Genomic DNA, 649,608 nt, shown 5'->3' on the forward strand with positions numbered 1-649,608 from the left:
TGGCCCGGGCGCTGTTGCTCAATCCACCGATCCTGCTGATGGACGAGCCGACCAGTGCGATGGACAACACCGGTGAAGAACGCCTCAAGCAACGCCTCGCCGCCGTGATTGAAAACAAGACCGTGGTGCTGGTCACGCACCGGGCTTCACTGTTGTCGCTGGTCGATCGTCTGCTGGTGATCGATCGTGGACAAATTCTCGCCGATGGCCCGAAAGCCGCCGTGATGGAAGCGTTGAAGAAGGGGCAGATCAGTGTTGCTTAAGTCGGGTTTCAAGGATTCGATCCGTCGCTACTTCAAAGGCTCGGCATCGTTGCAGGGCCAGCCGCTGCCGGAGGTCAACAAAGCGCTGATCGAAGACGCCCCGCGCGTCGTGCGCCTGACCATCTGGGCGATCATCGGCTTCTTTATCTTTCTGCTGCTGTGGGCCAACTTCGCCGTGATCGACGAAGTGACCAAGGGCGACGGCAAAGCGATTCCGTCGTCGAAGATCCAGAAAATCCAGAACCTTGAGGGCGGGATCATCTCTGAACTGTTCGTCAAGGAAGGCCAGATCGTCGAAGCCGGCGCACCGTTGATTCGTCTCGACGACACGCGATTCGCCTCCAACGTCGGCGAAACCGAGGCCGATCGTCTGTCGATGCTGCTGCGCGTTGAGCGTCTCAGCGCAGAGGTCGACGACCGTCCGCTGAATTTCCCCGAGGACGTGCTCAAGGCTGTTCCGGGTCAGGCGAAAAGCGAAGAGTCGCTGTACATCAGCCGCCGTCAGCAGTTGCACGACGAGATCGGTGGTTTGCAGGAGCAGTTGATTCAGCGTCAGCAAGAGCTGCGCGAATTCGCCTCCAAGCAAGCGCAGTATCGTCAGCAGCTCGGCTTGCAGCGTCAGGAAATCAACATGTCCGAGCCGCTGGTGGCGCAGGGCGCGGTGTCCCCGGTGGAGGTCTTGCGTCTGAAGCGTGCCGAGGTGGAAACCCGTGGTCAGCTCGATGCCACGACGCTGGCCATTCCGCGCGCTGAATCGGCGATTAAGGAAGTGCAGCGCAAAATTGATGAAACCCGTGGCAAATTCCGCAGCGAAGCGCTGACCCAACTCAACGAAGCACGCACCGACCTGAACAAGGCCAGCGCCACCGGCAAAGCGCTGGAAGACCGCGTCAGCCGCACGCTGGTGACATCGCCGGTGCGCGGCATCGTCAACAAGCTGCTGGTCAACACCATCGGCGGCGTGATCCAGCCGGGCAGCGACATGGTCGAAATCGTACCGCTGGACGACACCTTGCTCGTCGAAGCGAAGATCCGTCCGCAGGACATCGCCTTCCTGCACCCGGGGCAGGAAGCGATCGTGAAATTCACTGCCTACGACTACACCATCTACGGCGGGCTCAAAGCCAAGCTTGAGCAGATCGGTGCCGACACCATCACCGACGAAGACAAGAAAACCACGTACTACATCATCAAGGTGCGCACTGAGCGTAGCCACTTGGGTACCGATGAAAAGCCGTTGCTGATCATCCCGGGGATGGTTGCGTCGGTGGATATCATTACCGGCAAGAAGTCGGTGTTGAGTTATTTGCTCAAGCCGATCATCCGCGCGCGAGCCGAGGCGTTGCACGAGCGCTAGATCTTCGTCGCTGCTGACGGCCTCTTCGCGAGCAGGCTCGCTCCCACATTTGGATTTCTTTTGAACACAGAAGTTGTGTCCACTGAAAATCGACTGTGGGAGCGAGCCTGCTCGCGAAGGCGTCAGCAAAATCACCACCTTACTGTCAGTAAGTGACAAAAACCGTCACTCACCACTCAGTCCATTCCTCACCAATCGCCATATCGTTATTCAATAAAGGTATTTAATCTCCAGTTCTTATAGCTATAAAGTCATCCCCCTGCGTACCTGCCGACCAATCGGCGCGCCGCACGACCTGAACCAACACGCAATCCAGCGTGAGTGTCTGATCGACGAGCGCGCCCGTGAGCGCGCCGTGCGTGGGAGATGGAAAGATGTCCGCAGCTACTGCTTCCCCAAGCGCCGCGACCGCCGCGCCGCAATCCTTTGAAATCCGCCCGTTCAGCGGTGCCGTCGGCGCCGAAATCATCGGCCTCGACCTCACCCGGCCGATCAATGATCAGGACTTCGCGCGCATTCACTGCGCGCACCTGGATCACCACGTCGTGGTGTTCCGCGACCAGCAAATCACCCCGCAGCAACAGATCGACTTCAGCCGCCGCTTCGGCGTGTTGCAGATCCATGTGCTCAAGCAATTCCTGTTGGCCAACCACCCGGAAATCCTCATCGTTTCCAACATCGTCGAAAACGGCCAGAACATCGGCCTCGGCGATGCCGGCAAGTTCTGGCACTCCGACCTCTCCTATAAAGAGCTGCCAAGCCTTGGCTCGATGCTTCACGCGCAAGAACTGCCGTCCGAGGGCGGCGACACGCTGTTCGCCGATATGCACAAAGCCTGGGACAACTTGCCCGAAGCGTTGCGCAAAGCGGTCGAAGGCCGCAGTGCCGCGCACTCCTACACGGCGCGTTACAGCGAAACCAAATTCGAAGGCAACTGGCGCCCGACCTTGACCCCGGAGCAACTGGCTCAGGTCGCCGAAGTGGTGCATCCGGTGGTGCGTACGCACCCGGAGAACGGACGCAAGGCGCTGTTCGTCAGCGAAGGTTTCACCACGCGCATCGTCGGCCTGCCGGAAGACGAGAGCCAGCAACTGCTGAGCGAGCTCTATGCCCACAGCGTGCTGCCGCAAAACATCTACCGCCATCAGTGGCAGCCCCACGACCTGGTGTTCTGGGACAACCGCTCGCTGATCCATCTCGCCGCCGGTTGCCCTGCGCACCTGCGCCGCAAGCTGTATCGCACGACCATTCAGGGCGACGCGCCTTTCTGATTCGCCGGAGATTGATCAAAAAATGAACGCTCCCTTGCCAGGCCACGCGGCCAGCAACCCGATCGCCCGCAGCGACGCGTTGCTGGCGGTCGATCATGTCAGCCTCGAATACCGCACGCCGCAACGCGTGGTGCGTGCCACCCACCAAGTCAGTTTTGAAATTGATCCGGCCGATCGCTACGTGCTGCTCGGCCCGTCCGGTTGCGGTAAATCCACCTTGCTCAAAGCGGTCGCCGGGTTCATTCAGCCGTGCGAAGGTGAAATCCGCCTGCAAGGCCAGCGCGTCGACGCGCCGGGGCCGGACCGGATTGTGGTGTTTCAGGAATTCGACCAACTGCCACCGTGGAAAACCGTCAAACAGAACGTGATGTTTCCGCTGCTCGCTTCGCGAACGCTGAAGAAAAAAGCAGCTGAAGAGCGCGCGCTGCACTATCTGGAAAAGGTTGGGCTGGCGGCGTTTGCCGATGCCTACCCGCATACCTTGTCCGGCGGCATGAAGGCGCGCGTGGCGATTGCCCGGGCGTTGGCGATGCAGCCGAAAATCCTCTTGATGGACGAACCGTTCGCCGCGCTCGATGCACTGACCCGACGCAAGATGCAGGAAGAGTTGCTGCTGCTCTGGGAAGAAGTGCGTTTCACCCTGTTGTTCGTCACCCACTCGATTGAAGAGGCGTTGGTGGTCGGCAATCGCATCCTGCTGTTGTCGCCGCATCCCGGCCGAGTGCGCGCCGAAGTGCACAGCCATCAATACGACTTGCACAGCTTGGGTGGCGTGGCGTTTCAGGAGTCGGCGCGGCGCATTCATCGTCTGCTGTTCGACGAAGGCCAGTCGCCGGAAACCGAGCGTGACCACGACTTCAACGACATTCGCATCGCCTATTGAGCGGCCAGGAGGATTACCCGATGAGCCATTCATCATCTGTGCGTGAAGAATTCGAAGTTGTGCTGGAGCCGTTGACCGAAGTGCCGGTCGAGCGTGAACTGTCGCTCGGCACGCGGCTGTGGCAACAGGGCTGGCTGCGTAAAGGCCTGATCCTTATTGTGCTGGCGGTGCTGTGGGAAGTGGTCGCGCGGATTCAGAACAATGATTTGATGCTGCCGAGTTTCCTGCAGACCAGCCACGCGCTGTTCGAGGGTCTGCTCAGTGGTGAGTTGTTGGCCAAGGTGTGGATATCGCTGGTGGTGCTGATCAAGGGCTACCTGATCGGCATCGTTCTGGCGTTTGCCCTGACCACGCTGGCGGTGTCGACGCAATTGGGTCGCGATCTGCTGAGTACGATGACCTCGATGTTCAACCCGCTGCCGGCGATTGCTCTGTTGCCGCTGGCGTTGCTGTGGTTTGGCCTGGGGCAGAACAGCCTGATTTTCGTGCTGGTGCATTCGGTGTTGTGGGCGTTGGCGCTGAACACCTATGCCGGGTTTCTCGGGGTTTCGGACACCCTGCGCATGGCTGGGCGCAATTATGGTCTGAAGGGTTTGCGACTGGTGCTGTTCATCCTGATTCCGGCGGCGCTGCCGTCGATTCTCGCCGGGTTGAAGATCGGTTGGGCGTTTGCCTGGCGCACGTTAATCGCCGCTGAGCTGGTGTTTGGCGCGACCAGTGGCAAGGGTGGGCTGGGTTGGTACATCTTTCAGAATCGCAATGAGCTGTACACCGACAAGGTGTTTGCCGGGTTGGCGGTGGTGATTCTGATTGGCTTGCTGGTGGAGAATCTGGTGTTCGATACGCTGGAGCGGGTGACCGTCAAGCGTTGGGGGATGCAGCGGTAATTTTTGGCGTGACGGCTGGCTCCTTCGCGAGCAGGCTCGCTCCCACATTTGATCTCCTGTGGGCACAGGTTTTATGAACGACTGAAGTCCATTGTGGGAGCGAGCCTGCTCGCGAAGGCGTCTTTGAAGGCGCCGCCAAAGCTGAAGGATGTTTGCTAGCATTGCGCCCAGATCAATCCTGATCAGCCAAGAGTGCTCAGTATGCAACTCCCGGACATGAACCTTCTGGTCGCCCTCGACGCCTTGCTCGACGAGGGCAGTGTGGTCGGCGCCGCACGGCGGATGAACCTCAGCCCGGCGGCGATGAGCCGTACCCTGACGCGAATCCGCGAAGCTATCGGCGATCCGATTCTGGTGCGAGCCGGTCGGGGTCTGGTGCCAACGCCCAAAGCCCTGGAATTACGCGAGCAGGTGCGCGATGTGGTCGAGCAGGCCGCGCTGTTGTTCCGCTCCGCCGACACCGTGGAGCTGGGCACGCTGCGTCGGCGCTTCAGCATCCGCGCCAATGATTTTTTCATTGGCGTTTACGGCGGCAAGCTGTTCGACACCCTCGATCAACTGGCGCCGCACTGCGAGTTGCGCTTTGTCCCGGAAGGCGATGGCGATGATGAAGCCCTGCGAGAAGGGCGCATCGATCTGAGCGTCAGCAATACCCGGCCCGTCACCCCTGAAGTCAAAGTGCAGAACCTGTTTTCTACGCACTTTGTGGGCTTGGTACGCGAAGACCATCCCTTGCTCGACGGCGAAATCACTGCCGAGCGCTATGCCGGGTTTTCCCACATCAGCATGTCGCGCCGCGGCATCGCTCGCGGCCCGATTGATACCGCGCTGAATGCGCTGGGTCTGGAGCGGCGCGTCGCGGTGATCGCGCCGAGTTTCCATGCGGCGATGTTTGCGTTGCCTGATTCCGACCTGATCCTGCCGGTGCCCAAGGAAGCGCTGCTGAGTGTGCGCCGGCTGGGTTTGAAACTGCGTTCGTTCGACCTGCCAATCCCTTTGCCGACGCTGATGCTGACTCAAGCCTGGCATCCCCGATTCGACAAGGATCCCGCGCACCGCTGGCTGCGCGAAACCCTCAAGGCCTGTTGCGACGAAACCTGGCTGGCGGCCCAGCCTTAATCCCCGAGAAAACACAAAACCCTGTGGGAGCGAGCCTGCTCGCGAAAGCGCTGGATCAGTCACCAATGATATTGACTGACCCGACGCCTTCGCGAGCAGGCTCGCTCCCACAAGGGATGTTCATTGTTGTGTCTGGCGCACTTATAACCTGCCAATAAGTCAATTTTCGTCATTGCCAAGCCCGACTAAGATGCTCCGGTATTTTTCCCTCCGGAGTGTGAATTCATGACATCCCTGACGGCAGCAGCGCCCATCGCTGCGGCCAGCCCGGCGAAGGCGGCCACGCCACCGGTGTTCGGGGCGCGGATCATCATTGGCCTGGTCGGCGTGCTGCTGGCGGTGCTGGTGTCGGGCCTCAACGAGATGGTCACCAAAGTGGCCCTGGCCGACATCCGTGGCGCGCTGAGCATCGGTTACGACGAAGGCACCTGGCTGGTTGCCGGTTACACCGCCACCTCGGTCGCGGCCATGGCCTTCGCGCCTTGGTGTTCGGTGACCTTCTCGCTGCGCCGCTTCACCCTCTGCGCGATCGGTCTGTTCACGTTGCTCGGCGTGCTGTGTCCATTCGCGCCGAACTACGAAAGTCTGCTGCTGATGCGCATCCTGCAAGGCCTCGCCGGCGGTGCGTTGCCGCCGATGTTGATGACCGTGGCCCTGCGGTTTCTGCCCGCCAACATCAAGCTTTATGGTCTGGCTGGTTATGCGCTAACGGCGACATTCGGCCCGGGTCTGGGCACGCCGCTGGCCGGTTTATGGACCGAATACGTCGGTTGGCAATGGACGTTCTGGCAGATCATCGTGCCGTGCCTGATCGCCATGGCGATGGTCGCGTGGGGTATTCCGCAGGACCCGCTGCGCCTGGAACGCCTCAAGTCGTTCAACTGGAAAGGCCTGCTGCTGGGCTTTCCAGCGATCTGCATGTTGGTGATCGGTTTGCTGCAAGGCAATCGACTGGACTGGTTCGAGTCGAGCCTGATCTGTGGATTGCTCGGCGCCGGCTCGTTGCTGCTGGTGGCGTTTTTGATCAACGAGTGGTCGCAGCCGATTCCGTTTTTCAAATTGCAAATGCTCGGTATCCGTAACCTGTCGTTCGCGCTGATGACCCTGGCCGGTGTGCTGATAGTTCTGCAGGCGGTGGTGTTGATTCCGTCGAGTTATCTGGCGCAGGTGCAGGGTTATCGCCCGGCGCAGACCGCACCGATCATGCTGATCGCCGCATTGCCGCAACTGATTGCGCTGCCGTTGGTGGCAGCGTTGTGCAACCTGCGCTGGGTCGATTGCCGCTGGGTGCTTGGCATGGGTTTGAGCATGTTGACGCTGTCCTGCCTGGGCGGATCGCTGCTGACTTCAGAATGGATTCGCGACAATTTCTACGTCCTGCAATGGCTGCAGATCTTCGGTCAGCCGATGTCGGTGTTGCCGCTGTTGATGTTGTCCACCGGCAGTATCCAGCCGCAGGACGGGCCGTTCGCCTCCGCGTGGTTCAACACGGTGAAAGGCTTGGCGGCCGTGGTCGCTACCGGGGTGATCGAAGCGCTGACCACCGCGCGTCTGCATTTCCATTCGACCATGTTGGTCGACAGCCTCGGCAATTCACCGCTGGCCGATCGCAGCGATCCGGGCCTCGCCCATCGCCTGCACGAACAGGCCGTGGTGCTGACTTCTTCCGATCTCTACGTGTGCATGGCTGGCGTCGCAGTGGCGTTGATCCTGCTGATTTTCTGGCTGCCGAGGCGGATTTATCCGCCGCGCGCACCGACCTGATTGCTGCACTGAACAATGAAGGTTTTTATGACGACTCAAGCAAAGCAAAAACTTGCGGTAGCCGTGGCGGCCGCGCTGGCCGTAGGCGTACTGGTGTATCTGGCGCTGCCCGGTGTGTTTGGCAAACGTACCCAGCAAAATACCAACGACGCGTTTGTGTCCGCTGATTACACCCTGGTGGTGCCGCGTGTGGCCGGCTTCATCAAGGAAGTGCTGGTGGAAGACAACCAGCAGGTCAAAGCCGGGCAGTTGCTGGCGCTGATCGATGATCGCGATTTGCGTGCGTCGGCTGAAGCGGCGGATGCGCAAACTCTGGTGGCGCGGGCGCAGTTGCAGAACGCCAAGGCGACGCTGGAGCGCCAGACTTCGGTGATCGCTCAGGCGCAAGCCTCGGTAGTCTCGGCCAAGGCGGAAATGGCGTTCGCCCAGCAGGAATTGAATCGCTATAACCACTTGGCGGGCGTTGGCGCCGGCACCGTGCAAAACGCGCAACAGGCGCGCACGCGCATCGATCAGGCCACGGCTCATCTCGACACCGCCACGGCGAAACTGGCGGCGGAGCGCAAGCAGGTCGACATTCTTACCGCTCAGCGTGACGCGGCTGAAGGCAGTCTGAAGCATGCGCAGGCGGCGCTGGAAATCGCCAGTTTCGAACTGTCTTACACACGCATCACCGCGCCGCAGGACGGCATGATCGGCGAGCGTGCGGTGCGCGTCGGCGCCTATGTGACGCCGGGCAGCAAGCTGCTGGCCGTTGTGCCGCTGAAACAGGCTTACGTGGTGGCCAATTTTCAGGAAACACAACTGACTGACGTGCAGCCGGGGCAAGAGGTGCAAGTACGCGTCGACAGCCTAGGTGGTGAAGCGCTGACCGGTCGCGTCGAGAGTATCGCCCCGGCGACTGGCGTGACCTTTGCGGCGGTGAAACCGGATAACGCCACGGGTAATTTCACCAAGGTGGTGCAGCGGATTCCGGTGAAGATCATGCTCGAACCGGGTCAGCCGTTGGCCGAGCGCTTGCGCGTGGGGATGTCGGTGGAAGCGAGTATTGATACCACCAGTTCGGCGATGTCGGTGCGTGAGGTGACTCAGCGATGAGCATTATTGACCGAACCGACGCCTTCGCGAGCAGGCTCGCTCCCACAGGGAAAACGCAATCCAAAATGTGGGAGCGAGCCTGCTCGCGAAGAGGTCAGTGGCAGCAAATCAGTTTGAGTGCCTTGCTAACAGTAAGCCTCACCGCCTGCACCGTAGGACCAGACTTCCAGAAGCCCGAAGCCCCACAAATCGCCGACTGGGCCAAACCCGCCAAGTCCGCCCCCAGTCAAGCCGTCAGCGAACCCCTCAACGAACGCTGGTGGGAAGTCTTCCACGACCCGCAACTCTCCGCGCTCACCCAACGTGCGGTGCAGAGCAACCTCGACCTGCAACTGGCCAGCAGCCGTCTGCAACAAAGCCGCGCCGCGCGCCAGGTGATCACCGCTGACCGTTATCCGAGCACCGCCGCCGCGGGCAGTTACGCGCGCAAACGCAACAGTGGCGAGGGTCTGAACGATCCGTCCGGACACAACGGCGATTCAGCTTTCAATCTGTGGGACGCCGGCTTCTCCGCCTCATGGGAACTGGATTTCTGGGGCCGCGTGCGCCGCGAAACCGAAGCCGCCGACGCCAACCTCGAAGTCGCCGAAAACGACCGCCGTGGCGTGTTGCTTACTGTGCTTGCTGATACCGCACAAAACTACATTCAGTTGCGCGGCGTGCAGAACACTCGCGCGGTCACCGAGCAGAACCTCGATGTCGCCCGGCACAGCCTCAAGCTCTCGCAATTGCGTCTGGCCGACGGCGTGGCGACGGACCTCGACGTCGCCGAAGCCGCCGCACAAGTCGCAGCTATCGAGTCGCGGCTGCCCGCGCTGGAACAGCGTCAATCGCAGTTGATCAACGCCATCAGCCTGCTGATGGGCGAACCGCCACAGGCCCTCGCAAAAGAGTTATCCACCGACGCCGCCGTGCCGCAGTCGCCGCTGCAAGTCGCCATCGGCCTGCCGTCGCAACTGGCCGAACGCCGCCCGGACATCCGCCAGGCCGAAGCGCGACTGCACGCGGCCACCGCCAACATCGGCGTGGCCAAGGGCGATTTTTATCCACGCATCACCCTGTCCGGCAACCTCGGCTCGCAAGCCATGCAACTCAGCGATTTCGGCTCCTGGGGTTCGCGTGCCTTTGGCATCGGCCCGCAATTCAGCCTGCCGCTGTTCGACGGCGGACGCCTGCGCGGCGTGCTGCAATTGCGTGAAGCGCAGCAGCAGGAAGCGGCCATCGCCTACCAGCAGACCGTGTTGCGCGCCTGGCATGAAATCGACGATCAGTTGACCGCTTACAACGCCAGCCAGCGCCGCCGCGACAGCCTTGCAGAAGCCGTACGTCAGAACCAGATCGCCTTGCGCACCGCGCAACAGCAATACGTCGAAGGCGTGGTCGATTTCGTCAACGTTCTCACCGTGCAAGGCGCACTGCTGGCAACGCAGGAGCAATGGGTGGAGAGCTCCACCGGCGTGTCGCTGGCCATGGTCGGGCTGTACAAGGCCTTGGGCGGCGGTTGGCAATCGGTGTATCCAGAGGCGAAAATCGCCGCCGGGTTGCCGGGTGTCGTGAAAGCGCCAACCGGCATCGACGGTTCCGCCGTGGCTGACCTAAAGTGATGGGCAGGTTGGCGCGTCATACTCTCGTGGCGCTGCGGCGCGGCAAGAGGAAGCGATGGCGGTCAACAGAGTCACGCCAATGGGCGACACGCAAGATCCGTTTGCCGCGCCCGGTTCCTGGTTCGGCAGCCTGCGTTGGGTGCGCTGGGTAAAAAATCACTGGCTGTGGCCAATTCTGGCGCTGGCCGCGTTCGTGCGTTTTTATGACCTGACGGCGGCGGCGATCTGGGGCGATGAAGGCTCCAGCCTGCTGCTGGCGCGCTACTCGCTGAGTGAAATCTGGCAACACGCTGCATTCGATGTGCATCCGCCGCTGTACTTCATGCTCTTGCATGGCTGGATCGGGTTGTTCGGGGACGGCATCTTTGCGCTCCGCTGTCTCAGTGCGCTGGCCGGCATTACGGCGGTCGGACTGGGCATTTGGCTGGTGGACCGTCTGGCCACTCGACGCGCCGCGTTTATCGCCGGATTGTTGCTCGCACTGCTACCGACCGCGGTGCGTTACAGCCAGGAAGTGCGCATGTACGCGCTGCTCGGTGCGCTGCTGCTCGCCGCGAGCCTGGCGCTGGTCTACTGGATCCGGCGCCCGCAACGCCGTGACTATCTCGTGGTTTACGTGGTGTTGATGAGTGCGGCGTTCTACACCCATTATTTCGCCGTGATGGCCGCACTGTGTCACTGGGTTTATCTGCTCGGCATTCGCGTGCAGCGCGGTTATCGCTTCCGGCATATCCAGCGCGCGGACTGGTGGTTGGCGAATCTGGCAATCGGCGTGCTGTATCTGCCCTGGTTGCCAAAACTGCTCGACTTGATGCAGCACATGCAACAACTCGAAGTCGGCGGCGATGTCGGTTGGGAGCCAGCGGTGACGCTGGGTTCGCTGCCGTCGATGATCTGGTCATGGCTGATTCAGGACGATGGCGAGAGTCTGCCGCTGCTGGTCTTTGGCGCGCTGCCGTTGGCACTGCTGGTGCTGGCAGTTGTCGCCGTCATGCGCGATCGCAGTGTGTCGCGCGGCAGCATTCTGCTGGCGCTGTACACCGGTCTGCCGCTGTTGCTGGTGTATCTGGTTTCGTTCATTACGCCAGTGTTCATCGAGCGTTATCTGACGGCGTACGCCCTCGGCCTGCCGATGCTGACGGCGTTGGCGATCGACCGTTTGTACAACCGCGTGCGGATGTTGGCATTGGCGGTGCTGCTGTCGTTGATCGCTGTGGAACTGGTCGGCGTGAACAACAACGCCACGGTCGACAGTCATGATCAGCTCGACACGGTAGTGACGTACGTCAATCAGCATTTCCTGCCCGGTGACCGCATCGTCACCAGCGACATGCTCTGGTATCTGAGCTACGTCTACTACGATCGCACCGGGGCGCAGGTGCGCCTCTTCACGCCACCGAAAGCCGATGGCCAATCGACGCGGCCAAATGAGTACGGGTTCGGCACGCTGGTGACGAGTGATGTCTATTTGAACAGCCTGACGGAGCTGCCAGCCGGAGGCCGGGTCTGGCTGGTCGGAACCGTCGACGAGCCACAAGAGTTCTCACCGCTACCCGCAACCTGGCAGCCCAGCGCTGAAGTCCATGCGGGCGGGATGCAAGCACGCTTGTTCGTGCCCAAACCTGCGGGTGAATAGGCGGGTCAGGATTTCCCCGACAAATCCGCCATGCCCTTGAGCAATTCAATCGGCAACGGAAAGACAATCGTCGAACTCTTGTCACCGGCAATCGAACTCAAGGTCTGCATATAGCGCAACTGCATCGCCCCGGGCTGGCGACCGAGCATTTCTGCTGCTTGCATGAGTTTTTCCGAAGCCTGCAATTCGCCTTCGGCGTGGATCACCTTGGCCCGCCGCTCGCGCTCGGCTTCAGCCTGTTTGGCAATCGCCCGCACCATCGATTCGTTGAGGTCGACATGCTTGATTTCGACGTTGGCGACCTTGATGCCCCAGGCATCGGTCTGCGCATCGAGCACTTGCTGGATATCGATGTTCAACTGCTCGCGTTCGGCCAGCAGTTCATCCAGTTCATGCTTGCCGAGCACCGCACGCAGGGTGGTCTGGGCTAACTGGCTGGTAGCGGAAAGATAGTCCTCGACCTGAATAATCGCCTTTTGCGGGTCGAGTACGCGGAAATACAGCACGGCATTGACCTTGACCGACACGTTGTCGCGGGTGATCACATCTTGCGGCGGCACATCGAGAACCACCGTGCGCAGGTCGACCCGAACCATTTGCTGGACCACCGGAATCAGCAGGATCAGCCCCGGGCCTTTGACTTGCCAGAAGCGGCCGAGCTGGAACACCACGCCGCGCTCGTATTCACGCAGGATGCGGAACGTCGAGCCGGCGAGAACAATCACCAACAGCAGCAGCGCAACAAAACCGATTTGCAGACCCATGATCACTCTCCGAGCGGTGCCGCGTCAGTCGCGGCCACTTGCAGCAACAATCCCTTGCGACCCACCACGCGCACCGATTGCCCGGTGTGCAGCGGAGTGGCGCTGAGCACTTGCCAGCGCTCACCTTGCAGTTGCACCCAGCCATTACGGGCATCGCCCGGTTGCACCGTGGTGATCGCGGTGACACTGCCGAGCAGGCCGGCATCGCCACTGACCGCGTGGCGGGGGCGGGTTTTCAGGGCGCGAATCAGCAGCGCAATCAACAACAGAGCGCTGATCAGGCCAAGGCCGATCATCATCGGCACCGGCAACTCGGCGTTGCTCAGAATCAGCGCGCCGATGACGAACATGATGATCCCGCCCAAGCCAATGACGCCGTAATTGGGCAGTGCAGCTTCAGCGATCAGAAATACGATACCCAAGGTGATCAGCCACAAACCGACCGGACTCATCGGCGGCAATGAAGTGTCGGCAGCGAGGGTTGAACCGCTGATCAGCAGGAGCAAGGCAAGCGCACAACATCGGCTGTTCACGTGACCCTCCGTGAGCGTCATGTCTGTAATTACAGTCTAGTTGAGGGTTGCGCTGGCTGAGTTTTGATCAATGAGCGGATGTGTCCAGTGGGCGGAATTCTCTGCACCAACCCCTCGCCGAACTAGACTCAAAGACACGGCAACCACCGTTCAGCGCGACACCGAGGTGCATCATGCGCATGGCAAGAAAAGTACAGAGCAGCCTGAACCGGGCGCACTGCGAATACGACGTCGTCGCTCATCGGCATTCATCGAGCAGCCTGGAAACCGCACGGGTCGCCGGGGTGCCTGCCGAGCGGGTGGCCAAATCGATCATCCTCGACGACCACCATGGGCATTACCTGATGGCCGTGCTCCCGGCCAGCCGTCACCTGGACCTGAGCAAAGTGCGCACCAGCGGCGAATGGCAACTGACCCGCGAAAGCAATCTGGCGCACATTTTCGATGATTGCGAACGCGGCGCGGTGCCGCCGCTGGGTGGCTCTTATGGCCTGGACATGGTCATCGACCCGTTGCTGACGCGGCAGAAGGATATTTATCTGGAGGCGGGCAACCACAACTATCTGCTACACATGAGCATGCCGGAGTTTCTGAAAATGGTGCCGCATGCCGAGGTGCGGGAGTTGAGTGATTAGGTTTCGTGGCGCCGGCACTGACGCCTTCGCGAGCAGGCTCGCTCCCACAGGTTGATCGCATTCCCCTGTGGGAGCGAGCCTGCTCGCGAATAATCTTCCAAACACCCCATTCATCAAGGAATTGCTCAATGGAAAGCCCAACGCACAGCTTGCCATCCCTGTTCAAACAACTCGGCCTTCCCGACGATCCGGTCAACATCGACAAATTCATCGCCACCCATTCCCCGCTCAAACCCAAACTGCATTTGGCTGATGCGTTTTTCTGGACGAAGAGCCAAGCGGATTTTTTGCGTGACGAGATTTTGGATGACGCCGATTGGGCGGAGGTGGTGGATCAGTTGGATGTGTTGTTGCGTAAGGGCAGAAGTGTGTAAAAAAAATTGTAGGAAAAGGCTGTAATGTAAAAAAAACATGCGCGATGTAAAAAAAACTGGGCTTTAATCGTCGCAGTGAATTTTTTATGTGGACGATGACGATGCCAACTGTTGGATATGCCCACCTGCGTGATGCGCTGAAGCTTAATGCATTTGCCCCCAAGCGCATTGCGATGATCAAACCGGTTACCCGGATTACCTTGATCGGTGAGTGTCTAGCGGTTCCAAACGGCGTCGCGCCGGCACAGGGTTCGACACTTGAGCACATCTTGTTTGCTCTGAAGCATGAGGGAATAAACCTGTGCATTCTTGCTCAGGCGCTTGAAACCGTTGAAGCGGACGAGTTGCTAGGTGAGTTGAGCCGATCACCTAACGGGGTATTTATCCGCAAAGCCTGTTTTCTTTGGGAAAGTTTCACGGGCAAACAGCTGGAATATTCCGTACCGGTTCGGGGCAACGTTGTCGCTTTGTTTGATCCCAAGCGTTATGTCACCGGGCCTGCAATTCGAAATAGTCGTTGGCGGGTAGATTTTAACGGGTTGGGGTCAATGCGTTACTGCGCCACAGTCGAGCGTACGACGGAGCTGCAGGCGCTGCTTGATCTGGACATCCTTGGTCGAGCCCAGGCTTTTATGGCTACGTTGCCGCCGGAAATGATGGATCGGGCAATCAATTGGGCCTATCTGCATGAGACCCGCGATTCTTTTGCTATTGAGAAAGAAGAGCCCAACGAAGAAAAGTCGCGTCGTTTTGTTCGGCTTCTCCGCCAAGCCCATGAGCGAACAGAGTTGAGCGAAGACTATTTGGTCGAGTTGCAGAACAGTACGGTTTCCAATCCTTTCGATAAAGCTGTGCTTTTCCGTCATGAACAGAACCATTTACACAACGGCTTGAGAGGCGCAGCTGGCGTCAGCTATGTCCCGCCTCCACCGCAATTGTGCAGGGAGTTGATGGACGAGTTGATGAGTTTTGCCAATCACTCAGCCAAGCAGGTTGAACCGTTGATAGCTGCAGCGGTTGTGGCTTTCGGGTTTGTCTTTCTTCACCCGTTCATGGATGGCAATGGTCGACTTTCACGTTTCCTGATTCACCAGACGCTTTGCCACTCTGGCGCTCTAAAAAATGGTTTGTTGTTACCGGTTTCCGTAGCGATGAAACACGAAGAGTCTGGCTATCTCGAAGCGTTAAAGGAGTTCTCGAAACCAGCAAGAGAGTTCTGGAATGTCACTTGGCTGGACGCTGATCAGATGGCTTTCGATTTTATTGGGCACGACTCGATCTATCGATTCTGGGACGGGACTCAATGTGCAGAATTTACCTTGCAGATGGCCTTGCGAGCATTGGAAGTGGAGCTGCGCGAGGAGACCGAGTTTCTTGAAAAATACGACTACGTCATCAAAGAGGTGAATGGGCGTTTTGACGTACGGGGGAGCGACCTCTCGAAATTGGTAATGATGTGTCTGGACAACGGTGACAAAGTTTCAAAGCATCGACGTAAGCAGTTCCAGTTCAGCGTGCCGGAGGAGGTTTTCGATTTCATTGAGCAGATTGCGGGTGATTTCGATTCGGTAGGCTAACCCTGAACAGGCAATTTGTTTCAAAACTTGACTGAAATTCCCCTCCAATGCGATATTGATAGTTAGCAAACTAACAGTGTGCATTTCCCCGTGCCGAACGATCTCGACGCTCTCCAGATGAACATCAGCAGTGCCATGGTGGTGGCCGCCAGGCATTGGCGGAAGATCTGCCAGACCACGCTGGTCAACTATGGAATCTCCGAAGCCTGCGCCGTCCCGCTGCTAATGATCGGGCGTCTGGGCGAGGGCGTGCGCCAGGTGCAAGTGGCGCAGGCGGCCGGGATGGAGAGTCCGTCGCTGGTGCGTCTGCTCGATCAGCTCTGCCATTCCGGCTACGTCTGCCGCACCGAAGATGCCCAGGATCGCCGCGCCAAATGCCTGAGCCTGACCGACACCGGGCGTGAACTGGTGCAAGCGGTCGAGATCGAACTGGTGCGCTTGCGTCACGAGGTGCTCGAAGGCATCGAGCAAAGCGATCTGGAAGCTACGCTTCGGGTACTCAGAGCTTTTGAGGCGGCCAACCCGCCATGGGTGGTTAATTCTTGAACGGTTTTTTCTCCGGCATTCCGCCAGCCCGCGACTGGTTCTACGGGGTGCGGACTTTTGCAGCGTCGATGATTGCGCTGTACATCGCCTTGCTCATGCAAATGCCGCGTCCGTATTGGGCGATGGCCACGGTGTATATCGTCTCCAGTCCGTTTCTCGGGCCGACCAGTTCCAAGGCGCTGTACCGTGCCATCGGTACTTTTCTCGGTGCGGCAGCGGCGGTTTTTTTCGTGCCGATGTTCGTCCAGAGCCCGTATGTGCTGGTGGTGGTCATTGCGCTGTGGACGGGGATTTTGTTGTTCCTGTCCCTGCAACTGCGCACGGCCAACAACTATGCATTGATGCTCGCCGGTTACACCCTGCCGCTGATTGCCTTGCCGGTGGTGGATAACCCGCTGGCGGTGTGGGACGTGGCGGAAGCGCGGACCGAAGAGATTTTCCTCGGCATCGCCGTTGCCGCCGTGGTCGGTGCGATGTTCTGGCCGCGTCGCTTGGCGCCAGTGTTCAACGACGCTGTGAGCAAGTGGTTCGCCGACGCGACGACCTACAGCCTGAAATTCCTCAGCCGCGACGTGCAGCCCGAGGAAGTCACCGCGCTGCGCATGGCCATGGTCGCCAACTTCAACAGCCTTGAATTGATGATCGGCCAGTTGCCCCACGAAGGCGCGCGACCGCAAACCGTGCGCAACACCAAGGAATTGCGCGGGCGCATGATTCATCTGTTGCCGGTGATCGATGCGCTGGAAGATTCGCTCTACGCCCTCGAACGGCGCACGCCGGAACTGGTGGAAAAATTCGCACCGCTGCTGGCCGCGACCCGCGAATGGCTTGCTCATCAGGACGCCGATCTCGACCGCTGGCAAGCCCTGAAAGGTCAGCTCGAAGCCCAGCAGCCGAGCATCGAGGCACTTGAGGATCGCAGGCAGTTGCTGTTCTCAAATTCGATTTATCGCCTCGGCGAATTCATCGATCTGTGGCAAGACTGTCGCAGTCTGCAGGACGCGATTCTTTGCGAACGCCAGGACAGCTGGCGCGCGGTGTATCGCCACTGGCGCCTGGGTCGGCTCACCCCGTTTATCGATCGTGGGCTGATGCTCTACTCGGCGGCCTCGACCGTTCTGGCGATCATCACTGCCTCGGTGCTGTGGATTCTGCTCGGCTGGCCGGACGGCGGTAGCGCAGTGATTCTCGCCGCGGTGGCCTGTAGCTTTTTCGCCTCGATGGACGACCCGGCACCGCAGATTTACCGGTTCTTTTTCTGGACCGGCATGTCGGTGTTGTTCGCCAGCCTTTATCTGTTTCTGATACTGCCCAACCTGCATGATTTCCCGATGCTGGTGCTGGCGTTTTCCATCCCGTTCATCTGCGTCGGCACGCTGACGGTGCAGCCGCGGTTCTTCCTCGGCATGCTGCTGACGCTGGTCAACACCTCCTCATTCATCAGTATTCAGGGGGCTTACGACGCGGACTTTTTTGCCTTCGTGAACTCCAACCTCGCGGGTCCGTTAGGGCTGTTGTTCGCGTTTATCTGGACGCTGGTCGCACGCCCGTTCGGTGCCGAACTGGCGGCGAAACGCCTGACCCGCTTCAGCTGGAAAGACATCGTCCACATGACCGAGCCGGCCAACCTTGCCGAACACCGCAAATTGGGCGTGCAGTTGCTCGATCGACTGATGCAGCACCTGCCGCGTCTGGCCCTGACCGGCCAGGACACCGGCATTGCCATGCGCGAAGTGCGTGTGGGCCTGAACCTGCTCGATTTGCTCGCCTACACCCCACGGGTGACCGGCGCGCCGAACGCGCTGTTGCAGCAAGTGGTCAGTGAAGTCGGCGAGTATTTCCGCGCCTGCCTCAAGGCTGGCGAACGCTTGCCGGCGCCAGCGCCGTTATTGATGACCCTCGATCGCACTCGCCGCGCACTCAATGGCCACGGCGACGATGAAACCCGTCTGAACCTGTTGCATGCCTTGAGCGGTTTGCGTCTGGCGTTGTTGCCCGGCGTCGAATTCGTCTCCAGTGCCGACTCCGAAGAACCGCTGCCCGATGGAGCGCCCCTATGATCGGTGATCTGGACATCAGCGGCATTTTCCTGCCGACCCTGCTGGTGTTGATGGGCATCACTTATGTGCTGTTTTTACTGGTGCATGCCGTGCTTACGCGCGTGCACTTTTACCGTCTGGTCTGGCACCGGGCATTGTTCAACGTGGCCCTCTACGCGGTACTGCTGTACGGCGTGGACTCACTCAGTCGATACCTGATGACATGAAAAAACCGTTTTTGACCATCGGTCGCGTGGTACTGACCCTGCTGATCGTGACTTTTGCCGTTGTTCTCGTCTGGCGTATGGTGATGTATTACATGTTTGCGCCGTGGACCCGTGACGGCCACATTCGCGCCGACATCATCCAGATCGCTCCGGACGTTTCCGGGTTGATCCAACAGGTTGAAGTGAAAGACAACCAGTTGATCAAGCGTGGCCAGGTGCTGTTCAGCATCGACCAGGATCGCTTCAAACTGGCCCTGCGTCAGGCCAAAGCGGCTGTCGCCGATCGCGAAGAAACCCTCGCCCAGGCCCAGCGCGAAGCCAAACGTAACCGTGGCCTCGGCAACCTGGTGCCGGCCGAACAGCTGGAAGAAAGCCAATCGAAGGTTGCCCGCGCGCAATCGGCACTGGCCGAAGCCATGGTCACCGTGGACAGTGCTCAGCTCAACCTCGACCGCTCAGTGATTCGCAGCCCGGTGGACGGTTACGTCAACGACCGCGCGCCGCGTCCACAGGAATTCGTTACCGCCGGGCGTCCGGTGCTGTCGGTGGTCGACAGTAATTCGTTTCACATCGACGGCTATTTCGAAGAGACCAAACTCGACGGCATTCATGTTGGCCAGTCGGTGGATATCCGCGTGATCGGCGACCGCGCCAAACTGCGTGGGCATGTCGAAAGCATCGTCGCCGGCATCGAAGACCGCGACCGCAGCAGCGGCAGCAACCTCTTGCCGAACGTTAACCCGGCGTTCAGCTGGGTGCGGCTGGCGCAGCGGATTCCGGTGCGGATTGCTTTTGACGATGTGCCGGAAGACTTCCGCATGATCGCCGGGCGCACTGCCACGGTATCCATTATCGATGACGCAAAAATCGACGATAAAAAGCAGGAGCCCGCGCAATGAGCAGGGCGCTGATGATCGCCGGGTTGGGCGTGATGCTCTCGGCCTGTCAGATGGTCGGGCCGGACTATCACGTGCCTGAGGATGCGGCGGTGCAGCGCAAGGATTTTCAGGGTGAACTGGCCGTGGCCGGCAAACCTGTAGTTTCGGCGCCGGTGCCGGCGGACTGGTGGCGGCTGTATAAAGATGCGCGGCTGGATCAACTGGTGCAGCAGGCCATGGCCTCCAACACCGATTTGCGCGTCGCGGCGGCGAACCTGCAACGGGCTCGCGCTCAGGTCGATGAGGCCGAAGCCGCGGGCGGCTGGAGCGCAGGTGTGAAGATGGGCGCGCAGCGTTTGCAAGAGTCTGGTCAGGCATTCTTGCTGCCGGAAAAAGTCCCGGTCGATAACGTCGGCGACATCGGCATCAGCGCTTCTTATCAGTTCGATCTGTGGGGCACCTTGCAGCGTGGCATCGAAGGCGCAAAGGCCAATGCCGACGCGACCCAGGCCGCGGCAGACACGGCGCGGATCACCTTGGTGGCGGACGTGGTTCGCGCTTACACCCAAGTCTGCGCGGCCAACGAAGAACGGGAGATCGCCCAGCACTCTCTCGACCTGCAATCGCAAAGCACCACGCTGATCCAGCGACTGCGCGACGCCGGTCGTGGTGACGAAACCCAGGTCACCCGTTCGCAAACCCAGTTCAAATCCCTGCGCGCCGACTTGCCGCGTTATGAGGCCGCGCGTCAGGCCGGGCTGTTCCGTTTGTCGATGTTGCTGGCGAAACCGGTTGATCAGTTGCCCGCCGGCACCGCGACCTGCGCCGAGTTGCCGAAAATCGCCCAACTGGTGCCGGTCGGCGATGGCGCTGCGCTGCTCAAACGTCGCCCGGACATTCGCCAGGCCGAACGTCGTCTGGCCGCTTCGACCGCCGGGATCGGCGTCGCCACGGGCGAGTTGTATCCGGACATCAGTATCGGCGCGACCATCGGCACTGTTGGTCTCATCGATGACTTGGGTGATCCGTCGACCAACCGCTGGGGCTTTGGCCCGTCGCTGAGCTGGAAGGTACCGACCAACGGCGCCCGCGCGCGAATCCGCGAGGCAGAAGCGGCGACCCAAGGCGCCTTGGCGCACTTCGACGGCGTGGTGCTCAACGCCATTCGCGAAACCCAGACCGGCCTCGCTCAGTACACCGCACTACTTCAGCGGCGCGACGCACTGGCCGATGCCGAGCAATCGGCGAAACTGGCCGCAGACCAGACCCACCGCTTCTTCCAGGCCGGCCGCGAGTCGTTCCTGGCTGACCTGCAAGCAACCCGCACCTACACCGATGTGACCGCGCAATTGGCCGCCGCCAACACCCAGGTTGCGATGAGCCAGATCGATTTGTTCCTCGCTTTGGGCGGCGGCTGGGAAAGCGGACGAACGCACGCGACAAGCGCCAGCAAACCCTGAGGCCGTTGCTATGCTTTGAAGTGTTGAAGGGGCGCCCCGTGCACAGCGCCCCTTCAGCGCACATTGCTAGCGCTGGTCTAGGGGAAACCAATAATGAAAAACCCTTACGCTCTCGGCTTCTGGTGCGCCTTGGTAGCGTTGGTGCTGCTCTCGGCCACTTATTTCTACGGCATCATGCTGGCTCATCAGATCGACAAGGCCATGGTCTTCCTCGACAGCGCCGTCGCGCTGATCGCGGTCATGGCAATCGTCGTCGTGGCCTGGGCGTCGCTCCAGGTGCAACGGGTCAAGAAGCGACAACTCGAACAAGGCAAGACTCTGGTGCTGATCTGGGACACCAAAGTCGCCCTGCGTCGGGTCGAAACCGTGTTCGACCGGTATTTCTGGGGCAGTTACTGGCAACCGGGGCGCACCTTCGCTGAAGTCATGGGCGAACTCACCGGCACGCCGCTGGAAAAAAGTCTCGAAGCGTTGAAAAAGCAGTGTCTGGAACTCGACAAGCAGATTGATGGCGAGGGCTGGCACTGGCTCAACAATGCCCGGGAATTGTCCGATGTCGCCACGGCTATGGCCCGTGAACGCTATCAACTGGATTTCTGCGATCCGCGCGCCGACGGGCCGGGCGGGGCGGTGATTGATCGGGACTTTGAAGTGCTGGTGTACACCTGGACCGCGCGGCTGAAAAGCTTTGATCATCAGCTCGATGAGATCGAGGTTCAGTATTCCTGATCTCTGCTGAATCATCTGGCCCCTTCGCGAGCAGGCTCGCTCCCACAGGTACAGTGTTGTCCTTGTGGGAGCGAGCCTGCTCGCGAAGGCGGACTGAAAAACACCGAAACTCTTCCCGCCTGTCGACTGTCCACAATTCCTATAGACACTCTTTAACCTTTAAACATTGGGCCAGCTCACGCGCCCGGTGCTAATCTCCACCGCTGAATTCAGCGCAGTCGAGCCGCGACCCGGTCACGGGTTCAGGGAAGACGACGACACTCACAGCCACGGAAATCGATCAGGTCATTCATGAATAAATCAGCAGGCGTGCTCCTCGGAATTGTTGTTGCCATCGGCGCGATCAGCGCAGGCGGGGCCTGGTACACCGGGACCAAGATCGAAGGCGTGCTGAACAACGCCGTCACCAACGCCAACCAAGAGCTGCAAACCGCGATGGCCGGCTCCAACGGCACCGCATCGCTGGAGCTGGTGTCGCTGGAACGCCACACCTTCACCAGCACCGCGCACTACCGCCTCAAAGGTGAAGGCGAGATGTTCGGTGATGCGCCGGTCGAACTGCTGTTCGTTGACCACATCGAGCACGGACCGCTGCCGTTCTCGCGTCTGGTTTCGCTGAAATGGCTGCCAGTCATGGCTACCAGCAACTACGAGCTGGAAAAGAACCCGGCCACCGAGAAGTGGTTCGCCGCCACCAAGGGCGCCGCGCCGCTCAAAGGCGTGACCAGCATCGGCTACGACGAATCCACCACCAGCACCCTCGACCTGCTGCCGTTCGAAACTGCGCTGGATGAGCAGTCGAGCCTGAAGTTCTCCGGCCTGACCATGAATATCTCTGCTAATGCCAAAGCGCAGAAGGTCAAGGCGGACGGCTACATGGACAACCTGAAACTGGTCACCGTTGCTGAAGATCAGGCGCCGGTGCAGGTCGAACTCAACGGTCTGACCCTGGCCAGCAACCTCGCCAAGAGCAGCTACGGCTACTACACCGGGGAAAACACCCTGGTGCTGACCAACAGCAAAACCACCTTCGGCACCAAGCAGTCGGTGCTCGGTGTGAAGAACTTCGAAATGAAGAACCTCACCGAAGAAAACGGCAGCAATGCCTCGGGTCGTGCGGACTACAAGATTGGCGAAGTCAGCCTCAATGACAAGAAAGTCGGCTCGGCGAACATGGCCATGAGCCTGAAAAACCTCGACATCCCGTCGACGATGTCACTGATGCAGATCTACCAGACCAAACTGCAGCCTTATGAAAAAGCTGCCGCCGAGGCTGCAGCCCAGGGCTTGCCAGCGCCAGAGCTGAACCTGACCGAAGCGGAAAATGCGCAGGTCAAAGCCGATCTGCAAAAACTGCTGGCCGCCGGCCCACAGTTTGCGCTGGAAAATCTCTCGTTCAACACCGCCAATGGCGAGAGCAAGGCCAATCTGGTGATCGACCTGACCAAACCGCAATCGATGGATCTGCCGCCGGATCAGTTGGGCAAACAACTGATCGCGTTGCTGGATCTGAATATTCAGGTATCGAAGCCGATGCTGGTCGATCTGCTCAGCGTGCAGGCGCAGCTGGACGGTCAGACCGATGCCAAAGCCATCGTCGATCAATCCAAGGAAGCGGCCGATATGTTCGCGGGCATGGCGGTTGGTTCGCAGTTGGCCGTCGTCGACGGTACCAACGTGGTGACCAAGCTGCATTACGCCGCCAATCAGGTCGAATTCAACGGCCAGAAGATGACCGTCGAGCAGTTCGTCGGCTTCCTGATGAGCAAGTTCGCCGGCGTCACGCAAGTGCAGTAATCCTGCGTTCTTGATAGCAACGCCCGGCCTCTGTATCGCACAGACGCCGGGCGTTTTGCTGTCTGGCGTTCGGGTTTTCGGCTGAACCGCCAGCACGATTCTGAACAATTATTGTGTTCTGGATATTGCTCTGCGCTTGCGTGCAAAACTGCCTGACTAAGCTTGGCCGTTGCATGTGCATTGGCGGCCACCGTTACGAAAGGGCAAGGAGGGCATTGCGACCCGGCTGGCCATGTAAGGATGCTGACGAATGCCGCGGATTGATGTTCCCGTATTACATCGTGGTTTACGCCCTTTGTTTCGAGTCGCGCTGTGCAGCCAGTTGCTCTGGCCGGCGCTCGCGTTTGCCGACACACCCTATGATCAGATGGTGCGCGACGCCCGTGCCGGGCAAACCACGCCGGCGCTAACGGTTTTGCGTCAGGTGCCGCCCGGCCAGTCGACCACCGGGCAGATCAGCGATCACCTGCAGATCGCCAGTTGGGCCGGACTCGACGCCGAAGTGGTGCAGGTCTATGAAACCCAGGGCCGCGACCGCGTCCTGCCGGTTCAGGCGCTGACCGCCACTGCGCGCGCCTACCGCAACCTCAAACGCTGGGATCAGGCGACTCAGGTCTACAACAAGGCTTTGGCGTTGGAGCCGGATAACGCCGACCTGCAACTGGGCCTGGCCCTTACTCACGCGGATGCTGGCAAACCCGACGAAGCGGTGAGCCGCGCCAAAGCACTGGTGGCGGCCAAACCTGATGATCCTTCCCGTCGTCTGGCGCTGGGCTACGCGTTGACCCGCGCCGGCAAACAGTACGACGCCCTGTTCGAATACGATCAGGCCTTCAAGCGTGCCGGCAGCAAACCGGAAGTCGCCCGCGAATATGTGGTCGCCCTGCAGAAGGCGCGTCTGCCGGAACCGGCGTTGCGTCTGGCCAATCAGCGTCCGGGCCTGATCGATCCGGTGACCCTGCGTCGCCTCGAAGGCGATCTGGCCGCCGAGCGCGTGCGCCTCGCCGAACTCGCCACCCGCAGTGAAAAAGAACGCTACGTCATCGCCGATCGCGCGCTGGCCGACTACGACAAACTGCTCGCCACCTGGACAACGGACGCCACGGCTCACGACGACGTGATTCGCTGGCGCATCGATCGCATGGGCGCGCTCAAGGCCCGGGCGCGCACCGCCGACGTCATCACTGAATACCAGAAGCTGCAAGCCGAGGGCGTGAGGATTCCGACCTATGCCCTGCGCTGGGTGGCCGCGTCTTATCTGGATCAGCGTGAGCCGGAAATCGCCACCGACCTGTATCGCCAAGTGCTGGCGGCGCCGGACGCCGATGTCGGCGACCGACTCGTAGACACCACAGCGCTGTACTACTCGCTGCTGGAAAGCGACCGCGCTGATGAGGCGCGCAAAGTCGCCGAAGACGCCGCCAAATCCCAGCGCCCGCGTGTCGAACTCAAGGGCTTGCCGATCGGCAACCCCAATGATGAATGGATGGACGCCCAGCAACTGGCCGCGCAGGCCGGCACTTACAGCGCTGACTTGCCCCATGGCGAGGAGCGCTTGCAGACGCTGGTCGATCAGGCGCCGGGTAACGTCGGTTTGCGTCTGGCTCAGGCCGATTTATACCTGGCCCGTAACTGGCCGCGCCGCGCAGAAATGCAGCTCAAGGAAACCGAGAGCATGGTGCCACGCGCCATGGGCCTGGAAATTGGCCAGGCCCACACCGCGATGGAATTACAGGAATGGCGGCAAATGGATGCGCTGACCGACGACGTCGTCGCACGTTATCCGGATAACCGCCAGGTACAGCGTCTGGCCCGCGAGCGCGAAGTGCATGACATGTCCGAGCTGCGCGTCGAAGCCTACGGCGGCAAGGCCAACGGTGGCGGCAGCGGCGATGCTGGCGCCGTCAGCGGCAGCCGCGATTTCGGCATCCAGACCACCCTGTACAGCCCGCCGATCGATGAAGACTGGCGCGTGTTCGCCGGGGCCGGGTATGCCACCGGCGACTTCGCCGAAGGCACCGGGCACCACCGCTTTCAGCGAGTCGGCCTGGAACGCCGCACTCGTGACATGACCCTTGAAGCCGAAGTGTCCAATCACGATTACGGTTTCGGCGACAAACAGGGTGCGCGGCTGGCGATCGCCCGTGACATCAACGATCACTGGCAGTACGGCGGCAGCCTTGAATACCTCTCGGCAGAGACGCCGCTGCGCGCGCTCAACAGTGACATCAAGGCCAACGGCGGCAGCGGTTTCATTCGCTGGCGCGCCAATGAAAGTCGCGAGTGGCGCCTGTCGGTGAGCCCGTCGCACTTCAGTGACGGCAACAACCGCGTCGAAGCCTTGCTCACCGGGCGCGAGGGCGTCTACAGCGCGCCGAACGTGCAGGTTGATGCGGGACTGGAAGTCGGCACCAGCCACAACTCCAAGTCCGATGACGTGCCGTACTTCAACCCAAAATCCGACTTCAGCGTGATGCCGCTGGTCAACGTCAATCACGTGCTCTACCACCGCTACGAAACGGCCTGGAGCCAACAATTTCAGGCCGGTGCGGGCACGTACAGCCAGCGTGAGCACGGCACCGGCGGCATGGCTTTGCTCGGTTACGGCCAGCGCTATGCCTGGAACGACGTGTTCGAGGTGGGCGGTTTGCTCAGTGTGATCAACCGGCCCTACGACGGGGATCGGGAGACCGATCTGCGTCTGCTCGTCGACCTCACTTTCCGCTTCTAGAAGAGTTTGAAGATGCCTTTGATTTCGCGTTTCATCCTTCTGCTGGGAGCGCTGCTGGTCAGCGCCTGCGCCCAGCAAGCTCCGGCCTTCGCGCCGCCGTCCGAGCGTCCGCTGGCGGCCAGCGAAAAACCGTGGCCGAAAAACCACGTGCTCGGTATTGCCTATCACGACGTTGAAGACCGCGATCCTGATCAGGCCGTAGTTGCGGTGCGCACCGAGCGCCTGATCGAGCAACTCGCGTGGCTGCGCGAGAACGGCTACAAACCGGTCACCGTCGACCAGATCATGGCTGCGCGCAAGGGCGGCCCGGAGCTGCCGGCGAAAGCGATTCTGCTCAGTTTCGACGACGGTTATTCGAGCTTCTATACCCGCGTACTGCCGGTGCTGCGTGCCTATAACTGGCACGCGCTGCTGGCGCCGGTCGGCAGCTGGATCGACACGCCGCTCAATCAGCCAGTGGATTTCGCCGGTGCCCCGCGCGCACGTTCCGACTTCCTGACCTGGGATCAGATTCGCGAAATCTCGAAATCCGGTCTGGTCGAAATCGCCGCGCACACCGACGCCAATCACAAAGGTATTTTGGCCAACCCGCAGGGCAACTTGCAGCCTGCCGCCGCGACACGGCGCTACGATCCGCTGACCAAGCGCTATGAATCCGAGGTCGATTTTCAGGCGCGGATCCGCACTGACGTGAACAACATCTCGGAAAAAATCCGCAAGGTCACCGGCAAGAAACCACGCGTCTGGGTCTGGCCGTATGGCGCGGCGGACGGCACATCGCTGACGGTGGTCGGCGAGGAGGGCTACGAAATGGCCCTGACCCTCGAAGACGGTCTCGACGCCCTCGACAACCTGATGAGCAGCCCGCGCTTTCTTGTCGCTTCGGATCCTGACGGCGAGCGTTTCGCCAACAGTATCGTCGACGTGCAGTCGGATTTCGTCATGCGCGTTGTGCATGTTGATCTGGACAACGTTTACGACCCGGATCCGGCGCAGCAGGACATCAACCTCGGAAAACTGGTGCAGCGCATCGCTGACTTGGGCGCCAACACGGTGTTCCTGCAAGCCTTCGCCGATCCCAAGGGCGATGGCCTGGTGCATTCGCTGTACTTCCCCAACCGTCACTTGCCGGTGCGTGCGGATATTTTTAACCGCGTCGCCTGGCAACTACGTACCCGCGCTAACGTGAAGGTCTTCGCGTGGATGCCGGTGCTGAGTTTTGGTCTCGACTCGAAACTGCCGCGCGTGACCCGTTGGGACCCGAAAACCGGCATCACCTCGGTGGATCCGGATCAGTACCAACGCTTGTCGCCGTTCGATCCTGAAGTGCGACGGATCATCGGTGAAATCTACGAAGACGTGGCGCGCCTGACCTCGGTCAACGGCATTCTTTACCACGATGACGCGGTACTGTCGGATTTCGAAGATGCCGGCCCTGAAGCCTTGAAAGCCTACGCTGCCCACGGTTTGCCGGGTTCGATTGCCGCATTGCGCGACGATCCGGCAGCGATGCAGCGCTGGACGCGCTTCAAGAGCCAATACCTCATCGACTTCACCAACGAGCTGACCGCCAAAGTCCGTGCGATTCGCGGCCCGCAGGTGCTGACCGCACGCAACATCTTCGCCGAACCGATGCTCAACCCCGAGAGCGAAGCCTGGTACGCACAGAACCTCGATGACTTCCTCGTGACCTACGACTGGACGGCGCCGATGGCCATGCCGCTGATGGAAAAGCAGACCCAGGCAGAGTCCGGCCCGTGGCTGGAAGCGCTGGTGGCCACGGTCAAAAAGCGCCCCGGCGCGCTGGATCGCACGGTGTTCGAATTGCAGGCGCGGGACTGGACGAAAAAGGATCAGGCTGACATCGATGGTGCCCTTCTGGCGGACTGGATGGGTCGCCTCAAACGTCAGGGCGCGACCAGTTTCGGTTACTACCCGGACAACTTCCTCGACAACCTGCCGGACCTGAAAACCGTAAGGCCTGCGCTCTCCAACAAATGGAATCCATAACATGCTGGATAGACTGTTAGCCCTGCTTGTTCTGGCGCTCGTCCTCGGCGTGCCGCTGGGCCTGATCTTCCTTGTCACCGGGCAGTTCCTGATGGACTTCGTGTTCTTCTACCCACTGTTCATGTCCGGGTTGTGGATTTCCGGTGGCCTGTATTTCTGGCTGCACTGGGAGCGTCACTGGCCGTGGCAGGACGACACCCTGCCGCCACCACTGGAAGGCGAGCCGCTGATCTCGATCCTGATCCCTTGCTACAACGAAGGCGACAACGCCGCCGACACCATCCACGCGGCGCTGGCCCAGCATTACCCGAACATCGAAGTCATCGCGATCAACGACGGCTCCAAGGACAACACTGCCGAAGTGCTCGACGCGCTGGCCAAGGAAGATCCACGTCTGCGCGTGCTGCATCTGGCGGAAAACCAGGGCAAGGCTGTCGCGCTGCGCATGGGCGCGATTGCCGCGCGCAGCGAATATCTGGTGTGCATCGATGGTGACGCGCTGCTGGCGCCGAACACGGCAGCCTATCTGGTCGCGCCGATGCTGGATAACGCACGCCTTGGCGCGGTGACCGGCAACCCACGGATTCGTACGCGCTCGACGCTGGTCGGGCGGGTTCAGGTGGGCGAGTTCTCGTCGATTATCGGTCTGATCAAACGAACGCAACGGGTGTTCGGGCGGATCTTCACGGTCTCTGGGGTGATCGTCGCGTTTCGCCGCACGGCGTTAAACCGGGTTGGCTACTGGAGCCCGGACATGATCACCGAAGACATCGACATCAGTTGGAAGCTGCAACTCGATCACTGGAGCATCTTCTACGAGCCGCGTGCGTTGTGCTGGATTCTGATGCCGGAAACCCTCGGCGGTTTGTGGAAGCAGCGTTTGCGCTGGGCTCAGGGCGGAGCCGAAGTGCTGTTCAAGAACATTCGCGGCATCTGGCAGTACCGTCATCGTTACCTGTGGCCGCTGCTGTTTGAATACTGCCTGTCGACCGGTTGGGCGTTTACTTTCCTGTTGTCGGTGATCTTCTGGGGCGTGGGCAAGTTTGTGGTCATGCCGGAGGCGATCGCGGTGGATCACCTGATGCCACCAGCGTTTACCGGGTTGCTGCTGGCGTTTGTCTGCCTGGTGCAGTTCGCCGTCAGCATCATCATCGACCGCCGCTACGAGCCCGGGTTGGGCAAGACCATGTTCTGGGTGGTGTGGTACCCGATCGCGTTCTGGTTTGTCAGTCTGCTGACCACGCTGGTCAGCTTCCCGAAAGTGCTGTTCGGCCAACATCAGAAACGTGCGCGTTGGGTCAGTCCCGACCGGGGTATCAAGCCGATTGGTGACGACGAAGAGGAGGTCATCAAATGAAAATCATCCGGACTCGCCAGCGGCCTTTTCTGGTCGTGGTCGATGTGGTGCTTACCGTGGTGGCGTGGGTGGGGCTGCTGTTTCTGCTGATCCGTGGCTTGTGGCCGCTGGTCGAAACTCACGCGGGCGGCCCGCTGATCGATAAATCTGCGTTCGACGCGCTGGGCACCCTGCAGATTTATCTTTGGATTGCCTTGGTCAACGCGGTGATTCTGATTTCCTGGGCGCGTTATCAACAGCGCAAGAGTCGCAGTTTCGCGCAACGCCGGTTGCCTTCGCCGGTGATCGACGATGAAGGGTTGAGCAAGAGTTTCAAACTCTGCGATGACCGCTTTCAGAAACTGCGCACGCCCGGGGTGATGACCATTCACAACGATCAGGAAGGCGATATCAGTCACGTGGTGACGCATTTCTGGCCGGTGAAACAGGAGGAATTGCCACCGCCGCTGGCACCGCTGGAGCATCCGCGAGTGATCTTTCTGCATGCCGAAGATGACGATAATCGCGAACCCCTTACCCGGCTTTGATCGTTCCCACGCTCTGCGTGGGAATGCCTCTTGGGACGCTCCGCGTCCAGTGACGTGCATTCCCACGCAGGCGCGTGGGAACGATCAATCGGCCGCTAATCGCGGATCAGTTCCCAAGCCTCTTCCATCGGCAGCGGTTGCTTCATGCGCTCGGTGAGTAACGCCATCGCTCTTTCTTTCTCGCAAGCCACGGCGGCAACTACCATACCGTTTCTACCGAACAGACCAATAAATGGCGGATGTTCAGGCTCGCCGAGAAACTCCACCTCATCCCAGTGCTCAGCGTGGCCGAGGTAGTCGTAGTTCTTGCCGAAATGCCAAGTCCAGAAGAACGGCACGTCGAGGTAACGTTCGTCGCCACCGAGCATGTTGGCGGCAGCAATTCGCGCATGTTGTTGAGCCAGGCGCCAGTGCTCGATGCGTTGTAACTGGCCGTTCAACGGGAACGTGGCGATGTCGCCGATGGCCCACAGATTTTCGCTCACACGCAGGCCATCATCGACGCGCAATGACTGATCTTTTTCCCTCGGCAATGACGCGAAAGCTTCGGTGGCCGGGTGCACACCGATCCCCGCCAGAACCAGATCCGCAGAAAGCCGCAGGCCATTGTCCAGCAGCACGGCCTCTACCTTGTCGTCGCCGATGATCTCGGTGGCTTCGTGTTCGGTGATGAATTTCACCCCGTTCTGTTCGTGCAGCGCGCGGATCGCCTTGCCCACGGCTTCACCGAATTGCGCAGCGAAGGGAGTCGCGTGGCGAGCCAGCACTGTTACGTCGAGGCCATACTGGCGCAGGGCCGAGGCGCATTCGAGAGCGATGAAACTGTCGCCGATGATCACCGCGCGTTGCTCGGGTTTGGCGGCATTCATTATTTGCTCTGCCTGGGCTTTTGAGCGCAGGACGAAGACCTGTGGCAGGTCGGCGCCTGGCAATTCCAATGGATTGGGTTCACCGCCGGTGGCGAGCACGGCCGCGTCATAACGCAGGGACTGACCGTCGTTCAGATGCAACGTCTGGTTTGCAGCATCCAGCGAGGTGATTTGTTTTTCCAGTCGCTCGATGCGCTGCTCTTTATAGAAAGTTTCATCTCGCAGCGGCGGCGCTTCCTCGGGTGGCATGTCCCCGGCGAGGACAAATTTGCTCAGCACCGTGCGGTCGTAACCGGCATCGGTCTCGCGGTCGATCATGACGATGCGGCCACCGAAACCCTTTTCCCGCAGCGCCGCTGCACATGCCGTACCAGCGGCGCCCGCGCCGACAATCACGAACGTACGCGAATCATCCGCCGGAGGAGTATGCGCATCGGGCAACGGTTGTTCATCGACCCAAACGTCATCGCCGCGCAGCTCCAGTGGATACCGCTTGAGGCTGTCGAGCGCTGGCGGCTCACATAGTGCGCCGTCTTCTGCGCGAAACGCCGCCTTGTGCCACGGGCAGATCAGCCGTCCGTGACACAACGCGCCGTCAGCCAGCGGCGCCCCGGCATGTGGGCATTCGCCCTGAAAGGCGCGTAGCTGCTCACCGACGCGCAACAGCACAATCTTGCACTCGCCGATTTCAACTTGCAGGCCACGGTCTTCAGGGACATCGGCTATACGGGCGACACGGTGCAGGGACATGATCGGCTTCCTCGCGGGCATTTCTCTTGTGAGTTTGCGCCGCAGGGCGAGGTTCAGCCATTTGCCACTGCCACGGCACGAACGGTACAGCTATAGTTTGCAGGCCGACGACGGCCCAACTGCACAAGGTGCTCCCGGAATGACCCGATTGACCTCTCTCAACCCCTGGCTGGCGGCCATTGCCGTCACCCTTTGCGTGCAGTTTCCAGCGCAGGCCCAGGAGCGTTTCACCCTGAGCATTCCGGGTGTTTCCGATAACCGCCTGTTTACCTCGGCAGCGGCCAGCGATGCCGCCGGTTGTGGCGGCAAGAACCAGTCGCCAGCGCTGAGCTGGAACGCAGGTCCTGCCGGCACCCAGAGTTACGCGATCGTCATGCACGACCCGGACGGCCAGAAAGGCCTGGGCGTCGATCACTGGATTCATTACGGCATCAAATCCACCACGCGGCAGATCGCAGCGGGCGTCGGCGCCAAATCCGCATTCGAAGGTGTCGGCGGCACCAACAGCAAGGGCAACACGCATTACATGGGGCCGTGTCCGCCAGTGGGCGACAGTGCGCACCACTACATCATCCAGATTTACGCACTGGATCTGGCCCCGGATGCCTTGCCGGCCGGTCTGACCCGTGCCGAGCTGATGGAAAAAATCAAAGGCCATGTGCTGCGTAACAGCAGTGCGGTGCGGCGTTATCACCGCTGAAATTTTTTTAGCGGCGTTTAACCCGAACTGAAAGGGCTGCCCGTCTCAGTGGATGAATGATCAATTTCATCCCGAGGTCAGCCCCCATGTCTCATCCTCTCTTGCGTCCTGTTGCGGTTGCTGTGCTGCTGGCGCTCGCCGGTTGCGGTGCTTCGTCCACACCCGATTCCGCTGCTGTGCCAGCGCCGGCGCAGCCTGAGGTGCTGGTTCAGCATGAAGCGGTCATGGCTGACACCTCAATGGCCAAGCGCGCGCTGTACAAGATGCCCAATGCGGGCAGCGCGCCGATGCCGTTGAGTGAAAGCTATCCACAGGGCTATCGCGACGAGCAGCGCGAGCAGTATCAGACGTTGGCCGATAACCCGATACACAGCGTCGCCGAGACACCGGTTTCTACTTTCAGTGCCGACGTCGACACGGGCGCTTATGCCAACGTCCGCCGCTTGCTCAATCAAGGTCGACTGCCGCCAGAAGGCGCGGTGCGGCTGGAGGAAATGGTCAATTACTTCCCCTATGACTACGCGCTGCCCAGCGACGGCTCGCCGTTTGGCGTGACCACTGAACTGGCGGCCTCACCGTGGAACCCGCACACCCGCTTGCTGCGTATCGGCATCAAGGCATCCGACCGCGCTGTGGCGGAACTGGCCCCGGCCAATCTGGTGTTTCTGGTCGATGTCTCCGGCTCGATGGATCGTCGCGAAGGCCTGCCAATGGTGAAAAGTACGCTGAAATTGCTGGTTGATCAGTTGCGCGATCAGGATCGCGTTTCGTTGGTGGTGTATGCCGGTGAATCGAGAGTGGTACTGGAGCCTACTTCCGGACGGGAGAACGCGAAAATTCGTACAGCCATTGAGCAATTGACTGCGGGCGGTTCGACCGCCGGCGCTTCAGGTATTGAACTGGCTTACCAAATGGCGCAGCAGGCCTTCATTCCCAAAGGCATCAACCGCATCCTCCTGGCTACCGATGGTGACTTCAATGTCGGCGTCAGCGACTTCGACAGCCTCAAACAGATGGCTGTGGATAAACGCAAAAGCGGGATTTCGCTGACGACGCTGGGTTTTGGTGTAGATAACTACAATGAACACTTGATGGAACAACTGGCCGATGCCGGCGACGGTAACTACGCCTACATCGACAACCTGCGCGAGGCGCGCAAAGTGTTAGTGGATCAGTTGAGTTCGACCCTCGCCGTGGTGGCGAAAAACGTCAAACTGCAGGTGGAGTTCAACCCGGCGCAGGTCAGCGAATATCGCCTGCTCGGCTACGAGAACCGTGCGTTGAAACGTGAGGATTTCGGCAATGACAAAGTCGATGCCGGCGAAATCGGCGCAGGACACACGGTGACCGCGCTGTACGAAATTGTTCCTGCGGGTGAGAAGGGCTGGTTGGAGCCACTGCGTTACGGTAAATCGGAGCCGGTTGTTTCCGGGAAGAACGGAGAATTGGCTATGCTGCGTGTGCGTTATCAACAGCCTGAAGGTGGGGAAAGTCTGCTGATCGAGCGGCCGATTGCCAACCAGGTCGCAACCGCCAGCGAAGATCTGCGTTTTGCCGCCGCCGTGGCCGCGTTCTCCCAGCAACTCAAGGACGGTCGTTACACCGGCGATTTCAGTCTGAAAGATACGGAAACACTGGCCCGTGGCGCGCGCGGCGATGACCGCTTTGGCCTGCGCAACGAGTTCGTGCAACTGGTCGAATTGGCGCAAAGTCTGCGCACTTCGAGCGCTTCGAGCGCTTCGAGCGCTTCGAACGCGCTGGCCACTGAACGACGGATTGAATAAGTGAGTCGTCTGAAAGGCTTCATCAGTCAGCTGTTTGCCTCGGCAGACAGTTCAACCGCCAGCAGCGATGAGTCGCTGCTGGCGCGTTATCGCGAGGGCGACGGCGCGGCGTTCGAGATCTTATACGCGCGGCATCGTCAGGGTTTGTATCGTTTTCTGCTTGGATTAAGCGGCAAACCGGAATTGGCCGACGAGGTGTTTCAGGAGACCTGGCTGAGCCTGATCCGTAGCGCCAGTCAGCCACAAGGCCGGGCGACTTTTCGCACATGGCTGTTCCAGATCGCGCGCAATCGCCTGATCGATCACTGGCGTAAACACGGCGCCCGACAACCGCTGCACGACAGCTACGACGAGCAGGCACATGCCGTCAGCGATGAAGCGAATGATCCTGAACAACTGCTCAGCCTCAGCCGTGACAGCCAGCGCCTGGAAAACGCCCTGCAAAGCTTGCCCGTCGACCAGCGCGAAGTGTTCCTGCTGCGGGCCCACGGCGACCTCGATCTGGCGCAAATCGCCAGCCTCACCGAAGCACCGCTGGAAACCGTCAAAAGCCGCTTGCGCTACGCCCAGCAAAAACTGCGTCGGCTGCTGGCCGAGGAGGTACTGACATGACTGACGCCCGCCAGACACCCGAAGATCCGCTGATCAAGCATGTGCGTGAACAGCACAATGCCGAACCGCCAGCGCATCTCGATGCGTTCATCCTCAACGCTGCGCAGCGTCAAACCCCTGCGCCGAAACCAAGCCTGTGGCAACGCTGGCTGGGTATATGCCGCAAACCACGCTGGCAAGTCGCGTTCGCCAGCCTCGTTGGCGTGGCATTGATGTTGTCACTGGTACAGCGCGCTCCTGAGCCGCTGCGCCAGTACGACTACGCCCCAGCCCCGAAGCTTGCTGTACCCATGACCGAAACGGACTCAGCGCAACTGCACCGATTGTCTGCCCCGGCCGGCGCCATGCCGGCACCCGTGCCGATGATGGAAATGGCCGCACCGATGCAAGATCAAGCCAGCAGCGAAGATGAGGCCAAATTCAGCAAGCGCGCTGCCGCCCCGGCCAATGGCCTCGACGCACAACTGCGCGAAGTCCTGCGCCTGCGCGAATCAGGCCAATCGCAAGCCGCCGACAGCCTGTTCAACAACCTGCACAAACGCTACCCGAACGCCGATCTCGACGCCCGACTGGAACAGTTGCAGAAAAAATGACCGCCTGATCCCTCAGCCATTTGGCATTGCCCCGCAAAAACGCGCACTATCGGGGCATTGCCAATACGCTGGAGGACAACGTGGCAGCAAAAATTGACCGCATCGCCCAACTCCTCAACTGCCCGGAGAAGGGCGAGGAGATGAGGCGAGCGATTACCGAGACGCGTAAGGAGTTTCTGCTGAATCAGCCGGAAGAAGATGTCGTCGATGAAGACGAGGTTTTCGAAGAGGAGGTTGAGGAGGAAGAGGACGACGATGATTACGACGAGTTTGACTGGACGACGGAGTGACGTCGCATCAGTCCCTTTGCACCGCCCACAAAAAAGCCCCGGACCATCACAGTCCGGGGCTTTCTCGTTTAAATCAATGGTGCACCAGGCGGGATTCGAACCCACGACCCCTGCCTTCGGAGGGCAGTACTCTATCCAGCTGAGCTACTGGTGCAGCGGGCGACATCATACCTAGGTCGGCTCGGGGCGTCCATGCTGGGTTTGAGCAGGTATTGTCAGTGCGCGTGTCGGCTGAAAGCGCTGCATTCCATAAAGCTGTAACGTCCTGCAAAACCCTCGCTTGGCGCTTTCTCGGGACTGTTCTATGGTTTTGTTGCGGCTGAGGCTTTTGGCTCGTTGATCTGAAAAATTCCACAAACACGGCGTTTTTGTTCTTTTTTTCGAACGACCTATTGTCCTTTAACCCCTTTGATCCTACGATCCGTTTGAGATTTCAAACGCTCGTTGACCGGGCGTTGAAGCGCCGGTGTTTCGAATCGTGCACTGTCGATGCGCCACACCCGGTCACTGATTTCCCTGACGGCAGCCTTGCGAGGCGCCTTTCTACAATCATAATTTGCTCCGCGCAGGCCGCGGTGCTGTTAAGGAAAGCCGACATGCAGCTTAAAGACACCCTGTTGTTCCGCCAGCAAGCCTTCATTGATGGCGCTTGGGTCGATGCGGACAACGGTCAGACGATCAAGGTCAACAACCCGGCCACCGGCGAAATCCTCGGTACTGTGCCAAAAATGGGCGCCGCCGAAACCCGCCGTGCCATTGAAGCCGCTGACAAAGCGCTGCCGGCCTGGCGTGCACTGACCGCCAAAGAACGTGCTGGCAAGCTGCGTCGCTGGTTCGAACTGATGATCGAGAACCAGGACGACCTCGCGCGCCTGATGACCCTCGAGCAGGGCAAGCCGCTGGCCGAAGCCAAGGGCGAAATCGTTTACGCCGCTTCGTTTATCGAGTGGTTCGCCGAAGAAGCCAAGCGCATCTACGGTGACGTGATTCCGGGTCACCAGCCAGACAAGCGCCTGATCGTGATCAAGCAGCCAATCGGTGTGACTGCTGCGATCACCCCGTGGAACTTCCCGGCGGCGATGATCACCCGTAAAGCCGGCCCGGCACTGGCCGCCGGTTGCACCATGGTGCTCAAGCCTGCTTCGCAAACTCCATTCTCTGCATTCGCACTGGCCGAACTGGCTCAGCGCGCGGGCATTCCTGCGGGCGTGTTCAGTGTCGTTTCCGGCAGCGCCGGCGACATCGGCAGCGAGCTGACCAGCAACCCGATCGTGCGCAAACTGTCCTTCACCGGTTCGACCGAAATCGGCCGTCAACTGATGTCGGAATGTGCCAAGGACATCAAGAAAGTCTCGCTGGAACTGGGCGGCAACGCGCCGTTCATCGTGTTCGACGACGCGGATCTGGATAAGGCCGTCGAAGGCGCGATCATTTCCAAGTACCGCAACAACGGCCAGACCTGCGTCTGCGCCAACCGTCTGTACATTCAGGATTCGGTCTACGACGCGTTCGCCGAGAAGCTGAAAGTGGCCGTGGCCAAACTGAAGATCGGCAACGGTCTGGAAGACGGCACCACCACTGGCCCGCTGATCGACGAAAAAGCCGTGGCCAAGGTGCAGGAGCACATCGCTGACGCCGTAGCCAAAGGCGCCACCGTGCTGGCTGGCGGCAAGGCGATGGAAGGCAACTTCTTCGAGCCGACCATCCTCACCAACGTGCCGAAAAATGCCGCCGTGGCCAAGGAAGAAACCTTCGGTCCACTGGCGCCGCTGTTCCGCTTCAAAGACGAGGCCGAAGTGATCGCGATGTCCAACGACACCGAGTTCGGTCTGGCTTCGTACTTCTACGCTCGTGACCTCGGTCGTGTGTTCCGTGTCGCTGAAGCGCTGGAATACGGCATGGTCGGCGTCAACACCGGGCTGATCTCCAACGAAGTCGCGCCATTCGGCGGCATCAAGGCTTCGGGCCTGGGCCGTGAAGGCTCCAAGTACGGCATCGAAGATTACCTGGAAATCAAATACCTCTGCCTGGGCATCTAAGCTCGGACAAGGATCGCTGCAAACGCAAAGGGCACGAGAGCGCTGTCCCTTTGCGTGGTTTCAAACCGGAATTTTCTCTGCGGCCGGGAACGCCGTGGCAGTCGATCATCGCATGCTGCCACCGTCGCTTCCTCCCGCTTAATCCTTGAACCACGCCGCCCGATGAGCGGCGAATGAGGACTGTAATGAGCAAGACTAACGCTGAACTGATGGCCCGTCGTACCGCAGCTGTTCCACGTGGTGTTGGCCAGATTCACCCGATCTTCGCTGAATCGGCCAAGAACGCTACCGTGACTGACGTTGAAGGTCGTGAGTTCATCGACTTCGCTGGCGGCATCGCTGTACTGAACACCGGCCACGTGCACCCGAAAATCATCGCCGCCGTGACCGAACAGCTGAACAAGCTGACCCACACTTGCTTCCAGGTGCTGGCTTACGAGCCTTACGTTGAGCTGTGCGAAAAAATCAACGCCAAGGTGCCAGGTGATTTCGCCAAGAAAACCCTGCTGGTCACCACCGGTTCCGAAGCCGTGGAAAACGCCGTGAAAATCGCCCGTGCCGCCACTGGCCGCGCTGGCGTGATCGCCTTCACCGGCGCTTACCACGGTCGCACCATGATGACCCTGGGCCTGACCGGTAAAGTCGTGCCGTACTCGGCCGGCATGGGCCTGATGCCAGGCGGCATCTTCCGCGCGCTGTACCCGAACGAACTGCACGGCGTGAGCATCGACGATTCGATCGCTTCCATCGAGCGCATCTTCAAGAACGACGCCGAGCCGAAAGACATCGCCGCGATCATCATTGAGCCGGTTCAGGGTGAAGGTGGTTTCTACGTTGCGCCGAAAGAATTCATGAAGCGTCTGCGCGCGCTGTGCGACCAGCACGGCATCCTGCTGATCGCTGACGAAGTACAAACCGGTGCTGGCCGTACCGGTACGTTCTTCGCCATGGAACAGATGGGCGTTGCTGCCGACCTGACCACTTTCGCCAAATCCATCGCTGGCGGCTTCCCGCTGGCCGGCGTGTGCGGCAAGGCCGAATACATGGACGCCATCGCGCCAGGCGGTCTGGGCGGTACCTATGCTGGTAGCCCGATCGCTTGCGCCGCTGCACTGGCAGTGATGGAAGTGTTCGAAGAAGAGCAACTGCTGGATCGCTGCAAGGCTGTCGGCGAGCGTCTGGTCACTGGCCTGAAAGCTATCCAGGCCAAGTACCCGGTGATCGGCGAAGTCCGTGCCCTGGGCGCGATGATCGCGGTCGAGCTGTTCGAAAACGGCGATAGCCACAAGCCGAACGCTGCTGCTGTAGCGTCCGTTGTGGCCAAGGCGCGCGACAAGGGTCTGATCCTGCTGTCCTGCGGCACTTACGGCAACGTTCTGCGCGTCCTGGTACCGCTGACCTCGCCGGACGAGCAACTGGACAAAGGTCTGGCGATCATCGAAGAGTGCTTCTCCGAGCTCTGATCTGCCTGTGATCTGATCGACAAAAAACCCGCTTCGGCGGGTTTTTTTACGCCCTTTGAAACACATCGAGCGCTTTAGCGCTGTATCGAATGGCCAGCATTGGCTAAGGTTCAGGCATTGCAAGGGAGAGCGCGCATGACTGCCGTTGATTTACCTGCCGTACCGCGAGTACTGATTGCTGAGGCCGATCCGTGGTCTCGCGACCTGCTCAAACAAGTGCTGCTGAACGTGCGTTGCGATGCGCGGCTGGACCTGTGTGCCGATGGCCAGCAAGCCATGTCGATGCTCAGCGAAATTCCTTATGACCTGGCCATCGTCGATTGGGAGCTACCCGGCGTCGATGGCTTGAGCGTGTTGCGCAGCGTGCGGCAGCGCAAACGCAATCCGCTGCTGCCGTTTATTCTGATGAGCAGCCGCAATGACAGTGCCAGCGTGCGCGAAGCGATTCCGTTGGCGCCGACGGCGTATCTGACCAAACCGTTGAACATGGAAAGCCTGACCGAACGATTGCAGGGCTTGCTGCTCAATGCCGGTGAGGAAGTGTTCTGTGAGGTGCCTGCGCTGGCGCCGGGCATGACCCTGTCGGTTTTCCTTGAGCGCCGCCGAGAACAGGCTGACGGCGCGCCGCTGATGACCGATGTGCAGGTGGCGGTCAAACGCAGTCTCAATCCCAACGGGCTGGATCTGAAGCTGCTGGAAGAAGAGATTCGCACCGATCCACAGATCACAGCAGTGCTGATCGCAGCCGCCAACAGCGCGGCGCAGCACCACGGCGCACCGGTGCAAACCTTGGCGCAGGCACTGCACCGGTTAGGCACCGGGCAGAGCATGAACCTGATTCTGGGGTTGGCACTCAAGCGCAGTGCGAAACTCAGTGATCCCTGTCTGGCCGATTACGCTGAGCGTTACTGGGGGCTGTCGCTGCACACCGCTGAATACGCGCGCACCCTGGCGCGCCTGCTCGATCTCGATCAGGAGCGCTGTTACTGCGCTGGCATGCTGCATCGCTTGGGTGATCTGGCGTTGCTGCGTTGTCTGCAGGAATGGCAGCAGGCGGGCGGTGAGCTGGATGAACTGGAGGAAGTCGGCGAGGCACTGGCCGAGTTCGGTGCCGCTTATGGTTCGGCCCTGCGCACCCGCTGGCGTTTGCCGCTGGAATTGCGTGAGCTGATTGCGTCGGTCTACCAACTCGGCGGAGGGGTGTATTCCCGCGAGGCGCTGGTCATGAACATGGCGGCGCAGATGGCGCATCTGACCGAGCATGAGGGCGTTGAGGAACTGGCGAAGAGCCGCACGGCGCGATTGCTCAAGATCGGCTTGCCGGAATTGATGCGGATGCGTAAATAATCCGACTTACGCAAACCCCTGTAGGAGTGAGCCTGCTCGCGATAGCGGAGTGTCAGACAACTACGGTTCGTTTGACACTCCGCTATCGCGAGCAGGCTCACTCCTACAATGGATCACTGTGTAGCTGAGATACGGTTCAGGCAGAGATAATCCGGTTCTTGCCCTGTCGCTTGGCCTCATACATGGCCGCATCCGCACGGGCGAACAGGCTGTCGAGGCTTTCGTCTTCCCCGGTAAGGCTGGTCAGCCCCTGGCTCACGGTGATGCCGAACGTCTGGCCGTCATGGCTGAAACTCAAACGCTGAATCTCCTGCTGCAACCGCTCAGCCACTTGCATGGCCATGTCCGGTGCGCACCCTGGAAACACCGCCGCAAATTCTTCCCCGCCAATTCGTCCGAACAGATCACCGCGACGTAACGAACCGCGCCCGCACTCGGCAATCCGCTGCAACACGTTGTCACCCTCCGGGTGGCCGTAGCTGTCGTTGATCATTTTGAAGTCATCGATATCCAGCAGCAAAAACGCCAGTGGTGAACCTTGCTGCCGCGCCTCTTCGAACTCGCGGTTGGCGCATTCGAAAAAATGCCGGCGGTTGCTGCTTTGCGTCAGCACGTCGGTGGTCGCCAAGCGATGCAGCTCGGTTTCCATCTGCTTCTTGTCAGTGATGTCCTCGGCGATGCCGACGATGATCACCGGTTGCCCCGGCTCGTCCTGACGGTTGATGAAGCACTTATCGCTGAGCCAGCGCACCTGACCGTCGGCGGCGATGATCCGGTATTCGCGATCCTCCACCGCACCTTTGTGCAGGACTTCGGCGAGGCTGCGTTCGGCGTAGTCGAGGTCATCGGGGTAGATGCTGTCGCGCCACTGGTTGTAGTCGGCGAGCAGGAGGCCGGCGGAGCGGCCGAAAATCCGTTCATAGGCGGGGCTGACATACAGCACCTGCCGGGTTTCCCAGTTGAAAGCCCAGAGCACGGCGTTGACGCTGACCAGCAGCGAGCTGAACAGCTGCTCGCGTTCGCTCAGGCGGGCGACCTCGCCTTGGGCGTGCATCAACGCCATCAGGGTTTGCGCGGCCTCGGGCCACTGCGGGAAGGATGAGTCTTTTTGGTTGTTATTGACCATCGGCACAGATCTCAAAGGACGTGCCGCAATTCGACAACGGCCACAGTACAGCCCGCCGGGATGGCGAAGTGTCTTTGAGATAGGCGATTTTTAGCGAAGTTCCGAAGGGTGCACCCGGGAGCCGGGTGCACCGATCAACGGTCTCAGACCGCCGCAGGACGCAGCGAGTAGGTTTTCAACTGGTCAGCGAATTCACGCAGGGACTGGATACCACTGGCTTCTGCCTCGTGAATCCACTCTTTGATGGCGGCGAGCATGTCGTGGCCATTTGCGCTGGTCTTGACCCAGATCTGCTGCAGGGCCAGGCGTTTTTCGTAAATTACCTTCAACGCTTGGCTGTGCTCGAGCATGGTCTGGATGCGCACGTGGTGACGATCTTCCAGCAGGCTGGTTTCCCGCGACAGCAGACGCTTGGCGCGGTGGAACTGGTGGCGCACCGAATGATCGACCTTGGCCAGCTCTTGCTTGACCAGCGGGCCGATCACCAGTTTGCGGTACTGGGCCATGATCTGGAAGCGGTTGTTGAGAATGGCCATGGCGGTGTCCATGTCCAGATTGCCCTTGCCTTCGACCCGGTGGGCGATCGGCGCGACACGCTGGACCTTGGCCAGACGCAGGAAGCAGAAGACTTTGATCCACGCCCAACCGAGGTCGAACTCCCACTTCTTCACCGACAGCTTGGCCGAGTTAGGGTAGGTGTGATGGTTGTTGTGCAGTTCTTCGCCGCCGATCAGGATGCCCCACGGCACCAGATTGGTCGCCGCGTCGCGGCATTCGAAGTTGCGGTAGCCGACGGCATGGCCGAGACCGTTGATTACGCCGGCAGCCCACACCGGGATCCACATCATCTGGATCGCCCAGATGGTGATGCCGATGGTGCCGAACAGCAGCAGGTCGATAACGCCCATGATCGCCACGCCCAGCAGCGGGTAGCGGCTGTAGACGTTGCGCTCGATCCAGTCTTCGGGGCAGTGCTTGCCGTAGATGCGCAGGGTTTCCGGGTTCTGCGCTTCGGCGCGATACAGCTCGGCGCCGGTACGCAGCACGGTGGAAAGGCCTTTGATGACCGGGCTGTGCGGGTCATCTTCGGTTTCGCATTTGGCGTGGTGTTTACGGTGGATGGCGGTCCACTCGCGGGTGTTCTGCGCCGTGGTCAGCCACAGCCAGAAACGGAAAAAGTGCTTCAGGCCGGCATTCAGCTCCAGCGAGCGATGGGCTGAGTAGCGGTGCAGATAGACCGTGACGCCGACAATCGTCACGTGGGTCATCAGCAGGGTGACTGCGACCAGAGACCAGGCCGACAAGCCAAGAAAACCTTCGTACCACATAGGCTATAGGGCCCTCGATAAAGATAAAAACAGCCGTTGCATTATCACCAAGCACACAGATAAAACCAGTCGCCCTTTCAGATAAGAGTCGCTGAATGTTTCTTGACCTATAATTCCAACCTTTTTGTAGGGACATGGACAGCCGAATGCCTGCCACTTACCGCGATGCTTTGCGTGCAGCGCTGCTTTATCTCGTGCTTGCCGCTGCCTGGCTGCAGGGCACTGATCATTTATTAAACAATTTCTTCGATGACTCCGTCGATCTTGCCCGATGGCAACTGATCAACGGTTACCTGTTTGCGGCAGTCAGCGCCGGACTGATTTTCCTGGCGCGAGCGCGTTTGTGGGAGTTCCTCGGGATTGGCGCGCGTTTGCGTGAGCGCCACGCTGATCGCGAACGCTTACGCCAAGCGGCGGCAGTGTTCGATTGCACCCGTGAAGGCGTATTGGTCACCAACCGTGATGGATTGATCGTGCACGTCAACCGCGCGTTCATCGAGATCACCGGCTACCAGCGCGAAGAAGTGCTCGGTCAGCAGCCGAGCCTGTTCAAGTCCGGCCACCATCCGCCGGGTTTTTATCAGGCAATGTTTGCCACCCTGGAATCTCAGGGCGAATGGAGCGGCGAGATCTGGAATCGGCGCAAAAGCGGCGAGATTTATCCACAGTGGCAAACCATTCGGGTCCTTCACGATGATCAGGGCCGGATCAGCCATTACGTTGCGGTGTTTTCCGACATCAGCGCGATCAAGGATTCGGAGCATGAACTCAAGCACCTCGCGCACCACGATCCGCTGACTGATCTGCCCAATCGTTTGCTGTTCAGCGACCGCGCCGAGCAGGCGCTGGCCTCGGCGCAAAACCACAAGCGCGGCTGCGCATTGCTGATGCTGGATCTCGACCATTTCAAAATGATCAACGACAGCCTCGGCCATAACATCGGCGATCGCTTGCTCAAGGCAGTAGCGGCGCGCCTGCAAGAACTGTTTGGTCCCGGCATTACTCTGGCGCGCCTGGGCGGCGACGAGTTCGCGGTGTTGGCAGAGAGTTGTCCACAGCCGGTGCAGGCAGCAGCGCTGGCGCAACGGATTCTCGATGCACTGAAGGAGCCGTTCAGCATTGATGGCAATCAGTTGTTCATCAACGCCAGCCTCGGCATCAGCCTGTTCCCCAGCGATGCGCTAAGCGCCGAGCAACTGTTGCGCAATGCCGACGCGGCGCTGTTCAAGGCCAAGAGCAGTGGGCGCAACGGGTATGCCTTGTACACCGAAGAACTCACCGCCCACGCCCAGCAACGGGTGGAAATCGCCTTTGAGCTACGCCGGGCGCTGGAGCAGCAGGAGCTTCGGGTTTACTACCAACCGGTGCATGACTTGAAAACCAGTCGCCTGATCGGCGTTGAAGCACTGGTGCGCTGGCAGCATCCGCAGCGCGGTCTGGTCTCGCCGGCGGAGTTCATCCCGATAGCCGAGCGCACCGGTCTGATTGCCGAAATCGATGCCTTGGTGATGCGGCAGGCATGTCGGCAGATGTGTGAGTGGCAGCAGGCCGGGGTCGTGCTGTCGTTTGTCGCGGTGAATGTTTCGTCACGATTGTTCGCCCGGCGTGAGTTGTATCAACAAGTCGCGCAGGTGCTGCATGACACCGGTCTGGATCCGGCGTATCTGGAACTGGAGGTGACGGAAAGCGCGGTGATGGATGATCCGGAGGTGGCGCTGGAGCAGATGCATCGTTTGCGTGAATTGGGCATTCGTCTGGCGATTGATGATTTCGGTACCGGTTATTCGTCCCTGTTGCGGCTCAAGCGCTTGCCGGTGCAGAAGCTGAAGATCGATCAGGGTTTTGTCGCAGGGTTGCCGTGGGATGAGGATGATGCGGCGATTGTCCGGGTGATTATCGCGCTGGCCCGGAGTATGGGCATGCAGGTGCATGCCGAGGGCATCGAGCAGGTTGAGCAGGCGGCGTTTTTGCTGGAGCAGGAATGTGATCTGGGGCAGGGGTATTGGTTTGGGCGGCCGGTTCCGGCACAGGAGATTGACTGGGCGAGAATTCCGGTGATTGGTTTAAAGATCAAATGATCGCAGCCTGCGGCAGCTCCTACACCGATCCCTGTAGGAGCTGCCGAAGGCTGCGATCTTTTGCTTCAACAGGCTGCAAACCCTTGCCCCGCCACATAATGTTTTTCAGTTATATAAACATTCTTAAATAGTCTTTTTAAGAATATCCGCGCCTCTCTTATATTGCTCCTACGCCGAACGCAGTGCCGCCCACTGCCAGGCAAATCCCATTCAAAGGAGCAGCACCATGAGCGCATCCCTTCGCAGCGTTGACGGTCAGGACGAAAGCACCATCTTGCGTGAAATCCAGAGCGCCCTGCGCGATCTGCGTTTTGGCGCGGTGGAAATCACTGTGCACAACGCGCAGGTCGTACAGATCGAACGCAAAGAGAAATTCCGTTTGCAGCAACCCGGTAAACAACCGGGCTAAAAGATCGCAGCCTGCGGCAGCTCCTACAGGGGGCTGTGCGTAGGAGCTGTCGAAGGCTGCGATCTTTGAACCGGCAACCCGATTTCCGAAATACATAAGAAAAAGCCACCACCAAGAATTTCAGGAGCTTTCACCATGTCGTCGATTCGCCGTTACGCTTTGGCCGCGCTGGCCAGTGCTGTGTTTGCCGGTTCCGCGGTTGCCAAGGATTACGAACTGCTCAATGTGTCGTATGACCCGACGCGCGAGCTGTATCAGGACTACAACGCTGAATTCATCAAGTTCTGGCAGAAAGATCACGCCGGCGACACCGTGAAAATCCAGCAATCCCATGGCGGTTCGGGCAAGCAGGGCCGTGCGGTGATCGACGGTCTGCGCGCTGACGTCGTGACGCTGGCCCTGGCCGGTGACATCGACGAAATCGCCAAACTCGGCAAGACCCTGCCCGCCGACTGGCAGAAGCGTCTGCCAGAAGCGAGCACGCCGTACACCTCGACCATCGTCTTCCTGGTGCGCAAGGGCAACCCGAAAGGCATCAAGGACTGGGGCGATCTGGTCAAGAACGACGTCTCGGTGATCACGCCGAACCCGAAAACCTCCGGCGGCGCACGCTGGAACTTCCTCGCCGCATGGGCCTACGGCCTGAAAGCCAACGGCGGTGACGAAGCCAAAGCCAAAGAATACGTACAGACCCTGTTCAAGCACGTGCCGATCCTCGACACCGGTGCACGCGGTTCGACCATTACCTTCGTCAACAACGGTCAGGGTGACGTGTTGCTGGCCTGGGAAAACGAAGCGTTCCTGGCGCTGAAAGAAGATGGCGGCGCTGACAAGTTCGACATCGTCGTGCCTTCGCTGTCGATCCTCGCCGAGCCGCCAGTAGCCGTGGTCGACAAGAACGCCGAGAAGAAGGGTAACGAGCAGATCGCCGAAGCCTACCTGAAGCACCTGTACAGCCCGGCCGGTCAGGAAATCGCCGCGAAGAACTTCTACCGTCCGCGTGACAAGGACGTGGCCGCGAAGTACGCCCAGCAGTTCCCGAAACTGGACCTGGTGACCATCGACAAGGACTTCGGCGGCTGGAAAACCGCGCAGCCGAAATTCTTCAATGACGGTGGTGTGTTCGACCAGATTTATCAGGCGCAGTAATCTGACTTCAGCCACACATCAAGCCTGAAGCCAGGCGCGGAAAATGTGGGAGCGAGCTTGCTCGCGAAAGCGGAGTGTCAGACGACGTAGAGTTGGCTGATACTCCCTCTTCGCGAGCAAGCTCGCTCCCACATTGGTGCGTTCAGCGGAATGCTTTTTAACCAAGGACTTTTATGTCGCGTCGTACCTCCCCCGTCATACCCGGCTTCGGGCTGACGCTGGGTTACACCTTGGTGTACCTCAGCCTGATTGTGCTTATCCCGCTGGCGGCGATGTTCGTCCACGCTGCGCAACTCACCTGGGATCAGTTCTGGACGATCATTTCCGCACCACGGGTGCTGGCCGCGTTGAAGCTGAGCTTCGGCACCGCGCTGTGTGCCGCGATCATCAACGGCATCATCGGCACGTTGCTGGCCTGGGTGCTGGTGCGCTACACGTTCCCGGGGCGCAAGGTGATCGACGCGATGATCGATCTGCCGTTCGCCCTGCCGACAGCGGTGGCCGGTATCGCGCTGACCGCGCTGTATGCGCCGGCCGGTCTGGTCGGGCAATTCGCCGCTGACCTCGGTTTCAAGATTGCCTATACCCCGCTGGGTATCACCCTCGCGTTGACCTTCGTCACCCTGCCGTTCGTGGTGCGCACGGTGCAACCGGTGTTGGCCGACATTCCCCGTGAAGTCGAAGAAGCCGCCGCGTGCCTCGGTGCGAAACCCTTGCAGGTGTTCCGCCACATCCTCGTCCCCGCGCTGCTGCCCGCTTGGCTCACCGGTTTTGCCCTGGCCTTTGCCCGTGGTGTCGGCGAGTACGGTTCGGTGATTTTCATCGCCGGCAACATGCCGATGAAAACCGAAATCCTGCCGCTGCTGATCATGGTCAAACTCGACCAATACGATTACACCGGCGCTACCGCCATCGGCGTGCTGATGCTGGTGGTTTCCTTCGTCCTGTTGCTGCTGATCAACTTGCTGCAGCGGCGCATCGAAACCCCATAAGGAGGCGCGAACCATGTCCCAATCGTCTATTGCGGCCGCCTCTTCGGCCAACGCCGCGCGCCGTGGCAGTGCCACTTCGCGCAGAGTGCTTATCGGCCTTGGCTGGCTGGTCTTTTTCCTGTTTCTGCTGCTGCCGTTGTTCATCGTCGTATCGCAGGGTTTGAAGAATGGCCTCGGTGCATTCTTCACCGCGATCTTTGAACCGGACGCACTGTCGGCACTGAAACTCACCGTGTTTGCCGTGCTGATTTCGGTGCCGCTGAACCTGGTGTTCGGCGTCAGCGCTGCCTGGTGCGTGAGCAAGTATTCGTTCCGCGGCAAGAGCATGCTGGTGACGCTGATCGACTTGCCGTTCTCGGTGTCGCCGGTGATCGCCGGTCTGGTCTACGTGCTGATGTTTGGCGCGCAAGGCCTGTTCGGGCCGTGGCTGCAGGATCACGACATCCAGATCGTCTTCGCCCTGCCGGGCATCGTGCTGGCGACGATCTTCGTCACCGTGCCGTTCGTGGCCCGTGAGCTGATCCCGTTGATGCAAGAACAAGGCACGCAGGAAGAAGAAGCCGCGCGACTGCTCGGCGCCAACGGCTGGCAGATGTTCTGGCACGTCACCGTGCCGAACATCAAGTGGGGTCTGATCTATGGCGTGGTGCTGTGTACCGCGCGGGCCATGGGTGAGTTCGGTGCGGTGTCGGTGGTTTCCGGGCACATTCGCGGGGTGACCAACACCTTGCCGCTGCACGTCGAGATCCTCTACAACGAATACAACCACGTGGCCGCGTTCGCCGTGGCGAGCCTGTTGCTGATCCTGGCGCTCTTCATCCTGCTGCTCAAGCAGTGGAGCGAAAACCGTATCAACCGCCTGCGCGCCAGCGCCGCGGAGGAATAATTCATGTCGATCGAAGTGCGTAACGTCAGCAAGAATTTCAATGCCTTCAAGGCGCTGGACAACATCAGCCTGGACATCCACAGCGGTGAGCTGGTCGCGCTGCTCGGCCCGTCGGGCTGCGGCAAAACCACGCTGCTGCGGATTATCGCCGGCCTGGAAACCCCGGATAACGGCAATATCGTCTTCCACGGTGAAGACGTCTCCGGCCACGATGTGCGTGATCGCAACGTCGGTTTCGTGTTTCAGCACTACGCGTTGTTCCGCCACATGACCGTATTCGACAACGTCGCGTTCGGCCTGCGCATGAAACCGAAAAACCAGCGCCCGAGTGAAAGCCAGATCGCGACCAAGGTGCATGAACTGCTGAACATGGTGCAGCTGGACTGGCTGTCGGATCGTTATCCGGAGCAGTTGTCCGGTGGTCAGCGTCAGCGTATCGCTTTGGCTCGTGCCTTGGCGGTGGAGCCGAAAGTGTTGCTGCTGGATGAGCCGTTCGGCGCCCTCGATGCCAAGGTGCGTAAGGAGCTGCGTCGCTGGCTCGCCCGCCTGCACGAAGATATCAACCTGACCTCGGTGTTCGTGACCCACGACCAGGAAGAGGCGATGGAGGTCGCTGACCGTATCGTGGTGATGAACAAGGGTGTGATCGAGCAGATCGGCTCACCGGGCGACGTCTACGAAAACCCGGCCAGCGATTTCGTTTATCACTTCCTCGGCGATTCGAACCGCTTGCTGTTGAGCGACGACAACCACGTGCTGTTCCGCCCGCACGAAGTGTCGTTGTCCAGGCATGAGCTGGAGGATCACCACGCCGCTGAGGTGCGTGATATTCGGCCACTGGGCGCGACCACGCGGGTGACGTTGAAGGTGGAAGGGCAGACGGATCTGATTGAGGCTGAAGTGGTGAAAGATCACGACAGCCTGATCGGCTTGGCCAAGGGTGAAACCCTGTTCTTCAAACCCAAGGTCTGGCAGAAAGTCGCCAGCCTTTAACTGATCGTTCCCACGCTCTGCGTGGGAATGCATCCCGTGACGCTCCGCGTCACAGTGGACGCGGAGCGTCCATGGCGGCGTTCCCACGCAGAGCGTGGGAACGAGCAGGGTTGAAGTCTAGATAGCCGCACGATTCGGATTGACCCGCACCACCCCCGCCCGCGCCTCGATCTGCTCTTTCAATTCATGCCGCATCCCGAGCATGAATGCCAACTCGGCCACGACAAACAACGGCCCGACAATCAGCCCCGACACGTCATCGACAAACGCCGGTTTGCGCCCTTCATAGTGATGCCCGACAAACTGGATCACCCAGCCAACGACAAACATCGCCAGCCCGCTGCTCAACCAGACCATGGTGCTCTGCTGCGCCAATACATGCCCGGCCCAGACTGACAGGCCCATCAGCACCGTCATCAACACCCCGAGCTTCACTTCCAGGCGCAAGTAAAACCACGCCGAAGCCAGCGCCACGATAACGGCCGGAGATATCCACAACCCGCCCAGCGACCATTCCGGGCGTGACAACAACACCGCCACGGCCACCACGATCAGCGGAATGCCGATAAAGTGGCTGGCGATGTTGCGCGGATCGCGGTGGTAGGCGGCGTATTGACTGAGATGGTCGACGAGGCTTTTCATTGTTGTTCCTCCGGTAGGGTTGATCGCATCATCCCTCGGGATCGGGGTTCGCTCTGTCAGGCAGGCGACAATCCAGGAGTGTTTATGCAAATTCGTTCGCGATTGATGACCGGCCAGTGGTTCAGTCATCTACCGGTGTCCTTTCAGGATAGTCTGCTCGCGGCGGCCCGGGAGCGGCGGCTGACGGCAGGGCAGCGCTTGTTTCAGCGTGGTGATGCGCCGTGCGGCTTGTACGCAGTACTCGACGGCGCGGTGCGCATCGGTGCGGTGAGTGAGCAGGGCAAAGAGGCGTTGTTGAGTCTGGTCGAGGCGCCGCACTGGTTCGGCGAAATCTGCCTGTTCGATGGCCAGCCGCGAACCCATGACGCTTATGCGGTCGGGCCGTGCACGCTGCTCAATATCCCGCAGGCACCGTTACTGAAGCTGCTTGATGAAAATCCAGTGTACTGGCGACATCTGGCGCTGCTGATGAGCCACAAACTACGCCTGACCTTCATCAACCTCGAACAACTGAGCCTGCTGCCAGCGCCGGCGCGTCTGGCTCATCGCTTGCTGATGATCGCCGAAGGCTACGGCGAACTCGACTCGCCGCGTCGTGTACTGCAACTGCCGCAGGAGCAGTTGGCGTCGATGCTGTCGCTGTCGCGGCAGACCACCAACCAGATCCTCAAGGATTTCCAGGGACAGGGGATTATCGGGCTTGGGTACGGCGAGATCGAAATCCTTGATGCCGCGCGATTGCGTGCCCTGGCCACGATCTGACAATGCACCCCGGCCCCTGTGGGAGCTGGCTTGCCAGCGATAGCGGTGCATCAGCCGAAATCGATGTTTGCTGCACGGACGCCATCGCTGGCAAGCCAGGCTCCCACAGGTTTTTTTGGTGTTCGTGATATCTGGAGCAAAGCACAGACCTGTAGGAGTGAGCCTGCTCGCGATAGCCATCTATCAGTTAGCCAATGGGTGACTGACATACCGCTATCGCGAGCAGGCTCACTCCTACAGGGGTTTTGCGTGGGATTCAGGAACCGCGATAGGTCGAGAAGCCGTACGGGCTGAGCAGCAGCGGGATGTGGTAATGCTGATCGGTCTGCTTCACTTCAAAAATCACCGGAATCTCCGGGAAGAACGTGTCGTGCTTGATCTTCTTGTAGTACTCGCCGGTCTTGAACACCACCCGATATTCACCCGCTTCAAAAGGCTGTTTGGCCGGGAACAGTTCGGCAATCCGCCCTTGTTCATTGGTCGTGCCCTGCGCCAACGGCTGCCAGTTCTGGCCAACGTGTTTTTCCAGGGTCGCGTCGATGCCCGGCGACGGCAGGCCATTTTCCAGATTGAGCACGTGCACGCTCAACGGATTACCGGCGGCGAGTGCAAGGCTTGAAAACGCGCTCAGGCCGAGCGCGGCGAGGGTCATGCGCATAGTCGTCATGGATGAGTCTCCTTATTGGGAACGGGTAGTGGCCAGACCGGTTTTTCCGGCAGCCTTGATCGCACAGTTTTCGTCTTGCTCACCGCCACCGGAACCGGCCACGCCCATGGCGCCCACCAGTTCAGAACCGAGGAACAGCGGAATACCGCCGCCAAGCAGCAGCAATTCATCGAGGGTGTTGAGATTGGCGGTTTCCGGGTTGCTGCGAGCGCGTTCGGCGAACAGCCGGGTGGCGGTTTTGGTCGACAGTGCGGTGTAGGCTTTGCGCTGGCTGGCAGCAGTGTTGTGCGGACCGACACCGTCGCCTCGCAGGGTCACCAACAGATTGCCGCCCCGATCGAGCACCGACACCGTGCCGGTGCAGTTGGCCATTGCCGTGTCGGCGAGAAGGCGTGCAGTTTTCAGGTCGAGGTCGGCGTGACGCGGCAGCTCAGGGCTGGCGACAGCGGCGCCACTGAGGCCGATCATCAGGCTTGTAACGAGGAATTTAACGGTCATGGACAGCCTCCAAAAGCGAAGGTCGCCACCTTAATCGCCGGTCTTCGTCAGAACCTCGTCAGTCTGATTACAAGTTTGTAATGGGCAACGCCGCCGAAGGCGCCTAGCCTGTGTGCCTGATCAATCGAGGTGTGCCATGCGTTTGCTGGTCGTAGAAGATGAAGCCAAAACCGCGAATTTCCTCGCCAAAGGCCTGGGCGAGTCCGGTTTTGCCGTGGACGTGGCGCTCAATGGCCTCGATGGGCGCTACTATATCGAGCAGCAGGCATACGACCTGATCATCCTCGACGTGATGCTCCCAGGCCTCAACGGTTGGCAATTGTTGCAACTGATCCGTCAGCGCGGCGCCACGCCGGTATTGTTCCTGACCGCCAAGGACGCCATCGAAGACCGCGTGCGCGGGCTCGAACTGGGCGCCGACGATTACTTGCTGAAACCCTTCGCCTTCGCCGAACTGCTCGCGCGGGTACGCACGTTGCTGCGGCGCGGGCCAATGCGCGAAGCGGAGTCGTACACCATTGCCGATCTGGAAATCGATGTGCTGCGCCGCCGCGTCAGTCGCGGTGGCCAGCGCATTGCCCTGACCAACAAGGAGTTCGCCCTGCTGCAACTGCTCGCCAGTCGCCAGGGCGAAGTGCTGTCGCGCACACTGATCGCCTCGCAGGTGTGGAACCTGAATTTCGACAGCGACACCAACATGGTCGAGGTTGCAGTGCGTCGTTTGCGCTCCAAAGTCGATGATCCCTACATGCCGAAACTGATCCACACCGTGCGCGGTGTCGGTTATCAACTGGAAGCCCCTGACGATGCGCTCTAGGTCGATCGCCTGGCGCCTGGCGCTGGCGTTCGCATTGGTCTGCGCCTTGGTGTTGAGTGCTATCGGCGTATTTCTCTACCGCTCGCTGGCCTCGGAAATCGCCTACCGCGACGACCTCGCATTGCTTGGACGACTGGAGCAAGTGCGCGCCTTGCTCGCCGACAGCGACAGCCTCGATGCCTTGCAGGCACGGCCGCGGCTGTATCAGAACATGCTCGGCAATCTCGACAGCCTGCTATTGGTGCGCCGCGCCGATGGCTCCAGTGTGATCGCCATCAACCCGCGTCAGCGCGATCTGCCAACCCTCAACGCGATCCCCCGCGAGCAAACGCCGCAGCGCCGCGACGTGCTGACGTGGCAAGCGTCGGACGGTGCTGCGCTAGCGCTGTTGTCCGGCGAAGCGCAAGGTCCGAACGGTGAGCCGCTGACCGTCATCGCCGGCAAGGTACTGAGTGAACGCGAACAGATGCTCGCCAGTTACCGGTTACGCCTTTATCTGGCAGTTGGCCTCGGTGCATTGCTCGCCTTTGCCTTGGGCTTGCTATTGCTGCGCCGAGGCCTGCAACCGTTGCGTCAGTTGAGCGAAGCGGTGCGCGGCATCGATCTGCGCAGCCTCGATCAACGGTTGCCCGCCCATGGCACGCCCGCTGAACTGCTTGAACCGGTACAGGCGCTCAACGGCATGCTCGCGCGGCTCGACGACAGCGTGCAGCGTCTCTCGCAGTTTTCCGCTGACCTCGCCCACGAGATCCGTACGCCGCTGCACACCTTGTTGGCAAGCAACGGGCAGGCACTGAATCATCCGCGCAGCACCGAGGAGTATCAGGAAGTGCTGGCCTCGAACATGGAAGAGTTCGAACGGCTCAAGCGCATGGCGGAGAACTTGATGTTTCTTGCCCGCGCGGAGCAGGCCGAGAGGGCGCTTAATCTGCAAACGCTGGATTTGCACAGCATTGGCGGTGAACTGTGTGATTACTTTGAAGCCTTGGCCGATGACCGCGAGTTGCGTCTGGACAATCGACTGCATGGCGAACTGCTTGCCGATCAGCAACTGTTGCAACGTGCGCTGGGCAACTTGCTGGCGAATGCCGTGCGCCACGCTGACTCCGGAACCGTGATCAGCCTGCGTCGCCGCGATGAGGCGGGTTGGTGCTGGTTGCAGGTGCACAACCTCGGGCCGACAATTGCGTCGGAGCATCTGGGCAAGCTGTTCGACCGGTTCTACCGCGTTGATCCTTCGCGCGCGGAGCCGGGGGATTCGGGTGGGTTGGGATTGGCGATCGTGCAATCGATCATGCTGTTGCATGGAGGGCAGGTGTGGGTGAACAGTGATGCGGCGGGTACGGTTTTTGAGCTGGGTTTTGTGGTGAATTGAAGGACGTCTTCGCGAGCAGGCTCGCTCCCACATTTGGAATGCGTTTCACATGTGGGAGCGAGCCTGCTCGCGAAGGCGTGGGAGCTGACGACCCAACCCTGGAATCAGTCAGCGCAACCCATCGCGAAACTGCCCCGGCGTCAGCCCCGTCCAGCGCTTGAACGCGCGGCTGAAGCTGCTGGTGTCGGCAAACCCGAGCAAATAACTCACTTCACTCAACGAGCACTGCGGATCGCGCAGGTGCAGCAACGCCAGATTCTCCCGGCTCTCGTTAAGCAACGTATCAAAGCGACAACCCTCATCCGCCAGATGCCTTTGCAGGCTGCGCAAACTCAGGTGCAACGCCTGGGCTATCCGCTCTGCGCTTGGCTCGCCTTCCGGCAATTGTTCTTCAATGGCATCGCGCACCTTGCGCTCCCAGGTCAGCGGTTTGAGCTGGGCCATGGTGCGTTTGAGCACGGCTTCATTGTGTTCAGCGAGTTCCGGGTTGGCGTCGTCGAGGTGGCTGTCGAAGTCGGCGAGGGCGAACTCCAGGCGATCCTCGGCACAGCCGAAATGCACTGGGGCGCGGAAGACCTTGTGCCATTGGTGCGCATCGCTCGGTTCCGGGCGGCGTAGATAAACCGCCAGCGGCGCGTAATCGCGACCAAGACGATTGCGGCAGGTGCGCACGTAGATCGCGGTAAACGCATCGATGGCTTCGAAGGCCGGCGCCGGATTGCCTGACGGAATTTTCAGACGGAATTGATAGCGGTCGTCGCTGCGGCTCAGCTCCAGTTCCAGCGCGTCGCTGACCACCGGGTGATAGCGCACGATGCGCTCGAACACCTCGCGCAAACTGCCGCTGGCGACCAGCGCATAACCGAGGGCATGGAACGTGGTCGGGCTGACAAAACGTGACACACGCAAGCCAATCGCCGGATCGCCGCTTACCTGCACGGCAATTTCCCACAGGCGCGTGGTGCCGGACAGCGCATAACGCGCGTTGGGGTCGTCCATCAAATTCGGGTCGAGCCCGGCCTGCTGGCACAGGGCAATGCTGTCCAGCCCCAGCGCATCGAGTTGCTTGCGCAAGGCACGGGTCCAGCTGGCGAGGGAGGTCGGTTCCTTCATGCTGATTGGCGCTTCCGGTCAACAGGTTGGCGTTCTCGGCTACCGCAATTGAAGCCTTGGCGAGGCACGATGCGAACATCATAAACCCGAGGATGGAAGCATGGACGGTACTTCTGCAAGTCCCCAGCGACACAATGCGGCCCAGCGATCAGCGCATATTCGCCAAGTGGTGCTGGCCAAAGGCGTCGAATTGCGCGAGCGCTACCCGATTCTCAAGCATCAGGATGCGCTGGGTGCGGGGATTCTGGCCTTTGCCCTGATCGGGATGATTGGTTCGGCGGCGCTGTACATCAGCGGCCACATGGCGTGGTGGGCGTGCCTGTTGCTCAATGCGTTTTTCGCGTCGCTGACCCATGAGCTTGAGCATGACCTGATCCACAGCATGTATTTCCGCAAGCAGCGTGTGCCGCACAACCTGATGATGGGCCTGGTCTGGCTGGCGCGGCCGAGCACGATCAACCCGTGGATTCGTCGGCATCTGCACCTCAATCATCACAAGGTTTCTGGCACAGAAACCGACATGGAAGAACGTGCGATCACCAACGGCGAGCCGTGGGGCTTCGCGCGCTTGCTGATGGTTGGCGACAACGTCATGTCAGCTTTCATCCGCATGCTGCGGGCCAAGACCTGGGCGCACAAGTTCAGCATCATCAAGCGCACGTTGAAGGTGTATGCGCCGCTGGCGCTGGTGCATTGGGGCGCGTGGTATGTGTTTCTCGGTTTTCACGCGGCCAATGGCATCGCCTATCTGCTGGGCTCGCCGATCGAATGGTCAGCGACGACGTTGTCGGTGATGCAGGTGATCGATATCGCCGCCGTGGTGATCATCGGCCCGAACGTGTTGCGCACCTTTTGCCTGCACTTCATCAGCTCGAACATGCATTACTACGGCGATGTCGAGCCGGGCAATGTGTTGCAGCAGTGTCAGGTGCTCAACCCTTGGTGGCTGTGGCCGTTGCAGGCGTTCTGCTTCAATTTTGGCAGCAGTCACGGGATCCATCATTTTGTCGTGAAGGAGCCGTTTTACATTCGCCAGATGACCGTGCCGGTGGCGCATAAGGTGATGCGTGAGATGGGGGTTCGGTTTAATGATTTTGGGACGTTCGGGCGGGCGAACCGGTTTGTTCGTCGGGATGAAGTTGCGGTGTCTGGGGAGGCGGTGGAGGCCTGACAGAAGGCGCCCTCACCCTAGCCCTCTCCCGGAGGGAGAGGGGAACGATTGGGGGATATTGGGGAAGTACGCCGACCTGAATGTTCCTCAGTGAATCCATAATCGACCCGATTTTTCAGGTCGATGTATAGCGAAAGACACCTCGGTCGGCCCCCTCTCCCTCTGGGAGAGGGATGGGCGGGCGGCGTTCCGATGAGGGGCTTTTGATCTTCGCCTCAATCCGGCTGAAACGGCGACTCACTGAGAATAACCCCGGTTTCCTCGACATACTGCTGCCAATGCCCAATCAACGCGCTGAGCTTCTCCGGCTGACTAACCGCCAGATCATGAATCTCTCCCGGATCGCTGGCCAAATCATAAAGCTGCCAAGTCGCCGGCCCGACCGGTCCCGGGATCCACACCGCTTTCCAAGACCCCTGCCGAATCGCCCGGCGCCCGAACAATTCCCAACCCGTCACCGTGTGCTCGTCATGCACCTGCGCAGTCTCACCCGACAAGAATCCCAACCAGGATTTGCCACGCAACGGCGCCACCGGTTTGCCGTGCCAGAGCTTGCCTGGATGGCGCACGCCGGCCAGATCGAGAATGGTCGGCGTGATGTCCATCACCGTGCCGAAGCCATGGCTGATCTGCCCTTTGATCGCCAATTGCGGATAGTGCAACAGCGCCGGCACGCGAATCCCGCCTTCAGTGGTAAATGCCTTGAACAACCGTGACGGCGCGGTCGCTACTTGTGCCCAGTTCGGCCCGTACCAGACATAGGAATTAGCCCGACCAATGTTGTCGAGGCTGTTGTCGTAATGCTGGCTGAGATACGTCACCAGTTCCGGTCCGAACTTGGGGAACGCTTCCAGCAGCGCACCTTCGGCACCGTTGTCGGACATGAACAGGATGAACGTGTTGTCGAGCTGCCCCTGCTGGCGCAGATAATCGACAACCCGGCCAATGTTCCAGTCCATGCGCTCGACCATCGCCGCGTAGACCTCCATGGCCCGAGCGGAAATCTGTTTTTGTTCCTCGCTCAACGCATCCCACTGCTGGGTCAACTGAATTAGCGGATGCGGCTCGACGTCCGGTTCGATCAGGCCGAGGGCTTTGAGTTTTTCCAGACGCTCCAGGCGCAGTACTTCGGGGCCGGCGTCATAGCGGCCACGGTATCTCTCGACGATCTCGGCCGGTGCCTGCAACGGCCAGTGCGGCGCGGAGAACGGCAAATAGGCGAAGAACGGCCGGGTCTGGTCACGTTCCTTGAGGTACTGCAGCAACTTGTCGCCGAAGGCATCGGAGGAATAAAAGTCCTTCGGTAATTCATGCAGGAAAGTATCGTCCTCAATGTACAGCGCCGGAGTGGATTTCAGCAGACCGGGCGTTTGCTCATCGTAGGTCGGCTCGAAACCGTAGTGGTTGGCCGCGCCCGGCAGCAGCGAAAACGAACGTTCGAAACCCCGCGCATGGGGCGCCAGTTCAGCCTTCAAACCGAGGTGCCATTTGCCGCTCATCAATGTTTGATAACCGGCGTCGCGCAGCAACTCCGGCAGCGCCACCACGCGATCGTTGAGATAGCCCTCATAACCCGGTTTGCCGATCAGTTCCGGGGTCAGCGTCTCGGCCATGGTGCCGATGCCGGCGATGTGGTGGTCGGTGCCGGTCAGCAGCATCGAGCGGGTCGGCGAGCAGGTCGGTGCGGTATGAAAATCGGTGAGGCGCAGGCCATTGTTGGCCAGGGCATCAAGGTGCGGCGTGGCGATTTCGCCGCCGAACGCGCCGATATCGGAGAAGCCTAAATCGTCGGCCAGAATCACCAGAAAATTGGGACGTTGCGGCATCGCAAAACTCCTGTTCAGCAGGCAATGAACGTCAGCGGCAGATCGCGGATCTGCACCGGCACGCTCGGTTGGTAATGGTCGTCACTGGTCAGCTCGTGCAGCAGCTCTTCACGCAGCTGATGGAAGTCGAAACTGCTGCGCTGGCGCGGGTGCGGCAGGGCGATGTCGACCACGTGCTTGATCCGCCCCGGACGCGGCTCCATCACCACCACGCGGTCGGCGAGGAAGATCGCTTCTTCGACGTCATGGGTGACGAGGATCGTGGTGATTTTCGCGCGATCACGGATCGCCAACAGCTCGTCCTGCATCTGCTGGCGAGTCAGCGCATCGAGCGCGCCGAAGGGCTCGTCGAGCAGCAGAATGCGCGGGCTGGCGACGAGGCCGCGAGCAATCGCCACGCGCTGGGCCATGCCGCCGGATAGTTGATGCGGATAGGCGCGAGTGAAGTCGCGCAGGCCGACCAGCTCGATGAAGTCGTTGATCCGTTGTTGCTTCTGCGCAGCGCTCAGCGGCTCGTTGACCAGACCCAGGCCGATGTTGTCCGCGACGGTCAGCCACGGAAACAAACGGTGCTCCTGAAAGACGATGCCGCGCTCGCCGCCGATGCCGCTGACGGCTTTGCCGTCGACTGTGATCTGCCCGCGAAACTGCGTATCAAGACCCACCAGTAAACGCAGCAAGGTAGATTTGCCGCAGCCGCTGGAACCGACAATGGCGACGAATTCGCCTTCGGCAATGTCCAGGTTGAATTCGCGAATCGCCTCCAGTTCGAAACCGTCGACGTCGAAGGATTTGCCTACGTGTTTAAAGCTGACAATCGGTGCGTTCATGCGTGTCTCCAGCGGGTCGCGCGAATTTCCAGGCGTTGGCCAATGAGGTTGAGCAGGGCGCCGGTGAGACCGACGAAAAGCATGCCGGCCATGATCAGATCCATGCGCAACAACTGTTGTGCGCCGATCATCTGGCTGCCGATGCCGCCATTGGACGGCATGAAATATTCCGCACCGATGGTGCCGAGCCAGGCGTAGATCAGGCTCAATCTGAGGCCTGCGAAAATCCCCGGCGCAGCGCCCGGCAACACCAGTCGACGCAGGCGTTGGCCGAGGCTCAGGCGCAACACTTGGGCGGCTTCGCTGAGTTGTGGCGACAGGTTGGCGACGCTGCGTTGCGTGGCGATAAACAGCGGAAAGAACGCGGCGAGGGCGACGAACACCCACTTCGCCAGTTCGCCCAGCCCGAACCACGCGGTGAGCAGCGGCACCCAGGCGAAAATGGCGATCTGGCGGAGGGCGGCGAGGGTTGGACCGAGCAGTCGTTCGCTGGTGCGCGACAAGCCCAGCAGCAAACCGAGGGCGAAACCGAGTCCGCCGCCCAACAGCAAACCGCCGAGGGTGCGACCGAGGCTGAGGGCCATACCGCTGATCAACGTGCCATCAAGCAGGCCGTCCCATGCCGTGCTCAAAACGGCCAGCGGGCTGACCAGAATGTTGGCATCGACCCACTGCAGTTCATTCGCCAATTGCCACAGCGCCAACAAGCCCAGCGGCAGCAGCCACGGCTGCAGACGCTGCCAGCCGTCATAACGCGGGCCGCGACGAATTTCGGCGGTGGCCGGATGCGGCCAGTGCACCAGTTTTTTGTCCAGCAGACCGATGCCGCGATCCATTGCCACGCCAATCAACCCGATCACCACGATGCAGACGAAAACGATATCGAGCATGAACAGCTGTCGCGCCCAGACCATCAGGTAACCAATGCCTTCACTGGAGGCCAGCAGTTCGACCGCCAGTAATGAGGTCCACCCGGCGGCCAGTGCCAGACGCACGCCAGCCATAAACGCGGGAAGAGCAGCGGGCAACACCAGGCGGCGCACCAGCAAGTGCGGCGGCAGACGCAGAACCGCGGCGGCTTCACGCAATTTCGGTTGGGCGTCACGCACGCCGACCAGCGTATGCAGGGTCACCGGCACCACAACCGCTTTGATCAGCACCACCAGTTTCAGCACCTCGCCGATACCGAAAAACACCATGAACAGTGGAATCCACGCCAGCGTCGGTATTTGCGAAAGCCCGGCGAAGGTCGGGAAGATCAAGCGTTCAAGACGACGACTGAATCCCAGCGCTGCACCGAGCAATGCCCCCGCAGAAACCCCCGCGAGCAGGCCCCAGAACAAACGTTGCAGACTGATCCACAAATGGCTCCACAGCTCGCCCTGCGACAACTCGACAGCACTGTTCCACACCAGTGAGGGCGCGGGCAGGATCTGTTCGCTCATCCACTCATTGCGCGCGGCCAGCCACCACAGCGCGAACAGACTCAGCGGCAACAGCCACGGCAACAGGCGTTGGTTCAGGCTGGGCCAGGTACGGCGGCTTTTCAGCGGCGGCGCGGGGAGTGGGAGACTGAGCAAGGATTGGCGGGCCATGGGTGACCTCCGTTGTCGGGTTGGCTCAAGATCTTTAGCGGAATTAGCTAAAAACAAAAAGTTATAACAATATCGATATGGATTCTTTTAAGAGATAAGCGAGGCCATTTAAGGCTTCCAGCCCACACGCATCCAATGCATTCGAAGAATATTTTCGATGCTGTTAATGCATACGCCGCTGCAAGCCCCGTTGTTGCTTGCTTAGCGTTAAAAGCTATAAAAATGTGCATTTATAGTATTTAAGCGAAGGTATTCATTCGGCCTACTTTCGGCTCCTCAACGCCTGTCGTGATCAAGGAGCTGCACCCATGAACCTCCCCTTCAAACGTGTTTTCAGTCTGTTTGCCGTTCCTGCTCTGGCGGGCCTGCTGGCGTTCACCGCCCACGCTGACGAACTCAAGGAAATCAGAATCGCCGTGCCCGACCTGAGTGCCGGCACCCAGCACAGCGGCGGCGGGGTGGTTGACGTATTGCGTGATCAGCAGATCCTCGAAAAAGCCTTTGCCGATCAGGGCATCAAGATTCAGTGGAGTTTCTTCAAAGGTGCGGGGCCGGTGATCAACGAGGCATTTGCCAATGGCCAGGTTGATCTGGCGTATCTGGGCGATCTGGCGGCAATCATCGGCAAGTCCAATGGCCTCGACACCCGCTTGCTCAGTGCCACGGCGCGTGGGGTGAAGCAGTATCTGGGCGTGGTGCCGGGCTCCGGAATCAAGACCCTGCAGGATTTGAAAGGCAAGCGCGTGGCGATCTTTCGGGGCACCGCAACGCAGTTGTCGTTTGATGCGGCACTGGCCAGCCAGGGCTTGAGCGAGAAGGATCTGAAAGTCATCAACCTCGACTTCACTGGCGCGACCGCTGCGTTGGCAGCGAAGCAGATCGATGCATCGTGGGGCAGTTCCGGGTTGGCAGCATTGCAGATCAAGGGTTTGGCCGAGTTGCCGCTCAACACCAAAGATCTCGGCGGTGCTGGCAGCGTCCAATCGGTTCTGGTCGGCACCGGCAAGTTTGTCGATGCACATCCGGAGGCGGTGGCTAAATTGCTCAAGGCGCAGCAGCAGGCAGTGGAGTGGCTGACCCAGGACAGCAACAAGGCTGCCTATGTGCAGTTGGTTTCGGGGCTGGCGAGTTATCCGCCGGTAATCCTCACCGAAGATCTGAAGGATCAGAAATTGAGCGAAGTGTTCCCGTCGACGCTGGATCCGGTGTTCCTTGGCAGCTTGCAGGACAAAGTCGATCTGGCGGCGCAGCAGAAGCTGATTCGCAAGCCGTTCAAGGTGAATGATTGGGTGGCGCCTGAGTTGGCGGCGGCCAAGCTCTAACGTACACCGATCGTTCCCACGCTCTGCGTGGGAACGCATCAATGGACGCTCTGCGTCCACTTTGGGACGCGGAGCGTCCCGGGCTGCATTCCCACGCAGAGCGTGGGAACGATCCCCTTAAACGGCGACGCTGACCTCCTGCCGATCCACCGCGACCAACGTCTCGATCATCGCCCGCGCCGCCGGCGACAGCCGAAATCCGGTGCGACTGACAATCCCGCACCGCGCATTCATGCTCTCCAGGTTCTGCGGCAAATTTCGCCAGTGCAGCAACACCAGCGAACCCTTGGCAATGTCCTCGACAAACGCCTCTTCCGTACCGACGCCAATCGCATTCGATTGCAGCACCACTTTTACCAGCGCCGGAAAATGCTCGGTCTCGATGGTCGGGGAAAAATCGATGCGGCCACTGAGGTTCGCCAGCAATTTTCGAATGCCCGGTGGGATCAGCGTCGTCGCCAACGGGTAGTCGAACATGTCGTTGGTCGACAGGCTTTCCTTGGCCAATAGCGGATGCCCCGGCCGGCAGAAAAACACGCCGCGTTTGGGCGTCAGTGCCTGGGTCTGGAAGTTGGGATCGGACTCGAAATGGCGGATGTCGGCGATGAAGAATTCGATCTCTTCACGGCTCAGTGCGCGGCTGAGTTTTTCCCAGTTATCCACCTGAAAACAGGTGCGCACTTTCGGGTGCGCATTGATGAATTGCGCCACGGCGTCCGGTACCAGTTTCACCGCCGGCGCCGGGCCGCAACCGAAGTGCACTTCACCGGCATCGAGCTTGGTCATCTGCGTCACTTCAGCACTGAGCAAGGCTGCGCCCTGCACCAGGCTCAGGGCGTGTTGCAGCACCACCTGGCCTTCGGGCGTGGGGCGCAGATCCTTGTTGCCGCGATCTACCAACACGCAGCCGAACTCCTGCTCGAGCCCCTGAATACTGCGGCTGAACGCTGGTTGAGTGATGCCCATCGCGTCCGCCGCACGGACAAAACTGCGGTGTTCGTTGAGGGCGATGAAGTACCGCAACTGGCGAAGATCCATATGCTTTTCCGGCATCCTAAAAATAGCTCGAAGGCATTTGCGACGAGGGTTGCTAGAGGTTTTAAATGCAAGTTCTTATTCCGTCAACGAAGCATGTGAATATCTATTAGATGTAAATGGAATATAGATAGAGCGTTGTTTCGCTGCCGTCCAAACCGTAAGCAGTCGATGAGGGTCTACCCATGAGCAATGCCGCACTCGCAGTTAAACCCGCTGTCCACGCGCTGGAAATCCATCCGGTGGCCGGTCGTATCGGCGCCGAGATCCGTGGCGTGCATTTGTCCGGTGAGCTGGACGCCGCCACCGTCGAAGCGATTCAGCAGGCGTTGGTTGAGTACAAAGTCGTGTTCTTCCGTGAGCAGACCCAGCTTGATGATCAGCGCCAGGAAGCCTTCGCCCATTTGCTCGGCGAACCCGTGGCGCACCCGACCGTGCCGTCTCGCGAAGGCACGCGTTATCTACTGGAGCTGGACGGTGCCGAGGGCCAGCGCGCCAACTCTTGGCACACCGACGTGACCTTCGTTGACGCCTACCCGAAGGCCTCGATCCTGCGCTCGGTGGTGGCCCCGGCATTCGGCGGCGACACCCTGTGGGCCAACACCGCGACGGCGTACAACGGCTTGCCAACCGAGCTGCGTGAGCTGGCCGACAAACTGGTCGCCGTGCACAGCAACGAATACGACTACGCCAGCGCCAAGCCGGACGTCTCGGCGGAGAAGCTGGAGCGCTATCGCAAGGTCTTCACCTCCACCGTCTACGAGACCGAGCACCCGGTGGTCCGCGTGCATCCGATCAGTGGCGAAAAGAGCTTGTTGTTGGGGCATTTCGTCAAACGCATCAAGGGTTATTCGCAGGCGGATTCGGCGCACTTGTTCGGCTTGCTGCAGAGCCATGTCATCCGCCAGGAAAACACCGTGCGCTGGCGCTGGAAGGCCGGTGATGTGGCGATCTGGGATAACCGCTCGACGCAGCATTATGCGATTGATGATTACGGTACGCAGGATCGGGTGGTGCGTCGGGTGACGCTCAAGGGTGAAGTCCCGGTGGGCGCGAATGGGCAGCGCAGTCAAACCATCAAAGGTCGTGACTGAAGATCAACAGCCCCTCACCCCAGCCCTCTCCCAGAGGGAGAGGGAGCCGATTGGGGGCTTTTCGAGCCTGAGTTCAACCTTGATATTTCAGGTCGGCGTATAGCTAAAAAACAACTCGGTCAGTCCCCTCTCCCTCTGGGAGAGGGTTAGGGTGAGGGGCTCTTAAAGCTACCAAACCCCAATCTGAACAACCTTCTCGGCTTCCGGCTCACCATAACGAAACCGCTGCCCGCGCCAATCGATCTCCTGATGACTGATCGTGGTGCGCCGCTTCAACCCCCGCACCCACTCAAACAAATACCCCGCATGCTCTTCGCGCACCGCCGTATACGCCGGGTCATCCCCCAGATCACGCAGCTCCTGCGGATCATTCAACAGATCAAACAACTGCGGTCGAAAACCGTCGTAAGCCAGGTATTTCCAGCGCTCGCTGCGCACCATGGTCATCCGGCAACGGTCGATCGGCTGACCCAGACGCTCCCGCGCCGGCGCTTGAAAGGCATAGTCGTATTCGCTGATTGCATAGCGGCGCCAGTCCGGATTTTCACCGTGTAGAAGCGGGATCAAGGAACGCCCTTCAAGCCGATGCTCTGCCCCCGGCAATCCCAGTGCCTGAAGAAACGTCGGCAACGCATCAATGGTTTCCGCCAGCCGATCATCCACCGTTCCGCGCGTGACATCTGCCGCCACCCGAGGGTCGCGCACGATCAACGGCACCCCCACCGCCTGCTCCAGCAAAAACTCCTTCTCGCCTAACCAGTGATCGCCGAGGAAGTCGCCGTGATCGCTGGTAAACACGATCAGCGTGTCATCCCAGCGTCCGTTGCTTTGCAGAAAATCGAACAGCCGTCCGAGTTGATCATCCACCTGCTTGATCAGGCCCATGTACGTAGGGATTACAGTCAATCGTACTGAATCGCGGGAAAAGTTGAGGCTTTCCTCATGCTGGCGAAAAGCAGTGTATACGGGGTGTTTGCTGGCTTCGGAGGGCGTCGCGCGGACCGCTTCGAGAATCGATTTCGTACTGTACAAGGCGTGGTACGGCGCTGGTACGATGTAGGGCCAGTGCGGTTTGATATAGGAGAGATGTAAACACCACGATTTCTCGCCTTGCTCGGTGATGAAGTCGATGGCTCGATTTGTAGTGTAGACAGTCTCTGAGTGTTGCTCGGGAATTCGTGCTGGCAAATTCGCATGACGCATTTGCCAGCCGCTGAGGATTTCACCGTTTTCGCCTTCGGCGGCGTTGGCCCAGTCGTGCCAGGGGTTTTTGCCGTCGAAACCGTGTTCGCGCAGGTAATGGGTGTAGGGTGCGGATTCACGTTTGTCGTCGAACAGCGGGTCGTCGGGGTAGATGCCGTCGTGGCGCATGTAGGGTTCGAAGCCGACTTCGTTGAGGATTTCGGCTTGTTCGCTATCGGGATTGATCGCCAGACGTTGCAAGGCATCGACATTCGCCGTCGCGTGGGTCTTGCCGACTAGTGCAGTACGAATGCCGTGCGGGCGCAGATAGTCGCCGATGGTCAGTTCTTCCAGCGGCAACGGCACGGCGTTCCACGCGACTTGATGGCTGCTCACATAGCGCCCGGTATAAGCCGACATCCGCGACGGGCCGCAGATCGTGCCTTGTGTGTAGGCGCGGCTGAAACGTACGCCGGCAGCAGCGAGTCGATCGATGTTTGGGGTGTGCAAATGCGGATGGCCGTAGCAGGACAGGTAATCGCGGCGCAGTTGGTCGCACATGATGTACAGCACGTTGCGCACGGGGTTTGGCGGGGTGGGCATGGGGTTCACCGGTCTATGGGACAGGCGAGGTATTTCGCTAGGCGTGAGGGTGTTCGGCAAGTGCATTTGGAGAATGGGTTTTATGCAGGAAATGCATCGGTGCCTGCACTGACGCCATCGCGAGCAGGCTCACTCCTACAGGTGAGCGCATTTCAAATGTAGGAGTGAGCCTGCTCGCGATAGCGGTAGATCAGACAGCGAGTCCGTCCAGTGAACAGACCTCCTCATCCACCGCATCAATCGTCTTGATCTGCTCAATCATCGCCTCGGCCAACGGCGACAACCGATACCCCGCGCGGCTGACAATCCCATAGCGGGTGTACAACTCCTCAAGATCATCGGCCAATCCTTCAATGCGCAAACACACCAACTCTCCCTTGGCTTGATGCAGCGCATCGGAATACGCCCCGACAATCCCGATTGCATCCGAGCGCAGCACCACGCTGAGCAGGCTGGAGCTGTTTTCACACTCGACATTCGGGGTGAAATCCGGCCGTCCACTGAGATCGACAATGACTTTTCGCAAGTTCGGCGGACGAATGCTCACCGCCAGTGGATAGCTCATCAACTGCTCGGCGCTGACCTTATCGAAAGCCGCCAGCGGATGCCCCGCACGGCAACAGAAATGCCATTTACGCGGCCGCAACCGGTGCGTCAGATAATCCGGATCCGCCTCGAAGTAGCGTGTGTCCGCGACAAAGAACTCGAATTCCTCGCTCATCAGTCGCTTGCTCAGACTCTGCCAATCATCCACCTGAAACTGCACCCGCGCTTTCGGATAGCGCCCGATGAAGCTGCCAATCGCCCGAGGGATCAAACCCGCTGCCGGCGCCGGCCCACAACCGAAGCGCAATTCCCCCGCCTCCAGGCCATTGAACTGGCTGATCTCGTTGGCCATCTGCTGCGCGCCGCTGACCAGTCGCCGCGCGTGTTCGAGCAGCACCTGGCCCTGTTTGGTCGGCGGTAATTCCTTGCGCCCGCGATCAACCAACTGACAGCCGACACTGTGTTCCAGCGCCTGAATGCTGCGGCTGAACGCTGACTGCGACAGATTCACCGCCTGCGCGCCGGCGACGAAGCTGCGTTGTTCAGCCAGGGCGATGAAGTGACGAAGTTGGCGCAAGTCGATATGCATTTTTCACATAAAAAATATCCGGGAAATGCATTGGATATGCATTAGGTCGACTCCTTATAAAGGCAATCTCTTATGCAGTAAATATCTGTAAATACATAAATAAATAACTTAAAAGAATATGCAGCGCTGAAGATGTCTGTGTGTTTTTTGACCAGGAGCCGCGCCATGAGTCCGTTGAACCTTGCGTCACCCTTAACGCCACGACGGCTCAAACGCCTGCCTCTGGCCCTGTTGCTGGCAGGGAGCGCGAGCTGGACTCACGGCTACGCCGCCGATTCTGAAACCCCGGCGCCAGTGCCGGCCGGCAAGCCTGCCGCCAACAGTTCGCAACTCGAAACCGTGACCGTCACCACCCGCCGCCGCGAAGAAAGTTCGCAGGACGTACCGACGCCAATGAGCGTGGTCAGCGGGCAGAATCTGGAGACGCAACGGGTCTACCGGATTCAGGATTTGCAGCAATTAGTGCCCAGCGTCAACGTCGCCTACATGCACGCACGCCAATCCAGCGTGTCGATCCGAGGCCTTGGCAACAACCCTGCGAGCGATGGTCTTGAAGGCAGCGTTGGTCTGTACATCGACAACGTCTATCTGGGCCGTCCGGGGATGGCGGTGTTTGACTTGATGGACATCGAACAGCTCGAAGTCTTGCGTGGTCCACAGGGCACGCTGTTCGGCAAAAACACCACCGCCGGGGTGATCAACATCAGCACGCGCGCGCCAACCTTCACCCCTGAGCGCAGCATCGAAACCTCGGTGGGCGAGGACGGTTATTTCCAGACCAAGGGCACCATTTCCGGCCCGCTCAACGATCAACTGGCCGGGCGTTTTTCGGCGTACCGCACGCGCAGTGACGGCGACATCAAAAACGAATACGACGGCCATGATTTGAATGGCGGCTCGCGCGAGGGCTTCCGCGCGCAACTGCTGTTCAAGCCCAATGAAGATTTCAACCTGCGCTGGATCGGCGACTACAACGAAGAGGATTCCAGCGCCGGCACCCGTGTGCTCTACAACACCGGGCCGACCATCAACGGCGTCAACCTGTACCAGTCGCGCGCCAACGCGGCCGGGGCAACATTGGTCAACGGCTCGCACCGCAAGGTTAATCTGGACAACGACCAGCATGTCACCGTGCATCAGGGTGGCACCTCGGTGGAGGCCAACTGGACGCTGCCGAGCGACTTCACGCTGACCTCAATCAGCTCCTATCGCTTCTGGAATTTCACCCCGCGTAACGACGATGGTCTCAACGTGCCGGCGAGCTACAACGCCGGGGTGTCAGTGGAGGACAAACAGTATTCGCAGGAATTTCGCCTGGCCTCGCCCAAGGGCGAGTTCTTCGATTACGTCGTCGGCGCCTACTACTTCGGCTCGGATCTGGACAATAAATCCTTTGCCTATTACGGCCCGCAAGCCGATATCTGGAATGGCACGCCGGCCGGTGCGCTGGCCAACGTCACCAGTGTTGGCAACGGTCATATCAAGACCGACAGCTTTGCGCTGTTCGCCCAGGGCACATGGCACCTCACCGAGCGGCTGGATTTCACCGCCGGGGTGCGTGGCACTTATGAAGAAAAATCCGCTTGGGTCACGCGCGATGCCCCGGTCGGCGGCGCGACGGTCACGGGGGCGGCGGCCACGGCGCGACGCGGGCGTGCCGGCGCTTACGATTCCGGCGACTTGAATCAGTACAGCTCCAGTCCTTCCGGGTTGCTCAACCTCAGCTATCGCATCACCGATGATGTGCTCGGTTACGCCACGCTGTCCCACGGCGAGAAATCCGGCGGGGTCAACCTCGCCGTCGGTTCCGCACCGGTGGCCGGCGCCGATTCGTTGCTGATCGGCACCGAACGTGCGAACAACGCCGAACTGGGTTTCAAAAGCACGCTGTGGGATCACCGTCTGCAACTCAACGCCAACGTGTTCTGGACGCAGGTCAACGCTTACCAGACCAACGCCTACGATGCGGAAAATCGCGTGCAGTACCTGACCAACGCCGGTTCCGTGCGTTCGCGCGGGGTCGAGTTCGAAAGCACGGTGATTCCGCTGCGCGGCCTGACCCTGAACATCAACGGCTCCTACAACGACGTCAGCTATCTCTCGTACAAAGATGCCCCGTGCCCGCCGGAAGTCAGCCAGGCGCCGGGGGCTCCAGCGTCTTGCGACCTTAGCGGCCATCAAGTGGTCGGCGCCTCGAAATGGATCGGCAACGCCAACGGCGAATACAAATGGAATCTGGACAACGGCTTCGAACCTTACGTCACCGCCAGCTACGCATTCCGCTCCAAAGCCGTCGGTACGGTCGAGGATTCCGACTACGGGCAGATCCCGAGTTACGCCGTGGTCAACTTCTCCACCGGCCTGCGCGGTGACTTCAACCAGGGCCAGTGGGACGTGTCGCTGTGGCTGAAAAACGCCTTCGACAAAACCTATTACACAACCCTGTGGACGGGCGGCAACGGCGGCTATGAAGGCTTGCTCGGCACGCCGCGCACGTTGGGCGTCACCGGTCGCTACGACTTCTGATTCGTCACTCAAGGAGCTGCATCATGTTGCGTATCAAAACCGCTTTGCCGGTGTTGCTGTCCGGCGCAGTGCTCAGTGCCGGCGCCTTCGCCGCACCGAGTGTTTACCCGACGGGCGTCACTCGTTACGACCCGAACAAGGCGTTCAACCAGTACGTGATTTTCAGCGGCGCCGACAAACAGACACACCTGATCGACATGAACGGTAACGAGGTGAAAACCTGGCCGCAGGCAGGTTTCCCGTCAGCGATCATCGATCCAAAACTGGTCGGCGGCGAGCGCGGTCACGTGCTGCTGCAACTGAGTGAAAAGGATCCCGGCAAACTCGGTTCGGCCGGCAATGGTCTGGGCAATCAGAGCGTCGGCGAGCTGGACTGGAATGGCAAAGTCGTCTGGCAGTGGGGCGACAAGGCGCCCGGTGGAGCGGCGCAACAGCACCATGATCAGCGCCGTTTGAGCAACGGCAACACCGTGGTGCTGGCGAACAAGGTGCACAAGGTCAAAGGCTTCAAAGTCCCTGAGGTGATCGACGATGCAATCTATGAAGTCAGTCCCGACGGCGCGGTGAAATGGCAGTGGCTGGCCTCCGAACATCTCAATGAATTCGGCTTCACCGCCGAGCAGTTGAAACTGGTGCGTGCCAGTGAAAATCCGGATTACCTGCACATCAACAACCTCAGTCTGGTCGGGCCGAACAAATGGTTCGATGCCGGTGACAAGCGCTTCAATCCGGACAACCTGCTGATTGATTCACGCAACGCCAACTTCATCGCGATCATCGATAAGAGCAGCGGCAAAGTGGTCTGGCGTCTCGGACCGAATTTGCCGCTGATCAACCCGAAGACTGCACAGAAACTACCGCGTCCGGTGGATCAGTTTGTCGGCCAGCATGATGCGCACATCATTCCGGCCGGATTGCCCGGTGCCGGTAACGTGCTGGTGTTCGATAACCAGGGTTCGGCGGGTTATCCGAACGTCACCCTCGGGCTGATTTCCGGTTCGCGGGTATTGGAAATCGACCCGGTGAAAAACGAAATCGTCTGGCAGTACAGCGCGGCGAATTCGAAGCAGCCGGGTTGGGCGTTCTACAGTTCGTTTATCAGCAGTGCGCGGCGCTTGCCCAACGGCAACACGCTGATCGACGAAGGCATGAACGGGCGGTTTTTTCAGGTGACGAGCAGCGGTGAAAACGTCTGGGAATACGTCAGCCCCTATCTCGGCAAAGCGCCGGGCAGCGACGCGATCAGCAACTGGGTGTATCGGGCGCTGCCTGTGAGTTATAACTGGGTGCCAACGGGCACGCCACGCTCCGAGACGGCGGTTAATGCCCCGATTGTCGGTGTGCAGCAAACCAATGCCAGTCGTTAGCTGAATTGGAATTAGTGCTCGAACGAACGGCGATAAGTTATGACCGGGTTGAACAGTGCATATTGCAATTTAGTTAGTTGCCTGCGTGGACAATAATTGAATGTCCAACCATCCTGACTGTCGTGAGTTTCCAGGAGGAAACTTGCTCTCATCGGAAGACACTTATCCCAACGATAAAGGAAATCGAATCATGTCGAGCATTAATGGCACTTATGTCAATTCCAACTCTGGCGCCAAGCTGGTGATTACCGATGGTAATGATTCCAACGGCTCGTTCAGCGGAACGTTGAGTCAGGGTGGCGTGAATTACGACATCCGTTATGGAAACTACCATTTCCAGAACAGTACCGGTAACCCAACCACCATTGCAGTACTTGCTCAGAATGGTAATAGCGGTTATCAGACATGGGCACTGTTTTCGCCGGATCATAACTACGCAAAATTGCGCGCTGCCGGCTCCCGTACAAACTTCGATGGTGATGTGGTGACCCTGGGCGGGGAATTCGTTAAACAGTAGTCTTGTTTAAAAATTTAAAAGGCCGGTGCACGAAAGTGCTCCGGCCTTTTTTGTTATTCAGGAAAAATTATCATCAGTTATCTACTTGGTATTAGTCGTCCTGCAAAACCGTGTCAGTCGTATTTGATGCGTTGCATGAATACTTTTAATGCCTGAAAAGCATGCACTTTTTCACCTGTCGCTGCAGCCCGCGTGGCGCGTGGCTTTGGCGGAATTGATCAATTCGCATATTCCATAATGACCTATGCATAACGTTAAAGATTACTTTCGGAGATAAGCGCCAAGCCCAATGATTCACCCGTCGATCCGCCGTTGGGGGATTCAACAAAACGGTTGATCGGCAGTTTTTGTAGAGAACGCAAAAAGACCGCAGGGAGTGAATCAATGGGCAATGTCCAGACCGCCGCCAGCGCAGAGGAATTGCTGTGGCGTCAGACGCCGGGTGGCGAGTTGGTCGATCTCGGCCGGCCGCATCGTGTGCCGTTGGGGCAGTTGCGTTTGCAGCGTGCGCCCAAGGGCATTCTGAGTCGGCGCGAAACAATTCTGCTCGGCGTGCTCGCGCTGGTGGTGCATGGCGCGGTGATCTATTGGATCAGCCAGAAGCCGACGCCGGTGCTGCCGATCGTGCCGCCGGAAATTCCGCCGATGACTATCGAGTTCTCGCGCCCGGCACCGCCAGCGCCACCGTTTGTCGAGCCGCCGCCACCTGCGCCAGTGGTTGAACCACCACCGCCAGTGGAAGACGAACTGGCGGTAAAACCGCCGCCGCCCAAACCCGTTCCGAAACCCAAACCGGTGGTTAAACAGGCACCCAAACCAGCCCCGAAAGCGGTCGAGCAACCACCGGCACCGCCACAACCGGCCGCTCCGGTTGCAGCGCCAGCGCCACCTGCGCCTCCCGCGCCGGCACCGGTAACCCCGGCATCAGCGAATGCCGCGTACCTGAAAAACCCGGCGCCGGAATACCCGTCGCTGGCCCAGCGTCGCGGTTGGGAGGGCACGGTGTTGCTGCGCGTACATGTGCTTGCCAGCGGTAAACCGGGCGAGATCCAGATAGCCAAAAGCAGTGGCCGGCAACAGCTCGACGACGCGGCGCTGAATGCCGTGAAACGTTGGAGTTTTGTCCCGGCCAAGCAGGGTGATGTCGCCCAGGACGGCTGGGTCAGCGTGCCCATCGATTTCAAGATTCATTAAACCGAAACCAAATTCGCGCGAAACGTTTACACGAGGGAATACATCATGACGTTACTGGCATCTCCACTGGAATCCATCGAAAGCGCGGTGATCTGGCTGCTGGTGGTTTTTTCCGTCGCCACTTGGGGGCTGGCATTGCTCAAGGCTTGGCAGTTCGGGCGTCTGAAGGCGCAGGACCGGCGTTTTCATAAACGTTTCTGGGCGGCGTCGAGTCTGGATTCCGCCGCTGAATTGAGCGAGACCCAACCCGGCGCAGCCGCGCGGGTGGCACAGGCCGGTTACGCGGCGATTCAGGTGGGCGAGGCGCCGCAGGCCAATGATTTGAGCCAGGCGATCAACCATCAGGATCGACTGGAGCGCGCCTTGCGTCAGCAGATCGTTCGCGAACGGCGTTCGCTGGAAACCGGTCTGGCGGTCGTCGCAAGTATTGGCAGTACGTCGCCGTTCATTGGTTTGTTCGGCACGGTGTGGGGAATCATGGAAGCGTTGAAGGGAATCAGCGCGGCCGGTTCGGCGAGCCTGGAAACGGTGGCCGGCCCGATCGGTGCGGCACTGGTCGCAACGGGCGTGGGTATCGCCGTCGCGGTGCCGGCGGTGCTGGTTTACAACTACTTTTTGCGTCGGTTGAAACTGACGGCGGCGGATCTGGACGACTTCGCCCACGACTTCTACAGCCTGGCGCAGAAGAGTGCGTTCCGTGTGCTGATTCATCCGACCGCGCACAAGGTTGCAGCAACCGGCAATTCGGCAAAAGTGAAGGAGGCGTCCTGATATGGCCTTCTCCACGCAAGACAGTGACGAGGTGCTCAGCGAGATCAACGTGACCCCGCTGGTGGATGTGATGCTGGTGCTGCTGGTGGTGTTTATCGTCACCGCGCCGCTGCTGACCAATGCGATCCCGATCAACCTGCCGAAGACCGAAGCGGTGGCGCCGGTCGAGCAGAAGGATCCGCTGGTGGTGAGCATTGATGGTGCCGGCAAACTGTTTATCAACAAGGATGAGATTCAACCGGACTTGCTGGAATTCAACCTCAAGTCGGCCAAGGCCAAGGACCCGGAAGTGCGCGTGCAATTGCAGGCCGATGACGGGGTGAATTACGGCGAAGTGGCGCGAGCGATGGCTTCGATTGAGCGGGCGGGGATTACCAAGTTGTCGGTGATTACTGCGCGGTAACAGGATTTACGTTTTTCCGGGGCCGTCTCCTTGGCAGGGTGCGGCCCTTTTTTTATTTCTGGCGGGGGAGAAAAGCCCCTCACCCTAACCCTCTCCCAGAGGGAGAGGGGACCGACCGTGGTGATTTTTCAAGGTACGCCGACCTGAAATATCCAGTCGAACTCCGGATTGGAAAGGCTAGTTGATCGGCTCCCTTTCCCCCTCGCCCCCTTGGGGGAGAGGGCTGGGGTGAGGGGGAAAAAGATTTCAAGCCATGCATAAATCTCATATTCAATTCAGATCTTAATAAATAGCTTCTTATTCCTTAACGAATATAAATCCCCTCCCTATACTCGTTCAGGAACAGACACGACGCAGGAGAGCTCCCCATGCGCAACGAATCAATCCGCTACCTGATTGTGCCGGGCTGGCAAGGATCGCCAGAAGATCATTGGCAAAGCCACTGGCAGAACAGCCTGCCGAATAGCGCGCGGGTCGAGCAGGCCGATTGGCTGACGCCGCGTCGTGAAGACTGGGTCGCGGCACTGGCCGAGGCGATTGCCGCCGACAGCACGCCGGTGATCCTTATCGCCCACAGCCTGGGCTGCGTCACGGTTGCCCATTGGGCAGCCACTGCGCCGCTGCAATACCTGCGTCAGGTGCGCGGCGCCTTGCTGGTCGCACCGGCCGATGTCGAGCGCCCGGCCTGCGCGCCGGCGCTGCGTAACTTCGCACCGATTCCGACTGATCTGCTGCCGTTCCCAAGCCAGGTCGTCAGCTCCGACAACGACGCCGCCGTCAGCGCACCGCGCGCTCTGGAACTGGCGCGCAACTGGGGTGCCGAGGCGGGGATTCTCGCCGGGGCCGGACACATCAACGTCAAGTCCGGGCATCAGCGTTGGGAGCAGGGTTTTGCCTATCTCTATCGCCTGCAAAACCGCATGGAACACCACGCCCGTCGGCGCGCCTGATTTCTTTTTTCTTTGAACGCCCCCGTCTCCCGGCGGTTTTGGGCGGGAGTCTGCCATGAGTTTCGAAACCTTCGGTCAGCCGTTGCTGACCTTTCCCGATGCTGAAAAAAGCCCCCTGAGCATTCGCGCCAAGGCGCTGGTTTTTGTCGACCCGCGCTCGCGTCAGTTGCGCGAAGAACTGGAGCAGTTGGCGCCGCGTTCGACCTCGGTACTGATCCGTGGCGAGACCGGCACCGGTAAAGAATTGCTTGCCCGGCATATCCATCGCGCCAGCGACCGCAGCGGGCTGTTCGTTTCGGTCAATTGCGGTGCGATCAGCCCGACCTACGCTGATGCCGAACTGTTCGGCTATGCCGCCGGCAGTTACAGCGGCTCGGCCAGCAGCCGTGCAGGCTGGTTCGGTTCGGCCAACGGCGGCACGCTGTACCTCGATGAAATCGGCGATTTGCCGCTGCCGATCCAGATCAAATTGCTCGCCGCCCTGGAGAACCACGAAGTCACCCGTGTCGGTGCACATCAACCGAGTCCGGTGGATGTGCGCCTGGTCGCGGCGACCAGCATCGATCTGGCGCAAGCAGTGGACGCTGGCAAATTTCATGAGCGGCTCTATCACTACTTGAGCGAAGGGCAACTGGCACTGCCCGCCTTGCGCGCGCGTATTGGCGACATTCTTTCGTTGGCCGAGTATTTCCTCGGCATTTATAGCCAGCGTCTGGATCTACCGGTGCCGCTGATCAGCGAAGCAGCGCAACACGTGCTCGAACAACACAGCTGGCCGGGCAACACCCGCGAGCTGGAAAACGTCATTCACTTCGCCTTGTTGGTGAGTACCGGTGACGAGATTCTGCCGGAGCACCTGAATCTGCCCGAGGTGTCTGGGCCGCAGCTTCAGATCGAGCGACTGGTTGCACAAATCAACATCGGCGGCAGCGTCGATGAACGTAAGGCATTGAAAGATTTGCTGATTCGTCTGAGTGCGGCGTTGTAATCGTTTCGTTCAACATGAACAAAATGGAATATGAAGCTGAATAAACGTTATTGTCCGGGAATAAAAAATCCCGGTATTGTCCGACCCACGCCAGCGATATCACTTCACTGGCACACGTATTAATGCCGTCGTCGATGACGACCGTGATTTTCGATAAGGACACTGCATGAAAAAGGTTCTGTTGTTTACCGCATTGGCGGCTGCTCTGACTGCTTCCCTGGCCAATGCCGGTGAGAAACTGGTGGTTGCCGCGACCCCGGTGCCGCACGCTGAAATCCTCGAGCTGATCAAGCCGACCCTGGCCAAAGAAGGCGTGGATCTGGAAATCAAAGTCTTCACCGACTACATTCAACCGAACGTACAGGTTGGCGAGAAGCGTCTGGACGCCAACTACTTCCAGACCCTGCCGTACCTGAACAGCTTCAACCTGGGCAAATACAAGGACGACAAGTCCAAGTACCTGGTGACCGTGCAGGGCGTGCACGTTGAACCGTTCGGCGGCTACTCGAGCAAATACAAGACCCTGGCTGAACTGCCGGACGGCGCCACTATCGCCATCCCGAACGAAGGCAGCAACAGCGGCCGCGCTCTGATCCTGCTGCAGAAGGCTGGCCTGATCGAGCTGAAAGATCCGAAAAACGCCCTGGCAACGCCGAAAGACATCGCCAAGAACCCGCACAACTTCAAGTTCAAGGAACTGGAATCGGCCCTGCTGCCACGCGTTCTGAAGGAAGTTGATCTGGACATGATCAACACCAACTACGCGCTGGAAGCCAAGTTGAACCCGCAGAAAGATGCGCTGGTGATTGAAGGCGCTGACTCGCCGTACGTAAACTTCCTGGTGGCCCGTGAGGACAACAAGAACAGCGACGCGATCCAGAAACTGGCCAAAGCCCTGACCAGCCCGGAAGTCAAAGCGTTCATCGAGAAGAAGTACAACGGCGCGGTACTGCCGGCGTTCTGATCTGACGCTTGAGTGAACCCCTTCAAGGTGTGAAAACGCCGATGGCCAGTGATGGGCATCGGCGTTTTTGTGTGTGCGTTGGAAAAGCCCCTCACCCTGACCCTCCCGAAACGTCGGACCGCCCAGAGGGAGAGGGGACTGATCGGGGGATGCTGTAGAAGTACGCCGACGTGAAAGATTTCTGCTGAATCCATAATCGACTCGATCTTTCAGGTCGATGTTTGACGTAAGACACCTCGGTAGGCTCCCTCTCCCAGAGGGAGAGGGGACTGATCGGGGGATGCTGTAGAGGTACGCCGACGTGAAAGATCTCTGCTGAATCCATAATCGACTCGATCTTTCAGGTCGATGTTTGACGTAAGACACCTCGGTAGGCTCCCTCTCCTGGAGGGAGAGGGGACTGATCGGGGGGATGTCGTAGAGGTACGCCGATGTGAAAGATCTCTGCCGAATCCATAATCGACTCGGTCTTTCAGGTCGATGTATGACGCAAGACACCTCGGTCGGCTCCCTCTCCCTCCGGGAGAGGGCTGGGGTGAGGGGCTTTTGATTTACGCTGTGGCTTTCAGCGCCCGCCTCAACGCCACCAACAATTTCACAATTTCCTGCGGATCCAGTCGCTGCGGCACTTTTACGTCCATGTTTTCTTCCTTGTTATGGGTTTGGCCGGGGGAGTCTGGCCAAAAGCTGTTCATCCTTGGAGGGCTTTCGTGAAAAAAAGATCCGTCCTACAGCGCAAAGGAAAATAGCCTTCTTATTCCTTCCCGGCAAACCCACAAGATAGTTTTTTGGGTGATATCAATATGCTTTAACGGTATTTAAATTCTTGTTTTTATACCTATAAAGTCGATGTCTGCCGGACAGCCATCCGCTGCCCATGGACTGCATCACCGTCGCTTACCGAGCGGCGTCCAGGACGCTTCATGACCTTTGATTACGCTTTTATCCTCAGCACCCTGCCGGCATTTCTCAAAGCCGTGGGCGTGACGCTGCAGGTCGGTTTTATCGCCATTGGCACCTCGTTGTTGGTGGCACTGCTCAACGCGACGATTCTGGTGTTCCGCACGCCTTACCTGCAAAAACTCGTGGGCCTGTACGTGGAGCTTGCGCGCAACACGCCGCTGCTGATCCAGTTATTTTTCGTCTACTTCGCTTTGCCGGCAGTAGGGATTCAGGTGTCCGGTTTCACCGCCGCGATCATCACCATGACTTTCCTCGGCGGCGCCTATCTGACTGAAGTGCTGCGCGCCGGCGTCGACGCGGTGCCGCAGGCGCAACTGGAATCGGGGCGTTCCATCGGCCTGTCCCACGGCCAGTTGCTGCGCTACGTGATCCTGCCGCAAGCGGGGATCCTCAGCCTGCCGTCGCTGTTCGCCAATTTCATTTTCCTGCTCAAGGAAACCACCGTGGTTTCGGCGGTGGCGGTGCCGGAAATTCTCTACACCACCAAGAGCTACATCGCGCTTTATTACAAAACCTACGAAATGCTCGCCGTGCTGACACTGATCTGCGTGCTGTTGTTCTTGCCGCTGTCGCTGTTGCTCAGCCGTCTGGAAAGGAGGCTCCAGCATGGCCAGTTCGGGTCTTGAACTGCTCTGGGTGTCGTTGCCGCAACTGGCCAAAGGCGCCGGGCAAACCCTGTCGATCTCGTTTCTGAGCATCGCCATCAGCACCGTTGGCGGCGTGCTCTACGGTGTGCTGCGAACGCTCAACGTGACGTGGCTGAACGCGATCCTGCGGGTGTATCTGGAGCTGTTCCGGGCGATCCCGGTGCTGGTCTGGCTGTATTTGTTGTTCTTCGGTCTGCCGATTTTCTTTGGTCTGAGCATTCCGAGTTTCTGGTGCGCGGTGCTGGTGCTGTCGTTGTGGGGCGCCAGCGAGGTCGGCGAAGTGGCGCGCGGTGCGCTGCATTCGTTACCGCGCGGGCAGCGTGAAGCGGGGCTGTCGATCGGTCTGAACGCCGCGCAACTCTACGGCTACGTGCTGCTGCCACAAGCGCTGAAGCGCATGACGCCACCGACCATCAACGTCTACACGCGAATCATCAAAACCAGTTCGCTGGCGGTGCTGATCGGAGTGGTCGATGTGATCAAGGTCGGCCAGCAGATTATCGAGCGCACCTACGAATCGGTGCTGATCTACGGCGCGTTGTTCCTGTTTTTCTTTTTCATCTGCTACCCGCTCTCGGCCGCCTCGCGCGTGCTGGAGCGGCGCTGGACGCAAGCATGAGCGCATTGATCGAGTTTCACGGTTTCAACAAATTCTATGGCGAGCAGCAAGTGCTCAACGGCATCGACCTGCAAGTGCAGAGCGGCGAAGTGATCGTTATCCTCGGCCCCAGCGGCTGCGGCAAAAGCACCTTGCTGCGTTGCCTCAATGGTCTGGAAGAAGCCCACAGCGGCAGCCTGAAATTTCTCGGCCGTGAGCTGCTGGACAAGGCCACTGACTGGCGCGAGATCCGTCAGCAGATCGGTATGGTGTTCCAGAGTTATCACCTGTTTCCGCACATGAGCGTGCTCGACAACCTGCTGCTCGGCCCGCTCAAAGTGCAGAAGCGTCAGCGCCGCGAAGCGCAACAACAAGCCGAAGCTTTGCTCGAACGCGTGGGTCTGGCCGACAAGCGCGACGCCTTCCCGCGTCAGCTGTCCGGCGGTCAGCAGCAACGCATCGCCATCGTCCGTTCGCTGTGCATGAACCCACGGGTGATGCTCTTCGACGAAGTCACCGCCGCCCTCGACCCGGAGATGGTCAAGGAAGTTTTGCAGGTCATTCAGGGCCTGGCCCGCGAAGGCATGACCCTGTTGATCGTTACTCATGAAATGGCCTTCGCCCGCGCGGTGGCCGATCGCATCGTGTTCATGGATGCCGGGCGCATCCTTGAACAGACCCCGCCCGAGATTTTCTTTATGAACCCGCAAACCGCACGCGCGCAGCAGTTTCTGGAGAAGTTCTCCTTCGTTGCAACACTGCCAGAAACGAATCCGACAAAGGAACTGGAACTGTTATGAAAACTGCCGCTTTTTTACTGCCCTTGCTGAGCCTCGCGTTGCTTGCCGGTTGCAGCAAAACCGAAGAACCGCCGAAGCCAAAAGTCGCCAGCGAGAGTGCCGCGCCGGCCGGTTACCTGGACAAGATCAAGGCTCGCGACAAACTGATCGTTGGTGTTTTTACCGATAAACCGCCATTCGGTTTTGTCGATGAGGCCGGGCGCTACGTCGGCTTCGATACCGACATCGGTCGGCGTTTCGCCAAGGATCTGCTCGGCGATGAAAACAAGGTCGAGTTCGTTGCCGTTGAACCCGCGAGCCGCATTCCATTTCTGCAAAGCGACAAGGTCGACCTGATCCTCGCCAACATGACCGTCACGCCTGAGCGCAAGGAAGCGGTGGAGTTCACCAACCCAAACCTCAAGGTCGCGGTGCAGGCGTTGGTGCCGCAAAGCAGCTCGGTGAAAAAACTCGATGATCTGGCAACCCGCACCACCATCGTCACCACTGGCACCACCGCTGATATCTGGCTGACCAAGAATCATCCGGACTGGAAACTGCTGAAATTCGAGAAAAACTCCGAATCGCTGCAAGCTTTGGCCAACGGTCGTGGCGATGCTTATGCACAGGACAACCTGGTGTTGTTCAGCTGGGCCAAGCAGAACCCGGGCTATCGCGTGCTCGATGAAAAGCTCGGTGCCGAAGCGCCGATTGCGCCGGCGGTGAAGAAGGGCAATATCGAGCTGCGCGACTGGGTGAATACTGAGCTGGCCAAACTGGGTGAGGAGAAATATCTGCTCAAGCTGTACGACCAATATGTGCGTAAAGAGCTGAGTGATGACACCAAGCCTGAGAGCGTGATTGTCGAGGGTGGCAAGTGGCAGGGGTGATTGCCTGTTGAATCGGTGGTGAGGCCTGCCCCTCACCCCAGCCCTCTCCCGAAGGAGAGGGAGCCGACCGAGGTGTCCTGCGTCATACATCGACCTGAAAAACCGAGTCGATTATGGATTCACAACAGCATTTTCAGGTCGGCGTAATTCCCGAACATCTGCGGTCAGGCCCCTCTCCCCGTAGAGAGGGAACCGATCTCTGGGCTTTTCAAAACCTGAGTTCAACTCGAGACTTTCATGTCGGCGTAGTTCGAAAGAACAACTCGGTCAGTCCCCTCTCCCTCTGGGAGAGGGCTAGGGTGAGGGGCTTTTGGCTTGAACGCTCAATCCGGCCAGTTCCACGCCGGCTCATCCAGCACCCGCTGCCCGACAATCCCGGTCTGCCCCAGTGTCTTCTCCAGCACAATGCAGTTGCACTCCGGATCTTCCTGCAACGCCGAAATCAACCGCCGCGCATGCGACACCACCCACACCTGACACTGCTCCGAGGCACGGATAATCAACCGCGCCAACGCTGGCAACAGATCCGGGTGCAAACTGGTTTCCGGTTCGTTCAGTACCATCAATGACGGTGGCCGTGGCGTCAGTAATGCCGCGACGAGCAGCAGATAGCGCAACGTCCCGTCCGACAGCTCCGCCGCCGATAACGGCCGCAACAAACCTTCCTGATAAAACTCGACTGCAAACCTGCCACCGGCCTGTGCTTCGATATGCACCCGAGCGCCAGGAAACGCATCAGTAATCGCCGCACGCATGGCGTCGCCGTCACCAATCTCGATGATGGTCTGCAAAGCTGCCGCCAAATCCCGCCCATCGTGATGCAGCACTGGCGTGCGCGTGCCCAATTGCGGTTGGCGTACGGGCGCATCGGCATCGCTACGAAAGTGATCGTAAAAGCGCCAGCGGCGAATGAACTCGCGCATCTGAAACACTTCCGGCGAGCTGCGCAGGCTACCGACCTGATCAAACAAACTGTCGAAATTCGGCGTGTGTTGCGCCAGCACGTCCCATTGGCGCTCGTTGCGTGCGCGGATCATCGGGCCGTCGCGATCCACCAGCAGGCTGGCGGGACGGTAAAGCGCGCCGGCCCAGATGCATTCGCGCTTGATCTGCGGGTCGAGGCTGAACCGCGAGGGGATCGGCCGTGAATGTTCGGGCAACATGAAGTGCCCGTTGGAATCGGGCAGGCCGAGGCTGATCGAATAACTGAAATCCTCCCCGGCAAATCCCAGACGCAGGCGCTTCACACCTTGGCGCACCGTCGACTGGATCGGCACCTCGCCGTTACGCATGCGCCGGCTGATGGTTTCCGGCCCGGCCCAGAAGGTCGACTCCAGCCCACCCTCACGGGCCAGCGCATTGACTACGCCGCCCTGAGCGGTTTCCGCCAGCAGGCGCAAGGCCCGGTAGAGGTTGGACTTGCCGCTGCCGTTGGGGCCGGTGATCAGGTTCAGCCGGCCGAGCGGGATCACCAGTTTGTTGATCGAACGGTAATTGGCCACTGCCAGAGTGTTAAGCATGGAATTCCTTCTCTTGAGACGCCTATTGTAGGAGCTGCCGCAGGCTGCGATCTTTTGATGTTGTTTTTAAAAGATCAAAAGATCGCAGCCTGCGGCAGCTCCTACAGGAAAACATGGGGGACGAACGGGCGAACGTTGAACCCTGTTCTAAGCTCACAGTCGTATCGTCACTTGCACGTTCGTACACAGGAAGGAGTCTGCATGGCGAGTCCCGGTTTGAAAACAGCGGTCATGCTGAGTCTGTTCACTTTGGTGACCGCATGCGGCGAGAAAAAAGCTCCTGAGGAATACCTGCCCAGGGTCTTCGTACAGGAAGTGAAACCCACGGATTACGCGGTTTCGGTGACATTGACCGGTGACGTGCAGGCGCGCGTGCAGACCGAATTGTCGTTCCGCGTCGGCGGCAAGATCATCCAGCGTATGGTCGACGTCGGTGACAGGGTCACGGCCAAACAGGTGCTGGCCAAGCTCGACCCCAAGGATTTGCAGACTAACGTGGATTCGGCTCAAGCCCAGGTCGTCGCTGAACAAGCCCGTGTGAAACAAAGTGCGGCCGCCTTCGTGCGCCAGCAAAAACTCCTGCCCAAGGGCTACACCAGCCAGAGCGAATACGATTCCGCCCAAGCCGCGTTGCGCAGCAGCCAGAGCGCCTTGAGCGCGGCGCAGGCGCAATTGGCTAATGCGAAGGACCAGTTGAGCTACACCGCACTGATCGCTGATGCCCCGGGGGTGATCACCGAGCGCCAAGCCGAAGTCGGCCAGGTCGTGCAGGCCACGGCGCCGATTTTTTCGTTGGCCCGCGACGGCGACCGTGACGCGGTGTTCAACGTCTACGAATCGCTGCTGGCCGAGCGTCCTGCGGATCCCTCGATCGTCGTCAGCCTGCTCGATAACCCTGCCATCAAAACCACCGGCACGGTGCGTGAAATCACCCCGGCGGTGTCGGCGCAGTCCGGCACGGTGCAAGTCAAAGTCAGCCTCGACAGCCTGCCACAAGGGATGCAGCTGGGCTCGGTGGTCAGCGCCACGGCCAAGGGCAGCGGCAAGTCGGCAGTCGAATTGCCATGGTCGGCGCTGACCAAAAACATCAGTGATCCGGCGGTGTGGATGGTCGACGATAAAGGTGAAGCGCAGTTGCACAACGTGACCGTCGGCCGCTACCTGATCGGCAAGGTCATCATCAGCGAAGGCCTCAAGGGCGGTGAGAAAGTCATTGTGGCCGGTGGGCAGTTGTTGCATCCCGGCATGAAAGTCGAAATCGCTGAAAACACCTACAAGGATCTGCAGCCGGGAGCGCAGCCATGAAGCGTCTGGGACTGTTATCCGTGGGTGTGTTGCTGGCGGCGTGCTCGAAAAGCGAGCCACCTCCGGAGCCGGTACGTCCGGTGTTATCGGTCAAGGTTCAGGCGTTGAGCGAGGAAAGCCTCGGGCGGTTCGCCGGCAGCATCCAGGCGCGTTATGAAAGCAACACCGGTTTCCGCGTCGGTGGCCGCATCGCCAGCCGCAACGTCGATGTCGGAACCGAAGTGCAAAAGGGCACGCTGCTCGCCACCCTCGATCCATCTGATCAGCAAAACCAATTGCGTTCGGCCCAGGGCGACCTGGCCAAGGTTCAGGCGCAACTGATCAATGCTCAGGCCAATGCCCGCCGTCAGCAGGCACTGTTCGATCGTGGCGTAGGGGCGCAGGCACAACTGGACATCGCCACCACGGACTTGAAAACCACCCAGGCCTCGCTGGACCAGGCTCGGGCGGCGGTCAATCAAAGCAAGGACCAGCTCGGCTACACCGAACTGCGTTCCGACCATAAAGCCGTGGTCACCGCGTGGAACGCCGAAGCCGGGCAAGTGGTGACGGCGGGCCAGCAGGTCGTGACTCTGGCGCAACCGGACATCAAGGAAGCGGTGATCGATCTGCCCGACACCCTGGTCGATCAGATTCCCTCCGACGTGGTGTTTCTGGTGGCCGGGCAACTCGACCCGAGCATCAACACCACGGCAACCCTTCGCGAGATCGAGCCGCAGGCGCAAAGCGCCACGCGTACTCGTCGCGCACGCCTGACGCTGGCCGAGACACCGGACGGTTTCCGCCTCGGCACGGCGATCAGCGTAACCCTCAGTTCAGCGATCAAACCGCGCATCGAATTGCCGGCTACCGCTGTGCAGGAGGTCGACGGCAAACCACGGATCTGGGTCATCGACACCCAGAGCAAAACCGTCAGCCCTCGCGACGTCAGCGTGATCAGCCGCACCGACAGCAGCGTGGTGCTCGCGGGCGGCGTGAAGAACGGCGAGCGCGTGGTCAGCGCCGGCGTCAACAGCCTCAAACCCGGACAATCGGTAAAACTTGACGAGGACAGTCAATGAAAGGCTCTTTCAACCTCTCCGAATGGGCCCTCAAGCATCAGTCATTCGTCTGGTACCTGATGTTCGTCGCGTTGCTGATGGGCGTGTTTTCGTACTTCAATCTGGGCCGCGAAGAAGACCCGTCGTTCACCATCAAAACCATGGTGATCCAGACCAAATGGCCGGGCGCGACCCAGGAAGAAACCCTCGCGCAGGTCACCGACCGCATCGAGAAAAAACTCGAAGAACTCGACTCCCTCGACTACGTGAAAAGTTACACGCGCCCCGGTGAATCGACGGTGTACGTGTACCTGCGCGACACCACCAGCGCCAAGGACATCCCGGAAATCTGGTACCAGGTGCGCAAGAAGATCGACGACATTCGCGGGCAGTTCCCCCAAGGTATTCAAGGGCCCGGGTTCAACGACGAGTTCGGTGATGTGTTCGGCTCGGTCTACGCCTTCACCGCCGACGGCCTGACCATGCGCCAGTTGCGCGATTACGTGGAACAGGCGCGGGCCGAGATCCGCAATGTACCGGGGCTGGGCAAGATCGAAATGATCGGCCAGCAGGACGAAGTGATTTATCTGAACTTCTCTACCCGCAAACTGGCGGCGTTGGGTATCGATCAGCGTCAGGTAGTGCAGAGCCTGCAATCGCAGAACGCCGTGACCCCGGCCGGTGTGATCGAGGCGGGCCCTGAGCGGATTTCCGTGCGCACTTCGGGGCAGTTCGCCTCGGAAAAAGACCTGGCCGAGGTCAATCTCAAGCTCAACGACCGTTTCTATCGTCTGGCTGACATCGCCGACATCACTCGCGGTTACACCGATCCGGCTACCCCGGAATTCCGCTTCGACGGCAAACCGGCCATCGGTCTGGCGATTGCCATGCAGAAGGGCGGCAACGTTCAGGCGTTCGGCAAGGCGTTGCACCAGCGCATCGATGAACTGACCGCAGACTTGCCCGTTGGCGTGGGTGTACACACCGTGTCCGATCAGGCGGTGGTGGTGGAGGAGGCCGTTGGCGGCTTTACCAGCGCGCTTTTCGAAGCCGTGATCATCGTGCTGGTGGTGAGTTTTATCAGCCTCGGCGTGCGCGCCGGCCTGGTGGTGGCGTGCTCGATTCCGCTGGTGCTGGCGATGGTGTTTGTGTTCATGGAATACAGTGGCATCACCATGCAGCGGATTTCTCTCGGTGCCTTGATCATCGCCCTCGGCCTGTTGGTGGACGACGCGATGATCACCGTGGAGATGATGGTCACGCGCCTGGAAATGGGCGAGAGCAAGGAGGAGGCCGCGACGTACGCGTACACCTCAACGGCGTTCCCGATGCTAACGGGGACGCTGGTGACGGTCGCCGGTTTCGTGCCCATCGGCCTCAACGCCAGTTCCGCCGGTGAGTACACCTACACGCTGTTTGCGGTGATTGCCGTGGCCATGATTGTGTCGTGGATTGTCGCGGTGTTCTTCGCTCCGGTGATCGGCGTGCACATTCTCAGCGCCAACGTGAAACCCCATGACGCCGAGCCGGGCCGCGTCGGGCGTGCGTTCAATGGCGGTCTGTTGTGGGCGATGCGCAATCGCTGGTGGGCGATCGGTATCACCGTGCTGCTGTTTGCCCTGTCGATTTTTTGCATGCGCTTTGTGCAGAACCAGTTCTTCCCGGCATCGGACCGTCCGGAAATTCTCGTCGACCTGAACCTGCCACAGAACGCCTCCATCGACGAAACACGCAAGGCCGTCGACAAGCTGGAAGAAACCCTCAAAGGCGACCCGGACATTGTGCGCTGGAGCACCTACATCGGTCAGGGCGCGATCCGTTTCTATCTGCCGCTCGACCAGCAATTGCAAAACCCGTACTACGCACAACTGGTGATCGTCAGCAAAGACTTCGAGGCCCGTGAGGCACTGAGTCAGCGTCTGCGCGAGCGCTTGCACAAGGACTTCGTCGGCATCGGCAGTTACGTCCAGGCGCTGGAAATGGGCCCGCCGGTGGGGCGGCCGATCCAGTACCGGGTCAGTGGCAAGGACATCGATCAAGTGCGCAAGCACGCCATCGATCTGGCCACCGAACTGGACAAGAATTCGCACATCGGCGAGATCATTTACGACTGGAACGAGCCGGGCAAAGTCCTGCGCATCGACATCGCCCAGGACAAGGCACGGCAGCTCGGGCTGTCCTCCGAAGACGTGGCGAACCTGATGAACAGTATTGTCAGTGGCGCGCCTCTGACCCAGGTCAACGACGACATCTACCTGATCAATGTGGTCGGCCGGGCGGTGAATTCGGAGCGCGGTACGCCGGAAACGCTGCAGAATCTGCAGATCGTTACGCCCAACGGCACATCGATTCCGTTACTGGCATTCGCCACTGTGCGCTATGAGCTGGAACAGCCGCTGGTGTGGCGTCGCGATCGCTTGCCGACCATCACCATCAAGGCTTCGGTGCGCGACGAGATCCAGCCGACCGATCTGGTGAAACTGCTCAAGCCGTCGATTGATGCCTTCGCTGACAAACTGCCAGTGGGCTACAAAGTCGCCACCGGCGGTACGGTCGAGGAAAGCGGCAAGGCGCAGGGGCCGATCGCCAAGGTCTTGCCGTTGATGCTGTTTTTGATGGCGACGTTCCTGATGATCCAGTTGCACAGCGTGCAGAAGATGTTCCTGGTGGCGAGTGTCGCTCCGCTGGGGCTGATCGGCGTGGTGTTGGCGCTGGTGCCGACCGGCACGCCGATGGGTTTCGTGGCGATTCTGGGGATTTTGGCGCTGATCGGCATCATCATCCGCAACTCGGTGATTCTGGTGACGCAGGTCGATGAGTTCGAGAAGAAGGGCTATGCGCCGTGGGATGCAGTGGTCGAGGCGACCGAGCATCGACGCCGGCCGATCCTGCTGACCGCAGCGGCGGCGAGCATGGGCATGATCCCCATCGCCCGCGAAGTGTTCTGGGGGCCGATGGCCTACGCGATGATTGGCGGGATCGTGGTGGCGACGTTGCTGACGTTGTTGTTCCTGCCGGCGCTGTATGTGGCCTGGTACAAGATTCGCGAGCCGCAAAAGGATGCCGCTTAAAAGCGAGTGCTGCGCACTCTATTCGCGAGCAGGCTCGCTCCCACAGTTGACCGAGTTGTCCAGGCGGACGCGGTCAACATGTGGGAGCGAGCCTGCTCGCGAAGGCGTCAGAACTGGCTATGCAGATTTACGCCAGACACTCGCCAACCAGGGCTGCTGCTCACGCGGCAGGCCCGCCGGGCGGTAGTAATGCTCAAGTTCGACAAACCCCGCGTCCGTCAGCAACCCTTGCCACGCCGCCAGATCGTGATACGAGCCATAACGCGGCCCGTTCCAGCCCTCACGATTATCCCCACGTGGATTGGAGCTGAACAACACGCCACCCGGTTTCAACGCGCCGTGCAATTGCTTCAATACCCGTGGCAATTCCTGCAACGGCACATGAAAAAGCACCGCATTGGCGAAGATCCCGTCGAAACGTTCGGCCGGCAGATCCAGCCTCAGAAAGTCCTGCTGCAACACTTCACAGCCACTGTCTTCGCGGGCCATTCGCGCAAACTCTTGCGAACCATCCAGCCCGACGGCGATGTGACCCATGCGGGTAAACGTCTGCAAATCCCGTCCCGGCCCGCAGCCGAAATCCAGAATCGTCAACGGCGCTGAACCCTGAATATGCCGCAGCAGCGCATCGATGTTCTGGCTGACATCGTGGTCGCGGGTGCCTTCACGGAAGTCTTCAGCCACCGAGTTGTAGTGGCCGAGGGTGGTCGCGGTGATCTGTTCGAGATCGGTGGGGGTCTGCTTCATGGTCGAGATACGCAGGCAGTTGGGATTCGCCGAATATACGCCATCGAGTTCGGGGCTGCTGCGCAGCCATTCGCGAGCAGGCTCGCTCCCACAGGGGAACACATTCCAAATGTGGGAGCGAGCCTGCTCGCGAAAGCGGTTTCAAGGGCGTGGCATGAATCCGGATGAGCTCAGCGCTTGTTCAACCCCCGCGCCAACCGATCCCCACCCAACTGAATCACCGCCACCAACGCCACCAGCAACACAATCACCGTCAACATGATCTGGCTGTCAAAGCGCTGATAGCCGTAGCGATAAGCGATATCCCCCAACCCACCGGCCCCAATCGCCCCGGCCATCGCCGAAGAGTTGATCATCGTCACCAGCGTAATCGTGAAACCGCCGACAATCCCCGGCAGCGCCTCCGGCAACAACACATGCCAGACAATGTGCCAACGCCGACAACCCATCGCCTGCGCCGCCTCGATCAAGCCATGATCCACCTCGCGCAGACTCACTTCGGCAATCCGCGCAAAGAACGGCGTCGCCGCAATCGTCAGCGGCACGACGGCAGCCCAGACACCGTAGGTGGTGCCTACAATTAACCGGGTAAACGGAATCAGCGCGACCATCAGAATCAGGAACGGGATCGAGCGGAACAGGTTCACGAATGCGCCCAAGGCGCGGTTGAGTATCGGCGCTTCATAGATCCCGCCCTTGTCGCTGGTGACCAGAATCACTGCCATGGGAATCCCCACCAGCAAGGCGATCAGCGACGACACGCCAACCATCAGAAACGTGTCGATAAAACCCTGCAGCAAGCGATCAAACCACATAACCCACCACCTCCACTCGTTGCGCCCATGGTGCGGCGCGTTCGCGCAATTGCTCGGCTCCGAACGCTGAACCACTGACGGCCAGCAACAATTGCCCCAACGCATGCCCCTGAATCCGCTCCACACCACCCTGCAGTAGCTTCACCCGCCCACCCAGTGCGGCGAACAGTGCGGCCAGATCCGGCTCATCACTGGCGCTGCCGGTGAACTGCAAGCGCAGCACCACAGCGGCGTCGGAGGAGGGCGGCTGCTTCTGCAAACGGCTTTGCAACTCCTCCGGCAGCGCGTGTTGCAGAGGCGCGAGCAAGGTCTGGCTGACCTCGTGCTGCGGATTGCCGAACACTTCCCACACCGGGCCTTGTTCGACAACCCGGCCGTGTTCAAGCACGACAACGCGGTCGCAGATTTCGCGGATTACGGCCATCTCATGAGTAATCAGAACGATGGTCAGACCCAAGCGTTTATTGATCTCGCGCAGCAGGCCGAGGATCGACTGGGTGGTCTCTGGATCGAGCGCCGAAGTGGCTTCGTCACAGAGCAAAATATCCGGGTCATGTACCAGCGCGCGGGCGATGCCGACGCGCTGTTTCTGCCCACCGGAAAGCTGCGCCGGATAAGCCTTGTGCTTCTCTTGCAGGCCGACCAGTTCGAGCAGTTCGCGAACCTTTTTTTCGCGTTGTTCCTTCGGTACTCCAGCCACTTTCAGCGGCAGTTCAACGTTCTGCCAAACGGTCTTGGCCGACATCAGATTGAAATGCTGAAAGATCATGCCGATACGCCGGCGCAAAGCAACAAGACGGTCTTCATCGAACTCGCCAATGTCGATCTGATCGATCAGCACCCGCCCCGAGGTTGGTTGTTCCAGACGATTGATCGTACGGATCAGCGATGACTTGCCAGCGCCGCTGCGGCCGATGATGCCGAACACTTCGCCGCGCTGAATGGCCAGATCGATGCCCTGCAACGCGGCGACCGGGCCTTGACGGCCGTTGTAGGTTTTACCCAAGCCGATGAAACGTACGTGGGCGCGATTCAACTCGGGGTGCAGTTCGGGTTTTTCAGCATTGTGTGGCTCTGGAATTTCCAGTCGCCGTTGGATCGCGGCCGTCATGCTCAGCTTTCCCAACCGGCTTGATACAGCTTGCCGTGAGCCTTATCCAGTGCCGCGCGAACGACCGGCGAATGCTGGTAGATGTCGACGAATTTGATCAGGCGCGGGTCGGTTTTGCTCTTCGGCTGGATGACGAACTGGATCACGTATTCCTTGTGGTCGAGACCGTCGAACAGCAGCGCCGAACCGGCATCGAAGGTCTTCGCCAGACGAATGTAGGCCGGGTAGCCCTGGACCAGATCGGCGTCGTCGTAAGCGCGCACCAATTGCACGGCTTCGACCTGGAGGATTTTGATTTTCTTCGGGTTGGCAACGATGTCGTCTTCGGTAGCCTTGTAGCCGACGCCCGGTTTCAGCGTGATCAAACCAGCCTTGGCCAGCAGCTGCAAACCACGGCCACTGTTGATCGGGTCGTTGGCGATGGCGACGCTGGCGCCTTCTGGCAGCTCATCGAAGCTTTTGTATTTTTTCGAGTAGAGGCCGACGTTGTTGATGATCCCCGGGGCGAATGGCACCAGATCAAAACCCGACGCGGCTTTGGCGTTTTCGAGGAACGGAATGTGCTGGAAGTAGTTCACGTCGATGTCGCCGGCGGCGAGGCTGACGTTAGGCGCGATCCAGTCGGTGAACTCCACCAGCTCGACTTTCAGGCCTTGTTTGGACGCTTCTTCGACGGCGGCTTCCAGCGGGATGGCGAAGGCGGCGGTGGTGCCGATTTTCAGTGGGGCGTCGGCGGCGAAGATGGCCGAGCTGAACAGGCCGAGGGCCAGGGCCAGTGCTTTGACTGGGTGGGACAGGCGTTTTTTGGTCATGATGGTTTTTCCAGTCAGTGCATAAATTTGTGGTGTATCGGATGGCCTCTTCGCGAGCAGGCTCGCTCCCACAGGGGAAATGCATTCCAAATGTGGGAGCGAGCCTGCTCGCGAAGCTTTTAATGCCGGTACGACGATCCGGTGTGTTGCTCGGGCAATTGCGCCGCACCGTGAAACAGCTTCTCGCGCAAGCTGCCGCTGTCATATGCGGTCTTGTACGACCCGCGCCGCTGCAACTCGGGAATCACCAGCTCAATGAAGTCGACGTAACTTTCCGGCGTAACAATCCGGGTCAGATTGAAACCGTCGAGGCCGGTCTCGGCGATCCACGATTCCAGCTCATCCGCGACGTGCTGAGGCGAGCCGACCACGGTGATGTAGCGACCACCGAGGGCGTGCTGGTCGAGCAATTTGCGTCGGGTCCAGTCGTTGTTCTGCAGGTTCTTGGTAGCCGACTGGATCGCATTGCTCTTCACGTACTGGATCGGTTCGTCGATTTCGTACTGGGAAAAGTCGATGCCGGTCGACGCGGAAAAATGCGCTACGCCGGCCTCGGCGCTGGCGTAGCTCAGATACTCAGCGTGCTTGGCCCACGCGGCTTCTTCCGTCGCGCCGACGATGACGTTGAGGCCCATGAACACCTTGATGTCCTCAGGGTTGCGCCCCGCTTCAACCGCGCTGGCGCGGACCTTGTCGACTTGAACTTTGGTCGACGGCTTGTTCTGGCCGCTGATGAACACGCATTCGGCATGACGACCGGCGAAGAGCAATCCGCGATCGGAACTGCCGGCCTGAAACAGCACCGGCGTCCGCTGTGGCGAAGGCTCGCAGAGGTGATAACCCTCGACCTGATAGAACTCGCCCTTGTGCTCGACCTTGTGCACTTTCTGCGGCTGCGCATAGATGCGCTGTTCGCGATCATTGAGCACCGCGCCGTTTTCCCAACTGCCTTCCCAGAGCTTGTAGAGCACTTCCAGGTACTCGTCGGCCTGATCGTAGCGACGGTCGTGTTCGACTTGTTCGCTGAGGCCCATGGCTTTGGCAGCGCTGTCGAGGTAGCCGGTGACGATGTTCCAGCCCACGCGACCACGGCTCAGATGATCGAGCGTGGACATGCGTCGGGCGAACAGATAGGGCGGCTCGTAGGTGAGATTGGCAGTCAGGCCGAAACCAAGGTTTTTGGTCACGGCGGCCATGGCTGAAACCAGCAGCAATGGATCGTTGACCGGCAACTGGATCGACTCTTTCAGCGGGACATCGACCGAGTTCTGATAGACGTCGTACACACCAACGATGTCGGCGATGAACAAGCCGTCGAACAGTCCGCGCTCCAGCAACTGCGCCAGTTCCGTCCAGTATTCGAGGGTGTTGTAGCGCGTCGAGGTGTCGCGCGGATGCGTCCACAGACCATGGTTGATGTGGCCGATGCAGTTCATGTTGAACGCGTTGAGCAGGATCTTCTTTTTCGCGGCGCTCATCAGATCGTCCCTCGCAACGGAGGGTTTTCATCGTTGAGGTAATAGTTGCCCACCGCGTGATATTTCCAGCGCACCGGGTCGTGCAAGGTGTGCACGCGGGCGTTGCGCCAGTGGCGGTCGAGGCCGTGTTCGATCAGGGTCGCCTGGCTGCCGGCCAGTTCGAACAGCGTGCTGCCGGCGGCCAAAGAGATTTCAGTGCTGATCGCCCGTGCTTCGGCAACGGCAATCGACGCGGCGGCAACGGTATCGGCGTTGGTCTCGGCTTGTGCGGCATCGAGGAACTCACCGGCACGCTCAAGCAGGGCTTCGGTAGCGTGCAGGCGAATGCTCAAGTGACCAAAGCTCTTCAACGTCAGCGGATCTTCGGTAGCTTTGTCGTTACCGGAATCGATCCACGGGCGCGTCTTGCTGCGCACAAAATGCAGCGCATCCTCGTAAGCAGCCCGGGCGATGCCGGTGTCGATGGCGGCGTGAAGGATCTGCGCCAGCGGGCCAACGGTAGTCGGACGCTCAAATGCGCTCTGGAAGGGCAGCACGTCTTCAGCCGAGACGAATACGTCTTCGAACACAACCGAGCCGCTGCCGGTGGTGCGTTGGCCGAAGCCGCTCCAGTCGTCGATCACCGTCAGGCCTTTGCTGTCACGCGGGACGAAGGCAAGTTGCTGCACACCGTTTTCATCAACCACGGAAGTCGGAATGCGCTGGGCGTAAATCGCCCCGGTCGAGTAAAACTTGCGACCATTGATGCGATAGCCGTCACCGTCGCGCTTAAGGCTGGTGACGCGGTCGTGAGCCGTTTTGGTGCCCAGTTCTGCCAGGGCATTACCGAAGCGTTGGCCGGCGAGAACCTCGGCGTACAGCCGTTGTTTTTGCGCGTGGCTGCCGTTTACGCGCAGCACTTCCAATGCATAAAAATGATTTTGCGGAATCTGTCCGAGCGAGCCGTCGGCCTGGGCGATCAAGGCGATGACTTTGGCCAACGTCACATTGGACACGCCAGCGCCGCCGTACTCCTTCGGTACGTTGATGGCCCACAAACCGGAGCGGGAAAATACATCGAGTTCCGCCAGCGGCAAGCGACGTTCACGGTCGCGCAGGGCGCTGTCGCGTTTGAAATCTTCGGCCAGGTCGCTGGCGACGATCAGGGCTTGCTCATCGCTGGTGATGACCGCGACGTGATGGGAAAAAGTCATAGGTTTCTCCAGATGTCTGGTCGTCAGATCCAGGAATGGCGAGCCGGCAGAGTGCCGTTGAGGCGATAGGCGCCGACCGCGTGATATTTCCAGCGCACCGGGTCGTGCAACGTATGCACGCGGGCATTACGCCAATGGCGGTCGAGATTGAATTCGGCGAGGGTCGCGCGGCTGCCGGCCAGTTCGAAAAGCTTCTCGCTGGCGAGCAAGGAAATCTCGGTGGTGAGCACTTTCGCTTCAGCCACAGCAATCGAGGCGCGGGCGGCGGATTCGGCAGTGAGCGGTGCGGCGTGTACTTGATCCAGGACTTTGCCAGCCTTGCGCAACAGCGCTTCAGCGGCGTGCAGTTCGATTTTCAGTTTGCCAATGTCGGCGATCACGTAAAGGTCATCGCTGGCGCGCTCAACCTTGGCGTCGATCCACGGCCGTGCGCGGGTTTTGACAAACTCAATGGCGTCGTCGATGGCGCCACGGGCGATGCCGGCGTCTATCGCGGCTTGAATCAGCTGCGACACCGCACCTTGGGTATTCGGGACTTCGTTGATCTTCCAGTTGTCGACCACCAGGTTCGACTCGACATGCACGTTGTTCAGCAGAATCGTGCCGCTGGCGGTGGTGCGCTGACCGAAGCCCGACCAGTCATCAACGATGCGCAAACCCGGTGTGCCACGACGGACGAAAGCCAATACTTGCTTGCCGTCATCGTTGAGCGCTTTCACCGCAACCCAATGCGCAAACAGCGCGCCAGTGGAGTAGAACTTCTGGCCGTTGATCACGTAATCATCGCCATCGGCGGTGATTCGCGCTTTCAGTTCCAGGGTGTTTTTGGTGCCGCGTTCCGGGCCGGCATTGCCGATGCGCCAGCCTTCCAGAACGCTCTGGAGCAGCTGTTTTTTCTGTGCTTCGGTGGCGCTGCCGAGCACCAGATTGATGATGCCGAACTGGTTCTGCGGAATTTGTCCCAGTGCCGGATCGGCTGCAGAAATAATCGCAAAAACCTCGGCCAGTGTGACGAACGAAACTTGTGGCCCACCGTATTCGCGCGGGATGGCGATGCTGCCTAATCCGCTGCGGGTGAACTGTTCGATTTCCGACCACGGCAGCTTGCGCTGACGGTCGCGTTTGGCTGCCTGCACGCGGGCGACTTGCGCCAGCTCATGGGCGGCCTTGATGGCTTGGGCGTCGTTGCGCAAGACCTGCGCGGGCAACAACAACGGGGCGATGTCCAGATCCGACTGGACGTTTGCGTCTGCCAGACTGGACATCAGTGCCGCTCCTTGGCTGCACGCAATGCCCTGGCGATCTGCACTGGGGTGATTGTGTTCCGGACCATACTGCCTACCTCACATCTCATGAAAAACGCCGCAAAAGTGCGGCGAACGAATGAATGTCCGGTGGTCCGGTTCATATACCCTAAGCGTGTATAAATATTAAATAAACTAACTTTTAGGAATATGCATAGAAGGGGTGATGGTCGGATTGGTTAAGCGTTTTCAGGTGAGGGGGCTGAACCCCCATCACCGGCAAAGCACATCAGTCCTTGCGCGATTCGGCTGCCTTGAGTTCCTGCCTCAAAGGGACTGTCAGATAAGGATTTACGCAGCCGATCTTCAAGGTGCGTGGCGGCGCCCAGCGTGAGTTGTTGCCGACCCGATCGAGAATGCAATACGTCACGTCCAGGCGCAGATCCTCGCCGGCTTCGACAATCACCGACGGCGGTACCCAGACCTGAATCGGCAACCCGACATCCGCAGCTGTGATCGGCGCCAGATCCATGCGTACATCGCCCCAGCGCAAGGTGATGGCGTCGTCCTCGGCCATGTTCAGGTATGGCTCGATGGTCAGCGGCACGCCGCGTTTGATCTGATTCGGGTTCACGCCCTGGCGGCGAATCGCGTCGGGGATTGTCACGGGAGCCAGTTGCTGGTTTTCATCCGCGCTCAGCGCTGAAGGCTGCCCACCGGGGCAGTCCAGTTTGACTTGCACTCGCGTCGCCGCCGAAAACGCCGGACCCTGACCGACCTGCATCACCCGGTAGTGAATGCGCGCGGTACCGTTGGCGATGAAACTCTCCGGAACCCGCAGGCTGACTGCCGTGCCGACGTCATCGGTCGTCAGCACTCTGGAAGCGACATAGCATTTATTCCAGAACAGCTCGATGAGGTCGCCGCTATCCATTTCGGGATAGGGCGACACCTCGATCTGCAGATGGGCGGCGGCGGCCAGATTGATGCCGGTTTTTTGCGCTGGCGCGAGAATCGGCGCTGCCAGCTCGGGGGTGTGCGAAGTACGGGTCATCGATTTCTCTCCTTGAAGCCTTGCAGCGAAGTCCGTTTCTGAAAGAACAAAAGGCGTGAATAAACTGGCAATAAAACTTTAACTTTTATTCAAGTTGAATACGGGGTTGTTGAACTAAGTGGTGCCGGTCGTCGACTAGATAAGAGTGTGTTGGAGGGGGTGTCAATAGACGATATTAGTTAATCGTTGAATTACGAATTAATCAGAAGTTTCCTACGCTGCTGTGGCTGTATGCCTAGGAGCTAGCGCGAAAAAGACCACGGAACGTGCGGCTTTTTGGGGGATTTTGCGCTGATTTATTCGAATGCTGTTATGTCGGGTGATGCGGGGGTCAGGCAGGTATTATCTGTTGCAGAACATATATAGGTAGCGCAGGGAATAAGTTTTTCTGAAGGGGGGCATGTGTGGAAGAGTTTTATAAAAGGTGACTTCCATCCTTGGAAGTTACCCATAACGCAATAAAGTTCTCAGGCGTGATTGAGGAACTTGCTGAGAAACTGTTGAGTGCGTTCTTCTTTCGGGCTGGCAAACAACGCTTTCGCTTCGCCTTGCTCGACGATCACGCCTTTGTCGAAAAACACCACACGGTTGGCCACGTCGCGAGCAAAGCCCATTTCGTGAGTAACGATGACCATGGTGCGTTTTTCTTCGGCGAGACCGCGAATGGTCGCCAGTACTTCGCCAACCAGTTCCGGGTCGAGGGCCGAAGTCGGTTCGTCGAACAGAATCACTTCCGGCTCCATCGCCAGCGCCCGGGCAATCGCCACGCGCTGTTGCTGACCACCAGAGAGACGACGCGGATAAGCGTCTTCCTTACCGGCGAGTCCGACCTTGGCCATCAGCTTTTTGCCCAACGCAATTGCCTCGTCGCGCGGCATCTTCTTGACCACGATCGGGCCTTCGATGACGTTTTCCAGTGCGGTGCGATGCGGGAACAGGTTGAAGTTCTGAAACACGAAGCCAACGTGCTGGCGCAGGTTGCGCACCAGACTCTGCTGCTGGTTCAGCGGGCGGCTGGTATCGATTTCGATATCGCCGACCTTGATCCGGCCGCTGGTGGGTTGTTCAAGGAAATTCAGGCAGCGCAGGAACGTCGTTTTCCCCGAGCCGCTGGGGCCGATGATCGCGACGACTTCGCCTTCCTTGACCTCCAGGTCGATGCCGTCAAGCACGACCTGACCCTTGAATTGCTTGGTCAGTTTTTCCACGACAATCATCTTCAGGACTCCTGGTCGTGCCGATTGACCCGCTCTTCCAGCTTGTTCTGGAAGTGCGAGAGCACCGTGGCCAGAATCCAGTAGATCAGCGCGGCGGCAAGATACATGGTGAAGACTTCGAAAGTCCGGGCGGTAATCAACTGCGCTTGACGGAACAGCTCCGGCACTTGAATGGTGGCGGCCAGCGCCGTGTCCTTGACCAGCGAGATGAAGCTGTTGCCCAGCGGCGGCAACGCCGTGCGCATCGCTTGCGGCAGGATGGCCCGGCGCAAGGTTTGCGCGCGGGTCATGCCGATGCTCGCAGCCGCTTCCCACTGACCACGTTCGATCGAACCGATCGCGGCGCGGAGGATTTCACAGGCGTAGGCGGCCATGTTCAGCGAGAAGCCGATCAGCGCCGCTGGCAGCGGATCCAGTTCGATCCCCAGTTGCGGGAAGCCGTAATAGATCACGAACAGTTGCACCAGCAACGGCGTCCCGCGAAAGAACGACACGTAGACGCGCGCCAGCCAGCTCACCGATTTGAAGCGCGACAAGCGCATCAGCGCCAGGCCAAAGCCGAGCAGCAAGCCGAAGAACATCCCGCCGAGGCTGAGGACTACCGTGTAGTACGCGCCCTTGAGCAGAAAGGGTGCGGAGTCCAGCAACAGCGCCGATGTCTCGGCGATTTGCTGGCTCAACTGCGGGAAGTGCGCTTCGAATTGAAATCCAACTTCCATTATTTAGTGACGTCTGCGTTGAAGTACTTCTCGGACAGCTTCTTCAAAGTGCCGTCTGCACGCAGTTCGTCGATGGCCTTGTTCACGGCAGCCAGCAGTTCCGGCTCACCTTTACGCAGGGCAACACCGGCTTCCTGACGCGAGAAAGCTTCGCCGGCGGCCACGGTTTTCGGGGCTTTCTTGGCGTATTCCAGTGCAGCCAGACGGTCGATCAGGATGGCGTCAGTACGGCCGTTGTTCAGGTCAGCGAACTTGGTCGGATCATCGTCATAAGTACGGACGTCAGCGCCCGGCACGTTGGCGCGAACCCATTGTTCGTAGTTGGTGCCCAGGCCGACACCGACTTTCTTGCCGGACAGGTCAGCGGCGGTCTTGATGTTCAGTGCGGACTCTTTGCTCTTCAGCACCAGCGCCTGAATACCGGAAACGGTGTACGGCTCGGAGAAGTCATACTTCTTTTTGCGCTCGTCGGAGATGGTCACCTGGTTGACCACGACGTCCAGACGCTTGGATTCCAGCGCGGCGAGGATGCCATCCCATTTGGTCGGCTGGATCTTCGCTTTGACGCCAAGTTTTTGCGCCAGTGCTTCGGAGAGCTCGACCTCGAAACCCGACAGCTTGCCGTCGGCATCGACGAAGCTGAACGGTGGGTAAGTGCCTTCCAGGCCGACGTTGATAACGCCTTTGTCCTTGATCTGTTGCAGCTGTTCACCGGCCACTGCCTGGCCGATCAGACCGGCGCTCAGCGCCAGGCCCAGCGAACCCACCAGCAGATTGCGACGTAGTGCGGAAAAATTCATGACGAGCCCCTGTGTTTTCTTATGGAAGACGCCTAAGGAAAGTTGGCGAATTTATGATTTCGACGACAGCGCTATCCTGCCTTAAAGCAGCTTATGCGTCTCTCGCGAAATTCGCCTGCGGCGAGACTATAAGATGTCTTCGTTAGACTTGAAAATACTTAATAATTGAAATGTTATTCTTTATTGGAATATTAGCTCGTTCCCACGCTCTGCGTGGGAATGCCTCTAGGGACGTTCCGCGTTCCAGCTCTCGAAGGGACGCAGAGCGTCCCGGGCTGCATTCCCACGCAGAGCGTGGGAACGATCTCGCTACAGGAAATCCTTGTAGGCAAATAGCGCCGGCGCGCCGCCGGTGTGCAGGAAGATGATCGGGCCTTCATTGAAGCGCTGACGGCCGATACCATCGAGTAACCCAGCCATGGCCTTGCCGGTGTACACCGGATCGAGCAACACCGCTTCCTGGCTCGCCAGCAACTTCACCGCCGCCAACGTCCCGGCATTCGGCTCGCCATAACGCGGGCCGAAATATTCATCCCACAACTCGACCTTGAAACTGGCCGGCAGCTCGACGCCGAGCAGATCCGCCGTGCGTTCCGCCAGGCCCTGAACCTTCGGCCGCTGATTTTCTTCACTGCGCGAAACCGTCACGCCAATCACCGGCAATTGCGGCAGCACTTCAGCCAGGGCCAAGGCCAGACCACTGTGAGTTCCGGCGCTGCCGGAGGCTAGAACCACTGCGGCGAAATCCAGACCGGTGTCCTTGATCTGCTCAGCCAGTTCCAGGCCGGCGCGCACGTAGCCCAGCGCACCGAGCGCATTCGAACCACCGATCGGCACGAGATACGGTTTCTTGCCATTGCTGCGCAAACGCACGGCGAGGGCAGCGAGTTGTTCGTCGGCGTTGTCGAGGTTGTCGACCAGTTCCACCTTGGTGTCGAACAGATCCAGCAACAGGCGATTGCCGTTGCCGATGTAATTGCTGTCCTCGGTGCCCAACGGATTTTCCAGCAGCGCCACGCAGCCGAGGCCGAGTTTGGCGGCCAGTGCGGCGGTCTGGCGAACGTGGTTCGACTGCAGCGCACCGGCGGTGATCAGCGTGTCGGCGCCTTGCGCCAAGGCGTCGGCGGCGAGGTATTCGAGTTTGCGCAATTTGTTGCCGCCCATGGCCAGCGGCGTCAGGTCATCGCGCTTGATGTACACCTCGCGGCCGAGCCAGGTGGACAGCCGTTCGAGTTTTTCCAGCGGCGTCGGGTGGTTGAGCAGGTCGAGGCGGGCAAAGCGGTCCAGCTGTTGTTTAATCATGGGTCCGTACTGGCGGAGGAAGATGAAAGGACTATAGGCACGCGCTTTTGCAGGGGCAACCGCCAATCGCTTATAGCCAAATCGACTGAGCCCAGCACTATCGGTTCTTAATTCGCCTTCGCGAGCATGCCGTAAAGTAGGCGCCGTTAACGCGGCCAGACAGTCCGGCCGCCCGTGAGGAGTCTTTACCGTGAGCGAGCGTTCCAGCCATTGGCAATTGCAGACCATCGTCAGTCAACTGCGCAGCGCGCGGGATCAGTGGCGGGCACAGAACGGCCGGGCGTCCGGCGAGCAGGGTGGTCGCGAGCTACCGTCGCGGGCGGCGATGGCGGAGATTCTCGAAGCACTGTGTGGGGCGTTGTTCCCGATGCGTCTCGGCCCGGTGGATCTGCGTGAAGAGAGTGAGGATTTTTACGTCGGCCACACTCTGGATGTGGCGCTGAATGCGTTATTGGCGCAGACCCGTCTGGAACTGCGTTACGTCGCCCGCCACAGCGCGCAGGCCGACACCGAAGTCGAGGCTCGTGCCATCCAGATCGTGCAGGACTTCGCCTTGGCCTTGCCGGGCTTGCGCACACTGCTCGACACCGATGTACTGGCGGCCTATCACGGTGACCCGGCGGCGCGCAGTGTCGATGAAGTGCTGCTCTGCTATCCGGGGATTCTCGCGGTGATTCACCATCGTCTGGCGCATCATTTGTATCGCGCGGGTTTGCCGCTGCTGGCGCGGATCAGTGCGGAGATCGCCCATTCGGCGACTGGTATCGATATCCATCCGGGGGCGCAGATCGGCCGTAGCTTCTTCATCGATCACGGTACGGGTGTGGTGATCGGCGAGACGGCGATCATTGGTGAGCGCGTGCGGATTTATCAGGCGGTGACCTTGGGCGCCAAGCGTTTCCCGGCAGATGAAGACGGCCAGTTGCAGAAGGGCCATCCGCGTCATCCGATCGTTGAGGACGATGTGGTGATTTATGCCGGGGCGACGATTCTCGGGCGGATCACCATTGGCAAGGGTTCGACCATTGGCGGCAATGTGTGGCTGACGCGCAGTGTGCCGGCGGGGTGCAATTTGACTCAGGCGAATTTGCAGCATGATGACGGGACGCAGAAGTAGGGCTTTAACGGCTTACCCTCACCCCAGCTCTCTCCCCGAGGGAGAGGGGGCCGACCGAAGTGTCTTGCGTCATACATCGACCTGAAATACCGAGTCGATTATGGATTCGGTACAGCAGGATCACGTCGGCGTATCTCCCCAATATCCCCCAATCAGTCCCCTCTCCCTTTGGGAGAGGGCTATTGAACGAATACCCTCAAACCCACGTCATACCCATCCTTGAGCTAGCGTAGGAAAACTACCATCTAGCCGTGCGATTAGTCCTTACCACCCCATCCATGTTTAACTTGAACGTTCATTCAAGTTAAACCGGTGGTTCGCTGCCCGCTCACAACAGGAGGCTTGCCTTTGCTGAGTCCGATCATTTCAGCCACGTTTCAACCCCTCGAGGTGCACGTTTCATGAGTGCATCGTCAACTCCCGCCAGCGGTCTGGTACGCATGAATCCGCCGGTGTTCTACTTCGCCGCGACGGTCATTCTGCTGTTTGGTCTCGTTGTTATCGCCATGCCTGAGCAAGCCGGCGCCTGGCTGCTGGAAGCGCAAAACTGGGCGGCCAATACGGTCGGCTGGTATTACATGCTCGCGATGACCCTGTATCTGGTCTTCGTGGTGGTCACCGCCTTATCCGGCTACGGCAAGATAAAACTCGGTGCCGACCACGACGAGCCCGAATTCAGTTACCTGTCCTGGGCCGGCATGCTGTTCGCCGCCGGGATCAGCATCACGCTGTTTTTCTTCTGCGTCTCTGAGCCGCTGACCCACATGCTCCAACCGCCGCAAGGCGAGGCGGGCACGGCGGACGCGGCGCGCCAGGCCATGCAGATTCTGTTTCTGCACTGGGGCCTGCATGGCTGGGGCGTGTTTGCCTTCGTCGGCATGGCGCTGGCGTATTTCGCCTACCGCCACAATCTGCCACTGGCCTTGCGCTCGGCGCTGTACCCGCTGATTGGCAAACGCATCAACGGCCCCATCGGTTACGCGGTGGATGGCTTCGGCATCATCGCCACGGTGTTCGGTCTCGGTGCCGATATGGGCTTCGGGGTGCTGCACCTCAACTCCGGTCTCGACTACCTGTTCGGCATCGCGCACACCCAGTGGATTCAGGTCGGCCTGATCACGCTGATGATGGGCGCGGCGATCATCGTGGCCGTCTCTGGCGTCGATAAAGGCGTGCGGGTGATGTCCGACATCAACATGCTGCTGGCTTGTGCGCTGCTGCTGTTCGTGTTGTTCGCCGGGCCTACCCAGCACCTGCTCAACACCTTGATCCAGAACCTTGGCGACTACCTTGGCGCCTTGCCGATGAAGAGTTTTGATCTCTACGCCTACGACAAACCGAGCGACTGGCTCGGTGGCTGGACAGTGTTCTACTGGGCCTGGTGGATTGCATGGTCGCCATTTGTGGGCCTGTTCATCGCACGGATTTCCCGTGGCCGCACCATCCGCGAATTCGTTTTCGGCGTGTTGTTGATTCCGCTCGGTTTCACCCTCGCGTGGATGTCGATTTTCGGCAACAGCGCGCTCGATCAAGTGCTCAATCACGGCATGAGCGCGCTGGGCATGTCGGCCATCGAGAATCCGTCGATGAGCATTTACCTGCTGCTGGAAACTTATCCGTGGAGCAAAACCGTCATCGCTGTGACGGTGTTTATCAGCTTCGTGTTCTTCGTCACGTCTGCCGACTCCGGCACCGTGGTGCTCTCGACGTTGTCGGCCAAGGGTGGCAACCCGGACGAAGACGGGCCGAAATGGCTGCGGGTGTTCTGGGGCGCGATGACCGCGCTGATCACCAGCGCGCTGTTGTTCTCCGGCAGCATCGATGCGCTGAAATCGGCGGTGGTGCTGACTTCGTTGCCGTTCTCGCTGATCTTGCTGCTGATGATGTGGGGCCTGCACAAGGCGTTCTATCTGGAGTCGCAGAAGCAGATCGCGCAGTTGCATTCGCTGGCGCCGGTCTCCGGTTCGCGGCGCGGCACCGGTGGCTGGCGTCAGCGTCTGAGCCAGGCTGTGCACTTCCCGTCGCGTGACGAGGTGTACCGCTTCATGGACACCACGGTGCGCCCGGCGATTGAAGAAGTGACGGCGGTGTTCGTCGAGAAAGGCCTCAACGTGGTCACCCAGCCGGATCCGGCGAATGACAGCGTCAGCCTCGAAATCGGCCATGGTGATGCGCATCCGTTCATCTATCAGGTGCAGATGCGCGGCTACTTCACGCCATCGTTCGCGCGCGGCGGCATGGGTTCCAAGCAGCTCAACAATCGTCGCTACTACCGCGCCGAAGTGCATTTGAGCGAGGGCAGTCAGGACTACGATCTGGTCGGTTACACCAAAGAGCAGATCATCAACGACATCCTCGACCAGTACGAACGCCACATGCAGTTCCTGCATCTGGTGCGTTGATCGGCGGCTGGGCGCCGGGACGTTTACGACTCGGCGCTCAGCACCATGAACAACACCATCGCCGCCACCGGCGCGCCGAATACCGCACTGCCAATGGCTATTTCCGATCCCACGGACTGGCCGGCATGCACCACCCCCACCGCACCATTGATCACCGTCAACGCCAACCACAGCGCGGCGAAGCCGTAGGCCATGGTCTGGCGGCTGAAGCCGATGCGCTCGCCGATGTAGAGCATCAGGGCGAGCAGGATCAGGCCGAAGAAAATGATGATGGCGGTGTGCATGGCGGGTTCTCCCTGGTGGATGGGTATCGCCTGAAAGACCGCTATCGCGAGCAGGCTCACTCCTACAGTGGATCCCGGCTGGACATAAATTTCATGTACACAGGAAATCCCTGTGGGAGCGAGCCTGCTCGCGAAGGGGCCACCTCGGTGTTCTTTAGAGCATAGCCAATCCAGCCCACTGCTCTTTTATCTGACCATTGATAGTTTGTGGCTAGTGCGCGATGTCGATTCGCAGAACAGAGTTAGCTCTCAGATAACGATCAATTTCAGGATGTGTCGTTTGAATTACTCCCCGAGAGTTACGCCTATAGTTGCCGACATTAAATGGCTTGAAGAATGGGTTTCCTATGAAATTCCCGGTCGTTCTGCACAAGGATGCCGACTCAGACTACGGAGTGATCATCCCGGATGTCCCGGGTTGTTTCTCCGCAGGCACTACGGTCGCTGAGGCGTTTGAAAATACTCAGGAGGCATTGGCGCTTCACTATGAGGGGTTGGTCGCCGACAGCGCGCCGTTACCGCAAGTGCGGGACATTGATGCTCATCTCGATAACCCGGATTACGCGGGAGGGATCTGGGGCGTGGTCGATTTTGATATCACCCCGTATTTCGGCAAGTCAGTGCGTTTTAACGCCACGCTGCCGGAGCAGTTGCTTGAGCGTATTGACCAGACAGTCCGCCGTGACCAGCGCTATCGATCCCGTTCCGGATTTCTCGCGGCGGCCGCCTTGCGCGAACTGTCGGTATAGCGAAGTCAGGTGCTTTCCCGTTCGATCACTTGGCACTGCAGCAGGTTCAGCCGCTGCACCTCGTCGCTCGGCAACACGCCAAGGCTTTCCAGCACGCGTGTTGCGGCGAGTACACCGATCTCCAGCGCCGGTGGTTTGATCGTGCTGAGGCTCGGCAAAAGCATCTCGGCGAACGGGTAGTCGCCAAAGCCAAGAACGGCGCAGTCTTCGGGGATTTTCAAACCCGCGCGTTGCCCGGCAAGCAGGCCGCCGGCGGCGAGGTTGTCGTTGGCGAAGATGATCGCGTCGGGGCGCGGTGAGGCGTTCATCAGGGGGTCCATCGCCTGTTTGCCGGCCTCGAATGGTGCGCGATCAGCGTCAGGGGCGTAGACCCAAGGTTCCAGGCCGGATTCGCGCAAGGTCGCCGCGTAACCATCGCGGCGTTCCAATGCGCTGAAGTCGCCCGCAGCGCTGTTCTGCACGAAGGCGATACGTTGGTAGCCTTTTTCCAGCAGATATCTGGCGGCTGTCACGCCCACCTCGAAATGCGAAAAGCCAATCTGCATCGGCTCGCGATCCGGCTGGTAATCCCACGTCTCGATCACCGGCACATCGGCCTCGGCGATCATCTTTTCCGTGCCCGTACTGTGAAAGTGACTGGTCAGCACCAGCGCCGCCGGCGACCAGCCAAGAAACGCGCGCACCGCATTTTCTTCCTGCTCGGTGCTGAAGTAACTCGACGCCAGCAACAGTTGATAACCGTGACGGCTGAGCGTGTCGCTGAAGCCTTGAATGGTATTGGCGAAGATCGGCCCGGAGATGTTCGGGATGACCATACCAACGATTTTGCCCCGCGCCGAGGCCAGCCCGCCGGCCACCAGATTCGGTACATAGCCCAACTCGGCTACTACCGCTGCAATCCGCTCGCGACGCTCGGGCGAAACCTGCTCCGGCTGGTTGAAGTAGCGCGACACGGTGATCGCTGAAACTCCGGCCTCGCGCGCGACGGCATTCAGGGTCACGCGTCCGGCGCCACGGCGTTTGCGGGGTTTTTCTTCGCTCAAGGCTCGATCCTTATTAAAAACCAAATCGCATATAAAAGTAATTTTTCAGTATTGGACGCTCTATGTGTGGCTTGCCAATACTGTCGATGGTAGCGCTAACAAAGCGCGCTGTCTGCTACTCGCTCGAGCGAATGCCCAAGACACCGATTCAGGCGCTGTCGTCGCAGAACGGCAGCGGTTAAGGGCCAATTTCGAGCAGGCAACCATGCACAACATTCCTGGGGCGACACACACACTGGCGCAGTCGATTCGCGCCGCTGGCTGGTTATTCACAGGGTTGGCGGCGCTGCCGTTGCCCAACGCATTCGCTGCCGAGAGCAGTGATCAAGAGCCGACTCTCAAATCGGTGACCGTCACTGCCACGCGCCGCGAAGAGTCGCTGCAAAAAGTGCCGGTGGCGGTCTCGGTGATCGACGGGGAACAGCTTGAGCGCGACAACCGCAACGGCGTGGCCAGTATCGTGCAGCAAGTGCCGTCGCTGAACTTTCGCACTGGCGCTTCGAATAAGGACACCTCGTTGTTCGTGCGCGGCGTCGGTACGATTTCCACCTCTCCCGGCGTCGAACCGACCGTGGCGACGGTGATCGATGGCGTGGTGTATGCGCGTCCGGGTCAGTCCACGCTCGATCTGCTGGATCTGGAACGCGTCGAAGTCTTGCGCGGCCCACAAGGCACGCTGTTCGGCAAGAACGCTTCGGCCGGTGTACTCAACATCACCAGCAAGGCACCCACCGCCGAGACCCACGGTTACATCGATCAGTCGTATTACAGCGGCAACGAAAGCCGCACCCGATTCGGCATCGGCGGCAGCCTGATTCCGGACACGTTGAAAGGCTCGATCAGCACACTGTTCGGCACCTACGACGGCAACGTCGACAACAAACACAACGGTCAGGAGGTCAACGGCTACAACCATCGCGGCGTGCGCGGCAAACTCGAATTCACGCCCAACGACGATGTCACCTTCACCCTGATCGCCGATTACATGCAGTCTCATGACGATGGCCCCAACGGCGTGGTCAGCAAGTCGCTGACGCCGGCTTTCGCCAATGCGCTGAGCCCGGTCAATGCGACTAGCCACAATCGCGATATCAACACCGACACCCGCAGCCATGTCGAGGACATCAACAAAGGCCTGTCCGGCCAGCTCGATTGGCAACTGGGCGATTACACCCTGACCTCGATCACTGCATGGCGCGGTTGGGACAACACCCAGTATCAGGACGGCGACCGGCTCGGTACGGTGACCGCAGCGTTCCCCGGCACTGCGGACAAGGGCGATCTGGCCTTCGATCAATACTCGCAAGAGCTGCGTCTGGCCTCGCCGAAGGGCGAATTTCTCGAATACGTCGGTGGCTTGTTCTACATGCACGGCAAGGACGACGAGACCTATCAGCGCACGCTGACCACCACCACGCGCACCGATCGCGGCGTCGCTGATTACAGCACCACCAGCGACAGTTACGCCGTGTTTGGCGAGAGCACGCTGAACTTCACGTCCGACTTTCGCGGCATCGTCGGCCTGCGCTACACCCACGATGATCTCGAATACGATCACCGCCGCGTCTCGACCTCGGCGACCACCGTCAGTGGCATTCAACCGGCGACCAGCAGTTCCGGTTCAGTGGACGAAGACGGCTGGTCCGGTCGCCTCGGTGTGCAGTACGACCTGAGCGATACGGTCACTACTTACCTGACCTACTCGCGTGGCTACAAAGGCCCGGCCTATAACGTGTTCTTCAACATGCAGCCGCGCGATACCGAAGCGCTGAAACCGGAAACCTCCAACACCTGGGAGGCGGGGATCAAAGCGACGAGCTGGAACAATCGCCTGACCACCAACCTCGCGGTGTTCCACAGCGAGTACGACAACTATCAGGCGAACTTCTTCGACACCGTCGCCGGCCAGGTTGTGACTCGTTTGATCAACGCCGGCAGCGTCAGCACCGAAGGCGTCGAACTCGACTACGCCTTGCAGGCCACCCAGCAATTGAAACTGTCCGGCGCACTCGCCTACACCCGCGCCCGCATCGACGAGTTCGCCTGCCCGGCGGGCGCGGCGGCGTCGTGCAACGTCAACGGCAAACCGCTGCCGTTCAGTCCGGACTGGAAAAGCTACGTGCGCGCCGACTACACCATCCCGCTGGATAACGGTCTGGATATCGAACTTGGCACCGATTACAGCTGGCAGAGCGAAGTGCAGTACGACATCAGCCAGAACGCCGACACCAAGCAGGGCGCCTACGGTCTGTGGAACGCCAGTGTTGCGCTGGCCGATTACAGCAATGGCTGGCGCGTCGCGCTGCTGGGCAAGAACCTCACCGACAAGTCTTACTCGCCATTGCTCGCCAGCGGTGGCAATTACATTTATCGCGCCGTGCCACGGGATGACGAGCGCTACTTCGGCGTGCAACTGCGCAAGGATTTCTGACGATGAGCAGACAGTTGAAACTCGGTGCATTCCTCATGGCCACCGGGCACCACGTGGCGGCTTGGCGTCATCCTGATGTGCCGGCGAATGCGGGTCTGGATTTCGCCCATTACAAGCGGCTGGCGCAGATCGCCGAGGCGGCGAAATTCGATGCCTTGTTTGTCGCCGACAGCGTCGCCGCGCCGACCCAGGACATCGCCAGTCGCATGGCACGCTCCGATCACTTCGAACCGCTGACGTTGCTCTCGGCCCTGAGTGCGGTGACCGAGCACATCGGCCTGATCGCCACGGCGACCACCAGTTACAACGAGCCGTACCACGTGGCGCGCAAATTCGCTTCGCTCGATCACCTCTCGGGTGGGCGCGCGGGATGGAATCTGGTGACCTCGGACAACGCCGCTGAGGCGCTGAATTTCGGGCGAGACGAACACATCGGTCACGCCGAACGCTACAGCCGCGCTCGGGAATTTCATCAGGTGGTCACCGGGCTTTGGGACAGTTGGGAGGACGATGCGTTTGCGCGCGACAAGGCCAGTGGGGCGTATTACGACCCTGCGAAACTGCACGTGCTGGATCACGTCGGTGAACACTTTCGGGTAAAAGGCCCGCTGAACGTCGCGCGCTCGCCGCAGGGGCAACCGGTAATTGTCCAGGCCGGCTCTTCGGAAACCGGGCGCGAATTGGCGGCGCAGACGGCTGAAGTAGTGTTCACCGCGCAGACTTCGTTGGCCGGTGCTCAGGGGTTCTACGCCGACCTCAAAGGACGTTTGCCCAAGTACGGGCGCAGTGCCGATTCGCTGAAAATCATGCCCGGGGTTTTTGTCGTGGTCGGCCGCACCGAAGCCGAGGCGCAGGAAAAATTTGAAACGTTTCAGCAATTAGTCGAACCCGAGGTTGGCGTCGCCTTGCTTGGGCGTATGCTGGGCAACTTCGATTTGTCGAAGTACCCGCTGCACGGGCCGTTACCCGAGTTACCGCTGACGGAAAGCGGTCAGCAGAGCCGGCAGAAACTGCTGACTGAATTGGCGGGTCGGGAAAACCTGAGCCTTGCGCAATTGGGTCGCAAGATCGCGGGTGGACGCGGGCATTACAGCCTGGTCGGTACACCGGAGCAGATCGCTGATCGCTTGCAGGAGTGGTTCGAACAGGGCGCGGCGGACGGCTTCAACGTGCTGGTGCCGCACTTGCCGGGCGGGCTCGAAGACTTCGCCAATGGCGTGGTCCCGGAACTGCAACGGCGTGGGTTGTTCAGAACTGAGTATGAAGGTCGGACGTTGCGCGAGAACCTTGGTCTCGGCCGACCCGCCAATCGATTTGTGTAACACCCAATCGCTAGCAGGCTAGCTCCCACAGGGGACTGCATTCCAATGTGGGAGCTAGCCTGCTAGCGATGAAGTCGACACCCATTTCAAGACAGACAAGAGAGGATTCGATGACTTACACCGCTGCCGAAAACCGCTACGACTCCATCCCTTACCGCCGCGTCGGGCGCAGCGGTCTGGTGCTGCCGGCGCTGTCGCTGGGCCTGTGGCACAACTTCGGTGACAGCACGCCGATCGACACCCAGCGCGCCTTACTGCGCACCGCGTTCGATCTGGGCATCAACCACTTCGACCTGGCCAACAACTACGGCCCGCCGTACGGCAGCGCCGAGACCAATTTCGGCCGTCTGCTGCGCGAAGACTTCAAGCAGTACCGCGATGAACTGATCATCTCCAGCAAGGCCGGTTGGGACATGTGGCCCGGCCCTTACGGTCAGGGCGGTGGCTCGCGCAAATACGTGTTGGCCAGCCTCGACCAGAGCCTGCAACGCCTGGGGCTCGACTATGTGGATATCTTCTATTCGCACCGCTTCGACCCGGACACCCCGCTGGAAGAAACCGCCAGCGCCCTCGCCACTGCCGTGCAACAGGGCAAGGCGTTGTACATCGGTATCTCGTCGTACTCCGGGGTGAAAACCCGTGAGATGGCGGCGCTGTTGCAAGAGTGGAAAGTGCCGCTGCTGATTCACCAACCGGCGTACAACCTGCTCAATCGCTGGGTGGAAAAAGATCTGCTTGATACCACCGATGAACTCGGCACCGGGGTGATTGCGTTCACCCCGCTGGCGCAAGGTCTGCTCACCGACAAATACCTCAACGGCGTACCGGCGGATGCGCGGGTCAATCGTCCGGGCGGTGGTTCGCTGCAGGCTTCGCATTTGTCCGAGGCCAACATTGCTCATGTGCGGGCGTTGAATGAGATTGCCAAGCGTCGCGGTCAGAGCCTGGCGCAACTGGCGCTGGCGTGGACGCTGCGCGATCCTCGGGTGACTTCTGCGCTGATTGGTGCGAGTCGGCCGGAGCAGATCATCGAGAACGTTGGGGCGTTGAAGAATCTGAGTTTCAGTGCTGAAGAGCTGGCGGAGATTGACCGGTTTGCCCAGGAGGGCGGGATCAATCTTTGGGAGAGGCCTTCGACGGCGGAGTGATGAAGATTGGGTTGGGTCAGCAAGATCCAACCCCCTCACCCCAGCCCTCTCCCCCAGGGGGGCGAGGGGGAAAGGGAGCAGATCTTCATGCTTTTCAAAACTTGAATTCAACCCGACATTTCAGGTCGATGTAGCTCGTACAAACACCTCGGTCAGTCCCCTCTCCCTCGGGGCGGTCCGACGTTTCGGGAGGGTTAGGGTGAGGGGCTTTTGGCTTTAAAACGTCTCAACGAAAAAACGGCACATCCCCCAATACCGTCGCTCGCTGCATCACCCGCCGCGCCGGCCGGTAGTCATCCACCGCGTAATGCTGCGTCACGCGGTTATCCCAGAACGCAATATCGTCCTGCTGCCAGCGCCAGCGAATGGTGAATTCCGGCCGCGTCGCGTGGGCGAACAGAAACTTCAGAATCGCCTCGCTCTCGGTTTCCGACAGCTCATTGATCTTCGACGTGAAGCCTTCATTGACGAACAACGAACGCCGCCCGCTGACCGGATGCGTACGGATCACCGGGTGCGACAGCGGTGGATTCTTGCGCCGTGCCTCTTCCCACTGCGCCAACGCTTCAGGCGTATTGCCATAGCGCTCCAGTGGAAACGAGCGAGTGAAATCGTGGGTCGCGGTCAGCCCTTCGAGCAAGGCTTTCATTGACGCCGACAGCGCTTCGTACGCAGCAATCCCGCTGGCCCACAGCGTGTCGCCACCGAACTCCGGCAGCAACTTGGCGCTGAGCACCGCGCCCATCGCCGGCGTCGGCAGGAAGGTCACGTCGGTGTGCCAGATCGCGTTGTCACGCACGTCGGTGACGGCGGTATCGAGGATCAGCACTTCCGGTTGCTCTGGTACGTTCGGGTAGATCGGGTGGATATGCAGGTCACCGAAATACGCAGCGAAGCGCGCCTGTTGTGGCGGCTCGATTGGCTGGTTGCGGAAGAACAACACCTGATATTTGAGCAGCGCCTGCTCGATGGCGTCGCGGTGTTCCAGGCTCAGCGGCTGGCTGATGTCGACGCCGCTGATCTGTGCGCCGAGGGCTGAGCTTAATGGGGTGATGTTGAGGCTGCTCATGGTCTTTCTCTTCGAATTCGGGGTGTCATGCTTTTGTGGGAGCGAGCCTGCTCGCGAATGCGGAGTGTCAGGCTAAAGTGCAGTGACTGACCCGACGCTTTCGCGAGCAGGCTCGCTCCCACAAGGGAAGTTTCACAAGGCGATTTAGTGGGCCTGGCCGTGCCACGGCACCAGTTTGCGCTGCAGGGCGCGCAGGCCCATTTCCATGGCGAAGGCGATCAGGGCGATGACCAGAATCCCCAGCACCACCACGTCGGTGACGAGGAACTGCGCGGCCGACTGCACCATGAAGCCCAAGCCACTGGTGGCGGCGATCAATTCTGCCGCGACCAATGTCGACCAACCCACCCCCAGACCAATGCGCACGCCCGTCAAAATGTCCGGCAACGCGCTCGGCAAAATCACATGACGAATCAGTTGCACTCGAGTCGCGCCCAACGACTGCGCCGCGCGCAATTTCGCTGGATCAACCGTGCGCACGCCGGTAGCAGTAGCGATGGCAATCGGCGCAAAAATCGCCAGATAAATCAGCAGCACTTTTGACAACTCGCCGATGCCGCACCAGATCACGATCAGCGGCAAATAGGCCAGCGGTGGGATAGGGCGGTAGAACTCGATCAGCGGGTCGAGCACGCCACGGGCAATGCGGTTGGCGCCGATAGCGATGCCCACCGGCACAGCGGTCAGAATCGCAAAACCCAGACCCAGACCGATACGGCTCAGGCTCGCGCCAAGGTGCTGCCACAACGTCGAATCCATGTAACCGGTAGTCGCCAGCAACCAGCCCTTTTGCAGCACGGCGGACGGTGGCGGCAGGAACAGCGGCTCGATCAATCCAGTGGCGGTCACCGCCCACCAGATCGCCAACAAGGCAAGCAGCGTCAGCAGGCTGATCCAGCGCGTGCTAAGGCTGCGGCGTACGGGAATCGCCACCGATGGGGTCGCGGTTTTTACCGCAGCCGAGGAAACGTCGTAACTGCTCATGCGCGCTCCTGCCGTTGCCCGGCGCTGCGTTGCGAGAACACTTTGCTCAGTACGTGTTCGCGGGTTTCGATAAAACGCGGATCGGATTTGATCGCACGGGCGGACTCGCCAGCGGCGTAACGCTGACCGAAATCCAGATGCAGGCGCTCAACGATCTGTCCCGGATTCGGCGCGAGCAGAATCAGGTCAGTGGCGAGGAACACCGCTTCTTCAATGTCATGGGTAATCAGGAAAACCGGCTTGGCCGTGCGCTGCCAGACTTGCAGCAACAGCTCTTGCATCTGCTCGCGGGTGAACGCGTCGAGGGCGCCGAAGGGTTCGTCCATCAGCAATACGCGCGGGTCAGCGGCGAGGGCGCGGGCGAGGCCGACGCGTTGTTTCTGACCACCGGACAGTTGCCAGATACGGCGGCTTTCGAAACCGCAAAGATCAACCAGCGCGAGCATTTCACGGGCGATCTGTTCGCGCTTGTCCCTGGCGACACCGGCCAGTTCCAGACCGAATGCGACGTTGGCCAACACATCCTGCCAGGGCAACAATGCGTCGTCCTGGAACACCACGCCACGTTCGGCGCTCGGGCCTTTGACCGGCACGCCGTCGAGGGTGATGCGCCCGGCGCTCGGTTCGACGAAACCGGCAATCAGGTTCAATAGCGAAGTCTTGCCACTGCCGGACGGGCCGAGGGCGACCAGCAATTGCTGAGGCCCCAGGGTCAGAGAAATATCCGCCAGCACCGGCTCGGGGCTGCCCGGGTACTGTGCGCTGATGCGCTCCAGCTGTAGCAAGGCCATCGCAGTTAACTCCCGATCAGTTGGTGATGTATTTGGCGCTGACGTACGGCGCGTAGTCCGGCAGAACGGCTTCAACCTTGCCTTGCTCCTTGAGGAACGCGGCGGTGTCGGTGATGGCTTTGGTGGTCGGCGCGCCGAGGGTGATCACCTGATCAGCCGCCAGCGGGTAAACGTTGCCTTGCAGCAGCAATGGGATGTCGCTGGCCTTGGCGCCGGAGAGTTTCACCAGCTTGTCGACGTTGGACTGATCGGCGAGCCAGGCTTTCGGGTCTTTGCGGTAATCGGCGTAGGCGTCGAGGGTGACCTTGGCGAACGCGGTGACGATTTCCGGGTGCTTCTCGGCGAAGTCCTTGCGCACGATCCACGCGTCGAAAGTCGGCGCGCCGAACTTGGCCAGCTCGCCGGAAGTGATCAGCACTTTGCCGTTTTCCTTGGCCACGCCCAGCGCCGGATCCCACACGTAAGTGGCGTCGATGTCACCGCGTTTCCATGCGGCAATGATCGCTGGTGGGGCGAGGTTGAGCACGGTGACTTTCGAAGGGTCGATGTTCCAGTGCTTCAGTGCAGCGAGCAGGCTGTAGTGACCGGTCGATACGAACGGCACGGCGATTTTCTTGCCGATGAGATCCTGTGGAGTCTTGATGCCGGAGCCGTCACGGGCGACCAGTGCCTCGGCGGCGCCGATCTGGGTGGCGATGAGGAAGGTTTCGACCGGGACTTTGCGGGTGATCGCAGCGGTCAGCGGGCTCGAACCGAGGTAGCCGATCTGCACGTCACCGGAGGCGATGGCGGCAATGATGTCGGCGCCGTTGTCGAACTTGCGCCAGGCGATATCGGCTTTGGTGGCTTTTTCGTAAGCGCCGTCAGCCTGGGCGACTTTCGCCGGGTCAACAGTGGTTTGGTAGGCGACGGTGAGGTCGGCGGCCTGAGCCAGAAAACTCGCGGCAGCCAAAGAGGCTACGGCGAGCAGGCGAAGCGGGAAATTCAGTTTCATTGAACAGCTCCATATCAGGCGACCGAGCGTCGGCGTGAAAGGAGACTAAATGATCTAAGAATCGGTAAATAAATAACTTTTTCGAATGAGCTTATGAGCGGAAAAATCTAAGAGCGGGGGAGTTTGTGGGCGTTTCGGATTTATTCGTTCGACGTTAGATCTTTGCCCCCTCACCCCAGCCCTCTCCCCCAGGGGGGCGAGGGGGAAAGGGAGCCGATCTCTGTGCTTTTCAAGGCCTGAGCTCGGCTCGGTATTTCACGTCAGCGTACTTCGCACCAACAACCCGGTCAGTCCCCTCTCCCCCAGGGGGGGCGAGGGGAAAGGGAGCCGATCTCTGTGCTTTTCGAGCCTGAGTTCGACTCGGTATTTCAGGTCGGCGTAACTTTCATGAGCACCTAAATCAGTCCCCTCTCCCTCCGGGAGAGGGCTAGGGTGAGGGGCTCTTCAGTTGCTGATCGCAAGAATACTCGCCTGATACGACCCGACAAACACATCGAAATCCCCAACCTCGTTCTGCTCCAGCTCAGCTTGCGCGGCCACAGAAGTACGTGCCAACTCCTCAAACTTCGCCTGTTCATCCACCGCCAAAGGCTCGCTGCGGAAAAACTCGGCATGCGCCTGGCTCTGACGCAGGGAGAACTGCGCAAAGCTTTCCTTGTGCTCAGCCATCGCCGCCAGGACCTGCGCAGAAGGCGTCAGAGACGGATCGCTGACCTTGGCCAGTTGCGCATCCAACGCCTTGCTGTGCGCATCGCCGCCATGGCTCTGATCCAGCAGCGCCGCCAGCGGGGCAATTTGTTCCAGCAGTTCGGCCGCCCAGGTCTTCATCTCCACCGACTCACCGTCACGCTGCAATTGCAGGCCCGGACGGCGACCTTCTTTCACGACGCTGAGGAAGTTCGATGTGGCATTGCCGCAAGAGGTATTGGTCAGCAACGGACTATCGTTGAGCGCGCAATACAGCAGGAACGCGTCGAGGAAGCGCGACTCGGTCAGGTCGATGCCCATCGGCAGGAACGGGTTGATGTCCAGGCAACGCACTTCAACGTACTGAATGCCACGCGCCACCAGCGCCTGAATCGGCCGTTCGCCGGTATAGGTCACGCGTTTCGGGCGGATGTTGGAGTAGTACTCGTTTTCGATCTGCAGGATGTTGGTGTTGAGCTGCACCCACTCACCATCCTTGTGCGTGCCGACTTCAACGTACGGCGCGTACGGCGTGGCCACGGCTTTGCGCAGGCTGTCGGTGTAACTCGCCAGATCGTTGTAGCACGGCGTCAGGCCGGCCTGAGCGTTGCTCTGGTAACCGAGGTCGCTCATGCGCAGGCTGGTGGCGTATGGCAGATACAAGGTGTCCGGGTCGAGCTGTTCCAACTGATGCGAACGACCCCGCAGGAAACCGGCATCCAGCGCTGGCGAAGCACCGAACAGGTACATCAGCAGCCAGCTGTAGCGACGGAAGTTGCGGATCAGCGCGATGTAGGAAAACGACTGAAAATCGCGATCAGTGCCGACAAACCCTTCGGTTTCGCGCAGCAGCGGCCAGAGCTTTTCCGGCAGGGAGAAGTTGTAGTGAATCCCGGCAATGCACTGCATGGTCTTGCCGTAGCGCAGGGCCAGGCCCTTGCGATAAACGTACTTGAGCTGACCGATATTGGAGGTGCCGTAATAGGCGATCGGGATGTCTTCCTCGGCCGGCAACGGGCACGGCATCGATGGACTCCACAGGTACTCGTTGCCGAGCTTGCTGTAGGCAAAGCGGTGAATCTTGTCCAGGCTCGCCAGCGTATCAGCCGGGTCGGGCAGGGCGGGCGTGATGAATTCCAGCAGCGACTCGGAGTAGTCGGTGGTGATCTGTTCGTTGGTCAGCGCGGAACCCAAGGCTTCGGGGTGCGGCGTTTGCGCCAGGCGACCTTCGCTGGTCACGCGCAGGCATTCACGTTCGATACCGTGCAGGCACTGCTCGAGCAGAGAGAGGTTAGCGCGCTCGCCGAGCAGAGCCAGGCGGCGGTTGAGAAGTTCGCTCAATTTGGATTCCTTCACGCGTCAGTCGCCCCAATATGGGGGTGGGCAGGACGGTCTACAAGGGTGAAGTTGAAACTGGCGTTTTCGCCTGGTTTTGTAGCGGCAGGCCATTTGCCGGTCAGTCAGGAACTGCACAATCCCTGTGGGAGCGAGCCTGCTCGCGAAGGTGGTGTGTCAGCCAACATCTGCATTGCTGATACACCACCTTCGCGAGCAGGCTCGCTCCCACAGGATTCGTTGCGCCGAAATTAACTCAAATTGATGGCGTCTAGCTACAGGACAGCGAACGTGCCTTGTGCTTTTGCGACCAGTTTGTCGCCCTGCATCACGTCGGCTTCGACCACCAGCGTGCGCCGGCCCGGGTGGATAACCCGCGCCGTGCACATCACCTCGCCATCGGAAACGGCGCGGATATAGTTGATCTTGCACTCGATGGTCGCGCTCTGCTGATCGAAGCCGTGGGTGCTGGAACAGGCCAGCCCCATGGCGATGTCGACCAGACTGAACAGCGCGCCACCGTGCAATTTGCCGCCGCGATTGCGCAGTTCCGGTTCCAGCACCAGGGCGACTTGCGCCACCCCGGTTTCCAGGCTGTGCAGGCGGCAGCCCAACAGCTTGAAAAACGCGCTCTCGACGAGCCCGGCTGGAATTTCCATCAGCGTTTCTTCAATTGCTTGGCGTTGGCGAACAGCGAAGCCATCGCGTTGTTCGCCGGCGCGGCGGTCGCGGTTTCCTTGCGCGGCGCGTTGTTCGAAGGCTGGCGCTGAGCCGAGCCCGGACGCGAGCCACGGGCACCGTCGATTTTCTCGCCCGGAGTGTCACCCATGCGCATCGACAGGCCGACGCGTTTGCGCGGGATGTCGACTTCCATGACCTTCACTTTCACCACGTCGCCGGCCTTCACCGCTTCGCGCGGATCCTTGATGAACTTCTCCGACAGCGCCGAGATGTGCACCAGACCGTCCTGATGCACGCCGATATCGACGAATGCGCCGAACGCGGTCACGTTGGTCACCACGCCTTCGAGGATCATCCCCAGTTGCAGATCCTTGAGGTCTTCGACGCCTTCCTGGAACTCGGCGGTCTTGAACTCAGGGCGCGGGTCGCGGCCCGGTTTTTCCAGTTCCTGGATGATGTCGGTCACGGTCGGCAGGCCGAAGGTTTCGTCGGTGAATTTCTTCGGATCCAGACGCTTGAGGAAACTGGCGTCGCCGATCAGCGAACGGATATCACGGTCGGTTTCAGCGGCAATGCGCTGCACCAGCGGATAGGCTTCCGGGTGAACCGCCGACGAATCCAGCGGGTTGTCGCCGTTCATCACGCGCAAGAAGCCGGCAGCCTGTTCGAAGGTTTTTTCGCCCAGACGCGCGACTTTCTTCAGCGCTGCACGGGTTTTGAACGCGCCGTGCTCGTCGCGGTGCGCGACGATGTTTTGCGCCAGCGTTGCGTTGAGGCCGGAGATCCGCGCCAGCAGGGCCACGGAGGCAGTGTTCACGTCGACGCCGACGGCGTTCACGCAGTCCTCGACCACGGCATCCAGACCACGCGCCAGTTTCAGCTGCGAGACGTCGTGCTGGTACTGGCCGACACCGATGGATTTCGGATCGATTTTCACCAACTCGGCCAGCGGATCCTGCAGACGACGGGCGATGGACACCGCGCCACGGATCGACACGTCGAGATCCGGGAATTCCTTGGCCGCCAGTTCCGACGCCGAATACACCGATGCGCCGGCCTCTGACACCATGACCTTGGTCATCTTCATCGCTGGATATTTCTTGATCAGCTCGATCGCCAGTTTGTCGGTTTCGCGGCTGGCGGTGCCGTTGCCGATGGCGATCAGGTCAACCGAGTGCTTGGCGCACAGGGCGGCCAGAATGGCGATGGTCTGATCCCACTTGTTGTGCGGCACGTGCGGGTAAACCGTGGCGTGATCAAGCAGTTTGCCGGTCGAGTCGACCACGGCAACCTTGCAGCCGGTACGCAGGCCCGGGTCGAGGCCCAACGTTGCGCGCGGGCCTGCCGGCGCGGCCAGCAGCAAGTCGTGCAGGTTGTGCGCGAACACGTTGATCGCCTCGGTTTCGGCGCCGTCACGCAGCTCGCCGAGCAGGTCGGTTTCCAGGTGCGTGTAGAGCTTGACCTTCCACGTCCAGCGCACCACTTCGCCGAGCCATTTGTCGGCGGGGCGGTTCTGGTTCTGGATGTTGAATTGCTGACCGATCATGCCTTCGCATGGGTGCATGGTGCCCGGCAGCTCGTCGCCGACTTTCAGCGCGGAGCTGAGGATGCCTTCGTTGCGGCCACGGAAAATCGCCAGTGCGCGGTGCGACGGCATGCTTTTCAGCGGTTCGTCGTGTTCGAAGTAATCGCGGAACTTGGCGCCTTCCTCTTCCTTGCCAGCGATGACGCGGGCACTGAGGATGGCTTCCTGTTTCAGGTAATTACGCAGTTTTTCCAGCAGGCTGGCGTCTTCGGCGAAGCGCTCCATGAGGATGTACTTGGCGCCTTCCAGCGCGGCTTTCACATCGGCCACGCCTTTTTCGGCATCGACGAAGCGCGCGGCTTCGGTTTCCGGGGCCAGATTCGGGTCGTTGAACAGGCCATCCGCGAGGTCGCCGAGGCCGGCTTCCAGGGCAATCTGGCCCTTGGTGCGGCGCTTCTGCTTGTACGGCAGGTACAAGTCTTCGAGGCGGGTCTTGGTGTCGGCGAGTTTGATGTCGCGCTCGAGGGCAGGGGTGAGTTTGCCTTGCTCTTCGATGCTGGCGAGGATGCTGATGCGCCGTTCGTCGAGTTCTCGCAGGTAGCGCAGACGTTCTTCCAGATGACGCAACTGGGTGTCATCAAGGCTGCCGGTGACTTCTTTCCGGTAACGGGCGATGAAGGGAACGGTAGAGCCTTCATCGAGTAGCGCGACGGCCGCTTCGACCTGTTGTGGGCGTACACCGAGTTCCTCGGCAATGCGGCTGTTGATGCTGTCCATAAAACCACCTGACATATTGTGAAAGCAGGCTCTCAGGCGCGCAAATAAAGGCCCGGAGTCTGGTTGAGCGGCTAGAAAATTGCCGCTGCCTGGGTCAAAAGGCAGCCCATTGACCCGTGAAATCGAACAATTACTGCGCGCGACAGGAAAAAAGCCTGCCACCTGCGGTAACGATTCAGACGTTGCCTGGCACAAAACGCCGCGCATTATAACCAGCGTTCTGTCATTCGGGGGCGTTGCAGTCTGTAGGCATAAACCCCGGTTTTCTGGCAGTGAAGGAAAAATCTGCTAACAATGCACACGGTGCGTATAACGGCAGCTACGCCATAATGCGCGCCGAGCTAAAAGGAGCATCCAATGAGCAGCACTGCACAAACTGCTGAAGGCGAAAAAATTCTCATCGTTGACGACGATCCGGGCCTTAGCAGCCTGCTGGAACGTTTTTTCGTCAGCAAGGGCTACCGCGCCCGTACCGTACCGAACACCGAACAGATGGATCGTCTGCTGTCGCGTGAAGTTTTCAATCTGGTCGTCCTCGACCTGATGCTGCCCGGCGAAGACGGTCTGACCGCTTGCCGCCGCTTGCGTGGCGCGAACAATCAGATCCCGATCATCATGCTTACGGCCAAAGGCGACGAGCTGAGCCGCATCAAGGGCCTGGAACTGGGCGCCGACGACTATCTGGCCAAGCCGTTCAACCCGGACGAGCTGATGGCCCGGGTCAAAGCCGTCCTGCGTCGTCAGGCTGCACCTGTACCAGGCGCACCGGGCAGCGAAGACGAAAACGTCACCTTTGGTGATTACGTGTTGTCGCTGGCGACCCGCGAACTGAAACGCGGCGACGAAGTGCACATGCTCACCACCGGTGAGTTTGCGGTACTCAAGGCCCTGGTGATGAACGCGCGTCAGCCGCTGACCCGCGACAAACTGATGAACCTTGCCCGTGGCCGCGAGTGGGATGCCCTCGAGCGTTCCATCGACGTGCAGATTTCCCGTCTGCGCCGCATGATCGAGCCGGATCCATCGAAGCCGCGCTACATCCAGACCGTCTGGGGCGTGGGCTATGTGTTTGTACCCGATGGTGCCGCCACCAAGTGATCGGTGATTTGTAGGAGCGGGTCTGCAGGTTTGGTCGAACGGCCAGCCCGCAGACTCGCAATCCGCAATATGCGAGCATTGCTCGCTCCTGCAAGTGTGTAGCGGTTATAGATGAAAACCCCCGTCTGGTTCCCCCAAAGCTTTTTCTCCCGCACCCTCTGGCTGGTGCTTATCGTCGTGCTGTTTTCCAAGGCACTGACCCTGGTTTATCTGTTGATGAACGAGGATGTGCTGGTCGATCGTCAGTACAGCCACGGCGTCGCCCTGACGCTGCGTGCCTATTGGGCCGCCGATGAAGAAAACCGCGCGAAGATTGCTGATGCCGCGACCCTGATCCGGGTGGTCGGCGCCGGTGTGCCGGAAGGCGAGCAGCACTGGCCGTACAGCGAAATCTACCAGCGACAGATGCAGGCGGAGCTGGGCGCTGACACCGAAGTGCGTTTGCGCATGCACTCGCCGCCGGCGTTGTGGGTCCGCGCGCCGAGCCTCGGTGATGGCTGGCTGAAGGTGCCGCTGTACCCGCACCCGTTGCGCGGTCAGAAAATCTGGAACGTGCTTGGCTGGTTCCTTGCGATTGGTTTGTTGTCGACGGCGTCGGCGTGGATTTTCGTCAGTCAGCTCAATCAACCCTTGAAGCGTCTGGTGTATGCCGCCCGGCAACTGGGTCAGGGCCGCAGCGTGCGGCTGCCGATCAGCGACACACCGAGCGAAATGACCGAGGTGTATCGCGCTTTCAATCAGATGGCCGAAGACGTCGAGCAGGCCGGCCGCGAGCGCGAGTTGATGCTGGCCGGCGTGTCCCACGACCTGCGCACACCGTTGACGCGGCTGCGGCTGTCGCTGGAATTGATGGGCGATCGCAACGACCTGACTGACGACATGGTCCGCGACATCGAAGACATGGACGCGATTCTCGACCAGTTCCTCGCGTTCATCCGCGACGGTCGTGACGAGTCGGTGGAAGAAGTGGATCTGACTGATTTGGTGCGCGAGGTCGCGGCGCCATACAACCAGAATGAAGAGAAGGTGCGTTTGCGTCTTGAGCCGATTCAGCCGTTTCCGCTGCGGCGGGTATCGATGAAGCGCTTGCTGAACAACCTGATCGGCAACGCCTTGAACCATGCCGGCGGTCACGTTGAAGTCGCAGCTTATGTGTCGGGTGACGTCAGTGCGCCGTATGTGGTGCTAAGCGTGATGGACCGAGGGGCGGGGATCGATCCTTCGGAGCTGGAGGCGATCTTCAATCCGTTTACCCGTGGCGATCGTGCGCGGGGCGGGAAGGGTACTGGCTTGGGTTTGGCGATCGTGAAGCGGATTGCTTCGATGCATGGCGGCAATGTTGAATTGCGCAATCGGTCCGGTGGAGGACTGGAGGCGCGGGTGAGGTTGCCGTTGGGATTGATGTTGCCGCGAGACGCGGTGTAATCCCCAGCAACCCCTCACCCCAACCCTCTCCCAGAGGAAGAGGGAGCTGACCGAGGTGTCTGGGGTCATACGTCGACCTGAAAGACTGGGGCGATTGTGGATTCGGCACAGCAGGATCAGGTCGGCGTATCTCTTCTGCATCCCCCAATCAGTCCCCTCTCCCTATGGGAGAGGGTTAGGGTGAGGGGCTTTTGCTCTTGGCTCTAGCCCTTGCCTTTGGTCCGGGTCATATTCGGCCCGCCATTCTTCTCAAGATGCTCAATGATGATCCCCGCCACATTCTTCCCCGTGGTGGTCTCGATCCCTTCCAGTCCCGGCGACGAATTCACTTCCATCACCAGCGGCCCATGATTGGAGCGCAAAATATCCACACCAGCCACCGCCAGGCCCATGACCTTGGCCGCGCGCAACGCCGTCATGCGTTCCTCCGGGGTGATCTTGATCAGGCTGGCGCTGCCGCCGCGATGCAGGTTGGAGCGGAACTCACCCGGTTTTGCCTGACGCTTCATTGCCGCGATGACTTTGTCACCGACCACGAAACAACGAATATCCGCGCCGCCCGCTTCCTTGATGTATTCCTGAACCATGATGTTCTGCTTCAGACCCATGAAGGCCTCGATCACCGACTCTGCCGCCGTAGCGGTTTCGCACAACACCACACCGATGCCTTGGGTGCCTTCCAGCACTTTGATCACCAGCGGCGCGCCGTTGACCATGTCGATCAGGTCAGGAATGTCATCCGGTGAGTGAGCAAACCCGGTTACCGGCAAACCGATGCCACGACGCGACAGCAATTGCAGCGAACGCAACTTGTCCCGCGAACGGGCGATGGCCACCGACTCGTTGAGCGGGAACACCCCCATCATTTCGAACTGGCGCAACACCGCGCAACCATAAAACGTCACCGACGCACCGATACGCGGAATCACCGCATCGAAGCCCTCCAGCGGTTTGCCGCGATAGTGGATCTGCGGCTTGTGACTGGCGATGTTCATGTAGGCGCGCAAGGTGTCGATCACTACCATTTCATGCCCGCGCTCGGTTCCGGCTTCGACCAGACGGCGGGTGGAATACAGACGCGGATTCCGCGACAGCACAGCGATCTTCATGCAACACCTGTGGAGGAGGTAGATACCGGGAACACCGGCTTGTCTTGTACATATTTAATGCCCGGATTGACCACCAACTGGCCATCGATCAGGGCTTTGGATCCGAGCAACAGGCGATAGCGCATCGACTTGCGGCAGGCGAGGGTGAACTCGACCGGCCACACTCGATCACCCAAGGCCAGAGTAGTGCTGATCACGTAGCGCACCTGCGCATGGCCGTTGGAGCTTTTGATGGTCTTGCGCGTCACCAGTGGTGCTTCGCACCGGCGGTGACGCAACTGCACCACCGTGCCCAGGTGCGCGGTGAAGCGCACCCACTTCTCGCCGTCGCGTTCGAACGGCTCGATGTCGGTAGCATGCAGGCTGGAGGTGCTGGCACCGGTGTCGATCTTCGCCCGCAGGCCCGCGACCCCCAAATCCGGGAGCGCCACCCACTCGCGCAGACCGACAACGGTCAAATGGTCAAATGTCTTCAATAGAAAAAACCAACGATTAACGCGTAAAGGCCTCAGGTGAAACCTGAGCCAACGCTTTGAATGCAGGTTTGGCGAACCAGTAGCCCTGCATCAGAAATATTCCACAGTCCGCCAGGAAATCCCGTTCACCGACGCTCTCAATGCCTTCGGCAATGACTGTAACGTCCAACTCCGCACAGATTGTGACAATCCCCCGGACGATCGCCTGACGAACACGGTCTTGATCGACATCGCGGATCAGCGCCATGTCGAGTTTGATCAGGTCCGGTTGGAAATCAGCCAGCAGATTGAGCCCCGAATAACCGGCACCGAAATCATCGATGGCGGTCTTGAAGCCGAATTCGCGGTATTCACGCAGAATATTGGTCAAATGGCGATAGTTATCTACGTGCTCGCTTTCCAGGGTTTCGAAAATCAGCCGGTCGATAGGAAAACGGTGTTTTTTTGCTGCCTCGAGCGTACTGCGAATGCACAGCTCTGGACGATAGACCGCGTTGGGCATGAAGTTGATCGACAAGTGTGTCTGCATATTTAGATTGGCCGCGCCTTCGATGGCGCGGGTCCGGCAGAGCTGGTCGAAACGGTAGCGGTTGTCTTCTGTAACCTGATCCAACACCGTGAAGGCACCTTCACCGGCCACACCTCGAACCAGCGCTTCGTGGGCAAAAACCGACTGGTCGCGCAGATCGACGATGGGTTGGTAGGCGAAAGAAAAGTCGAAGCCCAGCGGCTCGCTTTGCTGGCAGCCCTGGCAACCGGCCTTGGGCGAGATTAATGAAGACGGAAATTTAGTCACTCGATCACTCCATGCCGATGCACCGGCCAAGATCACAGTCTATCTGGAGGGCCGAGTTCTTGCGCCCGACAGAAACGGTAGTACAGTTCCGACTACTGGCTGAACGAGGAATTCAAATGGCACAAAAAAGCGAAGTGGACGACAAGGTCCGTCTCGACAAGTGGCTGTGGGCCGCGCGTTTTTACAAAACCCGGGCGCTGGCCAAAGCCGCCATTGAAAGTGGCAAGGTGCATTGTCGCGGCGAACGCTGCAAGCCTGGCAAAGAGCCACGGATTGGCGATGAGTTCGAGATTCGTACCGGGTTTGAAGTGCGCACGGTGAAGGTCGAGGCGTTGTCGATTGTGCGGCGCGGCGCACCGGAGGCGCAGACGTTGTACGCGGAGACCGAGGCGAGTATTGCCAAACGTGAAGCGGCTGCGGCAATGCGCAAGGCGGGCGCGCTGGGCGTTACCACGGATGGCAAACCGAGCAAAAAACAGCGACGGGATTTGTTCAAGTTTCGAGGCGGCAGTAACGACGAATAATCGCGTTGTTGGTGCTGGCCTCTTCGCGAGCAAGCTCGCTCCCACAGGAGATTGCATTCCAATGTGGGAGCGAGCCTGCTCGCGAATCGAGGGCACAGCCCTCGCCGAAGACAGCTCGGTATCAGGCGCTACGCACCACACTCATCCGCGCAACCAGCGGCAGCTTGCCTAGCAACGCAAACATTGGCGCCGTCACCTTCAGCCAGAAGTTCGAGGCGTGATACGCAAACGGCGTGTAGTAACCCCAGCCCAATGCCCACACCGCCAGCAACACGCCACCGATGTAATCGTCCTGACCCCAATGCGCACCGGCCACCAGGCGCGGCAGCATGAACAGCAGCGCCAGGCCCCAGATCGTCACAAACTGGCCGACGGTGCGACTGAACACGCCCATGAACAACGCCCAGATCAGCAATACTGAAGCGTGGTCGCCAGGGAAACTCTGGCCCGAGCGATCCTTCAGCTCCCAGGTTTTTTCCAGGTGCGGGAAGTAATCGCTGATATGCACCGCGCCTTCCAGCACCATCGACGGGCTACTGTGTTGCCAGTCCATATGGTCGGCGAACTTGGAAAACAGCGCGCGGATCACCACCATCAACAGCAGGATCGAGAAAAAACCGAAAAACGCGCGACGCACGTCAATGGCCTTGAACACCCAGTCGCCCTTGATCAGCAGCGTCAACAGAATCAGGCCGACGACGATGTCGAACGGGCGCAGACTTGCAATTGCCCAGATGTGGAGCCATATCGGGTTGCTGGCCAGCGGTGCATTGAGCGAGCGGAACAGCCACTCGTCGAAAATCACACACAGCGAGTTGCCCGTAGGCCATAACCAGAAAGCCAGTAGCGCCAACGGCACTACGTTACACAGAACCAGCCGGCCGAGGTTCCACCTAGATTGGAACAAACCCGGATTGTTCATAAAATGCCTCCCATGGCAGAGCAGTCGGCACCAAAAAGAGTGCCAAGAAGCGCAAATTTTCACGTCTTGTAACCATTTTGTCACCACATTCAGATACCCAAAATTATGACCGACCTAGCGGATACCGATTTCACCCAACGTTTCATCTTCGATGACAGCGATACACGCGGCGAACTGGTTGCGCTTGAGCGCAGCTACGCCGAAGTCCTTGCCAAGCACCCGTACCCGGAGCCGGTCGCGCAACTGCTCGGCGAATTGATGGCGGCCGCCTCGTTGCTGGTGGGCACCCTGAAGTTCGATGGTTTGCTGATTCTGCAGGCACGTTCCGAAGGGCCGATCCCGCTGCTGATGATCGAATGCTCCAGCGAGCGCGAGATCCGAGGCCTGGCGCGTTACAACGCCGAGCAGATCGCGCCGGATGCGACCCTTGCCGATCTGATGCCGGGCGGTGACCTGACCCTGACCGTCGACCCGACTGTCGGCCAGCGCTACCAGGGCATCGTCGATCTCGACGGCGAAACCCTGTCGGAATGCTTCACCAACTATTTCGTCATGTCGCAACAGGTTGGCACGCGTTTCAAATTGTTCGCCGACGGCCGTCGCGCCCGTGGAATGCTCTTGCAGCAACTACCGGCCGACCGTCTGAAAGACGAAGAAGAGCGCGCTGACAGCTGGCAGCACATCACTGCGCTGGCCAGCACCCTGACCGCCGATGAACTGTTGAGCCTGGACAACGAAACCGTGCTGCACCGCCTCTACCATGAAGAGCAGGTGCGCCTGTTCGATGTGCAGAACCTGCGTTTCCGTTGCACTTGCTCACGCGAGCGTTCGGGCAACGCGCTGGTCAGTCTGGGTCTGGAGGATGCGCAGGCACTGGTGGCCGAACAAGGTGGCAAAGTCGAGATCGATTGCCAGTTCTGCAACGAGCGTTATGAGTTCGACGCCGCCGATATTGCTCAATTGTTCGCTGGTGCAGGCGTCGACACGCCGTCAGATACCCGGCACTAAAACGGTTCAGCGCAGGTAAATTCACTGCGTAACGACGGAATTTCGCCGTTACGACGGGAGGACCCTACTCTTTTTGGGCTTTTCTGGCATAATCCGGCCCACTTTTTTCGCGGTAGTAGTGCACGACTTTCTACTACAAAACGTTTGGAGCACACTCGGCCACTGGCCGACGGGGAACCTCATGACGCAAGCCAATAACGCCGTGTACACCGATCTGAGTGTTGATGATCTGGTAAAAGAAGCCCTGAACCGCGGTGAGGGCGAGCTTGCCGATACCGGCGCTCTGGTTGTTCGCACTGGTCACCGCACCGGTCGTTCGCCTGTTGACCGTTTCATCGTTGAAGAGCCTTCCACCCAGGCCGCTATCGCCTGGGGCCCGATCAACCGCAAGTTCCCGGCCGACAAGTTCGACGCGCTGTGGGCTCGCGTAGAAGCATTCAACAACGCGCAAGAGCACTTTGTGTCCCACGTGCATGTAGGCGCGGCGGAAGATCACTACCTGGCCGTGAAAATGACCACCCAGACTGCCTGGCAGAACCTGTTCGGTCGTTGCCTGTTCATCAACCCGGCCCAGTACAACCCGGCCGGTCGTGAAGAGTGGCAAGTGCTCAACGTGGCCAACTTCGAGTGCGTGCCTGAGCGTGACGGCACCAACTCCGACGGTTGCGTGATCCTTAACTTCGCACAGAAAAAAGTGCTGATCGCTGGCATGCGTTACGCCGGTGAGATGAAGAAAGCCATGTTCTCCGTGCAGAACTTCCTGCTGCCGGCCGCTGACGTGCTGCCAATGCACTGCGCTGCCAACATCGGCGAAGAAGGCGACGTGACCCTGTTCTTCGGTCTGTCGGGCACCGGTAAAACCACTCTGTCGGCCGACGAAAGCCGTTACCTGATCGGTGACGACGAACACGGCTGGGGCGAAGGCGTGGTGTTCAACATCGAAGGCGGTTGCTATGCCAAGTGCATCGACCTCTCCGAGAAGAACGAGCCGGTTATCTGGAAAGCCATCAAGCACGGCGCCGTGCTGGAAAACGTCGTCATCGACGACGCCAAGCACGCCGACTACGCCGATGTCAGCCTGACCCAGAACAGCCGCGCCGCGTACCCGCTGGAGCACGTTGCCAAGCGTTCCGAGCACAACCTCGGTGGCGAGCCAAACGCGGTGATCTTCCTGACCTGCGACCTGACCGGCGTACTGCCGCCAGTGTCGATCCTCAACGAAGAACAAGCGGCCTACCACTTCCTGTCCGGCTACACCGCTTTGGTGGGCTCGACTGAAATGGGTTCCGGCAGCGGCATCAAGTCGACCTTCTCCACCTGCTTCGGCGCACCGTTCTTCCCGCGCCCGGCTGGCGAATACGCCGAGCTGCTGATCAAGCGCATCCGCGGCTTCGGCTCCAAGGTCTACCTGGTCAACACCGGTTGGACCGGCGGCGGCTACGGCGTCGGCAAACGCTTCAACATCCCGACCACCCGCGCGGTGATCGCAGCGATCCAGAGCGGCGCGCTGATCGGTGCAGCCACCGAACACCTCGACACCATCAACCTCGACGTGCCACTGGCCGTACCGGGCGTTGAAACCAACCTGCTCAACCCGCGCAACACTTGGGCTGACAAGGCTGCGTACGACGAGGCTGCGAAAGCACTGGCCGGTCTGTTCATCGAGAACTTCAAGAAGTTCGAAGTGAGCGACGCGATCAAGGCTGCAGGGCCGAAATTGTAAGATCTGTCGTCAATGAAGAAGCCGCCCTTTGGGGCGGCTTTTTTATAGGTTGCAATAAAGCTTGAACTTTGTGTTGTTTGATGTGCAGATACTTGCTAGGTGCGATAGGAGTACATGCGCTTTATTGTTTGCTAGCTTTAGGAGTTTTGATTTCGAAATTCCAGGTTGGACTATCCAGCATTCATTTTGAACTTCAACATTATTGAGGGCTGTTGTGATTTTTTCAATGAGACTCTCTTTTGTTGAACAAGACTTATCTAAATAAATCGCATTGGCAAAAAGTCGTTCCGATCTAACGCTGTGTGAACTCGGGAATAAGTACTTGATGTTTTTTATAAGTTGTGCTGAAACGACTTGCAGGTCGTCTATTCTCAAGCCTGGACTTTGAGAGGTTGTAAATTTTTCATGAATTAAAATGATCTTATCATCGTAAATGACTAAGTGGTCAGAAATTTCATTTGCTCCGCCATCTTTAATAATTGCGATTATGTTTTCAGTTAGTGCAAGGTTTAGTAAGAATTCTTCGGTTTTGTCTGCGATGGAAATGTGCCCGGGAATACTCGAAGCGGAATCTTCTTTTCTAAGGTCGACATTTGTCCAGCTTATATCTGTATGCACATCTTTATTAAATGGCGTGCTTAAGCGATTATCTTTCCAGAATGAGTTTTCTCTGAAAGCTAGCCTTTCCTCAAAGATAATCGTGAAAGTATCCTCTTTTTTCAAAAACTCGATAAGATCAATTCGGCGACGTTTGCTTAACTCGCTGCCATCTTCTGCCACGATGATTGAAGCTTTTTCGCCTGCTCTAGTGTAACTGAACGTAATTGCGTCGTTCGTAATGCTGGTTATATCTATAGAAATACTATTTATCCCGTCTCCAATGGTAAATCGGGTGTTTGATAATATGCTGCAGTACCAATCAGTTATTTTTACCTTGTTAATTTCTAGTATGACTACGCCCTTGTTTGGGATTACATAATCTAAATAAAAGCTGAGAATTTTTAATTTGTTTGGTGATTTTACGGAGGTCGGGCGGACTAATGTATTTATAAAATCGCCATTATTTACTGATGTCAGTGCAGCTTCTATGTTTTTACATCTTTCTGAAAAGTCGTTAAATCCCTCTGTCCATCCCCCCCAAAATTTTCGTCTTTTGGATGAACAGCCAAATGCTTGCTTGTTACCCGCTGCGTCAATTTGTGCGCCTAAGCAATAACTAAAACTATATCCGGAGTCAAAAGATGGGGTTAGTGATAGTCTTGGGTCTTTTCCTGAATATGACTTGGCCTCTGCGGCTGTACCCCCTGCGCCAAAAGTATTGTTAATTCCTAGCATTTTTATACTAAGATCGATTTCAGCAAGAGCGCTATAAATTTTTTTGATATCTAATTTGTCTTGATCCCAGTCTTCATAGATTATCGTCTTTACGATGTCTTCGAGCTTTCGATTGCTTGAGTGAACATATACATGTGTTTGGGAGTCGTCGATAAGTATGATCGCATTTTCTATGTTCTCTAAAAGCGAGGTCTTAGCGGTTGAGATTGATGTGGTAGTTTCGAGCCAAGATGGGAATTCTCGAAATCTAACTCGTATAGCAAGGACTTTTTTTGTGCTGCTTAACCAGTCAATCTCAGCGCTTTTTTTCTTACTGTTTAATTCTGATATTTTTTTGAATATATCAGTTCGCAATTTTTTTCGTGTGTATTTGTCTTTCCTGAACACTAATACTTGAAAGAAGGGCTCAAGATCATTTAGGGATAGATTCGGTCTAGGTTTTCCTTTTGACATGTCTAATCCTTGTCTTTGCTTCTCGAAGCGGTCGCCTTGTCTGAAATTTTACATCAGTAAAATTTCAGACAAGCATCCTAAAGATAAAGATTAGTCTCTCGTGATTGCTTTTCGCCACTAACTCTGAAAAATAAAAATTATTTCAATGCCTCCTTTGCTCAATTGGGCCTTCCGGAGTGTTGGAAACATCTTTTTTTACAGTGACTTAGTGATTTTGGCTAACCAAAGGGACCCTGAAAGCCCGTTCTATATATTCCTGTTCGCGTCTTGAAATACCTATAGCTTCTGCCAGCAAAGGCCATTCACGGACGGCTGTTTGGAAGCGCTCGATTATCTCCTCCGCTTCACCCCGACTGACTCGGAAATACTCCGCCACTTCCCTCGCTAGCTCCAAATCCAAGGCGTTGTCAGAATCCGTGATGTTCAGCTTCAACCCATCCGCATGCGCCACCGGATTCATGTCGTAGGCTGCCGACAATCGCCATCCCCGACCAGGATCGAGAACAAACCCATGATTGCGTAGGTGGTCGTCGGTGTTGGAGACCAGGATGTTGAAGACAATTCGCGACCAAAGCTCACGAAGGTCGGTGTTGGGTTCCGAGCCGTGTTCCATGATTACTTCCGCCAATTCCAGATAGCTGGCGCCGGTTGATGCGTCGTCGCCGTCGACGCGGTTGGTCATGGTCATGGCTGATGCGAAGTGATGTCGGCCGCCGCGCGCGGTTCGGTCGAAACGCTTCACCAGGAAGCAGTGGTGATCGCTTGCGTAGCGTCGGGCCATGCCGGTCGCAACACGCAGACCACAGTTGACCGCCAAAGCGTTTACTACAAATTCCCAACCACCAACATCGTAGTCATCCCTAGTACTTGGGAATTTGGCGATCCACAGTTGGCCGAACTCGTCGACGACGCTGGCTTTCGGTCTGGCGCCGCCCAGCGAGCCGCCAGGTGCGATGAGCATTCTTAGCCATTCGCGGCCCTCGGTGGCTGTGTTGTCCCTATCGTTTTCCAGGGCGAGACTTGCCTGCTCTAACGCGCGTAGCTCGACAAAGGGTGGGGCGGCAACGCCGTCGCGGTCGTCGAGGAAGTTGCCTTCGTCATTGAGTTTGTAGCGAAGGGCGCCCACACGGAACAGGTCGTGGACGCCAAGCAGGTAATCGGATTCAAACAACTTGCTGTTGCTGGGGAGCAAGCCGTCGCGAATGTCCCTTTCCAATCGGCGTTTCATCAGCAGCTGGCCCCAACGATCGGGGCTTGAGTCTGCAAAGACGCCAAAGCGGCTCTGATGTTCGCCGGGGAATTGGCGGCCTTCGAAGGGGCCGATGCGCGGGTCTAGAGTTATGGAACTCAACTCGGGATCGGCCAACGCCTTAGGGTCGTACTCAAATTCGAACACGTTGGTGTTGCGTGTTTTCCTTGCGTGTAGAAATCCGAGGCGTCTGGCGCCTTTCAAGGATTCCCAGTCTGCATAAACAGCAATCAGTGTCATTCTTCACCTGTCGGGGGGCCGGCCTTTTTCTTCTTGTTCAAAAGGCTGGAGAGTGAGTGTGTGTTGAATGGGAAGTCAGCCGGAATTTTCGTGGTAGTGGCGGCATCGATAACGTTTGAAGTTCCGGCGTGTTCAGATGCGCCCTTTTTTGCCGCACTGACTGCTCGTACTCTCTGGGGCTTTTTCGCTGCGGATCGTGTTGCAGGCATTAACTGCGCATCCTGCAATTGGCGACCCATTTCATCTGCTGCAGCCAGTTTGTTCAGATCCTTTTCCAGCCCCAGCACTTGCATGACCGACAGGTAGGCCCCGATGGTTACGCCTGATCCACCTGACTCCAGATGGCGCAAGGTTGTTAGCGACATGCCAGATCGTTCAGCGACTTGCTTGGCCGTCAATTTTCGGCGCAGGCGAGCCAGCTTCAGGCGTTCACCAAAGTCGACCAGAAGTCGAGCAGTGGAGGGCAAAAGCGGCGCTGTTTTCTTGGCCATGTGGCAGTATTCCTTCATTTTTAAACCTTAACTGCCAGAATAATAGCACTTAAGCTGAAGGACGCTGTTTGCCGCAAGATCCCTGAAAAAACGAAGTTAAGTGGCATTATTCCATCTGTTTTTGGTTCTTATAGCTAGAATACTGCCACTTAAACGTTAGCGCTTCCTCTAGTCAGCCGGTTTTTGCCGGTACTTTTCGACAACCTCCATGCGTGAGGAAAGTGGCTTTTCAGCATCGGCAGGGGTGGTTTCAAAACCTTCAATGCGTAGGCTGGCCAAATAGTTTGATCGGCGAACCTTGTCGTAATGGGCCTGCTTTTGCTGAAACGTCAAAACGCTCGTATCAGCATTCGAGTCTGAATCGCGATGCTTTTTGCGTAAGATCTCCTCCATTTCGATAACGCTTTCCATCAGCTCATCAAAGAATTTGCTCATGGTTGCTCCCATGTTTGATTACCGTTTTTTTGATCGCTCTCACAGAGTGCATAAGAACGATACGATCACTCGATTTCAGGCTGGAGCCTTCCAGTTGAGCATCTGCTGCTGTGCGACTTGCAGCAGGTCACAGCCATCCTGCGTCAGCAGATAGAGGGCGTGGGTGATGTGGGGGATGTCTTCGACGTCGGCTTGTTTGAAGTTGAGGCAGTAGAGGGTGCGTAGCAGGTCGCTTGAAGCGCGCAGGCGCTGGACGGCGCATTCGAGGATGTCTTGTGGATTGGCCATTGTGTCGATGATCAGGGGCTTGGTGTCGGTGAGGTTGGATTCGAGGGCGCGGTAGCGATCGGTGGTGAATTGATTCCAAGTTGTCATTTTTTAATCCTCAATTGCTTCGAAAGAAGCCACCGCATCGTGACCAAGCGACAGGAGGCGACTGTGTTCGGGTTGGTCAACCGGTGAGGATCGCGCACATACCCGGCACACCCGAAGGTGTCCCAAACACAGTCACCATAAACCGCAGGCAAGTGAGTGCCGGCAGCATACAGCGCGTGCGTATACACGATCCAATCGGGTGACCAAGCCCGAGCCGCTGATTTGGCAGCGACAGCCACGACTATAGATTTGACTTACCAAGCCGCGATAGGCGGCAAGGGAGTCTGGGTTTGTAGGAATGGGACGAATACCAGATAGGCCATTGCTGTAGGTTTTTTCGTCCGTTCACGCGCCCACGGCCTTCAGCCAATAACCCGATACGCCGCCACATCCAGCACACTCGTCGTCAGCCCCGTCGCAGGCGCGTAGATCGTGCCTTTCACCGCCGAGAACGGCACGCCTTTGCTGCCCAGAGACACGTAGCGTTCGCCTTTATCCAGTTCGGTGAAGTAGGTGTAGGAGATGTTGTGCATCCGTTTGTACCGGGCTTCATCGCGGACGATGCCGTTGGTGAGGTTTTGCAGGTCGGTCTGGGTCAGGTTGAGGGTTTTGTTCAGTTGTACGCCCCAGCGCTTGAGGCACGTTTCGGCGTAGTGACGGACCACGCGGCCAGGTTCCACCAGGGTTTTCAGGTCGCTTGCGCTGGCAGGCACGCCACCGTCAGCTGTGGCGTTGCCCGCCATGGTCGCGTGGCGGCCGGCCATGGGGTAGACGCTGGTTTTGGTGCCGGTGGCTGTCTGCGGGATCACGCAACTGAAACCCTTGGAGCGTTCATCGCGGGCATAGAAAGCGACATATTCTTTGACGTTGGCGCCGAGTTTTACCCGGTTTTCCTGGAAGTTTCCGATACCCGGAACAGGGTCCAATGCAAAGATGTTCACCGGAATGTTTTTAAGTTGGCTGTCCTTTAACATCGCATTGGCCAGCATGTGGCAACTTATGCCGCCTCGGCTCCAACCCACCAGATTGACGCGGGTGGGAATAATGCCATCTTTGCGGAACGTTCTGATGATCCCTTCCTGTAACTTCTGTTGAGTAATGCTGCGGTCGCCGTAGTTGTACTTTCGCCACATCCACGAGCCTTCGACTTTGACATCGTCAATAGGAATGCCGGCGGCTTTGAGGCGGTTGTATTCGGCCTCGGTCAGTTGCTGGCGCTGCCAGTCACATTTGCCCTTGATGACGTTGAGGGCGTGCTGAACGTTTTCCTCCCAGCCTTTGCCGAACAGTGTGCCGGTAAGGCCGTACTCCTTGGTTTTGGTAAACAGGTCATCGGCCTGCAGGTTGCCGCTGCCGGGCCCGTCAACGACGATCCATTCGGCGAACTCGCGGCCGGTATGGTTGGAAGCCAGTGTGGAAACCAGTTCGCCGTCCCAGAAGTTTTCATGGTTAGTGTCAAACTTGTTGGAACCGGTGCCGCAAAAAAATATGGTTAAAACTGTCATGGTGTTGCTCTCGTTTAGTTGTAAGAGCGAACAAGTTAGTGTCAGTCGCATGTATAAATAAAGCGTGGTGGTGTTTCCGCATTTGTAATGTGGTTTAGTTGTATGTTGTTTGCGGTGGTTTTTGTTTGGCAACTTCAAGTAAGTCGCAGCCATCCTGTACCAGCAGATAAAGTGCATTGACGATGTTGGGAATATCTTTCACGTCAGCCTGTTTGAAACATAAGCAGTAGAGTGTTTCCAGCAAATCACCGGCCGCGCGCAGGCGCTGATCGGCGGCATTGATCAGGTCAGTCTGGCTGGAGTGGCTGTCGATAAGCAGCACCGGGTTTTCGCTGTAGCAAGTCTTGAGTGGGCGATAGCGGTTGATCATGGTGAGGCGTGTCCTGTTCGAAGGCGCTGGGGCGGGCCGGCAGAGTGTTTGCAGCCGCGCCGGCCACTATAGAAGGGCGTTTCTCTGTGGGACAAGACAGCCGCAATGGACAGTATTCGTAGGGGTTTTTCCGTGTTTTGAGGAAATGCCCTACGTGTTTTCGCAGCTTTTTCAGGCCAAAACCCTTAGGCGTAATAATTCCTACTTGTTTGTCAGGCGATTCGCGCTAAAGCGCTGTATCGTGCGCGCCAGAATCTGTAGGGCGTTTCCAAACGTCTGACACGCGCTTAAAGGGAATTAGGTATGCACTGGCTACGAATGGCCGCGATTTTATTGCTCGGGCTGAGCACCTGTCGTTTAACGATGGCCTCTGACGTTGGCAATGCATGGGTGCTGGATCGTCTCGATCGCACTGATTGGCCGGAAGCACTCATCAGCCAGGCGAGCATGGACACGGCGTCGCGCGGTGAAGTGTTGATGTTCGCCAAAGCGCTGTTGGCCAGCGAAGCACTGGATGAGGAAGGGCTTGAGCAGCGACTCGGTGTGCCGCACGTGCAACTGAAGTCCATTCGCCATGTGCGCGATGGGCTCTGGGAGGGGCTGCTGAGCACCTATCGCAATGCCAGTCAGAACTGTGATGAGCAACCGTTCTGCCCGCGTGTGCGCAGCGTCGCTGATCTGCGTCAGTTGGCGGCAGCGTTCACTGGCGACATCAGCCCGGCCCATGCGCTGTGGGCCAGCAAAAGCCAGGACGTGCATGAGCAGATGCTGAACGAGCAGTTGCGGGTGGCGGTTTTGCGTCCCTGAACTTCAGGATTTTGCGTTGTTCTGACCGGCCTCTTCGCGAGCAGGCTCGCTCCCACAGGGACCGTGGTGTTCAAGTAATCGCTGTATCATTCCGAATCGATTTGGCCCCGACCTTTTCTCGACTCGCTGCGATCGCCCGCTAGGCTGTTGGCATGGCAGCAGTCAATGGAGTGACAGCGAATGCACAACACCCTGGAACAGGTTTTTGGTTTTCAACAGTTTCGACCCGGTCAAGAAACCGCGATCAGCGCGGTACTGGCCGGGCGTTCGGCGGCGGCGATTTTTCCCACCGGTTCCGGCAAGTCGATTTGTTATCAATTGCCGGCGCTGATGCTGCCGCACCTGACGCTGGTAGTCTCGCCGTTGCTGGCGCTGATGCAGGATCAGTTGGCCTTCTTGCAGCGACACGGTATCTCGGCAGGTAGCATCGACTCGGCGCAGAGCCGCGATGACGCCAATGACGTGATGGCCCGCGCCCGTTCGGGTGAGTTGAAGATTCTGATGATCTCGGTTGAGCGTTTGAAGAACGAGCGCTTCCGCAACTTTTTGCAGCAGGTGCCGATCTCGCTGCTGGTGGTGGACGAGGCGCATTGCATCTCGGAATGGGGCCACAATTTCCGCCCCGATTACCTCAAGCTGCCGGACTATCAGCGCCAGTTCAACATCCCGCAGACCTTGCTGCTGACGGCCACGGCAACGCCGAAAGTCATCGCCGACATGCAGGCCAAATTCGCTATCGCCGCTGATGATGTGGTGACCACCGGCTTCTACCGGCCCAATCTCAATCTGCTGGTGGAACCGGTGCGTGGTCAGGACAAGCGTCGGCGTCTGGTGGAGTGGATGAGCGAGCGTGCGGGGCAGCCGAGTATCGTTTACGTGACCTTGCAGAAAACCGCCGAGCACATCGCCGAACACCTTGAGCGCAACGGCATTCAGGCTGAGGCGTATCACGCTGGCTTAGCCCATGACAAACGCGAAGCGATCCAGAAACGTTTCATGGCCGGGCAGTCCAATTGCATCGTCGCGACCATCGCTTTCGGCATGGGCATAGACAAGAGTGACATCCGCAATGTGGTGCACTTCGACCTGCCCAAATCCATCGAGAACTACAGTCAGGAAATCGGCCGCGCCGGGCGTGACGGGCAGTCGTCGGACTGTCTGGTTCTGGCCAATCGCGACAGCCTCAATGTGCTGGAAAACTTCGTCTACGGTGATACGCCGGAGCGCGATGGCATTCGCTATGTACTCGATGAACTGAAGGCCTCGGCGCCGGAAGGGCAGTGGGAGTTTCTGCTCGGGCCATTGGCGGATCAGAGCAATATTCGCTCACTGCCGCTGAAAACATTGCTGGTGCAACTGGAGCTGCGCGGTTTGATCGCGCCGCGCTATGCCTACTACGCCGAATACCGTTTCAAATACCTGTTGGAACCCGAAGCGCTGCTTGAGCGTTTCGACGGTGAGCGCAGGGATTTCGTTGCAGCGATCATTCAGACCTCGGCGCGCGCGCGCACTTGGGCCACGGTGAATTTCGAGGCGATGTACTCGCAGTATTCCGCCGAGCGCAATCGAGTGGTGAAGGCGCTCGATTACTTTCAGGAAAAGGGCTGGGTCGAGCTGGAAAGCAAGCAGATGACCGAGGTCTACAGTCTGCTGCAAAGCGACTTTGACAGCGATGCCCTGAGCGTCGAGCTGCATGAATATTTCACCCGGCATGAGCAGGCGGAAGTGGCGCGCATCCACACGATGCTTGAAGTGTTCGCCACCGAACGCTGCCTGGGGTATCGCCTGGCGGAGTATTTCGGTGATCACAATGCACCTCAGCAGTGTGGGCATTGTTCGGTGTGTCATGGCCAGGTGGCGCGATTGCCGGCGCCGCCGGAGTTGCCAGCGCTTGTGGATAAAAATTTTGCGGCGTTGTGTGGTGACTTTATCCACAGGCATGAGCAGCACACTGGGGTGATTCCGACGGCGGAGCGGCTGACGCGGTTTCTGTGCGGGATCAGCGTGCCGTTGTTCACCAAGCTCAAGGCGCGGGCGATTCCCGGGTTTGCCGCATTGGAAGAGTATCCCTATGCCGAAGTCCGGAACTGGGCTGACGATCATTTGCTCGGTTGAACATAAATCCTGTGGGAGTCAGGGCGCCTGTATCCATCCGCTGAATGTCGATCATCACGGTAATAAACTTCAAAAACCGTCGTTGGCTGACTATCGTGAGACCAGTCTTTGGATCGCCAACAAGAGAACAACATGAGCCAGACATCCTTCAATATTCAGCAGGCCGCCGTGATCGGTGCGGGGACCATGGGCCGTGGCATTGTCATGTGCCTGGCCAATGCCGGTGTGAGCGTGCAGTGGGTGGATAACAATCCACAGATGCTTGAGCAGGCGCTCGCCACCGTGGCCGAGACTTATGCACACAACGTGCGCCAGGGCCGGATTGATCAGGCCGAGGCGGATGCACGTATCGCGCGGGTCTGTGCGGCGGCGGATTACGCGGCGATTCGCAATGTCGATCTGGTGATCGAGGCGGTGTACGAAAATCTTGAGCTGAAGCAGAAGATCTTTCGTGAACTCGATGGCTTGCTCAAGCCCGAGGCGCTGTTGGCGAGTAATACCTCGGCGCTGGATATCGATGCGATTGCCGCGGCGACCCGGCGCCCGGAGCAAGTGCTGGGCCTGCATTTCTTCAGCCCGGCGCACATCATGAAACTGCTGGAGATCGTGCGCGGCGCGCAGACTTCACCATCAGCGCTGGACGCCGCACTGGCGCTGGGCCAACGCATGGGCAAGGTCAGCGTGGTGTCGGGCAATTGCCACGGGTTTATCGGCAATCGGATGTTGCATCCGTATGTGCTGGAGGCGCGCAAGATGTTGCTTGAAGGCGCTTATCCACAGCAGGTCGACGCGGCGCTGCAAGGTTTTGGTTTTGCCATGGGGCCGTTTCGCATGTACGACGTGGTCGGCATCGATCTGGAGTGGCGTGCACGCGAGCTGGCCGGCAAGGGCCAGGATGCGCCGGAGGTTCAGGTGGATAACCGCTTGTGCGAGATGGGCCGGTTTGGCCAGAAGTCCGGCAATGGCTATTACCATTACGAGCCGGGCAGTCGACAGGCGGAACACGATCCTGAGGTCGATGCGCTGGTGTTGCAGGTCAGCGAAGGGTTGGGTTTCCAGCGCCGTGAGATCGGTCCAGAGGAGATTCTGGAGCGTTGCCTGCTGGCATTGGTCAACGAGGGTGCGAAGATTTTGCAGGAGGGCATTGCCGAGTCGGCACACGACATCGATCTGGTGTATCTGAACGGCTACGGCTTCCCGGCGGACAAGGGCGGGCCGATGGCGTGGGCGGATCAGCAAGGGCTGGCGGACATTCATAAGCGTTTGCTGGCGCTGGAGACGCGCCAGGGCGATCAGTGGAAACCGGCGCGGTTGATTGGAGAGTTGGCGGCGCAGGGTAAGGGGTTTGCAGATCGTTAAGTTTGGCGGCGGTGCTGACGCCTTCGCGAGCAGGCTCGCTCCCACAGGAGAGCGCATTTCAAATGTGGGAGCGAGCCTGCTCGCGAAGGGTGCGGCGCGATTTTGAATTAGACTCGCCCATTAACTTCAGGGATTGTTGAGCAATGTCCAACCCGATGCCACAACGCGCCGACTACCCGCACTTCCAGCCCATCACCACGCGCTGGCACGACAACGACGCCTACGGTCACGTCAACAACGTCACCTACTACAGCTTCTTCGACACGGCGGTGAACACTTACCTGATTCAGGTCGGTGGTCTGGATATCCATGACGGTGAGGTGGTGGGGTTTGTGGTCAGTTCGGCGTGTGATTACTTCGCTTCGATCGCCTTTCCGGATCTGATCGAGATTGGTCTGCGGGTCGGCAAGCTGGGCAACAGTTCGGTGCAATACGAATTGGCGGTGTTCAAGGTCGGTGAAAGCGAGGCGTGTGCGGCCGGGCGCTTCGTGCATGTATTCGTCGATCGGGCGAGCAATCAGCCAGTGCCGATTCCTGCCGAACTGCGGCAGGCACTGGAATACCTGGTGGTGTAAACGGCAAAAAAAATCGCAGCCCTTGGGCTGCGATTTTGCTTTACCGGCCAGCGAGGTGTTTGAGGCCTCAGTCGCGATGGTACTTGTGATGTTTGCGGTGGCCGTAAGCGTGGCCGCGGCCTGGATGACGGTCGCGGTAATAACCACGGTCACGGTCACGACCGCGATCGTAATGACGATCATCGTCATCGCTTTTGTTACCCATGTAGTTACCCAGCGCGCCACCGGCGCCGCCACCTGCTGCGGAGCCGATCAGGCTGCCGGTGGTGCCGCCCATGCTGCGGCCAACCACGTTACCGCCGGCCGCGCCCAGCGCACCACCGATGGCGGCTTCGCCACGGCTGCGCTTGTCGGCGCCGACCGCACTACCACCCGCGCCGCCCAGGGCTGCGCCGATGGTGGAACCTGTATTGCCGCCTAAGGACTGACCGACGACCGAGCCAAGAACCCCGCCCAATGCGCCGCCCACACCTGCTTCGGTGGTGCCGCCTGCGGAAGCAAAACCACTGACCAGGCCAAGGGACAACAAGAGAATCGAGGAGAACTTCATAGATGAGCCTCAAAGGGATGACGGCGCCGATCCTGAGGCTCTGAACTGGGCGTGACAATCGAAATCCGACGAATAACACGACTTGTATACAATTTTGCAAGTTGCTGTTTTTTCACCGGAACTTAACCGGTTTTCGCCGGTCTTTAGCTACTTCGGACAGGCCGTTTTTGTGAAAAAGCGGCCTTTTTTGTGGGCGGTTGAAAAGTGCTAGCCGGAAGAAGTGTATTGAATGTCCCACCGCCTTCGCGAGCAAGCTCGCTCCCACATTTGAACTGCATTCCAATGTGGGAGCGAGCTTGCTCGCGAATAGGCCGGTACTGACACCGCTTTAAGCGGATTTGGCCATGATCAACCCAGTCTCACTCGCCGCTTCCAGCCGAATCGCAATGAACTTCGACGTTGGCGTATGGCTGCCATCCCCAGTGCTCTCCAGCGGCACCAACGGATTCACTTCCGGGTAATAAGCCGCCGCTTGGCCCGCTGGAATATCAAACGCCAGCAAGGTGAAGCCCTTCACCCGACGCTCACGACCATCGTCCCATATCGAAACAATGTCAGCCTTTTGTCCCGGCCGGAAGCCCAGACGAATGATGTCGGCCTCATTGGCAAACAGCACATCACGCTGGCCTTTCACCCCGCGATAACGGTCGTCGAGGCCATAAATCGTCGTGTTGTACTGATCGTGAGAGCGCATCGATTGCAGGATCAGATCCGGCAATTGTCCGGTCGCGCGGGTGCGTTCGTGCACCAGATCCTTGGGCAGCATGTTCGCGCGGAAATTGGCCCGGCCCGACGGCGTGTTCCACTTGCGTGCGCCGGCGCTGTTGCCGAGGTAGAACCCGCCCGGGTTCTTGATCTTCTCGTTGAATTCTTTGAAGTTGGGAATGGTGTCGGCGATCAGTTCGCGGATGCGCCCGTAGTCGGCCACCAACCAGTTCCAGTCCACCGGTTTACTGCCCAGTGTGGCGGCAGCGATGCCGGCAATGATCGACGGTTCGGAGCGCATCTGGTTCGACAGCGGCTGCAACTGACCGTTGGAGGCGTGAACCATGCTGAACGAGTCTTCCACGGTGACCGCTTGCGGGCCTTCGGTCTGAATGTCGATGTCGGTCCGCCCGAGGCACGGCAGGATCAGCGCGTCTTTACCGTGCGCCAGGTGGCTGCGGTTGAGCTTGGTGCTGATCTGCACGGTGAGGTCGCAATTGCTCAGGGCTTCGAACGTGCGCGGGCTGTCCGGCGTGGCTTGGGCGAAGTTGCCGCCCAGACCGATAAAGACTTTGGCGCGTCCCTCGGCCATCGCATGGATCGCCTCGACCACGTTATGGCCATTATGACGCGGCACTTTGAACTGGAAGCGTCGTTCCAGCGAATCAAGGAACGCCACCGGCGGACGCTCGTTGATGCCCATCGTGCGGTCGCCCTGCACGTTACTGTGGCCGCGCACCGGGCACAGACCAGCACCGGGTTTACCGATGTTGCCGCGCAGCAGCATCAGGTTGGCGATTTCCTGGATGGTCGGCACCGAATGGCGATGCTGGGTGATGCCCATCGCCCAGCACATGATCACGTTCTTGCCTTTGGCGTACATGCGCGCGGCTTGTTCGATCTCGACCAGGGTCAGGCCGGATTGCTCGACGATCTGTTCCCACGGCGTGTCATCGACCACGCCGAGATACTCCAGCACGTTAGCGCTGTGGGCATTGAGGAAGTCATGATCGAACACAGCAGGTTCGCCAGCCTTCTGCGCATCGCGCTCCCATTGCAGAAGGAACTTGGCCATGCCGCGCAGCAGCGCCATGTCGCCACCGAGGGCCGGACGGAAATACGCGGTGTTGGTCGGTTTGTCGCCGTTGGTGAGCATTTCGATCGGGTGTTGCGGGTGCTGGAAACGTTCCAGGCCGCGCTCTTTCAACGGGTTGATGCACACCACTTGTGCGCCGCGCTTCACCGCTTCACGCAGCGGTTCGAGCATGCGTGGGTGGTTGGTCCCGGGGTTCTGGCCCCAGACGAAAATAGCGTCGGCGTGTTCGAAATCGTCAAAGGTCACGGTGCCTTTGCCGACACCGACACTTTGCGCCAACGCCACACCGCTGGCCTCGTGGCACATGTTCGAGCAGTCAGGGAAGTTGTTGGTGCCGTAGGCGCGCACGAACAGCTGATACAGATACGCCGCCTCGTTGCTGGCGCGACCCGAGGTGTAGAACTCGGCCAGATCCGGGCTCGGCAGACTTTGCAGGTGCTTGGCGATCAGGGTGTAGGCGTCGTCCCAACTGATCGGCTTGTAGCGATCGGTTTCGGCGTCGTAAACCATCGGCTCGGTCAGGCGACCCTGATACTCGAGCCAGTAGTCGCTCTGCTCCAGCAGCGAAGTGACGCTGTGTTTCGAAAAACTTGGCGTCGACACGGCGCTTGGTGGCTTCCCAGTTCACCGCTTTGGCGCCGTTCTCGCAGAACTTGACCATGCCGCTTTCCGGCGAATCGCCCCAGGCGCAACCGGGGCAGTCGAAACCGCCGTTCTGGTTGGTCTTGAGCATCATGCGCAGGTTTTTCAGGGCGTTGTCGCTGGTCAACCAGGCTTGGGCCACACTGATCAGGGCACCCCAGCCGCCGGCGGCACCTTTGTAAGGCTTGTAGCGCGGAACAGGTTTCTGGTCGGCTTGATGATGTTGGCTCACGCTTGATTCTCCATCGCGGGGCTATACACCCGCGGCGCACTTTTCTGCGGCAGGTGGATGAGATTGAGGTTGTGTCGACGGGCCCATTGCACGGCAAGGCCTGTGGGTGCGGACAGGCTGACCAGGGTCTGGATGCCGGCACGCAGGACTTTCTGGATCAATTCGAGACTGCAACGACTGGTGACAATCGCCAGGCCGCCTTCTGTGGATATCTTCTGGCGGATCAGCCCACCGATCAGTTTGTCCAGGGCGTTGTGCCGGCCGATGTCTTCGCGACCGAGCAGCAATTCGCCGCTGCCATTCATGAACACCGCCGCGTGCACCGCGCCGCAGTGCTGGCCGAGCGGCTGAAAAGCACCGATGCGCTGACGCAGACCGTCGAGCCATTCGATCGGTGGCAGCGGCGCGCCGGGCAGTACTTTCAAATCGGGCAATGCCTGCTCCACCGCTTCAACCCCGCACAATCCGCAACCGCTGGTGCCCGCCATTTGCCGGCGCTGTTGCTTGAGATTCCAGAACGCACGGTTGGCGATGGTCACTTGCGCGTATTGCGCAGATCCGGCCCCTGTCAGTTGCAGGTCATAGATGTCGGTGGCGTCTTCGATGATGCCGCTGCCGAGGCTGAAGCCGACGATGAAGTCTTCCAGGTCGGTCGGCGTCACCAGCATCACTGCCTGACTGATGCCGTTGTAGGCGATCGCCAACGCGACTTCCTCGGCCAGCGCAGTGCTGGTCGATTCCTCGCGGGGCAAATCGCTGTAACTGTACGTCTGGCTGGCGGCGGGCGCGGGCGTTTCGATTGCTGGCGCCGCGCAGGCTGGGCGCTTGGCGTTCATGGCATCACCGACGGTTTGATCAACGTTAAGACTAGGCGCGGCAACTTGTCGCGTCTAATCGCTACTGTCGATCTATCGATAGATGCCGTCGATCAAGCGTCGCCTGGCGATTGCTGATACAGCGCGAAACAGGCCTCGGCCAGCGCCGAGCGCGGGGCGCCGCGGCGCATGATCAGGCCCAGCGGGGCGAGGGTTTGCGCGTCTTCGATGGGTTGCAGGCGCAGGTGGTCGGTGAGTTTTTCCAGACCGCCGTCGAGCGGCATGATCGCGCAGCAAAAGCCGCCGTGTACTGCTTGTAACAATTGATGCACGGCGTCGGTTTGCAGCAACGGTTGCGGGGTCAGGCCACGGCTGTGGAAGTTGTGGTCGATGGACTGGCGAAAGTGCATGCCGCTGGTGAGCATGCCCAGCGGCAGTTCGATCAGCGATTCCCAGCTCAAGGGGGCGTCGCCAAAGGTGAAAGAGCGTTGGTCGTAGAGCAGGCCCATGCGCGTTTCGCTAAAGGCCAGGGACTCGAAGCGTTCGTTGTCCAGACGATCGAGATAGGACACGCCGAGGTCGATGCGGTTGTTCGCCAGGTGTTCGAGGATCTGTTCAGAACTCAGCGCCGACATTTCGAAACGCAGGTTCGGGTGTGCGGCATGCAGGCGTTGCATCAACGGCAACGGATCGAAACTCGACAGCGGCACCACGCCCAGTCGCAGCGTACCGATGAGGTTGCCGCGACACGCCGCCGCTTCCGCGTGCAAACCGTCATAAGCCGCCATCACCGAGCGCGCCCACGCCAGCACCCGCTCGCCCGGCGCGGTGAAGCCTTCGAAACGCTGGCCACGGTTGACCAGCGGCAGGTCGAGCTCTTCTTCGAGGCTGCGCAGGCGCATCGACAGGGTGGGTTGGGTGATGTGGCACCGCGCGGCGGCCTGGCCGAAGTGGCGGGTTTCGTCGAGGGCGATGAGGAATTTCAGCTGCTTGATGTCCATCTTCGCTCCGGGCGCTGGCAGGGGTGGGCGATTCTACCGCTTGCGCGGTGGCAGGGTCATTGGTCGGCTTGGAACCGGGTTTGTCTGCGGTGGTCTAGGCTTGGACGACTGACCCTTTATTCCATGGAGAGAACCACGATGAGTCTTTTAAGTTTTGTAAAAGAAGCCGGTGAAAAGCTGCTCGATCTGCTGACCCCGGGTAACGCCAATGCCAGTGAGCAGTTGAAGGAACACATCAGCAAGGTCGGCCTGGGCAATCCGAATGTGCAGGCAACGGTGGACGGCGACAAAGTGACCGTTACCGGTGAAGTCGCGAGTCAGGAAGAGAAAGAAAAGATTTTGCTGGCGGTGGGCAATATTGTCGGGGTTGGCAGCGTGGATGATCAGATCACCGTGACCGGTCCGGTGGTGGCTGCAGCAAAATTTGTCGTGGTGAAAAAAGGCGACACCCTCAGCGCGATTTCCCTCGCTGTGTATGGCAACGCCAACCAGTACAACAAGATCTTCGAGGCCAACAAGCCGCTGCTGTCGCATCCGGACAAGATCTATCCGGGGCAGACGCTGCGTATTCCTGAGTAACACGTCGTAACGCCACTAGAAGCAGGCTCGCTCCCACATTGGATCGCATTCCAAATGTGGGAGCGAGCCTGCTCGCGAATGGGCCAACTCGGTATCAAAGCCCTGCAATCAAACTGCGGTAATCCTCAACCGCCGCAAACTCAGCCGTGTCCTTCGGCCCCTTGCGGCTGTCCGGCTCTTTCACCGCCAGCAAATGTGCCACGCCAAAATCCCGCGCACTGCGCAGAATCGGCAAGGTATCGTCGATGAACAGACTGCGCGCCGGATCAAAGCCGATGTCCGCCTGCAAGGCATCCCAAAACTGCGGGTTTTCCTTGGGATAACCATAATCGTGGGAGCTGATCAGCCGTTCGAAATACGGCGCTAGCTCAATCCGCTCAAGCTTCAGCGACAGTGAGTCGCGGTGCGCGTTGGTGATCATGATCACCCGTTTGCCGGCGCGTTTGATCGCCGCCAGAAAGGTATCGGCATCCGGTCGCAAGGCAATCAGATGCGCAGTTTCCAGCTTCAATTCCCGCACCGACAACTTCAGCTCGGCACTCCAGAAATCCAGGCAATACCACTGCAACTGACCGGCATGGCGTTCGAACAGCGGCTGCAATTCCATCTCGGCCATGGCCCGGCTGACCCCGTGCAGTTCGGCGTAGCGCTGGGGCAGGTGTTCCAGCCAGAAGTGATTGTCGAAGTGCAGATCCAGCAGCGTGCCGTCCATGTCGAGCAGAACGGTATCGATGTCGGACCACGGTAATGAAGGCATGGCAACGTCTCGAGCGGTAGAAAGATATCCGACATAAACAATCGGGAAAGCCGCGTTATAGTAGCGCGTTCACGCCAAGGAGCTTTGCATGCGCCAGAAACCCACCGTACTTGCCCGCGAGATCGTCGCCACCAGTCGCCTGTTTTGCGTTGAAGAACTCAAACTGCGTTTTTCCAACGGCGTGGAACGCACGTATGAGCGTCTGGTCGGCAAAGGTGCGGGTTACGGCGCGGTCATGATTGTGGCGATGCTGGATGCCGAGCACGCGGTGTTGGTCGAAGAGTATTGTGGCGGCACCGACGAATACGAATTGTCCTTGCCCAAAGGTCTGATCGAACCGGGCGAGGATGTGTTGGCCGCAGCCGAGCGTGAGCTCAAGGAAGAGGCCGGTTTTGGCGCGCGGCAACTGGAACATCTGACCGAGCTGTCACTGTCGCCCGGTTACATGAGCCAGAAGATTCAGGTGGTCCTGGCGACTGATTTGTACGAGGAACGTCTCGAAGGCGACGAGCCTGAGCCGATGCGTGTCGACAAAGTGAACCTGCGCGAACTGTCGTCGCTGGCGCTCAATCCTCAGTTTTCCGAAGGCCGTGCATTGGCTGCACTGTATCTGACCCGCGATCTGCTGACCGAGCGCGGGTTCTTTCCAGCATGAGTGAGATATCGATGACGTTTCCCCACCCGTTGATGGCGCCGGTCGTTGAGCTGGCATTGCAGGCCGGCGAGGCGATTTTGCCATTCTGGCGCGCCGGCGTTGTAGTCACGGCCAAGTCCGATGACTCGCCCGTGACGGCGGCGGATCTGGCCGCGCACCACCTGATCCTCGCCGGGCTGACGGCGCTGGATCCGAGCATTCCGGTGTTGTCGGAAGAAGACGCCAACATCCCCCAGAGCGTGCGCGCTGGCTGGCAGCGTTGGTGGTTGGTGGATCCGCTGGATGGCACCAAGGAGTTCATCAGCGGCAGCGAAGAGTTCACCGTCAACATCGCGCTGATCGAAAATGGTCGGGTGGTGTTTGGCGTGGTGTCGATGCCGACCAACGGTCGTTTCTACGTCGGCGGCGCCGGGCTTGGGGCGTGGCGTTGCGACAAGGGCGGTACGCCGGTTGCGATTCAGGTGCGTGATGTGCCGGGGCCGGGAGAGGCGTTTACCGTGGTAGCCAGTCGTCGCCATTCGAGTCCCGAGCAGGAGCGCTTGCTGGCGGGGTTGAGTGCGAGCCTGGGTGAGTTGCAATTGGCGAACATTGGCAGCTCGCTGAAATTTTGTCTGCTGGCTGAGGGCACGGCGGATTGCTATCCGCGCCTGGCGCCGACCTCGCAGTGGGACACGGCGGCGGCGCAGGGTGTGCTCGAAGGGGCTGGCGGTGAAGTGCTGGATCTGCGCGGGGAAGCGTTCTGCTATCCGGCGCGGGAATCGCTGTTGAACGAGTTCTTTTTGGCGCTGCCGGCGAAGGCGGCGTGGCGGGAAAGGTTGTTGGCGTTGGCCCGGGGTTAAGTGGGCTGATCGGCAATCGCCCTCACCCCAGCCCTCTCCCCCAGGAGAGGGGGCCGACCGAGTTGTCTTGCATCACACATCGACCTGAAAGATTGGGTCGATTATGGATTCAGTGAAGCGCCTTCAGGTCGATGTACCTCTGAAGCATCCCCCAATCAGTCCCCTCTCCCTCTGGGAGAGGGCTAGGGTTAGGGGCTTTTGATCTTCAGCGGTGCAAAACGTACTGGCCGGTAAACCTCACGGCATCCTCATCGCTACCCGCATTGACGATCCGCGTATCGAGCGTCAACCGCGCCCGCCCATAACGCTGATACATCGCCAGAAACCTCTTCCACGCCTTCGCGTCAGGCGCCGGGCAAATCGCCGTGGCATCTCCGGTGACCGGAAGCGGATAACTGATCTGCCCTTCCTGAATCACAATGTGCCCGTCGGTGATTCCTTCCTCTTTCAGACGCAAATGCAACCAGCCCCAACCGGCCAGCACCGCGCCGCAGTAAAGACTGCCGCCGAACATGGTGCTTTTGTGATTGACGTTCGGATCGAGTGGCAGGTGCAGACTCAACTGCTGCTCATGCCAGTCGAGCACCTTCAGCCCCATGTCCCGTGTCAGCGGGATGTCGTGATGCAGGACCGACTCCAGATAGCGAGTGTCTGTGCTCATTCGTTCTCGTCCCCATGGCTGCTGTCGCCAAAGTTGAGGCCATGCTTGCGCAACTTGTCATGCAGGGTCTTGCGCGGAATGCCCAAGGCTTCGGCGAGGCTGCGTACGGAACTGTGAGCGCGTGCCAGTTCGGCAGCGATCAGTGATTTTTCGAAGTTTTCCACTTGCTCGCTGAGACCTCCGTTGATGACTTCGACCGTGGTGCTGCCACCGCTTTCGGCGCCAGCGTTATCCAGCGCCAGTTCCAGGCCGAGGGCGAAACGTTCGGCGGCATTCTGCAGTTCGCGCACGTTGCCCGGCCAGGTGTGACGCAGCAGCAAGGCGCGTTGTGCTGGTTGCAGCTCGTGGGGCGGCAGGCCGTGGCGGGCGCTGGCTTCATCGGCGTAATGCTGGAACAGCACCAATGCATCTTCGCCACGTTCGCGCAGCGGCGGAATGCGCAATGGCGCGACGTTGAGGCGGTAGTACAAGTCGGCGCGGAAGCGCCCCTGATCAGCGGCCTGACGCAGGTCTTCCTTGGTTGCGGCGATGACGCGGATGTCCAGCGGGATCAGTTGATTGCCGCCAAGACGTTCGACCACGCGCTCCTGCAACATGCGCAGCAACTTCACCTGCACGTCCATGCTCATGCTTTCGATTTCATCGAGAAACAGCGTGCCGCCATTGGCGAATTCGAACTTGCCGATCCGGCGCTTCTGCGCGCCGGTAAACGCGCCGGGTTCGTGGCCGAACAGTTCGCTTTCCACCACCGACTCGGCCAGTGCGCCGGCGTTGATCGCCACGAACGGGCCGTTACGGCGGCTGGATAAATCGTGCAGTGCGCGGGCGACCACTTCTTTGCCGGCGCCGGTTTCGCCGAGGATCAGCACATCAGCCTTGGTCGCGGCCAGCGCGCCGATCTGCTCACGCAGACGCAGCATCGGCGTTGAGTGGCCGACCAGCCGCGCACTCAATTCATTGCGGTCGCTGAGGGCCAGACGCAGGCTGCGGTTGTCCAGCACCAGTCGGCGCAGGGCCAGCGCGCGACGCACACTGTCGAGCAGCGCGTCGCTGGCGAAGGGTTTTTCGAGAAAGTCATAAGCGCCAGCGCGCATGGCCTGCACTGCCAGCGGTACGTCGCCGTGGCCGGTGATCAGCAGCACGGGCAGCTCGGGGTCTTGCGCGTGCAATTCGCTGAGCAATTCCAGGCCATCCATGCCCGGCATGCGAATGTCGCTGACCACCACGCCCGGCCAGTCACGCTCAAGCTGTGCGGCCAGACCCTTGGCTTCGGACAGCGGCAGAATTTTCAGGCCGGCCAGATCCAGGGTCTGACCGAGGGCCTGACGCAGGTGCGGATCGTCGTCGATCAACACCACCTGAATGCGATTGTCGATGGTCATGCACTTCGATCCTCGGACGGTTGCAGGCTGACCCCGGGCGCACCGGCGCGCAGCCGCAGGGTAATCAAGGCGCCGCCTTGCTTGTGGTTGGCGAACGACAGTTCTCCTCCGAAGGCGCGCATCAGCGTTTCGCAAATGGCCAGCCCCAGGCCAAGGCCCTGCGTACGAGTCTTGGTGGTGTAGAAGGGCTCGCTGGCGCGGCCGAGGGCTTCCATGCAAAACCCCGGGCCGTTGTCGCGAATGTACAGATTGACGCCCTCGGCGGTGGATTCGGCACTCAGCCACAGTTTGCGTGGCGGGCCTTTCTCGGTGAGGGCGTCGAGGGCGTTGGCAAGCAGATTGCCGAGCACCTGGCGCAGACGCGTTTCCCCGGCCTCGACCCACAGGGTGGCGGCGGGCAGGTCGCGGATCAGCTCGACTTCCATGCTCCGGCGCCGTTTTGCGAGCAAGGCCAGCGCATCGTCGAGCGCCGGTTGCAGGGCAACGCTTTCTGGCGCGTGGCGATCACGGCGGGCAAAGGCGCGCAGGTGGGCGATGATCGAGGCCATGCGTCCGGTCAGTTCGCTGATCAGTTTGAGGTTGCCGCGCGCATCGTCGGTGCGCTGATGATCGAGCAGCACTTCGGCGTTTTCCGCGTAGCTGCGGATCGCTGCCAGCGGCTGATTGAGTTCGTGGCTGATGCTCGCTGACATGGTCCCCAGCGCCGACAGCTTGCCGGCCTGGACCAGATCATCTTGGGCGCGCACCAGTTCTTGCTGGGCTTGCTCACGCTCCAGAACTTCTTCCTTCAAACGCCGGTTGAGGCCTTCGAGGTCGCTGGTGCGTTCCGCCACGCGACCTTCCAGTTCACGGCGTGCCTTGGCCTCGAACGCTATACGTTCCAGATAATGGCGGCGGCGCTGCATCATCAGGCCGAGCAGTAACATCACCACCAACAGCGTGGCGCCGCCGATGGCGACCACGGTGCGCACCGGGCGGTCGATCAGCGTGCGCGGGGCGAGAATGCTCACGCTCCAGCCGGTTTCGGCGATGTCGTGGGTCTGGATCAACCACGCAGTCGGGCTAAGATTCAGCGGCCGCGGCTCGCGAGTCGGGTAAGGCTGGATAGCGGTGATCGCTGAACGCTCACTGTCGCTCAAATCACGGGTCGAGCGAAAGCGCCATTCCGGGCGCGAGGTGAGGATGACCACGCCGTTGTGGTCGGTGACCAGCAGTTGTTCCGGAGTTTTGCCCCACAGGCTTTCGGTGTGGTCGAGGTCGACCTTGATCACCAGCACGCCGATGATTTTTTCGCCGTTGCGCACGGCGGCGGCGAAGAAATAACCACGCTTGGCCGACGTCGTGCCGAGGCCGAAGAAGCGTCCTAGGCGTCCGGCCATGGCTTCGCTGAAATACGGCCGGAACGAGAAATTGCGGCCGACGAAGCTGTCGTGTTTGTCCCAGTTCGACGCCGCCAGTGTCTGGCCGCTGGTGTCCATCAGGTACATGACTTCGGCGCCAGTCTGCGCGGCAATGTTCTTCAGCAGGCGATTGGCATTGCCTTGGGTGACGCCGTCGTCAGGCGCACCGAGTACCGAGCGCAGCGCCGGCAGGTCGCCGAGGATTTGCGGCAACACTTCATAGCGGTGCAGGGTGCCCAGCAGGTTGGCGACGTACAGGTCGAGGGTCTGGCGGTTCTGCCCGGCCAATTCGCTGCGGTAATAGCGTTCGGCGAGATGTTCCAGCGGCCACAACAGCGGCGCCAGACACAGGGCCAGCAGGGCAAGACTGCGCCAGCGAGGTCTGGGGGGAAGGGTTGGTTTCATAAGCCGGATGCGCCTGAGGTGACAGGCGCATTATGCCCGGCCTCAGGCGAAGACGTCAGCGTCCTTGAGCAGCGCTGCGGCTTGGTCCTTGGCGGACAGCTTCGGCGCTTCGTCCAGCTGCCAGTCGATACCCAGAGCCGGGTCATCCCAGCGAATGCTGCGCTCGGACGATGGGTCGTAGTAGTTGGTGGTCTTGTAGAGGAATTCGGCGAACTCGCTCAGCACCACAAAACCATGGGCGAAACCTTCCGGCACCCACAGTTGACGATGGTTTTCAGCCGACAGACGCACCGCCACCGATTTGCCGAAGTGCGGCGAACTGCGGCGGATGTCCACGGCGACATCCAGTACTTCACCAACGGTCACGCGGACCAGTTTGCCCTGGGTGTTTTGCAGTTGGTAATGCAGGCCACGCAACACGCCTTTTTGCGAGCGCGAGTGGTTGTCCTGCACGAATTGCGTGTCCAGACCGGTGGCGTCCTGGAACGACTTGGCATTGAAGCTCTCGTAGAAAAAACCGCGCTCGTCACCAAACACCTTCGGTTCGATGATCAGGACACCGGGCAGGTCGGTGGTGATTACATTCATGAGGATTTCCATAGGCAGGTGTGAATGGCCGACATTCTTGCGCAAAGTGTCGGAGGGTGCGAGTGCTGCAAGACAAATAGCCCGTATACCTTTGCGCGGTTGGGGGTTGCGGATCCCGTCCAGCAATGGCGATATAGGCGCCTAATAACATTTCAGGGGTCGTTTCATGCCGCTCGCCACGTTGATTCATCGCGCCAGTTTGCCCAGCCCGCAGGTGTCTGCCGAGCAGGCCCGGCAATGGCTGGCGGAACACTACGGACTCAGCGGCACTTTGCAGGCCCTTGGCAGTCAGCAGGATCTGAATTTTCGCGTCGACAGTCCACGCGGGCGGTTCGTGCTGAAAATCTGCCGTGGCGATTACGCCTTGGTGGAGCTGCAAGCCCAGCATGCGGGCCTCAAGTATCTGGCCGAGCACGCGGTGGTGACGGTGCCGCGGGTGATTGCGGCCAATAATAGCGAGGATCTGCTGTCGCTGGAGGTTGGGGGCGAAGCCGTTCATGTGCGGCTGCTGGATTACATCGAGGGGCAGCCGCTCACGCATCTCGATCACTTGGGTCGTGATGTGGTGGCGGGTTTTGGCCGGCTCTGCGGTGAGATGGATCTGGCGCTGGCTGGGTTCGACCATCCGGGCCTTGAGCGCACGTTGCAGTGGGATGCCCGCCACGCCAGTGCACTGATCAGCCATCTGCTGCCGGTGATCAAGGATGAGCAACAACGGACATTGATCGCCGATGCCGCCGAACAGGCCGAGCGCCGTTTGCAGCCGTTGCGGGGCAAGCTGCCGGTGCAGGCGATCCATATGGACATCACCGATGACAACGCCGTTTGGGCGCGCGATGCCCAGCGTCACTGGCAGTTGCAGGGTGTGATCGACTTTGGCGATCTGGTGCGCACCTGGCGTATCACCGATCTGTCGGTGACCTGTGCGGCGTTGCTGCATCACGCCGCTGGCGATCCGTTTGTCATCCTGCCGGCGGTGCAGGCCTACCACGCGGTCAATCCGCTGCAGCATGAGGAGCTGCAAGCGCTGTGGCCATTGATCGTCGCGCGCGCAGCGGTGCTGGTGCTCAGTGGCGAGCAACAGGTCAGCATCGACCCGGCGAATACTTACAGCCGCGACAACCTCAGCCATGAGTGGGAAATCTTCAGGGTGGCGATATCGGTGCCACAGGCGCTGATGGAAGCGGCGATCCTCACTGCCGTCGGTCACGCATTGCCGGCGATCGACAGCGAAGGGTTTGCGCCCTTGCTGCCCGGTCTGGTCGGCCGCGAGTTTGCGCTGATCGATCTCGGTGTCCTGAGTCCGCACTTCGAGGCCGGCAACTGGGAGCAGGAGGGTATCGATCAGCACCTGTTGAACGAAGCGGCGGCGGCCCATGGTTTGGCGGCGAGCCGTTATGGTCAGTACCGTTTGTCGCGCACTCGTCCCGACAGTGCCGTTGAACCGGATACCTTCCCGCTGCACGTGGAATTGCGCGTGCCCGATGGCACCACCGTGGAGGCGCCGTTCGCTGGCGTCGTGCATCAGGCCGCAGACGGTGTGCTGCAACTCGATGGCCCGCAACTCAGTGTTCGTCTGTGGGGCGTGACACCTTCGCTGCACAGCGGCGCGGCGCTGGTCAAAGGGCAAGTACTGGGCGCGGTCAACGGCCCGCTGCGGGTGCAGTTGTGCCGAGGCGCGCAGCTCAATGCGCCGTTGTTTTGCACACCGACGCATGCTCCGGCGTGGCAGGCGCTGTGCCCATCGCCCGCTGCGTTGTTGGGGCTTGCCTGTGATGCCGAGCCGGAGCTGGACGCGAAAACCCTGCTCGAACGCCGCGATGCCAGTTTCGCCCGCACGCAAAAACACTATTACATCGACCCGCCGCGTATCGAACGCGGCTGGCGCAATCATCTGATCGACATGCAGGGCCGCTCCTATCTGGACATGCTCAACAACGTTGCGGTGCTCGGTCACGGTCACCCGCGCATGGCAGCGGTCGCGGCTCGTCAGTGGTCGTTGCTCAACACCAACTCGCGCTTCAATTATGCGGCGGTCGCCGAATTCTCCGAGCGCTTGCTGAAACTGGCACCGGAAGGCATGGATCGAGTGTTTCTGGTCAACAGCGGTAGCGAGGCCAATGACCTGGCGATTCGTCTGGCGTGGGCCTACAGCGGCGGGCGCGACATGCTCAGCGTACTCGAGGCGTATCACGGCTGGACGGTCGGCGCTGATGCGGTTTCGACCTCGATAGCCGACAACCCGCGAGCCCTGGAAAGTCGCCCGGACTGGGTGCATCCCGTGACGGCGCCAAACACCTATCGCGGTGAGTTCCGTGGCCTCGATTCGGCGCCAGAGTATGTGCGCAGCGTTGAGCGTCATTTGGAAAAGCTTGCCGAGCAGAAGCGCCAATTGGCCGGATTCATCTGCGAACCGGTTTATGGCAATGCTGGCGGTATTTCGCTGCCGCCGGGATATTTGAAACAGGTGTACGCGCTGGTCCGTGCGCAGGGCGGTGTGTGCATCGCCGACGAAGTGCAGGTCGGTTACGGGCGCATGGGCCACTTCTTCTGGGGGTTTGAAGAGCAGGGCGTGGTGCCGGACATCATCTGCATGGCCAAGGGTATGGGCAATGGTCAACCGCTGGGCGCGGTCATCACTCGCCGGGAAATTGCCGAAGCGCTGGAGGCTGAGGGTTACTTCTTCTCGTCAGCGGGTGGCAGCCCGGTCAGTTGCCAGATCGGCATGGCGGTGCTCGATGTCATGGAAGAAGAAAAACTCTGGGAGAACGCGCAAGTGGTCGGTGGCCACTTCAAGGTGCGGCTCGAAGCGTTGATCGATAAACATCCGCTGGTGGGGGCGGTGCACGGTTCCGGGTTCTATCTGGGGCTGGAGCTGATCCGCAATCGCGAGACGCTGGAGCCGGCGAGCGAGGAAACCGCGTTGCTGTGCGATCGCCTGCGCGAGTTGGGGATTTTCATGCAGCCGACCGGTGATGATCTGAACATTCTCAAGATCAAGCCACCGATGGTGACGTCGCGTCAGAGTGTGGATTTCTTTGTCGATATGCTCGACCGAGTCCTCACCGAGGGCCTGTAAGCCCTCACGCTGACCTCCTGTGGGAGCGAGCCTGCTCGCGAAAGCGGTTTCTCATTCAACAACTGTGTTGATTGATCAATCGCCTTCGCGAGCAGGCTCGCTCCCACACTTGTTTTTCGCTTTCTAATTCGATTTGTATCGGCTTTTATTGAATTTATTTAGACGAAAGGCATTTAACAAGCTTCTAAAGCCGATATTTATCGGTTATAAAGTCGCCATTGCTCCGGCATGGCGATCTCATGTCCGGTGCGCGCGTTTTTCTTTTCGGTCGAATTGTCGGCCGTCGAAGCACCTGCCCGGAGATGATTCATGAGCCGTATCGTTACCGTCGCCGCCACTCAGATGGCCTGTTCGTGGGATCTGCAAGCCAACCTCGAAATCGCTGAAAGGCTGGTGCGTGAAGCCGCCGCCAAAGGCGCGCAGATCATCCTGATTCAGGAGCTGTTCGAGGCGCCGTATTTCTGCCAGAAGCCGAACCCGGACTACCTGCAACTGGCGACGACGGTGGAAGACAACGTTGCGATCAAGCACTTCCAGAAAGTCGCCAAAGAGCTGCAAGTGGTGCTGCCGATCAGCTTCTATGAACTGGCCGGCCGCGCGCGTTTCAACAGCATCGCGATCATCGACGCCGACGGCAGCAATCTCGGGATTTATCGTAAAAGTCACATCCCGGACGGCCCGGGCTACCACGAGAAGTATTACTTCAACCCGGGCGACACCGGTTTCAAAGTGTGGAATACGCGTTACGCGAAAATCGGCGTGGGCATCTGCTGGGATCAGTGGTTCCCGGAAGCCGCGCGCAGCATGGCGTTGCAAGGGGCGGAAATCCTCTTCTATCCAACGGCAATTGGCAGCGAGCCGCACGACAAGACCATCTCGTCGCGCGATCACTGGCAGCGTGTGCAGCAGGGCCATGCCGGCGCCAACCTGATGCCGCTGATTGCCAGCAACCGCATCGGCAACGAAGAACAGGACGGCTACGACATCACGTTCTATGGCTCTTCGTTCATCGCCAACCAGTTTGGCGAAAAAGTGCAGGAGCTGAATAAAACCGAAGAAGGTATTCTTGTGCACACTTTCAACCTCGACGAGCTCGAACATATTCGCAGCGCGTGGGGTTCATTCCGTGACCGCCGTCCGAACCTGTACGGTGCGTTGAAAACCCTCGACGGTTCCCTGGAGTCCTGATCCCGATGACCACCTTGAAAAGTACCCCGCGCGCCGACGGCTTTCACATGCCGGCCGAGTGGGCGCCGCAGACGCAGACCTGGATGATCTGGCCCGAGCGCCCGGACAACTGGCGTCTGGGCGGCAAACCGGCGCAAGCCGCACACGCTGCGGTGGCCAAAGCCATCGCGCGTTTTGAACCGGTAACCGTGGCCGTGTCCGCTGGCCAATACGAAAACGCCCGCGCGCGTCTCGACGTGCCGAATATCCGCGTGGTCGAGATGTCCAGCGATGACGCCTGGGTACGCGACAGCGGCCCGACCTTCGTCATCAACAACAGCGGCGAAGTGCGCGGTGTGAACTGGGACTTCAACGCCTGGGGCGGTTTCGACGGCGGTCTGTACTCGCCATGGAACCGTGATTCGCAGGTTGGCGGCAAGATCCTCGAGATCGAGCGCAGCCCGCGTTATCGCACTGAAGGTTTCGTGCTTGAAGGCGGCTCGATTCACGTCGACGGCGAAGGCACGCTGATCACCACCGAAGAATGCCTGCTCAACCGCAATCGCAACCCGCATCTGGGTCGCGAAGAGATTGAAGCGGTGCTCAGCGCCAATCTGACTGTGGATAAAATCATCTGGCTGCCGGACGGTTTGTTCAACGACGAAACCGACGGCCATGTGGATAACTTCTGCTGCTACGTGCGTCCGGGCGAAGTATTGCTGGCGTGGACTGATGATCCGCAGGACCCGAACTACCCGCGCTGCCAGGCGGCAATGAAAGTCCTGCAAAGCAGCACTGATGCCAAGGGTCGCCCGTTCACGGTGCACAAAATGCCGATTCCGGGGCCGCTGTACGCGACCGAAGAAGAGTGCGCCGGCGTCGATCCGGTGGATGGTACACAGGAGCGTAATCCTTCCGTACGCCTGGCCGGTTCTTACGTGAACTTCCTGATCGTCAACGGCGGCATCATCGCGCCGAGCTTCGACGATCCGATGGACGCCCCGGCAAAAGAGATTCTGCAGAAGCTGTTCCCTCAGCACGAAGTGGTGATGGTGCCGGGCCGTGAACTGTTACTGGGTGGCGGCAATATTCACTGCCTTACCCAACAGCAACCCGCGCCGCACAAAGAGTGAGTTGAGTTGTAACAGCTTGAGTTGATTAACAAATCAGCCGGGCAGTGATTAGCTCGCTATGCATCAACTGAGGCCCGCAGCCCGACAGGACTGCGGGCTTCTTTGTATCCGCTTGTCGACAAATGAGAAACCTTGGCATAGGTCTTGTATCCGACAAAGGGCACTAGGGAGGGGGAAGAACTTCAACAGTTCTGTCATAAACCTTGGATAACGTAGCCGCTCACGAACGGGGAGAGAGCGCTGAAATGAACGCCGAAGTGAACGTAGTCAGCGAGCGGACGTTGCATCCCATGGCCGTTAACGGCGAATCGCTCCAGATTGTCGCGCACTGGTTGAAGTCCAATGGAACGCGTCAGATCAGGCAACCTGATCCGCGCCGGATGATGATTGAGCGTTACCCCGCTGGCCTGTTCAGCGAGGCCGAACTGGATGCGTTGTGGGCTGTGATGGAGGGATAAGAAGAACAACAGGGATTGGTCAAAGCGCTGCCGGGATGGCGGCGCTTTTTTATGCACGATTATTTTGTACGCACCCACTCAATGTGGGAGCGAGCCTGCTCGCGAATGCGGTGGATCAGTTAACAACGATGTCGACTGACCCGACGCTTTCGCGAGCAGGCTCGCTCCCACAGGGATGTGTGTGAAATCAGAAACTGTAGGTGCCGGTCATCACGACGCTGCGCGGTGCGCCCGGTTGGATTTGATACTGGCTGGTCGCCGATGCGTAGTAATCACGATCGGTGATGTTGTTCAGCGCCGCGCGCAAATCCCAATCCTTGAAGCGGTAACCGAGCAGCGCATCCCAGCGGCCATAACCCGGCAACACGGTGGTGTTGGCGTTATCGGCATAGCGTTGGCCAACCAGGGTCAGACCGGTTTCGCCATACCAGCCCATCTCCGGTTTCCAGGTCAGGAACAGGCTGCCGTTGCGTTTGGCGACGTTATTGATGCGTTTGCCTTCCAGGCCGTTGTTGTCCTTCTCGATCTTCGCGTCCTGCATGCCGACGCCACCGCGCATGTACCAGTTGCCGACAATGTTGCCAGTGGCCGTCAACTCGATCCCGCGCGAGCGCTGCAGACCGGACATCACGGTCAAGGTCGGGTCGTTTGGATCGGTGGTGCGGCGGTTGTAGAGTTCCAGGTCATAGATCGCCAGCGTGGTACTCAAGCGATCGTCGAACCAGTCGCTCTTCACGCCGATTTCTTTCTGCTTGGTCAGCTCGGGGCTGAGATCGTTGGTGTTGCCGGCCGCACCCGGGGTGATGCCGATCAAGCCACCGCCGACTGGCGAAAACGTCTTCGACCACGAAGCGTAGAACGAATGGTTCTGCAACGGCGTCCAGACCAGCCCGACGCGCGGGCTGGTGCTGTGGCTGTCGCGGTCTTCCGAGATGTTGCGCAGCTTGTTGGTCGACTCGATATCGAAGGTGTCGTAGCGTAAACCGGCGAGCAGTTGCCATTGGTCGTTCAGGCGCAGTTGGTCCTGGACGTACACCGCGCGACTTTCGACTTCAGTGTGGCTGCTGCTGGAGACCTGCATGCTGCCGGTGTGGCGCAGATCGCGATTCGGGCTGTAGAGGTCGAGCGACGGCACGGGCTGCGCGCCCGGGGTTCTGCCAGTGGCGGCGTTGTACAACTTTGGATCGCGGCGCTGGCTGCCGATCTCGATGCCGGTGAGCAGACGATGTTCCAGGCCGAAGGTATCGAATCCGCCTTCCAGTTCAACGTTGTTGTAGACGTTGCGGGTGGTCAGATCCTGCTGCCAGTGTTGACGCGTGACCTTGTTGGTCGCCGGGGTGTAACCGGTGAGGTAGGTGTTGTCGAAATCGCTGTCGAGATTGAACACGCCGAGGGTCTGGCGCAGTTGCCAGTTGTCGTTGATTTCGTAAGTGAGTTTCGAGCGCAGCGATTGCGACTTGTCATCGATGAAGTCGTGATCGTTGCCATAGGTCGTGTCGCTCCCGACATCCGCCGGGCGTCCGTTGACGCCGGGGATGCCACGATCCGGGGTGCGGTTGTAGCGGCTGTATTCGTACTGCACCAGCCAGTTCAGGTCCGGCGTCAGTTGCCAGCTCATCGACGGCGCGAACAGTTGGCGGTTGCCACTGACGCCGTCGCGGAAGCTGTTTTCATCCATGTTGCCCATGTTCAGGCGCAGGCTGATGTTTTCGCTCGGATCAGTGCTGAGGTCGGCGTAAAGGCTGCGCAAATCTTCGCTGCCAGCCTGGGCCTCGATGGTCGAGCGACGGCCGAATTCCGGCATCTTGCTCACGCGGTTGACGATCCCGCCCTGACTGCCACGGCCGTACAGCACGGCGGCCGGGCCTTTGAGCACTTCGACGCGTTCGATGTTGTGCAGGTCGCGCTTGTATTGGCTGTCGTCGCGGATGCCGTCCAGATAGAAATCGTTGCTGGCATCAAAGCCGCGAATACGCAGGCTGTCGAAGCGGGTGTCGGCGCTGCTGCTGACGTTGGGCATGCCGCTCAAGGCGTCGGCGATGTCATTGGTGCCGTAGTTGGCGACGTTCGAAGTCTTGATCGAATCGATCGCCTGCGGCACATAGCGCACGGGCGTCGAGGTGCGGGTCGCGGTGCTGCTGAGCTTTACCCGCGGGTCATCGGCTTGCGCTTCGGCGCTGATCGCGGTGGCGGGTAACTCGGTCGCCGAATAGGCAAAACCACTGGACAGAAAAGCAGAAAGCCCAAGGGTGACGGGCGTAAGACGGAACGGGGCAGGCATTGAAAAGCGCATCCGAGAGGGTGGAGGAATTCGATCGCGCGAATGGTAATGCTTTGCATTTACTTCCGTTAATTATTCCTTATAAGTTCCCTGGTCTGATTGTTTCAATTTGTGTCCAGTTCGACACAATCTGACCGACCAGACAATTCGACCGATTCGCGAAACAGACTGAAAGCCATTCCGGCGTTTTTCTGCACGGGTGCGAGGACTAATCTGCCGCCATCGATTTTCCTGACTTGCTGCCGGAGCTTTCCCATGATTCTTCATTACATCTACGACCCGTTGTGTGGCTGGTGTTATGGCGCCAAGCCGCTGGTTGAAGCCGCGCAACAGGTGCTGCCGGTGATTGTCCATGCTGGAGGCATGATGAGTGGCGCCAACCGCCAGCCGGTTTCCTCGCAACTGCGCGATTACGTCTTGCCCCACGACCGACGCATTGCCGAATACACCGGCCAGCCTTTTGGCGAGGCGTATTTCGACGGTTTACTGCGCGATCACTCAGCGGTGTTCGATTCGACGCCACCGATTGCGGCGGTCATGGCGGCCGAAGCCATCGACCGAGGCGGTCTGCGCATGTTGGGGCGCTTGCAGACCGCGCACTATGTGGAAGGGCGACGCATTGCTGATTCAGCCGTGCTGTTGGAATTGGCGATGCAGATTGGCTATGCGCAGGAAGATTTCCACATTGCGTTTGAGTCCGTTGATAGCGAGGGGCATATAAAAGCCAGTCGCCAGTTTTTGGCTCAATTGAGCGGCCAGGGTTTTCCAACGATTGCTCTGGAGCAGAAAGGCACAATCCAATTGGTCGACATCAGTCCCTGGCTGGGCAAGCCGCAGGCATTTGCCGATTGGTTGAAACAGGCAATCGTCCTCGATGAGCCAGGCGAAGTCTCTGCACTGTGTGCGATCGATGGGTGTGCGTGACGCACCGGATTCACTGGCTGTGTGCATTTCCCAGCAAGGAGTCAGCGCAAAATTTACGTTTCTTAGACGATTTTTACCTATTTAAAGACGATTCTTGAAATTGACACATTGTTCAGGGCGCGGCTACGATTCGGCCCAACGCCTGTGGCCAACCGCCATGACTCAAAATAAGGAGCAGGCCCGCCATCACGTTCTCGTGGGCGGGCCTTTTTGTTTCGGGGTGAATAAAAGAGTGCAAAAGCGCCGTTTCCGCCGTTCGACACAGCGCGTTTCAACCCGTAATAAGGAAAACAAAATGTTGAACAAGCGAATCAGTCTGATCGCACTGGGGATGTTGAGCGCCACTCAGGCCATGGCTAACGACCAGGCCGAGTCCAAGGGTTTTGTTGAAGACAGCAGCCTCAAAGTGCTGCTGCGCAATGCTTACATCAATCGTGATTACAAAGATGGTCGTCCGGACAAAGCCGAGTGGGGCCAAGCGGCCATCGGTACGTTCTCGTCCGGTTTCACCCAAGGCACCGTGGGTGTCGGTGTTGACGCTTTCGGTCTGTACGCACTGCGTCTGGACGGTGGTGAAGGTCGCACCGGCGCGCAAGGTATCGACTTTTTCAAGCAAGCTGATCATGCGCCTGGCGGCAGTGATAAAGCGGCCAATGACCTGTCCAAGGGCGGTGCAGCCGTCAAATTCCGTATTTCCAATACGGTGCTGACCTACGGCGACCAAATGCCGGCCTTGCCGGTACTCAGCTACGACAACTCGCGTCTGTTGCCGGAAAGCTACACCGGTACGTTGATCACTTCCAAAGAGATCAAAGGCCTGGAGCTGAACGCCGGTCGTTTCACCGCTGAATCGCGCAAGAGCGCTGAAGGCCGTGACAGCGGTGGTCTGAAGTCGATCAACGTATTGGGCGGTAGCTACCAGTTCACCGAGAACTTCAAAGGCGCGTTGTACGCTTCCGACGTCGAAGACGTATTGAAGAAACAATACGTTAATGCCAACTACGTGCTGCCGTTCAACAAGGATCAGTCGCTGACCCTGGACTTCAACGGCTACCGCACCAAGCTGGATAGCTCGTACGTTCGCGAAAACACCGTTCCGGGCGAAAGCATCGTGACCGGTCGCGACAACAAGATCTGGAGCCTGGCTGCAACGTTCGCCACTGGCCCGCACTCGTTCACCGTGGCGCACCAACGCTCCACCGGCGACAGCAACCTGGGCTACGCCTACGGCGGCTACCAGAAAGAACAGGGTCGTGTCGGCGACGGCGGCAACACGATTTACCTGGCCAACTCCTACTGGTCCGACTTCAACGCTGAAGACGAACGTAGCTGGCAATTGGGCTACGGCCTCGATTTCGGCGCATTCGGCGTCCCGGGCCTGAGCTACAACTTTGCCTACGTGCGTGGCGACAACATCACCACGTCTACCAGCGAAGGCGGCACCGAGCGGGAAATCTTCAACCAGTTCAAGTACGTCGTGCAAAGCGGCCCGGCCAAAGACCTGAGCGTGAAGTTGCGCAGCTCGATCCTGCGCGTGTCGCAGAAATCCAGCGAGTACAACGTCAGCGGCAACGAGCTGCGTGTGTTCGTGGATTACCCGATCAATATCTTCTGATGCCTGATCAAGTGTAAGAAACATGAGAAAAACCCCGACTGGTTCGGGGTTTTTTTTCGACGGTTTTTCGATGAAAACCGGAAAAAAACCGTGTTTTTGTCATGTAAAAGTTGTTTTCAGGTGACTGCAAACGCCGTTTCAAACAGGGCTTTAAATGCCTGAAATTCTTTCTCATGGACGCAAATTCTCCACCTAATAGATTAGGCCGCTCAACGCAGCGGAGAATTTGGTAATGATCGTTTTGAACAGAGAAGTGGGCGAATCGCTACGGCGCGACAAATATGTCAACGTCCAGGGTGGTGACTTCAATCTCTACGGTCATTTTGCCGACTTCGTCAGACTGACCAAAAGTTGGGAAAACATGGAGCCTGACAGCTACTACGGTCAGGCCGAAGCCGGCATGCGTTACCGTCGTTACAGCGACTTTGAGTACAACCCCAAGACGCGCGAGTTGAAGCAGCTCGAGCATCGCGCCTACGTGCAGTCGAAAGAGAACAACGCCTATGTCGGCGGCCTGGTGCGGCACTTCCAGGATTTCTCCGATGAAGTGATTACTTCGCCGGTGATGCGCAGCCTGATCGACACCGATTTTGAAGTGTACAAAAGCGTACTGCCGGAAGAGCTGCACGATGAAATCTGGCAGTGCCAGATCCACCAGATCCGCATCGAGATCAAACCCGGCAAACAACTGGAAATCACCCCTGAAGGCATTCACTGCGACGGCTATCCATTCAGTGGTGTGCACTTCTGGGGCCGCAGCAATGTCGAGGGCGCGGAAAGTCGTCTGTACGACATCCACGAGCATCAACTGGCGTCGACCACCTACCAGGAAATTCTCGACACCACTTACTTCCTTGACCGCGATATGCGCCACTACGTGACACCAGCGCGCAACAATCACACCCATGCCATGGCGTATCGGCAGATTCTGGCGATTTCCTTCTCGCGGCCCGGGACCGCTTTCGACATTGTTCGCTAATCAGATCACCCCAATCGACGGCGTCGAGTGCTCGACGCCGGTGGTGCTGCGACGCGCCACGGCCAAGGATGCGCAGCGCATGGAGCGCTTCTTCCGCCAGTTCGACGAAGTGTCCTTCTGCGAATGGCAGGACGCCAAGTGCCTGCGCGGCGTGCTGATCCAGAAAACCACCACGTCCTATCTTGCCTTCGACGTCGCTGGCGAAATCGTCGGCGCGGTGCTCGGTGGCATGCTCGGCAGTCGCGGCACCATCAACCACCTGGCCGTCAGCCCGCGCTATCGCAGCCAAGGCGTCGGTCAACGACTGGTTGAAGCGGCGTCGTCGGACATGAAACGCGTCGGTGTGTTACGGATGTTTCTGTTCGTCGACGATGCTAACCTCGCGGGCAAGCGTTTTTGGACTGCCCAGGGTTTTTGCGAGCCCCATGGCGAACGGACATTTGAGAGGGATCTATGAATGAAACGTCCGGCAGTGCGCCGTTGATGGTCAACCATCATCCGTCGCGCACGTTTGCCGAAGCCAGCCCGGTGGTCGCCGGTTATTTCACGGTGTCATTCGTGTTCGGGTTGATGGCCGTCAACGCCGGGTTGCCGATGTGGCTGCCAGTGGCGATGTGTTTGTTCGTATATGCCGGCGCTTCGCAATTCGCCGCGCTGGCGCTGATCTCCAGCGGCGCCTCGCTGACGACTATCGTACTGACCACTTTCCTGATCAACGCGCGGCACATGTTGATGTCGGTTTACATGGCCAAGGCTCTGCGCGCACTCGGCTTGAGCCGCATGGAGCGCTGGGCTTACGCCGGTGGCCTGACGGACGAATCCTTCGCGTTCCATAGCGTCAAACTCGGCACTGGCGCACCGGTCAACGTGCGTTATCTGATCGGCTTCAACTTGTTCTGCCACACCTCGTGGGTGCTTGGCGGTTTGCTCGGCGCGGTCTGTGCGCAGTACGCGGCGCACCTGATCAAGTATCAGCTCGACTACGCCCTGACGGCGATGATGCTCTACGTGCTGGTGTCGCTGTGCAACACCCGCAACAAACTCATCGCCGCTGCGGCCGCTGTGCTGTGCATGGGCGCGTTGAGTCTGGTCGGCAGCTCGCCGTTCAATGTGTTTATCGCCACGTTTGTGGGCTGCGGAGTGGGTGTATGCCTGACCAAACGTTCCTGATTCTGGTGGTCGCGCTGATGATGGCCGTGACCTTCCTGCCACGCGCCCTGCCACTGCAAGTCAATACCGAGCACTGGCCGCCGTTCGTTGCGCGCGCGCTGGAATACCTGCCGGTGGCGATCGTCGCTGCGATCAGCCTGACTCCCTTGTTGATCAAGGATCAGCACATACAGCTCGATCGCCCGGAATTCTATGCCGCAATTCCGACGTTGTTATGTGCGTATTTCAGCAAAAACCTCTTTCTCAGTGTGGCGGTTGGGACGGCTGCGTACATTGCGCTCGGCTCGTTCATGTAGCGGCAGATCGACGACGTCGCTCAGCGCCTGGCTCGACAACTCCGGATTGTTCACCGCCAGGCGAACTTCGAGGAAATCCTCGAACCCGGGGAAAATCGTCAGACCGTTCTTCTGCGCGGCCTCACGGGAGACCATGCCGACCGCGTCCATCTGCGTGATCAGCGACAGCGTCAACGTTTCACTGCACGAATAGACCATGCGCTGGCCGTTCTCGTGATTGCCCAGCCCGGCGTCGAGAAAACGCAGAAAGCTGTGGGAATACGGACAATCTTCCGCAGGACGTACCTGAAACTTGTTGCCCAGCAAGGTCAGTGGATCATTCTCCTGACCGCAATGCGCGCCGACCACCTGCACCTGCACATCGGGCAAGACAATGCTCGGCAAACCCGGCCGCTGCGGGCCGATCAGCACCGCGAGGTCAAAGTCTTCGTTCTTCAGCTTGCTGAGGTTTTCCATCGACTCGGCGTAGCTGAATTCCATCTGATAATCGGGAAACACCTCGATCAGGCGTCCGATCATTCGCCGGTTGAAGTCCGGCGACAGGGTGTTGTTCAACGCAACCTTCAACGTGCGCTGGCCCGGCACTTTCAATGCCTCGACTTTCTCTTCCATCTGTCGCGTGGCAATCAGCACTTTGTCCATATACGGCGTCAGCTCAGTGCCTTGCGGCGTCAGCGTCAGCCCTTTGTTGGAACGTCGAAACAAGCGGAAACCGAACTGCTCTTCGACCTTGTTCAACTGCGCGGCCAACGCCTGCACAGTCAGGCACGAATGCTCGGCTGCGGCCGACAGCGAGCCGGTCTGCACGATGCGCATGAGGTTGCGTAAGGTTCTGCTATCCATGGGTAATGCCCTCTGAAGTGGGCTGGGTATTGTTGTTTACGAGACTGCCGGTCAGGCGCCATATGCTGGCTATATTCCTGTACCTGAGCATAGTTGTCGCGGGTTTAGTAGCGAATCGATGTCCCCGCCGATGGCTGGAGGCTGACACAGGATCGGGGTTTTTGGTGACGTGGGGGTGATGGGGGTCAAAAAAAGTGCGTGGTTTTGGTGCGTGGGGACGATTTTTCACGGGGAAATGGCTGACAACGTTAGTGGTTTTGGCCTGCGAAATACGTGGATGCGTCCTAGGCGAACTTGCGACCGAGCTGATAGCGGCGACTCGTCAAAGCAGATGAAGTAGCAGTGGGGAGGCATCAAGCCTATGTGGCTGCGGATCTGAATGAGGTGAGCGAATTGAGTACATCACAAGAAGCGGTTGATCTGGACTGACCAAGTGGCACCCGGCAGCACCAGGTTATTGAGATTCGAGAACGGCCTTCCGTTGCACGAATCCCTACGGATAAGACAGCTCAAGCGATGTTGGAAGCACTGAATATTCTGCAGCGGTTTGAGTCGGTCGACGGAATGCTCAAATAATTGAGGCAATAAAAAACCGACATCGCTGTCGGTCTTTTTTTACTCCCCAAATAGGGAAAGAGGTCTCACCCGGACACTGATCCTCAGGTCATCAGTGGGGTTCCTAACGCCGACTATCGCCACCTGATGGCAGTCGGTTTCGCGCTCTTGGGCCGATTCTCGGCATCGCGAGTAAAGCTGTCAATCTGGGTTTGGGTCATTGTCTCTACGCTTGCGAATCAGATTTATAAATTGGTTCATATCTGTACTAGTATGAAAGCAAATCAAATCAGGAGAGGCGCAATGACTACCTCATCCCCAGCCCTCATCCCACGTGAACAACTTGACGCCCCCGAAGCCGGCCGCGTCGCGCTGAAGTTCTTCTTCAACCTCATGGAGCGCTGGGGCTGCAGCGCCGAGCAGCAACGCACACTACTCGGCGGCGTCGGCAACACCACTTTCTACAAATACAAACACCTGCCGAACATACGTCTGCCCAATGACACGCTTGAGCGCATCTCTTACCTGATGGGTATTCACAAGGCGCTGAGTATCATCTTCAGCAACAGTCGCGACCGCGCCTACACGTGGGTCAGCAGCCCGAACACGGCGGCGCCGTTCAATGGGCAAACGGCGCTGGATTACATGCTGGCTGGGCGCGTGATCGATATCGCCGACGTTCGCCGCTACCTCGACGGGGTGCGCGGTTGAAAGTGCCTGATTTGGTGGATGTGCAATGGCCGCGAGCCTACCGGATCGTCAACAGCAGCTTCCCGCCGATTGCGCTGTTCGAAGATGTGCTCGATCCCGAAGACCTGGAAGTTGCCTACACGCTGGAAGCGCTGACCAATGATCGCCTGATCGAACAGGCCGGGGTTCTCGCCCGTGTGAGAACCGAAGACCGACTCTCCGGCCCCGGCTCGACTCCGGTGATGGCTGCGTTTACCCACATCGGCAAACGCAGTCGTTTCTGCGATGGCACCTTCGGCGTTTACTATGCTGCGAGCAGCCAAGCCGCGGCCATCTCCGAAACCTGTTATCACCAGGAACGATTTCTTGCGGCGACTCAGGAAGCGGATCTTGAGTTGACCATGCGGACTTACGTTAATCGGGTGGTTAAACCCTTACACGACATTCGTCACGATCACCCCGAGCTGCACAATCCGGATCCGGAGGCTTATGGGCCGTCTCAGCTATTCGCCCGTCAACTGCGCGAAACCGAGTCGTGGGGACTGCTCTACAACAGCGTTCGCCTACAGGGCCATGAATGTGTCGCCGCGTTTCGACCTCCAGCGGTATCGATTCCGAAGCAGGGCAAGCATTTGCGGTATGTGTGGAGTGCGAGTCAGCAGAAGATTTCGTTTGTGCTTGAGATCAGTCAGGTCTGAAACGCAAAAGCCCTCGCATCGGCGAGGGCCTGACACCGGCGTTCACATCAACGGCTTGTCCGGCGGCGGATCCATCACTTTCACGACATCATCGATCAGCGCTTTGCTCAATTCCTGCAAATACTGCGAGGCATAAGCGTGAAGATCAGGATCGCGCGAGACTGAAGTGTCCGCAGTGAGTAGTCGAGAGATGTGAAGCAAGTGTGAGGCGTGGGAAAGGGCGGCGATTACCGGCACACCACGATTGGTGCGAAACATTGCTTGATTGGAGTGGAAGGAAAAGTGGGTGAGGCCGAGGGTTTTCAGATCTTGAGAGTTGGTCATTTCGCTTCACCTGCCGTTGAGATAAGCGGGCGTGAAGTGATCGGTGTTGCTGACGGGCGGATTACGGATGGATCAATGGCTTTCATTTTTGAACTCCCTGTATCAAATGAGAGCTGCCATTTCGTTCTCAGGCGAAAGGGTGGCAGCTATGCGCAGGCTGAGAAACCGGAGATACAGGAACCCGGCAGACCCGAAGGTCTCCCACGCACAGCCGCGATTGCACGTGAATGCGGACACTAAAACAGCGTCGGCAATCGTGGTTTGGGGCGCTGGTGCGCCTGCATCTTACGCGGGTTCTCAGGCCCGGTCGCTGAATTGGCAGCGACGGGTTTGACGTTAGCTTGGGGAGTGTCAGGCGTGCAATCGTGGCCAGTAGTGGCTCTGCTTGGCTTCTCGTTACAGCAGATTTCTCAGGATTTCGCGCCATGCGTTTTTGTCGATCACGACTTATCCTTAGCCTTTCTTAAACAACAGAACGAGGAGATCAGCGTTGGTCGATGAACTGCAGGAATTCCAGCAGGACTTACTGGAGTCTGTACGTCAGATGAAGGCCGGTGAGGCCGCGCGCGTAACGCAGATGCTGCTCTCTGCGGCGGAGGAACAAAGCGTCGAGGCATCAAGCACTCTTGGATTGGGAAACCGGGTTGCCATTGTCTCCGCCGGTTCAGTGCGCTGAGAACGCCGCTCATGCAATTCCACTTTTTATGGGCGCGCCCTAATTATTGCCATTTCATAGTTTGGCATAAACGCGGAAATTTGAGCGTTTTGCGCAAAAGCCGTGCTTTGTGGGAGAAGGGCGTCTGGCGATTAAATCGACTTGTGTGGAGGAGAGGCACTATTTCTACTGAAGTTGAAACGCTGCAAAAAATGTAAACCATCCAGAAACAACAAAGCCCCTGCATTTCTGCAGGGGCTTTGTTTTGTATGGTGCCGGCACCAGGAATCGAACCCGGGACCTACTGATTACAAGTCAGTTGCTCTACCATCTGAGCTATACCGGCGTTGTGGGCGACGATTATAGCGATTGGGTGGTTTCTGTAAACCCCTGAATTCAGACTATTTTTGCGGGAGGTCGGATCATGCCCTGCGCAGCACGTTGTGCAGTTTCTGCAGAGCACGCCAGGCGCGATTGTTCTGCATGGCGTGGAGTTGCGCTTCGGCGCGTTCAGCGCGTTGTGTGGCGGCGCTGATTTGGGCCAGGGCGTCGGCTTCGCTGGGGCTGACGGGGTGGGCGAAAGGGTGCCCCAGGCACAGTTGGAAGTTGTCGAGCTGGCAGGGCGGCATGTCGAAGGCCGGTTTGAGGTTCAGGTGTTCGTCGGCGAGAAAATAGCTATTGAGGCCGTCGAAGCAGACGTTCTGGTAGCCGGCGTCGGTGACCAGGTGTTCCCAGGTGTGGTCACGTTCGAACGGGGTTTCGATAAGGATAAGCCACGGGCGGAAGCGACTGAAGTCCATGCCGCGCAGCACGGTTTCTTCGTGGCCTTCGACGTCTATTTTGAGGAAATGGATGGGGCGGTCGGCGGCGTGTTCTTCGCAGATCGAGGTCAACGTGCGGGCCTTTACGGTCAGGCTCTGCACCTCCAGGCCACGCTCCTTGCGCTCTTGAGCGATCACCGGGTCGGCGGTGGACAGGCCGGTACCGGGAATGCCGTAGAAGGTGATTTCCCCGGGCGCATCGCTGGCGATGCATTGCAGAATGGTATCGCGTGGGCGTTGCTGGACCAGGGCGTCGTGGAAGCTTTGCATCGGCTCGATGTTGATGCCGCTCCAGCCACGATCATAAAAGGCCTTCGTCACTGAATCATGGATTGGATCGTTGGCGCCGACGTCGATGTAGAAGCCGTTTTCAAAGAATTTGAGTGCGCGCCACAGGCGGATATCTTCGAAATTCTGTGCATATGAAATGAACGTCACGGTCGCTCCCTGTCAGTGGTTTGTTCTTATTGGTTGCAGTGCTGCCTGCCCGGTGTGAGCTTGTATAGCAAGGGCGGAGGGTGGGCGCAATTTACTCCTGAAACAGTCCGTCATTCGGCGGTTATGTCATTTCGATCTGAAGCTTATGCACAACGGGAAGCTGCATCGGGGCGCCTGCGGGGGATTTTGTGGACGCGTTCTCGTTTTGTTCGCAAATCCCTGTTTTACAGGTTTTTTATTTATATGAACAAAAAATGACCAGCGCTGTTAATGGCTCGTAACAGGCGTGGATATTGGATCCATGATAAATCCATCAACAGAGTTATCCACAGGTTGGAGCGTCTAAGCGCGTTCGGCCAATAGCAGCAAATTACGGGGTGTGAGTGAGGCTGCGCAAAAAGTGCCGAGACGTACAGCGTAGCCTTGTTCTTCCAGAAAAACGGCTCGGTCCAGATTCAGCCAAAGCTCCAGTGGCCGTCGGAACAATCCTCGGAGCAACTCCAGGTTGCGAACTTCGGCCAACCGCTGCCAACCGGCCGCTTCCAATGCTGACCAATCTGGCGAGCCGATTGTGGATAACTCTTTGAGCGCGGCCAGATCGCGACAGTAATCGGCGAACGGTTTATCCAGCCAGGCACTGGGCAGAGATGGCGTCGGTAGGTATTCGTCGACGCCGCGCACTTGGCGTTGCAGCAGATCGAATGCCAAACGACGGGCCATCGAGGTGTCACGCTGGCGTCGGACTCGTGCACCGGCGGTGACGGTTTCGCTCATCGGCAGCGCCAGATCCTCCAACGAGAGTTGTAGGAGCGATCGCGATCCGGCGCGGGACAATGCCTGATATTCGCTGCGTTCGATGCGGTTGTAGCAGCAGGGTGCGATCGCCATTTGCTGGCAACCGGCAGCGCTGGCCAGTTGCATCAGACGTACATGCAAATCGCCGCAGGCGTGGAGAGCGACGGGCGTGTGAGTTGAGCTCAATACGGCAGAGGCATCAGTCGCCAGTACGTCTTGCTCCACATGCAAAGCGTGCAAGTGATGACGCTGACTTAACGCCTGACCGCTGGCGACCAATAAAGGATTGTATTCAACGCAAGTCAGTTGCTGCCCCGCGCCCAACAAGCGTCGCCCCAAATGCCCCTTGCCCGAACACCAGTCCAGCCAATGCGTCGGCTGCGAGGCGAAAGACAAACGACTGGCAAACGCCTCGATCTGCTGCCACTTGCGTCCCGGTACATCGACATTCAATCGATGGCCGGCGGCTTCCAGCGCGTGGCCCGGCAACTCACCCACCGCGCTCAACTCAGCCGACAACGCCGCCAATGAGGCGAACGGCTCCGGCGCATCAGCAAGATCAGCAGGTTGGTTGTGAGCGTTTTCTGCGTCTTCCAGCGACCGTCCGCGTAGCCACAAGGCCAGCTCCGGGTAGGACGCTTCCCAGGCAAGCGAAAGATGAGTGAACGGTCGAGGTTTCCACAGCGCTTGATGGGCTGTGAGAAAATCATCCAGCGCCGTGAAACGGGCGAGTAAGTCCTCGCCCGTCAGCACGTGGGAAATGTCAGCGCCCTTGGCAGGCATCGACGCGCAGCCAGCGCTCCAGCAGCTTGAAGCCGCGTACGAGAACGTAAGCCATCAGCAGATAGAACACGCCAGCAGCGAAGAAGATCTCTACCGGCAGATAGGTGCGGGCGATGATTGTGCGTGCCATGCCGGTCAGCTCCAGCAAAGTCACGGTGCTGGCCAGCGCACTGGCCTTGAGCATCAGGATCACTTCGTTGCTGTAGGCCGGCAGGCCGATGCGCGCGGCACGCGGGAGGATGATGTAGAACATCGCTTTGGGCTTGGACATGCCCAAAGCCCGCGCCGCTTCGATTTCGCCGGGTGGAATCGCCTGAATCGCCCCGCGCAAGATCTCGGCGATGTACGCCGCCGTGTGCAGGGTCATGGTCACGGTCGCACACCAGAACGGATCGCGCAGGTACGGCCACAAGGCGCTTTCGCGCACCGCATCGAACTGCGCCAGGCCGTAATAAACCAGGAACAGCTGAACCAGCAACGGCGTGCCACGGAAAAAGAAGATGTAAGCGTAAGGCAGCGATCGCACGTACCACAGCTTCGAAGAGCGGGCGATGCCCAGCGGAATCGCCAGCAGCAGGCCGGCAATCACGGCGATGGCCACCAGTTCCAGGGTCAGGGTCGCGCCCTGCGCCAGTTTCGGCAGCCACTTGATGATGACGTCCCAGTTCATTAAGCGCTCCTCGCAAAGCCGCGAGCGGCGCGTTTTTCCAGGAAGTGCATGCCGGTCATGGCCAGCACGGTCAGGCCCAGGTACATGATCGCGGCGACCATGTAGAAGGTGAACGGTTGTTTCGACACGGTCACGCCGATTTGCGCGTGACGCATAATTTCTTCCAGGCCGATCACCGAGACCAGTGCGGTGTCTTTCATCAGGATCATGAACAGATTGCCCAGGCCGGGCAGGGCGATGCGCCACATCTGCGGCATGATCAGCCGGGTGAAGATCCGCCATTTCGATAGACCCAGGGCCTGGCCGGCCTCACGGTGGCCTTTGGGAATGGCGAGGATCGCACCACGGAACACTTCCGTGGCGTAGGCACCGAAGCACAGTCCGAGTGCGATCACACCGGCGGCGAAGGCGTTGAGTTGCAGGTCGGGGTTGCCGAAGAACTCACCGAGGGCGCGCATCAGGTTGACCGTACCGAAGTAGATCAACAGCACCCAGAGCAATTCCGGGACGCCACGCACCAGGGTCGAATAAGTGCCGCCAAGCCATTGCAGTGGCTTGTACGGGGAAGTCTTGGCCAAGGCGCCGAGCAGCCCGAGCACCAGTCCCAGGCACAGGGCGGTGAGAGCCAGTTGGACGGTCATCAGCGCGCCGGCAGCGAGGGCCGGGCCGAATCCGTAGAGGTCGATAATCATGGGTTTCTGTTCAAATTGCGGCAGGCAAAGTCGGGAGATGGCGCCGTTGCATCACGGCGCCAGTCCCACAGGTCAGGATCAGTAGATGCTGAACGGGAAGTACTTGTCGTTGATCTTCTTGTAGGTACCGTCGGCGACGATTTCCTTCAGGGCGGCGTTCAGCTTCTCACGCAGTGGGTCACCTTTACGCACAGCGATGCCGATCTTGTCGCTTTCTACGACTGGGTCGCCTTTGAACTCGTAGTTCTTGCCGGCGTCGCTTTTCAGCCAGTCATAGTTGGCGTACTTGTCGGCGAGGATCGCGTCGACGCGACCGGAGGTCAGGTCGAGGTAGGCGTTTTCCTGGGTGTCGTAGAGGCTGACCTTGATGTCATCCGCGTAGGTGTCTTCCAGCCAGGTACCGGCCAGGGTCGCACGCTGGGTACCGATGGTCTTGCCTTTCAGCGAGTCCTTGTCGGTTTTGAAGTCGACGTTTTTTGGCGCGATGAACTGCAGCTTGTTCGAGTAGTACGGTTCGGTGAAGTCCACCGCGCCTTTGCGCTCGTCGGTGATCGACAGCGAGGAGATCAGGAAGTCGAACTTCTTCGCGTTCAGGGCCGGGATGATGCCGTCCCAGTCGGAAGTGACCACGGTGCACTCGACTTTCATCTTCGCGCATAGAGCGTCGCCGATGTCTTTGTCGAAGCCGACCACGTTGCCGCTGGCATCTTTATTGTTGAACGGCGGATAGGCCGCTTCAATGCCCATCTTCAGGGTTTCAGCCATGGCACCGGCGCTGAACGCGAGGGTGACGGCGGCGGCCAGGAAGACCTTCTTGAAATTCTGCATGCATGTTGCTCCGTTAGCGGTTGCTGGACATGAATTGTTTGCAGCGCGCCGAAAGCGGGTTTTCGAACACCTGCTGAGGCGATCCTTGCTCTTCTATAAGGCCTTGGTGAAGGAACACCACTTCGCTGGAAACCTGACGGGCAAAGCCCATTTCGTGGGTCACGAGCAGCATGGTGCGGCCTTCTTCGGCCAGTGCGCGGATGACACTAAGTACTTCCTGAACCATTTCCGGGTCAAGCGCCGAGGTGGGCTCGTCGAACAGGATAACCTTCGGTTGCATCGCCAGCGTGCGGGCGATTGCTGCGCGCTGTTGCTGGCCGCCGGATAGTTGCGCCGGGTAGGCGTGGCGCTTGTCGGCGATGCCGACCTTGGCCAGCAGCGCTTCAGCGACTTCGATCGCTTCGGCTTTGCTCTGGCCGAGCACGCGGCGCGGTGCCTCGATGATGTTGTCGAGGATGCTCATGTGCGGCCACAGATTAAAGTTTTGAAACACAAAACCAATCTCGGAGCGCAGGCGGTTGATCTGTTTGCCATCAGCGGCAACCAGTTCGCCATTCTTGGCGGCCTTGAGCTTGAGTTCTTCACCGGCCACCAGAATCTGGCCCTGGTGCGGGTTTTCCAACAGGTTGATGCAACGCAGGAACGTGGACTTGCCGGAACCGGAGGAACCGAGGATCGAGATCACATCGCCGTCGCGGGCGGTCAGCGAGATGCCTTTGAGCACCTCCAGCTGTCCGTAGCGTTTGTGCAAGTTGCGGATTTCAAGCGCGGGCGTGGCCTCAGCCATGTGCGTTCCTCATATATGTTGCGCTCCTGCTGTTGGATGGCCTTCCTGGCGAGGCGGCCAAGCTAGCATAGCGTTTCAATGGCAGCCAACAGCGCTACGAGCGGTTAACGGGTGGCATGTGGCAGGTTGTCGCATCGGCACAGCAGACTGTCGCCCCATCAACAACCGAACGGGTGTTTGATCGTGCAAACCCGTGGGTGTCGCGTAAAAAAAGGCGCGATGTTGCCAGCTTTGGCGGGGTGTTGGAAGCGCTATCCGGCCGAACGTTCCGGATTCGCCCTTTTATTGTGCATCCCACACTTTTTCAGTGTGTTTCTGGTGCGCGAATTCGTCTTGAAAGTGAGTCGCAGGGTAACGCTCTGGCGAATAGCCATTAATCTCAAGGACTTGCGATGACCATCCGGTCGCGCGCAAAGCCGCGAGCCAAAAGACTTTGAAACATTTTGGCGCATTTATTGCGTGCAGAATCCGGAACGCCCTGTTGGTTTCTTTTTACGAGAAAGAACACACCAGGCAGGACGGACTGAATCGCATTCCTTGCAAAGGTAGTTTCGATGAGCAGTACCCCAAGCTCCAATGGCCTCGAACAGGGGCTCAAACCGCGTCATGTGACCATGTTGTCGATCGCCGGTGTCATCGGCGCCGGTCTGTTCGTTGGCTCCGGCCACGCCATCGCTGCCGCCGGCCCTGCCGTGCTGCTGGCTTACGCCGCCGCTGGTACCTTGGTGGTGTTGGTGATGCGCATGCTCGGCGAAATGGCCGTTGCCTCGCCGGACACGGGCTCCTTCTCGACGTACGCCGACCGTGCCATTGGGCACTGGGCGGGTTTCACCATCGGCTGGTTGTACTGGTGGTTCTGGGTGTTGGTGATTCCGCTGGAAGCCAACGCCGCTGCGACCATCCTGCACGCATGGTTCCCTGACGTCGGCATCTGGGCGTTCGCGCTGGTCATCACCATGCTCCTGACCATCACCAACCTGTTCAGCGTGAAGAATTACGGCGAGTTCGAATTCTGGTTCGCGCTGATCAAAGTGCTGGCGATCATCGGCTTCATCATCCTCGGTCTGGCGGCGATCTTTGGCTTTCTGCCGAACAGCCAGGTCAGCGGCGTTTCGCACCTGTTCGACAGCGGCGGCTTCCTGCCAAACGGTATGGGCGCGGTGCTGGGTGCAATCCTGACCACCATGTTCTCCTTCATGGGTACCGAAATCGTGACCATCGCGGCCGCGGAATCGAAGAACCCGGGCAAGCAGATCTCCAAGGCCACCAACTCGGTGATCTGGCGGATTGGCTTGTTCTATCTCGTGTCGATCTTCATCGTTGTCGCCCTGGTGCCGTGGAACGATCCTACGCTGGCCAACCTCGGTTCCTACCAGACCGTGCTTGAGCGCATGGGCATCCCGAACGCAAAAATGATCGTCGACATCGTGGTGCTGGTCGCCGTGACCAGTTGCCTGAACTCGGCGCTGTACACCTCGTCGCGCATGCTCTTCTCCCTCGGCAAGCGTGGCGATGCCCCGGCCATGGCGACGCGGGTGAACAAAAGCGGTACGCCTTACTGGGCGGTGATGCTGTCCACCGGCGCAGCGTTCCTGTGCACCTTCGCCAACTACGTGGCCCCGGCGGCGGTGTTCGAATTCCTGCTGGCCAGCTCCGGTGCAATCGCTCTGTTGGTGTATCTGGTGATCGCATTCTCGCAGCTGCGCATGCGTAAACAGCGTATGGCGCGCGGCGAGAAAATCGTCTTCAGCATGTGGCTGTTTCCGGGCCTGACCTACGCGGTGATCATCTTCATCGTCGCGGCTCTGACCATCATGCTGTTCCAGGAAGCGCATCGCGTAGAGATTCTCGCGACTGGCCTGCTGAGCCTGTTGGTGGTGGCAGCCGGTCTGCTGGTGGCACGCCGTCGCAAGCTGGAAAAACGTGGTGCGGTGGTGTTGAACTGATCCGTAACACGTAATGCAAAACGGCCGCTGTCAGTGATGACGAGCGGCCGTTTTTGTTTGTGAGCGTGGTTTATTCGCTCTTGTCTTCCTGCGCTTCCACCGACTTGCCATAAGCATCCAGCGCAACCCCGAAATCGGTGATGAACTGCGGTTCGCTCAGCCAAGCCTGGGCCTCTTCGATCGTTGCGCCTTCAGCCCACATGCGGTAGTCGATCAGCATGTCGGCGGCCAGGTGGGTGGCGGCCATGCCTTCGTTGTCGGCGTTTTCCATGTCCAGCAGCTCTGGATGGTCAACGATGACGAACGCCAGTTCGCGCAGCAGGGTCAGCAGCATTTCGTTGCGGCTGACGGCTTCGGCGTCGCGCATTTTGCTGAACATCGCCAGGACGTATTCCGGCACCGGCTCAGCGAGGTGGTCGAGGTCTTCGTCCTGCTCCAGCGGCTTGCGGCCGACCATACGGATTTGCTTGGCTTTGGCCTTGGCGCGTTTGGCGCGTTTCTGTTGCTTGTTCAGGGATGCCATGGGAACTCAGTTCTTCTGTTGGGTTTGTGCGGCGATCGCGTCGGACGCCGCTACATAGTCGACCTGGAAGGCCGGGGATTCGATCCACGCCAGCGCGCCGGCTTCGTCGGTTTCCTGCGACCACTGGCGATACTCGATCAGTGCGGCGAGGATGAAATCCATCGCGCCTTCTTCGCCTTCCTGCTCATAGACCAGTTCCAGCAGCGGGTCTTCGAGAAAGGCGGTGCACAGCGCTTGCTGGCTGATCTTCTCGGCGTCGATCATTTTCTTGAACAGCTCGGTCAGGTCTACCGATTCGAAATCAATGCGGTCGTCGTTCGGGTCCAGCTCGACCGGCGCCTCGGCGCGCTTGGTGCGGTTCTGCTTGGCCTTGGCTTTGGCCCGGGTGGCGCGTTTTTGCTGCTTGTTGGCGGAGGCCATGATGTGTTCCGTCGTGCGTTGAGAGGGGCTCAGCTGCGCGGGACTTGCCGCCCGGGTGTGTCGGGGGCCAGTGCACCGGTTTGCAGCCAGGTCAGAGCGATGGGCCATAGTGTGGCTTGGTATGCGCTGCGAAAAAAGGCGAAATGTCCGACTTGTTGTTCGCCGATGTCCTGCGGCTCGATACGCAGGTGGGTTTTTGCCGCGTTGTCGAAGTAACCGAGCAGGCGTTCGATGGCTGGAATCGTGCCGTAGGGATCGTCGCTGATACTGATCGCCAGAGTCTGTGCGCGGACATTGGCGAAGGGCAGGGCGCCGGTCTTTTTCATCAGCGCGCGACCACTGGGGCGCCGTTCGTAACGCGCGGCAGACGTGCTCCAGTCGCGCACAACGCCGGTCGGCGTATCTTCCAGCCAGCCGAGTCGCTTGCCGGGGAAGAAGCCGCAGAACAGCGTCAGCAACGGCATCACCACATGCCATTTGCCGAACATGCGCCAGCGATGTTCCGGCGCGTAGTCGCGCCAGTAGGCGAACTGCGCGCCGACGGTGACCAGCCGTCGGATAACCTGCCCGGACTCGCCCAGACCTGCCGCGCAACCGCCGAAGCTGTGGCCGATCACATCAATCGGCTGACCGGGAAACTCCCGTTGCGCGCGTTTGAGCATCGCTTCGAAATCGAGTTCGCCCCAGTCCGTCCATGAAGCGTTCAAGCCTTTGATCGAGGCGTGTCGCGATTCGCCAATGCCACGGTAGTCGTAGGTCATTACGTCGAAGCCGTTGGCGAACAGATAAGCCGCGAAACGCGAGTAGTGGCGACATCGCACGGATGTGGCGGCATTAATGATCACCACCGGGCGCTGAGGATCGGGTGCTGAGTGGCGCCAAGTAAAACCGCCAAGCTCATACCCGTCGGCGGCAGCATCCTTGAAGGACTCACCTTGAGCTGCAGTCAAAGTCGGCGACTTTGACTGCACATCCGGCATTACTGGCGTGTCCTCACAACTCATGACTTTGTACCTGGGCGGGTAAGTTGCCAACAATAGTCTGCGCGTCGCCCGGCAACAATCGGCAGGTTTTATTCAGTGGATTGACTGAGCAGGCGTTCCTCGATCAAGGCCTGTTCGCGATTGAGTTCTGCACGCAGTTCCTCTTCACTCGGCAGTATCGTTTTGTAACTGCTGGCGAACAGTTGCTCATTGCCCTTAAGCATTGAGTAGCGCGCCACCGAGTCGTTGCTCTCGGCAGACAGAATAATCCCGACTGTCGGCTTGTCGCCCTCGCTGCGCATGAGCTCGTCGTACATGCGCACATACATGTCCATCTGCCCGACATCACGGGCGCTGAGCTTGCCGCGTTTGAGATCAATGATTACAAAGCATTTGAGCAGGTAGTTGTAGAACACCAGATCGATGTACAGATCGACGCCGTCGGTACTGATGCGTTGCTGGCGGGCGACGAAGGAAAAGCCTTTACCCAGCTCAAGCAGAAAGCCCTGCAGATGGTCGATGAGGGCTTGTTCGAGACCGCTTTCCCTGACCTTGCCTGCTGAGGGTAGACCGAGAAATTCGAGCATGACGGGGTCGCGAATGAACTCGCGTGGGTTGCATTTCAGCGCTTCGATGTTGGTGGTGGCTTCTTCGATCACATCGGCTTTGTCGCGACTCATGAGAAGCCGCTCGTAGTAGAGCGTGAGGATCTGGCGGTCGAGGGCGCGGCTCGACCAGTTCAGGTTGGCGCATTCGTCCATGTACCAGTGGCGGGCTTTTTCATTGGTCACACCCAAAAGCCGACGATAGTGGGTCCAACTCAATTCGGAACGCACTGCGTTCCAAATTGGAAACAACTGATAAAAGCTGCGCATGTATCGCAGATTACGATCGTCAAATCCTTTACCAAACTGCGCCGTCAGATTCTTCGCCAACAACGCTAGTAACTGTTTTCCATACCCCGCACGCTGGGCTCCCTCTTGTTCAAATTCGACAATATGCCTGCCGATCTGCCAGCAGGTCTGCACTTGAATCGTATCCACCGCACGCAGCACTTTTTGCCGCGCCTGGCGAATCAGTTCGCCCAACTCCCCCAGCAATGAATCGATTTTCGGGTCTTGCGTATCAGCAGGTTTTAGCGGGCTCATTGGCTCTTCCACATCGTTGGAAACAGGCGTCAAAGCATGCCAAGAGTCGCTGCGTGGGTATGTCGGGCGAGCCGGTGAAGTCGGAAGGAAGAGGGGATTGGTATTGCAGGACGTTGCCGGTGAAAGAGGCGTCAGACAGAAAGGGTCTGTAGTCCTTTTCGTACATGCTCGTGAGTCGTGGTGATTGCAAAGCCTAGGCGCGGGTACAATCCCGCGCCTCATCTTTTGTGACGTAGGGAAGTGCTGGTTTGAAAGGGATTTTGCGTGTTGTTGGTGTTGCAGGCCTCATGTTGCAGTTGGCCGGCTGCGGAACGTTTATCGGGCGTTTGAATGACGGTTTGTCCGATGCTCAGTATTACCGAGGCGTTGATGGCAACCTTCATCTACTGGGTGTGCGTGGCGGCGGCAGCGATGGCATGCCGGCGGCGATCGTCTGTTACATGATGATTGTCTGTCCGGTCATCACCGTCGTATCCCTGCCAGTGGATGCCGCGCTGGATACGGTTCTGCTGCCGATCGATTACATCAATACGCTTTAGGTTTTCTTTGCGCGGCGTTTGCTTTTCGGCGTGTGCACGGGCTCTTGAACCTTGCGATAGATCCACACGCCGAACACACCCACCGCCAGCAGAAACACTGTGCCAACGCTCTGCCAGACAAACTCGAACCAGAACAGCCGCGGTTGCAGGGCCAGGGTGTAAGTGCTGCGCGGGCCGCGATTATTGGTGGTGATAGAGCCGGTGATCCAGCTGTCGACCAGCATCCAGATCGACAACCCGATGGCTAAAGTGATCAGTAGAGCAACGAGAACAGTCAGCCAGTAAGTCACCCGACTTGGGCGATAGGGTGGCGGATGGGGCAAGGGGATGCGCGTTTTCCTTTGGTTCATGACGCTTGTGACCTGTTTCCGGGATTGATGAACCGCGCTATCTCGCTTGCCAACTCCACTGCGCGCGGCGGGTTTTCCCTGAGCCACGTTGATACCGCGTGGTCGCAGCCTGGCAGGACGATTTTTCTCAACTGATGAGGTGCCAGGCTCTTTTCAATGGCCTCGATGACTTCGTACGGAATCGCGCTGTTGATCGCGCGAGCGCCCATTTGCTGCATCCCGGCAGACGTACCAGCGATCCCGCCAAAAGTGGTTGCCTGAAGGCCATCGTATTCGCCGATCACCAGCAAGACTTCCCCGTCGAACGTGCGCAGGAACTCCAGCGATGGCGAGTCGAGAAAACCATAAGGCACGGAAAGGGCGCTTTTGAAGGCTGGTCCAAACGGTTGCTGCCAAGCCGCCTCCGCGTACAGGGCGGGACAGAACAGCACGATGCGTCTGACTGAAGCGCGATTCGCTTGCGCTACCTTGAGCGCCAGTGCGCCCCCCAGACTGTGACCGATCACTGTGCTGAGTTCGGCGCCAAGATGATCGGCAAACTGCAAAGCCTCCTGAAGGTTCTGCGCCAGTGAAGTGTCTTCAAGGGCAACATCGGCGCTGGGGCCGTGGCCGGAAAGATTGAAGCTCAGGCTGGCAATTCCCTGCGCCTGCAAGGGATACAGAATGGCGTTGAGTCGCGAATAGTCAGAGCGAGCGCCGTGAATGGCCAGCACTTTCGGCGTTGACGCTTCTGCGGCGGAACCGGCCAATACGCGACCTTCCAGTTGGTAGCCGGCGAAGGTGTGCGCAAAGAAAAACTCAGGGCCGGTTGGCGCCTCGTCGAACTGCAACCGAGAGCGAAGTCGCGACGCGCCGGTCAGCGCCAACCGATTGATCACAAGGCAGCCAGAGTGTGCAGGACTGCAACACGCAATGGATTGGTCTCCACGCTCAGCAGCTTGATCGCCAGGGCGCAGCAGACCACGATCAACATGGGTTTGATCAAGCGTGGGCCGACGCGGACAGCGGCTCTGGCACCCAGTTGTGCACCGAGGAAAGCTGCCAGAGCCATCGCAATCGCAATCGGCCAGATGATCACGCCTTTGGTGATGAAGACTGACAGCGAGCCCAGGTTGCACGACGCGTTGGCCAGTTTGGTGAAACTCATGGCCCGCATCATGCCAAGCCCGCAGAGCAGCACGAAACCGACGATAAAGAACGAGCCTACGCCCGGGCCGAAGATACCGTCGTAGAAGCCCAGGATCGGCGCCACGGTGAACGAGAACAGCAGAATGCCGATTCGCTTGCGTCGATCCTCATTGGCCAGTTTCGGCGAGAGCGCAAAGTAGATCGCCACCAGAATAAGCATGACGGGCACGCACACTTCCAGATAGCGCTTATCAATCGAACTGACCAACAGCGCCCCGCTGGCGCCACCCAGGAATGCGCAGATAACCAGGAAGCGTCCTTCGCGCCATTCAATCATTCCCTTGCGAGCGAAAGTGACAGTGGCCGAGATAGTGGCCGAAGCAGCCTGGAACTTGTTTGTGGCTATCGCACTGATCGGGTCGACACCGGCCAGAAACAGGGCAGGCAAAGTAATCAAGCCGCCACCCCCGGCAATCGCATCAAAAAAACCGGCGCAAAATGCCACAAGCGCCAACATGCCAATTACATCCCAAGCCATTACGTTTTCCCTTTTATAGTTATTGGCCAGTCATCCACATGACTGGCCATTCAACAGCCTTGCCGTGCGGTGAATATCAGCCCTGTATCAGCAGCGGATCGTCTGAAATGACAATCGGAGACGAGAACTTCGACAGGCCGAAGATGCGCACCAGCACACGTCGGTTGTCTTTGATGACATCGCGACAATGCAGCGCCCGGACGTTATTGATCACCATGGCCGACTCTTGCGTCAGTGTGTATTGAACCGGTGTTGCTTTACCCACGCTTTGGCAAAGTGCGGAATAAGCCTCTTTTACAAAATCCGAGGCGTTGTCGTTGACCGAAAAACGGTACGAGTTGAATCGCGCGGCGAATCCGACGTTGTCATCGAACTCCAGAATCGAAACATTGCGGCCATCCTCGCCCTTGCCGTTGACGAAAGAATCACTCCGTGTGAACTGGAAGCTGCCCGTTGTGAGTGCGAGGCATCCGGTGACGCCGATTTCATCCAGCAAGGGTGGCAATGGAATCACCGAGGTGGGCTCCAGGCTTGGATTCCATAGCGCCGACAGTATCAACGACGAGGGCGAGGGCGAATGCCCGTCCTGCGCGTTCACAGCACACCAGTACGGCGCTTCGGTGTGGGGGCCGAGGGCGAGACCGGAATGGGAGCTCAGCTCTTTGATTTCCGGTTCGTCATTGATTTTGGTCAGTCCGCCGCCCTTGAAGTTAGCGACGATTCGGACCAGTTTGCCTTCGTTGTCCATGTCGTAGGCAAAGGAGCTGTTATCCACCAGTTTCAACAGAATCTGATTGCGTGCCGCCAGACAAAGTACGTCGTAACGATTTTCCAGAGCGGCCAGCTCGGGCAGTTCATCCGGAGGGCTGGTGTCAGTGAATTTTTCCATGCCCTCAAAAATCAGCAGGGAAACGAGGCCGTCGGAGTACGCGCCAAGCAGTTCACACTGATCCTTGGAAAACGAAAACTTCAGCTCGGTCGCTGCCAGCGAGGCCTTGGACTTGGCGCCTGCGGCTTGTGGTCCGCCCATGGCTGCCAACGCTTCAGAGAAGGTGTGCAGCAGTTTTGCTTGTTGCTTATCAAAACTGAAAGTTCTGACTTCCTGTTCAACTAAAGACTCAACGGTTTTATTAGTGTGTTGTAGGACTTCGGTCATTGTTTACATCCCTGTCGTATCCGCTCCCCTTATATTTTTTGTGGGAGCTGTTGGCTGTTTCGATGCTGCAATGCGTGCCGAGCGCACGCAATGATGCGGGCGTGGGCGAGTTGATACAGGTTTGGTTTTTTCAGGAGGGCACAGGGCGCTGTGACGCGACAGTTCAAACAAATGCTGAATGCCTGGTCAGTGTTTGCTGTCGCTTGCCTGACAGCTGAAACAACAGCAGATGACCTGCGCTGAGGTCTTGTCCTCCATGACAACTTTTTGATGGGTGTTAGTTCTGCGAGCGTTCCTGCTCGCAGACGCAACTGTCCGGGTGCCTGCAACAACCTCGGTAGATTCCCGATGCTGGAGGGCGCGGAGTGCGTTAATTGGGTGATGCGTTAAATGCTGATCGTCAGGGCTGAAGTGCCCGGCGATTATTCCGGGCAGTCAACAATGACCTGCCGGAAAAGCTGACGGAGCCTAACATCAAAATAATGGCCAGCAAAAGCACTGCAAGAGGGGGTGAGGGACGGCTTATCAAATCGCAGGCATAAAAAAACCCTGAATCTTGCGATTCAGGGTTTTCGGTATTTGGTGCCCAGAGACGGAATCGAACCGCCGACACGGGGATTTTCAATCCCCTGCTCTACCGACTGAGCTATCTGGGCAACGGGGCGCATTAAAAGGGTTTTTCGGATTTACGTCAACGACTTTTTTAAAATTTCTTAAATTAATTCCGTCGCTTACGATCCGACCCCCGATTTTGCAGGTTTTACTCTGCAGGCGGAACGTAGCCTTCGGCCTTGGCGTATTCCTCGCCGGAGAAGTACTTGTCCATTTCGCCCTGAAGATATTTGCGGTCTTCGGCGTTCATCATGTTCAGACGCTTTTCGTTGATCAGCAGGGTCTGGTGTTTCTGCCAGTCAGCCCAGGCCTTGGCCGAGACGTGGTCAAAAATGTCCTGACCTTTGGCGCCCGGGAAAGGGGCGCGTTCCAGCGCGGGCAGTTCTTCTTTGTACTTGCGGCACATTACGGTGCGGGTCATGGCGACACTCCTGCATTCAAGACGGCGGCCGCGCGTTCGAGCAAGGTTTTGACCGGGGCGGCGAGGCCCAGGCGCGGCGGGGTGGCGAGGTTATACCAGAGCCAGTCGGCCTCGGCCACGTGATGGGCGGCCTCCTGCACCTGAACCAGCCAGGGTTCGATGGACAACTGGAAATGGCTGAAGGTGTGGACAAGGCTCGGCAGCGCCTGCTGCTCGCCCATGGTCAGCGAGTGCTGAGCGGCGAGATGTTGCAGGTCGTCGAGGTCATCGAGTTCCGGCAGGCTCCACAGACCGCCCCACAAACCCGTCGAAGGGCGGCGGTAAAGCAGAATCGCGCCGTCGCCGTTGGCGAGCATCGGCATCAGCGTGCGCTTCTGCGGGATCGTTTTGCGCGGCTTGGGGATCGGGTAGCGGGTTTCGAGGCCGAGCATGTGCGCCTCGCAACCCCGTTCCAACGGACACAGCAGACAACTCGGCTTGCTGCGCGTGCAGAGCGTGGCGCCGAGATCCATCATCGCCTGTGTGTAGGCGTTGACCCGATCGTGCGGCGTAAAGCGCTCAGCGTTGGCCCAGAGCTGTTTGGCGACCTTCGGCTCGCCGGGGTAGCCCTCTTGCGCGGTAAAGCGTGCCAGCACGCGCTTGACGTTGCCGTCGAGGATCGGCGCACGCAGGCCCATGCTGATGCTCGCGATGGCGCCAGCGGTGGACAGGCCAATGCCCGGCAGATCGGTGAGCTTTTCAACGTCACGCGGAAACTCGCCGCCGTACTGGCTGACGACGATTTTTGCGGTCTTCTGCAGATTGCGCGCACGGGTGTAGTAACCCAGCCCCGTCCACAGGTGCAGCACTTCGTCTTCCGGCGCTTCGGCCAGTGCTTCTACCGTTGGCAGCGCGGCCATGAAACGGTCGAAATAGTTGAGCACGGTGCTGACCTGGGTTTGCTGCAACATGATCTCCGACACCCACACCCGATACGGGTTGATGTCCTGCTGCCAAGGCAGATCGTGGCGGCCGTGGCGGTCGAACCAATCCAGCACCGCCGTGGAAAATTGCTCCGCTCTCATCGCTTGAACAGCCCCTTCAATGCGTTTTTCAGTTCCGGGCTGACCTTGTCACCGAGTTTCTCGTCGATCTTCTCACTGAGCTTGTCGCCGGCCAGTTTGGTCGCGACCTGACCGAGGCGATCGTTGTCGACGCGGCAGGCTTTGGCGCCCAATTCGAGCGGGCCACGGCAGCGCAGCGGCCATTCGACTCCGACGAATTTTTCGCCGACCTGACACGCCGGATCCGGCATGGCGCTGGTGTCGCCTTCGACGATGATGCCGACGCGGTAATCCATGCCGAGCACACGCAGGTCGATGTCGCCGTCACCGTTGACGGTCATGCCGGGGATGCGCACTTTCAGATCCGGGTTGCTGGCGACGCCGTTGCGGAAGGTCAGGTTGCCCTTGAGTTCCTGGAACGGTGTGTCCTTGCCGCGTGGCTCGCCGCTGAGGGTTTTGCGATTGAGCGTGGCGATGCCTTTGCACAGTTGCTGTTCAAGGTTGGCGTTGAGCAGCACGCCGTTGTTGATCACGAAACTGGCGTTGCCGTTGAGGGTGTCAATCAGCGCCTGCTGGCTGTTGCCGCTGCCGGTCACGTTGCTGGTCAGGGTCACCAGACCTTTGACCGGCGGATTCTTGCCTTGGCTTTCGAGAATTTTTTCAACAGGCACGCGGTTGAGTCTGGTCTGCAAATTCAGCACGGGTGCGTTCGGACGCACATCGAGGGTGCCGTTGGCTGCAAAACCACCGTTGTACAACTCGCCGCTCAGGTTGGTCAGGGTCAGCAAGCCGCCCTGGCCGGTAGCCTTGAGCGCTGCGTTCTGGATCGGCAGTTTGTCGAGGGTCAACTGGCCGAAGGTCAGGTCGGCGTCCACGTCGAGTTTGGCCAGGCGTTCAACCGGCAACAGGCGCTCGGTGCTCCAGGCGGTTTTGCTTGGTTTGTCCGGCAGAGGCGTGGAGCCCGCGCCGGCCATGGCATCGGCTTCAGTGCTGGCAACTTCGGCCTGACGCACCTGCGTGGCGCTATTGGCCTGCGCCGATTTTGGCGGCAGGTAACGGTCAGCGTTGAACGTGTCAGCCTTGAGGATCGCGCGCAGTGACTGCTTGGCGAAGTCTTCGACGGCGATGCGACCGCTGAAGCTGCTGTCGTCGAGTTTCAGGTTGATGTTGTCGAGTGCGATGCTGGTCGGCGTGGCGGCCACACGGCTGACCAGTTCGACCTTGCTCAGACTGCCTTCGGCCATGGCCGGGAGTTTCTGACCGATGCTGTCGACAAATTTCGCTAGGTCGAACTGGGCGATGGAGATGCCGCCGGTAATCTGCGGCGTCTTGTCGAGGTCGTTGACTTTCAGTTCGCCCAAGGCACGCAATTGGTTGGCAGAGATCTTGATACCAGTCCATTCGGCGACGTTCGCCGCTTTATCCAGTAATAACTGCCCCTGGGCGGCAAAGGTCATGGTCTTGCCTTGTAGCGGGTCGCCAGCCAGTTCGCCGGACAGCTTCAGGTCTTCCAGCTTGTAGCGTTGCAGGGCGCGTTCAATGCGCAGTTCGCCGGTGAGCTCGGTACGCACGCGCAGCACGGGTTGATTGGTGCCGAGGAATGCGGTGGCTTTTACCGGGATATTGGTCGAATCGTGTACCGGGCCGGTGCTCAACTGGATGCTTTCGGCGCTGAACTGCTTGCCGGTCTTCTCGTCGTTGTACTCAACGCGGGCGTTGTTGACAGTCAGGCTGTCGATATCGAGGCGGATCGGCTGCGGTGGTTTTTCCACCGCAACAGGAGCTTCGCTGGCCGGTTGGCCAGCCGTAGCGGCTGGCGGCGTTGCACCCGCCGGGGCAGGCACCTTGCCGATGTCTTCCCAGTTGCCATGGCCGTCCTTGTCGCGATTGAGGCGCAGGTTCAGACCTTCGACGCGCACGTCGCTCATTTGCACTTCACGGCGCAGCAGCGGTAGCACGCGCACGGACAGGCCGAGCATCTGCAAGTCGGCGAACGGTTCGGCAGGTTTGATCAGGGTGGCGACGCTGGCCTCGTGCAATTCCAGGCCAAGCCATGGGAACAGGCTCCAGCCGATATCGCCATTGAGCGTCAGCTCGATGTGGGCCTTGTCGCGGGCAATCTGGCGAATCTCGTCTTTGTAGTCGTTGGGATCGAAGAGGTGGGTCAGGGCAAAACCTGCCGCCACAATGATCAGCAACAACCCGAGAAGTACCAGACCCAGGATTTTGCCGAACGCTTTCATGGGCGAGTCCTTGTAATTAGTCGAATTCGTAATTTAGCCGGGGAGTATAGCGCTGCAACCGCCCGGTTCGCTGTGACGTCATGTTGCCAGGACCTCCAGCGGCACCTGCAACCTGGCGGCGAGTGCCTGAGCTTCAAAATGCCCTTCAGGCGCCAGCAGACGCAGTTCGGCCCCCGCTTGCGACGCCATTTTCTGCGCTTGGTTCACCAGCCGTTCGGCTACCCCACGGCGACGGGTAACTTTTCGTACGCATAAATGGGACAAGTACCAAACGTTGTGGTGCCTTTGCAGAAGCGCTGCGCCAAGCAGGCGATCATTGAAGCGTCCGGCAATCAGAGTCCCGTCCGCGAGGGCGCTTTCAATCAGTTCAGCCTCCCCGGAAAACGGCGCAAACAGCCATTCTGGCGCATCGCGATAGATCTTCTGCAAATCCTGCTGATCCTGATAACTGGCGTCTTTCACGGCTTCAACAACGATCGGCATGGCGTTTTCCTGAGTGGTACGAGAACAGATGACATAAAAAAGGTGATATCAGTTTGGTTTTTCTGTCACGTGCAAATGGTAACCTTCGCCCGTTCGTCCGTCCTTCTGCGACTTAACGTCGCGCCTTCAAGGAGCTTCACCCAAAAAAACGGTCATGCCTGCGTGCATAAAGGCCGGGGGTGAACAGTGGCTGGCGAACCATACTAATAATTGGGGGATACACAATGAGCACGAGCATCACGGCGGACGGCCTCAGAGCCGACCAGCCCGCGTTCCTGTCCAAGGAACGCATCATCGCCAAGCCCGGTTTCAACCGTTGGCTAGTCCCACCGGCCGCTCTGGCCATCCACCTGTGCATCGGCATGGCCTACGGCTTCTCGGTGTTCTGGTTGCCGCTGTCCAAGGCGCTGGGCGTTACCGCTCCGGTGGCTTGTGCACCGGACATGAGCTTCATCGCACAAGTGTTCTCGTCGCAATGCGACTGGCCGATCTCGATGCTCGGCTGGATCTACACGCTGTTCTTCATCTTCCTCGGCTGCTCGGCAGCGATCTGGGGTGGCTGGCTGGAACACGCCGGGCCACGCAAGGCTGGCGTGGTATCGGCACTGTGCTGGTGTGGCGGTCTGCTGATCTCGGCGCTGGGTATTTATACCCATCAGATCTGGCTGATGTGGATCGGCTCCGGCGTGATCGGCGGTATCGGTCTGGGTCTGGGCTATATCTCGCCAGTATCGACCCTGATCAAGTGGTTCCCGGACAAGCGCGGCATGGCCACCGGCATGGCAATCATGGGCTTCGGTGGTGGCGCGATGGTCGGTGCACCGCTGGCAACCGCGCTGATGAGCCACTTCGGTTCGGCTGAAGGCGTTGGCGTCTGGCAGAGCTTCGTGGCCATGGCCGCGATCTACTTTGTGTTCATGATCGGTGGCGCACTGTCGTACCGCGTGCCACCAACCGGCTGGAAACCGGAAGGCTGGACCGCTCCGGCGAAAAAGGCTTCCAACTCGATGATCACTCATCGCCATGTGCACGTGAATGTGGCGTGGAAAACCCCGCAATTCCGTCTGGTCTGGCTGGTGCTGTGCCTGAACGTTTCTGCTGGTATCGGCATTCTCGGCATGGCTTCGCCACTGCTGCAGGAAGTGTTCGGTGGCAAGTTGTTGGGTGTTGACGTGCCATTCGGTCAGCTCGACGCCGGGCAACTGGCTTCGATCGCCGCGATCGCTGCCGGTTTCACTGGTCTGCTGAGTCTGTTCAACATCGGTGGTCGCTTCTTCTGGGCCTCGTTCTCGGACTACCTGGGCCGCAAAAACACCTATTTCGTGTTCTTCGCCCTGGGTTTTGCCCTGTACGCGCTGATTCCGAACATGGGTCACCTGGGCAACGTTGCGCTGTTCGTGGCGGCGTTCTGCATCATTCTGTCGATGTACGGCGGTGGTTTTGCCACTGTGCCGGCGTATCTGGCCGACCTGTTCGGTACTCAGATGGTCGGTGCAATCCACGGTCGTCTGCTGACGGCGTGGGCGGCGGCTGGCGTGCTCGGTCCCGTGCTGGTGAACTACCTGCGTGAATATCAGCTGAGCATCGGCGTTGAACGCGCTGCCGCTTACGACATCACCTTGTACATCCTCGCCGGCCTGCTGGTGTTGGGCTTCCTGTGCAACCTGATGGTGCGTCCGGTGGCCGACAAGTACTTCATGACTGACGCTGAGCTGGCTGCCGAACAGGCGCTGGGCCACGACAAGGGTGCTGACGCCAGCACCGTTCTGGAGTGGAAAGCGGCGCCGGGCAGCAAGCCGCTGGCAATCGCTGCCTGGCTGGCTGTAGGTATTCCGTTGGCGTGGGGTGTGTGGGTGACCCTGCAGAAGACGGCGGTACTGTTTCACTAAGGTGTTAGCTGAATAAACACCGAACCTGTGGGAGCGAGCCTGCTCGCGAAGACGGAATATCAGTCAACTTAATTGTTGGCTGACCCACCGCATTCGCGAGCAGGCTCGCTCCCACATTTGTTTTTGCGCTGCCTGTAATGGCTTGTATGGACATGTCTACCCGCGACAGCCGGGGGTTCTATCCGTCAGCCATCTCACCTCTCGTGTTTCTGTTTCGGCCCCGCGTGCCTATAATGGCTGCCTTTTTCGCCCAATGATTTTGCGGAGCTGGTGATGGCCGAACGTAAGGCGTCTGTCGAGCGCGACACTCTGGAAACCCAGATCAAAGCCTCGATCAACCTTGATGGCACCGGAAAGGCCCGATTCGATATCGGTGTTCCTTTTCTTGAGCACATGCTGGATCAGATCGCCCGTCACGGGTTGATCGACCTGGATATCGAATGCAAGGGCGATCTGCATATCGACGACCACCATACGGTGGAAGACGTCGGTATCACCCTTGGCCAGGCATTTGCCAAAGCCATTGGCGATAAAAAAGGCATCCGTCGCTACGGTCATGCCTACGTGCCGCTCGATGAAGCGCTGTCGCGCGTCGTCATCGACTTCTCCGGTCGTCCAGGCCTGCAGATGCACGTGCCGTACACCCGCGCTACCGTGGGCGGCTTCGACGTTGACCTGTTCCAGGAATTCTTCCAGGGCTTCGTCAACCACGCGCTGGTCAGCCTGCACATCGACAACCTGCGTGGCACCAACACCCACCACCAGATCGAAACCGTGTTCAAGGCTTTCGGCCGCGCGCTGCGCATGGCCGTCGAGCTGGATGAGCGCATGGCCGGGCAAATGCCATCGACCAAAGGCGTTCTGTAATGCAGACGGTTGCAGTTATCGATTACGGCATGGGTAACCTGCACTCGGTGGCCAAGGCCCTCGAGCACGTCGGCGCCGGCAAGGTGCTGATCACCAGCGATGCTGCGGTGATTCGCGAAGCTGACCGCGTGGTGTTCCCCGGTGTTGGCGCGATTCGCGATTGCATGGCGGAGATCCGTCGCCTCGGCTTCGATTCGCTGGTGCGTGAAGTCAGTCAGGATCGTCCGTTCCTCGGTATCTGTGTCGGCATGCAAGCGTTGCTCGACACCAGCGAAGAGAACGACGGCGTCGACTGCATCGGCCTGTTCCCGGGCGCGGTGAAGTTCTTCGGCAAAGACCTGCATGAAGACGGCGAACACCTGAAAGTCCCGCACATGGGCTGGAACGAGGTGAAGCAGAAGGTCAGCCACCCGCTGTGGCATGACATTCCGGACATGGCGCGTTTTTACTTCGTGCACAGCTACTACATCGCTGCCGCCAATGCGCGGCAAGTGGTTGGCGGCGGTCACTACGGCGTCGATTTCGCTGCAGCGCTGGCCGACGGCTCGCGTTTCGCCGTGCAGTTCCACCCGGAGAAGAGCCATACCCATGGCCTGCAATTGCTGCAGAACTTCGCCGCGTGGGACGGTCGCTGGTAAATGGCTGCCAAGAAGTCCAGACCGCCGATCCTGACCCTCACTCCCGAACAGGAGAACGAGGCCAATCGCAAGATCCAACGGTTCATGGAAGACCGTTTCGAACTCGACCTGGGTTCGTTCGAAGCGGCGGAAATTCTTGAACTGTTTACCCGCGAAATTGCTCCGCACTATTACAACAGGGCGATTTTCGATGTGCAGACCCACCTCAAAGAGCGGTTTGAAAGCATCGAAAGCGACCTGTGGGCGCTCGAAAAAAACTGATTTCCGAGCCAAGCTGAACATTCAAATTTGAAGGTTTGCCAGATGCTGATTATTCCCGCTATCGATCTTAAAGACGGTGCCTGCGTACGTCTGCGCCAGGGCCGCATGGAAGATTCCACAGTGTTCTCCGATGACCCGGTGAGCATGGCTGCCAAGTGGGTGGAGGGCGGTTGCCGCCGTCTGCATCTGGTCGATCTGAACGGTGCGTTCGAAGGCCAGCCAGTCAACGGCGAAGTCGTCACCGCAATCGCCAAGCGCTACCCGACATTGCCGATCCAGATCGGTGGCGGCATCCGTTCGCTGGAAACCATCGAACACTACGTCAAGGCTGGCGTCAGCTACGTGATCATCGGCACCAAAGCCGTTAAAGATCCGGCGTTCGTCGCTGAAGCGTGCCGCGCGTTCCCGGGCAAGATCATCGTCGGTCTGGATGCCAAAGACGGTTTTGTCGCCACCGATGGCTGGGCTGAAATCAGCACCGTGCAGGTCATCGATCTGGCCAAGCAGTTTGAAGCCGACGGCGTGTCCTCGATCGTTTATACCGACATCGCCAAAGACGGCATGATGCAGGGCTGCAACGTACCGTTCACCGCTGCGCTGGCCGCCGCCACCAAGATTCCGGTGATCGCGTCCGGCGGTATCCACAATCTGGGTGACATCAAGTCGCTGCTCGACGCCAAGGCGCCAGGCATCATCGGCGCCATCACTGGCCGGGCGATTTACGAAGGCACCCTCGACGTCGCCGAAGCGCAAGCTTTCTGCGATTCGTACCAAGGCTGAGGACTGACCATGGCGCTGGCCAAACGCATCATCCCTTGCCTGGACGTGGACAACGGCCGGGTCGTCAAAGGTGTGAAGTTCGAAAACATCCGCGACGCCGGTGACCCGGTGGAAATCGCTCGTCGCTACGACGAGCAGGGTGCCGACGAGATTACCTTTCTCGACATCACCGCCAGCGTCGATGGCCGTGACACCACGCTGCACACCGTCGAGCGCATGGCCAGTCAGGTGTTCATCCCGCTGACCGTCGGCGGTGGCGTGCGTACCGTGCAGGACATTCGCAATCTGCTGAATGCCGGCGCGGACAAGGTGTCGATCAACACTGCGGCCGTGTTCAACCCGGAATTCGTTGGCGAAGCAGCGCAGCATTTTGGCTCGCAATGCATCGTCGTCGCCATCGACGCGAAGAAGGTTTCTGGCCCGGGTGAAACCCCGCGCTGGGAAATCTTCACCCACGGCGGGCGCAAGCCAACCGGCCTCGACGCGGTCGAGTGGGCGAAGAAAATGGAAGGCCTCGGTGCCGGTGAAATCCTGCTGACCAGCATGGATCAGGACGGCATGAAAAACGGTTTCGACCTCGGCGTGACTCGCGCAATCAGTGATGCGCTGGGCATTCCGGTGATCGCGTCCGGTGGTGTCGGCAACCTGCAGCATCTGGCCGATGGCATTCTCGAGGGCCATGCCAGTGCGGTGCTGGCGGCGAGTATTTTCCACTTCGGCGAATACACCGTGCAGGAAGCCAAGGCCTATATGGCGCATCGCGGGATCGTGATGCGTTAGATGGTCGTCGGTGCTGTGGCGGACTTCGCGTCGAGCGAGACCCGCCACATGATTCATTCTGCTATCCGGGATTGCGTAGGGTGCAGGTGATCAGTCCGAACCTCTGAAACACTCAGGTTTCGATCCATCGTGTAACTGCATAGCGTCAATGGCAGCGCCTGAACGGGGGTGTAAAACCCGTCGTCGACTTTGCTGTAGTGCTCAGGATTGATCTCGGAGCAATTGGTTTCTTCTGCCGGGCCCGTGTAGATCTGGGTCCAGAGATTGCGATCTGCCTCTTCACGGTACTTTATAAAAAGATAATTTCCGTCTGGCTCAATGGTGAGCGTCGGCGCGGGTAGTTGCATCGGAACGGGCGTTACGACTCTTGCTGCGAGGATTTGGGCGTTTCCAAGCAGTCGGCTATCGGCTTGTTGATCGATTGAGTTCACGCCAATCAAGCATAAATAATGCAGTCCGGCTTCTCGGCCAATCTCTGATTGCACTTTTGCGCTGGTTGTACTGATTCGGTCGCTGTAGTTGTCAGGTGAATAACAAGCCTGTGCATCACGAACAGTCTTGAAGCGATAGAACTCGGTACTCATGGAAAAATTGATATCCCACTTGGGTGTTGGTTGGCTGGTGCTGGTGGGCGCTTTGTGCAGTCCGATATCTGTAATTGCTCTTGAGTTTGATCTGAGCTGAAAGTTTGAGTTTGGAGTGAGTGCGCAGTTTTCTGTGTCGAGACGGAATGTTCCATTGGCGAAACAACCAGTCAGATAGTCGACAGGAAAACTTTGGCTCGCCTGATGCGGCAATAGAGATGGTGTCTTTTTATCGCCACACAGACCATGCCAGAAACACAAGTCATCCGAAGGAATACCGTAAGTAGTGCCGGATAATATGCCGGTCACTTGTCCCGTTTCAGCATCGATCACCGGGGCGCCCGATGAGCCAGGCTCAATTCCTTTGCAGTTCTGCTTTTGGTAGTCGGTGTGAATGTTCAAATACTTGATCAGGGTGGTGTGGGTCGGCTCTTGTGTGCAGGTCGAAAGCCTTAGGCCGGCTGCATTGGCGGGCGCGCTTACCAGGTTCACCTGACTGACGTTGCGGGGCGCTGCCGCCGCGAGCTTGAGTGGGGTTATTCCGTCTTTCAGCAGGCTGTCCAGTGAGGTGCCTAACTGCAATATTGCGATATCCGTACTGGCGAAACTGGCCCAGTTGACCTTGTCGATGTCATAACGCTTGGCGCCTGCGAGCGTGTCATGGAAAAAATTGAACTGCATCTGACCTTGATAAGCAATGTCAGCAATTGTGCCGACTCTGATGGAAGTGCAGTGCGCATTGGTCATTACGTAAGCAGGCCCGTTTGCTTCTTTACCTGTTCCGCGAGTATCGAGCAGGAATGCGCTGCAATAAGGCCTATCGTCTTTGAAAATCTTGCCAACACCGTTCCAGTGATTGAAGTCGCCACCCGCGTTACTTAGCAGAATTGCTTCCGGCGCTTCGGCTGTAGTGCCTGCGCAGGAGATTAAGGGAAGTGCCAGTGCTATTGTTGAGCACGCAAAAAATATTCGGACTTTATTAGTCATGATCAATCCTTGACCGTATTTCAGGAATTAATGGAGCAGCTGTGTTTCGCAGGTGAGTTTAATTCGTTGTGCTGTTCGGTATGTGCTGGCTAATGTGACTTGTTGTGAGTGCTGTTATCTGCAAGTTAAAAGTGTGAGGTCGGTGAATGCCGCAGGCATCTCTGATACGGCTGAAAACTGTTCTTTCGCATGCTCTTTTTTTGATTCTTCAGCACGTGCTGGTGCTTTTTAATCGGGTCAGGATGGAAAACCATACAGGCCAGTGGACAGCATGGCGCACCCAAGGCACTCTTGGGCACGCCATGGATTTCGGTAGCCCGACATGATCAAACGCCTGCTTCTTGTTCTCGCCAGCACATCAATGTTGCTCATCAACACTGTCCGCGCCGAAAACAGTCCCGACACCGATCTGGTGCTCCTCACCGAAAACTTCCCGCCCTACAACATGGCGAAAGATGGCAAGAACTTCGCCAAAGGCGAAAACATCAACGGCATCGCCGCCGACATCGTCCGCGAGATGTTCAAGCGTGCTGGTATCACCTACAGCCTGACGTTGCGTTTCCCATGGGAGCGCGTCTACAAACTCGCTCTGGAAAATCCTGGGTACGGCGCCTTCGTGATGGCGCGCCTGCCGGATCGCGAAAAACTCTTCAAATGGGTCGGCCCGATCGGTCCGGACGACTGGATCATGCTGGCCAAGGCTGACAGCAAGATCACCCTCGAAACCCTCAATGACGCGCGCAAGTACAAAGTTGGCGCCTACAAGGGCGATGCAATTGCCGAGACATTGGCCAAACAAGGCCTGAAGCCGATCGTGGTGCTGCGTGATCAGGACAACGCGAAGAAACTGGTCAATGGCCAGATCGACCTGTGGGCCACCGGTGATCCTGCCGGACGCTATCTGGCACGGCAGGACGGTGTCACCGGCCTCAAAACGGTGTTGCGCTTCAACAGCGCGGAACTGTATCTGGCGCTGAACAAGGACGTCTCCGACGACGTCGTTGCGAGGCTTCAGGCCGCGCTGGATCAGCTACGCAAAGAAGGCGTGGTGGACGAGATCATGGGGCGCTATCTGTAGCGCTCACGACGTCCTGCTCAGTCGATGCAGGGGTGGGTGTTTGCTCCATTTCGGCAATATCTACGGGCGTTTCTGTTGCGACCGGCTGCGTGGCAGGGACAATGTTTTCGGGTACCTCGGATGTGTATTGGCTGATGTGCAGGCTGCTGCCGGCGGTATAGCTGAAAAGGTTTGCCACGGCTGTGCCGTCGGCACGCAGCAGTCCGTAGTCGCTTTGAATCAGATAGGCCGCCACTGACTTTCCGCCGTCGACCACCGCGACGACTTCAATGGCCGCCGTGTTGAGCCATTCGTTCGAGTGCATTTCGCATTGTGTGAACTCATGCCCCAGCCTTGCCGAAAACAGGAAAGGAGTGCGCACATTGGTTTGCCATTGGGCTCCAAACTCGACTGAAGTGCTGTTGGTAAATGCGCGCAGGCCGTCGGTCCGCTGCTCGCGGTACGCCGTCCAGCGAAATGTCTGGCTGGTGCTTTCGCTGTTGTGAGCATGACCGACAAGCACGTATTTATCGGTGCGCTGCAGTGTATAGAACGGCGACGTGTGCAGTTGCTCAAGGGGGGCCAGCAGCGGGTCCTTCACCGTGAACCACGGTAGGCTGGCCATGAAGGTAGGTTGTTGCGGCAGGTCCAGTGCAGTCGGTGTTATCCCGCAAAGCAAAGGTGCCACAGGCCGTGGATTGATGATGAGCGGAATCTGCAGACGCAGCGAGTGGACCCGAAGATCCGCCGGTTTCGAATAACCATTGAATCCCACGAAAGTGCCGGGAGCCAGGTAGATCTCACCGGATGCTGCTGCTGGTGGCAGCGCGCCCCAGGCGCTGATGCTTTGTCGTGCGCCGCTGCCCTTGTCGTTCCACAGTGGGTCGCTGGTGCTCGAGGCAATCACCAGATCGGCGCGAACACAGCGAATCGAATTGAGCGAGGGTTTTTCGTGACCGTTGGAGCATACCGATCCCAGTGCCACGTACCCTGCGGGCGGAATCGGGCGCCAGACAGCGCCGTCCTTTTTCGATCCCGAACCGGAATCCCGCCAGATCAACTCAAAATCATCGGGGCTGCGCAAGGCTTTACCTTTGCCAGCGTCGACACTGGGCGTCGGCGATTCGCACACCACGGCCACCACTTTGTTGCCATTGATGTTGCCCAGACCTGGCGCAACCACGTCGCCCAGCGGGAAGTAACCGGGAAGCAAATCGGGGGCGGGAGTGGGGCGCCAGAACGCAGCAGGCTTGGCTCGCGAACCATCGGTATCCCACATGCGCAGAAATTCGCTCGTGAAATTGATCAGCAGGTTGTCGAGCCTGATCGGTTCCATTTGCCTGGCAGGCAATGGAGTAGTGTCAGTTGTGGTCATAGTCATTCCTGATAGTAAAAAACGACTCGGGGTGAGTCGCGACCTGTTGCAGGTCTTACTATCCGGAAAGGGCGAGGGTTTCTTGCGGTAACTATGTATGAGTCAATGTGACCGGGTATTACCGATAGATGCCGTCTTTACCATGCCCGAGCATGGCGCGATTGCTGCGCAGGCTGATCATCTGTCTGATATCGATCCACTCGATTCCCTGAGCTTTCAGCTTCGGCAGTTCGCGCTCCAGCACTGCCAATGTCTGTGGATACGGGTGCCCGATCATCACCGCCGAACCCTGTTTGTGCGCCAGGTTGATCGCCGTCTGCAACTGTGCGGAGATCGCTGCTTCAGTGCGTTCGTCATCCAGAAACACATCCCGCGACACACTCGCCAGATCGATCTTCTGCGCCTGCTGCGCGGCGACAGTCTGTGCGCTGGTGCGGCTGTCGACGAAGAACTTGTGCCGGCGCTGCAATTCGCCCATCAACCACGCCATCGCCACGGGTTGCGCGGTCATGCGGCTGCCCATGTGGTTATTGATGCCAGCGGTGTAGGGGACCATTTTGAACGCCGCGTTAAGGCGTTTTTCCAGCTCTTCGATCGGCAGTTCCGGATGCCAGGCATAAGGCCCGGTGGCGGGGTCCATCGGCATGTGCAGGATGACGATCTTGCCGGCGCGATGGGCTTCGCGGGCAAATTCAGTGGCGTGCGGGGTATCAGGCATGATCGCCGTGGTCACCGGGCCGGGCAGGGCCAGCACGCGGCGATCCCGGGGCAGGTTCTGCCCCAGGTCGTCGATGATCAGTGTCAGGTAGGCTTTGTGTGGTTTGGTGCTGGCGGGCTCTGCATGAACAGCACCCGCCAGACAGCACAACAGAACGAAGACGAAACGCAAAGACATCCTCAACGGCCGGACGTGATGCTCAGCCCTTTGAGCAGGCTCAAGGCCTGGGCCAATTGGTAATCGTCATCCTGCGGCATGGCCTTGGCCTTGCTGCCAGACCCGGTCGGTTTGTCCGCGCCGCCGTTGCCGTTGCCCAAGTGACCTTGCAGGTCGGCTTCCTTGAAGTATTCGCCATCGGCCTCGCTGGTGATCTTGGCCTTGCGTACTTCGATGTCCGGGACAATGCCCTGAGCCTGGATCGAGCGGCCATTCGGCGTGAAGTACAACGCGGTGGTGATCTTCAGTGCGCGGTCGTTGTTCAGCGGCAGCACGGTTTGCACCGAGCCTTTGCCGAAACTGGTAGTGCCCATGACTACCGCACGTTTCTGATCCTGCAGGGCACCGGCGACGATTTCCGAGGCCGAGGCGCTGCCACCGTTGATCAGCACCACCATCGGCACCGCTTCGCTTTCGTCTTTGCCGGTGGCCGAGAAGCGCAGTTCGGAGTTGGCGATCCGGCCTTTGGTGTAGACGATCAGGCCTTTGGTGATGAAGTGGTCGACCACCTCCACCGCTGCCTGCAACACGCCGCCCGGGTTGTTGCGCAGGTCGAGGATGATGCCGTTGAGTTTCTTGCCGTTGTCCTTGCGCATCTTCGCCAGGGCCTTGGAGACCTCATCGCCGGTCTTGACCTGGAACTGGGTGATGCGGATGTAGCCGTAGCCCGATTCAAGCAGCTGTGCCTTGACGCTCTTCACCTGAATCACCGCGCGTGCCAGCGTCACGTCGAACGGCGTGCCGCCATCGCGTACCAGCGTCAGGGTGATTTTCTGACCGATCTTGCCGCGCATCTTGTCGACAGCTTCGGTCATGGTCTGGCCGCGCGTCGGCTGGCCGTTGATCTTGACGATGAAGTCGCCGGCCTGGATACCGGCCTTCGACGCCGGGGTGTCGTCGATTGGTGAAACGACTTTGATGAAACCGTCTTCGGCGCCGACTTCGATGCCCAGGCCGCCGAACTCACCGCTGGTGCTTTCCTGCAGCTCGGTGAAATCTTCAGGGCCCAGGTAGGCCGAGTGCGGGTCAAGGTTGCTGAGCATGCCTTTGATCGCGTTTTCCAGCAGGGTCTTGTCGTCCACCGGCTCGACGTAAGCGGCTTTGATCCGGTCCATGACCTCGGCAAAGGTGCGCAACTCTTCCAGCGGCAGCGGTGCCTTGGAGGTTGCGGCTGTGCCTGCCGGAGCGACGGCCGGGGCCGGTTGCGCGGCGAACGCCAGAGGCGCGCCGATCACCAGAGCGATCGTCAGGGCCAGCGAGGTAAGGCGGGACAAATGCAGCATGTCGAACGAACTCCTTAATTAGGCGGTGCGCTTATCCTTGCGCACGACACCATTGCGCCGGATCACTCGGGTGACCCTGCTGACGAATTGCGAAATACAGCGCTGATGTGTCCTGGCCGCCACTGTTTCCGACAGTGGAGATGGACTCACCGGCTTTAACCACATCACCGGCCGACTTGAGCAGCGTCTGGTTGTGACCGTAAAGACTCAGAAAACCGTTGCCGTGGTCGAGGATCACCAGCAGCCCGGCGCCGCGAAGCCAATCGGCGAACACTACGCGCCCCCCGTGTACGGCATGCACCTGGCTGCCGGCAGAGGCGCTGATCATCACGCCGTCCCACTTGGTGCGGGCGTCGTCGCCACGGCTTTCGCCGAAGCGTGCCAATAGTCGACCATCAACCGGCCACGGAAGTTTTCCCCGGGTTGCAGCAAAAGGGCCACCGAAGGTCTCGCCGCTGCTGGACACCAGCGCGCCGGGAGTAGATTTGACTGGTTTCCGTGGGGCGTCGCTGTTTTCAGCCTGCGCCTCACGCAAGCGCTTTTTTTCCGCTTCCTGCTGGGCGATCAGCGCTTTCTGCCGCGCTTCTTCTGCCTCACGGGCCTGGCGGGCCAGGGTTTCTTCAATGGTTTTAAGGACTTTAGACAGGTCTGCCTGATCCTGCTCGCGGGCGGCGAGTTTCTGATCGCGGGCTTTCACGTCATCGTTGAGCTTGGCGAGGACTTGCTGGCGTTCCTTGCGAACATTTTCCAGTTCGTCGCGCTGGGTGTCGAGGCTGCTTTTCTGCACCAGCAATTGTGCTTGCTGGGCGGCAATGTCTTTTTCGACATTGGCCAGCTGGCGCAGGGTTTCGTTGAAGTTCTTCAACTGCTCCAGGCGGGCCTGGCTCAGGTAATCGTAATAGGTGAGGGTGCGGGCGAATTTCTCGGGATTCTGCTGGTTGAGCAGCAGCTTGAGGTATTCCTGCCGGCCGTTCTGATAGGCCGCACGGGCTTGAATGGCGATCAGTCGCTGCTGTTCAGTGCGCGCGCTCTGGAGTTTTTTTTTCTCTGCATCGAGTCGCTGTAGCTCGGATTCGCTTTTCTGCAGTTCTTTCTGCAGCGCGTCGACCTGCTTCTGCAGCTTGCCCAGCTCGGTTTCAGTGCCCTTGAGTTCTTTCTGTACGCCGGATTTTTCTTCCTGGACTTTGCTCAGCAGCTTTTTCAGCTCGGCAATGTCCTGACGCGTGGCGTCCAACTGCTGTTGGGTTTGCGCGCGCTCGTCAGCGAAGGCCGGTTGGAGCAGGCAGGTCAGAGCGAGGGCGATCAGGACGCGGAGCATAGAGGCGGGCGGCACCAGGGTAATGGACGGCCTAGTATGCCCGCCCGAGGCTGCAAAAAAAACGCCCAATTGGGGCTGTGTGATAACTGGCCTGAAAAACACCACAAACCAATGTAGGAGTGAGCCTGCTCGCGATGGCGTACTTACATTCAACAGAGTAGTCGACTGTCAGATGGCTATCGCGAGCAGGCTCACTCCTACAGGGTTTTGCGGTGTTTTCTGGACCGGGTCAGACCAGAATCGAGGTGCCGGTCATTTCCGCCGGTTTTTCCAGACCCAGCAGTTTCAGCATGGTCGGCGCCACGTCCGCCAGCACGCCGCCTTCACGGACTTTCAGGTCACGCTTGCCGACATAAATGAACGGCACCGGCTCGGTGGTGTGCGCGGTGTGCGCCTGGCCGGTAGATTCATCGGCCATCTGCTCGACGTTGCCGTGGTCTGCGGTGATCAGCGCTTCGCCACCGACTTTTTCCAGGGCGTCGACAATGCGACCGACGCAGGTGTCGAGGCATTCAACAGCCTTCACTGCCGCGTCGAACACGCCGCTGTGGCCAACCATGTCGCCGTTGGCGTAGTTGACCACGATCACGTCGTAACGCTGGTTTTCGATGGCGTCGACGATGCGGTCGGTCACCTCAGGTGCGCTCATTTCCGGCTGCAAGTCGTAAGTAGCGACTTTCGGCGACGGGATCAGGATGCGCTCTTCACCCGGGAACGGTTCTTCACGACCGCCGGAGAAGAAGAAGGTCACGTGCGCGTATTTCTCGGTTTCTGCGATGCGCAGCTGGGTTTTGCCGTTTTTCGCCAGATAGTCGCCCAGCACGTTTTCCAGGCTGCCCGGGGCGAATGCCGACGGTGCCGGAATGCTTGCCGCGTATTGGGTCAGCATGACAAAACCGGCCAGTTTCGGCTGGCGTGCGCGTTCGAAATCCTTGAAGTCGTCTTCGACGAACACGCGAGTCAGCTCGCGGGCACGGTCGGCGCGGAAGTTCATGAACACCACGGCGTCGCCGTCTTCAACCTTCACCGGTTCGCCGATGGACGTGGCTTTGACGAATTCGTCGCTCTCGCCGCGCGCATAAGCGGCCTCGAGACCTTCCTGCGCAGTGGCCGCGTTGAACTCGCTGTTGCCGTCGACGATCAGGTTGTACGCCTGAGCGACACGATCCCAACGGTTATCACGGTCCATGGCGAAGTAGCGACCAATAATGCTGGCGATGCGGCCCTTGCCGAGTGCCTGGAAGGTCGCATCGAGCAGTTCGATCGACGAGGCGGCGCTTTTCGGCGGTGTGTCGCGGCCATCGAGGAAGGCGTGCAGGTAGATTTTTTCGGCGCCGCGCTTGAAGGCCAGTTCGGCCATGGCGATCAGGTGATCCTGGTGGCTGTGCACGCCGCCATCGGAGAGCAGACCCATGAAATGCACGGCCTTGCCGGCGGCCACGGCTTTATCCACCGCGGCGCAGATGGTCGGGTTTTCGAAGAATTCGCCGTCGCGGATCGACTTGGTCACGCGCGTGAAGTCCTGATACACCACGCGGCCGGCGCCGAGGTTCATGTGGCCGACTTCAGAGTTGCCCATCTGGCCGTCCGGCAGTCCGACGTCCATGCCGCTGCCCGAGATCAAGCCATTCGGCACGCTGGCCCAGAGGCGATCGAGAACAGGCTTCTTCGCCGCGAAAACGGCGTTGGATTCGGGGCTGTCGCTGTGACCGAAGCCGTCGAGAATCATCAGGACCAAAGGTTTAGGCGTAGTCGTCATGGAATCCACTCGTGGCTAATAAAGAAGAGGGCGATGGAAAAGGGAGTTGGAGTTTAAAGCTAAGTTCCGACCGCGTCACCGCCGGACGGGGTTTGGCCGACCATAGTGGCTGTGTATACTGGCCGACATTTTAACGCCCTGGAACCTCCTTCGATGGTTGCTCACCTGATTGAATTTGCCACTAACCACTACATTCTTGTCGGTATCTTCGTCGTACTGCTGGCTCTGCTGCTGGCGCACACGATGCAGGGCGGCGGTAAAAGCCTGAGCACCGGCGAGCTGACAGCACTGGTCAACAAAGATGCAGGCGTGGTGGTGGACATCCGTCCGGCCAAGGATTTCGCTGCCGGCCACATCGTTGGCGCGGTGAACATTCCCCAGGACAAACTGGCTGCGCGCGTTGCCGAGCTGGAAAAGCACAAGGCCAAGACCATCATTCTGGTCGACGCCCTGGGCCAGACCGCCGGCACCCACGCCCGCGAACTGATGAAATCCGGCTTCACCGCCGCCAAGCTGTCCGGCGGGATTTCCAGCTGGAAAGGCGACAACCTGCCGCTGGTGAAGTGATATGAGCGAAGTCATCGTCTACTCCAGCGATTACTGCCCTTATTGCTCGCGAGCCAAGTACCTGCTCGAGAACAAAGGCGTGGCCTTCAAAGAGATCAAGGTCGATGGCAAGCCGCAGGTGCGCGCCGAAATGACCCAGAAAGCCGGACGCACGTCCGTGCCGCAGATCTGGATCGGCAGCCAGCACATCGGCGGTTGTGATGATTTGTATGCCCTGGAGCGCGCCGGCAAGCTCGACGCGCTGCTCAAGGCCTGAACGGCTGCACCCACGTACAGCACTCCCTAAAAGACCCAAGATCGATAAGGATCTGAGATGACTGACCAACAGAACACTGCAGCCAGCGAAGAAGAAACCGCACCGCAATTCTCCTTGCAGCGCATCTACGTACGCGACCTGTCCTTTGAAGCCCCGAAAAGCCCGGCGATCTTCCGCCAGCAGTGGGATCCGGCTGTCGCGCTGGATCTGAACACTCGTCAGAAAGCGCTGGAAGGCGATTTCTACGAAGTTGTGCTGACCCTGTCGGTTACCGTGAAAAACGGTGAAGAAGTGGCCTTCATTGCTGAAGTGCAACAGGCCGGTATCTTCCTGATCAAGAACCTGGACGCGGCTTCGATGAGCCACACCCTGGGTGCGTTCTGCCCGAACATTCTGTTCCCGTACGCGCGCGAAACCCTGGACAGCCTGGTGACCCGTGGTTCGTTCCCGGCCCTGATGCTGGCCCCGGTGAACTTCGACGCCCTGTACGCGCAAGAGCTGCAGCGCATGCAGGAAAGCGGCGAGACGCCAACCGTTCAATAAGACGGTTCAGCAACACCCCATGTGGGAGCGAGCCTGCTCGCGATAGCGGTCTGTCAGACACATCAAAGTTGACTGACACTCCGTAATCGCGAGCAGGCTCGCTCCCACATTTGTTTTGCGGTGTTACTTGAAGTCGTTCTGGCGCCAGGCTTCGTACACAGCGACCGCCACGGTGTTGGACAGGTTCAGGCTGCGGCAGCCTTCGCGCATCGGCAGGCGCAGGCGCTGTTCCAGCGGCAGCGCGTCGAGCACTTCCGGCGGCAGGCCACGGCTTTCCGGGCCAAACAAAAACGCATCACCCGGGACGAACGCGGCATCATGAAACGGCCGCGAGCCTTTGGTGGTGAACGCGAACAGCCGTGGATTGCCCAGGCTCTCCAGGCAACTGGCCAGATCCGCATGACGTTGCAGCGTGGCATATTCGTGGTAGTCGAGACCGGCACGGCGCAAGCGCTTGTCGTCCATCTCGAAGCCCAACGGTTCGATCAAATGCAGGTGGCAGCCGCTGTTGGCGCACAGCCTGATAACGTTGCCGGTATTCGGCGGAATTTCTGGTTGAAAAAGGATGACGTGAAACATGCACGGCTCCGAAGGTAAAGATGAGCGGCATTCTACGCCGCCTGTGGACAACCGTTCGAAACTATTCCCGCGGGTGATCGGTTCGCTGGCGATTGTCGGCGTGATGATCGGCTTGATGATCGGTCGCCTGACCACGCCGGACCCAAGCGTGCTGCAGCAAGTTGAAGTGCGCGATGGCGGCCTGGTGGTGTGGTTCAACAACGAGCCGAAGCTGCACGGCGAAATCATCGATGGCACCGTGGCGCTGCTGTTTCAGGCCGAAGGCCCGGCGCAGAACGGCCAGTTCAAACTCAGTGGCAAGGACGTGAACTGGCGCACGCGCAAGAGTGACGGCGGCTTGCTGTTGACGGTGCTGGCGGCGCGGCCGCTGCTGGGCGAGTGGGTCGGCAGCGAAGTCGATGATCGCTGGCGCCTGGAAGTCCGCTTGCAAGAACGCTAGCAGCGTCATTTTTTACAGATGTTCGCTCCGACGCTCTTGGGTGTCGTTTCCCACTGAGACTGTCTACTTTTCCGATCTCCATTCAACACCAGCGCACGCTATCGTTCGCACTTTCAAACGGCAGGATGCCGACCCCCTTCGTCTCTTGCCTGGATGCCAGGGACGTCTTTTCAAGGATGAAAATATGCCATTAAAACCACCTCGCGGTGGCAGCACTCGCGTGGATACGGATGTTCACACGCAGCCGAATCGAAGTGCGGACAAGGATTTTTCACAGGCTCACACGCTCGGCCGCGATGGCACGACCCCTTGGGCTCGCGTCGATGATCCGAAGCTGCGGAACAGCTCACCTGGCGATGATGCCGGCCGCGATACCAGCATGCCGGTGCCGATGGTCGAGATTCGTCCGGCGCCGCTCCCTGCTGAAACCCCTCCGGTCATGTACAAGTCGCTGGAGAATTACGGGATAAAGTCAGTGGCCGTGCTGCCGGACGCCGACAGCGACGGCTTCAGGGTGTACAAAAATCGCCAGTATGTGAATGTGCCTGACGGCGGCATCGTGTTGGTCGGGGTAGACCCGGACACGGGATTTCATCGCGCTCGACTGGCAAGCGAGTTACTGCCGTCCGGGCCATTGCTGTTGCGTGACATCGAGAGCGGCATCTGGCATCCGCACAACGACTTTAACGCACACACCACTCCTCTGGCCGACGCAAGCTTGCAGGTCTTTCGTACCGGGCTTGATCTGCACGGCGTAGCCCCCGGCAGCGACGGCCTGATACATCACGATGGCAAACTCTACGTAGCCATCGACGAACAGGTGTATCAGGTGATGCAGGATCTTGATGCATCCCGTCCCGAATACAGGGTGTGGCGTCTGGTCAATCCCAAGGATCCTGTTGCCACGGACAGCGCCAATATTTACCGCGCCAGTCGCAGCGGTGAAACCCGAGCCATCGTTCGAAACGAGCAGGGTATTTGGGTATCCATCCTCACTGGATTGAGGGGAGGCATGCAACGCAATGACCCCGCCCCCGCCAACCCGCTCAACTTTCATCGACCCTGGCTCGACAGCCCCGGCCCCTCGGCAATCCTGCCACCGGCGGTTGCAACCACGCGGGCACAGGTCAAACGCTACTTTGCCGATGCAACCGATCAACATGCCGATGACTTCATTGCGCGTTTCGGTGAATCGACGGCGGCAGAGGTGGAGCTCAAGCGAATGCAGCTCGAGTTCCCGCTATTGGACCGTGAGATAACTGCGTGGGAGAGTGCTTATAAGGGTAACGACAGCGCCGAGCGCACTCGACGACTGGATATCGGTGCTCGCATGCGTCGGCTGTATAAATGGCAGGGGGAAGCTTCGGAAAAGGTCTACCGAGACGGACGGCTGGTCGGTTTCAGGCTGGATTTGCACTTGGGGCACCGCGGAAACCTGACGCTTCCCGTTTTCGTCACGCGACTCGGCTCTGTGGTTGCTCTTCGGCTAGAGGGGACCACATCGAACAACCTGGGAAATCTGTTTTCGAGGTTTTCGCACATTGAAACCCTCGAAGTACACGGACTCAGCGGTAAGAACAATGGGCTGCTTGCCGAGATCAACGTACTCGCAGCATTGCGAGTTCTGGAAATACGCGAAACCTCCCTCTGGCTGCCGTCGATCAGTCAGCAACATTTCACCGGTTTGAGCCGTTTGCAGGAATTGAGCCTTTCCAATTGCAGTATCTGGCCCAGGCTCTCAGTGATGGGGATGAACGAGTTGCGGGTACTGCGCCTGCGCTCCTGTGATCTGGAACTTTTTCCCTCCGGACTGACCTTCTTGCCCGTCGCGTCGCGTTTACGGGTGCTGGATCTGTATCACAATCCGAAGTTGCGGGATGCACCCAACGTCACCTTGATGTCCGAATTGCACGAATTGAATTTGTCGCATACCAGTATAAGTCAGCCGCCCGTCGGGCTTGGTCTTCCCAACGGTCCGACGCGGCTTGAGGTACTGAACCTGTCGCACAACCCGCTTGTCGTGGCGCCGACGCTCAGAGGAATGCCCGCATTGGTGGAGGTGGATCTCAGCCGGACGTTCATCCAGCATTTCCCGGAAGGCGTCACCTTCGAGGTGCCGAAAACACGGCTGGATCTTTCCTTGACCTCGATCCTGTCGATCCCCGAGACCGTTGAACTGAGGACGGGGATTGAGCTGGATGGCGCGCGGATATCCGACCCGACCTCCCTGCGACGACTGATTGCTGCGCGTCGACAGACAGACCGCGATGTTTGGCTTGATAGAGGACATCCAGGTGTGGGGATCAATCACTGGTTGCACAATGTTCCTGCGGCGCAACACTTTACAAAAATTGCCCTGTGGAACTCACTTGCCGATCAAGAGAATTCGACAATGATGAGACGCTTCGCTGAGCTGGTGCGCACACCGGAGTTTGTGGTCGAACGTCCGCTTTTACAGCGTCGCGTCTGGTCGTTTCTCGCGCATTTCAAAAAGACCAGTCTCGGCGAGCAGGAAGTTTTGCGGGACATGGCGGTCACCGAGCCCAGCCCAGGAAAGATGCTGGACAGGCTGGAAGAGGAAATAAAGAAGTTTGACCCGACGTGGCAGCATCAGCCGCTCCATCAGTTGCCAAAACACCCAAAACTTGGATGACGCTGAAGTGACGGCCTGTATGAAAGCGGCAATCCGAGAACTGCGTTTATGCGGGAGCTCGACAGAACGCTTGAACGGGATCAGCGGTCAGCAGTTTTGAAAAGAAGCTGGCCAGGACCACTAACCGGCAGGATGCCGAAACCATCGTCCCTTGCGTGAATGCCAAGGGCGAGTTCTTCAAGGATGAAAAACATGCCAGTAAAACCACCTCGCAGTGGCAGTACCCACGTGAATGTTCCCGGTAGCCCGAGCCGCCCCGGTGATGTGGATACTTCGCTCCCCGATCCATCGATCCGCAGAAGCGTCGACTCAGGTCTTGCGCTCGATGACCTGCAGCTGCGAACCGGGCCATCCCGCGATACACACGCTGATGTCGTCCGCCCGGAGCCGGCCGTGCTGGTTCAAATGACTGCCGTTGACCTCCCATATCCGGTAGCCGCGCCGCTACTGGAGAATTACTTGATCGGCGCCGGGATAACGCTTCCAGATGCCGACAGCCGTGGCCTCAGGGCGTTTAACAAGCGTTATTACGTCGATCTGTCAGAGGGCGGCACTGTTCTGGTCGCAATGGATCCGGTCGATGCAACGTATCGAGCACGGTTGCCCAATGAGCGGCATCCTTCCGGCCCCGAGTTGGTGCGCGACATTGACAGCGGTTTCTGGCATCCACGCGAGGGCGTTGACTTGACCCTTCGAGCGCAGGTGAAAAAAAACCTTCCGGAACTGTCCGATCGACAAGCGGATGACGTTGTATCCCGGTTTGGTGACAAGGAGACGTTAGAGACTGAACTCAAACGCATTCAACTGGGTTTGCCGCAGTTGGAGCGTGAGCTCAGCACCTGGACGAATGCCCTCAAGGACTCTCCCGGCGCCGATTACGCGAGTCGACTGTCACTGAGTGCCAAGCTGATTCAACTGTACAAGTGGCAAGGCAGCAAGCTCGACCCTTGGGGGCGAATCTATCGCGGCGGGCGAATGGCGGGTTTCAGGATGGATATCGATCTAAGCGAATGGCCGATGCAAAGGGCCCCACTTTTTTCTACACCCATCAATTCCGTTGTTTCTCTTACTCTGAGAGGTTCTTCGTCACAAACACCGCAGGATTTCTTCGCCGGTTTTCCCAGCCTTGAAACACTGAGGACGTCAGGCCAAATGATGTATGGACTGCCCGACGGAGTCGGACGGCTCACGGAGTTGCGCGTGGCGGACTTGAGTAACCCTCTGCTCCACCTTTCGCGAGCCGATATTGAACAATTGAAACAGCTGTCACGTTTGCGCGAGCTGAACCTGGAAGGCCATCCCCTCGGGCATGGTTTTTCGATACGCGATATGACTGAGTTGCGGGTGTTGAAACTGGGTAATACCAGTCTTGTCGGCTTGCCTGCCGGACTGAACGAGTTGGCCGGATGGTCGCGGTTACAGGTATTGGATCTTCAACGAAATCCTTTTTTAGGGCGGGCGCCTGACGTTACCGGGATGTCCGAGCTGCGGGTATTGAATCTGACGCAGACCGGTATCAGCCAGCTTCCTGGCGGGCTGGGCACCGGGAATGGCCCCAAAGGCTTGGAAATATTGAAACTCGGCGAAAATTCGCTGTTTGATGCGCCTTCGCTCGAAGGAATGAGCAAGTTGCGGGAACTTGATCTTTCCAGCACGGAAATCGACAAGTTTCCCGACGGCATCACGTCTGAAATTCCCGTGACAGTATTGAATCTCGCGAACAATCGAATCAGATCGATTCCCGAATCAGTGGAGCTTAGAGCAGGCTTCAACTTGACCGGAAATCCTATTACAGACCCCGCGTCCCTGCGGCGATTGATATTTGCGCGTCGACAAACGGGCACCGATATCTGGTTGGGAGTAGAGAGCGTTGATACGTCGGCGGATCTCTGGCTACGACATGTGCCACACGCGCAAGCTCCAGAGAAACTGGCGCTTTGGGACAGGTTGAACAGCTTTTCTGAAAGCAGTTTGTTCTCGCGGATTCGAAATCTGAGCCGTACGCCTGAATTCTTCGTAGAACGTCAGCTATTAGAGCGCCGGGTCTGGGCGTTTCTCGAAAGTTTCGAAAAGGCAGGCGCTGTTGAACGGTCTCGCCTGAGGGACGTAGCCAGGAAGGAAACGAGTCCAGGAAAGATGCTGGAAAGGCTGGAGGAGGAAATAAAGGCACTTGATCCCGGGCGACAGAATCAGCCCTTGCATCATCTACCCAAGCGTCCGAGGCTCGACTGACCCCGGGACTGCGGTGTAAAAGCGGGAATCCCTGACCTGCCTGTATCAGGGTTCCCAAAACGGGCGGACTTCGCTATGCGCGTCGGTCCGGTGTAAAGAGGGAACCCCCGGCCTGCCTGTACCAAGGATCCCAAAAGGGTGGGCGCATCGCGTTGCGGTGTGTGCCCGGTGTAAAGAGGGGAATCCCCGGCCTGCCTGTACCAAGGTCCCCGAAACGGGTGGTGAATCGAATCACCTGTGAGAGGTATTGCAGGGGGCGTGCCAGGTTTTAAAATGTTGAAACAAAAAAGCTGATCAGAAACGCGAAAGCCCCGGAATTCGGGGCTTTCGTGTTTTTGAATAAAGGGTTCTTCAGTGTTTTCAGGAGTGGTTGTGGCGATACGGCTGTGCGCGATCACGGGTCATTGTGCATTGATGCGGTGCACGGTGGCCCCTCACCCTGACCCTCTTCCAGAGGGAGAGGGGACTGACCGGGTCGCCCGGTCAAATTACGTCGACCTGAGATACCGAGCCGAACTCAGGCCTTGAAACCACCCGAGATCGGCTCCCTTTCCCCTCTCCCCCTTGGAGGCGGTCCGACGTTTCGGGAGGGCTGGAGTGAGGGGGATCGATCCTGAGTACACGACAATCCTTAAGCGTTAACCCTCATCTCCCTCATCATCATCCCCACCATCAACCTTCATACCCAATTCCTTGATCTTGCGCGTCAGGGTATTGCGCCCCCAACCCAGCAACACCGCGGCATCACGCCGACGTCCGGCGGTATGCTTCAACGCCGTCTCGATCATGATCCGCTCAAACGCCGGCACCGCACTGTCGAGCAGGCTCGACTGACCGCGCGCCAATGCCTGATCCGCCCACTGACGTAGCGCCTGTTCCCAGTTGGTTACTGGTGCGGAGTCCTGTGGCAGGCTCAACAGTTCCGGCGGCAAGTCGCTGATATGTACCTCGCGCCCGGACGCCATCACGGTGATCCAGCGGCACGTATTCTCCAGTTGACGCACGTTGCCCGGCCACGGCAGATTTTTCAGGTATTCCTCGGTTTCGCTTTTCAGCAGTTTCGGCTCGACCGCCAGTTCCTGCGCGGCGCGGCTAAGGAAGTGCTTGGCCAGGGTCGGAATGTCTTCGCGACGATCCGACAGGCGCGGGATGTGGATGCGGATCACGTTGAGGCGGTGGAACAAGTCCTCACGGAATTTGCCGGCGTGCACCAGGGTTTCCAGATTCTGGTGCGTCGCCGCAATGATGCGCACGTCGACCTTGACCGGTACATGGCCGCCAACACGATAGAACTCGCCGTCGGCCAATACGCGCAACAGTCGAGTCTGTGTGTCAGCCGGCATGTCGCCGATTTCATCGAGGAACAATGTGCCGCCATCAGCCTGTTCAAAACGGCCGCGACGCAGGTTCGCCGCGCCGGTGAACGCGCCTTTCTCATGGCCGAACAGCTCGGATTCCATCAGATCCTTGGGGATCGCCGCCATGTTCAGTGCAATGAACGGCGAGGCCGCGCGTGGGCTGTGGCGGTGCAGGGCGTGGGCGACCAGTTCTTTACCGGTGCCGGATTCACCGTTGATCAGCACGGTGATGTTGGAGTGGCTCAAGCGCCCGATGGCGCGAAATACTTCCTGCATCGCCGGCGCTTCGCCGATGATTTCCGGGGTGCGGGTCAACGCCGGCACGACTTCCAGGCCTTGCTGTTCTTGGGCGTGCTGATTGGCACGCTTGACCAGCGACACCGCCTCATCGACGTCGAACGGCTTCGGCAGGTACTCGAACGCGCCGCCCTGATAGGAGGCGACAGCGCTGTCCAGATCGGAATGAGCGGTCATGATGATGACCGGCAACCTTGGGTGTTGCTCGCGGATTCGCGCCAACAGATCCAGACCACTGGCACCCGGCATGCGAATGTCGGAAATGATCACGTCAGGCTGCTGACGGGCCAGACGACTCATCACACCGTCGGCACTGTCGAAGCTCTGGGTGGTCATGCCTTCCTGCTGCAAGGCCTTTTCCAGAACCCAACGGATAGAACGGTCGTCATCGACGATCCATACGGTTTCACTACGGCTCATGTCGATGTGGCTCCTTGTTCCAGTGGCAGAAAGATCGAGAAGGTGGTGTGGCCTGGGTGGCTGTCACACTCGATCAGGCCCTGGTGCTGGCTGATGATGTTCTGGGTAATGGCCAGACCGAGCCCGGTACCGTCCGGGCGTCCGCTGACCATGGGAAAGAAAATGGTTTCCTGAAGTTCCGCCGGGATCCCGGGGCCGTTGTCGATGATCTCGATCTTGGTCACCAGGCGATGGCGGATGTGGCCGATGGTGAACTGGCGCATGGCGCGGGTGCGCAGGCTGATGCGGCCCAGACGCAGCTCGTTCTGGCTGCTGATCGCCTGCATCGCGTTGCGCACGATGTTCAACACCGCCTGAATCATTTGCTCGCGGTCGATCAATACGTCGGGAATGCTTGGGTCGTAATCGCGCACCAAGGTGATGCAGCCCTGACTTTCCGCTTCGACCAGTTGGCAGACGCGCTCGAGCACTTCGTGGACGTTGCACATCGCCAGCGACGGCAGCTTGTTCGAGCCGAGCATGCGGTCGACCAGATTGCGCAGGCGGTCGGCTTCTTCAATGATCACGTTGGTGTAATCGCGCAGGCTGTCTTCCGGCAGCTCGCGGGCCAGCAATTGTGCTGCGCCGCGGATGCCGCCGAGCGGATTCTTGATCTCGTGGGCGAGACCGCGCACCAGCATCTTGCTGGTTTCCTGTTTGGACAGCTGTGCCTCTTCCTTGGTGATCCGCAGCAAGCGGTCACGCGGATGGACTTCCAGCAGAAGCATGGTCGCGCCATTGCTGAGGATTGGCGTCACCGCGTAATCCACGGTCAAGGTCTGGCCGGTGAGGGCAGTGAGCATCGCTTCGCGTTTAGTGAACGGATGCGCCTGTTCCACCGCCTGGCGCAGGGAATTGAGCGCCTCGGTGGATTCAGTGAACAGCTCGCTGATGAATTGCCCATGGCTGCGCTGCCCGCTGATGGCGAGCAGCATCTCCGCCGCCGGGTTCATGTACTCGAGGCGCAATTCGGCGTCGAGCAGGATCGTGGCGGTGGTCAGGTTGTCGAGCAGCAAACGGTGGATTGCGTCGCTAATGGTCATCGGAGCCTCTTTTGGGGGCGGAGCGTGCGCAACAAGCAAGCGTCGGTGAACGGAAAATGCAAAAACCAAACCAAGGCTCTGAAAAGAAGCGTCAAACGCCTGAAACAGGCGTTTGACGCTCGTTTGAGTGGCAGGGTGCCAGCTCGAACGGGAAGTTTCGAACCAAAATGGGTTGGATTGTGGGTACGGTGCAATCTATTGCACCAATATAGTGCGCAAAGCTGAACGGCGTTAGAAGAAACGCAGGAAGGGGTTTTTCGGCTCAGGCGGTTTGTCTTTCAGTGGGCATTCCGGGCGCACGCCGTAGTCTTCGGCGACGCAGGGTTTGATCTGGCGTTTTTGCGCGAGAGAAATGCGCTGCATGAGGAAAGGCTGGTTGGCGGTGCGTTCGACCGTTCGCCCCTGTGCATCGAGGATTTCCACTGAAAGGTTATGGCTGCCACGATCAATGTTGTTCAGCGGGAACACCGGACTCAGACCTGGTTCGCCGGTGGCCTGTCCATCCAGCAACAGCCGGTAGCGATGGCCTTTTTGCAGGCCCGGCTCGCTGGTGACGCTGACGATGATTTCGCCGGCACTGCTGCGAATCGTGGCATCGGGCTCGGGCACCAGAATGCGCAGCATGTCGTAGTGGAAGGGCGGCTGTTCCGGGGATTTTTTCGCCGTGGAAATCGGCGCAGCGGCGCTGGGATTGGCCGACATGCGATTGCTGGTCGCGATGGGCACCCGTTTGGCGTTGCCGCGGGGCTGGTCGGTGTAGACACGATTGCCCTGAGCATCGGTATAGGTGAAGACCTCTGCTGAGGCCAGCAGCGTCATCAGCGCCAACACGACGAACAAACATGCGCGGATCATGGCTTGTGCACCCGCTGCACGCTGAGAGGTACTGGTGGGCTCTGCTGGATGATCGTCTGTCCGTCGATCACCTGCACCGCGAGGCGATGTTCGCCGCGATCGACGTTCACCAGTTGCAGGATCGGCACGTTGCTCGGCTGACCGTAAGGCTCATCGTCCAATACCAGCCTCAACTGATGCGGCGGCTGTAGGCGCGGCTTGATCAGCACTTGGACGGTGAACGTGCCGTTATTGGCGCGCACGGCCTCTTCGGTGGGCAGGCCTGCGAGTTCAAGAATGTCGTAGGCGTTGCGCACAGGTTCACGGTTGTCGGTTTCGGGCGCGGGTGATGCGCCGGGTGCCTGCGGCTCGACACGATTGAGCGGCGGCAACTCCACGGGCTGCGCCTGCACACCGTCCGGCGAGTGATCGCTATACACCGTGTTGCCGTTGGCGTCGGTGTACTTGTAGATCTGCGCAGTGGCGGGCAGGGCGATCAGCAGCAGAATGTAGAAAAAGGTGCGACCCATGAAATCGACCGGGATTGAAAGCGATGGGGTGCAGCATAGGACAGACGCGGCGGTTGGCCCAAGCCTGCACACATCACGAGATCATTCAGACACCAAAAATCCCCTGTAGGAGTGAGCCTGCTCGCGATGGCGTCGTGTCAGTCAGCATTACCTCCAATGATCCACCGCTATCGCGAGCAGGTTCGCTCCCACAGGGATCGGTGTGATGCCATAAATCGCGGGCAATAAAAAAGGCCTCCCGAAGGAGGCCTCTTTCACTCACGCCACGTAACGCGGCGCTACCGGATCAGCAGCTGTAGTACAGCTCATATTCCAGTGGGTGTACGAAGGTGCGAACCTTGATTTCTTCTTCCGATTTCAGCGCGATGTAAGCGTCGATGAAGTCGTCGGAGAACACGCCGCCCTTGGTCAGGAACGCGCGGCCTTTGTCCAGCTCTTCCAGGGCTTCTTTCAGGCTGCCGCAAACTTGCGGGATCTCTTTCGCCTCTTCAGGCGGCAGGTCGTACAGGTTTTTGTCAGCCGCGTCGCCTGGGTGGATCTTGTTCTGGATACCGTCCAGACCGGCCATCAGCAGTGCTGCGAAGGCCAGGTACGGGTTGGCAGCCGGATCCGGGAAGCGGGCTTCGATACGGCGGGCTTTCGGGCTCGACACGTAAGGAATACGGATCGAAGCGGAACGGTTGCGAGCCGAGTAGGCCAGCATCACTGGAGCTTCGAAGCCTGGTACCAGACGCTTGTAGGAGTTGGTCGCCGGGTTGGTGAAGCCGTTCAGGGCCTTACCGTGCTTGATGATGCCGCCGATGAAGTACAGAGCGGTATCGGACAGGCCGGCATAGCCTTCACCTGCGAAGGTGTTCTTGCCGTCTTTCCAGATCGACATGTGTACGTGCATGCCCGAACCGTTGTCGCCGTACAGTGGCTTCGGCATGAAGGTCGCGGTGCGGCCGTAAGCGTCAGCAACGTTGTGCACAACGTACTTCAGGGTTTGGGTTTCGTCGGCTTTCTTCACCAGGGTGTTGAACTTGACGCCGATTTCGTTCTGACCGGCAGTCGCCACTTCGTGGTGGTGAACTTCGACGGTCAGGCCCATTTCTTCCAGTGCGTTGCACATGGAGGTACGGATTTCGTGGTCGTGGTCGAACGGTGGCACCGGGAAGTAGCCGCCTTTGACGCCTGGACGGTGACCCTTGTTGCCGCCTTCGATGTCCTGGTCGGACATCCACGAACCTTGCTCGGAGTAGATCTTGAACATCGAGCCGGAGATGTCCGACTTGAATTTCACCGAGTCAAAGATGAAGAATTCTGGCTCTGGACCGGCGAACACGGTGTCACCGATACCGGTGGCTTTCAGGTGTTCTTCAGCACGCTTGGCGATCGCACGTGGGTCGCGGTCGTAGCCTTGCATGCTCGAAGGTTCGATGATGTCGCACACCAGGATCAGGGTGGCGTCTTCGGTGAACGGGTCGAGAACGGCAGTTTCGTCAACCGGCATCAGGATCATGTCGGAGGCTTCGATGCCTTTCCAGCCAGCGATGGAGGAACCGTCGAACATCTTGCCGACTTCGAAGAAGTCTTCATCCAGCGCATCGCGAGCCGGCATGGTCACGTGGTGCTGAGTGCCTTTGGTGTCCGTGAAGCGCAGATCAATCCACTTGACGTCATGATCTTTGATGAGTTGAACCGTCTTCGACATATGTCCTCCGGGTGGCTTCGGGCTTGGTAGTGGATGCCCTTGAATTTGGGTGATGCCGGCGCGAATACTCTGCCAAGGCAACCTGCCTCACAAGGGAGCAAATTGCATGCCAGTGCCCCAGCATGGGTTTTTTGCCCCAGATTCACGCTTATTAAGGTGCAAAGCGCCTGAATGCGGAAAATCTCGCCCTTTAATGTAGCGTCGTAAAACGAAAATGACCTGTTTTGGTGCGTGCAAAACCTTCTGCACATTAACTGGTTAAACCTTGAGCAATTTCCGCTATAATCCGCGCCCCCCTTTTTCGGCTGGCCGTTCGCGCGCTGTTTTCATGAAACTAATCGTAAAAGTCTTCCCCGAGATCACCATCAAAAGCCGACCTGTCCGGACGAAGTTCATCCGCCAGCTGGCCAAGAACATCCGCACCGTGCTCCGCGACCTGGACCCGGCCGTGGTGGTGAACGGTGTGTGGGACAATCTCGAGCTGGAAACCCGCGTTACCGACCCCAAAGCCTTGAAAGAGATGGGTGAGCGCCTGACCTGCATGCCGGGCATCGCGCACTTCCTGCAGATCGACGAGTACCCGCTGGGCGACTTCGACGACATCACCGAGAAGTGCAAACAGCACTACGGCGATGCACTGGCCGGGAAGATTTTCTCGGTGCGCTGCAAGCGTGCCGGCAAGCACACCTTCAGCTCGATGGACGTCGAAAAATACGTCGGCAGCAAGCTGCGCCGTGAGTGCGGTGCCGCCGGTATCGACCTGAAAGCGCCGGAAATCGAAGTCCGTATCGAAGTTCGCGACAAACGGTTGTTCGTCATTCACAGCCAGCACAACGGCATCGGCGGCTACCCGCTCGGCGCCCTGGAGCAGACGCTGGTATTGATGTCCGGCGGCTTTGACTCGACGGTTGCGGCCTACCAGATCATTCGTCGCGGCCTGATGACGCACTTCTGCTTCTTCAATCTGGGCGGTCGTGCCCATGAATTGGGCGTGATGGAAGTCGCGCATTTCATCTGGAAGAAGTACGGCAGCTCGCAACGCGTGCTATTTGTCAGTGTTCCGTTCGAAGAAGTGTTGGGCGAAATTCTCGGCAAAGTCGATAACAGTCATATGGGCGTCGTATTGAAGCGTATGATGTTGCGCGCGGCCTCCAACATCGCCGACCGTCTGCACATCGAAGCGCTGGTCACCGGTGAGGCGATCTCCCAGGTGTCGAGCCAGACGCTGCCGAACCTGTCGGTGATCGACTGCGTGACCGACAAACTGGTCCTGCGTCCGCTGATCGTGGCGCACAAGCAGGACATCATCGACACGGCCAACGAGATCGGCACCGCCGATTTCGCCCGGCACATGCCGGAATACTGCGGCGTTATTTCGGTCAATCCGAAGACCGCCGCCAAACGCGGTCGCGTTGAGCACGAAGAGAAAGAATTCGACATGGCGGTCCTCGAGCGTGCGCTCGAAAACGCCAAACTGGTGCCGATCGATCGGGTGATCGACGAATTGGGCCAGGACGTACAGATTGAAGAAGTCAGCGAAGCACTGGCCGGCCAGATCGTGATCGACATCCGTCACCCGGATGCCGCCGAGGATGAGCCGCTGGAACTCGCTGGCGTAGAAGTACAGACGATGCCGTTCTACGCAGTGAACGCTCGTTTCAAGGAGCTGGATCCGACTCGCCAGTACCTGCTGTATTGCGACAAAGGCGTGATGAGTCGCCTGCATGCTCACCATTTGCTCAGTGAGGGGCATGCCAATGTGCGCGTTTATCGACCGAGCTAAGTGCCCGGGGCTGTTTGCCTGTGGCCTGCGTCACCGGCCCCCCGACACCGCCGTCAAGCTGTAACGGCCATGCCGGACACTACTGCTAATCGCTGCCAAGACTTGTCAGCAAACCGAATCCTCTGATCGAGATACACAAGTGATCGAAAATCTACGCAACATCGCCATCATTGCCCACGTTGACCATGGTAAAACCACCCTGGTAGACAAACTCCTGCGTCAATCCGGCACTCTGGAGCGCAACGAGCTCAACGACGAGCGCGTGATGGACTCCAACGACCAGGAAAAAGAGCGCGGTATTACCATTCTGGCGAAAAACACCGCCATCAACTGGAACGGCTACCACATCAACATCGTGGACACCCCGGGCCACGCCGACTTCGGCGGCGAAGTTGAACGCGTAATGTCGATGGTCGACTCCGTTCTGCTGCTGGTTGACGCTCAAGACGGCCCTATGCCGCAAACCCGTTTCGTGACCAAGAAGGCTTTCGAAGCCGGCCTGCGTCCGATCGTGGTAATCAACAAGGTTGACCGGCCAGGCGCGCGTCCGGACTGGGTTCTGGACCAGATCTTCGACCTGTTCGACAACCTCGGTGCTACCGAAGAACAACTGGACTTCCAGGTTGTTTACGCCTCGGCCCTGAACGGCATTGCCGGTCTGGATCACACCGCCATGGCTGAAGACATGACCCCGCTGTACCAAGCGGTAGTCGACCACGTTCCGCCTCCGGCTGTTGACCGTGATGGCGCGTTCCAGATGCAGATCTCCGCTCTGGACTACAACAGCTTCCTGGGTGTTATCGGCGTTGGCCGTATCGCTCGTGGCCGCGTCAAGCCGAACACCCCGGTTGTGGCGATCGGTGCCGACGGCAAGCGCCGTAACGGCCGTATCCTGAAACTGATGGGTCACCACGGTCTGCACCGCATCGACGTTGAAGAAGCTGCAGCAGGCGATATCGTTTGCATCAGCGGTATGGACTCGCTGTTCATCTCCGACACCCTGTGCCACCCGGACACTGTCGAGGCGATGAAGCCTCTGACCGTTGACGAGCCAACCGTTTCGATGACCTTCCAGGTAAACGACTCGCCATTCTGCGGTAAAGAAGGCAAGTTCGTGACGTCCCGTAACATCAAGGACCGTCTGGACAAAGAGCTGCTGTACAACGTTGCACTGCGCGTTGAAGAAGGCGACACCGCTGACAAGTTCAAGGTTTCCGGCCGTGGTGAGCTGCACCTCTCGGTATTGATCGAAACCATGCGTCGCGAAGGCTTCGAGCTGGCCCTGGGCCGTCCTGAAGTAATCATTCGTGAAGTGAACGGCGTTAAACAAGAACCGTTCGAAAACGTCACCATCGACATCCCTGAAGAAGCTCAGGGCAAGGTCATGGAAGAGATGGGTCTGCGTAAGGGCGACCTGAGCAACATGGTGCCGGATGGCAAAGGCCGTGTTCGTCTGGAATACAACATCCCTGCTCGCGGTCTGATCGGTTTCCGTAACCAGTTCCTGACCCTGACCAACGGTGCTGGCATCCTGACCTCGATCTTCGATCGCTACGACACCGTCAAGTCGGGCCACATGTCCGGCCGTCAGAACGGCGTTCTGGTTTCGGTTGAAACCGGCAAGGCACTGACCTACTCGCTGGAAACCCTGCAGGCTCGTGGCAAGCTGTTCGTAGAACACGGCCAGGAGATCTACAACGGTCAAATCGTTGGTCAGAACAGCCGCGACAACGACCTGGGTGTAAACCCGACCAAAGGCAAGAAGCTCGACAACATGCGTGCTTCGGGTAAAGACGAAACCATCGCTCTGGTTCCACCTGTTCGCTTCACCCTGGAACAGGCTCTGGAATACATCCAGGAAGACGAGCTGTGCGAAGTTACTCCTAAGTCCATCCGTCTTCGCAAGAAGATCCTGGACGAAAGCGAGCGTACCCGCGCTGCCAAGAAAGCCAAGGCGTAACTTAGCCCGAGCTTGAAAAAACGCCCCCGGTCGCGAGACCGGGGGCGTTTTTGTTTGTCTGGGGGAAAGCAGGTTGGGTCTTGAAGATCAAGAGCCCCTCACCCTAGCCCTCTCCCGGAGGGAGAGGGGACTGATTGGGGGATGTTTTAGAAATGCGTCGACCTGGTGGGGCTGTACCGAATCTATAATCGACTGGATTTTTCAGGTCGGTGTCAGGCGCAAGACACCTCGGTCGGCTTCCTCTCCCTCCGGGAGAGGGCTGGGCGGGCGGCGTTCCGATGAGGGTAAGCGTTTAAAACTTCTCGATCGCGCGGAAATTCTGCTCGCGCACGACTTCCTTCGGCTTGTACGCGCAATACCCCGGCCGCGGCCCGATCTTCGGGTGATTGCGGCAAGTGTCCGGGCGCTTGTCATAAATGGTGCACAGGCGGCTCTTACGATCCAGGTAGTAGCAATCGTTGTTGCTCATGCGCTGCAGGGTGAAGATGCCGGACTTCTGATTGAAACGTTCAACCAGGCCTTCCTTTTGCAGACGCTTGGCGATGTTCTTTGGCGGGTCACCCAGTTCGAACTCGTCGACCACACCGATGCGCACCAGATCCTTGATCTTTACCTCAACCGGCAGCGTGCAGCAGCTGGATATGCAGGAACCGCACATCGGGGCTGAGTATTTCGCCCACGTATCGAGACGATCGATCTCGGCGGCGGCAATCAGGTTGGGCTTCATCATCGGGAGTTACCAGGTGTGTATGCATCAGGGCGCGCGATCATACCGGGACTGGTGGATTTTTGAACAACCTTTCGCCAGATTTTTTCTGCGTGCAGGCACATTGCCGGACAATTCGGCACGGCCCCTGCATTCATTAGCTCACTCGCCAAGGTAATGCCGGGCTATCTCACAGTCTCGGGAAAAACTGCCGAACCAGAGCCGCTACCGTCGGTCAGACCGTCTAGGCTCAGACAATTCCCCGCTCGCTCGAGGTCCTATCGATGACTCAAGAACCACTAGTTCGCGAAGCAGAGGTGGCCGCATTTCGCGACGCCGTCCTGACCAAACTCACCTACGCCGTGGGCAAAGACCCCGATCACGCCTTCGACCATGACTGGTTCGAAGCCATTGCGTTGGCGGCGCGTGATCACATGGTCGAACACTGGATGGACCACACCCGGCAGATCTACCGCAAAGGTCAGAAACGGGTGTATTACCTCTCGCTGGAATTTCTTATCGGCCGTTTGCTCTACGACAGCCTGAGCAATCTTGGCCTGCTCGATGTGGCCCGCGAAGCGCTGACTGAACTCGGTGTTGATCTGGAGCGCATCCGTCTGCTGGAGCCCGATGCGGCGCTCGGCAACGGCGGCCTCGGTCGTCTGGCCGCATGCTTCATGGAAAGCATGTCGACTCTCGGCATCGCCGGTCACGGTTACGGCATTCGTTACGAACACGGCTTGTTCCGTCAGGCCATCGTTGACGGCTGGCAGCAGGAGCAGACCGAGCACTGGCTGGATTTCGGTAACCCGTGGGAGTTCGAGCGGCCGGAAGTGGTTTACACCATCGGCTTCGGTGGCAGCGTTGAAACCGTGACCGATGTCTCTGGTAAATCCAAGCAAGTCTGGTCGCCAGCAGAAACCGTTCGCGCCATTGCTTACGACACGCCGGTAGTCGGCTGGCGCGGGGCGAGCGTTAACACTTTGCGCCTGTGGCGTGCCCGCGCCATGGAAGATTTGCACCTGGAACGCTTCAACGCCGGTGACCACTTGGGCGCCGTTGCCGAAGTAGCCCGTGCCGAAAGCATCTCCCGCGTGCTTTACCCGGCGGACAGCACCGAAGCAGGGCAAGAGCTGCGCCTGCGCCAGGAATATTTCTTTGTCGCTGCGTCGCTGCAAGATCTGCTGCGTCGTCACCGCAATATGCACACCTCGGTGTTGACCTTGGGCGATCACGCGGCGATCCAGCTCAACGACACCCACCCCTCGATTGCCGTAGCCGAACTGATGCGCCAACTGGTCGACGTCTACGATGTAGCCTGGGATGCGGCGTGGCAAGTCACCGTCGACACGCTGTCGTACACCAACCACACGCTGCTGCCGGAAGCGCTGGAAACCTGGCCGGTGGGCCTGATGGAACGCATGCTGCCGCGGCACATGCAGATCATTTACCTGATCAACGCCCAGCACATCGACTCGCTGCGCGCCAAAGGCATTCATGATTTTGACGTGCTGCGTGCGGTGTCGCTGATCGAAGAGGACAACGGTCGCCGGGTGCGCATGGGCAACCTCGCTTTCCTCGGTTCGCACAGCGTCAATGGCGTGTCCGGATTGCACACGCAATTGATGCGCAAAACCGTGTTCGCCGAACTGCACAAGCTGTATCCGGAGCGGATCAACAACAAAACCAACGGCATTACCTTCCGCCGCTGGTTGTATCAGGCCAACTCTGAACTGACTTCGATGCTGGTCGACGCGCTCGGCCCGGATCTACTGGATAACCCCGAAGAGCGTCTGCTCGATCTCGAGCCGTTTGCCGAAAAAACTGCGTTCCGTAAAGCTTTTGCCGAACAACGGCTGCACAGCAAAAAAGCGCTGGCCTATCTGATTCACGAACGGCTGGGCATCGCGGTCAATCCGGCGGCGATGTTCGATGTGCAAGTCAAGCGGATCCACGAATACAAACGCCAGTTGCTCAACCTGATGCACACCGTGGCGTTGTATCAGGCGATTCGCGCCGAGCCGGAAGTCGACTGGGTGCCACGGGTGAAAATCTTCGCCGGTAAAGCCGCAGCGAGTTATCACCAGGCCAAACTGATCATCAAGCTGACCAACGATATCGCTCGAGTGGTGAACAACGATCCGACCGTGCGCGGCTTGCTGAAAGTGGTGTTCCTGCCCAACTACAACGTCAGCCTTGCAGAGAGCATCATTCCGGCGGCGGACTTGTCCGAGCAGATCTCCACTGCCGGCTTCGAAGCGTCGGGCACCAGTAACATGAAGTTCGGTCTCAATGGTGCACTGACCATCGGCACGCTGGACGGCGCCAACGTGGAAATGTGCGAGCGCATCGGTGCCGAGCACATGTTCATTTTCGGCCTCAGCGCGCAGCAGGTTGAAGCGCGTAAACAGAACCACGAGTTCAGCGCGTTGCCGGACATCGCCGCCTCCCATCGTCTGAACGATGTGCTGCAGGCGATCCGCAGCGGGGTGTTCTCGCCGGACGACACGTCGCGTTACACCGGGCTGATCGATTCGCTGGTGGATTACGACCGCTTTCTGGTCTGCGCCGACTTCGACTCGTATTGGGAAGCGCAGAAGCGGGTCGAAGCGCATTGGCACGACTCCAACAACTGGTGGCGTTCGGCGGTGCTCAACACGGCGCGGATGGGCTGGTTCTCCTCGGACCGGACGATTCGCGAGTACGCCACGGATATCTGGAAAGCGCTGGAGTAGTTTTTCGCGACAATTGTGTGCAAGGCCCAACGTTTGTTGGGCCGGATCGATATACTGAGCGCCGGTTACCGGCAGCGCCAGTCACCACCAATCCAATGTGGGAGCGAGCCTGCTCGCGAAGCGGTTGTCATGTTAAACAGAAATGTTGGCTGACAAACCGCTTTCGCGAGCAGGCTCGCTCCCACAGGGTTTGTGCCTAGACTGAAGCAATCGCCGGACTCGCCCCGTCTTGGGGCTGCTTAGGGATATCGACCATGCAATGGATGTTCATGTTGATCGGGCTGGCGCTCGGCTGGCTGCTCGACGAGTCGTTCAGTGATGCGCTATTAGGCGCGTTGCTCGGACTGGCTATCGGGCAGACGATCCGCATCGCGCGGCTTGGCTCGCTGGCGGCGGAGCAACAGCAGCAACTTGAGCAGGCGAAGGTCGCTTTGCAAGGCGTCGAGCAACGTCTGTTTTTGCTCGAAGGCGCGCCCCTTCATGCCGCGCCGCCACCGACTTCGGCGCCGGCCGCCGAACCTGTCGTCGAACCCCTCAAAGCAGTCGAAGAAGCCCCGGTCCCCGAACTGGTCTGGGAACTGCCGCCCGAACTCGAACCGATTTCCGCCGTCGCCAGTGAAACCAGTCAACCGCTGCCCGCTGATGTGTGGCGCCTCGACGCCGTCACGCCCGAACCGCAAACACCTGCCGAACCCCGTGGGCCGAACCTTATCGAGCGTGGCATCAGCGCCGCGCGCAATTGGTTGTTCGGCGGCAACACCGTGCTGCGCGTCGGCGTGGTGTTGCTGTTCTTCGGTCTGGCATTCCTGCTGCGCTACGCCACCGAAGGCATGGTTGTGCCGATCGAGGTACGTTACGCCGGTGTCGCGGCAGCCGCGTTGGGCCTGCTGGCGCTAGGCTGGTGGCTGCGGCGGCGCAACAGCAGTTACGCCTTGATGCTGCAAGGCACCGGGATTGCGGTGCTGTACCTGACGGTGTTCGCGGCGATGCGTCTGCATCCGTTGCTCGATCAGTCCGCAGCGCTGGGATTGTTGGTCGCGGTGACGGTATTTTCGGCGATTCTGGCGATCACCCAAGACTCGCTGGCGTTGGCTGCCGTCGCCGCATTGGGTGGATTCGCCGCACCGATCCTGACCTCGACCGGCGCCGGCAACCACGTCGCACTGTTCAGTTATTTCGCTTTGCTCAATGCCGGCATTCTCGCTATCGCCTGGTTCAAGGCCTGGCGCTTGCTCAACCTGATCGGCTTTGTCGGCACCTTCGGTATCGGCTTCGCCTGGGGCCTGCGTTCGTATGCGCCGGAGCTGTTGTGGAGCACCGAGCCGTTCCTGATTCTGTTCTTCCTGATGTACCTCGCTATCGGCCTGTTGTTTGCCCGGCGCAAATTGCTCGATATGTCTGACGCGCCGGCAGACAGCGACCGTGATGCCTTGCTGCACTGGTCGGCCCGCAAGGGCGATTATGTCGACGGGACGATGCTGTTCGGTCCGCCAATCATTGGTTTCGGTTTGCAGTTTGCGCTGGTGCAGCATCTGGAGTTTGCCGCGGCGTTCAGTGCGCTGGCGTTGGGCATGATCTACATGGTGCTGGCCAAGGTATTGATGGGCGGTCGTGCGGTGCTGCTGGGTGAAACCTGTCTGGCGCTCGGGGTGATTTTTGCCAGTCTGGCGATCCCGCTGGGGCTGGATGCGCGCTGGACCTCGGCGGCATGGGCGGTGGAAGGCGCGGGGATTTTCTGGCTCGGTCTGCGTCAGCATCGACCGTTCGCCCGGGCCTTTGCCTTGCTACTGCAACTGGGTTCCGCGTTAGCCTTCCTCAGTCAGTTGCGGGTTGGCGAAAGCAGTTTGCTCGACGGTGCTCCGCTGGGCGCGTTGATGCTGGGCTTCGCGTTGCTGTTCAGTTTCTACCAATTGCGCAAGGCTTCGCCGCAACAGGCCTCGCCCTGGGAGCGTCAAGGCTTGCCGGTGCTGGCGTGTCTGGGCCTGACCTTCCTTTATCTGCTGGCGCCGCTGTTCTTCTTCGTTCAGGCCACGGCGATCAGTTGGGCACTGGCCGGGTTGGTGACGTTGTTTGTCGGCCTGCGAATTCAGTCGCGCACGTTCCTGTTCACCGCGTTTGCCGTGCAGTTACTCGGTGGCGCACTGTTCTTGTTGCGCCTGCAAGGCGCGGGCGAAGACTCGGCGGCGGTGTTCAGCGCCGGTTGGAGTGGCTTGCTCAGCGCTTCGCTGATCGGTCTGGCGTTGATTGCCGGCATGCTGTTGGCGGCTCGCGATGAAATGGTGCGCGGCGACGTGCGTCTGCTGCGCGGTCTGTCGGTGGTGTTGTTGGCCGGTCTGGTGCTGATCAATCTCGCGGTGTTGTTTGTCCTGCCGTGGCAGACCGCGAGCGCGGTGTGGGCGGCCAGTGGCCTGCTGATCATCTGGCTGAGTCTGTACCTCAAGCAGCGTGTGAGTTTTGTTTTTGGTCTGCTATTGCAGGTGATTGGCGGCGCGGCGTTCTTGCTGGCCGGTCCGGAACTGCTCGGGCCGCTGTCCAGCGAAGGGCTGAAGCCTTTGGCCCATGGCGGATTCTGGACGCCGCTGGTGCTGGGGCTGGCGGCAATGATCGGTGCGTGGCGCCTGCAACTGGGCAATCACGCCTCGGCATTCGATGCGTTGAGTTTGCAGCGCTTGTCCGAAGTATTGCTGGTGTGGGGCGCGGGTTGGTGGGCGTTGGCGTGGGTCAGCGAGGTACTGCGTTTTGCTGCGCCGAATCTGCAAGGCACGTTGCTGCTCTTGGTTGCAGCCGTAAGCGTGGGGTTGTGGACTGTGTTGTCGCTACGTTTGAAATGGCCGGCGCTGGGCTTGCTCTGCACCTTGCTGATTCCGGCGGCGGCTCTTGTGCTGTTCGGCGCGTGGCATTCGCGTTATCACCCGGCAGCTGACTTCGGCTGGCTGGCATGGGCGGCGATATTCGCCGTGCATTTCTTCAGCTTGCGACGCTTGGCGCCGATGCTGCCGGCGCGCGCTTTGAGCACGGCACATGTGCTCGGCTGCTGGCTGCTGATCGGCGTGCTGGCGCTGGAATTTCGCTACGGCCTGCTGCTGTTGTCCGAGCAATACAACGCCTGGCGTTGGCTGGGTTGGGCGATTCTGCCAAGCGTTTACCTGCTGCTGGCAGCAGCACCGCGCAACTGGCCGTGGCCGGTCGCAGCGTTTGCCCGCGAGTACTGCTTGTATGCGGCTGTGCCGCTGGCGGTATTGATGCTGGCGTGGTTCTGGCTGGCCAATGGCGTCAGCGATGGTAATGCCGAGCCACTTCCTTACGTGCCGCTGCTCAATCCATTAGAGCTGGGTTTGTTGTTCGCCTTGTTCGGCGTCTATGTCTGGTCGCGCAGTGCGATTTCGCAGTTGTCGATTCGACAGGACTACGCCGATAACGCCACGCAATTGATTGCCGGGATTTCGCTGTTCGCCTTCTGCACCGCGCTGGTCACCCGCGCCGCGCACCATTGGGCCGGGATCCCGTTCGAGCTGGATACGCTGCTCGCCTCAATGCTGGTGCAGGCTGGCTTGTCGATCGTCTGGACGCTGATGGCGCTCGGGCTGATGATCGGCGGCCATCTGCGTCATCGCCGCGAAGTGTGGCTGATCGGCGCAGCATTGATTGCGCTGGTCGTGGCCAAACTGATTTTTGTCGAACTGAGCAACCGTGGCGGTCTCGCCCGGATCGTCTCGTTTATCGGCGTCGGAGTGTTGTTGCTGGTGGTCGGTTATTTCGCGCCGCTGCCGCCCAAGCGCGTCGATGCTGACCCGGCGGCGGACAAACCGGTCCCGGACACCGAAGGAGTTTCATCTTGAGTCGCATGCTGAATCTGGGTTGGTTGGCGTTGGGCGTGGTGATGGCGGCCGGCGCCCAGGAAAAACCGGCGGACTTCGCCACGCAGGTGCCGTTGTCGGTCAGTGGCAACGGCCCGTGGTACCGCCTCGAATTGCCGTTGAGCGTGCAATTGCAGGCACGCCAGACCGATCTCAGTGATCTGCGTGTGTTCAATGCCGCCGGCGAACCGCAGGCTTACGCCTTGGCGCGCGAGTCGGCGCAGACCCGCGACGACGGTCAGTTACATGAGGTGAAATGGTTCCCGCTGTACAACGCCGCTGACGCCAGTGAACGCGCGCCGAATGTGCGTGTGCAAGCGACCACCAACGGCACATTGGTCGAGGTGCAGCCGTCCAGTCAGTTGGAGGCGGGAGAAGAGATTCTGCGCGGCTGGCTGTTGGATGCGAGTGCGATCAAGGCGCCGTTGCAGCAGTTGATCCTCGACTGGACCAGCGAGCGCGACGGTTTTCAGCGCTTCAGCATTGAGGCCAGTGACGACCTGCAACATTGGCAGCCATGGGGCGAAGGGCAGGTGGCACGGCTGACCTTTTCCGATGAGCGCATCGAGCAGCATGAAGTGACATTGCCGGGGCAATCGGCGCGTTATGTGCGGCTGTTGTGGGAGTCGCCGAATTCGGCGCCGATCCTGACGGCGGCACAACTGAAAAGCAGTGATCCGCGCAATGTGCCGCTGCCGTTGGTCTGGTCGCAGGCAGTGGCCGGCAGCAGCACCAAGGCCGGGGAATACACCTGGCAGTTGCCGATGGGGCTGAATGTCGAGCGGGTGCAGGTCGAAATCAAACAACCGAACAGTCTGGCGCCGGTGACATTGTCGGGCCGACGTGAAAGCAGCTTGCCGTGGCAGGAACTGAGCAGCGGTCTGCTCTATCGCCTGACCCAGAATGGTCAGGACGTGGTGCAGAACGAATTGCAGCTCTACGGGCAGACCGTACAACAGTTGAAGCTGACGGTAGATGAGCGTGGCGGTGGTCTGGGCGAGCAGGCGCCAAGCGTGAAGTACGCGGTGCGAGCCACGCAGGTGATTTTCCTTGCACGGGGGGAGGGGCCGTACAGTTTGGCGTTGGGTAATCCGACGGTGAAAACGGCGAACTTGCCATTGGCGACGCTTATTCCCGATTTCAAACCGGAGAAGCTGGCTACGTTGGGTAAGGCGTCGGTGCAGGGTGCCGTGGTGGCTACGCAGACTTCGACGGCGACCACAGCGGCGGTGGCGGAGACCAACTGGAAGAAGATCGGCTTGTGGGCGGTGTTGTTGCTCAGCGTGGTTTTTCTCGGGGCGATGGCATTTAGCTTGTTGCGCAAGCCTCCCGCTAAATCTTGAAAGGGCGGGTGCTGCGCACCCGATCGCGAGCAGGCTCACTCCTACAGGGGATCGCATTTCTTCAGTTGGAATACTGTTAACTGTAGGAGTGAGCCTGCTCGCGATAGCGTTTTCCCAAACGACAAAAATCCAAAAACTGTCTCGATCACCTGCACCACCCGTCCCGAACCGGTCTACGCTAAACCCGCTACCTGAACTCTCCCCCGACAATCACGTCTCATACAGGCAAATACACCCCAACGCACGTTACCGGGCGTCTTCGCTCGCTACGGTTTCAGACTCCCTGTAAACTGCGCGGGTTTTTAGCCCCCCATTCCACCGGAGCCGTCCATGTCCCGCGTTACCCTGAGTCGCTATTTGATTGAGCAGACCCGCAGCAATAACACTCCTGCCGATCTGCGTTTCCTGATCGAAGTGGTGGCGCGTGCTTGCAAAGAAATCAGCCACGCCGTGTCCAAAGGCGCCCTGGGTGGTGTTCTGGGCAGCATGGGCACTGAAAACGTCCAAGGCGAAGTGCAGAAGAAGCTCGACGTGATCTCCAACGAAATCCTGCTCGAAGCCAACGAATGGGGCGGTCACCTGGCCGGCATGGCGTCCGAAGAAATGGACAATGCCTACCAGATCCCGGGCAAATACCCGAAAGGCGCGTACCTGCTGGTATTCGACCCACTGGACGGCTCGTCGAACATCGACATCAACGCCCCGGTCGGCACTATCTTCTCGGTACTGCGTTGCCCGAACGAATACCTGAGCCAGAACGAGCCGCTGAACGAAAAAGCGTTCCTGCAGCCAGGCACTCAGCAGGTTGCCGCCGGTTACGCGATCTACGGCCCGCAGACCATGCTGGTACTGACCTTGGGCGACGGCGTGAAAGGTTTCACCCTCGACCGCGAAATGGGCAGCTTCGTGCTGACTCACGAAGACATCACCATTCCTGAATCGACCCAGGAATTCGCCATCAACATGTCCAACCAGCGTCACTGGGAAGCCCCGGTACAACGCTACGTGGGCGAGCTGCTGGCCGGTGAAGAAGGTCCGCTGAAAAAGAATTACAACATGCGTTGGGTCGCGGCGATGGTTGCCGACGTACACCGCATCCTGACCCGTGGCGGTCTGTTCATGTACCCGCGCGACAGCCGTGAGCCATCCAAGCCAGGCAAACTGCGTCTGATGTACGAAGCCAACCCGATGTCGTTCCTGGTGGAACAAGCAGGCGGCGCGTCCACCGACGGTCATCAGCGTATTCTCGACATCCAGCCTGAAGGCCTGCACCAGCGCGTAGCAGTGTTCCTCGGCTCGAAAGAAGAAGTCGCACGCGCTACGGCCTACCACAAGGAATAAACCATGACCGCGCCCTGGCAGCCGTTGCTCGATTGGTGGTTCGGACACGCCGAATCCCCCGACGAGATATCGGCTGACAAGGGCAAGTTGTGGTTTGGCAAGCGAGACAGCCAAGACCTCGAAGCGCGTGAGCGTTTCGGGGTCTTTGTCGATCAGGCCATCGCTGGTGAATTGACCGAGTGGACGCAACGTCCCGAAGGTTGGCTGGCGGTGGTGCTACTGCTCGATCAACTGCCGCGAATGATCTTTCGTGATACTCCCAAAGCGTTCTCCGGTGATCTGCGCGCGCAGAAACTCGTCGCGCAAGGTATTGCCGCGGATTTCGATCGGCAGTTGAAGCCGATTCAGCGTGTATTCATTTATCTGGTGTTCGAACACTGCGAAAACCTCGCGGTGCAGAATGAGGCAGTTTCCCGGTTTATCGAACTGGTGGCTGAACAGCCGGAAGCGGAGCGCGCGGTGTTTGCCGACAATCTGGATTATGCCGAGCGGCATCAAAAGGTGATTGCGCGGTTTGGCCGGTTTCCGCATCGCAATGCGGTGTTGGGGCGGGAGTCTACGGCTGAGGAGTTGGTGTTTCTTTCTGAGCCGGGGTCGCGGTTTTAAGGGCTTGCCCTCACCCTAACCCTCTCCCGGGGGGAGAGGGGACTGACCGAGGTGGATGTTGTAGGTACATCGACTTGAGAGACCTGAGTCGAACTCAGGTTTTGAAAGGCCTGAAGATCTGCTCCCTTTCCCCCTCGCCCCCCTGGGGGCGGTCCGACGTTTCGGGAGGGCTGGGGTGAGGGGGTAAAGCCCTTGATCTTAAATGCGGAAACTACCCACCAATTGCTTCAACCGCGCCGCCTGCTGCTCCAGATCCGAGCACGCGCGCAACGTCGCCTGCAAGTTCTCCACACCTTCCTGATTCAGCGTGTTGATCTCGTTGATATCGACATTGATCGACTCGACCACTGCCGTCTGCTCTTCAGTCGCGGTGGCCACCGACTGGTTCATCCCGTCGATCTCGCCAATACGCTGAGTCACGCTGCCCAATCGCTCACCGGCCTGGTTGGCGATGCCGACGCTGCTTTCGCTCTCGCGCTGGCTCTCGGTCATGATGCTGACCGCCTGGCGCGCGCCGACTTGCAGCTCTTCGATCATCTTCTGCACTTGCTGCGCCGAATCCTGAGTGCGGTGCGCCAAGTTGCGCACTTCATCGGCGACCACGGCGAAACCACGACCGGCTTCACCGGCTCGTGCCGCTTCGATCGCAGCGTTGAGCGCGAGCAGGTTGGTCTGCTGGGAAATGCTGGTGATCACTTCGAGAATCTGGCCGATGTTCACCGTGTTGCTGTTCAGGGTTTCGATGTTGCCGCAGGAGTCGCTGATCTTCGCCGACAGCTGCTGCATGGCCTGGATGGTTTTATCCACAACCTGCTGACCGTCGACCGCAAGGCTGCGCGCGTCGCTGGAATGCTGCGAGGCGAGGGCGGCGTTCTGGGCGATTTCCTGGGCGGCGGCACCGAGCTGGTTGATCGCGGCAGCGACGCTGTTGGTGCGCGAGGCCTGCTGGTCGGAGTTGTACATCGACGAGTTCGACGCTGCGACGACACGCAGGGCGACTTCGTTGACCTGGCCGGTGGCCGACGATACTTCGCGAATCGAGGTGTGGATACGTTCGACGAAGCGGTTGAACGAGGTACCCAGCGCGCCGAATTCGTCGTTGCCGTGGATGACCAGACGCTTGGTCAAGTCGCCTTCACCTTCGGCGATGTCGTGCATCGCGCGGCCCATGGTCAGCAGTGGCTGCATCAGCACGCGGATCAGCATGCCGAGCAGGGCGATGATGATCACCACGGCAATGATCATGGCGATCAGCGCCGAGGTGCGGAATTCGCTGAGCATCGAGAACGCGGTGTCTTTATCGAGCACCAGCGCCACGTACCAATCGGCCGACGGCACGCCGTTGACGCGGGTGAAGGAGATCAGTTGGGTCTTGCCATCGAACTCGACTTCTTTCAGGCCCGGGCTGACTTTTGGCGCGCCATTCGGGTAGGCCTCGGCGAGGGTCTTGAGCACCAGTTTGCTGTCCGGGTGGATCAGGATCTTGCCGTCGGCACTGACGATGAATGCATGGCCGTGGCCACCGAAGTTCAGCGAGTTGATGATTGCGCTGACGCTGGTCAGATCGATGTCGGCACCGGCGACGCCGAGCATCTGGCCCTGGCGCTGCACCGGGGTGGCAACGGTGATCACCAGTTTGCCCGAGGACGCGGCGATGTACGGTTCGGTGACGATGGTCTGCTGCGCGCTGTTCGCTGCTTTGTACCAGCCGCGTGCACGTGGATCGTAGTCCGGCGCGCGGTTGCCGGCCGGTACCGAGAACATCACGCCGTCGGCTCCGCCGAAATAGCTGAGCTGGAAATTGCCGGTGTAGGCGGGCAGGTCGATGATGCGTTTCAGGCTGGCCGGGGCGTTGCCGTCGACGGCCACTTGCTGCGACAGCGATTGCAGCAACTGAATGCGACTTTCCAGCCAGGTCTGGATATTGCTGGTGGTCAGGCTGCCCAGCTCCTGCATCGACGCTTCGGTGCTCGTGCTCAAGGCTTCGCGCTGTCGATAGTCGTTGAAGAAAATGAAACAGGCGAACGCAACGGCCACCACGAGGGCGGCAGCCAACAAGATCTTGTGGCTGAATTTCATGTTTCTGGTCATCGAATGAGCTACCGCGAAGGGGCTGGTCAAGAAAGGGCGGCAATTTGCCACACTCGGGGGCTTTGCGCTGCTCTTATTTCGACCGCGGCGCGCCAAAGATTAGGCGTCTTTGGCGAAAGGCGACGAAATGCTCAATAGCCCTACAAAGTGTCTGATTTACCGGCAAATGCCAGACGGGCGGGCTAATAAATAGCCATTCCCCCACGGAACCAGATGAGGGTTTTCTCTTCTAAGCTTCTGGTTGGCACCATGCCATCCCCCCCTCGTTCCAGGAGTTACACCATGTCGCTGCGATCTATCGCCCTTCTGACGTTTTGCGTGCTGTTGGCCGCATGCAGCAAGGTCAATCAGGAAAACTACTCGAAGCTCTCGGCCGGCATGGCCAAGGCCGAAGTCGAGACCCTGCTCGGCAAGCCCACCGATTGCTCGGGCGCGCTCGGCATGTCCAGTTGCACCTGGGGCGACAAAAACAGCTTTATCAGCGTGCAGTACGCCGGTGACAAAGTGCTGATGTTTTCCGGCCAAGGCCTGAAGTAAACCGGGGCTTCGCGCCCACGGAGAAAAAAAATGAAGCGGTTATTGCTGATCCTTTTTGCCGGCCTGGTACTGGCCGGCTGCGCCAGTTCCGGCGTCGACCCGTTGGCGCCGAAAACCGTCAACAGCGTCAATCTCAAGCGTTATCAGGGCACCTGGTATGAACTGGCGCGCTTGCCGATGTACTTCCAGCGCAATTGCGCGCAATCCGAAGCCCATTACACCCTCAAGCCTGACGGTAATGTCGCGGTGCTCAATCGCTGCCTGACCCCGGACTGGCAATGGGAAGAAGCCAAGGGCACGGCTTATCCACAGGTGCCGGGCAAGACCGACAAGCTCTGGGTCGAATTCGATACCTGGTTCTCGCGTCTGATTCCGGGTGTGGCGAAAGGTGAATACTGGGTGTTGTACGTCAGCGATGACTACAAGACCGCCATCGTCGGCGACCCGAGTCGCAAGTACATGTGGTTGCTGTCGCGCACGCCGACCGTCAACGGTGTGGTGCGTGAAGAGCTGCTGAGCAAGGCGCGTCAGCAGGGCTATGACACCACGCGCTTGATCTGGCGCGCGTCGGATCGGCAGATGGCCAAGACCTCGAATTAATCACCCATCCTGATCGCTCCCACGCTCCGCGTGGGAGTGTCTCAATGGACGCTCTGCGTCCGCTTGTGGGACGCAGAGCGTCCCGGGCTGCATTCCCACGCAGAGCGTGGGAACGATCAGCTGTCAGCCGAGGAGGTCGCGCAGAACCTGGGTGAAGGCACGAGCACTGTCCTCTTCCCCTGCATGCCGGCCATCGCGCACTACCCACTGGCCATTGACCAACACATCGCGGACCTGCCGATCCCCTCCGGCAAACAACCAGCGATTCAAAATCCCGTCACCCGTAGCCGTCGCCAGATACGGATCGCTGCCATCGAGCACAATCCAGTCCGCCCGCTTGCCAACTTCCAGCGCACCAACCGGCTGACCCATCGCCTGCGCACCACCGTCCAGCGCCGCGTCATACAGCGTGCGCCCAACCATCGGCTGATCCGCGCCATACAAACGATTACGGCGCTGATCACGCAGACGCTGGCCGTATTCCAGCCAACGCAATTCCTCCACCACGCTCAGCGACACATGGCTGTCGGAACCGATGCCCATGCGCCCGCCCTGAGCGAGGAAATCTACTGCCGGGAAAATCCCGTCACCCAGGTTCGCTTCGGTGGTCAGGCACAGGCCGGCAATGGCGCGACTCTTGGCCATCAGCGTGACTTCTTCCGGATTGGCGTGGGTCGCGTGCACCAGGCACCAGCGCTGATCGACTTCGGTATTTTCGTACAGCCATTGCAGCGGACGCCGACCGCTCCAGCTCAGGCAGTCGTCGACTTCTTTCTGTTGTTCGGCGATGTGGATGTGAATCGGGCATTGCTTGTCGCTGGCCGCCAAGACTTCGCTGATCTGCTGCGGCGTGACCGCGCGCAACGAGTGGAAGCAAAGGCCCAGCGACTGCGCCTTTTGCTGCGCCAGTAACGGCTGCAAACGCGATTGCAGATTCAGGTAATTTTCGGTGCTGTTGATGAAGCGGCGCTGGCCGTCACTCGGCGTCTGGCCGCCAAAACCGGAGTGGCTGTAGAGCACCGGCAACAGGGTCAGACCGATGCCGCTTTCACTCGCCGCCTGACTGATGCGCAACGCCAGCTCAGCCGGATCGGCATACGGCTGACCATTGCTGTCGTGATGCACGTAATGAAATTCGGCCACCGATGTGTAACCGGCCTTGAGCATTTCGATGTACAGCTGACGGGCAATGACGCCGAGCTGATCCGGGCTGATTTTTCCGACGAGCCGATACATCAGATCGCGCCACGTCCAGAAACTGTCGTTCGGGTTGCCGGCCACTTCGGCCAGACCCGCCATCGCTCGCTGGAAGGCGTGGGAGTGCAAATTAGGCATGCCCGGCAACAGCGGGCCGCTCAGCCGTTCGGCGTCATCTGCGGTGGAATCGGCCTGAATTTTAGTCAGCAGGCCATCGGCGCTGACCTCAAGACGTACATTGTTGGCCCATCCGTTAGGCAGCAGTGCGCGTTCGGCAAAGAAGGCGGACATGGTTCAGCACCCCATCGTGTGTTATTTGTATATACATATACAGACGTTTGCCTGCCCGGTAAACTCCGGCAAGCTAGCAACCTTCATCCAATGAACAGGGATCAACCGTGCCGACTCCGCCTCCAGTCTCCCCGTTGGCCGCGAACATGGGCGACAGTCCGGCGCCCTTGTACGCCCGCGTCAAACAGATGATCACCCAGCAGATCGACAGCGGAAACTGGCCGCCGCACTACCGCGTGCCGTCCGAGAGCGAGCTGGTCAATCAACTCGGTTTCAGCCGCATGACCATCAACCGCGCGCTGCGCGAGATGACCGCTGATGGTCTGTTGGTGCGCATGCAAGGCGTCGGCACTTTCGTCGCCGAACCGAAGAGTCAGTCCGCGTTGTTCGAAGTGCACAACATCGCCGACGAGATCGCCTCCCGTGGCCATCGCCACACCTGCCAGGTCATCACCCTCGAAGAGGAGGCCGCCGGTTCCGAGCGCGCACTGGCGCTGGATATGCGCGAAGGGCAGAAGGTCTTTCATTCGTTGATCGTGCATTACGAAAACGATATTCCGGTGCAAATCGAAGACCGCTTCGTCAACGCGCTGGTCGCCCCGGAATACCTCAAGCAGGATTTCACCCTGCAAACGCCTTACGCCTATCTCAATCAGGTCGCGCCGCTGACCGAAGGCGAGCACGTGGTTGAAGCGATCCTCGCTGAGCCGTCCGAATGCAAGTTGCTGCAGATTGAAAAGGGCGAGCCGTGCCTGCTGATTCGTCGCCGCACGTGGTCGGGGCGTCAGCCGGTGACCGCAGCACGATTGATTCACCCGGGTTCCCGTCACCGTCTGGAAGGACGGTTTCATAAATAGAGAGCATAAATGAATGGTTTGAAGGTTTTACGCGCCGAGGGCTACCCGCGCATGCCGTGGAAAAACGGCGGCGGCAGCACTGAAGAAATCACCCGTGATGCCGGTGCCGGGCTGGACGGTTTTGGCTGGCGCCTATCGATTGCCGACATCGCCGAATCCGGTGGTTTCTCGACATTCGCTGGCTATCAGCGAGTGATTACGGTGTTGCAGGGTGATTGCATGACCCTGTGCGTCGACGGTGACGATACGCGACCATTGTTACCGCTCGACCCGTTCGCCTTCAGTGGCGAGAGCCAGGTGTCGTGCACGCTGCTTGGCGGCGCAATTCGCGACTTCAATCTGATTTACGCCCCGCAGCGTTACAGCGCGCGGTTGCAGTGGCTGGACGGTGAGCAGCGGCTCTTCAGTTCGGCCGGTACGGTGTTGGTGTTCAGTGTCAGTGAGCTGTTGGACGTTCAGGTCGGTGACACTGCATCGCAACTCGGTCGCCATGATTGCCTGCAATTGGACGGTAACGCCGGGTTGGTCGAAGTCTCCGTCAATGCGGGTTGCTGTGTCATTGAACTGACTGCACGCTGATTCCGAAATCTTAAAAGATCGCAGCCTTCGGCAGCTCCTACAGGGTGTACATCAAACCCAATGTAGGAGCTGCCGAAGGCTGCGATCTTTTGCTTTTGGGGTGTTCCCAACCCACGCACCAACTTGTTACCGAACGCCCCAGCGTGGCGCAAAACCACGCTCACGTAACAAAGTCCCTTCGGCATAAATCATCCCCACGAAAAATTTCATCGACGCCCGAACCCTTGATTCAGGTGCCCTCCAGCCCTGCGCGTAATTTTTCTTGAATACCCCTCCAACAAGTTGGCCGCTTGATTGCATATGCTTGTATGTACAAGTAAAGACGTATGCGTATGAGTCGCTCGAGACTCTCCGCAGCGTCCACTGATTCGCTTGTCGCGCATCGAAGCGCACAGGCTGCTTGCCCACTGCCAGGGTTGGTTTGAATTGATCGCTGAGGAGTCTTTTTCGTGACTGACAATAAGCCTACAAAGTTTCGCAACGTTGAGATCCGCGCTGCCCGCGGCAACAAGCTGACCGCCAAGAGCTGGCTGACCGAAGCACCGCTGCGCATGCTGATGAACAACCTCGACCCGGAAGTCGCCGAGAACCCGAAAGAGCTGGTGGTTTACGGTGGTATCGGTCGCGCCGCGCGTAACTGGGAGTGCTACGACAAGATCGTCGAAAGCCTGACCAACCTGAATGACGACGAGACCCTGCTGGTGCAATCCGGCAAGCCGGTCGGCGTGTTCAAGACGCACAGCAATGCCCCGCGTGTACTGATCGCCAACTCCAACCTCGTCCCACACTGGGCGAGCTGGGAGCACTTCAACGAACTCGACGCCAAAGGCCTGGCCATGTACGGCCAGATGACTGCCGGCAGCTGGATCTACATTGGCAGCCAGGGCATCGTCCAAGGTACTTACGAAACTTTCGTCGAGGCCGGTCGCCAGCACTACAACGACAACCTCACCGGCAAGTGGGTGTTGACCGCTGGCCTCGGTGGCATGGGCGGCGCACAACCTCTGGCGGCAACCCTGGCCGGCGCTTGCTCGCTGAACATCGAATGCCAACAAGTGAGCATCGATTTCCGTCTGAAAAGCCGTTACGTCGACGAGCAAGCCAAAGACCTCGACGACGCGCTGGCGCGCATCGACAAATACACCAAGGAAGGCAAGGCGATCTCCATCGCCCTGCTGGGTAACGCCGCAGAAATTCTGCCGGAACTGGTCAAGCGTGGCGTGCGCCCGGACATGGTCACCGACCAGACCAGCGCCCATGACCCGCTCAACGGTTACCTGCCGGCCGGCTGGACCTGGGACGAATACCGCGCTCGCGCCAAGACCGAACCGGCCGCTGTGATCAAAGCCGCCAAGCAGTCGATGGCCGTGCACGTCAAAGCCATGCTGGAATTCCAGAAGCAAGGCATTCCGACCTTCGACTACGGCAACAACATCCGTCAGATGGCGCAGGAAGAAGGCGTCGAAAACGCCTTCGACTTCCCGGGTTTCGTACCGGCTTACATCCGTCCGCTGTTCTGCCGTGGCATCGGCCCGTTCCGTTGGGCGGCGCTGTCCGGCGATCCGCAAGACATCTACAAAACCGACGCCAAGGTCAAAGAGCTGATCCCCGACGACGCGCACCTGCACAACTGGCTGGACATGGCCCGCGAGCGCATCAGCTTCCAGGGTCTGCCGGCACGTATCTGCTGGGTCGGCCTGGGCCTGCGCGCCAAGCTCGGCCTGGCCTTCAACGAAATGGTCCGCAGCGGTGAGCTGTCGGCGCCGATCGTGATCGGTCGCGACCACCTCGACTCCGGCTCGGTCGCCAGTCCGAACCGTGAAACCGAATCGATGCAGGACGGTTCTGACGCCGTGTCCGACTGGCCATTGCTCAACGCACTGCTCAACACCGCGAGCGGCGCGACCTGGGTTTCCCTGCACCACGGCGGCGGCGTCGGCATGGGCTTCTCGCAGCACTCGGGCATGGTGATTGTCTGCGACGGTACTGACGAAGCGGCCGAGCGTATTGCGCGCGTGCTGCACAACGACCCGGCTACTGGCGTTATGCGTCACGCCGATGCCGGTTACCAGATCGCCATCGACTGCGCCAAGGAACAGGGCCTGAACCTGCCGATGATTACCGGAAAGTAATGCTTTCCCCTGTAGGAGTGAGCCTGCTCGCGATAAGGCCGGCACATTCAGCAAATGTGCTGACTGACCCACCGCAATCGCGAGCAGGCTCACTCCTACAAAAGCCAAAAAGAACAAAACCCGGAACAATCCACAGAGGTTGAATCATGGCTGTCAACACCGATCGTGCAAGCAACAAACCGTTGATCGAAAGGCGTTCGATCGACTACATCCCGGAAGCGGAAAGACACGGTCGTCTGTTTAGCCAGTTCACCCTGTGGATGGGGGCAAATCTGCAAATCACCGCGATTGTCACCGGGGCCTTGGCCGTGGTGCTGGGCGGTGATGTGTTCTGGTCGTTGATCGGTCTGTTGATCGGCCAATTGCTCGGCGGCGGAGTGATGGCGTTGCATGCTGCGCAAGGGCCGAAACTGGGCCTGCCGCAGATGATCTCCAGTCGCGTGCAGTTTGGCGTTTATGGTGCGGCGATCCCGATTGTGCTGGTGTGCCTGATGTACCTGGGTTTCACCGCAACGGGGACGGTGCTTTCCGGTCAGGCGCTGGGTCAGTTGTTTAACGTCAGTGACAGCGTCGGCATCCTGATTTTTGCCAGCGTCATCGTGCTGGTCACAGTGCTCGGTTATCGGGTGATCCACTGGATCGGCCGTGTCGCCAGCGTGATTGGCGTGATCGCTTTCGTGTTCCTGTTCTGGCGGCTGATGAGCCAGACCGACGTCGGCGCACTTCTGCAAATCCGTCATTTCAGTTGGAGCAGCTTCCTCCTCGCGGTGTCGCTTGCGGCGTCCTGGCAGATCGCTTTCGGCCCCTACGTGGCTGACTATTCCCGTTACCTGCCGAGCAATACTTCGGCGGTAAAAACCTTCTTCGCCGCCGGTGCCGGTTCGGTGGTCGGCGCGCAAGTGGCGATGATCCTCGGTGTGTTCGCCGCAGCTTCAGCCAACGGCCAGTTCGCCGGTCACGAAGTTGCCTACATCGTCGGCCTGGGCGGCACCGGTGCCACCGCCGCGCTGCTGTACTTCAGCATCGCGTTCGGCAAGGTGACCATCTCGACGCTGAACTCCTACGGCAGCTTCATGTGCATCGCGACCATCATCAGTGGTTTCAAGGGGCACCTGACCGTTACGCGCATGCAGCGTCTGGTATTCGTGCTGGTGATTGTCGGCGCAGCGACCCTGATCGCGTTGCTCGGTCAGCACTCGTTCCTCGGTGCGTTTAAGTCTTTCATCCTCTTCCTGCTCGCCTTCTTCACCCCGTGGAGCGCGATCAACCTGGTGGATTACTACTGCATCACCCGTGAGCGTTACGACGTGCCGGCGCTGGCCGATCCGAACGGCCGCTACGGTCGCTGGAACCTGCTCGGTATCAGCGTCTATGTGTTCGGCGTGCTGGTGCAGCTGCCGTTCATCTCCACCAAGTTCTATACCGGCCCGCTGGTGTCCGCCCTCGGTGATGTGGACATTTCCTGGATCATCGGCCTGGTGCTGCCGGCCGTCGTCTACTACCTGTGCGCAAAAAAATGGCACAGCGCGGTACCCGATCAACTGATTCTGCCGGTCGAGCAGAACAGCGTTGTACAACCTAAAACAAGCGGGGCCGGTCGCGCTGCGGCGCAGGCCTGATTTGGACGTGGACAGGGCTGGATGCCTCTTGACTGCCGTAAGCCAATTCATGATTAGGAGCGTCACAACAATGAAATCGAACAAGACCCTGCTGACCACATTGCTGTCCATGGGCCTGTTGGCCAGTGCCGGTGCGACGCAAGCCGCCGGCTGGTGCGAATCGGGCAAACCGGTGAAGTTCGCCGGTCTGAACTGGGAAAGCGGCATGCTGCTGACCGATGTCCTGCAAGTGGTGCTGGAGAAAGGTTACGACTGCAAGACCGACAGCCTGCCGGGTAACTCCATCACCATGGAAAACGCCCTGAGCAGCAACGATATTCAAGTGTTCGCCGAAGAGTGGGTCGGCCGCAGCGAGGTCTGGAACAAGGCCGAGAAGGCCGGCAAGGTCGTCGGTGTCGGCGCTCCGGTAGTGGGCGCGGTGGAAGGCTGGTACGTGCCGCGCTATGTGATCGAAGGCGACGCCAAGCGCAAGCTTGAGCCGAAAGCCCCGGACCTGAAAAACATCGCTGACCTGGGCAAATACGCCGCCGTGTTCAAGGACGCTGAAGAGCCGTCCAAGGGCCGTTTCTACAACTGCCCGGCCGGCTGGACCTGCGAACTCGATAACAGCGAAATGCTGAAAAGCTACGGTCTGGAAAACAGCTACACCAACTTCCGTCCGGGCACCGGCCCAGCGCTGGATGCGGCGGTGCTGTCGAGCTACAAGCGTGGCGAGCCGATCCTGTTCTACTACTGGTCGCCAACCCCGCTGATGGGCCAGGTGGATCTGGTCAAACTCGAAGAGAAACCGGGCGTCGACAAGACCGTGAGCATCAAGGTCGGCCTGTCGAAAACCTTCCACGACGAAGCCCCGGAACTAGTCGCCGTGCTGGAAAAGGTCAACCTGCCAATCGACCTGCTGAACCAGAACCTGGGCCGCATGGCCAAGGAACGTATCGAGTCGCCAAAACTGGCGAAAATCTTCCTCAAGGAACATCCTGAAGTCTGGCATGCGTGGGTCAGTGCAGACGCAGCCAAGAAAATCGACGCGGCGCTGTAGGTCGATACCTCCCGGTCAACCGTGAGGCTGGCCGGGAGATATGCCGTAAACGCTTGATTGAGATTTCTGATTGAGAGCCGCTTATGTTTCCCGAAAGCTTTACCTTTTCCATCGCCGACTGGGTCAACGGTTGGGTCGATTCGCTGGTCACCAACTACGGTGATGTGTTCCGCCACATCTCTGACACGCTGCTGTGGGCCATCGTCAACCTCGAAGGCCTGCTGCGTGCGGCGCCGTGGTGGTTGATGCTGGCGATCGTCGGTGTGGTTGCCTGGCACGCCACGCGCAAAGTCGTGACCACGGCGGTCATCGTCGGTCTGCTGTTTCTCGTCGGTGCTGTCGGCCTGTGGGACAAGCTCATGCAGACGCTGGCGCTGATGATGGTCGCGACGATCATTTCGGTGCTGATCGGCATCCCGCTGGGGATTCTCTCGGCGCGCAGCAACCGCCTGCGTTCGGTGCTGATGCCGCTGCTCGACATCATGCAAACCATGCCGAGTTTCGTGTACCTGATCCCGGTGCTGATGCTGTTCGGTCTGGGCAAGGTGCCGGCGATTTTCGCTACCGTTATCTATGCTGCGCCACCGCTGATTCGCCTGACTGATCTGGGCATCCGCCAGGTCGACGGCGAAGTGATGGAAGCGATCAACGCCTTCGGTGCCAACCGCTGGCAGCAACTGTTCGGCGTGCAACTGCCGCTGGCCCTGCCGAGCATCATGGCCGGGATCAACCAGACCACCATGATGGCTCTGTCGATGGTGGTGATCGCCTCGATGATCGGCGCCCGGGGGCTTGGTGAAGATGTGCTGGTGGGGATTCAGACCCTCAACGTCGGACGGGGCCTCGAGGCCGGTCTGGCGATCGTGATTCTCGCAGTGGTCATCGACCGCATTACTCAGGCGTACGGTCGGCCACGGCATGAGGTGAGCAAATGAGCAACGCAACCGTGAGCAAGATCGAAGTCAAAAACGTCTTCAAGATTTTCGGCAACCGCGCCAAGGATGCGCTGGCCATGGTTGGTCAGGGCAAGACCAAGGATCAGGTGCTGAGCGAGACCGGTTGTGTGGTCGGCGTTAATGACCTGTCGCTGAGCATCGGCACTGGTGAGATCTTCGTGATCATGGGTCTGTCCGGCTCGGGAAAATCGACCTTGGTGCGCCACTTCAATCGGCTGATCGATCCCACCAGCGGGGCGATCCTCGTCGATGGCGTCGACATCCTGCAATACGACATGGACGCCCTGCGCGAATTTCGCCGACACAAGATCAGCATGGTGTTCCAGAGCTTCGGCCTGCTGCCGCACAAGAGCGTGCTCGACAACGTCGCCTACGGCCTGAAAGTGCGTGGCGAGAGCAAGCAAATGTGCGCGGAACGCGCGCTGCACTGGATCAACACCGTCGGCCTCAAAGGCTACGAAAACAAATACCCGCACCAGCTCTCTGGCGGCATGCGTCAGCGTGTCGGTTTGGCCCGCGCTTTGGCGGCGGACACCGACATCATCCTCATGGATGAGGCGTTCAGTGCCCTGGATCCGCTGATCCGCGCGGAGATGCAGGACCAGTTGCTGGAGCTGCAAAAGACGTTGCACAAGACCATTGTCTTCATCACCCATGACCTCGACGAAGCGGTGCGTATTGGTAATCGCATCGCGATTCTCAAGGATGGCCGGCTGATTCAGGTCGGCACGCCACGCGAGATTCTGCATTCACCGGCGGACGAGTACGTTGACCGGTTCGTGCAGCGGCGGGCGGCGGTGGTCTGACGCTCGTTCCCACGCTCTGCGTGGGAATGCATCCCGTGACGCTCCGCGTCACCCTGCACAGAGCAGAAGTCGGGACGCGGAGCGTCCCAGGCGGCATTCCCACGCAGAGCGTGGGAACGATCTTGTTCAAGAGGTTTTTTAGATGTCCCAGGCTGAAAAAATCATTATCACCGGTGCCCCTCTGCGCTGGCAGGACGTGGTCGCTGTCGCCCGTCACGGCGCTCAACTCGAGCTGTCCAGCGACACCTGGGCGCGCATCGAAAACGCCCAAGGCATCGTCCAGCGCATCGTCGAAAGCGGCGAGCGTGCCTATGGCGTCAACACCGGCTTGGGCGGTTTGTCCAACGTTTCCCTGAAAGACGAACAACTCAGCCAGCTCTCGCGCAACACCTTGCTCAGCCATGCCTGCGGCGTTGGCCCGGTACTCGCCGACGAGCAGACCCGCGCGATCATCTGCGCAGCGATTCACAACTACAGCCACGGCAAATCCGGCATCCACCGCCGGGTCGTCGAAGCGCTGCTGGCGCTGCTCAATCGCGGCATTACCCCGCAAGTGCCGTCGCAAGGTTCGGTGGGTTACCTGACGCACATGGCACATATCGGCATCGCGCTGCTCGGCGTCGGCAATGTCAGCTATCGCGGGCAGATCACTTCGGCGCAACAGGCATTGGCCGAAGAAGGCTTGAAGCCGGTGCTACTGGGTGCGAAGGACGGTTTGTGCCTGGTCAACGGCACGCCGTGCATGACCGGCCTCAGCTGTCTGGCGATTGCCGATGCGACACGATTGGTGCAATGGGCCGATGTGATCGGCGCAATGAGTTTCGAAGCCCAGCGCGGCCAGATCGATGCGTTCGACGCTGAGATCATCGCGCTGAAACCGCACCCGGGCATGCAGCAGGTCGGCATCAATCTACGCGCCTTGCTCGATGGCAGTGAAGTGATTGCGTCGAGCAAAGGCATTCGCACTCAGGATGCGCTGAGTATTCGCTCGATCCCGCAGGTGCACGGCGCTGCACGCGATCAACTGGAACATGCGATCAAACAGGTCGAAGCCGAACTTAACGGCTGCACCGACAACCCGCTGTTGCTCGGCACACCGGACAATTTCCGGGTGATGTCGCAAGCCAACCCGCACGGCCAATCGGTGGCGATGGCGGCGGATTTGCTGGCGATTGCCATGGCCGAAATCGGCTCGATCGCCGAGCGTCGTCTTGATCGTCTGGTCAATCCACACGTCAGCGGTCTGCCGGCGTTTCTGGTGGCCAATCCCGGGGTGAACTCGGGGATGATGATCGTCCAATACGTCGCTGCGTCGCTGTGTGCGGAGAACCGCCAATTGGCGCAACCGGCGGTGCTCGACAACTACATCACCTCGGGCCTGCAGGAAGATCACTTGAGCATGGGCACCAACGCCGCGCTGAAGCTGCATCGTGCGCTGGAAAACTGCACGCAGATTCTCGCCATCGAATATCTGCTGGCGGCGCAGGCGTTTGAATTCCTCAAGGAACAGCACTTTGGTGCGGGCACTGACCGCGCGTGGCGACTGCTGCGCGAAACGGTTCCTGCCTACGACCAGGATCGCTGGCTGGCGCCGGATATCGCCGCCGCCGCGAACGTTTTGAAAAACCCGAATTCGCTGCACAACGTATTACCGAATCTGCACTGACAATACCCACGCCAGCGTGCCAAGGCGCGACTCCCCAAAAGGCGAGACGCGACGGACAACGGACATCTCCGGAGCGTCTGGCGAGTTAATAACAAACTCTCAAAAGGAGCACAAAATGACTGCGCTGAACCTGATTCCCGGCCAACTGAGCCTGGCCCAACTGCGTGACGTCTACCAGAACCCGGTCAAGCTGACGCTCGACAACAGCGCCTCGGCGCAGATCGAAGCCAGCGTCGCCTGCGTCGAGCAGATCCTCGCCGAGAATCGCACCGCTTACGGCATCAACACCGGTTTCGGCCTGCTGGCCTCGACCCGCATCGCCAGCGAAGACCTGGAAAACCTGCAGCGCTCGCTGGTGCTGTCCCACGCTGCCGGTGTTGGCCAGCCGATCAGCGATGACTTGGTGCGACTGATCATGGTGCTCAAGGTCAACAGCCTCAGCCGTGGTTTCTCCGGCATTCGCCGCGTGGTGATCGATGCGCTGATCGCGCTGATCAATGCCGAGGTCTATCCGCATATTCCGCTGAAAGGTTCGGTGGGTGCTTCGGGCGATCTGGCACCGTTGGCGCACATGTCGCTGGTGCTGCTGGGCGAAGGCAAGGCGCGTTACAAGGGTGAGTGGATGGAAGCCGTTGAAGCGCTGAAAGTTGCTGGCCTGACGCCGCTGACTTTAGCGGCTAAAGAAGGTCTGGCGCTGCTCAACGGTACTCAGGTTTCCACGGCGTTCGCCCTGCGTGGTTTGTTTGAGGGTGAAGATTTGTTCGCGGGCGCACTGGCGCTGGGTGGTCTGACCGTTGAAGCGGTATTGGGCTCGCGCTCGCCGTTCGATGCACGCATTCACGCGGCGCGTGGCCAGAAAGGGCAGATCGATGCGGCTGCTGCTTATCGTGATCTGCTCGGTGAGCGCAGCGAAGTCTCTGACTCGCACCAGAACTGCGAGAAGGTGCAGGATCCGTATTCGCTGCGCTGCCAGCCACAAGTCATGGGCGCCTGCCTGACGCAGTTCCGTCAGGCCGCTGAAGTACTGGCGGTCGAAGCCAACGCTGTATCGGATAACCCGCTGGTCTTCGCCGCTGAAGGCGACGTGATTTCCGGCGGTAACTTCCACGCCGAACCGGTGGCCATGGCCGCTGACAACATGGCCCTGGCTATCGCCGAAATCGGCTCGCTGAGCGAGCGCCGCATCTCGCTGATGATGGACAAGCACATGTCCCAGCTGCCGCCGTTCCTCGTCGCCAATGGCGGCGTGAACTCCGGTTTCATGATTGCTCAAGTAACTGCGGCGGCACTGGCCAGCGAAAACAAGGCGTTGTCGCATCCGCATTCGGTGGACAGTCTGCCGACCTCGGCTAACCAGGAAGACCATGTATCGATGGCCCCGGCGGCCGGCAAACGCCTGTGGGAAATGGCCGAAAACACTCGCGGCATTCTCGCGGTGGAATGGCTGGCGGCGGTGCAGGGGCTGGATCTGCGCAACGGTCTGAAGACCTCGGCGAAGCTGGAACAGGCGCGGGCGATTTTGCGTAAGGAAGTGCCGTTTTATGAGAAGGACCGGTTTTTTGCTCCGGACATCAATGCGGCGACTGAACTGTTGGCTTCGCGGTGTTTGACCGAGCTGGTTTCGGCAGAGCTTTTGCCTAGTTTGTAAGTGGACTGTCAGGGGGATTTTTGTTGTTCGAGACATCGATCCCCCTCACCCCAGCCCTCTCCCCCAGGGGGGAGAGGGGGAAGGGAGCCGATCTTCGTGGTTTTCAGAGCCTGAGTTCGGCTCAAAAATTTCAGGTCGATGTACCTCGACAGAACAACACGGTCAGTCCCCTCTCCCACCGGGAGAGGGCTAGGGTGAGGGGCTTTCAAGACCACCCACCAAACCAACCCCAACGGAGGCCAACAGTGAAAACCCTCTGGCAACACTGCCACGTCGCAACCATGGCGCAAGGCGTCTACTCGATCATCGAGGATGCGGCCATCGTGACGTCCGGTGCGCTCATCGAGTGGATCGGCCCGCGCAATCAATTGCCCTCCGGTGAATACCCGGCGGTCAACGACCTGCAAGGCGCGTGGGTCACCCCCGGCCTGATCGACTGCCACACCCACACCGTGTTCGGCGGCAATCGCAGCGGCGAATTCGAAAAACGTCTGCAAGGCGTCAGCTACGCCGAGATCGCAGCCTCCGGCGGTGGCATCGCCAGCACCGTGCGCGCGACGCGCGAAGCGACTGAAGACGAGCTGTTCGCCAGCGCCGCCAAGCGTCTGAAAAGCCTGATGCGCGATGGCGTGACCACAGTCGAGATGAAATCCGGCTACGGCCTCGATCTGGCCAATGAACGCAAGATCCTCCGGGTCATCCGTCGCCTGTCCAAAGAGTTGCCGATCAGCGTGCGCAGCACTTGTCTGGCTGCCCACGCGTTGCCACCGGAGTACAAGGATCGCGCCGACGATTACATCGATCTGATTTGCTCCGAGATGCTCCCGGCCCTAGCGGCTGAAGGTCTGGTCGACGCCGTGGATGCCTTCTGCGAATACCTGGCGTTCTCGCCAGAGCAAGTCGAGCGCGTGTTCATCGCCGCGCAAAAACTTGGTCTGCCGGTGAAGCTGCACGCCGAGCAATTGTCGTCGCTGCACGGCTCCAGTCTTGCTGCTCGATACAAGGCGTTGTCCGCCGATCATCTGGAGTTCATGGACGAGGCCGACGCCATCGCCATGGCTGAGTCCGACACCGTCGCCGTGCTGCTGCCAGGCGCGTTCTACTTCCTGCGTGAGACCCAGTTGCCGCCAATGGACGCCTTGCGCAAGCATCGCGTGAAAATCGCCATTGCCAGCGACCTCAACCCCGGCACCTCGCCGGCGCTGTCATTGCGGCTGATGCTGAACATGGCCTGCACCTGCTTCCGCATGACTCCGGAAGAAGCCCTGGCCGGCGCGACGATTCATGCTGCGCAAGCGCTGGGCATGGCGGCTAGCCACGGTTCGCTGGAAGTCGGCAAGGTCGCGGATTTCGTTGCCTGGCACATCGATCGTCCGGCGGACCTGGCCTATTGGCTCGGTGGTGATCTGGACAAACGCGTCGTGCGTCACGGCGTCGAATCAAGTCTGTAGGAGAGCGGTTGTGGATAAGGTTCTGAACTTCAAACAAGGTCGCGTGCCGTTGCTGATCAGCATGCCGCATGCCGGGGTGCGGTTAACGTCTGCGGTGGAAGCCGGGTTGATCCCGGACGCGAAAAGCCTGCCGGACACCGACTGGCACATTCCGCAGTTGTACGACTTCGCCGAAGAACTGGGCGCGAGCACGTTGGCGGCTGAATACTCTCGGTTCGTCATCGATCTGAATCGCCCCTCCGACGACAAACCGCTGTACGCCGGCGCCACCACCGGACTGTACCCGGCGACGCTGTTCGATGGCATTCCGTTGTTCCGCGAAGGGCACGAGCCGTCGAAACAAGAGCGCGCAACTTACCTTGAGCAAATCTGGACACCGTATCACCGCACGCTTCAGGAAGAGCTGGCGCGGTTGAAAGCCGAATTCGGTTACGCGCTATTGTTCGATGCGCACTCGATCCGTTCGATCATCCCGCACCTGTTCGACGGCAAACTGCCGGACTTCAATCTCGGCACTTTCAATGGCGCCAGTTGTGATCCGCAACTGGCCAGTCAGCTCGAAGCAATCTGCGCCGGCCACAGCAACTACAGCCACGTGCTCAACGGCCGCTTCAAGGGCGGCCACATCACCCGCCATTACGGCAACCCGGCCGAGAACATCCACGCGGTGCAGCTGGAGTTGTGCCAGAGCACCTACATGGAAGAGTTCGAACCGTTCCGCTATCGCGCCGATCTGGCCGAACCGACGCAAGTAGTGCTCAAGCAACTGCTGCAAGGCTATCTGGCGTGGGCAAAGTCTCACTACGCCGCGTAACCCCTGTGGGAGCGAGCCTGCTCGCGAAGGCGTCCATTCAGCCAACATCTACGTTGAATGACACACCGCATTCGCGAGCAGGCTCGCTCCCACAGGATGGTGTCCAGCCTGCGAAGTTTACGGCTGACAAACGGTGACTGCTCTGGAGCATGCTCATTGACGTAAATCGGGTTTATGATGCCCAACGGCAGAATAATAGAAGTCCCCCCAGGGATGACCTCGACCCCTTACGGAGCGCGCAATGCAGACTTTGTTTCCGCAGATCAAACCTCACGCCCGGCACGATCTGGCTGTCGATGACACCCATACGCTGTACGTCGACGAAAGCGGCTCACCGGAGGGTTTGCCGGTTGTGTTCATTCATGGCGGCCCCGGCGCTGGTTGCGACGCGCAGAGCCGTCGCTATTTCGATCCGAACCTCTATCGCATTGTCACTTTCGACCAGCGCGGCTGTGGTCGCTCCACCCCGCATGCGAGCCTGGAAAACAACACCACCTGGGATCTGGTCGCTGACCTTGAGCGCATCCGCAAACACTTGGGCATCGATAAATGGGTGCTGTTTGGCGGCTCGTGGGGTTCGACCCTGGCGCTGGCTTATGCGCAGACACACCCTGAGCGTGTACACGGGCTGATCCTGCGTGGGATCTTTCTCTGCCGCCCGCAGGAAATCGAGTGGTTCTATCAGGCCGGTGCCAGCCGACTGTTCCCCGATTACTGGCAGGACTACATCGCGCCGATTCCGCTGGACGAGCGCGACGATCTGCTCAGCGCCTTCCACAAGCGCCTGACCGGCAACGACCAGATCGCCCAGATGCACGCCGCCAAAGCCTGGTCGACCTGGGAAGGGCGCACCGCGACCCTGCGGCCGAACCCGCTGGTGGTCGATCGTTTCTCCGAGCCGCAGCGCGCGCTGTCGATCGCGCGGATCGAATGCCACTACTTCACCAACAACGCCTTCCTTGAGCCGAACCAGCTGATTCGCGACATGGGCAAGATCGCTCATCTGCCGGGCGTGATCATTCACGGTCGTTACGACGTGATTTGCCCGCTCGACAATGCCTGGGAATTGCACCAGGCCTGGCCGAACAGCGAACTGCAGGTGATCCGCGACGCCGGTCACGCGGCCTCTGAACCGGGCATCACCGATGCACTGGTGCGCGCGGCGGGCAACATGGCCCGGCGCCTGCTCGACCTGCCGCCCGAAGAAGCATGAAGGGGCTTTTACAGCGCGTTCGCGGTGCGCGGGTCGAAGTCGCGGGTGAGGTGGTAGGCGCGGTAGATCACGGTTTGCTGGTGCTGGTGGCGGTCGAACCCGACGACACGCGTACCAGCGCCGACAAACTTCTGCATAAACTGCTTAACTATCGGGTATTCAGTGATGCGGAGGGCAAGATGAACTTGTCCCTCGCCGATGTCGGTGGCGGGTTGCTGCTGGTCTCGCAGTTCACCCTCGCGGCCGACACCAAAAGCGGGTTGCGCCCGAGCTTTTCGACGGCTGCGCCACCCGCGTTGGGCGAGGAATTGTTCGACTATCTATTAAGCAGTGCGAAACAGGTGCATGGCACTGTGGCATCAGGTAGATTCGGCGCCGATATGCAGGTGCATTTGGTCAACGATGGCCCGGTTACCTTTTTGTTACAGACCTGAAAGCGCTTGAAACACCTTTTTAGGAAATTTCGACTGTTTTTAAGGTGTTTTCGCGATAAATACTTTGTTACCCCTGATGCGTTGTCATGCGGGCTACTAGATAATCGCGCGCACTGGGATCAGCGTTCGCTGATTCATTTTTGACTTAGGTAGAGACTTGTCTGGATCCGATTGGGGAATCATTTTGCCCCAGCGGAGTCGGAACAATGCTCGCCAACCTGGCATATAGATAGCTGGCCGTTGGTTTTTTGATCTGTTTTCGGCGAGGGTTGCTCGTGATTGTTAGTCCCTGTAATGCAGCAAAAATGTCTGCCAAACGCATGCGAAGTGCCCTGGTAGCGGGTTCGGCGCTCCTGTGCCTGCTCAGCGCCGGCCAGCTTTGGGCGTTCAATCTTGACGATGTATCGGCGAAGGCTAAAGAACTGGCCGGGCAGAAGTTCGAAGCCCCGCGCAGCAACCTGCCGAACGAATTCCGCGACATGAAGTTCGCGGATTATCAGAAAATCCGCTTCCTCACCGAAAAGGCTGAGTGGGCTGATCAGAAGACCCCGTTCAAACTGTCCTTCTATCACCAGGGTATGCACTTCGATACACCGGTGAAAATCAACGAAATCACGGCGAACACCGTCGAAGAGATCAAATACGATCCGACGCGCTTCGATTTCGGCGACCTGAAATTCGATCCGAAAGCCACCGAACAACTGGGTTATGCCGGTTTCCGTGTGCTGTACCCGATCAACAAGGCCGACAAGCAAGACGAAATCATGACCATGCTCGGCGCGAGTTACTTCCGCGTTGTCGGCAAGGGCCACACCTACGGCCTCTCGGCCCGTGGTCTGGCGATTGATACCGCACTGCCGTCGGGCGAAGAATTCCCGCGTTTCCGCGAGTTCTGGATTCAACAGCCGAAGCCGGGCGACAAGCACCTGGTGATTTTCGCCCTGCTGGATTCGCCGCGCGCCACCGGTGCCTACCGTCTGATCCTGCGTCCGGGCAGCGACACCATTGTCGACGTCAAAGCGCAGATGTTCCTGCGTGACAAGGTTGGCAAACTGGGCATCGCGCCGCTGACCAGCATGTTCCTGTTCGGCGCCAACCAGCCGTCGAAAGTCCTCAACTACCGTCGCGAACTGCATGACTCCAGCGGTCTGTCGATTCATGCCGGCAACGGCGAGTGGATCTGGCGTCCCCTGAACAACCCGAAACACCTGGCCGTGAGCAACTTCAGCGTCGAGAACCCGCGTGGTTTCGGTCTGCTGCAACGTGGCCGCGACTTCAGCCACTACGAAGACCTCGACGACCGCTACGACAAGCGCCCAAGCGCCTGGATCGAGCCGAAGGGCGAGTGGGGCAAAGGCACCGTTGATCTGGTAGAGATTCCAACTGCCGATGAAACCAACGACAACATCGTTGCGTTCTGGAGCCCGGAAAAAATGCCGGAGCCGGGTCAGCCGCTGGACTTCGCTTACCGCATGCACTGGACCATGGACGAAGCGGCGATTCATGCGCCGGACAGCGCCTGGGTATCGCAGACCCTGCGTTCGACCGGTGACGTCAAGCAATCGAACCTGATCCGTCAGCCGGATGGCAGCGTTGCTTACCTGGTCGACTTCGAAGGTCCATCGCTGGCTGCTCTGGCACCGGATGCCGACGTGCGCAGTCAGGTCAGTGTCGGCGATAACGCCGAGCTGGTTGAGAACAGCGTGCGCTACAACCCGGAAACCAAGGGCTGGCGCTTGACCCTGCGCATGAAGATCAAGGACGCGAGCAAGTCGACCGAGATGCGTGCCGCGCTGGTGCAGCCAATCGTCACGGCTGATCTGGCCAAGTCTTCGGTGCCGGCGTCCAACTCGTCCGTTGCCAAGGCCGACAAGGTTGCCGCCAAGCAACAAGAGAAAATCGACAAGGAAGCCAAAGCCGCCGAGGCCAAACAGGCCGACGCCAAGCCAGCTGCAGATGCCAAGGACAAGGCCAACAAAGACGCCAAGCAGCCAGTTGCTGCCGACGCGGCCCCAGCCACACCGGAATCGGCGCCGACTGAAGAAGTCCTGACCGAGACCTGGAGCTATCAGTTGCCTGCCGATGAGTAACTCTCAAGTACAGCCAGAGACTCTGTCCGAGTATCTGGCGCATCTGCCGATGACCGACGAGCAGCGCGCGGAACTCGCGGGTTGCCAGTCGTTCAGCGAGCTGCATGAACGCCTGTCGTCCTCGACGTTCGACGCCCCTGCCGAGGCCGCCCAGGCTTCGGTCGGCAAGCGCCTGACCCTGAGCACCGCCGAAGAACTTGAAGACGCGGAGATGCTGGTGCTCGACGCCAGTGGTCGCGTCAGCATGAAGGCGACGCCGCCGATCCGTCGGACCAAGGTCGTGCCGGAGCCGTGGCGCACCAATATTCTGGTGCGTGGCTGGCGCCGTATGACCGGCCGCACCAACCCGCCACAACCGCCGAAAGACGAAAACGTCCTGCCGGCCGCGCGCTGGCGCACCGTCGGTTCGATCCGCCGCTACATTCTGTTGCTGCTGATGCTCGGCCAGACCATCGTTGCCGGCTGGTACATGAAAGGCATCATGCCGTACCAGGGCTGGTCGTTCGTCGATCTCGAAGAAGTCCTGCACCAGCCGCTGCTGCAAACCGCCACGCAAGTGCTGCCGTATGCGCTGCAAACCAGCATCCTGATTCTGTTTGGGATTCTGTTCTGCTGGGTCTCGGCCGGTTTCTGGACCGCGTTGATGGGCTTCCTCGAGTTGCTCACCGGTCACGATAAATACCGTATCTCCGGCAAAAGCGCCGGCAACGAGCCGATTGCCAAAGACGCGCGCACCGCGTTGGTCATGCCGATCTGCAACGAAGACGTACCGCGCGTGTTCGCCGGTCTGCGCGCAACGTTCGAGTCGGTGGCTGCTACTGGTGATCTGGATCGCTTCGACTTTTTCGTCCTCAGCGACAGTAACGACACCGACATCTGCGTCGCCGAGCAACAAGCCTGGCTGGATGTCTGCCGCGAAGCCAAGGGCTTCGGCAAGATCTTCTACCGTCGCCGTCGCCGTCGTGTGAAACGCAAGAGCGGCAACCTCGATGACTTCTGCCGTCGCTGGGGCGGTGACTACAAGTACATGGTCGTCCTCGACGCCGACTCGGTGATGAGCGGCGAGTGCCTGACCAGTCTGGTGCGCTTGATGGAAGCCACGCCGGACGCCGGGATCATCCAGACCGCGCCGCGTGCGTCGGGCATGGACACCCTGTATGCGCGCATGCAGCAGTTTGCGACCCGCGTTTATGGCCCGCTGTTTACCGCCGGTCTGCACTTCTGGCAGTTGGGTGAATCCCACTACTGGGGTCACAACGCGATCATCCGCATGAAGCCGTTTATCGACCACTGCGCCTTGGCGCCGTTGCCGGGCAAGGGCGCGTTCTCCGGTGCGATTCTGTCTCACGACTTCGTTGAAGCCGCGCTGATGCGCCGTGCCGGTTGGGGCGTGTGGATTGCCTACGACCTGCCGGGCAGCTACGAAGAACTGCCGCCGAACCTGCTCGACGAACTCAAGCGTGACCGTCGCTGGTGCCACGGCAACCTGATGAACTTCCGTCTGTTCCTGGTCAAAGGCATGCACCCGGTGCACCGTGCGGTGTTCCTGACGGGCGTGATGTCGTACCTGTCGGCGCCGTTGTGGTTCTTCTTCCTGGTGTTGTCGACCGCGCTGCTGGCGGTGAACACGCTGATGGAGCCGCAGTACTTCCTCGAACCGCGTCAGCTCTATCCGCTGTGGCCACAATGGCACCCGGACAAGGCGATCGCGCTGTTCTCGACGACCATCGTGCTGCTGTTCCTGCCGAAACTGTTGAGCATCATCCTGATCTGGGCCAAGGGCGCGAAAGAGTTCGGCGGCAAGTTCAAGGTGACCCTGTCGATGCTGCTGGAGATGCTGTTCTCCATGCTGCTGGCGCCGGTGCGGATGATTTTCCACACCCGTTTCGTTCTGGCCGCGTTCCTCGGCTGGGCCGCGACCTGGAATTCCCCGCAGCGTGACGACGACTCGACGCCATGGAGCGAAGCGGTCAAGCGCCACGGCCCGCAGACCCTGCTGGGCTTCTGCTGGGCGCTGCTGGTGATCTGGCTGAACCCGAGCTTCCTCTGGTGGCTGGTGCCGATCGTCGGTTCGCTGATGCTGTCGATCCCGGTATCGGTGATCTCCAGCCGTGTCGGGCTGGGTCTGAAGTCCCGTGACGAGAGCCTGTTCCTCATCCCTGAGGAATACAATCCGCCACAGGCGCTGCTGGCGACCGATCAGTACACCCACGAAAATCGTTACCACGCCCTCAACGACGGCTTTGTCCGCGCAGTGGTCGATCCACAGCAGAACGCTTTGGCGTGCTCGCTGGCGACCTCCCGTCACGGTCAGGCCGAGCCGATCGAGTGGCTGCGTCAGGAACGTGTGCGTCACGCGATCAAGGTTGGCCCGGCCGGGCTGAACAACCATGATCGTCTGCAACTGCTGAGCGACCCTGTGGCACTGGCGCGTTTGCACGAGCAGGTCTGGGCGGAAGGTCACACTGAGTGGCTGGATGCGTGGCGGGCTTCGGTGAAAGCTGATCCGCATGCGCCGCTGCTGCCGTTGCGACCGGTGAGCCTGCAGGCTCAGCCGGCCTGATAAAGAAACCCCGCGATAATGCGGGGTTTTTTTATGGCGCTGAAAAGCCCCTCACCCTAGCCCTCTCCCCGAGGGAGAGGGGACCGATTGGGGGATGCTGCAGAGCTACGCCGACCTGATCTTGCTGTGCTGAATCCATAATCGACTCGATCTTTCAGGTCGGCGTATAGCTTGAGACACCTCGGTCGGCCCCCTCTCCCTAGGGGAGAGGGCTGGGGTGAGGGTCAGCTCTTGATTGTTAAACAAATCGTCCATTAAACCTTGTGCAAAAAAACGAGTGCGTTAGCATCCGTCCCCGAATTGGCGCACCCGGGCTTTTTTGCCTGTCTCTGTTGGTTTTCGCGCCGCACACGCAATGGTTTTGGGGACTTGAAGATGAAGAAGTATCTGTCGATGCTGCTGGTCGGCGTCACGGCACTGGTTGCAGTCAATGCGGCGCAGGCCGGCGCAATCGATGACGCGGTCAAGCGCGGCACGTTGAAAGTCGGTATGGATCCGACCTACATGCCGTTCGAAATGACCAACAAGCGCGGCGAAATCATCGGTTTTGAAGTCGACATCCTCAAAGCCATGTCCAAGGCTATGGGCGTCAAACTGGAACTGGTTTCGACCGGGTACGACGGCATCATCCCGGCGCTGATGACCGACAAGTTCGACATGATCGGCAGCGGCATGACCCTGACTCAGGAACGCAATCTGCGCCTGAACTTCAGCGAACCGTTCATCGTGGTCGGCCAGACCCTGCTGATCCGCAAGGAGCTGGAAGGCACCATCAAGTCGTACAAAGACCTGAACACCGCCGACTACCGCATCACCTCCAAGCTCGGCACCACCGGTGAGATGGTCGCCAAGAAGCTGATCTCCAAAGCCAAGTACCACGGCTACGACAACGAGCAGGAAGCCGTGCTCGACGTGGTCAACGGCAAAGCGGATGCCTTCATCTACGATGCGCCGTACAACGTGGTTGCGGTGACCAAGGTCGGTGCCGGCAAACTGGTGTTCCTCGATAAACCGTTCACCTACGAGCCTTTGGCGTTTGGTCTGAAGAAGGGTGACTACGACAGCCTCAACTTCATCAACAACTTCCTGCACCAGATCCACGAAGACGGCACCTACGATCGCATCCATGACAAGTGGTTCAAGAGCACCGAGTGGCTCAAGGACATGGAATAACGCCGGTCTGCCAGACCGCGTCGCCCCTTTCGCGAGCAGGCTCGCTCCCACATTGGAATGCATCCCTCTGTGGGAGCGAGCTTGCTCGCGAAGAGGCCCTCCAGAGCAACACAAAATCCGGAACCTGCAATGAAACAGAAAAAAGCCCAATGGCCCTGGCACGTCCTCACCGTGCTGGTGCTGGTCGGCCTCGCGGGCGCGTTGTATTACGCGACGTCGCTGATGTCCTACGAATGGCGCTGGAACCGCGTGCCGCAGTACTTCGCCTATCAGGCTGAAGAAACCCAGCGTGCCACTGACATTTCCACCGTCACCGAACTGGTGCGCAAGGGCAGCAGCGCTGTCGTCACTCTGCGCAACGACGCCGGTGACGAGCAGCACCTGACCGTCGACGAGAACAGCCTGCAATTCGCTCAGGGCGACGATGTGGCTGAAGGCGACGTCGTGGGCGTGACCCGCCATTGGGCGGCAGGACCGCTGCTGTGGGGGCTGTGGACGACACTTTGGCTGTCGGTGGTGTCCGGGATTCTCGGCTTGCTGATCGGTCTGGTCACCGGCCTCTGCCGTCTGTCGAACAACCCGACCCTGCGCGACCTCTCGACGATCTACGTCGAACTGGTGCGCGGCACGCCGCTGCTGGTGCAGATTTTCATTTTCTATTTTTTCATCGGCACGGTGATGAATCTGTCCCGCGAATTCGCCGGGATCGCCGCGCTGTCGCTGTTCACTGGCGCCTACGTGGCCGAGATCATCCGTTCCGGCGTGCAGTCGATCGCCCGTGGCCAGAACGAAGCGGCGCGCTCGCTCGGTCTGAGTGCCGGTCAATCGATGCGCCACGTGGTGCTGCCGCAAGCGTTCAAACGCGTGCTGCCGCCGCTGGCCGGGCAGTTCATCAGTCTGGTCAAGGACACCTCGCTGGTGTCGGTGATCGCCATCACCGAGCTGCTGAAAAGCGGCCGTGAAGTCATCACCACCTCGTTTTCGCCGTTCGAAATCCTGTTCTGCGTCGCCGGTCTGTACCTGTTGATCAACCTGCCGCTGTCGAAAATCGCCAGCCGGCTTGAGCGGAGGCTCGCGCAAAGTGATTGAAGTCCGCGATCTGGTAAAAGTCTTCGACACCCGTGGGCAAGTGGTGCGCGCGGTGGATAACGTCAGTACCACGGTGGCCAAGGGCGAAGTGCTGGTGGTCATCGGCCCGTCCGGTTCCGGCAAATCGACCTTCCTGCGCTGCCTCAATGGCCTGGAAGAATTCGATTCCGGCTCGGTGAGCATCGACGGCCTGCAACTGGCCGACCCGAAAACCGACGTCAACGCCTACCGTCGCGAAGTCGGCATGGTCTTTCAGCATTTCAACCTGTTCCCGCACATGACCGTGCTGGAAAACCTCTGTCTGGCGCAGAAAGTCGTGCGCAAGCGCGGCAAGAAAGAGCGCGAAGCCAAGGCGATGGAGTTGCTGCAAAAGGTCGGGATTGCGCAGAAGGCCAACGAGTTTCCGTCACGCCTGTCCGGCGGTCAGCAACAGCGCGTGGCGATTGCCCGGGCGCTGGCGATGGAGCCGAAGGTCATGCTGTTCGATGAGCCGACCTCGGCGCTCGACCCGGAAATGGTCGGCGAGGTGCTGGACGTGATGAAGAACCTGGCCGTGGAAGGCATGACCATGGTCTGCGTGACCCACGAGATGGGCTTTGCCCGGGAAGTGGCGGATCGGGTGTTGTTCTTCGATCACGGTAAATTGCTTGAAGATGCTGCACCGGCAGAGTTCTTTGATGCGCCGAAGGATCCGCGCGCTCAGGCCTTCTTGCGTCAGGTCTTGTAGTACCAGATCGTTCCCACGCTCCGCGTGGGAATGCCGCCCGGGACGCTCCGCGTCCCTTTGTATGCGCGACGCGGAGCGTCGCAGGATGCATTCCCACGCAGAGCGTGGGAACGATCATTGGGCTAGACCTTGAATCGACCGACCAGCATCTGCAGATGGGTCCCCAGACGTGCCAGCTCAACGCTGGACGCCGCAGTTTCTTCACTCGCTGCCGACGTCTGATCCGAGACATCCCGCACATTCAGCACGCTACGGTTGATCTCTTCCGCCACTGCACTCTGCTGCTCGGCCGCTGCCGCAATCTGCTGGTTCATCGCTTGAATCGCCGACACGGTGCGGGTGATGCTTTCCAGCGAACCGCCCGCGCGACGGGTCAACTCAACACTGCTGTCGGTCAGGGTGCGGCTGTTGTCCATGATCGTCGCCACTTGCTGGGTGCCGTTTTGCAGGCCGACGATCAGCTCCTCGATCTCTTCGGTGGACTTTTGCGTACGTTGCGCGAGGCTGCGCACTTCATCGGCAACCACGGCAAACCCACGCCCGGCTTCACCGGCACGCGCAGCCTCGATGGCGGCGTTGAGGGCCAGCAGGTTGGTTTGCTGAGCGACCGACTTGATCACGTCGAGGACGCTGCCGATCTTGTCGCTTTCGCGCTTCAGTTCGCCCATGGCCTCGGTCGAGTGACCGACTTCAACGGCCAGACGCTCGATCTGTGCGATCGCTTCGCCCACCACTTTGTCGCCTTCGCGAGCCTGTTGGTCAGCGGCAACGGCGGCTTCGGAAGCTTCTTCGGCGTTACGCGCGACTTCCTGCACAGTGGCGGCCATTTCGTTCATGGCGGTGGCGACCTGATCGGTCTCGATCTTCTGATTGTTGACCCCGGCGCTGGTCTGCTCGGTCACCGCCGACAGTTCTTCGGCAGCACTGGCGATCTGGGTGACGCCATCGCTGATGCCGCCCACCAGTTCACGCAGGCCTTGGGTCATGCTCTGCATCGAGCGTTGCAGTTGGCCCAATTCGTCACGACGCAGGGACACCAGATTGTGGGTCAGGTCACCGGCAGCGACGCGCTCGGCAACTTTCAAGGTCTGGTTCAGCGGGATGATGATCTGGCGAGTGATCGCCCAAGCGGCCAGCAGACCGAACGCCACGGCCAGCGCGGTGGCGATCAGCAGCAGGTTCTTGGCGCGTGCGGCGTCAGTGTCGCGAACCACGGTCTGCGATTCGGTCAGTTTCTTGCTGACGGCGATCAAAATGTCGCCCTGAGCAGACATGTTGGCCAGTGCTGCAGCGTTTTTTACTTGAGAATCACGGAATTGCGCCACGGCTGCACGGTAAGCCTTAAGCGAGTCGGTGGCTTGCTGCAGGTTGGCGATATGCTGATCTGGGACGCGGGACGGCAGGCTTTCGAGGTTTTTCAGGGCATTGTCGATCGCGGTCAGGGCTGGTTGCTCGGCATCGGCCTTGCCGCTGTAGGTGTAACCGCGCACCTGATAGCGCGCTTGCTGCAGCAGTTTGCTCAGTTCGATCACCGCGTTGTATTGCGCGACGCTGTCGCCTTGCAGTAGTGCGCTCTCGACCTCGCCGACCTTGGACACGGCATTGTCGGCATTGGCGCCTAGTTTGCTGCGTGCGTCTTCACGTTGCACGGTGGCCTGTGTCATTTCGCCGAAGGCACGCTTGTATTCGGCCACGGCAGCCAATTGTTGATCGACCATCGCCACATCGGACGGCTGCTCGATCATGCCGCGCGCCGATTGCAGGCCGCTTTCGAGTTTGCTCAGGAATTCGTTGACCGTGCCCGGTCCCTGCTCGCCTCGACGCATGTCGTAGTCCATGCGCGCGAGGCGCAGGTCCTTGGTCAGCTCATTGAGGCTTGAGATAAAACCGAGCTTGTCACCACGGCTGATAATGCCGCTCATGCCGGTCCAGCCGGTGAAGGTGATCAACAGTGTCAGCAACAGCACCAGGCCGAAACCGATTCCCAGCTTGCGTTTGACGCTGACGTTTCCAAGACTCTCGGCTAACCAACGGTACATGCGACGACTCCCCGACCACTAATTGGACTTATGGAGAGGGTATCGGCCGAGTGATGGCAATCTGTAACACCATTTATCCGCCGGCCCTGCACGGTATCAATGTAGGAGCTGCCGAAGGCTGCGATCTTTTGATCTTGCTTCTAAAAACAACATCAAAAGATCGCAGCCTGCGGCAGCTCCTACAGGGGAGCGGTGTTTGGTTAGAAGAGGCGGGCGAGCAGGGCGGTGACGGCGGTTTCGACGCGCAGGATACGTTCGCCGAGTTGCACTGGTTGCAGGCCGGACTTGGCCAGCAGATCGATTTCGTAAGGAATCCAGCCGCCTTCGGGGCCGATGGCCAACGTCACTGGTTCGCTCAAGGCGCGCGGGCACGGCGGATAGTTACCCGGATGGCCGACCAAACCGAGGGTGCCGTCGGTAATCGCCGGCAACCGATCTTCAACGAAAGGCTTGAAGCGCTTCTCGATGATGATCTCCGGCAGCACGGTGTCGCGCGCCTGTTCGAGGCCGAGGATCAAATTTTCGCGAATCGCCTCAGGCTCAAGAAACGGCGTCTGCCAGAAACTCTTCTCGACCCGATAGCTGTTGACCAGAATTACCTTCGACACGCCCATGGTCGCCACGGTTTGAAACACCCGGCGGAGCATTTTCGGACGCGGCAGCGCCAGCACGAGAGTCAACGGCAGTTTGGCCGGTGGCGGCTGATCGAGAGTGACGCGCAGCTCGGCTTCACCCGCTTCCAGTCGCAGCAGCTCAGCCGAACCCATCAGCCCGTTGATCCGGCCAACACGCAGGCTGTCACCGACTTCCGAACGGTGAACTTCCTGCATATGGGTCAGGCGTCGATCACGCAGCACTACGCGGTCGGCCGCAATGAAATCGGCCTCTTCGAGCAACAGCAGGTTCATGCCTGGGTCGCTGGCGGCTGGTCGTTGTGGTCGTCGGCCGGGTTCTCGTCCGGACGTTCGCGCTTGCTGATCAAGCCACCGAACAGAATGCCGATTTCAAACAGCATCCACATCGGCACGGCCAGCAGGGTCTGCGAGAAGATGTCCGGCGGCGTCAGGATCATGCCGACCACGAAGCAGCCGATGATCACGTACGGGCGGATTTTCTTCAGGTAGGCGACGTCGACCACGCCGATCCACACGAGCAGCACCACGGCTACCGGGATTTCGAACGCCACGCCGAAGGCGAAGAACAGCGTCATGACGAAATCGAGGTAACTGGCGATGTCGGTCATCATTTCCACGCCGGCCGGGGTGGCTGCAGCGAAGAATTTGAAGATCAGCGGGAACACGAAGTAATAGGCGAACGCCATGCCGGTATAGAACAGCAGAATGCTCGACACCAGCAGCGGCACTGCAATGCGTTTCTCATGCTTGTACAGGCCCGGCGCGATAAAACCCCAGATCTGATGCAGGATCACCGGGATCGCGAGGAACAGCGAAACCATCATCGTCAGCTTCAGTGGCGTCAGGAACGGCGACGACACGTCAGTGGCGATCATCGTCGCGCCGACTGGCAGGTACTGGCGCAGCGGCGTCGAGACGAAGGTGTAGATCTGCTGGGTGAACGCAAACAGCCCGGCAAAGATGATGAAGATCGCCGCCACACAACGCAGCAGGCGGGTGCGCAACTCGGTGAGGTGCGAAACCAGCGGCATGTGCTGGTCGTTTTCGGGGAGATCGCTCATGGGGCTCGCGGCGGCAAAGTGGTGTCGTGTGGCGCTGGTGTGATCGGCGCGGCGTTTGGCGCAACGTGTTCAACAGATTGTTCCACAGCGGCTGGCGCCGGCTCTGTCGGTGTTACAACGGCAGCGGGTGCCGGTGCTGGCGTAACAGGCGCGGTCGGCGCATGAATCGTCTGCTGACCCACATGCTCAACCGGCGTCGGTTCCTGTTGAACCGGACTGAAAATCTTCCGCGCCTCCTGCTCCAGCGACAGAATGTGCTCGTTGTGCAGTTGCCGACGGATCTCGTCGGCACCGATTTCACGTTCAACTTCCTGTTTGATCGCGTTGAAGCTGCGCTTCAGCCGACCGACCCACAGGCCGGCGGTGCGCGCAGCGCCCGGCAGACGCTCGGGGCCCAGCACCAGCAGGGCGACGAGGCCGACGAGCAGCAGTTCAGAGAAGCTGATACCAAACATTAGTCAGTGCTCACACGTCTTTGCGGATCGGCTCTTCGACTTTCTGCGCCTGCACGTCGATGGTGTGCGGCGGGTTGGCCTGAGCGGTGGCTTGCGGCTGCACCGGTGGCACTGGCTGTGCAGGCGTCACGGTAGGATCAGCGGCCGGTTTTTCGTCGTCGTTCATGGCTTTGCGAAAGCCCTTGATCGACTCGCCAACGTCGGTGCCGAGGTTTTTCAGTTTCTTGGTGCCGAACACCAGCACCACGACAACCAGAATGACGATCCAGTGTTTCCAGTCAAAAATGCCCATGTTGCTGTTCCTCTCTAAAAATTGTTCAGGCGGACGGACGCGAGGCTTTCTCGACGTGTCCGGACAGGCCGAAGCGACGGTCCAGTTCATCCAGTACGGCCTGCGGATGCTGCCCCAGTTGGGCGAGCATGACCATGCTGTGGAACCACAGGTCGGCGGTCTCGTAGATCACGTCGCTGCAGTCGCCGCTGATGGCGGCGTCCTTGGCGGCAATAATGGTTTCGACCGACTCTTCGCCGACTTTCTCCAGAATCTTGTTCAAACCCTTGTGATACAGACTAGCCACATAGGAGCTGTCGGCGGCTGCGCCTTTGCGCTCTTCAAGTACCTGAGCGAGGCGGGTCAGGGTGTCACTCATGTTTGTGTCCTGCGGAATAGATTGCGTGCGGATCTTTGAGGACCGGGTCGACTGTCTTCCAGTCGCCGTTTTCGAAGACACGATAAAAGCAGCTTTGACGGCCGGTATGGCAAGCGATGTCGCCGATCTGTTCAACCATCAGGATGATCACATCGGCGTCACAGTCCAGACGCATCTCATGCAGCGTCTGCACATGGCCGGACTCTTCGCCCTTGCGCCACAGCTTGCCACGGGAACGTGACCAGTAGATTGCACGGTTTTCCGCAGCGGTCAGTTCGAGCGCCTCGCGGTTCATCCAGGCCATCATCAGCACGCGTCCGGTCTTGTGATCCTGGGCAATCGCCGGCACCAGGCCATCAGCGTCCCACTTGATCTCGTCCAGCCAGTTTTTCATCTTCAATTCCCGAAACGCAGCTACAAGCTTTGAGCTTCAAGCTGCAAGTAAAAGCAGATTGCGGTGTTCCAGTATCGTCAGGCTTGCAGCTCGCAGCTTATAACTTGCAGCTGATTCGTGCTATCGGCGAACGACCAGATACAAGCCGACTGCCACCATGATTCCCGCAGGCCAATGCCCCAATTCGTGCAGCGGGCCACCGATGGCGAGGATTACCCCGCCGGCCAGATGCGCGCAACCGAGCAGGCGCAGGAACCAGTCGTCCTTGCGTTTATGCCATGGCGGCGGTGGGTCGTAGGCGTGCGGCTGGGACATGCGTTCGAGCAGATCGCGAGCCATGTTGGCCAAATGCGGCAGCTGTTCGAACTGGCTCTGCACGTTGCCGAGCAAGGCTTTCGGGCTGACGCGCTCGCGCATCCAGCGCTCCAGAAACGGCTGCGCGGTGTTCCACAGATCCAGATCCGGATACAACTGGCGGCCGAGGCCTTCGATGTTCAGCAAGGTCTTTTGCAACAGAACGAGTTGCGGCTGCACTTCCATGTTGAAGCGTCGTGCGGTCTGGAACAGACGCATCAGCACCTGGCCAAATGAAATATCTTTTAACGGTTTTTCGAAGATCGGTTCGCACACCGTACGGATCGCCGCTTCGAATTCGTTGAGTTTGGTTTCCGCCGGCACCCAGCCCGAGTCGATGTGCAGTTGCGCCACACGACGGTAGTCACGCTTGAAGAACGCGAACAGATTGCGCGCCAGATAATCCTGATCTTCCGGGGTCAGGCTGCCGACGATGCCGCAGTCGATCGCAATGTATTGCGGGCTCCACGGATTGACGGTGCTGACAAAAATGTTGCCCGGGTGCATGTCGGCGTGGAAGAAACTGTCGCGGAACACTTGAGTGAAGAAAATCTCCACACCGCGTTCGGCAAGCATTTTCATGTCGGTGCGCTGGTCGGCGAGGGTCGCTAGATCCGTCACCTGAATGCCGTAGATGCGTTCCATCACCAGCACTTTCGGCCGGCACCAGTCCCAGTAGACCTGCGGCACGTAGAGCAGCGGCGAACCTTCGAAGTTGCGCTTCAACTGGCTGGCGTTGGCCGCTTCGCGCAGCAGATCCAATTCGTCGTAGATGGTTTTTTCGTAGTCCTGGACCACGTCGACCGGGTGCAGCAAACGCGCGTCGGCCGAGAGTTTTTCAGCGGCGCGGGCGAGGATGAACAGCCACGCCAGATCCTGCGCGATGATCGGCTTCAGACCCGGACGGATCACTTTGACCACGACTTCTTCGCCGGTTTTCAGCTGCGCGGCATGTACCTGCGCCACCGAAGCTGAGGCCAGCGGTTCGACGTCGAAACGGCTGAACACGTCGCTGATTTTCTTGCCCAGCTGTTCTTCGATCAGCTTGATCGACAGCTGCGAATCGAACGGCGGCACGCGGTCCTGCAGCAGCATCAGTTCATCGGCGATGTCTTCCGGCAGCAGGTCACGGCGGGTCGAGAGAATCTGTCCGAATTTGATGAAAATCGGCCCGAGATCCTGCAGCGCCAGGCGCAGACGCGCCCCCCGGCTAAGGTCCAGCGGCTTGCGCGGGAACCAGCGCCACGGCAGCACATAGCGCAGCGCCAGGAGAAACCAGGGCAGCGGCAGATCGAACAGCAGGTCATCTAGGCGGTAGCGGATCACGACAGACTGGATGCGCAGCAGACGGCGGACGGCGAGCAGCTTCATGCGTTATCGCTTGGGTCGAGGGATCGGGAAAGGCGCTCGAAACGCGCCTCGAGACGTTCCAGATCAAGTTTGATCCGGTCCAGTTCGCTGAACCGCGCTTCGGCTTCGCGCTGCCCGACAAGGGTGCGCGATTCTTCGGCGAGGTATTCGGCGAGGTTCTGGTTGAGGCTGGCAAATCCTTGTTGATACCAGCGTGCGCGGCTACGCAGGTGGCCACCGACCAGTTGCGTGGCGACCGGGCCGAGCCAGCGCGAGAGTTCGTACTCCCAGTCCAGCTCAAGGTCTTGCAGCACACCGGCCAGCTCCAGCAGCACGCCGCTGTCGCCATCGAGCTCGACTTCCGGGGCGTGCAGCACCGCGGTCTTGTCTTTGCTCACGGCCAGTTTGATCAGGCTCGAGGCCGGCGCACGCAGGGTGCAGTCGACAGCGGTTTCCCAGTGCGAGGCCAGCATCAAACCTTCGTCGCTCGGCAAGATGAACAGTTGCAGCGCCGGGCTGCGGCAGTCGACGGCAATCACCTTGCCGGTCAAATGCGCCAGCCGCGGCAACGCCGTGCTGTCGAGACGCAGCACCCGGTTGAGGCCGAGTTCAACGCTGGCGAGCAGCCCGGTGAGCAACATCAGGGCTTGATGCCGCGGTGCAGGGCGACGATGCCTGCGGTCATGTTGTGATAGGTCACGCGGTCGAAACCGGCGTCGACCATCATCGACTTCAGGGTTTCCTGATTCGGGTGCATGCGGATCGATTCGGCCAGATAGCGATAGCTTTCCGAGTCGTTGGTGATCAGCTTGCCCATCAGCGGCATGAAGGCGAACGAGTAAGCGTCGTAGGCCTTCGACATCAGCGCGTTGGTTGGCTTGGAGAATTCCAGCACCAACAGACGACCGCCGGGCTTGAGCACGCGCAGCATCGAACGCAGGGCGTCTTCTTTGTGCGTCACGTTGCGCAGGCCGAAAGCGATGGTCACGCAGTCGAAGTGGTTGTCCGGGAACGGCAGTTTTTCCGCGTCCGCCTGAACAAACTCTACGTTGCCGGCGACACCCAGATCGAGCAGACGATCACGGCCGACCTTGAGCATCGATTCGTTGATGTCGGCCAGCACCACCTGACCGGTCGGGCCGACCAGGTGCGAGAATTTTTTGGTCAGGTCACCGGTACCGCCGGCGATGTCGAGCACGCGGTTACCGCTGCGCACACCCGAGAGTTCGATCGCGAAACGCTTCCACAGACGGTGCATGCCGCCCGACAGAAGGTCATTCATCAGGTCGTACTTGGCGGCTACCGAGTGGAAAACCTCAGCGACTTTTTCCGCTTTCTGGCTTTCCGGAACGTTTTTGAAGCCGAAGTGAGTGGTGGGTTCGGCATCGCTGCCTTTGCGCTGATCAGTCATATCGCTGTCACCAAAAGAGAATGCGCGACATTCTAATCCCCAAGCCATGCTTTGTCTTGGAATGGCTAAAGGTAAGATGGGCAACCTTCGGGACGATTTGCCGCAGCGGCGGTCAAGATTTACCGACACATCTTTTTCGCCCCATTCAAAAAGCAGGAGTCAATCAATGGCCAAAATCACTGTTGAGCGTGCCCACAATCTGGGCAAGGAAGCCGCCCGCGAGAAGGCCGACAAGCTGGCGCAGAAACTCTCCGAGCAATATGGCCTGGAGCCGCAATGGTCGGGTGACACCTTGAACCTCAAGCGCTCGGGCGTGAAAGGCGCGGTGCATGTGGCGGACGATTCGATCAAGGTCGACGTGGAACTGGGCATCATGATGTCGGCCATGAGCGGCATGATCAAAGCCGAGATCGAGAAGGCCCTCGATAAAGCGTTGGTCTGATTCCCGCTTGAAACGCGATCCCCTGTAGGAGCGAGCCTGCTCGCGATAGCGGTCTGTCAGTCGACATCATTTTTGACTGATACACCGCTATCGCGAGCAGGCTCGCTCCTACATTTGTTTTGTGGTGCTCCTGCTGTTTATGTCAGTTGTTAGGGTGCCGTTTCTAATTTTTCTGCCTACTTTGTGCCTGAGCCCGACACTTTCGCGGGCAGTTCCTCAAACCTTCTGCGCGTGAGGTGCACCATGGCCAAAGTAATTTTGAAGAAAAAAATCGACGCTTCGACTTCTGCTCTGAGCGACGTCAAATCCTATGCCCGCAAGATCTGGCTGGCAGGCCTGGGTGCCTACGCCAAGGTCGGCCAAGAGGGTAGCGAGTACTTTCAAGAGTTGATCAAGGCTGGTCAAACTGTTGAAAAGAAAGGCAAAAAAGCCGTCACCGAAAAACTCGAAGCGGCCAACGCCGAGATCGATGAAGCCAAGAGCGAAGTGAGTTCTTTCAAAGGTCGTGTCGAAGTTCAACTCGACAAGGTCGAGAAGGCGTTCGACTCCCGCGTAGCAAGCGCCTTGAATCGTATCGGCATTCCGTCTAAACATGACGTTGAGACACTCTCTGCTAAGCTCGATGAGCTGACGGCATTGCTCGAACGCGTCGCGCGTAAATCTTAAGGAGAACGGGATGGCTGGTAAAAAGAACACCGATAAAGAAGGCAGCTCGTGGATCGGGAAAGTCGAAGACTACTCCCGCAAGATCTGGCTGGCTGGTTTAGGCGTGTACTCGAAGATCGATACTGACGGCAGCAAGCTCTTCGATACATTGGTCAAAGACGGCGAGAAAGCCGAGAAGCTCACCAAGTCCGCAGTCGGCAAAAAAGTCGATGCCGCCAAGGACTCCGCTTCTTCGGCCAAGTCGCGCATCAGCGGCGTGAAAGATCGCGCACTGGGCAAGTGGGACGAGCTGGAAGGGGCTTTCGACAAGCGCCTGAACAGCGCGATTTCGCGCCTGGGTGTACCGAGCCGCAATGAGGTCAAGGCACTTAACAGCAAGGTCGACACACTGACCAAACAGATCGAAAAACTCACCGGTCTGAAGGCTCAACCTGTGGCGGCGAAAACCGCTGCGGCAAAACCGGCGGCGAAAACCGCAGCGGCCAAACCAGCGGCAAAATCCGCTGCCAAGCCATTGGCTAAAGCTGCCGCTAAACCCGCAGCAAAAGCAGCGGCCAAGCCTGCAGCGAAAACCGCTGCCGCCAAGCCAGCAGCCAAAGCAGCCGCCAAACCGGTTGCCGCCAAAGCCGCAGCCAAACCGGCAGCAAAACCTGCGGCCAAAACTGCAGCGAAACCAGCCGCGAAAACCGCTGCCGCCAAACCGGCTGCCAAGCCAGCAGCCAAACCGGCTGCGGCGAAAAAACCGGCAGTGAAAAAACCGGCCGCGTCGAAAGCCGCAGCGCCGAAGCCAGCAGCACCTGCTGCAGCCAAGCCGGCCACCCCGGCAGCTCCGGTGAGCGCGTCGAACTCCGCCGCGGCACCGACTCCGGTGGCTACCCCGACTGCTGCATCGACCCCGTCGACGCCAACCAGTCAGTCCTGATTCTTCAGGGCAAAACAAAACGCCCGGCCTGTGAAGGTCGGGCGTTTTTGTATCTGAATTCCAACAGCCCCTCACCCTAGCCCTCTCCCAGAGGGAGAGGGGACCGACCGAGGTGTCTCACGCTATACGCCGACCTGAAAGACCTTATCGATTATGGATTCGGTAACGCACTGTCAGGTCGGCGTACTTCTACAGCATCCCCCAATCAGTCCCCTCTCCCTCCGGGAGAGGGCTAGGGTGAGGGGCTTTTGATTCAGTCATGGTCTTCAAGATACTGAAGAGCCATCCGCTCCGTGGCGACCTTAACCGGCGGCAACAAATGCGGCGCCACCAGCATCATGATCTGATAAACCACCAGCCTCACTTCCCCCTCACGATCCAGAATCCGCTGATAATCCAGCGAAAACAGCAACGTCATGGTGATCTGCTCCACCAACTGCCCCAACGCCTGCGTATCACTGACCAACTGCCCCGCAGCCTTCAACCGCGCCAACAACGACGCCAGCGTGCGCTTCAGCGCATTGAGCAGATGTCGAATCCCCTTGGCCAGCTTCGGCAAGCGCCCGGCGAGGTTCGACAGGTCCTGAAACAGAAAGCGGTACTGCGCCAGCCGCTCGACGATCAAATGCAGAAACAGCCAGTAATCTTCCGGCGCCAACTCCACATCCGATGGTGGATCAAGCAGCGGCGCCAGTTCATTCTGGAAGCGGTCGAACAACCCGAGAATCAGCGGTTCCTTGCCGTGAAAGTGGTAGTAGAGGTTGCCCGGGCTGATCCCCATTTCGTTGGCCACCTCCATGGTGGAGACGTTCGGCTCGCCCTTTTCGTTGAACAATTGCAGAGCACATTCGAGAATCCGGTCGCGGGTTTTCATCCAGTCTTCTTAGAAAAGTTCGGTTAAGCGTCAGCGCACACGCACGTAAGTACCGGGCGCGGCCTCCATCGGTGGATAGTTCGGATTGCCGAGGGTGAACGAGGTTTCGTGCTGGGCGCCGGAGCGTTGCTGAATCCACTCCAGCCACTGCGGCCACCAACTGCCATCGACGTGCTTGCCGTCGTAATACCAGGCGCGCGGGTCGCTGCTCATCTTGCCGTTTTCGACGTATGCGGCTTTCGGGTTGCTCGGCGGGTTGAGAATGCTCTGCACGTGGCCGCTGTTGGACAGCACGAAACGCCGGTCACCGCCAAGCAGCAGGGTCGAGCGATACACCGCATCCCACGGCGTGATGTGGTCGTTCATACCGGCGACACTGAAGCTGTCGACGGTGACTTTTTGCAGGTCGATCGGCGTGCCGCACACTTCCAGTCCACCCGGATGGGTCAGTGGGTTGTGCTTGAAGAAGTCCAGCAGGTCACCATGAAACGCTGCGGGCAGACGCGTGTTGTCGTTGTTCCAGTAGAGAATGTCGAAGGCCGGCGGTTCTTTGCCCAACAGGTAGTTGTTGACGAAGTAGCTCCAGATCAAATCGTTGGGGCGCATCCAGGCGAAGATCCTGGCCATGTCGCGACCGTCGAGCACGCCTTTCTGATAGGAACGGCGCTTGGCGGCTTCAAGGGTCTGTTCATCGGCGAATAGCGTGGCCGGGGTTTCGATCTGGCTGTCGAGCAGGCTCACCAGATAGGTCGCGCTGGAGACGCGGCGCAGTTGCCGTTTGGCCTGCAAATGGCCTTGCAGGGCGGCAATGGTCAGGCCGCCGGCGCAGGCGCCCATCAGGTTGACCTCGCGGGCGCCGGTGATCGCCCGGCAGATGTTCATCGCTTCTTCCACCGCTTCGACGTAGGTCGACAGGCCCCATTCGCGATGGCGTACATCCGGGTTGCGCCAACTGATCATGAAGGTCTGCAGACCGTTTTTCAGCGCGTACTGGACGAAACTGTTGTGCGGGCTCAGGTCGAAAATGTAGTACTTGTTGATTTGCGGCGGCACCACCAGCAGCGGCTTGGCGTACTGCTTTTCGCTCATCGGTCGGTACTGGATCAGCTCAAGCAGATCGTTGCGGAACACCACCGAACCGGTGGTGGTGGCGACGGTCTTGCCGACCTCGAAAGCCTGTTTGGTTACCTGACGTGGCAGGCCGTCGTTGTGCAGCAAATCATCGAACAAATGGCTGAGGCCGCGCACCAGACTGTGCCCACCGGAGTTGAACAGCTCCTTGACCGCCAGCGGGTTGAGCAGGGTGTTGGACGGCGCCACGGCGTCGTTGAGCAGGGTGAAGGCGAAGTGCGCGCGGGCGCGATCGTCATCGCTCATGCTGCTTTCGTCGATCCAGCTTTTGACCTGCTTCTGCCAGGCCAGATAAGCCTGCAGGCTGCGCCGGTAAAACGGGTTCAGGCTCCACGCCGGATCAGCGAAACGGCTGTCGTTCGGATTGGTCGGGTGCAGGGTTTCGCCGAGCAGCACGCGGCCCAATTGACCGCCGAGTTTCAACGCGTGCTTCGCACTGTGAATCGGATTGCGCAGGCCATGGGCGGCGATGCTGCGCAAGGTCGAGATCAGGTCCCGGCCACGCAGACCGGTGATCGCACTTTGTGCGTTGATGAACACGGCGGGGCTGGGCACTACGCCCGTCGCTGGTTTGTCGCGCATGACTCAACACTCCTTCGTCTTCAGGTCAAAAACAAACTCACCGAACCAGAACACCATAGACGCTGTTGCGGGTTGCTGCCTGCGCGGCGTCCTGCCGCGCACTCTTTCTTAAAGCACTGCATAAAGCCTGCCGACGAAGTTAACCGCCGAGCGGTGTCGGATGCGGGTGCATTACTGCACGCTGACGTTCCTCCTGGAGAAACTTCATGATGATCGGCGCCACCGCTTCGGCGCGGGTAATCAGGAACAGATGACCGTCGTCGATGATGTGCAGTTGGGCGTTGGGAATGCGCCAGGCGAGCATGCGCATGTTGATCAGCGGGATCAGCGGATCGTCATCGCCGGCCAGCACCAGCGTCGGCTGATGGATCTTGTGCAGCCAATGAATACTCGTCCAGCCAAGGCCAGCGAAAAGTTGCCAGTAATAGCCCAGCTTGCCCGCCGAACGGACTTTAGCCGCGTGGCTGGCGGCCAGGGTCGGATCGCGGCGGAACGAGCCGCCGTAGATCAGCGGGGCGATGCGGATCACGTGGGAAGGCTGAATGTAGCGCCGCGGACTGGCCATCATCCACAGCACTTTCGGTTTGCCCGGCACCATCACGGCACCGGCCGCGGTCGCCGCCAGCACCAGTTTCTTGCAGCGCTCGGGGTAGTCGTAGGCGAACTGCTGCGCGAGTGCGCCACCCCACGACACGCCGATGACGTTGACCTGGCCGTAGTCGAGGTAATCGAGCATCCGTGACGTCAGCTTGGCCAGCCCGGGAAAGCGATACGGACGGTTCGGCGTCGAGGAACCGCCGACACCGGGCACGTCGAAGGCGATCACTTCCAGATCCGGGTCCAGCGCCGCGACAAACGGAAACACCAGCTCCAGGTTGGCGCCGATGCCATTGAAAATCAGCAAGGGCGTCAAGTGAGGCTTGCCGGGGCGTACCGCCGTGCGGAGGGTCTGGCCATCCAGATCGACGGTACGGAATATGAACGGTTGCGGCATGCTTCAGGCCCTGTGGATTTCAAGTACACCCCGCCCCCTGTGGGAGCGAGCCTGCTCGCGAAGGCGTCGTGTCAGCCAACATCGATGTTGATTGAATGAGCGCTTTCGCGAGCAGGCTCGCTCCCACAATGACAAGGTGGGTGTCAGTTACCGCTCATGTACATAAGTGCCCGGCGAGGCTTCACCCGCCGGATACGCCTTGTTGCCCAGTTTCACCGGGGCCTTTTTCAGGTTGCCCGAGCGCTCGGCCTGCCACGTCTGCCAGTACAGCCACCAGGAGTCGGTGTGCTTGGTCGAGTTCTCTTGCCATTCATCGGCATTGGCAGCCACTTCTTCGCTGGTCATGTAACGCGATTTCGGGTTGCCCGGCGGGTTCAGAATGCTCTGGATATGCCCGCTGCTCGACAACACGAATTCCACCTTGCCACCGAACAACTGCGCCGACTTGTAGCAGGACTTCCACGGGGTGATGTGGTCATTGGTGCCGGCCAGCGAGAAGATGTCGGCCGTGACCTGCTTGAGGTCGATCGGCGTGCCGCACACTTCCAGTGCATTCGGGCGGATCAGTGGGTTGTTTTTGAACATCTCGATCAGGTCGCCGTGGAACGCGGCGGGCAACCGGGTGGTGTCGTTGTTCCAGAACAGGATGTCGAACACCGGAGGCTCGTTGCCGAGCAGGTAGTTGTTGACCCAGTAGTTCCAGATCAGGTCGTTCGGGCGCATCCAGGCGAAGACCTTGGCCATGTCTTTGCCTTCGAGCACGCCGGCCTGATACGAATGGCGCTTGGCGGTCTCCAGGGTCTGCTCGTCGACGAACAGGGCGACGTCGCTGTCCAGGGTGGTGTCGAGCACGCTGACCAGCAGCGTGAGGGCGTTGACCTTCTTCTCGCCGATCGCCGCGTAGTGGCCGAGCAGGGCGGTGCAGGTGATGCCGCCGGAGCAGGCGCCGAGCATGTTCACGTCTTTGCTGCCGGTGATCGCGGTGACCACGTCGACGGCTTCTTTCAGCGCATCGATATAGGTCGACAGGCCCCATTCGCGCTGGGCCTTGGTCGGGTTGCGCCAGCTGACGATGAACGTCTGCACGTTATTGCGCAGGCAGAAGCGCGCCAGACTCTTGTCCGGGCTCAAATCGAATACGTAGAACTTGTTGATCTGCGGCGGCACCACCAGCAATGGACGCTCGTGGACTTGCTCGGTGATCGGCTTGTACTGGATCAGCTCCAGCACGTCGTTGCGAAACACCACCGCGCCTTCGGTGACACCGAGGCTCTTGCCGACCTCGAACGCGCCCATGTTGACCTGGCTCGGCATGCCGCCGTTGTGTACCAGATCCTTGGCCAGATGCGAGAGGCCATCGAGCAGGCTTTTGCCGCCGGTTTCGAAAAAGCGTTTTACCGCGGCCGGGTTGGCAGCAGTGTTGGTCGGGGCCATGGCTTCGGTCATCAGGTTGATGACGAAGTGGCCGCGCGCGATGTCCTTGGGTGACAGGCTGCTGTCGTCGATCCAGGCGTGGAGTTCCTTGCGCCACGCCAGATAAGTTTGCAGATAACGTTTGTAGAGCGGGTTCTGGCTCCACGCAGGATCAGCGAAGCGACGGTCATCGCCAGCCGGTTGCAGTTCGGATTTGCCGAACAACACGTTCTTCAGTTCGAGGCCGAAATGGGTGACGTGTTTGACGCTATGGATCGGTTGTTTAATGGCCTGTTTCAGCACCATACGAGCAGAGGCCAGCAGATCCTTTCCGCGTAGCCCAACGACGGGATTAAGCCCCAGGGTGTTTTCCGAGGCTTGGTACTTCAGGTCATCGTTATTCTTGTTACTCATCTACGACGCTCCATTGTCCTGAGACGAGTACCCGGTTTTCTGCTGTGCAGTTCCACAGCCAATGCCAGGTACTACTGCTCGGGTGACCGTTAATTCTGCATAGCTGCTTTACAGTCGTAGAGCACTGCAGGGAACTTGCCAGCTCCATTGGTTACCCGAGTTTAATTTTTTTCGCAAGCGGGCCGATCCTCGGCCACACAGCAGAGCATTCAAACAGATGAATTTAGAAAATGCCCTCTAATGAGCGCAAGGCACGGGCTAGAGCATCAGCTTGACGACTGACTCGTTCGGATCGCGGGTCTTGCCCGCCGCTTTGAGCTCGGCCAGATAATCGGCCCAGAGTGCGTCATGACGTCGCCCCAACTCGTAGAGATAATCCCAGGTGAACAAGCCGCTGTCGTGACCGTCGTCGAAGGTCAGTTTCAGTGCGTAGTGACCGGCCGGTTCCAGCTTGCTCAGACCGACGTTGAGCTTGCCGAATTGCAGGATCGGTTTGCCGTGGCCCTGGACCTCGGCGGAGGGGGAGTGCACGCGCAGGTATTCGGCGGGCAGGGTGTATTCCTCGCCGGACGCGTAGGTGAGCGTCAGGGTTTTCGAGGCTTTGTGCAGTTTGATGTCGGTGGGGATCATGAGCAGGTATCCGTCTGGTGCGGAACCTTGTGGGAGCGAGCCTGCTCGCGAAAGCGGTGGTTCAGTCAACACAAGGGTTGAATGTACTGCCGTCTTCGCGAGCGGGCTCGCTCCCACAGTTCCATTACATCTGTAAGAGTGGCTTACAGGATATAACGTGACAGGTCTTCGTTCTGCGCCAATTCGCCGAGGTGGCTGTTGACGTATTCGGCGTCGATCAGAATCGGCTTCTCATCGTGCGTGCTGGCCAGATCGCCTGCGCTGAACGACACCTCTTCCAGCAGACGCTCAAGCAGCGTGTGCAGACGACGGGCACCGATGTTCTCGGTCTTCTCGTTGACCTGCCAGGCGATCTCCGCCAGACGCTTGATGCCTTCGGGCTGGAACTGGATGTTCAGGCCTTCGGTCTTCAGCAACGCGCAATATTGCTCGGTGAGCGAGGCGTGCGGTTCGCTGAGGATGCGTTCGAAGTCTCCCGGGCTCAGCGCCTTGAGTTCGACGCGGATCGGCAGACGGCCTTGCAGCTCAGGCACCAGATCGCTCGGCTTGCTCAAGTGGAAAGCACCAGAGGCGATGAACAGGATGTGGTCAGTCTTGACCATGCCCAGTTTGGTGTTGACGGTGCAGCCTTCGATCAGCGGCAGCAGGTCGCGCTGTACGCCTTCACGGGAGACATCGGCGCCGCCGACGTTGCCACGCTTGGCGACTTTGTCGATCTCGTCGATGAACACGATACCGTGCTGCTCAACCGCTTCCAGCGCTTTCGCCTTCAGCTCTTCTTCATTGACCAGACGCCCGGCTTCTTCGTCGCGCACCAGCTTCAGCGCTTCTTTGACCTTGAGCTTGCGGGCTTTCTTTTTTCCCTTGCCCATGTTGGCAAACAGCGACTGCAGCTGGTTGGTCATCTCTTCCATGCCGGGCGGCGTGGCGATTTCGATGCCGGCGACTTCGGCGACTTCGATTTCGATTTCCTTGTCGTCCAGCTGACCTTCGCGCAGGCGCTTGCGGAACAGCTGGCGAGTGTTGGAATCGCTGCTTGGCGCTTCTTCATTGCTGAAGCCCATGCGGGCCGGCGGCAGCAGTGCGTCGAGGATACGATCCTCGGCGGCGTCTTCGGCGCGATGGCGCACGCGGGTCATTTCCTGCTCGCGAAGCATCTTGATCGCGGCGTCGGCCAGATCACGGATGATCGATTCGACGTCACGGCCAACGTAGCCGACTTCGGTGAACTTGGTCGCTTCGACTTTGATGAACGGCGCGTTGGCCAGTTTCGCCAGACGACGGGCGATTTCGGTTTTACCGACACCGGTCGGGCCGATCATCAGGATGTTCTTCGGGGTCACTTCAACGCGCAGCTCTTCAGGCAGCTGCATGCGGCGCCAGCGGTTGCGCAGGGCAATCGCGACGGCGCGCTTGGCATCGTCCTGGCCGATGATGTGGCGGTTGAGTTCGTGGACGATTTCGCGGGGAGTCATGGACATAGTAATTGACGGTCCTCAAGCAGAAACAAGCCGTGGCACAAGGCCGCGTCAGGCTTATTCAGCGAGATCCTGCTCCTCAATGGTCTGAGTGTGGTTGGTGAATACACAGATGTCGCCGGCGATGCCGAGGGCGGTTTCGACGATTTCGCGGGCCGACAGGTCGGTCTTTTTCAGCAGGGCGCTGGCCGCGGCTTGCGCATAGCCGCCGCCGGAACCCATGGCGATCAGGCCATCTTCAGGTTCGACCACGTCACCGTTGCCGGTGATGATCAGCGAAGCGTCTTTGTTGGCGACCGCGAGCATGGCTTCGAGGCGGCTCAGGGAGCGGTCGGTGCGCCATTCTTTGGCGAGTTCGACAGCGGCGCGCACCAGGTGGCCCTGATGTTTTTCAAGCTGGCCTTCGAAACGTTCGAAGAGGGTAAAGGCGTCAGCGGTGGCACCGGCAAAACCGGCGATGACCTGGCCGTGGTACAGGCGACGGACTTTTTTCGCGTTGCCTTTCATCACGGTATTGCCGAGAGAAACCTGGCCGTCGCCGCCCATGACGACTTTGCCGTGACGGCGGACTGAAACGATGGTGGTCAAGGGAAGAGTCTCCACACAGCGGGGCGAAAGTGCCTTATGCCCATTCATATGGGGGTGCTGGAGAGGATTTCAACCGTAGCACAGGAGATGGGACGAGCGGTGTCTTGTATTTTGATCGTTCCCACGCTCTGCGTGGGAATGCAGCCCGGGACGCTCCGCGTCCCTTCACTGCTGGGACGCAGAGCGTCCCTTGAGGCGTTCCCACGCAGAGCGTGGGAACGATCGGCCGAGCGTCAGCGGCTCTGGCGTTGTTGTAACAACAGGTTGCTGAAGCCGGCGCCGGCCAGTTGTTTCTGTGCGGTGGTCAGCTGTTCACGGTTGCTGAACGGGCCGACCAATACGCGGTACCAGGTTTCATCCTTCACTGTGCCGGATTCAACCGCTACCGCCTGACCGAGCAGAATGATCTGCGCGCGGACCTTGTCGGCATCGGTTTCCTTGCGGAACGAACCCGCCTGCAAGAAGAACTTGGTGACCGGCGCCGCCTTGCTCACCGGTGGCGCTGGCGGTGGGGTAATCCCGGCCAGTGCTGCCTGCGCGCGCGCCGTGTCGATCTTCGCCGCTTCCGCCGGGGTCACCGGCGTGGTCGGGATGGCCGGCACTTGTGGCGTCGGCAAAGTCTTCTCCGGCACGGCGTCCGGCGGCACGATCACTTCCGATTCCGGCAGCAAGGTGTAGAAGTCGTACTTCGGCTTCACCGGTTGCGTCGGGCTCGGCGGGGTCTTGTTGGCCTCGGCGATCTTCGACGCTTTCTGCTGTTGTGCCTGTTCGACCTTCTCGCGCTTGACCGTATCGCTGCCCTTGCCCGGCTCGAGCTTCATCAGAAATACGATGAACGCGCCGACCGTGAGGCCGATGGCCATCCACAGCCAGCCCGGAATCGGTTGCTTCGCAGGAGCTTGGTAACGGCTGGCGCCACGCTTGGGTGCAGGTTTTTTCTTGGCGGCCAACTTACATACGCTCCAGAGTTTCCAGACCCAACAGCTCCAGGCCTTGCTTGAGGGTGCGACCGGTCAGCGCGGCCAGGCGCAGACGGCTCTGCATCTGGGCCGGGGTTTCGGCAGCGAGGATCGGGCAGTTCTCGTAGAAGCTGGAGAACAGACCGGCAACGTCGTACAGGTAGGTGCAGAGAATGTGCGGCGTGCCTTTGTCGGACACGTTGTTCAGCACTTCGCCGAACTGCGCCAGTTTCGCCGCCAGCTCTAGTTCGTGTTCCGCCTCGAGCACGATTTGGCCATCGACTTCGCTGAAGTCCTTGCCCAATTTGCGGAACACACCGGCCACACGGGTGTAGGCGAATAGCAGGTACGGCGCGCTGTTGCCTTCGAAATTCAGCATCAGGTCGAAGTTGAAGCTGTAGTCGCTGGTGCGGTGCTTCGACAGGTCGGCGTACTTCACCGCGCCGATGCCGACGACTTTGGCGATGTTGCGCAGCTCGTCTTCGGCCAGCTCCGGGTTTTTCTCTTTCACCAGGCTGTAGGCGCGTTCCTGCGCTTCGGTCAGCAGGTCGATCAGCTTCACGGTGCCGCCGTCACGGGTCTTGAACGGACGGCCATCGGCGCCGTTCATGGTGCCGAAGCCCATGTGTTCCATCTCCATCGGATGGGTGACGAAACCGGCCTTGCGCGCCACGGCGAACACTTGCTGGAAGTGCAGAGCCTGACGCTGATCGACAAAGTACAACGCGCGATCGGCTTTCAGCTTGCCGCTGCGGTAGCGCACGGCGGCCAGGTCGGTGGTGGCGTACAGGTAACCGCCGTCAGCCTTGACGATGATCACCGGCAGCGGGTCGCCGTCGGCGTTCTTGAACTCGTCGAGGAACACGCACTGCGCGCCGTTGCTTTCGACCAGCATGCCGGCAGCTTTCAGATCGTTGACCACGTTGATCAGGTCGTCGTTGTAGGCGCTTTCGCCCATCACGTCGGCCATGGTCAGTTTGACGTTGAGCAGTTCGTAGATCTTCTGGCAGTGCGACAGCGAGATGTCCTTGAACTTGGTCCACAGCGCCAGGCACTCGGCATCGCCCGCCTGCAGCTTGACCACCAGACCACGGGCGCGGTCAGCAAACTCTGCGGATTCGTCGAAGCGCTGCTTGGCGGCGCGGTAGAAGTTTTCCAGGTCGGACAGCTCGTCGCTGGTGATCGGGTTTTCCTGCAGGTACGCCATCAGCATGCCGAACTGGGTGCCCCAGTCGCCAACATGGTTCTGACGGATCACTTCGTCGCCGAGGAATTCCAGTACGCGGGCCACGCCGTCGCCAATGATGGTCGAGCGCAAGTGGCCAACGTGCATCTCTTTGGCCAGGTTCGGCGCCGACAGGTCGACCACGGTGCGCTGCGCCGGGCCAGCCTTGCGTACGCCGACGTGGGCATCAGCCAAGGCAGCGTCGAGACGCGAGGCCAGCGCCTGGGTGTTCTGGAAGAAGTTGATGAAGCCTGGGCCAGCGATTTCGGCCTTGGTGACGTTTTCGTCAGCCGGCAGTGCGGCGATGATTTTTTCCGCCAGATCGCGCGGTTTCATGCCCGCAGGCTTGGCCAGCATCATCGCGATGTTGCTGGCGAAGTCGCCGTGGGTCTTGTCGCGGGCGTTCTCCACCTGAATCGCCGGCGTCAGGCCTTCAGGCAACACACCTTCGTTGACGAGTTGGGTGAGGGCTTGTTGGATCAGCTGGCGAATGGTGTCTTTCATGGTCTTCTCTTTCGACCGCAAGCGCGGCGGGCGCATCGATGCGCGGGTGGAAAAACTGGGCATTATCCGTTGCGAAGACGGGCTTGCCAACCTTAGCAGGCAGCTTATGGATATGTGGTGACATTCAGATCAAAAGATCGCAGCCTTCGGCAGCTCCTACACGGGGATACGCATTTTCCTGTAGTAGCTGCCGAAGGCTGCGATCTTTTGATCTTCAATACAAATCGACGGGATCGACATCCAGCGACCAGCGCACCGCCCGCCCGCTCGGCATCTGCTCCAGCACCAGCAACCAGCTCGCCAGTAACCGGTGCAACGGTGCCCGCGCCGTTGCCTGCAACAAAAGTTGCGCGCGATAGCGTCCGGCGCGGCGTTCCATAGGTGCCGGCACTGGCCCGAGCAGTTCAATCCCGCTCAGATTCTGTTCTGCCAACAAGCGCTCGGCCTCGCTGCACGCCTCATCGAGAAAGCCTTCCGCCTGTCCCGGCTTGTGCGCTTCGGCACGCAACAACGCCAGGTGCGCAAACGGCGGTAACCCGGCAGCCCGGCGCTCGCTCAAGGCCTGCTCGGCAAAGGCGAAATAACCCTGCTCGGTGAGTTGCACCAATAAAGGATGGTCGGCGAGGTGCGTCTGAATGATCACCTTGCCCGGCTCTTCTGCTCGCCCGGCACGCCCGGCCACCTGCACGATCAACTGCGCCATGCGCTCGCTGGCGCGGAAGTCACCGGAGAACAAACCGCCGTCAGCATCGAGGATCGACACCAGGGTCACCCGTGGAAAGTGATGCCCCTTGGCCAACATCTGCGTGCCGACCAGAATGCACGGCTGACCTTTCTGAATTGTCGCGAACAACTGATTCATCGCGTCTTTGCGTGACGTGCTGTCGCGGTCGACCCGTAGCACCGGGTAATCGGGGAACAGAATCGCCAGTCGCTCTTCGGCGCGTTCGGTGCCCGCGCCCACGGGGCGCAAATCAACCTTGTTGCACTTCGGACACTGGCGCGGTGTGCGCTCGACGTAGCCACAGTGATGGCAACGCAGTTCGCCGTAGCGCTGGTGCACAGTCATCCGCGCATCGCAGCGCGAACACTCGGACATCCAGCCGCAGTCGTGGCAGAGCAACGTCGGTGCGAAACCGCGACGGTTGAGGAACACCAGCACCTGTTGGCCATTGGCGAGGGTCTGGCCGATGGCTTGTTGCATCGGCCCGGAAATACCGCTGTCCAGTGGACGGCTTTTTACGTCCAGACGCAGGAAACGTGGTTGCTTGGCACCGCCGGCACGCTCATTCAGGCGTAGGAGGCCATAACGACCGGTGTAGGCGTTGTGCAGGCTTTCCAGCGATGGCGTCGCGGAGCCCAGCACAATCGGGATGTTTTCCTGCCGTGCACGCACCAGTGCCAGATCGCGGGCGTGGTAGCGCAAACCTTCCTGCTGTTTATAAGAGCCGTCGTGCTCTTCATCGATGATGATCAGTCCGGGGTTTTTCATCGGCGTGAACAGCGCCGAGCGGGTACCGATAATGATGTCGGCCTCGCCATCGCGCGCTGCGAGCCAGGCATCGAGGCGCTCGCGGTCATTGACCGCCGAGTGCAGCAGGGCGATGCGCGCATTGAAACGCTGCTCGAAGCGCGCCAGGGTCTGCGGGCCGAGGTTGATCTCCGGGATCAGTACCAAGGCCTGCTTGCCGGCTTCGAGGGTTTCACGGATCAGTTGCAAATAGACTTCGGTCTTGCCGCTGCCGGTGACGCCGGCCAGCAGGAACGCGTGATAGCTGTCGAAACCGGCGCGGATCGCCTCGTATGCGGCGCGCTGTTCGGTGTTGAGCGGTAATTCCGGTTGCGCCAGCCAGTGCTCATGGCGCGCGCCGGGTGCGTGGCGGCGGATTTCCACTTGCACCAGACCTTTGGCCAGCAGTAGATCGAGACTGTCTTTGCTCAACATCAGTTTGCTCAGCAGCTGATGGGCGACGCCGTGCGGGTGCTGGGCCAGCGTCGCGAGTGCTTCGCGCTGGCGCGGTGCGCGGGCAATGCGCGGGTCATCAAGGCTGGCGCCGGGGACGGCTGACCAGAAGCGCTCTTGCCGAGCCTCGGCCAGTTCGCCCTGGCGCAACAGCACCGGCAACGCCCAGCTCAAGGTGTCGCCGAGGCTGTGCTGATAATACTGCGACGTCCACAGGCACAGCTTGAACAGCGCCGGTGGCAGCGGCGGCGTGGTATCGAGCAGGGCCAGCGCCGGTTTGAGTTTCTCCACCGGCACTTCGCTGGTGTCCGTGACCTCGACCAGAATGCCAATCATCTCGCGCCGGCCGAACGGCACCCGCAGGCGCATGCCCGGCTGCAATTGCTCGCGCAGCACACCGGCCGGCGCCCGATAGTCGAACAGGCGGCGCAAGGGTGAAGGCAAGGCGAGGCGCAGAATGGCGTCGGGCACGCGGGGGGATCTCTATCAACAGGCGGGAGGGCTAGGCACATAACCTTGTAGGAGTGAGCCTGCTCGCGATAGCGGTCTGTCATTCAACATTTATGTCGTCTGAAATACCGCTATCGCGAGCAGGCTCACTCCTACAAGGGAATCGCGTATTGGGCCGGGAGCCTAGCAGACGGTCGGTCTCGGTGACAGCTTGCGTGTTTGAAAAGGTCTGGTAGAATCCGCGGCCTAATTACGTGCGGTATTCAACAATAGTGTTGGGTGGCGGCACGCTAGCTGAGGAAGACACCATGAAAGCTGATATTCACCCGAATTACCCAGTCATCGCTGTTACCTGCAGCTGTGGCAACAAGTTCGAAACTCGTTCGACTTTCGGCAAAGCTCTGCCAATCGACGTTTGCAACGAATGCCACCCGTTCTACACCGGTAAGCAGAAGACTCTGGACACTGGCGGCCGCGTTCAGCGCTTCGCAGACCGTTTCGGTGCTTTCGGCAAGAAACCTGCTGCTGCAGAGTAAGGTTGAAGAGCCCGGTGGGCTTTTCCTCGTTGCTGAAAAAGGCGTCCCTCGCGGGCGCCTTTTTTGTGTCTGCGATTTGGCTATCCGGCGCGCAGGCCTTCTGCCCGGCGCCTGCGGGACTGGCCAGCGTCACGGTGCAGCGCGTGGTCGATGGCGACACGCTGCGCTTGAGCGACGGTCGCAGCGTACGCATGATCGGCCTCAACACGCCTGAGCTGGGCAAGCAGGGCCGTGGCGATGAACCCTTCGCCGTGGCGGCGCGAAAACGCCTGCAAGCGCTGATCGATGCCAGCGGCGGACGTGTCGGTTTGCGCCCCGGCAAGCAAGCCAAAGACCATTACGGGCGTACGCTCGCGCATATTTACAGCGCCAGCGGCGCCAATCTCGAAGCACAAATGCTCGCCGATGGCCTCGGTTTCCAGGTCGCGGTGGCGCCGAATGTCGATCTTGTTGTCTGTCAGCAAGCCGCCGAACGCAGCGCGCGAAACACCGGGCTGGGCCTTTGGCGGCAGTCGCCTGTACTGAAAGCGGAGCAGATCCAGCGCTCGGGTTTCGCCGTGATCAGTGGGCGTGTGAGCAAGGTTCAGCGCAATCGCGGCGGAATCTGGATCGAGTTGCAGGATGCGCTTGTATTGCGCGTTGCACCCAATCTGGTCGGACAATTCGACAATGCCCGTTTGCAGGCGCTGAAAGGCAAGCAGATCGAGGCTCGCGGCTGGATCGTTGATCGTTCCCGGCGCGGTGGATTGCAATCCGGTCAGTCGCGCTGGCTACTTCCGTTGACGGATCCTGCGATGTTGCAAACGCCGCGCTGAAGAAAAATTGTAGACATTTTTTCTGTCGATTGTGAACAGTCCAGCCCTTGTGCGCCGTGGCTCTTGGCCCAAAGTCGTAGGGCAGGGCGCTTGACAGGGGTGACCGCTCAGTCTTGTGGGGACTTTGCGAGGCGCGTATCCTCGCTGACCAGTCTGTCCAACAGTAAAAAGCGGAATGCCAAAATGTCTGATCTGAAAACTGCCGCTCTCGAATATCATGCCAATCCTCGTCCAGGGAAGCTAAGTGTCGAGCTCACCAAGGCCACTGCTACCGCTCGCGACTTGTCGCTGGCCTACAGCCCCGGCGTAGCTGAACCAGTGCGTGAGATCGCTCGCGATCCTGAACTGGCCTACAAATACACCGGCAAGGGCAACCTGGTTGCAGTCATTTCCGATGGCACCGCGATTCTCGGTCTGGGCAACCTCGGCCCATTGGCCTCCAAGCCAGTGATGGAAGGTAAAGGCGTACTGTTCAAGCGCTTCGCCGGCATCGACGTTTTCGACATCGAAGTCGACTCCGAAAGCCCGCAAGCCTTCATCGACACGGTAAAACGCATCTCCATCACCTTCGGTGGTATCAACCTGGAAGACATCAAGGCGCCAGAGTGCTTTGAGATCGAACGTGCTCTGATCGAGCAGTGCGACATTCCGGTATTCCACGATGACCAGCACGGCACCGCGATCGTGACCGCTGCGGGCATGATCAACGCCCTCGAAATCGCTGGCAAAACCCTGCCAGAAGCGAAAATCGTCTGCCTGGGCGCCGGCGCTGCTGCCATCTCCTGCATGAAATTGCTGGTGAGCATGGGCGCACGCATCGAAAACATCTTCATGGTTGACCGTACCGGCGTGATCCACTCCGGCCGTGACGACCTGAACCAGTACAAAGCAGTATTCGCTCACGCAACCGACAAGCGCAGCCTGGCTGACGCACTGGCAGGCGCTGACGTGTTCGTGGGTCTGTCCGGCCCGAACCTGCTGAGCGCTGAAGGCCTGCTGTCGATGGCGGCCAACCCGATCGTGTTCGCCTGCTCGAACCCGGACCCGGAAATCTCCCCGGAACTGGCGCACGCCACCCGTAGCGACGTGATCATGGCCACCGGCCGTTCGGACTACCCGAACCAGGTCAACAACGTACTGGGCTTCCCGTTCATCTTCCGTGGTGCCCTGGACGTTCGCGCCAAGCGCATCAACGAAGAAATGAAAGTGGCTGCGGCCAACGCCCTGCGTGAACTGGCCAAGCTGCCGGTTCCTCAGGACGTGTGCGATGCCTACGGTGGCGCGCCGCTGGAATTCGGTCGTGAGTACATTATTCCGAAGCCAATGGACAAACGCCTGATCACCCTGATCTCCGACGCTGTGGCCAAAGCCGCAATCGAGACCGGTGTGGCGACCCTGCCGTATCCGAAGAACTACCCGCTGAAAAGCGTGGATGACGTGTTCAACGGCTAAGTCGTTGTAGCGCTTCAACCAAAAGCCCCGGCTCGTGAGAGTCGGGGCTTTTTATTGCCCGAAGATCAAGAGCCCCCTCACCCTAACCCTCTCCCTGAGGGAGAGGGGACTGACCGTGGAAGATTCGCGAGATACACCGACCTGAAAGTGCATTAGCGCCTATGGATTCAACACAGCACGTTCAGGTCGGCATCACTCACCAGCATCCCCCAATCAGTCCCCTCTCCCTCCGGGAGAGGGCTAGGGTGAGGGGGCTCTTGATCCTCAGGCAATAAAAAGCCCCGCACTTCAACCGAAGGCGGGGCTTTTCAATACCGCTGGATCAGAACAAATCGATCGGCGCCTGCTCATCCGCCGGCAGCGGGCTGCCCGGCGCAGTGCCGTTGCCCAGTTCATTCACCGACGGTGGTGTGTCTTCAGATTTGAACAGTTCGAAGTACGCGCCCGGTGTGCTTGGTGTCGCCGCACGACCACTGACCGGATCCACGCGCAGGCTCAGCAAACCTTCCGGCTCAGGCTGAACATGCGGCGGCTTGTCCTTCAGCGCGGCCGACATGTAGTTCATCCAGATCGGCAGCGCCACGGTGCCACCGAACTCGCGACGACCGAGACTCTCCGGCTGGTCGAAGCCGGTCCACACCGTGGTCACGTAATCGGCGTTGTAACCGGAGAACCACGCGTCTTTCGATTCGTTGGTGGTACCGGTTTTACCGGCGATATCGCTGCGGCCCATGGCCAGCGCACGGCGACCAGTGCCGAGCTTGATCACGTCCTGCAACATGCTGTTGAGGATGTACGTGGTGCGACCATCGACAATTCGCTCAGCCACTGCCGGCGTTTGTGGCACGGCTGCGTTGCCCGGCGCTTCACCCGGAACCGGCGCGGCATTGACCGTGAACGATTGAGTCTCCGGCGCTGCAATGCCGTCCGTCGCCGAACCACCCTGAGGCACGGTCGGCGGGTTGGCGACGAACAGCGTGTCGCCGTTGCGGCTTTCGATCTTGTCGATGATGTACGGGGTGATCTTGTAGCCGCCGTTGGCGAACGTGCTCCAACCGGTGGCGATCTCCATCGGCGTCAGCGTTGCGGTGCCCAGCGCCAGCGACAGGTTCGGCGGCAGATCCTGCTTGTTGAAGCCGAAACGGGTGATGTAGTCGATGGTCTTGCCCACGCCCATCGCTTGCAGCAAGCGGATCGATACAAGGTTACGCGACTTGTACAGCGCCTCACGCAGGCGAATCGGGCCGAGGAAGGTGTTGGTATCGTTTTTCGGACGCCAGACCTTGTCCAGGTACTCGTCGACGAACACGATCGGCGCGTCATTGACCAAGGTGGCGGCGGTATAACCACTGTCCAGCGCAGCGCTGTAGACGAACGGCTTGAAGCTCGAGCCCGGTTGACGCTTGGCCTGCATCGCGCGGTTGTAGTTGCTCTGTTCGAAGGCGAAACCGCCAACCAGCGAGCGAATCGCCCCGTTCTGCGGATCCAGCGAAACCAGCGCACCTTGTGCCTGCGGGATCTGGCTGAACTTCAACGAATTGTCTTTCTGACGCTGCACGCGAACCAGATCGCCGACCTGCGCCACATCCGACGGCTGACGCGGGTTGGCGCCCATGCTGTTGGTGTTGAGGAACGGCCGCGCCCATTTCATGGTGTCCCAGGCAACGTGTTCCTCGCCAGTGCGGGTCAGCACTTGCAGGCCGTTCTTGTCGACCTGGGTAACGATGGCTGGCTCCAGGCTGCTGATCGTGCGCTGTTTGGTCAGTTCGCTGGCCCAGGCCTCGCGGGTTTTGCCCGGCAGGCGCGACTCGGGGCCACGGTAGCCGTGACGCTGGTCGTAGGTCATCAGGCCTTCGTGCAGCGCGGTGTTGGCCATTTCCTGCAGGTTGCTCGGCACCGTGGTGGTGACGCGGAAACCTTCCGTGTAGGCATCGCTGCCATAGCGGCCGACCATTTCGGCGCGGGCCATCTCGGCGATGTACGGTGCATTCACTTCCGGGGTCGGCACGTGATAGCTGGCGTTCAGCGGCTCGTTGATCGCGGCGGTGTAGTCCGCTTCGGTGATCTTGCCGAGCTTGTACATGCGCCCGAGGATCCAGTCGCGACGCTCTTTGCTGCGCGCCGGGTTGGCCAGCGGGTTGAAGCGCGACGGCGCTTTCGGCAGGCCGGCGATCATCGCCATCTGCGCCAGGCTGACATCGCGGATCGACTTGCCGTAATACACCTGCGCCGCTGCTTCGATGCCGTAGGCGCGGTTGCCCAGATAGATCTTGTTCACGTACAGCTCAAGGATTTCGTCCTTGGTCAGCTGCCGCTCGATCTGCAGGGCCAGAAGAATTTCGGTGGTTTTGCGCGAGAAGCTGCGTTCGCTGGTCAGGAAGAAGTTCTTCGCCACCTGCATGGTGATGGTGCTGCCGCCGGACTGAATGTGTCCGCTTTTGACCAATTGGGTCGCGGCGCGCATCAGGCTGCTCGGATCGACGCCGTAGTGGTTGGCGAAATTGTCGTCTTCAGCACTTAGTAACGCATTAATGAAATTGGGTGGAATGTCGGCGAAACGGATCGGAGTCCGGCGCATTTCGCCAAATTCTGCGATCAACTTGTTGTCGCTGGAGTAAACCCGCAATGGAATCTGCAACTGAATGCTTCGCAGAGCCTCCACAGACGGCAAACCCGGACTAAGGTAAAGAAACGCGCCGCTGAGACCTAAAAGCAGTCCGCAGAAAACGGCGACGATGGACCAACCGAAAAATTTCAGCAGACGAATCAAGGCGTTTGGACATCCAGGGCAAAGAATGAATTTGGCGACGGGGTTCCGGCTACACACAGAACAGCCCGCGCTTGCAGTAAAAAGCGGAAAAAAACGCTGGGCATTATAAGCACTTTTCTGCTGGGGGCGTCATTTGCGCTTCTGTCAAGACGGGGTGAAGGAACGCAATGCGTATTACAGAGTCCGTAACTCACGGAAAGTCATAGGGAATTGGTAGTGCTGGGACTCTTCAATAAAAAGGCCAATACGTTACTGGGGATCGACATCAGTTCCACGTCAGTGAAGCTGCTGGAACTGAGCCGTCAGGGTGATCGCTACCGGGTCGAGGCGTACGCGGTCGAGCCATTGCCGGCAAACGCCGTGGTCGAGAAAAACATCGCCGAACTCGAAGGCGTTGGCCAGGCCCTGAGCCGGGTGCTGGTCAAGGCGCGCACCGGGCTCAAGGGCGTGGCAGTCGCAGTGGCCGGTTCGGCGGTGATTACCAAAATCATCGAAATGGACGCCGGGCTGTCCGATGACGAACTGGAAAACCAGCTCAAGATCGAGGCCGACCAATACATTCCCTATCCATTGGACGAAGTTGCCATCGATTTCGAAGTCCAGGGCGTTTCGCCGCGCAACCCTGAACGGGTCAACGTGCTGCTGGCTGCCTGTCGCAAGGAAAACGTCGAAGTCCGTGAAGCGGCGCTGGCACTCGCCGGGCTGACTGCGCGGGTCGTCGATGTCGAAGCCTATGCGCTGGAACGCTCTTTCGGGCTGCTCGCCACGCAACTGGCGGCCACGCAAGAGCGGCTCACTGTCGCCGTCGTCGATATCGGCGCGACCATGACCACCCTCAGCGTTCTGCACAACGGCAAGATCATCTACACCCGCGAGCAATTGTTCGGCGGGCGGCAACTGACCGAAGAAATCCAGCGCCGTTATGGCCTGACCATCGAGCAGGCGGGGCTGGCGAAAAAGCAGGGCGGTCTGCCCGATGATTACATCAGCGAGGTCTTGCAGCCGTTTCGTGAAGCGCTGGTACAGCAAGTGTCGCGCTCGTTGCAGTTCTTCTTCGCCTCCGGGCAATACAACGCGGTCGACCACATTCTGCTGGCCGGCGGTACGGCCTCAGTGCCGGGGCTGGACCGGCTGATCGAGCAGCGCCTGAAGACGCCGACGCAAGTGGCCAATCCGTTTTCCAATATGGCCTTGAGCAGCAAGGTCAATGCCGGAGCGCTGGCCAGCGACGCGCCGGCCCTGATGATCGCCTGCGGGCTCGCGCTCAGGAGTTTCGACTGATGGCGCGGATCAACCTCCTGCCCTGGCGTGAAGAGCGCCGCGAAGAACGGCGCAGACGCTTCCTGCTGGCCTTGATCGGTGTCGTCGTCGGCTCGGTCGGTGCGGTGTTGATTGCCGATCAGGTCATCAGCACCGCCATTGCACGACAAGTGGCGCGCAATGATTACATCGGCAAGCAGATTGCCGTGGTCGACGAACGGATCAAACAGATCAGCGATCTCAAGGCGCGTCGCCAGCAACTGGTCGAACGCATGCGCATCATCCAGGATCTGCAAGGCAACCGGCAGATCAGCGGACGAATCTTCGATCAATTGGCACGCACGCTGCCTGACGGGGTGTATTTCACCGATGTGAAGATGGCCGGCAAAACCCTGTCGATCAGTGGCGCCGCAGAGTCCAACAACCGCGTCTCGGATCTGATGCGCAATCTGGAGGCGTCGGACTGGTTTGATGCGCCAAGTCTCAACGAAGTCAAGGCGACGACCGCCGGCCAAGTGGACCAGACCAACACGTTTGAACTGACCGTACGGCAGACCCAGCCGCAAGCTGTGGAGGACGACCAATGAAACCGTCCGAATGGCTTGAAAGTTTGCGCGACATCGATTTCAACGATCTCGACACCAGCAACATCGGTTCCTGGCCGGCGGCGGTGAAATTTATCGCCGGAGCGCTGTTGATGGTGCTGGTGTTGGCGCTTGGCTATAACTTTTTCATCAGTGACATGGAAAATCAGCTCGACCTCAAACGTGAAGAAGAGATCACCCTCAAAGAACAGTTCGCAAGCAAGGCGCGTCTGTCAGCCAATCTCGAGCTGTACACCCAGCAAATGAAAGAAATGGAAAATACGTTCGGTGTGCTACTGCGGCAGTTGCCCAGTGACACTGAAGTGCCAGGCTTGCTGGAAGACATCACCCGTACCGGTCTGGGCAGCGGCCTGGAGTTCGAAGAAATCAAACTGCTGCCGGAAGTTACTCAGCAGTTCTATATCGAACTACCGATTCAGATCACCGTTACCGGCGCCTATCACGATCTCGCCACCTTCGTCAGTGGCGTGGCCGGGCTACCGCGCATCGTCACCCTGCATGATTTCGAACTCGCTCCGGCCAATAAAGACGGCGGGCCGAAGCTGCGCATGAGCATCCTTGCCAAGACCTACCGGTACAACGACAAGGGGCTGCAGAAATGAGCCCGGTTCGTTGCATCGCGTTGGCGATGACGCTGCTCGCGTTGAACGGTTGTGGTGGCAGTGATGACTTCAGCGATCTCGACGCTTACATGAACGAAGTGCGCCTGCGCCCGGCGGGCAGGATTGAACCAACCCCGACATTCCGGTCTTACCCCACATTCACTTACAGCGCGGCCAACCTGCGCAGTCCGTTCTCGCGCCAGGTGCGCGTTGATCTGGCCGGACAGAAACATGGCTCGCGCAACGTCAAACCCGACCCCAACCGGGTCAAGCAATACCTCGAAGGTTTCAATATCGAGCAGTTCGAGATGGTCGGCACGATCTCCAATGTTTCCGGCTCCTTCGCGCTGTTGCGCGGGGCGGGCGGGGTGCATCGGCTGAAAGTCGGCGATTACCTGGGGCGCAATGACGGTCGCATCGTCGCCATCAGCGCCACCCAGGTCGATGTCGTCGAAATCGTCCCCGACGGCGAAGGCGCCTGGCTGGAGCGTCCGCGCACCATTCCTTTGAAAGAGCACTCATAGTGGAAGTCGAACAATGAACAGGATTTTCTCCACCCTCGGTTTTTCGCTATGGATAGCGCTGATGTCGCCGATGGTACTCGCGGCCAATCTGAAGACGCTGGATGTGGCGGCGTTGCCGGGTGATCGCGTCGAGCTGAAGCTGTCGTTCGACGGCCCACCGCCACAGCCCAAGGGCTACACCACCGAATCACCGGCACGCATCGCCCTCGATTTGCCCGGTGTCGCCAGTCAATTGGCCAGCAAGAACCTTGATCTGGGCAGCGGCAATGCACGCACCGCTACGGTGGTCGAGGCCAAGGATCGCACGCGGCTGATCGTCAGTCTCACGCAACTGGCGCCTTACACCACGCGGGTCGCGGGCAACAATCTGTTCGTGGTGGTTGGGCAGGGCGCGCCGGCGGCAGCGCCACGATCTGCTGTCGTTGCGCCACGCCCTGCGGCTGCAGCGCCGGCCAAGGCAGTTGTGCCGAAAAGCCGGGCTATTCGCGGCGTAGATTTCCAGCGGGGTACGGCAGGTGAAGGCAACGTGGTCATTGACCTCTCCGACCCGACCATCGCTCCGGATATCCAGGAGCATGACGGCAAGATCATCCTCAGCTTTTCCCGCACACAACTCCCGGAAAAGCTGCGGGTACGCCTCGACGTCAAGGATTTCGCCACCCCGGTGCAGTTCGTCAATGCCGGAGTGACCGCTGATCGCACGGTTATTACGGTTGAACCCAGTGGTACTTACGAGTATTCGACTTTCCAGACCGACAACAAACTGACCGTCAGCATCCGCCCGATGACCGTCGATGATCTGCAAAAGCGTAACGCCGATCGTCAGGCTTACGTCGGCGAAAAGCTCTCGCTGAATTTCCAGGACATCGATGTGCGTTCAGTGCTGCAACTGATCGCCGATTTCACCAACCTCAACCTTGTCGCCAGCGACACGGTGCAGGGTGGCATCACCTTGCGCCTGCAGAACGTGCCGTGGGATCAGGCGCTGGATCTGGTGCTGAAAACCAAGGGGCTGGATAAACGCAAGATCGGCAATGTGCTGCTGGTTGCCCCGGCCGATGAAATCGCTGCCCGCGAACGTCAGGAACTGGAGTCGCAGAAACAGATCGCCGAACTGGCACCGCTGCGTCGCGAACTGTTGCAAGTGAACTACGCGAAAGCAGCGGACATCGCCAAGCTGTTCCAGTCGGTGACCAGTGCCGAGGCTAAAATCGACGAGCGCGGTTCGATTACTGTCGATGAGCGGACCAACAACATCATTGCCTATCAGACTCAGGATCGTCTCGACGAACTGCGGCGGATCGTGGCACAGCTGGATATACCGGTACGTCAGGTGATGATCGAGGCGCGGATCGTCGAGGCTAACGTCGATTACGACAAAAGCCTGGGCGTGCGCTGGGGCGGTTCGATCCAGAACAAGGGCAACTGGAACGCCTCCGGGGTCAACGGATCGTCGACCACCATTGGTACTCCCGGCAGCACCAGTACCAACTCGCCGTTCGTCGACATGGGCACCGTCAACAATACTTCAGGAATCGGCATCGCTTTCATCACCGACAACGTCTTGCTCGATCTTGAACTGACGGCCATGGAGAAAACCGGCAACGGCGAAATCGTCTCGCAGCCGAAAGTGGTCACCTCCGACAAGGAGACCGCGAAAATCCTCAAAGGCACCGAGATTCCGTATCAGGAAGCCAGCTCCAGTGGCGCCACGTCGGTGTCGTTCAAGGAGGCCTCGCTGTCGCTGGAAGTCACGCCGCAGATCACCCCCGACAATCGCATCATCATGGAGGTCAAGGTCACCAAGGACGAACCGGATTACCTGAACAAAGTGCAGGATGTACCGCCAATCAAGAAAAACGAGGTCAACGCCAAGGTGCTGGTCAACGACGGCGAAACCATCGTGATTGGGGGCGTTTTCTCAAATACTCAAAGCAAGGTCGTAGATAAGGTGCCATTTCTTGGCGATGTGCCGTATCTTGGCCGCCTTTTCCGGCGTGATGTGGTTTCGGAGAAAAAATCCGAGCTGCTGGTATTTCTCACACCACGTATCATGAATAACCAGGCGATTGCTGTGAGTCGTTGATTCTGTGCGAAATTTGATTCTTGTAGGACCGATGGGCGCTGGCAAAAGCACCATCGGCCGGTTGCTGGCCAAAGAGCTGCGCCTGCCGTTCAAAGATTCCGACAAGGAAATTGAACTGCGCACGGGCGCCAATATCCCGTGGATCTTCGACAAGGAAGGCGAGCCCGGCTTTCGTGACCGTGAGCAGGCGATGATTGCCGAGCTGTGCGCGTTCGACGGCGTGGTGTTGGCGACCGGCGGTGGCGCCGTCATGCGCGATGCCAATCGCAAGGCGCTGTATGAGGGCGGGCGAGTGGTGTATCTGCACGCCTCCGTTGAACAGCAGGTCGGCCGCACGTCGCGCGACCGCAATCGGCCGTTGCTGCGCACCGCCAATCCGGAGAAAACCCTGCGCGACCTGCTGGCGATTCGTGATCCGCTCTATCGGGAAATCGCCGATCTGGTGGTGGAAACCGACGAACGGCCGCCACGCATGGTCGTGCTCGATATTCTCGATCGTCTGGCGCAGCTGCCTCCCCGTTAAAGCATCGCTCGAAATGCGCTATCCTCGGCGTCCTGTCACAGCCCGCCGAGGTTGTGGCGGATGGCGGGCGAGCGGCGTCATACCCGCTATAGGCCGCAGATAACCAATAATTCAGGGCAGGACGCCTGCTTCCATCTTCACTGTGGGGACACATGCAGACACTCAAGGTCGATCTAGGCGAGCGCAGCTACCCGATTCATATTGGCGAAGGTTTGTTGGATCAGCCCGAGTTGCTGGCTCCGCACATCCATGGGCGGCAGGTGGCAATCATCTCCAACGAGACCGTTGCGCCGCTCTATCTCGAACGTCTGACCCGCAGTCTGGCGCAGTTCTCAGTAATCTCCGTGGTGTTGCCGGACGGTGAAGCCTTCAAGAACTGGGAAACCCTGCAACTGATCTTCGACGGTCTGCTGACCGCCCGTCATGACCGCCGCACCACCGTGATCGCCCTCGGCGGCGGTGTGATCGGCGACATGGCCGGTTTCGCCGCTGCCTGCTACCAGCGTGGCGTTGACTTCATCCAGATCCCCACAACATTGCTGTCCCAGGTCGATTCGTCGGTGGGCGGCAAGACCGGCATCAACCATCCGTTGGGCAAGAACATGGTCGGCGCGTTCTATCAGCCGAACGTCGTGCTGATCGATACCGCGTCCCTGAAAACCCTGCCAGAACGCGAGTTGTCCGCCGGTCTGGCCGAGGTCATCAAGTACGGTCTGATCTGCGACGAACCGTTCCTGACCTGGCTCGAAGACAACGTCGATGCCCTGCGTGCGCTGGATCAGAAAGCCCTGACTTATGCCATCGAGCGCTCCTGCGCAGCCAAGGCTGCGGTGGTCGGCGCCGATGAGAAGGAAACCGGCGTACGCGCCACGCTCAACCTCGGCCACACCTTCGGCCACGCCATCGAGACCCACATGGGCTATGGTGTCTGGTTGCACGGGGAGGCGGTCGCCGCTGGCACGGTGATGGCGCTGGACATGTCCGCACGCCTGGGCTGGATCAGTGACGCGGAGCGTGATCGCGGCATTCGGCTGTTCCAGCGTGCCGGTCTGCCGGTGGTGCCGCCGACTGAAATGGCCGAGGCCGATTTTCTTCAACACATGGCAATCGACAAAAAAGTGATCGACGGTCGTCTGCGCCTGGTGCTGCTGCGCCGGATGGGCGAAGCGGTAGTGACCGACGATTATCCGAAAGAGGTTCTACAGGCCACGCTGGGAGCGGATTACCGCGCCCTGGCTCAGCTTAAAGGTTAATAAGATTCCGATGACTAGTTTGCATGCCGACGAGGCGTTCCTCGGCCATTTCCAGTTAAGTCACGACCCGTTCGCGCCACGCGTACCGGGCTTCAAGTTCTTCCCGGCCCAGCGCAAACCGGTGCTGGGTCAATTGCATCATCTGGCGCGTTACAGCCAGTTGCTGCTGGTGGTCACTGGCCCGCAAGGCAGCGGCAAGACGCTGCTGCGTCAGGCGCTGGTCGCCAGCACCAACAAGCAGTCGGTACAGAGCGTGGTGGTTTCCGCCCGTGGCGCCGGCGATGCTGCTGGCGTGCTACGCCAGGTGGCGCAGGCACTGAACGTCGCTCAGGCCGAAGTTGGCGCGATTCTGGATCAGGTGGTGCAACTCGCACTGACCGGTCAGGAAGTCTATCTGCTGGTGGACGACGCCGAGCAGCTCGATGAATCCGCCCTCGAAGCGCTGATGGCGTTGGGTGCCGGCGCACCGGAAGGTCGCCCGCACGTGTTCCTGTTCGGTGAGTCGTCGCTGATCGCGCAGCTTGAGGCTTTGCACCTTGAGGAAGAGCGCTTCCACGTCATCGAATTGCAGCCGTACACCGAAGAAGAGACCCGCGAATATCTCGACCAGCGGCTTGAAGGCGCAGGCCGGGGTGTCGAACTTTTCACCGCAGATCAGATCTCTGATATTCACGAAAGCGCCGAGGGTTGGCCGGGCAATATCAACCAGGTCGCTCGCGATGCTCTGATCGAAGTCATGATTGCCAGCCGCTCTGCGGTCAAGCGTCCAAGTATGGGGTTCAACATGCCGAAGAAACACGTATTGGCGATTTCCGCCGTCGTTGTGGTCGCGGTCGCTGCCGCCTGGCTGATGCCGGGTCGCAACAAGGCGCCGACTACCGGTGCACCGGCCAATGAACAGGCACAGTTGCCGTTGGGCCAGGGCGCAGCCAATGGCGGCGCACCGAACGTCGAGTTCGCTGGTAATACACAGCCGATGCCGTTGCCGCTGGTCGGCAACTCGCAACCGGTGATGCGCGGTCCGTTGGCCGAAGCGGCCGGTGGCATTACCGAAGGCGACGATGGCGTGCCGCTGGAAGGTTCCAGCGATACCCCGCCGACCGTTACTACTTCCGCACCGCCTGCGGGCGTTCCGGCCGGCCCTGCGCCGACACCGGTTCCGTTGCCTGCCGCCAAGCCGGCGCCGACGCAAGTCGCCACCGCCAAGCCTGCTCCGGCAGCGCCTGCAGCGAAACCGGCTCCGGCACCGGCCAAGCCAGTCGCTGCAGCCAAACCGGCCGAGAAGCCGGTGACCGTCGCCAAAGCCGCCGGTGGCAGTTGGTATGCCGGTCAGCCGACCGGCAACTACGTGGTGCAGATCCTTGGCACCAGTTCGGAATCCGCAGCGCAAAACTTCGTCAAAGAGCAGGGCGGCGAGTACCGTTATTTCAAGAAAGTCCTCAACGGCAAGCCTCTCTACGTGATCACCTACGGCAACTTCGCCAATCGTGATGCGGCCGTTTCTGCCATCAAGGCCTTGCCAGCGAAGGTTCAGGCTGGTAAACCTTGGCCTCGCACTGTCGCCAGCGTCCAACAGGAACTGGCAACAACTCGCTGAAGATTCGGCGGCCTTACCCAGGCCGCCTCTCCAAGCACCTCAAAATTTCTACGAGTGCGCGCTTCCTTCCAGGTCGCGTGCCTTGTGGTGTCTGCGTCACAGTAGTCTTTGAGTCGTTGCGGTCAAAATTAAAAAAGTTTTGACTAGCACAGCAGATCGCTTTAAACCTTTCACAAATGCGACATGAATTTGCGACATTTCGTCGTCAAATTTGTGAGCCTCTGTGTCGCTGTGTACAATGACCACCCTTTTGCCCCTGCTAAGCTGGCGTACGTTCGGCGCGGGATGCAAGTGGTTGAATTGAAAAGAAATTTGCCTCGAAAAGAGGCAGCCTGGTGAGAAAGTGTCTATGAAAGCAGGTCTGTACCAACCAGATGAATTCAAGGATAACTGCGGTTTCGGCCTGATAGCCCATATGCAGGGCGAGCCCAGTCATACCCTTTTGCAAACGGCCATTGAGGCCCTGACCTGCATGACCCACCGCGGTGGGATTAATGCCGACGGCAAGACCGGTGACGGTTGCGGTCTGCTGATTCAGAAGCCTGACGCGTTCCTGCGAGCCATTGCCCAGGAAACCTTCAGCGTCGAATTGCCCAAGCAATATGCGGTGGGCATGGTTTTCTTCAACCAGGATCCGGTCAAGGCCGAAGCCGCTCGCGAGAACATGAACCGCGAGATCCTCGCTGAAGGCCTGCAACTGATCGGCTGGCGCAAAGTGCCAATCGACACCAGCGTCCTCGGCCGCCTGGCCCTTGAGCGCCTGCCACAGATCGAACAGGTGTACATTGGCGGTGAAGGCCTGAGCGATCAGGATATGGCTGTGAAGCTGTTCAGTGCACGTCGTCGTTCGTCGGTGGCCAACGCCGTCGACTCCGACCACTACATCTGCAGCTTTTCGCACAAGACCATCATCTATAAAGGCCTGATGATGCCGGCCGACCTGGCCGCGTTTTATCCAGACCTGAGCGACGAGCGCCTGCAAACCGCGATCTGCGTGTTCCACCAGCGCTTTTCCACCAACACCCTGCCGAAATGGCCGCTGGCGCAGCCGTTCCGCTTCCTCGCCCACAACGGCGAGATCAACACCATCACCGGTAACCGTAACTGGGCGCAGGCCCGTCGGACCAAGTTCAGCAATGATCTGATGGATCTGGAAGAACTCGGCCCGCTGGTCAACCGTGTCGGTTCCGACTCCTCGAGCATGGACAACATGCTCGAGCTGATGGTCACCGGTGGCATCGACCTGTTCCGTGGCGTGCGGATGATCATTCCGCCGGCGTGGCAGAACGTCGAAACCATGGACCCGGATCTGCGTGCGTTCTACGAGTACAACTCGATGCACATGGAGCCGTGGGACGGCCCGGCTGGTGTTGTGATGACCGACGGTCGTTACGCGGTGTGCCTGCTCGACCGTAACGGTCTGCGCCCGGCGCGTTGGGTCACCACCACCAACGGTTTCATCACCCTCGCGTCGGAAATCGGCGTGTGGGATTACAAGCCTGAAGACGTGATTGCCAAGGGCCGTGTCGGCCCTGGCCAGATCTTCGCGGTGGACACCGAAACCGGGCAGATCCTCGACACCGATGCGATCGACAACCGTCTGAAGTCCCGTCATCCGTACAAGCAATGGCTGCGCAAGAATGCCCTGCGCATTCAGGCGACCATGGAAGACAACGACCACGGTTCGGCGTTCTACGACGTCGATCAGCTCAAGCAATACATGAAGATGTATCAGGTCACGTTCGAAGAACGCGATCAGGTCCTGCGTCCGCTCGGCGAGCAAGGCTACGAAGCCGTTGGCTCGATGGGTGACGACACGCCGATGGCCGTGCTGTCGCAGCGCGTGCGCACGCCGTACGACTATTTCCGTCAGCAGTTCGCGCAGGTCACCAACCCGCCGATCGACCCGCTGCGTGAAGCCATCGTGATGTCGCTGGAAATCTGCCTCGGTGCCGAGCGCAACATTTTCCAGGAGTCGCCGGAACACGCTTCGCGCGTGATCCTCAGCTCGCCGGTCATTTCCCCGGCCAAGTGGCGCTCGCTGATGAACCTCGACCGCCCGGGTTTCGAGCGGCAGATCATCGATCTCAACTACGACGAAAGCGTCGGCCTCGAAGCGGCCATCCGCAACGTTGCCGATCAGGCTGAAGAAGCCGTGCGCGCCGGTCGTACCCAGATCGTCCTGAGCGATCGTCATATCGCTCCGGGCAAGCTGCCGATCCACGCCTCACTGGCGACCGGTGCCGTGCACCACCGTCTGACCGAAAAAGGCCTGCGCTGCGATTCCAACATCCTTGTTGAAACCGCAACCGCCCGTGACCCGCATCACTTTGCGGTGCTGATCGGTTTCGGCGCCTCGGCGGTCTATCCGTTCCTGGCCTACGAAGTGCTGGGCGACCTGATCCGCACCGGTGAAGTGCTGGGCGACCTCTACGAGGTGTTCAAGAACTACCGCAAAGGCATCACCAAAGGTCTGCTGAAAATTCTGTCGAAGATGGGCATTTCGACCATCGCTTCGTACCGTGGTGCGCAGCTGTTCGAGGCCATCGGCCTGTCCGAAGAAGTCTGCGACCTGAGCTTCCGTGGCGTGCCGAGCCGCATCAAGGGTGCGCGTTTCGTCGACATCGAAGCCGAGCAGAAAGCACTCGCCACTGAAGCCTGGAGTCCGCGCAAGCCGATCCAGCAGGGCGGTTTGCTGAAGTTCGTCCACGGTGGCGAATATCACGCCTACAACCCGGACGTGGTCAACACCCTGCAAGCCGCTGTGCAGCAGGGCGACTACGCCAAGTTCAAGGAATACACCTCGCTGGTGGACAACCGTCCGGTGTCGATGATCCGCGACCTGTTCAAGGTCAAGACCCTCGACACGCCGCTGGACATCAGTGAAATCGAACCGCTGGAATCGGTGCTCAAACGCTTCGACTCCGCCGGTATCTCGCTGGGCGCACTGTCGCCGGAAGCTCACGAAGCCCTGGCCGAAGCCATGAACCGCCTCGGTGCGCGTTCGAACTCCGGCGAAGGTGGTGAAGACCCGGCGCGTTACGGCACCATCAAGAGTTCGAAAATCAAGCAGGTTGCCACTGGCCGTTTCGGTGTAACCCCGGAATACCTGGTCAATGCCGAAGTGCTGCAGATCAAGGTCGCGCAGGGCGCCAAGCCGGGCGAGGGCGGGCAACTGCCGGGCGGTAAAGTGAACGGTTTGATCGCCAAGCTGCGTTATGCAGTGCCGGGCGTGACCCTGATCTCGCCGCCGCCGCACCACGACATCTATTCGATCGAAGACTTGTCGCAGCTGATTTTCGACCTCAAGCAGGTCAACCCGAAGGCACTGGTTTCGGTCAAATTGGTAGCTGAAGCGGGCGTCGGCACCATCGCCGCCGGTGTGGCCAAGGCCTATGCGGACTTGATCACCATCTCCGGCTACGACGGTGGCACCGGTGCTTCGCCGCTGACCTCGATCAAATACGCGGGCGCACCGTGGGAACTCGGCCTCGCCGAAACCCACCAGACCCTGCGCGGCAACGACCTGCGCGGCAAAGTCCGGGTGCAGACCGACGGCGGCCTGAAAACCGGCCTCGACGTGATCAAGGCAGCCATTCTCGGCGCCGAAAGCTTCGGCTTCGGCACCGCGCCAATGATCGCGCTGGGCTGCAAATACCTGCGTATCTGCCACTTGAACAACTGCGCCACTGGCGTTGCGACTCAGAACGAGAAGCTGCGCAAGGATCACTACATCGGTACCGTCGACATGGTGGTGAACTTCTTCACCTACGTCGCCGAAGAAACCCGTGAGTGGCTGGCCAAGCTGGGCGTACGCTCCCTCGAAGAGCTGATCGGTCGTACCGATCTGCTGGAAATCCTCGAGGGCCAGACCGCCAAGCAAAACCATCTGGACCTGACGCCGCTGTTGGGCAGCGATCACATCCCGGCGGACAAGCCACAGTTCTGCGGTGTTGAGCGCAACCCGCCGTTCGACCAAGGCCTGCTGGCCGAGAAAATGGTCGAGATGGCGTCGTCGGCGATCAACGACATGAGTGGCGCCGAGTTCGACTTGGACATCTGCAACTGCGACCGTTCGATCGGCGCGCGGATCTCCGGCGAAATCGCCCGCAAGCACGGCAACCAAGGGATGGCGAAAGCGCCGATCACCTTCCGCTTCAAAGGCACTGCCGGGCAGAGCTTCGGCGTGTGGAACGCCGGCGGTCTGAACATGTACCTGGAAGGCGATGCCAACGACTACGTCGGCAAAGGCATGACCGGTGGCAAGCTGACCATCGTGCCGCCGAAGGGCAGCGTTTACAAAACTCAGGAAAGCGCCATCATCGGCAACACCTGCCTGTATGGCGCAACTGGCGGCAAGCTGTTCGCCGCTGGCACCGCAGGCGAGCGTTTCGCCGTGCGTAACTCCGGTGCCCACACGGTTGTGGAAGGCACTGGCGATCACTGCTGTGAGTACATGACCGGTGGTTTTGTCTGCGTTCTGGGCAAGACCGGTTACAACTTCGGCTCTGGCATGACCGGTGGTTTCGCCTACGTGCTCGATCAGGACAACACCTTCGTTGACCGGGTCAACCACGAACTGGTGGAAATCCAGCGGATCAGCGGCGAGGCGATGGAAGCCTATCGCAGCCACCTGCAAAACGTGCTGAACGAGTACGTCGCGGAAACCGACAGCGAGTGGGGTCGTGAACTCGCCGAAAACCTCGATGACTACCTGCGCCGTTTCTGGCTGGTCAAGCCTAAGGCTGCCAACCTGAAATCGTTGCTTTCCAGCACTCGTGCCAACCCGCAGTGATATGCGCCTGAAGAGTTTGATGAGGTTTTAACAATGGCTGAACGTCTGAATAACGACTTCCAGTTCATCGATGTCGGGCGCAAAGATCCGAAGAAGAAACTGTTGCGTCAACGCAAGAAAGAGTTCGTCGAAATCTACGAACCGTTCAAACCCCAGCAGTCGGCCGACCAGGCCCACCGCTGCCTGGGTTGCGGCAACCCGTATTGCGAATGGAAGTGCCCGGTGCACAACTTCATTCCCAACTGGCTCAAATTGGTGGCCGAAGGCAACATCCTTCAGGCCGCCGAGCTGTCGCACCAGACCAACACCCTGCCGGAAGTCTGCGGCCGGGTCTGTCCGCAGGATCGTCTGTGCGAGGGTGCCTGCACCCTTAACGACGGTTTCGGCGCGGTGACCATCGGTTCGGTCGAGAAGTACATCACCGACACCGCGTTCGCCATGGGCTGGCGCCCGGACATGTCCAAGGTCAAACCGACCGGCAAACGTGTCGCGATCATCGGCGCGGGCCCGGCGGGTCTGGGTTGTGCCGACGTGCTGGTACGCGGCGGCGTGACCCCGGTGGTGTTCGACAAGAACCCGGAAATCGGTGGCTTGCTGACCTTCGGCATCCCCGAGTTCAAGCTGGAAAAGACCGTGCTGAGCAATCGTCGCGAAGTCTTCACCGGCATGGGCATCGAGTTCCGTCTGAATACCGAAGTCGGCAAAGACGTGACCATGGAACAACTGCTCGCCGAATACGATGCAGTGTTCATGGGCATGGGCACCTACACCTACATGAAGGGCGGTTTTGCCGGTGAGGATCTGCCGGGCGTCTATGACGCACTGGATTTCCTGATCGCCAACGTCAACCGCAACCTGGGCTTTGAAAAGTCGCCGGAAGACTTCGTCGACATGAAAGGCAAGAAGGTTGTGGTACTCGGCGGCGGCGACACGGCGATGGACTGCAACCGCACGTCGATCCGTCAGGGCGCCAAGTCGGTGACCTGCGCGTATCGTCGTGACGAAGCGAACATGCCCGGCTCGCGTAAAGAGGTGAAGAACGCCAAGGAAGAAGGCGTGAAGTTCCTCTACAACCGCCAGCCGATCGCTATCGTCGGTGAGGACAAGGTTGAAGGCGTGAAAGTGGTCGAGACCCGTCTCGGCGAACCGGACGCCCGTGGCCGTCGCAGCCCTGAGCCGATCCCGGGCTCCGAAGAGATCATCCCGGCCGACGCCGTGGTCATCGCCTTCGGCTTCCGCCCGAGCCCGGCGCCGTGGTTCGAACAGTTCGAGATCCAGACCGACAGCCAGGGCCGCGTCGTTGCGCCTGAGCAAGGTCAGTACAAGCATCAGACCAGCAACCCGAAAATCTTTGCCGGTGGTGACATGGTGCGCGGTTCCGACCTGGTGGTGACGGCCATCTTCGAAGGCCGCAATGCCGCCGAAGGGATCCTCGATTACCTGGGCGTCTGATTACATTTCAAGCTGAAATGCGATCAAAAATGTGGGAGCGAGCCTGCTCGCGAAAGCGGTCTGTCAGCCAACTTAAATGTTGGATGTGCCGACCTCTTCGCGAGCAGGCTCGCTCCCACAGTTGTTTCTCGGTGTTGCTGATAGCGCATTCCAACGCAATAAATTGACCCGATAGACAAAAGGCTGACCTGCATCCGTGCCTTTTGCGTCGCGCTCTGAGAAAATGCCCGCACTTTTTTTCCGGATGCCGACATGACTGCCCTGAAGAACGACCGTTTCCTCCGCGCCCTGCTCAAGCAACCCGTTGACGTCACCCCGGTGTGGATGATGCGTCAGGCCGGTCGCTACCTGCCGGAATACCGCGCCAGCCGCGCCCAGGCCGGTGATTTCATGAGCCTGTGCATGAATCCGGAATTCGCCTGCGAAGTCACGATGCAACCGCTCGACCGCTATCCACAACTGGACGCGGCGATCCTGTTTTCCGACATCCTCACCATCCCCGATGCCATGGGCCAAGGCCTGTACTTCGAGACCGGTGAAGGTCCGCGCTTCAAGAAAGTCGTCAGCACCCTGGCCGATATCGAAGCGTTGCCGATCCCGGATCCACACAAAGACCTCGGCTACGTCATGGACGCGGTCAGCACCATCCGTCGCGAGCTGAACGGTCGTGTGCCGTTGATCGGCTTCTCCGGCAGCCCGTGGACCCTGGCGACCTACATGGTCGAAGGCGGCTCATCCAAAGACTTCCGCAAGACCAAAGCGATGCTCTACGACAACCCGCAGGCCATGCACCTGCTGCTGGATAAACTGGCGCAGTCGGTGACCTCGTACCTCAACGGTCAGATCATGGCCGGCGCGCAAGCGGTGCAGATCTTCGACACCTGGGGTGGCAATCTGTCGGCGGCGGCGTACCAGGAGTTTTCGCTGGCCTACATGAAGAAAATCGTCAGCGGCCTGATCCGCGAGCACGACGGGCGCAAAGTGCCGGTGATCCTCTTCACCAAAAACGGCGGCCTGTGGCTGGAAAGCATCGCCGAGGCTGGCGCCGACGCATTGGGCCTGGACTGGACCTGCGACATCGGCAACGCCCGCGCCCGCGTTGGCGACAAGGTTGCGCTGCAAGGCAACATGGACCCGACCGTGCTCTACGCCAAACCGGAAGCGATCCGCACTGAAGTCGGGCGCATTCTGGCCAGCTACGGCAAGGGCAGTGGTCACGTGTTCAACCTCGGCCATGGCATCACGCCAGAGGTTGATCCGGAGCACGCCGGTGCGTTCTTGCGCGCGGTGCATGAGCTGTCGGCGCAGTATCACGAGTGATCGCCACACCATAAAAAACGCCCGGCTAAATGCCGGGCGTTTTTATTTGCACGACTCAATGTCGGCCGCGGACCAATTGTAGGAGTGAGCCTGCTCGCGATAGCGGTGAGTCAGTCGCTGAATGTACTGGCTGACACTCCGCTATCGCGAGCAGGCTCACTCCTACATGGGTTACGCGTCAGGCTTTGACACCGCTGAGAGGCGGCAACTTCGCCAGCTTCAACGCCACCAGCAGCGCGATCAGCAACAGCGCGCCAATAAACAAGCCGATGCCATTCCACCCGCCAAGATGCCAGAACACCCCGCCCGCCGTGCCGGCAATGCTCGACCCGGCGTAATAACTGAACAGGTACAACGACGACGCCTGACCCTTGGCCTTGGTCGCGCGACGGCCGATCCAGCTACTCGCCACTGAGTGCGCGCCAAAGAAGCCAAAGGTGAAAATCAACATGCCGACAATCACCAGTAACAGCGGCGTAAACATCGTCAACGCAAGGCCGGCAAACATCAGCGCAATGGTCGCCCACAGCACTTTGCGTCGCCCCAGTTTGTCCGCCAGCGAACCGATCTTCGCCGAGCTGTAAATCCCCGACAGATACACCACCGACAGCAAACCGACGAACACCTGATCAAGGTTGTACGGCGCAGCCAGCAAGCGATAACCGATGTAGTTGAACAGTGTGACGAACGCGCCCATCAACACGAACGCTTCAAGAAACAGCAACGGCAGACCGGCATCGCGAAAGTGCATGGTGAAGCCGTCGAGGAGGCTGCGCGGGTGCAGCGAGCGTGAACGGAAGTTGCGCGACTCCGGAAGAATCTTCCAGAACACCGCGGCGGCGATCATCGCCAGACCGCCAATCACCAGCATCGCCGTGTGCCAACTGACGAAGTCGATCAGCACGCCGGTGATCAAGCGCCCGCTCATTCCGCCAATCGCGTTGCCACCGATGTACAAACCCATCGCCAGACCAATGTGTTGAGGGTGAATTTCTTCGCTCAGATAGGTCATTGCCACCGCTGCCAGCCCACTCAATGACAGCCCGATCAGCGCGCGCATGATCAGCACGCCTTCCCAGCTCGGCATCATTGCGCTGGCCATGGTGCACAGTGCTGCCGCGAACAGCGCGGTCACCATCACCGGTTTGCGTCCGACCCGATCGGAAATCGGCCCGGTGATCAGCAGCCCGATGGCGAGCATGCCGGTCGCCACCGAGAGGATCAGGCTGCTCTGCGCCGCATTGATCCCGTACTCGTGGGACAGCAGCGGCATCATCGGCTGTACGCAATACAACAGGGCAAACGTCGCGAAGCCGCCGCTGAACAGCGCTAGCACCGTGCGCATGAACATCGGCGTGCCTTTTTCAATGTAGATCTCTTGCAGCTCGGCGACGACATCGTCCGCCGCAGCAGGCGGGACTTCATGGGCTAGGGGCGCGACAGCAGTTTTCACTTCAGACCTCGGAGGGCACGGCCAGGCAGGCAATGAAAAAATCATATAGCTGGCTAATGTTTCTATCCAATATATTGTTCGACCTGTTTGATAGCTTTAACGACTTAATGGGGTTTCCATGGAATTGCGTCATCTGCGCTACTTCATCGCCGTCGCCGAAGAATTGCACTTTGGCCGCGCGGCACAGGTGCTGGGCATCTCGCAGCCACCGCTGAGCCAGCAGATTCAGGCGCTGGAGCAAGAGGTTGGCGCGCGGTTGTTCGAGCGCACCAATCGTCGTGTTGAGCTGAGTGAGGCCGGGCGGTTGTTTCTCGAGGAGGCGCGGCTGGTGTTGGCGCAGGTTGATAAAGCGGCAGACGTCGCCCGACGTGCGCAGCTCGGTGAATTGGGCGAGTTGAAGATAGGCTTCACCTCTTCGGCGCCGTTCAACTCGACGATTCCGCAGGCGATCTTTGCCTTTCGTCAGCGTTTTCCGGCGGTGCACCTCAACCTTCGCGAGATGAGTAGCACGCAAGTCGCCGAGGGCCTGGTGGATGAGTCGATCGAGGTTGGCATCATGCGCCCGCTGGGTTTGCCCGATTCGCTGAGTGTGGTGGAGTTGATGCGTGAGCCGCTGGTCGCCGTGCTCGGTTCCAAGCATCCATTGGCGCAGGGCAGTGAAGAAGGGCTGTTCCTCTCGGCGCTGGCGCTGGAGCCGTTCGTGTTCTTTCCGCGCAGCTACGGCAGCGGGCTGTATGCGCAATTGCTGAGCCTGGCGCGCGATGCCGGGTTCAGCCCGCACTTCGCCCAAGAGGCGGGAGAGGCGATGACCATCATTGGTCTGGTCGCAGCGGGGCTTGGAGTTTCGGTACTGCCGGCGTCTTATCAGCGGATGCGCATCGACGGCGTGGTCTACCGGCCGTTGCTTGATCCGGAAGCGGTGTCGGCGGTGTGGCTGGTGCAGCGCAAGGATCAGAAATCGCCGATGGCCAAGGCGTTTGTCGACCTGCTCACGCGCAAGGTTGAACCTTCAAAGGCGTGATTGCTGCGCAATCAAATCGCGAGCAGGCTCGCTCCCACAGGGGAACGCATTCCAAGGTGGGAGCGAGCCTGCTCGCGAAGGCGTCGGCCCAAACATCACCGATTTCAGGGCAACCGCACCAAATCCCCCCTCAACGCCACCCGCGTGACAAAAATCCCCGCCCGGCACTCGTACGTATTCAAATCCTTGCGCACATTCTGGTCGTAATAGCTGACGATATTGACCACCGCATTCGCCCCGACCCGCTTGGCATCGGCCTGCAACTTGATCAGATTCGACTGCAACACCCACTCGCAGGAGTTGTGGTCACTCTTGTTGAAGCCGTTGGTCTTCAAATCACTGACCACCCCTCGGCGCAGCAACTGCTGCGTGCCCTGCGGCCCATTACCGAGCAGATAGAACTTCACACTGCCATCCAGCCGCCCGGCGCGAAGCGCATCCGACAGCACGGTTTCGAAAGGCATGTACATGAGGTTGGTAGCGTGGCTGGCGCTGGGCAGTAGCGCGAAAAGTGCGACGGCGATCAGGGCTTTCACTTGCATGGTCATCTCCTTGACGGTGAAAGAGAACCGCGAGTGCAGGGCTGATGGGCTCGCCGTTCCACCAGCCGCGGTGCGACGGCCTGTCCGGACGAGTGTAGAGCGGAAATGAGCAGGGCGCCGAATGGTGCCCTTGTGGCGAGAAAATTTATCCTCGCGTTATCGCGGATTTAAGGTGATTGCGATCTGGACTACGCAAGGTCAGTGCATTCCCTACGAAAACTTCAGAAGTGAGTGCCTTGTATGAATAACCTAAGGACGCTAATTTTCTTAACGCCAGAAAACATCAAGAAAAAACATGATCGAAAAATTTACGAAATGGGACTCTATCGATTATTTGAAAACTGATGAGGACTTGGTGACCTATCTTGAGGTTTGCCTGGATGAGGCAGGGGAAGATCTTCGGTTCATCGCCAAAGTGCACGGGACGCTTGCCCGTGCCCGCCTCAGGATGTTGGGCGACGCCCCAAAATGCTCCCGCAAGGGGCTTGTGAGACTCTGAGGATCCTGGGTGACCAGCCATCGCAGAGCCAGACAGGTAATCGGCGATGACAAGCCAACCTGTTTGTGAAAGGGCGCCGAATGGCGCCCTTTGTCGTTTCTACAATCCCATCAATCCACGTGCGCCAGATCCCCGCGCAGCGCCACGCTCGACACCACGAGCCCGGCACGGCACTGGAATTTTTCGGTGTCTTTGTACAGGTCACGCTGGTCGACGCTGGCGATGTTGATCACCGCGTTGGCGTCGGCTTTCTTCGCGGCGTTCTGCAAGGTGGCCAAGGCCGATTGCAGCGCCCAGAAGCAGGCGTCTTCGTCGGACTTGTTCGAGCCGTTGGTTTTACGGCTGCTGCTCACGGTGTCGAGTTTGCGCACCTGTTTTGGCAGCGTTTCGCCGGCCAGGTAGAACTTCACGCTGCCGTCGAGCAGGCCGGCGTCGGTGGCGCGTTTGACGCCTTCACGGAAGCTCAGGTAAGTCGGCTCGTCGGCACCCTGTTTGATGATGCCGAGGTTGTTGACGGCTTCGATGTCCGGGTTGATCGACAGCTCTTTGAGCACGTTGTCGCGCAGGCGATTGACCCAGCGGTTGTAGTTGCCGTGGATCTTGCCGTCCTTGGCGTCGAGGCCGTAGCTGCTGCGGTAGTCGATTTCGAACGAGGTCGGGGTGAACGGAATATCAACTTCGGCGTGATGGCGACCGCGTACGGTGATCGCCGCTTTGATCATGCCCGGACGTACCGATTGCACGACCCACTGGCGATCATTCAGCGCAGTGACGATGGCGCGGCTCATCTGTTGCTGGGTGAAGCCGAGGTTGGGCGAGAACTCTTCCTTGGCGTTGTAAACCGGTTTGCTGGTGCAACCGCCGAGCACAAAAGCCAGTGCCAACAGAGCGGCGATGCGGTGAAACTGAGTCATTCCCTTCACTCCAAAGGTGTTGCGGTCAGTGCCAGCGGCGGAAAATCAACGAGGTGTTGACGCCACCAAAAGCGAAATTGTTGTTCATCACGTAGTCGTGATGCATCTGGCGGAATTCGCCGCGCAGGTAATCGAGTTTGCCGCAGTGCGGATCGACCTCGTCGAGGTTGAACGTGTGCACATACAGGTCGCGGTTCATCATCTCGATGCTGAACCACGACTCCAGCGCGCCGCAGGCGCCAAGGGTGTGGCCGAGGAAACTCTTCTGCGAGCTGATCGGCATGCGTTCGCCAAACAAACTGCTGGTCGCCAGTGTTTCGGCAATGTCGCCCTGTTCTGTAGCGGTGCCGTGGCCATTTACATAACCGATGGCCTCCGGCGTCAGGCCGGCGTCTTCCAGCGCCAGTTCCATGGCACGGCGCATGGTCACTTGTTCCGGGCGTGTGGTGTGCTGGCCGTCGGCGTTGCTGCCGAAACCGACGATCTCGGCGTGGATGTGCGCACCGCGCGCCAGAGCATGTTCCAGCTCTTCAAGGACCAGCATGCCGCCGCCTTCACCGATCACCAGGCCATCGCGGCCCTTGTCATACGGGCGTGGACTGGTCTGTGGCGCCTCGTTTTTCAGGCTGGTGGCGTAGAGCGCGTCGAAGACCATGGCTTCGGTCGGGCACAACTCTTCGGCGCCGCCGGCGAGCATCAAGGGCAGGCGGCCGAACTTGATCGCCTCGTAGGCGTAACCGATGCCCTGGCTGCCGCTGGTGCAGGCGCTGGACGTCGGGATCAAACGACCGGTCAGGCCAAAGAAGATGCTGATGTTGGCGGCGGTGGTGTGCGGCATCATCCGCACGTAGGAGTTGGCGTTGAGGCCTTCGGCGACCGAGTTGAGCAGCATATTGCCGAACGCTTTGATCTCGTCGGTGCTGCCAGTGGACGAGCCGCACGCGACGCCCATGCGCCCGTCCTTGATCGATTCGTCACCGAGCAAACCGGCGTCAGCCAGGGCGTTTTCTGCCGCACGAACCGCCAGCCGCGACACCCGGCCCATACTGCGCAGCTGTTTGCGCGTCCAGTGGGCGGGTACTTCGAAGTCATCGATCGGCCCGGCCAGGCGCGTGTTGAGTTCGCTGAAACGATCCCACTCGTCCATCCGGCGAATGCCGCTGCGATTGGCCGCGAAGTTGCCAGCGATGGTCTCCCAGTCGCTGCCCAGCGAGGTGATGCCGGCCATGCCGGTGACGACGACGCGCTTCATCAGCACAAGCCTCCGTTGACCGCCAGCACCTGGCGGGTGATGTACGAGGCTTCCGCCGACATCAGGAAATTCACCGCACTGGCGACCTCTTCCGGGGTGCCCATGCGTTGCGCGGGGATCATTTTCATCAATTCTTCCACCGGCACGTTTTCGTCGAGCATCGCGGTGTCGATCAGGCCCGGCGCGACGCAGTTAACCGTGATTTTGCGCTTGCCCAGCTCGATCGCCAACGCCTTTGCCGCACCGATCACCCCGGCCTTGGAGGCGCTGTAGTTGACCTGTCCACGGTTGCCGATCAGCCCCGACACCGAGGTGATGCAGACAATGCGACCAGCAGCACGGCGGCGGATCATCGGCATCATCACCGGGTGCAGCACGTTGTAGAAACCGTCGAGGTTGGTGCGCAACACCACGTCCCAATCGTCGTCACTCAGCGCCGGAAACGCACCGTCGCGGGTCAGGCCGGCATTCAACACAACACCGTAATAGGCACCGTGGCTTTCGACGTCGGCTTCCAGGATGGTTTTGCAGGTTTCGCGATCGGCAACGTCGAATTGCAGGATGCGCGCCTTGCGCCCCAAGGCTTCGATTTCCGCCTGAACGCCTTGCGCCTCAGTCACGCCGCTGCGGCAATGCAAGACGATATCGTGCCCGGCCTGCGCCAGACGCAAGGCAATGGCGCGGCCGATGCCACGGCTGGAGCCGGTGACCAGTACGGATTCAGTCATCGTTCGACTCCTGTGTCTGTTGCAGATATTGGGATGGCTGGGGTGGGCGGAACACGTTCAGCCGCGCGCTGGCATGGATGCCGGCGCCGTGGATATGACATTCGAATACGCCCATGCCGTTGTCGTCTTCCAGCGAGCGCAGACCATGAATGGTCAGATCGCTACCGGCGGGAAACGCTTCGACGTTGCATTCGAACTTGCGCGTGCCGAGCAGGAACCCCAGCTCCACCGGATTGCCTTTGAGTCGCGCGTGGCAACCGGCAAACGCGGCGACGCTCTGTGCCATCAGTTCGACGCCGACCCATGCCGGCAGGCTGCCGTCGGGCAGGCTGAACAAGCCTTCGGGCTTGACCGTGAGGCGGGTGAAAATCTGCTCCTCGTCAAAGCTGAGGATGCTGTCGATCAGAATCATGTCGCCGGCATGGGGCAGCAGTTCGGCGAGCGGCCAATCAGTCATGGGGCATCTCCGATAATCAGGCTGACATTGTTGCCGCCGAAGGCAAACGAGTTGCTCATCAGGTAGCGGGGTGCAATGGACGTCAGGCGCTCGCTCGCGGTCACCCACTTCAGCGGCGGCAGCGCGGGATCGGCCTGACCGTCCCAGACGTGTGGCGGCAAGGCGTGGTCGGGATTGTCGACGCTCAGGCTCAACCAGCAAAACGCTGCTTCCAGTGCGCCGGCTGCGCCGAGGGTGTGGCCGGTCAGCGGTTTGGTCGACGAGCACGCGACGCCTTCCGGAAACAGCGCGGCCACCGCTAGGCTTTCCATGGCGTCGTTGTGCTGGGTGGCGGTGCCGTGCAGGTTCAGGTAGTTGATCTGCGTTGCTTGCAGATGCGCGCGGTTCAAGGCTTTCTGCATGGCTTGCAGCGCGCCGCGCCCGGTCGGCTCAGGGGCGGAGATATGATGGGCGTCGGAACTGGCACCGGCGCCGAGCAGGGCAATGGCCGGGCCTTCGCCTTGCTGTTTGCTCATTACGAACAGCACCGCCGCTTCGCCGATGTTGATACCGCTGCGGTTGGCCGAGAACGGATTGCAGCGTTCGTCGGACATTGCTTCCAGTGACGAGAAACCGTTGAGGGTCAGTTTGCACAGGCTGTCGACGCCACCGCACAGCACCGCGTCGCACAGGCCCAGATCGAGCAAGCGCTGGGCGCTCATCAGCGCCCGGGCGCTGGAGGTGCACGCCGTGGAGATCACATACGCCGGGCCGCTCAGTTGCAGCCAGTCGGCGAGGAAATTCGCTGGCGCGCCGAGTTCCTGCTGACGGTAATCGTACTCCGCCGGAAACTGTTGCTCGCGGATGTAATGCGCCAGACCACGGCTGGCCTCGTCGATGCCCGAGGTGCTGGTGCCAAGCACCACGCCGATGCGCTCGCGGCCATAGGTCTGGATCGCTTGATCGATGTCATCGCGAATCTGCTGTGCCGCTTCCAGCAACAGCTGATTATTGCGGCTACGCTGATCGGCGAGTTCTGCCGGGATCGGCGCCAGTTTGCCTTGCACGGCAGCGACGGGTAACACACGTTCGGGCACCCAGCCGGACTCATGGCGCATGCCCGAGCAGTCGCCAGCGAACAAATTGTGCGCCACTTGTTGTTTGTCGCGACCCAGCGAACAGATCACGCCGAGGGCATTCAGATAGGCGGTCATGGCGTCGGTTCACCCAGCGGTGCAACCCGATAGTGCGGGCCTTGGGGCAGGTTCAATTGAAAGCTCAACGGTTGTGAATAGTGAATATCCCAGCGCGCAGGCAGGGAGCGTTGCCCGGCCTGTACCTGCGCAGTGGGGTAATTGCGCAGTAGTTCACCGGACGGGGTCAGGGCGAACAACAGCGCGGCGAACAATTCCCGCGCTTCCGGATTCGGTGGCAGCAGCCCATCGGCTTGCCAGTGCCCGTCGATCAATTGCTGACGCGCCTGAGGGATGCCCAGCGGATCCATCATCGACCAGCGGATGCCGGGACCTTCGCGCTGGATCACCAACAGCCAGTCCTGGCGTTGTTCGGCTTGCTGGCGTTCGATGTGCAGTTGCAGCGGCAGGGGCAGCGTCGGGTTGCCCGCTGGCAGCGGCGCCTGGCTGGCGCAGGCACTCAACAGAAGAATCACGCCGACCACGAAAAGTCGCCACACCGCGGACACTGTAGGAGTGAGCCTGCTCGCGATAGCGGTCGGACATTCAAAATACAGGTTGGCTGACCCACCGCTATCGCGAGCAGGCTCACTCCTACAAGGATTTGTGTACATCAGGAAACCTCTGCCAGAGGCTTGCGCGCAACGACATTCACCAACGTCTCTTCGCGCTGCCCGAACGGCTTTGGCTTGCGCAACCCGAACCGCTCCAGCAAGCCAAAATCCTTCGACCGGCTCCACCACAGATACGGGTAGGAAACATTGCGTTCGCCAAACTCGAAACCCTGCCCGCGAATCATCTGCAGATACTGCGCCGCACTCTTCTGCACTTGCATCGGATGGCGGAACAGCCAGCGAATCACCCACGTATCAATGTATGCCTCGGTGGACTCGGCGAACAGCAGATAGCCGCCCGGTTTCAGCACCCGATAAAACTCGGCCAGGGACTTTTCCTGCTCGACCAGATGATGAAAGGTCTGGTGGCAGAACAGCAGGTCAACGCTGGCGTCCGCTACATTGAGCGTCGCGCAATCGCTGCCGATCAGTTCCACGTCCAGATCCAGGCGCGTCGCTTCTGCGCCGCTCAATTCAAGGCTGTGCGGATCAGCATCAACGCCGATCAAACGCTGGGGCGCGAAGGTCTGGCGCAGATGACCGAACGACTTACCTTGCCCGCAACCGGCGTCCAGCAACACCGGATGTTCCGGCGGCACTTCACTGAACAAGCCGCGCAAATCATTGATCGCCACGCGCAACACATGGTGCTGCCAGGTGTGACTGCGCAGGAACCAGAAACCGAAGCGGGTTTCCTCGACGTAGCTGTCGCTCAGGTAATTCATGTGGCGTCCTTTGCACAGAGTTCGGAAATCATCTTCAAGCGGCGACGCGCTTCGCTGACGAACGGATTGCGCTCATCCCAGGCGTAACCGGCGAGGATCGAGCAGATCATCCGACGGATTTCCGCCTGACTGTCTTCATAAAAAATCACGTCTTGAAAAGTGCCGGCGTACCAGCCCTCGACGTAGCAGCGGAAGGTGTCAACGCCGCGCTTGAGCGGCTCGGCGAACTCGCTTTGCCAGTCAACCGTTTCGCCCTGCAACTGACGGTGCAGAACGGCAGCGGCCATGCTCGCCGAGCGCATGGCGATGGTCACGCCGGAGGAGAACACCGGGTCGAGAAATTCCGCCGCGTTGCCGAGCAGCGCGAAACCCGGACCGTGCAGGGTTTTCACATTGGCCGCGTAGCCGCCGAGGGTGCGCGCCGGGGTGTCCCACACGGCATTGTTCAGCACGCCGGCAAGGCTCGGCGTTTCGGCGATGAAACCGCGCAGGCAGGCATCCAGATCGCTGTCGCGACCCTTGAAATGTTCCTCGGCCGCGACCACACCCACCGAGCAGCGTCCGTTGCTGAACGGGATCGTCCAGAACCAGATATCGCGATGCTCAGGATGGGTGGTGACGAGGATCTTTTCGCGGTCGAAGGCCGGGTTGTCGATGTGATCTTCGACGTGGGTGAACACCGCCTGACGCACCGGGAAATTCGACGGTGCTTCGAGGTCCAGCAGTCGCGATAACACGCGACCGTAGCCGCTGGCATCGAGGACGAAATCCGCTTCGACGCGATACTCGCTGCCGTCCTCGCGGCGCACGTCGAGCAACGGTTTTGTCCGGTCGAAATCGACGCTGACGATGGCATCGCCGTAGCGGATTTCCGCGCCTTGCAACGCCGCTTGATCGGCCAGCAGTTTGTCGAAGTCGGCGCGTTGCACCTGGAACGTGGTCGGTTTGCCGCCGGTAAAAGTCTCAGCGAAGTCGAAGGCGCTGTAACGCTCGCCCCAGGCGAATGCGGCGCCGGTCTTGCGCTGGAAACCGGCGGCGTTGACGGCGTCGAGCATGCCGGCCTCTTCGACGAAATCCAGGCAATGGCTGAGCAGGCTTTCACCGATGGAAAAGCGTGGGAAGTGCTGGCGCTCGAGCACCAGCACATCGTGGCCCTTGCGCTTGAGCAGCGCGGCGGCGATGGCGCCGGACGGGCCGGCGCCGATGATCACGACCTGACGGGATTCCATTTCAACGATTGGCACGTGAACTCCGGGGCAAAGGATGTTGCAGATTCAATGGTGCGCGATGCAGACCGATCAGGGCCGGTAGCAGCGTCGCGATCAGGCCCATCAGCATCAGCGCGAAGTACAGCGCCGGGGTGATGAGTTGTTGTTGCAAGAGCAGATTGAGAAAGACGATTTCGCTGAGGCCACGAATGTTCAGCAGCACGCTTTCACGCCAACGGCTGGCGCCTTCGAACGAAGCACCGGCCCAGCCGAGACCGAGCCAGTTGCCGAGCAGTTTACTGGCAATCGGCAACAGCAGCAGCGCCGCCCATTGCACCGCGCCGAGGCTGGCGAGGGCGCTGTGCACGTCGATCTGCACAACGCCGAAGGTGAGGATCAGCGGAATCGCCAGCCACGTTTGCAAGCGGCTCATCCAACGCGCCGGCAACGGTAGCACCAGTGGCACTTTCAATGCGGCCATACACAGCAGATAACCGATGCCGAAGATCAACGCGTTGAGTTTGTAATGCTCGGCCATCACCAAAAGCGCAAAGAACCCGAGGCTGTAGGTCAGCGGTCGACGCACACGCAACAGATTCAATAGCAACGGCACACAGGCGAGACCCAGCGGCAGCAGCAGACTGCTCAGATGCAGACTGCCCTGGGCGAGGCCGAATAGCGTCCAGCAGGTCAGATCAATGAGGATCGCGGTCTGCACCAGGCGGCGCGTGGCGGCGGGCGGGTAATCGATGTGGCGCAGATACAGGTAGAGCACCGGGATCGCAGTAATCGCGAACACCAGGCCGATGGCCAGCGAGTTGAGCCACGGTTGCGCCGGCAGTAGCCAATAAGCCGCGGCAAGACCACAGGCGAACGGCACGGCGAAACTGGGCACGGCGATTTTCACACTCTGCCGATCCAGTTTCAGATCGATCACATCGCTGAGGATATGCCCGAGCAGCAGGGCGAAACTCAGGCTGTAGAGGTTTTTCAGCCAGTCTGGTGCGATCAGTTCTGCGCCGCTGAGCTGCCAGCCTGGCTCGATCCAGAAGTACATCAGCAGCGGCAAGCCGAAGCTCGCCAGCAGTAACTGGCTGACAATCGGAATCAGACCGAAGTGGCGTCCGACGCGGGTGGCCACGGCAAACAACGCCAGCGCCATGAGCCAGAAGGCGACGACCATCATGCTGCCGGCTCCGCGACTGTCGCGGTGTGTTCGTGGCGTCCGGCCCACGGTGCGAGCATGAAGCTGAACGCCAGACCGAGGCTCACCGACAGGCCGAAATTGCTCACCGCCGGTGTGCTGGACACCGCCAGCAAACCAAACGACAGCCACGTCGTCACAGCCGCCAGCAAGGTGCCGAGCAGGCTCACCGCCGCGCCGCCGACTTGTTCACGCATGAGAATCGCGTAATCAACGCTGATTGCCGTGACCAGCAGCAGGCCGAACAGGCTGAACAGCGTCAGTGGCTGACCGAGCCAGCCCAGACTGGCGAGGCTACACAGCGCGGCGAGCAACGGCAGGGCGACAATGCGCAGCGCACCGCCGAGACCGAACGGCAGCATCAGCACCAGCACGATCAATGCGCAGGAAGCGAGTTTCAGTTCGGCAGCGCTGATCTGCGTCGCGGCGAAAACCTCGTTCAATTCACCGAGACGATCGACCAGCATCACCCCTGGCAAATCCAGCGCCTGCACCCGCAGCAGCGCCGGGTTGTTCAGACCTTGCAGACTGGTCATTGCCGCTACGCCGTCTTCGGTCGGGCCGAGCCAGAGTGTGCGATATGGCTCGCCGAGCGGGCCGGCCAATGCCGCGTCGATGTCTTCGGCGGGCACGGTCTGCAACTGTTGCAGTTCGCTTTGCAGCGCGGCGAGCGGTACGCCGAGGTCAAGCAGTGGCTGCCAGTATTGCGGCAGTTTGTTCAGCGCCTCGCGCACTTGCTCTTGCTGATTCGGCGGGCTGACCAGTTGATCGAGGGCCAGATAGCCTTGCAGTTTGTCGAGGTTGACCAGTTGCTCCAGACGCTCGCTCAGCGCGGCCTGACGCTCGAGCAATTGCTGCTGATTGTCGGCGCGCACGAGGAAAAACTGGCTGGTCGGCTGATAGCCGGTGATGCGCGCGATGGCCTGCGCTTCGTCGGTCAGATGTTGTGGTGCGCCGACCCATTGGCGGATGTCATTCTTGCTTTGCAGCTGCACCAGACCGCCCACACAGAAGGCGATCAGCAGCGCCAGCAACACCGGCGTGCGTACGCGTTCGAGGAGTTTTTCGCGCAGCGCGATCATGCGCTCGGCCAGGTGCAGAGGCCATTGCGCGGGGCGCAGTTCGACATTTTTCAGCAACGCCGGCAACAGGCACACCGCCGACAGATAGGCGCCGAGCAATCCAGCGGCGGAGAAAACGGCGATTTGCGTCAGCGCCGGGAACGGCGTCCAGGCCAGCGCCAGATAGCCGATGGCGCTGGTGATCAGGCTCAGGGTCAGTCCGGAAAGCGTTAAACGCAACGCCGGCCAGCTGCGCCACGGCGTCAGGCTCCAGCTCTTCGACAGATAATGCAGCGGATAATCCACGGCCACGCCGATCAGGCTGGAGCCGAGCACCAGCGTCATCACATGCATGTGGCCGAACAGCGCCACACACGCCACCGCACCGAACAACATGCCGACCAGCACCGGCACGAACGCCAGCAACACCCGCCAGCGGCGAAACGCGAGCAACAGCAGCAACAGAATGCCGACAGTGGCCCCGCCGCCGACCCAGGTCATTTCACGAGTCGCTTGCTGCTGACCGTTGGCCGCGTAAAGCAAGCCGCTGGCGGCGAGCAGTTGCACGTCGGATTTCGCGGCTTGATCACGGCTGTGTTGCAGCAGTGCCGCGACTTGCAGCGGCAAGTTCATGTCGAAGGCGTTGCCGGTGGTGCGCGCGCGCAGCAGCACCCAGCTCTTGCCGTCGGCATCGGCAATCAGCGCGCCGCTGCCGATGTCCAGTTGCACCGAACCGTGCTGCGGCTGGCTGTTCTGGATGCGCCCGGTCAGGCCGAGCCAGTCGTCCTGGCTCGGCACCAGAGTGAAACCGTTGAACGGGTCGAACAACGCCTGCACGCGCTGTTGAATGAACACGTCGGGGTGTTCGATCAGCAGTTGTCGATCGTCTGCCGAGAGCATCGCCAGCCGCCCTTGCAGCAGTTGCGTGCGCAGCGCTGGCAGATCTGCCTGCAGGTTCCATTGCACTTTTTCGAACAGACCACTGGCCTGCCATTGCTCGCCCAGCGTCTGCGCCATGGCCACCGCTTGCTGGCGATCGGCGTGGCCGACCAGCACCAGCATCTCGCGGTTGAGCGGTTCCTGCATGCGCTGCTCGGCGCGCTGTTCAAGAGCGTCCGGGTGAGTGCCGGGCACCAGTTCCATCAGGTTCGCCGACAGCGGCGCACCGTCGCGCCATTGCCAACCGGCCAGCGCGACGACCGCCAGCAGCAGGATCAGAAACAGCCAGGGCAGCCTGCGTTCACTCGGCAAAGTCATGTTGCTCCGCGTCACTCAACGGTTGACTGGCGTTGCTGTTCTGCATGCGCAGCACGGTGCTGTCGCCCTGGGTTTCCAGCAATTCGATGGTCTGCACCAGCGCGCCGCCGTCGATATTGATTTGATTGAACACTTGCTTGAGCAGCAGCGAGCGCGGGGTCAGGGTGAGTTTCCACTGTTGTGCATCGCCACTCAGCGCCAGTTCGAAATCCCGTTGTAGGCCACTGCTGTCGCCTTGCAGCACGGCGAGGAACAAACGGTTTTGCTCGGCGCCGGCGCTCTTGTTCGGCAGCAGTTGCCAGCCGTTGTCGTCACGACGGGCGATGCCTTTGGCGTTGATGCGGTAATCCTGTTGCAGCGGTGTTTTCAGCAACCAGAGCAGGCCGTGGTTTTTGGCGAGGACGAAACTGCCTTTGCTGATCAGCGGCTGCGGCAGGGCGCGCAGGTGTTTTTCCTGGATGAACTGGCCGTGGATCACGTCCGGTTTCGCCAGTTGTGCGCTGAGTTGTTGCAGGTCGAAGGCGTTGGCCAGCGCTGACAGCGTCAGCAGCGCCAATACGCTCAGGCTTTTAACCAAAACATTCATCGCAGCATCCTTTCTACGGCATCGGTGAAGACCTTCGGCGAAGCCAGCTGCATCTCGCGACTGCTCACGTCGACGGCGACCTGCACCGAGCTGGCGCGGGTCAGGCGCTCGCCGCTGTGCAGGTCGGTGATCAGGTAATTGATCTTCAGCCGGTTTTCCCATTCGACCAGACTGGCGCGCACGTTCAGGCGCTGACCAAACACCGCGCCACGCACGTAGCGCAGTTGCAGGTCGATGATCGGCCAGGCGAAGCCGGACTCGGCCATCTGCGTGTAGTTGTGGCCGATCATGTCCAGCAGCGCACAACGGGCGACTTCGAGGTATTTGACGTAATGGCCGTGCCAGACGACGTGCATGGTGTCGATGTCGAAGAACGGCACGAGGATTTCGGTGTCGGCGTGAAGCACTCCGGCGCTACGCATGCAGCCTCCAGTGTTGCGCGGCGATGCGTTGCAGGCACAGGCGCAATTCGCCTTCTAAGGCGCGGTCTTCGATCACCGGCGGGAAGTCTTTGGCGAGTTCTTCGTGCATCGCCGCCAGCGACGGCGGCAGCGCTCGGGCGTCTTCGGCCTGGGCGCGCAGCCACACGCCTTGGTTGGCGGCGAGCAGGGTGGCGGCGGCGACCTGTTCGGTCAGCTCCAGCACACGGATCGCATCGCGGGCGGCGATGGTGCCCATGCTCACTTTGTCCTGGTTGTGGCACTCGGTGGAGCGCGAGAACACGCTGGCCGGCATGGTGTTTTTCAGCGCTTCGGCGGTCCAGGCGCTGGTGCCGATCTGCACGGCTTTGAAGCCATGGTTGATCATTGCGCGATCCGCCGGAGCACCGGACAGGTTGCTCGGCAGGCCGTGGTTGTAACGCTCGTCGACCAGCAGCGCGAGCTGGCGGTCCAACAGGTCGGCGACGTTGGCCACGAGGTTTTTCAGGCTGTCCATGGCGAACGCGATGTGGCCGCCGTAGAAGTGCCCGCCGTGCAAAACGCGCTCGGCTTCGGCGTCGATGATCGGGTTGTCGTTGGCGCTGTTCAGTTCGGTCTCGATGAACGAACGCAGCCAGTTCAGGCTGTCGGCCAGTACACCGAGTACGTGCGGGGCGCAACGCAGCGAATAGCGATCCTGCAGGCGATGCAGCGGTGCTGTCGGCGCGTCGATCGCCAGATCCTTGCGCAGCCACGCGGCGACCTGCATTTGCCCAGGATGCGGTTTGGCGGCGAACAGGCGCTCGTCGAAGTGCTCCGGATTGCCTTGCAGCGCGACCACATTGAGCGCGGTGATGCGCGTGGCCAGTTGCAGCAGATAGTCGGCGCGGGCGAAAGCGAGGCAGGCGAGGCCGGTCATCACCGCGGTACCGTTCATCAGCGCCAGCGCTTCTTTCGGGCGCAACACCAGCGGCGTCCAGCCGAGTTCGCGATGCACATCGGCCGCCTGACGGCGCTCGCCACGGAACATCACTTCACGTTCGCCGGACAAGGTCGCGGCGACGTACGACAGCGGCGTCAGATCGCCGCTGGCACCGACCGAGCCTTCTTCGGGAATCAGCGGCAGGATGTCGTATTCGAGAAACGCGTGCAGGCGCTCCAGCAATTCCACGCGTACTCCGGAAACGCCGTGGCACAACGACTGCAAACGTGCCGCGAGCACCGCGCGAGTGGCTTGCGCATCAAGCAGTTTGCCCAACCCGCAACCGTGGAAGGTGTAGAGGTGACGCGGCAACGCTTCGACGTGATGCAGCGGCACCGCGACCACGCAGGAGTCGCCGTAACCGGTGGTGACGCCGTAGATCACGCCTTCCTTGTCCAGCAGCGAATCAAGGAACCGCGCGCCCTTGGCGATGCGCTCGCGATAGTCGGCGTCGCTCTGCAACTGCACGGGCGCCTGACGGTTGGCCAGGGCCAGCACGTCTTCGATGCGCAATGGGCGTTCGCCGAAGGTTACCGGCTCATGGGTTGGCGTCGTCATCGGTCTTCCAGAAAGGGTAAAAGTTGAACCATTGTTGCGGCGCTTCGAGGCAATAGTGACTCAGGCGCTGCGCATAGCGGGTGGCCCACTGATGAATGACCTGCTCGCGCTCGCTGCGCTTCCACACCACGGCGTCGGCGAAGGGCTCGAGGGTCAGGCGATAGTGACCGTCCGGTTGCTTGAGGCACATCAGCAGGTTGACCGGGCATTTCAGCAGACCGGCGAGCAGCCACGGGCCTTGCGGGAATGGCGCCGGGTGGCCGAGGAAGTCCACGGTCACACTGCGCCCGCCGTGCAGCGGCACGCGGTCGCCAGCAATCGCCAGCCACTCGCCGCGCTCCAGGCGTTCGTGCAGTTGCAGCATGATCACCGGGTCGAGTTCGCTGACCTGAATCAGACGCAGATTGGTCGCTCCGGCTTCACCGAGCAGGCGATTGAATTGCTCGGCATGCTTGGTGTGCACCAGCACGTTCATGGTGACCTTTTCGCCGATCTCCGCCAGTGCGCGACAGACTTCGAGATTGCCCAGGTGCGCGCCGACCAGCAGTTGCCCGCGACGGCCGCGCAACTGGTTGCGCAGCAGCGCCGGGTCGATGATTTCGATTTGTTCGATACGCAGTTTGCCGTTCCACACGTCAAGCTTGTCGAGCATCGAATCGGCGAAGGCCATGAACTGGCCGAACACCCGCCAATGCGTCGGGCGCAAATCGGCGCGCTGACTCCAGTCGGCCAGGCGCTGCTGGTATTGCCAGGCACTGCGCCGTGCGGTGCGGCCGAACAGGAAAAAGTACAGAACGATGCCGTACAGCAATGGACTGAGCAGGCGTCGGCCCAAAACCTTGGCGGCGAACGCGGTGAATTTCATCAGCAGGAAACTGCCGCGCTCTTCACGGTCAGCCCAGTGCTTCTTGTCGGTCTCGCCGGTCATGCGCGCCACCGTCGCCAGAGGATCAGCGGAAAGCGCAGCAACATGCCAAGAAACAGCCGCGTATGCATGCTGGAAATCAGCGCGTTGTCGTGGAACAAGCGGAAGTGCGACACACCGTCCAGCGGGTAATGCACGCTGGTTTGCAGCCAGCGCATCGGCTGATTGCGCCACGACAGGCGCACGAGAATGTCCGAGTCGAAATCCATGCGTTTGCCGACTTTCGCCGAGTCGATCACCGCCAGCGTCGGGGCCAGTGGATAGACGCGAAACCCGCACATCGAATCGCGGATCTGCAGCGACAGCGTGTTGATCCAGACCATCACGTGGGTCAGGTAGCGGGCGTACAAACGGCCTTTCGGCACGCTCTCGTCGAACAGCGGATAACCGCAGATCATCGCCTCGGGATGGGCGCGCGATTCATCGACGAAACGGGCGACGTCTTGTAAGTCGTGCTGGCCGTCGGCGTCGACCTGCAATGCGTGGGTGAAGCCCAGCAGCGCGGCCTCGCGCAAGCCCGTCATCACCGCGCCGCCCTTGCCTTGATTGGCGGTGAGGCGTACCAAATGCACATTGTCGCGCTCGGCCAGAGCGTCGAGGACCCTGGCGCAAGATGGCGTGCTGGCATCGTCCACCAGAATGCACGGCAGGCCTTGCGCGAGCAGGGCGTCGACCACCGTGGTGATCGCGGTTTCGTGGTTATAAACCGGGATCACGGCGCAAGGGTTATGCATACCGACGATCCCTGTAGGAGTGAGCCTGCTCGCGATTGAGTGCGCAGCACTCACCAAGGTCAATCATGATCAACACCCAAAAGAATCCGCCCACTGGAGCAGGTCGCCGTGTCATTGCGATAGGCAAAATACAACTTGCGCCGCTCCGGGTCGAAACGCAGGTGCAACTGGATTTCATCACCGGGCCGAACCAGCTGCTGGAACTTCAGCACTTCCATCCCGGCAAACGTGCCGGTCAGATTCAGCAACTGCCGCCCAAGGTTCAGCGCCCATTCCACCTGCACCACACCGGGCAATACGGGTGCTTTGGGAAAGTGACCACTGAAATAAGCCAGATCCGGCGGCACGCTCAGTTGCAGACTCCATTCACCCTCGGTCTCGAGCTGCGACAGCACTTGCGGCGCTTTCGCTCGCGGGGCAATCAGCAAGGCTTCGACATCGGCCTGCGGCAGCTTGCCCTGGCTGTTCAACGGCAATTGCCGCACCAGCCGCCAGCGCCGGGGCAGCGCCAGCGCTTCACAGTGCTGGCGCAAATGCTGGCGCAGGGTTTCGGTCAGACTGCGGCGACCATGTTCACGCAAGGCAAACAGACCTGACTCGCTGAGCACCAGCAGAGCGCCGAGAGAGGCGCGATTTTCCTGGACCACGCCCAAGCGCGCTTCAGCGACCCAAGCGTGGGCGACCAAGGCTTGTTCGAGCATGGGCAGCGAGATGCGTTTTTCTTCGAGTTTGACGATCCGGTCCAGCCGTCCGAGCAGTTCGAAGCGGCCATCGGCAGCGATACGCGCGGCATCAGCGGTGTGCTCGATGTGCCCGGCAGGCAGGTAAGGAGAGGCGATCAGCAGGGCGCCTTCGCTGTCCTGGCTCAATTCAACACCGGCAAACGGTTGCCACAGTTGTTCGCCCTGACGCCAGGCAATGCCACCGGTTTCCGAGCTGCCGAGGATTTCCGTCGGCCATTGCTGCAAGCGTTGCTGCAGGCTCTGCGCGGCTTCAAGCGGCAACGCGCCACCGGAGGAAAACACCCGACGCACGGCGCTCAGGGCTGGCCAGTCGAGGTTGTCGCCCATGCGCTTGAGCAGCGCCGGGCTGGCGACCCAGGCAAAGGCCTGATGTTCTCGGCTGGCACGCTGCAAGTCCTCGGGAAACGCCAGTTGCTTGCGCACGAACGGGCGCCCGGCGCACAGCGGCCACAGCACGCGAAAGAGCAAACCGTAGATATGCTGGGTGGCGACGCTGCCGATGATGCAGGCCTCGCCGAGGTCCGCGCCCCACAACTGCTCCAGCGCTTCGACTTCGTTGGCCAGTTGGCGCAGGGTCTTGTCGATGCGCTTGGGTTCGCCGCTGGAACCGGACGTGCACAGGCTCAGACGGCACTGGTCGAGGTCCAGTTCGGCGCCGGGCAGCGGTGGCTGCTGAAAGTCGTTCAGTTGCGCGTCATCGGCTTGATCCGTCAGCCACAGATCGACTTCAGCGGACCAGCGCTGGCGGGTTTGTGGCTGCAGATCCGCAGGCAGCAGAACGCTGACGCCAGCGCGCCATGCGCCCAGCAAGGCGATGGCCAGTTCGGCGGCATCTTCCAGATGCACAGCCAGGCGCTTCACGCCTTGCGCTTGCAGACCGGCGGCAACGCTCAATGCCTGTTCGCAGAGTTGCGCGTGATCGAGTGCCGGTGCGTGGCTGATTGCCCGTGCCGGCCCAGCCTTGAGCAACAGCTGCTCAAGTTTTATCCAGTTCATGTACGGCCTCTTACCCGTTGTCGTATCAGCCATTCAATGGCAAACATCAGGCCGATCAATCCATAGGAGATCAGGCCGGTGTACAACATCCACCAATTCAGCGGCGCCCACAGGGTCAGGAGGGCGGCGCACAAACCGTTGCAGAAGAAAAACACGCTCCAGGCCACCGTGACCTTGCGCGTATAGCGGATCGCGATGTCCGGTAGTTCTGGCTCGCGCAAGCGCGCCAGGCGCTCGACCATCGGCGGACCGTATTTCAGGCTCAGGCTGAACAGCACCAGCATGAAGCCGCTGATCAGCACCGGATACCAGCGCAGCAACAGCGGACTGTCGAACAGTGCGAGCAACAGGCAAAAGGTGATCGCCACACAGGCCATCCACAGACTGCCGGGCTTGCGTTCGCCAGTCAGTGCCCGCGCCAGCCACAAGCTGCCGAGCAACAGGCCGAACTGCCACGGGGCAAAGTGCTCCATGCCGAAATACACCGCAAAGGGGTACAGCAGACCGGCCAGCAGCAGGCCGAGGCCGATCAGTCGGCTCATGCGGCCGGTTGAACCAGACGGTAGACCGCCTCGACCACGTCGCCAACGGTGCGCACCGACTTGAATTCTTCAGCGGCGATTTTCTTGCCGGTCTGGCGCTTGATGTGATCGATCAGATCGACCGCATCGATGCTGTCGATTTCCAGATCCTGATACAGGTTGGAGTCCAGGCTCACACGGGCCGGATCCAGTTCGAACAGCTCGACCAAGGCATCGCGCAGGGTGTTGAAAATGTCGTCACGAGTTTGCATGGTCCGGTCTCAAGCTGCCTGTTTTGCCGTGACGAAAGCCGCAAGGCTGGCCACGTTGGTGAAATGGTTGCGGGTGTCTTTGGCGTCGGCGTCGATTTTGATGCCGTACTTTTTCTGGATCGCCAGACCCAGTTCCAGCGCGTCGACGGAATCCAGGCCGAGGCCTTCGCCGAACAGGGTCTGCTCGTCGCCGATGTCGTCGGCGCAGATGTCTTCGAGGCCGAGGGCGTCGATGATCAGCAGTTTGATGTCACGCACCAGGCTAGGGGTGTTCAGATCGCTCATCTTCGGCGAGCTCCTTAATAAAGTAGGTGTGCAAATAATCGTTGAGCTTGCGCGAGGCTTGCGGGGCTGGCCCCTGCGCGGCAAAGGTCTGTGGGTCTATATCGGCCCCGACGCGAAAACTGAAGTGCACGCGGCGACTGGGGATCCGATACCAGGGTTCGGCTTTGGTCAGCGTGGTCGGGCTGACCTTGATGATGACCGGCGTGAGGATTTTCGCACCGCGCAGGGCTATCGCTGCGGCACCCCGATGAAAGGCCGGCGCCTGCCCTGGCTGAGTGCGGGTGCCTTCGGGAAAAATGATCAGGGTCTGGCCGTTTTGCAGGGACTCGGCAGCGGCATCAAGCATGTCCATGCTGCCGTCATTGCTGATGTATTCGGTGCTGCGTAATGGCCCGCGGGTGAAGGGGTTTTCCCACAGGGTTTTCTTCACCACGCAATTGGCCTGCCGCACCAGGCCGATGAGGAACACAACGTCGATCAGCGACGGGTGGTTGGCGATGATCATTTGTCCGGGGCGACCGAGACGTTCGGCGCCCTGAATGTCATAGGTCAGTACGCCGGTGCGGGCCATGAACCGCACGAAAAACCAGAACAGGCGGCTGACGGTCTGTCGCGCACGCCGGCGGTGCGTAACGGCATCACCAGGCAGGCAGGCCAGCAGCGGAAACACCAGCACGCGCAGGCACAGTCCGCCAAGCCCGAACAGGGCGAAGCTTGCGGCGGTGGCCAGCAGGCGCCAGTAATAGGCATCGCGGTTTTTTTCGGTCACGGGTTGCGTTGCCAGGTCCATACACGATTTTTCCAGGCATGTTGGCAATGGGGTTGCTGGCCGAGCAAGGTTCGCAGCAGATTCAGCGCGTGAGGCCAGTGCGCTTTTGACCGTGTTTCTGTGGTGCTGTTCAGGGTCAGCCGCCAGTCGGTACCGGGGGTCAGCAAAAGACCGACTGCGTAGGGAAACGGCACATCGTCGATCCACGCTGAATACGCTTCGGGCGGTTGTTCTTCGGTAATGATCAGCAGCACCGCCGGTGCGCCTTCATCGAGCAGTGCCGCGGCTTCGAGCATGCCGTGTTCGAGACCGTCGCCGGCAGCGGCGAGGGCAGTCATTTCGCTGGTCTCGCCGCGCATGATCGACCACAGGCCGATGATCGCGTTGTGCACCGAGAGGCTGAACTGGGTCGGCGACAACGGCTGCTCGTTCGCCAGATCGCTGAGAATCTCGTAAGTACGTGGGGTTTCGCCGTGTCGCGAGACAAACACCAACGGCAGATTGTCCCGTCCGTCGGCCAGGGGCCAGCCCACGCTGAACGCCATGCGCGCCAGTCGACTGAGGCGGCGGCGCTGCATGGCCGGCAAAAACGACACATCGGGCGCGGCATCACTGCTCTGAAGCACGACCGGTTGTCGGCTCCAGGCCTGCCAGGCGTCCACGCTGTCGAGGCCAGGGGCCCACGCGCGCCATTGGGCGATGTTGAAGTTGATCACGGACATTCATCCCGCCCCTGCGGGCTTTCGTTGACGCGTTTAGTGGCCAAAGCCGCAGCAGACTTGACGTGGCGCTTGGCGCCGGGTGGCGCGCATTATCCCGGTGCGACGAGTGTGTAGCAAATGCTGGTTACATTTTGTGCAATGAAATGTACCGAGTGGTTCGCAAGAAAACTGTCATTTGGCCATTATCCAGATCGCCAGCGGCTTGTCTGTCGGGTTTCTCGCCGATCAGTGGTGGTTATCGCACTGTCTGTCCGCAGATATTTGCACCTGACTCTGTAGTCCATGTCCATGAAGGTAGCGAAGCGAGCGCGCGCGCATCTACACTCGGTCATTCTTTGATACACGGAGGTTTTGTCATGCGGCGCGTGGTGTTCAATCAGAAAGGTGGCGTAGGCAAATCCAGTATTGCCTGCAATCTGGCGGCGGTCAGTGCCAGCGAGGGTTATCGCACACTGTTGGTGGACCTCGATGCCCAGGCCAACTCCACTCAGTATCTGACCGGGCTCACCGGCAACGACATCCCGATGGGAATTGCCGACTTCTTCAAGCAGACGCTGTCCTCGGGGCCGTTCTCGAAGAAGAATCAGGCCGATATCTACGAAACCCCGTTCGACAACCTGCACATCATCACCGCGACCGCCGAGCTGGCCGACTTGCAGCCCAAGCTCGAGGCCAAGCACAAGATCAACAAGCTGCGTAAGTTGCTCGATGAGCTGTCCGAGGATTACGACCGGATTTACCTCGACACGCCGCCAGCGTTGAATTTCTATGCGGTATCGGCGCTGATTGCCGCTGATCGTGTGCTGATTCCTTTTGATTGCGACAGCTTTTCCCGTCAGGCCCTGTACGGCCTGATTGCGGAAATCGAAGAGCTGAAGGACGACCATAACGAAGGTCTGGAAGTCGAAGGCATCGTGGTCAATCAGTTTCAGGCCCGGGCGAGCCTGCCGCAGCAGATCCTTGACGAGTTGATTGCCGAAGGTTTGCCGGTATTGCCGGTGTACCTGACCAGTTCGGTGCGCATGCGCGAATCGCACCAGGCCAGCATGCCGCTGATCCACCTCGACCCGCGACACAAGCTGACCCAGCAGTTCGTCGAACTGCACAATCTGCTCGAGGATCACTGATCTCCCGGATTGCACCCAACCTACCTGTGGGAGCGAGCCTGCTCGCGAAGAGGGCAGTACATTCAACATCTGTGTTGACTGACCGGACGCCTTCGCGAGCAGGCTCGCTCCCACAATTGGATTTGTGTGGTGTCAGATACCCTGGCTACGCAGCCACGCCATCAATTGCGGCAGCGGAAACGCACCACTCTGCCGTGCCACTTCCCGGCCGTTCTTGAACAGAATCAAACTCGGAATCGAGCGAATCCCCAACTGCGCCGACAACTGCTGATTCGCTTCGCTATCAAGCTTGGCCAAGCGACACTTGCCCGCGAGTTGCGCCGCCGCCTGCTCGAACACCGGCGCAAACGACTTGCACGGCCCGCACCACTCCGCCCAGACATCCACCAGCAACGGCAGATCACCCTTGATCTGACTGGCGTAATCGCCTTGCTTGAGTTCGAACGGATTGCTCAGCAACACGGCGGATTTGCAGCGTCCGCACTTGGGCTGGTCCGCAAGGCGCTCGGCGGGGATGCGGTTGAGGCCGTTGCAGGAGGGGCAGGGGATGAGGAGTGGGTCAGTCATATTCGGCTCGTTGGCGTTCAGCGTTTCGTACGACTTATCTGGAGCCGTAAGAACTGTTTATCAAGATGAGGCGCTGGCACTCAGGAAGAACAACTGATCTCCAAATGCTTGCCCCACTCCGGTGGCCGCTCGGCATAAGCCTCCATTCCCGCCTGCTCTTCAAACGGTTTGCTCAGCACCGCGTGCAGCCGGCGTACTTCTGAGTAATCCCCTTGCTCAGCCGCGTCGATGGCTTTTTGCGCCAGGTAATTGCGCAGGATGTACAGCGGATTGACCGCGTGCATGCGGGTGCGGCGCTTTACCTGATCGGCGTCGCCATCGCGGGCAACCCGGGCGACGTAGCGTTCGCCCCAGGCATCAAAGCCCTTGATGTCGACGAAATCGTCGCGCAAACGGGCGACGGCCTGTTCGGCTGATTCTTCACCGAGTCGGCGGAAGAACAGCGTGTAATCGACGCCGCTGTTCTGCATCAGTTGCAACAGGTCTTCCAGCAGCTTCTGGTCATCGTCCTCGGCCGTGGTGAAGCCGAAGCGGCGGCGCATCAGGTCGAGGTAGTGCGCCTGAAACAGCGGCAGGTACAAGCCGAGGGTTTCGCGCAGGGCTTCGACGCTGATGAACGGCGTCAACGCCTGAGCCAGTGCACTGAGGTTCCACTGGCCGACCGGCACCTGATTGCTGAACGAGTAACGCCCCTGATCATCCGAATGGTTGCAGATGAAGTTCGCGTCGAAGTCATCGAGGAAGGCGAACGGGCCGAAGTCGAAGGTGATGCCGAGGATCGACATGTTGTCGGTGTTCATTACGCCGTGGCAGAAACCGTAGGCCTGCCATTTGGCAATCAGTTCGGCGTTGCGCTCGACGATCTCGCGGAACATCGCCAGATACGGTTCCGGTTGCTCCAGGCACTCAGGGAAATGCATCGCCAGCACGTGCTCGCCGAGTTGCTTCTGCTGTTCTGGACGCTTGGTGTAGTAAAAATATTCGAAGTGGCCAAAGCGGATGTGGCTCGGCGCCAGACGCAGCACCATCGCCGCGCGTTCCTGCTTTTCGCGCCAGACCGGGGTGTCGGAACCGATCACGCACGCCGCGCGCGACGAGGGGATGTTCAGCGCGTATAGCGCCTCGGAAGCAAGGAACTCGCGGATCGACGAACGCAACACCGCACGACCATCACCCATGCGCGAAAACGGCGTTTGCCCGGCACCCTTGAGGTGCAAGTCCCAGTGCTCGCCGGCCGCGTTGTACACCTCACCCAGCAGCAGGCCGCGACCATCGCCCAGTTGCGGCGTGTAGCCGCCGAACTGATGCCCGGAATAGACCATCGCCCGCGGTTCGGCATCGGCCCACAGCTTGTGGCCGCCGAACAGTTCGGCGAATTCCTGGGTTTCAGCGGTCGCCGGGTCGAGATCGAGCAAGGCCAGGGCCGCCGGGCTGGCGACGACCAGACGCGGATTGTCGATCGGCTCGGGCAGCACGTGAGCAGAGAACGCATCGCCCAGGCGGGCGAAGCGATTATCGAAGGTCAGTTCGTCGAGGGCTTTCAAGGGCCGGCTCCAGCAGAATGTCCGAGCATTCTGCTGGGATTAGACCGGTTAGTCGAGTTTGGCCGGCGGCGGCTCTTGCAGCGGTTTCTGATCGTCGGCGATCGGCACGATGGTTTTGGTTTCCGGCTCGATCGGCACCATCTTGTATTCCTGACCGTGAAGGTTCTTCAGGTAGACCTCCATCTGGCGGAACGAGATGTTGATGTGCTGCTTCTTGAACTCGCGGTTGATGAAGCGGTTGACCTCATCGAGCACCGGGTTGCGGTCGCCGAGGTCGCGCACGTGCATGCGCAACTCGTGGTCGAGGGTGCTTTCGCCGAAGTTGAGGAAGTACACGTGCGGCTCGGGTTCCTTGAGCACGCGCGGGTTCTCGCGGGCAGCCTTGAGCAGCAGTTCCTTGACCAGATCCAGATCGGAGCCGTAATCGACGCCGAGTTTCAGCGTGACGCGGGTGATGGTGTCGGTCAGCGACCAGTTGATCAGTTGCCCGGTGATGAACGTCTTGTTCGGGACAATGATGTCCTTGCGGTCGAAGTCGGTGATGGTCGTGGCGCGGATGCGGATCTTGCTCACCGTGCCCGACAGGTTGCCGATGGTGATGGTGTCACCGATCCGTACCGGGCGTTCGAAGAGGATCATGATGCCGGAGATGAAGTTGGCGAAGATCTCCTGCATGCCGAAACCGAGGCCGACCGACAGCGCCGCCACCAGCCATTGCAACTTGTCCCAACTCACGCCGAGGGTCGACAGGGTCGAGACGAAGCCGACGCCAGCGATCACGTACGACAACAACGTGGTGGTCGCGTAGGCACTGCCCTGAGCCAGATTGAGCTTGGACAGCACAAACACTTCGAGCAAGCCGGGCAAGTTGCGCGCGAGGGCAAAGGTGATGCCGATGATGATCAGCGCGCCGAGCATGTCGCCGATGCTGATCGGCACCATGCTCATGTTGGCGCCGGTGCCGCTGGTGTATTCGTAGAGGGTGATGTTGTCGAGGTACGAGAACACCGAAATCAGGTCCGACCAGACCCAGTACAGCGCCGCGATGAAGCCGCCGAGCAGGGCCAGGCGGATCAGGCGCAGGGACTGTTCATTGACCTTTTCGATGTCCAGCGTCGGCTCTTCGATCACCGCTTCGCCATCGCCGGCTTCTTTCGCTGCCTGACGTTTGGCCAAGGCACGCTGATAGGCCAGACGCCGTGCGGCAACGCTCAGACCACGGACGAACGTGGCTTCGATCACCAGCCAGAACATCAGCAGGTACAGGGTGTTGATCAGTCGGTCGCTGAGTTTCAGCGCGGTGTAGTAGTAGCCGAAGCACACCGCCACGAACAACGCGATCGGCAGCAGGGTGAACATCACGCCGACGGCTTTGCGGAACAGCGAAGTGTTCTCGTGGGCCGGGCTGCTGATCAGCAAACGGCTGAGCAGCCATGCCATCAGGGCGTAGCAGGTCAACACCACCGGCATGCCGAGCACATCATCGGCCAGGGCCGCCGGTTGCAATTCGGCGACGGCAACAATGGTCACCAGCGCCATGACCACCAGACCCAGTCGACGAATCCAGCCTTGCAGGAATTCGACCTGAGGCTTTTCCCATCGGAAGTGCAATTCCGCTACGCCCCCCGGCGCGAGAATCCGGTAAGCGGTGTAGAACACCAGCCACGCCTGACCCATTTGCAGCAAAGCCGCGCCCATGTTGGCGTTCTGCCCGCGAGCGTCAATCTGCAACGCCAGACCACACAAGGCCAAGCCCAACGCGACCGGCATCGCCAACAGAATATTGATCAGGATCGCCTGCGGCGTGTGCCACTGGCTGTCACGTTTGAAGTGACCGATGTCCTGGTGAACCTTGTTCAGCCGCGCGTACAGATTCTTGCGCCGCCACAGCAGTGCACCGATCAGCAGCGCCAGCGGCAGGAACAGCAACGGACGCTGGGTCAGGCCGTCGGTCAGTTCGCTCAGACTCGAGGCCCACGGCAGGGTGTCGACCTGGCGTTTCAGGCGCTCCGGCACCGCGCGCATCCATTCCAGATCCAGCGGCTTGTTGCTTGGAATCCAGAACATCTGCTCATCGAGCGTCGCACGCAGCCCCTGCGCGGTGCTCAGCAGTTGTTTCTGATTGAGTTGCAGGGTGATCGACTCGTTGAGCATGGCGCTCAGTTCGCGATTCAGTCGCTCTAGGAGGTCGGCGCGGGTGTTGGCCAGATCCAGCAGGTTTTTGCGCAATTGCGGGGTGACCTGCTCCGGCGGCTGCGTGGATAGCAGGTTGTCGACATAGGCGGCCGGATTGCTCAGTTGCTCACGCTGCTGGCTGACGTCGAATTGCCACAAGCGAATGTCGGCGATCTGATCGGCCAGGTCGCGGTCGACCTTGAGCCGCGGCAGGGCTTGTTTCTGTTTATAGAGAATCTTCGACAGCAGCAGGCTGCCCTTGAGCACGCTGATCTGCTCGTCCAGCGCTGAATCGCTTTGGGTCAGGCTGTCGAGTTGCTGTTTGGTCTGCAGGTTCTGCTGGGTGACTTCGTTGAGGCGGTCAGTGCTTTTCAGCAGGTAGTCGGAGAGCTTGAGGTTGGCCGTGCTTTCGATGGCCAGCAGACTGCTGCTACCGGCCTTCTGCGCTTCGATCGACTGCTGGGTAACGGTTTCCTGCGACTGCGCCAGACGCTTCTGGTTGATCAGGGTTTGCAGTTCCTGAATCTCGCGGTCGAGGCGATCGGACTTCTCCGAGAGCAAGTCATGCTGGGCATTGCCCAAGTCTTGCAATTGGCTGTTGCCGGCCAGCTCCTGACGGCGCAACGGGATCAGCGCATTCAGCGCCGCCAATTCGGCGTTCAACTGATCGCGCTGCTCGGCGGTGACGGTTTTGCCCGCGTCCTTGCCGGACTTGAGGGTGTTGTTGATCTGCTGGATGCGCGTCTGGCTGGCGGAAATCTCTGCCTGAGCACGTTCGGGGCGAGTCTGCGCGGTGATGATCAGACTGTTGGCTTCGGCCAGCGCTTTTTGCAGATCACTTTGCTGGGTCGAGCGATCGGTGAGGATCTGCTCCAGCTGTTGGATCGACTCTTTGGGAAAACGCTGTGCCACCGGCACCACGGCCGTAGCCTTGAGGCGCGTCAGTTCGCGGGTGCTTTCAATGGTCTGCTTGGGCGCGGTCGCCAATTGCTGCTTGAGATCGATCAGCTTTTGCTCGTAATCACGCTGATTGTTCAGCTGATTGAGCGTGTTCTGCAGGACGGTCTGCAGGGTCTTCTTATCGGCATCCGGCAGTTTGCTGTCGGCGAGCTTGTCGAGGCTGGCCTGCACGGCGTCGCTGGACGGTGGTTCGGCGGCATATAGCGGGCCGACAGTAAGACTCAGGCCCAGCAGGGCCGCGGCGAAAAAGGAGCGCAGGGTAGGCATAGAGACCGGTCAAGCAAGTGAGAGTGGACGCAGTTTAGAGGAAGAGCCCGGGGCCCGGGCGACTTCCTTCGGGGAATCTGACGCCCACTTTGCCGATCTTGTTCCCGTCCATGACCGCAACCGTCCAGTGGGTGTTGTTCCACTCCACCTGGTCACCGACGATGGGCGCACCGCCGACTTTCTGAGCAATGAAGGCGCCCAGGGTCATGTCCGGATCAATACCGTCGGCGGGTAGGCCATAGAGCGCTGCAACCGCTTTAAGCTGGGCGTCTCCTTCAAGCACGAAATCACCGAAGAAGCGCAGATCGAGGCCGCGTTGCGGTGCCTGGCTGAACAGTTTTCCGAGGGCGCCGAGGTTGTGTTCATGGCCGATAACGCACAGCAAATCATCGACTTCCAGCACCGTACTACCCGACGGATGGAGCAGTTGCTGGCCACGAAACAGTGCCGCGATACGTGTGCCTTCGGGCATTTTCAGTTCACGCAGGGGCGAACCGATGCACCACTTCTCCGCGCCGAGCTTGTAAACGAACAGCTCCCACTCGCTGGTGACGTGGACTTCCAGTGCCGCCCGGGAAATCGGCGCGGGCTCTGGCGGCACCGTTACTTTCAGCAGTTTGGCGACCCACGGCAGGCTCGTGCCCTGCACCAGCAGCGACACCAGCACGATAAAGAACGCGAGGTTGAAGTACAGCTGCGCATTCGGCAGCCCGGCCATCAGCGGGAACACCGCAAGAATGATCGGTACCGCACCGCGCAGGCCAACCCAGGAAATAAAAGCTTTTTCGCGCCCGTGGAACGCCTTGAACGGCAGCAGGCCGACCATCACCGACAGTGGCCGCGCGAACAGAATCATCCACAGCGCCAGACCGAGAGCGGGCAGGGCGATTGGTAGCAAATCATGCGGCGTGACCAGCAATCCCAGCACGAGGAACATGCCGATCTGCGCCAGCCACGCCATGCCGTCGAGCATGTGCAGAATGCCGTGACGGCTGCGTACCGGACGGTTGCCGATGACCAGCCCGCACAGATAAACGGCGAGGAAGCCGCTGCCATGCAGGGCGTTGGTCAGGGCGAATACCACCAGACCGCCGGCAATCACCAGAATCGGATACAGGCCGGCCGCCAGATTGATCCGGTTGACCAGTTGCAACATCAGCCAGCCGCCGCCGAGACCGATCACGCCGCCGATGCCGAACTCGCGGATCAGGTGGGTCAGGAGACTCCAGTGCAGGCCGGTCTGGCCGCTGGCGAGCATGTCGATCAGGGTCACGGTGAGAAACACCGCCATCGGGTCGTTGCTGCCGGATTCGATTTCCAGGCTGGCGGTGACCCGTTCGTTCAGGCCTTTGCCGCCGAGCAGCGAGAACACCGCCGCGGCGTCGGTCGAGCCAACGATGGCACCGATCAACAAGCCTTGAATCAGATTGAGGTCGAACAGCCAGGCGGCGGCCATGCCGGTCAGCCCGGTGGTGATCAACACCCCGACCGTGGCCAACGATAGCGCTGGCCATAGCGCCACGCGGAAACTGGATACCCGTGTGCGCAAGCCACCGTCGAGGAGAATCACTGCGAGTGCGAGGTTGCCGACCAGATAGGCCGTCGGGTAGTTATCGAAAATAATGCCGCCGCCATCGACCCCGGCGGCCATGCCGACAGCGAGGATGATGACCAGAATCGGGATGCCGAGACGGGAAGAAAGAGAACTGACGAGAATGCTTGCGCCTACCAGCAACGCGCCGATCAAGAACAGGCTGTTGATGGTCGTCGCATTCAAAGGCAGTACTCCAGAAGCGTAAAGACGGGCACAAACTGACCATGCAGTCTGCGTGCCAGCGATTCTAACCTGTTGAAATGTGATGCTGTCAAAAAGCTTTTTCAGCGGAGCATCAGGTTTTGTGTTCGGCGGGCGATTGCTGCCCTCACCCTAACCCTCTCCCGGGGTGAGAGGGAACTGATCGAGGTGTTTGTGCAAGGTACATCGACCTGAAAAGCCTGAGTCGAACTCAGGTTTTGAAAAACACGAAGATCTGCTCCCTTCCCCCTCGCCCCCTTGGGGGAGAGGGTTGGGGTGAGGGGGTAGCCTTTGATCTTAGAGGCTGAACCGTCCAACCATGTTGTTCAGGTCCAGCGCCAGACGCGACAGCTCATTGCTCGCCGCACTGGTCTGATTCGCGCCAGTCGCCGATTGCACCGACAGATCACGGATGTTCACCAGATTGCGATCCACTTCCCGCGCCACCTGCGCCTGTTCTTCGGCGGCGCTGGCGATCACCAGGTTGCGCTCGTTGATCTCGACGATGGCGGTGTTGATGGTGTCCAGCGACATACCCGCACCACGGGCGATGTTCAGGGTCGACTCGGCACGTTCGGTGCTGTTGCGCATCGAATCCACGGCGTGTTCGGTACCGCTCTGAATGCTGCCGATCATCCGCTCGATTTCGCTGGTCGACTGCTGCGTGCGGTGCGCCAGTGCTCGTACTTCATCCGCCACCACAGCAAAACCACGACCGGCTTCACCGGCCCGCGCCGCTTCAATCGCTGCGTTCAGTGCCAGCAGGTTGGTCTGATCGGCCAGACCACGAATCACATCCAGCACTTTGCCGATGTCGCGGGATTCATTGGCCAGATCGCCGATCAGGCTGGCGGTGCTCTGTACATCGGCGCTCATGCGTTCGATGGCGCTGACGGTTTCCTGGACCAGATCACGACCGTCGCCGGCCGAGGTGGTGGCGTTTTTCGACGCTTCCGAAGTGCTCACCGCGTTGCGTGCGACCTCTTCCACAGCACTGGTCATCTCGTTGACTGCCGTGGCCGCCTGTTCGATTTCGTTGTTCTGCTGAGTCAGGCCGCGCGCGCTTTCGTCGGTGACGCTGTTCAGCTCTTCCGCTGCCGAAGCCAACTGTGTGGCCGAGCCGGAAATGCGCTGCAGGGTGTCACGCAGCTTCGATTGCATCTTCGCCATGGCTGCGAGCAGGCGACCGGCCTCGTCTTCACCGTCAACGTGGATCGGCTGGGTCAGATTGCCTTCGGCGATGGTTTCCGCAGCGTCCAGTGCTTTGGAAATGGGCTTGGTGATGCTCACGGTCAGCAGCCAGGCGAACAGCAGGGTCAAGCCGCTGGCGATCACCAGCAAGGTGACCACCAGATCGAACGACATCGAATACTGATCTTTGGCGCCTTGATCGGTGTCGGCGATTTGCTGGGTGTTTATCTCCAGCAAGCGCGCGAGGGCGGTGTTTACCGCTTCAGAGTTGTTCAGCAGATCGCTGTTGAGCATTTGCCGCAACTCGTCGACCTGATTGTTGCGCGACAGGGTTTTCATGCGTTCTTCGAGCTGACGGTACTGCGCCAGCAGTTGCACGTACTGATCGTACGCCGTACGTTCGTCTGGGCTGGAAATCAGGGGCTCATAGGCACGCTGCGCCTCGGTGATCTGGCGGTTACGCATATCGAACAACTCGATGGTTTTTTGCTGCACATCGGGTTCGCGGTTGATCAGCAACCGGTACGACAGCACCCGCAGGCGCAGGGTCAGTTGGGTGAACTCGTCGAGGGCCTTGATGGAAGGCACACTGGCCGTGGCGATATCTTCGCCTGCTGCGCGGATTTTACTCATCTGATTAAGCGCAAACACGCCGAGAATCAGCATCAGGCCGCCGATCAGGGCGAAACCGGTAAACGCCCGTGGGGCGATATTCATATTGCGGAGGGACATGGGCGGATACCAAGAGAGGGCCGCTTCCATGCGGGCTGAGACTGCTGTATGGATGACTTATCGGTCATACGACTAAAGTCTTGAGGCACTGTGCGTATTTGTCGCAGAAGGGCTTGGGCGACGAAGTGCAGGAACCAGATCGGCAGATCACAGTCTTTAAAACTCGCAGGAACGGTCCGCCACCAGGAAAATCAAGGCCTTGCGCCGGTTTAACCCTGGCATCCGTGGTGACTTTTCTTTATCGTACGCGCCCTTTGAAAAACGCTTGGAAGATCAAAATGTTGGAAGCATCCCTCAGCCAATTGGAACAGCTCGTCAGCGACCTGGTGCAACAGAACCAGACCCTCGCGCAAACCAACCAGACCCTGTCCACGGAACTGGCCCAGGCCAAGGATGAAAACGAAAGCCTGCAACTGAACCTGATGGAACAGGAAGAAAAGCACGGCGCCACCGCCGCCCGCATTCAAGCACTGGTTGATCGCGTCAACGCAGGTCCGGTCAGCGCATGAACCACCACACAGCAGGGGTAAAAGTCGTCTCCATTCTCGGGGAGGACTATTCGATCAAGGCACCGGCCGGGGAAGAACAGACCCTGCTGGACGCAGCCCTGATGCTCAAGGCAGCGCTGGATGACACCAAGCGCAAATACCCGACATTGATCGGTGACCGCTTGCTGGTTCTGGCGGCGATGAATCTGTGCTCGCAGCAGATTGAAATGAAGAAGCAGCACCAGGAAGAACTCGACCGTTACCAAGAGCAAGTCAGCGCCACGGTCGACACCATCGCCAAGACCATCAATCAGGGCTGATCGGGTTGCGCACAACCAAAGAATAGATTGTCGATCGGGTTGTATACAATCGGCACGGCTGTTGCATTGTTTCGGCCACTTATTCTTTGGGGGTGCTCCATGCAGTTGTGGCGACGCAGTATTCAATGGCAGCTGATTCTCAGCATGGGCACCGCCCTGCTGGTCAGCATCCTGATCGTGGTTGGCATTTATACCCTGGTGGTCAACCGCCTCGCCCAGAGCTATCTGGTCGAACAAGCCCTGCCGTCGAGCATCGAAGCGACACGCAACGATATCGAACGGATCCTCGTGCAACCGCTGACAGCGGCCAAAGATATCGCCAGTAATACGATGGTCCGCGACTGGCTCGCCTCGGGCGAAGACAGCAGCAAAACGGCTGGCTTCGCGCAGTATCTGGAAGGCATCCGCGCCGAACATAAAGCCTTCACCGCTTTGATAATCGGCACCGAATCCAATCATTACATCACCGAAAAAGGCCTGGACCGCACCCTCAGTCGCACCAAACCGGCCGACGCGTGGTTCTATTCCTTCCTCGACAGCAATCAGCCGCGCACTCTGAATATCGACAATGACGGGGCGACCGGAGAACTGGCGCTGTTCATCGATCTGAAGGTCGAGCAGGCCGGCAAAGTGGTCGGTGTGGCCGGGCTCGGACTGAGCATGAAAGAGCTGTCGGAACTGATTCACAACTTCAGCTTTGGTGAGCGTGGCAAGGTCTATCTCGTGCGTTCCGACGGTTTGATTCAAGTGCACCCGGAGGCGCAGTTCAGCGGTAAACGCACCTTGAGCGAGCAGATTGGCGCCAATGCGGCGCAGTCCGTCATGGGCCAGAAAACGGCGATCAGCAGCAGCTTCCAGAGGGATGGCGAAGACTTCCTCGCCTTCAGCCTGCCATTGCGCGATTTGGGCTGGACTCTGGTGGCCGAAGTGCCGCAGTCGCAGATCTACGCCGAAGCCCGTAAAGCGATGTGGATGAGCGGCGGCATTGGTCTGGCCGTGGCACTGGTGTGCCTCGCGTTGGTGGTGTGGCTGGCGCAAGGTCTGGTGCGGCCGATTCGCCAGGTAACAGCTGCGTTGGTAGCAATCGGTAGCGGTGGGGGAGATTTGACCCACCGGTTAGATTCCAGTCGCGCCGATGAGTTGGGCGACCTCGCGCGCGGCTTCAATCGTTTCCTCGACAGCCAGCGCGGGATGATCGCTGAAGTGCTGACCACCAGCGAGCGTCTGCGTACGGCTGTGGGGCAAGTGGCGAAAGTGGTGGAAAACACTGCCGAGCGTTCCGGCCGTCAGCAGGAAATGACCGACATGGTTGCCACCGCCGTTCACGAAATGGGCCTGACCGTGCAGGAAATTGCGCAGAACGCCGGCAACGCGGCACTGGCCTCGCAAACCGCGCGGGATGAAGCGATGCAGGCGCGGGAAGTGGTTGGCGGTTCGATCAAGCATATTGAAAGCATGTCGGATGAGATTGGCGTAGCGGCGGGCGCGGTCGGCGAGCTGGCGCATCAAGTGGCGTCGATTGATTCGGTGCTGGCGGTGATTCGCGGGGTGTCCGAGCAGACCAACCTGTTGGCGCTCAATGCCGCCATCGAAGCAGCTCGAGCCGGGGATATGGGGCGCGGCTTTGCGGTTGTTGCTGATGAAGTGCGCACCTTGGCGCGACGCACTCAAGCGTCTACTGACGAGATTCAACAGATGATCGGCAGCCTCAAACAAGGGGCGGAAAACGCCGTGTCGTCTATGCGCACCGGTCAAGCCGCAACCGGCACCGGGGTTGAGTCGAGCCAGCGCACCGGGGCATCACTGACGGCGATTACCGGGCAGGTAGAGCGCATCAGTGACATGAACCATCAGGTGGCGACGGCGACGGAAGAGCAGTCGGCGGTGACGGAAGAGATCAACCGTAATGTGCAGGGGATTTCCGATCTGGCGCGGGCGACGGCGGGGGAGGTTAGGGCGTGTCGTGAGGATTGTCAGATGTTGCAGAGGCTGGCGGATGATCTGGCGCGGCAGATGGGTGGGTTCAAGTTGACTTGAGTGTTGAGCCAGAAAAGCCCCTCACCCTAGCCCTCCCGAAACGTCGGACCGCTCGTAGGGAGAGGGGACTGACCTTGGGATGCTTGAGTAATACGCCGACCTGGGAGTGCAGTACCGAATCCATAATCGACGCGGTTTTTCCGGTCGATGTATAGCGTCAGACACCTCGGTCGGCCCCCTCTCCCTCGGGGAGAGGGCTGGGGTGAGGGTCGGCTTTCAGAACCAGGCATCCTGCATCGCCAGGCACGTATCGTCCCGCGCCTCCAGCAACGCCAGTTCATGGTGGCACCCCGGCACTTCCCACGTCAGGAAATACCGCGCCGCCTGCAGCTTGCCCTTATAGAAGTCAGCATCCACCAAATTGCCCTTGGCCAACCCTTCCTCGGCACGAATCGCCTGCTCCAGCCAGCGCCAGCCAATCACCGTGTGTCCGAACACTTTCAGGTACAACGCCGAGTTCGCCAGGCTGCTGTTGATCTTGCCCTGTGCCAGATCGGTCAACAAACCGATGGTCACCGTTTGCAGACGTGCCACCAGTTTCTCTAAAGGCTCACGCAATGCGGTCAGTGATTCATACGCCGTCGCGCGTTCAGCGGTGTTGGCGATCAGACGAATCAGTTGCTTGAGCCCCGCGCCACCGTTCTGCGCCAGTTTGCGCCCGAGCAAGTCCAGCGACTGAATGCCATGGGTGCCTTCATGAATCGGGTTCAAGCGGTTATCGCGGTAGTACTGTTCAACCGGGTATTCGCGGGTGTAGCCGTGACCGCCAAGAATCTGGATCGCCAGTTCGTTGGCCTTGAGGCAGAACTCCGATGGCCAGGATTTGACGATCGGGGTCAGCAAATCCAATAGCTCATGCGCCTGTTTGCGCTCGGCTTCGGACTCAAGCGTGGTGGTGTCATCGAACAACCGCGCGGCATACAAGCCAAGGTCAAACGCCCCTTCAACATAGGATTTCTGCGTCAGCAGCATGCGTCGTACATCCGCGTGCTGAATGATCGCCACTGGCGCCGTGGTTGGATCCTTGCTGTCCGGCACCCGCCCTTGTGGACGCTCGCGAGCATACTCCAGCGAATACAGATAACCGGCATAACCGAGCATCACTGCACCCATGCCAACGCCGATCCGCGCTTCGTTCATCATCTGGAACATGTAGCTCAAACCGCGATGCGGCTCGCCCACCAGATAGCCGACGCACTCACCGTTATCGCCGAAGTTCAGCGCTGTGGAGGTGGTACCGCGCCAGCCCATCTTGTGGAACAGCCCGGCCAGCAGCACGTCATTGCGCTGGCCGAGGCTGCCGTCATCGTTGACCAGAAACTTTGGCACGATAAACAGCGAGATACCTTTAACGCCCGCAGGCGCGTCCGGCAGTTTGGCCAGGACCATGTGCACGATGTTTTCCGAGAGCGGGTGATCGCCGCCGGAAATGAAAATCTTGTTGCCCTTCAGGCGATAAGTGCCGTCGGACACCGGCTCGGCGCGCGTACGAATATCCGACAGTGACGAACCGGCGTGCGGCTCGGTCAGGGCCATGGTGCCGAAGAAGCGCCCGTCGATCATGGGCTGCAGGAAGCGCTGTTTTTGCTCGTCGGTGCCGAAGCTCTCGATCAGGTTCGCCGCGCCCATGGTCAGGAACGGGTAGGACGTCGAAGCGGCGTTGGCTGACTGGAAATGTGCGAAACAGGCTTGCGACAGCAGTGTAGGAAGTTGCATGCCGCCGGCGTCGAAACTTCTCGCGGCGTTGAGAAAACCGGCCTCGAGGAAGGCATCCACCGCCGGTTTCACTTCCGGAATCAGAATCGCCTTGCCGTCTTCATAGCGCGGTTCGTTCTCGTCGCCCTTGCGGTTGTGCGGTGCAAAGTACTTCTCGGCGATGTTGCGCGCGGTGCCGATGGCGGCGTCGAAGGTCTCGCGGTTGTGCTCGGCAAAGCGCTCACGCCGGGTCAGGCCCTCGGCATCGAGGACTTCATACAGCTCGAAAGCCAGATTGCGGGAACTGAGCAGCGTCTCGGACATGGCGGCCTACCTGAAATTGGGGTTGGGCCGAGTCTAAGGCGGGGGAATAGAGGCTGGATAGGATGATTGATGAGAGTGATGCAGAGGTGAGGGCGACACTAATCAAATGTAGGAGTGAGCCTGCTCGCGATAGCGGTCTGTCAGACACATTTATTCTAACTGACAGACCGCTATCGCGAGCAGGCTCACTCCTACAGGGGTTTACATTCCAGGCGACCATTGCGGTCGCCTGGATTTACAGCGGTTTAGCCGATTGTCATCAAGCTGGCATTACCACCCGCCGCCGCAGTGTTAACGCTCAACGCCCGCTCAATCACCAGACGCTCCAGTGCAATATTGGTCTCGCCCTGGGACAAGCCCTGAACCCCAACAATCGCGCCGGCACGCTTGGCAATCTGCTGGCAGACGCCGCGCAACTGGTCGGAATGGCCGTGATGCAGAACCGCATCGAATACCACCTCATCCTTGTTCCAGTCAGCAACCAGCTTGATCCGCGCCTGAATGTCCTTCGGCAGGCGTGCGAACAGTGCCTTGCTGATGTCGGATTCCGGCCATACCGCCGAACCGCCCACGGCCAATACCGCAGCCAGTTGCGTCAGCAGATCACCTTCAACCTCGGCCAGGCACAGCACGTGCTCGCGCGGCAGGATCGCGTAGCTGTTTTTCTCGCCGGTCGGGCCCGCCAGCGTACGGGTAATGCCGCTCTGCGATTGCGCAGCGTACTGCACGCACAGAGTGCTCAGGTCGGCGTACTTGTTGCTTTCAGCCCAGGCTTTCAGCGCGTTCAACGGTTTGCTCATGGCATCGCGCAGGCGAACGTCCGGGGCGACAACAGCATCACCGCGAGCGAAGGATTGTTCGATGGCGTCGGTAGGACGCGTCGACAGCAAGCGGTACAGGTACAGCGGGCCACCGGCTTTCGGGCCAGTACCCGACAGGCCTTCGCCACCGAATGGCTGCACGCCGACCACGGCACCGACGATGTTGCGGTTAACGTAGACGTTACCGGCGTTGACGTTGTCGATCACCTTGGCGATGGTCTCGTCGATCCGGGTGTGCACGCCCAGCGTCAGGCCGTAGCCGGAAGCGTTGATCTGGCCGATCAGTTGATCGATCTCTTTGCGCTTGTAGCGCACCACGTGCAGCACCGGACCGAAGATCTCGCGTTGCAGTTCGTCAAAGCTTTCCAGTTCGATCAGGGTCGGCATGACGAAGGTGCCGCGTTTGACTTCTTCAGTGTCGGCAATCGCCACTTGGTACACGTTGCGACCTTTGTCGCGCATGCCCTGGATGTGCTTGTCGATGCCAGCCTTGGCTTCGGCGTCGATCACCGGGCCGATGTCCACGGACAGGCGCTCAGGGTTGCCGAGACGGCTTTCAGCCATGGCACCTTTGAGCATTTCGATGACGCGATCGGCGGAATCTTCCTGCAGGCACAGTACGCGCAGCGCCGAGCAACGCTGACCAGCGCTGTCGAAGGCCGAGGAAACGACGTCGATCACCACTTGCTCGGTCAGAGCCGACGAATCGACGATCATCGCGTTTTGGCCACCGGTTTCGGCGATCAGCGGAATCGGACGGCCCTGGTTGTCGAGACGGCCGGCGATGTTGCGTTGCAGCAGACGCGCGACCTCAGTGGAACCGGTGAACATCACGCCCTTGACGCGCTCGTCACCCACCAGACCGGCACCAACGGTTTCACCGCGACCCGGCAGCAATTGCAGCACGCCTTCCGGAATCCCGGCTTCGAGCATCAAGCGCACGGCCTGAGCGGCAACCAGCGGAGTCTGCTCGGCCGGTTTGGCCAGTACCGGGTTACCGGCAGCCAATGCAGCAGCCACTTGGCCGCTGAAGATTGCCAGCGGGAAGTTCCACGGGCTGATGCATACGACTGGGCCCAATGGGCGGTGGGCGTCGTTGCTGAAATCGTTGCGAGCCTGCACTGCGTAATAACGCAGGAAGTCGACGGCTTCGCGGACTTCGGCGATGGCGTTGGCGTAGGTCTTGCCGGCTTCACGAGCGAGCAGGCCCATCAGCGGCTGGATCTCGCCTTCCATCAAGTCAGCGGCACGTTCCAGAATCGCTGCACGTTCGGCGGGCGGGGTGGCCTGCCAGATCGGCGCAGCGTTCAGCGCGCATTGAATGGCGTTGTCGACATCTTCGACGGTAGCTTCTTGAACATGACCGACCACATCACGGTGATCTGCGGGGTTCAGCACTGGTGCAGGGGTTTCAGTGCTGGAAGCGCAACCGAGCATCGGCGCTGCTTTCCAGTCGGTGTGGGCAGTGGCGAGCAAAGCGCAGGACAGCGAAGCCAGGCGATGTTCGTTGGCCATGTCGATGCCGCTGGAGTTGGCGCGTTCGGCACCGTACAGATCACGCGGCAGCGGGATGCGCGGGTGCGGCAGGCCGAATCCACCTTCCACGGTCGCCATCTGCTCGATCTGCGCCACCGGATCGGCTACCAGCTCCTGAATCGAGATCGACTGGTCGGCGATGCGGTTGACGAACGAAGTGTTCGCGCCGTTTTCCAGCAAGCGACGTACGAGGTACGCCAGCAGCGTCTCGTGGGTACCGACCGGCGCGTACACGCGGCACGGACGGTTCAGCTTGCCTTCGGAAACTTTGCCTACAACCTGCTCGTAGAGCGGTTCGCCCATGCCGTGCAGACACTGGAATTCGTACTGGCCCGGGTAATAGTTCTGACCGGCAATGTGGTAAATCGCCGACAGGGTGTGGGCGTTGTGCGTGGCGAACTGCGGATAGATGACTTCCGGCACCGACAGCAGTTTGCGTGCGCAAGCGATGTAGGAAACGTCGGTGTACACCTTGCGGGTATAGACCGGATAGCCTTCCAGGCCTTCGACCTGGGCGCGCTTGATTTCGCTGTCCCAGTAGGCGCCTTTCACCAGACGGATCATCAGGCGATGACGGCTGCGGCGAGCCAGATCGATCACGTAGTCGATCACGTACGGGCAACGCTTCTGGTAAGCCTGGATGACGAAACCGATGCCGTTCCAGCCGGTCAGCTGCGGCTCGAAGCACAGGCGCTCAAGCAGATCCAGTGACAGTTCGAGACGGTCGGCTTCTTCGGCGTCGATGTTCAGACCGATGTCGTATTGCTTGGCCAGCAGGGTCAGCGACAGCAGGCGCGGGTACAGCTCGTCCATCACACGCTCGTACTGCGCACGGCTGTAACGCGGGTGCAGTGCCGACAACTTGATGGAAATGCCCGGGCCTTCATAAATCCCACGGCCGTGGGACGCTTTGCCGATCGAGTGAATGGCTTGTTCGTACGACGCCAGGTACTTCTGCGCATCGTGTTCGGTCAGTGCCGCTTCACCGAGCATGTCGTAGGAATAACGGAAGCCCTTGGCTTCGAACTTGCTCGCGTTGGCCAAGGCTTCGGCGATGGTTTCGCCGGTGACGAACTGTTCGCCCATCAGGCGCATGGCCATGTCGACGCCCTTGCGGATCATCGGCTCGCCGCTCTTGCCGATGATGCGGCTCAGCGAAGAGGTCAGGCCAGCTTCGTTGTGCGTCGAGACCAGTTTGCCGGTCAGCAGCAGCCCCCAAGTGGCCGCGTTGACGAACAGCGAAGGGCTGTTGCCCAAGTGCGGATGCCAGTTGCCAGTGCTGATCTTGTCGCGGATCAGTGCATCGCGAGTGCCTTTGTCCGGGATGCGCAGCAGCGCTTCGGCGAGGCACATCAGCGCCACGCCTTCCTGGGACGACAGGGAAAATTCCTGCAGCAGACCTTGAACAATGCCTGCACGACCGCCGGCACTTTTCTGGTTACGCAGTTTTTCCGCAATGGAGGCGGCGAGTTTGTTGGTGGCTTCAGCCATGGCGACCGGCAGGCGCGCCTGCTCGATCAGCATCGGTACCACTTCCGGCTCAGGGCGACGGTAAGCGGCGGTGATCGAAGCGCGCAGTACGGACTGCGGCAGGATGCTTTCAGCAAATTCGAGGAAGCATTGGTGGGCGTGATCGGTGTGGACTTCGCCCGCCTCATCGGCGTCCTTGGCGGTCAGACCATTCAGCTCGGTCAGGGTTGCACCACCCTCGAGTTTTTCCAGGTAATTGAAAATTGCCTGCTTGATCAGCCAGTGCGGTGTGCGATCAATCGAGGTCGCGGCCGCCTTCAGGCGCTCGCGGGTCGGGTCATCGAGTTTGACCCCAAGGGTGGTGGTAGCCATATTTTTATCCTCATGGTTGCCACAGTTGCGTGGCATCAGCTGGCGGCAAGATTAGCCGTGCGCCGAAAGAGGTGCAACCGGGTGCAACCCTTTTTTTGTCGGAAAAATAAACGCTTCGTCAGGAATTATTTTCTGGTACGAAAGTGCGGCACTTGCTTGGTGCTTTTGCTTCTAGCAATGCGCTTTGACTGCGCTAAAAGGGAGCAAAAACCGCTTGTTTCTCGATATATCCGACTAGGTGCAACTAATTCTCGCGAAACTGGTTGCACCTTTTTTAGTTTGTTGCATAGCATTCGCGCCCTAGGTGCAACCGGGATAACCCGGTGCATCGGCTGGTGGCTTTCCTGGGGAAACATCAGTCCTAAATGCGCGGGATCGCGAATCGTCTGCCAAACGTCATCGTTTGCGCGCTGTTCATCACCGCTGCTACATAAAAACAAAGCCAGGGCGTAACTTAATGAGCGTAAGCAATCCAACACTGATCACGTTCGTGATCTACATCGCAGCAATGGTGCTGATCGGCTTCATGGCCTATCGCTCCACCAATAACCTTTCCGACTATATTCTCGGTGGTCGCAGCCTCGGCAGCGTCGTCACCGCGCTGTCTGCCGGTGCTTCCGACATGAGCGGCTGGTTGTTGATGGGCCTGCCGGGCGCCATCTACATGTCCGGTCTGTCCGAAAGCTGGATCGCCATCGGCCTGATCGTCGGTGCCTACCTGAACTGGCTGTTCGTTGCCGGCCGTCTGCGTGTGCAGACCGAACACAACGGCGACGCCCTGACCCTGCCGGACTACTTCTCCAGCCGTTTCGAAGACAAAAGCGGCCTGCTGCGCATCATTTCGGCGATCGTGATCCTGGTGTTCTTCACCATTTACTGTGCCTCCGGCATCGTGGCTGGCGCCCGTCTGTTTGAAAGCACCTTCGGCATGTCTTACGAGACAGCGTTGTGGGCCGGTGCTGCGGCGACGATTGCCTACACCTTCGTTGGCGGTTTCCTCGCGGTGAGCTGGACTGACACCGTACAAGCCACGCTGATGATTTTCGCGCTGATCCTTACGCCGATCATCGTCCTGCTGGCCACTGGCGGCGTCGACACCACGTTCCTGGCCATCGAAGCCAATGATCCAAGCAACTTCGACATGCTCAAAGGCACGACCTTCATCGGCATCATCTCGCTGATGGGTTGGGGTCTCGGCTACTTCGGTCAGCCGCACATCCTCGCGCGTTTCATGGCGGCGGATTCGGTGAAGTCGATTGCCAACGCCCGTCGCATCTCCATGACCTGGATGATCCTGTGCCTGGGCGGCACCGTGGCCGTGGGTTTCTTCGGTATTGCTTACTTCTCGGCACACCCGGAAGTTGCCGGCCCAGTCACCGAGAACCATGAACGTGTGTTCATCGAACTGGCCAAGATCCTCTTCAATCCATGGATTGCCGGTGTGCTGCTGTCGGCGATTCTCGCCGCTGTAATGAGCACCCTGAGCTGCCAGTTGCTGGTGTGCTCCAGCGCCCTGACCGAAGACTTCTACAAAACCTTCCTGCGTAAATCCGCCTCCCAGGTTGAACTGGTCTGGGTCGGCCGCGCCATGGTGCTGTTGGTTGCGCTGATCGCGATCGCGATGGCAGCCAACCCGGAAAACCGCGTACTGGGTCTGGTGTCCTACGCCTGGGCCGGTTTCGGTGCTGCGTTCGGTCCGGTTGTACTGATCTCGGTGATCTGGAAAGGCATGACTCGCGACGGCGCACTGGCCGGTATCCTGGTCGGCGCGATCACCGTGGTGGTCTGGAAGCATTTCGAACTGCTGGGTCTGTACGAAATCATTCCGGGCTTCATCTTCGCCAGCCTGGCCATCTTCATCGTCAGCAAGATGGGCGAGCCGACCAAAGGCATGGTGCAGCGCTTCGAAGCGGCGGAAAAAGATTTCCACCTGAACAAGTAATTGTTCTGAGCTGAAGCTCACCTGAAAACGGCCCGTTTCCTACAGGAGGCGGGCCGTTTTTTTGTGCCTGCGATTTCTCTGATTCACCGTGCTCCCCTGTAGGAGTGAGCCTGCTCGCGATAGTGGTGTGTCAGTCGACATCAATGCTGAATGTCAGACCGCTATCGCGAGCAGGCTCACTCCTACAGGGGGGCGGTGGTGGTTTTGGAGGATTTGTCTGTAGTTGAAGGCGCCGCTTTTTGCAGGGGTTTTCGTCAAACAAAGTAGGGCAAATCTGATTTTTCCGTCACCCACTCATCACCCCTTGCCCCTCATGCAGAATCGCCCGCCCTTCATTTTGCAGAGAGACATCGGATGTTCGCGCCTGCCAATCAACCGCGTTTCACGTTGACCCTCGAAGGCGCCCAGCATGACCTCAAGGTCCTTGAGTTCACGGGCAAGGAAGCCATCAGCCAACCGTTCCGCTTCGAGCTGGAACTGGTCAGCGAGCGGCCGGATCTGGACCTTGAAAGCCTGCTGCACTGTCAGGCGTTTCTGCGCCTGGATGCGCAGGGTTCCGGTATCCATGGTCAGATTTATCAGGTCGGGCAGGGCGATTCCGGGAAACGTCTGACGCGCTATCATGTCAGTCTCGTTCCGCGTCTGACGTACCTCGGGCAGCGGATCAATCAGCGGATCTTCCAGCATCTGACGGTTCCGCAGATTGTCGCGCAAGTCCTCAAGGATCATTCGATCTTGCGTGATGCCTTCGAATTTCGCCTCGGCAGCGAATACCCGGTGCGCGAGTATTGCGTGCAATACGCCGAGAGTGATCTGGCCTTCATTCAGCGGTTGTGTGCAGAGGTCGGCATTCACTACCACTTCCAGCACAGTCCCGAAGGCCATCTATTGGTGTTCGGCGACGACCAGACGGTGTTTCCACGTCTGGCTGAGTCGACGCTATATCTGCCGGGCAGCGGCATGGCGGGCGGAGCGCGGGCGATTCAGCGTTTCAACGTGCGGGTGGAAACCCGCACCAGCGTGGTGACCCGGCGCGATTACAATTTCATCAAGCCGCGACTGCAGTTGGAAAGTCGTGTCGACGCTGAGCAGCGCCCGGTGCTGGAGGACTATCACTTCCCTGGCCAATTCAACGATCGCGAAACCGGCAAGCATCTCGCCCAGCGGGCACTTGAGCGACATGTCGCCGACTACCGTCAGGCCGAAGGCATCAGCGACGAATCCGCATTGGTTTGCGGACATTTCCTGCAACTGACTGAGCATCCGCGCCATGACTGGAATGACCTGTGGCTGCTGACTGCCGTCGAACACCATGGCCGCCAGCCGCAAGTGCTGGAGGAATCGGTGACCAGCGATGGGGAAGGTTTCCAGGGTTACCGTAATACCTTTCTCGCCACGCCGTGGGACGTGTTCTTTCGCCCGTCGCTGGGGACGGAAAAGCCACGGATGCCCGGTTACCAACCGGCTGTTGTGACCGGGCCGAAAGACACTGAAATCCACTGCGACGAGTACGGCCGGGTCAAGGTGCAGCTCGCATGGGATCGCGACGGAGAATTGAACGAGCATTCGAGTTGCTGGCTGCGCGTTGCCACTAATTGGGCCCACGACCGTTACGGCAGCGTTCTGATTCCGCGAGTCGGCATGGAAGTGCTGGTCGGCTTCATCGATGCCGACGCTGACAAACCCTTGGTCGTGGGCTGCCTGCCCAACGCCGCGACACCGATCCCGCTGGATCTGCCAGCGGACAAGACCCGCAGCATTTTCCGCACTCAGAGCAGCCCCGGCGGTGGCGGCTACAACGAACTGCGCATCGAGGATCGCAAAGGCTCCGAGGAAATCTACCTGCGCGCCCAGCGCAACTGGACGCAGCATGTGTTGAATGATCAACAGGTGCAGGTCGACAACCAGCGCAGCATCGTCGTCACCGGCACCGCCCGCCATGAGTTAAAGGCTGATGAGCAGCGCATCACCCACGGACAGCGGCAGACCGAAGTGAAGCAGGACGACCATCTGAGCGTGATCGGCGACCGGCATATTCGCGTGAGCAATCAGGCGATCAGCGCCAGTGGGCAATTCCACGTCAGCGCCGGTCAGCAAGTGGTCATTGATGGCGGGGCGAGTGCGACGATTCAGGCCGGTGGGCAGTGGATCAACATCGGTCCGGGTGGGATTTTCAGCAGCGTGCCGATTGTTGTAGGTGGTGCGCCGATGGCAGCGATGAGTGCCGCGCCGGTTGTACCTGGATTGCCGGAAAAACTCGCCGCCGCGCCGGCTGCCATGCTCACCGCCGCACAAATCATGAGCCTCAAGGGTGATGCGCCATTCTGCGAAGAGTGCGAGCGTTGCAAGGACGGTCTCTGTGCAGCCTGATTTTCTTTTGCCTGCCGAATGGTTGGCGCGGGAACCGTTGAGTGCATCCGAGCAATTGTTCGTGGTGTTCAGCAATGCCAGCGAGGCGAAGCCGCTTGAGGCCTGGCCAGAAATGGCGAGTCCGATCTGGGCCGAGACGATCTATGCCGAGTGGGATGCGGTGATGCCTTACGTGGGAATTGTCGCCGCTGACAGTGAGTTTCTGCATTGGGTCGCCACCACCGAGTCGCAGGATTGGGGGTGGCTGGCGGTTTCTTCGGCGAGTCTGGAAGAGGTGGTGGCGCACTTTCGCAGTCTCACCCAAGTGCTGATGCCGGGCGGCAAAACGGTGTTTTTCCGTTTCTGGGACGGGCGCTTTCTGTTGCCGATTCTTCAGGCCGATAAGGTGGATGCGGCACAACTGTTTCCGCTGATCGGGCGTTGTTTGATCAATGGTCAGGCGCTGGGAATTGGCGGCAGGGCGCAGGTGTCGGGGCGGGCATTTCCGTGGTGGCAGGTGCCGGCTTCGGTGCTGGCGCAGCAGGGCAATGACGTTCGAACGGCCAATGCGTTGCAGTGGTTGAGCGAGGAACATCCGACACTTTTCGAAGCCTTTTCAGAGGCAGTTTTGCGTTGCAAGGTGAGGCGGTTTTTTCATGTTTCAATGTCGGAAGAATCGTCGAGATCGGCGTTGCTGGCGTTTTTGCTGGCAGAGTCAGAGTGAGTTTTCGGGGCGAAGGTCTCGGACGATTCCTTCAAGTTGCGGCGGTTTTCATGAACGGGTGGGCGGTGGGTTGCAGGGATAGTCTTTTCGTTGTCACTGCGAGAGTGGTGGCAGGGTGAAAGATCTTTTGACTTTGATGGGTGGAATGTACGCATCCTGAGTGTTGATAAAACTGTTGAACGCCTCGGAGTTGTAGACCTTCAGGCAGCCAAAAAACACGACTTTTTCATTCGAGTATTTGCTGTTTGAAGGTGTCTGCTCGTAAGCCGTCAATACGTAGTTTCTGGTTTCTTTATAGGGGTCGTGCAGCACTTGCAGTGTGTCTTCATTTTGCAGGATGGAATGCATGCCTGTGCCCATGAACGAATAGGCATTGGCGGACAGTGCAATGTCTTTTTTAAGCGCGGAGTGTTCGTTGAATGACGCCAGAATGCAGTGGCTCAGGCCATGGTTTTTGAGTGTCTGGCGTGCCTGTTCAATGTGGGTTTCGTCGGCAAGGGCGAGGTATGGGCTAAGCAGGCTGAATAAGCAGATGATCAGATATCGCATGAGCTTTTGACTTCCTGTCGTTCATGGTTAGCCAGTTTAACGCCATAAAAGCAAAGCCCCTCACCCTAGCCCTCTCCCAGAGGGAGAGGGGACTGACCGAGTTGTCTGGGGGATGTACGCCGACTTGCGACTTCAGTGGTGAACTTCGCTTGGCCAAGCCTTGATATAAGTTTTCTTCAGGGGGGCTGACCGAGTTGTCTGGGTGATGTACGCCGACCCCGCGCTGATCTTCGCTTGGCCAAGCCTGAGATCACGCCGATTATTCAGGTCGATGTATCTCGCAAGATCACCACCGTCAGTCCCCTCTCCCTCCGGGAGAGGGTTAGGGTGAGGGCAGGCTTTTGTCCGCTCGGCTGCGAACCCCTGACTTGCCGCGCGGTAAAAGGTAAACTTTGCGCCCTTCGCAGGAGCAGCCATGAATTATCGTCACGCCTTCCATGCCGGCAATCACGCCGATGTGTTCAAACACCTGACCTTGACCCGCCTCATCGCCCTGATGTCGCGCAAGGAGCAGCCGTTTGCCTATCTCGACACACACGCCGGCATCGGTCTGTATGACTTGCAGGGTGATCAGGCCAACCGTACCGGTGAGTACCTGGAAGGTATCGCGCGCTTGTGGGATCAGCCGGATCTGCCGGCGCTGACCGCCGACTACATGAAGGTGCTGCACGAGATGAACCCGGATGGCCAGTTGCGCTATTACCCGGGGTCGCCGGAGCTGGCGCGGCGTCTGACGCGGCCGCAGGATCGGGTGATGCTCAACGAGAAGCACCCGGAAGACGGCGTACTGCTCAAGGACAACATGGCCGGTGATCGTCGGGTCAAGGTTCATCTGGGCGAGGGTTGGCACGTCGCACGGGCGATGTTGCCGGTGCAGGAGAAGCGTGCGGTGATGTTGATTGATCCGCCGTTCGAGCAACTCGACGAGATGCAGCGTTGCGCGGCGTCGTTGAAAGAGGCGATTGGCCGCATGCGTCAAACCGTGGCGGCGATCTGGTATCCGGTGAAGGACCAGCGTGCGTTGCGTCGCTTCTATCAGGATCTGGCCGGTACCGGTGCGCCGAAGTTGCTGCGCGTGGAACTGCTGGTGCACCCGCTGGATACGCCGAATAGCCTGAACGGCTCGGGCATGGCGATTGCCAATCCGCCGTGGGGGCTGGAAGATGAATTGCGTGAGCTGCTGCCGTGGTTGTCGAAGAAGCTTGGGCAGACCCAGGGCGGGTGGCAGATGGATTGGTTGATTGCCGAGAGCTGATCACTGACTGATCGTTCCCACGCTCCGCGTGGGGACGCAGCCCGGGACGCTCCGCGTCCCAACAGCGGACGCAGAGCGTCCATTGAGGCATTCCCACGCAGAGCGTGGGAACGATCCGTCGACGGGGTCAGTTACCCGCCAGGCTCGGTGGCATGCACACGCCGGTGCCGCCAATCCCGCAGTAACCCTCAGGATTCTTCGCCAGATACTGCTGGTGATACGTCTCGGCGAAGTACACGGTCGGAGCCTGTTCGATCTCGGTGCTGATTTCACCCAGACCTGCTTTCGACAGCTCAGCCTGGTAGGTCGCTTTGCTTTTCAGCGCCGCATCCAGATGCTCAGGCGAGGTCGCGTAGATCACCGAGCGGTACTGCGTGCCGATGTCATTGCCCTGACGCATGCCCTGCGTCGGGTTGTGCAGTTCCCAGAACATTGCCAGCAGCTCTTCGTAGCTGACTTTATCCTTGTCATACACCACCAGCACCACTTCCGCGTGGCCGGTCAGGCCCGAGCAGACTTCTTCGTAAGTCGGGTTCGGCGTGAAACCGCCGGCATAACCGACGACCGTGCTGACCACGCCTTCGCGCTGCCAGAAGCGGCGCTCGGCGCCCCAGAAGCAGCCCAGACCGAAAATCGCAAAGTCGACGTCCTGGAAAAACGGGCCAAGCAGTGGGGTTTCTTCGAAGACGAAGTGCTTTTCAGGCAGGGTCATCGCGGTTTCGCGGCCGGGCAAAGCTTGTTCTTTAGTCGGGAGCACGTTTTTGTTCACCAGAATTTCCGAGCGCAGAACCATGATCGTTCCTCTCAGTCAGGTTGGATGTAAAAAGTCAGACCGCCAGTGTGCCCAATGATGCCCGACTTCGCACTATCCAAATGTGGGAGCGAGCCTGCTCGCGAAAGCGGTATGTCAGGCAATGTTGATGTCGACTGACTCTCCGTCTTCGCGAGCAGGCTCGCTCCCACAGGGGGAGTGTCTTCTAGAGGAACAGCTTGTGGTGATCAGAGGCAGAGCGGGCCGCGCGGGTAGCGTTTGAGGGCCTGGATCAGTTCGCCACCGGGGATCGGCCGGTCGAACAGGTAACCCTGGCCAACATCGCAACGGTGCCGACGCAGGAACGCCAGTTGTTCGGCAGTCTCGATGCCTTCCGCCACGACCTTGAGTTTCAGGTTGTGCGCCATGGCGATCACTGCTGAGGTGATTTCCATGTCGTCCTGATTGTCGGGGATTTCGTGGATGAAGCTGCGATCGATCTTGATGATGTCGATCGGGAATTTCTTCAGATAGCTCAGCGACGAGTAACCGGTGCCGAAGTCGTCCATGGCCAGCGTCAGCCCGAGGCGCTTGAGCTGGTCGAGCTGCAAGTGCGTGTCTTCGGTGGCTTCCAGCAGCAGGCCTTCGGTCAGCTCCAGTTCAAGCAGATTGGCGGGCAGCGCTTCTTCCTTGAGAATGTTGGCGATGGAGGCGACCAGATCCGGGTCGGAGAACTGTTTCGGCGACAGGTTGATCGCCACCTGCAGATTGCCCATCCCAGCAGCGGTCAGCGCTTTGCTCATGCGGCAGGCCTGACGGGCGATCCACTTGCCGATCGGAATAATCAGGCCGGTTTCTTCGGCGACGCTGATGAACTGGTCCGGGCGGATCATGCCGCGTTCCGGGTGATTCCAGCGCAACAGTGCTTCCATGCCCAGCAGACGCCCGCTGCGCAGGCACAGCTTGGGCTGATAGAACACGTCCAGCTCGTTCTGCGTCAGAGCACGGCGCAGGTTGTTCTCAACGAACAGTTTGTAACTGGCCTCGGCATTCAACGCTTCGGTGAAGACTTGCACCTGATGTTTGCCGTTGGCCTTGGCCTTGTGCAGCGCCAGACCGGCGTTACGCATCAGGGTTTGCGGGTCGCGACCGTGCAGCGGCGCGCAGGCCAGGCCGACCGAACCGGTAACGCTGATCAACTGGTTGTCGACGAACATCGGTTTATCCAGCGTCGCCAGCAATTGGTTGGCGATCTGCTGGCCGGTCGCCAGATCGGTATCGTCGAGCAGCACCGCAAACTCGTTACTGGCGAAGCGCGCGAGGCTGCCGCTCGGGCTCAGACTATTGCGCAGACGCCGGGCCAGACTGATCAGCAGCTTGTCGCCGGTCTGGTGACCGAGGCTGTCGTTGATCCGTTTGAAGTTGTCGATGTCCACCAACAACAGGCTGATCGGGGTATCGCTATCGCGGGCGAAGCGTTCGTCCAGATTGCGGATAAACGCCGGGCGATTGCCGAGGTTGGTCAGGTTGTCGGTGTAGGCCAGACGCTCGATGCGCTGCTGCGCCAGTTTGGTCTGGGTGATGTCTTCGTAGATGCCGATGTAGTGGGTCAGTTCACGTTTGTCGCCGTAGACCTTGGAGATCGACAACTGGCCCCAGTACGGTTCGAGGTTCTTGCGGCGGCTCTTGAATTCGCCCTGCCAACTGTTGCTCTTGGCCAGCGCCGAGGGCGCGTCGAACAACAATTCACTGAGGTTTTCCAGCGCCGGCAGCTCGGACAGGCGCTGGCCGTGGACTTCCTCGGTGGTGTACTGGGTGATCGCGGTAAAACTTGGATTGACGTACTCGACCACGCCGTCGCAATTGACCAGCAAAAACGCGTTGGCGCTTTGCTCGACCGCACGCTGGAACAGGTGCAGGGCGCTGGTGGCGGTGCGGCGGTTGTGGTTGTTGATGACTTGCGCGAACTGGTCGGCCAGTTCCCCGGCAAAGGCGATTTCGTCGGACTGCCAGGCGCGGGTGACGCCGGTCTGCTCCAGACACAGTACGCCGACGACCTGGCCGTCGACGCGGATGCTGGCGTCGAGCATCGCGTTGACGTCGCGCGGGCGCAGGGCCTCGGCCATCTCACGGGTACGCGGGTCACGCATTGCATTGTGCGCGTCGATGGCGCGGCTGCCGTGCAGGGCGTCCATGTAGTCGGGAAAGCCGCTGATGTCGATCACGTCCGGGAGAATGTACTCCTGGGTCGCGCGGTGATACGCGGAGATCGGCACCAGATGCTGGCCTTCAAGGTTCCACAGGCTGGCGCAGTCGATCTCATAGATATCGCAGGCGCAGCGGGTGATCAGTTCGGCGGCTTCTTGCAGCGAGTTGTGCGTGCTGTAGCGCTGGCGCGCGAGCAGCAGAATCAGGTCCTGCTGGGCGCGTACGCGCTCCAGGTGCTGCAGTTGTTCCTGCTGGGCGCGCTGGTTGAGTTCCAGGGCGATCTGCAGGCGGGAGTTCTGGGTTTCGAGGTCAACGGAGGGCAGTGGCGGCGCTTCGTCGAAGACGTGATCGACCGCCAGCAGATAGCCGCGCAGCAGATGACGGTTGTGTTGTTTGTAGGCTTCGCCCAGTTCCAGAATGTTCAGCGCACCAGCTGCCGTGTGCAGGGTGTAACGCACCAGATAATGCGGGCTGGCGGTCAGCTGTTGCTGGATCGTGTCGTGCAGTTGATAACGCGCTTCGGGTTCCATCAGGCTGGCGTAGGGGGAGCCGACCAGCGCGCAAAGCTCGACAGCCGGCTGACCGAACTGGCGTTCACAGTTGGGATCGAGAAACAGCATGGCCCAACTGGCTTCATTCAAGCGCTCGAAACGCAGCATGCCGAGCCGCGAGGGCACAGGCAACTGCGTCACTACCTCGGCCGCCATACGGCTGGCGGCATCGGGTTGGCTCTTCATGAAGGGAACTCGCTTGGAAATATGCTGAACGCGCCGGGCTCGCGCCCTCTTTACTGTTGCCTGCGGCAAGGTTGCATCATTGCGGCACCGACTGACAAGAGAGATGAAGGCCAAGTGCTATAAGAATATGTCGGCTGCACTGAACATTTCTCCAGCGTGCGCTGAAAAGTAATCCAGTTGAATTGAAAGAACGCCGTTCCAGAGCGGTTCGTGCCCCGCAACGGCGTCCTTTGACTGGAAACTCAGCGCAGAGGAATGCTGATCGATTGCATGCGTTTGCCATCGCGGTCGTGGTAATTGACCTGAATCTGCCCGGCCTCGACCACCATGTGGGCGAAATTGTCTTCACTGACCACCGTGCTGGTCAGCTCATGCCGGTAATCGCCCGCCGCCGTGCGCACCAGCGGCTGATCCAGAATGAACGTGGACGCCTTGGCGTAAGGCAGCAGTTTGCTGTTGCACAGCGGCGAGGAGACCACGGTGTGGACTTCGAAGTCCGGGTCTGCGCTGTGGGTCAAGCGAGCGGTCAGCGAGCCATGTACGTCTCCGGAGATGAACACGACATTCTTGATGCGTCGGGTGCGGATGGTCTCCAGCAGGCGCAGGCGCTGCTCGGGAAAGGCTTTCCAGGCGTCATCGCCGTGGAGCTTGCGGTCCGGATAGAACATCACGCTGGTGACCACGAACTTGACCCGCGCGGTGCTGTTGCTCAGCCATTTGAGCAGGGCCTGTTCCTGTGCCTCGTCGAGGATGCGTCGATCATCGGCTGACAAGTTGCGGCGGGTACGACTGTCAGTCACAAACCATTCGATATCGCCGTCGCTGAATTGATACCAGTAATGCTCAAGTGTCGAGTGATCTACTTCACCGTTAGTTGTCAGCGGATGTGCCGGACTATGACTGGCCTGATACAGATCATAAGCGGCCATGGCGTTACGGTATAAGTCGTCGTCGGATGTGCTGGCATTGGCGGGCCAGTTATCTTCGATTTCGTGATCGTCGAGAATCATGTAAGTCGAAGTGCCCGACATCAAACGTTGAATATTCGGTTGGGAAAACGCGGCGCGGTACTTGCTGAGGATATCTTTGTATTCGCGATCGGGTGCGAGCAGATTCAAATCGTCGACGTAGATTTGGTCGCCGGTCATCATTACTGCGCTGATCGGCGGTTGTATGCCTTCGATCACCTGATTGATGGACGCGAAGATCCGGTCGCCCAGTTGTGGCAGGGAAGCGATGCCGGCGGTCATGCGCAGATAGCGGCAGGAGCCGACGATATAGGCTCTGGGCTGCCGGGCTTTGCTGGAACGAGTGCGCAGGCGATAAATCTCGCGCGGCCATTGCAGCGGCAGTTCGGCGACGCTGTCCGGGGTATGCACGGGACTCATCGGACTGAACCAGCCGGCCTGATATTCATACTCGGTGTCGCTGCTCAAGTTATTGATTGCGAACACATGCGACATATCACGCCACTCGCTCAGGCGCGCAAAGTTACCTTTTGACCACGGTTGTGCACCGACGGCGCGATAACGTACACCGGCAAATACCAAAGCATTGTTCTGCCGGTCGCCACGCATGAATATGCGTGCGTGATTAGTTGTAATGTGGCCGATAATCGGGCCGATAGTTGGTTTTAACATGTCGAATCCATTCGAATGAATTTTAATAAATATGTAAGTTTGCAAGTGTTGCTTAGTTGAATTGGTTGCGCCTAGGTTAGTTGCGTATTGAATGAAAAAGATCGGGGCCAAGTCGACCAGGGCTGTGGCCGAAATCAGCGCAGCTTGTGGGAAAAAGACGAGAAAGGATTTTCTTCAGGCAAAAAAAAGCCCCGCCAAACTGACGGGGTTGAGGTACGAGCGTGTGGCGCTCGAAAGGGTGCAGCAATCGGCCCTCCGTCGCCGGAGGGCCGATCGAGTTACAGCAGGATCGTGCGAATGTCCGCCAGCAGGCTGCCCAGACGCTGGGTGAAGCGTGCGGCAGCGGCGCCGTTGATCACACGGTGATCGTAGGACAGCGACAGCGGCAGCATCAGTTTCGGCTGGAAGGCTTTGCCGTCCCAGACTGGCTGGATGGTTGCCTTGGAAACACCGAGGATCGCCACTTCCGGCGCGTTGACGATCGGCGTAAAGCCGGTGCCGCCAATGTGGCCGAGGCTGGAAATGGTGAAGCAGGCGCCTTGCATGTCGTCAGCGGTGAGCTTCTTGTCGCGGGCTTTGGCGGCCAGCGCAGCGGCTTCGGCTGCCAGTTGCAGCAGGCTCTTCTGGTCGACGTTCTTGATGACCGGTACCAGCAGGCCATCCGGGGTATCGACGGCGAAGCCGATGTTCACGTATTTCTTGCGGATGATCGCTTTGCCGCTTGGCGCCAGCGAACTGTTGAAGTCCGGCAGCTCCTTGAGCATGTGCGCGCACGACTTGAGCAGCAGCGGCAGGATGGTCAGCTTGACGCCGGCCTTCTCTGCAACGGCTTTCTGCGCCACGCGGAACGCTTCCAGCTCGGTGATATCAGCCGAATCGAACTGAGTCACGTGCGGGATGTTCAGCCAGCTGCGGTGCAGGCTCGACGCGCCGATCTGCATCAGGCGAGTCATCGGCACTTCTTCGATTTCGCCGAAACGGCTGAAATCGACGACCGGAATCGGCGGGATGCCCGCGCCACCGGTTGCGCCAGCAGCAGCGGCCGGTGCTTCCTTGGCCTTCTGCATCATCGCTTTGACGTAAACCTGCACGTCTTCTTTCAAGATACGACCGTGCGGGCCGCTGGCACCGACAGCGTTCAGCTCGACGCCGAACTCGCGGGCCAGTTGACGCACGGCTGGGCCGGCGTGAACTTTCGCGCCCGGCTTGGCCGGTGCGGCGGCTGGAGCGGCGGCAGGTGCAGGTGCTGCGGCAGCCGGAGCTGCAGCGGCAGGAGCACTTGGTGCAGCAGCGGTAGCTGGCGCCGGGGCAGCAGCAGGAGCCGCGCCTTTGACTTTCAGCTTCAGAATCAGGTCGCCGGTACCGACTTCGTCATCCAGCTTGATGGAAACGCTTTCCACCACGCCAGCGGCAGGCGATGGAATTTCCATGCTCGCCTTGTCGGATTCCAAGGTGATCAGCGATTGATCAGCTTCGACGGTGTCGCCAGCCTTGACCAACACTTCGATGATCTTGGCTTTGCCAGCCGAACCGATGTCCGGAACGTGGATGTCCTGAACACTGTCAGCAACCGGTGCTGCTGGCGCGGCTGCCGGAGCAGGCGCGGCGGCAGCGGCCGGTGCAGCAGCCTGAGCCGGAGCGGCCGCAGCAGGGGCCGCAGCACCCGCCACTTCGAGGTCCAGAATCAGGTCGCCAGTGCCGACTTCGTCGTTGAGCTTGACGCTGATGGCCTTGACCACGCCAGCGGCAGGCGACGGGATTTCCATGCTCGCCTTGTCGGATTCCAGAGTGATCAACGATTGATCAGCTTCGACGGTGTCGCCGACCTTGACCTGAATCTCGATGATCTGCGCCTTGCCCGACGAGCCGATGTCCGGCACGTGCACTTGCTGAACCGAAGCGGCAGCAGGGGCAGCCGCTGGCGCGGCAGCTGCAGGAGCGGCAGCCGGTTTGGCTTCAGCTTTTGCAGCCGGCGCAGCAGCCGGAGCAGGGGCCGCTTCAGCGGCGCCCTCGACTTCCAGCTCAAGCAGTTCGTCGCCTTCTTTGAGACGGTCGCCCAGCTTCACTTTCAGGCTTTTGATGACGCCGGCTTTCGGGGCCGGCACTTCCATGCTGGCCTTGTCCGATTCCAGGGTCAGGATGCTCTGGTCGGCTTCGATACGGTCGCCGACCTTCACAAACAGTTCAATTACTTCACCTTCACCGCTGCCGATGTCAGGTACGCGAATGAGTTCGCTCACAAAATGTCTCCTCAGCAGTCCAGTGGGTTGCGTTTTTCCGGGTCGATGCCGAACTTGACGATGGCCTCAGCCACCACCTTAGGTTCGATATCACCACGGTCAGCCAATGCTTCCAGGGCTGCCAACACCACGAAATGACGGTCGACTTCGAAGAAATGACGCAGTTTCTTGCGGCTGTCGCTGCGGCCGAAACCGTCGGTGCCCAGGACTTTGAATTCCTTGGACGGTACCCACTGACGGATCTGCTCGGCGAACAGTTTCATGTAGTCGGTAGAGGCGATGACCGGACCTTTACGGCCGTTCAGGCACTCTTCGACGTAGCTCAGCTTAGGCTTCTGGCCAGGCTTCAGACGGTTGCTGCGCTCGACAGCGAGGCCGTCGCGACGCAGTTCGTTGAAGCTGGTAACGCTCCACACGTCAGCGCCAACGTTGAACTCTTCACGCAGAATCTTCGCCGCTTCACGGACTTCACGCAGGATGGTGCCGGAGCCCATCAGCTGTACGTGGTGCGCCGCATCGCGGGTGTCTTCTTCGAGCAGGTACATGCCTTTCTTGATGCCTTCTTCGGCACCGGCCGGCATGGCTGGCTGCTGGTACGACTCGTTCATCACGGTGATGTAGTAGAAGATGTCCTGTTGCTCTTCGGTCATCTTCTTCATGCCGTCCTGAATGATCACCGCCAGCTCGTAGCCGTAGGTCGGATCGTAGGTGCGGCAGTTCGGGATGGTCGCGGCCAGCAGGTGGCTGTGACCGTCTTCGTGTTGCAGACCTTCACCGTTCAGGGTGGTACGGCCGGCGGTGCCGCCGATCAGGAAGCCACGGGTACGGCTGTCGCCAGCGGCCCAGGCCAGGTCGCCAATACGCTGGAAGCCGAACATCGAGTAGAAGATGTAGAACGGCAGCATCGGCTGGTTGTGGCTGGAGTACGAAGTACCGGCAGCGATGAACGAGCTCATGGCGCCTGCTTCGTTGATGCCTTCTTCAAGGATCTGACCTTTCTGGTCTTCCTTGTAGAACATCACCTGGTCTTTATCGACTGGCTCGTAGAGCTGGCCGACGGACGAGTAGATGCCCAGCTGACGGAACATGCCTTCCATACCGAAGGTACGGGCTTCGTCCGGGATGATCGGAACGATGCGCGGGCCGATTTCCTTGTCCTTGACCAGTTGCGCGAGGATCCGCACGAAGGCCATGGTGGTGGAAATTTCACGGTCGCCGGAGCCGTCAAGGATGGCCTTGAGGGTGTCCAGGTCCGGAGTCGGCACGCTGAAGCTTTGTGCGCGGCGCTGAGGTACGAAACCGCCCAGTGCAGTGCGACGCTCGCTGAGGTAGCGGGCTTCGGCGCTGTTTGGCTCTGGCTTGAAGAACGGCAGGTTCTCCAGCTCTTCGTCCTTGACCGGGATGTCGAAACGATCGCGGAACAACTTCAGGCTGTCGACGTCGACTTTCTTGGTGTTGTGCGCAGTGTTTTTCGCTTCGCCGGCACCGGTGCCATAACCCTTGATGGTCTTGGCGAGGATGACGGTTGGTTGTTCTTTGTGGTTGACCGCTTCGTGGTACGCCGCGTAGACCTTGTACGGGTCGTGGCCGCCACGGTTGAGTTTCCAGATCTCGTCGTCGGACAGATCAGCAACCATCGCCTTGAGTTCTGGCGTGTTGAAAAAGTGTTCACGGACGAACGCGCCGTCTTTGGCTTTGTAGTTCTGGTACTCGCCGTCGATGACTTCGTCCATGCGACGTTGCAGGATGCCGTCGACGTCTTTGGCCAGCAGTGGGTCCCAGAAACGGCCCCAGATGACTTTGGTCACGTTCCACTGAGCACCGCGGAACACGCCTTCGAGTTCCTGGATGATCTTGCCGTTGCCGCGAACCGGGCCGTCGAGGCGCTGCAGGTTGCAGTTGATGACGAAGATCAGGTTGTCCAGCTTCTCGCGGCCGGCCAGGGAGATCGCACCCAGGGATTCCGGCTCGTCGCACTCGCCGTCGCCCAGGAAGCACCAGACTTTCTGTTTGCCCGGCTGGATGAAGCCGCGGTGTTCCAGGTACTTCATGAAGCGTGCCTGGTAGATCGCTTGAATCGGACCCAGACCCATCGATACGGTCGGGAACTGCCAGAAGTCAGGCATCAGCCAGGGGTGAGGGTAGGACGACAGGCCCTGACCGTCGACTTCCTGGCGGAAGTTGTTCATCTGGTCTTCAGTGATGCGGCCTTCCATGAATGCGCGGGCGTAAACGCCTGGCGAGGTGTGGCCCTGGAAGTAGATCAGGTCGCCGCCGTGTTCGTCGGTCGGGGCCTGGAAGAAGTAGTTGAAGCCGATGTCATACAGGGTCGCACTGGAAGCGAAGCTGGAGATGTGACCACCCAGGTCAGAATCTTTCAGGTTCGTACGCATTACCATGGCCATCGCGTTCCAGCGTACCAGCGAGCGAATGCGGCGTTCCATGAACAGGTCGCCAGGCATGCGTGCTTCGTGGGTTACCGGGATGGTGTTGCGGTAAGGCGTGGTGATGGCGTAAGGGAGCTGCGAGCCGCTGCGGGTCGCGAGTTCGCCCATACGGGTCATCAGATAGTGAGCACGGTCTTCGCCTTCTTTGTCGAGAACCGATTCCAGGGCGTCCAGCCATTCCTGGGTTTCGACGGGATCGAGGTCTTGCATGGCTTGCTCCAGGGCGGAAAGGCTTCCAGAATCGGTTGCCTGAGTTTGCGACTGGCCTTGTGGGCAGACGATTTAAAATTCTTGGATTGCCGATAGGTTGTTCCGGCGGCGTGTAGTTTTACTACAAATCTTCCGGCATTTCAGCCTTTCGAATGTATAGACGAGTAGTAAAACTACAGAAGAATGGCTTGTGGCCTCCGGCTGCGTTGTGAGAATAATCGTTAAGGTTGGTCTTTTGCCATCCGAAAAAGGTGAAACTTTGATGTTCGCTGCCAATGAGAAAGAAATTTCAGCTATTTCTAACTTTTGTTCGACAGTCCTCCGGGTAGCGGGTTTTCACCAATCACTACAAGCGGCCATTTACACGCCGATCAAGGATAGACCATGACCCTGCCCGTGCTTGCCGAACTGCCCGCCATTCTCCTGCCGTTGGTCACTCGATCCGAGCAGTCGTTCCGTACGGCCGTCGCCGCGCTGGAAGACGATCATGGCTTTGTGAACTGGACGCCAGAGCGCTGGGCGCAGTTCGCCCGCGTCACCGCCGCCAGCGAATTTGTTATTGAACAGAGCGTTCGTGACCCTTTGATGTTGTTGTCGCTGGTGCAGTCCGGCGAACTCGACCGGGCCTTTGCGCCGGGTGAATTGTGTGCGCAGATTGCCGCCGCGGTGAATGCTGCGCAGAGTGAAGATGAACTCGGCCGCGCCCTGCGCCGCCAGCGCGCTCGCCATCAAGTGCGGATCATCTGGCGTGACCTCACCCGTCAGGCCGATCTGGTGCAGACCTGCCGCGATCTCTCGGACATGGCCGACGCCACCATCGATCAAGCCTATCAATGGTTGTACAGCCGTCATTGCGAACAGTTCGGCACGCCGACCGGCCGCCGCAGCGGTGAGCCGCAGCAAATGGTCATCCTCGGCATGGGCAAGCTCGGCGCGGTCGAGTTGAACCTGTCTTCGGATATCGATCTGATCTTCGCCTACCCCGAGGGCGGCGAAACGGTGGGCGTGAAACGCTCGCTAGATAATCAGGAGTTTTTCATTCGCCTCGGCCAGCGCCTGATCAAGGCGCTGGACCCGATGACCGTTGACGGTTTCGTCTTCCGGGTCGACATGCGCCTGCGCCCGTACGGCTCGTCCGGCGCGCTGGTGCTGAGCTTCAATGCGCTGGAGCAGTATTACCAGGATCAGGGCCGCGACTGGGAACGCTACGCGATGATCAAGGCGCGGGTGGTGGCCGGCGATCAGGTGGCGGGCGCGCAGTTGCTCGACATGCTGCGGCCGTTCGTTTATCGGCGTTATCTGGACTTCTCGGCAATCGAAGCGCTGCGCACCATGAAGCAGCTGATCCAGCAGGAAGTGCGGCGCAAGGGCATGGCTGACAACATCAAACTTGGCTCGGGTGGCATCCGCGAGGTCGAGTTCATTGCTCAGGCCTTTCAACTGATCCACGGCGGTCGCGACTTGAGTTTGCAACAGCGTCCTCTATTAAAGGTGCTGAGCACGCTGGAGGGGCAAGGCTATCTGCCGCCGGCAGTGATCAGCGAGTTGCGCGAGGGCTACGAATTTCTCCGTTACACCGAGCACGCCATTCAGGCGATCGCCGACCGCCAAACGCAGATGCTGCCGGATGGCGCGCAGGATCAGGCGCGCATTGCCTTCATGCTCGGCTTCGCCGATTGGGATGCTTTCCACGAAAACCTGATGTTCTGGCGCGGTCGTGTCGCTTGGCACTTCGCTCAGGTGATCGCCGATCCCGATGACGATGAAGGCGCCGAAAGCGAAGTGGTGGTCGGCGGTGAATGGCTGCCGCTGTGGGAAGAGGCGCAGGACGAAGAAGCGGCCTGCCGTCAGTTGGAAGAGGGCGGTTTTGCTGACGCGAGCAAAGCCCTGAAAGCGTTGGCCGGATTGCGCAGCAGCCCGCAGTTGCGCGCGATGCAGCGGTTGGGGCGTGAGCGTCTCGATGCCTTTATTCCGCGTTTGCTCGCGCAGGCAGTGGAACACGCCAACCCGGATCTGGTGCTTGAGCGGGTGTTGCCGCTGGTGGAGGCGGTTGCCCGGCGTTCGGCTTATCTGGTGTTGCTGACGGAAAACCCCAGTGCCTTGCGCCGCTTGCTGACGCTGTGCGCAGCGAGCCCGTGGATTGCCGAACAGATCACGCGCTTCCCGCTGCTGCTCGACGAATTGCTTAACGAAGGTCGCCTGTTCAAGCCGCCCTTGGCCCCAGAGTTGGCTGCCGAGTTGCGCGAGCGCCTGACGCGGATTCCCGAAGACGACCTCGAACAACAAATGGAAGCCCTGCGTCATTTCAAACTGGCGCACCGCTTGCGCGTCGCCGCCTCGGAAATTGCCGGCAGCCTGCCGCTGATGAAAGTCAGCGATTACCTGACCTGGCTGGCCGAGGCGATTCTCGAGCAAGTGCTGGCCCTGGCCTGGCGCCAGACCGTGGCCAAGTACGGCACGCCGCTGCGCACCGACGGCACCTTGTGCGATCCCGGTTTCATCATTGTCGGTTATGGCAAAGTCGGCGGTCTGGAACTGGGGCATGGTTCGGATCTGGATCTGGTGTTCATTCACGACGGCGATCCGCAGGCGGAAACCGATGGGCCGAAGTCGATCGATGGCGCGCAGTTCTTTACGCGGCTGGGGCAGCGAATCATTCACCTGCTGACGGCGCAGACCAACTCCGGTCAGCTCTATGAAGTGGACATGCGTCTGCGCCCATCCGGTGCTTCCGGGCTGTTGGTGAGTTCCCTCGGCGCGTTTGCCCGCTATCAGGAAAATGAAGCCTGGACGTGGGAACATCAGGCCTTGGTGCGTGCGCGAGTGCTGGTCGGCAGTCAGGATGTCGGCCAGGCGTTCGAGAAAGTTCGCGCCCAAGTGCTGGGCAAGGCGCGCGATCTGGCCACGCTGCAACAGGAAGTCAGCGAGATGCGCGCGAAGATGCGCGATAACCTTGGCACCAAGAGCACCGCAGCCGGTACGGCAGCAAATGCCTTCGACGCCACGGCGCCGTTCGACCTCAAGCAGGACGCCGGTGGTATCGTCGATATTGAATTTATGGTGCAATACGCGGCTCTGGCGTGGTCGCAAAGCCACCCGCCATTGCTGCGCTGGACCGATAACATCCGCATTCTGGAAGAGCTGGAACACGAAGGGCTGATGCCTGCCGAAGATGCCAGCCTGTTGCGCGAGGCCTATAAAGCCTACCGCTCCGCCGCCCACCGGCAGGCCTTGCAGAAGGACGCCGGGGTAATTGCGGGAGACCAGTTTGCCGACGAACGTCGGCAGGTTTTGCGGATATGGAAAGAGATGGGGCTAAGCTGAAACAAGCCAATGAAGGCAATGAGACTCAAGAGGTGGGAGCGACCCTGCTCGCGAAAGCGGTAGGTCGGCCAGCATGGATGTTGAATGTGCTGGCCCCTTCGCGAGCAGGCTCGCTCCCACAGTGATCTGCGGTGAGTCGCAGATGTGTGAATAGATGCAAAACCATGTAGGAGCGAGCCTGCTCGCGATAGCGGAGTAACAGTCGACAGAAATGTTGAAGGTAATGACCCATCGCAAGCCGCCGGTGTTCCCACAGTGATTATCGAGGCGGGGAGGCGTAAATGCCTCCCCGGTTCGTTTATGGAAACCACATGAATATTCTGATCGTTGGGCCCAGTTGGGTCGGTGACATGGTGATGGCGCAGACACTGTTTCAGAGTCTCAAGCAGCGCCACCCGCAATGCGAAATCGACGTGCTGGCCCCCGAGTGGAGCCGGCCGATCCTTGAACGCATGCCTGAAGTGCGCAAGGCCTTGAGCTTCCCGCTCGGCCACGGCGCGCTGGAATTGGCGACGCGTCGGCGCATCGGTAAGTCCCTGCGCGGCCAGTACGATCAAGCGATCCTGCTGCCCAACTCGCTGAAGTCGGCGCTGGTGTCGTTTTTCGCCGGCATCCCGAAACGCACCGGCTGGCGCGGTGAGTTTCGCTACGGCCTGCTCAACGACGTGCGCACCCTCGACAAAGAACGTTATCCGCTGATGATCGAGCGTTTCATGGCGTTGGCCTTTGAAGCGAACGCCGAGCTGCCGAAACCGTATCCACGTCCGAGCCTGCAAATCGACCCGGTGACCCGCGAAGCCGCGCTGGCCAAATTTGGTCTGACCCTCGATCGTCCGGTGTTGGCCCTGTGCCCCGGCGCCGAGTTCGGCGAGTCCAAGCGCTGGCCGTCCGAGCACTACGCCAAAGTCGCCGAAGCGCGCATTCGCGAAGGCTGGCAGGTGTGGTTGTTCGGCTCGAAAAACGATCACGCGGTGGGCGAAGACATTCGCGCCCGGTTGATACCGGGCCTGCGTGAAGAATCGGTCAACCTCAGCGGCGGCACCTCGCTGGCCGAGGCCATCGACCTGATGTCCTGTGCTGACTCGGTGGTGTCCAACGACTCCGGCCTGATGCACGTTGCCGCCGCGCTGAACCGCCCATTGGTGGCGGTCTACGGCTCGACGTCGCCGGGCTTCACCCCGCCGTTGGCCGAACACGTCGAAGTCGTCCGGCTGGGCCTCGATTGCAGCCCTTGCTTCGACCGTACCTGCCGCTTCGGCCATTACAACTGCCTGCGCCAGCTGATGCCGGACGCGGTCAACGATGCCTTGCAGAAGTTGCAGGGCTCTGTGGTCGAGGTTCAATAAGTTGCGGGTACTGTTGATCAAGACGTCATCGCTGGGCGACGTGATTCATGCGTTACCGGCGCTGACCGACGCCGCCCGGGCCATTCCCGGGATCAAATTCGACTGGGTCGTGGAAGAAGGCTTCGCCGAGATTCCGACCTGGCACCCGGCCGTTGGCAAGGTGATCCCGGTGGCGATCCGCCGCTGGCGCAAAAACATCTGGAAAACCATCACCAGTGGCGAATGGAAACGCTTCAAGCAAAGCGTGCGTGCCAACAAATACGATTTGGTCATCGACGCTCAAGGCCTGCTGAAAAGTGCCTGGCTGACCCGTTACGTCAAAGCCCCGGTGGCGGGTCTCGACAAAGGTTCGGCCCGCGAGCCGATGGCTTCGCGTTTTTACGATCGCAAATTGGCCGTGGCCCGTGGTCAGCACGCCGTCGAGCGGGTGCGGCAGTTGTTCGCCATCGCCCTCGGTTACGACTTGCCCAAAGGTCTGGGCGATTACGGCCTCAACGTTGAACGTCTGGTCGAATTGCCGCGCAAAAACGCCTTTGTGGTGTTCCTGCATGGCACCACGTGGGACACCAAGCACTGGCCGGAAGCCTACTGGCGTGAACTGACCGAACGCGTCGGTTACCTCGGCGTCGGCGTCAAACTGCCGTGGGGCAACCCGCAGGAAAAGGCTCGCGCCGAGCGGATTGCCGCAGGCTTCAAACACGCCGAAGTGCTGCCAAAACTCAATCTGGCCGGCGTGGGCAAAGTCCTCGCCGGCGCGCAAGCGTGCGTAGCGGTGGATACCGGTCTCGGCCATTTGGCCGCAGCACTCGACGTGCCGACCATCTCGCTGTTCGGCCCGACCAATCCGGGCCTGACCGGCGCTTACGGCAAATTGCAGATTCACCTGGCCAGCGATTTCCCGTGCGCGCCGTGCCTGCAAAAGAAATGTACCTATCAACCGACCGCGCAGGATGCCCGTCAGTTTGACCTGAAGCGTGAACAGCCGCTGTGCTTCACGCGTCTGAACCCCGAGCGTGTCGCCAGCCGACTGAGCACGTTGTTAATGGCTGAGGAGCTGCGCTGATGCAATTGGCATTCGTCCTGTACAAATATTTCCCGTTCGGTGGCTTGCAGCGCGACTTCATGCGCATCGCCCTCGAATGCCAGAAGCGTGGTCATCAGATTCGCGTCTACACACTGATCTGGGAAGGCGACGTGCCGCCCGGTTTCGAGGTGCTGGTGGCGCCGGTCAAGGCGTTCTTCAACCATCGTCGCAATGAAAAACTCAGCGCATGGATGGAAGCGGATCTGGCCAAGCGCCCGGTCGATCGCCTGATCGGTTTCAACAAGATGCCGGGGCTGGACGTCTACTACGCCGCCGACGGCTGCTTTGAAGACAAGGCGCAGAACCTGCGCAACTCGCTGTACCGCCGCTGGGGCCGTTATCGTCACTTCGCCGAGTACGAGCGCGCGGTGTTCGCCAAAGACGCGAAGACTGAAGTGCTGATGATTTCCGAAGTGCAGCAACCGTTGTTCATCAAGCATTACGACACGCCGATCGAACGCTTTCACCTGCTGCCACCGGGCATCGCTCAGGATCGCCGCCGTCCGGCAGATGCCGACGAAATCCGCGCCGGTTTCCGTGCGGAATTCAATCTGAAGGATGACGAACTGCTGCTGGTGCAGATCGGTTCCGGCTTCAAGACCAAAGGCGTTGATCGCAGCCTGAAAGCGCTGGCCGCATTGCCCGCTGAACTGAGAAAGCGTACGCGGCTGTTTGTAATCGGCCAGGATGACCCCAAATTGTTCCAGATGCAGAGTGCGACTTTAGGTCTGGGCGACAACGTGACGTTCCTCAAGGGCCGCAGCGATATTCCGCGTTTCCTGCTCGGTGCCGACCTGTTGATTCACCCGGCGTACAACGAAAACACCGGTACCGTGTTGCTTGAAGCGCTGGTCGCCGGTTTGCCGGTGCTGGTCAGCGCGGTCTGCGGTTACGCCCATTACATCGCCGAGGCCGATGCCGGGCGAGTGCTGGACGAGCCGTTCGATCAGGCGCAACTGACGCAATACCTGACTGACATGTTGAAAGATGACGCTGCACGGGCGGCCTGGAGCCGCAATGGTCTGGCTTTTGCCGAGACGGCCGACCTCTACAGCATGCCGCAGCACGCGGCCGATGTGATTCTGGCGGAGCACGCTTAATGAAGTTGATGCTGGCTGAACCGTTCAAAAGCCTTTGGGCCGGACGCGACCCGTTCGCCGAAGTCGAAGGCTTGCAGGGCGAGGTATACCGCGAGCTGGAAGCGCGTCGGACACTGCGTACGGAAGTCGATGGCAACGGATTTTTCGTCAAGATCCACCGCGGCATCGGCTGGGGCGAAATCTTCAAAAACCTGCTGACCGCCAAGCTGCCGGTACTCGGCGCAGGCCAGGAGTGGAAAGCCATCCAGCGTCTGCAGGAAGTCGGCGTGCCGACCATGACTGCCGTCGCGTACGGCGAGAAGGGCAGCAACCCGGCGGATCAGCACTCGTTCATCGTCACTGAAGAACTGGCGCCGACTATCAGCCTGGAAGACTTCAGCATCGACTGGGTCAAGCAGCCGCCCGAGCCAAAACTCAAGCGCGCTCTGATCGCCGAAGTCGCGCGCATGACCGGCATGATGCACCGCGCCGGCGTTAACCATCGCGACTGCTACATCTGCCACTTCCTGCTGCACACCGATAAACCGGTGACACCGGAAGATTTCAAGCTCTCGGTGATCGACCTGCACCGCGCCCAGACCCGCGCAAAAATCACGCAGCGCTGGCGCAACAAGGATCTGGCGGCGCTGTACTTTTCCGCGCTGGACATCGGCCTGACCCGCCGCGACAAGCTGCGCTTCCTCAAAGGCTATTTCCAGCAACCGCTGCGCCAGATTCTGGCTGAAGAAGCGCCGCTGCTGAACTGGCTGGAAGGCAAAGCCAACAAGCTCTATGAGCGTAAGCAGCGTTACGGGGATGCGCTCTGATGGCGGGTTGGACTCTCGAGCCGCAATACAGCGAACTCGCCGAAGACTTTGGCAGCCTCGAAGCTGTATTCGCATTGCAAGGCGAACGCCTGACCCGCGACCCGCTGTCAGAAGTGATTCGCGTGCAGCGCAATGGCGTCAACTATTACGTCAAACGCTATGTCGGCGCCGGTAAAGGCCTGCGCCGTTACCTCGGCAAGCCGCGGGTGAAGATGGAATGGCAGAATCTCAAGCGCTTCGCCAAGTGGGGCATTCCCACCGCTGAAGTGGTGGCCTGGGGCCTGGAGCGTCGAGGTGCGGCGTATGATCGTGGCGCGATGATCACCCGCGAACTGCCGCACACCGAAGACCTCTCGGCGCTCGCCGAGCGCAAGGATCCGAAGCTCAAGGATCGCGCCTGGGTCGACGCTGTCAGTCGGCAACTGGCCGGTTATACCCGGACGATGCATGATCACCGATTTACCCATAACGATCTGAAATGGCGCAACCTGTTGATCGATGACCAGGCGCGGATATTTCTGATCGATTGCCCCAACGGCGAGTTCTGGCGTGGCTTCTGGCTCAAGTATCGGATCACCAAGGATCTGGCCTGTCTCGATAAACTCGCCAAATACCACCTGTCCAATACCCAACGCCTGCGCTTCTATAAGCAATACCGCCAGTGCGATCGGCTTGATAGCGCCGACAAGAAACGGATTCGGCACGTGGTGAGATTTTTCGAGGGACGCGAATGACTGATTTTCTCGCCGCTGAAGACCGCGCATTGCTTGAGCGCCATGGCCTCGGCACTTTCGACGCATTGTGGGCCAAGCAGCTTGAGGCTGTGGACGAGCCCAATACCGCCCGTGGCGGCTGGAGCAGCGTCTTCCGCCTGGACCTGGAAGGGCAGGGTTATTACCTCAAGCGCCAGAGCAATTACCTGACGCGCACCTTGCACGCGCCTTTCGGTGAACCGAGTTTTGCCCGCGAGTTTCGCAACATCAGCCGCTATCGCAAGCTCGGTATCCCGGCGCTGCAAGCGGCGTTCTTCGGTGAACGCAAAGTCGACGGCGAAGTCCGCGCGATCCTGCTGACCCGCGCGCTCGATGGCTGGAGCGATCTGGAATCGCTGTTGCAGTGTTGGGTGCAGCTCAGTGCTGCACAGCATTCAGCCATCCTCAAGGCTTGTGGCTTGCTGGCTCGGCATCTGCACGGTGTGCGTCAGGTACACGGCTGTTTCTACCCCAAGCATATTTTTCTGCGGGCCAGCGGTGACGGGTATCAGGCGCAATTGATCGACCTGGAAAAAACCCGTCCTTTATTGTTCGGCATGCGTGACCGGATCAAGGATCTGGAGCCGCTGCAACGCCGCGCGCCGGAATGGAACGAGGCGCAACTGCGTGAATTGCTGGCAGCTTATCTCGATCAGCCCACCGATAGCTCGCTGCTCGACAGCTGGCTGGCCCGGCTGACCGCGCGCCGCAGTCACAAGGAGACGCGCTGATGCAATTGTCCGAGCTGGCCGGTGTCGGGCGAACCCCGCAACTGCCACTGACTGTGACCCTGGCCGATGCTGCCGGCAGTGCGGATCTGCAATTGCTCAGTCTGCTGCGAGTGCTGCCGGGGCAGCGTTACGTCGGTGCCGGTGTCTGGCGCGGTCGTCCGGTGTTGGCCAAATTGCTGGTTGGCGGCAAGGCGGCGCGGCATTTTCAGCGTGAGCTGGAAGGCGTGCGCTTGCTGGCCGCACAAGGCCTGACGACACCGCTGTTATTGGCCGATGGTTTGAAGAATGGCGAAGGTGGCTGGCTGCTGTTCGATTTCCTTGAGGGTGCCGAAAGCCTTGGTGATGCCTGGGCGAAAGTCGAGTCGCTGCCGGTACTGGCCGACGAGCAATCGGCGGTGTTGGCCGAGGCGCTGGGCGCCATTGCCCGGTTGCACGGCAAGGGGCTTTGGCAGGAAGACCTGCATCTGGACAATCTGCTGCGTCACGGCGGCCAGTTGTACTTGATTGATGGTGCCGGTATTTGTGCCGAGACCGCCGGCCAGCCGCTGTCGCGACAGAAAGTCCTGGAAAACCTCGGGGTATTTTTCGCCCAGTTGCCCAAAGCGCTGGAGCCATTTACCGAAGAGCTTTTGGTGTATTACCTGTTGAGCAACAGTGAGCACGCGTTGCCGCTGGAAGCCTTGCAGAAGCAGATCGACAAGGTGCGCCGCTGGCGTTTGAAAGACTTTCTGATCAAGGTCGGTCGCGAGTGCACGCTGTTCAGTGTGCAGCGTGGAGCGTTCGGACTGCGCGCAATTCGTCGCGAAGAAGAACCGGCCATGCTGCCGGTGCTTGCGCAGGCCGATGCGTTGCTCGATCAGGGGCATCTGTACAAGACCGGTGGCGCGGCGAGCGTTGGCAAGGTTCAGGCCGGTGCGCGTACGCTGGTGATCAAGCGCTACAACATCAAGGGCTTTGCGCATTGGCTCAAGCGTTTCTGGCGGCCGAGTCGGGCCTGGCATTCGTGGCGCGAAGGCAATCGCCTGGCGTTTCTCGGTATCGCCACACCGAAACCGCTGGCGGTGCTGGAGAAGCGCTTTTTCTGGCTGCGCAGTCGGGCGTATCTGGTGACCGAGTACCTCCCCGGGCCGGACATCATCGAGCGTTTTGCGCCGTACGTTGAAAATGGTGACGCACCAGAAGTGGAGTTGCAGGCGCTGGACCGACTGTTCGCGCGCTTGATTGACGAGCGCATCAGCCATGGCGACTTCAAGGGCCACAACCTGTTCTGGCAGCAGGATCGCTGGGCGCTGATCGATCTGGATTCGATGTGCCAGCATGGGACTGTGGGCAGTTTTGCCCCGGCCTATGCCCGTGACCGTGCGCGATTCATGCGTAACTGGCCGGAAAGCAGCGCGCTGTATCAGGTTATTGATCAGCGTCTGCCGAAAGACATTTCCAGCGCGGCCTGAATCAAACGCCGGAGGACAAGATTTAACGACTTGTCCTACGGCTTCTACAGAAACCATGAACTGTGCCCTGCACAGCGCCGATGCTAATTTGCCCGACGACCTTGGAGGGCAAATCTTGACCATCAAACAGGCTGTAACGCTGGGTGTTTTTTCATGGCTTTTAGCCGGTTGCGGCAGCGTCCTGAGCGTACTGCAGGACGATGCCGACGTCGCCCGTGACCTGCGCAAACAAAAAACCTACTGCCAATCCATTCCGCGTATTTACAGCGGTCTGGCCTTCGATTTCTGCGTGTTGAACGCGCCTCCCGATCCGAGTGGGGTTCTTTTGCCATTCGTGCTGCTGGATCTGCCACTGTCCGGTGTATTCGATACGGTAGCGCTGCCCTATACGGTTTATCGTCAGGTCACTGACGGCAATCTTGGTATTTACTGGCGCAAGGGTGGTTATTGAGTGCGGATAATGCATGGAAAGCCGGTCACGCAGGCTGTCCATGCAGGGCTATTCAGCGAATGTCAAAAAAGGAAATTCCGGTGCTCCACAGAAGTCGCGAGTCGATCTCGGTGCCCAATTGAATCCAACACTGGAATTCTCCCTTGAAGCCTTTGAAGGGGCTGTAGGCTTGAGCCGGGAGGGAATACATGAACGCTTCTTCAGGTCGGTTGGCCTGAAGCTCGACGGACTGATCGAACACCTTTTCGTTTCCAGCGTAGACACGCCATTGAAGCAGGAGCGTGTTGTATGGACGCAAGTGTTCGATGACCGGAATGGTAATGAGGCGTCCCTGAGGGTGGGTGCCGGCATCGATGCCACCATCCACCAGACCCTCAATGATTGCAGGCTGATAGTTCAGTTCACGTGTGACGTCTGTCAGCAGGGCAGGAGAGTTTTCGATCACTCCATTGGGTAGTTTGATTTCAGCGGTGACGTTCACGGACTTGCCGCTGAACGGCTCCAGTTGTTCGAGTGAGAGTCTGATGAACTCAACATTTCCGGCTACTGAAACATCGAAGGGGCCGAATGATGCTTTTGCGAGATCATCAGTACTGACCCAGTGAAGGGTAATGCGTGCGCCGATATCAGATTTTCGTGTACTGACAGCCATCATTACTGGCAGGGTTTTGATGATCTCCATTGGCAAAACTGCACCCCATTTTTCCGTTTCTCTGAGGACCACAAATTCGCCTGAAATAAATGCCAGGAAGCCTAATGCAGGTTTTTCCCGTTGTTCACGCGTGGCGCTTTTATCAAATTGGGGGGAGCTCAGCTTGCTCGAAAAGCCGACGTCCTTATTGCTGTAAATGAGAGTGTCCATGCATTGCTCCTTGTTCTCGGTTGCCCGGTATTTCCGGGTACAGGGAGTAAGCCGCGCAGGTTCAATTTGCGTAACTGTCAAAGTTGACAGGTTTTTAGTTTTTTTTGTTCTAATCAAGACCGCTTTGATGCTCACTGGATCCTTTTTGAACAAACGGAAATCGAGCCGCAACTTCATGGTGACTTTCTTTTTCAGAGGTTCCACCTCTGCGCAGTGGGCGCATTGGATTGCTGGCATCAGGTTAGCGATTGCGAATCCCAAACCCGGCGGGATTAACGCTATAATCCCGCCCTTTAGCTGTCACTCGCCCTGTGCGAGGGCACATCAATATTCAAGGCGCATCGCGCCTGCACGCAGACTAAAGAGGCTAGACCCCTGTGGCATTGACGATTCTTGGCCTGTCCGGCGCCCTTAGCCATGACCCTTCAGCAGCCTTGTACATCGACGGCAAGCTGGTGGCGGCGGCTGAAGAAGAGCGTTTCGTACGTGATAAGCATGCAAAGAACCGCATGCCCTACGAATCGGCGAAGTTCTGTCTTGAACAGGCCGGCATCAAGCCGTCCGATGTTGACGTGGTTGCGATTCCATTTGCCCCGATCAGCCTGTTCGGCAAGGCGCGCTGGCACTACGCCAAGCGTTACTGGTACGCGCCGGATCGTGCCCTCGATGCGATCCTGATGGGCAACCGTCGCTACAAGCGCTATCGCAACAAGATCGTCTGGTGCCTTGAGCAACTGGGTTTCGATCCGAAAAAAATCAAGATCGAGCCGGTCGAACACCATTTGGCTCACGCCTCCAGCGCTTACCATTGCTCCGGTTTCAAAGAAAAAACCGCGATTCTCGGTATCGACGGCAAAGGTGAGTACGCCACGACCTTTTTCGGCTACGGCGAAAACGGCAAGATCCACAAGATCAAGGAATTCTTCGATCCTGACTCTCTCGGCGGCCTGTATGGCGCGATCACCGAGTTCCTCGGTTTCGAGATGCTCGACGGTGAGTTCAAGGTCATGGGCATGGCGCCGTACGGCGATGCCAGCAAATACGATTTCTCACGTCTGGCCTCGTTCGAGAACGGCGAGCTGGTGATCAACACCGACTACGCCAACGTCATCGGCCTGCGTCGCTACAAAGAGAAGGGCAAAGGCTTCTACTTCTCGCCAAAGCTGATCGAATGGCTGGGTCCGAAGCGCGAAGGTGACATCGCTGACGAACCGTACATTCACTACGCCGCGAGCATGCAAGCGCTGTTCGAGAAACTGGCGTTGCAGATGATCGACCACTACCTGGGCGACGTACTCAAGGAAACCGGCAAGCTGGCTTTCGCCGGTGGCTGTGCATTGAACGTCAAGCTGAACCAGAAAATCATTGCCCGCGACGACATCACGGAGCTGTTCGTGCAACCGGCGTCCGGCGATGCCGGCACTGCGGTTGGCGCTGCTGCCTATGTGTCTCACGCTCGTGGCGTACCCGTCGAGAAGATGGAACACGTCTACCTCGGCCCGTCGTACAGCAACGAAGACGTCATCGCCGCCTGCGCCCGTCACGAGAGCAAGCCGACCTGGCGCAAGCTCGACAACATGCCTGAGCAGATCGCCAAAATCATGGTCGACGGCAACCCGGTTGCCTGGTTCCAGGGGCGCATGGAATTCGGTCCGCGTGCATTGGGTGGTCGTTCGATCATCGGTTGCCCGAGCGTGGCCGGTGTGGCTGACCGGATCAACCACCAGATCAAGTTCCGTGAGCGCTGGAGGCCTTTCTGCCCGTCGATGCTCGACACCGTTGCGCCACAGATGATCAAGATCGATCACCCGGCGCCGTTCATGACCTTCACGTTCGAAGTGGCAGAAGAGTGGAAGACCCGCGTGCCGGAAGTCGTCCACGAAGATGGCACCTCTCGCGCTCAGGTGCTCAAGCGTGAATACAACCCGCGCTACTACGACATGATGAAGGCGCTGGAAAACCTGACCGGTAACGGCGTATCGCTGAACACCTCGCTCAACCGTCGTGGCGAACCGATGATCTGCTCGCCGACCGACGCACTGAACATGTTTTTCGGTTCTGACCTGGAATACCTGATCATGGAAGATATTCTGGTCGTAAAAGAGGGTGTGAAAGGATACGAACTTGACTGAAACACTGATCAGCGTCGTCATTCCTGTTTACAACTATGCGCGAACCCTGCCACGTGCAGTGGAGTCGGTGTTGGCGCAGCTGGATGAGACGACGGCGGATCTGCTGGTCATCGACGATGGGTCGACGGACGATACGCCTGAGGTGGTGGAAAAGCTCCTGCTCAAGCATGGCGGGCGTTTTCGTGCGCTGCGCAAAAGCAATGGCGGCTTGTCGTCGGTGCGCAATCGTGGGCTTGAGGAGACGACCGGGCGGTATCTGGTATTCCTCGACTCCGATGACGAAATGGCTCCCGGCGCACTGGCTGCGCTTTCTCAGCACATTGCCAGTCATCCGCACAGCCTGATGGTGATCGGTGCGCACTGGTCGGTGTTCGCTGACGGACGACGCAGCCTGCAGGCGGCCAAGCCGTTGCCTGTGACACCGCGGCAGCGCTTGCAGGGCTACCTGTTGAGCAAGACTGTGTCGATTTCAAACGGCGCCTGCGCGATGCATCGCGATGTTTTTGTTTTGGGTAACTACCCGGAACATTTGCGCAACGTCGAGGATTTGCCAGTGTTTGCCCAAGTGCTGGCGCGCTATCCCTGCACCGTTCTGGACAAGCCTTTGGCGCTGATCTACAAGCATGCCGACAGCATGCGCCATGACTTGCGCCAAAGCCTTGCCGCCGGTACGGAGCAGGTGGTCAGCGAAGTCTTTTCCAGTCGACGAATGCCCGAGGAAATGAGTGATTTGCGCCAGGCATTTCTGGCGCAGCGCTGTTTGTCGTTGTTTCGTGACTGTTATTCCCATGGCGAGTACAAGCTGGCCAAGTCATTCTATTTTCAGGCCTTGCGCGCAGACTGGCGGACGTTTTCGCGTTGGTCATACACGCGCAAGGCGTTGCGGTTGCTGTTTCGGTAAGCGGGTCGCGCTGATGTGTGCGTACCTTGTAACGAGTGTCGATGAGGTGGCTGGGTGAAAGGTACGGGCGGCAAGGTAGGGGCTCAAGTCTCCAGAATCATCGACGAATACCCGGTTTGGCTGGCGTTTTTGGGCAGTGCACTGTTATCGCTGATTGCGGTTCTGGGCACTGCGACGGTGGGGCGTGATGCCGCGCTGTACATTGATATTGCGCAACAGGTCACCGAGCACGGGCCAGATGTGGCCTGGGCAACTTTCGACTGGCCGTGGTTTTCCTTTCTGCTGGCCGGTACGCACGCCGTCCTCCATCTGCCGCTGGAGCTGAGTGCCTACCTTTGGTGCGCGCTCTTTTTCGCCGGCACCAGCGCGCTGATGGTGGATTGCGTTCGTCAGCGGTCTGCACATCTCGCCGGTTGGGCCTGCCTCGTGGTACTGGCCATGCCTGCGGTGAATGCCTTTCGCAATGACATCATTCGCGAATGCGGTTTCTGGTTCTTCTGCACACTGACGCTCTGGCTTGCGCTGCGCTGGCAAGCGCGTGGCGGCTGGCTGCGGGCGGCATTGATTCATTTGGCGATCGTTGCGGCAGCCTTGTTCCGGTTGGAAGCCTTGCTGCTGGTGCCGGCGTTGGCGCTGTGGCAGTTGCCCAACCTGTGGTCGTCGACCCGACGGATGCAGTTCGCTCAGTTTTCGCTGCTACCGGTTCTGGGGCTGCTGGCCGTTTCGGTGTCGGGTGTGCTCATGTCGGCGCGCGTGATGCTGTATCTGGACATGATTGCGCCGCACAGTGTGTTTGCCGCCTTCCAGATGCTGAGCGATCAGTTCGCCAACTCGCTCATCAACAAGTATTCCCAGGATGAAGCCGGCCGGATCATTTTCTTCGGCATTCTGGCGACCATGACCATCAGTTTCGTGAAATTGATGGGGCCTTTCGCGGTGCCCTTCCTTCTGCGGCGCAACTGGGGAGTTCTCGGTACTTACTGGCGTGATTATCGTCCTTTTGCCTGGGCGGCCGTGTTGTATCTGGTGGTGCTGGTGCTGTTTTTCATCAAGCAACAGTTCATGAACACGCGTTATCTGAGCTTTCTGAATCTGTTGTTTGTGCCTGTGCTGGCCATGGGGCTGGCCGCGTTTGTTCGCGAGTTCCCGCGTTGGGGCAAATGGCTGGTGGTCCTCGGGTTGCTGGTGATGCTGTCCAACGTCATTTCCACCGGCGCCGGTAAAACGCACTACGTGGAGGCCGGTCGCTGGTTGTCTGCTCATGTCGAGCCGGGTGCGAAGACGTATTTCGAGGATGGGCGGATCAGCTATTACGCCGGACGCGGTTACGTGTTGCCGGTACTGACTGCGGATGAGGCGATGTCGGCAGCGCATGCTGGCGACTATCAGTATTTCCTCATTGAAGCCAAAGGTGACGAGCCGTGGCTGAGCGAATGGCTGGTGGCGCACAAGCTGCGCATCATCGAGCATTTCGCCAATCGCAAAGGTGCCACCGTGGTGGTCATCGGCCGCTGAGATTCAACCGAGCAGCGGACGCAGGCGCGAGATCAGCGGCGCTTGTCGGTTGCTCGGCAGCGCCTGCCGATAACCTTCGATAAACGTGTCGCCGGTGTCCTGGCCCAGCAGCCATTGGCGGTCTTCCTTGTAGCGCAGCAAGTGCGCGAAGTTGCGCAGGCGTTTGCTATCGCTGAGTGCGCGTCGCTGGCAGCGCAGGTCGGCGATATCGATCAGGCCCAAATGGTTGTCCGGCGTCAGCACCACGTTGCCGAAGTGCAGCGATCGAAAGTACACGCCTTTTTCGTGCAGAAGGGCGAAGTACCCGCCCAGCTGGAATCGCAATGAGTCAGCCTCATCGTCAGTGCCTTGTAACTGACGCACTGTATTGCCTTCCAGCGGGCTGTAATACACGCAGTCACGTTCAATGCTCGGGATGCGATAGACCGCGATGACTTTCGGGCAGAGGATGCCGCGTTGTTCGAGGGCGCGGGTGTTGTCGGCAAAGCGTTGTGCATAGGGGTAGAACAGCGCCGAACTGAGCAGCCGCTTGCGGCGGAACAGCTTGAGCATGCGTCCATCGGCCAATCTGAGCACTTTGTCGCCGGAACCGTCGGCCTCCAGTACGTGTGCACCTTTGCGCAGTGCCTCGTAAGTGCTGTGATCAATCGATTGCATATCGGGCTCCCCATCATTAGCCGGGTATCTTAACCGACTTGGCCGAAGGCTGGCTTGAAGTCATGTTTATCGGGGCAAAAACGCGTGTGATATCATCGGCGCCTCACTGAATTGCGCGGATCACCATGAGCAGTCCTGAACCGAAAGCCCAGTCCACGCTGGCGATCTATTTCCGCCTTTTGGCTTACGTGCGGCCTTATGCCGGCCTTTTCCTTCTCAGCATCGTCGGGTTTCTGATCTTCGCATCGACTCAACCGATGCTCGCTTACATCCTCAAGTACTTTGTCGACGGTCTGGCCAATCCTGAAGCCAGTCTGTTCCCGGGCAATCCTTATCTGGGCAAGCTGCAGTTGCTCGAAACCGTGCCACTGATGATCGTTTTCATTGCACTGTGGCAGGGTGTGGGTTCGTATCTGGGCAACTTCTTCCTGGCGCGGGTTTCGCTGGGGCTGGTGCATGACCTGCGGGTGGTGCTGTTCAACAAATTGCTCGAGTTGCCCAATCGCTTCTTCGACAAGAACAATTCCGGCCACCTGATTTCCCGGATCACTTTCAACGTGACCATGGTCACCGGCGCGGCAACGGATGCCATCAAAGTCGTCATCCGTGAAGGCATGACCGTGATTTTCCTGTTCTGCACGCTGTTGTGGATGAACTGGAAGCTCACCCTGGTGATGGTCGCGATCCTGCCGTTGATCGGCTTGATGGTGAACAGCACCAGCAAGAAATTTCGCAAGCAGAGCAAGAAGATCCAGGTCTCGATGGGCAACGTCACGCACGTCGCGTCCGAGACCATTCATGGCTACCGGGTTGTGCGCAGCTTCGGCGGCGAGCAGTACGAAAAGGATCGCTTTCGCGATGCCAGTCAGAGCAACACCGACAAGCAGTTGACGATGACCAAGACCGGCGCGGTTTACACGCCGATGCTGCAACTGGTGACGTACAGCGCCATGGCCGTGGTCATGTTCCTCGTGCTGTACCTTCGCGGCGATGCTTCGCCGGGCGATCTGGTGGCCTACATCACCATGGCTGGCCTGCTGCCCAAGCCGATCCGTCAATTGTCGGAAGTCAGTTCGACGATTCAGAAAGGCGTGGCCGGTGCCGAAAGCATTTTCGAGCAACTGGACGAGCCGGCGGAAGTGGATCAGGGCACGGTCGAGCAGGATCGTCTCGAAGGCCGTCTGGAAGTGCGTAACCTCAGCTTCCACTATCCCGACACCGACAAAGCGGTACTCAACGACATCAGCTTCGTCGTCGAACCGGGGCAGATGGTCGCTCTGGTGGGGCGCTCGGGCAGTGGCAAGTCGACCCTCGCCAGCCTGATTCCACGCTTTTATCAACATGATCATGCGCAGGGCCAGATCCTGCTTGATGGCGTGCAGGTGCAGGATTTCACCCTGCGCAGCCTGCGTCGGCAGATAGCTCTGGTGACCCAGCAGGTCACGCTGTTCAACGATACGGTGACCAACAACATCGCTTACGGCGATCTGGCCGGCGCACCGTTCGATGAGGTCAAGCGCGCGGCCACCGAAGCCTATGCCGATGAGTTCATCATCAAGATGCCGCAGGGTTACGAAACCATGGTCGGCGAAAACGGCGTACTGCTGTCCGGCGGCCAGCGTCAACGCATCGCCATTGCCCGGGCCCTGCTCAAGGATGCGCCGCTGCTGATTCTCGACGAAGCCACCTCCGCGCTCGATACCGAGTCGGAGCGGCACATTCAGGCTGCGCTGGATCATGTGGTGCAGAACCGCACGACACTGGTGATCGCTCACCGTTTGAGCACCATTGAAAAAGCCGACCTGATTCTGGTCATGGACGAGGGCCGCATCGTTGAGCGTGGCTCTCACACGCAATTGCTCGAGCAAAACGGCTATTACGCGCGTCTGCATGCCAAAGAGTTCGAAGAGGGTGACGAGCCACAACCGGCACACGTGACCAACGTATGCTGACGATGTTTCGCAGCTTTCGCGAGCGTGGCTGGAGCGAAATTGACCGTGACAGCTACACCCGGGCCTGGCAGCGTTTCGGCGGCAGTTTTGCCACGCATCCGGAAGTCGTCGAGCGCTTGTCGACATTCCTGGGCATCGAGTTGCGCTACCTGGGCTGGGTGATTGGCGGTGAAGTGCTTGCCGCCGTTCCCTGCTGGGGGCGGCATGTCGCCTTGTCCAAGGAAGTGCTCAAGCGCGAGGGCAAGCGCGGTTTGCTCGATATGGGCAATGCGGAAATCATTCTGCCGATCGCGCCAGATGTCATCGTGCCGGTGCGCCAGCGCATGGCGTATGTGTCTCAGCTCAATGCCGAGCAGATCAGCACGTTGAAGCTGCAGCCTGAGGGTTTGGCGCTGGCGCGGTTGCCGGAAGAGTATTCGAAGAAATTCCGCTACAACCAGCGTCGCGAGCAGCGCCTGCTGGAAGAAGCGGGCGGATCGCTGGTGCCGATGTCCGATTTTACGCCGCAGGAACAAGCCGCTGCTTACGCTGATCTGTTTCAGCGTCGCTGGGGCTTCGAGGTGCCGGGCAAGGCCGGGCTGGTTGAGGTTTTTACCTTGCTGCGTGAATTCATGACCGGTTCGGTGGCAATGCTCGATTCGGCGCCAGTGGCCATTCAGGTGCTGTATCGCGTCGAAGCCCCGCAATGGGTTTCGCTCGAATACATCAACGGTGGCGTCGACCCGCAGAGCCGCGAGTTCAGTCCTGGCAGTGTGCTGAGTTTCGTCAACACCCAAGAGGCCTGGGCGCACGCGCAGGCGCTGGGCAAACCTCTGCGCTATTCATTCGGTCGTGCCGACCGTGAGTACAAGGATCGCTGGTGCCACACGGTGCCGGTCTACAAGGTCTGAATCCATGAGCGCTCGCAAGCAACAGCTTCTCAAGGCCCATCGACGCAACAAACGTCTGTTCCTGATTGCCTTTATGGTGGCGCTGTTGTTGATCGGCTTCCTGATCGCCTGGTGGCTGGTGCCGGTATTGCTGGTGCTGGCCTGGGTCGCTCACGAGGCCTGGTTTGCCGATCATCTGTTTTACCGGCCTTCTGACGACTATCAGTACAACTTCCCGGCGCAAACCGCGCGGCAGGTCGTGAGTCTTGAGGGCGGCGTTTTGCGCCTGAGCGAGCTGCTGGCGCAGGGCGAGACGTTGGTACTCGAACTTGAAGTGAAATCCACTTGGCTGGGGCGCTGGTTCGACCCCCATGTTGAAGTAGGCGATGATCGCCAGGACTTCGAGCGCGGGGTCAATGGCCGGCGTTTCCTCAATTTGTCTGGTCAGGCCGATGCGCTGGCGCAAGGCGTTCTGGCACTGCGTGGTCAATATTGCGTGCCCGCCCCGGCGGGCGTGTTGTGGGTCATGGCCAATCCTGACTACAGCCGCCAGCGGGTGATGGTCATCGCTCCCCATGCCGACGATGCCGAACTCGCTGCATTCGGCCTTTACAGTCGATCTGAAGACGTCAGTATCGTCACCCTGACCCAGGGTGAGATCGAGGCCGAAGACTTTCAGCGTCTGGGCCTTGATCAAGCCGCAGCCGCGCGATTGAAGGGCCGTTTGCGCAGTTGGGACAGTCTGGTGATCCCGTTGTGGGGCGGCGTGCCTGCCGATCGCTGCGTGCAATTGGGTTATTACTGCCTGCAACTGCCTTCGATGGCCGAAGAACCTTCCCAGGTGTTCGGCTCCCGTGAGTCGCAGGAAAACGACGTGCGCAGTGTGCGCCGGCACAATCCGTTGACCCTGCCCGCCGACATCGATGGGCAGCCGACCTGGCAAAATCTGCTGGGCGATCTGAAGGCCCTGCTTGAGCACTATCGTCCGGAAGTGGTGGTGACGCCCCATCCTGAGCTCGATCCTCACAGCGATCACGTAGCCTCGACCCAGGCGTTGCTTGAGGCTATCGCGCTGAGTAGCTGGAAACCGACAACCCTGCTGATGTACGCCAATCACCTGCACGACAACGATCGCTGGCCGATGGGCCCTGCCGGTGCCGGTATCGCGCTGCCGCCTGCTATCGAGCCATTGCCGACCGACCGGTTGTGGAGCCCGCTGTTGTCGGCAGACGTGCAACTGGACAAAGCCATGGCCCTGGCGATGGAGCACGATCTGCAGGGCGAGCAAGTGTTCAAACGGCAATTACGCCGCTGGATCCAGCAAGGCCTGGCGGGTCGTCGCTGGCCTGCAACAGGCAGTAACGAGTTTTTCCGCAAAGCGGTCCGGCGTCATGAATTGTTCTGGGTACGCGACCTTTCAGATTGAGGCGGACGGCGCTTTACCCTGTGTTAATATCGCGCCCCTGTTCATTTTGTATGTGGGTTGCTCCATGAAGTTGTCCATGCCGCGTTTCGATCAAGCCCCGGTCTTGGTAGTCGGCGATGTCATGCTCGACCGTTACTGGCATGGCGGAACCTCACGGATTTCCCCTGAGGCGCCGGTGCCGGTCGTTAAGGTCGAGCAGATCGAAGATCGTCCGGGCGGTGCCGCGAACGTTGCCTTGAACATTGCCGCGCTGGGTGCGCCGGCGTCGCTGGTCGGTGTGACCGGCGATGACGAAGCCGCCGACAGCCTGAGCAACAGTCTCAAAGGCGCGGGCGTACGTGCCCTGTTCCAGCGCATTGCGCACCAGCCAACCATCGTCAAGTTGCGGGTCATGAGCCGACACCAGCAATTGCTGCGGATCGACTTCGAAGAACCGTTCGCCACCGACGCTCTGGCCCTCGGCTCGCAGGTCGACGACCTGCTCGAAGGCATCAAGGTGCTGGTGCTCTCCGACTACGGCAAAGGAGCCCTGAAAAACCATCAGGCGCTGATCCAGGCTGCACGCGCGAAGAATATTCCGGTGCTGGCCGACCCGAAGGGCAAGGATTTCTCGATCTATCGCGGCGCCAGCCTGATCACCCCCAACCTCAGCGAATTCGAAGCCATCGTCGGCGGTTGCGTCGATGAGCATGAGCTGGTGAGCAAGGGCGCTGCGTTGATGCACGACCTTGAACTCGGTGCGCTGCTGGTAACACGTGGCGAGCACGGCATGACCCTGCTGCGTCCGGACCAGCCGGCACTGCATTTGCCGGCCCGTGCCCGCGAAGTGTTCGACGTCACCGGTGCCGGTGACACGGTGATTTCTACCCTGGCCGCAGCGATTGCCGCCGGTGAAGACCTGCCTCATGCCGTTGCCCTGGCCAACCTGGCCGCAGGCATCGTGGTTGGCAAACTCGGTACAGCCGCCATCAGTGCCCCGGAACTGCGTCGTGCGATCCAGCGCGAAGAAGGTTCCGAGCGTGGTGTTCTGGGTCTGGAGCAATTGTTGCTCGCCGTGGCCGATGCCCGCGCGCACAACGAGAAGATTGTCTTCACCAACGGCTGCTTCGACATCCTGCACGCCGGGCATGTGACCTATCTGGAGCAGGCGCGGGCACAGGGCGATCGTCTGATTGTCGCGGTCAACGATGATGCATCGGTCAGCCGCCTCAAAGGCCCGGGCCGACCGATCAATAGTGTTGACCGGCGCATGGCCGTTCTCGCCGGACTCGGTGCTGTGGACTGGGTGATCAGCTTCCCTGAGGGCACCCCGGAAAACCTGCTGCGCGAGGTCAAGCCGGACGTGCTGGTCAAGGGTGGCGATTACGGCATCGATCAGGTGGTCGGCGCAGATATCGTCACGGCTTATGGCGGCACCGTGAAGGTCTTGGGACTTGTCGAAAACAGCTCGACAACTGCGATTGTCGAAAAAATTCGCAGTCGTTGACCAGATGAATTTTTACCGTTGTGTACTGCGTGTGAACGGATTTTGCCTTGGGGATTTTGCCGTTTCCATTGATTTGGGCAGCTTTGAATCCGATGCGCTTGCCTGCCTACGTCGCGTGGTCAATTAAACTATGAAAGTCATGCTCCTGGTGATGGACGAGCAGCGGGTCATTCTCGACCGGCTCTACGACATCGTGCAGCAGAACTGTGATGAATGTTTCATCTATCGTTTGAGCAAACAGCAGCAGTTGAATCTGGGGTCGTTTCTCGCCTCGGTCGATTACCAGACCTTCGATCGCGTGGTGATTTTCTCCCGGGTCAAGCGTCTCGCCACGCAACTGCAAGTGCTCAAATGTATACCGGGGCTGGTCTTTCTCGAGCACGACGCGTACCAGAACTACATGCCGGCGAGTAAGTACCGTGGCGTGTATTCACGGCTCTATCGTCGTCTGCCAAGTTGTCGGGCGCTGGTGTCCGGTGCTGTTGTCGCTCGCAAGATGCTGGCGGAAGGTATCGACACGGTGTTCGTCTCCAAGGGTTATGACGAACAGATGCTGCACAACACTGGCGTTGATCGGGACATTCCCGTCGGCTTTCTTGGCAGCCTGAAAAGCACCGAGTATGCCGAGCGCAAAGCCATGCTCGAATCGCTCTCGCAGCGCACCGGGATGCTGGTGACCCGCACCAAGTCGGGCGCGGAATATCTGCAGACGCTCAATCGCATCAGGATTTTCGTCAGCGCCGACATCGGCATGAACGAGTTCATGATCAAGAACTATGAAGCCATGGCCTGCGGCTGTGTGCTGCTGGCCTGGAGTCAGGGCGAAGAAGACCGCTTGCTCGGCTTTGAAGACATGCACAACACCGTGTTCTATCGCAGCGAAGAAGAGGCGGTGGAAAAGATCAAGCTGCTGCAAAGCGATCCGGAACTGGCAGAGCGCATTGCCCGCAACGGCCAGGAGTTCGCGCAAAGCCGCTATTCCTTTGCCCGTGTCGGTCAGGCACTGGCCACGGAAATCCAGCGTGAGATGCGCCCATGGCAGCCGCCCTCGGCGTTCACGCGATTCTGGGTGAAGTTGCGTTACGGGATGAAGGTGCCGGTCTGAATGAAGGACGAACACATGGCGCTGGATGCGCTGCCCGGTGGTGATCAGTCCGTACTGGGTGCTTTACCCACAGAGCTTCTCGACTGTCTGAGCCGTGCGCCTCGGGTCGTGCTGATTGCCAACAACCCGGCCATCACGGCGGCGGACTTTCAGGCGTTGAACATTGGCGTCGATGACGTCGTTGTCAGCTTCAATACCTGTATCAAAGCGGCGCTGCTCAACGAGCACAGCGTCAATGTTTTCGTGCATGGCTACAACGCGCCGGATGCATACTTTTTTGGTCTGCCTTACGCGCCGCCGGTACAGCGAATGTTCGAGCAGGCGAGTGAACGCTGTTTCAGCATGCTGGTGGGCTGCGCCGCACCCATGTGTCCTTTGCCACGTGTGGCCATGTACTGGGATCGCATTCCATTGCCGCCGCTGTGGAACTACCCGGTCGACCGGCCGGGCGGCAAGCGTTATGTCGGGCCGTCCACCGGTTTCAACACGCTGGTGTTGTTCGACTGGTTGCGCGGCCATGCCGGTTATACCTATCAGCTCATGACCCTGGGGTTTTCCAACGAAGCAGGAAAACTGTGGGGTGGCCATGCCTGGGATTACGAACGCGACTGGCTGCAAAAATCGGACATCATCGTCATACCGCTGCAACCCCGACGCTGGTGGCAAAAGCTGTTTCGGCAAAAGTAAGCGACAGCGTATTACCGGTTGCCAACAGGCGCGAACTACTTTCAAAAGGTGCTGTTGAGTGTTGAAAATTGCCGTGGCTTTTTTCGGAATCCCGAGAAACTCGCAAATCTGTTTCCCTTCCATCGAGCAGAACGTGCTGGCGCAGTTGCCTGCGGGCAGCGATGTAAAGTGCTTCTACCATCTGTACAAGATCGATGAGGTGCAGAACACGCGATCCGGCGAGCAAGGCGAATTGAAGGTGGACAACTACGAGCCGTTCGAATCGATGAGCGGCAGGCTCACCTCGACCGAGGGCGTGCTGGAGCGCTGGGATTTCGAACAGGTCAAAGCACAGGGCGATACCTGGGCCGATGACTTTGCGTCACTGCGCAATCTGATTTTTCAGCTCAACTCATTGCACACCGTGACCAACATGATCGAGCCGTTCAATCCGGATTTCGTCGTGTTCGTGCGCCCGGACAATTTCTTTCACACGGCATTGCCTGGCTATGTCTTCGCTCACCCCGAGGCTCGCAAGCACAATGCTTATATTCCGGACTGGCAGTGGTGGGGCGGGTTGAACGACCGCTTTGCGGTGTGCGGGCGCGATACGTATGTCGCGTACGGCAAGCGGATCGAGCGTATCTTCGAATTCTGCAAGGCGACAGGCCGAAAGCTGCATTCCGAGCGCTTGCTCAAATATGCCCTGCAACAGGTGGACGCCAAAGTCTGCACGCTGCCGACCCAAGCGTCTCGGGTACGTATTACCGGTGCATTCGCCGAAGAATCGTTCTCGCCCAAACGCGGCATGGGCAAGCGCGAAAATCGCTACTTCCATTTATTTGCCGCGTTGCGTACGTGGTGGGATCGCCGCCGCTAAACCGCTATTTAGCGGTTTTTTTGCCCAGCCCGACTAATCGCAGCGCCTTGATACTCAACTGCTTGAGCCCCTGACGTGGGGCTTTCGCCGGTTGCAGACCCTGCTGCACCAACCAGTCCTTCCAGCGAATCCGCTCCTCGCGCACGACCCAGCCGGTTTGTGTGGCAAAGCTCTCGGCCAGATAAAGACCACGGGTACTGGCAGGAACGAGTTTGTCGCGCTTGAGGGTGTACAACTCGGCCAGTGGCGCGCCGTCCTTGAGTGGCATCAAGTACAGATCGGGGCGCTTGCGGTCGAGTCGGGCAACCAGTTGATCACCTTCAAGGCGCTCATCGACATGGAACAGGCTCAGGGATTTGGCTTCCTTGGGCACATCCAGGCGCAAATCGTAGATCAATTGCAGTGACGCGGTCGGCAGGTGCACATAGGCCCGTGGCCGCTCCAGCAATTGCAGGTTGGCGCAGCGTATTGGCCGTGCCGAGCCGGACAACGGGGTCAGGCGAAACGGCAGGGCCTCGCGATAATGCAATGCGGCCGAATAGGGCGCAGGCAGCCAGGTGTCGTTGAAGCGTCCGCCGAGCCAGCCTTCCGGGGTTTCCAGCAAGCACTCTTCGGCAATTTCCTGAATCGCCGTGTGCAGCGGAATATTCAGTTCGTGGGCCGGCACGTAACCGGAAATCAACTTCAGGACGACGTCACCGCGATCCTGCCGGCGCTGGCGCACCAGCACCCAATAATCGCGATTCTGCCAATGCAGGGTCAGGCGCACTGAAACGCCGAGGTTGGCCAGTTCCAGCGAGAAGCGCTCGGTGTCGGCCACGCTCACCGGTTTGCGCCGCTGCAAGGTTTGCGCGAAGTTCAGCGGCATGCCGACGCTTTGGTAGGTCAGGCCTTCCGGGGTAGCTTCGACGAACAGCGGCAGGGTCTTGAAGTTGCTCGGGTTCTTTCTGATGAGCGTGCGCGGCATATCGGCTCCTGCTTAAGGCCGCGAGGCGGCGTCAGTGACCACGCAGGACCTGGGCAACGGTCGCAACGTTGTGGGCGAGGTGCAGCGGGTTGATCGTGCCGACAATAGCACTGGCTACGCCAGGCTGGGCGAACAGCAATTCGAAGCTGGCGCGTACCGGATCCACGCCCGGACTCAGACACACGTGACCGCTGGCCAAGGCTTTTTTCACCAGAATGGCTTTGCCGTGGGCAGCAGCATAGTCAATGACAGCCTTCTCGTTTTGTTCGTTCAGATTGTAGGTGACCATTGCGCAGTCGCCTTGCTCCAGAGCTTTCAAACCACCTTCGACGGTTTTGCCGGAGAAGCCGAAGCCGCGAATCTTGCCTTCGGCCTTGAGCGCCGCGAGTGTCGCATAAACCTCTTCGTGCTCGAGAATGGCCATGTCGTTGCCATCGGAGTGCACCAGCACCAGGTCGATAAAATCGGTTTCAAGACGTTGCAGGCTGCGTTCCACCGACATCCGCGTGTGCGCTGCGCTGAAGTCGTGATGCGAGAGGCCTTCTGCAAACTCTTCGCCGACTTTGCTGACGATCACCCAGTCTTGACGCTGACCCCGTAGCAGCGGGCCAAGGCGTTCTTCGCTGCGGCCATAGGCCGGCGCGGTGTCGATGAGGTTGATGCCCAGATCGCGTGCCTGTCGCAGCAGCATCCGCGCTTCATCGTCGCCGGGAATCTGGAAACCGTTGGGATATTTCACCCCTTGGTCGCGGCCAAGTTTGACCGTACCCAGGCCCAGTGGCGAAACCGTCAGGCCGGTGCTGCCCAGTGGGCGATGAAGGTCGTGCAGGGTGGCGATAGTCATGGCAGCAATTGCTCCCAGGCGGGAACGCCCATCGGTGGTTTTGGCAGCGCCGGCAAGGGCTCGGCGGCTTGTGGCTGGACGCCGTCGCGTTGCAGGGAGGCGATGACCCGGTCTGCGAAGTCCGGCGCCAGCGCCAGTTTGGTTGGCCAGCCGACCAGCAAGCGGCCCTGTTCGGCGAGAAATGCGTTGTCCGGGCGGCTCAGCCCGGTTTGCAGCGGCTCGGCACGATCAACGCGCAGGGTTGCCCATTGCGTGGTGCTGAGGTCGATCCACGGCAATAACTGGGCGATTTCCTTTTGTGCGGTGGCGATCTGCTCGGCCGGCTCGCGGTGCACGCCTTCGCTTTCGGCGATGTCACCGCCCATGTACCAGACCCACTGGCCGTCAGCAGCCGGGTGGGTGGTCACGGTGATGCGCGGTTTGGTGCCGCCACCGAGGCAGTGGGCGTACAGCGGTTTGAGGCCCGGGCCTTTGGCGATGATCATGTGCAGCGGCCGGCGCTGCATGGCCGGTTGGCTCAAACCGAGGTCTTCGAGCAGTTGGGCAGTACCGGCGCCGGCGCTGAGGACGATGCGCTGAGCGCGAATCTCGCGGCCGTCGACCTTCAAGCCGACCAGCACACCCGCTTCCAGCAGCGGCTCGATGGTCTGCCCGGCGAGCAAGCCATCACCGGCCAGATCGGCCAGACGCTGCACCAGGCTCGGGACATCAACGACGAGTTCGGCGAGGCGGTAGACCTTGCCCTTGAAGCGTTTGTCTTGCAGGGCCGGCGGCAGCTGCGCGCCCTTGACCTGATCAACGCGACCACGCACGGCCTTACTGGCGAAGAAACTGGTGAGGTTGCCGGCGAGGGTGCCCGGCGACCACAGGTAATGGGCTTCGGACAGCAGGCGCACGCCGGACAGATCCAGCTCGCCATTGCCGGCCAGCGCTTCACGCCAGCGGCGCGGCATGTCGGCGATGGCTTCCGAGGCGCCGGTCAGTGCACCGTGCAGCGCGTACTTGGCGCCGCCGTGGATGATGCCCTGGGACTTCACAGTCTGCCCGCCGCCGAGGCTGGCGCTTTCCACCAACACGGTCGAAAAACCCTGACGACGCAGGCGCGCATTCAGCCAGAGGCCGGCGACACCAGCGCCGACAATCAGAACGTCGGTGGAAATAACGGATGGCATGCAGCGACCTCAGTGTTCAAGACGAGGGCGCAGTATACAGACTCGGGAAAGCGCGGGATTTGTCGATGATCAACAGGCCGAACATAGGGGCCAATGTGGGAGCGAGCCTGCTCGCGAAGAGGGAATGCCAGTCGACATATCTGTTGACTGATATACCGCATTCGCGAGCAGGCTCGCTCCCACAGGGGATTGGGGCTGGCGGTTAATGGCCGGCAGTTTTCGAGAACAGCTGAATCACAACGACGCCCAGTACGATCAACGCCATCCCCAGCATTGCCGGGATATCCAGCTTCTGCCCGTAGATGAACAGCGCCGCGACGCTGACCATCACAATGCCCATGCCCGCCCACACCGCATAGGCCACGCCGACCGGCACCGTGCGCACCACCAGCGTCAGCATCCAGAACGCAATCGCGTAGCCGACGATGACCAGCACCAGTGGCAGCGGTGTGCTGATGCCTTTGACGGCTTTCATCGACACAGTGGCGATCACTTCGGCGCAGATGGCGATGGCCAGGTAGGCGTAGGCGTTCATGGTTCAAATCCTCATGTGAAACGTTGCTTGCTGAGTCGGCATTCTAGTGATTCGCCAGATGGGGTAAAGTCATTACCTATCTGTTTTGAAGATGGGTTGGTAAGCCAGTATGCAGTGGAATCTCGATCAGCTACGGGTGTTTGTCGGCGTCGCTGAGCAGCGCTCGTTTTCCGCCGTGGCGCGGCAGCAGCGCAAGGCCCAGTCGGCGATCAGCAGCGCGATTGCCATGCTTGAGGACGACTTGGGCGTGAATCTGTTTGAGCGTAGCAGCGGTCGCCAGCCAACCCTCACTGAAGCGGGTGAAGCGTTGCTGGAAGAAGCACGAGAAGTCCTGCGCCAATGCGAGCGCCTCAACGGTCGTGCCATGGCGATGATGCGCGGCCAGGAAGCGCAACTGCGCGTGGCTCAGGATGAGGCGATGCCGTATCAGGCGCTGGTGGAAAGTTTCGGTGAACTGGCCGAGCAGTTCCCCAGCCTTGAAGTGCAACTGACCAGCGCTGCGCAAGGTGAAGTGTCGCGCAAACTGGTCGAGCGTCGCGCCGACCTTGGCCTGCTGTTTTATCACGATGAAATTCCCGAAGCGCTGGAGCGCCGCGTGCTGGGGAGCGTGGAAATGGTCACGGTGTGCGGCATCAATCATCCGCTGGCGAAGCAGTCTTACGTGACCTGCCAGCAGCTGGCGCAACACCGACAATTGCTCATGTCGACGCAAACCAGCGTCTATCCCGGCAACGAGCCGGCCAGCCCGCAGGTGTGGCGCGCAGACAGTTTCTACGTCATGTCCGAATGGCTGGTGCGCGATCTCGGTTGGGCCTGGTTGCCGCGTCATGTGGTGCAGTACTCGGCGTATCAGGGGTTGATGGTTGAACTGGACAGCGAATGGACGCCGCCGGCGCTGGTGGTTGAACTGGTCTGGCGCCGCGACGAACCCCTCGGCCCTGCCGCGCGTTGGCTTGCGGAACGTTTTGCCGTGCACTTGCGCGCGATCAGCGGCAAAAGCCGATAAACTCCGCCGCCATGAATAGAACTCTCTACACCGCGCTGTTTTACCTGGGGCTGCCATTGGTGGCGATTCGGCTATGGCTGCGAGCGCGCAAGGCGCCGGCGTATGCCAAGCGGATTGGCGAACGCTTCTCCTACGGCATGCCGACGCTGCAACCCGACGGCATCTGGGTGCACGCGGTGTCGGTGGGCGAAAGCATTGCTGCGGCGCCGATGATCCGCGCCTTGCTGCAACGTTATCCACAGTTGCCGATCACCGTGACCTGCATGACGCCGACCGGTTCGGAGCGGATTCAGGCGCTGTTCGCCAACGAGCCGCGCATCCAGCACTGCTATCTGCCGTATGACTTGCCGTGTGCGGCGGCGCGGTTTCTTGACCGCGTGCAGCCAAAGCTTGCGGTGATCATGGAAACCGAGCTGTGGCCCAATCACATTCATCAGTGCGCCAAGCGTGGAATCCCGGTGGCGCTGGCCAATGGACGTTTGTCCGAGCGTTCCGCACGCGGCTATGGCCGCTTCAGCAAGCTGACCGCGCCGATGCTTGCCGAAATGAGCTTTTTCGCCGTGCAGACCGAAACCGAAGCCCAGCGTTTCCGCGATCTGGGTGCGCGCCCGGAAACGGTCGAGGTCACCGGTTCGATCAAGTTCGACCTGACCATCGACCCGCAGTTACTGCACCGCGCGGCCGACCTGCGCGGCCAATGGCAGGCACTGGAGCGCCCAGTGTGGATCGCCGCCAGCACCCACGAAGGTGAGGACGAAGTGGTGCTCGATGCCCACCGTCGCTTGCTGGCCAATCACCCGGATGCGTTGCTGATCCTGGTGCCACGTCACCCGGAACGCTTCAACTCGGTGTTCGAACTGTGTCAGCGCGAAGGCTTCGCTACGGTTCGGCGTTCGACCGAAGCCAATGTCGATGCGCAGACGAGCGTACTGCTCGGCGACACCATGGGTGAATTGCTGTTTCTCTACGCACTGGCGGACAGTGCGTTTGTCGGCGGCAGCCTGGTGGCCAATGGTGGGCACAACCTGTTGGAGCCGGCAGCCTTGGCGAAACCGGTGATCAGTGGCCCGCACCTGTTCAACTTCCTCGACATCGCCGCGCAGTTGCGTGAAGCCGGGGCGTTGGCGGAAGTGGATGATGCCGAAGGGCTGGCGGTGGAGGTGCAACGCTTGTTCGAGTTGCCGCGTGATGCGCAGCGTATGGCCGAGGCCGGGCTGGCGGTGATGCGCCGCAACCAGGGCGCGTTGCAGCGTTTGCTGGATGGTTTGGGCAGACTGATCAAGTAAGCAAAAAGATCGCAGCCTTCGGCAGCTCCTACAGGAAACGTATTCCAATGTAGGAGCTGCCGAAGGCTGCGATCTTTTGTTTTTAAGGCTTAAGGCCGGGCCTTGAGCTGCGCCTCGGCCGCTTTGGCCAGATCCGGCGGGAGAAAATCCTTGTCCGGGTTGTAGTCGGCTTTCAGATAACGCCGCAGATCTTCCAGATCCCCCGGATTCAACGTCCCCGCCGCCTGCTTCAAACGCAGGTTGTCGAGAATGTAGTCATAACGCGTGTTGTTGTAATTGCGCACCGAGGTGTACAGCTGACGCTGCGCATCGAGCACGTCAACGATGTTGCGCGTACCGACCTGATAACCGATTTCCGTGGCTTCCACTGCGCTCTGGTTGGAAATGATCGACTGACGACGCGCCTGCACCTGCTCGACATCGGTGTTCACTGCGCGGTGCAGGTTGCGGGTGCTTTCGACGATCTGCCGACGCAGCGATTCGCGCTGTTGTTCGCTCTGATTCAGTTGCTCATACGACTGGCGCACCTGTGAGCTGGTCAGCCCACCGCTGTAGATCGGGATGTTCAGTTGCAAGCCGACTGTGCTCTGCTCGACGTTGTCGCGGTATGGCACACCGAAAGCGTTCGGGTTGGAAAACCCCAGGGCGTCGTTGTCACCCTTTTCGTATTTGGCCACGGCATCGAGGGTCGGCAAGTGGCCGGCCTTGCGCTGCTTGAGGGTCTGCTCGGCGGAGCTGACGGCAAAGTTGCTCGCCAGCAAATTGAGGTTCTGTTTCGCTGCAGTATCGACCCACGCCTTGGCGTCGTTCGGCGCCGGCGGCAGGATCGGCAGCGTGTGGACGATGCCTTGGATCGAGTTGTACTGACGGTTGGTCAGGGTGATCAGCGCTTCGAACGCATCATCGACCTGACGCTGCGCAACAATACGGTTGGCGCGGGCGGTGTCGTAACTGGCTTGCGATTGCAGCACGTCGGTCTTGTCCGACAGGCCCACATCGAAACGCTCGTTGGACTGGTCGAGCTGGCGCTTGAACGCGGCTTCTTCAGCCTTGGTCGAGGCGAGGTTGTCCTGGCTGCGCAGCACGTTGAAATAGCTTTCGGCCGATTGCAGGATCAGGTTCTGTTCGGTCGCTGACAGTTGTAGCGCGGCTTGCTCATTGACGTCTTTGGCCGCTTGGTACTGGAACCAGCGATCAGCGCGAAACAACGGCTGGGCCAGAGTCGCCTGATACGAGTGAGCGCTGCGGTTGGCAGTGGCCGAGGGCTGATCGATCGACGTCCGCACATTGGCCACTTCGGCACCGCCCGACAGGTTTGGCAGCAGCCCGGCGCGGGCCTGCGGCACCACTTCTTTCTGCGCGCCGTACTGGGCGCGGGCGGCGGCCAGATCGGCGTTGTTGTCGACTGCCTCCTGATAGACGCTGACCAGATCGGTTTTGGTCGACAAGGGCGCTTCTGCTGCCCAGGCCATTGCGTTGGACGCACAAGACACGGCAACAGCCAGTGAGAGTTTGCGCAGCATGAGGCGATCCCTAGCATTAATATTATGGAAGTAATCCGGGCGCCAAAGGTAAGGCGCAGGCCCCACAGCGTCAAGGCATGGCAGGGCAAAGCGAGTGTAGTTGCGCATTTGCCTCACAACAATCGGGCGAACCTGTGTATTTGCGCCATTCATCATGGTGATTGCTGCGGTGTTGGCGTTCTTTGCCGGTTGTGTCTAGACTGGCCGGGTTCTTGTCGGGGTGCCTTGCTATGAGGCTGAGATCGAATAATTTCGGATCCCGTTGAACCTGATCAGGTTAGCGCCTGCGTAGGGAACAAGATTTCTCGTCACCCGGCGAGTCCTCTTGTGCTTCGTCCGGGAAATTGTTCGACAATCGAACGCTCGACGACGATGCACAGCACCGGTCCTGGTGCGTCCGTGCCTTTCAGGTTCTGCTCCGACAATCCACTGCCTGGATGCTGTCTGGAGAGCCCGTGATGACTACAAAATCAAAAAACGCGATCAACCTGAGTGACTCGGCCAAGGTCGACGAGCAATCGGTCAAGCCGTTCACCCGTTCGCAAAAAGTCTACGTTCAGGGCTCGCGCCCGGACATCCTCGTGCCGATGCGCGAAATCACCCTCGACGTGACGCCGACCGATTTCGGCGGTGAAATCAACGCGCCGGTGACCGTCTACGACACCTCTGGCCCGTACACCGATCCGAACGTGGTGATCGACGTACGCAAAGGCCTCGCCGATGTGCGTTCGGCGTGGATCGACGACCGTGGCGACACCGAGCGTCTGGCCGGCCTGAGCTCCAACTTCGGTCGCGAGCGCCTTGCCGATCCGGAACTGACCAAACTGCGCTTTGCCCACGTCAACAACCCGCGTCGCGCCAAGGCTGGTGGCAACGTCACGCAAATGCACTATGCGCGTCAGGGCATAATCACGCCCGAGATGGAATTCGTCGCCATCCGCGAAAACATGAAGCTTGAGGTGGCCCGCGCCGCCGGCCTGCTGGATCAGCAGCACCCGGGCCACAGCTTCGGCGCCAGCGTGCCGAAAATCATCACCCCGGAATTTGTCCGTGAAGAGATCGCCCGTGGCCGCGCAATCATTCCGGCCAACATCAACCACACCGAACTGGAACCGATGATCATCGGCCGTAACTTCCTGGTGAAGATCAACGGCAACATCGGCAACAGCGCGCTGGGTTCGTCCATCGAAGAAGAAGTGGCGAAACTGACCTGGGGCATTCGCTGGGGCGCGGACAACATCATGGACTTGTCCACCGGCAAGCACATTCACGAAACCCGCGAGTGGATCATCCGCAACTCGCCGGTGCCGATCGGCACGGTGCCGATCTATCAGGCGCTGGAAAAAGTCGGCGGCGCGGCCGAAGACCTGACCTGGGAGCTGTTCCGCGACACGCTGATCGAGCAGGCCGAGCAGGGCGTCGACTACTTCACCATTCACGCCGGCGTGCTGCTGCGTTACGTGCCGCTGACCGCCAAACGCGTGACCGGTATCGTTTCCCGTGGCGGCTCGATCATGGCCAAGTGGTGCCTGGCGCATCACAAGGAAAACTTCGCCTACACGCATTTCGAAGAAATCTGCGAAATCATGAAAGCCTATGACGTCAGCTTCTCGCTGGGCGATGGCTTGCGTCCGGGGTCGATTGCCGACGCCAACGATGCCGCGCAATTCGGCGAACTGGAAACTCTCGGCGAACTGACCAAGATCGCTTGGAAGCACGACGTGCAAACCATGATCGAAGGCCCGGGCCACGTGCCGATGCAGTTGATCAAAGAGAACATGGACAAGCAGCTGGAATGCTGTGACGAGGCGCCGTTCTACACCCTCGGGCCGCTGACCACTGACATTGCGCCGGGTTACGACCACATCACCTCGGGTATCGGGGCGGCGATGATCGGCTGGTTCGGTTGCGCGATGCTTTGCTACGTGACGCCGAAGGAACATTTGGGCTTGCCGAACAAGGATGACGTGAAGACCGGGATCATCACCTACAAGATCGCCGCCCACGCAGCGGACTTGGCCAAAGGGCATCCGGGCGCGCAGATTCGCGACAACGCCTTGAGCAAGGCGCGTTTCGAATTCCGTTGGGAAGACCAGTTCAACCTCGGTCTGGATCCGGACACCGCGCGTTCGTATCACGATGAAACCCTGCCGAAGGATTCGGCCAAGGTCGCGCATTTCTGTTCGATGTGCGGACCGAAATTCTGCTCGATGAAGATCACTCAGGAAGTCCGCGAGTACGCGGCCAACCAGCGGATCGACGCGGTCGACGTGGACGTCGCCCAAGGCCTGGCGGAACAGGCCGAGCGGTTCAAGAAGGAAGGCAGTCAGCTGTACAAAAAAGTGTAAGCGGCAAGCTGCAAGCTGCAAGACTGATCGTTCCCACGCTCCGCGTGGGAATGCAGCCCGTGACGCTCCGCGTCACTGGACGCAGAGCGTCCCTAGAGGCATTCCCACGCAGAGCGTGGGAACGATCACAACACAACAACAAATGTCCCTCTGAGATAACACCCTTGAGCATTCAACCCAGCACTTATTCCCCCGACCTCGTCGTGCCCGCCGACAAGCGTGTATTCGGCGGTCGCGATCTGTTTTCCCTGTGGTTCTCCCTCGGCATCGGCCTGATGGTTTTGCAGACCGGCGCATTGCTCGCGCCAGGTTTGGGCCTGTCCGGTTCGCTGCTGGCGATTTTCCTCGGCACGCTGGTCGGCGTGCTGTTGCTGGCCGCTGTCGGCGTGATCGGCAGTGACACCGGCCTGTCGTCGATGGCCGCGCTGAAACTCAGCCTTGGCAGCAAAGGCGCCAGCCTGCCGGCGCTGCTTAATCTGCTGCAACTGATCGGCTGGGGCTCGTTCGAAATCATCGTCATGCGCGATGCGGCCAGCCTGCTCGGCACTCGCGCGTTCAGCGAAGGTTCGCTGTGGTCGAACCCGCTGTTGTGGACGCTGTTTTTCGGTGCGTTGGCGACGTTGCTCGCGGTGAGCGGGCCGCTGACCTTTGTGCGGCAGATTCTGCGCAAGTGGGGCATCTGGTTGCTGTTGGCGGCGTGCCTGTGGCTGACCTGGAACCTGTTTGCCAAAGCCGATCTGGCCGATCTCTGGTCGCGCGCCGGTGACGGTTCGATGCCGTTTGCCGTGGGCTTCGACATCGCTATTGCGATGCCACTGTCGTGGCTGCCGCTGATCGCCGATTACTCACGATTCGGCAAGCGGGCGAAGAACGTTTTCGGTGGCACCGCTGTGGGTTTTTTCATCGGCAACTTCTGGCTGATGAGCCTCGGCGTCGCCTACACCCTGGCCTTCGCGCCAAGCGGTGAAGTCAACGCGCTGTTGCTGGCACTGGCCGGCGCCGGGCTGGGCATTCCGCTGTTGCTGATTCTGCTCGATGAGTCGGAAAACGCCTTCGCCGATATTCACTCGGCAGCGGTTTCCAGCGGGATTCTGTTGCGCCTGAAAGTCGAGCATCTGGCCTTGGCCATCGGCGTGATCTGCACGCTGATCGCACTGCTCGCGCCGTTGGCGCAGTACCAGAATTTCCTGCTGTTGATCGGCTCGGTGTTTGCGCCGCTGTTCGGCGTGGTGCTGGTCGATCACTTCATTCTGCGCAAGCGCAGCGCTCAGGTCGCGTCGGCCGCATTGCGCTGGCCGGCGTTGTTGGCGTGGCTGGGTGGCGTGAGCACCTACCACTTGCTGGCGAATCTGTATCCGGATGTCGGCGCAACCCTGCCGGCGCTGGTGCTGGCAGGGCTGTTGCAACTAGTGCTGGGCCGGGCCTTCAGTTACGGCCGGGAAACAGCTCAGGCTTGAGAATGCCGTTCAGACGCGGATAAGGAATCTTCAGTTCGACGTGGCCCAGCGCGTAAGGCGCGATGGTGGTCACGTCGTACTTGAGGATCACGCCGCCATAGGTCAGCGCCACGTTCGGGGTTTTCACGAACGGCCAGTTCGCCACGAACTCCGGCTCCTGATCGAGCTTGGTGCTGATCAACCAACTGTTGTGCGCGACTTGCGCCGCCTTCCAGAACGCCTCTTCCTGACCCGGCACAAGCATGTCGGACAGGTTCAGCACCTTGTGCTGCTGGCGCGAATAGTTGATGAAGCCGCGACCCGGTGTGCCATGCGCACCGCCGGTGTCGAGGTAGCTCGACACCTCGATGATCACCAAGCCGTCATGCTGCTCGCGTACTTTCGCTTGCAGGTAGCTGCTGTTGCGTGGGCCGGCGCTGGCCAGAAACTGATCGCGATAGGCCGCCAGAGTCGGCGCAACCGGGGCGTTCTTCTCGGTGCGGGTCATTTGCAGCAGGCGTTTTTCGATGATGCCGTCCAGCGCAGGTTCGTCCGGGAAGCGCAAGGTGTCGATGTTCACCAGTGGGCAATCCGGGTTGGAACAGCCCGGTTTCAGTTGCTCTGATGCATCGCGGGTGGTTTCCAGCGGCGTGCGGTAGTTGGGCTGGAACAGGCTGGCACACGCGCCCAGGGTCAGGGCAATGGCGGCCACGGAGGCAATTTTGAAAAGCGACATGGGCGTCCTTTCGAAAGCAGGGGAAGGCAAAAAGTTACCGCTTCGACTCTCAACGAAGCAGTCAGTTCGCCACTAAGCTAATTAGAGTGGGTTTCGCCTCCACCGTCCATCCCGCTGACGGTAAAGGGGCTGCATCAAACGGTGCGGGCGCGTTAGGATGGCGCGAAGTCGAGGTTGCCAGCGACCAAAAGCAACTTCGTGATGGATGTGCAGTAAAGAGGATGCTTATGACTGATTTTGCCAATGCCATTCCGACCACCGTCGACGTCGTGCGGCGCGAACGTTGCTATGAGGGCTTCTACAAGCTCGACCGTTTGCACCTGCGCCATGAATTGTTCGCCGGTGGCATGAGCCGGGAGATCAACCGTGAAGTGTTCGTGCGCCACGATGCCGTGTGCATGCTGCCCTACGATCCGCAGCGCGACGAAGTGGTGTTGATCGAACAGTTCCGCGTCGGCGCCATGGGCAAGACCGATAACCCGTGGCTGGTCGAACTGGTCGCTGGTCTGATCGACAAGGATGAACAACCGGAAGAAGTTGCTCACCGCGAGGCGCAGGAGGAAGCTGGGCTGGACATCAAGGCCTTGTGGCCGATGACCAAATATTTCCCGTCGCCGGGCGGCAGCAACGAGTTCGTGCATTTGTACTTGGGGCGTTGCTGCACCGACGGCGTTGGCGGCCTGCATGGCCTGGAAGAAGAGGCAGAAGATATCCGTGTCACGGTCTGGGCTTTTGAAGATGCCTTGCAGGCCGTCCGTGACGGACGCATTGCCAACGCGGCGAGCATCATCGCCTTGCAGTGGCTGGCGCTCAATCGCGCCGAAGTGAGGGGGTTATGGTCGTAAACAAGTTGCGCGATCGCTATCGAGTCGACCTCGTGGGGCTGCAAGCCGCCTGCGAGGCCAACTACGCGCGCCTGATGCGACTGCTGCCGGACATGCGCAACGAGCCCGAGGCGCGGCGCATCGCCGTGACCCAGGGCGAGCAGATGCTCGGCGTGCTGGCCCTCGAAGTGCTGCAAACCTGCCCGTACACCACCACTTTGCAGGTGCGTCAGGAGCACAGCCTGCCATGGCTGCCGGTGCCGCAACTGGAAGTGCAGGTCTATCACGACGCGCGCATGGCTGAGGTCGTCAGTGCCGAACATGCACGACGCTTTCGCGGCATCTATCCTTACCCGAACGCGGCCATGCATCAGCCGGATGAAAAGGCCCAGCTCAATCTTTTCCTGGGGGAATGGCTGAGTCATTGCCTGGCGTTGGGGCACGAGTACGAAGTCGTTCGTTAGTTGTGAACTGCGTCCGGTTCGCCGCTTTCCTCTTTCACTGATCCCCCAGCATAATTGCGGCACTTGATCGATTCCGTGCTTTTGCCTTGGGAGAACGCCTTGCCGAGCGTATCCACATTGACCCCCGCCGATCCGGCGTTGCTGGTGCAGTTGTCCGACAGCCATTTGTTCGCTGAAGCGGACGGCGCGCTGCTGGGCATGAACACCCGCGAGAGCCTGCAAAAGGTCATCGAACTGGTGCTGGGGCAGCAGCCGCAGATCGATCTGATTCTGGCCACCGGCGATATCTCGCAGGACGGCACGCTGGAGTCGTATCAGCAGTTTCGCCAGATGAGCGCGCAGATCGACGCACCGGCGCGTTGGATTCCTGGCAATCACGACGAACCGATGATCATGGCCCAGGCCGCCGTGCAGAGCACGCTGCTGGAACCGGTGGTCGATATCGGCAACTGGCGGGTGACGATGCTGGATTCGGCGGTGCCGGGTTCGGTGCCGGGGTATTTGCAGGACGATCAACTGCAACTGCTGGCCCGCTCGCTGAGCGAAGCGCCGGAGCGCCATCATCTGGTGTGCTTCCACCATCATCCGGTTTCGATTGGTTGCGCATGGATGGAGCCGATTGGCTTGCGCAATCCCGAGGCATTTTTCGAGGTGCTGGATCGTTTTCCACAGGCCCGGGCGGTGTTGTGGGGGCATGTGCATCAGGAGATCGATCGTGAGCGCAATGGCGTGCGGTTGATGGCTTCGCCGTCGACGTGCATTCAGTTCGAGCCGGGGAGTGAGGATTTCAAGGTAGGGGAGCAGGCGCCGGGATATCGGTGGTTGCGGTTGTTGCCGGATGGGCGGTTGGAAACCGGAGTTGAGCGCGTTACCGGTTTCGCCTTCACCGTCGATTACGGCTCTGACGGTTACTGATTGCCAATCAAAAGCCCCTCATCGGAACGCCGCCCGCCCAGCCCTCTCCCAGAGGGAGAGGGGGCCGACCGAGGTGTCTTTCGCTATCCATCGACCTGAAGCAGCGTTGTCGATTATGGATTCACAGCACAGCGTTCAGGTCGATGTAGTTCGCAAATATCCCCCATTCGGTCCCCTCTACCTCCGGGAGAGGGCTAGGGTGAGGGCAGCTCGTGCTGTCACACCAAATTATCGAGCCCACCCCCAATCCGCTCTTCTCTCCCTGTAAACTCCGCAAACCCAAACCGACACCCAGGGAGCTCAAATGTCTGGTTCGATCCTCTATATCCACGGTTTCAACAGCGCCCCGGCCTCGAAAAAGGCCTGTCAGTTGGTGACGGTGATGGAACAGCTGGGTTTGAGCGACAAACTGCGTGTCCCGGCCCTGCATCACCACCCGCGCGAAGCCATCGGTCAGTTGGAACAAGCGATTGCCGAACTGGGCAGCCCGCTGCTGGTGGGAAGCTCACTCGGCGGCTACTATGCGACTCACCTGGCCGAGCGCCATGGCTTGAAAGCCCTGCTGGTCAACCCGGCGGTCAGCCCGCACCGGATGTTCGACGGCTATCTGGGCCCGCAGAAAAACCTGTATACCGATGAGATCTGGGAGTTGACCCACGACCACGTCACGGCCCTGGCTGAACTGGAAGTGCCGGCGCCTCAGGATGCGCAGCGCTATCAGGTATGGTTGCAGACCGGCGATGAAACACTGGACTATCGCCTCGCCCAACAGTATTACCGCGCCTGTGCCTTGCGCATTCAGGCCGGCGGCGACCATGGTTTTCAGGGTTTTGCCGGGCAATTGCCGGCGTTGCTGAGTTTTGCCGGCATTGGCGCCGATTTGTTTCAGGCAATCGATTTCACCGCACTGTGAAGTCTTGCCCCTATTTCATGAATGACTGACGACGAGACCCTATGGCCACTCCCAGCGCTAGCTCTTATAACGCCGACGCCATCGAAGTCCTCTCGGGCCTCGACCCGGTGCGCAAACGCCCCGGCATGTACACCGACACCAGTCGGCCGAACCACCTCGCCCAGGAAGTCATCGACAACAGTGTCGACGAAGCCCTGGCTGGCCACGCCAGATCGGTGCAGGTCATCCTGCACGCCGACCACTCGCTGGAAGTCAGCGACGACGGCCGTGGCATGCCGGTCGACATCCACCCGGAAGAGGGCGTGTCGGGTGTCGAGCTGATCCTCACCAAACTCCATGCGGGCGGCAAGTTCTCGAACAAGAACTACCAGTTCTCCGGTGGTTTGCACGGCGTAGGTATTTCCGTGGTCAACGCCTTGTCGACCGAAGTGCGCGTACGCGTGAAGCGTGACGGCAACGAATACCAGATGACGTTCAACGACGGCTTCAAAGCCTCGGAACTGGAAATCGTCGGCACCGTCGGCAAACGCAACACCGGCACCAGCGTGTACTTCGCGCCGGATCCGAAGTATTTCGATTCACCGAAATTCTCCATCAGCCGCCTCAAGCACGTGCTCAAGGCCAAGGCTGTGTTGTGCCCGGGGCTGCTGGTCAGCTTCGAAGACAAAGGCACCGGCGAGAAAGTCGAGTGGCATTACGAAGACGGTCTGCGCTCCTATTTGGTCGATGCCGTCAGCGAATTCGAACGCCTGCCGGACGAGCCGTTCTGCGGCGCTTTCGCTGGTAACAAGGAAGCGGTCGACTGGGCGCTGCTGTGGCTGCCGGAAGGTGGCGATGCGGTGCAGGAAAGCTACGTCAACCTGATCCCGACGGCGCAGGGTGGTACCCACGTCAACGGTTTGCGTCAGGGCCTGCTCGATGCGATGCGCGAGTTCTGCGAATTCCGCAGCCTGCTGCCGCGCGGTGTGAAGCTGGCGCCGGAAGACGTCTGGGAACGCATCGCGTTCGTCCTGTCGATGAAAATGCAGGAGCCGCAATTCTCCGGCCAGACCAAAGAACGTTTGTCGTCCCGTGAAGCCGCGGCGTTTGTCTCCGGTGTGGTCAAGGACGCGTTCAGCCTGTGGCTCAACGCCAACCCGGAAACCGGTCTGGCGCTGGCTGAACTGGCGATCAACAACGCCGGTCGGCGCCTCAAGGCCAGCAAAAAGGTCGAGCGCAAACGCGTCACTCAGGGCCCTGCGTTGCCGGGTAAGCTGGCTGACTGCGCCGGGCAGGACCCGATGCGTTCCGAACTTTTCCTCGTCGAAGGTGATTCCGCCGGCGGTTCCGCCAAGCAAGCGCGGGACAAGGAGTTCCAGGCGATCCTGCCGTTGCGTGGCAAGATCCTCAACACCTGGGAAGTCGACGGCAGCGAAGTGCTGGCCAGCCAGGAAGTGCACAACATCGCCGTGGCCATCGGTGTCGATCCGGGCGCGGCGGACATGAGCCAGTTGCGTTACGGCAAGATCTGCATTCTCGCCGACGCCGACTCCGACGGTCTGCACATCGCAACCTTGCTGTGCGCGCTGTTCGTCCAGCATTTCCGTCCGCTGGTGGATGCCGGTCACGTCTATGTGGCGATGCCGCCGCTGTACCGCATCGACCTCGGCAAAGAGATCTACTACGCCCTCGACGAAGCCGAGCGTGACGGAATTCTCGATCGTCTGGTCGCCGAGAAGAAACGCGGCAAACCACAGGTCACCCGATTCAAAGGTCTGGGTGAAATGAACCCGCCGCAGCTGCGTGAAACCACCATGGACCCGAACACGCGGCGTCTGGTGCAACTGACGCTGGGCGAAGACTTCGCCGAAACCTCGGAAATGATGGACATGCTGCTGGCGAAGAAACGCGCCGGTGACCGCAAGACCTGGCTCGAATCCAAAGGCAACCTCGCCGAGGTACTGGCCTGATGCGGTTTGGCTGGGCCTTGGCGGGTGCGTTGCTGTTGTGTGCGATGAGCGTGTCGGCCGAGCCGTTGCAGGAGTTGCGCGTGCTCTCCGGGCACCCGGTCGACGGCATGCGCGGCGGTAACCTGTCGGGGCTGGCCATGTGTGGCGGCGAGTTGTGGACGGTGTCGGACCGCGATGACGATCAGATCTATCGGCTCAATACCGCCGATCAGGTCTGGCAGGCCGAAGCCTTGCACATCGACGTGCCGCTGGTGCCGGAGACCGGTTTGCCGTGGGGGTTGCGCTCGCGCAATTGGGCCGCGTCGTTCGTGCGCGGTGGCGATCTGGATTTCGAGGGCATCAGTTGCGACAGCGCCGGCAATCGCTACATTGTCAGCGAGGGCCATGCGGCGGTTTTGCAGGTGCCCGTCAGCGGCCCGGTCAACTGGCTGAAGATCTCGCCGATGATGGTTCGCGAAGCGCGGGCCAGTGGCATGCTCCTGCATTTCAATGCGATCTTCGAAGGCCTGGCGATCAGCCCTGCGGGTGATCAGATGTGGCTGGCCGCCGAACGGCAAAGCCGTGGCTTGCTGCTGATCAAGCGCCAGCAGACGGTGTGGGATTGCGACGGTCGTTGCGTGCTGCTCAGCGAGGGCGGCAAGGAAATGCAGCCGCCGCAGTTCCCGAAGGCCAGAGCGGTTGACCGAGACTTTTCCGACCTTTCGTTGTTTAACGGCAAATTGTTTACCCTTGAGCGCAACGCCTTCCAGATTTGTCGGCGCGATGCGCAGACCGCCAAGGTCGAGCGTTGCTGGTCGTACGCCGCTGAACTGTTGCAGGCCAACCGCCGTTACTCGCAGAACTTCGGGTTGGAAGAGGCGCTGATCGTTGACGCTGATGGTGCATGGGTCGGCGTCGACAATAATTTCGGCCCGCGCGCCGACGGTGAGGTTCGGCCGATCGTCTGGCGCTTCGCCGCACCTGACGGTGGCTGGAGCGCCAAGCCATGAGCCAGCAACCGCCGGGCAAGCGCGCCGGTCGGGTGCTGATGATTCTGGCCTGGTGCGCAGCTCTGTTTCTGGCGACGCGGTTTTTCGGCCAGTGGGAGCAGCGCCAGCAGAATCCGAACGTGGTGGTCAGTTCGGAGCAGGGCGAAGGTTTTATCGAAGTGAAACTGGCCGGCAATGCCCAAGGGCATTTTGTCGCCAGCGGTCAGATCAACGGTGAGCCGGTGGAGTTCATGCTCGACACCGGCGCAACCGATGTGGCGATCCCGGCTGATCTGGCCAAACGTTTGAAGCTGGAAGAAGGTTTCGGAGTGACGCTGAGCACGGCGAACGGCCTGAGCCAGGGCTATCGGACCAAAATTGCCCGTCTGCAACTGGGTGACATCGTGCTGCGGGACGTCCGTGCATTGGTGGCGCCGGGGCTGCATGGCGATCAGGTGCTGCTCGGCATGAGCGCCCTGAACAAACTTGAATTTACTCAGCGCGGTGGCACCATGCTGCTGCGCCAGACAACGAACCGATGAGGCCTGCATGAGCAACCCCCTTGATCTCAGCCTGGACGGTGTAGAACGCCGCTCGCTGGCCGACTTCACCGAAAGTGCCTACCTCAACTACTCCATGTACGTGATCATGGACCGTGCCCTGCCGCATATCGGCGACGGCCTGAAACCGGTACAGCGGCGTATCGTCTACGCCATGAGCGAGTTGGGCCTGGACGCCGATTCCAAGCACAAGAAATCGGCGCGTACCGTCGGTGACGTGCTCGGCAAGTTCCACCCGCACGGCGACTCGGCGTGCTACGAAGCGATGGTGCTGATGGCCCAGCCGTTCAGCTATCGCTACACGCTGGTCGACGGCCAGGGCAACTGGGGTGCGCCGGACGATCCGAAGTCCTTCGCCGCCATGCGTTACACCGAAGCACGCCTGTCGCGTTATTCCGAAGTGCTGCTCAGCGAACTGGGCCAAGGCACTGCCGACTGGGGCCCGAACTTCGACGGCACCCTGCAGGAGCCGCTGGTTCTGCCGGCGCGCCTGCCGAACATTCTGCTCAACGGCACCACCGGTATCGCCGTGGGCATGGCCACCGACGTGCCGCCGCACAACCTGCGCGAAGTCGCCACTGCGTGCGTGCGCTTGCTCGATGAGCCGAAAGCCACGGTTGAACAGCTCTGCGAACACATTCAGGGCCCGGATTATCCGACCGAAGCGGAAATCATCACGCCGCGCGCCGACCTGCTGAAAATGTACGAAACCGGCAAGGGCTCGGTGCGCATGCGCGCCGTGTACCACGTCGAGGACGGCGACATCATTGTCACCGCGCTGCCGCATCAGGTCTCCGGTGCGAAAGTGCTGGAGCAGATTGCCGCGCTGATGCAGGCGAAACCGTCGAAAGCCCCGCAGATCGCTGACCTGCGCGACGAATCCGACCACGAAAACCCGTGCCGCATCGTGATCATTCCGGTCAACAGCCGCGTCGATCACGAAGCGCTGATGCAGCACCTGTTCGCCAGCACCGAGCTGGAGTCGACCTACCGGGTCAACGTCAACATCATCGGTCTGGACGGCAAACCGCAGTTGAAAAACCTGCGGGCCTTGCTGGTCGAGTGGCTGGAATTCCGCGTGCTGACCGTGCGTCGCCGCCTGCAATTCCGCCTCGACAAGGTCGAGCGTCGCCTGCACCTGTTGGACGGTTTGTTGATTGCCTACCTCAACCTGGATGAAGTGATCCACATCATCCGCACCGAGGAACACCCGAAAGCCAAGCTGATCGAGCGTTTCGCCCTCAGCGAGATTCAGGCCGACTACATCCTCGACACGCGTCTGCGTCAGTTGGCGCGACTGGAAGAGATGAAGCTGCGCGACGAGCAGGACGAACTGCTCAAGGAACAAGCCAAGCTGCAAGCGCTGCTGGGCAGCGAAGCCAAGCTGAAGAAGCTGGTGCGTACGGAGCTGATCAAGGATGCCGAAACCTATGGCGACGACCGTCGTTCGCCAATCGTTGAACGCACCGAAGCCAAAGCGTTGACCGAACACGATCTGCTGCCGAACGAGAAAGTCACCGTCGTGCTCTCGGAAAAAGGCTGGATTCGTTCGGCCAAAGGTCACGACATCGACGCCACCGGCCTGTCGTACAAGGCCGGCGACGGCTTCAAAACCTCGGCGGCGGGGCGCTCCAACCAGTCTGCCGTGGTGATTGACTCCACCGGCCGCAGCTATTCGGTTGCTGCGCATACGCTGCCGTCGGCGCGTGGCCAGGGCGAACCATTGACCGGTCGTCTGACGCCGCCACCGGGCGCTTCGTTTGAGTGCGTGCTGATGCCGGAGGATGACGCGTTGTACGTGATCGCCTCCGACGCCGGTTACGGTTTCGTGGTGAAGGGCGAAGATCTGCAAGCCAAGAACAAGGCCGGTAAAGCCCTGTTGAGCCTGCCGAACAACGCCAAGGTGATCGCGCCGCGTCCGGTTGCCGATCGTGAGCACAACTGGCTGGCCTCGGTCACGACCGAAGGTCGCCTGCTGATCTTCAAAATCAGCGATCTGCCACAATTAGGGAAGGGCAAAGGCAACAAGATCATCGGTATTTCCGGTGAGCGTGTGGCCAGTCGCGAAGAATATGTCACGGACATCGCCGTACTTCCGGAAGGCGCCACTTTGGTGTTGCAGGCCGGAAAACGCACCTTGTCGCTGAAGGCTGACGACCTTGAACACTACAAAGGTGAGCGTGGACGTCGTGGCAACAAGCTTCCAAGGGGCTTCCAGCGGGTCGATGCGCTGCTCGTCGAAAACCTCAATTAGGCGTCCTAGAGGCGTCGATCCACGATTTAACGCGTAGATCGACGCTTTGGCGCTGGAGTCGGAACGCATATTCACGGATGATATGGCCTTTCCAAGCGCCGGCGTGGCCGAGCGTTCTTCATATTTATTGAGTATTTTCACTGTGGTCAGCCTTGTGGCGGCCACCTGGACGGGATGATGACTGCTCTGCGCCCCCTTATTTTCCTGCTCGCCGGCGTTTTGGGCCTGGCGGGTTGCAGCGTTCACCAGCCGGTGTCGCTGTATCAACTGGACAGCGGAAGTCCGGTTCAGCCTGCGCAAAGCGCGGGCATGGCGGTTTTGTTGGGCCCGGTAGTCGTAGCCGATTACCTGCAACGTGAGACCTTGCTGCAACGTCAACCGGACGGCAGTCTGCAAGCGGCGACCGACGGTCGTTGGGCTGGCAGCCTTTCGTCGGATATCGATCAGTTGCTGATGCGTCAGGTGGCGGGTCATCTGGACAGCCAACGTGTGGTGCTGGCACCGGCCACCGGTGGGTTTACCCCGGATGTGCAGGTATTGCTGACCATCACGCGTCTGGACTCCGGCGCGAAACAGCCGGCGATCCTCGATGCGCAGTGGCGCTTGATCGACCGCCGTGGTCAGGTGCGCGATAACCGCATCGTTCATCTGCAGGAGCTGCATGCCGGCAGTACGGCGTCGCAGGTGCAGGCTCAGGGCATTTTGCTGCAGCGTCTGGCCGAGCAATTGTCGGTGGCGCTGAAGCCTTTGGCCAATCAGCCTCCGGTGGCTGAGGCACCGCGTAAATCGGCACCAAAACCGGCAGCGCCGGCAGCGGAAGCCGAGAAGCAGCCGAAGATTCCGATGGCATCGCCGATTCGGACTGACATGGAAGTGTTCCGCTTCTGACGCTGGAACGAGACAGAACAGAGCCCGCCTTGTGCGGGCTTTGTTGTGTCTGGGGTTCTGCGTGAAAGATCAAAAGCCCCTCACCCTAGCCCTCTCCCAGAGGGAGAGGGGACTGACCGAGGTGTCTTGCGTCATACGTGGACCTGAAAGTACCTGGCGATTATGGATTCGGTAGAGCAGAGGCGGACTGGGAGTATCTGGCGTCATACGTGACCTGAAAGAGCTTGGCGATTCTGGATTCACAGCAGGGCGCTCAAGTCGGTGTAGCTCTCCAATATCCCCCAATCAGTCCCCTCTCCCTCGGGGAGAGGGCTAGGGTGAGGGGCTTTTCAGTCATCCACAAAAAAGCCCGCAGACAATCACTCGTCTGCGGGCTTCTGTGTTTCAGGCTTAAAGCTTAAGCCCGGCGCTCATGCATCCGCGCCAGTTGCCGCTCGAGCATCGATGGATAAGGCTCCATCAACCGCTCGACGCAGCAAGCACCCTCAGGGCTGGCAATCGGCCGAATCCGCGCGCGCTGACGGATCAGCGCATCGTCGCCGATCTTGCGTTCAACCAGCAGCAGATTGCGGCTGTGTTGTGACAGAGCCAATGCATCCTGCGCCGAATCGGTCAGCAACAGATCGATCTGGCTCAAGCCGAACAACTCATCGCCCAGGGTCAGGCCCAGTTGCAACTGCAGGGTGATGCCGCTGTCCGCGACTTCAATCTGCAACTGATGACCCAAGGCCCGCAGCAACTCGCCACAGCAAATGGCGTTGGTCAGGTAATCATCGCCACTGTCTTCGGTGTGGAACAGCATCAGCGTGCTGCCGTCGTTCAGGGTTTCGATTTCGCCCTGATACAACGAAGCGGCCTGATCGAGGCAGTCGCGATAGCGCTCCTGCAATTCTTCCAGGCGTGCCCGTGGCAAGCGGCGCAGTTGCTCCTGAGAGCCCAGTTGCACGGCCAGTACGGCGGTGTGCTGCGGCACGCTTGGCGACGGTTGGCGGATAACGGGTTGGGGCGCGCCATTGAGCGACTCGTCGCGCAGGTCGGCGAATGCGTCATCGTCATCATCGTCTTCGACGGTGCTGACCAGATGCCGCGGTGCAGGCTTCTGCGCGGCCATCGGACGGGTTTCGTCGAAACTCGGATCACGCAAGTTGCGCACCTCGAATTCCGGCTCGTCTTCTTCGTCCTCGAACTCAGGCTCCGGTTCCGGTGCAGGCTCCGGCGCGTAGTTGGCGTGCAGCTGACGCGCCAGATCGCCAATCTCATCCTGACGATCGATGCCCGGCGTGTGCTCGTCGATACGGCGCAACCAGACGCGCAATTGCAGCAGCGGCGTCGACAGGTAGCGGCCCATGCGCAGGCTCAGGGCCAGCGACAGTGCCAGCAGAATCCCGCTGAGAATGCCCATGCTTTGCAGGCTGATGGTCATCGGCTGCTGGAACTGATCCATGTCCAGGCTGATGCGCAGTTGCCCGGCGGTCACGTCCTGAAAAGTGATCTTGCTCTCGTACATGCCTTCGGCTTCGCCCAGCAGGCTGTGCTTGGGCCGCTGACCGGACTCGGCGAGGATGCGGTTATCCACGCTGTAGATCGCCGCGTGGGCCACCAGTTTGTTCTTGGTCAGGTTGTTGAGCAGCACGTTGAGGCTGAGGATGTCGTTGGACACCAACAGCTCGGTGGCAGAGGTCGCGGTCTGCGTGGTCAGGCTTTCGCCCAGCGCATCGGCCTGCTGGTGCATGGCCTGCTTGAATTGCAAACCCATCACGCCGGCATAGATCACCAGGGCCAGAGCGACCAGGATCACGTTATGGCTGGCAATGCGCAATGCAATCGGTACACGGCGGTGGCGCAGTGCACGGAAGATCAGCAGGAAGAAGTTATCGGTTTTAACTGGCGTGGGCCGGTTCACTGAGCTCGGCTCTTTTGTCCGTGAAGTTGACGCGCAGTATAGCGACAGGCCCTAGACCGGCAAAGCGCTCGCGGTGCCCGATGGTCACTGAAAGTGGGTAGAATGCGGTTTTTTTCCAGTTGCGGGGGTGCGCGTTGCGCGAAATCGTCCTGATTAACATCACGGGAGTCGACCGTCCGGGTCTGACGGCAGCCATTACCGGTGTTCTGGCACAGGGTGGTGTGAACATTCTCGACATCGGTCAGGCGGTGATCCACGACACCCTGTCGTTCGGCATCCTGGTTGAAATTCCCGATTCGGAGCAGGGTAAATCCGTGCTCAAGGACATCCTGTTCAAGGGCTACGAGCTCGACCAGCAGGTGCGCTTCACCCCGGTGTCCGAAGAGGATTACCAGCAATGGGTGGGCAATCAGGGCAAGAAGCGCCACATCGTCACCCTGCTGACTCGCAAAGTGACCGCTGGCCAATTGCAGGCGGTCAGCTCGATCACTGCCAAATATGGCCTGAACATCGATCACATCGACCGTCTGTCGGGTCGCATGCCACTGGACACGCCAGCGGACAAGGGCAAGGGCTGCATCGAGTTCTCCGTGCGTGGCGAAGCGGCTGATCCGCAAGCGCTGCGTGCCGAATTCCTCAGCGTTGCCCAAGAGCTGAATGTCGACATCGCCTTCCAGGAAGATTCGCTGTTCCGTCGCAACCGTCGCTTGGCGGTGTTCGACATGGACTCGACCCTGATTGAAGCCGAAGTCATCGACGAACTGGCCAAGGCGGCCGGGGTGGGCGAGCAGGTATCTGAAATCACCGAGCGCGCCATGGCCGGTGAACTGGACTTCCGCGCCAGTTTCAAGGAGCGCCTGGCCTTGCTCAAAGGCCTGGATGTCAGCGTGCTGGATTCGATTGGCGCCTCGCTGCGTCTGACCGAGGGCGCTGAAACCTTGTTCGCCGAACTCAAGCGTCTGGGCTACAAAACCGCGATCCTGTCCGGTGGTTTCACCTACTTCGCCAAGCAATTGCAGACCAAGCTCGGCATTGACTACGTGTTTGCCAACGAACTGGAAGTGGTCGATGGCAAGTGCACCGGCGTGGCGATCGAGCCGATTGTCGATGCGCAGCGCAAGGCTGATCTGTTGAAAGAGCTGGCGCACAAGGAAGGTTTGCGTCTGGAGCAGACCATTGCGGTCGGCGACGGCGCGAATGATCTGCCGATGCTGGCAATTGCCGGGCTGGGCGTGGCGTTCCGTGCCAAGCCACTGGTCAAGCAGTCGGCGAAGCAGGCGATCTCGACGTTGGGTCTGGATGGCGTGTTGTATCTGCTGGGCTTCCGTGATCGCGACGGGCAGCTCTGAGTTCTCTATCGCCTGACTTGACCTCTTCGCGAGCAGGCTCGCTCCCACATTGGAATGCATTTCTACAGTGGGAGCGAGCTTGCTCGCGAAGGCCGCACCTCGGTCTATAGCGACTTCCACAGCGAGTCAAAATCCTCCTCGCTCCCGCCATTCTGCGCGGCCTCCAGTGAGCGATAGGCAAACTGATTGAAGCTATGCGTACTCGCCACCCGTCGATCCAGTCCGGCGCGGTGCTCTTCGCCCTGGGTGTTGATCAACACCTTGCTGCCCTCCTGAAACGGCAAGCGCGGTGCCAGCAGGGTCGCCGGCACATCGATCGCACTGATCTCCGGTAACAGTAATCCGCGCAGATATTGACTGTGATCGTCCCGCGAACGCACCAGTTGCAAGCCGCACGGCTGTGCATGTGGCGCCACCAGTTCAATGCCCATTTGCGTGCCGCCGCCGCGCACCTGACGTATCCAGCGAATGACCGCGATGCTCCATCCCTGACTGACACTGTCCTGAATCCCGAGCATTTCGCCGGCCTGCAATTCTGCGGGCACTTCATTTGGCCACGCCAGGCAGTAACCTCCGGGGCTGTGATTGATCACCGGCAGGGCGTAGGTCGGGTAATGCGGTGTGCTGTCGGTGTGGCTTTCATCCTCAAGCAAATGGTCGTACTGAATCTCCTCATAGGGTAAAAACTCCTCAGACTGGCTCTGCGGCGCAGCGTCGAAGGCCTGGCTCCAACTGTCCTTTTCACCTTTGGCGACGGCACGGCTGAAATTCGCCGAGCGCGCTCCGGGATGTTTGAGCAGGTCGCTGAAACTGCGCTCGCCGCCGAGGTAGAAGTGCAGGGCGCTCATGCCGACGCACACGGTCAGATGACCCTGGCCGACGGTGCGCTGAAAACTGCGTTCGGCCGTCTGGCCCCAAGTCGCGTGCAGGTGCTGCAGGGTGTCGAAGCTCAGCCCGGCCGGGACGGGCAAGGGTGTCGAAGTGTCCTGATGCTGCAAATGCGCTTCGATGGCGTTCACCAGCGGCTGTGGATCGAAACCGAGCAACCCGCGCTGTTGCTCGCGACGAAACATGCTGCGGTAGCGCGGGCCTGCATCCAGTTCTGCGCTGATCGCCAACAAGCCTGCGTCCGGGCTGGCGGGATGCAGCTTGAGCAGCGCGCTCCACGGCTCCAGCACTTCGGCGAGCCGGGCGATCTGGTTCTGCCGCAACTGATTGCACCGGGCGCTGCCCAGCAAGAGTGCGGCGATGTAGGTCTGTTCAAGGCTCAATTCTGTGGTGAGGCTGGCCAGGTCGTCGTGCACGCGGCGGTGTTGCAGTTGTAATTCAGCGGCGCTGCGGTACAACTGATGCAGTTCGAACCACAGTTGCTCCGGCGGCGAGCTATACAGCTGCGTGGCGCGCAGCAGTTGGCCTTTGAGTGCATGGGCGGCACGTTGCAGAGCCATACTGACCAGCGCTGCACGATCCTTGCTGTACTTCGGCGCAATCCGCAACACGATCTGTTTGTAGCCGATGGCCAGATGGCTTTGCAGCGCCTGGCACAGGTTGCTGATCTTGCGCGAGCGCTCGTCGAGCATGATCGCCTGATGCAGGAAGTGCCGCTCCAGATGCTGGCAGACGAAATAAACCTCGGGTCGCAGCAACTCAAGCAGGTTGAGACGGTTGTCACTGGGGGTGAGCAGCTGGTTGAGTTCGCCCAGGCCTTGATACAGCAGGCGGGCGGTTTCGCCGATGTTGGCCTTGGGCAGGTCAGCGATCCAGCGCTTGAGATCACGCGGGGAAGCTTCGCAAAACGACAGGCGCGTTTGCGACGGTGTTGGTGCTTGAAGGGACGGCGGGGAGATGGTCTGGCTCATGCCAAAAACCATAGCAGCAAATAACGTAATCTGCGGGAGCGCCTGAGGCGACTCCCGCAGCGGTCAATCAGGCTTTTGGCAGCGCCAGGCCCTGGCCCATCTGCACAGGCGAACCAGCGACCAGTTCTTCAGCCCATTTCACCTGATCCGGCCCAAACAGCACGATGGCGGTCGAACCCAGCTTGAAGCGACCCAGTTCGGCACCTTTTTCCAGATGGATCGGCGCACGCGCGGCTTCGTCATAGCGGAAGGTTTTCAGTTCACGCTTTGGCGGCGTGACCAGACCGGCCCACACGGTTTCGATCGAAGCGACGATCATCGCGCCCACCAGCACCACCGCCATCGGCCCGCGCTCGGTGTCGAAAATGCACGCCACGCGCTCGTTACGGGCGAACAGTTCCGGAACGTTTTCAGCCGTGGTCTGGTTGACCGAGAAAATCCGCCCCGGGATATAGACCATTTCGCGCAGGGTGCCGGCCAGTGGCATGTGCACACGGTGGTAATCCTTTGGCGACAGGTAGATGGTGGCGAAGTCGCCGCCCATGAACGGCGCCGCATTGGCCGCATCACCGCCGAGCAGTTCGAGCACGCTGAAGCTGTGGCCCTTGGCCTGGAACACGCGACCGTGTTCGATCGGGCCAAGCTGGCTGACCGCACCGTCGGCTGGGCTGAGGATCGCGCCCGGGGTTTCGTCCAGCGGACGCGCGCCGTCTTTCAGGGCACGGGTGAAGAAGGCGTTGAAGTGTTCGTAAGCGGTCAGGTCTTCGACCAGCGCTTGCGACATGTCCACCTGATAGCGCTTGGCGAACCACTGGGTGAAGGCATTCTTGAACCAGCGCACGCGGCACTCGGCAACGCAGCCAGCCAGGCGCGACAGCAGGTGATGAGGCAGCAGGTACTGGCTGAGGATAAACAGACGCTCTTTCATTGGTTGTCCTTAAAAAACCTTAAATCTCGACTGGCGTGTCAGGGTGGTTGCCCCATTCGCCCCAGGAACCGGCGTAGCCTTTGACCCGCGGATAACCGAGGGACTTGGCCACCAGATAAGTGAAGCCCGACCGGTGATGGGTCTGGCAGTGGGTAATGATTTCTTTGTCCTTGGTGATCCCGAGGTCTTCGAGAATCTGCGGCATGTCCGTGCGAATGCGCAGTTGACGCGCCTTGTCCATGCCGGCGGTCCATTCGAAGTTGACCGCACCGGGGATGTGCCCGGCCTTGGCGGCCAGTACTTTCTCGCCGGAGTACTCCAGTGGACCGCGCGCATCCCAGATCGCCAGATCGGCAGCACCGAGACGGCTTTGCAGGTATTCGCGGGTGGCGGTCGGCGCTTCGTGCAGGGTCAACGACAATGGGCCGCCAACGGCTGCCGGTACCTGGATCGACATCGGCATGCCATCCGCCAGCCACGCCGGCAGACCACCGTCTATATAGTGGTACTTGTCGTGACCGATCACGTCGAGCAGCCAGATGAAGCGCCCGGCCCAGCCACCGCCTTCGTCGTCATAGACCACGTAGACCGCGTCTTTGCGATGGCCCAATTCACCGAACAGCGCCTCCAGATCAGCTTTGGCCGGCAGCAGGCCCGGCGCCGGCGGCTGGCCGAGCTGAGTGCGTTTCGGGTCGACAAAGCGTGCGCCGGGCAGATGACCTTCGGTATAGCGGGCGGCACTGGTCAGATCCACCAGAATCAGTTCAGGGGATTCGAGGCGCGGGAGCAGGTCGCTCGGCTCGATGACGAGCGGCAAGCCAGAGAAGTCAGACATGTGAGGTCTCCAGAGCACAAAGGGGGGGATTGTAGCGCAGCCTCATCGGGCACGGCTGCTAAAGCTGTGCAGGGCCTTTTCGATGCACTGCGCGGTTTTGCCAAAGGCTTGCACGGTGATGTCAGCGAACGGTCCACCGCCCTGATCGGCGACAACGATCATGATCACCCGGCCATTGTTGACCAGAGAGCGCAGGAATAGATGCTCGCCCCGAAACAGCGTGCGCAGGCTCGGTGGCAGCAGCGCGGAGAACTGCGCGTTGTTGTCCGGGGTAATCCGCACCTGCGCCTGTTGCGCCAACAGCCTTTGCAACACGCTGCTCTGGCTGACGACAAAATTCAGCGCCGCCGCTTCTTTCGGCAGCCCGGCGGTTTGATTCACGCGCAGATTCGACTGCGTGCGATCGGCCATCAGGATCATCACCCGGCGCATCCCGCTGGCGACCAGTGCATCGCGAGCGGCGACGGTCAGGCTCATGGCATTGGTGAAGCGGCTCGGTTCGGCGAGCAGTTCGGCACATTGCTTGCGCCACTGGCCCAGGTCTTCAGCGCTTGGCGCGGCGGCGGGCAGCATGCCGGCCGGCAAACGACGAGTGCCCAATGGCCACAACAACGAAACCGCCGGATGCCACAGATCCGGCATCGCATGCTGGCGCGCGCTGTTCGCGGCTTGCTGGTGCAACTGTTGTTGCACGTCGTCCATCGGGATTTGCAGATAAAGGCTGGTCAGGTATTGCCAGCGTTCGCTGTGCGGACTGTCCCAGGCCTGTTGCGCCGACAGCGCCAGACCATTGGCCAGCAGCACGGTATTGGCCGGTTGATTGAGCCAGCGGCGCAGGGTCGGGTCATCGTCGAGGCGGTTTTGCTGGCGCAGCGGATGTTCGCTGTCGCGAGCAATACGCAACACTTTCACCAGTTCGCGCTGCTCACTGAGCAACAGCTTGTAGCCCTGCTGCACCCAGATCGGCAGATGCCAGGCCTGCACCAAAGCGTCAGCGATTTTCAGCAGGCATACGCCGAACAGTTGCTTTTCGACCACGCGGGCCGATTCGCCCTTGTGGATAACCCGCAGCTCCCACTCTTCAAGCAATTGCGGATACGTCAGCGCCAAGGGCCACAGCGGCGACAGAAACAGCAGGCTGCCCCAATGAATGTCCTGCCACAGCCGCGCCAGGCGACTGGCAAAAAAACCGTTGGCCTGTTGCGTCGCGTGCTGGCTGATCATTTGCAGTTGGCGCAGGGCCTTGGGGATTTGCATCAGCGGTTCGGCGGGCAGGCGCGTCAGCAGCTCTTCGGTGCGGGTGAGGCCCAGACGATTGATCGCTACCTCGAGATTTTCCGCTGGCGTGGCCATGGTGCCGTGGGTGTGACGATTCGCCTCACGGATGATGCTCAAGGCCAGTGCCGGGCTGTCCTGCATCAGGTCGGCGATGTCGCGCAGCGAGCTGCGATTGTCACGGATCGCGCGGCAGACTTTGTCGTGAGCCTCTTGCGGCACGGGCAGTCGCACGCCATCGAGCAACTTTACCCAGCCGTCGAGCGTGGTCGGTTTTGCGTGTGGGACGTTCGTTTCATTAGCCATGTCTGGACGGGATCTTCACTGACTGTAGACGCGCCCGGCATGGGCTAAATTGGCTTTTCGCCTGAACTGGCTATAGTCTGGCGCAGTTTTGCCGATAAGTAGAAGAAGAGATTTTTTAACTTCCGAATATGACCTTGAACCCGACTTAAGTAAGTACTTTCTACCTATGGCTAAAATTATCGGCATCATCGTCGTATTCGCGAGCGTGCTCGGCGGATACGTGCTCTCCCACGGCAAGATTGCCGCCCTGATCCAGCCCTTCGAGGTGTTGATCATCGGTGGTGCTGCACTCGGTGCATTCCTGCAGGCCAACCCCGGCTACATGACGATGCACGTGCTCAAGAAATCCCTGAGCATGTTCAGTTCGCGCTTCAGCCACACGTTCTATCTGGAAGTGCTCGGCCTGATCTACGAGATCCTCAACAAGAGCCGCCGCGAAGGCATGATGGCCATTGAAGGCGACATCGAAGATGCCGCCGCGAGCCCGATTTTCGCCAAGTACCCGGCAGTGCTCAAAGACGAACGCATGACCGCGTTCATCTGCGATTACCTGCGCATCATGTCGTCCGGCAACATGGCCCCGCACGAGCTGGAAGGCTTGTTCGACATGGAACTGTACAGCCTCAAGGAAGACCTCGAGCATCCGTCCCACGCGGTGAACGGCATCGCCGACGCCATGCCCGGGTTCGGTATCGTTGCGGCGGTACTCGGTATCGTGGTGACCATGGCCTCGCTGGGTGAAGGCGATCAGAAGTCCATTGGTCTGCACGTCGGTGCGGCACTGGTCGGTACCTTCTTCGGTATTCTCGCGGCGTACGGTTTCTTCGGCCCGCTGGCGCATTCCCTGGCCCACGATGCCAAGGAAGAGCTGAACGTCTACGAAGCCATCAAGGCTTCGCTGGTGGCTTCGGCTTCCGGCATGCCGCCGTCGCTGGCGGTCGAGTTCGGTCGCAAGGTGCTGTACCCGGCCCACCGTCCAAGCTTTGCCGAGCTGGAACAAGCCGTTCGCGGTCGCTAAGCCATGGAAAATAATCAGCCGATTATCATCAAGCGCGTCAAGCGCATAGCCGGCGGGCATCACGGCGGGGCGTGGAAAATCGCCTTCGCCGACTTCGCCACGGCGATGATGGCGTTCTTCCTGGTGCTGTGGTTGCTGTCCACCGCAACGCCGGAGCAGAAGATCGCCATCGCCGGTTACTTCAAAGACCCGGTCGGCTTTTCCGAAAGCGGCACGCCGTACATCATCGACCTGGGTGGCACACCGACCCTGGCCCCGGAAAATACCCTCAACCCTGAGGTGAAATCCCAGCCGCAACCGGACAAGGTCACCGTCGACACCGAGCAAGTTGAAGGCATGGCCGAAATGGTCGAGAAAGAGCGCCTCGAACTGCTGCTGCAAGAACTGCAGAACAAGGTCGACGAGAACCCGCAACTGCAGAAATTCAAGGATCAGATCCTCTTCGAAATCACGCCGAATGGCTTGCGCATCCAGATCATGGACGCCGAGAACCGGCCGATGTTCGACTCCGGTTCTGCACGCCTGAAGCCGTATTTCGAAGACATCCTGCTGGCCATGGCCGACACCATCAAAGCGGTGCCGAACAAGATCAGCATCAGCGGCCACACCGACGCCAAGCCATACACTGGCACTGGCGATTTCGGTAACTGGGAACTGTCGGCCAACCGGGCCAACGCTGCCCGTCGTGCGCTGATCGCCGGTAGCTATCCGGATGCGCAAGTGGCGCGGGTCGTCGGTTATGCCTCGTCGGCACTGTTCGACAAGGAAAACCCGTTCAACCCGGTCAACCGCCGCATCGACATCGTCGTGCTGACCAAAAAGGCTCAAGCGGCGATCGAAGGTTCGCAAGGTGCCGATCCTGCGAAACCTGCAGATCAAGGTCAGAACGGCGCCGCTCCGGCGACACCGGTTGATCCGAATGCGCTGCCGGCGGACCAGCAGCCGGTGCCGGCGCATGAGTTGCGTGAACGGTTGAATCTGTTTGATGACGCCGCGCCGAAACCGGCGGAACCGGGGAGTGCGGCGCCACCGCCAGCAACCACTGCACCGGCGCCTGCGCCCAAGCAGTAATCGACAAAAAGCCACGGTCACCGTGGCTTTTTTGTTTCTGCCTGCGTCGCAATGACCAGTCGCAGTTTTCGCAATCACGGAAGATCAGTTAATGGAAAGACTCAAAGCCTATTTTCAACGGCATGGCAACGCACCCTTCAAATTTGGCGAGGGGCGGGTCAGTGGCTATATTTCGGCCACCCTCGGGCTGTTGAGCCTGTTGGCGGTGTTCTGTTTCCTGTTTCCCGAGTGGCTGACCACGGCCGAACTGCGCAAGGTCTATGACGAGCAGTTCGCGCGCACCACGCTGTTGCTCGGTCTGGTGCTGTCGTTCAGCCTCGGCACCCTGAATATCCTGCTCAACAAGCGCAAACGTCTGGGGATTACCGGACTGGTGGCGTCGGGGCTGGCGGTATTCCTCGGGGGCACCAATGTCCAGGTCAGCTCGATCGGGCAGACCCCGTACTCGCTCGGTCTGGACTGGTTTGTGCTGGCGCTGCTGGTGTCGGCGATCGTGTTCATTCCGCTGGAGAAGCTCTATTCCAAGGATCCCGAACAAAATATCCTGCGCCCGCACTGGCGCACCGACCTGACCTACTTTTTCGTCAGCCACATGCTGGTGCAATTCATCCTGATCTTCATCACCGCCTCCTCGAGCTACATCGCTGGTTGGGCGATGTCGCCGAGCTTGCAGGCAAGTGTGCAAAGCCTGCCGCTGGTGGTGCAGTTTCTGTTGGCGATCCTGGTCGCCGATCTCGGCCAATACTGGCTGCACCGGCTCTACCATGTGGTGCCGTGGCTGTGGCGCATCCACGCGGTGCATCACTCCAGCACGCACATGGACTGGCTCGCCGGTTCGCGCGTGCACTTCATCGAAATCCTGCTCACCCGCACCGGCGTACTGGTGCCGTTGATGCTGCTGGGTTTTGCCCCTCAAGCCTTGAACGCTTATGTGATTCTGGTCGGTGTTCAGGCGGTGCTCGCCCACGCCAACGTGCGGATCAACGGCGGCTGGCTGAATTACCTGATCGTGCTGCCGCGCTATCACCATTGGCACCACGCCCGGCACAAGGATTACATCTACAAGAACTACGCGATCCACACGCCGCTGGTGGACATGCTGTTTGGCACCTTCAAATTGCCGCCCAAAGAGTGGCCGGTGCGTTATGGCGTGTTCGGCAAGGAATTGCCGGGCGGGATCGTGCGTCAGCATTTGTATGCGTTTCAAAAGCCTGAGCCGAAGACGGCTGTGCCAAAGCCGCCAGCCAGCGTTTGAGGCAAAAAAAAGCCGCGAGATGATCGCGGCTTTTTTACGTCTGTCAGAACCCGCGCCGAATCCGGTTCTTCAGTTGTTCGTGGAAAATCTCGGCGTTGCGCTTATAGGTACCGCTAAAGGATTCATTGCTCGAATCCAGCGTCATCGAGCGTTTGTTCGACACTTCCTCGCGATACGCGTCGATAAAGAAATTCAGATCACTGTCCGTGCTCAGCTTCGGCCACTTGTCCAGATACAACGGCAACTCCGTCGGCCCGGTCTTGAACGAACAGATCCGGCGGTTGCTGATAGTCGCCTCACCAATTTCGAACGGCACCCACCACGACAACGCGGTCTTCTCCGACACCACCGCCAGCAAGTGCGTGCACTCGGTGATGTTGCGGGTGATGACGCCGGTGATGTCATCGGTGGTTTGCGATTCAGGGTCCAGCACGTCGAGGTAGGTTTTGATGTTGGCCTGCATCAGGCGTCTGTTGATGGCGATGGCGTGGGCGCGATCCATGTGGCGGTAGCTGATGAAGACAGGCATCAGAAGTGTCCTTTGAGGGCGAGTTCGCGGTAGTAGGCGCCGAGCGCGGTGAGGCGGCAGCCGGTGGAGTTGATGGCGGCGTAGTACATGTGTTCGGCGTCCACGGGCTCGATCAGGCTGTGGCGATTGCACATTTGCAGTTGCTTGAAGATGTCACCGTGCTCGGGATCGAACAGCGCTTCGGTGGGCTCGTAGCTGGGGTCGAGTCTGAAAACGAAGCTCGGTTCCGGGAACCAGTCCTTGAGTTTGCGCAGGGTTTCTTCGGCGATCAGCGGCGCGACCTCGCGTAGCGGCACAAACTGCGAGACATTGGTCTTGAATACCGGACGCTGTTCCCACGCTCCCAGCGCATTGTCGACAAACGAATAGACGCTACCGGGGGTGACCTTGCCGAGTACGTTGGCAGCGCCACCATGCAGCGCTTGCAGCAACAGATCCGTGAATACACCGTGACCGCGGCTTTCCAGGGCGTACTGTTCTTTTTTGCAGGCGGTGAGAATGGTCACGCCTTCGCCGATCACACTGCTGCCACCGCGCAGATTGCGCAAGGCGCCTGCTGCACCGGCCTGGCAGCAATCGAGAATGATGATTTTATTCTTGATGTGCGGGGCCTTGTCCGCCCATTCCAGAATGTCGCTGATACGGATACCGTCTCCGCCAGGCTGATAGTCCTGGGGAATCAGTAGTCCTTCGTCGATGCTGGTGTCGAACTGCCCATGACCGGCGAAGTACAGCAGTGCCACGTCACAGTCGCCTGAGAACAGGCTCTGGATCTGCTGTTTCATGTGTTTGAGCGTGAGTTGTTCTTCGGCCGACGTCAGCACTTTACTGCTGAAGTTCGGGCGCCCGTTGGCGTGACGTTCCAGCACCGATGCCATGGCCATCGCATCGTTGTTGCAGCCGCTCAATGGCGCGACGTGCTGGTAATGATTGATGCCGATAAACAGTCCCTTGCGCATGGTTACACCGCCGTATGCAAGCGAATCGCGCTAACGATGCTGTTGGTGTTCCATGCGCATTCGGCGTTCGCGGCGTTGCGCACGACCGTGGAAATACGCTCGGCGCCGAATGGTTTGATCGCGATGATCACCTTGCCCATACGCTTGGCGATCTCGATTTCCTTGTTGATCCACTTGCTGTAGGTCGAGTACATGCCAGCCATGATCAGCACCGCTGAGCAAGGACGGATCTTGTTCTCGATGGCTTCTTCGAGCTGCCTGTCGGTCTGCGCGCCCATGATGGGGTTATGTGGCGGTACGGAAAAATTCTTGAAGGTGAAACCCGGTTGCGCGCCGAGCAGACGGACCAGATTGTCGTGGGCGTGGGAGTAGTTCCACGAGTGGCTGATGAACAGGTGATAGGTTTGCATGGGGTTCCTCGAAGGTCGCGAAGGTGCGAAGGAGGACCCCAATCTAGGCATCTGGAGCTTGCCTACAAGGGTTGGGCGGTGAAAGAGAAATGTCCTGCAAGCAGGTGTGTGCGGGTCTGTCAGAAAAGTCTGACGTTTAGCGGAGTCGGGGGTTTGTCAGGCGTGATCCGACATCCGGCAGCCCTCGGGCGAGGTGCTGCCGGTGCAGATGTTTAGTAGCCGTTTTCCGGCAGGCTGGCGATGATCGAGCGGTAGCTGTTCATGCGCTGCTGCTGCACGCGGCCATCTTCCAGCGCTTTGAGCAGTGCACAGCCCGGTTCGCGATCATGCTTGCAGTCGCGGAAACGGCAAGTGCCGAGCAAATCATCGAATTCGATGAAACCGGCTTCGACATCGGCGCGACTGACGTGGCCCAGGCCGAATTCACGAATACCCGGGGAGTCGATCAACTCGCCACCGCCCGGGAAGTGGAACAGTCGCGCGGTGGTCGTCGTGTGCGTGCCCTGGCCGGAGAGTTCGGACAACGGCCCGACACGGGTTTCAACTTCAGGCAGCAGGCTGTTGACCAGCGACGACTTGCCGACACCGGACTGACCGACGAATACGCTGATACGGCCGTCGAGTTGCTGTTGCAACTGTTCCATACCGTTGCCGTGGTGCGCCGAGACTTCCAGCACCGGATAACCCAGCGTGCGATACACCGCCAGCAATGCGTTGAGCGCCGGGGCGTTCTGCTCGTCGATCAGGTCGAATTTGTTCAGCAGCAGCAACGGTCGGATGCCGGCGTGTTCGGCGGCGACCAGATAACGGTCGATCAGGTTGGCGTGAGGCTCAGGCAGCGGCGCAAAGACGATGACGATCATGTCGACGTTGGCCGCTACCGGTTTGAGCTGGCCCCGGCTGTCCGGGCGGCACAGTTCGGTGGTACGCGGCAGTTGCGCGACGATCACCCCGATGCCTTGGTTACCGGCACGCCAGACGACCGTGTCACCGGTCACCAGTGCTGGCAGGTTCGCGCGCAAGTGGCAGCGGAACACTTGGCCGGCCTGATCACCGTCAACCGCCTCGACCTCGACCTGGACACCGAAGTGGGCGATCACCAGGCCGGTTTGTTCCGGGCCCAGGTCGCCACCCTCAAGGGCTTCGACAGCCGAGGACTCGCGTTTGGCGGCGCGTGCAGCGCGTTCGCCCTGAATCTTTTCGATGCGCCAGTTTTGACGACGATTGAGTTGGCGTTTGGCCATGGGTGTTCCGTCTGAAGAATGCAGCGATTAGGTAAAACGGCCGCGAGTTTAGCACGCCCGGCCAGCGGCCTAGGCTAAACTGCGCAGCATTGCCTAGGAGCCGAAATATGCCAAACCCGCAGAACCTGATCTGGATCGACCTGGAAATGACCGGTCTGGATCCGGAAAACGACGTCATCATCGAAATGGCCACCATCGTTACCGACAGCGATCTCAACACGCTGGCCGAAGGACCGGTGATCGCCATCCACCACAGCGACGAAGTGCTCGCCCGCATGGACGAGTGGAACACCCGCACCCACGGTAACTCCGGCCTGACCCAGCGCGTGCGCGACAGCCGCATCAGCATGGCCGAGGCAGAAGCCGAAACCATCGCCTTCCTGGAAAAGTGGGTGCCGAAGGGCAAATCGCCGATCTGCGGCAACAGCATCTGCCAGGATCGCCGCTTCCTTTATACGCACATGAAAGGGCTGGAAAGCTACTTCCACTACCGCAACCTCGATGTCTCCACGCTCAAGGAACTGGCTGCGCGCTGGGCGCCGGACGTGCGCGACAGCTTCAAGAAGGGCAGCACGCACCTGGCGCTGGACGACATCCGCGAATCGATCGCCGAGTTGCAGCACTACCGCAAGCATTTCATCAAGTTCTGATGTGGTTTGTGCAGGAGCTGCCACAGGTTGCTCCTGCATTGGAACGTGTCGGTCGCAGCTGTTGCAATGACATCCTGCTAATCTTTCGAAGTGTATTTTATCCCGACATTGTTGTTGCAGTATTCTGATATTGAGTGATGTGCCTTTATTCTGCGCGTGAAAAAGTAATGGCTTTGACGAGTTTTAATTAAGTGCCCCGCTTGAATTGAAGTTATGATCGCCTTTTTGTTTTTTCTTACACTTTTGAGGAAAGAGTTTTCCCTGGTGCATGTTATTACTGATGCTCTGTATTTTCGAACACTCGAAGTGTTCGATTTGATATCTATCAAGGAAGAAGTTCATGAGTGAAACGTTGAGTGCATCACAGGGGCAATCTGTTGAGTCAGGTGCGGCAGAAAGCATTGGTAGTTTTGCCGTAAAGTTTGACGCGGGTGCATCCAGTCGGAGCAAAGTGCTATACGCCAATGGGCGCATGCAGGTTAAGGTCCAGGTTGTAGTGGCGGGTGTGGATCGCGATGGTAACGTCGTTGCTGTTTCCGACGAGGTCATGGAGAGTATTCGTCTTATTCACTATGACAGCGGCAAAACCTTGCGCAATGGCTGGCGAGCCAGCACGGAGCAGGGCCGCTTCACCTTGGCAGTAGCGCCCACCGCCACAGTTACGGAGAATGATGGAGAAGAAGATTCTTCGGGCCAGCAACGCGTACGCACATTCTGGGTTTCCAGCGAAAATGTCGAAACCATCCAGATAGGTGCATCCGTTAAATTCGATAACACAATCATCCGCAGTAACGGCACAACTCTGTCGAGCAGGCATGACAGCAGCATCAACATTGAGGCCATCCTGCCGGTAACCTATGCGGTTGAGCAATTCCGTTGGCAAGATGTCTGGTATGACGGCGGATTTAGAAATCAACGTATTTACAAATACTACCTCGGCTTGTATCCCGATGCGCGACAAGTCAAGTTGGTGGACTGGATTGCTGAGGGCTCTGACAAGAACGTTGTTTTTGCCTTCGGGAATAAAACCAAAGGATGGAATGCAGCATTCCAGGCAGGCATTATGATCCGCCCTGACCGGCAAAGTATTGACGTGTCGTTACCGTTTACCGACGTCGTAGGCTGGACGCCAGACGCCATCAGAGATATTTATCATGAGAAGGACTACGAGGTTCGAGTCAACGACCGCATCGGAGAACTGACGGTTGTCCAGTTACTGTCTCCAGCTGCACGAGATCAACCACCGGTCGACAGATCGGAAGTTTTCCGCTTCACCGCTCTGGACCAATTTGGCACTGAACATAAACTGGCTATCCGCACAGACTTTAAAGAACGAAGCTTCAGGCTGGAACGAGGTTAACGTCATCTCTTTTGATACCGGCGCGAAATGGCTAGACTGCGCGCCTCTCTGCCGGGATCGCCACCATGTTGCTGATGCTCTATCTGATTGCCATTACTGCTGAAGCCATGACTGGCGCGTTGTCTGCGGGCCGTCGTGGCATGGACTGGTTTGGCGTGGTGCTGATTGCCTGCGTCACGGCGTTGGGTGGCGGTTCGGTTCGTGATGTGCTGCTGGGGCATTATCCGCTGACATGGGTCAAACATCCGGAATATCTGGTGTTGACCTCGGTCGCGGCGATGTTCACCGTGTTCACCGCGCGCTGGATGCGCCATCTGCGCTCGCTGTTTCTGGTACTCGATGCAGTCGGTCTGGTGGCGTTCACCCTGATCGGCTGCATGACCGCTCTGGAAATGGGCCACGGCATGCTGGTGGCATCGGTCAGCGGGGTGATCACCGGGGTATTCGGCGGCATTCTTCGCGATATCTTCTGCAACGACATTCCACTGATCTTTCGGCGCGAACTGTATGCGAGCGTGTCGTTTGCTGCAGCATGGTGCTACATGCTGTGTCTTTATCTGAATGTGGCAAGCGATCAAGCCATTTTGATCACGCTGTTTGGCGGTTTTCTGTTACGTCTGCTGGCCATACGTTTTCATTGGGAAATGCCGAAGTTCGTTTATAACGACGAGCATTAACCCTCGTTGCTGGAAGATGGTGGTTTCCGGATAAAAGCCTGTGAGCCGCCGAAACTTGCAAGTGTATGTTTCTTACATTTTTCGCTTTGCTGTTTATTTGAAAGGTCTGTAGTTTTTTTGTTGGCATTTCTTCGGTGCCAATATTTAAATATAACTCTTCAAAGGAATACATCATGAGTGAAAGCATGGACGCTACACCCAATCAGCAAGCCAGTCCGACCATTCTTGCTGGACTTGGCAGTTTCAAAGTCAAGTTTGATGCCAGCGACAATACTCGCAGTAAATCGCTGTACGCTAATGGACGGATGCAGGTGAAAGTGCAAGTTCTGGTTTCCGGGGTTGATGCTGATGGTGATGTTGTGCACGTACCGACAGAGGTGATGGAAAGCATCGAATTGATTCATTACAGCTCTGGCAAAACGTTGCGCGACGGCTGGGCCGCGAATATCGTGCAAGGGCGGTTTACTATCGAGGCGCCGCCCTCAGCCGCTGCAGGAGAGGTTCAAGACGATGATCTGGAAAATGACAGCATCCATCCTCAGGTACGTACGTTCTGGGTATCCTCATCGAGCGCTGGTACGACCCAGATCGGTGCACGCTTGTCTCTGAACGGTGTGAGGATCGTCAGTAACGCGACCACGTTTTCCAATGTTCATGACAGCAGCGTAACGCTCGAAGCACAAACACCTGAGACCTATTCGATTGGACTGTTCGATTGGTTTCAGACGCGGCGGGGCAATGAAGAACCCGGCAATCGTATCTGGAACTACTATCTAGGGTTGTTTCCGAAGGGGCAGCAGATCAGGCTGGTCGACTGGATTGTAGATGGAGTGGAGCCAAACGCTGATGATATCTTTGCAGGCGGTAACAAACTTAATGAATCAAAAACAAATTATATGGAGATTACACTTGTTCGTCGCGAACGAACTGAGTTCATAACGTACTTGCCTTTTTCCGGGAATAGTAATCTGCATACTTTTACTGCTGACGCTATAACAAGGCAAGAGAAGCGATATAGCGTAACCGTCAATGATCGTGAAGGTTATCTGACCGTGGTTCAAGCACTGTCCGAGTATTCGAAAGATGCGGGAAAATACAAAGTCGGCAATGTGCTTCACTTTCGTGCCATTGATCAGCACGGTACCGAGCATAAATTGGCTATTCGCACGAATTTTCATGAGCGTAATTTATACCTCGAACGTGGCTAGGTCTCATCGTCACTGATTCAATTTCTGTGGATGCAGTAATATATGCTTTTGATATGGTGATTACCGATAAGCTGTGATGTTCAATTGTCCGGTATTCGCACCCAAAGTGCTTTTACTGATGTCCGGCGCTGACCCTGAAGTTATGCGGGGTCAACGCCATCTCACTTTAAGGATGAGTATTGATGACTGGCAGGCTCTTACCGGCCACCGTTTGCTTCTCCAGCAATGCTGCATCAGTCCACACCGCATTGCCTAGGGCCGTTGCGGCCTACCTACAAGCCTGCCTCGATCACATTGATGCCAGCGATCAAGGTAACGTGATCCCGAGATCTTCCGCGATCAATGAGTTCGCCAAGCATGCTGCGAAGTCTTCATTGAAAGATTTCTGGATCCCCTACCCAAAAGCCTCGGCGGGACCGATGCGTAAGGCAACCTGCCCAAAACGATGGACCAGGCATTCGGATGGTGACTACAAAGTACGCCCGTAATTGCGCACTTTCTGAGTATCGTCCTCCGGTACCGGGGAGCCCCGGATTGTCGTTCGCCTGACAGTGAACCAGCAATTCATTCGCAGTAATGGAACGCCCCTTTACAGTAGCCACGACAGCAGTGCGCCCCTGATCAAGGAATTCGACGCTTATTCCATCAAAAGTTTCAGGTGGCAAAAGGTTCGACGTGAGAATCAAGAGCACGCCGGTGTAGCTATCTGCCGCTTCATGTGCTCCGTTTTGGATTTTTAAGAAAGTTTACAATCTGCTTATCGGATTTCGTGTTCTGGTGATTCCTGCGCAGGTTATCTTTTGCGTGTTGTCTGGCGACGATTTGTTTGAATGGTTTGCTTCAGTGTTGCAATTACAATTTGTCAATCATCCCTGGTTTATTTGGTTTTTTGGTTGTGTGTAAATGGCGCTGTGTTAATCCTGCTTTTTATTTTTTATCAGGTTAAATATATGTTTGAGAAAGATCTAAGTATTCAGCACTTTGAAGTTAAGTTTGATTCTTCGGCCGCTGATCGCCGTCGGACGTTATATGCCAACGGACGTATGCAAATTCGGGTATTGGTGCGAGTCTCCGCAGCGGATGCGCAAGGTAATGAAGTCTCTCTGCATGGGCATCCGGCGCTGCAGACCCTTAAACTCATCAGCTATAACGACGGCACACCTCTCGAGGGTAACTGGATTTCCAGTCGCCAAGAGAACCGCTATGCCCATGACATGTCAGGCCGCGAAGCGAGCATTACGCCGCTGATACCCGCTTCCGACAATCGGATATCCGACCCTTCCGAAACCGTTCAAGTGTTCGAGTTCTGGGTGTCTAGCAAGCGAGTGGGATCGTTGCAGATTGCCGCAGAATTAATGTTGGACGGCAAGCGGTATCGAAGCAATGGGCAAAATGGCTACGACAGCAGCGTTAGCCTGGACGCCGTTGCTCCCAAGCGATATCCGGCTGCCAGTTTCCTGTTCGGTGGAATCAGGAGTGTCGAGCAGAAAAGTAGTTACGACAGGCTTGAACAGTTCAGTCTTTCGCTTTTTTCGGAGGGGCGGGTTATTCACTTGCTCGACTGGTCCAGTGATCAGGTGAAATATGACCCGGACTACGCTGGTGAATTCTTTTACTCCGGCAATCTTGATGATGGTGTGAATAACCTGAGTACTTACTTTGGTTTCATTGCTCCGGTCTATGGCGAATCAGTCACAGTAAAGACGCACTATGGCTTTAGGACGCTACCTCAGGAAGCCGGTCGGATTTCCATATTCGTCTATGCCAGTGCGGAACCTGCCAATAAACCTGCGCGTACCGAAACCTTCGAGCTGAAAGTTTTTGATGAGTTCGGTACTGATCACCGTTTGCGTATTAATTCAAACACAGCTCTTCGCAGCTTCTTTATAAGCTGATTCCTTTTATTTCGTTCGTCGGCCTGCTCTTGTTGCTGAGTCTCAGGTCGACGGTTGATGTTTGTATGGATGCATTGTTTAAAATAACAGGAAGTTGTTTATGAGTAGTCATTTTCCAGAGCCCGTGCATTCGAATGCATTTAATTTTAGCGAATTTGTGAGCGGTGGCGTTGATCCTCGAACAGGTATATATACCTGCTCGTTGTCCCTGGGTGCCATTCGTTCCGCAGATTTGAACGGCCCCTCGTTTAATCTTGCGCTGAACTTCAATCCGCTTAATTCGCGCAACACAGGTTATGGCCTTGGTTGGTCGCTGACCCTGACGCGTTATGACGTTCGTAACAAGGTCATGACGCTATTCACCGGTGAAACCTATCGGGCAGTTGAATCACGAAATGCGCTTCATTTTAAAGAAATGAAGCTGGAGAGCGCCAAGGTGCTGAAGCACGGCGACGGACACTACGAAGTACGTTACAAGGATGGTCGGCGCGAAGAGCTAAAGGTCTTCGGTGCTACACAGATTGCCGTACCCATTCGAATCTTCGCAGCGAACGGCGTGAGCATCAGCCTGAAATACGCGTTGTTCAATGAGCAGCCGATGCTCATCGAAATCGCGGACGACAAAAGGACTTTGTTGAAAGTTGGCAGCACGCGTAGCCGCGTCACCTTGACTCGCGATCCCGATACGCCAGCCAGCGCCGGATTTACCTTAAAGCTCAAGAATGATCGGGTCAGCACCATCAGCTTGCCTGTCGGCAGGGGCTGGGATCTGCAGTACGAGGACATCAATGGCACCGGTTATTTGAAGCGAGTGGTTTCGCCGCTGGGGGCTGTGGAAAATATCCGCTACAAGGAAATCGGTCATCTGTTACCCACCTTGCAGGGTGTCCAGAGTCTGCCTTACGTGATTGCTCACGATATTTATCCAAAGCAAGGTCAGCCCAGGGTCGTCAAGGCTTACACCTATTCGGACTGGAACTTTCTGGGGCACGGCGTGGCGGCGGATCCTTCGGATGACGGCGACCCGCTTTACCGGGCGGCCAGCACTTACCAGTACAGCAGTGTCGAGCGTCTGATGATGGGTGAGAAAGTTCATACCCAGGTCAAACGCACCTACGATAAGTTCCACCTGTTGGTTTCTGAAGTCACCACTTGTGGTGATGCGGTAGTGACAGTTGCCACCGAATATCACGGTGATGTCAAAAAAACACTCGACCAGCAGCCGGCTCAGTTCCGGATGCCCAAGACGCAGACCCGCAGCTACGAGAACCGACTAACCAAGAAGATCCGTTCCGAGACGTCGACCACTGAGTTCGATGCCACCGGTAATCTGCGTAAACAGGTCGGAATCGATGGCGTGACGACGCTGTTTGAATACTTCCCCTCCTTCCAAAGCCCGGACTGCCCCGCAGACCCACTAGGCTTTGTCCGATTCCTTAAACAGCAGACCGTGATCCCGGCTTCAGGTGGTGGAGCGTCCACCGTTAAACGCTTTCGCTATGCGTTGCAGCCGGGTGTTAAAGGTTCGACATTGGCAAATGTGATGCCCGTCGAAGAACAGCTGTACGAGTGTGTGGCGGACAGTGAAGTGCTGCTGTCGACCGTCAGCCTGACCTATGTGAATGCACCCCACGACTCGCTTAAGCATGGTGTATTGCAGCAACGAAGTGTCTCGCGTGATAGCAAGACGTCGCGAGTCGAGTATTCCTATGTGCTTGACGACAATACGCTTGTGCTGAAGAAAATCTTCCAGGGTTTTGACGGTACGAGCGCGACGACCGAGCAAGCGCTGTCGACACTCAATGCGCTGATCTTGTCCGAGCGTGACGCAGATGGCCAGGTTGTCGAGTATGAATACGACAAAATCGGCCGGCAGTTGCGCAAGACCATGTCCCCGGGTGCGACCAACGCGTCATCGATCCATTGGGTTTATCACGCTGCAAGCGCTACCGAGCCGGCGATGGTGGTCATGACGGATTCCTCGGGCGGCAGGCAGGATGTCAGCTATGACGCGCTGGGGCGGGTGATCGGCATTCAGGAAAAGGACCGCGACAACCCGGATCATTCGGGGGGAAGTCCAATGCGTACAGTCTTTGCCGCTGTCCATGATCAGGTCGGGCGGTTGGTGGAGCAAACCCACTCGGATTGGTGGGAAGGCGTTGCACGACCGGTTAAAACCCAATCGCTTTACGATGACTGGGGGAATGTCAGGGAAACCCGTCATTGCGACGGTCGAATCGAACATATCGAGTTTGATCCGGTGGGCCGGCAGCAGAAGGCCTGGCAGCACGGTTTTGGCAAGACCGTGACGATCATCAATGACTTCAGCAAGCCGGACAGCATCGAGGTATTCGATCTCAAGGATCAGAGCCTGGGTAAAACCGTTTTTGAATACGATGGGTTGGGCCGAACCCTGAGCCAGACCGATCAGGCAGGTAACAAGACCCGCTACGAATATGACGTGTTCTCCCGGATGGTTCGCAGTGTTCTCCCGGACGGGCATGCCGTGGAAACCACGTTTGCCGCCCATAGCTGCGATGAGTTACCAGTGGAAATCAAAGTGGCCGGTTTGTCATTGGGGCAACAGAGTTTCGATGCTTTGAACCGTGTGACGGAGATTTCAGTGGGGGGGCGTAAATCGGTTGCCAGTTTCGAGGCTGGTCGCAGTCTGCCCAAGTTCACCACCGACGCCACGGGTCAGAAAATCGAGTTCGTTCATGCGCCTGAACTGGGAGGGGTGTTGACTGAGCGCAAAGCCGTGACCGCGGAGGGCAAAGATGGGTTGAGCACGCGGTTCACCTACGAAGCCCTGAGCGGAAGAACCAAAAGCTGTATCGAAGAAGATCGCGAGAGTCATTTCGAGTACTTTCCCTCCGGACGTCTGAAATCGGAAACCACTCGATATGGCGAACAGCGCCGTACCGTTTCCCATACTTACTCATTTGCCGGTCTACCCCTGACGTACACGGACGTGCTGGGTGTAAAGCACCACACCAGTTACGACAAGTGGGGGCGCAGAACTACGTTCAAGCAAGGTGCGGTGCAGGCTGATTACGCCTATGACAAGCGTGGTTTGCTGCAAACGATTGAAACTCGCGATACCTCCTCCAAGCGACAAATGAAGACGCGTCTGACTTATGACGATATCGGGCGCGAAGCCAACCGCAGTTTCGAGGTCAATGGGCTGCCCACTCAGACGCTGACCTCCAGCTACAACATGACCGGAAAACTGGCGCGCAAGGTGTTGACGCGTGGCGCTGCCGTGTTGCGCGATGAGCAATTTACTTACGACGTGCGCGGGCGACTGGTTCAGTACGATTGCGGCGGCAGCCAGCGACCGCGAGATCCGTACGGAAAGGAAATTGTTCAGCAGATCTTTACCTTCGACGCTCTGGATAACATTCTCACGCTACAAACCACGTTTCCTCAGGGGGTCAATGTAACCACCTTCAGTTTCAGCACGCTTGACCCGGCGCAGCTCATCGGCGTCTCACACTCCCATGCCGACTATCCGGCGTCGATCGTTCTGGAGTACGACGCCGACGGTCGGATGATCAAGGATGATCAGGCACGCGCCCTGACATATGACGCTTTTGGACGTTTGGTGCAGGTGACCAATGCGCGAGGGGAAGTGGTGCGTGGTTACCATTACGACGGCTTTGATCGGCTCGTCGAGTTGTCGCAACCGCGAATGCTGGATGTGCAGCGCTACTACCACAACGCCAGAGTCAGCAGCGAGGTCCGTGGCAATGACTCGCGCAGTGTCGTGCGCCATGACGGCTTGATATTGGGGGATCAACAGCTTGGGACCGATGCGGGGAGCCGGATTTTTGGCACTGATCAACAGAACAGCGTGTTGACCCGTTTGCATGGCGAGCAATGGGTCGACAGCACCTACAGTCCCTACGGGCATCGTCCTGTCGACGGTGGTCTGTTCAGTCTGGCCGGTTTCAATGGCGAGCAACTCGATGTGGTCACAGGCTTGTATCTGTTGGGTAACGGCTACCGAGCCTACAGCCCTACGCTGATGCGTTTCACCAGTCCCGACAGCATGAGTCCGTTCCGTGCGGGTGGTTTGAATGCGTACGCTTACTGCCTGGGCGACCCGATCAATAGGGTTGACCCAACGGGCCATGTTTCCTGGCAGTCGATTGCCGGGATCGCATTGGGGTTCATCGGGATTGTATTGAGTATTGTGACCATGGGGGCTGCCACGCCACTGGGCCTGTTCGCCATGGGGTTGGGTGTCGCATCGGGAGCTGCCGGTATCGGCAGTGAGGTGGCAAATGCCTACGACTCACAATCCCAGGCAGGAGCGATACTTGGATGGGTGAGTCTTGGTCTTGGAATCGCTTCGATAGCAGCGGGAGCGCTTGCGGTCCAGAAGGCCTTGTCACAGACCAGTAGAGCCCGTGCTTACATCGCCACGGTTGCGGACGAGCCGCCAGTCAAAATCGTTGAAAAGGAATTCGCTATCTTCACCAAGCCCGGGGGCAAAAAAATCCCTCAGCGAGCTGCTCCAGAACCTTGGACTTTCGAGATTGACGGCGTGAAGGTGGATGGGCAAGCCGACTTGAGTGTCATTAAGGGTTTTAGCAAATTAGATGACCGTGAAATTGGAAAGGCCAAAAGATTCCTGACCGAGATCGTCGACGAGGGGAAGACGCCAACCGACGCGGCTAGCATGTTGGGAACTAATACTAAATATAGAGGGCTAACCCCGTTCCGCAGCGCCAATGCCAAAGAGCTTAACGACCCTGCTTTCGTCAACACGACGGGGCAAACCGAAATCAAGCTAAGTGCTGCCCAACGTTTTATATTTTTTGCGAACAGAGATACTCGGACGGTGACGGCGCATGCGTTTGGGCACACGGTGAAAGGAAGTTGAAAGGTCTGTAAACGAATTTGACGCAAATACGCGAATAGTGTGATTTGCCGAATTTAGCTCGGTTCTGCACTTGAGTAAAACGGGGCTGCGTGAAGATCTATGTATATCTTCACGCAGCAATCATCCCGATAGACTGCTCCTTTCAATCGGCAAGTTATCCAGAGGGATGACTTGTGTCGATGTCCGGCGTTGCTTGTGCAGAGCTGCTGGATCAGTGCAATCAAATCAAGGATGAGAGCTTATGTCTGGCAAACCACCAAAGATCAAACCTTCCCTCGGAAAAAATAACGACTCCAGCGCTGGGGGGGCCCATCGTCAGCTACGTACCAGCCCGCCCCACCCGTCGAATGTCTCGCATCAGGTAGCGCAATCTCCTCTTCTCATGTCGGCGACTGAAGCCGTAGCGCAGTCGGTCAGCGTGACCCCGATGACTTCCTACATGGGAGTTGCAATGGCTGCTTCGGCACCTGCGTTCCGGGACTACTGGGTACGTGCCTGGAACAATCTCGGTGAGGCCGACGCGTTGGGCATTCGGCTATGCAAGCAGCGTCAGTATGTCGCCGTTGCCGATGACTATTTCGTGCAAGTGGTCAAAGATGCCGAAAGCGGTCTGTACCGTGCCACGGTCGCCAGAGAACTCAATGCTTCCGGCCCGCTGATGAAGCTGGATGCCGAGGGCAAGTTCTGGCGTCCGGCGGACAACGATGACTTGCCCGGGCAGGTAGCAGTGGAACGAGCCAGGGAGTTGTCCGGTGAGGGGGAATTTCAGCAGGGGTCGATTCCCACGATAGACGAGCGTCTGGCCGAGCTGTACCCGACCATGACCGAGGAGGCCCGATCAACCATGCTTAGCGAGCGATTTAGCGGCGATCCGTTGCTCGCGGTGGCTCGCCTGGAGAAGGAATTCTCCACACTGGTGGAAGACCTTGGAGCGTGGGTGGCAGAAGTGCCGCCTCTCCACCCCGTCACGGGGCTGTCGCTGACAAAGACCGAGATTGAGTCTCAGCGAGCCCACAGAGAGTTTTTCGCACTGGAGTTACAAGCCAATTGGTCTCGCAAGGCAACAACCGTAAACCCTTACACCCCGTCAACGCTTGATTACGATCTGGATATGCTGGGAAGCCTGCCGCGTTTATCGGCTGACTTCAGTCATGTCCGTGAACTGAGTCTCTCCAGCACTTCGCCACTGAGTGGCAGCGCTTTTCTCGAAGCTTTTCCGGGCGTGCGGTATCTGATCCTCTCGGGTTTTGCGCTGAAAACGTTTCCCGTTGAAATTTTTCAAATGAGAGAACTGGCGACATTAACACTGGACAACTGCGACATTCGACTCTCCGAAGCAACCGTCGAAGGCCTCGCCCATATTGAAAACTTGACGCTTCTGGATTTAAGCGACAACCCGCTTGGCCTCGCGCCTGATATCAGTTTCATGCGGCGCCTGGACAGTCTCTATCTTTCGAATACAGGGCTGATCGAAGTTCCAGTCGGGCTGTTTGACATCGAGAGTCTCGCCTACGCAGATTTGGGGAGTAATGGAATCAAGAACTTGCCACTGGAATTGTTCGACGTGCCCGATGTTTGGGAAGTCAACTATAACTTTCGAAACAATCCGCTGGATGAAGATACCCTGCAACGAGTCACTGACTATATGAATGCCGCCGGTTTAGACAGAAAAGTCCTGATTCAAGTGGGTGGCGATGTCTGGGTGCCCCAACAGAATATAGTGTTCGATGGCGTGGACAGTGGGCTGGAGAGTTCCGACGAGGGCTGACTCATTGGCTGGCAACATGCTCGGGCCAGCGGACTGTGCAGGCTATTGGTCGCACCGCAAAAGGGGATCGAAAGGATTTTACAGTGTGTCAGGGACATGCTGACGCAACGCCCACTCCACATGCTCTCTAACCAACTCTGACGGATAATCCCGTCGCGCCTTCAATGCTTCCAGTACCGGAATCGTTGAAGGCGCATTGCCCAATCCCACCGCCAGATTCCTCAACCAACGCTCATACCCGGCTCGCCGCAACGGCGAACCTTCAGTGCTACCTAAAAATTTCTCTTCGTCCCACAAAAACAGCTCAGCCAATTCGGCATTGTCGAGATTGTGCCGCGGCTTGAAATCGCTTTCCCCGGAAGGCTTGGCGAAACGGTTCCACGGGCAGACGATCTGGCAGTCATCACAACCGAACACGCGATTGCCGATCAACGGACGCAGGTCTTCAGGGATGGCGCTTTTCAGTTCGATGGTCAGATAGGAAATGCAGCGCCGCGCGTCCAGCACATACGGGCCGACGAAGGCATTGGTCGGGCAGATATCCAGGCATGCTGTGCAGCGCCCGCAATGTTCGCTGCTGTGTGGTTCATCCACCGGCAATGGCAGATCAACGAACAATTCGCTGAGAAAGAAGTAACTGCCAGCCTTGCGATTCAGCACCAGAGTGTTTTTGCCGATCCAGCCCAGCCCGGCCTGTTCAGCGATGGCTTTTTCCAGTACCGGGGCGCTGTCGACAAACGCGCGAAAACCGAACGGGCCGATCTGCGCCTGAATCTTGTCGGCCAATTGCTGCACACGTTTACGGATCAATTTGTGGTAATCGCGGCCCAAGGCATAACGCGACACGTAGGCTTTTTCCGGTTGCGCGAGCATTTGCGCCATTTGCGTATCGCCCGGCAAGTAGTCCATGCGCAGCGAAACCACGCGCAAGGTGCCCGGCACCAGCTCTTCGGGGTGCGAGCGTTTGCTGCCATGGGCGCCCATGTAATCCATTTCGCCGTGGTAGCCGGCCTTGAGCCAGCGTGCGAGGTGCTGCTCATGCTCGGCCAGGTCCAGACCGCTGATGCCGACTTGCTGAAAGCCCAGCTCGCGGCCCCAATCCTTGATTGATTGGGCGAGGGCGGGCAGGTCTGTGGTGATAGCGGACATGAGACGAGAGAAACCGGAGCTGAGGTGCGTATAATTCTGCCAGACATCGGAGCCCGAAGACGCATGCCGCACACGAAAGATCAATTACCCGACGCGCTGTATGGTGCCGCGCAGGTGCGCGAGCTCGACGCACGGCTGATCGCCGCCGGTATGCCGGGCTTCGAATTGATGCAGCGCGCGGCGCATGCGACGTGGCGAGCGCTGGTGCGGCAATGGCCGTCGGCGACTGAACTGACGGTGCTGGCCGGGCATGGCAACAATGCCGGTGACGGTTATCTGGTCGCGACCATGGCGCAACGAGCCGGTTGGCAGGTGCGGGTGTTGGCAGTCGGCGATCCGCAGCGTTTGCAGAGCGATGCCGCACTGGCCCATGCCGAAGCGCTGAATGAAGGTGTCGCGGTGCAGGCCTGGCAGGCTGAAAGTGAATTGCGCGGGATCATTCTCGATGCCTTGCTCGGTACTGGGTTGAGCGGTGAAGTTCGCGAGCCTTACGTGTCGGCGATCAAAGCAATCAACACCCGCGGTTTGCCGGTAACCGCCGTCGATATCCCTTCAGGTCTAAGCGCCGACTCCGGGCATGTTCTGGGCGCCGCTGTGCAGGCTGATCTTACGGTGACCTTTATCGGGCTGAAAATCGGCCTGTTTACCGGGGACGCGGCGGATCATGTCGGCCAATTGGTATTTAACGATTTGCAGGCCAGCGCCGACATTTATCGTGACATTCCTGTCATCGCCCAACGGCTCAACACGGCTAATCTTCCAAGGTTGGCGGCGCGAGCCCCGACTTCGCACAAGGGCCGTTTCGGCCATGTGTTGCTGATCGGCGGCGATCACGGGTTTGGCGGGGCGATTTTGCTCAGCACGGAAACGGCCCTGCGCAGTGGCGCGGGTATGGTTTCGCTGGCGACCCGTCCTGAACACGTCCCGGCGGCGCTGACGCGAGTGCCGGAAGCCATGGCGCTCGGAACCTCGTCGGCCAATCAGTTGATGAGTTTGCTGGAGAAAGTTTCTGTACTGGTGGTTGGTCCGGGGTTGGGACAGGCTAGCTGGGGGCGGGCGCTGTTGTCAGCTGCCGCGAATGCCGCGCTGCCGCAAGTCTGGGACGCCGACGCATTGAACCTGCTGGCGAGCGGTTTCGTTGAGTTGCCCAAGGATTGCGTGATCACCCCGCATCCGGGCGAAGCCGCACGTCTGCTGGGAATCAGCACCGCTGAAGTGCAAGCGGATCGTCCGGCGGCGGCGCTGGCATTGAGCAAAAAATATACAGCGGTTGTGGTGTTGAAAGGCGCTGGCAGCCTGATCGCGCATCCCGATGGACGTCTGGCGTTGTGTCATCAGGGCCATCCGGCCATGGCCACCGCCGGACTCGGCGATGTGCTGGCCGGTTTGACCGGTGCATTGCTGGCGCAAGGCATGGACGGCTTCGATGCCGCGTGTCTGGCGGTCTGGCTGCACGCCAATGCCGGTCTGCAACAAGGAAAATTCGGCCGTGGGCTGGCGGCCAGTGATCTGATTCCAGCCATTCGTCAGTTGTTGGAGGAGCAAGCACCGTGTCTGAAGTAACCCTGTACCTGGCCGATGAACAGGCCATGAGCGACTTTGGCGCACGGATCGCCCGCGTGACCCAGGGCCATGGCCTGATTTTTCTCGAAGGCAACCTGGGGATGGGCAAAACCACGCTCTCACGGGGCATCATTCGCGGCTTGGGTCATGTCGGCGCGGTAAAAAGTCCGACCTTCACTTTGGTCGAACCTTACGAAATCGGTGACATCCGCGCTTTCCACTTCGATCTGTATCGACTGGTCGATCCGGAAGAACTGGAGTTTCTCGGCATCCGCGACTACTTCGAAGACGACGCGATGTGCCTGATCGAATGGCCCGATAAAGGTGCAGGCTTTTTGCCAAAGCCTGACCTGACCATTACCATTAGCCCGCAAGACAGCGGGCGTTCGCTGAAAATTTTATCCCAGGGCTCGCGTGGCGAGGCCTGGTGTGCCGCTTTGGCATTGGAATCCAATTAAATGATGGGGTTAGGTATGCGCTTTCGCGCGTTGGTGGCTGCCGCTGGACTGTTGTTGATGGCAGTAACCGTCAACGCTGTGGCCGATTCGAAGGTCAACAGCGTGCGCCTGTGGCGGGCGCCGGACAACACGCGACTGGTCTTCGACCTGAGCGGCCCGGTCCAGCACAGCGTCTTCACCCTGACCTCACCGGACCGGCTGGTGATCGACATCAACGGCGCCACCCTCGGTGCGCCGCTGAATGTACAGACCGCGAACACGCCGATCACCGCGATGCGCTCGGCCCAGCGCACGCCGACCGACCTGCGCGTGGTCATCGATCTGAAGAAAGCCGTCACCCCGAAAAGCTTCTCGCTGGCGCCAAACGCGCAGTACGGCAACCGTCTGGTGGTCGATCTGTTCGACAACCCGGCCGACGCCGCACCGCCGCCTGCGCCAACGCCGCAGGTGGCCACCGTGCCAGCGGTGCCAGTAACCCCGACCGAGCCTGCGATCAAGTTGCCGCCAGCCCCGGCCGGCAAGCGCGACATTATTGTGGTGATCGACGCCGGCCATGGTGGCGAAGACCCGGGTGCATCCGGCTCGCGTGGCCAGCGTGAGAAAGACGTGGTACTGCAGATCGCCCGTGAACTGCAGCGTCAGGTCAACGGCATGAAAGGCTTCCGTGCCGAGTTGACCCGTACCGGCGACTATTTCATCCCGTTGCGCGGCCGTACCGAAATCGCCCGCAAGAAGGGCGCCGACCTGTTCGTCTCGATTCATGCCGACGCTGCGCCATCCGCTGCAGCCTTCGGCGCCTCGGTGTTTGCCCTGTCTGATCGCGGCGCTACTTCCGAAACTGCTCGTTGGCTGGCCGACAGTGAAAACCGTTCCGACTTGATCGGTGGTGCCGGCAACGTCAGCCTCGACGACAAGGACCGCATGCTCGCGGGCGTATTGCTCGACCTGTCGATGACCGCCTCGCTGACTTCCAGCCTCAACGTCGGCCAGAAAGTCCTGACCAACATCGGCCGCGTCACGCCGCTGCACAAACAGCGTGTGGAACAGGCCGGGTTCATGGTGCTGAAATCGCCGGACATCCCGTCGATCCTGGTCGAAACCGGGTTTATCTCCAACGCCAACGAAGCGAACAAGCTCTCGGCATCAAGCCACCAGCAAGCGCTGGCGCGTTCGATCAGCAGCGGCGTGCGTCAGTTCTTCCAGCAGAATCCGCCACCGGGCACCTACATCGCCTGGCTGCGTGATTCCGGCAAGATCGCCCAGGGCCCGCGTGATCACCGTGTTGGCCCGGGGGAAACGCTGGCGATGATCGGCGTGCGCTATCAGGTGTCGCCGGCCACGCTGCGCGCCGCCAACAACCTGAAAAGCGATGAGCTGAAAGTCGGTCAGCACTTGACCATTCCTGGCACCGAACTGGCGTCCAAAGAATGAACGAAGTGCTGAACGCTGCTGCTCGCATTGAACTGCTCAGCCCACGGCTGGCGAACCAGATCGCCGCCGGTGAGGTGGTTGAACGCCCGGCCTCGGTGATCAAGGAGCTGTTGGAAAACAGCCTCGATTCCGGCGCCAAACGCATTGATGTCGACGTCGAGCAGGGTGGCGTCAAGCTGCTGCGGGTTCGTGACGATGGCAGCGGAATTTCCGCCGACGACCTGCCGCTGGCCCTGGCACGTCACGCCACCAGCAAGATTCGCAATCTGGAAGACCTTGAGCAGGTGATGAGTCTCGGTTTCCGTGGTGAAGCGCTGGCGTCGATCAGCTCCGTGGCGCGCCTGACGCTGACCTCGCGTACTCGCGATGCCGATCAAGCCTGGCAGGTGGAAACCGAAGGCCGCGACATGGCGCCTCGGGTTCAGCCAGCAGCGCATCCGGTCGGCACCTCGGTGGAAGTGCGTGACCTGTTTTTCAACACCCCCGCGCGGCGCAAATTCCTCAAGACCGAAAAAACCGAATTCGATCACCTGCAAGAAGTGATCAAACGTCTGGCACTGGCGCGTTTCGACGTGGCATTCCATCTGCGCCACAACGGCAAGACCATCCTCAGCCTGCACGAGGCCCACGATGATGCGGCCCGCGCCCGCCGTGTGGCGGCAATCTGCGGCTCAGGTTTCCTTGAGCAGGCGCTGCCGATCGAGATCGAACGCAATGGCCTGCATTTGTGGGGCTGGGTTGGATTGCCGACGTTCAACCGCAGTCAGGCGGATTTGCAGTATTTCTTTGTGAATGGCCGGGCGGTGCGCGACAAACTGGTGGCCCACGCGGTGCGTCAGGCCTATCGCGACGTGCTGTTCAACGGTCGCCATCCGACGTTTGCATTGTTCTTCGAGGTTGATCCGGCGGCGGTCGACGTCAACGTGCACCCGACCAAACACGAAGTGCGCTTCCGTGACGGGCGCATGGTGCATGACTTCCTTTATGGCACGTTGCACCGCGCGTTAGGCGATGTGCGGCCGGAAGACCAGTTGGCCGGGTCAGTGACCACCGCCGTCGTCCGCCCAACCGGCCTTGACGCCGGTGAGTTCGGCCCACAGGGCGAAATGCGTCTGGCGGCCAATGCCCTGCTGGAGCAACCGCAGGCGCAACCGGCGTTCAATACGTCGTCCGGTGCCAGTGCTGGCGGTGCTTATCAGTATCAATACACGCCGCGCCCACAATCGGCGGTGCCGCCGGCTGCCGAGGCTCAAGCCGCGTATCGCGAGTTTTTTGCGCCGTTGCCTGAGGCCAATGCCAACGCATTGCCGGCCGGCCAGGAAGACATTCCGCCGCTCGGCTACGCACTGGCGCAGCTCAAGGGCATCTACATCCTGTCCGAGAACGCCCAGGGGCTGGTGCTGGTCGATATGCATGCCGCCCACGAGCGGATCATGTACGAACGCCTGAAAATCGCCATGGCCAGCGAAGGCCTCAGTGGGCAGCCGTTGTTGGTGCCGGAATCGCTGGCGGTCAGCCAGCGTGAAGCCGATTGCGCTGAGGAGCATGCGACGTGGTTCCAGCGTCTGGGCTTCGAGTTGCAGCGTCTGGGCCCGGAAACCCTGGCAATCCGCCAGATTCCGGCGTTGTTGAAGCAAGCTGAAGCCAACCGTCTGGTCGGCGACGTACTGTCGGACCTGATGGAATACGGCACCAGCGACCGGATTCAGGCGCACCTCAACGAATTGCTCGGCACCATGGCCTGTCACGGCGCGATTCGCGCCAACCGGCGCCTGGCTCTGCCGGAAATGAACGGCCTGCTGCGTGACATGGAAAACACCGAGCGCAGCGGTCAATGCAACCATGGCCGACCGACCTGGACCCAATTGGGTCTGGACGATCTGGACAAACTGTTCTTGCGCGGTCGTTGATGAGTCAGCTCCCTCCAGCGATTTTCCTGATGGGCCCGACCGCTGCGGGCAAGACCGATCTGGCCATCGAACTGACCAAGGTGCTGCCGTGCGAGTTGATCAGTGTCGATTCGGCGCTGGTCTATCGCGGCATGGACATCGGCACGGCCAAGCCTTCGAAAGAATTGCTGGCCGAATTTCCGCACCGTCTGATCGATATTCTTGATCCTGCCGAAGCCTATTCAGCTGCAGATTTCCGTCGCGATGCCCTGCAAGCCATGGCCGAGATCACCGCACGCGGAAAAATTCCGCTGCTGGTCGGTGGCACGATGCTCTATTACAAGGCTCTGGTCGAAGGCCTGGCAGACATGCCCGCCGCCGACCCCGAAGTCCGCGCGCAGATCGAAGAAGAGGCTGCACGCCTTGGCTGGCAAGCCTTGCACGACCAATTGGCGGTCATCGACCCGGTGTCAGCGGCGCGGATTCACCCGAACGATCCGCAGCGCCTGAGTCGCGCGCTGGAAGTTTATCGGGTCAGTGGTCAAAGCATGACCGAGCTGCGCCTGCAACAATCTGCGCAAAGTACTGAAGCAGCCGCTTCGGGACTGCAACAATTGCCCTATACTGTCGCGAACTTGGCCATTGCCCCGGCAAATCGTCAGGTATTGCACGAGCGCATTAAACAAAGATTCACAAATATGTTGGAACAGGGGTTCATCGACGAGGTCGTAGCCCTGCGTAAAAGAAGTGACCTGCATTCGGGGTTGCCGTCTATACGTGCGGTAGGCTACCGCCAAGTCTGGGACTACCTGGATGGCAAGCTGACATTGGCCGAAATGCAGGAGCGCGGCATCATCGCCACGCGCCAATTGGCCAAACGCCAGTTCACCTGGCTGCGCAGCTGGGAAGATATACACTGGCTGGACAGTCTTGATTGCGACAATCTGCCACGCGCCTTGAAATACCTTGGGACCATCTCCATATTGAGCTGAGTCCTTGCAATTGCCGTCTATCCTTGGGGGTGTGACGGCCAAAGCCATCTGAATTACCTATTTTTTATTATTGAATCCTTAAAGGAGTGCGGCACATGTCAAAAGGGCATTCGCTACAAGACCCTTACTTGAATACTTTACGTAAAGAGAAAGTTGGGGTTTCCATCTACCTGGTCAACGGTATCAAACTGCAAGGCACGATCGAGTCGTTCGACCAGTTCGTGATCCTGCTGAAAAACACCGTGAGCCAGATGGTTTACAAACACGCTATCTCGACAGTAGTGCCGGTTCGTCCAATTCGTCTGCCTAGCGCAACCGAATCCGAAGCAGGTGACGCTGAGCCAGGTAACGCCTGATAGGAGTCTCCTTTGTTCTTTGAGCGCCACGGTGGTGGTGAACGAGTCATCCTCGTTCACTTGGATGGACAGGACCCTGAGGCGCGCGAAGATCCGCAGGAGTTTCAGGAATTGGCTAATTCGGCCGGCGCCGAGACCGTTGCGTTTTTTAACGTGCCGCGTCATCGGCCAACCGCCAAATACCTGATCGGCAGCGGCAAGGTCGAGGAACTGCGCGACCTGGTCAAGGCTGAAGAAGCCGATCTGGTGATTTTCAATCACATCCTCACGCCGAGTCAGGAACGTAACCTCGAACGTGTTTTCGAGTGTCGCGTGATCGACCGTACCGGCCTGATTCTCGATATTTTCGCCCAGCGCGCCCGTACCCATGAAGGCAAGCTCCAGGTCGAACTGGCCCAGCTTGACCACATGAGCACGCGGCTGGTTCGCGGCTGGACTCACCTTGAACGTCAGGGTGGCGGTATCGGCATGCGCGGTCCGGGTGAAACCCAACTGGAAACCGACCGCCGTTTGCTGCGGGTCCGCCTGCGCCAGATCAAGGGCCGGCTGGAGAAGGTGCGCAGCCAGCGCGAGCAATCGCGACGCGGTCGCTCCCGTGCGGACATTCCTACCGTGTCTCTGGTGGGCTACACCAACGCCGGCAAGTCCACACTCTTCAACAACGTGACGAAATCCGACGTCTACGCGGCCGACCAATTGTTCGCCACGCTGGACCCGACCCTGCGCCGTCTGGAACTGGACGACCTGGGGCCGATTGTCCTGGCGGACACGGTGGGCTTCATTCGTCACCTGCCGCACAAGCTGGTCGAGGCATTTCGGTCTACCCTCGAAGAATCGAGCAATTCCGATCTGCTGTTGCACGTGATCGATGCGGCCGAACCGGATCGCATGTTGCAGATCGAGCAGGTGATGGTGGTGCTGGGCGAGATTGGTGCCCAGGACTTGCCGATCCTCGAGGTCTATAACAAACTCGATTTGCTTGAAGGCGTTGAGCCACAAATCCAGCGCGACGAAAACGGCAAGCCCCAGCGGGTCTGGCTTTCGGCGCGTGACGGTAGTGGTCTGGAATTGCTTGAGCAAGCCATCGCCGAATTACTTGGCAGTGATTTGTTTATCGGTACCTTGCGCTTGCCGCAACGATTCGCCCGACTGCGTGCGCAGTTTTTCGAACTCGGTGCGGTGCAGAAAGAAGAGCATGACGAAGAAGGCATCAGTCTGCTGGCCGTTCGTTTGCCCCGTGTCGAGTTGAATCGACTGGTAAGCCGCGAAGGATTGCAGCCGATGGAATTCATCGAGCAACACACTTTGCAATAAAAGCCTGACAAAGCGGTTGTGCCGCAAAGGCAGGCATTCTGTAGCATTGGTCGGCGCGCCGTGGGTGCGTCTTTGCTTTATCAGATGGAGAGCGCTATGGCTTGGAATGAGCCGGGTGGCAACTCGAATAATCAGGATCCTTGGGGTGGCAAGCGCCGCAATAACGGCGACCGCAAGGGGCCACCGGATCTCGACGAGGCCTTCCGAAAGCTGCAGGAAAGCCTGAACGGGTTGTTCGGTGGTGGTAAGAAACGTGGTGATGACGGCGGTGGTTCGGGCAAGAGCAGTGGCGGCTTCGGCGGTCTGCTCGGCATCGGCCTCGTTGTGCTGGCGGCTGTCTGGCTGTACAGCGCGGTCTATGTGGTGGACGAGCAGGAGCAGGCCGTGGTGCTGCGTTTCGGCAAGTACTACGAGACTGTCGGCCCGGGCCTGAACATCTACTTCCCGCCGATCGACAAGAAGTACATGGAAAACGTCACGCGTGAGCGTGCCTACACCAAGCAGGGCCAGATGCTGACCGAAGACGAGAATATCGTCGAAGTGCCGCTGACCGTGCAGTACAAGATCAGCAATCTGCAGGACTTCGTGCTGAACGTTGATCAGCCGGAAATCAGCCTGCAGCACGCGACCGACAGCGCCCTGCGCCACGTGGTGGGTTCGACCGCCATGGACCAGGTGCTGACCGAAGGTCGTGAACTGATGGCCAGCGAAATCAAGGAGCGTCTGCAACGCTTCCTCGATACCTATCGCACCGGTATCACCGTCACTCAGGTCAACGTACAGAGCGCAGCGGCACCGCGTGAAGTGCAGGAAGCCTTTGACGACGTGATCCGCGCCCGTGAAGACGAGCAGCGTTCGCGCAACCAGGCTGAAACCTACGCCAACGGCGTCGTGCCGGAAGCCCGTGGTCAGGCCCAGCGCATACTCGAAGATGCCAACGGTTACCGTGACGAAACGGTCTCGCGCGCCAAGGGTGAAGCAGATCGCTTTACCAAACTGGTTGCCGAGTACCGCAAGGCACCTGAGGTTACCCGCCAGCGTCTGTACCTGGACACCATGCAGGAAGTCTTCAGCAACACCAGCAAGGTACTCGTGACCGGCAACAAAAACGGCCAGAGCAACCTGCTTTACCTGCCGTTGGACAAAATGATTCAGAACAGTTCAGGCAGCAATGCACCGGTCACCGGTTCGGCTGCCGCCAGCAACAACACGGACGTCACGCCGCATGTCACTGACCTGCCGCAGTCGCGCACAAGGGAGACCCGCTGATGAGCAATAAATCGCTGATCGCCCTGATCGTTGGCGTCGTTGTCGTGCTGGTGGGCTGGAACTGCTTCTACATCGTCGCTCAGACCGAGCGTGCGGTGCTGCTGCAATTCGGTCGTGTGGTTCAGGCCGATGTTCAGCCGGGTCTGCATGTGAAAGTGCCTTACGTTAACCAGGTGCGTAAATTCGACGCACGTCTGATGACGCTCGATGCACCGACGCAGCGCTTCCTGACCCTGGAAAAGAAAGCCGTGATGGTCGATGCCTACGCCAAGTGGCGAGTGAAAGATGCCGAGCGCTTCTACACCGCGACTTCCGGTCTGAAGCAAATCGCCGACGAGCGTCTGTCCCGTCGTCTGGAATCCGGTCTGCGTGACCAGTTCGGCAAGCGCACCCTGCACGAAGTGGTGTCGGGTGAGCGCGACGCACTGATGGCTGACATCACTGCTTCGCTGAACAAGATGGCGGAAAAAGAGCTGGGTATCGAAGTGGTCGATGTCCGGGTCAAGACCATCGACCTGCCGAAAGAAGTGAACCGCAGCGTGTTCGAACGTATGAGCACCGAGCGTGAGCGTGAAGCTCGCGAGCACCGCGCCAAGGGTAACGAGCTGGCGGAAGGCATCCGTGCTGACGCCGATCGTCAACGCCGCGTGCTGCTGGCTGAAGCCTATCGTGAATCCGAAGAGGTTCGCGGTGACGGTGATGCCCAGGCCGCTGCGATCTACTCCAAGGCCTACGGTCAGGATCAGGAGTTCTACAGTTTCTACCGTAGCCTGCGCGCCTACCGTGAAAGCTTCGCGAACAAATCCGACGTATTGGTCCTCGACCCAAGCAGCGACTTTTTCCACTACCTGGAAAAGGCCAAGCCTTGATACGCCGTTGACCTGAATCATTCCGCCCGGCGGCTAAAACCTCGGGCGGGGTGATCCTTTGGGAAAACGTGTGTATGATGCGGCAGCCGGGAAATTCCCGGCTTTTTTGCGTCTGCACGTTTGATTGCTGTTTTTTGTTGCAGGCATCGGGTTGAATGGCCCGAGAGTATTTCGAGGAAAGTGATGGGCGAAGCCAGTAACAGGCCTTTCGCCGCGTCGTTCATGCGCGTGCGTTTTGAACGGATCGGTCATTTTCTGCTTCACTCAAGGCTCGCCCGCAGGCTGGCCGCCCGGATCAAAGGGGAATGGCGTAATGGCAACGGTAGACCGCTGGCTGCTGCCAGATGGCATCGAAGAAGTACTGCCACCGGAAGCGGCGCGCATTGAAGTCGCGCGTCGTCAGGTGTTGGATCTGTTCCAGAGCTGGGGTTACGAGTTTGTCGTGACTCCCCATATCGAGTACCTGGAATCCCTGCTGACCGGCGCGGGCCAGGACCTGGATCTGCGTACCTTCAAGGTCATCGACCCGCAATCGGGCCGGCAGATGGGTTTCCGTGCCGACATCACGCCGCAAGTGGCGCGCATCGATGCGCACACCCTGCGGCGCGAAGGTCCGAGCCGTCTGTGCTACGCCGGCAGTGTGCTGCATGCTCAGCCGCGTGCACTGTCTTCCTCGCGCAGCCCGATCCAGTTGGGCGCCGAGTTGTACGGCGACGCCAGCCCGAGCAGCGACGTTGAAGTGATCAGCCTGATGCTGGCCATGCTGCAACTGGCCGACGTGCCGGATGTGCACATGGATCTTGGTCATGTCGGCATCTACCGTGGTCTGGCGCGTGCCGCCGGTCTGTCGGGTGAAGTCGAGCAGCAGTTGTTCGACGCGCTGCAACGCAAAGCCATCGACGAGGTCATTACCTTGACCGAAGGCCTGCCGGCCGATTTGTCCGGCATGCTGCGTGCGCTGGTTGATCTGTGCGGCGGCCGTGAAGTGCTGAGCGCTGCCCGTGAGCGTCTGGCCAATGCGCCGGCGCCGGTTCTGGCGGCACTGGAAGATTTGCTGGCGATCGCCGAGCGTCTGTCGGCGCGCTTCCCGGAGCTGCCGCTGTATTTCGATCTGGGCGAGTTGCGTGGCTACCACTACCACACCGGTGTGGTGTTCGCGGTATTCGTGCCGGGTGTTGGCCAGTCCATCGCTCAGGGCGGTCGTTACGACGACATCGGCGCGGATTTTGGTCGCGCACGTCCGGCAACTGGCTTTTCCACCGATTTGAAAACCCTGGTGACCCTGGGGCGTGCTGAGATCGAGCTACCGTCTGGCGGTATCTGGATGCCTGACAGTACGGATGCGGCACTCTGGCAGCAGGTTTGCCAGTTGCGCAGTGAGGGTCAGCGTGTCGTTCAGGCGTTGCCTGGACAACCTTTGGCCGCCGCCCGTGATGCGGACTGCGACCGGCAATTGATTCAGCAGAACGGGCTTTGGCAAGTATCGCCACTGGCTTCTTGAGTTTTCCTGCCGGCCATCGCCGGCACCAAGTTTGCGCGAATGAGGACAAGTGTTATGGGTAAGAATGTCGTAGTCCTGGGCACCCAATGGGGTGATGAGGGCAAAGGCAAGATCGTTGATCTGCTGACCGAACATGCTGCCGCCGTAGTGCGCTACCAAGGTGGCCACAACGCTGGCCACACGCTGGTGATCGACGGCGAGAAAACCGTCCTGCACCTGATCCCGTCGGGCGTGCTGCGCGAAGGCGTGCAGTGCCTGATCGGCAACGGCGTGGTGGTTGCACCAGACGCCCTGCTGCGCGAGATCACCAAGCTGGAAGAGAAAGGCGTACCAGTGCGTGAGCGTCTGCGTATCAGCCCGTCCTGCCCGCTGATCCTGTCCTTCCACGTGGCGCTGGACCAGGCCCGTGAAAAGGCCCGTGGCGAGCTGAAGATCGGTACCACCGGTCGCGGCATCGGCCCGGCGTACGAAGACAAGGTTGCTCGTCGTGGCCTGCGTGTTGGCGACCTGCTGAACATGCCGCGCTTCGAAGACAAGCTGCGTGAGCTGGTGGATTACCACAACTTCATGCTGGTCGGTTACTACAAAGAGCCGGCCATCGAGTTCGAAAAGACCCTGGCCGAGTGCAAGGAATACGCTGAGCTGCTGAAGCCGCTGATGCTCGACGTGACGGCTGAGCTGCACGACCTGCGTCGCGCCGGCAAAGACATCATGTTTGAAGGCGCCCAAGGTTCGTTGCTCGACATCGACCACGGTACCTACCCGTACGTGACCAGCTCCAACACCACCGCCGGTGGCGTGGCCACCGGTTCCGGCGTTGGCCCGATGTTCCTGGACTACATCCTGGGCATCACCAAGGCTTACACCACTCGCGTAGGTTCGGGTCCATTCCCGACTGAGCTGTTCGACGACGTCGGCGCACACCTGGCCAAACAAGGTCACGAGTTCGGCGCGACCACCGGCCGTGCCCGTCGTTGCGGCTGGTTCGACGCCGTTATTCTGCGTCGCGCTATCGATGTGAACAGCATCTCGGGCATCTGCCTGACCAAGCTGGACGTTCTCGACGGCCTGGAAACCATCAACATCTGCGTCGGCTACAAAGATGCGGACGGCAATGCTGTTGCCCCGACCGACGCTGACAGCTACGTAGGCCTGCAGCCTGTGTACGAAGAAGTGCCAGGCTGGACCGAATCGACCGTGGGTGCGAAAACCCTGGAAGAGCTGCCAGCTAACGCTCGTGCCTACATCAAACGCGTTGAAGAGTTGATCGGCGCGCCGATCGACATTATTTCGACGGGCCCGGATCGCAACGAAACCATCGTTCTGCGTCATCCGTTTGCTTGATAAGTCGTTGATGTAAAAACACAAAGGCCCCTTCATCGGGGCCTTTGTCGTTTATGCCTGTTGGACGGCATGACCTTTGCTGTGAATCTGTCTACAAGAGTGCCATCAAATTAATGGCGTCAGAAGTAGAGGGATTCACAGTGTCGGCCGTTCTCTCACTGTTACAAAGCCGTTTGTTGCGGCCCGTGTTCGTTACCCTTGGTATCGCCCTTTTGGTGCAGGTGTTGGTGGCCGTTGCCCTGACGCGGAGCACCGTCACCGCGCTGGAAGCTGATTTGGCGGTGCGCCTCGGCGCCGACAGCCAGAAACTCTCCGGCGAACTTGAGCAGGCGGGACGTGAAGTCACGTCGAGCCTCGATGCCTTGTCTGCCAGCACTCGTCAGCGCCTGACTGCCGGTCTGTCTTCGCGGCTGAAAGACGAGCAGGCGCAGTTGCGGGCGACGCTGGAAAAGGATCTGAAGGATTCGGCCAATGACATGGCGCAGTTGCTCGCCTCGGTGGCGCCGCGCGCCATGTGGGACAGCGACGTGCCGACCCTGTCCGAGTTCGCCCGCCGGGCCCAGCGCAACCCCAATGTGCTGTTCGTGGTCTACGACGACGCCACTGGCCAGCACCTGACCCGTTATCTCAACCGCGAAAACCCGATCAACAAGGCCTTGCTGGAAAAAGGCCAGGGCGAGCGTGCGCTGGATAAAGTGCTGGATGCGGCCAAGAACGATCCGTCGGTTTATTACCTTGAAGCCTCGATCAATCCCAACGGCGTGGAAATCGGCAAGGTGCTGATGGGCGTCTCCACAGCCTCGGTGGAAACCGATCTGGCGGCACTGGACAAGCGCTTCTCGGCGTTGATCGCCAGCAGTGATCAGTTGGTCGGCGATAGTCTCAAGGGCGCCGCAGGGGACAGTGCCAAAGCCATGCAGTCGCGCCTGCAATCAGCGCAGTCCACCGCAACCGAGATGAAATCCAATACCGCCAATACCGTTCAGGAAGCAGCAGCAACCTTGCGCTGGCGCATTGGCCTGGGCCTGGCGCTGGTCGGTTGTGGTGTGCTGTTGTTGCTGGCGGTAGTGTTGGGCCATCGCGTGGTCAATCGCCTGAAGATGCTCAACGCAGCGATGGATGACCTGGCGGCGGGCGAGGGCGATCTGACCAAGCGTGTGCAGATCAACAGCAAAGACGAAATCGGCGACATGGCCTCGGCGGTCAATCGCTTTGTGGATAAGTTGCAGCCGATCGTGCGTGAGGCGGGCGACGTTGCGCAGCGTACCGGCGTCGAGATTGGCGCGATGACCCTGCGCAATGCCGGTGCAGATGCGGCGGCCGGCATGCAGCGTGATGAGGTGGCGGAAAGCCTGCGAGCGCTGTCGCAAATGGCTGATGAGGCGCAGTCGGAAAGCCATGCAATGCAGGCTGCGTTGAAGCAGGTGGTGGATATTCGCCAGGCGACTGACGAAAACACTCGCACCTCCGCCAAGGTCGGCAGTCTGATCGAAGCGCTGGCGGGGCAGGTCGACACCGGGGCGAAAGTCATCGAGCGGCTGGCGCAGCAGAGCGAGCAGATTGAAGTGGTGCTGACGGTGATCCACGGGATCGCCGAGCAGACTAACCTGCTGGCGCTCAACGCGGCCATCGAAGCGGCGCGTGCCGGTGAAACCGGGCGCGGGTTTGCGGTGGTGGCGGACGAAGTGCGGGCGTTGGCGAGCAAGACACAAAGTTCTACCGGCGATATTCAGGCGCACATCGTCGCGTTGCAGCAGGGCGCGCGTGAGGCGGTCGAGGCGATCGGCCAGGCCGGGCGTCAGGCCAGCGAAGGGTTGCTGGTGTTGCGCGACAGCGCGCGCTTGCAGCAGTCAGTGCAGGCGTCGGTCGAGCAAGTGCATGCGGCGATAGGTCTGGCCACCCAGGCAGCGGCACATCAGGCGCAAGGTGCGCAGGCTGTGCGCGGGCGCGTCGAGACGATTCATGCGCAGGCCGAGAAAGCGGCGCAGGCGGTGGTGGAAACCACGGCAAGTGGCAAGGTGCTGGATGGCTTGGCGGCGCAGCTTAAGGCCAGCCTGGGGCAGTTCAGGGCTTGAGTTTGTCCGGGCTGGCCTCTTCGCGAGCAGGCTCGCTCCCACATTGGAATGCGTTTCTCTGTGGGAGCGAGCCTGCTCGCGAAAGCGGTATCAGCGGCTCAGATACATCCGCGTCGTCAGTAAATAAACCGGCAGTCCCGATACCAAAATCAACAACGCCGCATAAGGCGCCGCCGCGGCAAACTCGACATTCGCGGTATGCGCCCAAACCTCAGTCGCCAACGTGTTCAGCCCGGTCGGACTCAGCAGCAGCGTCGCCGTCAATTCCTTCATCGCATCCAGAAACACCAGTGCAAACGCCGCGCCCAATGCCGGGAAGATAATCGGCAGCGTCACCCGGCAAAAAGCCGTAAACGATGAAGCGCCCAGCGTGCGCGCAGCCTCTTCCAGCTGCGGCGCAGCTTTGTTCAGCGCTGTGCGAATCGGCGCCTGCGCCAGCGGTAAAAACAGCAGCGCGTAAGCAATCAGCAACAACCCCGAAGTCTGGTACAGCACCGGCACGTAATGCAGGGCGAAATACACCAGCGTCAACGCAATGACCAATCCTGGCAGGGCATGCAGCAGATACGGCAAGCGCTCGGCCCAGATCGCCAGTTGGCCTTTGTAACGCACCACCAGCAAACCGACCGGCACCGCCAGTACCAGACATAACGCCGCGCCGCCGAGCGACAGCGCCAGCGAGGACAGCAGTGCTTCGGTAATCGCTGCCACGGGGAATGCCGCCGAAGAACCCACCGCCAGCCAATACGCCAACATTCCCAGCGGAATCCCGCTGCCGACAATCGCCAGCAGCAGGCAATACAACTGACCGACCGCTGCCCAAGGCCCGAGCCGAACCTGCTCAGCCTGTCGCGCAGCACCTTGGCCGGTGCGCACATGCCGGCCTTTGCCGCGCACGCGCAGTTCCAGCCACAGCAGCACCAGACACAGGGCCAGCAATACGGCCGACAGCATCGCCGCGTTGGCGTTACTGAATTCCAGTTCGAATTGTTGATAGATCGCGGTGGTGAAGGTTTGCAGGCCGATGATCGACAGCGCGCCGAACTCCACCAGCATGTGCAAAGCAATTAGCAGCGAACCGGCCAGCAACGATGGCCAGAGCAGCGGCAAGGTGACGCGGAAGAACACGCCCCAGCGATTCTGTCCAAGGGTTCGCGCGGACTCTTCAAGGGAGGGATCGAGATTGCGCAGGGTTGCCGCTACCGGCAGAAAGATCAGCGGGTATTTCGACAGGCTCATCACCAGAATCGCCCCGCCAAGCCCTTCGAACTGCGCGCTCAAAGAGACCCAGGTGAAGCTGCTGACAAACGCCGGCACCGCGAACGGCAGGCACAGAATCACCCCCCACAGGCGTCGTCCCGGCAGATTGCTGCGCTCCAGCAGCCAGGCCAGCGACAGACCGATCACGCCGCACGCGAGGGTCACGCCAACCATCAATGCCAAGGTGTTGCGCAGCAGGCCGAACACATACGGGCGCCACAGCAAGTGCAGCGCCTCGGCCCAACCGGCCTGCCAGGCTTTGAGTCCGACATAGGCCAGCGGCAAAAGGCTCAGCACCACCAGCAGCAACACCGGCAGCACCAGCCAGATCGAAGGCCGCTTGCGTTTTGGCACGTAACCCCCGCGCGCGGCGGGGGCGGATAACGATGCGGCCATCAGTTCAAGCCAACTTCACGTTCCAGCTCCAGCGCTTCTTCGGCATTGCCCAGATCGGCTGGCGTTACGTTCGGCGCTTCCAGTTCGCTGAACGGCTTGAGTCCGCGATCCGATTCCATGCCTTTATGCAGCGGATACTCGGCGGTGGTCTGAGTGATCACGCGCTGGCCTTCTTCGCTGGCCATGTAGGCGAGGAATTGCTGGGCTTCTTTTGGATGCTTGCTGGATTTCAGCACGGCAGCGCTGGACACAGTGATCAGGCCGCCGACGTCACCACCCGTGAAGTAATGCAGTTTCGAGTCGAGTTTGCCTTTCTCGCGCTGCAGGGCGAACCAGTAATAGTTGTTCACCAGTACGGTGGCGACTTCGCCGTTTTCCACCGCTTTGAGGGCAACCATATTGTTGCTGTAGGTCTTGCCGAAGGCGCGCAGACCGGTTAGCCATTCTTCAGCAGCATCGCGACCGTGCATCTTGATGATCGCCACGGCCTGTTCCTGGAAGGCGCCGCTGGTCGGTACGAAGCCGACTTTGCCCTGCCACTGCGGATCGGAGAACTCCATCACCGATTTCGGCAGGTCTTTTTCGTCGACCAGTTTCGGGTTGTAGGCGACGACGCGAACGCGTGCAGTCACGCCGATCCAGGTGCCGTTACCGGCCACGTATTTTTCCGGAAGCACGGCCAACGTGGCGTCATCGGTCTTGGCCAGCAGGCCGAGTTCGCCGAGATTGTTCAGTGGCGGCGATTCTTCGGTGTAGATCACGTCGGCGGGAGAGCGGTCGCCTTCTTCGATGACCTGGCTGGCGAGCTGATTGCTGCTGCCCTTGCGCACATTGACGTGAATGCCGGTCTTGGCTTCGAAGGCTTTGGCGATCGCGTCGCCGACTTCCTTGTGCTGGCCGTTGTAGAGGGTCAGGGAAACCGCATCGGCAGCCTGGGTGAGGGGAGTGGCGAGCGCCAGGCCGAGGAAGGTGAAGGTCAAGCCTCGGCGCAGGGTATTTCGAAACGTCATTCGCAGGGTTCCTCACTGTCGCATTGCAAAAACTTGCAACAATGATAAACGATATTGTTTCTCAAGTGCGCCTTGCGGTGGGGCTGGCGTTTTGATAGGCGGGGTGGTGATAAAATTCTGGAAGCCAGAAACGCAAAAACCCGCTTTCGCGGGTTTTTGTGAAACTCAACGTCGTAACCTTGAGTTTGAATTGGTGCCCAGAAGAAGACTCGAACTTCCACGACCGTAAGGTCACCAGCACCTGAAGCTGGCGTGTCTACCAATTTCACCATCTGGGCAATCATCGCGAGCGTTGCCGCTGTTGATGTGGCGCACTATACGGAGCGCCTTTTGATCTGTAAACCCCTGATTTAATTTTAATAAATCAGTTTTAAGAAAACCCGGGCTTAGAATGCAAAAAACCCGCTTTCGCGGGTTTTGTGTGAGCCTTGAAACTGATCTAGTCTCAAACTCGAAATTGGTGCCCAGAAGAAGACTCGAACTTCCACGACCGTAAGGTCACCAGCACCTGAAGCTGGCGTGTCTACCAATTTCACCATCTGGGCAGTATCGGCAACGCTGTGCGTCGTCGATGGCGCGCACTATACGGAGCGTCTTTTTAACTGTAAACCCCTCTCAGCAAAAAACATGATTTTTTTTACCGGCGGTGGTCAAAACGGCTTTCAAGCAACGCTACAGCCCCGGATACGCGCCTTATAGAGTCGGAAATTTCCCGTTTCATGGCGCCTATGCCAAACTAACCCGCATATAGACAAGGTGAAAACTCTCTAATGGCCGATTGGCAGTCCCTCGATCCCGAGGCCGCTCGTGAAGCGGAAAAATATGAAAACCCTATTCCTAGCCGCGAACTGATCCTGGCGCATCTCGCCGATCGGGGTTCGCCTGCTGCCCGCGAGCAACTGGTCGAAGAGTTTGGTCTGACCACAGAAGACCAGATCGAAGCTCTGCGCCGCCGCCTTCGCGCCATGGAGCGCGACGCACAACTGATCTACACCCGTCGCGGTACGTACGCGCCGGTCGACAAGCTCGACCTGATCCTTGGCCGCATCAGTGGTCACCGTGACGGGTTCGGCTTCCTGGTGCCGGACGACGGCAGCGACGACCTGTTCATGAGCCCGGCGCAAATGCGTCTGGTATTCGACGGCGACCGTGCGCTGGCCCGTGTTTCCGGCCTCGACCGTCGCGGTCGCCGCGAAGGCGTGATCGTTGAAGTGGTTTCGCGTGCTCACGAAACCATCGTCGGTCGCTACTTCGAAGAGGGCGGCATCGGTTTCGTCGTTGCCGACAATCCGAAGATCCAGCAAGAAGTGCTGGTGACGCCGGGCCGCAACGCCAACGCGCAGATCGGTCAGTTCGTCGAGGTGAAAATCACCCACTGGCCGACGCCGCGCTTCCAGCCGCAAGGCGATGTGGTCGAAGTGGTCGGCAACTACATGGCGCCGGGCATGGAAATCGACGTTGCCCTGCGCACCTACGATATCCCGCACGTCTGGCCTGAAGCGGTTCTGAAAGAAGCCGCCAAGCTCAAGCCGGAAGTCGAAGAAAAAGACAAAGAGAAGCGCGTCGACCTGCGCCATCTGCCGTTCGTCACCATTGATGGCGAAGATGCCCGCGACTTCGACGACGCTGTTTATTGCGAAGCCAAACCGGGCAAGCTGCGCCTGTTCTCCGGCGGCTGGAAGTTGTACGTGGCGATTGCCGACGTTTCCAGTTACGTGAAGATCGGCTCGGCGCTGGATAACGAAGCGCAAGTGCGCGGCAATTCGGTGTACTTCCCCGAGCGCGTCGTGCCGATGTTGCCTGAGCAGTTGTCCAACGGCCTGTGCTCGCTGAACCCGCACGTCGATCGTCTGGCCATGGTTTGCGAGATGACCATCTCCAAGTCCGGCGAAATGACCGACTACTGCTTCTATGAAGCGGTGATCCATTCCCACGCTCGTCTGACTTACAACAAAGTCAGCGCGATGCTGGAAACGCCGAAAATCACCGAAGCGCGTCAGCTTCGCGGTGAGTACAACGACGTTCTGCCGCACCTCAAACAGCTTTATGCGCTGTACAAGGTGCTGCTGGCAGCTCGTCACGTACGTGGCGCGATCGATTTCGAAACGCAGGAAACCCGAATCATCTTCGGTACCGAGCGCAAGATTGCCGAAATCCGTCCGACCACCCGCAACGACGCGCACAAGCTGATCGAAGAATGCATGCTGGCGGCCAACGTGGCCACCGCCGAATTCCTCAAGAAGCACGAAATTCCTGCGCTGTACCGCGTCCACGATGGCCCGCCACCGGAGCGTCTGGAAAAATTGCGTGCGTTCCTTGGCGAACTCGGTCTGTCCCTGCACAAAGGCAAGGACGGCCCGTCGCCGAAGGACTACCAGGCCTTGCTGGCGAGTATCAAGGACCGTCCGGATTTCCACCTGATCCAGACCGTGATGCTGCGTTCGCTGAGCCAGGCGGTGTACAGCGCTGACAATCAGGGCCACTTTGGCCTGAATTACGAAGCCTATACCCACTTCACTTCGCCGATCCGTCGTTATCCGGACCTGCTGACGCACCGCGCGATCCGCAGCGTGATCCATTCGAAACAGGACACCCCGCACGTTCGTCGTGCCGGTGCGATGACCATTCCGAAGGCGCGCATTTACCCGTACGACGAAGCGGCACTGGAGCAACTCGGCGAGCAATGCTCGATGAGCGAGCGCCGTGCTGACGAAGCGACCCGCGACGTAGTGAACTGGCTCAAGTGCGAGTTCATGAAGGATCGCGTAGGCGAATCGTTCCCGGGCGTGATCACCGCAGTGACCGGTTTTGGTCTGTTCGTCGAACTGACCGATATCTACGTCGAAGGCCTGGTGCACGTCACCGCGCTGCCGGGCGATTACTACCACTTCGATCCTGTGCATCACCGTCTGGCGGGCGAGCGCACCGGTCGCAGCTTCCGCCTCGGCGATACCGTTGAAGTACGCGTGATGCGCGTTGACCTCGACGAACGCAAGATCGACTTCGAGATGGCCGAAAAAACCATCAGCGCGCCGATCGGTCGCAAAAAACGTGGCGCCGAAACCGCTGCGCCTGCTGCCAAGGCTTCGGAAGAAAAGGCTCCGGCAAAAACCGCCAGCCGTCGTCCGGTCAAGGAAAAGGCTGCCGAAGCCTATCGCCCTAGCGATGCCGTGGCGAAGAACGCCGAGCTGCGCAAAAGCCGTGAAATGAAGAAAGCGCTGCTTTCCGATGCCAAAAACGGTGGTAAAGCGGCGTCCGGGGGAAAGACCGGACGGTCGGCGCCTGAAAAGGCCTCCGGCGGCAAGCCAGCCAAACCGAGCAAACACCGTAAAGGCCCGCCAAAAGCGGGTTCGGCTCCAGCCAAAAGTGGCGGGGCACGTAAACCGAAGGCGAAGTCATGAGTCAGTTGGAAAAAATCTACGGCGTTCACGCGGTAGAAGCGTTGCTGCGTCACCACCCGAAACGCGTCAAGCAGATCTGGCTGGCGGAAAGCCGCAACGATCCGCGCGTGCAGACCCTGGTTGAACTGGCTAACGAAAATCGCGTTCAGGTCGGCCAGGCCGAACGTCGCGAAATGGATGCCTGGGTTGAAGGCGTGCATCAGGGTGTGGTCGCGGAAGTCAGCCCGAGCCAGGTCTGGGGCGAAGCCATGCTCGACGAGCTGCTCGATCGCACTGAAGGCGCGCCGCTGTTGTTGGTGCTCGACGGTGTGACCGACCCGCACAACCTCGGCGCTTGCCTGCGCTCGGCCGATGCGGCCGGTGCGCTGGCGGTGATCGTGCCGAAAGACAAGTCGGCAACTTTGACGCCGGTCGTGCGTAAGGTCGCTTGCGGCGCGGCGGAAGTGATTCCGTTGGTTGCGGTGACCAACCTCGCGCGTACGCTGGAAAAGCTTCAGCAGCGCGGTCTGTGGATTGTCGGTACGGCGGGTGAGGCCGAGGTCAGCATTTATGACCAGGATCTGACCGGGCCGACCATCCTGATCATGGGCGCCGAAGGCAAAGGCATGCGTCGCCTGACTCGCGAACACTGCGACTATCTGGTGAAGCTGCCGATGGCCGGTAGCGTCAGCAGTCTCAACGTCTCCGTAGCCACTGGCGTTTGCCTGTTTGAAGCACAGCGTCAGCGCGGCGCTAAAGCCAAGGCTGCCGCGAAGAAGTAGTCTTGAGCTGAAAGCGGTTCAAATGTGGGAGCGAGCCTGCTCGCGAAAGGGGTGTGTCAGACGACATTAATGTTGCCTGATGTATCGCATTCGCGAGCAGGCTCGCTCCCACAGTGTTTTGTGGTGTGGCATAAATGGGTGGTTGTTCAAATAATCACCAATTGCCTTGCACCTCTTCTGTCCCTTCTCTACAATTGCGCCCCTTGCTGTGACGGCAGGCACGCATGTGCCCCGCGCCAGCAAGTCCATAAGTGTCATTCACTCCTTGTCTGACCGTTTTTGAGCGGCAGGCTACAACCCGTAAGGAGCATTCATGCGTCATTACGAAATCATCTTTCTGGTCCACCCGGATCAGAGCGAGCAAGTCGGCGGCATGGTTGAGCGTTACACCAAGCTGATCGAAGAAGACGGCGGCAAAATCCACCGTCTGGAAGATTGGGGCCGTCGTCAACTGGCCTACGCAATCAACAATGTTCACAAGGCTCACTACGTGATGCTGAACGTTGAGTGCACTGGCAAGGCCCTGGCCGAGCTGGAAGACAACTTCCGCTACAACGATGCAGTGATCCGTAACCTGGTCATCCGTCGCGACGAAGCCGTAACTGGCCAGTCCGAGATGCTCAAGGCTGAAGAAAACCGCAGTGAGCGCCGTGAGCGTCGCGATCGTCCTGAGCACGAAGGCGCTGAAAGCGCTGAAGGCGAAGAGAACGACAGCGATAACGCTGACGAGTAATCCACGGACCTTATTAAGGAGCCTATCAAATGGCACGTTTCTTCCGTCGTCGTAAATTCTGCCGTTTCACCGCTGAAGACGTGAAAGAGATCGATTACAAAGATCTCAACACTCTGAAAGCCTACGTATCCGAGACCGGCAAAATCGTTCCAAGCCGCATCACCGGTACCAAAGCTCGTTATCAGCGTCAGCTGGCCACCGCTATCAAGCGCGCCCGCTTCCTGGCCCTGCTGGCCTACACCGACAGCCACGGCCGCTGAGACCGGGCAGTCGACAAGTAGCAAAGGATTGAATGCATGCGTGCCTTAGCTGAGTTCATCATGCGAGGCCGTATGCAGGCCACTCTCGTGGTGGCCGGATGTGCAACATTGCCGTTGTTGTATTGGTTGGGCGCTGCCGCGGGGAGCCTTGTGCTGCTGCGGCGCGGACTGACGGACGCCCTGGGTGTTCTGTCTCTGGGGCTGCTGCCGGCATTGATCTGGTGGCTGTATGCCGATGACCCACGGGCACTTCTGGTGCTGCTGGGGTCTTCGGGACTTGCGTTGGTTTTGCGCGCAAGTGAGTCCTGGGTTCGCACGCTGCTGGTCAGCGTAGTGATTGGAGTGGTGTTTTCAGTGGTGCTCGGGGCCGCGTTTGCGGCCCAGATCGAGATGCTCGCGCAGGCCTTGATAAAGGTCATGCCGGCGCTTCTTGGTGAGACTTACAAGCAATTGTCGGTCGATGAGCAAGCGCGTTTCGCGTCCCTGATTGCACCGGTCCTGACCGGACTGATTGCGGCTTTGTTGCAAATCGTCAGCGTGCTGAGCCTGATTGTCGGGCGGCATTGGCAGGCGTTGTTGTACAACCCGGGTGGTTTTGGTCGCGAGTTTCGCGCCATCCGGATCCCGCTGGGGCCGGCGATGTTACTGCTGGCGTTGATGCTTCTGGGCCCGAATCTCGGTGCACAGATGGCCATGTTGACGCCGTTGTGCAGTGTACCGCTGGTGTTCGCCGGACTTGCCCTGATTCACGGGCTGGTCGGGCAGAAGCGACTGGCCGGTTTCTGGCTGGTGGGGTTGTACGTCACGCTGCTGTTGTTCATGCAGCTGATCTATCCGTTGCTCGTGGTCCTGGCCATTGTCGACAGCCTGATTGATTTTCGCGGTCGTCACGTGTCGAAAGACACCGATAACGCGAACGGTGAAGGTTAAAAGTTAAGAGGATTTCCACATGCAACTGATCCTTCTGGAAAAAATCGCCAACCTGGGCAACCTGGGCGACAAAGTAAACGTTAAGGCCGGTTACGGCCGTAACTACCTGCTGCCTTTCGGCAAGGCTACCGCTGCGACCGCTGCCAACCTGGCTGCGTTCGAAGAGCGTCGTGCCGAGCTGGAAAAAGCTGCCGCAGACCGTAAAGCATCGGCTGAAAGCCGTGCTGCCCAACTGGCCGAGCTGGAAGTGACCATCACTGCCACCGCTGGCGACGAAGGCAAGCTGTTCGGTTCGATCGGTACTCACGACATCGCTGACGCACTGACCGCCTCCGGCGTTGAAGTTGCGAAAAGCGAAGTTCGTCTGCCGAACGGCACCATCCGCAACGTGGGTGAATTCGACGTGGCTGTGCACCTGCACGCCGAAGTTGAAGCCACCGTACGCGTTGTCGTGGTAGCAGCTTAAGCAACACTGATCGGCTGGCGGCTTGTCCGTCAGACGGTTAACATCGGGCACGATCCTGTTTACAGGTCGTGCCCTTTGTCTTTCTGAATTCCCCGTTTTTCCAAACAACACAAGTGGCCATGAACGATATCTCCGCTCCCGAGCAATACGATCTGCAAACCGCTGCCCTGAAGGTGCCGCCGCATTCCATCGAAGCCGAACAGGCTGTACTCGGTGGTCTGATGCTGGACAACAACGCCTGGGAACGCGTGCTCGATCAAGTCTCCGACGGCGATTTCTATCGACATGACCACCGTCTGATCTTCCGTGCGATCGCCAAGCTGGCCGATCAGAACATGCCAATCGACGTCGTGACCCTGTCCGAGCAACTGGACAAGGAAGGTCAGACTTCGCAAGTGGGTGGCCTCGGTTACCTCGGCGAGCTGGCAAAAAACACGCCGTCCGTCGCCAACATCAAGGCCTATGCGCAGATCGTTCGCGAACGAGCGACCTTGCGCCAGTTGATCGGCATCAGTACCGAGATCGCTGACAGCGCCTTCAATCCTGAAGGTCGTACTGCCGCCGAGATTCTTGATGAAGCCGAACGGCAGATCTTCCAGATTGCCGAGGCCCGGCCTAAAACCGGTGGCCCGGTAGGTGTGAACGATTTGCTGACCAAGGCCATCGACCGCATCGACACCTTGTTCAACACTGACAACGCCATCACTGGCCTGTCCACCGGCTACACCGACCTCGACGAGAAGACCAGCGGCCTGCAGCCGTCCGACTTGATCATCGTCGCCGGCCGTCCGTCGATGGGTAAAACCACCTTCGCGATGAACCTGGTGGAAAACGCCGTGTTGCGCAGCGAGAAGGCGGTTCTGGTGTACTCCCTCGAGATGCCAGGTGAATCGCTGATCATGCGTATGCTCTCCTCGCTGGGCCGCATCGACCAGACCAAAGTGCGTTCCGGTCAACTCGAAGACGATGACTGGCCGCGCCTGACCTCGGCAGTCAACCTGCTCAACGATCGCAAGCTGTTCATCGATGACACTGCCGGTATCAGCCCGTCGGAAATGCGTGCGCGGACCCGGCGTCTGGTGCGTGAACACGGCGACGTCGGCCTGATCATGATCGACTACCTGCAACTGATGCAGATCCCCGGTTCCAGCGGTGACAACCGTACCAACGAAATTTCCGAGATCTCGCGATCCCTGAAAGCGCTGGCCAAGGAATTCAACTGCCCGGTGGTGGCGCTGTCGCAGCTCAACCGCTCCCTGGAACAACGTCCGAACAAGCGTCCAGTGAACTCCGACTTGCGGGAATCCGGAGCGATCGAGCAGGACGCCGACGTGATCATGTTCGTGTATCGCGACGAGGTGTATCACCCCGAAACCGAGCACAAGGGCATCGCCGAAATCATCATCGGCAAGCAGCGTAACGGCCCGATCGGTTTTATCCGCCTGGCGTTTATCGGCAAGTACACCCGCTTCGAAAACCTCGCACCGGGCAGCTACAACTTCGACGACGACGAGTAAAGGCTGGCCGAATCCCGTCGGCCAGCACTCACCTCATTCAGTTACGAACGGGTGCCAGCGGCGTTTTCATCACTGCCGCTGGCCGTGTATTGCGCCAGTTCCTCGCGGCTCAGTTTGTCGATCAGGGCCGCCTCTTCAATCATCCACTCAGCCTGCATCGCTTTCGATTGGGCGTCGTAATCGGCGAACGACAATTCTTTTGCCTCAAATGACGCGTCGAGAGCCGCCTGCCGGTCCTGAAACGGCTGACGCTGAGTTTCGAAGGTTTCCTGATATTTATGGGTCAGGTATTTTTGCCAGAACTCCCTCGACACCAATGCCTGAAACTCCTCGACTGAATTATCCCGCGCAATGACCGTTTGATAAGCGTTTTCCAATTGCGTTTTGGAGACGCCGGCGAGATGCGAGAACCCCATTTTTTCCGGTTGCCCAGGCAACTGCAGGCGGTCTTTCAGGCCGTGGCGATAGAACAGCCTGATTTCGATTTCTTCCGGCACATGTGGCGGTGGCAGGTGCGCGGCCTCATGGGACGTTCTGGCCGCGGCAATTGCTGCTTCGCGTTGCGCGATGTCCGCCGAGGCGACTTTGTCGACCTCGTGCAAGCGGAACAAGGCCCTGGACAGCTTGAACAGTTCAGGCCCCTGAGTCTTGTCGCTGGCTCGGGCTACAGCGTTGTGCATCATTGATATGACTTCGAGGTTGGTAAAGGTAAACGCCGCCCGATCACAGCAGGCCGCTTCGCCTGCGCGATCGAACACGTCGTTGCGCAAGCGTTCGGACTGCGGCGTGTTTTCGGTGATGCTGTCGATCAGTCTCCAGACTCGTCCCTGAAGTTCGTGGTGACCGGTGGAGGTGTCCAGCAGGCGTTCCAGCGTGTTGAACAAACCGTCCGAGCGCGGTTGGTCGCGCAGGGTTTGCCATTGACGCCTGCGATCAGCCACTTGATTGTCGGAGAATCCCGCTGTCCAGCGCTTCATCGGATCATTCCTGATCCAGCGCAAGGGCGCAGGACGTACGATGGCTGTACTGATGATGTTCCTTGCGCCTGTCAGCGGTGTTCCGGCTGCTCTCAGGCGATTTTGGTATTGAAGCAGGCGGGCGTCTGTCGCGTCCGACAGTGGATTGTTCGAAATGTCGGTGATGTTGTTGATGCGCACCGTGTTGGCCAATTGATCATTCGGCGGCGCGATGACAGCGTCGGGAATTTCCGTGATGCGGTTGCTGTTCAGTTCGATGGTATCCAGCCGCGGCTGATGGATGAGGCCAGAGGGAAAGGTGTCGATCCCTGTGTGGGCCAGACTGACAGACCGCAGGTCGACGATCTGGCTCATATCCGGGACGATGCCCAGTTGCCGGTTTCCCTGCAGCTCCAAGGCTCGCAAGGTGGTGCGGCTTGCTAGAACGCGGGCAGTGTCGGCGGTGAGGGTGATGTGATTTCTTTCCAGAGACAGTCGCGTCAGGCCATGCATTTCGCCAATGGCCGGGGGGAGTTCGCGCAGTTGATTTAGTCCCAGATCCAGCCAGCGTATGTGGCGAAAGCGCGTCAGGAAACCCTCCGGAGACGTGCTCAGGTGCATATTGACGAGTTTGAGTGAGCCGACGTGAGTGAAGTCGACGTCTATGTCCGGCAGGCTTGGCAGCCGCAGATTGCTGAGATCGAGTTCCAGGCCGATGGGAGTACCGTCATGGGCGTGAGCTTGCGGCCCCTCTCTTCTCCAGCAACTGATGATCTTGTTGCTGGCCGTGACCCGATCTGCCCGGGTCTGCGCATTGAGCGCCAGCTGGTCGGCGCGAATATACCCGCCCAGATTGCCCCCTCCGGAAAAAACCCAATCGTCGAGCTGGCGTTTCAGTACTTTGAATTCTCGTTCGAGACTGCGCACCTTGATAACTACGGTGTCCGCGTCGAGGCTCCACAGGTATTCCCTGCACTGCTTCATGTTCTTGCCTGGAAACAGCCGTTGGTAACGCCGCGCAACGGAGTTGTCGCTATCGAAGTTGGTGTGAGTCAGCAGTTCGGGAGCAACTGCACTGACGCGCCGCCAAAAGTCATCGAACTTCTTCCCGTAACCGGCTGCAAAGCGGTTGCCATCGAGTTGGGTCGCGGCGTTGACCCGGGCGATCGCCAACAGTTGCTCCGCGGGTGGATCAAGGAAGGTCGGCGGTACTTCCTTCAAGCGATTGTTGCTTAGATCCACAATGATCAGATCGGGCTTGTCCTGCAATCCGCTCGGCCACTGCTCGATGCCTGTGTTATTGAGCAGCACCTGCCTCAGCCTGGACATACCGCTGAAATCCGGCGTCGAACCGAGGGCCGGATTGTTGCCCAGGTTGATCGCCTCGAGCTGGCTCAGGGTACTGAATATCGCCGCGCTGTCCTTCGTCAATTGCAGGCGATTATTGACCAGATCCAGGTTGACCAGGTTATGCATGGCAGAGATGGGGGCGGGCAGAGCTTCAAGCCCGCAATGATTGATCACCAAGCGTTCCAGATTGGGGAAAGCGGACAGGAAAATGTCGGCGTCGCCCGACCAGGCAGCGGTGTTGATAAACAGCGATTTGACATGACTGAAGTCGGCATTGAGCGGCGGCAGTGGCGCTTTGTTCAACGACAGCCTCAGCGTGTGCGTTGAATCCAGCCAACAGGCTCTGGTGATATCCGCGACACGGCGCGCCTGGATTCTGGCCGGTGTGTCTGCGCCTGACGAGTCGGCCTTGCTGCCGTTGACGTAGCTGTCAAGCTGAGCCTCCAGCGAGTCCAGCGCTGCGACTCGTCGTGCCAGTTGCGCTTTGCCGTCTTCATCCAGAGCGAGGAGAAATGCGCGCAACTGCTTTGGGTCTTTATTGGGGTAGACCCGCTGCGCGCTGGCTGTCTCGGGCATGTCGCTGGGGAGTCTGAATGCATCGGCGGCGGCGTTGTTGCCCAGCTCCGGTTGATCGGTTGCCACGCGTTGCCAAAACCCTTCAAGTTTTGTCCAGTAGCCGGGCGGGAACGGATTGCTCTCCAACAGTGTGACGATGTTGATTCGGGCGAGCGCTTCGAACTGATCGGCTGGCGGATTGAGGTTCGCCTCTGGGACCGCGGTCAGACGGTTGTTGCGCAAGTCCAGATGCGTCAGCCGGGTCTGGCTGAGCAGACCTGCTGGCCACTGATCCAATTGTGCGTTGCTCAGGTTCAGCGTCTTGAGGTTTGGCATCCCGGAGAAATCAGGTGATTTACCCAATGGGTTACCTGACAGGTCGAGGTGCTTGAGATTGCCCAGCGAGCTCAGTTCTGCCGCTGCTCGTTCATCAAGGGCGATACGGTTCGTACTCAGGTCCAGGCTGTGCAGGTTGGGCATCTGTGCAATGGCTGTCGGCACGGCACTTAGGGTTGATCCGCTGATATGCAGACCTTCCAGACCGGAGAAGTTGCCGAGCAATGTACTGGCGGAGTCTGACCAGGCGACCGATTGCAATGTCAGGTGGCGAACGTGGCTGAAATCCGCTTTCAGCGCCGGCAGTGGCCCGTTCCCGGCTTCGAGCCAGAGAATGTCGCCGCTCTGATGACGCCAGCAGCGCTTGAGACTTTGGGCGATCTGCTGCGCGTGGCTGGGCGAAACACTGGGGGGCGACACGCTGACGGATTGCCGCAGCCAGGCATCCAGTTCGATCTTGAGGGATTTGTAGGCGTTTTCGCGATGGCTCAAACCGCCGGTGACGTCATCTCCCAAGGACTCGATAAAGCGGCCGAGTTCTTCATCGGTGTGGTCCGGAAACAGTTTTTTTGCGCGCGATTGCGGACTGCGTAACCGGTTGAGCGCCTTAGACAGCCAGTCCCGTATTCCGGGGCCGGCAGAAGCATCTGTGCTATCGCTGCGCTTCATTCCTCCGGCCCCGGCCACGGTGGTCCCCACCCAGCCTTGTATGGCGTCGAAAACGATCGGTTCCGACCGGCCCGGGCGAGTCGCGACATACACGTTGGCGCTGTCGCTGGCGACGGGGTCGTCGCTGCGTACGATGCGCATCACGTTGGCCAGTGGGGTCGAGGCGTCCGGGTCGTGTAGAACCTGATAGGCATGGTTGTCGATCAACGCATACAGTTTGCCGTCGAGGCGATGGAGCCCATCGCTGTCGGGGTCTAAGTGGTTGAAAGCGAGCGGTGTGCGAAACGGTGCCAGACGGGTATCGCTCAGGGGAAAGGTGATCGGTTCGAAGTCGTCCAGCCTGTGCCACCGCCCACTGTCTGGATCGCGCAGCAGAGCGGGGCCGGAAGGCTTCGATTCGCTGGACAGCCTCGCCCGGAACAGACCGCTGTCGGCATCCTTGGCGACCTGCACGGTCCCGACATCGACCACGTCGACATAGGGGCGTCCTTTGTAGATCCTGAAACCCTCGGCATTCGCCGCCGGCAAGCCAACAGGTGCCATGACCCGGTAGTGCTCCAGCGGCGGATCGACAGGGCGCGCCGTTTCGGCGGGTGACGGGGAAGGGTGAACAGTGACCGTGGGCACCGGCGTAATCGCATCGAGGTCAGCGTCGTCCGTCGGCCGGAAGGTGCGTGGTGGCGGACCGATCTCGCTGAAGGTTTCAAAGCCCGGACGCACTGTCGTATCGGCGCGCGCAGGGGGCACGTCTGGCGAGGGTGTGGGTCGAACGTGTGTGTCGTTGGAGGGGGTGCCTTTGCCCGGCAATTTGATTGGCATTTCGTACTTTCCTTGTAGTCGCCAGCAACTCTCGCAGACCGGAGTTGCTGGCGTATTCGGCGTCATTGCCTGATTGGAGGTGTTAGCGGATCGCCGCTGTCGCGTCGCTGGCCAGAGCAAAAATCTTCCGTGCGGTCTTGCCATCGAAGGTCTGGCGCCAGATCGCGACATGCGGCAGGCCGGCCTGTTCGTCGCGGCGCTGGGACTCGATGCCGCGCCTGCTCTGTTCGAGGGTTTTCAGATGGCTGCCCCTGATGGTGAAATTCAGCGGCTCGCTGTCGTGTTTGTCGTAGTGAAAGTGCGCTTCCCATAACGGCGCATTGTCGGCGTGATCGCGGATCGAATAGACGTCGAGAAACGACTTGTCCCGGCCTTTGCCCAGCTGTTTGCGATCAACCGTTTTGACGGCACTCAGCTCAGCGTGATCGATCAGATAATTCAGCCGCAAAATGTCCAGCACGTCCTTGTTCTTGTACATCCGCACCAGCACGCTTTGGCCGTGTGCGGACAATGTGTCTGCGGCCGTTTGCAGGCGTTCGGCCAAGTTCTGGATCTCGGCATCCCCGGCCGCGCTTTCGAGGTTTTGCAGGCGGCGTGCCTGCTCGTTGAGCGGGTCGATGGCTTTTTCCAGGTCTTCAAGAATTTCCGTCGGATTGTCTTTAGCGGCTTCTCTGGCCCGCGCTTCGGCACTGTGCTTTTCAACATCAACCAATAAACGATTGGCCTCGGCGATCAGTTCCGGTCGCGGAGTGCTGACAATGGGCGGACGAACAGGCAGCCATTCACCGTGCCTTTTCTCGTATCGCTCGGCCGGGCCATTTGGTTTGAGCGGGTTGGAGACTTTGATGATGGTGCTGCCATCCGTGGCGGTTTCCGTCTCGCCGACGAGGATTCTCGAAGTGCCGTGCCGGCGGGTGCTGAACACTTTTCTCGGCGCTGCCGGGCGGGCTGTCGCGCTGTCGCCTGGTTGTTGTGGAAGGAAGTTGATGTCGATGTCTTGATCCCGGCTGGGGAGCTCGGCATTGCGATCAAACGTAGCCAGGAGCTCGTTCAGTCGTGTTTCGATTCTGCTCTCGATGGGGTCCGTCAGAGCGAGGATTTCTCTGGCGTACTCGGCTTTGACATGGTCTGCCAACAACCAGGCTTCAAAGCGGCCTCTGTCTCCTCGCAGGTGATCAAGGGTCAGCATCAACGCCAGCGGTTGCGTGCCTGCCGGTATGTTTTCCAGGTCGCCGGAGAACAGATCGATGGAGGAGAGCGAAGGCATGGTCGCGTTTGGCGAGTGGTCCGGCGTGCCCGCAAACAGGTGTACGTACAGACTCAACTTGTTGAAGTTGACACGCTCGGCCGTGGGCACTTCCTGGCTGAGTTCTTCAAGTCTGGGGGCCGCCCCGGGGGCCGCTTTTCTGATCTGCCCCATCACCGCATCCCGATCCTCCAGAAGCTTCAGTTTCTTGTTCAGGTGAGTGATCATCTTTTTGCAGGTTTCGGCGTTCAGCGTCTCGAACATCGGCGAGACCCGCAAATCCATCAGCGCCATGAGCCGGTTCAGGTAACTCACTCGATCGAGCCGGAAGGTGTGCAGTTCCTCCTTGAATGCGCCGCCGGCCTTTAGATGAACCATCCAGTCCTTGTTGTCGACGAGTGACTGGACGAAGTCCGTCTGCTTTTTGATGTGCTTGAGCAAATGGACTTCAATGGCGATCAAGGCTGCCGTCTGCGCTGAGCTGGCAGTGGGCAAAGCGCGTGCCTGACTGTAGAGGCTGTTATACCGGGCAGCTGACTCGACAAGTTCCTTGTGAACTGCAGCGAAGGGTGCATAGCGCTGCAACAGAATCGCCAGGTTTGCTTGAACCCTGTCCCCACGACGCATGCCCCCCATCAATCCAGTGGCAACAAATGCCCAGCTGTTTTGCGCGTCACGCGTGATGGCTCGTGATTCGCCGCTACGGCTGGCGTGATAGATATTTTCGCTGTCATTTGCCACGGGGTCTTTGGCGTTGACGATGCGCCATACCTTCTGCACTGGCGTAGATGCATCCGTATCGAGCATGACCTGATACGCATGGCCGTGGATAACCGTGTAGCGTTTGCCATCGTGTCGAAACAAGCCGTCGCCGTCGGGTGCGCTCGTGCTGAAATCCAGATCCGAGCGAAAGGCTTGCAGGTCGGGACCGGTCAGCGGCACGGTAGTAATTTGGCGATCATCAACGGCATGCCAAAGTCCGCTGTCGGCGTGGCGTAGCAGCATCGGGCCGGAAGGCAGTCGCTCGCTGGCCAGTCTGGCCCGATACAGGCCCGTGTCAGCGTCCACTGCGACCAGCACGATGCCGCCATCGACCATGTCGACATAGCGGCGGCCCTTGTGCGTCCTGAATCCGCTGGCGTCGACAGCAGGCAACGATGCCGACGCAGCCATTCGATAATGTTCGATCGGCTGCTGCGCGGGTACCTGGTTTTCAGCGTGAGGCGTTGCCGGTTGAATCTTGATGGGCGGGGCCGGGCTGATGGTGTCCGGGTCGTTATCCGAGCCTGTTTTACCCGGCCGCGCCGGCTCTGCGCCCCGGCTTGAGCCGACGCTGATCGTGCTGTCGAGGTGCGGCGTCGGTGTCTCCGGTGTTTGATTCGGACGCGTATGGACGTCGACCGAAACGGTGCCTTTGACGGGCGTTTTTGTAGCCATGGTTATCATCCTTGAATGGTTGTCCCCAGGCGTTGGCCCAGAGACAGGCGTCGTTGGGCTTCCTGCCTTCGGACAAGTTTGCTTGTTCAGTCGCGCTCCTGGTTCAGGTGGCCAGTTCGAAGATTCTCTGAGCGGTTCTGCTGTCGATATCCTCACGCCAGATTTTCACGTGCGTGCGTCCGGCCTGTTCGTCCCTGCGCTGGGACGACGTGCCAAGCCTGTTTTGCTGGCGAGTCTTGAGGTGACCGCGCTTTGCCTGAAAGTCCGCTAAAGGGCTGTCCTTCTGTGCGTAGTGGAAGTGCGCGTACCACAGCACCGTGCCGGACTGACTGTCGTTCAGCGTGTAGACGTCGAGAAATTCCTTTTTGTTGCCCTTGCCCAGCGGTATCCGGCTCTGCGTGCGAGTGGCGCTCAGATGCCCGTGGCGGATCAGATACGCCACGCGGTCGTTGCTCAGGTAGTCGGGGTCTTTGTAGAGCCGCACACGAATGTTTTCACCCTCCTGGAGCAGGCGCTGACTGTCGTGGTGCAGGCGTTGCACCAGCGCGGAGATGTCACTGGCGGCGGGATTTGGCGCTTGTTCGATTTGCCGGGCGAGATCGTCCAGTTCGTCGGCCCGGCCAGTCAGAAATTCGACGATACCGCTGGCGTTGCGTTTGGCCTTCTCATCGCGCCATGCGCTATTCAAATGCGCTTCGGATTGTTCCAGGTGCTGCCGCGCCTGAGCAGTCAGCGTCGACAGGTTTCTTTCTTGCCTGGCCATCTGCCGACGCCATTCGCCCTCCCGGCGTTCGTAGGTTTGCAGGACCTCTGTCGGGTCATGCGGGTTCATCACATCGATCAAGTCTTCACCCGCCGCCGTACGACGTGGCCGTCCGACCCGGATCTTGTAGATCCCGTGGTGCTTGCTGCGGAACATTTTTCTCGGTGCCGCCGCTTGCGGGCTCTGGCCCTGTGCCGGGATGAAATCGAAATCGATCGGTTGTTCGTGGGGTGGCAGCGCGGGAGTGGTTTCCTGCTCCTGATGGTAGCGATCCAGATGCTGTTCCAGCGTGTGCTCGAAATGTTCTATGGCTTCGATGATTTCACTGCGTGAGCTGGCGTGTTGCAGGCCGGGGGGCAGTGGCAGATTTTCGTACGAGGCTTTGACGGCCGACGTCTGATCCAGCAAGTCACTGAGCACTGAAATTCGCGCATGCTGGGGAATTTCCTTGAGCGCACGAAAGGCAAAGGTCACTTCACCGAAACAGAACGCAAGGTATCTGGCACTGGCATTGCTGATATCGACAGACGCATCCGCATCGACAAACAGGCGGCTTTTGGCGTAGATCCAGAAGGCAACATTTTCGTGCAGATCGATCGGATCGTAGACCGTGCCTTGCAAGTCCTCGGGTGACAGGCGCCACTTGTGCAAGAGTTCATCGGCGATTTCCTGACGCTTTTTGAGGATCTCCAGTTTGTTCGACAAATGGGCTGCCACGGCCGCGTGGTCGGCAACCGGGCCGCCGAAAATCGGCCCGTCCAGCAACTTTCGCGAATCGCTGGCGATCATCAGCTGGTTGTAGGTCAGCATGCGCCCCTTTTGCAGCACGATGATCTTTTCCCGGTAAGCGACACGCCCCAGGATCGAGACGATGCGTTCCTTTTCGTCGGTGTGCAGGTCGAGGGTTTTTTCCAGTAGCGCCAGCTCCCGCCGATGATGTTCTTCGAGGCGCGCCAAATGGGCGCGCTCACCTTCTTTGCCCTTCAACGCTTGCCAGTGGTGGTGCAACTGCTCTCCCGTGGTCATGGCCTGATTGAATTGCAGTTCCAGCGTCTGTAACTCGAACGTCAGGTCAGCCGCGCGCAGGGCATCCGCCTGATTCGCTCGTCGACGCATGCCTGCCGTGCCGCCCACCAGCGTCCCCACCCAGCCGCGCTGCTCATCAAAGACAATCGGCTCGGATCTTCCCGCACGTGTACCGACGTAAACGTTGGCAGGGTCGGCAGCCACGGGGTCTTCGGGGCGAACGATGCGCATGACCGGCAATGCTGGCGAGGAGGCGTCAAGGTCATGCAGCGCCTGGTAACTCTGATCGCCGATCACTGCGTAGAGTTTGCCGCCGTAACGATACAGTCGGTCCCGGCCGACCTGGACGCCGGTAAAGTCCAGATCGGTCGCAAAATCTTGCAGACGCGTGTCGGACAAGGGGAAGGTGATGCTTTTGCCGTCCTCCAGCGGATGCCAGAGCCCGCTCTCGCGGTCACGCATCAGCAGCGGCCCGGCAGGCGTCAGCTCGCTCGCCAGCCGGGCCCGGTAGAGACCCGATGGCGTATCCGTGACGACCTGCACAATGCCGCCGTTCGGTACATCCACGTAACGACGGCCCTTGAAGGTTCTGACGCCGTGCACATCGGGCGCCGGCAGGGACGCGGGCGCACTGATCCGGTACTGTTCAAGCGAAGGTTCCCGGGCTGACGGACGGATGGACGGAGCCGGGGCCGATGGGGTGATCCTGATCGACGGTGCCGGCCGGATCGCTTCCATATCGGCGCCTGTCGTGAGGGGGCCCGGCACGCGTACCGTGCCGGCCGACAGGGGAATCGTCGGATGCGGCACGTGGCCGCCCCTCGGGCTGCCGGGGCGTGGATGAACATCAACGGTGGTAGTGCCCCTGATGGGCGATTTCGGTGACATTTCTTCATCCTTGAAGGGTTGTCACATCAGCCGGCACAGGTGCCTGACTGATGAATGTTGGGTTAGAACGATGTTTTTCTGCCTGTTACGTGTTGTCGGGCATGCGCGACGCCGGTTGTAAGAGAAACCGACCATTGCCGTCGGAATTGGTCAAAATTTGTGCTATATTCCGCGCCCGCGATTTTTCACTTCAACACCGGTCGTCGACATGCAAGCAGCCAAGCCGTTATTTGACTATCCAAAATATTGGGCCGAATGTTTCGGGCCAGCGCCATTCCTGCCGATGAGCAGGGAGGAGATGGATCAGCTTGGCTGGGATTCGTGCGACATCATCATTGTTACCGGTGATGCCTACGTCGATCACCCGTCGTTCGGCATGGCGATCATCGGCCGGCTGCTGGAGTCGCAAGGCTTCCGCGTCGGGATCATCGCGCAGCCGAACTGGCAGTCCAAAGACGACTTCATGAAGCTCGGCGAGCCGAACCTGTTCTTCGGCGTTGCAGCGGGCAACATGGACTCGATGATCAACCGCTACACCGCGGACAAGAAAATCCGTTCCGACGACGCCTACACGCCGGGCGGCATGGCCGGCAAGCGTCCGGATCGCGCGAGCCTGGTCTACAGCCAGCGCTGCAAGGAAGCGTACAAGCACGTGCCGATCGTCCTTGGCGGCATCGAAGCTTCCCTGCGCCGCATCGCCCACTACGATTACTGGCAGGATCGTGTGCGTAACTCGATCCTGATCGACGCCAGCGCCGACATCCTGCTGTACGGCAACGCCGAACGCGCCATTGTCGAAGTCGCCCAGCGTCTGTCCTACGGTCACAAGATCGAAGACATCACCGACGTGCGCGGCACCGCGTTCATTCGTCGCGATACGCCGAAAGACTGGTACGAAGTGGACTCCACGCGTATCGATCGTCCGGGCAAGGTCGACAAGATCATCAACCCGTACGTGAACACCCAGGACACCCAGGCCTGCGCCATCGAGCAGGAAAAGGGACCGGTCGAAGATCCGCAGGAAGCCAAGGTCGTACAGATCCTGGCCAGCCCGCGCATGACCCGCGACAAGACCGTGATTCGTCTGCCATCGGTTGAGAAAGTGCGTGGCGACGCCGTTCTGTATGCCCACGCCAACCGCGTGCTGCACCTGGAAACCAACCCGGGCAATGCCCGTGCGCTGGTGCAGAAGCATGGCGAAGTCGACGTCTGGTTCAACCCGCCGCCGATTCCGATGACCACTGAAGAAATGGACTACGTGTTCGGCATGCCTTACGCGCGCGTTCCGCACCCGGCGTATGGCAAGGAGAAGATCCCGGCCTACGACATGATCCGTTTCTCGGTGAACATCATGCGTGGCTGCTTCGGTGGCTGCACCTTCTGCTCGATCACCGAGCACGAAGGCCGGATCATCCAGAACCGTTCCGAAGAGTCGATCATTCGCGAAATCGAAGAGATCCGCGACAAGGTGCCGGGCTTCACCGGCGTCATTTCCGACCTCGGCGGCCCGACTGCGAACATGTACCGCATCGCCTGCAAAACACCGGAAATCGAATCGGCGTGCCGCAAGCCGTCCTGCGTGTTCCCGGGCATCTGCCCGAACCTGAATACCGACCACTCGTCGCTGATTCAGCTGTACCGCAGCGCCCGTGCGTTGCCGGGTGTGAAGAAGATTCTGATCGCCTCCGGCCTGCGTTACGACCTCGCGGTCGAATCGCCGGAGTACGTCAAAGAGCTGGTGACCCACCACGTCGGTGGTTACCTGAAGATCGCCCCGGAACACACCGAGGAAGGTCCGCTCAACCAGATGATGAAACCGGGCATCGGCAGCTATGACAAGTTCAAGCGCATGTTCGAGAAGTACACCAAGGAAGCGGGCAAGGAGCAGTACCTGATTCCGTACTTCATCGCCGCCCACCCGGGCACCACCGACGAAGACATGATGAACCTCGCGCTGTGGCTCAAGGGCAACGGCTTCCGCGCTGACCAGGTGCAGGCGTTCTATCCGTCGCCGATGGCCACCGCCACCGCGATGTACCACTCGGGCAAGAACCCGCTGCGCAAGGTCACCTACAAGAGTGATGGCGTGACTATCGTCAAGAGCGAAGAGCAGCGTCGTCTGCACAAGGCGTTCTTGCGTTATCACGACCCGAAAGGCTGGCCGATGCTGCGTGAAGCGTTGATCCGCATGGGCCGTGGCGATCTGATTGGTTCGGGCAAGGATCAGTTGATCCCGACGCACCAGCCGGCTACCGACAGCTACCAGAGCGCCCGTCGCAAGAACTCGACGCCGGCCGGCAGCCATAAAGTGGCGAAGGAAGGCAAAGAGAAGACCACCAAGATCCTCACTCAGCACACCGGCCTGCCGCCGCGTGCCAGTGATGGTGGTAATCCGTGGGACAAGCGTGAGCAGGCCAAGGCCGCGGCGTTTGCCCGCAACCAGCAGGCGGCCAAGGAACGCAAGGACGCCGCGAAAGGCAAAGGGCCGAAGCCGACACGCAAGCCGGTGGTACCGCGCTAAACATCGCTTGAGCTGAACAGAACGCCAACCTTCGGGTTGGCGTTGTGCATTTCTGGGGCTGGATATTGGGTTGTCCGGGAGATCCATCCCCCTCACCCCAACCCTCTCCCCCATGGGGGGCGAGGGGGAAGGGAGCAGATCTCCATGCTTCTCAAAATCCGAGTTCGACTCAGGACTTTCACTTCGGCGTATCTCCAACAGCCACCCCGGTCAGTCCCCTTTTCCCCAGCGGACGAGGGGGAAGGGAGCAGATCTCCATGCTTCTCAAAATCCGAGTTCGACTCAGGACTTTCACGTCGGCGTATCTCCAAGATCCAACGCGGTCTGTCCCCTCTTTCCCAGCGGATGAGTGGGAAGGGAGCAGATCTCCATGCCTCTCAAAATCCGAGTTCGACTCAAGACTTTCACGTCGGCGTATCTCCAACATCCAACGCGGTCAGTCCCCTCTCCCTCCGGGAGAGGGCTAGGGTGAGGGGCTCTTCGCAACATTTACGTGCAATGAGCCCAAACCATTTCCCCGCATCGCCCGATTTTGGTGCTGTACTGCCCTAAGCATTCCGGGAAAGCGCCCAAGCCTGTGCATGGCATAAGTCTTGCGCGCTTTCGAATACGCTTAGGCTCGCAGGAGGCACGCCGTGTCGATTCATGTCGCATTGCATCACGTCACGCATTACCGCTACGACCGCGCTGTCGAACTCGGCCCGCAGATCGTTCGCCTGCGCCCGGCCGCCCACAGCCGCACGCGGATTCTGTCGTATGCGCTGAAAGTCTCGCCCGAGCAGCATTTCATCAACTGGCAGCAGGATCCGCAGGGCAACTACCTCGCCCGACTGGTGTTCCCCGAGAAAACCAATGAGTTGCGCATCGAGGTCGATCTGCTCGCCGAAATGGCGGTGTTCAATCCGTTCGACTTCTTCCTTGAACCCTACGCCGAGAAAATCCCCTTCGCCTACGCGGTCGATGAGCGCAAGGAGCTGGCGCCGTATCTCGAAACCCTGCCGCTGACGCCGAAATTCAAAGCCTATCTGGACGCCATCGACCGTACGCCATTACCAGCGGTGGATTTTCTCGTGGCGCTCAACCAGCGTCTGAGCGAAGACATCGGTTATCTGATCCGCATGGAGCCGGGCGTACAGACACCGGAACACACCCTCGAACATGCCTCCGGTTCCTGCCGGGATTCGGCATGGTTGCTGGTGCAATTGCTGCGCAACCTCGGCTTGGCCGCACGATTCGTCTCCGGCTACCTGATTCAACTGACCGCCGATGTGAAAAGCCTCGACGGCCCGTCCGGCACCGAAGTGGATTTCACCGACCTGCACGCCTGGTGCGAAGTGTATTTGCCGGGTGCCGGCTGGATCGGTCTGGATGCGACGTCAGGGCTGTTTGCCGGTGAAGGGCATATTCCGCTGGCCTGTAGTCCCGATCCATCTTCAGCGGCGCCGATCAGTGGCTTGGTCGAGCCTTGCGCGTGTGAGTTCAGCCATGAAATGTCGGTCGAGCGGATCTGGGAGGCGCCGCGCGTCACCAAGCCTTACACCGATGAGCAATGGCTGGCGATTCAGGCGCTCGGCCGGCAGATCGATGCCGACCTGCTGGCGGATGACGTACGCCTGACCATGGGCGGCGAGCCGACTTTCGTCTCCATCGATGATCCGGACGGCGCCGAGTGGAATACCGCCGCGTTGGGCGCGGATAAACGCCGGCTCTCCGCCGAACTGTTCCAGCGCATGCGCAAGCATTACGCGCCGAAAGGTCTGGTGCATTTTGGCCAGGGCAAGTGGTATCCCGGCGAGCAACTGCCGCGCTGGTCGCTCAATTGCTATTGGCGCCGCGACGGCGTGCCGATCTGGCACAACGACGCTTTGATCGCCGATGAGCAGCAGGATTACGGCGCCAATGGCGAATTGGCCGGGCGCTTTCTGGCCAGCGTCGCTGAACGCCTGAAGTTACCTACGCGTTTTGTCTTCCCGGCCTACGAAGACAATTTCTATTACCTATGGCGCGAGGGCACGTTGCCGAGCAATGTCAGCGCCGAAGATTCGCGTCTGGAAGAGCCGCTTGAGCGCGCACGCCTGCGCAAGGTCTTCAGTCAAGGCCTGAACAAAGTCATTGGCCAGGTGTTGCCGCTGGCGCGCACCGCCAAGGGCGACCAATGGCAGAGCGGGCGCTGGTATCTGCGTGATGATCACTGCCGTTTGGTGCCGGGAGATTCGCCGCTGGGCTATCGCTTGCCGCTGGGTTCGCAGCCTTGGGTGAAAGCCGCCGAGTATCCGTTTATCCATCAACAGGATCCGAATCAGGATTTCCCCGAGCTGCCGGATGCCGCGCAGCTCAACCGTCACAGCGAACCCGCGACGGTTGATGAACGCGTGCCGAAAATCGACGAATCTGCCGATTGGCTGACCCGCACTGCGTTCTGCGCTGAGGCCCGCGAAGGGCGTTTGTACTTGTTCATGCCGCCGCTGGAGCGGGTCGAGGATTATCTTGAACTGGTGGCGGCCATTGAAGCCACCGCCGAAGAACTGCATTGCCCGGTGTTGCTGGAAGGCTACGAGCCGCCGAGCGATCCACGTCTGAGCAATTTCCGCATCACCCCGGACCCGGGTGTGATCGAGGTGAATGTGCAGCCGTCGGCGACCTGGGACGAGTTGGTCGAGCGCACCGAGTTTCTCTATGAAGAGGCGCGCCAGACCCGCCTGACCACCGAGAAATTCATGATTGATGGCCGTCACACCGGCACCGGTGGCGGTAACCATTTTGTTCTCGGCGGTGCGACGCCGGCAGACTCACCGTTCCTGCGTCGCCCCGATCTGCTGCGCAGCCTGATCAGTTACTGGCACAACCATCCGTCGTTGTCGTATCTGTTTTCCGGATTGTTCATTGGCCCGACGTCGCAGGCGCCGCGTGTCGACGAGGCTCGCAATGACGCGCTGTACGAACTGGAAATCGCTTTCGCGCAGATGCCGGAACCGGGCGAGGAATGTGCGCCGTGGCTGGTCGATCGACTGCTGCGCAATTTGCTGATCGACGTCACCGGCAACACTCACCGTGCCGAGTTCTGCATCGACAAACTCTATTCGCCGGACGGCGCCACCGGACGTCTTGGCTTGCTGGAATTGCGCGCCTTTGAAATGCCCCCCCATGCGCGGATGAGTCTGGCCCAGCAGTTGCTGTTGCGGGCGTTGGTCGCACGGTTCTGGCGCGAACCTTATGCGCCGCCGAAACTGGCGCGCTGGGGCACCGAACTGCATGACCGTTTTCTGCTGCCGCACTTTATCGAGCAGGACTTCGCCGACGTCATCGTCGAACTGAACAACGCCGGTTATCCGCTGCGCGCGGAATGGTTTGCGGCGCATATGGAGTTTCGTTTTCCCAAGGTCGGCGATTATGCGGTCAACGGTATCGAACTGGAGTTGCGGCAGGCGCTGGAGCCGTGGCATGTCCTGGGCGAGGAGGGCGCGGCAGGCGGTACGGTGCGTTACGTCGATTCCTCGCTGGAGCGTTTGCAGGTCAAGCTCAAAGGCCTGCCGCCGCAGCGTTATCTGTTGACCTGTAACGGCATCGCAGTGCCGTTGCACCCTACCGGGCGCGTGGGCGAGTTCGTTGCCGGTGTGCGTTATCGCGCGTGGCAACCTTCCAACTGCCTGCAACCGACCATTCCCGTACACGCACCGCTGGTGTTCGACCTCCTCGACACCTGGATGGGCCGTTCGCTGGGCGGTTGTCAGTATCACGTCGCGCATCCCGGCGGGCGCAATTACGAGACGTTGCCGGTCAACGCCAACGAAGCGGAGAGCCGGCGTATGGCGCGGTTCTTCCGCGTCGGACATACGCCGGGGAAACTTCCTGTACCGAATGTAGAAATCAGTGACGAGCTGCCGATGACAATCGATTTGCGACGTTTCTAAGGCCTACGCGACACGCGGATTTTTCGTATATCCGCGCGTCATGTGCCTGCGTTAGTCTGACCGTTCCTTGCTGTCTGCCGAGCTTTCCATGCCTGACCTGCTAGACCGCTACCCGCTTACGGCGGGCACTTATCACGAACTGCTCGACGGCAGTGGCGCGGTGCGCCCGCATTGGCAGCGGCTGTTCGATCAGTTGCAGCGCAGCACGCCGGCACAACTGGTGCAGCGGCAAGCCTTGTTGGCGCGGCAGATTCAGGAAAACGGCGTCACTTATAACGTCTATGCCGACCCGAAAGGCGCGGATCGGCCATGGGAGCTGGATCTGTTGCCGCATGTGATTGCGGCGGATGAATGGCAGCAATTGTCGGCAGGCATCGCTCAGCGCGCGCGACTGCTCAACGCTGTGCTGGCGGATTTGTACGGGCCGCAGCGGTTGATCAGTGAAGGCTTGCTGCCCGCTGAACTGGTCTTCGGTCACAACAATTTTCTCTGGCCCTGCCAAGGCATCGTTCCCCCGGAAAACGCCTTCCTGCATCTTTTTGCGGTGGATCTGGCGCGCACTCCGGATGGGCGTTGGTGGGTGACTGCCGATCGCACACAAGCGCCATCGGGCGCCGGGTATGCCCTGGAAAACCGCACCATTGTGTCGCGTGCCTTTCCCGAGTTGTACCGGGATCTGAAGGTGCAGCATCTGGCCGGCTTCTTCCGCACATTGCAGGAAACCCTCGCGCGACAGGCGCCGTGTGACGATGACGCACCGCTGGTGGTGTTGCTCACGCCGGGTCGTTTCAACGAAAGCTATTTCGAACATCTGTATCTGGCTCGCCAGCTCGGTTACCCGTTGGTCGAGGGCGGTGACCTGACGGTGCGCGACGCCACGGTCTATCTGAAAACCCTCAGTGGCCTGCGTCGGGTACACGCGATCATGCGCCGTCTGGATGATGATTTCTGCGATCCGCTGGAACTGCGCACGGACTCTGCGCTGGGCGTGCCCGGGCTGCTCGAAGCGGTGCGTCAGGGCCGCGTACTGGTCGCCAACGCGCTGGGCAGTGGCGTGCTGGAGTCACCGGGACTGCTCGGGTTTCTGCCTAGAATCAATCAATACCTGTTCGGCGAAGAACTGCTTCTGCCGTCGATCGCGACGTGGTGGTGCGGCGAGGCGCCGGTATTGGCGCAAGCCCTGGAGAAACTTCCCGAGCTGCTGATCAAACCGGCCTTCCCCTCACAAAGCTTCGCACCTGTGTTCGGCCGTGATCTGAGTGAAAAACAGCGTCAGGCGCTTGCCGAGCGCATGCAGGCGCGCCCTTACGCCTATGTCGCGCAAGAATTGGCGCAGCTGTCGCATGCGCCGATCTGGCAGGCGGAAAACGGTCAACTGCAACCACGAGCAATCGGCATGCGCATGTACGCGGTGGCCAGTGGTGATGGTTATCGCGTGCTGCCCGGTGGCCTGACCCGGGTGGCCGCCGATGCCGATGCCGAAGTGGTGTCGATGCAGCGCGGCGGCGCGAGCAAAGACACCTGGGTGTTGGGCGATCGTCCGCCCAGCGGCGAACAGTGGAAGACTCAACGCAACGTCGGCGTCCACGATCTGGTGCGGCGCGACCCGTATCTGCCCTCACGGGTGGTGGAAAACCTGTTCTGGTTCGGCCGTTACTGCGAACGCTGTGATGACAGTGCGCGACTGCTGCGGATCATGCTCGCGCGGTATGTCGATGGCGATGACCCGCAAGCGCTACAGGCGGCGGTCGATCTCGGCGAGCGACTGACGCTGTTACCGGACGAAGGCGAATTGCCGGAGCGCTTGCTCGCAGCACTGCTCGGCGAGGACTGGTCGTTCAGCCTGCGCTCCAATCTGCAACGCTTGCAGTGGGCGGCCTCGCAGGTGCGTGGCAAGCTTTCGCGCGAGAACTGGCAGGCGCTGGTGGAGCTGCAGCGCGAGGCGATGGAACTGGACACCGACGAACCCGACTTCGGCGAGCTGCTGGATTTTCTCAATCGGTTGGTGATGTCGCTGGCAGCGCTGTCCGGTTTTGCCTTGGACGACATGACGCGCGACGAAGGCTGGCGCTTTCTGATGATCGGCCGGCGTATCGAGCGACTGCAGTTTCTCAGCAGCAGCCTCGCGGCGTTTCTGCGTGGCGCCGGTGCTTTCGATCAGGCGGGCCTGGAGTGGTTGCTGGAGTTGGGCAACAGCAGCATCACCTATCGCTCACGTTATCTGGCCGTGGCGCAATTGATTCCGGTGCTCGACCTGTTGCTGCTTGATGAACAAAACCCGCACGCGGTGTTGTTTCAGTTGAAATTGGTGACTCGTACGTTGAAACGTTTGAACGATGATTTCGGTGTGCCACGGGAAACGGGGCTGCCGCAACTGGTCGAGCGTCTGGCACGGTTCGATCTAGGCTGTCTGGAGAATCCATTGTTCGGGGAGTCCAGCGTCCGCGCCGCGCTCACTGGCCTTGCCGATCTGCTACAAGAGATTGCCGAGGCCAGTGGGCAAGTGTCGGATCGTCTGGCCCTGCGCCATTTCGCCCATGTCGATGACGTCAGCCAGCGCACGGTGTCCGTCTGATGAATGCTCGATACCAGATCTTCCACGACACCTGTTACCACTACGACAGCCCGGTGTCCCTGGCGCAGCAACTGGCGCACTTGTGGCCGCGAAAATGCGATTGGCAGCGCTGCACCGAACAGCAATTGCTCATCAGCCCGGACCCGACAGCGCGGCGCGATGAGCTGGATGTATTCGGCAATCCATTGACCCGACTGGCCTTTGAGCGGCCGCATGACGAATTGCAGGTCAATGCACAACTCAGCGTTGAAGTGCTGGCGCGGCCGACGCTGGACTTCAATCAGTCACCCGCCTGGGAGTTGACCCGCGATGCGCTGAGCTACAGCAGCCAGCCGTTGTCCGCTGAGTTGCTCGAAGCCTGTCGCTACCGGTTTCAGTCACCGTACGTGCATCTGAAACGCAGTTTCGTCGAGTTCTCGCAAAGCTGTTTCCCGGCGGGCCGCCCGTTGCTGTTGGGTGTGCAGGACTTGATGCAGAAGATCTTCAGCGAATTCACCTTCGATGCCGAGGCGACCCAAGTGGCGACACCACTGGTGGAGGTGCTGGAGCGGCGACGCGGGGTTTGTCAGGACTTCGCACACTTGATGCTGGCGTGCGTGCGTTCGCGAGGGCTGGCGGCGCGCTATGTCAGTGGTTACCTGCTGACGCAGCCGCCACCGGGACAACCACGCTTGATCGGCGCCGATGCGTCGCATGCCTGGGTTTCAGTGTTTTGTCCGGTGCTGGGCTGGGTGGACTTTGATCCGACCAACAATGTGCAGCCGGCGCTGGAACACATCACGCTGGCGTGGGGGCGGGATTTTTCCGATGTGTCACCGTTGCGCGGGGTGATACTCGGCGGCGGCAATCATGATCCGGAAGTGCGCGTTACCGTAATGCCACTGGATTAACGCCGATCAAACTGTAGGAGTGAGCCTGCTCGCGATAGCGGTGTGTCAGCGGCAAATATTTCAACTGACACACCGCTATCGCGAGCAGGCTCACTCCTACAAGGAAATTGGGGTGGTTCTGGGAAGGCTGTGAGGGCCGGCGGTGAAACCGCCAGCCCCGTCACAAATCCGCAGGGTCTGATTCGATGATCAAACCCGGTGGGGTTCAGGCGTCGGGTGCCTGATCTTTCGGTGTTTCAGTTGCTTCGGTTGCATCAACATCATCTTCCGTTGCCACTTCACCCTCAGGGTTCAGTGCTGCTTCTTCAGCGGTTTGTTTCTTGCGCTGAAGCTTTTCCTCTTTCTTCTGTTCCTTTGCCAGGTCTCGTTGACGTTTGGCGAAGGAGTAATTGGGTTTGGCCATGGGCGTTCCTCTTGGTCGAAGGTGAGGTTGAGCGGCGCGTATTCTGCCCTGTATCGGTGCCCGGCAGTTAGCCGGGTTTTTGGTCGACCCACTTGGGCGTGACGGTCGGCTTCCAGTTATCCAGGGCATCGAGCAGTGTTTGCGGCGATTCGCTCACTTGCAGCATGTCACGGTGTGGCGCACGAACGAAGCCTTCGCCGACGATATGGTCAAGAAATGCAGTGAGTTTGCTGTAGAAACCGTTCACTTCCAGCAGGCCCAACGGTTTGCCGTGGTAGCCGAGCTGGCCCCAGGTCCAGACTTCGAACAATTCTTCCAGCGTACCGAGGCCGCCGGGCAAGGCGATGAACGCATCGCTCAGTTCAGCCATACGCGCCTTGCGCGCGTGCATGCCGTCGACCACTTCCAGGCGTGTCAGGCTTTTGTGGCCGATTTCCTTGTCCATCAGGCTCTGCGGAATGATGCCGATCACTTCGCCGCCAGCGGCCAGCGCCGCGTCGGCGACAATGCCCATCAAACCCACAGCACCACCGCCGTAGACCAAGGTCAGCTTACGCTCGGCGAGGGCTCGGCCAAGGGCAATGGCGGCTTCGGTGTAAGCCGGATCAGTGCCTGCATTGGCACCGCAAAATACACATACGGATTTCAGAGACATGCCTTCCTCCTGGGTCAATCCGTCACAGGGTAATGGCTGGCACGCCTTGATCCAAGGCCTAAACTTCGCGTTCAGGCGATTCAAAGGTACCGCTGGCGCCACAGGCGTAAGCGGCGAGCAAACTGCACAACAGACCGTTAAAGAACATGACAGGCACTCCGTCTCAGTAGATGCGCCGATCATAGGGCCGGCCGGGGAATCTGGCCGTTAGATTGTCTCGATGAGTGTCATAGTCTGAAAGTTGTATACAATTTTTGACTCAAGTCATAGGAACTTGCGAAGATTTCAGGCAGTCTTTCCACCATTCGTGTTTTTGTTAACCCTGCCTTGGAGATTCACCATGTTTTCCAAAGTTGTTGCGGTATCCCTGCTGGCGCTGGCCAGCAGCCAATTGATGGCTGCCGAGTGTAAAACCACCGTTGACTCCACCGATCAGATGTCCTTCAACACCAAGGAAATCGTGATCGACAAGAGCTGCAAGACCTTCACCGTCGAACTGACCCACTCTGGCAGCCTGCCGAAGAACGTGATGGGCCATAACCTGGTAATCAGCAAAGACGCGGACATGCAGCCAATCGCCACCGCTGGCCTGGCCGCGGGTATCGACAAGAACTACCTGCCGGAAGGTGACGCGCGCATCATCGCTCACACCAAGATCATCGGCGCCAAGGAAACCGATTCGGTGACCTTTGACGTATCGAAGCTGGATGCCGCTGAAAAATACGGCTTCTTCTGCTCGTTCCCGGGCCACATCTCGATGATGAAAGGCACTGTCACCCTCAAGTAAATCCGGGTTCCGGTATTGCAAGAAACGCCGCTGCGCGATGATCGCCAGCGGCGTTTTTGCGTCCGGCGCAAAGCTACCGTTCGTCCGAATCAGGCGCCTACCTGTTATTTCTGACAGTAGACCACTCCTTCAAACTCGGGCTTACATGAGTCTTCTTTCCAGACGATTGCAAAGAGGATTTCCACATGAATGCCAAGAGCAAAAATTCGACCTTAGCCGACCTGAAAATCACTAGAGTGTTTTCAGGTGGGCAGGACGTTGTCGACGGCGGCACGATTTTTTCCGCAAGAGCCAACTTCACCGTCACCGGGCCTGTCGACGCCCGTCTGCAGCTCCTTATCGATGATGTGCCGAAATACAACGGCCAGACAAACAACGCGGGCGACCTGTCTTTTTTGATAGATGATCTTCCGGATGGGCGGCACGAATATCGGCTGGCCCATGAGGAGGAGCGCACCGATCCATTTATCTTGAATGCGGTTGCGACCAAACCCTTCATCGAAACGTTGAAAGATTCCAATGGGAATGTTGAGAACGGCGGCTCGACCGAAGATACCGATCTCAGCATCAATGGCTTGTGGAAGGAAGGTCAGATATGGATCTTGAACGGTGCTGCCGCTGAACCGATTGCCATGTTTCGCGTGGGCACTGACCGCACTTGGGGCGGCGATCTCAAGCTTGCAACGGGAAAAATCCATACGCTGAAAGCCAGAGCGGATGATCGATCGGTGTCCGACCTCTATACCGTGACCGTCGGCGAGGTCTCCGAAGGCGAGGTGAAGATCACTTCGCTGAAGGATTCGGAGGAGGGCGAGATCGAAGACGGTGATACTACCGCAGACACCACACTGACGATCACCGGCTCGGCGAAGGACGGCGAGGTCAAATTGCTGGATGGAGATAGCCCGACTCCGATTAAAACGTTTACGGCAGCGGATGGCACTTGGGGTGGCGAAATCGAGCTCACGGCGGGTAAAACCTATGTGCTGAAAGCCGAGGACGTAGACGGCAAACAATCCGAGACCCACACCGTGATTGTCAGCGAGGCGTCCGAAGGCGAGGTGAAGATCACTTCGCTGAAGGATTCGGAGGGGGGCGAGATCGAAGACGGTGAGACTACCGCAGACACCACACTGGCGATCACCGGCTCGGCGAAGGACGGCGAGGTCAAATTGCTGGATGGAGATAACCCGACTCCGATTAAAACGTTTACGGCAGCGGATGGCACTTGGGGTGGCGATATCGAGCTCACGGCGGGTAAAACCTATGTGCTGAAAGCCGAGGACGTAGACGGCAAACAATCCGAGACCCACACCGTGATTGTCAGCGAAGTGCCCGAAGTCGATTTAAGGATTACTTCGCTGACGGATTCGGAAAGGGAAGTAGAAAACGGTGGGAATACCGACGACACCACTCTGACAATCGGCGGCACGGCAAAAGACGGCGAGATCGAGTTGCTTGAGGGTGCTAACACGACGCCGATTGAAACGTTTACTGCGGCGAATGGCATCTGGGGTGGCGAGTTCGTCCTCGCAGCTGACGCAACCTATGTGCTGAAAGCCAAGGATGCAACTACAGAGTCTGAGACCTACACCGTGACTGTCAACGCGGCGCCCCCTGAAACTCGCGTGAAGCACTGATTGCGAGTCTGCGGATACCGCGGCGAAGCTGACGCAGGCAGCGATCTTTCGATTGTCATCCTCGAAACCGGGATCGCTGTCTGCGGCAGTTTTTGCCGTTTTTTACCCGCTCAGGGTGCGAACGGCATCACGCGTTTGTGATGAGTCTTGTTGTAGGTCGCGACGATGATGTCGAACGCTTCCCGGCGCACTGGCTCACCGTGCAGGAAAGCGTCGATCTCGGCGTACGTCACACCATGGGACGCTTCGTCCGGTTTGCCCGGCGACAGGTCTTCCAGATCCGCCGTCGGGACTTTCTCGACCAACGACTCCGGCGCGCCAAAGCTGCGCGCAATTGCGCGTACCTGATTCTTTACCAGGCCGCTGAGCGGTGCCAGATCACAAGCGCCGTCGCCGAACTTGGTGAAGAAGCCCATCACCGCTTCCGCCGCATGATCAGTGCCGATCACCAGACCATGCGCCGCGCCGGCGATGGTGTATTGGGCGACCATACGCATGCGTGCCTTGGTATTGCCGAGTACAAAGTCCACCGACACCGCGTGCTTGCCTTCAAACGCCGCCACTTCACTGGCCAGCGATTTCACCGCTGGGCCGATGTTGACCGTGTGGCGTTCGTCCGGGGCGATGAAATCCACCGAGGCCTGGGCGTCGTGCTCGTCGAACTGGGTTTCGTACGGCAGGCGCACCGCGATGAATTTGTAGCTGTTGTCGCCGGTCTGGTCGCGCAGTTCACGCATCGCGCGCTGGGCCAAGAGGCCTGCGGTCAGCGAATCGACGCCGCCGCTGATGCCCAGCACCAGTGTCTTGAGCCCCGAATTGACCAGGCAATCCTGAATAAAGGTAATCCGCCGGGCGACTTCGGCCTGCAGGGCCTTGTAGTCGGCGAATGGCGGTTGCACCTTGAGCTGCTCAGCAATCTCACGCTGTACGGCTTGCATGAATTCACTCCTTGCTAGATAGACTGGAATCGGCAGGAACCTGGAAAACGTGTCGCAAATAGGCAACAAAATTGGGGTCTTTGCAGTGGGACTTGCCTGGCTCGTCGGAGATCTTCGCCACCGGTTGGCCGTTGCAGGCAGTCATTTTAAGCACGATGCTCATCGGTTCGACACCCGGAATGTCACAGGTGAGGTTGGTGCCGATGCCGAAGCTGACGTTGATCCGACCGTGCAGCGCGCGGAAGATCTCCAGCGACTTGGGCAGGGTCAGGCTGTCGGAGAACACCAGGGTCTTGCTCATCGGGTCGATGCCGAGCCTGTGATAGTGGGCGATGCATTTTTCGCCCCACACCACAGGATCGCCGGAGTCGTGGCGCAGGCCGTCGAACAGCTTGGCGAAGAACAGGTCGAAATCGCCGAGGAAGGCATCGGTGGTGATGCAATCAGTCAGGGCGATCCCCAGCAAGCCGCGGTATTCGCGAACCCAGCAATCGAGTGCGGCGATCTGGCTGTCGATCAGCCGTGGACCGAGTTGCTGGTGGGCCATGATCCATTCGTGGGCCATGGTGCCCAGCGGTTTCATGTCCAGTTCGCGGGACAGGTGCACGTTGCTGGTGCCGACGAAGCGCCCGGGGAAGTCGTGTTTGAGCACGTTCACCACTTCAGCCTGCACGCCATACGAAAAGCGTCGACGGGTGCCGAAATCGGCAACTTGCAGTTGCGATAACTCATCGGCCGAAGCGTTGGCGGTCAGCCAGTCGAACTTGCGATAGAGCTGTTCGCGCGCCTGTTCCAACACGGTTTCGCGGTAGCGATAGCGGTTGCGCACTTCGCTGACGATCGCCAGCAACGGCACTTCGTAGAGGATTACGTGCAGCCACGGCCCGCGCAGACGGATGAACAGCTCGCCGTTTTCGATGCCGGTGTGCACATAGCGCAGGTTGAAGCGGAACAGCCCGAGGAAACGCAGGAAGTCCGGTTTGAGGAAGCTGATCCGCTCGAGAAAACTCAGTTGATCGGCGCTCAGGCTCAGCTCGGCCAGACGCTCGATCTGAAAACGGATCTCGGCCAGATACGGGCGCAGATCCTCGCTGTTGCGGCAACGGAACTCCCATTCGACTTCGACGTTGGGGTAGTTGTGCAGCACCGCCTGCATCATCGTCAGTTTGTAGAAGTCGGTGTCGAGCAGGTTCTGCACGATGCGATCGGCAAACACGCTCTCGCTCATAACGGGGTCTCCAGGTGCGCCGCGCCTGTGCGCGGTCTCATTCAATGGCGCTAGTGGCGCATATCAGGGACGAAGATTGCCAGCAGTTTTTTAAATCACCGCAGAACCCTTGTGGGAGCGAGCCTGCTCGCGAAGGCGTCATTTCAGTCAACATTGATGCTGAATGTGCCGGCCTCTTCGCGAGCAGGCTCGCTCCCACATTTTTCAATCGAGTCAAATTTCCGGGCTGTCGATCTGTTCGAGCATCCACTTCACAAAATCACGCACCTTCGGCACTTCCGCCGCATGCTCCGGGTACGCCAGGTAATAGGCATCAGTGCTGGGCATGGCATGCTCAAAGGGAATGACCAGTTTGCCGTCGGCCAATTCCTCTTCCACCAGAAATCGCGGCAACAACGCCACGCCACAGCCGACCTGCGCAGCACGTATGCACATATAAAAGGTTTCGAAGCGCGGCCCGTGGTAGCTGTGCTCGGTCTGGTAACCCTGGCTGTCGAACCAGTCGTGCCACGCCTGCGGGCGCGAGGCATTTTGCAGCAGCACCAGATCGGTCAATTGCGTCGGATCAGTAAACGGTGTGTCCGGCAGGCTGCCCGGCGCGCACACCGGCACCAGTTCTTCGCCGAACAGTTTCAGGCATTCAGTCCCTGGCCGTGAACCCTGACCGAAGTAGAACGCCAGATCACTGCGCCCTTGCAGCAGATCATCGGCTTCCTGCTCGTTGCACAAATCCAGATGGATCGAAGGATGGCGTAGCCGCCAGCCTTTCAAACGCGGCACCAGCCAGCGCGCGCCGAAGGTCGAGGGCGTCGATACGCGTAAGACTTCGGTCTCGCCGCCGTAGGAGCGCAGGTAATGGGTCGACATTTCCACTTGGGTGAGAATTTTTCGTACTTCAACCAAGTACAAATCCCCGGCCGGGGTCATCTGCAAACGCCGGCGTACGCGACGGAACAACAAATGCTGCAACAGCTCTTCAAGCTGCGCGACCTGTTTGCTCACCGCGCTCTGGGTCAGGTTCAGTTCCTCGGCGGCGCGGGTGAAGCTCAAGTGCCGGGTCACGGCCTCGAAGCACTGCAACGCGGTGATCGAGGGCAAGTGGCGTTTGTTCAGCATGGCCGATCCTTTTCTTGTCTTTCTAGCGCTGCATGAATAAACGGAATGATATCTCGCGTAAAGGTCGTTTGTTGCCTTGCCATTGTGACGCTACAACTAAAGGCCTGCCCGGTCGCGAAACAGTGGCCGCACACATTCAGTTTTTTGCTTGAGGAGTGACCCATGGTTGCCGCATTGCTTGATCGTCTTGGTGTGAACCCGGCCCTTTATCAGAACGGCAAAGTGCCGGTGCATTCGCCGATCGACGGCAGCCGAATTGCCGCCGTCAACTGGGAAGGCCCGGCCGAAGTCGAGCAGCACATCAGTCGCGCAGATCATGCGTTCGAGCAGTGGCGCAAGGTGCCGGCTCCGCGTCGTGGCGAGCTGGTGCGTCAATTCGGTGAAGTACTGCGCGAATACAAGGCTGATCTCGGCGAACTGGTTTCCTGGGAGGCTGGCAAGATCACCCAGGAAGGTCTCGGTGAAGTGCAGGAGATGATCGACATCTGCGATTTCGCCGTCGGCCTGTCCCGCCAGTTGTACGGTTTGACCATCGCCTCCGAGCGTCCGGGCCATCACATGCGTGAAACCTGGCATCCGCTGGGCGTGGTCGGGGTGATCAGCGCGTTCAACTTCCCGGTCGCGGTGTGGGCGTGGAACACCACGCTGGCGCTGGTCTGCGGCAACCCGGTGGTGTGGAAACCGTCGGAGAAAACCCCGCTGACCGCACTGGCCTGCCAGGCGCTGTTTGATCGTGTAGTGAAGAACTTCACCGACGCCCCAGCGAATCTTTGCCAGGTGATTATTGGTGGTCGCGACGCTGGCGAAGCCTTGGTCGATGATCCGCGTGTTGCGCTGATCAGCGCCACCGGCAGCACACGCATGGGTCGCGAAGTGGCGCCGAAAGTCGCCGCACGTTTCGCTCGCAGCATTCTGGAACTGGGCGGTAACAACGCGATGATCCTCGGCCCGAGCGCCGACCTCGACATGGCGGTACGCGCGATTCTGTTCAGCGCCGTCGGCACTGCCGGGCAGCGCTGCACCACCTTGCGCCGACTGATCGCGCATGAGTCGGTGAAAGAAGAAATCGTCACGCGTCTCAAGGCTGCCTACTCGAAAGTGCGCATCGGTAACCCGCTGGAAGGCAATCTGGTCGGCCCGTTGATCGACAAACACAGCTTCGAAAACATGCAGGACGCACTGGAGCAGGCGTTGAGCGAGGGTGGTCGGGTGTTTGGCGGCAAGCGTCAGCTCGAAGACCAATTCCCCAATGCCTATTACGTTTCGCCGGCCATCGTTGAAATGCCGGAGCAGAGCGACGTGGTCTGCAGCGAAACCTTCGCGCCGATTCTGTACGTGGTCGGTTACAGCGATTTCCAGGAAGCGCTGCGCCTGAATAACGCGGTGCCACAAGGCCTGTCGTCGTGCATCTTCACCACTGATGTACGCGAGGCCGAGCAGTTCATGTCGGCGATCGGCAGCGACTGCGGCATCGCCAACGTCAACATCGGCCCGAGCGGTGCCGAAATTGGCGGCGCGTTTGGTGGCGAGAAAGAAACCGGTGGTGGTCGTGAGTCGGGCTCCGATGCGTGGCGCGCGTACATGCGCCGACAGACCAACACCGTGAACTACTCGCTGGAGCTGCCGCTGGCGCAGGGCATTACCTTCGACTGACAAGTGGATATCCCCCTTGTGGGAGCGAGCCTGCTCGCGAATACCGTGGGTCAGTCGACTTAGATGTTGGCTGATATACCGCTTTCGTCGGAACGCCGCCCGGAGCAGGCTCGCTCCCACAGGGTATGCAGTGTTTGTTAGGTTTCTGTTGGAGTCTGGCAATGCCGTTACGCGAAGAGTGTCTGTGGGAAAAGCTCACGCCACAAAGGCCGGATAACACCGCGCTCAAAGGCGAAGTCAAAGTCGATGTCTGCGTGATCGGCGCCGGGTTCACCGGGTTGTCGGCGGCGCTGCATCTGTTGGAAAAAGGCAAAAGCGTCTGCGTGCTGGAAGCTCATCGCGCGGGGCACGGCGGTTCCGGACGTAACGTCGGGCTGGTCAACGCCGGCATGTGGATCCCGCCGGACGAGATCGAAGCCGGTTTCGGCGAAGCGGTGGGCAGTCAACTCAATCGCATGCTCGGGGCCGCGCCGGCACTGGTGTTCAGCCTTGTGGACAAGTACAACATCGATTGCCAGTTACGCCGCGAAGGCACGTTGCACATGGCGCACAACGCCAAGGGCGAGGCGGATCTGCGCAGTCGTGAACAGCAATGGAAACGCCGTGGTGCGCCGGTCGAATTGCTCACCGGCAAGGCCTGCGAGCAAGCCACCGGCACGCAAAAAATCGCTGCTGCGTTGCTCGACCGTCGCGCCGGCACGCTCAACCCGATGGCTTATGTCACCGGGCTGGCCAACGCGGTAAGCGGTCTCGGTGGGCAAATGTTCGATCATTCGCCGGTCACTCGCCTTGAGCGTCAGGGGGCGAACTGGTCAGTGCAGACCGAGCATGGTTCGGTGCTGGCCGAGCAAGTGGTGATCGCTTCCAACGCCTACACCGAAGGGGACTGGACCGAGCTTAAACGCAACTTCTTCCCCGGTTATTACTATCAGGTCGCCTCGGTGCCGCTCACCGAAGACGCCGCGCAGGAAATCCTCCCGGGCGGGCAGGGCTCGTGGGATACGCGTCAGGTCCTGAGCAGCATCCGCCGCGACAAAGAAGGGCGGTTATTGCTGGGTAGCCTGGGCAACGGCAATCAGAAACCGACGTGGTTTCTCAAGGCCTGGGCCGATCGCGTGCAGCAGCACTATTTCCCCAATCTGAAGCCGGTCGAATGGGAGTGCACCTGGACCGGGCGCATCGCATTCACCCCCGATCACCTCATGCGCCTGTTCGAACCGGCGCCGGGACTGGTGGCCGTCACCGGTTATAACGGCCGGGGCGTCACGACTGGCACCGTGGTCGGCAAAGCCTTCGCCGATTACTTGTGTCACGGCGACCCTCAAGCTTTGCCGATTCCCTTTGCACCGATGCAGCCCTTGGCGGGTGTGGGCTTGCGCAGTTGCCTGTACGAGGCCGGGTTCTCGCTGTATCACGCGGGCCAGTGCCTGCGCATCGTGATTTGAGTGTTGAAATATGTTGCCGGAAGCGGCGCTTTTCGATGCAGCGACTAGCCTGTAATGGTGCGGGTTGTAGCAGTCCCGCACCAGCAGTGTGCAGTTCGGTGACGCGGGCTGTTACAGGCTGGTTGCACGTCGTTTGGCGCCGCGGTTGCAATGATGGCGCGTGCGGGTTGCGCCTGAAAAAATAAATGGTTTCACCTTCCGCGGTTTAGACGGTTGCACGCCCAATGAAAATGGGAACGAAACAGTCGAAATAACAAGAAAGCAGCGACTTTTTGAAGAATAAAAAACCGATGGCACGGCCCTTGCTCTGAGCATTCAGTGAAGTGAAGTCGCAGTGCCAACTAAAAAAAACCTTGGAGCACCACCTCATGTCCCAGACGTTTTACAAGAAAGGCTTTCTGGCCCTCGCAGTGGCTACTGCGTTGGGTGTTTCTGCGTTTGCTCAAGCTGATGTGAAAATCGGTGTAGCGGGTCCAATGACTGGCGCCAACGCGGCATTTGGCGAGCAGTACATGAAGGGTGCACAGGCGGCGGCTGACGCGGTGAACGCGGCTGGCGGCGTCAACGGGGAAAAAATCGTACTGGTCAAGGGCGATGACGCCTGCGAGCCGAAACAGGCCGTGACGGTCGCCAAGGACCTCACCAACCAGAAAGTCGCCGGCGTGGTCGGTCACTTCTGCTCCTCTTCGACCATTCCAGCGTCGGAAATCTATGACGAAGCCGGGATCATCGCGATCACTCCGGGTTCGACCAACCCGCAAGTCACTGAACGTGGCCTCAGCGCCATGTTCCGTATGTGCGGGCGTGACGACCAGCAAGGCATCGTGGCCGGCGACTACATCGTCGACGTGCTCAAGGGCAAGAAAGTCGTCGTACTGCACGATAAGGACACCTACGGCCAAGGCCTGGCGGATGCCACCAAGGCACAACTGGTCAAGCGCGGCGTAACGCCTGTGTTGTACGAAGGCCTGACCCGTGGTGAAAAAGACTTCAGCACCATCGTCACCAAGATCCGTGGCGCCGGCGCCGACGTCGTCTACTTCGGCGGTCTGCACCCGGAGGCCGGCCCGCTGGTTCGCCAACTGCGTGAACAAGGCCTGAAAGACGTCAAGTTCATGTCCGATGACGGCATCGTGACTGACGAACTGGTGACCACCGCCGGTGGCCCGCAATTCACCGATGGCGTGCTGATGACCTTCGGCGCCGACCCGCGTCTGTTGCCAGAGAGCAAGACCGTAGTGGACGCATTCCGCAAGGCCGGTACCGAGCCTGAGGGCTACACCCTGTATGCCTACGCTTCGGTGCAGACCCTGGCTGCCGCGTTCAACGGCGCGAAGTCCAACAAGGGCGAAGAGGCTGCGGCCTGGCTGAAGAAAAATCCGGTGAAAACCGTCATGGGCGAAAAAACCTGGGACTCCAAGGGCGACCTGAAAGTCTCCGACTACGTGGTTTACCAGTGGGACAAGGATGGCAAATATCACCAGCTGGAAAAACAGAAGTAAGGGCTGACGCGATCGGCTGATCCCACGGTTCCTTTGTAGGAGTGAGCCTGCTCGCGATGACGGAGTTACAGGCAACACATGTGTTGAATGTTAATCCGCTATCGCGAGCAGGCTCACTCCTACAGGGGGCGGTGGTGACGGGTGGATCGTGGCTGACATTGCTCCGACGTAAATCTGTATTTTTCCTAGAAGAGCCGCACATCAAAGGTGTGCAGGTTCTCACTGCGTGAGATTGCGTTATGGATGGTATTTTCCTGCAGCAACTGGTCAACGGCCTGACCCTCGGGTCGGTCTATGGCCTGATCGCCATCGGCTACACAATGGTCTACGGCATCATCGGCATGATCAACTTCGCCCACGGCGAGGTTTACATGATTTCTGCTTACCTGGCGGCAATCAGTCTGGCTCTGCTGGCTTACTTCGGTATCGAATCTTTCCCGCTGCTGATGCTCGGCACACTGATCTTCACCATCGTCGTCACGGCGGTGTATGGCTGGGTCATTGAACGAGTCGCCTACAAACCCCTGCGCAACTCCACCCGACTGGCACCACTGATCAGCGCCATCGGCATTTCCCTGATCCTGCAAAACTACGCACAGATCGCTCAAGGCGCCAAACAACAGGGCGTGCCAACCCTGCTGAGCGGTGCGTGGCGTGTCGACATCGGTACCGGTTTCGTGCAACTGACCTACACCAAAGTTTTCATTCTGGTGGCCGCGTTCGTCGGCATGGGCCTGCTGACCTACATCATCAAGTACACCAAGCTCGGACGCATGTGCCGTGCGACCCAGCAAGACCGCAAGATGGCTTCGATCCTCGGCATCAACACCGATCGGGTCATTTCCTATGTGTTCATCATCGGTGCAGCCATGGCGGCGCTGGCCGGCGTGCTGATCACCATGAACTACGGCACTTTCGACTTCTATGCCGGCTTCATTATCGGCATCAAGGCGTTCACCGCGGCGGTGCTTGGCGGGATTGGTTCACTGCCCGGGGCAATGCTCGGCGGGATCATCCTCGGCATTTCCGAGTCGCTGTTCTCCGGTCTGGTCAACTCCGACTACAAAGACGTGTTCAGCTTCTCGCTGCTCGTACTTGTTCTGGTCTTCCGGCCGCAGGGCCTGTTGGGCCGTCCTCTTGTGTCGAAGGTGTAAGCGATGTCTTCAACCACTCAAAAATCCATCGATATCAAAAAAAGCCTGGTTGAGGCGATTCTTGCCGGCCTGATTGCCCTGATCGTTTTCGGCCCGATTGTCGGCGTTGTGCTCGAGGGTTACAGCTTCAACCTCGAACCGACCCGCGTGGCCTGGATCATCGGCATTGTCATGATTGGCCGCTTTGCCCTCAGCCTGTTCCTGCAAACGCCCAAGGGCCTGAAAATTCTCGACGGATTCGAGAGCACCGGTTCCGGTGTGCATGTGCTGCCGGCCGATCACAAATCCTCGCTGCGCTGGATCATCCCGCTGCTGATTGTGCTGGCCGTCATCGTGCCATTTGTCTCCAATTCCTATCTGCTGGGCGTGGTCATCCTCGGGTTGATCTACGTGTTGCTGGGGCTGGGGCTGAACATCGTGGTCGGTCTGGCCGGTCTGCTCGACCTTGGTTATGTGGCGTTCTACGCCATCGGTGCCTACGGTCTGGCGCTCGGTTATCAGTATCTCGGTCTGGGTTTCTGGACGGTGTTGCCGCTGGCGGCGATCACTGCCGGGCTGGCCGGGTGCATCCTCGGTTTCCCGGTGTTGCGTCTGCACGGCGACTACCTGGCGATCGTGACCCTGGGCTTCGGTGAAATCATTCGCCTGGTCCTCAATAACTGGTTGTCCCTGACTGGCGGCCCGAACGGCATGCCGGCGCCGCTGCCGACGTTCTTCGGTCTGGAGTTCGGCAAACGGGCGAAGGATGGCGGGGTGCCGTTTCATGAGTTCTTCGGTATCGCCTACAACCCGGACGTAAAGTACTACTTCATCTACGCGGTGTTGTTCCTCGTGGTGCTGGCCGTGCTGTACATCAAGCATCGTCTGGTGAAGATGCCGGTCGGTCGCGCCTGGGAAGCCTTGCGTGAAGATGAGATCGCCTGCCGCTCGATGGGCCTCAACCACGTGCTGGTCAAGCTTTCGGCGTTCACCATCGGTGCGTCGACCGCAGGTCTCGCCGGTGTGTTCTTCGCGACCTACCAAGGCTTCGTCAACCCGACCTCGTTCACCTTCTTCGAGTCGGCACTGATCCTCGCCATCGTCGTGCTCGGCGGTATGGGCTCGACCATCGGCGTGGTGATTGCGGCATTCGTACTCACCGTCGCTCCGGAATTGCTGCGCGGCTTCGCTGAATATCGCGTGCTGCTGTTCGGCATCCTGATGGTGTTGATGATGATCTGGCGACCACGCGGGCTGATTCGCATCAGCCGTACCGGGGTCACTCCACGCAAAGGTGCCATTCACTATGAGAGGACTGCGCCATGAGTGAAGTCGTACTCTCTGTTGAAAAACTGATGATGCATTTCGGTGGCATCAAGGCGTTGAGCGATGTCAGCCTGAAGGTCAAACGCAACTCGATCTTCGCCTTGATCGGCCCCAACGGCGCCGGCAAGACCACGGTGTTCAACTGCCTGACCGGGTTCTACAAAGCCACCGGCGGCAAGATCGAACTCAATGTGCGCGGCCAGCAGACCAACGTCATCCAGTTGCTGGGCGAGTCGTTCAAACCGACCGATTTCGTCTCGCCGAAATCCTTCCTCAGCCGCATGTACTACAAGATGTTCGGCGGTACGCACCTGGTGAACCGTGCCGGCCTGGCGCGAACCTTTCAGAACATTCGCCTGTTCAAGGAAATGTCGGTGCTGGAAAACCTGCTGGTGGCCCAGCACATGTGGGTCAACCGCAACATGCTCGCCGGCATCCTCAACACCAAGGGCTACCGCAAGGCTGAAAGCGACGCGCTGGACGTTGCCTTCTACTGGCTGGAAGTGGTCGACCTGGTCGACTGCGCCAACCGTCTCGCCGGTGAGCTCTCGTACGGTCAGCAACGCCGTCTGGAGATCGCCCGGGCCATGTGCACGCGGCCGCAGATCATCTGCCTCGACGAACCGGCCGCCGGCCTCAACCCTCAGGAAACCGAAGCGCTGAGCGCGATGATCCGGCTGCTGCGCGACGAGCACGATCTGACCGTGGTGCTGATCGAACACGACATGGGCATGGTTATGAGTATTTCCGATCACATCGTGGTGCTGGACCACGGCATCGTCATCGCCGAAGGCGGGCCTGAAGCGATCCGTAACGATCCGAAAGTGATCGCCGCCTACCTCGGCGCCGATGAAGAGGAAGTGGCATGACCCAACCGATCCTCGAACTGAAAGACCTCGACGTCTTCTACGGCCCGATCCAGGCGCTCAAAGGTGTTTCGCTGCAGATCAATGAAGGGGAAACCGTCAGCCTGATCGGCTCCAACGGCGCCGGCAAATCGACGTTGCTGATGTCGATCTTCGGTCAGCCACGGGCGGCAAGCGGGCAGATTGTTTATCAGGGCGTCGACATCACCCACAAGTCCTCGCACTACATTGCCTCCAACGGTATTGCGCAATCGCCGGAAGGGCGGCGGGTGTTCCCTGACATGACCGTCGAGGAAAACCTGCTGATGGGCACCATCCCGATTGGTGACAAGTACGCCAAAGAGGACATGCAGCGCATGTTCGAGCTGTTCCCTCGGCTTGAAGAGCGGCGCACGCAGCGGGCAATGACCATGTCCGGTGGCGAGCAGCAAATGCTCGCCATTGCCCGGGCGTTGATGAGTCGGCCGAAGCTGTTGCTGCTCGATGAGCCTAGCCTTGGGTTGGCGCCGATTGTGGTGAAGCAGATCTTCGCGACCCTGCGGGAACTGGCGAAAACCGGCATGACCATTTTCCTCGTCGAGCAGAACGCCAACCATGCGCTGAAGCTGTCGGACCGGGCGTATGTGATGGTCAACGGCGAGATACGCCTGACGGGTACGGGTAAAGAGTTGCTGGTGAACGAGGAGGTGCGTAACGCCTATCTGGGCGGGCACTGATTCTTCCAGCGTTATGCACAGCCCCGGCGACGCGAGTCCCGGGGCTTTTTTATATCCCAAATTCACCGTAAACCCCTGTAGGAGTGAGCCTGCTCGCGATCGCGGTTTCCCATTCGCCATCATCGGTGGCTGGTGCACCGGTATCGCGAGCAGGCTCACTCCTACAGTTGATCTGCGCCAGAATCCAGAATTGTGGAAAACAAATTCTCCAAGCTGCCAAAGCGCGACATATAGACGCTGCAAATGGCTGTTTTTGCACAGTTTTGACTTGTCCCCGGTTACTGTGGAGCTGGCTGTGAATAACGTGGGTGTATCTAGCTGCAGGCCTTGTAATCCGTGGCTTGCAAGTGTGTGGTTGTTTTTTGATCAGGTGTTTTTGCTGAGGCTGAAGGCGTCGTTGTCAACCTTTTTCTAGGCATCGCCTCTTGGGCAATTCGACGTGAACAGGCCTGTGGATAAGTCTGTGATTAAACTCTGGAAAGACTGCGCTGAGGGCCGTAATTGCTGGCCTCGCGCAATCACTGTGCTGACTGACCAGTCGTGCAAAATGCCATGTCCCGCACATCCGCCACTTCAGGGTCAAGCAAAAAACTTTCTATTTCGCCCGCAAAGCCTTGTGTGGCGCGGCTTTGCGCGATTGTACTTGCCCCCGGAAACTGTGGAAGGGGCTGTGGATAACATGCGTGCACATGGCTACAGGCCACGGCGGCTATGGCGCCGGCGGGGTTGGTTATTTTTTGTACACTTTGTAGCAGTTGCCCGTGAGTGTCGGGCCGGGCATGCTGCCTGCTGATTTTCTATTCCAAGGGCTGCTCCGGCGGCCGAAGCAAGGAGAACACGATGTCCAACACCCTGTTTATCACCGGCGCGACGTCCGGATTTGGTGAAGCCTGTGCCCGCCGTTTTGCCGAGGCTGGCTGGAAACTGGTGCTGACCGGTCGTCGTGAAGAACGCCTCAATGCGCTGTGCGCCGAGCTGTCGAAGCAGACCGAAGTGCACGGTCTGGTCCTCGATGTGCGTGATCGCAAGGCGATGGAGGAGGCGATTGCCAACTTGCCGCCATCGTTCGCCAAGCTGCGTGGCCTGATCAACAACGCAGGTTTAGCGCTGGGCGTGGACCCGGCGCCGAAGTGCGATCTGGACGATTGGGACACCATGGTCGACACCAACGTCAAAGGCCTGATGTACGCAACCCGCCTGCTGCTGCCGCGCCTGATCGCCCACGGCCGTGGCGCCGGCATCGTCAACCTTGGCTCCATCGCCGGCAACTATCCGTATCCGGGCAGCCATGTGTATGGCGCGACCAAGGCGTTCGTTAAACAGTTCTCGCTGAACCTGCGTTGCGACTTGCAGGGCACCGGCGTGCGGGTCAGCAACATTGAGCCTGGGCTGTGTGAAAGCGAGTTCTCGCTGGTGCGTTTTGCTGGCGATCAGGAGCGTTACAACGCGACCTACGCGGGTGCCGAGCCGATCCAGCCGCAGGACATCGCCGAGACGATTTTCTGGGTGATGAATGCGCCGGCGCACATCAACATCAACAGCCTCGAGTTGATGCCGGTGAGCCAGACCTGGGCCGGTTTTGCCATCGAGCGGAACAAGGCTTAAGACCACGCTGAAGCCCTTCGCGAGCAGGCTCGCTCCCACATTGGAATGCATTTCAAAGTGGCAGCGAGCCTGCTCGCGAAGGGGGCAAATCGGCCAAAACAGGGCGATAAGGTAAACTCCCCTCGCAACAACCTAACCGCACCCCGCGGTTTTCAAGGTTTTTCGAGGAGTCAAAGTGAGTAACCGAGGTGAGCAGGCACTGCTCAAACAATCGACCATCCTGATGTTCGCCGTGGCGATTGCCGGGATCGTCACCGGTTTTGTTTCAGGTTCGCAATCCATCCTGTTCGATGGTTTTTTCTCGCTGATCGCAACCTTCATCAAAGTTCTGATGCTGATCACTGCCAAGCTGATCGCCAAGGAAAGCAATCACCGTTTCCAGTTCGGTTTCTGGCATCTGGAGCCGATGGTGCTGCTGATCGAAGGCAGCTTCCTGATGTTGATCGCGATCTACGCGTTCCTCAACGGCGTGTTCGGTATCATCAACGGTGGCCGCGAGATCGAGTTGGGCCTGGTGATCATTTATGCGGCGGTGTTTACCGTTGTCGAGTTCGCCTACTTCTTCTACGTCCGGCAGCGTAACCGCAAGCTCAAATCCAGCCTGATCCAGTTCGACAACATCAGTTGGCTGGTGGACGCGATGCTGTCCGTGGGCTTGTTGATCAGTTTCCTCGCGGCGCTGCTGCTCAAGTCCCAGGGTTATGGTCAGTGGGCGGTGTATGTCGACCCGTTGATCCTGATCGTACTGGCGCTGACCATGTTGCCGCCGGCGTTCAAGATCCTTGGGCCGGCGCTGCGCGATGTCTTGGGGATCGCCCCGGACACGCTGGATGATCAGGTGCGCCAGGTGATGGAGGCGGCGAAAACCGAGCATGGTTTCGACGATTACGTGTCGTACGTGCAGAAGCACGGGCGGGCACGGTTTATCGAAATTCATGTGGTGTTGCCGGCGGATTATGCGTTGAGCAATGTCGGACAGCTGGATGCGTTACGCGAAGAGATTTCGGCGAAGCTGGGCAAACCGGATGCGGCGCGCTGGTTGACCATCAGCTTTACCGGGGACAAGAAATGGATCGCTTAGAGACCGCATAACGGCCATTCGCGAGCAGGCTCGCTCCCACATTGAATTGCGCTGAACACACTATTTGTGAGCCGCACAATCAACTGTGGGAGCGAGCCTGCTCGCGAAAGCGATCTATAAATCAGCGAAGATATTCAGCCAGACCGTGGTAACAAGTCGCCAAGTGATAAGGCGTAGTCGAAGGCATGTCCTTACGGCTCACCTCTCCCAATTCATCCCGACACTCATGCCAGCCACCGGCATGCAGAAACCGCTGCTGCAACGCCTGCAACTGGCGCAGCACCACCGCTTCACCGCCCTGACGCAAGGTCAGCGCGCGCAGATATTCCGCCTGAGCCCAGATCCGCTGAGTCGAGTCTCGCGGGCGTCCGTCCATTTCCAGATCGAGCATCGCCCGCACCGCGCCGGATGGCTGCACCACACCGTATTGCTCGGTGAAGGCAAACGCCCGGTCGAGCGCCGCGTGCAGTTTCGAACCCCGCAGCAACGCTGACGATTCCAGCAGGAAATACCATTCGAATTGATGCCCAGGCTCATACCAGTTATCCACAGCCCCGAGCGGTTTTTCCATCAACACGCCATATTGCGGATCGACGAACTGCTTGTGCATGGCTGTGCATAACTCCAGCAATGCCTGCTGCGTCTGTACATCTTCACGAACCGCCAGGGTGGCGAGAAACGCTTCGGCCAGATGCATCAACGGATTTTGCAGCGGACCGGTCTGCAGGGTGATCCAGTCGCGCTCCAGGCAGGCTTCGTACAAGCCATCACCGGTGGCAAAGCGCCGGCCAATGATTTCCAGCGCCGCATTCAACGTCGACTCGACCAGCGGATCGCCGGACTTTGCCCAGTAATGCGCGCAGGCAAACAGGATGAAGGCGTGGGTGTAGAGGTCTTTGCGCTGATCCAGCGGCTTGCCTTGTGCGTCGATGCTGTAGAACCAGCCGCCGTGTTTGGCATCATGGAAGTGCCGTTGCAGCGAGCGGAACAGCGCCGCGGCGCGGACTTCAGCGTTATCCACAACCCCGATCAGACTGGAAAACAGATACAGCTGCCGCGCGCAGGCCATCGCCCGGTAGCGCTGCGGTGGCAGCGGTTGGTGCGCGGCGTCCAGCGCCTCAAAGGGCAGCGCCATGTCGGCGTTCCAGCCCGGGCCTTGCCAGAGGGGCACGATCACATTGACGAAGTGCTGTTGCACATCATCGAACAGGGCGGTCAATTCGGGCAGGGCGGTGGAGCGGGAAGCGTGGGGCATGGGCGGACGTCGTCACGGGCTGGGGCGATTGCGCGACATGGTAGCAGAGAGACCGGCCTGAGCGATGTGGTGTCTGTCAGTCCGCCTTCGCGAGCAGGCTCGCTCCCACAGTGGATTTGCAGCGTACACAAAACCTGTGGGAGCGAGCCTGCTCGCGAAAGGGGCAGTTCAGGCGATAGAGATCAGCCGGCCAGCAACCAGGCCCCAGTCACTGCCGAAGCCGCTCCGGCCAACCGCACCAACGGTGCCGCCGCCTGAGGCAGGAACCGCACCACACCATAACCCGCCGCATGCAGCGCTGCTGTCGCGGCCACGAAACCCGCCGCATACGCCCAAGGATTGCTCATGTCCGGCAACTCCAGCCCATGCGCCACACCGTGGAACAACGCAAACACCGCCGTCGCCACCACCGCCATGACCAACGGCGGACGCACTGCCAGCGCCACGGCCAGACCCAACGCCAGCACCGACGCCGCAATCCCGCTTTCCAGCGCCGGCAATTGCAGCCCTTCAAAACCGAGCATGCCGCCCATCAGCATGGTGCCGACGAACGTGCACGGCAGCGCCCAACGCGCCGCGCCTTGCTGCTGCGCCGCCCACAAACCGACTGCCACCATCGCCAGCAAATGGTCGAGGCCGCCGATCGGGTGGCTGATGCCGGCGATCAAGCCACTGTCGCCATGCCCCGGATGCGCGAAGGCCAGCGCCGGGGTCAGCAGCAGCGCCACGGCGCCAAGAATACGTTTGAGTGTCATGGATGAGCTTCCTTGTTGATCAGTGAATCAGGCTGCGGTCAGCAGGCCCTGGCGTTCGATGAAGGCGATGATTTGCTCAAGGCCTTGACCGGTTTTCTGATTGCTGAAGACGAACGGCTTGCCGTTGCGCATGCGTTTGGTGTCGCTGTCCATCATCTCCAGCGAGGCACCCACCAGCGGCGCCAGGTCGATCTTGTTGATCACCAACAGGTCGGATTTGCAGATGCCCGGCCCGCCCTTGCGCGGCAGCTTGTCGCCGGCCGAGACGTCGATCACGTAGATGGTCAGGTCGGACAGCTCCGGGCTGAACGTCGCCGAGAGGTTGTCGCCGCCGGATTCCACCAGAATCAGATCCAGCCCTGGAAAACGCCGGTTCAGTTGATCGACCGCTTCCAGGTTGATCGAGGCGTCTTCACGGATCGCCGTGTGCGGGCAGCCACCGGTTTCCACGCCGATGATCCGCTCGGGCGCGAGGGCTTCATTGCGCACGAGAAAATCGGCGTCTTCGCGGGTGTAGATGTCGTTGGTGACCACGGCGAGGTTGTAGCGCTCGCGCAAGGCCAGGCACAAGGCCAGGGTCAATGCGGTTTTGCCGGAACCGACCGGGCCGCCGATGCCGACGCGCAGAGGTTGTGTGTTCATTAATGTTTCTCCTAGGAGCGAAAGAGGCGGCTGTACTGGCGCTCGTGGGCCATGCACGCCAGGGACAGGCCGAACGCGGCGCTGCCCATGTGTTCGGGGTTGATTCGGCTCGCATCCTGCTGCGCTTGCTGCAGCAGCGGCAGCAGTTCGCTGGTCAGGCGTTGTGCGGCTTGCTGACCCAGCGGCAGGGTTTTCATCAATACGGCGAGCTGGTTTTCCAGCCAGCTCCACAGCCATGCGGCGAGGGCGTCCTGTGGGTTGATGCCCCAGGCGCGCGCGGCCAGCGCCCAGCACAGAGCCAGGTGCGGTTCTGAACATTGATCGAGAAAGTCGCGGGCGGGCGTGTCGAGTTCAGGCAAACCATTGAGCAATTGCTGCAACGAATAGCCCATCTGCCGGCTCTCCAGATGCAACTCGCGAGTCTCGCGGCTGGCGCGGTGGCTTTCGCAGAGGCTGCGCAACTCGGTCCATTGTTCATCGGCGGCTGCCTGGCAATGCGCAAGCAACAGCGGCGCTTCGAAGCGCGACAGATTCAGCAGCAACTGATCGCTGATCCAGCGCCGAGCACTGTCAGGATTGTTCACGCGGCCGTTATCCACAGCCATTTCCAGGCCTTGCGAATAGCTGTAGCCGCCAATCGGCAGTTGCGGACTGGCCAGGCGCAGCAGCGCCCAGGCCGGATTCACAGGCGTACGCCGAACTGATGGAGTTTCGGCGCGTAATTGAAGTCTTCGTCGCCGTGTCGGGAATGGTGATGGCCGCCGCCGTAGGCACCGTGTTCCGGCTGGAACGGTGCTTCAATGGCTTTGACCTGGGCGCCAAGCTGTTCGAGCATCGCTTTGAGGACGTAATCGTCGAGCAGACGCAACCAGCCATCGCCAACTTGCAGGGCGACGTGGCGATTACCCAGGTGATAAGCCGCGCGGGTCAGTTCGAAGGCGTTGGCGCAGGTGACGTGCAGCAATTGCTCGGGGCGGGCGCAGACGCGGACGATGCGGCCGTCTTCGGCTTGCAGGCACTCGCCATCAAACAGTGGCGGCTGACCGCGCTCCAAAAACAACCCGACGTCTTCGCCCTCGGCACTGAAACAGCGCAAACGGCTTTTGCTCCGCGCTTCGAAGGTCAGGTGCAACTCGGCGGCCCAGACGGGTTGAGGGTCGATTCTGCGGTGAATCACCAGCATCGGAAAACTTCCAGCTATGGACAATGATTGGTCTAGAGCAAGGGCCTTGCCAATCGGACGAGATGTAGGAAATCCCTGTCGGAGCGTAGTGGATGTTTCAAGATGTTGCGGGAATATGGAAGGTTTTGGTGCGTGAAGATTTTTTAATGCACCAAATGGAGGCCGAGACGCCGCACCTTTGTAGGAGTGAGCCTGCTCGCGATAGCGGAGTGTCAGTCAGCAAATATGTAGCTGATAAACCGCTATCGCGAGCAGGCTCACTCCTACAGGGGACCGGATGTATCAGGAAGGAAGAGGGAATTACTCGGTACTGCCCAGGCCTTGCCAGTGCTTGAGCCCGATAAAGATAAAGCGCAGTTGCTGGGTGATCTTCGCCTGCGGCGTCAGATGCTCCGGCAGGGCTTCGGCGGGCGGGTCGATGATGTCGGGGAGGGTGGCAAACACCGATTTGACGATCAGGTCTGCCATCACGCTCAGGCCCTCGGCGTCCAGATGCTGAAGCTTGGGCATCATCGTCAGGTCGGCAGCCAGGTCGGAACTGATGTTCTCGCGCAAGCGCCCGATCGCTTGGCGCACGGGCAGCGAGCCGCCGTACTGCTCACGAGCGAGAAACAGGAATTGCGAGCGATTGGCGCTGACCACGTCAAGAAAGATCCGCACCGAGGCATCAATAATGCCGCCCATGACGAATTCGTTGTGCCGTACCAGGCGAATGGTTTCGCGGAAGGTCTGGCCGACTTCGCTGACCAGCACCAGGCCCAGCTCATCCATATCGGCGAAATGCCGATAGAAACCGGTGGGCACGATCCCGGCGGTTTTGGTTACTTCGCGCAGGCTCAGGCTGCCGAATCCTCGGCCGCTTTCCATCAAGTGGCGGGCAGCGTCCATCAGGGCGTTGCGGGTCTGTTGTTTCTGTTCGGCGCGGGGCAGCATCGCAGGGTGTGTTCTATGGCAGGACAAGCGCCGCACTCTAGCAAATCGGCTTTGTCGGCGTCGAACGGGAGGAGGTGGGGCGAAAGGTTTTACCGGGTCAGAAAAGTCAAAAGCCCAATCCGTTGATTGGGCTTTTTTTCCAGGCCGCCATGGGCTTAGCTCAATTTGCTGTTGCGTTCGATCACACGGTCACCACCACCTTCGGCGAGGGTTTGACCTTGTGGAGTGCGGTCGCCGCCATCAGAAGCCAGGGTTTGGCCTTGTGGAGTGCGGTCGCTACCATCGGACGCCAAGGTTTGACCCTGTGGAGTGCGGTCGCCACCGTCAGAAGCCAAGGTCTGGCCTTGTGGAGTGCGGTCGCTACCGTCGGACGCCAGGGTCTGACCTTGTGGAGTCTTGTCGTAGCCGTCCTGAACCAGACCTTTCTCTTCCAGGCGATCACGGCCACCTTCAGCCAGAGTCTGACCTTGTGGGGTACGGTCCGAACCATCAGCTGCTACGGTTTGGCTGAATACCGAGTGGCTGGATTTCACTTGCGGAGTAGCCTGATCGGCAGCGGGCAGGGCGAAAGCAGTGCTGGCTAGCATCGACAGGGTAAGGCTGAGCAGTAATTGGCGTTTCATGATGGGTTGCTCCTTGGGAGGGCGATAAAGTGGGTACGAGGGCAATGCTACTCTCGATAAGTCGATATAAAAGTTCATAAACGCAATGGTAATAATCAACAGAATTGATTGTTCTGCCGGGAGGCTCTAGATCGCGGCTTTGCGGGCGACGGTTTTGCACCGGAGTGGGTATTTCCGACTCACTCGCGCCTCGCAAAAGTGCGGGTCGCGGTAACACTGTTCGACTGATCGGTCAGATTTCGCGCGACTTTTTGCGCGGTAATCGGCCTTTCGATTAAACCTGCGGCTGGTTTGCCAGTCGTAGATTTCATGAGGGCCGCTTTGGCCCGCCGTTTCAGCCGTGCGCCGCAGTCTTTGCGTGCGGTCGTGATCAGGAGCTTTGTGCATGACGCGCACTGGAAAAATCTTCAGCTGGACCTTCGCCATCCTCGTGCTGCTACTGGCCGTGCTGGTATTGATCATCGTGTTCTTCGACTGGAACCGGATCAAACCGCCGCTCAACGCCAAAGTCTCGGAAGAACTGCACCGACCGTTTGCCATCAATGGCAACCTCGCGGTGATCTGGCAGCGCGAGCCGGACGAGGGCGGCTGGCGTGCGTGGGTGCCGTGGCCGCACGTGGTCGCTGAAGATCTGAGCCTGGGCAACCCGGACTGGTCGAAGAAACCGCAGATGGTCACGCTCAAGCGCGTTGAGCTGCGTATTTCGCCATTGGCACTGTTGGCGCAACGGGTGGTGATTCCGCGCATCGACCTGACCGAACCGAATGCCGAGTTGCAGCGTCTGGCCGATGGCCGCGCCAACTGGACATTCAAGTTCGACCCGAAAGATCCGAATGCCGAGCCGTCGAACTGGGTGGTTGATATTGGCGCCATCGGGTTCGACAAGGGCCACGTCACTCTCGACGACCAGACGCTCAAAACCAATCTTGATGTGCTGATCGATCCGCTGGGCAAGCCGATTCCCTACAGCGACATCGTCGGTGCCAAAGCGGCGAAAACCGCGCAGGACAAGGGCGGCTCACCGCAGGATTATGCGTTTGCTCTGAAGGTCAAAGGCCAATACCACGGCCAGAACCTCACAGGCCAAGGCAAGATCGGCGGTCTGCTCGCCTTGCAGGACGCGAGCAAGCCATTCCCGCTGCAGGCTCAGGCGAAGATTGGCGACACCCGCATCGAACTGGCCGGCACGCTGACCGATCCACTGAACCTAGGCGCCCTTGATCTGCGCCTGAAACTGGCCGGTGCCAGCCTCGGCAATCTTTATCCGCTGACTGGGGTGACCCTGCCGGACACACCGCCGTACGCCACCGACGGCCATTTGATTGCCAAGCTGCACGACGAGGCCGGGGCGAAATTCACCTATGAGCAGTTCAACGGCAAGATCGGCAGCAGTGATATCCATGGCGACCTGACCTACGTCGCCAGCCAGCCACGGCCAAAACTCAGCGGCGCGTTGCTCTCCAATCAACTGCTGTTCGCCGATCTCGCACCACTGATCGGCGCCGACTCCAATGACAAACAAAAGGCTCGCGGCGGCGATAGCAAACAGCCGGCCGATAAAGTGCTGCCGGTGGAAGAGTTCAAGACCGATCGCTGGCGCGCGATGGACGCCGACGTCGAGTTCACCGGCAAGCGCATCGTCCACAGCGAGAAACTGCCGTTCAACGACCTCTATACCCACCTGAAACTCAACGATGGCGAACTGAGCCTGGAGCCGCTGCGCTTCGGTGTGGCGGGCGGCAATCTTGATGCACAGATTCGCCTCAACGGTCGCACCGAGCCGCTGGAAGGCCGGGCCAAACTGACCGCGCGCCGCTTCAAACTCAAAGAGTTGTTCCCGACCTTTGAACCGATGAAGACCAGTTTCGGTGAGCTCAACGGTGATGCCGATATCAGTGGTCGCGGCAACTCGGTGGCCAAGCTGCTGGGTGGGGCCAATGGCAAATTGAAGATGCTGATCAACGATGGCGCGATCAGCCGTGAGCTGATGGAACTGGCCGGGCTCAACGTCGGCAACTATGTGGTCGGCAAGATCTTTGGCGACAAGGAAGTGAAGATCAACTGCGCAGCGGCGGACTTCGACATCAAGAGCGGTCTGGCCACCACGCAGTTGTTTGTCTTCGATACCGAGAACGCGATCATTTACATCGACGGCACGGCGAACATGGCCACCGAGCAACTGGATCTGACCGTGACGCCGGAATCCAAGGGCTGGCGGTTGATTTCCCTGCGCTCGCCGCTGTACGTGCGTGGCAAGTTCATCAAGCCGGATGCGGGTGTGAAGGCTGTGCCGCTGATGTTGCGCGGGGCGGGGATGGTGGCGCTGGGCGTGATCGCAGCGCCAGCGGCGGGGCTGTTGGCGCTGGTAGCGCCGAGTGGTGGCGAGCCGAATCAGTGTGCGCCGTTGCTGGAGCAGATGAAGGCGGGCAAGGCGCCGGTTACCGTCAAACCCACTAAATAGTCGGTGCCCGTAAGGGCCCCTTCGCGAGCAGGCTCGCTCCCACATTTGAAATGCATTCCAATGTGGGAGCGAGCCTGCTCGCGAAGGCGGTTTTGAAGGGTTACAGGTCTTTCAGGATGTCAGCCATGTCATCGGCATGCTCTTCTTCCTGCGCCAGAATATCTTCGAAGATCCGTCGGGTTGTCGGGTCTTTCTCGCCGATGTACTGGATGATTTCGCGATAGCTGTCGATGGCGATGCGCTCGGCCACCAGGTCCTCGTAAACCATTTCTTTCAGGGTTTCCCCGGCCACGTATTGCGCGTGGGACATTTTCGACAGCATGTCGGGGTTGAACTCCGGCTCGCCGCCCAATTGCACGATGCGCTCGGCCAGGCGATCGGCGTGCTGGGATTCCTGAGTGGCGTGTTCGAGAAACTCTTCGGCGGCCACGCTGGCATTCACACCGGTGGCCATGAAGTAGTGGCGCTTGTAGCGCAACACGCAGACCAGTTCAGTGGCCAGCGATTCATTGAGCAAGCGCAGCACCTCTTCACGGTCGGCGCTGTAGCCCTCGGTGACGGCGCCGTTTTCGACGTGTTGGCGCGCACGGTCGCGCAGTGTTTGGACATCTGACAGATGCAGGTCGTCGCTCATTTCGATCTCCTGGAGGCTAATCCGATGGGCGCCACGTTCTGCGGACGCGGTCGCTTCCTAAGCTGTGAGTCATGAGCGTTGCAAAAAGTTTTATCGGTTTACGCAACCCCTGCAGGCGCTGCCGAAGGCTGCGATCTCGGCGCCAGCCCGGACAAAACTGCCTCCCCCCGCAACCAGGCAAAAAACGCCCGCACCGGTGGATGCCGTTCGCGCCCCGGCACACACAACGCGCTGTACCCGGCGCCATCGACTTGAACCTGACCCATGAACGGCACCAGCAAGCCACTGGCAACGCTCTCCGAGACCAGAATATTGCTCGCCAGCACCAGCCCTTGACCGGCGATCGCCGCTTGCAGGGCGTAATGCTCTTCATCGTATTCGCGGATGGCCGGCTGCGGGTTCAACCAGTTTTCGCCGGCCTTCGCGCACCACGCTTCCCAGCCATGGGCGTAAAGCTTGGAGTTGTGCCAGCGCACGCTGATCAACGTCGGTGTGCGCCGCGCGGCCAGCGCCACTTGCTCGGGCGAGCCGTAAACACCGAATGATTCATCGAACAGGCACAGGCCATAAAGGTTCGGGTAGTCGTCGAGGCTGTAGCGCAACACCAGATCGACGCTGGCGTCCTGATGCAGATCGATGACTTCACAGTGAGTATCGAGGCGCACGTTGATGTTCGGATGCTGGGCATAAAAGCGCCCGAGGCGCGGCACCAGCCACAGTGCTGCGAAGGCGGCGGTGGTCGATAGCGTCAGCGTGCTGGCGTTGCGCTGCGGGCGCAGGGTGTCGACGCTTTGCGCCACTTCCAGCAGCGCGCCATGCAAGCTGCGAAACAGGCGCTCGCCGCCCTCGGTCAGACGAACCTGGCGCGGCAGACGCTCGAACAACGCGACGCCGAGCCAGTCTTCCAGCGAGCGAATCTGGTGCGAAATCGCCGTGGGCGTGACCGACAGTTCTTCGGCAGCAGCCTTGAAACTGAGCAGTCGTGATGCCGATTCAAAAGCGCGCAGGGCGGTGAGTGGCAGCGAGGCGAACATGAAAAGCTCCATGGATGAAATGAATTCATCCCGACTGATTTTTACTCATTTGAGGCAACGGTGTGCTGCCTGCAATCTGCAGCGACACAGCCATCAAAGTCTAGCCCCAAGGAGTTTCAGATGAGCAAAATTCTTGCGATCCATGCCAGCCCCCGTGGTGACCGTTCCCACTCGCGGCGCCTGTCGGAACATTTTCTCAGTGCCTGGCAGGTGCGTCATCCGCAGGCGCAGGTGACTCGCCGCGAGGTCGGGCGGGCACTGATTCCGGCGGTCAACGAAGCCTTTGTTGCCGCCGCGTTTTATCCACAGCCTGAAGCGCGTCCATTGTCGATGCAGGCCGATCTGGCCCTGAGCGATCAACTGGTCGGCGAGTTGTTCGATCACGACCTGCTGCTGATTTCCACGCCGATGTATAACTTCAGCGTGCCCAGCGGCCTCAAGGCCTGGGTCGATCAGATCGTGCGCCTGGGCCTGACCTTTGATCACACGCTGGACAATGGTGTCGCCCAATACACGCCGCTGTTGCAGGGCAAGAAGGCGCTGATCGTCACCAGTCGCGGCGGCTTTGGTTTCGGCGCGGGTGGCGAGCTGGAAGCCTTGAACCACGCCGACCCATGGCTGCGCACGGCGCTGGGTTTCATCGGCATCAACGACGTCACCGTGGTCGCGGCCGAGGGCGAAGAATCTGCCGAACGCACCTTCGCGGTGTCGGTGGCCGAGGCCGAGCAGCGCTTGCTCGACCTCGCCCGGGTGTTCTAGGTGGCCTGGCTGTTCTTGCTGATCGCCGCCGGGTTTGAAGTGACCTTCGCCATGGGCATGAAGTACGCCGAAGGGTTTACTCGGCTCTGGCCCTCGCTGATCACCGTGGTCGCGGCGGTCGGCGGGATTTATTTCCTGACCCTGGCAATGCGCGAGTTGCCGGTGAGCATTGCCTACCCGATCTGGACGGCAATTGGCTCACTGGGCACGGTGTTCCTCGGTTTTGCCCTGCTCGGCGAGAGCCTGACGCTGGTCAAACTGGTTTCGGTCGGGCTGATTGTGGCGGGGGTGGCAGGCCTGAAGTAGGCTGGTCGTTGAGTTGTCATCATCACGGAGGATGCTTGGCGGGCGTTTTGCACGTCTTGCATCCACTCACCGACCACAAGGATGTTTGCCCATGTCGACGCGTTATCCACTGGTGCTGGTGCCGGGCATGCTCGGGTTTATCCGGCTGGTTCTCTATCCATACTGGTACGGCATCATCAAGGCACTGCGCCGTGGTGGTGCGACGGTGATTGCCGTGCAGGTATCGCCGCTCAACTCGACTGAGGTGCGCGGCGAACAGTTGCTCGCGCGCATCGATGAGATATTGCGCGAGACCGGGGCGCAAAAGGTCAACCTGTTCGGCCACAGTCAGGGCTCACTGACGGCGCGCTATGCGGCGGCGAAACGGCCGGATCTGGTGGCGTCCGTCACGTCGGTGGCCGGGCCCAATCATGGCTCCGAGCTGGCCGATTATCTGGAAAAAAATTATCCGGCCGACAGCGCCAAGGGGCGGCTGCTTGAGGCGTTGCTACGGTTGGTCGGGTGGTTGATGGCTGTTTTGGAGACCGGTTATCGCGGGCCGAAATTGCCGGTGGATATCCACGCCTCGCACCAATCGCTGACCACTGAGGGCGTGGCGCTGTTCAATCAGCGTTATCCACAGGGCTTGCCTGAGTCGTGGGGCGGGCACGGGCCGGAGGAGGTTAATGGCGTGCGCTACTACTCGTGGTCGGGGACGTTGCAGCCGGGCAAGACTGATCGTGGCGGCAATCTGTTTGATGGGACCAATCGCAGCTGTCGCCTGTTTGCGAAAACCTTCGTGCGTGAGCCGGGGCAGTGCGATGGGATGGTCGGGCGGTATAGCTCGCATCTTGGGACGGTGATTGGCGATGACTATCCGCTGGACCACTTCGATATCGTCAATCAGTCGCTGGGGCTGGTCGGCAAGGGTGCGGATCCGGTGCGGCTGTTTGTCGAGCATGCGGCGCGGCTTGAGGCTGCCGGGGTTTAGCCCTGAGACCGCGTCATCGTTCTTCGCGAGCAGGCTCGCTCCCACATTCGAATGCATTCCAACAGAAGGAATGCGGACACCTGTGGGAGCGAGCCTGCTCGCGAAGAGGGCCTATCAGGCAACGCTTAATTTGCGGCCCAACACGGTGGTCCAGCGCTCGGAAAGAATCACCCCGCCCAACGTCAACAGCCCACCCACCAGGTGATACATCGCCAACTGTTCCTTCAACACCACCGCTGCAATCAGCGCGGTAATCAACGGCAGCAGGTTAAAGAACAACGTCGTGCGGCTCGGCCCCAGACGCTGCACAGCCTGCATCCACGCCAGCGGCGCGAGCATTGACGCCAACAGACACGCATACAACACCAGCGGAATGTTCTGCAGGGTCAAACCGGTCTTCGGCGAAGCGGCATACAGTGGAAACAGCACGACAATCGCCACCAGCACTTGCAAATACAGCAACACCAGCGGCGGCAGGCGCAGCTGCCATTTTTTCAGCAGCGTGCTGTAGATAGCATAGGCCAGGGTCGCGATCAGCATCATCGCATCACCCATGTTCACGCCGTGTTGCAGCAGTGCGCCGAGGCTGCCCGACGACACCACCACCAGCACGCCAGCAAATGACAATACTGCACCGACCAGTGCTCCCGCCGTCAGGCGCTGCCCAAGGCTGATGATCGCCATGGCCAGCGACATCAATGGCATCAGCGACAGGATGATGCCCATGTTGGTCGCGGTAGTCAGAGTCGCAGCGAAATAGGCGAGGCTTTGATACACCGCCATGCCAAGTACGCCGAGGACGAAAATCTTGCCCAGGTTCGGACGGATCTGCGGCCAGTGCGCGATCACCGCTTTGAGCATGAACGGGGTGAACAGCAAGCCGGCCAGCAGCCAGCGGTAGAAACCGATCTCGGCGGGAAAAATCGCCCCGACGGCCAGTTTGTTGATCACGGTATTGCCGGCCCAGATAAAAATCGCCAGCAGCGGAAACGCGTATTGCATGAGTTGAAACCAGTACGTTGATGAAAGGCAATTATCCGTTGTCTGGATGCAGGCCTATACTTCGAACCGGACAACCTGCCTCTGAAACCGGACAGCATGAACAGTAAACACATCGATCTGCTGGATTTCAGCGAACTGCCGTCGGCGGTGTACTTCCGCTACGCCGATTTCAACGCCCATGAATACGCCGCGCCGCACCGCCATCCGTGGGGCACGCTGGAGTATGCCGCACACGGCGTGTTGCAAATGGACGTCGATGGCAGTCGCTTCATGTCGCCGCCGCAATACGCGGTGTGGGTGCCGCCGCAGATCGAGCACAGTTTCTACAGCCATCAACCGGTCAACTATCGCGCGGTGTGCCTCGACCCGAAGGTCTGCGCCGAACTGCCGACACGCGCCTGTACTCTGGCGATCAGCGATATTCTCAAGGCGATTCTCAAAGACTTCGCCGCCCGTGACGTGAAGATTCCCGAACTCGATGCCGACCAGCGTCTGGCGCAAGTGTTGGTCGATCAACTGCAACAGGCGCCAGTGCACGAATGTTATCTGCCGTACGCGAGCAGTCCGGGGTTGCTGGCGATCCTCGAAACCTTGCAGGCCGAGCCGGGCAACAATCAGCCGTTGGCGCATTGGGCGCTGCAGGTGCACGTCAGCGAACGTACGCTGGCCCGGCAATTCGTTCGGGAGCTGGGGATGAGTTTTGGCGAGTGGCGTCAGCGCTTGCGCTATCTCGCCGCGATCGAGGCGCTGGAAACATCGCGCAGCGTGCAGGAAATCGCCTTCGATCTCGGTTACAGCAGCGGCTCCGCATTCATCGCCATGTTCGCGCGGCAGGCGGGGTGTACGCCGGAGCAGTATCGCCGTAGCCATCTCGAAGGCAGGAAGGTGTAACAAGATTTGGCTACACTCCAGCAGAGGCCGCCCCCATCGGTGCGGCGACAAGGAGAAAACTCCATGAAGATGTTGCGTGTGCCGTTGTTGATGATTGGTTTGCTCCTGTGTTCCCAGGGTTTCGCCGCCACGGCGCAACAGAACAAAATGACCACTTGCAATGCCGATGCGACCGCCAAGAGTCTGAAAGGCGATGAGCGCAAAACCTTCATGAGCACCTGCCTCAAGGCAGCGCCAGCGGCCAACGATGCCAAGGCCCTGACCCCGCAGCAGCAGAAAATGAAGACCTGCAACGCCGATGCCGCCACCAAAGCCCTGACCGGCGATGCGCGCAAGACCTTCATGAGTGATTGCCTGAAGAAAAAATAACTGGATTCGGTGGGGTACCTGGTCGACGCGTCCGCTTGAGATTTGCCCTCACCCTAACCCTCTCCCAGAGGGAGAGGGAACTGACCGTGGTGTTTCAAGACATTCGTCGACCTGAAAAAACCGGGCGATTATGGATTCCATGGCGCTGTCTCAGGTCACTGGATATCCAGAGCATCCCCCAATCGGTTCCCTCTCCCTGAGGGAGAGGGGACTGACCGCGGTGTTTCAAGACATTCGTTGACCTGAAAAAACGGTCGATCATGGATTCCATGGCGCTGTCTCAGGTCACTGGATATCCAGAGCATCCCCCAATCGGTTCCCTCTCCCTTTGGGAGAGGGCTAGGGTGAGGGGGGCTGTAGCTCCGCATATTTCTAGTGCTTACCCCGGAACGCTGGCAGACTGCCAATCCTTTTACGCCGTTCGTTTTGAGGCTGTATGCCAACGTTTTCTGAGCGTCATGTAGTGTTCTGGGTCAGTTGCATCATCATTTTCGGCGGTTTGCTGCTGGTGCTGCCGCTGCGCTTGCTGCCCAGTCTGTTGGCCGGTTTGTTGGTCTATGAGCTGGTCAACATGCTCACTCCGCAACTGCAACGGCTGATCGAAGGCCGACGCGCGCGGTGGCTGGCGGTGGCTTTGCTCGGCACCCTGGTGGTGAGTGTGCTGGCGCTGATCTTCGCCGGCGCGATCAGTTTTCTCCTGCACGAAGCAGAAAATCCCGGCGCGTCACTCGACAAATTCATGGGCGTGGTTGATCGCGCACGTGGGCAATTGCCACCGTTCATCGACGCCTACCTGCCGGCCAGTGCTGCGGAGTTTCGCGTGGCGATCGGCGAGTGGATGAGCAAGCATCTGTCTGACCTGCAACTGGTCGGCAAGGATGCGGCGCACATGTTCGTGACGCTGCTGATCGGCATGGTGCTCGGCGCGATCATCGCCTTGCAGCGCATCCCCGACGTGACCAAACGCAAACCGCTGGCCGCCGCGCTGTTCGACCGTTTGCACCTGCTGGTGCAGGCGTTTCGCAACATCGTCTTCGCGCAGATCAAGATTTCCCTGCTCAACACCTTCTTCACCGGGATCTTCCTCGCGGTAATCCTGCCGATGTTCGGCATCAAGCTGCCGCTGACCAAAACCCTGATCGTGCTGACCTTCCTGCTCGGCCTGTTGCCGGTGATCGGCAATCTGATGTCGAACACGCTGATCACCATCGTCGGCCTGTCGCTGTCGATCTGGGTGGCGATTGCCGCGCTGGGTTATCTGATCTTTATCCACAAGCTCGAGTACTTCCTCAACGCGCGGATTGTCGGCGGGCAGATCAGTGCCAAGTCGTGGGAGTTGCTGCTGGCGATGCTGGTGTTCGAGGCCGCGTTCGGTCTGCCGGGAGTGGTGGCGGGGCCGATTTATTACGCGTACCTGAAGAGTGAGTTGAAGCTGGGCGGGATGGTTTGATTCAGAATTTGTAGTGTTTGAGCTGGCCTCTTCGCGAGCAGGCTCGCTCCCACATTTTGAGCGCATTCCTTCAGTTGAAATGCAATCCAGTGTGGGAGCGAGCCTGCTCGCGAAAGGCGCGACGCCGATTTCAGGTCAGTTCATGGCGCCATAGCGTTTCATGGCTTCAATCGCCAATCCGCTACCAATGCTGCCAAAGATATTCCCTTCAACATGCCGCGCCTTCGGCAGCATCGCCGAGACGCTGTTGCGCAGCGCCGGAATCCCGCTCGAACCGCCGGTGAAGAACACGGTATCCACCTGTTCAACCGCCACACCGGCATCGTTCAACAGTTGTGTGACGCTGCCGCGCACCCGCTCCAGCAACGCATCAATCGCCGATTCAAACAGCGCACGGGTCAGTTCCACGCTTAAACCGGCTTCGATGCGGTCCAGCGGCACATGACGGCTGTCGGTATGGGTCAGCTGGATCTTGGTTTCTTCGACTTCCATCGCCAGCCAGTGCCCGGCGCGCTGTTCGATCAGCTTGAACAGGCGATCGATGCCACCGGTGTCTTCGATGTCGTAGCGCATGCTGCCCAGCGCCAGGCTGGATTTTTGCGAGTACACCGAGTTGATCGTGTGCCAGGTCGCCAGGTTCATGTGGTGGCTGGTCGGCATATAGGCGCCGCTCTTCATGCGGCTGCCGTAGCCGAACAGCGGCATCAGGCCTTGCAGGCTCAGCTGTTTGTCGAAGTCGGTTCCGCCGATGTGCACGCCGCCGGTGGCGAGGATGTCGTCGTGACGGTTATCCAGACCCCGACGTTCGGGCGACAGGCGCACCAGCGAGAAGTCGGAGGTACCACCGCCGATGTCGACGATCAGCACCAGTTCTTCTTTCTCGATGGTCGACTCGTAGTCGAAGGCTGCCGCAATCGGTTCGTACTGGAAAGAGACTTCCTTGAAACCGATCTTCTTGGCTACGTCGACCAAGGTGTCTTCGGCTTCCTGGTCAGCCAGCGGATCGTCGTCGACGAAGAACACTGGACGACCGAGCACAACCTGCTCGAATTCCCGACCGGCGGCGGTCTCGGCGCGGCTTTTCAGTTGACCGATGAACAGGCCGAGCAAGTCCTTGAACGGCATTGCCGTGCCGAGCACGCTGGTGTCGTGCTTGATCAGCTTGGAACCGAGCAGGCTTTTCAGCGAGCGCATCAGGCGGCCTTCGTAGCCTTCCAGATACTCGTGCAACGCCAGACGACCGTACACCGGGCGGCGCTCCTCGATGTTGAAGAAGACCACCGACGGCAGGGTGATCTTGTCGTCTTCCAGCGCGATCATCGTTTCCATGCCGGGGCGCAGCCAGCCGACGGTGGAGTTGGACGTGCCGAAGTCGATGCCGCAGGCACGGGCTGGAGAGGCGTCTTTCATGTCTTTCGGTTCCGGTCAAAAAAACGGCCGCGCAGTGTATGTCAGTGCGCGTCAGATTCGAAGGCCGGTCATCTGCTATTTCGCGACTAAACTGCTTGAAACTCGCAGCTTCGCCCCAAACTTGCTGGCATGGGCCGGCAGAACCACCGGCGGTCGCAAGAACCGCCGTCCACTGCCGATAAACTTCTGCTGCGCCACCCGGTCACAACCTTGAGATCGGTCAACCCGGCACGCGCGAATCGGCGCATGCTGGCATCGGCGCGAAATCGATAACGGATGGTGATTCCTTCAATGGACTTCAAAGACTATTACAAGATACTCGGCGTGGAGCCGACAGCAGACGACAAGGCAATCAAGGCTGCCTATCGCAAGCTGGCGCGCAAATACCACCCCGATGTCAGCAAGGAAAAGGACGCCGAGGCGAAATTCAAAGACGCCTCGGAAGCCTATGAAGCGCTGAAAAGCGCCGACAAACGCGCCGAATACGACGAGCTGCGCCGCTATGGCCAGCACGGTCAGCCGTTCCAGGGGCCACCGGGCTGGCAGAGCCGAGGCGGCTTTGGCGGTGGCGGTGGCGACACCGGCGACTTCTCGGACTTCTTCAGTTCGATCTTCGGCAATCGCGGCCCCGGTTTCGGTGGCGGCGAAGGTCGGCAACAACGCAGTGCAGGGCGCCGAGGGCAAGACGTGGAAATGGAACTGCCGATCTTCCTCGAGGAGACGCTGGCGAACGAGTCGAAGAAAGTCACCTTCCAGGTGCCGCAATACAACGCCAACGGCCAGCACGTCAGCAATACCAGCAAGAGCCTTAACGTGAAGATCCCGGCGGGCGTGACCGACGGCGAGCGCATCCGCCTCAAAGGCCAGGGCGCACCGGGCGTCGGTGGCGGGGCGAATGGCGATCTGTACCTGACCATTCGTTTTGCGCCGCACCCGAAATTCGATGTCGAAGGCGAAAACCTGATCATCACCCTGCCACTGGCTCCGTGGGAGCTGGCGCTGGGTGCCGAAGTGGCGGTGCCGACCCTGACCGGCAAAATCAACCTCAAGGTGCCCGCTGGCAGCCAGAACGGCCAGCGCATGCGCGCCAAAGGTCATGGCCTGAAAAACAAGGCCGGTGAGCGCGGTTATCTGTTTGTGCAACTCAAAGCGGTGATGCCGAAAGCGGCCGACGACGAGGTCAAGGCGCTGTGGCAGGAACTGGCGAAGAAAGCCGCCTTCAATCCGCGAGAGAACTTCTGAATTCGACGACGGAGTAGCCCATCATGAGCAGCCCCCTGATCGTTCAACTGGACCTGGCAGAATTCTGTGAGGCGGCCGATTTGTCGGACGTCTACGTGATCGAAATCGTCGAACACGGCATCCTCGAACCTCAGGGCGCGCAGCCCCGGGAATGGCGCTTCACCGATTACGAATTGGCCTTGGCCAAACGGGCGGTGAAGTTGCGTCGTGATCTGGAGCTGGAGTGGGAAGGCGTCGCCCTGGCGCTGGATCTGTTGGAAGAGGTGCGTGAATTGCGCGCTGAAAACCGCATGTTGCGCCAGCGCCTTGGGCGTTTGGTGGTCGAGTAGTTTTGCGCTGGGTTTGCATGGCCGGATCGACCTTGTTCGCGAAGCGTAGCCGCTTGCGCAAGGTTATTGTTTGCAGGTGTTTCTCCGGTTTTAACCGGCGAATCTCTCTGATAGTTTCGAGTAAGGATCGGCAATGGACGCCGGTCACCGCAGCGCCAGCCATGCCGGCGGGCGCTGCGTAACGCTTACAAGGAAACGTAAAAATGCCAGTCAAACCCAAACCGCCAACGCCGGCAACGGGCCGGGTCGATGTTCCCGCGAGTCCGCGTACATCCGCTGATGCGGACTCTTCAGGAACCGGGACACCGCATGTCGCCCCAGACCCCTTTCTTCGCAAAACGCCCGGTACTACGCCTGAAACGGCTGATGGCACGCCTGAGTCCTCGGTGGCTGCGGCGACGTCGAGAGTGCATGTGCACGAGTCGACGTCCGTTTCCGCCGGGGTCAGTACTTCCGATGCCCCTGGGCTGCAGCAATACCTGATCCCCGCGTCGAGCGCGTTACCCGGCGCCGATGCCGAGGGTTTTCGCACTTTCAAGGGCCGGCAGTACGCCGATATTCAGGGTGGCGGCACGGTGTTGCTTGCCGTCGATCCGCAAACCGGTCTGCACAGGGCCCGTCTGGCGAGCGAACTGCAGCCGTCAGGGCCGGCGCTTGCATTTGATCTCGCGAGCAATCACTGGTTTGAATTGCAGGACTTCTCCGTTTCCACGCCGCAGGCTGTCATGCCGCGCAAGAGTCGTCGCTCTCCGCACAAAAGTGACGATGAGTTCGAGTTGGCCCTGGAAGAGTTGCCGCGCAATGACGCCGGTGCGTCGGAGCAGTTTTATCTGGCCTCCGAATCCATGCCGATCAAACCGTACACGACTCAAGAGCTGATGATGATGCGCAGTGAAACACGCTATTCGTTTCTCGGTAATCAACTGGGCACTTACAACCGCGCAAATAACGGCAAGTACCCGCTGCGGGACATTGCCGGCAGGCCGATCCGCATCCGTAAACTGGAGACCAAAGTGCGTCTTGTAGAAGGCGATTTGTTTACCTCCGAACAGATCAAGCCCTATATCAAGTTTGAAGGTCATGAAGACGTCGCGATGCTTTATGAGCAGAAGCTGCAATGGCGATTGTTCACCGCGGCCGATGTAAAAGTGCCCGGTGAAAAAGCCTTGATCGGGCAGTCCATGGTGGTGGCGAACAGACGCATCGCCAAGGGTGAGGCGATTGGTGTCTATGGCGGAGTCATTACCCCGGCACGCTTCGTAGGGCCCCATGAACAGACGTTCAGCATGCTGGCCGGAATGCGTTTGCAGTATGGGCCGGGACAATTTCTGCCCGACCCGTTGGCCATACTGGGCGACAACATCATTTCCAGAATCAACTCCAACTTTGAGTACGACGCTACAGGCAAGCCCGTTCGCCAGGCGCCGGATGGCTATAACGTTGTAGCGGTGCCATTCAATATCGAGGCGCAGCAGTGGGTCGGCAAGCAATTGGTGACCAAGGACTTTATCCTCAACGCCGTGTTCGCCTCGCACGACATACCGGCAGGCACTGAGCTACGCCTGGATTACAACTACAACGAGCAACAGATGTCGTGGGCATTTCCCTGATTGATCAGGCAACGCCGCTGAATACGGATTTCAACGTCCGTATTCAGACGGCGACGCTTGTCAGAACAGGAAATAGCGCTGCGCCATCGGTAGTGTTTCCGCTGGCTCACACCACAACAGCACGCCATCAGCCTTGACCTGATACGTCTGCGGATCGACATCGATGTCCGGCAAGTAGTCGTTGTGAATCAGATCGGTTTTCTGCACATCACGACAGCCTTTGACCACGCCGATTTTCTTCTTCAACCCCAATGCCTCAGGCAGCCCGGCTTCCTGTGCCGCCTGACTGATAAAGGTCAGGCTGGTGGCATGCAGAGAGCCACCGTAACTGGCGAACATCGGGCGGTAGTGCACTGGTTGTGGCGTCGGAATCGAGGCGTTGGCATCGCCCATCAGGCTGGCGGCAATCGCGCCGCCCTTGAGAATCAGCGTCGGTTTCACGCCGAAAAATGCCGGGCGCCAAAGCACCAGATCCGCCCACTTGCCGACCTCGATCGAACCGACTTCATGGCTGATGCCATGGGTGATCGCCGGGTTGATCGTGTACTTGGCGATGTAGCGTTTGGCGCGGAAGTTGTCATTGCCTTCGCCATCCTGAGGCAGCGGGCCACGCTGTTTTTTCATCTTGTCGGCGGTTTGCCAGGTGCGCGTGATGACTTCGCCGACGCGGCCCATGGCCTGGCTGTCGGAGCTGATCATCGAGAACGCGCCGAGGTCATGGAGGATGTCTTCGGCGGCAATCGTTTCGCGGCGGATGCGGCTTTCGGCAAACGCGACGTCTTCGGCAATGCTCGGGTCGAGGTGGTGGCAGACCATCAGCATGTCGAGGTGTTCATCGATGGTGTTACGGGTAAACGGCCGGGTCGGGTTGGTCGAACTCGGCAGCACGTTGGGGAAACCGCAGGCCTTGATGATGTCCGGCGCATGGCCGCCACCGGCACCTTCGGTGTGATAGGTGTGGATAGTGCGGCCCTTGAACGCGCCGAGGGTGGTTTCGACGAAACCGGATTCATTGAGGGTGTCGGTGTGGATCGCCACTTGCACGTCGAACTGATCGGCGACGCTCAGGCAGTTGTCGATGCTCGCCGGCGTAGTGCCCCAGTCTTCGTGCAGTTTCAGGCCGATCGCGCCGGCCTTGACCTGTTCGATCAACGGCTCCGGCAGGCTGGCGTTGCCCTTGCCGGTGAGGCCGATGTTCATCGGGAAGGCGTCGGCAGCCTGAAGCATGCGCGCCAGATGCCACGGTCCGGAGGTGCAGGTGGTGGCGTTGGTCCCGGTGGCCGGACCGGTGCCGCCGCCGATCATGGTGGTGACGCCGCTCATCAGCGCTTCTTCGATTTGCTGTGGGCAAATGAAATGGATGTGCGTGTCGATGCCGCCAGCGGTGAGGATCATGCCTTCACCGGCGATCACTTCGGTGCCGGCACCGATGGCGATGGTCACGTTCGGCTGCACATCCGGGTTGCCGGCCTTGCCGATCGCGGCGATGCGCCCGTCCTTGAGGCCGACGTCGGCTTTGACGATGCCCCAGTGGTCAATGATCAGCGCGTTGGTGATCAGGGTGTCGACCACTTCGGCAGCCAGTAACTGACTTTGGCCCTGACCATCGCGGATGACTTTGCCGCCACCGAACTTCACTTCTTCGCCGTAGGTGGTGAAGTCTTTTTCGACCTCGATCCACAGCTCGGTGTCGGCCAGGCGCACCTTGTCGCCGACGGTGGGGCCGAACATGTCGGCGTAGGCTTGACGGGAGATTTTCATTCGTTCGCCTTGGGATTCAATTGGTTTTGAGATCGCTCGCATTACTCGCTTTCGCGAGCAGGCTCGCTCCCACATTTGATCGCGTTCTCATGTGGGAGCGAGCCTGCTCGCGAATGGGCCAGTGCGGACACCGCGTTAGTTACAGGTCGCCCATGATTCGTCCTGCAAACCCGAACACCCGTCGATGCCCGGCGTAATCGACCAGCTCCACCTCACGACTCTGCCCCGGCTCAAAACGCACCGCCGTGCCCGCCGGAATATTCAGACGCATGCCCCGGCTGGCCGCGCGATCGAAGGTCAGCGCGTCGTTGGTTTCAAAAAAGTGATAGTGCGAGCCGACCTGAATCGGCCGGTCGCCGCTGTTGGCGACTTTCAGGCTGAGGGTGCGGCGGCCGACGTTGAGTTCGATATCGCCGGGCTGGATCTGGTACTCGCCAGGAATCATCACTGGGCTCCTTGCAGAATCTTGTAATAGAGGGCGGTCGCGCGATAGGTGCCGTTCGGGTCGCAGGCGTAATCAGGAATTTCGCCGGCGCGGCTGTAGCCCAACGACTTGTAGAAATCTTCAGCCGGCGAACCCGCCTCGGTGTCGAGGTAGAGCATGCCGCGCTTGTGATGGCGCGCTTCCCGCTCCAGCGCGCTCATCAATTGCTGTCCGAGCCCGCGCCGACGGGCGTGTTCACGCACCAGCAGTTTCTGCACTTCGGCGCGATTGAGGCCGTTGGCTTTCTGGCACAACCCCAGTTGCACACTGGCCAGCACTTGCTCGTCCTGGACCACCACCCAGAGCAGCACGCTGCCTTTGTTCACATTGTCCTGAACGTCATCGAAGTAAGCGTGTGCCTGCGCGGCATCGAGATCGGCCATGAAGCCGACGCTGGCGCCGTAACCCACGGCATCAAGCAGCAGATCGATCAGACCCTGACGGTAGTGGGCAAAACTTTCCGCGTTGACGCGGCGCAGCTGGGCGGCATTCATCGGTGTCACTCCTTGTTGGTGTCAGGCGGCTCCGCGCCAGGGTTGAGGGTCAGTTGCATGAAGGTCAGGTCGAGCCAGCGGCCGAACTTGGTGCCGACCTGCGGCATCTGCCCGGTGATGCTGAAACCGGCGCGTTCGTGCAGGCGAATCGAGGCGGCGTTGCCGCTTTCAATGGCGGCGACCATCACGTGTTTGCCGCAGGTCCTGGCCCGCTCGATCAGCGCGGTCATCAGTTGCGGGCCGAGGCCGTTGCCGCGCTGATCGCTGCGCACGTAGACCGAGTGCTCGACGGTGTGACGGAAGCCGTCGAACGGCCGCCAGTCACCGAACGAAGCGTAGCCGAGCACGCTGTTGTCGGCGTCGGCGATCACCAGAATCGGATAAGCCTGGGCCTGACGCGCGCTGAACCACGCTTGACGATTGCCGAGGTCGACGGCCTGTTCATTCCAGATCGCCGTGGTGTTGAGTACGGCGTCGTTGTAGATGTCACGGATCGCTGGCAGGTCGGCGTGAACAGCATCGCGAATGGAGTAAGTCATGGCGCGGCCTCAGACGATCGGTTGGTGAACGGTGACCAGTTTGGTGCCGTCGGGGAACGTCGCTTCGACCTGGATTTCCGGGATCATTTCCGCGATGCCTTCCATCACTTGCTCGCGGCTGAGCAGGGTGGTGCCGAAGTGCATCAGCTCAGCGACGGTCTGACCGTCACGCGCACCTTCGAGCAGCGCGGCAGAAATGTAGGCCATGGCTTCCGGGTAATTGAGTTTCACGCCGCGCGCCAGTCGCCGTTCAGCGACGAGGCCGGCGGTGAAGATCAGCAGCTTGTCTTTTTCGCGTGGGGTCAGGTCCATTGTGGGGTTCCGTCAGGGCAGTTTTGTGAGGTTCTTGCGGGCGAGGGGTGCCAGTTGGAGCAGCCCCTCACCCTAGCCCTCTCCCGAGGGAGAGGGGACTGATCTCGGTTGTTTTCAATGGCCGGTTCAGTCAGCGGTATTCGTTCAGGCAGTTAAATTCATTTCAAACGACTCGGTCGGGCTCCCTCTCCCTCCGGGAGAGGGCGGGGGGTGAGGGTCGCTTTCAGGTGCTCCATATTCTCGGTGACACCGCTTCGCGGCCCAGCAGCACCGGGCGCAGCAAGCGCCATAAATCGATGAGCCACGCACGGGCGAGCAACGCTTCGCCGGCCAGACAACGAGCCACCAGCAGCCCAGGCAACTGGGTCAAATCCCCACGCACTTCATGGCCCAGCGAGCGACAACGCTCAAGCAACTCGGCATCAATCTCACCGGTCACCAACAACGTCGCAAACACCGGATTGCCATCCAGCCCGATCGGCGAATCAAGCAAACCGTCGCCACCGACAATGCGCTGGCGCTCATGCCAGAGCAATCGGCCATCGCGGCGAATATCCAGGTGCGCCTGAAAATGCCCGCGCTCGAAACGCTCGCCACTGGCCGGACGACCCAGCGCAACCACGTCCCAGTAGAACAGTCGCGCGTCACCTTGAAGATCAATCGAAGTGCTGAGCTCCGCCTGTGCGGCGCTGTAGACGATGGTCTCCTGCGGCAGCCATTCCAGCGTCGCCCCGGCCGCCACTTTCAAGTCGAGTTGCTGATAAGCCGGCCCACCGGCGCGATACCACTTGGCCGCGCCGGGGCTGGTGATCTGCGCCCAGGCGTCTTGCTCGACGCGGGCGCTGATGTCCAGTCGATCACCGCCGGCAATCCCGCCGGGCGGGTGGACGATGATGTGCTGGCAGACCTCGGGGCCTTCGGCGTACAGGTGCTTTTGCACCCGCAGCGGGCCGAGGTGCCGGCGCATGACCGGGCGCGTGCAGTCGCCGAAACGGGCGTAGGCAAGTTCCAGCTCGGCGTGCCAGCTCGGGGTAAACAGGGCAGGTGCAACAGTCGAATTCATGGCGTGTAATTATCGTTAGGAAGCTACAGATTAGTTCGTTGTACTAGATCGTTACCAGCCCGCGTACACCCTCCGCCTCCATATTTTCACCGCGACCCTGCTGAACGATCTCGCCCCGGGACATCACCAGGTATTGATCGGCCAGTTCTGCGGCGAAATCGTAGAACTGCTCGACCAGCAAAATCGCCATATCACCGCGCTCCGCGAGTTTCTTGATCACTGCGCCGATCTCCTTGATCACCGAGGGTTGGATGCCCTCGGTGGGTTCGTCGAGGATCAGCAAACGTGGACGACTGGCCAAGGCGCGGCCAATCGCAAGCTGTTGCTGCTGACCGCCGGAGAGGTCACCGCCGCGACGCTGCTTCATTTGTAGCAGCACCGGGAACAATTCATAAATGAAACCTGGGACTTCTTTGGCTTCACTGCCGGGAAAGCGTGACAGTCCCATCAGCAGATTTTCTTCCACGGTCAGGCGTCCGAAGATCTCCCGGCCCTGTGGCACGTAAGCGATGCCGGCGTGAACGCGCTGGTGTGGCTTGAAGGTGGTGATCGGTTTGCCTTCCCAATTCACCGCGCCTTCTTTGGCCGGCAGCAGACCCATCAGGCACTTGAGCAAAGTGGTTTTACCGACGCCGTTGCGGCCAAGCAGGCAGGTGACTTCGCCGACTTTCACGTCGAACGAGAGGCCACGCAGGATGTGGCTACCGCCGTAGTACTGGTGCAGCTTGTCGACTTGCAGCATGTTCAAATTCTCCCCGGTGATCGTTCCCACGCTCTGCGTGGGAACGCATCCCGTGACGCTCCGCGTCACATAACGGCGGACGCAGAGCGTCCATGGCGGCATTCCCACGCGGAGCGTGGGAACGATCTGAGTCCTTAGCGGCCGAGGTAGACCTCGATCACGCGCTCGTTTTCCTGCACTTGCTCAAGCGAGCCTTCCGCCAAAACGCTGCCCTGGTGCAGCACGGTCACATGGTCGGCAATCGAGCCGACAAACCCCATGTCATGCTCCACCACCATCAACGAATGCTTGCCCGCCAGGCTCTTGAACAGTTCAGCGGTGAACTCGGTTTCCGCATCAGTCATCCCCGCCACCGGCTCATCGAGCAGCAACAATTGCGGGTCCTGCATCAACAGCATGCCGATCTCGAGAAACTGCTTCTGTCCATGAGAGAGCAACCCGGCTTGACGATTGACCGAGGTGGTCAGGCGAATCGTCTCCAGCACTTCGCTGATCCGGTCCTTTTGCTCACCACTCAAACGCGCACGCAAACTGGCCCACACCGACTTGTCGGTTTTCTGTGCCAGCTCCAGGTTTTCAAACACGCTCAGCGCCTCGAACACTGTCGGCTTCTGAAACTTGCGGCCGATGCCAGCCTGAGCGATTTGCACTTCGCTCATTTGCGTCAGATCCAGCGTTTCGCCGAACCACGCCTTGCCGTGACTCGGGCGGGTCTTGCCGGTGATCACGTCCATCAACGTTGTTTTACCCGCACCGTTGGGGCCGATGATGCAGCGCAATTCGCCGACGCCGATGTACAGATTGAGATTGTTCAGTGCGCGAAAGCCATCGAAGCTGACGCTGATGTCTTCCAGTGTGAGGATCGTGCCGTGACGGGTGTCGAGGCCCGGACCGACGCGCTGGCCGAGGCCGATCGAATCGCGGCTGGTGCCGGCGTCCTTGTTCGGTTCGACGGGAAAGAAGGCCGGTTCCAACATGAATTCCGCGCTCGCCGTGACTCTCATTGTTCACCTCGTTTCTTCAGCAGACCGATCACGCCTTTGGGCAGGTACAGCGTCACGACGATGAACAGCGCGCCGAGAAAGAACAGCCAATATTCCGGGAACGCCACGGTGAACCAGCTCTTCATGCCGTTGACCACACCGGCGCCGAGCAACGGCCCGATCAAGGTGCCGCGACCGCCGAGGGCTACCCACACCGCCGCTTCAATCGAGTTGGTCGGCGACATTTCGCTGGGGTTGATGATCCCGACTTGCGGCACGTACAACGCACCGGCCAGACCACACAACACCGCGCTCAACACCCACACGAACAACTTGAAACCGCGCGGGTCGTAGCCGCAGAACATCAAGCGGTTTTCCGCATCGCGCAATGCTGTCAGCACGCGACCGAACTTGCTCTGCGCCAGGCGCCAGCCGATGAACAGACTCGCCACCAGCAACAACACCGTGGCCAGAAACAACACCGCGCGAGTGCCCGGTTCAGTGATGCCGAAACCGAGAATCGTGCGGAAATTGGTGAACCCGTTGTTGCCGCCAAACCCGGTCTCGTTGCGGAAAAACAAGAGCATGCCGGCGAAGGTCAGGGCCTGGGTCATGATCGAGAAATACACGCCTTTGATCCGCGAGCGGAAGGCGAAGAAACCGAACACCAGCGCCAGCAAGCCCGGCGCCAATACCACCAGACACATCGCCCAGACGAAGCTGCTGGTGCCGGTCCAGTACCACGGCAATTCGCTCCACGACAGGAAAGTCATGAACGCCGGCAAGCCATCACCGGCAGCCTGACGCATCAGGTACATGCCCATCGCATAACCGCCGAGGGCGAAGAACAGACCGTGACCCAGCGACAGCAAACCGGCATAACCCCAGACCAGATCCAGCGCCAGGGCGACGATGGCGTAGCAGAGGATTTTGCCAACCAGCGTCAGCGTGTACGCCGAGACCGACAGGGCATTTTCCGCCGGCAACAACGACAGCAGCGGCAGGGCGATCAGCAGGGCGAGGATCACCGCACCGACGGCGATCGTGACTTTCGGGCCGGCCTTTTGCGTGGCCGTGACTAACAGAGGCTGGTTCATCAGTCGATCACCCGTCCTTTCAGTGCGAAGAGGCCTTGCGGACGTTTCTGGATAAACAGAATGATCAGCGCGAGGATCAGGATCTTGCCGAGCACCGCACCGATCTGCGGTTCGAGAATTTTGTTGGCGATGCCCAGGCCGAACGCGGCGAGCACGCTACCGGCCAATTGACCGACGCCGCCGAGTACCACCACCAGGAACGAGTCGATGATGTAGCTCTGGCCGAGGTCCGGGCCGACGTTGCCGATCTGGCTCAGCGCCACACCGCCGAGGCCGGCGATGCCCGAGCCGAGGCCGAACGCGAGCATGTCCACGCGCCCGGTCGGCACACCGCAGCAGGCCGCCATGTTGCGGTTCTGGGTGACGGCGCGAACGTTGAGGCCGAGGCGGGTTTTGTTCAGCAGCAGCCACGTCAGCACGACGACGAACAAGGCGAAGGCGATGATCACGATGCGGTTGTATGGCAGAACCAGATTCGGCAGCACTTGAATGCCGCCGGACAGCCATGCCGGGTTGGCCACTTCAACGTTTTGCGCGCCGAACAGCAAGCGCACCAGTTGAATCAGCATCAGGCTGATGCCCCAGGTGGCGAGCAAGGTTTCCAGGGGGCGGCCGTAGAGGTGGCGAATCACCGTGCGCTCCAGCGCCATGCCGATCGCCGCTGTGACGAAGAACGCCACCGGCAGCGCGATCAACGGGTAGAACTCAATCGCCTGTGGTGCGTAGCGCTGGAACATCAACTGCACCACGTACGTCGAGTAGGCACCGAGCATCAGCATCTCGCCGTGGGCCATGTTGATCACGCCGAGCAGGCCGAACGTGATCGCCAGACCGAGTGCCGCCAACAGCAGAATCGAACCGAGGGACATGCCGCTGAAGGCTTGACCGAGGATCTCGCCGATCAGCAGTTTGCGTTTGACTTGAGCTAGGCTGGTTTCGGCAGCGGTGCGTACGTTGGCGTCGGCTTCAACGCCGGGTTCGAGCAAACCTTCGAGACGCGTGCGCGCCAGTGGATCGCCGGTTTCGCCGAGCAGGCGTACTGCGGCGAGGCGCACGGCCGGATCGGTATCGACCAATTGCAGATTGGCCAGCGCCAGGCTCAGGGCGGCATGGACGTTTTCATCTTTTTCGCCAGCCAGTTGCTGGTCGAGGAATTTCAGCTGCGCGGGTTTCGCGCTTTTCTGCAATTGCTGCGCGGCGCTCAGACGGATTTTGGCGTCGGCGGCGAGCAATTGATGGCTGGCCATGGCGGTGTCGATCAGACCCCGCAGGCGGTTGTTCAGGCGCAGGGTTTTGGGTTGGCCGTCGATGGTCAGTTCGCCTTGCTGCAGGGCGTTGATCAATTCGATACGGGCCGGATCGGGCTGCGCGGCCCAGGTTTCCAGCAGTTTGGCTTGCTGCACAGGATTGGCCGCGACGAAGTCTTCGGCATCGCCGGCGTGGGCCAGCATCGGCAGCAATAGTGCGATGGCTATGAGAAAGCGGTGTATGGCAGTGGGCATTAGTGGTGTTTCCTTTCTTGCGGTGGCCGATGGAGCGGTATCCGGCTGTGAATCCGCCCCTCACCCTAACCCTCTCCCAGAGGGAGAGGGGACTGACCGAGTTGTCAGGTCATCCAACACCGACCTGACATTCCTGCGTCGAACTCAGGATCTGAAAGCCATAGAGATCTGCTCCCTTCCCCCACTCCCGGAGGGAGAGGGGGCTGGCCGAGGTGTCTGGACGATGTGCTGCGACCTGCGAATTCGAGCCGAACTCAGGCTTTGAAAAACATGAAGATCGGCTCCCTTTCCCCTCTCCCTGAGGGAGAGGGCTGGGGTGAGGGGGAAATCTAAAGCCCACCTCAAAAACTGAATCCGCCTCAGTTGCTCTTCACCGCATAATCGGGCTTCTTGTCGTTGCCCTGAATGAACGGGCTCCACGGTTGCGCGCGAATCGGCCCTTCGGTCTGCCACACCACGTTGAACTGACCATCAGCCTGAATCTCGCCGATCATCACCGGTTTGTGCAGGTGGTGGTTGGTCTTGTCCATGGTCAGCGTGTAGCCCGACGGCGCGGCAAAGGTCTGGCCGGCGAGGGCCTCGCGGACTTTGTCGACGTCGGTGGATTTGGCTTTCTCCACTGCCTGCGCCCACATGTGGATGCCGACATAAGTGGCTTCCATCGGGTCGTTGGTCACGGCTTTGTCGGCGCCCGGCAGGTTGTGTTTCTTCGCGTAGGCTTTCCAGTCCGCGACGAATTTCTTGTTCTGCGGGTTCTCTACCGACTCGAAGTAGTTCCACGCTGCGAGGTTGCCCACCAGCGGTTTGGTGTCGATGCCGCGCAGTTCTTCTTCGCCGACCGAGAACGCCACAACCGGTACGTCGGTCGCCTTCAGACCCTGGTTGGCCAGCTCTTTATAGAACGGTACGTTGGAGTCGCCGTTGACCGTCGAGATAACCGCAGTCTTGCCACCGGCCGAGAATTTTTTGATGTTGGCGACGATGGTTTGATAGTCGCTGTGACCGAACGGCGTGTAGACCTCTTCGATGTCCTTGTCGGCCACGCCTTTGGAGTGCAGGAACGAGCGCAGGATCTTGTTGGTGGTGCGCGGGTAGACGTAGTCGGTGCCGAGCAGGAAGTAGCGCTTGGCACTGCCACCTTCTTCACTCATCAGGTATTCAACCGCCGGGATCGCTTGCTGGTTCGGTGCAGCGCCGGTGTAGAAGACGTTCGGCGACATCTCTTCGCCTTCGTATTGCACCGGGTAGAACAGCAAACCGTTGAGCTCTTCGAACACCGGCAGCACCGATTTACGCGACACCGAGGTCCAGCAGCCGAACACCACGGCGACCTTGTCCTGGGTCAGCAACTGGCGGCCCTTTTCGGCGAACAGCGGCCAGTTCGACGCCGGATCAACCACCACCGGCTCAAGCATCTTGCCGTTGACGCCGCCCTTGGCGTTGATCTCGTCGATGGTCATCAGCGCCATGTCTTTGAGCGACGTTTCGGAGATCGCCATGGTGCCGGACAACGAATGCAGAATCCCGACCTTGATGGTCTCGGCGGCCTGGACGGTCCAGGTCATGCCCATCGCGGCAACGGATGCCGTGAGTGTGAAAGCCTTGATCAAACTGCGACGCTTCATTGTGCGATCTCCATGAACGTTTGAAGTTTTTCTGGTTGGCAGATGCGGACGACTGAAGGTGTGTTTTGCAAGGGCTGTGCCCGGTCGGGATCGGGCAGGAAAATGTCGTTTCAGAGCGCTCGCATGACCGCGGTGCGCACCACGAACGGACAGGGTGTGGGCGTTGGTGCGTCGAGGTGCGCCAGATTGGGGCGCGGCCTGACGCTATAGATGCGGATACATAAACGATAAACATGTACCGCGGCTCGCTTGGTCCGCAGGCACACACTCATTCGCAGCCATCCCGATTTTCTCCCAGGATTTTTTATGAATGATGTGTCTGGCCGATCCGGCCGCGCTGCAAGGACTTCCGCAAAATTCAAGCTGCCCCCTCTGAGCCCGGCGTTTCTGACTGAGGAGGACGCGGCGTATTGGGCCCACACGCGCATTGCGCGGAAATCGGACAAGGAGTACGGCAGCGTTATTCTGCTGCGTCCGGATGGAAAGTTCGTGGTCACCTCACCGATAGCGGGTGAACCCACACGCTTCGACTTTGGCTCCCTTCTCGAAATCGATGCCGCTGGCATGATGCTTCATCCGCTGGGCTACCGATGCGTCGCCAGCTTGCATAGCCATCCGCCGCTGCATGATGAGTTTCGCAAGGACAATCCGCGTCAGGATGAAAGGCTGGTCAGGCTCTTCATCAGTTTCTTTTCGGCGGCCGACTTCATTGGCGATGTGACGGCGCGGGATTTTTTTCGCAGCGCTTATCTGTCGGGTGCCGACGGCACATTGCTCAAATATGTGTCGAGCGGCTCGCCTGAGGAGCGCGATTACTACCTCTGGCATCAATCCGGCGCGCCTTCTGGGCATCCGTCGGGGGCTTATGAGTTGATGAGCCTGATCAACAAGCTCGCGACCGTGGGAGAACTCAAAGTCATTGTTTCGAGTGCCGACTGGGGACATTCCGTTGGGCAGGTCCCCGCAGCCTGGAAAGCCGGCGCACCTTTTTCCGCCGGTGTGATCACCGAGCTGCCTCTGATGACGCGCGTCTGCGTCAATGCCGAACGTGCCGTGCTCGCAGCGCTGAAATCCCGAGGTGCGCAGACGACGGGCCTGCTCTTGAAAAAGCGCGGTGCAGAAGAATATGTCGCGACCCATGCGCGTCCTGCCGGGCTGGACGCGTGGGATCCGGAAAAAATCTTTCCGCTGGAGGCCAGCGGTCAATTGCGCCTGCCGGCCGGCTATGCGCTGGAAGGCTTTTACTTTGCGTCACGCCCTGACCCGACGCAGTTTCCGCCGGTGCAACCGTGGCTCTATGAGAACTTTTTCACCCCGCAGGAAATGGCTCTGGCCATCGCAGCCCGTGCCCGCAGTCAACGCTGGTTGGCTGCCAGCCGGCCATTGTCGCTGTTCATGCAGGCCACAGACTACGCGATGCTGCAATACCAGTTCAGCGGCAGTCCGGTCGAAGCGGCGCTGAGTGTCGAACAGGCCGACGGCACGATCGGCGACAACGGGGTGCAATCCAGACTGCTGGCTGACACGCTTCGTCCGCGTATGTTTGTCTCGATGCTGGTGTTGGCCGGCAGGCTCAACGTCGTGCGTGGCAGTGCCTTGTGGGCGCAACTGGGGCCGGTGGATCTGCAATGGCAACCTTTCGCGCATTTCCCCTGGCCGGTGCTGAGCCGGGATTTTCTGAGCGCCGATGACGCAGCCCGGCATGCCCATGAACAGATCGGCATTCGCCGTGATCGACAGTATGCCGGGTATGTTTTTCAGCGCAGCGACAAACGCTTCGTCGTGACCGAGCCGCGGGAAGGCGATATCGACACGCTGAGCCAGGGACGGCTCTATCCGCTGGACAACCACGGGCAGACGATATTTCCCGATGATCATCGCTTGCAGGCGCGCTATGTGTCCCATGTTGCGTTGTCGCGGCTCGATCCGGTGCACGTCGGGTATCACCGCTGGACGCCGCGGGAGGCGTTGCTCAGCCTGCAGATGTTGAGCGTCGAAGAAGTGCGCCAGGCTTTGGCCGACACGCTTGTTCTGTATTGCTCTGGCGGCCGGGACAGTCTGATCCGCTACACGCCTTCAGTGACCCTGGCCGCGAAGGATCTTGCCACTCGCCTCGGCACTCGCCAGCACCCCGGCACGTTGGCCAGGGATCTGGACGCGGGAAGCAAGCGGCCGCAGGCGTTTGTCCGTGAGCAGGCGGCAGCCGGCGAGTTGGTGAGCCTGATCGATGATGCGTTGTGGGGGTATCGAGGGCCGATAGTTGCAGGCTGGGCATTCGCAGAGTTACCCCTGCCAGCGTCAACCGAGCCCCCGCCTCCCGAATTGCCTGGTCCGCCGTTATCCCAGCCGGATCTGCCGCCGTACCCCGAACTGACGCCGCCCGGGCCGACTTCGCCAGCACCGTTGCCGTGGAAACGACCGGTGCACCTTCTGTACGGCGCGCTCTTCGCGTCGGCGGACGAAGCGGCGCAGAGTCAGTACGCTCGCGATACGCGCTTGCAGGACGACAAGCGCGCATGGTTCGGATTCATTCTCAAGCACAGGGAGCGGGAGGAATTTATCGCTACCGAACTGATTCCGGTCAGTGAACGGCGCGACAACCTGTTCGATCTGGATAGCGTGTTTGCCTCTATGACCACCGAGCCCTGGTATCGATATCCCGAAGGCTTCGATCTGTTTGCTAGCTTTTATTCGCATCAGCGCGTAAAGGATCTGTCTGAGCGGCCCGCCGACTGGCTGGCGCATTACTTCATCACGCCGGACGATCTCACCGTTGCGATGTATTACTCGCCGCGGCGTCCGCTGGTCGCTTCGGACTTGCCGGCAGCGTTGTATATCGCCAACCGAGAGGGTGCGCTGTTGAAATACCGGCGCAGCGCGACCAGTAAACTGTTTCATGACAACACCTCGCAAGCGACGCTCGACAGCATCAAGCGCGATCTGCTTTCCGGTGCGAAGGTCGCGACGGATTTCGTCCATGTGGTGGCCAGCAGTGGCGAACTGTCGGTCATCAGAACGAGCGAGTGCTGGGATCGCCCGGGCAAGGTCAAGCCGACCTGGCAGCCTTTTGCAAACCTGGAGCGGCGCTGGCTCAGCCCGGCTTTCCAAAGCGCTGACGACGCGGCGGTGTATGTCCGATCGCTTCTGCCCAGCGCTAGCGAGAAGACGTGGGGTGGCCTGATTCTGCGCCGAGCGGATGCGCTGTACGTGGCCACGCTACCGGTCGAAGTTTCACGGGAAAATTTCGACAGCACAGAGATCTTCCCGGATGAGAGCAAGCGCGCAGGCCTGTTTCCCTTGGGTTGCAAGATTGCGGCACGCTATCGATCCCGGGTCGTTCGGGAATTGTCGGTCACGTTTTCTCCGGTTCAGAAGCAGATTTACCTGAACATGCTGTCGGTCGACACCGTGTACTCGGCGTTCACTCGCCGTTTCAAGGATTGGGATGAATACCTGTTCGCCCCGGACGGTGCGTTGATCTGCTATTACCCGGGTTTGTGGGAGCGCTTGCGGGCTGACCTTGCAGCGGCGCTGTCGGACAACACCAAGGTTCCCGCCAATCTCGATGCAGACGCGATCAGACAGCGCATCCGCAACGGTGAGTTGCAACCGGTTGCCTGGATCAACTCCTTGGCCAGAATCGGCTATTTGCAGGTTGTGACCGGCAGCGAAATCTGGGGCTCGCCCCGCGCCGTGGAGCAATGGACACCTTATGCCAACGATCTGCGATCTGCCGCTGACTACACCCAAGCCATGCGTGACCCGGTGTGCAGTCCGCTGTTCCTTCAGGCCGATGCGACTGCCCGTTACGTGCATGAGGCTTCGGTCAGTCGCGACACACTGACGTTCGGATTCGTCCTGTACGCTCGCGAGGGCGTGTACCTCGCCACGTTGCCGCTGACAGCGCAGCGTTCCGAGCTGGCGCTGGATCGGGTTTTCCCCCAAGGCCGATGGCTGCGCGGATATGCCTGGGACGCGCTGTATCTGCGTGCGCCGTTGCCGCCGGTTGGCGTTCGGGCCGATGATGTGCGCCATTTCCTTTTTGCGCCAAACGATATTCAGCAAGCCTGCAGGCGCGCCAGCACGCCTCAGGGGTACAAGCTGATTTACTTGTCCTGCGCCGACGGCGCTCTGTTGAAATGGCAATTGCATGCGTTCGAGCCCGGCGAGTTTTATGACGAGTTTGGCCAGATCCAGCTGCTTCCCAACTCGTTCGTATCGCCTGAGCAGGCAGCGGTCGATGAGCGCGACATGGCCAGAGGCCGGTTCAGCTTTACCGGGTATGTTCAGCGGATGGCCAAAGCTGGCCGGCTCGAGGTCATTGAAACCAGTGACTGCTGGTCGCGTCATGGTCAGGTGACAGAAGACTGGCAGCCGCAACTTGCCAATACGCCCCACGAGCAGCGTTGGCAACGTCATCCGGTGCCGGCACTGGGACCGATTTTTAATCACCCCGACGATGCCGCGCGCTATGCCCAGCAGCGAGTGGATAAAGAAACACTTGGCCGAACCGGGTACGAAGGGGCGATTCTGGCGCGGTCGACGCGCCAGCGCTTTGTGCCCCTTGAACCGATTGCCGGTTTCGACAATGGTGACAGTCTTCGTGAGCAGTTATTCAGTACTGCCAAGGATTCTTCATCACGCAATCCTCCGTTGAGTCTGTTCGACGGTTACACGTGTGTGGCCAGCCACCAGTTCAATTTGTCGCCCAACATCACGCTGTCAGCGGACGTCGAGCAAGTCAGGGGCAATTTCCCTGCGCCTGATCGAATGCATGCGCACACCCATGCACTGAAAAACAAAGGGCTGAATATTCAGGCCTATTACTATTCGACGCCCGAGCAAGTGTTGCTCAAGTACACCCCCGATTATTCCGCCGCCGAAAATGATCTGCTGCTGTCGGCTCGATCGCTTGTTTTCAAGGACGGGCGGTGGATCAGTCGGTTAAGCCCTGCCGAGTTTGTCTCGCAACTCATGCAATTGGGCGAGTTGCGCGTGCTGGTCGCCGGACGCTACTGGCGTCAGACGGGGCGGATGGGCGATGGGTGGAAAATACGTCGTCAGCAATCATCGGTTGAAGGCACCGTGCGCAGAAAAGACGAGCTGTAGGCCGCAGGCGCGGGCAGATAAGGCTGCCCGCGCCTGTGACGTCAGGGCGCCAGATCGGCGGTGCGCTGGGCGAAACGGGTCAATAAGAGCCTGTCCAGCAACCACACCACCACCAGCGAAGCCCCCACCAGCGGAAAGACCACCGCCAGCGCCAGCATGATCACCACGCCGGTTTTCCATTTCGGCAGGTCATGCCGCAACGGCGGTACGCCGAACTTGCCCTGTGGCCGGCGCTTCCACCAGATCACCACGCCGCTGACGGCGCTGAGCAGAATCATCAGGCAGATCAGCAGCACGACGATCTGATTGAAGGTGCCGAACATTTTGCCTTCGTGGAGCATCACGCCGATTTCCGTGGCGCGGGCAACGCTGCCGTATTGTTCGAAACGCACATCGGCGAGAACCTTGCCGGTGTACTGATCGACATGCAGGGTCGCATCGTTGCGTGGGTCATCGGCGAACACGGCGATGGTGAATACACCGGTGGCGGTGGTCGGCAGAGTGATGCTGTAGCCCGGTTCGACTTTGCGCTGAGTGGCGATGTTCTGCACGTCTTGCAGGCTGATCCCCGGTGCGGCGGGACCGGCGTTGGCGTTGCCGTGAGCCATGTGTTCGGCATGGTCGCCGGACATCGGCATCGGCGTGTTTTCCATCGCCCATGGCACGGTCTGGCGGGTGGCGGTGTTAAGGGTGCGCGCCTCGATGTCGGAGGTCGGTACGTTGTCCCACATCGCGGCTGGGAACACGTTCCACACCTGGGCGTATTGCTTGCCCCAGAAACCGGTCCAGGTCATGCCGCTGAGCAGCATCACCAGCAGCAATGTCGCGCCCCAGAAACCGGTCACCGCGTGCAGATCACGCCACAACACGCGGCCGCGACTGTTCAGGCGTGGCCACAGAATGCCCGCTGCCTGACCGCGCGGCCACCACAGAAACAGGCCCGACACCACCAGCACCACACCCCACCCGGCAGCCATTTCGATGAGGCGGTCACCGACGGTGCCGATCATCAATTCGCCGTGAATGGCGCGAGCGATGGCTTGCAGGTTTTGCTTGGCATCCTGTTCGCCAAGGATGTCGCCATGGTACGGATCGACGAATACGTTGAGTTCCTGGCCGGCGTTCTTCACCACAAACTGTGCGCTGCGTTCGGCATTCACCGGCGGCAGGTACTGGGTGATCTGGCCTTGTGGATAAGCGCTTTTTACCCGCTGCAGCAAGTCGTCGGCCGGCACTGTGTGATGGCCGGCCGGGACGTTGAGCAGGCTGCTGTACATCAGCGAATCGAGCTGCGGTTTGAACAGGTAGATGATGCCGGTCAGGGCCAGCATCACCATGAACGGGGCGACGAACAGGCCGGCGTAAAAATGCCAACGCCAGGCCAGGTTGTAGAAATTCGGTTTGGGCTGTTTCATCACGTGTGCTCCGCTTGGCTTGGATCTTCTAGTTGTTCTGCAACCCTGTGGGAGCGACGGTGCGACGATTCGACCTGCTCGCGAAGGCGTCGTGCCAGACGACATCAACGTTGGATGTGCCGTCCCCTTCGCGAGCAGGCTCGCTCCCACATGGGTGGGTGTTAGAAACTCATGTCGACCTTGGTCCAGAGCGTGCGCCCCGGTTCATTGATCGCTTGCGGGTCGTTGGCCGGGTAGCCGAATCCGGCGTTGCCCGCCAGGTTCAGGTGTTCGGCGTAAGCCTTGCCGAACAGGTTGTCGACGCCGCTGCTGACCTTCCAGTGTTTGTTGATCCGATAGGCACCGTTGAGTGAGAACACGCCGAAGCCGGAACTCTTGTCGTAATCCTTGCCGACCACGTTGCCCTTGTTCTGGTCGATACGGTTTTGCGCGGCAACCACCCTCCACAGTGCGCCAGCGCTCCAGTTGTCTTCGGTATAGGTCAGGCCGAAGCGTGCATCCAGTGGCGGCATTTGCGGCAGGGCCGTGCCGTCGCTGCTGTTTTTGCCCCAGGCGTAAGCCAGGGTCGCATCGGCTTTCCAGTTATCGGTGAGTCTGTACGCGGCACCGAGTTCACCGCCCATGATTCGCGCGTCGATGTTCTCGGCGCGCGAAGTGCTCATGCCCATCATTCCCGGGGTGTAGTCGAAGAGGATGTAATCGCGGATCACGCCGACGTAACCCGAGGCCCAGGCTTCGAGTTCGGCGCTCTTGTAGTTCACGCCGAAGTCGAACTGGGTGGTCTTTTCCGGTTTGATCGAATCGAACGCGTTGACCGATCCGGCCGGGCCGGACTTGGGCGAAAACAGCTCCCAATAATCCGGGAAGCGCTGCGCGTGACCGAGGCCCGCATAGAGCGTGGTCGGACTGTCGGCCAGGTCATGCTCGTAGCGAATGAACCCGCTGGGCAGGGTGTCGGCGCGGGTATCGTCGGCGGTCGGGTTGGGGCGGCTCATCATTCCCGAACCGGTGGTTTGCCGGTAATCCTTGGCTGAAGCACGGTCGACACGGGCGCCGGTGATCAGCCGATCACGGTCGGCGGCGTACCAGGTCATCTCGCTGAACACACCGTAGTTATGGAAATCGGCGTCCTTGCTGTACGGCTGATCCTTGTAGGTGTCGATGCCCATGCCGCTGCGCTGACGGTGTTCGTTGGTCTGCGCGTCGAGGCCAGTGATCAGCTGAATATCAGCCCAGCGCCAGGTCGCCTTGATCCGTGCGCCGAGGGTGCGGCGGTCGACATTGGACGCCATCGGCCCCGCCATCATCCCGGTGCCGGACGGCGTGCGCAGGGTGTAGTTGTCCATCACGTGGTCGGCGTAGTTGTAGTAGACCTGCGCTTCGAGTTTCTCCAGCACGTCGGTGATGCTGGATTTTTCGAAACGCAGACCGAGGCTTTCCCGCAGGAACTGCGAACCGTCCATGCCGCGCCCGGCGTAGCGCGCTTCGCCGTCGCCCTTGCCGGCGGTGAGTTCGATCAGGGTGTCGGCGTCTGGCGTCCATCCGACCGCGATGTCACCGTTCCACTTGTCGTAGCGCGAGGCGACGATATCGTTGTTGCCGTCGCGGTAATCGTCGGAATGCGCGGTGTTGCCGATCACTCGCACGTAGCCCAGCGGGCCACCGGCAGCGGCGTCGACGACTTTGTCGAAGCGTCCGTGGGCCCCGGCCAGAATGCTCGCATTCACCCGTGTGCCGAGTTCGCCAAAGCTCTCCGGCTCACGATCAAACAGCACCGTACCCGCCGACGCGCCCGGCCCCCAAAGCACGGTTTGCGGGCCTTTGATCACGGTCAGTTTGTCGTAGGTTTCCGGCGAGATGTACGAAGTCGGCGCGTCCATCCGCCCGGGGCAGGCACCGAGCATCATGCTGCCGTTGGTGAGGATGTTCAGGCGTGAGCCGAACATGCCGCGCAGCACCGGATCACCGTTGGTGCCGCCATTGCGCACCAGGGCGAAGCCCGGAATGGTCTTCAGATAATCGCCGCCGTCACTGGCCGGCACCGGTTGGCGCGGATCTTTTGGATTGGTGACGATGGTCAGTGGCGAGCTCGGCGCAATTGCGGTGATCACCGTTGGACTGAGTTCTTCGTTGTGGCCGGCGTGATCATCGGCCAGCACCAGCGGGGACAGCAGAACGCCGCAAAGGACGGCGGTAGCGTGCCTGAAACGAATCCGCGATTCGGTCAAAGCGAAGGACGCCGGGGCAAAACCCGAGCGTGGAACAGCAGCAAACCTGGACATGACAATTTCCATCAAACAGTCGTAAACGACACGGCCGGCAGCCTGAAGCTGTCTTCTCAACCGTGTGCAATCAAAGGTGCGTGTTTACGTGGCGATGGGCGGGGCGCGGGTGCGGGCGCCGGGGAAGAAGGTCTGCCGGGCATGGCCCAGGCGTGGGGAGGGCGGGGTGAAGGTGTTGAGCGGTGGGATGTTGAAGGCGACGAAATCGCCGACGCCGGTCAGTGCCGGGCAATTGAACAGCAGGCTGCAATAGCCGCACTTTTCCCACAGCACGTGGTGCGAGGATTGTGGCGGGCAGTGTTCGGCTGAGGGCTTGGCGTCGTGGCCGCTGTGATCCATGCGCGGCATGTCCATCGACATGTCCATGCTCATCGGCATCGATGTCGAGGCGTGCTGATCCATCGGCATCGACTGAGAAATCAGTGGGCCGATGAAGATCATCAACATGGCGAACAGGGCGATCCAGCTGCCGCGAGTCAGAGTTTGAGTCTGACGGCGTTGCCGCAAAGGCCTGGCGCTCAGCGGGCGCATGGGCGGAGTCTGCCGAAAGGCTTACTGAGTGTGCGCGTGGGCCTGCGTGGTTTCTGGTGGCTTCTTCTGCACCGAGACGTCGACGGTGACGTCACCGGCCTTCTCGAAATGCATCGTCAGCGGGAAGCGTTTGCCATCGCTGAGCAGGCTGCGATCGGTCGGGTTGAGCAGCATCACGTGCCAGGCCATCGGCGCGAATGTTACGTTGCCGCCGGCCGGGATTTCCACGCTCGGCACTTGCTGCATCTTCATGAGATCGCCCTGCATGACGTGCTCGTGCAGTTGGGCTTCGGGGGCGATGGGCGAGTCGACGCTAAGCAAACGGTCGGCAGTTTTGCCGGCATTGTGAATGATGAAATACGCGGCGACGGTCGGCGCGTTGGGCGGCAGCTCTTGCGACCATGGGTGGGCGATTTCCAGCTCGCCGGCCTTGTATTCGTGGGCATGGGCAAAGCACGCCGGCAGCAACAGCGCAGCGATTACGATGAGTTTGTTCAACATGGCAGTCTCTCCAGAACGATTTGAAACGCAGGTCAATTGCGCGAACAAATCAAACCAGAGGGGAAGCACGGGGATTGAGACTCGGCCATTGCTGGCGCGGCGTGGGTGTTTGCAGTGAGGCGGGCGCCACGCTGCGATTACTTTCATAACGGGCGAAATACAGCTGCGGCGAGTGCGCCGGCAGCGCCACCAATGGCGCCGAGCCCGAGCAGCACCAGCAATGCTGCATGTTCGAATGCGTGTCGTTGGTCGGGGCTTTTTGATCGCTGGCGCCGATGTTGATCGCCACCATCTTGGTCCCGCTGCCGGTGCAGAAACTGCTCCAGAGCCATTGTTCGGCCGGTGAACTGGCCGCCTGCGCCATCGCCCCGGTCATCGGCATGGCGAGCATGTTGAACAGCACTGCAAAGCAGGCGATCCAGGCAATTGCTAGCCGGTGTCGGTTCATGGGACAGATCCATTGGGTGGGCGATCAGGCGCGGCTATTTAGCCTGATCAGGGCCGATAAGTAAAAAAGCGTCGTGCGGTTTGGTGTCGCAGCGCTTCCTGCAAGAGCTTGAGAAGCCTGCGCCCCAGCTCGATTTCGCCGTTATAAATGAGTGTAGCGGCTTCGATTCGCATTGCCTGGGCGAAATTCGAGTCGCTTTCTATTCGTGCACGAATGGTCTGCTTGACGTCTCGAAGTGCTACTCGGTTGAGCTGCCCATCGCCCGAGTCTTCGATCTCACAGCCCTTGATGTATTCGCTAAGATCGACAGGTGTTTTCAGGTAATCCTTGACGTCGAAACGGGAGAATTTTTCTGACATTGGATGTGTACGCCCTAGGAATCAAAGACGTTGAGCGTAGAGGTGGACGCTGACTGCCGATAGTCAGTGATTCGTTAAGTTGTTGTGAGCAGTGTCCGGCGCGGTTGTAGGATTCAAGTCAGATATCCAGTCGAGCCCGTGACATTGTGGGAGCGAGCCTGCTCGCGAAAGCGGTGGGGCAGGCAATGATGTGCAGACGTTGCCGACGTCTTCGCGAGCAGGCTCGCTCCCACAGTGGTCGGTGGCGAACACGTAGTCTGTGTACGTCGCGAACCTTGTGGAAGCGGCGGTGCGACGATTCGACTTGCTCGCGAAGGCGTCCGTGAGAACTGCGCTTGTTTTTAGATAAGGTTAAGGGGCGCAAGGGCCATGAGGATTGCGTCGACCGAGGCAAACTCCCGATCAACCCCCGGCAACCCCGGTCGCTTCAACACAATCACCGGCACCCCACGCTCGCGCGCCACTTCCAGCTTCGGCTCGGTCGCGGTGCTGCCGCTGTTCTTGCTGATCAACACATCGATCTGCCGCCGCTCGAACAGCGCTCGCTCATCCTCCAGCAGAAACGGCCCGCGTGCGCCGATCACTTCGCAGCGTTCGTTGCCGGGATAGACGTCGAGTGCGCGCAGAGTCCAGAACTGTTCCGCAGGGATTTCATCGAGGTGCTGCAGCGGTTCGCGGCCGAGGGTGAACAATGGACGGCGGAAAGGCTTGAGGGCAGCGATCAACTCGGCCCAGCCGCTGACTTCGCGCCAGTCATCACCGGGCTGCGGCTGCCACGCCGGACGGCGCAAAGCCCAGCAGGGGATGTCGGTCAGTCGTGCGGCGGTCGCGGCGTTCTGGCTGATCTGTGCGGCATAGGGATGCGTGGCATCGAGCAGCAAGTCGATGCCTTCGTCGCGAATGAACTGCGCCAGCCCTTCAGCGCCCCCGTAGCCACCGACGCGCACCTGACAGGTCAGATCCGTCGGTACCCGGCCAACGCCAGCGAGGCTATAGATATGTTCTGGCCCCAGTGTGCGGGCAATCGCCAGCGCTTCGGTCACGCCGCCCAGCAACAATATCCGCTTCATGCAAAACCTCCGGCATGCCCGACAATCCCGCCCTGACGATCAATCGCAAACACCTCGACCTGCACCTGCGCGGGCACCACGCTGCGGGCGAAATTCAAAGCATGGCGGCAGACTTCATCTCCCAGCGCGATCCCCGCTGAACTGGCCATGGCCAGCGCCTGCTGGCTGGTGTTGGCCTCGCGAATGCTTTGCTGCAACGCCTCATCGGCACCTATCGCCGCCGCCCACTCCGCCAGTTGTGGCAGGTCGATACTCGAATGCCGCGAGTGCAGGTCCATGTGCCCGGCCGCCAGTTTGCTGATCTTGCCGAAGCCGCCGCACAGGCTGAGTTTATCCACAGGCACTTTGCGCACATGCTTAAGCACCGCGCCGACGAAGTCGCCCATTTCGATCAGAGCGATTTCCGGCAGGTTGTAGACGCGACGCATGGTGTCTTCGCTGGCGTTGCCGGTGCAGGCGGCGATGTGCAAATAACCGTTGGTTTTCGCCACGTCGATGCCTTGATGGATCGAGGCAATGTAGGCCGCGCAAGAGAACGGCCGAACGATGCCGCTGGTGCCGAGGATCGATAATCCACCGAGAATGCCCAGCCGTGGGTTCATGGTTTTCAGCGCCAGTGCTTCACCACCCTCGACGTTGACCGTGACGTCGAAGCCGCCGAAATAACCGGTTTCCGCCGCGAGCAATGTCAGGTGATCGCTGATCATTTTGCGCGGTACCGGGTTGATCGCCGGCTCACCGACCCCGAGCACCAGTCCCGGCCGGGTCACGGTGCCCACGCCGGCACCGGCATTGAAGCGAATCCCCGGCTCGGCCATTAGCCTTACCCGCGAATAGAGCAGGGCACCGTGAGTCACGTCGGGATCGTCGCCAGCATCCTTGATCGTTCCGGCCTCGGCGCCGTCATCGGTCAAACGACAGAACTCCAGTCGCATCTGCACCTGTTTGCCTTTGGGCAAAACAATCTGCACCGCATCGGCGGAGTGTCCGCCGAGCAACAGACGCGCGGCGGCAAGGCTGGTGGCGGTGGCGCAGCTGCCAGTGGTCAGGCCGCTGCGCAGCGGCGCAGGTTGTTCGGCAGTTTCGTCACGCATCGAGGGGTTTGACCAGATCGAGCAGGGTGATCGGTAGCGCCTGACGCCAGGTGTCGAACTCGCCGAGCGGTTGCGCCTGGGCGACATGGATACGCGTGAGTTCGCCGCCATGGCGTTCGCGCCAGTTCATCAGGGTGACTTCGCTTTGCAGGGTCACCGCGTTGGCGACCAGACGGCCACCGGGCTTGAGTTGCTCCCAGCAGGTTTCGAACACGCCCTCACGGGTGACGCCGCCGCCAATGAAAATTGCATCCGGGCGTTCCAGTCCGTTCAGCGCCTGCGGCGCCTTGCCGCGAATCAATTGCAGACCGGGCACGCCCAACGCATCGCGGTTGTGCTCGATCAATTGCTGGCGGCCGTCATCGGCTTCGATGGCCACGGCGCGGCAACTGGGGTGCGCGCGCATCCACTCGATACCGATCGAGCCGCTGCCGGCGCCGACATCCCAAAGCAATTCGCCGGGGGTCGGGGCAAGGCGGGCGAGGGTGATGGCGCGTACGTCGCGTTTGGTCAATTGGCCGTCGTGCTGGAATGCCGAGTCTGGCAATCCAGCTAGGCGTGACAGGCGCGGGGCGTCGGCATCGGCCAGGCATTCGATGGCGATGACATTGAGGTCGGCTATCGGCGCGTCATCCCAGGCGCTGGCGCTGCTGTCGATGCGTCGTTCGGTGTCACCGCCGAGATGCTCGAGAACGCACATCCTGCTCGAACCGAAGCCGCGTTCACGGAGCAATTGTGCAACAGCAGCCGGGCTCTGACCGTCGTTGCTCAGCAACAACAGACGCACGCCACTGAATAATTGGGCATTGAGCGCCGCCAGTGGTCGGGCCACCAAGGACAGCGTTACCACGTCCTGCAACGGCCAGCCGAGACGAGCGGCGGCCAGCGAGCAGGACGACGGTGCCGGCAGGATCAGCATCTCGTCGCTCGGCACCTGACGGGCGAGGCTGGCACCGACGCCGTAGAACATCGGGTCACCACTGGCCAGCACGCAGACCGCTTCGCCACGCTGAACCAGCACCGGCGCGAGGGAAAACGGGCTCGGCCACAATTGCCGTTCACCGCGAATGCACACCGGCAACAAATCAAGTTGGCGCTGGCCACCGACGATCCGCGAGGCGCCCAACAGGGCACGCCGGGCGTTTTTGCCCAGGCCCTTGAAGCCGTCTTCACCGATTCCCACTACCGTCAGCCAGGGTGACATCTATATTCCTCTAAACACGCCGTTCCGACGGGCAGACTTTTCATGCCAGCGGACAAAGCAGGCATAATACCGCGCCTTCGCCCGCGAAGCGCCTTTCCCACGCAGCCGGTCAGCCCCTTGAACGAACGCCCGATGTCCACCGCCTTACGCCCCTCGGCCTGCCCGGGGTTGCTGCGTATCGTCCAGGCACTGGACGGCGGCATCTGCCGGATCAAGCTCAATGGCGGTTCGATCAGCGCCCATCAGGCTGATGCAGTGGCCGATGCAGCCGAACAGTTCGGCGGAGCGATCGAGGCGACCAACCGCGCCAATCTGCAGATTCGCGGGATCGGTGAGCAATCCGCAGCGCTGATCGAGCGTCTGCTCGCCGCCGGTCTCGGGCCGCGCACGGCGGCCGGTGACGATGTGCGCAACCTGATGCTCAGCCCTGCGGCCGGGATTGATCGGCAGATGCACTTCGACACCCGGCCCCTCGCCGAACAGATCCTCGACACGCTGCAAAGCCATCCACGTTTCCACGAGCTGAGCGCCAAGTTCGCCGTGCAACTGGATGGCGGGGAAGCCCTGGCGATGCTCGAACATCCCCATGATCTGTGGTTGTCGGCGTTCGAGCGTGACGGTGAAGTGTTGCTGGCGTTCGGTCTGGCCGGATGTCCGGCGGATCGCGCGGTCGGCGCGGTGGCACTGGAACACGGCCATGCACTGGTGGTGGCGGTACTGGAATTGTTTCTTGAGTTGGCGCGCCCCGAGCAAACACGCATGCGCCATTTGCTCGACGAGTTGCCGCTCTCGGCGTTTATCGAGCAACTGAGCACGCGCTTGCCGATCCAGCCTGTCAGCCATTGGCAGCGCACGGCCGTTGCGAACGATCTGCACATAGGCATTCATCCGCAAAATACCTCGGACCGGGTGTACCTCGGCGCGGTGCCGGCGCTGGGCCGTCTCGATCCGGCAATGCTGCGCGGGGCCGCGCAACTGGCCCGCCAGTTCGGCAATGGCAGCCTGCGTTTCACACCTTGGCAAAGCCTGCTGGTGCCGGATGTCAAAGCCAGCGATGCGGCGCAAGTACTGCAAGGTCTTGAACAACTGAACCTGTTGACCCGCGCTGCCGAACCCCTTGCACGCCTGATCGCCTGCACCGGCTCCAATGGCTGCGGCAAAGGCCTGGCCGACACCAAGCAGGACGCCCGCCATCTGGCAACGTTGCTGCCCTCGGCCTTCAATGTGCACCTGAGCGGCTGCACGCGCTCTTGCGCCGCCGCCCACTGTGCCCCGGTGACGTTACTGGCCGTCAGTGCCGGTCATTACGACCTCTATTTTCGCGATGCAACGCAGCCGGGTTTCGGCGCGCTGCACGCACGCAACCTTACTATTGAAGCGGCCGCGATCTTGCTCGACGCCCGCTCTCGGAGCCCCCTTGATGCTTGATTACATCCGCGATGGTCAGGAGATTTATCGCAACTCCTTCGCGATCATTCGCAGCGAGGCCAATCTGGCGCGCATCCCGGCCGATCTGGAAAAACTCGCAGTGCGGGTGATTCATGCCTGCGGCATGGTCGAGGCGGTCGACGGCCTGCAATTCTCCGAAGGCGCGGGCAAGGCCGGGCGCGATGCGCTGGCCGCCGGTGCGCCGATCCTCTGCGATGCGCGGATGGTCTCCGAAGGCGTGACCCGTGCGCGCCTGCCGGCCAACAATCAAGTGATCTGCACCTTGCGTGACGAGAGCGTGCCTGCGCTTGCCCGTGAACTGGGCAACACCCGTTCCGCCGCCGCGCTGGAGTTGTGGCGTCCGCATCTGGAAGGCAGCGTGGTGGTAATCGGCAACGCGCCGACAGCGCTGTTCTATCTGCTGGAAATGCTCGACGCCGGCGCACCGAAACCGGCGCTGATTCTGGGCTTCCCGGTCGGTTTCGTCGGCGCCGCCGAATCGAAAGCCGCGCTGGCCGCCGACAGCCGTGGCGTACCGTTTGTGATCATGCAAGGCCGTCTCGGTGGCAGCGCCATGGCCGCCGCCGCCGTTAACGCCCTCGCCACGGAGATCGAATGATGCAGGCCAAAGGACGTTTGATTGGCCTGGGCGTCGGCCCGGGTGATCCCGAACTGATTACTGTCAAAGCCCTGCGCCTGCTACGTGAGTCGCCGGTGGTGGCGTACTTCGTCGCCAAGGGCAAAAAGGGCAACGCGTTCGGCATCATCGAGGCGCACCTGCAAGAAGCGCAGAACCTGCTGCCGCTGGTCTACCCGGTGACCACCGAAGCGTTGCCGGCGCCGCTTTCCTACGAGCAAGTGATCAGCGACTTCTACGATGAAGCCGCCGAGACGGTCGCGGCGCATCTGGACGCCGGTCGCGATGTCGCGGTGATCTGTGAAGGTGATCCGTTCTTCTACGGCTCCTACATGTACCTGCACGATCGCCTCGCGACACGCTATGAAGCGCAAGTGGTGCCGGGCGTTTGTTCCATGCTCGGTGGCGCTTCGGTGCTGGGCGCGCCGCTGGTGTATCGCAATCAGAGCCTGTCGGTGCTCTCCGGCGTGTTGCCCCATGAAGAATTGAAGCGCCGTCTGGCCGATGCCGACGCGGCGGTGATCATGAAGCTGGGGCGCAACTTCCCGAAAGTGCGTCAGGTACTCGAAGAACTGGGTCTGGCCGAGCGCGCGCTGTACGTCGAACGCGCAACCATGGCCAATCAGAAGATCGTGCCGATGGATCAGGTCGAGCCGATGTCGTCGCCGTACTTCTCGCTGATCATCGTGCCGGGCGAACGGTGGCAAGGCTGATGACTCAATCCACGCCAGCCATCGTCATTCTCGGTCAGGGCAGCCTGGCCACCGCGCGGCGCATTCAGCAGGTCTACCCGGCGGCGCAGATCCACGGCCTTGCCGGGCGGGTCGAAGGTGCCGATTGCACGTATCAGGAATTCGGCGCGACCCTGCGTACGCTGTATCAGCAGGACACGCCGATCATTGCCCTGTGCGCGGCCGGCATCGTCATCCGCACGCTGGCGCCGCTGCTGCTGGAAAAGGGCGCTGAACCTGCGGTACTTGCCGTGGCCGAAGACGGCAGCGCCGTGGTGCCGCTGTTGGGCGGCCTCGGCGGGGTCAATGTCATGGCGCGGGACATCGCAGCCGGGCTGCAAGTCGCCGCGGCGATCACCACCAGCGGCGAGTTGCGTTTTGGCACGTGCCTGCTCAATCCACCGAGTGGTTACGCATTGGGCGATCTGGAACTGGGCAAGCGTTTCGTTTCCGATCTGTTGGCTGGCCACAGCGTGCGCATCGAAGGCGCGGCGCCGTGGCTGGATCAGGCGCAATTGCCGGAAGATCCGCAGGCACAGCGCTCGATTCATGTCGGCAGTGCCGCGCGTGAAGCGAGTGCCAGTGAGTTACTGATCTATCCACGCAGTGTGGCGGTGGCGGTGGCGGTGAGTGCTGAAACATCAGACCTGACGGATGCCGTTCGCAGCGCCTTGCAGCAGGCGAAAATCGCCGTGCAATCGTTGGCCTGTCTGTTGGCCTGCGAGACGCAAATGGCTGCGCCACTTTTGCGTGAAGCGGCGCTTGAACTGGGTGTGCCGCTGCGCTTTGTCGCGGCGCAAAGCGACATCGAAACCCTGGCGCGAGTCGCAGTGCCCGCGGCGATAGTCGTGGCCGGACACGGCATGGCAATCGCAGTTGCCGAGCAGCCTCTGGATGTTTCAAAGATTGGCCGGCCACGCGGTCGTCTCGCGGTGATCGGCCTCGGCCCCGGCGCTGCCGAACTGATGGTGCCGGCGGTGAAAGCCGAGCTGGCCCGCGCCACCGATGTACTGGGCTACGAAACTTACGTGCGCATGGCCGGGCCGTTTCGCGACGATCAGGTGCAGCACTGCACCGACAACCGCGAAGAGATGCAGCGCGCCCGTCACGCCTTCAGGCTGGCCGCCGAGGGGCGCTCGGTGATCGTCGTGTCGTCGGGCGATCCCGGCGTGTTCGCCATGGCTGCTGCGGTGCTTGAAGCGTTGCACGAGTCGGCTGATCCGGCGTGGCACAGCGTCGACCTGGAAATCCTTCCGGGCGTGTCGGCCTCGTTGGCTACCGCCGCGCAGGCCGGTGCGCCGCTGGGCCATGACTTTTGCGTGATGTCGCTGTCGGACAACCTCAAGCCTTGGTCGATCATCGAGAAACGTCTGGATCTGGCCGCGGAAGCGGATCTGGCGTTGGCGTTCTACAACCCGATATCACGCGCGCGTCCGTGGCAACTGGGCCGGGCACTGGAAATCGTCGCGCAGCATCGTGCACCTGAAACGCCCGTGGTGTTGGGCCGCGACATCGGCCGTCCGGGTCAGACCTTGCGCACCACGACGTTGGGCGCGTTGACGCCGGAGCAGGTGGACATGCGCACCATGGTGTTGATTGGTTCTTCCACTACCTGCACCTTTCCCCGCGCCGGCGGGGGTGATTGGGTCTACACGCCGCGCTGGTATGGCGAAAAACCGCTTTCCTGAGCATCACGCCGAGGCAAGTTGTAAATAAGTTGCCTCGGTGAGATATCAAGTCGAAATTCCCTGTCAGCCGATAAGGTTTAAAACAGAGCGGTGTCTCCGTCAGGAGCACCGCTTCGTTTGTTTATCGAACCATTCGTCATGCAGCTGTTTGTTACCGGATCATGCGTGCGATGAACTTATCTGTCGTTTGATGTTTCTTGAGAAATTATTTGAGTTTTGTGCTTTTTGAAGTTGTCGCGCCGGCAGAATAACTTCGTCCAGGATTCTCTCAATGAATAAAGGATGAAGTCTGATGGGTGTCATGGAGCAATATGTCGGCGCGTTCAATTTTATTTCGCCTGATGAATATTCTGCGCTGAAGCGAACATTCAAGGCACTTTCCGGCTCTGCCGAATATGCAATGTTGGTAGCGCTTTACGAAAATGCCGGGCAGGCCACGAGTCTCACTGAAAAACTGCAAGTTGTAACACTCTTCCTGCAAAACCTTGAGCGCCTGTCACATCGCAACTCAGCGCCCGTGCCGGCGTTGATCAATACAGTTGAAGATAAACTACGAGACTATGCCAGGCGTTTGGCCGGCACTGTCAACATACTCAGTGATGTACCCAGCCCGGTACCCGCAATCATGCACTTTGTCTGGGTGGGCGGCAGTGAAGTTGGCAATATCCAGCGCGATTACATGAATATCTGGCGCCAGGTGCTGGCTGCCGAAAATTACCAGTTCAATCTTTGGTATGACAGCGATGCATTGCTCGCTTTCGAAATGAATCGGGTTATATCCGACAGTGCCAGAGTAGATGCGATGGAGTCGGGCGGCGACACGCTGACCAGCCCCAGTGAGCTGGCAAAGATGATTGAAGATCGTGCGCGTGTATTGAAGCGCGAGATGTTTGAATACCTGCAACTACCGCAATGGCAAGGCCATGCTGATCAGGCCCGGATCGATTTGATGGTGCGTGCCTACGGCAAGGACCGCGCAACGCTGGAAGCCTTTCGTCAACGCTGTTTGCAAAGCCATCAGCAAATGGCCGGCACCGATTTGCAGTTACGCGATGTCAGACGGGAGTTTGCCGGGCACTTTTTACAGGATGTCTATCAACGCGAAGTGTCCATGCGCGGTAACTTTGCAGCAGCCAGCGATGTTGTGCGCTTGCAGGCCGAGTATCTGCAGGGCGGTCGTTACACTGATATGGATTACTTGCCGCCGCTGGCCGACAAACCGGGCGGAGTCGACATAAGCGGTTTCAGTGACGAGCAACGACTGGGCGTGTTGCAGCTGTTGCTCAATCATGACGAAACCTTGATGCCGGGGCGCGACCGCCTGCGCTACACCGATCACACGGATACGTTGTCAGGCACCGATCTGGATGCACTGCTGGCCTTTGCCCGCAGCAAACCCGGCGTCGAGCATATATTTGTCGCGCCGCGTGAAGTCCACAGCCCGCAACACGGTCTGCGAATGGGCGCGCAATTCAGCCGAGAGATGAACGCTTATCTGCTGGCTCACCCGCAAAGCGAGATGACGCTCGCGGTCATGCAATTGATCCGCTTCAACTATGACTGTCTGCAAGCCGTTGAACAGTCGGCAATAGCATCGTCGGTAGACTGGTCACAGACGGAGCGATTGCTCGATGTAATTGAAAACGTGATGAACGAGAAAATCGCGCAGGGGCAACTGACACGCACGCTGCAGGATTTTCTGGGTAAGTTGAGCGAGTCGATTTTAAGTTACTACCGCGATGGCATTCGCGTCGGAGCGCGCGGCACCATTGCGCTTACCGGCCCCGGAGCGGCAGTCACCGGATTGAAAAACCATGTCGAGACTCACCTGCTGCCGGACAACGAGGTCACGGTTCAGGAGCGCCTGCGCCTGGCGGAGGGTTACAACGTCCAGACCGAGGAGGAGGCGATCTCCGGTTGGACCGTTAATGACGACGAGGCGCAATGGCTGGCCAAAGAGCAGGAACAGTGGAAAGCCGGCAAACTCAAATCGCGGTATACCGGCCAACTGGCGGATCTGCTTCAACCGCAACAGACGCTGACGTTCAAACAAGGCTGGCCCGTGGTTGGCGGTAAACCGGTGCTGTTGACGGCAGTCCTGCAACAATTGATGGATGATCTGGGCGAACCCTTTGTGCGCGCCATGAGGGACAAGCTGAGTGGTGAGATCACCTTCACCAAGGCCTTTTCCATCGGTTTTGATAATCGTCAGTTGATCCTTGCGCAACCTGTGCGCGCACTGCCCGTTTCCCAAGGCGCGGAATCATCGAGCAACCTCAACGAACTGTTCAGCCGCATTGCCCATGACTCTTTGCCGCTTGAGCAACTGAGCCCGTTGGTGCGCGTCATGCTCGGGGGCATTTTCGGTGCGACAAGTCTGGACGACGCCAGCTTCACCGAGGTCTGGCAAACCGTGCGCGACCTGGCTGTTGAAACCGATGGCGACGGCACGTTCGCCCGTTATGACGCGGTGGAAAAAGCCGTCCGCCAGCGACAATCGCGCGGTTTCGAGACCGGGCTGGCGCGTGGCGAGGCGGATGGCCTCCTGACGGCGCGCGAACTCAAGGTGCAGGCACTGTTTGAGCCGCTGACCTTGCGGCAATGGGGCGAACGTATCGGCCAGATCAATCGCACGGCGCAGGGTGAGTACCGTTCGCGGATTCTCCAGCGCAGTGCGCAGGTGCGCGAGATGTTCGTCGAGGCCGGCGCGACCTCGGCCCGGCAACTGTCGCAGGATTTGCTGATGCACACTGCCAGTGACCCAGGGCGTCGGTGTTATCCGCTGGCGTTGCTGATGGGCGCAGCGGTGGCTGCCGGCGAGTCAGCCGAACGGACGCTGGTGGGACATGTCGCCACAGCCAACGTCAACCATAAGGAGGCCAGTTCACTGGCTTTGCTCAGTGCGTTGAACGAGCTACGGGCCTTGCCCGGCAGTGCCATTGGTGAATCCCGCGGCTTGCAGAGTCTGGACACGGTCATACAGACACTGGAGGCGAAAACGGCGTCCACGGTCTTCTTGCTCGACACTGGTGATCACGCCTTGCTGGTGGCCAAAGTGCAGGCTGGAGACCAATTCGTCTACCGCTTCTATGACCCGAACTTTGCCATTTACGCGTTCGCCAAAGGCGCACAGGTGAAGCTCGGCGTTGAGCGTTATCTGAGCGCAGGCGACAGCGCACTGGCGAAGCTCTACGGGCTGGGCGATATGGCCGCAGCGCGGTTCAACGTGATCGAGTTGAACACTGTGGCGATCGCGGCCCGCAAGCTATCGAGCGGTTTGCGCCTGGACAGTTTTTTGCGCCTGCCTTCGAGTGATTCAGGCCGTGTCCCGGTCTGGGCAAAACAAGCCGTGGCGCGTCAGCGTTCGCTCAGCGAAAACGCGCGGATGGGCGCCAGCCTGGCGCAAATGGATGCGCGCTATTGGGCGCAGGAGTTTGCTCAGGCCACGCAGCAGTTGCGCAGTGAACATTCGCTCGGGCGGGAATATTTGCCTTTGCTGGAAACGCTCAAACCGCAGGCGGACGGTGCTTATTCGGTGACGCTGGTCGATGCGCAGAACCGCCATCCAGCGCGCACCGTCAGCACAGCGGACCCGCGCTTCACTCAGCTCAAACAGCATCTGCAGCAGAGTGTGAAGGCAGGCAACCCCAGTGGTCCGGCGGAAGCGGATGGCGGCAGTCGCTTGAGTTTCGCCTTTGCGATCCAGACGCTGATCAGCGAAATGCGTCATCGCGAATACCAGGCCGGTGATCAGGTGCCAAGCTTGTCGATCGCGCTGCAAGTACAGGTCTACGTCAGCTATGCGCAGTTGGGTTTTGGCGTGGTCAGCGATACCGCACAGATGATCAACCTGGTGCGGCAAGCGCTGGCCAGTGAACAGGCGCTGCTCTTGCGCCAGTCGTCGTTGTCTGGCCGGGTGCTCGGTCGCGCGGCAACCGGGGTTGGTTTTGCGTTTTCGCTGGTCAATATCGGCTTCGATATTTACAACCTGTCACTGGCGGACAATCACGAGCAGCGCTCGCGCTTCTCCACGTCCCTGGCGTTCAACACAGTGGCGTTGGGATTGGACATTGCCGCATTGGCAGCAGGCGGAACAGTAGGGGCCGCCGCAGCTTTTCTGTCTGTGCCATTGCTCGGCATCGGCATCGGCGCCACTGCCATCGCCAGCAATCTGGGGCAGATTGCCGACAAGGCAACGGCGGTCGGCAATCACCTGCGAGCCATCCACAATGCCTACCAACCGGGCGCTTTCACTGTGGAAGAGGGGGTGTTGCAGTTCCCGCCGGAAGCCGTCATCACCCACCTGGATCTGCAGGACCGGCAGGTGCGCTTTGACAGTCAGCGATTTTATCCGTGGGGCGGCGGTGCACTGGAATTGCCGCAATACAACGATGATCCCAGGCAGATACACCGTTCCCTCAATATTCGGCACGCGTTCGGTCTCCCCGAGAGTGCAGCGCTGAACATTCGCAAGGCTGCTGCGCCTCATACCGTGGTGTTGCCGTGTACGCCGCTCTGCTATTACGGCTACGAATATCAACTGGGAGGCGCGGGCTACGTCTACGAGCCACTGCCGGGAGAGCAGGTCGAGCCTCGCGACGCCAGTGAAATACCTGGGCCAGACTGGTACTCGTTGTTCAATCCATTCACGGCATTGACCGACACGCTGAAGACCCATATGGATGAGCGCATCCACACTCGCTATCCGCAATTGCGCAACAGTGTGGCGGACAAGCTGGAATACGACGAGCAGGGCAAACGGCGCTTTTATCTGCACAGTACGCCGTCGCTCAAGCACATCCTCTACAAACTGCATCCGGTCTATAAACCGACAACGATCAGCGTGGTGCTGGACGAGCAGGTGCGCCAACTGGCGGTGCCGACGTTGCCGATGGAGTGCCAGCAAAAGCTGTCCTACGAAATCAGCGCCACGTCAGACCGCTGCCAGCTTCGTCTGACGCCGGGGTTGAAAACGGTGAAATTCAATGGAGCGACCCAATGGCTGGTGCATGCCCCTTGGGTCAGCATCGAGCAGGTCAGCTTTGATGACGTACCCAGGATGGATGACGGCGCCCCGCAAACGTACCTGGCGGGGCGTCAACTGACGGTCGACGGTATCGTGCTGTCGGCGTTCGATGGGCTGATCGAGTTGGCCGGGGGAGAGTTGTTTCAACTGGACTGGCAAGGCAATGCGCTGCACCTGGTTTCCATCACCCTGGGCGATGATAAAAACAATCCGCGTGATGTGCTTGCCCACCTGCGCAAACGAGAGAAGGAGATGCGCCTCGGCACGGGATACGTCACGCTTCAGCGGTTCAAGGTTGCGCTCAACCCAGCCAGCCTCGATGTGCGCACGACAGCCTTTTACGATGTCGCTCAAAAACGCTTGTTGTATGCGCGCGATCTGCCGGGCGAAGTCAATGAGGGCTTGATGCTGGGCGCCGCCAGCACGACTCATGCGTGGTTTTATCATCCCGACCATGCCACGGTCTGGCGCGTCGATGTGATCACTGCTTCGGTCGTCCATCGTTATCGGTTACTGAGCCTGGAACTCGGCACGAAAATCACCACTTTCGGGCAACTGGCTGACGGCACGCTGCGAGTCTCGCAGCAGTTGGTAGAACAAAAGTCCATGAATGTGCGCACGACGCTGGAGTTTCATCTGACCGATAGCGAAGTGACCCTGACGGACATCCACATGTGGTCGCCCGGTCTGGAAAGTTCTTTCCTCAAGCCGGAAGAGGGAACGCGAATCGCGTTTTTCCGCCATCGCCAGAAAAAGCACCGCCCCTACGCAGATGAAACACCAGGCATGGCTTCGCCGGTCACTACCTGGACTTACGCGCCCTATGTTCATGCCCGTGCCTGGTCCTTCGATCGGCTGCTTGAGCGAGCATGGATTGCCGCGCATCACGACAGGTACTTGCGCGCTGGCGCTGACAGTGAAGGGGACAGGGTGATGCTCATGCCGCGAGCGTCTGACCCGGCGGCTGCGCTGCTGTTTTACAGCCAGCAAAGCCAAATGCTCAGCCATGGCATCGAACTGCGCGACAACGTCTTCTGGCACAAGGCGCTGGCGAAAAACGTGATCGAGGTTACCCGTGTGGGTGAAAGCTACCTGGCCACTCAAAGCGACGGACGACTGTTCGAAATCGACCTCGGTGCCAAGGATGACAACTGGCTGTCCGAGCTTGATAGAAATGTTCTGAAGTTTGTCGGCCTCAGCCGGCATTGGCTGCAACAAAATCCGGATTGGCTGGCGGCATTACCGGCGCTTGCCAGGGAATACAGCAGCGCAGCCTTTGCGATCATCGGTTTGCGTGCCCAGCCGGGTCAGCCGTTTCTGGCTGCGTGGTGCGTTGATGAAAAGCTCGTGCTGATGGACGCAACGGCTAACCGCGAGCTCGCGTTATTGGGGCTGACGCCTGATCGGCAGGCCGTTTGGTTGCTTGATGCGAGCGCCGGGCAGCTTTGGCGCCAGACGCTGGTTTGCGTCGATACGATGCGCACGGCGTTTGGTAACGGCAGCGTGTTGCTGCATCGCGAAGCCTTGCCCCAGGCCGAACAGGTCTGGTCGTCGTGGGCGTTCAGCGAAGTGCTGCCGCACGCAGACGGCCTGCTCGGGCGTACCCGTGAAGGTGTGACGCTGCTACTGCGGGATCAGCAACCGGCACGGATTGTCAGCATGGAAAACCGATGGTCACACGCTCCTGGTCAGACGCCAGGGCAACTGCAGGAACGTTTGAAACGGCGGCTGGAGGGGCAGTCCCATGCCGCGTTTCTACCCATTGAGAATATCGGCAATCGTTATCAGTACTACGTTCCGATGCTTGATCGGCTGTTTGAGGTGTCCGCACGGGACGATGGGCAATGGGCAACATTTCTCGGTACGCGTGATGCGGCCAATCCGCTACTGTTCGACCCCATTGACGAATTGCTCTTCAGTGCCGGAACGGTCGATGGCGTTTGGTTGCCGGGCAGTTATGCGCATCGTGACGAGGAAGTCATGGCGCTGGAATTGACTGATGATCTGGCCGAGGTACAGCCATTGCTTGCCGACGGCGTTGAAAGGTTGATTCTGACCTTCGGTTCGCGCACGGAAGGTTATCGGATATCGGCCGAAACCTGGCAGCGTCTGGATTGCATTGTTGTTGATGTGCGACGTCCATCCGAGGGGCGGGTGCCGGAACCTGGCTTGCTGGTGCTGGACGTGGCGGAGGGCGGGCATTTGCTGATGTCGCAGGTCGCTGGCCACCTGGTGCTGACCGACCCGGACAATGGGCACAGTCTGATCGTGCGCGGCGTCGAGGAGCAGGGTGAGTGCGAACTGGCTGTCAAAATGGCTGGCCGTCATTATCTGTTCGCACTCGAGCAGTGGTTGCAGGCTTTTGCGGCAGTGCAGGACGGTGAGGCCATTGCCAGCCTGGCGGTGGTGGCTGAACATTTGCCCTGAGCGGTAAATTCATCTGAACAATAAAACGCCGCGGACATTGTCGTTCGCGGCGTTTTTGTTTTGGCAGTTAAACCGAGGTCGGGCGCTCAAGGCACCAGATAACCTTTGACCCCGGTAAAAATGATCTGCGCCGCCAGTGCGCAGACAAACAAACCCATCAAACGACTGACGATCTGCAAACCCTGATCCCCCAGAATCCGTTCGATGCGGTTCGACAGATACAGCACCACGCCCACCGTGAAACTGGCCAGCGCGATACTCATGATCGCAGTGAGCTTATCGTCCCAGTGCGGCTGGCTGACCCCCATCACCAGCAAGGCGCCGATGGTGCCCGGGCCGACGGTCAGCGGAATGGTCAGCGGCACGATGGTCACGTCCTGCTGCACGTTGTCGGCCTGCACCGCCGGTTTGCCCTGCGCCATGCCCAGCGCCGAAATGAACAGTACGCTGCCGGCACCGATGCGGAACGCATCCACGGTAATGCCGAACACATCGAAAATCACCCGCCCGAACAAATACAGCAAGACGCTGGAGACCAGCGTCGCCACCGCGACTTTCCAGGCCAGCCGCCGTTGCTCCTTGCGCGAGTAGCCACGGGTCAGGCTGATAAAGCAGGACAACACGAAGAACGGGCTGTAGAGCACCAGCATCTTCAGGTAAACGCTGAACAACACGTGGAGCATGGTCATGTCTCGCAGGGAAGGAGAATGGGGATGGAGTCTATCAGCGCTTTACGGGGTTGGGGTATCGACTTTTAGAGCGTTGCTTGTTACTGGTTTAGTTGTTTTTTAGTTGCGTCTTTGATTGGTTTGGTAATTGGTGTTACATGTTTTTGTTTGTAGGGTTTTGGTGTTTTTGATTATTGTTGTTTTCGCAAGTTAATGAAGGCTTGCTTAAATGATGATAAGGAATTCAAAGTGAATAACCCGGTAATGCAACAACTCTATGTCGCCAATTGCATTAGTGCTCTGCAGCAATATGAAATTGACGAAGTTCCAACTATTCAAGCTCGTGGTGTTGCCTTGACCCTTAACTCCGGTGACGCCGTGGAAGCGCCGACAAAGGCGGCAGTTGTTGGCGAAGGGCTTTTGGCATTTTCTGCTCATCTGACGGATGACAATCGGACCGACGCACAAAATGCCTTTCTTTTCGCGACACTTGTCGCCAACAAGAAGTTCCCTCTCGAAAGCCAGGGCCTGGAGTGGTATCTGCTGTTTCGCGAGGTCATGACCAACTCAGGCTGGACGCCTGTCACCAAGTACTACAACGATCTGGAGGTTGCGGGCACCAGCGTACGGATGGATAAACTGGTCCTGGAAATTCTCGGCTCGGTGGTAGCGGGTCTTGCGGTGCCTGGCCCTGCAACTGCGCTGATGCTGAAGACGGCGAGCGACGCCATCACCGCTCTGAAAAAACGTGACACCGCATTGACTCTGTATGAACGCAATCTGCTGAACCACGGCGTTGGTGGCATCACCGCTGGCGTCTGTACCGAAGTTAATGGCGAAGCCATCATGGCCGTCGGTGCTGTGCGTTTTCTGCGTCGCAATACGTCCACTAAAGTTATGTTTGTCGATGTAGATGTTCGCAATGTGAAGTTGTACACCGGTGAAACGATCTTTGCCAAGAATACCGAAATTGCTGATAAGGCGCGCATGGCCATCAGGACTAAACTGGGTCTGAACGTTGTATCGAAAATCGAAGAGTATGAAGTCTGATTAACAGAAGAAGGGCAGTCATGGCGACTGCCCTTTTTTATTACGGAGGCCTGACATGAATGATGAATGTTTAATTTTGGTTGTCGGGGCTTGCGTGGTGATCATTCCCGATGGTGAGCGGCTGGAAGTTTATAGCGATCTGGTCAATTCGATTTTGCTGGCGCAACGGGTTGCCAATAAGAAACATGAAAAATCCCTGTCCCCGGATTGGTACGGCACGTACGTGAGTGTCCTTGATGATTTCTGGTTGCGCCATCAGAAGTCGAAGCAGACATGGCAGGTCAGCAATCCCGGAAATCAGTCCGCGCTGGAGTTTTTCAATACAGCGTTACGCAATGATGCAATGCCTGAAACCCGAATAATGGGCGCAGTTCTGCAGCGAATGGCACACATACCGGGCTACGAACTCGCCATCCAGCGATTGCGCAGTTTCATGAAAATATCGGTTACGGCCGAGTCGGACAGCATGCCAGCGCCGTTGGCGAAGGTGCATCTACTGGTGATTGTTGCGAACGCTGCCGATGCGATCGCAAGCGCGTTTGTTGAGTTCGAGACGTCACTCGAGTTAAGCCAAAATCCATTTCAACAGTTGTATCAATGCGAAGAGGTTCAAGGCTTGGTCCATGTGCATCACGCCCGGGCAAGTCTGTCCGAAATTCGCTACAGCGGCGCGCGTGAAGCCATTGCCAGGAAAGTCAGGGACAAACTTGCGGACAGCGTGGCGGTGCTGAATCTGCCCAAGGAGATTACGGCATGAAGGACTTGATTACACCGCAGGCTGCGGTGGTGGGCGGCAGTGTCGTGGCGTTTGCCGGTGGCCTGCCTGCGACCCATCGAGATGATATCTACATGAGCACAGCCTATGCGCAAAGAGCAACGCGCGCGGCGTTCGAGGACGGGCTATCGGGGGACTGGTTCGAGTACTACAGGAATGTCCTGAAATTTGTCGGATGGGACGTGCCGAAACCGCAAACCTTGACTCCGTCGCGCAATAATCTGATGGCCGGTCAGGCAACGCAGCGTATCGCGGCGGTATTGGGTGAGCAGTTCGGCGAACCTATGCGGCGTGCGTTGCGGGTGATGGAACGTAACACATTGGCACTCAGGCTGTTCGAGTCCACGAGCCTGCGTGCCAATGTCGGATATTTTCAAATGATCCCCTGCGTGATGAGTGGCCCGAACAAAGTGGAAATGGGCATCTATCACCGTCAGTTCCAGATCGAGAGAGAGGCCAGCGGGTTTTTGTTCAGCAAGGATGAAACACTTGTCCACAACAGCGTTGAACAAATTGCGGCCATCACCTTCAACACGCTGCATTACGCTCAGTTTCGCGAAAAGGTCAAAAACTCGGTCATCACCGGCTCTCTCAAATACCTTGATGGCCTGGAGATCTGATCGAATAACAATACGATCCTGCTCAGAAAGTCGACGCCGTCCGGTTTTGCTGGTCACGCTGGGCGACCCAGTGCTCGATCAGCTCGCGCAATTGCGACAACTCGACTGGCTTGGACATGTGCCCATCCATCCCGGCCTGCCGCGCGCGCTCCTTGTGCTCGGCGAGAATGTGCGCCGTCAGCGCCACGATCGGCGTGCGAATGCGTTGGTTGCTGACTTCCCACGCGCGCAGTTGCTGGGTCGCCGAGAACCCATCGAGGATCGGCATTTCGCAGTCCATCAACACCAGGTCGTAACGCTGGGCCTTCATCGCTTGCAGCGCCTCTTCGCCGTTGGCAGCGGTGTCCGGTTGCAGGTTGAGTTTGCCGAGCATGCCGCGAATCACTTTGGTCGAAATCGTATTGTCTTCGGCGACGAGGATGCGGAAATCGCTCGGCACTTTGGCAGCCGTGGCCGGGGTGACCACTTGCGGCTGGAACACCACCTGGCCTTTGTTGCGCTGATTGAGTTCGTCGGCCAGGGTGGTCTTGAGCGTGTAGCCGGCCACCGGTTTGGCGAGGATACGTTTGATCCCCGAGTTGCGCGCGATGATCTTGCTCGGCGCATTGCTGATGCCGGTGAGCATGATCAGCAGGATGTCGTGGTTCAGGCTTGGGTCTTCCTTGATCTTGGCCGCGAGCTGCATGCCGGTCATGCCCGGCATGTTCTGATCGAGCAGTACCACATCAAAGTAATCACGCAGGTGCGCCTTGGTTCGCAGCAAGGCCAACGCTTCTTTGCCGGAAGGCACGGCGCTGACATTCAACCCCCACGCACTGCATTGCTGGACCAGCACTTTGCGGCAGGTGTCATTGTCGTCGACCACCAGCACCCGTGCGCCTTGCAGCGGACTGTCGAGATCGGAAGTCGGGTGTTCGAGGCGATCCGGATCCAGCGGCAGGGTCAGCCACAGCGTGCTGCCCTGACTGGCGCCGCTCTTGATGCCGAATTCACCCTGCATCAAACGGATCAGTTGCCGTGCGATGACCAGTCCCAGATTGCCGCCCAGGCGGTTGGCCGACAGGAAATGCTTGCTGTGCAGTTCGGCGTGCATCAGTGCGTCGCGCTCTTCCTGCTCCATTGGCGCGCCACTGTCCTGCACGGCGATGCGCAGGCGTGGTTTGCTGCTGCGTTCGTCGAGCGCGACGACGATCAGCACTTCGCCTTCGTCGGTTTTCTTCAGGGCGTTTTCCAGCAGGCTCAGCAGGGTCTGGCGCAGGCGTGTCGGGTCGCCGCTGATTACTCGTGGCACTTGCGGCTGGATAAAGCTGATCAGCTCGACGTTCTGTTGTTCGGCCTTGGCGCGGTAGATGCTCAGGCAATCATCGATCAGGGCATTGAGGTCGAACTGCACGTCGTCCAGCTCGATCTGGCCGGATTCGAGCTTGGAGATGTCGAGGATCTCGTTGATCAGCGTCAGCAGTTCGTTGCCGGCGCTGTGGATGGTCTGTACGTAGTCGCGTTGCTTGACCGACAACGGCGTGCCCAGCAGCAGTTCGGTCATGCCGAGCACGCCGTTCATGGGCGTGCGGATTTCGTGGCTGATCTTGGCGAGGAATTCGGCTTTGGCGTTGATCTCGGCATTGCTCGCGGCGAGGTCGCGGCTGACGCTGAAGCGGCTTTCGGTGATGCTGCGCTGCCGCTCGCCCAGGGCGATGCTCATCAACAGACCGCTGATGCAGATGAACGCCATCAGGGTCATGATCAGGCCTTGCGGCGACACCAGCGTCAGGCCCAGCAGCGCAGGCAAGATGATCAGCGTGCCGATGTTGAACACCACCATCGCCGCGACGAACAAGCGCGCTGGGCGATAACCCTTCTGCCAGTGATAGAACGCGACAAACAACATGCTCAGGCCGGCCAGCGCCACCAGTGCATAAGTGATGATGTTCAGCGGCAGGGTGTTGACGAACAACAGCAACAGGCTGCAGGTCACGATAAACAGGATATCGCCGATCAACAGCTTGTTCAGCGGGTGCGGGCCGAGCGGGGCGAAGAAGCGATAGGCGAACATCAATCCGGCCGGAGCGGTCAGCAGCAACGCCAGATAGGCGCCCGGCGTCTGCACCGCATGCCAGTTCGGCAGCCACGGGCCGGCGAGATTGAGCAGCAGCAACAGGCTGAGGCCCAACAGGCCTTCGCAGACCGCCAGCCACAAACTGCTGCGCGAGCGGGAATAGGCGTAGCGCACCAGGTTGTGCAACAGCAGCATGGCGAGACAGCCGAACAGCAAACCGAAGACCAGCGTCTGATTGTGGTTGGCCGCGCTCATCACCGCCGATTGCAGGGTGACGTGCGGGCGCAACTGATGGTCGGAGACCATGCGCAGATAGACATCGAGGGGTTTGTCGCTCTGTGGCAACGGCAGCATGAAGTCGCTGCTCGGCAACGGCCGTTCGGCCTGCGGCTGGTCGGTGCCGGTGTTGCGTTGCTCGATCAGCTTGTCACCGTCGAGTACATAGAGATTGAGCTGTGACAGGTCCGGGGCAAAGATGCGCAGCACTTGTTCGTGCTTGCCCGGCGCCAGCCTGAAACGCAGCCACAAGGCGCCATCGGGCTCGGACGCGGTGAGGCGGTCAAGGTCGATGGGGCTGAATTGATTGGTGTAACGAGCGGAGCGGATGTCGCTCAGTTGCAGATTGCCCTGATCATCAAGCAATACCGACCAGCCACTGCCTTGCGCGGCCTGGGCCGGGAGCATGCAGAGCAAGGTCAGCAATGTGACGGTGAAGCTTATGGCAATCCTGAGCCAGCGCACGGCGAAATCCCTTCGTAGGTTGATGCCAGAATATAACGATGCGCGGCGGCGGAACAGCCCGGCGAGGAACGGTATCCCTCGCCGGACCTGAGGTACAGCTTATTCCTGGGTTTCGCCACGTTCACGGGCAATGGCACGGTAGCCAATGTCCTTGCGGTAGAAGCAGCCTTCCCAGTCGATGGCCGCTGCCAGCTTGTAGGCTTGCTGTTGCGCTTCGCCGACGCTGGCGCCCATTGCGGTGGCGCAGAGTACGCGACCACCGGCGGTGACGACGTTGTCATCTTTCAGCGCGGTGCCGGCGTGGAAGACTTTGCCTTCCAGCTTCGCCGCTGCGTCCAGACCGTTGATCGCTGCGCCCTTGGCGTAATCGCCCGGGTAACCGCCAGCGGCCAGCACGATGCCGACGCTCGGACGTGGATCCCACTGTGCTTCAACCTTGTCCAGCGCTTGCGCCAGAGCGGCTTCGACCAGCAGCACCAGGCTCGATTGCAGACGCAGCATCACCGGTTGGGTTTCCGGATCGCCGAAGCGGCAGTTGAACTCGATGACTTTCGGGTTACCGGCCTTGTCGATCATCAGACCGGCGTAGAGGAAACCGGTGTAGACGTTGCCTTCTTCAGCCATGCCGCGCACGGTCGGCCAGATGACCAGATCCATCACGCGCTTGTGCACGTCGGCGGTGACCACCGGGGCAGGGGAGTAAGCACCCATGCCACCCGTGTTCGGGCCGCTGTCGCCGTCGCCAACACGTTTGTGGTCCTGGCTGGTGGCCATCGGCAGAACGTTTTTGCCGTCGACCATGACGATGAATGAAGCTTCTTCGCCGTCGAGGAATTCTTCGATGACCACACGCGAACCGGCATCACCGAAAGCGTTGCCAGCGAGCATGTCGCGCACGGCGTCTTCGGCTTCAGCCAGGGTCATGGCGACGATCACGCCTTTACCGGCGGCCAGGCCATCGGCCTTGATCACGATCGGTGCGCCTTTTTCACGCAGATAAGCCAGAGCCGGCTCGATCTCGGTGAAGTTCTGGTAGTCGGCGGTCGGAATCTTGTGGCGCGCGAGGAAATCCTTGGTGAAGGCTTTCGAACCTTCCAGTTGCGCGGCACCGGCGGTCGGACCGAAGCAGTCCAGACCACGGGAGCGGAACAGATCGACAACGCCAGCCACCAACGGTACTTCCGGGCCGACGATGGTCAGGGAAACGTTTTTCTCGGCGAAGTCGGCCAGTTGCTCAAGGGCCAGCACGTCGATGGCGACGTTCTCGCACTTGGCTTCAATGGCGGTGCCTGCGTTGCCCGGTGCGACGAAAACCTTCTGCACGCGCGGATCCTGAGCCACTTTCCAGGCCAGGGCGTGTTCACGGCCACCGCTGCCAATGATCAAAACATTCATTTCAAAAACCTCAAAAATCTGTCAGGCGCTGCTGTAGCGCTTTATGTGGGAGCGAGCCTGCTCGCGAAAGCGGTGTGTCAGTCAACGTCAACGTCGCTGGCAGATTGCATTCGCGAGCAGGCTCGCTCCCACATTTGAATCGGTGTATCAGTGACGGAAGTGACGCATGCCCGTAAAGACCATCGCGATGCCAGCCTCGTCAGCAGCGGCAATCACTTCAGCATCACGCATCGAGCCACCCGGCTGGATCACCGCAGTGATGCCGACCTTGGCCGCGTTGTCCAGACCGTCACGGAACGGGAAGAACGCGTCGGAGGCCATCACCGAACCGGCCACTTGCAGGCCGGCGTGCTCAGCCTTGATCGCGGCAATACGCGCCGAGTTTACGCGGCTCATCTGGCCCGCGCCGACACCGATGGTCTGACGGTTCTTGGCGTAGACGATGGCGTTGGATTTAACGTACTTGGCGACTTTCCAGGCGAAGATCAGGTCGTGGATTTCCTGTTCGGTCGGCGCACGTTTGGTCACGACTTTCAGGTCGTCGGCGCTGATCATGCCGATGTCGCGGCTCTGTACCAGCAGCCCGCCGTTGACGCGCTTGTAGTCCCAGGCAGCGGCGCGGTCAGCCGACCACTCGCCACAGGCCAGCAGGCGCACGTTGGCTTTGGCTGCAACAATGGCGCGAGCTTCTTCGCTGACGCTTGGAGCGATGATCACTTCAACGAACTGACGCTCGACGATCGCCTTGGCGGTCTCGGCATCCAGTTCACGGTTGAAGGCGATGATGCCGCCGAACGCCGATTCGGTGTCGGTGGCGTAAGCCAGTTCATAGGCCTGACGGATGCCGCCTTCAGCGTCCGGGCTGACGGCCACGCCGCACGGGTTGGCGTGCTTGACGATGACGCAGGCCGGCTTGACGAAGCTCTTCACGCATTCCAGCGCGGCGTCGGTGTCGGCGACGTTGTTGTACGACAGCTCTTTGCCTTGCAGTTGGGTCGCAGTGGCGATGCCGACTTCGGCAGGCTTGGCTTCCACGTAGAACGCCGCGCTCTGGTGCGGGTTCTCGCCGTAGCGCATTTCCTGGGCCTTGATGAACTGGCTGTTGAAGGTGCGCGGGAATTCGCTGCGGCCTTCAGTGCTGAGGGTTTCAGCGGCCTGATTCACGGTGCCCATGTAGTTGGCGATCATGCCGTCGTAGGCGGCGGTGTGTTCGAACGCCTTGAGCATCAGGTCGAAACGCTGAGCGTAGGTCAGGCCGCCGGCTTTCAGGCCTTCGAGCACACTGGCGTAATCGCTGGCATTCACCACGATTGCTACGTCTTTATGGTTTTTCGCTGCCGAACGGACCATGGTCGGGCCGCCGATGTCGATGTTTTCGATGGCGGTCGGCAGGTCGCAGCCTGGCTTGTTGATGGTGGCTTCGAACGGGTACAGGTTGACTGCAACCAGATCGATTGGCTTGATGCCGTGCTCGTTCATGATCGCGTCATCGATACCGCGACGACCGAGGATACCGCCGTGGATTTTCGGGTGCAGGGTTTTCACCCGACCGTCCATCATTTCGGCGAAACCGGTGTAATCCGCGACTTCCACTGCGGCAACACCGTTGTCGCGCAGCAACTTGAACGTCCCGCCGGTGGAGAGGATCTCGACGCCCAGAGCTTCAAGCTCCTTGGCGAATTCGAGGATCCCGGTCTTGTCGGAAACGCTGATCAAGGCGCGGCGGATCGGCAGGCGGGTAGTCTGGTCGGTCATCTCAATTTCCATCAAAAGCAAAGGAAGTCAGCAAAAAAGGCGACCGTTTTTTACGCGGGCGCCTTTCTGGTTTGATTGAATGCTTACAGCAGATCGTACTGCTTGAGTTTCTTGCGCAGCGTGCCGCGGTTAAGTCCCAGCAGCTCGCTCGCCTTGGTCTGGTTGCCCTTGACGTAGTTCATCACGCTTTCGAGCAGGGGCGCCTCGACTTCGGAGAGCACCAGGTTATACACATCCGTGACGGATGCGCCCTCAAGGTGGGCGAAATAATTGTGCAGCGCCTTCTCGACACTCCCGCGAAGGGTCTGACCTTCTTCGCTCGGGGTATTGAGGTGCTGTTTCAAATTCACGTTGTCGCTCACGGGTGCTGTTCCACTCACTAAAGTCTCGGTCATCATCGTCATGCGGCCACCCCTTCTTCGTCCCCTGTCAGGCTCTTGTAACGCTCGGCGAAGAACTCCCGAACGTTGGCGCATTGTGTTTCCGTACCATCCAAACGATTGAAGTGGGCGCGAAACTCCCTGGCGCCCGGCAAGGTTGCGAGATACCAGCCCACATGCTTGCGCGCAATGCGCACGCCCATCACATCCCCATAGAAAGCGTGAAGTGCGGCCAGATGCTCCAGCAGTATGTGTTCCACCTCGATCAGCTCCGGTGCCGGCAATTTCTCGCCGGTACGCAGGAAGTGTTCGATCTCGCGAAAAATCCATGGCCGCCCTTGGGCGGCGCGGCCTACCAACAGGCCATCGGCACCGGTCGCGTCAAGGACGTAACGGGCCTTTTCCGGCGAATCGATATCGCCATTGGCAAACACCGGGATCGACACCGCCTGCTTGATCGCGGCAATCGTGTCGTATTCGGCTTCACCCTTGTACAGATCGGCGCGAGTGCGGCCATGCACTGCCAGCGCCGTAATGCCGGCCTGCTCGGCGATCTTCGCCACGGTCAGGCCGTTCTTGTTGTCGCGATCCCAGCCGGTGCGGATCTTCAGGGTGACCGGCACATCAACCGCTGCCACAACGGCCTGCAGGATCTCGGTCACCAGTGCTTCGTCCTTCAACAACGCGGAACCGGCGGCCTTGTTGCAGACCTTCTTTGCCGGGCAACCCATGTTGATATCGATAATCTGTGCGCCCAACTCAACGTTGGCCCGGGCTGCATCCGCCAGCATCTGCGCATCACCACCGGCAATCTGCACCGAGCGTGGCTCGGGATCGCCTTCGTGGATCATGCGCAGGCGCGACTTGCGGGTATTCCACAGGCTCATGTCGCTGGTGACCATTTCCGAGACTACAAGCCCTGCGCCCAAACGCTTGCACAGCTGACGAAAGGGCTGGTCGGTGACCCCCGCCATCGGGGCGAGAATCAAGCCGTTCTGTAATGTGTATGGGCCGATGCGTACCGCCGACATAGGACTTCCCTGAGGTGGGGCCGGATCATGAGAGTTCGAAAAAGGGTTGGCATGATACCCGCTCTCGATGACTGGATAAAGGCTGAATTGAACAAAATCTGAACAGTTATTCTGTTATCGCCACGGGTTTGGTTGTGGGTGGCAAAGTCAGAAAACCGCCGTCAATTCGAAAGCGACGCAGGGATTCACTCGGGCGAGTGGAAACTCAGGCTGTAATTCACCGCTTTCGGCCCGGGATCGAGAATATCCAGCGCAATGTGGATCGGTGTCTGCGGCGGCATTTCCGCCAGACCTTCGAGATCACCTCTGAGGTATTCGCCGGGTTTGAAGCGACGACTGGCGATCAGGTGACCGTTGAGGTCGGCAAAGCGCAGCTCCAGCAATGGAAATGGCTGGGAGAATGTCGCGCGGTTATAGATGATTGCGTCGACCACCAGCGCACCGTTGAACTCCGGATGGCTGCGCACCACCAGGTTGCTGCTCTTGATTCGGGCGATATCGACCTTGGACGGCACCGTGCAGCCGATCTGCGGGCAGATTTGCTGGAACCACGGGCGATACTGATCCTGTCGGGCCAGCTCTTCGAAATGATAAGAGATGTACTGGGCGGCCAGGCCTCCCGCCGCCAGCAGGACCAACAGCAGCCAGAGCATACGTCGGCCCCACGGCGAGCGGCGTTTCTGCCAGTCCAGTTGCAGCGGGTCGTCGGTCAGGTCTTGCAGGACTTCGGCGCGTACGCCGGGCTCTGCGCGCTCGCGCTTTTTGCGCAGCGGCTCGATCGATGGCAAATCGTCGTCATCGGCTTCGTCGCTGGCCGACAGGCGTTCGCGGCGGGCATTGGGGTCGATCGGGTCGTGCAGGCGCAGATGCGGAATCGCTGGTTCGTCATCCAGATCCACCGGTTCCAGTGACAGCGAAGGCTCGGTGCGCTCGGATTTGACCGGTTCGATGTCGGCGATTTCTGCCTCGTCGTCCTCGGGCTCGGCCGTGTGTTCATCGGCGCGCTCGCTGAACAGACTGTCGCGCCAGAGCGTTTCATCTGGTTCAGGGTTGTCGCGGCGTGCGCTCAGGGCATCTTCGCGTGGACGACCGAATTCGGTGGTCGGCTGGATTTCCCGTTGTTCGAGGCGGGCCAGTTCTTCGTCCAGATCGAGGCTGTCGAGATCCAGCTCGGACGCGCTCCACTGCTTTTGGCTGATGGCACGCGGCGCGGGCTGTTCGACGATGGCCGGCGCCTGGACAACGGGCGGGGCCTCGATAATCGGCGGCTGCTCGACAATCGAGGGTGCAACCGGTGTCACCGCGTCCTTGCCGGCGTGTTGCTCCAGCAGCTGTTTGGCCGCATTGAACACTTGCAGGCAGGAGCCGCAGCGAACCACCCCGCGGGCCACGCTCAATTGAGCATGGCTGACACGGAAACTGGTTTGGCAATGCGGGCACTGGGTGACGAAGCTGTCGGTCATGCGGCGATCCGGATTATGCAGGCGCTCATATTAACGCCGACGGCCGGTGATGCGCACCCAGCCATCGCGATTGGCGATCGGGTCGAGATCAAAGTCCTGCGCATAAGCGGCAGCGACTTCATCACCTTGCTCGGCAAGGATGCCCGACAACGCCAGACGGCCACCGGATTTCACCAGGCCGGACAGTTGCGGCGCGAGAGAAACCAGTGGGCCGGCCAGAATGTTGGCGACCAGTACGTCGGCTTTGACCTGTGGCAGATCTTCCGGCAAGTACAGCGGGAACAGTTCTTCGGCAATGTTGTTGCGCCCGGCGTTATCACGCGAGGCTTCCAGCGCCTGCACGTCGATGTCGGTGCCGACCGCTTCCTTGGCGCCGAGCAGCAGGGCCGCAATCGCCAGAATCCCCGAGCCGCAGCCGAAGTCGAGCACGTTGCAGCCTTTCAGATCCTGACCGTCGAGCCATTCCAGGCACAGCGCGGTGGTCGGGTGCGTGCCGGTGCCGAACGCCAAACCCGGATCCAGCAGCAGATTGACTGCGTCTGGCTCAGGTGCGGCATGCCAGCTCGGCACGATCCACAGGCGCTGGCCGAAGCGCATCGGCTGGAAGCCGTCCATCCAGCTGCGTTCCCAGTCCTGATCTTCAATGACTTCGCTGTGATGCTCAGGCAGCGGGCTGCCGGTCAGCAGTTCCAGATGGGCCAGAACCGGTGCCGGTTCGGTGCCGCCCTCGAACAGCGCCAGCAGGTGCGTGTGCGCCCACAGCGGGGTGGTATTGAGTTCTGGCTCGAAGATCGGCTGATCTTCGGCGTCCATGAAGGTCACCGACACGGCGCCCACTTCAAGGAAAGCGTCTTCGTAGGTTTCGGCTTGTTCCGGGCTGATGGCGAGACGTACTTGCAGCCAAGGCATGGCGGGCACCTTTGAAAAATATTGATTGCAGCCTAGCGGCCGGCGAGAAGCGCGCAAGTTTACGCGAGCGCAGGCGGTTTGTGGGAGCTGGATTTGTAGCGCCAATCCCTTGTAGGAGTGAGCCTGCTCGCGATGGCGATGTTGCCGTCAACACAAATGCTGAATGTGCCAGCCTCATCGCGAGCAGGCTCGCTCCCACAGGGGCTTTTGAAACCTGCAGAAACAACAAAGCCGCCCGAAGGCGGCTTTGTCTGGTGCGGGCTGAAGCTTAGTGCTTCTCGCCAGCCAGCTTGTGCTCGAGGTAGTGAATGTTCACACCACCCTTGCAGAAGCCTTCGTCGCGGACCAGATCACGGTGCAGCGGGATGTTGGTCTTGATCCCGTCAACCACGATTTCGTCCAGGGCATTACGCATGCGTGCCATGGCTTCGTCGCGGGTCGCGCCGTAAGTGATCAGCTTGCCGATCAGCGAGTCGTAGTTCGGTGGAACGGCATAACCGCTGTACAGGTGCGAATCGACGCGAACGCCGTTGCCGCCTGGAGCGTGGAAATGCTTGACCGTACCCGGGCTCGGCATGAAGGTTTTCGGGTCTTCAGCGTTGATCCGGCATTCCAGCGAGTGGCCGCGGATAACCACGTCATCCTGCGTGAACGACAGCTTGTTGCCAGCGGCGATGCTGAGCATCTCCTTGACGATGTCGATACCGGTGACCATTTCCGAAACCGGGTGCTCCACCTGAACACGAGTGTTCATTTCGATGAAGTAGAAACGACCGTTCTCGTACAGGAACTCGAAAGTGCCCGCGCCGCGGTAGCCGATGTCGATGCACGCCTTGACGCAGCGAGCCAGTACTTCTTCGCGCGCCTTCTCGTCGATGCCCGGTGCCGGCGCCTCTTCGAGAACTTTCTGGTGACGACGTTGCAGCGAGCAATCGCGGTCGCCCAGATGGATGGCGTGGCCCTGGCCGTCGGACAGCACCTGCACTTCGACGTGACGCGGGTTGGTCAGGAATTTTTCCAGATAGACCATCGGGTTACCGAACGCCGCGCCAGCTTCGGTGCGGGTCAGTTTGGCGAAGGCGATCAGGTCTTCTTCCTTGTGCACAACACGCATGCCGCGACCACCACCGCCGCCAGCGGCTTTGATGATCACCGGGTAGCCGACTTCACGACCGATGCGCAGCGCCGTTTCTTCGTCTTCCGGCAGTGGGCCGTCGGAGCCTGGAACGGTAGGCACGCCTGCTTCGATCATCGCGTGCTTGGCCGAAACCTTGTCGCCCATCAGGCGAATGGTTTCGGCTTTCGGGCCGATGAAGGCGAAGCCGGAGTTCTCGACCTGCTCGGCAAAATCGGCGTTTTCCGCGAGGAAACCGTAGCCTGGGTGAATGGCGGTAGCGCCAGTCACTTCAGCGGCAGCGATGATGGCCGGGATGTGCAGGTAAGAGTGCGCGGCAGAAGCCGGGCCGATGCAGACGGATTCGTCTGCTAGACCCAGGTGCATCAGCTCTTTGTCGGCCTTGGAGTAAACGGCGACGGTCTTGATGCCCATCTCTTTGCAGGCACGCAGAATCCGCAGGGCGATCTCACCGCGGTTAGCGATCAGAACTTTTTCCAACTTCGCAGTCATCAAAGGCTCTCCGCAGTTCAAACGATGGTGAACAGCGGTTGGTCGTACTCAACCGGCTGGCCGTCTTCGACGAGGATGGACTCGATCACACCGCTGGTTTCAGCTTCGATGTGGTTCATCATCTTCATGGCTTCGACGATGCACAGAGTGTCGCCTTTCTTCACGGTCTGGCCGACTTCAACGAAGGACGGCGAGGTTGGCGAAGATTTGCGGTAGAACGTGCCGACCATCGGCGAACGGGCAACAGTGCCGTTCAGCGCAGGTGCAGCAGCGGCAGCCGGGGCTGCAGCAGCAACTGGAGCAGCTGCAACAGGTGCGGCGGCCGGCGCTTGCATCGGCGCTGGTGCGTAGTACTGCTGAGCCGGGGTCTTGCTGTGACGGCTGATGCGTACGGACTCTTCGCCTTCCTTGATCTCGAGCTCGTCGATGCCGGACTCTTCCAGCAATTCGATCAGTTTCTTAACTTTACGGATATCCATGAATCATCAACTCCCAAGGGTCGGTCAGGGGCGCTTAACGCTTGTAGTTCAAGTCGTTGCCTGTGTTTCAAGCTGTTCTAGTGCAGCCTCCAGGGCCAGTCGGTAACCGCTGGCGCCAAGGCCGCAGATCACTCCCACCGCTACATCGGAGAAGTAAGAGTGATGGCGGAAAGGTTCGCGTTTGTGCACGTTGGACAAATGCACTTCGATGAATGGGATGCTCACTCCCAGCAACGCGTCACGTAATGCGACACTTGTGTGCGTAAAAGCTGCTGGATTGATCAGAATGAAATCGACACCTTCGCCGCGCGCGGCGTGGATGCGGTCGATCAATTCGTACTCGGCATTGCTTTGCAGATACAGCAGATGATGACCGGCTTCACGGGCGCGGCGCTCCAGATCCTGATTGATCTGCGCCAGGGTCGTTGAACCGTAAGTGCCGGGTTCGCGGGTGCCGAGCAGGTTCAGGTTGGGGCCGTGCAGCACCAGTAGGGTTGCCATCTGCGTAGTCCTTGTTATGAATGAGCAATCGTCAGAACCCGGCGACTATGCCGCAAAGACTTTGTGACTGTCCAGTTCTATGCAATAGCCAGCACGATGGCCGATGTTTGCGCGAAATATGTGACCAAGTGATTTGATTCGGTCACTTGTGGTGTCTGGACTGACGCCTTCGCGAGCAAGCTCGCTCCCACAGGGGTATGCATCCCAATGTGGGAGCGAACTTGCTCGCGAAGGCGATTTGTCAGACGCGAAAGGCCTGAACGGCCGTATGCAGTTGCCCGCCCAATACCAGCAGGTTCTCACCCTGTTCGCGCCCACGGCCGATACGCACCAGATTATCCCCACCCAACTGATGAATCCGCTCGCTGTGATCGCGAATCTCGCTGACTGCACCGCTTTGCTGCGCGGTGATATCGGCAATGCGGATTGCCGTGTCGGAAATGGTCTGGATCGCGCCGACGATTTTATCCAGCGCACCGTCCGCCGCTTGCGCCTGATTGGCTGTGGCTTCGGCATGTTCAACCTGCGCCCGCATGCCTTCGACCGATTGCCGTGCCGCCGTTTGCAGGCCGGCAATCAGCGTCTGGATTTCGGCAGTCGCGCCGGCAGTACGCTGGGCAAGCGAGCGCACTTCTTCAGCCACCACGGCAAAGCCACGACCCATTTCCCCGGCGCGCGCTGCTTCAATCGCCGCGTTGAGGGCCAGCAGGTTGGTCTGGTCGGCAATCGAGCGAATCACCGTCAACACGCCACCGATGGTTGCCGACTCTTCGGCCAGATGTTCGATCATCTGCGCGTTGCCTTGTACTTCACCGACCAATGCGTGCAGGCCGGTGAGGCTCTGGCCAATTACCGTCTGGCCATGCTCGACCGCCAGTCCGGCATGACGACTGGCGTCAGCGGCCTGCTGCGCATCGCCGGCAACCTGCTGGATTGTTGCTTCAAGTTCGCCGAGGGAGTCGCGGATCAGCGCGGTGTCGCCAGCCTGATGTTCGGCACCGCTGTGCAAGTCGTTACTCAGTTCGGCCAGGGTGCGGCTACTGCCCGCGACTTGTTCGGCATTGCCGCGAATGGTCCCGACCAGATCCACCAGATACGCGCGCAATCGATTGAGCGAGGCTTCGATGTCACGCAGTTCACGGTTGGTTTTGCCCAGATGAATGTCACGACTGAAGTCGCCCTCGGCCCAGGTTGAAAGCGCCGGCGCGAGATTGCTCAACGTGCGCGCCAGGCGCCGTTGCAAAGTGTCGATCAGTAAAGCGATCAGCAGAATCAGGCCGATCATCACGCCTTGCATCAGCCGCACTTCGCCCTGAATTTGCCCGTGTTGGGCGCGTACGACGGGTTCCAGGCCGGCGATGGCCTGTTGCACGGCGGCAATTTTCTGGTGCGTCGCGGTGCTCAGATCCGCGCGTTTCTGAATCTGGTCGCGGGTGCGCTCAAGCTCTGCAGGATAGCGTCCGAGCAGGCTGTTGAGTTCGCGTTTGAGGCCGACACCGGCGTCTTCGGCGGCGGTTTTCTCAGTGTTTTCGATACCCATCAACGCGGCAAAATCGTCGCTGTTCGACTCGTTGCTGGTGACGACACCGAGTAAGGGCAGGGCATCAATTGCCTGAGCTTGCGTACGGATGTTGGTGACCTCGCGCTCAACATCGGCCGTCAGTTCGCTGCGCCCGCTGCTGACCAGCTTGTCCCGCGCCAACGACAGTTTGCCCAGATGCTGCGAAGCCGCAAGCAATGGCGTCAGATAGCTCGCGTTGCCGTTGGCATAAGTGCTGAGTTGCTCAAGGCTGGCGCTCAATTCGCGCTCGGCCTGCAACAGCAACGCCTGCGGATCGCCCGCCAGTTTGCCGGCCGCGAGCAAGTCGGTTTTGCTGAACTCCTCCAGGCCCGACAGGCTCGGGTGCAGCGTTTCAGCCAGCGCCGGCGGCAATTCAGCGAGTTCTTTGCGCAAGCTGTCGATGGCCTGGCTGGCGCTGCTCAGGCGCAAGGCGTCGCCGCTGGCGAGGTAATCCTCGACGTTGCGTGCGACCTCGTTCTGAAACTGCTGCGACAGTCCCAAATACCGCTCCATCAACAGATACGGGCGTTCGAGGGCTTTTTGCGACCACCACAGCGTGGCGCCGAGTGCGAGGCACACGGCGACCAGCAGCAGCGTATTGAGATTGGTGAGCAACTTCAGGCGCATGACGGCTACCAACGGCAGAAATGGTAAGCGCCTGAATTTATTGCGGTTCTGTTACAGGGTTATGACCGAATCAGTGGAATCCGATGAAAAAGTGGCACTTTGCTTTGACTCGCGCGCAGTCTGCACGCGATTGCGCCCGGCACCCTTGGCGCGGTACAGCGCTTCGTCGGCCTGACTGGCCATCATCAGGCTGTCGCAGTCGTCGTGCATTTCCACCACGCCGGCACTGAAGGTGCACCACAAATCCTGCGGCTGCGCCGGGTAATGGATTTCGGCGAAGCGCTGGCGGATTTCGTCGAGGACTTTGTGCGCCGCTTCTATATCCGTGTCGGGCATGACGATGGCGAACTCTTCACCGCCGTAGCGGCCGATGAAGTCGGTCTTGCGTAAACGCTGCTTGAGAAACAGCGCCAGGCTTTTGATCACCCGGTCGCCCATCGGGTGGCCGTGGCTGTCGTTGACCCGTTTGAAGTGGTCGATGTCGAGCATGGCAAAACTCAGCGGCTTGTTCTCGCGGCGGGCGCGGAACGAGCAGTCTTCGAGCAATTGCAGAATGTGCGTGTGGTTATAGAGGCCGGTGAGGCTGTCGCGGACCATCCGCGCTTTCAGATTGCGCGCGCGGGCGGCGCGGTTGCGCACGGTGGTGATCAGATGGCGCGGCTTGATCGGTTTGGTCAGAAAATCATCGCCGCCCTCGCTCATGGCGTCGAGCTGCTTGTCCAGATCGTCCTCGGCCGACAGATAAATGATCGGCACGCTGACATAACGGTCGTTGTGGCGAATCACCTTGGCCAGTTCGGTACCGGTGCAGGCCGGCATGTACATGTCGAGGATGATCAGGTCGGGCTGGAAATCCGCCAGTTCGGCCATCGCCTGAATCGGTTCGATCAAGGTGCGCGTGACGATGCCGGCGCTGTTGAGCAGGCGTTCGGTGTGCAAGGCCTGCGCACGCGAGTCGTCGATGATCAACACTTTATAAGGCTCGTACTGGGCGACGCAGGTGAGGACTTCGATCTTTTCCAGCAGGCTCGACGCTTCGAGAGTGCCGGTGAGAAATTCCTGGCCACCGGCACGCACGGCGGCGAGGCGGGTCGGCGTGTCGGTTTCATGCAGGCTGAAGAACAGCAGCGGCAGCGGCTCCTCGAGCCCGACCTGGGCTTCGGCGGCGAGTTTCAGGCCGATGCCGGTACCGCTGAAATCCACGTCCATGACGATCGCTGCCGGCAGGCGTTCGACCATCGAGGAGCGAAATGCCGGAACACTGTCCAGCGCCTGCGCGCTCAGACCGAAGAATTCAAGTTGTTTGGCCAGCCGTTCGGCGCGGTCGTGATCCTGCAGCATCACGTAGATCGGTTTACGCAGTGGCGGCAGGAACGTCTGGTCGAGTTGATCGCCATGGCGCAGGCCGGTGCGCGACAAGCGCTGCATCAAGCGATTGAGGTCGGTGATCAGGCCACTGCTGAGACGGCCGCGATTGGCGTCCACCGCTTCCAGCGACTGGCTGATGTGGCGCGCGAGTTGAGTGTGTTCCGGCTGTTCGAAGCGCTCGGCAAAACGCAGCAAGCGCAGGTTGGCCTCGCTCAGTTCGGCGAGGTCGACAGTGGACCACTCACTGCGTTGCAGGCGCTGCCATATCTCAAGAATCTGACGTGCCTGATGAATTACCCGCTGGGCAAAGTGGTGCTTGAGACGCTCACGGCTGGGGTCTTCTGGCTCGGTCATATCCTGACTACTAGTTAGGCTGCATGCTGAGATCGACTGGTGGCTCTATGCTAGCACCTCTTTTCCCTTAGACGAGTGTCGTACGTCAATAATCTGCAGTGCGTCACCATTCAGTTTCTGACCGGGCGGTTTTGTTTTTGACCTTGGCGTCTGACAAGTCCCCGTAGGCCGGGCACTCCCTGACTAAACAGGGTGATCAGGATGACCACGCTGTCGTGCTTTTACCCGAGCGCTGAGTGACCTTTGCGATGGTTTTCAACAGCCTGCAATTTGATTGGCTGAGGCGCGGGCATCGGGGATTCCCTTAGTCGGCGTCGAAGCGTCATTCGCCCACATGATTTGCGGCTTATCGTTACGCGCGGGTGCCCGGCTCTGGCACGTTGTTGTATGGTTGTGGTCGAACCGTTGAACCCAAGATTTGAAAGGATATCGCCATGCTGGACTGGAAAAACCGCGCGGGCAGCGCGCCTGAACGTGCCGCCGAGCCCAAGTCGGCCACCCGCAGCTATGTTGGCGGGCTGCTGTTCAGCCGTGCCCTGGCCACGTTGATCGGCATTTATCTGCTGGTGACCATTGGCCTTGGCTGGTACTGGAGCCAGGAGCCGGCGCTGTTTCCGGTTGCGCAAAACGCTCAGGTAGCTGCCGAGAAAGAAGGCAAGCAGATGGTGATCGGCTACACCACCGTCGAAACCCTCAAGACCGTCGCCGGCACCTTGCTCAACAAACCGGGCGGCTACATCTCCAATGACCGCTTCCCGCCAGGTCTGTGGATGGACAACACGCCGAGCTGGGAATACGGCGTACTGGTGCAGGTGCGTGACCTGACCCGTGCCCTGCGCAAAGACTTTGCCCGTTCGCAATCGCAGTCGGCAGAAGATGCCGATCTGGCCAAGGCCGAGCCGCGCTTCAACTTCGACAACAAGAGCTGGATCCTGCCGTCGAGTGAGTCGGAATATCAGGAAGGCATCAACTCGCTGAGCCGTTATCAGGCGCGTCTGTCCGATCCAACCCAGAAAAACGCGCTGTTCTATGCCCGCGCCGACAACCTGAACAACTGGCTCGGCGATGTCGGCACCCGTCTCGGCTCGCTGTCGCAACGACTGTCGGCCAGTGTCGGTCGGGTCAAACTCAACACCGCGCTGAAAACCGAAGTGCCGGCCATCGGCGAAGTGCCGCAGGTTGACGAGGAAGTCGTCGAGACACCATGGATGCAGATCGACAACGTGTTCTACGAAGCACGCGGTCAGGCCTGGGCGCTGTCGCATCTGTTGCGCGCCATCGAAGTCGACTTCGCCGATGTCCTGGCGAAGAAGAACGCCACCGTCAGCGTGCGTCAGATCATTCGTGAGCTGGAAGCCTCGCAGGAACCGGTCTGGAGTCCTATGATTCTTAACGGAAGCGGCTTCGGCGTGCTGGCCAACCACTCGCTGGTCATGGCCAACTATATTTCCCGTGCCAACGCTGCTGTGATCGATTTGCGTCAACTGCTCAATCAGGGCTGATTCATGAGTCAGAACGCCAAAGAGGCGGCCCATCGCGCCGCCTCGGATGCCGAACAGATCGCCTGGGTCGACGAGCAGGACAACCTGCTCGGCGCTCTGGTGCGTGCCGATCTGCGCGAGCGTGGGCTGATCGGTCGCGGCACCTACATCATGTTGTTCAATTCCGCCGGCGACCTTTGCGTGCACCGGCGCACGTTGAGCAAGGCGATTTATCCCGGTTACTGGGACGTCGCGGCGGGCGGCATGGTGCAGGCCGACGAGACTTACGCCGAGTCGGCAGCCCGAGAGCTGGAAGAGGAGTTGGGCGTCAGCGGTATCGAACTGACTGCCCATGACCATTTCTACTTCGAAGACACCGGCAACCGTTTGTGGTGTTCGGCGTTTTCCGCCGTCTGGGACGGGCCGCTGAAACTGCAACCGGAGGAGGTGCTCGAAGCACGCTTTATTCCGGTCGAGCAGGTCATGCAGGAAATCCAGCAAAAGCCTTATTGCCCGGACTCTCTGGCAGCCTTGAAGCGCTATCTGAAGGCGCAGCAAAGCGACGTCGCAAAGAACACATAAATTGGCGCCGATTGGCACTTAGCAAGTCGCATTTTTGCCGTTACACTGCGCGACCTTTTCAAGCTGCACCGTCCTGCTTTTATTGAAGCATCGGTGCAGTAGCGCTGCCCCTGCCTGAGTGGGGCTTCGCGGTCGATGACCTTGCCCAAGGTCGCGATCAGTCTTTGTCCTCCCAAGAGGATTGCCGGTGGCCAAAAAAGCCGCATCCTTCGCCGCCTTAGGTGGCCTGGTATTTTCCACCGACGCAGGTCGTCATTGCCCGGAATGCAGTAAGCCGGTGGACGCCTGTATCTGCAAACAAACCGTGATCCCGGCCGGCGACGGCATTGCCCGCGTGCGACGCGAGAGCAAGGGCCGCGGCGGCAAGACGGTGACCACCATCACCGGCGTGCCACTGGCCGAAGACGCGCTCAAAGAGTTGGCAACAACGTTGAAGAAACGTTGCGGCACCGGCGGGGCGTTGAAAGACGGCATCATCGAAATCCAGGGCGATCATGTCGAGCTACTCTTGGCTGAGCTGATCAAGCACGGTTTCAAAGCGAAGAAGTCCGGCGGCTAGCAGCCTCTGTGAAACCCACCTGCGGCTTGATCCGGCTCTGAATGTTGTCAGATCCGGCGTCGTCTCCATGGTTTTCACAGAGCCTGTTCATGACCGGTTTCTAAACTCCACGCAGTCAGTGCGGTCTACCGCCGCGCTGACGAACCGTCATTTTCATACTTTAGACTGCGCCGGCCTGAGATCAGGCGACGCACTATGACTTCTTTATAGGGGACTTCGATGTCCGTACGACGCACACGCAAAGACGATGGCAGCCAATGGACAGTTGCGGACAGCCGCAGTGTTTACGGGATTCGCCATTGGGGGGCCGGGTATTTCGCGATCAATGACGCCGGTCGCGTCGAAGTTCGTCCGAACGGCCCGAGCAGCTCGCCTATCGACCTGTTCGAGCAAGTCGACCAACTGCGCAAAAGCGGTTTGTCCTTGCCGTTGCTGGTTCGTTTTCCCGACATCCTGCAAGACCGTGTACGCCAGCTGACCGGTGCCTTCGATTCCAACATCGAGCGCCTGGAATACCAGAGCAAATACACCGCGCTGTACCCGATCAAGGTTAACCAGCAAGAAGCGGTGATCGAGAACATCATCGCCACCCAGGACGTTTCCATCGGTCTGGAAGCCGGCTCCAAGCCTGAACTGCTGGCCGTACTGGCGCTGGCGCCGAAGGGCGGCACCATCGTCTGCAACGGTTACAAGGACCGCGAGTTCATTCGTCTGGCGCTGATGGGGCAGAAGCTTGGCCATAACGTCTTCATCGTCATCGAGAAAGAATCCGAAGTCGGTCTGGTGATCGAAGAAGCCGCCTCGCTGAAGGTCAAGCCACAGGTCGGCCTGCGCGTGCGTCTGTCGTCGCTGGCGTCGTCGAAGTGGGCGGACACCGGTGGCGAAAAATCCAAGTTCGGTCTGTCGGCAGCGCAACTGCTGTCGGTGGTCGAGCGTTTCCGCGCAGCGGGCCTGGATCAAGGCATTCGCCTGCTGCACTTCCACATGGGTTCGCAGATTGCCAACCTGGCTGACTATCAGCACGGCTTCAAAGAAGCGATCCGTTACTACGGTGAGCTGCGCAATCTCGGTCTGCCGGTCGATCACATCGACGTTGGCGGTGGTCTGGGTGTCGACTACGACGGCACGCACTCGCGCAACGCCAGTTCGATCAACTACGACATGGACGATTACGCCGGTGTCGTGGTCGGCATGCTCAAGGAGTTCTGCGACGCGCAGAGCCTGCCGCATCCGCACATCTTCTCCGAGAGCGGCCGTTCGCTGACCGCGCACCACGCGATGCTGGTGGTGCAGGTGACCGACGTCGAGAAACACAACGACGAAATCCCGCAGATCGAGAACAAGGAAGCGCTGCCGGAAACCGTGCAATGGCTGGTTGACCTGCTCGGCCCGACCGACATCGAAATGGTCACCGAAACCTACTGGCGCGCGACGCACTACATGAGCGACGTGGCTGCGCAGTACGCCGACGGCAAACTGACCCTGGCTGAAAAAGCCCTGGCCGAGCAGTGCTACTTCGCGGTGTGCCGTCGCCTGCACAACTCGCTGAAAGCGCGTCAACGTTCGCACCGTCAGGTGCTCGACGAGCTCAACGACAAGCTGGCCGACAAGTACATCTGCAACTTCTCGGTGTTCCAGAGCCTGCCGGACACCTGGGCGATCGATCAGGTGCTGCCGATCATCCCGCTGCACCGTCTCGATGAAGAGCCGCTGCGCCGCGCGGTGCTGCAAGACCTGACCTGCGACTCTGACGGCAAGATCAACCAGTACGTCGACGAGCAGAGCATCGAAACCAGCCTGCCAGTGCACGGTTTGAATGAAGGCGAAGACTACCTGCTGGGCGTGTTCCTCGTTGGCGCCTATCAGGAAATCCTCGGCGACATGCACAACCTGTTCGGTGACACCGACTCGGTGAACATCTACCAGAATGCCGATGGCAGCGTGTACCACGCCGGCATCGAGACCCACGACACCATCGAAGACATGCTGCGTTACGTGCACTTGTCGCCGGAAGAACTGATGACTCACTACCGCGACAAGTGCGCCAGTGCCCGCATCAGTGCCAGCGAGCGCACGCAATTTCTCGATGCCTTGCGTCTGGGCCTGACCCGCTCCTCCTACCTGTCTTCCTGAGGCAGGTGTGATCTCGCCGGGTTGTCCGAATTTTTTCCGAAAGTGGCGGAAAATTCAGATGACCCGGTGGGATATCTCCCAAAATCCTCGCGAAATGCTTGGCTGTCCTGGCCAGCAAAGTCATCCGGTCTGCTTTTCGCGTAGGTCATTTCCTAAGTTGTACTTCAGCTCTCTACTCGGCCATGGCTCTCGGCGAGAATCCCCGACCGCCCCTCCTGTAGAGATCCGCCCATGTTCGATCCAGTCAACGAGTCGTCGTTTCGTCTCGATGTAGCGGGCCTGTCCGACCCCTTCGAAGTCCTGGCCTTTACCGGTAGCGAAGCCCTCAGCGAATCCTTTGCGTTCGAGATCGATGTATTGATCAACGATCCACACCTGGATCTCGCCGGCCTGCTTTACCGTTCGGCATTCCTCTGTTTCGGGCCGTCAGGGGAGGGCGTGCACGGGCAATTGCAGAGCCTTGTCCAGCATGAGTACGGCGAAGGCTTGCGGTTGAGCCGGATCCGTCTGGGGCCGAAACTCGGTTGCCTCGCGCTGCGCTTCAGCCAGCGGATCTTCAGTGGCCGCTCGGTGCCGCAGATCATCGAGCAGGTGCTCAGAGAGCACGGCATCGTCGCTGCCCAGCGCCGCTTTGAGTTGCGTGGCGACTACCCGGTCCGGACGTTCTGCACGCAATACCGCGAGTCCGATCTGCAACTGCTTCAGCGTTTGTGCGCGCAGGCGCGAATTCATTATTACTTTGAACACGAGCGTGATCGGCATTGCCTGGTTTTCAGTGATGATCCGGCGCAGTTGCCATTGGCGGGCGCCGCGAGCTATCAGCGCGAGGATGACGGACATGATGCTTCTCCCGCGTTGCACCAATGGAAATTGCAAAGTGCAATTCAGGTCAATTCGGCGGGTGGGCAACAGGCCGAAGGTCAGAGTGATCTGGCGACATTGCGCAGCGGTCATTGGATGCGATTGGCCGGGCATCCCTTCGCCGAATGCAATCGCCCATGGTTGTTGACTCGCATTGAGCATCGCGCCGACCCGGCCCTCGAACCTGCTTACGCCAACCGCCTGTTCGGTGCGTTGCAACTGCCGAGTGCAGCGGCCACCGCGCCGCCGCGCTTGCGCATGCACAGCCTGCAACGGGCCTGGGTGGTGGCGGTCGATGAACCACAGCCCGATTGCTCGCGACCGGTAGCGGTGCAGTTCGACTGGCTCTATCAAGGCGAAGGCGCCGCGCCGAGTCATTGCTGGCTGCCCCTCGCGCCGTCTCTGCAGCAGACGCCAATGACGGCGCTGAGCGATGGTGTCGAGGTGGTGGTGAGTTTCTTTGAAGGCGATCCGGATCAGCCGATGATCAGCGGCGTCCTGCAGCCGCCAATCGCCGAGACTGACACGGGCGATGTCGCGCCTCTGCCCGACCGTCTGGTGAGTGACGGCTTGCAGCAATTGCTGGCGTCCGGTGAGCCGTTGCTGCTGCTGTGCCTGATCCCCGGCGGGGGCAGTTTCAGTCACTGCGCAGAACCGGTGTGCAGTTGTCGACTGGTCACTGCGCTTGAACAGAGCGGCGCAACATGAGTGGCGCGGTGCATGAGCCTATGGCGCAATGGCTGTTGCTCGATGGCCCGGATGCCCCACAGGCCTTGCTGACCTTGCGCCAGGCTTTTAGCGGGGTGCGGCGCTTCAGTTTGTTCGAGGGTACCGAGTTTGAACCGGTCAGCGAGTACGGCCCGGTGCTGCTCGAGTTGCGCGATTGCCCGGCGTTGGCCGCCTTGTGTCACAGCGATCCAGACACCTGGCGCGGGCTGTTGCTTGGCAGCGAGGCATCGGCACAACAGCTGCTGGGCCACTTGCAACGCATGCTCACGGTGTCGTTCGGCTTGAGCCATCGGGCCTTGCTCAGCTATTACAACCGGCAGACCGCGAGCTATTTTTTCGATGCCTGCGACGCCGCTGAATTGAGCCGCTGGCTTGGGCCGATCCGCCAGTTGCGCTGGTTCGGCGGCACCTGGGCCGACCGCGCGATTGGTAGTCAGGGCTGGCAGCAGTTGCGCAATCCGGGACTTGCCGTCGAGCCACTGAGCATCGAAGAAAGCCTGACCCGGCGCCAGCGCGAACGCTTGCAAGCCTGCCTGCTGGAGCAGCATATCTGGCGCTGGTGCCAATCATTGGGAACCGATTACGCGACGATGTCCTCCCATGTCCAACAGGGTCTGACGCTGGGGTTCAGCGACCGCACCGTGCTCGATGGCTGGTTATGGTTACGTTTGCTGCATCCGCGTGCCGTACTGGTGCCGCCGCCGGTGGGACTGACCCAGCAACAACGGCTCGACCATGTGCGGCGTCAATGGCGCGGCGATCAGCTCTGAAGCGAGGTTCGGCGCGTATGGCACGGTTATTCCGGCAAGGGTTTGGTGCAGTGATCGGCGGGGTGTTGCTGCTGGCGCTGGGCGGATGTTCGCCGGTGCAATTGCTCAATGCGCTGACCCCGGACAGCACGTACGACAAGACGACGGGCATCGCTTATGGTGACGATCCGCGGCAGAAGCTTGATGTGTACGTGCCGCATCAGCCGATGCCGGGTGCACCGGTGGTGGTGTTTTTCTATGGCGGCAGCTGGAACAGCGGATCGCGCGTCGACTACCGCTTTGTCGGTGAAGCGCTGGCGTCCAAGGGGATTGTCACGGTGGTGGCGGATTACCGCTTGTATCCGCAAGTGCGTTATCCGCTGTTTCTGCAGGATGGAGCGCAGGCGGTGGCGTGGACCAAAGCGCATATCCGCGAATTTTCCGGCAACCCGCAGCGCTTGTATCTGATGGGCCACAGTTCCGGCGGATACAACGCGGCGATGCTGGCGCTGGACGGCGAACTGCTCGCTTCGGTGGGCATGTCACCCAGGGATTTGCAGGGCTGGATCGGCCTGGCCGGGCCCTACGACTTTCTGCCGATCAAGAATCCCGAGGTGCGCCCGGTGTTCTTCTGGCCGGACTCGCCGCCGCAATCGCCGCCGGTCAACCATGTCAGTCGCGGCGCGCCGCCGGCCCTGTTGATCGCCGCGACTGAGGATGATCTGGTCAACCCGACACGCAACACCGGCGGTCTCGCCAGCAAGCTGCGCGCGGCAGGGGTGCCGGCACAGGATCTGTATTACTCGCGGCCCAGCCACATAACCCTGGTGGCGACCCTGTCGCGTCCGTTGCGGCATCTGGCGCCGGTGCTCGATCAGGTGGTCGGGTTTATCGCGCGCACACCGACTCAGTGAACGCCGCCAGAGAACCAGCCATCGTTGCGCTTGAGCCACCAGGCTTGCGCACCGAGGGTCAGGCTGCGTAACACCATGAACAGCAGAAAAGATATCCACAGCCCGTGGTTGCCGTAGCCTTGCAGTGCCCAGGCAAACGGCAGCAGCAGAGCCACGGTGACGAGCATGCCGTTGCGCATTTCGCGTGCGCGGGTGGCGCCGATGAACAGACCGTCGAGCAAGTAACTCCAGACCGCAATCAATGGCAGCACGGCGAGGTAGGGCAGGTAGACGAACGCGGTGTCGCGCACGCTCTGGATATCGGTCTGCATCTCGATGAACAGGTGCCCGGCGAGCAGAAACAGCGCGGCAAATCCGAGGCTGGCGAACAGCGACCAGCCGCCCGCCACCACCAGCGAACGACGCAGGGCCAGGCGATCACGGGCGCCGATGGCGTGTCCGCACAAGGCTTCGACGGCATGGGCCAGGCCATCCAGCGCATGCGCCGTCAACAGCAAGCCATTGAGCAGCAGCGCGTTGGCGGCAACCGTCGAATCGCCCAGCCGCGCGCCTTGCACGGTGATCAGGAAAAACACCGATTGCAGCGCCAGACTGCGGATAAAGATGTCACGGTTGACCGCCAGTAAAGGGCGCCAGCTCTGCCAGACCCTCAACGCCGCCCAGACGATGTGCCCCGGATACGCGCGCAGCGCTTTGCGGGTCAGCAGCAGGCCGAGCAGGGCGCCGCTCCATTCGGCGATCACCGAGGCGCGCGCCGAACCGACCACGCCCCAGTCCAGGCCAATGACGAACCACAGATTGAGGACGATGTTGATCAGGTTGGTGGTCAGCAAAATCGCCAGTGGCGCCCGGGCGTTCTGCGTACCGAGGAACCAGCCGACCAGCGCATAACTGGCCAGCGCGGCCGGCAAGCCGAATAGACGCGTGTGGAAGAAATCCCGAGTGAGCTGATCCAGCTCCGCCGACGGTTGCATGAAGTGCAATGCAACCCCGCTCAGTGGCACGCCCAGCGTACCCAGCACCAGCGCCAGTCCCATCGCCAGCAGCAAGCCTTGCAACAGAATCTGTCGCAACGCCGCACCGTCGCTGCGCCCGGCAGCCTGCGCGGCAAATCCGGTGGTGCCCATGCGCAGAAAGCCCATGGCCCAGGCGAGAAAGGTGTACAGGCTGGCGCCGACCGCCACCGCACCCAATTGATGGGCATGGGGCAAGTGGCCGATGACGGTGCTGTCGACCAGCGCCACCAGCGGTACGGAAATATTCGACAGAATCATGGGCGCGGCGAGTGCCCAGACCTTGCGGTGCGTCGGGCGGTGGCGCCAGTCGGCGATCAGAGTGGACATGCGGGCTCCTTGGGGGAGCGGCATTGTAGCGATTCCTCTGGCCTGAAACGCGATTCACTGTAGGAGTGAGCCTGCTCGCGATAGCGTCCGTTCAGTCAAAACAGCTTCGAATGACACACCGCTATCGCGAGCAGGCTCACTCCTACAAGGTTTTGTGGCGCTAGTGAATAATCCAGCTAAGCAACCACAACCCCAGCAACAACCAGATGATCCCGGCAATGATCGACGCATTCATGAACGCGCGAATCGCCGACCACAACAGCATCAGCCCGACAATCAGCGCGATGATGCTGATGATCGAGGTGTCCATGCCCAACGTCTTCGCCAGCCCGTCGACAAAGTTGCCACCGGCATTGCTCAGAATATTGAACAAGCCACTGAGGCCGTCGACGATAAAGCGGATGATCGAACCGAGCGCCTGGCCGAGCCATTCGAAAAAGCTTTCTACCTGCATGTGTGCATCCTGATGAAAGAGCTGAGCCTTGGGCCACAACGCAGGTGGCCGAGTTCCCTGCATGATAGAAGGTTTGCACCCATTCTGTGTGGGAGCGAGCCTGCTCGCGAAGGCATTGTGTCAGTGAAATCAATGGTTGATGACATACCGTCTTCGCGAGCAGGCTCGCTCCCACAATAGATCGTCTGCGCTGCTTGCCTTCAGGGCGTATCCCCCCGAAGCTATACGCCTTCAGGAGAGCCCGATGAACCTTGTTGAACTGACCGAACGCCTGCACGCCATTCGCGACCGCAATGACTGGCGGCAATTTCACAGCCCGAAAAACCTCGCCATGGCGGCCAGTGTCGAGATGTCCGAGCTGGTGGAAATCTTCCAGTGGCTGACAGAAGACCAGTCGCGCCAGTTGCCCGCTGACAAACTCGCCCATGCCGGGCAGGAAGTCGGCGATATCGTCCTGTATCTGTTGCTGCTGTGCAGCGAGTTGGGGCTGGACATGAATGAAGTGGTGCGTGCCAAGCTCGCCGACAGTGAACGGCGGTTCAGCTGATGAGCGACCGGCATTTCGATCAGTTGGCGACGCGTTTCGCCGAAAAAATCTACGGCGGCGCCAAAGGCGCGATTCGTCTCGCGGTGTTGCAGGCTGACCTGGCCGAAGCGCTGCCGGATCGTCCGTTGCGCGTCCTGGACATTGGCGGCGGTCTTGGCCACATGTCGCTGTGGCTGGCCGAACGCGGTCACGAGGTGACCTTCACCGAGCCGGCCGCACCGATGCTCGAAGGCGCGCGCCAGCGTTTCGCCGACGCCGGGCAAACCGCGACGTTCATTCAGGCGCCGTGGCAGGAACTGCTCGGCCAACTCACCGAGCCGTACGATCTGGTGATCTGCCACGCGGTGCTCGAATGGCTCGCCGAACCCCACGCGATCCTGCCGGTGCTGCATCAACTGACCAAACCCGGTGGCTGGTTGTCGTTGGCGTTCTACAACCGCGATGCGCTGATCTACCGCAACCTGCTCAAAGGCCATTTCAAGAAAATGCGCAAGAACGTCATGGCCGGCGAAAAGCAGAGCCTGACCCCGCAGCAGCCGCTCGATCCAAGGGAATTGGCAACGCAACTCGAAGGCTTGTGGCAGGTCGAAAGCCAGAGTGGGATCCGCGTTTTCCATGACTATATGCCGGTGGAATTCCAGGCCCGCGCCGAACTCGTGGATTTGCTCGAGATGGAGCTCGCTCACCGCCGTCACCCAAGCTTCGCCGGGCTTGGGCGTTACTTGCACTGGATCTGCCGGCCGATCTGATCGGAGCGCGACATGAAAGCTCAATCCGCGTTACTGCTGATGTGTCTGGGGTTGGCTGCTTGCCAAAGCAGCAACCCCTACGTGGCGCAATCGCGGCCCTTACCGCCGGCACCAGCGCAAGCCGCCACCACCTTCGACCGCAGCGCGTACCCGGCGCCGCCGCGTGATTATGGGCGTTATCGCAGTTGGGCCTGGCTCAATGGGCAACTGCCACCGGGCACGGCCTGGGCCGATTCGGCGCAAGTGGCCGAAGCGGTAAGCAATGCCCTGGATCAGCGCGGCTTGCGTCCATTGCACGACAACCGCCCGGCCGACCTGTTGGTCAGCGCCGATCTGCGTCTGGAAACCCGTTTGCGCCAGGTTCAGGATGACTACGGTTATTACGGCGGTGGATACGGCAGCTATGATCGATATGGACGCGGTTACGGTATGTACAACACGGTGCCGATCGTTCGCACGTATTCCGAGCAAGTCGTGGTGGTGCAGGTCAATCTGTTCGACGCTGGCAGCGGGCAACCGGTGTGGAGCGCCAGTGCCGAAACCGCGAACAAGGGCAGCGAAATCGATCGCACCGATTCGATCCGCGAAGCTGTGGAAAAAGCCATGTCGGCGTATCCTCCCAGTTAGCTCCTGCCCATCAGAAGCTGCCGCAGGTTCATGTCTTCAACCGGAGAAAACCCATGTTCCGCCGTCTCGCTCTACTGGCCATGGTCGCGCTGCTCAGCGCCTGCGCCGCCAACCAGGTCAATCACGACTTCGATGCCAGCCGCGACTTTGCGGCCTATCGCAGTTGGAGCTGGAAAGACCCCGCTCTGCAATACCGCCCCGATGATCCACGGATCAAGAGCGACCTGACCGAGCAACGCATCCGCCAGGCCGTGGCCGATCAGCTCGACCAGCGCGGTTTGCGTCCAGCGGCGGCGGGCGCCAAGGGTGACTTGAATGTGCAGACTTATCTGATCGTCGAGGATCGTCAGCAGCAAGTGACGACCAACTATGGCGGCGGTTGGGGTGGCCCGTGGAACGGCTATTGGGGCGCGCCGATGTACAACGAAACGCGCAACATCACCTACAAGGTCGCGACCATCCAGATCGACCTGCTCGACGGCAAGGACGGCAAACTGGTGTGGCGCGGCAGCGATGAGCAGATGCTCTCCGGCAAGCCGAATCCCGATGATCGCAGCAACGCCATCCGCGAGACGGTCACGCGGATTCTGGCCAACTATCCACCGCGTTGAATCCGTTTAAAAAGTGGGAGCTGTTGAGCTCCCGTTTTTTTGCTCCACCCTAAATTCCAATGTGGGAGCGAGCCTGCTCGCGAAAGCAGGGTGTCATTCAACTGCTATTTATCTGACACGACGTCTTCGCGAGCAGGCTCGCTCCCACAGGGATGTTTGTCTGTTCGAAATGGCGCGTTGCCATTAGGCGCGTCTACACTCAGTTGCACCAATGGAGCTAGCGGCAAAGGAGTGCGCCATGTCGCCTCGTTCGCGATTCAACGGCCCGGCCCGCCAGCGCGGGGCGATCGGCTTGATGGCGGCGGCCACGCTCAGTCTGGCGGTGGTGATGATGTTGCTGGTGGTCGACACCGGCCGCTTGTACATGGAACAACGCAAGTTGCAGCGGGTGGTCGACAACGCCGCCCTCGAAGCCGTCAGTCGTGGCGGCAATTGCCTGCCGGGCCTGAGCGCTGCCAGTTACGCCGGGCAAAGCGCCGTGCGCAATGGCTACATAGTCGATGCCGGCAACACCCTCGCCACCACGTGCGGCACCCTGGTCACTCCAGCCTCCGGCCTGCGCACGTTCGCAGTGGATGCCACGCAAGCGGCAGCGGTCAAAGTCGTCGCCAGTCGCACGGTGACCACCAGTTTTGCCGGTGGCGTACAGGCCTTGTTCAGCGGCACCCCGGTCAGTCTCAACACCACGCTCAATGCTTCGGCGGTGGCCGCCAAACCGCAGCCGACGGTGGCCCAGCTGAATATACGCAGCACCTTGGCCAGCATTGATACGGCGCAGTCGAACATCCTCAATCCGCTGTTTTCCGGATTATTGGGCGGTAACGTCAACCTCACGGCTCTGGGCTGGGATGGCCTGCTGAACACCGACATCAACTTGCTCAAATACCTTGATCAACTGGCGATCAATCTCAACGTCGCGGCGGGCAACTACACGCAATTACTCAACACTCAGGCCACGGTGACGCAACTGATTCAGGCGGCGGCAACGGTGGTGCAGCTCAATGGCGCGACCGCGCAGGTGATCACCGCACTGGGCCAATTGCAGGTGGCCGCGATCAACGCGGCGCCGGTCAAACTGGGTGACATCCTGCAATTGCAGACCGGCACCACGGCGGCAGGGCTGGACGCCAATCTGCAACTGCTGCAACTGATTCAGGGCGTGGTGCAACTGGCCAACAGCAAGAGTGCGGTGGCGGCGACATTGCCGATCAGCGTGCTGGGGCTGGCGAATGTCACGGTGCGGGTGAAAGTGATCGAGCCGCCGCAGTTCTCTGCGATTGGCGATCCGGCGCGGGCGAAGGCCAATCCCGACCCGCATGCGCCAGATCGGATTTATGTGCGCACGGCGCAGGTTCGCACGATGTTGTCGGTGAGTTTGCCGGTGCTGTCCGGGGTCACGGGGCTGGCCAATGCGGTGTTTGGATTGGTCGGTACTTTGACCCCGACGCTTAACGCGTTGCTGAGCCTGAATCTGGTGGACACACTCAACTCGCTTGGCTGTTTGTTGGGGGCCGGTTGCGAGCAGCTTGATCCGAAACTGCTGCCGTCGCCGCAAATCGATATCGCTCTGGATGCCGGTGGGGCACAAAGCTATGTCACGGATTACAGCTGCCCGACCGGCAATACCGGCAGTAAAAGTCTGACCGCCACAACCGTCACCTCCATCGCCGATCTCAAGCTGGGAAAAATCGACCCGACCAGTGCATTTTCCTCGTCTGCCCCGCCCGCGGTCGCACCATTGCCACTGGTCGATCTTGGTATCGTGACGTGCCACAAGATTCTAGGCATCGGCAGTTGTGACCCTGCCACCCATGTTCAATACGGCGCAGGCGGCATCGCGATCAAACTCGACACCAGCGTCGCGCAGAATACCCAGAACCTGGTGTTCTCCAGCAGCACACCATTCGCCACCCCGGCCAATCTCAAACTGCCGCCGAGCATCTTGCCGGCGATGCCGACCAACAATATCGTCGGCAGTCTGTCGAGCACCCTCGCGGGGATCAATCTGATTGTCTACAAACCGCAGGGCAGCAATCCATTGGGTGCCGTCGTCACTGGCGTTGCCTCTTTGATCAGCGATGTCACCAGCAAATTGCTGCCGGTGGTGACCAACCTGATCAGCCCGTTGCTCGATCCGCTGCTGAACAACCTGCTCAAAGGCCTGGGCATCAACCTGATGGACGTCGACGTCGGCGCCAATATGACTTGCGGCCAGACCGGCAAGGCCTATCTGGTGATCTAGGCGTCTACGGCAACCGGCAACTCGATGCAGAACCGCGCGCCTTGCGCCGAATTGCGCACGCTCAACTGGCCGCCCATGTTGTCGATGATGCCGTAGCTCACCGATAACCCCAGCCCGGTGCCGATGCCGATCGGTTTGGTGGTGAAAAACGGCTCGAAGATACGCTCCAGCAGACGCGGATCAATGCCGCCGCCGTTGTCCTCGACCCACAACCGCACGCTCTGTTCATCGCGTTCGGCATAGATCGAAATCCACGGTTTGAAGGATGAATCCTTCTCGCGCTTGCTCAGCAAGGCGTCGCGCGCGTTGACCATCAGGTTGATCAGCACCTGCTCAAGCTGATCGACGTAGCCGCGCACCTGAACCTCGAACCCGGTCTCGCTGATGCGCAGATCCACACCTTTGCCGCGCATGCCTTCGGCCAGCAACGACAGCGTGCCTTCAATGGCCGAGGCCGGGTTGAACAGTTGCTGTTCGATCTCCGAACGCCGGCCAAACACGCGCATGTGATCGACCACTTTCGCGGCGCGCTGCACCTGCGCGTCGATGCGGTTGAGCTTGTCGGTCAGGTAATCGATCTGTACATCACCGTTGCCCAGACGCTTGAGCACATTGACGATGGCCATGCGCATCACGTTCAGCGGCTGATTGATCTCGTGGGCCAGGCCGGTGGCCATTTCGCCGAGTGTGGCCATTTTCGCGCTTTGTGTGAGCTGTTGTTGCGAGCGGCGCACCTCGGTGTTGTCGCGGCCCACTGCTTGCACTTCGATCAATTGGCCGTGTTCATCGAACACGCCGCGATCGGACCACACCCACCAGGCGTGTTCGCGGCCGGGCAGTTGCAGGCTGATTTCTGCGGTGCTCACCGGCTGCTCCGCCGTCAGTGAAGCGAGGCGCTGGATGAACGCGGCGCGTTGCTCGTCGGACATCCAACTGCCCAGATCGACCCCCGGCAACTCTTCCGGCGTGCATTCCAGATAGGTCGCCAGCGGCCGGTTGCCGAAAGTCAGAGTCAGGTCCGGGCGGTAGCGACAGATCATCGCCGGCGAGTCCTCCACCAGGATCCGGTAGCGCTCCTCGCTCTTTTTCACCTGCTCGGCCGCCAGGGTCGCTTCGGTGACGTCCAGCCACAACCCGACCGCTTCCACCGGCAGGCCAAGGTCATTGCGCAGCAGCCTGGCTTCATCGAGCAGCCAGTGATATTCGCCATGCCGGTCGCGCAGCCGATAACGCGCGCGCACTGAGCCTTCACGCAGCAACTGGCGGCTGCGGGCGAAATACAGGTCGCGATCGTCAGGGTGGATCATCTCGATCAGTGCACTGTTGCCGCAGTCCGCAAGACTCCAGCCCAGCAGCGGTTGCAGGCTGGCACTGAAGAACGCCGGGATCAGCGCGCCTTCGTGATACTGCTGGACGTAAATCACCGCCGGCGAACTGGCGATCAGGTTGTCGAGCCGTGCATGCGCGGCGGCGGCTCGTTGCTGCTGGTTCTGGATGTCGCTGATGTCGAGCATGAAACCGACTCGCCGGCGATGCTCGCCGCTGCCAATCACTTGGCCTTGCACGCGATACCACGTTGGCGCCTGCGCGGGATCGCCATTGCGCAGGCGCACCGACAGCGTCAGGGCTTCGCCATGTTGCTGCAAGGCCTGTAGACGGCTGCGCAACTCGTCGCGGTCGGCGGGATGGATCTGTGCCAGCCAGTCTTCCAGCGCCAGTCCGTCATTGTTCAGTTGCAGGGACGCAGCCAACGCAGGCGCCAGTTGAATGTTGTCGTCACCGCCGAGGATTTCCCACCAGCCTGCACCCAACAGGGTTTGCAGCGCTTCGATGCGCTCCAGTTGCCGGTGATGCTGCTGTTCGCGCAGGCGCCCGAGCAACGGCCCGGCCAGCGCGGCGAGCAGCGCCATCCAGTCACGTTCGGTCAGGTACGGCGCGGCGCTGTCCACGGGATAAAACCCGCAGAGCAGCCAAGCCACCACACCGCGTTCATCGCTATACGGCACCGCGAAACCTTCGGCATTGCCAAACAGAGCCTGCACCCGTGAATGTTCATCGAGGCCATGGTGCGCGCCGACACGCTGCGGCGCAGCGCCGTTGAGGCTGTCCAGCGGCGTGCCGAGACGCTGATCGTCATGCCACAAAGTCGGCGCATCGTGGGCGCGATACTGGCGATAAATCTGCCAGCCCTGCGTCTCATCATCGAGCAAGGCCAACGCCAGACAAGGGATGTGCCAGTGCTGGGCAATCACCTGCAGTTGTTCGCTGACGATCACCGGCAAACGCAGCGGGCTGCACGCGCGCAACTGTTCGCTGATCTGCCCGGCAATCAATTGGCAGGCGTCACGCTGGCGCGATTGCTGGCGTTCGAACAGCAGGTCGGCGATATCGATCAACTGCATCAACCAGCCTTCGCCCTGCGGTTGCACCCAGCCACGCAAGTGCAAGGGCTGCTCGCCCAATCCCGAAAAGTCGAGATCGAGCAGTAGCCCTTGCCACTCCCTCGGCCGACCTTCGATGGTCAATGTGCTGTGGGGCAACAGATAGGCGCTCAGTGGCAAGGGTTGCTGGTGCGGTTTGTGCTGCGCCAGCAGATGGCGCAACGGGCCGGCCATTTGCAGCACGCCAGCGTCGTCGTTCAGGTACAGGTGCAAGCCTGTTGCGGGTGAGCCTAGTGGGTCGGGCAACTCGTGGGCGGCGGGCGGCGTGCGTTTGAGCAAGCGCCCGAAGAGTTTGTCCCCCGACGTCAAAATTGCAGACTCGATTTGGCGGTCAGATAGGTGGGCAGACTGGGCACTGTACCAACGACCGGAAGCACCAGGAACGGCATCACCTGATTCAACTTGCTGACCGGATAATCCACTCGCACCGTCAGCAGGCCTGACGCGCTGTATTGGCTGCTGGTATCAACGCCGACCACCAGGTTGAAGACCGGCGGAATCCAGGACAATTGCTGGGTCAGCGTGGCGTTCGCGGTGTTGAGCACGACCGTTGAATAGTTGGGAGTGTTGGGGTCGACCGCGACACTGCGGCGCACCGCCTCGGACGTGGCCTGATTGAATGATTGCATCATCACCAAGGGCAGGCTGTAGCTGACCAGACCGTAAAATACGGCGAAAAAGATGATGAACACCAAGGCGAACTCGATCGCCACCGCACCTTTTTGCGACTTCCGAAAGCCGGTTTTCATGAGTGCGTCTACCCTGACTGTCACTGCGTAGTATCAGCATAGAATCATTCAGAAAAAACGGACGGTTTTTACCGGATGCACAGTTTTATCCTCCTGATCTGGCTCGTGCTGTGCGCGGCGCAAGACGTCCGCCAGCGCCGCATTGCCAATGCGCTGACCCTCGGCGTCGCCGCGCTGGCGCTGATCTGGCTGTTGTGCACCGGCAGCACCTGGCTGGGCGCGGAAGCGGGGCAGGGCGGTTGGGCCTGCCTGATTGCGCTGGCACTGACCCTGCCGGGTTTTTTCATGGGCCGCATGGGCGCCGGCGATGTGAAATTAATGACAGCTCTGGGGCTTGCGACAGACGGTCTGTTCATTCTTGGGGTATTTATTGGCGCTGGGCTCGCCAGCGTGGTCTGGATGCTGCTGGCGCCAAGAGTCTGGCTTCATATGAGTCAAGGGCTTAGAGATCGTCTGCGATATCTGGGGCCAACTATGTCAAAAAAGCTGCCATTTGCACCGTTTGTGCTGCTTGGGACCATGCTTGTCCTGCTTTGGATCCATTAGTCGCCAAGCGCCACTAGTCCTATGTACATAGTCGGAAAGTACGTCTACTTTCAAAGGAACTGGTTATACAGCCAAAGGCTGGCAGTACAGGAATGGTCAGCTTTGGCCTGGGACATGGAGTAGCACGTGAACAAGCTTACGTCTGCGGTAAAAGTCCTCGTGGTCGACGATCAGCCGTTGATTGTGGAGGAGTTGTGCGAGTTTCTTGAGAGCAGCGGTTATCGCTGTGTGCCGTGTGAGTCCAGTCAGCAGGCGATCGAGCGGTTCAGTGAGGACGCGGAGATCGGTCTGGTGCTGAGTGATCTGCACATGCCGGACATGGATGGCATTCAGTTGATCCAGGCATTGCAGCGGCTGGCGGGCAAGCATCGGGCTTTTGAGGCGATCATGCTCACCGGGCGTGCCGACAAGCAGGATGTGATCAAGGCGTTGCGTGCAGGGATTGCCGATTATTATCAGAAACCGATTGATCTGGATGAGTTGCTGGAAGGTGTGCGGCGTCAGGAGGTGGCTCTGCAGGAGCGGCAGAAGAATCTGCAGCTGGGGCATTTGAATCAGAAGTTGCAGTATTTGTCTGAGTCGATTGATGACCTTTATCAGGATCTGGACAAGGTGCGGCGTAGTCCTTCGACGGTGGTTCGCGATGGGGTGGGCGGTGAGCCTGTCGAGGTTGAGGCGCAGGAGATGCCGGAGATTTTCAATCAGTTGTCGCCGCGGCAATTGGATGTGGCGCGGTTGGTGGGCAAGGGGCAGACCAATTATCAGATTGCCTGTGAGTTGGGGATTACCGAGAACACGGTGAAGCTTTATGTTTCGCAGGTGTTGCGGTTGACGCATATGCATAATCGGACGCAGTTGGCTTTGGCTTTGTCGCCTAGTGCTTCTGCTGCGCGGCAGCGGGTTACGGCGCATTGACTTGGCGGCCTGTGGGCCGACCAGGTTGTGGTTGGTTTGGGTGAATATCCGTTGCTGCGGGTGTTGCGGCTGGCGGTTCCGCCCTTACGGCGGGTCCCTTTGGCAAACGCCCCAAAGGAACCAAAGGTCTGCGCCCTGACGTTCGGCCCACTCGCTGGGGCTCGGGGTTCCTTCGTTCCGGGATCGATCCGGGGGCATCGCTTCCGGTTTGCTTCGCTGCACCTCCTTTCGATGTGTTCGACTTCGTCGAACGGCGCTGCGCGCCTACCCCCGGATCAATCCCTCCACTCAGCCTGCCGACGGGCTCCGAGATCAAAAGCAGGCGAGCTGACACTCGGCCTATTGAGTGGTGAAGAGCGGGTGTTCGGCTTTAGTTTTGTGGTGGATTTGCCCCTCACCCCAGCCCTCTCCCCGAGGAGAGGGAGCCGATTTTTGGGCTTTTCAGGATCTGAGTTCGGCTCGGTATTTCACGTCGGCGTAGCTCCCCCAGACAACTCGGTCAGTCCCCTCTCCCTCTGGGAGAGGGCTAGGGTGAGGGTTGGCTTTTGGTTGTTTAAATTTGTGCCAGATAACAGGAACCTTCCCACACTGTTTTCAGGTTGTCCGTCGGACGTGCGCGTTCTAGTCTCTGGCTGTCGCTGCCAATTCAGCGACCGGGTGTGGAAACCTGAATTTCAAGTAGATGCGTTGCATCGCTACCGCAATCATTGTCGGCGTCTTCTTTCGTCTGCAAACTGTGTCGCGGCGGCTGTGCGCGGGCAGGCTTCGGTCTGGCCGGTTGCCTACTTATCGGTTTTCCACCCTGCGTACAGCTGCCACCTTTTGTCGTGTGGAAACGACGAAGGTTGGCTCCTCAGCCAAGTAGGAGTTGATATGGACAAACTGATCCCCGACCCACCCACCGAATCCACCACCCCGCTCGAAGAAGCCATCCGCGCCGACAACCTCGAAAAAAACCGCGAAGCCATCAAACGCGCTCTCGATTTCTACCTCTGCCCCGAACCTGCAAAACCCCGCCAGCCCAGCACGATGTTTCTCATCTATCCGAAAATCGATACCGAAAGCCTGCTCGCCCATGCCTGCGAATCCCTGGCCTCGGCCAACACGCTGGCCGGTAACTTTGCTGGCGGTAAACCGGGCATTGGATCGGGTGGATGCGCAGACCTGATCCGGCAGGCACACCGCGTCATCGTTCTTCGCGAGCAGGCTCGCTCCCACAGATGGGGTGCATTTCAAAAGGTGGGAGCGAGCCTGCTCGCGAAAGCGCTCGCAAGGTCACCCCATCACTAATTCCTGGTCTCGATCTTCCCACCCGCATCCGGATCATAAAAATCCGGGATCTCATATTTGTACTTCTTCAACCAGCGCTGCATCGCCAGATCCCGTTCGGTCGCGGTCGCTGTTTGTGGCTTGGGCGAGGCGGCTTTGTTGCGGCTTTGCAGGACCAGCCAGCCTTCGGTTTCCTGTTGTTGCGCCGAGGCGGGGCCGGCGTCGATGGCGGTAGCGCTGAGGGGCAGGCTGAGGAGGGTCAGGTAGCACAGGCCTTTAAGGGGGTTCATGGCTGTCTCCTTATTTGAGCGATGACGGCAACGGGTCAGCGACGGCGGCCACTTGATTGCTGGTGGCCGGTTTGGTCTTGACCGGGGCTTTGAGTTTTTCTGCGCGCTCCTGGGCTTCGGTGAATTGTTCCGGAGTCAGTTTGGCGCGGCTGACGATTTCGGCGGCTTGTGGCCAGTCGTTCTGGTACAGCAGCAGGGTGACCATGTTCAGGGTTGCCAGTTGGTTGTTCTGCTTGAGTTCGATGGCGGTAAGGAACTCGAAGCGGGCGTCGTTGAGGCGTAGCTGGTTGAGGTAGACCACGCCGAGATCGTTGCGGATTTTTTCGTCGGTGGGGGCCAGGCGGGCGGCGCGTTGCAGATGGGCCTGGGCTTGGCCGTTGTCGCCACGGGCGGCGTAGAGTTGGCCGAGGCCGTGTTCGGCTTCGGCGGTCAGGCAGCCGCCGAGCAGGCCGCGGTACAACGGCTCGGCTTCGCTGCGGCCGAGCAGGCGGTAGACCTTGGCCTTGCGCAGGCGCACTTCGCTGATGTTGTCCGGCAGGCTTTGCAGGTTGGCCAGGCTGGCGTGCAGTTTGCCGTCGTTGGCCAGGTCGTCCGCGAGGTTCAGGGCCAGTTCCTGCTCCTGGGTCATTTTGCTGCAACTGCTCGGTGACAGCAGCGCCGTCCACGGTGCCTGGCCGTCGGTGGCGCAACCGCCGAGCAGCAACAGACTTGCCATGACTATCAGTACTTTCATCAAACGCTCTCCATGAGCAAGGTCAGTTGGCGAATGCCCGGGCTATCGCGGTGAAGCCCGGGCCGGCGAGGACGATCAGCAGTGCCGGAAACAGAAACAGCATCATCACCACCGACATCTTCGCGGACATTTTCGAGATGTATTCCTGCAAGCGCGTCAGGCGGCGATCATCCAGCAGTTGCTTGAGCGCCAGCAGCGATTTCATCGCGCCGCCGCCCTGTTGAATCAGTTGCTGGAGGATTACGCAGGTGTCGCTGAACTCATCGACGGCGAGCATCACCGCCGCTTTGTTCAACTCCTGGCCAAGTTCCAGACCGGAGTCGACACGGGTCAGGATCAGGCGCAATTCGCTGGTCAGTTCCGGCAGCAGTTTTTGCGCCTCAATGCTGAGCACACGCAGGGCCTGTTCGACGGCCATGCCGGATTCGAAGAGGATGCGCAGCAGCGGAATGAACGTCGACACCTCCACGGCGATGGTTTTCTGCCGACGTGCCGCCGCGTAGGCCAGCAAGCGCTTGGGCAGCAGATAACCGCCGCCGGTAGCGAGCATCGGCACGATCCAGCGGTTGCTGGCCTGGGGGAAAAACACTTCTTGCAGAAAGATCGCCAGGCCCAGTGTCAGCAGCGGCGTGCCGATCTGGCAGGCCGCGAATAGCGCTCGTTCGTTGGCGCGGCGCCAGCCGATGCGGTTGAGCAGGGTCTGGGTTTCGCTGTCGATGCTCACCGAGCGTTGGCCGAACTTGCTGCTGCCCAGTACGCGCAACCAGCTGCCGAAGCGATTCTCGCGCACCAGATGCCCTTGCAAGCGCTGATTGACCTGACGCACCCGACGCCGTTCGGTCAGCAAGTGATTGACCACCAGCAGCAGGGAACCGAGCAGCAACATCAGAGCCGCGAGCCAGACCATGTCAGACGCTCCGTAACATGCGCCACAGCGCCAGGCTGCCGAACACTTGCAACACGGCAGCGCTGATCAGCATGTGCTGGCCGCTCGCGTCGTTCCACATCCCGAGCATGTAGCCAGGATTGGTCAGCATGAAGTAACTCACCAGCAGAAGCGGCAACGAGCCGAGCACCCAGGCGGTCATCCGCGTTTCGCCGGTGAGCGCACGCAGTTGCCGCGCGCCCTGGTCGCGTTCGCGGATCAGTTTGATCAGGTTCTCCAGCAGCTCGCTGGCGTTGCCGCCGTAGCGATGATTGACCTTGAGGCCGAGGGCGAACATGCGCAGTTCGTCTTGTTCATACAGTTCGGCAAAGTCGCTGACGGCGTCCGGCAAGTTCACGCCCAATTGCACGTTGCGCTGGACCCGGCCCATGGCTTTTTTCAGTGGGTCTTCACTGGCTTCGATGCCGCCCATGACCGCGTCACTTAGGGTGCGCCCTGACTTCAGGCTGCGCACGGTGTGATCAAGCAACTGCGGCAGTTGCTCGATCATGCGTTTGACCCGGCGCTGGTAGAGCACGGCGATGTACAGCCGCAGCGCCAGTGGCGGAACGAAGATCATCAGCAGCAGCCCGATCCAGTCGGCGAGAAAATAACCCAGCGCCATCGCCAGCGCCCACAGACTCAGCCACAGGCCGAAACGCTCGGTCGGGCGGCCCAGCCCTGCGCGCAGGAACATCCGTTCCAGGCCAACCCACACAGGTTTTTCTGGCGCCAGTTGCGGCTGTCCGGCGGCGAGACGGTTGAGCACTTTTTCCGTTGCGGTCTTGCGCAGGCCTTGCAGGAACAGACGGATCGACAGCCCCAGCAGCGTCAGGCAGATAACAATGAGAATGATCGGTCCCAGCATGCTCGGTGCTCCTTGCCGTCAGCCCAGATGCGCTTCGTGGCGCAGCTTGTCGCCGGCCGGATTGACGGCTTCGCGCAGGAAGCCGAAACCGCTGCGGCGGTCGAGGCGGAACAGGGTGTTGGTGACGTAGACGTCCTCGCGAATGCCGACCACCTCCACCACTTCACTGACGCAGCGGCGCCCGTCAGGCATGCGCGTCAACTGGATGATCACGTCGAGGGCGGCGCAGATCATCTGGCGCAGGGTGCGTTCGGCGATGGAGCGGCCGGTCAGGCCGACCAGTGTTTCCAGGCGCAGCAGGGCATCCTGCGCATTGTTGGCGTGCACGGTGCTCATCGAGCCGTCGTGGCCGGTGTTCATTGCCGTGAGGACGTCGACCACTTCGACGCCGCGAATCTCGCCGAGGATGATCCGGTCGGGGCGCATCCGCAGGGCGTTGCGAATCAGGTCGCTGGCCTTCACTTCACCGTGGCCTTCGGCATTCGGCGGCCGCGTTTCCAGGCGCACCACGTGCGGGTGACCGAGCTGCAATTCGGCGACGTCTTCGATGGTCACCAGACGTTCATGCGGGTTGATCAACTGGCTGAGAATATTCAGCAGCGTGGTTTTGCCGGTGCCGGTGCCGCCGCTGATCAGGATGTTGCAGCGCTTGCCGACCGCATCCTGGAAAAACTCGAAGATCGACAGGTCGATGGTTTGCATCGCCATCAGGTCGGTGCTCTTGAGCATGTCCTTGCGAAATTTACGGATCGACAGGCATGGGCCGTCGAGGGCAATCGGCGGAATGATCGCATTGACCCGACTGCCATCCGGCAGGCGCGCGTCAACCATCGGCGAAGACTCGTCGAGGCGCCGGCCGAGCGGTGCGAGGATGCGCTGCATCACGCGTTCGACGTGATGCGCATCGATAAACCGCAGGTCACTCTGGTGCAGCACACCGTCGCGTTCGATGAACACCCGGTGCGGGCCGTTGACCAGAATCTCGGTCACCGACTGATCGCGCAGCAACACTTCCAGTGGACCGAAACCGGTGAGCTCGTCGACGATCTCTTCGGCCAGACGCTCCATTTCGTAGCGGGAAATCGCCAGGTGCAAACGCGCGATGTATTCGGCGACTTTGTCGGTGACAAACTGCGCGAGTTGTTGGCGTGAACCTTCCAGCAGGTTTTTCCCGGACTCTTCGAGGGCGTCGATGATGTAGCGATGCAGGACCAGTTTCAGGCCTTCGTGATCGCTGTTGCCGACGCCACTGCGGGGCGCCGCGCCGAAGAGTTTTTCTGCGCTCATGAGGTGCCTCGCAAGCGGTCGAACCAGGTCACTTTCGGTTTGGCCAGGCCTTCGGAACGTTTGGCCAGACGTTCGCCGAGGGCGCGCAGGCTCTGGGTGAGTTTTTCCCGCGGGGCCAGCTCGAACAGGCTGACGCCCTGGTTTTTCGCGTTCAGGCGCACTTCGGGGGTGAGGGCCAGCGTGGCGATTACTTCCAGATTGAAGGTCTTGCCGAGGGTTTCCGAATTGGGCGCGACGTTGCTCAGGTAGCGGTCGATCAGCAGGCGTCCATGGTCGAGCTTCATGCCTTTTTCCCGCCACAGATTGAGCACGGCGAGGTTGCGTCGGCAGTTGAGCACGTTCTGGTCGGTGTACCACAGCAACTTGTCGCAGTGGCTGACAAAGGTGCGCAAGGCTTCGCTGTCGGTCTGTCCGGTGAGGTTCACAACGATGTGCTGGAAGTGCTGGCGCAAGGCGCTGAGCAACATGTACAGCTCGGCGGCGCTGGTGTTTTCCAGCGGTTCATCGTTGCTGGCGTAGGCGAGAATCCGCAGGCCGGCTTCGGCGCTGGTGAAGGCGCTGTCGATCAGCGTGGCGTCGAGCCTTCGCAAGTGGCGCAAGGCATCGCCGAAGTGAAAAGAACTCTCCAGCCCGAGCAGGGCGAGGCTGTCACCGCGCGGCAAACCGAGATCGAGCAGCAAGGTTTGCTGGCCGCTCTTTTGCACCACCATCGCCATGTGGTTGGCCAACAGTGCGCCGTCGGAACTGCTCTGCACGCCATACATGACCGTGAGCCCGCCCAGTTGCGTGTTCGGTGCCACGGGTGGCAGGCGTTTGCTCAAGCGCCGTACCAGTCCGGCGACTTCACTGGAGCGTGAACCGTAGGCGACAAAATCCCGGGCGCCGGCGCGCATCGCGTTGAGCACCAACTGATTGTCCATGCCGTCGCCGAGGGCGACGATCGCCAGCATCGGTTTGGCCTCCAGCGCGCCTTCGATCAGCGCGCTTTGAGCGACCACGTGCTCACGATCAAGACCGACGAAGACCAGGCTGGCAAAGGTCACGTCGACCAGCGCCAGCAGTTCATCGAGGCTGCCGCCACCGGCGCTGACCACCTGACCGAGCGGCGCGAGCGCGCCCTGCAGCCACTCCAGATCGGTGCTGTTGCGGGTGATGGCGAGAAAGGTCTGGCTCAGGCTCTGGCTCATTGCGATAACCCGCTGCGCTTGTCGAAGTTGCCGTTTTCAAGGAAGAACATGCGGTAGAAATTCGGATCGTAATTACGCAGTTTTTCGCCCGGTAGCGACGGCAGTTGCGCATCGGCGGCCAATGGCTGGACCAGATGCGGGGTGACGATCATCAGCAGTTCGCGTTCTTCGCGCTTGATCTGCGAGCCCTTGAAAAACGCACCCAGCACCGGGATATCGCCGAGGCCGGGAAACTTGTTCACTTGCGAGCTGTTGGTGGTGCTGATCAAGCCGCTGATGACGAAGCTCTCGCCATCGCCGAGTGACACGCTGGTGTCGGTGCGGCGGATGGTCAGAGCGGGCACGGTGGTGCCGGCGATCTGCACGGCATTGCTGAAGTCGAGTTCGCTGACTTCCGGGGCGACCTTCAAGGCGATGCGATCGCGGCCGATGATGGTTGGCGTCAGGGTCAGGCGGATACCGAATTCCTTGTATTCGATCGACACGCTGTCGCTGCCGGAACTGGGTACCGGAATCGGAATTTCACCGCCGGCCAGAAAGCTTGCGCTCTGCCCGTTCAACGCGACCAGACTCGGCCGCGCGAGGGTGTAGGCGAAGCCGCTGGTTTCCAGGGCATTGATGATCGCCATGGTCTTGCCGCCGACCCACGAGAAGTTGAACAGTGAGTTGTCCACTGGCAGACGTGGCTGCGGCACGCCATCAATCGGTGGCAGGGTGCCGGGCGAGCCGAACAGAAAGTTGCCGCGCGTGCCGATCAGTGAGGCGGTGGCTTCCTTGAGTTTGGTGCGGCTGACTTCGACGAAGCGGATATCGGTCTGCACCTGGGACGGCAGGCTCGGATCATCCGACGGCAGGCTGGTGCTCAGCGCAGCGGTGGCGGCGCCCTGCACGAACACCATGCTCTGGCGCGGTTCGCTCGAACACGACGTCCAGACCATCAGGCTGGTGGCGCCGGGCGCAACACCGGTGAGCAGAAAGGACGAGCTGCCGTTGGCGTGTACGTCAGCGATTTTCGGGTCGCCAATCGCCAGGCGGGTGATCGCCACCGGCGATTGCACGTCCTGCTGAAAGCCTTCGCCGATTTCGATCACCGGCGGCATGCGCCCCAGTGCCGAACAGTTGCCGACTGCCGCCAACGCGGCGTCCATCGACAGTCCCATCAGTAACAGGGCGCGCAGCATGGGTTTGAATGTCGGCCTGAAACGACTCTGCATGCCCTTGGATCCTTGCGCAGTCATGGGTTTTGTTGGGTGATCTGATTGCCGCGAATAATTTCCACGGCCGGCTTCGGGGCTGCGCCGGAACCGCCACCGGCAGGCGCTTTCGGTCCGGCGCCCAAGGCCAGTTGGGTGAACTGGAAGAGTTGGCTGTTGGCACTGCTCAGATGTGCCGGCGCCTGAGCTTCGCCGGCCCAGTATTTGGCCAGTCGTTGTTCTTCGCTGCTGCGTACGGCCAGACGCAAGGTGCCGACTTGCGTTGCCAGCATCAGTCGGCTGAGCAGTTGTTCCGGCACCGCCAGCACCACGGTGCGCGCGGCGATGCGGCGTTGATCCTGTTTGAGTTTTTCATCGGCGCTCAGCGCCGGCGAAGCAGGTTGGCCGTCGTTGGTCAGTCCATATTGATCGCCAACCCCGAGCACCCGCATGGCCGGGACGACGATCTGCGCGGACTGTTCCAGATTGCTGGTGTCCTGGCGCAGATACAGCAGCACATCGACGTAATCGCCGGGGATCAGTTGCCCGGCCGCGCCGATCACTTCGTCGACGGCCACGGTGAGGGCACGTTCATCGCTGTGAATCATGCGTGCCAGTGAGCCGCCGGCGGTGAAGCTTTCATCGTTCAGCCAAGTGCCGGCGCTGAGGTGCCGCCAGGGTGTGCGGCCGATGGCCTGATCGACATTGCTCAAGCTGCCGGCCGGTGCACTGCGCAGTTTTTCCACCGCGACATCGGCCGCCGTCAGCGCGGTGAAGGGCGGTACATCGTGCAGCAATACCACCACCGGTTGGCGAGTCTGGTCTTCGGCGATCGCGACAGTTTTTTCAACGGTGACGGCTGGAGCAACGGGGGCTTCGGCGACGGGTGCCGGTTGACGACTGAGCACCAGCCCCCAGTAACCGACAAAGATCGCTCCAAGCAGAAGGATGGCTGCAAGGCCCATGGTGACGCGACTGTTCATGACGGCTCTCCCTTTCCTGCTGCACTACCCACTGCACTTGCTTACGAGAGAAGTTCCCAATCCGGCAGCTATGAACATGCAACTATTTCGCTATTTCCACGCTAGCTGATCCAAGCCAAAACGCCATTAGTGACAGGAAAATAACCCACTAAAGTATGAGTCTTGGCCAATTAACAGCAGCAATCGGCAACTTCGCGATGTGATTAATCCTTTGTGATTAATCCGTTCTTACAGTTGTTGGGTGGGGCTTTGTTGACAATGCTCAAATGGCACGGTGGTTTTTGCCGCAGCAGCGTGACATGGGCGCCACAGGCGCAAAGGAGTAGTCGTATGTGTCGGATGATCCTCGATTATTTGATGGCCAGAGTCCGTTTGCTGGTCAAAAACGAAGAAGCCGCGTCGGCGATCGAATATGCGATCGTGGTGGCGATGGTTGCCGTGGTCGTGGTGGCTTTCGTCACGCCGCTGGGTAACCGCGTGTTGGCTTACTTCAACAATATTCTGACCGGGCTGGGTGGCACAGCGGTAACCAGGCCCTGACTGGCGAGGAGAATGGCGATGCTCTTTGATTATTTGAAAGTGCGTGTCCGCGGCTTCTTTGCCAGTACTGAAGCCGCGTCGGCAATCGAGTATGCGATTGTCGTGGCGATGGTGGCGGTGGTGGTCATCGTGTTCGTCACCCCCGTTGGCGCCAGGGTACTGGTGATGTTCAACAATTTGCTGGTGGCACTGGGCGGCACTGCCGTGACGGCCCCCGCACCGCCGCCCTGAGTTGAATGAAACTGCTGCCTGGTTGATGCCGCGCTACACTCGGGTTCACTTTCAGTTTTCAGGGATTGCCCATGACTGCTTCCTCGCTGCCGCGCCAACAGTTGCTTCTGGTTGACGATGAAGAGGACGCGTTGCTGGAGCTGGCAGAGTTGCTGGAGGGTGAAGGGTTTACTTGCCATACGGCGACGTCGGTGAAGCTGGCGTTGCATCATCTGACGCGGTATCCGGATATCGCGTTGGTGATTACTGATTTGCGTATGCCGGAGGAGTCCGGGATGTCGTTGATCAAGCGCTTGCGTGAGCATACTTCTCGGCAGCATTTGCCGGTGATTGTGACGTCGGGGCATGCGGATATGGAGGATGTCAGCGATATGTTGCGGTTGCAGGTGCTGGATCTGTTTCGCAAGCCGATTTATCACGTCAGGTTGTTGGAGACTTTGGATAATCTGTTTCCCAAGCCTAAGGTTCAGGTTGGCTGAGGTTGAACTCGGCGGCCTTTGGGCCGACCGTGCTTTGGGTGTTTTTGGTGAATATCCGTTGCTGCGGGTGTTGCGGCTGGCGGTTCCGCTCTTACAGCGGGTCACTTTTTCAAACGCCAAAAAGTAACCAAAAGGCTGGGCCCCGGCGTTCGGCCCCTCGCTGGGGCTCGGGGTTCCTTCGTTCCGGGATCGATCCGGGGGCATCGCTTCCGGTTTGCTTCGCTGCACCTCCTTTCGATGTGTTCGACTTCGTCGAACGGCGCTGCGCGCCTACCCCCGGATCAATCCCTCCACTCAGCCTGCCGAAGGGGCCAGCAGATCAAGAGCTGCAGCCGAGCTAACGCTCATCCTGTCGAGTGGTGAGGAGCAGAAGGGATGTGCGATTTGCGCTGTTCTTGCGTTTGTTTTTCTGTGGGAGTGAGCCTGCTCGCGATTGCGGACTGACAGTTGGTCGGTTTCTTTGAATATTTGACGTCATTTCTTTGACTTTTTGATGGTGTCAAAGTGATGGCTCGTGTACATTCCCCGCGCCCGAGCCAGGACACCTGGCGGGCCGGTAGGGATGCCTGAATGAATACGTGAACCCTGCTGAAACTGTTTTTCATGTTTTGGAAGGGAATCTCGTTTGAATACTTCTTGTCTGCGCCGCTCTTTGCTGGCGCTTTCTGTGGCGGCTGCCGTTGTTCAGGCTCCGGGTGTCGGCGCTGTCACGCTCAATTACGATCTGGGTACGGGGCCATTGGTCAGCGTCAAGCAGACGTACGATTTTCTGAATCTCGTGGGCACGGCGAATGTTGTGGAAAGCTCTTCGTCGGCGATGACCAGCGCGGCGCGGTTCACCGGTTTGTCGGTCAATAGCGAAATCGTCAACAAGGCCAGGATCACCATCGATGGCGCCACCCACGGTGTCGGGATCGACATAGCGCCAGCGGCGGGCGTGTCGTGGGCGCAGCTCGGCTACAACTTCAGCAACGAGGGTTCGGTCACGGTCAATGGCTTGGCTGCCAGCGGTGAATCGACAGGTATCGCGCTGAAGGGCACTCCGGTTCGTGGCACCTTCATGAACTCAGGTCCAATCACGGTGAGCGGCAATAACGCCACCGGGGTTGCGCTGGTCGACACTTCGTTTGGCCGCGGTGTGATCAACTCCGGCCCCATCGTCGTCAGTGGCACCAACGCCCGTGGCCTGTATCTGGAAAACACCGCACTGTCCGCCGCCGTCGTGAGCCGGTCGACGCTCAGGGCCACCGGCAGTGGCGCCGAAGCTTTGGTGTTGAACGGGGTGCAGCTTGTGTCTGCATCGAATGCGAGCCAATACGGTCTCTACAACTACGGCAACGTATACGGGGAGAGCATCGGCATTCATGTGTACAACCAGCCCGCAGGACAAGGTCCGCTCAACATTGTTCAGTCATACGGCATGATCGAGGGCGGTACGGCGGCCATTCAAGTGGACGATGGCCTGAGTTACTTTTACTGGAATAACGGCGATGTCAAAGGCGACTTGCTGGGCCTTTCCGGGGTGTCGATTGATGGCGAGGTCAACTTCGATGGCGCGACGATCAAGTCCGGTTACGTCACGGTACAAGAAGGCACGCTGACCCTGGCGCGGGCACATACCACGATCGTCGGCGATCTGGACATGGAAGAAGCGGACTCGGTGATTGCGATGTCGGTCGGCAATGACACCGACATCAACCGGGCGATTCTGACCGTCACCGGCACCACCGAGATCGCGCCGGGCGGCCATGTGCAATTGCAGGCACGCTCCAGCGATTTTCGCACCGCCGCTGGTGGCAACCGCTACACGTTGATCCGTTCGGGCAATCTGATCGGCGGCGAAAACCTTACGGTCGAGTCGTCTTCGGCGTTGCTGGAGGTCAAAAGCTTCGGCGTGGAAGGCAACGACGTCAAGGCGCTGGTCAGCACCAAGTCGCAAGATGTGTTGACGCAAAACACCCTCGATGCGGGTGGCACCCGAAATGCTGCTTCTGCGCTGGTCGGACTGTCGGCCTCGCTGATGTCACGTCTTGGTGAACAGGATCCGGTGTTCCAGGCGTTCGCCAATGCCAGCACCGACACGCAACTGGCGCGGCTGGCCGAGACGCTCAGCCCGGACGTCAGCCGTGGTGTCCTGCACGCCGCCACCAACAGCCAGACGCTGGTCTCGGGCGTGATCAACGACCGCGCCAATCGCGCACGTACGGCCACCGGCAGCCTGGAAAAAGGCGTCTGGCTGCAAGCCCTCAACAGCGATGCCGATCAGGATGCCCGTCGCGGTGTCGCTGGTTATGATGCCGACAGCCACGGGATTGCCGTAGGCGCCGACGGCCAGTTGAACGCCGACACATCGATCGGTCTGGCTTACAGCTACCTCGACACCGATGTGAAATCCGATATCGGCAGCAAAACCAAAGTGACCGGTCATGCGCTGACCGCTTACGGCAATTGGATGCACGACAACTGGTTCGTGGACGCTTCGCTGATGTATGGCTGGAACGACAACGAATCCAAACGCTACATCGCCGGCACCCGCGCCAAAGGCGATTACGACAGCGATGTATTCGGCGTCAGCGCCTTGGCCGGTTATACCCTGCGCCTGACCCCGGGTGTGGTGCTGGAGCCGCAGGTCGGTGCGCGTTACGCCAACGTCGGCATGGATTCATATCGCGAGAAGGGCAGTTCGGCCTCGCTGAATGTCGGCAGTCAGCGTTATGAAGTCGGTGAAATGGGTGTGGGCGCGCGCCTCGCTGCAGCGTTTGCAGTGGGCACCGGCAGTCTTGAACCGGAAGCGAAACTCATGGCCTGGCACGACTTCATCGGCGACAAGGTCGGCACGACGTCTTCGTTTGTACTGGGCGGCGATTCGTTCACCAGCCGGGGCACCACGCCGGTGCGCGACAGTTACGAACTGGGTCTGGGCGCCAATTATCGGATGGGCGCGTGGAGCGTCGGTGGCTCGTACGACTACGTAACGGCCAGCGGGTTTGATTCCGACGGCTTTACCGCGAAGGTGCGTTACGCGTTCTGATCCGCATCACGTAAAACCTGTGGGAGCGAGCCAGCTCCCACAGTTGTTTTGACTCAGGGCTGGCGTGCAATCTCGGCCCTACAACTGATAACTGAAGCTGATGCTGTACCGAGGCTTGCGATTGAACGTATCCAGTGCTTCATCCGACATCGCCTTCGCTGCCTCCAGCGCAATGTTGTAGTACTTGGCATCGCCAAACCGCAGGCCGATCGCCGCCGATGACAGATTGTTGGCCCGCACCGGCAATTCGTTGAACCAGCTGCGCGAGCGATCGAGCACGACATACGGTTGCAGGATGCGCACCCAGTTGCCGTCGCGGTTGAAACTGTAGTTGACCTCGTAAGCCACGCCCCAGCCCTTGTCGCCGGACGCTTGATCGTCGGGATAACCGCGACCGAAATTCTGCCCGCCGAACACCGCGCGCTCGCTGTCGGGCAGGCTGTCGTCGCTCCAGTAAAGTGCGGCCGACAGCACGCCTTGCCAGTTGTCGAGGAACTTGTCGCTCTGCACGCCGGACAGGCGCACGCGGAAGAAGTCGAGGTCGATGGCGTCGTTGTTGGTTTTCGCGCCCATGCTGTCCAGGCCCTGGTACACACCGCCGCTGAGGATCCGCAGTTGTCGGGCATCAGCCTTGCGCCAGTCACTCTCGAAGGCGAGGGCGCGGATGTCGGTGCGCTCTTCGACGCTCAGCGGGTAACCGATCACGTTGTAGCGGGTCTTGTCGTTGACTGCGTAGAGCCTTGAGCCGGCCGTCAGCAGTTCGTTGGAAGCGGCAATCAGCGGCAACGTGAGGCCGATCGAGTAGCGATCGTTTTCGCGGTGCGGTTTGAGTTGCAGGCCATTGTCGAGCACGACATTGGTGCCGGGGTCCGCTCGGTAGCGTGAAGCGGACAAGGCCAGTTGCGCACCCTCGTCATTGAGAAACTGGCTGTAGTCGAGGCGGTAGTAATGTTCGTGATCGTCACCGGGCGGAAACAGGCCGCTGAGGGTCAGTTGCTCGCCCATCGAGGTTTGCGAGTTGCTGCTGACACCGAGCAAGGCCTGGGTGCCGTTGCGGTTGTCTTCGGTGGTGCTCAGGGTGCTGGTGAACGGTTTGCGGCTGGCCTGGGCGATCAGCGTGGTCGCGCCATCGGTGGTGCCCGGTGGTGGCACCTGGGCCTGAATCGTCACGCCGGGGATGCGTGTCATCAGCGTGGTGTAGCGCTCGAAGGTCTTGCGGGTCAGCGGCCGTTCGGCCTGGATTTTCGCCGCCAGTTTGTCGAGCAGGGCTTTGACCCGACCCACATCGCCCTGAATCTGGATATCCCGCACGTAGCCTTCCACCAGCACGACACGCGCTACGCCGTCATTGAAGTTTTGCTGCGGCAAGAACGCGTAGGACAGCAGATAACCGTCCTGCTGATAGCGACGAGTGATGCTGCGCGTGGCTTCGATCAGGTCGGCGAGCGTGGCTTGCCGGCCGATCAGGGGCTTATAGATTTCAGCGAGTTCGTTAAGCGGGTAGAGGGTTCCGCCTTCGATCTGCACGGTTTGCAGATTGATTTTGGTGTCCATCAGCAGTGGCTGCGCGGCGGCTGCACCGGCGTCCGGCACTTGCACCGGTGTGGCACTCGGTCGATAGGCGTCGGCCGGCAGGTTGGGCACAGGCAGATTGCGGATGGTTTCGTTGCTGTTGAGAAAGCTGGGCAGGGTGTCGGCGAGGGCGGCGGAACTGAGACTGAGGAACAGCAGGGATGCCATTACGCGCATAGGACACTCCATGGTCAGATCACAGCACTTGGCTGAATTCTCCTAAGAAAAAAGGCGGAAGACTCGTGGGAATCTTCCGCCCTCAACCAAGCGTAGGCGCTGTAGGTGAGGCCGTCGAATCGGCCAGGTGCAATTTAGCGTGTGTTGCCTCCCAGGGCGCCGGTCAGACCGCCGAGTACGCCGCCCAGACTGCCTCCGGTGGTGCCCCCGCTGGTACCGCCGTTGACCAGTCCGCCGACAGCGGCAACGGTGCCGCCGACGTTAGTGACCAGACCACCGACCGCGGTGGTGACCGGGTTGTTGGTCGCGGCAATGCTGCCGCCGATACTGCTGACCGCACCGCCCACCTGGCCAGTGAGACCTGCAACGGGGGAACCGATACCGGTAGCCGCGCCGAGTTGCTGAGTCACGTTGGTAACGCCACTGGTGACCGGATTCAGACTAGTGCCCAAGGTGGCGCCAACTGTGGCCAGCGGTGAGGTAGTTGCGGTGATCGGGGTGCCGGATCCGCCGAGTACAGTGTTAAGCGAAGCCACCGTGTTGCCAGCCGCTGCGAGGACGTTGCCAGGCGCTGCGAGAGTGCCGTTGCCAGCCGCCAGACCTGAGCCGACATTGACCACCGCGCCGCCAACCGTTTGCAGCAGGCCAGTGCCACCGAGGCCACCGCCCACGCCGCCAGTGCCTGAACCGGTGCCGTTGGACACCAGACCACCGGCCTTGGCGACTGCGGTGCCGGTATCGCTCAACGCGCCGCCAAGTGTATTGGTCAAGGCGTTGCCGTTACCCGCATCGGTAACATTGCCGCCCAGTGTGTTCACCGCGCCACCGACTTGCGCCACCACGCCTTTGAGCGGGTCGCCGAGACCGGTCGCATCGCCGACTTTGTCAGTGGTGCTTTCAACCATCGCAATCACCGGCACCAGGCTACTGCCGAGTTTGTTCGTCAGTTGACTGGTCGGGCCGCTGGTCAGCGTGGTGTCGAGGGTATTGCCGAGCATGGTGACTTTCTCGCCGACCCCATCAAGCAGCGGTGCGACTTTGGTGACCACACCGCCCACCACTGGCACGCTGCTGGTGGCAGTGGACAGCTTGGCGCTGAGGTCGGAGACGCCGTTGCCGACATCCGTCACTACACCGCCAACCGAAGCAACGGTGGTGGTCAGGCCGTTGGGATCGGTGGCCAGTTTGCCAACGCCATCGGTGATGCCATCACCCAAGGTGCTGACAACATTGCCTGCGGTGTTGGCCGCACTCTGCACCACGCCACCGACCACAGGCACGGTGCTCAGGGAATCGCCGATCTGGCCAACGCCATCGCCGACGCCAGCGATGGTTGTACCGACATCCTGCACCAGCGTGGTGGTTACCAGCGGTGTAGTGGTTGGATTGGTCGGGTTGGTTGGATCAGTCGGATCGGTCGGATTAGTCGGGTTGGTCGGATCGGTACCACCGGTTCCGCCAGTACCGCCTGTGCCACCGGTTCCGCCAGTGCCTGCAGTATCACCGGTGCCACCCGTGCCACCCGTACCGTCAGTACCCGATGTGCCGCCAGTCCCTGCGGTGCCGTCCGCCGCCGAACTGCCGGAACTGCTCTTGTGACCGCCACCGCCGCTGCTGCAACCAGCGAGGCCAAGAGAGAGCATCAATGCGATAACAATTGCTGATTTGCACCACACGTTTTGAGTTTTCATGATGGAGATTCCTTGCACCTGTCACAACGTACGTTGTCTTCGATGGCTCGCCGGTCTGTCGCCGGAGATGCCTTCGCCCGTTGTGCTCAATCTCAGTCCCGGGGCAGGTTTCACACCATTCTCAAGTTGGTATTAACGCCTTTATATAGAGGGTGAAGTTCAGCGCCTAAGAACTAATACCCACGATATAGCCGCACAAAAAAAGGCCTTGATAATCAAGGCCCGGATTTTTTTAGTGGAAGGGGGAAGGACGGCGAAAACTTAAGTTATATACACACAATTAACGGTGTACCGCGTGCTCAGGCAATGGGTTGCCACTGCCCGACCATGTGTTCCAGGTCTTGTGCACCGATCAGCCGCAACTCACCACTGGACCCCGCCGCACTCGCCAATAAGGTCACCTCACTGGGCAGGCGTACCGGTTTGCGAAAGTGCACGGCGATCTCGAGGTTGGCCTTGGGCAAATGATCGCTCAGTGCCGCGAGTGTGCGTGCCTTGTTCCACAGACCATGGGCGATCGCTGTCGGAAAGCCGAACAACCTGGCACTCGCCGCACTCAAGTGAATCGGGTTGTAGTCTCCGGAGACTTTGGCGTATTGCCGCCCGATATCGGCCGGGGCTTTCCAGCGCGCCACCTCCACCAGCGATTGCGAGGGTTCCCAGTCTTGTTCGACAGCTTCGCCCTCAAGCTTCACGCCGCGACAGAGCATCTGGCTTTCGGCTTCCCACAACGGCCCGAGCTGATCATCCAGCGTGGTCAGCAGATCGAACGTTGCACCTTTGGGATGCGCTTGCAGATTTGTCACGCGCACGCTCACTTGCGCCCGACCGATGCCGCCCATCGGGCGCAACACGCGAATGCGGTTGCTCAGATGAATCAACCCCAGCAGCGGAAACGGAAACCCCTTGGCGGTGAGCAATTGCATCTGCAAGGCGAAGGCGAGGATGTGCGGATAGGTCGGTGGCAGCAGGCCGTCATCGACAAAACCGCAGACCTTGCGATAAGCCGCCAGGCGCTTGCCATCGACATCGACCCAACAGCGCAAACCACTGTCGGGCAACCGGGTGCCGGTGATTTTCCGTCGCGTCGCCGCCCGCGCGTACAGCCCGGGCAGATTCGGTTCGCGATCCAGCGTGTGCCATTCGATGCTCATTGCCTAAGCCCCCAGAACACTTTGTCCACAGACCCGCAGCGCCTGCCCGGTGAACGCGCCGGTGCCCGGTTGCGCCAGCCACGCGACCGCTTCGGCAACGTCCTGCGGCAAGCCGCCCTGGCCCAGCGAACTCATGCGCCGCCCGGCCTCGCGCAGACCGAACGGGATGTGTGCGGTCATCTGCGTTTCGATAAAACCGGGAGCGACGGCGTTGATGCTGATGCCACGTTCCAGCAACGTCGGAGCCCAGGCTTGCGCCAGCCCGATCAAACCGGCCTTGCTCGCGGCGTAGTTGGTTTGCCCGCGATTGCCGGCGATGCCGCTGATCGAGGCCAGCAGAATCACCCGCGCGTTGTCGAGCAACGTACCGCTGTCGAGCAGGGCTTTGGTCAACACTTGCGGGGCATTGAGGTTGACCGCCAGCACCGCGTCCCAGAACTCCGGCGTCATGTTGGCCAGGGTTTTGTCGCGGGTGATGCCGGCGTTGTGCACCAGAATGTCGAGGCCGTCGGGCAGCTGTTCGATCAGTTGCGTGGCGGCGTCTTCGGCGCAGATATCGAGGGTGATGGCGCGCCCGCCGAGGCGCGCGGCGAGGGCTTCCAGATCAGTCTTGGCCGGTGGTACATCGAGCAGGATCACGTCGGCGCCATCGCGGGCCAGCGTTTCGGCAATGGACGCGCCGATGCCACGCGCAGCCCCGGTGACCAACGCCTTGCGCCCGGCCAGCGGGCGTGTCCAGTCAGTCACTGGCGTCGCGCAAGCCGTCAGACGAATCACTTGCCCAGAGACGAAGGCACTTTTCGGCGAAAGGAAAAACCGCAGCGGACCTTCCAGTTGATCTTCCGCGCCGTCGCCGACGTAGATCAATTGCAGCGTGCCGCCGCTGCGCAGTTCTTTGGCCAGCGAACGGGAAAACCCTTCCAGCGCTCGTTGCGCACTGGCGGCAAACGGATCACTCAGGGTTTCCGGGGCACGACCGAGAATCACCAGATGCGCGCTGTGCTCAAGGTTTTTCATTAGTGGCTGGAAGAATTCGCGCAGCTGTTTGAGCTGATCGGTGTGCAGCAATTCGCTGGCGTCGAACACCACGGCTTTGAGTTTCGGCCCGTGACCGGGAATCCATTCGGTGGCGCTCGCCGGTTGTTCGCCGTAGCGGTAGATGCCGTCGGTCAAACGGTTGGCGAAGGCACTGATGCGCTCGGCCAGCGGCCCGCCGCCGATCAGCAGCGCACCTTCCACCGGCCGCAGGCGCCCGGCCTGCCAGCGTTCCAGTCGCACCGGCGACGGCAGACCCAGCGCCCCGACCAGACGATGGCCGATGGACGAGTTGGCGAAGTCGATATAGCGGTCAGACATGGAACGCTCTCCAGAAGTTGGGGTTCAAAGTGTGGACTGTCGATGGCAATCAATCGTTCGATTCACGCAATAAGGCCTACGCTAGACACTGAGGTTTAGCAGGTCTTGCAGAGGAGCGCGGTACTTGTGGGAGCGAGCCTGCTCGCGAAAGCGATCTGTCAGCCACCGAAGATGCTGAATGTGCCGGCGTTTTCGCGAGCAGGCTCGCTCCCACAGGGGAACGCATCAAATTCGATCAATTTGAAAAGGAGTTATTCATGAGTCAGCTGCGCCGCGTCGCGATCATTGGCGGTAACCGCATCCCCTTCGCCCGTTCCAACGGGCCGTACGCCACGGCCAGCAATCAGGCGATGCTCACCGCAGCCCTCGAAGGCCTGATCGAACGCTACAACCTGCACGGCCAGCGCATCGGCGAAGTGGTGGCAGGCGCGGTACTGAAATTGTCACGAGATATGAGTCTGACCCGTGAATGCGTGCTCGGCTCGCGTCTGTCTCCGGCGACGCCGGCCTACGACATTCAGCAAGCCTGCGGCACCGGCCTGGAGGCGGCGATCCTGGTGGCGAACAAAATCGCCCTCGGCCAGATCGAAAGCGGTATCGCTGGCGGTGTCGACACCACCTCGGACGCCCCGATCAGTGTCAGCGAAGGTCTGCGCAGAATCCTCCTGCAAGCCAACCGCGCCAAGACCACCGGCGACAAGCTGAAAACCTTTCTGCAACTGCGGCCCAAACATCTGATTCCGGATTTCCCAAGCATCGGCGAACCACGCACTGGTCTGTCGATGGGTCAGCACTGTGAATTGATGGCGCAGGCCTGGCAGATCCCCCGTGAAGAGCAGGATCAACTGACCCTCGAAAGCCACCACAAACTCGCCGCGTCCTACAGCGAAGGCTGGCACAACGACCTGATGACGCCGTTCCTTGGCCTGACCCGCGACAACAACCTGCGCCCGGACCTGACCCTGGAAAAACTCGCGGCGCTGAAACCGGCCTTCGAAAAAAGCGCGAAAGGTACGCTGACGGCGGGCAACTCCACGCCGCTGACTGATGGTGCCTCGGTGGTGCTGCTCGGCAGCGAAGAATGGGCGAAGGAACGTGGTTTGCCGATTCTCGCGTATCTGCGCGATGGCGAAGCGGCGGCAGTGGATTTCGTCAACGGCGCCGAAGGGCTGCTGATGGCGCCGGTCTACGCCGTGCCACGGTTGCTGGCGCGCAATGGGCTGACCTTGCAGGATTTCGACTATTACGAAATACATGAGGCATTCGCCGCGCAGCTGCTGTGTACGTTGAAAGCCTGGGAAGATCCCGAATACTGCAAAACCCGACTGGGCCTCGACGCACCGCTGGGCTCGATAGATCGCAGCCGACTCAATGTGAAGGGTAGTTCGCTGGCGGCCGGGCATCCGTTTGCCGCGACTGGCGGGCGTATCGTCGCCAATTTGGCAAAGCTGCTGGATGCGGCGGGCAAGGGCCGGGGCCTGATTTCGATTTGCGCCGCGGGCGGGCAGGGCGTTACCGCCATCATCGAACGCTAGAAGAGCCCCTCACCCTAATCCTCTCCCAAAGGGAGAGGGGACAGATTGGGGGATGTTTGAGGGATACGCCGACCTGAACGTGCTTCACCGAATCCATAATCGACGGTGTTTCAGTCAGATGGTTAGCCCAATCCATAATCGACGTGTTTCAGTCAGATGTTTATTCCAATCCATGATCGACGCGGTATTTCAGGTCGATGTATAACGCCAGACACCTCGGTCGGCTCCCTCTCCCTCGGGGAGAGGGCTGGGGTGAGGGTAAAAGGGCTAAAACCGCAAATGTCAGATTCTGTCGCAAATGCCCTCAACGGCCGATACCAACATTCAAGGGCGGCTCAGCTATGATTCGCAGCGGTCGATTTTTCGGCACAGTGTGTGCATTCACAGGTTCACAGGTCGGCAACCCCTCCCCGTTGTGCGAGGATTGCCGTATAACGAGTGACATTCGCGTGTTTGGTAATAAAGGACCCACAATAAAAGCTGATGAAGACTCCAAAACGCATTGAACCCCTGATCGAGGACGGTCTGGTCGACGAAGTGCTGCGCCCACTGATGAGTGGTAAAGAAGCAGCTGTTTATGTGGTGCGCTGCGGCAATCAGTTACGTTGCGCAAAGGTCTACAAGGAGGCGAACAAACGCAGTTTCCGCCAGGCGGCCGAGTATCAGGAAGGCCGCAAGGTCCGCAACAGCCGACAGGCTCGGGCGATGGCGAAAGGCTCCAAGTTCGGTCGCAAAGAGACCGAAGATGCCTGGCAGAACGCCGAAGTGGCGGCACTGTTCCGTCTGGCCGGCGCCGGGGTGCGGGTACCAAAACCGTATGACTTCCTCGACGGCGTGCTGTTGATGGAGCTGGTGGCCGACGAATTCGGCGATGCCGCGCCGCGTCTGAACGACGTGGTGCTGGAGCCGGATCAGGCGCGCGAGTATCACGCGTTCCTGATTTCGCAGATCGTGCTGATGTTGTGTACCGGTCTGGTGCACGGTGACCTTTCGGAGTTCAACGTGCTGCTGACGCCGACCGGCCCGGTCATCATCGACCTGCCGCAAGCCGTCGACGCAGCCGGTAACAACCACGCGTTCAGCATGCTGGAGCGGGATGTCGGCAACATGGCTTCCTACTTCGGTCGCTTTGCGCCGGAGTTGAAACTGACCAAGTACGCCAAGGAAATGTGGGCGCTGTACGAAGCCGGCACCTTGCACCCGAACAGTGTGCTGACCGGTGAGTTCGATGATCCGGAAGACCTGGCCGATGTTGGCGGGGTGTTGCGCGAGATCGAAGCGGCGCGCCTCGACGAGGAACGCAAGCAGGCCATCCGCGCGGCGGACGATGAGCCGAAAGGCAAGTCTGACGAACCGCCTCCACCACCGTGGATGCAGTGATTGCTTGATGAGAAACCCGGCTTCGGCCGGGTTTTTTTTTGAATCAGAATCCCTAGAAGCCCCTCACCCCAGCCCTCCCGAAACGTCGGACCGCCCAGAGGGAGAGGGGGCCGACCGAGGTGTCTGGCGTATTTCATCGACCTGAAATACCGGGTCGATTATGGAATGGGCTACCGCGTTGATTATGGATTCGATACAGCACGTTCAGGTCGGCGAACCTCTGAAGCATCCCCCAATCAGTCCCCTCTCCCCCTGGGAGAGGGTTAGGGTGAGGGCCTCTTTCGGATCAACGCAATTTCGCGTCTACTGTCCACCGCTCCAGCCACACTCAAGGACTGAATGTGACCACCCCGCGCAACACCCACCTGATCGTCACCGCTCGACTGATCTCCGATTTCGGCGCCTTCCTCAACATGGTCGCGCTGGCCACCTACGTCTACCTGCTGAGCAACAGCGCCATGAGCGTCGGGATCTTTCTCGCCAGTCGCGTCGGCGGGGGGATTTTTGCCAGTCTGATCGGCACCGCGTTTTACCGTCGCTGCAGTGGGCGCGCACCGTTGATCGCCTTCGACCTGCTGCGCGCCAGTGTGCTCGGTCTGTTATTGATTGTGCCCGTCAGCCAGCAAGCCATGCTGTTGCCGGTGATAGCGTTTGGTCTGGGCCTGGGCAACTCGATGTTTGCAATCGGTCTCAACAGTCAGTTGCCGCGTCTGATCCCCGCCGAGCAATTGCTCAAGGCCAACGCCTGGATCACTTCGGCGTCTTCAGCGGCCATGGTCGGCGGCAGTCTGGTTTCAGGTTTGCTGGTCGCGGGTTTTGGTTTTGAAACAGTGTTCGCCCTGAATGCACTGACCTATTTGCTGGCAGCGTTGTTGATCGTGCCGCTGCGTTTCGAACCCGCAACAGTCAACGAAGCACCCGAACGCGGCGAATGGACCGCACTCAAGCAAGGTCTGCGTTCGGCACCGGTGATTGCCGCGATGCTGGCGGTGACCATGGCCGATACCTTGGGCAGCGCCGCGCACAACGTCGGCTTTCCGATCATCTCCAAACTGCTCACGCCAGAGTCGGCGAGCACCACACTGGGCCTGATGCTGGCGGTGTGGGCCAGCGGCAAACTGCTGGGCGCGCGAATCGCCAGCCGTCTCAAAGGCTCGGACAACATCCACCTCGAACGACGGTTTTTCTTCGGTGTGGCGCTGATGTCCTGCGGCTTTATCCTGATGTTCCAGCAACACAGCCTCTACGGTCTGCTGCTGTTTTCCTTGCCGGCGGGGTTGGGAGACGGTTTGTCAGAAGTCGGGCTGATGTCGCGCCTGCAACGCGAACCCGAGCAGTTGCGCCTGCCGATTTTCAGCGTGCTGACCCTGTTGCAGATGAGCGGATTCGGCATCGGCATGCTCATCGCCGCGCCGTTCTACGGGTGGTGGACGCCGGGTGCCGTGGTCATGCTGTTCCACGGCATTCCCCTCGGCACATTGCTCACGGTGAAAGTGCTCGCCCTCAAGCGCGGGCGGGTTGCGCGCAGCAGCCCGACGCCAGCTCCTTGAGGATCGGGCAATCCGGGCGATGGTCGCCGTTGCAGTGCTCGACCAGATCCTGCAGGGTGTCGCGCAGTTCGCCGAGTTCGCGGATCTTCTGATTCAACTCGTCGATGTGCTGGCGCGCCAATGCTTTCACATCGGCGCTGGCACGCTGGCGATCCTGCCAGAGGGTCAGCAGTTTGCCGACCTCTTCCAGCGAAAAGCCCAAGTCCCGCGAGCGCTTGATGAAGGCCAGCGTGTGCAGGTCGTCGTCGCCGTAGACCCGATAACCGCTGTCGGTGCGATGGGCCGCCTTGAGCAGGCCAATCGACTCGTAATAACGGATCATTTTCGCGCTCAGGCCACTGTGTCTGGCCGCTTGGCCGATGTTCATCGGTGTTCCTCCAGATCCTTGGGTTTCCAGGTTTTCAACAGTAGCGCATTGCTCACCACGCTGACGCTCGACAGCGCCATGGCCGCACCGGCCAGTACCGGGTTGAGGAAGCCGAACGCTGCCAGCGGAATGCCGATCAGGTTGTAGACGAAGGCCCAGAACAGGTTCTGACGGATCTTCGCGTAGGTCTTGCGGCTGATTTCCAGCGCCGCCGGCACCAGCCGTGGATCACCACGCATCAGCGTGATACCCGCCGCGTGCATGGCCACGTCAGTGCCGCCGCCCATGGCGATGCCGATGTCGGCCGCGGCGAGCGCCGGGGCGTCGTTGATGCCGTCGCCGACCATGGCGACTACGCCGGTTTTTTTCAGCTCGGTGACGGTGGCGGCTTTGTCCGCTGGCAGCACTTCGGCGTGGACATTGCTGATGCCCAAGGCCTCGGCGACCACGCGAGCGCTGCCGCGATTGTCGCCGGTCAGCAGATGGCTATGGATATCGCGTGCAGCGAGTTGTTGCACGGCTTCCAATGCCCCGGGTTTCAAGGTGTCACCGAAGGCGAACAAACCAAGCACTTTCGGTTCCGGACTTTGCTCGATCAGCCATGACAGGGTGCGGCCTTCGGTTTCCCAGGCTTGGGCGGATTCGCCCAGATTACCGGCGCTCAAAGCGCTTTCCTCCAGCAACCGGCGATTGCCCAGCGCCAGGCGCCGGCCGTCGAGATTGCCGGCGATGCCGCGACCAGTGAGCGACTGGCTGGCGCTGACATCCGGTACGTGCAGGCCTCGTTCCGCTGCGGCATCGAGCACCGCTTTGGCCAACGGGTGTTCGCTGCCGCGTTGCAGCGCGCCGGCCAGTTTCAGCAGAGTGTTTTCGTCACCATCGACTGCTGTGAAATGGGCGATACGCGGCGTGCCGGAGGTCAGCGTACCGGTCTTGTCGAACACCACGCTGCTGACTTCATGGGCGCGTTCCAGCGCTTCAGCATCCTTGATCAGAATGCCGTGACGCGCGGCCACGCCGGTGCCGGCCATGATCGCGGTCGGCGTGGCGAGGCCCAGTGCACACGGGCAGGCGATGACCAGAACCGCGACCGCATTGATCAACGCGGTTTCGAGCGGTGCGCCGTAGAGCCACCAGCCGATCAGTGTCGCCAAGGCAATCAGCAACACGGTTGGCACAAAGATCTGGCTGACTTTATCCACCAGTTTCTGGATCGGTGCCTTGGCCGCCTGGGCGTCTTCGACCAGACGAATGATCCGCGCCAGTACGGTTTCGGCGCCGAGCGCCTGAGTGCGCACCAGCAAACGCCCTTCGCCATTGATCGCGCCGCCGGTGACTTTGTCACCCGGTTGTTTCGGCACCGGCAAGCTTTCGCCGCTGATCAATGCTTCGTCGGCGTGGCTCTGGCCTTCGATGACTTCACCATCGACCGGGAAACGTTCGCCGGGTTTGACCAGCACCAGATCGTTCAGGCGCAACGCGCTGATGGCGACATCCTGCTCGCGACCGTCGATCACTTGAATGGCCCGTTCCGGGCGTAACGCCTCGAGGGCGCGGATGGCACTGGCGGTCTGACGTTTGGCGCGGCTCTCCAGGTATTTGCCGAGCAGCACCAACGCGATGACCACCGCCGACGCTTCGAAATACAGATGCGGCATGCGCCCGGCAGCGGTGGCCCATTCATAGAGGCTCAAGCCGTAACCGGCACTGGTGCCGAGGGCGACCAGCAAGTCCATGTTGCCTGCTCCCGCCCGCACGGCTTTCCACGCGGCGACATAGAAACGTGCACCGAAAACAAACTGCACCGGCGTGGCGAGGGCGAATTGCGCCCAGGCCGGGAGCATCCAGTGGATGCCAAACGGTTGCAGCAACATCGGCGCCACCAGCGGCAGAGCCAGGGCGATCGCGCAGATCAGTGCCCAGCGTTCATGTTTCAGGCGCTGTTGTTGGTTATCGGTTTGTGGGTGTTCGGCTTGCCAGACGCTGGCCGAGTAGCCGGCCTTGGTGACGGCTTCGAGCAGGGTTTGCGGATCGACCTGACCGAGCAATTGGAGGTGGGCGCGTTCGTTGGCCAGGTTGACGCTGACGCTTTTCACTCCCGGCACTTTGTTCAGGGCGCGCTCGACGCGACCGACGCAGGAGGCGCAGGTCATGCCTTCGATATTCAATTCGATAGTCTGCTGCGGGACGCTGTAACCGGCGCGCTGAACTGCGTCCATCAAGGCCGGCAGACTGCCGCCGGGTGCCTGCACACGGGCCTGCTCGGTGGCGAGATTGACGCTCACGGCACTGGCGCCGCTGACTTTGCTCAACGCCCGCTCGACACGGCCGGCGCAACTGGCGCAGGTCATGCCGGCAATCGGCAGATCGAACGTGATGGAATCGGACATCGGTCGTACTCCCTGTAGTAGATGCCTACAAGGATCAACCTTGCCATGCGGGCAAGGTCAAGCGCCATTCTTTGACTCGCCGCAAAACAAACTGTGGGAGCGAGCCTGCTCGCGAAAGCGGCGGGTCAGTCAACATCATCGCTGAATGACCCGCCGTATTCGCGAGCAGGCTCGCTCCCACAATTGGGATTTGCTTAGTATTCGAGATCGGCGCGCTTCAGATAGACGCCTTCGGAATTCATCGCCAAGCGATACTTCAGCACATCACCGGCATGCAATTTGATCTCCTGCGAACCCGGCGCGAGCATCCCCGGGTTGCAACCGGCGACTTGTCCCGGCAGCAACTTCAAGCGTAGCGAAACAGTGCCCGGCGGCAGGTTGAAGGAAATGCTTTGCTCCTGCAGCAACCGCGCCGAGAGCTGATCCTGGATGTACACGCCGATCTCGCAGGAGGTCGACACTTCCAGACGCTCACGGGAAATGATCAGCACCGCATAGTCCTCGCCAGCGGCTTGCACTTGAGGAACGGCGGCAAAGAGGCTGAGAAAGCCAAACAGGCTGAAAGCTGACCAGCGCATGGCTGAATCTCCTGAATCGAGTCATTGATGTACGCAGCTTGGCCGAGCGCGGCGCCGATTGCCAGCCCGGCAGTTTATTGAAGAACTTGACCTTGCCATCGTGGCAAGCTCGAAACTGCCGGCAACCTCACTCAAAGGAGTCATTCCATGCAAGTGTTCAACGTTCAAGGCATGTCCTGCGGCCATTGCGTCAAAGCCATCACCAACGCTCTGCAGGTCAAGGATCCGGCGGTCAGCGTGCGGGTCGATCTGGCGGCGAAAGAGGTGGGCGTCGAGAGCGCGTTGACCAGCGATCAGGTCATCGAGGCAATCAGCGAAGAAGGCTACGCGGTGAAACTCGTCTGAAGTTTTATAGTTAGCGAGCTATCGGAATGTTCAAGGCGTCCGGGCGCGGCTAGACTGTCGGGCTGCCGACTTGCCAACCTGGATGCCTGATGAACCTCCGTACCATTCTGATCCTCGGTGCCTTGACCGCCTTCGGGCCCTTGGCGATCGACTTCTATTTACCTGCATTTCCCTCGATGGCGCTGGCGTTCGGCACCGACGAGAAACATGTACAGATGACGCTGGCGGCGTATTTCGCCGGATTGTCGATTGGCCAACTGCTTTACGGCCCCGTGGCGGATCGCTTTGGCCGCCGTATTCCGCTGCTCGTAGGGCTCACGCTGTTCACCTTGGCATCGCTGGCCTGCGCCTATGCGCCGAACCTCGAATGGCTGATCGGTGCGCGTTTTGTCCAAGCGTTGGGCGGTTGCGCGGGGATGGTGATTTCCCGGGCGGTGGTCAGCGACAAATGCGACGCGGTCGGCTCGGCGAAGGTCTTCTCGCAATTGATGCTGGTGATGGGCCTGGCGCCGATTCTGGCGCCAATGCTCGGCGGTCTGTTGGTCAACACCACGGGTTGGCAGTCGATCTTCCTGGTGTTGACCGGGTTCAGCGCGCTGGCCGGTTTGGCCGTGGCGCTGGGGCTGCCGGAAAGTATGCCAGCGCACATGCCGCGCCAGCCGTTGTCCGGCGCCCTGCGCCAGTACGGGCGCTTGCTCAAGGATCGGGTTTACCTCGGTCATGCCCTGACCGGTGGCATCGCCATCGCCGGGATGTTCGCTTACATCGCCGGCTCGCCGTTTATCTTCATCAAGCTGTATGGCGTGCCGGCCGAGCATTTCGGCTGGTTGTTCGGCACCAACGCGGCGGGCTTCATTCTGGTGGCGCAGGTCAACGCGCGGATGTTGGCCAAGCGCGGCCCGGCGTTCCTGCTGTCGCGGGCGGTGTGGGTTTACTTCGGCGCCGGGCTGGCGTTGCTCGCGGTCAGCGCAATGCACACCGAATCCTTGTGGCCGCTGCTGATTCCACTGTTCATCTGCGTATCGAGCCTGGGTTGCATCAGCCCGAACGCCGCTGCTTGCGCGATGAACGGGCAGGGCGCACGCGCCGGCAGTGCGTCGGCACTGCTCGGCTGCATGCAATTCAGCGTCGCCGCCGGGGCTTCGGCGCTGGTAGGGGTGTTGCACGACGGCACCGCCGTGCCGATGGCAATAGTCATCAGCGTGTGCGGTTTGCTGGTGGTGTGCGTGGCGCTAATCACCCGCCGTCTGCAGAACGCCCGGGCACTGGCGCAAGCTCAGGCCGAGGCATAAATAACCTCAGCCGGCGGCGCGCTGCTGGCTGCGATCGGGAATCTGATGGGGCGCGCAAAGTCGCGCTTCGAGGGTGCGGGTGAAGGCCAATGCTTCGGCTTCACTGCGGAATGTCACGGCGTGTTGGTCCAGACGAACCTGCCATTGAGACTTTGCCACTTCTTTTATCAGGATCTTCATTGCTGACCTCCCTTGCGTAAAAGATGTATCGCAGAGGCTTCGATTGTAGACCTGAATACGATCGCAATTGTGACAACGGTCAAGCATCGGACTGACGGCAAAAAACAGCGCAGCCCCGCCGACCGCTCTAGGTTCGGCGAAGGCTGCGCTGTGCGGTTTTTTAGAAACCTTCTAAAACAATTTTTCCCTTGGCTTTGCCACTTTCCAGCAACTCATGGGCGCGGCGCAGGTTCGCCGCATTGATCGTGCCGAAATGCTCGCCCACCGTGGTCTTCAACGTCCCCGCATCAATCAGCTCGGCCACGCGGTTGAGCAGTTTGTGCTGTTCGATCATGTCCGGCGTCTCGAACAGCGAACGGGTGTACATGAACTCCCAGTGCAGCGACAGGCTCTTGCGCTTGAGTTTGCTGATGTCCAGCGACTTCGGATCGTCGATCAGTGCCAGTTTGCCTTGCGGCGCCAGCGCTTCGACCAGTTGATCGAGGTGCTGGTCGGTCTGGGTCAGGCTGGCGACGTGGGTCACGCTGTCGATCCCGGCGCGTTTGAGCTCTTCGCTCAGCGGTTGGCTGTGATCGATGACCAGGTCGGCGCCCAGTTCTTGGACCCAATCGCGGGTCTGCTCGCGGGACGCAGTGCCGATGACCTTCAGGCCGGTCAGTTTTTTGGCCAGTTGGGTCAGGATCGAGCCCACCCCGCCAGCCGCACCGACGATCAGCAGGCGCTGGTCTTCATTGTTTTTGCCTTCGCGGATCTGCAGGCGTTCGAAGAGCAATTCCCACGCGGTGATCGCGGTCAGCGGCAGCGCGGCGGCTTCGGCGAAACCGAGCGACTTGGGCATGTGGCCGACGATGCGCTCATCGACCACGTGCAGCTCACTGTTGCCGCCGGAACGGGCGATGGAGCCGGCGTAGAAGACTTTGTCGCCAGCCTTGAACAATGTCACTTCGCTGCCGACTGCCTTGACCACACCGGCAACGTCCCAGCCCAATACTTTCGCTGCACCGTTTTCCGGCGCCACGTTCTGCCGCACTTTGGTGTCGACCGGATTCACCGAAATGGCTTTGACTTCCACCAGCAGGTCGCGCGGGCCGGCGACCGGTTCTGGCAGCTCGATGTCTTGCAGGGATTGGGCGTCGCTGATCGGCAGGGAAGTGTAATAGGCGATGGCTTTCATGAGTGGCTCCGTACAGGTAATAGAAGAAGGAATCAGGCAATCGCGCCGAGGCGCTTGAGCTGGAAATGTTCGATGGTGTCGCCGGCGCTGGCCTGGAAGTGTCGAAAGTGCGCGCTGTTGTTGTGCGCCTCAAGAATCGCTTCACTGGCCCAGTGTTCGATCACATAAAAAACCTGCGGGTCGGCGAGGTCGCGGTGCAAGTCATATTGGCTGCAACCGTCTTCGGCGCGGCTCGGCTCAACCAGTGCGCGCAGGCCCTGTTCGAGACGATCCTGCTGGCCGGGTCTGGCGATCAGGGTGGCGATGGCGGTGAATGGCTGGGACATGCTCGGCTCCAGAGAAGCGGGATGAATTCGATAGAGAGATGATTGGCTATTTCTCTGCGAGATAAAACCGGCTAAAAGAGCAGTCTCTTTCAATATTTTTTTGATAATCGAGGCTGACCATGTTGCGTTTCGATGACTTGCAGTTGTTTGTCCGGGCGGCGGATCTGGGCAGTCTGTCGGCGGCGGCGCGGGTGATGGACATGTCCGCCGCCGTGGCCAGCGCGGCATTGAAGCGGATCGAACAGCAATTGGGCGCACGCTTGCTGGCGCGTTCGACCCGCAGCCTGCGCCTGACCGCCGAGGGCGAAGGCTTTCTCGAATACGCGCGGGCGGCGCTGAGTAATCTTGATGAAGGTCGGCGTTTGCTCGCCAGCGGCCAGGATCAGGTCAGCGGGGTCTTGCAGTTGTCGGCGCCTTCGGACTTTGGCCGCAACCTGTTGCTGCCGTGGCTCGATGAGTTCCAGCGCGAGCACCCGAAGCTGACCGTGCGTTTGCTGCTTGGCGACCGCATCGCCGATCTGTTTCGGCAACCGGTGGACATCGCCTTGCGCTATGGCGAGCCGGAAGACTCAAGCCTGGTCGCCTTACCCATCGCCCCGCACAACCGCCGCGTGCTGTGCGCTTCCCCGGCGTATCTGGCCCGGCACGGCGAACCGCGCCAGCTCGAACAGCTGGCCCAGCACAACTGCCTGCTTTACATGCTCGGCAGCCGGGTGCATGACCACTGGAGTTTTCACGACGGCAAACGTGAAGTCGGTCTGACCGTCAGTGGTGACCGTTTCAGCGACGACGCTGACGTCGTGCGCCTGTGGGCGGTGGCCGGTGCCGGGATTGCCTACAAATCGTGGCTGGACGTCGGCGCCGATGTGCTCGCTGGCAGGCTCAAAGTGCTGTTGCCGGAGCTGCTCTGTGAGCGCGCACCGCTGAATCTGTTGTGCGCCCATCGCGCCCAATTGAGTAAGCCGGTGAACCTTCTGAGGGAAATGCTCGCCAGCCGATGCGCTGATTTGAGTAGTCAATTTCCCGTTTTTCCCAAAGATGATCATTAGTCGCAGGTAAATAGAGAAATTTCTGTCAGGAACAATCACCACCTGTGCAGGCCCCGGCGCGGGACGCGGGAGCTAACCCGCTTATACTAGCGCCCGCCTCACGCCAGCACCGACACCCCGGCCCGGAGACCCTCGCACCGCGTCGCCAGTCTTCGAGTGACGGTCGCGCAACTGCTGCGGGTTCTGTGCCGGAGCAGGCTGCGTCAGTAGCTTGCCTCGCCCCGGTTCATGGCGATTTTCGCGTCTTGGCCGATGACTCATTACCGGCCAAGATGTCTCCGAGCAGTAGACGATACGATTCAACAGGGAGTGAACACATGGAACATGCACCTTGCATCAGCCAGATCGCCACGTTGCTGGCCGACCCCAAGCGCAGCGCGATGATGTGGGCGTTGATGGATGGCTCGGCCCGGCAAACCGAGGAGCTTGCGCTACTGACAGGGCTGTCGCCATCGTCGGCTAGCGCGCATCTGGCGCGGCTATCCACGGGTGGTCTGTTGAAGGTCGAAGTCCGTGGTCGCAAACGGTTTTTCCGTCTCTCGGCACCGGAAGTCGGTGCTGCGATAGAAGCATTGGCCAGCGCCACCATCGCCAGTGCTCCACGGGACATTCCCGAGGTGTTCAAGCGCGCCACCCCCATGGCCAAGCCGCAAACTGCGCCGTCCTCGCTGCTGCGCGCGCGTTTTTGCGATGACCACCTGGGCGGTACGCTGGCCGCCGATCTGTACCAGCGGCTGCTGGATGCCGGCTGGATCGAACAACTTGAACAACGCGTCGTGGTGACTCTCAAGGGGGCGAAATTGCTGGCCGGCCGTGGCGTGTTCATCCAGGCGCTGGCCCATCGCAATGTGCAAGTGGCGTGCGCTTGTCCGGACTGGAGCGAGCGTCGCCCGCACATGGGTGGCTCGCTCGGTGCGGCGTTGTTGCAGTTGTTCATGCAGTCCGGCTGGCTGACCCTGCCCAACGACTCTCGGGCCTTGCAATTGACGGCTACCGGCCAACGGGAGCTGCATCGTTTCGCCAAGGAAACCGAGCTGGAAATGGCGTTGTAGAGCTCTCGCATTCGACGCCTGGCAAGCACCGGTGCTTCTGGCGTCGTCCACGACTGCGAACAGGTCGCATCCAGCACGAACGCCGAAACGCTATCGCGCACACTCGATCCGGGGACATTTCGGATGGGGGAAGCGGCATGGACACACATGGCTACGGCGCGGCAGAACGCTTGGAACGACTGCCAATCAGCGGTTATCACCGGATCATTTTCATCATCATCGCCTTGGCGTTTTTCTTCGACTCCATGGACCTGGCGATGATGACGTTCCTGCTCGGCTCGATCAAAGCCGAGTTCGGTCTGAGCAGCGCGCAAGCGGGTCTGCTCGCCAGTTCGAGCTTCTTCGGCATGGTGCTGGGGGCGTCGCTGTCCGGCATGCTCGCCGATCGTTTCGGGCGCAAACCGGTGTTTCAGTGGAGCATCGTGCTGTGGGGCGTGGCCAGCTACCTGTGTTCGACGGCGCAAACGGTCGAAACGCTGACGCTGTTCCGCATCTTGTTGGGGATTGGCATGGGCATGGAATTTCCGATTGCCCAGTCGATGCTGTCCGAGCTGATTCCGGCGCAACGCCGGGGTCGTTACATCGCGTTGATGGACGGCTTCTGGCCGCTGGGTTTCGTGGCGGCCGGCGTGCTGTCTTACTTCCTGCTGCCGCTGATTGGCTGGCGTGACATCTTTCTGGTGTTGGCGGTGCCGGCTGTGTTTGTGCTGGCGATCCGCTTTTTCATTCCCGAGTCACCGCGCTGGCTGGAGCAGGCTGGAAAGCATGAGGCGGCAGACAAGGTGCTGAACGGCATCGAGGCGCGGGTGCGTTCGTCGCTCGGCGGTGCCGCGTTGCCGGAACCGGTTCGATTGCCGCGTACCGTGACGCCGCCGGGCAACTTCTTCGCGGCGCTCAAGCAGATCTGGTCGCCGCAGTATCGCCAGCGCACGACGATGATCTGGAGCCTGTGGTTTTTCGCCCTGCTGGGATTTTATGGTCTGACTTCGTGGCTCAGTGCCTTGCTGCAACAGTCGGGTTTTGCCGTGACGCAGTCGGTGTATTACACGGTGCTGATTTCCCTGGGCGGGATTCCGGGATTTTTGATGGCCGCCTGGCTGGTTGAGCGCTGGGGGCGCAAACCGGTGTGCATCGTCACGTTGCTCGGCGGCGGGGTGATGGCGTTTCTCTACGGCCAGAGCGCGGTGTTCGGCGGCAACGTTGCGCTGCTGATCAGCACCGGACTGTTGATGCAGTTTTTCCTGTTCGGCATGTGGGCGGTGCTCTACACCTATACGCCGGAGCTTTATCCAACGTCGGCGCGGGCAACCGGTTCGGGCTTCGCCTCGGCGATTGGCCGGGTTGGCTCGCTGCTCGGGCCGTTGGTGACCGGGCTGGTGTTCCCGATTACCGGGCAGGGCGGAGTGTTTGCGCTGGGCGCGGCATGTTTCGCGATTGCGGCGGGGGTGGTGTGGCTGTTCGGGATGGAGACGCGGGGTAAAACCCTGGAAGAGCTGACTGAAAGCCAAATCCCAGGCTAAACAAAGAACCCACTGTGGGAGCGAGCCTGCTCGCGAAAGCGGAGTGTCATTAAACGAAAATGTTAACTGACACTCCCTCTTCGCGAGCAGGCTCGCTCCCACAATGGTTATTGGGTGTTGCTTATGGTTTTACCAGTCGCGCATCCAGGCTGTTCTGCGCCAGGCGCTTGGCCTGATCCTGGGTCATGCCCAAATGCTCATGCAGCGCGTAGAAGTTCTCGGTCACATAACCACCAAAGTACGCCGGGTCATCGGAGTTCACCGTGACCTTCACGCCACGCTCGAGCATGTCGAGAATGTTGTGCTGCGACATGTGATCGAATACGCAGAGCTTGGTGTTAGACAACGGGCACACGGTCAGCGGGATCTGTTCGTCGATGATCCGCTGCATCAAACGCTCGTCTTCGATAGCGCGTACGCCATGGTCGATACGCTGGATTTTCAGCAGGTCGATGGCTTCCCAGATGTACTCTGGCGGGCCTTCTTCGCCAGCATGGGCAACGGTCAGGAAGCCTTCGTGACGGGCACGATCAAACACACGCTGGAACTTGCTCGGCGGGTGACCCATCTCGGAGCTGTCCAGACCGACAGCAACAAACGCGTCACGGAACGGCAGCGCTTGGTCGAGGGTTTTCTCGGCTTCTTCTTCGCTGAGGTGGCGCAGGAAGCTGAGGATCAAACCGCTGGTGATGCCCAGTTGCTGCTCGCCATCCTTCAATGCGGCTGCGATGCCGTTGAGCACCACTTCGAACGGGATGCCGCGGTCGGTGTGGGTCTGCGGATCGAAGAACGGTTCGGTGTGAATCACGTTCTGTGCTTTGCAGCGCAGCAGGTACGCCCAAGTCAGGTCGTAGAAGTCCTGCGAGGTGCGCAACACGTCGGCGCCCTGGTAATACAGGTCGAGGAATTCCTGCAGGTTGTTGAAGGCGTAAGCCTTGCGCAGGGTTTCCACGTCGTTCCACGGCAGGGCGATCTTGTTGCGTTCGGCCAGGGCGAACAGCAGCTCGGGCTCCAGCGAGCCTTCCAGGTGCAGGTGCAGTTCAGCCTTGGGCAAGGCGTTGAGCCAGTCGTACATATTCTTTTCTCATCAGGTGCAATGACGGCATTCTACAGATGCGCGCCGAAACAATTGGCAAAACCTGACCAAGCGATCCATCAAATGGCTTCCTGCTCGCGGCGATAGGCGTAGGTATCGGCGAAGCGTGAGAGCAGGAATTCGGCGCAGGTGGTCGTCGGATATTTCGCCGGATGCTGTGCGTCCTGACAACCGGGCAGGCATTCGATGCGCGTGTCCGGGTGCGGCTCGGCAAAGAACGGCATCGAATAGCGATCCACCCCGAGCGGGCTGATCACCCGGTGCGGGGTCGAGCGATAACGGTCGTTGCTCCAGCGCGCCATCATGTCGCCGAGGTTGACCACGAAGGTGCCGTCGATGGGTGGCGCGTCGATCCATTCACCCTTGACGTTTTTTACCTGCAGGCCGCCGGCGCTGTCCTGATAGAGCAGGGTGATGCAGCCGTAATCGGTGTGCGCACCGGCACCTTGCTGCTCGGCGGAGCTGGCGGTGTGGCGAGGAGGGTAATGGATCATGCGCAGCACGCTGACGGGGTCGTTGAAACGGCTGTCGAAGAAGTCTCGTTCGATGTTCAACGCGATGGTCATCGCTCGTAACAAGGTTTGCGCGAGGGCCTGCATGTCGAGGTAATGCTGCTCCATCAACTCAGCCCATCCGGTTTGCGCCGGATGACGGTTCGGCCCGCGCAGCGGTTTTTCGGCGAGCACGTCGGGATGGTTGGCTGGCAGGTGCAGGCCCATGTCGAAGGTTTCTTTGAGGTCGCTGGGTTTGCTCGGGTCGAGTTGCTCGGTGGCGATGGCGCCGTAACCGCGATGGTGGCGGGTTTGGGTGATGTCGATCTTGAGTTTTTCTGCGACGGGCAGGGCAAAGAAACGCTGAGTCTGATCAAGCACCGCGTCGATGCGCTGCGCGGAAATCGGATGACCCTTGATGTAGAAGAAACCCCATTCGCGGCAGGCGTGGTCGATTTGTTCAGCCACGGCAGGCCAGGCGTTTTCGTCGTCGCTATAGAGCGGGCTGATGTCGATGATCGGAAGCTGATCCATACACAATCCTTGAAAAGTACGGGAGATCGTTCCCATGCTCCGCGTGGGAATGCCTCAATGGACGCTCTGCGTCCGCTTTTGGCAGGGACGCGGAGCGTGGGAACGATCCGGGTCAAATGGATTACTTCGGCATCTCAGCCTTCATGCCTTCAACGTAATAGTTCATCGACGCCAGTTCCGCCGTGGTCGCACTCACGCCCGCCGGGATTTTCTCGACGCCCTCCTGATCCTTGATCGGCCCGGTAAACGGTTGAAGCGCACCGCTCTTGATGTCGGCAATGATCTGCTCGGCCTCGGCTTTCACTGGCGCCGGCACCAGACCGCTGATCGGCAGTTCAACCGTGCCTTCCTTCAACCCGCCCCAGTAGTCCTGGGATTTCCACGTGTGGTCGATCACGCTCTGCGTCGCCTGAATATAGTGCGGCGCCCAGTCGTTGACGATCGAGGTCAGCACCGCTTTCGGCCCGAAGTGCGCCATGTCCGAGGCGTAACCTACGGCGTATACGCCACGACGTTCGGCGGCCTGAATCGGTGCCGGGCTGTCGGTGTGCTGGAACACCACGTCGACGCCCTGATCGATCAGCGCGTTGGCCGCATCGGCCTCCTTGCCAGGATCGAACCACGAGTTGACCCACACCACTTTGATCTCGGTGCCAGGGTTGTATTTGTTCAGGGCCAGTTGAATCGCGTTGATATCGCGGATCACCTCGGGGATCGGGAACGAAGCGACGTAACCGATCTTTTTGGTCTTGGTCATCTTCGCCGCGAGGAAACCACCGACGTAGCGACCCTCGTAAGTGCGCGCCAGATAGGTGCCGAGGTTCTTGTCCTGTTTGTAGCCGGTAGCGTGTTCGAAGGTCACCTTGGGAAATTGCTTGGCGACTTTCAGCGTCGGGTTCATGTAGCCGAAAGAGGTGGTGAAGATCAGGTCATAGTTGTCCTTGGCCATGTTGCGGATGACCCGCTCGGCGTCGGCGCCTTCAGCGACGTTCTCGACGTAGTTGGTGGTGATCTGAGTACCGAACTTCTCTGCGAGAGCCTTGCGCCCCTGTTCATGCTGATACGTCCAGCCGTGGTCACCGATCGGGCCGATGTAGACGAAACCGACCTTCAGCGGATCGGCAGCGCTGGCGCTCAGGCTGATCCCCAGACCGAGGGCGGCGCACAGCAGTTTGTGCAGCGGACGTATTTGCATGAATTGGAGCTCCGTTTTGTTGTGTGTGGTCAGGGCCAATGCAAATTGCTGACCAACAGGACAACAAACAATTCGAAATCGCGTAACGGCCATCGCGAGCAGGCTCACTCCTACAGGGGAATGCGGTCAACTGTAGGAGTGAGCCTGCTCGCGATAGCGCCCTCAAGGCCAATAAAAGTGCAACTGCCAAAAGCACTGCCAGCGCTTGGTGCGCTAAGGTGTAACGAAACGTTAGCGCCGCCCCGCAGTCAGTAGCTCATCCGCTCTCTTCGGCAAAAAGGCCCGCCATGTTCACCATCCTCAAGCAAGAAAGCTTTCTGCTGCTGGCCGTCATCGCCGCCTGCGTTGCCTATCCGCTGGAACACTGGCTGTTGCACAGCGGCCAGATCGTCGCGTTGATCGGCGGTCTGGTGCTGATCGCCTTCATCGTCGCCGCCTCAATGCGCGTCGCCCATCAAGCCGAATTGCTCGCGGAAAAAGTCGGCGACCCGTACGGCACCATGATTCTCACCCTCGCCGCCGTGCTGGTGGAGGTGGTGATCCTGGCGATCATGATGAGCAACGAAGCTTCGGCCACGTTGGTGCGCGACACGATCTATTCGGCAGTGATGCTCGATATCAACGGCATCCTTGGCCTCGCCGCGCTGATGGGCGGGATCAAGCACGGTGAGCAGTCTTACAACGACGATTCGGCGCGCAGCTACAGCGTGATGATTCTCACCGCCATGGGCGTATCGATGGTGGTGCCGGAGTTTATTCCCGAGGCCAACTGGAAGATTTATTCGGCGTTCACCATCGGTGCGATGGTGGTGCTGTATGCGTTGTTTCTGCGCATGCAGGTCGGCCCGCACAGTTACTTTTTCAGCTACAGCTACCCGGACAAACGCCGCAAGAAAGAACCGGTCGAGGAAGAACCAAAACCGGTCAGCCTGGCGTTGTCGATCGGCATTCTGGTGTTTGGCGTGGTGGTGATTGGCGCACTCGCCGAAGTGATGTCGAAGACCCTCGATCTGGGCCTGGAAGGCACGGGCGCACCGCCGGTGATCACCGCGATTCTGGTGGCGGCGATTTCTGCTGCGCCGGAGATTTTGACGGCGTTGCGTGCGGCGCTGACCAACCGTATGCAGTCGGTGGTGAACATTGCGATGGGCGCGTCACTGTCGACGGTGATTCTGACCGTGCCAGTGATGGAGGCGATGGCGCTGTACACCGGTCAACCGTTTCAGATGGCGATGACGCCTGTGCAGACGGTGATGATCTTCCTGACGTTGATCGTTAGTGCGATCAACCTCAACGACGGCGAGACCAATGCCATCGAAGGCATGACGCACTTTGTGTTGTTTGCGACGTTCATCATGCTTTCCCTGCTCGGCCTCTGATGATTGATCGTTCCCACGCTCCGCGTGGGAATGCCGCCATGGACGCTCTGCGTCCGCCGCTGGGACGCGGAGCGTCCCGAGATGCATTCCCACGCAGAGCGTGGGAACGATCAGATGGGGAGGGGGATCAGGTACCGGCGATCAACTGGCGCGCCGCCTGGCTGTGATCGGCGATCAGGCCTTTCAGGTCCAGTCCTTCAACCTGGCCATCGACCACGCGCCACTTACCACCAATCATCACCCGATCCGCACGATCCGCGCCGCACAACAGCAGCGCCGAAATCGGATCATGGCTGCCGGAGAAGCGCAGCTCATCGAGCTTGAACAGCGCCAGATCCGCCTGTTTGCCCACGGCAATCTTACCAATGTCGGTCCGCCCCAACAGGCTCGCCGAACCCTTGGTCGCCCAGCCCAGCACGCGTTCCGGCGTAATCTTCTCGGCGCCGTAGCGCAGGCGCTGGATGTACAGCGCCTGACGCGCTTCGAGAATCATGTTCGAGGCATCGTTGGACGCCGAACCATCCACGCCCAGACCAAACAGCGCGCCCGCGTCAGTCAGATCGATACTCGGGCAGATGCCGGAAGCCAGACGCATGTTCGAACTCGGGCAATGGCAGATGCCAGTACCGGCCTGACCGAGGCGGGCGATTTCGTCCGGGTTGAAATGGATGCCGTGGGCCAGCCAGGTGCGCGGGCCGAGCCAGCCGACGCTGTCGAGATAATCGACGGTGCGCAGGCCGAAACGCTGCAGGCAGAAATCCTCTTCGTCGAGGGTTTCGGCCAGATGCGTGTGCAGACGCACGTCGAGCTTGTTCGCCAGTTCGGCGCTGGCCGACATGATTTCCGGGGTCACCGAGAACGGCGAGCACGGCGCCAGCGCGATCTGGATCTGCGCGCCATCGCCACGCTCGTGGTACTCGTGAATCAGGCGCTGACTGTCGTCGAGAATCACCTGACCTTCCTGCACGGTCTGCTGCGGCGGCAGGCCGCCGTCCTTCTCGCCGAGGCTCATCGAACCGCGGGTGAGCATGGCGCGCATGCCCAGTTCGCGGACGCTTTCGACTTGCACGTCGATGGCATTTTCCAGACCGTCCGGGAACAGGTAGTGATGGTCGGCCGCGGTGGTGCAGCCCGACAGCAGCAATTCAGCTAACGCTACTTTGGTGGCGAGCGCGAGCTTCTCAGGCGTCAGGCGCGCCCACACCGGGTAAAGGGTTTTCAGCCACGGGAACAACGGCTGATTGACCACCGGCGCCCAGGCGCGAGTCAGGGTTTGATAGAAGTGATGGTGGGTGTTGATCAGGCCCGGCAGGATCACATGTTCACGGGCATCGAACACTTCATTGCACGGTGCGGACGGCTGTTGGCCGGCGGCGAGGACTTCGACGATGACACCGTCTTGCACGACAAGACCGCCACGGGCATCGAGCTCGTTGGAAGTGAAAATGGCGAGGGGATTTTTTAACCAGGTACGGGTCGCGGGCATGTTGCCGGCTCCTCTGAAAATGGGGTTCAGGGTTGCCAGCTCAGTGATGCCCTGTCTGCTGATCCAGGGTCGCCGCGGGGACGAGGTGCGCAGTTTCAAACAAATTGCCACGCCGGGCAAGCCCAACCCGACCAGACAACACGGTCCCGTGTAGGAGTGAGCCTGCTCGCGATAGCGGTGTATCAGGCAACATTTTTGCTGAATGACACACCGCTATCGCGAGCAGGCTCACTCCTACAGGGGATTTGGGTGCTTACCAGGGGATGGTTTCACCCTTGTAGTTGATGAAGTGATGCCCGCCCTTGCCGGTGTACGCATTTACTTGATCTACCAGCCCACGGGTGCTGGTTTCCACGTCAAGGTCCGCCCCTTCGCCGCCCATATCGGTCTTTACCCAACCCGGATGCAGCGACAACACCGTCATCTTCTGCTCGCCCAATTGCGTGACAAAACTGTTGGTCATCGAATTCAGCGCAGCCTTGCTCGCCTTATACAGCGCCAGCTCCGGCGCGTCCGGCACGGTCACGCTGCCCAGTCCGGAACTCATGAACGCCAGCACGCCGCTGCCGTCACGAATCTGCCCGGCAAAACGCTGAGCCAGATTGATCGGCGCCACCGCGTTGGTGAAAAACAGCTGACCGACTTCAGCCAGTGTCGCGCCGCCAGGGGTCTGATCGGCCGGGCCTTTGACCCCGGCGTTGACGAACAGCAAGTCGAAGGTTTCGCCCTTGAGCTGTTGGCTCAGAGCAATGACCGCTTGCTGATCGTCCATGTCGAGCTTCTCGATCCGTACCTTGCCTAATGCTTGGAGCGCATCGGCATTGGCAGGATTGCGCACGGTGGCGGTGACTTGCCAGCCGTCGGCCAGCAGGGTTTTCACCAGACCGAGGCCAAGGCCCCGGGAGGCGCCGATAATCAGTGCGTTTTTTGCAGACATGATGGGCTTCCTTGATGAATGAGGATCATGGATTCAATGGACAGGCCTGACCGAGGCGAAGTTGCAACTCCTGCCGCAGCGCATCAAGTTCGCGCATGCGGGTTTCGATCAGTTGCAGTTTGTCGCGCAGCAACTGCGCCACGGCGTTGTCCGGATCTGGCGCGTTCCACAATGCGGCAACGCTGTCGCCGATCTCGCCGAGGGTAAATCCCAGGCGCTGCGCGGTTTTGATGTAGAGCACCAGTTGCACCATCTCCGGCGGATAGTCGCGATAACCGTTGGCACTGCGTTGCGCCGCAATCAACCCGCGTTGCTCATAGAAACGCAGGGTGTCACGGCTGACGGCGCTGGCCTGGGCTAATTCACCGATGCGCATGCGGGCTCTCAAAAGGGCTATTGACCCTGGAGCATACTCCAGGCTTTACCGTGGAGGCTCCCTGAATTTCTGGAGCATGGATGATGTGGACTTCATCGCAGTATCGCAACGTGGTGCGCGGCAGTGCCTGGTATGACTTGATCGTCACGGCAGCGTTTGCCACGCCGTGGAGTTTTGCCGTTGTACACGGGGTGTTGAGCGCACTGGATTTGCCCGGCGAACTACCCGCGTTTCAGCCTGTGCATCTGTTGATGACGAACCTGTTGGGATCGGTGGTGTGCGTGTGGGCGGTGCTGCGGATTCGTGATCCGCAGGCGCTTTATGGACGGTATGACGCGGTGGCCAGGTTTCTGTTTGCGGCTTGGCAGGGGTATGCCTTGCTTCACGGTGCCAGTTCGATTCTGATTGTTTTCCTGGTCTTCGAACTGGCGTGGGGCGTTGCTCAGGTGTTGCCTGTCAGTAAGTCTTCGCGAGCAGGCTCGCTCCCACAGGAGATGGGTGTCACCTCATACCCCTGAGTCGAGAGCGGAAAATGTGGGAGCGAGCCTGCTCGCGAAGAGGCCCGCCCAAACAATAATTAATGCCCCGCCTGCCAAGGCTGCCCAAGCGAAACCGGTGCATACAGCCGCGTGCGCAGCGCATCCCGCGACAACAGCACCAACACCACAATCGTCGCGACATACGGCAGCATCGCCAGCAAACTCGACGGAATCGCCAGCCCCAACCCCTGCGCCACCAGGTGCAGGATGCTGGCGAGACCAAACAGATACGCCCCGAGCAACAACCGCCACACTCGCCAACTGGCAAACACCACCAGCGCCAACGCGATCCAGCCACGCCCGGCAGTCATGTTCTCCGCCCACATCGGTGTGTACGCCAGCGACAGATAGGCCCCGGCCAACCCGGCCATCGCCCCGCCAAACAGCACCGCCAGGGTACGCACGGTCAACACTGGCAAGCCCATCGCACTGGCCGCATCCGGGTTCTCACCGACTGCCTGAATGATCAGCCCGACACGACTTTTGATGATCACCCACGCCACCAGCGCAAACAGCGCGAATGACAGATACACCAGCAGATCCTGGGCAAACAGCATCCGCCCGATCAACGGAATTTCACTCAGATAAGGAATCGCCCACGGCTCAAAACCGGCCAGCGGTTTACCCACCCAAGCCGCGCCGACAAAGGTCGACAGCCCGACACCAAAAATCGTCAGCGCCAACCCGGTCGCCACCTGATTGGCATTGAACACCAGCGCCACCAAGGCAAACAGCGACGACAGCAGCATTCCGGCCAGCATCGCCAGCAACACGCCCAGCCACAGGTTGCCGCTGTTCAGCGCGACGATAAAACCGATCACCGCGCCAAACAGCATCATCCCTTCCTGCCCAAGATTGAGCACGCCGCTCTTCTCGCAGATCAGTTCCCCCAGCGCCACCAGCAACAGCGGCGTGCCGCACCGCACCATGGCGTAGAAAATATTGCTCAACAGATCGATATCCATCACAGCGCTCCGGCAGTTACGGCGGTGGTCGACGTGCGCTTCACCCAGCGCAGGTTCAGGCGTGGCCGATAGAGGATCAGCACGTCACAGGCGAGCAGGAAAAACAGCATCATTCCCTGAAACAACTGGGTGATCGCCTGCGGCAGGTTCATCGTCATTTGCGCGCTCTCGCCACCGATGTACAGCAGCGCCATCAACAGACTCGAAAACAGAATCCCGATCGGATTCAGACGCCCAAGAAACGCCACGGTAATCGCCGCATAGCCATACCCCGGTGACACCTGCGGCACCAATTGGCCGATCGGCCCGGTCACTTCGCAGACACCCGCCAGCCCCGCCAATCCGCCACTGATCAACAGCGCCAGCCAGATCAAACGCTTCTCGCGAAAGCCGACAAACCCCGCCGCACGTTTGTCCAGGCCAAGCACTTTGATCTGGAAACCGACAAAGCTTTTCTGCAACAACACCCACACCGCGACCAATGCGAGCAGGGCGAAATACACCCCGGCATGCACGCGGCCATCCTCCATCAGCAGCGGCAAACGACTGGCGTCGCCGAACATCGCCGACTCGGGAAAGTTGAAACCGGCGGGATCCTTCAACGGCCCATGCACGCAGAACAGCAACAGGTTCAGGGCGATGTAATTGAGCATGATGCTGGTGAGGATTTCATTGGCGTTGAAGCGCGTGCGCAACCACGCGGTGAGCCCAGCCCACGCCGCGCCGGCGACGGTGCCGGTGAGCAGAATAAATACCAGCGCCCAACGGCTTTGCATGCCGATGATGTTCACCGCCAAGGCACTGCCGGCGAGTGCGCCGAGGAGCAATTGACCTTCGGCGCCGATGTTCCAGATCCGCGCCTGATAGGCCACCGCCAAGCCCAGTGCGCAGAGCAGAATCGGCAGCGCCTTGACCAGTAATTCGGAGACGCCATACAAGTCGCTGACCGGTGCGATCAGCAGCGTGTGCAAGGTTTGCAGCGGGTCGTGACCGAGGGCGATAAACAGCAGCGAGCCGCAGCCAAGCGTCAGCGCCGCCGCCAGTAACGGCGAGCACCACAGCATCAGGCGCGATTGCTGGCCACGGGGTTCGAGGGAAAGCAGCATGTGGAAAACTCCGTTAAACCGTGGCGGCTGAAGGTGCGTGGTCGAACTGGCCGGCCATCCAGCCGCCGACATCGCTGAGTTGGGTATCGCCGGTGTTGTGCAACGCCGACAAACGTCCACCGCACAACGCACCGAGGCGATCGCTGATCTGGAACAGTTCGTCGAGGTCTTCGGAAATCACCAGAATTGCCGCGCCGGCATCGCGCAACGCGATCAGTGCCCGGTGGATAGTCGCGGCGGCGCCGACGTCGACGCCCCAGGTCGGGTGCGCGGCGATCAGCAGTTTCGGTTGCTGAAGGATTTCCCGGCCGAGGATGAATTTCTGCAGATTGCCGCCGGACAAACTGCGCGCGGCAGTTTGCGTGTCCGGGGTTTTCACGCCGAAGCGCTGAATGATCTGTTGGGCGAGGGCTTCGACTTTGCCGCGATCGATCAAACCGTTGCTGACCAAGCCTTGCTGGAAAGCGGTGAGCAGGGCGTTATCGGCCAGACTCAATTCCGGCACCGCGCCATGACCGAGACGCTCGGCGGGCACGAATGCCAGGCCCAGTTTGCGTCGCGCATCCGGGCGCAGGTCGGCGACATGTTGCTCCGCGAATCGAATAGTTGCCGCTTCGGCGCGACGCAGGATTTGCTCGCCGCTGAGCAGCGCAAGCAACTCATCCTGACCATTACCGGCGACCCCGGCGATGCCGACGATTTCACCGCCGCGCACTTCCAGGTCGATGTCTTTCAGCGAGCAGCCAAACGGGTCCGGGTTGTGCCAACTCAATTCGCTCACCCGCAAAAACGCCGTACCGCCGCTGACCTTCGGATAGTCGCCAATCAACGCCGCCGCTTCGCCAACCATCATTTGCGCCAACTGCTGATCGGAGCATTCGGCCGGCACGCAATGCCCGGCGACGCGCCCGCCGCGCAAAACCGTCGCGCTGTGACACAGCGCCCGTACTTCGCCGAGTTTGTGGCTGATAAACAGAATGCTGCAGCCCTCGGAGGCGAGGCGGCGCAGGGTGATGAACAATTCCTCGGCCTCCTGCGGCGTCAGCACCGAAGTCGGTTCGTCGAGAATCAACAGGCGAATGTCCTGCATCAGGCAGCGAATAATCTCCACTCGTTGCCGCTCGCCGATCGACAGGCTGTGGACAAGTCTTTCCGGTTCCAGCGCCATACCGTAGCGACGCGACACTTGGCGAATTTTCGGCTCCAGTTGCTTCGGTGTGCCGGCCGCAGCGCCCATCGCCAGCGCAATGTTCTGCGCCACGCTGAGGGTTTCGAACAGTGAGAAATGCTGGAACACCATGCCGATGCCCAGCTGCCGCGCCTGTGCCGGGTTGCGGATGTTGACCCGTTGACCCTGCCAGAGCATCTCGCCCGAATCGGCCTGGGTAACGCCGTAGATGATCTTCATCAGGGTGCTTTTGCCCGCACCGTTTTCACCGAGCAGGGCATGGATTTCCCCGGGTGCGATGCTCAGGTCGATGGCGTCATTGGCCAGACAACCGGGATAGCGTTTGCTGATATGGCGCAGTTGCAAGCGCGCAATGGGAGGAGCGATTGGCATGACAGGCTCGACTTGCTTGGAGTTGTGCCTGTGGATAAAGCAATTTCCTGGCCATTGAGTCAGGAACGCGAGCGGGCCGCGTGTATCAGCCCTTGGCGTAGAGCACTCAAGATAAAAACAGGCTTCTGCCCGGCACCAATTCAGAGCAAAGCCGTTGATCGGGCTCCAGTTTTGCCCGTTGGCAACTGATCAAAAAACGAGCAAACACGTGTGAGTCAGGCAGAACCTGCGACTGCGCCAGCCATGAACGGGTTATCCACAGGTTGCTCCACAGTTATTGTGCGCAAGCTGCAAACCCGGGCATAAGCACTGCGGTGCTTTCTTCTAATGGTGATAAACCACGCTAACTGTATGTTTCTGTTTGAAATTTTCGTTTCGTCGGTTGAATTGAACGAAAAGTGAGCAAACCGCGCAAAGCCACGTGACAGAAGGGTTACAGCGGAATGTACTCAGGTTATCCACAGTCGGGTGCACAGCAGATGTGGGCAACTCCGGGGAATAACGGAAAAGGGTGATGCCCTAAAAGATCGCAGCCTTCGGCAGCTCCTACACGAAAACGCTGATACCGGTATCACCAACGAAATTCATGACAAACCCGGATCCCTGTAGGAGCTGCGGAACGCTGCGATCTTTTGATCCTGCTTCACCGCTGCAACAAAATCCGCCCACGGCTCAAATCCGCTAGCTGGGTTTGCAAGACATCGATCTGCGCCTCACCCACCGCTAACTTCAACTCGACCCCGTTCGCCGTGAAGTTTTCCTCCACTACCAATCCACCCAGATCGGCAACGCGCAACTTCACCAACGCCAACTCGGCAAACCCGCAAGCGCAACTCAACGGCACGCGGCTGATCAACTCGATCTTCGCAGCGGTTTGCAGGCACTTGTTCGCGCCCCCGCCATACGCCCGGGCCAAACCGCCCGTACCGAGTTGAATACCGCCGTACCAACGGATTACCAACACCGCGACCTGATCGCAATCCTGCGCTTCAATCGCCGCCAGAATCGGCCGACCCGCCGTGCCGCCAGGCTCGCCATCGTCATTGCTGCGGTATTGATCGCCGAGTTTCCACGCCCAGCAATTGTGCGAGGCGTTGAAATCGCTGTGTTGTTCGAAAAAAGCCTGCGCCTCGGCAGGGCTGCCGATCGGCGTGGCGAAGGTGATAAAGCGGCTTTTGCGAATCTCTTCGCGGTATTCGCAAAAACCGCTGAGGGTGAAAGGCATAAACGTCTTATAGAGGAGGAGTGAGGCCGCAGCCTTTGAGAATGATGCGGATCAGGTTGTTGCCGGCGTCTTCCATGTCTTGCTTGGTCAACTTGCTGCGACCGCTGACGCGGCAGATCTGCGTGGCAAAGTCAGCGTAATGTTGGGTGCTGCCCCACAACAGGAAGATCAAATGCACCGGATCGACCGGGTCCATTTTGCCCGCATCGATCCACGCCTGAAACACCGCCGCACGGCCAGTGAACCAGGCGCGGTAATCCTGATTGAAATATTCCGTCAGGCATTCGCCGCCGCTGATCACTTCCATCGCAAAGATTCGCGAGGCCTGCGGCTGACGACGGGAGAATTCCATCTTGGCGCGGATATAGCGGGTCAGCGCTTCGCCAGGATCGTCTTCGGCCGTGAGTGTGTTGAAGGTGCTGTCCCACAACTCGATGATGTTGCTCAGCACCGCCACGTACAAGCCAAGCTTGTTGGTGAAGTAGTAATGCAGGTTCGCCTTGGGCAGCCCGGCATTCTGCGCGATGGTGTTCATGCTGGTGCCTTTGTACCCGTGACGGGCGAACTCGTCTTCGGCGGCTTTGAGGATGGTCTCTTCGTTCTTCTGACGAATGCGGCTGGCGGGTTTGCCGCCATGGGCTGGGACTTCAAAGGTCATAGGCACTTCCGGGTTTGTCTGTGGGTGCAACCAGTTGCGTTGATAGCGCACCCACAGGCATCCGACAAGTCTTTGCGCGATAAAACCGTTACGCCTGTTCGATCTTGTTCAGCGGCGCGTGCGCTTCAGCGGCCTCGGTTTTCGACTCCGGCAGCAACAGGCACAGGATGATGGCGGTCAGGCCGCCGCTGGTGATCGCCGAATCAAACAGGTTCTGCACCAGTTTTGGCAGCAGGTGCAGCAGGTTCGGTTGCGCGGCAATGCCCAGGCCGACGCCGAACGATGTGGCGATGATCAACATGCTGCGTCGATCCAGCGGCGACTGCGCGAGGATGCGCACGCCGGCAGCCGCCACCGCGCCGAACATCACCAGGGTCGCGCCACCGAGTACCGGTTTTGGAATCTGCTGCAGCACCGCGCCGATCATTGGGAACATACCGAGACAAAACAGGATCGCGCCGATGTACAGACCAACGTAACGACTGGCGACGCCGGTCAGCTGGATCACGCCGTTGTTCTGCGCAAACGTGGTGTTGGGGAAAGCGCTGAAGGTCGCGGCGATCATGCAACTGACGCCATCGCCGAGGACGCCACCGCGCAGGCGGCTTATATAAGAAGGGCCGCTGATCGGTTGGCGGGCGAGCATGCAGTTGGCGGTGAGGTCGCCGACGGTTTCGATGGTGCTGATCAGATAAATCAGCGCGACCGGCAGGAAAGCCGTCCAGTCGAAACTGAAGCCAAACTTGAACGGTGTAGGAAAACTCAACAGTGGCAAGTCAGGTAAAGGCTGCGGCACCAGTTTCCCACTGAACCACGCGGCCAGACTGCCCAGCAGCAAACCGATGATGATTGCCGACAAGCGCACCCATGGCGTGTTCGAGCGGTTGAGCAGAATGATCGTCAGCAACACAAACACGCCCAGCGCCAGATTGCCCGGCGCACCGAAATCCGGCGCATTGAAGCCACCGCCCAGATCGGTGATGCCGACCTTGATCAGGCTGATACCGATCAGGGTGATGACGATCCCGGTCACCAGCGGCGTAACGACTCGACGCAATTGACCGATGAAGCGGCTGAGGACGATCTGCACGATTGCGCCGAAAAAGCACACGCCGAAGATCATCGCCAGAATGTCTTCCGGGCTGCCGCCACGTTGCTTGACCAGAAAACCGGCCGACAGCACCGCACCGAGAAAGGCGAAACTGGTGCCCTGTAAACAGATCATTCCCGCCCCGATGCCGAACGGCCGCCGCGCCTGAATAAAGGTGCCGACGCCCGAGACCATCAACGCCATGCTGATCAGGTAGGGCAAATGCGCGGTCAGCCCCAATACTGAACCGATCACCAGCGGCGGGGTGATGATGCCGACGAAACTGGCGAGCACGTGTTGCAGCGCCGCGAGAGTTGCGGCGAGTGGTTTGGGGCGGTCGTTGAGGCCGTAGATCAGGTCGCTGGATTGTTCGGAATCTGGCTGCATGGCTGAAGGCTTCTTGTTGAAGGATCGGAGTTGATCCTGCTTTGCAAAAAGCTGTCCACTTGCTCAGGTTATCGAGTGATTTAGTCGTCAAGGCCCAACGCTGGCGGGCCTTGCAGGATTCTTCAACGCGTCGCCGCCAGACTCTCCAAAAAGCTTTCCAGCACCAAATGAGGGCGCCGGCCCTTGCGCGTGACCGATGCGAGGCTCAAGTCATAAAAACGCGTTTGCGATTTCAGCGCACGCAAGCGACCTTGCTGTACCCAGAGACTGGCGTAGTGGTCCGGCAGATAACCAATGTAGCGCCCGGTCAGAATCAGAAACGCCATGCCTTCTCGATCGGAAGCGCTGGCGGTGCAATTGAGCGCCTGGTAATGCGCCTGAATATCCGCCGGCAACCGAAACGTCGGCGCAATCGCGTCCTGACTGTTCAAGCGTTCGTCATCGAGTTGTTTGTCATCGACATAAAACAACGGATGCCCCACCGCGCAATAAAGCAGCGAACGCTCGCTGTACAACGGCTGATATTCCAGTCCCGACAACGCACTGGCCTGCGGCACCACGCCAACATGCAGACGCCCATCGAGCACGCCTTGCTCAACTTCATTCGGCGCAATCATGCGGATCTGGATCTGCACATCTGGTCCGCGCTCCTTCAACTGCGCGAGGGCGTGGGTAATGCGCATGTGGGGGAGGGTGACGAGGTTGTCGGTCAGGCCGATGATCAGCTCGCCACGCAAATGCTGGTGCAGACCGTTGACCTCGGTGCGGAAACTTTCCAGCGCACTTAATAGTTGCAGCGCCGATTGATACACCTCGCGACCTTCTTCGGTCAGCGAAAACCCCGCGCGCCCACGCTGACACAGACGCAAACCGAGGCGCTGCTCCAGATCGCTCATCTGCTGACTGATCGCCGAGCGACCGATGCCGAGCACGGTTTCCGCCGCCGAGAAGCCGCCGCACTCCACCACGCTGCGAAAAATCCGCAGCAGGCGAATATCAAAGTCACTGACCTGGGCCAGCGGATCGGGACGGCGGCTGCTCATCTTATTGTTCTCATTGTTTAGCAAAGTTCTAACTGAAGGTTAGAAGAGTTGAATTTCACCGACTTTATCGCCGTGGCAATTTACCTGCAACAACGCTTTCTATCTCCCTGACGCTTATGCCCTGCGAGGTTTTGCCCGATGAACATGCCTGAAAACGCGCCGTCGCCACTGGCCAGCCAATTGAAGCTGGACGCGCACTGGATGCCGTACACCGCCAACCGTAACTTTCAGCGCGACCCGCGTTTGATCGTTGGTGCCGAAGGCAGCTGGCTGATCGACGACAAGGGCCGCAAGGTATATGACTCGCTGTCTGGCCTGTGGACTTGTGGCGCAGGCCACACTCGCAAGGAAATTCAGGAAGCGGTCTCGAAACAGTTGGGCACCCTCGATTACTCGCCGGGCTTCCAGTACGGCCACCCGCTGTCGTTCCAGCTGGCCGAGAAAATCACCGAGCTGACCCCGGGCAACCTCAACCACGTGTTCTTCACTGACTCGGGTTCCGAGTGCGCCGACACCGCGGTGAAAATGGTCCGTGCCTACTGGCGCCTCAAAGGTCAGTCGACCAAAACCAAAATGATCGGCCGTGCCCGTGGTTACCACGGCGTGAACATTGCCGGCACCAGCCTCGGCGGCGTCAACGGCAACCGCAAGCTGTTCGGTCAGGCAATGATGGACGTTGATCACCTGCCGCACACGCTGCTGGCCAGCAACGCTTTCTCCCGTGGCATGCCGGAGCAGGGCGGTATCGCTTTGGCCGATGAGTTGCTGAAGCTGATCGAACTGCACGACGCTTCGAACATCGCCGCGGTATTCGTTGAGCCTATGGCCGGTTCCGCTGGCGTACTGGTGCCGCCGCAGGGTTATCTGAAGCGTCTGCGCGAAATCTGCGATCAGCACAGCATTCTGTTGGTGTTCGACGAAGTGATCACCGGTTTCGGCCGTACCGGCAACATGTTCGGTGCCGACACCTTTGGCGTGACACCGGACCTGATGTGCATCGCCAAGCAAGTCACCAACGGCGCGATCCCGATGGGCGCAGTGATTGCCAGCTCCGAGATCTACCAGACCTTCATGAATCAGCCGACCCCGGAATACGCCGTGGAATTCCCGCACGGCTACACCTACTCGGCACACCCGGTGGCTTGCGCCGCTGGCCTGGCGGCACTCGATCTGCTGCAAAAAGAAAACCTGGTGCAGAGCGTCGCGGAAGTCGCACCGCATTTCGAAAACGCGCTGCACGGTCTGAAAGGTTCGAAGAACGTTATCGACATCCGCAACTTCGGTCTGGCCGGTGCGATCCAGATTGCCGGTCGTGACGGCGACGCCATCGTGCGTCCGTTCGAGGCGGGCATGGCCCTGTGGAAAGCCGGGTTCTACGTACGCTTCGGCGGCGACACCCTGCAGTTCGGCCCAACCTTCAACAGCAAGCCGCAAGACCTCGATCGTCTGTTCGACGCGGTCGGCGAAGTGCTGAACAAGCTCGACTGATTTTTCCTTCTATATAGCTATACAAATAGCAGGCGCCTGTTGCGGGTGTCTGCGCACAAGAATTCAGGAGTTTTCGATGAGCGTTATTCCGCATTTGATCAATGGCGAACTGGTGACCGAGAACGGTCGCGCGGTTGATGTGTTCAACCCGTCCACCGGTCAGGCTATCCACAAGCTGCCACTGGCCAGCCAGGCAACCATCCAGAAAGCCATCGATGCCGCCAAGGCTGCGTTCCCGGCGTGGCGCAACACGCCACCGGCCAAACGTGCCCAGGTGATGTTCCGCTTCAAGCAACTGCTGGAGCAGAACGAAGCACGCATCTCGCAATTGATCAGCGAAGAGCACGGCAAGACTCTGGAAGACGCCGCCGGTGAATTGAAGCGCGGTATCGAGAACGTCGAGTTCGCTTGCGCTGCCCCGGAAATCCTCAAGGGTGAATACAGCCGCAACGTTGGCCCGAACATCGACGCATGGTCGGACTTTCAGCCGCTGGGCATTGTGGCCGGTATCACCCCGTTCAACTTCCCGGCCATGGTGCCGCTGTGGATGTACCCACTGGCGATCGTCTGCGGTAACTGCTTTATCCTCAAACCGTCCGAACGTGACCCTAGCTCGACACTGCTGATCGCTCAGCTGCTGCTGGAAGCCGGTCTGCCGAAAGGCGTGATGAGCGTGGTGCACGGTGACAAGACTGCGGTGGACGCGTTGATCGAAGCGCCGGAAGTCAAAGCGCTGAGCTTCGTTGGTTCGACGCCGATTGCCGAGTACATCTACGCCGAAGGCACCAAGCGCGGCAAGCGCGTTCAGGCACTCGGCGGCGCGAAGAACCACGCAGTGTTGATGCCGGATGCCGATCTGGACAACGCGGTCAGCGCACTGATGGGGGCGGCCTACGGTTCGTGCGGCGAGCGCTGCATGGCGATCTCGGTTGCCGTGTGTGTTGGCGATCAAGTGGCAGATGCGCTGGTAGCGAAACTGGTTCCACAGATTCAGGCGCTGAAAATCGGTGCCGGCACTTCGTGCGGTCTGGACATGGGCCCACTGGTAACCGGTCAGGCGCGTGACAAGGTCAGCGGTTACGTGGATGACGGCGTGGCAGCGGGCGCGACCTTGGTGGTCGACGGTCGTGGTTTCAGCGTGGCCGGTCATGAAGAAGGCTTCTTCCTCGGTGGCTGCCTGTTCGACAACGTCACCCCGGAGATGCGCATTTATAAAGAAGAGATCTTCGGGCCGGTCCTGTGCATTGTTCGCGTGAACAGCCTGGAAGAGGCAATGCAGCTGATCAACGATCACGAATACGGCAACGGCACTTGCATCTTCACCCGTGACGGTGAGGCGGCGCGTCTGTTCTGTG

The 649,608-nt window shown here is 59.8% G+C and carries 542 protein-coding genes, 5 tRNA genes, 7 pseudogenes and 1 riboswitch (2 of these 555 only partly in view); of the genes and pseudogenes, 289 read left to right on the plus strand and 265 right to left on the minus strand.

What is annotated here, in order from left to right; translation table 11 throughout:
• From QOM10_RS00720 to QOM10_RS00765, 10 genes are all read left to right on the plus strand, one after another.
• On the plus strand, window positions 1-263 hold the final stretch of the coding sequence (locus QOM10_RS00720) for a type I secretion system permease/ATPase (protein WP_127925365.1). It extends 1,894 nt beyond the left edge of the window; the window shows 263 of its 2,157 coding nt (coding positions 1,895-2,157); its start codon lies off the left edge, out of view; it ends in the stop codon at window positions 261-263.
• Window positions 253-1,620: an HlyD family type I secretion periplasmic adaptor subunit gene (locus tag QOM10_RS00725; RefSeq protein WP_007918311.1), complete on the plus strand. Its 1,368-nt coding sequence runs from the start codon at window positions 253-255 to the stop codon at window positions 1,618-1,620. The genes QOM10_RS00720 and QOM10_RS00725 overlap by 11 nt, the downstream gene beginning before the upstream one ends.
• Window positions 1,621-1,994: 374 nt before the next feature.
• On the plus strand, window positions 1,995-2,891 hold the full coding sequence (locus tag QOM10_RS00730; RefSeq protein WP_316917409.1) for a TauD/TfdA family dioxygenase: 897 nt from the start codon (window positions 1,995-1,997) through the stop codon (window positions 2,889-2,891).
• A 22-nt stretch (window positions 2,892-2,913) separates the two neighbouring features.
• Entirely contained in the window at window positions 2,914-3,774 is an 861-nt protein-coding gene (locus tag QOM10_RS00735; RefSeq protein ID WP_127925367.1) for an ABC transporter ATP-binding protein, read from the plus strand.
• Window positions 3,775-3,794: 20 nt separating this feature from the next.
• Entirely contained in the window at window positions 3,795-4,661 is an 867-nt protein-coding gene (locus tag QOM10_RS00740) for an ABC transporter permease (protein ID WP_122844384.1), read from the plus strand.
• A gap of 201 nt (window positions 4,662-4,862) precedes the next feature.
• Complete coding sequence (locus tag QOM10_RS00745) at window positions 4,863-5,780, plus strand: LysR family transcriptional regulator (protein WP_025113444.1); 918 nt, start codon at window positions 4,863-4,865, stop codon at window positions 5,778-5,780.
• A gap of 225 nt (window positions 5,781-6,005) precedes the next feature.
• Window positions 6,006-7,544, plus strand: a complete 1,539-nt coding sequence (locus QOM10_RS00750) for an MFS transporter (RefSeq protein ID WP_316917410.1) — start codon at window positions 6,006-6,008, stop codon at window positions 7,542-7,544.
• Window positions 7,545-7,571: 27 nt separating this feature from the next.
• Window positions 7,572-8,642 (plus strand): HlyD family secretion protein, encoded by a 1,071-nt coding sequence (locus QOM10_RS00755; RefSeq protein ID WP_127925369.1) that lies wholly within the window; start codon window positions 7,572-7,574, stop codon window positions 8,640-8,642.
• A complete protein-coding gene (locus tag QOM10_RS00760) occupies window positions 8,639-10,246 on the plus strand; it encodes an efflux transporter outer membrane subunit (protein WP_224790093.1) in 1,608 nt (535 codons plus the stop codon). Before QOM10_RS00755 ends, QOM10_RS00760 begins: the two co-directional genes overlap by 4 nt.
• Before the next feature lie 55 nt (window positions 10,247-10,301).
• Window positions 10,302-11,882, plus strand: a complete 1,581-nt coding sequence (locus QOM10_RS00765) for a glycosyltransferase family 39 protein (protein WP_160037711.1) — start codon at window positions 10,302-10,304, stop codon at window positions 11,880-11,882.
• A gap of 5 nt (window positions 11,883-11,887) precedes the next feature.
• Here QOM10_RS00765 and QOM10_RS00770 read toward each other — a convergent pair whose 3' ends face one another.
• Window positions 11,888-12,646 carry a slipin family protein gene (locus tag QOM10_RS00770; protein WP_077570069.1) on the minus strand — a complete coding sequence of 253 codons (759 nt, stop codon included), beginning with the start codon at window positions 12,644-12,646 and terminating at the stop codon, window positions 11,888-11,890.
• Window positions 12,647-12,648: 2 nt separating this feature from the next.
• Entirely contained in the window at window positions 12,649-13,179 is a 531-nt protein-coding gene (locus QOM10_RS00775) for an NfeD family protein (protein WP_177413844.1), read from the minus strand.
• Window positions 13,180-13,352: 173 nt separating this feature from the next.
• Here QOM10_RS00775 and QOM10_RS00780 point away from each other — a divergent pair, with 173 nt between their 5' ends.
• From QOM10_RS00780 to pgaD, 14 genes are all read left to right on the plus strand, one after another.
• Window positions 13,353-13,814: an aminoacyl-tRNA deacylase gene (locus tag QOM10_RS00780; protein WP_127925372.1), complete on the plus strand. Its 462-nt coding sequence runs from the start codon at window positions 13,353-13,355 to the stop codon at window positions 13,812-13,814.
• Window positions 13,815-13,942: 128 nt separating this feature from the next.
• Window positions 13,943-14,188, plus strand: coding sequence for a DUF2789 domain-containing protein (locus tag QOM10_RS00785; RefSeq protein ID WP_127925373.1), 246 nt, complete (start codon window positions 13,943-13,945; stop codon window positions 14,186-14,188).
• Window positions 14,189-14,274: 86 nt separating this feature from the next.
• Window positions 14,275-15,765: a Fic family protein gene (locus QOM10_RS00790; protein WP_316917411.1), complete on the plus strand. Its 1,491-nt coding sequence runs from the start codon at window positions 14,275-14,277 to the stop codon at window positions 15,763-15,765.
• Window positions 15,766-15,882: 117 nt separating this feature from the next.
• Complete coding sequence (locus tag QOM10_RS00795; protein WP_038367319.1) at window positions 15,883-16,311, plus strand: MarR family winged helix-turn-helix transcriptional regulator; 429 nt, start codon at window positions 15,883-15,885, stop codon at window positions 16,309-16,311.
• The gene (locus QOM10_RS00800; RefSeq protein ID WP_316917412.1) at window positions 16,308-18,371 is read left to right on the plus strand and encodes an FUSC family protein; all 2,064 of its coding nucleotides are present in this window, start codon (window positions 16,308-16,310) and stop codon (window positions 18,369-18,371) included. The genes QOM10_RS00795 and QOM10_RS00800 overlap by 4 nt, the downstream gene beginning before the upstream one ends.
• Window positions 18,368-18,577 (plus strand): DUF1656 domain-containing protein, encoded by a 210-nt coding sequence (locus tag QOM10_RS00805; RefSeq protein ID WP_007917703.1) that lies wholly within the window; start codon window positions 18,368-18,370, stop codon window positions 18,575-18,577. Before QOM10_RS00800 ends, QOM10_RS00805 begins: the two co-directional genes overlap by 4 nt.
• Window positions 18,574-19,476, plus strand: coding sequence for an HlyD family secretion protein (locus tag QOM10_RS00810; RefSeq protein WP_316917413.1), 903 nt, complete (start codon window positions 18,574-18,576; stop codon window positions 19,474-19,476). Before QOM10_RS00805 ends, QOM10_RS00810 begins: the two co-directional genes overlap by 4 nt.
• The gene (locus QOM10_RS00815) at window positions 19,473-20,915 is read left to right on the plus strand and encodes an efflux transporter outer membrane subunit (protein WP_316917414.1); all 1,443 of its coding nucleotides are present in this window, start codon (window positions 19,473-19,475) and stop codon (window positions 20,913-20,915) included. The genes QOM10_RS00810 and QOM10_RS00815 overlap by 4 nt, the downstream gene beginning before the upstream one ends.
• Window positions 20,916-21,008: 93 nt before the next feature.
• Window positions 21,009-21,644 (plus strand): hypothetical protein, encoded by a 636-nt coding sequence (locus QOM10_RS00820; RefSeq protein WP_007917700.1) that lies wholly within the window; start codon window positions 21,009-21,011, stop codon window positions 21,642-21,644.
• 291 nt (window positions 21,645-21,935) lie between these two features.
• Entirely contained in the window at window positions 21,936-23,441 is a 1,506-nt protein-coding gene (locus QOM10_RS00825) for a YdgA family protein (RefSeq protein ID WP_038367300.1), read from the plus strand.
• A gap of 250 nt (window positions 23,442-23,691) precedes the next feature.
• Window positions 23,692-26,172 carry a poly-beta-1,6 N-acetyl-D-glucosamine export porin PgaA gene (pgaA, locus tag QOM10_RS00830; RefSeq protein WP_316917415.1) on the plus strand — a complete coding sequence of 827 codons (2,481 nt, stop codon included), beginning with the start codon at window positions 23,692-23,694 and terminating at the stop codon, window positions 26,170-26,172.
• 12 nt (window positions 26,173-26,184) lie between these two features.
• On the plus strand, window positions 26,185-28,182 hold the full coding sequence (gene pgaB / locus QOM10_RS00835; RefSeq protein WP_316917416.1) for a poly-beta-1,6-N-acetyl-D-glucosamine N-deacetylase PgaB: 1,998 nt from the start codon (window positions 26,185-26,187) through the stop codon (window positions 28,180-28,182).
• 1 nt (window position 28,183) lies between these two features.
• Complete coding sequence (pgaC, locus tag QOM10_RS00840) at window positions 28,184-29,539, plus strand: poly-beta-1,6-N-acetyl-D-glucosamine synthase (RefSeq protein ID WP_127925382.1); 1,356 nt, start codon at window positions 28,184-28,186, stop codon at window positions 29,537-29,539.
• Window positions 29,536-30,066 carry a poly-beta-1,6-N-acetyl-D-glucosamine biosynthesis protein PgaD gene (pgaD, locus tag QOM10_RS00845; RefSeq protein ID WP_127925383.1) on the plus strand — a complete coding sequence of 177 codons (531 nt, stop codon included), beginning with the start codon at window positions 29,536-29,538 and terminating at the stop codon, window positions 30,064-30,066. The genes pgaC and pgaD overlap by 4 nt, the downstream gene beginning before the upstream one ends.
• A gap of 95 nt (window positions 30,067-30,161) precedes the next feature.
• Here the strand turns inward: pgaD and QOM10_RS00850 are convergent, their stop codons facing one another.
• Window positions 30,162-31,685 carry an FAD-dependent oxidoreductase gene (locus tag QOM10_RS00850; protein WP_150775422.1) on the minus strand — a complete coding sequence of 508 codons (1,524 nt, stop codon included), beginning with the start codon at window positions 31,683-31,685 and terminating at the stop codon, window positions 30,162-30,164.
• A gap of 139 nt (window positions 31,686-31,824) precedes the next feature.
• Here QOM10_RS00850 and QOM10_RS00855 point away from each other — a divergent pair, with 139 nt between their 5' ends.
• The 5 genes from QOM10_RS00855 (at window position 31,825) to QOM10_RS00875 (ending at window position 35,664) form a co-directional block, all read left to right on the plus strand.
• Window positions 31,825-32,385, plus strand: coding sequence for a YbhB/YbcL family Raf kinase inhibitor-like protein (locus QOM10_RS00855; protein WP_127925385.1), 561 nt, complete (start codon window positions 31,825-31,827; stop codon window positions 32,383-32,385).
• 86 nt (window positions 32,386-32,471) lie between these two features.
• Window positions 32,472-34,169, plus strand: a complete 1,698-nt coding sequence (locus QOM10_RS00860) for a VWA domain-containing protein (protein ID WP_316917417.1) — start codon at window positions 32,472-32,474, stop codon at window positions 34,167-34,169.
• A 30-nt stretch (window positions 34,170-34,199) separates the two neighbouring features.
• A complete protein-coding gene (locus tag QOM10_RS00865; RefSeq protein WP_316918357.1) occupies window positions 34,200-34,781 on the plus strand; it encodes an RNA polymerase sigma factor in 582 nt (193 codons plus the stop codon).
• Window positions 34,778-35,374 (plus strand): hypothetical protein, encoded by a 597-nt coding sequence (locus tag QOM10_RS00870; protein ID WP_316917418.1) that lies wholly within the window; start codon window positions 34,778-34,780, stop codon window positions 35,372-35,374. Before QOM10_RS00865 ends, QOM10_RS00870 begins: the two co-directional genes overlap by 4 nt.
• A 20-nt stretch (window positions 35,375-35,394) precedes the next feature.
• The gene (locus QOM10_RS00875; protein WP_316917419.1) at window positions 35,395-35,664 is read left to right on the plus strand and encodes a hypothetical protein; all 270 of its coding nucleotides are present in this window, start codon (window positions 35,395-35,397) and stop codon (window positions 35,662-35,664) included.
• 77 nt (window positions 35,665-35,741) lie between these two features.
• On the opposite strand, the gene QOM10_RS00880 is transcribed toward QOM10_RS00875, so the two are convergent.
• A tRNA-Arg gene (locus tag QOM10_RS00880) sits at window positions 35,742-35,818 on the minus strand.
• Between the two features lie 442 nt (window positions 35,819-36,260).
• Between QOM10_RS00880 and gabD the strand changes: the two genes are divergently transcribed.
• From gabD to QOM10_RS00895, 3 genes are all read left to right on the plus strand, one after another.
• Window positions 36,261-37,703: an NADP-dependent succinate-semialdehyde dehydrogenase gene (gabD, locus tag QOM10_RS00885; RefSeq protein ID WP_007917688.1), complete on the plus strand. Its 1,443-nt coding sequence runs from the start codon at window positions 36,261-36,263 to the stop codon at window positions 37,701-37,703.
• Between the two features lie 185 nt (window positions 37,704-37,888).
• Window positions 37,889-39,166 carry a 4-aminobutyrate--2-oxoglutarate transaminase gene (gene gabT, locus QOM10_RS00890; protein ID WP_007917687.1) on the plus strand — a complete coding sequence of 426 codons (1,278 nt, stop codon included), beginning with the start codon at window positions 37,889-37,891 and terminating at the stop codon, window positions 39,164-39,166.
• Window positions 39,167-39,301: 135 nt separating this feature from the next.
• Window positions 39,302-40,513, plus strand: a complete 1,212-nt coding sequence (locus QOM10_RS00895) for a response regulator (RefSeq protein ID WP_150775427.1) — start codon at window positions 39,302-39,304, stop codon at window positions 40,511-40,513.
• Between the two features lie 136 nt (window positions 40,514-40,649).
• Here QOM10_RS00895 and QOM10_RS00900 read toward each other — a convergent pair whose 3' ends face one another.
• Both QOM10_RS00900 and desA read right to left on the minus strand, forming a co-directional pair.
• The gene (locus QOM10_RS00900; RefSeq protein ID WP_150775428.1) at window positions 40,650-41,639 is read right to left on the minus strand and encodes a GGDEF domain-containing protein; all 990 of its coding nucleotides are present in this window, start codon (window positions 41,637-41,639) and stop codon (window positions 40,650-40,652) included.
• A 143-nt stretch (window positions 41,640-41,782) separates the two neighbouring features.
• Window positions 41,783-42,967 carry a delta-9 fatty acid desaturase DesA gene (desA, locus tag QOM10_RS00905; protein WP_316917420.1) on the minus strand — a complete coding sequence of 395 codons (1,185 nt, stop codon included), beginning with the start codon at window positions 42,965-42,967 and terminating at the stop codon, window positions 41,783-41,785.
• Between the two features lie 146 nt (window positions 42,968-43,113).
• Here desA and dibA point away from each other — a divergent pair, with 146 nt between their 5' ends.
• From dibA to QOM10_RS00935, 6 genes are all read left to right on the plus strand, one after another.
• Window positions 43,114-45,045 carry a phosphodiesterase DibA gene (dibA, locus tag QOM10_RS00910; protein ID WP_316917421.1) on the plus strand — a complete coding sequence of 644 codons (1,932 nt, stop codon included), beginning with the start codon at window positions 43,114-43,116 and terminating at the stop codon, window positions 45,043-45,045.
• Window positions 45,046-45,271: 226 nt separating this feature from the next.
• On the plus strand, window positions 45,272-45,454 hold the full coding sequence (gene oscA, locus QOM10_RS00915; protein ID WP_007917682.1) for a sulfur starvation response protein OscA: 183 nt from the start codon (window positions 45,272-45,274) through the stop codon (window positions 45,452-45,454).
• A 135-nt stretch (window positions 45,455-45,589) separates the two neighbouring features.
• Window positions 45,590-46,603, plus strand: coding sequence for a sulfate ABC transporter substrate-binding protein (locus QOM10_RS00920; protein WP_038367242.1), 1,014 nt, complete (start codon window positions 45,590-45,592; stop codon window positions 46,601-46,603).
• Between the two features lie 173 nt (window positions 46,604-46,776).
• Window positions 46,777-47,595, plus strand: coding sequence for a sulfate ABC transporter permease subunit CysT (gene cysT, locus QOM10_RS00925; protein ID WP_316917422.1), 819 nt, complete (start codon window positions 46,777-46,779; stop codon window positions 47,593-47,595).
• Window positions 47,596-47,608: 13 nt separating this feature from the next.
• On the plus strand, window positions 47,609-48,481 hold the full coding sequence (gene cysW / locus QOM10_RS00930; protein WP_108224225.1) for a sulfate ABC transporter permease subunit CysW: 873 nt from the start codon (window positions 47,609-47,611) through the stop codon (window positions 48,479-48,481).
• 3 nt (window positions 48,482-48,484) lie between these two features.
• The gene (locus QOM10_RS00935) at window positions 48,485-49,474 is read left to right on the plus strand and encodes a sulfate/molybdate ABC transporter ATP-binding protein (protein ID WP_095113898.1); all 990 of its coding nucleotides are present in this window, start codon (window positions 48,485-48,487) and stop codon (window positions 49,472-49,474) included.
• A 117-nt stretch (window positions 49,475-49,591) separates the two neighbouring features.
• Here the strand turns inward: QOM10_RS00935 and QOM10_RS00940 are convergent, their stop codons facing one another.
• Window positions 49,592-50,116, minus strand: a complete 525-nt coding sequence (locus QOM10_RS00940) for a DUF962 domain-containing protein (RefSeq protein WP_150750248.1) — start codon at window positions 50,114-50,116, stop codon at window positions 49,592-49,594.
• Between the two features lie 84 nt (window positions 50,117-50,200).
• Here QOM10_RS00940 and QOM10_RS00945 point away from each other — a divergent pair, with 84 nt between their 5' ends.
• A complete protein-coding gene (locus QOM10_RS00945; protein ID WP_316917423.1) occupies window positions 50,201-50,878 on the plus strand; it encodes a Crp/Fnr family transcriptional regulator in 678 nt (225 codons plus the stop codon).
• Between the two features lie 256 nt (window positions 50,879-51,134).
• On the opposite strand, the gene uraH is transcribed toward QOM10_RS00945, so the two are convergent.
• Together uraH and QOM10_RS00955 are read right to left on the minus strand one after the other, a co-directional pair.
• Window positions 51,135-51,545, minus strand: coding sequence for a hydroxyisourate hydrolase (gene uraH, locus QOM10_RS00950; RefSeq protein WP_316917424.1), 411 nt, complete (start codon window positions 51,543-51,545; stop codon window positions 51,135-51,137).
• Window positions 51,546-51,557: 12 nt separating this feature from the next.
• The gene (locus tag QOM10_RS00955) at window positions 51,558-52,043 is read right to left on the minus strand and encodes a heme-binding protein (RefSeq protein ID WP_316917425.1); all 486 of its coding nucleotides are present in this window, start codon (window positions 52,041-52,043) and stop codon (window positions 51,558-51,560) included.
• 136 nt (window positions 52,044-52,179) lie between these two features.
• Here QOM10_RS00955 and QOM10_RS00960 point away from each other — a divergent pair, with 136 nt between their 5' ends.
• Window positions 52,180-52,860 (plus strand): heavy metal response regulator transcription factor, encoded by a 681-nt coding sequence (locus QOM10_RS00960; RefSeq protein WP_316917426.1) that lies wholly within the window; start codon window positions 52,180-52,182, stop codon window positions 52,858-52,860.
• Window positions 52,850-54,235, plus strand: a complete 1,386-nt coding sequence (locus tag QOM10_RS00965) for a heavy metal sensor histidine kinase (RefSeq protein ID WP_316917427.1) — start codon at window positions 52,850-52,852, stop codon at window positions 54,233-54,235. The genes QOM10_RS00960 and QOM10_RS00965 overlap by 11 nt, the downstream gene beginning before the upstream one ends.
• A gap of 108 nt (window positions 54,236-54,343) precedes the next feature.
• On the opposite strand, the gene QOM10_RS00970 is transcribed toward QOM10_RS00965, so the two are convergent.
• A complete protein-coding gene (locus tag QOM10_RS00970) occupies window positions 54,344-55,348 on the minus strand; it encodes an AraC family transcriptional regulator (RefSeq protein ID WP_316917428.1) in 1,005 nt (334 codons plus the stop codon).
• Window positions 55,349-55,448: 100 nt separating this feature from the next.
• Between QOM10_RS00970 and QOM10_RS00975 the strand changes: the two genes are divergently transcribed.
• On the plus strand, window positions 55,449-56,519 hold the full coding sequence (locus QOM10_RS00975; protein WP_150750243.1) for a fatty acid desaturase: 1,071 nt from the start codon (window positions 55,449-55,451) through the stop codon (window positions 56,517-56,519).
• Between the two features lie 215 nt (window positions 56,520-56,734).
• Here the strand turns inward: QOM10_RS00975 and QOM10_RS00980 are convergent, their stop codons facing one another.
• The 3 genes from QOM10_RS00980 to QOM10_RS00990 are packed head-to-tail and all read right to left on the minus strand — an operon-like array spanning window position 56,735 to window position 60,770.
• Window positions 56,735-58,345 carry an arylsulfatase gene (locus tag QOM10_RS00980; protein WP_316917429.1) on the minus strand — a complete coding sequence of 537 codons (1,611 nt, stop codon included), beginning with the start codon at window positions 58,343-58,345 and terminating at the stop codon, window positions 56,735-56,737.
• A gap of 14 nt (window positions 58,346-58,359) precedes the next feature.
• On the minus strand, window positions 58,360-59,175 hold the full coding sequence (locus QOM10_RS00985; RefSeq protein WP_316917430.1) for an ABC transporter ATP-binding protein: 816 nt from the start codon (window positions 59,173-59,175) through the stop codon (window positions 58,360-58,362).
• The gene (locus QOM10_RS00990; protein ID WP_150750240.1) at window positions 59,172-60,770 is read right to left on the minus strand and encodes an ABC transporter permease; all 1,599 of its coding nucleotides are present in this window, start codon (window positions 60,768-60,770) and stop codon (window positions 59,172-59,174) included. Before QOM10_RS00990 ends, QOM10_RS00985 begins: the two co-directional genes overlap by 4 nt.
• Window positions 60,771-61,078: 308 nt before the next feature.
• Between QOM10_RS00990 and QOM10_RS00995 the strand changes: the two genes are divergently transcribed.
• Window positions 61,079-62,092: an ABC transporter substrate-binding protein gene (locus QOM10_RS00995; protein WP_150750239.1), complete on the plus strand. Its 1,014-nt coding sequence runs from the start codon at window positions 61,079-61,081 to the stop codon at window positions 62,090-62,092.
• Between the two features lie 117 nt (window positions 62,093-62,209).
• Here the strand turns inward: QOM10_RS00995 and QOM10_RS01000 are convergent, their stop codons facing one another.
• Complete coding sequence (locus QOM10_RS01000) at window positions 62,210-63,130, minus strand: LysR family transcriptional regulator (protein WP_007917649.1); 921 nt, start codon at window positions 63,128-63,130, stop codon at window positions 62,210-62,212.
• 182 nt (window positions 63,131-63,312) lie between these two features.
• On the opposite strand from QOM10_RS01000, the gene QOM10_RS01005 reads away from it, so the two are divergent.
• Window positions 63,313-64,221, plus strand: a complete 909-nt coding sequence (locus QOM10_RS01005) for a TauD/TfdA dioxygenase family protein (protein WP_127925406.1) — start codon at window positions 63,313-63,315, stop codon at window positions 64,219-64,221.
• 168 nt (window positions 64,222-64,389) lie between these two features.
• On the opposite strand, the gene QOM10_RS01010 is transcribed toward QOM10_RS01005, so the two are convergent.
• On the minus strand, window positions 64,390-66,006 hold the full coding sequence (locus QOM10_RS01010; protein WP_316917431.1) for an alkaline phosphatase family protein: 1,617 nt from the start codon (window positions 66,004-66,006) through the stop codon (window positions 64,390-64,392).
• A gap of 190 nt (window positions 66,007-66,196) precedes the next feature.
• Complete coding sequence (locus QOM10_RS01015) at window positions 66,197-67,141, minus strand: LysR family transcriptional regulator (RefSeq protein ID WP_127925408.1); 945 nt, start codon at window positions 67,139-67,141, stop codon at window positions 66,197-66,199.
• Between the two features lie 165 nt (window positions 67,142-67,306).
• Here QOM10_RS01015 and QOM10_RS01020 point away from each other — a divergent pair, with 165 nt between their 5' ends.
• The 13 genes from QOM10_RS01020 to QOM10_RS01080 all read left to right on the plus strand — a co-directional run bounded on the left by QOM10_RS01020 (window position 67,307) and on the right by QOM10_RS01080 (window position 80,698).
• Window positions 67,307-69,667, plus strand: a complete 2,361-nt coding sequence (locus tag QOM10_RS01020; protein ID WP_316917432.1) for a TonB-dependent receptor — start codon at window positions 67,307-67,309, stop codon at window positions 69,665-69,667.
• 23 nt (window positions 69,668-69,690) lie between these two features.
• The gene (locus QOM10_RS01025) at window positions 69,691-71,034 is read left to right on the plus strand and encodes an aryl-sulfate sulfotransferase (protein WP_316917433.1); all 1,344 of its coding nucleotides are present in this window, start codon (window positions 69,691-69,693) and stop codon (window positions 71,032-71,034) included.
• 190 nt (window positions 71,035-71,224) lie between these two features.
• On the plus strand, window positions 71,225-71,551 hold the full coding sequence (locus QOM10_RS01030; RefSeq protein ID WP_127925411.1) for a hypothetical protein: 327 nt from the start codon (window positions 71,225-71,227) through the stop codon (window positions 71,549-71,551).
• Window positions 71,552-71,935: 384 nt separating this feature from the next.
• The gene (locus QOM10_RS01035) at window positions 71,936-72,745 is read left to right on the plus strand and encodes an energy transducer TonB (RefSeq protein ID WP_316917434.1); all 810 of its coding nucleotides are present in this window, start codon (window positions 71,936-71,938) and stop codon (window positions 72,743-72,745) included.
• Between the two features lie 45 nt (window positions 72,746-72,790).
• Window positions 72,791-73,516 carry a MotA/TolQ/ExbB proton channel family protein gene (locus QOM10_RS01040; RefSeq protein ID WP_127925413.1) on the plus strand — a complete coding sequence of 242 codons (726 nt, stop codon included), beginning with the start codon at window positions 72,791-72,793 and terminating at the stop codon, window positions 73,514-73,516.
• A gap of 1 nt (window position 73,517) precedes the next feature.
• Complete coding sequence (locus QOM10_RS01045; RefSeq protein WP_003220570.1) at window positions 73,518-73,919, plus strand: ExbD/TolR family protein; 402 nt, start codon at window positions 73,518-73,520, stop codon at window positions 73,917-73,919.
• Between the two features lie 368 nt (window positions 73,920-74,287).
• On the plus strand, window positions 74,288-74,869 hold the full coding sequence (locus QOM10_RS01050) for an alpha/beta hydrolase (protein ID WP_077570156.1): 582 nt from the start codon (window positions 74,288-74,290) through the stop codon (window positions 74,867-74,869).
• 55 nt (window positions 74,870-74,924) lie between these two features.
• Window positions 74,925-75,857 carry a sigma 54-interacting transcriptional regulator gene (locus tag QOM10_RS01055; RefSeq protein WP_150750231.1) on the plus strand — a complete coding sequence of 311 codons (933 nt, stop codon included), beginning with the start codon at window positions 74,925-74,927 and terminating at the stop codon, window positions 75,855-75,857.
• A 166-nt stretch (window positions 75,858-76,023) separates the two neighbouring features.
• Window positions 76,024-76,821 carry a MetQ/NlpA family ABC transporter substrate-binding protein gene (locus QOM10_RS01060; RefSeq protein WP_127925415.1) on the plus strand — a complete coding sequence of 266 codons (798 nt, stop codon included), beginning with the start codon at window positions 76,024-76,026 and terminating at the stop codon, window positions 76,819-76,821.
• 923 nt (window positions 76,822-77,744) lie between these two features.
• Window positions 77,745-78,410 carry an amino acid ABC transporter permease gene (locus QOM10_RS01065; protein WP_008083580.1) on the plus strand — a complete coding sequence of 222 codons (666 nt, stop codon included), beginning with the start codon at window positions 77,745-77,747 and terminating at the stop codon, window positions 78,408-78,410.
• Window positions 78,391-79,050 (plus strand): amino acid ABC transporter permease, encoded by a 660-nt coding sequence (locus tag QOM10_RS01070; RefSeq protein WP_007918714.1) that lies wholly within the window; start codon window positions 78,391-78,393, stop codon window positions 79,048-79,050. The genes QOM10_RS01065 and QOM10_RS01070 overlap by 20 nt, the downstream gene beginning before the upstream one ends.
• Window positions 79,047-79,829 carry an amino acid ABC transporter ATP-binding protein gene (locus tag QOM10_RS01075; RefSeq protein ID WP_316917435.1) on the plus strand — a complete coding sequence of 261 codons (783 nt, stop codon included), beginning with the start codon at window positions 79,047-79,049 and terminating at the stop codon, window positions 79,827-79,829. The genes QOM10_RS01070 and QOM10_RS01075 overlap by 4 nt, the downstream gene beginning before the upstream one ends.
• Complete coding sequence (locus tag QOM10_RS01080; RefSeq protein ID WP_316917436.1) at window positions 79,826-80,698, plus strand: transporter substrate-binding domain-containing protein; 873 nt, start codon at window positions 79,826-79,828, stop codon at window positions 80,696-80,698. Before QOM10_RS01075 ends, QOM10_RS01080 begins: the two co-directional genes overlap by 4 nt.
• 323 nt (window positions 80,699-81,021) lie before the next feature.
• Here QOM10_RS01080 and QOM10_RS01085 read toward each other — a convergent pair whose 3' ends face one another.
• Window positions 81,022-82,218 carry an AAA family ATPase gene (locus QOM10_RS01085; protein ID WP_150649909.1) on the minus strand — a complete coding sequence of 399 codons (1,197 nt, stop codon included), beginning with the start codon at window positions 82,216-82,218 and terminating at the stop codon, window positions 81,022-81,024.
• A 201-nt stretch (window positions 82,219-82,419) separates the two neighbouring features.
• Between QOM10_RS01085 and QOM10_RS01090 the strand changes: the two genes are divergently transcribed.
• From QOM10_RS01090 to QOM10_RS01100, 3 genes are read left to right on the plus strand one after another with little or no spacing between them, the layout of a single operon-like run.
• Window positions 82,420-83,523, plus strand: a complete 1,104-nt coding sequence (locus QOM10_RS01090) for an efflux RND transporter periplasmic adaptor subunit (RefSeq protein WP_316917437.1) — start codon at window positions 82,420-82,422, stop codon at window positions 83,521-83,523.
• Window positions 83,520-84,584: an efflux RND transporter periplasmic adaptor subunit gene (locus QOM10_RS01095; RefSeq protein ID WP_127925420.1), complete on the plus strand. Its 1,065-nt coding sequence runs from the start codon at window positions 83,520-83,522 to the stop codon at window positions 84,582-84,584. Before QOM10_RS01090 ends, QOM10_RS01095 begins: the two co-directional genes overlap by 4 nt.
• Complete coding sequence (locus tag QOM10_RS01100; protein ID WP_316917438.1) at window positions 84,581-87,634, plus strand: efflux RND transporter permease subunit; 3,054 nt, start codon at window positions 84,581-84,583, stop codon at window positions 87,632-87,634. The genes QOM10_RS01095 and QOM10_RS01100 overlap by 4 nt, the downstream gene beginning before the upstream one ends.
• Before the next feature lie 117 nt (window positions 87,635-87,751).
• On the opposite strand, the gene QOM10_RS01105 is transcribed toward QOM10_RS01100, so the two are convergent.
• From QOM10_RS01105 to QOM10_RS01160, 12 genes are all read right to left on the minus strand, one after another.
• A complete protein-coding gene (locus QOM10_RS01105; protein ID WP_316917439.1) occupies window positions 87,752-88,381 on the minus strand; it encodes a class I SAM-dependent methyltransferase in 630 nt (209 codons plus the stop codon).
• A gap of 170 nt (window positions 88,382-88,551) precedes the next feature.
• Window positions 88,552-89,196, minus strand: coding sequence for a methionine ABC transporter permease (locus tag QOM10_RS01110; protein ID WP_316917440.1), 645 nt, complete (start codon window positions 89,194-89,196; stop codon window positions 88,552-88,554).
• Complete coding sequence (locus QOM10_RS01115; RefSeq protein WP_316917441.1) at window positions 89,186-90,307, minus strand: methionine ABC transporter ATP-binding protein; 1,122 nt, start codon at window positions 90,305-90,307, stop codon at window positions 89,186-89,188. The genes QOM10_RS01110 and QOM10_RS01115 overlap by 11 nt, the downstream gene beginning before the upstream one ends.
• Window positions 90,308-90,309: 2 nt before the next feature.
• Window positions 90,310-91,119, minus strand: a complete 810-nt coding sequence (locus QOM10_RS01120) for a MetQ/NlpA family ABC transporter substrate-binding protein (RefSeq protein WP_316917442.1) — start codon at window positions 91,117-91,119, stop codon at window positions 90,310-90,312.
• 119 nt (window positions 91,120-91,238) lie between these two features.
• Window positions 91,239-92,597, minus strand: a complete 1,359-nt coding sequence (locus tag QOM10_RS01125; protein ID WP_316917443.1) for an LLM class flavin-dependent oxidoreductase — start codon at window positions 92,595-92,597, stop codon at window positions 91,239-91,241.
• On the minus strand, window positions 92,597-93,790 hold the full coding sequence (locus tag QOM10_RS01130; RefSeq protein ID WP_316917444.1) for an SfnB family sulfur acquisition oxidoreductase: 1,194 nt from the start codon (window positions 93,788-93,790) through the stop codon (window positions 92,597-92,599). Before QOM10_RS01130 ends, QOM10_RS01125 begins: the two co-directional genes overlap by 1 nt.
• A 23-nt stretch (window positions 93,791-93,813) precedes the next feature.
• A complete protein-coding gene (locus QOM10_RS01135) occupies window positions 93,814-95,055 on the minus strand; it encodes an SfnB family sulfur acquisition oxidoreductase (protein WP_316917445.1) in 1,242 nt (413 codons plus the stop codon).
• A 268-nt stretch (window positions 95,056-95,323) separates the two neighbouring features.
• Entirely contained in the window at window positions 95,324-96,088 is a 765-nt protein-coding gene (locus tag QOM10_RS01140; RefSeq protein ID WP_160037818.1) for a hypothetical protein, read from the minus strand.
• Between the two features lie 467 nt (window positions 96,089-96,555).
• The gene (gene tcyN, locus QOM10_RS01145; RefSeq protein ID WP_150775768.1) at window positions 96,556-97,305 is read right to left on the minus strand and encodes an L-cystine ABC transporter ATP-binding protein TcyN; all 750 of its coding nucleotides are present in this window, start codon (window positions 97,303-97,305) and stop codon (window positions 96,556-96,558) included.
• A 2-nt stretch (window positions 97,306-97,307) separates the two neighbouring features.
• A complete protein-coding gene (gene tcyL / locus QOM10_RS01150; RefSeq protein ID WP_224790092.1) occupies window positions 97,308-98,024 on the minus strand; it encodes a cystine ABC transporter permease in 717 nt (238 codons plus the stop codon).
• Window positions 98,024-98,824 (minus strand): cystine ABC transporter substrate-binding protein, encoded by an 801-nt coding sequence (gene tcyJ / locus QOM10_RS01155; RefSeq protein ID WP_127925431.1) that lies wholly within the window; start codon window positions 98,822-98,824, stop codon window positions 98,024-98,026. The genes tcyL and tcyJ overlap by 1 nt, the downstream gene beginning before the upstream one ends.
• Window positions 98,825-99,133: 309 nt before the next feature.
• Window positions 99,134-100,126 carry a D-cysteine desulfhydrase gene (locus QOM10_RS01160; RefSeq protein ID WP_316917446.1) on the minus strand — a complete coding sequence of 331 codons (993 nt, stop codon included), beginning with the start codon at window positions 100,124-100,126 and terminating at the stop codon, window positions 99,134-99,136.
• Window positions 100,127-100,316: 190 nt separating this feature from the next.
• On the opposite strand from QOM10_RS01160, the gene epsC reads away from it, so the two are divergent.
• Window positions 100,317-101,243: a serine O-acetyltransferase EpsC gene (gene epsC / locus QOM10_RS01165; RefSeq protein WP_016983653.1), complete on the plus strand. Its 927-nt coding sequence runs from the start codon at window positions 100,317-100,319 to the stop codon at window positions 101,241-101,243.
• Window positions 101,244-101,683: 440 nt separating this feature from the next.
• Window positions 101,684-103,645 (plus strand): choline transporter BetT, encoded by a 1,962-nt coding sequence (gene betT / locus QOM10_RS01170; protein WP_174245095.1) that lies wholly within the window; start codon window positions 101,684-101,686, stop codon window positions 103,643-103,645.
• Between the two features lie 23 nt (window positions 103,646-103,668).
• On the opposite strand, the gene QOM10_RS01175 is transcribed toward betT, so the two are convergent.
• A complete protein-coding gene (locus QOM10_RS01175) occupies window positions 103,669-103,929 on the minus strand; it encodes a hypothetical protein (RefSeq protein WP_127925434.1) in 261 nt (86 codons plus the stop codon).
• Window positions 103,930-104,276: 347 nt separating this feature from the next.
• Between QOM10_RS01175 and QOM10_RS01180 the strand changes: the two genes are divergently transcribed.
• On the plus strand, window positions 104,277-104,678 hold the full coding sequence (locus QOM10_RS01180; protein WP_049802102.1) for a type II toxin-antitoxin system HicB family antitoxin: 402 nt from the start codon (window positions 104,277-104,279) through the stop codon (window positions 104,676-104,678).
• 5 nt (window positions 104,679-104,683) lie between these two features.
• On the opposite strand, the gene QOM10_RS01185 is transcribed toward QOM10_RS01180, so the two are convergent.
• Complete coding sequence (locus QOM10_RS01185; RefSeq protein WP_316917447.1) at window positions 104,684-105,721, minus strand: LacI family DNA-binding transcriptional regulator; 1,038 nt, start codon at window positions 105,719-105,721, stop codon at window positions 104,684-104,686.
• Window positions 105,722-105,926: 205 nt separating this feature from the next.
• On the opposite strand from QOM10_RS01185, the gene QOM10_RS01190 reads away from it, so the two are divergent.
• From QOM10_RS01190 to mgrA, 3 genes are all read left to right on the plus strand, one after another.
• Window positions 105,927-108,152, plus strand: coding sequence for a TonB-dependent receptor (locus QOM10_RS01190; RefSeq protein WP_160037824.1), 2,226 nt, complete (start codon window positions 105,927-105,929; stop codon window positions 108,150-108,152).
• A 2-nt stretch (window positions 108,153-108,154) separates the two neighbouring features.
• Window positions 108,155-109,474 (plus strand): LLM class flavin-dependent oxidoreductase, encoded by a 1,320-nt coding sequence (locus tag QOM10_RS01195; RefSeq protein ID WP_316917448.1) that lies wholly within the window; start codon window positions 108,155-108,157, stop codon window positions 109,472-109,474.
• Window positions 109,475-109,584: 110 nt separating this feature from the next.
• Complete coding sequence (gene mgrA / locus QOM10_RS01200) at window positions 109,585-110,622, plus strand: L-glyceraldehyde 3-phosphate reductase (protein WP_127925438.1); 1,038 nt, start codon at window positions 109,585-109,587, stop codon at window positions 110,620-110,622.
• Between the two features lie 226 nt (window positions 110,623-110,848).
• On the opposite strand, the gene tauD is transcribed toward mgrA, so the two are convergent.
• The 7 genes from tauD to QOM10_RS01235 form a co-directional block, all read right to left on the minus strand.
• Complete coding sequence (gene tauD / locus QOM10_RS01205) at window positions 110,849-111,691, minus strand: taurine dioxygenase (protein ID WP_095125273.1); 843 nt, start codon at window positions 111,689-111,691, stop codon at window positions 110,849-110,851.
• 144 nt (window positions 111,692-111,835) lie between these two features.
• The gene (tauC, locus tag QOM10_RS01210; protein WP_316917449.1) at window positions 111,836-112,675 is read right to left on the minus strand and encodes a taurine ABC transporter permease TauC; all 840 of its coding nucleotides are present in this window, start codon (window positions 112,673-112,675) and stop codon (window positions 111,836-111,838) included.
• Window positions 112,672-113,466, minus strand: coding sequence for a taurine ABC transporter ATP-binding subunit (tauB, locus tag QOM10_RS01215; protein WP_316917450.1), 795 nt, complete (start codon window positions 113,464-113,466; stop codon window positions 112,672-112,674). The genes tauC and tauB overlap by 4 nt, the downstream gene beginning before the upstream one ends.
• A gap of 16 nt (window positions 113,467-113,482) precedes the next feature.
• Window positions 113,483-114,460 carry a taurine ABC transporter substrate-binding protein gene (gene tauA, locus QOM10_RS01220; RefSeq protein WP_034151873.1) on the minus strand — a complete coding sequence of 326 codons (978 nt, stop codon included), beginning with the start codon at window positions 114,458-114,460 and terminating at the stop codon, window positions 113,483-113,485.
• 444 nt (window positions 114,461-114,904) lie between these two features.
• The gene (gshA, locus tag QOM10_RS01225) at window positions 114,905-116,488 is read right to left on the minus strand and encodes a glutamate--cysteine ligase (protein ID WP_316917451.1); all 1,584 of its coding nucleotides are present in this window, start codon (window positions 116,486-116,488) and stop codon (window positions 114,905-114,907) included.
• Window positions 116,489-116,757: 269 nt separating this feature from the next.
• Window positions 116,758-117,141, minus strand: a complete 384-nt coding sequence (locus tag QOM10_RS01230) for a PaaI family thioesterase (protein ID WP_053116527.1) — start codon at window positions 117,139-117,141, stop codon at window positions 116,758-116,760.
• Window positions 117,141-119,465 (minus strand): Tex family protein, encoded by a 2,325-nt coding sequence (locus QOM10_RS01235; protein ID WP_316917452.1) that lies wholly within the window; start codon window positions 119,463-119,465, stop codon window positions 117,141-117,143. The genes QOM10_RS01230 and QOM10_RS01235 overlap by 1 nt, the downstream gene beginning before the upstream one ends.
• A 357-nt stretch (window positions 119,466-119,822) precedes the next feature.
• Here QOM10_RS01235 and ompR point away from each other — a divergent pair, with 357 nt between their 5' ends.
• Both ompR and QOM10_RS01245 read left to right on the plus strand, forming a co-directional pair.
• Window positions 119,823-120,563, plus strand: coding sequence for a two-component system response regulator OmpR (gene ompR / locus QOM10_RS01240; RefSeq protein ID WP_064388985.1), 741 nt, complete (start codon window positions 119,823-119,825; stop codon window positions 120,561-120,563).
• A gap of 111 nt (window positions 120,564-120,674) precedes the next feature.
• Complete coding sequence (locus QOM10_RS01245; protein WP_007917930.1) at window positions 120,675-121,988, plus strand: ATP-binding protein; 1,314 nt, start codon at window positions 120,675-120,677, stop codon at window positions 121,986-121,988.
• Window positions 121,989-122,191: 203 nt separating this feature from the next.
• Here QOM10_RS01245 and rimK read toward each other — a convergent pair whose 3' ends face one another.
• The 3 genes from rimK to QOM10_RS01260 are packed head-to-tail and all read right to left on the minus strand — an operon-like array spanning window position 122,192 to window position 124,369.
• Entirely contained in the window at window positions 122,192-123,097 is a 906-nt protein-coding gene (gene rimK / locus QOM10_RS01250; RefSeq protein ID WP_007949201.1) for a 30S ribosomal protein S6--L-glutamate ligase, read from the minus strand.
• Window positions 123,094-123,555, minus strand: coding sequence for an ATP-dependent zinc protease (locus QOM10_RS01255; RefSeq protein ID WP_171057267.1), 462 nt, complete (start codon window positions 123,553-123,555; stop codon window positions 123,094-123,096). Before QOM10_RS01255 ends, rimK begins: the two co-directional genes overlap by 4 nt.
• Window positions 123,556-123,589: 34 nt before the next feature.
• The gene (locus QOM10_RS01260) at window positions 123,590-124,369 is read right to left on the minus strand and encodes an EAL domain-containing protein (RefSeq protein ID WP_127930339.1); all 780 of its coding nucleotides are present in this window, start codon (window positions 124,367-124,369) and stop codon (window positions 123,590-123,592) included.
• A gap of 116 nt (window positions 124,370-124,485) precedes the next feature.
• Between QOM10_RS01260 and QOM10_RS01265 the strand changes: the two genes are divergently transcribed.
• Window positions 124,486-124,893 (plus strand): RNA-binding S4 domain-containing protein, encoded by a 408-nt coding sequence (locus QOM10_RS01265; RefSeq protein ID WP_150750209.1) that lies wholly within the window; start codon window positions 124,486-124,488, stop codon window positions 124,891-124,893.
• Window positions 124,894-125,014: 121 nt separating this feature from the next.
• Here the strand turns inward: QOM10_RS01265 and QOM10_RS01270 are convergent, their stop codons facing one another.
• The gene (locus QOM10_RS01270) at window positions 125,015-125,815 is read right to left on the minus strand and encodes a phosphatase PAP2 family protein (protein WP_316917453.1); all 801 of its coding nucleotides are present in this window, start codon (window positions 125,813-125,815) and stop codon (window positions 125,015-125,017) included.
• A gap of 105 nt (window positions 125,816-125,920) precedes the next feature.
• Between QOM10_RS01270 and hslO the strand changes: the two genes are divergently transcribed.
• Both hslO and QOM10_RS01280 read left to right on the plus strand, forming a co-directional pair.
• A complete protein-coding gene (hslO, locus tag QOM10_RS01275) occupies window positions 125,921-126,823 on the plus strand; it encodes an Hsp33 family molecular chaperone HslO (protein WP_127925447.1) in 903 nt (300 codons plus the stop codon).
• A 181-nt stretch (window positions 126,824-127,004) separates the two neighbouring features.
• On the plus strand, window positions 127,005-128,546 hold the full coding sequence (locus QOM10_RS01280; RefSeq protein ID WP_007917942.1) for a phosphoenolpyruvate carboxykinase: 1,542 nt from the start codon (window positions 127,005-127,007) through the stop codon (window positions 128,544-128,546).
• Between the two features lie 42 nt (window positions 128,547-128,588).
• Here the strand turns inward: QOM10_RS01280 and QOM10_RS01285 are convergent, their stop codons facing one another.
• From QOM10_RS01285 to QOM10_RS01315, 7 genes are all read right to left on the minus strand, one after another.
• Complete coding sequence (locus QOM10_RS01285; protein ID WP_150750206.1) at window positions 128,589-130,334, minus strand: hypothetical protein; 1,746 nt, start codon at window positions 130,332-130,334, stop codon at window positions 128,589-128,591.
• A 205-nt stretch (window positions 130,335-130,539) separates the two neighbouring features.
• Window positions 130,540-131,823, minus strand: coding sequence for a type II toxin-antitoxin system HipA family toxin (locus tag QOM10_RS01290; RefSeq protein WP_150775780.1), 1,284 nt, complete (start codon window positions 131,821-131,823; stop codon window positions 130,540-130,542).
• The gene (locus QOM10_RS01295; RefSeq protein ID WP_150794189.1) at window positions 131,820-132,314 is read right to left on the minus strand and encodes a helix-turn-helix domain-containing protein; all 495 of its coding nucleotides are present in this window, start codon (window positions 132,312-132,314) and stop codon (window positions 131,820-131,822) included. The genes QOM10_RS01290 and QOM10_RS01295 overlap by 4 nt, the downstream gene beginning before the upstream one ends.
• Window positions 132,315-132,482: 168 nt before the next feature.
• Window positions 132,483-132,647 carry a YhfG family protein gene (locus QOM10_RS01300; protein ID WP_224794757.1) on the minus strand — a complete coding sequence of 55 codons (165 nt, stop codon included), beginning with the start codon at window positions 132,645-132,647 and terminating at the stop codon, window positions 132,483-132,485.
• 177 nt (window positions 132,648-132,824) lie between these two features.
• Window positions 132,825-133,124 (minus strand): hypothetical protein, encoded by a 300-nt coding sequence (locus QOM10_RS01305; protein WP_316917454.1) that lies wholly within the window; start codon window positions 133,122-133,124, stop codon window positions 132,825-132,827.
• 362 nt (window positions 133,125-133,486) lie between these two features.
• Window positions 133,487-134,629 carry a hypothetical protein gene (locus tag QOM10_RS01310; RefSeq protein ID WP_316917455.1) on the minus strand — a complete coding sequence of 381 codons (1,143 nt, stop codon included), beginning with the start codon at window positions 134,627-134,629 and terminating at the stop codon, window positions 133,487-133,489.
• A 94-nt stretch (window positions 134,630-134,723) separates the two neighbouring features.
• A complete protein-coding gene (locus QOM10_RS01315) occupies window positions 134,724-134,999 on the minus strand; it encodes a hypothetical protein (RefSeq protein WP_007917948.1) in 276 nt (91 codons plus the stop codon).
• Window positions 135,000-135,302: 303 nt separating this feature from the next.
• On the opposite strand from QOM10_RS01315, the gene QOM10_RS01320 reads away from it, so the two are divergent.
• The 4 genes from QOM10_RS01320 (at window position 135,303) to QOM10_RS01335 (ending at window position 139,855) form a co-directional block, all read left to right on the plus strand.
• Window positions 135,303-135,806 (plus strand): polysaccharide deacetylase, encoded by a 504-nt coding sequence (locus QOM10_RS01320; RefSeq protein ID WP_127925451.1) that lies wholly within the window; start codon window positions 135,303-135,305, stop codon window positions 135,804-135,806.
• A 180-nt stretch (window positions 135,807-135,986) separates the two neighbouring features.
• Window positions 135,987-137,921, plus strand: a complete 1,935-nt coding sequence (locus tag QOM10_RS01325) for an ATP-dependent DNA helicase RecQ (protein WP_316917456.1) — start codon at window positions 135,987-135,989, stop codon at window positions 137,919-137,921.
• Window positions 137,922-138,053: 132 nt separating this feature from the next.
• The gene (locus tag QOM10_RS01330) at window positions 138,054-139,280 is read left to right on the plus strand and encodes a 3-hydroxyacyl-CoA dehydrogenase (RefSeq protein ID WP_316917457.1); all 1,227 of its coding nucleotides are present in this window, start codon (window positions 138,054-138,056) and stop codon (window positions 139,278-139,280) included.
• Between the two features lie 143 nt (window positions 139,281-139,423).
• A complete protein-coding gene (locus QOM10_RS01335) occupies window positions 139,424-139,855 on the plus strand; it encodes a thioesterase family protein (protein WP_316917458.1) in 432 nt (143 codons plus the stop codon).
• Between the two features lie 67 nt (window positions 139,856-139,922).
• Here QOM10_RS01335 and QOM10_RS01340 read toward each other — a convergent pair whose 3' ends face one another.
• From QOM10_RS01340 to QOM10_RS01355, 4 genes and pseudogenes are all read right to left on the minus strand, one after another.
• Complete coding sequence (locus QOM10_RS01340; RefSeq protein ID WP_095120808.1) at window positions 139,923-140,405, minus strand: glycine zipper domain-containing protein; 483 nt, start codon at window positions 140,403-140,405, stop codon at window positions 139,923-139,925.
• Window positions 140,406-140,733: 328 nt separating this feature from the next.
• Window positions 140,734-143,080: pseudogene (locus QOM10_RS01345) on the minus strand (FdhF/YdeP family oxidoreductase).
• Window positions 143,077-143,916 (minus strand): formate dehydrogenase accessory sulfurtransferase FdhD, encoded by an 840-nt coding sequence (fdhD, locus tag QOM10_RS01350; protein WP_127925455.1) that lies wholly within the window; start codon window positions 143,914-143,916, stop codon window positions 143,077-143,079. Before fdhD ends, QOM10_RS01345 begins: the two are co-directional and overlap by 4 nt.
• Before the next feature lie 92 nt (window positions 143,917-144,008).
• Window positions 144,009-144,896 (minus strand): LysR family transcriptional regulator, encoded by an 888-nt coding sequence (locus tag QOM10_RS01355; protein WP_160037856.1) that lies wholly within the window; start codon window positions 144,894-144,896, stop codon window positions 144,009-144,011.
• A 138-nt stretch (window positions 144,897-145,034) separates the two neighbouring features.
• On the opposite strand from QOM10_RS01355, the gene lysM reads away from it, so the two are divergent.
• Entirely contained in the window at window positions 145,035-145,475 is a 441-nt protein-coding gene (gene lysM / locus QOM10_RS01360; RefSeq protein WP_160037858.1) for a peptidoglycan-binding protein LysM, read from the plus strand.
• Between the two features lie 94 nt (window positions 145,476-145,569).
• Here lysM and yrfG read toward each other — a convergent pair whose 3' ends face one another.
• Window positions 145,570-146,232 (minus strand): GMP/IMP nucleotidase, encoded by a 663-nt coding sequence (yrfG, locus tag QOM10_RS01365; RefSeq protein ID WP_127925457.1) that lies wholly within the window; start codon window positions 146,230-146,232, stop codon window positions 145,570-145,572.
• Window positions 146,233-146,320: 88 nt separating this feature from the next.
• Here yrfG and nudE point away from each other — a divergent pair, with 88 nt between their 5' ends.
• Both nudE and cysQ read left to right on the plus strand, forming a co-directional pair.
• A complete protein-coding gene (nudE, locus tag QOM10_RS01370) occupies window positions 146,321-146,887 on the plus strand; it encodes an ADP compounds hydrolase NudE (RefSeq protein WP_034151897.1) in 567 nt (188 codons plus the stop codon).
• A gap of 11 nt (window positions 146,888-146,898) precedes the next feature.
• Window positions 146,899-147,726 carry a 3'(2'),5'-bisphosphate nucleotidase CysQ gene (gene cysQ, locus QOM10_RS01375; protein WP_316917459.1) on the plus strand — a complete coding sequence of 276 codons (828 nt, stop codon included), beginning with the start codon at window positions 146,899-146,901 and terminating at the stop codon, window positions 147,724-147,726.
• A gap of 205 nt (window positions 147,727-147,931) precedes the next feature.
• Here the strand turns inward: cysQ and QOM10_RS01380 are convergent, their stop codons facing one another.
• From QOM10_RS01380 to rfbC, 4 genes are read right to left on the minus strand one after another with little or no spacing between them, the layout of a single operon-like run.
• The gene (locus tag QOM10_RS01380) at window positions 147,932-148,387 is read right to left on the minus strand and encodes a YiiD C-terminal domain-containing protein (protein ID WP_127925459.1); all 456 of its coding nucleotides are present in this window, start codon (window positions 148,385-148,387) and stop codon (window positions 147,932-147,934) included.
• Entirely contained in the window at window positions 148,384-149,769 is a 1,386-nt protein-coding gene (locus QOM10_RS01385) for a sigma-54-dependent transcriptional regulator (protein WP_127925460.1), read from the minus strand. The genes QOM10_RS01380 and QOM10_RS01385 overlap by 4 nt, the downstream gene beginning before the upstream one ends.
• Entirely contained in the window at window positions 149,766-151,574 is a 1,809-nt protein-coding gene (locus QOM10_RS01390; protein WP_150750196.1) for an ATP-binding protein, read from the minus strand. The genes QOM10_RS01385 and QOM10_RS01390 overlap by 4 nt, the downstream gene beginning before the upstream one ends.
• Before the next feature lie 42 nt (window positions 151,575-151,616).
• The gene (rfbC, locus tag QOM10_RS01395) at window positions 151,617-152,162 is read right to left on the minus strand and encodes a dTDP-4-dehydrorhamnose 3,5-epimerase (RefSeq protein ID WP_127925462.1); all 546 of its coding nucleotides are present in this window, start codon (window positions 152,160-152,162) and stop codon (window positions 151,617-151,619) included.
• Window positions 152,163-152,328: 166 nt separating this feature from the next.
• Between rfbC and QOM10_RS01400 the strand changes: the two genes are divergently transcribed.
• The 4 genes from QOM10_RS01400 (at window position 152,329) to QOM10_RS01415 (ending at window position 157,999) form a co-directional block, all read left to right on the plus strand.
• Window positions 152,329-155,241 carry an aminotransferase gene (locus QOM10_RS01400; protein WP_316917460.1) on the plus strand — a complete coding sequence of 971 codons (2,913 nt, stop codon included), beginning with the start codon at window positions 152,329-152,331 and terminating at the stop codon, window positions 155,239-155,241.
• A gap of 309 nt (window positions 155,242-155,550) precedes the next feature.
• Window positions 155,551-156,429: an N-carbamoylputrescine amidase gene (gene aguB, locus QOM10_RS01405; protein ID WP_150750194.1), complete on the plus strand. Its 879-nt coding sequence runs from the start codon at window positions 155,551-155,553 to the stop codon at window positions 156,427-156,429.
• 5 nt (window positions 156,430-156,434) lie between these two features.
• On the plus strand, window positions 156,435-157,541 hold the full coding sequence (gene aguA / locus QOM10_RS01410; RefSeq protein WP_127925465.1) for an agmatine deiminase: 1,107 nt from the start codon (window positions 156,435-156,437) through the stop codon (window positions 157,539-157,541).
• 245 nt (window positions 157,542-157,786) lie between these two features.
• Entirely contained in the window at window positions 157,787-157,999 is a 213-nt protein-coding gene (locus tag QOM10_RS01415) for a hypothetical protein (protein WP_127925466.1), read from the plus strand.
• A 187-nt stretch (window positions 158,000-158,186) separates the two neighbouring features.
• Here QOM10_RS01415 and QOM10_RS01425 read toward each other — a convergent pair whose 3' ends face one another.
• Window positions 158,187-160,280 carry a TonB-dependent siderophore receptor gene (locus tag QOM10_RS01425; protein WP_316917461.1) on the minus strand — a complete coding sequence of 698 codons (2,094 nt, stop codon included), beginning with the start codon at window positions 160,278-160,280 and terminating at the stop codon, window positions 158,187-158,189.
• Window positions 160,281-160,535: 255 nt separating this feature from the next.
• Here QOM10_RS01425 and QOM10_RS01430 point away from each other — a divergent pair, with 255 nt between their 5' ends.
• The 6 genes from QOM10_RS01430 (at window position 160,536) to QOM10_RS01455 (ending at window position 165,264) form a co-directional block, all read left to right on the plus strand.
• Window positions 160,536-161,204: a DsbA family protein gene (locus tag QOM10_RS01430; protein WP_316917462.1), complete on the plus strand. Its 669-nt coding sequence runs from the start codon at window positions 160,536-160,538 to the stop codon at window positions 161,202-161,204.
• A gap of 295 nt (window positions 161,205-161,499) precedes the next feature.
• Entirely contained in the window at window positions 161,500-162,819 is a 1,320-nt protein-coding gene (locus tag QOM10_RS01435) for an OprD family porin (RefSeq protein ID WP_038359882.1), read from the plus strand.
• Window positions 162,820-163,051: 232 nt separating this feature from the next.
• Window positions 163,052-163,798 (plus strand): 2OG-Fe dioxygenase family protein, encoded by a 747-nt coding sequence (locus QOM10_RS01440; RefSeq protein WP_316917463.1) that lies wholly within the window; start codon window positions 163,052-163,054, stop codon window positions 163,796-163,798.
• A 79-nt stretch (window positions 163,799-163,877) separates the two neighbouring features.
• Complete coding sequence (locus QOM10_RS01445) at window positions 163,878-164,255, plus strand: GNAT family N-acetyltransferase (protein WP_053116558.1); 378 nt, start codon at window positions 163,878-163,880, stop codon at window positions 164,253-164,255.
• A complete protein-coding gene (locus tag QOM10_RS01450) occupies window positions 164,252-164,968 on the plus strand; it encodes an AzlC family ABC transporter permease (protein ID WP_316917464.1) in 717 nt (238 codons plus the stop codon). Before QOM10_RS01445 ends, QOM10_RS01450 begins: the two co-directional genes overlap by 4 nt.
• Window positions 164,947-165,264: an AzlD domain-containing protein gene (locus tag QOM10_RS01455; RefSeq protein WP_007952614.1), complete on the plus strand. Its 318-nt coding sequence runs from the start codon at window positions 164,947-164,949 to the stop codon at window positions 165,262-165,264. The genes QOM10_RS01450 and QOM10_RS01455 overlap by 22 nt, the downstream gene beginning before the upstream one ends.
• Here QOM10_RS01455 and QOM10_RS01460 read toward each other — a convergent pair.
• On the minus strand, window positions 165,181-166,107 hold the full coding sequence (locus tag QOM10_RS01460) for a LysR family transcriptional regulator (RefSeq protein ID WP_008080520.1): 927 nt from the start codon (window positions 166,105-166,107) through the stop codon (window positions 165,181-165,183). The two genes, QOM10_RS01455 and QOM10_RS01460, sit on opposite strands and share 84 nt — an antisense overlap.
• An 858-nt stretch (window positions 166,108-166,965) precedes the next feature.
• Here QOM10_RS01460 and QOM10_RS01465 point away from each other — a divergent pair.
• On the plus strand, window positions 166,966-167,373 hold the full coding sequence (locus QOM10_RS01465) for an MbcA/ParS/Xre antitoxin family protein (RefSeq protein ID WP_316917465.1): 408 nt from the start codon (window positions 166,966-166,968) through the stop codon (window positions 167,371-167,373).
• 11 nt (window positions 167,374-167,384) lie between these two features.
• Complete coding sequence (locus QOM10_RS01470; protein WP_410479214.1) at window positions 167,385-168,050, plus strand: RES family NAD+ phosphorylase; 666 nt, start codon at window positions 167,385-167,387, stop codon at window positions 168,048-168,050.
• Between the two features lie 42 nt (window positions 168,051-168,092).
• Here the strand turns inward: QOM10_RS01470 and QOM10_RS01475 are convergent, their stop codons facing one another.
• Window positions 168,093-168,374: a DUF3077 domain-containing protein gene (locus QOM10_RS01475; RefSeq protein WP_316917467.1), complete on the minus strand. Its 282-nt coding sequence runs from the start codon at window positions 168,372-168,374 to the stop codon at window positions 168,093-168,095.
• A gap of 490 nt (window positions 168,375-168,864) precedes the next feature.
• On the opposite strand from QOM10_RS01475, the pseudogene QOM10_RS01480 reads away from it, so the two are divergent.
• Window positions 168,865-168,975, plus strand: a pseudogene (locus QOM10_RS01480) (transcriptional regulator); the annotation flags it as partial.
• A 324-nt stretch (window positions 168,976-169,299) separates the two neighbouring features.
• Here QOM10_RS01480 and QOM10_RS01485 read toward each other — a convergent pair.
• From QOM10_RS01485 to QOM10_RS01515, 7 genes are all read right to left on the minus strand, one after another.
• Window positions 169,300-169,375, minus strand: a tRNA-Thr gene (locus QOM10_RS01485).
• 76 nt (window positions 169,376-169,451) lie between these two features.
• Window positions 169,452-170,288, minus strand: a complete 837-nt coding sequence (locus QOM10_RS01490; protein WP_127925472.1) for an FkbM family methyltransferase — start codon at window positions 170,286-170,288, stop codon at window positions 169,452-169,454.
• A gap of 342 nt (window positions 170,289-170,630) precedes the next feature.
• Entirely contained in the window at window positions 170,631-171,866 is a 1,236-nt protein-coding gene (locus QOM10_RS01495) for a methyltransferase (protein WP_316917468.1), read from the minus strand.
• Window positions 171,847-172,536 carry an ABC transporter permease gene (locus QOM10_RS01500; RefSeq protein WP_316917469.1) on the minus strand — a complete coding sequence of 230 codons (690 nt, stop codon included), beginning with the start codon at window positions 172,534-172,536 and terminating at the stop codon, window positions 171,847-171,849. The genes QOM10_RS01495 and QOM10_RS01500 overlap by 20 nt, the downstream gene beginning before the upstream one ends.
• Window positions 172,536-173,228, minus strand: a complete 693-nt coding sequence (locus QOM10_RS01505; RefSeq protein ID WP_007909165.1) for an ABC transporter permease — start codon at window positions 173,226-173,228, stop codon at window positions 172,536-172,538. Before QOM10_RS01505 ends, QOM10_RS01500 begins: the two co-directional genes overlap by 1 nt.
• Before the next feature lie 78 nt (window positions 173,229-173,306).
• The gene (locus tag QOM10_RS01510) at window positions 173,307-174,056 is read right to left on the minus strand and encodes an ABC transporter substrate-binding protein (RefSeq protein WP_127925476.1); all 750 of its coding nucleotides are present in this window, start codon (window positions 174,054-174,056) and stop codon (window positions 173,307-173,309) included.
• A 13-nt stretch (window positions 174,057-174,069) separates the two neighbouring features.
• A complete protein-coding gene (locus QOM10_RS01515; protein WP_007909167.1) occupies window positions 174,070-174,843 on the minus strand; it encodes an ABC transporter ATP-binding protein in 774 nt (257 codons plus the stop codon).
• Window positions 174,844-175,397: 554 nt separating this feature from the next.
• Between QOM10_RS01515 and gabP the strand changes: the two genes are divergently transcribed.
• Window positions 175,398-176,789 carry a GABA permease gene (gene gabP, locus QOM10_RS01520; protein ID WP_316917470.1) on the plus strand — a complete coding sequence of 464 codons (1,392 nt, stop codon included), beginning with the start codon at window positions 175,398-175,400 and terminating at the stop codon, window positions 176,787-176,789.
• Window positions 176,790-176,859: 70 nt separating this feature from the next.
• Here gabP and QOM10_RS01525 read toward each other — a convergent pair whose 3' ends face one another.
• The 4 genes from QOM10_RS01525 to QOM10_RS01540 form a co-directional block, all read right to left on the minus strand.
• Complete coding sequence (locus QOM10_RS01525) at window positions 176,860-177,312, minus strand: hypothetical protein (RefSeq protein WP_160037876.1); 453 nt, start codon at window positions 177,310-177,312, stop codon at window positions 176,860-176,862.
• 6 nt (window positions 177,313-177,318) lie between these two features.
• Window positions 177,319-177,732, minus strand: coding sequence for a hypothetical protein (locus tag QOM10_RS01530; RefSeq protein ID WP_316917471.1), 414 nt, complete (start codon window positions 177,730-177,732; stop codon window positions 177,319-177,321).
• A gap of 29 nt (window positions 177,733-177,761) precedes the next feature.
• Window positions 177,762-178,712, minus strand: a complete 951-nt coding sequence (locus QOM10_RS01535) for an alpha/beta fold hydrolase (RefSeq protein ID WP_410479215.1) — start codon at window positions 178,710-178,712, stop codon at window positions 177,762-177,764.
• A 92-nt stretch (window positions 178,713-178,804) separates the two neighbouring features.
• Window positions 178,805-179,863 (minus strand): YhcG family protein, encoded by a 1,059-nt coding sequence (locus QOM10_RS01540; RefSeq protein WP_134176237.1) that lies wholly within the window; start codon window positions 179,861-179,863, stop codon window positions 178,805-178,807.
• A 287-nt stretch (window positions 179,864-180,150) separates the two neighbouring features.
• Here QOM10_RS01540 and QOM10_RS01545 point away from each other — a divergent pair, with 287 nt between their 5' ends.
• Window positions 180,151-180,402, plus strand: coding sequence for a YceK/YidQ family lipoprotein (locus QOM10_RS01545; protein ID WP_238786318.1), 252 nt, complete (start codon window positions 180,151-180,153; stop codon window positions 180,400-180,402).
• Here QOM10_RS01545 and QOM10_RS01550 read toward each other — a convergent pair.
• The 9 genes from QOM10_RS01550 to QOM10_RS01590 all read right to left on the minus strand — a co-directional run bounded on the left by QOM10_RS01550 (window position 180,399) and on the right by QOM10_RS01590 (window position 188,376).
• A complete protein-coding gene (locus QOM10_RS01550) occupies window positions 180,399-180,752 on the minus strand; it encodes a hypothetical protein (protein WP_150750181.1) in 354 nt (117 codons plus the stop codon). The two genes, QOM10_RS01545 and QOM10_RS01550, sit on opposite strands and share 4 nt — an antisense overlap.
• On the minus strand, window positions 180,749-181,618 hold the full coding sequence (locus tag QOM10_RS01555; protein WP_316917473.1) for an alpha/beta hydrolase: 870 nt from the start codon (window positions 181,616-181,618) through the stop codon (window positions 180,749-180,751). Before QOM10_RS01555 ends, QOM10_RS01550 begins: the two co-directional genes overlap by 4 nt.
• A gap of 8 nt (window positions 181,619-181,626) precedes the next feature.
• Window positions 181,627-182,418 carry a TSUP family transporter gene (locus QOM10_RS01560; RefSeq protein WP_007909181.1) on the minus strand — a complete coding sequence of 264 codons (792 nt, stop codon included), beginning with the start codon at window positions 182,416-182,418 and terminating at the stop codon, window positions 181,627-181,629.
• Window positions 182,419-182,494: 76 nt separating this feature from the next.
• Window positions 182,495-183,574 carry a hypothetical protein gene (locus QOM10_RS01565; RefSeq protein ID WP_127925485.1) on the minus strand — a complete coding sequence of 360 codons (1,080 nt, stop codon included), beginning with the start codon at window positions 183,572-183,574 and terminating at the stop codon, window positions 182,495-182,497.
• Between the two features lie 580 nt (window positions 183,575-184,154).
• Window positions 184,155-184,230 (minus strand) — tRNA-Phe (locus tag QOM10_RS01570).
• A 104-nt stretch (window positions 184,231-184,334) separates the two neighbouring features.
• Window positions 184,335-184,607 (minus strand): oxidative damage protection protein, encoded by a 273-nt coding sequence (locus QOM10_RS01575; protein WP_016772129.1) that lies wholly within the window; start codon window positions 184,605-184,607, stop codon window positions 184,335-184,337.
• Window positions 184,604-185,671: an A/G-specific adenine glycosylase gene (mutY, locus tag QOM10_RS01580; protein ID WP_316917474.1), complete on the minus strand. Its 1,068-nt coding sequence runs from the start codon at window positions 185,669-185,671 to the stop codon at window positions 184,604-184,606. Before mutY ends, QOM10_RS01575 begins: the two co-directional genes overlap by 4 nt.
• Window positions 185,668-187,893 (minus strand): AsmA family protein, encoded by a 2,226-nt coding sequence (locus tag QOM10_RS01585; RefSeq protein WP_127925487.1) that lies wholly within the window; start codon window positions 187,891-187,893, stop codon window positions 185,668-185,670. The genes mutY and QOM10_RS01585 overlap by 4 nt, the downstream gene beginning before the upstream one ends.
• A gap of 78 nt (window positions 187,894-187,971) precedes the next feature.
• Window positions 187,972-188,376: an acetyl-CoA sensor PanZ family protein gene (locus QOM10_RS01590; RefSeq protein ID WP_127925488.1), complete on the minus strand. Its 405-nt coding sequence runs from the start codon at window positions 188,374-188,376 to the stop codon at window positions 187,972-187,974.
• 224 nt (window positions 188,377-188,600) lie between these two features.
• On the opposite strand from QOM10_RS01590, the gene QOM10_RS01595 reads away from it, so the two are divergent.
• The 6 genes from QOM10_RS01595 (at window position 188,601) to hisF (ending at window position 193,591) form a co-directional block, all read left to right on the plus strand.
• The gene (locus QOM10_RS01595; RefSeq protein WP_150649975.1) at window positions 188,601-190,265 is read left to right on the plus strand and encodes an OFA family MFS transporter; all 1,665 of its coding nucleotides are present in this window, start codon (window positions 188,601-188,603) and stop codon (window positions 190,263-190,265) included.
• Window positions 190,266-190,538: 273 nt separating this feature from the next.
• Window positions 190,539-191,132: an imidazoleglycerol-phosphate dehydratase HisB gene (hisB, locus tag QOM10_RS01600; protein WP_007909204.1), complete on the plus strand. Its 594-nt coding sequence runs from the start codon at window positions 190,539-190,541 to the stop codon at window positions 191,130-191,132.
• Complete coding sequence (gene hisH, locus QOM10_RS01605) at window positions 191,132-191,770, plus strand: imidazole glycerol phosphate synthase subunit HisH (RefSeq protein ID WP_007909206.1); 639 nt, start codon at window positions 191,132-191,134, stop codon at window positions 191,768-191,770. Before hisB ends, hisH begins: the two co-directional genes overlap by 1 nt.
• Entirely contained in the window at window positions 191,771-192,031 is a 261-nt protein-coding gene (locus QOM10_RS01610) for a DUF2164 domain-containing protein (protein WP_122609200.1), read from the plus strand.
• Between the two features lie 42 nt (window positions 192,032-192,073).
• On the plus strand, window positions 192,074-192,811 hold the full coding sequence (gene hisA / locus QOM10_RS01615) for a 1-(5-phosphoribosyl)-5-[(5-phosphoribosylamino)methylideneamino]imidazole-4-carboxamide isomerase (protein WP_003220753.1): 738 nt from the start codon (window positions 192,074-192,076) through the stop codon (window positions 192,809-192,811).
• Window positions 192,812-192,820: 9 nt separating this feature from the next.
• Entirely contained in the window at window positions 192,821-193,591 is a 771-nt protein-coding gene (hisF, locus tag QOM10_RS01620) for an imidazole glycerol phosphate synthase subunit HisF (protein ID WP_007897430.1), read from the plus strand.
• 53 nt (window positions 193,592-193,644) lie between these two features.
• Here hisF and QOM10_RS01625 read toward each other — a convergent pair whose 3' ends face one another.
• Window positions 193,645-195,162: a serine protease gene (locus QOM10_RS01625; RefSeq protein WP_316917475.1), complete on the minus strand. Its 1,518-nt coding sequence runs from the start codon at window positions 195,160-195,162 to the stop codon at window positions 193,645-193,647.
• A gap of 322 nt (window positions 195,163-195,484) precedes the next feature.
• Between QOM10_RS01625 and QOM10_RS01630 the strand changes: the two genes are divergently transcribed.
• Window positions 195,485-196,240, plus strand: coding sequence for a substrate-binding periplasmic protein (locus tag QOM10_RS01630; protein ID WP_127925492.1), 756 nt, complete (start codon window positions 195,485-195,487; stop codon window positions 196,238-196,240).
• Here QOM10_RS01630 and QOM10_RS01635 read toward each other — a convergent pair.
• The 5 genes from QOM10_RS01635 to gpmI all read right to left on the minus strand — a co-directional run bounded on the left by QOM10_RS01635 (window position 196,221) and on the right by gpmI (window position 202,888).
• Window positions 196,221-197,594, minus strand: a complete 1,374-nt coding sequence (locus QOM10_RS01635) for a Vps62-related protein (protein WP_316917476.1) — start codon at window positions 197,592-197,594, stop codon at window positions 196,221-196,223. The two genes, QOM10_RS01630 and QOM10_RS01635, sit on opposite strands and share 20 nt — an antisense overlap.
• Window positions 197,595-197,712: 118 nt before the next feature.
• Window positions 197,713-198,489, minus strand: coding sequence for a divergent polysaccharide deacetylase family protein (locus tag QOM10_RS01640; RefSeq protein ID WP_150775461.1), 777 nt, complete (start codon window positions 198,487-198,489; stop codon window positions 197,713-197,715).
• Window positions 198,490-198,491: 2 nt separating this feature from the next.
• Complete coding sequence (locus QOM10_RS01645) at window positions 198,492-199,811, minus strand: S41 family peptidase (protein ID WP_127925494.1); 1,320 nt, start codon at window positions 199,809-199,811, stop codon at window positions 198,492-198,494.
• A 31-nt stretch (window positions 199,812-199,842) separates the two neighbouring features.
• A complete protein-coding gene (locus QOM10_RS01650) occupies window positions 199,843-201,129 on the minus strand; it encodes a murein hydrolase activator EnvC family protein (protein WP_077570329.1) in 1,287 nt (428 codons plus the stop codon).
• Window positions 201,130-201,358: 229 nt separating this feature from the next.
• On the minus strand, window positions 201,359-202,888 hold the full coding sequence (gene gpmI, locus QOM10_RS01655; protein WP_127925495.1) for a 2,3-bisphosphoglycerate-independent phosphoglycerate mutase: 1,530 nt from the start codon (window positions 202,886-202,888) through the stop codon (window positions 201,359-201,361).
• A gap of 153 nt (window positions 202,889-203,041) precedes the next feature.
• Between gpmI and QOM10_RS01660 the strand changes: the two genes are divergently transcribed.
• Genes QOM10_RS01660 through secB form a run of 3 tightly spaced genes read left to right on the plus strand, consistent with a single transcriptional unit; the run spans window position 203,042 to window position 204,254 of the window.
• The gene (locus tag QOM10_RS01660; RefSeq protein WP_016986346.1) at window positions 203,042-203,455 is read left to right on the plus strand and encodes a rhodanese-like domain-containing protein; all 414 of its coding nucleotides are present in this window, start codon (window positions 203,042-203,044) and stop codon (window positions 203,453-203,455) included.
• A 1-nt stretch (window position 203,456) separates the two neighbouring features.
• Window positions 203,457-203,711, plus strand: a complete 255-nt coding sequence (grxC, locus tag QOM10_RS01665; RefSeq protein ID WP_025110925.1) for a glutaredoxin 3 — start codon at window positions 203,457-203,459, stop codon at window positions 203,709-203,711.
• Window positions 203,712-203,768: 57 nt separating this feature from the next.
• Window positions 203,769-204,254 (plus strand): protein-export chaperone SecB, encoded by a 486-nt coding sequence (secB, locus tag QOM10_RS01670; protein WP_007909233.1) that lies wholly within the window; start codon window positions 203,769-203,771, stop codon window positions 204,252-204,254.
• A gap of 123 nt (window positions 204,255-204,377) precedes the next feature.
• Here secB and QOM10_RS01675 read toward each other — a convergent pair whose 3' ends face one another.
• On the minus strand, window positions 204,378-204,833 hold the full coding sequence (locus QOM10_RS01675) for a tRNA (cytidine(34)-2'-O)-methyltransferase (RefSeq protein WP_316917477.1): 456 nt from the start codon (window positions 204,831-204,833) through the stop codon (window positions 204,378-204,380).
• Between QOM10_RS01675 and QOM10_RS01680 the strand changes: the two genes are divergently transcribed.
• From QOM10_RS01680 to QOM10_RS01690, 3 genes are all read left to right on the plus strand, one after another.
• Window positions 204,832-205,272 carry a hypothetical protein gene (locus tag QOM10_RS01680; protein ID WP_127925497.1) on the plus strand — a complete coding sequence of 147 codons (441 nt, stop codon included), beginning with the start codon at window positions 204,832-204,834 and terminating at the stop codon, window positions 205,270-205,272. The two genes, QOM10_RS01675 and QOM10_RS01680, sit on opposite strands and share 2 nt — an antisense overlap.
• Before the next feature lie 184 nt (window positions 205,273-205,456).
• The gene (locus tag QOM10_RS01685) at window positions 205,457-207,925 is read left to right on the plus strand and encodes a hypothetical protein (protein ID WP_316917478.1); all 2,469 of its coding nucleotides are present in this window, start codon (window positions 205,457-205,459) and stop codon (window positions 207,923-207,925) included.
• A gap of 192 nt (window positions 207,926-208,117) precedes the next feature.
• A complete protein-coding gene (locus tag QOM10_RS01690; protein WP_316917479.1) occupies window positions 208,118-210,157 on the plus strand; it encodes a leucine-rich repeat domain-containing protein in 2,040 nt (679 codons plus the stop codon).
• A gap of 638 nt (window positions 210,158-210,795) precedes the next feature.
• On the opposite strand, the gene ntrC is transcribed toward QOM10_RS01690, so the two are convergent.
• The 5 genes from ntrC to glnA all read right to left on the minus strand — a co-directional run bounded on the left by ntrC (window position 210,796) and on the right by glnA (window position 216,371).
• Complete coding sequence (gene ntrC, locus QOM10_RS01695; protein ID WP_007961729.1) at window positions 210,796-212,232, minus strand: nitrogen regulation protein NR(I); 1,437 nt, start codon at window positions 212,230-212,232, stop codon at window positions 210,796-210,798.
• The gene (gene glnL / locus QOM10_RS01700; RefSeq protein ID WP_064117045.1) at window positions 212,229-213,314 is read right to left on the minus strand and encodes a nitrogen regulation protein NR(II); all 1,086 of its coding nucleotides are present in this window, start codon (window positions 213,312-213,314) and stop codon (window positions 212,229-212,231) included. Before glnL ends, ntrC begins: the two co-directional genes overlap by 4 nt.
• Before the next feature lie 231 nt (window positions 213,315-213,545).
• The gene (locus QOM10_RS01705; protein ID WP_316917480.1) at window positions 213,546-214,169 is read right to left on the minus strand and encodes a DUF4124 domain-containing protein; all 624 of its coding nucleotides are present in this window, start codon (window positions 214,167-214,169) and stop codon (window positions 213,546-213,548) included.
• Entirely contained in the window at window positions 214,166-214,678 is a 513-nt protein-coding gene (locus QOM10_RS01710; protein WP_150775697.1) for a DUF4124 domain-containing protein, read from the minus strand. Before QOM10_RS01710 ends, QOM10_RS01705 begins: the two co-directional genes overlap by 4 nt.
• A gap of 286 nt (window positions 214,679-214,964) precedes the next feature.
• Window positions 214,965-216,371: a type I glutamate--ammonia ligase gene (glnA, locus tag QOM10_RS01715; protein WP_007909254.1), complete on the minus strand. Its 1,407-nt coding sequence runs from the start codon at window positions 216,369-216,371 to the stop codon at window positions 214,965-214,967.
• A gap of 328 nt (window positions 216,372-216,699) precedes the next feature.
• On the opposite strand from glnA, the gene thiI reads away from it, so the two are divergent.
• Both thiI and typA read left to right on the plus strand, forming a co-directional pair.
• Entirely contained in the window at window positions 216,700-218,154 is a 1,455-nt protein-coding gene (gene thiI, locus QOM10_RS01720; RefSeq protein ID WP_095047172.1) for a tRNA uracil 4-sulfurtransferase ThiI, read from the plus strand.
• A 139-nt stretch (window positions 218,155-218,293) separates the two neighbouring features.
• The gene (typA, locus tag QOM10_RS01725; RefSeq protein ID WP_034153003.1) at window positions 218,294-220,114 is read left to right on the plus strand and encodes a translational GTPase TypA; all 1,821 of its coding nucleotides are present in this window, start codon (window positions 218,294-218,296) and stop codon (window positions 220,112-220,114) included.
• A 292-nt stretch (window positions 220,115-220,406) separates the two neighbouring features.
• Here the strand turns inward: typA and QOM10_RS01730 are convergent, their stop codons facing one another.
• A complete protein-coding gene (locus QOM10_RS01730) occupies window positions 220,407-220,844 on the minus strand; it encodes a YkgJ family cysteine cluster protein (protein ID WP_008080573.1) in 438 nt (145 codons plus the stop codon).
• 260 nt (window positions 220,845-221,104) lie between these two features.
• On the opposite strand from QOM10_RS01730, the gene QOM10_RS01735 reads away from it, so the two are divergent.
• From QOM10_RS01735 to QOM10_RS01755, 5 genes are all read left to right on the plus strand, one after another.
• Entirely contained in the window at window positions 221,105-223,555 is a 2,451-nt protein-coding gene (locus tag QOM10_RS01735) for a glycogen/starch/alpha-glucan phosphorylase (RefSeq protein WP_150750172.1), read from the plus strand.
• A gap of 254 nt (window positions 223,556-223,809) precedes the next feature.
• Window positions 223,810-227,394, plus strand: coding sequence for a DUF2339 domain-containing protein (locus tag QOM10_RS01740; RefSeq protein ID WP_316917481.1), 3,585 nt, complete (start codon window positions 223,810-223,812; stop codon window positions 227,392-227,394).
• A complete protein-coding gene (locus QOM10_RS01745; protein WP_127925502.1) occupies window positions 227,391-228,755 on the plus strand; it encodes a DUF3999 domain-containing protein in 1,365 nt (454 codons plus the stop codon). Before QOM10_RS01740 ends, QOM10_RS01745 begins: the two co-directional genes overlap by 4 nt.
• Window positions 228,756-229,085: 330 nt before the next feature.
• Entirely contained in the window at window positions 229,086-230,096 is a 1,011-nt protein-coding gene (locus QOM10_RS01750; RefSeq protein ID WP_007909265.1) for a class 1 fructose-bisphosphatase, read from the plus strand.
• Between the two features lie 3 nt (window positions 230,097-230,099).
• On the plus strand, window positions 230,100-230,702 hold the full coding sequence (locus tag QOM10_RS01755; RefSeq protein ID WP_160037906.1) for a DUF924 family protein: 603 nt from the start codon (window positions 230,100-230,102) through the stop codon (window positions 230,700-230,702).
• A 198-nt stretch (window positions 230,703-230,900) separates the two neighbouring features.
• On the opposite strand, the gene QOM10_RS31185 is transcribed toward QOM10_RS01755, so the two are convergent.
• Window positions 230,901-231,665 (minus strand): methyl-accepting chemotaxis protein, encoded by a 765-nt coding sequence (locus QOM10_RS31185; RefSeq protein WP_371920137.1) that lies wholly within the window; start codon window positions 231,663-231,665, stop codon window positions 230,901-230,903.
• A gap of 93 nt (window positions 231,666-231,758) precedes the next feature.
• Window positions 231,759-232,793, minus strand: a pseudogene (locus QOM10_RS31190) (cache domain-containing protein); the annotation flags it as partial.
• Between the two features lie 282 nt (window positions 232,794-233,075).
• Between QOM10_RS31190 and QOM10_RS01765 the strand changes: the two are divergent.
• Complete coding sequence (locus tag QOM10_RS01765; protein WP_003220802.1) at window positions 233,076-233,330, plus strand: hypothetical protein; 255 nt, start codon at window positions 233,076-233,078, stop codon at window positions 233,328-233,330.
• A gap of 30 nt (window positions 233,331-233,360) precedes the next feature.
• Window positions 233,361-233,930 (plus strand): lipocalin family protein, encoded by a 570-nt coding sequence (locus QOM10_RS01770; RefSeq protein ID WP_116029265.1) that lies wholly within the window; start codon window positions 233,361-233,363, stop codon window positions 233,928-233,930.
• A gap of 123 nt (window positions 233,931-234,053) precedes the next feature.
• Here the strand turns inward: QOM10_RS01770 and QOM10_RS01775 are convergent, their stop codons facing one another.
• Complete coding sequence (locus QOM10_RS01775; RefSeq protein WP_316917482.1) at window positions 234,054-235,418, minus strand: formimidoylglutamate deiminase; 1,365 nt, start codon at window positions 235,416-235,418, stop codon at window positions 234,054-234,056.
• A gap of 146 nt (window positions 235,419-235,564) precedes the next feature.
• Between QOM10_RS01775 and hutC the strand changes: the two genes are divergently transcribed.
• The 18 genes from hutC to QOM10_RS01865 all read left to right on the plus strand — a co-directional run bounded on the left by hutC (window position 235,565) and on the right by QOM10_RS01865 (window position 258,274).
• Complete coding sequence (hutC, locus tag QOM10_RS01780) at window positions 235,565-236,275, plus strand: histidine utilization repressor (protein ID WP_163013658.1); 711 nt, start codon at window positions 235,565-235,567, stop codon at window positions 236,273-236,275.
• A 9-nt stretch (window positions 236,276-236,284) separates the two neighbouring features.
• Complete coding sequence (locus tag QOM10_RS01785; RefSeq protein WP_316917483.1) at window positions 236,285-236,854, plus strand: HutD family protein; 570 nt, start codon at window positions 236,285-236,287, stop codon at window positions 236,852-236,854.
• Window positions 236,855-237,303: 449 nt separating this feature from the next.
• A complete protein-coding gene (gene hutU, locus QOM10_RS01790) occupies window positions 237,304-238,986 on the plus strand; it encodes a urocanate hydratase (RefSeq protein ID WP_095047181.1) in 1,683 nt (560 codons plus the stop codon).
• A gap of 146 nt (window positions 238,987-239,132) precedes the next feature.
• On the plus strand, window positions 239,133-240,605 hold the full coding sequence (locus QOM10_RS01795) for a purine-cytosine permease family protein (protein ID WP_102899542.1): 1,473 nt from the start codon (window positions 239,133-239,135) through the stop codon (window positions 240,603-240,605).
• Between the two features lie 70 nt (window positions 240,606-240,675).
• Complete coding sequence (locus tag QOM10_RS01800; RefSeq protein WP_150649997.1) at window positions 240,676-241,644, plus strand: ABC transporter substrate-binding protein; 969 nt, start codon at window positions 240,676-240,678, stop codon at window positions 241,642-241,644.
• A gap of 83 nt (window positions 241,645-241,727) precedes the next feature.
• On the plus strand, window positions 241,728-242,579 hold the full coding sequence (locus QOM10_RS01805) for an ABC transporter permease (protein ID WP_007949591.1): 852 nt from the start codon (window positions 241,728-241,730) through the stop codon (window positions 242,577-242,579).
• Complete coding sequence (locus QOM10_RS01810; RefSeq protein ID WP_127925510.1) at window positions 242,576-243,406, plus strand: glycine betaine/L-proline ABC transporter ATP-binding protein; 831 nt, start codon at window positions 242,576-242,578, stop codon at window positions 243,404-243,406. Before QOM10_RS01805 ends, QOM10_RS01810 begins: the two co-directional genes overlap by 4 nt.
• 142 nt (window positions 243,407-243,548) lie before the next feature.
• Entirely contained in the window at window positions 243,549-245,072 is a 1,524-nt protein-coding gene (gene hutH, locus QOM10_RS01815; protein ID WP_316917484.1) for a histidine ammonia-lyase, read from the plus strand.
• Window positions 245,073-245,187: 115 nt separating this feature from the next.
• Window positions 245,188-246,720, plus strand: a complete 1,533-nt coding sequence (gene hutH / locus QOM10_RS01820) for a histidine ammonia-lyase (RefSeq protein ID WP_127925512.1) — start codon at window positions 245,188-245,190, stop codon at window positions 246,718-246,720.
• 245 nt (window positions 246,721-246,965) lie between these two features.
• Window positions 246,966-248,171 carry an imidazolonepropionase gene (gene hutI, locus QOM10_RS01825; protein WP_316917485.1) on the plus strand — a complete coding sequence of 402 codons (1,206 nt, stop codon included), beginning with the start codon at window positions 246,966-246,968 and terminating at the stop codon, window positions 248,169-248,171.
• Between the two features lie 10 nt (window positions 248,172-248,181).
• Window positions 248,182-248,985, plus strand: coding sequence for an N-formylglutamate deformylase (hutG, locus tag QOM10_RS01830; protein ID WP_316917486.1), 804 nt, complete (start codon window positions 248,182-248,184; stop codon window positions 248,983-248,985).
• A gap of 241 nt (window positions 248,986-249,226) precedes the next feature.
• The gene (gene pip, locus QOM10_RS01835) at window positions 249,227-250,198 is read left to right on the plus strand and encodes a prolyl aminopeptidase (RefSeq protein ID WP_008080611.1); all 972 of its coding nucleotides are present in this window, start codon (window positions 249,227-249,229) and stop codon (window positions 250,196-250,198) included.
• Window positions 250,195-250,632, plus strand: a complete 438-nt coding sequence (gene dtd / locus QOM10_RS01840; protein ID WP_007909321.1) for a D-aminoacyl-tRNA deacylase — start codon at window positions 250,195-250,197, stop codon at window positions 250,630-250,632. The genes pip and dtd overlap by 4 nt, the downstream gene beginning before the upstream one ends.
• A 305-nt stretch (window positions 250,633-250,937) precedes the next feature.
• Entirely contained in the window at window positions 250,938-252,722 is a 1,785-nt protein-coding gene (locus QOM10_RS01845; RefSeq protein WP_316917487.1) for a glucan biosynthesis protein G, read from the plus strand.
• Window positions 252,715-255,285 (plus strand): glucans biosynthesis glucosyltransferase MdoH, encoded by a 2,571-nt coding sequence (gene mdoH / locus QOM10_RS01850; RefSeq protein WP_316917488.1) that lies wholly within the window; start codon window positions 252,715-252,717, stop codon window positions 255,283-255,285. The genes QOM10_RS01845 and mdoH overlap by 8 nt, the downstream gene beginning before the upstream one ends.
• Window positions 255,286-255,660: 375 nt before the next feature.
• The gene (locus QOM10_RS01855; RefSeq protein WP_034152980.1) at window positions 255,661-256,458 is read left to right on the plus strand and encodes a transporter substrate-binding domain-containing protein; all 798 of its coding nucleotides are present in this window, start codon (window positions 255,661-255,663) and stop codon (window positions 256,456-256,458) included.
• 129 nt (window positions 256,459-256,587) lie between these two features.
• Window positions 256,588-257,547, plus strand: coding sequence for an amino acid ABC transporter permease (locus QOM10_RS01860; RefSeq protein WP_316917489.1), 960 nt, complete (start codon window positions 256,588-256,590; stop codon window positions 257,545-257,547).
• Window positions 257,540-258,274, plus strand: coding sequence for an amino acid ABC transporter ATP-binding protein (locus tag QOM10_RS01865; protein ID WP_095120739.1), 735 nt, complete (start codon window positions 257,540-257,542; stop codon window positions 258,272-258,274). The genes QOM10_RS01860 and QOM10_RS01865 overlap by 8 nt, the downstream gene beginning before the upstream one ends.
• A 122-nt stretch (window positions 258,275-258,396) precedes the next feature.
• Here QOM10_RS01865 and QOM10_RS31195 read toward each other — a convergent pair whose 3' ends face one another.
• The 11 genes and pseudogenes from QOM10_RS31195 to ubiE all read right to left on the minus strand — a co-directional run bounded on the left by QOM10_RS31195 (window position 258,397) and on the right by ubiE (window position 266,623).
• Complete coding sequence (locus QOM10_RS31195) at window positions 258,397-259,269, minus strand: methyl-accepting chemotaxis protein (protein ID WP_371857741.1); 873 nt, start codon at window positions 259,267-259,269, stop codon at window positions 258,397-258,399.
• Window positions 259,252-260,313: pseudogene (locus QOM10_RS31200) on the minus strand (methyl-accepting chemotaxis protein); the annotation flags it as partial. The pseudogene QOM10_RS31200 and the gene QOM10_RS31195, both read right to left, overlap by 18 nt.
• A gap of 200 nt (window positions 260,314-260,513) precedes the next feature.
• Entirely contained in the window at window positions 260,514-261,221 is a 708-nt protein-coding gene (locus QOM10_RS01875; protein ID WP_160037922.1) for a 16S rRNA (uracil(1498)-N(3))-methyltransferase, read from the minus strand.
• On the minus strand, window positions 261,218-262,009 hold the full coding sequence (tatC, locus tag QOM10_RS01880; RefSeq protein WP_007909342.1) for a twin-arginine translocase subunit TatC: 792 nt from the start codon (window positions 262,007-262,009) through the stop codon (window positions 261,218-261,220). Before tatC ends, QOM10_RS01875 begins: the two co-directional genes overlap by 4 nt.
• Window positions 262,006-262,464, minus strand: coding sequence for a Sec-independent protein translocase protein TatB (gene tatB, locus QOM10_RS01885; RefSeq protein ID WP_095120736.1), 459 nt, complete (start codon window positions 262,462-262,464; stop codon window positions 262,006-262,008). Before tatB ends, tatC begins: the two co-directional genes overlap by 4 nt.
• A 10-nt stretch (window positions 262,465-262,474) precedes the next feature.
• Window positions 262,475-262,756, minus strand: coding sequence for a twin-arginine translocase TatA/TatE family subunit (locus QOM10_RS01890; RefSeq protein WP_003220847.1), 282 nt, complete (start codon window positions 262,754-262,756; stop codon window positions 262,475-262,477).
• A 25-nt stretch (window positions 262,757-262,781) separates the two neighbouring features.
• A complete protein-coding gene (locus tag QOM10_RS01895; protein WP_003220849.1) occupies window positions 262,782-263,114 on the minus strand; it encodes a phosphoribosyl-ATP diphosphatase in 333 nt (110 codons plus the stop codon).
• On the minus strand, window positions 263,107-263,508 hold the full coding sequence (gene hisI / locus QOM10_RS01900; RefSeq protein ID WP_007909357.1) for a phosphoribosyl-AMP cyclohydrolase: 402 nt from the start codon (window positions 263,506-263,508) through the stop codon (window positions 263,107-263,109). Before hisI ends, QOM10_RS01895 begins: the two co-directional genes overlap by 8 nt.
• A gap of 120 nt (window positions 263,509-263,628) precedes the next feature.
• On the minus strand, window positions 263,629-265,233 hold the full coding sequence (gene ubiB, locus QOM10_RS01905; protein ID WP_038360035.1) for a ubiquinone biosynthesis regulatory protein kinase UbiB: 1,605 nt from the start codon (window positions 265,231-265,233) through the stop codon (window positions 263,629-263,631).
• Window positions 265,230-265,853, minus strand: coding sequence for an SCP2 domain-containing protein (locus tag QOM10_RS01910; RefSeq protein ID WP_034152973.1), 624 nt, complete (start codon window positions 265,851-265,853; stop codon window positions 265,230-265,232). Before QOM10_RS01910 ends, ubiB begins: the two co-directional genes overlap by 4 nt.
• A complete protein-coding gene (gene ubiE / locus QOM10_RS01915) occupies window positions 265,853-266,623 on the minus strand; it encodes a bifunctional demethylmenaquinone methyltransferase/2-methoxy-6-polyprenyl-1,4-benzoquinol methylase UbiE (RefSeq protein ID WP_008080626.1) in 771 nt (256 codons plus the stop codon). The genes QOM10_RS01910 and ubiE overlap by 1 nt, the downstream gene beginning before the upstream one ends.
• A gap of 166 nt (window positions 266,624-266,789) precedes the next feature.
• Here ubiE and QOM10_RS01920 point away from each other — a divergent pair, with 166 nt between their 5' ends.
• The 3 genes from QOM10_RS01920 to QOM10_RS01930 all read left to right on the plus strand — a co-directional run bounded on the left by QOM10_RS01920 (window position 266,790) and on the right by QOM10_RS01930 (window position 268,653).
• Window positions 266,790-267,065 carry a polyhydroxyalkanoic acid system family protein gene (locus QOM10_RS01920; protein WP_077570393.1) on the plus strand — a complete coding sequence of 92 codons (276 nt, stop codon included), beginning with the start codon at window positions 266,790-266,792 and terminating at the stop codon, window positions 267,063-267,065.
• A gap of 243 nt (window positions 267,066-267,308) precedes the next feature.
• Window positions 267,309-267,731, plus strand: a complete 423-nt coding sequence (locus QOM10_RS01925) for a phasin family protein (protein ID WP_025110281.1) — start codon at window positions 267,309-267,311, stop codon at window positions 267,729-267,731.
• Between the two features lie 10 nt (window positions 267,732-267,741).
• On the plus strand, window positions 267,742-268,653 hold the full coding sequence (locus QOM10_RS01930; RefSeq protein WP_316917490.1) for a phasin family protein: 912 nt from the start codon (window positions 267,742-267,744) through the stop codon (window positions 268,651-268,653).
• A gap of 253 nt (window positions 268,654-268,906) precedes the next feature.
• On the opposite strand, the gene QOM10_RS01935 is transcribed toward QOM10_RS01930, so the two are convergent.
• The 9 genes from QOM10_RS01935 to argS all read right to left on the minus strand — a co-directional run bounded on the left by QOM10_RS01935 (window position 268,907) and on the right by argS (window position 279,445).
• Window positions 268,907-269,527 carry a TetR/AcrR family transcriptional regulator gene (locus QOM10_RS01935; protein WP_127925521.1) on the minus strand — a complete coding sequence of 207 codons (621 nt, stop codon included), beginning with the start codon at window positions 269,525-269,527 and terminating at the stop codon, window positions 268,907-268,909.
• Between the two features lie 30 nt (window positions 269,528-269,557).
• The gene (gene phaC, locus QOM10_RS01940) at window positions 269,558-271,240 is read right to left on the minus strand and encodes a class II poly(R)-hydroxyalkanoic acid synthase (RefSeq protein ID WP_316917491.1); all 1,683 of its coding nucleotides are present in this window, start codon (window positions 271,238-271,240) and stop codon (window positions 269,558-269,560) included.
• 139 nt (window positions 271,241-271,379) lie between these two features.
• Window positions 271,380-272,234 (minus strand): poly(3-hydroxyalkanoate) depolymerase, encoded by an 855-nt coding sequence (gene phaZ / locus QOM10_RS01945; RefSeq protein ID WP_034152967.1) that lies wholly within the window; start codon window positions 272,232-272,234, stop codon window positions 271,380-271,382.
• Between the two features lie 147 nt (window positions 272,235-272,381).
• Window positions 272,382-274,061, minus strand: a complete 1,680-nt coding sequence (phaC, locus tag QOM10_RS01950) for a class II poly(R)-hydroxyalkanoic acid synthase (RefSeq protein ID WP_127925523.1) — start codon at window positions 274,059-274,061, stop codon at window positions 272,382-272,384.
• A 258-nt stretch (window positions 274,062-274,319) separates the two neighbouring features.
• The gene (locus QOM10_RS01955) at window positions 274,320-274,691 is read right to left on the minus strand and encodes a gamma-butyrobetaine hydroxylase-like domain-containing protein (RefSeq protein WP_174245039.1); all 372 of its coding nucleotides are present in this window, start codon (window positions 274,689-274,691) and stop codon (window positions 274,320-274,322) included.
• A gap of 143 nt (window positions 274,692-274,834) precedes the next feature.
• Entirely contained in the window at window positions 274,835-276,172 is a 1,338-nt protein-coding gene (hslU, locus tag QOM10_RS01960; RefSeq protein WP_316917492.1) for an ATP-dependent protease ATPase subunit HslU, read from the minus strand.
• Window positions 276,173-276,226: 54 nt separating this feature from the next.
• The gene (gene hslV, locus QOM10_RS01965; RefSeq protein ID WP_016984593.1) at window positions 276,227-276,757 is read right to left on the minus strand and encodes an ATP-dependent protease subunit HslV; all 531 of its coding nucleotides are present in this window, start codon (window positions 276,755-276,757) and stop codon (window positions 276,227-276,229) included.
• A gap of 233 nt (window positions 276,758-276,990) precedes the next feature.
• Complete coding sequence (locus QOM10_RS01970) at window positions 276,991-277,707, minus strand: SPOR domain-containing protein (protein WP_007909385.1); 717 nt, start codon at window positions 277,705-277,707, stop codon at window positions 276,991-276,993.
• A 1-nt stretch (window position 277,708) separates the two neighbouring features.
• Window positions 277,709-279,445 (minus strand): arginine--tRNA ligase, encoded by a 1,737-nt coding sequence (gene argS, locus QOM10_RS01975; RefSeq protein WP_316917493.1) that lies wholly within the window; start codon window positions 279,443-279,445, stop codon window positions 277,709-277,711.
• On the opposite strand from argS, the gene QOM10_RS01980 reads away from it, so the two are divergent.
• A complete protein-coding gene (locus tag QOM10_RS01980) occupies window positions 279,444-279,566 on the plus strand; it encodes a hypothetical protein (protein WP_256579857.1) in 123 nt (40 codons plus the stop codon). The genes argS and QOM10_RS01980 overlap by 2 nt on opposite strands.
• A gap of 93 nt (window positions 279,567-279,659) precedes the next feature.
• Here QOM10_RS01980 and QOM10_RS01985 read toward each other — a convergent pair whose 3' ends face one another.
• Window positions 279,660-281,879: a primosomal protein N' gene (locus tag QOM10_RS01985; protein ID WP_316917494.1), complete on the minus strand. Its 2,220-nt coding sequence runs from the start codon at window positions 281,877-281,879 to the stop codon at window positions 279,660-279,662.
• Window positions 281,880-282,166: 287 nt separating this feature from the next.
• Here QOM10_RS01985 and rpmE point away from each other — a divergent pair, with 287 nt between their 5' ends.
• From rpmE to QOM10_RS02000, 3 genes are all read left to right on the plus strand, one after another.
• A complete protein-coding gene (gene rpmE / locus QOM10_RS01990) occupies window positions 282,167-282,394 on the plus strand; it encodes a 50S ribosomal protein L31 (RefSeq protein WP_016984589.1) in 228 nt (75 codons plus the stop codon).
• 14 nt (window positions 282,395-282,408) lie between these two features.
• Window positions 282,409-283,209, plus strand: a complete 801-nt coding sequence (locus QOM10_RS01995) for a thermonuclease family protein (RefSeq protein WP_150750289.1) — start codon at window positions 282,409-282,411, stop codon at window positions 283,207-283,209.
• 183 nt (window positions 283,210-283,392) lie between these two features.
• Window positions 283,393-284,661: a malic enzyme-like NAD(P)-binding protein gene (locus QOM10_RS02000; protein WP_064117089.1), complete on the plus strand. Its 1,269-nt coding sequence runs from the start codon at window positions 283,393-283,395 to the stop codon at window positions 284,659-284,661.
• A gap of 322 nt (window positions 284,662-284,983) precedes the next feature.
• Here the strand turns inward: QOM10_RS02000 and QOM10_RS02005 are convergent, their stop codons facing one another.
• Window positions 284,984-287,428 carry a penicillin-binding protein 1A gene (locus QOM10_RS02005; protein ID WP_410479216.1) on the minus strand — a complete coding sequence of 815 codons (2,445 nt, stop codon included), beginning with the start codon at window positions 287,426-287,428 and terminating at the stop codon, window positions 284,984-284,986.
• Window positions 287,429-287,647: 219 nt separating this feature from the next.
• On the opposite strand from QOM10_RS02005, the gene QOM10_RS02010 reads away from it, so the two are divergent.
• The 11 genes from QOM10_RS02010 (at window position 287,648) to hemE (ending at window position 303,448) form a co-directional block, all read left to right on the plus strand.
• On the plus strand, window positions 287,648-288,712 hold the full coding sequence (locus tag QOM10_RS02010) for a pilus assembly protein PilM (RefSeq protein WP_127925526.1): 1,065 nt from the start codon (window positions 287,648-287,650) through the stop codon (window positions 288,710-288,712).
• Complete coding sequence (locus QOM10_RS02015) at window positions 288,712-289,278, plus strand: PilN domain-containing protein (protein WP_316917496.1); 567 nt, start codon at window positions 288,712-288,714, stop codon at window positions 289,276-289,278. The genes QOM10_RS02010 and QOM10_RS02015 overlap by 1 nt, the downstream gene beginning before the upstream one ends.
• On the plus strand, window positions 289,275-289,898 hold the full coding sequence (gene pilO, locus QOM10_RS02020) for a type 4a pilus biogenesis protein PilO (RefSeq protein ID WP_316917497.1): 624 nt from the start codon (window positions 289,275-289,277) through the stop codon (window positions 289,896-289,898). The genes QOM10_RS02015 and pilO overlap by 4 nt, the downstream gene beginning before the upstream one ends.
• Complete coding sequence (locus QOM10_RS02025) at window positions 289,895-290,422, plus strand: pilus assembly protein PilP (RefSeq protein ID WP_127925529.1); 528 nt, start codon at window positions 289,895-289,897, stop codon at window positions 290,420-290,422. Before pilO ends, QOM10_RS02025 begins: the two co-directional genes overlap by 4 nt.
• 13 nt (window positions 290,423-290,435) lie before the next feature.
• Window positions 290,436-292,508, plus strand: coding sequence for a type IV pilus secretin PilQ (pilQ, locus tag QOM10_RS02030; protein WP_127925530.1), 2,073 nt, complete (start codon window positions 290,436-290,438; stop codon window positions 292,506-292,508).
• 4 nt (window positions 292,509-292,512) lie between these two features.
• Window positions 292,513-293,031, plus strand: a complete 519-nt coding sequence (gene aroK / locus QOM10_RS02035) for a shikimate kinase AroK (RefSeq protein ID WP_045122915.1) — start codon at window positions 292,513-292,515, stop codon at window positions 293,029-293,031.
• Between the two features lie 152 nt (window positions 293,032-293,183).
• Complete coding sequence (gene aroB, locus QOM10_RS02040) at window positions 293,184-294,284, plus strand: 3-dehydroquinate synthase (RefSeq protein ID WP_160037936.1); 1,101 nt, start codon at window positions 293,184-293,186, stop codon at window positions 294,282-294,284.
• A 10-nt stretch (window positions 294,285-294,294) separates the two neighbouring features.
• Window positions 294,295-295,881: an AAA family ATPase gene (locus QOM10_RS02045; RefSeq protein ID WP_316917498.1), complete on the plus strand. Its 1,587-nt coding sequence runs from the start codon at window positions 294,295-294,297 to the stop codon at window positions 295,879-295,881.
• 349 nt (window positions 295,882-296,230) lie between these two features.
• Window positions 296,231-300,676 (plus strand): glutamate synthase large subunit, encoded by a 4,446-nt coding sequence (gene gltB / locus QOM10_RS02050; protein ID WP_316918358.1) that lies wholly within the window; start codon window positions 296,231-296,233, stop codon window positions 300,674-300,676.
• Window positions 300,677-300,709: 33 nt separating this feature from the next.
• Window positions 300,710-302,128, plus strand: coding sequence for an FAD-dependent oxidoreductase (locus tag QOM10_RS02055; RefSeq protein ID WP_007909438.1), 1,419 nt, complete (start codon window positions 300,710-300,712; stop codon window positions 302,126-302,128).
• 252 nt (window positions 302,129-302,380) lie between these two features.
• Window positions 302,381-303,448 (plus strand): uroporphyrinogen decarboxylase, encoded by a 1,068-nt coding sequence (gene hemE, locus QOM10_RS02060; protein WP_008077242.1) that lies wholly within the window; start codon window positions 302,381-302,383, stop codon window positions 303,446-303,448.
• Window positions 303,449-303,626: 178 nt separating this feature from the next.
• Here the strand turns inward: hemE and QOM10_RS02065 are convergent, their stop codons facing one another.
• On the minus strand, window positions 303,627-304,901 hold the full coding sequence (locus QOM10_RS02065) for an MFS transporter (protein ID WP_095047211.1): 1,275 nt from the start codon (window positions 304,899-304,901) through the stop codon (window positions 303,627-303,629).
• A 118-nt stretch (window positions 304,902-305,019) separates the two neighbouring features.
• Here QOM10_RS02065 and QOM10_RS02070 point away from each other — a divergent pair, with 118 nt between their 5' ends.
• Window positions 305,020-305,922 carry a LysR family transcriptional regulator gene (locus QOM10_RS02070; RefSeq protein WP_099757784.1) on the plus strand — a complete coding sequence of 301 codons (903 nt, stop codon included), beginning with the start codon at window positions 305,020-305,022 and terminating at the stop codon, window positions 305,920-305,922.
• 104 nt (window positions 305,923-306,026) lie between these two features.
• Here QOM10_RS02070 and QOM10_RS02075 read toward each other — a convergent pair whose 3' ends face one another.
• Window positions 306,027-306,464 (minus strand): excinuclease, encoded by a 438-nt coding sequence (locus QOM10_RS02075; RefSeq protein ID WP_316917499.1) that lies wholly within the window; start codon window positions 306,462-306,464, stop codon window positions 306,027-306,029.
• A 295-nt stretch (window positions 306,465-306,759) separates the two neighbouring features.
• Between QOM10_RS02075 and QOM10_RS02080 the strand changes: the two genes are divergently transcribed.
• Window positions 306,760-306,963 (plus strand): transcriptional regulator, encoded by a 204-nt coding sequence (locus QOM10_RS02080; RefSeq protein WP_316917500.1) that lies wholly within the window; start codon window positions 306,760-306,762, stop codon window positions 306,961-306,963.
• Window positions 306,964-307,073: 110 nt separating this feature from the next.
• On the opposite strand, the gene QOM10_RS02085 is transcribed toward QOM10_RS02080, so the two are convergent.
• Genes QOM10_RS02085 through QOM10_RS02185 form a run of 21 tightly spaced genes read right to left on the minus strand, consistent with a single transcriptional unit; the run spans window position 307,074 to window position 326,067 of the window.
• Window positions 307,074-307,877: a hypothetical protein gene (locus tag QOM10_RS02085; protein ID WP_038360091.1), complete on the minus strand. Its 804-nt coding sequence runs from the start codon at window positions 307,875-307,877 to the stop codon at window positions 307,074-307,076.
• A gap of 25 nt (window positions 307,878-307,902) precedes the next feature.
• Window positions 307,903-309,129, minus strand: a complete 1,227-nt coding sequence (locus tag QOM10_RS02090; protein WP_150775527.1) for a beta-ketoacyl-ACP synthase — start codon at window positions 309,127-309,129, stop codon at window positions 307,903-307,905.
• On the minus strand, window positions 309,129-309,857 hold the full coding sequence (gene fabG, locus QOM10_RS02095; RefSeq protein WP_122599393.1) for a 3-oxoacyl-ACP reductase FabG: 729 nt from the start codon (window positions 309,855-309,857) through the stop codon (window positions 309,129-309,131). Before fabG ends, QOM10_RS02090 begins: the two co-directional genes overlap by 1 nt.
• Window positions 309,850-310,314 (minus strand): hotdog family protein, encoded by a 465-nt coding sequence (locus tag QOM10_RS02100; RefSeq protein WP_316917501.1) that lies wholly within the window; start codon window positions 310,312-310,314, stop codon window positions 309,850-309,852. Before QOM10_RS02100 ends, fabG begins: the two co-directional genes overlap by 8 nt.
• Entirely contained in the window at window positions 310,311-311,507 is a 1,197-nt protein-coding gene (locus tag QOM10_RS02105) for a beta-ketoacyl-[acyl-carrier-protein] synthase family protein (RefSeq protein WP_127925539.1), read from the minus strand. Before QOM10_RS02105 ends, QOM10_RS02100 begins: the two co-directional genes overlap by 4 nt.
• A complete protein-coding gene (locus tag QOM10_RS02110; protein ID WP_410479196.1) occupies window positions 311,504-312,100 on the minus strand; it encodes a hypothetical protein in 597 nt (198 codons plus the stop codon). The genes QOM10_RS02105 and QOM10_RS02110 overlap by 4 nt, the downstream gene beginning before the upstream one ends.
• The gene (locus QOM10_RS02115) at window positions 312,100-312,825 is read right to left on the minus strand and encodes a class I SAM-dependent methyltransferase (RefSeq protein WP_316917503.1); all 726 of its coding nucleotides are present in this window, start codon (window positions 312,823-312,825) and stop codon (window positions 312,100-312,102) included. The genes QOM10_RS02110 and QOM10_RS02115 overlap by 1 nt, the downstream gene beginning before the upstream one ends.
• Complete coding sequence (locus QOM10_RS02120) at window positions 312,822-314,069, minus strand: NAD(P)/FAD-dependent oxidoreductase (protein WP_160037946.1); 1,248 nt, start codon at window positions 314,067-314,069, stop codon at window positions 312,822-312,824. Before QOM10_RS02120 ends, QOM10_RS02115 begins: the two co-directional genes overlap by 4 nt.
• Window positions 314,056-315,219 (minus strand): sodium:proton antiporter, encoded by a 1,164-nt coding sequence (locus tag QOM10_RS02125; RefSeq protein ID WP_150775532.1) that lies wholly within the window; start codon window positions 315,217-315,219, stop codon window positions 314,056-314,058. Before QOM10_RS02125 ends, QOM10_RS02120 begins: the two co-directional genes overlap by 14 nt.
• Window positions 315,216-317,555 carry an MMPL family transporter gene (locus tag QOM10_RS02130; protein ID WP_316917504.1) on the minus strand — a complete coding sequence of 780 codons (2,340 nt, stop codon included), beginning with the start codon at window positions 317,553-317,555 and terminating at the stop codon, window positions 315,216-315,218. Before QOM10_RS02130 ends, QOM10_RS02125 begins: the two co-directional genes overlap by 4 nt.
• The gene (locus tag QOM10_RS02135) at window positions 317,539-318,141 is read right to left on the minus strand and encodes an outer membrane lipoprotein carrier protein LolA (protein ID WP_316917505.1); all 603 of its coding nucleotides are present in this window, start codon (window positions 318,139-318,141) and stop codon (window positions 317,539-317,541) included. The genes QOM10_RS02130 and QOM10_RS02135 overlap by 17 nt, the downstream gene beginning before the upstream one ends.
• On the minus strand, window positions 318,138-318,563 hold the full coding sequence (locus QOM10_RS02140) for an acyl-CoA thioesterase (protein WP_150775534.1): 426 nt from the start codon (window positions 318,561-318,563) through the stop codon (window positions 318,138-318,140). Before QOM10_RS02140 ends, QOM10_RS02135 begins: the two co-directional genes overlap by 4 nt.
• Entirely contained in the window at window positions 318,556-320,100 is a 1,545-nt protein-coding gene (hutH, locus tag QOM10_RS02145) for a histidine ammonia-lyase (protein ID WP_127925547.1), read from the minus strand. The genes QOM10_RS02140 and hutH (QOM10_RS02145) overlap by 8 nt, the downstream gene beginning before the upstream one ends.
• Window positions 320,081-321,028: a glycosyl transferase gene (locus QOM10_RS02150; protein ID WP_150775535.1), complete on the minus strand. Its 948-nt coding sequence runs from the start codon at window positions 321,026-321,028 to the stop codon at window positions 320,081-320,083. The genes hutH (QOM10_RS02145) and QOM10_RS02150 overlap by 20 nt, the downstream gene beginning before the upstream one ends.
• Window positions 321,025-321,759, minus strand: coding sequence for a glycosyltransferase family 2 protein (locus QOM10_RS02155; RefSeq protein ID WP_150775536.1), 735 nt, complete (start codon window positions 321,757-321,759; stop codon window positions 321,025-321,027). Before QOM10_RS02155 ends, QOM10_RS02150 begins: the two co-directional genes overlap by 4 nt.
• 59 nt (window positions 321,760-321,818) lie before the next feature.
• On the minus strand, window positions 321,819-323,498 hold the full coding sequence (locus tag QOM10_RS02160; protein WP_316917506.1) for an AMP-binding protein: 1,680 nt from the start codon (window positions 323,496-323,498) through the stop codon (window positions 321,819-321,821).
• A complete protein-coding gene (locus QOM10_RS02165; protein WP_134175904.1) occupies window positions 323,495-324,040 on the minus strand; it encodes a hypothetical protein in 546 nt (181 codons plus the stop codon). Before QOM10_RS02165 ends, QOM10_RS02160 begins: the two co-directional genes overlap by 4 nt.
• The gene (locus tag QOM10_RS02170; RefSeq protein ID WP_064388843.1) at window positions 324,037-324,291 is read right to left on the minus strand and encodes an acyl carrier protein; all 255 of its coding nucleotides are present in this window, start codon (window positions 324,289-324,291) and stop codon (window positions 324,037-324,039) included. Before QOM10_RS02170 ends, QOM10_RS02165 begins: the two co-directional genes overlap by 4 nt.
• A 9-nt stretch (window positions 324,292-324,300) precedes the next feature.
• Window positions 324,301-324,576 carry a phosphopantetheine-binding protein gene (locus tag QOM10_RS02175; protein ID WP_150750127.1) on the minus strand — a complete coding sequence of 92 codons (276 nt, stop codon included), beginning with the start codon at window positions 324,574-324,576 and terminating at the stop codon, window positions 324,301-324,303.
• Window positions 324,554-325,366: a lysophospholipid acyltransferase family protein gene (locus tag QOM10_RS02180; protein ID WP_127925551.1), complete on the minus strand. Its 813-nt coding sequence runs from the start codon at window positions 325,364-325,366 to the stop codon at window positions 324,554-324,556. Before QOM10_RS02180 ends, QOM10_RS02175 begins: the two co-directional genes overlap by 23 nt.
• Window positions 325,342-326,067, minus strand: coding sequence for a beta-ketoacyl synthase chain length factor (locus tag QOM10_RS02185; RefSeq protein WP_127925552.1), 726 nt, complete (start codon window positions 326,065-326,067; stop codon window positions 325,342-325,344). Before QOM10_RS02185 ends, QOM10_RS02180 begins: the two co-directional genes overlap by 25 nt.
• 356 nt (window positions 326,068-326,423) lie before the next feature.
• Here QOM10_RS02185 and QOM10_RS02190 point away from each other — a divergent pair, with 356 nt between their 5' ends.
• Window positions 326,424-327,194 (plus strand): ParA family protein, encoded by a 771-nt coding sequence (locus QOM10_RS02190; protein WP_038360142.1) that lies wholly within the window; start codon window positions 326,424-326,426, stop codon window positions 327,192-327,194.
• 132 nt (window positions 327,195-327,326) lie between these two features.
• Here the strand turns inward: QOM10_RS02190 and trxC are convergent, their stop codons facing one another.
• From trxC to QOM10_RS31210, 6 genes and pseudogenes are all read right to left on the minus strand, one after another.
• Entirely contained in the window at window positions 327,327-327,761 is a 435-nt protein-coding gene (trxC, locus tag QOM10_RS02195) for a thioredoxin TrxC (protein WP_316917507.1), read from the minus strand.
• An 80-nt stretch (window positions 327,762-327,841) separates the two neighbouring features.
• Complete coding sequence (gene selO, locus QOM10_RS02200) at window positions 327,842-329,305, minus strand: protein adenylyltransferase SelO (protein ID WP_127925554.1); 1,464 nt, start codon at window positions 329,303-329,305, stop codon at window positions 327,842-327,844.
• 48 nt (window positions 329,306-329,353) lie between these two features.
• Window positions 329,354-332,707: a mechanosensitive channel MscK gene (gene mscK, locus QOM10_RS02205; RefSeq protein ID WP_127925555.1), complete on the minus strand. Its 3,354-nt coding sequence runs from the start codon at window positions 332,705-332,707 to the stop codon at window positions 329,354-329,356.
• Window positions 332,708-332,741: 34 nt separating this feature from the next.
• Entirely contained in the window at window positions 332,742-334,484 is a 1,743-nt protein-coding gene (locus tag QOM10_RS02210) for a potassium/proton antiporter (RefSeq protein ID WP_137218538.1), read from the minus strand.
• A gap of 315 nt (window positions 334,485-334,799) precedes the next feature.
• On the minus strand, window positions 334,800-335,672 hold the full coding sequence (locus QOM10_RS31205; RefSeq protein ID WP_371042268.1) for a methyl-accepting chemotaxis protein: 873 nt from the start codon (window positions 335,670-335,672) through the stop codon (window positions 334,800-334,802).
• Between the two features lie 30 nt (window positions 335,673-335,702).
• Window positions 335,703-336,455 (minus strand): annotated as a pseudogene (locus QOM10_RS31210) (MCP four helix bundle domain-containing protein); the annotation flags it as partial.
• Window positions 336,456-336,703: 248 nt separating this feature from the next.
• On the opposite strand from QOM10_RS31210, the gene QOM10_RS02220 reads away from it, so the two are divergent.
• From QOM10_RS02220 to QOM10_RS31220, 4 genes and pseudogenes are all read left to right on the plus strand, one after another.
• Window positions 336,704-336,934, plus strand: coding sequence for a hypothetical protein (locus QOM10_RS02220; protein WP_007909525.1), 231 nt, complete (start codon window positions 336,704-336,706; stop codon window positions 336,932-336,934).
• Window positions 336,931-337,233: a cell division protein ZapA gene (locus tag QOM10_RS02225; protein WP_127925557.1), complete on the plus strand. Its 303-nt coding sequence runs from the start codon at window positions 336,931-336,933 to the stop codon at window positions 337,231-337,233. Before QOM10_RS02220 ends, QOM10_RS02225 begins: the two co-directional genes overlap by 4 nt.
• 144 nt (window positions 337,234-337,377) lie before the next feature.
• Window positions 337,378-338,403: pseudogene (locus QOM10_RS31215) on the plus strand (cache domain-containing protein); the annotation flags it as partial.
• Between the two features lie 135 nt (window positions 338,404-338,538).
• Window positions 338,539-339,270, plus strand: a complete 732-nt coding sequence (locus tag QOM10_RS31220) for a methyl-accepting chemotaxis protein (protein WP_410479217.1) — start codon at window positions 338,539-338,541, stop codon at window positions 339,268-339,270.
• Window positions 339,271-339,486: 216 nt separating this feature from the next.
• Here QOM10_RS31220 and QOM10_RS02235 read toward each other — a convergent pair whose 3' ends face one another.
• A complete protein-coding gene (locus tag QOM10_RS02235; RefSeq protein ID WP_127925559.1) occupies window positions 339,487-341,289 on the minus strand; it encodes an acyl-CoA dehydrogenase in 1,803 nt (600 codons plus the stop codon).
• A gap of 245 nt (window positions 341,290-341,534) precedes the next feature.
• Window positions 341,535-345,488 carry a trifunctional transcriptional regulator/proline dehydrogenase/L-glutamate gamma-semialdehyde dehydrogenase gene (putA, locus tag QOM10_RS02240; protein WP_316917510.1) on the minus strand — a complete coding sequence of 1,318 codons (3,954 nt, stop codon included), beginning with the start codon at window positions 345,486-345,488 and terminating at the stop codon, window positions 341,535-341,537.
• 457 nt (window positions 345,489-345,945) lie between these two features.
• Between putA and putP the strand changes: the two genes are divergently transcribed.
• The 3 genes from putP to QOM10_RS02255 all read left to right on the plus strand — a co-directional run bounded on the left by putP (window position 345,946) and on the right by QOM10_RS02255 (window position 350,503).
• Window positions 345,946-347,430, plus strand: coding sequence for a sodium/proline symporter PutP (putP, locus tag QOM10_RS02245; RefSeq protein ID WP_137219310.1), 1,485 nt, complete (start codon window positions 345,946-345,948; stop codon window positions 347,428-347,430).
• Between the two features lie 354 nt (window positions 347,431-347,784).
• A complete protein-coding gene (locus QOM10_RS02250) occupies window positions 347,785-349,800 on the plus strand; it encodes a type VI secretion system tip protein VgrG (protein ID WP_316917511.1) in 2,016 nt (671 codons plus the stop codon).
• On the plus strand, window positions 349,790-350,503 hold the full coding sequence (locus QOM10_RS02255; RefSeq protein WP_137219308.1) for a DUF4123 domain-containing protein: 714 nt from the start codon (window positions 349,790-349,792) through the stop codon (window positions 350,501-350,503). Before QOM10_RS02250 ends, QOM10_RS02255 begins: the two co-directional genes overlap by 11 nt.
• A 93-nt stretch (window positions 350,504-350,596) precedes the next feature.
• Here the strand turns inward: QOM10_RS02255 and QOM10_RS02260 are convergent, their stop codons facing one another.
• Window positions 350,597-351,052 carry a hypothetical protein gene (locus QOM10_RS02260; protein WP_137219307.1) on the minus strand — a complete coding sequence of 152 codons (456 nt, stop codon included), beginning with the start codon at window positions 351,050-351,052 and terminating at the stop codon, window positions 350,597-350,599.
• 415 nt (window positions 351,053-351,467) lie between these two features.
• On the opposite strand from QOM10_RS02260, the gene QOM10_RS02265 reads away from it, so the two are divergent.
• Window positions 351,468-352,307, plus strand: coding sequence for a 23S rRNA (adenine(2030)-N(6))-methyltransferase RlmJ (locus QOM10_RS02265; protein WP_316917512.1), 840 nt, complete (start codon window positions 351,468-351,470; stop codon window positions 352,305-352,307).
• A 127-nt stretch (window positions 352,308-352,434) separates the two neighbouring features.
• On the opposite strand, the gene msrA is transcribed toward QOM10_RS02265, so the two are convergent.
• The 5 genes from msrA to aceE all read right to left on the minus strand — a co-directional run bounded on the left by msrA (window position 352,435) and on the right by aceE (window position 362,540).
• Entirely contained in the window at window positions 352,435-353,100 is a 666-nt protein-coding gene (msrA, locus tag QOM10_RS02270; protein ID WP_127925565.1) for a peptide-methionine (S)-S-oxide reductase MsrA, read from the minus strand.
• Window positions 353,101-353,306: 206 nt separating this feature from the next.
• On the minus strand, window positions 353,307-356,003 hold the full coding sequence (locus tag QOM10_RS02275; RefSeq protein ID WP_316917513.1) for a putative bifunctional diguanylate cyclase/phosphodiesterase: 2,697 nt from the start codon (window positions 356,001-356,003) through the stop codon (window positions 353,307-353,309).
• Window positions 356,004-356,245: 242 nt separating this feature from the next.
• Window positions 356,246-357,643 (minus strand): alkaline phosphatase D family protein, encoded by a 1,398-nt coding sequence (locus QOM10_RS02280; protein WP_316917514.1) that lies wholly within the window; start codon window positions 357,641-357,643, stop codon window positions 356,246-356,248.
• Window positions 357,644-357,921: 278 nt separating this feature from the next.
• On the minus strand, window positions 357,922-359,883 hold the full coding sequence (aceF, locus tag QOM10_RS02285; RefSeq protein ID WP_127925568.1) for a dihydrolipoyllysine-residue acetyltransferase: 1,962 nt from the start codon (window positions 359,881-359,883) through the stop codon (window positions 357,922-357,924).
• Window positions 359,884-359,894: 11 nt separating this feature from the next.
• Window positions 359,895-362,540: a pyruvate dehydrogenase (acetyl-transferring), homodimeric type gene (gene aceE / locus QOM10_RS02290; RefSeq protein WP_007915682.1), complete on the minus strand. Its 2,646-nt coding sequence runs from the start codon at window positions 362,538-362,540 to the stop codon at window positions 359,895-359,897.
• A 384-nt stretch (window positions 362,541-362,924) separates the two neighbouring features.
• Here aceE and glnE point away from each other — a divergent pair, with 384 nt between their 5' ends.
• The 9 genes from glnE (at window position 362,925) to QOM10_RS02335 (ending at window position 373,585) form a co-directional block, all read left to right on the plus strand.
• Window positions 362,925-365,864: a bifunctional [glutamate--ammonia ligase]-adenylyl-L-tyrosine phosphorylase/[glutamate--ammonia-ligase] adenylyltransferase gene (gene glnE, locus QOM10_RS02295; RefSeq protein WP_160037980.1), complete on the plus strand. Its 2,940-nt coding sequence runs from the start codon at window positions 362,925-362,927 to the stop codon at window positions 365,862-365,864.
• 311 nt (window positions 365,865-366,175) lie between these two features.
• Window positions 366,176-367,210, plus strand: a complete 1,035-nt coding sequence (gene waaF / locus QOM10_RS02300; protein WP_316917515.1) for a lipopolysaccharide heptosyltransferase II — start codon at window positions 366,176-366,178, stop codon at window positions 367,208-367,210.
• Window position 367,211: 1 nt separating this feature from the next.
• Complete coding sequence (gene waaC, locus QOM10_RS02305; RefSeq protein WP_123448344.1) at window positions 367,212-368,273, plus strand: lipopolysaccharide heptosyltransferase I; 1,062 nt, start codon at window positions 367,212-367,214, stop codon at window positions 368,271-368,273.
• Complete coding sequence (locus tag QOM10_RS02310) at window positions 368,273-369,394, plus strand: glycosyltransferase family 4 protein (RefSeq protein WP_160037984.1); 1,122 nt, start codon at window positions 368,273-368,275, stop codon at window positions 369,392-369,394. The genes waaC and QOM10_RS02310 overlap by 1 nt, the downstream gene beginning before the upstream one ends.
• Window positions 369,394-370,200 (plus strand): lipopolysaccharide core heptose(I) kinase RfaP, encoded by an 807-nt coding sequence (gene rfaP / locus QOM10_RS02315; RefSeq protein ID WP_127925572.1) that lies wholly within the window; start codon window positions 369,394-369,396, stop codon window positions 370,198-370,200. The genes QOM10_RS02310 and rfaP overlap by 1 nt, the downstream gene beginning before the upstream one ends.
• Complete coding sequence (locus QOM10_RS02320) at window positions 370,200-370,934, plus strand: lipopolysaccharide kinase InaA family protein (protein ID WP_150750111.1); 735 nt, start codon at window positions 370,200-370,202, stop codon at window positions 370,932-370,934. Before rfaP ends, QOM10_RS02320 begins: the two co-directional genes overlap by 1 nt.
• Entirely contained in the window at window positions 370,931-371,683 is a 753-nt protein-coding gene (locus tag QOM10_RS02325) for a lipopolysaccharide kinase InaA family protein (RefSeq protein ID WP_316917516.1), read from the plus strand. The genes QOM10_RS02320 and QOM10_RS02325 overlap by 4 nt, the downstream gene beginning before the upstream one ends.
• Window positions 371,683-373,134 (plus strand): lipopolysaccharide kinase InaA family protein, encoded by a 1,452-nt coding sequence (locus tag QOM10_RS02330; protein WP_150750110.1) that lies wholly within the window; start codon window positions 371,683-371,685, stop codon window positions 373,132-373,134. Before QOM10_RS02325 ends, QOM10_RS02330 begins: the two co-directional genes overlap by 1 nt.
• A gap of 115 nt (window positions 373,135-373,249) precedes the next feature.
• Window positions 373,250-373,585, plus strand: a complete 336-nt coding sequence (locus QOM10_RS02335) for a YceK/YidQ family lipoprotein (protein ID WP_127925576.1) — start codon at window positions 373,250-373,252, stop codon at window positions 373,583-373,585.
• A gap of 52 nt (window positions 373,586-373,637) precedes the next feature.
• On the opposite strand, the gene QOM10_RS02340 is transcribed toward QOM10_RS02335, so the two are convergent.
• Window positions 373,638-374,447, minus strand: a complete 810-nt coding sequence (locus QOM10_RS02340; RefSeq protein WP_160037986.1) for a hypothetical protein — start codon at window positions 374,445-374,447, stop codon at window positions 373,638-373,640.
• Window positions 374,448-374,824: 377 nt separating this feature from the next.
• On the opposite strand from QOM10_RS02340, the gene QOM10_RS02345 reads away from it, so the two are divergent.
• From QOM10_RS02345 to QOM10_RS02355, 3 genes are read left to right on the plus strand one after another with little or no spacing between them, the layout of a single operon-like run.
• The gene (locus QOM10_RS02345; protein ID WP_127925578.1) at window positions 374,825-376,579 is read left to right on the plus strand and encodes a carbamoyltransferase; all 1,755 of its coding nucleotides are present in this window, start codon (window positions 374,825-374,827) and stop codon (window positions 376,577-376,579) included.
• Window positions 376,572-377,480: a glycosyltransferase family 2 protein gene (locus QOM10_RS02350; protein ID WP_127925579.1), complete on the plus strand. Its 909-nt coding sequence runs from the start codon at window positions 376,572-376,574 to the stop codon at window positions 377,478-377,480. The genes QOM10_RS02345 and QOM10_RS02350 overlap by 8 nt, the downstream gene beginning before the upstream one ends.
• A 54-nt stretch (window positions 377,481-377,534) precedes the next feature.
• The gene (locus tag QOM10_RS02355) at window positions 377,535-378,995 is read left to right on the plus strand and encodes a hypothetical protein (protein WP_160037988.1); all 1,461 of its coding nucleotides are present in this window, start codon (window positions 377,535-377,537) and stop codon (window positions 378,993-378,995) included.
• 3 nt (window positions 378,996-378,998) lie between these two features.
• Here QOM10_RS02355 and QOM10_RS02360 read toward each other — a convergent pair whose 3' ends face one another.
• Window positions 378,999-379,652, minus strand: coding sequence for a toluene tolerance protein (locus QOM10_RS02360; protein WP_127925581.1), 654 nt, complete (start codon window positions 379,650-379,652; stop codon window positions 378,999-379,001).
• Between the two features lie 125 nt (window positions 379,653-379,777).
• On the opposite strand from QOM10_RS02360, the gene msbA reads away from it, so the two are divergent.
• From msbA to QOM10_RS02395, 7 genes are all read left to right on the plus strand, one after another.
• Window positions 379,778-381,604 (plus strand): lipid A export permease/ATP-binding protein MsbA, encoded by a 1,827-nt coding sequence (gene msbA / locus QOM10_RS02365; RefSeq protein WP_127925582.1) that lies wholly within the window; start codon window positions 379,778-379,780, stop codon window positions 381,602-381,604.
• Window positions 381,598-382,494, plus strand: a complete 897-nt coding sequence (locus QOM10_RS02370) for a GNAT family N-acetyltransferase (protein WP_316917517.1) — start codon at window positions 381,598-381,600, stop codon at window positions 382,492-382,494. Before msbA ends, QOM10_RS02370 begins: the two co-directional genes overlap by 7 nt.
• 4 nt (window positions 382,495-382,498) lie before the next feature.
• Entirely contained in the window at window positions 382,499-383,899 is a 1,401-nt protein-coding gene (locus QOM10_RS02375; RefSeq protein WP_316917518.1) for a PIG-L deacetylase family protein, read from the plus strand.
• Between the two features lie 64 nt (window positions 383,900-383,963).
• The gene (gene hldE / locus QOM10_RS02380; protein WP_093430139.1) at window positions 383,964-385,385 is read left to right on the plus strand and encodes a bifunctional D-glycero-beta-D-manno-heptose-7-phosphate kinase/D-glycero-beta-D-manno-heptose 1-phosphate adenylyltransferase HldE; all 1,422 of its coding nucleotides are present in this window, start codon (window positions 383,964-383,966) and stop codon (window positions 385,383-385,385) included.
• A 130-nt stretch (window positions 385,386-385,515) separates the two neighbouring features.
• Window positions 385,516-386,490 (plus strand): glycosyltransferase, encoded by a 975-nt coding sequence (locus QOM10_RS02385; RefSeq protein ID WP_127925586.1) that lies wholly within the window; start codon window positions 385,516-385,518, stop codon window positions 386,488-386,490.
• Window positions 386,491-387,177: a hypothetical protein gene (locus QOM10_RS02390; RefSeq protein ID WP_316917519.1), complete on the plus strand. Its 687-nt coding sequence runs from the start codon at window positions 386,491-386,493 to the stop codon at window positions 387,175-387,177.
• Window positions 387,178-387,235: 58 nt separating this feature from the next.
• Entirely contained in the window at window positions 387,236-388,036 is an 801-nt protein-coding gene (locus QOM10_RS02395) for a hypothetical protein (protein WP_316917520.1), read from the plus strand.
• Window positions 388,037-388,040: 4 nt separating this feature from the next.
• On the opposite strand, the gene QOM10_RS02400 is transcribed toward QOM10_RS02395, so the two are convergent.
• The 4 genes from QOM10_RS02400 to QOM10_RS02415 all read right to left on the minus strand — a co-directional run bounded on the left by QOM10_RS02400 (window position 388,041) and on the right by QOM10_RS02415 (window position 391,554).
• Window positions 388,041-389,003, minus strand: a complete 963-nt coding sequence (locus QOM10_RS02400) for a metal ABC transporter ATPase (RefSeq protein ID WP_150651801.1) — start codon at window positions 389,001-389,003, stop codon at window positions 388,041-388,043.
• Between the two features lie 31 nt (window positions 389,004-389,034).
• Entirely contained in the window at window positions 389,035-389,847 is an 813-nt protein-coding gene (locus QOM10_RS02405) for an aldo/keto reductase (RefSeq protein WP_127925588.1), read from the minus strand.
• Window positions 389,844-391,019, minus strand: a complete 1,176-nt coding sequence (locus QOM10_RS02410; protein ID WP_160037998.1) for an NAD(P)/FAD-dependent oxidoreductase — start codon at window positions 391,017-391,019, stop codon at window positions 389,844-389,846. Before QOM10_RS02410 ends, QOM10_RS02405 begins: the two co-directional genes overlap by 4 nt.
• Before the next feature lie 202 nt (window positions 391,020-391,221).
• Complete coding sequence (locus QOM10_RS02415; protein WP_007915730.1) at window positions 391,222-391,554, minus strand: DMT family transporter; 333 nt, start codon at window positions 391,552-391,554, stop codon at window positions 391,222-391,224.
• A 109-nt stretch (window positions 391,555-391,663) separates the two neighbouring features.
• Here QOM10_RS02415 and QOM10_RS02420 point away from each other — a divergent pair, with 109 nt between their 5' ends.
• Entirely contained in the window at window positions 391,664-392,560 is an 897-nt protein-coding gene (locus QOM10_RS02420; RefSeq protein WP_150750098.1) for a LysR family transcriptional regulator, read from the plus strand.
• Between the two features lie 11 nt (window positions 392,561-392,571).
• Window positions 392,572-393,846: a lipid IV(A) 3-deoxy-D-manno-octulosonic acid transferase gene (waaA, locus tag QOM10_RS02425; protein ID WP_316917521.1), complete on the plus strand. Its 1,275-nt coding sequence runs from the start codon at window positions 392,572-392,574 to the stop codon at window positions 393,844-393,846.
• A gap of 89 nt (window positions 393,847-393,935) precedes the next feature.
• Here waaA and QOM10_RS02430 read toward each other — a convergent pair whose 3' ends face one another.
• Complete coding sequence (locus tag QOM10_RS02430) at window positions 393,936-395,369, minus strand: TolC family outer membrane protein (RefSeq protein ID WP_127925592.1); 1,434 nt, start codon at window positions 395,367-395,369, stop codon at window positions 393,936-393,938.
• Window positions 395,370-395,575: 206 nt separating this feature from the next.
• A riboswitch (TPP riboswitch) is annotated at window positions 395,576-395,681 on the plus strand.
• A 146-nt stretch (window positions 395,682-395,827) separates the two neighbouring features.
• On the opposite strand from QOM10_RS02430, the gene thiC reads away from it, so the two are divergent.
• The gene (gene thiC / locus QOM10_RS02435; protein WP_077570562.1) at window positions 395,828-397,717 is read left to right on the plus strand and encodes a phosphomethylpyrimidine synthase ThiC; all 1,890 of its coding nucleotides are present in this window, start codon (window positions 395,828-395,830) and stop codon (window positions 397,715-397,717) included.
• A gap of 164 nt (window positions 397,718-397,881) precedes the next feature.
• Window positions 397,882-399,174, plus strand: coding sequence for a putative hydroxymethylpyrimidine transporter CytX (gene cytX / locus QOM10_RS02440; RefSeq protein WP_160038004.1), 1,293 nt, complete (start codon window positions 397,882-397,884; stop codon window positions 399,172-399,174).
• On the opposite strand, the gene QOM10_RS02445 is transcribed toward cytX, so the two are convergent.
• Entirely contained in the window at window positions 399,143-399,889 is a 747-nt protein-coding gene (locus QOM10_RS02445) for an RsiV family protein (protein ID WP_134175867.1), read from the minus strand. The two genes, cytX and QOM10_RS02445, sit on opposite strands and share 32 nt — an antisense overlap.
• A 227-nt stretch (window positions 399,890-400,116) precedes the next feature.
• On the opposite strand from QOM10_RS02445, the gene QOM10_RS02450 reads away from it, so the two are divergent.
• From QOM10_RS02450 to QOM10_RS02490, 9 genes are all read left to right on the plus strand, one after another.
• Complete coding sequence (locus tag QOM10_RS02450) at window positions 400,117-400,734, plus strand: NUDIX domain-containing protein (protein WP_316917522.1); 618 nt, start codon at window positions 400,117-400,119, stop codon at window positions 400,732-400,734.
• A complete protein-coding gene (locus QOM10_RS02455; protein WP_016985685.1) occupies window positions 400,725-401,177 on the plus strand; it encodes a DUF1249 domain-containing protein in 453 nt (150 codons plus the stop codon). Before QOM10_RS02450 ends, QOM10_RS02455 begins: the two co-directional genes overlap by 10 nt.
• Window positions 401,178-401,276: 99 nt before the next feature.
• Window positions 401,277-402,092 carry a 3',5'-cyclic-AMP phosphodiesterase gene (gene cpdA, locus QOM10_RS02460; protein WP_127925595.1) on the plus strand — a complete coding sequence of 272 codons (816 nt, stop codon included), beginning with the start codon at window positions 401,277-401,279 and terminating at the stop codon, window positions 402,090-402,092.
• Window positions 402,093-402,396: 304 nt separating this feature from the next.
• The gene (locus tag QOM10_RS02465) at window positions 402,397-403,005 is read left to right on the plus strand and encodes a YqiA/YcfP family alpha/beta fold hydrolase (RefSeq protein WP_150750094.1); all 609 of its coding nucleotides are present in this window, start codon (window positions 402,397-402,399) and stop codon (window positions 403,003-403,005) included.
• Window positions 403,006-403,046: 41 nt separating this feature from the next.
• Window positions 403,047-404,954: a DNA topoisomerase IV subunit B gene (gene parE / locus QOM10_RS02470; protein WP_034151667.1), complete on the plus strand. Its 1,908-nt coding sequence runs from the start codon at window positions 403,047-403,049 to the stop codon at window positions 404,952-404,954.
• Window positions 404,954-405,943, plus strand: a complete 990-nt coding sequence (locus tag QOM10_RS02475; RefSeq protein WP_127925597.1) for an esterase-like activity of phytase family protein — start codon at window positions 404,954-404,956, stop codon at window positions 405,941-405,943. The genes parE and QOM10_RS02475 overlap by 1 nt, the downstream gene beginning before the upstream one ends.
• A complete protein-coding gene (locus QOM10_RS02480) occupies window positions 405,940-406,464 on the plus strand; it encodes a TIGR02281 family clan AA aspartic protease (RefSeq protein ID WP_053116749.1) in 525 nt (174 codons plus the stop codon). Before QOM10_RS02475 ends, QOM10_RS02480 begins: the two co-directional genes overlap by 4 nt.
• 7 nt (window positions 406,465-406,471) lie before the next feature.
• Window positions 406,472-408,736: a DNA topoisomerase IV subunit A gene (gene parC / locus QOM10_RS02485; RefSeq protein ID WP_122842973.1), complete on the plus strand. Its 2,265-nt coding sequence runs from the start codon at window positions 406,472-406,474 to the stop codon at window positions 408,734-408,736.
• 177 nt (window positions 408,737-408,913) lie between these two features.
• The gene (locus tag QOM10_RS02490) at window positions 408,914-409,624 is read left to right on the plus strand and encodes a membrane integrity-associated transporter subunit PqiC (protein WP_077570583.1); all 711 of its coding nucleotides are present in this window, start codon (window positions 408,914-408,916) and stop codon (window positions 409,622-409,624) included.
• Between the two features lie 397 nt (window positions 409,625-410,021).
• On the opposite strand, the gene QOM10_RS02495 is transcribed toward QOM10_RS02490, so the two are convergent.
• Window positions 410,022-411,527 carry an AhpA/YtjB family protein gene (locus tag QOM10_RS02495; protein WP_127925598.1) on the minus strand — a complete coding sequence of 502 codons (1,506 nt, stop codon included), beginning with the start codon at window positions 411,525-411,527 and terminating at the stop codon, window positions 410,022-410,024.
• Between the two features lie 134 nt (window positions 411,528-411,661).
• On the opposite strand from QOM10_RS02495, the gene serB reads away from it, so the two are divergent.
• On the plus strand, window positions 411,662-412,876 hold the full coding sequence (gene serB / locus QOM10_RS02500; RefSeq protein ID WP_316917523.1) for a phosphoserine phosphatase SerB: 1,215 nt from the start codon (window positions 411,662-411,664) through the stop codon (window positions 412,874-412,876).
• Window positions 412,877-412,980: 104 nt separating this feature from the next.
• On the opposite strand, the gene QOM10_RS02505 is transcribed toward serB, so the two are convergent.
• The 4 genes from QOM10_RS02505 to QOM10_RS02520 form a co-directional block, all read right to left on the minus strand.
• Window positions 412,981-414,735, minus strand: a complete 1,755-nt coding sequence (locus QOM10_RS02505) for a molecular chaperone (protein WP_316917524.1) — start codon at window positions 414,733-414,735, stop codon at window positions 412,981-412,983.
• 67 nt (window positions 414,736-414,802) lie between these two features.
• Window positions 414,803-415,663 (minus strand): archaetidylserine decarboxylase, encoded by an 861-nt coding sequence (asd, locus tag QOM10_RS02510; protein ID WP_008079215.1) that lies wholly within the window; start codon window positions 415,661-415,663, stop codon window positions 414,803-414,805.
• A 19-nt stretch (window positions 415,664-415,682) separates the two neighbouring features.
• Entirely contained in the window at window positions 415,683-416,498 is an 816-nt protein-coding gene (gene rhdA / locus QOM10_RS02515) for a thiosulfate sulfurtransferase (RefSeq protein ID WP_127925600.1), read from the minus strand.
• A 42-nt stretch (window positions 416,499-416,540) separates the two neighbouring features.
• Window positions 416,541-418,079, minus strand: coding sequence for an HDOD domain-containing protein (locus tag QOM10_RS02520; protein WP_316917525.1), 1,539 nt, complete (start codon window positions 418,077-418,079; stop codon window positions 416,541-416,543).
• 166 nt (window positions 418,080-418,245) lie between these two features.
• Here QOM10_RS02520 and motA point away from each other — a divergent pair, with 166 nt between their 5' ends.
• From motA to QOM10_RS02535, 3 genes are all read left to right on the plus strand, one after another.
• The gene (gene motA / locus QOM10_RS02525) at window positions 418,246-419,097 is read left to right on the plus strand and encodes a flagellar motor stator protein MotA (protein ID WP_007915795.1); all 852 of its coding nucleotides are present in this window, start codon (window positions 418,246-418,248) and stop codon (window positions 419,095-419,097) included.
• 3 nt (window positions 419,098-419,100) lie between these two features.
• Window positions 419,101-420,168, plus strand: a complete 1,068-nt coding sequence (gene motB / locus QOM10_RS02530; protein ID WP_150750091.1) for a flagellar motor protein MotB — start codon at window positions 419,101-419,103, stop codon at window positions 420,166-420,168.
• 91 nt (window positions 420,169-420,259) lie between these two features.
• Window positions 420,260-421,423: a sterol desaturase family protein gene (locus tag QOM10_RS02535; RefSeq protein WP_316917526.1), complete on the plus strand. Its 1,164-nt coding sequence runs from the start codon at window positions 420,260-420,262 to the stop codon at window positions 421,421-421,423.
• A gap of 43 nt (window positions 421,424-421,466) precedes the next feature.
• Here the strand turns inward: QOM10_RS02535 and QOM10_RS02540 are convergent, their stop codons facing one another.
• The 4 genes from QOM10_RS02540 to rsgA all read right to left on the minus strand — a co-directional run bounded on the left by QOM10_RS02540 (window position 421,467) and on the right by rsgA (window position 424,565).
• Complete coding sequence (locus QOM10_RS02540) at window positions 421,467-421,952, minus strand: toll/interleukin-1 receptor domain-containing protein (RefSeq protein WP_150750089.1); 486 nt, start codon at window positions 421,950-421,952, stop codon at window positions 421,467-421,469.
• A complete protein-coding gene (locus QOM10_RS02545) occupies window positions 421,952-422,911 on the minus strand; it encodes a caspase domain-containing protein (protein ID WP_150750088.1) in 960 nt (319 codons plus the stop codon). Before QOM10_RS02545 ends, QOM10_RS02540 begins: the two co-directional genes overlap by 1 nt.
• A 2-nt stretch (window positions 422,912-422,913) precedes the next feature.
• Window positions 422,914-423,321, minus strand: a complete 408-nt coding sequence (locus tag QOM10_RS02550) for a TIR domain-containing protein (RefSeq protein ID WP_150750087.1) — start codon at window positions 423,319-423,321, stop codon at window positions 422,914-422,916.
• A gap of 212 nt (window positions 423,322-423,533) precedes the next feature.
• Entirely contained in the window at window positions 423,534-424,565 is a 1,032-nt protein-coding gene (rsgA, locus tag QOM10_RS02555) for a small ribosomal subunit biogenesis GTPase RsgA (protein ID WP_034151654.1), read from the minus strand.
• Window positions 424,566-424,672: 107 nt separating this feature from the next.
• On the opposite strand from rsgA, the gene orn reads away from it, so the two are divergent.
• From orn to QOM10_RS02590, 7 genes are all read left to right on the plus strand, one after another.
• Window positions 424,673-425,215, plus strand: a complete 543-nt coding sequence (gene orn / locus QOM10_RS02560) for an oligoribonuclease (RefSeq protein ID WP_016985703.1) — start codon at window positions 424,673-424,675, stop codon at window positions 425,213-425,215.
• Between the two features lie 340 nt (window positions 425,216-425,555).
• Window positions 425,556-426,575, plus strand: coding sequence for a hypothetical protein (locus tag QOM10_RS02565; protein ID WP_127925604.1), 1,020 nt, complete (start codon window positions 425,556-425,558; stop codon window positions 426,573-426,575).
• A 65-nt stretch (window positions 426,576-426,640) separates the two neighbouring features.
• Complete coding sequence (locus QOM10_RS02570; RefSeq protein WP_127925605.1) at window positions 426,641-427,252, plus strand: trimeric intracellular cation channel family protein; 612 nt, start codon at window positions 426,641-426,643, stop codon at window positions 427,250-427,252.
• A 173-nt stretch (window positions 427,253-427,425) separates the two neighbouring features.
• Entirely contained in the window at window positions 427,426-428,460 is a 1,035-nt protein-coding gene (locus QOM10_RS02575) for a hypothetical protein (protein ID WP_150750086.1), read from the plus strand.
• A gap of 950 nt (window positions 428,461-429,410) precedes the next feature.
• Entirely contained in the window at window positions 429,411-430,355 is a 945-nt protein-coding gene (locus tag QOM10_RS02580; protein WP_150750085.1) for a hypothetical protein, read from the plus strand.
• A 100-nt stretch (window positions 430,356-430,455) separates the two neighbouring features.
• Window positions 430,456-435,243 carry an RHS repeat-associated core domain-containing protein gene (locus tag QOM10_RS02585; protein ID WP_238704374.1) on the plus strand — a complete coding sequence of 1,596 codons (4,788 nt, stop codon included), beginning with the start codon at window positions 430,456-430,458 and terminating at the stop codon, window positions 435,241-435,243.
• Window positions 435,244-435,484: 241 nt separating this feature from the next.
• The gene (locus QOM10_RS02590; protein ID WP_127925608.1) at window positions 435,485-437,011 is read left to right on the plus strand and encodes a leucine-rich repeat domain-containing protein; all 1,527 of its coding nucleotides are present in this window, start codon (window positions 435,485-435,487) and stop codon (window positions 437,009-437,011) included.
• Between the two features lie 78 nt (window positions 437,012-437,089).
• Here QOM10_RS02590 and queG read toward each other — a convergent pair whose 3' ends face one another.
• Window positions 437,090-438,160 carry a tRNA epoxyqueuosine(34) reductase QueG gene (gene queG / locus QOM10_RS02595; RefSeq protein ID WP_150750084.1) on the minus strand — a complete coding sequence of 357 codons (1,071 nt, stop codon included), beginning with the start codon at window positions 438,158-438,160 and terminating at the stop codon, window positions 437,090-437,092.
• 63 nt (window positions 438,161-438,223) lie between these two features.
• On the opposite strand from queG, the gene QOM10_RS02600 reads away from it, so the two are divergent.
• The 12 genes from QOM10_RS02600 to QOM10_RS02655 all read left to right on the plus strand — a co-directional run bounded on the left by QOM10_RS02600 (window position 438,224) and on the right by QOM10_RS02655 (window position 453,221).
• Complete coding sequence (locus QOM10_RS02600; protein WP_160038012.1) at window positions 438,224-439,723, plus strand: NAD(P)H-hydrate dehydratase; 1,500 nt, start codon at window positions 438,224-438,226, stop codon at window positions 439,721-439,723.
• Entirely contained in the window at window positions 439,711-440,181 is a 471-nt protein-coding gene (gene tsaE / locus QOM10_RS02605) for a tRNA (adenosine(37)-N6)-threonylcarbamoyltransferase complex ATPase subunit type 1 TsaE (protein WP_007915806.1), read from the plus strand. The genes QOM10_RS02600 and tsaE overlap by 13 nt, the downstream gene beginning before the upstream one ends.
• Before the next feature lie 57 nt (window positions 440,182-440,238).
• Window positions 440,239-441,612 carry an N-acetylmuramoyl-L-alanine amidase gene (locus QOM10_RS02610; protein WP_401044867.1) on the plus strand — a complete coding sequence of 458 codons (1,374 nt, stop codon included), beginning with the start codon at window positions 440,239-440,241 and terminating at the stop codon, window positions 441,610-441,612.
• Between the two features lie 8 nt (window positions 441,613-441,620).
• Window positions 441,621-443,522 carry a DNA mismatch repair endonuclease MutL gene (mutL, locus tag QOM10_RS02615; protein WP_174245098.1) on the plus strand — a complete coding sequence of 634 codons (1,902 nt, stop codon included), beginning with the start codon at window positions 441,621-441,623 and terminating at the stop codon, window positions 443,520-443,522.
• Window positions 443,522-444,493, plus strand: coding sequence for a tRNA (adenosine(37)-N6)-dimethylallyltransferase MiaA (gene miaA / locus QOM10_RS02620; protein ID WP_127925612.1), 972 nt, complete (start codon window positions 443,522-443,524; stop codon window positions 444,491-444,493). The genes mutL and miaA overlap by 1 nt, the downstream gene beginning before the upstream one ends.
• A gap of 95 nt (window positions 444,494-444,588) precedes the next feature.
• The gene (hfq, locus tag QOM10_RS02625) at window positions 444,589-444,849 is read left to right on the plus strand and encodes an RNA chaperone Hfq (RefSeq protein WP_007902656.1); all 261 of its coding nucleotides are present in this window, start codon (window positions 444,589-444,591) and stop codon (window positions 444,847-444,849) included.
• A 12-nt stretch (window positions 444,850-444,861) separates the two neighbouring features.
• Window positions 444,862-446,163 (plus strand): ribosome rescue GTPase HflX, encoded by a 1,302-nt coding sequence (gene hflX, locus QOM10_RS02630; protein WP_007915827.1) that lies wholly within the window; start codon window positions 444,862-444,864, stop codon window positions 446,161-446,163.
• Between the two features lie 96 nt (window positions 446,164-446,259).
• A complete protein-coding gene (gene hflK / locus QOM10_RS02635; protein WP_007915828.1) occupies window positions 446,260-447,432 on the plus strand; it encodes an FtsH protease activity modulator HflK in 1,173 nt (390 codons plus the stop codon).
• The gene (gene hflC / locus QOM10_RS02640) at window positions 447,432-448,301 is read left to right on the plus strand and encodes a protease modulator HflC (RefSeq protein WP_007915830.1); all 870 of its coding nucleotides are present in this window, start codon (window positions 447,432-447,434) and stop codon (window positions 448,299-448,301) included. Before hflK ends, hflC begins: the two co-directional genes overlap by 1 nt.
• A 313-nt stretch (window positions 448,302-448,614) precedes the next feature.
• Window positions 448,615-449,802 carry an ATP phosphoribosyltransferase regulatory subunit gene (locus tag QOM10_RS02645; RefSeq protein WP_007915833.1) on the plus strand — a complete coding sequence of 396 codons (1,188 nt, stop codon included), beginning with the start codon at window positions 448,615-448,617 and terminating at the stop codon, window positions 449,800-449,802.
• 54 nt (window positions 449,803-449,856) lie between these two features.
• The gene (locus QOM10_RS02650; protein ID WP_127925613.1) at window positions 449,857-451,146 is read left to right on the plus strand and encodes an adenylosuccinate synthase; all 1,290 of its coding nucleotides are present in this window, start codon (window positions 449,857-449,859) and stop codon (window positions 451,144-451,146) included.
• Window positions 451,147-451,286: 140 nt separating this feature from the next.
• Window positions 451,287-453,221, plus strand: coding sequence for a methyl-accepting chemotaxis protein (locus QOM10_RS02655; protein ID WP_150750081.1), 1,935 nt, complete (start codon window positions 451,287-451,289; stop codon window positions 453,219-453,221).
• Window positions 453,222-453,311: 90 nt separating this feature from the next.
• Here QOM10_RS02655 and QOM10_RS02660 read toward each other — a convergent pair whose 3' ends face one another.
• From QOM10_RS02660 to QOM10_RS02675, 4 genes are all read right to left on the minus strand, one after another.
• Window positions 453,312-454,877 (minus strand): iron ABC transporter permease, encoded by a 1,566-nt coding sequence (locus QOM10_RS02660; protein ID WP_316917527.1) that lies wholly within the window; start codon window positions 454,875-454,877, stop codon window positions 453,312-453,314.
• Window positions 454,877-455,887, minus strand: coding sequence for an extracellular solute-binding protein (locus QOM10_RS02665; RefSeq protein WP_127925616.1), 1,011 nt, complete (start codon window positions 455,885-455,887; stop codon window positions 454,877-454,879). The genes QOM10_RS02660 and QOM10_RS02665 overlap by 1 nt, the downstream gene beginning before the upstream one ends.
• A gap of 191 nt (window positions 455,888-456,078) precedes the next feature.
• Window positions 456,079-456,165: transfer RNA gene (locus QOM10_RS02670), tRNA-Leu, on the minus strand.
• Window positions 456,166-456,345: 180 nt separating this feature from the next.
• A tRNA-Leu gene (locus QOM10_RS02675) sits at window positions 456,346-456,432 on the minus strand.
• Between the two features lie 225 nt (window positions 456,433-456,657).
• Here QOM10_RS02675 and rnr point away from each other — a divergent pair.
• The 7 genes from rnr to dnaB all read left to right on the plus strand — a co-directional run bounded on the left by rnr (window position 456,658) and on the right by dnaB (window position 463,955).
• The gene (gene rnr / locus QOM10_RS02680) at window positions 456,658-459,288 is read left to right on the plus strand and encodes a ribonuclease R (RefSeq protein ID WP_127925617.1); all 2,631 of its coding nucleotides are present in this window, start codon (window positions 456,658-456,660) and stop codon (window positions 459,286-459,288) included.
• A complete protein-coding gene (rlmB, locus tag QOM10_RS02685; protein WP_127925618.1) occupies window positions 459,285-460,049 on the plus strand; it encodes a 23S rRNA (guanosine(2251)-2'-O)-methyltransferase RlmB in 765 nt (254 codons plus the stop codon). Before rnr ends, rlmB begins: the two co-directional genes overlap by 4 nt.
• 313 nt (window positions 460,050-460,362) lie before the next feature.
• Window positions 460,363-460,782, plus strand: coding sequence for a 30S ribosomal protein S6 (gene rpsF / locus QOM10_RS02690; RefSeq protein ID WP_007915844.1), 420 nt, complete (start codon window positions 460,363-460,365; stop codon window positions 460,780-460,782).
• Between the two features lie 29 nt (window positions 460,783-460,811).
• Window positions 460,812-461,042 (plus strand): 30S ribosomal protein S18, encoded by a 231-nt coding sequence (gene rpsR, locus QOM10_RS02695; RefSeq protein WP_002551829.1) that lies wholly within the window; start codon window positions 460,812-460,814, stop codon window positions 461,040-461,042.
• Between the two features lie 36 nt (window positions 461,043-461,078).
• Window positions 461,079-461,972, plus strand: coding sequence for a hypothetical protein (locus tag QOM10_RS02700; protein ID WP_016983782.1), 894 nt, complete (start codon window positions 461,079-461,081; stop codon window positions 461,970-461,972).
• Window positions 461,973-461,991: 19 nt separating this feature from the next.
• Window positions 461,992-462,438, plus strand: a complete 447-nt coding sequence (rplI, locus tag QOM10_RS02705) for a 50S ribosomal protein L9 (RefSeq protein WP_003186385.1) — start codon at window positions 461,992-461,994, stop codon at window positions 462,436-462,438.
• 119 nt (window positions 462,439-462,557) lie between these two features.
• Complete coding sequence (gene dnaB / locus QOM10_RS02710) at window positions 462,558-463,955, plus strand: replicative DNA helicase (protein WP_007915846.1); 1,398 nt, start codon at window positions 462,558-462,560, stop codon at window positions 463,953-463,955.
• A 41-nt stretch (window positions 463,956-463,996) separates the two neighbouring features.
• Here dnaB and QOM10_RS02715 read toward each other — a convergent pair whose 3' ends face one another.
• The 3 genes from QOM10_RS02715 to QOM10_RS02725 all read right to left on the minus strand — a co-directional run bounded on the left by QOM10_RS02715 (window position 463,997) and on the right by QOM10_RS02725 (window position 474,000).
• A complete protein-coding gene (locus tag QOM10_RS02715) occupies window positions 463,997-468,640 on the minus strand; it encodes an NEL-type E3 ubiquitin ligase domain-containing protein (protein ID WP_316917528.1) in 4,644 nt (1,547 codons plus the stop codon).
• A gap of 82 nt (window positions 468,641-468,722) precedes the next feature.
• The gene (locus QOM10_RS02720) at window positions 468,723-471,323 is read right to left on the minus strand and encodes a DUF6543 domain-containing protein (protein ID WP_316917529.1); all 2,601 of its coding nucleotides are present in this window, start codon (window positions 471,321-471,323) and stop codon (window positions 468,723-468,725) included.
• A 103-nt stretch (window positions 471,324-471,426) separates the two neighbouring features.
• On the minus strand, window positions 471,427-474,000 hold the full coding sequence (locus QOM10_RS02725; protein ID WP_316917530.1) for a hypothetical protein: 2,574 nt from the start codon (window positions 473,998-474,000) through the stop codon (window positions 471,427-471,429).
• Window positions 474,001-474,208: 208 nt separating this feature from the next.
• On the opposite strand from QOM10_RS02725, the gene QOM10_RS02730 reads away from it, so the two are divergent.
• From QOM10_RS02730 to QOM10_RS02745, 4 genes are all read left to right on the plus strand, one after another.
• Window positions 474,209-476,521, plus strand: a complete 2,313-nt coding sequence (locus tag QOM10_RS02730) for a YgiQ family radical SAM protein (protein WP_007915855.1) — start codon at window positions 474,209-474,211, stop codon at window positions 476,519-476,521.
• A gap of 635 nt (window positions 476,522-477,156) precedes the next feature.
• Entirely contained in the window at window positions 477,157-480,432 is a 3,276-nt protein-coding gene (locus tag QOM10_RS02735; protein WP_316917531.1) for a transglutaminase family protein, read from the plus strand.
• A gap of 88 nt (window positions 480,433-480,520) precedes the next feature.
• Window positions 480,521-483,007, plus strand: coding sequence for a circularly permuted type 2 ATP-grasp protein (locus tag QOM10_RS02740; protein ID WP_316917532.1), 2,487 nt, complete (start codon window positions 480,521-480,523; stop codon window positions 483,005-483,007).
• Window positions 483,007-483,897, plus strand: coding sequence for a transglutaminase family protein (locus QOM10_RS02745; RefSeq protein WP_316917533.1), 891 nt, complete (start codon window positions 483,007-483,009; stop codon window positions 483,895-483,897). Before QOM10_RS02740 ends, QOM10_RS02745 begins: the two co-directional genes overlap by 1 nt.
• Before the next feature lie 205 nt (window positions 483,898-484,102).
• Here QOM10_RS02745 and QOM10_RS02750 read toward each other — a convergent pair whose 3' ends face one another.
• Window positions 484,103-484,300 (minus strand): hypothetical protein, encoded by a 198-nt coding sequence (locus QOM10_RS02750; RefSeq protein ID WP_016985374.1) that lies wholly within the window; start codon window positions 484,298-484,300, stop codon window positions 484,103-484,105.
• A gap of 67 nt (window positions 484,301-484,367) precedes the next feature.
• On the minus strand, window positions 484,368-484,955 hold the full coding sequence (locus tag QOM10_RS02755; RefSeq protein WP_064117208.1) for a TIGR00730 family Rossman fold protein: 588 nt from the start codon (window positions 484,953-484,955) through the stop codon (window positions 484,368-484,370).
• 340 nt (window positions 484,956-485,295) lie between these two features.
• Between QOM10_RS02755 and azu the strand changes: the two genes are divergently transcribed.
• Both azu and QOM10_RS02765 read left to right on the plus strand, forming a co-directional pair.
• Complete coding sequence (azu, locus tag QOM10_RS02760) at window positions 485,296-485,742, plus strand: azurin (protein WP_316917534.1); 447 nt, start codon at window positions 485,296-485,298, stop codon at window positions 485,740-485,742.
• Between the two features lie 185 nt (window positions 485,743-485,927).
• Window positions 485,928-487,382, plus strand: coding sequence for a hypothetical protein (locus QOM10_RS02765; RefSeq protein ID WP_127925627.1), 1,455 nt, complete (start codon window positions 485,928-485,930; stop codon window positions 487,380-487,382).
• A 110-nt stretch (window positions 487,383-487,492) separates the two neighbouring features.
• On the opposite strand, the gene nadE is transcribed toward QOM10_RS02765, so the two are convergent.
• The 3 genes from nadE to QOM10_RS02780 all read right to left on the minus strand — a co-directional run bounded on the left by nadE (window position 487,493) and on the right by QOM10_RS02780 (window position 490,664).
• Window positions 487,493-488,320: an ammonia-dependent NAD(+) synthetase gene (gene nadE / locus QOM10_RS02770; RefSeq protein WP_127925628.1), complete on the minus strand. Its 828-nt coding sequence runs from the start codon at window positions 488,318-488,320 to the stop codon at window positions 487,493-487,495.
• Window positions 488,321-488,324: 4 nt separating this feature from the next.
• Window positions 488,325-489,548, minus strand: coding sequence for a nicotinate phosphoribosyltransferase (gene pncB, locus QOM10_RS02775; RefSeq protein ID WP_123593058.1), 1,224 nt, complete (start codon window positions 489,546-489,548; stop codon window positions 488,325-488,327).
• Between the two features lie 213 nt (window positions 489,549-489,761).
• Window positions 489,762-490,664 (minus strand): LysR family transcriptional regulator, encoded by a 903-nt coding sequence (locus QOM10_RS02780; protein ID WP_127925629.1) that lies wholly within the window; start codon window positions 490,662-490,664, stop codon window positions 489,762-489,764.
• Window positions 490,665-490,826: 162 nt separating this feature from the next.
• Between QOM10_RS02780 and QOM10_RS02785 the strand changes: the two genes are divergently transcribed.
• The 9 genes from QOM10_RS02785 to QOM10_RS02825 all read left to right on the plus strand — a co-directional run bounded on the left by QOM10_RS02785 (window position 490,827) and on the right by QOM10_RS02825 (window position 501,991).
• A complete protein-coding gene (locus tag QOM10_RS02785) occupies window positions 490,827-492,317 on the plus strand; it encodes an aldehyde dehydrogenase family protein (protein WP_127925630.1) in 1,491 nt (496 codons plus the stop codon).
• A gap of 161 nt (window positions 492,318-492,478) precedes the next feature.
• Entirely contained in the window at window positions 492,479-493,762 is a 1,284-nt protein-coding gene (locus QOM10_RS02790; RefSeq protein ID WP_316917535.1) for an FAD-binding oxidoreductase, read from the plus strand.
• Window positions 493,763-494,130: 368 nt separating this feature from the next.
• Window positions 494,131-495,264 (plus strand): ABC transporter substrate-binding protein, encoded by a 1,134-nt coding sequence (locus QOM10_RS02795; RefSeq protein WP_038360427.1) that lies wholly within the window; start codon window positions 494,131-494,133, stop codon window positions 495,262-495,264.
• A gap of 239 nt (window positions 495,265-495,503) precedes the next feature.
• The gene (locus QOM10_RS02800) at window positions 495,504-496,418 is read left to right on the plus strand and encodes an ABC transporter permease subunit (protein WP_095121858.1); all 915 of its coding nucleotides are present in this window, start codon (window positions 495,504-495,506) and stop codon (window positions 496,416-496,418) included.
• A 3-nt stretch (window positions 496,419-496,421) separates the two neighbouring features.
• Complete coding sequence (gene livM, locus QOM10_RS02805) at window positions 496,422-497,723, plus strand: high-affinity branched-chain amino acid ABC transporter permease LivM (RefSeq protein ID WP_095047315.1); 1,302 nt, start codon at window positions 496,422-496,424, stop codon at window positions 497,721-497,723.
• Complete coding sequence (locus tag QOM10_RS02810; protein ID WP_150750070.1) at window positions 497,720-498,592, plus strand: ABC transporter ATP-binding protein; 873 nt, start codon at window positions 497,720-497,722, stop codon at window positions 498,590-498,592. The genes livM and QOM10_RS02810 overlap by 4 nt, the downstream gene beginning before the upstream one ends.
• Window positions 498,589-499,305 (plus strand): ABC transporter ATP-binding protein, encoded by a 717-nt coding sequence (locus QOM10_RS02815; RefSeq protein WP_150750069.1) that lies wholly within the window; start codon window positions 498,589-498,591, stop codon window positions 499,303-499,305. Before QOM10_RS02810 ends, QOM10_RS02815 begins: the two co-directional genes overlap by 4 nt.
• An 840-nt stretch (window positions 499,306-500,145) precedes the next feature.
• Complete coding sequence (locus QOM10_RS02820) at window positions 500,146-500,910, plus strand: SDR family oxidoreductase (RefSeq protein WP_007915905.1); 765 nt, start codon at window positions 500,146-500,148, stop codon at window positions 500,908-500,910.
• A gap of 175 nt (window positions 500,911-501,085) precedes the next feature.
• Window positions 501,086-501,991: a cation diffusion facilitator family transporter gene (locus tag QOM10_RS02825; RefSeq protein ID WP_150775875.1), complete on the plus strand. Its 906-nt coding sequence runs from the start codon at window positions 501,086-501,088 to the stop codon at window positions 501,989-501,991.
• A 121-nt stretch (window positions 501,992-502,112) separates the two neighbouring features.
• Here QOM10_RS02825 and QOM10_RS02830 read toward each other — a convergent pair whose 3' ends face one another.
• From QOM10_RS02830 to QOM10_RS02860, 7 genes are all read right to left on the minus strand, one after another.
• On the minus strand, window positions 502,113-503,246 hold the full coding sequence (locus tag QOM10_RS02830) for an AGE family epimerase/isomerase (RefSeq protein WP_316917536.1): 1,134 nt from the start codon (window positions 503,244-503,246) through the stop codon (window positions 502,113-502,115).
• Between the two features lie 182 nt (window positions 503,247-503,428).
• Entirely contained in the window at window positions 503,429-504,001 is a 573-nt protein-coding gene (locus QOM10_RS02835) for a HupE/UreJ family protein (RefSeq protein WP_150750066.1), read from the minus strand.
• Between the two features lie 27 nt (window positions 504,002-504,028).
• A complete protein-coding gene (gene ureG / locus QOM10_RS02840; protein ID WP_007915910.1) occupies window positions 504,029-504,643 on the minus strand; it encodes an urease accessory protein UreG in 615 nt (204 codons plus the stop codon).
• Between the two features lie 11 nt (window positions 504,644-504,654).
• Entirely contained in the window at window positions 504,655-505,329 is a 675-nt protein-coding gene (locus QOM10_RS02845; protein WP_150750065.1) for an urease accessory protein UreF, read from the minus strand.
• Window positions 505,326-505,826: an urease accessory protein UreE gene (ureE, locus tag QOM10_RS02850; protein WP_127925638.1), complete on the minus strand. Its 501-nt coding sequence runs from the start codon at window positions 505,824-505,826 to the stop codon at window positions 505,326-505,328. The genes QOM10_RS02845 and ureE overlap by 4 nt, the downstream gene beginning before the upstream one ends.
• 300 nt (window positions 505,827-506,126) lie before the next feature.
• Complete coding sequence (locus QOM10_RS02855; protein WP_077570695.1) at window positions 506,127-506,759, minus strand: TetR family transcriptional regulator; 633 nt, start codon at window positions 506,757-506,759, stop codon at window positions 506,127-506,129.
• Window positions 506,760-506,914: 155 nt separating this feature from the next.
• Complete coding sequence (locus tag QOM10_RS02860; protein ID WP_150750064.1) at window positions 506,915-507,382, minus strand: hypothetical protein; 468 nt, start codon at window positions 507,380-507,382, stop codon at window positions 506,915-506,917.
• 385 nt (window positions 507,383-507,767) lie between these two features.
• Between QOM10_RS02860 and QOM10_RS02865 the strand changes: the two genes are divergently transcribed.
• Entirely contained in the window at window positions 507,768-509,843 is a 2,076-nt protein-coding gene (locus QOM10_RS02865; RefSeq protein WP_316917537.1) for an AsmA family protein, read from the plus strand.
• A 100-nt stretch (window positions 509,844-509,943) separates the two neighbouring features.
• On the opposite strand, the gene QOM10_RS02870 is transcribed toward QOM10_RS02865, so the two are convergent.
• The gene (locus QOM10_RS02870; protein ID WP_316917538.1) at window positions 509,944-510,477 is read right to left on the minus strand and encodes a bacterioferritin; all 534 of its coding nucleotides are present in this window, start codon (window positions 510,475-510,477) and stop codon (window positions 509,944-509,946) included.
• A 98-nt stretch (window positions 510,478-510,575) separates the two neighbouring features.
• The gene (locus QOM10_RS02875) at window positions 510,576-511,523 is read right to left on the minus strand and encodes a LysR substrate-binding domain-containing protein (protein WP_316917539.1); all 948 of its coding nucleotides are present in this window, start codon (window positions 511,521-511,523) and stop codon (window positions 510,576-510,578) included.
• A gap of 108 nt (window positions 511,524-511,631) precedes the next feature.
• Between QOM10_RS02875 and QOM10_RS02880 the strand changes: the two genes are divergently transcribed.
• The 3 genes from QOM10_RS02880 (at window position 511,632) to QOM10_RS02890 (ending at window position 513,546) form a co-directional block, all read left to right on the plus strand.
• Complete coding sequence (locus QOM10_RS02880; protein WP_316917540.1) at window positions 511,632-512,270, plus strand: FMN-dependent NADH-azoreductase; 639 nt, start codon at window positions 511,632-511,634, stop codon at window positions 512,268-512,270.
• Window positions 512,271-512,576 carry a DMT family transporter gene (locus QOM10_RS02885; protein WP_150775868.1) on the plus strand — a complete coding sequence of 102 codons (306 nt, stop codon included), beginning with the start codon at window positions 512,271-512,273 and terminating at the stop codon, window positions 512,574-512,576.
• Window positions 512,577-512,667: 91 nt separating this feature from the next.
• Window positions 512,668-513,546, plus strand: a complete 879-nt coding sequence (locus QOM10_RS02890) for an esterase/lipase family protein (RefSeq protein ID WP_150750062.1) — start codon at window positions 512,668-512,670, stop codon at window positions 513,544-513,546.
• 114 nt (window positions 513,547-513,660) lie between these two features.
• Here the strand turns inward: QOM10_RS02890 and QOM10_RS02895 are convergent, their stop codons facing one another.
• Entirely contained in the window at window positions 513,661-514,548 is an 888-nt protein-coding gene (locus QOM10_RS02895; protein ID WP_127925646.1) for a DMT family transporter, read from the minus strand.
• 96 nt (window positions 514,549-514,644) lie between these two features.
• On the opposite strand from QOM10_RS02895, the gene QOM10_RS02900 reads away from it, so the two are divergent.
• The 3 genes from QOM10_RS02900 (at window position 514,645) to QOM10_RS02910 (ending at window position 517,258) form a co-directional block, all read left to right on the plus strand.
• Window positions 514,645-515,439, plus strand: coding sequence for a helix-turn-helix transcriptional regulator (locus QOM10_RS02900; protein ID WP_316917541.1), 795 nt, complete (start codon window positions 514,645-514,647; stop codon window positions 515,437-515,439).
• 63 nt (window positions 515,440-515,502) lie between these two features.
• Entirely contained in the window at window positions 515,503-515,808 is a 306-nt protein-coding gene (locus tag QOM10_RS02905; protein WP_077570711.1) for a PsiF family protein, read from the plus strand.
• A gap of 436 nt (window positions 515,809-516,244) precedes the next feature.
• Window positions 516,245-517,258, plus strand: a complete 1,014-nt coding sequence (locus QOM10_RS02910; protein ID WP_064388695.1) for an AI-2E family transporter — start codon at window positions 516,245-516,247, stop codon at window positions 517,256-517,258.
• A 135-nt stretch (window positions 517,259-517,393) separates the two neighbouring features.
• On the opposite strand, the gene QOM10_RS02915 is transcribed toward QOM10_RS02910, so the two are convergent.
• Window positions 517,394-518,668: an Hsp70 family protein gene (locus QOM10_RS02915; RefSeq protein ID WP_150750059.1), complete on the minus strand. Its 1,275-nt coding sequence runs from the start codon at window positions 518,666-518,668 to the stop codon at window positions 517,394-517,396.
• A gap of 291 nt (window positions 518,669-518,959) precedes the next feature.
• On the opposite strand from QOM10_RS02915, the gene QOM10_RS02920 reads away from it, so the two are divergent.
• The 3 genes from QOM10_RS02920 to QOM10_RS02930 all read left to right on the plus strand — a co-directional run bounded on the left by QOM10_RS02920 (window position 518,960) and on the right by QOM10_RS02930 (window position 521,849).
• Window positions 518,960-519,910: a DnaJ C-terminal domain-containing protein gene (locus tag QOM10_RS02920; RefSeq protein WP_116031808.1), complete on the plus strand. Its 951-nt coding sequence runs from the start codon at window positions 518,960-518,962 to the stop codon at window positions 519,908-519,910.
• A gap of 23 nt (window positions 519,911-519,933) precedes the next feature.
• On the plus strand, window positions 519,934-520,239 hold the full coding sequence (locus tag QOM10_RS02925) for a chaperone modulator CbpM (protein ID WP_102899419.1): 306 nt from the start codon (window positions 519,934-519,936) through the stop codon (window positions 520,237-520,239).
• Window positions 520,240-520,442: 203 nt separating this feature from the next.
• Complete coding sequence (locus QOM10_RS02930; protein WP_316917542.1) at window positions 520,443-521,849, plus strand: hypothetical protein; 1,407 nt, start codon at window positions 520,443-520,445, stop codon at window positions 521,847-521,849.
• Window positions 521,850-521,909: 60 nt separating this feature from the next.
• On the opposite strand, the gene ureC is transcribed toward QOM10_RS02930, so the two are convergent.
• From ureC to urtA, 11 genes are all read right to left on the minus strand, one after another.
• A complete protein-coding gene (gene ureC, locus QOM10_RS02935; RefSeq protein WP_127925650.1) occupies window positions 521,910-523,610 on the minus strand; it encodes an urease subunit alpha in 1,701 nt (566 codons plus the stop codon).
• Window positions 523,611-523,749: 139 nt separating this feature from the next.
• Window positions 523,750-524,055 carry an urease subunit beta gene (locus tag QOM10_RS02940; protein ID WP_127925651.1) on the minus strand — a complete coding sequence of 102 codons (306 nt, stop codon included), beginning with the start codon at window positions 524,053-524,055 and terminating at the stop codon, window positions 523,750-523,752.
• Entirely contained in the window at window positions 524,055-524,588 is a 534-nt protein-coding gene (locus QOM10_RS02945; RefSeq protein ID WP_127925652.1) for a GNAT family N-acetyltransferase, read from the minus strand. The genes QOM10_RS02940 and QOM10_RS02945 overlap by 1 nt, the downstream gene beginning before the upstream one ends.
• Window positions 524,589-524,593: 5 nt before the next feature.
• Entirely contained in the window at window positions 524,594-525,127 is a 534-nt protein-coding gene (locus QOM10_RS02950; protein WP_127925653.1) for a GNAT family N-acetyltransferase, read from the minus strand.
• A 9-nt stretch (window positions 525,128-525,136) separates the two neighbouring features.
• Entirely contained in the window at window positions 525,137-525,439 is a 303-nt protein-coding gene (gene ureA / locus QOM10_RS02955) for an urease subunit gamma (protein WP_016984788.1), read from the minus strand.
• A gap of 223 nt (window positions 525,440-525,662) precedes the next feature.
• The gene (locus tag QOM10_RS02960) at window positions 525,663-526,502 is read right to left on the minus strand and encodes an urease accessory protein UreD (RefSeq protein ID WP_316917543.1); all 840 of its coding nucleotides are present in this window, start codon (window positions 526,500-526,502) and stop codon (window positions 525,663-525,665) included.
• A 43-nt stretch (window positions 526,503-526,545) separates the two neighbouring features.
• Window positions 526,546-527,244, minus strand: a complete 699-nt coding sequence (urtE, locus tag QOM10_RS02965) for an urea ABC transporter ATP-binding subunit UrtE (protein ID WP_316917544.1) — start codon at window positions 527,242-527,244, stop codon at window positions 526,546-526,548.
• A 134-nt stretch (window positions 527,245-527,378) separates the two neighbouring features.
• Window positions 527,379-528,248 (minus strand): urea ABC transporter ATP-binding protein UrtD, encoded by an 870-nt coding sequence (gene urtD, locus QOM10_RS02970; RefSeq protein WP_007918913.1) that lies wholly within the window; start codon window positions 528,246-528,248, stop codon window positions 527,379-527,381.
• A complete protein-coding gene (gene urtC / locus QOM10_RS02975; protein WP_102899410.1) occupies window positions 528,245-529,324 on the minus strand; it encodes an urea ABC transporter permease subunit UrtC in 1,080 nt (359 codons plus the stop codon). The genes urtD and urtC overlap by 4 nt, the downstream gene beginning before the upstream one ends.
• Entirely contained in the window at window positions 529,324-530,826 is a 1,503-nt protein-coding gene (gene urtB, locus QOM10_RS02980; protein WP_316917545.1) for an urea ABC transporter permease subunit UrtB, read from the minus strand. The genes urtC and urtB overlap by 1 nt, the downstream gene beginning before the upstream one ends.
• A gap of 359 nt (window positions 530,827-531,185) precedes the next feature.
• Window positions 531,186-532,451, minus strand: a complete 1,266-nt coding sequence (gene urtA / locus QOM10_RS02985; RefSeq protein ID WP_127925657.1) for an urea ABC transporter substrate-binding protein — start codon at window positions 532,449-532,451, stop codon at window positions 531,186-531,188.
• A gap of 306 nt (window positions 532,452-532,757) precedes the next feature.
• Here urtA and QOM10_RS02990 point away from each other — a divergent pair, with 306 nt between their 5' ends.
• Entirely contained in the window at window positions 532,758-537,560 is a 4,803-nt protein-coding gene (locus QOM10_RS02990) for a DUF4329 domain-containing protein (RefSeq protein WP_316917546.1), read from the plus strand.
• A 41-nt stretch (window positions 537,561-537,601) separates the two neighbouring features.
• Here the strand turns inward: QOM10_RS02990 and QOM10_RS02995 are convergent, their stop codons facing one another.
• From QOM10_RS02995 to cbiE, 9 genes are all read right to left on the minus strand, one after another.
• The gene (locus QOM10_RS02995) at window positions 537,602-538,975 is read right to left on the minus strand and encodes a PepSY-associated TM helix domain-containing protein (protein ID WP_150775127.1); all 1,374 of its coding nucleotides are present in this window, start codon (window positions 538,973-538,975) and stop codon (window positions 537,602-537,604) included.
• A gap of 161 nt (window positions 538,976-539,136) precedes the next feature.
• Window positions 539,137-541,257, minus strand: coding sequence for a TonB-dependent copper receptor (locus tag QOM10_RS03000; protein ID WP_316917547.1), 2,121 nt, complete (start codon window positions 541,255-541,257; stop codon window positions 539,137-539,139).
• Between the two features lie 84 nt (window positions 541,258-541,341).
• The gene (locus QOM10_RS03005; RefSeq protein WP_127925661.1) at window positions 541,342-541,788 is read right to left on the minus strand and encodes a DUF2946 domain-containing protein; all 447 of its coding nucleotides are present in this window, start codon (window positions 541,786-541,788) and stop codon (window positions 541,342-541,344) included.
• Window positions 541,789-541,809: 21 nt separating this feature from the next.
• Window positions 541,810-542,289, minus strand: a complete 480-nt coding sequence (locus QOM10_RS03010; protein WP_316917548.1) for a copper chaperone PCu(A)C — start codon at window positions 542,287-542,289, stop codon at window positions 541,810-541,812.
• Between the two features lie 49 nt (window positions 542,290-542,338).
• On the minus strand, window positions 542,339-542,737 hold the full coding sequence (locus QOM10_RS03015) for a DUF2946 domain-containing protein (RefSeq protein ID WP_150750048.1): 399 nt from the start codon (window positions 542,735-542,737) through the stop codon (window positions 542,339-542,341).
• A gap of 47 nt (window positions 542,738-542,784) precedes the next feature.
• Window positions 542,785-543,096 carry a hypothetical protein gene (locus QOM10_RS03020; protein WP_064388729.1) on the minus strand — a complete coding sequence of 104 codons (312 nt, stop codon included), beginning with the start codon at window positions 543,094-543,096 and terminating at the stop codon, window positions 542,785-542,787.
• Window positions 543,097-543,437: 341 nt separating this feature from the next.
• A complete protein-coding gene (locus tag QOM10_RS03025; RefSeq protein ID WP_316917549.1) occupies window positions 543,438-544,166 on the minus strand; it encodes a cobalt-precorrin-6A reductase in 729 nt (242 codons plus the stop codon).
• On the minus strand, window positions 544,163-545,260 hold the full coding sequence (locus QOM10_RS03030; RefSeq protein WP_127925666.1) for a cobalt-precorrin-5B (C(1))-methyltransferase: 1,098 nt from the start codon (window positions 545,258-545,260) through the stop codon (window positions 544,163-544,165). Before QOM10_RS03030 ends, QOM10_RS03025 begins: the two co-directional genes overlap by 4 nt.
• The gene (cbiE, locus tag QOM10_RS03035) at window positions 545,253-546,464 is read right to left on the minus strand and encodes a precorrin-6y C5,15-methyltransferase (decarboxylating) subunit CbiE (RefSeq protein ID WP_316917550.1); all 1,212 of its coding nucleotides are present in this window, start codon (window positions 546,462-546,464) and stop codon (window positions 545,253-545,255) included. The genes QOM10_RS03030 and cbiE overlap by 8 nt, the downstream gene beginning before the upstream one ends.
• A gap of 132 nt (window positions 546,465-546,596) precedes the next feature.
• Between cbiE and cobG the strand changes: the two genes are divergently transcribed.
• The 5 genes from cobG to QOM10_RS03060 all read left to right on the plus strand — a co-directional run bounded on the left by cobG (window position 546,597) and on the right by QOM10_RS03060 (window position 558,401).
• Entirely contained in the window at window positions 546,597-547,892 is a 1,296-nt protein-coding gene (gene cobG / locus QOM10_RS03040) for a precorrin-3B synthase (RefSeq protein ID WP_316917551.1), read from the plus strand.
• A complete protein-coding gene (locus QOM10_RS03045) occupies window positions 547,885-548,511 on the plus strand; it encodes a precorrin-8X methylmutase (protein ID WP_127925669.1) in 627 nt (208 codons plus the stop codon). Before cobG ends, QOM10_RS03045 begins: the two co-directional genes overlap by 8 nt.
• Window positions 548,508-549,242, plus strand: a complete 735-nt coding sequence (locus tag QOM10_RS03050) for a precorrin-2 C(20)-methyltransferase (RefSeq protein ID WP_370872600.1) — start codon at window positions 548,508-548,510, stop codon at window positions 549,240-549,242. Before QOM10_RS03045 ends, QOM10_RS03050 begins: the two co-directional genes overlap by 4 nt.
• The gene (gene cobJ / locus QOM10_RS03055; RefSeq protein WP_316917552.1) at window positions 549,242-550,948 is read left to right on the plus strand and encodes a precorrin-3B C(17)-methyltransferase; all 1,707 of its coding nucleotides are present in this window, start codon (window positions 549,242-549,244) and stop codon (window positions 550,946-550,948) included. The genes QOM10_RS03050 and cobJ overlap by 1 nt, the downstream gene beginning before the upstream one ends.
• 625 nt (window positions 550,949-551,573) lie before the next feature.
• The gene (locus QOM10_RS03060; RefSeq protein ID WP_316917553.1) at window positions 551,574-558,401 is read left to right on the plus strand and encodes a TcdA/TcdB pore-forming domain-containing protein; all 6,828 of its coding nucleotides are present in this window, start codon (window positions 551,574-551,576) and stop codon (window positions 558,399-558,401) included.
• 86 nt (window positions 558,402-558,487) lie between these two features.
• On the opposite strand, the gene QOM10_RS03065 is transcribed toward QOM10_RS03060, so the two are convergent.
• Entirely contained in the window at window positions 558,488-559,084 is a 597-nt protein-coding gene (locus QOM10_RS03065; protein WP_025111770.1) for a MarC family protein, read from the minus strand.
• 234 nt (window positions 559,085-559,318) lie between these two features.
• Here QOM10_RS03065 and QOM10_RS03070 point away from each other — a divergent pair, with 234 nt between their 5' ends.
• From QOM10_RS03070 to QOM10_RS03080, 3 genes are read left to right on the plus strand one after another with little or no spacing between them, the layout of a single operon-like run.
• On the plus strand, window positions 559,319-560,119 hold the full coding sequence (locus tag QOM10_RS03070) for a hypothetical protein (RefSeq protein WP_127925672.1): 801 nt from the start codon (window positions 559,319-559,321) through the stop codon (window positions 560,117-560,119).
• Between the two features lie 55 nt (window positions 560,120-560,174).
• Window positions 560,175-560,876 carry a hypothetical protein gene (locus QOM10_RS03075; RefSeq protein WP_127925673.1) on the plus strand — a complete coding sequence of 234 codons (702 nt, stop codon included), beginning with the start codon at window positions 560,175-560,177 and terminating at the stop codon, window positions 560,874-560,876.
• Window positions 560,873-561,514, plus strand: coding sequence for a hypothetical protein (locus tag QOM10_RS03080; protein ID WP_150750039.1), 642 nt, complete (start codon window positions 560,873-560,875; stop codon window positions 561,512-561,514). The genes QOM10_RS03075 and QOM10_RS03080 overlap by 4 nt, the downstream gene beginning before the upstream one ends.
• Window positions 561,515-561,536: 22 nt before the next feature.
• Here the strand turns inward: QOM10_RS03080 and QOM10_RS03085 are convergent, their stop codons facing one another.
• The 12 genes from QOM10_RS03085 to gcbA form a co-directional block, all read right to left on the minus strand.
• Window positions 561,537-564,311, minus strand: coding sequence for a hybrid sensor histidine kinase/response regulator (locus tag QOM10_RS03085; protein WP_316917554.1), 2,775 nt, complete (start codon window positions 564,309-564,311; stop codon window positions 561,537-561,539).
• A gap of 99 nt (window positions 564,312-564,410) precedes the next feature.
• A complete protein-coding gene (gene purD / locus QOM10_RS03090) occupies window positions 564,411-565,706 on the minus strand; it encodes a phosphoribosylamine--glycine ligase (RefSeq protein ID WP_127925676.1) in 1,296 nt (431 codons plus the stop codon).
• Between the two features lie 147 nt (window positions 565,707-565,853).
• Entirely contained in the window at window positions 565,854-567,461 is a 1,608-nt protein-coding gene (gene purH, locus QOM10_RS03095; protein ID WP_053116902.1) for a bifunctional phosphoribosylaminoimidazolecarboxamide formyltransferase/IMP cyclohydrolase, read from the minus strand.
• A gap of 83 nt (window positions 567,462-567,544) precedes the next feature.
• Window positions 567,545-567,865 (minus strand): DNA-binding transcriptional regulator Fis, encoded by a 321-nt coding sequence (gene fis / locus QOM10_RS03100; RefSeq protein WP_003221275.1) that lies wholly within the window; start codon window positions 567,863-567,865, stop codon window positions 567,545-567,547.
• Window positions 567,862-568,872, minus strand: coding sequence for a tRNA dihydrouridine synthase DusB (gene dusB / locus QOM10_RS03105; protein WP_150750037.1), 1,011 nt, complete (start codon window positions 568,870-568,872; stop codon window positions 567,862-567,864). Before dusB ends, fis begins: the two co-directional genes overlap by 4 nt.
• A gap of 185 nt (window positions 568,873-569,057) precedes the next feature.
• The gene (locus QOM10_RS03110; RefSeq protein ID WP_127925679.1) at window positions 569,058-570,335 is read right to left on the minus strand and encodes a DUF3426 domain-containing protein; all 1,278 of its coding nucleotides are present in this window, start codon (window positions 570,333-570,335) and stop codon (window positions 569,058-569,060) included.
• 30 nt (window positions 570,336-570,365) lie between these two features.
• On the minus strand, window positions 570,366-571,244 hold the full coding sequence (gene prmA / locus QOM10_RS03115) for a 50S ribosomal protein L11 methyltransferase (protein WP_127925680.1): 879 nt from the start codon (window positions 571,242-571,244) through the stop codon (window positions 570,366-570,368).
• A 268-nt stretch (window positions 571,245-571,512) separates the two neighbouring features.
• Window positions 571,513-572,871 (minus strand): acetyl-CoA carboxylase biotin carboxylase subunit, encoded by a 1,359-nt coding sequence (gene accC / locus QOM10_RS03120; protein WP_007914602.1) that lies wholly within the window; start codon window positions 572,869-572,871, stop codon window positions 571,513-571,515.
• A gap of 17 nt (window positions 572,872-572,888) precedes the next feature.
• Entirely contained in the window at window positions 572,889-573,350 is a 462-nt protein-coding gene (gene accB, locus QOM10_RS03125) for an acetyl-CoA carboxylase biotin carboxyl carrier protein (RefSeq protein ID WP_007914603.1), read from the minus strand.
• Between the two features lie 48 nt (window positions 573,351-573,398).
• Window positions 573,399-573,851, minus strand: a complete 453-nt coding sequence (aroQ, locus tag QOM10_RS03130; protein ID WP_007914604.1) for a type II 3-dehydroquinate dehydratase — start codon at window positions 573,849-573,851, stop codon at window positions 573,399-573,401.
• Between the two features lie 241 nt (window positions 573,852-574,092).
• A complete protein-coding gene (locus QOM10_RS03135; RefSeq protein WP_316917555.1) occupies window positions 574,093-576,039 on the minus strand; it encodes a methyl-accepting chemotaxis protein in 1,947 nt (648 codons plus the stop codon).
• Window positions 576,040-576,090: 51 nt separating this feature from the next.
• Complete coding sequence (gene gcbA / locus QOM10_RS03140) at window positions 576,091-577,761, minus strand: diguanylate cyclase GcbA (protein WP_316917556.1); 1,671 nt, start codon at window positions 577,759-577,761, stop codon at window positions 576,091-576,093.
• A gap of 434 nt (window positions 577,762-578,195) precedes the next feature.
• Between gcbA and QOM10_RS03145 the strand changes: the two genes are divergently transcribed.
• The 7 genes from QOM10_RS03145 to QOM10_RS03175 all read left to right on the plus strand — a co-directional run bounded on the left by QOM10_RS03145 (window position 578,196) and on the right by QOM10_RS03175 (window position 585,769).
• On the plus strand, window positions 578,196-579,263 hold the full coding sequence (locus tag QOM10_RS03145; RefSeq protein ID WP_016984927.1) for a DUF2333 family protein: 1,068 nt from the start codon (window positions 578,196-578,198) through the stop codon (window positions 579,261-579,263).
• Window positions 579,264-579,266: 3 nt separating this feature from the next.
• The gene (locus tag QOM10_RS03150) at window positions 579,267-579,824 is read left to right on the plus strand and encodes an NUDIX hydrolase (RefSeq protein ID WP_127925683.1); all 558 of its coding nucleotides are present in this window, start codon (window positions 579,267-579,269) and stop codon (window positions 579,822-579,824) included.
• Window positions 579,825-580,011: 187 nt separating this feature from the next.
• Entirely contained in the window at window positions 580,012-580,383 is a 372-nt protein-coding gene (locus QOM10_RS03155) for a translation initiation factor Sui1 (RefSeq protein WP_007914613.1), read from the plus strand.
• A gap of 219 nt (window positions 580,384-580,602) precedes the next feature.
• Window positions 580,603-582,516 carry an arginine decarboxylase gene (gene speA, locus QOM10_RS03160; RefSeq protein WP_102901631.1) on the plus strand — a complete coding sequence of 638 codons (1,914 nt, stop codon included), beginning with the start codon at window positions 580,603-580,605 and terminating at the stop codon, window positions 582,514-582,516.
• Window positions 582,517-582,747: 231 nt separating this feature from the next.
• A complete protein-coding gene (locus tag QOM10_RS03165; RefSeq protein WP_316917557.1) occupies window positions 582,748-584,085 on the plus strand; it encodes a type VI secretion system Vgr family protein in 1,338 nt (445 codons plus the stop codon).
• Window positions 584,082-584,876 carry a DUF4123 domain-containing protein gene (locus tag QOM10_RS03170; RefSeq protein WP_127925685.1) on the plus strand — a complete coding sequence of 265 codons (795 nt, stop codon included), beginning with the start codon at window positions 584,082-584,084 and terminating at the stop codon, window positions 584,874-584,876. The genes QOM10_RS03165 and QOM10_RS03170 overlap by 4 nt, the downstream gene beginning before the upstream one ends.
• A 17-nt stretch (window positions 584,877-584,893) precedes the next feature.
• Window positions 584,894-585,769: an alpha/beta hydrolase gene (locus tag QOM10_RS03175; protein ID WP_316917558.1), complete on the plus strand. Its 876-nt coding sequence runs from the start codon at window positions 584,894-584,896 to the stop codon at window positions 585,767-585,769.
• Here QOM10_RS03175 and QOM10_RS03180 read toward each other — a convergent pair.
• Window positions 585,763-587,112: an MATE family efflux transporter gene (locus QOM10_RS03180; RefSeq protein ID WP_150775111.1), complete on the minus strand. Its 1,350-nt coding sequence runs from the start codon at window positions 587,110-587,112 to the stop codon at window positions 585,763-585,765. The genes QOM10_RS03175 and QOM10_RS03180 overlap by 7 nt on opposite strands.
• Window positions 587,113-587,272: 160 nt before the next feature.
• The gene (locus QOM10_RS03185) at window positions 587,273-587,566 is read right to left on the minus strand and encodes a hypothetical protein (protein ID WP_064388791.1); all 294 of its coding nucleotides are present in this window, start codon (window positions 587,564-587,566) and stop codon (window positions 587,273-587,275) included.
• 244 nt (window positions 587,567-587,810) lie between these two features.
• Here QOM10_RS03185 and QOM10_RS03190 point away from each other — a divergent pair, with 244 nt between their 5' ends.
• The 5 genes from QOM10_RS03190 to QOM10_RS03210 all read left to right on the plus strand — a co-directional run bounded on the left by QOM10_RS03190 (window position 587,811) and on the right by QOM10_RS03210 (window position 592,342).
• Entirely contained in the window at window positions 587,811-588,113 is a 303-nt protein-coding gene (locus QOM10_RS03190) for a MazG-like family protein (protein ID WP_007914625.1), read from the plus strand.
• Window positions 588,113-588,862: a methyltransferase gene (locus QOM10_RS03195; RefSeq protein ID WP_127925688.1), complete on the plus strand. Its 750-nt coding sequence runs from the start codon at window positions 588,113-588,115 to the stop codon at window positions 588,860-588,862. Before QOM10_RS03190 ends, QOM10_RS03195 begins: the two co-directional genes overlap by 1 nt.
• Before the next feature lie 12 nt (window positions 588,863-588,874).
• Window positions 588,875-589,489 carry a DUF4136 domain-containing protein gene (locus QOM10_RS03200; RefSeq protein ID WP_127925689.1) on the plus strand — a complete coding sequence of 205 codons (615 nt, stop codon included), beginning with the start codon at window positions 588,875-588,877 and terminating at the stop codon, window positions 589,487-589,489.
• Window positions 589,490-589,542: 53 nt separating this feature from the next.
• Complete coding sequence (locus QOM10_RS03205) at window positions 589,543-590,100, plus strand: DUF4136 domain-containing protein (protein WP_150652422.1); 558 nt, start codon at window positions 589,543-589,545, stop codon at window positions 590,098-590,100.
• Window positions 590,101-590,338: 238 nt separating this feature from the next.
• Complete coding sequence (locus QOM10_RS03210; protein WP_150775109.1) at window positions 590,339-592,342, plus strand: pilus assembly protein TadG-related protein; 2,004 nt, start codon at window positions 590,339-590,341, stop codon at window positions 592,340-592,342.
• On the opposite strand, the gene QOM10_RS03215 is transcribed toward QOM10_RS03210, so the two are convergent.
• Window positions 592,339-595,092, minus strand: coding sequence for a PAS domain-containing sensor histidine kinase (locus QOM10_RS03215; protein ID WP_160038088.1), 2,754 nt, complete (start codon window positions 595,090-595,092; stop codon window positions 592,339-592,341). The two genes, QOM10_RS03210 and QOM10_RS03215, sit on opposite strands and share 4 nt — an antisense overlap.
• Window positions 595,089-595,532, minus strand: a complete 444-nt coding sequence (locus QOM10_RS03220; protein WP_123376941.1) for a TadE/TadG family type IV pilus assembly protein — start codon at window positions 595,530-595,532, stop codon at window positions 595,089-595,091. The genes QOM10_RS03215 and QOM10_RS03220 overlap by 4 nt, the downstream gene beginning before the upstream one ends.
• A 75-nt stretch (window positions 595,533-595,607) precedes the next feature.
• On the opposite strand from QOM10_RS03220, the gene QOM10_RS03225 reads away from it, so the two are divergent.
• The 3 genes and pseudogenes from QOM10_RS03225 (at window position 595,608) to QOM10_RS03235 (ending at window position 598,161) form a co-directional block, all read left to right on the plus strand.
• Entirely contained in the window at window positions 595,608-596,078 is a 471-nt protein-coding gene (locus QOM10_RS03225; RefSeq protein ID WP_150750028.1) for a prepilin peptidase, read from the plus strand.
• Between the two features lie 126 nt (window positions 596,079-596,204).
• A complete protein-coding gene (locus QOM10_RS03230) occupies window positions 596,205-596,993 on the plus strand; it encodes a response regulator transcription factor (protein ID WP_316917559.1) in 789 nt (262 codons plus the stop codon).
• A gap of 873 nt (window positions 596,994-597,866) precedes the next feature.
• A pseudogene (locus tag QOM10_RS03235) lies at window positions 597,867-598,161 on the plus strand (DUF6124 family protein).
• A 118-nt stretch (window positions 598,162-598,279) separates the two neighbouring features.
• Here QOM10_RS03235 and QOM10_RS03240 read toward each other — a convergent pair.
• Genes QOM10_RS03240 through cpaB form a run of 8 tightly spaced genes read right to left on the minus strand, consistent with a single transcriptional unit; the run spans window position 598,280 to window position 605,728 of the window.
• Entirely contained in the window at window positions 598,280-598,552 is a 273-nt protein-coding gene (locus QOM10_RS03240) for a DUF3613 domain-containing protein (RefSeq protein WP_150750026.1), read from the minus strand.
• 10 nt (window positions 598,553-598,562) lie between these two features.
• Window positions 598,563-599,285: a tetratricopeptide repeat protein gene (locus QOM10_RS03245; protein ID WP_150775103.1), complete on the minus strand. Its 723-nt coding sequence runs from the start codon at window positions 599,283-599,285 to the stop codon at window positions 598,563-598,565.
• Window positions 599,286-599,307: 22 nt separating this feature from the next.
• Window positions 599,308-600,192 carry a type II secretion system F family protein gene (locus QOM10_RS03250; RefSeq protein ID WP_127925698.1) on the minus strand — a complete coding sequence of 295 codons (885 nt, stop codon included), beginning with the start codon at window positions 600,190-600,192 and terminating at the stop codon, window positions 599,308-599,310.
• Between the two features lies 1 nt (window position 600,193).
• Window positions 600,194-601,078: a type II secretion system F family protein gene (locus QOM10_RS03255; RefSeq protein WP_160038092.1), complete on the minus strand. Its 885-nt coding sequence runs from the start codon at window positions 601,076-601,078 to the stop codon at window positions 600,194-600,196.
• Between the two features lie 18 nt (window positions 601,079-601,096).
• Window positions 601,097-602,365: a CpaF family protein gene (locus QOM10_RS03260; RefSeq protein ID WP_127925700.1), complete on the minus strand. Its 1,269-nt coding sequence runs from the start codon at window positions 602,363-602,365 to the stop codon at window positions 601,097-601,099.
• Entirely contained in the window at window positions 602,362-603,552 is a 1,191-nt protein-coding gene (locus QOM10_RS03265) for a CpaE family protein (RefSeq protein ID WP_127925701.1), read from the minus strand. Before QOM10_RS03265 ends, QOM10_RS03260 begins: the two co-directional genes overlap by 4 nt.
• A complete protein-coding gene (locus QOM10_RS03270; protein WP_127925702.1) occupies window positions 603,549-604,766 on the minus strand; it encodes a type II and III secretion system protein family protein in 1,218 nt (405 codons plus the stop codon). Before QOM10_RS03270 ends, QOM10_RS03265 begins: the two co-directional genes overlap by 4 nt.
• A 20-nt stretch (window positions 604,767-604,786) precedes the next feature.
• Entirely contained in the window at window positions 604,787-605,728 is a 942-nt protein-coding gene (gene cpaB / locus QOM10_RS03275; RefSeq protein WP_150750023.1) for a Flp pilus assembly protein CpaB, read from the minus strand.
• A gap of 330 nt (window positions 605,729-606,058) precedes the next feature.
• On the opposite strand from cpaB, the gene QOM10_RS03280 reads away from it, so the two are divergent.
• From QOM10_RS03280 to QOM10_RS03295, 4 genes are all read left to right on the plus strand, one after another.
• Window positions 606,059-606,268, plus strand: coding sequence for a Flp family type IVb pilin (locus QOM10_RS03280; RefSeq protein WP_007914649.1), 210 nt, complete (start codon window positions 606,059-606,061; stop codon window positions 606,266-606,268).
• Between the two features lie 18 nt (window positions 606,269-606,286).
• On the plus strand, window positions 606,287-606,499 hold the full coding sequence (locus tag QOM10_RS03285) for a Flp family type IVb pilin (RefSeq protein WP_150750022.1): 213 nt from the start codon (window positions 606,287-606,289) through the stop codon (window positions 606,497-606,499).
• A gap of 71 nt (window positions 606,500-606,570) precedes the next feature.
• Window positions 606,571-606,978, plus strand: coding sequence for a response regulator (locus QOM10_RS03290; protein WP_127925706.1), 408 nt, complete (start codon window positions 606,571-606,573; stop codon window positions 606,976-606,978).
• Between the two features lie 625 nt (window positions 606,979-607,603).
• Window positions 607,604-610,009: an autotransporter domain-containing protein gene (locus tag QOM10_RS03295; RefSeq protein WP_316917560.1), complete on the plus strand. Its 2,406-nt coding sequence runs from the start codon at window positions 607,604-607,606 to the stop codon at window positions 610,007-610,009.
• 78 nt (window positions 610,010-610,087) lie between these two features.
• On the opposite strand, the gene QOM10_RS03300 is transcribed toward QOM10_RS03295, so the two are convergent.
• From QOM10_RS03300 to QOM10_RS03315, 4 genes are all read right to left on the minus strand, one after another.
• Complete coding sequence (locus QOM10_RS03300) at window positions 610,088-611,758, minus strand: ShlB/FhaC/HecB family hemolysin secretion/activation protein (protein WP_316917561.1); 1,671 nt, start codon at window positions 611,756-611,758, stop codon at window positions 610,088-610,090.
• A 134-nt stretch (window positions 611,759-611,892) separates the two neighbouring features.
• Window positions 611,893-613,449, minus strand: a complete 1,557-nt coding sequence (locus tag QOM10_RS03305; protein ID WP_316917562.1) for a collagen-like triple helix repeat-containing protein — start codon at window positions 613,447-613,449, stop codon at window positions 611,893-611,895.
• Window positions 613,450-613,748: 299 nt separating this feature from the next.
• Window positions 613,749-614,603 (minus strand): MaoC family dehydratase, encoded by an 855-nt coding sequence (locus QOM10_RS03310; RefSeq protein ID WP_127925710.1) that lies wholly within the window; start codon window positions 614,601-614,603, stop codon window positions 613,749-613,751.
• A 3-nt stretch (window positions 614,604-614,606) separates the two neighbouring features.
• Complete coding sequence (locus QOM10_RS03315; RefSeq protein WP_127925711.1) at window positions 614,607-615,959, minus strand: 3-oxoacyl-ACP reductase; 1,353 nt, start codon at window positions 615,957-615,959, stop codon at window positions 614,607-614,609.
• A 257-nt stretch (window positions 615,960-616,216) separates the two neighbouring features.
• Here QOM10_RS03315 and QOM10_RS03320 point away from each other — a divergent pair, with 257 nt between their 5' ends.
• From QOM10_RS03320 to QOM10_RS03330, 3 genes are all read left to right on the plus strand, one after another.
• Complete coding sequence (locus QOM10_RS03320; RefSeq protein ID WP_316917563.1) at window positions 616,217-617,494, plus strand: acetyl-CoA C-acetyltransferase; 1,278 nt, start codon at window positions 616,217-616,219, stop codon at window positions 617,492-617,494.
• Window positions 617,495-617,977: 483 nt separating this feature from the next.
• Window positions 617,978-618,874, plus strand: a complete 897-nt coding sequence (locus tag QOM10_RS03325) for a PA4780 family RIO1-like protein kinase (protein ID WP_007914672.1) — start codon at window positions 617,978-617,980, stop codon at window positions 618,872-618,874.
• 341 nt (window positions 618,875-619,215) lie between these two features.
• Window positions 619,216-620,424: an MFS transporter gene (locus QOM10_RS03330; RefSeq protein WP_316917564.1), complete on the plus strand. Its 1,209-nt coding sequence runs from the start codon at window positions 619,216-619,218 to the stop codon at window positions 620,422-620,424.
• Here QOM10_RS03330 and cueR read toward each other — a convergent pair.
• The 3 genes from cueR to QOM10_RS03350 all read right to left on the minus strand — a co-directional run bounded on the left by cueR (window position 620,378) and on the right by QOM10_RS03350 (window position 623,759).
• Entirely contained in the window at window positions 620,378-620,791 is a 414-nt protein-coding gene (gene cueR / locus QOM10_RS03335; protein ID WP_025111722.1) for a Cu(I)-responsive transcriptional regulator, read from the minus strand. The genes QOM10_RS03330 and cueR overlap by 47 nt on opposite strands.
• Entirely contained in the window at window positions 620,788-623,181 is a 2,394-nt protein-coding gene (gene cueA, locus QOM10_RS03340) for a copper resistance metal-translocating P1-type ATPase CueA (protein WP_316917565.1), read from the minus strand. The genes cueR and cueA overlap by 4 nt, the downstream gene beginning before the upstream one ends.
• A 194-nt stretch (window positions 623,182-623,375) precedes the next feature.
• On the minus strand, window positions 623,376-623,759 hold the full coding sequence (locus QOM10_RS03350) for a hypothetical protein (RefSeq protein ID WP_093430287.1): 384 nt from the start codon (window positions 623,757-623,759) through the stop codon (window positions 623,376-623,378).
• Between the two features lie 147 nt (window positions 623,760-623,906).
• On the opposite strand from QOM10_RS03350, the gene QOM10_RS03355 reads away from it, so the two are divergent.
• Both QOM10_RS03355 and QOM10_RS03360 read left to right on the plus strand, forming a co-directional pair.
• Window positions 623,907-624,104, plus strand: coding sequence for a cation transporter (locus QOM10_RS03355; RefSeq protein WP_316917566.1), 198 nt, complete (start codon window positions 623,907-623,909; stop codon window positions 624,102-624,104).
• Between the two features lie 89 nt (window positions 624,105-624,193).
• Window positions 624,194-625,396, plus strand: coding sequence for a multidrug effflux MFS transporter (locus QOM10_RS03360; protein WP_316917567.1), 1,203 nt, complete (start codon window positions 624,194-624,196; stop codon window positions 625,394-625,396).
• Window positions 625,397-625,402: 6 nt separating this feature from the next.
• Here QOM10_RS03360 and QOM10_RS03365 read toward each other — a convergent pair whose 3' ends face one another.
• The 3 genes from QOM10_RS03365 to QOM10_RS03375 all read right to left on the minus strand — a co-directional run bounded on the left by QOM10_RS03365 (window position 625,403) and on the right by QOM10_RS03375 (window position 627,076).
• Entirely contained in the window at window positions 625,403-625,576 is a 174-nt protein-coding gene (locus tag QOM10_RS03365; protein ID WP_007914687.1) for a hypothetical protein, read from the minus strand.
• A gap of 160 nt (window positions 625,577-625,736) precedes the next feature.
• Window positions 625,737-626,750 (minus strand): zinc-binding alcohol dehydrogenase family protein, encoded by a 1,014-nt coding sequence (locus QOM10_RS03370; protein WP_316917568.1) that lies wholly within the window; start codon window positions 626,748-626,750, stop codon window positions 625,737-625,739.
• A 32-nt stretch (window positions 626,751-626,782) separates the two neighbouring features.
• A complete protein-coding gene (locus QOM10_RS03375; RefSeq protein WP_160038110.1) occupies window positions 626,783-627,076 on the minus strand; it encodes a putative quinol monooxygenase in 294 nt (97 codons plus the stop codon).
• Window positions 627,077-627,195: 119 nt separating this feature from the next.
• Here QOM10_RS03375 and QOM10_RS03380 point away from each other — a divergent pair, with 119 nt between their 5' ends.
• The 3 genes from QOM10_RS03380 (at window position 627,196) to QOM10_RS03390 (ending at window position 630,697) form a co-directional block, all read left to right on the plus strand.
• Window positions 627,196-628,125 carry a LysR family transcriptional regulator gene (locus QOM10_RS03380; protein WP_127925719.1) on the plus strand — a complete coding sequence of 310 codons (930 nt, stop codon included), beginning with the start codon at window positions 627,196-627,198 and terminating at the stop codon, window positions 628,123-628,125.
• 317 nt (window positions 628,126-628,442) lie between these two features.
• Entirely contained in the window at window positions 628,443-629,177 is a 735-nt protein-coding gene (locus QOM10_RS03385; protein ID WP_127925720.1) for an ArsR/SmtB family transcription factor, read from the plus strand.
• A gap of 137 nt (window positions 629,178-629,314) precedes the next feature.
• Window positions 629,315-630,697 carry an MFS transporter gene (locus QOM10_RS03390; RefSeq protein ID WP_316917569.1) on the plus strand — a complete coding sequence of 461 codons (1,383 nt, stop codon included), beginning with the start codon at window positions 629,315-629,317 and terminating at the stop codon, window positions 630,695-630,697.
• A 121-nt stretch (window positions 630,698-630,818) separates the two neighbouring features.
• On the opposite strand, the gene QOM10_RS03395 is transcribed toward QOM10_RS03390, so the two are convergent.
• The 3 genes from QOM10_RS03395 to QOM10_RS03405 form a co-directional block, all read right to left on the minus strand.
• Window positions 630,819-631,772, minus strand: a complete 954-nt coding sequence (locus tag QOM10_RS03395; protein ID WP_008082147.1) for an adenosine deaminase — start codon at window positions 631,770-631,772, stop codon at window positions 630,819-630,821.
• Between the two features lie 80 nt (window positions 631,773-631,852).
• Window positions 631,853-632,818 carry a 2-oxoglutarate and iron-dependent oxygenase domain-containing protein gene (locus QOM10_RS03400; protein WP_316917570.1) on the minus strand — a complete coding sequence of 322 codons (966 nt, stop codon included), beginning with the start codon at window positions 632,816-632,818 and terminating at the stop codon, window positions 631,853-631,855.
• 121 nt (window positions 632,819-632,939) lie between these two features.
• Window positions 632,940-634,013, minus strand: coding sequence for a BMP family ABC transporter substrate-binding protein (locus QOM10_RS03405; RefSeq protein ID WP_316917571.1), 1,074 nt, complete (start codon window positions 634,011-634,013; stop codon window positions 632,940-632,942).
• A gap of 287 nt (window positions 634,014-634,300) precedes the next feature.
• Between QOM10_RS03405 and QOM10_RS03410 the strand changes: the two genes are divergently transcribed.
• Window positions 634,301-635,392, plus strand: a complete 1,092-nt coding sequence (locus tag QOM10_RS03410) for a calcium:proton antiporter (protein WP_316917572.1) — start codon at window positions 634,301-634,303, stop codon at window positions 635,390-635,392.
• Window positions 635,393-635,519: 127 nt separating this feature from the next.
• Here QOM10_RS03410 and QOM10_RS03415 read toward each other — a convergent pair whose 3' ends face one another.
• The 3 genes from QOM10_RS03415 to QOM10_RS03425 all read right to left on the minus strand — a co-directional run bounded on the left by QOM10_RS03415 (window position 635,520) and on the right by QOM10_RS03425 (window position 638,191).
• Entirely contained in the window at window positions 635,520-636,878 is a 1,359-nt protein-coding gene (locus tag QOM10_RS03415; protein WP_160038173.1) for an 8-oxoguanine deaminase, read from the minus strand.
• 253 nt (window positions 636,879-637,131) lie between these two features.
• The gene (locus QOM10_RS03420; protein ID WP_123594071.1) at window positions 637,132-637,818 is read right to left on the minus strand and encodes an SDR family oxidoreductase; all 687 of its coding nucleotides are present in this window, start codon (window positions 637,816-637,818) and stop codon (window positions 637,132-637,134) included.
• A 22-nt stretch (window positions 637,819-637,840) separates the two neighbouring features.
• A complete protein-coding gene (locus tag QOM10_RS03425) occupies window positions 637,841-638,191 on the minus strand; it encodes a MerR family transcriptional regulator (RefSeq protein WP_077570877.1) in 351 nt (116 codons plus the stop codon).
• 83 nt (window positions 638,192-638,274) lie between these two features.
• On the opposite strand from QOM10_RS03425, the gene QOM10_RS03430 reads away from it, so the two are divergent.
• Window positions 638,275-638,709 carry a hypothetical protein gene (locus QOM10_RS03430; protein ID WP_316918359.1) on the plus strand — a complete coding sequence of 145 codons (435 nt, stop codon included), beginning with the start codon at window positions 638,275-638,277 and terminating at the stop codon, window positions 638,707-638,709.
• A gap of 59 nt (window positions 638,710-638,768) precedes the next feature.
• Here QOM10_RS03430 and QOM10_RS03435 read toward each other — a convergent pair whose 3' ends face one another.
• The 7 genes from QOM10_RS03435 to QOM10_RS03465 form a co-directional block, all read right to left on the minus strand.
• The gene (locus tag QOM10_RS03435) at window positions 638,769-639,695 is read right to left on the minus strand and encodes an ABC transporter permease (RefSeq protein WP_150652457.1); all 927 of its coding nucleotides are present in this window, start codon (window positions 639,693-639,695) and stop codon (window positions 638,769-638,771) included.
• Window positions 639,695-640,801 carry an ABC transporter permease gene (locus tag QOM10_RS03440; RefSeq protein WP_127925727.1) on the minus strand — a complete coding sequence of 369 codons (1,107 nt, stop codon included), beginning with the start codon at window positions 640,799-640,801 and terminating at the stop codon, window positions 639,695-639,697. Before QOM10_RS03440 ends, QOM10_RS03435 begins: the two co-directional genes overlap by 1 nt.
• A gap of 13 nt (window positions 640,802-640,814) precedes the next feature.
• The gene (locus QOM10_RS03445) at window positions 640,815-642,362 is read right to left on the minus strand and encodes an ABC transporter ATP-binding protein (RefSeq protein ID WP_150749973.1); all 1,548 of its coding nucleotides are present in this window, start codon (window positions 642,360-642,362) and stop codon (window positions 640,815-640,817) included.
• 643 nt (window positions 642,363-643,005) lie between these two features.
• A complete protein-coding gene (locus QOM10_RS03450; protein WP_316917573.1) occupies window positions 643,006-643,587 on the minus strand; it encodes a YigZ family protein in 582 nt (193 codons plus the stop codon).
• A 7-nt stretch (window positions 643,588-643,594) separates the two neighbouring features.
• On the minus strand, window positions 643,595-644,245 hold the full coding sequence (locus QOM10_RS03455; protein ID WP_316917574.1) for a TetR/AcrR family transcriptional regulator: 651 nt from the start codon (window positions 644,243-644,245) through the stop codon (window positions 643,595-643,597).
• An 88-nt stretch (window positions 644,246-644,333) separates the two neighbouring features.
• On the minus strand, window positions 644,334-645,722 hold the full coding sequence (locus tag QOM10_RS03460) for a nucleobase:cation symporter-2 family protein (protein ID WP_316917575.1): 1,389 nt from the start codon (window positions 645,720-645,722) through the stop codon (window positions 644,334-644,336).
• Between the two features lie 122 nt (window positions 645,723-645,844).
• Window positions 645,845-646,765 carry a LysR family transcriptional regulator gene (locus QOM10_RS03465; RefSeq protein WP_064387741.1) on the minus strand — a complete coding sequence of 307 codons (921 nt, stop codon included), beginning with the start codon at window positions 646,763-646,765 and terminating at the stop codon, window positions 645,845-645,847.
• Between the two features lie 138 nt (window positions 646,766-646,903).
• Here QOM10_RS03465 and QOM10_RS03470 point away from each other — a divergent pair, with 138 nt between their 5' ends.
• Both QOM10_RS03470 and QOM10_RS03475 read left to right on the plus strand, forming a co-directional pair.
• The gene (locus QOM10_RS03470) at window positions 646,904-648,253 is read left to right on the plus strand and encodes an aspartate aminotransferase family protein (protein WP_116033320.1); all 1,350 of its coding nucleotides are present in this window, start codon (window positions 646,904-646,906) and stop codon (window positions 648,251-648,253) included.
• Between the two features lie 76 nt (window positions 648,254-648,329).
• On the plus strand, window positions 648,330-649,608 hold the 5' portion of the coding sequence (locus QOM10_RS03475) for a CoA-acylating methylmalonate-semialdehyde dehydrogenase (protein WP_038360740.1). The gene runs 215 nt beyond the window's last position; the window shows 1,279 of its 1,494 coding nt (coding positions 1-1,279); the start codon lies at window positions 648,330-648,332; its stop codon lies beyond the right edge, outside the window.

It is taken from the genome of Pseudomonas sp. P108 (assembly GCF_032613195.1).
Classification (GTDB): domain Bacteria; phylum Pseudomonadota; class Gammaproteobacteria; order Pseudomonadales; family Pseudomonadaceae; genus Aquipseudomonas.

Bases quoted from the DNA above. Each gene is read 5' to 3' on its own strand.
- QOM10_RS00730 (WP_316917409.1), top strand. From the start codon at position 1,995: ATGTCCGCAGCTACTGCTTCCCCAAGCGCCGCGACCGCCGCGCCGCAA.
- QOM10_RS00735 (WP_127925367.1), top strand. From the start codon at position 2,914: ATGAACGCTCCCTTGCCAGGCCACGCGGCCAGCAACCCGATCGCCCGC.
- QOM10_RS00740 (WP_122844384.1), top strand. From the start codon at position 3,795: ATGAGCCATTCATCATCTGTGCGTGAAGAATTCGAAGTTGTGCTGGAG.
- QOM10_RS00745 (WP_025113444.1), top strand. From the start codon at position 4,863: ATGCAACTCCCGGACATGAACCTTCTGGTCGCCCTCGACGCCTTGCTC.
- QOM10_RS00750 (WP_316917410.1), top strand. From the start codon at position 6,006: ATGACATCCCTGACGGCAGCAGCGCCCATCGCTGCGGCCAGCCCGGCG.
- QOM10_RS00755 (WP_127925369.1), top strand. From the start codon at position 7,572: ATGACGACTCAAGCAAAGCAAAAACTTGCGGTAGCCGTGGCGGCCGCG.
- QOM10_RS00760 (WP_224790093.1), top strand. From the start codon at position 8,639: ATGAGCATTATTGACCGAACCGACGCCTTCGCGAGCAGGCTCGCTCCC.
- QOM10_RS00765 (WP_160037711.1), top strand. From the start codon at position 10,302: ATGGCGGTCAACAGAGTCACGCCAATGGGCGACACGCAAGATCCGTTT.
- QOM10_RS00770 (WP_077570069.1), bottom strand. From the start codon at position 12,646: ATGGGTCTGCAAATCGGTTTTGTTGCGCTGCTGCTGTTGGTGATTGTT.
- QOM10_RS00780 (WP_127925372.1), top strand. From the start codon at position 13,353: ATGCGCATGGCAAGAAAAGTACAGAGCAGCCTGAACCGGGCGCACTGC.
- QOM10_RS00785 (WP_127925373.1), top strand. From the start codon at position 13,943: ATGGAAAGCCCAACGCACAGCTTGCCATCCCTGTTCAAACAACTCGGC.
- QOM10_RS00790 (WP_316917411.1), top strand. From the start codon at position 14,275: ATGTGGACGATGACGATGCCAACTGTTGGATATGCCCACCTGCGTGAT.
- QOM10_RS00795 (WP_038367319.1), top strand. From the start codon at position 15,883: ATGAACATCAGCAGTGCCATGGTGGTGGCCGCCAGGCATTGGCGGAAG.
- QOM10_RS00805 (WP_007917703.1), top strand. From the start codon at position 18,368: ATGATCGGTGATCTGGACATCAGCGGCATTTTCCTGCCGACCCTGCTG.
- QOM10_RS00810 (WP_316917413.1), top strand. From the start codon at position 18,574: ATGAAAAAACCGTTTTTGACCATCGGTCGCGTGGTACTGACCCTGCTG.
- QOM10_RS00815 (WP_316917414.1), top strand. From the start codon at position 19,473: ATGAGCAGGGCGCTGATGATCGCCGGGTTGGGCGTGATGCTCTCGGCC.
- QOM10_RS00820 (WP_007917700.1), top strand. From the start codon at position 21,009: ATGAAAAACCCTTACGCTCTCGGCTTCTGGTGCGCCTTGGTAGCGTTG.
- QOM10_RS00825 (WP_038367300.1), top strand. From the start codon at position 21,936: ATGAATAAATCAGCAGGCGTGCTCCTCGGAATTGTTGTTGCCATCGGC.
- pgaA (WP_316917415.1), top strand. From the start codon at position 23,692: ATGCCGCGGATTGATGTTCCCGTATTACATCGTGGTTTACGCCCTTTG.
- pgaB (WP_316917416.1), top strand. From the start codon at position 26,185: ATGCCTTTGATTTCGCGTTTCATCCTTCTGCTGGGAGCGCTGCTGGTC.
- pgaC (WP_127925382.1), top strand. From the start codon at position 28,184: ATGCTGGATAGACTGTTAGCCCTGCTTGTTCTGGCGCTCGTCCTCGGC.
- pgaD (WP_127925383.1), top strand. From the start codon at position 29,536: ATGAAAATCATCCGGACTCGCCAGCGGCCTTTTCTGGTCGTGGTCGAT.
- QOM10_RS00850 (WP_150775422.1), bottom strand. From the start codon at position 31,685: ATGTCCCTGCACCGTGTCGCCCGTATAGCCGATGTCCCTGAAGACCGT.
- QOM10_RS00855 (WP_127925385.1), top strand. From the start codon at position 31,825: ATGACCCGATTGACCTCTCTCAACCCCTGGCTGGCGGCCATTGCCGTC.
- QOM10_RS00860 (WP_316917417.1), top strand. From the start codon at position 32,472: ATGTCTCATCCTCTCTTGCGTCCTGTTGCGGTTGCTGTGCTGCTGGCG.
- QOM10_RS00870 (WP_316917418.1), top strand. From the start codon at position 34,778: ATGACTGACGCCCGCCAGACACCCGAAGATCCGCTGATCAAGCATGTG.
- gabD (WP_007917688.1), top strand. From the start codon at position 36,261: ATGCAGCTTAAAGACACCCTGTTGTTCCGCCAGCAAGCCTTCATTGAT.
- gabT (WP_007917687.1), top strand. From the start codon at position 37,889: ATGAGCAAGACTAACGCTGAACTGATGGCCCGTCGTACCGCAGCTGTT.
- QOM10_RS00895 (WP_150775427.1), top strand. From the start codon at position 39,302: ATGACTGCCGTTGATTTACCTGCCGTACCGCGAGTACTGATTGCTGAG.
- QOM10_RS00900 (WP_150775428.1), bottom strand. From the start codon at position 41,639: ATGGTCAATAACAACCAAAAAGACTCATCCTTCCCGCAGTGGCCCGAG.
- desA (WP_316917420.1), bottom strand. From the start codon at position 42,967: ATGTGGTACGAAGGTTTTCTTGGCTTGTCGGCCTGGTCTCTGGTCGCA.
- dibA (WP_316917421.1), top strand. From the start codon at position 43,114: ATGCCTGCCACTTACCGCGATGCTTTGCGTGCAGCGCTGCTTTATCTC.
- oscA (WP_007917682.1), top strand. From the start codon at position 45,272: ATGAGCGCATCCCTTCGCAGCGTTGACGGTCAGGACGAAAGCACCATC.
- QOM10_RS00920 (WP_038367242.1), top strand. From the start codon at position 45,590: ATGTCGTCGATTCGCCGTTACGCTTTGGCCGCGCTGGCCAGTGCTGTG.
- cysT (WP_316917422.1), top strand. From the start codon at position 46,777: ATGTCGCGTCGTACCTCCCCCGTCATACCCGGCTTCGGGCTGACGCTG.
- cysW (WP_108224225.1), top strand. From the start codon at position 47,609: ATGTCCCAATCGTCTATTGCGGCCGCCTCTTCGGCCAACGCCGCGCGC.
- QOM10_RS00935 (WP_095113898.1), top strand. From the start codon at position 48,485: ATGTCGATCGAAGTGCGTAACGTCAGCAAGAATTTCAATGCCTTCAAG.
- QOM10_RS00940 (WP_150750248.1), bottom strand. From the start codon at position 50,116: ATGAAAAGCCTCGTCGACCATCTCAGTCAATACGCCGCCTACCACCGC.
- QOM10_RS00945 (WP_316917423.1), top strand. From the start codon at position 50,201: ATGCAAATTCGTTCGCGATTGATGACCGGCCAGTGGTTCAGTCATCTA.
- uraH (WP_316917424.1), bottom strand. From the start codon at position 51,545: ATGACGACTATGCGCATGACCCTCGCCGCGCTCGGCCTGAGCGCGTTT.
- QOM10_RS00955 (WP_316917425.1), bottom strand. From the start codon at position 52,043: ATGACCGTTAAATTCCTCGTTACAAGCCTGATGATCGGCCTCAGTGGC.
- QOM10_RS00960 (WP_316917426.1), top strand. From the start codon at position 52,180: ATGCGTTTGCTGGTCGTAGAAGATGAAGCCAAAACCGCGAATTTCCTC.
- QOM10_RS00965 (WP_316917427.1), top strand. From the start codon at position 52,850: ATGCGCTCTAGGTCGATCGCCTGGCGCCTGGCGCTGGCGTTCGCATTG.
- QOM10_RS00970 (WP_316917428.1), bottom strand. From the start codon at position 55,348: ATGAAGGAACCGACCTCCCTCGCCAGCTGGACCCGTGCCTTGCGCAAG.
- QOM10_RS00975 (WP_150750243.1), top strand. From the start codon at position 55,449: ATGGACGGTACTTCTGCAAGTCCCCAGCGACACAATGCGGCCCAGCGA.
- QOM10_RS00980 (WP_316917429.1), bottom strand. From the start codon at position 58,345: ATGCCGCAACGTCCCAATTTTCTGGTGATTCTGGCCGACGATTTAGGC.
- QOM10_RS00985 (WP_316917430.1), bottom strand. From the start codon at position 59,175: ATGAACGCACCGATTGTCAGCTTTAAACACGTAGGCAAATCCTTCGAC.
- QOM10_RS00990 (WP_150750240.1), bottom strand. From the start codon at position 60,770: ATGGCCCGCCAATCCTTGCTCAGTCTCCCACTCCCCGCGCCGCCGCTG.
- QOM10_RS00995 (WP_150750239.1), top strand. From the start codon at position 61,079: ATGAACCTCCCCTTCAAACGTGTTTTCAGTCTGTTTGCCGTTCCTGCT.
- QOM10_RS01000 (WP_007917649.1), bottom strand. From the start codon at position 63,130: ATGGATCTTCGCCAGTTGCGGTACTTCATCGCCCTCAACGAACACCGC.
- QOM10_RS01005 (WP_127925406.1), top strand. From the start codon at position 63,313: ATGAGCAATGCCGCACTCGCAGTTAAACCCGCTGTCCACGCGCTGGAA.
- QOM10_RS01010 (WP_316917431.1), bottom strand. From the start codon at position 66,006: ATGCCCACCCCGCCAAACCCCGTGCGCAACGTGCTGTACATCATGTGC.
- QOM10_RS01015 (WP_127925408.1), bottom strand. From the start codon at position 67,141: ATGCATATCGACTTGCGCCAACTTCGTCACTTCATCGCCCTGGCTGAA.
- QOM10_RS01020 (WP_316917432.1), top strand. From the start codon at position 67,307: ATGAGTCCGTTGAACCTTGCGTCACCCTTAACGCCACGACGGCTCAAA.
- QOM10_RS01025 (WP_316917433.1), top strand. From the start codon at position 69,691: ATGTTGCGTATCAAAACCGCTTTGCCGGTGTTGCTGTCCGGCGCAGTG.
- QOM10_RS01030 (WP_127925411.1), top strand. From the start codon at position 71,225: ATGTCGAGCATTAATGGCACTTATGTCAATTCCAACTCTGGCGCCAAG.
- QOM10_RS01035 (WP_316917434.1), top strand. From the start codon at position 71,936: ATGGGCAATGTCCAGACCGCCGCCAGCGCAGAGGAATTGCTGTGGCGT.
- QOM10_RS01040 (WP_127925413.1), top strand. From the start codon at position 72,791: ATGACGTTACTGGCATCTCCACTGGAATCCATCGAAAGCGCGGTGATC.
- QOM10_RS01045 (WP_003220570.1), top strand. From the start codon at position 73,518: ATGGCCTTCTCCACGCAAGACAGTGACGAGGTGCTCAGCGAGATCAAC.
- QOM10_RS01050 (WP_077570156.1), top strand. From the start codon at position 74,288: ATGCGCAACGAATCAATCCGCTACCTGATTGTGCCGGGCTGGCAAGGA.
- QOM10_RS01055 (WP_150750231.1), top strand. From the start codon at position 74,925: ATGAGTTTCGAAACCTTCGGTCAGCCGTTGCTGACCTTTCCCGATGCT.
- QOM10_RS01060 (WP_127925415.1), top strand. From the start codon at position 76,024: ATGAAAAAGGTTCTGTTGTTTACCGCATTGGCGGCTGCTCTGACTGCT.
- QOM10_RS01065 (WP_008083580.1), top strand. From the start codon at position 77,745: ATGACCTTTGATTACGCTTTTATCCTCAGCACCCTGCCGGCATTTCTC.
- QOM10_RS01070 (WP_007918714.1), top strand. From the start codon at position 78,391: ATGGCCAGTTCGGGTCTTGAACTGCTCTGGGTGTCGTTGCCGCAACTG.
- QOM10_RS01075 (WP_316917435.1), top strand. From the start codon at position 79,047: ATGAGCGCATTGATCGAGTTTCACGGTTTCAACAAATTCTATGGCGAG.
- QOM10_RS01080 (WP_316917436.1), top strand. From the start codon at position 79,826: ATGAAAACTGCCGCTTTTTTACTGCCCTTGCTGAGCCTCGCGTTGCTT.
- QOM10_RS01085 (WP_150649909.1), bottom strand. From the start codon at position 82,218: ATGCTTAACACTCTGGCAGTGGCCAATTACCGTTCGATCAACAAACTG.
- QOM10_RS01090 (WP_316917437.1), top strand. From the start codon at position 82,420: ATGGCGAGTCCCGGTTTGAAAACAGCGGTCATGCTGAGTCTGTTCACT.
- QOM10_RS01095 (WP_127925420.1), top strand. From the start codon at position 83,520: ATGAAGCGTCTGGGACTGTTATCCGTGGGTGTGTTGCTGGCGGCGTGC.
- QOM10_RS01100 (WP_316917438.1), top strand. From the start codon at position 84,581: ATGAAAGGCTCTTTCAACCTCTCCGAATGGGCCCTCAAGCATCAGTCA.
- QOM10_RS01105 (WP_316917439.1), bottom strand. From the start codon at position 88,381: ATGAAGCAGACCCCCACCGATCTCGAACAGATCACCGCGACCACCCTC.
- QOM10_RS01110 (WP_316917440.1), bottom strand. From the start codon at position 89,196: ATGTGGTTTGATCGCTTGCTGCAGGGTTTTATCGACACGTTTCTGATG.
- QOM10_RS01115 (WP_316917441.1), bottom strand. From the start codon at position 90,307: ATGACGGCCGCGATCCAACGGCGACTGGAAATTCCAGAGCCACACAAT.
- QOM10_RS01120 (WP_316917442.1), bottom strand. From the start codon at position 91,119: ATGACCAAAAAACGCCTGTCCCACCCAGTCAAAGCACTGGCCCTGGCC.
- QOM10_RS01125 (WP_316917443.1), bottom strand. From the start codon at position 92,597: ATGAGCGCCGCGAAAAAGAAGATCCTGCTCAACGCGTTCAACATGAAC.
- QOM10_RS01130 (WP_316917444.1), bottom strand. From the start codon at position 93,790: ATGACTTTTTCCCATCACGTCGCGGTCATCACCAGCGATGAGCAAGCC.
- QOM10_RS01135 (WP_316917445.1), bottom strand. From the start codon at position 95,055: ATGTCCAGTCTGGCAGACGCAAACGTCCAGTCGGATCTGGACATCGCC.
- QOM10_RS01140 (WP_160037818.1), bottom strand. From the start codon at position 96,088: ATGACCCGTACTTCGCACACCCCCGAGCTGGCAGCGCCGATTCTCGCG.
- tcyN (WP_150775768.1), bottom strand. From the start codon at position 97,305: ATGATTGTCGTGGAAAAACTGACCAAGCAATTCAAGGGTCAGGTCGTG.
- tcyL (WP_224790092.1), bottom strand. From the start codon at position 98,024: ATGGAAGTTGGATTTCAATTCGAAGCGCACTTCCCGCAGTTGAGCCAG.
- tcyJ (WP_127925431.1), bottom strand. From the start codon at position 98,824: ATGAATTTTTCCGCACTACGTCGCAATCTGCTGGTGGGTTCGCTGGGC.
- QOM10_RS01160 (WP_316917446.1), bottom strand. From the start codon at position 100,126: ATGATTAAACAACAGCTGGACCGCTTTGCCCGCCTCGACCTGCTCAAC.
- betT (WP_174245095.1), top strand. From the start codon at position 101,684: ATGAATCCGCCGGTGTTCTACTTCGCCGCGACGGTCATTCTGCTGTTT.
- QOM10_RS01175 (WP_127925434.1), bottom strand. From the start codon at position 103,929: ATGCACACCGCCATCATCATTTTCTTCGGCCTGATCCTGCTCGCCCTG.
- QOM10_RS01180 (WP_049802102.1), top strand. From the start codon at position 104,277: ATGAAATTCCCGGTCGTTCTGCACAAGGATGCCGACTCAGACTACGGA.
- QOM10_RS01190 (WP_160037824.1), top strand. From the start codon at position 105,927: ATGCACAACATTCCTGGGGCGACACACACACTGGCGCAGTCGATTCGC.
- QOM10_RS01195 (WP_316917448.1), top strand. From the start codon at position 108,155: ATGAGCAGACAGTTGAAACTCGGTGCATTCCTCATGGCCACCGGGCAC.
- mgrA (WP_127925438.1), top strand. From the start codon at position 109,585: ATGACTTACACCGCTGCCGAAAACCGCTACGACTCCATCCCTTACCGC.
- tauD (WP_095125273.1), bottom strand. From the start codon at position 111,691: ATGAGCAGCCTCAACATCACCCCATTAAGCTCAGCCCTCGGCGCACAG.
- tauC (WP_316917449.1), bottom strand. From the start codon at position 112,675: ATGAGCAGTTACGACGTTTCCTCGGCTGCGGTAAAAACCGCGACCCCA.
- tauB (WP_316917450.1), bottom strand. From the start codon at position 113,466: ATGGCCTTGCTACAGCTGGAGCGCATCAGCGCACAGTACCCGGGCAGC.
- tauA (WP_034151873.1), bottom strand. From the start codon at position 114,460: ATGAAACTGAATTTCCCGCTTCGCCTGCTCGCCGTAGCCTCTTTGGCT.
- QOM10_RS01230 (WP_053116527.1), bottom strand. From the start codon at position 117,141: ATGGAAATTCCAGCCGGGCTCGTCGAGAGCGCGTTTTTCAAGCTGTTG.
- QOM10_RS01235 (WP_316917452.1), bottom strand. From the start codon at position 119,465: ATGGACAGCATCAACAGCCGCATTGCCGAGGAACTCGGTGTACGCCCA.
- ompR (WP_064388985.1), top strand. From the start codon at position 119,823: ATGAGCAGCACTGCACAAACTGCTGAAGGCGAAAAAATTCTCATCGTT.
- QOM10_RS01245 (WP_007917930.1), top strand. From the start codon at position 120,675: ATGAAAACCCCCGTCTGGTTCCCCCAAAGCTTTTTCTCCCGCACCCTC.
- rimK (WP_007949201.1), bottom strand. From the start codon at position 123,097: ATGAAGATCGCTGTGCTGTCGCGGAATCCGCGTCTGTATTCCACCCGC.
- QOM10_RS01265 (WP_150750209.1), top strand. From the start codon at position 124,486: ATGGCACAAAAAAGCGAAGTGGACGACAAGGTCCGTCTCGACAAGTGG.
- QOM10_RS01270 (WP_316917453.1), bottom strand. From the start codon at position 125,815: ATGAACAATCCGGGTTTGTTCCAATCTAGGTGGAACCTCGGCCGGCTG.
- hslO (WP_127925447.1), top strand. From the start codon at position 125,921: ATGACCGACCTAGCGGATACCGATTTCACCCAACGTTTCATCTTCGAT.
- QOM10_RS01280 (WP_007917942.1), top strand. From the start codon at position 127,005: ATGACGCAAGCCAATAACGCCGTGTACACCGATCTGAGTGTTGATGAT.
- QOM10_RS01285 (WP_150750206.1), bottom strand. From the start codon at position 130,334: ATGTCAAAAGGAAAACCTAGACCGAATCTATCCCTAAATGATCTTGAG.
- QOM10_RS01290 (WP_150775780.1), bottom strand. From the start codon at position 131,823: ATGACACTGATTGCTGTTTATGCAGACTGGGAATCCTTGAAAGGCGCC.
- QOM10_RS01295 (WP_150794189.1), bottom strand. From the start codon at position 132,314: ATGGCCAAGAAAACAGCGCCGCTTTTGCCCTCCACTGCTCGACTTCTG.
- QOM10_RS01305 (WP_316917454.1), bottom strand. From the start codon at position 133,124: ATGACAACTTGGAATCAATTCACCACCGATCGCTACCGCGCCCTCGAA.
- QOM10_RS01310 (WP_316917455.1), bottom strand. From the start codon at position 134,629: ATGACAGTTTTAACCATATTTTTTTGCGGCACCGGTTCCAACAAGTTT.
- QOM10_RS01315 (WP_007917948.1), bottom strand. From the start codon at position 134,999: ATGATCAACCGCTATCGCCCACTCAAGACTTGCTACAGCGAAAACCCG.
- QOM10_RS01320 (WP_127925451.1), top strand. From the start codon at position 135,303: ATGCACTGGCTACGAATGGCCGCGATTTTATTGCTCGGGCTGAGCACC.
- QOM10_RS01325 (WP_316917456.1), top strand. From the start codon at position 135,987: ATGCACAACACCCTGGAACAGGTTTTTGGTTTTCAACAGTTTCGACCC.
- QOM10_RS01330 (WP_316917457.1), top strand. From the start codon at position 138,054: ATGAGCCAGACATCCTTCAATATTCAGCAGGCCGCCGTGATCGGTGCG.
- QOM10_RS01335 (WP_316917458.1), top strand. From the start codon at position 139,424: ATGTCCAACCCGATGCCACAACGCGCCGACTACCCGCACTTCCAGCCC.
- QOM10_RS01340 (WP_095120808.1), bottom strand. From the start codon at position 140,405: ATGAAGTTCTCCTCGATTCTCTTGTTGTCCCTTGGCCTGGTCAGTGGT.
- fdhD (WP_127925455.1), bottom strand. From the start codon at position 143,916: ATGAACGCCAAGCGCCCAGCCTGCGCGGCGCCAGCAATCGAAACGCCC.
- QOM10_RS01355 (WP_160037856.1), bottom strand. From the start codon at position 144,896: ATGGACATCAAGCAGCTGAAATTCCTCATCGCCCTCGACGAAACCCGC.
- lysM (WP_160037858.1), top strand. From the start codon at position 145,035: ATGAGTCTTTTAAGTTTTGTAAAAGAAGCCGGTGAAAAGCTGCTCGAT.
- yrfG (WP_127925457.1), bottom strand. From the start codon at position 146,232: ATGCCTTCATTACCGTGGTCCGACATCGATACCGTTCTGCTCGACATG.
- nudE (WP_034151897.1), top strand. From the start codon at position 146,321: ATGCGCCAGAAACCCACCGTACTTGCCCGCGAGATCGTCGCCACCAGT.
- cysQ (WP_316917459.1), top strand. From the start codon at position 146,899: ATGACGTTTCCCCACCCGTTGATGGCGCCGGTCGTTGAGCTGGCATTG.
- QOM10_RS01380 (WP_127925459.1), bottom strand. From the start codon at position 148,387: ATGAGCACAGACACTCGCTATCTGGAGTCGGTCCTGCATCACGACATC.
- QOM10_RS01385 (WP_127925460.1), bottom strand. From the start codon at position 149,769: ATGACCATCGACAATCGCATTCAGGTGGTGTTGATCGACGACGATCCG.
- QOM10_RS01390 (WP_150750196.1), bottom strand. From the start codon at position 151,574: ATGAAACCAACCCTTCCCCCCAGACCTCGCTGGCGCAGTCTTGCCCTG.
- rfbC (WP_127925462.1), bottom strand. From the start codon at position 152,162: ATGAATGTAATCACCACCGACCTGCCCGGTGTCCTGATCATCGAACCG.
- QOM10_RS01400 (WP_316917460.1), top strand. From the start codon at position 152,329: ATGCCGCTCGCCACGTTGATTCATCGCGCCAGTTTGCCCAGCCCGCAG.
- aguB (WP_150750194.1), top strand. From the start codon at position 155,551: ATGAGCCGTATCGTTACCGTCGCCGCCACTCAGATGGCCTGTTCGTGG.
- aguA (WP_127925465.1), top strand. From the start codon at position 156,435: ATGACCACCTTGAAAAGTACCCCGCGCGCCGACGGCTTTCACATGCCG.
- QOM10_RS01415 (WP_127925466.1), top strand. From the start codon at position 157,787: ATGAACGCCGAAGTGAACGTAGTCAGCGAGCGGACGTTGCATCCCATG.
- QOM10_RS01425 (WP_316917461.1), bottom strand. From the start codon at position 160,280: ATGCCTGCCCCGTTCCGTCTTACGCCCGTCACCCTTGGGCTTTCTGCT.
- QOM10_RS01430 (WP_316917462.1), top strand. From the start codon at position 160,536: ATGATTCTTCATTACATCTACGACCCGTTGTGTGGCTGGTGTTATGGC.
- QOM10_RS01435 (WP_038359882.1), top strand. From the start codon at position 161,500: ATGTTGAACAAGCGAATCAGTCTGATCGCACTGGGGATGTTGAGCGCC.
- QOM10_RS01440 (WP_316917463.1), top strand. From the start codon at position 163,052: ATGATCGTTTTGAACAGAGAAGTGGGCGAATCGCTACGGCGCGACAAA.
- QOM10_RS01445 (WP_053116558.1), top strand. From the start codon at position 163,878: ATGGAGCGCTTCTTCCGCCAGTTCGACGAAGTGTCCTTCTGCGAATGG.
- QOM10_RS01450 (WP_316917464.1), top strand. From the start codon at position 164,252: ATGAATGAAACGTCCGGCAGTGCGCCGTTGATGGTCAACCATCATCCG.
- QOM10_RS01455 (WP_007952614.1), top strand. From the start codon at position 164,947: ATGCCTGACCAAACGTTCCTGATTCTGGTGGTCGCGCTGATGATGGCC.
- QOM10_RS01460 (WP_008080520.1), bottom strand. From the start codon at position 166,107: ATGGATAGCAGAACCTTACGCAACCTCATGCGCATCGTGCAGACCGGC.
- QOM10_RS01465 (WP_316917465.1), top strand. From the start codon at position 166,966: ATGACTACCTCATCCCCAGCCCTCATCCCACGTGAACAACTTGACGCC.
- QOM10_RS01475 (WP_316917467.1), bottom strand. From the start codon at position 168,374: ATGACCAACTCTCAAGATCTGAAAACCCTCGGCCTCACCCACTTTTCC.
- QOM10_RS01495 (WP_316917468.1), bottom strand. From the start codon at position 171,866: ATGCCTGCCAAGGGCGCTGACATTTCCCACGTGCTGACGGGCGAGGAC.
- QOM10_RS01500 (WP_316917469.1), bottom strand. From the start codon at position 172,536: ATGAACTGGGACGTCATCATCAAGTGGCTGCCGAAACTGGCGCAGGGC.
- QOM10_RS01505 (WP_007909165.1), bottom strand. From the start codon at position 173,228: ATGATTATCGACCTCTACGGATTCGGCCCGGCCCTCGCTGCCGGCGCG.
- QOM10_RS01510 (WP_127925476.1), bottom strand. From the start codon at position 174,056: ATGCAGAATTTCAAGAAGGTCTTCCTGGCCGCCGCCGTCACCCTCGCG.
- QOM10_RS01515 (WP_007909167.1), bottom strand. From the start codon at position 174,843: ATGGCTGAGGCCACGCCCGCGCTTGAAATCCGCAACTTGCACAAACGC.
- gabP (WP_316917470.1), top strand. From the start codon at position 175,398: ATGAGCAGTACCCCAAGCTCCAATGGCCTCGAACAGGGGCTCAAACCG.
- QOM10_RS01525 (WP_160037876.1), bottom strand. From the start codon at position 177,312: ATGGCATCCCTGAACAAGCAACAGAAACGCGCCAAACGCGCCAAGGCC.
- QOM10_RS01530 (WP_316917471.1), bottom strand. From the start codon at position 177,732: ATGGCCTCCGCCAACAAGCAGCAAAAACGCGCCACCCGGGCCAAAGCC.
- QOM10_RS01535 (WP_410479215.1), bottom strand. From the start codon at position 178,712: ATGCCGGATGTGCAGTCAAAGTCGCCGACTTTGACTGCAGCTCAAGGT.
- QOM10_RS01540 (WP_134176237.1), bottom strand. From the start codon at position 179,863: ATGAGCCCGCTAAAACCTGCTGATACGCAAGACCCGAAAATCGATTCA.
- QOM10_RS01545 (WP_238786318.1), top strand. From the start codon at position 180,151: ATGTTGCAGTTGGCCGGCTGCGGAACGTTTATCGGGCGTTTGAATGAC.
- QOM10_RS01550 (WP_150750181.1), bottom strand. From the start codon at position 180,752: ATGAACCAAAGGAAAACGCGCATCCCCTTGCCCCATCCGCCACCCTAT.
- QOM10_RS01560 (WP_007909181.1), bottom strand. From the start codon at position 182,418: ATGGCTTGGGATGTAATTGGCATGTTGGCGCTTGTGGCATTTTGCGCC.
- QOM10_RS01565 (WP_127925485.1), bottom strand. From the start codon at position 183,574: ATGACCGAAGTCCTACAACACACTAATAAAACCGTTGAGTCTTTAGTT.
- QOM10_RS01575 (WP_016772129.1), bottom strand. From the start codon at position 184,607: ATGACCCGCACCGTAATGTGCCGCAAGTACAAAGAAGAACTGCCCGCG.
- mutY (WP_316917474.1), bottom strand. From the start codon at position 185,671: ATGAGAGCGGAGCAATTTTCCACGGCGGTGCTGGATTGGTTCGACCGC.
- QOM10_RS01585 (WP_127925487.1), bottom strand. From the start codon at position 187,893: ATGAAAGCGTTCGGCAAAATCCTGGGTCTGGTACTTCTCGGGTTGTTG.
- QOM10_RS01590 (WP_127925488.1), bottom strand. From the start codon at position 188,376: ATGCCGATCGTTGTTGAAGCCGTGAAAGACGCCAGTTATCAGGATCAG.
- QOM10_RS01595 (WP_150649975.1), top strand. From the start codon at position 188,601: ATGAGCACGAGCATCACGGCGGACGGCCTCAGAGCCGACCAGCCCGCG.
- hisB (WP_007909204.1), top strand. From the start codon at position 190,539: ATGGCCGAACGTAAGGCGTCTGTCGAGCGCGACACTCTGGAAACCCAG.
- hisH (WP_007909206.1), top strand. From the start codon at position 191,132: ATGCAGACGGTTGCAGTTATCGATTACGGCATGGGTAACCTGCACTCG.
- QOM10_RS01610 (WP_122609200.1), top strand. From the start codon at position 191,771: ATGGCTGCCAAGAAGTCCAGACCGCCGATCCTGACCCTCACTCCCGAA.
- hisA (WP_003220753.1), top strand. From the start codon at position 192,074: ATGCTGATTATTCCCGCTATCGATCTTAAAGACGGTGCCTGCGTACGT.
- hisF (WP_007897430.1), top strand. From the start codon at position 192,821: ATGGCGCTGGCCAAACGCATCATCCCTTGCCTGGACGTGGACAACGGC.
- QOM10_RS01625 (WP_316917475.1), bottom strand. From the start codon at position 195,162: ATGACTAATAAAGTCCGAATATTTTTTGCGTGCTCAACAATAGCACTG.
- QOM10_RS01630 (WP_127925492.1), top strand. From the start codon at position 195,485: ATGATCAAACGCCTGCTTCTTGTTCTCGCCAGCACATCAATGTTGCTC.
- QOM10_RS01635 (WP_316917476.1), bottom strand. From the start codon at position 197,594: ATGACCACAACTGACACTACTCCATTGCCTGCCAGGCAAATGGAACCG.
- QOM10_RS01640 (WP_150775461.1), bottom strand. From the start codon at position 198,489: ATGTCTTTGCGTTTCGTCTTCGTTCTGTTGTGCTGTCTGGCGGGTGCT.
- QOM10_RS01645 (WP_127925494.1), bottom strand. From the start codon at position 199,811: ATGCTGCATTTGTCCCGCCTTACCTCGCTGGCCCTGACGATCGCTCTG.
- QOM10_RS01650 (WP_077570329.1), bottom strand. From the start codon at position 201,129: ATGCTCCGCGTCCTGATCGCCCTCGCTCTGACCTGCCTGCTCCAACCG.
- gpmI (WP_127925495.1), bottom strand. From the start codon at position 202,888: ATGACGACTACGCCTAAACCTTTGGTCCTGATGATTCTCGACGGCTTC.
- QOM10_RS01660 (WP_016986346.1), top strand. From the start codon at position 203,042: ATGGTTGCTCACCTGATTGAATTTGCCACTAACCACTACATTCTTGTC.
- grxC (WP_025110925.1), top strand. From the start codon at position 203,457: ATGAGCGAAGTCATCGTCTACTCCAGCGATTACTGCCCTTATTGCTCG.
- secB (WP_007909233.1), top strand. From the start codon at position 203,769: ATGACTGACCAACAGAACACTGCAGCCAGCGAAGAAGAAACCGCACCG.
- QOM10_RS01680 (WP_127925497.1), top strand. From the start codon at position 204,832: ATGCACGGCTCCGAAGGTAAAGATGAGCGGCATTCTACGCCGCCTGTG.
- QOM10_RS01675 (WP_316917477.1), bottom strand. From the start codon at position 204,833: ATGTTTCACGTCATCCTTTTTCAACCAGAAATTCCGCCGAATACCGGC.
- QOM10_RS01685 (WP_316917478.1), top strand. From the start codon at position 205,457: ATGCCATTAAAACCACCTCGCGGTGGCAGCACTCGCGTGGATACGGAT.
- QOM10_RS01690 (WP_316917479.1), top strand. From the start codon at position 208,118: ATGCCAGTAAAACCACCTCGCAGTGGCAGTACCCACGTGAATGTTCCC.
- ntrC (WP_007961729.1), bottom strand. From the start codon at position 212,232: ATGAGCCGTAGTGAAACCGTATGGATCGTCGATGACGACCGTTCTATC.
- glnL (WP_064117045.1), bottom strand. From the start codon at position 213,314: ATGACCATTAGCGACGCAATCCACCGTTTGCTGCTCGACAACCTGACC.
- QOM10_RS01705 (WP_316917480.1), bottom strand. From the start codon at position 214,169: ATGATCCGCGCATGTTTGTTCGTCGTGTTGGCGCTGATGACGCTGCTG.
- QOM10_RS01710 (WP_150775697.1), bottom strand. From the start codon at position 214,678: ATGGGTCGCACCTTTTTCTACATTCTGCTGCTGATCGCCCTGCCCGCC.
- glnA (WP_007909254.1), bottom strand. From the start codon at position 216,371: ATGTCGAAGACGGTTCAACTCATCAAAGATCATGACGTCAAGTGGATT.
- thiI (WP_095047172.1), top strand. From the start codon at position 216,700: ATGAAACTAATCGTAAAAGTCTTCCCCGAGATCACCATCAAAAGCCGA.
- QOM10_RS01730 (WP_008080573.1), bottom strand. From the start codon at position 220,844: ATGATGAAGCCCAACCTGATTGCCGCCGCCGAGATCGATCGTCTCGAT.
- QOM10_RS01735 (WP_150750172.1), top strand. From the start codon at position 221,105: ATGACTCAAGAACCACTAGTTCGCGAAGCAGAGGTGGCCGCATTTCGC.
- QOM10_RS01740 (WP_316917481.1), top strand. From the start codon at position 223,810: ATGCAATGGATGTTCATGTTGATCGGGCTGGCGCTCGGCTGGCTGCTC.
- QOM10_RS01750 (WP_007909265.1), top strand. From the start codon at position 229,086: ATGTCCCGCGTTACCCTGAGTCGCTATTTGATTGAGCAGACCCGCAGC.
- QOM10_RS01755 (WP_160037906.1), top strand. From the start codon at position 230,100: ATGACCGCGCCCTGGCAGCCGTTGCTCGATTGGTGGTTCGGACACGCC.
- QOM10_RS31185 (WP_371920137.1), bottom strand. From the start codon at position 231,665: ATGTACAACTCCGACCAGCAGGCCTCGCGCACCAACAGCGTCGCTGCC.
- QOM10_RS01765 (WP_003220802.1), top strand. From the start codon at position 233,076: ATGTCGCTGCGATCTATCGCCCTTCTGACGTTTTGCGTGCTGTTGGCC.
- QOM10_RS01770 (WP_116029265.1), top strand. From the start codon at position 233,361: ATGAAGCGGTTATTGCTGATCCTTTTTGCCGGCCTGGTACTGGCCGGC.
- QOM10_RS01775 (WP_316917482.1), bottom strand. From the start codon at position 235,418: ATGTCCGCCTTCTTTGCCGAACGCGCACTGCTGCCTAACGGATGGGCC.
- hutC (WP_163013658.1), top strand. From the start codon at position 235,565: ATGGGCGACAGTCCGGCGCCCTTGTACGCCCGCGTCAAACAGATGATC.
- QOM10_RS01785 (WP_316917483.1), top strand. From the start codon at position 236,285: ATGAATGGTTTGAAGGTTTTACGCGCCGAGGGCTACCCGCGCATGCCG.
- QOM10_RS01795 (WP_102899542.1), top strand. From the start codon at position 239,133: ATGGCTGTCAACACCGATCGTGCAAGCAACAAACCGTTGATCGAAAGG.
- QOM10_RS01800 (WP_150649997.1), top strand. From the start codon at position 240,676: ATGAAATCGAACAAGACCCTGCTGACCACATTGCTGTCCATGGGCCTG.
- QOM10_RS01805 (WP_007949591.1), top strand. From the start codon at position 241,728: ATGTTTCCCGAAAGCTTTACCTTTTCCATCGCCGACTGGGTCAACGGT.
- QOM10_RS01810 (WP_127925510.1), top strand. From the start codon at position 242,576: ATGAGCAACGCAACCGTGAGCAAGATCGAAGTCAAAAACGTCTTCAAG.
- hutH (WP_316917484.1), top strand. From the start codon at position 243,549: ATGTCCCAGGCTGAAAAAATCATTATCACCGGTGCCCCTCTGCGCTGG.
- hutH (WP_127925512.1), top strand. From the start codon at position 245,188: ATGACTGCGCTGAACCTGATTCCCGGCCAACTGAGCCTGGCCCAACTG.
- pip (WP_008080611.1), top strand. From the start codon at position 249,227: ATGCAGACTTTGTTTCCGCAGATCAAACCTCACGCCCGGCACGATCTG.
- dtd (WP_007909321.1), top strand. From the start codon at position 250,195: ATGAAGGGGCTTTTACAGCGCGTTCGCGGTGCGCGGGTCGAAGTCGCG.
- QOM10_RS01845 (WP_316917487.1), top strand. From the start codon at position 250,938: ATGTCTGCCAAACGCATGCGAAGTGCCCTGGTAGCGGGTTCGGCGCTC.
- mdoH (WP_316917488.1), top strand. From the start codon at position 252,715: ATGAGTAACTCTCAAGTACAGCCAGAGACTCTGTCCGAGTATCTGGCG.
- QOM10_RS01855 (WP_034152980.1), top strand. From the start codon at position 255,661: ATGAAGAAGTATCTGTCGATGCTGCTGGTCGGCGTCACGGCACTGGTT.
- QOM10_RS01860 (WP_316917489.1), top strand. From the start codon at position 256,588: ATGAAACAGAAAAAAGCCCAATGGCCCTGGCACGTCCTCACCGTGCTG.
- QOM10_RS31195 (WP_371857741.1), bottom strand. From the start codon at position 259,269: ATGCAGAGCATGACCCAAGGCCTGCGTGAACTGGTGGGCGGCATCAGC.
- QOM10_RS01875 (WP_160037922.1), bottom strand. From the start codon at position 261,221: ATGAACCTGCTGTTGCTCGAAGAGGCCGATTTCATTGCGGCCGACCGC.
- tatC (WP_007909342.1), bottom strand. From the start codon at position 262,009: ATGAGCGATCTCCCCGAAAACGACCAGCACATGCCGCTGGTTTCGCAC.
- tatB (WP_095120736.1), bottom strand. From the start codon at position 262,464: ATGTTTGGTATCAGCTTCTCTGAACTGCTGCTCGTCGGCCTCGTCGCC.
- QOM10_RS01890 (WP_003220847.1), bottom strand. From the start codon at position 262,756: ATGGGCATTTTTGACTGGAAACACTGGATCGTCATTCTGGTTGTCGTG.
- QOM10_RS01895 (WP_003220849.1), bottom strand. From the start codon at position 263,114: ATGAGTGACACCCTGACCCGCCTCGCTCAGGTACTTGAAGAGCGCAAA.
- hisI (WP_007909357.1), bottom strand. From the start codon at position 263,508: ATGAAAAACTGGCTGGACGAGATCAAGTGGGACGCTGATGGCCTGGTG.
- ubiB (WP_038360035.1), bottom strand. From the start codon at position 265,233: ATGAAGCTGCTCGCCGTCCGCCGTCTGCTGCGCATCCAGTCTGTCGTG.
- QOM10_RS01910 (WP_034152973.1), bottom strand. From the start codon at position 265,853: ATGTTGCTCACCGGGCTGCTCGCCAGCGTTGAACTCGGCCTCAACCGG.
- ubiE (WP_008080626.1), bottom strand. From the start codon at position 266,623: ATGACTGATCAGCGCAAAGGCAGCGATGCCGAACCCACCACTCACTTC.
- QOM10_RS01920 (WP_077570393.1), top strand. From the start codon at position 266,790: ATGGCCAAAATCACTGTTGAGCGTGCCCACAATCTGGGCAAGGAAGCC.
- QOM10_RS01925 (WP_025110281.1), top strand. From the start codon at position 267,309: ATGGCCAAAGTAATTTTGAAGAAAAAAATCGACGCTTCGACTTCTGCT.
- QOM10_RS01930 (WP_316917490.1), top strand. From the start codon at position 267,742: ATGGCTGGTAAAAAGAACACCGATAAAGAAGGCAGCTCGTGGATCGGG.
- QOM10_RS01935 (WP_127925521.1), bottom strand. From the start codon at position 269,527: ATGAAAACCCGCGACCGGATTCTCGAATGTGCTCTGCAATTGTTCAAC.
- phaC (WP_316917491.1), bottom strand. From the start codon at position 271,240: ATGCGCGACAAACCAGCGACGGGCGTAGTGCCCAGCCCCGCCGTGTTC.
- phaZ (WP_034152967.1), bottom strand. From the start codon at position 272,234: ATGCCGCAACCGTTCATATTCCGTACCGTCGATCTGGATGGCCAGACC.
- phaC (WP_127925523.1), bottom strand. From the start codon at position 274,061: ATGAGTAACAAGAATAACGATGACCTGAAGTACCAAGCCTCGGAAAAC.
- QOM10_RS01955 (WP_174245039.1), bottom strand. From the start codon at position 274,691: ATGATCCCCACCGACATCAAACTGCACAAAGCCTCGAAAACCCTGACG.
- hslU (WP_316917492.1), bottom strand. From the start codon at position 276,172: ATGTCCATGACTCCCCGCGAAATCGTCCACGAACTCAACCGCCACATC.
- QOM10_RS01980 (WP_256579857.1), top strand. From the start codon at position 279,444: ATGGTCTTCTCTTTCGACCGCAAGCGCGGCGGGCGCATCGATGCGCGG.
- argS (WP_316917493.1), bottom strand. From the start codon at position 279,445: ATGAAAGACACCATTCGCCAGCTGATCCAACAAGCCCTCACCCAACTC.
- rpmE (WP_016984589.1), top strand. From the start codon at position 282,167: ATGAAAGCTGATATTCACCCGAATTACCCAGTCATCGCTGTTACCTGC.
- QOM10_RS02000 (WP_064117089.1), top strand. From the start codon at position 283,393: ATGTCTGATCTGAAAACTGCCGCTCTCGAATATCATGCCAATCCTCGT.
- QOM10_RS02015 (WP_316917496.1), top strand. From the start codon at position 288,712: ATGGCGCGGATCAACCTCCTGCCCTGGCGTGAAGAGCGCCGCGAAGAA.
- pilO (WP_316917497.1), top strand. From the start codon at position 289,275: ATGAAACCGTCCGAATGGCTTGAAAGTTTGCGCGACATCGATTTCAAC.
- QOM10_RS02025 (WP_127925529.1), top strand. From the start codon at position 289,895: ATGAGCCCGGTTCGTTGCATCGCGTTGGCGATGACGCTGCTCGCGTTG.
- pilQ (WP_127925530.1), top strand. From the start codon at position 290,436: ATGAACAGGATTTTCTCCACCCTCGGTTTTTCGCTATGGATAGCGCTG.
- aroB (WP_160037936.1), top strand. From the start codon at position 293,184: ATGCAGACACTCAAGGTCGATCTAGGCGAGCGCAGCTACCCGATTCAT.
- QOM10_RS02045 (WP_316917498.1), top strand. From the start codon at position 294,295: ATGACTAGTTTGCATGCCGACGAGGCGTTCCTCGGCCATTTCCAGTTA.
- gltB (WP_316918358.1), top strand. From the start codon at position 296,231: ATGAAAGCAGGTCTGTACCAACCAGATGAATTCAAGGATAACTGCGGT.
- QOM10_RS02055 (WP_007909438.1), top strand. From the start codon at position 300,710: ATGGCTGAACGTCTGAATAACGACTTCCAGTTCATCGATGTCGGGCGC.
- hemE (WP_008077242.1), top strand. From the start codon at position 302,381: ATGACTGCCCTGAAGAACGACCGTTTCCTCCGCGCCCTGCTCAAGCAA.
- QOM10_RS02070 (WP_099757784.1), top strand. From the start codon at position 305,020: ATGGAATTGCGTCATCTGCGCTACTTCATCGCCGTCGCCGAAGAATTG.
- QOM10_RS02075 (WP_316917499.1), bottom strand. From the start codon at position 306,464: ATGCAAGTGAAAGCCCTGATCGCCGTCGCACTTTTCGCGCTACTGCCC.
- QOM10_RS02080 (WP_316917500.1), top strand. From the start codon at position 306,760: ATGATCGAAAAATTTACGAAATGGGACTCTATCGATTATTTGAAAACT.
- QOM10_RS02085 (WP_038360091.1), bottom strand. From the start codon at position 307,877: ATGACTCAGTTTCACCGCATCGCCGCTCTGTTGGCACTGGCTTTTGTG.
- QOM10_RS02090 (WP_150775527.1), bottom strand. From the start codon at position 309,129: ATGAAGCGCGTCGTCGTCACCGGCATGGCCGGCATCACCTCGCTGGGC.
- fabG (WP_122599393.1), bottom strand. From the start codon at position 309,857: ATGACTGAATCCGTACTGGTCACCGGCTCCAGCCGTGGCATCGGCCGC.
- QOM10_RS02100 (WP_316917501.1), bottom strand. From the start codon at position 310,314: ATGACTGATTGGCCGCTCGCCGAACTGCTGCCCCATGCCGGCGACATG.
- QOM10_RS02105 (WP_127925539.1), bottom strand. From the start codon at position 311,507: ATGACCGCCTATCTGAATGCCCTCGGCGTGATCTGTTCGCTGGGTCGC.
- QOM10_RS02110 (WP_410479196.1), bottom strand. From the start codon at position 312,100: ATGTACACAAATCCTTGTAGGAGTGAGCCTGCTCGCGATAGCGGTGGG.
- QOM10_RS02115 (WP_316917503.1), bottom strand. From the start codon at position 312,825: ATGAATTACCTGAGCGACAGCTACGTCGAGGAAACCCGCTTCGGTTTC.
- QOM10_RS02125 (WP_150775532.1), bottom strand. From the start codon at position 315,219: ATGATGGTCGTCGCCTTCTGGCTCATGGCGCTGGCGTTGTTTGCCGTG.
- QOM10_RS02130 (WP_316917504.1), bottom strand. From the start codon at position 317,555: ATGACTTTGCCGAGTGAACGCAGGCTGCCCTGGCTGTTTCTGATCCTG.
- QOM10_RS02135 (WP_316917505.1), bottom strand. From the start codon at position 318,141: ATGAATGTTTTGGTTAAAAGCCTGAGCGTATTGGCGCTGCTGACGCTG.
- QOM10_RS02140 (WP_150775534.1), bottom strand. From the start codon at position 318,563: ATGCGTAGCGCCGGAGTGCTTCACGCCGACACCGAAATCCTCGTGCCG.
- hutH (WP_127925547.1), bottom strand. From the start codon at position 320,100: ATGACGACGCCAACCCATGAGCCGGTAACCTTCGGCGAACGCCCATTG.
- QOM10_RS02150 (WP_150775535.1), bottom strand. From the start codon at position 321,028: ATGACCGGCGAGACCGACAAGAAGCACTGGGCTGACCGTGAAGAGCGC.
- QOM10_RS02155 (WP_150775536.1), bottom strand. From the start codon at position 321,759: ATGCATAACCCTTGCGCCGTGATCCCGGTTTATAACCACGAAACCGCG.
- QOM10_RS02160 (WP_316917506.1), bottom strand. From the start codon at position 323,498: ATGAACTGGATAAAACTTGAGCAGCTGTTGCTCAAGGCTGGGCCGGCA.
- QOM10_RS02165 (WP_134175904.1), bottom strand. From the start codon at position 324,040: ATGAGCCGACTGATCGGCCTCGGCCTGCTGCTGGCCGGTCTGCTGTAC.
- QOM10_RS02170 (WP_064388843.1), bottom strand. From the start codon at position 324,291: ATGCAAACTCGTGACGACATTTTCAACACCCTGCGCGATGCCTTGGTC.
- QOM10_RS02175 (WP_150750127.1), bottom strand. From the start codon at position 324,576: ATGAGCGATCTGAACACCCCTAGCCTGGTGCGTGACATCAAACTGCTG.
- QOM10_RS02180 (WP_127925551.1), bottom strand. From the start codon at position 325,366: ATGGACCTGGCAACGCAACCCGTGACCGAAAAAAACCGCGATGCCTAT.
- QOM10_RS02185 (WP_127925552.1), bottom strand. From the start codon at position 326,067: ATGTCCGTGATCAACTTCAACATCGCCCAATGGCGCGCGTGGGCCCCT.
- QOM10_RS02190 (WP_038360142.1), top strand. From the start codon at position 326,424: ATGCGGCGCGTGGTGTTCAATCAGAAAGGTGGCGTAGGCAAATCCAGT.
- trxC (WP_316917507.1), bottom strand. From the start codon at position 327,761: ATGACTGACCCACTCCTCATCCCCTGCCCCTCCTGCAACGGCCTCAAC.
- mscK (WP_127925555.1), bottom strand. From the start codon at position 332,707: ATGCCTACCCTGCGCTCCTTTTTCGCCGCGGCCCTGCTGGGCCTGAGT.
- QOM10_RS31205 (WP_371042268.1), bottom strand. From the start codon at position 335,672: ATGGCGAAGATGCAATCGAAGCTGCGTGACACCCTGCAGCGCATTTCC.
- QOM10_RS02220 (WP_007909525.1), top strand. From the start codon at position 336,704: ATGTTGGAAGCATCCCTCAGCCAATTGGAACAGCTCGTCAGCGACCTG.
- QOM10_RS02225 (WP_127925557.1), top strand. From the start codon at position 336,931: ATGAACCACCACACAGCAGGGGTAAAAGTCGTCTCCATTCTCGGGGAG.
- QOM10_RS31220 (WP_410479217.1), top strand. From the start codon at position 338,539: ATGGTTGCCACCGCCGTTCACGAAATGGGCCTGACCGTGCAGGAAATT.
- QOM10_RS02235 (WP_127925559.1), bottom strand. From the start codon at position 341,289: ATGTCCGAGACGCTGCTCAGTTCCCGCAATCTGGCTTTCGAGCTGTAT.
- putA (WP_316917510.1), bottom strand. From the start codon at position 345,488: ATGGCTACCACCACCCTTGGGGTCAAACTCGATGACCCGACCCGCGAG.
- putP (WP_137219310.1), top strand. From the start codon at position 345,946: ATGAGCGTAAGCAATCCAACACTGATCACGTTCGTGATCTACATCGCA.
- QOM10_RS02250 (WP_316917511.1), top strand. From the start codon at position 347,785: ATGTTCGCGCCTGCCAATCAACCGCGTTTCACGTTGACCCTCGAAGGC.
- QOM10_RS02260 (WP_137219307.1), bottom strand. From the start codon at position 351,052: ATGCGATATCTGATCATCTGCTTATTCAGCCTGCTTAGCCCATACCTC.
- QOM10_RS02265 (WP_316917512.1), top strand. From the start codon at position 351,468: ATGAATTATCGTCACGCCTTCCATGCCGGCAATCACGCCGATGTGTTC.
- msrA (WP_127925565.1), bottom strand. From the start codon at position 353,100: ATGGTTCTGCGCTCGGAAATTCTGGTGAACAAAAACGTGCTCCCGACT.
- QOM10_RS02275 (WP_316917513.1), bottom strand. From the start codon at position 356,003: ATGAAGAGCCAACCCGATGCCGCCAGCCGTATGGCGGCCGAGGTAGTG.
- QOM10_RS02280 (WP_316917514.1), bottom strand. From the start codon at position 357,643: ATGTTAAAACCAACTATCGGCCCGATTATCGGCCACATTACAACTAAT.
- aceE (WP_007915682.1), bottom strand. From the start codon at position 362,540: ATGCAAGACCTCGATCCCGTCGAAACCCAGGAATGGCTGGACGCCCTG.
- glnE (WP_160037980.1), top strand. From the start codon at position 362,925: ATGACCCTGCCCGTGCTTGCCGAACTGCCCGCCATTCTCCTGCCGTTG.
- waaF (WP_316917515.1), top strand. From the start codon at position 366,176: ATGAATATTCTGATCGTTGGGCCCAGTTGGGTCGGTGACATGGTGATG.
- QOM10_RS02310 (WP_160037984.1), top strand. From the start codon at position 368,273: ATGCAATTGGCATTCGTCCTGTACAAATATTTCCCGTTCGGTGGCTTG.
- rfaP (WP_127925572.1), top strand. From the start codon at position 369,394: ATGAAGTTGATGCTGGCTGAACCGTTCAAAAGCCTTTGGGCCGGACGC.
- QOM10_RS02320 (WP_150750111.1), top strand. From the start codon at position 370,200: ATGGCGGGTTGGACTCTCGAGCCGCAATACAGCGAACTCGCCGAAGAC.
- QOM10_RS02325 (WP_316917516.1), top strand. From the start codon at position 370,931: ATGACTGATTTTCTCGCCGCTGAAGACCGCGCATTGCTTGAGCGCCAT.
- QOM10_RS02330 (WP_150750110.1), top strand. From the start codon at position 371,683: ATGCAATTGTCCGAGCTGGCCGGTGTCGGGCGAACCCCGCAACTGCCA.
- QOM10_RS02340 (WP_160037986.1), bottom strand. From the start codon at position 374,447: ATGGACACTCTCATTTACAGCAATAAGGACGTCGGCTTTTCGAGCAAG.
- QOM10_RS02360 (WP_127925581.1), bottom strand. From the start codon at position 379,652: ATGCAATCGATTGATCACAGCACTTACGAGGCACTGCGCAAAGGTGCA.
- msbA (WP_127925582.1), top strand. From the start codon at position 379,778: ATGAGCAGTCCTGAACCGAAAGCCCAGTCCACGCTGGCGATCTATTTC.
- QOM10_RS02370 (WP_316917517.1), top strand. From the start codon at position 381,598: ATGCTGACGATGTTTCGCAGCTTTCGCGAGCGTGGCTGGAGCGAAATT.
- QOM10_RS02375 (WP_316917518.1), top strand. From the start codon at position 382,499: ATGAGCGCTCGCAAGCAACAGCTTCTCAAGGCCCATCGACGCAACAAA.
- hldE (WP_093430139.1), top strand. From the start codon at position 383,964: ATGAAGTTGTCCATGCCGCGTTTCGATCAAGCCCCGGTCTTGGTAGTC.
- QOM10_RS02385 (WP_127925586.1), top strand. From the start codon at position 385,516: ATGAAAGTCATGCTCCTGGTGATGGACGAGCAGCGGGTCATTCTCGAC.
- QOM10_RS02390 (WP_316917519.1), top strand. From the start codon at position 386,491: ATGAAGGACGAACACATGGCGCTGGATGCGCTGCCCGGTGGTGATCAG.
- QOM10_RS02400 (WP_150651801.1), bottom strand. From the start codon at position 389,003: ATGCCGCGCACGCTCATCAGAAAGAACCCGAGCAACTTCAAGACCCTG.
- QOM10_RS02405 (WP_127925588.1), bottom strand. From the start codon at position 389,847: ATGACTATCGCCACCCTGCACGACCTTCATCGCCCACTGGGCAGCACC.
- QOM10_RS02410 (WP_160037998.1), bottom strand. From the start codon at position 391,019: ATGCCATCCGTTATTTCCACCGACGTTCTGATTGTCGGCGCTGGTGTC.
- QOM10_RS02415 (WP_007915730.1), bottom strand. From the start codon at position 391,554: ATGAACGCCTACGCCTACCTGGCCATCGCCATCTGCGCCGAAGTGATC.
- QOM10_RS02420 (WP_150750098.1), top strand. From the start codon at position 391,664: ATGCAGTGGAATCTCGATCAGCTACGGGTGTTTGTCGGCGTCGCTGAG.
- waaA (WP_316917521.1), top strand. From the start codon at position 392,572: ATGAATAGAACTCTCTACACCGCGCTGTTTTACCTGGGGCTGCCATTG.
- QOM10_RS02430 (WP_127925592.1), bottom strand. From the start codon at position 395,369: ATGCTGCGCAAACTCTCACTGGCTGTTGCCGTGTCTTGTGCGTCCAAC.
- thiC (WP_077570562.1), top strand. From the start codon at position 395,828: ATGACTACAAAATCAAAAAACGCGATCAACCTGAGTGACTCGGCCAAG.
- QOM10_RS02445 (WP_134175867.1), bottom strand. From the start codon at position 399,889: ATGTCGCTTTTCAAAATTGCCTCCGTGGCCGCCATTGCCCTGACCCTG.
- QOM10_RS02450 (WP_316917522.1), top strand. From the start codon at position 400,117: ATGACTGATTTTGCCAATGCCATTCCGACCACCGTCGACGTCGTGCGG.
- QOM10_RS02455 (WP_016985685.1), top strand. From the start codon at position 400,725: ATGGTCGTAAACAAGTTGCGCGATCGCTATCGAGTCGACCTCGTGGGG.
- QOM10_RS02465 (WP_150750094.1), top strand. From the start codon at position 402,397: ATGTCTGGTTCGATCCTCTATATCCACGGTTTCAACAGCGCCCCGGCC.
- parE (WP_034151667.1), top strand. From the start codon at position 403,047: ATGGCCACTCCCAGCGCTAGCTCTTATAACGCCGACGCCATCGAAGTC.
- QOM10_RS02475 (WP_127925597.1), top strand. From the start codon at position 404,954: ATGCGGTTTGGCTGGGCCTTGGCGGGTGCGTTGCTGTTGTGTGCGATG.
- QOM10_RS02480 (WP_053116749.1), top strand. From the start codon at position 405,940: ATGAGCCAGCAACCGCCGGGCAAGCGCGCCGGTCGGGTGCTGATGATT.
- parC (WP_122842973.1), top strand. From the start codon at position 406,472: ATGAGCAACCCCCTTGATCTCAGCCTGGACGGTGTAGAACGCCGCTCG.
- QOM10_RS02490 (WP_077570583.1), top strand. From the start codon at position 408,914: ATGACTGCTCTGCGCCCCCTTATTTTCCTGCTCGCCGGCGTTTTGGGC.
- QOM10_RS02505 (WP_316917524.1), bottom strand. From the start codon at position 414,735: ATGAGCCAGACCATCTCCCCGCCGTCCCTTCAAGCACCAACACCGTCG.
- asd (WP_008079215.1), bottom strand. From the start codon at position 415,663: ATGAAAGAGCGTCTGTTTATCCTCAGCCAGTACCTGCTGCCTCATCAC.
- rhdA (WP_127925600.1), bottom strand. From the start codon at position 416,498: ATGTCTGACTTCTCTGGCTTGCCGCTCGTCATCGAGCCGAGCGACCTG.
- QOM10_RS02520 (WP_316917525.1), bottom strand. From the start codon at position 418,079: ATGGCTAATGAAACGAACGTCCCACACGCAAAACCGACCACGCTCGAC.
- motA (WP_007915795.1), top strand. From the start codon at position 418,246: ATGGCTAAAATTATCGGCATCATCGTCGTATTCGCGAGCGTGCTCGGC.
- motB (WP_150750091.1), top strand. From the start codon at position 419,101: ATGGAAAATAATCAGCCGATTATCATCAAGCGCGTCAAGCGCATAGCC.
- QOM10_RS02535 (WP_316917526.1), top strand. From the start codon at position 420,260: ATGGAAAGACTCAAAGCCTATTTTCAACGGCATGGCAACGCACCCTTC.
- QOM10_RS02540 (WP_150750089.1), bottom strand. From the start codon at position 421,952: ATGCCTGTCTTCATCAGCTACCGCCACATGGATCGCGCCCACGCCATC.
- QOM10_RS02545 (WP_150750088.1), bottom strand. From the start codon at position 422,911: ATGCGCAAGGGACTGTTTATCGGCATCAATCATTACCAGCACGTCGCG.
- QOM10_RS02550 (WP_150750087.1), bottom strand. From the start codon at position 423,321: ATGCAAACCTATCACCTGTTCATCAGCCACTCGTGGAACTACTCCCAC.
- rsgA (WP_034151654.1), bottom strand. From the start codon at position 424,565: ATGGCCAAACGCCAACTCAATCGTCGTCAAAACTGGCGCATCGAAAAG.
- orn (WP_016985703.1), top strand. From the start codon at position 424,673: ATGCCAAACCCGCAGAACCTGATCTGGATCGACCTGGAAATGACCGGT.
- QOM10_RS02565 (WP_127925604.1), top strand. From the start codon at position 425,556: ATGAGTGAAACGTTGAGTGCATCACAGGGGCAATCTGTTGAGTCAGGT.
- QOM10_RS02570 (WP_127925605.1), top strand. From the start codon at position 426,641: ATGTTGCTGATGCTCTATCTGATTGCCATTACTGCTGAAGCCATGACT.
- QOM10_RS02575 (WP_150750086.1), top strand. From the start codon at position 427,426: ATGAGTGAAAGCATGGACGCTACACCCAATCAGCAAGCCAGTCCGACC.
- QOM10_RS02580 (WP_150750085.1), top strand. From the start codon at position 429,411: ATGTTTGAGAAAGATCTAAGTATTCAGCACTTTGAAGTTAAGTTTGAT.
- QOM10_RS02585 (WP_238704374.1), top strand. From the start codon at position 430,456: ATGAGTAGTCATTTTCCAGAGCCCGTGCATTCGAATGCATTTAATTTT.
- QOM10_RS02590 (WP_127925608.1), top strand. From the start codon at position 435,485: ATGTCTGGCAAACCACCAAAGATCAAACCTTCCCTCGGAAAAAATAAC.
- queG (WP_150750084.1), bottom strand. From the start codon at position 438,160: ATGTCCGCTATCACCACAGACCTGCCCGCCCTCGCCCAATCAATCAAG.
- QOM10_RS02600 (WP_160038012.1), top strand. From the start codon at position 438,224: ATGCCGCACACGAAAGATCAATTACCCGACGCGCTGTATGGTGCCGCG.
- QOM10_RS02610 (WP_401044867.1), top strand. From the start codon at position 440,239: ATGGCAGTAACCGTCAACGCTGTGGCCGATTCGAAGGTCAACAGCGTG.
- miaA (WP_127925612.1), top strand. From the start codon at position 443,522: ATGAGTCAGCTCCCTCCAGCGATTTTCCTGATGGGCCCGACCGCTGCG.
- hfq (WP_007902656.1), top strand. From the start codon at position 444,589: ATGTCAAAAGGGCATTCGCTACAAGACCCTTACTTGAATACTTTACGT.
- hflK (WP_007915828.1), top strand. From the start codon at position 446,260: ATGGCTTGGAATGAGCCGGGTGGCAACTCGAATAATCAGGATCCTTGG.
- hflC (WP_007915830.1), top strand. From the start codon at position 447,432: ATGAGCAATAAATCGCTGATCGCCCTGATCGTTGGCGTCGTTGTCGTG.
- QOM10_RS02645 (WP_007915833.1), top strand. From the start codon at position 448,615: ATGGCAACGGTAGACCGCTGGCTGCTGCCAGATGGCATCGAAGAAGTA.
- QOM10_RS02650 (WP_127925613.1), top strand. From the start codon at position 449,857: ATGGGTAAGAATGTCGTAGTCCTGGGCACCCAATGGGGTGATGAGGGC.
- QOM10_RS02660 (WP_316917527.1), bottom strand. From the start codon at position 454,877: ATGGCCGCATCGTTATCCGCCCCCGCCGCGCGCGGGGGTTACGTGCCA.
- QOM10_RS02665 (WP_127925616.1), bottom strand. From the start codon at position 455,887: ATGACGTTTCGAAATACCCTGCGCCGAGGCTTGACCTTCACCTTCCTC.
- rnr (WP_127925617.1), top strand. From the start codon at position 456,658: ATGGCCGATTGGCAGTCCCTCGATCCCGAGGCCGCTCGTGAAGCGGAA.
- rlmB (WP_127925618.1), top strand. From the start codon at position 459,285: ATGAGTCAGTTGGAAAAAATCTACGGCGTTCACGCGGTAGAAGCGTTG.
- rpsF (WP_007915844.1), top strand. From the start codon at position 460,363: ATGCGTCATTACGAAATCATCTTTCTGGTCCACCCGGATCAGAGCGAG.
- rpsR (WP_002551829.1), top strand. From the start codon at position 460,812: ATGGCACGTTTCTTCCGTCGTCGTAAATTCTGCCGTTTCACCGCTGAA.
- QOM10_RS02700 (WP_016983782.1), top strand. From the start codon at position 461,079: ATGCGTGCCTTAGCTGAGTTCATCATGCGAGGCCGTATGCAGGCCACT.
- rplI (WP_003186385.1), top strand. From the start codon at position 461,992: ATGCAACTGATCCTTCTGGAAAAAATCGCCAACCTGGGCAACCTGGGC.
- dnaB (WP_007915846.1), top strand. From the start codon at position 462,558: ATGAACGATATCTCCGCTCCCGAGCAATACGATCTGCAAACCGCTGCC.
- QOM10_RS02715 (WP_316917528.1), bottom strand. From the start codon at position 468,640: ATGCCAATCAAATTGCCGGGCAAAGGCACCCCCTCCAACGACACACAC.
- QOM10_RS02720 (WP_316917529.1), bottom strand. From the start codon at position 471,323: ATGGCTACAAAAACGCCCGTCAAAGGCACCGTTTCGGTCGACGTCCAT.
- QOM10_RS02725 (WP_316917530.1), bottom strand. From the start codon at position 474,000: ATGTCACCGAAATCGCCCATCAGGGGCACTACCACCGTTGATGTTCAT.
- QOM10_RS02730 (WP_007915855.1), top strand. From the start codon at position 474,209: ATGCAAGCAGCCAAGCCGTTATTTGACTATCCAAAATATTGGGCCGAA.
- QOM10_RS02740 (WP_316917532.1), top strand. From the start codon at position 480,521: ATGCCTGACCTGCTAGACCGCTACCCGCTTACGGCGGGCACTTATCAC.
- QOM10_RS02745 (WP_316917533.1), top strand. From the start codon at position 483,007: ATGAATGCTCGATACCAGATCTTCCACGACACCTGTTACCACTACGAC.
- QOM10_RS02750 (WP_016985374.1), bottom strand. From the start codon at position 484,300: ATGGCCAAACCCAATTACTCCTTCGCCAAACGTCAACGAGACCTGGCA.
- QOM10_RS02755 (WP_064117208.1), bottom strand. From the start codon at position 484,955: ATGTCTCTGAAATCCGTATGTGTATTTTGCGGTGCCAATGCAGGCACT.
- azu (WP_316917534.1), top strand. From the start codon at position 485,296: ATGTTTTCCAAAGTTGTTGCGGTATCCCTGCTGGCGCTGGCCAGCAGC.
- QOM10_RS02765 (WP_127925627.1), top strand. From the start codon at position 485,928: ATGAATGCCAAGAGCAAAAATTCGACCTTAGCCGACCTGAAAATCACT.
- nadE (WP_127925628.1), bottom strand. From the start codon at position 488,320: ATGCAAGCCGTACAGCGTGAGATTGCTGAGCAGCTCAAGGTGCAACCG.
- pncB (WP_123593058.1), bottom strand. From the start codon at position 489,548: ATGAGCGAGAGCGTGTTTGCCGATCGCATCGTGCAGAACCTGCTCGAC.
- QOM10_RS02780 (WP_127925629.1), bottom strand. From the start codon at position 490,664: ATGCTGAACAAACGCCACTTGCCCTCGATCACCGCGTTGCAGTGCTTC.
- QOM10_RS02785 (WP_127925630.1), top strand. From the start codon at position 490,827: ATGGTTGCCGCATTGCTTGATCGTCTTGGTGTGAACCCGGCCCTTTAT.
- QOM10_RS02790 (WP_316917535.1), top strand. From the start codon at position 492,479: ATGCCGTTACGCGAAGAGTGTCTGTGGGAAAAGCTCACGCCACAAAGG.
- QOM10_RS02795 (WP_038360427.1), top strand. From the start codon at position 494,131: ATGTCCCAGACGTTTTACAAGAAAGGCTTTCTGGCCCTCGCAGTGGCT.
- QOM10_RS02800 (WP_095121858.1), top strand. From the start codon at position 495,504: ATGGATGGTATTTTCCTGCAGCAACTGGTCAACGGCCTGACCCTCGGG.
- livM (WP_095047315.1), top strand. From the start codon at position 496,422: ATGTCTTCAACCACTCAAAAATCCATCGATATCAAAAAAAGCCTGGTT.
- QOM10_RS02810 (WP_150750070.1), top strand. From the start codon at position 497,720: ATGAGTGAAGTCGTACTCTCTGTTGAAAAACTGATGATGCATTTCGGT.
- QOM10_RS02815 (WP_150750069.1), top strand. From the start codon at position 498,589: ATGACCCAACCGATCCTCGAACTGAAAGACCTCGACGTCTTCTACGGC.
- QOM10_RS02820 (WP_007915905.1), top strand. From the start codon at position 500,146: ATGTCCAACACCCTGTTTATCACCGGCGCGACGTCCGGATTTGGTGAA.
- QOM10_RS02830 (WP_316917536.1), bottom strand. From the start codon at position 503,246: ATGCCCCACGCTTCCCGCTCCACCGCCCTGCCCGAATTGACCGCCCTG.
- QOM10_RS02835 (WP_150750066.1), bottom strand. From the start codon at position 504,001: ATGACACTCAAACGTATTCTTGGCGCCGTGGCGCTGCTGCTGACCCCG.
- ureG (WP_007915910.1), bottom strand. From the start codon at position 504,643: ATGAACACACAACCTCTGCGCGTCGGCATCGGCGGCCCGGTCGGTTCC.
- ureE (WP_127925638.1), bottom strand. From the start codon at position 505,826: ATGCTGGTGATTCACCGCAGAATCGACCCTCAACCCGTCTGGGCCGCC.
- QOM10_RS02855 (WP_077570695.1), bottom strand. From the start codon at position 506,759: ATGCTGCCCCGCGCCGAACAGAAACAACAGACCCGCAACGCCCTGATG.
- QOM10_RS02860 (WP_150750064.1), bottom strand. From the start codon at position 507,382: ATGAAACGCCAATTACTGCTCAGCCTTACCCTGTCGATGCTAGCCAGC.
- QOM10_RS02865 (WP_316917537.1), top strand. From the start codon at position 507,768: ATGACGCGCACTGGAAAAATCTTCAGCTGGACCTTCGCCATCCTCGTG.
- QOM10_RS02870 (WP_316917538.1), bottom strand. From the start codon at position 510,477: ATGAGCGACGACCTGCATCTGTCAGATGTCCAAACACTGCGCGACCGT.
- QOM10_RS02875 (WP_316917539.1), bottom strand. From the start codon at position 511,523: ATGGAGCTTTTCATGTTCGCCTCGCTGCCACTCACCGCCCTGCGCGCT.
- QOM10_RS02880 (WP_316917540.1), top strand. From the start codon at position 511,632: ATGAGCAAAATTCTTGCGATCCATGCCAGCCCCCGTGGTGACCGTTCC.
- QOM10_RS02890 (WP_150750062.1), top strand. From the start codon at position 512,668: ATGTCGACGCGTTATCCACTGGTGCTGGTGCCGGGCATGCTCGGGTTT.
- QOM10_RS02895 (WP_127925646.1), bottom strand. From the start codon at position 514,548: ATGCAATACGCGTTTCCGCTGCTGGCGATTTTTATCTGGGCCGGCAAT.
- QOM10_RS02900 (WP_316917541.1), top strand. From the start codon at position 514,645: ATGAACAGTAAACACATCGATCTGCTGGATTTCAGCGAACTGCCGTCG.
- QOM10_RS02905 (WP_077570711.1), top strand. From the start codon at position 515,503: ATGAAGATGTTGCGTGTGCCGTTGTTGATGATTGGTTTGCTCCTGTGT.
- QOM10_RS02910 (WP_064388695.1), top strand. From the start codon at position 516,245: ATGCCAACGTTTTCTGAGCGTCATGTAGTGTTCTGGGTCAGTTGCATC.
- QOM10_RS02915 (WP_150750059.1), bottom strand. From the start codon at position 518,668: ATGAAAGACGCCTCTCCAGCCCGTGCCTGCGGCATCGACTTCGGCACG.
- QOM10_RS02920 (WP_116031808.1), top strand. From the start codon at position 518,960: ATGGACTTCAAAGACTATTACAAGATACTCGGCGTGGAGCCGACAGCA.
- QOM10_RS02925 (WP_102899419.1), top strand. From the start codon at position 519,934: ATGAGCAGCCCCCTGATCGTTCAACTGGACCTGGCAGAATTCTGTGAG.
- QOM10_RS02930 (WP_316917542.1), top strand. From the start codon at position 520,443: ATGCCAGTCAAACCCAAACCGCCAACGCCGGCAACGGGCCGGGTCGAT.
- ureC (WP_127925650.1), bottom strand. From the start codon at position 523,610: ATGAAAATCTCCCGTCAAGCCTACGCCGACATGTTCGGCCCCACCGTC.
- QOM10_RS02940 (WP_127925651.1), bottom strand. From the start codon at position 524,055: ATGATTCCTGGCGAGTACCAGATCCAGCCCGGCGATATCGAACTCAAC.
- QOM10_RS02945 (WP_127925652.1), bottom strand. From the start codon at position 524,588: ATGAATGCCGCCCAGCTGCGCCGCGTCAACGCGGAAAGTTTTGCCCAC.
- QOM10_RS02950 (WP_127925653.1), bottom strand. From the start codon at position 525,127: ATGACTTACTCCATTCGCGATGCTGTTCACGCCGACCTGCCAGCGATC.
- ureA (WP_016984788.1), bottom strand. From the start codon at position 525,439: ATGGACCTGACCCCACGCGAAAAAGACAAGCTGCTGATCTTCACCGCC.
- QOM10_RS02960 (WP_316917543.1), bottom strand. From the start codon at position 526,502: ATGAATTCGACTGTTGCACCTGCCCTGTTTACCCCGAGCTGGCACGCC.
- urtE (WP_316917544.1), bottom strand. From the start codon at position 527,244: ATGCTGCAAGTCGACAAGCTGCACCAGTACTACGGCGGTAGCCACATC.
- urtD (WP_007918913.1), bottom strand. From the start codon at position 528,248: ATGAGAGTCACGGCGAGCGCGGAATTCATGTTGGAACCGGCCTTCTTT.
- urtC (WP_102899410.1), bottom strand. From the start codon at position 529,324: ATGAACCAGCCTCTGTTAGTCACGGCCACGCAAAAGGCCGGCCCGAAA.
- urtB (WP_316917545.1), bottom strand. From the start codon at position 530,826: ATGCCCACTGCCATACACCGCTTTCTCATAGCCATCGCACTATTGCTG.
- urtA (WP_127925657.1), bottom strand. From the start codon at position 532,451: ATGAAGCGTCGCAGTTTGATCAAGGCTTTCACACTCACGGCATCCGTT.
- QOM10_RS02990 (WP_316917546.1), top strand. From the start codon at position 532,758: ATGAATGATGTGTCTGGCCGATCCGGCCGCGCTGCAAGGACTTCCGCA.
- QOM10_RS02995 (WP_150775127.1), bottom strand. From the start codon at position 538,975: ATGAAACAGCCCAAACCGAATTTCTACAACCTGGCCTGGCGTTGGCAT.
- QOM10_RS03000 (WP_316917547.1), bottom strand. From the start codon at position 541,257: ATGTCCAGGTTTGCTGCTGTTCCACGCTCGGGTTTTGCCCCGGCGTCC.
- QOM10_RS03005 (WP_127925661.1), bottom strand. From the start codon at position 541,788: ATGCGCCCGCTGAGCGCCAGGCCTTTGCGGCAACGCCGTCAGACTCAA.
- QOM10_RS03010 (WP_316917548.1), bottom strand. From the start codon at position 542,289: ATGTTGAACAAACTCATCGTAATCGCTGCGCTGTTGCTGCCGGCGTGC.
- QOM10_RS03015 (WP_150750048.1), bottom strand. From the start codon at position 542,737: ATGAACCGACACCGGCTAGCAATTGCCTGGATCGCCTGCTTTGCAGTG.
- QOM10_RS03020 (WP_064388729.1), bottom strand. From the start codon at position 543,096: ATGTCAGAAAAATTCTCCCGTTTCGACGTCAAGGATTACCTGAAAACA.
- QOM10_RS03025 (WP_316917549.1), bottom strand. From the start codon at position 544,166: ATGAAGCGGATATTGTTGCTGGGCGGCGTGACCGAAGCGCTGGCGATT.
- QOM10_RS03030 (WP_127925666.1), bottom strand. From the start codon at position 545,260: ATGCGTGACGAAACTGCCGAACAACCTGCGCCGCTGCGCAGCGGCCTG.
- cbiE (WP_316917550.1), bottom strand. From the start codon at position 546,464: ATGTCACCCTGGCTGACGGTAGTGGGAATCGGTGAAGACGGCTTCAAG.
- cobG (WP_316917551.1), top strand. From the start codon at position 546,597: ATGTCCACCGCCTTACGCCCCTCGGCCTGCCCGGGGTTGCTGCGTATC.
- QOM10_RS03045 (WP_127925669.1), top strand. From the start codon at position 547,885: ATGCTTGATTACATCCGCGATGGTCAGGAGATTTATCGCAACTCCTTC.
- QOM10_RS03050 (WP_370872600.1), top strand. From the start codon at position 548,508: ATGATGCAGGCCAAAGGACGTTTGATTGGCCTGGGCGTCGGCCCGGGT.
- cobJ (WP_316917552.1), top strand. From the start codon at position 549,242: ATGACTCAATCCACGCCAGCCATCGTCATTCTCGGTCAGGGCAGCCTG.
- QOM10_RS03060 (WP_316917553.1), top strand. From the start codon at position 551,574: ATGCACTTTGTCTGGGTGGGCGGCAGTGAAGTTGGCAATATCCAGCGC.
- QOM10_RS03065 (WP_025111770.1), bottom strand. From the start codon at position 559,084: ATGCTCCACGTGTTGTTCAGCGTTTACCTGAAGATGCTGGTGCTCTAC.
- QOM10_RS03075 (WP_127925673.1), top strand. From the start codon at position 560,175: ATGAATGATGAATGTTTAATTTTGGTTGTCGGGGCTTGCGTGGTGATC.
- QOM10_RS03080 (WP_150750039.1), top strand. From the start codon at position 560,873: ATGAAGGACTTGATTACACCGCAGGCTGCGGTGGTGGGCGGCAGTGTC.
- purD (WP_127925676.1), bottom strand. From the start codon at position 565,706: ATGAATGTTTTGATCATTGGCAGCGGTGGCCGTGAACACGCCCTGGCC.
- purH (WP_053116902.1), bottom strand. From the start codon at position 567,461: ATGACCGACCAGACTACCCGCCTGCCGATCCGCCGCGCCTTGATCAGC.
- fis (WP_003221275.1), bottom strand. From the start codon at position 567,865: ATGACGATGATGACCGAGACTTTAGTGAGTGGAACAGCACCCGTGAGC.
- dusB (WP_150750037.1), bottom strand. From the start codon at position 568,872: ATGTCGGCGGTACGCATCGGCCCATACACATTACAGAACGGCTTGATT.
- QOM10_RS03110 (WP_127925679.1), bottom strand. From the start codon at position 570,335: ATGACCGACAGCTTCGTCACCCAGTGCCCGCATTGCCAAACCAGTTTC.
- prmA (WP_127925680.1), bottom strand. From the start codon at position 571,244: ATGCCTTGGCTGCAAGTACGTCTCGCCATCAGCCCGGAACAAGCCGAA.
- accC (WP_007914602.1), bottom strand. From the start codon at position 572,871: ATGACTGCGAAGTTGGAAAAAGTTCTGATCGCTAACCGCGGTGAGATC.
- accB (WP_007914603.1), bottom strand. From the start codon at position 573,350: ATGGATATCCGTAAAGTTAAGAAACTGATCGAATTGCTGGAAGAGTCC.
- aroQ (WP_007914604.1), bottom strand. From the start codon at position 573,851: ATGGCAACCCTACTGGTGCTGCACGGCCCCAACCTGAACCTGCTCGGC.
- QOM10_RS03135 (WP_316917555.1), bottom strand. From the start codon at position 576,039: ATGCGCCTGAAGTTGCTCACCAATCTCAATACGCTGCTGCTGGTCGCC.
- gcbA (WP_316917556.1), bottom strand. From the start codon at position 577,761: ATGACCGAGCCAGAAGACCCCAGCCGTGAGCGTCTCAAGCACCACTTT.
- QOM10_RS03145 (WP_016984927.1), top strand. From the start codon at position 578,196: ATGCTGGACTGGAAAAACCGCGCGGGCAGCGCGCCTGAACGTGCCGCC.
- QOM10_RS03150 (WP_127925683.1), top strand. From the start codon at position 579,267: ATGAGTCAGAACGCCAAAGAGGCGGCCCATCGCGCCGCCTCGGATGCC.
- speA (WP_102901631.1), top strand. From the start codon at position 580,603: ATGTCCGTACGACGCACACGCAAAGACGATGGCAGCCAATGGACAGTT.
- QOM10_RS03165 (WP_316917557.1), top strand. From the start codon at position 582,748: ATGTTCGATCCAGTCAACGAGTCGTCGTTTCGTCTCGATGTAGCGGGC.
- QOM10_RS03170 (WP_127925685.1), top strand. From the start codon at position 584,082: ATGAGTGGCGCGGTGCATGAGCCTATGGCGCAATGGCTGTTGCTCGAT.
- QOM10_RS03175 (WP_316917558.1), top strand. From the start codon at position 584,894: ATGGCACGGTTATTCCGGCAAGGGTTTGGTGCAGTGATCGGCGGGGTG.
- QOM10_RS03180 (WP_150775111.1), bottom strand. From the start codon at position 587,112: ATGTCCACTCTGATCGCCGACTGGCGCCACCGCCCGACGCACCGCAAG.
- QOM10_RS03185 (WP_064388791.1), bottom strand. From the start codon at position 587,566: ATGCAGGTAGAAAGCTTTTTCGAATGGCTCGGCCAGGCGCTCGGTTCG.
- QOM10_RS03190 (WP_007914625.1), top strand. From the start codon at position 587,811: ATGAACCTTGTTGAACTGACCGAACGCCTGCACGCCATTCGCGACCGC.
- QOM10_RS03195 (WP_127925688.1), top strand. From the start codon at position 588,113: ATGAGCGACCGGCATTTCGATCAGTTGGCGACGCGTTTCGCCGAAAAA.
- QOM10_RS03200 (WP_127925689.1), top strand. From the start codon at position 588,875: ATGAAAGCTCAATCCGCGTTACTGCTGATGTGTCTGGGGTTGGCTGCT.
- QOM10_RS03205 (WP_150652422.1), top strand. From the start codon at position 589,543: ATGTTCCGCCGTCTCGCTCTACTGGCCATGGTCGCGCTGCTCAGCGCC.
- QOM10_RS03210 (WP_150775109.1), top strand. From the start codon at position 590,339: ATGTCGCCTCGTTCGCGATTCAACGGCCCGGCCCGCCAGCGCGGGGCG.
- QOM10_RS03220 (WP_123376941.1), bottom strand. From the start codon at position 595,532: ATGAAAACCGGCTTTCGGAAGTCGCAAAAAGGTGCGGTGGCGATCGAG.
- QOM10_RS03225 (WP_150750028.1), top strand. From the start codon at position 595,608: ATGCACAGTTTTATCCTCCTGATCTGGCTCGTGCTGTGCGCGGCGCAA.
- QOM10_RS03240 (WP_150750026.1), bottom strand. From the start codon at position 598,552: ATGAACCCCCTTAAAGGCCTGTGCTACCTGACCCTCCTCAGCCTGCCC.
- QOM10_RS03245 (WP_150775103.1), bottom strand. From the start codon at position 599,285: ATGAAAGTACTGATAGTCATGGCAAGTCTGTTGCTGCTCGGCGGTTGC.
- QOM10_RS03250 (WP_127925698.1), bottom strand. From the start codon at position 600,192: ATGGTCTGGCTCGCGGCTCTGATGTTGCTGCTCGGTTCCCTGCTGCTG.
- QOM10_RS03255 (WP_160038092.1), bottom strand. From the start codon at position 601,078: ATGCTGGGACCGATCATTCTCATTGTTATCTGCCTGACGCTGCTGGGG.
- QOM10_RS03260 (WP_127925700.1), bottom strand. From the start codon at position 602,365: ATGAGCGCAGAAAAACTCTTCGGCGCGGCGCCCCGCAGTGGCGTCGGC.
- QOM10_RS03265 (WP_127925701.1), bottom strand. From the start codon at position 603,552: ATGAGCCAGAGCCTGAGCCAGACCTTTCTCGCCATCACCCGCAACAGC.
- QOM10_RS03270 (WP_127925702.1), bottom strand. From the start codon at position 604,766: ATGCAGAGTCGTTTCAGGCCGACATTCAAACCCATGCTGCGCGCCCTG.
- cpaB (WP_150750023.1), bottom strand. From the start codon at position 605,728: ATGAACAGTCGCGTCACCATGGGCCTTGCAGCCATCCTTCTGCTTGGA.
- QOM10_RS03280 (WP_007914649.1), top strand. From the start codon at position 606,059: ATGTGTCGGATGATCCTCGATTATTTGATGGCCAGAGTCCGTTTGCTG.
- QOM10_RS03285 (WP_150750022.1), top strand. From the start codon at position 606,287: ATGCTCTTTGATTATTTGAAAGTGCGTGTCCGCGGCTTCTTTGCCAGT.
- QOM10_RS03290 (WP_127925706.1), top strand. From the start codon at position 606,571: ATGACTGCTTCCTCGCTGCCGCGCCAACAGTTGCTTCTGGTTGACGAT.
- QOM10_RS03300 (WP_316917561.1), bottom strand. From the start codon at position 611,758: ATGCGCGTAATGGCATCCCTGCTGTTCCTCAGTCTCAGTTCCGCCGCC.
- QOM10_RS03305 (WP_316917562.1), bottom strand. From the start codon at position 613,449: ATGAAAACTCAAAACGTGTGGTGCAAATCAGCAATTGTTATCGCATTG.
- QOM10_RS03310 (WP_127925710.1), bottom strand. From the start codon at position 614,603: ATGAGCATCGAATGGCACACGCTGGATCGCGAACCGAATCTGCCCGGG.
- QOM10_RS03315 (WP_127925711.1), bottom strand. From the start codon at position 615,959: ATGTCTGACCGCTATATCGACTTCGCCAACTCGTCCATCGGCCATCGT.
- QOM10_RS03320 (WP_316917563.1), top strand. From the start codon at position 616,217: ATGAGTCAGCTGCGCCGCGTCGCGATCATTGGCGGTAACCGCATCCCC.
- QOM10_RS03325 (WP_007914672.1), top strand. From the start codon at position 617,978: ATGAAGACTCCAAAACGCATTGAACCCCTGATCGAGGACGGTCTGGTC.
- cueR (WP_025111722.1), bottom strand. From the start codon at position 620,791: ATGAACATCGGCCAAGCGGCCAGACACAGTGGCCTGAGCGCGAAAATG.
- cueA (WP_316917565.1), bottom strand. From the start codon at position 623,181: ATGTCCGATTCCATCACGTTCGATCTGCCGATTGCCGGCATGACCTGC.
- QOM10_RS03350 (WP_093430287.1), bottom strand. From the start codon at position 623,759: ATGCGCTGGTCAGCTTTCAGCCTGTTTGGCTTTCTCAGCCTCTTTGCC.
- QOM10_RS03355 (WP_316917566.1), top strand. From the start codon at position 623,907: ATGCAAGTGTTCAACGTTCAAGGCATGTCCTGCGGCCATTGCGTCAAA.
- QOM10_RS03360 (WP_316917567.1), top strand. From the start codon at position 624,194: ATGAACCTCCGTACCATTCTGATCCTCGGTGCCTTGACCGCCTTCGGG.
- QOM10_RS03365 (WP_007914687.1), bottom strand. From the start codon at position 625,576: ATGAAGATCCTGATAAAAGAAGTGGCAAAGTCTCAATGGCAGGTTCGT.
- QOM10_RS03370 (WP_316917568.1), bottom strand. From the start codon at position 626,750: ATGAAAGCCATCGCCTATTACACTTCCCTGCCGATCAGCGACGCCCAA.
- QOM10_RS03375 (WP_160038110.1), bottom strand. From the start codon at position 627,076: ATGTCCCAGCCATTCACCGCCATCGCCACCCTGATCGCCAGACCCGGC.
- QOM10_RS03380 (WP_127925719.1), top strand. From the start codon at position 627,196: ATGTTGCGTTTCGATGACTTGCAGTTGTTTGTCCGGGCGGCGGATCTG.
- QOM10_RS03385 (WP_127925720.1), top strand. From the start codon at position 628,443: ATGGAACATGCACCTTGCATCAGCCAGATCGCCACGTTGCTGGCCGAC.
- QOM10_RS03390 (WP_316917569.1), top strand. From the start codon at position 629,315: ATGGACACACATGGCTACGGCGCGGCAGAACGCTTGGAACGACTGCCA.
- QOM10_RS03395 (WP_008082147.1), bottom strand. From the start codon at position 631,772: ATGTACGACTGGCTCAACGCCTTGCCCAAGGCTGAACTGCACCTGCAC.
- QOM10_RS03400 (WP_316917570.1), bottom strand. From the start codon at position 632,818: ATGGATCAGCTTCCGATCATCGACATCAGCCCGCTCTATAGCGACGAC.
- QOM10_RS03405 (WP_316917571.1), bottom strand. From the start codon at position 634,013: ATGCAAATACGTCCGCTGCACAAACTGCTGTGCGCCGCCCTCGGTCTG.
- QOM10_RS03410 (WP_316917572.1), top strand. From the start codon at position 634,301: ATGTTCACCATCCTCAAGCAAGAAAGCTTTCTGCTGCTGGCCGTCATC.
- QOM10_RS03415 (WP_160038173.1), bottom strand. From the start codon at position 636,878: ATGCCCGCGACCCGTACCTGGTTAAAAAATCCCCTCGCCATTTTCACT.
- QOM10_RS03425 (WP_077570877.1), bottom strand. From the start codon at position 638,191: ATGCGCATCGGTGAATTAGCCCAGGCCAGCGCCGTCAGCCGTGACACC.
- QOM10_RS03430 (WP_316918359.1), top strand. From the start codon at position 638,275: ATGTGGACTTCATCGCAGTATCGCAACGTGGTGCGCGGCAGTGCCTGG.
- QOM10_RS03435 (WP_150652457.1), bottom strand. From the start codon at position 639,695: ATGGATATCGATCTGTTGAGCAATATTTTCTACGCCATGGTGCGGTGC.
- QOM10_RS03440 (WP_127925727.1), bottom strand. From the start codon at position 640,801: ATGCTGCTTTCCCTCGAACCCCGTGGCCAGCAATCGCGCCTGATGCTG.
- QOM10_RS03445 (WP_150749973.1), bottom strand. From the start codon at position 642,362: ATGCCAATCGCTCCTCCCATTGCGCGCTTGCAACTGCGCCATATCAGC.
- QOM10_RS03450 (WP_316917573.1), bottom strand. From the start codon at position 643,587: ATGCCTTTCACCCTCAGCGGTTTTTGCGAATACCGCGAAGAGATTCGC.
- QOM10_RS03455 (WP_316917574.1), bottom strand. From the start codon at position 644,245: ATGACCTTTGAAGTCCCAGCCCATGGCGGCAAACCCGCCAGCCGCATT.
- QOM10_RS03460 (WP_316917575.1), bottom strand. From the start codon at position 645,722: ATGCAGCCAGATTCCGAACAATCCAGCGACCTGATCTACGGCCTCAAC.
- QOM10_RS03465 (WP_064387741.1), bottom strand. From the start codon at position 646,765: ATGAGCAGCCGCCGTCCCGATCCGCTGGCCCAGGTCAGTGACTTTGAT.
- QOM10_RS03470 (WP_116033320.1), top strand. From the start codon at position 646,904: ATGAACATGCCTGAAAACGCGCCGTCGCCACTGGCCAGCCAATTGAAG.